This window comes from Stenotrophomonas sp. T8 (assembly GCF_051853085.1).
Classification (GTDB): Bacteria; Pseudomonadota; Gammaproteobacteria; order Xanthomonadales; family Xanthomonadaceae; genus Stenotrophomonas; species Stenotrophomonas sepilia.
The window spans coordinates 1,807,718-2,716,294 of sequence record NZ_CP195329.1; the positions used below are offsets into that span (position 1 = coordinate 1,807,718).

A 908,577-nucleotide genomic window follows, 5' to 3' on the forward strand; every position below is an offset into this window, starting at 1 on the left:
GGCCGTCGAACAGGGTCGTGTTCGGATGGTGGCCGATGGCCACGAAGAAGCCGTGGGCGTCGATGTCGCGGGTGCTGCCGTCCAAGGTGGACTTTACGCGCACGCCAGTCACGCCGGCATCGTTGCCCAGCACTTCCTCCACCTGGTGGTGCCAGACGGTCTCGATCTTGCCTTCGGCCACCTTCCTGAACAGCTTGTCCTGCATGATCTTTTCCGCCTTCAGGGTGTCGCGGCGGTGGACCAGGTAGACCTTGCGGGCGATGTTGGACAGGTACAGCGCCTCTTCCACGGCGGTATTGCCGCCGCCGACCACGACCACGTCCTGGTCGCGGTAGAAGAAGCCGTCACAGGTGGCGCAGGCGGAGACGCCGCGGCCCTTGAAGGTCTCTTCGGTCGGGATGCCCAGGTACTTGGCGGTGGCGCCAGTGGCGATGATCAGCGCGTCGCAGGTGTACTCGTGGCTGTCGCCGATCAGCTTGAACGGGCGCTGCGACAGGTCGGCGGTGTGGATATGGTCGAAGATGACCTCGGTTTCGAAGCGCTCGGCGTGCGCCTGCATGCGCGCCATCAGGTCCGGGCCCATCAGGCCGTGGGCGTCACCCGGCCAGTTGTCCACCTCGGTGGTGGTCATCAGCTGGCCACCCTGCTGCAGGCCGGTGATGACGACCGGCTTCAGGTTGGCACGGGCGGCGTAGACGGCGGCGGTCCAGCCGGCCGGTCCGGAACCGAGGATGACGAGGCGCTGGTGGCGGGAGGGCAGGCTGGTGCTCATGTAAACTCGCGAAAAGGTAGATGGGACAAGGCGCTGGCGATGTTTGCGCAGCATCCAAGGCAGGTCATAGAGTGGCGGCTGGGGCAGGGCGATTCAAGCCGATGAACAGAACGCCGTCATCCAACGGTGGTTCCGGGCCTCGGATTGCCCTGTCGGGCGTCGCATAACTGAAAACTGACGCCGTCTCATTTATTATCAATCACTAACAGCGCATTCCAAAGGTATGGTCTAAGGTGGCGAAGCAGGTCCCCGAACGCTCCAAGTCCGACGACAGCAAGGCGTCACGTCGCACGGCCGCGGCGGCGACGACCGACAATCCACGCCGCCAGCGCCTCTGGCGCGATCTGGGCCTGATCGCCATCGCGCCGGCCCTGCTGTACCTGGCGGCCAGTCTGTTCACCTATTCAGCCACGGATCCGGGCTGGTCGCATACCGGCAGCGTGGTCGCGCCGGTGCACAACCTGGGTGGCCGCGCCGGGGCCTGGATTGCCGACGTGCTGCTGCAGCTGTTCGGCTACATCGCTTTCCTGCTGCCGGTGGTGCTCGGCGCACTGGCGTGGATCGCCATGTTCGGCCTCAAGCGCGAGAGCAAGGGCGAGAACGATCTGGACCCGGCGCTGCGCCTGGTCGGCCTGGTCGGTTTCCTGATCGCCGGCACCGGCTTCCTGCATGTGCGCCTGTTCAGTGGCGATGTCGCCAGTGCCGGCGGCATCCTCGGCAAGCTGGTGGGTAATTCGCTCACGGTGGGCTTCGGCGCGCTGGGGGCGAACCTGTTCGTGCTGGTATTGCTGCTGGCCTCGATCACCCTGGCCACCGGGCTGTCCTGGTTCACGGTGATGGAGAAGATCGGCCGTGGCGTGATGTCGCTGGCGCCGTTGCTGGAACGCAAGAAGGAAGAAGTCACCGAGTGGAAGCAGACCCGGGTGATGCGCGAGGAGCGCCAGGAAGTGCGCAAGGCCGACGCCGAAGTGCGCGCCAAGCGCGAGCCGGTAAAGATCGAACCGCGCCCTGAGCCGGTGATCGAGAAGAGTGATCGTGCCAAGCGCGATACCCAGATTCCGATGTTCCGTGGCGTCAACGGCGATGGTTCCGACCTGCCGCCGCTGGCGCTGCTGGATGATCCCAAGCCGCAGCCGAAGGGCTACGACGAAGAAACGCTGGAAACGCTGTCGCGGCAGATCGAGTTCAAGCTGAAGGACTTCCGCATCGATGCGCAGGTGGTCGGCGCCAACCCTGGCCCGGTCATCACCCGCTTCGAGATCGAGCCGGCACCGGGCATCAAGGTCAGCCAGATCAGTTCGCTGGACAAGGACATCGCGCGCGGCCTGTCGGTGAAGTCGGTGCGCGTGGTCGACGTCATCCCGGGCAAGTCGGTCATCGGCCTGGAAATTCCCAACGTCACCCGCGAGATGATCTTCCTGTCCGAGCTGCTGCGCTCGAAGGAATATGACAAATCGGCCAGCGTGCTGACCCTGGCGCTGGGCAAGGACATCGCCGGCCGCCCGACCGTGGCCGACCTGGCGCGCATGCCGCACCTGCTGGTGGCCGGTACGACCGGTTCGGGCAAGTCGGTGGCGGTCAACGCGATGGTGTTGAGCCTGCTGTTCAAGGCCTCGCCGAAAGACCTGCGGATGCTGATGATCGACCCGAAGATGCTCGAGCTGAGCGTCTACCAGGGCATTCCGCACCTGCTGGCGCCGGTGGTTACCGACATGAAGGAGGCCGCCAACGGCCTGCGCTGGTGCGTGGCCGAGATGGAGCGCCGCTACAAGCTGATGAGCGCGGTGGGTGTGCGCAACCTGGCTGGCTTCAACAAGAAGGTGAAGGAAGCCCAGGACGCCGGCCAGCCGCTGATGGATCCGCTGTTCAAGCCGAACCCGGAGCTGGGCGAGGCGCCGCGTCCGCTGGAAACGCTGCCGTTCATCGTCATCTTCATCGACGAATTCGCCGACATGATGATGATCGTCGGCAAGAAGGTGGAAGAGCTGATCGCGCGCCTGGCACAGAAGGCGCGTGCGGCTGGCATCCACCTGATCCTGGCCACGCAGCGCCCGTCGGTGGATGTGATCACCGGCCTGATCAAGGCCAACATCCCGACCCGCATCGCCTTCCAGGTCAGCTCCAAGATCGACTCGCGCACCATCCTCGACCAGTCCGGCGCGGAGACCCTGCTCGGCCACGGCGACATGCTGTATCTGCCGCCGGGTACTGCGCTGCCCGAGCGCGTGCATGGTGCGTTCGTGTCCGACGACGAAGTGCACCGCGTGGTCGAGCACCTCAAGGCGATGGGCCCGGCCGACTATGTCGACGGCGTGCTGGACGAAGTGCAGACGATGGGCGACGGCGTGGTCGTCGGCGCCACCGGCCTGCCCGAGAACAGCTCCGCTGGCGACGAGTCCGACCCGTTGTATGACGAAGCACTGCGGGTGGTCACCGAGACCCGCCGTGCCTCGATTTCCGGCGTGCAGCGCCGGCTGAAGATCGGCTACAACCGTGCAGCGCGACTGATCGAGGCCATGGAAGCGGCCGGCGTGGTCAGCCCGCCCGAGCACAACGGCGACCGCACGGTGCTGGCACCGCCCCCGCCGAGGTAAGACCCGACGTATCCCCCACGACGTCCAAGGAACCGACGCATGCTTCACCCCGTACCAAGCGCGCTGGCGCTGGCGCTGGCAGCCCTGATGGCTGCCGGCCCGGCACTGGCAGAAACCGCCACCTCCGCGCCCGCCACGGCGCCGCCATCCACCAGCGGCGATACCGAAGCCAGCAATAATTTCAGCATTGTCCGTTACCGCGCCGACTACCAGGTGCGGCCCGATGCGGGCAATGTGCAGACCGAAACCTACGAAGTCCTGCTCAAGACCAAGGCCTCCGTCGAGCAGTTCAGCCAGGTGCGGCTGAGCTACAGCGAGAAGATGGAAACGCTGGAAGTGCTCGGCGCCTACACCATCACTGCCGAAGGCCAGCGCCGCGACGTTCCGGCCGACCGTATCTACACGCAGGAGAGCTACTCCAGCGCTTCGGCGGCGATGTATGCCGACCGCAAGGTGCGGGTGATCGTGTTCCCGAACCTGGCCCCGGGCACGCGCCTGTACTACCAGGTGCGCCGCACCCAGGCCACGCCGTACTTCCCGGGCTATTTCGGCCTGTGGGAGACCTTCAACGTCTTCACCGAGTACGAGGACGCCGAGGTCACCCTGAGTGCGCCGGCCAACCTGCCGATGTTCGTCGACAGCCGCGGCGTGCAGGGCAGTGACCGGCCGACCGTGAAGAATGGCCAGGCGCAATGGCGCTGGCGCTACCAGCGCCGCGAGGCGATGCCGGCGCAGAACTGGTCGGCGGCGGGCTGGGAGTTCGGCCCGAACATCATGGCCAGCACGTATCGTGACTGGTCGCAGATGGGGCGCGCCTACCAGCTCAAGGCGGGCCCGGCGGCCCAGGTGACCCCGGCGCTGCAGGCGCTCGCTGATGAGATCACCGCCGGCATCAGCGACCGCCGCGAACAGGCTGATGCGCTGTATCGCTGGGTCGCGCAGAACATCCGCTATGTGGCGGTGTACCTGGGCAACGGTGGCCTGGAGCCGAACAGCGCGCAGAGCATCCTCGACAATCACTATGGTGACTGCAAGGACCACGTGACGATCCTCGAGGCGCTGCTGGCGGCCAAGGGTATCGCCAGCTCGCCGGTGCTGATCGGTGCGGGGGGCGGCCCGACGCTGCCGAAGATTCCGGTGCTGGGCCGCTTCAACCACGCCATCACCTATATCCCCGAGTTTGATCTTTACCTGGATTCGACCACCGCGTGGGCACGCTTCGGGCAGCTGCCGGAAGGTGACCTGGGTGCGCCGGTGATGCGTACCCGTGACGCCACGCTGGCGCGCACCCCGGCCAACACGCCGGAGCGTAACGCCACCTCGATGGAAGTGCGGTTCACCTTCGACGCCAACGGCAACCTGCGCGGCGAAACGATTCCGAAGCTGGGCGAGAACGCCGAGATCGGCATGCGCGCGCAGTTCTCACAGCTCAACGCGCAGAACCGTGCGCGCGCTGAGGAGCAGATCATGGCCGCCTCAGGGTTCGATGGGCGAGGGCAGCTGCAGATCCAGGGCGTACCGGTCGACCTGACCCGGCCGTTCGGCTACCGCATGGCCTTCCAGGCCGAGGACTACGCCGACTTCAGCGTGGCCGGCGGCATGGCCGTGCCGGATCCGCCGGGCGGCGAGTCGGTACGTGGCTTGTACGCCACCGCCTCGGCGCCGGCCAACGAGACGCCGTTCTACTGCAATGCCAGCCTGCGCGAGGAAACCTATCGCCTGCAGTTCCCGGCCAATGCGCCGATCATCGCCATTCCGGCCAGCCAGCGCTTTACCAATGCCGCTGGCGAATACCGGGTGGACTGGAGCCGCGAGGGCCAGGAGGTGATCGTGCACCACCGCTTGCAGCAGAACGCGGTGCGTGGGCCGGAGGCGCTGTGCCAGCCGCAGGACTACCCCGCGTTCCGCGCGCTGTACCGCGAAGTGCGTCGCGGCTTCCGCGGCCAGGTGCTGTACGGCAAGTTGCCGGCATCTGGCGGCTGAATCGCCGATGGACGTTCAGGGCGGCATAATGTCGCCCTGATCGGCCATTCATCTTTCTCCGGGCACACTGGCAACCACCTTTCCTGGCGCCCGCGCCCACAGGATTTCCGCATGAACTTCCGCTTCCGCCGTTTCCTTGCCACCACCACGCTGGCCGTGGCCTGCGCCGCCGCCGGCAGTGCCTGGGCTGGCGCCCGCGATGACCTGAAGACCTTCACCAGTGGCCTGAAGGGCCTGGACGGACAGTTCAGCCAGCAGGTGTTCGACAGCCGCGGCAAGGTGAAGGAATCGACCAGTGGCCGCGTGGCCCTGTCGGCGCCGCGCCTGTTCCGCTGGGAATACGTGCGCCCGCACGAACAGCTGATCGTGGCCGACGGTAAAAAAGTCTGGATGTACGAGCCGGACCTGGAGCAGGCCACCGTGCGCGAGCAGGGCAAGGAAGAGCAGAACAGCCCGCTGACCGCGCTGATCAACCCGGCGCTGCTGGAACAGCAGTACGACGTCAGTGAAGAGGCTGCGCAGCGTGATGGCCTGCAATGGCTGTCGCTGTCGCCGAAGCGCGAGACCGAAGCCAGCTTCCAGTACGCCGCGCTGGGCTTCAACGCCCAGGGCCTGGCCAAGATGGAAATCACCGATGCGGTTGGCCAGCGCACCGTGATCAGCTTCAGTGGCTGGAAGCGCAATCCAGGCTTTGCTGCCGGCACCTTCAGCTTCACCCCGCCGAAGGGCACGGACGTCATCGGTAATTGATCGGGGATGCCGGGCATGACCCGGCGCTGCCTGCTCCGGTGGGTGTCAACCGGCACCGCCTTGGTGGGTGTCAACCTTGGTTGACGCGCATTTGATCTGCCGGCCAGCGGCCGGCACTACCGGAATCGTCGTCACCCTGGCGCGGTACAATGAGCGGGTGGCAAGACATCGTTCAACTTCCTTCCCCGGCCCCGATCTGCTGAGCGTTGATCGGGAACATCTGCGCCCGCTGGCCGAGCGCATGCGCCCGCGCACCCTCGACGAAATGGTCGGGCAGAAGCGCCTGCTGGCGCCGGACAGCGCATTGCGCCGTGCAGTCGAATCCGGACGTGTGCACTCGATGATCCTGTGGGGGCCACCGGGCTGCGGCAAGACCACGCTGTCACTGCTGCTGGCCGAGTACTCCGATGCCGAGTTCCGTGCCATCTCCGCGGTGCTGTCCGGGCTGCCGGAAGTGCGTCAGGTGCTGGCAGAGGCCGCACAGCGCTTCGCTGAGGGCCGGCGCACCGTGCTGTTCGTGGACGAGGTGCACCGCTTCAACAAGGCGCAGCAGGATGCGTTCCTGCCGCACATCGAACGCGGCACGATCCTGTTCGTCGGTGCCACCACCGAGAATCCGTCGTTCGAGCTGAACTCGGCGCTGCTGTCGCGTTGCCGCGTGCACGTACTGGAAGCGGTATCGCCAACCGATATCGTCGAAGCGCTGGAACGCGCGCTGGGCGACCGCGAACGCGGTCTGGGCGAGGAGGGTGTCGAGGTTGCGCCCGAGCTGCTGCTGGAAATCGCCACCGCTGCCGATGGTGACGTGCGCCGCGCACTGACCCTTCTTGAAATCGCCGCCGAACTGGCGGGTGGGGAGGGGGGTCGCATCACCCCGCAGACCCTGACCCAGGTGCTGGCCGATCGTACCCGCCGCTTCGACAAGGGCGGCGAGCAGTTCTACGACCAGATTTCAGCGCTGCACAAATCCGTGCGCAGCTCCAATCCGGATGCCGCGCTGTACTGGCTGACCCGTATGCTAGATGGCGGTTGCGATCCATCCTACCTGGCACGTCGACTGACCCGCATGGCCATTGAGGACATCGGCCTGGCCGATCCGCGCGCGCAGAGCATGGCGCTGGAAGCCTGGGACATCTACGAGCGGCTCGGTAGCCCGGAAGGCGAGCTCGCGTTCGCCCAGCTGGTGCTGTACCTGGCCAGCACCGCCAAGTCCAACGCGGGCTATGCCGCGTTCAACCAGGCCAAGGCCGACGTGCGTCAGAGCGGTACCGAAGAGGTGCCGTTGCATCTGCGCAATGCGCCGACCAAGCTGATGAAGGAGCTGGGCTACGGCGCCGAATACCAGTACGACCACGATGCCGAGGGGGGCATCGCGCTGGACCAGACCGGTTTCCCGGATGCGATGGGCGAACGGGTGTACTACAACCCGGTGCCGCGTGGCCTGGAGATCAAGCTGAAGGAAAAGCTTGATCGCCTGCGCGCCGAACGTGAGGCGGCGAGGGCCGCGAAGGGCCGTTGAGCTGGCTTATGTAGCATCGAGCGATGCTCGACTCCGCTCTGGACCGACCCAGCAGCACCTGCGGAAGCGACAGCCGAGCATGGCTCGACTTCTACAGGGCGGGAAAACGAAGCCGGCGTTTCGCCGGCTTCCTTCTTACTTGATGCTGCAGTCGCCGAAGGACAGGTAATCCGTTCCCGAGCTGAACTGCAGCGTGCAGCTTGCGGTGAAAGTCGCGCCTTCTTCCAGTGCGCTCAGCTTGGCCGCCTGCTGTTCGTCGTCGCTGGTCAGCCGGGCCAGGACATTGCCCTGGTCGTCGCCGGCCTCGATCAGCGGCTCGCCCGCCAGGTTGCTGGAGACACCCAGGGCCACGGCAGTGAATGTCACCGTCTGGTTGAGTTCGTCCATGCCGAGAGACGAATTGCCGGCCTCTTCAAAGGCCTGGTAGAGCGTTGGCAGGTCCTGTGCGGCATGGGCGGCCAGCGGTGCAATCAGACCGAGGGAAAGGGCGATCAGGGCGGTGCGCTTCAAGGTGTTCTCGCAGTCACGGGATTCATTCCCGTGGATGGTGGTCAGGAGATCCACGCCATGCGTGGATGGGTTTGGCAAAGGACAGGGCGCGGCCGGCGGCTCGATTGCCCATCCATCCGCAGCCCTGCGAGGGAAGGGCGCTCCTGCGCCCCGCTGTCCGGCAAAATAGTGGATCCGGTGTTTCCGGTGCAACCGGGAAAATGAACGCATCGCGCGCGTGATACACAGCGTGACGTTCGATCGATGTGATAATCATTCGCGTTTAAGGTAGACTGCGGTCCCCTATGAACCGGCGGCCATCGGCCGCTCCTGCCGCCGCTGATGAAGCATTTCGTCCCGCCTTTGCGCCGTGGTCCACTGGCCCGCGGCATGGCCGCCCTGATGATGGGGGTCCTGATGGCCGCGCCCTACGCTCATGCGCAGCAGCGCAATCCGCTGCAGAAGATCGGCCACACCGTGCTGGACGAGCCGGCGGCCAGCTATCGCTTTGAACGTTTCGTGGTGGACAGCCCGGACCAGCAGCGCCGTTGGCGGGTGAACCTGGCGATTCCGGCCAAGGCCGGCAAGACCCCGTCCCCGGTGCTGTACGCGCTGGATGGCAATGCCGTGGCCATGGTGCTGGACCAGCCGCTGCTGGCCGAGCTGGCCGCGCGCAAGGCACCGCCGGTACTGGTGCTGATCGGCTACGACAACGACCTGCGCATCGATTCCAAGGCGCGTACCTTCGACTACACCGCGTGGATCGACCGTGCCGACGACGAGAGCGGCACGACCCAGGCAGTCGGCGGCGGCGCTGCGGCTTTCCTGGATGTGATCGAGCGCCGCATCAAGCCGGAAGTCGAGCGACGCGCACGCATCGATACGCAGCAGCAGGCGCTGTGGGGTCATTCGCTGGGCGGGCTATTCGTGCTCAATGCGCTGTACACGCGACCTGCCGCGTTCCAGTCCTATCTGGCAGCCAGTCCGTCGCTGTGGTGGAGCCAGGGCGCGGCGCTGGGTGATCCGGAGCAGCAGTTCGTGCAGAACGTGCACGGCCAGCCGGCAAAGCTCTGGCTGATGCTGGGCGGCGCCGAGCGGGTCGGTGATCGCGGCAAGCGCGATATGAGCAACCCGCGCGTGGTTGCGCACCTGCGCCGGATCAGTGGCGCCACCCCGGATGCGGCGATGCAGTTGTCCGAGCGGCTGGGCAGGGTGCCGGGCCTGAGCGTGCAGTACCGCGAGTTCGATGGCCTCGGCCACGGCCCGATGCTGCCGGCATCGTTCCACGCTGCGCTGCATGAACTGTATGGCGTGTCCGACCGCAGCGCCGGCGACGGCGCGCCCAGTGGCGGGGACAGCGCCGCCGAATGAATGCCTTCGCACGCCATGCCGTGCGACCCCACTACCCAGGCGAGGCTGCCGGCGTGCAGCGGCCCAGGCAACCGATGAATCCCGCGCCACGCGGCGCGGCCTACGTGTGCAAGGAGCCTGCCATGTCGTTCCGTCCGTCTTTCCGCCTTACCTCTCTCGCCGCCGGTCTGCTGCTGGCGGTGACCGCCACCGCCCAGCCGGTGTTCGATCAGCCGGCCAACGCCACCTTCAAGGGTGAGGTCGTCTCGCGCGGTGAGAACGTGGTTCCCGGCAGCACTGCCGACGTAGTTGGTCGTGGCTTCGTGCCGGGCCAGAAGGTCAGCCTGCTGCGTGGCGACAGCGTGCTCAACACGCAGCCGCTGGTGGTCGATGCCGACGGCAACTTCAAGACCCAGCTGAGCATTCCGGCCGATGCGGTGCCGGGCACCCACCCGGTGGTGGTGCGCGCCAGCCAGCCGGCTGCGGCCACGGTGCTGAAGCTGCGCGTGTCGCCGCAACTGCCGCTGTCCGGCCAGGCGCAGTTCGCCACCCAGTCCAACAAGCTGGTGCCGGGGCTGTATCAGTCCGCTTACAGCGCCGCCAGCAATGCGGTGTTCGTGACCTCGGCGGTGGGCCGTCCGCCGGTGACCCAGTCGCAGTTGCTGAAGCTGGACCCGAAGTCGCTGAAGGTGACCAGGGCGATCACCCCGGCGCAGGTGCCGGGCAGCACCAACGGCGCGGTCTATGCGGTCTACGGTGTGGGCGTGGATGACATCAATGGCAATGTCTGGGTGACCAATACCCGCCAGAATTCGATTGCGGTCTATCGCCAGAAGAACCTCTCGCTGGTCCACCAGTTCCCTGTCGACACCGTGCCGCATGCGCGCGACGTGGTGGTCGACGGCACCCATGGCAAGGTGTTCGCTTCGGCCACGGGTGAGGACCACCTGTCGGTGTTCGATGCGAAGACGTTCAAGGAACTGCCGCCGGTGACGCTGGAGTCCGGCGTGGATGATGGCAAGTTCACGCCGATGAGCCTGGTGCTGGACGAGAAGGGCGGCAAGCTGTTCACCGTCAGCATCGGCACGCCGGAGGCGGCGGTGATCGATGTGGCCAGCGGCAAGGTCGACAAGGTCATCGACCTGGGCAATTCGATCAGCGCCTCGGGCGTGGCCTTCGACGCAGCACGCAACCGCCTGTACGTGGCCTCGCAGGGCACCGACAACCTGCTGATCGTCGATGTGGCTTCCGGCAAGGTGCTGCATGACGTGCCGGTCGGCGCTGGCGCGCTGAACGTCGCCTTCGATGATGCCTCCGGCCTGGCCTATGTCAGCAATCGCGGCGCCGGTACGGTCACGGTGGTGAACGGCGACGGCAAGGTGGTGGCCAACCTCGATGGCGGCACCCTTCCGAACCATGTGCGTGCCGACGGCAAGGGCAACGTGTTTGCGGTGAACAAGTCGCGTGGCGCCGAAGATCCGAAGGGTGACCGCATCACCCGCATCACCCCGAAGCAGTAAGTCACAGGGCAGGGCGTCCTGCGCGTCGCCCTACCAGCAAGGAGAACGAGCATGAACATCGCGTCCCGTCTGCGCCTGTGTGCGCTTCCGTTGGCTGTTTCGCTGGCGCTGTCTGCCTGCAGTGGCTCGTCAACGCCGTCTGATGGCCTCAAGGCCGCCGAGCCGCCTGCCGCAACAGCTGCTGCCGAAACCGCGTTGCCGGCAGGCTGGCAGCGCGTGGCCGGTGCCGAGATGCCAGCGGTGCATGAACAGAGGGCCGTGCTGCCGGCCAAAGTGCATTCCGATGACGGTGCTGACATTGAAGTGTCCGACACCAGCCGGATCATTGCCGGTGGTGACGACGTCATCGCGGTGATCGAGGCGCTGGGACTGGGCCAGCAGGTGTACGCGGCACCGACCAACACCACCACGCAGGCCGGCCTGGCCGCGCCGCACCAGTTCCTGTTCAACCGCACCACCGGTGTGGAGGGCGTGCTGAGCCTGCAGGGCTCGCTGTTCCTCGGCAACAGCCTGCGCCGCCACACCGAGCTGGCGAAAAAGCTGCGCGAGGTGGGCGAGCCGGCGGTGGTCATCGATGACCTGCAGCCGGCGCCGGACAAGGTGCGCAAGGTCGCCGCCGCACTAGGGCTGGCCGAAGCGGGGCAAACACTGGCCACGCAGGTGCAGCGTCAGCTCGACGAGGCTGCAGCGATTGGCAAGGGCCTGGGCCATGCGCCACGATTGATCCACGTCTCGGCAACCGGCGCTGGCGGCTCGCCCACTGTTGCAGGTGCCGACAGCGCGTCGGCGCAGTTGATCGCACTGGCCGGCGGCATCAACATCGGTACCGAGGCCGGGGTGAAGAACTACTCGCAGCTGAGCAATGAGGGCGTGGTCGCGGCGGCACCGGAAGTGATCCTGGTGACCGAGCATGACCTGCAGCTGTTCGGCGGTGCCGAAGGCCTGTGGAAGGCGTACCCGACGCTGAAGCAGACCCCGGCTGGGCAGGCCAATCGGGTCTGGGTGATGCCGGATGTGCAGCTGAAGTACACCAGCGTGGGTTCTGGTGCGGGCGCGCTGGCGCTGGCCAAGGCCCTGGCGGCGTTGCCGAAGGCATGAGTCCGGCGGATCGGCGCCGCCGTCGCGGGCGGGCGATGTTGATGGTGGCGTTGCTGGCACTGCTGGGAGCGGTGCTGGCGTCGTTCGCCGTGGGTCCGTTGCGGTTGCCACCGCTGGAGGTGATGCAGGCACTGGCGGTGAAGCTGGGCCTGCTTGACCAACAGGCGGTCAGCAGCCGCGATCTGGCGGTGGTCTGGCAGCTGCGCATACCGCGTGCCCTGTTGGGCGCGATGGTCGGTGCGTCGTTGGCGATGGCCGGTGCCAGCCTGCAGGGCCTGTTCGGCAATCCGTTGGCCGACCCCGGCATCGTCGGTGTCAGCCAGGGTGCTGCGCTGGGTGCAGTGGCTGCCATTGTTCTCGGCGCTGCCGGTGCCGCCGGTTGGCTGGTGCCGGTTGCCGCCTTCGTCGGTGGCGCCCTGGCCATCGGCCTGACCTATGCGCTGGCGCGGCCGGGCAAGGGCAGTGGCAATGCGACGCTGCTGCTGGTCGGTATCGCGATGGCGGCCTTCTGTTCGGCGCTGATCGGTTTTCTCACCTATATCGCAAGCGAAAGCGAGCTGCAGTCGCTGGTGTTCTGGCAGATGGGCTCGCTGGCACGTGCCAACTGGGCCGATGTGGCCGCCGTGGTACCGCTGTTTGCCATCGGTGTGCTGGCGCTGCAACGGTTGGCAACGCCGCTGGACATGCTGGCGCTGGGCGAGCGCCAGGCCCAGCACCTGGGGCTGGATGTGACCCGCACGCGGCGTCGACTGGTGGCGTTCAGCGCGCTGCTGGTGGGGGCGGCGGTGGCGTTTGCGGGCTCGATCAGCTTCGTTGGCCTGGTGGTGCCGCACGTGGCGCGCCTGCTGGTGGGTCCCGGTCATCGCTGGCTGCTGCCGTTGTCCGGCCTGCTGGGTGCACTGCTGATCGTGGTGGCGGATACGGCCGCGCGCACGCTGGATCCGCCCGCGGAGATTCCGCTGGGCCTGTTCTCGGCCGCGCTGGGTGCGCCGTTCTTCCTCTGGCTGGTGCTGCAGCAGCGCCGCAAGGCGGTGCCATGAGTGTGCTGCTGAAGCTGCACGAGGTGGTGGTGCGCCGCCAGCAACGCGAGATCCTGCACGGCATTTCCTTGGCGTTCGAACCAGGTACGGTGACCGCACTGGTGGGCCCGAACGGTGCGGGCAAGTCCACGCTGTTGGCGGTCGCGGCCGGCGACCTGCGCGCCGATGCGGGGGAGGTGAGCCTGTTGGGCATGCCGTTGGCCAGTTACAAGGCGGGGCCGCTGGCGCGCGAGCGCGCGGTGATGCCGCAGGAGCACGGCGTGCGTTTTGCCTTCAGCGTCGAAGAGGTGGTGGCGATGGGGCGATTGCCGCATCCGCCGGACCCGGTCACCGATGACGCCCAGGTGGAAGCTGCGATCGATGCCGCTGAACTGCAGGCGTTGCGCCTGCGCGAGGTGCAGCAGCTGTCCGGTGGTGAGTCCGCCCGGACCACGTTCGCGCGCGTGCTGGCACAGGACACGCCATTGCTGCTGCTGGATGAGCCCACTGCTGCGCTGGATCTGCGCCATCAGGAGCGCACGCTGCGCAGTGTGCGTGCCTGTGCCGAAGCCGGTGCGTGCGTGATCGTGGTCCTGCACGACCTCAATCTGGCCGCAGGCTATGCCGACCGCATCGTGTTGCTGGAACAGGGTAGGGTCGCGGCCGATGGCACGCCGTTGCAGGTGCTGACCGAAGACAACCTGCGGCGCGTCTACCAGCAGGATGTGGTGGTGCTGGAGCATCCGCGGCGCGGGGTTCCGCTGGTGGTGGTGACCTGAGCGAAGGTCCACCCGGTTGCTCCGGGTATCATGGCGGCTTCGTCTTCTTCAATGGACTGACGCCATGTTCCGCACCGTTACCCGCAGCGTGCTGCTTGCCGCGATGATTGCTTCCGTTTGCGCAGCCCATGCAGCGTCGACCTCCCAGGTTTCGCTGACCAACGCGGCCGAGAATGCCTCGCTGATCGAAACCCGGCATTCCAGTGGCGACGGTGCCGCAGTGACGTCGATGAAGACGCAGTACTTTGCCAACGAGGAAATGTCGGTGAGCTGGGACGACCAGCAGGTGCTGGTGCTGTGCAGTGAAGCGGCGTACCTGAAGATTCCTGCCGCCAAGCTCAAGGCCGGAGCGTTGACTACCGAGCAGCGGCAGATGATCGTCTATCAGGCACTGATGTCCGGCCTGGGGGCTGTCGCGGGCGTTGTCGGGCCGGCAGGCGAGGTGGTGACCGTGGCGGATGACGGTAGCGAGACCCGCAGTGTTGGCGAGAACAGCTGGGCATACGGTATCGAGCGCTACGACGTGATCAGTCAGCGGCTGCCGGATGGTGCTCTTCGGGTCCGGACCCGTAAGACGGAAACCGTGAATACCACGCCGCCGGCGGGCCCGGACGACACATTCAGCACCGAGGATGATCAGGCGGCACGCCTGTCCGAGCTGGCGCCGGTGGGGAGCTGGATCGAGGTCGTGATTCATGGTGGCCCACGGCTGCCGCACGTGGACCCGGCGATTTCGTTGAAGGGCTGGATGTCGATGGGGGATGACCAGCCTGCAACAGTGGCCGAGGCGCGCAAGCTGCACGGCTGCAAGTGAGGGCTGCCAGGGGTCAGATCCCTTTGCCCCTGGCAAAGGGATCTGACCCCTATCGTTGTCGGCCTCATCGTTCCATTCATGTGCGCAATATTCACTTGCGCGCCAGATTGGCAGGTCTAGAATGCGCCCCATGAACCGGATGCCGCTCCTGAAGTTTTTCACCCTGACCCGCGCAAGCGCGGAACGGGCGTGTCTGCCTGGAGCTCCACAGGGCCGCTGAAGCGGCTATCGCTGGATCATCCACAGAGCGCCCTTCGGGGCGCTCTTTTCGTTTCTGCAGTTTCATTTCCCTTGACCCGACGTACCGCAAGGAGAACGTGCCATGCACCAGATCGCCGAGACCGAACGCTAGCCGCGCACCCTGTCGCCAACCGGGGTGCGCGGCCCCCGTAGTTGGCTTTGCAGGAACCTATCTCATGAACACCCAAGTCCTTTCCCGCCGTCGCAACCTTGGCATCATTGCCCACATCGACGCCGGCAAGACCACGCTGACCGAACGCCTGCTGTGGAAAAGCGGCGAGATCCATCGCGTCGGCGAAGTGCACGACGGCAATGCGACCACCGACTTCTCGGCGATCGAGCGCGAACGGGGCATCACCATTGGCGCGGCCGCCGTGCAGGCGCAGTGGGCACCGCGTGATCTGCCGCCGCATCGGTTGACCCTGATCGATACCCCCGGCCACATCGATTTCGCCATCGAGGTCGAGCGATCCCTGCGGGTACTCGACGGCGCCGTGGCGGTGTTCTCGGCCGTGGATGGTGTGCAGCCGCAGTCCGAGACGGTGTGGCGCCAGGCGCGTCGCCATCACGTGCCGCTGATCGCTTTCGTCAACAAGATGGACCGCGTAGGTGCTTCGTTTGAGCGCGTGCTGGAGCAGCTGCAGGACAAGCTGCGCGCGCGGCCGTGGGCGCTGGGCGTGCCGTTGGGCAGCGAAAGCGGCTTCAGTGGCTGGGTCGATCTGGTCGATGCGCGCGTGCTGCAGTGGCAGGAGGGCGGCGCAACCACGGTGACCCCGTGGGACGAAGCGGCGCGCGCCCAATGGCAGGCCCAGCGCGATGCGCTGGTCGAAGCTGTGGCCGATCATGACGAAGAACTGGCCGATGCCTGGCTGGAAGGTCGCGTGATTGGTGCCGATATGCTGCGCGCGGCGATCCGGCGGGCGACGCTGGCAGGTGCAGGCGTGCCTGTGCTGGCCGGTGCTGCGTTCAAGGACAAGGGCATCGAGACGCTGCTGGATGCCGTGGTCGATTACCTGCCGTCGCCGCTGGACCGCCCTGCTGTCAGGGCTGAAAGCGATGAGGGCGAGGTGATGCTGCCGCCGGATCCGGACGGTCCACTGGCAGGCCTGCTGTTCAAGATCACCCACCAGCAGCACGGGGCGCTGAGCTTCGTGCGGCTGTACTCGGGCACCTTGAAGGTGGGCGACGCGGTGGCCAGTTCGCAGCATCCGCAGGGGCGGCGTGTCAGTCGCCTGGTGCGGGTGCAGGCCGACCAGACCCATGACATCGAGCAGGCCGTGGCCGGTGACATCGTCGCGGTCCTGGGCTGGAAGGATGCGGTCAGTGGCGAGACGCTGAGCAGCCGTGCGCTGCCGTTGCGCCTGGAGAACATCCAGGCTCAGGCGCCGGTGCTGGCCTGGCGGTTGGAGCCGGCGCGTGCGGCGGACCTGATCCGGATGGCGCAGGGACTGGCCAGCCTGGCCCAGGAAGATCCCTCGTTCCGTGTGGAAACGGACCGGGAAACGGGTGAAACCCTGGTCTGGGGCATGGGTGAGCTGCATCTGGAAGTGATGGTCGAGCGCCTGCGCAGCGAATGGAAGGTCGACGTGGCCGTAGGTGCGCCGCGCGTGGCCTACCAGGAGACGCTGATGCGCCCGATGACCGGTGTCGTCGGGCGGCTGGTCAAGCAGACCGGTGGCCAGGGCCAGTTCGCGCACGTGGTGCTGGATGTGGCGCCGCGCGACGACGACCTTGTCGTGTTCAACGACCGCATCGTCGGTGGCGTGGTGCCGCGCAGCTTCATCGCAGCGGTGGAAAAGGGCGTGCGTGCCGCGCTGTCGGAAGGTCCGCAGGGACATCCGGTGGTCGGCATCGAGGTCAGTCTTGTCGATGGCCAGACCCATGCCAAGGACTCTTCGGAGATGGCGTTCCATCGCGCAGGCGCCGAGGCGATCAAGGCGGCGCTGGCCGAGGGTGGCACGCAGCTGCTGGAGCCGGTGATGGCGGTGACGGTGCATTCGCCGTCGGCGTCGGTAGGTGATGTGGTCGGCGACCTCAACCGGCGCCATGGCCGCATCGCCCGCATCGAGGACCAGGACGGTCGTGCCGAGGTCAGTGGTTTCGCGCCACTGGCGCAGCTGGTGGGGTACACCACCTCGCTGCGTTCGCTCAGCCAGGGGCGGGCCAGCAGTGAGGCGCACCTGCACGGCTATGAGCCAGTACGCGCGGCATGAAGAAGGCAAGGGAGCCCGTTCGCGGGCTCCCATTTTTTTTGTCCGGGTTTCCGTATCCGCGCATGGCGTGGATCCACCGGGTGAACGGGTCGCGAGCTCTGCAGTAGATCCACGCCATGCGTGGATGGATCCGCACCGACACGGCAACATTGGCGCTGCATCGCACCAAATCTGTAGAAAAAGCTGGATTAAAGTGATGCCTCACGATAAATTGCGCACCCCCCGTTGCTCGCCGCCGCCCGCACCCCTCTCATGCGTGATGACAAAGACCCCGGAACCCTGGAGCTGACCCTGCCGCGCAAGCGCGGTCGTCCGCCCAAGTTCGGGTACGCGATGAGCGATGCGCAGCGGGCGGCGCGCTATCGTGCGCGCAGGGCAGGGCAGGCCAACCATGCCGACGTGCGTTCCTGCAGTGACATGGTGCTGCTGGACAAGATCCGTGCGGCGGTCAGTGCCCGCGACACCGAGCTGGCCGGTTTCCTGGTCCACGTACTCTGGCAGCGCTACCCCCTGCAGCTGAAATAGTTCGCCGGTGGGGTGGCCGTTGTCATCGAGCTTGTTGATAATGCGGGATTCAGGTTGTTCCCGCTGGCGTGCCCGGGATGGCAGGCGCGCATGATCGAACGGTTCCCAACATGACCACCACCAGCGACACCACCACCGAAGCGGCGCCGAGCGGCGCCCCCCTGTTCTATACCCGCCCGGTGCCGCTGCAGGCCGATGTGCATGCCGATCTGCGCATCCTGCCGGGCAAGCTCGAGTTCGCCGCCGGCAACAATGCCATTCCGCTGGTGCTGGGCGAGTTCTCGCTGGCCCTGCACCACTTCCCGATCCTGTTTGCCGGCCCGAGCGCGGTTCCGATGGCTGCCGTGGGCGTGTCCGACCAGAACCTGTTCATCAAGGATGGCCTGTGGGAAGACGAGGCCTATATTCCCGCTTACCTGCGCCGCCACCCCTTCATCTTCATCGACACCGGTGCGGAGAATGATTTCCTGCTGGGCATCGACGAAGAGAGCCCACGCGTGGTCAAGGGTGGCGAAGAAGGCCAACCGCTGTTCGTTGATGGCAAGGCCACCGAGATGGTGCAGCAGGCCCTGGAATTCTGCGGCCAGTACACCCGCGAACACGAACAGACCCAGGCCTTCTCCAAGGCCCTGGTCGACAACGGCCTGCTGGTGGAGCGCAACGCCACCGTGCGTATCCCGGATGGCCGGGAGTTCAACCTCAACGGTTTCCTGGTCGTGGACGTCGCGAAGTTCGTCGCGCTGCCGGAAGCAACCGTGGTCGAGTGGCACCGCAGTGGCTGGCTGGCACTGATCCACCAGCACCTGATGTCGCTGGGTCGCTTCAATGACCTGACCCGTCGCCAGGTCGAGCGTCTGGCCGCGTGATCAAGGGGGTGGGCAGGGTTCCCGCGACGCGGGCGCCCTGTCCGGCCTGCAGTACGCCCAGCAGGCGACGTGCGTCGGTCCAGTCCGGCGTGGCGTCCTGCGCCAGATCGACCAGCTCGGCCGCGATGGCGGCGTGCTCGCATTGACCCAGCATCTGTAGCGCGCCCTGCAATCGGTGCGCGTGATGACCGAGCGCCGATGCGTCTGCATGATCGACAATCCGCTCGATCCTGCCGAGTTCATCGCAGATGTCGGCGCTGTAGGCCGCGTCCATTTCAGTCACCTGCTCAAGTGCGTCCACGCTCTCCGGCGCCGGAATGCCCAGCGCAGCGAGCAGTTCGGCGGCGCGCAGCGGCTTGGCCAGCACCGCGTCGAAACCCGAGCGGCGGCAGCGTGCGTGGTGACGTCGCCCGCTGCGGGCAGACAAGGCGATCAGACGGACCGGATGCCCGCTGCGGGCGCGCAGTTCGCGTGCCAATGCGTAGCCATCGATGCCACGCAGCCCAATGTCGATCAGCGCGGCAGGGCGGGGGTGGCGTATCTGTTCGGCCAGCGCGCTGGCCGCGTCTTCCAGGGCACATACCTCGGCGCCCCAGCGCCGCAACTGTTCGGCAATGACGTGGCGATTGAGTGCGTGGTCCTCCACCAGCAGCAGTTGCAGCCCGGCCAGTGGCGTGCCCTCCACGGGCATGTCCCGGACACTCTCGGCAGAGTCAGCAGCGCATACCGGCAGGCGCAGGATGAAGCGGCTGCCGCGACCGAGGACGCTGTGCACGGTCAGATCGCCCCCCATCGCACGTGCCAGCTCGCGTGCAATGGAAAGCCCGAGGCCACTACCGCCACGCTGATGCCCACCGCTGCCTTGATGGAAAGGCTGGAACAGTTCGGCTACCTGTGCGGGCGCGATCCCGATCCCGCTGTCGATCACCTCCAGCAGCAGCTCTTGCGGCCGCGCTACTGGAAGCAGTCGCAGGCGCAGCTCGATGCCGCCGATATCACTGAACTTCACCGCATTGGCCAGCAGATTGCTGGCAATCTGGCGTAGCGCATCAATGTCCACCCGAATGATCGGCGAAGGTTCGGTCGGGGCATCAAGATGCAGTTGCAGGCCTTTCTGTTGCGCCTGAGGCCGAATGGCCTCCAGTGCCTGCCGGCAAAGCCGGGTCGCATCACAGGCTTGTGCATGCGGCCTGAAAGCGCCGCTGGCGAGGCGCGAAAAGTCCAGTGCGCGATTCAACAGGCCGCGCAGGGATTGGCCGGCGCTGCTGGCAGCGGCGAGCAGATCGCGCTCGCCTTTCGGCAGTGTCGATCGTCCAAGCAGCTCGATCGAGGCCAGTACGGCCTGTGCCGAATTGCGCATCTCGTGACTGATCATCCCGATGGCCTGCGCGCTGCGGCGGTCGCCGCGTACCCGCAGGTGACGGGTCATGGGCCACAGCAACAGCGCGACCAGCAGAGGGGGCAGCAGCAGCCAGCCGCGCGGGGGCGAGGCCTGCATCCAGTCCAGTGCGTTTCCCGCCGCCGCTGGCAGGGTCTGGCCTGCCCACAGGTGGAGCAGGCTCGCATGCTCCTCCAGCGTGATCTCCCGCAACGCCTGTCCGATGCGTTCAAGCAGCTGCTGGTCTTCCTGGCGGACGAGCAGGTAGAGGTCGGTGGAGAAGTCGCTGTCGAATGGCTGCAGGCGCAGGCTGCCGTTGAAATGGCGTCGAACCAGCGGGCGCAGCGTGGATTCCAGGCCAATCGCCACGTCGGCCAGGCCGGATTGAACTGCCGTCAATGCTGCGTACCGATCAGGCAGGTGCTGCAGCCGGATCTGAGGATGATGCGCGCGCAGCCAGCCGGCGTAGGGCCCGCCTTCAACGACGGCCACCACCCGGCCGTCGAGCTCGCGTATCTCCCGTGGCAGCCATTCACCGGCGCGCCCTGCCAGCAGGGTGGCGCCACCCCGGAAGCGGCTGGACGCGGCGAGGTCGGGGCAGGGCAGCTTCTGGTGTCTCGCGCCGCCAAACACCATGACCAGGTCGGCCTCGTGATGACATACAGCGAGGATTGATGCGGCGGTCGTCGGATAGGGGTGTTCCAGGAAGCTGAGTTGGGCGTGACGCGCCACCAGGTTGGCGTAGCCATGGGCGAGCGTCGGCGGTGATGACGGATCGGCTATCGCTGCGGGCACGGGGCGTAGGGACGGAGCGGTGGAGACCCGCACGCTGCTGCCCGGTAGCCAGCGTGGTGACCGGATATCTTCCGCCGACGCGGCGGGAAGGAGAAGCAGTACCAGCAACCCCCGGATCAGCAGGCACGGACGCAATGGTGCATGGCGCCTCACGGCGACTCCAACCGTTCACGCAGCGCATAGATCTCCACATCGCTGCGCAAGCCCAGCTTGCGCAGCACCGCGACCTTCTGTGTGCTGACGGTCTTGATGCTGCGGTGCCGGCGCAGCGCGATCTCCGATACGGTCAGGCCTTCCAGCAGCAGCTCCAGTACCTCCCGCTCGTTGCGGCTGAGCTCGCCACGATCGCCGGCCAGCCTGACGTCCGGCGGAATCCGGATCAGGCCCTGGAAGACGCGCACGATGGCGTCGGACAATGCCGCAAGGGGTTCGGCCTTGCTGACGAACCCACCGAGTCCGGCATCGATCAGGCTGTTGAGATTCGTGGTGGGAGAGAGCGTGGCGAAGGCCAGCATTGGTGTGCGCGGGAATTCGCGACAGAGCAGCGTAACCAGCTCGATGCCGCCCAGGTCGCCACGGGCGAGCGTGAGATCGATGATGGCCACATCCACGGGCAAGCGGTGCAGGCTGTCGATCAGCGCACTGCTGCAACCATGGCTGGCGACGATGTCGAACCGGAGATCGCCTGACAGGTGCAGGGCGGTGCCGCGACGGACGACTTCATGGTCGTCCAGGAGCGCCAGTCGAAGCCGGCGCGGTGCAGGAAATCCATTCATGCGCGGGAGGTGGTCAGCGCCCGTGGGCGTGGCCGCCATTCTGGCGCCGCTGTCGCGTCGAACATCGAATTTGTTGCGTTTTTACGACTATTCCTAAAGATCGATGGATGAGCTCCATCGATAAGAGCTGATCCATGGGCTGGACGTATCGTCAGGTTGAGAGCCGTGTGGACGCAGTGTCCTGGTGCGCTCTCGCTGGGTACAGGTAGCCTGGGTTGCAGGGCTGCCGGCACCCTTCGAGGGGGGTATTAATGTGACGCGTCACGCTGAAGTGCCTGGTCACCCGCGAGCCGAGTGGTCGGCGGTTGGCGATCTATCGCACCGACTGAGGTACGCGCCTGAGCCTGCCGGTGTCGTAGCCCATGGCCGCGATGCGCTCCACGGCGTGCTGGTAGTCGCTGTCCGATACGTGCGGGGTACGTGCCATGTACCAGACATAGTCGCGCTTGCTGCGTGCGACGATGGTCTGGCCATAGTCGTCGTCCAGCCAGGCAATCACATACTCGGCCTGGATCGGCCAGATGAACTGCATGCCCCAGATCGCGCCATTGCCGTTCCTCTCGACCCGTCCAACCGGGTGCATGGACTTCTGCGGGGCGTCGAAACTGCCCTTGCGATAGGTGAAGGTCGTCTGGATGCGCCCGTCCGGCCGCAGCGCATAGCTCTCCACCGCGTCGAAGGCCTCGCGCTCCGGCCATGAGGGTATGTGGGCGATCACATACCAGTCGCCCATGAAGCGCGGCACGTCCACCGAGGGCGGGCGGGGCAGGGGACGGGTATCGCTGGAGCTGCAGCCGGAACCGAACAGGCTCAAGGCCAGCAGGGGAAGCAGGGAGCGCATGCGCATGTCACACCTCAACGGGGACGGAACAGATAGTGGGCAACCAGCCACTGCTGGCCATCGTCGTAGCCGAACAGCTCGGCGCAGGCCATCCAGAACATGCGCCAGCGCTGCCACCAGATCTTCGCCGCCGCCTGGCCGTAGGTTGCGACCAGTACCGGCATCACCGCCTCGCGGGCCGCATCCTGGTTGGCCAGCCAATGGTCGGCGGTGCGCTGGTAGTGGGTGCCGTCCAGCAGCCAGCGCTGATCGAGTCGCAGGTCGCGCTGGAAATGCAGCAGCGTGTCAGCGGCCGGCATCAGGCCGCCGGTGAAGAAATGGCGCCCCATCCAGTTGTCGCCGCCCTCGGTCTCGAACGGGTACATCAGCGTGCGATGGGCGAAGATGTGCACGAACAGCGCGCCGTCGGGCTTCAGCCACTGCGCGATGTGCGCCAGCAGTCGCTGGTAGTTGCGCACATGTTCGAACATTTCCACCGAGACACAGCGATCGAAGCGTGCCGTGGGCAGCTCAAGCTGGTTGACGTCGCAGGTCAGCACCTCGACGTTGTGCAGGCCCCTGGCCTGGCACTGCGCCATGATGTGCTGGCGTTGGCTGTGCGAGTTGGACACCGCAGTGATGTTGGCCTGCCGATAGCGTTCGGCCATCCACAGGGTCAGCGAACCCCAGCCACAGCCCAGTTCGAGAATCTGCTGGCCGTCGGCAAGTCCGGCGCGCTGGCCATACAGTTCCAGCATCGCTTCCTCAGCCTGCTCCAGCGTTTCGCGCCCGGTAGGGTAGTAGCAGCTGCTGTACTTCAGCCGCTTGCCCAGGCAGGCCTGGAAGAATGCCGCGGGAACTTCGTAGTGCTGGCGGTTGGCCGCGTCGGTATGCAATGCGAGCGGACTGTCGGTCAGTTCTGCGATGCAACGGCTGAAGCGCGCGGACTGTGCCTCGATACCCCCCGCCGATTCCTCGTGCAGGCGTTGCGCGCACAGGCGCCGGATGCCGGCACGCAGCGCCGCATCGGGAACCAGCCCGCGTTCGGCCCAGGCGATCAGCCCGGTTTCCGCATCTTCAGCCGGATTCAGTGACGGGATCGCGCTCATGCGGAATGCTCCTTGGAAGAACGGGGGAACCAGGGAAAGAACATCGGCGTGCTGCGCTGGTAGGCACGGTAGTCGTCGCCGCGGCTGCGCAACGCCTGCTTCTCGGTGAAGGGGATGCCGCTGAGATAGCGCAGGAACAGATACATCAGCAGCGGCCCGGCCCACGCCAGCCACCACAGGGGGGAACCGACGGCGAGCAGCACATAGGTGAACCAGTGCAGCCACTCGAAGAAGTAGTTGGGGTGGCGTGAATAACGCCAGAGCCCCTCGCGGCAAGTGCGGCCCTTGTTCGCCGGGTCGGCACGGAAACGTGCGAGCTGGCGATCGGCCAGGCTCTCGCCGCCGACGCTCATCAGCCAGGCCAGTGCTGCGGCGACTGTCCACGGTGTCAGGCCGGCATGGGAATTGGCTGCCACCGCAACGAAGGGCAGAGCGAACAGCACGACCAGCAGCGCCTGCGCCATGAAGAAGCCAAAGATCTTGCCCTGGTGGCTCTGCCAGTGTTCGCGCAGATAACGGTAGCGCCCGTCTTCGGGTTCACTACGGACCCGGCGCCACAGGTGCAGCGCCAACCGGCCGCCCCACAGGCCGCCGAGCAGGCCCAACGCAACCCGAGGCCACATCGCGCCATCGCCGAGCAGCGCCAGCAGCAGGGCCGACGCACCCACGCACTTGGCCCAGAGCACGTCGACAACGCCGATGTTCTGGTGGCGGCGCTGCCAGGCCCAGCCCCAGCTCATCACCAGCACGGCATACAGCAGTACCCACAGCAGATTGATCATGACGATGCTCCGGCCAGGGAGGGCGGGGTGGTGCGAGAGCCGCGACGCGCGGTGACGCACAGCAGCGAAAGCGCGATGCTCCAGCCCGCACCCAACACCAGCAGGCCCTGCCACGTGGGTGCGGCGAAACGGACCGCATCGAAACCGCGCGCTGCGGAGAGATAGGCCAGCGGTGCCAACAGCAGGCCGAACAGAGCCGGCAAGGCCGGGTGGCGCAGCAGGAAGCGCATCGAGGTGGTCAGCGTCATCGCGAACGCGGCCCACAGCGCCATGATCCAGGGGGGTGGCACCCAGCCCAGCGGGGCGGCGGCGTAGCGCACGGTGCCGCTGGCGGCGGCGCTGGCATCGACCAGCCATGCGCAGGCCAGTGCCAACACCATCAACCGAAGGTCCAGCCGTGGTTGCGGCGACGTCAGCAGCTGGCTGCCGATGTAGAGAGAGGCTGCCAGCAACGCCGGCCACTGCCAGCCGCGCCCGGCGCCGGCTACGGCGCACAGCCAGACCAGCTGGTTGCCAAGCAGATTGGGCCAGAACCTGCGCATCTCAGCTGCCTTGGCCCGATGAGGCGCCCGGGCGATGCCCCGGGCGCGCCATCAGCAGATGGGAGACCCCGATCGAGCGCTCCAGGAAGCCGCCCTCGCAGTAGGCCAGGTAGAACTCCCACAGGCGGCAGAAGCGCGTATCGAAGCCCTGCGCCTGCACGTCGGGCAACCGGGCGAGGAAGCGCTGGCGCCAGGCGCGCAGGGTCAGCGCGTAGGAGTGACCGAAGTCCTGCTGGGCGATCAGCTGCAGGTCGCTGGACCGCGTTTTGGCGGCCATGATCGCGTTGATCGACGGAATGAAGCTGCCGGGGAACACATAGCGCTTGATGTAGTCTACGCTGCGCCGGGCCTGCTCGTAGCGATGGTCCTCGATGGTGATGGCCTGTAGCAGGGCAACGCCATCAGGCTTGAGCAGGCGCTGCAGCGTGGCCATGTAGGTGTCCAGGTATTCTGCGCCGATGGCTTCGATCATCTCGATCGACACCAGCTTGTCGAACTGGCCCTGCAGGTCGCGGTAGTCCTGCATCAGCAGCGTGACCTGGTCCTGCAGGCCGGCCGCCTGCACGCGCTGGGCAGCCAGCGCGTGCTGCTCGGCGGAGATGGTGGTGGTGGTGACGTGGCAGCCGTAGTGCTGCGCCGCGTGCAGCGCAAAACCACCCCAGCCGGTGCCGATCTCCACCACGCGATCGCCCGGCTTGAGCTGGAGCTGCTGGCAGATGCGGTCCAGCTTGCGCCGGGAGGCGGATTCCAGCGACTCGTCTTCTGTGTCGAACAGGGCTGAGGAATACATCAGGTCCGGCGACAGGAACAGGGCAAAGAAGTCGTTGCCAAGGTCGTAGTGCGCGGCAATGTTGCGGCGGCTGCCTTCACGGCTGTTGCGGCGCAGGCGGTTCCAGCCGCGCAGCAGCCAGCCACCCACGCGGGCCGGGCCGCGCTCCATGCCGTCGAGCAGGTCGCGATTGCGTACCAGCAGCCGGATCAGCGCCACCAGGTCATCGCAGTGCCATTCCCCCTGTATGTAGCTTTCACCTGCGCCCACGCTGCCTTGCGCTGCAACCTTGCGGTAGAACGCCGGGTCATCGATGGTGACGGTCACATGCAGCTCGCCATGGGCATCGCCCAGCCAGACTTCGCCGAGTGCATCACGCACGCACAGGCGGCCGTCGCGCATGGGGGCAAGCTGTTGCAGCAGGCGGCGGCGCAGGAAGGCATCCAAGGCGCCGGGACGTGGCAGGGCGATCAGGGGAGTCGTCGAGTTCATCGCGGTTTCTCGGCAAGGGCAGGGTGGTCATGCACGGGGTTGCGTTTCAGCCACAGCCGCAGCGCGTGCCAGTGGATGGCGGCCATCACCTGCAGGGTCATCAAGGGATAGCAGGCCAGGACCCGGGCCAGCCCGCGGCCGTCCAGGGCGTGTCGCTGCATGGCCTGGGTGGCATCAAACTGGCGAACGCCTTGGCGCCAGACCTGCATGTGCACGCGCAGATCATCATCCGGGCAGTTGAACCGCCAGTCGTAGTGGCAATCCATCGGCATGAACGGCGAGACATGGAAGCGCTTGTCGAACCGCCAGCGCAGCGAGCCGCCTTCGTGGGTGGCCGTGGCGACTGGCAGGACATAGGCGTGCCGTTCCTTCCAGGGCGTATTGGTGATCTCGGCGACGATGCAGTCCAGGGTGCTGCCATCGGACTGGTAGCAGTAGTAGAAGCTGACCGGGTTGAATACGTGCCCGCCGAAGCGAAGGTGGGTGAGCAGGCGTACCGGGCCGGCAGGCCGATAGCCCAGGGTAGCCGCAGCATGATCGCGCACCGCATCGGCCAGCGGTTGTGCGGGATTGCCGAAGTAGTCGCTGCGGCGGAACTCGGCCAGGTTGCGGCGATTGACCGACCACAGCCAGCGCCCGGCGAACACGGTCTCCAGCTCGTCCAGATCGAGCAGCAGCTGCGCGATCGGATAGCGGAACGCGTGGGGCTGCGGATGATGCCGTCGGTGCATCACCTGCCCGAAGTAGAGTGCGCTGGCACTCACGCTGCCACCTCGCCGGGCGCAACGCTGTCAAGGTGCGCGGTGCACTCGCGCATCGCGTCCACCACGCGGCGGGCGCTGCGGATGCCGTCTTCGTGGAAGCCCCAGCCCCAGTATGCGCCGGCGAACCAGGTGTGGCGGCGGCCCTGCAGCTCTGCCCAGCGCTGCTGGGCGCGGATAGCGGCATGATCGTGCACCGGGTGGGCATAGTGCAGCCTGCGCAGCACCTTGGCCGGATCGATCGCCTCGCTGCGGTTGAGGGTCACGACCAGCGGGGTGTCACCGGGCAGGCCCTGCAGGAGGTTCATGCAATAGCTGACCGTACAGGGCGCGCCTGGATCCCTGGGCACGTGTGCATTCCATGCAGCCCATGCTTTGCGGTTGCGCGGCAGCAACGATGCATCGGTATGCAGTACTGCTTCGTTGGGCTGGTAGCGGATGGCGCCGAGTACTTCGCGTTCGACCTGATCGGCGTCATGCAGCAGGGCAAGCGCCTGGTCGCTGTGGCACGCCAGGATGACCTCGTCGAACCCCTCCACGCCGGCCGCGCTGTGCACGCGCGCGCCCCACGGCATGCGTTCGACCGAGTGAACCGGGCATTCCAGCCGCTCACGCACCCGCCAGCGGGCGCGAAGGGCATCGACATAGCGTGCCGAGCCACCGCTGACCACCCGCCAGGGTGCGCGCCCGGTCATCTGCAGCATCTGGTGGTTGGCCATGAACTGGGCCAGGTAGCGGGCCGGGAACTGCATGACCGTGGCGGTCGGTGACGACCATAGTGCCGAAGCCATCGGCAGCAGGTGCTCGTCGATGAAAGCGGTGCCGTAGCGCTGGCCGCGCAGGTACTGGCCTAGTGTCGGGCCTTCGTCTTCCGCCAGCAGCAGCGGCGCATCCCGGTAGAACCGGCGCAGGTCGGCCAGCATTCCCCAGAAACGTGGCGAAACCAGATTGCGACGTTGGCAGAACAGGCCATCCAGCGAAGTGGCGTTGTACTCGACGCCACTTCGCTCGCTGTGCATGGAGAAGCTCATGGTGGTCGGCTGCGAGGCCACACCCAGTTCTTCGAACAGTGCCGTCAGCAGTGGGTAGTGCAGGGGATTGAAGACGATGAAACCCGTATCCACCGCCATGCGCGTGCCGTCCACCTGCACGTCATGGGTGTGGGTATGCCCGCCCAGGTAATCGTTGGCCTCGAACAGCGTCACTTCGTGTTCGCCGTCCAGCCACCAGGCACTGGCCAGGCCTGCAATGCCGGAGCCGATGATCGCGATGCGCATGTCAGTACCTCGCCTTGGCCAGTACCCACTCGGGGATGGGCTTGAGCCCCCTCACCAGGCCCATGGCCGCCATTGCGCGCAGCCCGTACCAGGTCAGGTCGATCTCCCACCAGCGGAACCCTTGGCGGACGGTCCCAGGGAAGAAATGGTGGTTGTTGTGCCAGCCTTCACCGAAGGTAAGCAGAGCCAGCCAGAGGTTGTTGCGGCTGTCGTCACGGGTCTCGAAGCGCCGCCGGCCAAAACGATGGGCCAGCGAGTTGATGGTAACGGTGGCGTGGAACAACACCACGGTGGAAATGAAGAAGCCCCACACCAGCAACTGCGGGCCAGAGGTGTGCAGTCCGGGCGCCCAGCGCTCCAGGCCGGCGCCGAGTGCGTACAGCGCGGCAGCCAGCAATACCGGCACCGCCGTATCAAAGCGGTCCAGCCAGCGCAGTTCCGGGAAGCGCGCCAGGTCAGGCACGCGCGATAGATCCGTGGCGAATGCCTCGCGGGTGAGGAACCAGCCCATGTGGCTGCGCCAGAAGCCGCCTTCGCGCGGCGAGTGCGGGTCCAGCGGTTGGTCGGCATGCCGATGGTGATGGCGATGGTGGGCCGCCCACCACAGCGGCCCACGTTGCACGCTGGACGCGCCGATCACCGCAAACACGAATTGCACCGTTCGCGATGCCTGGAACGTCCGGTGCGAGAAGTAGCGGTGGTAAAAGGCGGTGATCGCAAACATGCGCACTGCGTAGAGGGCTGCGGCGACGATCACTGCCGTCCACGAGATACCTACCCAGATCACCGCGATGCAGGCCAGGTGCATCAACGCGAACGGTACGGCGCGCAGCCAGTCGATGCGTCCGGGCTCGCCAGCGGCGTGGTCTGCAGCGCTGCCGGTGTCGACCCAGCGCTTCAGGGTGCGCAGCAGGCGCCAGCGTCGGCGGGGGAGGGGCGCTACAGAGGCCATGGCGGATCTCGGCGGGTGTCGTGTCTTCCTCTACGCAGCAGTGCGCGCAATGGATGCGGCCGACTGTGGAAAATTCCGGCTTCACTTGGGCATCACGCTGCAGCGTTCGACCAGCGGTTGCGCCCAGGCCTGTTGCCATTCGCTGGCGGGCCGCTCGGCCACCGGCGAGCTGAAGCGCACCGTGACCTGTGGGTAGGTGCCGCGGGTATCGCGCAGGTTGCTGGTTCCGCGGAATTCCAGCAGGCGGCGGTCGGCGCTGGCATAGACCAGCGACAGGCGCGGCGCGATGCCGCCGTACCACGTGTCCAGACTGACCTCGATGGCCTGGGCGTCGATGCCCTGCCAGCGAACAGGGCCGGTACGCCGCACCTGCACCGGGAAGAAGCGCTGCCGCCCCGGCACGAGGAAGGGCAGGCTGATGCGTTCACCTCGCAGCAGCGCTGGCCAATGCTGGCGCACCGCGGCGTCGAAGCCCGTGTCGATCACCGCATCCGGTGCCAGCTCAAGCCGACGCTGACGCAGCTCGCTGGCGGCATCTTCTTTCCAGGCGATCGACACCGACTCGCCACTCGCGTCGACTTCAGCGGTTTGCCCACTACGGCCGTCCTGCAGCGAATAGCCCCGGGCCTGCGGGCGGGCGCTGGCCGGCAGATGCTTGCGGGCGAAGGGGCGGCCATCCGGGCACTGATAGAGCACCCAGCGCTCGGCACCCTCCGATGGGCCGCGCCGCCAGTGCACTTCACGATAGAGCAGATCGCCCTGCGCCGAGGTGGCCACGCCCTCGTTGCGCAGCCAGGGCGCCGCCAGCGCGGCATGGGGCAGGCACAGCAGCAGCCAGGCAGTGCGCATGGTGTTCATCCGGTCGGGAGGCTCAGGTCATACGGCGGGCGCGGCTGCTTGGATGCACAGTGCCTGCTGCATCCAATGGCCGCCCCTGCGCGTAGAGAGGACAGACCTTCACCTGCCCGCCGCTCACGCAGATGTACCCTGACGCTGCCAGCACCCTCCTCAACTTCGATACCGCACGCACCGTGTCCAGTTCCCAGCAGCCCAGCAGCGAGCCGACGAACTGGGCCGATGACATGGACAGTGTGGCGCGGCTGCGCGACCGCGACTGTTTCATGCGGATCTATGACTACTTCATGCCGCGGCTGTGCGTGTATCTGCGTGGCCTGGGGGCACCCGACGCCGTGGCCGAGGAAATGGCGCAGGAGTGCCTGCTGCGCCTGTGGTTGCGGGCGGCCGAGTATGATGCGGCCCAAGGCGCGCTGAGTACCTGGCTGTACCGGATCGCGCGCAACCTGCATATCGACCGCATCCGTCGAGAGCGCAGCTGGATGCAGGTGCAGGCAGCGGTGGAAGACGCCGCGGCGGTGGACATGATCGAGCGCAGCAGCGCCGAGCAGTTCGCCGACCAGGCGCGCCTTCGCCAGCGCATCAACGAGTTGCCCGCCGTGCAGGCGAGGCTGGTGCGGATGTCCTATTTCGAGGCGAAGAGCCACAGCGAGATTGCCCAGGCGCTGGGCATGCCGCTTGGAACGGTAAAGTCACACCTGCGACGTGCGTTCCTGCAACTGCAGGCCAAAGTGGGAGGTGCGCTGTGAATCCGCATCACCACCTGCACGAATCCACGCTGATGAGCTATGCCGCCGGCGCGCTGCCGGCGCCGTTGAGCATCGTGGCCGGTGCCCACCTCGAGCAGTGCCCCCACTGCCGCCAGCGCCTGCGCGATGCCGAGGCGATCGGCTCGGTGCTGCTGGAGCAGACCCAACCGCCCGCGGCCGAGGCGCGTCGCGAGCAGTTGCGCGAGGCCATGCTGATGCAGCTGGCCTCGGACGCGCCGAGCGCCATCGCCGGAGCCAGGCGCCCGGTGCCGAGGGAGCGGCCCGAGGCCGATCCGGACCATCTGCCCGCCTCGTTGCATCCTTACTTCGGCGCTTCGCTCAGTGCCCTGCGCTGGCGCTGGATGGCGCCCGGCGTGCACTGCATCAGGGCTGAGCAGATGCCCTCGCTGATCATGCTGAAGATTGCCCCGGGCAAGTGCCTGCCGATGCACAGCCATGGCCGCAGCGAACTGACCCACATCCTTCGAGGCTCGTACAACGACGCGCTGGGGCTGTTCGCGCCGGGCGACGTGGCGGACCTGGACGAGGAGGTGGAGCATCAACCGGTAACTGCACCCGGTGTTCCCTGCATCTGCGTGTCAGCGCTGGACGCGCCGTTGGTGTTCAGTGGCTGGTTGGCGCGGAAGATCCAGCGTTTCGTGAAACTCTAGCGTGGGTGCGACCATGACCGGGAAAGGTGCGTTGAGGATTCTGTTGACCGGTGCTGCGGGCCTGGTGGGGCAGGGTGTTGCGCTGGCCTGCCAGCGCTCGCCGCAGGTGGCCCACCTGACTGCCCTGGTCCGCAGGCCGGGCAGCCTGAACGGGCCTGGCAGCGAACTGATCGTCCCCGATTTTCTGCATATGCAAGGCCGGCATGAGCAACTGGCCGGCTTCGACGCATGCTTCTACTGTGCCGGTGCGCCACCGGTCGGCACGGCAGAGGCCGAGTACCGACGCGTGACCCTGGACACCACTCTGGCGGTGGCCCTTGCCTGGGCGGCTGCGAATCCCGAAGGGTGCTTTCTGTATGTATCCGGTGCCGGCGCGGACCCTCGGAGCCGGCTGATGCCGTTGAGGATCAAGGGCGAGATCGAAGTCGCATTGCAGAGCCTGCCGGTGCGCACCGTGATGCTGCGCCCGGGCGGTGTCAGGCCGGTCCCGGGCACCGGCACCCGTCATGCCCTGTTGAAGCCCCTTTACTGGGGCGGTGCGCCATTAATGAAACTGGCCGGTGCGGTTGCACCTTCGTTGGTGACGAGCAACCTGGCACTGGGCCAAGCGATGATTGCCTTGGCCGTCAGGGAGCATCCACCGGCGACGGTGGAGTGCGCGGACATCAACCGGATCGCGGCCGGCGGGCGCGATCCGGCGTCCTGACCTCAGTGTGGCGCTGCTTCCAGCGCGGTGCGCACGGCCGTCGCCAGATCACTTCGGGTGAACGGCTTTGGCAGCAGCGCAACGGCCCGGCCCTGGCTGCCCACCTGGTCGTGGTCGCGGGGATAGCCCGACGTGAACAGCACGGCGACCTCCGGCCAGCGTTCACGGACTTCCCGCACCAGCTCCCAGCCCGACATGCCGGGCATCACCACGTCCGAGAACAGCAGGTCCACCCTGGTATCCGGGCGTTCCAGCAGCCGCAGTGCGGAAGGGCCGTCGTGGGCTTCCAATACCCGGTAGCCCAGCAGCCGCAGTGCATCCACCGTGTGGGCGCGGACATCGTCGTTGTCCTCGGTCACCAGGATGGTTTCCTCGCGCGGCGAATAGCCTGCCAGGCCGGTCTGCGGAGTGCGCGCCTCGCTGGGCAACGGCAGCAGTGAACGCGGGAACATCATGGTGATGCTGGTGCCGCCGCCTTCCACCGAATCGATCAGCACGTGGCCGCCTGACTGCTTGACGAACCCGTGCACCATCGACAGGCCCAGGCCGGTGCCACGGCCAACCTGCTTGGTGGTGAAGAAGGGTTCGAAGACCCGGGCGAGCGTCGCCGCATCCATGCCGTGGCCGTTGTCGCGCACCCGCAGCATCACGTACTCGCCCGGCGTTGCATCCGGGAACAGTGCGGCGTAGTCGTGGTCGAGGTGGCTGTTGTCGACCTCGATCACCAGTCGGCCGCCGTGCGGCATCGCATCGCGGGCATTCACCGCCAGGTTCAGTACAGAGGCCTCCAGCTGGCTGACGTCGATCTCGACGCACCAGATGTCCTCGGCGCTGCGGATCTCCAGCTGCACCAGCTCACCCAGCGCACGCTGCAGCATGTCGTGCATGTCCAGCAGGCGCTCGTTGAGGTTGGCGGCCTGGCTGCGCAGCGGCTGGCGGCGGGCAAACGCCAGCAGGCGCTGGGTCAGGCTGGCGGCACGGCCGACACCCTTCAGTGCATTGTCCAGCGCACGGCTCACCATCGCTCCGGGTTCGCCCGCGCGCTCGCTGAGCAGCATGGCGTGCTCGACGTTGCCTGAGATGACCGTCAGGATGTTGTTGAAATCATGTGCGATGCCGCCGGTGAGCTGGCCGACCGCCTCGATTTTCTGCGACTGGCGCAGCGCATGCTCAGCCTGCACGCGCGCGGTGGTTTCCACGGCCTCGGAGACCACAGCGGTGACCACGCCCTCCGTATCGAGTAGTGGACGGAACGAGAAATCAAAGCTGCGCCGCCCGGTCGGTAGTTCCAGTTCCAGCGCATGCAGTGAACTGCGGCCCTGTACCGCTGCGGCCACGGCCCGATCGATCAGCGCTGCGATGCCCTCGGTGGTGCCGAACCAGACCGATTCGGCGAAGCGTTGGCCAACGACGTCCTTCTTGTCTGCCAGCACCGCGGCCAGTGACGCGTCATTGGCATCGACCACGCGTCCAGACAGATCCAGCAGCACCTGGTGCTGGAAACTGGATTCGAAGATCGCCTGCAGGCGCCGCTTGCTGGCGCGCAACTCGGCCGTGCGTGCCTGTACCTGCTGCTCGAGCAGCTGGTTGTCTTCGCGCAGGGCCAGCTCGGCCTGTTTCAGCAGCGACACGTCGCTGCCCAGGCAGATATACCCGGCCACGCTGCCATCGGCGGCATGCTCAGGCACGCAGTCCATCTGCACGAATCGTGATTCGCCGCTGCGATGGATCAGTTCGGCCTGGAAGCGGGTGCGCTCGCCCTGTAGTACCCGTTCCAGGCTGGGCAGGGCGTGCTCGAAGGCGGAAATGCCGCTGACATCCCGAGCCGACCGACCCAGCAGTTCTGCAAGGCTGAATCCATGCCAGTCCAGGAACGCCTTGTTGGCAAACCGGTAGCGATGGTCCTTGTCCAACTGGGCGATCAGCGCCGGGACGGCATCGGTCACCTTCTGCAGCTGGGCCTGGCTTTCGTTCAGCGCGGCCTGCGCATTGGCCAGCTGGATACGCTCCTGCGCCTCCTGGCGGGCGCGGCGGATCGCATCGGGCAAGCGTTGCAGGCGTTGCTTCACCACATAGTCGCGGGCACCGCGCGTGAGGGCCTGTACCGCCAGTTCCTCGGTCAGGGTGCCGGAAACAAAGATGAAAGGCGTCTGCGGCACGCACTCGCGCGCCAGGGCGAGTGCTGCGTCACCATCGAAGCCTGGCAGGACATGATCGGCGAGGATCACGTCGAACGGGCGGTTTTCGATGGCCTCGATGAACGCGTTGCGGGTCCACAGGCGCTCGGCCTCGAAATCGAGGCCGGCACGCTGCAGCTGGGCGCTGATCAGCTCCGCATCAAGCGCGCTGTCCTCCAGCATGAGGATGCGCAGGCGCTCGCTGCGGCGCGATCCATCACGCATTGCGCTGCCCCGAACCGTTGGGCCGATGCGGTGGCGGCTGGTTGGTGATGCCCCAGAACATGCCCAGGCCCTGGATGGCGTCGAAGAATTCCTTGAAGTCGACCGGCTTGACCACGAATGCGTTGACGCCCAGTTCGTAACTGCGCACCAGATCCTGCTCTTCGCGCGAGGAGGTCAGCATCACAACCGGGGTGCTGCTCAGGTACGGGTCGCCACGGACCTGCTCCAGTACCTCCAAGCCATTGACTTTGGGCAGCTTCAGGTCCAGCAGCACGACCACCGGGCCGCCGTGCATGGCACCGGCGAACTTGCCTTCGCAGCGCAGGTAATCCAGCGCTTCGGCGCCGTCGCGTACATGGATGACATCGTTCAACAGCTGGCAGCGCTCAAGCGCGGCCATCGTCAGCTCTGCATCCTTGGGGCTGTCCTCTACCAGGAGGATCGGCCGCAGGTCCCTCATGGGTGTTCTCCTGTGGAGCGGGGTAGGGTGAAGTGAATGGTCGCGCCCTTGCCGGGCTCGCCCTCGGCCCAGGTACGGCCGCCATGGCGGCCGATGATGCGGCGTACGTTGGCCAGGCCGATGCCGGTGCCTTCGAATTCTTCCACATGGTGCAGGCGCTGGAACACACCGAACAGCTTGTCGACGTAACGCATGTCGAAGCCGCAGCCGTTGTCGCGCACGAAGAAGTGATCTTCGTCGTCGCTGCGGTCGTGCCCAATCTCGATCATCGCGTGCTCACGCTCGCGGGTGAACTTGATCGCGTTGGCCAGCAGGTTCTGCCAGACCAGGCGAAGCATCGTCGGGTCGGCTTCCACCTCCGGCAGCGGCGCGAGCGTCCACTGCACGTCGCGGCCCGCGTAATCCAGCGCCAGGCTCCGGCGCACGTCCTCGGCCAGCGCAGCCATGTCCAGCCGCACCCGCCCCAGCGTGGAGCGTCCCATCTGCGAGAAGCTGAGCAGGTCATCCACCAGTGTGCCGGCGGACTTTGCCGAATCGACGATCGTATCCAGGAAGCGGCGCTCGGTCTCGTTGAGGCGGTCGCCCGCCGAGCTGCCAAGCAGCTCCGAATAGCCCACGATGTGGCGGAAGGGGGCGCGCAGGTCGTGGCTGACCGAATAGGAAAAGGCTTCCAGTTCCTTGTTGCTGCGCAGGAGCTGCTCGTTCAGTTCCGCCATCTCCTCGGCCTTGCGCAGCACGATATCGACGATGGCCGTGCGCATCTCGTGTGCCGCATCGCAGTCGGCGTCGGTCCACGGCAGGCTGCGCTGCCGCACGGTCTCTTTCCAGGCGTCGAAGGAGCTCCGCGGGGAGAGTGCGACGCCGGGCGCTGCGGTCTTGCGGGGGTCTCCCCCCCAGCGCACGGTTCGCACCACCTCCGGCCGGAACCACATCAGGTAGCTGTCATGCAGCTGCGAAATGGACACTGCCAGCAGGCCGCTGGCTACATCGGCCAGGTGCGCGGCAGGCGACCAGTCGGCGGCAAGGTGGTCGGTGCAGTAGGTTTCCTGCCCGGCCTGCCGGGTAGCCAGCCAATCGGCCAGGGCCAGCACGTCGCTGGCCGGTGGGCACTCACCCACGCGCATGCAGTCGCCCTTGTGCACGATGGCAGCCCCGGCCGCGCCGGTCAGCGACAGCAGGCTGCCTTCGTCCTGGCGCAGGGCCGCCATGAATTCTTCGTCGCCGGCCATGCGGCCCAGCAGCTTGACCAGTATCGAGCGACGCGCGACGCGTTCTTCAATCGCGAGCGCGCGCTCCTTCAGTGCAATCTGCAGCGACAGGATCTGGCCCATGAACTCGCAGGCGGTACGCACGTGGTAGGGCAGGCGGCGTGGCTGCACGGTATGGCAGGACACCAGGCCCCATAACCGCCCCTCATGTACCAGTGACACCGACATCGACGCCCCGGTCCCCATGTTGCGCATGTACTGAAGATGCACGGGGGACACGCTGCGCAGCACGGCCAGGCTCAGGTCGGTCGGTGGCGCCTCGCGGTGGTCTTCGGCCCGCATCAGCGGGGTAGGGGTATAGTTGTTGTCCGCGATCAGGCGCACCCGGTTCCGGCGGTACAGTTCGCGGGCCTGTGCGGGAATGTCCGACTCGGGAAAGCGCAGGTCCAGGTAGGACGGCAACAGGCCATTGCCATCTTCGGCCACCACCATGCCATTCCAGCCAGCATCGAATTGATAGACCAGGGTGCGGTCAAAGCCGGTGAGCCGCCGCATGTGCGCGGCCGCAAGCCTGCACAGGTCTTCCACCGTCGCTGCCGATTCAATGCCGGTCATCAGCTCGCGGATGGCTGGATACAGTTCTTCCAGCGAGCCGGGCTGGCCGGGAACCGGTGCTTCCAGCTCGACCAGAAGATCCGTGGCGGAGCGGTGCACCAGCAACTGATGGCGGCCTTGCCCATCCAGGTGCACGGCACCGACATGCGCGCTGCTGCCCACCGTCGCCTGTTGCAACACGCCCTGGAACGGTGCCAGCACGCCGCCCAGCACTTCACTGACGTGCTGCATCAACGGTTCGCCGAACTGTTTCAGCAGCCCGGGGTGGCTGATGGCGCGCTCGCGTACCTGCAGGGACTGCGGTTCAACGATCAGAAGCACACCGTAGGGCTGGATCGCGCCAGGGGTGTGGATCGGTTCGCGCGCGCAACGGGACAGGGCAGTGTCGTGCGCGGATTCGGTAGGAGGCGTCAAGGGCGGGACTCATGATTCGTGGATGGCTGGAACGGCCCAGCACTGCATCCGGTGTGCATGAATGGTGAAGCAAAAGCGTGCCGCCGCATACCACCACGTGAATGTGAAGGGGCTTTCATTCAAACCTGAATTCTTCATCTACGCAGCGACGGATGAACTGGAAGGCGTCTGTCGCGCCCCTGCATGCCTGTGCGCGCTCTTGGCCACTTAAAACGAGCGCATCCAGTTCCTCCCGCTCGCGTCTCCAGTACTCAGCCACACCGAGCTCGGAAGGACGCAGGTGGCGCGCCCCGTACCCGGCATGAAGCTGCAACGCAGCGGCCATCTTCAACAGCACGGACGCTCCCAGCGTCGAGCCCTCCGCCACGTAGCGCCAGCCCAGAACGGTCGCTTTCGAGAATGCTTGAGGCTGCGGTTGCCAGGCATGGGGTACCGGCATGGAAGCGCCGAGGTCGCGAAGATCCTCCTCGATCAGCGGCAAGCGGGTCGCGCCCGGATCCTGCATCCGGTACAGCGGCGCAACGGCGCTATGGAAGTGCCATTGCACGCGCAGGAAGCAGAGGTAACGCTGGCGCGACGCGAAGATGTGTTGCTGCAACAGGTGCTGGTCGAGGCGATCGTGGGCCGCTCGGGTGTGCGCTTTCAGGGCGGCGCTGAGGGCAATGGGGTGATCGGGTTGTGCTGGCAATGTGGATGTAGGCATCGGCGCGCACCCTAGCAGATTTCGATGCAGAGACCGGTGCAGGTTTCGCGGCCAGCACATCTGCGCTGCACGCCAGCTAGACAGCGGCTGCCCTACGGTGACTGCAATTCCAACAGATGCCACGCCCGTGAACCTGCAGACCGCACCCGCGCCCCAGTACCGCATGCTCCCTGACAGCTGCCAATTTGAATTGCTGGATGTGGATGCACTGCAGGATCCAGCCAGTGGCCGGCTGCTGCACCTGTACTCGCTGGTAGCGCGTTGCCTTTCCTGCGAGACGATCTTCAAGGCAGAAGAAGGGCAGGGCCTGGTCAGCCATACTGCAGCGCGAGTGGTGCGGTGCCCCACCGGTTGCGGGCAGCAGGCGTTCAAGCCGGCCCTGCTGCGGACCTGGTGCCCACAGGCCGTGGCCCAGGCATGAACGCTGGATCCGCGTGTCACAGCAGCCCTGGATTGGCCCGCCAGACGGCGAAGTTGAGCGCCGAGGCGAACAGGATCCAGGCGAGGTAGGGAAGCAGCAGCACTGCCGCGGCCGGGCGGGTACGCGCAAACGCGACGATCGTCGCGCACACCAACACGATCAATACAAGAATGTCGGCGAAGGCAAGCGCGCCCAGCTTCCAGCCGAAGAACAGCCAGCTCCACAGTGCGTTGACGGCCAGCTGCACCAGATAGAGCAGCAGCGCGGGTCGTGCCCCGCGCCAGCCACGTTCGCGCCAGACCAGCCACGCGGCAACCGCCATCATGGCGTAGAGCAGCGTCCACACCGGACCAAAGACGCTGGCCGGTGGCGCCCATGCCGGAAGCGTGAGGGTAGCGTAGAAGCTTGCCGCGGACGTGGACGCCCATGCCCCCAGCGTGGCCGCGACGAAAGTAATTGCCACCCATCCCAGAAATCCGGAAACCTGTGAACTCCGCTTCATAGCGTGCAGCTCCCTGATGCTTGTGCTGCCTGTCTACGCACAGGGGCAGCGAACGGATGCAGGTTGCTGGCCTTCAATCTGAAGAACCGACGGCACCCGCTCCCTCGCTCGCTGGCAGCAGGGAAGGTCGCTGGTCAAACCACTCCCTTGCTTTCGCCAGGTGCCATTGGCGCTGGTCACCGTCCAGCTCGATGCCCGCACCCAGCAGCCCCCAGCGCAGGTAGAGATCACCGCGCTTGCGCTGGTCGAGCAGATCCAGCCGCGCGCGTACCGAAAGCCGATCGTTCTCGGCCTGCAGTCCATCGATGATCAGATGGCCCGGGCGCCAGCGCAGCGTCGCCCGTGCCTGCACCTGGCCGGAATCCAACAGCGACAGGGTCCAGCGCGGGTAGTCGGTACGCTCTGCGAACAGTGCAAGCAAAGGGCGGGCATCGCTGAGATCCAGATCCGTGGTGGCATCGACCTGGAAGGGCGACTGCGCGTCGATGCGGCCACGCTTGAAGGCCACGCGGCCTTTCCATGGGCTTGTTTGCTCTGTATCCGCCACCTGCACATTGCGCAGCTCGACGGTGGTGCCGGACAGATCGAAATGACGCTGATTGAAGTCACCGCGGCGCAGCGTTGCCTTCACGTCGACGTCGCCGCCCATGTCCAGCCCTGCCACCTTGGCGCTGGCATTGCGCCCCAGCAGCCGGGCAGTGCCGTGGCCGACGCGTCCATCGGTGTCGAGCGTGGCATCGCCGCTCAGGCTGCCGGTGCCACGGAGCAGCCGCACCTGCGGCGAGCCCAGGTAACGGTTGTAGGCGGCCAGGTCGGGAATCGTTGCTTGGCTGAAGCGCAGGTGCGCGCGGACACCCTTGCGCAGCTCCTGCAGGCGACCATCACCGGTCAGGTCCAGGGCCAGATCACGGCCGTCGAACAGGCGCACGTCCTTGGCATCGGTTGGCCGAGCAGTGAATCGTGGCAGCCGGACAGCCAGCTGTGCCTGGCTGGGGCTGCCGGCCTTCAGTTCGCCATGGGCGCTGGCCGTGCCGGCCAGGCGTACGCCGGCGACTTCGGCCACGGCTTCGGCGGCCGGAATGTCCACGGTGCTGCCTTCGATCAGTTCGCCGTTGCGCACGCGCAGGTCCGCCTTCAGCGTGCCGCCGCCGTCCAGCTGCAGCCACGGCTTGCGAACGAACAGGGCAGGGATCCAGTTGAGCGAAGTGAACGTCCATTCGCCGCGCACTGTGCCGGAGCTGCGTTCCAGCAGCTGGGCGGGCTGCTGGAAGGGAACGTTCCGGCCACTGATGTGCAGATCGGCATCCACTTCGCTGCCTGAGCCGGGCTTTGGCGGCAGGCGGGCCTGCAGGCGCAGGTCGTTGGACACATTGAGCTGCAGGGCCAGCACGCCGCGATTGGGGGCGCCGTCACCCAGGTAGAGCGGCACCTGCCAGATTGCGCGGTCCCCGGGCTGCAGCTGGCCGTCAATCAGGTGCAGCGCCAGCTGCAGGCGTCCGGGCACGGGCGCGCTGGAGATCTTCGGCGTTGTGGCATCCGTGTCCATGCGCAGGCCCTGGCTGCGGGCGTCGACCTCGAGCTTGGCATGCAGCAGCTTCAACTTGGCCAGACCGGGCGCCTGGTCCCGATAGTGGCGCGGATAGCTGAAGCGCGCGGTGAGATCCATGTCGCCCAACAGCTGCACGCCGTCAAAACTGGTGTCCGCATCGCTGAACGCCACCTCGGATTCGAAGAGCTCCGACGGCCCGCCGCGCAGCTGCTTGAGGAAGCCCACCGTACCCCGGCCCTTGCCAATGATCAGCAACTTGCCAAAGCGTGCGCTGCGGATGCTGTTGCTGTGGATGGCGTCGAAACGGAGCGTCCAGCCGCGGTCGCTGCGCGGCGGTGGCGGGATGGCTTCTTCGACGCGGCTGATCTCGGCGGAAACCCCCGTCGCCTGCAAGCGCGGAACCCGTACCTCGCGCTGGAACAGGGGCAGTACCGCCAACCGGGCGCTGGCGCGCTCGGCATGCAGCACGTAGACCGTGTGGTTCACGTGGCCGCGCATGTGCACGTTCCAGGCGATGACATGGCCGGGCAGCAGCGTGATGGCCGGGCCGGTGGTCATCACGAACTTGTGCGGCTTGCGGTTGGTGAACTGATCGAACAGCGGGGTATTGAGGAAGATGTTGCCGGCCAGCAGGTACAGCAGGTAGATGCCCAGCAGGACGTAGGCGGGAACGCGCCACCGTCGAAGCCGGTGCGGGATGTGCACGGAAACAGGAGGCATCTACTGCTCTGAGGGCTGAAATTCCCACAACTATTGCGGAGCCGATGGCGGTGGCGCGTGAAGCAGCCATGGGGCAGGGGCTGGATTCTGGTAGTGTCCGGCCTGGTCACCACCACAGATCTGCAGGAGACGCATGGAGATCCGGCCCGCCCGTGCAGGCGATTTCGACGCGATGTGGGGCATGTTCAAGACGGTCATTGCGGCGCAGGATGCGCTGCCCTTTGCCGGCTCTTTTGAAGTCGAAACGTTTCGCGCGCATTGGCTCCTGCCGCAGACACCTTATGTGGCCGTTCTGCAGGGCCGGGTTGTGGGCATGTACAAGATGGGCCCGAATTTCCCTGACCTTGGGGCGCATGTGGCCAGCGCCACGTATGTGGTGGATGCGCCGGCACAAGGGCAAGGTGTGGGCCGGGCCCTGGTGGAACACAGCCTGGAGCGGGCGAGGGCGGAAGGATTCCTGGCCATGCAGTTCAATTACGTGGTCAGTACCAATGCCCCGGCCGTGGCGCTGTACCGGAAGCTGGGGTTCGATGTGGTGGGAACGCTACCGAAGGCGTTCCGGCATGGGACGCTGGGCTTGGTGGATGTCTTTGTGATGCACAGGTTCCTGTGATGCGATGCGTTGGTCGCACGTGGATAGCGTGACGCGTCACGACCAGTGAGTGGCTACGGCTGGGGTGCCAGAACGCGCTCCTGAGGCCTCGGTCGTTGGTGCCGAATCGGCGAAAGCGCTCTTGCCAGGCTGGCGTGCAGCCACGGCAAGATCAGCGGCAAAACTACGCCCGCAAAGCCGTCTTTACCCGCCACTGTCAGATCCGCAAGATCCTTTGCCATTCCTGCAGAGATTGAGGGAAGCCCAAAGTGCGGTTGGCAGTGATCGAATCACTGACAATCAGGCCGGCGCCTGGAGTGGATCAGGGGCGTGACTGGTGAAGCCTGGATCGGGCAATGGCGTAATGAACATAATATACATTATGCGAAATGATGTATCGGGCTACGGCCGCGTTCGTGTCCTCGGCGTGGCAATGGCTGGGCCTCTGGCTCGGCTGATGACGAACCAGGTAAATCTGTTACCAAGCGCCAGGTAAAAGTGTTACGTGTTCGAACACAGCGCCTTTAGAACATGAGCCTTTGCTCATCATCCTACGATCCTATTCCGGCCTGGCATGCCGAGTGCTTCAAGCCAAGATGCAGCCATGCTGCCCGCGCTTGGGCGGGCTCAAGCTAAGGATTCTTTCGAAAGAACTTCAAATGCAGCCATCGCGCCCGCACTTGCACTCCGAAGCGTCAGGTACCATGGCATAGATGCTAAGGCTCAACTTCCGAGACTCCCTCAATGAACGACACTGATCGAGAGATCATGCTGGTTGCCATGGTAATCGTCGGATTTGCGGTCTCATTCGTCTGTTGGGCTGCCTGGCTAGCTCGCAGAACGCGACTTGCGCGGAGTCAGCGAACTGGCCTCCGGCGCAAATGAAGCCGGCCCGTTCTTTCGTGTGCCCTGGAAGGCGGCACAGCGCTATTGTTTTGGGCGTCTGCGAGCCGCAGGCGGACGAACTTCTTTGGATCGCTTGAGCGCCACTTCCAGCTGCGCTGGCAAATTTCGAAGCCCTGAAAGTTGCCCCTCAAGCGCGTCACATTTGCCGCGCAGGATATCGGCAGACTGACTAGCCGTGGCGGCCGCTGATTGGGCGGCCTGGATGTCCTGACGCAGCTGCTTCTCAAGGGCCCTGTGTTGTTCGGATGCCTTGCTTTGCTGCACCTGGAGTTCCTTCACCTCCTGGCGGGCTCGATCCACATCGCTGAGCGCTCGATTCTCGACAGATCTGACGTACTCGGTCCAGTCCTCCCGCTCAGATTTCGCCGTCTCTAGGGCCTCGTGAAGCCGGACGTCGAGTTGCTGTCTCGCTGTCTCGGTTCGGTCGGCTCTTCGACGCTCGAGGTCGCGCTGCTCTGCAAGTTCAGAGATCTGTAGCTGAAGCTGGTCGACCAGGTGCTGTAGCTCTGAAGCTTGGGTCGTTGCAATTCTCTCCCCGGTGATTGCAACGTCACGCTCTGCACGCATTTGCGCCAGCTCTTCAGCCGCAAGTCGGGAACTGACCTCCAGCGCATCACGCTCGGAAGCTAGGGCCCGCTCGGACGATGCAAGCTCTCGACGGGCGGCCTCCTGGGCATGCTTCAGCGCCAACTCCCACCATTGCCCGGCGAGTTCTACCAACACCGCTGGCGCATCTTCCAGGTCCGGACGCGCTGGCTGCAGGCGAGTGCCAAGTCGGTTCCACCATGTTTCCAGCCAGCGGGTCACCGTGTTCGGCGAGCCTGTCCCCAGGTGAGCCCGGATCCGCTCTACGGTTGGGCGTTCGCCCTTGGCGACCAACTCGTCGGCAGCGGTATGGACGTCAGTTTCGGTGATGCCGCGGGCCATGCGAAGTCTCCTGTACTGGCACCCTACTCTGCTGATAACGTACTCGTGATAAGTGATGATTATCGAGGGTATAAGCTCCATTTCGTAGTATACATTACATAGTATGAAAGATATTTGTGCGATCCCGGTTCTTGCTGCGACGGCTGCCAGCCTGGTACTGCCCGAACAGCTTGCGCAACAGGCTTCCGATGCGGTGCGCGAGTTACTGGCCGAAGCTGCGGCTGAGAACACCACCCGCAGCTACACCAGTGCCCTGCGCTACTGGGCCGGTTGGCATGCGGCGCGCTACGGCATCGAACTGGCCTTGCCGGTGCCCGAAGCCACGGTGCTGCAGTTCGTGGTCGACCACGTGCGGCGCCGCTCGACCGAAGGTGACTTGGCCTGGGAACTGCCGCAGGCCATCGACCAGGCCCTGGTGGGCGCGGGTCTCAAGGCCAAGCTCGGCCCGTGGACGTTGGCCACCGTGCGCCATCGCGTTGCCGTACTGTCCACCGCGCACCGGCTCAAGAAAGTCACCAATCCCTGCGAGCAGCCGGCGATCCGCACCGTGCTCAGTCGTGCCGCGCGGGCCGCCGTCAAGCGTGGCGAACGGCCACGTAAGAAGACCGCCATCACCCTGCCCGAACTGGAAGCGTTGCTAGCCACCTGCGACGACAGTCTGGAAGGGATTCGGGACCGCGCCCTGCTCTGCTTCGGGTTTGCCAGCGGCGGCCGCCGGCGCAGCGAGATCGCTGCCGCCAATCTGCGCGACCTGCGCCGGATCGGCGAAGCGGGCTACATCTACCGGCTCGAGCACAGCAAGACCCAGCAGGCTGGCGTTACCGCCACCTCGACCCCGGACAAGCCGGTGCTGGATCGGGCCGCCCTCGCCTTGCAGGATTGGCTAGAAGCGTCCGGGATCACCGAGGGGGCTATTTTCCGGCGGTTGTGGAAACAGCGTGTCGGCCCTGCCCTCTCCCCGGCCGCGGTTGGCGAGATCGTGCAGCGACGGGCGCGCTTGGCGGGGCTGGAGGGGGATTTTGGTGGGCACAGCCTACGGTCGGGGTTCGTGACCGAGGCCAGCCGCCAAGGGGTGTCGCTGCCGGCGATCATGCAGCTGACCGAGCATCGGTCAGTGTCGAGTGTTGTGGGGTATTTCCAAACCGGCAGCGCCGCTACGAACCCCGCCGCTCGTCTTCTCGAAGATTGACTCAATCACGGGCGGAGGATTTCGTATCATTCCGGCAACGAGCGGACCTTCTAACGGTTGGCTAATATCGGTTAATGGCTACCTTCTGTGCTCTCTCCCGACCCGAATCTGAAAGAGCTTGTCCGTTAGATGAGATCAACCATGAGGGATGATTTCAACAAGGCCGTCAAGGAACTGTTGGCGAAGCAGGCCGGCAATCGCTGCGCGCACCCCCATTGCGGGAAGCCGACATCCGGAGCAGACGAGAGTGGTACCGGCGCAATCAATATCGGCGTCGCAGCGCACATCAGTGCCGCGTCTGCCGGCGGCCCCCGTTACGACCCCGCGCTGACCAGTGAACAGCGCAAGGATGCGTCCAACGGGATCTGGCTCTGCCAGGATCACGCGCATGCGGTCGACGCCGATGACAGCGGCTTCAGCGCGGAAATCCTGCGAACCTGGAAACGGCAGGCAGAAGACCGATCCTTCCATGCGCTGATGGCGGGAATGGCCGGTGCCGGCCAGATCCGTGGCTTCGAAATTGATCCCGGCGAGGGCATCGACATCCGGCACCGGTTCAACCTCGCCGTGGACGAGGATCTCGTCGCGCTGAAGGCGTGCTTGGTGGCCGCGGCGCGCGAAGATACCGCCGCTTTTCGCAGGACCCGATACTGGACCGAGCATGCCATCGAGCTGAAGCTGCGCCTGAAGGACGATGCGGACGCGGATTCGTTTCCCGCGCACGATTTGGCCAACACCACCGAAGCCTTCAACGAGATCGTGATCCTGTCGCCGCCGGGCACTGGCAAGACCACCACGTTGCTGCAGCTCGCCGAAGCGATCATAAGTAAGCGCGGCGTGGTCGCCAGCTTTCTCCCGCTGGATGAATGGTCGACCCAGTCCCACTCGCTGCTCGAGAGCATTCTCGAACGCCAGGCGTTCCGTCCTTATCGCCAGGAGCATCTTCGGCTTCTCGCCCATACTGGCGAACTCACCCTCGTACTGGATGGCTGGAATCAGCTCGACGGCGCATCTCGTAGACGAGCACGCAACGAACTCGAGAGTTTGCGTCGCGACTACCCGAAACTGGGCATCGTCATCAGTTCGAGGAACCTGAGCGTTGCCGTCCCCTTCGCCGCCACTGTATTGGTGGTCGAACCGCTCGACCATGCACAACAACGCCAGGTCGCCAGTGAGATGCGCGGCGCCGACGGCGAGGCCCTGTTGGAAGAAGCACGCGCGATCCCGGGACTCAGGGAGCTGGTCTCGGTACCCTTGTTCCTCAACGTGATGCTGCGTCTGTCGCCCGGAAGCCGTTTGCCCACGACGAAGGAAGGCGTGCTTGCTGCATTCGTCGAGCAGCACAACCAGGCCGCCAATCGCAGCGAGGCCTTGCGTGACGCGACGCTCGGCCACGAGCAGGAGATCCTCGCCGACCTTGCCGCCGCGGCCACCCGTACCGCCAACACGTCCCTGCCCGACGGCAACGCCAGGGCCTCGGTGCAGGCCACCCAGCGCCGCCTTGCGGACGAGGGCCAGATCTCCTCGTATTCGGCGCCCCAGCCCATGAGGGTGCTGGACGCACTGATCGACGGACACTTGCTGGTTCGATCCTCGGGCACCCCGGCGGGATACAGTTTCCAGCACCAGCAATTCCAGGAATGGTACGCCTCCTTCGCCGTGGAGCACGCCATGCGAAACATGGCTGAAGGCGACGCCACCGCGGCCGGACAACTCGCCATCGAGTTCCTCGACGTCCGTCCATGGGAGGAATCGATCCTGTTCGCCTGTGAACGCATGGCATTGGGCACCAGCGCCGATTTGGATGCGGTAACCAAGACGATCGTCCGTTGCCTGTCGATCGACCCCATGCTCGCAGCCGAGATCATCTTCCGCGCACCCAAGGCATGGGGCCGGGTCGAGAACGAAGTCACCGAGTTCCTCCGACGCTGGCACCAGCCGAACAAGGTCGATCGCGCCATTGGATTCATCGCCAACAGCGGCCGGCCGGAATTCGCAGAGCTTTTGTGGCCGTTGCTCGCCGATTCCAAGCACAGGCATCATCTGGACATCCTGCGTGCGGGACGCCGATTTCCTCCCTCGCTGTTGCCTGACATGGAGACCCGGCTGGCGACGCTCGAAGAGTCGACCCGCGCCGAAGTGCTCGGCGCGATGGTCAGCCATGGCGGCATGGAGGGTGCGCTGTTTGCGGCATCGGTGGCGCAGACCGATTCAAGCGTGCAGGTAAAGAAGCAAGTCGTGGAATCCCTATACTGGCGCGGGGCGGATCAGCAAGCCGCCCGGGTGCTGCAAGACGCGCCTCTGGAACTGTGGCAGGAGTTGGCCTCAGGACATCCCCTTACAGGGATCCACAACGCTGCAGTGTCCACTCGAATGGCCGCCGAACGTCGAGCCGCGTTCGAACGCATGCAGAATCCGGGGCACAAGCTGCACTTCTTGCTGAATGGCGACGTCGAAGGCATCGACACTCAACAAGCAGTCTTCTCCTTGCTGGCTGATCCTGCGCTGGAGGTGCGTGCGAGTGCTGCGGACCACGCTTTGTATCAGGCGCACGAACGTTATCCGACGGTCGTCGCCTCCGCCTTGGTGCGGAGAATCGAACGGGGTCTCGAGATCCCGTTCCGGGCCCACCTGCTCGTGCAGGAACGGCATATCGTCACCGACGATGACCCGATCTTCAGCATGGTTATCAATACGGCACTGGACGAGAGGATCAGGACCAATGCTGCCAGCATCGCTGGTCCGGTTTCGATCGGTCGATTGATCGACGCACACCTCGAGTTGGATGCGCCGGCTGCAAGCGATCCAGCGGCGAGGAGGCCTATGGCAGAGCAACGGCGCTTCCTGAAAGGTCTTGTCATCACCGCCCCTTACAGCTCCCTGGTTGCCGCGGTGCTGGCGCGGGCCGATACCATCGATCCGCGACGAATCGCCTTGCTCGCCGAACTGCTCGCGTCCCATCGCGGACAGGACTCCGCCAGTCGCCCTCCCGCGATTCTTGAAGAGGGACAGAAGACGCAGCTCGTGGACACGTTGTTGCGCTGGGTTCCGACCATGGTGAATGCGTCCGATTCCACCCGGGCGGAGCTCGCGGAACTCGCCCGCGCCATCGGCACCGTCGGCGCTACTAGGCTGGCCGTGGCACTCGATCGGCTGCTGTCGGAGGAACTTCGGCGCTGGGACCTTTCACGCGCCGCGTTCGTCGCATCCGGATATCGCGACCAGACATCGGACGCCCGGCACTCCTGGACGAACTGGTACCAGCGCGCTTTCATCGCCATTGGCACCGAGCAGGTGAGGAACCTCCTGGTCCAGCGCCTACCCCATCCGCAATTCGGTGCCGAGGCGGCCTCCGCGCTCATGCAGTTGTGGGAGCAGCGGCACCCCGTGGCCACTCCGTCGACCTTTCCGCGAACCTTCTTGCGAGAGATGACCGTGCGGCGTGGGCGGCGGCTCAGTGAGCGCTCGCCTGTGCCGGACGCGCTGGCGATCCTCGATACCGTCACTTCACTGCTTGACGCCGGTAGCGAAAATGAGAAGTTGCATGCGATTCGCTTGGCAGTGGCGGCCTTCCGAATGCCCTGCGGCGACATCAGCGCGCTGGTCCGTCGATTGATCGAGATCCCGGCCCCGCTCAACCTGCAGCGAGACCTGTACGTCGCTCTGGCGCTCTCTGGCGAACGTCTTCAGGCTAACGGGATCCAGTCGTGCATTCGGGCCTTGCTCGCCGAATCCGAAACCAAGCCTTGGGTGCTGGGCGACCACCATAGCGCGTTCTTTGCTTGGGTTGAGTTGCTCGCATTTTCCGAACGCCCGGCCGCGATCCTCGACGAGGTAGCCACCCTGGAGCAGCCGCATTTGAAGCAGTCGTACCAGTTGCGGGGATTGCAGTCGGCGCTGGGCGCCTCCACCAATCCCGATGTCGAGGACGTCCTGCTGCAGTTCGCGGCGCTCGTTCCGGGATTGGCCCAACAGCATGAATGGCTGGCCGCCCTGCGTAGTCGCGGCACCGACTCATCGGGTCGATCCCTCCTCCAATTGCTGCGGGACGGTGCGTTCGACGAACCTGGGCATCTAGATATCGAAGCAGTCGGCACCTACTTGGCAGAGCTTGCGGAAAACCACGTCGAATTCCGCGCCGACATGCTGAGGCTGCTGGAGAATTTGGACAAAGGCATTTTGGCCTCTGCGATCGAGCGCGCCCTGCTCCTGCTGTCCGGTACGGAGAGCATCTTGTCACTCGTCCGCCACTACGCTCGGACAGGGCGATCGGGCGACAACCTATACACTAGCATCAGAAAAATCGCGGTGGGCGAACGGTCTTCCCCGCAGTTCAGTGGCGCCGTTACCCTGTTCCCGGTGCCCGTGGACGATCTGCGATCAAGGCTTTTCTCCTTGGCATTGACCCAGGGCAGCGAAGCAGATGTTGCCAGGCAATGCTTGGGATTAATCGACGACATCCGCGACGACTACGGCTATCCCGAGTCCGAAGCGCGCCATCCTGACATCCGGTCGGGGCGCCCTTGGCCCCTGATCGCTCCGGCTGCATAAGGCCAAGGCAAGGGGGTGGTCTCCACCCAGCCAATGGATCCGATGCGAGTGCATCGGTACCTGGTTGCTCATCCATGCGCCAATCCCGATATTTCTGGTCTATGCGCCAGCTCCGATATGCTGAGCTATCTATTGGACTGCACGAGGAAAATAGCTGCCGCCGGAGTTTCGGTCGGGTTCGCTACATTGGGTGCAGAACTGCCCCGCCTGAGATAAGTCTCCCCAAATTCCCATTGAGCAGCTGATTCAGCAGGCGCTCGACACCAAATTTCCTTCCGTCTCCCGCGCCCTCCCTTCGGCATCAGCAAGGAGGCTGACAAAGCTTTCGTTGAAGTAGCCCCTCATGTAGAGCTGGAACCCTGGCGCCACGGGCGGCGGAAAGGATCTGATGGATTCAATCGTGCTGCTGTAATCATTGCAAGCGGAAAGCGTTCCACGAACGAGGAAGCCAAGCGCCGGCAGCAGGGGGACTAGATCATTCGGCTTCCTCTCTTCTTCTCGCCACAAGTCAATCGATGCGAATGGGTTGAAGGATCGCTGTATATAAAAGCCATCCTCGGTTGCAAAAATCGTCTGAATGGATGATCCATGGTGAATTATTTTATCCCGGAACCGACGCAGGCTAAGAAAAAAATCTGCTGACCTGAAGTAGAAGCTCGCCAGCTCCATGGGGATTGAGAACTTCTCTGAGATTTCCTGTGCTGTCATTGGCTCGTTATTTGACATCACCATTTCTCGGAAGGATCCCCTAAGCTTCTTGATTCTCCAAGAAGGGTTGGCGGGTTGGATGGTCTCCCACGTCTTCGCTACCACTTCTTGAAGAAGGTCAAATATGCTTCTGCACAGAGATAGCAAGTACTCAAGCTCAGTCACCACCATTCGAGTAACGCCCTGACCTATGCCAGCCTGGCAGGACTCGAAGTGCCGAATTTTTGCAATAGATGCTGTGATGTTGAATAGGTCATCGCGTATTCCTGTTACAGCCTTCTGCAGTGGCAAAAAGCAGGAATTCTGAGAAACGAAGTTAAGAAAGTGGAAAGTGAAGTCGCTCTGCAGCTCTGGGGACGTGCCGAAGTAGTAATTTTCGGCCGGCCACATCCTAATTTCCACAAGGTCATCGCCAACCTTGATCCAAGAGCGCCAGTCTGTTCCGTCATGAAACACCAAAGAGCTAATGAACCGCCCCTCTATTCTGGACAAGTCTATAAATGGTATGACTGAGAGATTGGCTTTATTCATGGTGCTTGAATAGATCCTGTGACGGATGCATACAAGAAATAAGCTGTGAGATTTTTTGCGGCTTTGCTTGGCTGTCGAAAAAACATAGCGCTCCCGCCCTTAGCCCCCCCCCTCCAGCCCAGGCGTCTCGGGACGTAAAATCCGGACTCATACTTCTTCAAGCTTCCTTAAGGGCTATGCATGCGCGTCTGCATGTGGATTCTCTTGAGTTAGGTCTACGCCCGCTTACGGCGATGCCCGGACGAGCAGGACAAGACTGGAGACGCCCGCGACTATTGGAAAGACAAATTCAATGAGAGCACGAGCCCAAGAAATTGGCCCTACAACTCGTTCAAGCACTGAGTAACGATCGACGTGGCCAGCGTTACGCCACATGGCTCCAATGCGACGCTCAATCTCAGCCAACTCTTCCCTATCCTCATCTGTAAGCGATCTGCTCTCAAGCATTGACTTGCGAACGTTGTCGTAGCCTTGCGATTCTTCCTCCCAGGATTTTGCTGAGAAAGACATGCGCCAAGCCGCAAAGTCTGCGGCCGCGGTAACCACGAACGATAGTAAAAGAAACGCAACAACCAATCCGATAACCCAGAGCATTGAGCCACGGTCGGCTTGTGAGAACTCTATACCCAATGCAGTAATTTTGGCTGGAATGAGGCCGGTAGTTGAGATGAATATCGCGATAACGCTTGCAATTAACAGCGATTTTCGCACTGAGCGAGTGTGTGGTGAAAGGGGGTCGGAAATTCTTACAATGCTTACTTCGAATGAGCTCACTTACCCTCCTCCAGCAAGAACTGCCAGGCGGCCGGATACTTGGGTGCGGCCACCTGGTTTATAGACAGTCCAACGGATGATGGACGCCCAAAGTACGGCTCGATCTTAAGGTGGCTACTGACGGTGCACAAGCTTACGCGCAAGCTAAAGGGTGGCATGCACTACGTGAATGTCTGACCTAAGTGGATGTTCAAGCAAGCTGCACATCGGTCGTCGGAACGTGTCCACTCCTACCCCCGATAAATCCTCCTAATCCCCTGCCCCGTCGATGTCCCCCTCCCGGCCGGAAGCGGACATCGTCAGGTCACTTGATCGCCCACAAGAGCATTCCCACTCTGGTCGGGTTGTGGCACCTCGATGCTTTCCTGTTGTTGCATCCCACCGCCTTGAAGCTGGAGCGACCGGCTTGTGTGCGATCTAATCGATCGGCCCGACTGCCTCCTGCGTTCGCCATCGCCTCCATTTGCTGGGCTTCAGTTCACTGACGATCACGCCGATCACGATAAGCGCGGCCCAGAGAATGGAGAGACCAGGATGGCGCTCACCGGCGATCCGGCCGATGATCCCACCCCATACCGACTCGCTGGCATAGATTACGGTAGCCCGGGTGGGTGAAACGGTCTTCTGCGCCCAGTTCATGGTGAACTGGATTAACATGCTGGCGGCGCCCAAACTCGCCGCGGCCCCCAGCCACACCCACGAGAAGGCCGGTATCGACTCTCCGGCGAATGGCATGGCGCATAAAGTAAACAGGGCACCTGCTAGAAGTTGAAGTGTCGTGACGCGCCGGGCAGCAACTTTGCCTGCGTAGTGCCCAATGAGAATGATCTCGCCCGCCAATGCGAACGCACTCAGCAATGTCACCCGCTCGTCCCGGCTCATGCTCAGTGCGCCATTGTACGGCGGAACTACTGCGCTTCCGCTGCAGCTTCAGCGGCGGCCTTCTTGAGATTCAACTTTGCCATCCGAGCCCTAACCCCACCTTCGCGATCACCTAACCGCTGAAGAATCTGCCGTTCACTGAGCGTAAAGTGCTTCTTCTTCGTTAGTGCTACGTGCGCCAGCGTCGGATGATCCACAAGCGGCGCCATGTCGCCATCGAGCACGTTCGTATCCAAGAAAACAAACCTCTGCAAAGAGCGCAATCGGCTGACGAACCGCACGTGATCGAGAGGCGAGCATTTCATGTACATCAGGTTGACCATATGTTTGCCCCTCACCAGGTCCGCAAAACCGCGGACGTTCTTGCAGTGCTCGAAACGCAGTTCACGGAGCTCGTTTAGCTCGCAGATTGGGTCGATGCACTCCAGCTTCGGCGCGAAACCGACGAAGAGTTCGCGCAGACCTTGCATTGTTTCGAGCCCCTTCAAGCTCTGCAGCTTATTGAAATAGAGCGAGAGCTTCTCCAGCGCGGGCAGGACGGACAATTCGGTGATGTCACATGATGCTGGACTGAATCCGCCCAGTGCCAAGCCCTTCAAGCGTCCGAGGCTTTCGTCGACGCGAAATTTCCTACTCCATGGTTGGCCTAGTGATTCGAGCTTAGTGAAGGGACTAAGGTCGTCGATGGCATTCGGCCCCGCGTTGGTGAAGAAATGCTTCAGCCACTCGGCATTTCCTCCCAGAACGGACAAATCGACTTTGTCGAAAAGCATCAAGTGAAAATCAGCCACAGGGAAGAACGCCTCAATGAAGTCGATACTCTTGAGGCCAGGATTCTCGTGATCCGAAATGCCGAGTTGCGTGTATTGCCCGGTTCTCCACAGCTCTACGCACTGGGGTACGTGCTCAGCGTCCACGTAGAGCGTGCGGCCTTGCAGTTCGAATTCGAACACTGAGTCAACCACTCGTGTCCGTCCGGGCAGGCTAGCTTGATCGCTTTTCATGGCGACCAGCTTGCCACGACCCAAGACTTGGCGTACAGCGCGGCCAGCCGTTCGCCATTGGGACCGCCCTGGATGATGTACTTCCCACCTCCTCCGCGAATGATGGAGCACTCAGAGGGAGGTGGCGTGAACTGCGCTACCACTCTTGCGCGCGCGAGCCCATGCGCCATTCACGCGTCCTTCACGCGTCTTTTTGGCCCCAAGCAGACCTCTTCCCTAACCTCGATAAACACCCCAATCCCCTACCCAGCCGACGTTAGCCTATGGCCAGGAACGGACATGCTCCACAATGATGGCCGCCTTCAAACCGGGACGATTCAAAATTCTGTCTATGCAAAAATCTGCACACGCGTCGTGCTCAATTTCGGCTCATACCCGTGCTGTCTGCTCGCCAAAGGCCGATCGTCATGCTTCGGTGTCGCCGTGCAGCGCGGCACGCATGCGACCCTAATCCAAAGGGCGTATCACCCCTTCGACATACCATTGCAAATCGTCAGGTCTTGAAACCGTAATGGCCAGATAGCAGCTTTGCCCGGGTGCTACGGCGTAGGATAGTGCATCGTCCGATGCCTGTGTCATCCCGCGCCCCCCCGCTGCTGCATACCATCGAACCGTCCGTGCAGCTGTTTCACAACCCGTACCTGAGTGCCGGTGAAGAAGGCGCCATCGCGCGACGGAAACCGCAGCTACTCGGCCGTTTCCCGGCGGGCAGCCCGCAACCGCTGCGGGCCGGTGAGTTGCGCAGTAGCCGACGCCATCACCGGCACTATTCCCAGCAATATCACCGCTGCGCTCTTCATGACGTCTTGCCCGTAGTTTTACCGAAGCCGTCAATGATAGCGATCCGCCTCAGCAGGACGCTGCGCTACGGCACCGGCAGGAATGCAAAAAAGGTAATGGCATGCGTTCTATTCGCTGCGCAGTAAAAGCAGTGAATACAGTCAATCTCCTATAGCGCAAAGGCGCCATCTGGCCTGCCGCATCAGCCAGCCTGCTGGGCGATATCGGCGTTCTTGATTAAGTCCGGCCGCTGCAGCCGATTGATCACCAGCCGCGGCACGCATCGGCGAATCGCCTCGGTGCTGGTGAAAACCTGTGGGCAGATACCCGCGGCCGGCGCCAGCACGGGGCTTCCCACGGCATACAGGCCACGGCGTAGCCGATGCGGCGAGGCCACCCCGAGCACCGGACGCAACACGCCCGGACGCAGGCTGGTATGGGCCAGCCCCGAGCGAGCCAGCACCTGTTCTGCCTTCCCCTTGACCTGCAGGGGCATCATCCTGCTGCCGGGATCGGCCGCCATGCCGGAGATGAAGGACACATAGCCGGCCTGATTGGCCGCGGCATGGCCCACAATGACCCCTTCCAGGGTCGCCACAGTCGCCTCGAGGTAGACGGCCTCCGACATTCCAAATAGCCGCGGTCCGCCGCAATACAAGCAGGCGTCCAGGCCGCGCAGGTCCAGACCGTCCAGCGCGTCGTTGAGTAATCCGTCAGCTGCAGCGCCTGCACCCGGGGATCGAGGGCGGTGAAGGGGCGCGACACCAGCACGCTCACCGCTTCCACTTGGTCGCACTGCAGCAGCACGCGCACCACGCCTTGGCCGACCAGGCCGGTGGCACCGCCCAACAAAATCCGCTTGCCCACTTTCCGGTTCCTTATCGGTGTTGACGGCAGCGCTGAGAACAGTAGCGCACGCTGTCCCATTCACGCGCCCACTTGCGTCGCCACGTAAATGGCCGCGCGCAACGTGCGCATAGCTTTTGCGGCAGCTCGGCCTTTTTCCGCATCCGCGCCATCAGATCGCCTCCGCATGCGGCCCCGGGCACGCTTTAGGGCCGCAGCCATCCCGCCCGGCCGGCCAAGGCAAGTAGTGGTCCAAGTGATGGAGTGGTCGTGTGATCACGCGATTTCTACGCAGCGGCTCTGCCATTTGATGCATCCAGAGCGATGGCCGCTGCGTAAACACTTACATTCTCCGACCGTGTATGCCTGCCATGCGCCTGTCCTTCCCCTTCGTCCTGCCGCCGCTGGTGGCCGCGCTACTCGGCGGCTGTGCCCAGGCCAAGCACTCCCCTATTACCCCGGTCGAGTCGGTGGACTTTCCCCGTTTCAAGGGGCGTTGGTATGTGAGCGGGATCATCCCCACACGCTTGAAGCGTGGCAGCCACAACCCGGTGGAAACCTATCGTCTGGACAGCAAGGGCCAGATCGGCACCTGGTATCGGTACCCTCCAGACAGCGTCGATGCACCGGTCAAGCTGCTGGCCTCCACCGGCCTGTTGCAGCCGGGCACCGACAATGCCGAGTGGAAAGTATGCTTCTTCGGCCTGTTCAAGACGCAGTACCTGATCGGCTGGCTGGCACCGGACTACAGGGTGGTAATGGTGGTACGCGATGCCCGCGACTACCTCTGGTGCATGGCTCGCACCCCGGTCGTGCCTGCAGCCGACTACCAGGTAATGCTTGATCTCGCCTCGGCGCTGGACTATGACGCCAGCCGGATCGAGCGCGTCCCGCAACGCTGGCAGGAAACCCGCCAGGACAAGGACACGTTCCACGGAGAGTGCCAATGAAATGGCTGGTACTGCTGTTGGCCTTGTTGATGCCGCTGGTGGGCTGGCTCTCCAATACCGGCCTGCCTGGGCCGAGTAGCGGCGAGATACCCGCCCGCTACCCGACCCTGATCGTTATCGCCGGCTGTGCGTTCGCGATCTGGGGGCCAATCTTCCCGCTTGATGGAGGGTTCGCCCTTGGCCAGGCGCTCAAGCTGCGCGGCAACCCGTGGTATGCGCTGGCCGCCGTCCGGGGGCTGCTCGGAATGTATGCCCGGCAGCAGGCCTCGGCACTGGCAGGGGCTGGCGTAGCCGCAGTCATGGCACTGTCACTGGCGGTGCTGGTGGTGTTCATCACGCTGATCATCGGCCTGTCCCACTGGCAGCCCCGACAACTGGAAAGTGAGCCGTGACTTGCCTGCGTTTGGTGCTGGGCGACCAGCTCAATCCCGAGCATCCCTGGTTCGCCAGCGTGCGCCCGGACGTGGTCTACGTGCTGATGGAGATCCGTCAGGAGACCGACTACGTGCTGCACCATGCGCAGAAGATCCTGGCGATCTTCGCGGCGATGCGTCGCTTTGCCGACCAGCTGCGCGCGGCCGGTCACAGGGTCAGCTACCTGGCCATCGATGCGCCGGACAACAGCCAGTCGCTGACCGCCAACCTGGATGCGCTGCTGGCCCGGCACGCGGCCGGCACGCTGGAGTACCAGCCCCCAGACGAGTGGCGGCTGGATCAGCAGTTGTGCCAGTACGCCGCGCAGCAGTCGATACCGGTGCACTGTGTGGACAGTGCGCATTTTCTGACCGAGCGGGATGAGGTGGCGCAGTTTTTCGGCAGCCGCAAACGCTGGACGATGGAGCTGTTCTACCGCCACATGCGCCAGCACCATGGCGTGCTGCTCGAACCGGACGGCCAGCCGCTGGGCGGACGCTGGAACTTCGATGCCGACAACCGCAAGGCTTGGCGTGGCGACCCACCTGAACCGCCGGACCTGCGCCCACGCCACGACCTACGCACGCTGTGGCAGACGATCAGCGCCGCCGGGGTGGCCAGCTTCGGCGAGCCGAGCGAGCAGGCGCTGCGCTGGCCGCTGGACCGCGGCGAGGCGCTGCAGCAGCTGGAAGCCTTCATCAAATACGGCCTGCCGCATTTTGGCGACTACCAGGACGCGATCAGCGCAAAGGCGCCGCGGCTGTTCCACTCGCTTTTGTCCTTTGCGCTGAACGTGAAGATGCTCAGCCCGGCCGAGGTGATCGCGCGGGTCGAGGCCGCCGGCCGCGATGGCCAGGCGCCACTCGCTGCGGTTGAAGGCTTCATCCGCCAGATCCTGGGCTGGCGCGAGTATGTGCGCGGAGTGTACTGGGCGCAGATGCCCGGCTATGCCAACAGTAACGTGCTGGGCCACACCCGACCCTTGCCGGACTGGTTCTGGACCGGCAACGTCCGCATGGCCTGCGTGCGCAGCGCGGTCAAGCTGTCATTGGCCAATGCACATGCCCACCACATCCAGAGGCTGATGGTGATCGGCAACTTCGCCCTGCTTGCCGGGCTCGCCCCGCAGGCCCTGCACCGCTGGTACCTAGGCATCTACATCGACGCCTTTGAGTGGGTGGAGCTGCCCAATACCTTGGGCATGAGCCAGTTCGCCGATGGCGGCCTGCTGGCGACCAAGCCGTATGTCTCCGCCGCAGCCTACCTCCACCGGATGGGCGACCATTGCGGCCAGTGCCCCTACCGCCGCGACCTGCCCACCGGTGCCAAGGCCTGCCCGTTCAATGCGCTGTACTGGGGTTTTCTGGACCGGCATGCAGACACCCTGAGTCGCAACCCGCGCCTGGCTATGCCCTACCGGCAACTGGCACGGATGCCAGCGAGCCGGCGCGAGGCGCTGGCGCAGCGGGCCTGGCAGCTGCTGGCCAACCTGGACGCGCTGTGATTATCAACACGCACCGGCCGGACCCTGCCTGTCCGGCTGCCCCTGCTCCCTCCCCCTCCCGCTCCCCCTTGCTACCGCGAGCCCTGCCATGTCCCAGCCCCTCACTGATTCCACGACGCTGCATCCCCTGCCAGCTTCCGAGCGCGTGCGCGAGCGCCTGCGCAGGGCCGGCCACCGCTTCCATGCCAATGACAACATTGCCGACCACCTGCAAGAGGGCGAGTTGGCCGCGATCGAGCACGAGGTCGCGCTCAAGGCCCAGGAGCTGCTGCGGGCGCTGGTGATCGACGTGGACAACGACCACAACACCCAGGACACCGGCCGCCGTCTGGCCAAGATGTTCGTGCGTGAGCTGTTCGCCGGCCGCTACCAGCCGGCCCCGACAGTGACCGAGTTCCCCAATGCCGAGCACCTGAACGAGCTGATGATCGTCGGCCCGCTGCGCGTGCGCAGTGCGTGCTCGCACCACCTGTGCCCGATTATCGGCCGGGTCTGGATCGGCGTGCTGCCTGATGCCGGCTCCAACCTGATAGGGCTGTCCAAGTACGCCCGTCTGATCGAGTGGATCATGGGCCGGCCGCAGATCCAAGAAGAAGCGGTGAGCCAGATCGCCAACCTGCTTGAGCAGCGGCTCAAGCCCGATGGCCTGGCGGTGGTGATGGAGGCCGATCACTACTGCATGCACTGGCGCGGGGTGAAAGACGACGGCTCGAAGATGACCAACAGCGTGATGCGCGGCAAGTTCCTCAGCGACCCGGCGCTACGTCGCGAGTTCCTGTCACTGCGACACCAGGATTAAGCCACGCCTCAGCGTCGCAAACGCAAATGGCCTGCCGGAATACCCCCAGCGGGCGGTTCTGATCGGTATGTCGGCCCGGCTACAGCCCGAGCATCGACTGCACCTTGCGCGCCAGACAACCGTTGAACTGCGGCGCCCGAAACATGTGCACGCCTGGGGCCGGCTCAGCTACCACCACCCGGTCTATACCCCGCAGTCGGTGGTGGCATAGCAGCAGCGCGGTGGAAGTGGCCAGCGCGCTGGGCGTGGACTGGTCCGCTGGCCCTGCCGGACACCGCGCATGAGCGGCCCGCTGCACAGCGCGGCCAACGAGGGGGGGCGCATCACCACCGCCACCACCCGCGAGTGCATGCCTTCGGCTACAAGATGGCCCAGCTCTACCTGGACCTGGACCTGGACCTGGACGAGCAGGAGCAGGTGTTTCCCGGGCGCTGGCTGTAGTCGGTCGGCCGGCGCAACCTGGCCCGCTCCGAGCGCGCCGACTCCCTGGGTCTGGCCAACCTGCCGCTGACTGAGGCGGTCATTCCGACGGCCAGGAGTGGATGCTCTCGCACGACCTGTTCCAGCGCCGCTGAGTTCCGCGCCTGGATAACGTGGCGGGTATCGGCGTCATCCAGCCACATACCTCGGACACGCCGCGGTGACGCCTCGCGGCGGCCCACAGGATGGACTTCACCAACACCGCCGACTCGGCGAAATACACGGCTTGGACACCGCTGGTGCCACCGTGTTGCTTGCATCGCCCATCGCCGAGAGGGGTTCTAAGGCTATCGCTTGTGTACGCCGCGTCAACGCCAACCCCCAGCTTCTAGTCGATGGATTTTCGGGCTCCGATCGCTCGTTGGCGTGCATCCAAGCGTGTACGTGCTGCGTATTGGAACAAGCATGATCCTGTGCACTTCCCTTTCAGCCTGGAGAGCCCCAATGAAGTCTGCTGCCTTTGTCGTTCTCGCTGCCGGTCTGGCCGCATCCGTTACAGCTCACGCGTCCGGTGTCGAAGCTGGCAAGTGGAGTTTTTCCGCCTTCGGTGGCGTTGACATGCCGACCAGCGGCAACGTGCACAGCGGTGCAATCGCGCCAGTGCCCGACCTCGGACCGCTCAACCCTGCGCTGGCAGGGGTCAGTGCCGAGCTGCGTATCCAGTCGCGCAGCCATGACCGCATCTATGGCCTGGCCGACACCTACGGTCTAGAAATGGGCTATGGACTGAGCGATCGCGCCGAGCTGTTCGGACAGGTGCGTTACAGCCATGCCTCGCCCGGTCGCGTGCAGGTGGGTGGCGCCTACGTGCCGGCGCTGGACACCGAGCTGCCGGTGTACGGCCGTTTCAGCGCCTACAAGAGCTACGGCGCCGAGTTCGGCTACCGCCGTTTCTTCATGCAGCCGGGCGCTGCGCGTCCTTTCCTCGCCGCCCGCATCGGCGCGACGCGCACTGACGCAATCAACGCCTCGTTCGATATTCCGGATGCCGCCATTTCCATTCCCGATGCACGCTTCACCAAGAAGACCTGGTCCGCGTCCGGTGGCCTCGATGTGGGCGTGATCATTCCGGTCGGCGAGACCTTCAGCTTTACTGCGCAGGCCGGCGTTCGCTACGTCGACAAGCTCAGCGGTGATGACGCCGACATCGGTGGGCTCGGCTTGGGCAGCATCAACAACGATGCCAAGCGGATTTCGGTGCCGATGAGCGTCGCCGCCCGCTGGGACTTCTGATTCGGACGCTGCTTCAACAGCCGCACCGTCCACGCTGCCACAATGGTGCCCGGACGGTGCGGTTAAGCGAGCAAATCGTGACCATTCGAGGATCAGTTCACGAAAGGCTAAGTAATGCCTATTGCCTTGATCCGTCACTCGACCACGTATGTAGCAATCCTGCTAGCTGATGGGAGCCTGACATCAGGTAGTCCGAAGCACCACACTTGGCCAACCACGCCGGTAGGAATGGCGTCCAGATCCTAGATATCTCCTCACGCGCGGGCTGTCGGACCGACATTTGCCCGTGGAGGCCAACCCAGGTTTCGGCCAGCAATGATTACGAGCGGAGCAAGCATCCTGCCAGCGCCCGGCCGCTCGACGACCCGCGCCTTCTAGTACGAATGGGTCAGCTTCACCACTATAGCCGGGGCACTCTGAGACTTCGCCGCATGCGCGAAGACCTGGCTGATGCGGGCGCGACGGCCAGCCTGAACCGGATAGCACGCCTGATGGCGGCCGGCAGCCTGCAGGGTTGGCCTCTGCGCAAACGCCGGAGACCAGGTGGGTGACCGATGTCACCGACATCAAGACCCAGAAGGGCAAGCTGTATCTGTACATCGTGCTGGAGCTTTACGAACAGCGGATCGCGGGGTGGTCAGTGCATGATCGGCTGGACCGTCAGATGGTGATTCGAGCGGTGCAGATGGCGGTGCGGCAACGGCACGGAAGTCATGCGGTGATCCTGCATTCGGAGCGCGGCAGCCAGTTCCGCAGCGGTGACTATCAGGGATTCTGGCCGCCAACGGCCTGATCGGCTCAATGAGCGCGGCGGGGCATTACGTTGACAACGCGACCTGCAAAGGCTTTTTTGCCCTGCTCCAGCGTGAGCGTATGGATCGAACGAGCTACCGCACACTGGGTGCGGCACGAGCGGATGTATTTGACTAAATCGAGCGACGCCACAACCCAAGAATGCGGCGAAGGGTCGCCAAGCAGGATCAGAAGATTGCAGCTATTTCTTAAACCGTCCGTGATATCCGGGTAGAACCCAATGCAGTCTCGGTCCAGTCGGCATTCGGTCTGGCATTCCGAACCCAAGCTGCCTCCAGATTGCCAAGCATCGGATCAGCAAGGACGGGACGGAGATGCAGCTCAGGCAGTGGCACTACCTTCTGGTCGGGAAGAAGTCCTGAGCTCCGCGGGTCTTCCGCCACTGGATCCACGCGATCGCGGCGACGAAGAAAACGCTGCAGAGGTAACTACCTTCCGGCCCTTGCGCGCCACCGGTCAGGGCGTCCAAGCCTTGCGGCCGCAGCGCCACCAGCAGCGCCGGCAAGTGTGCATCCATGCCGGTGACGGGCCATTCGAAGCCCGTCGCGAGCAACCCGTTCCACCCCGCGTGCCAGCCCATCACGCCCCAGATATTGCCGGTCCGCAGCGCCCAGGCGCAGGTAAACAGCGAGAACAGGAAGATGCCGAGCGTAACCCGGAGCGGCTGGTGCGGACTAAAATGCAGGAAGCAGAAAACGAGCGACACCAGCAGCACTGCCGCCGCGACATTGGCCTTGCGCGCTACCAACGAGAGCATCCAGCCGCGGAAAATGATTTCCTCCACGCTCGCTTGGAAAATGAAGCTGAACAAAAGCAGACCGATGTTCAGCAGACTGACGGGCGACCGCCAGGCCTGCCCAAAGCCGGCCGCTGTCTCCGTACATGCCGGTGCTGAGCGCGATCAGGCCCACGATCGAGAACAGAAAGGCACCAATGAAGGTGGCCAGCGCACCTTGGGCCCGGGTGTCTTCGATCAGCAGGCGGGCCGCGCGCGGGGTGGCGCTGCTCGACGCGGACCCGTAGGCCGAGACCATAGTGGACAGCGAGAAGGTGGTGACCGTCAGCATCGACGCGGCAAGTATGCCAAGAATGTTACCGACGGAATCGGCGCCGATCCGTGCAGCAAGGCCGGAGGGAATGAGGAACTTGAGGAACGCACCGGCCAACGCCGTGATGATGCCCAAGGCGCCATACAGGGTCGAGCGGAACCACATCCGCTTGGTAACTTTGCTCGCTGCAAGCCTCAATCTGGTGAGCACGGGCTACGTCCTGGGCAGTTCGACCATCAATAGCACGTCGGTCCCCGAGGCCACGTCAACGCACGTTTACGCCCGGCCCAAGGCAGATGCCGCTCCTCCGGGCGGCATCTGTGTACGGATTCTACGAGCGCACCTTGTCCAGGAACTGACGGTGGCGCTCGTACTGATCGAGCACATCGTGGATGAGCTGAACCTTCGTCCACCCCATGACGTCGTAGTCCTGCCCGCCCTCCCGCAGATAGACCTCCGCGCGGTAATGGCGGGTACCCTCGCTGACCGGTCGACGGGGATCCTGCAGGGCGAACGTCGGCGGCTGATAGGGCTGGGGCCGCACGGAGTAGAAGAAGTCCATCTCCTCGCCATGCCCAACCTGCAGCCACGCACGACGATCCTCCCCCTTGGAGACGTGGACCGGCAGATCCTGCTTGCGCAGCTCAGCCGCAACTTCTTCCAATGCAGGAATGACGCGCTGCTCGATGAAGCCGGTCACCTCGATCTTCAACGGGTTGTGCGCCAGAAGGCGCAGGCGCGCCCGCCAATCCTCGCTGGTCCCCGGCAGGATACGTGCATCCCGCAGGATCGAGCGCTTGGTCGCATCCAGATGCATGGCCTTCAGCAGTCCCCAGCACATCAGGATCATGACGATCGTGAATGGCAACGCGCTGGCAATGGTGGCTGCCTGCAACGATTCCAGCCCGCCGGCCACCAACAGGGCAATTGCCAGGCCGCCGACCAGCAGCGCCCAGAAGATCCGCTGCCAGACCGGTGATTCCTCCTCACCCTTCGAGGTAAGCATGTCGATTACCAGGGCACCGGAGTCCGCTGAGGTTACGAAGAACAGCGCAACCAGGATGACCGCCAGCGAAGAGGTCAGCATGGTCAGGGGCAGGTGCTCCAGGAACTCGAAAAGCGCCATCGAGCTGTCGGTTGAGACCGCCTGCACCAACTGCTGGATGCCCTCCGCCCGCACCATGTGCAACGCGGTGTTGCCGTAGATGGTCATCCAGAGGAATGTGAAGCCAAGCGGCACAAGCAACACCCCCACCACGAACTCACGGACAGTGCGTCCACGTGAGATGCGCGCGATGAACATGCCAACGAAGGGCGACCAGGCAATCCACCAGCCCCAGTAGAACAGCGTCCAGCCACCCAGCCAACCCGTGGGTTCGTAGGCATAAAGGTTGAAGGTCATCGAGAAAAGCTGGGAAACGTACATGCCGGTGTTCTGCACCAGTGCCTGCATCAGGTGCACGGTGGGTCCACAGACCAGCACGAAGGCCAGCAACGCTGCCGCCAGGATCATGTTGAGCTCGGACAGCCTGCGTACGCCGCTGTCCAGGCCAGCCACGACCGAGCCGGTCGCCACCAGTGTGATGACGGTGATCAAGCCAACCTGGACGAGCGTACTGACCTCCAGGCCGAACAGGTAGTTCAGGCCGGCGTTGATCTGCATGACGCCCAGCCCCAGCGAGGTGGCCAGGCCGAAGATGGTACCCAGCGCGGCGAACGTGTCTACAGCATGCCCCAACGGGCCGTGGATACGATCGCCGATGAGCGGATACAGTGCGGATCGGACACGCAGCGGGAGATTGTGCCGGTAGGCAAAGTACGCCAGCGACAGCGCTACCACTGCGTAGATCGCCCATGCGTGGATGCCCCAGTGGAAGAAGGTGATGCGCATGGCCTGGCGGGCAGCTGCGGCCGACTCGGGCGAGCCGACCGGCGGCGTGGCGTAGTGCATGATGGGCTCGGCAACGCCGAAGAACATCAGACCGATGCCCATGCCGGCAGCGAACAACATGGCGAACCAGGAGCCGTAGCTGTAGTCCGGCGTACTGTGGTCAGGGCCGAGTTTGATGCGGCCGTAACTGCTGATGGCGACGCCGACGACGAAGACCAGGAAGCCGGCCACCGCAAGGATGGTGAACCAGCCTGCATCATTGGCAGCCCATGACTTGGCCGCGGTGAACCACCGCGTGGCTATATCGGGCGCGATGGCAGCAAGCGCGAGCAGCGCGATGACGATGGCTGCCGTGGGAATGAACACCTGCGGAAGAATCCGCTGGCGAACGGGGGGATGTTGCGGAGCCGTGCTCTGCATGGATACCTCCGTGTTGTTGGGTGAAGAAGCCTCCGGCTTGCGCGAGCCCGATCAGAAGTAGAAGCCGATGTTGAAGTTCAGCCGTGAATGCCAGCGGGAAGGACCTCCCTCGTCGATGCCGATACCATCACCACCGGCAAACCACATGTTGCGGCCAGCGATCCAGTCGACATAGGTGAGCATGATGCCTTTCTGCAGGCTGCAACCGGTCACGTTCTGCCACGAATCACGAAGGCCCGCGCGTTGCCCGACTGGGCGGGTCATGCTGAGGTTGTTATAGCAGGTGATTTCATCCAGCCAGCCCTTCTGGCCGAACGAATAGGCGATGTTGGCGCTTGGCACATCCGCCTGCGCTGCAACCTGGAAGGGGGATTCGAACGCCGACATTGCGATGCGATCTCCGGGCACGTCATACCGGTACCGCGCCCACTGCAACTGCGCGGTCCAACCATCGCGCTGCCACTGTGCGTGGAGGACCGCGCCCTGATGACCGTATTGACGCCGTGTCTGAGTGTTCTGCACCTTGCCAGCAAACGCTGATGCGCCCAGCAACAGTTCGCCGCCGCCCCAGTCGCGCGCGCTCTCCACGCGTGCATGCAGTCGTTGCCGCTCGCGATACGGCAACGCCTCGGTCTGCGCGACATCAAAGGAGTAGCGATCGTAGCGAGCCCCGGACCCGTATTCGTCTCCGGAGAACCAGCCAAGATGCCAAGTTGTGCTGCCGCTGCGGTGAATCACCACAAGGCCCGGATCGTAATCATCCTCGATGCCCAGGTAGTAGCCGGAGCCGAACCAGAAACTCTGCGAAACGGTGGGGAGCAGCCCGAACGGGACTTGCTGGATACCTGCCTTGAGCTGGGTAGCATCGGAGAACTGCCAGCCCGCGTAGGCGTGATGCACGGCGTCGAAGCCATCGTACCAGCGGTATTGGGCAGAGAAGGAAAACGGTCCGGTTCCAGCGTCAAGGTCCGCACGCATCAGTTCAAGCTGAAGGCGGCTGGTCGGCCCGTAGTCGAGCCAGCCGTAATTGAACCTTACCGCACCACCAGGCTTGAAGTAGGAATCGCCGTTCCGACCAGGTTCGGATGCCTCTGTGGGTAAGGAAACGCTGGCGAGCAAGGCAATGGCAATAGAGGAAATTACTCTCACGATCGGGCTATCTGCCTCCGAGTTCCACATGCGAAAGCGCGCCAGTGTAACGTTGCATGTTGTGAAGAACGCGTCGCCCGACGGCCGACGCAGTGCAGTCCCGTGTCATCAGGAGTGGAAAGTGTTCCCAGCGAACGAGGCGATCTTTCCGTCAGATACCGGCAACCATCAAGATGTCAGCGATTGACGTCGACCACGATGCGTAGGGTTTGCTCAGCAATCCGTGCCGCAGCTCGCCGTGTTTTTGCCGTGTCGCTTGGCTTCATACAGTGCCTGGTCCGCTCTTGCGAGCCACTCTTCAGCACTGGTCGTCGTGGGCGCGGCGGCAATGCCGATGCTCACGCTCAGGTCCAGCATTGTGGCATCACTGCCCGTATCAGCGTGGAGCAGGCTCCTGATCTTCTCTGCCAGCAGCATGGCCTCAGCCGGCGTCTGCCCGGCGAGCAGAAGCGCGAACTCATCTCCGCCCAGGCGTCCCGGTGTGTCGCCAGGGCGTGACACGCTGCGCAGGACCGCGGCTATACGACGCAGTGCTTCATCGCCAGTGCGATGGCCCAAGGTATCGTTGATGCGCTTGAAATCATCCACGTCCAGCATCAGCAGGCAATCCCTGCGGCCCAGAGCGCGCCCCGCTTCGATCATCTGCTGAGCGCGGTGCATGAGATAGCCGCGATTGGCCAGTTCCACCAGTGGATCCATTCGGCTGAGTCGCTGCAACTGCCGATTCTGTGACCTGACCCGGCGCGCAAGACGCCAACTCAGTGCACTCAATCCGATCCCGTAGACAAACAGGAACGGAAGGCTGAGCAGGAATGTTCGGGAAGAAGTGGCCGGCTGCCAGGGCGTGCCCATAGCAAGCCATGCAGCAAGGAAACCGAGCAGAAGCGCAGCCGTGGCCTTCAGCGCCAGCCGTGTACCGCCGGCCGCGATCTTGTCTGCCACCAGCAGCGCAGCGAAGAGCGCGCTGGGCACAGCGCTGACAGCCATGAAGGCGATCCATGCCCCGCCCAGCAGCGAGTCGACAACCATGCAACGGAATTGCACGACAGCGGGCCGGGCGGCGTGCCGTGTCAGCAGCTGTGCAATGGCCGGCCAGACCAGCGCATTGACCAGAAGAAACACGCATGCCGACCTGCCCATGCCGCGCTCCAGACCCACCGATGCAATGGGCAGCGCAGCAAGCGAGGCGCCCACGAAGCGCATCCACCCAATCCGGCGGGCAGCCCCCAGGCCCTCAACCGCAACCTCGTCCGAATCAGTGAAGAATGGCATCGCTTCCCTCACCCGTGTCCATGATGTCCCCAGGCGCCCTTTGCTCCTGCGCAGTCTGTCCCTTTGCTGTCAACGGCAGGTCAACGCAGGCGGCGGCTTGTATCGCTCCCGCCCGAGGTGACAGCGCCCGACCTCAGCGACCCCTCAATCTCGCCGGTGCAGTGCGATACGGACAAGCCGCGGCGTTCCTCCAGCCAGGCGGACAGCATGGGCAGCGGCATCGGTGGCGCGAAGAAGTAGCCCTGGAAAGATTCGCAGCCCAGCGAGATCAACAGGTCGCGTTGCTCCGCCGTCTCGACCCCTTCCGCCAGCGCGCTCATGTCCATCACCTGGGAGATCTCAACAATCTTGCCCAGCAGACGTTGAGCACTCTCCTGGGTGGCGACCTCCTGCACGAACTGCCTGTCGATCTTCAGCTTGCGAATAGGCAGGGTCCGCAGTGTGGACAGGGACGAATAGCCCGTGCCGAAATCATCCAGTGCCCAGGTCACGCCCAGTGCCTCAAGATCAAGCATTCGGTCGATCATCTCTGCCGTATCAGTGGATAGTGCGGATTCGGTGAGTTCCAGTTCCAGCAAGGCTGGGTTGATTCCACTTTGATTGACCAGCTTGGCTACCGAGGGGACGAATGCCTCACCCAAGAGTTGAACCGGACTGATGTTCACGGCCACCCGCATGCCACGCGTATGGACGTGCCCGGACCATCCATCGAGCAGTTCGCAGGCCTGTCGAAGTACCTCCAGCCCTATCTCGTTGATCAATGCGCTTTCTTCGGCCAGCGGTATGAACGAGTCTGGCGATAACAGGCCCGCCGACGGATGCCGCCAGCGAACCAGTGCTTCAACGCCGATCACGTCGGCGTCGACATGCACCTGTGGCTGGTAGTGAACCTCTATCTCACCGTTGCGCACTGCGCGTCCGAGCTCACGCTCCAGGCGCAGGCGCTTGCCGATATCCAGTCGGTAGATGCCGAAGATCGCCGCCAGAAGCACCATGGAGATCGCCGTGTTGAAGCGTGCGCCCCAGTGGCGAACCTCTACTGGCGGTGAGATGCCAGGTGCAATTCGATCGAGTGCCCCCAGCGCGAACGCTGCAAACATTGCCAGGCAAAGCAACGGAAAGACCTGGGAGCCATAGCGTTCGCGCGCTTCGAATGTGAAAGCAGCACCTGCGGCCAAGGGCAGAAGGAACAGGTGAACCGAACGTGGCACGCCTGCAATGGGCGCATCAATGGCCGCAATCGCACAGACAGCTGCCAGCACTCCGTGGGCGACGATCAGAATTGATGTGCCGTCACTGCGCTTGCTTCGTAGCAGCGCGAGGATGCCGACGGCTATCAAGCCAACAAACACAACGGATAGTTCGGCCCGACCGAAGTACAGGTAACAGGATGTCCAGGCCAGGCCCAGGCAGATGCAGGAGATTCCTGCGAGGGACAGTATGGCCGACACCTTGTCGCGGCGAGCTGCGCCTTTGAATTTCAGGACCCCAAGCCCAGCGTGTACCGCGCCATCCCTCATCACCGGAGGCTCCTCTGACTGCCCATCCACTAGCCTGAATCCGCCCGTGCTTGGCAATGGCAGCTCAGCCTTTGGAGGGCGTCACGTGCTGGAGCGAGGCGGCATGCCGGAGAATATCAAAGCAACGCAGGACACCCAAACATCGGTTTTCTGGCGCAGGTCGCAGCACGTGTGGTGGTAGTGCAATGCAGCTGAGCGCCCTGCCAGACGCGCTCGCCTGGCACTCAGCTGTCACTCGCGGCTCGATACGCTGATCCTGCTGGCCAGGTCACTTTCACCTCAAGTCCGCCCAGTTTCTGTGAGGTGCCCAGCGTCACGCCCGCGCCGTGGGCATCGGCCACCTCCCTGACAATGGACAGCCCCAACCCGCTGCCCTGCACCCGGCTCCCCAGCGTTCGGTAGAAGCGGTCAAAGACGCGATCGCGCTCTTCCTCGGCGATGCCCGGACCGCTGTCGGCGACGATGAGAAACGCCCTGCCCTCCTCCTGCATCACGTAGACATTCAGGCGACCGCCGACGGGAGTGTAGCGCACGGCGTTCTCCAGCAGGTTGCGAACCAGAGCGCTCAGCGCGGCCTCGTCACCCCTGATCTCCGCGCTGTCCAGCTTCAGTTCGATGTACTGTCGATTTACGGAAAGGATAGGACGCAGCGCATCCACCTCCATGCCGACCAAGCCATCCAGGCTCAGGCGCACCGAAGTCAATCGGGATACGGCTTCTGCGCGGTTGAGTGTGAGCAGCTGCGAAGCAAGGCGCTCCAGCCGCGCCACTGAGTCGCTGACCATCTCCTGTGCGCGAACCCTTCCTGCATCATCCGGCGCCATGCGTGCATTGTCTGCATGCACTTTCAGCGCACTGATCGGTGTGCGCAACTCGTGTGCGGCATCGGCTACAAATCGCCGCTCACGCGCCAGTGCCTCGTTCAATCGCCCAAGCAGACCGTTCACTGCCTGCACCAGTCCTCGCGCCTCGCGCGGCACGTCAGCCGCGTCCAGTGGCGACATGCGCTCGGGATCACGCCTGCCGATCTGGTCCGAGACGCTCTGCAGCGAGCGGGTCACGTAATTGACGCTCCACCAGATCACCAGCGCCATAAGTGGCAGCGCCAGCAACAACGGCAGCAAGGTGCCTCCTGCAATATCTTCGGCCAACTCTTCGCGGATGTCCGACCGCTCGCCAGACTGGAACCATCGGCCCCCACGGGTCTGCAGCGTGAAGGTGCGCCATTGTTCGCCGTCGATCACGGGACTGGCGTACCCGGCCACCAATGAAGCCAGTGGCCGGGTGGGAGCACTATCCGAGCGGAGCAACAGGCGCTGCTTCGCGTCCCACACCTGGAAGGCAAGCTTGCTCTCGTAGGCATGCCCATCGCTGAACGCAAGCGCGTCGCCCACGCCTTCAGCGTGCCCGTGCCAACCATGCAGCACAATGGGGTCGCCCGGAAACGCAGTCAGATCACTTAGCGGCTCATCTACCAGGCCCATCAGTACCCGCGTGGACTGCACCAGCCGGGCATCGAACATTTCCCCCGCTTCCTGTAGGCCGGCGCGATAGCTGAAGAATCCAGCCACGGCCATCAGAACCGCCAAGGTGCTCAGCAGGGTCAGCAGCAGAGTACGTCGCATTGACCTCATGCATCCGCCTCCGGCGACTGCCCCAGCGCATACCCGATGCCTCGCACGGTACGCACGATCGCAGGGTCGACCTTGCGCCACAGCTGATGCACATGAACGTCCACCGCGTTGCTGGCGACGTCCTCATCCCAGCCGTAGAGGTGCTTCTGGATCGTTTCTCGCGCCATTGGCCGCCCGTTCTGCTCCATCAACAATCTCAGCAGCGAGAACTCGCGGCGGGTCAGATCCAGCGTCCGTCCTTTCCATCGCGCCTCCAGCGTCGCCGGATCAAGATGGAGGTCACCGGCGTCCAGCGTGGGATGCGAACGTCCGCTGCTGCGCCTGACGAGCGCGCGGACGCGTGCCAGCAGCTCGGCGGTATCGAAGGGCTTCCCGAGGTAGTCATCTGCTCCAACGTCCAGCCCGAGCGTACGGTCGGCCGGGCGTTCACGGGCACTGAGGACCAGAATCGGCACCGGGTTTGCCGCCGCCCGAAGGCGGCGGATCACTTCGATGCCGTCTACCCGTGGCAGACCCAGATCGAGCACCACCAGATCAAAATCCCCATCCTGCGCAGCCAGGAGTGCGGCCGTACCGTCTTCCACCCAGTCCACGGCGAAGGCGCCCCGTCGAAGTGCGGTCCGGATGCCTTCACCCAGGGAGCGGTCGTCTTCGACGAGGAGGATGCGCATGAAGGCAGTGTCCAGTCGCGGACTTCACTTTGCAAGATGGCCCATCACATCGTGCAGCTTGGCTTCGATCTCATGCCGGCGGCCGGCATCGGCCACATCCCTTCCTGGCCGGGCTGGTGCTGCCAGTGCCTTCTGCAGCGCCGCCTGCGCCGGGCCCCACTCCTTCTGATCGCGCAGGAAATCGCCATAGAAATAGTTGGCATCGATACCATTGGGGTCGATATCCAGCCCCTTCTTCAGCATCTGCCGCGCCTGATCGTCATCCCCGAAGCCCAGCGGCCACCCCGGAACCTGGTAGTAGAGCGCGCCCAGACTGGTATACGCCGCACCATCCAGGGCCCGGGGATCCAGTTTCAGCGCGGCCTCGAAATCGGCGCGGGCCTGCTTGACCAGGCTGAGTGCGCCCATGCCACCTTTTTCGCCCGCAAGGCTGGACAGCACGATGCCCTCCCAGATCAGCGCAGCGGCATCCCTGGGGGCCGCTTGCCGGGCTTGCGCGGCCTGCTTGGACAGGGCCATGAACGCCGCCTCGCGCTGCGGCTTGGGCGTCTGGTAGTTGATCTGGGCCCAGCGGTCACGGATCTGCGCCACCGGCACTGATGGTTCGGCAGCCGCAGCGACCCCGACCAATACGGCGGCGGCAATAAGAATGAGATAGAACATGGTCTTACCCTGCGTGCGCTTCATGGGAGGTGTCCTTGCTGGGAGGGGATGCGGAAGAACTCGCTGCGGTGGTGCCACTGCTGGCGTGGCGCCTGACGATGGGTAACTGTTTGCGGAGGCTACGGTCCACCAGCTCGGGCAGCAGGCCGTTCAACCGAGCGAACAGCCGCTCTGGCCAGCCAATCTGCAAGCGCGGATTGCCAGAGCGCAGGGCCTGCAACAAGGCCGTCGCGACCTTCTCGGCCGAGTCGTGGGAAACGCCCAGTTCAGCGTTCATGGCATCCACGGCGCCGCTGTTGAAATCGGTGCGGGTGGCGCGTGGTGAGAGGTACTGGAACTTGACTGTACTGCCGGCATACTCGCGGCCCAGTCCTTCGACCAGGCCGCGCAATCCGAACTTGCTGGCGCTGTAAGCGGCAAAACCCGGGAAGGCCAGGCTACCGAACGTCGAGCCGAGAACGGCCACGCTGGCGTGCGACTGCCGCTCCAACAAGGGCAACAAGGCGCGGATCAGCAGCATGGAGCCAACCAGGTTGGTCTGCATCAGCTGCTCCAACGCCTGTTCGGTCTGCGCGCCGAACAGTCCGAAGGCGGCGCTTGCATGGCCTACGACCAGCACCGAAGGCGGCCTGGATAGCGCATCGATTTTCGCCAGCAACGTGCCGCGGCCCGCCGCCGTGCCGATATCGGCAACGACCGGTATGACACCCCCTTCCGGCAACGTGTCGGTGAGCGCCTGCAGCCGATCGCGGCCCCGCCCCACCGCCACGACCTGCGCGCCCTCGCCCACCAGGCCGCCGCAGAGCAACCTTCCGATTCCGCCGCTGGCTCCGGTCAGAACGACCGTACGTCCACGCAGGTCCATCAGGCCGCCTCCGCCATACGCGCACCGCCACTGCGCAGGGTGCGGAAGATATCGCCGTACAGCACGTAGAAGCGGCGTGCCGCGTGGACAACGGCCTGCTGGTCGCCGGGATCATCCAGCCTGTCCATCAGCGATTTGAAGAAGCCGACATGCTCGATATCGAGATCGCCATGCGAAAGCAGATAGCTGAAGGCGTTGCGCGGAAGATCCAACGACGTCTGCAGGGTGTTTGCAGCCTGCGTTGCCAGCGCCACACTGGTGCCCTCCAGCACCAGTACCATGCCAAAGAAGCCCACAGGGTTCCCGCGCTGGATGGTGTCGTAGGCGTAGCTGACCATGAGTTCGGCGGCCAGTGCGGGTTCGGATGTTGCAGCAGCGGACCGATCACCACCGGCAGCTGCAATATCGTCCAGTACCCATTCCTGGTGGCCCATCTCTTCTTCGATGTACTCACCGATCGCGGTCCGCAGCCATTCCAGGCGCGCAGGCAGGCGCGAGCCACAGGCCATCAGCAGCGGTACCGTGTGGCGCACGTGGTGGTACGCCTGCTGCAGGAACGCCAAATAGTCGTCGCGGTCGATGCGGCCCGCCAGTGCATCGCCGATGATGGGAATCTCCAGCAGCGACTGGCGCTCGCTGGCGGTCTGGGCAAGAAGGTGATCGTGGAAGCTCATGCAGGGTCTCCGATGGTGCTGAACGCAGGGCGCCGGTAGGCGGCGTCGATCTCTGCCTGGTAGTGGGCGAGGATGGCCTCGCGACGAATGCGACCATTGGCGGTCAACAGGCCGGCGTTCGCACTGAATGGCGCGACGGTCACGTAGCGCGCGATGCGCGCGTAGTCGGGCAGGCCGGCGTTGATGGTGGACAGCGCCGCATCGAGCGCGCCGGAGCCCTGCTGCGCGATGCGCGGAACCAGCAATGCCAGGTTGTCGGCCTGCCCTTCCCCCCAGACCAGGGCCTGCGCGATGGCCGGGTGCGAAAGCAGTTCGCTCTCCACCCATTCGGGCGACACGTTGCGGCCAAATGCAGTGATGAAGACGTTCTTGCGCCGCCCAGTCACATGCACGAAGCCGTCGGCATCGATGTGTCCCAGATCACCGGTGTGGATCGGCCCCTCCGGCAGCGACTCGTCGCCCAGATAACCCAGTGCACGCGCACCGGACACCACGATTTCTCCGTCCACGATCTGCACCCTCACGTGTGGAAGGGGCCGCCCCACCGTGCCATCGCGCTGGGCACCAGGACGATTCAGGCACACCACCGACCCACACTCGGTCAGGCCGTAGCCTTCGAACACCGGCAACCCCAGGTGCCGTGCCCGCGACAGAAGACCGGGAGAAACCCGGCCTCCCCCAACGGCCAGGTATCGCAGTGATGCTGGCAGTTCAGCGCCCTGCTCTGCCGCCATGACCAGGGCCAGAAGCAGTTGGGGCACGAGGATGATGCTCTCGGGGCGGTAACGATTGAGGCAACTCAGCAGCACCGGCATATCCAGCCCTGCTGCGCCGGTGTAACCGATCTCCTGCAGGGACGGCAGCGCGATCTCGGCGCCCGACAACAACGCCGCATACAATCCCGCGACGTTCTCCAGGAGCGTCGACAGCGGCATCACGCACAGATGTCGGCGTGGTGCGATGTCACCTGCGGCACCTGCCAATGACGCGGCGGTGGCCATCAACGTTCCGGCAGAGAGGCATACGCCGCGCGGGCGCCCTGTGCTGCCCGAGGTGTAGGTCACGCAGGCCGTGCCAAGCGGCAGCGTACTGCCAGCAGGAGCGTCCAGGCCTAAGCCGTGCGCACTCAGTGTCGGCAACGCCATTGGTGCGGCCGTGATCCCGCACGGCGGCGGCGCGCCCTCCGCCAGCACCAGCAGCTGGGCACCGCTGGTCTGCAGTGCGTGCTGCACTTGTTCATCCGAGAAGAAGGTGGGCAACGGTACGTGCACCACTTCGGCAATGCGAAGGGCCAGGTCGAGCACCACCCAGTCGGGGCCGTTGTCCAAGCGACTGGCAACGCAGGTGATACCTGTCCGCTGCAGCCACTGTGTCAGTTCCATTACGCGAGACCGCAGCTCGGACGCACTCAGCTTCTCCTGAGCGGTCAGCACTGGCTGGCTATGCTGCTGCAGCAGGCGCAGGACGTGCTGTGCATCAACACTCATCCGGCCACCCCCACGGAACTGGCCGTATCCATTGGGTCTATCGAGCAGGCCTTTCCGCCAAGAAAGGCGATGCCTTCGCGGATATCGCCGCACATCACGCGCGGTTGCGATTCATAGTAGCGGCCCCAGTCGCCCGCGCTGTCGCCCATGCGCTCGGCACGCGCGGGCACAAGTTCGAGCGGTGCCAGATGCAGACGGACGAACGCGTTGCGCAGCTGTTGGGTCGCTACGAACATCACCCAATCCACTTCGGCGGCGCGCAGGACCCAGGCCAGCTGCACGATCAGCTCGCGTGCGATGCCCGCCGTCGACGCGGCAAAGTGGCCCACTTCGGCAATCTGCGCTCGCCGAGGTGCACTGGAAAGGTGCTGCGCCAGCACGGCCTCGACGGGCGCATCCAGATAGTGCTCCACAAACAGCGGGCCACTGTCTGCGTGTCGAAGCCCGACTGCCGCCACTAGTGCCCCCTGCGTATCGCGGTAGGCCAGCAACTGTGGCATGAAGTCACGGACTTCGGCATCGAAGCGCTGACGATAGGTGTCGGCGATGAAGGACTGCACCTGTCCACGTAGCGGATGATCAGGCCCGACGAGGTTGGCTTCCGCGAATCTGCCCGGATGCGGGACCATTGGAATCGGCTGAGGGATCATGTCCATGGGGCACGATCCTGAAGCGCGCCGATTAAGGCGAAATTAGGCCTTTGTTAGCCGATCGTTAGGCATTTGATCGGATTTCGTTCCCAGGCTCGGTTTCAATACAGGTCTCTTGGACTAGAGAACCAAGGCGAGCGTCAGTGCGACGACCAGTGCCAGCGTCAGCAGAAACGAGCCGAGTACGAAGCCAAATGCTTGGAGTGGCCCGGTGCCGTTCAGTGCCACGAAGGTGCGCGTTCGCGCCCACAAATACCATGCAACTGCCAGCGCTCCGATCCCCACACCCAAGCGATGCGCAATCTCTCCACCTGCAGAGCCAGCTGCCTGCGAAACTGCAAGCAGAATCACAAATGGACACGCAATGAACGCCTGTATGGAAAAAGGTTCCCGCAGCGTGTCGCGGTTGATGGGCAGGCGCTGTCGCCACAGCGTGCTTAGCGCCGCCCCCAGGGCGAAGATGCAGAAGGCAGCCGAACGGGTGAGCAGCAGCCCCTGCTCACTCCCAAACAGCAGCTTGCCTACGGGTCCTGATACCGCGAGGGGGGCGGTGCGCGTAGACATTTCCAATGCGTGCGCCAGCACCACCGACAGAATCAACATCAGCACAGGGCTGATGGCATCGGCGAATCGTTGTTCCGGATCTTTGGAGAACTCTCGGCGCGTGTAGTGCGCTACCTCGCCCGGCTGCACCAGCACCCTCCACAGGGTCCGCGGGTAGAACACCAGCCACCCTACGAGTTCATAGAGGAACTCTTCAAGCGATCGCAGCAGTCTGATGAGATCCATAAGAGCCCCGGGTCAAATGGTTGAAGGTGAGCTTACTCTCCCTGCCGCCCGGGGACGAATGGAGTTCAGCTGTCGGCCAAACCATTGCGTTAAGCCTTGCTGAGTCGAGTCCCCGCCAGGACATTCGCACCGGCACCAACGGGTGAAGTCAATTTGAGGATTCTTAACGATTTATGCTGTACGCTGGCCGCACTTGGCTCCTCTTGGGCGCGAATCCTTCGCCTCCGTGTCTAGCCCCTGACCGGCACGACACATGACCTATCCAGCTGCTTTTCGGATCCTGAGGATCCGTCCTTTGCTCCGCCTCAACGGAACGATCGAGCGCGTCGAGACGCTTCAGGCCAAGTGCGGCGCATGTGGGGACGAGTCACGCATGTTTCGGGGATGCGGACTTGCCGATGTAGAAGGTGGCGTCGAACTGACTTGCCCAGCCTGTAAGGTGACAGAGACATTGTCTACCGACAGAGCCTGGAACCTCTGGGGGAAGCAGATGAAAAGAGACAGGATCTTGGCGCTGGCGGGGTTGACGCCCGAAGATCTAGATTTGACCTAGATCCTGAATCACCGCCTGGTTCTCGCGCAGAACAGTCGCCAAAAGTCGGCCGCCCGCCACCTTGCGTCCTACTTGCCCATTGAGCCAGGCCGCTTGAATCTTGCCAGATGCCAGTACATCGGCAGGATCAAAGCTATCCGGTCTGCCAACCAAGGGCTCTCCAGGGGACGCCAATCCGCCGTCAAGTGGCTGGACTATCGCTGGTCGGTCGTTGCTGCTCTTGGCATAAGCGGTGGCCATCATTCGGCTATGTTGGGGCGACCAGCCGCCGACCAAGATCTCAGAGCCAAGCTGGCCGATGGGAAGACCAGCCGCCGCAGCCGCTTCTTCATAGCTGGGCCACAGGCGATCAATCACGGCCCCCATCTCAGCGAAGAGTTGTTCCAGCCTAAAATCCGAGCGGTAACTGGCCTGGAGAGTGAGCTCGAAGACTCGAATGAAGAACTGAGTTGATCCGCGCGTTGCCAGAACCAGGTTGTGCTGAGGGATAAGGAGTGCCTTCGCGCCAGCCGATGTCACGCCAGTTCTGGCGTCTTCGGCCAGGGTGTCCACGGCAACCAGGAGCTGGTCAGAACGCAACAGAACGTTGAGGATGCTCATCAGGCTAGTCCAAAGGTCTTCGCGAAATATGGCTGAAGCCCCGTCCCTTTGTCGATTCCTACTTCGAGAATGATCACCACAATGGAAGATATGCTACAGCGACTCTCAGCCTGCGAGTGCACACTGGAGGCGCATCGCGGCTACCTAAAAGCGTTCGAGTATGGCCTCAGGATCATGATCATCACACACCCTGATCCTGATCAGCTCGGACGCGCATGGGAGAAGCTACTCCCCAGCATCCTCGAAACCCATGCAGATGGGACCAAGCCCATGTTCATGGAGGGCTTTACACAGGCAATAGCACTTCTCACTGAGCAAATCGGAGATCTGTGAGGACCCGGCCAAAGTTCGCAGCCTCGATAACGCACGCTTATCGATGAGACAGACAACAGATGGGTTCAGGGACGCTGACGTCGGGCCATTCAGATTGGACAGTGCGCGACGTCGGCCGAGCATCCGGTGCTGCCGCGGAATGCCGAGCATGCCCTGGCCTGCGACGGAGTTGCCCTGTCCGAGGTTGGTGCTTCTGCCATCCTGATAGCCCTTCTACGCTGTCGTAATGCCGTGTAGAAGCAGCGTCCGTCGAGGTAGCTGTTCATTCTTCGTTTTATGGGTTGCGCGGCGCTTTCAAAGCGGGATGTCAGGGGTAGCGGGACCGCGGCGTCGCCGTCGCTTAGCGAGCCTGGCAATACTCCTACGCCGGTCTTGCCCCATGGCTATGACCAATTCGTGATCTTCCTTTTGAACGAGCCCCTTATCGCAGAGGCCAAGATCTTCCCAGCCGCCCAGACGGAGGTGCGTGGGGCAGCTCCAGGTCGCACCAGGCTGATGCAGTGCCCAGTGCGAGGAGTAACTGAACGGGTCGCACAGCATGGGCTGTCTGTTGGTGCGATCAACCCGCGATTGTATCCGTGCAAGATTTGCCACCCATGCCTCAAAAGAGCTGATGAAACTGGCTGCGGCTGCGTGGAGGTCGGGCAGCCATATAGGAACCTCTGAGCCTGAATGCACCTTCATTACCAATGCTCGGGAGACAACTAAGAGCTCTTCGCGCCGCTGGAGCTGCCATAGTGCGTACGCCTGTCCAGCGCAGCACAAATGCGGTTTAAGCGTAGCGGGAGACCAGGAGTTGAACCGGGCGCGCCCCCCGCCCACGGACCTCATAGCATGAATGCGGCAGCGAGAGTGCCCCTTAAGATAAGTGCGTCTTATCTGACGTGCGACGCATCTGAGCAGGTCTTGGTAGGGCTTGATCGCCGCTCTGCCATCGTCAGACGGAAGTGGTTGCACTAGAGGGGTTGCCTGAAACGACCGGAAGGAGGCCGGCGTCGGTGCCAGCGCGTTCCGCACTATGGAGTTCGGGTATTGAATGAGTGCGTACCAATACGTGCCAGCATGGCTATCAGCTTGATCACCGTCCCAGCATATCTATGTGTGCCCACTGCATGCTCTTTGGTATCTGAGGAGAGATACGTTGGCATCTTTAAGCCATTGATGCAGTTCATCGAGTACGCGAGCGTACGAGACACGCTCGCCAGTCTTCAAGGATCCAGGTATCGGATACTTCAGCAGTGTGTCGCCACAGACATTGCATGCGAATCCATGCACTAGAGATCCTTTTGTGTCCAGCGCCACTGAACAGTTGGGGCAGCCCGTCTGCAACCGCTCTAGATGCAGGATGCAACGCACAAATCTTTTATCCTGTTGGTACTGATAGTGGCGCCCAGACTGAACGCAGACTGGACAGTAACGAAGTTCTTCGTCTGTCAACCATCGGCATCTTTCATTAAGAGCCGACTGAACATCAACGAGCTGCTCCGCCTCATCGACGAACTCATCGTCGTTAGCGTCGCATTCTGCGAGATGTGCTTTTGATCGCGCGAGCGGCACTCGCCAGTCTCGGCGCACTGGCATCCACTTCAGATCAATGCAGTTGAGCCACTCCAATGTTTGGATGATGGTCCACGAGGAACAGTAGGCATCGATCAGGCTTGGGCTCCAAGCGATCATGGCGAGCTCTGTGTGCGACGCCTCCCCATCGCTGTAGCGGCCAGCGCCGCAGGAGTCCTAGACCGGTAGCCGGAATCAAGGATCGCGCGCTCCCAGACCTCCCGCGAAATCGTCATTCCTTCAGTATCACTGCCCTCCCCGTCCTGGCCGACCAACATCAGTGCTTCGGCCACCCACTGCATGCTGATTCCCTCTTGATCAACGGCGCCTGCAGACTGAGACCGAAATGCGTCGTACAGATCCGTGGCGCAATTGGCTAAGCGAAACCCAGTGGCGTGGGCGTTGGGCCACAGGTACTGCGTGTACGACCAGCCCGAACCGCGAGGATACTCGGTCTCGTCATCACACGACTTGAGAACGACGCGCAAGTCGGCCGGATCTTGCAGGCTTCTGAATTCAACCAACTCCGCCATGAACCTGATGGTCAGATCTGGCATTTCGGCCATGAACTGTTGGTGCATCGTGCAAAGCTGGCTTTGTCCGAACAGGACGACCGTGACCTTGACCTCATGCGTGTTTAGCCAGTTGACGATACGCTTCAACCAGCCTAGATCCTTGGCGTGCAAGTTCTGTGCTTCATCAACTACCAAGAAGAGGTGCCTTCCAGCTACTGACAGTGCATAGAGAGCTCGCATCAGTTGGTCACGCTTTCCTGCAAGGGAGCGAAGTACGCGGGGCTCGTAGTCGATCACGGAGAGAAGGTCTTCGATTAATGCGCCTTCCGCCGCCGCGTCCTTTGAAGAGGGCTCATAGATAACGAACGCCGATCCCGGGTACTGGACAGGGGCCAGCTTCTGCAGCGCGTAGATGCACGAAGACTTCCCGCACAACGGATGAGCCCAGAACGCGATTGAGGAGCGAAATCGCTGCGCTCGGTCGAAGACCAGGCGCGCTACTTCTTTGACTGGGGCGGTGGGAAGTACGGCCGACGCCATGAGTAGGGGGTGCCGCTCCCGTAAAGATGGGTAGGTCGCTTGGATGGCAGCGATGCTCTCGTGGGTATCCATTGTTAGTCTCATCATTTTCCAATGACGGAAAAATCAATGCTTCTAGATTTTCGGACACGCGATGCCAGCGTCTGCGTGTCAACAGACTTTGCGGCGGCCCTCAAAGTCATATCCGGTGCGTATCCTTTCCTCCCCTCCTCCGCCAGAACAGTCGCAGCCTTTGTGGCTCGGGGTGCGCTTGCGCACGCATCCAGGGCCTTCTGAGCCAGCACTTGAAGCTCCGAGCCGACGATGTCGGCCAAGGGCTCATCCCGAGCGCTCATGATCTTGGACCTGAGCAATCGCCGCATCTCTAGGGAGTGCGGGTGGCGCCACCGCGAGCTCAGTGGCTCGAGCCTGCCGAGATCCCTGCCATCACTTGTATATGCATGAATGTGGGAGATGTCGTAGGGATCTGCTTGAAGTGTTATCGCTTGTGCGATTAGATCCCAACGTGCAGCCAGGATGGGCGAACCGTACTCTACGCCAGCGTAGGAGATCCGAGGCGGCCTACCCTTCTTCTGAGAGCCCCTAACGATGGCGGAGGACACATCCACTCTGAGCGAAGGTGTCATCTTAGACCTGGGTGGCCCCAATGGCGCCAAGCACCCGGAGCCAGGGGCATAGTATTCGAGCAATTGGTCAGCGGGACTGCTGCCATAGTTGGCCTCCGTAGGCGTCGAGTTCCAACGCGCAACGGCCTTTGCCGTGTCCTTCATCAGCTTCTCAAGGGTCACCTGATTTCTGACGGCCTTACACTCCGGTTGGTTGCGCAGGGTATCCTTGGGGGTATTCCCCGTGGTCGATGGCGACTGATGAAAAACGGCCGATGCCAACCACCCAAACACTCGCTCTACAAGTGCTCGACGCTTGGGCCGCCTAATGGCACCGAAGGAAATGGCGGCGCCAGTCTCTCCCCTAACCCTGTCGCCTACGTTGTCCGACAGGTGCGCGAGTGCGTTGTCGACGAAAAGGCTTCCAAAGCCAAAGCGCAATTCTGAAGGATCGACCTCCTCTGAAAGCGTTCCTGCAAGTGCAATTCGCAGCTGTTCTGAGAGACACTGTCCAGAAGATGCATGATCGATGCACCTGAGGAAGTCGGAGCTAGCAATCGTTCGACGGACTACCACGTCCCAGCCTAGAATGAAGCTCGTGAACCTATCAACGATGACGATGAGCGTCATGCGATGACTGGGAACGTATTTGATTCCCTTTGGAGTGCTCACACCCACTGCAAAGATGATGTCGGCCGTATGCTCATCAGCCTCTACTATCTCAAAAGGGGCCGAGGCTTTAGGAGTATCCGACTGCTCCCATGGCCTCCTTGAACGCTGCCTGCACTCCTCGCCGTACTGCAGGGATGCGACGCGTTCGTGGTTTGCAGTGAAGAATTGCTTCAGGTACGCACAAATGGCTTCCCTGCCGCGCCGGGTGACACAGAACGGCCATTCACTCCTGCGAAGTCCGGCATGACGACAGAGCTCGAGGAAGATCTGATGAGCCTTCTTGGGGGTAACACGCCCTTGCTTAGCTCCCTCTGGGGTGATGCCAGTGGCGAGGTAATTGTCCAGTGCGGACTGCACATCGGGTTGCGAGTCAAACAGCGCTGATAGGGCACCCGTATAGCCACCGAATGACTGGCCTGGCATCGCGTTCACGGGCTTAGAGCGTGTAGGCTTCTGCTTGCGAAATCCCTTAATGAGGCCGACCCACCCCGCAATACGGCCATCATCCATGACAGCGACGCATCGATTCAGGTACCGCAATACCTCAGTACGCTCGATCCCGAGCCGAGAAGCTATCTCGGCAGTTCGGTAGCCACTTAAGTACGCAATCAGTGCCTTCTTTCTTCGCTCAAACAGCGCTAGATCAGCCGGGTCCATCTGACTGGTTTCACAGGCCGGCCACTCGCTATAGTCTGCAAGGTCTGCCGGGAGCGTTCTCCGGTTGAACTTAAGGTTCTGGGCCATGTCCGCACCTGAATAGCCTTGTGTGCACAGACCATGGGTGGGCATCCATGTCCGAGCCTATGGTTCGAGTGCGCAGCGCTAGTACCGTCGCTCCTACCAGCAGCGCAGGATGCTGCTGATTAAGCGTTCGAATGACTTCTCTTAGGGTCGCCTTGCCGCGTCGTCGGACCATCGATTCAACTTCTTTTGCCAGAAAAGTGAGATCCGAACCGCGGCAGCGGTGAAAAGCAGAAATGGCTGCTTGCCAGTTGCGGATCCTCATCTTGGCCTGACCCAGATCACGCGTGCTGAAAATGGTGACTGATTTGCCGAGCTTTGCACTCAGTGCTTCGATATCTCGTCGGGCCCGCTCCGATCCGTCGTCGATCATCCGAGCCTGAATAGAGCCATCCGTTAGTGTAGTCAGCGCATCAAGGCTGATCGGTCCGCTGTCTAGAAGGACCTGTGTCAGCGGCTCACGATACTCTGCGTCACGGACGTTTGGGTCGCCTTCACAGTGGAAGAAGAGCTTCATTCTCAGGTCACCACTAAGCGTCACCGGACACTCAGCTGTCGGAGACTGCAGTGTCCAAAGGTTTGCCGAGTTGCTTGTCCGAGCCTGCCGCACACCTAGACGGCGTTGCCTAGCCTTGGTCGTAACACTCATTCCCGTGCTCCAAATGGACATCCCTGCGAGGGAGGGGCAACGGTCTAGGCATCCACAGGATCTATTCGGGCTTGATCGCTTCGTGGGCGACCTGGGCCTGGGCAGTTGCCGGTTGCGGCGTCAGATGTCGCTGGCGTGCTGCATCACGCTACTCCCGAGCGGCTTGGGGCGCAACCGGTGACCGAACCCTGTCAGACTCCCCGCCGAACTAGTAACAGAAATACCTGTAGTCAATGGATAAGTAACACATATACCTCAAGATGCTCGCCTATTCATTTTTTTGGAGTTGGAGCTTCACCTTTGTAGACTGTTGAAATGCAAAGACTGCGAGGTAACAGGATTAGCTGCTCCATCAGCTGATTGACGGGGAGAAGTTGCCCCACCTACTACGGAAAGTCGCCCCATTTGCTACGAAAAGTCGCCACACATTTGGTGGAACTTCCATCAAGGCGCCCCTAATTCGACGAAACCGCGAAACTGTTGCCCCAGATCTGGCCTAACGGCGGATTGGCGGGCAAATGGATTAGCTGGAGGAGCTCGGGCGATTCGGTTCGCCCTTTGGAGGCCATCGTGTCTGGAGTGGCACGTGCGGCAACTAGGGCCAAATTTGCTTCAAATTCGACCCGAGTTCGTGGCAATGGGGCCGGCCAAATAGCCAGATTTGATCCCTATTCGTGTCACTGGCCGGGATTGCGGCCAGGTGGTCATTGCTTCGGCTGCTTGCGTTTCGGTCTGACATTAGCAGCGACGCGAACTTCTTTGGATCGCTTGAGCGCTACTTCCAGTTGAGCTGGCAAATCTCGAAGCCCTGAAAGTTGCCCCTCGAGCGCATCACATCTGCCGCGCAGGAGATCGGCAGACTGACTGGCCGTGGCGGCCGCTGATTGGGCGGCCTGGATTTCCTGACGCAGCTGCTTCTCAAGTGCCCTGTGCTGTTCGGATGCCTTGCTTAGCTGCGCCTGGAGTTCCTTCGCCTCCTGGCGGGCTCGATCAACATCGCTGAGCGCTCGATTCCCGGGCTGCGGACGTGCCGAGTCGCTGCTGCAGAACTTTGGCGACTTCGCTCAGCCATAGGCTTTCGCCCGCGATGGCGAGGAAGCGCTGGCCGCTGGCAGCTGGGTGGGTCATCGCGCGTAGATGCAGGTCGGCCACGTCACGCACATCCACGAATCCACAATTGATCTTCGGGCATCCTGGCTGTCCTTCCAGCATGTGCTTGATCAACCGGATGGAGTGGGAATAGTCCGCGCCCAGTACCGGCCCCAGGACCGCTGTGGGGTTGACGACCGACAGCTCCAGCCCCTCCCCTTCCCTGCCAATGAAGTCCCATGTGTTCCAGATCTTGTCGCTCTCCGCTGACGTCAGCTTCTGGCCCAGCTTGGCGTCCATCGCCGATTCCGTTGCCGCAGACAACAGCCGATTCCGCACCGATGGTGTTGCCATGGCAGGATCATCCCACGAATCAGCCTGGGCAGCAGGCACGCCCCTGGATGCCCTGCTCGACTGCGGTGCTCGCTGGGGCGCCATCAGATGCGGGGTCGCCGCATCTGATGGAGGACACCGGCGGCTCGCCCTTACCAGCGCACCTGCAGGCTGAGGTTGCCGAACGCGCCTTCCCGGCTGGCACCACTGCTGTTGCCCATCGAGCGCTCGCGCCCACCGGAGATCTGCAGATTGAAGCGCTCATTCAACCGGACGTTGACGCCAGCGCTCAACGAAGCTCGGTTTCCACCCGCCCCCAAGGGAATCTGGTCCTTGCCGGCGTACGTCACTGCCGAGCGCGCATCCGATTCGTGCCACACATCGGCGGCGAGGTACGGCGCCCACTGCACGCCGCCCGCGCTCTGGAACTGCCAACTGCCGTTGATGCCCAATCGCCCGCTCAGCCCCTGCGTGCTTCCAAGCGACACCTGCCCTGCAGCGTCCTGCCCTGCATCGAAACGCACCTTCTGCCAGACCAGCTGAACTTCAGGCTGCAGCGTGAACTGCCCGGTGCCGGCCTGCATGACAAACGGATAGCCGGCCTCGAGCGACGCCAGGTAGCCGTCACCACGGGTGTTGAGGCGAACCGGGCCCGCATTGGCGGAACCGCCGTAGCGGGTCAGCTGGACGACGGCATCAAGATAGCCGCCTCGGCTGCCAACGCCGGTCAGGGTCAAGCCAGCGCTGGTGGCCTGCAGCTCGACGTTGCCGGTCGCCCCACGCACATAGCGGGTCCGCTCATCATTGGTGTAGATGCCGTCGACCTGCACATTGCTGCTTGCGTGCGACAGGTAGCCACCCGCACGCCAGCGGGCTCCTGCCGACGGGGCGGCTTGCCAGAAATCACTTCCGACCTGCAACGCGTCGATCCTGCCCTGGGCTTCCGGCGCAACCATGGATTCGTACCCGTTGTGCAGGTCGCGGGTTGCCATACGCACCCAGGCAGCACGCGGCCTGTCGCCAGCAGCGGCGGCCTGCGCCCGGTCGCGCCGGTTGCCCATCGCCAGTGCACCCAGTTCGCGCGCCAGCGGCTGGACCGAGCCGTACGTCGCCAGCTCGCGACCGAAGATGGGCAGGGCCACCGGAGGCACAGGGTTGGTCGGATTGACCGGGTTGATGGGATCAACCGGATCAGTCGGATCGACCGGGTCAGTCGGATTGACCGGGTCCGTCGGATCAACCGGCGGCTGCACGACAAAGGCGTTGCGCAGGTACCAGTTTTCGGTCGACTTGCCTTCCAGGTCGCCGCGGAAGAGCCCATACCCGAATGCGCCGTTTCGTGCGTAGTCTCCGAGCTTGAATGCATCGGCCGACGTGGTGGCGCCATTGATGGCGGCAACCACCAGGATGCCGTCCCCGACGGTGTGGCCTTCGGTGCCGCTGGTGTTGTGGACGCGCACGGTGGTGTTGCCGCTGGCGCTGCCGCCATCGATCACCAGCTGGCTGCTGGGCGATGCGTCGTCGCCCAGCCAGGTGTTCAGTTCCAACTGCCCCTGCTGGCCCACGTAGTTGCCCTGGATGGTCAGGCGACCGTAGTCATTCCCGCTGCCCGGACGGATCACGCCGGCGTTCACCACGTCACCGTGAATGGCGCCGTTGCCGCTCAGGGTGGCATTGCTGGCCACTTCTGTTGCCGACCGGATGCTGCCATCGACTTGAAGTGCACCGGCGAGCACGCGGGTGGCACCGGTGTAGGCCTGGTCATCGGCGATGCGCAAGGTACCCGTGCCCATCTGCACCAGGCCGCCCGTTCCGCTCACCGCATTGTCCAGCAGCACGTCGTCGCTGCGGTTGAATTCCAGCCAGCCCTGGTTGTCGATTGCACCGGTCACGCTGCCGCTGGTGCCACCGTTGCCCATGCGCAACGCACCGGCCGCGATGAGCGTTCCGCCGGCGTAGCTGTGGTCAGCGTTCAGCACGGTGGTGCCCGATCCGATCTGGCGCAGCGCGCCATCCCCGGCGACACGTGCCGAGAGCAGGAACGTATCGTTGCGGTCCACGTCCAGGTACGTGCCACCGGCCAGGCTGACATCGCCGCCCAGCGTGCCGCGCGAGCCGCCATCACCGATCTGCAGGGTGCCGGCCGCCACCCGGGTGCCGCCGCTGTGCGCGACGTTGCCGGACAGCACGACGGTGCCGCCACCTGCCTGCAGCAGCTCGCCGCTGCCTGCGATGTTGGCGGACAGGGACATGCGATCACCGCGATTGAGGGTCAGCCGCGCGTTGTTGACGATGTCGCCCGCCACATTGCCGGCTGCGCCGCCGTCGCCAAGCACCAGTTCACCCTGTTCGATGCGGGTCACGCCGGTGTGGGTGTTGTCTGCGGTCAGGGTGAGCGCGCCGTCGCCGCGCTTGATCAGCTGGCCGCCTTCGCCGCGCAGGGCCGTGGCCAGGGTGACAGCATTGCCGTTGGTGTCCAGCGCCGCGCCTGCAGCCCCCAGCGCCTCCAGTCGCGCGGAGATGTCTTCATCGCTGCCTGCAGCCCACTGCAGGCCGCCGCCATCCAGAACAATGCTGCCGGTGCCCAGGTTGCTGCCGGACTGGAATCGGATCAGGCCTTGATCGACGCGCGTCGAGCCGCCGTAGGTGTTAGCGCCGGTCAGGGCCAGCACGCCCTCGCCTGTCTTGGTCAGGGTGCCTGCATTGCCGCTGACCCGACCACTGACGGTCATCACGGCATCCTCGCCATCGACGCGGAACGCGTGCTCGCCGATTGCGGCCAGCACCACCGGAACGTCAACCCGCATGTCCTGGCCTGCGGCACGGTTGCCCAGCACGCCATCGTTGAAGGTGATCACACGCGTGCCGGGACCGGCGCCCGCCAGGATGCTGCCAGCACGCAGCGCACCCCCATCGAGGGTGATGTTCGACGACACTGTCCCTGTCGTACCGGTGCGGTTGCCCAAGGTGATGGTATTGGCAAGCACGGTGCCGCCTTGGCCAATGTTGAGACGCCCGTTCGAGCCACCGGTGCCTGAGGTGCTGCTCCGCTCGCCGAGCATGATGGTGTTGGCCTCGAGCACGCCCCGGCCCAGGCTGAGTGTGCCAGTTGCGGTGGCATCACCATAGGTCGCGCCGGCGATGTTCAGGGCGTCCACCTTTGCGTCAAGCACACCTCGGCGCAGGTCGACATTGCCAGTGGTGCCGCTGTAATTGCTGCTGTTTCCCGTGCCAATGTTCCAGGTGCCCACGGCGCTTTCCCCGTCCGACCCACGCAGGATAAGAGTCCCGTCCGTGACTGAGTCCTGGAAAACCAGGGTGCCGGTGCTCTGGTTGCCGCCGAGCGTGATGCTGTCGGCATTGATCGTATTGTTCTGGCCCAGACGCACGGTACCTTGATTGGTGGCCGCTGCGCTGATGCTACGGCCAACATCGCCTATGCCAATATGCGATGCGCGGATGAGGTTGGTATCCGAAGCCAAAACAACCGTACCGGTGGTAGCCCCGGTCTGATCCCGTGTGCCGCCTATGACGCGGCCACCGACGCTGAAGTTGAGGCTGGCATTGTCGTAGACGTAGTGAGACAGCCCGCTGAGGTCCAGATTCTGGGTGGCGCGGTTCGCTGTGCCGCCGATGCGGAAGGAATTTCCCTGCTGGATCAGCGTGCCGCCGTTGCCAACGACGACGCCCGTCGCGCCATTGGCTACAATGATGTCCTCGACGACTCGCGTGCCATCGGCAACGTCAACCGGGGCGCCGGGGAACTGCAGCGTCTCTGCACCAGCGGCACCGCCCCACGCCAGGGCGACAGCGATAGCCAGCTGCAGCGGGCGGAGCACGGTACGGCTGGCCGCGTGGGCGCGACGGCGACGGGTGGCGATTTCGGAGGCGACGACCCATCGACCGGTGGCCGCATTCCAGACGATTGAATGAATCTTGTTCATGAGGCTCTCCTCGAAGTGAGATGATGGCTGGAGGGCTTCCCGGCGCGTTCGAAGGAACGGAAGGGAAACACTCAGCGGACACTTGCGAGGTTAGTGAGGGCCACCCGGGAGTCGAATCGGACTCGTCCCAAAAGTGGGGGGCGGGGGCGCGGCGTTGCTGGCCTCCCCGAAGCACTGCGGGCATGCGCCGCCCGCCCCGGCAGATGCCCTCTGGGTGCGTTGCAGCGGTCATGCGTGCTCGCGGACGTCAAGAATCGTGTTGAGAAGCGTTCTGCTTTGTAGTGCCCCGTGCCGGGCTCGCTTCTTGGCCCGCTTCCCCGTCACTGCATCGGTCCTTCCATTGGCGGCGCAGCGCCCGGCGCAACTGCGGCGAGGCAAACAGATACTGATTGAGGCCGTCCAGGAAGCTCGCCTGCGAGCTGGCCGAAAGCTCGCTGAATCGAAGCAGCAGCAGCGTTACCAGAAAATTGGGGTCAGGCACGTGGTCACCGGTTACAGGGTTGCGCCCCGCCGAGAATACGAACGCTGCACCGCAAGACCATCGGACAATGCCTGAATCAGTCCGATTCTCCACCGGCGCCTGCACGGGCGCTCTGTGATGCCTGGACCAGCCCATGCGCCAGCGCGTACTCGAACACGTCCGCGTCGCGCTTCAGCCCAAGCTTGCGCATGGCCGCCATTTTCTGCGTGCTGACGGTCTTGCTGCTCCGCCCTACCCGCTCGGCGATTTCCCGGATGGTCAGTCCTTCGGCGAACATGCGCAGCACTTCTGTTTCCCGCTTTGACAGTGCAGACGCACCACTGGCAGGTGCTTCGGCCACGCCCGCGAGCAATCGCTCAATGGCCGGAGAGACGAACGGCAGGCCGGACCACGCCGCATGCACCGCAGGAACCACGTGCTCCAGCGAATCGCTCTTGCTCACGATGCACGTCACCCCGGCGGCCTGGATGGAGCGCAGGACCAGCGGACTCTCCATGCCGGTGAGCACCACCAGCTTCAGGTTGGGAAACCGCCGCTGGAGGAATCTGAGCAGGGTCACTCCGTCGCCGTAGCGTCCGTTCGGCATCGAAAAGTCACAGACGGCCACGTCCACCGATGCGGCGCTCAGCAGCGCAACCAGTCCGGTCGAGTCGCTGGCCAGGCCAGCGACCGCGATGCCGGGTTCGGAGCGCAGCAGCATTTCCATGCCGGCCAGCATCACGGGATGGTCGTCGGCAACGACCAGGTTCAAGGCCATACAGTCATCCTCTTGGTTGCAGGTATCGCCAGGCATGCCAACACGCGGTCGCCTGGCCTATAGTTGCGGCGGCGGGTCGCCGGTGTGGCGGGCCAACTTCAGCGCGGGGCTGTTGCATGTCTCATCCGATCATTCGTGTAGCCATTGCAGACGACCACCCGGTCATCCGCATGGGAATCGAGGCCGCAATCGATGCGGTTCCCACGCTGCAGTGCATTGGAACGGCGTCCGACTCCTCGGAGCTGGTGGCGCTGCTGGACAGTACCGCATGTGATGTCGTGGTGACCGACTACGCCATGCCGGGCGGCACGCACGGCGACGGCCTCGCCCTGCTGGATACACTCCGCGAACGCTACCCCGACCTGCGTGTGATCGTGATGACGGGCATGGACCAGCCGGTGGTCATCCAGTCACTTTATCAGCGCGGCATCACCCATATCCTCAGCAAGGCCGATGACACCAGCCATGTTCCGGCGGCCATCGCTGCGGCGTGGGCCAACCGGCGCTACCTCTCGCCGTCGGTCGCGCAGATCTTGCCACACCATGCCGCAGCGTCAAGGAAGATAGCGCTCTCGCCACGGGAACGTGAAGTGCTGACGCTGTTCGTGTCGGGGCTTGGCATCAACGAAATTGCCGAGCGCCTGGACAGGCGCAAGCAGACCATCAGCACGCAAAAGCGGATCGGGATGGCCAAGCTGGGCATCGACAAGGAAGCCGATCTCTTCAAGTTCGCGACGGAACTCGGCCTGCGTTCAAACGGCCCCGATCCGGACTGATCGGCGTTCGCTCACGAGCCGTCCGGCAGGCCCTCCCGATAGCTGTCGATGAGCGCGGACAGGGACGCGAGAAGCGCCTGCAGCTCGGCTTCATCCACCGTGTCGTGCTCGCGCAGGCGGTGCTCCACAGCACCAAAGCGCTCACCTAGCGGACGCTCCCCCATCATCAACAGCACGCCCTTCAGGGAATGGACCTTGTCCAGCAGCGCGGCCTGCTGCCCTTCCCGCAGCGCGGCGGCAAGGACGTCAAGATCACGCGCGCCGCTTTCCACGAACAGGGCCCGAAGTTTCAGCGGCAGCCCCTCCCCCGCGGCCGACGGGGACGCCCTGCGGTTGCTGGGGGGAACATAGCGGGACAACGCCGCCGACAGCCGTTCCAGATCCAGGGGCTTGAGCAGCAGCCCATCGATGCCCGCCTGCCGGCAGCGCTCCCGCTCGCTGGCCAGTGCGGTTGCGGTGATCGCCAGGATCGGCACCTTATCCCCGCGTGCACGCAGCGCCTGGGCCAGCTCGTAGCCGTCCATCACCGGCATGTTGATGTCGGTCAGCACGACGTCCCAGCTGGCTGACGGCCACAGGCTCAGCGCGGCCTGGCCATCCTCGGCGGTGCCCACATGCCAGCCGAGCTCCTCCAGCTGCTGCTGGATCAGCTCGCGGTTCACCGGATTGTCCTCCACCAGCAGCACCCTTCCCCGTCCCGCCGGCGGCCGTGCCTGCGCGGCGACCGGCGATGGCGCTTCCGCTCCCATCGCATCCTGCAGCAACGCGCGCAGCAGCGCCCGGCTGGAATAGCTGGTGACGTGCACGCCATCAGGACGGCGTTCGGGGGCCAGGGGGCCGCTCGGGTACGCGCGCACCAACCGGGCGTGGAGGCTGCACAGCGCCTGCTCATCCTCCTCCGGCCATGCGCGGCGCTCGCCGAAAATCAACAGCGTTGTCGTTGCGGCATCGGTGGGCAGCGCGGCCGGACGATCAAGGACGGTCAACCCCGCGCCCCAGCGCTGCAGGACCTGCCCGATTTCCTGCCGCCACTCCGGCGCTGCGGAAAGCAGCGTCACGGTGGTGCCCGACAGCGGCTGGTCACCGCCATGCGGCGCATCGACAGGGTGAACCGGCACCTCCAGGGTGAACACGGTGCCGACACCCAGCGTACTTTCGGCCTGGATGCTGCCGCCCAGCAGATGCGCAAGTTGCCTGCACAGCGCCAACCCCAGCCCGCTGCCACCGTAACGCCGGGACACGCTGGCATCGCCCTGCTCGAAGGGACGGAACAGATGCGCAAGCTGCTCGTCGGACATGCCAATGCCGGAGTCCACGACCCGCAGCCGCAGCACGCTCTGGTTCGGCTGCAGGCAGTTCCCGAGCCCGGCGTGCAGCGTGATGCGTCCGGACTCGGTGAACTTCACCGCGTTGCTCAGCAGGTTGTTGATGATCTGCCGGATGCGATGCGCATCTGCCTGGTAGGCATCCTCAAGCTCGCCATCGATCATATAGAACAGCTTCACGCCCTTCTTGTGCGCCTCGGGCGCATACAGCAGCGTGGCCTGCTCGATCAGTTCACGAACGTTGAAGTGAGCCGGGTCGATATCCAACTGCCCGGCCTCGATCTTCGAGAAATCGAGCACATCACTGATGATCGCCATCAGTGAGTCCGCCGACAGCCGGATGCGCTGCACGCGCTCCTGCTGCGCAGGCTGCAACGGTGAGCGTGCCAGTAGTTCCAGATGGCCGAGGATGCCGTTGAGCGGTGTGCGGATTTCGTGACTCATGGTGGCGACGAAGGCGCTCTTCGCCCGGTTGGCCGCCTCCGCAGCGGCGCGGGCATCCTCGGAATCGCGACTGGCGCGCTCCAGGGTCTGCTGCAGTTCCATCTGCGCCGTGACATCACGCAGCGCGCAGACCCACACGGTCTGGTCGCGATAGCGTGCGATGGCCAACGCCACCTGAAGCTGGATCGGCGCTGCACCCGCGTCGTGCAGCGTCCAGTTGAACTCCTTGCGCGCACCGGGCAAGGCATGCGCCTGCTCTACCAGCGCGGCATAGAGCGCCGGGGTCGTCGAATAGCCCGCCGGCTGCGTCGCCAGTTCGCGTGCGACTTGGTTCTGCAGAAGGGGAGCACCATCATCGCAGCTGAGCAGTGCCAAGCCCACCGGCGCCGTGCCGATGATGGTCTGGCTGAGCGCTTCGCTTTCGTAGACGCGCGATGCCTCGGCCAGGGCCGGCGCCATGACCTTGCGCTCCACCCGCCAGAGCAGCAGCCAGAGCGCTGCGATGATCGACAGTGCCGTCAGCAGCCGCGCAACGATGGCCATCCCCTGGTCGCGCCACAGCGCGCTCCAGTCGTAAAGACGCGTGAAGCGCCAGTCCGTCCCTGACAGCCCCCCGCTTACCGCAAACAGATGCTGGAAGGACAGCCGTGTCACGTTGCGTGTGTCCTGCTGCGCCAGCAGCGGGCCGAGCGCATTGGCCTCCCGGCTGAGGGGGCCCTTTGCCAGCACCACTTCACCGGTGGGCCCGGTCAGCAGATAGCTGCCGGCGGCGGTCGCCTCCAGGCGCGAGCCGATGCTGCTGATCGGCTCGAAGGTGACCCGCCGGAAATAGGGCGTGGTGCCCTCGGCCAGGGTGAGAATGCCCACCAGCGAGGGCCGGCCATCCAGCGGGTTGCGGCCGAACAGCGAGGCCAGGCGATGGCCCCTAGCGGCGCTTTCCATCGGACCGGGGTCTGGAGATTGCAGCGGTGCTTGGCGCTCGATGCCCTTCAACAGTGCGAACGCCTGTGCCCGCGAATCTGCGCGCAGCCCCCGCAGCAGCTGCGCCTCGTCAACCACGCCGGGCAGTGCCATCAGCCGCGCCTGCGGGTCATAGCCATACACCATGGCCGGGCTGCTCCCCTGCATCGAACTGATCGCCGCAGTCGTGTACAGCGAGTACTGATAGATCATGCCCAGATAGGCTTCCAGCTCAGGCTGTGGCATCGGCCGCTCGGGATCGCCCAGCACCAGCCACGGCACCGATGCCTGACCTTCTGCCCGGACCACCGTTCGCATGTCCTGCGACAGGTAGTTGGCCACCATCGGCCGACCCAGGCGCCGCAGTTCTTCCCGCTGCCCGCTCCACATCACGTCGTTGGCGTTCACGCTTCCTGCATAGGCACGGTCACGTTGCACCAGGAAGTAATCGATCGCGCCGCGGGCCTCGAAGAACTTCTGGCGCTCGCGGTCATGGAATTCGCCCACGCCGGCAAAAATGCTCACCGCTGTGGTCAACAGCACCAGCAACGTGATCAGCCCCCCTCCCCCTAACAGCAGCCGGCGCTGTGAACGGTGGAGTGCCTGCAACGGGGCGGAAGGCAAGTCAGGCGAGGCCGGAGGCATGGCATTCCCGCGCACGGGCAAGGGGGTGGCCATGAATCTAGTGCATGCCCCTTTCCACCGCCAGTGTCGGCACGCCCCGCTGCGAGGAAACCAGCAGGGCCTGCAGCAGGCCATCACTGGAATAGCAGGACACGCGCCACGCATTTCCCCGCACCTGCGGCTTCAGCGGACCGTCGGCAGATACCAGGATCACCCGCCGCCGTCCCGCCCGCGACGCCACTTCCGTCCGCGCGGGACTTCTCTCGAATGCAACGAGCGGAACGTGCGCCTCCCAGTGTTCGGCGGGCCAGGCGTCGGCCTCGCTCACGATGATCACGGTGGCGCCCCAGCGTTCAAGCCGGCGCCGCAGCTCGTCCCGCCACCCGCTGGCCGAGGAACTCAGGAGCACCGAGCGGTCAGCCAAGGGCAGCGTCCCGGCAGCCGGAACCGCCTGGACCGGTATGCAGAAGGTGAAGACACTGCCGACGCCGGGCGTGCTGCTGGCATGGATGGTGCCCCCCATGCAGCTGCTCAGTTCACGGCACAGTGAAAGCCCCAGCCCAGACCCGCCAAAACGGGTGATGATGCTGGCGTCCGCCTGCACATAGGGCTGGAAGAGCCTTGCCATCTGCGTCTCCGTCATGCCGATGCCGGAGTCGATGACCTGCAGCTGCAGCTGGGAACCGTCCGTATCGGGCACCCAGTCAGCCCTCAGTTCGACACGACCGGACGGGGTGAACTTCACTGCATTGCTGACCAGGTTGCGCAGGACCTGCTCGACGCGTGCCTGCGGCCCGACCAGCCTGGCCGGCACTGCATCATCGACCATGACGTCCAATACCAGGCCCTTTGCTTCGGCCAGTGGCGAGAACAGCAGCGCGACCCGCTCCAGCAGCGTCACCGGTTCGAAGGTCTCCGCAACCAGGTCCAGGTGCCCGGATTCCGCGCGGGAGAAATCCAGCACGTCGTTGATGATCTGCAGCAGCGAGTCCGCAGCCTGGGTAATCCGCCGAAGCCGTGCCTGCTGGTTGTCGTCCAGCGCAGAGCGGCCGAGCAACTCCAGGTGACCCAGGATGCCATGCAACGGCGTGCGGATCTCGTGGCTCATGGCCGCCAGGAAGCGGCTCTTTGCGCGGCTGGCGGCCTCCGCCGACTCGCGCGCCTGCTTCTGCTGCTGCTCCAGTTCGATTCGCGCACTCAAGTCGCGCACGGCGCACAGCAGTACCATGCGCCCTTGATAGCTGGCACTGGTCGCCCCCACCAGCAGCACGACAGGCGCCTGGCCCTGGGGATCCGGCACCGACACCTCGAACTCGGCGATGGTGGTATCAGGCAGCAGCAGGATCGCCGAGGCCTGGTCGACCATGCGGGCATAGAGCATGGCGCCGCGTCGCTCGGCGGCGGCGGCGAGCTGACGCATCATGTCGTTCTGCACCACCGGGTCACCGCTGTGGCGATCGAGCAGGCACAGTCCCACCGGTGACAGCTGGATCAACGCGCGGCTGAGCTGTTCGCCCTGGTAAACGCGCGCGGCGCGTGCCAGCGCGGGCCCGAAGGCGCGCCAATGCAGCCAGGCCAGCAGCGTCCAAAGACCCAGCAACAGGCCGAACGCCAACGACGCGGCGGCGATGTACAGGCGTTGCCCATCGGCAATGACATCGGCGATGCAGTACGTGCTGACCAGTGCCCAGTCAGCCTCCTCGATACGGACCACCTGGAAGAAGCGCAGCCCTTGGCGGAAGGTGGCCAGCGTGCGCCCCTTCTGCTCCGCGTCCAGAAGATGCCGGGTCACCTCGCCCAGATCCAGCGCTTTGGGGCTGCCGGTGCCCGCCACCACGCGGCCGTCGCCAGTCAGCACGAACGACACGCCACCGTCGGCGATGCGCATTGCCCGGGACAGCGGTGCCGTTGATTCCAGCGTGACGAACGTACCGATCACCGTGGCACTGTCACGCGCCACCAGGGCACTGGCGATCGCCGGAGCCCCCGACACCGGATGGCGCACCAGTTCCATCCGGGTGGCGTGCGTGCCATACGCCTCCGCGTCGTCGACGCCGGTGCGGGACAGCGCCGCGAGCCGACCGATGAGCTGCGCACGGTCCTTTTCTCCCGTGGCCGACAGAAGATGCTGTTCGCTCATGCCCTCGCCCAGTACCAGCAGCTGGCCGCGCGGATCAAGAAAGAAGCTCGACTCCGATTCGCTGGACCGGCCGCCGGCGCCGCCCAGCCGGCGGATGATCGACAGCGAGTGCGCCAGCATGAGATAGCGATCCAGACGGTCAACGGGCCAGGCATCGGTGCCGGCACCCAGCACCGTCTGCGGCACGCTCTCGGTGCCAGCGGTCATGACGGCCCGCTGTCCGGCACGCAGATAGTTGGCACGGTCCACTTCCAGCGTCCGCGCATCATTGTCCGGGCGATGCCGCCAGGCGTACTCGGCCATGCTCAACAGCCGAAGGTGGGCCGCATCCGACGCCGCCAAGTGGGCCTCGACGATGGCACGGCTGCGCTGCAGCGCTTCCGACCGCCGCGCCGCAAAGCCATCTGCGTGGAACAGCGCCAGCGCGATCAGCCCGGCCACGATAGCGATGCTGAGCAGGCAGCCGCCGCCCAGCAGCACGCCGCGCTGGTACTTGCGGAGCGCAGCGAGGTCGCAATCGTCGGTAGCATCAGGCGAGGCGTCCTGGCGCAGGTGTGCGGAGCGGAAGAAACGGAACATTGTTGCTGTGGATGCGCCCGCCAAGGAACATGCGGGCCATACCGGAGAAAGTGAAAGGGAGCGGCCACCCTATCGGCCCCTGGCAGACAGCCACATAGGACGCGGCTGACTTTCTGCCGCGCTGTGGCGCAACGCGGCCGCACGGCTGGCGTGGGTGCGTGGACGTCCGTGTCACGCTTCGGATCCCCCGCGGAATGGGCGTCGTCCGATGGGCTACCGCACCACGCTGGCTGACGATACGCGTTCGACCCTCTTTGTTTCCCAGGCATCTCCATGGCAGATCTTTCCCGACACACCCTCATCTACACCGAGTACGGCCACTGGAATGTCATGCGCGGCCGTCAGCTGCTTGGCGGCCGTACCTGCCTCGCAGAGGCGCTGGCCCTCCTGGACTACTTCCACCGGCTGCAACGGGCCGAAGCGCTGCATTCACCCGCGCAGCCGGGAGCGGATCGATGAGTGCCGTGCCAACGCTGCTGGTGAGTGTCCTGGCATCCGCCCACCATGGCTGGAGCCGGTGGCGCAACCGCATGCTTGCCGCCGTCGACCACGATGCCGTCATCGCCAACGTGAGTGACGGTGGCGGGCTCAGCCCGCGCTTCACGTTCATGGCAGTGATGTCCTGCGGTATCGCGATCCTGGGGCTGCTTCAGTCCTCCGGGGCCGTCGTGATCGGTGCGATGCTGATCTCGCCGCTGATGGGCCCCATCGTGCAGCTGGGTTTTTCGCTGTGCGTGGTCGATTTCCGGATGATGGGCCGTGCACTGCTTGCGCTGCTTGTGGGCATGGCGCTGGCGCTGCTGACCGCCATGTGCATCGTATGGCTGTCGCCGCTACGCGAGGCGACCAGTGAGATCCTTGCACGCACGCAACCCACCCTGTTCGACCTGCTGGTGGCGCTGCTGTCAGGGCTGGCCGGCGGCTACGCAGTGATTACCCGGAAGGGAGAGGCCATTGTGGGCGTTGCAATTGCGACCGCCCTGATGCCGCCGTTGGCAGTGGTCGCGTTTGGGCTGGCGACGGGCGACATGCGCGTGGCTGGGGGCGCGATGTTCCTTTTCATGACCAACCTGCTGGCGATTGCCCTGAGCGTGACACTGATTGCCAAGTGGTACGGGTTCGGGATGGAGAACTCACCTCGCCACACCGCCTGGCAAGCGGGGGTGATCGCCACCACGTTCATTCTGCTGGCGCTGCCGCTGGGACTGGCCCTGCGCGAGATCGGGCAGCAGACCTGGGCCGCAAACCAGGCCCGCGCCGTGGTTACCCGGTACCTGGGCGATCGCCGTGCGTCGATTGAACACATGTCCGTGGTGCGTGCCGAGCATCGCTATGTCATCGACGTGGTGGCGCTGGTCCCGGCCTATATCAACAATGCCCAGGGCAATCTGGCAGGTCGGCTGTCCGCGCGGCTGGCGGCCCCGGTATCCCTGCGCGTCAGGCAGACCCTGGAGGCCAACGAGGACGGACTGCGCAACCGGGCCGATATCGATGGCCTGCGGCTCAACGTTGCCAGCCTGTCCGCCGAGACCCGGGCGCTGCGTGTCGAGATGGATGAGATCGTGGCGGAACGCTCACGCGTGCTGCGTGAGGAAAGCGCTGCACAGGAGCAGGGCGATGGATCGCACAGCGCGGACAGCCTCCGCTAGCGAGGCGCCGCTGCGCGCAGCAGCCCTGTCCTGCGCCTGAAACGCGAGGGGACGGCCCCGGGTGCCGTCCCCCACCCGCGTGATCAGTTGTACGTCATGGTTACCGTGATCGGTCGGCTGACCGTACCGGCCGATACCGTTGCGCGGCTCTGCACGAAGCGTGCGCGGAATGCGTGCGTCGCCGCAGCCGTGGCCATCTGGGCCGTTCCGCCAGGGGCGACGCGGGCCCCGCTGCTGGTGTACTGCAGCTCGACGCCGATGCCAGGCACACCCTGGAACAGCTGGGCATTGCTGGTGTCGGCAGTGCCATCGAAACGCAGGGCAACCCGGGTCACCAGCGGGTCACACTGGCTGACCACAACATTCACCGGCTGGAACGGCGAGGTATACGCGCCGGTGAACAGTGTTGCCTGATAGCTGCCCAGATTGACGTCGGCCACGGCGATGCGGCAGACGCCCGGCAGAATGGTGCCGGTGACGTTGAACGTGGTGGTCGTCTGCGCGGCCGCATGGCCCGCAGCGAACAGCGGGGCCAGCGTTAGCAGAATGGGAGGCAGGCGGAGGGCGACAGTGCACATCGGCTGCAGCCTCAGTTGTAGGTGAGCGAAACGGTGATGGGACGCGTCACGCGGCCCGCGCCCACCGTTGCAGCGGACTGCCGGAAGCGCGCACGGTATGGATACACGCCGGCGGCGGTGGTGTACTGGGTACGGCCACCTGGTGCAATCGGCACGTTGACGGCACCGACCATGCGCACCAGTTCGATGCCCACGCCGGGAACCCCCTGGAACAGCGACGCGTTGCTGCTGTCGGCCGCACCGGTGAAGGTCATGGCGACCCGCAGCACCTGCGCGTCGCAGTCGCTGACGGTGCCACTGAAGTCCACATAGGCCGTGGCATAGCTGCCGGTGAACAAGGACGCCTGATGGGACCCCAGATCCACATCGGGGAACGCGACCTTGCAGACGCCTGGCAGGATTTCACCGGACATCGTGAAAACCTGGCTGTCCTGCGCGTGCACTGTGGCAGCGCAAAGCAACAAGCTCAGGGAGAGAAGCGGACGGGACATGGGAGACCTCAGTTGTAGGTGACCTGGACAGTGATGGGGGTACGGACCGCGCCTGCAGTGACATTGCCGGTGCGGACCAGTAGCGCGCCGAGTGCGCGCTGGCCTGCGGCATCGCCGCCGGTGGGCCAGTCAAACGCGGGCTGGTTGGGTGCGTAGAGCGTGCCGGTGGCACTCTGCAGGCGGATGGCCAGCCCCTGCACGCCGCCCGTCGGCGGAATGGCGAAATAGCTGGCGTTGCTGCTGTCGGCGGCGCCGACGAAGCGGACGTGCAGGGTTCGCAGGTCATCGGTGCAGTTCTTGCGCTCCAGCACGAAGGCAACGGCAGGTGACTGCGTGCTGGTGGTGAAGTACGTTGCCTGGAACGTGCCCAGATCGACGTCCTGCACGCTCAGCTGGCAGGTCCCGGCCAGGAACCTGCCGGTGAAGCGGACGGTGAGGTCCGCCGCCGCCACCGGCAGGGCGGCCCCGCACAGCAGCGCCAGCAGCAGCCATCGTGCGTGCATGTCAGTAGTACTCCAGGGTAATGGTGGCGGCACCGTTCGCCTGTCCCGATGACGCGGCAGCGGCGTAGCGGGTATAGCGCGCACGCAGCATCAGCGTGTAGGAAGCGTTGTCGGTCTCGCTTAGCGCCAGTCCGGAATCACGCATGCTGCCAAAGCCCACCGACTCGTCGGCCGCGGTCCCTATCTGGATGCCGATGCCGGTCGCCGTGGTGTTCACGCCGTCGTTCTGCAGCATCATCACCGAGCGCGCGCTATCCGCCACGGCCGTGACCGGATCCACGCGGAAGCGGAGGGTGTTGTCGACGCGCCCATTGGCCGTCTGTACCGTTCCCGTGGTGAGGTTGCCGCGGTAGCGGCCGTAGAACGCCGGGCAATTGCTCAGCGTTACCGGTACGTTGACCCATTGTGTCCCGCTGCCAACGGCGGGAATCTCCGTCACGCGGTGATCGCCAAGATTCACCGAAATGTCTGCAGCGGTGCAGGTGCGTGCAACGATGGACAGCGAGCCTTGCACCCGCCCGTTCCAGAGCTGGAGCGCGCTGTTGGCGCCGGTCATGCGGTATTCGAAGCGCGGCAGGTTCGCGCCAGTGACCGTGCCGGCCGTTATCGGTCCGGTCTTGATCAGGCTGACACCGAAGGTCTGCAGTGGATACAGGAGCCAGATGGTATTTGGATCCGGAACGACCTGTTGCGTGGTGGTGATTGGAAAGCCTTGGCTCGCATTCCAGACCGCGACCCCAACCCCAGGGACATTGGTGTTGTAGACCGTGCCGTACTGAGGATGCACATAGCCGGAGGGTCCATAGGGCATGGATGTGAGCTGACGCACGCGATCAGCAGGGCCGGCAGTGCAGGTGACCTCGTTTGCAGGACCGGGTTGATAGCTGGCTCGGTACAACTCCGCACCGACAGGCACATCCGGGCCAACCGTTATGCTGCCCGACAGATTGGCAACGTTGGCGAGTGTGCCGGTCCCATTATGGAATCTGCAGTTCTGCGCAAGCGCAGGCGCTGCGGCCATCAACAGGACAAGCGCGATCAATCGCGCGACCAGAGGCATGCGAATCACGGTGCGTTCTCCTGGAAGGTGGTGGTGGTAACCCGGCGCGCGGGCGGCGCGTCACCGTTGGCATGGACGACGGGGGATCGGCATTGCGCGCTGAGCACGGCGTACTGGCCGCTGACAGGGCCGTCGGGAATCTGCACGTCCACCACGCACTGGTGGTCGGCGCCCTCGCCCCATTGCACCTGCACCGGCCCGGACGACTGAAGGCCACTGAGCAGCAGGCGGCTGCCCTGCCCCACCACGCCGACCGTGGCGCCGCTGGCATCGGTGGCCTCCGCGCCGAACGGCAACGGGCGGCCGTCTTCGGTCTGCGTGTCGACCATCAGCCCACGGCTGGCGCGCGTACTGAAATCGAGCTTCACCAGGGCGCCGGCACGCGGCGCCACCGCGCGTGCGGTTTCCTGCAGCTCCACGCTGTAGCCGGCCCCCTTGGGGTCGAGCGAAATCGTGTTCAGCTGGTACGGCGTCAGGTACGGCACCACCGCAAACCCACGCCTGTCCACGCGGGATCCGCCACTGTTCTCCACCCGCATTCCCGCCGCGCCGGGCGCGTGCACCAGCGCGACCGTGTCGCCCAGCGGCGGCGACAGGGTCAGCCCACCCGCGTGGAGCACCAGCCCGCCCGACGCGCCAAGGCCCATCTGGGTATAGCCGGGCCCCCGGCTGAGATTGGCCGCCACCTGGCCGCGGCCGCCGCGATAGCCGCCGTTGACGTCCAGGGCGTTGCCACCGCCGATACGCGCCAGTGACACGCCGTAATTGACTCGGTCGTCGCGGGCCCACAGTCCGCTGGCCGACAGCTGCGTGGAGGGATCGGCATTGTCGCTGCGGGTCTGGGTGGCATTGAGCTGTGGCGCACGGGGCGTGCGCCCCAGGGGCACCGACAGCATCAGCATCAGGCGATTGTCAGCCCGCGCCAACTGTGGACGCGGCGCGGCATCCGCGCCGGGAATGCGATCCTGCAGGAAGCCCGGCATGAAATCGATCGAATCGCGCGTGCGCTGGAAGTTCAGGCTGTAGCTCAGCGACTTCCACTGGTTGCTGTAGCCCACGCTCAGGTCAAGCTGGCGGCCTGCCGTGTTCCAGAAGTCGCGCCGCGTCCCGATGACGAACAACTGGCCACCGCGCTCCCCCAGGCGCTGGTTGACGCTCAGGTCCATGCGGTTGCGCTGGCGCGCCACCGCATCGATGCCAAGATCACGTGCCTGTGCGTCACGCAGGCTGGCCCAGTCGCGCACGCTCACGTAGCCACCCGTTGCATAGCGGTAGGCCGCGATGGCAAACGAGGTGCCGGTGCTGGCGATGCTTCGATTGTAGGCCACGCGGAAGCTGCTGCCGGACAGCTCAGGCAGGCCGCGTACACGGGCCTGTGACAACGACGCATCCATTGCCAGCGCGCCGAATCGTGTATTGACCGCACTACCGGCCAGCACCGAGTGGTAGTTGTCGCCCACCACGGCGCCGCCGTAGGCACTGACCACATTGGACAGGCCGCGCTGGTACTGCAGCTGCAGGACGTCCGGCGCATCGAGCAGCGAGGCCTCGGCAACACGACCGGCCGCTACCGACCACCGTGACTGGCCCGGACGCAGCAGTTGCGGCACCGCCGAGTACGGTAGCGTGAACCGCCGTGAGCGGCCGTCGGCTTCGACGACTTCCACGTCGAGATCGCCGGCATACCCGGTCGGGAACAGGTCGTTGATCTCGAACGGTCCAGGTGCAACGCTGGTTTCCAGCAGGACGTTGCCACGCTGGCGCACGATCACCCGGGCGTTGGTCTCGGCGATGCCACGCACTACCGGTGCGAAACCGCGCTGTGACTGCGGCAGCATGCGGTCGTCGCTGCCCAGGCGGGCGCCACGCAGGCGCACGCTCTCGAACAGGTCGCCCGCAGTGGACGTGTCGCCGACCATCAGCTGCGCCTTCCACGGCACGATGTCGTGCGTCAGGTAGGCGGCCGCTGACCGGTAGCGCTGCGACTGGCTGCCACCGCGCGTCATCGCGCCCTGGTGCACCAGCTGCCAGCCCGCCACGCGGCCCGAGGCGTTCAGGCCAAGGAACCCGGAGTAGGTCGGGGCAGCGCCATTGCTGTAGCGATAGACGTTGGCGTTGTAGCCCAGCGACAGCGCCGCCACGCCGGCATCCCACTCGCTGGGGTCGACATGGCCGCGCGCCTCGCTGCGCAGGTACAGCTGCGGCACCTGCAGATCCAGGGTCTGGCTGCCTGCATCGAAGGACGCCGTGGCACCGGGCACGCGCTCGCCCAGGTCACCACAGAAGGGTTCGTCCGGCCAGGCCAGGGCCGGCTGCCGGGCCTGGTCGGCGTGCAGGCGCTCCGGCGCAATGCCGTAGCGCTTCAGCGCGGCCGGGTCCAGGCACAGCCGCGAGACGCCGTCCACGTCGCGGTAGACAACGTCCGCACGCGCTTGCCACTGGCCGTTCAGACGCACGTCCCCCCGGTAGGTACCGGGCGCAACGTAGTCTTCCTGCGAGAACCGCTGCAGGTCCAGGCGCGAGGACGCCCCCACCGGCAGGAACGCGGCGTCGAACTCGACATCGTCCGGGCTTTCGTTGCCGGCGCTCGCGACGGCCGGGGCAAACAGGATGGCGGCCACCACACCCGGCAGGCGGGCGCGCTGGAACCGGCGGGCGCCGGCGGCCGGCGCCCGGGAACGGGCGTTCATGATGGATTCTCCGGCGGTGCGGTGCGGTGCGCGGCTCAGGGCTGCAATACGGCCTCGGTGGGAACCAGCGCGCCGAAGTCATTGATGACCGTAACGGCAGCCTTCAGCTGGCCCGACGGGCGCGCGCGTAGATCCTTCAGCGGGAACTCGGCCTGTGAGAACGGCGCGACCATGCCGCCGCCCTGCCCGCCCTGTTCCTGGCCGCCGACATTGAGGCTGACGTTGGCAAAGTTGACGTGGAACGGGGTCGGATTGTCGGCACGCAGAACCAGGCCGTCCTTACCGGCGTGCAGGGTCCAGCGCAGCTTCTGGTAAGCCAGCACCGGCTCCCCTGCCAGGTTCGACGGCCGGTAGAACACCTTGATGCGGGTGCGGAAGGCGAACTGCAGGATGTTGGCGCTGGCAGTGCCATTCTTCGGGGGGATTTCCAGCATGTTCAGCCAGTACAGCGTTTCCCGGTCGGCCGGCAGGCCCGCGCCGGTGAACATGATGCGGGTGGTCTGCTGCTTCTTCGGGTCCAGGCGGAACACCGGTGGCGCGACCACGAAGGGGGCTTTGGCGGTATCCGGCGTGGACTGGTCATCGCCATCATCCAGCCAGACCTGGACCAGCGTCGCGCGCTCGCCTTCATTGATGAACTTGAGCGTGACTTCCTTGTCCTGCGCGGGATAGACCACGCGGGTACCGCCGATCACGACCGACGCATGGGCCGCCGGCGAAGCCAGCGCGACGAGCGACAGCAATGCAGCAGCGATGATGCGATGGAGGGCGTTCATGGGTCACCTCGGAACGGGGAAGGAAGGAGGCCGCCAGCGCCTGCCGGCGACCTCCCGCGATCAGTTGTAGACAACCTTGTAGTTGACGTACGACTGCACGAAGCCCGGGGCCGCAGCGCCACCGTTGGCGACGTACTGGCTGGCCATGTCGATCGTGGCGGTGTTGTTGGTGATGGTCACCGGATCGGTCTTGAACGACGGATCGCGCAGGTCGACCACGGCATTCTTGTACTTCACCTGGATCTGGGTGTTGGCTGCCGGCGCGTTGGCTTCCTGGTTGCGCAGGTTGCCGTTGCTGGCGTCGACCTGGCCGGCAGCCGGGTCGAAGTACAGCTCGGCGACCTTGCCGTCCAGGCACGTGCCCTGGCCGGGGCCACCGATGATCAGCTGGAACGGGTGTTCACCGGCAACGTCGCCGGCTGCTGCCAGCTGGTTGGCCTGCACCGCGCTCATCGGAACGGTGACGTTGGTGGTGCCGATGGCGCCGGCGCCACCGGAAATGGTGCAGGTCAGGTCGGTGACTTCGCCGGTGAACTCGATGGTGCCCGAGCCATAGGACTGGGCGCTGGCGGCCGAAGCGGCCAGCAGCAGGCTTGCAGCGGAAGCGATCGGAATGAGCTTCATGATGGTGGTGTTCTTCTTCACAGATGTGATCCGCACGCGGGCGGCAAGAAACCACCGCCGCCGAAGCGGCGGTGGCCGGGGACGGATCGGACACTTGGGGAGAAGGTCCTGTCCGGCCAGCCGGTGCACGGCTGGCGGAGAGAATCCTAGGTAAGGCCCCCGGAGCGCTCTATCGGACTGCGCCTAGATTTGCCGCGCATGATTGTTAAGGGCCAACCACGAAACACGTGGACTGGCTCCCGTACGGCACAGGTCCACGACAGGGGTACGGTTGTAGCCGTGATAACGAGCCCTTATCGCGACTGAACTGGTTTGGCAGGCAGAACGGATTTTTGCGCAATCTCCAGCCTACTCACGTCGTCCACTGGCATAAGAACTGCAGCTTTCTGTACCGGGTCCCAAAGTACATAGCTATCACCCAAACGCCCCACTAGGCCCAGGCCGCCTTGCACCTTCTCATCAATAGTCACATTGACCGTGTACTTGCTGGCGCCAGAAGTGATCGCCTTGGCGCGCTCGAAGCCAAGCCAGTTTGACGAGATCGGGACATAGACAATCATCACGAGCGCATAGACCAGCCACGGCGAGTCCTTCACGGCGGCCGGCAACACTGGGGACAGGCGTACTGCCATTGCACATATGCCCGTCAGCGCCACACCTATCAAAACGGGCCAGGCATTGGTCCACCAAAGCAAGGCACCCATTCCAACAAGACAAAGAGCCAGGGTCAGCCACATCAGCAGATTGGCTTGGGACGGCGTCGCTGTCACCTTCCCCTCAACCCACCCTCCAAACAGCAGCGCAATCAGAATAAGGAACAACACCATGCCGATCCCCGCAAGCCCTGCCAGTGCAAGCTCACTCACCGCAACAAACTGAAAAGGATCCAGGCCGAAGTGACCCCAGTAAGCCTTCAGATAGAAAGCCCCTTGCACCAAGCCAAACGTAACCAGCGCCGAACCCCACCCCGCAACATCGGCCATGGTTAGCGTCTTCTGCGTACGTTCCATGTATCCCCTTCCGTCAATGCAGCCCCGCCACATAGTGGCATGCAGCGCTCGACCCTGCAGAACTCATCCTATTAACGTGACGCGTCACGCTCGATCGCTGCCACTCCATTGGCGCCCTACCCCTCCCCGACTATAGTTCCACCCCTCACAAGGACGAGGCGGCACACATGCCCTATATCGGAATCGGACTCCACGTACTGGCGGCCATCTACTTCGCGGTGCACGCCATCCGCTCGGGCCAGAACCTCTACTGGCTCATCCTGCTCTTCTCGTTCCCACTGCTCGGCAGCGTCGTCTACTTCCTGGCGATCTACTTCCCGGAAGTCCGCCACTCGCGGGGCGCCCGACAGGTCGTCCGTTCCGCCAAGCAGCTCATGGACCCGGGCCAGGACCTTCGCAACGCCCGTGCCGAACTGGCGCGCACGCCCACCGTGCAGAACCGGGTTCGGCTGGGCATGACGCTGCTGGATGCCGGCCAGGCCGAGGAAGCCAGAACCCTGCTTGAGCAGGCAGCCAGCTCGCCGCTGGGCGACGACCCCTACATCCTGACCGGCCTTGCCCGTGCCCGCCTCGAATCCGGGCACGCTGCGCTTGCGGTGGAGACGCTGGACGGCCTGTTCGCCCGCCACCCGGATGTGCGCCGCAAGCCGGAACAGACCCTGCTGTACGCGCAGGCACTGGCAGCTACCCAGGCGCCCGGCACTCGCGCCGCGTTCGAGCGCGCCGTGGAATGCGGGAACGACGCGGCCGCCCGCTGCCTCTACGCCGAATGGCTGATGGCGCAGCCGCAACCCGACGATCGCGAGCAAGCCCGCAGCCTGTTCGCCAGCATCATCGACGATGCCCAGCACTGGTCGCGCCACGCGCGCAGCCACAATGCCGCATGGCTGGAGCGAACCAAGGCGGCGTTGAAGGGCCACTGACGACCCGGCAGCAGGTGGCGGGCTCGAACACCTGCACTTCCAGGGAACTATCGCAGCGGGCCTAGCGCGAGCCCGGCCTGGGGAAGAGCAGCTTGGGGGTTCCGATAAACAGCAGCCATGCCCCCAGGGCCGCTGCGTAGGCGAGCACCGTTCCCACAAGGAATGTGCCGAATAGGCTGCCGGTGAACACCTGATACAGCCCTTTGCCGCGACCTGCAGCGCTGCCTCCAACAGTCAGCACGATGACCGGCAGCATTATCATTCCGCTGCAGAGGATCAGGGAGAACGCGCCCAGCAACCAGCGCTTGAGTGGCGGGTTCCATGGCATGGGATAGCCTGCGAGCAGTCGCCTCATCCAAAGAAACAGTACTGGAAAGGCGATCAAGTACATCAATGCCACATACAACCAGGTTCGAGAATCAGCGCTGCCCGCCTCGAAGATGGCTCGCGGGTATACCCCTGTGCGATAGAGCGTTTCTGCGCTTGCCGCCAGCGCCGCGCTAATGATCATCGCAGGCTTGAACAGGCGCGACACCTTGCCCCATTGCGCGTTGCGTAGTTGCTGCCCGTCAGTCATGCCAGACATGAAAACCTTTTTGGGCGGATGCGTCCATGAGGTACCAAGGGGCATTGTGCAGATGATTCGCCACATGGTGACATGCAGCGCCTTATTTCGCGGATTTCACGTATTAACGTGACGCGTCACACGCAATCGGAAGCGCATTGCTGGACAGGCATGTCGCATCTGCCTTGCTCAGAGCCCCACCGGGCGGATGCCGACAGCGCGCAGAGCTGCACCACCGACATGGCCGATAGCGTTGCAGCGCAAGGCTCCAGCTTGGTTTCGTCGTATGCAACGATTCTGAAAATGTTGAAAGTAGTGACGTCATCAGCCCTACTGCATTGGCATCGCGCACAACCGGGCGTATTCCTTGCCGTGCCACCTTGAACAGGTGGCCGGGATTCGAAACCCCGGTTCTACGCTGAAGTAAACGCTTGCCAGCCGGCATCACCCATCAGGTGGTGCCGGCTGGCAATCCGTCGGCCTGCTATGGCGGGCGGTGCGTGGAGGCCTTGCGCCTGCCGGTTTAGCGTAGACCGGGTTTCGAACCTCGCATCGTCCGCCACCTTTATCGGTGGCGGCTTCTGCATGCACGCAAGGAGCCCCACCATGACCCAGCCCCACTCCCCTGCCCCGCACCCGATCCACGACGCGCCTGCGAGTGGCCCTGCGCTGGACCCGAACACCCTCATCGCCCTGCTGCACAGCATCGGCTCCGGCGCCGCCTCCGATGGTCAGCCCTGGCCGGAGCGCCACCAGATGCCGGGCCGGCGCATTGCCTTGGCGGATACCGATTGCTCGCTGGCCGGGCTTCGCGTGGTGTTGGAGATCCTGCTGGCCGCGCAGCGTGCCCGCGAGAACGGCGAGCTGGAGCAGTACGTTGGCCCGCGCGTGATGGAGGGGCTGATCATGGCCGGTATCGGCCTTACCGCACACGCCAGTACCCGACTGCATCCGGAGGGCTGAGTGGCCTGGTGGCGCTGGGCGGCCACCGCGCTCTGTCTTGTGGTGGTGGTTGCGGCACAGGCGCTGTGGCCGGCGCCGCCGGTGCCCTCGCCTGTCGCGTTCCAAAGCATCAACGAAGATCGATTCTCACAACTGCGCCGCCAAGCCGTGCAGTTCGTGGAGGCTCGGCTACGACAAGGCTTCCAGTTCGTCGAGCGGCATCGAGATGCCGAGTTCCAGGTTCATTGCCGAGGCATACCCGTGCTGTGGCTGGAGAGGCGCCCGCAACATCTGCTGTTGCAGGTCTCACTGGATGCGAAGCAGCGGGCGCCTGCCGTTGTGCGGTTGCGGGCGCTCCTCCAATGGCAGTTGGAGCCGTTGGATTACCTGGAGCAGGTCCTGGCTGGCGTGCCGGAACCAGTTCTGTTGGATCGGGTGCTGCAGATTCTTGCTGGTGATGTGCCTGATGGGGCGCGATGTGGCGTGCCGTAGTCGAGCATGGCTCGACTCTACAGGGCTGCGGGCAGCGAGGGTTCGAGCTCCGGCCCTGCCGCTAGTCACCTGCGCGACAGGCATTGGCCCAGTGATCATGCGGGTCACCTCCCGGCATCGATCCAGCCCGCATCGCGCGCACGTGCAAGATCTTCTGGCGTATCGATATCCAGGCCCAGTGCCGGTGCCTTTAGGACATGCACCGTATCGGCAGGAAGTTGCCGCAGGCGCGCTCCGAAGCCGCGGTCACCGCTTGCACCCACTTGATTGAACCATGCGTGCGGCACTACTGCAGGAATGCCAAGCGCGCCTCCATGACGGGTGCCAGCGCACCCTGACGCCGAGGCGCGGGCACCCGAAAGCAGCGCCTGCAGATGGGAGCGCTCGATTGCGGGCTGGTCGCATGCCACGACCATCACCGCAGTCACCGTGGGCAGCAGGTGTGCGCTGGCAACCTGCAGGCTGCTCGCCAGGCCGCGTTCCCAGTGCTGGTTGGTTACCGGGGTGGCATCCAGGCCGGCAATGCTGGATGTCACGGCCTGTGCGTTCGCGCCCACCACGACCAGGACCTGCGCTGGCGCGAGCTCGCGCGCCAACCGCACCACGCGATGTACCAGGGTCTCGCCCTGCCGGGTCAGAAGCTGCTTGGGCTGGCCAAGTCGGGTGCTCCCGCCGGCAGCCAGCACGACGACCGCATGCGCGTCAGTCACCTGCCGTGCGCGCTTCGCCATTGCTGCAGCTGCGCGGCGATGCTGAGCGAAATTGCCTCGGGCCCTCGGCCGCCGATGTTCAGGCCGACCGGTGACCGAAGTCTCGGGGAAAGGCAGTGGCGCTGATCCGGTGTCAGCAGCTTGAACAGGTCCTCGCGCCTTCGCCGCGGACCCAGCAGTCCAATGAACATAACTTTGGTATCAGCCAGGGCCACCAGCGCCTCCCGGTCCAGTTCGAAATCGTGATGCATCACCAGTACCGCGTCGCACGGGTCGCCATGAAGGGCCTCGGCCGGGCTGGTCTGAAGATGCGCGTCTGCGCACTGCCCGGCTGAGGCCCAGCGCGCTCGCCGTTCGGCCACGCTGACCCGCCACCCCAAGCCCCGCAGCAACGGAACCAGGAGGGGCGTTTCCGGACCGCCCCCCAACACCAGGGCCCGCGGAAGCCGGGGCAACGGCAAACGCCACGCACCCTCGCCAAAGGACTGCGTACCGTCCATCGGGTGCAGCTGCCACGTCCGCTCGCGACAGCCCGCGCGGAAAACGATCTGCCCCGATGCGCGCAGCTCGCGCTGTAGTGGCACGCCCTCGCGCAGCCATGCCTCGATGACGTCGTCGATGCCGGCCATGGCACGCAAGGGCAGGAGCGCAATCCGCAGCCGGCCGCGGCACCCGAGCGCGGACCCACTCAACAGATCGTCGTCACTGCGGGTGTCGATCTCGATCCAGTCGACCCGGCCTGCAGCGCTCACCTGCTCCGCGCGTCGCGCGAGCTCGGGCTCCAGGCATCCGCCGCTCAGCCAGCCGACCTGGCTGCCGTTGCAGAACAGCACCATGTCGCCGGCACCGGCGTAGGTGGAGCCATCGGTTTCCAGCACCAGCGCGAGCACGGCGTACTCCCCCGCGCGCACGCGCGTCAATGCCGTCTCGAGTACGCCGCGCGGGCTGCCTTCGGCGAGGAAGCCCGGCGCTGCCGACAGGTCCTCGGCAAGATCGCCGGGCTCCCCTCCGCCTGCGGCGGAGACCTCCAGAGTGGTCGAGGCTGCGGGTCGGTCCATGCGCACCGTCAGCCTACGTCGGGCAAGCCGGGCAGCAGCTTGTCCAGGGTAATGGGATAGTTGCGCACGCGCACGCCGGTTGCGTTGTAGACCGCATTGGCGATCGCGGCGCCGACCCCGCAGATGCCCAGTTCACCCACACCCTTGGCCTTCATCGGCGAGATCACCGGATCCAGCGTGTCGAGGAAGACCACCTCCTGGTACGGGATGTCGGCGTGCACGGGAACCTCGTAGCCGGCCAGGTCGTGGTTGATGAACAAGCCAAGCCGTTTGTCGACCACCAGCTCCTCCATCAGGGTCGCGCCCGCACCCATCACCATCCCCCCGATGACCTGGCTGCGTGCAGACAGCGGATTGAGGATCCGGCCGCCATCGCATACGGCAAGCATGCGACGAATGCGCGTCTCTCCCGTGTAGGCATGCACGGCGACCTCGCAGAAATGCCCTGCATAGGTGCCGACGTCGTAGCCTTGCTTGAAGTCGCCGAAGGCAATGCCGTCCTCCGCCGACAGTGTCCCCGCCTCTGCCAGCTTGATCGTCCGCCCACCCGCCTGGATGCGGCCATTGGCGAAGTCTGCGGTGTCGCCGTCGAAGCCCAGTTTCTCGCCCACCTTGCGGCGCAGGCTGACGCACGCCGCGTACACGCCTGCGGTGGAGCTTGCCGCGCCCCACTGGCCGCCGGAACCGGCGGAGGCGGGATGACGGGAGTCGCCGAGGGTCACCTGGACCCGCTCCAGCGGCACGCCCATGGTTTCGGCTGCCGTCTGCGCGATGATTGTGTAGGAGCCGGTGCCGATGTCGGTCATGTCGGTCTCGACAATCACTCCGCCCTGGCCGTCAAGCCTGACCCGCGCCGCCGACTTCATCGTCGGTGCACCGCGATAGCCCGCAGATACGCCCATGCCGATCAGCCAGTCCCCTTCCCTGACCTGCGCCGGCCTGGGGTTGCGCTTGTTCCAGTTGAAGCGCTCCGCGCCTTCGCGCAGGCAGCGCACCAGGTTGCGGTCGGAGAACTTCTTGGACGGATCGCCGGGCACGACCTCGGGCTCGTTGAGGATGCGGAACGCGATCGGGTCGAGACCCAGCTTCTCGGCCATTTCGTCCATCGCCACTTCCAGCGCCATGTGGCCCGGTGCTTCGCCCGGTGCGCGCATCGCATTGCCTTCGGGCATGTCGAGCGTGGCGATGTAGTTGGCCACCAGACGGTTGGCGCCTGCATAGAGCTTGGGCGTCTGCAGGGTGCCGTTTTCGCCGTCCTCGCCGTTGATGTTGCCCGACCAGTTCTCGTGGGCGATGGCGGAGATCCGGCCATCCTTTCCGCAGCCGATCCGCACGCGCTGGAGGGTGGCGTGCCGGTGCGTGGTGTTGTTGGGCATCAACGGGCGTTGCAGCGCGATCTTCACCGGCCGCCCGACCTGCTTGGCCGCCAGCGCGGCCAGTACCGCGTCGGCACGGATGAACAGCTTGCCGCCGAAGCCGCCGCCGATATAGGGCGAGTCCACGCGCACCTTGGCAGGATCGATGCCGAGGATCGCCGCCATGCCCTGCCTGGCCCAGTCGATCATCTGGTTCGCCGTCCACAGCGTGAGCGTGTCACCCTTCCAGGCGGCGATGGTGGCGTGCGGCTCCATCATCGAATGACTTTCGTCGGAGGTGTGGTAAGTCTCGTCGAGCTTGACCGCGGCGCTCGCGTAGGCAGTGTCGAAATCGCCCAGCGCCTGCCGGTCGGGCTTTCCGTCACGCCCCTTTGCCAGCGGCGCGGACGGTGCCAGGGCCGGGAAATCGAAGCGGCCCTTGCTGCGCTCGTAGCGGGTGCGGATCAGCGCCGCGGCGGCGCGGGCCTGCTCGAAGGTCTCTGCCACCACGCAGGCGATGGCCTGGTGGTAGTGGGCCACCTCGGCTCCGCCGAACAACGGTGCATTGTTCCAGTTCGATGTGCCGACCGGCTTGGTTTCCGGTGCGGTGATGACCGCCAGTACGCCGGGCGCGGCACGTGCGCGGGAGGCATCCATCGAAATGATGCGCCCCTTGCCGATGCCCGCACCGACGATGTAGCCGTAGGCCTGGTTCGGCGCCACGTCATGGCGCTCGTAGGCATAGGGGGCGGTACCGGTGGTCTTGCGTGGGCCGTCGATGCGCGGCGTCGACTTGCCGACCACCTTGGCCTTGTCAAACAGGTTGTCGCCGGCGGGGGCGTTGAATTCAAGGGGCATCAGCGCTCTCCTTCCACCAGCACCGCTGCGAGGGTGCGCTCGGCGAGCGCGATCTTGAACGCGTTCTCTGACGTCGGACGGGCACCGGCGAACACCTGCCGGGTCGCGGCCTTTACGCCATTGCGCAGCAGCGGTTCGGCTGCCTCGACGCGCCACGGTTTCGGCGCGACCCCACCGAAGGCGAACCGCGCCGAGCCGTCACGCTGCACGACCGCGGCGACCGACACCAGCGCGAACGCATAGGACGCGCGGTCACGTACCTTGTGGTACACGTGCCGACCGCCCAGGGGTTGTGGCAGCGTGACGTGGGTGATCAGCTCACCGCGCTGCAGCACGTTGTCCTGCTGCGGCCTGTCGCCGGGGGAACGATGGAAATCGGCAATCGGGATGCTGCGCGTACTGCCGTCACCCCTGACGGTCTGGATCGAGGCGTCCAGCACCCGCAGGGCCACCGCCATGTCGCCCGGATAGGTCGCGATGCAGCTGTCCGAGGTGCCGATCACGCCCATCTGCCGGGAGAACCCCTCGAGTGCGCCGCAGCCGGATCCGGGCAGGCGCTTGTTGCAAGGCAGATTGGGGTCGTAGAAGTATGGGCAGCGCGTGCGCTGCAGCAGGTTGCCGCCGGTGGTGGCTTTGTTGCGCAGCTGCCCGGAGGCGCCTGCCACGATCGCGCGGGTCAGCACCGCGTAGTCGCGGCGCACGCGCTCATGCGAGGCCAGTGCGGTATTGGTGACCAGCGTGCCGATGCGCAGGCCGCCCTCGTCGGTGGGTTCAATCCTGTCCAGGCCGATGTCCTGCACATCGACCAGATGCGCTGGCGTCTCGACCTCCAGCTTCATCAGGTCGAGCAGGTTGGTCCCTCCGGCCAGGAACTTCGCGCCCTCGGTGCCGGCGACGGCCCTGGCGGCCTCGGCCGGGGATTTGGCGCGTTCGTAACTGAAGGCCCTCATGAGCGCCTCCCTGCAGAGGTCACGCCAGCGACCTCTGCCATCGCCTCGGCAATATTGGAATAGGCGCCGCAGCGGCAGAGGTTGCCGCTCATGCGTTCGCGCATTTCCATGTTGGTGGCGCGGGGACGTGCGCTGACGTCCGCCTGTACATGGCTGGGGACACCCCGCTTGATCTCGTCCAGTACCGCCACCGCCGAACAGATCTGCCCCGGCGTGCAATACCCGCACTGGTAGCCATCATGCTTGATGAAGGCGGCCTGCATCGGATGCAGGTCATCGGGAGTTCCGAGGCCTTCGATGGTGGTGATGGCATAGCCCTGGTGCTGTACCGCCAGGCTGAGGCAGGCATTGATGCGCTCACCATTGACCAGCACGGTACAGGCACCGCATTGACCGTGGTCGCAGCCCTTTTTCGTTCCAGTCAGCTTCAGATGTTCGCGCAGGGCATCGAGCAGCGTGGTCCGGGTGTCGAGCTCAAGCTCCCGCCGCTCGCCGTTGACGGTCAAGGCAACCGTGCTGATGACCGGCGGCCTGGGCGGCGGGGGCGCCGCCAGTTCGGCGGCGAGCGATGATGCCCCCGGTGCGGCGGACATCGCCACGGTCGTGACGCCGCCAGCGATCACCTGGCGACGCGTCAACTTCATTCCTTCATCACAACTTGGCACAGTGACCTCCTGGCGTTCGGGGAAACCCCGTGGCTGGATGGACGCGCTCACACTACCGAAGGGCCACTATGCCCATCTGCGGGGTACAGATCTGTGAAGTCGGCGAAATGTACGAACCCGCCAAGGCAGTCAGCCTGAGTGCCCAGAAGAACATGTTGTAGCAAGTCCGAAGAAATCGACTGCATCCAGCCCTTTCATGGACACCCGGACTCATTCCCAGCCTGCAGGCCAACTACGGCGGGCTTGACTGAGTTGCCACGCTCGCTTCTCTCGTAGGTAGATGGCTTCTCTCTTCCTCTCGCTTACTGGCACATCGCAGAGACGCCATGCGTGCCGCCTGCTCAAGTTCGGAATGCGCGGCCTTCACTCCCTTCAGCGCGGCACTCTTGAGCCATGCGTATGCCTCACTGGATGACTCACAGTCCTGTTTGTCCCTCAATATGAAGAACACGTTGTACTGTGCAATCGGGTGTCCCAGCGCTGCGGCATAGGCAAGCCACATATGGGAGTTGCCGGCCACGCCTTTGCCCTCAAAGTGGCGCGAAAGTCGAAACGCCGCCTCGGCGTCGCCTGCATCTGCGCGCCCGACCAGCGTGCGTAGCTGCTTGTCATCAAGCTCCGCGCCATCATCCGTTGCGATCGACCCGTCAAGCTCAACTTTCGGCCTGTCCGGTTGAGGCGGCACCTGCGCATTAACCGACCCTGCGCCCGCCAGGCACAAGAGAAGACCGGCTCTCTTAAATAGGATCATCAATCCCAGTTCCTGAGAATCGGTCTTCGCTGGCGGTTCGAATCCGCCCCCGGCCTGCATGTCCATTGCGCCCCCTGCCCCGCCGGCGCGGATGCCGGCCGCCCCATCGTACCTGAGCGTGCTTCGGATGGCGCCTCAGCGGGAATCACATACCCAGCTCCGACAACCCCGGGTGATCATCCGGGCGACGCCCCAGCGGCCAATGGAACTTGCGGTCGCTCTCCTTGATCGGCATGTCGTTGATACAGGAGAAGCGGCGCTGCATCAGGCCATCCTCTCCGAATTCCCAGTTTTCGTTGCCATAGGAACGGAACCAGTTGCCGGAGTCGTCGTGCCATTCGTACGCGTAGCGGACCGCAATGCGGTTTTCGGTAAAGGCCCAGAGCTCCTTGATCAGGCGGTACTCGAGCTCCTTGTTCCATTTGCGTGCCAGGAACTGCCGGGCTTCCTCCCGACCGTTGGTGAATTCGGCACGGTTACGCCACTGGGTGTCGAGCGAATAGGCAAGCGAGACCTTGTCGGCATCGCGGGAGTTCCAGCCATCCTCGGCAAGACGCACTTTCTGCGTGGCCGATTCAAGGGTGAACGGAGGAAGCGGCGGACGGGGTTGTTCAGCGGACACGGGGAAACCTCCAATCGAAATGGATATACGGGTTGCTTCAAGGGATCTGGGGTACCCAGGCGCTAACGCTTGGCCTGTTCCAATAACAGCTTCGCGACATCCTTCGCGGTGTCTGCGGCGTCGAAATCACCCATCACGCGCGACAGGGTGATGGCGCCTTCCATCAGGATCAGCAGCTGACGGGCCAGATCCGCCGGCTGCTCCACATCCAGTTGTTCGGTAAGTTCCAGCGTGTAATCGAGCAGCTTCTGCTTGTGATTCCGCGCGATTTCCCGGATCGGATCGGCCGGGTCGCCGACCTCCCCGGCGGTATTGATGAACGCACACCCGCGATAGCCCTCGGACTGGAACCAGTTCTTGAGCACGGTGAACAAGCCGAGGATGCGTGCTTCCGGGGTGTCCGCTTTATCGCACTCCTGCCGGAACCAGGCCAGCCATCGCACATCGCGCGCCTTCAATGCGGCGGCGGCCACGTCGTCCTTGTTCTCGAAGTGGCGGTAGATGCTCTTTCGCGCCACGCCCGAGGTCTTCACCAGCAGGTCCATGCCGGTGGCGTGGATCCCGTTCTGGTAGATCAGCGCCTCGGCCGTGGCCAGGATCTTCTGTTGGGTGTCGGTGCTGCCCTTGCTCATGGCTGCAAGGTAGAATGAGCGTTCTCCCTTGTCAACAGGCGATCGCGAGCGATTCGCGTGCGCACATCCGTGCAAGACGATCTATCAAGAAATCAGGACAGTTCATCACCCGGACGCCTGGTTGCAGGCGCAAAGTACGTCTCACCACCCACCCATGAGAGTTCCCGCATGAACACCTTCGCCCGTACCCTGGCCGTTGCCGCCCTCGCCCTCTCGGTCCAGGCCAGCCTGTCCGCGCAGGCCGCCGAACCGGCCACGCCGGCGGCAGTCACCAGCATCGCGCGCACCGCCACCTACATCACCACCGCCGATGGCGTGCAGCTGTACTACAAGGACTGGGGCCCGAAGAACGGCCCGGTCGTGACCTTCAGCCACGGCTGGCCGTTGAACTCGGACAGCTGGGAGTCGCAGATGATCTTCCTGGCCAACCACGGCTACCGCGTCATTGCCCATGACCGTCGCGGCCACGGCCGCTCCAGCCAGCCGTGGGACGGCAACGATATGGATCATTACGCCGATGACCTGGCCACGGTGATCAATACGCTGGACCTGCACGATGTGACCCTGGTGGGCTTCTCCACCGGTGGCGGCGAAGTGGCGCGCTACGTCGGCCGGCATGGCACCGGGCGGGTGAAGAAGGCCGTGCTGATCAGCTCGGTGCCGCCGTTCATGCTGAAGACCGCCGACAACCCGAACGGCCTGCCGATCGAAGTGTTCGATGGCATCCGCAAGGCACAGATGGATAACCGCGCGCAGCTGTACCGGGACATTCCGTCGGGCCCGTTCTACGGCTTCAACCGCCCGGGCGCGAAGGTGTCGCAGGGGTTGATCGATGCGTGGTGGGCACAGGGCATGCAGGGCGGCCACAAGAATACTTACGACTCGATCGCTGCGTTCTCGGCCACCGATTTCCGCGCCGACCTGAAGAAGTTCGATGTTCCTACCCTGGTCATCCACGGTGACGACGACCAGATCGTGCCGATCGATATCTCGGGCCGCCAGTCGGCAAAGCTGATCAAGGGCGCAAAGCTGATTGTCTACCCGGGTGCGCCGCACGGCCTGACCGACACCCACAAGGACAAGGTCAGCCAGGATCTGCTGGCGTTCCTGCAGGAAAAGTGAGTGTACGGGGCTCCGTCGTGATGGCGGAGCCCTTCCTGCCCAGAGGCAGGGCCGGCACCGGACGAGCGCCGGCTGCCACGTCAGTGCACGATTGCGGCCGTGGGATTTCAGGCCAATCATGGCGCGCGGTGTGCACCTTGATGAAGGGTTAACCTCCAACAAAGCACACTGCGCTCTCACGGCTCTTCTCCGGCGCAGAATCCTTTGCTCCCGTGTCCAGCCCCAGACGACACGGCCATGCATCCTCCCAATGCCTTCCGGATCCACGCGATCCAGCCCCTTCTTGCGCGCAATGGGGCCATCGTTCGCCTCGATCAATTGCGATCCACCTGCAAGAGCTGCGGCTTGCGCTCATCAATGACTCAGGACGAGGGCATCAAGACGAGTCCATTGGGCACGACGCTCACGTGCCCCGCGTGCGGTGCCACGGGGCTGATGGACGAGGTGGAGATATGGCACCACTGGCTCGAACAGTGCCGGCGGGAACGGATGCTGGCGCTCTTCGATCCCGCACCTGACGAACCTCTGGAGCCTGATGGCCCCGAATGAGAGCGACACATGGACTGTCCGGCCGGCGCCTCAGCGCCGCGCCTCAACCGTAGCCGGGGTGACGCCCTGCCAGGCTACCCATCGTGAAGGCGTAGCCCGCCTCCTCCAGCAGCGCTCTCATGCGCAGCTCCACACGCCGGGGGGAAAGCAGGCTGTTGGGCGCGTACAGGGCATAGACGTAGCCTGCGCCGTCGATGATCTCGCGGCGCACGGCGCACTCATTGGATTCGGCAGCCTCGGACCAGACGGACATCAACCTGGCGGGACTGATGGATTGGCCGTTGCGAAGACGGAAGAACAGCCAGCGCACTCCCAGGGAACGCACCGGATTCAACCTAGCCACTGCGAACCCCCGATGCGCCGGAAGAGGTCCCTCAGGACCTCTGGATCCAAGCGTGGATGCTCGTCTTTCGAAGAGCGCGGAAGGTCGATACGTGCGGCGCCGTTCACCAGCGCGGGCAGATCGGACTGAAGGTCGATCCACCACCCCGTGGGCAGCCGGAGCCCCGTGCCCGTTCTATCGTAGATGCAGATCGGAAAAGTCATCGCGTTGCTCCTGGATGACCCGAGCATACGCCTGCGCGATGTCAGGTCTGGATGCGACGCCTAGGAAGATGCCGCATCGGCGCGCTTTGCGCATTCGAATACGTGTGCTTCGTCCTGCTGGACCCTGCGGAACGACTCCAGCCAGCCGAACGCTGCGCCACGACTGTGAATCGTTTCGCCAAGCCTTCCGGTCAGGCACCGTGCGCACTCCATCCCGCCAGGACTGGGCGCATCGCACCAACGGCATTGCGCCATCGTCGTCGTTCTCTCCGGGCGGCACTGGTACATGATCTTGGTCATCAGGCTGATCGCCTGGCTTTGCGAGGACATGCGCGCTCCCTGTCTGCTGCGCTGAAGCAGCCGCGCGGCGCGCGGCTCCTCCTGTTATTCAGCGGCGCGTATCACCGCCGGGACCGCCTTTCTTTTCGTCCGTTGGATTCGAATCGCTACGATCCTTCTTGTCCTGCTGCTGTTGTTCGCCTTGCCGGCCAGGCTCCTCCGCGCCGGGCTCGCCCCCCTCGACCTGCCCCTGCTGCACGGGCTGTTCTGCTTCAGCGGAAGCGTTGGAGCGGTCAATCCTGTTCTGTTCGGGGACGCTGTTCATTTCGATTCTCCGTCGCAGCAAGTGTGCTGCCGATTGACTGTGGGCCTGTTGCCGTTACGGGAACGTGCCGGCAAGCGCGTTGTATGAACGGTTGTGATGAACAGGCTCCCGGCAGCAAGCGTGTACAGTGAGGTTTCGAACAGGGGTAGGCGCCGTGAGCCGCGGAAGAAGCAAGCACGTTGTCGATGTGGAGCGCGAGCTGGCCCACTGGGAAACCGCGTTCAACCTGGGCGCGTTGCCCGCGGTGAGTTTCCGGCACGAAGTGGCGCCGGTCATCCGGCTTGCCTGCGACATCTATGTGAGAGATCCGCACGGTACCCGGTCAGCCTGGATGGACGATCTGCAGTGCCGCCTTGCGAAACGATCAAGCCTGCGCGGCCACCCTGGCGCGGCGGAGATTGCCGATCGTTGCTGGACGCTGCTGTCCTGCGGCTAGGCGCCTCCTGCCGGATGATTCCGCTCGCGCACACCCTGCCCCAGCTCGGATGCCAGGAACGGTGCCGTCCTGCTGCCCTTGGCGCGGGCCACCTGATGCGGTGGCCCCGCCGCCACGATGGTGCCGCCCGCGCTGCCTGCGCCCGGGCCGACGTCGATCACCCAGTCGGCCTGTGCGACGGAACGCATGTCGTGCTCGATCATCACCACCGTGTTGCCTGCGTCCACCAGCCGCTGAAGCTGCACCAGCAGCCTGTCCGCGTCTGATGCATGCAGGCCGGTGGTGGGTTCGTCCAGCACGTACAGCGTGCGCCCGCGCTGGCTGCGCTGCAGCTCTGTGGCCAGCTTGATGCGTTGCGCCTCACCCCCTGAAAGCTCCGTGGCCGGCTGGCCCAGCCGCAGGTAGCCCAGGCCGATCTCCTGCAGCAACTGCAGCGGGCGGGCGATGGCCTCTTCTTCGGCGAAGAACGCATGGGCCTGGTCCACCGTCATCTGCAGGACCTCGGCAATGTTGCGGCCGTTCCACTGCACCTTCAGCGTGGCCTCGTTGTAGCGGGCGCCGTGACAGGTGGGGCACGGCGCATAGACGCTGGGCATGAACAGCAGTTCGACGCTGACGAAACCCTCGCCTTCGCAGGTCTCGCATCGCCCCTTGGCTACGTTGAACGAAAAGCGGCCCGCATCGAATCGGCGACGGCGCGCGTCGGGTGTCGCGGCGAACAGCTTGCGCACGTGGTCGAACAGGCCCGTGTAGGTAGCCAGGTTGGAGCGTGGCGTGCGGCCGATGGGCTTCTGGTCCACCTGCACCACGCGCTGGATGGCGTCCACGTCGCCGGCCAGCTGGCCCCTCGTTGCTTCGATTACGGTGGGTCCTTCGGCAGGTGCGCTGTCGGCGCCGTCGTCTGCCGTCTCATGCCCGAGGTGCAGCAGCATCAGCTCGGGCAGCGCCTGCGCCATCAGGCTGGATTTGCCCGATCCGGAAATGCCGGTCACTGCAGTCAGCAACCCCAGCGGCACCTGCGCATCCACACCGTGCAGGTTGTGGCGGTGGATGCCTTTCAGCGCCAGCCAGCTGTTGGCACTGCGCTGCCGGCTGGCCGGCGCGGGCACCCGGTCGAACAGGTACTGCGCCGTGCGCGAATCCTGAACGTTGCGCAGGCCGTCGGGCTCGCCACTGTAGAGAACGCGTCCGCCATGTTCCCCTGCCTGCGGGCCCACATCCACCAGCCACTGCGCGCGGCGCATCAGCTCCAGATCGTGTTCAACAACGAACACCGAGTTACCGCCGTCGCGCAGCCGTTCCAGCGCGTCGTACAGCGCCTGGCTGTCGGCCGGATGCAGGCCGGCCGACGGTTCGTCGAGCACGTACAGCACGCCGAACAGCAGCGAGCTGAGCTGCGTGGCCAGGCGCAGGCGCTGCAGTTCGCCGGCCGACAGCGTGGGCGTGGCGCGATCCAGCGAGAGATAGCCCAGGCCGAGCTCGCGAAGTTGTCGTACCCGCGCCATGACCCCACCCGCGAGCCGTTGCGCCGCCAGGCGCTTTTCCTCAGACAAGGCTGAGGTCAGGCGCACGTCGGGGGCGCCTTCGTGGGTCGCGCGGCCACTTGCTGCCCGCTTGGCGCGATCGCTGGGCGTTGCACGCCTGCTGGTACGCGCGCCGTGGCTGTGTGCACTGAAATCGCCCTGCGCGATGGGCTCGAGCAAGGCCGCCAGCTGGTCCAGCGGCAGCCGCATGAACTCGCCGATGTCCACGCCGGCGAAGGTGACCGAAAGCGCTTCCGGCTTCAGGCGCTTTCCCTGGCAGGCGGGGCACAGGCGGCCTTCCATGTAGCGGGAAACACGCTTGCGCATCAGCGCGCTCTGGGTGTTGGCAAAGGTGTGCAGCACGTAGCGGCGTGCGCCGGTGTACGTGCCCATGTAGCTGGGCTCCAGCTTGCGCTTGAGCGCGGCGCGGGTCTCGGCCGGCGTGAAGCCGGCATAGACCGGCACCGTGGGCGTTTCCTCGGTGAACAGGATCCAGTCGCGGTCCTTCTTCGGCAGTTTCTTCCACGGCACATCGATGTCGTAGCCCAGCGTGACCAGAATGTCGCGCAGGTTCTGGCCATGCCATGCCGGTGGCCAGGAGGCGATGGCGCGCTCGCGGATGCTCAGCGACGGGTCCGGCACCATCAGTGCTTCAGTCACTTCGTAGACATGCCCCAGGCCATGGCAGGTGCTGCAGGCGCCCTGTGGGGTGTTGGGCGAGAAGTCTTCGGCGTACAGCATGGGCTGGTGGGCCGGGTAGGCCCCCGCCCGCGAGTACATCATGCGCACCAGGCTGGACAGCGTGGTCACGCTGCCCACCGACGAGCGCGCATTGCTCGCGCCGCGCTGCTGCTGCAAGGCCACCGCCGGCGGCAGGCCGTCGATGGCATCCACGTCGGGCACGCCGGCCTGGTCGATCAGGCGACGCGCGTACGGCGCGACGGATTCGAAGTAGCGCCGCTGCGCCTCGGCGAAGACCGTGCCGAAGGCCAACGAGGACTTGCCTGACCCCGACACGCCGGAGAACACCACCAGTGCATTGCGTGGAATGGAGACATCGACATTCTTCAGGTTGTGCTCGCGCGCACCGCGGACCTCGATGCAGCCGCTGGCTGCGGCAGCACATGACGATTCGCCAAAGGGGGTGTTGGACATCTCAGCATTCCTGCATTCGGTGGGCGGATCGCGCATGGTGCGCCCGAGGGGCCATTGTCGCCGCTGCGGAGTGAATGGCGTGAGGGCGCCGGAAGCGGGATGTTGTCTTCACCTCCCGTTCGTACGGCCTTGCCCAGCCAAGGGCTAGCGTTGGGTGCCCACACACCGGAGGCCGTCATGCACCCCGACGTACTTGGCTGGCCGCCACGGCGGTACTGATGGCAACCTTGATCCGGCAGATGGTGAAGCAGTGGCAGTCGTCCAACCCGGAAGCCGTGTCCAGGTGGCTGTTCGCAGGCCAGATGACCGCATCTGCGCTGTTCACGGTGTACAGCGCGATGCTGGGCAGCGTGGTCTTCGTGGTGACCAATGCGATGCTGCTGTTGACGGCGGTGGTGGGCCAGGTGATGGCGTGGCGCCGCCGCGGCCGACGCCGGGCTCCCCCGCCCTGCTGATTGTTAATGCGCGTTGCCTGAAGGTTTGACATCACGTTGCCCCGCCCTTGATGGGGGCGCCCACAACGCATTCCTATGCTGGGCCCACCACCTGCGAGGTGGTGATCAACCTGGAGATGCACCATGCAACGCGACCAGAAAGACCTTCCCCATCCGGACACGGAGGCGCAGCGCCCCGATCCTGTCAGTCCGCTGCAGGCAAAGCTGCACAACCACCGCAATCATGACGAAGCGCTGCAGGAAACCTTCCCCGCCAGCGACCCGATCTCTCCCTTCGTCGCTGCACCCACGCCGGACGAGCAGGCCAAGCGCCTTGGGGAGCGGGTCAGGCTGCCAGACCGTCGCACGGATGAGGAGGCCGCGGGAGGTGACGAGTGATCCGGCGCGGTTTCGCCCGTGTCGCGGCCGCGACGGCGCGATTGTCCGGCAGCCTGGGGGCATTCGTCGCAGCGCTGGGGGTGATCATCACCTGGGCTGCCAGCGGGCCGGCCTTCCACTTCAATGACACCTGGCAGCTGGTGGTGAATACGGGAACGACCATCGTGACCTTCCTGATGGTGTTCCTGATCCAGCATACGCAGAACGCCGACACCGCAGCGCTGCACATCAAACTGGATGAACTGATCCGTGTCAGCAAGGACGCCAACCAGGAGCTGTTGAACCTGGAGTCGATGGAGCCGGCCCACCTTGAAGAGATACGCCAGCGCTACGAGGCACTGGCGAAGACCGCTGCAGACATCAAGTCCAAGAAGGAGCGCTGCATGCCCTGCCATGCGGACGCGGCCGCCGAAGCCTGAGGTCGCTGCTCCGGCGGCTACCTGCACCTATCACTGTTCTGGTGTGAGGCCCTGCCTGGCAGGGCCTTCCAGCAGCGCTCCGGTGGCGGAAAAGCGGCTGCCGTGGCAAGGGCAATCCCATGTGCGCTCATGACCATTCCATTGAACAACGCACTTCAGGTGCGGGCAGAGCGCCGACATCGTGTGCAGGCGCCCGCCCTCGTCGCGGTAGACCGCAGTGCGCTTTCCATCCACGTCCAGCAGTGCGCCGCAACCACGGGCCAGCTCACTGGGCGAGTGCGACGGCACAGCAGCAAGGCGATCTCCCACCATGTGCCGCGCAACGGTGCCATTGGTGCGGGCCCAGCCGGCCGCCGAGCGCACCGGTGTGAAGCGCATGGGGCTGAGCAGCTGCTCGATCTCGCTGGTCGTGCCGAGGATTCCCTCGGTGATCGCACGCGCGGCCACGCCCGCCCAGGTCAAGCCGTCCGGCCCATAGCCGGTAGCCAGCCACACATTGTCGTGCGCGCTGCTGCCGATGTAGGGCAGCTGGTCGGCTGCGCGGAACTGCTGCGCGGACCAGCACAGCGGCTCTCCCTGCACGGTGAAATTGCGATGCGCGTCGGCGACCAGATGCTCGGCTGGATCCATCGGCGGCGTTTCGCCGGTTCGGTGGGTCTCGCCGACCAGCACCAACCAGTCACGGCCATCAGTACCGCGCACCCCGCGCAGCGATCGGTGCCGATCGGCAATCCAATGAATGCCTGCCGCGGGCGGCGTGGCAACCGGTACCGCCACGCCGTATTCGCGGTAGACCTCCATCTCGGCCTGCACCAGGTTGAAACCTGCTGGCGAATGGGTGGCCAGCACGAAGTGCCTGGCGTGGATGCGGGCGCCGTCGGCCGTCGCAACGCCGGCGGATGCCTCGATGCTGTTGATCCGGGTCCAGTCGTGGATGCGCACCCGGCCCGCCAGATGTCGCGCCAGCTCAATGCAGAACGCCGCCGGATCCAATTGCGCCTGATCTGCAACGCGGAAGGCGTGGCCCAAGGTGAACGGCAGCCCGGACTGGTGGTGTTCGCATTGCAGGCCGACGCGCTGATAGGCCTGCAGCTCACGCTCGAATCGCGCAGTGACCTCGCGGGTGCGCTCCTGCATGCCGTACTGCATGGCCACGCGTTCGAAGCCACAGCGCAGATCGTAGCGGTGAACCAGTGTTTCGATGGACCGCAGCGCCTGCTGCCGCCACTGCACGATACGACTGGCCGTGTCACCGCCCCAACGCGCGATCAGGTCTGCCAGCCGGGAAACGGGCGCGTAAAGATTGCCCGTGGACATCACCGTATTGCGCCCGCCGATGGGCCCCGCATCGACCACCAGCACATCCAGGCCGCTATCGGCCAGGCGGGCCGCTGTCAGCAGGCCAGTCATGCCAGCACCAACCACCAGCACGTCCGCCTGCGTGGTTCCGGCAAGTCGGCGGAAGCTGTTCGATTCGGCATCACGGGACCAGAGGCTGGCGCGCGGTAACGGGTCGGCCATGAATACACCCTTGCAGAGTCAGCTGGAAGCCTTCCCTGATACGCCGCTGCGGGTGAAACAGCAGTGGTGCGGCCGTGCAGGAAATGCTCACACGCGTGGCAGCAGCGATGCCGATCAAGGACGGGTGAACATCGCGTGGGCGACACGCCTGCGCCCGCTGTGCGGGCGACGACGCCCCCCTTGCAGTGCGGTCGCTAGCGTGCCTGGAAGGAGGAACCCGCTGTGAGCACGCACCTGGAGATCGACCTGATGATCGCGCAGTTGGAGGAAATGCTGCCGGAATGGGCGGCGTTCTACCCCGAGCCACAGTTCATCCGAATGCTCGCCGAGGCGCTGGACTTCATTGCTGCCAGTGCCGACTCCGATGCCCGGATGTATTGCGTGATGCGCACCGGGCACCTCAACGTGTGCAGCGGAGAGATCCCGTGGGCAGCGCGCTATGGAGGTCGTTGAGCCATCACGTCAGGCCGCGATGGCATAGGGTTCGACCAACCTGGCCAGGACGTCCATCGCCGTCTCAGCCTCGGCCTGGCCGTCGCTGTGCTGCACAAACCCCAGCCAGTCTGCGCGGGCCAGGCGTCTCAACGCCGCCGGCTGCGTCGGGATCCAGCGCATCGGCCAGAACGGGAGACGCCGGTTGCCTACCCTGCCGCGCTGCAATTCGATCAGTCCCGTGTGGCTGGTAGCACCGAGCACCCGTGAGTACGCCACGCTCAAGCCGTCCTCGGGCCCCTCCATGTACTGCAGGAATCGGGCTCCATCGAACAGCAGCACCCCGGTGACGCCCGCATTTCGGTTGAAGCGGGCGGCATCATCCACCAGATCATCCAGCTTCACGCTGCCCAGACCCAGCGGGTCACCCGCAACGGCTGGGGCCGCTTCACTCACGTATGCGACTGCCCTGATCGGCATTGGCTGCTCCTGTAGCGAATCCCCCCAGATTCCGTGTCGAAAGCATAGGCCAACCGCGCCGCCGGTATGTTCCGACGCTGTGTATTTTGTGGATCAGTTGGGTTCAGACAGACAGACGGTACGCAGAGTGCGCCTGGGCTACCCGTCTGCCTGCGCCCATCGCGCAAGATTCTGTTTCACTTTGTCGATGCCGGCCCACGGGTCCCTGCGGCGCCGTTTGAGCTTTGCTGGCACGTCCCTGATCGTGAACGCGTCGGCGCGCTTGAGTTTGGACAGATCCCCCCATGCAATCGGCAGCGCCACCGGTGCCCCCGGCCTGGCCCGCAACGAGTACGACGCGACCGCCGTTGCTCCGCGCCCGTTTCGCAGATAGTCAACGAAGATCCGCTTGTTGCGCAGGCTTTTGGTGGCTGTTGCCAGGAACCGCTGCGGCTCGGACTGCGCCAGTGCTTCGGCGAAACCCTTCGCAAAGCGCTTGGTCAGGTCCCAATCGCATCCCGGGTTGAGCGGCACGACCACGTGCAGGCCCTTGCCGCCGGATACACGCAGGAACGACTCCAGCTCCAGCTGCGCCAGCAGTTTGCGGATGTCGGTGGCCGCTTTCTTGACCTCGGCAAAGGGCACGTCCGGTCCTGGATCCAGATCGAACACCACCCGGTCGGCCTGCTCGGGCGCTTCGGCGTGGCTGCCCCACGGATGGAATTCCAATGCGTTGAACTGCACCAGTTCGAGCAGGCTGGCCGGGTCGCGCACGACCAGGTAATGGGCATTGATGCCGCTTTCTTCCTTCAGCCTTGCCGCGTCGACCAATTCCAGTCCGGCCGTATGGTGTTTCTGGAAGAAGCAGGGTTTTGCGGTGCCACCGGGGCATCGGATGATCGACAACGGGCGATCAATCACCTCGGGCAGGAGATGATCCATCACTGCCGTGTAGTAATCCCACACGTCCTGCTTGGTGTAACCGTCGCCGGGAAACAGGATCTTGCCCGGAGACGACAGCGACGGCGGCACGCGATCCGCCACCGGTGCCTTCCTGGTCTTGCGCGCAGGTCCCGAGGCTGCCGGTGTGCGCGCCGCCGCCGGGGACGTTCCAGCGCGATCGGAATCGGCAAGGTCGGCGGTATCCTTGTCGGCCCGCACCGCCTTCAGCGACGCCTGGCGCAACAGCTTCTGCCCGCCGATCCCGCGGTAGAAGACCTCGACCACGAAACGTGGCTCGAACCAGGTCGCAGCGCGCAGGTCGGTGTCCTGCGTGGGCACGTAGGCGGTCGGCTTGCGGCCGCCACCGCCCTTGATGCGCTTGCTGATGTCACCGATCAGTTCGTCCGAGAACCCGGACCCGACGCGGCCGGCGTAGAGCCAGCCATGCTTCGCATCCGGCCGGGCCAGCAGCAGTGAGCCGAAGCCGGTGCGGCTGCCTTTGGGCGCGGTATATCCGACCACCGCGAATTCGTCGCTGGCCAGTTGCTTGGTCTTGCGCCAATCCTCGCTGCGGCCGCTGTGGTAGCTGCGGTCGGCGCGCTTGGAGATGATGCCTTCGAAATGCTGCTCGCCGGCCACGCGATAGGCTTCATCGCCATCACCTTGCACATGCGAACTGAACGCCAACGGGCGGCCCTGTCCTTCCAGCACGGACTGCAACAAGGCCTTGCGCTCCAGCAAGGGCGCATCAGCGACATCCACACCATCGAGGTGCAGCAGATCGAACAGTGCATACGTCAGCACGCCTTGGCGCTCGCCGGAGAGCGTGGCCTGCAGCAGGTTGAAGTCCTCCTTGGTGCCAGCGCCGGCGATCAGCTCGCCGTCCAGTGCGGCTGAAGTGAGGCCCAGCGCCGCCACAGCGTCACGTATCTCGGGGATCTTGCCGGTCCACTCCAGTGCATTCCGGGACCAAAGCTGCACATTGCCCTCGGCGACCGTGGCAAGGATGCGGTACCCGTCCCATTTGATCTCATGGACCCACTGCCCGCCCTGGGGCGGCGCGTCTCCCAGCTTGGCCAACTGCGGTTCGAATGGACCGGACGGCGCTGCGGCCTTTCTTGCCCTGCTGAGCGCCAGGGCCTTCTTCGCCCAGTTCTTTGGCCGGGTGCGCCTGGCGGGTACTGTGGCGAGCCTTTTCTTTGCAGCCTTGCCGGCACCCGACCGCTTCAGATCCTCTGCAGGGGGTTCAGCGACATCGGCCAGCAGATCGTCCGCCTCGATATCGCCGGCAAATTCGTCGTCGTCCTTGAACAGCAGCCACTGCGGCTGGCGCGCCGGCTTCCCGGAGCGGACCAGATGCCACCCGCCCTTCAGTTTGGCACCGAACAGCTCGAAGCGCAGATGACCCTTGGCAAGCTGGGCTTCCGGGTCGCCCTGCGTGGCCCATACACCGTGGTCGAACTGGGCGACATGGCCACCGCCGTACTGGCCCTTGGGGATCTCGCCTTCGAAGCTCGCGTAGTCGACAGGATGATCCTCCACCTCCACCGCCATGCGCTTGACCTTCGGGTCGTAACTGGGTCCTTTGGGCACGGCCCAGCTCTTCAGCGCGTCGCCGACCTGCAGGCGGAAGTCGTAGTGCCTGCGGCTGGCATGGTGCAACTGCACCACGAAGATGGCGCGTTGGCCTTTCGGTAGCGCCTTGCCCGGCTCGGGCTCCTGGGTCTGGTCAAAACGACGCTTGCGGCGGTACTCGACCAGGGACATGGGCAACTCCGCGCTATTTTCCCAGATGCTTGCGGACCGCAACGGCGGTGGGGCCGACCGCCGCGACAGCGGCACGAAGTTCTGCGGCGGACACACCCAGCGTCGCGGTCCAGTACTGCAGCTCGTAATCTTCGTTGACGTTGATACGATCCCGGTCCGGGCTGCCGGTGTTCTTCTTGTCATCGCTCATGGGGGGTCTCCACGCGTGATCGGGCGTGAAGTGACCGTACCGGCCGGTGCATGGGCACGAAGCGATGCCATTGTGAAGCCATGGCGAAGGCTGGATGCATCGGCGGCAACAGACGCCGACAGATCCTGCATCGTGAAGACAGCGCGCAGAGTTCGCGTGGACGTTCCCATGCCGCCTTCACTTGGCCCCTGCCCGATCGCAACCGGTCAGGACCTACGCTGGGCACTCCACTCACTGCGGAGCCCAGTATGGCTATCAAGACGGCGGAAGACCTGTTCATCCACGAACTCTCGGATATCTACAGTGCCGAGAAGCAGCTGACCAAGGCCCTCCCGCGCCTGGCCCGTGCGGCCGAGAACCCGGACCTGGCGGCAGCGTTCGAAACGCACCTGGAAGAAACGCAGGGCCAGATCGAACGCATCGATCAGGTGGTGGAGGTGCTTGGCATTCGCCTGAAGCGCATCAAGTGTGCGGCGATGGAGGGCCTGGTGGAGGAAGGCAAGGAAGTGATCGACAGCATCGACAAGGGGCCGGTGCGGGATGCGGCCCTGATCGGCGGCGCGCAGAAGATCGAGCATTACGAGATTGCGTCCTACGGCACCATCGCCGCGCTGGCCAAGCAGCTGGGCTACAAGGATGCCCTTCCGCTGCTGCTGGAGACGCTGGAGGAAGAGAAGGCCACCGACGAAAAGCTGACCCTGCTGGCCAAGGGCGGCGGCAACGCCAAGGCCGCGCAGGCCGCCTGACCGGCGCACGCCGGAACCCGGCGGCCACGGATGGCCGCCTCAGGGCCCGTACAGCACCTGATCATTCGGGCAGAAGAACGTGCGTCGCCGCGTCGTCCCCAGATAGAGCTTGCTGATCGGGCCACCACAGGGGGCAGACCTTTTTCGTGTGCACCTGCCAATGCTTCTTCAGCTCGAAGCGGCGCTTCCACTCCAGGAAATCGAAGCTGTAGGCGCGAGCCTGCTCGATCAAGGCGGTAAGCCTTCGTGGCGGCAGGTCGCCCAGCCGGGAGGCGGGATGCACGCCGATCCGGAACAGCACCTCGTTCTTGATGATGTTGCCCACGCCGGCGAAGACGGTCTGGTCCAGGAGCGCATCACAGACCATGACGTCCGGCAGGGCCTTCAGCTTGCGCCGGGCCAGCTTCGGATCCCAGGCGTCGTTCATCACGTCCGCGCGCCAATCGTAGACATCGTCCAACGGCTCATCGATCAGCCGCACGGAACACGCATAGAAGTTCAGCTCGCCATTGTCGAACATCAGGGATACACGCGGCGGGGTTGGCTTCCTTTCATCGATGCGCCAGCTGCCGAACATCATCAGATGGATGCGCAGCGTGTGGCGGCTGAACTCCAGCAGTAAGTGCTTGCCCCAACTGCGGACCGCCTTGACCAGGCGGCCCTGCAGCGGTGACAGGTCGATGCGGCTGTTACCGGACACGGTGCGGACCACGTGCCCCTTGAAATGGCTCGCCGCTTCCCGCAACAGCACGATGGAAGGACCTTCAGGCATGGGCGTTCTCCTGCAGCAGCGCCTGCAGGCCCAGGGCGTTGCGGGTGGCGTGGCCGAGTGCGGTATTGTCCAGTACGCACCAGGCGGGTCGTTGCGCATCGGCTTCGCGCTGCAGCCGTTGCGCCAGCTTCGCCAGGGTCTGCTCGCTGTACGCACTGCGATAGATCTGCGGTTGGCCGTGCCAGCGCCAGTAGCTCCACGTGCGGTCACCGCCGGGGATCGCTGCCGCCGGCACACGTGCCGGATCCGCGGCGACCCGTGCAACGCCATGCGCGCTCAACAGCGCATCGACCTCCGGCGTGAACCAACTCGGGTGGCGCGGCTCGCACGCCAGGTCGGCTTGCGTGCGTGCGCGCAGGCCCCGCAGGAAGGTTTCGGTCGTGATCGTGTCGTACACCAGGCTGGGCGGCAACTGCAGCAGCAACGGACCGAGCTTTCCGCCCAGCGCCAGCACGCCTTCAAGGAACTGTTCGAGCGGTTGCATTGCATCGCGCAGCCGACGCTCATGGCTGATCTCGCGCGGGAGCTTCACCGCGAACCGAAAGCCCTCCGGAACGCTCGCGGCCCATCGCGCGTAAGTCCTGGGCTGGTGCGGTCGATAGAAGGACGAGTTGATCTCTACCATCGACAGGCGTGTGGCGTAGCGCTGCAGCAGGCTGTCGCCCGCGCCGAACGCTTCCTGATCCGCCCGCGGCAGCGACCAACCCGCACAACCGACGCGTGGTGGGGCGGGCGCAACCGGGGCCGCTGTGGCCTTCATCGTGCCAGCTGCCCGTCCGGTTCGGTGATGCCGCCCGCACCTGCCTCCGTGTGCGACTGCGAAACCGACAGCAGACGATCCAGTGCACTGGTGCCCGACTGCAGCGCCGACGCGCTGCGCACGAAGCCTGTCCAGTCGGAGATGGCGATCTTTCCGAGCGCCAGCTCGTCCACCCGCACGCTGCGCATCCGCCAGTGCGGAAACTGTCGACGCCCCACCCTGCCCCGGTTCAGTTCGACGATCCCACTGTGGCTGCTGGCGGCCAGAACACGCGTGTAAGCGGCCTTGATTCCTGCCTCCGGGCCTTCCAGGTACTGCAGGAAGCGCGAGCCATCGAACAGCAGTGTGCCGGTGACATCGACGGATTCGTTGAACTGCACCGCCTCCGCCACAAGCTGCTGCAGCCGTTGTTCCGTCAGGTTGCGGGAGGCTTCACTTACGTAGGCAATTGCTCGAAAAGGCATGGCACCACCGGTTGTTGCAGACCGCTCTACCTTAGCCACGCGGATCGTACGCGCGGTGAGATCGGTGTGGAGGCTGCGTCGAACTTTGGCGTGGCCCTTCCGCATCGCGTTGACGCGCGGTTGGGTTGCGGAAGAAGTGTCTGCCTGTGCGCACACGCGTGCACCATGGTTCGTGGAGGCAGGATGAGGAATCGCAGGCTTCCGGATGACGCCACGTTGGCAGCCATGCCACCGCCGTCTAGCGTCGGATCTGGAAGATGGTCGCTGCCGCCAATCGGGCGGCTGAACCCAAGGAGACTTTCCATGGCCAACCAGAACCAGAACCAGGGCAACAGCAACCGCGGTTTCGCTTCGATGGACGAGGACAAGCAGCGCGAGATCGCCGCCAAGGGTGGACGTGCCGCGCACGAGTCAGGCAACGCCCATGAATTCAGCTCGGAAGAAGCACGCGAAGCCGGCCGCAAGGGCGGCGAAGCAGTGAGCCAGGACCGCCAGCACATGGCTGACATCGGCCGCGAAGGCGGCCAGAACAGTCGCGGTGGTGGCAACCAGGGCGGCGGGCAGCAACAGCAGGAACGTGGCGGCGGCAACAACCGCGGTGGCCAGCAGCGCTGATCGGCATTGAAACCCGATGTACCCCTTCGTGGGCGGACGTGATGTCCGCCCACTTTCGTGCGCCCTCGCGTCACTCACGGGCGTTTCAACTGGGGCGCCGCAGGCGGGCGCCCCAGGTTTTTCATGGCTCGCGTGGCGGCAGATCCAGTGCGCCCGCGCCCGGGCCGGCCCCCAGCTCGGCCCCGGTGGTCGGCCGCGCTTCCGGGTCGGAGAGCGTGCGCAGGGTCATGGCCTGCACCGCGGCCTGTTCGCGTGGATCGAGCTCCACCGTGCCGCTGCCGTCGCCACCGTCCACCGCAGCCTGTGCCTCGCGGTCGCTGACCCGCTCCCAGAGCTCGCCGCTGTTCCAGCTGCCCTGCAGGTCGTCGGCGCCGTCGCCCTGCGACATGTCCATGTACAGATCGGTGAACGCAGGATCCCCCGGCAGCTTGCCCGGTGGGAAGTTGGGCTGGATGCTGTGCAGCGCCTTCTCGAACGACTTCATGTGGGCGATCTCGCGGGTCATCAGGAAGCGCAGCGCATCCTTGATGCCCGAGTCGTCGGTGACGTTGATCAGGCGCTCATACACCAGCTTGGCGCGGGCTTCGGCCGCAATGTTCGAGCGCAGGTCTGCGCTGGGGTCACCGATCGAGTCGATGTAGGCGGCTGTCCACGGCACCCCACTGGAATTGACCAGCGCCGGGCCGCCGCCGTAGAGGATCTGTTCGGTGTGGCTGGTGCTGTTCTGCCCCAGCAGCCGCATGTCCTCGGCCTCGGCAAGGCCTTCGGACTGGATCGCCTTGGGCCCGCGGTTGAGCATGGCGATGATGGTGCCGATGATCTCCAGATGGCTGATCTCTTCGGTGGCGATGTCCATCAGCAGGTCCTTGCGCCCGGGATCGCATTCGCCAAGTCCCTGGGTGAAGTAGCGCATCGCGGCGGCCAACTCGCCCTGCGGGCCGCCGAACTGCTCAAGCATAAGGCTGGCGAGCTGCGGATTGGATTCGCGGACGCGCACGGTATACATCAGTTTCTTGTGATGAAAGAACATGAGGATTTCTCCAGTGGCTGGCGTGGGCTGGCTTTGCGGTCAACGCTTGGCCTGGGCGCCAGGCGTTTCGTCACGGTTGAGGAACGCACCGACCAGGCCGTCCTGGTGGTCCTCCAGCCAGCGCGCCATGGCAACCTCTTCCTGCAGGATCTGGCCACACACCGCCGCAATGTCGGGCGCGCCGGCGCGCTCGGCAGCGATCACCAGCGCCCGGTACGTGGCGATCTCGGTGTTCTCGAAGCCGAACGAAAGGCCCACGCTCTTGACCACCTCGTCTTCCATCAGCGTGTTGCCAGCGGCGTGGATGGCGGCGGTCATGCTGGCGAACAATCCCTTTGCGGTGGGCACGCTTCCTCCCAGCGCCTCGATGCACTCCCGCAGGGAAGCGGCCTGCCCCTGTGTCTCCTGGACGTGCTGGCCGATCCGGGCAGCAAGCTGGGGGTAGTTCTCGATCCGCGAAGCCATGGCCTTCATCATGGTCTCCGCTTCCTGTTCCATGGCGTAGGCATCCTGCAGCCATTTCAGCAGGCGTTCGCGTCGGGTGTCGTTGTGGTCTGCCATCTCGATCTCCGGTCTGGGGCGACATGCCTCCGGAGAACATGGTGGAGCGCTGGCAATCACCGCCTTGTCGGGCGGCGTGAACCGCTGGAGGTGGCCGCTGCACGCGGCCCTGATGCGGCGATAACATGCAGGGACTGCGGGTTGGCCCCGCTCCGCGGTCAGGGCATCGGGCTGGACAGTGCCGCGCCGCCGGCTCGACCATGCAGGCTGCCACCCGACGCGCGCGGAGCGTCCGTCGCCACCAGTGCCTGTACCACACGGTGTTGCATACGATGAGCACCGCCCTCCACGCCCACGACATACACGAAGCGCCCATCGAACTTGGCGTGCGCGCCCTCCAGGAGATCGTCGGCCTGCAGGGCTCGCTTGAGCGACTTCATCCACGTGCGTTCAGGCATGCGGTCCAGTTCCACTACGATGGCAGTGCCACCGCAGTCCAGCGGCATGCACTCGACACGCAGCACGCGTGGAGAAGCAGAATCGGTTCCGGATAGCGGCATGAGAGAAGCTCCAATGCGGGGGACGGCGGCAGTATCCATGCCACGTGCCAAGGCGCCGTCAACGAGCTCCATCCCGCCCTGCACGCTGCCTCGACGGTGCTGGAGGCGCGCTTCACGGGCTTCGCGCCGGGCTGACAAGCCGCACGCGTCGTATTGATGCTGCACAGCACAGACTGGCACTCCCGAAGCAATACAGGCTGTACACATGCAATCCGGAATGAGCCAGCGCAGATGCAACCTGCTGCTGGTGGAAGACCAGCTCGACCTGGCAGCACTGATGGAACATGCACTTGAGGACGCAGGCGACCAGGTGACGCACGCCTACAGCGTGTTCGACGCGCTGGGACTGCTGGACACCCAGCGATTCGACGGCGCCGTGCTGGATGTCGAGCTTCGTGACGGCGTGGTGTTTCCAGTCGCTGATCGCCTGGCCGAACTTGGCATCCCCTTTCTGTTCGTCTCTGCGGTCTATGACCAGCTGGTGCCGCAGCGCCACCGCCGCGCCGCCTTCGTGGCCAAGCCGTTCCACGTCGACCAGCTGCAGGAGACTGTGCGGCGCGTGGTGGGCGACGCCTGCGCACCCTCTTCGGCACGCTGACCCCGACTGCAGCGGTCAACCCAGGTGCGGGGCCACCACCAGGCTCAGCTGGCGCAGCGCACCACCACGGGAGAGCCCGTCCCAGTTGCCACGCGCCACGCTGCGGATCTCGGAGGCCTCAACCCACAGCAGCCGCATCGACCAATCAGGAAAGAAACGGCCTGAAACCCTGCCACGGCCCAGTTCGATCAGCTCGCGATGGCTGCGGGCACTGAGAATGCGGCTGTACACCACGTTGATGCTGTCTTCCGGTCCCTCGATGTACTGGAGGAAGCGGAGCCCATCGTAAAGAAGCACACCGGTAACGCAGGCTTCGAAGTTGAAGCCGGCGGCGGCCCTGGCGAGGTCGTCCACATGGTCCATGGAAAGCCCCGGTATCGCCTCACTTGCGTAGGCGATCGCGCGGAGGGGCACATTCGTTCCTTCTGGCGCAGGAGGTTTCCTGCGCGGCAATGATCGCTGCCCCGTTGTAGGCGGCGATGAGGGCCTTCAGGCGCTGAGGCACCGCCGCCTCTCCTCGGCTGCACACTACGCTAACACCCGTCCCGGACTTCAAGCGGCGTTCGCGTAGGGCTCAACGATTGCAAGCAGCTTCTGCATCGCTTCGTCTTCGTCCTGGCTGGTTACCGCCCGCTGGATGAAACGGCTCCAGTCCGCAAGGGCGATCATCTGCAGCTCGCCCGCGCTGACCGACAGGCAGCGCATTGGCCAGAACGGCAACCGCCGCTGCCCGACACGGCCACGCCCGAGTTCGGTCAGTTGGGTGTGGCTGCGGGCGCCGCTTACGCGGGAGAAGGCAACATCCAGCCCGTCGGCCAGGCCTTCCATGTATTGCAGGAAGCGCTGCCCGTCAAACAACAGGACCCCGGTCACGCCCGCTGATCGATTGAAGCGGGCCGCATCTTCCATCAGTGCAGCCAGGCGTTCCGGCGTGAACCCTGGGGCAGCCTGGCTGGCGTAGACAATCGCGCTGTTCGGCATCGACCGCTCCTGCTCTCCCAGCCGATCAATGTAAGGTAGGCAGCGTTCACGCGCCGTAAACGCGTACAGGGCACGCGTCACACATCGGCCGATGTGCCCGGGTTTCATGGGATTCGGCCTGGATCGGAGACGCCTGACGGCGCGACCGCATGCTGCGGTGCGGCGAAATGGCCGGTGTTTACACAATGACCGGCCCGGTCAGCACGGCAGGGGCACCCGCCGCCCCAATCTCCGCCAGATAGGCTGAAAATCCCCCTGCGGCGCGCCCTTCCAGACGCGCACTGGTGAAGACGACGGGAGCACCGGCCCAGCGTACATCCGCGCCGCAGGCCTGCAGCGCACTCACCATCTGAACGTCTTCCCCGCAGCGCAACGCAGGAAAACCGCCGACCGCACGATAGAAATGGGCAGAGACACCCAGGTTGGCACCATGGATGCGCCCGTGACCTTCCCCCCACTGCTGCCGCCCCTGGAATACCCTGCGCAGGCGATGTTCGGACGGGCAGCGCGCCGCAATGTCCACCAGTCCGCAGAAGGCGTCACACGGCTGCTCCAGTTGTCCAACCAACCAATCGCCAGGGACCGAGCTATCAGCGTCGGTGCTGGCCAGCCACCTGGCGCCGCGACCCAACAGCTCGACGGCGGCCGCTGCGCGGGCAATCCCCACGCAGCGTGCATCCAGCCGCACAATGCCGACGCGCTGTTGGTGGCAGATGGACGCCGTCGCATCCGAGCAAGCGTCCAGTGCAACCACCACTTCGACCGCTTCGCCGCCCAGGCCCGGGTGCAGGGCCGCCCTTCGGATCGATTGCAGGCAGCGCGCCATGCTGGCTGCCTCGTTGTGCGCGGGGACCAGAACGCCTATCACCGCAGGCCCTCGTTGCGGGCCAGTGACAGCGTGCCGCGCGTCCAGCCCTGCAGCACAAAGTCCGCATCGCGATAGTGGAAGGCTTCGTGCAGGCCGTGGCCCAGGCACCGATGCACGACTTCGGTCCGGCTCACCCGCCCGGGGAACGAGGGCAACCAATGGCACGCGACCAGCAATCCGTCGTCACGAAGTGCTTGATCGATTCCGGCACGCAGCTCGCGAAGGGCGCTCGTCCCCAGGTAGTAGCCCATCTCACCGCAGACGATCAGGTCGAAGCGCCCCGGCGGCCATTGCTCGGGGTGGCTGGCGCAGTGGACCTGCACGTGCGGCAGGTGGGCCAGGTTGCGGCGGGCCCGGAACGCTGCGCGCGGGCTGATGTCGGTGGCCAGCAGGCGCTCACAGCGGGCCGCCAGGGCCTCGGTCAGCACGCCGTTGGAGCATCCCAGCTCCCAGCCACGATTGAACTGGCGCTGGCTCAGGCTGGCCAGCAGCAACGCACGCTTGCGTTCTTCATACCACCGGCTGCGGTAGCCAAAAGGGTCTTCCTGCTCATGCAGTTCATCGAAGTACGGTTGCGCGCTCATGCCAGAAATACCTCGTAATCGCGGAAAAATCGGGCCAGTACATGGGAAGGCAGCACCGGCGGGCTGTTCAGGCCCGGCACGTTGCCCGTCTGCGTCCGGAACCGGGCGATCGCACTTCGTTTCACCGACGCCACTGCGGAAATGTCGACAAGCTGCGGGAACTCCCACGCCATATGCGCGCAGGCCGGATCCAGCCAGTGCCAGCCCCATACCGGGTACTCCAGGCGACGGCAACCCACTGCGCGCGCGGCGCGGCAGGCTGCACGCCCTGCCGCTTCGTGATCGGGATGCCCATCGAAGCGCCAGGGCGCCAGCACCAGATCGCCCGGCTGCAGGTGCTGCTGCAGCCAGTCCTGCAAGCCCTGTTCGTGCTTGCTGACCGCGCCATCGCCGATGCCGAGATGAAACGTCGCGTCGGCCGCAATCCCAAGTTCCGCCAGCGCCGCTGCAAGCTCTGCCCGACGCGCCGACCGCAGGCGGTCCGGTGTCCACCACGGCTCACCCGGATAACACGCTTCACCATCGGTCACGGCAATGACGCCAATCTCCATGCCCTGTGCCGCAGCTTGATGGAGCAGCCCTCCACAGCCAAGGATCTCGTCGTCGGGATGCGGCGCAACGACCACAAGGCGGTGATGGTCGGCGCACAGCGAGCGGGCGGGCGTGGACGGTTGCTGCCAGAGCCAATCGCAGCGCAGCCAGGCCTGTTCCAGAGTTCCCTGTCCTTGCAGGGGTGTGCTGGCTACAGCGCCCATGCGGTCTCCTCGGCTGCCCGCTGCTCACCCAGCCACTGCCAATCGCGATCGGCATGGCACTGCCTGAGGAACACCGTCAGGTCCGCCCAGCGGCGGGCGTGCCCGTCTTCCAGGCACATCGGCGCCGGACCGAGCGCCCGGCCTGCAAGGTCCAGGACGCGCGTCGCCGCCCGCTCGACCACGCAGCGCAGCCGCACTACGTCTTCCCGATGTGCCGATTGGGGCGCGTCGTCGATGCGCGAGGCCACTTCGCGAAGCAGCGCCGCAGCCGGCCCCAGGGCAAGATCCGCTGCACCCAGCAGCCGTGCGCGGTTGCCGTCGCTGCAGGCCGGCCGCATGCGTTCAGCCAGTGCCACCGCTGCGCCAAACCAGACCGCCGCGATACCGGCTCCGCCATGCCAGAAGCCCGGCCGTTGCAGGTAGGCGTCGCGCGGTCCCAGAATCGTCATCGGTGCGCCGTCGAAGCGCACCGTCGTGGACGGAATGCCGGCCATGCCAGCCGCCGGCCAGGGCTCACCCGAAAGCGTGCACCAATGCTCCGCCGCCACATGGCACAGCCACACGCCGTGTGTGTTCCGCACGGTTACCAGTGCCGCATCCACCCACGCGCTGCCTGAACACCAGGGCTTGTCACCATACAGTCCACCGCCGGCGTCGATGCGCAGGGTGTTGGCTGGGCCTTCTGCGGCCCACACCGCCAGCAGCTGCCCCTCAGCAACCATAGGCGCGTTCAGCTCGGCAATGATCGCCAGGGCGTCGTAATGCGCTTCCAGCACCTTGGCCAGGCAGAGGTCCTCTGCCCCCCACGCCGCCAGCGCCCGCCAACGCTGCAGCGTGTGGCCACTTCCGGGCAAAGGCAGTGCGGGCTGCTGGGCGAGAACCTGGCGAGCGCGGTTGAACAGCGAAGAAGGCAACGTCACATCCTGCATGGCCGATCTGCAATGAAGATAGGTCATGAACGTAGGCGCCCTGCGGTCACATCACTGTCTTGGCGGTGTGGCGGCCACATGAATACCCGGCGCAGTGTTCCTCACGCGCTCACCGCTGGCGCTGTTCGCTGGCACGCACGCACTGGCGCAGCTCCCACAGCCAGGGCAACACCACCAGGCCAAGCGCCGGCAGCAGTACGAACCCCCACAGCGCCGGTGCTGCCGGTGCCACATTGACTGCCCATCGAGGTTCGGCCTGCCACGCCACCCCGCCCAGCAGCACCCAAGGAGCGGCGTCGAGCACACTGTGCACGTGCTGCTCGGCCGGGCTGATGCGTCGCCGCCCGTCCGCGCTGACAGTGTCGAGGTAGCCGGCGATTGCGTGCGCGATGACCAGGACTGCCAGCAGCGTGACGAGCAACCACGTGCTTTCCAGCACGAGCCACGCCAGCACGCCGCTGCCGATGAGCAGCAGCTGCAGCCCATGCAGCAGGCTCTCGCGCATCGCGGACGTGTGCGGCAGGTCGGTACGCCGGTGAAAGTGGAAGTCCAGCGCACCGGCGGCCAGCCAGACTGCGTAGACACATGCCATGACAATCCAACTCATGACGGCCTGCTCAGGGAGTCAATACGATCTTGCGGCAGTCGTCGTCCTTGGCATCGAACATCGCATAACCTTGCGCCGCGTCGGCCAGGCGCATCCGGTGCGAGATGATGTCCCCCGGATCCAGCTTTCCTTCCAGGATTGCGTCCAGCAGCTCCGGCATCAGTCCCTGCACGTGAGTCTGCCCCATCTTGAATGTCAGGCCCTTGTCGAACGCATCGCCCAGCAGGAACCCGTGGATGAAACCGGCATAGACACCGGGAATGCTGACCACGCCGCCGCGGCGGGCGGCTGCGATGCACTGACGGATGGCCACGCCGCTGCTGCCTTCCAGTTTCACGGCGGTCAGCGCTGACTCCAGGGCACTGCCCTCGGCCTCGAAACCGACGGCCTCGATGCAGGCATCCACGCCGCGTCCACTGGTCTGGGTAAGGATGTAGTCGGCCGGGTCCTCGATCTCCTTGAAGTCGATCGGCGTCACACCATATGCACGGCGCGCGTAGTCCAGGCGGTAGCGAAGATGGTCGACCATGAAGATGGTCTCCGCTCCCAGCAGCCGGCAGCAGGCCGCGCTCATCAGCCCAACCGGACCGGCACCGAAGATCGCCACTGTCGAGCCCGGCTTGACCCCTGCGTTCAGCGCGGCCTGATAGCCGGTGGGCAGAATGTCCGACAGGAACAGAACCTGTTCGTCGGCCACGCCTTCCGGGATGCGCAGTGGGCCCACATTCGCCTTGGGCACGCGCACGAATTCGGCCTGTCCGCCTGCCACGCCGCCATACAGATGGCTGTATCCGAACAACGCCGCCGGGGGCAGAAGGCCCTTCTGGTTCAGCGCAGCGCCCTTGCCCGGGTTGGTGGTCTCGCAGGCGGCATACTCGGCCAGCCGGCAGTGGAAGCACTCGCCACAAGCGATCACGAAAGGGATCACCACGCGATCGCCCGGCCTCACCTGGGTTACGCCGCTGCCGACCTCTTCCACCACGCCCATGAATTCGTGCCCCAGCACATCGCCGTCGTGCAGATCGGGAATCTTGCCCCTGTACAGGTGCAGGTCCGAGCCACAGATGGCGGTGGCGGTAACCCTCAGGATCAGGTCGTCCTCAGCTGCCAGCACCGGGTCCGGCACGGTCTCGACGCGCACATCCTTGCGGCCGTGATAGGTCAATGCCTGCATCGTGCTTCTCCAGAAGATCGGAACGACAGCATTGCAGGGACGCCCTCCTGCCCCGGTGACATCCAGGTGTGCGCAGCGTTCATTCCGCGGCGTCGTGGTGTTAACCCGGCCCGGGGCACGCTGCGAACACCCGCCACAGGAGCTCACCATGAACGACAAGCTGCCTTTCAATCCAACAACAGACGTGGACGATCAATCGAAAGCACACACGCCGGACAAGCGGCGCAATGGTCGAGCGAAGTGGAAGGAGCACGACATGCCGGACGACGGCGATGGCCCCAAGGCCGTACCCGAGGACTACGAGCGTCCCGATCCCGATCCGACGGGCAAGCGTTGAGGCCGCCTCACATCCTGGATGCGCCGGGTTCACGCGTCATGGTGCGCTGCCGGCGCAAGCTGCATGCACGGTTTCTGGTCAGGCTGAAAGAGGTGTTGCATGTGGAAACGCAACGGTCTCTCGCTGGTACTGCTCGCACTCACTGTCGTCTTCATTGTCGGGCAGGCAGTTGCGGGACATCACGTGCACAATCAGGAGTTGACGCAGCACGGGCGCGCGGCGATCGACCTCTGGCACTACCTGGCGACCGGGCATTTCGTGAGCGCTACATTCGAGAACTGGGAGAGCGAGTTCCTGCAGATGGGAATGTACGTTCTTCTGACCGTCACCCTGCGCCAGCGTGGCTCGGCCGAATCCCGGCCCCTGGACCCGGCGCAGGAGCAGAACCGCGTCGAGCCGGGCCCTGCGCCGTGGCCGGTTCGTCGCGGCGGCGCATGGAAGGTGCTTTACGGTCACTCGCTTGCGATTGCCTTCGGGCTGTTGTTCCTGCTCAGTTTTGCATTGCATGCATTGGGTAGCTGGCGCGCCGAGCAGGTCGAGCAGCAGCTGCAGGGGTTGCCGGTGCCGGGTTTCCTGGAGCATCTGGGCAGCAGCACGTTCTGGTTCGAATCGATGCAGAACTGGCAGAGTGAGTTTCTTGCGGTGCTGTCCCTGGTTGTACTTACGATCTTCCTGCGGCAGAAGGACTCACCGCAATCCAAGCCGGTCGAAGCTCCGCACGCGCAGACAGGGGATTGAACCATGGGAAATGCTCCGTCAACCGCCTTGCTGATCATCGATATGTTCAGTCGCTTCGACTTCCCAGGCGCGCAGGCGCTGGCGCCGGCAGCGGAGCGGGCGGCCGCACAGATCCGACGCTTGAGAGACCACTTTGATGGCCACGGATGGCCGGTCATCTACGCCAATGACAATTTCTCGGACTGGAAGCGTGACTTCCGCCAACAGGTAGCACAGTGCCAGCGGGATGGAGGACCGGCCGGGCGGATTGCCGACCTCCTCTCTCCCCTGCCCGGTCACTACTTCGTGCTCAAGCCCAAGCATTCGGCGTTCCTGGCCAGCCCGTTGCCGATTCTGCTGGCCAAGCTTGGCGTGCGCAGCCTTTGGCTCAGCGGGATGACGGCCGATTCATGTGTCCTGGCTACCGCGCTGGACGCCAACGCCAGGGAATTCGACGTAGTGGTGGCACGGGAGGCCGTGGCGGGGACGCCCGCCCGGAAACAGCGTGCGATGGCGCTGCTCGCCGATTCGGGTGCAGCCCGGGTCGCACGGCTCGCCTCGCTGGTCCCGGCATGACCGGCCGGAGCGGGCTCAGGCCCGGTCTGCGATTCCCTTTACACCGGCGTGACCGGCGCAATGTGCGCAGCAGAAGATCTGACCGTTTCCTTCAACGCCATGCCCGATGATCGCGCAGTCGCAATGTGCGCAGCGCGGTGCGAACGCATGGATGGCGCACTCGAACGAATCGAAGGTGCCGCTGCGTCCACCCTGCTGGAGGGTGAAGCTCTTGTCGTAGTCATTGCCGCAGACATCACAGGTAGCCATGGGGCACCTCATGCGGAGAAAGGAGCATGCAGTGTCGCGGGCGCGGGTGTCGGCGGTCGTTAATGCATCGTGTCGCCAGCGTGCAGAACACCGATGTGTTCATTACGCAGGCTGCAGCCCGCGTTGCCAACGCCCAGCCCACGCGTCTCAGCGTGCCTTGCCGGGCTCGGCACTGCCACCAGGCGATGTGCCGCGACCACAGGGAAACGCCGCGCGCAGCCCTTCGACAACCAGGGGAGACGCATCCTGTTGCAATCGCTCGCGGGGCAGCTGCCGGAGCTGGGAAGACACCTGATCGACCAGTTCATGCGGAAGGATCCGGCCCTGCCCACACCACTGACCGCGGCTGGCATCGGCGACACCCAGGATATAGCTGCTGGCCCGGGCGCTGGACAGCCCCCGGCAGTGTTCGCCATCGCAGAACCCGTCAGCGCCTTTGCCCTGCAGCAGCGTGATGAGCTCCGCACCACTGACAAGCCAGGTGCGTTCCGGTTGCGTTGTGCCTGCCACGGCGGGTCCCACGAGGGCGCCGAGGCACAGTGTCAGGAGCCAACGCATGCGGCGGTGCGCGCGGCGGGCTTGATGTCCTTTCATATCGGGGTCCTGGCTGTCGTTTTTCTGGATTCCACGCGGTGCCGGTCAGAGTTGATCAAGCTGGTTGCGTGGTTGAAACGCCGGGTCGTCCTCAGCTTCCAGCATGGCGTCCACCAAGGCGTCGAAGGGCGCGGCAGCGGTATCCAGGTCCGTGGAAGAAAGGAATCCGGATTCCCCCTGGCCGGCCAGGGCAATCGCGGCAACGGTCTCGCGCTCACCTTCCTCTGCCCAGAGATAGTCGCGGACCAGTGCCACCCCGTGGTCGCCCGCCTTCAGGAAATCGGCCGCGCCCCGTGCCACAGCCAGAAACGCGATGAGATCGTAGAGGCTTTCCGAATACGTCAGCGATCCCGCAACAAAGTGCGTACCAGTGCGGTCATAGGCGGCAACCTGGATATTCTCGGCCTGCGCGGATGCAAGGAAGGCCTTCAATGCGGCGCGATTGTCGGGGTAGCGGGCCAGCAGGGCCTGGCAGTCTATGAGCAGTTCATCCAACGCCTCGTCGCTTGAAGACGCCAGGCATTCACCGTTGCCCAAGCGCCACGGCCCGGCGATGCATCGCCAGTCGGACCATCGGGATGGCGAAGGCAGGGGCGCCGCCAGCCATCTGGAGAGATCTTCGTGGCGCAACTGCAGGCGCAACAGCGCTGAATAAGGCTCTGACAAGGCGATGACCCATCCGGTCTGCGTGTCCAGATGGCTTTTAGCAGACAACGCGCGACCCGCCAACACCCCAGTGCCAGCCTCATGGACTGCGACTGCCGCAGGCGCGGCGCCGGACTATCGCGCAGCCGTTGACCCTCTCACCACGCACCTTCCCGTCATCACCAGTCTGCGTACCGGCAGCTCCGGCATGCGCAAGCGCTCCAGCAGCAGCGACATCGCGGCCCGCCCCATCTCTTCAACCGGCTGCTCGACCACGGTAACCCCGGGTTCGACCAGTTCGGTCCATCGCTCGTTGTCGAACCCTGCCAGCGCCAGCTCTCCTGGAATCGCAAGCCCAGCGCTGCGGGCCGCTTTCAATGCGCCCATGAGCAGCAGGCTGTTGCTGGCGACCAGCGCATCGGGACGCGAAGGACTGGTCAACCACTGCTCGACCGTTGCGATGGCGGCCTCGGCCGTGGGCTCTACCTCGCGGTAGTCCGGTTCCAGCCCGTGCCTGCGCATTGCAGCGATATAGCCGTCGCGGCGTTCGGCCGCCGTGGTACTGGTGCTGCCGAACAGGCCACCGATGCGGCAATAGCCGCGCTCGGCCAGGTGTTCGACCAGGCCCGCCATCGCCGCTGCGTTGTCGAGGACCACGCTGTCGATCGAGCCACCGGGTGCGGCACGATCGACCAGGACCGTAGGGTAATCCAGCGTGAGCCGGTCCAGCCGCCCCACCGTGGTCCGGGTGGGCGCAAAAATCAGCCCACTGATGCGTTCCTCGTGCATCAACTGCAGATACAGCGCCTCGCGCTCGGGGTCCTCATCGGTGTTGCAGAGGGTGACTCGAAGGCCTTCCCGGTACGCGACTTCCTCCACGGCGCGGATCAGCGCGGTAAAGAACGGGTTGCGGATATCGGCCACGATCAGGCCGATGATGCCGGTATGCCGGGCGCGCAGGCGTCTTGCCTGCAGGTTGGGGTGATATCCGGTCTGGCGGATCGCCGCCTCCACCCGGCCGCGCACGGCCTCGCTGACCGGGCCGCCGCCGAGCACCCGCGACACCGTGGACTTGGATACCCCCGCCACGCGTGCGACGTCATTGATGCTGATGCTCACTGGTAACGTTCCCGGAATCGAGCGCTTTTCTGGGCCGGACGGCCCTCCAGCACCATGTTAACGCCAAAGGACTATTGGATTTTTGTGCACTGCACATTGAAATGGCGAGTGGGAACGTTCCCAATACGTCCCAGCCACCCCCTCCGCGGAGCCCCCTTTGTCGCCCCAGACCTCCCCTTCCCCGGCCAGCCGGGAACTGATCCGCCTGGACGCGCGGGCGCAGGACAAAACCGATGCCATTGCCCAGGTCGCGCAGATGCTGGTCGCGGCCGGCTGCGTGGCGCCGGGGTACGAAGCCAGCATGGGGCGGCGCGAAACGCTGGCGAACACCTTCCTTGGACACGGCGTAGCAATCCCGCACGGGCTTGGCGAGGACCGCCATCTGGTGCACCGCGATGGCATCGCCGTGCTGCAGTTGCCGCAAGGCGTGGAATGGAACCCGGGACAGGTCACCCGTCTGGTGGTCGGCATCGCTGCCCAGTCGGATACCCACATCACGGTGCTGCGCCGCTTGACCCGGCTGATCCAGGACGAGTCCACGCTGCAGCGGCTGTTCACCACCACCGAGGCGGGCGAGATCGTGAACGCGCTGGCCGGCGATGTTGCGATTGCCGCCACCCACGCGCCAGCGGTGGATCTGGCCGAGCGCTTCGAATGGACCATCGCCTACCCCAACGGACTGCACGCCCGTCCTGCCACGCGCTGGGCCGAGACGGCGCGCGGCTTCGCGGCCCGCGCGCAGGTCCGCGCAGGCGATCAGGCGGCCGATGCCAAGAGTCTGGTAGCGCTGCTTCAGCTCGGGCTGCGTGAGGGCGATGCCGTGCGTGTTTCTGCCGAGGGCGCCGATGCCCCCGCGCTGCTGGCTGCGCTGCGCAAGGTCATGGATGGATTGGTCGCACAGGAAAGGGCTGATGCCGAGCGTGCAGCCCAGCGCAAGGCAGCAGCCCCTGTCGCCGGGTGGAAACCACCCGAAGCGCAGGCGACGATCATTGGCATCGGCGCCAGCCCCGGATTGGCGATCGGCCCGGTGCATGTGCTGGCCAGCACGCAGGCGGAAGTCACCGACCGTCCTGCCCCGCTTGGCGAGGGCGGCGCACGCCTGCAGGATGCACTCGGCCGCACCCGCCAGCAGCTGGCCGCCCTGCAGGACGACACACAGCGCCGCCTTGGCGCTTCGGATGCGGCGATCTTCAAGGCGCAGGCCGCGCTGCTCGACGACACCGACCTGATCACCCGCACCTGCCAGCTGATGGTCGAAGGCCATGGTGTGGCGTGGTCATGGCACCAGGCCATCGAGCAGATCGCCTCCGGGCTGGCGGCGCTGGGCAATCCGGTGCTGGCCGGGCGCGCGGCGGACCTGCGTGATGTCGGCCGGCGCGTGCTGGCGCAGCTTGACCCTTCTGCTGAAGGTGGTGGCCTGGCGGATCTGCCGTCGCAACCGTGCATCCTGATCGCCACAGATCTGTCGCCTTCGGATACCGCCAATCTCGACACCGGTCGCGTGCTCGGCCTGGCCACCGCGCAGGGCGGGCCGACCTCGCACACCGCCATCCTCTCGCGCACGCTGGGCCTGCCGGCGCTGGTGGCCGGCGGCGCCGGGCTGTTGGCGATCCAGCCAGGCCGCGAAGCGATCCTGGACGGCAGCAGCGGACGGCTCTACCTGTCCCCCTCCGAAGCCGATCTCGCCTCGGCACGCGAATGGATCGCCGAACAGCAGCAGATCCGCGAGCGCGAAGCCGCGCAACGCGCGCAACCCGCCCAGACCCCCGACGGCCACCGTATCGACATCGGCGCCAACGTCAACCTGCCCGACCAGGTGCCACTGGCACTGGAACAGGGTGCGGAAGGCGTCGGCCTGATGCGCACCGAGTTCCTGTTCCTCGAACGTGGCAGTACGCCCAGCGAGGAGGAGCAGTACACCACCTATCTGGCGATGGCCAAGGCACTCGACGGCCGCCCGCTGATCGTGCGCGCGCTCGACATCGGCGGCGACAAGCAGGTGGCGCACCTGGAACTGCCGCGCGAGGAGAACCCGTTCCTCGGCGTGCGCGGCGCGCGCCTGCTGCTGCGCCGCCCTGACCTGCTGGAGCCGCAACTGCGTGCGCTGTATCGCGCCGCCAAGGACGGTGCACGCCTGTCCATCATGTTCCCGATGATCACGTCGGTGACCGAGCTGGTCGCACTGCGCGCCATCTGTGAGCGCCTGCGTGCCGAGCTGGAGGCGCCGGTGGTGCCGATCGGCATCATGATCGAAGTGCCGGCTGCCGCCGCTCAGAGCGACGTACTGGCGCGCCATGCCGACTTCTTCTCGATCGGCACCAATGATCTGACCCAGTACGTGCTGGCGATCGACCGCCAGAACCCGGAACTCGCCGCCGAGGCCGACAGCCTGCATCCGGCGGTGCTGCGCGCGGTCCGCGCCACGGTTGAAGGCGCACGGCTGCATGGGCGCTGGGTCGGCGTCTGTGGCGGCCTGGCCGGCGACCCCTTCGGCGCCATGTTGCTGGCTGGCCTGGGTGTGGACGAACTGTCGATGACTCCGAACGACATCCCGGCGGTGAAGGCGCGCCTGCGTGGCACCGCGATGACCGAACTGCAAGCGCTGGCCAGCACCGCACTGGGGTGCGAAACCGCCGAGCAGGTGCGCGGCCTCGATGGAGCGCGCGCATGACTGCCCGCGCCGTCACCGTGACCCTGAACCCGGCCATCGACCAGACCGTGCGCCTGGCCCGCCTGCAGCCAGGCCGCGTGCATCGGGCCGGCAGCTCCCGCGACGACGCAGGCGGCAAGGGCATCAACGTGGCGGCCTGCCTGGCCGACTGGGGCGTGCCGATCACCGCGCTGGGTGTGCTGGGCGACGGCAACGACGGCGTGTTCCGCACGCTGTTCCGCGAGCGGGGCATCATTGACGGCTGCCTGCGCGTTCCGGGCCATACCCGCACCAACATCAAGCTGGTCGAAGAGGCCAACGGCGAAACGACGGACATCAACCTGCCGGGCCTGGCCGTGGACGCTGCCGGCCTGAACGCGGTGTCGCGCCAGCTCGGCGCCCTGCTCGCGCCCGGCCTGCCGGTCGTGCTGTCCGGCAGCCTGCCGCACGGACTGCCGGCCGATGCATGGGCGCGGTTGCAGGCGCAGGCCGGAACGGCCGGTGCGCGCGTGCTGCTGGACACCAGCGGCGATGCGCTTGCAGCTGCGCTGGACGGCGCGCGGGGCGCGCTGCCCTACGCCATCAAGCCCAACCGCCACGAACTGGAGGCCTGGACCGGCACGTCGCTGCCGGATCGCAGCGCACTGCGCGCTGCAGGCCAGGCCTTGGTCGAACGCGGTGTCGCACTCGTTGCCATCTCCATGGGGACCGACGGCGCGCTGTTCATTGATCGCGCCGGCGCCCTGGTCGCGCGACCGCCGCGTCTGGCCCAGGGCAGCACGGTGGGCGCCGGTGATGCCATGGTCGCCGGCATCGCCGCCGCGCTGTTGGAGCGCTCCCTCGACCTCGCCGCCTGTGCACGACTGGCCACGGCGTTCTCGATGAGCCGGCTGGATAGCGGAGACGCGCGGCGGCTCGATCCGGCGCAGGTGCGCGCCGGGGCCGGCGATGTACTGATCGAGCGGTTGGATTGAAACACCTGCCGGAGGAGCAGCGGTTGGCTTCGGGCCACCCGCGATGCCTCCGGCAAGGACGAACCCGAAGCATTCCAGGAGTTCCCATGCACGCTTCCACCGTAGTCATCGCCGCTGGCGAACGCAGCATCGAGGCGGTACTTGCCGCCGAGGCTCTGCGTCGCGCGGCCCGCCAGCGCGGGCTTGAGCTGATGATCGAAATCCGCAGCGACCAGGGCGTGACCGGCGCGCTGCCCGCCTCGGACGCCGCCTCCCCGACCCAGCTGCTGCTGGTGGGCGATGGCGAGGCAGACATCGCACGCTTCGGCAATGCCCGGATCGTGCATGCCAGCCTGGGCGAGGTATTGGACGATCCGGTCGCCGCGCTTGCACCGCTCGCAGCTGCGCCGGCCAGTGCCCCCGCCACCGGGGCTGGCAAGCGCATCGTTGCCGTCACCTCCTGCCCCACCGGCATCGCTCACACCTTCATGGCAGCAGAAGGCCTGCAACAGGCTGCCAAAGCGCTGGGCCATGCGATCCGGGTTGAAACACAGGGCTCGGTCGGCGCGCAGGATGCGTTGAGCGATGCGGAAATCGCCGCTGCCGATGTGGTGCTGATCGCCGCCGACCGCGAAGTCGATCTTTCGCGTTTCGCAGGCAAGCGCCTGTTCAAGAGTGGTACCAAGCCGGCGATCAATGACGGCCAGAACCTGATCCGCAAGGCGCTGGCCGAGGCCGGCGTGCACGCGGGGACAGCGGCTTCGGGCCGTACCGCAGAAAGGAACAAGAGCACCGGTCCTTACAAGCACCTGATGACCGGCGTGTCGTTCATGCTGCCGTTCGTGACAGCCGGCGGCCTGTTGATCGCCCTGGCGTTCGCACTCGGCGGCATCTATGCCTTCGACGACGCACACAAGGGGACGCTGGCCTGGTCGCTGTTCCAGATCGGCGCCAAGTCCGGTTTCATGCTGATGGTGCCGGCGCTGGCCGGCTACATCGCCTACTCCATCGCCGACCGCCCCGGCATCGCGCCCGGCATGATCGGCGGGCTGGTTGCGGTCAACATGGACGCAGGCTTCATCGGCGGCATCCTGGCGGGCTTCATCGCCGGCTATGGCGTGCACTGGATCAACCGTGCGCTGCGCCTGCCGCGCAGCCTGGAAGGCCTCAAGCCGGTGCTGATCCTGCCGGTACTGGGCACGCTGCTGGTCGGCCTGCTGATGATGTACGTGATCGGCACGCCGGTGGCCGCACTGCTGGCCTGGCTGACCGACTGGCTGCGCGGCATGGAGGGTAGCAGCGCGATCCTGCTCGGTTTGCTGCTGGGCGGCATGATGGCCGTTGACATGGGTGGACCGGTCAACAAGGCGTCCTACGCCTTCTCCACCGCCCTGATTTCCAGCCAGGTCTACACGCCGATGGCGGCGACCATGATCGGCGGCATGACGCCACCGCTGGGCATCGCGCTGGCGACGTGGTTGTTCAGCAACCGCTTCACTGCCGAGGAGCGCGGCACCGCCGGTGCCGCCGGCGTGCTCGGCCTGAGCTTCGTGACCGAGGGGGCTATTCCCTACGCTGCACGCGATCCGCTGCGCACCATTCCTGCGTTGATCCTCGGCTCGGCCGTGGCCGGTGCGATCTCGATGGCCGCAGGCGTCGAGTTGAAGGTGCCGCACGGCGGTGTGTTCGTGCTGCCGATCCCGAACGCGGTCACCCATCTTGGTGTCTACCTGCTGGCGCTGTTGGCCGGCGTGGCGGTCACCGCGATTGCACTGCGCATCCTCAAGAAGCCGGTCACAGCCCCCACCCTGTAAAAGGAACCCCGCCCATGACCTGCCCTTCCTGCCGCCTGGTGCCGGTAGCGATCCTGCTGACCCTGCCCTCACTGGCCGTAGCTGCCAACGCGAGTGATGTCTTCACTCCCAAACTGGCTTACACCGGCGAGGCGGCCGCCACGCTCGATGGTGGCAAGCGCAGCGGCACCGCCTACGCCGGCCAGCTGATGTTCGGCGCCGATGTTGACCTCGACGCTGCGTTCGGCTGGCGGGGGGCCACGATCAAGGCCTATGGCATCAATCGCCACGGCACCAACCTCGCCAACAGCAGCACCGGCAACAGCACCTCGGTGCAGGAAATCTACGGCGGCCAGGGGACCCGCCTGGCCAACCTGACCCTGGAACAGAAGCTGTTCAACGACCGGCTGGTGCTGGAGGCCGGTCGCAGCGTCGCCAACATCCACCACCTCGGGTCGGAGCTGTGCCAGTACTTCCAGGGCAACTCGGCGTGCGGCAACCCGACCTACGTTTTCCGCACCAGCAACTTCACCTGGTGGCCCGTATCAAGCTGGATGGCCGACGCCACGGCCTGGGTGACGCCCGATGTCTATGTCCGCATCGGTGCCTACCAGGTCGATCCCAGCCAGGCCGAGGATGGCCAGCATGGCCTGAAGTGGAATACGAACCAGGCCACCGGCTGGATCGTGCCCTACACGATCGGCTGGCGCAGCCCGGCTTCGGCACGACTGAAAGCCCGCTACGAACTCGGTGGCTGGCAGGACAACTCGACCTATCGCGATCCGCTGCGCGATGCCAACGGCATTCCCGCGCTGCTCAGTGGCCAGGAGTACGCGGCACGCCACGGTCGCTCCGGTGCGTTCGCGCGCTTCGAGCAGCAGCTTACCGGCGATGGCAATGGCCGCGGCCTGACCCTTTTCGGCGCCGCGCTCAAGGGTACCTCCGGGCAGCTGATCGAGGATCACTTCCTGCAGGCCGGGCTTGTGCAGAAGGGCGCGTTCGCCCGCCGGCCGCAGGACAGCATCGGCTTCGTCGTCACCCGGCAGAAGTACAGCGGCATCGCGCTGGAGAACCTCCGCCTGGCCCGCGCTGCCGCCGGCGGCAGCGGCACCCCGCACGGAAGCCAGGTGATGATGGAGCTGAGCTATGGCATCCAGCTCACTCCGCAGCTCAGGATTGCACCGAACCTGCACTACATCGTGCATCCGGACCCGTTCAACGAACCTGCGCGGCAGCGGGACCTGCCGAATGCACTGATCGCGGGCATGCGGGTTGACTGGAACCTGTAGCAGATGGCACGTGTCGGTCAGGCGCGGCCCGTGTCAGGCACCAGGGTCCACAACCGGTCCAGGCGGCGTACCGATACTCCGGAACCAGGGCGATTGCGGGCCCTGGCCGGGCTTCAGCTGCTGTCCGCCACCCACGCCAGTTCGAACGTCAACGCGAGGCGCTGGCCAGGCTCCAGCCGGTGCGGTGCCAGCGTGAAGCCGTCCGGCGGGCCACTCTGCGGTTCGACACAGGTGGCGTGCGGCGCAGCGTCGTAGACCACCCAGTGGTCGTGGTCCGACCTCAGCCGCAGGCGTTGGCCTTCGCGTACCAGCGTGATGTCACCGTCGGCAACGAAGCAGTCATCCCAGGGGCCGGTGGTGGGCTCCACGTGGGGCAGCGTGGCAATACCTTCCCTGTCCCGCGGATACATCGCGCGAGGATTGAACAGCAACCGGTCCGGCTTCCTGAACCAGGGGTGCCAGCCCAGCACCGCCGGCATCGCCTGCTCGCCGGCCTGGACCGAAAGGCGCAGCTGCAGGGTGTGCCCCTGCAACCGCAGTTCCAGCATGGCAATGCCACCGAAGGGCCAGTAGCTGTCGCGCGGCAGCTGCAGCGACACCTCGGCTGCGGCCGCATCCAGCCGGTCGATCTGCCAGGGTCGCGAGAAGCCGACCCCATGGATGGCATGCCCGTCGAAGTTGAGCGGCAGCCGATGCGGCATGCCGTCAAAACGGAACTGTCCACGGCGGATGCGCCCGGCCCACGGCACCATCGGGTAGCAGCCCCAGGCGATCGCCGCCGCCCCGGTCTCCTGCGCGTCCACCAGCCATTCCACGCCCCGGTAACGTAGGTGCGCGATGCGCCCGCCCGCCGCTGCGGCGAGCGCAACCTCCAGTTCGCCGCATCTCAGCCAGTGCAGCTGACCGGCCGGCAGCGGGGCCAGCGCATCATCCCTCGGCAACATGTGCTCAGGCCTCATAGGGATTGATCGTGCGGATGCTTCCGTCCGGCTCCATGTGCAGCGGCGTGCACTTGGCTGAGCGCAGGTGGGTAATGCCGCCGGACATCAGCGCATCGTGATAGAACAGGTACCACTGGCCCTGGAACTGGCAGATGGAGTGGTGGGTGGTCCAACCGACCACGGGGGTGAGGATCACGCCAGCATAGGTGAACGGCCCGTACGGGCTGTCACCCACGGCGTAGCACAGCTGGTGGGTGTTGCCAGTGGAGTACGACAGGTAGTAGCGACCCTGGTACCTGTGCAGCCACGGGCCTTCGAAGAAACGGCGCGCATGGTCGTCCGCACGCAGCGGCTGGCCATGCTCATCCAGGATCTGCACTTCGCGGGTGGGTTCGGCCAGCTCGGTCATTCCAGCATCCAGGCGGCCCACGCGCGGCCCCAGGGCCGGCGCGCCGCCCTCGGGTTCCTCGTGCGCTTCGCTGTACTGGTTGTCACGATACTTCTGCAGCTGCCCGCCCCAGATGCCACCGAAGTACAGGTAGTGGCTGCCATCGTCGTCTTCGAACACGGCCGGGTCGATCGAGTACGCGCCCTTGATCGGCTCCGGCTGGGGTACGAACGGGCCCTCCGGTCGCGCACCGATTGCCACGCCGATGCGGAACCGGCCCTCGGCGTCCTTGGCCGGGAAGTACAGGTAGTAGCGGCCATCGCGACAGGCGGCATCGGGAGCCCACATCTGTTTCCGCGCCCACGGCACGTCGCGCACGTGCAACGCCATGCCGCAATCCACGGCCGCGCTATCGGGCGTATCCATCTTCAGCACATGGTAATCCTGCATGCCGAAGTGGCCGCCTTCATCGTCGAATGGCTGGCCACCGTCGATGTCGTGCGACGGATAGATGTACAGGCGCCCCTCGAATACGTGCGCCGAAGGGTCGGCGGTGTAGATGTGGGTCACCAGCGGTTGCGAAATGGCGTGTGCGCTGAGCTGCGCGAGACGGGCTTCGCTGGCCTGGCCGTCTTCACCGGCAGAGAGGTCGATCATGGTTGTCATCTTGGCGTTACGCGGAGGCGTCGGCGGAACGGCGACGCAGGTGGAGATCCTGCTCGATGCGGGTTTCCGCGCGCTTGTCGATCCGGTAGAAGAACAGCAGCGCCACGGCGAGCAGGAACGGAAGGGAGCAATAGACGCTTACGGTCAGGCGGATGCCCTGCACCACGGCCTCAGGCTGCTGCACCAGGCCTGCCTGGTAGCCGTAGTGGGCAAGGATCGCGGCGACCAGCGCGCCGCCGACACTGAGGCCGATCTTCAGGCCGCACAGCATCGCCGAGAAGATGATCGCAGTGGCCCGGCGATGGTTCTTCCACTCGGAGTAGTCCGCAACGTCCGCGATCATCGCCCACAGCAGCGGGATGGTGATGCCATAGCAGAAGCCATGCAGCATGAAGGCAGCGAAGGCCACCGCCACGCCCGTGGGTGGAAACAGGTAGAAGGCAAGCAGGAACAGGGTCGAGACAAACAGGGCGCCACCGAAGACATCGCGCTTGCCGAAGCGATCCGCCAGCCGCCGTGATGCACCAATACCCAGGATCATGCAGAGGATGCCGCACGCGTTGAACAGGCTGAACGCCGAGGTGGCCGCGTCCTTCGGCCAGGTGAACGCCGCGAAGCCGGCGCTGGCCAAGGCGCCATTCAATGCAGGGATCAGGCCGTTGAAGCCTGAGTTCTCCAGGAAACCGGCCAGCGCCGCTTCGCTCATGTAGTACTGGAAGTAATAGATGTAGGTGCCGCCTTTCAACGCCAGGTTGATGAACACCAGCACGGTCAGGGCCAGCATCACCTGCCACGGGCGGTTGTGCAGCAGGTCGGACAGGTCCTGCACAATGCCGCCGGTCTGCTCGCGCGTCGGCACGATGCGCTCGCGGGTGGTGGCGAAGGTGATCAGGAAGAACACTGTTCCGATCAGTGCGAAGGCGGTCATGACCTGTTCGAAGCCGCGCACCCGGTCGCCGTCACCCAGAATCAGCACCAGCGGCATCAGCAGCACCTGGATGATGAACTGCGCGATCATCACGGCCACGAAGCGGTACGCCGAAAGGCTGTTGCGCTGGGCCATGCTGCCGGTCAGCACGCCGCTCAGCGCCGAGTACGGCAGGTTGTTCGCGGCGTAAACGCAGACCAGCAGCGCGTAGGTGCCCAGTGCATAGATCACCTTTCCGCGCTCGCCCAGGTCCGGGGTGCTGAACGCCAGCAGGGACAGTACGCCAAAGGGGATGGCCGTCCACAGGATCCACGGGCGGAAGCGGCCCCAACGGGTGGACGTTCGGTCAGCCGCAATGCCGATCAACGGCGTGAACACGAACGCTCCCAGCAGGCCCACCACAAAGATGATCGTGGCCGCGGTCGCCGCTGGCAGGCGGTAGACGTCGGTGTAGAAGAATGCCAGGTAGGTGATCAGGGTCTGGAAGATCAGGTTGGCAGCGAGATCGCCCAGGCTGTAGCCGAGCTTCTCGCGTACCGATAGCGCGTGTTCAGTGCTTGCCATGCAGCGGACGTCCTGGAAAAGGAATCTGGTCGAAGGGGAACCGATGCCAACGAGGGCGATCAGTCATGCGCGGGCACCACGCTGAACCTGCCCTGCGCACGTATATCGGCACTGGACGCCCCTACCCTGACCTCGTAGGCACCGGGCTGCACCGCGTACGCCGCACGCGCTTGGTCATAGTGGCGCAGGGCCTGCGCCGCCTGCAGGGTGAACGTCACCGTGCGGCGTTCGCCCGGGGCCAGCTGGACGCGCTGGAAGCCACGCAGTTCCTGCACGGCATCGCCGCTGCCGGCGTGTTCGCGCCGCACGTACAGCTGTACCACTTCATCACCGCTGCGTGTGCCCGCATTGGTCACATCCACCGTCACGCCCAGGCGGCCATCGGCGCCGATGGTGTCCGCATCGAGGCGGAGCGCTCCATAATCGAAGCGCGTGTACGAGAGTCCGTGACCGAACGGATACAGCGGCGTGCCGCGGAAGTAGCGGTAGGTGCGGCCCTCCATGGCGTAGTCGTCGAATGCCGGCATCACTTCGCCGGCCTTGTAGAACGTGACCGGCAAGCGACCCGCCGGATTGACGTCGCCGAACAGCGCCTGGCCGACGGCGGTGCCGCCGCGCTGCCCGGGGTACCAGCTCATCAGGATCGCCGGCAGATGCGCCTGCGCCCAGTCCACGGCGATGGCTGAGCCGCCGGTGAGTACCATCACCACCGGCTTGCCGGTGGCGTGCAGGGCCTCCAGCAGGGTGCGCTGCGGCGCGGGCAAGCGCAGGTCGGTACGGTCGCCACCGGCAAAACCCGGATAGTTGACGGTCATCTCCTCGCCTTCGACATCGCCGGTGAGTCCACCAACGAACACCACCACATCGGCCTCGCGTGCGGCATCGAGCGCTTCATCGAACGGCGCCTTGGCACCGGGCATGCGCCACCCCAGGCGCACGCCGGCATCGCGCTGGTCGTCGTAGTACTCCAGCTTCAGGTCATAGGCACGCCCCGCCTGCAGGTCGAGTTCGACACCCTCGGCATGCAGGCGATCCGTGTTCACCCAGTGATCGATCACACGCTTGCCGTCCAGGTACAGACGGTAGCCATCATCGCCGGCCACCTCCAGCCGGTAACGACCGGACACGGGGGGCAGCAGCTGGCCACTCCAGCGGATGCTGAAGCGGTCGTCGGGAATCCCCTGCCCCGGTGCCGCTTCGCCGCGTGCCAGCAGGTTGTCGGTCGGCGAGCCGCGGTCCCAGCGGAAGCCGATCTGCGCGTCGGTACGTACCAGGGCCGGAGTGCCAGACAGGTCGGGCGTGCGGAAGTACTCGCCGCGCAGGCCGCGCTCGGGCGAGTCCGCTGAGGGCCGCAGGAAGGTCGGCTCGATCAACGGCGTGGCACCGGGGTCATCGCGCCCTTCCACCAGGTCCACGCCACGCGCATACCGCACCTCAGCGCCCTTGGTCGCCTCGCGTATGCCCTGCAGGATCGTGACCGGCGCGGCCGGTGTGCCGAAGTAGTTGCCGAGCAGCGCCATGGTGTCGTCGGCGGTGGGTCCAACCACGGCAATGCGCCTGGTGTCGCGCGACAGCGGCAGGATGCCATCGTTCTTCAGCAGCACCAGCGATGCCTGCGCGGCCTTCAGGGCAAGCGCATCATGGGCCGGCGCCTGGTTCACCGAGGCCGGAATGCGCGCCCAGCGCACCCGCTCCGGCGGATCGAACATGCCCAGGCGCATCCGTGCGGTGAACAGGCGGGTCACCGCATCGTCGATCTCCGCTTCGCTGATCAGTCCCTGGCGCACTGCCGCAGGCAGCGTTGCGTACTCCTGGCCGCATTCCAGCTCGGTGCCGTTCCTGACCGCCAGCGCCGCGGCGGCTTCGCGCGTGGCAACGATATGGTGGTGCTTCCAGATGTCGACGATGGCCCAGCAGTCCGAGACCACGTAGCCCTTGAAGCCCCAGTCGCGTCGCAGCACATCACGCAGCAGGAAACGGCTGGCGCTGGCGGACTCGCCGTACACGCGGTTGTAGGCGCCCATGACCGCATCCACTTCGCCTTCCTTCACCAGCGCTTCGAACGCCGGCAGGTAGGTGTCATACAGGTCGCGCCGGCTCGGGCGTGCATCGAAGTGATGGCGGTCGGCCTCCGGGCCGCTGTGCACGGCCAGATGCTTGGCGGTGGCGTCCAGCTTGCGGTAGACGGGGTCGTCGCCCTGCAGGCCGCGTACGAAGGCCACGCCCATGCGCGCGGTGAGGTACGGATCCTCGCCATAGGTCTCCTGTCCGCGCCCCCAGCGCGGGTCGCGGAAGATGTTGACGTTCGGCGACCAGAAGGTCAGGCCCTGGTAACGGCCATGCGCGCCTTCTCGGAGGAACTGGTGGTGCTTCGCGCGGGCCTCGTCGCTGATGGTCGTGGCCACCTGCCCCATCAACGGTACATCGAAGGTCGCGGCCAGGCCGATTGCCTGCGGAAACACCGTGGCCTGCCCCGCCCGTGCGACGCCATGCAACCCCTCATTCCACCAGTCGTAGGCGGGCACTCCCAGCCGTTCGATTGCCGGTGCAGCATTCTGCATCTGCGCGGCCTTCTCTTCCAGGGTCATCTGCGCGACGAGTGCGGCGGCCCGTTGCTCGAAGCTTGCCGAGGCATCCAGCCAGGGCCGTGGCGCGGCCGCGGCCGCGGACGCCGCGGCCGCCACGCAGGTGAGGACGAACAGGGTAGCCCGGCCACGCCACGTGCGGCGGCGGGTCCTGGACGAAATCGACAGTCTCATTTGCTTCTCCCGGTGCGCTCGTCGCGCGCGAAGGGACCCAGCAGTGCGCCCACGAAGCCGCCTGCCCGGTCCGTACTCAGAACGGTGCCGTCCACGTCGCCCGCGAGCAGTTGCCAGCCCTGCCCGTCGCCGGTGTCGAACGAGAACGCGTAGTCGCCCTCGTTGCCGGCAATCTTCAGGCGCAGTGCTGCAGACGCCGGCACTTCATGGCTGGCCAGCGTCCGCGTGCTGCCCCCCCCGTCACGCGCTTCGAGAAAGAGCGAGAGGCGCCCCCCGCCAAGGTCACGAACGCCGAGGAAGTACCAGTACGCCTCGCTCTGGAACGCCGCCAGACCGGCGGCGACACCGGGGGCTGGCGGGGTCATCGCGGTGCTCGCCTCGAAGCGCAGATGCTGCTGGCGCCGGCCGAGAAATGCCGGATTGCGCAACGTGTCCAGATCCTCGGCAAGCGGGTGCACGGCCAGCATCCCGGGGCGCTTGTGCAGGTCAGCCCAGGCATGCCTGGGCACGCGCACGCGCAGCCACTGGCGATCGAGCGCTGGGCCATCAAAATTGTCGCGCGCCACGAAATTGCCGGTCGACGGGGCCTGCGATGCCTCGCCCTGCATCCATGACGGCGCCTTGGCCACGTAGGGAATGGCCTGGTCGGTCGGCAGGATCTGCGGCCAGCCATCCTGCCATCGCACCGGCAACAGGTAGGTCTCGCGCCCGGTGTTGTAGTGGCGCTTCTGATAGTTGCGGCTGGCCAGGAACACCGCCCACCACGAGCCATCCGGGCCTTCGACCAGGTCGGCGTGGCCGGCATTGGTGATCGGCAGCGGACGGTCGTCCGGCAGCTCGCGCTGGGTCAGGATCGGATTGCCCGCATAGGGAACGTAGGGTCCCCACACCGCGCGGCTGCGCAGCACCACCTGCGAATGCTGCGGCCCGGTACCCCCTTCAGCGTCGGACAGGTAATACCAGCCCTCCCGCTTGTAGATATGCGGTCCCTCGATCCAGATCGGATTCTTCGCCGGCTCCACGCCTCCATCAACCAGCACCCGGCGTGGCCCAACCGGCGTGAACGCCGGCAGATCGATCTGCTGCATCCAGATGGCGCGGTGCCCGTCGTAGCGCGGCGGACCGGGCGGTGCATCGTTGTTGATCAGGTAGACCTTGCCGTCGTCGTCGAAAAACAGTGATGGATCGATGCCATCGATGCCGGGCAGCCAGTGCGGATCGGACCACGGCCCGGCCGGGTCGCGCGCCGTGGCAATGAAGTTGCCACCGCTGTCGGTGGCGGTGGTCACCACGTAGAAGACCCCGTCGTGGTACTCGATGGTGGGGGCAAAGATGCCGCGCGACACGCTCAGCCCGTCGAAATCCAGCTGCGTGGGGCGGTCAATCACGTTGCCGATCTGCTTCCAGTGCACCAGGTCAGCACTCTCGAACACCGGAATGCCGGGGAAGTAGGTGAAGCTGGAATTGACCAGATAGAACCGGCCGTTCGCGCGCACGATGCTGGGATCGGCATGGAAGCCGGCCAGTACCGGATTGCGGTAGTGCCCGGCCGGCAGCGGCACTTCAAACGCCTGGTCATTGCCGCGGTACTCGAACCAGTCGAAGTACACCGGCGGAGCGTCCGGCGGCGCGCTGGCCCGGGCGGCTGCGGCCGACAGCAGGAACACTGCCGCCAGCAGCCGGCGCGCCATGGATCTCAGGCCAGCCCTGTCGCGGGCCACAGGGGACTTCGTGGACAACGTCATCATCGTCGGGCCTCGGCTTCGGCAATGGGAAGTTCGAACGGGCCGGCCGGCGCCCCGCTGCGATCGCGCAGCGTGCACACCGGGCCATCGGCCCAGCAGTAGCGGACATGCGTTGCGCGCGTCGACAGAGGGCCTCGCAGCAGGATCCGGCGCGCATCCAGTTCGGCTTCGGCGTACTCGCAGTGGTGCGCATGGCCCCTGGCCTCGCACAGTTCAAAGCCGATCGGACGCAGTGCGCCGGTCGCGGTGAGCGCGCCTTCGACATCCTCGAACGCAATGGCGACGGCCGTGGGCGTCCGCACGGCGGTAACCGCCCGCGGACCTGACGGTGCCAGATCCTGCTCGCCGTACACCACCTGGCGGGCTACGCGCGCCAGGCGGCGCCCGAGCTCCTGCTTGTTCGGTGGGTGGATGTCGTAGGCATCGCCGATGTCGATGGCGATGGCGAGCCCGCTCTGCGCATCCTCGGCGGCGACGCGCCGCTGCGACTCGCGCACCTGCGCCCAACCGCTGTCGGCGGGCGCAACCGGCGGCTGGCCATAGCTGGCCAGCTGCGCGAACAGCAGTGGCGTGCGCTCACCGAACTGACGCCGCCAATCGTCGCGCAGCGCACGCAACCGCGCCGCGTACGCCGCGCCATCACCGGTGTTCGATTCACCCTGGTACCACAGCATGCCGCGCAGCCCGAAAGCGCCGAGCGGTGCGATCATTCCGTTGTACAGCGTCGACAGCCCGGTGGCGGCCTGCCAGGGGGCAAATGGCGGCGCCTGTTGGCCCGGCGCGACCCGGTACTTCCACGGACCCTGCAGTGCCACCCGCTCACCGTTGTCGAACTGCAGGCCGTATGCCGTGGCGGGGCCGGCCAGGCCGCCTTCGCCGTAGGTGTCCAGCACGTTGACCGCAATGCTGTTGGATCCTGCCTTCAGCAGGCCACGTGGCAACGGGTAGCGCCTCTTGCCGGCGCCGTACTGGCTGCCGACGGCGACCCCGTTCACCCAGGTCACGTCCACCTCGTCGGCCGATGCCAGCTCCAGGGTCGCGCCGCGTGCAGCCTGTTCAGCGCTCAGCATCACCTGCGTGCGATACCAGACCATGCCGTTGTAGTCGGCAAGCGCGGGCTCGTTCCAACGCTCCCATGCGCCCAGTGTGGCCGGTGCGCGCGGCCATCCTCGGTCATCGGCATCCGCGCGCCATGGGGCGTCGCCGGGCGGCGTGCCCTCGCGTGTGGCCCACCAGTGCTGCCAGTAGCGGCCCCAGGCTGCGCGTGCCTCCAGCGGATTACGCGCAGACCGCGCGAGAATATCGAGTGCCTCGTCCAGGCTATCCTGCCCTCGCAGTGCACCCACGCTGGTCCAGGCCTCGATCCGCGAGCCCCCCCACGCCGCCTCGATCAGCCCCATCGGCACGTCGACGGTGCGCTGCAGTTCGCGCGCGAAGTAGAAGCAGGTGGCGGAGAAATCGCGCACCGTATCAGGCGTTGCCGATGTCCAGGCAGTGCTGCCGTTGAAGCTCTCCTGTGCCTGCACGGCGGCGTGCTGCGGCACGGTGAACAGCCGGATCCGTGGCATCGTGGCTGCGGCGATCTCGCTGGCTGCGTTGAGCGAGCGCCACACCGGCAGCTCCATGTTCGACTGGCCCGAGCACAGCCACACGTCGCCGACCAGCACGTCGCGCGCCATCTCCCGACGCGTCCCGGCGTTTACCTCCAGCGTGTACGGACCGCCCGCGGCCACCGGGGGCAGCATCGCCTGCCAGCGGCCTGCGGCGTCCGCCCGGCTGCTCACCGCCTGCCCGGCAAACGTCACGGAAACCGGCTGCCCGGGGCCTGCGTGCCCCCAGACCACAATGGGCCGGTCACGCTGCAGGACGGCGTGATCGCTGAACTGCGGATGCAGCAATCCCGCTACTTCCCGCGCCGCGGCCGGCATCGCCACCACTACCGCAGCCATCATCAACAGCGCGCACCCGACCGCTCCGAACCTGCTCATCGGCCATCCCCCGGTGCGAACGGAAACTGCAACGCCTGGTAGTACGACAACGGATGCGGCGGCGGCCGCTCGCCGGCGGGCAGCGGCCGGCCACTGAGCGACTGGAAGTACGCCACGCTGGCGTCACGCCACCATTGCGCTTCGTCGTGCTGGATCTGCAGGAACGCCGCGACGTGCCGATGCCGCTGCGGATCGATCCGGTCGCGCAGGCCGGCCCAGGTCGCCTGCATCGACTGCACCTGGCGCACGCCGCGCGAATAGCGCCCGACCAGTTCCTCCCAGAGCGTCCTGCCCGAGCGCATGCGGCGGTCCCACGGCACATGATGGAACCACAGCAGCAGCGACTCGGGCACCCGCTCGGGGTCGCCATAGACCTCGGCGACCTGCGGGGCGTACTGGCCCACGGCGTTGCTTCCGCCGGCGCTGCGGTCAAAACCGATGCCCTTGCTATCTGCGCGGTGGTAGTAGACCGACGTCCAGTCCGCACGCGGGCCGCCGTCCACCCAGGGGCCGGGGCCGTAGTGATGGCCGCGTGCCATGAGGTGATGCAGGCCCAGCGGCGTCATGTAATCCACTGCCGCCTCGCGCGAGTCCATCATCATCCGCACGATCGGGCCGGTCACCTGCGGGTCGGGCGAGAAGGTCAGCGCTGCCCAATCTTCGGCAATCGCGCGCGCGGATTGCTGCGGGTTCCATGCCAGTCGGCCGAAGGCGTACCAGTTGGCCTGGTCGAAGTGCGAGCCACTCCAGGTACGGTCCATGCCGATGTTGGCGACGCCGGCGATACCGGTCAGTGCGTGGCCCTCCAGCGAACCATCGACCACGCGGGCAACGGTGGAGCCTTCGCCGCGGGCATGCGTGTCGGCCTGCAGCACTTCCTCGTAGAGCGTTCCCAGGTAGACCAAGTGCGTCGCAAAACCCAGATATTCCTTGGTGATCTGCAGTTCCATCATCAGCGGCGTGCGTGGCATCGCGCCGAACAGCGGATGGAACGGCTCGCGCGGCTGGAAGTCGATGGGGCCGTTCTTCACCTGCACGATCACGTTGGGCCGGAAGGCGCCGTCCAGCCCGACAAACTCGCTGTACGCCTGCTTGGCGCGATCTTCGGGGACCTCGTGCGAATACACGAAGGCCCGCCACATCACCACGCCGTTGTAGGGCGCCAGCGCGTCGGCCAGCAGGTTGGCGCCGTCGGCATGGGAACGACCGTAATCCTGCGGGCCGGGTTGCCCCTCCGAGTTCGCCTTGACCAGGAAGCCGCCGAAATCCGGAATGTGCGCATGGATCTCATCGACCTTGTCGCGCCACCAGCGCCGCACGCCGGGATCCAACGGGTCAGCCGTCGCCAGGCCGCCGAGCTCGATGGGCGCACTGAAGCGTGCGCTCAGGTAGACCCGGATGCCATAGGGGCGGAACAGATCGGCCAGCGTGGCGGCCTTGGCCAGATAGGCCGGCGACAGGCTCAGCGCATTGGCGTTGACGTTGTTGAGGACGGTGCCGTTGATGCCGAGCGAAGCGTTGGCACGGGCGTAGTCGGTGTAGCGCGGGTCACGCCATTGCGGCAACGTCTGCCAGTCCCACAGCGAGCTGCCCGCATAGCCACGCTCGACGTAGCGGTCCAGGTTGTCCCAATGGTCGAGCACACGCAGTGTGACCCGCGGCGACTCCCGAACGTCCAGCCCCTGCAGCGGCATGCCACGCTGCAACAGGCGCAGCAGGTGGAACGTGCCATACAGCACGCCGACATCCCGGCGTGCCGCCACCAACAGCACATCGCGCCCCCCGGTCCGGACCTGCCGGATCAGGAAGCCCTCGTCGCCCAGCGTGACAACCTCGTTGCCGATCGCGGCGACCAGCGCCGAGGACTGCGGCGTACCCAGCACCAGGGCATGGCCAGTACTGATTGCCGTTCGCATTGGCGGCGCCGCTCCGAGCAATCCAGAAAGGCTCCGCGCAAGCTCGTCGCGGGTGGCGCGCTGCATTGGCGTGCGATCCGGGGCCACCACTTCGGCCAGTTGCCGCCGGTAATCGGCAGCAACCGTTGCGGCAACCGGCTGGTAGCGCATCCACAGCCCGTAGCCATCCTCCGCCCGTCCCCCGCCAGCACAGGCCAGCAGTGCGAGCACGGCGCACAGGCGCGTGCCGACAGTACGCAACAACGGCGTTAACATGCGCTTTTGTAGACTACGTCCGGGCCCGGGGCGGCGCATCATCGTCCTTCGCACCCGCGCGGCAGCGCCACCAAGAACAAAGGGATCGTGCATTGGACAAGCCGAAGAAATCGGTTCGCCGCAGAACCGCAGGCGTGACGATCGACGAGGTTGCGGCCCTTGCCGGCGTTTCGCCGATGACCGTGTCGCGGGTGATCAACCAGGGCAAGGTGCGCGACGTCACCCGCGAGCGCGTGCTGCGCGCCGTGCGCGAGCTGGGCTATACGCCCAATCTTGCCGCCAGTTCGCTGGCCGCCGCACAGCACACGCGCATTGCGCTGATCTACACCAACCCCAGCGGCGCCTACCTGCGCGAACTGCTGGTGGGCCTGCTGCGCGTCGCCTCCAGTTCCGCCATCCAGCTGGTCATCGACTACTGGGACAACCTGGATGCCGAATCCGAACGCAGGGCGGCGCGCGCGCTCGCCGGACGCGTCGACGGGGTGATCCTGCCGCCGCCCCTGTGCGAATCGCAGGCCGCCGTAAGCGAACTGGTCAAGGCTGGCATTCCGGTGGTGGCCATCGCATCGGGGCGCCTGAGCGAGGCCCTGTCCTGCGTCCGCATCGACGATTTCAGTGCGGGCAGGGAAATGACCGATCACCTGCTCCGGCAGGGACACACCCGCATCGGTTTCATCCGTGGGCGCGATGACCTGAGCGCAAGTGCGCTCCGCTACGACGGCTTCGTCACCGCCCTGCGCGAGGCCGGGCTGGCGGTGGAGCCTGGCCTGGTCCAACACGGTGACTACACCTACCGGTCCGGCCTCGCTGCCGCCGAAAAGCTGTTGTCCCAACGCCGCCCACCGACCGCAATTTTCGCCAGCAACGACGACATGGGTGCCGCGGCCATCTCCGTCGCGCATCGGCGCGGGCTGGAAGTGCCGCGCGACCTGTCGGTCGTGGGATTCGATGACACCTCGGCCGCCACCACCGTGTGGCCGGAACTGACCACGATCCACCAGCCCATCGCCTCGATGGCCAACGCGGCCGTCGACATCCTGCTGCGCACCATCCGCCGACCGGCGGGGGACGCAACGGTGCTGCGCGATCATGTGATGCCGCATCGGCTGATCGCACGCGGTTCGGTCGCCGCGCCGCCCCGTGCGCGGTAGCGCAGGCCTCATGCTCCGCATCCGAGGGTGACCTCGGCTTCGTTCAGTGCGCCCAGCGCGACGCGTGACACGGAAATCGTCATCGCATCGCCCGTCGCCACCGACCACGGTCTGTCGATCGCGTCCAGCTTGGCGCCCGCCTTGGCCAGGCACTTCAGCGGCACGCCGACACGCTTCCACTGGCCCTGTGGAAGCGCCGCCAGCGCCGGCCCGATGGCGATGCGCGCCGAGCAGCCCACGCCGCAACCGACCGACAGCCACGCCTCACCCTTCGGGGCTGCGTCCACCCGCAGCGTGGTCAGCAGCATCAGGTCGCCGTTGGATTCACGCCGCAGGTCCAGCGTCGTGTGCGACTGCAGTGCCGCGACGGCTTCGCCATTGCCCGACCAGGCCAGGCGTCGTCCATCCTCCTGCGCCAGATGATCCACGCCAGTGATCTTCAGCCGATCATCGGGCAATGCGTCCGGCACGCGGGTCACGGTCAGGCCCTGGCCAGCAGCATCCTCGAGCCGCAGCGCCATGCCAGGGCCTGCGTCGCCGCGCGCAAAGAACACGCCGGTCGCGCCCTCGTTGCCGGTCACGCCCGATGCCTCCGGCAGCGCGGCCAGGTCGCCGTTATCGGCGTAGGTCAGGCCGTAGCCGAACGCAAACAACGGATCGTAGTCCTTCTGGCCGACGTTGTTGGCGTACTGGGTGGCAGTGCGCGGCCAGCTGAAACTGAGCTTGCCCTTGAAATCGTGCTGCACGCGTCCATCGCTTCCGCGCAGCAGCACATCGGCAATCCCGGCGCCTTCCGAACCCGGCAGCCACGCAGCTACGAAGGCATCGGCGGCATTGATTTCCCGGTTCACCCAGAGCGGCCGCCCGCTCAGGAAGACCGCGACAACCGGTATGCCATCGGCCTTGAGTCGCTTGAGCAGCGCCAGGTCCGTTTCGTTGCCGGGCTTGTAGGCCAGCGTCGGCCGGTCTCCCTGGAACTCGGCATAGGGGTCCTCGCCAAACACCACCACCGCCACGTCGGGCTTCACTGCATAGCGACCATCGGCGGCAAGCACGGCTTCACCCCCTGCCGCCCTGGCCTGGCGCGCGATGCCCTCGTAGACCGTGTCCGCATTGGGGAAGTCCTTGCGGGTGGTGCCGGTGCCCTGCCAGTTGAGCGTCCAGCCGCCGGCCTGCTTGCCGACATCGTCGGCACCGTCGCCGGCCACGAGGATCCGCTGCTTCGGCGACAGCGGCAGGAGGCCGTTCTGGTTCTTCAGCAGGACCAGCGATTCGCGCACGGCCTGCCGGGCAACCGCGCGATGTGCCGGCGCGCCGATCAGTGCGAACTGCCCGCCGACGGCCCGCGTGGATGGCCTGCCGGCCTCGAACAGCCCAAGGCGGAACTTGACCCGCAGGATCCGGCGCACCGCATCGTCCAGGCGTTGCGGCGTGATCCGCCCATCCTTCACCGCAGCCAGCGTCGTCTCGTAGAAACCCTTCCAGCTGTCCGAGGCCATCGCCATGTCCAGGCCCGCGTTGATCGTGGCCGGGCAGTCTGTAGTGGTGCAACCCTTGACCTGTCCATGACCATTCCAGTCACCCACCACGAAGCCACCGAAGTTCATGCGGCCCTTGAGTACATCGGTAAGGTAGTGCCGGTGCCCATGCATCTTTTCACCGTTGACGCTGTTGAACGACGCCATCGCGGTCTGCGCGCCGGCGGCGATTGCCGGCGGATATCCGGCGGCGTGGATGCGCACCAGATCTGACTCGCTGATGCGGGTGTCGCCCTGGTCCTTGCCGTCAGTGGTGCCACCGTCGCCGAGGAAATGCTTCACCGAGGCGATCACATGGCGGCCATCGAGGAACTCCGGGGTTCCCACCCTGCCCTGCAGCCCCTCCACCATGGCGGCGGCATAGCTGGCCACCACGTCCGGCGATTCGGAGTAGCCTTCGTAGGTGCGTCCCCAGCGATCATCCTGGGGTACGGCAACGGTCGGCGCGAACGTCCACTCCATGCCGGTAACGCGGGTCTCCAGCGCGGTGATGCCACCGATCTGCCGCAGCAGCTCCGGATTGCGCGTGGCGCCCAGCCCGATGTTGTGCGGGAACAACGTGGCGCCAATGATGTTGCTCTGCCCGTGCACGGCATCGATGCCGAACAGCAGCGGAATGGGCTTGCCGCCTTTCGACGTGTCCATCGAGGCGTCGTAGAAGGCGTCGGCCAGCGCCAGCCATTCGGCCGGCGAGGCGTCATAGCGGCCACCGGGATCGGAGTTGCCACCGGCCAGGATCGAGCCAAGCCGGTAGCGGCGCACATCATCTGGGGTGACGCTGGCGATGTCACCCTGCACCAGCTGGCCGACCTTTTCCTCCACCGTCATTCCGGCCATCAGGTCGGTGATGCGCTTCTCCAGCGCCGGGTCCGCAGCCAGGGGCCAGATGACCTCCGGCCAGGGATCCTTGTCGGTGGCTGCGGCGGCGGCAGCCCGGTCCTGGCCGCGGCAGCCGAGCAATCCCAGCATCAGTGCGGCGACCAGCACGCCGCTGCGGATGACGAAGGCCTGCGATGTCATGGTGCTCATCCTTCCATCTGCTCCAGTTCCTTGCCCTTGGTCTCGTGCACATGCCGGACGACGAAGATCACCGAGATCACGGCAGCCACCAGGTAGATGCCGTAGGTGGCCGCCAGCCCTGCCGCGGCCAGCAGCATCGGGAACGTCACCGTGACCACGAAGTTGGAGGTCCACTGCGCCGCGCCGGCGACCGCCAGTGCCGAACCGCGGATCTGGTTCGGGAACATCTCGCCCAGCATCACCCACATCACCGGTCCCCAGGACAGATTGAAGAACACGACATAGGCATTGGCCGCCACCAGTGCCAGCGTGCCCATGCGGCCGGGCAGCTGCAGATGCCCGTCAGCCAGCGAACCGCTGGCAAACGCCACCACCACCAGTGCAAGCGACAGCGACATCCCGGCCGAGCCGAACCACAGCAAGGGCTTGCGGCCGATCCGGTCGATCAGCAGCACGGTGACCACGCAGGCACCGATGCTCAGTGCGCCGGACAGCACGTTGATCAGCAGCGCGTCGTTCTCGGAAAAGCCGACTGCCTGCCACAGCACCGCGCCGTAATAGAACACCACGTTGATGCCGACCAGCTGCTGGAAGCAGGCCAGCCCGATGCCGACCCACACGATCGGGCGGATCCGCCCGGTCGCCCGGCTCTTCAGATCGGACAGGCGCGGGCGATGATGGTCGTTGGACAGCGAGGCATCGATCTCCTCGAGCGTGGCCCTGGCCTTGTCGCTGCCCAGCAGCCGGGTCAGCACCCGCAGGGCGTCGTCCTTGCGCCGTTTCACCACCAGGTAGCGCGGGCTCTCCGGAATGGTCAGCAACAGCAGCAGGAACACCAGTGATGGCGCGGCCTGCATCCAGAACATCCAGCGCCAGGCGGCCTGCCCGCCCCATAGCGGTTCGGTCGACGCGCCCGCTGCGGCCGCCAGCAGATAGTTGGACAGGAAGGCGGCAGTGAGGCCGGTGATGATCGCGATCTGCTGCACCGTTGCCAGGCGACCGCGGTAACGGGCCGGAGCGACCTCGGCAATGTAGGCCGGCGAGATCACGCTGGCTGCGCCGACCGCGAATCCACCCACCACCCGCGCCGCAATGAACCAACCCGAGGAGACCGCCGCCCCGGCACCGAGTGCCGACAGCAGGAACATCACTGCCGACAGGATCAACACGTTGCGACGGCCCAGGCGGTCGGCCAGCCGGCCAGCACTGAACGCGCCCACCGCACAGCCCAGCAGCATCGACGCGATCTCGAAGCCCTGCATCCACTCGCCGGACCGGAACGCCCGGTGCAGGCCATCCTGGGTGCCATTGATCACGCCGCTGTCGAAGCCGAACAGAAAACCGCCAATCGTCGCCACCACGCTGATCAGTACGATCAGTCGCGTGTTCTCACCGCTGCCTGCTGCCTGGTTCATCCCCATCCCCTTGAGTGCACCGTTGCCGCGCTCAGCGCAGCAGATACTGGTTGAGCAGGTTTTCGTAACGCTCCTGCTTGCCGCTGGCCTGGTGCGGTTCGCCGAGGCGGGCGGCCAGTGCCGCCAGGTCCGGCAGGCTGAGCGTGCCACGCTCGAAATCCTGGCCGGCGCCGGAATCGAAGCTGGCGTAGCGCTGCGCACGCCATTGCTCCCACGGCGACTCGGTCAGCAGTGCATGGGCAACCTCCAGCCCGCGTGCGAACGCATCCATGCCGCCGATATGGGCAATGAACAGATCCTCCAGGTCGGTCGACTCACGGCGCACCTTCGCATCGAAGTTCAACCCGCCCTCCAGCCCGCCCTGACGCAGCACGACCAGCATTGCGCCCACGGTGTCGTACAGATCGCTGGGGAACTGGTCGGTGTCCCAACCGTTCTGTGCGTTGCCGCGGTTGGCATCGATGCTGCCGAGCAGGCCATGATCGGACGCGACCTGCAGGTCGTGCTCGAAGGTATGGCCCGACAACGTGGCGTGGTTGGCCTCGATGTTGAGCTTGAAGTCCTTGTCCAGCCCGTGTTCCTTCAGGAAGCCCACCACCGTGGCACTGTCGAAGTCGTACTGGTGCTTCATCGGCTCCATCGGCTTGGGCTCGATCAGGAAGTTGCCCTTCAGCCCGATGCTGCGGCCATAGTCGCGTGCCATGGTCAGGAAGCGCGCGAAATGCTCGATCTCCCGCTTCATCTGGGTATTGGCCAGCGACGCATAGCCTTCGCGCCCGCCCCAGAACACATAGTGCTCGCCACCGAGTTCGACCGTGGCCTCCAGGGCGGCCTTGACCTGCACGGCTGCACGCGCGACCACCGCGAAGTCGGGATTGGTCGATGCGCCGTTCATGTAGCGCGGGTGCGAGAACAGGTTGGCCGTGCCCCACAGCAGCTTGACGCCAGTGGCCTCCTGGCGTGCCTTGGCCAGGCCCACCATATGCGAGAGGTTCTTCTGGTACTGGCCGATGTCGTCGGCATCCGGCGCCAGGTCGATATCGTGGAAGCACCAGTACGGCACGCCCAGCTTGGTGAAGAACTCGAACGCCGCGTCCACCTTGGCTTCTGCCGTGGCCAGTGGCGAGGCGGCCTCCCACGGGAACTGCCGGGTGCCCGGGCCGAACGGATCGTGCCCGGCATTGCAGAAGGTGTGCCAGTAGCACACGGCGAAGCGCAGATGCTCCTGCATGGTCTTGCCACCGATGACCCGGCTGGCATCGTAGACCTTGAAGGCAAGCGGATTGTCCGAGCCCTTGCCCTCGAACGGAATGCGGCCGACGCCGGGGAAGTACTCCTTGGCGCCGATGAAGGGCTGCGTGCTCATGGTGCGTGCTCCTGTCGTTGTACGGGGTGTCGTGGAGGAGCCATCAACCGCGCTGCAGCGGCGTGATGGCATCGAGATGACTGAGGAAGCGTGCGTAGGCCCGTGCATAGGCATCGCTGCGATCCGGATCCGGTCGTGCGGACAGCGCGGGATCGACGGTGACGTGCCGTGCGGTGATGTCGCTGATCGAAGTGGCGTTGCCCTGCGATCGGGCGAGCGCCCACAGCGCCTGCAGCGCCGCTCCAAACGCCGCACCCTCGGCCTGCACCGGGACCTCCACCGGCAGGCCGAATACATCGGCCACCAGCTGACGCCAGGCAGCGCTGTTGCTGCCGCCGCCGGTGAGCACGATGCGATCGAACTGCATGCCCGCGCGGACGAAGGCGTCGTAGCCGTACTTCAGGCTGTAGGTCGCGCCCTCCATGGCGGCGCGGTACACATGCGCCGGGGTGAAATTGGCAATGTCCAGGCCAGCCAGCACCCCCTTGCCGAGCGGCAGGTCAGGGGTACGTTCGCCATTGAGGAACGGCAGCATCACCAGGCCCCCTGCCCCCGGCGGCGTTGCGCGAAGATGCGCGTCGCCGTCGCGGCTGCTGAAACCGAAGGCGCTGGCCACGCGTTCAGTGGCCACGGTGCAGTTCATGGTGCAGATCAGCGGCAGCCAGCCCCCCGTGGACGAGCAGAACGCCGCCCACGCGCCATCCGGATCGATCACCGGCGAGGCGGAATACGCAAACAGCGTTCCGGAGGTTCCCAGGCTCATCGCCAGCCGCCCTTCCGTGACGCAGCCGGTGCCGATCGCCGCCATCATGTTGTCGCCGCCACCAACGGCCACCTTCACCGCCGCTGCAAGCCCGAGCGCGGCCGCGGCCTCCGGCGCGATATCGAACAGGGCATCGGGCGCAGCGATCGGCGGCAGGCAGGCAGCAAGATCACGATCAGGATCGGTGGCGCGCAGCAGTTCCTGCGACCAGGTGCGCGTGCGCACGTCCAGCCAGCCGGTGCCGGACGCATCGCCAAGCTCGCAGAACCGCTGCCCGGTCAACACGAAATTCAGGTAGTCGTGTGGCAGCAGGATGGTCGCCAGCCGCGCATAGGCGTCGGCACGGTGGGTGCGGGTCCAGGGCAGCTTGGACGCTGTGTAGCCGGCCAGGATCGGGTTGCCCGCCAGCGTTATGGTTCGTTGGAACCCGCCCACGGCGTCCATGATCTGGATGCATTCGGCCGAGGTGCTGGTGTCGCACCACAGCTTGGCCGGTGCCAGCACCTCGCCAGCATCGTCAACTGGCACGAATCCATGCTGCTGGCCCGATACCGCCAGCGCAACGATGCGTGCGCGCAGCGAGGGATCGATCCGGGCAAAGCAGTCGCGCAGGGCCGACACCCAGTCGGCCGGCGCCTGTTCACGGCTGCCATCGGCACCGCTGTCCAGCGCGAGCGGCGCGCTGGCCGAGGCCACCACCGCCTGCTTCCGCGGGTCATAGACCAGCACCTTCAGGCTCTGCGTCCCTGCATCGATCCCTGCAACCAGACCCATCGAAACCGCCTCCGATCAAAAAAGGTAGCGCTAACATTCCGTGGACTCAAAAAGGGGGCGTGGTGTCCGGCCCCCTCGTTGCCACCGCGCGCGTCATCGCCCGCGGTGTTGCCGCACTGTAACCAGCCGCAGCGGAAAAAGCGTGCTGCAACGCAAAACCCTGCTACGCGCTTGCTGCCGTCGAACGCCACACGTCCACGCCGGACCTGCAGTACTGCGCGATGAAATCCGCCTGCGCCGGCATCTGCGCGGCGGCCTGCTGCACAGGCCGTTGGATGCCCTTCAACAAGGTGCGCAGATCGACATCACTCACGGCCCGCGCCAGCGGGTGCGCAGGACCGGGCGCGATGCCCTGCCCGAGCAGCACGCTGGTCCAGGATTCGACGCGGAACAGCTCGCCGGGGTCCTGCCACGCATGCGCACGCTCGCGCCACGCCTGCAGCCGATGCTGCAGCGACTCGGGCACGCGCATCTCGCGACAGGCCTTCCACATCGGTTCGCTGCGCTGCGTGGCGTGGTAGTGCAGGATGATGAAGTCGCGCACGTGCTCCATTTCCTGGCGGCTGACATCGTTGTACAGCTGCACCAGCGATGCACTGATGCCGTCGAACGGGAACAGCTGGATCAGCCGCACCACTGCGCTGATCGTCAGATGGATGCTGGTCGACTCCAGCGGTTCGATGAAGCCGCTGGCCAGCCCGAGCGACACCACGTTCCTGTTCCAGGCCTTCAGCCGGCGTCCACTGCGGAACGGCACCTTCCATGGATCGCGCAAGGGTGGAGCCCCGGCATCGCGCAGCAGTTTCGCGGCGGCCTCGTCATCGGACAGATGGCGGCTGTCATACACCAGCCCGCAGCCAACGCGGTGCTGCAGCGCGATGTGCCAGCGCCACCCCGCCTCGTGGGCGATCGCCCGGGTATAGGGCGCCGGCGGCGCCACCGCTTCGGTCTGCACCGCCACGGCCCGGTCGCACGGCAGCCATTCGTGCCAGTCCTCGTAGCCGGTGCACAGTGCCTGCTCGATCAGCAGGCCGCGGAAGCCGGTGCAGTCGATGAACAGATCGCCCTCGATCACCTGGCCGTCGTCCAGCACCAGCGCCTGCACCGAACCGTCGTGCGCGTGCTGCCTGACCTGGGCGATCCGGCCTTCGATCCGGCGCAGGCCGTGGGCCTCGGCCCTGCCGCGCAGGAACCTCGCATACAGACCGGCATCGAAGTGATACGCATAGCTGGCCTGCGGCTGGGTGTGCAGCGAAAAGCGGTCGCCACGCGAGGCGATGCTCTCCAGGCAGAAGTCGCCCAGGTCCGAGGGCATACCGCGGCGCAGGCTGTCCAGCCAGAAGTGATGGAAGGGGGCCGCCCAGGTGCCATGGCCGATGGTGCCGAACGGATGGAAGAAGCGATCGCCCGGCAGGCGCCAGTTCTCGAACGAGATCGACAGCTTGAAGGTGCCGGCCACCGCGCGCAGGAACTCCTGCTCGTCGATCTGCAGGAAGCGGTGGAAGGTGCGGATCGGCGGCACAGTGGACTCACCGACACCGACCGTGCCGATCTGCTCGGACTCGACCAGCGTGATCTGCAGCTGGTCACGGAACTGGTGCGCAAGCGCGCAGCCGGCCAGCCAACCCGCCGTACCGCCACCGGCAATGACCACCTTGCGGATGCGCCCTGAAGGCGTGCTCTGGGTATCCAAAACGACGCCCTCTCTCAACGGTTGAGCCTGCCCAGCAGCATCGCGCGCATGCGGCGGGCGCGCTGCTCGTCGAACGGTGCCAGATCCCCGCGCGCGGCGTCAGGCAGGTGCTGCCCCGCGCGCTCGCCAGGGCCGAATGCGTAGTAGCGGAAGAGCCCTTCCCAGGCCTGCTTTTCGCGCGCCGGCAGATCACGCACGGCCCACATCGCGTGGTGCAGCGCCGCCAGCGCGGATCCCAGCCAGGCCGGCGAGCTTCGCCACCAGTAGTTCACCAGCACGTTGAACGGTTCCAGGCTGCGTACATGGTGCCACCACATGCTGGGGATGAAGATCGCATCGCCGGGCCCAAGCACCGCGCGGCGCGCGTGCGCCAGCGCCTCGCGGAAACGTGGATGCCGATCGAAGTCGGGCTGTTCGAAGTCCACCACGCTGACCACCTGTCCCCCCGGCGTGGGATCGAGCGGGCCCGGATACAGATTGTCGATCTGGTCGGGCGGGAACAGGGTGAACTCGCGCTGCCCCACCGCGCAGCAGGCGAGGTTGTCGGGTGTGTCGAAATGGCACGAGGCCGTCACCCGGTTGCCGATCCAGATGCTGGCGGTGGCGTCGATGCCCTGCTTGGCCAGACCGGCGTCGTTGGCCTGCGCGAATGCCGGTAGCAGTGCCCGCGCGATCGGCAGCGAGGCCACGTAGTAGGTTGGCGGTTGCGGTGCATGCAGCGTCATGGCGATCTCTTCCAGCACCTGGGCCAGCCCACCGCGCCGTACTTCGAAGTTCAACCGGGTGAAGTCCGCGCTGTAGAACGGGCGCCCCCCGATCTCGGCGCCGCCGAACGAGTACTGGATGGGCGCACCCGCATCGACGCTGCACAGGTACGCCATTGCGTCCTGCACCCCGCCCAGCCCGGCCTGGACCAGTGGCCAATCGGTGGCGATGCCGCGCAGTACGACCGGGTCACCGGCCTCCACCAGGGCCGCCAGTGGCAAGGCGGCAGGATCGATGCCTTCCAGGATCCGCATCGGCAGGCTGGCGTGCACCGGTCAGTTCCTGGCCGCCTGCGCGGTGCCGTGCTGGACGCGGAGACGGCGCTGCTTCTCGGCGATCAGGCGGCGCATGTTATGCAGAGAGGCAAGCATCAGGTATGCACCTTCCAGGTAACCGGCGCGGTTCAACGCAGCCAGGCGCGAACTGTCCAGCGCCGCCAGGCGCTCGCGGTCGATGCCGTGCAATCCGCTCACGCTCACCCGGTGGTGCGCCGCGATCTGCACGTCGAGCGTGACCGGCTGGATGAGGCCACAGTCGTCGAGCATCGTGAACATCCCGGCCGCGAAGGCACTGCCCTCGTGGATGCCGCGCAGCACGCTGGCGATGTGGTCCAGGTAAGGGGTGTTGCCGCCCTGCGGCAGGAACACCGGCTCGCCGCCCCCGTCGGTGACGCGCGGATGGTCCAGGTCCACGTGCATCACCGCATCCTGGGTGAGCAGGCCATCCACGTAGTGCTCCTGGAAGCCGATCAGGAACGGCCCTTTGGCCGCCGCGCCAGGCAGGTAGGAAGCATTCCAGCGCCCGTCCTGCAGGAACAGGTTCTCGTGTTGCTCGAAACCCAGCAGGGCCACGGACTGCCACGCTTCCGTCCCGGTTTCCCTGCGCAGGAAGATCGGATACTCACGCTGCAGTTCTGCGAACTCGCTGGGATAGGCCGGCACCATGCCCACGGCATCGCCGAACTGCGGCCCGAATCCGGTGGCGACCTTCAGGTCCCGATGCGCGATGTTGTTGAGCATTTCGTAGCGGGCCATCAGGGTATCCAGTGCGGGGTGGCTGGCCGGCAGCGTAGCGCAGGCGCGACAGCTGCGGCGACACCGTCCCGGCACGGCACCGCTGGCGGGCAGCGGTGCCGTGCCGGACGCATCGGCAGCCAGGCTCAGAACTTGTAGCGGACGCCCAGCATGTAGCGCGGGCTCTGGTCAGCCAGCTTGACGATCATCTGCGACGTGCGCGAGCGCCACCGCACATCCTCGCCGGTCAGGTTGATCGCCTCCAGGCTGAAGGACCAGTGGTCATCCAGCGCGTAGTTGACGCTGAGATCCCACTGCTCGTACGGCTCCACATAGTACGGATTGCGGCTGGAGCCCTGGTTGGCCAGGATCAGGTACTGGTCGCGCCAGTTCCATGCCAGGCGCACCGACCACCCGTACTTCTCGTACATCAGCATGGCGTTGGCGGTGTCGCTCAGGCCGGTGAGCGAGAACTGGTCGATGCCCGGATCGCCGCCATTGTTGTAGCCGACATCACCTTTGACCACGGTGTAGTTGGCCAGCACGCCGAAGCCGGTGTCACCGAAGAAGTACTGGCCGCCCAGCTCCCAGCCATGCAGCTTGGATTTGTTCTGGTTGATCGGGCGATTGACGTTGAACTGGTACAGCGGATCGTTGGGCTGCCCATACAGATCGTAGGCCGCTTCGGTGGCCAGCACCTGCGCATCAGTGCCGTTGTAGGCGCCGAGGCCGGCAGGATTGTTTCGCAGCAATGCCAGCGCGGTGAACAGCGAGGTGTCGTTGGCCGAGCAGGCAGCGGCATTGGCCGGCCCGACCTGGGCGACGCAGGCGCCGCTGGTCAGGAAGTCCAACGCCGCCCGCGCATCCGGCCCGGAGGTCGGGTCGGTGAGGCCGTAGAGGCTTTCCTGGACGACGGTGTTGCCGATGAAGTTGCTGACCGACTTGTTCCAGTAGGTCAATGACACATAGCTGGCATCGGCGAAGTACCACTCCAGCCCCAGGTCGAGGTTGTCCGATTCCAGCGGCTTCAGGCTCGGGTTCTGCGAGTTGCCGCTGGCGCGCGACGAGGGGTCGATCAGCACCGAGCCGAACGGCTGCTGGGCCCCGGGTCCTGCATAGAGATTGCCGTACGGCGCGCGGGCGATGCTCTTGCCGAACGAAACGCGGCCCTTCAGTTCCTCGGTGAGGTCGATGCTGAAATCAAGGTTGGGCAGGATGTAGCTGTAGCGCGCCTTCTCTGTGAAGGGCTGCTGCTCATCGGACAGCACGATGCGGAAATCGTTGTTGGCCTGCCACTCGATGGACTCGGGGACGGCAATGACCGAGGTCGACACCACGTCAGTGGTTTCATAGCGCACGCCCAGGCGGGTGTTGGTGCGCATGCCACCCAGCTCCCCGTCCAGCTCCACCTGGAAGTACGCCGCCTTGGTCTTTTCTTCGACGAAGTTGTCGGCCGCGCGTTGCGGGTTCACACCCAGGCCGACGCCGTACTCGCGCGATGCCCATTGCGCGAGCTGCCCGGCATTGCCGCGCCAGGCGGGCCAGCTGTTGGCACTGTAGTCGTCGAACAGGCCGACGATGCTGACCGGCTGCAGCAGGTCCATCAGGCCTGCGGCGGTATCCCGGTCCACGTTGGCCACGCCCCAGTCGCCCAGGGTCGAGTAGGCCTCGGCGGCCTGGATGCGGTGGGTGGTGGACTTGTTGGTGTCCACGCCGAACTGGAAGCGCCCGTGGTCGAAGTTCCATTCGCCATCGACGCGCGCCTGCTTGATCTCGCTGATCTGGGTCTGCGCGTTGACGCGCAGCACCTGCGTGCCAACCTCGCCTTCCTGGAAGCCCGGATTGACCACGCCATTGGTCCCGGCGAGCGCATCGGCGGTGCTGGGATACCAGACCTGGGTGCCAACCGGCAGGCCATTGTTGAAGTTCAGCTCCTGCACCCAGGAGCCACCGCAATGCGGGCCACGGGTACAGTTGTTGGTGCCGGCGATGCTCATGAAGATCGAACCACCGCCGGTGAGCGGATCATTCGGGCGGCTCTCGTTCTTCGAGTTGTGCGCATCGAAGCTGAGCTTGAAGCGGTCGCTGACATTCCAGACGGCGTTGAAGCCCAGCGAACCCAGCTTGTACTCCTGCATGCTGCGCTGCTGCTCCAGGCCGAAATCCTTGGTGCCGGCGATTTCACGGATGTAGACCGGCGTCGCGACGGCGCCACTGGTGTCGAACTCGACGTTGGTGTAGTTACTGTTCTGCAACCACATGCCCTGCTCGCCACGATTCTCGGTGATCTCGTTGGTCGAGTACGTGTAATCCACGGTCAGAGTCAGGCTGTCCGTCGGTGCGAACTGCAGCACGGCCTGGCCGTTGACGCGTTCGCGCTCGAATTCGGAGAACGCGTAGCGCAGGTCGTTGGGCCGCGCGTAAAGCTGGCCGACGGCCGGAGCATTGACCACGGTCGGGTTGCCCGGCATCGACCCTGTCCACGGCTGCACGTTCCAGTAGTTCTCCGTGGCCTGCACCGAGCCACCCTTGCGCTTCTGCTGGCTCGCGCTGAGGCTGACGCCAAAGGTCTTTTCCGGATTGCTGTAACTGAAGATGCCCGACAGCTCCGGTGTCAGGTCATTGTCAAACGGCTGGCTCTGGTCGGACACCAGCTTCGCCCCGGCGCTGGCCACGATGCCGGCGTGATCGAGCGGACGCGAGGTCAGGATGTTGATCGTCGCACCGATGCCACCGCTGGGCACCTGCGCCTGGCTGGTCTTGTAGACCTCGATACCATTGATGGCCTCGGCGGCCAGCTGCGCGAAATTGAAGGCGCGGGTGCCGCCGTCGACACCGCCGATGGCGACCTGTCCAGAGGCACCGAATGCATCGGCACCCGGCATCTGCCGACCGTTGAGCGTGACCATGTTGAACTGGGGGCCGAAGCCACGCGCGGTCACCTGCGCACCCTCGCCGTCACGGCGCTCGATGGAGATGCCGGTGATGCGCTGCAACGACTCGGCAAGATTGGTATCGGGGAACTTGCCGATGTCCTCGGCACTGATCGCGTCGACCACGCCCGCCGAGTCGCGCTTGATGTCCATGGCCTGGCTCAGGCTGTTGCGTATGCCCGTGACCTGCACTGCATCAAGCTGGGTGGGTTGCGACTGGCTCTGCGGCTGCGGCCCGGTCGCCGGTGCGGCGTCCTGCGCAAAGGCGGGATTGATGACCAGGGCACCACCCACGAAGGTGAACATGGCCCGGGACCGGAACTTCGCCAACGCGCGGCTCATGAACCGGACCTCGGGCCCGGGGTGCCACGGAAACTGCAGGTGCTCATGAAAGTCCCCTCTGACATACGATCGAATGGATGTACCGCCCCCTCCCAGGGGCACGCACGGGCGTGGCCCGCATTCCAAACCGAACAGCACGGGTGCTCGGGCACGCCGCGACTTACACTTGCTTTTCAAGCCTGCCAGGACAAACACGCGGCAAAGAAGGCAGCCTCCCGGACCCTGGATCCCCGTCCGACTGGTAGCGCTACCATCGCGTTGCAGCGGAGAGTAATCACCGAGGTTCGCCGTTGTCACCATGCAGCGCAGCAAAACCGCCTGCGCGCCAAACAGCTGATGACTCGGCCGTTGCTGCATCCGGTCACGCTCACCCGACGTAGGAAAGATGCCCGCACTTGCGGGTCATCCAGAAAGGAACGCACCGTGAACGCTCTTCAGCGCATCGCCGCCGCAGTCGGCTTCGCCGTACTCGTTTCGTCCGGCTCCTCGGTTTTCGCCGCCAACACCGTCATCGTGGGCGGGGCAGAAATGTACCCCACCAGGACCATCGTCGAGAACGCCGTCAATTCCAAGGATCACACCACGCTGGTTGCAGCGGTCAAAGCAGCCGGCCTGGTCGACACCCTCAACGGCGCCGGGCCCTTCACTGTTTTCGCGCCCACCAATGCGGCCTTCGACAAGCTGCCTGCAGGCACTGTCGATACACTGGTGAAGCCTGAAAACAAGGCACAGCTGACCCGGATCCTGACCTACCACGTCGTCCCGGGCAGCTACAGTTCCGCCCAGCTTCTGGCCGATGCCCGCAAGCACGGCGGCAAGGCCACCCTGAAGACCGTGCAGGGTGAGCCTCTCACCGTGGCGCTCCACGATGGCAAGCTCTGGGTCATCGACGCAAAGGGTGGAAAGGCAGGCATCAGCATTGCAGATGTCGGCCAGTCCAACGGCGTCATCCACGTGGTCGACACCGTGCTGATGCCCAGGTAAGCGGCCTCACGCAACGGGCATCCGGCGCGATGCCCGTTGCCCGGGCCCGGTCATCCCGACGTCACCATGCGGATCCCTGCCCGGCATGGCGTAGTAGCTACCACTCCGGCCCGAGCAGCTTGGTCACTTCGGCCTCCAGTTTCTGCGCGGCCTCGTCCTGGGAGGCGACCTTGATGCACAGCCCCGACTGCGCCGGCCCCGGCACCAGCTGGTAGCGGTTGATGGTGCCGCCACCGTCGCCGTCCAGCGCTACCCGCGCCACTACCGTTCGGCCATTGGCGTGGAAGGTCCAGTCCTGATAATCAAACATGCCTAAGTTGCTGTGCGGCCAAGATGTCATCCCACTTTAGGCGGCACGCCAGTGAAGAACGCTCCAGGAAGATGTTCAGCGCGCGTGGACATGATGGCGACAGGGCCTATCGCAGTGTCCGCGCCAACTGCAGGACATCGGCGAAGAAGGAGGGATAGTCGTCCTGTGGAGCGCTGTGGGTCTCGCGCCGGTGGACCAGACGCACGGCGACCACCCGCTGTTCCGGGACGATCATCAGGTATTGGCCCAGGTAGCCGTTGGCGGCAAAGCCGACGACCGGCCCCCGTGTGATGTCGTAGAGATCGGCGCGCTTCAGTCCGCGCGCGGAGATCTGGCTCCGGCGGCGGGCTTCAACTCAAGCAGCGTCTCCCGGTCGTGCATCACCAGGACCGCGTCGGAATGCGCGCCACGCGCGTTGCGCTCGATCGCGGCGAGGGCTTCGGCACGCGTCGCCGCTTGGCTGGGCCCGGCGATGCCGAACACCAGGGCCAGGGCGCAGGACAACCAGCAGGATCCTGGCATCGCAATCTCGTCCAATGAGTGTGCGTGCAGTGTGACTACATGCGTAGTCACACTGCAGTGGCTGAAGTGATGGCGCGCTTGCGTGCTGAACGTGGGCTGGGCGCCACCCCCGGCCCACCTGCAACGCGGTCGACCGCAGCGGTCGCCATGCAGCGCCGCACGGTATGATGCGGCGACCCGGAACCTGCGATGATTGCAGCGGCCGCCCATCCGCTGATCGCGCGCCAGGCCCCCCCTGCGCCGGGGTCGGTGCAGGTGCCGCTGAAGCCCCACTCCATGCTTGCCTCCCAAGCCCCCCTCCTGATCTGGGCAGCGGTCGCCGTTGCCACCCTCGGCCTGCTGTTCCGTCCTTTCCGCATCCCCGAATATGTGTGGGCGCTGGGCGCTGCCGCCGTGTTGCCGCTGCTGGGCGCCGTGTCGCTGCACACCGCATGGGGCGCAGTGGCCGAAGGCCGCGACGTCTACCTGTTCCTGGTCGGCATGATGGTGCTGGCCGAACTGGCGCGGCGCGAAGGCCTGTTCGATTGGCTGGCGTTGTACGCGGTGCGGCATGCGGGCGGATCCGGGCGACGCCTGTTCGACCTGGTGTTCCTGGTCGGCACGCTGGTGACCGTGTTCCTGTCCAACGATGCAACGGCCGTAGTGCTGACGCCGGCGGTCTACGCCGCCTGCAAGGCGGCGCGCGCCAACCCCCTGCCCTACCTGTTTGTCTGTGCCTTCATCGCCAATGCGGCCAGCTTCGTGCTGCCCATTTCCAATCCGGCCAACCTGGTGGTGTACGGCCAGCACCTGCCGCCGCTGCTGCAGTGGCTGGCGCAGTTCGCGCTGCCGTCGGCGGCGGCGATCGGTGCCACCTATCTGGTCCTGCGCTGGGTGCACCGGCGCGAGATCGCCCAGCCGCTGGTGGCCGCGCCGGCGCATCGCCCGTTGACCGACGGCGGCCGGCTGAGCGCACTGGGCGTGCTGTTCACCGGCACCGTGTTGCTGGTCACGTCCGCCTTGAACGGGCCATTGGGCCTGACCACGTTCTGTGCGGGCACGCTGAGTGTGGCCGTGGTGGCGATCCGCCAGAGGCGCAGCCCGCTGCCACTGCTGCGACACGTGTCCTGGGGCGTGCTGCCGCTGGTGGCGGGACTGTTCGTGCTGGTGGAAGCGGTGGCGCAGACCGGTGTCATCCAGAGCGCGGCCAGCGCGCTGCAGGCTCTGGCGCAGGCATCTCCCCGCCAGGCCAGCTGGCTGGCCGGTGGCGCGGCTGCGCTGCTGAGCAACGTGGCCAACAATCTGCCGGTCGGCCTGGCCGCCGGTTCGCTGGGGCAGATGGCCGACCTGCCGGCGCAGACCCGTGCCGCATTGCTGGTCGGCGTGGATCTGGGGCCCAACCTGTCGGTCACCGGTTCGCTGGCGACAATGCTGTGGCTGGTGGCGCTGCGCCGCGAGGGCGAGCATGTCAGCGCGCTCGACTTCCTGCGCGTCGGCGCGCTGGTGATGCCGCCGGCGTTGATCGGAGCACTACTGCTGCTCTGATCGGCGCGCAAGCGGCATGCGCTGCTAGAAGGCCACCTGCAGGCGGGTGTTGAAGGTGGTGCCTTCATCCCTGCCCTGGCCGGTGCCGCTGCGGTTGCGGGTCTGCCAACGGATCGCCTCGAACATCACGCGGCTGAAGTCGTTGAGATACCAGTTCGCACCCAGCGTCCACGCGTGGCCGGTACCGCCACTGGGCAGCTCGGCATAGTCCACGTCTTCGTAGCGCCCTTTCAGTTCCCATGCCCCGGCGCCGCCGCGGGTGACAGGATCGGCCACTTTCACCCGGCCCCAGGTGCCGGCCTTGCCCGAATAGGCCGGCCTTGCACCGGCCAGGAACCAGCCCGCCGAGATCGCCCAGGCCTGGTGGTCCAGATCGTAGCGCCCGCTGGCGCCGGCCCCGCGCAGGTTGCGCGTACCCCATTCGCCGGTCGCCCAGGCCGGCCCGAAGAAGCCTGCCAGTTCCGCGCCATAGGACGTGCTGCGCTCGGCGCCCAGCAGTGTGCCCGGCGCAATCTTGACCAGGTCGTTGAAGTGCCCGGCGATGGCCGAACTGCGGACGACGCCGCTGGCGCTTGCGGCAATCTCCTCGTGGAAGGCCCAGGCCCCCAGGTGCACCGTGACTGCGTCGTTGGCCACCGGGTTCCAATGCACGCGCGTGGCCCAGGTCTGGCTGTCGTTGTCGGTGCCGGCGTTGTTGAGATCGTTGCCGGCCACCGACAGGCTGGCATGCCAGTTCTTGCCGTACACGCGCTCGGTCAGGCCGACACCGAACAGGCCGCGCTGCGGCATCATCAGCGTGCCGACCACGTTGCGGTCCTGGAACGGCGTGTTGGAGGTGCTGCTGGAGCCGTCGATACCCCGGTCGTTGAGGCGGTTGCCTACGGTCAGGTCGGCCGGCAGCCCGAACAGGCGGTGGTCAACGGTGGCGTAGACCGACTTCCACGCCACCGCGTTGTCGGCGAAGTCACCTTCCACCGCCCAGCCGAGGATGCCGTAGCGGCCTTCGGCGCCCAGCCGCACCGAGCGGATCTCGGTACCGGAGATGTTGCGGTCACTCACTGACGATCCATCGGTGCTGGATGCGTCGACGAACAGGCGTCCGCGCGGACGGAACACCACGCTGCCATCGGCACTGCTGAACTCCGGTGCGCCCTTGGACCAGGTGACCTTGGGCGCCTTGGCCTGGCTGGATTCCAGTGCGGCGACGCGGGTGTCCAGCGCGGGGGCCTGCGTTGCGGCCGCCGCACCGGCGGTGCTGTGCCCGCCCTCCACGGCGCGGAGGCGTGCTTCCAGTTGCTGGATCTGCAGTGCCTGCTGCTGCACCAGGCGTGACAGCTCAGCCTGGCTCAGCGGCGCGGGCAGCGAAGACGTGGACTGGGCGCCGGCATGGCCACTGGCCAACAGCAGGCCGAGCGCGACCGACAGCGCTGCCAGCGGCAGCACGGTGGAATGGTTCATGGACTCTCTCTCCGGCCAGCCGGCCCCCTGGCCCGGCGCTGGCCTGTTGCGGTGGTGCGGGGGAAGATCGGGGGAGGAAGCGCGCGCCGCCGGATCGGCCCGGCGGCGCGGCAGGCGGGCTCAGCCCGGCCCGGTCAGCTGGTGGCCTGGGCCTGGGCGTTGGGACGCCAGGTGATCAGCTTGTTCTCGACCACGTCCAGCAGCGCGTCGATGACCAGCACGAAGGCGGCAAGGATGATGATGCCGGCAAACACACCGACGGCGTTGAAGTTGCCTTCTGCCTGCGCAATCAGGTAACCCAGGCCCGCCGAGGCGCCGAGGTACTCACCGATGATCGCGCCGACCACGGCGAAGCCCACCGAGGTGCGCAGCGAGGACAGGATCCAGCTGGCTGCTGCCGGGAAGTAGACATGGCGTAGCAGGTCGCTGCGGCTTGCGCCCAGGATGCGGGCATTGGCCAGTACCACCGGATTCACCTCGCGTACGCCCTGCATGGCATTGAAGAACGTGGTGAAGAACACCAGGGTGACCGCCAGCGCCACCTTCGACCACAGGCCCAGCCCCAGCCACAACACGAAAATCGGGGCCAGCACCACGCGCGGAATTGCGTTGAAGCCTTTGATGAAGGGATCGAGGATGCGCGCCGAGCGGCGGCTCAGGCCCAACCAGACACCGCCGGCCACGCCGAGGCCGGTGCCGATGATGTAGCCCAGCGCGGTTTCGGTCAGGGTGATGTAGACGTGCTGGTAGAACGACGTATCGGACAGCCAGGTCCAGGCCTGCTGCACGATCGCCGTTGGCGAGGGGAAGAAGAACGGATCGATCACGCCCAGCGCGATGCCGCCCTCCCAGCCGCCGAACACGGCCACAACCAGGGCCAGTTGGATGAACTTGTCAGTCTTGGCGTGCATAGCTCTTCTCCACTTCGCCGCGCAGGCAGGCCCAGATGTCGCGGTACAGGTCGGTGAAACGGTCATCCAGCTTGATCTCGGCCACGTTGCGCGGGCGTTCCAGATCCACGTCGAAGCTGCGCACCACGCGGCTGGCCGGACCGGATGACAGCACCACCACGCGGTCGCCCAGGGCGATCGCTTCTTCCAGATCGTGGGTGATCAGGATCACCGAGCGCCGGTCCTCCTGCCACAGGCGCAGCAGTTCGTTCTGCATCAGGTGCCGGGTGTGGATGTCCAGCGCCGAGAAAGGTTCGTCCATCAGGATCACCTTCGGCTCGACGATCAGCGCCTGCGCCATCTGCACGCGCTTGCGCTGGCCACCGGACAACTGGTGCGGATAGCGGTGCTCGAAACCGGCCAGGCCGACCTTGGCCAGCCACGCGTTGGCCTTGGCCTTGCGTTCGGCTTCGGGCACACCACGGAAGCGCAGGCCGAGCTCAACGTTCTGGTAAGCCGTCTTCCACGGCAGCAGCGCGTCCTGCTGGAACAGGTAGCCGACCGACTCCTGGACGCCGCTGACCGCACGGCCATCGATGCTGACCTGCCCGGACGACGGCTTCAGCAGGCCCGCCACGGAATTGAGGATGGTGCTCTTGCCGCAGCCGGTCGGCCCGACGATGGCAAGGAACTCGCCGTCCCCCACCTGGATGTCGACATCACGGACGGCGGTGAATTCGCCGAAGGACATGGTCACCTTGTTGATGGCGACCATGGTCTGTGCAGGCTCCAGCTGCGGTGCGCCATTGAGCTGGCGCACGGTGGCATTGAGGGCCATGGGGTTACCTCCGCTTACGGTTGGGCAGCCGGCGCCGCGGCGTTGGCACGCTCGACGAAGGCATTGGTGTAGGTGCGGGACAGATCGATGTTGGCCTTGGCCACATCCGTATTGAACTCGCGCAGCACCTTCAACGGCGTTTCCAGATCAGCCGGCGTGAAATGACCGTCGCGGGTGAAGATCGCGCGGGCGTTCTCCACCGCGCGCGCATAGGTGGCGCGGTCGCCGGAGACGTAGCTGTCCGGCAGCGCCGCAACGATGTCTTCAGCACTGTTGTCGGCGATGAACTTCAACGCCATCTGCTCGGCGCGGGCGATCTTCTCGGCCGCTTCGGGGCGCTTGTCCAGGAAGCTCTGGTTGGCGTACATCACCGAGGTCGGGTACAGGCCGCCATAGACCTGGCGGGCGCCGTCATCGCTGCGCGCGTCGAGGAGGATCTTCCCGACCTTGCGCTCGGTGATCAGGGTGGCGGCCGGGTCGTAGTTGACCAGCAGGTCGATCTTGCCCTGCTCCAGCGCGGCCACCGCAGCCGCGCCCGAGCCGACGCCGATCAGCGAGACACTGTCGACGGGGATATCGTGCTGAGCGAGGAAGTGACGGACGAAGAAGTCCGACGATGAGCCCGGCGCGGTGATCCCGACCTTCTGGCCCTTGATGGTTTCCGGGCGTGCCGGATCGAAGCTGGCATCCTCGCGGCCGGCCATCACCAGGCCGGAGTTGCGCGAGAGCAGCACGAAGGCCACCACGTCCTTGCCCTTGGCCTGCATCTGGATGGTGTGGTCGTAGAAGCCGACGGCCACGTCGGTGGAATTGGCCACCAGCGCCTGCAATACCTTGGAGCCGCCCTGGGCGAAGTTCTCGGTCTTCACCTGCAGGCCGACGTCCTTGAAGTACCCCTTGGCGTCGGCGATGAAGAACGGCAGGTTGTTGAGGTTGTAGGAGCCGACGCTGATGCGTACCGGTGCATTGTCATCACCGCCGGCGGATGCGCCTTCGGTGCGCCCGCTGTTGCTGCATCCGGCCGCGGCCAGACCAGCCGCGCACAGCGCGGCCATCAAGAACTGCTTGTACATCATCCCTCCCAGGAGTGAAGCATCTACGTTGTAATGGCGGGCATGCGCACCTGCGCCGGCCCGTCCGGGTTCAGATCATGCCGCTGACGTCCATTGGCGGGCTTGGGTGGAACCGGCCACGGCAAGTGCTGGCGTGGTGGCAAACACGCGTCCTTCGAACAGCCGGCGTGCGGTGCGCACGACGCTGGCAACGACCGGCGCGTCCTGCGAGCTGCGACTGAGGCCCACCTCCAGGGCCCCGCTCGGATGTTCGAGGGTAATGCTGCCGGGAACGGACAGGCATCCGACCAAAGTGTGGGCCAGCGTGCCCGGCGTAACGGCGGCGGTGGCCAGGCCGACCGCGCCGGTAATGGCCAGCGCGGTGTGGCATTGATGCGGCATGAAATAGCGCACCTGCAGATCGCCCCCATGTTGCGGCGCCGACAGCAGCACCGGCTTCGGAATGACCTTGTTGCCGGCGTCGGCGATGCCCATGCGGGCGCCCGCCTCGATGCGCAGCGCTTCCAGCCGGCGCATGAATACCGCGTCCGCGTTCAGTTCGGCGGGCGGGGTATCGCCGCGCACGCCCAGATCTTCTGCGCGCACCAGCATCATCGGCATCGCGCAGTCCACCAGGCTGACCGGCACGCCATCGATGGTTTCCTGCGCGTGGCCGCTGGGCAGCAGCTTGCCGGTGCGGGCGCCTGCCGCATCAAGGAAAGCGAGCCTGACCGGCGAGGCCGAGCCCGGCGCGCCGGCAATGCGCGTGTCACCGCGGTACACCACGTTGCCGCCGGGCGTTTCCACCGTGGCGATGATCAGCTTGCCGGTGTTGACGTTGTGGATGCGCACCTCGGTCTGCGGATCCTGCGCCTGCACCAGCCCACGCTCGATGGCATACGGGCCTACGGCCGCCAGCATGTTGCCGCAGTTCGGCGAGGTATCCACCACCTGCTGCTCTACCCGCACCTGGGCGAACAGGTAGTCGACATCGGCGTCCGGACGGCTGGAGCGGTCGATGATCGCCACCTTGCTGGTCAGCGCGTTGCCACCGCCGATGCCGTCGATCTGCAACGGATGGCCCGAGCCCATCACTTCCAGCAGCAGGCGATCGCGTTCAGCGATGTCCATCGGAAGGTCGCTGGCCAGGAAGAACGGGCCTTTGGAGGTGCCGCCGCGCATGAGTACGCAGGGAATGCTGAGCAGATCGTTGGACATACGTGTGCTAGATTGATGCGTATAGGGGATGAATGACCCCTCTGTGATTCGATACTGGCATGACCCCAATTGATCTGTGAATTGCTGATTTTTGGATGATTGATACCCCATGAGCATCAATTGCGAAATCCTGGATCTACGCGCCTTCCTGCTGGTCTCGGAGACCCGCAGCTTCCACCGCGCCGCAGAAATCCTGCACGTCTCCCAGCCAGCACTCAGCCGCCGCATCCAGAAACTGGAGCAGGCGGTGGGGTCGCCGCTGCTGGAGCGCACCACGCGCAGCGTCAGCACTACCGCCGTCGGCGAGAACCTGCTGCCGCTGGTGCGCCGCATGCTGGAGGAGTTCGATGGCTCGCTGTTCTCACTGCGTGGCCGCGAAGACACCCGCGGCGCTACCGTGACCATCGCGTGCCTGCCGACGGCGGCGTTCTACTTCCTGCCCAGCGTGATGGCGCGTTTCCACGAAGCGCACCCGAACGTGCGCTTCCGCATCCTGGATATCCCGGCGACGGAGGGTCTGCAGGCAGTGGAACGTGGTGAAGTCGAGTTCGGCATCAACTTCATGGGCGCCAACGATCCGAATCTCGATTTCGACGTGCTCGCTGAAGATCCATTCGTGCTGGCATGCCGCCGCGATCATCCTCTGGCACGCAAGCGCAAGGTGGAATGGGCCGACCTGGCCGAGCACCAGCTGATCACCGTGCATCGCACCAGCGGTAACCGCACGCTGCTGGATGGTGCGCTGGCGCGCGAGAACCTCAAGTTGAGCTGGCACTATGAAGTGACGCACCTGTCGACGTCACTGGGCATGGTCGAGGCCGGTATCGGCGTGTCGGTGCTACCGAAGATGGCCACGCCGGACGGGGATCACCCCACCCTGGTGACACGCGCGATCGGCAACCCGGTGGTGTCACGCACGATCGGCATCGTCCGCCGCCGCGGCGCCCTGCTCTCGCCCACGGCGGAGCGATTCCTGCAGATGCTGATGAGCCAGTGGCGCGGGGAGGCGTGAGCAACTGCGCGGTTCACGCGCCTATGCGTTCCGGCGCGCCAGACGCTGGCAGGGCCGCCCTTCATAACGAAGCCGCGAAGATCGACGCAATACCTGCAAGCGATCCCACGGCCACCCACGAGAGCGTGGCGAATGCAACCAGCAACACCTTCCGGTGCACGACCTGCGCTTCGTTCCGGGGCTCCGGCCGCCGCGCATAGGGCCTGGAGAAACCCAGGAGTTCGCCGGTGACTGTCAGCGCCCCCATGAAGATCAGTGCGGTCACGCAGAAACCAAAAATGGAACCAATGAGGGCCACATGCTGGGCATCGCCAATAGCCGGCTGAGTGCCGGCCAAACCCTCTACAAGCTGGCCCGTCCACCGTGCGGGCAGCCAGGCCAGGGCTGCGACAATACCGAAGTGACTGGCCACGTTGATCCAGAACCAGGATGTGGTCTTCATGACGTCAGCGTTTCCGGTGTTGGCCAGTGGTGGGCATCGTGACGCCTGCGTCAGCCCCGCACAACCCTGCATGGGGAAGCCGGCCAGCGGCCGGCACTACCCGGGCGATCAGCCTGCGGTTTCCAGCCCCTTGCCTGCCGCATCCATCCGCAGCGAGGCCAGGTATCGGCCGTACTTGCCAACGAAGATGCCGGTGAATCCGCCTGCCAGCAGCAGGTAGGCGGCATTGAAGCCAGCATTGGCGGACAGCGACGGCGACACCGCAAATGCGACTTCGAACCCGTACTTCACCAGGAAAGTGATCAACAGCAGTGGCAGCAGGCTGAAATCCGCGTTGCGCCAGAGCTTGCCGGTACTGCGGTCCAGCGTCAGCTTCAACCGATTCAGCAGCAGCCAGGCAAGCGCGGCGCCCGTGGCGATGCCGGCCAGCCATTCGCTCCAGGCGCTCAGCGACGCGCCGAAGCGATGACTGACCGACCAGGCACCCCAGACGGCGAACAAGGCGGGTACGATCGCCAGCTTCTGCAGCGAGGTCTCGGCCGGCTTCATGGCGGCGATCCCACGGGTGACCAGGAAGGCCAGCAGCAGCCAGACCCAGATCGGCGTCTGCGAGGCGAGATGCTGGAGCATGTTCATGAGCGGTCCCCTTGGTGAGTGGTGGCGAGGTGCGCTCGCCTTGGCGCTCACTATTCGCTTCCGCCCGGGTTGCAGCCAGTGACAGCTGTCAGCCTTCGGGGATTACGCTGCGGGCACTGGAAATGCGCCGCCGGTACCGCGCCATCCACTCCAGCGACGGCGCAACACCGCCGAACGGGAAGAAATGCGGGCTGACCGGGCCATGGGCACTGGTCAACCCCTTCACCAGGCGGTCGACGAACGCTTCCGGCCCCGCCGTGCCGAGCAGCCGGCCGATCGAGATGCCATACCGGGCCAACATCGATGCACTGGCGCCCACGCCGCACATTGCGGCATAGCGCAGCAGCCGGGGGATGCTGGCTGGGCCCGGCACACCGACCAGCACCGGAACCGTGATGCCACGCGCGCGCAGTGCATCCAGCCAGGCCAGCACGGTATCGGCATCGAAGGCGAACTGGGTGACGACCAAGGGGGCCATGCCACGTGCTTCGATGGCCTGGCATTTTCCCTCCAGCGCCTGCCAGCGTTCGTCACTGCTCATTACAGGATGCCCTTCCGGGTGCCCGCCGATAGCAACGACCTTGATGCCGCACCGTTCCAGAAGTCCGGCCTCGATGATCGAAATGCTGTCTGCAAACGGTCCAGCAGGCGTGGCGAGGTCACCGGCGATCACCAGGCACTGCTCGACACCAGCCTCGCTGGCCGCGCGCTCAAGGAACCGCCCGAGTACCGCGCGCGAGCCGATACGGCGCGCAGACAGATGCGGCATCGGCTCGAAGCCGAGCGCGCGCACCGTGCGTGCGGCGGCCAGGCGTGCGTCGTCATCCTCGCTGGCCAGCCAGGGAATGGAGATGATCGTGCCGCGCGGTATGCGGTCAGCCTCGGCGCGCAGCGCGGGCATGGCCTTCGCGCTGACCTCCAATGAAAAGGTGTTGATGAAGGCTTCCGCCCGCAGTGATCCAGGTACGGGCATCAACGGGCTCCGTCTGCGTTGCCGGCAAGCGGCGAGCTGTTGCGGGCCAGCTCGATGAAGGCCTGCAGGTAATCGATGCTGGTATCGGCCTCGCGCGCACCCAGATAGATCTGCTTGGGGATGCCCTTGGCACCCAGGCGTACGGGCACCACGTCCATGCGCGCGGCGTACTCCTCCACCAGCCAGCGCGGCATGGCGGCCACGCCGCGGCCGCTGGCCACCATCTGCATCATGATGTCGGTGGTTTCAATGGCCTTGTGGCGCCGCGGGGTGATGCCGGCCGGCAGCAGGAACTGGTTGTAGATGTCCAGGCGCTCGAACGGCACCGGGTAGCTGATCAGCACTTCCTGGCTGAGCTGGCGCGGCTTTACGTGGTCCACCTTGGCCAGGGCGTGGTTGCTGGCCACCACCAGCACCTGCTCGTAGTCGAACACCGGGATGAACTTCAGGCCTGGCTTCAGCAGCGGGTCGGGGGTGACCAGCAGGTCGATCTCGTAGCCGAACAAGGCGCCGATACCGCCGAACTGGAATTTCTGCTTGACGTCCACATCCACATCCGGCCACGCGGCCAGATACGGCGAGACGATCTTCAGCAGCCACTGGTAGCAGGGGTGGCATTCCATGCCGATGCGCAGCGCGCCGCGCTCGCCCTGGGCAAACTGGCGCAGGCGCTCCTCGGCCAGGTCCAGCTGCGGCAGCACCCGGTTGGCGACTGCCAGCAGATATTGCCCGGCCTGGGTCAGCCGCAGGCTGCGGCCTTCGCGCAGCCAGACATCGGTACCCAGCTGCTGCTCCAGCTTCTTCATGCTGTGGCTGAGCGCCGACTGGGTCAGGTTGAGCACGCCGGCCGCTGCGGTGAGCGAGCCCTGCTGCTCGACCTGCTGCACGATGCTGAGGTGGATCCGCTCCAACATAAAGATGAATCTCACTCATGGATAGGTGAAGTAATACCATTTTACGTCATGGAAAGGCATGGCTAGGATCGGGTCATGCCTTCATCCCAACGCCCCCTCCGAATCGTCGCCGTCTCCGGTGGACTGCAGCGCCCCTCCCGGGCCGCCACCCTCGCCGAGCACCTGCTGGGCCTGATCGGCGACAACATGCGCAGCGAACAACAGCTGATCGAACTCGGCGAACTGGCGCCGCAGCTGGCCGGTGCGCTGTGGCGTTCGCAGCTCCCGGAGGTTGTCGAGCGCCAGCTGGTGGCCGTCGAACGGGCCGATGTGCTCGTGGTGAGCACGCCGGTCTATCGAGGCTCCTACACAGGGCTGTTCAAGCACTTCTTCGACTTCATCGACCAGGACGCGCTGGTCGATACCCCCATCCTGCTGGCCGCGACCGGCGGCAGTGACCGCCATGCACTGGTGATCGATCACCAGCTGCGGCCGCTCTTCAGCTTCTTCCAGGCGCGCACCCTGCCACTGGGTATCTACGCCACCGATCGCGATTTCGCCGACGGCCGCGTGCACAGCGACGCCCTGATCGAGCGGGCGCGACTGGCGGTACGGCGGGCCATGCCGCTGCTGGCGCTGCCCCGCCATCGTGCCACCGCCCTTGAGACCGCCGCAGCTCTTTGAATGCCGGATGCCCTCGCCCGCATCCGGATGCCACCCCGCAACACGGAACGCCGCCCATGACGACCGACGCCTTCACCTTCAGAATCACGCGCATCCCCTTCAACGAGGACTACCAGCCGGCCGAAGGCACGCGCATCACCACCAACTTCGCCAACCTGGCGCGCGGCGCGTCCCGGCAGGAAAACCTGCGCAACACCATCCGCATGATCAACAACCGCTTCAATGATCTGGCGCATTGGGACAACCCAAGCGCCGATCGCTACGCGGTCGAGCTGGACATCATCTCGGTGGAGATGCACATCGATGGCAACGCGGGCAGCGACCCCTTTCCCTTGATAGAAGTGCTGCGCCCGACCATCGTCGACACGCACACCGGCGCACGCACCGAAGGCATCGTCGGCAACAACTTCTCGTCCTATGTCCGTGACTACGACTTCAGCGTGGTTCTTCCGGCCAGCAACGAAGGCAAGGACACCTTCGGCCTTCCGGAGGGCTTTGGCGACCTGCATGGCAAGCTGTTCCAGCACTTCCTGCGCTCGGACGCCTACCGCGCCAACTTCAGCAAGGGGCCGGTGATCTGCATCAGTGTTTCCAGCAGCAGGACCTACCACCGCACCGAGAACCACCATCCGATCCTGGGCGTGGAATACCGCCAGGGCGAGTCCTCCCCCACTGACCAGTATTTCGACAAGATGGGCCTGCAGGTGCGCTACTTCATGCCACCGGGCAGCGTGGCGCCGCTTGCCTTCTACTTCCAGGGCGACCTGCTGGGAGACTACTCGAACCTGGAACTGATCGGCACCATCAGCACGATGGAAGCTTTCCAGAAGATCTACCGCCCGGAGATCTACAACGCCAACTCCGTGGCCGGCAAGGTCTACCAGCCCAGCCTGAAGCACCAGGATTACTCCTCCACCCGCATCGTCTACGACCGCGAAGAGCGCAGCCAGCTGGCCGTCAAGCAGGGCCGGTTCACCGAAGAACACTTCATCAAGCCGTACCGCGCCGTGCTTGAGCAGTGGGCCGCCCGCTGATCCATCGATTTCCCATTCGCCCCCAGGACACACCACACGATGCCGACGAAGACGCTGCTCCCCACCTCCACCGCAGGCAGCCTGCCCAAACCCTCCTGGCTGGCCGAGCCCGAGAAGCTCTGGTCACCCTGGAAGCTGCAGGACGAAAGCCTGATCGAGGGCATGCAGGACGCCCTGCGCCTGTCCCTGCAGGAACAGCAGCATGCCGGCATTGATATCGTCAGTGACGGCGAGCAGACCCGCCAGCACTTCGTCACTACCTTCATCGAGCATCTCAGCGGCGTCGACTTCGAGAAGCGCGAAACCGTGCGCATCCGCAACCGCTACGATGCCAGCGTGCCGACCGTGGTCGGCGCAGTGAGCCGTCCGAAGCCGGTGTTCGTGGAGGATGCGAAGTTCCTGCGCCGGCAGACCACGCAGCCGATCAAGTGGGCGCTGCCCGGCCCGATGACGATGATCGACACGCTGTACGACGCGCACTACAAGAGCCGCGAAAAGCTGGCCTGGGAGTTCGCGAAGATCCTCAACGAGGAAGCGAAGGAGCTGGAGGCCGCCGGCGTTGACATCATCCAGTTCGATGAGCCGGCCTTCAATGTGTTCTTCGACGAAGTGAACGATTGGGGCGTGGCCGCGCTGGAGCGTGCGATCGAAGGGCTGAAGTGCGAGACCGCCGTGCACATCTGCTACGGCTACGGCATCAAGGCCAACACCGACTGGAAGCAGACGCTGGGATCGGAATGGCGACAGTATGAAGAGTCGTTCCCCAAGCTGCAGACCTCCAACCTCGACATCATCTCGCTGGAATGCCACAACTCGCACGTACCGATCGACCTGATCGAGCTGGTGCGTGGCAAGAAAGTGATGGTGGGCGCCATCGACGTGGCCTCCAACACGGTGGAATCGGCGGAGGATGTGGCCAACACGCTGCGCAGGGCGCTGCAGTTCGTGGACGCCGACAAGCTCTACCCGAGCACCAACTGTGGCATGGCGCCGTTGGCGCGCGACGTGGCCAGGGGCAAGCTGCGCGCACTCAGCGCGGGGGCGAGGATCGTACGTGAGGAGCTTTCGGCGTAGCCCTGGCTGGGGATGTGTTCCCGTTTCGGCGCGGGGAGGATGGAACCTGGCCTGGTACAGACCAGGCTCCACCTCGCCCCTGCACCTCGGGCCTGGCGGCCGTCATGCGCGGCCGTGGCGCCAGCGCTTCCTTGATCCGCCCCATCTCCCCTGCCCCGGCTTCGGCCAGGCGCCGGGCCTGCTGCCGCTGTTCCCGCGTGAGCGCCGGAGGCGGTGGAGTACCGGCATCCACCAATCGCGCCACCGCATCGCGCAGAGGCAACTGCGGGCAGAGCCGTGCAGCACACCAGCGCTCGGCGTAGCGCTTGGCCTGACGGGTGCTGGTGGCGGACACGACCTTGACCTGTGACATCTTGCGTGCGTCCAGGTACAGACGGAACCCGAGCGCGGCATGCGGCACGATACTGGCCACCGAACGGCCGTTCCACCACAGATCCCAGCGCTCGCCGCTCTGCACCCAGCCCGAGGGCCGGCGGGCTATCATGAAATCGGGAGCGCTGGAGGGCGAATGCATGGCCGTAAGAATACGGTCGGCCGTCGCATGGACTGAGATTGCGGAGTGGCGCTGGCAACCTCACAACGCTTCTGCCGCAGTGAAGCCCTCTTTACCACTCCCCTCTTTACCACTCTGGGCCGAGCAGTTTCTCCACCTCGGTTTCGAGCCTCTTGGCGGCTTCCTCCTGCGAGGCCACCTTGATGCACAGCCCGGACTGGGCGGGCCCGAGGGTCAACCGGTAACGGTTGATGGTGCCGTCGCCGTCGCCATCCAGTTCCACCCGGGCCACCCGGGTTCGGCCATTGGCGTTGAAGGTCCAGCCCTGGTAGTCGAACATCGTTGAGTCCACCGCAACGCCCTGAATGGCTCCCACCTTATGCGGGGAGGTGCGACACCCCGCCCGATGCTCGCTTCCTGTTCCTCTTTCCTCATCTGGGCGGCCGTGACCGTGGCGACCCTCGGCCTGCTGTTCCGGCCATTCCGCATTCCGGAGTACGTGTGGGCACTGGGGGCTGCTCTTCTGCTTCCACTGCTGGGAACGGTGCCGTTCGGCACGACCTTGCACGCGGTGGCCGAGGGCCGCGATGTCTATCTGTTCCTGATCGGCATGATGATGCTGGCCGGGCTGGCCCGGCTGGCCCGGCGCGAAGGCCTGTTCGACCCGGCACAATCATTCCCTGGCACGCAAGCGCAAGGTGGAATGGGCGGATCTGGCCAAGCGCCAGTTGATCACCGTGCACCGCACAAGCGGCAACCGCACGCTGCTGAATGGTGCGTTGGCGCGTGAGAGCCTCAAGCTCAGCTGGCACTACGAAGTGGCCCACCTATCGACTCATTGGGCATGGTCGAGGCCGGCATCGGCGTGTCAGCGCTGCCGAAGATGGCCACGCCGGACGGGGATCACCCCACCCTGGTGACACGCGCGATCGGCAACCCGGTAGTGTCGCGCACGATCGGCATAGTCCGCCGCCGTGGTGCCCTGCTCTCGCCCACGGCAGAGCGCGCCACCTCTCCTGTCCGCAGCAATTCCCTGCGGCGCCTACTGAAGGCTTCCTCGGTCCCGGTGCCTCATACCGGGTCGAGATTCAGATCGGCAACCTTGCCGAAAGGCATGACGGTCAACGCCTTGCAGCTTCCCTTCTCGATTGAATCACTGGGATTCTCAGCGGATTTTACGATCCCGTAGCCTGAGCCGCTCTTGTTGAAGACGGCGGCGCCGCTGTCACCGGACGCGCATGCAAGTTCGGAGCCTTCCACTCTTCCCCAAGTGGGTGCACAGACTGCAGCGCCACATACGCCCAACGGGGCGTGCTGCACCGATGTGACGGTTCCGCAACTGAAGCCGGTGCGAGCCCCTCGGAAGCAAAGGAGGCCATGCAGTGGAAGGTCCGCATGGATCAGTATCAATGCCTTCGTCTGGTACTCACCCTTCAATTCTGCGAACACTTCCTGGAGCGGTGTATTTCCAGCAGGAAGCGAGTGCCATTGAACATCGTGACTACCGTCGAAGAGCGCGTCCTGGAATGTCAGTGGCATCATGACCTGCGGGCCACCAACCTCATGACCGTAATTGCTGTAAAGCAACTGATCATCGCAGTGCGCTGCCGTAAGGAGCCCTTTTACCTTGGTCAGCTTGTGCCGAACCGCAAGGCCGCTTGTGCACATCCTGCCATTGGCAGTCAGGATCGCCCCACCGGCGGTGTACGCCGAATTGCGGAAGGGATCCCTCCCAAGGATGATGTTGACCTTCAGCTTCGCAGCCTCTTCAATCTTGCGCTTGGCCGCTTCATACGATTTTGCATCGGCTCCACGAACCGAAACGTCAATCATGCCCAGCTCGGGGCGGCCGTCCACACTCACTGCATCAGGTATGAGTTCGACCACAAGTGGAACGACTCTATGCATGGTTTCGGAGAACTCCTTCTCCGTGTACGGATACCCCTCCTCGAACTCGACCCTGATGGATGAGTCGCTCACTCTGAAGTGCCGGACCGCCTCCATCATGTTTCCCTTCAGTCCAACAACGAGGTGTTGATCGGGCATGTTTTCGATCGAAACAAATGCGAGCCGATCACTGTATCGCCGTTTCAGTTCGGCGATGACCGAAGGTAGCTCGGATTCAACTTCCAGCCTGCGCTTGGCGGTGTCGAGTGACACGCCGTTCGCACTCATGTAGGCCTTGGCAGCGATATCCGATTCCTTCTCCGAAAATGCCTGGCCTGCCGGCATGACCGCGAGACTCTGAGCTGACGCGAGAACAAGCAGAACTGATGCTAGCGACATCTAGGTTTCCTCCATGGAATGAGTTCAGGAGCCAGTGCCGGCTCCACGGCCGAAGGTAGCAGGAAACCTCTTTGCGCTCGGCGGGGCAGGAGGGCCATTCACCGTTTCGTGATGCATTGCGCGCTTCAACGCAGGTGTGCGTCGCGCCAGATCAAGCTTAGCGCTGGTAGTTCTTCAGAAACAGCCAAGTAATCAGCGCCGACCATCACGTGCTCGGTGCGCTGCTGCTGGGACGCGATGGAACCCGCGCGCAGGCTCCTCCGAGGCCGCTGCCCGGCATCGTTGATCGCATCGGCGGTGGCGATGCCTTTGCCGCCGGCATCGTGCACGGATTGCTGTCCGGGCTGGACGCAGAAAGCACCGTGCGCTTCGGACTGGCTGCGGGCGCGTTGAAGCACGCCATTCCCGGCGACTTCAGCCCTGCCCGCGAAGCTGAAGTCCGGGCGCTGATGGAGAGCGACCAGTTCGACGTTCGTCGCTGATCTCCCCCAGGATAATCCCGCTAGAATCCAACGGGCGCTGGAATCGCGCAGGGATCGCCCATGGATTACACCGGATACACGCGCAAATTTCCCAACAACCGCCCGCTGAATGCGTTTGATCGTGAGCACCGCCTGCTGCGGAAGAAGCGACTGGATGTCGCGCCGCTGGCGCAGCTGTGCGTGGTGAAGATGAATTCGAACTGCCTGGTTTCGGTGGATCGCTGGTTCGCCGCACGTGGCTTTGCAGCCCTGCTGGGCGCGATCGGCATTGCCTTCGGGCTGGGCGGCATGCTGATGCTGCTCTGGTTGCTGGTCGTGAACAGGCTACCGAACCAAAACGGCCTGTGGGAGGCGATATTCATAGGCATGGCGATGCTGGCCGTCTTCACTGCAGCGAGCATATGGGTAGCTTGCCTCGAGCTGTTCCGTTGGACCTACTATCCGATCGCGCTTGATCGCAAGCATCGGCAGATACACGTGTTCCGGCTGGATGGCACCACCCTCAGCGCGCCCTGGGACCGAGTGTATTTCACGCTTGGCCGCGGAACCGGAACCTTCGGATGGTACAACTGGGATGTCCGCGGACTGATCCTAGACGCGGATGGCGTGACAGTACGGGAGACGTTCGCGTTCTGCATCGCGACCTCCCGCATCGAGAACGCGCATGCCCACTGGGAGTTCCTGCGGCGCTACATGGAAGAAGGACCGGCAGCCGTCGTGGACGCGGTGCACTACTGCATGCCGCTGGACGGCAAGCGCGAGAGCTTCGCGTCCGGCAAGGAGCGCATCTTCGCCGAAGACGCGCAGCTCCCGGGTTTCATGTGGCTCACGATGCTGCCACTCAACTACCTGCACACGATCATGCGCTGGGTGGTGATGCAGACCAGCAGGATTCCGCGGTTTCCACCGGACATCGAGGCGTGCCTGACACCGGACGCCGGTGATCCCTGTGTCCGCGACGCTTCGATGAATCCACCGGACCTGCGCTGACCCATCAATGCAAAGGCACCTTCAGCACCGAAGGCGCGTTGGCTGGCGAGCTGAAGGTCACCGCACCGCCCAGCTGGCTGATGCCCGCATAGCGCAGGTCCACGGTATCGACCACCAGGGTCAGCCGGCTGCCGGTCGGGAGGTTCCAGCTGCTGGCTTCCAGGCGAAGATCGATGGTTCTCGGCTGGCCGGGCGTGGCACCGCGCAGGGTGTACGGCTTGTGGCTGATCAGCTGGCCGTTGCCCAGCATATCCTCGGCATACAGGTAGGCATACAGCGTGGTGTCGGCGCGCGTGGGCGTCACCGTCAACCGCACTTCCGGTGCGCCATCCAGGCGGCGTGCACTCCAGTAGATCGGGCCTTGCCAGACGCCTGCGGCGTTGCGGCCAACGAACGGCACATAGGCGCCGGGCGGCAGGTTGAACATCTGCAGCGCGCCGGACGCCATCACCACGCCGGAGTTGGCGGCGGTCAGCAGGCCGCTGCCGATCCGGTAGTTCCAACCGGTGCCGCCACCGCTCTCGGCCAGCCCTCCGGTGGGCAGCAGCAGCCCGGTCGGCGCGGTCAGCCCGTAGCTTACGGCGCCGGTAGAGGTGGCCTGCCAGTCCGGATAACGGCTCCAGCTGCCCTTCTGCGACTTCAACTGCACCGCCGGCTGGCGGTCGATGCCATTGGCCACGCCCTTGAGGTAGTGGTCGAACCAGTCGCCCACCGCGGCATAGACTTCATTGGGAATGCCGAGCGCACCGAAGGCTTCGTTGAGGGCGTGGTCGCCATGGCGCAGCTGCAACTGCTTGGGTCCCTTCAGGCGGGTAAAGAAGTCGACCAGCTGGCCCGGCGGGAACAGGCTGTCGTTGAAGGCGTTGGCGAGGAATACCGCGGGTTGGTTGGCATTGATCTCATCAAGGCTGCTGGCCGGGCTGCGCTGTGCCGCTACCGGCAGCAGCGAGTCCACCGCCCCCTGGTAGTTGCCGACCAGCACATTGCCGTTGATGGTGGCCAGCTCCGCCCCGGGGCGGCCAGTGGCCAGGCCGGCTGCCACCAGCAGGGCGATGCCCTGTGCGCTGGGCGTGTCATGGCTGTAGAGCGACGCCTGCAGGTCGGCCCAGCCGCTCAGCGCGGCAACGGCCTTGATGCGCGGATCGCGTGCCGCCGCCAGCAGGCTGGTGCCGGCCCCGTAGGAGATGCCAGAGACACCAATGCTGGCCGGATCGGCCCGGGTGTTGGCCAGCGCCCAGTCGATCAGGGCACTGACATCTTCGACCGTGGCGGGCCCGGCGATGTCGATGCTGCCGCCGGACTCCCAGAAGCCGCGCGAGCTGTAGCTGATGACCACATAGCCGCGCTGCGCCAGCGACTGTGCCGCGCCCACGTACTCCACGCTGGGCACTGCCCAGCTGCTGGGCATCACCAGCAGCGGATAGCGGCCACTGCCGGCATCCTGGGGTTCGATGACGAAGGCCCCGAGGGGCGTGCCATCCCAGCTGGGGATGGTGCGATGGGTGGTCTTGACCGTGGCCGCCAGGGCCGTGGGCGCCAGCCCGGTCAGCAGGATCAACAGCAGCAGAACCTTGCGCATCGTTGTCTCTCCCCGTCGGTGGTGGTGCAACGGATCGGACCGTACCAGTGCGAATGGTGGCTGGCACCTTGCGACGCAACATGCCGCAAAGCGCGCCTTGCTATGCTTCAAGGCACTGCGGGCCCTCCGCAGTCTCCCATCAAAGCAAGGACGCCCCCGATGCACAGGATGCTCGTCGCAGGCACGCTCTCCAGCGTCGCCTGTCTGTTCGCCCCTTCAGTGTTGGCGGAAGATGCCCCCGAACCGGCCAACGACTGCGCGGAGATTGCGCGGCTGATGGCCAACGACGACTTTGCGGCACTTGATGCGATGGCCGCACGTTTCCGCAAGGGCGAGCTCAACGCCGCCGGCCAATCCCGGCTCGGCCGTTTCTACATCTGCATGTCGCGTGCAATCGGCACGTCGCGGCAGGAGGTTCAAGCCTGGAACGACTGGTCTGCATGGGCGGCGCGCTGGGTTCAGCACGCGCCGAAGTCTGCGGCGGCCCACCTGATCTCCGCACGGATTCCACTCAACCTGGCCTGGAGCTACCGCGGCAACGGTTACGCCAACACCGTCAACGCCGACGACTGGGCACAGTTCCATGAGTACAACGCGGTTTCGCGGGCCTACCTGCAATCGCATGAGGATGTTGCCGGCGGCGACCCGTTCTGGCACGAGATGAACGTGCTGATCGCGCTGCGCGAAAGCGCGGATGACGACGAAATGCTGGCGCTCGTTGATCGCGCAGCGAAGGCCTTCCCCGACTACGAACCACTGCACCTCATTGCCATGGAGTACTTCACGCCGGCCTGGGGTGGCAGCGCGCAGAAGATGGAAGCCTTCGCGCGGCACTCGATGGCCAGTGCACCGAAGAAGAAGCGGGCCATGCGCTACGCACGGCTGTACTGGTCGGCCACCGAATATTCGCCCGATCACTTCCGCGCAGCGAAGCCCGATTGGCCGCTGATGCGCCAGGGGCTGGACGAAATCGCCCAGCAGTACCCGACCATCGACAACCTGGAATCGATCGTCCGCTATGCCTGCCTGGCACGCGACGGCGACGCACTGGTCCGCTGGAATCGTTTGTGGTTGAGCCGCGCCGGTTTCGACGAGGCGGCCATTGCGCACTCGACCGAGCAAAGCAAGGCCGCATGCCTGGCGCCGGACGAAGAACAGGAAACATTCCTGTAGCGCCCGCCGCCGCAGGCCCAGGGGCGCAGCTGGCAGGCCTGCCGGGCGCCTAGCACGCGCGCGTGTCATCCACGCGCCGCGTGATCTGACATATCACCAGTGCTTGCGCATGATCACAGCTTCGCCCTTTCGTCATTGACCACAAGACGCCAGCTTGTGACGCTTATGACACCGCAGGGCTGATGGCCCAACAACGCGGCCAGGCTCCACCGCAATCCGCAGCATCCGTCTCCGCAGCATCTCCGCATGACCTCGCCCCGGCCAGGTCGTGACGGGCGGCTGCGCCCTGAATCTTCTGCTGGAGAATCGAAATGCGCCTTGCAAGCTTTGTCTTTGCTTTCGTACTCAGTGCTTTTGCCGGTGCTGCACAGGCCCAGGTGGTCACCCTCAACAAGGGCGGCTTCGTGCTGACCTACGACTGCAGCATCCACAGCGCCACCCGCTACGAGTACACGCTTACTGCCGATACCGGTTCGGCCGCACGGCCGTCCAGCTTCTACAAGGACCCGGACCTGCCGGCCGGTTGCCTGGGCCAGACCAGCACCGCGTCCTACGCCAGCATCAGATCCGGCTACGACCGTGGCCACCTGGTCACGTCCAACCACATGGACTACGACGCGACCTACATCCGCCGCGCCAACTACATGACCAACATCGTGCCGCAGGTGTCCAGCTTCAACCAGGGCATCTGGGTGAAGGCCGAAAACGTGGCCGAGTGCTACCGCGACATCGCACCGGTGGACGTCTACGGTGGTGTGGTCTACGGCGACGCCGCCAACGATTACTTCCTGGCCAGCCATGGCATCCCGACCCCGGAGTTCTTCTGGAAGACGATCATCACCCGTGACCCGAACACCGGAACCGCCAAGGCGATCAGCTGGATCATTCCCAACGAGGCCAACCTGGGCAGCCTGGACAACTATCTGGTGACGATTGCCGATCTGGAGGAGCTGCTGGGCGCCAGCTATGTGGCGATCAACGCACCGACCTCGCTGAAGAACATGCTGCCGGCCAGCACCTGGCCACAGCCTGCAGGGTGTGACCTGGGCTGATCGGCAGGCAGAGGAATCACGATGCCTGCACGCGCAGCCATCGTGACGCCAGCACTCTGGCAACCAGGAACTGCACTGCGGCGCCTGCGACGGTGGCAACGACAAGCAGGACGGGGAGCAGGCAGCTGCCGGCCAGCGTCACCGCGCCGGCGATGCCGGCACTGATGAGGCGATGGTGCCGGGCCCGGGATCGCACTCGGTTCAAGGGGTATTCCCGTGCAAGCGCTGGGTGGGGTGGCCCGGCAGTCTAGCGTTCCTGTGGCCAGCGTGCCCTGCCCGTCCCGCTATGGGAAAATGGCGGGCGCCTCGCCCCTTTGGCTGTTCCCGGAGTAGTTGATGTCCCGTTTCCCCTTCGATGCCGTGCTGTTCGACTGCGACGGCGTACTGGTCGATTCCGAGCCGCTGGTGGCCCGCGTGCTCTCGGAAATGCTGACCGCACGCGGCTGGCCGCTGACCCCGGCGCAGGCCGGCGAGGTCTTCCTGGGCCAATCCGTGGCCCATCTGGCCGGGCTGATCGCAGAGCGCACCGGCAAGCCGTTCACCGAGGAATGGCTGGAGGAGTTCCGCCAGCAGCGCAACCGGGCGCTGGAACGGGATCTGGAGCCGATCCGGGGGGCGCCCGAGGCCGTGCGTGCGATCGCCGCAGCGACCGGTGGCCGCATTGCCTGCGCGTCCGGTGCCGACCTGATCAAGGTGAAACTGCAGCTGGGCAAGGTCGGCATCCTCGATGCATTCGGCGACCACGTCTACAGCGGCCAGGACATGCCGAACACCAAGCCGCACCCGGACGTCTACCTGGCGGCCGCTGCCGCGCTGGGTGTGGATCCGAAGCGCTGCGCGGTCATTGAAGACACCGTGACCGGCGCGACCGCCGGCGTCGCGGCGGGTGCCACCGTGTTTGGCTTCAGCGAGGGCGGCCCGCACCACAGCACGCCGGAGGCCCTGCGCGCTGCGGGTGCGAAGGTGATCTTCCAGCGCATGGACCAGCTGCCGGCATTGCTGGCGGCCTACGCCGCCGACGCTGCCGCCTGAGGCGGCCTCAGCCTGCAGCGCCCAGCGTGGCGCTGCGGCGTTTCCCGGTGTAATGGAGCACGAACAGGTACAGGCCAGTGAACAGCTGCAGGAACAATGGCGGCAGCGGCGAATAGGTGATCCACGCTGCCGGCTCGCCCTGCCCCAGCCCGCGAGCGGCGAAATTGGCGATCACCGCCAGGGTGAAGACGATCGAGGTCCAGCGATGCACGGGCCGCGCCCAGCCACCCCGGCTCATTGACGGCGCCTCGCTTCGGATCGGGCTTCGATCATCTTCCAGCCATTGCCGGACGGGTCACGGAATCCGGCATCGATGGCGCCATAGCGTTCGACCGGCTCCTGGGTGAACTCGACGCCCCGTGCCAGCCATTGCGTATAGCGTGCCCGGCAGTCATCGACGGCCAGCACCAGCGGAGGCATTGCGCCTTTCGCCACCAGCTGCTGCAGTGCCTGCGCGGTGGCCGCGTCGTGTGTGGGCGGGCCCGGAACGAACAGCCCCAGCTGGAATCCGTCCTGGCCGGGGCTGCGTACCGTCAGCCAACGGTAGCTGCCATTGCGCACATCGGTGTGCACTTCGAAACCGAGCATGCCGACGTAGAACGCGAGCGCTTCATCCTGGTCGCGCACATAGAGGCCGACCGTGTTCACAGTGTTTGTCATGGGACCTCCCTCACGTGGGATCCACGTTAGCAACCGCCGCGCGCCGGCGCTTCTCCAAAACTGCCATGTTCAGGTCCGGTCGCTGCGCGGCACGTGCGTGGCACTCCGGCACGCAGGCCGGCGTCGCCTGGCCGGCCCGCTCACGCTCGCGCACGTTGCCCGGGCTGTCGCCGATGATGTCACGGAAGATGCGGCCGAAGGTGCCCAGGCTGCTCCAGCCGGTCTGCGCGGCGATCTCGGTGACCGGCAGATCGGTGTCACGCAACATCGCCACGGCCCGTTCGATGCGGCGGCTCAGCAGGTAGCGGTGCGGCGGCAGCCCGAAGGCCTGCTTGAACGAACGCGCGAAATGCGCCGCGGATACGGCACTCACTTCGGCCAGGCGGGCCACCGGCCAGTCCTCGTGGCTGGCATGGTCCATCCGGTCCTTGGCACGCAGCAGGCGTCGCAGCAGTTCAGGGCTCTGGTTCATGCCGCCACCGTGCTCGCCAGATGATGTCGCGCCGCATGCCTGGCCTGCGCGGCCTGCTCGCCCAGCCAGTCACCGAATGCAATGACCTTGGCGCTCCGGCTGCGCGCCGTCGGTGCCACGAACCAGAAACCACGCCCGTCGCTGGCCACACCGGGATGTGCCTGCACCAGGCGCCCGCTGTCCAGTTCGGCCTGGAACAGGATTGGCGAAGCAATGGCGATGCCCTGCCCGGCAATGGCCGCGCCGACGTCCAGATGCTCTACCGCAAAGGGGCTGACCAGGCTCTCCTCGGCCGGCGGCGGAACCGCGCCATGTGCGGAAAACCACAGTGCCCACCAGTCGGGCCTGCCGAGCAGCGGAACCTCCAAGGCCCGGCGCCCGAGCCCGTCTGCCGCCGGCAGCAGCGCTGGCGCGCACAACGGGGTGAAAATGCTGGGGAACAGGGGCGTGGCCTGCAGCCCGGGCCACTCGCCATGCCCATTGCGGATGGCAGCATCAAAATGCCCGGCGGCCAGGTCCTGCGGCTCTGCCGACAGGTCCAGTTCCAGCACGATGCTCCGATGGCGGCCGCGGAAACTGCCCAGCCGCGGTGTCAACCAGCTCGTGCCCAGCGTGGGTAGCACGGACAGGCGCAGTCGCGCCGCATCCATGTCTGCGGCGCGCATGAAACTGGCACGAAGCGCGTCGAAGGCCCGGGTGGCCTCCTGCGCGACGCTGGCACCCGCTGCCGTCAGTTCCACATGCTGTGCGTGGCGCAGGAACAGGCAGGTGCCGGTCTGGGCCTCCAGCCGGCGCACGTGGTAACTCACCGATGCCGCGCTGGTGTCGAGCTCCTCGGCGGCACGGGCAAAACTGCCCAGCCGCGCCGCCGCTTCGAAGGCGCGGATGGCGGCAAGCGATGGAAGCTGGCGTTGGCTCACCATAAGTGTGGCTTAGCCTGAGCCCGGATATCTGCGTGGTCAATCCCCCTCGCACCCGCAACGATGGAGGCACTTCCGGCAAGGGGTCACGCACATGGATCGACGGCAGTTCCTGGCCACCTTGGCCGCAGTGGCAGCCTCAAGCGCCCTACCCTCGGGGCGGCCCCTGTCCAGCCACAGCGAAGACTGGAAATGGTTGCAGGGCAACTGGCAGGTCCGGCACCAACGCCTGAAGGAGCGCCTGGTGGGCGACACCCGCTGGGAAGCCTTCACCGGCGCCAGCGCGGTCTGGCTCACCCTGGGCGGACTCGGCACCATCGATGACAACGTCATGGCGCTGCCTTCGGGCCCGTACAGAGGCCTGGGCGTGCGTGCTTTTGATCCAGTGTCTTCCACGTGGTCGATCTGGTGGATCGATGGGCGCAACCCTGCCCATATCGAACCGCCCGTGCGCGGCGTCTTCGAAGGCGATGGCGGCAGCTTCCGTGGTCGTGATCACTTCAGGGGACGCCCCATCGACGTCTGGTTCCGCTGGCATGACATCCATGGCGAGGAGCCATGGTGGGAGCAGGCGTTCTCCGACGATGCCGGCGCGCACTGGGAAGTGAACTGGCGCAACTGGTTCCGCCGCACTGCGGCGGTCCCCTCACCGCTTCCGAAGCTGCCGGATGCACCGCGCGATTTCGATTTCCTGGTGGGCCATTGGAACGTGCGCCATCGTCGCCTGCGTGCTCGGCTGGCAGGCAGTGATGCGTGGGACGCGTTCAACGGCACCCTGCACAACTGGCCGGTACTGGGAGGATTCGGCAACGTGGGCGACAACCTGATGGACGTGCCGGGAGCACCGCTGCGCGGCATGGGTATCCGCGCCTGGAACGCCGCTGAGCGGCATTGGCTGAGCTGGTGGCTGGATGGCCGGGAGCCGACCCGGATCGGCGCGCCGCTGCGCGGTGGTTTCGAGGCCGGCGTCGGCCGCTTCTTCGGCGAAGACCAGCACGACGGTCGATCAATCCAGACGCGGGTGATCTGGTCACGCATTACCCCGCGCTCGGCGCGCTGGGAACAGGCGGCATCGACCGATGGCGGGCGCAGCTGGGAAACCAACTGGGTCAGCGACTTCGAGCGGCAGGCATGAAAGCGCGGCTGGCCGTGATGCTGCTGGTTGCTGCGTCGCCCCCCGCGACTCCCTCAAGCGTGCTGCAGATCGTCGGCTCCGCTGAACGCTTTGCGCCGGGCGTTGCATCCACGCAGTACGACGAGATTCGACTGACCCTGAGCCCGGACGGAAACACCGCGCTGTGGTTCAGCCGCAACCGTCCCGGCGGTCCGGGCGGGTATGACATCTGGGTCTCCCGCCACGATGGGCAGCGCTGGCGGCCGGCGACGCCGGTCTCGTTCAACACGCCGGGACGAGACTTCGATCCCGCCTTTTCTGCCGATGGCCGCACGGTGCATTTCTGTTCGGATCGAGCAGGCGGCCAGGGCGGCGACGATCTGTACCGGGTCAGCATTGGACGTGACGGTCGATTCGGCGAACCGGAGAATCTGGGCCCCGCGGTGAACAGCGCGGCCGACGAGTTCGCGCCGATGCTCTCGCCGGACGGTCGTACGCTGTTGTTCTCCAGCGATCGCGCGGGCGGTGCCGGCGGCCATGACCTCTACAGCGCCACGATGATCGGCGGCGTGGCGCAGCTGGCGCGGCCGCTGGCGGGTGGCATCAATACCGCCGCACAGGAGTTCGATGCCACGTTCCTCGGCAACGGCCAAACGGTGGTGTTTGCCCGCGCCCTGGACTTCGCCACTGCACCGGTCCGCCAGTTCATTGCCTACGAGCGTGGAGGCCGTTATGACGCGGGCCATGCATTGCCCTCCCCGGTGAACGAAGCCTCCGGCGACAGCTACGGTGCGATGCTGGATGGCTCGCAACCTGACACTTTGACCTATTCGGCGCGGCGCGCAGACGGTGCGGGGTTGGACCTGTACCGCATCCGCTACCGTTCGGGCGAACCATGATCCGCACTCAACGCTGCGCCGGCAGTTCCAGACGATGCTTGCGGCACAGCCGGTACACGGTCACCCGCGAGATCTGCATCTGCCGTGCGCACTCGGAGACGTTGTAGCCGGTCTGGCGAAGGGTCTGCAGCAGCACATCGCGCTCGGCCTGGCCGCGGGCATCCTGCAGCATCGCGCCCGGCGGCGCATGCTCGGCCCCACCCAGTTCAAGGTCACGCTCGCTGATCAGCTCGCCTTCGGCCATGATCGCCGCCCGCTGCACCCGGTTGAGCAGTTCACGCACGTTGCCGGGCCAACCGAAGCGCCGCATCGCCTGCAGCGCAGCGGGCGCAAAGCCACGTGCACGCACGCTGTGGCGCAGGCGGAAGCAGCGCAGGAAGTGCTCGGCCAGCAGCTGCACATCGGCGCCACGCTCGCGCAAGGGCGGCATCAGCAGGCGCAGCACATTGAGCCGATAGTAAAGATCGCTGCGGAACCGCCCCTGCGCCACCGCGTGCTCCAGTTCGACGTGGGTGGCGGCGAGTACACGCACGTCGGCCCGCAGCGGCTGGCTGCTGCCGACGCGCTCGAAGGTGCCTTCCTGCAGCACGCGCAGCAGGCTGGTCTGCGCCTCCGCCGGCAGGTCGCCCACCTCGTCGAGGAACACGGTGCCGCCGTGGGCGGCTTCGAATACGCCGATCTGGCGCTTGTCGGCGCCGGTGAACGAGCCGCGCTCGTGGCCGAACAGCTCCGACTGCACCAGGCTGGCCGGAATGGCACCGCAGTTGACCGCGATGAACGGCTTGCCCGCACGGCCGGACAACGCATGCAGCGCGTGAGCCGCCAGCTCCTTGCCAGTGCCGGTTTCGCCGGTGACCAGCACCGGCAGTTCGACCGGCGCGAACTTGTGCAGCACGCTGCGCACCGCATGCAACGCAGGACTCTCGCCGATCAGTGTGCGCGGCCCCTGGCCGGCGCATACCTCGCTGGCAGAAGGATCATCCGCGTCGAACTGCTGGCGCATCGCAGCCACCAGGTCCTGCAGGCCGAAAGGCAGCGTGAACCGCGAGATGCAACGCTGCAGCAAGGGCAGCCACGCTGCAGGCGTGGGCCCCGCGCCGGGTGGCAGCACCGCAATCCAGGGCAGATGCACGTGCTGTTCGATCCATGGCGCCAGCAACTGCAGCGCGGGCGTATCCAGATGGCGAAGATCCAGCACAGCGACCAGCCGATCACGCCCGCGCAGCCCGATCGCCATCGCCGGGTCGGGATGGATGCAGCGCACGTACCAGCCTGCGGCCGCCAGCGCGCTGCGCTCGTTCGCCAGCGGCTCGCCGAACCAGAGCACGCAACGTGATGTAGAAGCCTCCGGGACCGCCGCCATGCTTCCCCCAGCATCCGGACACCGTCGGCGGACTGTCAGGCAATCGCCGGCGTGCCGCCCTCCGCCGGGACCCTCTACGGCCACCGCAGCGGCCTTTGATGGGCGGATCCTAGCGCTGCGCTAAACGGCGGCGCAATGAGCGCCACGTCAAGAGACCACCGGCTGAAGCGGCATCGTTACAGTCCGCGACGGCACCTGTAACGCCGGTGTGACAGTCGGGCGCCCGCCTTGCCCTGCGGCGCGTGGTACAGCGCGATCCCAACATTTTTCCGACGCCGCTGTAACGGCGCGGCAGCAGCCCCCTGCGCCTGCCAGCGCCTGACGCCAAGGCAGCCAAGCCTTGCAGGGTTGGCACGGTTGATGCGTGCTTCCGCCGCACCCACCACGGGAGATCGGCATGGACGGCATCACCCCCATTCGCGGCCTGCTGGCAACGCTGGCTGTGGCCCTGCTGTCGGTTGGCGCGAGCGCCTCTGCCTCCGGTGCGCGCCAGGGTGTGAAGGCTCAACCGGGCGAAATCGTCCTGTTGCGTGATGTGTCCGCACGCCCGGCCTATCGCATGGCGCCGCCCGGCATGGCGCTGATCGCCGACCCGAAACCCCAGCGCGAGATCGCGGCGGCCCTCGGTGCGGGTGCCCCGGCAAACGGGATGGACGAGCTGAGCGATGAGGACTACGCAGGCATGGGGGCAGGTCACGCCGCCACAGCCACCGCACCCGCAGGCACCACGGTCGAACGTGTGACGCAGCAGGCATTGGGCGGTACGCTCGGCCGCAACGGTGACGGCATGGTCGGCAGCAGTCTCGGTGGTGCCATGAGCGGGCCGCTCGGCGCGGTCGGCAACAATACCCGCGGCATCAGCGAGACCGTGCGCGGCGCGCTCGGCCAGTTCCCGCTGCAGGGCATGGCCCCGGCAGGTGGCAAGTGAGGCGGGCGCACTGGCTGCTGCTGATCCTGCCTGCCACGCCGTTGATCGCGCAGGCCGATGACTACAGCGGCATGCTCGCCTACCTCGACGTTGCCCGCATCGACGGCCATGCACTGGCCGGCGCGAACGGCGCCATCGCGGTCAACCAGGCGGCCGGCGACCTCAATCTGCAGGCCAACCTGCGCGGCATCGCCACGGGCGAACATGCCGACGTCTCGATCGGCAACCGACAACTGCGCGGTGGCAACCGCGTGCTGGGTGCGCCGATGCACGCCACTGCCGTCATCGATGGCAAGGCGCTGGCCAGTGCCAGCGGCATCGCATCCATCAACCAGGCCAGCGGCATCGCCAACACGACGCTCAACGTCGTCAGCGCGACGCTGGCCCGACAGGGCATACGCGAAACCGACGATACGGCCTTGGCCGCCGAGGGTTCCGCGTTGGCAGGGGGGCGGGACGACGCCGGTCGCGGCGTCGCGACGGGCACCCGCAGCGCCGGTGTCACCAGCACCGCGCTGCGGGGATTCGACGGGGTCCTGCAACTCAATCAGATCGCGGGCAGCGGCAATGACACGGCCAATGTGCTGGGCCTGGTCGTGCAGGACCGCCCGTGACAACCACCCAACCGATGCACCACCTGATGAGAGAAAGAGGGCACCATGAAAGCGACCGTCAAACGGACCATGCTCGCCATGGCGATTGCCACTGCCTCGACCGCCGCTGCGGCCAATGGCTGGGACAACCAGAACGCCAACGCGAACATCAACCACACCCACACCGTCAGCGAAACCCGCAACGAGACGCACAACCACACCGACAACGACGTGAGCAACCGCACCGTCAACGTCAATGTGCAGAAGCACAGCACCATCCAGGCCGACGAACGCAAGGAAAAGAACAACCACGGCGTCGACGTGAACCTGGAGAAGGACCTGCGACTGAGCACCGACATCAATTTCTCCGGCGACCCGAACATCACCGGCGACATCGACCTCGACTCGGCGGCCATCGCCGTGATCGACAACCGCCAGTCGATCAGCAACAACGCCACCAGCAACAGCCTGGTCACCAACAGTGCCTCCATCGGTGACAGCGTGGGCGCAGGTGCCTCCGGCAACCTCGGCTTCAACGTGGTATCGGGCGACAACAACGCCCAGGACAATGCCGCGTCATTGTCCGCCGCCGACGCGTCCTTCAGCTTCGGCATGGCCGACGCCGAGGTGTTCGTCAACCAGGCCGGCTTCGGCAACGCGACCATGAACTCCGGCGTCACCAATGCCGCAGGTCTCGGTGGCAATGCCTTCGGCGGTGCGTCAGGCAACATCGGCGTCAACATTGCTTCGGGCAACAACAACGAGCAGAAGAACGCGCTGGCGGCGTCGGTCGCGACCACCGCGGTGGCGCAGTCGAGCATCAGCTCCAACCAGGTCTCCACCGGCAACACGGTCAGCAACGCCGGCTTCGTACAGTCCTACACCGATACCGTGCAGGTCGGCATGCGTGGCGGCGTCAGCGGCCTGACCCTGGCCTATGGCGCGGGCACCTACCGCGGCACCGGCAACGCCTACCAGATGGCCAACTACTACCTGGATACCTGGAGTGGCGAGCTGCCGCACCCGGGTGGCAGCAGCACCGGCCATATCGATCTGGACGACGAAATCCAGAACGCCACGATGAACCCCAACCGGCCGGGGGTGGGTGGCCTGGGCTTCGATACGCGTGAGAGTGGCACCAGCCAGTTCGTCGAACTGGGCGTGGCCGACCTGTATGCCAGCCTCAGCGGCACGGTCAGCACCACGCGCTGGGTGAACGTCAACGCGACCAACACCTCGGCCTTGTCGGGCAGCGCCTTCTCCGGCGCCTCGGGCAACATCGGCGTGAACGTGGCCGCGGGCACCGGCAACCTGCAGGCCAACAGCCTGGCCCTGGCAGTCGCCCAGCCCAGCACCGGCGGCGGTGGTGGCAGCGGCGAGTAAGCGCAACACCCCGGCCGTCCGCCAATGGCCGGGTTCCCCGGGAGCTCCTGTTCCTCCTCCCCCTTGGGACAGGAGCTCCCCCTTGCTGCCGGAGAATGCGATGTTCGGCCACCGTCTCTCGATACGCCTGCTGGCCTGCCTGCTGTTGCTGGGCGGCGCGTCCGCGCGGGCGGGCGACGTCGGCTTCGCCGGCGTACTGCCCAATGGCGCACTGCTGCAGCAGAAGGTGGAGAGCATGCAGGAACGGCGCTACCGCAACGTGGTACGCCAGCACACCGATTACAGCTGCGGAGCGGCCGCACTGGCGACCGTCCTGCGCCATGCCTACCACCTGGACACCGACGAGGCGACGGTCATCGAAGGGATGATGGGGGTGTCCGACCCGGCGCTGGTGGCCGAGCGTGGCTTCTCGCTGCTCGACATCAAGCGCTACGTGGAGTCGCTGGGCATGCGCGGGCGCGGCTATCGCATCGATGAGGCCCGCCTGCGCACGCTTCGGGTTCCGGGTCTTGTGCTGATGGACGTGCGCGGCTTCCGCCACTTCGTGGTGCTCAAGCAGGTGCGCGGCGGTGTGGTCGAGGTGGCTGATCCCATCCTTGGCAACCGCAGCCTGGCGCTGCCTGAATTCCTCGCTGCGTGGCCATCGCGTGCCGTATTCGTGGTGATCGGGAGTGATTTCGATCGCAACACAGTCCTGCTGCAACCCAGCGAACGGCCCAGTGCCCGCGCGCTCTACGCGCGACAGGGGCCGATCACCGATGCCGAACTGGTCGATTTCGGCTTCAACCACGCCGACCTGTTCTGAAGGAGGTTCCGCCATGTTCCGCCACCGTCTGTTGATGCTCCTGCTGCTGGCGAGCCCCGCCCTGCCCCTGCAGGCGGCGGATGCTGCGCCGGGACGCGGCCTGAAGGAAATTCCGGATCCCGAACTGAACCTGATGCGCGGCCGCTACACCGTGGGCGGCAGTACCGTCGCGTGGTTCGGGGTGACGATGGTCTCGCAGTGGCAGGCCGGCAACGGAAACGTATTGCAGGGTGCGTTGACTCTGGGCATGGACTTCCGCGGCGGCGGCAGCCCGAAACTGAGCTTCCAGCCCAGCGTGCACGTGACTGCCGCAGATGCGCCGCTGCCGGACACGCAGGGCCGCCATATCGACAGCACCGGCCTGGCCAACGCCAATGGCCTGGTGCAGAGCGTGCAGGTGGCCGGCGATGGCAACGTTGCCCGCAATTCGACCACGCTGGTGGTGCGCAACGGCACGGTGCCGGGCCTTTCGGATGACGGTGCGCATTCGCTCAGTGCGCAGGGTGCAGGCGCGTCGGCCTCCGCAGTGCTGGACGGCAACCAGGCACGCCTGCAGCTGCAGGTGGAGGGCCAGGGCATGGTCCAGCAATGGATACGCAACGGCAGCGTCGGCCAGGGCATCGCCCTGGCCGGTGACGGCCAGATCGCCAGCAACCAGCTGCGGCTGGAACTGGTGCGGGATACCGCGGGCGGCAACCTGCCGTTGAGCCAGAACGTGGCCCAGGCGATTGCGATGAACCGCGGCATGGGGCCGGGCCGATAGCACCACGGCACGGCGTTGGGGGAGGCGTTCCACAACGCAGGACACGAACATGCACACCTTGATGAGGATCACCCCGTTGGCGCTGGCGGCGCTGGCGGGCACCGCCTTTGCCGCACCGCCAGCGGCGGACGATGGCGGCGACGTGCAGGCACTTGCCAACCAGCTGGAGCAGCTCAAATCCAACTATGCACAGGAAGTGCGGCGGCTGCGCGAACTGGACATGCAGGTGCAGGCCATGCAGGCGCGATTGAGTGGACGCACGGGGCCCACCGGGCCGGCAACGGCGGCGGCAACGGGCGCAGCAGTCGAGCATGGCTCGACGCTACAGACGTCGCAGGGTAGCGAGAGCTACGCCAGTACGGCGGCCGAGGCACAGCAGGCGAAGCAGGAATCGCGGCGCAGCGTGGATGATGTGAAACAACAGCAGTCGGCCCTGTTCTCGCGCCGCTTCACCGTCGAGAACAGCCTCACCTACGCCCGCTACGACCGCAAGCAGCTCACCCTCAATGGTTTCCTGGCGCTGGACGCGATCTTCCTCGGCAACATCGCCATCGAGAACGTTGAATCCGATTCGCTCACCTACAACCTGGCCGCACGTTGGGGTGTCAGCCCGAACCTGACGCTCAACCTGGACGTGCCTTACCTGGCGCGGCGCACCGTCTACCAGAAGGGCGGCGCCGGCGGCGCGGCGGCCGCGATCGCGCAGGAAGAAACCAATGGCAACGGGCTGGGCGATATCGGTTTGAGTGCGAACTACCGCTTGTTCGGCGAACGCGGCTGGCGCCCGGAAACGGTGCTCACCGCCGGAGTCACCGCCCCTACCGGGCGCGCACCCTACGGTCTGGACTGGAAGGTGATCGAGCGCGACGACGATGACTACATCCGCTTCGCAGTACCCAGGGAACAGCCCACCGGCAATGGCGTGTGGCAGGCCAATGTGGGCCTGTCGATGGTCAAGACCGCCGATCCGGCAATCCTGTTCGCCAACGTCGGCTATGTGCATTCGTTCCCGCGTGGTTTCAGTGATATCGACAGCAACCCCGACACGGTCAACCCGGGTGACGTGAAGCTCGGCGGCGCGGTCTACTTCGGCGCTGGCGTGGCCTTTGCGTTCAACGAGCGCACCAGCCTCAGCCTGTCCTTCAGCGACCGCATCAGCGCCCGCGCTTCCACCCGTTTCCAAGGCGGGAAGTGGATGAAAGTGATCGGCAGCGACGCCAACGCGGCATCACTGAATCTGGGCGTGACCTACGCGCTCAACCAGCACACCACACTGGTGACCCTGCTCGGCATCGGGCTGACCCCGGATGCACCGGACTTCACGCTCGCCTTCAAGATCCCGTACATGTTGTAGAGACAGCGCCAGGCACGGTCCTGCGCCCCGGCAGGGCCTGGATTCATCTTCCGGCACCACAGCGGTCCCTGCCCGCTGCTATATTCAGCCCAGCTCGGCAGGCATGGTGCCTGCCCTCGAATCACAGGGAGTTGGACATGGGTCTGGTACAGGCGGTGAAGGGTGCGGTCGGTGGTGTGCTGGCCGACCAGTGGAAGGACTTCTACACCGTGCCCACGGGCCTGCCCTCGACGGCGGCCCTGTTCGCGGCGGTGCCGCGCGGCACCAACGCCGGCCGCGGCTCCAACACCAGCGGCTCGTCCAACATCATCAGCAACGGCTCGAAGATCATCGTGCCGGAGGGCTACGGCCTGCTGCTGTTCCAGGACGGCGCGATCACCGCGTTCGTCGCCGAACCGGGCGGCTACGAGTGGCGTTCGGACGACCTGAACTCGCAATCGATCTTCGCCGGCGACGGTCTGGTCAGCACCTTCATCAAGCAGAGCTGGGAACGCTTCAAGTTCGGCGGCCAGCCCGGTTCGCAGCAGGCGGCTTATTTCGTCTCGCTGAAGGAGCTGCCGGACAACCGCTTCGGGACCCAGTCGGAAATCTACTGGGACGACGGCTTCCTCAATACCCAGGTGGGCGCGGTCACGCGCGGCTCGTACACGCTGAAGATCGTCGACCCGATCCTGTTCGTGAAGAACTTCGTGCCGGCCAGCTACCTGCAGCCGGGCCAGGTGTTCGACTTCACCGACCTGGACAACGCCGCCGCCAGCCAGCTGTTCAATGAAGTGGTCGGTTCGCTGGCGCCGGCCTTCAGCCTGTACACGAACGATCCGGGCAAGGGCAACCGCATCACCAGGCTGCAGCAGGACTCGCTGGGCTTTGCACAGAGCCTGTCGGCCGCCGTCGAGCAGGGCTACCAGTGGAAGTCGGATCGCGGCCTGGCCATCGTCAAGACCGCCATTGTCTCGATCGAGTACGACGCCAACACCCGCGAACTGCTGAAGACCGTCCAGCGCGCCGATGCGCTGTCCGGCTCGCGCGGCAATTCCAACCTGCAGGCGAGCGTCGCCCAGGGCATCCAGTCGGCCGGCGAGAACGGCGGTGCGGCCGGCCTGGTCGGTGTCGGCATGGCCTCGGGCATGTTCGGTGTCGGCGGCATGCAGCAGCCGGTCACGCCGGCTGCCGACGATCCGGTGGCCAAGCTGAAGAAGGCCAAGGAAATGCTGGACCTGGGCCTGATCACCCAGGGCGACTATGACGCCCTGAAAGCCAAGGCGCTGGGCCTGTAACAGCAGGACGCACAACCCACATGTCCGATCCCAGAAACGGCCCACCGCCGCTGCCCGGATCCACGCCCGCGACGCCGCCGCTCTTGCCGGCGGCGTCGTTGGATGGGCCCGGTTCGCCGCAGGACGTCCCTCCCCTGCCGGGCAGCTTCCCGCTGGACACCTCGAAACTGCCACAGGCCATCCGCGATGAAGTGGAAGCGCCCGATCCTGTGGCCATTGATACCTCGGCCAGCGAGCTGGAGGACGGCCTCAACCGCTGCCCGAAGTGCGGCGCCACCGACATCCGGCCCAAGGCCGGCACCGATATCCTCATCTGCCTGTACTGCCGTCACGAATGGCATGGCGCGCGGGTCGAGGAGGAATTCGGGCTGGGCGAGGCCATCGACCAGCTGCGTGGCACGGTCATCGCCTCCGGCGCGCGTGACATCGACGCCGACACCTCGGCGTTGATGACGTTCAAGTGCACGGGCTGCGGCGCTGAAGTCACGGTCAATACCGAAAGCACGATGACGGCGCGCTGCCACTGGTGCCGCCATGTATTCGGCGTCAACGAACAGATCAGCAATGGTGCGGTGCCCGACGCGGTGCTGCCCTTCCACATCAAGAAGGACGATGCGGTCGCGCGCATCCGCCAGTTCGTCGACAAGCGCCGCATGTTCGCGCTGAAGGCGTTCAAGGAGCAGTTCACCCCGGAAAACGTGGTGGGTGTATTCCTGCCCTACATGATCGTGGACAGCAACGTCAGCGCGGCCGTGGCCGGCAAGGGCGAGATCCAGACCCGGCAATACACGGTCGGCACCGAGAAGAACAAGCGCACCCTGTACGACGCCGATGTCTACCAGGTCGAACGCCAGGTGGATTTCACGGTTGATGACCTGCCCCTGGAATCCTCGGCCGAGCGCGGCAATCTGGATACCCGCGCCAACACCAACAACATCATCAACACCATCCTGCCGTTCGACACCAAGAACGCGGTGAAATGGAACGCCTCATACCTGGCTGGCTTCACCTCTGAGAAGCGCAACCTGGATGTGGAAAAGCTGCGGCCGCGGCTGGAAGACCAGCTGCTGTCGATCGCCCGCGCGCAGGTGGAAGGGTCGGTGAGGCGCTACAACCGTGGCGTGCGTTGGGAACATGAACAGCTGGAGGTGCATGGAACGCGCTGGGTGTCGATGTACCTGCCGGTGTGGTTGTACTCGTATCACCAGCCCGGAAAGAACGGCGGCATGTTGCACTACATCGCAGTGAACGGCCGTACCGGCGAAACCATGGGCAGTGTGCCCGTGCAGCAATGGAAGATGCTGCTGGCGGCCCTGGCCACCGGCACCGTCATTGAAGCCCTCGCAATTGCCTTCCTGGTGGCATCGACATGAGCGACGACAGTGGCCTCTGGCTGTTGGCGGCAGGTCCGGCCGGCGCAACCGCGCTGTACTGGGCGCTGTACCGCTATTACCGCAACACCGACAAATCGCACTCCTTCGAACACGAGACCGAGATCGAGGCCAAACCGGTCACCGGCTCGGACCAGCAGGTCGGCCGGATCACCGGCACCGAGGACAAGCGTATCCGCGGTGACAACGTGTATGAGTACCGGAAACGGGTGGCAAGGGTGAAGCCGGATCAGTAGCGCCAGGCCATGCCTGGCTGCGGGTCATGCCGGCCGCGGGCCGGCATTCCTTCGGTCTCTGGGCGTCAAAGGGGAGCCGGCCAGCGGCCGGCACGACCCTTCAGCGGACAGCACCTGTTCTTGGCTGGCTTGCCTCAGGGCGCGCCCTCACACCGCCTCCCGCCCTACCGGTTCGATACTCGCGCGATCCAACCTGCCGAGGATGCTGCAATGGCCGCCGTGCTCCCCCGTACCTGCCTGCTCGCGCTGTGCTGCCTGGCGCTGCCCGCCCTCGCCCAGGAGGCCTCGTTCGGCTTCGGCCAGCAGACCGCCCGCACCGACCAGACCACCCATTCGAGCAGTACCGAGATCCAGAACAGTGGCTCGATGACCATGCAGACCACCAGCAGTGGCAGCTCGCAATCCGAATCGCGCAGCGAAAGCAAAGGCATCGACGTGGACTTCGGCGTCCATGACAACAACGACGACTGGCGCGATGACCGCGATACACGCGACAGCGACCTGGTCGGCAACTGGACACTGGGCCAGGAGAACGGCAGCACCTGCACCATCGAGCTGAAGAACATCGAGTGGTTCGGCGGCTACAGTGCCTATGTGCCTGCCAGCTGCCCGGATGGCTTCTTCTCGGCCAACCGCTGGGTGCTGTCGGGCAACCAGCTGCTGCTGACTGACACCAGCAACACCGTATTCGGGCGCTTCCGCGCGTCGGGCGGCGGACGCTGGACGGGGTACCGTGAATCGGATGGTGCGCGCTTGTATCTCAATCCCAAGGGGCGCTGATCGCACCGTGCACGCAGTGGGCACGCGCTGATCGGGAAGATCAGGCATCCGCCCCACCCCGCCACCGAAATGTCCGCTCCCACTGGCTCCCGTCTCGTCATCTATGCGGCCCTTGCAGGCAATCTGGCCATTGCCGTGGCCAAGTTCATCGCAGCCGGCATCTCCGGCAGCTCGGCCATGCTCAGCGAAGGCGTGCATTCGCTGGTCGACACATTGAATGAACTTCTGCTGCTGTACGGGCTGCGCCGTGCCAGCAAGGCGCCGGATTCCCTGCATCCGTTCGGCTATGGCCGCGAACTGTACTTCTGGAGCTTCATCGTCGCCCTGCTGGTGTTCGCTGCCGGCGCCGGCGTTTCGGCCTACGAAGGTATCCAGCACATCCGCCAGCCGGAGCCGGCCACCAACCACGCGTTGAGCTACAGCGTGCTGGGCATCTCCATCCTGTTCGAGGGGGCTTCCTGGTGGGTGGCGCTGCGTGAGTTCCGGCGCACCAAGGGCAGACTTGGCTACTTCGAAGCGTTCCGCCGCAGCAAGGATCCTTCCACCTTTACCGTGCTGCTGGAGGATAGCGCGGCCCTGCTGGGCCTGGGCTTCGCACTGATCGGCCTGGTGGCCGCGCAGGTGCTGGACATGCCGGTGCTTGATGGCGTTGCGTCGCTGTGCATCGCTGGCGTGCTGGCCGCCACCGCCTTCCTCCTGGCCCGTGAGACCAAGGGCCTGCTGGTCGGAGAGCCTGCCCATCCCGCAGTGGCCGAGCGGATCATGGCGGTGGCCGAAACCGATCCGGATCTGCGCCGCGCCAACGGGGTGACCACCATGCAGATGGGCCCGGAACAGGTGGTGGCCATGCTCAGCGCCGAGTTCGAGGATGACCGGCGGACCCCGCAGATCGAAGCCTGCATCACCCGCATCGAAACGGCGGTGAAGCGCGAGTATCCGGAGCTGGTGGCACTGTTCATCAAGCCGCAGACGCCGGAGGTGTATGCCGCCCGGCGCGCTGCATTGGCCGCACCGCCTGCGCCGGAATGACGCGGCGTCTGCGCCCGTTTCACCTGATCGATGCCACAGTGCCACGGTCTTTCTCCCGAGCCTGCCACCACCGTGCCGGATTGGTTGCCCGCCTCCCTGCAGATCCTGCCGCGCCGCTTCTACCGGCGTCCATCGACCGACGTTGCGCCGGAGCTGCTCAACAAGCTGCTGGTGCGCGACGATGGTCGCGCTGGCCGCATCGTCGAGGTTGAAGCCTATGCCGGCAGCGACGACCCCGCCGCGCACTCCTATCGCGGGCCAACGCCGCGCACGGCCAGCATGTTCGGTGAGGCCGGCCACCTCTATGTCTACTTCACGTACGGCATGCACTGGGGCAGCAACGTGGTCTGCGGAGAGGTCGGTGAAGGCGTGGCGGTGCTGCTGCGGGCCGTCGAGCCGCTGGCGGGCCTGGAGCGCATGCACGAGCTGCGTTCCGCCGCGCGCCGCGACCACGATCTGGCCAGTGGCCCCGGCAAGCTCTCGCAGGCCTTCGGGTTGGACCGCAGCTTCGACGGCGCCGATCTGGTGACCGGCAGCCATGGCATCGTGATCGCCAGCGATGGCACCCCGCCTCCGTCCGACCCGGAAGTTGGTCCTCGCATCGGCATCACCCGAGCCGTGGATTTCCCGTGGCGATGGCACGTCCGTGACCACCGTCACGTATCGGTGCGGCGACGCCGCATCTCCGCCCCCGCAAGGAAACGTTGATGACACCTCTCGACAAGCCGTTGCGACGCGAACTGGAGATCGATGGCCAGCCCTACACCCTGACTGTGGACCCTGAAGGCCTGAAGCTGGCGGAGAAGGGGCGACGCAAGGGCATTGCGTTGCGCTGGCAGGATCTGGTGTCCGGGGACGCGGCGCTGGCAACCGCATTGCAGGCGTCGCTGCGCGAGCACTGAACCGGCGCACCCAGCTCACGTCGGCATCACCCCGTCACAGCGATACATAACACTGTACCGACTACCGTAGTCCCAGACAGCCGCCGCAAGCGCCCTCGCCACCCTGCCCTGAAAAGCACCATGGACGAAGCCGAACGACTGCTTGAGATCGAACGACTGCACCTGTTGGATACGCCCCCGGAGCCGGTGTTCGATGCCATCGTCGCCGCCGCCCGCGCCGCAACCGGCATGACCATGGGCCTGATCAGCGTGGTGGCCGAAGACCGCCAGTGGTTCAAGGCCAACATCGGCCTTGAAAGCGTCAGCGAAACGGCCCGCGAAATTTCCTTCTGCACCCATGCCATACGCCAGGACGAGCTGTTCGAGATACCCGATGCGCGTCAGGACCCACGTTTCTCCACCAACCCCCTGGTGACGGGTGGGCCGCGTATCCGCCACTACGCTGGCATCCCCCTGGGCTCGGCGCACGGCGCGCGTATCGGAACACTGTGCCTGCTCGATCCGATGCCCGGCGTGCTGTCTCCGTCCCAGCGCGAGCTGATGGTGCACCTTGCCCGGGTCACCACCCAGGTGCTGGAGCAGCGCAGCACGCTGATGGCGCAGGTGGGCCAGGCCAAGGCGCTGCATCGTGAGCTCAAACGCAGTGAGGACTTCCTGGAGCGCACCAACCGCGCCGCCCGGGTGGGCGGCTGGGAGATGGACCTGGTCACCAACGAAGTGCGCTGGACCCGCGAGACCAAGCAGTTGCACGGCGTGCGCAGCAACTTTGAACCGACGCTCGACACCGCGCTGTCGTTCTATCGCGAAGACAGCCGCAACATCATCCGGGCAGCAGTGCAGCGTTGCATCGACGAAGGCACGTCCTGGGAGGTGCAGCTGCCAATGACCACCGCCGACGGGCGCGCGATCTGGACCCGGGTGGTCGGCAGCCGGCAACAGGTCGACGGCCATCCGCGCCTGGTCGGGGCGATCCAGGACATCACGGACGAACGAGCCGCGCTGGACGCGCTGGAAGCGAGCGAAACCCGCTACCGGCGACTGTTCCACTACAGCCTGGGCCTGATCTGCACCCACACGCTGGACGGCACATTGACCTCGGTGAATCCCGCGGCGGTGCAGTCGCTGGGCTTCGAGGAAAGCCAGATGATCGGGCGCAGCCTGTGTGACCTGATGCCGCCGGAAAAACGCGAGGGCTTCAAGGCCTACCTCGCTCGGATCCAGGCAAACCACACCGACGCTGGCGTGATCGAGCTGATTGCCGCCGACGGTACGCGCCACTACTGGGCGTACCACAACGTGCTCGACAGCGAGGCCAGCCCGCCCTACGTGCTGGGACATGCACAGGACGTCACCGCGCTGCGGATGCAGGAGCAGCAGCTGCGCGAAATGTCCTTCAAGGATCCGCTCACCCAGTGCTACAACCGGCGCTACCTGCACCGGCTGGATGAACTGATTGACGAGCGCTGGGCCTGCGTGATGTTCGACCTGGACCACTTCAAGCACATCAACGACACCCAAGGCCACCGGCGTGGCGACGCCGTGCTGGTCGAGTTCGCCACCTTCCTGCGCTCGCCGCTGGGCAAGGAGGAGACGGTGGTGCGTCTGGGCGGCGACGAATTCATGGTGGTACTGGTCGCGCCTGCGGACGGCCGGTTGAGCGAACTGGAGCATTGGTACCAGGACCACGCCGCGCTCTCGCCCAGCGCGTTCTCGATGGGTGCGGCCATCAACACGCCCGGCGAGCCGGTGGCCGACACCATCCAGAAAGCGGACAGCCGCCTGTATCGCACCCGCGCACGGGTACGCCGCGAGCGACGCGAGGACCCAGCCGCGCGTTGATCACGCGCTTACCGTCACCCACGCCGGCGCGTGGTCGCTGGCCTTTTCCTGTAGGCGTACCCAGCGGTCGACGCCAGCGCCCTTCAGTCGCGACGCCAGTACGGGGTTCAACAGCAGATGATCGATGCGCAACCCACGGTCGCGCTCGGCATGCTGGCGGAAATAATCCCAGAAGGTATAGATCGTGGCGTCGCCGTGCACCTTCCGCACCGCATCGGTCCAGCCCTGCGCCAGCAGTCGTTCGAAGGCCTCGCGCACCTCCGGCTGGAACAGCGCATCGCGGCGCCAGGCCTTGGGGTCGTAGACGTCGGCTTCGGTGGGAATCACGTTGAAATCACCCAGCAGCAGCGCCGGATGCGGCAGCTCGACCAGGCTGCGCGCATGCCGGATCAGGCGCGCCATCCAGCGCAGCTTGTAGTCGAACCTGGGACCGGGCTGCGGGTTGCCGTTGGGCAGGTAGAGGGCACCCACGATGACCCCGTGCGCCGCCGCCTCCAGGTAGCGGCTCTGGGTGTCCTTGGGCTCGCCCGGCAATCGGCGGCGGCTCTCGACCGGCGTGGTCCCTCGTGCCAGCAGCGCCACGCCGTTCCACCGCGCCTCGCCCTGCCAGAGCGCGCCGTAGCCCGCCTCTTCCAATGCCGCAGCCGGAAACGCGGCGTCGGTCGCCTTCAGTTCCTGCAGGGCAACCACATCCGGCGATTCCCTGTGCAGCCAGTCCAACAGCTGCGGCAAGCGTGTGCCGATGCCGTTGACGTTGAACGTGGCAATGCGAAGCGTCTTGCGTCGGGCCATGCAGGAAGTCTCCTCGGCGCCGGGAATGAGCGTTCACTGTGCGCGCCCGCGCATGCAGAATCCGTGGATGCCATGTCACGACAGGGTGCCATCCGTTTCACCAACCGCTGCCACGGGCGACAGCAGGCTGGTCACCCGTGGCCAGTGACGGAGAAGCCCCATGGCGGTGCGCCCGCTGCGCGCGATCTACCAGGTCGACCCCTACCTGTTCCGCGACAGCAATGGGCGCGGCTGGGGCACCCTAGATGGCATCACCGAAAAGCTGGACTACCTGCAGTGGCTCGGCATCAGCCATGTGTGGCTGCTGCCGTTCTACTGCAATGCCGGCCGTGACGGTGGCTACGATGTCACCGATCACTACCGCATCGATCCACGCCTGGGCGACCAGACCGCGTTCCAGCGCCTGGTCGATGCTGCCGACGCACGCGGTATGGGCATCATCGTCGAGCTGGTGATGCAGCACACTGCCAGCGCCCACCCATGGTTCGTCGCCGCGCAGCGCGGCGACCCGGCCTGGCGCCGCTGGTACCTGTGGAGCGACCACGTGCCCGACGACGGCCTGCAGCCGATGTTCCCGCCGATCGAGGCGTCTGCCTGGACATGGGACGCCGAGGCCGGCGCGTTCAACCGGCACATGTTCTACCGGCACGAGCCAGACCTGGAGCTGGCCCATGCGCCAGTACGCGACGAACTGCTGCGGGTGATGACGTTCTGGATGCAGCGCGGCGTGGCCGGCTTCCGCGTGGATGCGGTCCCGTACATGGTCGAGCGCGCCCGCCACGCGGACCCGCGCGACGACGGGCTGTGGCTGCTGGAGGAAATGCGCGCCACGGCAGACGCACAGCAGCCAGGGCTGCCGTTGATCGGCGAAGCGGATGTCCCCGCGTCCCGCTACGGTGACTTCCTGTGCCAGGGGCGGCGGCTTTCGCACCTGCTCGACTTCCATCTGAACAATCATTTCTTCCTGGCCCTGGCGCGCGGCGACGCCAGTGAAGTGGCCCGGGTCATGGCCGAATACGGACCGCAGGCGCCGCCGCACACGCGCATCGCCTGGCTGCGCAACAATGATGAGCTTGACCTGGAGCAGCTGCGGCCCGACGAACGCGAAGCGGTGATGGAGCGCTTCGCGCCCGAACTTGGCATGCGCATCTATGGCCGCGGCATCCGCCGCCGGCTGGCGCCCATGCTGGACGGCGACACCGCGTGGCAGGCCATGGCCTGGGCCGCACTGCTGTCGCTGGGTCAGGTGCCGGTGATCCGGTATGGCGAGGAAATCGGCCTCGGCGACTGCCTGGAACTGCCCGAGCGCAACGCCGTGCGGATGCCGATGCACTGGCACGACCGCCCAGGGGCGGGCTTTACCGATCAGCCACGGCATGCGTGGCGCGCGCCTCCGGCAGACGGCGCTTACGGTTACCGGACAGTGAATGTCGAGGCGCAACGCGCGACGCCCGGCTCGCTGCTGCGGCGTGTGCGCGAGCTGCTGCAGCAACGCAATGCCCATCCCGTGCTGCAGCAGGGGCCACACACGCTCGACCCACCTTCACCTGCGCTGCTGATGCTCCGCTACGGCGAGCCCCCCCACCAGGCGCTTGCACTGATCAACTTCGGCGACAACCCGGTTGAGGTAGAGGTGCCACTGCACGGCCCGCTGCGTATGCTGGTGGGCCACGGCACCACCATGCAGGATAACCGCTGCATCCTGCAGGGCCACGGCTACGCGTGGCTGGCCGCCGAGGGTGCCTGAGTGCGCAGCGCGGGCAGCACGTGTTCGGCGAAATCATCGATGAAGCGGTCCTGCTCGCGGTTCACGTTGTGCAGGTAGATGCGATCGAAGCCCAGTGACTGCAGTTCCTGCAGCCAGGCCCGGTGCTGGCCAAGATCCGCCGAGACATGCACGTGCTGGCGCAGCTCCTCGGCACTGACCGACCGGGCCTGTGCCTCGAACTGCTCGGGCTGGTCCAGGCCTTCGGCCAGTTCCGGTGGCAGCACATTGGCGCTCCACTGCTCCATCGCGCCTTCCAGTGCCGCCTGTTCGGCACGCGCGTAGGAGAGCTTGGCCTGCAGGTACATCGGCTTGCCCCTGCCACCGCCCTGTTCGAACGCCGCCACCACACGCCGCAACTGCGCCAGTGGCTGGCTGATGGTGATCAGGCCATCGGCCCAGCCCCCCATCCAGCGTGCGGTTTCCTCGGTGACGGCTGCACCCAGCAGCGGCAGGGGAAGGGCCGGTCGGCTGTACAGTCGCGCCTGGCGCACCTGGAAGCCACCGCTGTGGTCGACCCGCTCGCCTCCCCACAGCCGCCGCATCACCTCGGCCGCAGCGCGCAGTGCCTTCTGCCGCTCGCGCTTGGCTGGCCACGGCTGGCCGGTGATGCGCTCGTTCAGGGCCTCGCCGGTACCCAGCGCCAGCCAGATCCGGCCCGGCGCCAGCTGCTCCAGCGTCGCCGCTGCCTGTGCCACCAAGGCCGGGTGCTGGCGCAGCATCGGGCAGGTCACCATGCCCAGGGTCAACGCGCTCTGCACCGCCAGCGCGCCGGCCCACACCCAGCTGTGGCCCGACTGCCCTTGTGCGGTCGTCCACGGGTGGAAATGGTCCGAGCACATCAGGGCCTCGAATCCCGCCTGTTCGGCGCGCAGCGCCAGGCCCAGCAAGGTGGCGGGCGGGAACTGCTCATGCGATGCGTGGTAGCCGATGGTCATCACGGATTCCGTGCGGGGACTGGACACGATGGCAACACCCCTCCAGCTAAAACGGCGTCATGGAAACGAACACTCCCTGCATCGGGCATCGACGCTGGGCTATCGCCGAGGGCTACATTCCGGCCTGGAGCAACGGCCCGTCACCGGAGATGCAGAGTCACGAAACCTGCTGTGTCCTCAATGCCGGCAGCGAGGACGCGCATGTCACGCTGACCCTCTACTTCGAGGACCGCGATCCGGTGGGTCCCTACCGGATTACAGTGCCGGCGCGGCGCACCTGCCATCTGCGCTTCAACGACCTGCAGGATCCGGCACCTGTGCCGCTCGGTACGGGCTTCGCCACCCTCGTCGAATCCGACCAGCCGATCATCGTGCAGCACACGCGGCTGGATTCACGGCAACCGGCCAACAGCATCATGACCACCATCGCGCATCCAGTGTGAAGCCGCGCGCGCAGGCGTCCACGCTGCAACGACACCGCGCCGTCCAGCCGTTTACCCGCTTGGAGGGAGACTGGCGCCGGTTTCCTTTCGGAGAGTGACGATGGCCCTGCCCGACTACCCACGCCCGCCGTTCCCGGCCCAGCAGCAATCCTTCCCCGGCAAGACTGCGCAGATGCAGCCCCGGCCGGACCACGGCGAGGACAGTTATCGCGGGCATGGCCTGCTGCAGGGCAAGAAGGCATTGATCACCGGCGGTGACAGCGGTATCGGCGCGGCGGTGGCGATCGCTTTCGCGCGCGAAGGCGCCGACGTTGCCATCGCATTCCTCGATGGCGAGCAGGACGACGCCCGCCATGTGCAGCAGCAGATCGAACAGGCCGGGCGCAAAGCCGTGCTGGTACCCTGCGACATCAGTGACCCGGCACAGGCGCGATCGCTCGTAGACCGCGTGGCCAGCGAACTGGACGGTCTCGATATCCTGGTCAACAACGCGGCCTACCAGCGCTACTACGAGCACTTCGACGACATCACCCTGGATGACTGGAAGCGGACGTTCGATACCAACGTGCATGCCGTGTTCAATCTGACCCGACTGTGCGTCCCGCACCTGCGCGGTGGCGGTGCGATCATCAACACCGCATCGGTCAACTCCAAGCGGCCGACGCCGAACATCCTTCCCTATTCTGCAACCAAAGGTGCCGTCGCCAACCTGACGCTGGGGCTGGCCGGCCTGCTGGCCGAGCATCAGATCCGCGTCAATGCCGTGCTGCCCGGCCCGATCTGGACGCCGTTCATTCCCGCAGGCATGGCCGCCGAAGAGGTCGAACAGTTCGGCGCGCAGACGCCATTCGGCCGCCCCGGACAGCCGGCCGAGCTGGCCTCGGCCTATGTGATGCTGGCTTCGGACAGCGCCAGCTACACCTCCGGTGCGCTGCTGACCATCTCCGGCGGCGCGGCAACACTGTGACCCCTCATGGCCGGATTGCCCGCCTGGATTGAGGACTGGCTGACCGTAGTTGTGCCGGTGGCCGAGGTGCTCGCCATCCTCGGCGTCGCATGGGTGATGGTGCGTGTCCTCGCGTGGCTGCTGGTGCAGGCGCGGCAGCGCGGCAGGCTGGCACCAGAGCTTCATGTGGGCCTGCGCCGCGGCGGTGCCCTGCTGCTGTATCTGGCGGCTGCGCTGCTGATACTGGAGCGACTGGGCGTGTCGCGCTCGGTGCTGTGGACCGCGCTGACCGGGTTCATGGCGGTCGGTGCGGTGGCGTTCTTTGCTGCATGGAGCGTGTTGTCCAACCTGTTCTGTTCGTTCCTGATCGTCGCCACGCGCCCGTTCCGCATCAATGACACCATCGAGGTGCTGGAAAGCGTGGACAAGCCGGGCTTGTGCGGTCAGGTGGTGGACATCAACCTGATCTACACCACGCTGAGTGATCGTGGCGAAGGCGCGCGCGGTTGCCTGCTGCGCGTGCCCAACTCCTTGTTCTTCCAGCGCATCACCCGCCACTGGGGTGACAGCGGCTATTCCCAGCTGCCGGGAAGCGTGCCAATCAAAGGCAAGGTGCGCTGAGTAGCTGTAGAGTCGAGCCCATGCTCGGCTTGCTGCGCGCAGCGCTCGGTGCAGCGCGACCTGAACGGAGAGCAGCCGAGCATGGGCTCGGCTCTACGGGTGCCACAGCGGGTGCAACCCTACTCCGCCGCCAATGCCTGGATCGGGTCCAGCTGCGCGGCGCTGCGCGCCGGAAAGTAGCCAAAGCCCAGCCCGATCACAGACGAACACACCAACGCGGCCAGCACCAGATAGGTACCCATGCGCCGCTTGGCGCTACAGGAACTCCGCCATGCGCTGCAGCTCGTCGTCCAATGCGCTGCGAAATGCCTTGTCGCGGGCCAGCGACTTTCCGGCATAACCCACGTTCGGCACCAACTCACCGCCGCACACGCTCAGGTTGGCCCAGCCCACCACCTGGTCATGCCACAGCACCGGCAGTGCGTAGTACCCATACTGGCGCTTTGGCGCAGGTGTGTAGGCCTCGAACTTATAGACCCAATCCCACAGCAACTCGAAACGGCGGCGGTCCCACACCACCGGGTCGAACGGCGCCAGCAGGCGCACCTGATCGTCTGGCGCGTGCCTGCGCGAGCGTGGATTCTCGTCTGCCGGCCAGTACCAGGTGGTGCCCTCCAGCGAGCAGCTGGCCAGCTGCTGCTTGGCCAGCGCCAATGCCTTGCGGGTCTGCTCGGCCAGATGCGGTGCACCATAGCCCAGCAGGCGCACCAGGTAGGTCAGGCTGGCCGATGGCAGCGGCGCGTACTTGCGCACCACCAGATCAATCAGGGCGGCCGCGCGTTCGACCTGCGACTGCTCGCTGGCATCCGCCTCGGCATGCTCGGCCACGGCGTAGATACGGGTGCCGTTGTCACGCCGCGCCACGCGCAGCATTCCGCGGTAGTGCATGCCATCGAGCAGGTGGGTGCTGGCATTGCTGGTGCCGCCCCAGTAGTTGGTCACCCGCCCATGCGCAAACGCCTGGTCGACCTCGCGGGGGTGCACGCTGCCGCGCTCGCGCACGAACGCCAGCACGTCGGCCGCGCGGCGATGGGTCTCGGCGTCCCACTCGCGCTTGGACACGCGCGGGTGCATCAGCGCCAGATGCTCGCGCGGCAGGAAGCCGTAGTTCACCAGGCAGTCCTCTTCCACCGGCAAGCGCGCATAACGACGTTCAAGATCACCCGCGCGGTAGTCCTTCACCCGGTGCCGCAGGGTCAGATCCTGCGCGCGTGCCGGTGCCCGGATCGGGTCGGCCTGCACGAAGCCCAGCCGCCGGATCGCGGTCAACAGCGTGGTCGGCTTGAACAGGGTGCGCGCCACCGCGTAGCGGCGCAGATCTTCAAGGGTAGGCGTGGCAGGCATGGCTGCATTGTAGATCCACGCCATGCGTGGATGGGATCACGGCAATTCCCCCGAGGGCTAGCGCTCATCGCACCCGGACCCTTCACCGGATCCAACTACAGGCGCTGCCAGACCACGCCCTCACCCCGGCGGTAGTACACCGCCATCGCGCGGCCATAAATCCGGTCCGCATCGACCCATCCGAAGAAGCGGCCGTCCAGGCTGTTGCCACGGTGATCACCCAGCACCAGTACCTTGCCGGAGGGTACCTGCACATCGGCAATGTCCGGGCCTCCGCCATGCGTCAGGTCGAGCCAGGCGTGCCGCTTGCCAAACCGTTCCACGCCGCTCGCATAGGTCATCTGGAGGGGGCGTCCATTGACGCTCAGGCGCCCATCCTGCAGACGCACGCGGTCGCCGGCCACGGCCACCACGCGCTTGATCATGCGCACGCCATCGGCCGGCGAAGCGAACACCACCACCTCGCCGCGTTGCGGCACGGTGGCGCCCATCAGCTTCAGCCCGCTGAAAGGCAGGCGCAGGCCGTACGCGCGCATATCGACAACGACGCGGTCACCCGGCTGCAAGGCGGGCTGCATTGAACCACTCGGCACGACGTAATGGTTGGCCAGGGTGTCGCGTGCAACGAAGAACAGGCCCAGCAGCATCAGCAGCGGCGCGGCCTCCTTCTTCAGCCACGCCAGCATTCGCTGGGACCACGACGCGCGGAGGGTGGCATCCATAAGGGCTCCGGAAGGTGATGGAAGGACTCGGAGCCCTAGGCTAGACCGGGCACACCTGGCCACACATAGGACAGGTCCCAGATGTGCCCGCCCGTAGGGCCCACAGGCACGACCAACGCTACAGATCGCCGTCCGCATCCAACAACTGCAACGACCCGATCACGAGCGCCTGCATGCCCTGCTTGAACTCGGTGATCACCTGGCCCTCTTCGTCATCCGCAATCGCGTAGATGGTGTCGGCGCCGGCGATGCAGTAGAACGCGATCGTGGCCAGCAGCCAGCGCGCCTTGTCCATCGGCAGGCCGAACACTTCGGCCACGTGCGCCTGGTGCGAGGCAATCTTTTCCAGCATCGGCGCGGTCGCCACCGTGCGCCGCAGCAGGTATGGCGGCAACCCGGGATGCGCCTTCACTACCTCGCACAACGATTCCACGAACACCATCAGGTAGCCCTGCAGGCCACCCGCCGCATCGGCCGAGGCGCGCGGAATCTGCCAGCGCTGGAACACGGCTTCGGCCACCAGCCGCTTCAACGCCTCCAGGTTCGCAACGCGCTTGTACAGCGCCGCTTGGGTGACCGCGAGCTCGGCGGCCACATTGGCCATGGTCAGGTTGGGCAGACCCAGGCGGATGCCGATGTCGGCCAGGCGCTCGGGGGTGATGGTCGGTGGACGGCCGCGAGACGGCACCGTGGTTTCGCGTTGCATGTTCATACCCTGCCGAGGGTGCCAGCAAAGGGACCCTCTTGTCCGCTTTGGTCTCTTTAGTTTAATTTACTCAACTAATTCGGAATGCGTCTGGTTCGCAATCATGGCGCCGTCCGGATCGAGCCCGTGGCTCACTTCCCGCCAGGTCCCCACCCAGCCGACAACCCCGCGCTGCGCCCTCCCCCGTGCTTGCCGATGGCCGCGCGCCAGGCGCGCTCGCCCTCGCGATTCACAGGACCCTGGTATGACCGTATCCCCCTTCTCCTCTTCACAGAACCAAGCTGCCGCCGTGTCCTGCAGCCAGCCACTTCCACACGGCCTGGCCCGGCGCTACCGCGCATCGGCGCTCGCGCTTGGCCTGATGGCATCGTGTGCCGCGCTGGCCGAAACCGCGCCGTCCACCCTGCCCTCGGTGCAGGTACAGGAACAGCGCCGCGTGACCGGCGACTATGCCGGCGGCCAGGTGGCCGCCGGCGGCCGTATCGGCCTGCTCGGCGACAAGGACTTCATGGATACGCCGTTCAGTACGGTCAGCTACACCGAGTCCTTCATCCGCGACCGCCAGGCCAAGGACCTGACCGACGTCATCGCCGCCACCGACCCCACGGTGTTCAGCAACGGCGTCACCGGTTCCTGGAGCGAGAACTACGCAATCCGCGGCTTCGCCTCCAGCACCAGCGACACCACCTTCGACGGGCTGAGTGGCATGGCGCCCTACTACCGCACCTCGCCGGAAATGTTCGAACGCATCGAGGTACTGAAGGGCCCCTCCGCGCTGCTCAATGGCATGCCGCCGGGTGGTTCGGTCGGTGGCAGCGTCAACCTCGTGCCCAAGCGCGCCGGCCAGCAGCCGCTGTTGCGGGTCAGCGCCAACTTCGCCTCCGACGCGCAGTTCGGCACCCATGTGGACATAGGCCGTCGGCTCGGCGCGGACAAGCAGTTCGGCATCCGCTTCAACGGCGCGTACCGTGATGGCGATGGCGCCGTGGGCAAGCAGCGCAAGAAGGTCCAGCTCGGTTCGCTGGCACTGGACTGGCGCGGCGAACGTGCGCGGCTGTCGGCCGATCTGTACAGCGCCGATGACCGTGTTGACGGCCCCGCACGTGGCGTCGGCCTGGCACCCGGCGTCGCCATTCCGCGGCCGCCGCGTGGCGATACGCTGATCAACCCGGACTGGGCCTACGTGGACAGCCAGGACAAGGGCGCGATGCTGCGCGGCGAACTGGACATCAACGATACCCTGATGGCCTACCTGGCCTACGGCACCAGCAGGACCGACTACCGCTACAACGGTTCGATCAGCGCGCAGATCCTCAACCCGGCCGGCGACTTCACCACGGTGATCGGCCAGCTCGCCTTCGATATCAGGAAGCAGTCCGGCGATGCCGGCCTGCGCGGTTCGTTCCGGACCGGCAGGGTCGGCCACCAGTGGGCTGCCAACGTGACCCACTACCAGCACACCCAGAACGACTACGGCCGCCGCAGCGTGCCGGGCTGGGACTGGACCACCAACCTCTACAACCCGGTGTGGGGCCCGGCCGCGCCGTTCGTAGCGCCGCACATCTCGCATACCGAACTGCGGCTGGACAGCCTCGGCTTCGCTGATACCCTGTCCTTCGCCGATGAACGCGTGCAGTTGACCCTGGGCGTGCGCCGCCAGCAGGTGGTCAGTGAGACCTTCAACGTGGCCACGGGTGTACGCACCTCGCGCTACGACGAGAGCGCCACCACCCCGGCAGCGGCGCTGCTGGTGAAGGCCACCGACACGATCTCCCTCTACACCAACTACATCGAAGGCCTCAGCCAGGGCGCCACCGCGCCGATGACCGCCGCCAATGCCGGCGATGTGTTCGCGCCGTTCCGCACCAGGCAGAAGGAGCTGGGCCTGAAGCTGGACCTGGGCCGCTTCGCGCACACCTTCAGCGTGTACGAGATCAAGCGGCCCAGCAGCTACACCGACCCGGTCACGAATATCTTCTCGTTCGGCGGCGAACAGCGGAACCGCGGCGTGGAATGGGGCTTCTTCGGTGCGCCACTGGACGGCGTGCGCCTGCTGGGCGGCGTGGCCTACGTGCAGCCGAAGCTGACCCGCACGGCGGGCGGCGTGAATGAAGGACGCATGGCCACAGCAATTGCGCAGCGGCAGGCCAAGCTGGGCGTGGAGTGGGATGTGCCCGCGCTGGAAGGCCTGACCCTGACCGGCAATGCCACGGCCATGTCCAAGCAGTACATCAGCGCCGACAACCGCCTGTCGGTGCCGGGGCGGACGTTGTTCGACGTGGGCGCGCGCTACAGCACCACCGTGGCGGGTCGACCGCTTGCGCTGAGAGCCAGTGTGAACAACGTGACCAACAAGGCGTATTGGGGCATGCCGTTGTTGTCGAGCCTGGCGTTGGGTGCACCTAGGACGGTGCTGGTGTCGGCGACGATGGACTTCTGAGCATACGTGGAATCCCTGTAGAGCCGAGCCATGCTCGGCTCCGTTCGCCCGCTGAGCCGAGCATAGGCTCGGCGCTACAGAACGCGGGGCCATCCGCCAACGGCATCCAGGCAGGATGCGAATATTCTGTAGAGCCGAGCCCACGCTCGGCTCCACGCCAACAGCATCCACGCATGGCGTGGCTCTACTCGGATGCAGGCGGAAGATGGCGTGATTGGTCAGCGCCAGCGCGGCCAGCTTCAGACCTTCCATCACGCGATCGCCCACGTACTGTTCCGGGCCGCCATTCTGGCGGGCGCGTTCGGCCGCCAGCAGGATCTCCTGCACGATACGCAGCCCGGCCAGTGCACCGTCGGCGTCGGCCAACGCCAGGCACCGGCCCGGCAGCTGATGGCGCTCGGGCCAGGGCTGGCCGTCGGCAGCCGCGCCCAACCCGATGCGATGCAGCAGGGCCGTCAGGTTGTTGGGATCGGGCGGGATGTCGTGCCCCTCATCGGCATTGGCCGGGGCGCGCTGATGGGGAAACTCCGATGCGTTCATGGCAGGTCTCCGTGCAAGGCATGCGGGACCACCGCCCTTAACAAAGGCGGCGGACGGTACGTGTGTGGAAACCGGTAGCTAAGCGTCATTACCCGGTGGGTTCGCTTGCGCGCACCCCACGTACCGCCCGCCATGGAACGCGAACGGAATGCCAGCCGGCGCCGCGCAAGGCGACGCCGGCTGGCAAGCGTAAACAACGCATAGCTAAACGGGTTTCCACACCCGGCCACCCTTTTCCGGCGGCAATCCATCATGTGCACGGCGGGGTGGCAGGCGCCAACAACCCACGTGCAAAGACAGCAACGTTCACGCAGTGGCAGCATTGTCGCATATCGACAATCGAGCCGAAGATTCAACAACTTGCACCATGCCGATGGCGGCATGCTTCACCCGCATCGGCACCGCGCATTCCTTGACCGCATCCGGCATTCAAGACAGGCGACGCGCCAGTTCCGACATTACGCAAGCAGATGTGCAATCAACGCCAGCACCGCCAGATGTCCCACGTAGTACCCGTAGAACACCCACCGCCAGCGCGGCAGTGGCCATGTCACCCGCGCGGCCAGCAGCACCACCGGTACGGCCAGCAATGCCCAGCCGTTGTGGTTGGCCCAGCACACCGCTGCGAGCCCGACCAGCAACAGCCACCACGCGCGATGCCGGAACGCGATCCATCCCAGCAGCACGCATCCGACACCCGCCCACTGGTAATCCACGAACATCGGCAGCACGCCGGCAGCCAGCAACAGCAGAACGGGCCGATGGTTCGCCAGCGCATGAACGGCCACGGCCGCCAGAGTGAAAGTAAGCAGGATGTTGAGCGGCAGCCAGGAACCAAACGCGAATGCGTGCACTGGCTGGGCGATCAACCCCCAAAGCACGAGCCGGCGTATCGATTTGCGCAGGTCGGCCCCGGGCTGGGCCAGGTTGCAGGCCATCACCAGCGCGAACAGCGGGAAGGCAATACGCCCCAGTTCGCTGACCACCGGCACGTAGCCGCCGAAGGCCACCTTGGCCACGTGATCACCGGTCATGGCCAGCAGTGCGATCCACTTCAGCAGCTCGCGCGCGCCGCTGCCAAGGGTGAAGTTGAAGGTTGACGTCCCGGTCGTGGTCGCTTGCATCGCGGAAGCTTATGCGCATCGGCCAGCCCATTTCCAGCGCCGCGCAGGAGCCCGTCGCTGCAGCCCGCAGGTGGCGGCGCTATGCTGGCCGCCCCTGCTTGTGAGACACCCGCCATGCGCACCCTGTACCCCGCCATCGAACCCTACCGCGAGTTCCCGCTGAAGGTGAGCGATCTGCACACGCTGCATGTCGAAGAGTGCGGCACACCGGACGGCACTCCGGTGGTGTACCTGCACGGCGGCCCAGGCGCGGGCATTTCACCCACCCATCGCCGCTTCTTCGATCCGGCACGCTACCGCATCGTGTTGATCGACCAGCGTGGCAGCGGCCGCTCCACACCGTTCGGCGAGCTGCGCGACAACACTACGCAGGACCTGGTGGCCGACATCGAGAAAGTGCGTGAGTACCTGGGCATCGAGCGTTGGCTGGTCTATGGCGGCTCCTGGGGGTCGACCCTGTCACTGGCCTACGCACAAGCGCATCCCGAACGCGCCACCGGCCTGATCGTGCGCGGCGTGTTCCTCGGCCGCGAAATGGAGAATCGCTGGTTCGCCGAGGCCGATGGCGGTGCGCGCTGGATCTTTCCGGAGCGCTGGGACCGTTATGAGGCTTACATTCCGGAGGCTGAGCGTGGCGACATGATTGCGGCCTATTGGACCCGCATGGATGGCCCGGATGAGGCGACCCGCATCGAAGCCGCGCAGGCCTGGCTCGGCTGGGAAGACAACGCGGCAACCCTCCAGCACGACGTCGACGCCCAATCCACTGATGATCCGCTGGATACCTTGGCCAAGGCCCGCATCGAGGCGCACTACTTCCGCAACGGCATCTTCCTGGAACCCGACCAGCTGCTGCGCAACATCGATCGCATCCGCCATCTGCCCTGCGTGATCGTGCAGGGCCGCTACGACATCATCTGCCCACCGCGCAGCGCGTGGGACCTGGCCAAGGCCTGGCCGGAGGCGCGGCTGGAAATGGTGACCTCCGGCCACAGCGCCAACGAGCCGGCCACGGTGGATGCGCTGGTGCGGGCGACGGATGCCTTTGCCGACCGGTTCTGAAGCAGACGGTAGTGCCGGCCGCTGGCCGGCTTCCTGCCGTTCGAGGGTAGAGTGGACTGTTAGTCGACTGCTCTTGGCAGGAAGCTGAAGGCCCCGCGCTGCACTAGCAGTTAACTCTACCGAGGCGTCTCCGTCGAGCCACCGCCCCCAAGGCCTCCGCGCGCAATCGCCTCTGCGCGGCCCGGTGAATGGCGGCCCACCGGCAATGGTCGACGGGCCCCATTCTTCGCAGCCCGCTTACAGCCTCCCGCAGAAGATCCGGCCGTGACCACCGCACCGGTCGTCCGCCTTTTCTTCAGGAGCACGCCATGATCGCTTGTCGCTACCTTCCGATTGTACTCTCGCTTTCTGCGGCCTTGCTGCTGGGCGCCTGTTCCAGGACCCAGGAGGCGAGCAGGGCCACCGCCGACGAGGACGTCACCGAAGTGAAGCTGATACCGCCGTATGAATCGTTGGACAAGGACAAGGACGGCATCGTCACCCTGGCGGAAGTCGATGCGGTGGCACCGGACTGGGCCGAGCGCCTGCATGCCTGCGATACCGACCGCAACAAGACGCTGAGCCGCGGCGAGTACGACGTGTGCAAGCAGACCAGCGCTTCGCATTGATCCATCACCGAACCCCCGATTGGCGCTGTGCATGCCCGGCTATACCAAGGTATAGCCGGGCTAACCCACGGACCTCTAGGACTGTCCCGTTCAGGCGCGGACAATAGCACCACTGGGCAGGGCAACCCTGGCCGGCCCCCTCCCCTCATGGAGACGCAGATGGACCCCGACCCTTCCGGGCGCACCGCGACCCGTATGCCTGATTGCTGCCTGTTCCTGGCGCCTGGCCGCCGGTCCCTGCCTGCCTGAGTGACGGGGGACCGCCAGGCGCCGCCTGCCTGGAGATCGCCCCCATGTCCTACAAGATCCTGTACATCACCCTGCGTCGCCTGATCGGCGAGCGCGATGTTGCCGCCCTGCGCAGCCAGCTGCTGCAGTACGGCCCGATCATGTTTGCCCGTTCGCTGTCGCTCGGTTCGCCACGCGTTGTGGCCGACGCGCTGTCGCTGCTCCCGATCAGCGAGCGCATCAATGTGCTGCGCCACCTGCCCTATCCCCTGCGCGACGCGATGAAGCCACTGTGCATCGGTGGCAGCCAGCGCCTGCGCATGCAGCCGTGGTCGCCGGCGGTGCTGGCGATGCGCCACGCCTGACCTGTTCCAACCGTTCCGTTCGTGTTCCGGCCGCGGCCGGCTCTGACATTCGAGGAGAGTCCCATGAGCCTGCTCAACGCCTGGTTCAATGCCTTCCTGCGCAGCCGTCGCGCAGGCAACCTGTTCCGCCGCCGTGCGATGCCCGAAGCCGGCTTCGGCCCTGGCAGCGCCGAGGCCGCGCCGTTCGCGCTCACCACCGGCCTGGTCACCCTCGCCCAGCAGGACGAAGCCGAGCTGCTGACCACGCTGGAATCACATGCCGATGGCCTCAGCCCGCATGAGGCCGAGGAGCGACTGGCCACGCTCGGCCCCAACGAGGTGGATCACGAGAAGCCGCTGCCGTGGTGCCGCCACCTGTGGCAGTGCTACCGCAATCCGTTCAACCTGCTGCTGACCGTGCTGGCGGCGGTATCCTGGCTGACCGAGGACATCAAGGCGACGATCGTCATCGGTGCGATGGTGCTGCTGTCCACGCTGATCCGCTTCGTGCAGGAGGGTCGTTCGAACCGAGCGGCCGAGCGGCTGAAGGCACTGGTCGGCAACACTGCGCGCGTGCTGCGCCGCAATCCCGGCACCGAGGCTGCGGATGTGGCAGACCAGTACTTCGGCGCGCGCCTGCAAAGCCGTCGCCCTGCACGCCTGCTGGACCTGCCGATCCGTGAACTGGTGCCCGGCGACCACATCGTGCTGTCGGCAGGCGACATGATTCCGGCCGATTGCCGCGTGCTGAATGCCAAGGACCTGTTCGTGGCGCAGGCGGCGATGACCGGCGAGTCGCTGCCGGTGGAGAAATTCGCGCACCCGGGCGATGGCCTGGCCGGCCTGCTGGAACAGCACAACCTGCTGTTCATGGGTACCAACGTGGTGTCCGGTACGGCCACCGCCATCGTGCTGGCCACCGGTAACCGCACCTACTTCGGCACGCTGGCCCAGCGCAGCACCGCCACCGACCGTGCGCCCACCGCATTCCAGGCCGGCGTCAACAGTGTCAGCTGGCTGCTGATCCGCTTCGCGCTGGTGATGGTGCCGTTCGTGCTGCTGATCAACGGCTGGACCAAGGGCGACTGGACCGAGGCGTTCCTGTTCGCGCTGTCGGTGGCGGTGGGCCTGACGCCAGAAATGCTGCCGATGATCGTCACTTCCACCCTGGCCAAGGGCGCGGTGCTGCTGTCGCGGCGCAAGGTGATCGTCAAGCGCCTGGACGCCATCCAGAACTTCGGCGCGATGGAGGTGCTGTGCACCGACAAGACCGGCACGCTCACCCAGGACAGGATCGCGCTGGAGCGCCACACCGATGTGTTCGGCCACGATTCGGAAGACGTGCTGAAGTTCGCTTACCTCAACAGTCACTTCCAGACCGGCCTGATCAACCTGCTGGACCGCGCGGTGCTGGAGCACGTGGAGCTGCAGAGTTCGTTGCGGCTGTCGCAGGACTACCACAAGGTGGATGAGATCCCGTTCGACTTCGAGCGCCGCCGCATGTCGGTGGTGGTCTCCGAGCGCGAGGATCACCACGAGCTGATCTGCAAGGGGGCGGTAGAAGAGATGCTGGCGGTGTGCAGCACCGTGCGCGAGAACGGCCAGGACATGCCACTGGACGAGCGCCGCCTGGCGCGGGTGCGGCAGACCACCGAGGAACTGAACGAACAGGGCCTGCGCGTGGTGGCGGTGGCGATGAAGGAGACCGCAGCCAGCCAGACCACCTACTCGCAGGCGGACGAGTGCGGGTTGACCCTGGTCGGCTACGTGGCGTTCCTGGACCCGCCGAAGGAATCGGCCGCGCAGGCGCTGCAGGCGCTGGCCGCACACGGCGTCGAGGTCAAGGTCTTCACTGGCGACAACGAACTGGTGACCGCGCGTGTGTGCGCACAGGTGGGACTGGATGCCGACACCATCCTGACCGGGCCGCAGATCGAGCGCATGGATGACGGCGCGTTGTCGCGGGCGCTGCACCACCATCGCGTGTTCGCCCGGCTGACGCCGCTGCACAAGGAGCGCCTGGTGCGCGAGCTGCGTGCACAGGGCAAGGTGGTCGGCTTCCTCGGCGACGGCATCAACGATGCACCGGCGCTGCGCGCGGCCGATATCGGCATCAGCGTGGACAGTGCGGTGGACATCGCCAAGGAGGCCGCCGACATCATCCTGCTGGAAAAGAATCTGATGGTGCTGGAGGAAGGCGTCATCCAGGGTCGGCGCACGTTCAACAACATGCTGAAGTACATCCGCATGACCGCCAGCTCCAACTTCGGCAATGTGTTCTCGGTGCTGGTGGCCTCGGCCTTCCTGCCGTTCCTGCCGATGCTGCCGCTGCAGCTGCTGGTGCAGAACCTGCTGTACGACATCTCGCAGATCGCCATCCCGTTCGACAACGTGGACGAAGAGCTGGTGCGCAGGCCGCTGAAGTGGAACCCGGCAGACATCGGCCGCTTCATGGTGTTCTTCGGGCCGATCAGCTCGATCTTCGACCTGAGCTGCTTCGCGCTGATGTGGTACGTGTTCGATGCACGCACGCCGGCCGACCAGGGCCTGTTCCAGTCCGGCTGGTTCGTGGTCGGCCTGCTGACCCAGACCCTGATCGTGCACATGATCCGCACGCCGAAGCTGCCGTTCCTGCAGAGCATCGCCGCGCCGCCACTGCTGCTGATGACCGGCCTGGTCATGGCCATTGGCGTGGCCCTGCCGATGAGCCCGCTGGCCGGCTACTTCAAGCTGCAGGCCCTGCCGGCCGGCTACTGGCCGTTCCTGGTGGCGATCCTGTTCGGCTATGCGGTGCTGACCACCGCGCTGAAGCGCTTCTACATCCGTCGCTACGGCTGGCAGTAAGCGCCCGCCGCCTTGTCCAGGGAGAATCACAATGGACATCAATCCGAACCTGCCGGCGTTCAACGCCGGCGCAACCCTGAGTTCGCTGATCAGCCTGTCGGTGGCGTTCGTGCTTGGCACGGCCATCGGCCTGGAACGGCAGCTGCGCCAACGCACCGCGGGCCTGCGCACCAACACCCTGGTGGCGGTGGGAGCGGCGGTGTTCGTCGATCTGGCGGTGCGCTTCCATGACCTGTACGGCGGCCCGCCGTCGCCGCTGCATGTGGTGGCCTATGTGATCTCCGGCGTCGGCTTCCTGGGCGCCGGCGCGATCATGAAGGATGGTGCGCAGGTGTCCGGCCTGAACACCGCCGCCACCCTGTGGGGCTCGGCGGCGGTGGGTGCATGCGCGGGTATCAAGCTGCTGCCGGAAGCGGTGCTGGCGGCGGTGTTCGTGCTGGCCGCCAACACCCTGCTGCGGCCGGTGGTGAACCGCATCCAGCGGCAGCCGCTGCCGGAAGCGTTCAGCGAAGCGACCTATGCGATCAACGTGGTCTGCCAGCGCGAGCAACAGGCCGAGGTGCTGGACCAGCTGTTGCTGCTGCTTGAACAGGCACAGTACCCGGTGCGCGCAGTCGACCAGCGCCCGTTTGGCGAGCGCGACGTGGAGATCGAAGCGGTGCTGTATGCCACCACCGTCGATGCGGGCGAACTCGATGCGGTATTGGCCACGCTGGCGACCACGCCCGGCGTCCTGCAGGGGTTCTGGAACGCCAGCCTGGAGGAGTAGTGCCGGCCGCTGGCCGGCAACCTGATGATCTCCGGAAGCACCCTGCAGATGCCGGCCAGCGGCCGGCACTACCAGGCATCGTTCTGGCTTGTGCCGGCCTACGGTCGGCACCCACCCAACACGAGCACGCCGACCCATGATCCGCGGACGCCCCATGCATCGCCTCGGCATGCCCACCGCTGGGGGTAGTGCCGGCCGCTGGCCGGCAACCCCGTGATCTCCGGAAGCACCGTGCAGATGCCGGCCAGCGGCCGGCACTACCAGGCATCGCTTTGACCGGTGCCGACCAAGGCCGGCATCCACCGATGGCGGCTTTGCTATCCTTTCACCCCACGCCAGGGAGCCGTCCCGATGCCATCGCTGTCGCCCCGCCGCCCACTGGTGCTGCTGGCCCTGTTCGTCGTGATGGCGGCGATCTTCCTGATCGACACCGTCACCGATTACGCGGTTGCCGCCGCCTGCTTCTACGCGGCGGTCATCCTGGCCGCATCGCGCGTGCTGGGCGCACGCGGGTTGATCACGCTTGCCCTGGCCTGCATCGCGCTGACCGGGCTGAGCTTCTTCCTGACCCGCTTCGGCACCTACCGCATCGGCCTGGTCAATTCGGTCATTGGCATGCTGGTGATCGGTATCACCACCTACCTTGCCCTGAACATGGAAGCGGCCAAGGCCGCCGTGCAGGAAGCACAGGGCCGCCTGCTGCGGGTAGCGCGCGCCTCCACCGTGGGCGAGCTGACCACCTCCATCGCGCATGAAGTAAACCAGCCGCTGGCGGCCATCGCCAGCAGCGCCGAAGCCTGCCAGCGTTGGCTCGCGCAGGATCCACCCAACGTGGACAAGGCGCGGCAGACCGTGGCCCGCATCCTGGCCGATGCACATCGTGCCGGTGACGTGATCGCCCGCATCCGCGGCCTGACCCAGGGCGCGGCACCGCAGCGACGCGCCTTCGATCTGAACGAAGCGGTGGAGGAAATGCTGGCGCTGTCGCGCAGCGAGCTGGACCGGCATGGCGTGGCCGTGGCACTGCTGCTGGACACCGAGCTGCCACCGGTGCAGGCCGATCGCGTGCAGGTGCAGCAGGTGATCGGCAACCTGATCCTCAATGCGGTGGACGCGATGGAGACCGTGCCCACCGCCGACCGACGCTTGTCCCTGCTGACCCGGCGCAACGGCCAGCGGATCAGCCTCAGTGTGCGTGACCGCGGCGTCGGCCTGCCCGCCGACCATCCCGAACGCGTCTTCGATGCCTTCTGGACCACCAAGTCGCACGGTCTGGGGCTGGGTCTCAGCCTGAGCCGCTCGATGATCGAAGCCAACGACGGCCAGATCCGTGCCGAACGACCGGCAGGCGGCGGTGCCTGCTTTGTGTTCGACCTGCCCATTGCCACGGACGCCCACCATGCGTAAGCCGACTGCCGCCAATCCCGATCCGGCACCCATCGTCTATGTGGTCGACGACGATCCGTCGGTGCGCGCGGCACTGGAAGACCTGCTGGCCTCGATGGGCCTGCAGGTGCGGGCCTTCGCCTCCACCCAGGCCTTCCTCGAACACGCGCTGGAAGACGCACCGGCATGTCTCGTGCTGGACGTGCGAATGCCCGGCCAGAGCGGTCTTGAATTCCATCGCACGATGGGCAACCACGGCCTGCAGCTTCCGGTGGTATTCATCACCGGCCACGGCGACATCGCGATGGGCGTCAACGCGATCAAGGGTGGCGCCATCGAATTCCTGACCAAGCCTTTCCGTGACCAGGAGCTGCTCGATGCCATCCACAAGGGCATCGAGATCGACCGCCAGCGCCGGCGCGAGGGCGAGGCACTCGGCGCGCTGCGGCTGCGCTGGAGTTCATTGAACGCCGGCGAGCGCGAGGTGGTCGATGGCGTGGTACGCGGCCGCCTCAACAAGCAGATCGCCGGCGACCTGGGCGTCAGCGAGATCACGGTGAAGGTGCGCCGTGCGCAGGTGATGCGCAAGATGGGCGCACGCACCCTGGTCGACCTGGTACGCATGTACGACCGCCTGCAGGCGCGTGCGCCATGAACGTCCACGTCGCCTTGCTGCGCGCGGTCAATGTCGGCGGCACCGGCAAGCTGCCGATGCGCGAACTGGTGGCAATGTGCGAGGACGCAGGCTTCGCCGATGTCCGCACGTACATCGCCAGCGGCAACGTGGTGTTGCGCAGCTCGCTCGACGAAACAGGCGTGCGCCAGGCCCTCGGCCAGCGGCTCCAGGCCTATGCCGGCAAGCCGGTGGGCGTGCTGGTGCGCACGGCCGACGAGATTGCCGGTGTGGTGGCACGCAACCCGTTTGCGCAGGCGGCCGGCAACCGTGTGGTCGCCCTGTTCCTCGACGGCAGCCTGCCTGCCGATCCGCTGGACGGCGTGACCGGCCGGCGCGACGAACAGCTTGCACTCGGCACGCGCGAGATCTTCATCCACTACGGTGCCGGCATGGCCGACTCGCGCTTGCGGGTGCCCTATGCCCAGCACGGCACCGCCCGCAATATGAACACAATCGGCAAGCTTGCAGTGATGGCCGCAGCGCTTACCTGGCCTGCCAGCAATCCGCGTGCTGGCCGGAGGCGGTAGCGTCGACCCTCAGGCACTGCGCTGCGCTCGCGCTCCGTGAAGGCTGAAGCAGTGGGCGGACCCAACGGGTCACGCCCGCTGCAAGCGGCGCTTCAATCGCGTATCCAGCAGCCCCACGCCCAGCAGCACCAGGCTGGTCAGCCATCCGGCGGCCAGCAGGTGCACGTGCGGTAGCATCAGCCCCAGCACCAGCAGCGCCACCGCGCCCAGCAGATGCGAGCGCGGCGCGTGCCCATAGACCACGCGTTTGTACAGGGCACTGCCCAGCAGATAGATCAGCGGGCCTGCCACCATCACGCTGGCGTAAACCGTGGTGACGGCCACCCCCGGATGGTCCATGACCAGATCATTGCCCACCGCCGTGGCGATGATGCCGGCGATCAGCAATGCATGCACGTAGTGGAAGTTGGCGCCCATCCGTCCGGGGTCTTCGGCGTGGGTGATGGCCTCTGTGGCATCGCGGCTGGAGATGCCGAAGTACAGCCACCACATGGCAATCGTGCCGGCGAAGGTGGCCAACACCGCTGAAACCACTTCCAGGCTCCAATGCTCGACGTCGCTGAGCACGCCACCGGTGGCCAGCAACGTCTCGCCCAGTGCGACGATGACGAACAACTGGCAGCGTTCGGCCAGGTGCCCCCCCTCGATAGTCCAGTCGCGGTTGTGCGAACGACCCATGCCCGGGAACGCGAAGCCGAACATCGGCGAGATGTATTCGCAGGCCACCGCCACCGCCCACAATGCCAGGCGGAGGTTGCCCTCGGCCGCCGCGCCGGCCAGCCAGAAGCAGGCCGACACGCTGACCCAGGCCAGCATGCGGCGGAAGTTCGGTGCCAACGGATGGCTCCGGCCGACCTCCAGCAGCACGAACGCGGTGCGTCCGACCTGCATCGTGGCGTACGCCCCGGCGAAGATCCACGCACGATCGGCAAACGCCTCGGGAATGGACGAGGACATCAACAACGCCAGCAGCATGGTGGCGAACAGCAGGCCGCGGATGCGCGGCGCCTCCGGGTCGAACCAGTTGCTGACCCAGCACGCGTACTGCCAGCCGAGCCAGACCGCGAACCACAGCACCAGCGTCTGCAGTACACCGGCCAGGTCCAGGTGGTGCAGCAGATGGTGGCTGAGCTGGGTGACCGCGAATACGTAGACCAGATCGAAGAACAGTTCTTCGTAGGTCACGCGGGCATGGTGGCCGTCGCGGTGGCGAAGCGCGGGCAAGCGCAGTCGGGTACGCATGGAACTCCTTCAGCGCGCCAAGCGCCAGTACAGGAAACCGGCCAGCAACGCCGGCGCGGCAAACACCAGCAACAGGATCGGCAACTCCTCGCGTACGGCGTAACCGGCCTTGCTGACCCCCACCCACATGTTGGCCATGGCCACCAGCAGCCAGGTAGCGATGAAGGCGATCAGCGCCGTGGGCAGCTGCGAGGTGCCCACGCTCCAGAGACGGCCAAACAGCAGGAACACGCCCAGCAGGAGCACGCCGCCGAGCATCACCATGAGCACATGCATGGTCCACCTCCTTGAGCCTGGGAACAGGCTAGCCCCGGCCGATTGTGCGCAACAGCCCGTGGAGATGGATTCACAGTCCAGAGCAAGCGAACAATCCCGGCATCGGCTGCGGCGAACCTTATGGCAGCCATGAGTTATTCGCGAAACGGGCCGTCCAGGGTACGTGCTAGCTTCATCCGACCCTATCCAGACCCCTCTCCGCCATGCGCCGTTGCCTGACGACCCTTGCCCTGACTGCCACACTTGCCTTTGATGTCACTGCCGCCGACACACCGCTGCCACAGCTGCAGGCCTACACCGTAGACCCATCCTGGCTGCAGCCGATGGCGCCGCTGCAGATCGCCGACCATACCTGGCAGATCGGCACTGAGGACCTGACCGCGCTACTGGTGCAGACCGCCGACGGCGCGGTGCTGCTCGACGGCGGCATGCCGCAGATGGCCAGCCACCTCATCAGCAATATGAAGGTGCGCGACGTGGCGCCGCAGGACCTGCGCTTGATCCTGCTCAGCCATGCGCATGCCGACCATGCGGGCCCGGTGGCAGAACTGAAGCGCCGTACCGGTGCGATGGTGGTAGCCAACGCCGAATCAGCGGTGCTGCTGGCGCGCGGCGGCAGCAACGACCTGCACTTTGGCGACAGCATCACCTTTCCGCCGGCCAGCACCGACCGCATCATCATGGATGGCGAAGTGGTCACGGTGGGTGGCATCGAGTTCACCGCCCACTTCATGCCCGGGCACACCCCGGGCAGCACCGCCTGGACCTGGACCGATACGCGCGATGGCAAGCCGGTGCGCATCGCCTATGCCGACAGCCTGAGCGCGCCGGGCTACCAGCTGCAGGGCAATGTCCGCTATCCCCGCCTGGTCGAGGACTACCGACGCAGCTTCGCTACGGTGCGCGGCCTGCCCTGCGACCTGTTGCTGACCCCGCATCCGGGCGCCAGCAACTGGAACTATGCTGCTGGCAGCAACGCCAGCGAGAAGGTACTGAGCTGCAAAGCCTACGCGGATGCGGCAGAGAAGAAGTTCGACGCGCAGCTGGCCAAGGAAACGGCCACGGCACGCTGATCCTGTAGAGCCGAGCCCATGCTCGGCTTGCCGGCCGACAACAGCCGAGCGTAGGCTCGGCTATCCACAGGACGCGTCGAAGAGTGCCGGTCAGGACAACCGGCACCCGCCGTCCATCAGCCACCCTGCCCGTGCTGGGCAAACGGCTCGGTGCTGCCGTCGTTGCGCACCAGCTCGACGGTGTACGGCTGCACGTAGCCATCCGGCATTTCCATGCCCGGCGAACCGGCCGGCATGCCGGGCAGTACCAGCCCGCGCGCGGCCGGGCGTTCGGCCAGCAGGCGCTTGATGTCCTCGGCCGGGATGTGGCCCTCGACCACATACCCGCCGATCTCGGCGGTATGGCAGGAGGCCTTGCCGACCGGCACGCCCAGGCGAACCTTGATCGGATTCATGTCATCGGTGTCGCGCACCTCGACCTGGAAGCCGGCGGCCTTCAGGTGGTCGACCCAGATGCCACAGCAGCTACAGCTGGCGGTCTTGTGCACGATGGCCACCGGCAAGACCGGATCGACCTTGGCCGGGCCGGCCTGGATCGGTGCCACCGGTGCTGCGCTGGCGATCGGTGCGGCGGCGGATTCTTCGGCGGCACGTGCACAGGCAGTCGTGGTCAGCACGGTGCCCAGCAGCAGGCCGAGGGAGAGAGTACGGTTCATTGAGTAATTCCTTTGCAGAGGCGGACAACGCGGCCCGCCGCCCGCGCATCGAAGGCGCAGGCAGAGGCGAGAAAAAGTCGAACAGGCATGGCAGGCGCTTGAGCGCCTGCAGGACATCACACGATGGGGGGACGCAACGGGTCCGGCATCGGCGGCGATGCGCGTTGCTGGGAGCGCGCGGCTACAGGTGCCTCGCGCCACGGCGAGGCGGGCGTTCCGCTCAACGTGGCCAGCATGCCAAGGCAGGCCGGCGGGCATTCGCACTCACCGCTCTGGCAGGCCGCCCGGGCCGCATCATCGCAGCAGCCGGCTGCCGCCAGCGCAGCCGCGTGCGGTGCAGCGCAGTGATCCTGGTTGCCCGACCCGCCGTACGAAGACGAGGCAAGCGCCAGCGCCGGTGCATTCAGCACCAGGGTAACGAGCAGCATCCATCGCAGCAGCAGGTCAGGCAGGTTCACCCGCCGATGATAGCCGATGCGCGTCACGCAATCGCCGCCGCCATCGCCCGCATCCGCACCGGGATCGACTTCGCTGCGGGTGTGCCGCTGATCCGGTCGTAGTAGTCCAGCGGCAGCAACGGATTCAGTTCCGGGTAGTAACCGGCCAGCGCGCCGCGCGGCATCGGGTAGTCCATCACCGTCAGGCCCTCGATGCGGCGCTGCACGCCATCGCCGCTGATCGTCTCCAGGCTGACCAGCGCCTCCTTCTCCAGCCCGCGCGCCAGCCGGTCCTCGATGTTCATGAACAGCACCATGCGATCGTTGTACACGCCGCGATAGCGATCGTTGTAGCTGTAGATGGTGGTGTTGTACTGATCATGCGAGCGCACGGTGGCCAACCGCAACATGTCCGGATCGTGCACCGGATCGTCCACGTCCAGGCCGGGCATCACCAGGATGTTGGCCTTGCCGTTGGGCGTGGGCCACACCCGGCGGCGCGGCGGAATGTCCAGGTGGAAGCCATGCGTCTGCTGGATGCGCTCGTTGAAGCCGGCGTAGATCTCCGGGTACACGGCAGCGATCAGCGCGCGGATGGAGGCATAGTCGTGCATGCAGCGCATCCAGTCGACCTTGCTGTGCGGCAGTGTGGCCATCGCCATGCGGCAGACGATCTCGACCTCGGGCAACACATCGGCACTGACCGGCTCGAGCACGCCGCGTGAGGCGGTCACGTTCGACATCGCGTCTTCGATGGTGACGAACTGCTCGCCGGCCGGCGTGACGATGCGCTCCGAGCGCGCCACTACCGGCAGGATCAGCGCATCGCGGCCATGAACCAGATGACCTCGATTGAGCTTGGTGGCGATGCCCACGGTCAGGTCCAGCCCACGCATCGCCTCGTACGCACGCGGCGTATCGGGCACCGCACGAATGAAGTTGCCCCCCAGGCCGATGAAAACCCTGGCGCTGCCCGCCAGCATCGCCTCGATCGACTCGACCACGTGGTGACCATGCTCACGCGGCGGATCGAAGCCGAACACCTGCTGCACGCGGTCCAGGTAGGCCGGCTTGGGCTTCTCGTCGATGCCGACGGTGCGGTCGCCCTGCACATTGGAATGTCCGCGGATCGGACCGATGCCGGCACCGGGCTTGCCGAAGTTGCCGCGCAACATCAGCAGGTTGGCCACCTGCTGCAGCAGGCGCGAGCCATACTGGTGCTGGGTCAGCCCCATGCCGTAGCAGATCACGGTGGCGTTGGAGCGGATGTAGATCTCTGCGCATCGGCGGATCTGCGCCTCCGAGATGCCGGACACCTGCACGATCTGGTCCCAGTCCTGCGCCATCACGTCTTCGCGCAGCGCCTCCAGGCCCACCGTGTGTTCCGACAGGAAATCATGGTCGAGCACGCGCTCGCCCTGTGCCTCACGCTCGAACATCACCTTCATCATGCCCTTGATCAGGGCCAGGTCGCCGCCGATGCGGATGTGCACGAACTCGCTGGTGATCGCGGTCGAGCCGAACGTGGCCATCTGCACCACGTCCTGCGGCTCGGCAAAGCGGATCAGCGCGCGCTCGGGCATGGGATTGACCGCCACGATCGGGATGCCGCGTTTGCGTGCTTCGACCAGGTTGCTCATCATCCGCGGCGAATTGGTGCCGGTGTTCTGGCCAATCACGAAGATGGCCTCGGCGTGCTCGAAATCCTGCAGCACGATTGTGCCCTTGCCCACCCCGATGGCCGGCGGCAGCCCGCGGCTGGTCGGCTCGTGGCACATGTTCGAGCAGTCCGGGAAATTATTGGTGCCGAACTCGCGCACGAAGATCGAATACAGGAACGCCGCTTCGTTGGGCGTGCGCCCGGAGGTGTAGAACTCGGCCTGGTGAGGACTGTCCAGCGCCTGCAGGTGGCGACCGATCAGTGCGAAGGCATCTTCCCAGCTGCACGGCACATAGTGGTCGGTGGCTGCGTCGTAGCGCATCGGCTCGGTCAGCCGGCCCTGCATCTCCAGCCAGTAGTCGGTCTGCGCCATCAGTTCGGTCACGGTATGCCGGGCGAACAACTCGCGGCCGGACCGGAACTCCGTAGCTTCCCAGGCCAGTGCCTTCGCGCCGTTCTCGCAGAACTCCAGCTTCCTGCGTTCGTCGGCATCGGGGAACGCACAGCTGGGGCACTTGAAGCCACCGGGCTGGTTCATCGCCAGCAATGCCTTCGACCCCTTGCCGATCACACTCTGCTGCAGCAGCACCTTGGCCGTGGCGCCGGCGGCACCCCAGCCTCCGGCGGGCTGGTTGTAGGGCTTGTAACGCGGCGGTTTCTGCTCGGACATGTTCGGGAACCTGGCGGAAGGAACGCAGCAACGAACGGCACAACGCGGTCCGGCGGTGCATTCAGTGGCACGGCCAGCCGCACAGTCAAGCACGGCCCACGGCGCTTCGCCAGAGGGCACAGGCTGATTTCAGCACAACCTGCCATGGCAACGGTTACAGCCGCGTCTGCGCGCGACCACTGCGCTATCCTCGAAACCGCAGGCGGTGGCCCGCCCGCGTTTCTCCCTTGTCCGGACGCGCTGCATGCCTGATTCGATCCCGCCGCACACCCCGCCTGCCGGCACCGCCCAACGCCCGTTGCAGCGCTGGCGCGGCGGCACGCAACAGCAGCGGGTCGACGTGGTGGCCGAGGAAGTGCCGGTGGCGCTGCGCTACAACGATGCCGCCTTTGCCGTGATGATGGCCACACCCTGTGATCTGGAGGACTTCGCACTCGGATTTTCGCTCAGCGAAGGCCTGATCAGCGCGCCCTCGCAGCTGCTGTCGATCGATATCCACCCACAGCTGGAAGGCATCGAGCTGCAGATGACCGTGGACGAGGCTGCGCCCGGCGCAAACCTCGACCCCGACAAGGGGCGCCTGCTGCCCGGCCGTGGTGGCTGTGGCCTGTGCGGCACGCGCCAGCTGGAAGAAGTGCTGCGCCCACTGCCGCAGATCCGCGAGCGCCGCAGCTATTCCGCCACCGCCCTGCAGCGGGCGTTGGCCACCTTGGCGCAGCACCAGCCGATGAATGCGGCAAGCGGCTCGATCCACGCCGCGGCCTGGGCCGACGCCAGTGGGCGCATCGGCTGGGTACGCGAGGACGTCGGCCGCCACAATGCACTGGACAAGCTGATCGGTGCGCTGCACCACAACGAACACGCCATCGAAGGCGGCCTGCTGGTGATTTCGAGCCGGGCCAGCTACGAAATGGTCAGCAAGGCGGTGCGCGCCGGCGCCAGCGTGCTGGCGGCAGTGTCGGCGCCGACCGCGCTGGCGATCGACCTGGCCCGCAGTGCCGGCCTGTGCCTGGTCGGGTTCGCGCGGGAGAGCGGGTTCAATGTGTATACCCATCCGGACCGGTTGCAGGCGGACGACCGGTAATCTCCGCTGCGTAGGGTCGACTATCACTCGTGGCGCGAGGTTTCCGGGCACCTGAAGGACGAGCAGTCGATTAACTGTCGCCTCTACCGCAACGGCTTCCGGGCCCCTCGCCCAGCCAAGGCGAAATCGTCGTAGTCCGATAGCCGACAATCGGCGCGCCACGCACCATCGAGGACACTCATCATGGTCCTTTCTGGAGTTCCCCATGTCGGCTGCCCGGCAACCACGTTCACTGCTGTCGGTTTCCCTTGATGTTTCCGTGCACCGTACGTTGGCAGGTGCGCCGGCTTCCGGAAGCCGCGGAACCAAGGTAACGGATGCCCTGCCTCCCCCCACGATCCGTGCAGAAGGTCCGGCGCTCTGGCAGGCAAGGCGTGAAGAGGCCCACCTGTGGATCCTGCCCGTCCCCACCGCGCTACCCGGATCGATGCGATGCGTGACGGGCGAAGCAGGACGCATTGCCGCGGTTGCGCACACCATTCTGGGCCGGCCGAAGGTGGACATCACCGGCAGATGGGAGGGCTCGGGACTGAGCGCGTTGTTCACACTGGCCCGCGCGGTGTCTGAAGCCGAAACCATCCACCACAATCCCGACAACCTGACCCTGAAGGATGTTCTGCCGGCGGACGTCCATGCAGAATGGCAAGCGGCACTGAATGAGTGCGGAATCGATCCAATCGAGCTGGAACGCCTGCGTCCCCACTTCGCGGCCAGAGCGCTGCGCAAGGCCGTCATGGCCAGGCATCGGCTGGAGTCGCCGAAGGCATTCTGCAAGGAGCTGCGCAGGATAGGACGCGCGGGTGGAGCGCGCTACTTCGTGCCGCGCACTGAACTGGCTATCGACATCGCGGCAGCTGACGACTGCGGTAAACCGCATCCTGCACTGGATGACACGACACGGTTTGCGGTGCAGGTCGAACGACTCCGTCGCCTTCACGATACCGCCCGTGTTCAGTCCAAGGCCTGGGCGCAGGGCAATGCCCTTGGCATGTGTGGGCATGACGTGCCTATGGATATGCACGTGACAGCGACTGGCAGCAACGAGCTGGACACGCTTCGACGCGAGGCCTGGCTCAGCGCAGTGGAAACCGTAACTGCGGGAAGATCAACCACGCTTGCGATGCTCGATATTGCAGATGCGTTCGACGGGAATGGCTACATCAGAGCGCTGCGCGAACGCGGTTTCAGCTTCCAGCCGGCGTAGCCACTGAGCTGCGGGCCTGAGTCCGGGCAGCACTCTGCTGCCCGGAGCAATTGCACTCAGCGCAGCGCGACCTTCGGGAAGTCCACCGGCACGTCGAACGCCACGTTGACGTAGTTGGTGAACAGGTTGAGCGCCACATGCGCGAGGATCTCCACGATCTGCTCATCATCGAAGCCAGCCGCGCGCAGCGCCTGCACGTCGCCGTCGGCGATCTGCGCACGCTGCTCGACCACCTTCAACGCGAAGTCGAGCGCCGCCGCAGTGGCCGGGTCGCTGGACTGGCCGATCTGCGCGGCCGCCATCTGCTCGCTGCTGGCACCAGCCTTGCGGCCCAGCGCGGTGTGCGCGGCCAGGCAGTACTCGCAGGCGTTGCGGTTGGCGATGGCCACGGCGATCTGCTCGCCCAGCAGCGGCGACAGGCGACCGCCGCCCAGCGCGCCGAACGAACCCCACATGCTCTGCAGGGCGGCCGGCGAGTTGGCCACGGCGCGGAACATGGCCGGGGTGGCGCCGAAAGCGGCGTGGACCTGGCCCAGCAGGGCCTGGCGGTCGGCGGTGGTGTTGGCGGCATCGATCAGGGGGACACGGGACATGGTGGATCTCCTTGGGAAAGCGCCCGGGATTGGACGACCCGCTCATCCTAGGTAGACTCGCCGGACGCATCAGTCGTAATTCGCCATACATGTTGTCCATACGTCCATGAGCATGCCCGCCGCCGCCCCTGCGCCAGATCGACTCTCCTGCCTGCTGGAACGCTTCCGGGTGCAGGCGGCGCTGTTCTACAGTGGCCCGCTGTGCGGGCGGCATGTCTTCGAGCCGCAGCCCGGTCGTGCGTTCCTGCACATCCTGCGCCAGGGTGAAATGGAAGTTCGCCATCCCGACGGCGATATCGCGCTGCCCCGGCTGAAGATCGACACACCCAGCCTGCTGCTGTACCCGCAGCCGCTGCACCATGTGTTCTTCAACGCGCCGCTGGATGGCCCGGATTTCACCTGCGCCACGCTGGATTTCGATGGCGGTGCGCGCAATCCGATCGTGCAGTCGCTGCCACCGGTGATGGTAGTACCGCTGGCGGCCATCGGCGAACTGGATGACACCCTGCAGCTGCTGTTTGCCGAGGCCGATCGCCAGCGCTGCGGTTCACGGCTGCTGACCAATCGCCTGTTCGAGGTGGCGCTGATCCAGATCCTGCGCTGGGTGGTCGACCACCCGGGTGCAGCGGGCGTCAGTCACGGACTGATGCGCGGGCTGTCCGACGCGAGGCTGGCACGCACGCTGGTGGCGATGCACCAGGCACCGCAGGACGAATGGACGCTGCCCCGGATGGCCGCGACCGCCGGCATGTCGCGCAGCGCATTCGCGGCAGTGTTCAAGGAGGTGATGCAGGCGACGCCGGCCGCTTATCTGCTGGACTGGCGGCTGAGCCTGGCCTGCGCGCAGCTGCGGGCCGGCGTGGCGGTCAAGCAGGTAGCGGTCGAGGTGGGGTTTGCCGATACCGCGTCGTTGTCGAAGGCGTTCCGCAAGCGGCTGGGGGCATCGCCCAGGGCGTGGCTGGCCGCGAGCGCCACGCAGGCTCGGTAAATGGGTGAGGGGTGGAGTCGGCCGCTGGTCGACTATCGCGCGACGCGCGGGATTTTCGTTGTCTGACCGAAGGGCAGCCGACCAGCGGTCGGCTCTACCACGGGCGATCGAAGCGGCATTTCCGTGGCCTGACCGAAGGGCTGCCGACCCGCGGTCGGCTCTACCACGGGCGATGTCGGCGCGCCGGCTGGCCGCTCAACTGGACGTGCCGTCAGACTTTGCCAGCAGCCCGGCGATGCGCTCGGCCACCTGGGCACGTACGCCTTCATCCAGCTGCCCTTCGTACATCGCCTCGTAGATCCACAGGCCGTCGGCCGCCAGGCGCGCCACGAAATTGTCGAGCGTCGTCGGATCCACATTCCCGGCCTCCGGCGCGGACGGTGCCCAGCGCTGAACCGCCGGGCCCCACGGACGCTCACCCGCCTCCGGGTCGGCCGATTCGAGCATGAACATCAGTTCGGCACGGGTGGCGCTCTGGGCCGACACGCGCACGAAGGTCTGGTAACGCTCCAGCGCCGAGGCTTCGTCCGCACGCTTGCCCAGCAGCGTTTCCATGGACGCCTCCCAGGCCTGCGCCAGGTACTCGTCGATCCCGCGCAGCAGCGCCTCGCGCGAGGGAAAGTGGTACAGCAGGCCGCCGCGGGTCAGCCTGGCCTCGGCCGCCACCGACTCGAAGGTCACCGCACGCACGCCGTCACGATTGATCACGTTGACGGCGGCGTCGAGGATGCGGTCGCGCTTGCTGGTTCTCATGGCGTCATTTTACGCGATCGGCCGCGCCCTCACGGCTGCCGGCCCGGCCACGCAGCAGGTGCGCCAGGATCGTCGCGCCCAGCGCCAGTACCGCCGTGATCACCAGCAGCACGCTCTGGTAGCCACGGTCATATGCCGCCGCAGCCAGTGCGAACCAATCACCCTGCCCGCTCTCGCGCGCGGCATGCAGCGCCTGGGTGAAACCCTCGCGGGCAAGCGCGGGCATATCGGCCGAGACCGGCAGGAACACGCTGTACATCGCCGCGCTCAGGCTGCCCAGCATCGCCACCGCCAGCAGGCCACCTAACTCGTAGGACACTTCTTCCACGGAAGACGCCATGCCCGCGCGGTGCGTCGGCACGTTGTTGAGGATGGCCGTGGACGCCACCGAGATGGCCGAACCCATGCCGAAGCCGGTGATCGCCATGCCGGCGATCACCCAACCGAGGCCGTGCGGGAAGCCGAACGCCACCAGGCCGACGCCCAGCGCGCCCGTAGCCAGGCCACCGCAGATCAATGGGCGCAGGCCCACCCGGTGCAGGATGCTGCCGCCCAGCAGCGCACTGGGCAGGCTGCCCAGCGCCGCCACCGACACCAGCAGGCCCGCCTGCAGCGGCGTGAAACCTGCCACCAGCTGGAAGCGCTGCGTGGTGACCAGCTGCAGGCCGGCCATCGCGAACAGGGTGAACACCGCCGAAAGCGTGCCGGCCAGGAACGCCGGATTACGGAAGATAGCGAAGTCCAGCAGCGGGTACGGCAGCTGCTGCTGGCGGCGTGCGAACGCTGCGCCGCTGGTGACAGCCAACAGCAGCGCGCCCGCGCCCAGCGCATACGACGGCGGCGTAGCGATCAGCGACTTGATCGCCAGCACCAGGCCGGACAGTGCCGTCAATGCCAGCAGCGACGAAACCAGATCCCACGGCCGCGAGGTGTCGCGCTGTCCTTCCGGCGCCAGCAGCAGCGTGGCCACGAAGGCGACCACCGCCACCGGCACGTTGATCAGGAACACCGAGCCCCACCAGAAATGCTGCAGCAGCCAGCCGCCAATGATCGGGCCGAGCGCCGCACCGACGATGGCCACCGAACCCCAAATGGCGATGGCGATGTTGCGTTCGCGCTCTTCGTGGAAGCTCAGGCCGATCAGCGCCAGCGTGGCCGGCATCATCGCGGCCGCGCCGACCGCCAGCAACGCACGTGCGGCAATCAGCTGTGCTGCGGAGTCGGCGAACGCCGCTGCCAGCGAGGCGACGCCGAACACCACCAGGCCGATCAGGAACATGCGGCGGTGGCCGATGCGGTCGCCCAGCGTGCCCGCCCCCAGCAGCAGGCCGGCCATTACCAGTGGATAGGCATTGATGATCCACAGCGCCTGGCCGGCGCTGGCCGAGAGTTCCCCAGTCAGTGTGGGCAGTGCGGTGTAGAGCACCGAGTTATCCAGCGTGACCAGCAGCAGGCCGGCGGCGACGGTGAACAACAGTGCCCACCGACGGGCACGCGACAGGGCCGGAGCGCCGGCCAAGGGCTGGGACAGAGCCATGGGAGAACCTGATGGGATGAAGTACCACCGTAACTATACAGGATGTCCGGTATAGTTACGGAAACTGTACCACCGGTTCAGATTGGGGTCCGGCCAATGTTCATGTTGCCGCGCCGCGCCTGCCGAGTGTGGCCGGTGTCAGGGATCATCACCGGCAGTGTTCCGGCAGCGCGGCGATGGCTGATACCACGGCCGCCTGCATGCCCTGCCCTACGGCCATGTCCAGCTCCCCACCTGTATTCCCATGCTGGCGCCGCAGTTCGTCCTCGCACAGCCCGCGCACCCGCGCCCGGGCATTGGCGCGCAGGCTGCTGCACCGCCAATCGGTGCCACCCAGCGGCAACACCGAATACACCACGCTGTTGCAGGCATTGCCGGCCCGCTGCTGCAACGACACCCCACCAAAATCCCGTGGTTCGCTGCTGCGCTGCGGGTCGAAATAGCTGTCCGGGAACGTGCGCGCGTACTGCTCGATGTCCACCGCCAGGCTGCGCCCACCGGCCAGCGGCATCTGCAGCGGCTGGCCGCACGGCGTCGCATCAGCGCGATGCTGGATGTACTGGTAGATCGGCCGGTCCAGCGTTGGATCCTGCTGGGTCACCGCACTGACCGCCGCCAGCACCGGCAACGACGCACGATTGGCCATGCGCGCCAGCAGCCCGGCCTGCGTCGGCTGGCAGCGGTCGCGCACTGTTGCCGCGAGCAGGAACAGCACGTCATTGCGAAACGCGTGGTCATCGCCCAAGCGCTGTTCGATGCGCTGGCGGGCATCGGACGCCGGTGCCGGGAACGCGACTTCCGGCGGCGCAGCGGGTGCAGCCCGCCGCTGCCACCACACCAGCAGCACAACTGCGCCCAGTAGCACCCCGGCAGCCAGGACCCAGCGCCGCCGCATCAGTTGTGGATCGCCGTCAGCGTGGCCGCGGCGGCATCGTAGGACGCGCTGGCAATGTCCGCATCGAAGCGCTTCACCCGCAGGCGGCCGGCCAACCGGTACGGATCCCACAGATCGCCCAGCGCGATCGGCGTCGCCAGGGTCACGTGGATGATCTGGTTCGGCGGCGGTGGCGGCACGTGGATGCAGGCCCCGTAGAACGGCACGAACAGCAGTTCATCCACCAGACCGGCATCGTTGGTGCCGAGCGGTACCACGTAGCCATCCAGGTCCACCGCGCGGCCATCGGCAGCATCGACCACGCGCGAGGAGCCGAACTGCTTGGCGCGATCGGGGCTGGAATGGTCGATCTCCTGCCCCGGCGGCGTGCCCGAGCCGGTGTCGTCGATCAGCCCGCCCACGCCGTCCATCCCATTGCGTGACAGGCCGATCTGCGGGGGCGGGCGCTGATAGGTGACTTCGTCGGGCCGCAACGCGTCCCAACGGTCGATCGGGGCTTCGGCCGTGGCGGAGGGCGCCGGCTTGTCCTGCGGCACGACCGCCACGGCATCGCCGCCCGGCGACGTACAGCCCGCCAGCCACAGGCATCCCAGCATGAGCAAAAGGGGGCTACGGTTCATACGGCCTCAGCTCCGCATCGCGCATGGTGTACGCCGAGCCGGCCAGATCGTCATCCAGCCGTTCGGCACGCAGGGTGCCGGCCAGGAAGAACGGCGAGTACATGTCCGGCATCTCGATCGGGCGCGGCAGCACCACGTGCACGATCTGGTTCGGCGGCGGCGGCGGCACGTGGATGCAGGCGCCGTAGTACGGCACGAACAGGAATTCGGTCAGCCGCCCGTCCTGCGCATTGGCCAGCGGTACCACGTAGCCTGGCAGGCGCACCGGTCGCTGCAGGACCGTGTCCACCGTGCGGAAGGTGCCGAACTGCGGCATGCGCCGGTTGCCGTTGTGCTCGACCTCCGGGCCCTCGCCCCGCTCCAGCGCGGCCAGCTCATCCTTCGGCATCATCTGCAACCAGTCCAGCTCCTGCTCCGCAGCGCCTGCAGGGTCCTCGCGGTCGACCACCGGCGCGGGTGGCAAGGCCTGTAAGCCCGTATCCACCGGCCGCTCGCAGGCTGCCAGCGCCAGCACCATCGGCAATGACAGCATCCAGCGCATGCTCAGCCTCCCGGTGAAAGGCCATCGGCCAAGGTGCGCCGGTAGGCCAGCAATGCCGGCACCAGCCCAGCCACCGCACTGATCGCCAGCACCCCCGCCACCCACGCCAGCTCGCGGCCATCCGGCCAGACATGGGTGATCGACAGGCCGAAGGTGGCCAGTACCCAGCCGCGCCCGGCAATGCTGGCGACCACCAGCAGCGACAGGGCCAGCACGCACGCCACCGCACTGGTCGCCACCGCTTCCACCACCAGCAGGCCGGCGATGTAACCCGGCCGTGCCCCGGTGGCACGCAGGATGGCCATCTCACGCCGCCGCTCCTGCAGGGTCGAGACCAGCAGCGCCACCAGCGAAACCATGCCCAGCAGCACCACCATCGCACTGATCAGCTGCAACGCCCGCTCGGCGGTACCCAGCGACTGCCATAGCTGCTGCAGCGTCACGCCGGGCAGGATCGCCAGCATCGCCTCGTCCGGGTACTCGTTGATCCTGCGCTGCACCGAGAACGTCGCGATGCGCGAGTTCAGGCCGAGCATGAAGGCGGTGATGCTGGTCGGGGTCAGGTCCAGATGACGCGCCTGCTCGGCGCTGACGCTCTGGCTGCGCAGCTGCACGCCCGAGCGCCAGTCGACATGGATCGCCTCGATGGCCGCCAGCGAGACCAGCAGCGACGAGTCGACCTGCGTGCCGGTGCGCTGCAGGATGCCGGTGACACGGAATGGCTTGTCGGCGTGCCTGGCCAGGGTGACTGCGCCGGTGCCGTGCGCCAGCACGATCTCATCACCGAGGACGACCTTCTGTGCCTGTGCCACCTCGGCACCGATCACCACGTCATACAGGTCATCGAACGGCCGTCCGCTCGCAAATGCAAGCACGTGCCCGGCGCCGTAGCGGTAGTGCTCGAAATAGGCATCGCTGGTACCGACCACGCGGTAGCCGCGCCAGGAATCGCCCAGCGAAAGCGGCACCGCCCACTTCACCTGCGGCATTGCGGACAGCGCCTGGTAGGACTGCCAGGACACGTTGTTGGTCGGGTCGCCGATATGGAACACCGAGTACAGCAGCAGGTTCACCGGCCCCGAACGCGCACCGACGATCAGGTCGGTACCGGACACGGTGCTGGCGAAGCCTTCGTGTGCTTGCGTGCGCACGCGCTCGACGCCCAGCAACAGCACCACGCTGAGGGTGATGACCAGCACGGTCAGGCCCACGCTCACGGCACGGCTGCGCAGGCTGGCCCAGGCAAGCTCAAGCATGGCCGGCACCTGCCTGGTTGATCTGAGACAGGGCAATCGTGCGGTCGAACAACCGCTCCAGGCTGTCGTCATGGCTGACCACCAGCACCGTGGTGCCGGCCGCCTGGCACTGCGCAGACATCAGCTGCAGGAACGCGGTGGCCGCGTCGCGATCGAGCGCCGAGGTTGGCTCATCTGCCAGCAGCAACGCCGGGCGGCCGATCAGGGCGCGTGCCGCCGCCACGCGCTGCTGCTGGCCAACGCTGAGTGTGCCTGCGCGCCGCTGCATCAGCGCCGGGTCCAGCTGCAGGGCCTGCAGCAGGCGGGTGATCTCGGCATCCACCGGGCCGCTGATGCGCGCGCTGCGCACGCGCGAGAAGCGCAGGCCCAGTGCGATGTTGTCGCGCACGCTCAGAAACGGCAGCAGGTTGAACTGCTGGAAGATCACGCCCAGGTGGTCGGCACGGAAGCGGTCGCGTGCGGCGCCACGCATCGCCTGCAGTGCGTGGCCGGCGACCTCCACGCTGCCCTTGCCGGGCAGCAACACGCCCGCCAGCAGGCCCAGCAGCGTGCTCTTCCCGCCACCGCTGATCCCGCGCAGCAGCACGCTGCTGCCCTGCTCGATCCACAGCCGCGGCACATCCAGCACCAGGCGCCGGCCATAGCCGAACTGCACGCCATCCAACGCGATCACCGGTCGCAGGCTCACGGTGCCAGCACCACGCGCAGGTTGTCCGCAGTCAACACGCTGCGGTTCTGGCCGCGAGCCGTGGCGCTGTTGACGATCACTTCGTGCAGGCCCGGGAACAGTACGGGCAGGCGCACGACCATGGCCCGCAGCTCGGCCGGCCTGGCGCAGTGGTACTGCAGCGTTGCGCTGAACCCCGCGTGCCGGTGCTGGCCTGGCGGCGGCGCGGCAGCCGACGCATCGAAGCCCTCGGCCTTGGCATCGTTGCCGGAAAGGCGGCAGCCCGCCGCGGTAGGCAGGGTGACCCAGCTGCCCCCCTTCAACAGCGCAGTCGCTCGCGCCAGCGCGGCCTGCTCTACCGCATTGGCCGGCGGCCGCTCGAAATCAAGGATGCCGATGCCGGGGGCCTGCAGGGCGAACTCCAGTGTCTGCTGGTCAAGCGCAACATCGACGGTGGCCTGGCCGTGCACATGCGCACCCAACTGGCGGACGTCATGGGCCTGCGCGGTGCTGGCCGTCAGCAGCAGGAAAAGAGCAGCAGAACGCTTCATGGGGATCCCCCGGTTGTTACTATGTAACATTATGGACCACACCCCCACGACGCCCGCAAGGGCCCTGGCCCAGCCGCCACGTTCGGCACGCTGGCACCCCCGCTTCGATCTTGCCGGTGCCTGGCTGTCCCTGGCCTGCGCCGCCCATTGCATCGCCCTCCCCTTACTGCTGGCCTTCGTGCCGGCAGCGATGATGGCGCTGCGCTCGTTCCAGCATCCCGGCCATGGCGCCATGACATGGCTGCTGATGATGTCGCGCTGGGAGTGGCTGTTCGCGCTGCTGGCCTCCTCGCTGGCCTTGGCGAGTACCTTGGCCGGGGTGTATCGGCATCGGTACTGGTGCCCCCTGCGGTTGGCGTGCGTCGGCGCCATCCTGCTGTTGTCGGCCTCGCTGTACCTGCCGTTGAAGGAATCGCTGCTCTGGCACGGCGTGGCGACAGCCAGCGGTGGCGTGCTGCTGGCATGCGCGCATATCGGAAACCGGCGCGCGCTGCACAACCGCCGGTAGTGCCGGCCGCTGGCCGGCAGCGGCGGTGATCCAGCAGATGGGGAAGCCGGCCAGCGGCCGGCTCTACCGATCTTTATTCATCGAACGGACGCTGCCCCAGCGTCTGCTCCCCATGGTCGACGAAACAGGGCGTGCCGTTGCGCGCCCGGTAGTGCCGGCCGCTGGCCGGCAGCGGCGGGGATCCAGCAGATGGGGAAGCCGGCCAGCGACCGGCTCTACCGATCTCTATTTTTCGAACGGTCGCTGGCCGAGCGTCTGTGTGACATGGTCGACGAAACAGGTGATGCGCGCCGTTGCGCACCCGGTAGTGCCGGCCGCTGGCCGGCAGCGGCGGTGATCCAGCAGATGGGGAAGCCGGCCAGCGGCCGGCTCTACCGATCTTTATTCATCGAACGGGCGCTGGCCGAGCGTCTGTGTGACATGGTCGACGAAGCAGGTGATGCGCGCGGCCAGCGCGGTGTTGCGGTAGTACACCGCGTTGATCGGCTGCCGCACCTCCTGCGTCTGCCTGGCCAACAGCTGCACCAGTCGGCCCTCGCGCCGGTCCTGGCCGGTCAGGAAGTCGGACAGGCAGGCGATGCCCAGCCCGGCCACCGCCATCTGCCGCAGTGTCTCGCCACTGGATGAAGCGATGGCCGGCGCGATCACGAAAGGCCCGCCATCGGCATCCTGCAGCGGCCATTCGTTCAAGGAGCTGGGCTGGGTGAAACCCAGCAGGTCGTGCTCGCGCAGTTGCTCCGCGCGCGTAGGCGTGCCGTGCCGTCGCAGGTACTCGGGGCTGGCCAGCACGCGGATGCGACTGTGGCCGATCGGCCGCGCATGCAGGGTCGAATCGCGCAAGACGCCGATGCGGAACGCCACATCGGTGCGCTTTTCGATCAGGTCGGTGATGCCCTCGTTGGAATTCAACTCCAGCTCCACCTGCGGGTAGCGCTCGCGGAAGCCCTCCAGCAGCGGCACGATCACGTGCAGCATGAACGGCGTGGCCGCGTCCACGCGCAGGCGCCCGACCGGCTGCAGCCGCCGCGCCGCCATCTGTTCCTCGGCCTCGTCAACCGTGGCCAGGATCGTGCGCGCGTACTCCAGGAACGCCGCGCCTTCCTCGGTCAATTCCAGCCGGCGCGTGGTCCGCCGCAGCAGCGTGGTCTGCAGCTTGTCCTCCAACCGCGCCAGGGTGCGGCTGGTGGCCGAGATGGTCAGCTCCAGCGCCTCGGCCGCCGCCGTGATCGAGCCACCATCGACCACCGCCACGAAGGCCTTCAGCTCATCCAGGGTGGTTTTCATTATTTACCTCGCTGCAAAAGCATTTCCCGTATACACGGCTTAATCAACAAATGTAAAGCGCCCACACTTCGCCCTGTCCCGAGCCCGCCGGCTCTCAACGAAGTCCCTGGAGTCCATCATGAGCGTTCCTTCCTTTGGCGTCGGCACCTTCCGCCTGACCGGCCAGACCGTCATCAACTCGGTGCGCAACGCCCTCGACGTCGGCTACCGTGCGGTCGACACGGCGCAGATCTACGGCAACGAAGCCGAGGTCGGCCAGGCCATCGCCGAATCCGGCGTCCGGCGCGACCAGCTGTTCCTGACCACCAAGATCTGGGTGGACAACTACGCCGTCGACAAGCTGATCCCGAGCCTGCGCGACAGCCTGGCCAAGTTGCGCACCGACTACGTCGACCTGCTGCTGATCCACTGGCCGGCGCCGGGCAATGGCGTTGAACTGCGCGAGTACATGACCGCGCTGGCCAAAGCCAAGACGCTGGGCCTGACCCGCCAGATCGGTGTGTCCAACTTCAACATCGAACTGACCCGGCAGGCCATCGCGGTGGTCGGCGCCGGCGAGATCGCCACCAACCAGATCGAACTGAGCCCCTACCTGCAGAACCCGGCACTGACTGCTTTCCTGCAGGATCAGGGCATCACCGTGACCTCCTACATGACCCTGGCCTACGGCAAGGTGCTGAAGGACCCGGTGCTGGCCGCCATCGCCGACAAGCACCAGGCCACCGTAGCCCAGGTCGCGCTGGCGTGGGCGCTGCAACGGGGCTACGCGGTCATCCCGTCCTCGACCAAGCGCGAGAACCTGGCCAGCAACCTGCTCGCCCAGGACCTGCGCCTGGATGCCGACGACATGGCCGCGATCGCCGCGCTTGACCGCAACGGCCGCGAAGTCGATCCGCCGGGCCTGGCCCCGGCCTGGGACTGAGGAGCCTGGCCATGGGCAGTGCGTTGGCGCGGCTGCAGGCCGGGGGTTTCAGCATCGGCATCGAAGCACCGCTGGACAATGACTGGACGCCGCTGGGCGAACAGGCGCGACGCGCCGCGCGACGCCTGCCCGGCCAACCGGACCTGCAGCGCCATGCGGAGCTGGCACGGCTGGCCGACCGCCTCGGCTTCCGTGCGCTGTGGGTACGCGACGTGCCGGTGTACGACCCGGCCTTCGGCGATGCGGCGCAGGTGTTCGAGGTGTTCAGTTACCTCGGCTACCTGGCCGGCATCACCGAGCAGATCCTGCTGGGCACCGGTGCGGTGGTGCTGCCGATCCGCGAGCCATTGCTGACCCTGAAGTCGGCGCGCAGCGTGCAGCGGCTCAGCGGCGACCGCCTGCTGCTGGGCGTGGCCAGTGGCGACCGCCCGGTGGAGTACCCGCTGTTCGGCCGCGACTTCGACAGCCGTGGCAGCCGCTTCCGCGAGCAGATCGCACTGTTGCGCGAAGGCGCCGCCGCGCACCTGCCGCAGGGCTTGGACGTGCTGCCCGCGGATGGCCCGGCCCTGCCGCTGTTCGTGGCCGGCCTGGCCCAGCAGCAACCGGCGTGGATCGGCCAGCACATGGACGGCTGCCTGGCCTACCCGGGCACGCCACAGGACCATGCGCAACGCGTGGCGGCCTGGCGCGCCGTGGCCGGCAACAAACCGTATGCCAGCTTCATCCATCTGGACCTGGTGCCCGATGCCGATGCCCCTCTGCAGCGCTGGCGCTTCGGCCTGCGCGGCGGCCGCAACGCCCTGCTGGCCGAGCTGCATGCCATGCAGGCCGCCGGTGTCGACCACATCGGCCTGCAGTTCCGCCGCAATGAACGGCCGTTGGCCGAAACCTTCCACGAAATCGCCGAGTACGTGCTGCCGCGCTTCCCGGCCCATGCCGGCGCCGCCGCGACGGCCTGACAGTTACCGGAGCTTTGCCATGAAGATGAAGACCCTGGCCGCCCTTGCGCTGGCCACCCTGCCGCTGTCCTTCCAGGCTAGTGCCGAGGACTGGTATCCCTCTGCCTACGGTGCCAATGACGAGATCGGCGCGGCCAACCTGCTGACCGCGGACGTGGTCAAACACGCTGTCTCGCTGGTCAGGACCGGCAAGACCTATCCGCTGGCGGTGCCGGTGGACAAGAACCTGCCCGCGTTCCGCCACCGCAGCTTCCGCCTGTACAACGTGCAGGTCGGCCAGCAGGCCGGCACGTCGCTGGGCCCCAACAGGTTCACCTTCAACGATGAACTGGTGAACGCCTGGACCGGCGTTGGCACCCAGCTCAACGGCATCGGCCATATCGGCATCGACAACGTCTACTACAACGGCAACAGGGCTGCCGACTTCGTCACCGTGGACGGTGTGCGCAAGCTCGGCGTCGAGAAGGTACCGCCAATGGTCACCCGCGGCGTGGTGCTGGACATGACCGCGTACTACGGCAAGGCGATCGTGCCCGGCGGCACCGTGTTCACCGTCGCCGACATCCAGGCCGTGCTGAAGAAGCAGGGCCTGAGCCTGCGCAAGGGCGACGTGGTGCTGTTCAACACCGGCTGGCTGGAACTGATCGGCAAGGACAACACGCAATTCCTGGCAGTGGAACCGGGTATCGGCATGGAGGCCGCGAAGTGGCTGGCCGACCAGGGCATCGTCGCCTTCGGTGGCGACACCTGGGCCTCGGAGGTCTACCCGAACCCGGACGGTGCCGAGGAATTTCCGGTCAACCAGTACATGCTGGCCAAGCGCGGCATCTACAACCTGGAGCTGATCGACAGCCGTGCCCTGGTGCGCGACAAGGCCTGGGAATTCCTGTTCGTACTCGGCCAGCCGCTGTACGTCGGCTCGACCCAGGTCAACATCAACCCGGTGGCGATTCGATGAGCGCTGCCACCGACCTGCCCGTGTTCGCTGGCCGCCGTTTCCGCGTCTGCTATGACGGCCTGGCGGCCGACAATGCCTACAGCGCCGATGGTCGCCACGTGCAGTACGTCATCGTCTCCGGCGCCTATGCCGGCGCACGTGGCGAAGCCGCCTGCGAGTGGCAACAGATCAGCGACGGGATCTATGCCATTTCGTGGCAGGAAGCCGACGGCGCCACGGTGGTGCATGTCGACGACTTCGTGGGTGGGCGTTCGCTGGCCTGGTTCACCGCCCCCGATGGGAGTTTCCATCGCATGCAGGGGCCGCTGCACGCGCTGTGATGCCGGCCAGCGGCCGGCACTACCCAAGCAATACCCCACTCTGTTTGACCGGGCCCGGTATTGCCGGCCGCTGGCCGGCACCCTCGAACGAGTCGAACACCCCAGTCACCCAGTCGATGAACACCCGCAACCGCGGCGACGGCGTGCGGTTGCGCGGGTAGACCAGGCTCAAAGGGCTTGGCGTCGGCGGCGCCTCAGGCAACAGCTCGACCAGCTGCCCGCGCGCGATATACGGGTCCATCCGGTAGCGCGGTGCCTGGATGATGCCCAGGCCTGCGAGCGCAGCACCAAGGAAGGCGTCCGCACCGGACACACGCACCCGCGCCGGCAGCGGCAGGTAGCGCACCTGCCCGCCCTGCTGGAACTCCAGCGGAATCAGCTGGCCGCTGGCGCTGGAGCGGTAGCCGACCATCTCGTGGCCGTCCCGCAGGGCATCGATGCTGCCCGGCGCGCCCCTGGCCTGCACATAGCTTGGCGAGGCCACCGTCACCTCGCGCAGCATCGTCAACCGGCGCGCCGCCAGATCGCTGTCGGCCAGCGTCCCCACCCGCAACGCCGCATCCACGCCTTCGCGCAACAGGTCGACATAACGGTCGCCTTCACTGACGTCCAGCTCGATCTCCGGGTAGCGCCGCAGGAATTCCGGCAGGTGCGGAAACAGCAGGTGCCGGCCCAGCGTGCCATGCACTTCAATGCGCAACGGGCCGCGTGGCGGCGCGTCACGGAACGCGGCCTCCGCATCATCCATGTCGGCGATCAGGCGCAGGCAACGGCCATAGAAGGCCTCGCCTTCGAGCGTTGGCACCACCCGCCGCGTGGTCCGGTGCAGCAGGCGCACGCCCAGCCGCTGTTCCAGTGCCTTGATCGCGTCGGTCACCGTGGCCCGTGGCAGGCCCAAGTCCTCGGAAGCCCGGGTGAAGCTGCGGCGCTCGACGATACGGACGAAGGCGCGCATGGCCGTGAAGCGATCCATTGTTCGGTGATCCGGATGATGTTGGCGGATTATGCAGGATTATCCGAACGGGCAATGGCGCGAAGATGGCCCTGCGCCACTCCGGCGTGCCCACTGGAAACCACCATGACCCCCTCCCCCGTCCGCTCTGTCGCCCTGGTTACCGGCGGCTCCCGTGGCATCGGCGCCGCCATCTCCCGCCGGCTCGCCGCCGACGGCCACGCGGTCGCGATCAACTATGCGGGCCGCCGCGACGACGCCGAAGCCTTGGCGGCCGAACTCAGCGCAGCCGGCGCGCAGGCCATCGCATTGCAGGCCGATGTCGCCGATCCGCAGGCCATGCGTCAGCTGTTCGATGCCATCGAAGCCCGTTTCGGCGGTATCGACGTGGTGGTCAACAGCGCCGGTGTGCTGCAGCTGGCGCCGCTGGCCGACACCGACGACGCATTGTTCGAGCGGGTCATCGGCATCAACCTCAAGGGCGCCTTCAATGTGCTGCGCGAAAGCGCGCGCCGGGTGCGCGACAGTGGCCGCATCATCACCCTGTCCACCAGCGTGGTCGGCACCCGGCTGGAGAACTACAGCGCGTACGCCGCCAGCAAGGCGGCAGTGGAAACCATGAGCGCGATCCTCAGCAAGGAGCTGCGCGGGCGCAACATCACCGTGAATGCGGTGGCGCCCGGCCCGACCGCCACCGACTTGTTCCTGGACGGCAAGCCGCCCGAGCTGATCGAGCGGCTGGCGAAGATGAACCCGCTGGAGCGGCTGGGCACGCCGGAAGACATCGCCCGTGCAGTGGCCTTCCTGGTGGGTGTCGATGGCGGCTGGATCAACGGCCAGGTGCTGCGCGCCAACGGCGGAATGGTGTAGATCGCACAGATGGCATCCACGCATGGCGCGACGCCCTTGTAGAGCCGAGCCCATGCTCGGCTGCTCTTCGCGCAAAGGCCAGAAGCAGCCGAGCGTGGGCTCGGCGCTACAGGCAGGTCAGGCGCCATGGGCCTCGCGACGCCCGTGCACCCAGTAGTACAGCGTAGGCAGCACCAGCAGGGTCAGCAGCATCGCCGACAGCAGGCCACCGATCACCACCACCGCCAGCGGCTTCTGCGTCTCGGCACCAATCGCATGCGAAGTGGCCATCGGCAGCAGGCCGAACATCGCCAGCAGCGCGGTCATCAGCACCGTGCGCAGGCGCTGCAGCGAACCTTGCACCACCGCCTGCAGCAGGTCCATGCCCTGCTCGCGCAGCTGGGCGAAGCGACTGAGCATCACCACGCCGTTCAGCACTGCTTGCCCGAACAACGCGATGAAACCGATCGCCGCCGACACTGACAGCGGGATGCCAGTGAGCCACAGGGCGAGGATGCCGCCGATCATCGCCAGTGGCACGTTGGCCAGGATCAGCGCAGCGCTGCTGATGTCCTTGAAGGCATCGAACAGCAGCACGAAGATGATCAGCACCGACAGCGGAATCACCCAGCCCAGCCGCTTCATCGCACGCTGCTGGTTCTCGAACTCGCCGGACCACTCCAGCCGGTAGCCTTCCGGCAGCTGCACGCTGGCGTCCACGCGCTTGCGCATGTCAGCCACCACGCTGCCCATGTCGCGGCCGGCGATGAAGATGCTCACCGCCTTCACCCGCTGTGCGTTCTCGCGCGAGATGTTGATCGCGCCGCTGGCCATGCGGAACTCGGCCACGTCGGACAGCGTCACCGTGTGGCCATCGCCGATGCCAACCGGCACCGTACGCAGCCGCTGCAGCTCACGATCGGCATCGTCCAGGCGCAGGGTGATCGGGAACCTGCGGTCACCTTCCCACAGTTCACCGACCTGGCGTCCGCCCAGTGCGGTCTCGATCACCTCGTCGATGTCGCGCACGTTCAGGCCGTAGCGCGCGGCGCGGTCGCGGTCGATGTCGATCTGCAGCTGCGGCAGCGAACCGTCGCGATCGATGAACGCGCTTTCCACGCCGTCCACCGCACGTACCTGGACCAGGATCGCCTGCGCGTGCTGGTTCAGTACATCCAGGTCCGAGCCGCTGACCTTGATCACCACCTGGCCCTTGATCTGCGAGATGCTCTCCAGGATGTTGTCGCGCACCGGCTGCGAGATCGAGAACTCCGGTCCCGGAATGCGCTGCTCCAGCGTGCGCTGCAGATCGCTCACCAGCTGGCGCTTGTCCACGCCCTTCGGCCATTCCTTCTCAGGCTTCAACGCCACCAGCGCCTCGATCTGGTTGGCGCCCTTGGCATCGGAGCCGTCTTCTGGCCGCCCCAGCTTGGCCACCACCGTCGACACCTGCGGGAAAGTGCCGACCAGCTCACGGATGCGCCGCGACTGCTGCTGCGCTTCGCCCAGGCTGGTGCTCGGGTCGAGCGTGGCCGTCAGCCAGATCGATCCTTCGTCCAGCTCGGGCAGGAACTCCGATCCCAGCCGCGTGCCCAGTGCCAGCGTACCGACCAGCAGCACAACCGCAGTCAGCACCACCGCGCGCGGACGGGCAAGTGCGCGTTCCAGGATCGGCTTGTACCAGCCGGTCAGGCGGTCCATCAGCGGATTGCCATCGCGCATGCGGTCGCGGCGCAGCCACCAGTAGCAGAACAGTGGCACCACGGTCAGTGCGAGGATCAACGCACCGATCAACGCCGAGGTCACCGAGTACGCCATCGGCGCGAACATTCGGCCCTCCTGGCGCTGCAGGGTGAAGATCGGGATGTGTGCGGCGATGATGATCAGCATCGAGAAGAACGTCGGCCGCCCCACTTCGGAGGCTGCCGAGAGGACGGTCGAGAAGCGCGTTTTCCTGTCAGCGTTCGGCGGCAGCTTCGACAGCCGCGAAACGATGTGCTCGGTCACGATCACCGCGCCATCGATGATGATGCCGAAGTCCATCGCTCCCAGCGAAAGCAGGTTGGCCGGTACGCCCCACAGGTGCAGGCCGAGGAAGGTCGACAGCAGTGCCAGCGGCATCATCGCCGCCACGATCAGCGCCGCGCGGGCGTTGTACAGGAACAGCCACAGCACCAGGAACACCAGCACGGCGCCTTCCAGCAGGTTGCGGAAGACGGTTTTCAGCGTGGTCGAGACCAGCCATGAGCGGTCGTAGAACGGCTCGATGCTGACGCCGGCCGGCAGCTGGTTGGCCTCGATCTCGGCGATGCGCGCATGCAGGGCGTCGAGTACGTCGGACGGGTTCTCGCCCTTGCGCATCAGCACCATGCCGAACACCGCATCGTCATTGTCGTCGTGGCCGACCAGGCCCTGCCGGGGAAGGCCGGTATCGGCGATACCGGCAAGGTCGCGCACCAGGATTGGCGTGCCACCGCGCTGCGCCACCACCACGTTGCCAATGTCGGCCGGCGAACGCATCAGGCCCACACCACGGATCAGGAACTGCTGCTGGCCGCGTTCCACATAGCCGCCGCCCGCGTTCGAACTCCCCTTCTCCAGCGCCTCGGCGAACTCACCGAGGCTGATGCCGCGGTCACGCAGCTTGTCCAGGTCCGGCTTGACCTGGAAGGTGCGCGCAAAGCCACCGAAGCTGATCACATCGGCCACTCCAGGAACGGTGCGCAGGCTACGCTCCATCGTCCATTCCTGCACGGTGCGCAGCTGGGTCGGGGTCAGGTGCGGGCCTTTCAGCACATAGCGGTAGATCTCGCCCACCGCCGAGCTCATCGCCTCCAGCTCCGGGGTCACCCCTTCCGGCAGCTCCACGCCCTGCAGGCGCTCCAGCACCTGCTGGCGTGCGAAGTAGTCATCGGCCTTGTCGTCGAAGGTCAGGATGATCATCGACAGGCCGAACTGCGTATGCGAGAACACCCGCACCGAATGCGGAATGCCGGACAGCGCCACTTCCAGCGGCATCGTCACCTCACGCTCCACCTCTTCGGCGGCACGGCCCGGGTGCAGCGACACCACCGTCACCTGGGTGTCGGACACATCCGGGAAGGCTTCCACCGGCAGCACGCGGAACGCGGCGATGCCAGCGCCGATGAACAGCAGCAACGCCAGCATCACCATCAGCGGCTGGCGCAGGCAATAGGCAATCAGGCGATCGATCATGGGGCGGCGCGCCCCGTGCCGGTGCTGACGGCTGCCGGCGCGCTGTCCACCAGCTGTTGCAGCAGAAGGCCACCCTCGACGACCACTCTGCTGCCCCGCGCCAGGCCTTCACGCACCCACAGGCGGCCGTCACCCAGCTCCTCGACGTGCACCGCGTGGCGCACGAAGCGGCCCTTGCCTTCCTCCACGAACACCACCTGCTTTCCGTCGATCAGCAACACCGCGGCGTCGGGCAGCGAGACACCGCCCTCGGACGGCAACGCCACCTGGGCGCGTACGTACTGCCCGGCCTTGAAGCCACGTGCGCGGTTGTCCAGCTCGGCACGCGCCTGCACCACGCGGCGCTCACTGTCGACGAAGTCATCCACGTGCTGCAGGGTCGCCTGCAGCGGCTGGCCATCGGCGCCGGGCACGCTCACCTGCATGCCGGCCTTCAACCGCCCTGCCAGGCTTTCAGGAACATCCAGCAGCAGCCACAGGCGGTCCGGATCGCCGATCACTGCCAATGGCTGCTCGCTGTCGGGACTGACCGACATGCCCGGGTTCATCCGCCGCTCCACCAGCACGCCATCGATGGGGGCGCGCAGCGGCAGGCGCTGGTCCACGCGCTGGCCATTGCCATAGGCCCGGGCGAATGCATTCGCGCGCGCATGATCGGCCTGGCTGCCCGCGAAGTTGGCCTCGGCCTCGTCCAGTTCACGGCCCGACGCCACACCCGCGGCATGCAGCTCGCGGGTACGGTCCAGTTCCCGGCGGGCCCGCTGCAGCTCGGCGCGGCCACGCACGCTGTGGGCCTGGGCCTGGCCGAACTCGGGCGAGGTGATCCAGGCAATCACCTGGCCGGCCTTCACTTTCTGCCCCGGCTGCGCCTCGATGCGCGCCACCTGACCCGGCAACGGCGTGCGCAGTGCACTGGAGCGTGTCTCGTCCCAGACCACCCGGCCCGGCAGCTGCAGGCTGGCGCTTGCGCCGGCGGTCACCGCCTCGCTGCGCAGCACGTCCAGCTGGCGGCTGCCGGCTGGAAACTGGACCTGGCCGGCACTGACCTGCGGCGCGTCCTCGGTATACGACGCCGGCTCGCGGCCGCAGCCGCCCAGCAGGGCCAGCGCCAGCAAGGCCGGCAGCACGGCATGTCGCGCCTGCGGGCGACAAACGACGATGAACTTCATCGAGACTCTCCTTCAGCAACGGATGTGGCCGCTTCCCAGAGCGCCAGGGCAATGGCATGGTTGACGCGTGCTTCGATCAGTGCGCCCTCGAAGTCGCGCCAGCTACGGCGCGCATCCAGCAGGTCGGTCAGGCTGGCGGCGCCGCGCCGGTAGGCCAGTTCGATGCCCTGCACCGCCTTGCGCGCGGCGTCGGACTGCAGTCCTTCGTAGTCGCTGCGGCGCTGCGCGGCGGACTGCACGCTGGCCTGCAGCAGGTCAAGTTCGGCGCGCGCTTCGCGCTGCAGCACCTGCAGTTCCAGCGCGGCACTATCACGGTCGGCCTCGGCACGCTGCATCGTGCCGCGTGCACGTGACGGGCCGCCGAGCGGGATGGTCAACGACACGCCCCAGGTCACACCGCTGATGTCGGTCGGCTCGCGTTCGGCTTCCACGCCCAACTGGATGTCGCGATAGCGCTCGCTGCGCGCCAGTGCCACACCGGCATCCGCCGCGGCCAGGCGCGAACGCGCTGCGCGCAGATCGGCACGCTGCTGCGGATCGAACGCGCGCGTTGCGGCAACGCCTGCGAGGTCCGGCCAGGGATCATCGGCGCTGAGGTCACCGCTGTCGTCACGCCCGAGCAGAAGGCCCAGCGCGTGCCGCGCATCGCGCAGATCCAGGGCCGCCTCGCGCGCCGCGTCGGCCACCGCCAGGTCGTCCACCGCCAGCCGCGCGCGGTCGACCGGCGCCATCGCCCCGGTGGCAACCTGCTTGTCGGCTGCCGCCATCTGTTCGGCCGAACTCTGGCGGTTGGCCTCGGCAATCTGCACCCGCTCCTGCGCGCGCTTCAGGCCGAAGTAGGCCTCATGCAGCGCCACCTGCTGGCGACGCCGCGCATCGAGCATCTCCAGCCCGGCCACCTCCAGCAGCGCATCGGCCTGGCGGATACGCAACGCGCGCTTGCCACCGCGTTCCCAGGTCCAGCCCAGGCCCACGGTGCTGTCCATCCGCTTGTCCTGCCAGCGGCCCGGGCCGACGCCGTGCCTGGGGCTGAGCTTGCTGGTGCCGATCGACAGCTCGGTCGCTGGACGCAGCGCCGCCGTCTGCGCGTCGCCCTGCACGCCACGCAGCGCCAGTGCCGCCGCGCGCAGGTCCGGGTTGTGTGCTTCCATTGCGCGCTGCGCTTCCTGCAGGGACAGCGCCGAAGCCGCAGGCGCGCACAGAAGCGTGGCCAGCACGGCCGCAAGACGAGAGGAGAAATTCATGCACGTCACGGTAAGGTGATGCACTTGCGCCAAACTTGCCCCAACCTTGCACGAAGCTTGCAATGCGAATCCTGCTGATCGAAGACGACGCCGCTCTGGCCGATGGACTGATCCGCGCCCTGCAGGGTGCCGGTCATCTGTGCGACCACCTCTCGCGTGGACTGCACGCGCCGGCGGCACTGGCCGGCGCACCGTATGACGTGATGGTGCTGGACCTTTCATTGCCCGACGTCGATGGCCTGGACCTGCTCTCGCGCCTGCGCAACGACGGTGCCACCCTGCCGGTGCTGATCCTGACCGCACGCGATGGTGTGGAGGACCGCATCCTCGGCCTCGACCGGGGTGGCGACGATTACCTGGCCAAGCCGTTCGCACTCGGTGAGCTGGAAGCCCGCCTGCGTGCACTGTCGCGCCGCCGCAGCGATGCACCGGCTCAGAAGCGATTGGGCCGGTTGTGCTTCGACAGCATCCGCAATGAAGTGCAGGTTGAAGGCCAGCGCATCGAGTTGACCGCGCGCGAGCTGTCGCTGGTCGAGGCACTGATGCAGCATCCTGGCCGCACCGTCACCAAGCAGCGCCTGTTCGATGCGCTGTACAGCTGGGACCACGAAGCCAACCTGTCGGTGATCGAGGTGCATGTCAGCCGCCTGCGCCGCAAGTTGGAACAGGCGCGTGCCGGCGTCGGCATCCGCATGCTGCGTGGCCTGGGTTATCGCTTGGAGGCCGTGGGTGACTGAGCGCGTGCACAGCCTGCGTGGCCTGCTGCTGCGCCGCCTGTGGCTGCCACTGCTGGTGCTGCTGCTGTGCAGCGCGGTAGGTTCCTTCGCGCTGGCCCGTTTCTACGCCGGCCAGGTCTACGACCGCTGGCTTCTGGACTCGGCGATGTCGCTGTCCGAGCTGGTGACGGTGCAGGACGGTCATACCTTGATCGAGATCACGCCCGCGGTGTCACGTATGTTCAGCTGGGACACCGCCGATGAAGTGCATGGCGAAGTGGTCGACGCTGCGGGTGCACGCTTGTATGGCGACCTGGCCGAAGCGCTGCCCCGCCCGGCCACCGCCGCTTCAAGCGACGACGCGGTTTATTACGATGCGCGCCTACGCGGGCAGCCGGTGCGCATGGTCGAAGTCGTGGTCAGCGCCGGGCCCGGCCACGATATCCGGCTGCGCGTGGCCGAGACGCTGCGCAAGCGCCACCGGCTGGAGCGCAAGCTGCTGCTGACCAGCATTCCGTTCCAGGCCGCGATCCTCGCCCTCGCGGCCTGGCTGGCCTGGTCCGGGACCGGCGCTGCCGCACGCCATGCGAACCAGGTGGCGCGGCGGTTGGCCAGCCCACGCCCCGACCCGCTGGCGCCACTGGAGCCGGCGCAGGAGGCGCCGCGCGAACTGTGGCCGGCGGTGGAGGCCTACAACGCCCTGCTGCAGCGACTGGACGCCATGCAAGCCGCGCAACGGCGCTTCGTCAGCAACGCCGCGCACCAGCTGCGCACGCCGCTGGCGGCGATGCAGGTGGAGCTGGAGAGTTCATTGCGGCAACAGGATCCGCAGACCCAGCACCTCGCGCTGTCCGGCACGCTGGCTGGGTTGGCGCGGCTGCAGCACCTGGTCAACCAACTGCTGATGCTCAGCCGTTCGGAAGATCCCCATGGCAGCGTACTGCCGCTGCAGCCGCTGGACCTGGCCGCGCTGGCGCGGGGCGTGGTCGAGCGCTACGCAGACCGTGCGTTGGCGGTCGACGTGGACCTGGGTTACGACGGACCCGACGACGGTGTGCAGGTGCAAGGTGATCCGCAGCTGCTGCGCGAGGCGCTGGGCAACCTGCTGGACAACGCGCTGCGCTATGGCGCCGCGCCCGGTGTGATCACCCTGGGCGTTCGGCAGGAAACCGACGGCGTGCAGGTCTGGGTGGACGATGACGGCGCCGGCATCGCCGAAGCCGAACGCGCGCGCGTCACAGAACGCTTCTACCGGGCCAGCAGCGAGGGGGACGGCTGCGGGCTGGGGCTGGCGATCGTGGCCGAGATCGCGCAACGGCATGGTGCGATGTTGAAGATCGAAACGGCGCCGCTCGGTGGCGCGCGCGTGGGGCTGCGGTTCCGCTGAGCGTTGTTGAATTGCCCTTGTAGAGCCGAGCCCATGCTCGGCTGCTCCTGGCACGATGCCTGAGCCGAGCGTGGGCTCGGCTCTACAGGTTCCTGGTCACCCGTGAAGCGTGCCAACCAAGGTCGGCACCTACCAATCGTCACTGGCTCATCGAATACGGCGCCTGCGCGCCCTGCCCCGGCCAGTCCTTGTTCGGCTCGGCCTGCATGCTGAAGCGCAGTTCGCCGCCGGCCAGGATCTCGTCGTGGCGCAGGAAGGTACGCTGCAGCGGCTTGCCGTTCAACGTCACGCTGCCCACGTACGTGTGCGCGTCATCCAGCCCCTCGGCCACGATGGTGAACGTCTTGCCGTTGGGCAGGCGCATCGCGGTCTTCGGCAGGAACGGACGGCCAAGGATGTACTCGCCCGAGCCCGGGGCCACGGGATAGAAGCCCAGGGCGGTGAACACGTACCACGCCGACATCTGGCCGACATCATCGTTGCCGGCCAGGCCATCCGGGCGGTCGGCGTACTGGGTATCCATGATCTGCTTCAGGCGCGCCTGCGTGCGCCACGGCTGGCCGGCATACGAATACAGGTAGGCCACGTGGTGGCTGGGCTCATTGCCGTGGGCATACCAGCCGATCAGGCCGGTGATGTCTTCCATGTGCTCGAAGATCGACGGATCCACCTTGGCGTTGAACACCTCGTCCAGGAGCGCGAGCAGCTTGTCGCTGCCACCGTGCGCGGCCGCCAACCCGGCGACGTCCTGCGGCACGTACCACGAATACTGCCAGGCATTGCCTTCGGTGTAGTCGGTGCCGTAGCCGCTGGCGCTGGGGTCGAAGGGCGTGCGGAAACTGCCATCGCGCTTGCGTGCGCGCATGAAGCCGGTGTCCTTGTCGAAGGCATTGCGCCAGTTGCCTGCGCGCTTGTCGAAGGTCGCCGCGATATCGGCCTTGCCCATGGCCTGCGCCATGCGTGCGATGGTCCAGTCGTCGAAGGCGTATTCCAGCGTCTTGCTGGCTGCTTCGCCCTCCTCGTCGATCGGCACGTAGCCCAGCTCGCGGTACTGCGCGATGCCGTCATAGGGACCGTAATTGGCGGTCTCGACCATTGCCTTCAGCGCCTTGTCGGCGTCGAAGCCACGAATGCCCTTCACGTAGACATCGGCGATCACCGGCACGGCGTGGTAGCCGATCATGCACCAGTCTTCCAGGCCATGGAACGACCATACCGGCAGCATGCCGTACGGGCTGTGCTCATGGTGGGCAAGCATGGAATTGACGAAGTCGCTGTTGCGCTTCTCCGGCTGCACCAGCGTCAGCAACGGGTGCAGCGCACGGTAGGTGTCCCACAGCGAGAACGTGGAATAGTTCGTGTAGCCCTCGGCCTTGTGCACGGCATTGTCCGGCCCGCGGTACTGGCCATCGGCATCCATGAACAGCGTCGGCCCCAGCAGGGTGTGGTACAGCGCGGTATAGGCACTGCGCCGCGCATGCTCGGGGGCGTCGATATCGAGTACCGACAGCGCCTGCGTCCACTCCTGCTTTGCCTGCGCACGCACGCGGTCGAAATCGAAGTCGGCCACTTCGGCGTCGAGGTTGGCGATGGCGCCGGCTTCACTGACCGGCGAGATCGCCACCTTCACCACCAGCGGTGCATCCAGCTTGCCGAATGCGAACGTGCCGACCAGCTGTCGGCCCTCGATCTGGGCGCGCTGCGCGGGATCCTTCTCACCCGGCGGCGGGAAGCCCTTGTAGACGATGTCCTGCTCGGTGTTGTGCAGCTCGTGCCCGGCCAGCGGGCGCGAGAAACGCATCGCGAAATACAGCTGGCGGCCCGGCGCCCAGCCGCGGGTTTCGCGGAAGCCCGTGACCGTGCCGTCGGCGCGCACCCGTACCCGCGACCACAGCACCTTGCCCGGGTAGTCGTACATGCTGGTACGCATGTCCAGCAGCACCTTGGCGTCGGTACCCTTGGGGAAGGCATAGCGATGCACGCCCACGCGGGTACTGGTGGTCAGCTCGGCACGCACCCTGTAGTCGTCCAGGGTGACCGCGTAGTAGCCCGGCTCGGCCTTCTCGTCAGCGTGGCGGAACCGCGAGGCATAGCCGCTGCCCGGCTTCTCCGGATCGCCACGCTCCAGGCCGGGAGTGCCGGTGAACGGCATCAGCAGGATGTCGCCCAGGTCCGAATGACCGGTGCCGGAAAAATGCGTATGCGAGAAACCGACGATGCTGCTGTCGTCGTAACGGTAGCCCGCCGCCCAGCCATAGGCCTTCTCGCGCGGCTGGATGCGCGTGTCCGGGCTGAGCTGGACCATGCCGAACGGCACCGTGGCGCCGGGATAGGTGTGGCCCTCGCCACCGGTTCCGATGAAGGGATCGACGGCGGCGTAGGCGCGTTCGGCGGCGGATTTCGACGGGACCGCCAGCGCCGCCCCGGAGGCAAGCACGGCGGTCGCGGCGAAAGCGATCAGGAGACGACGGTCCAGCGTGGGCATCGGAGTTTGGATCGATTCAAGATGTTGACCGGATGCTAGCACCGGGCTTCAGGTGCCGCATGTTGCGGCGCAACTGAATGGATCTAAAGGCGACAAAAGCTGTCCGATTTCCTATGCAACTAATTGCATGGTTCGATGCCGTGGCGCTCACCACACTGTCGCCAAAGCCGAAAAGCGGGGCGAAAAAGGTGCCCTGCGGCATTCCCGGTCGCAATGCGACCGCTATTGCACTTTGCACCAGCCGGGCCGGAAAGTGCGCCGGAATCACTTCATCCTCACGCCATCACAGCGTTTCATTCACGCCAACGAAGTGATGCGGCCCGTTTCCCGAAGTTTGATACCCCGTAGGAGTACCGCCATGAAGATCGCAGTTCGTCGTTCCCTTGCCATGGCCATAGCCACCGGCATCACCCTCGCATCCACCGCCCAGGCCGGAACTCTGGGCCCTGGCCAGTCGGCCACAGTGAATGCTGGGGATGCCCCGGAGTCCTGGTCACTCGACGGCGCACAGCTGACAGGCAATCCAGGAGCACGCCTCCTGGACATCGATGCCCGAGGGACATCCAGCGTCACGGCGAACAGCGTGTCCATTGATGGGCGGATCAATCTGAACAACAGCTCACTCTCGTTGAGCGACAGCACCGTCCGGAACACCGCCGGCCGTGCCCTGAGTCTGATTACCTCCGGTGGCACTTCCGGCAGCTCCGTCGCAGTCGTCGAACGCACCACACTGGTAGGTGCCGGCATCGGTGGTAGTGCTACGCAGGGTGCCGATCTGACGCTGGACGCAAGCCGACTCGAAGGCGTGTTCAACTCCAACGGCGCTTTTGACCGCGGTATTGGATTCCTGTTGGCCGACCCGGCCCACCTGCTTGCCCGGAATGGAAGCACCATCATTGGTGATGATTCGGGCATCAATGCGAACTTTCAAATGGCCGCACCAGGTGATAGAGCCAATGTTGAGATAGACGCTTCGCGTGTTGAAGGCCGCAGCGGCGCAGGCATTCATGTTGTGCGCTTTGGTAGCAGGCCTTCTGTCCTGGCGACGTTCAATTTCCGCAACGGCAGCCAGCTGGTCGGTGGCAGCGGCACCGCGCTTCTGGTCGAGGATGCAGGCGCAGAGATCGACCTGAACCTCGATGCCTCGAGCGCGACCGGTGGCATCGTTAACGCTGCCGGGGGCACTGTGAACGTCGCACTCTCGAACGGCGCCAGCATCACCGGCGCGATGACCGACGTCACTCGCGTGTCACTGGACTCTGCCACCTGGAACATGACCGGAAACTCCACGGTCGGTGCGCTAAGCCTCGGCAACGGCACCGTGTCCCTCGGCGACGGCTCCGCCTTCCACACCCTGAACGTAGCCGGCAACTTCAGCGGCGCCGATGGCACGATCATCTTCAACACCGTATTGGCCGGCGACAACGCCGCCACCGACAAGCTGATCATTGGCGGTGACACCAGCGGCACTGCCAATGTGCGCGTCAACAACGTCGGCGGTGCCGGTGCTCAGACGGACAAGGGCATCGAACTGATCCAAGTGGGCGGCACCTCCAACGGCCAGTTCAACCTCTCCGGCCGCGCAGTGGGCGGTCAGTACGAGTACTTCCTGCACAAGGGTACCGGCGCTGATGGCAACTGGTACCTGCGTTCCCAGCTGCCGACGGTTCCTGACCCCTGCGAGGCCAACCCCGGCTTGCCGCAATGCCCGCCGGTCGACCCTGTGGATCCCGTGGATCCCGTGGATCCCGTGGATCCGGTCGATCCGGAACCGGTGCTGCGCCCCGAACCCGGCGCCTACCTGGCCAACCTGCAGGCCGCGCAGACGATGTTCCGCCTGGGCTACCACGACCGCAACGCCGGCCAGAACTCCGGCCGCGCCTGGGCCCGCGTGGATGGCTCGCGTAACGGCTTCGATGCCGTCAGCCGCCAGCTCGACATCCGTGGCAACAGCCAGGCACTGACCGTCGGTGCTGATCTGTGGCGTCACGATTCGGGCAGCAGCGTGGGCGTGATGCTGTCCACCGGCAACGCCACCAGCACCTCCACCAACGCGCTGACCGGCTACTACGCCCGCGGCAAGGTGAAGGGCGAAGCGCTGGGCATCTACGGCACCTGGCGCGGCGGCAACGGTGCCGACCCGTATGCAGGCTTCTATGTGGACGGCTCGGTGCAGCGCGCGCAGTTCCGCAATCGCGTGGAAGGCATCGGCCTGGACGCGGAACGCTACGACAGCCGTGCCTGGCAGGGTGCGGTGGAAACCGGCTACGCGTTCCGTGTAGGCGGTGCCAGCAACGGCGGCATCTACCTGGAGCCGCAGCTGCAGGTGGGCTACAGCCGCTGGGACAGCAACCGCCACACCGAGGCCAACGGCACGGTGGTGAGCACCGAGAATGCCAATGGCCTGTTCGGCCGCGCGGGCCTGCGCCTGTCCGGCGTGACCCGCTGGGGCAACGGGACCGCCGAGGTGCAGCCGTACCTGACCGCCAACTGGCTGCACACCCGCGCCGAATCGCAGATCCGCATGGATGACGAGATCGCCGATGCACGCGTGCCGCGCAGCCGTGGCGAGTTCAGCGGCGGCGCATCGGTGAAGTTTGCCAACGGCGTCGGTGCCTGGGGCGGCCTGTCGCTGCAGCGGGCCAGCGGCTATCACCAGACCAGTGCGCAGGTGGGTGTCAGTTACAGCTGGTAAGCCTTGCGCATGAGAGGCAGCCAGGCTGGCGCCTCCCAGCCAATCCACATGAACTTTCGTAGGCCGCTGGGACGGAGGGTCGAAGGAGACTTTCCATGAAGATCGCTGTTCGCCGTTTCCTCGCACTGGCTGTGACCAGCTATCTTGCCATGGCAGCTCCGCTGCATGCCGGATCGCTGAACCCTGGGCAGTCCGCAACCGTGCAACCGGGAGACTTGCCAGAGGCGTGGTTACTCATCAATGCCCGGCTGATCGTCAATCCCGGCGGAAAGACACTCGGCATCGACGCACATGCCCAGTCCACGGCGACGCTTTCAGGTGCCGAGGTGTCTGCATCAGCAGTAAACTCCACCGCAATCCGCGTCGCAAACAGCGTACTCACGCTCACCCAGTCGACGGTAAACAACACGGGTGGACGCGGCGTGGAGCTTACCTACGCCAGCTCGCAGGGACGTCCAAACCCCGTAGCCAACATCAGCAACAGCCAGATCACCGGCCAAGGGGCCGGCATCAGCGTGATAGGCGAAACATTCAGGCGGCGCGCTGTGCTGAATCTGGACCGTACGCAAGTCATCGGCCAGCTGGTCAGCACTGCAGATCCGGCACTGGCCGGCAACGGCATCGTCGCTTTGGAGGGCTCAGACATTCACGTGGGCAACGGAAGCGTGGTAACTGGCGCACAGAACGGCATCTACGCCGTAGGAAGTTCCACCAGCCCCATCGCCTCCACGGTGGTCATCGACGCTTCCAGGGTGGAAGGCAACGCAGGTGCCGCACTGATTGTCCCCGCACCCACATTGGCGCGCATCCCAGACTCCGACGTCCGCTTCACCGTCCGCAACGGCGCGCAGCTGATCGGCAGCAACGGCAACCTGCTGGAAGTCACTGCGGCCGCTGCCACCGTTGGCTTCACCGTCGACGACTCCAACCTCTCCGGCAACATCATCAACACCGCTGGCAGCATCGTCGATGTCGGCCTGACCAATAACGCCTCGCTGCGTGGTGCCACCGAGAACATCACGTCGATGGCGGTGGACAATGCCCGTTGGCAGCTGACCGGCAGCAGCAGCACCGGCTCGGTGTCGCTGGGCAGCGGCGGCGAGATCGCGCTCGGCGACGGCTCCGCCTTCCACAGCCTCAACGTGGCCGGCAACTTCAGCGGCGCCGGTGGCACGATCATCTTCAACACCGTGTTGGCCGGCGACAGTGCCGCCACCGACAAGCTGATCATCGGCGGTGACACCAGCGGCACTGCCAACGTGCGCGTCAACAATGTCGGCGGCGCCGGTGCTCAGACCGACACGGGCATCGAACTGATCCAGATCGGTGGCGCATCCAACGGCCGGTTCAACCTCTCCGGCCGCGCGGTGGGCGGTCAGTACGAGTACTTCCTGCACAAGGGCACCGGCACCGATGGCAACTGGTACCTGCGTTCGCAGCTGGCGACCGTGCCTGACCCGTGCGTGGCGAACCCCGACTTGCCGGAATGCCGGCCAGTCGATCCGGTCGATCCAGTAGATCCCGTGGATCCCGTGGATCCCGTCGATCCCGTCGATCCCGTCGATCCCGTGGGTCCGGTCGATCCGGAACCGGTGCTGCGCCCCGAGCCAGGCGCCTACCTGGCCAACCTGCAGGCGGCGCAGAGCATGTTCCGCGTCGGCTACCACGATCGCCACGCCGGCCAGAATGCCGGCCGCGTCTGGGCACGCATGGACGGCTCGCGTAACGGCTTCGATGCCGTCAGCCGCCAGCTCGACATCCGTGGCAACAGCCAGGCACTGACCGTCGGTGCTGATCTGTGGCGTCACGATTCGGGCAGCAGCGTGGGCGTGATGCTGTCCAGCGGCAACGCCAGCAGCACCTCGACAAATGAACTGACCGGCTACTACGCCCGCGGCAAGGTGAAGGGCGAGGCGCTGCGCCTCTACGGCACCTGGCGTGGCGGCAACGGTGTCGACCCGTATGCAGGCTTCTACGTGGATGGCTCGGTGCAGCGTGCGCAGTTCCGCAATCGCGTGGAAGGCATCGGCCTGGACGCGGAACGCTACGACAGCCGTGCCTGGCAGGGTGCGGTGGAAACCGGCTACGCGTTCCGTGTGGGCGGTGCCAGCAACGGTGGCATCTACCTGGAGCCACAGCTGCAGGTCGGCTACAGCTGCTGGGACAGCAACCGCCACACCGAGGCCAACGGCACGGTGGTGAGCACCGAGAATGCCAATGGCCTGTTCGGCCGCGCGGGCCTGCGCCTGTCCGGCGTAACCCGCCCGGGCAACGGCGCGGCGGAAGTGCAGCCGTACCTGACCGCCAACTGGCTGCACACCCGCGCCGAATCGCAGATCCGCATGGATGACGAGATCGCCGATGCACGCGTGCCGCGCAGTCGTGGCGAGTTCAGCGGCGGCGCATCGGTGAAGTTTGCCAACGGCGTCGGTGCCTGGGGCGGCCTGTCGCTGCAGCGGGCCAGCGGCTATCACCAGACCAGTGCGCAGGTGGGTGTCAGTTACAGCTGGTAATCGGTCGCCTTCGGCCCGTGGTCGATTCGATTGCGGGTTTGTCTCAAGGCGGGAGGTGTGGCTGCCGGACTGGGGTTCGCGGCCACGGCGTGAAGGGCGCGACAGGGATTGTCGCGTCCGCCACTTGTTTGCCGGGATCTACAACGGTGAGTGATGTGACCTTTCGATTCTGCCCGTTCGGCAGACACCATCAATGAGCGTTCCACGTCGTGATGCGTACAGGATGGCGCCGCAGCGGACATGCCGCTGCCGGGATTGGAACCCCCGAAAGGAAGGACAGAGATAGCCCGTCGCAACTACGGCGGGCGATGCGTGTGGCCGTCAGGCCCTCCGGTTTTCTCTGTTCCTTCCGGGAGTTCCAAGCACGCATCGCCCGCCACCCTTGCGGTGGCCCTCGCACCCAAGGAGTTTCCGCATGAAACACCCACGCCCGCTCAGCCCGGCCATGGAGTCGCTGTTCCAGCGCATCGAACACGCACTCAACAGCGCCGAAGGCATGGCCATCCTCATCGGCGAGCAATACGGCCCCGAGCCGAAACCTCCCGCGCCGATGGGCTACGACGCCAAGCAGATCGCCAATGCGATGGTCATGCTGAGCCAGCATGGGCGTTGCCTGCTGCAGAAGTTGCGCGCGGAAGCGGAAAAGGTGACCTATCACTAGACCGCGATGCAGCCAAGCCTGCTCGTCGCCGTGCGGGCCGCAGGCAGCGACTGCTGCCCTCAACCCGGCAACGCGCTCCGCAACGTGGCGAGGTCGGCGCTGTCGACCGGCCTCACCACCCGCGCCACTTCCTGGCCGTCATGCAGCAGCACCACTGTGGGCCACAGTTTTACCTTGAAAGCACGCCCCAGTGGCTTTCCCTTGCCATCTTCGATCTTCCAATGCACCAGATCATGGGCGTCCACAAACGCCTGGAGTGTGGGCTGCGCGCCCTGGCAATGGCCACACCAGGGTGCACCGAACTCGAGCAGCAGCCAGCCCGCCTGAGCTTCCACGTCCGCGCCGGCGGGCTCCGCCGCCGGGTAGTCACGCATGAACGGCATGGTCGTTACCCCGCCAAGGCCTTCTGGATGTCCTCCACCGGTGAATTGGTCAGATCCTTGGCAATATCGCCCAGCAGGCGCGCCTGGACCTCCTTGTGCAGCAGCGGGCGGATACGGCCCAGCGTGGTCGGGTCTGCCACCAGTACCAGGTGTGCATAGCGATTATTCAAGGCATCTTCGTTGAGCTGCTCAGCCACCTGCTTGGCGAACGTCGCTTCGTTGAGCTGCGAAATGGACATGTCCTTCGGCACCGCACCGGCCGGCCCCTGACCTGAGATACCCTGCTCGCTGATGTCCTGCAGGCGCAGTTCGCCTTCCTGCTTCAACGTCAGCTGATGTTCGTCGCCAACGTTGGTGAACACGCGGGCCGAACCACCATCGGCGACGATGATCAGCGTGCCTTCGGGAATGCGACGGGTCATGCGATGCTCCTTCTCGATTGCGTTCGGCACTACCGTAGACAGCACTGCGTGAGCGCTGCGGCCAGGGTTCGTTCAACGCGTGTCATCGCATGCGTTGCGGATGAACAGGCGCCATGGAACACAGCGTGCAGATCAGCCCGCTTCTCCGCATGCTCACGCCGATGCCGTTATCATGAACCGATGATCGACACGACCCACTACGTGACGGGCGCACCTGTTACGTGGGAAGCACTGCCGACCGGCGCTTCGCTTGCCACGATGGCTCCCGCCCTGCCCTTCCATCGCCTCGCGCTGGATCCCGGCGGATGACGCCCGCAGGCGCTCTGCCTGCATTCCCACGCTGACGTGACCGCTGGCCGCTGATTGCGCGGCTGCAGCGGTCTGTTTCCGCATGTCCACCGTTACGGCGGTACGTTGACGTGCGCGTGGCGTCGTGCCTGCGCACATTCTCCCTGCCCCCGATGCCCCTGCGCCACCTGCGTCTGCATCGCCGTTTCCGTTTCTCGGGAGACATCACACCGTCTATCCCGCACTGTATTTACCAAACAAGGAGTCCCCATGCAGGACACCCCCGATGCACACGCCCACTTCGGCTGGTTCAAACGCCGCCGCCACCTGAAGGTCGATGAGATCACCGTCGTCGACAAGCCCATGCTCAAGCGCGCCGTCGGCGCGGCCGCACTCGGCAATGCCATGGAGTGGTTCGACTTCGGTGTCTACGGCTATCTGGCGGTCACCATCGGCCAGGTGTTCTTCCCCTCCAGCAATCCCACCGCGCAGGTGATCGCCGCGTTCGCTACCTTCACCGTGGCGTTCCTGGTGCGCCCCTTGGGCGGCCTGGTGTTCGGGCCGCTGGGTGATCGCTACGGCCGCCAGAAAGTGCTGGCGTTCACCATGATCCTGATGGCGCTGGGCACCTTTTCGATCGGCCTGATTCCCGCCTACGAGCGCATCGGCATCTGGGCGCCGGTGCTGTTGCTGCTGGCGCGCGTGGTGCAGGGCTTCTCCACCGGTGGCGAGTACGGCGGCGCGGCCACCTTCATCGCCGAGTATTCCACCGACCGCAACCGCGGCCTGATGGGCAGCTGGCTGGAGTTAGGCACGCTGGGCGGCTACATCGCCGGCGCAGGTACTGTCACCGCGCTGCACATGCTGCTGAGCAGCGAGCAGATGCTGGACTGGGGCTGGCGCATTCCGTTCCTGGTAGCCGGTCCGCTGGGCCTGCTCGGCCTGTACATGCGCATGAAACTGGAGGAAACCCCGGCTTTCCGCGCCTTCGCCGAGGAAGCCGAGAAGCGCGAGCACGATCGTCCCGGGCTGGGCGCGCTGTTCCAGGTGCACGGTCGCCAGCTGCTGGTATGTATGGGCCTGGTGCTGGTGTTCAACGTGACCGACTACATGCTGCTGACCTACATGCCCAGCTACCTCAGCGTCACCATGGGCTATGCCGAGAGCAAGGGCCTGCTGCTGATCATCATCGTGATGCTGGTGATGATGCCGCTGAACATCGTCGGTGGCGTGTTCAGTGACCGGCTGGGCCGCCGGCCGATGATCATCGGCGCGTGTATCGCGCTGCTGGTGCTGGCCATTCCGTGCCTGCTGCTGGTCGGCAGCGGCAACGACGGGCTGATCTTCCTCGGCCTGATGCTGCTGGGGCTGGCGCTGGTGTGCTTCACCAGCTCGATGCCGTCCACGCTGCCGGCACTGTTCTACACCCCGGTGCGCTACAGCGCGCTGTCGATCGCCTTCAATGTGTCGGTGTCGCTGTTCGGTGGCACCACGCCGCTGGTGACCGCGTGGCTGGTGGAGCGTACCGGCGACCCGCTGGTGCCGGCCTATTACCTGATGGGCGCGGCAGTGATCGGCCTGGTGACCATGCTGTTCGTGAAGGAGACCGCCGGCCTGCCGCTGCGCGGTTCACCGCCGGCCGTCGGCTGCAGGAAGGAAGCCGCTGCGCTGTTGATGAGCGATGCACCGGTGACGGTGGACCCGGACCTGCCACCGCTGCCGGACGTTGCGGACCCCGAGCAGGAGAAGCCTGCGTTGTAGAGCAGAGCACGCGCTCGGCTGCCCTTCGGGGAATCAGCCGAGCATGGGCTCGGCTCTACAACGCACGCGCCCTCAATCGCGCGGACTGTTCAATTCCATCGCGCGCATCACGATGGGCTTGGCCCAGCCGGGCGTGTGCAGCAGGTCGGCTACCGCAATGGGGTACTGCAGTTCGCCTGCAGCCATGGCCAGTACCGGCAGCGGCACCACGCAGCCCTGCGCGTCGGCCGGTGCGCTGTTGTCGTAGACATGCAGCTCGGCCAGGTGTGGCAGCAGCTCCAGCAGGTTCGCGCGCGCGGAATCGAAACGCGCGCGGATCTTCTCCACCGGAATATCGTGGCCGCCAGCGGCCACCCGCGCCGCAACACGGGCGATATGCAGCTCGACATCGGCCAGGCCGCAGAACCAGATCGCCACGTGATGCCGTTCGCAGGCCTCACGCAGCAGGCGCGGAATGGTGTTGCCGCCGAGCGTCGTCTCGAAGGCGAAGTCGGTGCCATCGGCCATGGCCTGGCGCAGGCGGCGGGTGCCTTCCTGCCATGCCTCGGCGTTGGCCTCCGGCAGCGGCCAGCCGGCGTCGACCAGGCGACGGGTGAACGAGTCCGGATTGAACCAGCTCAGTCCTTCGGCGTCCAGCCAGGTGCCCAGCAGCGAACTCTTGCCGGCGCCATTGACGCCGGCCAGCGCCAGGATGCGTCCCATCGATCAGAGCGGACGGCCGAGGGTGACTTTGCGGCCGCGCCGGATCGGCTGGCCCAGTACCTTGCCCAGCCCTTCTCCGCGCTGCAGCCCGGCCAGGGTCTGGTCGAACTCGCTGCGCAGGCGCAGCAGTTCCTCGCTGCGCTCATCGGCATCGCCGCCGGCAGCCTTGGCCAGCAGCTCCTGGTAGGTGCGGATATCCACGATCACCGCTTCGGGGTGATTGTGGTTGGTGATGACCAGCGCCTGCTTTTCGCGCACGGTGCGCATCAGGCTCGGCCAGCCCCGGGTCTTCACCGACGAGGCGGGGGCCTTCTCGAGGCCAGGCAGATCCAGCGGCAGGGTCATCACACGGCTCCAGGCGGGGTGGATAAGCGACACTATACCCAATTTGGCCAAATTGGAGATAAATACCCTTTTACCCAGGCAGCCCGGAGTCCGGGGCGTCGGTCTGCAGCAGGCTGTCGCGCTCGCGCAGCGGGAAGCGGATCCAGGCATCCAGGCCTTGCGGGGCAAAGCGCAGCTCGCCGCTGCCGGCCAGTTCATAGGGCACCCGTTGCTCGATCAGGAACCGGCCCAAGCCACGCTGGCGTGGCATCTCCCACCCCGCCACCTCGGCATGGCGCTCGCACCAGTGCAGGCCCAGCCACGGCTGCCCATCCTGCACCTGCAGGTGCCAGCAGACATCGATCCGGCCGTCCTCGTGGGCCAGCGCGCCATACCGCAACGCATTGGTGGTCAGCTCATGGATGGCCAGCGACAGTACTTCGGCCGCCTTCGGTGGCAACAGCACATCCTCACCCTGCAGGTGATAGGCGGCGGCGGCCGGCGTCTGCGCCGCGATCTCCTCCTCGAGCATGCCGCGCAGGCAGACCCCTACATTGGCGCCACGGGTCAACAGGCTCTGCGTGCGCGCCAGTGACATCAGCCGCGCGCACAGGCGCTCGGCATACTCGTCCACGCTGCCGACCGATGCGCGGGTCCGCCAGGCAAGGGCATGGATGGTCGACATGATGTTGCGCACGCGATGCTGCAGTTCGGCCAGCAGCACCGATTGGCGCTCGGTGGCACGCTTGAGGTCGTCGATGTCCACAGCGATCGCGAACACGCCACTCACCCCGCCATCGGCATCACGCAGCGGTGCGGCGGCGACACGCGTCCAGCGCGCGCGCCCATCGTCATGGATGAACTGGAACTCCAGGCCTGGGACCATCGTCTCCCCCCGCAGGGCGCGGGCGATGGCGAAATCGTGGGGTTCGATGCGCGAGCCATCGGGATGCGTACCCTGCCACCGGTAGTGGTTGGGGCGATCCGTGGAGGGCACCTTGCCGGTGGGAAGATAGGTCCGCATCTGGTCGTTGGACAGTTGCAGGTTGCCGTCGGCATCGACAATGCAGACACCCACCGGCAGCACCTTGAAGGCCAGCGCCAACCGGCGGTCGCTCTCACGGCGCTTCTGTTCCTCGCGTTCGCGGGCCGCCTGCGCAACGTGCGCGGCCGTCGTTTCGAACATGGTCACCAGCACGCCGTTGATGCACCCGTCCTCTCCGCTTATGGGGCTGTAGGTGATGGTGAACCAGACATCCTCCAAGCGCCCCCGCCGCGCCAGCGGATAGAGCTTGTCCTCATAGGTGATGGTCTCGCCCTGCCACACACGCTGGTAGATCGGGCCGTTGATGTGCCAGACCTCGGGCCAGCACTCGCGCGTCGGCTGGCCCAGTCCGCCAGGATGCTTGTCAGCCAGGATCTCGGCATAGCCATCGTTGTAGAGCTGCACCAGCTGCTCGCCCCACAGCACGATCATCGGAAAGCCGTGCGCAAGCATCAGGTCGACGGTGGCGCGCAGGTGCGGCGGCCATTGCTCGATCGCACCCAGTGGCGTGCCTGACCAGTCGTGCCGGGCAATACGGGCGGCCATGCCGTCATGGCGCGCATGCGCCTGCAGCGACGGCGGCATGCCCGCCGGGCGCTCAACGGCCCGGAGGCCTTCGGTGTGGCGCGACATGCCGCGCAATCAGGCGATGCCCGCAGGGGCCTGCGGCGTCGCCACCAGTCCCGCCAGCTGCTGGACCAGGGCCTCGATGTGATAGGGCTTGGTGCAGCGTGGCGCATCCGCGAAGCGGCTGGGCAGGTTGTCATCGTAGCCAGAGGTCAGCATGAACGGCGTACCCGCTTCGGCCAACCGGTCGGCCAGCGGGTACACCTGTTCACCGCCCAGGTTGATGTCCAGCAGGGCCACATCGATGGGGTTGTCATCCAGCAGCCGGCCGAGTGCCTGCAGGTCCCCGGCCGGCCCCACCACCTGCGCGCCCTTCAACTCCAGGTAGTCCACCAGGAACATCGCGATGGCGAATTCATCTTCCGCCACCAGTACTCTCAACCCTTTCAGGCCTTCTGGTTTGTTGCCCGCTTCCAGCACGACCGGCGCTCCTCGATACACGCGGCCCACCTCCGCCGCAACGGTCGTAGGATGCGCGAACCGGGCTACAAGGGCGCGTGATGATCGATGAAGATCGCAGCCGCGGCGCATTCACTCCGGCCTTGCAGCGGTGCGTTCAGAACGCACGCTCCCATTTCAGGCTGAGCAGACTGCGGTCATGGCTGTACAGCCAACCGACGTTGCTGTCGATGCGGGCGTAGCGCAGGCCCAGGCTGGGCACCAGCCCGCCCACCGCCAGCCGCTCGCTGCGCACGATGGCGATCAGGTTCTGTTCGTCGTCCTGCCTGCGCGCCTCCAGCAACGGACTCCAGGCATCATAGTCACGGCGACGCAACGACACGAACACCGTGGCCGTGGTGCCACTCCACTGGCGCGCCGCGCCCAGCCGCAGTCCGCGCTGGCGGTAGCCGTTGGCCGGGTCGGCTGCGCTGCTGTCGGTCAGGTCCATGCCCGCGAACAGGGTCCAGCGCGGATTGAGCGCGCGGAACCAAATGGCATACAGCGCTGCCAGATCGCCATCGTAGTTGTCAGCCAGGCCCGGCTCCCGGTAGCGCTGGCGCTTCCAGTCGGCCTCCAGCTTGAGCAGGCTGCGCCCGTCCAGGGCGTACTGCCACTCGCCGTGCACGCCGCTGCCGCCCTGCAGGGCGTGGTTGCCCAGCGCCTGGAAGTCATAGCTCGGCGCCAGCTGCAGGGTGTGCCGTGCACTGCGCCAGCTGTAACCGGCCTGCACGCTGGCGTTGAGCTCGTTGTATGCACTGTACCCGCGCCATGCCTGACCGAAAGCGAGACCGCGCACGTAAAGTCCATGATGGCCGGCCCACGCCCAGCGCCGTTCCAGGTTGGCGTCGTAGTCCAGGCCGGTGGCGCGCTGCGCTTCGGGTAGCGTGCGTTCGATCAGGCAGGTGTCGCCGACGACGAACAGGCAGGTGCGGCTGGCCGAACTGCGGTTGATGTTGTCGCTCCATGCAGGCCCGGCGGCGACCGCCGCCTTCCAGCGCCTGCGTGCCTGCAACGCGTCCAGATAGCTGTCCACGCGAGCGCGGACACCCGTAGTGGCCGGATCGTTGCTGTCGATACCGGCCTTGATTGCACCGAACAATGCCACCGCCTCGCGGTCGCGCTGGTCTTCGGCATAGACGCGTGCCAGTTCAAGGCGGGCGGGCAGGAAGTCCGGCTGCGGTGCCAGCAGCGCTTCGTACTCCCGTGCAGCGCGCGGATGGTCACCGGCCACGCGGGCCAACGCACCCTGCGCGTAGTGGCGCAGCAGCGGATCGTGCCCCGGAAGCTCGATGTATTCGGCCAGGAACGCCGCAGCGGCCGGCCACTGCTGGTGCTGCAATGACAGGTAGAGGGCCTGGCCGAGATCATCGACGGTGCGCTCAACCCGCACGGTCTGGCCGTCGATGGTGAGCGTCGGCCGTTGCGATTCGGCCTGCTGCAGGCGCTGCTGGTCCTGCTGCTGGTGGCGCAGTTCGCTGCCCTGTTCGAGCACGCGGCGCAGATCGTCCTGCTGGGCGCGCACGTCGGCGGCAACCAGCAGCAGGAACACAAGGAAAATGGGGTGGCGCATGGTCGATCCGTGGCGGTGCATGCAGCGGGCCGAAGCAGGGACTGGCGGATCGCGGCTTGTCCCTGCCCTGCCCCGTCAGGGGCGTGGCTATCAGTTCTTGCTGCCGCCGAAGGCGGTGTCGTACTGGCTGTTGCCGGCGAACGTAGCGATACCGGCCAGGGTGGCGGCGTTGGCGCCGAAGAACTGGCCCTGGCTGTTGCCGGTGACCGAACCGTTGGCCACAGCGGTGCCGGCGAAGGACGCATCGGCGCTGTTGATGTTGGCGTTGATCGCCAGGGTCTGGCCACCACCGGTCAGGCCGCCGGTCAGCTTGCCGGTACCGAAGTTCGCGGCGAAGGTGCCGCTGAGCAGGTTGCTGCCGTTGAACTTGTTCAGGCCGGCCACCGCGTACGTGGCGGTGCCGCTGGGCAACGTGGTGCCCGCGCGGTCGCCAGCGAAGTACACCTGGCGGTTGTTGAAGCCACCCGCGGCGCCATCCTTGGACCATTCACCGAACCACACATCGCCACTGCCCACCTTGACGAAGTTGAAGTGGCCCATGCCGGCATGGTTGCCGGGGGTACCGGTGATCGGCATGGCCAGCGTACGTACGGTCACGTTGCCCACGGTGGTGGGGGCCGAGTATGCGGCCAGGCCCTGGAAATCGACCGGCTTGGCGTTGGAGACGGTGCCGACACCGATGCCGGCCTTGCCGGCACTGTGCGGGCCGCCGTTGACTTCGGAAGCACCGACCTTGACGTACAGCTGCGAATCGGTGGCCGCGCTGGCCGCACCGACGATGTCGGCAGCCTGGGCAGCACCGGCCAGGGCAAAGGTGGCGGCCACGGCCAGTACGGAACGGGAGATCATCTTCATGGAACTACTCCTTGGGTTGAGGGAACTACGGGTACAACAACGGAACAGGTCATCAGAAGCGCGCGGTGACACCGAGCTTCAGCGTGCGCCCTGGCGCCGGCAGCGTGGAGCGCGTGGCCGGGTCGACGTAGTAGCGGTTGCCGAGATTGGTGCCGACCAGCTCGATGCTGGCATGGTCGTTGATGCGCCAGCGCGCGTAGGCATCGACGGTGGTGATGTTTCCCCAGGTGAACGGCACGTTCTGCCAGATCAGGCCACCACTGCCGGCGTACAGGCGGTCACGGTAGGCCTGCAGGTCCGGGTTCTGGTGGCGCTGGTAATGCACGATGCGGCTGCCCAGCTCCAGGCGCTCATCGAACAGCCGGGTGCCCAGCGACGCGTTCACCGACAAGCGGGGAATGGCCTGGGTCAGCAGGTAGCCACTGACGAAGCCGTCCTGCACGCAGTTGGGCACCTTGCCGGCGAGTGCATCGAGCTGCACCGCCATGCTTTCGTCACAGACCTTGTTTTCCAGCGTGCGGGTGATGCCCAGGTCGGTGAAGAAGCGACGGTTGTCGAACCGCGCCTGCAGCTCCACGCCGCGGATGCGCTGCTTGTCCAGGTTGTCGAACAGGAAATTGCCGTCGCGCTCGATGACGTTGCGGGTCTTGTGCACGTAGTAGGCCAGCTTCACGTCGGCATCCGCGGTGTTGCCGAACAGCGCCGACAGGTTGTGCACGTAGCCCACTTCGTAGTTGTAGGCGTGCTCGGGCTTGAGCGGGTACAGCGGGTTCAGGCTGCTGGAGAACGCGATGGTGCTCTCGAACATGCTGGGGAAACGCACCGCCTCGCTGTAGCGGACGTAGGCGCGCGCATTGGGCGAGAAATGCGCGGTGGCCGAGAAGGTCGGCAGCCAGGCATGGTCGCGCCTGCGCTCATTGCGCCCGGACACCGTCTGCGGCCGCCCGCTCTGGATGCTGCACAGGATCTGCGCACCCTGCACCGGCAACCGCCCGGGAATGGTCGCCACTTGGCCATTCAGGCAGGGGTTGCTGGCACGGCTGTAGTTGCCGTCCGCATCCGGCAGCCACGGAATGGTGTGGTCCACCGCAACCGGCGTCTCATACCTGCTCAGCAGGCCCTTCAGCAGATCATCAACGATGAAGCCCATGCCGATGCTGTCCCAGAACGCGCGCTGCGACTCGATGGCGTCGATCTCGCCCTGCAGGCTGGCCGGGCGTTCGGGCAGTTCGTTGACGCGGTAGCGGGCCTCCTTGGGGAACACCGAGGTGGTCATCAGCTCCGGGTGGTCCTGCAGGAAATCATCAAAGGCCCAATAGCGCGCGTAGCGCACGCCAGCACTCAGGGAGAGGAAATCCACCGGCAGCCAGTCCAGCACCAGGTAGCCCTCACCTTCCTGGCGGCGTCCTGCGCGCGGGTACATGCGCCAGCCATCGCTGACGCCGAAGTACGGGTCCGCCGAGCGCAGTTTCTCGAACTGCCAGTTGCCGCCCACGGTCAGGTCCAGGGTGGAATGCAACGCGAAGCGGTTGCTCAGGGTCAGGCCGGTGCGGTCGTTGCGGGCATTGGCCAGCGCGGTATTGCGCAGGATCGGGCTGCTGCCGGGGTTCCAGTCGGGGTTGCTGGCAAAATTGGGGAAGCCGCCAGCGGTGTACGTATCGCTGGTGGTTTCGGTGCGCCACAGGTTGGCACGCAGGTCCAGCCAGCGGCTTCCGGCGGGCTGCCAGTGGTATTCCAGGTTCCAGGCATCGGCATCGACGCGGCTGAGCGGCCACTGGATGCGACCGTAGTCGGGCGCGGACAGGATGCGCGAGGGCATGATCTCGCCGTAGTGCGAGAGCGTGCGCCGCCAGGTCGCGCGCAGCTGCTGGTCGTCGTTGATCTGCCAGGTCGCCTTCAGCAGCCACGATTCCTGCTCGCTGGAGGTATTGGGCACCTCGTCGCCGGGCTTGAAGTAGCGCGCCAGCGTGGTGATGTAGTCCAGGCCCTTGTACTCGAACTGCTCGCGCGGATCCTGGTCGTAGTACGCCGCGCCCCGGGTGCCGGAAAAGTAGTTGCCGCGCTTGCGCCAGGCATAGGCCGCCATCAGGTCCACGTGTTCGCCACGCAGGCCCAGCGCCAGCCGCCAGGCCTGGTCTTCCCCGGCGAACACATTGGTTTCAGAACCGCGCGACTTCACCGGCACCAGCAGCGTGCTGTCGGCATACGGTGCCGAGGGCGAGCCCTGCGGGAACCCGGGCACCGTGCGGTAATCCTCGCCGGTATGCAGCCGCGGCAGGCGTGGCGCCACCGCATTGCTGCTGCCTTCGATCTTCAGCTCCCCGCCGAAGCGCTCGCCGGCAGCAACAATGTCGTCAACGTCGATGGTCTTGATCACCAGCGCGCCACCGATCCCGCTGTGCACATCGCGCACCAGCCCTGGCCCCTTGATGACCTGGATGCCACCGATCAGGTTGGGATCGATGTAGTTGCGGTTGCTGACGCCGTTGTAGCCGCGCCAGACCGTGAGCGCCTGCTCGCCACCGTCGATGCTGACCGGCACCCGCCCCGGCCCCTCGATGCCGCGGATGTTGATGTCCAGCGCGCCGCTGTTGCGCGCATCACCGCTGAACACACCGACCAGATCCTTGACCACGTCGGCCGGGTTGGAGCCGCGATAGCGCTCCACACGGTCGCGCCCCGAGTACGCCGTGGTCAGATCCAGCGCGAACACATCATCGTAGCCGCGCCGATCGCGGGCCTCGCCCCCTTCCGACTGCAGGCGACCGGCCACGTCCAGTGTTTCGGTCACCCGCACCCCTTCCCCTTCCCCTTCCCCCGCCTCCGCTGCGGCGCGCAGGCTCCAGGTGCCATTCATGCCGCGCTGGGCACGCACACCACTGCCGCGCAGCAGCTGCTGCAGGGCCTGCATCTGGCTGTACTCGCCGCTCACCGCGCTGGATCGACGGCCCTCCACCAGGTCACTGCGGAACACCACCTGCACATCGGCCTGGCGGCCAAAGCTGCGCACGGCATCGGCCAACGGTTGTTCCGGAATGGCGTAAGTGCGCAGCGGTGCGGCCACTGTGGCTTGCGCCTGCACCACCGGCACCCAGGCCAGCGGCAGCAATGCGGTGGAGATGGCCAGGGCTAGGACGGTAGCGCGACGATGACAGGCGGATGCCGTGGACGGCATGGACAGGAACTCCTCAAGCGGGGCGGGACCACGGGCACGTCCGGTGCCCGGTGGTGTGTCTGGCTTGAGAAGAAACGCGGTTTCGCTCTGGCTATACCTCTATAGACAGCGGGGTACGACGACTGCCCACGGTTTTTTCATGTTTTTTCATGCAGCCGGTTCATGCGTGCTCCGCGGGCGCTTCACCACACCAGCAACGCACCACCGGGCAAGCGCTGCACCCGCAGTCCCGCCTGCGCGGCCACGGCGTCGATGGCCGTGTCCGGCTGCTGCAGATGGAACAGGCCACTGACCCGCACGCGTGTGCCCTGCCCGGCCACCACCCAGACCGGGGCACGCCGGTAGCGGCCGAGATCGGCGATGGCCTGCGCGGCAGGCAGACCGTCGATCACCACCTCACCACGGCGCCACGGCGCCATCGCCTCCGGCGCGGCCTGCCGAAGCGGCTGCAACCAGCGCCCGTCACGGAACGCGCGCACCTGCCCGGCGCGCAGGCGCTGCACGCTGCCATCGCCCGGGCGCACATCGACCACGCCCTCGCTGACGTCGGTGGTGATGGTGGCGCCCTGCATCGACACGCTGAACGCCGTACCGATATCGCGGATCTGGCCACCGCCGGCCTCGACCTGGAACGGTCGCTGCTCATGCGCCACCTGGAACCAGGCCTGCCCGCGCAGCAGCTGCACGCGCCGCTGCTGGCCATCGAACGTGAATGCCAGTGCGGTGCCGGCATCGAGTACCGCCGTGCTGCCGTCGTCCAGCCGCACCACGCGCGGCGCATCGCTGCTGCGCACATCGCTGCGCGCCAGCAGCAACGCGTGCGGAGTGGCCGCGACCATCAGCACTGCGGCCGCAACACTGGCGAGCAGCCAGCGCAGACGGCGGCGCGGTGCGATCGGGCGCAGCCCCTGCCGATCTGCGGTCAGCTCGGGCAGCGCGGCCAGCACCTCGGGCCCGGCAGCGTCCAACCGCTGCCAGAAGGCCTGCTGCTGGCGCCAGGCCCGCGCGTGGCGGGGATCGGCCTGCAGCCAGCGCTGCAGGGCTCGTTGCTGGCGTTCCGGCAGCGGGCCTGCACTGCGCAGTATCACCCAGCGCAACGCCTGCCTGGCCTGACGCGGCGAGGGTTCGGAGGTGGTCATGATTGTGGCCTGCCGCACCACGAACGGGTGCGCTTTCCTGTTGTGACAACGGCGGGCGCGATCTGCCCACGGTAATCGCCACTCATCGACGCATTCCCTGCTGCTGTTGTTGGATCAGCAGCGCTGCGCGCAGCACATGCTTGCCGACCAGGCTCTTGGAGATTCCCAGGCGCGCGGCGATTTCGCGCTCGCTCAGGCCCAGGTAGCGGTTGAGCACGAAGCACTCGCGCACCTGGGCCGGCAGGGCGAGGATGGTCTGGGTGATCTCGCGCAGCTGCGCCTGGTCCAGCGCCTGCGCCTCGCCATCATGCCCTGCATCGCCCATGTCGACGGCGTACTCGGCCATCGCTCGCCGCTCGCGCGCGTCGGCCTGGCTGCGGTTGAGCGCGTGATGGTAGGCCATCCGGTACAGATAACCGCGCGGCTCCAGGATGGGCGGATCGCCGGGCACGCTGCTGGCCTTCAGGTACAGGTTCTGCAGGGTGTCCTCGGTACTGGCCGGGTCGAGATAGCGTGCGATGAAGCGGGACAACGCGCGGCGCTCGCGGATCAGCAGCTCGACCAGCGCCAGGGCATTGGGAGACATAGGTGCCAAGGCCGGACCGGGGAATGATGGGCGTGATGGCGACGGTCCGGACGTGGATTGTGGGCTGCGCGGCCGTGGGCGGCAAGCCGCGGGCTCGTTCATCCACGCATGGCAGGTGCTCTGCGAACTGCAGCGCGACTGGGCCCGCTCGGCAACGGTCCCGGATTTCATGAACCTCTTCATCGCAACCGGTGGTACCGCGGGCATCCAGTTCTCGTACGATCGTACCGAGTGATGGGGTGGCGGCCCCGGTCCTGGCTGGGGCCGCCCTTTTTGGCGCAGTCGAGCGTGGCTCGACGCCACAGACAGATGGAGAACGTGATGGCCTACGCACGCATTGTTTCGACCGCCGACAACTATCTGCACCACATCAGCAACGGCAGCTTTGATGTGGATGCGGACGAGCCTGCCTCGCTGGGTGGCCAGGGCAAGGGCTTTGCGCCGTTCGACCTGTACCTGGCCTCGCTGGCGGCGTGTACCGCCATCACCCTGCGCATGTATGCGCAGCGCAAGGGCTGGGATCTGGGCGAGTTCCATGCCGAGCTGCGCTCGGAACGTGACGAGGATGGACGTTTCCACGTGCACCGCGTGCTGCATGCCAGCGCCGAGCTGAGTGATGCGCAGTGGCAGCGGTTGCTGGAGGTGGTGGAGAAGACCCCGGTGACCCTGGTGATGCGCGAAGGTGCACGCATCACCAGTGAGCGCGGGGGTGCTGCGTAACCCCATCCACGCATGGCGTGGATCTACTGTAGAGCCAAGCCCATGCCCGGCTCTGCAAAAGGCTCAGCGCCGTGAATGCAGTACGGTGCGCTGGCGCATCGCGTTGAATTCCTGCTCTACCTGCTGGATATCCTCGGCCTGGAACCCGGCCGCGTCCAGCAGCTGGTCGGCGGCGGCGGCCGCCAGCGGATCATCGTCACGCTGGCGCCAGCAGCGCGCTGGCAGGAAGTAACCCACTTCGCTGCGCCCGCGCATGATCACCACCGGCCGGCCCGCATACAGCAGGAACTCCGCCAGGTGCTGGCGCAGCCCCTCCACCGAGACATAGGCCGGGCCGACGCCCAGCGATCGGCTGGACGGTTCGGAACTTTCGAACAGCTTGCGACGGCTCATCCACTCCTCCTTATGTGCAGCGCGTGGTCTCCTTTCCCTAGACGGGCGCATCGCTGCACCCCCGCCACGCACTACGTGATCCACATCACGCCGTCACTCAGAACCCGGTATTGAACTCCAGCTGGAACACGTCGATCGACAGTGGAGCACCGGACACTTCCTTGGCCGCCATCCACTTGCCGCTGATCCAGCTGCGCGCGTCCAGCGCGTAGGCGCCGCCCACGTAGTAGCCGCGGGCATTGGTGCCTCCGAGGTGGAAGTTCGGGTCGTTGTAGGCGTCCGGCAGCGCATCGGCCTCGATGCGCTTGTAGCCCAGCAGCGCCTGCCACTGGCCCTTCTCCTTCAGGTCGGTGGCACCGAAGGTGGCCTGCACCATCCAGGCGGTGTCGCCGCTGCGGAAGGTGTCGATGCTGGCGGTACCACCGGCGCCGTAGTTGTTGACGATGCCGTTGTTGGCGCGGCTGAACATCGCCTGCTTGTCGTAGGCCAGGTTGCGGATGTAGTCGCCGTCCAGGCGCAGGCCGATGCCCTGGGCCAGCTGCGTATCCCAGCGCAGGTTCAGCGTGGCCAGGCGGAATGCCGAGGCCAGGCCGACGTACTGCGGGGTGGGCGTGTTGGCTGGATCCAGCGGGTTGCGTGCGATGTCGCGGATCAGCATCAGGGTGTTGCCCTTCTGCATGAAGGCCGGGCGCGACCAGTCGGTGTCGCAGCCGACCGCGCCTGCGTACAGCGCGCACGGCGAGGACAGGCGGCCGCTGATGTTCTTGAAGTCGTAGTAACCCAGCGCCGCGCGCAGCGCGTTGTCATCGTTGAAACGCCAGTTCACGCCGACCTGCGCACCGGACAGCCACTTGTTCTCGTTCGGAGTCTTGACCCGGCTCTGGCTCGGCGAGCTGTCGGAGGTGTACTCCAGCGGCACCACCGCGAGGTTGCCGAACAGATCGAGGTCGCCGTCATCGAAGTCATACTTCAGGTTCGCAGCCAGGCCATCGAAGTTGATGTCGTTGGAGAACAGCGTGTCGCTGGTCCAGAACGGATTGCCGAAGCGGCCACCGCGCACCGTCACCCAGTCCGCCGGGCTGTAGGCCAGCCAAGCCTGGTCCAGCCACACGTCCTTCTTGCTCAGGCCGCCACCCAGCTGCTCGGTGGTCGACACCGGGCCATTGCTGCTGCCGCTGGCCAGGCGCACGCCGGCCGTGGTGTGCTGGCCGATGGTTGCCTCGATGCCCAGGCGCGCACGGATGCGCCACAGGTTACGGCGGTCCTGGCGGGTGTTCAGCAGCGGCGGCAGCTGCAGGTTGGTGTTGGTGTTGGTGTCGAAGCCGTTGCCGGAATTGATCGACGACCAGTTGCTGACGATGTCGCTGTTGCGTTCGGAGAAGAAGCGCGACTCGCTGCGCACGCGCATGTCACCGGTGACCTTGATGCGCTTGGTCCACTCAGCCACTTCGTTCGGCGCCGCCCAGCCCTCGGACCTGGCCTGCGTCATCACCTCCTGGCGCACCTCGTCACGAATGCCGTCGCGCACGCTCTGCGGTACGTAAGGCACGCGCACGTCACCGGGCTCCAGGGCCACGCCACCACTGGCGGCCGGTGTCCCGGCGGCCGCGGTGTGCTGCAACGCCGCTGCTTCGGCCTGCGCCTGCACCAGCAATGCCTGGCCGTCTTCGGGCTTCAGCGCACCACTGGCGATCAAGCCCTTGATCAGCTTGACCATGGTGGTTTCGGCGGCCATCGCACCGGCCGGGGCGGCCAGGCTGAGCAGCACGGCGCAGCACAGCAGCGCCCGTCGGGCCGGCCGCGGGCGGCGGGAATCGGTTCGTGCGCGGACGTGGTCGTTCATCACGGTTCTCATCGAATGAAGGGAAATCACGGAGTTCGAGGAATCAGGCCCCGGGCCGGCGGCCCTGGATCAGGACGCGGGCGGGGAAATCAAGCGACGGCGGCGGTGCCTGGTCGACCTTGCCGATGCGACGCAGTGCATCGAGCACGGCCGCGTCGGCCTCCTCGTTGCCACTGCCACGCACCAGCTCGACCTTTTCCAGGCGACCATCGCTGGCCAGCCACACATTCACCTGCAACTGGAACGCCAGGCGCTTGACCTTGTCGTCGCGCGAGATCGCCTGCTGCATCAGGTAGCCGAGGTAGCGCCCATAGGTGGCATTGCCGGCACCGCCACGACCGACACCGGACGAACCGCCACCACTACCGGACTGGATGCCGAAGTTGTCGCCACCGGCCTGCGCGTCGGCATTCATCGTCACCGGATCGCTGTTGTCCGGGGTCGGCGTCGGCTCTTCGGCCGGCGTCGGCTGATCCAGCGGCTCCGGTTCGGGCATCGCCTCTTCCGGCGGCGTTTCCGGTTCCGGCGGTTTCTCCGGCGGCGGCGGGGGTGGCGGAGGCGGTGGCGGCAACGCCAGCATCGGCGGCTGCACCACCGGCCGGCGGGTGCTTGCGGTGTCCTTGAACAACAGCCACCACAGCGCGACGCCAAGCACCAGCAACGCGGCCAGCACCAGCGCGACGGTCACCAGCAACGGGCGGCCACGCATGCCGGGCTCCTGCCGAGGGGGTTGATGGGCGGTCATGCCTCAGCCCTGCGCCTTGCCGGTGACCAGGCCGACCTGGGCCAGCTCCAGGCGCCGCAGCAGGTCCAGCACCTCGACCACGCGGGCATACTGCACCTGTGCGTCGCCGCGCACGATCACCGGGAAATCCGGCGTGGTCGCGCGTTCGGTACGCAGGCGATCTTCCAGCTCGGCCATCGTCACCGGGTAGGCATCCAGGAACACCTGGCCGCTGGGGTCGATGGTGATCGCCTTGGTCTTCGGCTTCTCCAGCGCGACGCTGTTGCTCGCCTTCGGCAGGTTGACCTCGATGCCGGGGATGGAGGCGTTGCTGGTCAGGATGAAGATCACCAGCACCACCAGCAGCACGTCGACGAAGGGCGTCACGTTGATGCCCTTCTCGCGCTTCTTGATGCCGAACTTCGCCTTCTGGCCCATGGCGCGCCCCTCAGCCCTGCACCGCGGCCGGGCCGCGCCCGTCCTGCTCTTCGGCCAGGCGTGCGGCGAACTCGTCGATGAACACTGCCATGTCCGCACCGATCGCTTCGGCACGCGCGCCCAGGTAGTTGTAGCCGAACAGTGCCGGGATCGCGACGCCAAGGCCGGCCGCCGTACACAGCAACGCTGCGGCCATGCCGGGTGCCACAGAGTTGATGTCGACCGCGCCGGCCATCGCCGCCACCACGAACACCAGCATGATGCCGATCACGGTGCCGAACAGGCCCACATACGGGGCTCCCTCGATGGTGGTCGACAACCAGTTCATGCGTCGTGCCATTGCCTCCTGCTCACGCACCATCACCGCATCCATCGACGCGCGGATCGCCGCGATGGTGGCGCCACTGAGGTAGCCACTGTTGCCGTCGCGCTGATGGCGCTGCTGCATTTCGTCGATGGCCACCTGGTAGATGCGCCACAGCGAACCGTCGTGCATCGCGGTGGGTGCCTTGCCCTGGCGGTCCATGTCGGACAGGGTGCGCAGCGGTACGCCGGACAGCTTGCCGAAGCTCTCGGTGAACACCGCATTGGCCTTGCTGGTACGGCCGAAGTGGCGGCTCTTGGCGATCATGATCGCCCACGACAGCAGCATCATCAGGCCGAGGATCGCGACCACCACCCAGGCGTCGAACGGCATCGCCTTGAGGATGAAGGCGAAGTGGCTCTGGCCGGCGGACTGCTCGTCGGCGCCGTAGCTGATCAGCCGCGAATCGGCACCCTGTGCGGTGGCATCGGCCAGCAGCAGCGCGGCCGGCCGTGCCACGCGCGAGATGCGCAGTTCATCCAGCGCACCTTCGAAGTTGGCCAGTGGCTGCACCGCGCCCGGCGCATCGGCACCCACCACCGGAGCCGTGCCCAGCGCCGGCAGCGCACCGCTCAGCTGGGCAACGACGCGCCCGTTGAGGTACAGCTGCAACGCGCCCTTCTCTGCCGTCAGTGCAACGTGTGCCCACTGTCCTTCCGGAACCGGCTGCGCGGGCGTGCTGCGCTGGCCATTGAGCTGCACGAACGGCACGCGGTTCTCGATGCCCAGCACCAGTTCGGACGCGCCATCTCGGCGGGCGTAGATGGCCTGCGCAGCGGTGTTGCTGCCGGGCTTGATCCAGGCCGAGACGGTCAGCGGTGCACCCGCTTCCTGTGCCAGCGAGGCGCTGGCCGGCAGCGGCAGCGGCGCGGTGCCCAGCTGAACGCCGCGACCGATCACCGAGCCTTCCGCCGGCGGTGCCACGGCACCGGCGTTGTTGCCGTAGGCGGTGGTATCACGCGCCGGGGCGTTGGCCTCGGCAAAGTGGTAGACCAGCGTATAGTCCGGATCGAACACCTGCTGGCCGTTGCCGCTGGCCGGGGCCTTTTCATTGCCGTAGTACATCCAGATCGTCTGCGGCGCGGCGGCACTGAACGCAGGCACGTCCACCCAGACCAGGGCCAGGCCCATCTTGGGATCGAACTGTTCGATCTGGTGGGCCAGCACGGTACGGCCATCACCCGAGACGAAGCGCAGGTCGTTGCCCGCATCCTGGGTGCCGTCGAAGCCGAAGTTGCCGGTATGCAGGCGCAGCAGCAGCGGCGTGCGGCCCGGGTCACCGGCCAGGCCCGCGCCCTGCGGTCCGGCGTCGATGGTGATCGGCTTGCGGTACTTCCATTCGGCCTGCCACCAATTGGCATCGGCCGCAGCCGTCGGCAGCGCAATCAGCGCGGCCAGCAGCAACAACACTCGGGAAAGCAAACGGTCCATGCGAAGGGTCTCCGGAGAACGCATGTTCAAGGGAAGGGTCAGTAACTGGTGCTGATGTTGAAATGCAGGCGCGGATCGTCCTTGCGCGTGACCGGGCCATCGGCATACGGCCAGGCGTAGTCCAGGCGCAGTTGCAGGTGTTCACCCAGGCGCAGCTGCGCGCCCAGGCCGACCGAGGCCAGGTTGTACTTGTCGCGCTGTTCGGGCAGCGGCTGGCGCAGGCGCAGGTAGGCTGCGTCGGCAAAGCTGTAGACACGCAGGTCGGCGCCGCGCCACAGTGACCACGCAGGCGTGCGCCATTCAAGGCTGGCCAGGCCGCCGTAGTCGCCGATCGCCTCGGCCGACAGGTAGCCGCGCACGGTGTACATGCCACCTGCGGCGAACTGCTCGGCCGACACCAGTGGCGCATCGGTTACCTGCAGCGAGCCGCGCGCATACCATTGCCAGTCGCTGCCGAAGGTATGCGTGTTGTCCACGTCGGCCTTGAACGCCACGAAACTCGGGTCGGCCCAGTAGCGCTTCTGCCCGAACGCCGTGGCGTCGCTGCCGTAACCGAACAGGCGGCGGGTACCGGCCACCAGCTGGGTGTTGATGCTCAGCTGATCGTGCTCGCCCTGGCGCACGCCGACGAAGGCCAGGGTGATCGGCGCGTACTTCAGCGGCGTCTTCAGGCTGTCCTTGCCCATCTGCGTGTCCTCCTCGGTGTCCTTGAAATCCACGCCGAGGCTGAGCTGGCGCCACCACTGGCTGCTGCCCGGCAGGCGGTAGTTGAGCTTGAGGCCGATCGAATGGCCGTTGCCGATCACATTGGTGCCGGTGCCGGTGCCGACCTGCCCACCTGCATCCAACACGCGGCTGTCGGATCTGTAGCCGGAGGCTTCCAGGCTCCACGGCGTGCCTTCGAACGGCATTGTGTACGAGGCCGAGAACACCTTGGCCTGCTTCGTATCTTCCGGCGCCAGATACACGCCAAGGTTGGCGCTGTGCCCACGCTTCCACAGGTTGTCGTAGGCCAGCGATGCACTCAGGCGCAGCTTCTCGGTGTCGGCGCTATGGTCGTTGTTGAGTGACGCACTGGCACGCCACGGCGACTTCTCCTCGACCTGAAGGTACACATCCATCGTGCCCGGCACCTGGCCTTCGCGCACCAGCGGCATCACCTGGCGACGCCCGCCTTCGTTCAGTGCAGCCAGTTCCTTCTGGGCCTGGTCGAAGTCGGGAACCTTGCCTTCCGCCAATGCCGGCACGCGTTCACGAATGCGTTCGGGCGATTCGTGGCGGGTACCGACCACGCGCAGCTGGCCGATCGGCGTCTGCTGCACCTTCAGCAGCACCACGCCACCGCTGACCTGCTGCTCGGGCAACTCGACGTAGACCGACTGGTAGCCGGCCTGCTGGTAGAGCGCGTGGACCGCATCGCGCGCCCTCTCCACATCGGCCAGGGTCTTGCCTGGGCCGAGGAACGGTTCCACCGCACGTTCAATCTCCCGCGGATCGAGCACTGTGTTGCCGCGCACGATGTATTCGTTGATGTTCACGCTGGGCGCGGGTGCTGCCTCCTGCGCGAGCAGCGGCAGCGGCAGCGCTGCCAGCGCCAGCATCAACGGATGCAGGCGCAGCGGAAGGCGAACGGCTCGGCACGGAACAGGATTCATCGAAGGCATCGCGTCGTATCGAAGGGAGGGGCCAGGGAGCGGCGCGTGGATCTACCAACAGGACGTGTACATCGCGTCAAAGCCGCCAACAGTTTTGTGACAGCGCCGTCATCTTTTGACAGCGCCGCAACGCACGCAGGCGGGCCCTGCCTTGGCCACCCGTCTTCATTGCAGAACATCGATTGCTGCGGGAGATTCGAGATGCGTGAATCGTTGATGCCGGGCCTGCGCGCTGCGCTCGCCCTCGCCCTGCTGCTGGCGCTGCCATCGGGTCGCGCCGACGAGGCGAAGAAGCAGGAAGGAGCTGCGCCCTGCATCGAAGTGCAGGTCAACGGCGAGCGGATTCCGGCCTGGGACTGCCTGCAACGCAAGCTGGCGCCTGCGACAAGGCCGGCGAAGTCGCCAGCGCTCCCCGAAGCCGAACGCCTGATGCGGCGGCCCGGCAACCAGCTGATGCAGTACAACCTGGAAGGCACGCGGCAGCGCATGGGCGATGCGTTCGGTCGCTCGGTGGTGCCGCAGCGACCTGCGCGCTGAGCCTGCGCCTCTGTAGCGCCGAGCCCATGCTCGGCTGTCTTTGTATCCGTCGGCGAGGCCAAGCTGAAACAGCCGAGCGCAGGCTCGGCTCTACAGGGCAGCCGGCACGATGCCATCGCTCGGCACCGGTGGCAGCGTGGGCACCGCCAGGCTGCGCGACTGCCCTGCCTGGTTCAGCTCCACCGTAGTGGCACTGATGCTGGCCAGCACCGTGCAGGGTCCGAGCCGTTGGCCGGGCGCATACGCTTCCGCCGGGCGTCCATCCACCGAGAGCAGGGCCAATGGCGCATGGTCACCGGCCATCACGCCCAGCACCACCACCTCGGTCTGCACTGCGCCGGGGGACAACAGGCGCACCAGCGGCAGGCTTGCCACTGCATCGAACATCGGCCGCACCGCCGCCTCGGTCTTCGCCTCGCTGGCCACAGCCGCCGGCGCTACCGCAGACAGAGTGACGCCCCAGTAGGCCACCACGGCCAGCAGCAACGTTGCCGCCAGCAGGGTCAGTATGCGATTGCGATCCCAGCGCCTGCCATCCATGTTCCGCACCATCGCCACGTTCGTCCCTGCCCACGCTAGCAGCTGCGGCTGACGCTTTTGTTTCATCATGCGGGCCTATGCTGGGAGGCATCGGCCAGCACAGGAGGCAACGTCGATGCAGCGCATGCCGCGTGGTTTCACCCTGCTGGAACTGATGGTGGTGCTGGTGACCATCGGTATCTGCACCGCGGGCATCGGGCTGGGCCTGGGCAGCCTGCTCGACCCGGGCCGGCAGCTGCGACAGGAGGCCGAACGGTTGGCACAGCGCCTGCAGGTGGCGCGCGATGAGGCGCGCATCGATGGCCGTCCGTGGCGCTGGCAGGCCGACGCCGCCGGCTACCGCTTCAGCCGCCGCGAAGGCACCCGTTGGGTGGATGTGCAGCGCGACGACCAGCTGCGACCACAGCCATGGCAGCCGGCGGGCATCGCGGTGCAGCCGAGCACGCCGATTGAACTGAGCCCCGAATGGATTGGCGTGGCGTGGGAGGTGACGCTGTCGTTGCAGGGCCGCCAGCTGCGTCTTCGTGATGATGGCAGCGGACAGTTGCAGGTCGTGCAGTGAAGCGGAACAGGCACGGGTTCACCCTGATCGAAGTGCTGATCGCATTGGCGATCGTTTCAATCGCACTGGCGGCGGTGATGCGTTCGGTGGCGGTGGCCACCGACGATCAGTCGCGCCTGCGCGATCGTCGGCTGGCACTGATGTGCGCGCAGGACCGCTGGCAGGAGCTGCGCCTGGCCGCGCAGCCGCCCAAGGATGCACGGCAGCGCTGCGTGCAGGGGCGCAGCACGTTTCTGGTGCTGCAACATGTCGGCACGGGGAGTGACGGACAGCCGCAACTGGAACTCAGCGTGGTGGCCGAAGATGCACCGCGGCAGTCGCTGGCGCGGGTGCAGCTACCGTGGACGGCAGCGCCATGAGGCACGCCGCACGTGGCTTCACTCTGATCGAAGTGATGATCGCGATCACCATCATGGGTGTGCTGGCGCTGATCTGCTGGCGTGCGCTGGACAGCGTGGCCAGCAGCGACCAGCGCCTGCGCCGGGCCGATGCCGAAACCACAACGGCGTTGCGCATCCTGCAGCAGTTCCAGCGCGATATCGAAATGCGCGCGGACGACGCGCTGATGAATGGTGCCGTGCGTCCGGCCGATCAACCGCAGCGGCTGCTGCCTCCGTCCCTGGTAAGCGAACGGCACCCGGACGGCAGCTTTGCGCTGGAGATCACCCGCAGTGTCGGCAGTGATGGACTACGCTGGCAGCGGGTGCGCTGGTGGCGGCAGGGCACTACGCTGTGGCGGGCCAGTGGCGCGGCGACGGATCGATACCCCCTGCCCGCGCCTGAGCCGTCGAAAGCCATTGCGGTGGCCAGGGATGTGCAGCGGTTCGAGGTACGCGCCTGGCAGCCGGGCGCGGGGTGGGCGCTGTTGCCGAGCGAAGGCGTAGTGCTGCCGGCCACCGGGCTGGAACTGCGGTTGGGCCTGCGCGATGGGCGTGGGCCGTTGAGCTACCGGCGCGTGCTGGAGCTTTAGGATTCCTCCCAGGCAAAGCATCCACGCATCGCGTGGATCTACTGCCGAGCGGCTTCTGCTGCCCGGCCTGCCCTGGTGGGTGCCGACCGTTGGTCGGCACTGATGCTGGCCCAGCCGTCCACGCATGGCGTGGATCTACTGCCGAGCTGCTTCTACTGCCCGGCCTGCCCTGGTGGGTGCCGACCGTTGGTCGGCACTGATGCTGGCCCAACCATACACGCATGGCGTGGATCTACTGCCGAGTGGCTTCTACTGCCCGGCCTGCTTTGGTGGGTGCCGACCTTGGTCGGCACTGATGCTGGCCCAGCCATCCACGCATGGCGTGGATCTACTGCCGAGCGGCTTCTACTGCCCGGCCTGCCCTGGTGGGTGCCCACCGTTGGTCGGCACTGATGCTGGCCCAGCCATCCACGCATGGCGTGGATCTACTGCCGAGCGGCTTCTACTGCCCGGCCTGCCCTGGTGGGTGCCGACCGTTGGTCGGCACTGATGCTGGCCCAGCCGTCCACGCATGGCGTGGATCCACTGCCGAGCGGCTTCTACTGCCCGGCCTGCCCTGGTGGGTGCCGACCGTTGGTCGGCACTGATGCTGGCCCAGCCATCCACGCATGGCGTGGACCTACTGCCGAGCCTGCCGCCGGGTGCTTTCCTGCGCCCGGCGGCGCCGTGTCGGTGGTCCTCACCGCTGAAGGCCGCTCCCTGCCCTCCGTGCCGTCCTGGCTGGGGCCGCCACCGTTCCCTGGCGGCTGGCCCGATGCTATCCGTTCTTCCTGGTCAGTCCCATCCACGCATGGCGTGGATCTACTGCCGGCCGCGATCGTGCCGACCAGGGTCGGCACCTAGCGGCGCTGCGTGCCGTCGTCGCGGCTGGCCTGCGGGAACTGGAATGCGCTGTCGGCGTCGTAGCCGCTGTTGGCGGTAGTGCCACGCGCCGGCGGCGCTACGCTGCTGGTGCCGCTGCCGAAGCCCAGGATCTGCACGCTGATCACCGACGGCTGGTTGCGCCGTGCGTCGTCCTGGCTCTTGCGCATCACGTCCTGTGCCGCCTGGCTGGCGCTGTTGGCTGCCGCACTGGCCGCGGCCAGCGCATTGACGTTGACCGATGCCAGCACCGGCAGGCCCTTGCTCTCGCCCTGTACCTGGATGTTGGCCGCGTTGAGCACCTGCAGCGCGGCCAGGTGGATGTTGCCGGAGACGCGGATACCGGCCTCGCCCGCATCGATGGTGCCCAGCGGTGCGATCAGGTCGACGTCGCCCGGCGGCACTTCGGCGATGGGGTTCAAGGTCGCGATGCCAGCACCGCTGGCCGGGGCCTGCGGCGACAGGATCACATTGCCCCACCCGTCATAGACGCGGCGCGGTGGCGTGTACAGCAACGTCGTGCGCGAACCACGACCAGCATTGATGTCACCCTGCTCCGACCACGCCAGGATGTCGCCGCCGAACGTGGTCATCACCCGCGACAGGCCCAGCAGCACGCTGTCCTGGCTGAACAGCCGGATATCGCCCTGCCCTTGGGTCACCAGTCCGGCACTGGCCGGGGGCACCACGCCCTGCACACCAATCACGATCTGCCCACCCGGCGCCATCAGCTCGATGTTGCCACCCGCTTCGGTGCGCACGCCGGAGCCACCGTACATCACGATATCGCCGGTACGGTCGATCGTCGCGCCGGTCGCAGGCTTGTCTGGCATCAGCGTGGCGATGGCCTCGCGCCCACGCAGGTAGGAGCCGAAGCGGGGCCCTTCTGCATCGGTATATTCCCGTCCACCTTCGCGCAGCTCGGCGTAATAGACCTGGCGCAGGAAGATGTGCTGCTGTTCCTGCGGCAGCGCATCGAAGGCAGCCAGCGCCCCGTCGCCGTCGGCGGCCACGCCGAAGCGCTGCTGCAGCCACTGCTTCAGTTCCTGGTCGTAGACCTTGACTGCCTTGCCCGGCTGCGACGCAAGCGATTGCGCGGGATCGGCAAGGTTGACGGGGTCCAGATAGCGGGCACGCAGGGCCGCGTAATCGATCTGCTGGTTGCCGGCCGTCAGCGCGATGCTGGCGCCGGGACGGGTGTCGCCCTGCACGATGCCACCGAGGCTGACGATGCTGCCCGCATCCTCCTGGCGCAGCTGGCGGCCGGCACTGATCTCGGTGTTGCCGGGGCCGGCGATGGTCGCGTTCAGATGCACGATGTCGCGGCCCGCCGCCGCCACCGTGATGTCGGTGGGCGCGGTGTTCAACGCGGTCATCGACACCCCGAGGATGTCCCGGCCTGCCCGCAGTTGCACGGCACCGGCGGCCTCGAACCAGTTCAGCTGCGTGCGCTGCCCCACGTTGGGATTCAGCGTGCGCCGGGCGCCGGTGGCCAGACCGATGATGTCGCCCTGCATCGCGTAGAAGCGGCTCGGCGCCAGGGCCGCAGACACGGTGGACAGCGGAGTATTCGGACCGAACGCAAACAGCGGAAGCGACGCGTCCGGCGATGCAATGTTGCCGTCGACCGACAGGTTGTGCCGCGAGCGGGTCACATTGCCGCCGGAATCCCCCTGCTGGGCCAGGAACGCGGGGTCGAAGGGTCCCGGCAGGCGCGCATCCGCGCCCGAGCGCGCGATCTGGGTCGCGCCACGCTGGGCGAAGATGCTGCCACCGGCCAGGACGTCCAGCCGTCCTGTTGCCGAGGGTGCCAGCAGGATCACATCCTGCGTCCCCGGCGTGGCGCTGATCCGGTCCAGCTTGATGTCGCCCTGCGCAGCAATGGCGCTGAAGCGCGAAGGATAGAGCCAGTAATTCAGCAGATCATCACTGCCACGCACAACAAGCTGGACCTGCTCGCGCCACAGATTGCTACCGGTCACGTTATCCGGCCCGGCGAGGCCTGGCGCGAGGTCACCACCGGCACTGAACAGATCCACGGCCGTGCTGGCGGTCCACAGGGAGAACCACGTGCTGCCTGCAGCGCGCGCGCCATCATCCTGCAGCACCGCGCTGTAGTTGGCCAGCGGCACCCGGCCTGCATCGGCGACCCCGCCGAGCACCACATCGCCCCGTGCCTGCAGCTGCGCGACCGCATCGCCCAGCACCAGCACCGGTCCGCCCATCGCGCGGGCGGCGTCGGGCGCAAACAGGTCTGCGGCGCGCTGCTGACGCAGCGTCGCGTAGTTTTCCAGGGTGACGCCCATTGCACCGATGCGCCCGGCATCGAGCTGCAGGCTGCCACGCAGATTGCTGAAGGTACCGTTGAGGTCGAGATTCTGTCCCGCCCTGGAGGGATTGAGGCTGGAGATCGTCGCCTGCAGATTCGGATTCAGTGCGCCACCGATGCGCAACCGCAGGTCGCCGCCACCGGTCAGGTGCAGCTGGCCATTGCTGACGCGGCCGGTCGATCCCACCGCCGCGATGATCGCGCCCGAGCGCGGTGCGCTCAGCGAGCCCAGCGCGTCGCCCATCGGATCGCGGACGCCGGCATTGCGCCCGGCCTCAAGCGTCAGGTCGCCGCCACCCAAGGTGCCGAAGCCGGTGAAGCCGACCATCCGCGGAGAGGCGCCAGCGGCAGCGGACACGTTGGTGTAGGTGCCAAAGTTCACCCACCAGCTGGTCGGCACCGGCTCCACGCCGCTGGTGCTGCCGGTTCCCTGCCGCCACAGCCAATTGCCGACCGCGGCACTGGAGTACAGCGCCCAGTCGCGCTCGCTGGTGCCCGACTCCGCGCGCGCGGTCCAGGCGTCGCCGACGATATCGCGCCCGGCTTCGACCCGCAGGTTGCCACCATGATCGGGATACCAGGCCTGGTAGCCTGCGATCGCTGCGTCATAGCTGCCCGGCACCAGGTTCGGCCCCAGCAGTGCGGTGTTCCAGGGAGCCGCTGCGCGGGGAGAATTGAAGGCAGCGTCGCGGCCCCCACCCAGCGCGGTGGGAGTGCCTGCAGTGTAGACACCGAAGCCTGACTTCATCACGACGTCACCGGCAGCGAGCAGTTCCATGTCACCCTTGCCGGTGCGCAGTACGCTCCACGCCGGCGTGCCCGCGCGCTTGCCGTAGGTAGTCACTTCGGTCTGCGTGCCGCCGCCGGCGCAGTAGGTGGGCGCGGTACTGCAGAACTCGTCTTCGGTCATGCCGAACATCGCGGCGAAGTCCTTCGCAGGGGTGCCCACGTAGGACTCGTCGCCCCAGTAATCCAGCGAGCCCTGCGCGGCCACCTGGCGGGGTGCCGGGCCGCAGTAGTCGGCCGACATCGCGCAGAACTCATCTTCGGTGAAGCCGAACATGTCGGCCAGCTCCGCGATCGGACGGCCCGCATAGGACGTGTCGCCGATCCAGTCCAGCGATGCCCGCTCGGTCAACGCACGATCACCCACCCAGATGATCTCGGTCTTGACCGTGCCGATCGAGCCCTGGTGGGTATCGGCCAGCACCACGCTGCCTTCGCTGCCCCAGCGCCGGCTGCGTGGATCGGCCGCCCCGGCATCGGCACCGGCAACCGCGGTCAGGTCCCAGGAGCTGGTGCCCTCGGCCAGCATCGGCGCCAGCGCCCAGTTGCGCCCCTGGTTGCCGTTGGCATCGGCCGGCCGCAGATTCACCGGCCCGTCGCCGGGCAGCTCCACCTTGGTCAACGAGGGAATGTACGCGCCCACCTTGAGCGCGACTTCCCGTGCCAGGCGCAGCGCAACCGGCAGCACCGCGCCGGCGGGCCACTCCTGTGCCGCCACCTGTACCGCACTGCGCAGGCGGAAGCCGGCTCCCAGCCGCGCACCTGCCGCCAGCACCAGCGGCTCCTGCAGCACGGTGCCCGCCGCCAGCGTCTGCCCGGAGTCGGTGGTCACCGCCGCACCCAGTACGGTGCCCGCTGGCAGGCGCAGGGTCTGCGAGATCACCATCGGCGCGGGCAGCACGGTACCAACCGGAAGCGTTACCGATTCGACCGGCACGTCGTAGTTCAGGCGGGTGCCGGCCTGGAACTCGGTGCCGGGCTGCAGCTTCACTCCGTCCACCGGCACCACCAGGCCGCTGCCGAAGGGGGTGTGCCCGGCGCTGCCATTGCGACCCTCATACAGCTGCCAGCCCCCCTCATCCGGCGTGGACGGCGGCGATGCGAAGCCATCGTTGATGCTGCCGTAGACGTTGATGTTGCCTTCGGCCCGCAGCACCAGCGAGGCCGATTCGCCGAAGCCACGCCGCGATGGATCGGCGCGGTTGGCTTCGGGCCCGTAGCGGTAACCGGACAGATCGATGTCGCCGGCAATGGTCAGGTCGCCGTCCGGGTTGGCTTCGCTGCGCCGCGCCACCACCTGCACGCCGGGACGAAGGCGGACGTCACCCAGCGCGTGCGTGCGCTGCTGCAGGTCCGGGTTGCCCAGCGCACCATCGATCCACGCCACGCTGTGCGGATCGACCACCTGGTCCAGCCACTGCTGGGTCACCAGCTGCGCGCGGTTGCCGCGCACATCAGCGGTGCTGGCCAGGGGCGCATCGTCGTAACGGCGGACACCATTGAGCTGGATGTCAGCCGCGCCATCGATGCGCAGGCCATTGGCCGCGGCAATCGCCGCGTCGTTGCTGCCCACCCGCGGCACATCGATCTTCAGCGAGCCCCGCGCCATGCCGTCGTTCTGTCCAGGGCCGTCGCCGACGGCAACGTCGCTGCCGGCACGCAGGTCCAGGTGCGCCGCGCTGCCCAGACCCACGGCGCCTTCGGCGCTGCCCAGGGCGATCGTGGCCCGGTTCGGACTGTCGATGATCTTGCCATGGCTGTCCACGCGCAGGCTGGTACCGTGCGCGTCCAGCGTGCCATCCACCTGCAGCTGGTCGCGGGCGTACAGGCGGATGCTGCCGACCTGCTCGCCGCTGGCATCGATGCGGCCGGCCACGGTCAGGCTGCCCGCGTCGACACTGATGTCGACCCGGCGCGCCTTCACTTCGTCGCCGATCCGCAGATCGCCTTCACCAATCTGGAAGCTGCGGCCGCCGACGACACCGCCGGCGGTCAATCGCTGGTTGAGGCCGGTGAAGTCCTGCAGCTGGCGTGCCCGCACCACAAGTTCACCACCGTCGTAGGGCACCAGCGTGCCGCCGGCATCGTAGCGGCCACTGGCGGCACCCTGCAGAACACCGGCCAGATCGGCTTGGCCGGCCATTGCGGTGACCGTCATGCGCCCGGCGCGGTTGTTGCGGGCAGAAACATCGATGCGGGAGGCCGCATCGGCGCGGATGTCACCCGTGTCGGTGGACAGCACGACATCGCCGCCCCAGCTGAACTTGTCCACGTCGTACAGCGGGACCTTGCGCCCGGCCAGATCCAGCGCCGCCCGGCTACCAAGCGCGATGCCCTCACGCGCGTTCGCAGACAGCCGTCCTGACGCCAGCGCGATCGTGCTGTCCAGCGCGATCCGGTTGGCGTCGATGCTCAGCTCACTGCCCAGTGCATCGCCACCCGCCTTGCCGGTACCCCCGTGCAGGCGGAACTCGCCGCCGGAGCGCACGCGCAGCTGCGCGGCGGGATCGGCGGTCAACAGCGGTGTATCGATACCCAGGCTGCCTCCGCTGTACTGCCAGCCCTTGTCGGCCAGATAGTCGCCGCGCTGCTGGAACACGTCCAGCGTGCCCTGCGCGGAGAACGACAGCTGCTCCGAAGCCCTCAGGTTCAGCGCACTGAATCCGAGCACCTGCCGGTTCGCAGGTACTTCAGAGCTGGGACGGCTGAATGGCGCCCGCCCGAGCTGCAGCTGGCGGGTGACGATGTCCAGCTGCCCGGCGCCGAGCCGGTCCACCATCGGATCGGCCGGCGGCACCGACGCGTCGCTGCCCGCCGCCTGGCTCGCCGCCAATGCGCCGTCCCAGACCAGCGTGTCCACCAGGATGCGCGCACGGTCGGTCGCCGCGCCGTAGCCGCGGATGGCCTGCGCACCCAGCACAAGCGTCTGCAGGCCACTGCGGCCGGTGGCACTGTCGCGCGCGTCCAGGTCGACGCTGCCGAACACGTTGACAGACTCCCGCGCGACCAGGCTCAGCGTGTCCAGCGCCGGCGCGCCGGTGGCGCCATCGCCGCGCAGCAGTTGCTGCAGCACGGACTGGTTCATGGTCATGCCACTGGGCAGCGCCCCTGCCGCTGCGGCCTGTGCGATCGCTTCGGCACTGCCGAGGTTCAGCGCCGCCATGCTCAGGCCGAGCTGACGGGTGCCATAGCTGACCGAGTCGCGCATCTGCAGCGTGCCATCGGTCGCTACCGCGATGCTGCCATCGGAAACCAGCCGGGCCTGGCCGTCGCACGCCGCCTGGCACCCCCCGATGTCGATCGCCACCGGACCGGCCTCCACGCCCGTGGTGCCGGTGATCAGGTTCAGGCGCTGGTTGGACACTGCAAGCAGACCGCCGGAGACCTGGTAAGGCAGCGTCGCGCTGGCACCCGCGTTGGCGGTCGCGAACGGCAGTGAATCGAGGGTCGCACCGGCCTCGACCAGTACGCCGCTGCCACCGGAGGCCGCTGCCACCAGCACTTCCGGTGCGTTCAAGGTGACGCCGGAACGGATCGCCACACTGCGCGCCTGGCCGGTCACCGCCACCTGCGAGGCCTCCTGGCTGAACTGCCCGCCGATGATCATCCGCGCCGGCAGGAAGGCATTGAGCGCGTCGTCGCTGAAGGTGGCACCGCGATCACGCGCCTGCGATTGCGCGCTACCGTCAACGATCTCCAGTGAACCGACCGCCGGGCTCGCCAACGTGGCTGCCAGCGTGCCGCCGCGCCCCTTGTCGGTGGCGGCGCCGAACCGCGCGGTGCCGGCGAAGCGGATGGCAGGCGTGTCTGCACGACCTGCACCTTCGCCCAGCGCAAGGGTCAACCCGAGCGCATCGATGGTCTGCCAGCCACGCGACTCGCCGCGGCGGTCGGCCACCGACTGCGCGAAGCTGTTGTAGGAGGTTTCGTTGTAGCCCGAGTGCCGGCGTACCACTGCGGCGGGCGTCAGCAGGATGTCGGTGAGCAACGGCGAGAATGCCGCGCCCAGCGCCGTGCGCTGCTGCCCGGACACACGCCAGGTGCCGGTGCCGGTCGCAATCGGTTGCACGATGCCGGAGGTGCCGGTAGCGCCCAGCTCCACCCGGAATGCACCGGGCTGCAGCGCATAGCTTGCCGGCATCAGCGTGTAGGTGCCGGCCGCCAGGCCGGGCACGCCAGCCGGCACGGTGATCTGCTGGCCCACCGCCGGAGCTGAGAATCCTTCTTCGCCGCTGGGGGCGAACGCCTCGGCGCGTCCCGGTACGATCGCGTACACCGGGTTGCCCGACGCACTGAACGCGTAGCGCGGATTGGCGTCGGCCAACGCCGTGCGCAGCACGTCGACGGAGCCGCCGCGCCCGGACACGAAGGCGGCACCGGTCAACTCACCACTGCCGGACATGTCCAGCAGTGCCCCCGGCGCCACCTCGATCGCGTTGGCCTTCAGGGTCACCCCCATCGAGGAGATGCCGGCCGGCGTCAGCGAGCTCAGGCTGCGCGTGCCTACCCGCCAGTCGACACCGTCGACGGTGCCACCATAGGGCAGCGACAGGCCGGCACCGCTGGTGGAGGTAACGCTGCCTGGCAGCAGTTCCACCCGGCTGCCGATGGTTCCGTTCTGGATCAGGCCGCCCAGCTGCAGCGTGCCCATCGGCGCCTGCACGTTGCCGCCCTGCTGCACCGTGGCAGCCACCAGGCGAAGCGTGCCCAGCGCCGATTCCGGCGCCGGCTGCGTGGCCGCACCTGTGCCGTGGATTCGCAGAACGGCAGCTGGATCGGCCCAGTAATCAGCGGTCTGCACGGTCTGCGCCGAAGCGCCGGCCACCAGCGTGCCGACCGCGCCTGCGGTGGGGTACAGGCGGGCGGCGGTCACGTCCATCGAACCGGCCGTCATCAACGCGCTGGTGTTGCCAGTGCTGGCAATGCCGTTGGTCAGGCGCACGTCACTGCGGCTTTCCAGCGCCACGTGGTCGAACCCGGGCAGCCAGGTGACGTCGCGGATGTCGATCAGCGCGGCCTGCACCGCCAGCGCGTGATCGTCCGGCCCGGCCGAAGCGACCGCCACGGTACCCTGCAGGTTCTCGCCCGCCAGCTGGCCCCAGCGCGCCTGCGCCAGGCGGACGTAGGGCGCACTCAGCCGCAACGCCGACGACGGCCCGGCATCCACGGCCATGCCCAGGCTCGAAGTGCCCTGGCCATGGATGCGCAGGCTCTGGGCCAGGCGCAGGTCGACATCGCCGACGGCGCGGATGTCACCGAACACGGACAGGTTGTCGAAGCCGCCCGCCTGCAGCTGCTCGACCGACAACGCGGCGTGGCCGTACTCCAATGCGTCCGGCAGTGGCTGCATCGGTGCGCTGTGCTGGCTGAGGGTGATCGCACGTGCCCGCAGTACCTCCTCGCTGGCGCCACGCGCATGGATGCTGCCGCCGAAGGCCAGCCCAAGCGTGCCGCCGCGTGCGCCGGCACCACCGGCGGCCGCGTCCATCCCGCCCTCCAGATACAGCGCATTGGCCGAGCGCAGCACGATCTGCCCGCCGTCGCTGTCCACGCGTACACGGCCCTGACCGTCGATATCCAGCTCGGCCGACGTACCCCGTGCCTGCAGGCGCGCACCGCGTTCGACCACCACGAAGGCTTCCGGTGGTCGGTTGTCGACGAATGCTGTGGTTTCCCAGTCCAGCGCCCCGCCGATCTCGATGCGTCCACCCGCGGGCACCTGCCCGCGCAGGCGGCCGCTGGGATCGGGCAGCGAGATCGCGTCTGCATCGGCATCCAGCAGCGCGCCTTCGGCGAAACGCCAGGTGCGTTCGGTGCGCTGCCCCGCGTACAGCGCATTCTGCGGACGCACATCGTCGATCACGATGCGGCCGCCCTTCGCACGCAGTGTGCCTTCAACATCGATGTTGCCTGCACCCAGCAGCGAGATCGTCTGCCCTGGATCGACCGCCACCAGTGCATCCTTGCCGACCCGCAGGTCACCGCCCACGCTGTTGCGGTCCGAACGCAGGCTGATGCTCGCACCGGCGCGCTGGCTGACGCGCCCGTTCGACGGATCGGCGCTGTACAGCGGCGCATCCCATGCCGCCAGTGCGGACGCCCGATCGGTTGCCGTCTGCGCGTCCTGGGTCATGCGCAGGCCTGGCAGGGCAGCGACCAGCCGCGCGCCGTCGGCCACCTCCACGCCTTGGTGGCCGTTGATGTCGTACTGTGCGAAGCCACTGCCGAACAGGCCGGGGTCCAGTCGCAGCGACGCGCCCGCCAGGTCCGCATCGCCCACTCGAACGTGGCCACCGGTTCCCAGCGAGAAGGCACCACTGCCCTGTCCTCGGCCACTGAACCGGCTACCCTCGCCCAGTTGCACCCGGCCACTGCCGTCGGTCGTAACCGTGCTGCTGTTGGCCTGCAGGCTGACGCTGCCCCCTTTTCCGATGCGGCCCTTGCCGCGCAGGTCCAGCGCGGCGCCGCCCTCGACGTCCACCGTTGCCTCGGCGCCCACGACCACGTCATGACTGTTGCTCAGGCTCAGGCGGCCGCCATCCGTCCAGGCACCGCTGGCGTCGAGCGGCATCGCCAGTGATGCGTTGCTCCATTCACCGGAGAGATCGATCCGCGTGCCGTCGGCAATGGCGGTGCGGGCGCGGCCATCGTGCAGCAGCGCCGTCGGCCGGCCCTGGACATCCAGCAGGTTGCCCGCCGACAGCTGGCCGCCGGCAATGCCGATGTCGCCTGCCAGTTCCACCTCGCTGCCGGTCAGGTTGAGCTGTCCGCCTGCCTGAAGCCGAAGGCTGCCATCGACGCGGATGCGATCGGCGGTCGCCAGGTCGATCCGTCCCCACTGCTGGGCACTCGCCGCTGCGATATCCAGCCACACGGTGTCACGCCGGTCCTCGTCGACCGGAGCCAGCAGCGACCACGCCGCCTTCGCCGGAGCCTTGTCATCAAGGCGCACATCCGAGCCGAACACACCGCTGCGGCCCTGGCCGTCGTAGCGCCCCAGGTACAGCTGCGCATTGCGCGCCACCGCCGTCTGCGCCTGCGCATAGCCATCCAGTGCGGCCTCCGGCCTGCGGTTCTGCTGCGCGCCCTGGAAGGTGGCCGTCTCAACCTTCCCATCCAGCACCGCGGTCGGTGCGGAGACGATCAGCCGTCCTGCATCGCGGCCGACCGTGTACCCGTTGTCGACACGCTGCGCCGCGAATACGATCGGATCACGGAAGGTCTGGGTGATGCCCCAGCGTTCCTGCTTCACTTCATGGCCGCTGTACAGGCCATCGAACAGCATCTCCGCCGGCGCCTCATCAAGGCGGTAGACCTGGCCGTCGACGCCGCGCACCCAGCTCTGCCGGACCACGCCGCTCTGCACATCCAGGCTGCCGCCGGCAAGGTTGATGCGTGAGCCACCGTTCGTGATCACTTCCCTGCCGCCCAGCAGGACGGTGCCTCCTTGCGCGGCCCATTCGCCGATCGAGTGCCCCTGGTTGTCGAGGTAGCCCCCCACTTCCAGCAGGCCGCCAGCAGCGTACCAGCGCTCCCCCTCGTAGCCCCCGGTTCCGGCCGGAACGTGGACCAGCCTGCGGCGGTCGACCCAGACTTCACTGCTGGTCAGCTTTCCGCTGTCGCGGTTGTCCAGGGCGTCGCGCAGTTCGTTGCCCTGCACCTTGACCTGGACATTGTTGCTCTCCATTGACACCTGCACGCCCACTGCGCCGGACACGTCCACGCGCGCGGCGTCGTCCACGTAGCTGCGGGCCGCCGCATCGGCGATGATCTGGCCGCCCGTGGCGACCGTCAGCGAATCCCTGCTGAAATGGATGTTGCCACCCGAGACGATCTCCACCCGCGACTGGTCCCGGCGATCATTGTGCTGGGACAGATTGTCGAAGGTGGCCGAGCGCGCGCCAGCGCGGACCGCGTCCTGCTCTGCCGACTCCTTGATGAGGCTGTCGCGCTGCGTATCCAGCGCCGTGGCCTTGCCGTCGTCCTCGATCAGCACCGCCGTGGTGGCTCCATCGGCGAGCGTGACGCTGCTGCCGGCATCGCTGGCCGAGGCCAGAAGATGCACGGTGCCGCGCTGTGCGAGCGTGGTGCTGGCCACGGCCACACCGGCCTGCTCGACGCTGCGCCCGGCGAGGGTCACGTCACCCTCGAGCGCGCGCAGCAGGCCGGTGTTGCGCACGCCGCCAGCCGTGCTGCCAGCGATGAAGCGCGGCGCGATCTCATTGCCCCGGGTGGTGGAGCTGGTGTTGGTGGCCGTACCCACGCCACGCCGGATCACGAAACTGTCACCCGCAGCGAGCTGCACCTGGCCCTTGCGCGCCTCGATATGGCCAGCATTCTCCACGCTGTGCCCGGCCAGCAGTACGTAGCCACCGCCGCGCGTCGCACTGGTCGGCTCATGGGTCGCGATGCGGGCGCCCTGCTCCACCGTCACCTTGCCGAATGCATCGCTGAGCGCGCTGCTGCTGGCGTCGGGGCTGTACAGGCCATTGTCGCGGAACTGCGCATCGCTGATCCGTGCTGCAGCCGCCAGCAGATTGCGTACATTGACCTGGCTGTTGTTGCCGAACACCACGCCGTTGCGGTTGGCCACGAACACCGTGCCATTGGCCTTCAGCTGGCCCAGGATCTGGCTGGGCCGCGCCTGCGGATCGTTGACGCGGTTCAGTACTGCCCAGTCAGGGCTCTGCAGGAAGTTCAGCGTCGTGTTGCCGCCGATGTTGAAGGTCTCCCAGTTCAGGATCGCCTTGTCCGCGGTCTGCTCGACCGTGACCTGCACCCGCCCGTCGCTGCCCTGCGACTGGATCGCCTCGCGCGCATTGAGCCAGCCGCGGGTCAGCGGGTTCTGGTCGACGCTCAGGCCGTCCTTGCCGAGGCCATCGGCAACAATGAAGCCAGCCTCGCGGCGCGCCTGCCGCGCCTGTTCCTGCAGGCGCTGTTGCAGGGCGATCGCCTGCGCCGCCGTGCCAAGATTGTCGATCGACTGCTGCAGCTTCTGCCGTGCTGCATCCTGCTGCTGGGCCGGCAACTGGAACTGGATCGGCACGCCGTTGGGCATGCGGCCACTCTGTGCCGCGCTGCCCTGGGCCGCGCCCCGTTCGGCGAACCAGCCCGGACTGAACGCCTGCTGCGCCTGGCTGGCCGGGGCCACCATGCTCCCCAGTGCGACTGCGATGGCCCACGCCATCGGATGATTGCGGCGCATCGACGCGGCCGGACGAACAACGGACGGGAGCGGGTGCGACATCGGAACCTCATCAACCTGGTGGGCCGCGGCTGCGGCGACGATCGGGGAGGCACGCGCAACGCATGCCCTGCCACTGATAGACGGTTCACGTGACACGAAGCCGACAGCGAAACACTGCGGCGGCGGCACCATCACGGAAATGGCGACGCCGGCCCAGAGGCCGGCGTCGCGTCAAGCAGGATTCAACCGGTACTGCGGATTACAGCGGACGACCGATGCCGGCACAGGTGCTGGGGTTGTTCAGGCCGGCCGTGCTGCTGGCCAGCACGAAGCGGTTGCGGATCGCATCGCGCCACGCCTTGGTCAGCGGGATGAAGCCGTGGTCGGTGATCGACTTCTCATACGCAACGGTGTAGGTCGCCGGATAGTGGCGGGCCAGGAAGCCGCGCAGGCTGGTTGCGACGCTCGAATCCTTGTAGCACTGGCCGATCACCAGGTTGGTGTAGCCGGCGATCGGATAGCCAGCCGACGGGTTGCCGAACACCGGCACCCAGTTGGCGGGGTTCTCAGCATCGGTGCCGGTCGGCGGAGCAACGGTGTCCAGGGTGGCCTGCACGCTCACCTGGTCCGGCGAGAAACCCTTGACCTTGGCGACCCTGGTCGCATCGGTCAGGCTCGGGATCACGTCCGGGCCGACGTAGCCGATACGGCCTTCAGCTGCGTAGACCGTGTTGTACAGCGAGGTGCCACCGGTGGCCGGGGCGGCCACCAGGAACGCCGGCAGGTTGCCGTTGGCATCGCGCTTGTACAGGTCGGCGAAGGTCGACTTGATGGCGAACTTGCCGCCCATCAGCTTCGAGGTTTCAGCGTTCTCGGCGGCACAGGCCGCGGTCAGGAAGCGGCTGAACATTTCGCTGGTACCGCTGCTTTCCGGACGGTACACCACCTGGATCGGGCCACTGCGGTTGGCATCGATGGTCGACCAGTCGCTGATCGCGCCCGAGAACACGCCGCAGATCTGCGCCACGCTCAGGTCCACCGCCGAACCGGCCTTGTTGAACGGAATGGTGACCGAGGTGGCCACGGACGGCACCTGGATCAGCGCGCCGTAGCGGTTGGCGTTGGTCGCCTGGTTGAAGTTGGTGGTGTAGTTGCTCAGCTCAGTGCTGCTCAGCACCGAATCGCTGCCGGCGAAATGCACGGTGCCGGTGGTCGAGAACAGCGCCGAGTTGTTTTCCAGGAAGGCCTTCTTGCCGGTGCCCGAACCGGTCACGGCGTAGGTGAAGTTCGCCGGCAGGATGCTGTCGGCCGAACCCTTGTAGAGGTCGGCCGGCAGCGAGGCACCGCCGCCGGTAACGGTCTGCGCCGAGGCGGCGCCCACGGTAGCGAGCAGCGCGGTGGCAACCAGCGCGGCCAGGGTCTTGTACTTGGTCATGATCTTCTCCTGAAGGGTTTACTGCGAAGGGAAACGCCAAGGGAGGAACGGTCACTACACGCCTGCTGCCGCCGAGGGCCTCCCAGCCCACTCTGCGGCGACGGGTCCATGCTGGTCCGCGCCGATGACAGGCCGCTTAAGAAACCTGTGGAAGATCGGAAAAAGGTGTGGAGGATTGTGTGGAGAAATCCAGGCACCCGTAGATCCACGCTGTGCGTGGATGGATCGAGCGACGCGCGACCTGTCCGGTGCATCCACGCATGGCGTGGATCTACTGCACCAGCTGGTTCATTTCCATGATCGGCATCAGCACCGCCAGCACGATGGTCAGCACCACGCCGCCCATCACCAGGATCATGGTCGGCTCCAGCAACGCAGTCAGCGCCATCGCGCGACGCTCGATCTCGCGCGAGATGGTCTGTGCGGCGCGGTCCAGCAGTGGCGCCAGCGAACCGGTCTTCTCGCCGCTGGCCACCAGGTGCACCAGGATTGGCGGATACACCTTCTGCACCTTCAGCGCAGAACCAAGCGCGGCACCTTCGCGCACACGCGCGGACACGTCACCGGCACAGCGCGCCAGCAACGCATTGCCCAGGGTCTGCCGGGCAGCTTCAAGCGCACGCAGCAGCGGCACACCCGCATCCAGCAGGATCGCCAGTGTCGAGGCGAAGCGCGCGCTGTTCACACCCAGCACGAAACGCCCGACCATCGGCACCCGCAGCAGCATCGCGTCCCAGCGCAGGCGCAACCCGGCCTTGCGCAGGGCCAACCGCCAGGCCACCACCAGCGCAGCGATGCCGAGCCCCACCCACATGCCCCAGCTGCGCACGAACGCGCTGGCGGCCAGCATCACCTGGGTCAGCATCGGCAGCGTCTGCCGCGCCTGCACGAACGCGGTCACCACCTGCGGCACCACGTAGCTGAGCAGGAAGATCACGATCGCCACCGATACCAGGCTGATCGCCGCCGGGTAGATGAAGGCGGTCAGTACCTTGGCCTGCAGCGCATTGCGTTCCTCGATGTAGTCGGCCAGGCGCTCCATCACCCGCGCCAGATCGCCGGAATCCTCACCTGCACCCACCAGCGCTCGATAGATCGGCGGGAAATCGCGCGGCCGCGCGGCCAGCGCCACGGTCAGGCGCTGGCCGGCGCGCACGTCGGCGCGCACAGCGGTGAGTGCCTGGGCCACGTGCGGGCGCTCGGCCTGCTCGATCACCGCACTCAAGGCGCCTTCCAACGGCAGGCTGGCCGCCAGCAGGCTGGCCAGCTGGCGGGTGGCCCAGGCCAACTCGCTGGCCGACAGGCGGCGAGCGCCCCAGCCACTGCCGACACTGCGCGCCGCGCTCACCTGCACGGGTGTCAGCCCGCGCCCACGCAGCAGCTGGCGCGCACCGCGCGGGCTGTCGGCATCCAGTTGACCCTTCTCGATGCGGCCCTGCGCATTGGCAGCCTGGTAATCGAACAGCGCCATGCAAGCCTCAGTCGTCGCCAGCAACGCGCAGGATCTCTTCCAGCGTGGTCACCCCGCTGTCGACCCAGCGCTGGCCGTCCTGTCGAAGGGTCCGCATGCCGGCCCGCCGTGCCGCCTCGCGTAGCGCAGGCTCACCCTGCCCTTCATGGATCAGTGCACTTACCCGGTCGTCCACCACGAACAGTTCATGGATGCCGGTGCGTCCCCGATAGCCACTGTTGGCACAGGCCGTGCAGCCCACTGCGCGCCATACGGTCCGGCCTTCGCCGTCCACCTCGGCACGCCGGCACTGCGTACACAATCGCCGCACCAGCCGCTGCGCCAGCACACCACGCAACGACGAGGCCAGCAGGAACGGTTCCACGCCCATGTCGGCCAGGCGGGTCACCGCCGAGATCGCATCGTTGGTGTGCAGCGAAGCCAGCACACCGTGCCCGGTCAGCGACGACTGCACCGCGATCTGTGCGGTCTCCAGGTCACGTATCTCGCCGATCATGATGGTGTCCGGGTCCTGGCGCAGGATCGCGCGCAGCGCGGTGCCGAAGCTCATGCCGATGCGCGCGTTGACCTGGATCTGGCCAATGCCGGCAAAGTCGTACTCCACCGGATCTTCCACGGTGAGGATATTGCTGGTGCTGCTGTCGAGCTGGCCCAGCGCGGCGTACAGCGACGTGGTCTTGCCGCTGCCGGTCGGCCCGGTCACCAGCACGATCCCGTGCGGCTGCCGGATCAATCCGGTGAACGTGGCCAGGGTGTCATCGGCCATGCCCAGGCGCTGCAGCTGCAGGCGGCCGGCATCCTTTTCGAGCAATCGCAGCACGGCGCGCTCGCCATGCCCGGTCGGTACCGTGGAAACACGGATGTCCAGCGGCCGCCCGCCCACGCGGATCGCGATGCGCCCATCCTGTGGCAGGCGCTTCTCGGCAATGTCCAGATGGGCCATGATCTTGATGCGCGACACCAGCGCTGCGTGCAGTGCGCGCCGAGGCTGCACCATGTCGCGCAGCGTGCCGTCCACCCGGTAGCGCACCACCGAATGGGTCTCGAACGGCTCGATATGCAGATCGCTGGCACCGTCGCGTGCAGCCTGTGCCAGCAGCGCGTTGATCATGCGGATCACCGGCGCATCATCCTGCGCATCCAGCAGGTCGGTGACCTCCGGCATGTCCTGCATCAGCCGGTCCAGATCGACTTCACTTTCGGCGGCACCGACCACGGCCGCGGCATCACCGCCGTCACGGTACTGCTCACCCAACCGCTGCTGCCAGGTCGCCGCATCCAGGGCATGGAAAGGCAGCGGGCCATGCCGGCGGCGCAGCTCGGCCACGGCCCACGCCGCCGTGTCGGCCGTGCCGAGCAGCACCGGCTCGCCACCGGCTTCGGACAGCATCACGCCGTGGCTGCGCACCCACGCGTATGGCAGCGGCACAACGGCGCTCACGGCCCGATCACCAGTTCCGGCGTGTAGCCCAGCCCGCGCAGCTGCTGCAATGCCGGATCCAACTTCGCCGGATCACGCGGCAACCGCACGCGCAGGCGTTGCCCACCCTCGCCCGGCGTCGCCTCCGCGTAGGCCTGCAGGCCCAGCGCCCGCACCTGCGCCACGCCCTGGCTGGCACGGCTCGGCTCCAGCCCCTGTGCGAACTGCACCAGCTGCGCATCGCCGTCACCGGCCGGATACAACGCTGCCAGGCTGGTGTTCTGCAACGGCTGGCCGTGGCCATCGCGCGCATTGCCCTGGCCGAGTACCGACAGGTCCTGCGGTGGCAGCTGCGGCGCCGACAGCGCGGGCAAGGCCCAGCTCTGTACGGGCTGCGCGCCAGCCTGCGCATTGCGCATGTAGTCGTAGCGGTCGCGGGTCAGGCGCAGTCCGGCGGCCGGGTCGCGTACCACGTGCGGGCGCAGGAACACCATCAGGTTGGTCTTGGCGCGCTTGCGCGTGTCGCTGCGGAACAAGGCGCCCAGCACCGGGATCTTCCCCAGCCCCGGCACCGCATCACGGCCATGGCTGACGCTGTCTTCCAGCAGGCCACCGAGCACCATGATCTGGCCATCGTCCAGCAGCACGCTGGTATCGAGTGCGCGCTTGTTGGTGATGATGCCGGCCGTGCTGTTCGCGCTCTGCGCGTCGATGCTGCTGACTTCCTGGTAGATGTCCAGCTTCACCGTACCGCCCTCGGAAATCTGTGGGCGCACCCGCAGCTTCAGGCCCACGTCTTCGCGCACGATGGTCTGGAAGGGGTTGTTGCTGCCGCCGCCACCGTCGGTCACGTAGCGGCCACTGACGAACGGCACGGTCTGGCCGACCATGATGCTGGCTGCCTCGTTGTCCAGCGTCATCAGGTTCGGCGTCGACAGGATGTTGGCGCCGCCCTTGCTCTGCAGCGCAGTGGCCAGCGCCTTCATGTTGAGGATCTGGCCGACACCGGGCAGGTTGATGGTGCCGTCGATCACGCCGATCTTCAGGCCATCCTTGGGCAGCACGTCCAGCGTGGTACGCGCACCGGTATTGAGCCCGCTACCGCCGGTAGCGCCCCCGAAATGGGTGCCGCCAAACGTACGGCCATTGCCCAGCATCCACTGCACGCCCAGCTCGGCCGCGTCGGTCTGGTTGACCTCCACGATCAGGCTTTCCACCAGCACCTGCGCACGGCGCTGGTCGAGCTGGTCGATCACCCGCCGAAGGTTGCGGTACACCGGCTCCGGCGCCGAAATCAGCAGGGTGTTGGTGGCCACGTCCGCCTGTACCGAAATGCCGTTATGGCTGAAGCCGGTGCTTCCTGCATCGATCGGGTCGCGCCGGCTCGGGTCCAGCCGCTGCGATTCCAGCGCATTGCCTCCGGGCTTGGCCTGCTGCGGCTGCGACGGCTGGATGGGCGTGGAACGGTTGGCGTCACCCGGCAGTGGGGTGATGCCTTCGTTGCTGCCCATGGCCGGTGCATCGCTCTGTCCGGCCACCACGCCACGCAGCACACCGGCCAGCTGGTTGGCCTGGGCGTTGCGCAGGTAGACCACATGCAGGTTGCCGGACTCGTCCTGGGCACGGTCCAACTTCTCCACCAGCTGCCGCGCCAGGCGGGTGCGGCCTGGGCTGCTGGAACGCAGCAGCACGCTGTTGCTGCGCGGGTCGGCCATCACCACCACCTTCTGGCCCGGCTCGGCGCCCTGCGCATCCAGCAGCGGCGCAACCATGGCCGCCACGTCCACCGCAATGCCCTGCTGCAGCTTCACCACATCGGTGTCCATGCCGGCGGGCGTGTCGACGCTGGCGATCACCCGCGCGATGCGCTCCAGGTTGTCGGCGTAGTCGGTGATCACCAGGGTGTTGTTGCCTGGATTGGCGGTGATCGGGTTGTCCGGGCTGATCATCGGCCGCAGCACAGCCACCAGCGCCGCCGCACTCTCATAGCGCAGCGCAAACGTACGCGTGGCGATCTCGCCCCCTGCACCACCGCTGCCCACCCGGCCACCGAGCAGCTTGGCATCGGCCTGCGGCACCACCCGGCTGACGCCGCCGTTCTCGACCACGGCGAAGCCTCTCATGCGCAGTGCGCCCAGCAGCAGCTGGTAGGCCTGGGTACGGCTGACCGGGCCATCGGAAACCACCGTCATCTTGCCGGTCACGCGTGGGTCGACCAGGAACTGGCGCCCGGTGAAGCGCGCCGCCATGCGCAGCACGCCACCGATATCGGTATCCACCAGGTTCAGCTGCACCGGCTCATCGCCTGTGTCCTGCGCCGCCACCGGCGCCGGCACGTGGGCCATGCCCACGATCAGTGCCAATGCCGCACTGCAGGCAAGGCTGCGCATCGCCCTCATGGATGGGCACCCGCAGGAGCCACCATCACGATGTTTCCGGAAATCCTTGCCGCCGGCATGTTCGCATCCCCTGTGCGTGTCAATTGCAACTGCTGCAACTCGATGGCCGGGTCGGCCAGCAGCGGCAGCAGCCAGTTCCATAGCGCATCGGCGGGTACGGCCCGTACCTGCAGGTGCCAGCACCCGTCGCGCGCTTCGATATGCAGGCCGCCAGCCAGACCGGCGGACTTGATCTGGTCACGCAGCCCGGCCAGGGTCGGATGCTGGCCCTGCGCCAGCTGCTGGCGCTCACGGGCGCGCAGCAGCGGTGCCAGTGCGCGATGCTGCGCCTGCAGCCGTGGCAGTTCGGCCTGCCAGTGCGTGCGCTGCTTCAGCAGGGGCTCCAGCCAGGACGACCACAGGCCCGCCACCAGCAGCGCCACCCCCATCACCCGCAGCATCAGCCGGTCGCGCGGTGGCAGGCGTTGCCAGCGCTGCTGCAGGCCCGCCAGCCCCTCGCCCAGCCGCAGGGTTCGGGTCGTCACTGTCCCGCTCCGCTCACCCGCAGGCGTCCACCGGCGTCGCGCGCCAGCTGCAGCCCCTGCGCCTGCATCGCTTGCTGCCAGTGCTCAAGCCGCTGTGGATCGTCAGCCAATGCCTGGGCATCGGCGTCCAGCTCCAGGTACACCTGCCCGGGTTGGTAGTGCAGGCTGTGCACCTGCCCCGCCAGCTCCGGAACCGCATGCAGCGTGCTGGCGACCTGGCGCTGCAGCGCCGGCAACGGCGGCGCTGGCGGCGGAACCGCCAGCGCTCGCCTTGCCTGCAACACCGGGTCCACCACGTCGGTGATCTCCGGAAAGCGTGCGCTGAACTGCCGTGCCATGTCCTGCTGCAGCGCCTCACCCTCGACCCGCCAACGCGAGACCTGCCACTGCAGGCCAAGTGCAGCCAGCAGCACCGCCGCCAGTGCCAGGCCGATCGCCAGTCGCGGCGCTTGACGGCCTGCGCCGGGCAGCGGCAATGACCACCCCGGCAAAGGGCCACAGGCCTGCCGTTCATGCGTGACGGCGGTGCCCGGCAGGCTGTCCGGCCACGCCGGCGGTACGCTGCCGATCCATTGCACGGCCCGCACGCCGGCCTGTTGCAGGCGGGTGGCCAACGCCTGCATCACCGCAGACGCGTCACGTCCGCCATACCATTGGACAAGTCCCCGATCGCGCCCGCTGCGCACCAGCAGATGCTCGCCGCTGACCTGCAGCGTGGCGTGGCCGTCCTGCCAAGGCAGCAGCAGTGGCGTCGGATACAACGCCTGCAGCTGCAGCGCACACGAGGCCAGCAGCTGCTGCGCCTGCGCGATGGCCTGCTGGCCGAGCCAGGCCACCGGAACCGTACCGTCTGCCGCCTGCGCACCGTGGGCCAGCGCCACCTCCTGCAGGTCATCCAGCAGCATGGCCTCCACCTCGCCCTGCAACGCCGCCTGCAGGCGGCGCCCGGACAGCGGCGGCAGCTGCAGTTCCAGCAGGATCAGGTCGTTCGGGTCAAGGCAGGCATGCACCGCAGCCCGCGGATGCCGCAGGCCCAGCGCGGCCAGCGTGTCGCGGCCGTGTGCCACTACCTCGTCCTTGTGAAGCCGCGCCCAGTCCACCGCGCTGTCGGCGCGCAGCTGCGCCAACGGCGGCAGGCGCACCCGAAGCTGCACCGTCATGCGCCGATCCTCGTCCACACCCGTTGTACACGTACCCCGTCGTCGCGGTACTCGCGCCAGAGCAGCGCGCGAAAATCAACCGCGCTGCCGTCAGCCTGCACCCGGCCCACGGCCAGGAACCACTCGCTATGGATACCCAGTGGAAGCACGGCCATCTGTTCGTTGCTCAGTTGGAGTCGGTTGGCGATGTCACCGCGGTTGAGCAGCCAGTGGCCGGCGTCGCGCTCAGCGAGCAGCGCCTGCAGCCGTGCGGGCTCGACCGCAGGCGTCACCGCCTGCAGAACGCTCAGGTCGCTGGTATTGGCGTTGACCAGGGTCTGCGCCGGCAGCACCACGGTGCGTCGCGCCAGCGCCTGCAATGCCACCGGATCGGCACCGGCCAGTGCCTGCGCGATCAGTGATTCGCGCGGCAGTGGGGCCTGTGCCTGGATGTCACCGTCGCGCAGGCGCGCCTGGATGTGGTCCGCCGCGGATGCGCAGGCACCCTGGCCAAGCCCCTGTGCAGCACACAACGCGATGAACGCGCGCCGCGCCTCGGGGTCCGGCCTGCCCTGTGCCAGCAGGTTGCGCAGGTTGAACATCGACTGCGCATCGACCAGTTGCAGCTGCACCGGCAACGGCGCCTGCAGTTGCAACGGGCGCGCCCAGCGCCCGCTGCGCACCGTGGTCAGCTGTTCCTTTACATCCTCACGCAGCTGCTGCGCCGCACGCTCCAGCGTGGCGTCCACCGCCATGCGCACCTGCGCGCGCAACTGGTCGCCGCGCAGCGCGCGCAGCTGCGCCGACTGCCGGGTCAGCAGCGCGGTGGCAATCACGGCCACCAACGCCACCACCAGCAGGGCGACGATCACCGCCATGCCACGCTGGCGGGTGCACGAGACCGAACGCGTCGGGGCTGCCATCAGCACGCCTCACAGCTGCCAGGAGCCGATGTCTGCGTTCCCGGCGTCGCCACCGGGCTTGCTGTCCGCACCCAGCGAGAACACATCAATGTCGCCATGAGTGCCTGGAACCTGGTACTGGTACGGATGGCCCCACGGGTCATTCGGCAGGCGATCCAGGTACGGCGTCACCGGCAACGCACCACTGCCCTGCGGCGGCTTCACCAGCGCCTGCAGGCCCTGTTCGGCACTGGGATAGCGCCCATTGTCCAGCTTGAACAACTTCAGCGCCTGCATCAGCGCCGCGATGTCCTGGCGCGCCGCCACCACGCGTGCCTGGTCCGGACGGTCCATCAACCGCGGCACGATCAGCGCGGCAAGGATGCCGATGATCACCACCACCACCATGATCTCGATCAGGCTGAAGCCCTGCTGCCGAGCCCTGCGACCACCTGCCTGCCTTGCCATTGTTCCGCCCTCGTCATCCTGGAAGAGACCGCTGCACCATGGTCAGCGGTGCATGTGTCAGTACGATAAACATCCGCCTGCGATTCGCTGCGCGGTTGCCTGTGCGGGCGCACGTGCAGCCGGCACGCGTGCCGCCTCGAGCAGGTGCGGCGGCACGCTGGCCAGTGTTTGGTCGATGCACTCGCGCAGCAACGGATGCACGCACGCCTGCAGCAGGCGCACGCACTGTGTCGGCGACCACGCGGTGCCGTGGTCGAGGCCGATGAACATGCGGTAGGCCTGGTGGTAGCGCAGGTCGTCGTACACACGCTGCGCACTGTTGAGGTCACGCACGTTCACCAGCAGGGCCGCACGTTGCAGCAGTCGCGCATCGGCTGCGCCAAGCGGCAGCGCGCTCATGGCCGCGTCGGGCCAGGGCCACATCCGCAGGTCGAGTGCCTTTCGAAGTGCCGCCAGTGGATGCGCACTGCTGTCCAGTGCCGCCCAGCGCGCCGCGTCCGCCCAGGCGTCACTGGACAGCACCCAGACCCACGAGCGCCCGTAACGCTGCACGTTCAGGGGCGTGTGCCGTGCCTGCTCCAGTGACTGGCTCAGGTGGCGATCCAGCTCCAGCATGCTGATCCTGCGACTGTCTTCCATCTGCGCCGCCCGTGCTCCGCGACGCGTGGTGCGTCGTACTCTGGAGAAGACGTCAGCAAGGCAGGTGAAGCGACACCGCGAATGCAACTCTGTGCACGGGATGGCGCTTCATCGGCAACGTCATCGCAGCGTCATCCGCCTGCAGGCTTCGCGCTGCAGCCGCGGTGCGTCACCCCCACAACGGCGGGCCAGTACCGCCACGTCGCTGCGGGCAGCGAATGCGACCAGTGCATCGGTCATGTCCACGTCATCGCACCATGACGCCAGCGCGACGCGCAGCGCGGGCAGCTGCCACCCGTCCATCACCCCATGGGCGCCCGCCACGAACCAGTGCCAGAGCCGATGATGCAGCACCTGCTCATGCAGCTGCGTGAGATCGTCGATGCCATGCATGTCCGCCAACAGCAGTGCGCGTGCGAGCGCCGCAGGCGGCAGCGCCCCGGATTCGACCAAGGGCATCTCCTGCTGCTGCAACCGCAGCAGCATCGCCAAGGGGTGTGACTGCGGATTGAAGTCCAGCAGCACCGCCTGCTGCTGCCACTGCGCGTCAGACACCACGCACACCCAGGGCGAACCATAACGATGCACCATCAGGGGCCTTCGCTGGGTGGTTTCCAGCAATGCAGACAGATTGCGACGCAGATCGAGCACACCGATGGTTTCGTTGCGCATCCTTGGCTTCTCCTCGCTTGCAACAGCCCTGCGCGGCGCGCACGGCCAGCGCCTTCATCTATCCAAGGACGGCGATGCCACCCGGAAAGCGACGCAGATCCAGCGACATCGTCAGTCGCAGCTGCTCCAGCGCCGCATCCGGATCATCGATGCGGAAGCGGCCACTGACCGGCGCGCGCGCCAATGCCGATTCACCCAGCAGTACCTTGCCCCGCCGGTAACGGTTGATCTCGTCCACCACCTCGCCCAGCGGTGCGCGGCGGAACACAAGCATGCCTTCGGTCCAGGCACTCACTTCCGAAGCTACGGCCTCGGCCACGACGCCACTGAGGCGCTCGTCGAACCGGGTCTGCTGGCCGGCCTGCAGCTGCAGGCGGCCCTGCGGGTGCTCGATACGGGCGCTACCCTGCAGGCAGGTCACCCGTACCAGCCCGTGGGTGTTGCGCACGTCCAGGCGCACCGCACCTTCATCGGCAATCACGCAACCCGGGCCCGCGAACAGTGCCAGGCGCAGGCCAGCACCGGTTTCGATCGCGGCCTGGCCCTGCACCAGCTCGAAGCCTTCGCCCTGCGCGTGCGCGCGGCGGCGCAGGCTGCTCTGCGTATCCAGTTCGATCTTGAGCTGCGGCGAGGGCGCGATCTGTAGTCGTTCACCGGTGCCGGTGTGGAAATCGGCCGCCATCGCCGTCACCGACGGCCACAATCCCAGCGGCGGGCGGAGCGCCGCCACCACCACCAGACTGGCCGGCGCCGCCACCGCAGCGCCCAGGAAGGCGCGCCGGCTCCAGCGCTGCGCCGGCGTCGGCGCGACCGGTTGGCGCGCGGCGGCGGGCAGTCGCTCGCCGGCCAGCTGCACCTGCTCCCACTGCCGGCGCGCACGGCCAAACGCTTCACGATGACGCGGGTCGGACTCGCACCATGCACGGAACCGGCGCCCATCGGCAGCGGTCGCCTCGCCCGAGGTCAGCCGCACCACCCACGCGTGGGCCTGACGCTCAACGGCATCCAGCGGGCGTTGCGGGCGGTCGTCAGGATCCATGGGAGCTCATGCCGGACCCGCACGCTGCGGGGTTCTGCTCGGCGTCAAAGTGTAGACGGATGCCGTCGCTCAGAACCGCACCTGGCGCCCCTGCCCACTGCGTTCGGCCAGGTAGTCCTGGGCTGCCTTCAGCTCCCGCTGCACCAACCGCAGCGACACACCGAGGTGGTCGGCCACGTCGCGCTGCTGCAGGCCATCGACGCGGATCGCCAGCAGGATGCGACGACGGCGCTCGGGCATGCGCTGCAGCAGGCCGACCATGTCTTCCAGCGCGAAGTCGAGCTCGGCCGCCTGTGCCGGCCCCGGCCCCGGGTCGGCCATGTCCATCAGCGTATCCACCTCCTCCAGGCTCAGCAGGCGGTGGTCTGCCCGTTGGCGGTCGATCACGGTGTTCATCGCCATCCGCAGCAGGTAGGCCGCAGGGTTCTGCACCGCGTCCAGGCGGTCACGTCGCGCACTCAGGCGCATCCACGTGTCCTGCAGCGCGTCGCCGGCCAACTCTTCCGATCCGAGCTTGCGCACCAACCGGCGTTTCAGCTCGTCGTAGGCACCCAGAAGGTGGTCCATCAGATCAACCGCCCCAGCCGTACCGTTGTTCATGTCCGAATCCTTGAAGTCATGGAAGGGGCGCGCGCCGGCCACAGTCGTGGTCGGTGCCGGAAGGACGGATCTGCAGCGTCACCGGCTGTGGCAGCGCGGCGGCGTCGGCCGCCAGCACCAGGCCGTGCAGCGCCTGCAGCAGGCGTGCGTCGCGGCGATCACTGCCACTGCCGGACAGCAGCTCGGGCTCGCTCACCTGGCCCGCGCCGTCGATGCGGAAGCGCAGCGTTGCGGCATAGCGGCCGGGCGCAATCTCCGGGTCGTCACAGAACGCCGCACGCAGCCGCTGCTGCAACCCGCCGTAGCGACCCCGGCGTTCGGCCTCGGGCAGCCCCGCGCCAACATCGGGTTCCGCGGCCGAGGGCTTGCCCCGGCGCAGCACCACACGCTGCTCGCCGATCACCTCGGCCTCGATCCCGGTGTCCTGCAGCAGCGACTCCAGCGCCACAAGCGGCGCCAGGCTCCCGCGCAGCGCATGGCTGCTGCGGCCCGAAGCAAGGTCGCCGGGGTACATCACCGACCACCCACTGATGACACTGAAGCGCTCGACCGCCTGTTCCAGCGGCTGCGCAGGGATGTCGTAGGCATGAACCGCGTCCTGTGCGGCAGCGGCAAAGGACAGCAGCAGCCATGCGGCGATGGCCACCTTCCAAGTTCTGACCGCATGGTGTCCATTCAGCCCCCTGACGTAGAACACATGACCCTCGGCAGCGACAGCAGCTGCAACGGTCGCGCACTACAACCGGAACCCCGGCCCACGCGCGACCCGCAAGCGGGCTCAAACCGTACCGGGGGCACATGTCATTGCGATGACCGCCGCCACGGCTGACGCCGGGTCAGGCCCTGCGAAGCCAGTCACGCGTCAGGAATCAATGAATCGAACAGGCATGATCATCTGCCCCAGGGGTCAAAACCCGTTGCGCAACAACGGGATCCGACCCCGACGGATCGCGGGGAACTGTCAGGCGGCGGGGCGGTGTGGCCAGGCAGGACCGTTGGCGCCATGGATGGCGCCATCGAGCCCCCAAGGAAGGGTTTACGGCGTGTCCTGCCTGGCCACACCGCCCCGCCGCCCCACGGAGCATCGCTGTTGCTGTTGTTGCTCCTGAGGTTGCCGGCCAGCAGCCGGCACTACCCGCGGGTGCCGGGTGCAACCCGGCCGTAAACCCCATCCCTCAAAGCGGCAGCTGGGTCGTCTGCTTGATCCGCTGCATCGGAATCTCGGTCTTGGTGTTCTGCACGCCGGCGATCCGGTTCAGGTGCTGCATCTGGAACTGCCGGTAGGCATCAAGGTCGGCCACCGCCACCCGCAGCAGGAAATCGCAGTCACCGGCCATCAGATGGCATTCCAGCACTTCCGGGAAAGACTTGATGCTGTTGATGAAGTGGTTGGTGGTGTCCTCGTCCTGCCCGCGCAGCCACACCCGCACGAACACGGTGAAGCCGCGGCCCACCTTGGCCTCGTTCAACAGCGCCACGTAGCGGTCGATGTAACCGCCCTCCTCCAGCAGCCGCACCCGGCGCAGGCAGGCCGACGGCGACAGCCCGACCAGACGGGCCAGCTCCAGGTTCTGCAGGCGGCCGTCGCGCTGCAGGGCGTCGAGGATGCGGCGATCAAGGTTGTCGAGCTGGTACTGCATGCAATTTCGTCCTGGTCGACTCTGGCCGCATGGAATATCAATCATCCAGAATCCAGTGGCATCAACGCAACCCGATTTCGTGATCGGACCGCTAGCATGGGCCACCCCCACCTCGTCGTGCCGTTCCATGGACGCCCGTACCACCCTCCCCCTGCCAGACACCTGCGATACCGCGCCGCGTGCCGAATTCCTGCGCGGCCTGCGCGCCGCCGTACCGGTGATGATCGGCTTCATTCCGTTCGCCCTGGTGCTCGGCGCGCAGGCGGCCCAGAAGGGCCTGAGCGCACTGGAAGTACCGCTGATGACCGGCCTCAACTTCGCTGGCGGTTCGGAGTTCGCCGCCGTCGAACTGTGGACCTCGCCACCGCACATCGCACTGATCGTGGCGATCACCGCGCTGGTCAACAGCCGCCACCTGCTGATGGGCGCCAGCCTGGCCCCGCTGCTGCAACACCTGCCGCGCCGCCGGGTGCTGCCGGCGCTGTTCTTCATGTGCGACGAAAGCTGGGCAATGGGCGTGGCCGATGCGCGTCGACGCGCGCTGGGCTTCAGCCTGGCCTACTACCTGGGCGTGTCGGCCGGCCTGTACACGGTCTGGGTGGCCTGCACCGCACTGGGCGCGATCGTCGGCCCGATGCTGGGCGACATCCACGCCTACGGCTTCGACATGGCCTTCCCCGCCGTGTTCCTGGTGCTGCTGCGCGGCATGTGGCAGGGCATGAAGGCTGCACGGCCGTGGCTGGTCAGCCTGGTCGTCGCCGCCGCTACCTACCTGCTGGCGCCAGGTGCGTGGTACGTGGCGAGCGGCGCACTGGCCGGCCTGGCCGCAGCCTGGCTGCTGGCGGAGGACGCAGCATGACCTTCAATGGCTTGATCCACTGGACTTCAGTACTGACCATCGTGCTGATGGCCGCCGCCACCTACCTGACCCGCATCGCCGGCTTCCTCGCGCTGCGCAACCGCACGCTGAGCAAACGCGCAGTGACGGTGATGGAAGCCGCGCCGGGCTGCGTGCTGATCTCGGTGATCGCCCCGGACTTCGTCGCTGACAAGCCGGCCGACCTGGCTGCACTGGCGATCACCCTGCTGGCCGCCACGCGGCTGTCGATGCTGCCGACGGTGCTGATCGGCGTGGTCTCGGCGGGTGTGTTGCGTTATCTGATGGGGTAGCTACCGGTACGCCGGGCAACGCCCGGCGGACCGTAGTGGCGCCGCGATGCAATCAAGCGCTGCTGCTTGCCGCCAGCAGGCACAGGCTGCGCGGCGGCAGCGTCCAGGCGCCTTCCTCATCCGGCTCCAACGGCGTTTCGTCGGTCTGCAGGAGTACGCGCCGGAACGACAGGGCGTCGTCTGACACACAGAACCGCTGCGGCTGCTCCCCGGCGTTCAACAAAAGGGCCAGGCTGACATGCCGCCCGGGCTCGCGCAGGCCACTGTCCGGACTGCGGCCGTCCAAGATGATCAGCAGCGCACGCAGCCCTGCGTCATGCCAGTCCGCTTCCTCCATGCCGCGACCATCGGGATGCCGCCAGTCGATATCGCGCAGGCCCAGCGCCTCATCGTATTCGCCGCGCAGGAACCGGTTCCTGCGCAGCAGGCCATAGCGTCGGCGCAGCGACAGCGCCCGGCGTACGAACGCCACCTGCGCCTGGGCTGCCGGCTGCGCAGCACGCTCCCAGTCGATCCAGCTCAGCGGGTTGTCCTGGCAGTAGGCGTTGTTGTTGCCCTGCTGCGAATGGCCGAACTCATCGCCGGCCAGCAGCATGGGGGTGCCCTGCGCCAACAGCAGCGTGGCCAGCAGGTTGCGCATCTGCCGCGCACGTACGGAGAGGATCGCCGGATCATCGGTCTCACCCTCCACGCCATGGTTGCTGGAAAGGTTGTGCGAATGGCCATCACGGTTGTCTTCGCCGTTGGCTTCGTTGTGGCGGTCGTTGTAGCTCACCAGATCATGCAGCGTGAACCCATCGTGTGCCGTTACCAGATTGATGCTGGCCGACGGCCGCCGGCCGTGGTGCTCGAACAGGTCGGCCGAGCCGGTGAAGCGCGTGGCGAACTCCGCCAGCTGGCCGCCATCGCCGCGCCACAGCGCGCGCGCCGTATCTCGGAAACGGTCATTCCATTCGGCCCAGCCCGGCGGGAACTGGCCCAGCTGGTAGCCGCCCGGGCCGATGTCCCAGGGCTCGGCGATCAGCTTCACCTGGCTCAGGATCGGGTCCTGGCGCACGGCATCAAGGAAGCTGCCCGAAGCGTCGAACCCATGCCGTTCACGGCCGAGTATGGTCGCCAGGTCGAAGCGGAAGCCGTCCACCCGCATCTCGGTCACCCAGTAGCGCAGCGAGTCCATCACCATGCGCAGTGCACCGGCATTGGTCAGGTCGAACGTGTTTCCGGTGCCGGTATCGTTGATGTAGTAGCGGCGATCATCGGCCAGGCGGTAGTAGCTGGCGTTGTCGATGCCCTTGAAGGACAGCGTAGGGCCCAGCTCATTGCCTTCGGCGGTGTGGTTGTAGACCACATCCAGGATCACTTCGATGCCAGCATTGTGCAGCCGCGCGACCATCTGCTTGAACTCGGCCACGGTGCCCAGCGACAGGTAACGCGGCTGCGGCGCGAAGAAGCCGATGGTGTTGTACCCCCAGTAGTTGCGCAGCCCGCGCTCGAGCAGCTGCTGGTCATCGACGTAGGCGTGCACCGGCAGCAGTTCGATGGCGGTCACGCCCAGATGGCTGAGGTGGTCGACCACTGCGTCATGGCGCAGGGCAGACAAGGTGCCACGCTCGGCCTGCGGAACATCGGGGTGTTGCATGGTCAGCCCGCGCACGTGCGCTTCGTAGATCACGGTCCGGTCCCAGGGCGTGGCAGGTGCCCGCTCGGCACCCCAGCTGAAGGCCGGATCGATCACGGCACAGCGCGGCATGTAGCTGGCGCTGTCGCGGCGGTCGAAGCTCAGGTCGCCATCGCGGTGGCCCAAGGTGTAGCCGAACAGGTGGGGGGCCCACTTCAGTTCGCCCACAATCTGCTTGGCGTAGGGGTCCAGCAGCAGCTTGTTGGGATTGAAGCGATGGCCTTCCTCCGGCGCATAGGGGCCATGCACCCGGTAGCCATAGCGCTGGCCGGGCCTCACGTCCGGCAGGTAGCCATGCCAGATCTCGTTGGTGTACTCGGGCAGCGCGATGCGTTCCACTTCGCGGTTGCGTGCATCGAACAGACAGAGCTCCACCCGGGTGGCATGCCGCGAGTACAGCGCGAAGTTCACGCCCAACCCGTCCCAGGTCGCCCCCAGCGGGAAGGGCCGGCCTTCGCGCACGCGCGAGGTCTGCGTCCACTTACGGCTCGCCATCGGTGCCCTCCTCCTCGCGCGCGGCGGCGATCTCGGCCTCCACCAGCCGCTCGGCCATGTGCCAGTGCCGTTGCTGCTGATCATCCGGGCGCCCTTCTGCCTCCCAGATCTGGTGGGCCAGTGCCTCAATCCGCTGCCGTCGTTCCCTGCTGTCCATCCCTACCTGCCTCCTCGTTGATCCATATCGCCAACGGGCTGCCAGCCAGAAGCCTGGCCACGTCCGTGGTTGCGTTGAAATGTTCGATGCGCCCGTCAAGGACGTTGCGCATGGGGCCTGTCGGCACCCCACGCAGCGTCACATCGCTGCCGACGTCGCGCGGCGCATGCAGGCTTGGGCCAGGCACGGCGGTGGGCGAACCACGCCGCACGACCACCAGCAGCATCTGCGCCTGATGCCTGCGCGTGAACGCCAGCCACGGTGAGCGCACCGGCGCCGACAGCGGCTGCAGCGCGCCGTGCAGGAACAGCTGCGGGTGCCTGCGGCGGCAATCCAGTAATCGCCGGAGTAGAAATGCCTTGATCCCACCGTCCCGCCAGTCCTCCAGTAGCGCGGGCCACGCGCGCGCATCACGCAGCCACGCCTGCCGCGCTGGATAATCCACGGCGCGCCGGTTGTCCGGGTCCACCAGGCTCAGGTCCCAGCCTTCACCGCCTTGGTAAAGATCGGGCACGCCGGGAAGGCAGTGCTGCAGGCACAGCTGTGCCAAGCCGTTGCAGGCGCCCGCCGGCGCGATGAGCGCCACGAAGGTCGCCAGCGCCTCCCGCACCGGCTGCAACGGCGCTCCATCCAGCAGCGCGTGCAGCCACTGCGCGGCGCCCTCCTCCACGGCCACGTTGGGATCGGACCAGCTGCTGACCCGCTTGCCCTCGCGCAACGCCTTGGTCAGCCATTGCCCCATCCTCGATGCGAAGCCTGCGCCGGGGGTACCGTGCATCGGCCACGCGGCCACGAGCGCCTGCCATAGCGCATAGGCCTCGGCACTCGGCAATGGCATTGGCGCGCCGGCGCGGGTCGCCATCCGGCCCCAGCGCCGCACCGCGTCCCGCCACTCGACCGTGCAGGTACTGAGAACCGCCAGCCGTGCCCGGCTGTCGGCCCCGCGCTTGTGATCGTGGGTCGCCAGCGCAAGCAGCGCCCTGGGATGGCGCCGCAGGCGCCCGGCTGCATGTTCCAGCAGCTCGCGCCCTTCCATGCCCAGCCGCTGCGGATCACTGCCGACTTCGTTGCGCGACAGCAGCCTGAAATAGCGATAGAACCCGGTATCTTCCACCGACTTGGCATTCAACGGCGCGGCCAGCTGCCCGAACCGTACGCGCAGCTCGGTTTCAGCCGGCGCCTGGCCGGGAAGTGCCTGCAGCAGCAGATCCAGCGCGGCGCATGCCGCACCGTCCAGCGCCTCGCGCGCAGCAGCTGCAGCGTCCACCAGCGCCTTTCGTTCACCCGCCCCCTGCAGCGAATAGGGCCGGTAGGTGCGGTAATGCCGCAGCAATGAAGCCAATGCGCGTGCCAGCGCAGCCACTCCGATATCGGCCTCGGCCAGCCGGGGCTGCAGGACCTGCTGCGCACTGCGCAGCAGCCGCTGGAAGTCTGCGTGAAGGCCCTGGCGCAACATCATGCCGCGAGCGTCCTGCTGGATCCGGTCGAAGCTGCGCGGATCACCGCCCAGCGCCTGCCACGTGCGCGAGAGCGCGGGTGCAGCCGCCGGATCGTGCAACCAGGCACCGGTCTGGTCCATGAAGTCATAGCCGGTGGTGCCGTCGCAGGCCCAGCTGTCGGGCAGCTGCTCGCCCTCGGCCAGTATCTTCTCCACATGCAGGCTCACCGCCTGCGGATCACGGCCGCCGGCCGCACAGGCTGCGTCGAGCGATTCACGAAGGCGCCGCAGGTAGGCGCCCGGGGAAGACAGGCCATCCACATGATCGATACGCAGGCCGTCCACCCATCCCTCGCGTACCAACCGCAGCGGCAGCGCATGCACCGCCTCGAACACGTCATCGCGCTCCACCCGCAGCGCGGCCAGTTCATTGATATCGAAAAAGCGCCGGTAGTTCACCTGATCGCCCGCCGTGCGCCACCAAGCCAGCCGGTAGTGCTGCCGCTGCAGCAGCGTATGCAGCCGTTCAACGCTGCGGTTGCAGCGCTCGGCCCACGCCGGCCACTGCGCGGAGTCCAGTGGATGGCTGCGCGGCGACAAGGGCAACGCCAGACCATGGTGGCGCAGCACGGGACGCGCGTTGTCCACCACCACGCGCACTACGCCATCGCGCACCGCGTCGTGCAACGGCCGGTCCAGTGCAGGCAGCCAGAGCCGGCCCTCGCAGCCCGGCGCCTCCCAGTCGATGTCAAACCATGCTGCGTGCGGGCTTCGACGCCCGTGCATCAGCACATCGTTCCACCAATGGCTGTGCGGGGACGCCGCCAGATGGTTGGGTACGATGTCGAGGATCAGGCCCATGCCGTGCGCGCGCGTCGCTGTGGCCAGTTGCCGGAAGGCTTCTTCGCCGCCCAGTTCCGGATTGATGCAGGCCGGGTCGATGCCATCGTAGCCATGCGTAGACCCATGCAGCGCAGCGGCGATCGGCGACAGGTAAAGGTGGCTGACGCCCAGCGCGGCGTAGTACGGCAGCTGCATCGCGGCGGCCTCGAGGTCGAAGCCTGCATGCAATTGCAGGCGTACGGTGGCACGCAATGGAGTCATCGCCGCTCCCTCCGCCGCGTTGCGCTGAACCGGGCAATACGCGCGTCAACCGCGTCCTGTTCCCATGCCAGCGGTAGCCGCCGGCGCCAGTTCGGATGGCCGTTGACGGTGCCCGGCAGGTTCACCTGCGCGCGGCTCCCCAGCGCATCTTCCAGCGGGAGCAGCGCCAACCGCGAAGGCGCGTGCGCGACCAGCGACAGCGCACGCGCTTCCAGCGTCGCGCCCTCGCCTCGGGCAACGGCGGACAGTCCCTGCACCTCACTGGCGCGCGCGTGCAACGCCGCTGCAAGCCCGGTCAGCTCACCCAGGCGGGCACGCCAGCGCAGGTCGCGCCCGTGCAGCCAGCCGGACAGCGGTGGCAGATCATGGGTGGAGGGCATGGCCACCGCATCGCGGCGCCACCGTGGCGCAGGCAGGAAGTGTTCACCCTTGCGGGCGAACGGCAGCACCTCGATGCCCAGGATGCCGCGGGCTGCCAGCCGCTGGCGAATGCCCGGCGGCACCACGCCCAGGTCTTCACCGATCAGCACGCAGCGATGCCGCCACGATTCCAGAACCAGCAGGTTGATCAGATCATCGAACGGATAGCGCAGGTACACGCCCTGTCCGGCGGCTGAGCCACAGGGAAGCACCCACAGCCGCTGCAGGCCGAGGATATGGTCGATGCGCAGCCCCCCACGGCCGGCCATCACGGCGCGCAGCACGCGAATGAACGGCTCAAAGCCCTCGCGCTGCAGCGCGGAGGGTGACCAGCTGGTGATACCCCAGGCCTGGCCCAGCGGATTGAACGCATCCGGCGGCGCGCCCAGCTCAAGGCCCTGCAGCAGACGGTCGCCACCGGTCCGGGCCTCGACGCCCTGCGGCGCGCAACCCACCGCCAGATCTGCGATCAGTCCGATCGACGCGCCGTCGTCGCGCAAGCCCGCCTGCACCTGCGCCCAGCCCTGCCGCGCCAACCACTGCGCAAACGCATGGTCGTCGGCGCTTCCAGTGAACCGGTCGGCGGCGTGCTGGCAATAGCGCAGCAGGGATTCGCCCTGCGCATCGCACCACGTCTGCATCTGTTCGTACTGAGCCGGCGCCTGCTGCCGCAGCCACTGGCGCACCTGGCGCAGCCAGCGCCACTTCAACGCCGCCGAGTGCGGCCAGTCGATGCGGCGCGCGGCAGTGGCTGCTGCAACGGCCGTCGCCAGTGCTTCGTCTTCAGCCAGCACGGCGTCGGCTGCTTCCGGCAGTACCTGCGGCAGGGAGGTCTGCAGCGGATCGAGCCAGCGCCGGTCGCTGGGCGAATAGGGGCTGTAACCGGGCCCTGGTGGCAAGCCGGCATGCAGCGGGCTCAACGCCACTGCATCGCCGCCGTGACGGTGCAGCAGTTCGCTCCATCGCGCACAGCCGGCGCTGTCACCGATGCCGGCGTCGTCGCGAGCGCGCAGGCTGTAGACCTGCGCCGACAGGCCCCAGCCGCGCAGCAAGCCCAGCGGCCACCAGGCACGCTGTGGCGCCACCGCAATCGCCTGTTGCCGTCCGCCCTGGCGCCACTGCCAGTAGCCGGGCTGGTCCGGCACGCGCCAGCGCCCTTGCGCATCGGGGTGTGCCGGCAGCACTGCGCCCTGCTCATCCACCCAGCACGCTGCGCCTGCCGCCTGGGGCATCGCCAGCAGCTGTCCACAGCAAGCCGTGCGCAGGCCACCGTGCTCGGGCGCTGCATCGCCCTGCAGCGCCTCCAGCACCGCGCGCAGCACGTCCGGTGCGACCTCGCGCGCGGCACCGGCCACGTCGGTCCAGCGGACCAGCAGGCCCGCACGGCCGGCCGCTTCCCGCACCGCTGCATCCGTGCTCATGCGGCGATCCAGCAGGCCAGCACGCCGCCGCCGGCTGGCAGCATCCCGGCCGCGTCCGGCCCCACGACGCAGTCGCCGGCCGGCACCGCATGCGCCACCGGCACAGGGCCCACGTTGATCGCGATCCACCATTGGCCCGAGGGCAACTGCCAGCCCGCCTGCACCGCGCCTTGGCCCAGCACGCGCGCACCCAGCGACCGCGCCTGCAGCAGGCCCGGCTGCAGATAGCGCCTGCGCAGGCCGAGGAACTCGCCCGTGCAGCGCAGCCAGTGCTGCGACCAGGGATCATCGCCGGGCGGCGGCGTGTACGACGCCTGCAGGGTCGCCGCATCGTTCGGGTCCGGAATACGCGCGCGCGAGGCGGCGTCGGCAAAGGCGCTGAAACCAGCGAACTCGCGGCGACGCCCTTCGCGCACCGCCTCGTCCAGCGGCGGCGCGTAGTCGGTGAAGAACAGGAACGGCGATTGCGCCTGCCACGGTTCGCCCATGAACAGCAGCGGGATCATCGGCGTCAGCACGGTCAACGCCAGCGCCGCACGCAGCCGCGCCGGATCCACCAGCATCGACAAGCGCTCGCCGAAAGCACGGTTGCCTACCTGGTCGTGGTTCTGCGCGAATGCCACAAAACGCGCGGGAGACAGGTCAGCGCTGGGTTCGCCGCGGGGATCGCCGCGCAGGTCCGGTTCACCCTGCCAGGCGAATCCTTCGGCCAGGCAGCGCGCCAGCAGTGCTTCGGCGCGACCGGCATAGGCCGCGTAATAGCCCTCCTGCTCGCCGGTCAGCATCACGTGCAGCGCATTGTGGAAGTCGTCATTCCATTGCCCCTGGTAGGCGCCGCGCAACCATCGCGCCTGGTTGCGTTCGTTCTCCAGCACCAGGTGCGCGTGCGGCACCACCGCGTGTACCTCCTCGGCCAGCTGCTGCAGGAAGCGCTCATCATCGATGGCATGCACCGCATCCAGGCGCAGCCCATCGAAGCCGTAGTCGCGCAACCACATCAGCGCGTTGTCGATGAAGAAGCGCCGCACCCAGGGCTGGCGGAAGTCGATGGCCTCGCCCCAGGGAGTACTGCGGTCATCACGGAAGAACCCCCGCGCGTACTGGCGCAGATGGTTACCCTGCGGTCCGAAGTGGTTGTAGACCACGTCCAGCAACACGGAAAGCCCAGCGGCATGTGCCGCCTCGACGAAGGCATTCAGCTCTGCCGGCCCACCGTAAGCATGGGCCGGCGCATACGGGAACACGCCGTCGTAGCCCCAGTTGCGCTGGCCGGGAAACTGCGCGACCGGCATCAGCTCAATGGCGGTGATGCCAATCGCGGCCAGCATCGGCAGCTGCGCGGTCAGCGCCGCGAAGCCGCCGCCGGCCTCGATGTGTACTTCATAGATCACCAGGTCCTGCCAGGCATGCCCGCGCCACGTGGGTTGCACCATGTCCTTGTCCAGCACCACCGCGCTGTCGCCGTCGATGCCGTCCGGCTGCCAGCGCGAGGCCGGGTCGGGCACGTCCAGGCCGGAAGGAAGGCGAAAACAGTAGCGGTCGCCATGCGATGCCGGTGTTCGCAGCCAGTGGCAGCCGTCCGGGTCGCGTTGCATCGGCCGCTGCGTGCCGTGCAGGCTCAGCGCCATCGTCCTTGCGTCCGGTGCCCACACGCGGAACTCCACCCCGTCACCGGCCACAGGCCATGCGCCCAGGCGCGGCGTCACTGCCGTCATGCATCAACCTGCAGGTACAGCGTGGACAGCGGCGGCAGCGTCAGCCGCAGCGACTGGGCGTGCCCATGCATCGGCCCGGGCTCGGTAAGCGCCGCTCCGAGGTTGCCGCTATTGCCGCCACCGTAGTACACGCTGTCGGTGTTGAGTCGTTCGGTCCAACGCCCCGGGTGCGGCACGCCGACCCGGTACGCCTCGCGCCGCACCGGGGTGAAGTTGCTCACCACCAGCAGGGTGCGGCCGCTGCCGGCAGGATCCCGGCGGATGAACGCGTAAACGCTGTTGCGGTTGTCATCGGCCACGCTCCAGTCGAAACCGCGTTCGTCGCGCTCGTCGCGATGCAACGCGGGTTCGGCGCGGAGCACGCCGTTGAGGTCTCGCACCAGGCGCGACAGGCCCTGGCCCTCACTGCTGGCCGCCTGTGCCCAGTCCAGTGCCGCATCGTGCGACCACTCGTGGCCCTGGCCGAACTCGCCGCCCATGAACAGCAGTTTGTTGCCCGGGTGCGCCCACATGAAGCCGTAGTACGCGCGCAGCTGGGCCAGCCGCTGCGCCGGCTCGCCGGCCATCTTGGCCAGCAGCGCCCCCTTGCCGTGCACCACCTCGTCATGCGAAAGCGGCAGCACGAACCGTTCGGAAAAGGCGTAGACCAGGCCGAAGCTGATCTCGCTGTGGTGATGCGGGCGATGGATCGGGTCGCGCCCCATATACTGCAGGGTGTCGTGCATCCAGCCCATGTTCCATTTATGGGTGAAGCCAAGCCCGCCCGCTTCCACCGGCGCGGTCACGCCCGGCCACGCGGTGGATTCCTCGGCGATCACCAGCACGTCCGGAAAGCGCTCGCGCAGCGTCTGGTTCATCCGCCGCAGGAACGCGACCGCCTGCAGGTTCTCGCGCCCGCCCTGCTCGTTGGGTATCCACTCCCCCTCGGCCCGGCTGTAATCCCGGTACAGCATCGACGCCACGGCATCCACGCGCAGACCGTCGATGTGGAACCGCTCCACCCACTCCAAGGCACTGCCGATCAGGTAGGCGGCCACCTCATTGCGGCCATAGTTGTAGATCAGCGTGTCCCAGTCGGCGTGCACCCCTTCGCGCGGATCCGCATGCTCGTACAGCGCAGTGCCATCGAACCCGGCCAGGCCATGCGCATCGTTCGGGAAGTGCGCGCTCACCCAGTCCAAGATCACCCCCACGCCGGCCTGGTGGCAGCGGTCCACGAAGCGCGCGAAGGCCTGCGGCGTGCCATGGCGCGCCGTCGGCGCGTAGATGCCCAGCGGCTGATAGCCCCAGGAACCGCCAAAGGGATGCTCGCTGACCGGCAGCAGCTCGATGTGAGTAAAGCCCAGCCCGGCCACGTACGGAATCAACCGGTCGGCCAGGGCATCCCAGTCCAGCGGCGCACCCTCGTCGCTGCGCTGCCAGGAGCCCGCATGCACTTCGTAGATCGACAGCGGTGCGCAGGTTCCGGCCTGGCGTCGGGCCGCCAACCATGCGTCATCGTGCCACTGCGTCGGCGCCGCCGAAGGCACCCGCGAAGCGGTGGCCGGTGGCAGCTCGGCCCAGCGCGCCATCGGATCGAACTTGTCGGGCATCACCCGGCCGTCGGCGCCGACGATGCGGAATTTGTAGCGGGCACCGGCCTGCACGCCCGGCAGGAACAGTTCCCACACGCCGGCGGTGTGACGCAGCCGCATCGGATGGCGTCGGCCATCCCATCCATTGAAATCGCCAACCACCGCGACCCGCTGGGCATTGGGTGCCCACACCGCGAAGCGCACGCCCGCGATGCCCTGCACCTGCATCGGCACCGCCCCCAGCTGCCGCGCCGCATCGGCATCACCGGCATGGAACCGCTGCAGCAGGGCTTCGTCCAACAGTGGACCGAACGCATAGGCATCGTGCACCTGCTCCACGCCCTGTTCGAAATGCAGGGCAAGCAGCGGTATCGCCGCGTCGCCGGCCGCGCCCTCGAACAGGCCGGGCAACGGGCCGGGGGACAGGTCCCAGCGCCGCCCGTCGTCTGCGATCACCTCGACGCGCTGCGCGTGCGGCACCAGCACGCGCAGCTGGCGTCCGCCTTCTGGCTGGCGGTGCGGGCCCAGCCAGGCGAATGCGTCGGCCGGGCGTGCATGGACGAGGTCCTCCAGCGCCGGCGCGATGCGCTGATCCAATCCCATCTCCGCGATGGTTTCATCCTCCAGGGCGGCCAGATGCAGGCTGTCGTGGCTCATGCGGCCACCTGGCAGGTCTGCTGGTACAACGCCAGGTAGGCGCGCCCCGCCGCATCCCAGCCACCTGGCCGCAGCATGGCCGCGCGGCGCATGGCCTGCAGCAGCCCCGGCAGGCGGAAGGTGCGCATCGCCCGTTCCACGCAGCGGCGCAGGCCATCGGCATTGGCGCCATGGAACAGAAAACCGGTCACGCCGTCCTCCACGGTATCCACCAGTCCGCCGGTCGCGTGTGCGATGGGCAGGCAGCCGAAACGCTGCGCGTACATCTGGCTCAGCCCGCAGGGTTCGAAGCGCGAAGGCATCAGCAGGAAATCGGCGCCGGCAAACATCTGGCGGGCCAGCGCTTCTTCGAACCCGATGAAGGCGCCCACCCGCCCCGGGTAGCGGCGGGCCAGCGCCTGCACCTGGGCTTCCACCTGCGGCTCGCCACCGCCGATGATGACCAGCTGGCCGCCGGCCGCCACGATCTGGGGCGCCACGTCGCAGGTGATGTCCAGGCCCTTCTGGTGCACCAGCCGCGACACCACCGCAAACAGCGGGCCGGTCGACGGTGCCAGGCCGAACGCCTTGCGCACCGCATGGGCGTTGGTGGCGCGCCCGGTCCACTCACCAATGCCGAAGTGGGCCTTGAGATGGATATCGCGGCGCGGGTCCCAGCTGGCGTCGATGCCGTTGACGATGCCACTCAGGTGCCCGCCGGCTGCGCGACGCGCCAACAGGTCATGCAGCCCGCAGCCTTCATCCGGGGCGGTGATCTGCTGAGCGTAGCGAAGGCTGACCGTGTTCAGCCGCGTGGCGTTGGTGATGCCGCCCTGCAGGAACGACATCTGCCCGTGGAAGTGCAGTTCATCCAGGTGTTCGGCCGGCACGCCCAGTACCGGCGCAAGCGCGTAGGGGAACAGCCCCTGGTAAGCCAGGTTGTGGATGGTCAGCAGGGTCGGCACGGCCGTCCGGTCCCAACGCACGTAGGCGGCCGCCATGGCCACCGGCCAGTCATTCAGGTGCAGCAGCTGTGGCGACCAGTACAGCCCGGCACGCCCGGCCGCAATCTCCGCCGCCGCATGCGAAAGCGTCGCGAAGCGAACCGCGTTGTCCTTCCACTCCTGCCCCTGCCCGTCCACGTAGGGCGAGCCCTCACGCTCGTACAGCTCCGGCGACAGCAGCACGTAGATCGGAAGGCCGTCGGCCTGCACCGCCATGCCGATCGTGCACGCCGGCAAGCCGGCCCGCGCGCTGACCTGCCCCACCCGCTGCAGCTGTGGCAGGCGCTGCAGTACCTCCGGGTAGCCGGGCAGCAGCACGCGCGAATCACACGCACCGCGCACCGCACGCGGCAGGGCCGCAGCGACGTCGCCCAGGCCACCGGCCTTGACGAAGTCCGCCATCTCGGTGGCAACGAACAACACGCGCTGCACCAGTTCCGGCAGATCCAACGGTTGCGAATGGCCGCGGCGCGTGCCGATCGGCACGGGCGTGACGGGAGAGATCGCAACGGGTGAAGCGGACTGGGCGGCGCGGGCCATGGGGATGATCTCGGATGCTTCAGGCAGACAGACGCCAGCGGCGCCCGGACAGGCGCTGATGCTGGGAAGGAAGTCGACGCAGGACGTGGGGGACGCCAGCGAGAGGCTCAGGACGACAATAGCCCTGCATGCGATCAATCAACCGTGAAGCCATGGCGATTTCTTTGTGACAACACGTCATGAGCTCAGTACACATGACATGCGCCCGCCTCCTGCCCGTGTCTCCTGCGATGGGGCCGAGCCCACGCCCGGCTGCTGGCAATCCCGCGTGCCGCCTGAGCCGGGCTGGGTTGATCTCTAAAGAGACTCACCCTGCGACACCCGGTCGCAGGCCTTCGCGCTACGCGCTTGACCAATGTCAAACCGCCCGCTGCCACGCGGGCGTATTCCTATGCAGAACCCGAACACGCCGGCGCAGCCGGCCTCTACAAGGACCCTGCGATGAGCTACTCCCCCGACAACGCCCAGCTCGTGAATGCGCTGCAGAACGTCATGGTGATCTCCACCACCGACCTGCAGGGCAACATCACCTACGCCAATGACCTGTTCTGCACGCTCACCGGCTTCGCCCGCGAGGAACTGATCGGCCAGCCGCACAGCATCGTGCGCCACCCGGACGTGCCCAAGGCGGTCTACAAGGACATGTGGGACACCATCAAGGCCGGCAAGACCTGGACCGGCATCGTGCCCAACCTCGGCAAGGGCGGCGTGCTCTACGTGGTCGACACCACCGTGCAACCGCTGTTCGACGGCGACGGCAACATCACCTCCTACATCAGCATCCGCCGCGTGGTGAACGACCTGATGCAGAACTACGACCTGGTCGAGTTCAGCAAGGAAAAGTTCGACGACTTCTACGAGGCCGCGTGAACGCCCTCCCGACCAGTACGCCCTTCAGCCGCCTGCTCGTGGGATTCGCGTCCGAGTCGGGCAATGCCCGCGCCCTGGCCCAGCGCTTGGGCGCGGACCTGCAGCCGCACGCGCCGCAGGTGCTCCCGTTCAACGACATCGACGTGGCCAGTCTCGGCCACGGCGATGTGCTGCTGGCGATTTCCAGCTCGTTCGGCGATGGCGAACCGCCAGCCAACGGCGAACAGTTCTTCGAAACACTGCGCCAGACCCCGACGCTGGCTGGCCTGCGCTATGCGGTGTTCGGCCTTGGTGACACCGGCTACCCCAACTTCTGTGGCTTCACCAAGGCGCTGGATGCTGCGCTGAGCGAGCGCCAGGCGCAGCCGCTGCTGCACCGCGTGGACGCCGACCTGGGTTACGAGCAGTTCTTCCAGCAATGGCGGCCGGTGCTGGGCCAGGTGCTGGAGGGCGACCTCAACGCTGGCCACGACCTGCACCTGCAGGTCACCGCCTATGGCGAAGACAATGCCTTTGCCGCCCGCATTCTCGAACGTCGCCGCTTGAACAGCAGCGACCCCGCTGCCTGGCACCTGCAGCTGGACATCGCCGGCAGTGGCATGGCCTACCGCGCGGGTGACACCCTGCACGTGGTGCCGGAGAACGATCCTGCCCTGCTGCGGGCATTGGCCACCTGGTACGGCGACAGCACCGCCGTGGCCGCCCTGCACGACCGCGAGCTGCGCCTGCTGAGCAAGGGCGTGCTGCGCGAACTGGCCAGGCTCAGCGGCAGCGAGGGATTGAAGCGCCTGTTGAAGGTCAACCAGAAGCGCGAGCTCGACGCCTACCTGCATGGCCTGGACCTGCTGGACGTGCTGCAGGACCACGCCACGCCGGACGGCGTGCCGCTGGCCCGGCTGCGCGAGCTGCTGTCACCGCGGCTGCCGCGCGCCTATTCCATCGCCTCGCATCCGTGCCACGACCAGCTGAGCCTGTGCGTGCGCGAAGTGCGCTACACCCTGCGCGGCCGCGAGCGCTTCGGCACTGCCACCGGCAGCCTGCTGCATGGCGGCGACCACGCCCGGGTGTACTGCCGTTCCAACCCTGGCTTCCACCTGCCCGATACCGGCCAGGCACCGCTGCTGCTGGTCGGCACCGGCACCGGCATCGCACCGTTGATGGGCCTGATGCAGGAACTGCAGGCCAATGCCTGCGAACGCGAAGTGCACTTGGTGTTCGGCGAGAAGCACCGCCAGCACGACTATCTGTACCGCGACCAGCTGCAGGACTGGCACACGCGTGGCGTTCTGGCTGGCCTGCATACCGCGTTCTCGCGCGATGGCGTCGAAAAGGTCTATGTGCAGCATGTGCTGCAGCAGCGTGCCGCCGAAGTGCGCGACGTGTTGGCCCGGGGCGGGCATCTGTACCTGTGCGGCAACAAGCGCCACCTGGAAGGCGCGGTGCGCGAGGCCATCGATGCCATCGGTGGCGAAGGGCGCTGGGACGCGCTGCGCAATGAAGGCCGCACGCACTGTGAACTGTATTGATCCGTAGATCCTGTAGAGCCGAGCCCACGCTCGGCTGCTTTTCGCAACACCGCCAACAGCAGCCGAGCATGGGCTCGGCTCTACAGATGCAGGTCAATCGCCGACGATACGCCCGTCCACCATGCGCGCCACCTGCTGGCCGAACATGGCCACGTCCTGCGGATCGTGGCTGATCAACAACAACGGGATGCCGGTCTTGTCCAGCACCGCCTCCAACTCCTGGCGCAGGTGCTGGCGAAGGTCATGATCCAGCGCGGAGAACGGCTCATCCAACAGCAACGCCTGCGGTTGCGTCACCAGCGCCCGCGCCAGTGCGCTGCGCTGGCGCTGCCCGCCGGAAATCTGCGAGGGCAGCAGATCAGCCACGGTGTCGATGCGGAATGCCTGCAACCACTGCTCCACCGCATCGAAGCGCTGGCCCACGCGCGGATTCAACCACCCCTTCTCCAGCCCGAACGCCACGTTCTGGCGCACGCTCAGGTGCGGGAACAACGCGTAATCCTGGAACACATAGCCCAGCCGGCGGCGCTGCGGCGGCAGATCCACGCCGGTGGCCGCATCGAACAGGGTCTGCCCCTGCACGCGCACATGACCCTGGCCCGGCCGCAGCAGCCCGGCCACCGCCTTCAAGGTCAGGCTCTTGCCCGCGCCCGAAGGCCCGAACAACACCACCTGCCGCTGCGTGCACTGCAGCGATACGTCCAACACGAACTCCTGGCCGGCCGCCTGCAGGCGACGCTGCACCTGCAGGTCAAGCCACATCGCGCAGCTCCCGGCGACGCCCGCCCACCAGCCGCGCGGCCAGCAACAGGATCACGATGCAGACCACCGAGGTGAGAATCACCAGCGCATTGGCCTTGCCGTCCTGGCCGGCCTGTACCGCCTCGTAGATGGCGATCGACAACGTCTGCGTCCGGCCCGGAATGCTGCCGGCCACCATCAGCGTCGCGCCGAACTCGCCCATTGCGCGCGCAAACGCCAGCAGCAGGCCGGCGAGGATGCCGCGCCACGCCAGTGGCAGCGTGATGCGGAAAAACACCGCCACTTCGGACACACCCAGCGTGCGTGCGGCCTGCTCCAGCTGCCCGTCCACTTCCTCGAACGCCGCGCGTGCCGGCTTGAACACCAGCGGCAGCGAGGCCACCGCCGCAGCAATCACGGCCGCCTGCCAGGTGAACACCAGGTTGATGCCGAACCACGACTGCAGCCACGCACCGATCGGACCATTGCGACCGATCAACACCAGCAGGTAGTACCCCAGCACCGTCGGTGGCAGCACCATCGGCAGGGTCAGCAGCGCATCCAGCAGCTCGCGCCCGGGGAAGCGACGGCGGGCCAGCAACGCGCCCAGCGCCACGCCCAGCACCAGATTGATCGCGGTGGCCCAGCCGGCCACCTTCAGCGACAACCCCAGCGCGGTCCAGTCCAGATCCATGCCTCAGGGCTTGCCGAACCCGTGCTTGGCCAGAATCGCCTGGCCCTGCGGCGAACGCACGAAGGCAGCGAAGCGCCGTGCCTCTGCCGGCTGCGTACTGGCCCTGGTCACCGCCAGCGGATACGCAATGCGCCCGGACACCGGCACCGCGAACGCACGGCGCACCCGTTCGGGCATCGCCTGCGCGTCGGTGGCATAGACGAAGCCGGCATCCACTTCACCGCGCGCCACGTAATCCAGCGACTGACGCACGTTCTGCGTCGTGATGATCCTGCCCTGTACCAACGGCCACAGCCCGGCCGCTTCCAGCGCGCCCTTGGCGTAGCGGCCGACCGGCACGCTGTCCGGGTTGCCCAGTGCGATGCGCTGCACACCGGCACCGGCCAGGTCCTTCAGGGTACGCGGCGCCGCCTTGGCCTGCGGCGGCACCACCACCCACAGCGCGTTCACCGCGAACACCTCACGAGTGCCGGGCGCGAGCAGGGCCCGCTGCTGGGCCTGGTCCATGGTGGTTTCGTCGGCCGAGGCGAACACATCCACCGGCGCGCCACGGCCGATCTGCTGCAGCAGCACGCCGGACGCGGCGAAGTTGAAATCGACCTTGGTTCCCTGATGCGCCATTTCGTAGGCCGCGCCCAGTTCACGGAAGCTCTCGGTCAGGCTCGATGCCGCCGAAACGGTCAGCGTGGCCGCCCAGGCCGGCACCGTGGCCAGCAGTCCCAGCAACAACAGCCCCGCTCGCATCATGGGTCGGCCCCTCGCTTGCCTGATCAGTCCAGTCCGGATTCCCGGGCCACGGCCAACGCCGCCAGCCGTTCGGGTTGCAGCAACAGCATCTCACGTTGGTTCACCGCAATCACACCCTCGTCGCTCAGCCGGCGCAGCACCCGGCTCACCGTCTCCGGCGCCATCCGCAGGTAGTTGGCGATCTCGGTACGGGCCATGCTCAGGTTGAAACGGGTGGCAGAGAAACCGCGCCGGGCATAGCGCTCGGAAAGATCCAGCAGGAACGCTGCCATGCGCTCCTCGGTGCGATGGTTGGCCGCCAGCGTGGCGACCTTGCCGATCTCGGCGCTGAGCAGGCTGAACAGCCGCGCCTGCAACCCCGGCATGCGCGTGGCCAGCAGGCTCAATCGCGGAAACGAGATCCGGCACAGGTAGACCGTATCCAGTGCCACCGCATTGCAGGGGAAGCGCGCGCCATGGATGGCGTTGAGCCCGATCACCTCGCCGGGCAGGCTGAACCCCAGTACCTGCTCGTTGCCCTGGCTGTCATCGACGAAGGTCTTGACCATGCCGGCGCGGACCGCTGCGATCGAGTCGAACGGATCGCCTGCACGGAAGAGATAGTCGCCAGCCTGGAACGGACCGACGTGGTCGACCAGCACATGCAACTCGCCCAGCGCAGCCTTGTCGTAGCCCTGCGACATGCAGGCGTCGGAGAACGCACAGGTACTGCAGAAGTGCAGCGCGTCGCCGTCATCGGCCGCTGCCGGATTGGGCGTGGCCGGTCGGGACGCAGAGGGTGCGGAGGGGTTCAGGGGCATTGCAGCAACGCAGGAACGAAGGCGCCCATCATACGACAGCGTGCCAGCCGGCCCTGCGCATCATGCGCCTACTCCGGCGCAGGTTCAGCGCGTCGCTGCGGGCCACGCTGCCGCATGCTGTCGCGCACGTCCACATCGAACTGCAGCTGCAACATGCTGTCGTCATCCAGGGCGATACCGAAGCCCAGCCCATCCCGGCAGGGCAGCCTGCCCGCCAGCGACTCAACGGCTTGGCGAGGCAGTACCAACCGGCAGAATGTCCCGCCATCGAGCAGCACTGCCTGATCGCCGGCATGCAGCGACAGCGCTACGCCCCAGCCGCCGCTGCCGCCGAAGCGGGTCAGGTTCTCGAGTGACTCGCCGGCCAGCAAGCGTGCCAGCTCTTCCTCATCCACGCGCAGGCGCATCGATTGCTGTTGCAGCTGGACCTTCATGCTGTGATGGACTCCCACTCTGATGGCGTATTGCAGTTGAGCAGCAACGCCTGATCCTCGGGTGCCAATGGCAATCGGGTCACGCCCAGGCGTTCCTGCAGGGCGCGCAGTGAACGTCGCGCCATCGGATCATCAATCAAGTCCCGCAGCACGCGGCGGCAATGATCATCGATCTGCAACCGCATCGGCAACGGTTCATCGTCGAACACCGTGCAGGCACGCGCTTGATCGGCCTGCAGCCGTTGCAACAGCGCGGGTGTCACCCGCGGCGTATCCACCGGCACCACCCAGACCGGCCCGTCAGGCATCTGCAACGCCACGCTGTAGAGGCCGCCCAGCGGGCCGCAGCGTGCGACCTGGTCCGGGATTCCGCCAAACGCCGGGTAGTTGCCGCTGACCCATACCTCGCGCGCGCCCGCCTGCTTCAACAGGCCGCGCATGTGTTCCAGCAATGTGCGGCCCTGCCAGGGCAGCAGTGCCTTGTCGCGGCCCATGCGGGCGGACAGGCCACCGGCCAGCACGATGCCGTTGATCCTCATCGCAGTAGAGCCACGCCATGCGTGGCTGCGTCGGCCGGATTCATCGGGAGAGCCTCATCCACGCACGGCGTGGATCTACTGGACCCGACGCTCCCCGAAGGGCGCGGTCAATGCCCGTGGTCATGTGTGTGGTCATCGGCATGTGCGGATGAGCTGTCCGCATGGCACAGGCTGCAACCTTCGCTCCACTGGCTGTCGCCGTCCTCGTAATGCTCCTGCTTCCAGATCGGGCACTGGTGCTTCACCACCTCGATCAACTGCCGGCAGGCGCGGAACGCCTCGTCACGGTGCGGGCTGCCGACGGCCACCACCACCGCCACATCGCCGATGCCGAGCCGGCCCTTGGCATGGGCCACATACAGCTTCAGCTTCGGCCCGAACGTCGCTTCGACCTCGGCGGCCAGGCGCTTGAACTCGTTCAGCACCAGCGGTTCGAACAGATCGTAGGTGATCCCGGTCACCCGCCGGCCCACATTGACGTCGCGCACCTTGCCGATGAACACATCGATGCCGCCGAAGCCCGGATCGGAGACCGCGGCGATGCCCTCGGCCGGATCGATCGCCGCCTGCGCGCGGTCCACGACCTTGGCGATGATCTTCTCGCTCATCGGTCAGCCTCCACTTACCGGTGGCAGGATCGCCACCCGGCCATCGTCCGGCAGCGCGTCGTGGTCGCGCAGCACCTGTTGCTGGTCGGCGAATGCCGAATAATCCAGCAGGCCGGCACGGAATCCCGGCCAACGCACCGGCAGCAGCTCGCGCAGCGCCTGGCGCAGATCGGCCACGGTGCTGCCAGCCACCTCCACCGCGATCTCGCGGCTGGCATCCAGATCGGAAAACGCACCGAACAACTGCAGATTCACCTGTTTCATCACGGCTCCTGGCTCGCCAGCTGCACCGGGTCCTGATGACCCCAGCCCTGCACACGCACCGGCGTGCCGGCAGGGGCCAGACCGCCCTCGCCTTCCAGCACCACCCAGGCGTTGGCCTGCAGCATGGACATCAAACGGAACGACTCCTGCCCGGCCAGCACGCGCGCACTCAGGCGACCCTGCGCGTCCACTTCCACCCGCGCCCGCGCGTGGAAGCGCAGGCCCGGCGGCGTGCGCACGTCGGCCTGCAGCGGCAGCGTCAGCACCGGCTCCGGTGACAGCCCCAGCAGGCGGCGCAGCACCGGCTCGACGAAGAAGCGCTGGCCCACGGCAGCGGAGACCGGGTTGCCCGGCAGGCCGAAATACAGCACGCCATTGGGCAGCACCGCAAACAGCAACGGCTTGCCGGGGCGGATCGCTACCTTGTGGAACACGATGCGCGCACCCCGTCCACGCAGCGCGTCGGGAACGAAATCGTACCGGCCGGCCGACACCGCGCCGGTGCTGATCAACAGCTGCGCACCCGCATCCAGCGCTGCATCCAGCACCGCATTGAACGCGGCCACGTCGTCGCCCACCGTGCCCTGCCAGACCACCTCGGCACCGGCGGCCTGCAGGCGGCCAACCAGGTACGGCCGGTTGCTGTCACGAATCTGCCCGGACGCCAGCGTCTGCGCCGCCTCGGTCACCAGCTCCTTGCCGGTGGCGATCACTGCGGCCCTTGGCCTTGCCACCACCGCCACCTCGCCCACGCCGATCGCATGCAGCAGGGTGCGCGCGTTGATATCCAGCACCTGCCCGGCCTGCAGCACGCGCTCGCCGTCGCTTACATCCTCGCCACGCAGGCGCACGTTCTGGCCCGGCTTCACCAATGCCTTCAGGGCAATGCGGGTCGGGCGGCCGTCCTCGCTGGCGAGGATCTCCACATTCTCGACCGGCACCACCGTGTCCAGCCCGACCGGCATGCGCGCGCCGGTCATGATTTCCCAGGCACCCTCGCCGCCTTCGGCACCGGCATCGCCGGCCGCCTGCCAGCCCTGCACCCCGAATTCGGTACCAGCTTCGAATGCCACGCCGTTGGCGCGCAGCGCGAAGCCGTCCATTGCCGAATTGTCGAACGGCGGCAACGACTGCCCGCTGTGGATGTCACCGGCCAGAGTGCGGCCGCCGGCCTCATTCAGCGGCAGATGTTCGGCCGGCAGCGGCATGGCCGCGTCCAGCAGGTGCTGCAAGGCTTCGCTATAGGCAATCATCAGTGGCCACCACCCTCGACCATTGCCAGTGCGTGGCCCAGTACCGGCGCCAGGATGTCCAGGCACTGCGCCGCCGCCTTCGGGCTGCCCGGCAATGCAAACACCAGCATGTTGCCCAGCTGCACCACCTCGGCGCGGCTCAGCCAGGCCATCGGCGTGTGCTGTGCGCTGAGTGCCCGCACCATCTGCGCCAGGCCATGCACCGGCCGCGCATTCAACGAACGCAGCGCCTCCGGGGTCAGGTCACGCGGGCCCAGCCCGGTACCACCGGTACACAGGCACAGGCGCACGCCCTCGGCGGCCAAGGCCTGCAGGCGGCCCGCCAACGGCTCGATGCCATCGGGCAGTACCTCGGCGGCTACCACCTCGCCCCCCAGCTTCTTCAGCCCGGTCACCAGGGTCGGGCCAGAGATATCCTCATAGGTGCCTTCGCTGGCGCGATCGCTCAGCGTGATCACCGCGCAGGCCGCGCCCTGCAGCCCCTTCGGCGCACGCGGCTTGAACCGCTCGCGCTCGGCCTCGTCCATGCCGTCCGGGTGCAGCCAGACACCGCGCTTGCCGCCTTCCTTGAACAGCAGGCGGATACCTTCGATGCGCAGCGCCGGTTCCACCGGCTTGCTCAGGTCGTACAGGGTCAGCAGCGCCGCGTTGACGCCGGCCAGTGCCTCCATCTCGACGCCGGTGCGCGCCTCGCTGGCGCACTCGCACCACACGCGGATCGCCTGCCTTTCCGGCACCGGTGCGCAGAACACCTGCACCAGTTCCAGCGGCAGCGGGTGGCACAGCGGCATCAGCATCGAGGCCATCTTGGCGCCCTGCAGGCCGGCAATCTCGGCCATCACCAGCGCATCGCCTTTGGGCAGGCGGCGCTCGACGATCAGCGGATAGGCCACTGGACCGGCATGCAACTCGCCCACCGCCACCGCACGGCGGCGGGTGATGCGCTTGTCACGGACATCGGCCATATGGAAGGCCGCATTCAATTCCCCACTCATCGTGTTGCTCATCCTCCGATGGAGGCCAGGTGCGGGGTCAGCCCGGTCTGGCCCTGGTGCAGTCCATGCCCGGCCGCTTTCAGGCCAAGCTGGGTGGTGATGCGTGCCAGCAGCGCGTCTTGGTCCTCGTCGCGCTGCAGCAACGGGCGCAGCGGTACGCCGAACTCGCCGAACAGGCACAGCCGCAGGTCGCCCTTGGCGGTCACCCGCAGGCGGTTGCAGCCCTTGCAGAAGTCACGCGAATACGGCGCGATGATGCCGATGCTGCCGCGATGGTCGGGGTGGCCGAACTCGCGCGCCGGGCCGGCATCGGCCGCGCGCGGGCGCTCGTGCCAGCCAGCGGCCAGCAGCTGCTCGATCACCCGATCGGCGCGCAGATGGTGGCGCTGGAAATAGGCTTCGTTGTCGCCGGTGCGCATCAGTTCGATGAAGCGCACGCTGAAGGGGCGGTTGCGCAGGTACTCCATCCACTGCGGCAGCTCGTCGTCGTTCAGGCCGCGCAGCAGCACCGCGTTGAGCTTGATGGACGGCAGGCCCAGCGCCTGCGCCAGCGCCAGGCCCTGCTGGATCTCCGGCAGGCGGTCGTGCCCGGTGATGGTGTGGAAACGCTCGCGTTGCAGGCTGTCCATGCTCACGTTCAGCGCGGTCAGGCCGGCCCGGTGCCAGCCCGGCAGGCGCCGCGGCAGCAGCGTGCCATTGGTGGTGATGGCCACCTTGCGGATTCCCGGCACCGCCGCCACGGTGGCGATGATCTCGTCCAGATCCCTGCGCAGGCTGGGCTCGCCGCCGGTCAGGCGGATCTTGCTCATGCCCAGCGCCGCAAAGGCCCGCACTAGGCGGCCGATCTCCTCCACCTGCAGGAAACGCGGGCGGCCGTCGGCCTGGTACCCGTCGGGCAGGCAGTAGCTGCACCGGAAGTTGCAGGCTTCGGTGAGCGACAAGCGCAGGTACGGAAAGCTGCGTCCGAAGCTGTCGGTGAGTTGGCTCATGGCTGTTCCGCCTCCTGGTACCACCCTGCAGCCCTGCCCCTGAACGGGTTGTCGACCCCAGCCCGCAGAGTGCGCTGGGGCGTTGAAAGCGTCAACCCGTGAGCCACGCAGCCTGAATTGGCACCGCCTGTCGTGATAGGCCCTCCTCGCCCGTCCCGTTCGCCGTGACAACCTCGACACCTGTCGCAGATTGCACGTTGCAGGCGGATCACTACGCCAGCCAGCACCGGCGGGGCTTAACAGCGTAGGACAATGTCAAAAGCGTCTCCAATCGAGTGATGTTTACAACTCTTCTGATTGGCATTGCACAGCGCCAAGGGCTCAGATGGCGTGCCACCGGAAATAGGTGGCCGGGCTTCGAACACCCGAGTTGATGTTGATGTATGCGCTTGCCAGCCGGCGCCACCTTAGCGTGGCGCCGGCTGGCAATCCGTCTGCCGGCTATGGCGGGCGGTGCGTGGGGGCCTTCGGGCCCGCCGGACTGACATCAACCCGGTGTTCGAACCACGTACCGCCCGCCACTTTTATGGGTGGCGGCTACCGATTGCCCTGCACGGAGCCTTGCCATGAACGAATCGGACTTCCCGCATCTGCACGCCTACCGCAACACCGCCGGCGACGACGGTGCGCCACAGGCTGCGCCAACAGTGGACAGGAACACCTTCATTGCCAACCTCCACCGCATCGGCTCCGGTGCTGCGGCCGACGGGCAACCCTGGCCGGAGCGTCACCAGCTGCCCGGGCGCTGCCTGGCCCTGGCCGACGCCGATTGCGCGTTGAGCGGGTTGCGGGTGGTGCTGGAAATGCTGCTGGCGGCCGAACGCACCCGTCAGAACGGCGAACCCGGGCAGTACGTGGGCGACCGGGTGATGGAGGGGTTGGTCATGGCCTGCCAGTCGTTGTGCGCCCACGCGGTGGGGCGGTTACAGCCCGAAGGGTGAATGTCATGTGCAACGGACTTCAACGAGAACCGCCTTCCACCCGACATGCCAGCGGCGTAGCGCCCTTCGCCGAGGGAATCGCGAGTGCATTCCAGCGCTCGGCCAAGGTGCGTTCGACGCGGACAGAAAATGACCGTGCCTCGGCGGGCATCTTCCCTTCAGAGAAGCCGATAGCTATCTCGAAGCGATCCAATCCGAGGTTCCCCGCCTCCAGTCCCGAGCCATCTTCCCGCTTCACTCCGACGTAGACGACAGGGCGCTTCACGTCCACCTTTGCCCTGGCAAGCTGGCGATCCAATTCAGCGCTGCCATCGAAGTACTGCATTCCTTCGTCCTTGGCGATAGAGCTGAGGGTCTGCTTGAACCGATTCACGCCCTCTTGGTCATGCACGCAGAACTGGATCATCTTGAAGGGCCGCTTTCCTACAGCCCATGCGCCGCCAGAGAATCCAAGTCCGACTCCAATCAGAAGTAGTGCTGTCAGGATCCTCACCATCATCAAGGCCCCAGTTTGCAGAGTGTGGCGGACAACGTCGCCGCAGGGCCAAAAATCATGACCCCAAACACATCTCCGCTCGGTCTTCTCAGGCCGCTTCCCTTGGATGAGGGAGACCTTGTCGGGGGTGAGGAATCTTGGCACGGAATGTCCTTCAGGGCACTGCACCCGCCATCGGCAGATGCTCGATCCGCCATGTCCTGGCGTAGATGAGAATGACGCTTCCGGTCGAGGTGGTCTCGATACGGAAACACTTCAGGCCGGACAACGGATAGCCGACCGCCTTCCAACGAAGATGAGCAAGCCCCGGCTCGTCGTCCTCGACCCTGGCGAACTCTATTCCCTCCTCCCCCAGTACGCCGAAGTTCATGAGCGCCGAGCACCCGTAGGCTTCCGAGAAGCAGACGCTTGCCTGCCGGCCGTCCGGCCAGCGCACGTGGACCCTTACCTCGTCGCATACGCCAGGTTTGCTCCTATCAATGTTGATGGCCAGCATCGTGGCGTCACACCATTCGAGCAAGTTGAAATCTTCATTCATCCACTGGAATCCGTCAGATGCATACCACGGAGGTGCGACCCCGGTCGCCCCTTCCTCTCTCTCACCGCTCCTGAAGCTCCCCAAGATTGAGATCCCGGGCCTAGGACCGCCGACTACTGAGCTGCACCGGCTTGGATGCGAACCTCCGGCCATCCCTGCATTCAACGGCGAATTGGTAGCTCTGGGGTTCCGGCCCTGCAACGACCATCATGGGGACCGAGAATGTGCTTCCAACCGGTTTCGACGAAACTACACCTTCGCCCTCCCCGAGCATGCTCAGCTCACAATCGAGAGCGCGAACGTCACCCTGACCTGGCGGCACGCTTCCCGAGACGCGCACGATCATATCGCCACCCAATGTTGCACAGCCGGCCAGAACCAGACCGGCAACGACAGCTGCGGCACACCTCACCTTTGGCATCCCCGAATCCTCAGTACGCACTGCGACGTCTCACGCCGATAGCCATTCAGGGACGCATCAATCTCATCAATAGATACCCGCCATGATACGAATATAGTCGTCGAGCGAATCCACCCGCCGATCGACTGCAATACCACGTTCTTTTGCGAGCGATTGAAGCTCGAATATCAACACCCCATACCCCGAGTCCCAACCATGAGCTTCACCAGGCGACAGTTCCTTCGAAAATCGATCTCCAGGACGGAGCTTCCCGGAGGGCAAACGAAGCTCGTCTGCAACATGCTCCAGCAGCTCCACTACGGTTTCCTGTTCCAGGCCACTCTCCGCATAGTATCGGTCATAGAAGCCAGTTGGCGACAGCGCCTCTCTTTCTCTCAGGCTTTCCTTCATTTCCATTCGCCTCTATCCACCGCCTGCGCTGCAGCCACAATAGAGCATGGAGCCGATATCCCATAGGTCCTCCCGCACAGTCGTCACCGCGGCCCAGCAATCTTCCTGCCGAACGCCAGGGTGCTTAAAGCTTGCCGGACCATCCGATCTTCTTACACGGCCCTCCCATTCGTGAACACGGACCAGTGGCAAGGTCGATTTGGCACATACCCGAACCCACACGACGCTCGGCCGGAAAGTGCCGAATCAGGCACCGGGAAAGGAGACCGCCACGTGCCACTCACGCATCTCGCTTACTGGGTGAGACCGCCCAGCCAACTATAATTTTATTCCGCTGTAAACAAGGCCCAGCTCTTCATCGCGCATGACCCAGCGGCCAACATTTCCCTCCGGACACAGATAGAACTTGCCGCCATAGCTTGACGCTCGCGACCACGCGTTGCGGGCAAACTGAGGAAATCTCCGCATGACTCGCGCGTCGGACATCTCCGGCCTGCTCACCAGCCTACATTCTTCGGGCAAAGCAAGAGCCCCGCTGGTCAGGCGGAAAACCAGCCACGACTCATTTGTGTCCATGTCGTGCGACTCGCGTATGTTGACTGCGTCCTCAGGCAACCATGAAGGCAACCATTTCGATTCACCGATTGCTTGCCTTGAGACGGCTTGATTGCGGTCTGCATACTCTGTGCTGGCAACTTCCATGCAACCACAAAGTGCGATTGACAGCGTCACGATTGGGAGCAGCTTGGGAGCGTACATCTGAGGCATCCGAGTCATCAGCAAGGGAAGTTTCCACCGGGGTCGATAGCTCCCGCACATCTGCGAGCAACTCCCCGTACGGCTCATTTGCCCAGATGATCGTCCGAGGCGGATTGCCAGCTGATCCGCAGCGGAGTCAGCGGTGGAGTCGCCCTTGGTGTTTTGATCGAACCACTATAGTTGTAAAACAACCCGCTCGCATCCGTGGCTGCTGGCCCGGGAAGCGCAACGCCAGTTCGAACGCCACACCATCGCCATCCGGATCGGCACTCGGAATCTGGCTGCCGAACACCTCGCTCTTGTTGCTCCACTCCCAGATCGCGACATCACGCGCTGGATCGATCACCACGCGCGGCGTGCCCAGATGATCCGGCACGCCGGTAGCCGGCACATTGATCAGCGCCACCGGGTAGTTGTCCAGCCAGATGGCCTGCTGCTCCGCCTGGCCGGTGCCCGAGTAGTTGCCCAGCCACTGCCCTGCTTCGTCGTACAGGGTGATCTGCGCTACGCCACAACCCGAGGTAGGCAGCACGCGCACGCCGCGATGGTTGTAACCGTAGCCCTCAACTGTGGCGTCACCCAACTTCACCGAGCTCATGCGGTTGGCATCGTTGCAGGTGAAAGAGAAGCCCCGCGTGAGCGGGGCTTCGGATATGCAGCTCACTTAAATTCCTCCTGCACCAAGAAACAGGAGCATCAGCAGAATAAATAATTGCAGCGCCGCAACGATGATGGCTAACCATTTCGGAATCCTGCTCGCGAACAAAAACATGATCACGTTAAGCCCTACAAACATAGCCGGTATTGCAACGTAAAATTTCGCGCCTCCAAGATACGGATATGGGAAGCCTCTCACAGCACCCGGGTAGCCAGGAGCATCTCGTCCTGCGACAGCAATGAATCCCAAAATAGATTTTACGAACCATACGAGCAGAAACAGAGCGAACACCAATCGGCGCCTTGAGCCCTTCTTTAGCACATTATTCATGGCCCCAAAGACCTCGCAGCGCGGGAACCGAGATACTCAAAAATCATCGACCCCATAAGCTGATTCATGATCGGATTCGGCCCGATAACAGCTCCAACGATATGCGCACCCACCACACCGCTCCTCTGTTGAATTGAAATAGTGACCGATCCGCCAAATTGGTGACCTGGCAAAGCCACATTCTTGATGGTTCTCCCGCAAGGATCAACGGTCTGATTGATCGGATTTCCTTTTATCAGACCTGGCAGCACAAGGTAGCGGCTTCCGTCTTGCTGGCCCGGGAAGCGCAACGCCAGTTCGAACGCCACACCATCACCATCCGGATCGGCACTCGGAATCTGGTTGCCGAATACCTCGCTCTTGTTGCTCCACTCCCAGATCGCGACATTCCGCATCGGGTCAATCACCACGCGCGGCGTGCCCAGATGATCCGGCTGCACGTAGGTCAGTTCGGGCACACCGGTGCCCGGCACATTGATCAACGCCACTAGGTAGTTGTCTAGCCAGATGGCCTGCTGCTCCGCCAGGCCGGTGGCCGAGTAGCTGCCCAGCCACCGCCCTGCTTCGTCATACAGGGTGATCTGCGCTACGCCACCGGCCCGGGTACGCAGCACGCGCTCGCCGCGATGGTTGTAACCGTAGCTTTCCAGCACGGCATCACCCTGCCTCACCGCGTTCATGCGGTTCGCATCGTTGTAGATGAACGTCTTGCTACCGAAGCTGGAGTGTTGCCCGCTGCGTCATGGCTGCTACCTCGCCATCCACCGCAGCCAGGCGATGGCTGGTTGGGGGATAGGTGTAGCTGGCGGTGCCTGCCGAAGTGGTCAGCGGGGTGCGATTACCGGTGGAGTCATAATTCTCAAGCCCCCTCTTCGAAGAGGGGGTTGAAAAGGCACGCTACTCTTGTGATCCACCATCCAGATGCTGCTTCCTCCTCAAGGCAACGAGATAGAAGGCTGTCGCAGCCAGGAACGCGCCACACACATCCCAGATTCGGTCAAAACCACAGCATCAAAGCCGAAAGTGCGAGCCAAATCACAGAGAATGTAAGAAGCCACCTGCGTGTCAGTTTCATAGGGCTCACTGCAGAGCTTGAATTCCAGCCATAGCGCAGACGATAGCAGCTCCAACCTAATAGCTCGCCAGCGCTCCTCCCCCCACTGTTGCAACACCGGCAACAAAGGGCACTTCAACAAACAACGTCAGAACGGACGCACCAGACACCGGCAAAGTCAACCATGTCGGAGGTTGGACGTAGGACATGCATGACTTGAAGTACTTGCCACAGGTCTTTTTATGAATGGGCGCATCAGAATCATTATCGTCTTCGCACAATCTCAGAGAGACGGACTGTGAAATCGGATCCCCACCAACGTGCGCAAAGCTTGAAATCGAATGAGCGCAACTTCGCCCTAGCTGACCTATTGCGCAGGCGCGCTGGCCCATGCGTGAGCATCAGGGGCAACGCCGACATCAAGGGCTGTCCATACTGACGGAAACAGAGCCGTTTTCGCTAAGCCAGACGTTCACGTAGGTATCTGGGGGAGGTATCCGATTGATCGACGCCCCTGCAGGAAGGATCTCCCAGCTGGTGATCGAGCCGCAAACTGTTTTATGGATCAACCTGCGACTGTCCAACCCCCGTCTGGCCAGTTCGGTAACAACCGCTTCGGGAGGCTGGCGATCAAAGCCTTTGAAGGCAGTGCAAGTCTTTCCAGTCTGACCCATGGGGTACGTTGAACTCTCAGCATCATCCCGGCACCCCAGCTGGCCCAGAACGAGCGAGAAGATGGCCAGTATCCGAATGCATCGCATTGCCTGTTGCTCCTTCCTTTACTGCCCTGCTGTAGGCCTTGTCTACTGCGGCGCCTCCGAGTCCTCCATCGCGCAGCCGAGTTGCGCAGATCATCCACTCTTGATATGCGCGACACTCAAGCTCATTAGCCAGCTGCCGATGCTCGATCCCGCCATACCCAGTCCTATGGGAATGCGCTTGCACCTTTAGGCCTACCCACGCAGGCATTAGGAACCCTCTTTTCCAATAACGCCTTATGGTTTTGCTTCGGCGTCCTTTTTCAAACACCGCAGATCAAACGCTCTCATGCTATGCCACGGACCTTCCTGGAGGGCTGAGGAGCTCCATGTTTCATGTTTCATGTCTCACACATTAAGAATCCGGCGGATCACCGGAGAGTCGATCAGCAGGTTCTCGCTGAGCGCTCTCGCAAGATCCTGCAATCGAACAGATAACCATTCACACCTGACACCGGATCAAGACGAATTCCAGCTAGCTGTAAATCGTGAAAGTGATACCCATACAATCTGCCGCAACCATACGTCGCGCGTGAGCCTCCAGGCGGAGCTTACCGATTGGCTTTCACTCCTTTAATAATAATTGCCATAAACATGCCGCAGATCAGGAGCGCCCCCAGCGCCATTGGCAACATTACAAAATAATCGCCCCTCTCAAGGTGGCCAATCGCATACGCCTTCAATACAAGATAGGACGAGGACCTCAAGAAGATTAGTGCAAAGAACAACAAACCAAGCCAATTAAATATTTTCTTGCGCATATGCATATCATCTCCATTATTTGCAATTGCACCCGGACCCACCCGAAACATCCTTCACCGCCTTCATGGCATCCAGTGCATCCTTGTCAGTGGCTACGCGTTGCAACAGTTTCCGTGTGGCCTTAAGGTGACCGCTGAACGTCAAGCCAAACGACAACAGCTCTCCCGTCTTCGCGCCAACTGGCCCCAGCAACTCCCCGCCCACCTCGGTGTAGATGGATTCTCTTTCCTTTCCATCTTGAGCGGTTTGTATCGCTGACACTCCATCGTACGCCGTTGCTCCACCATTCACCATTACCAGGAATCCGGGGATTGCAACTTCGGGCTGCAGAGACAAAACACCGGCAATGGTGGCTCCTGCGCCATTCACAGCTTCCAAGCCTCCAAAGGTGACGTCTGCCACACCGAACGTCATGCCTAAGTAGTCGACGCACTCGCAGGGACACAAACCAAGTGGATCTATCAAAGACGACGGGACGCCACCTGCGTATCCGTATGTGCTGATCCCGCCCCTGAGTCCAATGCGATCACTCTGCGAATACCGCCCCACTGCAGGGTCGTATTCCCGCTGGTAGTTGTAGAACAGCCCACTCGCATCCGTCGCCTGCTGGCCCGGGAAGCGCAGCGCCAGTTCGAACGCCACACCATCGCCATCTGGATCGGCACTTGGGATCTGGTTGCCGAACACCTCGCTCTTGTTGCTCCACTCCCAGATCGCCACATCACGCACCGGATCGATCACCACGCGCGGCGTGCCCAGATGATCCGGCTGCACGTAGGCAAGTTCCGGCACGCCGGCGCTCGGCACGCTGATCAACGCCACCGGGTAGTTGTCCAGCCAGATGGCCTGCTGCTGCGCCTGGCCCGTGGCCGAGTAGTTGCCCAGCCATTGCCCCGTCTCGTCATACAGGGTGATCTGAGCAGCGCCACCAGCCGGAGTACGCAGCACGCGCTCGCCACGATGGTTGTACGCGTAGCTCTCCAGTGTGGCGTTACCCTGCTTCACCGCGTTCATGCGGTTGGCATCGTTGTAGGTGAAGGTCTTGCTGCCGATTCGGGTGGTGTTGCCCACAGCGTCATGGTTGCGCGCTTCGCCATCCACTGCGGTCAGCCGGTGGCTGGTTGCGGGATAGGTGTAGCTGGCGGTGCCTGCCGAGGTGGTCAGCGCGGTGCGATTGCCGGTGGCGTCATAGGCATAGGTTTCGATCGGGGTGCCGGTCGTGCCGTCCTGGGTCTGGGTCAGGCGACCCAGCGCGTCATAGGCATACTTGGCCAGCACCGTTGAGCCTGTGCCGTTCTTCAGCTCGGTGATCGAACCGACGGGATCGTAGCCATAGCCCAGCGACAGGCCGCCCGCGGCCGGGTCATGCACCGCCTGCGGGCGGTAATCCAGATCCAGCGGACGCTGCAGCTGGCGGCCGTTGCCGTAGGTCCAGCCGGTCGCCGGGCCGAAGGCCGCATAGGTCACGTTGTTCACCACGATCTGGCGCGCCTGGCCGGGGCGGGTCAGACCGATCTGGCTGATGCGCCCTTGGGTATCGCGCACGTAGTCGGCCACGCTTCCGTCGGGGTAGGTCAACGCGGTCAGGCGGCCCGACTTGCTATAGGCGTAGCGCAGCGTGCTGGCAACGCCGTTGACGGTCTGTACCTTGCGGGTGACCTGGCCGAAACGGTCATAGCAGTACTGGGTACTGCCATTGGCGTGCAGCACCTGCCCCAGGCGCCCCTTGGCGAAGCGCTCGTCGGCGGCACAGGCGGCCGGCGCCACGTCATAGCTGTAGCCCACGTCGAGATTGGGGTCCGGATAGGCGATGCCGATCAGGCGGTTGAGTGCGTCGTACTGATAGGTGGCGGTGACGCCACGCGCATCGGTAGCCGTCTTGCGATTGCCGGCCGCGTCCACGGTGAAGCTGCTGGCGCCACTGTCCGGGCTGACTTGCCCGGTCAGATCACCGAAACCGTTATAGGCATAAGTGGTGTGCAGGCCTTTCGGGTCGGTGACCTGGGTGACCTGGTCCAGCGCGTTGTACTGGCTGCGGATCTCCGCCGCGACGCCGCCCACATCCTGCAGGGTCTGCGCCAGGCGGTTCAACGGGTCGTACTGCTGGCTGGTCACGCGCTGCAGAGCGTCGGTCACGGTCTGCCGGTTACCGTTGGCATCGTAGGCAAAGCCGGTGGCGTGATTGCCTGCGTCCTTCAGTGCGGTCAGCTGGCCGAGTGTGTTGAACGTCCGCGCCAGGGTACGGCGCAGGGTACCGCCTGCATCGAGCGTGTCTTCCTTGAGGCGATTGCCGGCATTGTCCAGCGTGTAGTGAATCGTGTTGCCCGCGTTGTCCTCGATATCGGTCAAGCGCAGCGCCGCATCGTAGACATAGGAAACGCTGCTGCCGTCGGGCTCGGTGATCTGTTGCACCTGGCCGGTCGGCCAGTAGCTGATCTGGGTGACCCGATTCTCGGCAGTGGTCGCGCCACGCGCGGTGACCGAGGTTGGCCAACCGCGAGCATGGTAGGTGTAGTCGGTGACCACGCCGTTGGCATCCTTGACCGACAACGGCCGCCCGAACGCGTCGTAGGCCAGAGTCTCGACCGTCTGGCCCAGCGCATTGGTCACGCTGCGCAGGTCGCCCTTGCGATAGGTGCAGGCACCTCCGATCGCGCACCCTGCATCATCCGCCGAGTAATAGGCATAGGTAACGACATCGGCCACATCCGTGCGCGGGCCATCCACACTCTTCAGCAGCCCCTCCACCGGGCAGCTGCCTGCCGCTGCCACATCAGCGGCTTCGCAGTACGTGTAGCTGGTGATGCGCGTCTGACCGGAAGCGGTGTCGGTCACCGTGTTGGCCGTCGGCTGGCGTCGGGAATTGAAGGCCGTGCGGGTTTCGCGGCTACCGATCCGGGTGGTCAGTACCGCATTGGTTTCGACCTCGCGCGCGGTGGTCACAACACGCTGCTCGGGCAAGCCGACCGCTTCGGTCACGGTATGGATGCTGACGGCACGACCGCTTACCGGATCGGTGCCCTGCGCATAGGTGTGCTTGGTCTGGATGCCGCGGCGATCGGTGTAGGTATCCAGGCGCCGGCGGAAGTCGACACTCTGGTCGTAGTAGGTTCGGCTGACGGTTCCCTGCGAATCCGTCAGGCCGGTCACCTTGCGCGACGGCGCGGTGTCGCCGCCGGGTGTCAGGGTGTAGTCGGTCTGCCGCCCCAGCGCGTCGGTCACCACCGCACCGCCATTGGGGCTGTAGGCCAGTGTCACGCCATCGGCACCGCCGGCATGCTGACTGGAGATCACACGACCGATGGAATCGTAGGTAAAGGTGCTGTAGCGGCGACCGTCCTCGGCGGTGATGCCGGTCAGGTGCTGGGGGAAGTCCTGGTTCTCGTAGTGATACGTCCGCACACCACCACCCGCATAGGTCACCGTGGCGACCTGGTTCTGCGGCGTGTAGGTATAGGTGGCGAGCGCAATGCCTTCGACCAGCACCGAACTGATCAGCGCCTCATAGTCGTTGGACTGGTAAACGAACTCCAGTGTGCGGCCACTGCTGTGCGTGACCGCCGCAAGGCGGTCGCTGTCGTCGTAGATATAGGTCAGCGACGTGCCATCCGCGAAGCGCTTGGCGGCCAGACGCCCGTCCGCGCCGAAGGTCGAGATGGAATCCGCCGAGTACAGTGTCCAGTTGCCGTTCTGGACCAGACGGTCACCACTGTCGTCGTCCGCCTCATAGGCTTGGCCGATCTTCTTGAATGCACGCTGGAAACCGGTGCTTTCAATGATGCCCACGCTGTCAACGCCGTCCAGTGCCAGGTGGGCGCCCAGCGAATGGGTCCAGCCATAGCCGAAGCCACCGGATGAGGTGGAGATGCCGGAGTGATAGAAGCGCGTCAGCGCGATCCAGCCCAGATCGAAGTCCGGCGCGATCTCGTACTTCTCGCCCGTTTTGACATCACATGGGTTGCCGACATTGCCGTCGCAGGTACCGCCGTTGGAGGCCGGGTCCTTGTCGGGAATCGGACTCATGTTCGCCGCTGTATCGTTGCGGGACATGGGGCAGCTACCGTTGCCGCCGTCCTTGTCGCACTTCTGCGACTTCGAGGTGATGGTTGCAACGAATTCTTCGCTGACGCAGGCGTTGTGTGTGTTGGACCACTGCGTGAAGGGGATCGGGCAGTTCAAGCGTCGCATGCGAGCAAGCCCTGTCGTTCCTGCGTCGAAGGGCACGCACGGAGACTCCGCCGAATTGCTGCCCAGCATGCCGGTGACCCGGTACTCCCTGACCTCCGAAATTCCGTCCATCCCTGGAGCAGTTGGGCCCCATTCTCCTTCCGGCACAGCAGTTTCCCCAGGACACTGGGGATTGATGTCCTGCAAGTCTGCAATGAGCGCTTCCAGCACTTCCTCTTCGGACAGGAAGCCACCATCACCCGCGCCGTAGTAAGTCCAGTCAGGATCGGAGGGCTGAGTCTTTCCCATCCAGTAGGTAATCGCCGTGTTTCCGTTCAAGTCCACGACTTTCGACTTGATCTTGTCGACGTACTGCCAGCCGAACTGGAACTCCGGCGGGAAGGGGCTGGGCGCCGGCAGATTCTTGATGCCGGCCACCGCCGCCTGCTGGGTCTTGTACTGGGTCGCATCGCCACCGGGCTGCGAAATACGCCAGGTGATCTTGCTTTCCTGCGCCTGTACAACAGCCGGCGCAATGCAGCCAGCGGCAACAATCGCCAGCGCGGCACGCGAGAGGGTCTTCAGTCGTTCCAACATCCCTGTTCTCCTTCCTGGACGAACACAGCGCCGGCGGGAACGAGAACGCGGAGCTGAGCCCACGCGTCGTGCATCGGATCGTCCCTGGTCCGGAATGCGGCAGTGCCACATGCCGCCTTTATCGGCGAGGACGCTTGCACATTCAAGTGTGGAGTCGCGTAACCGGTCACAGATTCAAGCATCCGTGGCCATTCAGCGGCCTACGCCGGGCTCCCATGACTTCCTCTACAGGGAGTCCGTGTTCATAGCTCACAAAACTACCAGCACAATCTCCCACACACGCCCTGCTCTTCCCGGGCTTCACACGCGGCTCGCACCGCTACCTGGCAACCGGCCTCACCCTCCAGCGCGAGGAACCCGCTGCGGTGGTGGCCGCGATTCAATCGGTCTCCGACACCTCGAAGTAGCAGTTCCAGGCAACGGCTTCGCCCGTTGTTCCCCGCTACCGCCCACGCAAGCGCACCGCGAAGTACCGCGCCGGGGAAAGGCCAAGCGCCTTCTTGAACATCGTGATGAAGGCCGTCACCGACTCATAGCCCAGCGTCTCGGAAACGCGTTGTACCGGTGCGCCCGTGGCAAGTTCCCGAATGGCGATGAGCAGGTGCAGCTGCTGCCGCCAGCGCCCGAAGGACAAGCCCGTTTCCCGTTCGATGAGCCGGGTCAATGTGCGCTCGCCCAGGGCCAGGCGCACCGCCCACTGGCTGATGGTGCTGCGATCTGCCGGATCCGCCGACAGCGCCGCCGCCAGCGCACGCACCTTCGGGTGATGGCTGACCGGCAACGACAGATGCTCGGCCGGCATCTGTACCAGCTCGTCCAGCAACACCCGCGCCAACCGGTCGGTGTGGCTGCCATGCGGGTAGTCCAGCGGCGCGTCGGCCAGGTGCAGGATCATCTCGCGCAGCATCGGCGAGATCGCCAGCGTCACGCACTGCGCCGGCAGGTCGACGACGCCGGGCTCGACGAACAGGTAGCACAGGCGCGCGTTGGCGGTGGCGCGATTGCTGTGCGGCATGCCGCCCGGGATCCAGACGCCACACTGGGGCGGCACGATCCACAACGCATTGGCCACTTCGCAGGTCACCGCGCCATGCAGCGCAAGAATGAGCTGGCCCTTGCGGTGTTCATGCACGGGAATCTCTGCGTCGTGCTCGGCCACCTGCAGGCGGCTGGCAACCGCCGGGCGGTCGGTCTTGTCCGGGTCCAGGTCAAAGCCGGGGAGCGAAATGCGAGCCATTCTCACATTGACCGGTTTTAGCGATTGATTGTCATTGTAGCGAAATTAGTCGTTGCGGCCGATCACTAGCATGAGCCGCATGCACCTCCCCACACCTTTCCTTCCCCACCTGCTCCAGGCATTCGCCCGATTGAAAAGCCCTGCCCTCCGGACCGACCAGGAGGCGGTGCTGTTCTCGCTCAAATGCCTGCTCGCCGCGTCGCTGGGGCTGTATGTCTCCCTGCGGATCGGCCTGAATCGCCCGTTCTGGGTGATCGGCACGGTCTATCTGGTGTCGCAGCCCCTTTCCGGGGCGACACTCAGCCGCGGCCTGTTCCGCCTGCTCGGTACCGTGGGCGGGGCCGTCGCCACCGTCGCGCTGGTGCCACGTTTCGCCAATGCCCCCCTGATGCTGAGCGCCGCACTCGCCACGTGGATGGCGCTGTGCCTGTACCTGGCGATGCTCGACCGCACGCCGCGTGCCTATGCGTTCCTGCTGGCCGGCTATACCACCAGCCTGATCGGGTTTCCGGCGGTGATGGTGCCGGCAGACGTGTTCACCATTGCCATCACACGGGTGCAGGAAATCGCCATCGGCATCCTGGCGGCTACGCTGGTACATGGGCTGGTGCTGCCGCGCCGGGTTTCGTCGCGCGTGCACGCACGGGTTGCTGCCGTGCTGGATGATGCGGAACGATGGACACGGGACATGCGCGCCGGTGCATCGGACACGGTGCTGGTGACGGACCGCTCGAAAGTGGCAGCCGACCTGCTTGATCTGCACGTGTTGTCGATCCACCTGCCCTTCGACAGCGCCCACGGCGTGGCCCAGGTGCAGATCCTGCGCGCCCTGCATGACCGGATGCTGGACGTCCTGATGCTGTCCAGCGCGGTGGAAGATTCCATCGCTCGGCTGCGTTCACCGCAGGCCGGCACAATGGATGCAAGCGGCTGGCGCGATCTGCTGCAGGCCAGCCTCGCCACGCAACAGGCCGAGCTCGACCTGGCCCACGCCGACTGCCGCGTGCTGCAGGCGCAACTGCACACTGCCCGGCCCGACTGGCGCCTGCATGTACCTGCTCGCCTTGCCCGACATGCGCGTGGTGCGGCGCTTCACCGGGATCATCAGCTTGCCCTGCGCAGCGCGCTGGGCGCGTTCGTCGGCATCCTGCTGAGCTGCGTTCTGTGGATCGTCACCGGCTGGTCGGAGGGCGCCACGGCGGTGTCCATCATCGGCACGGCGTGCGTGCTGTTCGGCACGATCGAAGCGCCTGCGCCGCATGTCATGCGCTATCTGGTGGGGTCATTGATCGGCGTTGCCGTCGGCCTGCTCTACGGTCTGCTGATCTTCCCCGCGTTGTCCGATTTCGTCGGCCTGATTGCCGCGCTGGCGCCTGCGCTGCTGCTGTGCGGATCGTTCCTGGCCCGGCCTCCCTTCATCATGGCTGCGCTGGGCGTGGTGCTGACGTTTCCGCTCATCGCGGGACTGGGGGCGACCAATACGGTCAACATCGTCGGCGCACTCAACAACAGCGTTGCATTGTTCATCGGTACGACGGTGGCACTGTGCAGCATGCAGCTGTTCCAGACCGCCGATGCGGGCCGCAACCGCGCTCGGCTGGAGCGTTCGATCCGCCGGGACATCGCACGACACGCCGCCGGACAAGGTGATTTGACCCGGGCCTGGCTCAGCCGCATGCTGGATCGAATCGGGCTGCTCGCTCCCAGGCTGCAGGGCCGTTCCAGCGCGGCACACGACCTGCGGGCATTGTTTGCGGAGGTTCGTGCGGCACGTGCATCCAGCCAACTCCGCGCACTGGGCAGGCGCCTGGTCGATCCGCGCACGCAGTCGCTTCACGCCGCGCTGGTCGAGCGCATCGCCGCACATTTCAGGATGCGCACACGCGCGCCAAGCAGTGGCGACATCCATCTTCTGAAACTGCTGGACCGCATGCGCGAGGCTGCCGCGGCCAGCAGCGGGGCTGATCGGGAGCAGCTGTCGCACCTGCTCTGCGGGTTGCGCCGCGACCTTCTCGTATCTCCGCTCACTCATCGGCGCTGAGCTCATGCTTCCTGATCTTTCGATTGACGGCGTGCTGATTCCCGGCCTGCTTGCGGTGGCCGTCGCCGCGCTGGCGGTGTCGGTACTGACCTCACGTTTCCTCGCCAGCCTCGGTCTGTACCGGTTGTTCGCCGCGTGGCCACTGGTGGGCCTGTCCCTGTTCGTGATCCTGGCGGAGCTGATGATCCGGCTCGCGCCCCTGTTCGAGAAATGAGATGAAACACACGCTTGCTGTCATCGGGCGCTGGAGCGCAACCCTGGTGGTGTTCGCAATTGCCGTCGTCGCTGCACTGGCCATCTGGCATCGCTACGAAACACGCCCGTGGACGCGCGATGGGCGGGTGCGCGCCGACGTGGTGCGCGTTGCGTCGGACATGGGGGGATTGGTCACCCAGGTGCTGGTGCACGACAACCAGCGGGTGAGCGCCGGACAGCTGCTGCTGGTGCTGGACCAGCCGCGCTTCGCTGCCGCACTTGAGAAGGCCGACGCAGCGGCCAGCAGCGCACGCGCCACGCTGGCACTGGCCCGCCGCGAATCGACGCGGGACGACGCACTGGGCAACCTGGTCGCTTCGGAAACCCGCGAACGCAATGCCGCCAAGGTCGATACCGAGCTGGCCGCCCTGGCGCAGGCGCGGGCCGAACAGCGCGTTGCCCGGCTCAATGTGCAACGCACCGAGGTGCGTGCGACCACCGATGGCATCGTCACCAACCTGGACCTGCACGCGGGCGACTACCTGCAGCCGGGGGCACAGGCGCTGGCGCTGATCGACACCCGCAGCCTGCGCATCGAGGGCTATTTCGAGGAAACCAAGCTGGCCTGCATCACCGAGGGCGATGCCGCCGTGGCCCGGCTGATGGGCGACGACCACGACGTGCGCGGGCACGTGGATACCATCGCCGCCGGCATTGCCGACGATCAGCGCTCAAGCACCCACAACCTGCTGCCGGCGGTGGCGCCGACCTACACCTGGGTGAGGCTGGCACAGCGGATCCCGGTACGCATCCGCATTGATGATGCGCGGCCGGATACCCGCCTGATCGTCGGTCGCACTGCGAGTGTGACCATCACGCCCTCGGCACAGGGAGCCTGCAAGTGAGCTTGCGAACACTATGCGGTGGGCTGCTTGCCCTGCTGCTGCCGATGACGGCCTGCGTCTCCGGCCCCGACTATCACCTGCCTGCGAATGCCGTCGCAGCTTCACAACGGGCTGCGCGGGCGTTCGTCTCAGGCCAGGACGCACCGTTCAGCCACGACGCGCCACCGGATCGATGGTGGCAACTGTATGGCGACCCTCAGCTTGACGCCTACGTACGCGAGGCACTGGCGGCCAATACCGACCTGCGCGCCGCCGATGCCAACCTTCGGCGCGCCACCGCGACCGTGCTGGAGTACCGCGCGCGCGGTGCCGTGCAAGGGGACGTGGATGCATCCGGCACGCTCGTCCATGCCGGTGGCTACACCCAGGCGTCGGCCGCGCCGCAGTCGTACGCGCTGGGCCTCCACCTCTCCTATCCACTGGATCTTGCAGGTGGCATCCGCCGCGGCATCGAAGCCGCCAACGCGGACGCGGAGGCCATCGCTGCGGCACGGGACCAGGTCCGCGTGGTCGTCGCTGCAGCTGTCACCCGTGCCTATCTCCAGATCTGCACAAGCAATCACACGCTCGCTGCGACCCGGCATGTGCTGGCGATACAGCGCGCCACGCTGGAGGCAACCCGTCGCCTGGCTGCAGGCGGGCGTGGAACGGACTTCGATGTCAGCCGTGCCGGAGCCGCGGTCAACCGCAGCGCGGCGGCGGTACCGCACCTGCTGGCAGAACGCCAGGCCGCACTGTTCGAACTGGCCGCACTGATGGGCAGGGTCCCGGCAGACTATCCCAGGGAGGCCGAAGCCTGCCCCCAGCCCCCTGAGCTGCAGCAGGCGCTGCCGGTCGGTGAGGGCTGGCAGCTGCTCCAGCGGCGCCCCGACATACGTGCCGCCGAGCGGAGCCTTGCCGCGGCCACGGCCATGATCGGCGTAGAGACCGCGGAACTCTATCCGCAGGTCACCCTGGGCGCGTCCCTGGGCACGGCGGGCATGCGAGGGCAGCTGCTTTCCGCCAACGGTTTCGGGGCGAGCGTCGGGCCGCTGCTGTCATGGCACTGGCCCAACCGCCGCGTGGCCAAGGCCCGCATCGCAGCGGCCGGTGCCAATGCAGATACCGCTCTTGCTTCCTTTGACGGCGCGGTGCTGCAGGCACTGCGCCAGACCGAGACTGCGCTTTCTGCCTGCACGCAGGAGCTCGAACGCGAGCGCAGCCTGGCACAGGCGCGTGGGGACGCAGCGCGGGCCGCGGGGCAGGCGCAGCAGCTCTACCGTTTCGGCAGGATCGATTTTCTCGATGTGCTTTCGGCCCAGGCCGCACTGGCAGATGCGGAGTCCGCGTTGGCCGCATCGCGCGCGGACCGGGTCGATCGCCAGATGGATCTGTTCCTGTCACTGGGCGGTGGTTGGGGCGCAACGGATCCGGCCCGGGACGGGACCCGGTGATCCGTTCCGGGGCGGCGACTGCACGTCACGCCGTGTGTTCAGGAAAGTGCCGCGCACACCCGTATTCATTCACGCTGCCTGCCCTATATTCCCGCCACAGCGCCGCATGCCGCGGCCATGACGGAGGCATCTCCATGAAGACCACACGTTTGCTTGCCATCGCCTTGACCACCGCCACCGCGTTGGCTGCGGCCCCCGCCTTCGCCGATCCGCCGCACCACGCCCGCGGCAACGGCCCGCCGCCGCATGCAGGCGGCCCGCACAACCGCGATGCGCCGCCGCCGGGCTGGCAGAAGAAGGCCTGGCGTCGTGGCGACCGCCTGCCCTGGGCCGAAGTGGACCGCCGCTACTGGGTAGACGACTACGCGCGCTACGACCTGCGCAATCCGGGTCGCGGCCAGCGCTGGGTGCGCCAGTCCGACACCGAGTATCTGTTGGTGGAGATCGCGACCGGCTTGATCATCGACGCGCTGCATCGCTGAGACCTCCTGCGGTGTCCCTCCGCGCGGCAGCACGCCACGTGGAGGGATACTCACGACCGGGGCTGTGACGGTCGGCGGCGCTTGCGCCCCCGACGCTGCACCTGCCTCCGCGGCCGCCCGGCATGCATGCCCTCCCGCAGTGCGATATACGCGCACATCAGCGCTGTGGCAAACAGTCCCATCGCCACCAGTATTTCGAATCCCCGATCACCGAAGAGCAGGCGAATGGAGACCTCCAGTGAGCACAGCCTGCCACAGCGCAGGCCCTGCTCGTTGAAGCCATGGATGAGCACCAGTACGCCCATCAGTCCGCACAACGCCATCAGGGCCAGGCTTGCGATGAAGACGAAAGGTCGATGGATGCGCATGCGTTCGTCGCGGTCTTCTAGGGTGACGTCAAGCGCGACGTTGCGAGCACGCGATCGGAAGCATCCAATTCCACCGACCAGGCTTCGGTATCCAGGCCCAACCGGTTCTCATACCACCATCGCTGCGCACAGAGACCACTGCATTCACGGCTGGCATAGCGGGTAAAGGGAACACCGGCATGCTCCACCACGTCAAGTTGCCCCATTGACAGATCCCCTCCTGCGCCGCGCGCCCGCGCATCATCCGCGCAGACCTTCCTCAACGTCAAACCGGCCTGTTGCGGCGCCCGTCATCCGTGCTGGCGTGCGCCGACCGATGATTCAGGATGAACACAGGGACGCCCGTCGATGGCAGGCAAGAGCCGGAAGGACAGGATCGCGCAGGAGATCGGCCTGTTCATGCAGCAGTACGCGCGCAAGGCGCAGCGCCATGCAGAACCCTGCGACCGGCCGTACGACCGGGGCTGGAAGCGCGGCTCAAGCGCTTGCCGCCCTAAGAAGTGGGTAGGCTGCTTTCCGCAGAGCATGACGAGGATGACCAGCCCCGTTGCATGGGCCAGGCGCGCCATTGTCGTGACGTTCTGTATCGCGCTATGCGCCTGCGGTATGGTGATGGACAGTTCGTTCGACACCCTGCAGGAGGCGCTTGACTCCGACAGGGTGAACAAGGGGTGGATTCCCGGCTGGGTGCCGCAAGCGGCGACCGATCTGCGGGAGGTACATGACCTCGACTCGAACACCAGCGCGCTGGCCTTCACCAAACCCCCTGCGGTATCACTGCAGCTGCCGGCGGATTGCCAGGCAACGACATTCAGTAGCAGCGATCCTGTTGCGTTCGATCGATACTGGTGGCCGGGCGACGGGACGCTCAAGTCGTCGTACCGCGTCTTTCGCTGCGCGCCCGAATCCCGAAAATCCGTCTTCGTCGCCGTCAACACGGCCGAAGACCACGTGCTTTTCTGGCGAACCTACGCGCGCTGATGCGCGAGCGGCACCCCAGGACTTCTCGGTGATCTATTCGATCCGCGATTCACGCAGCCCGGCCGATTGAGCGATCTGTCAGACTGGCGCACACCTTTCGTCCATGCCCGCCAGACCCGATGACCCGCATTGCCGACCTCAGCGCCGACCAGCTCGCGCACCATGCCCTCAACATCTTCATCGCCCAGGGCCGTCACGTCGAAGGTGCGCGGGTGATCTACCGGGCGCTGCAGCTGGACCCGCATCATCCCGGTGCCCTGCGCTGCCTGAGCGATTTCCTGGCCCACGAGGGCACCGAGCCCTTCGCGGCGGCCACGCTGGAGCACGCCCTGTCCGGCGCCGTTCCACTGAATGACGATGCGCGCCGGATGCTGGATGACCTGCGTTTCCTCGACATCTGGTCCTGGGGATTCTCGCGGCACGTCTCTGGCGAAGCCAACCTCAACGGTGATGCCTTCCAGCGGCGCGAGGACTTCGTCTTCGATGGGCCGGCCTATGCGGCCTTCCTCAACACGGTCACCGAGCCGGCCGGTTCATTGCAGGGCGCCTTCCAGGCCGCAGTCCGCATCTGCGGGCTGATGTCCGGCCTGCTGCGCCATGCGGAGAAGGACAATCCGGCGTTAGATGACGTGCTGCGATCCTCCGCCTTCGTCGAGACCGAGGCGTACCCGGCATGGTTGGCCTCGCCGACGGATGAGCTGGACGCCCTCGACCAGGCCATCCAGGCGCAGCGCCAAGGCGGCTGAAGGAAAATCCAACGGGCGTCCGACGCCTTCCCGACGCCTGCCTGCACATCCTGTCGTGAGGTCAACTCATGGCAGGACCGGCATGCAGCCACTTCACCCCAGGGACAGCGGCAAGTACCCGCACGGCAAGACCGGGCTTCGCCGTATCTTCCATACGCTGATCCATTCGCGCGATGGCTTCATTGCCACCTTCCGTGGCGAAGCAGCCTTCCGGCAGCTGTTGCTGCTGCATGCACTGCTGATCGCCACCGCGTTCCTGCTGGACATCAGCAGGGTCGAACGCGCCGTGGTGCTGGCGGCCTGCTTCATCAGCCTGCTGGTGGAACTGCTCAACTCGGCCATCGAAGCGGTGGTCGACCGCATCTCGCTTGACCACCACCCACTATCCGAGAACGCCAAGGACATGGGCAGCGCCGCACAGACCACCGCGCTGCTGATGGTCGGTACGGTGTGGGGCGTGATCCTGCTGGGCTAGCGCACGCCCGACCCGCCGGGCAGGGCCCGGCGCTACCTCGTGTTGATGCGCTACTGCGCCGCCAGGGCGAAATCCAGGCCGGCGCACACCGCCGCCACCTGGGCGTCGTTGCATTCCTGCGGGTTGGTGCGCGGGCTGTCCGGGTAGACCTCGGTGGTGGTGGCAAAGCGTGCGTCGGTGAAGCCGGCGCAGGCGCCGATCGAACGCGACTCGCCCCAGACCACGCCCGGCGACTGCAGCGGCAGGCCGACCAGGTTGCCGTCGGCATCGGCCGGAGCGATGTGGGTGATGGGCGCCACTGCGGCGATCAGGGCCTTCTGGAACTCGGCCTGCGGGTCTTCGCTGTTGCCGATCACATAGAAGCCATCGGGAATCGTGTCGCGCTCGAACGGCTTGCCGTCGCGGGCGCAACGCGCCGGATCGAACTCGTGCAGGTCGCTGTCGGTGGTTTCGTGCAGGTCCAGGTGCACCAGCAGGTTCGGCTTGCGCTCGGCCACCCAGCGCATCAGGGCGGCCGCTTCCTCGATCTGGCCACCGTCACGGAAGCTGCGGTTCGGATCGATCGCATCCGGGTTCCAGCGCTGGATGCGCTCGTAGCCCCACGGGCTGACGCACGGCGCCACGATCAGGTTCAGCCGACCCAGGTAACGCTCGGCCTGCTGTTCCAGGAACTGCAGGGCGCCGTGCACGCCGCTGGTCTCGTAGCCATGTACGCCGCCGGTGATCAGCGCGGTCGGCAGCGCCGGGTTCCAGTCGTGGTTGACCACCGCGAACAGCGGATAATGGTCCGGCGCATAGTCCAGCTGGCCGTACTGGATCACGTCGAAAACGCTGTCGTCCAGGCGTTCGAGGGCGGCCACCACGTCATCGTGGTAGCTGCGCTGGCGCTGCTGGCGGGCCCGCCACTGTGCGCGTTCCACGTTGCCCCAGGGCTGTCCGGGGGTGCCGATCGGGTAGAACTGCGCAACAGTCATGGGGGTACTCCAGGGGTCGAACGGGTGGATGCAGCCGGACATTCTAAGCCTTGTCGCGCCTGCGGGTACCGCCACCCAAGCCCCGCCTTCATCCAGCCGGGGTCATCTGGCTGTAAAATCAGCGGTTTTTGGCCCCTCACCCCTTGATGGCGAACGCAGCGCAGCCGGTCCTGGGTGGACCGGAGTTCCTCCGCCTGCTCGCCCGTCTCAGCGACGGCGCGATGCCGGCCAGCAGTCCCGCTCTGACCGATCGCCTCGGCCAGTGGGTGGACTGGAGCCGTGCCGTGGCCCTGTCCGGCGCGTTGGGCGGACGCCTGCCCGAGCCCGGCGAAGCTGCCGAGGGGGCCGAGGATGTACTGGCCGACTGCGCCCAGGCCTATGCCAGCCTGCTGGCCTCGATCCGCGAGGACGCCGAGGCCGAGCGCCTGCTGGACCTGGCCGAGGCCGCTGCCGCACCCAACTTCGCTTCGCTGCGCCAGCGCTACCGGGTGCTGCAGCAGGCCATCCAGACCGCCACCGGGCGCCTGCGCGGCCGCCTGCGCGACCAGCTGGTACAGGTCTCGCCGGAGCTGGCGCGACTGGCCGAGGTTGATGCGGTGATGGAACAGACCCTCACCCCGCGCGAGCACAGCCTGCTGGCCACCGCGCCGGCGGTGCTCGGCGCCCGTTTTGAACGCGTGCATGGCCAGCCCGGCTGGCGCGCGGCCTTCCGCCATGACATGCGCACGCTGCTGCTCGCCGAGCTGCAGCTGCGCTTCCACCCGATCGAAGGGCTGCAAGACGCCCTGCGCTCCCACTGACCGGAACACCATGTCCAGAACTGCTCTCCATGTCGTTGTTTTCCTTGTCGGCCTGCTGGCCGTGTGCTGGATCGGCATTGGCTACGTTTCGGTGCATCCGCTGGGTGCAGCGGTGGCGGCAATCATCGCGGCCTGCTACATCGCCGGCGGCGTGGAGCTGTACCGCTACCGCCAGGCCAGCAACGGCCTGCGCGCCGCACTGAATGACCTGTCCAGCGCGAAAGAAAGCCTCGCCCCCTGGCTGGAGCGCGTGCCGGTGGGCCTGCGCAACGCCGTGCGCCTGCGCGTGGAAGGCGAGCGCACTGCCCTGCCCGCGCCGGTGCTGACCCCGTACCTGGTCGGCCTGCTGGTGCTGCTCGGCATGCTCGGCACCCTGCTGGGCATGATGGATACCCTGCGCGGCACTGGCCTGGCCCTGCAGAGCGCCACCGACATGGCCGCGATCCGCGGCTCGCTGGCCTCGCCGGTGCAGGGCCTGGCGGTGGCCTTCGGTACCTCGATCGCGGGCGTGGCCAGCTCGGCCATGCTCGGCCTGTTGGCCGCGCTGCTGCGCCGCGACCGCCTGCAGGCCGTGCAGCAGCTGGACCGCGCCATTGCCGGCGACCTGCACCCGTATTCGCAGGCCTGGCAGCGCGCCGAATCGCTGCGCCTGCTGCAGGCACAGTCCGCCGCGCTGCCGGCGCTGGTCGACCGCCTGCAGGCGATGACCAGCACCTTTGAACAGCACAGTGCGGCCGCCAATGAGCGCCTGCTGGCAGGCCAGGCCGAGTTCCTGACGCAGAGCCAGGCGCTGCAGGAACGCCTGGCCCTGTCGCTGCAGCAGTCGCTGCGCGAAGGTGCCGAAGCCAGTGCCGCGGCCATCGGTGGCGCGCTGCAGCCGATGGCCGAGACCACCCTGGCCGGTCTGGCTCACCATGGCGAAGCGTTGCATGCCCGTGTCGAGCGGGCCGTGCAACAGCAGCTGGCGGGCCTGAGCGACGGTTTCGAACGCAGCCGGGTCGCCACCGAAGCCAGCTGGGCCAAGGTGGTGAGTGAACAGTCCCAGGCGCAGCAGGCGCTGGTGAGTGATCTGCGCCAGCACCTGCAGGCCTTCAGCGATGGCCAGGGCACGCATGCCGAAGCGTTGATCGCGCGCATCGGCGAGCGCCTGCAGGCCGATGCCAACGGCAACGCCGAGGCCTGGCGCGCCGCCATCGAGCAGCAGCAGGCACTGAACAGCGCGCTGATCGAGCGCCAGCAGCAGGCGCTGCTGGCGGCCGGCCAGCAGCTGGACGAGCACGCGCAGGCACTGCTGCAGGCACTGGAACAGCGCCACAGCGCCAGCCAGTCGCTGCTGCAGGACCACGAACAGCAGCGCTCGCAACAGTGGCAAGCCGCCCAGGCCGCCGCCGCGACTGCGCATGCCCAACTGCAGGCCAGCCTGGACAGCCGCGAGCAGCAGCGCCAGGCACGCTGGGACGCGGTCAGCGCCGAGTTGCAGCAGGCCCACGCCGCCCTGCAGGCGCAACTGCAGGCCGGTGACGAACAGCGCCTGCAGCGCTGGAGCGATGCCCTGCAGCACGTTTCCACCGAGCTGGCCGAGCGCCTGCAGGCCAATGGCGAACGCCTGGCTGCACAGCAGCAACGGGTCTGCGACGCGCTGGCGGCCACCGCACAGCAGATCGGCGAGAACGGTCGCGCGCAGGCCAGTGCCACGCTGGCCGAAGTGTCCACCCTGCTGCAGACCGCCGCGGCCGCGCCGAAGGCTGCCGCCGATGTCATCAACGAGCTGCGCAGCACGCTGTCCGAGAGCCTGGTACGCGACAACGCAATGCTGGAAGAGCGCGGCCGCCTGCTGGCCACCGTGCAGACCCTGCTCGATGCGATCAACCACGCATCGCACGAACAGCGCACCGCGGTGGACGCACTGGTTGGCGGTTCGGCCGAGCTGCTGGAGCGTGTCGGCAACCGCTTTACCGATCATATCGCCGCCGAGACCGGCAAGCTGGATGGCATTGCGGCAGCACTTACCGGCAGCGCGGGTGACGTCGGCCAGCTGGCCGGCGCCTTCGGTGAAGCGGTCGCGCAGTTCGGCAGTGCCGCCACCGAGCTTTCCGGCCGCCTGGAACAGATCGGTGGTGCACTGGATGCCTCGCTGGCCCGAAGCGATGAGCAACTGGCTTACTACGTAGCGCAGGCGCGCGAGGTGGTCGACCTCAGCCTGCTGTCGCAGAAGCAGGTGATGGAAGAACTGCAGCAGCTGGCCACACGCCGCGGCAAGGCCGGCAGCGCATGAGCGACGAGCTGGAGGTCGATGGCGGCTCGCACGCGCCGATCTGGGCCGCCTTCGGCGACCTGATGTCGGTGCTGCTGGGTGCGTTCGTGCTGATCCTGGTGGGTGTGGTCGCGGTGCAGCTGGAGCTGTCGCAGCGGCTGGAGCAGGAAGTGAAGCAGCGCCAGGCCGAGGCCAAGCGCCTGCAGACGCTGGAGCAAGCGTTGGCCGGACCGCTGGCGGCCGGCCGCGTGACGCTGGTGAATGGCCGCATCGGCATCAGCGGCAGCGTGCTGTTCGCGCTCAACTCCGACCAGCTGCAGCCGGAAGGCCAGGAGCTGCTGCGCAGCCTGGCCGCACCGCTGGCCGCCTATCTGGGCAGCCGCGAAGAGATCCTGATGGTCAGCGGCTTCACCGACGATGCGCCCGTGCGCGAAGGCAACCGCCGCTTTGCTGACAACTGGGAGCTGTCCGCGCAGCGCTCGCTGACCGTGACCCGCACCCTGATCGCCGATGGCGTACCGGCCGACGCCGTGTTCGCCGCCGCGTTCGGCAGCGAGCAGCCGGTCAGTTCCAACGCCAATGAGGAAGGCCGCGCGCGCAATCGCCGCGTGGAAATCGCGCCGATTCCCAAGCCCAAGGCGGCGGATGGCAAGTAAACCGCCCGCCCTGGAAGGCCTGCGCGCATTGGTGCGTGACCTCGATGCGGGGTCGCGCTCGCTGCCGCATTACCCGCAGGTGCCGATGCTGCAACAGGTGCAGCGCGAATGGTCGGAGCTGCGCAGCGAACTGCAGGTGCGCCGCTCGCTACGCGCCGAGGCCCCGGCCGATGGCGGCCCGCTGAACTCGGCGGTACTGGTGCAACGCATGCTCGACATGATGCAGGCCGCCAGCCCCGGCTACCTTCGCCACTTCATCGACTATGTGGACACCTTGTCCTGGCTGCAGGCGCTGCAGGACAGCGCCGCCAGCGGCGGTGATACCACAAAGCCAAAGCGTACGCGCAAGCCGCGCTGAACACTGAATGGTAGTGCCGGTCGCCGGCCGGCAGCTACGCATCTCTGCGCAGGTCATGTGGTTGCCGGCCAGCGGCCGGCACTACCATCGAGGGTGCTCTGTGCGCCGGAACGCGATCTGCGCTGCGCGTCGGCTCTGCTGTGGTAGTGCCGGCCGCTGGCCGGCATCACATCCAGGCCGACCACGGCCGAAGCGCGCGCAGGCGGCGCTGAACAGCGAATGGTCGCGCTGAACATTGAATGATGGTGCCGGCCGCTGGCCGGCAGCTACGCATCTCTGCGCGGGTCATGTGGTTGCCGGCCAGCGGCCGGCACTACCACCGAGGGTGCTCTGTGCGCCGGAACGCGATCTACGCTGCGCGTCGGTTCTGCTGTGGTAGTGCCGGCCGCTGACCGGCATCACATCCAGGCCGACCACGCATAGGGATACTCGCCAATCTGTCCAGCGAGACCGGCGCGTACCGGATTCCCCAGGATGTACAACGCCTGCCGCGCCAGCGACTCTTCGGTCCTCACTGCATGATCGAAGTACCCGGGCTGCCACAGCGTGCTTCGACGGCCCGCCAGGCGATTCAGGGCAAGCGCGCTCGACGATTTCATCCGGCGCGCGATGTCGGGAAGGTCAGCTGCACGCAGCTCGAACATCCAGTGGACGTGATCCGGCATGACAACCCATGCGTGTGACCGTACGAGCCCGCGCTGTTCGATGTAATCGAACTGATCGATTACACATGCTGCCGAAGCGTCGCTTTCAAAGAGCCTGCGGCGCTGATGCGTGGTGGTGGTCAGAATATAGGCCTGGCCAATGATCGAGCGACGGCCCAGGCGGAGGCGATGGCTGCTCATGCGCCATGGTGGGTCGATCATTGGGCGCTGGCTGTCGGGCCAAGCCTCGATGGGGGCTGGGAGATGTCTGAAGCTGAATGAGGTTGCCGGCCAGCGGCCGGCACTACCGGGAGCTATGGATTACCGGCCAGCGGCCGGCACTACCGGGGGCTATGGACTACCGGCCAGCGGCCGGCACTACCGTTGCCGGGCAGCGGCGGTCGGGGCTCAGGCGCGCAGGGTGGCGCCGCCGTCGACGTACAGGTCGCTCATGGCCACATGCCCGGCCTGTTCGGAGAGCAGGAACATCGCCGCGTGCGCGATGTCCTCGGGGGTGGCCAGCTTGCGCAGCGGAATGCCAGCCTTGTAGGTCTCCAGGTTGCCGGCGATCACCCGTTCGGCGCCGTGCTCGTCCTGCCACATGCCGGTCTGCATCGGGGTCAGCGTCGAGCCCGGGGCGACGATGTTGCAGCGGATGCCCAACGGCGCCAGCTCCAGCCCGAGGCAGCGGGTGAACATCGTGGCGGCGGCCTTGGATGCCGCATAGGCGGACATGCCATGCCTCGGCACACCGGCCGCATTCGAGCTGACGGTAACCATCGCGCCCTGCCCGCGCGGCGACATCACCCGCGCCAGGGCACGCCCGACATGGAACACCCCGTCGGTGTTCACCGCGAACACCCGGCGCCAGTCGTCATCGCCGGTCTCGGTCACGCCGCCCACATGCAGCACACCGGCCACGCTGGCGCCCAGCATGATCGGCCCGATGCTGGACTCGACCTGATCCACCAAGCCGTCCACGGCGGCACTGTCGGTCACGTCGAGTGCGAAGGTATGCACACGCACATCTGCCGTAACAGGCGCCTCGCGATCGGTCGCCACCACGGTGCAACCGGCCTCGGCCAGTAACCGTACCAGTGCCTCGCCGATGCCGCCGGCAGCGCCGGTGACCAGCGCCACGCGGCCTTCAAAGCCGGTCAACTGCATGTTGCGATCTCCTGTTGCTCGTCCCATTGGCGCAACCGCGCCGACAACCACGGCGCCAGCTGCGCCACCGCATCGCGGCCGGTCAGTTCTGCATGCAGGAACGGCAGTTCCAACGACTGCACCCTACGCGCGTGTGCCCGCCACAACGCCGACTGCAACTGTGGCCGCGCCTGGTGATCCCGGCCCGCACGCACATGCACCAGCGTGCCATCGAACGACCGGTGGATATGCTCACGGATCAGTCGATTGGTGCCGGTCACGGCGCGCACCACGCCATCCAGCACGACATCCGGCAGGCTACCCAGCGCACTGCCACCACGACGCAGGAACGCGAGAATGCGCTCCCGGCTGTCCAGGTCCGGATGCGCATCCGGGTCATGCCCGGCAATCGCCAGCAGTGCCCGCAATGCGGCGATGGCATCGGGTTCCGGCTCGGCCCGCCAGCACTCGCTGGGATAGGCGTCCAGCAGTACCAGTTCGCCGACCTCGCGCCCGATCTCATGCAGTCGCACCGCCATTGCCTGCGCGAGGATGCCACCCACCGACCAGCCCAGCAGGTGTACCGGCCCCTTTGGCTGCAATGCAACTACGCGCTGTACGTAGTCGCTGGCCATCGCCTCGATGCTGCTCGGCAGCGGCTGCCGCGCGTCCAGTGCCGGCGACTGCAGGCCATATACCGGGCGTGCCGGCTGCAGTGCCCGGGCCAGGGTGCGGTAGTTCCAGGCGATGCCGCCGGCCGGGTGCAGCACGAACAGCGGCGTAGGCCCGGCAGCGTCGGTCGCGGCCAGCGCGATCACCGGCCCCAGTGCGTGATCGGCCAGCGCGGGTGGCTCGGCAATGCGAACCGCCAGCGCGGCCACGGTGGGCTGGGCAAACAACGCCCCCAGACCGAGATCGCAGCGCCAGCGCTGTTCGATCGCCAGCAGCAGGTGCACCGCCGACAGCGAGTCACCGCCGAGACTGAAGAAATCCGCATCCACCGCCACCGGCGCTTCTCGCCCGAGTGCCTGGGCAAACAGCGACGCCAGCTCCTGTTCCAACGGCGTGCGCGGCGCCAATCCGGCGACCTCATGTTGTGATGGTTTCGGCAACGCGTTGCGGTCGAGCTTGCCGTTGGCGGTCACCGGCCAGTGGTCCACGCCGACAAACGCCGAGGGCACCATGTAGTCCGGCACACGCGTGGCCAAATGGCTGCGCAGCATCACGGCATCGGCAAGCGCAGTCGGCACATACGCCACCAGACGCGCGTCGCCGGGCGCATCCTGGCGCAGCAGCACTTCCACCCGCTCCATGCCCGGCAGTTCGCGCAAAGCCGCCTCGATCTCGCCCAACTCGATGCGCAGGCCGCGCAGTTTCACCTGATGGTCGCTGCGGCCCAGGTACTCCACCGCGCCATCGCTGCGCCAGCGCGCTATGTCGCCGGTGCGGTAGATGCGCTCGCCCGCCAGGAAAGGATCGGCAAGGAAGCGTTCGGCAGTCAGGTCCTCGCGACCGAGATAGCCGCGCGCCAGCTGCACACCGCCCAGATAAAGGTCACCGGCCACACCGACCGGCACCGGCTGCATCCGCGCGTCCAGCACGTAAAGTCGGGTATTCCAGACCGGGAAGCCGATCGGCACCGGCCGCGATCGATCCTGCGCCGACGCCGGCCAGTAGCTGACGTCCACCGCGGCTTCGGTCGGGCCATACAGGTTGTGCAGCTCGGCGTGCATGCACGCGTGGAAGCGGTCGCGCAACGCGGCGTCCAGCGCCTCGCCACTGGTGAATACCCGTCGCAGCTGCAGGCCTTCGGAGGCCGGTGCAGCGAGGAAGGCATCGAGCATCGACGGCACGAAATGCGCCGTGGTGATGCCATGGCCACGGATCAAGCGGGCCAGTTCAGTGGGGTCGCGATGCGCATCGGGCCCGGCAATCACCAGCGTTGCCCCGCACAGCAACGGCAGGAAGAACTCCCAGACCGACACATCGAAGGTGGCCGGGGTCTTCTGCAGCACGCGGTCATCGGCGCGGATGCCGTAGTGCTCGCGCATCCACAGCAGGCGGTTGACGATGGCGCGGTGTTCGATGACCACGCCCTTCGGCTCGCCGGTCGAACCGGAGGTGTAGATCACATAGGCCGCATCGCTGGGCGCCGGATCGGCCCAGGGCGCAGCGAAGCTCAGCGCGGCCCACTGCTCCGGCGCGAGCACCGGTACGCCGGCCGTGCGCGCCGAAATCTCCGCCGCAGCCAGAACGCACACCGGCTGCGCCGAGGCGAAGATGCGCGCCAGCCGCTCGTCGGGATGGGCAAGGTCCAACGGAAGATAGGCCGCGCCTGCGCGCAGCACCGCGACCAGCGCGATCACCAGCTCCAGCGAGCGCGGCAATGCCACCGCCACCACGCTGCCCGGGCCGACATCCATTGCCCGCAGCTGTGCCGCCAGCGCGAAGCTGCGCGCTTCCAGCGTCGCGTAATCCAGCGTCGCATCGCCGAACACCAGCGCAGGCGTGTGCGGGTCCCGATCCATGCCCTGCTGCAGCAATTCAACCAAGGTGGTCTCAGGAAGCGCGTGCGCGGTGGCGTTGAAACCCTGCAGCACCTGTTGCGCCTCCATGGGCGTCGCCAAGGGTACGGTTTCGATATCGTCAGCCTGCAGCGCCGCCGACACGAAATGCAGCAGCCTCACCGCGTGCGCCTCGACATCCTCGCGACTGTACAGCACGGGATTGGCCTCGATCTCCAGATCCAGCAGGTGCTGGCCATCGCCACGGAAACCCAGCGCCAGGTCATCCACCGGCCCGGTGCACAGCACCTCCAGCGTCGCCTGCACGTCGGTCAGCGCCAGCGGCCTGTAGAACGGCTGCACGTTCACCAATGGACCATGCAGGCGCTGCTGCGTGCCGACCAGGCCCAGGTCCCGGCGCAGCTGCTCGCCCCGGTAGCGGCCGTGCCTGCGGCCTTGACTTAGCTGGCGACCCAGGCCCCGGGCAAAGGCCTCGACGCTGCCCTCGCCGGCCGCCACGCGCAGCGGCAACACATTCATCACCATCGCCGGCACCCGCGCCGACGCGTTGCCCAACCGCCCCATGTAGGGCACGCCCAGCACCACTTCATCGGCGCCACTCATCCGCCGCAGGTACTCGGCCGCCAGCGCGACCAGCACATCCGGCCAGGGCTGCAGCCAACGCACCGAAGCCTGCAGCAACAGCTCACGGAATGCCGCATCGAGCGGCTGCACCCAGCGCAGCGCGTCGTCACTGGCCGCGAGCGTGCCGGCCAGGCCTGCACCTGCCGGTGCGCCCTGCATGTGCTCGCGCCACCACTGCCCGGCCTGCACGCGGCGCGGATCGGCACGAAACGCGGCATCATCGGCCAGCACGCCCGCCAGCCCCGGCAGTGACTCACCGGTACGACCGGCATACAACGCGCACACCCGATCAGTGAACAGCGCCATGCCGTAGCCATCGGCCGCCAGATGATGCACGCGCAGGTACCAGACCCAGCGCAGGCCACCCAGATCGAACAGTACCTGCTGGCTGATCCGGTCGCGGGCGGGATCGACCGGGCTCAGCCGGTCGGCGTGCATCAGGTTGCGTGCCGCAGCGGCGGGATCCGCCTCGGTAGAAACATCGCGCACCGAAAGCAACGGCACGTGTGCCGGGTCATGCCACTGTAGTGGCTGGCCATCGGCACCTTCGGCAAAGCGCAATGCGAAAGCCTCGGCCTCGCGCGCAGCCTGGTCTGCGGCTGCGACGAACGCGGCCACGTCCAGCGGGCCGTCGATCCATACCGCGTGCGCGGTATTGAATGACGGATTGTCCGGTGCCAGCCGCTGTGCGAACCACAGCCCCGCCTGGGCCTCGGTCAACGCCACCGGCGTGGCCAGCGCTGCGGCGTTCATGCGTTCTGCGCGGCCTGCAGTTGCTGCACCACACCCCACCACCGGCGCAGCGTGGTGTGCTCGGCCAACTGCGAGAACTCCAGCGGCAGGCCAGTGTTGCCCCACGCCAGGACCAGGCCGAGCATGCGCATTGAATCCAGATCCAGGTCGATCAGGTTGTCGTCGTCCCCGATCTCGGCCGGCGTGCACTCCAGCACGCGCGCCACGTCGGCGCGCATCCGCTCCAGATCCAGCGCCTCACCCATGGCAGCCATCACAGCACCTCCAGCAGCTGATCGGTGGTCATCGGCACACCACAGGTGCGCGCGATCCAGTGCAGCGCCTGATCGTGATCGGCACGCGAGAAGTCCGCCACCGCATCGGCGGCGATGAAGGCCTCGATGTCACGCTGGAAGGCCTCGACGACGGTCGCGGTACAGCCGATATGGGCGTACACGCCGGTCACCAGCAGCTGATCACGCCCACGTACCCGCATCAGCGTCTCCAGGTTGCTGCGCTGGAAGGCGCTATAGCGATGCTTGACCAGCACATGCTCGCCCGGCTGCGGCGCCAGCGCCTCGATGATCGGCTCATGATCGGCGCTGCGACGCATGCCCGGTCCCCACAGGTCGGCCTGAAGGCCGCGGTCGCGACGGTCCTGGTCACCGTGCTGGGCGGTGTAGAACACCGGAATGCCCTGCGCGCGGCAGTGCGCCAGCAGGCGCACGATGTTGTCCACCGCCGGCCGCAAGGGCGTGCTGCCGGCGTCGAATGCCGCCAGGAAGTAGCGTTGCATGTCGTGCACCAGCAAAGCCACACGATCGCGCTGCGGGCGCCACGGGCCACGCGCCTGCGGTAGTTCGGCGGCGGTCGGCAAGGGATAGTCGGTGATACGGGGCAGCGCCATCAGCGCGTTCCTCCTGTCTGTTGCAGATGACGCGCACGCAGCTGCGCGCGCAATTCGCGGCGGCTGATCTTGCCGACCGCCGTGGTATTGAAACTGTCGACGAACACGATCTGGTCGGGCACCTTGAACGCCGCCAGGCCGCGCCCGCGCATCCAGGCCTTCAGTGCCGGCGCCTTGAACGGTTCGCCCTGCGGGATCACAAAGGCGCAGCTGCGCTCGCCCAGGTACTCGTCGGGAATCGAGACCACGGCCGCATCGAACACGCCCGGATGTGCCAGCAGGTGGTCCTCTATCTCTTCAGCAGAGATTTTCTCGCCCGCCCGGTTGATGTGGTCACCCGCACGCCCCTGTACCACCAGGTAGCCCCCGGGCAGCTGCTGCACGCGGTCACCGGTACGGTAGAAGCCGTCATCGGTGAACGAGCGCGCATTGGCCACCGCATCGTTGTGGTAGCCACGGATGGTGTACGGGCCACGGGTGAGCAGATGCCCCACCTCGCCTTCGGCCACCGGCTGGTCATGGTCATCGACCACGCGCACTTCGTCGTCCGGACTGATCGGCCGACCCTGGCAAGCCACGATCAGGTCCTCCGGATCATCCAGCCGCGTGTAGTTGACCAGGCCTTCGGCCATGCCAAACACCTGCTGCAGCGTGCAGCCAAGGCCGTCGATCACTCGCCGTGCGGCTTCCGGCACCAGTTTGGCACCGCCCACCTGCAGCACCTGCAGGCTCGACAGGTCATACTTGCTGGTGGCGGCGGCCTGCGCCCACAGCAGCGCCAGCGGCGGCACCAGGCCGCAGCAGGTCACCCGCTCCCGTGCGATCAGCGGGAATGCGGCGTCCGGCCCGGGGCCGGGGCTGAGCACCACGCGGGCACCGGCATACAACGCGCCGAAGAAGCCGGGCGAGCTCATCGGGAAATTGTGCGCGGCCGGCAGCGCGACCAGGTAGACGCTGTCGCGGTCGATGCCGCAGATTTCATTGCTGGCACGGAACGAATAGATGTAGTCGTCATGCGTGCGTGGAATCAGCTTGGACAGCCCGGTGCTCCCACCGGAAATCTGCAGGAACGCCACCGACTGCGGGTCCGGATCGGGCGGCAGCTGGCTGCGGTCACCCTGCAGCGCCTCCAGCGCGATGAACTCCGCCGCATCGCCGTCGATCACCACATGGCGCACTGCCGGGGCCTCGGCCTGTAGTGCCCGCGCCAGCCCGCGATGATCGAAGCCATCGTGCAGTGCCGTGGTGATGTAGGCACTGGCTTCGGCCTTGTTGGCGAAGTGCGCCAGCTCGGTGATGCGGTGCGCCGGCAGCGCGTACACCGGCACCAGGCCGGCCCGGAACAGGCCGCAGACCGTGGTGATGAAGCCTGCGGTGTTGCCCAGCTGCACCAGCACCCGTTCGCCAGGCTGCAGGCCCAGCGCCAGCAGGCCTGCACCGATCCGCCCGGCCACGTGCCACAGCTGCGCATAGCTCAGGCGCACGTCGCCGGCGACCACCGCGATGTCATCGGCATAGCGTTCTGCACGTTCGCGCAGGAACGCCGGAAAGGTCTCGCCACGCCAATGACCGGCCTCGCGATAGCGCGCGATCAGGTCATCCGGCCACACCTGCTGCAGTGCCAGGCGGGAAGCGTCAGTGGAGGTAGTCATGCGGCAGGCTCGATCGCAGGCGCGGATTCATGGACACCCAACGCATTCAGCAGGGCAGCGAACTTCGCAGCGGTCTCGGCCACCTCGGCCTCGGGCTGCGAGTCGGCAACGATGCCGGCGCCGGCGAACAGGCGCAGCTGCATTCCCTGCAGGCGTGCGCAGCGGATTGCCACATACCAGTCGCCGTCACCCTGCGCGTCCAACCAGCCCACGGCGCCGGCATAGAAGCCGCGCGGTACCGGTTCCAGTTCGCGTATGCGCTGCAGCGCCGCCAACCGCGGCGTACCGCAGACGGCCGGCGTGGGATGCAGCTGCGCCAGCAGCTCGGCCGCCGATGTCTGCGGATCCTTCAGGGTGGCATGGATGCGGGTACCCAGATGCCACATGCTGGCGGTGGCATGCAGCGCCGGCCGCGGCTGTGCATCGATGTGGCTGCAGTACGGCGCCAGGCCGTCGACGATGGCCTCGACCACATGGCGGTGCTCGTCGTGGTCCTTGGTCGAGGCCAGCAGCGCCTGCGCGGCCTGCTCGTCCTCGGCAGCATTGGTGCTGCGCCGCGCGGAGCCCGCCAGCGGGTGCGACAACAGCTCGGCGCCGCGCTTGCGCAGCAGCAATTCCGGGGTTGCCCCCACCAGCCAGGCTGGCGCCTGACCCGGCGCCACCGGTAACGGCACCGCGTAGGTCGCCACCGAAGGATCCGCGCCCAGGCGGGCCAGCAGAACCTCCGGGGAAAGTGACTGCCGCGTGCGTGCCAGCAGGCTGCGCGCCAGCACCACCTTCTGGAGGTCCAGTTCGGGCGCGCGCAATGCCTGCACCGCCGCAGCCACCGACGCCGCGTACGCCTGCGCCGAAGGCTCGGCCTGCAGGGCACCCTCCAGCGCTGGCGCGGCCTGTGGCTGCAACGGCAGGGCCGGCAGCAGGCGCTCGGGCTGGTACAACGCGTCGTCCGCACGGGGTTCGAAAGGGACTGCGCCGACCAGCAGGCCCGGCCCACCGCGCTGCTGCTCGAAGAAGGACGCAACGCGCTCTGCCAACGTCGCCAGCGCACCGGCCGGCAGCGTGGCGCGGCAACCGCGTGCGTGCACGTGCTGGCCAGCGTGCCGCAGGAGGAACAGCGACGCGTCGTCGCTGCTCTCCTGCGGCGCGGGCGCGGCCTCCGGCCACGCGCCCTGCATCAGGGAATCGTTCATGGGGTCTCCTTCATCCGATGCGCTGCAGCCAGCGCGCACAGCAACAGCAGCAACGCGCCGACCAGGAGGTATGGCAGGCTGGGCCCGCCGCGATACACCAGCGTGCCGAGCATCGGCCCGGCCACCATGCCCAGTCCCTGCGCGGCAGCGACAGTACCGGCGGCGGCGCCCTGCTCGTGCGCCTCCACCGCGTCGGCGGCCAACGCCTGGAACGAAGGGAATACGAAGCCCATGCCGAATGCAGCCAGTGCGTAGGCCGCAGGCAGTTGCCAGGCCTGCTGCACGCCCGCCACCGAAGCAAAGCCGATGCCTGAGATCACGGCGCCGAGGACGATCCAGCGCCGCGGATGAACCTCCAGCTTCATCACCAGCGCCTGCGCCAGGATCAGGCCAACGCCGACCGCCGTCAGCGCGATGCCGGCCATGCGCGCACCGGCCGCCGCATCCAGTCCCAGCCGATCAATCGCGAAAAAGCCCACCGTCACCTGCGCGATGGTCACCGAGACCATGGCGGTGAACGCCGCCAGCTGCGGCAGGCGCAGGCGCGGGTCGAGGCACCTCATCGGCGCGCGGCGCTGGGCGGAAACGCCCATCACAGGCGGTGTGGCCGGCAGTCGCCAGGCCAGCAGCGCCAACGCCAGCAGTGGCAACAGTGCGGCTACATACAGCGCCAGCGACAGGTTCGTATAGGCCAGCCAACCCGCGGCAGCCGGGCCCAGCACCATGCCCAGTGCGTTGGCGCTGCCCAGGCGGGCGAGGAACTTCGCACGTTGCCCAGTCGGCGCCTTGTCGGCGATCAGCGCAGCTGCGGTAGGAGGCACCGCTGCGTAGAAAAGGCCGATCAGGCCGCGCGCAGCAACCAGCACCAGCACTGACACCAGCACCGGCGGCACTGCCTGCAGGGCCACGTCGATGAACACCGCCAGCGCGATGTAGACCACGGTGTAGGCACTCATCGCCAGCATCAGCACACGCTTGCGGCCGATGCGGTCGCTGAGCTTGCCCCAGGGGCGCGCGGCCAGCATCCACAACACGCCTGCGGCGGTGACTGACAGCCCGGCATGCCACTCGGACAAACCGAGCATGCGGACCACCGGGCCGATCACGGCGACGAAGGACATCATCGCCATGGTGCCGATCAGGGCAGCCAACACCAGCGCCGGCAAGCCGGGAACGACGGGACGTGCGTGCATGAAACACCAGCCGTAACAGGGAAGGATTGGCCGGACGCGCCTGCGCGCCCCACCCGGCACCGACCCTGCTAAGGGCCAGATGCCACCCTTAAATGATAACGGCTCGTATTTGCATTTGATACCCATTCTCTTGAATGGGCCCGCAACAGTGGGTTCAGCGCATTGCACGCAAGCCGAGCAGGCCACGGCGCTTGAACCACCACTCCAACGGCAGCGTCACCAGCGGCGGGATCGCTGCCAGCAGGGCCAGGGCACTGGCCCACCACGGCCAGCGCAGGCGCACCGCCGCAAACAGCGTCACCGCCACATAGACCAGGAAGGCCACGCCGTGCAGCGGCCCGAACAGCTTCACCAGCGCCACGTTGGCCATCGGGCCGTATTTCATCCACATGCCGATGAGCAGGCCGGCCCAGGTCACGGCCTCGATGAAGGCGACCGCGGCGAACAGGCGTCCGGTCGGGTGCATGGGGGAACGTTGGGTCACACGGGGCTCCGGCAGCGGGGTATCAAATGCGAATGATACGCAGATGCCTGCTGCATGTAGAGTCGAGCAGTGCTCGACTGCTTCTGCCTCGGCCACTGAAGGAAACACTCAGCAGTTCAGCGGGCGCAGCGGTGAGAGCGTGTCCACCAAGGTGTACACCTACCCGAGCATATGCGGCAGAACCTGCTCCCCGATCTCACGCAGCACCGCGTCCATCGGCCGCCCGTTGTCGACCAGATTGAACATCACGTGCGCCACGCCCTGCCCATGCACGCGCAGCAGATAGTCACGCAGGCCATCGCGGCCGACCTTCAGGCCCAGCGGCAGCGAATCGGCTGGCGCCTGCGGATCGGCCTGCAGGTCCAGCAGCATCGACTGCACGAATGGCTTGCCTGGTCCGCCGCGCTGCGCCAGCGCCTGCTGCCACAGGCCGATGCGCCCCTCCTGCGCGGCCTCCTCACGATGATAGGTGACCCAGCCTTCGGCCTCGCGCGCGATCCACTGCAGGCTCTGCCGTGCGGTACCCACCACCAGCATCGGAACGCGGGTTGCCGGCGCCGGAAGTACGTCGAAGCCACCGGTCGCCTGCAGTACGGCGGTCCGCTCATCGGTCTCCGGTGACAGCGCCGCGCGCAGCAACGTCCAGCGCTCACGGAAGGTCGCCGCCCTGCCCTCCAGATCCTCGCCGAACGCAGCGAATTCTTCCGGGCGATCACCCGAACCCAGCCCCAGCACGAACCGCCCGCCGCTGATCCGGTCCAGGCTCAACGCCGACTTCGCCACCTGCAGCGGCTGCCGCAATGGCAGCACGATGGCCGCGCTGCCGACCACGATGCGCTCGGTCGCAGCGGCCAGCATGCCCAGCCACAGGAACGGATCGTCCAGCGCACTTGCTGTCGCGTCCGGCCCCTGCGGCACCATCAGCGGCACATCGCGCGCCCACAACGCGGCAAAGCCGAGATCGTCGGCCAACCGCGCGATGCGCCGCGCCTCATGCGGATCGGCCAGTCCCTGCGACGCCACCGGCGTCATCAGGCCCAGGCTCAAGCCCTGCCCTGGAAACAACGCAGCGTACGCGGGATTGAAATCACTCATGCCTGCAGCTTAGCGTGCAGGCACGGGGCAGCGATGACGCGCAGCCCGCCACGGGAAGAACACTGCATGCCGACGATCCGCCCTGCCCGCGTCGATGACCTGCCCGCGATCAGCGCGGTGTGCCTGGCCGCGTTCACTGCGGCGGTGGCGCCCTCGCTCAGCGCAGCCGGCATCGCCACGTTCGGCAATGTCGCCGCCGCCGATGCGTTCGGTGAACGCCTGGACGGCGACAACCATCTCCTGGTGGCCGAGCAGGACGGCCGTATCGTCGGCGTGGTCGAGTTGAAGGAAGGCCGCCACCTGGCGATGCTGTTCGTCGATCCCGCCTGCCAGGGACAGGGCATCGGCCATGCACTGTTCGAGGCGGTGCTGCCGCAGGTACGCGAGCCGGTCCTGACCGTACGCGCATCGCTCAATGCTGTGCCCACCTATCTGCGCTATGGCTTCGTGGTTGACGGTGAGGCCGGCGAGTTCAACGGACTGGTCTACCAGCAGATGGTGCGGGCGGCCGCCTGAAGGCACGGCCCCCGGCAATGCCCGGGGGGCGTCATGCCTCGCCGCATGCCCGTCATAAGCAAACTGAATCAGCGGGTTCCCTGCGCGTTCCTACAATGCCCTGTCACCTTGCCCTTCGAGATGCTGCCGATGCGCGTCGCGCTTTCCATGTTGCTGCTGGCTTCGGCGCTGAGCGCCTGCACCCCGGCCCCGGTTTCCACCGCCAACTCCGCCGAGGCACCTGCGCCGGCCAAGGGAATCGCGTGGCGCCAGGGTGACGTCGATGATGCCTTCGCCGAAGCCGCCGACAGCGGCAAGCCGGTGCTGCTGTACTGGGGCGCGGTCTGGTGCCCGCCGTGCAACCAGCTCAAGGCCGGCCTGTTCAAGGACCCGGCCTTCATCGCCTTGACCGGCAAGTTCGTGCCGGTCTACCTGGATGGCGACGAGGAAGGTGCGCAGGCCTGGGGCGAACGCTTCGGGGTGCGCGGCTACCCGACCCTGATCGTGCTGGACCCACAGCGCAATGAACTTACCCGCGTGGCCGGTGGCAACGACGCCGCCGAACTGACCCGGGCATTGACCGTCGCGGCCGGGCGCCGCAGCGCCATCGCCGCCACCCTGGCGACGGCACTGGCCACGCCGGAAAAATTGGCCGCCGAAGACTGGCAGGTACTGGGCGACTACGGCTGGGAAGTCGACGCCAACCGTCTGGCTGGCGGGCGCAGGGGCCAGGATGTACTGCGCCAGCTGTCCAAGGCCGCACCCGACGCGGCGCTGCAACGCCGCTTCGCCCTGCTGGCCCTGGCCACCGCCGACACGCCCGCCAGCTCGCCTACCGAAGTACGCGAGCTGCTGCAGGCCGTGCTGGCGCAGCCGGCCGAAGTCCGCCGCAACCGTGAGTTGCTGGGCTATGCAGGCGCACAGTTGGTCCAGCAGGCCAGCGCCGGCCCAGCCACCCGCAACACGCTGGGGCAGCAGCTGCTGGTCGCGCTGGAGCGCGCAGATGCCGAGCGCGGCGACCGCGCCGACGACGCATTGTCGCGCGCACTGACGGAAGTATCGCTGGCCCGCCAGCAGCAGCCGAAGGGCGCACTGCCCGCGCCGCTGGTTGATCGGGTCAAGCAGCGCGTGGCCGCGGCCGACGCCACCGCCACTGATGCGCATGCACGCCAGGCCACGATCAGCAGCGCGGTCTACGCACTGCGCCAGGTCGGTGACGACGCCGGTGCCGAGGCGTTGTTGCTGGCGGAGCTGAAGCGCAGCGAGCAGCCCTACTACTACATGCCCGAGCTGGCCGAACTGGCCGAGCAGCGCGGCGACACTGCCGGTGCGCTGGAGTGGTTGAAGCGTGCCTACGACGGTGCGCAGGGCCCGGCCACCCGCGTGCAATGGGGCGTGCTGTACGTGGAAGGGTTGCTGAAGCTGGCGCCGAACGACGCGCCGCGCATCGAGCAGGCCACCGCCTCGCTGATCGCCGAACTGGAGGCGCAGCCGTCGGGCTACCACCAGCGCACCCGCCAGCGCTTCGAACGCCTGGCCGGGCGGTTGAAGACGTGGAGCGGGAAGCACCAGGGTGCCGAGACACTGGCGCGGCTGCAGCAGCGGATGCAGCAGGCGTGCGGGGATCAGGTGGATGGCGCGTGCAAGGATTGGTTGAGTTGAGGTAGTGAAAGGTAGTGCCGGCCGCTGGCCGGCAATCAGGGCGGGTCGGGTTGCCGGCCAGCGGCCGGCACTACCATGCCTCGATGTCCATCGCTTCTTCCCTTGACCTCAACCAATGTTGAGGTGCGATAACGATCTCCCCACGGCCAGCCCCTCTGGCCTTCCCCACGGAGATTGCTTCGATGTCGTACTCGCTTCCCCCGCTCCCCTACGCCTACGACGCCCTCGAGCCGCACTTCGATGCGCGCACGATGGAGATCCACCACAGCAAGCACCACCAGACCTACGTCAACAACCTCAATGCCGCCATCGAGCAGGCCGGCATCGCCGAGCAACCGGTCGAGGCGCTGATCGCCAACCTCGATGCCGTGCCCGAGGCGCAGCGTGGCGCGGTGCGCAACAACGGCGGTGGCCACGCCAACCACAGCCTGTTCTGGACCGTGCTCAGCCCCAGCGGTGGTGCACCCGATGATGAACTGGCCGCCGCCATCGACCGTGACCTTGGCGGCTTCGATGCGTTCAAGGATGCCTTCAGCAAGGCCGCGCAGACCCGCTTCGGCAGTGGCTGGGCCTGGCTGACCAGCGATCGCGATGGCCGCCTGCAGGTGGAAAGCAGCGCCAACCAGGACAGCCCGCTGATGGGTGCAGCCGTCGGCCTGTCCGGCAACACCCCGATCCTGGCACTGGATGTCTGGGAACACGCCTACTACCTGCACTACCAGAACCGTCGCCCGGACTACATTGGCGCGTTCTTCAACATCATCAACTGGGCCGAGGTCGGCCGGCGCTCCCGCCAGGCCCGGGCCTCATGAGCGGCGAGACACTGCCCTACGCCGGGCCGTGGGCGGGGGTGTTCCCCGCCCCGGCCCCGGTGCCATCGGTCGAGATGCCGCCGCGTGCCCTGCGGCGGCTGCTCGGCCATTTCCCGACCGGCGTGGTCATCGTCTGCGCGCGCGATGCACAGGGCAAGCCGGTCGGCCTGACCATCAACTCGTTCGTACCGGTCTCACTGCAGCCCCCTTTGGTGCTGTGGAACCTGGCGTTGCACGCTCAGAGCCTGTCCACCTTCCAGCGTGCCACACGCTTTGCGCTCAGCGTGCTGGCGGCCGACCAGGAAGCACTGGCCCGGCGCTTCGCCGATCCGCAGGTCCGCAACCGCTTCGACGGCCTGGCATTGCTGGATGACGACGAGGACGCCCCACCCCGCATCACCGGTGCGGTCGCCCATCTCACCTGTACCCGCCACGCGCAGTGGCCGGTAGGCGATCACCTGCTGCTGGCCGGCCGCATCATCGAAGTGCAGGAGAATGGCGGCGCGCCGCTGCTGTTCCATCGCGGCCGCTTCCAGCCCGGCCCGGCCGAACTGCTGGTGGAGGTGCGCGGATGAACATCGAAGCTCTGGAATGCATGCTTGCCGCAGGCAAGGACGGCGCGCTGCTGCGCTTCGGCCTGGGCAAGGGCTGGCTGGATGCCGGCAACCCGGTACGCGCGGCAACCCACCTGGGCCGCTGCGTGGTGCTTGATCCGCATTACTCGGCAGCCTGGAAGCTGCTGGGCAAAGCCTGGCTGGCCAGTGGCCAGCCACAGGCGGCCCGTGAGGCATGGCAGCGCGGCTTGAGCGTGGCCGGCAGCAAGGGCGACCAGCAGGCGCGCAAGGAAATGCAGGTGTTCCTGCGACGCCTGGACCGCGAGCAGGCCGCCCTGGCGAAGGCGGGCTGAGTCGATCAGCCCGCGTTGGCCGATGCCGGTGCGGACATGATGTCCGGCATCGGCAGGCGGCGCGGCTTGCTCGGGAATGCGTGGCGCAGGATGCGCCAGACCACCTGGCCGAACTGGCGCGGCAGCGAGCCGTTGTTGTAGTGCTGGCCGTAGCGGCGGCAGATGTCCTTCACTTCCTTGGCGATGGCCGCATAGCGGTTGGCCGGCAGATCCGGGTAGAAATGGTGCTCGATCTGGTGGCTGAGGTTGCCCGACAGCACGTTGATCAGGAAGCCGCCGCTGATGTTGGACGAACCGCGCAGCTGGCGCAGGTACCAGTGGCCGCGCGACTCATTGCGCAGGCACTCCTTGGGGAAGGTTTCCGATTCGGCGGTGAAGTGCCCGCAGAAGATGATCACGTAGGTCCAGATGTTGCGCAGGCCGTTGGCAACCAGGTTGCCCAGCATCACGGTGAGGAAGAACGGACCCGCCAGCAGCGGGAAGAACACGTAGTCCTTCAGCACCTGGCGGGCCATTTTCCGCGCCACCGGGCGGGTCTGCATCCACATCGCACGGCCGCTGATGCGGCCCTTCAGCCAGCGGCCAAGGCGCAGGTCCTGCGCAGCCACGCCCCACTGGAACAGCAGTGCGAAGATCGGCGCGATGATCGGCTGCAGCAGGTAGAACGGCTTCCAGCGCTGTTCCGGGAAGATCCGCAGCAGGCCATAGCCGATGTCATCGTCCATGCCTCGCACGTTGGTGTAGGTGTGGTGGCGGAAATTGTGGGTCTTGCGCCAGTTGTCGGCGGTGGCAACGATGTCCCACTCGTAGGTGTTGCCATTGAGCTTGGGATCACCGGTCCAGTCGAACTGGCCGTGCATCACGTTGTGGCCCAGCTCCATGTTCTCCAGGATCTTCGACAGCGCCAGCAGCAGCGTGCCGGTGATCGCGGCCGGCCACAGCAGCGGCATCCAGAACAGCGGCGAAAATGCCGCCAGGAACAGCAGGCCACGGCCACCCACGCCGAACCAGCGCACGGCGGCGGCCACGCGGCGGATGTAGCGGGTATCGGAGGCGCCGAGGCTGCCGATCACACGGTCGCGGATCGCGTCGAGTTCCTCACCGAAGGCATGCATCTCGGCAGTACTCAGGGCACGGTCGGTGGCGCGGGTCATGGCAGGCGTCCTCAGAGATCCAGGGTCAGGTCGGTGGTCGGTGCGCTCACGCAGATCCGTACCGGCTGTGCCGATTCGGACTGCAGGTCGCCGGTGCGCAGGTGGCGGGTGGCGCCACTGACGCGGTCACAGCTGCAGGTGTTGCAGATGCCCATGCGGCAGCCATGCTTGGGCTTGATGCCATGGGCTTCGAGGCTTTCCAGCAACGAGCGGCCGCGCGGCACGCTCAGCTGGCGGCCACTGCGGGCAAGGGTCAGCGACACTTCGCCTTTGCTGCTGGCGTCACGCAACGGCGCCGGCGGAGTGAATGCTTCCGCCTGGAAACCCGCAACCTGGTGCGCCAGGCGTTCGCGCGCAGCGGCAACGAATCCATCCGGGCCACAGGCCAGTACGTGGCGCTGCGCCAACGGGGTGTCATCGCCGGCCACCTGCAGATCGTGGGTATCGATGCGTGCGGCAGGCACATCACCTTCGCGGGTGGTCAGCAGGTGCACACGCAGGTTCGGCTGGCGCGCGGCCAGTGCCTGCAGCTCATCGCGGAACTGCAGCTGGGCGGCACTGCGCTCCCAGTAGAACAGGTCCACCGGCGCGGCCAGCGGGCGCTGGCAGGCTTCGCGCAGCAGGCTGCGCATCGGCGTGATGCCACTACCGGCCGCCAGCAGCAATACCGGAGCCGCGGCCGGCAGCTGGAATTCTCCGAACGCAGCCTCCAGGCGGAACAGCTCGCCCGGCTGCGCATGGTTGACCAGATGCTGGCTGACCCGGCCGCCCTCGACCGCCTTGACGGTGATCGCCAGTTCGCGCGGTCCCAGCGCAGTGGGGCTGTAGCTGCGCTGCCACAGGCGTCCTTCAATCTCCACGCCCAGGGTGACGTGCTGGCCCGCGCGCATGCCGGCCCAGTGCCGGTTGGTGCGCAGGACCAGGGTCGCCGCGCCCTCGCCGGCCGGCTCGCGCCGGACCAGGCGGGCCACCGGCTCACGCAGGGTCCACAGGGGATTGAGCTGGCCCGCCCAGAAATCGAACAGCGACGGCGAGACCCAGCGGTACGGAGAGAACAGGGATGGACGGACGACAGCGCTCATACGCGCACTATACGGGCGCACATACATCTGTGTATACATGTGTATATTGAACCGGATTGGGTATGATTCAGCCTCGCCCCACCGGAACCGCCATGGCCGCCGCCACCGTCTTGTCGACGCCTGAAGATGCCAACAGCCCGGCCCGCCGTACGGTGAGCCGCGAGGATCTGCTGGCCGCCGCCCTGAAACTGATCGGGCCGCACCGCAGCCTGTCCACGCTCAGCCTGCGCGAAGTGGCACGTGAGGCCGGCATCGCGCCGAACAGCTTCTACCGGCAGTTCCGCGACATGGACGAACTGGCCGTAGCGCTGATCGACGCGGCCGGCCGCTCGCTGCGCACCATCATCGGCGAGGCGCGCCAGCGTGCCACCTCCACCGCCACCAGCGTGGTGCGGGTCTCGGTGGAGACCTTCATGGAACAGCTGCGCGCCGACGACAAGCTGCTGCACGTGCTGTTGCGCGAAGGCGCGGTCGGCTCGGACGACTTCAAGCACGCAGTCGAACGCGAGCTGCATTATTTCGAGGAAGAGCTGCAGCACGACCTGGTGCGCCTGGCCGCACTGGATGGCGCCGTACTGCATGCCCCCGAACTGGTGGCCAAGGCCATCACCCGGCTGGTGTTCGCGATGGGTGCCACCGCCATGGACCTGCCTCCGGAGAAGGATCCGGAGCTGGTCGAACAGATCTCCACGATGATCCGCATGATCATCGTCGGCGCCCGCACGCCCGCCGCATTCCGCCGCGGCTGACGATCCGCTCCCGGGGCAGATCCCTTTCCAAAGGAAAGGGCTCTGACCCCGTCCCCACTGCCCCCACGACTATTCCATCCTCCGCCTATGACCAGCGGCAGGGTGGTCGCTGTCAGTTGTAATGTTATAACACCTTCATGATCTGACTCGACCGGCGCTCCACCCGAAATTGCTGCGGCTTCGTTATATAGCACTTGCTATATTCATAAGTCATTGCTTTCATATGCGTCAGCCAGGTCGCCCTCGCCGCCTTTCTTCCCACAAGGACGACGCCCTCATGCGCTCTATCCCCCACCGCTTCCGACGGTTGCCGCTGGCCGCCGCCATTGCACTGACCCTGCCGCTGCCTGCACTGGCCGACACTCCGAAACCGACCGAACTGGACCGTGTGCAGGTCAAGGTCAGCACCGCCACGCGCAGCGAACGCCTGTTGTCGGACGTGCCGATCCGCACCGAAGTGCTGCGCAAGGAAGACATTGCGCTGCGCGCGGCCACCGACTTCTCGCGCGCCGCCGAGTTGATCAACGGCCTGCGCGTGGAGAGCAACTGCCAGAACTGCAACACCAGCGAAGTACAGCTGCTGGGCCTGCCCGGCGCCTACAACCAGCTCCTGTTCGATGGCATTCCGCTGCTGTCCACGCTGGGCAGCGTGTACGGTCTGGAGCAGATCCCGGCCGGGTTCGTCGACCGCATCGAAGTGGTCAAGGGCGGCGGCTCGGCGCTGTACGGACCGGGCGCAGTTGCCGGTGTGATCAACCTGATTCCGCCGCTGCCGGCGCGCAGCGGTGGCCACGTGCAGGCCGGCGTGGATGTGCTGAAGGGTACGCCGCAGAAGAACGCCGACGTTCGACTGGACCTGGTCGCCAAGGACGCAGACGCCGGCCTGTCGGTGATTGCCCAGCGCAACTGGAACAGCGGCATCGACTACAACGGTGACGGCTACACCGAGATCACCCGCAAGAACCTCAAGGTCGGCGGGCTGCAGGCCTGGTACGCGCCCACGCCGGGCACGCGGCTGCGCCTGGACCTGCAGGTGACCGATGAAACCCGCCGCGGCGGCAACCGCCTGGACCAGCCAGAGTACCTGGCCAACATCGCCGAATCGCTGGATACGAAATACCGCCGCGGCAGCGTGTCGTGGGACCAGGAGATCACTGCCGACGTCGATTTCCGCCTGGCCTATGCCTTCGCCGACATCGACCGCGACAGCTTTTATGGTGGCCTGGGCGACGTGGTCACCGATCCCTCGGCGCCCGGCTATGACCCGTTGCAGCTGGACCGCAACGTGGCCGGCAGCGCGGCCTCGCGTTCGTGGCGCCAGTACGGCCGCACCCACAACCCGCTGCACTACATCGACAGCCAGTTGAACTGGCGCCGCGGCGCGCATGCGCTGGCCTTCGGTGTGCAGTACAAGCACGAGGCGCTGCGCGACGACAACCGCACCGGTGACGGGCAGCGTCTCGCGGTGCTGGAGGATGCGACCTTCCACAACCTGGGCGCCTTCATCCAGGACGAGTGGAGCCTGCGCGACAACGTCGACCTGGTACTGGGCGCACGCGTGGACAAGAGCTCGGAGCTGGACAGCGCGGTGTTCTCGCCGCGCATCGCGCTGGCCTGGCAGGCCACTCCGAACCTGAAATGGCGGGCGGGCGTCGCCACCGGTTTCCGTGCACCGGAGATTTTCGTCGAGGACGTACATGTCGATACCCTCGGTGGCGAGCAGGTGCGCGTGCGCAACACCGATGGCCTGAAAGAGGAACGCGCGTTGACCACCCTGTTCGGCTTCGACTGGCGTTCGGACCCGGCCAATCCGGTGTGGAGCTGGGATGCCACCGCCTCCCATGCACGCATCCGCGACACCTTCGCGCTGGGCGAGATCCAGCGCGGCGATGACGGCCAGCTGAGCCAGCTGCGCTACAACGCCTCCGGCTCGAACGTGCTGGGTGCGGAAACCAACCTCGGCTGGCAGCCGTCGCCGCAATGGCGCCTGACCGCCGGTGCCTCGTGGTACCGCTCGCGCTTCCGCGAACCGCAGCGCATCTTCGACGACACTGGCGACGGTGGCGATACCATCATCGAAAGCCGCGACTACCTGAAGACACCACGCTGGACCGGCCTGGCGCAGCTCAGCTGGATGCCTGCCGAACCGTGGGAAACCTTCGTCGCGCTGCGCCATACCGGGCCGATGTCGGTGCTGAACAACCGGCTGGGCGAGCTGCACCGCACGCGGTCATTCCTGGTCACCGACCTCGGAGCGCGCTGGCACCGCCATCTGGGCACGCAGGCGCAGCAGGAAGTGTCGGTGGCCGCGGGCGTCAAGAACGTGTTCGATCAGCGCCAGAAAGATCTGGAAGTGGGCGCGCTGCGTGACAGCGACTATGTCTACGGGCCGCGCTTTGCACGTTCGTGGTACGTCAACCTGCGCTATGCGTTCTGAAGCTCTGCGAGCGTTGGTGCTGGCCTGTGCCGTGCTGCTGGCCGCACCGGCGATGGCTGCGGACCTGCACGCGCAGGTTTCGGCCTCGCTGATGCGGCCGGAGCAGCGATCGCTACGGCCGATGCAGTGGTCGTCGCCGCCGAAACTGGTGGCGCTGTACTTCGGCGCCGACTGGTGTGCACCGTGCCATGCCTTCGTACCCACGCTGCGCAGCGTGCGTGATGCCCTGCGCCAAGCCGGCGCCGATACCGAAGTGGTGTACGTCAGCCAGGATGAGAGCGAGAGCGCGCTTCGCCGCTACATGCACGCGCAGGACATGCCGTGGCCGGTGCTGGACCCGCGCCGCGCCGCGCGCATGCCGGCACTGCAGGCATTGGCCGGATTGGCACCACCGAACCTGGTGCTGATCGATGCGGATGGGAAGGTGCTGGCCAACGGATGGCAGGGCCGGCGCTATGAAGGCCTGCAGCCGGTGTTGAAGGAATGGACGAGACTCGCGTGCGCGCAGCAGCAGGCGCGCTGCCCGCCTGGATTGTAGATCCACGCCATGCGTGGATGCTCCCTGTCATCGCGCGAACAGCAGCCGAGCATGGCTCGGCTCTACAGGAAACGTGGCTCAGCCGCCCTCGGCCCTGCGCACGAATGCCTCGAACAGAGCCAGTGTCTGTTCGCTGACATGGTGCTCGATGCCCTCCGCATCGCGCCGCGCGGTATCTGCGTCCACCCCCAGCGCCAGCAGGAAACGCTCCACGGTCTGGTGGCGTTGGCGGCTGGCATGGGCCAGCGCCTCACCTTCCGGGGTCAGGAACACGCCACGGTACGGCCGCTGCACCACCCAACCATCACGGGCCAGGCGCCGCAGCATCTTCGCCACCGTAGGCTGGGCCACGCCCAGACGCGTCGCGATGTCGACCTGGCGGGCCTCGCCGCCGTCGGCCAGCAGGTCCGAGATCAGCTCGACATAGTCCTCCACCAGCTCCATCCGGTGCGCCTCGCGCACTTGCCGGAAGCTCTCGACCTGGCGCTCGGCCTCGATCAAGGGGGTGCTCTTCAGCGATGTCGAATCGTCGGTCTTGCCCACGCCTGCGCCTGTCCTTCCGGGGTGATCCGGTGTTGAACCTGAATTCTGGACCAGTAAAGCGATAAAGACGATTGTTTCACATTGCTAATGACTATAGCAGGAGCTATATTCGGGCCATGAACACCCTGGCGCCCCGCGACCCTTCGGCCTCCACTCCGGCCAGCCTGGGCGCGCTCAACGCCTCGGTGGCGGTACCCGACAAGGGTCACTGGTGGTTCCGCCTGCTGGCCTTCCTCGGCCCGGGCTACATGATCTCGGTCGGCTACATGGACCCGGGCAACTGGGCCACCGACCTCGCCGGTGGTTCGCGCTTCGGCTACCTGCTGCTGTCGGTCATCCTCATTTCCAACCTGATGGCGGTGATCCTGCAGGCGCTGTCGGCACGGCTCGGCATCGCCACCGGCATGGACCTCGCGCAGGCCTGCCGCGCCCGCTACCCGAAGCCGGTGAACCTGGCACTTTGGGCGCTGTGCGAGGCGGCGATCATCGCCTGCGACCTGGCCGAGGTGATCGGCACCGCGATCGCACTGAAACTGCTGTTCGACCTGCCACTGCTCTGGGGTGCGGTGATCACTGCGCTGGATACGCTGCTGGTTCTGCTGCTGATGAACCGCGGCTTCCGTGCGCTCGAAGCCTTCGTGATCGCGCTGCTGATGGTGATCTTCGCCTGCTTCGTGGTGCAGATCGCGATGGCTGCCCCGCCAGTGATGGCGGTGCTGGGCGGATTCATTCCGCGCGCACAGGTAGTGACCGATCCGAACGCGCTGTACATTGCGATCGGCATCATCGGTGCCACGGTGATGCCGCATAACCTGTACCTGCATTCGTCCATCGTGCAGACCCGCGCCTACCCGCGCACGGATGAAGGCCGCCGCAGCGCGCTGCGCTGGGCGGTCACCGACAGCACCCTCGCGTTGACACTCGCATTGTTCATCAACGCCAGCATCCTGATCCTGGCGGCGGCGGTGTTCCATGCCAATGGCCGATTCGACGTGGAAGACATCGAGCAGGCCCACCAGCTGCTGGCGCCGATGCTGGGCGTGGGTGCGGCGGCGACCTTGTTCGCGGTGGCGCTGCTGGCGTCAGGCCTGAATTCGACAGTCACCGCGACGCTGGCCGGCCAGATCGTGATGGAAGGCTTCCTGCACCTGCGAATGCCGCCATGGCTGCGACGGCTGATCACACGTGCGCTGGCGATCATTCCGGTGGTGGTGGTGATCCTGCTGTTCGGCGATCAGGGCGCGGTGAAGCTGCTGGTGCTGAGCCAGGTGGTGCTGTCGATGCAGCTGCCGTTCGCGATCATTCCGCTGGTGCGGATCGTGACCGACAAGGTGACGATGGGCGCGCTGGTGGCCCCGCGCTGGCTGGGCGCGATCGCCTGGGTGATCGCGCTGGTGATTGTGGTGCTGAATGTGAAGCTGCTGGTGGATACCTTCAGCGGAGCCTGACGCCAAACCACGGACCCTGCCCCGGTAGATCCACGCCATGCGTGGATACCTTGTAGAGTCGAGCCATGCTCGACTCATCGCTCACCGCGCGAACGGCAGCCGAGCATGGGCTCGGCTCTACAAATGCAACGCGATCGCGGCTTCGATCTGCTGCGGCGACTGGAACCCGGCCAGGCGCGTGCGTTCGTCGCCGTCACGGAACAGGGACAGCGTCGGCGTCTGCCGCAGCCCCAGCTCCCTGAAGAACGCCTCACCCAGCACCTCCAGCTGCACGCGCAGCAACGTGGTGCCCTGCCCCGCGACGCTGTTGGCCACCCGGTGCAGCGACATCTCCAGCATCCGGCATCCCGGGCATTGGTCCTTGTGGAAATCCACCAGCACCCGCGGGTGCTCGGCCAGCAGCTGCTGGAACTGCTCAGGCGTGGTGGCGTCGATGATCTGCATCGTGGTTGCTCCAGTAGTGGGCCAGGATCGCATCGGTCCAGGCGTCGATGGCTGCGGCGTGACGCTCGCCATGCGGCATCTGCTCGATCTCGAGCGGCGGATAGTCGCTGCGGAAATAGCGGATCAGCCGGTGCACGGCGCCGCAGTAGTACGCCTGCCCCCACTGCGTTTCGCCGGTACCGAACACCGCCAGCTGGCGTGGCTGCTGACCGCGCTCGGCAATGCCGGCCACCCACGCCTTCATCTCCGCTGGCGTGCGCCCGGCGTTATCGGTCCAGCAGCCCAGCAGCACCAGGTCGGCCTCATCGGCCGCCAGCGGCGGTGCCTGGCGCAGGTCGTCGGCCTCCTGCCAGTGCACCGCATGACCGGCAACGCGGCAGCGCTCGGCAATCTGCCGGCCGAGTTCGCGGGTGTTGCCGCTCAAGGAGGCGACCACCATCAGGATGCTCAGCGCGGCGCCGGGCTCAGAGATCGTCGAAGCCGTTGTCGACGTTGGTCTTCTTGTAACTTGCATTGCGCATCTCGAAGAAGTCGGTCTTGGTCTCGGTGAAGTTGTCGGCGTAGGCCTTGATCCACGGCATCACGTTGTCGGTGGTGTCGCTGTACAGGCGCTCGATCCCGAGCATGCCGGCCATCTTGTTGGCGCGGTACTTCACGTAGCGCACCATCTCGTCCACGTCGATGCCATCGATGCCATCCAGCACCTCCGACGACCACTGCGTCTCAAGCTCGATGGCATGTTCGAATGACTGGTGCACATAGGCGGTCAACTCATTGGTCTGCAGCTCGGGGTTTTCACCGATGATGGCGCGGATCAGCTCGCTGATGAACTTGGTATGGGCCAGCTCGTCGCGATTGATGAAGCTGATGATCTTGCCGGTGCCGTTCATGCGGTTCTGCCGCACCATGTTGTAGAAGTACGCAAACCCAGAATAGAAGTTGATGCCCTCCAGGATCGAGGACTGGATCAACGACTTGAGCAGGGTCTCGGCGGTCTTCTCGCGCATGAAATCGTCATACGCGCCCATGATCGGGGCATTGCGCTTGATGATGGTCGGGTGGGTGCGGGCGATCTCGAAGATCCGGTTCTGGTTCGGCAGGTCGGTGATCGAGGCCAGCACGTAGCTGTAGCTCTCGTTGTGGATCACTTCCTGCTGGCCGATGATCGCCGCGTTGGCGTGCGCGGCCGGATCGGTGATGTACTCGGCCACGTTGTAGATGAAGCGCGTCTGCGGCGAATCGAGCGTGGCCAGCAGGCCGATGATCGAGTCGTAGGCGTTCTTTTCGCGCCCTGACAGCTCTCCGTACTGGCGCGCATCCAGCTTCATGTCCACTTCGTCGGGAATCCAGAAGTTGGTCGACAGCTCCTTGTAGGCCCGATAGAACGACGGGTACGGGATATCGTTCCAGTTGAGGATGCCGCTGGTCTGGCCGTTGATGATGCCGGTGCTGCGGTTGGGATGGCGTGGTTCGAGTATCTTGATGCGATCGAGGGGGGTTGCCATGGTTTATGCCTTCGTTCTCTTTCCTTCGTGTTGCCGGCCAGCGGCCGGCACTACCGTGGGCCGCCGGTGGTCAGCTTGAACACCACTCGCATTCGCTGATGTCGATGTCGTTGGAGCGCACGTAGTAGGTGGTCTTCAGGCCTTCGCGCCAGGCGCTCAGGTGCAACTCCAGCAGCGTGCTGGCGCGGATGGTGCTGGGCACGTACAGGTTGAAGCTGATCGACTGGTCGACATGGCGCTGGCGGCGCGCGTTCTGGCGCACGCTGGCGAACTGGTCGACCTTGTAGGCACCCTTCTCGTAGTACGGCCAGGTCTCCAGCGACAGACCCGGCGCCGCCACCGGCCGCCGGAAGTCCTTCTTTTCCTCGTAATAGAACGCGCTGTAGATCGGGTCGATGGAGGCCGTGGAGCCTGCAATCTGCGCGGTGCTCATGTTCGGCGCAACTGCAAGCAGCCAACCGTTGCGCAGGCCATGCCTGGCGACTTCGCGGGCCAGGCTGTCCCAGGCCGCGCCGCTGTAGCCGCGGTCACGGAAGTAGCGTCCGTTGTGCCAATCGCTGCCGGCGAACATGGGGTAGCTGCCCTTCTCCCGCGCCAGTTGCGCGCTGGCCTGGATGGTCAGGAAGTTGATGCGTTCGTAGAGACGGTCGGCCAATGCTTCGGCATCCGGAGATTCCCACTGGATCGCCTGCTGCGCCAGCAGGTGGTGCCAACCGAACGTGCCCAGGCCGATGGCACGGTACTTGTGGTTGGTGATCGTGGCCTGCGGCACCGGCAACGCGTTGAGGTCGATCACGTTGTCGAGCATGCGCACCTGGATCGGGATCAGGCGCTCCAGCACATCGGTGGCCAGCAGGTCATCAGGTGCACTGATCGCCCGGCCGAGGTTGATCGAGGACAGGTTGCAGACCACGAAGTCACCGGCACGGCGCGTGGTGACGATCTGGTCGCCGCTGACGATCTCCTGGATCATCCGCGTCGGGCTCATGTTCTGCAGGATCTCGGTGCACAGGTTGCTGGAATAGATCATGCCCGCGTGCTTGTTCGGGTTCCTGCGATTGACCTCGTCGCGGTAGAACAGGAACGGGTTGCCGGTTTCCAGCTGGCTGAGCATGATCCGCTTGAACAGATCGATGGCCTTCACCGTGCGGCGGCTGATGCGCTCATCGGCCACCAGCTCGGCATAGCGGTCGCGGAAGCTGCCCGAACCGCGCTTCTCATCGTAGAAGTCCTGCAGGTACCAGCCCTTGGCCTGCTTCACCTCGTGCGGGTCGAACAGGTACCAGTCGGCGCGGCGTTCGACCGCTTCCATGAACAGGTCGGGCACGCACACCGAGGTGAACACATCGTGCGCGCGCAGGCGCTGGTCACCGTTGTTGAGGCGCAGGTCCATGAAGGCTTCGATGTCGCGGTGCCAGATGTCCAGGTACACCGCCACCGCGCCCTTGCGCTGGCCAAGCTGATCAACCGACACCGCCGTGTTGTTGAGCTGCTTGATCCACGGCACCACGCCGCCGGAGGAATTGGCCACGCCGCGGATCGGCGCGCCGCTGCTGCGCACGTAGCCCAGGTAGGCGCCAACACCGCCGCCGTGCTTGGACACGCGCGCGATATCGGTGTTGGAGTCATAGATGCCCTGCAGGCTGTCGTCCACCGTGTCGATGAAGCAGCTGGACAGCTGGCCGCCCACCTTGCCGGCGTTGGCCAGGGTCGGCGTAGCCACCGTCATGTACAGGTTGGACAGCGCCCAGTACGCCTCGCCGACCAGCTGCATGCGGCGTTCGCGCGGCTTTTCCTCCTGCATCAGGTACAGCGCAATGGTCAGCCAGCGCTCCTGCGGCAGCTCATAGACCTCGCGGCTGCGGTCGCTGGCCAGATAGCGCGTGGCCAGCAGGTACAGGCCGTTGTAGGCGAACAGGCGGTCGCGTTCCGGATCGATCATCTCACCGGCCTGCTGCAGCTCTTCCTTGGAATAGCAGCGCAGGATGTCGTTGCTGTAGATGCCACGATCGGCGAGGCTTTCCTGCAGGCCCACGTAGGAGCCGTACTTCAGGCTGACATCGTAGAAGCGGTTGCGGCTGGCACGCTTGTACAGGCGACGCAGGTAGATGCGCGCGGCGAACTGTTCCCACTCGGGCGCGACCAGGTCCACCCGCGATTCCGCCTCGCGGATCAGCAGATCGACCAGGTCATCGGCGCTGATGCTGGGCTTGCGCTCGACCATTGCCTGCACCACGCGGCGGTAGTCGCTCACATCCAGCTGCGGGAACTCGGCATGCACGGCATCGATGCTGCGCTGCAGCCGCTCAGCGTCGAACGGCAGGCGGCGGTTGCCGGCCTCCTTGGTGATCCAGGTCGGCACGCGCTCGCCACCAGCGCGCAAAGCGTCGGCGGCGCCGGCCAGATCGGCCGCGCGGAAGGTACTGTCGGTCATGGTGGTGAAACTCCAGGCTCGCACGCGCTTTGGCGGTCGATGCCATGGCGGCCCTGGACGCGATACCGGCGCACGGGGCAAACGGGTGGATTGCCAGGGTGCGGGAACGGAGGTCGTCGGCATCTGCCTGCGCCTGCGGCCGGTATCCGGGCCGTGGGGGCGACCTGCGTCCGCACGGTGGCGGCCGCGTCGACACGGCAAGCCTTCAGGGGCGGGCCGTGGGACGTTTGCTGCATGTCCGGCGGCGGCGGCTGACCGGGAGTGACGGCCACAACATAGTGGGGATGACTCGAACCGTCAACACAAGATGCGGTAATCACGACATGCCGCGACGATCAGTCGCAGGATGCCGTGTTGCAGCAGCGACGCCTTGTCGACATGCCCTGCGTCCCCAGTTCGGTACAACATCCACTTTCCCCGGAACACCGTCCATGCGCGCTGCCCAGTACTCCTCCTTCGGCAACCCGGCCGACGTCCTCGCCATTGCCGATGCCGCCCTGCCCGAGCCCGGTCCCGGCGAGGTGCGCATCCGCACCGTGCTGGCCTCGATCCACAACCACGACCTGCTGACCGTGCGTGGCCTCTACGGGTACAAGCCGACACTGCCTGCGATCGGTGGCAGTGAAGCACTGGGCGTGGTCGATGCACTCGGCGATGGCGTGGACGGCCTGCAGATCGGCCAGCGGGTTGCCGCCGCCTCGGTGCACGGTACCTGGGCCGAAGCGTTCATTGCACCGGCACGCATGGTGATTCCGATGCCGGAGGCGATCCCGGACGAGATGGCCGCACAGCTGATCGCCATGCCGCTGAGCGCGCTGATGCTGCTGGAGTTCCTGCACGTCGAAGCAGGCCAGTGGATCGTGCAGAACACCGCCAACGGCGCGGTCGGCAAGTCGCTGGCGATGCTGGCAAAGGCGCGTGGCGTGCATGTGGCCAACCTGGTGCGCAACGCCGCTGCCGTGGCGCAGTTGCAGGCGCTGGGCATCGATCATGTGTTCGACACCTCGTTGGACGGGTGGAAGGATCGCGTTCGTGAAGCGACCGGCGAAGCACAGGCGGCGGCCGCCGTGGATTCCATCGGCGGCGACGCCAGCGGTGACCTGGTCGACCTGCTCGGCCACAACGGCACGCTGGTGTCGTTCGGCGTGATGAGCGGCGAACCGATGCGCATCCCGGCCGGCGGCCTGATCTACAAGGAAGCGACGGTGAAGGGCTTCTGGGGCAGCAAGGTCAGCCAGGCGATGGCGGTGGAGGACAAGCGCCGGCTGGTGGGCGAACTGCTGAAGCGTGCTGCTGGCGGCGAGCTGACGCTGCCGGTGGAGCAGATCTTCGCGCTGGACGACATCGCCCAGGCAGCGAAGGTCGCAGGAGGCTCGGGCCGCAACGGCAAGGTGCTGCTGCGGCCGTGATGGGCTGGCATTGCCTTCTGTAGAGCCGAGCCATGCTCGGCTGCTTTCCGGTCAGTGTGCGCAGCCGAACGTAGGCTCGGCTCTACAGGAGCGTGCGGACCAAATGCTCCGCACTCCTCGCTCCGTTCATTAAGAACCTGTGCTGTATAACTGAATGCGCTTTCGTCATTGGAAGGCGCATGTACCTGCGTGCGGTACTGACGGCTCCTCCCCCGTTTGGCGTTGTCGCTTCCATGTACCGCACCACCCTGAACCTGCTAGCCGGCGCCATTGCGCTGAGCCTCACCGCCGGCGCTGCCGGCGCCGCTGAATCGGCCGATACCGGCAAGGACAGCACCACTCTCGGCACCGTGCTGGTGACCGGCTCCAACATCAAGCGCAGTGATACCGCCGGGCCGAACCCGGTGCAGATCGTCAGCCGCGAACAGATCGAGCAGACCGGCCGCTCCACCCTTACCGACGTGCTGCGCAACCTGTCGGCCAATACCGGCAACAGTTTCGATGAGCAGTACACCGGCAGCTTCGCCGCCGGCTCTGCATCGATCGGCCTGCGTGGCCTGTCGCCGAAGAACACGCTGGTGCTGGTCAACGGCTACCGCGTGTCCAACTTCGGCTTCGCGCTCAATACCCAGGACACGTTCGTCGACCTCAACGCGTTGCCGATCAGCGCCGTCGAGCGCATCGAAGTCCTCAAGGATGGTGCTTCGGCGGTGTATGGCTCCGATGCCATCGCAGGTGTCATCAACATCATCCTGCGCAAGAACTTCCAGGGCGTGGAGGTGGGTGGCGGCTTCGGTACCGCCACCCAGGGTGGCCTGAACGAACGCAAGGCCAACCTGCTGGCCGGCTTCGGCGACCTGGAGCAGCAGGGCTGGAACGTGCTGTTCGGCTTGGACCTGCTCAAGCGTGATCGCCTCGACGCCGACCAGCGCGCCTATACCCGCAGCGGCGATTTCCGCGACAAGCCCGGCGGACGCCTGGCCGGCTGGTCCACCGCCGGTGGCAACTGGCTGTCCAACCCACGCGCACCTCAGCCGTTCGCCAACTGCCCCGACGGCAGCCAGCTGCGCCCGTACAGCGACTTCGGCAGTACCCTGCCCGGCCAGGCCTGCGCCTTCAATGCGCAGCCGTTCAAGACCCTGCAGCCCGGCGCCGAGCGCCTGCAGGCCTCGCTGAGCGCGACTTACCGCTTCAATGACAGCGTCGAGGCCTTCGCCGATGTGCTGTACAGCCACAACAAGGCCGACCAGATCTTCAGCGCGCCGCTGACCGTTGGCCCCGGCCTGCGCGCGTACAACCCGGCCACCGGCACGCTGATCGACGTGCCGGCGGTGCTGCCGGTCGGCCACCCGAACAATCCGGGCAGCACGCCGCTGCCGTTCGAGTACACCTTCTTCGACCTCGGCCCGCGCCTGAAGGACAACACCCAGGTGTTCTACCGTGCACTGGCCGGCGTGCGCGGCAGCGGTGAACGCTGGGACTGGGAAGTCTCGGCGCTGACCTCGCAGAGTGCGCAGCGCGAGTACGTCGACAATTTCGTCAACCGCTACGCGTTCGAACAGATCCTACGCGATGGCAGCTACAACTTCCTCAACCCGTCCAGCACGCCGGGGGCACTGGATGCACTGCGCCTGCAGACCAAGCGTCCGGGCTGGTACAAGCTGCATTCGTTGAACCTGAAGGCCTCGACCTCGCTGTGGGAGCTGCCGGCCGGTGCGATCAGCTTCGCCTGGGGTGCAGAGTTCCGCAAGGAATCACTGGACGCGCGCACCAGTGCACAGGTGCTGTCGGGCACCGAACTGCGCCCGGCCATCAACGTGGTGAACGGCGAGCGCCAGGTCAGCGCCGCCTACGCCGAACTGAGCGTGCCGCTGCATCGCACGCTGGAACTGCAGGTTGCGGGCCGCGGCGACCACTACGACGACTTCGGCAAGGCGTTCTCACCGAAGGTGGCGCTGCGCTGGCAACCGCTGGACAGCCTGCTGCTGCGCGGCTCGTTCTCCCGCGGCTTCCGTGCACCGTCGCTGCCGGAAATCGCACCCGGCCAGACCGTCAGCTATGGTTCGGTGATCGATCCGCTGGATCCGCTGCAGCCCGGCGGCAGCCGTGGCATCACCAACATCCGCACCGGCAACCCGGACCTGAAGGCCGAACGTTCGCGCAACTTCAACCTGGGTGCGGTGTGGTCGCCGGATGGCGATACCAGCATCGGCCTGGACTGGTACCGCATCGAGCAGGACAACCTGGTCAAGCCGGACAGCGCGCAGTTCATCGTCGACAACCCGACCCTGTTCCCGGGCCGCGTGCAACGTGATGCGCAGGGACGCATCCAGTTCATCACCAACCAGTACGCCAACCAGGGCGAGTTGACCACCTCGGGGCTGGACCTGGACGCCAGCCGTACCTTCCGTACCGACGGCTGGGGCACCTTCACCGTGGCCGGCAGCTGGACCCACCTGCTCAGCTTCAAGCAACCGCTGGTGGCCGGCCAAGCACCGTATGACGGCGCCGGCAACAACCGCCACGGCGCGCTGCCTCGCACCCGCGGCACCACCTCATTGAACTGGGCGGTGGGCGACTGGAGCAGCACGCTGAGCCTGCAGTACGTGAGCGGTTACGACCAGCGCGTGGCGACGGCGACCAGCAACCCGGGGCTGCGTGACCGCGTCAAGCCCTATCACCAGCTGGACCTGTATGTGGCCTACGAAGGGATTCCCAACACCACGCTGTCGCTGTCGGCGCTGAACCTGACCGACAAGGACCCGCCGTTCGACCCGGCTGGCGGTTCCAACGGTTTCGACATCAGCCAGTACAACCTGCGCGGGCAGTTCGTCTCGCTGGGCGCGCGCTACCGGTTCTGATTGCCACTGTAGAGCCGAGCCATGCTCGGCTGCTCTTCGGCACCACGCAGCCGAGCATGGCTCGGCTCTACAGGTCGGTGCGGTCCCGCGGTCCGCACCCACCGCATCAACGGCTCAGGTGCAGGAACTGCAGGTGCCGTTCGTACTGGCTGATGATGTCGTTGATGATCTGCTTGCGGCTGTAGCCCACCAGGTCGTAATCCTGGCTGCCTTCGAACAGATGTACCTCAGCGCGGTAGTAGCGCTGATTGCGCAGCTGCTGGGCGGCGAACGACGGGGTCAGGTAGCCGCTGAGGATCACCCGGTACAGGAAGTCCTGCTGCTCGCCGTGGTTCACCGTCAGCTCCATGTCGCCGGCCTCGAAGCGGGTGGATACATCCCAACCCTGCCCGCGCAGCTGCTCGGCCACCGCCTCCATCGCCGGCTTCACCGTGTCATCCATGAAGCGGTAGACCTGGTCGCGTACCGGGAAGTGCATGGCCTGGCTCAGGCGCTGGCGCCAGCCCTGATGATGGCGATCGTCTCCGATCAAGGGCGATGGCCGGTATTGCAGCGCGCGCTTGCGGTGCGACTCGTCACTGAACGCGCGGGTCAGGCCCCACATCATCAGCAACAGGATCGCCGAGAACGGCAGCGATGCCAGCACCACCGCCGATTTCAATGCATCGATGCTGCCGGCCAGCAACAACCCGGCGGTCAGCACCGCGATCACCGTGCCCCAGAACACGCGCAGCCAGCGCGGACCATCGTCTTCGGGTGATCCACCATGCGACGACAGCGTGGACAACACCACCGCCCCTGAATCAGCGGAGGTCACGAAGAAGATGAAGCTCACCAGCACCGTCACCGCGATCACCGTGCGGCTCCACGGGTAGCCGTCCAGCAGCGCGTACAGCACCGTCGGTGGATCATCCACCGCCAGCTGCGCCAGTTGCTGCTGGCCGTGGTGGAGCACCTGGTCCAGCGCGCTGTTGCCGAAGATCGACAGCCAGGCCAGGGTGAAGCCGAGCGGGATCAGCAGCACCCCGAATACGAATTCGCGGATGGTGCGGCCGCGTGAGATGCGCGCGATGAACAGGCCGACGAACGGTGCCCAGCCGATCCACCAGGCCCAGTAGAACACCGTCCAGCCGCCCAGCCATTCCGGTCGGCCGCCATAGGCGTACACATCGAAACTCTTGCCGACCACGCTGCCCAGGTAGTCGCCCAGGTTCTGCATCAGCGTGCTGAACAGGTACTGCGTCGGCCCGGCGAACAGCATGAACAGCACCAGCGCGATCGCCAGCAGCATGTTGATGTTGGCCATCCAGCGCACGCCCTTCTCGACGCCGGACACGGCCACGGCCACCGCCGCGCCCATCATGCTGACCACCAGGATGATCTGCACCAGGTTGGAGTGCGGAATGTCGAACAGATGCGACAGACCGGCATTGAGGTGCAGCACGCCGAAGCCCATGTCGGCACCGATGCCGAATACGGTGGCGACGATGCCCAGCGCGTCCACGGTGTATCCGATCGGGCCGTTGATGCGCTTGCCGATCAGCGGGTACAGCGCCGAGCGCAGGGCCAGTGGCAGGTTGTGGCGATAGGCGAAGTAGGCCATCGCCATCGCCGCCAGCGCGAACACGCCCCAGCCGTGCAGGCCCCAGTGCAGGAACAGCAGCTGCATGGCCTGGCGCGCGCCAGCCTCGCCTGCGGCCGGATCGCCCTGCGGCGGCTGCAGGTAGTGGGTCAGCGGTTCGGACACGCAGAAGAAGAACAGGGTGATGCTGATGCCGGCGGCGAACAGCATGCCGGCCCACGAGAGGTAACTGAACTCCGGCTCGTCATGGTCGGCACCCAGCTTGATGCCACCGTACTTGGACAGCGCCACGCCCACCACGAACACCAGGTACAGGGTCATGGCCAGCAGGTAGTACCAGCCGACGTTGAGGGCGGCCCAATCCTGTGCCTTGAGCAGAAGGCGGCCCGCGCCGAGCGGGAACAGGCTGACGAACAGCGCGAACGCCACGACAATGATCGCCGCGAAGGCGAACACAGGCCGAAGGGTGCGCACCGGGGATTGTTGCGGCTCCAGTACTTCCATGGGGCGGCGTTCTCCGGTAGATCAAAGGGTTAGCCGACCGATTCTGGCTGAACCGCAGTGGACAGAGCATGAAGTTGCGGCCTGCGGTCGCAGGCCCGTCCGCTCATTCCGTGGTATCACGCGCGCGCCGGAGTGCCACCTTGCCCACGCGGGCTGCGGCGCGGCCACGCACATCCTGTCCGATCACGACATTACGTGCACCGCACACAGCTTGTTGCCATCCGGGTCACGCAGATAGGCCAGGAACACCTGGCGACCGGACATGTTGCGGACGCCGGGCGGATCTTCGATGGCGGTGCCACCGTGAGCCACTCCAGCCTCCTGCCAGGCACGCACGGCCTCTGCACTGCCCAGACTGAAACCGATGGTGCCACCGTTGGCATGGCACGCTGGCTGCCCATCGATCGGCGCGGTTACACCGAACATCCGCCCATCCTTGAAGTACAGCAGCCGTCCCTTCTCGTCGAATACGCCCGCCCGCGCGTCCATCGCGGCGAACAGGGCGTCGTAGAAGCGACGTGCGGCATTCATGTCGTTCGTTCCTACGGTGATGTGGCTGAACATGCGGGCACTCCATGTGGAAAACCGCAGTGTCGATGAGCATGGGCGACTTCGCAAATCGCTGCATCATCGCCGCCCCGCTCGCGACCGGACGTGCTGCTACTTGGCGGTGCTGAGCAGCAGTACCGCCGCCGTGACCAGGGCGATGCCAATCCAGCCGATCGGCCGCAGGCGGTTACCGAACAACAGGCGGCCGCAGCTGGCGGTGCCGATCACGCCGATCGCCCCCCACATCGCATAGGCCGTGGCCAGATCCATGTAGCGTACGGCCTGGCCCAGCAGGGCGAAGGCAATCCAGACCAGGACGATCGCACCGACGCCCCAGCGCCAACGACGGAAACCTTCCGACTTGGCCACCATCATGTTGGCGGCGACGTCGATCAACGCCGAGCAGATCACGAAAAACAGGGCCAGGGTATTCATCAGTGCGCCTCCCCGAGGGTGACGCAGACGATGCCGGCCACGGCCAGCATCAGGCCGGCCAGCTGCTGCAGCGACAGGCTCTCGCCGAACACGGTGAGGCCGACCACGGTCAGCAGGGTCAGGCCGAGGCCTTCCCACACCGCGTAGGCCACGCCCACGGCGATGCGGCGCACCGACTGCGCCAGGAAGAAGTAGGACAGCGCCAGCGCGCCGGCCATGATCAGGTAGCCGGTCCAGCCGCCATCGCGGGCGGCATGGGCCATGAACGAGGTGCCGACCACTTCGGCGACGATCGCCACGGTCAGGCAGGCCCAGGCGGCGAGCGCGCCACGGGCGGCAACAGTACGGGACATGTGAAGCTCCTTGCAGGGCGGGGACCGCGCCGCCTCTTCAATGGGTCCACGGCATGCGTGGACGGTCCGGAACGCCCCGCAGACAAGGGCGACGGCGGCCAGTATCATCGCCTTTTACGGTGGTATCAAAATGGATTCCATCGACAGGAGCGATGGTTCAATGCCCTATTCCCCCGAATCCCTGCAGGCCTTCGTGGAAGCCGCCGCGCTGGGCTCGTTCTCGGCGGCGGCGCGCCGCCTGCGCAAGACGCAGTCAACGGTCAGTACCGCCATTGCCCATCTGGAGGCCGACCTCGGGGTGAGCCTGTTCGACCGCAGCGGGCGCTACCCCCGGTTGACCGAGGCCGGGCGCCAGGTGCTTGGCCATGCCCATGAAATCCTCGCCGCCGATGCCCGCCTGCAGCAGTTGAGTGTGCGCCTGGCCGCGCCGGTCGAAGCGCGGCTGACCGTGGTGTTTTCCGACGTGTACCAGCTCGATCCGGAGCAGCGCGTGCTGCAGCGCTTTGCCGAAGCATTCCCGGAGATCGAACTGGAATGGCTGGATGCCGAAGGCGATGACGTGCTGGAGCTGGTCGGCAGCGGCCGCGCCGCGCTGGGCCTGCTGCCGCGCCAGGAAAGCTATCCGGATGGTCTGGTGGCACGCCCATTGGCCCATCACAGCGAGCTGTCGGTGTATGTGGCGCGCGACCATGCGCTGGCCGACGCCGGCCGTCGCGCAGCTTCCCAGCTGGCACGGTACCGGCAGGTGCGATTGAGCGCGGAGGTCGACCATGCGCGGGCGGTTACCGGGCTGGCGTGGACCGCCACCGACTACCTGATGGTGATGGAGATGGCCGAGGACGGCATCGGCTGGGCCGAGCTGCCACGCGCGCTGGTACAGCGCTACGACCGCGGGCAGCTGGTGGAACTGACGCTGCCCGGCTGGCCACGACGCATCCACAGCGACCTGCTGTGGCGCCGCGACGCGCCGCCGGGACCGGCCGCACTGTGGTGGGCCGACGCGTTGGGATGACACAAAAAAGGGGACGGAGGGGATCAAGTCGTTTGTGCCACAAACGACTTGATCCCCTCCGTCCCCTTTTTCAGTTGCCGGCCAGCGGCCGGCACTACCGGTCAACGATGGGCGAGCGCGTAATCCAGCGCCGCGCACACCGCGGCCACCTGCGCGTCGTTGCACTGCTGCGGGGTCGCCCGGGGGCTGTCCGGGTAGACCTCGGTGGTGGTAGTGAACTTCGCACCGGTGATGCCCGCGCACAGTCCGAGCTTCACCAGCGGATACTCGATCACGCCGTGGGCCACCACCGGCGAGCCGATGATCTCGCCCTTGTCGTCGGCCGGGGCGATGTGGGTCACCTTTTCCACCGCAGCGATCACCGCCTGCTGGAAGGCCGGCTGCGGGTTCTCGCTGTCATCCACCAGGTAGAAGCCATCGGGGATCAGGCCCGGCTCGAACGGCTTGCCGTCACGTGCCGCCAGCGCTGGGCGGAACTCGCTCTCGTCGCTGTCGGTGGTCTCGTGCAGGTCGATGTGCAGCACGAACTGGCCCTTGTACGGCGCGATCAGATCGATCACCGCCGTTGATTCACGCGCCGGGCCATCGGCGCGGAAGTTGCGGTTCGGGTCGATCGCATCGAAGTTCCAGCGGTTGATGCGCTCGAAACCCCACGGGTTCACGCACGGCGCGACCAGCAGGTTGGCCTTGGCGGCATAGTTGGCGGCGTGCTTCTCGAGGAATTCCAGCGCGCCCATCACGCCGCTGGTCTCGTAGCCGTGCACGCCACCGGTGACCAGTGCGGCCGGCAGCGCCGGGTTCCAGTCGCGGCTGCGCAGGGCAAACAGGGTATAGCTCTCGCCGGCGTAGTCGAGCTGACCATAGGCCACCTTGTCGAAGCGCGATGCGAGCGACTCGATGCGCGGCAGCACCTCCTTGTCATACCGACGCAGGCGCTGCTGGCGGCCACGCCACAGCTCCCGTTGCGCCGCTCCCCACGGTTGGCCAGGGGTTCCGACGGGGTAGAAGGCGGCTTGGGACATGGCGGATCTCAGCGAGTCAGGAAACAATCGCCCACTCTATCACCGGGGCACGGGCATGAACCGGGGGCGCATTCCAATAGCGAATGGAATCAGCAATAATTCTCATTTGCGACCTTCCACAACCTCTACCGATGGCCATCCACGCCCTGCAACCGGCCCGCCTGCCCCTGGCCGCCGCCCTCGCCCTGTGCCTGCTTCCGGCCACCCGCGCCTTTGCCCAGGACCGCGCCACTACGCTGGACAGCATCCAGGTCTCGGGCAGCTGGCTCGGCACCGGCCTGCATGACAGCGTCAAGCGCTTTGCCGGCGCACGCACGGTGGTCGACCGCCAGCGCATCGAGGCCAGCGGCGCGGCCAGCATCGGCGATGCCATGCGCCGCATCCCCGGCGTGCAGGTCACCGAAAACTCCGGCACCGCCGGCAGTTCCGTGTCGCTGAACATCGGCGTTCGTGGCCTGACCGGGCGCTACTCGCCGCGTTCGACGGTACTGCTGGACGGCGTGCCGCTGGCGGTAGCGCCGTATGGGCAGCCGCAGCTGTCGTTCGCGCCGACCAGCCTGTCGAACATCGAATCGATCGACGTGGTGCGTGGTGGCGGCGCGGTACGCTACGGCCCGCAGAACGTGGGCGGCATCATCAACTTCAGTACCCGTGCCATTCCCACCGGCACCGGCCTGCATGGCGAAGCCGGTGTGCGCTACACCGCCTACGACCACGGCGGCGGCGACAGCACCCAGTACAACGCCTTCCTCGGCGGCACCGGCGACAATGGCCTGGGCGCGGCCCTGCTGTACTCCGGCCAGGACGGCCGCGGCTGGCGCCAGGGCAGCGATGACCGCTTCAACGACCTGGCGCTGAAGTTCGCCTATGCCATCGACGAACAACAGGAACTGCGCGCCAAGCTGTCCTACTACGATGTGCGCTCGCTGACCCCGGGCGGCCTGACTCGCGCCCAGTACGAGGCCGACCCGTTCCAGAACACCCGCCCCACCGATTTCTGGAAGGGCCATCGCACCGGCATCGACCTGGGCTACACCAACACGCTGTCGGCCAACAGCGAGTTCGAGGTGCTGGCTTATTACAACGAGAGTACCCGTGCCAGCTCGCTGATCAACGCCGCCAACACCCAGTTGACCGTGCAGCCGCGCGACTACCGCGTGCTCGGCATCGAGCCGCGCTACACCCAGCGCCTGCATTGGGGTGCAAGCGTTCACGACATCACCGCCGGCTACCGTTTCCTGCGCGAACGTGGCAACGACCGCAGCTACACCGTCACCCGCCGCACCGGCGTGGCCGGCGCCACCAACCGCTTCGACAACGCCACAGACGCCCACGCGTTCTACATCGACGACCGCATCGCGATCGGCCAGTGGCGGATCACCCCGGGCGTGCGCATGGAGTGGATCGACATGGACCGCCGCCAGGCCGGTGGCGCGGCGACCTTCAGCAGCCGCAACGACAAGGCTCTGCCCTCGCTCAACATCGCTTATCTGCTGACTCCGCAGCTGACCGTGTTCGGCAACTACACCACCTCGTTCGGGCCGGTGCAGAACATCCAGCTCAATTCGCAGACGGCCAGCAACCCGCTGAACCCGGAAATCGCCAGGACCACCGAGCTGGGCGCGCGCTGGCAGGACGGCGCCCTGCGCGCGGAAGTGACCGTGTTCAAGATGCGCTTCGACAACCAGATCCTGCAGGTGCCGGGCATCACCCCGCCGACCTTCCAGAACATCGGCGCCACCGACCACAAGGGCGTGGAGAGCGCGGTGGAGTACCACTTCGCCGAGGACAGTGCGCTGGCCGGGTTGGAGCTGTACGCCAACTACACCTGGACCAAGGCGGTCCAGCAGTCCGGTGACAACCGTGGCCTGGACGTGCCGTTCTACTCGCGCGACACCGACAGCGTCGGCGCCCGCTACGCGCTGGCCGGCTGGACCTTCAATGTCTCCAGCACCCACCAGAGCGGCCAGTTCTCCGATGCCGCCAACACCTGGGAAGAAACCGCCGATGCGCGCGTGGGCCGCGTGCCGGGCGTGCGCCTGTGGAATGCGCAGGTGGCCTGGCAGGTGCCGGGCCTGGGTGACAGCGAGATCGCGCTGGGCGTGAACAACCTGGCCGACACGCGCTGGTACACCCGCAACGTCGATGGCAACGCCGGCCGCATGGTGGCCGCACCGCGCACCTTCTACGTGCAGGGTCGCTACCGCTTCTGAAGCGGTAGCCGCCCGATGCAGTGACGGTGGCGATCACGGTGGCGGCGTATCATGCCGCCACCATGTCACTGCCTGTTTCGCCATCGCGCCTGCATTCGGCCTTCCAGGGCCTGCGCCTGCGGCTGCGCGGCAGCGACCTGTGGTTCATCGCACTTGCCCTGCTGGTCGGCCTGCTTGCCGGCTACCTGACCCTGCTGCAGTCCGGCATCGCACGCTGGCTGCAGGGCACGCTGTACGGGCTGGATGAAGGGATGCGCCTGAGCTCCCTGCCCTCGATGACCTGGACCGCGCTGCTGGTGCTGCCGCTGGGTGGCCTGCTGGTGGGCCTGGTCAGTTTGGCGGCAACGCGACTCAAGCGGCCCCTGCTCGATGCGGTGGAAGCCAATGCCCTGCACGGCGGCCGCATGTCGATGCGCGACAACCTGATCGTGCTGACCCAGACCCTGCTGTCCAATGGTTGCGGCGCCTCGGTCGGGCTGGAAGCTTCGTATACGCAGATGGGGGCCGGCACTGGCTCGCAGCTGGGCCGGGTGATGCGCCTGCGCCGCAACGACGTGCGCATCCTGGTCGGCGCCGGTGCCGCCGGTGCCATTGCCGCCGCCTTCGGTGCGCCGCTGGCCGGTGCGTTCTATGCCTTCGAGATCGTCATCGGCGCCTACACGCCGGCCGCACTGGCCCCGGTGGCGGTCGCCGCGCTGGCCGGCGCGTTTGTGGCCGACCAGGCCGGCATCGAGGCCTACCTGCTGCCCGCCGCCTCGACCATCGACGTGCGCGCCGCCGACTACGCCATCTACGGCCTGCTCGGCTGCTGCTGCGCGATGGTCGGCATTGTCATCATGCGGCTCATCGCCTCGATCGAGGGCACGGTCAAGCGCAGCCCGCTGCCTGCCTGGGGTCGGCCGGTGGTGGGCGGCCTGCTGCTGATCCCGCTGGCCATGGCAAGCCCACAGGTGCTGTCGTCAGGCCACGGCGCGCTGCATCTTGACCTGACCACGCATCTGCCGCTGATCTGGATCGGCGGCCTGCTGACCCTGAAATGCCTGGCCTCGGGCATCTCGCTGGGCTTCGGCTTCCGCGGCGGCCTGTTCTTTGCCTCGCTGTTCATGGGCACCCTGGTCGGCGCGCTGTTCGCGGGCCTGCTCGGCATGGCCACTGGCGTGCCCGTGGTCGACGCCACCTCTGCGGCGCTGGCCGGCATGGCCGCATTGGCCGCTGCCGTGGTCGGTGCGCCAATGACCATGGCCATGCTGGTGCTGGAGGGCACCCACGATTTCCTGCTGACCAGCGTGGTGATGAGTGCAGTGCTGGTGTCCAGCACGCTGGTGCGGCAGTGGTTCGGCTATTCGTTCTCGACCTGGCGCATGCACCTGCGTGGCGAAACCATCAGGAGCGCGCGCGACGTCGGCTGGGTGCACAACCTCAATGCCGGCCGGATGATGCGCAAAGGGGTTTCCACGGCTCCCGCTGACCTCGACGCCGCCGCCTTCCGCCAGCGCTTCCCGTTGGGCTCGGGCAGCCGCGTGATCCTGATCGACAGCGAAGGCCACTACGCGGGCATCGTGCAGATCCCACGCGTGTACGGCGATGGCGTGAAGCCGGAGACCGCGATCGGTGAGCTTGCCGAGAACCGTGACATCTCGCTGTCGCCGTCCGCGGACGTGGTCAGCGTGATGCAGCGCTTCGACCAGACCCAGGCCGATGAACTGGCCGTGGTCGGCGCCGACGGCCAGGTGCTGGGCGTGGTGTCCGAAGCCTTCGTACGCAAGCGCTATGCCGAGGAACTGGACAAGCGCCAGCGCGAACTGATGGGCGAGCGCGTCGACGACACCGACTGACCCCGAAAAAGGGGACGGAGGGGATTAAGTCGTTTCTGGCACTTCCGGGTATCCACGCATGGCGTGGATCTACTGTCACTTCGACCGGGTAGACTCCGGCCATGCGCTTCATTGAGACCTTCCAGGCCGGTCCTTTCGCCGACACCGTGGTCAGCCTGCTGGCCGCCTTCGTGCTGGGTACGTTGATCGGTGCCGAGCGCCAGTACCGGCAACGCACCGCCGGCCTGCGCACCAACGTGCTGGTGGCAGTCGGTGCCGCCGCCTTCGTCGACCTCGGCATGCGCATCGCCGGCAGTGCCGAGGCGGTGCGGGTGATCTCCTACGTGGTCTCCGGTGTCGGCTTCCTCGGCGCCGGCGTGATCATGAAGGAAGGCATGAACGTGCGTGGCCTGAACACCGCCGCCACCCTGTGGTGCTCTGCAGCGGTCGGCAGCTGCACCGGCGCGGACATGCTGGCCGAGGGCGTGCTGCTGACCGTGCTGATCATCGCCGGCAACACCCTGCTGCGGCCGTTGGTGAATGCCATCAACCGCATTCCGATCAACGAGGCAGCGACCGAAGCCACCTACGAGGTGCGCCTGAGCGTGGATGCCGACGCCGTGCCGCGGGTGCGCGAGCGCCTGGTCGATGCGCTGGAAGCGGCGCAGTATCCGGTGGGCGATGTGCAGGTGGTCGAGCATGCCGACGCGCCTACCGATGTGATCGCAGTGCTGGTCAGTACGGCCGTGAGTGCCGATGAACTGGACGTGGTGCTGGCACGGATGGAGCAGGTGCCGGGCGTGCTGCATGCCACCTGGGAAGTCAGCACCCGCGATTGATGATCCACGCGGGGCGTGGAGGCTCTTCTCTCATCCCCTCGTCCGCTGCTGCGCGCGCAACAGTTTCCGGAACGAACTGCACGACCGGGCATCCTCCGCCAGCGGGCATGCCGCCGCGCGTTGCAGCTGACGGCGCACCCGCTGCAACCGGGTGATCTGCCGCTGCAGCACGTCGGCCTGCGCCAGCAGTGCCTCGCGGTCCAGTGAGATGCGTCCATGCTGCGACGGCAGTGATGCACCAATCTGCTGCAGCGAAAGGCCGGCCGCCTGGCCAAGGCCGATCAAGGCCAGCCGTTCCAGCACCCGCTTGTCGTACTGCCGGCGCAGGCCGAGGCGCCCCAGCGCATGCAACAACCCCAGCTGTTCGTAGTAGCGCAAGGTCGAGGCCGGCACGCCACTGCGCTTGACCACCTCGCCGATATCCAGTTCACGCACGGGCTTGACCTCAAGTGACCTTCAAGCACCAAGCTATGGGCAACTACCCGTCGAGGCAAGGCCATGGCCAGCACATCTCCCATTGATCAGTACGCCCTGTGGAACGGCCCTGGCGGCCAGGCGTGGGTTGCGCAGCAGGCCGTTCTTGACGGCCTGTTCCAGCCGATGGCCGACCTGCTGGTCACCGAACTTCCTGAGACCGTTACCGAACTGCTCGACATCGGCTGCGGCACCGGCGCCAGCCTGCTGGCCGCGGCCGCAGCGCGCCCCGGGGCACATTGCACCGGCCTGGACATCTCCGCGCCGATGCTGGCGCTGGCCCGCCAGCGCGCCGAGGCTGCGGGACTGGACGCGGACTTGATCGTGGCAGACGCGCAGCGCCATCCGCTGCCGCCCGCGCACTTCGACTGGATCCAGTCGCGGCTGGGCGTCATGTTCTTCGAGGACAGCCAGGCCGCGTTCGCCAACCTGCATCGTGCCACGACACCCGGCGCTGGGCTGCGCTTCATCGCCTGGCGCAGTGCCGACGAAAATCCATTCATGACCACTGCCGAGCGCGCGATCGGCGATGTACTGGATCTCCCGCCCCGCGTACCCGGCGCACCGGGACAGTTCGCTTTTGCCGATGGCGAGCGCGTGCAGCGCCTGTTGCAGGCCGCCGGCTGGAATGACGTGGAAGTGGTTGCGGTGGACCTGCCCTGTTCGCTCGCCCGCGAAGACCTGCCGACCTATGTCGGCCACCTGGGACCGTTGGGACTGGCCCTGCGATCGATGCCGGAAGCCCGCGCCACAATGCTTCGCGGAAAAGCATTGGCCGCATTCGCGCCGTTCATCGAAGGTGACCGCGTTCGTGTGGATGCCGCCTGTTGGTTGATCCGCGCCCGCGCTTGAAAAAAGGGGACGGAGGGGATTAAGTCGCATATGCCCCGGCTGTGCCGGAAACGACTTAATCCCCTCCGTCCCCTTTTTTTGCTAGAGGGCCTCGCCGGCGTCGGCCAGGCGCGATTCGATCAGGGCGTACCACTGCTGCAGCACGTCGATCAGCATGTCCAGCTCGGCGTCGGCGCGCTGTGCGCGACCGCTGCGCAGGCAGGCCTGGGCTTCCTGCAACTGGGCCAGGAATCCGGCCACGGTGTCGGCCTGCAGGATCAGGCCCGGCAGGCGCCGCCCGGGGATGCGCACCACGGCATGATTGCCGAGCTGGCCGTACACGCTGAGCGTAGCTTCCGTCTTCATGGAGAGTGGCAGGAATTGGGCATTCATCGCGTGCACCGTTTGAAAACCTGAGCCGCAGGCAGGCGTGGACGACGGGGGAGACGTTGCCACGCCTGCCGGCGGTCAGGGGGGACTCGGAATGCCGGGGCACCGCCCCGGCGCAGGAAAGTCAATGTGGCTGTGCCATCCCGGCGATCTGCACGCGCCGGTTCGGTGCCAGGCAGGCAATCAGCTCGCGCCGGTTGCGCTGCTCGCACTGCACGATCGGCTCGGCCGCGCCGCGTCCTTCGGCACTGATGCTGGCTGCAGGCACGCCCCCCTGCACCAGCGCGTTGCGCACGGCATCGGCGCGGCGCTGCGACAGTGCCTGGTTGTAGCTGGCGCTGCCGATGCGGTCGGTGTAGCCGGTTACCCTGATCGACTGCACCTGCGCGGCCTCGCGTACCTGCGCCAGGATGCCCTGCACCGCCTGCTGGCCTTCGGCGCTGAGCACCGCGCTGTCGAAGCCGAACAGCGCGTCGGCCGACAGCCGCAGCGGCTGTTCCGGCAGCGGTGCCGGTGCCAGCGGCGCCGGTGGCCGCGGTGGTTCGAGCACGGCCGCGCACGACTCCGGCTTCCAATACCCGCCCTGCGCGATGCCCTTGCTGTCGAAGCGCACCTGGAACTGGCAGGTGAAGTACTCCGCGCCCTGCGCGGTGCGGAAGTTGAACAGGTAGTTCCACTCGCGCACGCCCCACATGCCTTCATTGAAGTGCGGCGTGCCCAGCAGCGTGTACAGCTGCCGCTTGCTCATGCCCGGCGCGAAGCGGCGCAGGTCGGCGACGTCGGGATAGATGCCTTCCTTCAGCGAGGCCTTGGAGGCCTCCGGGAAGTGCACGGCGGTGGCGTCGGCAGGACCGTCGGCGGCCGGCGCATGGCTGCGGCAGGCGGCCAGCAGGCCCATCCCCAGGATCAGGCCCAGCGTGGCGGCACATTGGCCGGCGCGGGCGATGCGATGCTGTTTCATGTCGTTCCCCCTGTAGACGTTTCCGCGATGCCGGGCCGCGGGTGCGGCCCGGCGGCGGGGATTACCACTGGATGCCGGCACCGACGGCCACACCGGCCTCGCCACGGCTGTTGGTCGAACCGCTGAACTTGTAGATCCAGCGGCCGCCTTCGGAGACACCGGAGATACCGACCGCCACGCCCGATTCGCCGTTGTAGCTGCCAGCCGCGATCGAGGCCATGCTGCGGCCCGCCTCGCTCGGCTGCGGCAGCGCTGCGGTGGCCATCGCCGACGCGATACCGGCCGAAGCACGATTGTCAGTCTTGCGCAGGTCGCGCTCGAAGCCGCCCATGCGCTCGTCGGTGTAGGCCTTGGACCAGTCCAGGGTCTGCGCCATGCCCGACTTCAGCTGGTCGACGTTGACGGCATCGGTGCCAGCAGTACCGGCGGCGACGTTGCGCACCGTGGTCGGGCCGCTGCTGGTGCTGCCCAGGGTGACACTGTTGTAGTTGGTCGCGCCGTTCACCGTGGTGTCGTAGCGGATCGTGCCCTGCTGCGAAGCCTGCAGCTGGCGCACGTTGACCGCATCGGTGGCCTGCGAGCCGTCTGCCACGTTGACCACCTGGCGTTCGGCACCGGCGGCACCGACAGAGACCGTGTTGGCCCGGTTCGCCACCGAACCCGCACCCAGCGCCACCGAGTTGTCGGCCTGCGCCTGCGAACCATTGCCCAGCGCGGTCGAGTTGGCACCGGCGGCAGTGGAGCCTGCACCACCGGCGGCCGAGTTGGCGCCGCTGGCGGACGGATCGGCCAGGTTGTTGGTGTTGTTGGCGCGGAAGCTGCCCGCCACGTTGGTGATGTTCTGGATCTTCTGGTCGGTGTACTTCTTCGACTCGTCGATGGCGTAGTTCACGCCGTTCTTGAGTTGGCCGACATTGGTCGCGTCGTAGGTGTCCGAGCCGTCGGCAACATGGGTGATCTTGCGTTCGCTGCCGGTGCTGCCGACCGAGACCTCACCGGCCGAGTTGCTGGCACCGGTCTGCCCGTAGGCGCCGGTGTAGCCGCTCTGTGCACCGACGCTGGCGACCGAACCGGCGCCCAGCGCCACGCTGTTACCGGCACTGCTGCTGGCACCGTTGCCGACCGCCACGCTGTTGGCACCGGCGGCACTGGCCTGCGGACCGACCGCCACGGCTTCCGCACCGGCTGCAGTGGCTGCGGCCGCCGTTGAGTTGACCGCCAGGTACGCACTGCCACCACCGCCATTGGTGATGCGCTGGTTGAGGACCTTCAGCGAGCCGTCGACAGCGGTGAAGGCGGCGGTGACGTTGTTGTAATCGCCGCTGGTGAAGGTGCCATCGGTGGCGATGCTGGAGATGCTGAACGTCGGCGCGGTCCACACGTTGGTGGTGCCGTTGTAGGCGGTGGTGCCACCGAAGTAGGTGGCGATGGTGCTGTTCGTGCTGAACAGCTGGTCGCCGGTGATGGCATCACTGCTGCCGGCCAGGATGCTGCCGGCGGCGACGTTGGTGATCTTCACCGCGCCGGTGCCGGTACCCGTCAGCGTCACGCTGTTGAGCACGTTGCCACTGCCATCGACGTCGTACTTCACGGCCAGCTTGTCGATCTCGCCGGTCTGGTCCGCGACGTTGGCCAGCGAGTTGCTGACGGCATCGAAGGCGGTACCGACGTCGTTGTAGTTGCCCTTGGTGATCGTGCCGTTGGCGGCGACGTTGTTGATCGAGTAGGTCGGTGCGGTCAGTACGCCGTTGGCATCGACCGCGGCACCACCGCCCAGATGGGTGGCCACCGCCTGGTTGGCGGCAAACAGCTGGGCACCATTGATGGCCTCACTGCTGGTGGCACTGACCTGGCCCGGGCCAAGGTTGCGCAGCGTGGTTGCCGTGCCGGTCTGGCCCAACGTGGCGCTGGCGTAGTTGACGCTGCCGTCGCCGTTGAGGTCATAGCGCAGGGCGCCCTGCTCCGAGGCCTGCAGCTGGCCCACGTTGACCGCATCGGTCGCCGCCGTGCCGGCGGCCATGTTGGTGACCTGGCGCTCGGCACCGGCCGCACCGATGGAGACACTGTTGGCACGGTCGGCCAGGCTGCCGGCGCCGACCGCGATGCTGTTGGCGGCAGTGGCGCGGGCATTGGTACCCACCGCGATCGAGTCGGCGCCGCTGGCCACCGCCTCAGTGCCGGTCGAGTTCACCCGCAGGTACTTGGTGCCACCGTTGCGGATGTCGGTGATCTGCGTGTTGAGGTTGACCAGCGAGCCATCGACCGCGGCGAAGGCATCGGTGGCATTCTCATACAGGCCCTTGGCGATGGCACCGCCAGTGGAGATCGTGCTGATCTCGAACAACGGTGCAGTAAAGATGCCGCTGGCCGGATCGAAAGCCGCACGACCACCGAAGAAGCTGGCGATGGCACTGTTGGTCGCCGCCAGCTGGCCACCGTTGACCGCCTCCAGGCTGCCGGCGGTGACCGCGCCAGCGGCAAGATTGCCGATGGTGGTGGTGCCGGTGCCTGCGCCGAGCGTGACCCGGCGATAGTTCGGGTTGCCCGAGCCGTCCAGGTCATAGGTGACCGCTGCGGAGGCCACATCGTCGATCAGACTGATGGCGCCCTTCAGCTGGGCCACGTTGACAGCATCGGTATTGGCGCTGCCCGCGGCAAGGTTGGTGATCTGGCGCTCGCCACCACCGGCCGTGCCCACCGACACTTCGCCGGCCGAGACCTGGGGTGCGGTGAGGCCGTAGGCGCTGTAGCTGGCCTGCGCGCCGCGCAGTGCAGCGGAGCGGTAACCCAGCGCGACCGAGTTGGCCTGGTTTGAAGTGGCTTCGGCACCCAGCAGGGTCTGTCCGTTGGCGGTGCCCACGGCACTGTCACCGACGACGACCGAGTGGCCCATGCGGGCGGCATAGTCGGCCGTCGGCACGCCGGTCGGATTGCTGGGATCGTTCACGCCATCGCCGGGGAAGGCGACATTGGCATCGACCTTCGGCAGTTCATGGCGTGCGTTGGCACCGATCACCACTTCCTTGGACCCGTTGGCGAAGGCGCCATCGCCCATCAACACCTGGTAGTCCTGTGCCGCGTTGACCGCCCAGCAGGAAATATCGGCCAGCGCGATGTCCAGGCACTTGGCCGCCCACGCCGGCGAGTCGGTTGGCAGAAGGAGGCCCAGCAGGCCACCGGGATTGCCGTTGTTGATGTTGTAGATGTAACTGTCGGAGGTCACGCCACCGATCAGGGTCAGGTGCGAGCTGCCGCCCGTGGCTGCGCCGCCCAGGCCGTTGAGCGTGCTGCCGACCGGCGACAGGTTGACCACCGGCAGGCCCAGCACATTGACCGTCGAATAGGTCTGCATGACGTTGGCGTTGCTGAGCTTGAGATTGCCGTTGCTCAGGTAGCCATTGCCGCCGAACAGGCTGGTGGTGGTCGGCCCGATCAGCTGGCCGACATTGCCGACCAGGCCACCGGTGCCGATGATCAGACCAGCATTCGGGTCGGCCGGCGCGGGCGCCTTCGGACTGGTTGGCGGAATCGCCGAGGGTTGGGTCAGGCCGAGGCTGCCCAGCGTGCCTCCCACCAGGCCCCCCACGGCGCTGCCCAGGTTGCCGACGGTGCCATTGAGATTGCCGTTGAGCAGGTTGCCCACCGCGCTTCCGACACTGCCCAGCGTGCTGCCCAGCACACCGCCCAGGTCGCCGGCGGTGCTGCCGGTGGTGCCGTTGAGAATGCCGCCCACGGCGCCGCCGACCGTGCCGACCGTGTTGGTGAGCGTGCCGCCCACTGCGCTGCCGACCTGGCCGACGGTGCCGTTCAGTGCGCCGCCCACTGCACTTCCAACGGTACCGACAGTGCCGTTCAGAGCACCGCCAACTGCGCCACCGACTGCGCCCACCGTGTTGTTGAGCGTGCCACCCACTGCGCTGCCGACCTGGCCGACAGTGCCGTTCAGAGCACCACCCACCGCACTGCCGACAGTACCGACAGTACCGTTCAGCGCGCCACCGACTGCACCGACGGTGTTGTTGAGCGTGCCGCCCACTGCGCTGCCGACCTGGCCGACGGTGCCGTTCAGTGCGCCGCCAACTGCGCCACCGACCGCGCCTACCGTATTGTTGAGCGTGCCGCCAAGTGCGCCGCCGACCTGGCCGACGGTGCCGTTCAGTGCGCCGCCAACGGTACCGACAGTACCGTTCAGCGCGCCACCCACCGCGCTACCAACTGCGCCCGCGGCACCGTGAAGCGTCCCGCCGACAGCACCCACCGCACCACCGACCAGGTTGCCGACGCCCAGCGCGCTGTGCTGTGCGGCCACCGTCGCCTGTCCGGCCAGCTTCAGATTGCGATCGGCCACTACCTCCTGGCCGTCTGGCGCCTGCACGCGCACCTTGCCGGCGACGCCGGCATCGAACGCGGCACTGATGGCACGATCATGGGTTTCACCCGGCAGTTCTTCCTTGGCCGGCAGCGTGACTGCCGCCGTCGCCCGGGCCTGGCCATGCCCCTCGATGTGATGGCCAGCGACCGCCAGATGCGTGTCGGCCTTGCCGTCGACGGTGGCTTTCAGCCCAGGCAGTGATCCGGCGGCTGCACCGCTGAGGCCGGCGGCCGCCTGGGCACCCGTATCGATCGCAGCGACCTGGCGGCCAGCGATGCCGACCTTGGCCCTGGCGCGCGCATTGGCAGCAACGCCCAGCGGCGCCTGCGCGCCGGGCGCAACGTGCGCAGCCAGCGATGCATCCACCTGTGCCGCCCTGGCCGCAGCGTTGCCCACGCCAACATTGGCGCGGACATCAGCCGCCAGTGCCGGCACGGCCACCTGTTTCGGCACGGTGTTCGCTGCCAGCTTCACCTGCACGGTGGCCGGCAACACGTCACGTACCACCGGCAGCGACGTGGTGTTCAACTGCAGGCCCAGACGAGCATCCGCGCTGAGTGCGGGGCTGTTCTGCGCCTGTCGCGCGGCGGCAGCCAGGGCCACTTCCGCGTCAACCTTGACCGGCATCGGCTGCGCATACTTTGCCGCGAGTGCTTGCAGGTCACGCAGCGATTGATTGGTTTCCGAGGCCCCTGCATGGCCGCTGGCCAGCGCACACAGCAGTGCCAGGGCCAGGGCCGTGGGCATCAGCAGGAAGGCGCGCGGATCGCGTGCGGCGCTGCCGCCGCTGTCGCCGGTGGCCAGTTCCGAGGCCACAACCAGAGCATTGAGCTGGCGGTTCCATACACGCCGGTAGATGCGGTTCATGAGCATTTCCCCCGTAGGCGAACAACTGGAATGTCAGTGGACTTGCCGCTAGGCAGGTGACTGACATTCCAGCGGTTGCAACGAGGGCGGTGCACTTCAATCCGGCACGGCAATCGCGCATTCCGGCAAATCCACGGCCGGAATCGGCAGCCGGCTATGCATAAGCGGCAACACGATCGGCAAGCGGATACGCAATTCCGGCATAAACTCCGCAAAAACCCTTGCCGGGCCTGGATCAGGCCGGTTGGCCGATCTGCGCGGGTGCGCGCATCAGGGTGTCGCGCGGCAGTTCGCCGAATACCTTGCGGTAATTGTCGGCGAAGCGCGACAGGTCCCACAGCACGCAGCTCAGGGCGATCGCCTTCACCGAGCGACGGCTGGAGTCCGCCATCGACAGGCTGCGGCAGGCCGCGCACAGGCGCAGCATGGAGAGGTAGCGGTTCGGCGAGGTTCCAAACAGGTCCTCGAACGCATAGCGCAGGCCGCGCTCGCTGACGCCGGCGGCATCGCAGATCTCGTTCATGTAGATATTGCGACGCAGGTTGAGCCGCATGAAGTTCTCTGCACGCTGCGCGATCAGATAATGCGTGCGCCGCGCACGGGTGCAGCCCGGGCGATCCGCCGCACCGGCGCCCAGCAGGGCCTGCACATGCTCATGCAGCAGGTTCTCGGTCTCATCCGGCTGCAGGCCTGCACCCTGCCCCAGCTGCAGGTGCAGCTGCTGGTAATGGCGTGCCAGCGGCGTGGCATCGCTGGCCAGGTTGAACAGCGAAAGTGCCTGGCCAGCAGGTGGCGTGCTGCGCAGGCTCAGTTCGGTCAGCTTGCGCTGGACGCGGGCCACCGGCACCAGCATCAGGGTCATGTGCGTGCCCGGGCTCAGGGTGAACTCACTGATGCCCTCCGGCATGATCGTCAGCGCCATGCCCGGCGAGAGCGGCACGCCGTGGCACCAGCTCATCGTTTCATCGGTGGCGTGCAGGTACCCCAGCATCGCCCAGTCCGGCGGCAGCATGAAACGGCCACGGCAATGGAAGCCGCAGCTGATGCTGCAGAACAGGGCTTCCTCGTGCACGCGCGAAGCGAACGCCGCCCGTGGCCCGTTGCCATCCAGCAGCAGCAGTTCGACATCGCAGACGCGAAGCACGCCGCTCAGCGTGGCCAGGTCTATCGACCGAAGGCCGCTGTCGTCGCTGTCCTCTACCCCACCATCGACCATGACAGTGTTGTCCCCCCGTTGATCCGCCATCCGCTGCGGCCCCCACTGCCTGACAGGGCGCGCAACGATCCAGAATCCATTTCCGTTGCCACGCCGACAGCGCCGGCGTCGATGCGATCGTACAAATCAATGCAAGAGCTTGAATACGAGTATGCCCAATAATCGGCAAAGGTAAACCCGCGGCGCTGAATGATGAAACGGGATACACAAGTGAAGAAAATGTCTGAGCAGGTGGCACGGTTTTCGCATGGAACCACAAGGCGAATCACATTATCTGCACGACAATGAATCGTTTTGCCTGCGAACGGATTTTCGTCACAAAAACCATCTGAAATTTTCAGGCTTCCGGGGTTTCTGCCGAATTTGCATATAGGTTCCGGTTGCAGCCAACCGCCATTCAGGCAAAGTCGACATTACGGTGATCGAGCCATCTGATCTGGCCGCACCCAGGGGGACAGCATGACCACGCACGCATCATTGGATGCCTCGACCACCGGCCCCGGGCCGTCCGGTCGCGACCGTGCGGCCGATGTCCCGCCTGGAAACGATCACCCTGCTTGAGCACAGCGGGCCTATCCCGCCGTGCCTCCTCCGCCAGGACGCGCGGAGGCCCACGGACGATCCCGGCGGAGCCGGGCCACCGCCCAACGCAGGTGTACTGCATCCGCAGACAGGTAGAGGGAGACATTGGTCATGAACGCATCGATCCGCAAATTCCTGAAGGAAGAAGACGGCGTCACCGCGCTCGAGTACGGGCTGCTGGCTGCCGTGATAGCTGGCGTCCTGATTGCGGTCGGCAACGACCAGATCAAGGGGTTCTTCGAAACGCTGTTCAAGAACCTCTCCGCACTGGCCACCAAGGCTTCGGGCTCGACGACCTGAGCGGCGACCGCGCGCGGCCGGCAGAGCCGCGACGGCGGGGCGCATGGAACCAGGCGAAGACCGTCCAGTGACGGACGATGGAGTGTGCGATGACAGTGCTGGGGTTGTTGGCCATCGGCGTGTGCCTGCGGATCGCGATCAGTGATCTGTATGCCCGTCGAGTGCCCAACAACTGGCTGGTCGCCGCATGCGTGATCGCCACTGCGGTGATCGTGGTCGGCCAGTTCAGTGCGCCGCGCCAGCCGTGGCTGCCCCACCTTGCCGGCGCGGCGATCGGCCTGTTGGCGCTGCTGCCGTTCCATGCCCTGCGCTTGATGGGCGCCGGGGACGTGAAGTTCTTTGCCGTGCTGGGCCTGATGCTGGGCTGGCAGGCGCTGCTGCCGGTCTGGCTGGTGGCAAGCCTCGCGGCTGGGTTGCATGCCGTACTGGTGCTGGCCGGTCGCCGCCTGGGCGTGCTGCTGCCCGGTCACCTGCAGATGCAGGTCAATCGCACCAGCACGCAGTGGCAAGCGCATCCGGTGCTGCGTGACATGCAGGCCGCCCGCCAGGGACGACGTGGCATTCCCTATGCAGCCTACCTGGCACTGGCCGCCATCGGCTGGGTGCTGGCCAGCATCTACGGAGGTGCACCATGAACATCCGCAGCCCACGCCTGCAACGCGGTGTCGCCAGCATCGAGTTCGCCCTGATGCTGATGCTCGGCCTGTTGCCGCTGCTGCTGTTCACCTTCTCCGGGGTGATGATCATGGCGGCGCAACAGACCCTGGCCACCGCATCGGCCGAAGGCGCGCGTGCCTCGCTGCGCTACGGCACCGCCAGCGAACGACGCACCGCCGCCTGCGTCGCCGCACGCACCTCGATGCAATGGTTGCTGCAGTTTTCCAGGCAGAACGTGGACTGCAGCGCGGGGGGCAGCAACGCCATCGTGGTGTCGGCACAGGCACCCTGCGCCGGTCTGGCCACGGCCCAGTGCATGACCGTGACGGTCAGCTACGACTACGCCAGCCATCCCTTCCTGCCCGGCACCGCCACGCTCTACAAGTGGGTGATGCAGGCCCCCATCCGCAGCGTCGCGGTCGCGCAGCTCGATCTCGGCAGCGGCAATTGATGATCGGTACTTTGGAGATGGTTCCATGCTCAAGTTGACCCGCATCGCTGCCGTCGCCCTGATCGGCCTGGCCGTGCTGCTGGCGCTGATCGCCTTCATGATCGGGCGCAAACCCGCCGCACCTGCAACGGTCGCGCCGGTCGCTCACAACGAGACCCAGGCGATCACCGTGGTCGAAGCCGTGGCACGCCTGCCTGCGGGCGAGCCGATCAGCGCCAACGGCCTGCGCCTGGCCCAGCGCACCGCACCCGTCCCCGGCGCCGCTACCAGCATTGCCGCCGTGACCGGCAAGGTGCCGGTGCAGGACATTGCCGAAGGCAGTGTGATCAACGGCAGCGCATTGGCTCAGGGCTTCTCGCTGCAGCTGCGGCCGGGCGAGCGTGCCCTGGCCGTGCCCGTGGACGAACTGGTCGGTGCCGGCAACCGCATCCTTCCCGGTGATTTCGTCGACGTCTTCCTCAACCTGCGCAACGCCCAGCCCAGCATCAACAGCCCTGGCGAAGCGGCGCAGACGCGCCTGCTGCTGTCGCGCCTGCGCGTCCTGAGCTACGGCCAGCAGGACATCGTGCCGCTGGCCACAGAGACTATTTCCGACAGCGAGGCCGACACCCGCAACGACCCGCGCGCTGCCGACATCACCGGAAGTGGCAGCACGCACAGCAGCAGCAATGAAGCGCCGCAACCCGCACGCAGCGCGGTGCTTGCGGTACCGGTGGCCGACGCCAACCGGCTGCTGCTGGGTGCGCAGCAAGGCAAACTTTTCCTGGCCCTGCGCAATCCCGCCGATACTGGCCTGCCCGACCTGGCGTTGTTCCCGCAATCGCGCGGAGTGATCGACCCGCTGCGTGGGCTCGACGCCGAACAGCAGCTCGCCCTGCAGCGGCCGGAGAACCACGCCTTTGCCGGTATCGACAGCGACGCGCTGGCCGGACGTGGCAGTGCACCGCCACGCAGCACCCCGGATGCACCGGCGCGCGCGCCGGCGTCACGTCGCAGTGCACCGCGCGCGTCGGGGATCGAGATCATCCGCGGCGACAGTTCCGCATCCCGTGCCTCCCTTTGACCTGCATCGAGTGCATCCATGACCGAACGTCGCCGCCGTCCACGCCTCTCCCTCCGCCAGCGCTGGCTGGCCCTGCTGCTGGTGCTGCTGGCGCCGGCAACGAGCGTGGCCGCCGATGACCTGGTGCTGCAGGCGCGCGAGCAGCGTCCCTGGAACCTGCCGGCCGACCTGGAGCGGGTGGCCATTGCCGACCCGGGTGTGGCCGACATCGTGATGCTGCGCGGGCAGCGCCAGGCGCTGCTGGTCGGCAAGACGCCTGGCACCACCACCCTGCTGCTGTGGCACCGCAGACAGGCCGAGCCACAGCGGTTGACGGTACGGGTGCAGAGCGCCGTACAGGGCGCTGCCAGCACCGGCGGTACCGGGCTGGTGTTCACCCAGCAGGACCAGCAGGGCCTCCTGCAGGGAAGCACCGACAGCATGCTCACGCACATGCAGGAACAGCGCACTGCGGCGATGGCGCTGGGCAAGGACGGCATGCTTGCCGATGCGTCCACCATCAACAGTGGGGGCGTGGTCCAGGTCGAGGTCAAGGTGGTCGAGTTCAACAAGACCGCGATGAAGCAGATCGGCATCAACTTCCAGAACCGCAACGGCGGCTTCGCCTATGGCTTCGCGCGGCCCGGCACTGGCCTGCCCGGCAATACCGGCCTGCTGCCCGGCATGAAGGAAGGCAACAGCAGCAACGAGGCCGTGTCGCCGATTTCCTCGGCGTTCCGGCTGGTGTTCGGCTCGACCAAGGGACGGTGGAACGCCGATGTCGAACTGCTGCAGAGCAATGGCATGGCGCGCGTGCTGGCCGAGCCGACGCTGGTGGCACTGTCCGGCCAGAGCGCCAGCTTCCTGGCCGGTGGCGAGCTGCCGATCCTGGAGCCGCAGGGGCTTGGCACCACCACCATCACCTACAAGCCCTTCGGCATCGGCTTGACCGTGACCCCAACGGTACTGGCGCCGAACCGGATCGCGCTGAAGGTCGCGCCGGAGGCGAGCGACCTGGACTACAGCAACGCGATCGTGCTCAACAACGTGCAGATTCCCTCGATCACCACTCGTCGCGCCGATACCACGGTCGAGCTGGGTGATGGCGAGAGCTTCGTCATCGGTGGCCTGGTCAGCTCCAACATCGTCTCCAACGTCAACAAGATTCCACTGTTGGGCGACCTGCCGATCATTGGTTCGTTCTTCCGCAACTTCGACTACAAGCGCCAGGACAAGGAGCTGGTGATCATCGTCACCCCGCGTCTGGTGCAGCCGCTGGCACGCAACACCGAACTGCCGCTGCCTGGCGAGCGCGAAGCCAAGCCGCATCTTCCCGAATGGGGGTCGTGGTTGCTGGGGCCGGTCAGCCAGGACCCGGTGCCCGGCTTCTCGCGCTGACTTCCATGACGCCTGCGGAACCACGCCCATGCCCTACGCCACCGCCCAGCCGCTGCATCCGCAAGGACCGCCGATGAACCTGGTCCTGTACGGCATCGACCGCGAACTGCTGCCCCGGCTGGCCGCCAAGCTGCCGCCGACCACCACCCTGCACTGGCAGGACAGCAGTGCGCCGACGTCTGCGCAGGACCTGCAACGCGGGCCGCAGAGCCTGGTGCTGCTTGACTTCCGGCCCGAGCACGCGGCTGCCTCGAGCGTGCTGGCACAGCAGCTGCAGCAGACCCAACCGGACCTGGCGCTGGTCGCGGTCGGCGCCACCAGCGCCGGCCAGGTCGAAGGCGTGGTGATCGCGCTGCGCGCCGGCCTGCGCGATGTGCTGGACCTGGACAGTGACAACGCCGGCATCGAGGCGGCCCTGCGGCGTGCGCTGTCACCGCGCCCGGCCGCGGTGGCGCAGCACGCGCACAAGGCGCGCCTGATCGTGCTGCTGGGCGTGCGCGCAGGCGTCGGCACCAGTACCCTGGCCGCACATCTTTCGGTGCTGGCGCAACAGACGCGGGCCCTCGCCCAGGGCGATGCAGTGCAGCAGGACGGCCTGCTGATGGAACTGGCGCAGCCCGCCGGTGACCTTGCGCTGTACCTCAATCTCGACAGCCGCTTCCACTACGAGGATGCGCTGCGCAACGCCAGCCGCATCGACGCCACCCTTGCACGCACCGCGATGGCGCGCCATGACTCCGGGCTGGTGCTGCTGGACCGTGCCGGCGGCAGTGATGCCGTGCCCCCGTCCGACCCTGGCGCGCTGCTGCAGCGCCTGCGCGGGGTGTTCGCCAGCGTGCTGTGTGATGCCGGCGGCTGCCCGCTGCGGCAGCTGCCGCCGCTGTTGCTGGACCAGGCAGACGAGATCTGGCTGGTCACCGATGCGTCGATCGCCACGCTGGTCTCGCTGGACCAGGCACTGAAGCATCTTGCAGGCCAGCGCGAGCGCGAGAAACGCCTGCAACTGGTGATCAACCGCCACGACGACAGCAGCGGCATGAGCCCGGAACAGATCGCACGCCGCTTCGAACTGCCGTTGCTGGCGACATTGCCTGAACGACCGCGTGTGCGCCTTGCCGCCAGCCAGGGCCGCCTGCTGCTGCAGGATGCGCCGCGCGATCCCTACCTGCGTGCCCTCGCCCCGCTTGTGTCACGGCTGGACCCGGCTGCCTGCCCGGTCCAGCCGCATGGCCTGCGGGAAAGACTCTCCCTTGCCCTGGGTGGATCGCAATGGAAGACAAGGTAACCCCGTTCCCGCATGCCGTTGCCCGCCCGCTGCTGCACGAAAGCCCGGGCCACCTGCCGTTCGCACAGACCGAGCAGTACCAGAAGGTGCTGTCGGCCGCGCATGAGCACCTGCTCAACAGCATCGAGGACGAGCGCATCGACATCGATTCCTGGGCCCCGGATACCATCGCCCGCTGGGTGCAGGTACAGACCGTGGGCTTCATCCAGGAATGGCGCATCCCGATCAACGAAGAAGAGATGCAGGTGGTTGCCGAGGGCCTGGTCAAGGAGCTGACCGGTTTCGGCCCGCTGGACGACCTGCTCCACGACCCCTCCATCGAAGACATCCTGATCAACGGTTTCAAGGACGTGCACGTTTCGCAGGGTGGCCAGCTCCGGCGTGCCACCCAGCGCTTCACCGATGACACCCACCTGCTGCGCATCCTGCGCCGCATCCTCGCGCCGCTTGGCCGCCGGCTGGATGATTCCAATCCGATGGTCGATGCGCGCCTGCCCAACGGCGGCCGCCTCAACGCGATCATCTCGCCACTGGCGGTGGACGGGCCGATGGTGTCCATCCGCAAATTCCGCAAGGACCCGTTCACCCCCGACGAACTGCTCGCCAAGGGCACCTTCGACGCACCGATGCAGGCCCTGCTGAAGGCAATGGTGCTGGGCCGATGCAACATCCTGGTCTCCGGCGGCACCAGCTCCGGCAAGACCTCGCTGCTGAACGCACTGGCCAGCTACGTGCCACCCAGCGAGCGCGTCATCACCGTGGAGGACACCGCCGAGCTTTCGCTGAACCATCCGCACGTGGTGCGCCTGGAAAGCCGCATCGGTGGCGCCGAGGGCCAGGGCGCGGTCAGCATCCGCGACCTGGTGCGCAACAGTCTGCGCATGCGCCCGGACCGCATCGTGGTCGGCGAAGTGCGTGGCGCGGAAGTGCTGGAAATGCTGCAGGCGATGAACACCGGCCATGACGGATCGATGGCCACCATCCACGCCAACACGCCGCGCGACTGCCTGTACCGCATCGAGATGCTGGCCGGCTTTGCCGGCTTCCAGGGCAGCGAGGACAGCCTGCGCCGGCAGATTGCCAGCGCCATCGACTTCATCGTGCAGATCTCGCGGCTGGGCAGCGGGCGCCGGGTGCTGGTCTCGATCACCGAGATCACCGGGGTCAGTGACAACCTGATCACCACCCAGGAAATGTTCCGCCACGAGGTGCAGATCGACGCCGCCGGCCGCGAGACCGACCGCTGGATCGGCCTGGGCTTCCATCCGCACTCGCACAAGCTGGAGCCGTTCCGCCAGCAACTGCGTGAATCGCTCTACGGGGACTTCTGAGCATGGGCACCGGCCTGCTGCTGGGCGTGTTGAGCATCATCTCGGTGCTGCTGGCGCTGGCCGTCTGGCTATGGGGCACCGCCGCCAGCCGTGAGCAGCGCCAGGCCTCGCTGCAGCATGCCGAGCAACAGCTGGCGCGCGGCAGCGCGGCCGGCGCGGTACCGGCCGGGCCTGCCGTTGCGGCGGCCAACGATTCGACCCGCCCGGCCAGCGCCGGAACCCGTGTACTGCCGTGGGACGGTGTCCTGCAGCGCGCCGGCCTTCAGCCGGGCTGGAAGCTGCCACTGATGCTGCTGGTGCCGGGACTGGTGCTTGCGGTCGTGGCGGCGATGCGGCTGGGCACGGCCTGGATGTTTCCGCTGACCCTGCTGCTGTACCTGCTGGGCTGCTGGCTGTGGGTGATGCGCCGGATCACGAAGCTGCGCGCGCAGCTGCTGCACCAGATGCCGGACTTTCTCGACAACCTGGTCCGCCTCACCGCGCTGGGCAACAGCCTGCAGGCCGCGTTCCAGGTGTCTTCGATGCAGACCAGCGCGCCACTGCGCGGCCTGCTCGACACCACGGTGCGCTATGCGCGCAGCGGCATGGACCTGGATCGTGCATTGAGCCTGGCCGCGCAGCCGTACCGGATGGACGTACTGAAGGTGCTGGCAGTGGTGATCGGCGTGAGCGTGCGCATCGGTGGCCGCGCCGACCAGATCCTGCAACGCATGGGCGATTTCATGCGCGACCTGGAACAGGCCCAGCAGGAACTGGCGGCCACCACCTCGGAAACACGGATGTCGGCCTGGGTGCTGGGGCTGCTGCCACCCGCCAGTGCGGTGCTGATGGCGATCTCCAGCCCGGCGTTCTTCCAGCCGGTGCTGCACGACCCGCTCGGTCACAGGATCCTGCTGATCGCACTGGGCCTGGAACTGCTCGGGGCGTTCCTGCTGTACCGCCTGGCCAAATCGCTATGACCGCCCGCAGCCGCCCCGGAGGTGCCCGATGAGCGCCAGCGCCTGGTTCGCCCTTTCGCTGCTGGTGCTGGCAGCCGGCGTCGCCCTGCTCGGTATCGCCGGCTGGGTGCGCAGCCATCGCGAGCACCGCACCTCAGCCACACTGAAAACCGCCCTTCAGCCGCGTGAAGAAGGCCGCGACACCGAGGCCACGCGCCGCGACTCACTGGGCTGGATCGAGCGCTTCGGGCGCTCGCTCAGTGGCGGCCGCCTGGAGGCCGCACTGCTTGCCAACGAAGACAAGCTGCTGTTGGACCTGGCTGGCTGGAACACGCGCCGCGGCACCGCGATCTATCTCGGCCTGCGCCTGCTGCTTGCCCTGTTGGTGCTGGCGCTGGCGCTGGCGTTCAGCAGCGCGCACGGGCTTGCCAAGGTGATGGTGGTGATCGGTGCGCTGGCGGCCGGGCTGCTGCTGCCGAAGTTCGTGCTGTCGTCGTGGGTCAAGCGCCGCCGCCGTGCGGTCGAGAACGAGCTGCCCCTGCTGATCGACCTGCTGCGCCTGCTGCAGGGCGTGGGCTTCAGCATGGACCAGAGCCTGCAGACGCTGGGCGACAAGCTGCGCGATGCATTGCCGGTACTCGGCGGCGAACTGCAGGAAGCCAATGTGGCCTATACCCATGGCCGCACGCGCGCGCAGTCATTGCGGCGGCTGAGCGAGGTCTACGCCGATGATGACCTGGCCAGCCTGATGCAGTTGATCCTGCAGGTGCATGCGCACGGCGGCGCAGTGCAGGAGCCGTTGCGCCAGTTCAGCCTCCGCCTGCGCGAACAGCGCCGCAACGCGTTGAAGGAAAAGGTCGGCAAGCTCTCGGTGAAGATGACCGTGGTGATGATGCTGACCCTGTTGCCGGCACTGATGCTGGTGCTTGCCGGCCCGGCGCTGGTCGCGCTGGCCACCACCCTGTCCAAGATGGGATCCCCCTGATGCCTCCCCTGCACACCTCCTGCCTGCTGCTTGCCGTCACCCTCGCCGCCCTGGCCAGTGGCTGCGCCTCGACCACGCCGAAGTATGTGCGGGCGCCCAGCCTTGCGCCGCCGGAACCCGATCCGCAGGACAGCCGCAACGCCTATCTGGAGCTGATCGAACGCATGCAGCAGCAGGGCGCCTGGTATGCCTCGCTGGCCCATGTGGAGGCCTTCCGCCAGCGCTATGGTGATCGTCCTGCCCTGCGCCTGCTGCAGGCCGACGCACTGCGTGAGACCGGCCAGACCGACGCGGCGGTCGCGCTGTATCGCGAGCTGTCCAGCGGGCCGCAGGCCGCCGCTGCGGCACATGGCCTGGGCCTGATCGCCGCACGTCGCGACGACGATGCCGGCAGCGAACAGGCCCTGGCGCGCGCTACGCAGCTGCAGCCCTTGAACACCGACTACCTTGGCGACCTGGGCTATGCACGGCTGCGTGCCGGCCGGTTCGATCAGGCCCGCGAGCCGCTGGCCAAGGCCCTGGAGCTTTCACCGGGCAACGCCAAGGCAACGGCCAACCTTGCACTCTGGGCGGTACTGCGCGGCGACCAGGCCACGGCGGAGCGGCTATCGGCACAGGCCAGCCTCAACGAGGAAACGCGCCGAAGCATCCAGCAGCAGGCCCAGCAGATCCGGACGCGCCTGCAGCAACGACAGGCCGCTGCTGCCGCCAACGCAGCCACACCTGCACATACGGCCAGCGTCGAGAGTGGCGCTCGTGCATCGGGCGGCGCACGGCTGGCGGGCGAACCCCACCGCGACCCGCGCGACCAACGCGATCCGCAGCGCCTGCCACCCTCGATGCTGGAACGCTTCAGCGCCACCGACCACCCGACCGGAAGCACACCATGACCACGATGCGCCAGATCCGACGCCTGTTGCCCGTGCTGTGCTGCCTGCTTGTTGCCGGTGCCGTGCAGGCGCAGCAACAGCCATTGACCGGACAGATGCTCGGTGGCCCCTCGCCGTCGCCAGCGGCCACGGTGCCCATGCAGGCCGAACCGCTCCCCACCGTGGAGTTGGCCGCACCCGCCGCATCCGCCGAGGTGACTGGCGCGCAACCGGCAACCGTCGCAAACGACGTCGCACCAGCATCGCCCGCAGCACCGCGCGCGCGCCTGCCCAGCGGCGAGGCGACCCGCAATCTGTTCCGCCTGCAGGCCTCCGGGCAGCAGGCCGGCCAGCGGCTGCCGATCCTGGGTGACCAGGCCACGCTGAGCTATGCGCGTTACCTGAAGAGCTTTGAACACGAGATCCCGGACTTCTTTGAGACCGATGTCTCCCGGTCCAAGGACGCCTCCTCCTCCGGACGCTGAGGTCGGCCATGAAACGCCCACGCCAGTTCAGTTTCAGCCGCGCACGCGGCGGCATGTCGGTCACGATGATGCTGGTCATGCTGGCGCTGTTGGCCATGCTGGGCCTGATCGAGATCGGCTATCTGTTCTGGGCCAAGCGTGATGCGCAGAAGGTGGCCGACCTTGCCGCTCTGGCCGGCGCACAGCGACTGGAGCTGTGCAGCCCGGACAACAGCGACAACAGCGCTGCCCGGCAGAATGCGGTGGCCCAGAACGGGTTCGCAGGCACCCTGCAGATCCGCTGCGGCAACTGGAGCGCCAGCCGTGGCACCGGCACCCGCTTCGTCACCAGCGTCGATGCCAGCAATCCCCGCAATGCCGTTCAGGTGATCGCCGAGCGCAGCGTGCTGCCCTTCTTCGGGCAGACTTCCGGCCTGCCCACCGTGAGCGTGCAGGCCGTGGCGCGCCGTGCCGAACCCACCGCGGTGTTTGCGGTCGGCTCGCAGCTGCTACGGACCAATGGCGATTCAGTGCTGCTGTCCACCCTGCGCCTGGTTGGCCTGGACGTCACCAATGCCACGGTGCTGTCCTATGACGGCCTGGCGCAGGCCAACGTGACTCCGTCCGGCCTGCTGAAAGCGCTCAACATACCGGTAAGCGCCAACCTCAGCGTGGCCGATTTCAACCGCCTGCTGTCGGTCAACAAGATTTCGCTGGCACAGCTGGTCGATGCCACCGCCACCGTGGTCGGCCGTGACTCCGCAGTGGGGGTGCAGCTGCGCGCCCTGTCCGATCTGGTTGCCACCCAGCTGGACATCAACAAGCTCAACATCGTGCTTGGCAGCCAGTCCGGCGGCGGTGGCCTGTTTGCCGAAGTTGTCTCGCCCGACGGCACAGTCGGCAGCGCACTGGAGTCACAGATCAACGTGCTCAACCTGATCAGCACCGCGATCTCCATCGCCAACGATGGCAACGGCGTGGCGGTCAAGGGACTGGACCTGCTGGGCATCAGCATCCAGGCAGGCGTGGTCGAGCCGCCATCGATCGCCATCGGCGGTGTCGGCAGCCGTGCCTACAACGCGCAGGTGCGGCTGATGGCGGACGTGGACAGCAACAACCTGTTCGCCCTGGGGCCGCTGCTGAACCTGCTTGGCACGCGCCTGCACCTGCCGCTGCACGTCGACGTGGCCAACGGCATGGGCACACTGACCGGCATCCAGTGCGGCGGCAATCCACCCAAGGCCACGATCCAGGTGGACTCGTCGGTGCTGCGCGCCTGCGTCGGCAATGTCGACCCTGCACAGCGCTTCTCCAAGGCCAATGTCTGCGACGCCACGCTGCAGGACGAACAGCTGCTGAAGCTGCTGGGCCAACCATTGATCAACGACAGGATTACCCTGCCTGCCCTGACCAGCACGCAGACCCTGACCCTGGCCGCCGGTGAGACCGGCTCGACCCGGTTCAACCCGCTCGCGATCGGTGACGCAGTGTCGAGCCTGGTGAACGAACTGCTACGGGTGCTGTCGGGCATGCTCAATTCGCCCAAGCAGGGCATGAACGCCAACGACACCGCCAAGGCGCTGGCCGATCGCTACCTGCAGGCGGCCTTTCCCACTGGCGGACGCTACAACGTCGACCAGGTCATCCCGCTGCTGCGCGATGGCGATCCGGCACGCAATCTCGCCCCGCTGGGCAACTGGACGGTGAAGCATGGCGTCCCCAAGCCCTGCCTGCTGGGCCTGACCACCTGCTGGGAAGACGGTTCGGTGTGGACCGGTTACAGGACGACCGTCACCGGCCAGGGCCTGGGCCTGCTCGATGGCCTGCTTGGCTCGCTGGTCGGCGGCCTGCTGATCAACCGCTGCGACAGCCTGCTCGGCAACCTGATCGATTACAACGGCTGCGTGCGCAACAATCTGGCGTCGTACATCCAGACCGCACCTGTCGGCTTTCTCGATGGTGCGGGGGGAACGGGTGTCACCAACCCCGATGGCAGCGTCAGCTGCAGCGGCCTGCTGTGCACCGTGCTGAAGCCGATCCTGGCCGCACTGCGGCCGGTGCTCAACAGTGTCGGCACCCTGCTGACCAACCTGCTGGCCAGCGTGCTGGGCCTTGAACTGGGCCGGACCGACGTCAACGTGCAGTCGATCCAGTGCAGCGCCGCACAGCTGGTCTACTGACCCGTGACGGGCGCCCTTGGCGGCGCCCACACCCATGCTAGACTCCCGGCGGGGAACCACCTTCATATCAACCCACACTCATCCGTGGATGGTCTAGACATGCGAGAAACTTCAGGGGGCGCGGTCTTTGCCCGGCACGCGCGCAGCGCGGCAGTGCTGGCCGTGGTCATGATGCTGGTGGCACCGGCAGCGATGGCTGCACGTGGCGACCGTGAGGCGGCAGCCGAACCGGCGCGCAGCGCGCCGGTGGTGCGCAATACCGTGGACGAACTCAAGCAGTTGATGGACTCGCGCCAGCTGACCGAGCTGCGCACCACCTACAACGGCAACTACGGCGCCAGCCTGCTGTTCAATGCCAACACCCTGACCTACTACGTCGCCCTGTTCCAGGAGAAGAACTTCTGGCGGGTGATCAAGACCGATGCGGTGGACAACGCCGAGCGCGTCTACCGCACCTTCGCGCAGCAGTCCGAACAGCTGGCCCAGGTCTACATCGACACCACCCGCCTTGAAGCCGGCAAGCGCTACACCGAGCGCCTGGTGGCCTACAACGAGGAACGCCTGCGTACCCTGCAGCAGGAAATGGAACAGCAGCAGGCGCAGTCGGCCCAGGTCAGCGCCGCCCTGCAGCAGGCCCAGCAGCAGGCCGTGAGCCTCAGCACCGACGTGCAGAGCACCAACAGCCAGCTGGACGCCCTGCAGCGCCGCATCCAGATCCTGCAGGCCGAACAGGGCAACCCGGAGTTCAGCCTGCCCAAGCCGGACAGCGTGCCCGCACCGGCGGCCGCCAGCAACGGTCGCTGAGAGCTGCACTCACGGTACTCCACGCGACGGCGCCCTATGGCGCCGTTGTCGTTTTCGGCACTTCAGCGTCCCCGCGTCACTGGCAGGCGCCGTAGACCGCGTCATCCAGCTGCCGGCGCTGCACGAAATCCAGGCGCCGACGCTTGAGCAACGCCTGCTCGCGATGACGCCGGGCACGCTCGCAGGCCGCCGCATCCGTGCTGATCGTGATCAGCGCACCGTGCGCCCGCGCCGCACGCCGTGGCCGGGGCGATGGCTTCGGTGTCGAGGCCGCTGGCGCCACAGCGCCGCGGGACAATGACTGCTCCGCGGGCACGTCCCAGCGCCATGCGGCGCGCCCCTGGCAGGGTGTCTGCTGGTAGACCGGGTGCGGTCCATCCACGCACTTGTAGACATGGGTCTGTGCCGGCGCTGCCATGGGCAGCAGCAGGCACAGCATCAGCGACCATCGCATGGCGGGCATCCGTGCGTTCCTGTGGCGGGCTGCGCTCATCCTCGGCACACGGCTCCCGTCCTGCCAGAGCGATACGCGTCACATCCGATGCAATCCAGCACAGCCGTGCAAGTCGGTCGCCTGCGCCTGCGCTGTACTGCCGAAGGCACCGGCATCCTGCCGAAGCCTTCCCTCCCTTCCGCCAAGGAACCTGCAATGAGCAACTTCGTCACCGTCGCCGATGGCGCCCGCATCTTCTACAAGGATTGGGGCACCGGCCAGCCGATCGTGTTCGCCCACGGTTGGCCGCTGACTTCCGATGCCTGGGATCCGCAGATGCTGTTCATGGGCCAGAACGGCTTTCGCGTGGTCGCCCACGATCGCCGCAGCCACGGACGCTCCAGCCAGACCTGGGATGGCAACAACATGGACACCTATGCCGATGACCTGGCCGCGGTGATCGAAGCGCTGGACCTGAAGGACGCGATCCTGGTCGGCCATTCCACCGGCGGCGGTGAAGTGGCCCATTACATCGGCCGCCACGGCAGCGCGCGCGTGGCCAAGGTGGTGCTGGTCGGCGCCGTGCCGCCGCTGATGCTGAAGACCGCTGGCAACCCCGCCGGCACCCCGCTGGAGGTCTTCGACGGTATCCGCAAGGGTACCGGCGGCGACCGTTCGCAGTTCTTCAAGGACCTGACCACCCCGTTCTTCGGCGCCAACCGGGATGGCAACAACGTCACCCAGGGCATGCGCGATGCGTTCTGGCTGCAGGGCATGCTCGGTGGCGTCAAGGGCCAGTACGACTGCGTGCACGAATTCTCGGAAGTGGACTACACCGAGGACCTGAAGAAGATCGACGTGCCGGCGCTGGTCGTGCACGGCGATGACGACCAGATCGTGCCGTTCGATGCCTCGGCCAAGCTGTCCTCGCAGATCATCAAGGATGCCGAACTGAAGGTGTACGCCGGTGCGCCGCATGGCCTGACCATCACCCACGCCGACCAGTTCAACGCCGACCTGCTGGCATTCGCACGCAAGTGAGGTATCGCGGCGGCGCCGCAACGGTGCCGCCGCCACTTCGGTAGTGCCGGCCACTGGCCGGCAACCCGATCAACCCGTCGCGATCCTGCACAGCCGGCCAGCGACCGGCTCTACCACCGGCAGGTCAACCGCCTCCGCTTCGGTAGTGCCGGCCGCTGGCCGGCACCCCGATCAATCCTTCGCGATCCTGCACAGCCGGCCAGCGGCCGGTTCTACCACTGGCAGGTCAACCGCCGCCCCTTCGGTAGTGCCGGCCACTGGCCGGCACCCCGATCAATCCATCGCGATCCTGCGCAGCCGGCGAGCGGCCGGCTCTAGCCGCGACGGCTCAGATGTCGGCATGGTGATGTGGCACGGAGGCGGGCAGCGGATCATGGCCACCCACGAAGTGGCGCACCACCGGCGCGCGCTCTCCCCGATGCAATCCGCGTAGTTCTTCCTGGATCGCCTTGTCGTCGGCGGTGATGCGCTCGTGCTGGCGAAGGTGCTCCAGCCATGACGGGGTCACGAAATACTCCAGGTGGATTCCCGGTGTTGCCACGTCTTCGACTACGCCCCAGACCACCGCACCGTCGCGACGACGGATGGATCCCATCGCGCGCATCTGCGCCTGGAACGCGGCACGATCAGCATCATCGATGCGATACTCGATGGTGACCAGCACCGGACCTCGATCGTTCGACACCGGCACCGACAGCTCGGGTGCCGGCCAGTGCCCGGCCGGGCGCAGGTTCAGGTCCTCGGTGCCGGCGATGCGCACGCGCCACACCAGCAATCCGCCGATCACCGCACCGGCCGCTGCCACCAGCAACGCCAGTTCGGGCGAGGTGCGCTGAGCGAGCGCGCCCCAGCTCAGGCCGCCGGCGGCCATGCCGGCAGAGAACACCATGATGTACAGCGCCAGCGCACGCGCACGTACCCATGCCGGAACCGCAGTCTGCGCAGCGATCTGCAGCGACGACAGCACGGTGATCCACGCAAAACCATTGACCAGCATCACCGCCGGAAGCACGTACCAGCTGCGGGTCAGCGCCAGCCCGACCAGGCTCAGGGCCAGCGACAACGTCGCCAGCAGTACCAGCAGGTCGCGATCCAGCTGTGCGCGCAGCTTCGGCAGCAGCAACGCACCGCCCACTGCACCGATGCCGATGCAGCCCAGCAGCATGCCGTACTGCCCCGCCCCACCCTGCATCTGCCCACGCACCACCACCGGCAACAGCGCGTTCATTGCCGCGGCGAAGAAGAAGAAGCCGACCGACTTGATCAGCACCGCCTGCAGCCGTCCGGCACGGCTGGCGTAGCGCAGGCCCGCTTTCAATCCGGCACCGAAGCCTTCCGGCGGCAAGCTCGACTGCTTTGGGTCGCGCTTCCAGCCCCACACCACGAACAGCATTGCGGCGAAGGTGATGGCATTGAAGCCGAACGCCCAGACCGCACCCAGCTGGGCGACGATCACGCCGCCGATGGCCGGGCCGATCGAACGGGCGATATTGATGCCGATCGAGTTCAGCGCCACCGCCGAGGCCAGCATCGGCTGCGGCACCAGTTCGGAGACGATGGCGGCCTGCGCGGGCATTGCCATCGCCGCACCGCAGCCCATGCAGAAGGTCAGCAGCACCAGCAACTGCGGGGTCAGCAGGTCCATCGCGGTCAACGCAGCCATCGCTGCGGCCACCAGCAGCATCCAGCCCTGGGTCGCCAACAGGTACTTCCGACGATCGACAATGTCGGCCAGGGTGCCGGCAGCGAGCGCCAGCAGCACGATCGGCACTGTGGTGGCCGACTGCACCAGGGCCACCATCAACGGCGAACCGGTGCGCTCGGCCATCACCCAGGCGGCGGCCACATCATTGACCCAGGTGCCGATGTTGCTGGCCAGGATCGCCAGCCAGATCGAACGGAACATCTGGATCTTCAGCGGGGACCAGGCCCCTGCGGCCTGTACGGGGGGTTGCGACGAGGTTGCGTTCACCATTGCCATGCTCCAACGATCGAGGCGAACAGCGTGTCCTGGCCTCCAGCCTGCTTCAGTGCAGGACCGGCGTCGACCCAGGCCAGCTGCAGCTGCCATTGCCAGTGTTCGCTGGCCTGCCAGCGGGTTTCGGATTTGTACTGGGTGCCGATGCGGCGCGCGCCACCGGCGCTGCCCGGCAACGCCACCAGCGGCGCCGGCGTGGTGTAGACCGCATCGGCACGACGATGCTTCCAGGCCATCTGTACGCCCAGTTCCGTCGTCACCGCATCGTGCAGGCGCAGGGCCAGGGTCGGCTGCAGGTCCAGCAGATTGGCCGGGGCCAGCAGGCTGGCCTCGCTGAAGTAGGCCGATTTCGGGAACAGTGCATTGAAGGTGCCCAATCGCCGGTCGTGCAGGTTGCCATCGCCACTGGCGACGTCGGCCTTCAGGCCCACGCGCGGTTGCAGCGGCACATCCCTCCAGCGCCAGCCGGTGTCGGTCGCCAGCGTCCATGCACGGATGTCGAGGGTGCCGGTGGCGGCACGCAGCTCACCGCCCTGCGCCACCAGCTCGCTGTTCCAGTCCAGTGCACCAGCCTGGCCGAACCAGCGTGCACCGAGGGTCTGCCGGCGCTCGGTTCCGGAGCCCGCCGCAAAGCGCGCACCGTCGCGGCGGTAGTCCAGCAGGTACAGATCCCACTGTCCCACGCCCTGCCCGCGTGCCGCGGTGGCATAGGCACCCCACAGGTGCGCACCGTGTTCGCTGCGATCATCAAAGGCACCCGGCCGGTTCTCGACCGGCCGCAGGGCCATCAAGTCAAGCGTGCCGAGCCGCCCCTTCCAGCCCAGGCGCGCACCGTCGAAGGCCAGGCGGATGTTCGGCCCATCGCGCACCGACAACAGCCGCGAGCTGCCATAGCCGGCTTCCTGCCGGCCGAGCTGCACATGGAAGCCACCGCGCTGCCAGCGCCAGTACGCCTGCTGCACGTCCAAGGCACCACGGTCGGTGCGGCCCGGGCCGCCTGCCTTGCCATTCTCGGCATGCACGCCCAGCTGCAGTTTTGCCTGCCAGGTGTCCTCCACATAGGTGGCCGAAGCCAGTGCACGCAGCAGGCCATAGCCATCTTCGCCGCCGCCGATACCGAACCGGGTCGGGTCGTAGTACAGGCCACGCAGGCGCAGCGATGCGTCCAGCTGCAGCTCGCCGTTGCCCGCGTCGCTGCAGCGGCCGCCTTCGCAGGCCAGCGCCAGCGAGGGCACGGACAGCAGCGCCAGGCTCAGAACGCGAAGCACGAGCATCCCATCGCGCCCCAGAAGGCGGTCAGGTCATCGGTGGGCGCCGCATGCTGCGCGGCATGCCCGTGAGCACCATGCGTACTGCAGGCCACACCGTGATGGTGGCGATGGGCAGCTGCCAACCCGGTGGCAGCACCGCCGACATGGTAACCACCGAACCGGTTGACCGGCGACCAGTCCGGCATCGCCGGCGGCAGCTGCGGCGCCAGCCCAGCATAATCGCCGTCGGCGTGCACGATGCGCCCGCCGACCACGGTCAGCATGCTGGTGATGTCGGCGATCTGCGCGTCGTCGACGCGGAAGAAATCGGCCGAGAGCAGGATGAAGTCGGCCAGCTGACCAACCTTCAATGTCCCCTTCACTGCTTCGTCGCCGGAGAACCAGGCGCTGCCCTGGGTCCACAGGCGCAGCGCCTGCTCGCGTTCGAGCAGGTTTTCCTCGCCATACAGGGCCAACCCGCCCACGGTGCGCCCGGTCACCAGCCAGGACAACGCCACCCACGGGTTGTAGCTGGCCACGCGGGTGGCGTCGGTGCCTGCGCCCACCGGCACGCCCTCGGCCAACATGCGCCTGACCGGCGGCGTGTGCTGTGCCGCCTGCACACCGTAGCGCTCGACGAAGGCTTCGCCCTGGTAAGCCATGCGGTGCTGCACGGCGATACCCCCACCCAGCGCGCGGATGCGCTCGATATTGCGCGGAGTGATGGTCTCGGCGTGGTCGATGAACCAGTGCAGGCCATCGAACGGCACCTCCCGGTTGACCTGTTCGTATACATCCAGGATGCGGGTGATGCTCTCGTCGTAGGTGGCGTGGATGCGGAACGGCCAGCGCTTCTCGACCAGCAGCTTCACCACGTCGTGCAGTTCGGGCTCCAGCTCCGGCGGCAGTTCCGGGCGCGGCTCGTTGAACAGTTCGAAGTCGGCGGCAGAGAACACCAGCATCTCGCCCGCGCCGTTGTGGCGCAGAAGGTCATCGCCCTGGCGCGGCTGCAGGATCTCGCTCCAGCCACGGAAGTCATCCACTTCCCTGCCCTTGTTCTGGGTGAACAGGTTGTAGGCGATGCGCACCGTCAGCTGATCATCGCGATGCAGCTGCTCGATGACCTGGTAGTCCTCGGGGTAGTTCTGGAAGCCACCGCCGGCGTCGATCACCGAAGTGATGCCAAGCCGGTTCAGTTCGCGCATGAAATGGCGCGTCGAGTTGGCCTGGTATTCGATCGGCAGGCGCGGGCCCTTGGCCAGCGTGGCGTACAGGATCAGCGCATTGGGCTTGGCCAGCAGCAGCCCGGTCGGGTTGCCCAGCGAATCGCGCACGATCTGGCCACCCGGCGGATCCGGTGTGTCCTTGCTGTAGCCGCAGGCGCGCAGCGCGGCGCGGTTGAGCAGTGCGCGGTCATACAGGTGCAGCAGGAACACCGGCGTATCCGGTGCGATGTCGTTGAGCTCCTGCAGCGTCGGCAGGCGCTTCTCGTTGAACTGCGCGGCGGTGAAGCCACCGACCACGCGGACCCACTGCGGCGCGGGAGTACGGTCTACCTGGGCCTTCAGCATGTCCAGGGCGTCGCCCAGCGAACGCAGGCCGTCCCAGCGCAGCTCCAGGTTGTAGTTCAGGCCACCACGGATCAGGTGAGTGTGGCTGTCGTTGAGGCCGGGCAGCAGGCGCCGGCCCTGGGCGTCGATCAAGGTCGCTTCATTGCCCCAGCCGCGCATGATCTCCTCGTCGCTGCCGACGGCCACGATGCGGCCTTCCTGTACAGCCAGCGCCTGCGCATGCGGCTGCTGCGGGTCGAGGGTGGTAATGCGGGCATTGCGGATGACCAGCGTGCTCATGCGACGCTCCTTGGAAGTGGAATCGAGTGCGGCACCGGCGCGACCTGCCAGGCCGAGCGCAACAGCGGCGCCGCTGGCCAGCACCACGTTGCGGCGGCCATGATCGAGGGGATCGTGACTCATGCGAATTCTCCCGGAAAGCGTTGGCCGTCCAGCGCCCAGGCGCCGGGGCCGGCCAGCGCGAGGGCCAGCAGCACCGTGGTCCACATCAACGGGTACTCACTGCCGCCGCGCATCCAGAACCAGCCCTTGGGCAGGGCCAACAGCACGGTGAAGCCGATGAAGGCAGCCGCTGCAAGCGCAGCGATGCGGGTCTGCCACCCCAGCAGCACGGCCAGCCCGGACAACACCTGCAGCAAGGCCAACAGCAATGGCAACGGTGCCACTGCCGGCAGCCCGAAACCGCGCAGCTCGGTGGCGAAGCCGGAAAGCCCCGGCCCCCCGAACCAGCCGAACAGCTTGCCCAGCGCGTGCGGCAGCAGGAAGCCTCCTGCCGCCACGCGCAGCATCAGCAGGGCCAGGTCGAGGCCATGGCCGGCAACCATGCTCAGTGCCCGCCTTCCTGCGCACCGAACATCCGCTTGGCGTACTGGATGCCGATGCCGTAGCCGCCGGCGTGGTCGCGCGCAATGCCGGTGGTCAGGTCGTAGGTTTCACCCCGTGCCCAGTCGCGCTGCAGTTCGAGCAGGTACTGCACGCTGGTCATCGGCACCGCGCCGGCCTGCACCATGCGGGTAATCGCACGCTCGTGCGCTTCCTCGCTGACATCGCCACAGGCATCGGTGATCACATACACCTCAAAGCCCTGCGCCAGCGCCGACAGTGCCGGGCCGACGATGCAGACGCTGGTCCACAGGCCGGCGATGACCAGACGGCGCTTGCCGATGCGGTTGATCTCATCGATCACAGGCTGGTCTTCCCAGGTGTTCATCGAGGTGCGATCGAACACCGTCTGGCCCGGAAAGATCTGCGGCAGTTCCGGGAACATCGGCCCGGAGAACGATGCTTCGGCGACTGTGGTCAGCACGACCGGTACATTGAAGCCCTTGGCGCCCTTGCCGATCAGCGACACGTTGTTGCGCAGCGCGGAGATGTCGATGGTGTGGGTGGCGAACGCCATCTGCGACTGGAAGTCGATCAGCACCAGGGCGTGGTCGGTCGGCGACAGCAGCGCCGGGGCGGGAGTGGCGGTGGCAAGGCTCATGGGTGGACTCCGTTGGAAACACGATCAAGGGGATGCAACAGGGCGGCATCGCCGGCAACGTACTGGCCGGGGCTGCAGCCGGTCTCCGCGCGGAAGCTGCGGACGAAATGGCTCTGGTCGAAGAAGCCCAGCTGCTGGGCCAGGCAGGCCATCGGCAGCTGCGCGCCCGGCAGCAGCTCGCGCGCGCGCTCGATGCGACGGCGGCGGACATAGCGCAGCGGGCTGGCGCCGGTACCGGCGCGGAACAGGCGTACCAGATGGAAGCGGCTGACGCAGGCGGCCGCCGCCAGCTCGGTCACCCGCAGCGGCTGCGACAGATGCTCATCGACATAGCGCAGGGCGCGCTGCAACGCGGCGGCCTGTTGCGGTGCCAGTGAAGCGGCGGGCGGATCAGGCGGGAAGAGGGTGGCCATGCGGGACGCCGCGAAGGGGTGCCCCATGGTGCGTGACCCCTGCGTGATGCCCTACCCCCGTCGGTCGAGGCCAGCACCTACCCGAATGGGGGAGGCCGACGGCCGAGCAGGCGGCGCCCGAACAACCGCGCATCCAATGAATAGGCGCCAGGGCCCAGCATCAACAGCGCCAATGGCAGCACCGCCTGCGGCCACGGCGCCTGCTGCGCGAACATGCCCACGGCCGCCATCAGCGCCGCCAGCGGCGTCAACGCACCCAGCACGAGCATCAGCACTGCCAGCAGGCACAACGCCGACCACCCGCCCGCCTGCATGCCGGGCGTCAACAGCGCAGCGGACAGGCACAACCGCAACCACAGCAGGCCGATGCCCGGACCGCGGTCGGGGAACATCACGAACAGGCGCTGCATGGCGGGGCTCCGGAGGGCATGCCGGCGTGATAGCCGACGCCGGCGCACGCCGCCTACCCCGTTCGGGTCACCCCGGACTGCCCCACACCTGCCAGAATGCGCGCCATGCGTGGCCGCCCCTTCCCGTCCGTGCGTCGCTTGCCGACGCTGCTGACGTGCCTGCTGCTGTTGACCTCCCTGCCCGCCTTTGCCGTGCAGCGCCCGCCGGTGAGCGGCGGGCTGCCCGATTACGAACACACCGCCTGGCGTGTCGGCCAGGGCGCGCCGGGCGATATCTGGGACATTGCCCAGGACCGTGAGGGCCTGTTGTGGCTGGCTACCGGCTCGGGCCTGTACCGCTTCGATGGCCGTCGCTTCGAACGGCAGGCAGCGCCCGCCGGCAGCCAGTTCCCATCCACCAACATGGTCACGCTGGCGCATGCCGCCGGCGGTGCGCTGTGGATCGGCTACTTCCAGGCCGGCATCAGCCAGTTCACGCATGGGCAGCTGCGCAGCTACGGCCGCGAGCAGGGGGTGCCGGTCGGCGTGGTCCCACGCTTCAGCCAGGATCGCCAGGGCCAGCTCTGGGAGGCGATCAATGGCGGGCTGCGCCGCTTTGACGGACATCGCTGGCAGCCACTGCCGGCCGCTGCCGGCCTGCCAGAGCGCCGTGCGCAGTGGGTGCTGCACGACAGCCGGGGCAGGTTCTGGGTGCTGGCCGACCTGAAGATCTGGATGCGTGCGGCGGGCCAGACCGCGTTCGAGGACACCGGCATCGCGGTCTCGCAGATGGCGACGCTGGCCGAAAGCCCGCAGGGTGAAGTATGGCTGGCCGACCGGGTGCGCGGCACCTCGCCGCTGGCCAACGCGCAGGGTCTGCTGGCGGCCGGCGAACGTGAGGCGCGGCGGTTGCCGGAACTGGTTGCTGCGCGCCTGCAGTTCACTGCCGATGGCGCGCTGTGGGCCACGATGAGCCCGCACGGCGGCGTCGCCCGCATCACCTTCGACGGCACCCGGGCCGTGCGCATGGAACGCTTCGATACGCCGCAAGGACTGACCGCCACATCGGCAGTGCCGATCATCGTCGATCGCGAAGGCAATCTCTGGGTCGGCACCAATCTCGGCCTCAACCGCTTCCGCGCACGCAGCGTGCACGCCCTGGTGGTCGGCCCGAGCGATCCCTACCGCTCGCTGGTACGGGCCAGCGATGGGCGCGTGTATGGCTATGGCGAAGACCTCAAGCCCTACGACCTGCGGCGCCCCCTGCTGGATGGCAGCGCCACGCAGCTGCAGGCCGCCGCGCGCCAGGCACCCACGCCGATCTGGCAGTTCGACTGGGTCAACCTCGCGCGCACGGTCGCCGGCCACACCACACTGATCCCGCTGCCGGCGCCGTTCACCGGGCAGCCGCTGCATGCCCTGTTGTTCCCCGATGACGGACAGGCCTGGGTCTGCGCCGGAGAACGCGGGGTGCTGCACTACCAGCATGACCAGTGGCAACGTGAAATCCGCCTGCCCGAGCAGGCCTGCTCATCGCTGGCGCTGGATGCCGATGGCCAGCTGCTGCTCGGCTATGCCGATGGCCGCCTGCGCCGCCTGGGTGCAAATGGCACCGAGAGCTTCGGCGCCGGGGACGGCCTGTCGGTAGGGCCGATCACCGCGATGCTGCACCACCGGGACCTTCTGCTGGTCGCCGGCGAAGCGGGGCTGGCGGCACGGCTGGGCAACGGCCGGTTCGTCCCGGTGCGCACCGACATGGCCGGTGTCCTGGAGGGCATCACCGGCATGGTCGCCGATGCCAATGGACACCTGTGGCTCAACGGCAGCCGTGGCCTGGTACGGATGGAAAGCGGGTTGCTGCGCCGTGCCCTGCGCTCCGGCCTGCCAGTGACGCCACGCCTGTTCGATGCCATCGACGGCATGCCCGGCATCGCCCTGCAGAGCGGACCGATCGCTACCGCCGCCCTGGCCGACGACGGCCTGCTGTGGCTGGCCACCAACCAGGGCCTGGCCTGGCTGGACACCACCCGCTCGCACGTCAATACGATGGCTCCCAGCGTGCGTATCGGCGAGGTGCTGTATGGCAGCGAGCACGCGCCGCTACGCGATGGCCTGCGCCTCCCGGCAGGCACCAGCCAGCTGCAAATCGATTACGTGGCGCTGTCGTTGGCACGTCCGGAGCGCAACCGATACCGCTACCGCCTGTCGGGCGTGGATGATGGTTGGCAGGACGCGGGCAGCAGCACACGTGCGTATTACACCAACCTCGCGCCCGGCGGCTACCGGTTCGAGGTGGAAGCCGCCAACGAGGACGGCATCTGGAGCACCGCACCGGCCAGCCGCAGCTTCCGCATCGCTCCCACCTTCGTGCAGACCGTGTGGTTCAAGCTGCTGTGCACCGCCGCCGTGCTTGCACTGCTGGTGCTGGCGGTGCGCATCCGCAGCGGGCAGCTGGCCGCACTGTTCCGCGCGCGCCTGCAGGAACGCAATGGCGAGCGCGAACGCATCGCGCGCGACCTGCACGACACCCTGCTGCAGGGTAGCCAGGGCCTGATCCTGCGCCTGCACGCGATCAGCCAGTCAGCGCAGACACCAGAGCCGGTGCGCAGCCAGCTTGAGTCAGCGATGCAGCTGGCCGAGCGCAACCTGGCCGAGGGTCGCGAGCGGGTCAATGCGCTGCGCGAGGGGCCGTTCGCGGGCCGCGACCTCGCTTCGGCACTGGCCGACGTGCACGCCGAATACGCCGGGCATGGCATCAATCCCCTGCGCCTGACCGTGGAAGGCGCGACGCCACCGCTGCAGGCCGACGCGGCCGAAGAGGTGTTCCTGATCGGGCGCGAGGCCATCCGCAATGCGTTGCGCCATGCCAATGCCAGTGCCATTGAAGTGGAACTGTCCTATGGCACGCGTTGTTTTCTGCTGCACGTGCGCGACGACGGTGCCGGCATTGCCGACGAGAACGCCGGCCATGGCCATTGGGGCCTGCAGGGCATGCGTGAGCGCGCCCAGCGCCTCGGCGCGGAACTGCAGCTGTGGACCCGCCCCGGGCTGGGTACCGAAGTCGCGCTGGCAGTCCCGGCCCGGCGGCTGTATCACCGCCGCCGATCGCGTTGGCATTGGCCCTGGAGTAGAGAAAACCATGACTGAGTCCCCTGCCCCGATCGGCGTGCTGGTGGTCGACGACCACCCGCTGCTGCGTGATGGACTGGCGGCACTGCTGGGCGCTCATGCCGACCTGCGCCTGCTCGGCGAGGCCGCCGATGGCGAGGAAGCCATCGCACGCTACCAGCAGCTGCAGCCCGACGTCGTGCTGATGGACCTGCAGATGCCCCGCCTGGATGGTGTGGAAGCCATCGTGCGGATCCGCGCGCTGGACCCACGCGCGCGCATCATCGTGCTGACCACTTACCGCGGTGACGTACGTGCGGTGCGGGCGCTGCAGGCCGGCGCCAGCGCGTACCTGCTGAAGGACATGCTGCGCCATGAACTGGTCGACACCATCCGCATGGTCGCCGGCGGCCGGCGCGCACCGATTCCCCCGGCGGTGGCAGCCAGCATCGCCGCGCACGTGGTGGAAGATCGCTTGTCGCGGCGCGAGACCGAGGTACTGCGGCACGTGGCCGGAGGGCTGTCGAACAAGCGCATCGGCGAGCGCATGCAGATTTCCGAGCAGACGGTGAAGGCGCACATGAAAAGCCTGATGGACAAGCTCGGCGTGGGTGATCGCACGCATGCGGTAACCCAGGCACTGCGGCGCGGCATCATCAGCCTGGACGACAGCGGTCACGATTAGGGGGGGGGGGTTCGGCAGGGCTTGCAGCCCTGCACCTGCTGGCCGGCAACTTCAACAGCAAAATCAAAAGCGCGCTCTCCGTGGAATGGCGCGGCGGTGTCGGAGTACGGGGACGCTGCAAGTACGTCCCTGTAAGCTTGGCAGCCGCATCCATGCGGCTGACACCCCGCACTCCGACACCGCCCCACCTCTGACAGATTCCGATGGCGGTTGGTAGGTGTCGACCTTGGTCGACACTTCTGTCAGATATCGAAATCAATCAGGGGTCAGATCCGTTTTCCTCCGGAAAACGGATCTGACCCCAAGAGCCATTCCAACAGAAGGCGGGGTGGGTCCGGTTGCGGGGGCGTGAGCGCCATGGATGGCGCGACCGAGCCCCCATGGGTGAGGGCGCTTCGCTTGCGAAGCATTGCTTCGCAAGCGCCCGAACGCCCAGCCGCCAGCGGCTGGGCCGGACTGGGGATTCACGGCGTCCCCCGCAACCGGACCCACCCCGCCTCCCTACAGGAACCCCGCTGTTGCTGTTGCTGTTGCCTCCAGCAGGTGCAGGGCTGCAAGACCTGCCGAACAACCCCCTACTTCAAACGCAGTGCCAGGCTGCCGCCCGCACACACCACCGCCAGCCAGGCCACGCCGTGCCACCCCCACTGCGCCAGCGCCAGGCTGCCCAGCGCACCGCCGGCGGCCATGCCGATGAACATGCCGGTGAACAACAGCGCATTGAGCCGGCTGCGTGCCGGCGGCACCAGGCCGTAGACCAGGGTCTGGTGCGCCACCAGCGCCGACTGGAAGCCGAAGTCGAACAGCAGCGCACTCACCACCAGCAACGGCAGCAGCGCGGCGGCCGGCAACCAGCCTTCGGCCAGCAGCAGGCCGAAGCCCAGCAGCGCCACCGCAATCGCCAGCCGTGCCACCGCATGGCACCCCAGTCGATCAGCGAAACGGCCGGCAAACGGCGCGGCCAATGCACCGGCCGCACCCGCAATACCAAACGCACCCGCCGCCGCACTGCCCAGCCCCAGGCGGGCATGCAGCATCAGCGCCAGGGTCGACCAGAACGCACTGAAGCCGGCCGCCAGCAGCGACTGGCTGGCCACTGCACGTCGCAGCTGCGGCTGCTCACGCCACAACGCCAGCAATGAGCCCAGCAACGCCGGATAGCGCAGCGTGCTGGTCGGCGCGAAACGCGGCAGTGCACGCGCCATCACCGCGCCCATCGCCGCCACCGATACCGCCGCCAGCACGAACTGCGTGCGCCAACCCCACGCTTCAGCCACCACACCACTGACCACCCGCGACAACAGGATGCCGAGCAGCAGGCCGGTCATCACCCGGCCGACGATCTGGCCGCGCTGCGCATCCGGTGCCAGCACCGCAGCGGCGGGAACGATGTCCTGCGCCAGCGTTGCCATCAGCCCGACCAGCAGGCTGGCCATCAACAGGCCCGGCAGGTGCCCGGCCATCGCGGCGGCGCCCAGTGCCAGCGCCAGCAGCGCGGACTTCAACAGGATCAGATGGCGGCGGTCGAAGCGATCGCCCAGCGGTGCCAGCAGCAGGATGCCCAGTGCGTAGCCGAGCTGGGTCAGGGTTGGCACCAGGCCGGCGGCGCGCTCACCGGCGCCAAGGTCCTGCGCGATCAGGCCCAGCATGGGCTGGCTGTAATACAGCGACGCGACCGAGAAGCCGGCACCGGCCGCCATTGCCAGCACCAATGGGGCGGAAGGCACGGTCGCCGGTGCGGCCGCAACAGACAGCGAGGGGGTAGACATGGGGGAGCCCCGTAGAGGAAGTGGGCGTATCCTGCCTGTATTCGCCAAACGTCTGTAGTAGGCTCTGGCACATATACTTCATACGCCACACGCATGAATGACCTCGCCACCGGCGCTGATCGCCTGGATCTGCTGCGCACCTTCCTGCGCATCGTCGATGCCGGCAGCCTGTCTGCTGCGGCCCTGCAGCTGGGCACCACCCAGCCGACGGTCAGCCGACGCCTGCAGGCACTGGAGCGGCAGCTCGGCCTGCGCCTGCTGCAGCGCTCCACCCATGGCCTGCAACTGACCGAGGACGGCCTGCGCTGCCAGCGTCATGCGCAGCGCGTGGTCGACGAATGGGAGTCGCTGCAGGCCGAACTGAACGGCGAACCGGAAACGCTGCGCGGACGCCTGCGGGTGATGGTGCCGCACGCCTTTGGCCAGGCGCAGCTGCTGCCGACCATGCTCGCATTCCTCGCCCAGCACCCGCAGCTGAGCCTGGAGTGGATCCTGGAAGATCGGCGCCCGGATTTCATCGCCGAAGGTATCGACTGCGCGGTCCGGGTGGGCCCAGTCGACGAACCGCGCATGGTTGCACTGCCGCTCGCGGAAGTGCCGCGCATCGTCGTGGCAGCGCCCTCGCTGGTGGACGCCACGGCGGTCAGCACGCCGGAACAGGCACAGTCACTGCCGTGGATCTCGCTGGTCACCTACTACCGCGAACGCCTGCTGCTGCATGACGCGCAGGGACGCGCGCATACCCTTTCGATCAGCCCGCGCCTGCTCAGCGACAACCTGTTCGTGGTACAGCAGGCTGCACGCGCCGGGCTGGGCGCAGCGGTGGTCTCGGCCTGGCTGGTGGCCGACGACCTCGCACAAGGACGGCTGGTGCAGCTGCTGCCGGACTGGCAGGCGCCGGCACTGCCGGTCCACGTCGTGTTTCCTGCCGCGCGCCAGCAGCCGCCACGGCTGCGCGCCTTCATCGATGCGATGAAGGCCGCGTTGCCGCAGCTGCACGGAATGCGGCCGGCACCGCGCTAGGTCACCGGCCGCATCATCCACGCATGGCGTGGATCTACTGAGGGTACGGTAGATCCACGCCATGCGTGGATTCCGTCCAACCCCGCAATCAGTCAGCTTTCGCCGCCTCTGCATTCCACGCCGCGACCTTGGCCTTGGTGTCGGCCAGCATCTTGTCCAGCGCGGCGCGGTCATACACGTTGCCGCGCAGGATCACGCTGTCGATCTTCTCGGTGGCGGCGATGTCCTGCAGCGGGTTGGCGGTCAGCAGCACCAGGTCGGCGGCCTTGCCCTGCGCGACACCACCGTAGCGGTCCATCTGGCCGAACCAGGCCGGGCCGGAACGGGTTGCGGCCGACAGCGCCTGCGGCGCGCTCAGACCCTCCTTCACGAACAGCTGCAGTTCCTGGTGCAGGGCGATGCCCGGGAAGTTGAACGAGTTGAGGAAGCCCGCATCGGTGCCGGCAATGATCGTCACGCCCGCCTCCTGCAGCAACGGCAGCACGGCCGCCACCTGGTGGTACTGCGCGTGGCGCGCCTCGATCTGTGCCGGCGTCGCCTTCGCGGCTCGGTCCACGCGCCACTGGTAGGTCGCGCGCAGGCCCGGGCCGATGTAGGCCAGGTACGGATCGTTGGCGTGGTCATCCTGGTCCAGGAAATCGAGGATACGGCCACCGTTGAGGGTCGGGGTCACGAATACGCCGCGCTTGGCGAAATCACGGTAGGCGTGCATCGCGGTGTCACGGTCGAAGCTGGCGTCGAGGCGGCGATTGGCTTCCGCGCGGTCGATGCGGCCGGCGCCGAAGTCGGCGGCGATCTTCGCTTCGTCCTTGCTGCCGGCCTTGAATGCGTAGTCCAGGTGCTCGATCGAGGCCAGGCCGGCATCGACCGCCTGCTCCACCGTCAGCGCCATCGGAATGTGGCCCGAGGCCTTGAAGCCGGCCTTGCGCGCGGCGCTGGCCGAATACAGGAACAGATCCGGCTTCAGCGTGCTGTCGGTGATCTTCACGAAATCGACCTTATCGTGCTGCAGTCGGGTGATCGCCTTGTCGACGTCGGCCTCGCTACCCACTTCGATCGTGCCCTTCCAGACCGGCTTGATGCCTTCGATCTTCGCGCCCGAGCTGAGCAGGCGCGGGCCGAACAGCGTGCCCCTGGCGATCTCACCACGCCACTGCAGCACCTGCTCGGGCAGATCGCCGGAACAGTCACGCACGGTGGTGATGCCGTGCGCGATGTACAGCGGCAGCAGCGCCTTGTTCTCTTCGATCAGCGCCGGGCCGCCACCGAAGTGCACATGCATGTCCCACAGGCCCGGGATCAGGTATTTGCCCTTGGCATCGATCTGGCGGGCCGCGCTCCACTGGCCGCGCAGCTGCGCGTCCGGGCCCACCGCGACGATGTCCTCGCCGCGGATCACCACGCTCTGCCCGGCCCGCGCGCTGGCGTGCTCGACGTCGACCACGATGGCATTGCGGATCAGCAGGTCGGCGCGCTCGGCAGCAGATGCCGACAGCGGCGCCACCGCAAGAAGGATGGCAAGGGACAACGGGCGGGAACGGAACATGATGGACAGCATCCTGGTAGGCACGGCCAGCGTGCGGGTGGAAGGAGTAGCGGTTCAGCGCGCCGCGCCGTGCTGGCGCAGCAGGGTTTCAATGCCGGCATAGCCACGCTGGCGCGCGTGCGCCAGTGGCGTTACGCCATCGCCGTCGGCCAGCTCCGGGTCGGCACCGGCCTCCAGCAACAGCTGCACGATCTGCACATGGCGTTCACCACCGTCGCCAAGCAGGATCGCTTCCAGCAGCGCGGTCCAGTGCAGGCGGTTGACGTGGTCCACCGCCACACCTGCACGCAGCAGCATGCGCACGGTGGTGACGTGGCCGCGCTCGGCGGCCGGAATCAACGCAGTGCCCCCATAGCGGTTGGTGCTGCGCAGATCGGCGCCGTGCGCCAGGGTCATCGCCAGGATCTCATCCAGGCCGCGCGCGCCGGCATACAGGTAGGCACTGTCCTGCAGCGCATCCTTGGCATTGACGTCCGCCCCGGCCTCGATCAGTTCGCGCGCGGCATCCACGTTGTTGCCCTGCGTGGCCAGCAGCAGCGCCGTGCGGCCCTGGCCATCGCGCGCCTCAAGATCAGCACCATCGGCCAGTGCGCCGCGCACCGCCTCGGCATCGCCGCGGCTGGCGGCATCACGCAGGCGCGCGTCTGCGTCAGCTCTGGAGCTGGCAGTGCAGGCAGGGGTGACCATGGCCAGCAGACACAACAACAGCACGCGCGTGAACGGTGCAGGCCAGCCAGCAGGGCAATGGAAGCGCATCACGGTGTCTCCTTTTCTCCATCGCCGCAGGGCGATGGTCGCAGGGGCCGCGCATTGCCGGCCCCTGCCCCGCATGGTAGAAGTCGGCCTGGGTATCCAGAAGTGAAATGTTCAAATGCAAGACAGTGCCAAATCGAATAGAACCCTGTTCGAACTGGACCTGCTGCGGGCGCTGGTGATGGTGGCCGACTGCGGCAGCTTCACCACGGCGGCCACGCGCCTGCATTCGACGCAGTCCACGGTCAGCCAGAAGGTACGGCGGCTGGAGGAACTGGCCGGGCATCGCCTGCTCGAGCGCGGCCACCGCGATGTACACCCCACCGACGCCGGCCACACCCTGCTCGGCTATGCGCGGCGCATGCTCGACCTGAACGAGGAAATGGCACAGGCGCTGGCCGGCGCGACGGTGGAAACCGCGGTCCGCATCGGCGTACCCGAAGACTTCGTCAACCCGCAGACCACTCGCATGCTGGCCGCCTTCAGCCGCCGCCACCCGCAGGTGAAGCTGGAGATCAGCAGCGGCCTGAGCCGCGCCCTGGCACAGGGTTTCGACCACGGCGAGCTGGACCTGGTGCTGGTCAAGCAGCGCCGCAACAGCCGCCAGGCGGTGCACTGCCGCCGCGAGCCGATGCACTGGATCGACAGCCTGCGCAGCAGCTGCCTGCAGCAGGACCCGCTGCCGCTGGTCACCTTCCCGCCGCGAGGGCTGTACCGCGACGAGATGATCCACGCCGTGGAAGCGCTGGGCCTGCGCTGGCGCATTGCCTTCACCAGTTCGTCGCTGAGTGGCATCCAGGGCGCGGTGGCTGATGGCATCGGCATCAGCCTGCTGCCGCGCCGCGCGGTCACGCGCGAGCACCGCATCATCGATGGCGAGCGCGGGCTGCCGGTGATCGACAACTACGAAATCGGCCTGCTGCATCGTGCCGATGCCGATGATGCGGTGCGGGCACTGGCCAGCGAGCTGTGGCGGCAGGTACAGCGCGAACCGGATTGACCACGGTAGGTCCACGCCACGCGTGGATGCCTTACGCGCATTGATCATCGATATCTGATCAATCTTGCCGCACGGCAGGCATCATGGCCTCGTACAGTGCCCCTTGATTCCGTGCTCCACGGCGCCTCGCCATGTCCGACGAAACCCCGACCCGCTTCGATCCCCTGCCTGCGGCGCTGCAGACGCACCTGCAGCACCAGCGTGCACTGATCGCCGCGCGCGTGGCCGCCAGCTTCCCGACGTTGCCGGTGCAATGGCCGCTGGCCGCCAGCACATTGCAGCGCGTGGTCGATGCCGAACTGATCGATCGTGACGACTGCGGCGGCTGGGAAGCCCTGGGCGTGGCGTTCGGTGACACTCTGGCGCAACGCGTGCCGGGCCTGGCCTGGATGCAGGTCACCGATGCCTGGGGCATCGACGCGGTGCTGCGCCATGCCGACAGCAACTTGCAGATCGGCGCCGGCACCCTGCTGCTCAAGCGCGTGGAGCAGGGCGAGGTCATCGACATCGCCCATCTGCTGGCGTGGCTGGAAGAGTTCGTCGCCACCCGCGCAGACGATTACGCCTGAAAGCCGCCGGGCATGGCTCGGCACTACACGGAGCTGGCGCGGCGTGGTCTACAGCCAACGGCCATCCACCACTACCCGGCGCTGCACCGGCACCCCGGCCACGGCAGCCGGGCCATGATCGGCCCGCACGGCCACGAAAGTGGCCGGATGCCCTTCCACGAGACCGTATTGCGGCAGCCCGATCTCCTGCGCCGCATGGGTCGTGACCATGTCCAGCGCCAGCATCAGGTCGGCATCGGTGTAGAAGCCCGAGCGGTAGCCCAGCAGCATCGCCCGCTGCAGCAGATCGCCGTTGCCGTAAGGCCACCAGCAGTCGCGGATGTTGTCGTTGCCGGCGAACACGCGCACGCCCGCATCATGCAGTGCGCGCAAAGGCGGAAATGGATGATCACCCGGCGCGTTGCTCATGATCGCCACACCCGCCGTGGCCAGCGCCTCGCCCACCTGCAACGCGCGCGCCAGCGGCACGTCGCCCAGCGAGTAGGCATGACTGACCGCCACCCGCCCCTGCAGGCCAGCGGCCCGGGTCCGCGCGGCAATGCGCAGCAACTGGGCCAGTCCGGTTTCGCCGGGCTCATGCAGGTGGATGTCCAGGCGCACGCCATAGCGCTCGGCCAGGCCGAACAGCAGTGCCAGCTGGCCCTCAGCATCGCCATCCAGCGTGGTCGGGTCGATGCCTCCCAGCACCTCCACGCCCGCTGCAAGGGCCTGCTCAAGCACGGCGGCGGTACCCGGACAGGACATCACCCCGGCCTGCGGGAACGCCACCAGCTGGATCCGCATGATGTCGGCGCAGCGCAGCGCCGCCTCGCGCACCGCTTCGAGATGACGCAGGCCCGTGCTGCCGTCGATGTCGACGTGGCAGCGCATGGCCACCGTGCCGAAGCGGCTGCACTGGCGGATCAATGCCTCGGCACGGTCCACCATCGGCGCGGCACTCGCTACCGCGGCCTTCTCTACCGCCAACCGCTCACGCAGGCTGTTCACCGGTTGATGCGGGTGCCAGCGGTCGCCGACAAAACTCTTGTCCAGATGGATGTGGCCGTCGACCAGCCCGGGCAGGACCGCGAAGCCCTGCAGGTCGACGCATTCCGCCCCGTCGGCCGGCGAGGCCTCGCCATTGAGGCCACTGATGCGGCCGTCACGGATATGGAAATGCAGTGGCGCGCCGTAGCGGTCTACACCGCCATGGACGAACTGAAGCGTCATCGGAAACTCCGGGAAAGCCAAGCCATGGCGCCATCCTGAGCGCCGGCGCTGCCATCGGCCAACGAAATATCTGGATGGCACGCATTCACCAGAACGATGATTACCCTGCGACAACCGGTCGCAGCCACGCCGTGCACACGCCTGAACGGGTAACATGGGCGCCTGTTTCCGCTGTGATGCCGCATGGGCCCGTCCGACCGCCACGATCGCCTCCGCCGCTGGCAGGCCGCGTCCCTGCTCGCTGCTGCCCCGATGGCCAGCCTGTCCGCCGCCGATACGGCCGCCACCGCGCCGCTGCAGGCGCCGCCGGGCCAACAGCGCATCGCATCGGCTGCCCTCGTCGAGCGGTTGCACCAGCGTGTGCTGTCCGGGCAGAGCGCCACCGCCACCCTGGAACACTGGTGCGCCGAACACGGCCTGGCCGAACAGGCGCGGGTGCGCGCGGTGCGTGTGCATGGCCAGGACAAGCCTGCCCCTGCCGATGTGCTGCAGGCGCTGGGTGCGACGCAGCCTGGCACCGCGCTGCGCTACCGCCGGGTACAGCTGGTCTGTGGCAGCCGCGTGCTGTCCGAGGCCGACAACTGGTACCTGCCGGACCATCTCAGCCCGGCCATGAACCAGGTGCTGGACAGCACCGACGAACCCTTTGGCCGCGTGGTCGGCCCGCTCGGTTTCCAGCGCCAGACCCTGGCTGACCAGACGTTCTGGCCACCGCGTGGCGAAGGCGACGACGGCGTGGTCCTGGAAGTGCGCGCGCTGCTACGCGATCGCCAGCAGCAGCCCTTCAGCTACGTCATCGAGTCGTACCTGCAACAGGCCCTGCCCTAGCCGACCGGCGCGCGCCATCACCGCGGTGTCTAGACAGCAGAAGGCCCGGCATTGCCGGGCCTTCTGTCTGCCCGCCCGATCAGCGGAACCGGTAGTCCAGCCGCAGCCAGTACTGGCGGCCATACGGGTCGTAGTTGCCGACCGGGTAGAACGGCCAGCCGCCCCCGTTCCTGTCCGCCGGCGGGCGGCTGTCACGCAGGTTGTTGACGATCACGCCCACCGACAGGTTCTCGCCGAACTGGCGGAACACGCTGGCGTTGTAGGTCATGTACGGCGCGATGCGGCCACTGCCATCGGTCTTCGGCAGTGAACCGAAACGATTGCCGTACAGCGTGGTGGTCCAGTCGCCCTGGTTCCAGGTGATGCTGCCATTGGCCTTGCTGCGCCACTGGTAGTCATCCAGTGAATTGCGGATGTCACGCTCCGGATCATCGGAGAACTGCCGGTATTTATGCTCCAGCACCACGGTATAGGCCAGGCGCGTGGTGAAGCGGCCGTAGCGGCCGGCGTCGAAGCGCCAGTTGCCTTTCAGGTCCAGGCCGCGCACCGACTCGGAGGCCGCGTTGATCGGATTGATCAGCACGCGGGTTACCTGGTCCGGCTGCACCGTGGCATTGGACGGGTTGCGGATCACCCGCGACAGCGCGTCCTGGCACAGCGGTGAACCGATATCGCGCGCTTCGCCACCCAACGTGCGTCCCAGGCGGCAATCGGCTTCATCACGAAGAATACGGCTGGTGTCGAGGCTGGTGACCTCATTGTCGATGCGGATGTCGTAGTAGTCAGCACTGAAGTCCAGCCCGGACAGCGGCGACCAGACCACGCCGAACCCATAGGATTTGGCGGTTTCCGGCTGCAGCTGTGCGTTGGCACGGTTGCTGTAGTCGATCGACAGGCCGTTGTAGTCGCAGTTGTCGTACGACTGGCCTGCAGTACGGCAGCGCCAGTAATCGGTCATGCCCGGGTTGTAGCCGCGGGTCTCGGTGGCAAACACGTAGTTCATGTCCGGCGCACGGAAGCTGGTCGCAGCAGAGCCGCGGATCAACAGGCTCTCGATCGGGCGGAACTCGACGCCGAAGCTCCAGGTCGCCTTGCCGATGTGCTCGCCGCCTGCGCGGTACTGGTCGTAGCGGCCGGCCAGCGTGGTGGTCAGCGATTGCAGCAACGGCAACTGCAGTTCAACGCCGGCCGCATAGCGATCACGATCACCGCCGGCACCGATACCGGCGCTGGTGTTCCAGAACTCGCCGGTGCCCAGGCGCGGGTCCGGGCGGTTGCGGTAGCCCTGGCTGCCGGCCTCGACCACCGCCGCCAGCGCAGCATCGCCGCCCGGCAGTGCGAACAGGCGGCCATTGATGCTGGCGCTGAAGGTCTGCAGCCACGCCGCGTTGCGACTTTCCTGATAGTCGGACAGGCCCTCGTACTCGTTCGGAGTCAAAGGCTTGAACAGGCGCACCGGGTCCGGCGCATAGACCTCCACGCCATTGCGCACGCCCAGCTTCGGGCCCAGCAGGTACTCGTTGATGCCGGCCAGCAGCACCGGGCGACGGGTGCGGTTCTCGTAGCGCGAACGGCTGTAGACCGCCTCGTAGTCCCAGCCGCTGTCGCCGATCTGGCCGCGCGCGCCCAGGTTGAACGACCACGAGTTCTCCAGGAACCGATTGGCATTGCGCGGCAGGCCACCGATTTCCTCCGGCGCGAAGCGGCGGTACCAGCTCTCCAGGTTCCCGCTGTTCTGGTTGTAGAAGTAGTTGCGTGACGACGTCCAGGTCGGCGCACGCGTGTTGTTGTAGATGCGCGCGCTGCCCACGGCGACATCGGCGAACAGGTCGGTGGTGTCGTTGACGTGGAAGGTCAACAGGCCATAGCCATTGAGGTTGCGCTTCTGGGTCTGCACGGTCCAGTAGCTGGCGGCGGCCTCGTTGCTGCCGCAGTACCAGCCCTGGCGCGGGTTGTTGGCACGGAACACGCTGCCGCCATAAATGCCCGACGCTGCGTCGCAGCCGCTCACGCCCGGATCGATGTTGCGGCCGGTGGCAGCATTGCGGCGATAGGCGATCGCGGTCGCCTGCGGCGCCTTGCCGGCCGGATCATCGTCCAGTGAATCCATGAAGTCGCGTTGGCGCGCGTGGATCGCCTTGCGCACGTCGAACTCGAAGCCGAACAGCGCATCCCAACGCTCGCCGGAACTGCCACCGACCACCTGCGCCCGCTGGTTGTCACCCCCGCCCTGCTGGGTGCCGCCGGCGCGCACGTTCACGTCCACGCCTTCAAAGCGGTCCTTGAGGATGATGTTGACCACGCCGGCGATGGCATCGGAGCCATACACCGCCGACGCACCCGCGGCGAGCACCTCGATGCGCTCGATCAGGGCGCTGGGAATGTTGGCGAGGTTGACCACGTTCACCGAGCCCTCGTAGGCCAGCGGGTAGTCGGCCTGGCGGCGGCCGTTGACCAGCACCAGCGTGCGGTTCGGACCCAGTCCACGCAGGTTGATGGTGTTGGCGGCCGGCGTGAACGTATTGCCGAAGTCCTCGCCCTGCACGTTGCCGGTGTTCTCGGTCAGCGCGCTCAGCGCGTCGAAGGCATTGCGGTAGCCCTGCGCATCGATCTGCTCGCGGCTGATCACCGTCACCGGCGAGGGCCCCTCGACACTGGCACGGGGAATGCGCGAGCCGGTGACCTTCACTTCCTGCAATGTGGTGGGTGCGCTTTCCTGCGCGAAGGCCGGCAGCGAGACCAGCATCAGGGACGACAGCGCGAGCACCAGCGGACGCGGGCGCAACGCCTTGTGGGAGGCGGACATGGGCTTCCTGGGGGAGTGGGCGGGTGGTACGGGGGAGCCGTGGCCTGTGCGGCACATAACGATCCCGTAACGAAAGTGTCCTGAATGGGTGGTTTCAACGGAAATGACCAGCCCTGATGGGCTTATGCCTGAACCGAATCAGACCCCCGGCTCCGCTCACCGCATTTTTTGCAATGTTTTGAATGGTGCAGGGAGGCGGGCACGGCCATCGTGCCGGGGATGATGATCCCGTATCCCACCTCGCTTCTCCCCCCGTTGCGACCGGTGCTGCGCCGTCACCTGCTGCAGCTGCAGGCCGCACCGGTCACCCTGCGCCCGTTCCAGCGTACCGACCTGCCGCGCTGGCGCCTGTTCGATGATCGCCGCCGGCGCGGCCGACGCCATCCGGCGGGTATCGACGAGGAAGCCCGCTTCCTGGCCCACATGCACCGCTCGCGGCTGGAGCAGGACAACGATCAGCTGATGCTGGGGGTATTCGATGACGAGCACGGCACCGTGCTGGACCAGTTGCATGTCCGCCTGCAGTGCTTGCATACGCGCTGCGCCGAGCTGCTGTCGCTGCAGCATTGGCACCCGCACGCGGATGCAGCGCTGCGGGCGCTGTGCCCGTTCCTTTTCGAGGATGTGGGCGTGCACCGCCTGTTCGTGATGCTGCCACCGGACTGCAGCAGCCCGTTCGCCACTGCACTGCACGCCTTCGGCTTCGAACAGGAAGGGCTGCTGCGCGACCACCACCTGGATCTGGACGGTTGGCAGGATCGCCAGCTGCTGGCACTGACCGCGCCGGTCTGGCGCAGCCGCCAGCACCCCGAGAGTTAGCGGACCCGCTCCAGCGATGCACCTGCGCCGGTCAGCACTGCGCAGGCGTGGTCCTGCAGCTCTTCAGCGCTGGCCTCGTTGCCGGTGCCGGGGTCCACACGGGTGGCCAGCAGGATGAAACCCGGGCCACCCTGCACCGGATCCCGTCCCGCCACCACCAGGCTCCACTGGCCCACGTCGTCCACGCCGGCGAGGTCATAGGCCAGCAGATTGAGCGGATTGGCGGTCAGTTCCGCGCCCGGCAACAGGCGGGCCTGGTACTGATGACCGCGCAGCGGCACCGGCAACGGTGACCACTGGCTGCCCAGGGCAGCGGCATGCACGTCCAACGCCTGCAACACGTCGCCACGCAGGCAATCCACGTGGATATGCAGCTGGTGCTGCGAACGGCCGTGCGGCGAGTTCAATGCCAGGCTCGCGACGTTGCGCGGCAGCGGTTGCCGCAAGGCTTGTTCGGTGTGGCTGCGCGCCTGCCAGGCCGCAGCGAAGTAGTTCGGCGCCCCACGCTGGTAAAGACCGCGGTTCTCGATGCCACTTACCTTGTCCAGCGGCATCAGCAGGAACTGGTAGTCACCGTGTGCATCCTTGACCAGCACGTCACGGCGGCCGGTTGCCGTCTCTACCCGCAGGCAGCTGCCGCGCGGGCCGTCAGCTGCCTGGCAGTCACGCTCGATCAGGCGCTACAGCGCATCGGAATGGGCGGGCGGCGGAGGCGGCGCGCTCGCACAGGCGGACAACAGCAGCAGGGGCGACAGCAGCAACGGGCGCAGGGACACGGCGGCGACTCACGGAACAGGCACGGCAGGCGGTGCCGCGCTGCATTCTAGCCAGTGCGGTGCTGCAATCAGTAGGTGCCGAACGGCACTTCAACCACGATCGGAGCCACGCCCTCGCCCGCCTGCAGGGTGTAGCGGTCCAGTGCGCCATCATCTTCGGCGTGCGGCTGGCGCTGGAAATGCAGGGGATAACGGTCATCACCCAGGCGCACGGCGCTGCCATCGGCCTCCAGCGCGGCACCTTCGGGAATCAGCAGTCCACCCAGGTCGCTATAGGCCCCCGGCACATCGGTGAAACCATAGTCAGCCAGCTCATCCACGCGCTGCATCGCATAGACGTGCGGCAGGTAGGGGCGTGCCGGGCTGCGGCCATTGCTGAGGTCGGTCACCCAGGCCTGTGGCAGGTGGTATTGCTCGCGCAGTGCGGCCACGCCCAGCGACGGGCTGGCCACCTGCAGGCAGCACACCGCGCGCTTGCCCTCACGATCGACAATGGCGAATCGATCGCCACGAGTGGCGGCCTGCGGCAGCATCGCGAACGCCAGGTTGCGCTGAGCGGGTGCGTAGCCTGCCTCGGTCTGCAGGTTGCGCCAGGCACCGAACACCGGCGCTTCCGCAGCGGCGTCCGGCGCCGGTTCGATGGCAGAGGCGGCAAACGCCACGCCCAGCACCGACACCGCCAGTACCCTTCTCGCCCTGCGCTTGTCGCGCAAACTGCCTGCCGTCATAGCGTATCCAACACCTGCACCGGAATGGCCCGGCCTGCCCGCTGGCGTGCTGCCAGCCATCCCTGCCACTATGCAATGACCACGCTGTGCCGGCAATGACCGGAGTGCTGACGCCTTTCGCGCGACGGGTGCTATCGTTCCGCCCATCTTCCCTGCGCAGGAGCGCTCGCATGTCCGCCTTCCGTCTGTCCCTGCTACTGCCTGCGTCGGCCCTGCTGCTGTCGGCCTGCGTCAGCACCCCTGGCCCGCAGGTCAAGGGTACCGGCCACTGCGATGCCAGCCAGCTGGGCTGGGCAATCGGCCAGCCGGCCAACGAACCCAACATCCGCCGCTTGTCCAGCGAGAGCGGCGCCGGCCTGGTCAACCCGATCGGCCCCAGCACCATCACCACCAAGGACATCCGCCAGGATCGCCTGCGCGTGTACGTGGACAAGGACAACATCATCACCGCCACCCGCTGCGAGTAGGCGCTGTAGAGCCGAGCCCACGCTCGGCTGCGCTTCCGTGACAGCCGAGGGCAGGCTCGGCTCTACAGAAAACCCCAGTCGAGCATGGCTCGACGCTACATGTCAGGGTTCGGTATACCCCGCGCAGTCCGGCAGAGCCTGGTCGGGGTTGAACACCCCATCACTGAAGCGGAACAGCCGCGTGTAGCTGCACGCCGGGTCCTGCTCGGTGCGCAGGTCCTTCTTCTTCAGCGGGCCCTTGGCCAGCGAATCCTCGAAGCGCGAAACACCCGCCGGGAACCGGGTCGCCACGGTCTGGTAGCGCAGCACCGGCATGCCCTCGGCCACCGGATCCAGCCCGAGCTTGGCCGAGAACCCGTATTCGTCGTGGCAGGCGCCTGCGCGCTGCTTCATGTCCTGCTCGCTGAAACAGGCGCGGATCATCGCATTGCCCAGCCATGGCACGGTCAGCACGTCGTCGTCCACCTGGATGTCGTCCTGCAGGTGGCGCACGCGTGCCAACTGCAGCGTGGACGCGTCCGCACTTCCACCGGAGTACATGGTGCTGAACTTGACGATGCCGCCTACCAGCACATTCTGGCGGGCGCGCTGCTGCGGGTCGGTCACTGTTTCGTCGCTGCCCACGCCCGGCGCCAGGCGCACGATCCACGGCCACAGTGACAGGTCGGCTTCCTGCGGCACGTCGATGCTGACGTGGTAGGTGTGTGGCTTGCCCTGGCCCTGCACCTTCTCAAGCACTTCCAGCACGCTCGGCCGGTCACCCTCCTCGGCGACCGGCTGCACGCGCACGCACCAGTTGCCGTCCCGCGTGCAGTCATAAAGCCCCGACGGTCCAGTCTCACTCGCGATCAGCACCTGCCCCAGCGGTTCCATCACGTTGCCGGCGGCATCGCGCTGCTGCGGCAGGATAGAAGACTGTGCCAGCACCAGCAGCGGGGTCGCCAGCAATGCAGCGCACAGGGCGGCGCGGACGGGAATGGAAGGCATGTGCGGCTCCTGTGGCTGGGATTCCGATGGTAACCGCTACCCGGACGGCGTCGGGCCTGCCCGGCATCGCCCTTGTAGCGTCGAGCCATGCTCGACTGCCCTTTCCGTCCTCAATGCCCACTGCAATCGCAGCTGCCCCACCCCTTCGCCTTCGAGGTCTGGCCGATGCCCGGGTTGAACGTATTGCTCGGGTCCAGCTGCTTGTAGAACCCGGCCAGCGCCGGCTTGGCCGGGTACAGGTGGCCGACGTTGTGCTCGGCCGGATACTCGGCGCCACGCTGGTCCAGCAGCGCCCACATCGCATGCTCGATCGCCATCGGGTCTTCGCCCTTGCGCGCGATGTAGTCCTGATGGAACACGTGGCACAGGAAGTGCCCGTAATACAGCTTGTGCAGCAGACGGCCGTCGATATCAGGTGGTAGCTGCTCGAACCAGTCGGCGTCGTCACGTCGCAGCGCGATGTCCAGCGCAACGATGTCCTGCACCTGCTCACGATGCACTTCGCGGTAGCGCACCGCGGCACCGGCTACGGCGAAACGATGCAGGAACGCCTTGCGCCCCTCCTCGGCCGTGCAGTGGAAATAGCCGCCTTCGTGACCAGCGAAGAAATCGCGCAGCCAGGCTTCGGTTTGCGCTGCGTCCTGCGCGGACACCTTCAGCAGCAGGTGATGCTCATAGCGCTGGCGGAACTCACCCATGCGCTTGGGCAGGTGCGAGGGCAGCAGGCCGGTCAGCACCTGCATCACCCGGTCGGTCACCCCGCGCAGGCCCAGCCGTTCGAACCAGCCATCGATGCGGCTCTTCAATGCGAACGCCGCGGGCACACGAGAGGTACCGAGGCGATCAATCAGCAGGAAGCTGTCCTTGCCGTAGCGCTCGCCGATGTCATAGGCATCGCGGTGAATGTACTCGCCCGCGATCGGCAGGCGCTCGAAGCCGGTCAGCAGCTGGCGGCGGATCGCGGTGAGGCTGTCGGTGCGGTTGCTGCCGATGTAGAAGACTTCGGCGGCCTCCTTTTCGAAGGTGTCCAGGCGCACCGCGAACACCGCCAGCTTGCCCGCGGACCCGGCCGCCTCGAAGTGGCGGCTGGGATCGGCGTTGAAACGTGCGGGGGTATCGGCATCGACCTTGCGTACTTCCTCGGCATAGCGTGGATCGGAAGCCGCACGGCCGTCGCCATCGCCCACGTCGGCGGCCGTGTAGTCACCGGCCTGCAGGCGCTGCAGGATCTGCTCGGGCGTGTCACCCAGCGCGATGCCCAGATGGTTGACCAGCTGCAACTGGCCCTGCGCATCGACCTGCGCATACAGCGCCAGCTCGGTGTAGGCCGGGCCACGTCGCACCAGCGCGCCACCGGAGTTGTTGCAGATGCCGCCCAGCACCGAGGCGCCGATGCAGGACGAGCCGATCACCGAATGCGGTTCGCGACCCAGCGGGGCCAGCGTCTGCTCCAGGCGGTCCAGCGTCGCGCCAGGCAGGCACAGCACCTGCCGGCCTTCGTTCAACAACTGGATGCCGGTCAGGCGCAGCGTGCTGACCAGCACGATCGGCCGGCCATAGTCATCGCCATCCGGGGTCGAGCCGCCGGTCAGCCCGGTGTTGGCCGCCTGCAGGATGATCGCGGCGCCGCCCTGCACCGCTGCCTGCAGCACGCGCCACAGTTCCAGCAGCGTCCCCGGGCGCACCACCGCCAGCACTGGGCCATCGCCGAAGCGGTAGCCGCGACGGAAGCGCCGCGTGGCCTTGTCGCCGGTCAGTACATGGCGATTGCCGACCGCATCGCGCAACTGTGCCAGCACGGCGTCGTGGCCGCTCATGGCAGGCTGACCAGCGAATCGCGGCCGATGTCGGCGATGCGGCGCGCACCGGTCAGGGTCATCGCCACGCGCATTTCCTTGGCGATCAGGTCCAGCAGGTTGGCCACGCCGGCCTCGCCCTGCGCGGCCAGCGCATAGATGAAGGCGCGTCCCAGCAGCACGGTATCGGCCCCAAGCGCCAGCATGCGCACCACGTCCAGGCCAGTGCGGATGCCGGAATCGGCGAGGATCTTCAGGTCGCCCTGCACCGCATCGGCGATGGCCGGCAACGCACGCGCGGTGGACAGCACGCCGTCCAGCTGGCGGCCACCGTGATTGGAGACCACGATGCCATCGGCACCGAACTTCACCGCATCACGTGCGTCATCCGGGTCGAGGATGCCCTTGATCACCATCGGGCCCTTCCAGAATTCGCGGATCCACTCCAGGTCCTTCCACGAAATGGAGGGATCGAAGTTGCTGCCCAGCCAACCGATGTAATCCTCCAGCCCGGTAGGGTTGCCGCGGTAGGTGGAGATGTTGCCCAGGTCATGCGGGCGGCCGAACAGGCCCACGTCCCACGCCCAGTGCGGATGGGTGATGGCCTGGCCGATGCGGCGCAGCGAGGCATTCGGGCCGCTCATGCCCGAGTGTGCATCGCGGTAGCGCGCGCCCGGCACCGGCATGTCCACGGTGAATACCAGCGTGGTCACGCCGGCAGCCTGTGCACGCTCCAGCGCATTGCGCATGAAGCCACGGTCGCGCAGCACGTACAGCTGGAACCACATCGGCCGCTGGATGGCCGGTACCACTTCCTCGATCGGGCACACCGACACCGTGGAGAGGGTGAACGGGATGCCGCGGCTGTCGGCCGCGCGCGCCGCCTGTACCTCGCCGCGCCGCGCATACATGCCGGTCAGGCCGACCGGCGCCAGCGCCACCGGCATCGCCAGTTTTTCGCCGAACAGCTCGGTTTCCAGGCTCAGGTCGGACATGTTGCGCAGGATGCGCTGGCGCAGCGCGATGTCGGACAGGTCGGAAACGTTGCGCTTCAGCGTGTGCTCGGCATACGCGCCGCCATCGATGTAGTGGAACAGGAACGGCGGCAGCCGGCGTTCGGCAGCAGCACGGTAATCGGTGGAGGCGGAGATGATCATGGGGTCAACCGTGGGGGGAAGGCAGGCGCGAGGCCCGCGCACGCCGGGCTTCGTTGTCATCGAGGGTGCGCAGTGTGGTGTGCACGAACTCGAGGTGGGCATGCGCGGCGGCGCGCGCGCGTTCGGGGTCGCCGGCCAGCACCGCATCCATCATCTCGCGGTGCTGGTCGGACAGCGGCGAGAAGGTCCTCGCCGAGGTGTAGAGCTTTTCGCGGCTCTGCGAGATGTTGGTCTGCAGCAGTTCGAACAGCCCGCGCATCACCTGCAGCAGCACCAGATTGTGCGAGGCCTCGGCGATGGACAGGTGGAAGGCCGCGTCGGCCTCGGCTTCGCCGGTGGGGTCGTCCTTGCCGTGCGCGTCCATCATGGTCTGGAAGGCTTGTGCGATGCGCGCGCGGTCCTCGTCGGTGGCACGCAGCGCCGCATGCCAGGCGGTGGCACCTTCCAGCGCGTGGCGGATCTCCAGCACGTCGAAGCGGTATTCCGGGTCGCCCTGGAACAGCGGCAGGTACGGCGCCAGCGGTTCATCCAGCGCCTGCCGCGCGCGTGCCGCAGGCTCGGCCACGTAGGTGCCGCCACCGACCCGTGCGGTCAACAGACCCTGGCTGGCCAGCTGCGCGATGGCCTCGCGCAAGGCCGTGCGCGAGACCCCCAGCTGCACCGCCAGGGTGCGCTCGGCCGGCAGCCGGTCACCCGGCTGCAGCCGTTGTTCCTGCACCAGGCCGCGCAGCTGCGCGGCCACCTTGTCCGAAATACGTTGCGTGCTCATGGCGCCATTGTGGCCCGAAGCGCGCAGCGGGTGGTCGGCCAGCCGCGCATGGCTCAGGGAATCATCCAGGTCAGCCAGTAAGCCTGGGCCAGGGTGATCAGGCCGACCATCGTGGTGAAGATCAGGCTGTGCTTGACCGTGAAGCGGAACAGATCCGACTCCTTGCCGGCCAGGCCGACCGCCGCGCAGGCAATGGCGATCGACTGCGGCGAGATCATCTTGCCGGTGACACCGCCGGTGGTGTTGGCCGCTACCAGCAGCACGTCGGACACGCCGATCTGCTGTGCGGTGGTGGCCTGCAGTGCCGAGAACAAGGCATTGGACGAGGTGTCCGAACCGGTCAGGAACACGCCCAGCCAGCCCAGGAACGGTGAGAAGAACGGGAACGCGTCGCCGGTATGCGCCAGCGCCAGGGCCAACGTGGCAGACAGTCCCGAGTAGTTGGCGATGAAGGCGAACGCCAGCACCATGCCAATCGAGTAGATCGGCATGCGCAGCTCACGCACGGTCTCGCCGAAGGTCTGCAGCGCCGAACGGACCGGCATGCGCAGCGCGATGATGGCGATCAACGCGGCCAGGATGATCGAGGTACCGGTGGCCGAGAACCAGTCGAACTTGTAGATGGCTTCATAGCTCAGCGGCGCAGCCACGATCGGTGGCATCTTCTGCACCAGCTGGTCCAGGCCTGGCACCGGGATCTTCAGCACCCAGCCTTCCAGCGGGCCGCCCGCCGCGAACAGCGACTTGAACGGCTTGATGCTCCACAGCGTGACCATCGCGGTGAGGATCAGGAACGGCGACCATGCCCTGGCGATCTGGCCGACGCTGTGGAGCGGTGCCTCCAGCGCCTGTGCGGCCGCCTCGGCGCTGGTTTCGGTGTCGAAACGGAAGATCCGTACCGGCTTCCAGCGGCGCAGGAACAGGGTCAGGCACACCAGCGACGCCAGCGAGGCGGTGATGTCCGGCAGCTCCGGGCCGATGAAGTTGGAGGTCAGGTACTGCGCGATGGCGAACGAGCCACCGGCCACCAGCACCGCCGGCCAGGTTTCCTTGATGCCGCGCCAGCCATCCATGATCGCCATGATCCAGAACAGCACGATGATGGTCAGGAACGGCAGCTGGCGACCGGCCATCTGGCCGATCTCGAATGCATCCAGGCCGGTGACCTGCCCGGCCACGATGATCGGAATGCCCATCGCGCCGAACGCTACCGGCGCGGTGTTGACGATCAGGCACAGGCCGGCGGCATACAGCGGCTTGAAGCCCAGCCCGACCAGCAGCGCCGCGGTTATCGCCACTGGCGCACCGAAACCGGCCGCACCTTCCAGGAAGGCGCCAAAGGCGAAGCCGACCATCAGCATCTGCAGGCGCTGGTCTTCAGTCACGGACAGGATCGAGGCGCGGATGATGTCGAATTGCCCGGTCTTGACCGAAACTTTGTAGAGGAACACCGCACCGATGATGATCCACGCGATGGGCCACAGGCCGTAGACGAAACCGAAGCCGGCCGCGCCCAGCGCCTGGGGCAACGGCATGCGGTAGAACAACAGGGCCACGCCGAGTGCGATGGCCACGGTGATCGTGCCGGCCAGCCAGCCCTTCATGCGCAGCACGGCCAAGGCAACGAAGAAGAACGCGATCGGCAGCAGCGCGATCAGGCTCGACAACCACAGGTTGCCGGCGGGGTCGTACAGGTGTTGCCAGGGCTGCATGAAGACTCTCGACTGGAAACGGAAGGAGCCCACCGCAGGCGGTGGGTCGCCGTGGCCGTCGATCATTGGTATTACCATTAATGATTGCGATCAGACCACGTGCAGCGGATTTAACCGCTACTCCGACGAAGAGCCTATTAGACCATAGGGCTAGCCCTTTATTGGTCTGACCATTTGAGCCTTCATGGTGGTGCCGGCCGCTGGCCGGCAACTCGACCTTCCCTACGAGATCCGTTTCTCCAACCGCCGCATCACCGCCAGCACCAGCACGCACAGCACGCTGACCCCGATCGCGATCACGTACTTGCTGATCCCCACCGCAATCCCGATCGCCGCCGCCATGATCAGCGAACTGGCCGTGGTCAAGCCGCTGACCTGGTCCTCGCGTGAGCCGCGCAGAATGGTGCCAGCGGCCACGAAGCCGACGCAGGCCACCACCGCTTCGATCAGGCGCACCGGATCAACCTGCAGCAGGTCGCGGTAACGCTCCTGCTGGAAATGCTCGGCCACCGAGTCGCCGAGACCGACGATCAATGCCGCCGCTCCGGCAATGAGCATGTGCGTACGCAGGCCGGCGGCGTGCTTGCCCATTTCCCGCTCGACACCGAGCACACCGCCGAACAGCATCGCTGCGGCTACGCGCAGCAGGATCGAGACATCCTGGGTGAGTTCCATGGGCAGGCTCCGGAATTTTCCTGAGCGTCGCGTGGCATGCGTGGCACAGAGGTGAAGGCCCACCCCACAGTGCGTTCACCCGGTAGCGCCGGGCGATGCCCGGCGACGCCGCAACCCGCGTTCAGCGCATCACTGCGCGAGGTAGCCACCATCGATGGCGTAGTACGTGCCGGTCGCGAACGAGGCATCGTCGCTGGCCAGCCAGGCTACCAATGCGGCCACTTCCTCCGGCGTACCCAGCCGCTTCAACGCGTGCCGCCCTTCCAGCGTGGCGCGCACCTTCGGGTCCATCTTCTCCAGCAGTGGCGTGCTGATGAAGCCCGGACCCACCGCGTTGACACGGATGCCGTCAGCCGCATGTTCCCACGCTGCGGTCTGGGTCAGCCCGACCACGCCGTGCTTGGCCGCCACGTACGCAGTGGAACCGGCATAGCCCACCTGGCCCAGGATCGAGGCCATGTTGATGATGCTGCCGCCCGTGCCGGCCGCGCGCATGGCCTGGATCTGCGCACGCTGGCACAGGAACACGCTGGTGAGGTTGACATCGATCACGCGCTGCCAGCCATCGATAGGATAGTCACCGCTGGCGGCGGCCGGCCCGCTGATGCCGGCGTTGTTGACCGCCACGTGCAGGCCGTCGAGTTCCTTGATCGTGCGCTGCACCGCTGCCTCCACCGCCGCGTCGTCGGTGACGTCCAGCGCGATGCCGATGGCCTGTGTGCCGGTGCTGCGCAACTGCGCCACGGTGGCATCCACTGCATCCTGCTTGAGGTCCCAGACCGAGATACGGGCACCGGATGCGGCCAGCGTCTGGGCCACGGCCAGGCCGATGCCCGACACGCCTCCGGTCACGATCGCGGTCTTGCCGGTGAGCTGGTAGTCAATCATCTGCGTTCTCCAAATGCGGGGGTATCGAAGTGGCCTGCAACAGCCAACCTACCTACCTTACGCGCGCGCCCGTGATGGCCGGGCTGACATCGCATCTCCAGATCGTTCCAGCCATGAAACCTCAACTGCAGTTTATGTATGGAATTGCGTACGGATATGCGTGCAAAACCCCGGCGTATGTTCTTCTGCTTTTTCACTTTGGCCGTAATCGCAAATCGTTTTGACCTTATCGAAGTCAAAAGCGCGCGAATCGCGGCGACAATGGGAAACGCTTCCAGTTTCTTCGACACATTCAATTCAACCTGTGTTTGCGCAGAGCGATGTCCCGATATTTCACTTTTGCTGATTACCGCCAGTTCGGCGAACGCCATGGCTACGACTACCGGATCGAAGGGAGTGAACTGCGCGACGACCAATGGGCAGGGCGTGGCGACGTCCACGAACAGTCACTGCGCGGTGGCCTGGGCCTGATCGCCTCGGACGTGCACAACCGGTTCACCTACACGGCCACCGCTGTGCACGGTGCCGGCCTGACCATCCGCCTGATGCTTCAGGGCGAAGTGGATGTCCAGTTTCCTCGTCGCAAGGGGTTCACCCTGCGCGCCGGCACAGGCATGACCACCAGCCACCATGAACCTGTGTCGATGGCCGGGCTGCATCCCGGTGGCAGCCACCTGCGCGGGGTCAGCTTGAGCGTACCGGCCGATCTGGACGTGGACATGCTGCGCCTGCCGGCACTGCAACGGGTCCTTCATTCCCCTCTGCAGTGCCGCCACTGGGCCATTCCGCATGCCTTGCTGCCGACGCTCGCCCAATTGTTCGACAGCCCCTGGCAGGACGACATCGATGCGCTGTGGCGCGAAGGCGTGGCCCTGCAGGTGTTGGCCGTCGGCCTGCAGGCCGAGGATATGCAGACCGAGCATGTACGCACGCTGCGCGCCGGCCAGCGCGAGCGGCTGGAGCGAGTGCGCAGCTACCTGCATGACGACCCCAGCCATGCCCACAGCCTGATCGAACTGGCCCAGCTGGCCTGCATGAGCCCCAGCTCCTTGCGCCGCCATTTTGCCCAGCAATATGGAAGCTCGGTGTTCGACTACCTGCATGAGCAGCGCATGCGCCATGCCGAACAGGGCCTGCGCGAAAACGGATGGACCGTCGAGCAGGCTGCCGCCGCCAGCGGCTACCGCCACCCCAGCAACTTCGCCGCCGCGTTCCGCAAGCGCTTCGGCCTGGTCCCCAGCCGCTGGCGTACGGGCCCCTCGAAGGTGGGCTGAAGGCCCGGGCCCTGGCAGGTGTCGACCTTGGTCGACACGCTCCTGCGCCATTGCGGGTGCCGGCCAGCGGCCGGCACTACCACGTGCTACCAGGCACGGCCCGGCGTCACCCTGCGGGCCTCAATACACCGGCAGATCGATGTAGCTGGCCTGCGCCGCGCTATGCCAGACCCGCTGCGTGGCCTTCTGGTAATCGCCCGGCTTGGCCAGGTAGATGTTCGGCACGTAGGTCTGCGGATTGCGGTCGTACAGCGGGAACAGGCTGGACTGCACCTGCACCATCACCCGGTGGCCCTTCTGGAACGTATGGTTGGCGTTGGGCAGATCGAAGCGATACGGCAGCACCTGGTTGGCGGCCAGCGGCTTCGGATCGCTGAAGCTCTCGCGGTAGCGGCCACGGAAGATCGCCAGCGACACCGGCAACTCATAGCCCCCCATTTCCGGCGTCGACGCTTCCTGGTCCGGATACACGTCGATCAGCTTCACCACCCAGTCACTGTCGGTGCCACTGGTCGAGGCCTGCAGATGCACCACCGGCGCGCCGCCGATGCGCAGCGGCGCGGTCAGCGGTTCGGTGATGAAGGTCAGCACGTCCGGGCGACCATCGACAAAGCGCTGGTCCTTGACCAGCCAGGTGGTCCACATGTCGCGGTCGCCGAAGCGCACCGGGCGCGGCACGAACGGCACCGGCTTGGCCGGGTCGGACACGTATTCCTCGAAATCACCCTCGCCCGCCGCCGGTGCCTGGAACGCCAGCTTGCCCCCGGCGCGCAGGTACAGCGGCTTGCTGCTGGCGGCACACCCCTTGTCGCAGCTGCGCGGCCAGCCCTTCAAGCGGTCCCAGTGGTTTTCGCCGGTGTTGTAGATCAGCACCGGTGGCGTATCGGCCTTCGGCGCGCCATCCACCAGGTACTGGTCAAAGAAGGGCTTGAGCACGTCGCGGCGGAACTGCAGCGCGGTATCGCCGTCGAACTTCAGCGCACCCAGTTCGCTGCCGCTGTAGTTCACCTGGCTGTGTCGCCACGGCCCCATCACCAGGTAATTGCGGTTGTTGCCGCTATCGCGTCCTTCCATCGCCTGATAGGCGTGGTTGGCACCCCACATGTCCTCCTGGTCCCACAGGCCCTGCAGCCACATGGTCGGCACCTTCAGCGGTGTCTTTGCCATCACCGCGTCCAGCGCCTGGCCCTGCCAGAAGCCGTCATAGGCCGGATGCTCGACCAGCTTCTTCCACCAGGTCAACTGGTCCACGCCGGTGAAACGCGCGTAGTCGCCTGCCGAGCCGATGCGCAGGAAGGTGCTGTAGTCGTCGTAGCCGAGGCTGGGCAGCGGCGTACCCTTGCCGCGCTTCTCGGTCTGCATGGCGAAGTAGTTGAAGTTGACCTGGCGGAACGCACCGTAGTTGAGCCAGTCGTCACCCATCCAGCCATCGACCATCGGGCTCTGTGGTGCGGCCACCTTCAACGCCGGATGCGGGTCGGTCAACGCCATCACCACGGTGAAGCCCTCGTACGACGAGCCGAGCATGCCGACCTTGCCATTGCTCTCCGGTACGTTCTTCACCAGCCAGTCGATGGTGTCCCAGGCATCGGTGGAATGGTCGACTTTGGTGTTGTTCAACGGCCCGCGCAGCGGCCGGGTCATCACGTAATCGCCCTCGGAACCATACTTGCCGCGGATATCCTGGAACACGCGGATGTAGCCGCCGTCGACAAACACCTCGTCACCCTGCGGCAACAGGTCGCGCATGCGCGGCGAATCACTGCGGCTGGCGCGACCGGCAGCATCATAGGGGGTCCGGGTCAGCAGAATCGGCGCATTGTGGGCGCCCTTGGGCACCACGATCACCGTGTACAGCTTGGTGCCATCACGCATCGGCACCATCACCACGCGCTTGTCGTAGTCGCGACCGACATCCGGGGCAACGAACGGCTTGCCGCTGATATCCGGGGTCATCGGCGGGGTATCGGCGGCCAGCACGGTGCTGGACAGGCAAAGGGCAATGGCTACAGCGACGGCACGCACACGCATGGACAACCCCTCCCGGCAGGAAAGCCTCAAGCCTACTCCTGCCTGGCGCCGTGAAGTGTGCGCAGGCTTTGCATTCTTCGGTGGATGCGGGCAGGACTGATGGCACATGTGCCTGCGGTGCCGCTGCGCTCGTCGGCGAAAGGTAGTGCCGGCCGCTGGCCGGCAACCGCGTAACGCGCCCAGGATCATGAAGTTGCCGGCCAGCGGCCGGCACTACCCGATCAGGCTGCCGTTACTTCATGCAACGCCAGCCAACGCCAACGGCCGTCTTCCTGCCGCAGCACGGCCAGTGCTTCACGCCAGGCCATCCCACCTTCAGCAACGCCCTGCCCTTCACGGTAGCGCAGCATTGCCAACGGTGCCGGCACCGCAATGAACTGCAGGGCATCGACTTCGATACGCAGGCCCGGGCGGGCACCGTGGCCGCCAGCGAACATGCCGGCCAGTGCTTCGCGGTCCAGGCGCTGCCCAGCAATACCGACCATGCTGAAGTCGGTGCAGAAATGATCCATCAGCGCATCCAGCGTACTGGCGGCTGCTTCCGCACGAAACCAGGCCTGCAGCTTGGCGATCAGATCATGGAACTCGTTCTCTGCGGTCATCATCATTGCATTGTCTCGGGTTGGGAAAGAGAGATCGATTGCGGACGGCGCAGCAGCGTCATCGGCAGCAGCGTCATTGCAGCGGCCAAACCCAGCGCCACGCTGGTGGCGCGTTCCGGCAGCCATTGCATGGCCAATGCCAGCAGCAGTGCGATGGCGGCGGTGCCGAGGCAGAAGCTGAGCTGGCGGTTGAGGTTCCAGAGTGCACTGGCATCGCCCAACGCCTCACCTTCCACGCCATGGAAGGCCAGCGTCTGCGCGGTGCTGCTGCACAGGCTGCCGCCGGCGCCCATCAACGCGAACAACAATCCGGCCAGCACGAAGGCCGGCTGCGGCAGCAGCGCCATCAACAACAGGCCGCTGGCCTGCAGGAGCATGCCGGCGCGCAGTACCGCGGCCGGACCGAAGCGAGCCAGCAGGCGCTTGCTGGCCATGATCGCGATGGCCGCAGCCAGCGCCCAGGGCAGCATCAGCGCGCCGATGCGTGCCGCGCTGTAACCGGCGTGGTGCAATTGCAGGGTACTGACCAGTTGGCTGCCGATGAACACACCGGGTACGGCGAGATACACCAGCATCGCCAGCCGCAGCCCGCGATGGGACAGCAGCGACCAGCGCAGCAGTGGCTGCGCCTGCCGACGTGCATGTCGCAGGTGCGTCGCCGCCAGCAACAGCGCGGCCAGCAGCAACACGGCACCTGCACCGCGATGTCCCGATTCGCCCAGCCAGGTCAGCGCCAGCAGCAGCGCACCCAGCGCCAGCATCGCGGTGGACAAGGCATAGGCCTGCAGGCGCGGCGCACTGCGCGCGCCATCGGCCGGCATCCAGGCCAGCACCAGACCGATGACCGCTACCGCCAACGGCAGGCTGGCCCAGAGCACACCGCGCCAGGACAGCCACTGCACCAGCAGCCCGCCCAGCGCCGGCGCCAGTGCTGGCACCAGCAGCGCCACCAGCAGGATGCGGCGGGTCAGCGCGCCACGTTGGTCGGGCGTGCATTGCCGGTACGCTGCGGCTTGCGCCACGGGAATCAGCAGGCCACCGGCCAGGCCCTGCAGCAGGCGCCAGCCGAGCAGCCAGCCGATTCCTGGCGCTGCGCCAGCCAGCACAGCGGCGACCGCGAACAACAGCAACGCCGCCAGCAGCAAGCGACGCTCGCCACAGCGTGCGGCCAGCCACGGCGCCAGCGGAATCACCATGCTCAGGCCCAGCATGTACGCCGTGCCGACCCAGGCCAGGGTGCTCACGTCGGCGTGCAGCTCCGCTGCCAATGCCGGATAGGCCACCGTGGCGATGAACATATTGACCAGATCCAGGGCGAATACCAGCAGGAAGATCGCCTCATGGCGCAGGCGGGGGGACGGCATCGGCGGCGCTCCAGCGAGGAAGCAGCCAGCATGCCGCCCGGACCCCATTGGAAAAACACGACGGCAGCTGCAACACTGTCAAATCTGTTTTGACAATGAATCGCCATGGTCAGCCTCGATCGCTTCGATATCTTCCGTGCCGTGGTCGAAGCCGGCAGCCTGACCGCTGCGGCCGATCGGCTCGGCCTCAGCCGCGCGGTGGTCAGCTTCAACCTGAAGCGGCTGGAGCAGGAGCTGGGCGTGACCCTGCTGTTGCGCAGTACCCGCCACCTGTCCCTGACCGAGGCCGGCGAGCAGTTCCTGCAACATTGCGTGCAGGCACTGGATGCTGCGCAGGCGGCGATCGATGCCGCGCGCCGCGACCAGCACCAGCTGCAGGGCGTGCTGCGCCTGACCACCACACCGGAGTACGCCCAGCTACGCCTGATTCCCGCGTTGGAGGCGTTCCGCGCGCAGCACCCGGCCCTGCAGCTGCACCTTTCAACTTCTCCAGCGCCAGCGGACCTCATTCCCGAACGCTTCGACCTGGCGATTCGCCTCGGCCGCCTGCCGGACTCGGGCCTGCACGCCAATGAACTGGAGCGCCACCCGCTGTACGCGGTGGCGGCGCCGTCACTGCTGGCGCGCCTGCCCTCTGCCGAGGCTGCCGATGATCCAGTACTGCTGGGCACCCTGCCCCGCCTGGGCTATCCGCGCCTGGCCGATGTGCCGGTGGTTGCACCTGACGGCAGCGATGCCTTGTTTGCCACCAACCCGGGCAACGCCGTGGTACGCGTGGATGGTGCCAGCAGCCTGCGCGCGTTCGCCTTGGCCGGCGCCGGGGTCACCGTGCTGCCACGCTGGCTGATCGAGGACGACCTGGCCCAGGACCGGCTGCGCCCGGTGCTGCGCCAGCACCGCTTCCCGCAGCAGAGTGTCTACGCGGTCTATCCGCACAGTTCGCAGCCTTCACCGAAGGTGCGGCAGCTGATCGATTTCCTGCGCAGGTGGTTCGGCACCGCACCTTTGTAGAGCCGAGTCCATGCTCGGCTGCCCGTCGGTTCGATTGACCGTTCTTCAGCCGAGCGTGGGCTCGGCTCTACAGGAACACCACGAACGGACACGGCCCTGTGCGGGCCGTGTCGTCAGGCATCAGCGCAGCACCTGCTCCACCAGCTGCACATCTACCGTCTGCAGCGGCTCGGCGGCATTGCGCGACAGCTGCACCTGGTAGGTGCCACCGTCGATCTTCCACTGCCGCGCCTGTGCATCGTAGTGGGCCAGGGTCTTCGGCTCGGCTTCGATGCGGATGCGGCGCTGTTCGCCCGGCTGCAGGTTCACCTTGTCGTAGCCGATCAGGCGGATCGGCGTGGTGCTGCCGGCCGGCAGCTTCAGGTACAGCTGGGCCACGTCGGCGCCGGCGCGCTTGCCGGTATTGCGGATATCGACGCTGGCGACCAGGCGCGAGCCTTCCACGCTCACCTTCAGGTTGTCATAGGCGAACGAGGTGTAGGACAGGCCATGGCCAAAGGCGAAGGTCGGGGTCAGGCCCTTGACCGCCATCCACTTGTAGCCGACGTTGGCGCCTTCGATATCGAAATCGAACACATCACCGAACGGCTTGGCCGGCTTGAAGCCGAGGCCATCGATATGCGGGCGCGGCAGCTGCGATTCGTCCGTCACCCAGGTCACCGGCAGGCGGCCGGACGGATTGACCTGGCCGGTCAGCAGCGCGGCGATGCCTTCGCCGCCGCGGATGCCCGGGTACCAGGCCTGCAGCATCGCTGGCACCTGCGCCAGCCACGGTGTGCGCACCGGGCCGTTGGTTTCCAGCACCAGCACGGTCTTCGGGTTTGCCGCGGCCACCGCCGAGATCAGTGCGTCCTGGTTGTCCGGCAGCTGCATGTCCGGCAGGTCCACAGATTCGGCGGCCCATTGCGTGGCAAACACAATGGCCACATCGGCCTGCGCGGCGGCCCTGGCCGCAGCGGCGGCATTGGTGCCGTCCACATATTCGATGGTTGCGTCAGGGCGCGCCGCACGCAGCGATTCCAGCGGCGAGGACGGGTGGAAGATCACCGGGCCCGGCCAGGTGGTCGGCAGCACGCCCGGCACCGCATTGGTGCCCTTGGCGGTGACGCCCACCATCGACGAACCACCGCCGCCGATCACGCCCTTGTCGGCATGGCCGCCGATGATGACGATGCGCTTCACGCTGTCGGCCAGCGGCAGCAGGTTGCCCTCATTGCGCAGCAGCACGCTGCCTTCTTCCACCGTACGCTGGGCGACGGCGAAGCCGGCCTCGGCATCCACCTTCTGGTGCTGCGGCGGGTTGTCGAAGTTGCCGTGCAGGAACATCGTGCGCAGGATGCGCGTGACCATGTCATTCAAGCGCGCCTGCGGCACCACGCCGCCATGCACGGCCAGACGCAGCGGTTCGTCGAAGAACACCGCCGCGTCGAACACTTCACCGGCCGACTGCTGGTCCAGGCCGGCCAGCGCCGCCTTCGAACCGCTGTGCACGCCGCCCCAGTCAGACATCACGAAACCGGGGAACTTCCATTCCTGCTTCAGCACCTGGTTCATCAGGTAGCCGTTCTCGCAGCCGTAGGTGCCGTTGATCTTGTTGTACGAGCACATCGCCACGCCCGGGCGGCCAGCCTCCAGCGCGATCTCGAAGGCCAGCAGGTCCGACTCGTGCATGGCCTGTTCGCCGATGCGCACGTCGTGGAAGTTGCGCCGGGTCTCCATGTCGTTCAGCGCGAAGTGCTTCATCGAGGAGATCACGTGCTGGCTCTGCACGCCCTGGATCAGCGCGCCGACCATCGAACCGGCCAGCAGCGGGTCCTCACCGGCATATTCGAAGTTGCGGCCGTTGCGTGGATCGCGCTGCAGGTTGACGCTGCCCGACAGCAGGATGTTGAAGCGCTGCTGCCACGCCTCGCGGCCCATGGTCGCGCCACCTGCGAAGGCGACTTCGCGGTTCCAGCTGGACGCGGTGGATGGGCCTGAGGGCATTGCCGTGGCGAAATCGCCCGGACGGATGCCGCCCGGATTGGTCACGCCGACGCCGGCATCGGCCGACTGCTGCGACGGAATGCCCAGCCGCGCCACGCCCGGCACGAAACCGGCCGAACCGACCGCGCCTTCCGGCAGTGGGCCACCATCCTTGCCCAGCCCGAAGTAGCTGTGCAGCATCTGGAACTTCTCATCCTCGGTCATCGCCTTCAGCAGCAGCGCAGCGCGCGCATCGGCGTTGAGGGCGGTGTCCATCCATGGCTTTTCGCCGTGCTTGTCGGCGGCATAGGCCAGTGTCAGCAGGGTGGCGCGCAAGGCGCTGCCTTCCACCTTGAACGGCGCGCTGCTGGCGGCCTGGAAACCGTCGCTGAAATAGCTGGCATCCGCTTCCAGCGCCACACGCGCCGGATCGAAGCCGGCGGCCTTGGCCGATTCACCGGCCACTGCGCCGAGCAGCACCGCCGGTGCACCCAGCCGCGAACGGGTGACCAGCGCTGGCAGCTGCGCGGCACCTGCACCGGCATCGGTATAGACCGCCACGGTGTGGCGGCCATCGTCCAGGCGCAGGTAGTTCAGGCCCGGCTGGTCCGGGCCGGATTCAGCGGCGATCGGCAGCCGGGTCAGTACGGCCTGGCCGCGCTGGGTCTGGCCATCGTCCTTGCCCGCAGCAATGAAGCGGTATTCGTAACCCAGTCCGTCGGCCAGCACCTGCAGCGGATCGACCTGGCCGATGCCGCGCTGCACCTGGCGCACGCTCACTGCGTCCACCTGCAGGGTCTTCAGCTGGGCGGCCAGGGCCGGCATCGCCTCGGCGGTCGGGGCCTGTTCCAGGGTCAGCACGGTGAACGCGGCAGGGTCGGCCCAGGCCGGAGCGGCCAGTGCAGCGGACAGGGCCAGGGACAGTGCAAGCGGCTTTGTAAACGTTTTCATCGACAGGCGTAATTCCGTTGCCAAGGCAATCGGTCCAGGGAAAGTGCCGCCGAAGGGTGCAGCGTTCATGCCGCGCAGGGGTTGCCAGGCAACCTCCCGCAGGCCGAAGGACGGGCCGGTCTGCGCGCGGGACCCTCCTCCCGGCGTGACAACCTGCCTGCCCGGGCCGCGCAGGGCGACCCAATCCTGTGAAGATTGTGCGAGGGCGTTCACACCTGTCAACAGGACCTAAGTCACAGGGGCGATCCCAGCCTGCAGTTATCAGGCCATCACCGGCGGTCATCAGCGCGCCGTGCGAGGCTGCCGATAATGAAGGTCCCTGGCCACGAACCGAGCCCATGAACGTACATCGCGACTTCGACCATCTCTGGCGCGACCGCTGCGATACCTCCAGCCAGCGCGCACCGCGCGTGCTGATCCGTGTGTTCGTGGCCCCCGGTGAGCTGGAACGCAGCGTGGCGTTCTACGAGCAGTTGCAGGGCGTGGTGGCCGATGCGGGCTTTCCGTTTCCGGAGGCCGGGCTGCGCCTGGCCATGGTCGGTGCGTTCCTGTTGATCGAGGGCAGCGAGGCGGCGCTGGCGCCGTTCACCTCGACCACGGGGACACTGCTGGTCGATGACGTTCGGCCTTATCACGACAAACTGGTCGCCGCCGGCGCCGAGATCATCTTCCCGTTGCAGGTGGTCCCGACCGGGGCGGCGTTCAATGCGGTGCATCCCGATGGCACGGTGGTCGAGTACGTGCATCACCGGCCGGATCCGCACGGGCGGTGAGGGACGCACGGCCGGGCTGCGCCCGGCACCCGCAGAGGCGACATCAACGTCAAAAACCAGAGCAACAGCAAAAGCTGGGTTCCTGCAGGTAGGCGGGGTGGGTCCGGCTGCGGGGGGCGCTGCAAGTACGTCCATGTAAGCTCGGTCGCGCCATCCATGGCGCTCACGCCCCGCAACCGGACCCACCCCGCCTTCGACAGTCTCTCGCGACCTGCAGTAGATCCACGCCATGCGTGGATGCTCTTCGTTTCATTGTCGAATTACTCGATTTCGATGGAGATTCATCCACGCATGGCGTGGATCTACAATCCCGTCATGTCTTCCCCCGCCCTGCCCTGGAACGGCACGTTGCTGCTGGATGCGCACGCCGCCGTGCTGCACGGCCATGCCGGTGACAGCGCTTTGCATGCGCACTACGCCCATCAATTGCTGCTGAGCGACGGTACGCCCTGGCACGTCGAGATCGATGGCGTACAGCAGCAGGGCCAGCGGCTATGGCTGCCTTCGTTCCAGCCGCACGCGATCCTGTCGGCACCGGAAGCAGGCTGCACGGTGTTCCTTGAGCCGGCCCACGCCGATCCCACCCAGATCCAGCAGCATCTGCACGCGCTGCCGGGCAACGCGCTGGAGCTGCGCGATTGGTTGCCACGGCTGAGCCGCCCGCAACCGCTGGACCGCCGCGTGCAGGCGGCGTTGGCCCGTATCGCCCAGTACCTGCCCGGCCCGGTGCCGGCTGCCGACATCGCCGAAGCCGCGCACCTGTCAACCAGCCAGCTGCACCGGCGTTTCCAGTCCGACCTGGCGGTGACCCTGCGCGGCTGGGTGCTGTGGCAGCGCTTGCGTACCGCGCTCGCGCACCACCTGCAGGGGCACAGCCTGACCGCCAGCGCGCATGCCGCCGGCTTCGCCGACCTGGCCCATCTCTCGCGCAGCCTGCGCCGCATGTTCGGCATCGGTGCCGCACAGCTGCAGGGCCTGCAGTTGCACGCGACCTGACACGGCCGATCACCCACGCCTGCGCAGGCCTTCGGGCAGCTCCGGCACCTCGCCATGCGGCAGTTCACGAAACGGCGCCAGCAGCTGCCCCGCGTAATCGCGCGGATAGTCCGGTTGGCTGCCGATGCCGAGATCACATTGCTGCAGCCGATAACCGGGCGCATCGAAGGCGGTCCCCAGCAGATGATCCCATGCGGTCAGGAACAGGCCGAAGTTGACGTCACCGGCGGTGCCGTAACGCATGTGATGGAAGCGATGCAGCGGTGCCCACGCCATCACCCGGCCCAGCACACCCGGGCGCATGTCCACGTTGGAGTGCTGCAGCAGCAGCTGGATGGCGATGGCAAACGCCAGCACCGCCGCCACCGGCATCGGTAGGCCCAGCAGCAACAATGGCAGCACACCTCCCACCGCTTCGGCCGCCTGGTGCAGTGGGTGTTTCATCAGCCCGTTGAATCCGTACATGCGGGTCACGCTGTGATGCACCGCATGCAGGCGCCACAACCAGCCGATGCGATGGCTTGCGTAGTGCACCAGGGTGATGCCGAGATCGGCAGCGATGATCGCCACCAGTACCTGCAGCGCGAACGGCCACTGCAGCGGCCAGACCTGCCACGGAATGATCGCCGCCAGCAGCGGCACCGTGGCGATCGACAGCAGGTTCAGGCTCTCGTTGACCAGCGCGTGCAGGGCATCACGCACACGGTCGCCCTGGTCATGGTTGAACGCAGGGTCATACGGCCAGGCGCGCTCAGCGACGAACGAGACCGCAATGGCGATCGCCAGCAGGGCCAGCAGCCACAACGGATCGCCATGGCAGTGGCCGACCCAGACGACGGCAGTGGCAACGAACCCCAGCAGGAACAACGGGGCATACAGGCGCAGGATCCAGTGCTTCATGGGCAACCCGGGAAATGAGGGGCCTGCATGCTGGCGCCACGTGCGGGTTGCCGGCTTGAACAAACGGCGCAACCCTGCCGCACCGCGTTTCCCACATCCACGCATGGCGTGGATCTACAATGGCGCCCTCATCGCGCCCGGGACCGGCATGGATTCCTTCAACCTGATGCGTGCCTTCCGCCGCATCGTCGAACGCGGCGGGCTCGCTCGTGCCGCCGAAGACCTGGGCATGTCGCCCGCCGGGCTCAGCAAACAGCTGCGCACGCTGGAAGCGCATCTGGGCGTGGTACTGCTGCAGCGGACCACGCGGCGCATGAGCCTGACCGAAACCGGCCACGCCTATTACCGCGAATGCTGCCGCCTGCTCGACGAGCTGGAAGCGCTGGAACGTGGCATCGCCGAGCAGCGTGGCGAGGTGACCGGGCGCCTGCGCGTCAATGTGCCGCAGTCGTTCGCGCTGAGCACGCTGTCGCCGCTACTGCCCCGCTTCCTGCAGCAGCATCCGCAGCTGTCGCTGGACCTGGTGATGGAAGACCGCCTGCTCGATGCGGTCGGCGAGGGTTTCGATGTGTCGCTACGATTGCGCGCTGAGCTTGATGACTCACGACTGGTGGCACGCCGGCTGGCCTCGCTGCAGCAGGTGCTGTGCGCGGCGCCGTCCTACCTGCAGCAGCATCCGGCACCCCAGGCAGTAGGCGATCTGCAGGCGCATAGCGTGCTGGCCTACAGCCTGTCCGACTCGCCCGGCAGTTGGCCGCTGCTCGGCCCGGATGGGCAGGTGACGATCACCCTGCCGGCACGCGTGACCGTCAACAACAGCCTGCTATTGCGTGACCTGCTGGTGGCCGGCATGGGCATCGGCGCCCTGCCCTCGTTCCTGGCGGCACCAGCGCTGGCCCGTGGCGAACTGCAGCAGGTGCTGCCCGACCATCGCTATCCGCCGCGCTTCGTGCATGCGGTCTACCCCACCTCGCGCCATCTGCAGCCCAAGGTGCGTGCCTTCATCGACTTCCTGCACGCCGAGCTGCCCGGCTGCGCCGGTCTGGATTCGTAACCGCCAGCGAAAACTGAGCTGCCCGCAGCGTGCTGTTTCGGCCACGCCGCGCTGCCTACTCTGCCGCCTCCCCTCTCACCGATGGCAGGCAGATGTCTTCCGTTCCTTCCCCCGCCACCGCAGCGCCGGTGGTCGATTTCTTCCACGACGTGGTCTGCGGCTGGTGCTTCGTGCTGGCCCCGCGCCTGCAGCAGGTATCGGCCGAACTCGGCATCCAGGTGCGCCACCGCAGCTTCGTGCTGCAGGATTCGCGCGCGCAGATGGTCGAGGTGTTCGGCTCGATGGCGCGCGCCAAGGCGATCATCCTGCGCCACTGGACCGACTGCGCCGCGCATGAAGACACCGCGCGCATCGATATCGAAGGCATGCGCGCACAGGACTTCGAGTATCCCTCCGGCTGGCTCGGCGCACTGGCCTGCCAGGCCGCAGGACTGATCGGTGGCAATGATGCCCATGGCGCGATGTTCGACGCGGTGCAATGGGCACACCTGCACCAGCACCGCAACATCGGCGATGCCGAAGTGCTGCTGGATATTGCCGAATCGCTGGGCCATCCACGTGGCGCCTTCGCTGACCACATGCGCAGCGACGCGGTGCGCCAGCGCGTGCAGGCCGATCGCGCCGAAGCTGCCGCGCTCGGCATCCGCTCCATCCCCACCGTGATCGGCGGCAACGGCCTGCGCCTGCAGACCCTGCCGCTCCCACACCTGCGCCAGGCCCTGGCGCCCCTGGTCGCGGCCTGAGCCGCCCCCTCCCCCACCCTGCAAGGAGACTCCCCATGACCCCACGTACCCTGTCCACCGCGCTGGCCCTGCTGCTGGCCGCCACCGCCGCGTCCACCACCGTGTCCGCGCACGAACGCGTTCCCTCCGGCCAGCAGGTCGGCACCAGCCCGTGGGGGCCGAAGGACGAGATCGGCCGCCTCAACCTGATCACCGAAGCCTCGCGTGCGGCGATCCTGTCGCGGGTCAGCGGCGGCAAGGCCTATGACCTGGCCACCGAATACTACGTCGGCATGCCCAGCTGGCAGGATGCCGGCGACCCGCACTACCAGTTCTGGATGACCCACACCCCGCGCGGCACAGTGATGGACGATCCGATGGGCGTGGGCGAGGCCATGAACCTCACCCGCAGCTACACCGGCACCGCGTTCTCGATGTACAGCCACACCGGCACCCACATCGATGCGCTGAACCACTTCGGCATCCACGGGAAGATCTGGAACGGCTTCGAGGCCGACAAGCACCTCGGCGACCGCGGCTGGAATGTCACCGGCATCGAGAAATTCCCGCCGCTGATCGCGCGTGGCGTGCTGATCGACGTGGCCGGCGCCAAGGGCGTGGACATGCTGCCGGACAGCTACCGCGTCACTCGCCAGGACCTGAAGGATGCGCTGGCACGCCAGAAGGTGAAACTGCAGCAGGGTGACGTGGTGCTGATCCGCACCGGCCGCATGCGCCTGTTCGAGCAGCCCAGGGCCTACATGGCCAACCCGCCGGGCATGGGCCTGGACGCGGCACGCTTCCTGGTCGAGGACGGCGGCGCGATGATCGTCGGTGCCGACAACCTCAGCTTCGAGACCTTCCCCTCGGAGGTGTCCGACGATTACGTACCGCTGCACACCTACCTGCTGGCTCAGCAGGGTGCGCCGATCATCGAGCTGGTGGCGCTGGACGAACTGGCCCGCGACAAGGTCTACGAATTCGCCTTCATCGGCGGCCCGCTGAAGATCCGCGGTGGCGATGCCGCGCCGCTGCGCCCGGTGGCGCTGCCGGTGCGCCCGTAACCAGGGGCATCCCCGGGTAGCGCCGGGCCATGCCGGGTGGGTGCCGACCTTGGTCGGCACCGCGCTTTACCGCTATCCACGCATGGCGTGGATCTACCAGGCTGCGGCATGGATTTGCCGGGGCTCTCTCCAGTAGATCCACGCCATGCGTGGATGCTTTCCCCCTTCAGCAACCTGAAACCGGACCCTCCGATTTCATTAGTAATTCTACTTACAACGCGAGTAGCATGTCTGGTCTCAGCCCCTGATACCGGCCCGTCGATACTCGCGCCATGCCCGCCGTTTCCGCCCGTTCCTGCCGTTTCCAGCCCGCCCGGCGCCTCCCCTGGAGGGCTGACTGATGGGTGCCGTCGTCGCCCTCGACCGGCTGCTGGACGGGCGCCAGCTGTGGCGTGGCCCGGCCCGCCAGGGCCCCGCCAGCGACCATCTGGCCAGCGGCCATCCGGCACTGGATGCACGCCTGCCCGGCGGCGGCTGGCCGGCCAGCGGGCTGTGCGAGGTACTGCAGGCGGCGCCCGGCGTTGGCGAACTGGCGCTGGTCTGGCCGGCACTGGCCAGGCTGAGCCAGCGCGACCGCCCGATCGTGCTGGTCGCTCCGCCCTATCGCCCGCACGCTCCGGCCTGGGCTGCGGCCGGGCTGGAACTGGCCCAGCTGCAGGTCATCCAGGCCACGCCGAAGCAGGCACTGTGGGCCGCCGAACAGTGCCTGCGCTCTGCGGCCTGCGCGGCGGTACTGTGCTGGCCGCATCAAGCCGACGACCGCGCCCTGCGCCGCCTGCAGGTGGCCGCCGACAGCGGCCAGTGCCTGGGCTTCGTGTTCCGCGAGGCGCAGGCCGCGCGCAATCCTTCCCCGGCCAGCCTGCGCCTGCAGCTCGACCACGGCCAGGTGCGGGTGCTGAAGTGCCGTGGCGGCCTGCCGCCGGCACAACCGTTGCCGCTGGCCATCGCCCACTGAGGACGCGCCATGCACTGGGCCTGCCTGTTGTTGCCGCAGTTGGCGCTGGACAGCGTGCTGCGCCTGCAGCCCGACCCACAGCGGCCATTGGTACTGCTGCAGGGGCCTGCGCAGCGTCGCGTGCTGCGCGCGGTCAGCCCGTCGGCACGTGCAGCAGGGCTGCGCCCGGGCATGCTGCTGTCGGCTGCACAGGTACTGGTGCAGGACATGCACCTGCACGACTACGACCCCAATGCCGAACAGCACACCCGGCAGCTGCTGGCCAGCTGGGCCTATGCCTACAGCTCGCAGGTCAGCCTCGATTTTCCGCATGCGCTGGTGCTGGAAATCGGTGCCAGCCGCGCCCTGTTCGGTGACTGGCTGACGATCCAGCAGCGCCTGCGCAACGAACTGCACGAACTCGGCTTCCGCCATCGCCTGGTGGCCGCGCCTACCCCACATGCCGCGCGCGTGCTGGCCAACGTCCACGATGGCCTCGGCCTTGATGCGCAGCAGCTGCCGGCGGCGCTGGCGCAGCTGCCCCTGGCGCGCTGCGGCCTGCCCAGCGAGGCGGTGACGGTGCTTGGCCGTTCCGGCCTGCGCACGTTGGGCGCGGTGCTCAAGCTGCCGCGCGACAGCCTGGCCCGGCGCTTCGCCCCCGAGGTCCTGCAGCAGCTGGATGCATTGCGCGGGCTGCCCACCGCGCCATTGCGCTACTACCAGCCACCGGACCGTTTCGATGCGCGCATCGAATTCGAATACGAGATCGAATCCAGCCAGGCCCTGCTGTTCCCGCTGCGCCGCCTGCTGCTCGACCTGGCCGCGTTCCTGTGTTCGCGCGATGGCGGCGTGCAGCGCTTCGACCTGCATTTCGAGCATGACCTGTTGCCGGCCAGCGTGCTGACCATCGGCCTGTTGGCGCCCGAACGCGATCCCGCGTTGCTGTTCGAGATCGCGCGCAACCGCATGGAAGCGTTCGCCCTGCCGGCCGGCAGCCGCGCACTGCGCCTGCAGGCCGAACAGCTGCCGCCGTTCGTGCCCGCCGCGCGTGACCTGTTCGATACCCGTCCGGCGCAGGCGATGCCGTGGAACCAGCTGCGTGAGCGCCTGCGCGCGCGGCTCGGCGATGACGCCGTGCAGCCGCTGGCAGTGCAGGCCGACCATCGCCCCGAACGCGCCAGCGGCACCCAGCCAGCAGCCAGGCCACCGGCATACTGGCCACTGCGCCCCGGTTGGCTGCTGGACGCTCCACAGCCGCTGCGTGACCCGCGCCTGCGCATCATCGCCGGGCCGGAGCGGATCGAATCGGGCTGGTGGGACCAGGCTGACGCGCGCCGCGACTACTACGTGGTGGAAACCGCGCATGGCCAGCGCGGCTGGGCCTTCCGCGCGCGCAACGATCCGCATGCGCCGTGGATGCTGCACGGCTGGTTCGGCTGAGCCGCCATGCACAGCGAACTGCCCGGCTACGCCGAACTGCACTGCCTGTCGGCCTTCAGTTTCCAGCGCGGTGCTTCGATCGCCGAAGAGTTGTTCGCGCGCGCCGCTGGCCAGGGCTACCGCGCGTTGGCGATCACCGACGAATGCTCGCTGGCCGGCATCGTGCGCGCCTGGCAGGCAGCGAAGACACATGGCGTGGCGCTGATCGTCGGCGCCGAATTCCAGGTCGAGGACGGGCCGAAGCTGGCCCTGCTGTGCACCGACCAGGCCGCCTATGCCGGGCTGTGCCAGTTGATCACGACCTGTCGGCGGCGGGCTGCCAAGGGCGAATACCGCTGCCTGCGCGACGATCTGCTCGGCCTGCCCGACGGTTTGTTGTGCCTGTGGCTGGACCGGCAGCCATCCGCCACCGATCTTGAATTGCTACGCACCGGCTTCGATGATCGGCTGTGGCTGGCTGTGGAACTGCACCGCGAACACGATGATGCACGCCGCCTGCAGCAGCTGCAGGCCTTCGGCGAACGCCACCGCCTGCCCCTGGTCGCCAGTGGCGATGTGCACATGCACGTGCGCCGTCGCCGTGCCCTGCAGGACACACTGACCGCGATCCGCCACCGCTGCAGCGTGGCCGAGGCCGGCTGGCGCCTGTTTCCCAATGGCGAGCGCCACCTGCGCCCGCGTACCGCGCTGGCCCAGCTGTATCCGCCCGAACTGCTGGCTGAAACCCTGCGCATCGCCGATCGCTGCCACTTCACCCTGGAACAGCTGCAGTACACCTATCCGCGCGAGCTGGTGCCCGAAGGACACGATCCGGACAGCTGGCTGCGCGTGCTGGTCGAGCGCGGCATCCGGTGGCGCTGGAAAGGCGGCATCGAAGCGAAGCAACGCACGCAGATCGAGCACGAACTGGCGCTGATCAAGCAGAAGAACTACGCCTCGTATTTCCTCACCGTGCAGGACATCGTGCGCTTTGCGCGCAGCCAGGACATCCTCTGCCAGGGCCGTGGCTCAGCGGCCAACTCGGCGGTGTGCTTCGTGCTGGGCGTGACCGAGATCGACCCGGCACGCAGCAACCTGCTGTTCGAGCGCTTCATCTCCGCCGAGCGCGACGAACCACCGGATATCGACATCGACTTCGAGCACGAGCGTCGCGAGGAGGTGCTGCAGTACGTGTTCAAGCGCTACGGCCGCGAGCGCGCCGCACTGACCGCGGTGGCGATCAGCTACCGTGGCCGCAGCGCGATCCGCGACGTGGCCCGCGCACTGGGCCTGCCGATGGACCAGGTCAACGAACTGGGCGCGGCGATGGACCACTGGGGCGGCAACATCCCGCTGCCGGAAACCCTGCGCGAGCGTGGCTTCGATCCGGACACGCCGTTGATGCGGCGCCTGCTGGCACTCACCGCAGAGCTGATCGATTTTCCGCGCCACCTGTCGCAGCACCCGGGCGGTTTCGTCATCTCCGAGCATCCACTGTCGACCCTGGTACCGGTGGAGAACGCGGCGATGGCCGACCGCACCGTCATCCAGTGGGACAAGGATGACCTGGATGCCACCGGCCTGATGAAGGTCGACTGCCTGGCATTGGGCATGCTCACGGCCATCCGCAAGTGCCTGGCGATGCTGAAACAGCATGGCCTGCACGAAGGGCGCATGGATGCCATCCCGCCCAAGGATGCGAAAACCTTCGACATGATCTGCGCCGCCGATACCATCGGCGTGTTCCAGATCGAATCGCGCGCACAGATGGCGATGCTGCCGCGCATGCAGCCGCGCACGTTCTATGACCTGGTGATCGAAGTGGCGATCGTGCGCCCCGGGCCGATCCAGGGCGACATGGTGCATCCCTACCTGGAGCGGCGGCGGATCCTGCGCGAACAGGGCCCGGAGGCACTGAACGATCCGGACAATCCGCTCTACCCACCGCAGCTGGAACGCGTGTTCGCGCGTACGCTGGGCGTGCCATTGTTCCAGGAACAGGTGATGCAGCTGGCGGTCGAAGCAGCTGGCTACACGCCTGGCCAGGCCGATGCCCTGCGCCGTTCGATGGCCGCCTGGAAACGTCGTGGCGGGCTGGAACCGCATCGCGAGAAGCTGTTGGCCGGCATGCTGGAGAACGGCTTCAGTCGCGAATACGGCGAGCACCTGTTCGAGCAGATCAAGGGCTTCGGCGATTACGGCTTCCCGGAAAGCCACGCCGCCAGCTTCGCCCTGCTGACCTATAACAGCTGCTGGCTGAAATGCCACCACCCGGCCGCATTCACTGCCAGCCTGATCAACAGCCAGCCGCTGGGTTTCTACAGCCCCGACCAGCTGCTGCAGGACGCACGGCGGCATGGCATTACCGTTCTTCCCGTGGACGTACGCCACAGCGACTGGGACTGCACGCTGGACTTCAGCAGGGGGCCGGCGGCGATCCGTCTGGGCCTGCGCCTGATCGACGGCTGCAACGAAGATGCCGTGCAGGCCATCATGCGCGAGCGCGCGCGGCGCCCGTTCGACGACGTCGGCGACCTGTGCCAGCGCACCGCGCTGGACCGCCGCCAGCAGGGCCTGCTGGCCGATGCCGGGGCACTGCGCGGGCTCAGCGGCCATCGCCATCGTGCACGCTGGGATATCTCGGGCGTAGAGAACCGGCTGCCGCTGTTCGACCAGGCCCGTGCCACTGCCGAAGCACGCGTGCCCCTGCCACTGCCCAGCGCCTGGGAGGACATGCAGGCCGACTACCGCAGCACGGGCACCACCCTCGGCCGCCACCCGATCTCGTTCCTGCGCGCGCAGCTGCGCAGTCGTGGCTGCCTGGATGCCGCACAGCTGGCCGGGCACGGCCACGGCCGCCGTGTGCGCATCGCCGGACTGGTGCGCATGCGCCAGCGGCCACAGACCGCCAGTGGCGTTACCTTCCTCACCCTTGAAGACGAGACCGGCATGGTCAACGCCGTGGTCTGGCGCCACCTGGCCGACCGCCAGCACCGGGTGCTGGTCGACACCCAGCTGATGCAGATCGATGGCCGCCTGGAGCGCGTTGATGGCGTGCAGCATGTCATCGTGCAGCGCATGCACTGCCTGGATGAGCTGCTGCAGGGACTGCGCAGCCACAGCCGCGATTTCCACTGACGATACAGATCGTCACACAACGAACTGGCCTTTGCCCGCCGGCATCCGCTATCGTCGGCCTATCCAAGGAAGGACGACCCGATGCCCCGTGTGCTGCTGCTGACCACCCTGGTGGTCTCGACCCTTGCCCTGCTCGTTTCCGGCTGGACCGCCTGGAGCCTGCATCGCAGCCAATCGCCTGAGCGGATCATCGAAGCGCGCGGCCTGGTCATCCACGATGGCACTGGCCAACCACGGCTGATCCTCGGTGCGCCGGTGCCGGACCCCCTCAGCAGGGGCCGCACCCAAGGACCGCGTGCAACCGCGCTGTCCGGCCTGATTCTGCTTGGCCCCGACGGTTCCGAGCGCGGCGGTTATGGCACCAGCGACCGCGGGGGCGAAGCCCTGCTCACTCTGGACGATGCCACCGGCACCACCGAAGTCTTCAAGGTCGTCGCCAACCCGGACCGTGGCGCCAGCCTGATGGTCAAGCACCAGAACAATACCGGCGCCATGCTCACCTCCTGGCAGGGCAAGCCGGAGCTGATGTTCGTCGATGACAGTGGCCAGTCCTACTACGTGCGCCCCGGCGCCAACGCCGCGCCCTGATCTGCTTCTGTAGCGCCGAGCCATGCTCGGCTGCTTCTACCAACAGCAGCCGAGCATGGCTCCGCGCTACAAAGGCGAAACAACGTCGAGCATGGCTCGACGCTACAGACCACACACCGCCGCCAGGTCATCGGCAAGCTGCCGCAGCTGCGCCGCCCCCAGCGCCGCGCAGGTGATGCGCAGGCCATGCCCTGGTGCAGCCACCGCAAACACTTCGCCAGCACGCACATGCCATCCGCGCGCAGCCAGCGCCAGTACCTGTGGATGGCTGTCGGCCGGCAACGGCAGCCACAGGTTCAATCCCTCCATCGGCAACGGCGTCGGCACACCACGCGCGCGCAGCAGTTCCTGTAGCGACTGCAGGCGCTGCTGGTACCGCTCGCCTGCCGAGACGATCTTCGCCCGCTGCGGCGCCGAGGCCAGCACCGAAGTGGCGGCATCCTGCAGCAGATGACTGACCCAGCCGATGCCGGACGCCAACCGCAACCGCAACCGCATCGCGGTCTCGTCATCACAGGCCAGCCAGGCCAGGCGCAGGTCGGGGCCGAGCGGCTTGGACAGCGAACGCAGCAGCGCCCAGCGCCGGCCATCCAGCGGCAGTACCGAGTGGTAGGCCTGCTGCGAGAGCAGTGCGTAGTGGTCATCGATCAGCACCGCCACCTGCGGGTAGGCCGCCAGCAGCTGGCGCAACGCCCGTGCCCGCTTCGCATCCAGGCTGGCCCCGGTCGGGTTGTGCGCACGCGGGGTCAGCAGCACCGCGCGTGCCCCGGCCTCCAGCGCCTGTCGCAGCGATTCAACCTGCATGCCATGCGCATCCACCGTCACCGGCAACGGCACATGGCCCACGGCATTGAGCACATTGAGGCTGCCGAGGAAGCATGGATCCTCCACCGCGATGCGATCCCCCGGCAGCAGCCATGCCGCCAACAGGCGCTCGATGCCATCGACCGCGCCATGGGTCAGCTCCAGCGCGTACCCCTCGGGGCAATCCGCATCCAGCGAGGCGCGTGCCAACGCCTGCAACCTCGGGTCGACCGTGCCCACGCCATACAGCCGTGGCGCCGCCGGGGCCAGGCGCAGGCTGGGCAGCAGGCGAGGATCCGGGTTGCCACCGGCCAGGTCCTGCAGCGCCAACCCCGGCGTACTGCCCTCGCGCGCCAGCGTCGGCGGCAGGCCACGCACCACCGTGCCGCGTCGGCCCGCGGTACTGGCCAGGCCGGCCGCATCCAGTCGCTTGTAGGCAGCAGCCACGGTGTTGCGATTGACCCCCAGCTGATCGGCCAGTTCGCGCACCGGCGGCAGCACGCTGCCCGCCGGCAGGCGGCCCTTGCCGATGCCATCACGGATGCTGTCGAAGATCGACTCGGCGCTATGCCCGGTGATTTTCATTTTGTCCTATGCCAAAATAATTCTTGTCCTGTGCCAGTGTATCCCACCCTGGCCATCCTGCATTGGAGGTGCCCGCATGCCCCTTGCCGCCGCCGACTGGCCCATCGCCCAGTCCGTTGAACAGATCGCCGCCAACCTGGTCACGGTGCGCCAACGCATCGCCGCTGCCTGCGCCCGCGTCGGCCGGGACCCGGCCAGCGTGCGCCTGCTGCCGGTCAGCAAGACCGTCGATGACGCCCGCATCCGCATGGCGGTGGCCGCCGGTTGCCGCGAGCTGGGCGAGAACAAGGTGCAGGAGGCGCAGCGCAAGGCCGAGACGATGGCCGATCTGGACGTGCACTGGTCGGTGATCGGGCATCTGCAGACCAACAAGGCGCGCTACGTGGCGCGCTTCGCCAGCGAGTTCCAGGCGCTTGACAGCCTGCGCGTGGCCGAAGCGCTGCAGCAGCGCCTGCAGCTGGAAGACCGCACGCTCGATGTGTTCGTACAGGTCAACACCTCCGCCGAACCCAGCAAGTACGGTCTGGAACCCGCTGCCGTCGAGGCCTTTGTGCAGCAGCTTCCAGCGTTCGACCGCCTGCACGTACGCGGCCTGATGACGCTGGCCATCTTCACCCCCGAGGTCGAGCGCGTGCGTGCCTGCTTCGTGCGCCTGAGCGAACTGCGCGACCAGCTGCAGCGCACTGCACCTCCCGGCATCGACCTGTCGCAGCTGTCGATGGGCATGTCCGGTGACTTCGAAGTGGCCATCGAGGAAGGTGCCACCGTGGTCCGCGTCGGGCAGGCCATCTTCGGCGCACGCGCCACCCCGGACAGTTTCTACTGGCCCAGCAATGGAGCCCTGGCATGAAGCACGCGGTCGTCCTGCAACACGTCGCCTTTGAAGACCTCGGCACCCTGCAGCCTCTGCTGATGGCACAGGGCTGGCAGCTGCAGGTGCTGCAAGCCGGTGTCGACGCCCTCGATCCGGCCGAAGCCGCCGACCTGCTGGTGGTGCTGGGCGGTCCGGTCAGCGTCAACGACGTTGATCTCTATCCCTTCCTCAATGACAGCATCGCGCTGCTGCAATGTCGGCTGCAGCAGCAGCGGCCCACGCTGGGCATCTGCCTGGGCGCGCAGCTGATGGCGCGTGCACTCGGTGCCGACGTCGCCGCCAGTGGCGGCAAGGAGATCGGCTTTTCGCCGCTGCTGCTCACCGATGACGGCCAGCGCTCGCCACTGCAGGCCCTGCAGGGCATTCCGGTACTGCATTGGCATGGCGAGGCGTTCGAACTCCCGGCGGGTGCACGCCGCCTGGCCAGTACGCCGGCCTGCCGCCATCAGGCCTTTGCCATCGGTAACCATGCGTTGGCACTGCAATGCCATCCGGAGCTGGACGCGCGCCAGTTCGAGCGCTGGCTGATCGGTCACACCCTGGAACTGGCGCAGGCCGGCATCGATCCGAACGACCTGCGCACGCAGGCGCGTCGCTATGGCGCGCCACTGGCCGCGGCCGCCACCGCGATGTTCGACCATTGGCTGCAGGACCTGCCGGAGCTACCGCGATGAACTACCGATTGCAGATCCACCGCGATGGCGCCTACTGGGGCCACTTCGACTGCAGCGGGCCTGATGCCCTGCAGCGCATGGACAGCATCGCCGCGCAGCTGCCTGCAGCCCAGGGCTTCCAGCTGAAACGGCAGAAAGGCATCAGCGAAGAGCGCATCCTGTCCAGCAATGCCGATGGCCTGCGCGTACTGGCTTCGCAGACCCAGTACCGCGACCTCTGACGATCGTCACGGTAGTGCCGGCCGCTGGCCGGCACCCGACGGGGAACAGATTTGCCGGCCAGCGGCCGGCACTACCCCGGCTGTTCGCCCGCATGCGAGGCTTGACCCATGCTGACCCTGCAACGCGGCCGCCACCACGCACTGCTCATCGCACCGCGCTGGCCCTCCACCCGCATCCAGCTGGAAGAAGAGGCACTGCAACGCCTGCTCGACGCGCAGGCATTGCTGCCCGCCGGGCTGGGCCTGCTCGTCACGCGCGGCTTCGAACCCAGCCACAGCTGGCTCGGCAGCTTCCGTCGTGGCGTGCGTTGGCTCGGCATCGCAGTGTTCCGCGCCTGCTATCCGCAGCGCCATGATGAAGTCGATGCCATCTTCGGCGCCAACGGCCACGACATCGATGGCCGTCATATCGATGTCTCAGTGGTGTTGCACGGCAAGCGGCTGCGGCTGCTGCCACTGGACGTGTTCACCCCGCCGCGCTGGCAACATCGTCGCACCGCCCGCCATGCCGAAGCGATCGCCCGGGTGAAGCGCAGCCTCCAGCACTGCGGTTTCGAGCTGCATCACAACCCCACCGAAGCCCTGCAGATCCACTGCGACTTTCGTCCGCGCTGACCTCGCAGTCGGCCACGCATGCCGCGCCTCGCGTCCATGGATGCAAATGATTCTCTTTTGCTGTAAGGTGTAGCCGCTGCCCTTGCCGCCGCAGGCTGTTCCCTTTCCCAGTTGTCGCCCGCCCCGTGTCCACGCCTGTCAAACCGACGGATGTCGCGCAACTGTGCGCGGCCCACTACCGGCCGCTGCACGCCCATGTCCGCCGTAAACTCCCGCAACGCAGCGACGCCGATGATGTCGTCCAGGAGACCTGGCTGCGCGTCGTCAGAATCGCCGCCAGTGGCCTGCTGAGCAATGGCCGCGCCTACCTGTACCGCGTCGCCCACAACCTGAGCCGCGGCACCCACGCTGCTGTTGGCCGGTCGCTGGCATGTACTGCGCGGTACTGGCATGCCGGGCTACCTGCCAGCGGGCACACCAGCGCTGGTGATCGCGCTCGCTTCAGTCGGTGCATCCGTCGATGCGACCGACGCCGACCTGCTATGGGTGCTGGACGATGAGTGAGCGCGGCCAACACTGGCAGGCGATCGCCATCAGCATCGGGCTTCACCTGTTGCCCCTGCTGCTGTTGGTGCACTGGGTGGCCGCGCCGCCATTGCCGACGCCGCCGGAGAAGGACGTGCGCATCAGCCTGCGCCTGCTGGCACCGGCAACGCCGCCTCAGCCACTGGAAGAACGCCAAGCCGACACCCCCAGCCAGGCGCAGCAGGCCCGCGCATCCCGACCCACGAAGTCGCCCCCTCCACCGAAACCCACCGCCGCACGCGAGGGCGAGGTAGCCGCCAGCGAACGCGGCGGCGCTGGCCGGCAAGCCCTGCCGGTCGCCCCGCCTGCGGCCGCGACCGATGCAAGTCCCGCACCGGCATCGGTCACGGCCGCGCCGCCCGCTCCCGACGCCCCACCGGCGGACTTCCAGGCCGGCGCCGCCAGCGACCAGTGGGAAGCCCGCCTGATGGCGCGGCTGGAGCGCTATCGCTACTACCCTGCTGCGGCCCGCGCACGGCGCCAGCAGGGCACTGCCTGGGTCAGGGCCAGCATCAATCGCGAGGGACGCCTGCTGGCCCTGCGGTTGGAGCAGTCCAGTGGCCAACCGATGCTTGACGGCGCCGCACTGCAGACCTTCCGCCGCGCGCAGCCACTACCGCCCATTCCCGATGAACTGAAGGCACCACAGGAACTGGTGGTGCCGGTGGAGTACTACCTGCGCTAGGCGTTGTGGAACTGTGCTGCAGTCTGCAACCTCAACCCAGGTTCAGGTCAAACACATCCGGCGCAACAGAGCAGTCCGCCGTGTGCAACGATCGCGAGGCCGGGCCGGCTCGGCCGCTCCACGCGAACGACAGCCGAGCATGGGCTCGGCTCTACAGGGGAACAGAACCTGGCCGGACGAGGCCCCGGCGCGAAAGAGGCAGGGCTACGTCCACGCCGGATCCGCAGTGAAATCGATGGTCAACCAGAACGTGCTGCCCCGCGCATCCAGCCGCACGGCGATCTCATCGCGCATCGCATCAACCTCGCCCACCGAGCCCAATGGCGTGCCGGGGTCTGCCAGCACATGGATCTCGATGAAGCGCATCCGCCCCATCTTCGCCACGTGGCTGGTGAAACCGGCATAGCCACGCTCGGACACGAACGCCTGCATCACCTGCTGCACGCGCCGGTCCAGGTCATCCGGCGCCACCTGCAGCACTTCGCGCATGGCCTTCCATGCACTGCGCGCCGGCACTGGCAGTACCGCCAGGCTGATCAACGCCAGCACGATCGAATCCAAGTACGGGACCCAGTGGTGCCACTTGCCGCCATGCAGGGCCAGGGCCAGCACGAAGGCCAGCACCACCGCCAGGCTCATCAACCCACCCAGCAACCAGCCTCTTACATCCAGCCACAACAGCGCCGAGCGCAGGTGCCGCGCACGCTGCGCGACGAACGTCGCCATTGCCAGGTTGCTGGCACTCAGCAGCGCCGCCCACCACAGCGCGGGCCCGAATTTCACCTCATGCCCGCCCGTGGTCAAGCCAATGACCGCGTTGGCCAGCGCATACACGCAGGCCAGCGACAGGATCACGCCGCCGAGTGCCTCGACCATCGGCTCCAGGTGCCAATAGCCGTACTGGAAGCGCGGGCTCTGCTCCCGCGCCACCAGCCGCAGTACCGACAACGACACCAGGGTCAAGGCAACGTCGACCAGGCTGTACACGCCGTCGAACAGGATCGCCTGCGATCCCACCAGCAGGCCACCGATGAAGCCGACCGCGCTCACCGCGATGGTCACCCCGATGGAGAACTTCAGGATGCGTTGCTCGCGCGCGGTATCCATCGCTCGCCGAAGGGCCGACCGTCGCCGGTCAGGCCTTCAGCACCTCCACCTTGTACGAGGTCACATCGCCATCGTGCTCGATGATGAGCCCGTGCACATCCGACTCGAAGCCCGGGAAGCGCGCATTCTGTTCACGGGCAATACGCAGAGACTGGATGATCGGTTCGTCGCTGTCGCCGAATCGCTCGCCCGGCATGATGGTCGGAATGCCCGGCGGATACGGCACCAGCATGGTCGCCGCGACGCGACCACTGAGCTGCTCGATGTCGACCCGCTCGATCTCGCCCTTCACCAGGTGGTTGTAGGCATCGGCCGGGGTCATCACCGGCGTCGGCAGATCCACGTACATCTCGCGCATCACCTGGGCGACCTCGAATTCCTGGTTGAACGCGTGCAATGCATCGCACAGGTCACGCAGTCCCCAGCCAGCGTAGGCAATCGGATAGTCCGCCGCCAGCGTCGGCAATGCCTGGCTCAGCGGCGCGTTGCAGTCGTACAGCTCCTTGAAGGCCATCAGCTCGGTGACCAGCGTGCTCCACTTGCCCTTGGTGATGCCCATCGAGAACAGGAACAGTACCGAATACAGGTTGGTCTTCTCCACAGTGATGCCGCGGCCCCACAGGAACTTGCTCAGCACCGCCGCCGGAATGCCCAGCGTGCCCATGCTGCCGTCCATCGTCAGGCCTGGGGTCAGCAGGGTCACTTTGATCGGGTCGATCAGCACGTAGTCATCGACCAGATTCTCGAAGCCGTGCCAGTGCGCGTCCGGCTGCAGGTACCACTCCTCGCGCTTGGCCACCAGCGGCGCCGGCGTATCGCCCTTGTCCAGGCTGCGCTCGACCTTGGTCGGCTGCCACACACTGAACCACCAGTCGTCGCGCCCGAGGTCGTCACGCACGTGCAGCATCGCGCGGCGGAAGGCGATCGCCTCGTCATGCATTTCCTGCACCAGCGAACGGCCGGCCTCGCCCTCCATCATCTTCGAGGCCACGTCACAGGCCGCGATCACCCCATAATGCGGGCTGGTCGAGGTGTGCATCATGAACGACTCGTTGAAGCGCTCGGCATCCAGGTCGCGCTGCGCCGAGTTGCGTACGTGGATCATCGACGCCTGCGAGAACGCGGCCAGCAGCTTGTGGGTGGAGTGCGTGGTGAAGATGATCGCATCCTGCTCGCGCGGCTTGTCCTTGGCCATGCCGTAGTGGTTCTCATAGAACGGATGGAACGCGGCGTAGGCGTACCAGGCTTCGTCGAAGTGCAGGAAGTCGACCGCGCTGCCGATTTCGTCGGCGATCTTCTCGGCGTTGTAGCACAGGCCGTCGTAGGTCGAGTTGGTGACCACCGCAATGCGCGGCTTGGAACCGGCCTTGTAGGCCTGGCTGGCCAGCGGGTTGGCAGCAATGCGCTGCTGCAGCGACTCCGGCGTGAACTGATCCAGGCTGATCGGGCCGATGATGCCGTGTGCGTTGCGGCTTGGGGTGAAGTACACCGGCACCGCGCCGGTCATGATCAGCGCGTGCAGCAGCGACTTGTGGCAGTTGCGGTCGACGAACACCACGTCGCCGCGGGCCACCGTGCCATGCCAGACGATCTTGTTGGCGGTGGAGGTGCCATTGGTGACGAAGAAGGTATGGTCGGCACCGAAGTTGCGCGCCGCCTCTTCCTCGGCATCCTTGATCGGGCCGGTGTGATCCAGCAGTGAGCCCAGTTCCGGCACCGAGATCGACAGATCGCTGCGCAGGGTGTTCTCTCCGTAGAACTGGTGGAACGCACGGCCGACCGGCGACTTGGTGAATGCCACGCCGCCTGCATGGCCCGGCGTATGCCAGGAGTAGTTCGACTCTGCCGCATGATGGATCAGCGCCTTGAAGAACGGCGGCAAGAGATTCTTCATGTAGTCTTCGGCCGCGCGCATCACCTGCCGCGAGATGAAGCTCTTGGTGTCTTCAAACAGGAAGATGAAGCCGTGGATGTACTTGAGCAGCTTGCTCGGCACCTTTTCGATGGTGCGGCGCTCGCCGTACAGGAACACCGGCAGGTTGGCGCGGCGCGCACTCTGCTCGCGCAGGAAGGCGGTGAGGCGTTGGAACTCGCCATCCACCTCTTCGCTGCCATCGATCGAGATCAGCACCGCCGAGGCCGCCACGTAGGTACGGGCTCCGGCACGCGCATCATCCAGGTTCAGCCCGCACAGCACCCGCTGGTCGTTGCTGCGCAGCTCTTCCACCAGGGCGCGGATCAGGATGCCGCCGATGCGCGGCGACTCGTAGTCGTTGTCGATGACAATGACCGGGTAGTCCAGGGACTTGAAGTACACGTTGATTCTCCTTGTCGAACTCAGGAACGCTGGGCGCCGGCGCTGATGGCCGATGCCTCGCGGGCGCGCTGCCGCTGCTGACGGCGCTCCTCGCTGAAGAAGGGATAGAACACGGTGATGAACAGCACGAACAGGAAGGCGTACTGCACGATGGTTCCCGACGAGCCGTAGATCGCCCACAGGCAGTACACGACGGTCAGGCTGGTGAGGGTCCAGAACGCACCGGTATGGACCAGGGTGTGCGAACGCTCGACCACGAAGTAGCAGGCCACGCACGAGTAGATGTAGGGCAGCAGGGTCAGCACCACGGCCGCCGACGTGATCACGTCGAACTGGGCCGACGCGGTTTCCGAGGTGGACGTCACCAGCACCGCCAGGGTCATCAGCACCGCCACGATCAGCACGCCCTTGACCGGCACGTCGTCCTTGTTGGTCTTGCTGAAGATGCTCGGGAACAGGCCATCATCCGAGGCCGCCTTGGCACTCTGCGCGGTCAGCAGGATCCAGCCACCCAGCGAACCGGCGGCGCCGATGAAGGCGCACAGGCTGACCAGCGCGCCGCCCCAGCCGCCGACCGCCTTGGCCGCCGCCAGCGCGAACGGTGCGTCGGACACCTGTAGTTCCGAGTTCGGCACCATGCCCATGATCACAGAGGAGCTGGCGATGTAGGCGATGGCCGCCAGGAACACGCCGGCCAGGGTGGCGCGGGCCACGTTCTTCTCCGGGTTCTCGACCACGCCAGCCGTGACCGAAGCCGATTCGACACCGATGAAGGCCCACAGGGTCAGTGCCGCGGCACTGGAGATCGCGCCGAAGTTGGACTCACCGGACACGTTGTAGGCGCCCTTGAAGATGTCGGCATCGAAGAAGAACCAGCCGAAGATGGCGATGCCCAGGATCGGCACCAGCGCGAAACTGGTGGTGACCGTCTGCACACGGCTGACGAAGGCCGGGCCGATCACGTTGGCAAAGCTCAGCGCCCACACCAGGATCAGCACCGCGATGCAGCGCACCAGCGGCTCGGACAGGATCGGGAAGAAGTAGCTGAAGTAGCCCACCGCGGCGATCGGGATGGCAACGTTGCCGATCCAGTTGGCGAACCAGTAGATGGTATTGGTCTGGAAGCCCATGTAGGGCCCGAACCAGTCACGCGCATACGCGTACGGGCCGCCCGCCTTCGGCGCCAGCTTGCCCAGCTTGGCGAATACGAAGGCCAGCAACAGCGCACCGGCCGTGGTGATCAGCCAGCCCCAGATCGATGCGGTACCGATCTTGGCCAGGCTGGACGGCAACAGGAACACGCCTGAGCCCATCATGTTGCCGGCGACGAGGAAGGTGGCTCCGACCACCCCGATTTTCTTTGCTTCTGCCATGACAATCTCCGGTACTGGCATGAGCCCGGTGCGGCCGGGCGTGGGGACGGTTGCGCTGGCGTAACGCCGCTGGCGCTTACTTGATGAAGTTGTATTGCAGGCTGCCCTGCACCCGGACCGTGTCGCCGCGCGCGCCGCCCTGCTGTTCCAGGCGGCCGTACAGCAGCTCCATGCCCATCGTCCACGACGGCGCCGGGCTCCAGATCAGGTTGAACACGCCGTATCGGCTCTGCCGGAAGGCGTCGGCAGCGAGTGCCGCGTTCCGCTCCAGGGTCAGCTGGCCGAAGATCAGGTTCGAACGCCACAGCCCGGACCAGTAATGCGTGTAGCCGACGAAGCCGCCGTGCAGGTCCAGCGCGTCAAGACGGCCATCGGCACCGACCACCGCGTCCAGCCCGGAGCCGGTCAGGTCCGCGGTGTAGCGGCTGAGGCCGCGCCCGCCGAGCGCGCCGAACAGCAACAGATCGCGCTCGCCTACCGATGCCGAGCCACTGAACTGCAGGCCGCCGGCCATGCGCCGGTCACGCTCGCCGTCACCGTCATAGGCCAGGCTGCGCGCCACCGCGCCCAGCTGGAGATGGCCCCAGTCGCGCTCCATGCGTGCGGTCACGGTCACATCTGGCAGCCGGTTCACTGCGGCCCGTTCATCACTGGCACCGGCCAGTTCGGTCCTGGGGTCTTCGGCCGCCAGCGTCAGGGTGTTGCCCTTGCCCATCGCGAAGCTGTGGTGGATGCCGGCCACCAGCAGATAGCCGGCGCCGCCGGGACCGGCGAAGTCGAGCGTGTCGGGCAGGCTGTCCGGGTCCATGAAACTGGAGTAACCGTAGCCGGCATAGGTATTGCCAAGCTGGCCATACGCGTGGCGCAGACGGAACGCGTAGCCATCGCTGCTGCCGAAGAAATCATTCTCCAGGTAGAAGCGCAGGTTGCCGTGCGTGGTCGGGCGCCGCGCCTCGAAGCTGAAGCGGGTCTGTTTGGCGTGGATGTTGAAATTGGAGACATCGCGATGGCTGCCGCCCACCGGCATCGATGAGGGGATGAACTGATCCTCGTCACCGGCCGCACGCGAATCGGCAATCGCATCGAGCTTGGCATAGCCGCCAATGCGGATCACCGTGTCAGTGCCTGGAATGGCAAAGAAGCCCTTCAGATCCGGGTCGGTCGGCCCAGCAGCGCTGTCGGGACGCGAGGCCGCTGTTGAGGGATCGGCCACCGATTCGCGCTGCGGCAGCACCGGTTGCGCCACACCCGGCACCTGGGTGGGATGCAGCAGGTTGGCACTGCTGCCAGGTGGTGTCACCGGCGCCGCTACCTGCGCAGCGGCCGCGACAGCGCCCTCGCGTTGTTCGAGCCGTTCCAGGCGCTTCTGCATGCCCTCCAGTGCCTGTCGCATGGCAGCGATTTCCTGGCGCAATGCGTGCGCATCCTCCTGGCCATTCTGCCGCGCATAGGCTGGCGTGACCGCCAGCGCGGTCAGGCAGGCCAGACTCAGTACCGCAAAGCGCATTGCATCCTCCCTGGACGAACATTCGCAGCGCACTGACGGCGCGCGCACAGGCGCAGCTCCGACATTGCGTTGCCATTGCTGGAAATGCGGGTACTGCGTCGACGACACCGGCCAGCCTGCACGTGGCAGGCAACAGGACGATGACACTGCCCCGCCCGTACCGATATCGACGCCATCAGGGCCGCACTGCCGGAGAGGTGGCGACCGCAGCGGTCTGGGTAACAACCAGGGAGTGAGAACGTCGTGAATGGCTGTGCCGACTGCCCCGGTTCAGGGCGTGTCAGGCGCGGCATCCCTGGCGCGTTGACGCTGTATTCCATGCGTCACAGGCTAATCCGCCTGTCGTTTTTGGCCTTGATTGGAATCAAGGCGCGATGCTTGATGTCAGTCACGATTCAGACGTGACGACGAACAGGAGGTGCGCAGCCTGCATCACCCGCACAGGTGACGAAAAGCAACAGGCCCGCATGCTGCCATGTGGGCCTGTGATGTCGCATCACGGCGTGGGTGCCGGTCAGCGCGGGCCCAGCACCGTCTGCAGGTCAGCGCCCTGTGGCAGGCCGGCGCGACGCTGCACCTGGCCCTGTGCATCCTGGAACAGGATGCCCGGCGTGCCCTGGAAGCCCATTTCAATCATCAGCACCTGGTTGGCATCGAGCTTGCCGGCGATCTCGCGGCTGATGCTCGGCAGGGCCTTGATTCCACCACGGTCGAACTGGTGTTCGTTTTCCAGCAAGGCCGCACTCGGGTCACGCGCAGACAGGATGGCCGCAGCCTTGGCCGGGCTGTCCTCACGAATCACGCCGACCATGATGTGGCGCAACTGCACCTTGCCGGCGTCGACCCACGGACGCGCTGCTTCCCAGAACTTGTGGCAGTACGGGCAGTTGGCATCACTGAAGGTATAGACCACGCGCGGCGCATCAGCCTTGCCGTCACGCACCCAGGCACTGGCCTCCAGCTTGGTCCACATCCTGGCCGACATCGGTGCTGAAACCAGCTTCTCCACCGCCTCGGCGGCCACGTCGTTGCCCTCGGCATCGAACAGGCTGCCTACCAGCACATGCTTGCCGTCGGCGGTGACATAGGCTGCGGCCGGTTGCTGCCCACCCACCACGCCAGCGAATCCACGCAGGCCACCCGGTGCATCGAACTCGGCAACGACTTCAAAACCGTGCTTCTCGATGCCTTTCAGCACTGCGGGGCGCTCGCCCTTGGCCGCTGGGGCCTGAGCGCTCGCTGCCGGCGCTGCCGTTGCCTTGCCTGGTGGGGTCTGGGCCTGACTGCAGGCGGCCAATGCCAGCATGACCGGCAGCAACAGCACCGCCGAAGCGATGCGCAGGGAAGTCGACAACATGGGAACTCCGTAGTGAGATGCCCGCGCAGGCTACCGCAGCCGGCGCAGTTTGTGTTCAAGACCCGCCGCCGTCAGTTCGCCAAGGTGCAGTTCACGCAGGCGGCCTTCGGCGTCGAAGAACAGCGTCGATGGATAGGCCTGTACACCCAGCACGGTTGACGCCGAGGCGGTATCGTCCAGCAATACATTGCCCAGCCGGAGCTGTTCGGATGCGATGAAACCCTTCACTTCGTCCAGGGTTTCTCCCTGGTTGAGGAACACGAACTGCACGTCAGTGTGGGTCTGCTGTGCGGATGCCAGTACCGGCATCTCGCGACGGCAGGGACCACACCAGCTGGCCCAGAGATTCAGCACCACCGGTTTGCCACGGAATTGCTGCAGGTCGATCCTGCGCCCCTGCAGATCGGCCACCTGGACCGCCGGCAGCGGCATTCGCCGCTCCTGCCATGCTGCGAGCAGGTGGCTGCCCGCCGCCCACAGCACCACACCCACCAGGGCTCCCGCCAGCACCGGCGCACGCAACGCGCGCCACAGCCGCAGCCGCCAGGTGCCCCACGCCAGGCCCGCAACCAGCACGACGGCAAGGTGATACCCACCGTCGGCGATCTGCAGGATGCTCCAGGGGGCCTCACGGTAGAGCGCGAAGTTCAAGGCCACGAAGCTGATGCGTCCACACAGCAGGCCGATCAGCAACATGTCCAGGACCAGGCTGGCCGCGGAAGGCACTGCCATCCCGTCCTTCGGCCGCGGCCACAGGTGGGCCACCGCCATGGCCATAAGCACGCACATCAGGATCAGCACCACCGGCATCGGCACCGGTCCAACACTCGACATCAACCCACCTGTCACATCATCTCGTTGCCTGCATGGTCAAAGCGTCGCGCCCAGGTTGCAAGTGCGACGCCCACCGCAGGCTTCAGGCCGCGCTGCGCGGCATCTGCATGCCAGGCGCCGGTTGCAGCCCGCGCAGGCTGCCCGCCACCGACGACAACAGCGGTCGTTCGCGCCGATTGTTGTTGACCTGCCGGCGATAGTTGGCCGGCGTCATTCCGACAATGCGCAGGAACAGGCGGCGGAATGCGCTCTGGTCTGCATAGCCCACGCCCCAGGCCACTTCATCGATACCCGCCCCCTGCTGCAGCAATGTCTGCGCCTTGGCGATACGCAACCGCTGGCAATACTCGATCGGACGCAGGCCGGTGGCCTTCAGGAAGCGCCGCTGCAGAGTCCGCGGTTCCAGTCCGGAAACCTCGCAGATCGCTCCGAGCGTGGCCCCACGCGCAGCGGTGGTATGCAGCCAGCGTTGCGCCTTCAGTACGTCGCGATCGCCGTGGGCGAAGTTGGCACTGAAACGCTCCAGATCCTGCTGGATCGCCGCTGGCACCGTGATCCCCAGCTGCTGCGCCACGGAGCTCGCCACGCCCTGACCGTGCAGCCGGTACAGCAGGCGCAGGGCGAGGAAGCGCCAGGCCTGGGAACCGGCCACCGTCAGCAGGTCACCGTCGTCGACCAGCGCACGCTCACTGGGCACCCAGCTGGCCGACGGTCCCTGCAGGCCCGGATGACGCCCGAGGTCCGGCCCACTGACGGTGCGGCCGGCAAGCAGACCCGCGCGTGCCAGCATGCTGACACCATCGCTGGCAGCTGCCAGCAGACTGCCGCCATCGTAATGCGCGCGCAGCCAATCCAGCAGGACCTCATCGGCGCGCAGGCAGACGCCTTGACTGATCTGGCCAGGCACGGCGATCACGGCGGGAATGTCCGCCTCGAGCATCTCCGCGCCGGCAACGCGATGCACGCCGGTCTGGCTGGCTGGCACGACCCAGCGGGTCACCAGGACACGCTTGAACGGGCGACGCTGCTGCTGGGCAAGCCGGTTGGCGACGTGTGCCATTTCGGTCAGCACCGAGGCCGCCGACGGGTCCCCTCCCGGGTACTCGACCACCGCGACCTCTACGAATCCCTCGTTCCTGAATCCTTCCACAGAGCATCTCCTCGGTTCGTTGCAGGCCATCCAGCGGCCGGTTCAGGCGCAGGGTAGGAACTGCCACGACGGCGGGGCTATGAAGAAAGTTGCAAAGTGCGCTGAATGCGCCGTCAGCGACGGGAGCTTGACCCTGGACCTGACTCCAGGCTTCAGAATGACCGGCAGCATCCGCAGGAATCCGCCATGAACATTGGTCAACTGGCGCGCCAGGCCGGCGTACCGATCGATACCGTGCGCTACTACGAGCGCCAGCAGTTGCTGCCCACCGCGGCACGCTCGGCCGGGGGCTATCGCATCTTCGGTGAGCAGGACCTGCGCCGGCTGCGCTTCATCCGCCGCGCCAAGACGCTGGGCTTCAGCCTGGAACAAATCGCCGAACTGCTGGCACTCAGTGATGGCCATCCGCAGGACATGGGCAGCGTGCGCGACGCGGCGCAAGCCCGACTGCAGGACATCGCGCAGCGCATGGCTGAACTGCAACGCATGCACAGCGCGCTCTCGCAGCTGGTCGACGCCTGCCCCGGCCACGGCACCCTGGATCAGTGCCCGATCCTGGCGGCGCTGACCGACGGCGCCGACTGAGTACGTGTGATCGTCGTTCCCTTCGCAACGCGCGTGAAGAAAAGTGCAACAAATGCTTGCCAACCCTCTGGGGCAAGGCTATTATTTCGCTCCTCAGCGACGTGGGGCCATAGCTCAGCTGGGAGAGCGCCTGCATGGCATGCAGGAGGTCAGCGGTTCGATCCCGCTTGGCTCCACCAATCTTTCGGCATTAGGCCGTCGAAAGGTCGCTAAAGAACATTGATGAGAATTGCGTCCCCATCGTCTAGAGGCCTAGGACATCACCCTTTCACGGTGGCGACCGGGGTTCGAATCCCCGTGGGGACGCCACTCATCACGAACAACGAGGACCCGGCCGATAACCGGGTCTTTTTGTTCACCGCCTACCGGCATTCAGGTTGTGGCGTTGCGGTTCCCCTGCCCTTGGTGGCAACGGTTGAACCGGGACGAAAAAGTTCAAAAAAAACTTCCACAAACGTGAACACGCAGGTATGATAGGCGGCTCGGTAACACGGGGCCATAGCTCAGCTGGGAGAGCGCCTGCATGGCATGCAGGAGGTCAGCGGTTCGATCCCGCTTGGCTCCACCACTTTCGACATTAGGCCGTCGAAAGTTCTACAACTTGAAGTTTTTCGTGCGTCCCCATCGTCTAGAGGCCTAGGACATCACCCTTTCACGGTGGCGACCGGGGTTCGAATCCCCGTGGGGACGCCAGTTTCAAAACGGACTCTGCTCCCGGCAGATATCCGGAGTTTCATGGGGCCATAGCTCAGCTGGGAGAGCGCCTGCATGGCATGCAGGAGGTCAGCGGTTCGATCCCGCTTGGCTCCACCACCTCGACATTAGGCCGTCGAAGGATCTACAACTTGAAGTTTTCGTGCGTCCCCATCGTCTAGAGGCCTAGGACATCACCCTTTCACGGTGGCGACCGGGGTTCGAATCCCCGTGGGGACGCCAATTCTTGAAGACCCCGACTCCGGTCGGGGTTTTTCTTTGCCTGTGATTCCTGGGAAGGCCCTATCCACGCATGGCGTGGATCTACTGCAGGGCCCGGGTAGATCCACGCCATGCGTGGATGGCTTCATCCCGCCCACGGCTCAGAACCGCCGATACATCCCGATCGATGCCGGGGCAGTCGGTGCGAAACCAAACTGCGCGTACAACCGATGCGCCTCGCCATCGGCCAGCAGGCTGACATACGCCGACGGCGGCAGGTTGGCCCGCATCCAGCCGTCCAGGCGCCGCATCACCTCCTTGCCCAGACCCTGCCCCTGCAACCGCGGCAGCACCGCGATGTCGCAGACCTGCAGGTGGCAGCCGCCATCGCCGACGATACGCCCCATCGCCACAAGTTCTGCACCCTGGTAGGCACACACGCCGAACAACGTATTGGGCAGCGCGCGCGCAGCTGCTTCCCGGGTCTTGGCGCTGAGGCCTGCGAGCACACGCAACTGGCAATAGTCCTCGACCGTGGGCACGGCTTCGCGGAACTGGCAGGTGATGGAATCATTCATGCGACATCTCCGGATGGGTCGGGCTATCCTGCCGCATCCACGTCGCAGCCGCTGCGACCCAGGCCCCCAGAGTCCCATGTGCTATTCCGCCTTGATCCGCGCTGACTACGCCAAGCTGGTACGCGAGTTCGGCGCCATCCTGTCACTGGAGGAGTTCGCCGAACTGTACGCACACGATCCGGGCAAGAAACGGCCGAAGACCCCGAAGGCGATGGATGACGGATTCGCCGGTGCGCGTACCGAACAGGGCCGGGACATCGTGGCGAAGATCCAGCAATGGCATGCGCAGGAGCAACAGGCCCTGGAGGCCGAACTGGCCCGGCAACGCGAACGACGCGATATTGCCCATGCCACGCTGGCCACCCGGCCCACGCAGAAGGCGCGCAACGACCTGCGCGTGGCCGGCAACCGCATCGAGCGCGCACAGGCCCGGCTGGAAGACCTGCATCGGGTGCAGCTGCTGCCGCGTGACAACCGCATTTTCCCCGGCACCTACGCACCGGTGATGGTCAGCGAGAACGGCCAGCGCGTGATCAAGCCGATGCGCTACCAGTGCCGGCTGCCGGACAAGCCGGCGCGCAACGACGTGCTTTACCCCGGCACCTACAATGCGCGGCGCGACAGCCTGGAAGGTTACTGGCGGGGTGCGTTCGGACTGCGCCACGGCGTGGTGGTGGTACAGGCGTTCTACGAGCACGTGCCCCGCCACGCCATCGCCGGCCGCACCCTCGGTGCCGACGAAAAGGAACAGGACGTGGTGCTCGAATTCCGTCCCGATCCGCCCCGCGACCTGCTGCTGGCCTGCCTCTGGGCAGAATGGGAAGGACCGGAAGGCCGCCTGCTGTCGTTTGCCACGATCACCGACGCACCGCCCAGCGACGTCGCCGCTGCCGGGCATGACCGCGGGGTAGTGCCGATCCGCAAGGAACACCTCGACGCCTGGCTCAACCCCGAACCGGATGACCTGGCGCGCCAGTACCGCATCCTCGATGACCGCGAGGAGATCCGTTACGTGTACGAGGAAGCGGGCTGAGCGCCGGACGCAATTGAAAAACCCCGCCTGGACGGGGTTCCTGGATCAGGGGTTGCCGCCGAACTTCGCAGACGCGAGCATTCAGCCGTCGGCAGTATCCCCCTGCCGGTCCGTGACGGACGGCTCAGGCCTTGACGCTGGAGCGACCCACCGCTCGCGCCAGCGCGCGTGACAGATCAGCCGACAGGTACGGCTTGACCAGCAGCAGGCCGGCCAACATCGGCGCCGGCAGCTGCTCGGCCAGCATCCCGGTGGCCAGCACGAACGGAATGCCACGCGCTGAAAGCGCTGCAGCCACCGGCTCACTGGTCTCGTTGCGGGCCAGGCGGTAATCCAGCAGGGCCACGTCAGGAGTGCTCTGCTCCAGCAGCCGCAGGGCCTCGGACACACTCGCTGCGAGGCCAACCACGACCGCACCGGCATGCACCAGCTGCATCTGCAGCAGGGCCGCACTCATTTCGTCGTTCTCGACCACCAGCACCCTCAGGTCCTGCAACACTGTCATCGGCTACCGCTCCTGGAGGCAATTGCACGCTGGGAGTATAGCTATCAAGGGGCCAATGCCGACAGGAACCGCCCTCATAGGCCCTCCTACTATGCATCGCCTGCCGACCTCGGTTACACTCGTACGCTGCCTGCCGGTGTGGCGGAATGGTATACGCAGCTGACTCAAAATCAGCCGGGGGTGACCCCATGAAGGTTCGAGTCCTTTCACCGGCACCACAGCATCAAAGGCCAGGTCCGTGATCTGGCCTTTTGCTTTTCCCGGGCCAGAGCGCCGACACTGGCGAAGATGCCCCAGCATGCCCTGCCCGCGCGATTGCCCCTCCTGCGGGCGTCCGACGCCGTCGCCTCGTCCCACTACCTCTCGCTGCCGGGCGTGATCGAGCACACCAGCTGGGGCCACGTTTCCGAACGGGCGATGGCGCTGCAGATCGCCCGCCATCTGCCTGACGCATCCGATCAGCGTTGGCGCTGGGGACGCCAACAACCTGCAGGCGGTCGCCGCGATCCTCGACGGCTGCCCGCAACGCAGTGATGACCTGCTGGCCCGCGACGGCGGCGAGGAATTCATCGCCACCCTGCGAGCGCCTGCGCGCCGCCGTGGAAACCGCCGCCCTGCCCGCCGCTGAGGCCCATGTGACCATCAGCATCGGCGTAGCCTGGCAGGCCGCGCATGAGCAGGCCGAGCCACGAGGCCGGGGAACAGCACTCCGACCGCCGGGCCTAGACCGCACGCAGCACCGCCGCGCCGTGCAGGTGCCCCGCGCCACCCTGCACGCGGAAGCTGGCCACGGTCTGCAGAAGCTGCGCTGACTGCTCCTCCATGCTGCGCGCCGCGGCCGAGGCTTCCTCGACCAGCGCAGCGTTCTGCTGGGTGCCCTGGTCGATCAGATCGACAGCGTGGTTCATCTGCTGGATGTCGTCGCTCTGCTGCTGTGCGGCCGTGCTGATCTCGGACATCAGGTCACTGACCCGGCGCACGTTGAGCACGATCTCGTCCATGGTGCGGCCGGCGCTCTCAACCTGCGCGGTGCCGGCGCCGACATTGGCCACCGACGCATCGATCAGCTGCTTGATCTCCTTGGCGGCACTGGCCGAGCGCTGCGACAGTTCGCGGATCTCGGTGGCGACCACGGCGAAGCCACGCCCGTGTTCGCCCGCACGCGCGGCTTCCACCGCGGCGTTCAAGGCAAGGATGTTGGTCTGGAAAGCGATGCCGTCGATCACGCCGATGATGTCGACGATGCGCCGCGAGGATGCGTTGATCACCGCCATGGTCTCGACCACTTCGTGCACCACGTTGCCGCCACGCGCAGCGACATCGGCAGCCCCACCGGCCAGCTGACTGGCCTGCCGTGCGTTGCTCGCGGTGCGCTGCACGGTCTCGGCCAGGCCCTTCATCGACATGGCGGTCTCCTCCAGCGACGCTGCCTGCTGCTCGGTGCGCTGCGACAGATCGCTGTTGCCCTGCGCGATCTCGGTGGCACCGACGGCGATGGTGTCGGCGGCAAACTTGATCTGGCCGATGATCGCAGCCATCGCCTCGACCAGCGAATTCACGCCTTCGCACAGCTCGGCGATCGGCCCGTGCTTGTCGGCGGTGGCCACGCGCCGGGTCAGGTCGCCCTCCTTGGCGGCCGCCACCACTTCACGGGTCTGCGCCACGGCGCGCTGCATGGCCTGGTTCTCATGCACCTGCGCGGTGATGTCGGTGGCGTACTTGACGACCTTGAACGGCTTTCCATTGAGATCCAGGATCGGGTTGTAGGACGCCTGGATCCAGACCTCGCGCCCGCCCTTGCCGAGGCGCCGGTACTGGCCGGCATCGTATTCGCCACGGCCCAGCTTCTCCCAGAACTGCCGATACTCGGCACTGCCACGATACTCGGGCTCGACGAACAGCGAGTGGTGCTGGCCACGCACGTCGTCCAGGCTGTAGCCGGTGGCTGCCAGGAAGTTCTCGTTGGCCGAAAGGATGCGGCCGTCCATGCCGAACTCGATCACCGCCTGCGACTTGTCGATCGCCGCCAGCTGCCCGGCCGAGTCGGCCGCCTGCAGCTTCTGCGCGGTGATGTCGGTGGCGAACTTGACCACCTTGTAAGGCCGCCCCTGCCGGTCCAGCACCGGGTTGTACGAGGCCTGGATCCAGATCTCGCGCTGGCCCTTGCCGAAGCGCCGGTACTGGCCAGCGTCATATTCGCCACGCCCCAGCCGCGCCCAGAAGTCGCGGTACTCGGCGCTGCGCGCCTGCTCGGGATCGACGAACAGGGAATGATGCTTTCCCTGGATCTCCTCCAGCCGGTAGCCCATCGCCTGCAGGAAGTTGTCATTGGCCTGCAGGATGGTGCCATCGAGGGCGAACTCGATGACCGCCTGGACCCGGTGCAGCGCCGCGACCTGGGCTTCCAGCTCGGCACGGCCGTCGGACACGGCCTCGGCGCCGGTGCGGTGCTGGGGTGCCAGCGCGTCCAGCAGGGCACGCCACGGCGACCAACGGGTATGCAGCTCAGCCGGCGCCTGTGCGCCCGCCGTGAAGCCTGGAATGAGCATTGTCTGATCCTCGGTGTCCGGTAAGCGGTTGCGACCCGACGGGCGGGATGCCCGGCGGCAACTTCAGGTGCCAGGGACTACAGGTGCCAACCGGCACCTCTCGAGCGACTGCCACGAACGTCTGCTGCGGGTGCGATCGGCATCTGGGAGCGGCGGAACACACAGCGCGGGCCGCCCATCGGGGACGGCCTGGGGTCCTGCGGCGGGTGACTGGAGCGGGATCCAGAGGGAATATCGGCGAGGCGATCGGTGGCTTTAGCCGGATTACGCGACGTCCGTCGCAACTTCAGATGCAGCTGCAGGGACGCGGTAGACAATCGCGATGTACTTCACATTCTGCTCACGCTCGGTGGGGACACCGGGTGTCATCACGGAACATGTCGCGCGTTGCCGTCGTCACTGGGCAGAGCCTTGCCGGGCACGATGCAGTTCAGGCCCAAAAGGTTTGCATGACCAACGGGCGATTCCGTGGCAGGTGAAAACGGCCAGCATGCAGCGAACTGCAGGACGCGCACTGACACGGAGATCGCATGTTCCCACGCTTGGCCAGCCTCCTGATCCTGGGCCTGTGCAGTACCGGCGCCCTCGCTGCCGATGCCACCTATCGGCCCGCCTTCCATCCGGACCAGCTGAAGGGGCCGCCTGTCGGGCGACCGAACGAGGTGCTGGTACTGGGCACCGCCCACCTGTCCGGCCTGCCCAAGTCGTTCCAGCCCGCCTTGCTTGAACCGTTGCTGCAGCGACTGGTCGCCTGGAAGCCCGAACTGATCGCCACCGAAGACCTGTCCGGCCTCCAGTGCGATTCCATGCGTCGCTACCCGGAACGCTATGCGCAGAGCGTGGCCACCTACTGCTTCGACACCACCGCTGCGCAGGCTGCCACGGGCCTGGACGTGCCCGCAGCGAACGCCCAGGCCGAGCGCCTGCTTGCGACCTGGCCGGACGAGCCGACGCCCACCCAGCGTCGTCGGCTCGCAGCATTGTTCCTGGCAGCGGGCGAACGCGGCTCGGCGCAGGTGCAGTGGCTGCGCCTGCCTGCGTCCGAGCGCAAAGCCGGCGATGGGCTGACGCCGGCCCTGGTCGAGATCCTCGGCAAAGGCCTGGTCCGCCGCAATGAAACCAGCCTGATCGCCGCCGTCGTTGCTGCCCGCCTCGGGCATGAACGGCTGTGGGCCGTGGACGACCACACGGCCGATTCTCCCACACCGGCCGAGGATGAAGCGGCGGCCAGTGCAGCCATCACCGGTGCCTGGAACAATACACACTTGCGGGCGCGACGGGAGGCCGATGAACGCCTCGTGGCCAATCTGGACAAGCCCGGCGGCGTCATGGCGCTGTATCGGGATTACAACAGCCCCGCGGCAGCGATGGCAGCGTACCAGAGCGACTTCGGCGCGACGCTCGTCGAGCCGTCCTCCAAGGCGTTCGGCCGGATGTATGTCGGTTACTGGGAAACCCGCAACCTGCGCATGGTCGCCAACGTCCGCGACGTGCTGGGCCTGCACCCTGGCAGCCGAATGCTGGCCATCGTCGGTGCCTCGCACAAGGGCTACTACGAGGCCTACCTCAATCAGATGCACGACGTGCAGCTGGTCAGTACGGACACGGTATTGCGTTGACCAGGATAGGTGCACGCGATGCGCTGGCACTATCCTGCAAGGCCCGTCTGCAGGTGCCGACATGCTGAAAGTGATCGCCGAGGATTTCATCCATCCCGATGCGGTGGACACCGTGCTTCCCCTGTACCGCGAGCTGGTCGCATGCACGCGGCGAGAGCCGCTCTGCCTCGGCTATGAACTGTTCGTCGACCAGAAGGACCCCGGGCATTTCGTCTTCATCGAGCAATGGCCGGACCGCGACGCTCTGGATATCCATTGCGCCAGCGAGCACTTCCAGCGTCTGGTGCCTCAGATCAACGCGTTCCAGCGCGCACCGTGCCGGGTCCTGCTGATGGACGCGGCACGGGTGTAGTGCCGGAAGCGAGACGCCCGCCGTCGCCGCGGCCATGCCGCCACAGCAACACGCAGGCCGCAACCGTGCAGGCCAGGCTCAGGACCAGCAGCGCGACCGCGCCTTGCTGCAATACGGGCAACAACGCCTGCGCGTACGGGTCGCCGCGCAGCTGTTCGGCGCGCAGGCAGGTGGCCAGCGCCAGGCACCAGCCGACCAGCGCCGGGATGAACATGCGTACCGCAACCGGGTTCCAGGCATTCATGGGTTCACCTGCTTCAGGGGAGATGCGCGCAGTATTCGCGCGTGCCCTCTCACAGGCTGAGATCAGTCCTGGGCGGCATCGGCATCGTCGCCTGGAAGCTCCGACAGCTCGCCCTGCACCTGCACGTTGTTGCGCCCCAGCGCCTTGGCCCGGTAGCACTGTGCATCGGCAGCGGCCACTGCCTGGTCCACGCTCATGCCCCCCGCCAGGGGCGCGATGCCGATGCTGGCACCGACCCGCAGCCGATGCTGATCCCACGGGATGGACAGCGCTGACAGGGTCTGCAGGAGTTCACCGCCGATCCGTGCGGCACGACGCGGCGTACACCCGGACAGGATCACCGCGAACTCGTCGCCGCCCAGCCGCGCCACCACGTCCGAATCACGCACACCATGTCGCAGCACACTGGCCACCGCCCACAGCACGGCATCGCCGGCCAGGTGGCCCCAGGTGTCGTTGACCGGCTTGAAGCGGTCCAGATCGATGTACATCAGCGAGGCGGCCTGCCCGGTGCGCTCGACGCGGGTGATCGCCTGCTGCAGGTGCACCTCGAAACCGCGGCGGTTGCTCAGTTCGGTGAGTGGATCGATCTCGGCCAGGTGGCGGGCTTCGCGCTGCCGCGCCCGCTGCTGGGTGTCGTCGCGCAGCACCCACACCGCGCCGCGCACATGGCCTTCGTCATCGCGCAGCCAGGCCCGCGTCAGGTCCACCGGCACCGTTGCCGTGCCCAGGCGCAGCAGCAGGTCGGCGTGCAGGTCCACCGCGTTGCTCTCCGGGTCCAGCAGTACCGACACATCCAGTACCGAGCCGGGCGCGTACTCGGTGGTCAGCGCCAGCACGTCCTGCACCTTGTGCCCGGCCAGCGACAGCGCGCCATCACCGGCCAGGGTGCGTACCGCGGCCGCGTTGGCATAGTCGATGCGGCCGTCAAGGTTGACGCTGAGCACCAGGTCGGCCACCGCATCCAGGGTGATGCGGCTGCGCTGTTCGCTCTCGAACAGGCGTTGCTCACTGCTGCGCTGGGCGGTGATGTCCTGGATCTGCGACACGAAGTGCAGCGGCTGGCCATGCTCGCTGCGCACCAGCGACACCGACAGCCGCGCCCAGATGATGCGGCCGTCGCGGTCGAGATAGCGCTTTTCAAGGTGGTAATGGCTGCGCCGTCCGGCCAGCAGGTCCTGCACCAGGGCCAGGTCGGTCTGCAGGTCATCGGGATGGGTCAGGCGCTGGAAGTCGACCTGCAGCAGCTCTTCGCGCGGGTAACCCAGGATCCGGCACAGCGCATCATTGACGTCCAGCCAACGCCCCTCCAGCGACACCAGCGCCATGCCCAACGCCGCCGACGTGAATGCACCGGCGAACTTCTCCGCCGACAGCCGCGCCTCGGCCCGTGCCTGCAGAATTTCGGTGATGTCGATGGCCATGCCGACGTAGCCGATGCGTGCGCCATCGGCACCTTCCATGCGGCTGATCGACAGGCGCACCTGGCGTGGCAGGCCCTCCTTGCGCAGCAACGTCCACTGCCGCGAGTAGGTCTGCCCGTCAGCGCGGGCACTGAGCGCTTCGAACACGTCGGGAAGGTTGCCCTCGGCATCGGCCAGCGGCTCCAGCCAGGCATTCAGTTCCTCCGGATCGTGGAACGCATCGAGCCGGCGCTGGCCGACCACCTCCGCTGCGCTGTAGCCCAGCAGGCGCTCCGCACCCGTGTTGAACAGGGTGATGGTGCCATCGGTATCGGTGGCGATCACCGCTACCTCATCGGACGCATCGACCACGGCCTGCAGGCGTTGGCGGGTTTCGGCCGCGTCCTGTCTCGCCTGCTGCAGCTCGGTGACGTCGGCATGGGCACCGGCCATCCACAGCGGCTTGCCCTGCCCGTCCCATTCAAAGACGCGGCCACGGTCCTGGATCCAGATCCACTGGCCGTTCCTGTGGCGCATGCGCAGCAGGCAGGCGTAGTTGTCGCTGCGCCCTTGGAAATGGTCGTCCAGCGCAGCATCGGACAACGCAATGTCATCGGGATGGACCAGCCTCAGGAACGTCTTCTGGCAGATGGGTTCCAGCTCTTCCAGGCGGTAACCGACGATCTCGGCCCAGCGCGCATTGACCCGCATCTCGCCGGTCTGCACGTTCCATTCCCAGGTTCCCGCGGCGGTACCGTCGATGATCATCGCCAGGCGGCGACGCTCTTCCGCTAGCTCCTGCAGGCGGCGCTCCAGCAGTCCATTGCCGTGGATGCCCTGGCCCGGCATCAATCCGGTCTCCTGCCGGCACGGGCAGGCGCCGAACGCAGCGCAGCGCTGCGACCGCCGGTACGAGCAACGGGTGGTGCTGGCGTCATGGCCCTCCCCAGCAACAGCGGGGTGGCCGGACGCCTCCCCTCAAGCGCAAGTGTGCGCAATCACGGGGAAAATCGACAAGTCCCCCGCCATGAATCAAGTGTGACGGGGAACGCGGTCCTCAACTGCGCTTGGCGCGCGCGAAGGCCTCGGCCAGGGCGTTGTTGGCCGGGGGCGCGGACGCGGCGGGACGGCCACCATTGCCTTGACCCCGGTTCAGCCCGCGGTTCTGGCCGCCTGCATCGCGGCGCGGACCCTGCCCATGACCGCGCTCATCACGCTGTCCCGGGCGGCTGGTGGCTTGCCCGGGGGTATCGTCCAGGCGCCGGGTCAGGGCGATGCGCTTGCGCGCCACGTCCACCTCCAGCACCTTCACCTTGACGATATCGCCGGCCTTGACCACGTCGCGCGGGTCCTTCACGAACGTATCGGAAAGTGCCGATATGTGGATCAGGCCATCCTGGTGCACACCGATATCGACGAAGGCACCGAAGGCCGCCACGTTGCTGACCACACCCTCGAGCACCATGCCCTCGCGCAGGTCCTTGATGTCCTCGACGCCCTCGGCGAATCGTGCCGCCTTGAACTCGGGGCGTGGGTCTCGGCCCGGCTTCTCCAGTTCCTTGAGGATGTCACGCACGGTCGGCACGCCGAAGGTGGCATCGGTGAACTGCTCGGCCTTCAGGCCGCGCAGGAAGCTGCCATCACCGATCAGCGCCTTGATCGGGCGCGCGGTGCTGGCAACGATGCGCTCGACCACCGGGTAGGCTTCCGGGTGTACCGCCGAAGCATCCAGCGGTTCATCACCGTCGGCAATGCGCAGGAAGCCCGCGCACTGTTCAAAGGTCTTCTCGCCCAGGCGCGCGACCTTCAGCAGGTCCTTGCGGCGCTTGAACGGGCCGTTCGCATCACGGTGGCGCACGATGTTCTCGGCCACCGTGGCCGACAGGCCGGACACCCGCGACAACAGTGCAGCCGAAGCGGTGTTCACGTACACGCCCACCGCGTTCACGCAGTCCTCCACGCGGGCATCCAGCGCGCGCGCCAGGCGGTACTGATCCACATCGTGCTGGTACTGGCCGACACCGATCGCCTTGGGTTCGATCTTCACCAGTTCGGCCAGCGGGTCCTGCAGGCGGCGGGCGATCGACACCGCCCCACGTAGCGACACGTCCAGCTCCGGGAACTCCCTGGCCGCGAACTCGGACGCCGAGTACACCGACGCCCCGGCCTCGCTGACCACTACCTTCTGCAGCTTCGGGTTGGCAGCGGCCTTGATCGCTTCACCGGCCAGCTTGTCGGTTTCGCGGCTGGCAGTGCCGTTGCCGATCGCGATCAGTTCCACGTTGTGCTTGGCGCACAGCTGCTTGATCGTCTGCAGCGACTGCTCCCACTGGCGACGCGGCTCGTGCGGGTAGATGGTGTCGGTGGCGACCAGCTTGCCGGTGGCATCGACCACGGCGATCTTGCAGCCGGTGCGGATGCCCGGGTCCAGTCCGAGCACGGTCTTCGGGCCGGCGGGTGCCGCCAGCAACAGGTCCTTCAGGTTGTCGCCGAACACCGCGATGGCTTCGGCTTCGGCCTTTTCGCGGGCTTGGTTGAACAGGTCCAGCAGCAGATGGGTGTGCAGCTTGGCACGCCAGGTCAGCCGGCACGCATCCAGCAGCCAGCGGTCGGCGGCACGGCCCTGGTCGGCGATGCCGGCCTTGCGCGCCACGCGTCCTTCGGCGTACTGATGGCCAGCCTCGGCATCGCTGCCCGGGTCCAGTTCCAGGAACAGGATCTCCTCGCGGCGCGCACGGAACAGTGCCAGCAAGCGATGCGACGGAATCTTCGCCAGCGCCTCGGCATGCTCGAAGTAGTCGCGGTACTTGGCGCCCTCGGTTTCCTTGCCCTCGGCGACGCGGGCACGGATCACGCCGGTCTCGCCCAGCCAGGTGCGCAGTTCACCGACCAGCGCGGCGTCTTCGCCCCAGCGCTCCATCAGGATCGCGCGCGCGCCTTCCAACGCGGACTTGGCGTCGGCCACGCCCTTGTCGGCGTCGACGAAGGTGGCCGCGAACGTCTGCGGGTCCTGCGCCGGGTCGGCCAGCAGGCCATCGGCCAACGGCTCCAGGCCGGCCTCGCGGGCGATCTGCGCACGGGTGCGGCGCTTGGGCTTGTACGGCAGGTACAGGTCTTCCAGCCGGCTCTTGGTATCGGCGGCCAGGATGTCATTGCGCAGCTCGTCACTGAGCTTGCCCTGCTCGCCGATGCTGGCCAGCACCGCCGCGCGACGGTCCTCCAGCTCGCGCAGGTAGGTCAGCCGGGTTTCCAGGTTGCGCAGCTGGGTGTCGTCCAGGCCACCGGTCACTTCCTTGCGGTAGCGCGCGATGAACGGAACGCTGGCGCCTTCGTCGAGCAGGCCGACGGCGGCGCGTACCTGGGCGGACTGGGCACCGATTTCGTCGGCGATGGTCTGGGCGATCTGCTGGGCGAGCGCGCTCTGGGCGTTCTTGGCGTCGTGCATTGCTTCAGGTCTGTGCCGCGTTTCGGGAAGCCCCCATTCTGGCAATCCGCGACGGAGCCGGACAAGGCATTGACAGGGGGCGAGGTTCAGCGGCGAAGCCGGATTGGACGCCGGCATCCTGGCAAAGAGCGGGCTCGGACTGGCCCGGGGCTGGGATGCCGGCGCGGGCGCGCGATGGTGGGCGCGCCCTGCCGCGTGTTGCGACGGTCAGCGGTAGTGGCGGGCGGCGCGCTGCATGACGATGTCGTCACGCATGCCTTCCAGGGCCATCAGGCGGACCTTGCCGACACCCTGCAGTTCCATGAACCGCTCCGTGTAGAACTCCGGCCCCAGCGCGGTGTCGGCGCGGGATTTGCTGAAGCCGTAGGGCACCACGCCCTTCTCGCCATCCTTGCTACCACCGACATAAAGAACGATTGCCATGTGATGTCTTCCTCCAAATTGCTACTGCGTACTGCGCTCGATGAGCGATGCTGCGAGCTCATCGAGGGAGAGCTTACCGCGTCGAACCTGACTGGAACGTCACGAAGGCTAATGACGATCGGTTGCATGCAGATGACTGCGGGATCGCAGCAGAATGCTTACGGATCTTTAACTTCCGGCTAACGAATCGCGGGGATTCCCGCCAACGGCGCAGCCCCTCGTGGGTGGTTTGGTTGGTCGCGGAAAGCCGGTTTCCTGTGGGCTGGCCGGGAGGGTGGGTAGGCCGGGGACGCCGTGAACCCAACCCGACCGACCAGCGCGAGGGTTTTGCATTTGACAACCAGGCATCACTACCCACGAGGGGCCGCGCCGTTGGCTGGAAACTACGGCCACCAACCACGCCCGAACCGGGCGAAATGATCGGCCGCGCGTTCGAACGGATTGCGTGCACTCACCCCACCACACAGCAGGTACACCGGCAGGTACAACGGCCCCAGCACCATGTACTGGTAAACGTGCGCGCGCTCGTGGTCGTCCAGCCGGATCAGCGGCTCCACGCCCCACCCCGCCTGATGCGCATAGGTCCGGCAACAGATGCCGAGGTCATGGCCGGTATGCAGGATCACGTTGCCCAGGGTGATCGCACCGCCCGGCCCCCACGGCCAGTGATCGAACACCACGGCGCAGTCCCGCCCGCTCCATCGCAGCGTCGCGCCGCCAAGCATGCCGGCCAGGCCGCCGATCAGGCCGATCAGTGTGTTGGGCAGCGTCCATGCGGCGCCCAGCATCTGCAGCGCGCGCAGCCAGAGCGGCCAGGATCGAGCGGCGGTGTTCAATCCGCCTCGTTCGGAATCAGCAGCCACAGGATCAGGTAGATCAGAATGCCGGGGAAGGCGGCCGAGCCGATCGATACCAGCACGAACACGATCCGCACCAGGGTGGGGTTCCAGCCGAAGCGATGGGCAATGCCGCCCATCACGCCGGCAATCATGCGGTCGTTCAATGAACGCGACAGCGTCTTGGGCGTGGTGTTCACGGCGGTGTCTCCTCGGCTTGCGGGCAGAATCAGTCGAGCACGCCGCGACTCTACACCGCCTCCGTGTCTACGGCGTGCGGAGACGCAGCGCCTGCAGGCGCGCACCGAACCAGGCGGCCGCGGTCTGTTCAGGCTGCCCCGGGCACTGGATGCGGTAAGGCTTCCCGCTCATGCTGCTCTGGCTGGCGGCGCGCTCGATGAACTGCTCGGCGCTGTCCACCATGTCCTTCTTCAGCAGGTAGTCGTACTTGCGCTGCAGATGAGCGCGCGCATCGCCGCCGTCGTACCAGCTGCCATTGCGCTGGAAACGGCACTGCGAGCCGTCCAGGCTGGAAATCAGCTGGGCGATCTCCCGGCGTGCATCGGCACTGGGTGCGGCGTGGGCAAATTGTGCTGCCAGCAGTGCCGCAAGAATCAACGAAATCCGGTACGTCATCATCCCCCCAGGTCAATCGAGCATGGCTCGACTCTACAGGTCACGCGCCTTCAACCAGCCATCGATCGTGGCCGGCACTTCGCGCTGGGCGCGGCCGGACACATAGATACCAATGTGGCCACCGCGGAAACTGGACTCTGTGTAGTCGTCCGTGCCCAGGCGCCCACGCATCGCGCGCGAGGCGTCCGGCGGTACCAGATGGTCCTGCTCGGCATAGATGTTCAGCACCGGCAAGGTCACCTGCGACAGATCCACGGCTTCCTCGCCGATCCGCACCGTACCGTTCACCAGGCCGTTGCCCTGGTAGAACTGCTTGATGAAGTCACGGAACGCCTCGCCCGCCAGGTCCGGCGAATCGAAGATCCATTTTTCCATGCGCAGGAAATCCTCCAGCGCCGCCTTGTCGTCGAGGATATCGAGCAGACCGACGTACTTCTGCACGTTCAGGCGGAATGGCTTGAGCATCAGGTAGCTGGCATTCATCAGGTCAGCCGGTATGTTGCCCAGCGTATCCACCAGCAGATCCACGTCCACCTGCCGCGCCCAGTGCGAGAGCATGTTGTCGGCCGTCTGGAAATCGACCGGGGTGACCATGGTGATCAGCTTGCCCAGCTTCTCCCGGCGCAGCGCGGCATAGCACAGCGCGAACACACCGCCCTGGCAGATGCCGAGCAGGTCGATCGGGCCGCCACTGCGCACGCGCAGTGCATCCACCGCACCATCGATATAGCGCAGCAGATAGTCCTCCAGCGTCTGGAAGCGCTCCGAGCGATCCGGGTAGCCCCAGTCCAGCACGTACACATCCTGCCCAAGCGCCAACAACTTCTGCACCAGCGAGCGGTCGGCCTGCAGGTCGACCATGTACGGCCGGTTGACCAGCGCGTAGACGATCAGCAGCGGCGTGCGCCGGGTCGGCGCCTGTTCGCCGACGAAGCGGTAGAGCACCACCTTGCCGTCGCGCCACACTTCCTCGCGGGCGGTCACGCCATAGTCAACGTCTTCCACCTGCGGCAGCAGCTTCAGCCCCTCCATCAGCTTGCGCTGCATGGCCAGGGTCTCCTGCATCAGGTCATCGGCGTTGAAGCCCAGCGGTCCCTTCATCGGTCACGTGCCCGTGAGGTGGTGCGAGATTCGGACTTTTTGGCAGCCGCCTTCTTTGCCGGCGCGGCCCTCTTCGCGGCCTTGCGGGCGGCTGGCTTCACCTTCGCCGGCGTCGGCTGCGCCACCGGATCGACCGCAGCGGTTCCAGCCAGCACCGCCACTTGTGCCTGCAGCCGGCGCAGGCTGCGCTCCAGCTCGGCGATGCGGCGGTGTGCGGCATCCATCTCGCTGCGGGTCGGCAGGCCGATACGTTCACTCATCTGTTCCACCTCGCGCTGCAGGCCGGCGCGCAGACGCATCTGCGCGTTGCCCAGCGAGGCGTACACCTGCTGGAACGGTTCGGACATGGCGACCTTGGCGTAGGCCTCCTCGGCCACTTCGATCCACAGGTCGAACATCGCGCGGGCGCTGGTCAGCTGGCTGCCCGGCTGTTCGTGCTCGGCCAGGCGCTGCTCGAACAGCGCAAATGCCTCGTCCAATGCCCGCTTGATCTGGTCGACATAGGCGCGCGAATGCTGCTGGTATTCTTCCTGCGCACGCAGCAGGGCCTGCCAGCGCGCCTGGTGCTCGCGGCCGGGGCCGAATGCCGGGCTCTGCAGCCACGGGCCCGCCTGCAACTGGAACTGCTGCAGCCATGCGGCGAATTCAGGTACTGCGGCACCGGCGTGGGTGCTGCCGCGGGCACCCTGCAGCATCCATTGCAGCATGCCGTCGCCCTGCCCCTGCACCGCCTCACGCCAGGCCTGGGCCACGTCGGCACTGCTGGCGTCGCGGCCGGCAAACCGAGCGGCGACCTCCTGCATGGTGCCGTACCAGCTGCCCGCCTGTTCGCGGAACCGGCGCATGGCATCTTCCGGCGCGCCGGGCGCCTGTTCGGGCAGCAATTGGCCCCACCAGTCAAACAACCGTTGCCAGCTGCCGGGGTCGTCACCGGCAGGTGCAGCGGGCGCGCCCGCATGGCGCAGAGCATCACCCCAGGCGCCGAAGTACTGCCGGGCCAGCGTCTCGAAATCGCTGCTGCCGGCATCGTGGGCCGAGCTGGTCATCGCAGGCCTCCGCAGGGCTGGCTCATGGCTTGGGGATACGCAGGGTCTTGCTGATCATCAGCGACCCGGACAGGGCGAACAACAGCACCATCGGGTGCAGCTGCCACGGTCCGATCTGCCACTGGCCGAACCAGATGTTCTGGCCGATGGCATCGGTGCCGGCGGCGATCGCCAGTACGATCACCAGCACCAGGCTGGTCGGGATCGGGGTGCCCTCGAAATACGTGACCTTGCCCTCATCGCCGGTCATTGCCTCGGCAGTGACGTTGTAGCGTGCCAGGCGGCTGACGCCGCAGCAGACGAAGTAGCTCAGCACCAGCCAGTCCCAGCCACCCTGCATGCCGCAGGCATAGGCCAGCGCCGCTGGGGCCACCCCGAAGGAGATCACGTCGGACAGCGAGTCCAGCTCGCGGCCGAGGGTGGAGCTGGACTTGCGCCAGCGCGCGATGCGCCCATCAAGGGCGTCGAAGATGAAGGCCAACGGGATCAGCGCCATGCCGAACAGCAGGTAGCCACGCTCGCCGTCCTGCAGGAAGCGCATGGCGGCAAATACCGCACCGGTGCCGCAGAAAGCATTGGCCAGGGTGAACCAGTCGGCCAGCTGGAATTCGCGCAGCATCGAGAAGTGACGTTTCATGGGGACTCACGGAGCATCAAGGCCCACAGGTTACCGCGAGCGCCGTCGCTGGTGACAGCGCTGGCGGGGCCCACCCTTCACCGCCCCCTCACCCGCCCTCACCGGCGGTGAATTTTTCGCCACCCATCTTGACAGCCTAGGGGGGTGGCGCCTGTCGCGGCTTATCCACAAAGTTGCCCACGCGTAATCCACACCCCCTGTGGACAACCAGATCTCACCGACTGCGCCGGTGGACATTTCCTCATCACCCTGACGCGGGGTTTCCCTACTTCCCAAGCCGCGAGGTCGGCGCTATGGTCACCGGCGGGCCCGCCGCCGCCACGTCCGATTCCTGGTGACGGACGATGATGATGCCGGATGCTTCCACCTGCTGCTGGCGCAGCGGCGCTGAAGTGGTAGAGCCGGCCGCTGGCCGGCTGCACCTGCCATTCCGGGGTGCCGGACGGCGGCCGGCACTACCCAGCCTGCACCCGCCGCCACCGCGCGAAACACATCACCTGCATCACCAGCATGGCCAGCAACCCCAGCGGCCACGCCCACCACACGCCGGCCAGCCCGTGCTGCGCCTGCATCCACATCGCCAGCGGCAGTTCCAACAGCAGCACCGCTGCCATACCCAGCAACGCTGGCAACCATACCGTGCCGCTGCCGCGCATCACCCCGACAAGCACCGCGCTGATTCCCATCGCCAGCACGCCCCACACCACAGTGCGCAGCTGCAACGCAGCCAGCTCGCGCACGTCGGCTGCCGCCAGGATCAGCCCGGTCAGCCCGGGCGCCAGCGCCACAACCAGCACCACCACCACGCTCAGCGTCGCCAACCCCAGCAGCACGCCAGTCCGGGCGATGGCCGGCAGCCGTGCTGTACGCCCGGCGCCCATCGCATGCGCCGCGAGGATGGTGGCGGTGATCCCCAACGACATTGCCGGCAACTGCACCCAGTTCATCAGCTGGTTGACCGCACCGTAGGCGGCCGTAGCGGTGTAGCCGTAACGGTTGATCCAGCCCAGCAACACGATTTCGGCGACGGCCAGGCTGAGCATCTGCAGCGAGGAGGGTATGCCGATGCGGAGCATCGATCGGATGATCGCGCCATCGAAACGAATGGCATGCAACAACTCAGGGCCCGGTGCCAGGGGATGTCCTGCCCGATGCCAACGCAACAACAGCCAGCCCAGGGCCAACAGCGAGGCAAACGCCGCCGACACCGCCGCACTGGCCGCTCCCAGCCGCGGCAGGCCGGCCCAGCCCAGAATCAGCAGCGGCGTGCACAGCAGGCCCACCGCCGTGGCCAGCAGCAGCGCATGCAGCGGCGTCTTCGCATCGCCTACTGCGCGGCTCACGGCCGTGGCCAGCCACAGGAGGAAGAACGCCGGCGCCGCCAGCAGCAGCACGCGCGCGTAGACGATGGACTCACCGAGGATCGGTGCCGGTGTACCCAGTGACATCAGAAGCTGTGGTGCGAAACCGCTCCCCAGAGCCATCACCAGCACCGACAGCACAAGGATCAGCGCCACCGCACTGCCAGCCACCGCGCGCACCTGCTGCGGCCGACCCGCGCCCCAGGCGTGCCCGATCAGCACCATCGCGCCGGTCGCCAGGCCCATCACCAGGGCCAGCAGCAGGAAGAAGACCGGGAAGAACGCAGCGGCCACGGCCACCGCCTGGGTACCGAGCAGATGGCCGAGGTAGATGTTGTCCAGCGTGCCTGCGGCCAGTTGCAGCGCATTGGTCAGCAGCATCGGCAGCAGCAGGGCCAGGTAGGTGCGCCACAGAGGCGGCGCGACCAGGGGCGTGGGATGTACAGGGGAGTTCATGGGGTTCTCTGGGCAAGGCGCTGCCCTGCCCGGCGTTTCCACCAGCAAAGCAAGCACAGGGGACCGGGCCGTGGCCCGCGATCAGGTGGCGCCGCCGCTCAACGACGGCGCGATGGTTCAGCCGTCAGCGCTGTCGAACGCCAGACGCAGGGCGTGGTCGCGCACATCCCTGGGCCAGGAATGCAGCACCGCTTCCAGGCCCGCACGGTCGTGCGCGAACAGCACGCGGATGGCCTCCTCGAAGCCCGGCAGGTCACCGGCGATGGTCTGCAGGAAGAGATAGGCGCGCTCGGCATCGCGACGCCGGCGGTCCTTGTCCGCACCGGCGCGGCTGGCCGCCTCCACCAGTTTTCGCAATGCCACCGAGGCGCCGCCCGGCTGCTCGGCCAGCCAGGCCCAATGACGCGGCAGCAAGGTCACTTCACGGGCGACCACGCCCAGCTTGGGGCGGCCACGGCCACGCGGGGTCGCAGCGTCTTCGGCAGTGATTTCGGCATCCGCCTCGTCAGAGGGGGGAAACGCTTCGGTTACCCGCGCCAGCAGTTCCTCATCACTGCCGCGCGTATCGAAATCGCGGGTGCGACCGGTGGCGTTGTCGAACACCAGCAATGGTCCGGCAGCGTTGTCGGCGCGCAGCCGCTTGAGCGCCAGTGCCGCCACTTCCGGGCTGCCGCAGGCAACGAGGCGATGGCCGTCGAAACAACTGAAGGGAGGGAGTCGGGACGCAGGCATGGCAATGGCATCAGAGGTGATGTGCGAATATTGCCCGGGCAATTTATGACCGTCAATATTGCCCGGGTATTAATCAACCAAAAGAGCGTGCCAACCCAGATTGGCACTCCCCGGAATGGTTGGCACCTCCCCGATTCACCGGGTCACAGCCGGCTGTAGGACCAACTGACCATGCGCCCGTCCTTGTACGGCATCACGCCGTGGAACGGGCGCGGGTCGGCGTCGAACACCAGCGGCAGGAAGTTGCGGTCGCCTTCCCACATCGGCAGCGTGTCCAGCTTGTCCAGATCCACCCACTCCAGCGTGCCTTCGTGATTGCCGCCGTGCGGGGTGCCTTCGAAGCTGTCGATGACGAACACGAAGCCCAGCCAGTCTTCGCCGTGCCTGCCGAAACCGGGCCAGCTGAGAGTGCCGCGCAGGCGCATGCCGGTGCAGTCGATGCCGGCTTCCTCGGCAATCTCGCGGCGCATGCTGGCCGCCACGTCCTCGTCCGCTTCGATCTTGCCACCCAGGCCGTTGTACTTGCCGAGGTGATGGTCACCGGGGCGCGTATTGCGATGGATCATCAGCACCTGGCGACGATCGGGCGACAGTACATAGCCCAGGGTGGCGACGATCGGGGTGTACGGCATGGGGCGGCATCCAGCGGCAGGTCAGCCCTGGATTATGGCCGATCAGCGCACAAGCGACAGGCGGCGCTCGGCAGGCGCACCGGTGCCATCGGGGTCACGGCGCAGCGTTGCGACGCCGTGGCCGCGCTCGGCCAGGTATTCCAGCCACTTGCCGAGGAAGGTGTTCATCCGCATGCGATGACTGATCAACTCCGCCGGCGGCGGGTACAGGCCCATGGTGTCCTGCCAGCGGCGGCCGACGTAGCAATGGGTGGTCTCGGCCTGGCGCGCGTCACGGTACAGACGAACATAGGCCGACGGATCCGGCTCGCCAGTGACCGGGTCGGCCAGGTCGTAGGTCAGCCGCAGTTCCACCGTGTAGCGGTGGCACTCGATCACGTCCAGGCGGACATCCAGGCCGTCGCCGATCGAGGAAATGTAGCTGCCCGCCGCCAGTCCCGCCGGTTCGAACAGGCGCACCAGATGGCGGTAGTTCTCCGCGTACAGGCCCATCAGCCAGCTCAGCCGGCTCAGGCGGGGAATGCGTTCGGTACGGGGCAAGGCTCGGGCCATGGGTCGATCCTACACGTTGGTGCTTCAACGTGGGGGCGCCTCAAGCCACAGCCAACCCGACGACGACGATCCCCCTGCAGGGCCGAGACCACGCTCGGCTGCGCTTCGGCCAGAACCCGCTGGCCCAGCCGAGCGTGGGCTCGGCTCTACGGGCACAGCCAGGCGCGCCGGAAAGGATCAATACAGCTCGCGCTGCAGCCCCAATGTGGCCAGCACCTTGCTGGAAATCTCCTCGATCGAGGTGTGGGTGGTGCTCAGGGTCGGGATCCGCTCCATGCGGAACATGGTCTCGGCCGCGGCCACCTCGCGCTTGCAGGTGTCCAGGTTGGCGTAGCGCGAGTTCGGACGGCGCTCCTGGCGGATCTGCTGCAGGCGGTCCGGATCGATGGTCAACCCGAACAGCTTGCGCCGGTAGTTGCGCAGGCGCGGCGGCAGGCGGTCGCTTTCCAGGTCTTCGTCGGTCAGCGGGTAGTTGGCCGCGCGCACTCCGTAATGCAGAGCCAGGTAGATGCAGGTGGGCGTCTTGCCGGCGCGCGACACCGCCACCAGGATCACGTCGGCATCGTCATAGTTCACCGCGATGCCGTCGTCATGGGTCAGGGCGAAGTTCATCGCGTTGATGCGGCGGTGGTACGTGTCGAAATCGACCATGCCGTGGGCCTGGCCGACCCGGGCCAGACGCGGGCTGGCCAGTTCACGCTCCAGCGGCTCGATGAACGGCGCGAACACATCCAGCATCAGCGCCCCGCTGTCGGCCAGGATCAGGCTCAGGCTCTGGTCCACGCAGGAGTTCACCACGATCGGCCGGACCTGGTACCGCTCCCCCGCCGCCTGGATCCGGGCGCAGGCTTCACGCGCTTTTTCAGGGTCGTCGACAAACGACATCCGATCGGTAATGAAGCTGAACCCGGAGAACTGGGTCAGCAGGCTATGCCCAATGGTTTCAGCGGTGATACCGGTTCCATCGGAAACGTAGAACACCGGACGGATGGTCGACATGCGCGCTTTTACCCCCTACAAAGCTTAAAAAGGCCGCCAGCACAAGCTTGTGCCGACGGTGCTCTGCCCGGCATCATATCGGCTTCTTCCTACGGACGCGGCCACTCAGCCCGCCTCGGGCGATGGCCAAACGGAGCATCGCGCTTGAACGAGAACATCCTGTGGTTGCACGAACTGCGTCTGGCCGATCTGGCCCGCGTAGGCGGCAAGAATTCGTCCCTGGGCGAGATGATCGGCAACCTGGCCGGTCTGGGCGTTTCGGTGCCGGGCGGTTATGCCACCACCGCTGAAGCCTTCAAGGACTTCATCGCGCACAACGACCTGTCCAAGCGCATCTTCGACAGGCTGGCCACGCTGGACGTCGAGGACGTCAATGCGCTGACCGCCGCCGGCAAGGAAATCCGCGGCTGGGTAATCGACGCCCCGCTGCAGCCGCAGCTGGACCAAGACATCCGCACCGCCTACGCCAAGCTGAGCGCCGAGAATGGCGGCGGCGACGTTGCCGTGGCCGTGCGTTCGTCTGCCACCGCCGAGGATCTGCCGGATGCGTCCTTCGCCGGCCAGCAGGAAACCTTCCTCAACGTGACCGGTGCCGACGACGTCGTGCACAAGGTCAAGGAAGTGTTCGCCTCGCTGTACAACGACCGCGCCATCGCCTACCGCGTGCACCACGGTTTCAAGCATGAGGACGTGTTCCTGTCCGCCGGCGTGCAGCTGATGGTGCGTTCGGGCGTCGGCTCCTCCGGCGTGCTGTTCACCCTGGACACCGAGTCCGGCTTCCGCGACGTGGTGTTCGTCACCTCCTCGTTCGGCCTGGGCGAGATGGTCGTGCAGGGCGCGGTCAATCCGGACGAATACTACGTCTACAAGCCCACCCTGCAGGCCGGCAAGCCGGCGATCCTGCGCCGCTCGCTCGGCAGCAAGGCGATCCGCATGGTGTATTCGGATGTCCCCGGTGAGCGCGTCCGTATTGAAGACACCCCGGCCGAACTGCGCGCCACCTTCTCGATCAGCGACGAGGACGTGCAGGAACTGGCCAAGCAGGCGCTGGTCATCGAAAAGCACTACGGCCGCCCGATGGACATCGAGTGGGCCAAGGACGGTGTCAGCGGCAAGCTGTTCATCGTGCAGGCGCGCCCGGAAACGGTGAAGTCACGCAGCCACGCCACCCAGATCGAGCGCTTCGCGCTGACCGAGAAGGGCGGCAAGGTGCTGGCCGAGGGCCGTGCCGTCGGCGCCAAGATCGGTTCGGGCGTGGCCCGCGTGGTGAAGACGCTGGACGACATGAACCGCGTGCAGCCGGGCGACGTGCTGATCGCCGACATGACCGATCCCGATTGGGAACCGGTGATGAAGCGCGCCTCGGCCATCGTCACCAACCGCGGTGGCCGCACCTGCCACGCCGCGATCATCGCGCGCGAGCTGGGCGTGCCAGCCGTGGTCGGTTCGGGCAACGCCACCCAGGTCATCGAGGATGGCCAGCTGGTCACCGTCAGCTGCGCTGAAGGCGATACCGGCTTCATCTACGAAGGCAAGCTCGGCTTCGAACGCACCACGACCGATCTGGGCAACATGCCGCCGGCGCCGCTGAAGATCATGATGAACGTGGCCAACCCGGAACGTGCCTTCGACTTCGGCCAGCTGCCGAACGCCGGCATCGGCCTGGCCCGCCTGGAAATGATCATCGCCAGCCACATCGGCATCCACCCGAACGCGCTGCTGGAATACGACCGCCAGGACGCCGCGACCAGGAAGAAGATCGACGAGAAGATCGCCGGCTATGGTGACCCGGTCAGCTTCTACGTGGACCGCCTGGCCGAAGGCATCGCCACCCTCACCGCCTCGGTTGCACCGAACCCGGTGATCGTGCGCCTGTCGGACTTCAAGTCCAACGAGTACGCCAACCTGATCGGCGGCAGCAACTACGAGCCGCACGAAGAGAACCCGATGATCGGCTTCCGCGGCGCCAGCCGTTACGTCGACCCGAGCTTCTCGGCCGCCTTCGCGCTGGAGTGCAAGGCCGTGCTGCGCGTGCGCAACGAAATGGGCCTGGACAACCTGTGGGTCATGATTCCGTTCGTGCGCACCCTGGAAGAAGGCCGCAAGGTCATCGAGGTGCTGGAACAGAACGGCCTGAAGCAGGGCGAGAACGGCCTGAAGATCATCATGATGTGCGAAGTGCCGTCCAACGCACTGCTCGCCGATGAGTTCCTGGAGATCTTCGACGGCTTCTCGATCGGCTCCAACGACCTGACCCAGCTGAGCCTGGGCCTGGACCGCGACTCGTCGATCGTCGCGCACCTGTTCGACGAGCGGAATCCGGCAGTGAAGAAGCTGCTGTCGATGGCGATCAAGGCAGCACGTGCCAAGGGCAAGTACGTCGGCATCTGCGGCCAGGGCCCGTCCGATCACCCGGATCTGGCCGAATGGCTGATGCAGGAAGGCATCGAGTCGGTGTCGCTGAACCCGGACACCGTGGTGGATACCTGGCTGCGCCTGGCCAAGCTGAAGGCCAACGGCTGATGCCGTGATGGGCTGACGTCGCTTTCATCGACGTCCGCCCATACTGCTGCTGCACGCAAGCCCCGCCTCTGCGGGGCTTGCTGTTTCTGGCGTCCACGCACGCCCGGCCCCACGCAGACATCGCTACGCAGCAAAGGACTTCCGCATGATCGCCGCCGCACCTCCCGCCCCCGCCCCCGCCGCAACGCCCTGGTTCCACTCGCTCAACTGGGAGCGCCTGCTGGAAACCTACGGTGTGCCGTTACTGGCCGCCATCGTGGTGCTGCTGGTGGGCCTGTGGGTGGCGCGTCGCCTGTCCAACGCGATGCCGCGCGCCACAGCGCGCATGGGCGTGGACCCGATGCTGGGCAGCTTCCTGCGCAACGTGGTGTACGCCGCATCGCTGGTGATCGTGGTGGTGCTGGCCATCGGCACGCTGGGCGTGCAGATCACGCCGCTGCTGGCCGTGCTCGGCACCGCCGGCCTGGCCGTTGGCCTTGCCCTGAAGGATTCGCTGTCCAACATCGCCTCGGGCGTGATGCTGGTGACACTGCGGCCGTTCCGCGTCGGCGACGTAGTCACCGTTGCCGGACAGACCGGCACGGTGCGCGAAGTGCGCATTTTCCAGACCGTCATCACCGGTGCCGACAACCAGCACACCACCATTCCGAACACGCTGATCACCGCCGCACCGATCATCAACCTGACCGCCGAGCCGACCCGCCGCGTCGAACTGGTGATCGGCATCGGCTACGAGGACAACATCCAGCTGGCACGCGACACCGCGCTGGCGCTGATGAAGGCGGACCCGCGCGTGCTGCAGACGCCGGCACCGGACGTCGTGGTGTACGAGTTGGGGGCGCACGCGATCAACCTCGGCATCCGCTGCTACGTGAAGTCGGCCGACTGGTTCGGCACCAAGGTCACGCTGCTGGAGCAGCTCAAGCTGGGCTTTGACAGGGCCGGCATCAACATCCCGTACCCGCAGCAGGACATGCACCTGTACCTGCATGGAAAGGATGGCGGTGTGGTCGAGGCGGACGCGCTGGTGCGCGACAAGCCCTGATCCCAAACAGAAATGCCGGCCAGCGGCCGGCACCCACCCATCGGCGATACGACATTGAAATGCCGGCCCGCGGCCGGCGCTACCCCCTCGCCCACTGGTAGTGCCGGCCGCTGGCCGGCAGCGCCCAGCATCAGGCCGCGACGCGCTCTTCCAGCGTCGGGTAATCGGTAAAACCGGCCGCGCCGCCACCGAAGAACGTGGCGCGATCCGGCGGGGCCAGCTCCACCCCGAGGCGCAACCGCTCCGGCAGATCCGGGTTGGCGATGAACGGGCGACCGAAGCCGATCAGGTCGGCCCAGCCTTCAGCCAGTGCCTGCTCGGCACGTTCGGCGGTGTACTTGCCGGCGTAGATCAGCGTACCCGGGTAGACCATGCGCAGCGCCTGCTTGAACGCCGCCGGCATCAGCGGTGCATCGTCCCAGTCGGCTTCGGCAATGTGCAGGTAACCCACGCCCAGATCACCCAGCAGATGCGCGGCCGCCAGATAGGTCGCCTGCGGCGTATCGTCCACCGCGCCCTGCAACGTGGTCAGTGGCGCCAGGCGCACGCCGACGCGATCACCACCGACCACCGCAACCACCGCCTGCACCACCTCGCGCAGGAACCGCAGGCGGTTCTGCAACGCGCCGCCATAGCCGTCGGTGCGCTGGTTGGCCTGCGAGTCGATGAACTGGTTGATCAGGTAGCCATTGGCACCGTGCAACTCCACGCCATCGAAGCCTGCGTCCAGCGCGTTGCGTGCCGCCTCGGCGTAGTCGGCGACGATGCCCGGAATCTCGTCTTCGCGCAGCGCGCGCGGCATCGAATGCTGGATCATTTCGCCCACCCCGGCTTCGGGACCTGCCCCGGTCGGGTCGACGAACACCTTCACGCCTTCCGCCAACAACGCCGACGACGACACCGGCGCGGCGCCGCCCGGCTGCAGCGCCACGTGCGAGACCCGGCCGACATGCCACAGCTGGGCGTAGATGCGACCGCCGGCAGCGTGCACGGCATCGGTCACCCGGCGCCAGCCCTTCACCTGGTCCGGGCTATGGATGCCCGGGGTCCAGGCATAGCCCTGGCCTTGAGGGCTGATCTGAGTGCCTTCGCTGACGATCAGGCCGGCGCTGGCGCGCTGCGCGTAATACGTGGCCATTTCGGCAGTGGGCACGTTGCCGGCCGACGAGCGCGAGCGGGTCATCGGCGGCATCACGATGCGGTTGGGCAGCGTCAGTGCGCCCAGATGATGAGGAGTGAACAACATGGCGGCGATCTCTTGCGGGAGGAGTGCCACCAAGAATGGGGATGGCGCCCGCCAGGCAACAGGCACGCACTGGCAAAACAGTTGTTCCCCCACGGCAAGGATCACCCTGTACGAGGGCTCATCCACGCACAGCGTGTATCTACTCCACCCTTGGCTCGATCTTTACCGCACCGTGTGCCACGCGGTCATAGCAGGCGCGCACCACATCTTCCCCATACTTCAACTCCAGCCGGCGCACGATGAAGTGACCACGCGCCATGTCCTGGTAGTAATCGGTGAACATGGTATTCAGTGTTGCACCCGCGGCCGCACCAACGATCGGCACCGCCTGCGCAGCGAATTTCTCGGTAACAACCACGCCGAAGCGCGCCGCCACCTTCTCCACCATCTTCGCCAGCAGCTTGCCGGCTTCCTTCGGCGCCACGCCCAGCGTCAGGTCGCGGCCGGTCACCACCCGCCCGGCCAGCTCGGCCGACAGGTGGCGCATCACATCGGTGGTGAAGCCGCGGGCCAGGTAATAGCCCGTCTCGCTGGCGTCATCACGCGGCGAGTTGCCGCCCAGCGCGAACACTTCCAGGCACGCCTGGCGGGTGCTGAACTCGGACAGGTCAAACCCCTCGCTGCGGGCGACGTCGGCCACCGCACGCATCATGATCGTGGTCGACACCGGCAGCTCGATGAGCAGGGCGGCAAAGCCGAAGGCACCGCCGACCGCACCGGAGGTGGCTGCCGCCAATTTGTGCCAGCGGGTCGACGCTCCCTTGCCGGGCGAGTTGTCCATGCTCCACAGGGCTGCCTGCGCCGACTTGGACAGTGCCGCCTGCACCGCACCGTGGATGCGGTTGGAGACCGAACTGGGCAGCGCCTTCACCGCGAACTCCAGCGGCGTACCGACCAGGTTCGCCATGCGCGCGGTCAGGGTCGGCGCTTCCAGCAGCGCCACCGCGCGCTGCAGGTCGGACCAGTCGCGGGCGTCATGGGCGATGTCGCGGGGAAGCAGGATGGGCTCGTTCATGGCGCCGATCTTAGCGCCCGGAAGTTGAACGGTTCGTCGCGGGGTACGACAGAGGGGTCAGAGCCCTTTCCGCAGCAAAGGGATCCGACCCCGGCGCCTTGCCGGCCAGCGGCCGGCACTACCCGTTGGTGTGTCACCCGGTAGCGCCGGGCCATGCCCGACGGCGCCGTTCAGGCAGCCGGCAGGCCCGACAGCGCGCCCATGAACTGGCGGTAGTGGCGCAGCTCGGCGATTGAATCGTGTACATCGCTCAGCGCGGTATGGTTGCTGTTCTTGCCGACGCCGGCGGCCACGCTCGGCGCCCAGCGCTTGGCCAGTTCCTTCACCGTGGACACGTCCAGGTTGCGGTAGTGGAAGTACTTCTCCAGCCTCGGCATCTGGCGATGCAGGAAGCGGCGATCCTGGCAGATCGAGTTGCCGCACATCGGCGAAAGACCGGCCGGAATCCACTGCGCCAGGAAGTTCACCGTCTGCGCTTCGGCCTGGCCCAGGGTGGTGGTGCTGTCCACCACGCGCTGCCACAGGCCGGAACGACGGTGCTGGTTGCGGTTCCACTCATCCATCGCTTCCAGCGTTTCCAGCGGATGGTGGATGGCGAATTCCGGCCCTTCGGCCAGCACGTTGAGCTGGGCATCGGTGACCACGGTGGCGATCTCGATGATCGAATCGTTGTCGGTATCCAACCCGGTCATCTCCAGGTCGATCCAGATCAGTCGCTCGTTGGCCGCGCCGGTGTCCGCCATTGTGTCGCCTCGTTGCTGGGCAGGCGCGCGGCCTACCGGTGAAGGAAAGAGGCGCCCATCATACCCGTTCGCCCCTCAGCCCTCGCCCGCATGGTCTTCCAGCAGCAACGGCGGCTTGCCGCGCTTGGCGCGGAAATAATTGGTCAGGCGCATGCTGGCCTCCTTGGCCAGCACCCCACCGTGGATTTCCACCCGGTGATTGTGCCGGGCATCACCCAGCAGGTCGAACACGCTGCCGCAGGCGCCGGTCTTGGGGTCGCTGGCGCCGTAGACCAAGCGGGCGACGCGTGCATGCACGATGGCCATCGCGCACATCGCGCAGGGTTCGAGGGTCACGTACAGGGTGCTGCCGAGCAGCCGATGATTGGCCAGCCGCGTGCCGCCGGCGCGCATGGCCACGATCTCGGCATGCGCACTGGGGTCGTGCGAGGCGATGTTGAGGTTCCAGCCCTCGCCCAGCAGCTGGCCATCGGCGCCCACCAGTACCGCACCGACCGGAATCTCGTCGAACTCGCGCTGCGCACGCTCGGCCAGCGCCAGCGCATGGCGCATCCAGTGTTCATCGGCGTCGTGCACCGGTACACCCAGGGCATCGGTCATGGCGGTTCTCGCATGTCTGCAGGGCCAGGATGGCCGCCGGGGCCGCATTGTACGCCCGCGGCCGTGCAGGCGGCGCGGGTATAGGCGGTGCCATTGCGCGCGACAGGCGGTCCAAGCAGCGAGCGCGCTGAAGCCAGGCTGCAGGCCTCATACTGAGCCCTTCCGCAAGCACCTTGGTGAACCCATGACCACCCTCCGTCCCTCGCGCGCCGATGACGGCGCCGCCCTCGTCGACCTCTGGCGCCGTGCCGTCGACGCCACCCACGACTTCCTCAGCGCCGAAGACCGGCAGGCCATCGATGCCGAAGTCGCCAGCTTCCTGCCGCAGGCGCCGATGACCGTTGCGGTCGATGCGCAGGATCGGCCACTGGGCTTCATGCTGATCGACGGCACGCACATGGAAGCGCTGTTCATCGATCCGGACGTGCGCGGCACTGGTATCGGCCGGCAACTGCTGCAGCACGCGCTGGCCCGGCATCCGCAGCTGAGTACCGACGTCAATGAGCAGAACGCACAGGCCGTTGGCTTCTACCTGCGCATGGGCTTCGTCGAAACCGGACGTTCACCGCTGGATTCGCAGGGCCGTCCGTATCCTCTGATCCATCTCCGGCACGACGGCTGACATTGGACGGATATTCGAGGCCCGCCCCCGATCATCAGGCCGTGGCTTCGAATGCCGGTGAGTACTGCACCTCTCCCTGCGCCATCGACGGCCTCAGGTGCAGCGCCTGGAAGTACTCTGGCGGAACACCCGGCAGCACCAGGCCCGGCTCGGCGCGGAATCCGAATCGACCGTAGTACGCGGGTTCTCCCAGCAATACGCAGCCCTGCGCCCCCTGCTCACGCAGTGCATCAAGCGCCGCATGCATCAGCGCCGCGCCGACACCCTGCCCCTGCCATCCGGGCAGCACCGAGATTGGTCCCAGGCCAAACCAGCCCGTACTGCCATCGCTGATCGTCACCGGCGACAAGGCAACATGCCCGACGACCTGCCCGTCCTTCTCGGCGACCAGCGAGAGACTCAGCTCTCCACGCGAACGCAGTGCATCCACAATGAACTGCTCGGTGTGGCTGCTGTGTGGGGCTTCGCGGAAGGCTGCCTCGGTGAGTGCGTGGATGACAGCGCGGTCTTCGCGGATTTCAGGGCGGATCGTGCAGTTCAAGGAGAGCGCCTTCAATGAAGTGATGGATATGTGAATGATTGATTTCAGTCACGGATTCAGCCGCAGACCTGCCTCCGGCAGCAATGCCAACGTGATGATCGCGAGCCTTGTGCGGCAAGCGATCCGCCCGGGCAATGCCTCGCCGGGGCGTCAAAAATCCGTCTCCAAGGGTGGCACAGCGCTCCCGGCACGTTCCATAATCGAGAAACCTGCCACCCAGGAAGGATAGATGGACATGGACGCACGATGCAGGCTCGCGCCATGCGTGTAGCTCGCCCCGAACCCAGGGGGCGGCCGCTGCTGGCATTGCTCGCCCTCGTCCCGCTGGCGGCATGTTCGCCCTACGCCGATGCCGAGCGCGACGTCGCCGCGGGTGGACGCGGCCTGGCCAAACTCAACCCGGCGCCGAAGCAGGCCTACGAATTGGTGCTGACACTGAAGGACGCGCCGGGCCCGTTCGCGATCGTGGAGGGCGTGGCCCAGTATGACGTCAGCAACTACGAAGACTGCGGGCGGATACTGCCTGCAACAGGCACTGCGGGCCGCATCACCAGCCAAGAGCCCGTCACCCTGCACAAGGTCAGCGAGAACGAGTACCGCGGTACGTTCTACCTGGACCGCATGCTGGATGAGGACTACTACGGGCGCGGCGCCTGCGTTTGGACGTTGACGGGCGTCGGTGCGATGTTGCGCGCCACGACCAGCAAGGCGGATACGCGATTCCTGACGTTCGTCGACAAGAAGCGCATGGAGAACGACTCGCCTCTGACGCTTTATTACCCGAACCTTGTCTATCCGCGCGCCGACACTGTCGCCAATTTTGGTGCCAGTGGCGAGGAAGCTCCGTCGGGGTACAGCGAAGATCTGCGCGACGCGCTGTTCTCAACTACCACCACTGTGCAGAAGCTCACGCCATGAGCTGCCAGTGCCTCATTCACCCCTATCCCCAAGGAGGCCGACATTGCGCCACAAGATGATTCCGTGCCTTGCTCTGCTTCTGTTGACCGCCTGCCATCCGGAGACCGCCATGAACCAGGAACGTGCCGCTGCTGAAGCCGATGTCGCCCAGGGTGGGCGCGGCCTCGCCAAGCTCAACCCCAGCCCGCGCAAGGCCTATGAACTGGTGCTGCGCCTGAAGGACGCCCCGGGTGATTTCGCTGTGGTTGAAGGCGTGGCCCAGTACGACGTCACCAACGAAGACCAGTGTGGCTATATCGAGCCGGCCACCGGCACGGCTGCACGGATTACCAGCCAGGAACCGGTGGAACTGCGCAAGGTCAGCGATGGTGAGTACCGGGGCACGCTGTATGTGGACCGCATGCTGGATGAAGACTACTACGGTCGTGGCGTGTGCCACTGGGAGTTCACTGGTGCTGGGGCAATGCTGAAGGCAACGGGTGCTGAAGAAGAGACCCGCTTCCTGACTTTCGTCAAGGCCGAACCGCTGACTGAAGGCAAGACCCACACGCTTTATTATCCGGACGCAGCCTATCCGCGGGCACCACTTGCTGCCAACTACCCGGCCACCGGCAAGGCTGACCCGGCTGACTACGTTGCTGAACTTCAGGGCAAGTTGTTCACGATGAGTCTCAGCGCCAGCGAGGTCACCCCATGACCATCAGCACGCAGGATTATGCGGCGCTTTCCGACGATGCCTACAAGGATCGCGCTGTCGGCCGGAGGCGTCCGGGGGAAGAAGAGCTCGTCACGATCAACGGGCATGAATACAAGATTCTCGATCACGTCAATAATCGGCTCAATGGTTACCAAGGCACGGTTTATCAGCGAGCCGACACCAACGAGATCGTTGTGGCTCATCGCGGCACCGAGCAGATAGCTCGTGATGCCATCCTGACCGACGGCGGCATGGTCGTCGCCCGCACCAACGTGCAGGCCCCCGATGCCATCGCTTTGACCAAGAGTGCACTGGATTACGCGAAGCAGGACGCCGCCTTCGGAGGCCGTGCTCCTGAGGTCACCGTCACCGGCCACTCCCTCGGCGGCGCTCTGGCCCAGATCACCTCGCACCATTTCAACGTCAAGGGCGAAACCTTCAACGCCTATGGCGCGGTCAGCCTCAGCTACCGCATCCCGGAAGGCGGCAACACCATGATCAACCATGTCATGGCCTCCGATCCGGTCAGCGCGGCGTCGCCGCACTTCGGCCAGGTGCGCATCTACGCCAGGCCGAATGAAATCAGCACGCTCGCCGCGAACGGTTTCAGCAATCACTCGTTGCGCGCCCTTATCCCCGACCGGCCGATCATCGCCGCAGGCAGCTCGTTCGGCGCGCACAAGCTGGGCAACTTCCTCGGTGACGGCTCGGTGCTGCAGCACCCGGAAACGCAGAAGCTGGCAAAAGACAACGCCAGGATGATCGAGGAATACCGCGACGACGTTGAATCACTGCGCCGTGGTGTCACCCGCGCGGCGCGGGGCATTCCGGGCGGCGCCGTCGACCTGTACGACCACATCCGCGGCCCGCTGCAGCCCGGTGAGCCGGCTCGCCGCGAAGCGGAGAAGAACGGCCATCACACCAGCATGCTGCGAATGGACGATGCCAACCATGTGGGCAACCCACTGTTCAACGACGCGATCCGTGGCGTGCACGCGCAGGATGTCCGCGTCGGCCGGGTACCAGACGTGATGAGCACGCAATTGGCAGGCAGCCTGGCCGCCGAAATGCACGCAGCAGGCGGCAAGCGCATCGACGAAGTGGTCATGAATGCCGATGCCTCGCGCAGCTTCGCCGTGCAGGGCCAGGGCGGCGACCCGGCCCACCTTCGCGTATCGGTAGATACGGCAGTGGCGATGAACACCCCGCTGGAACAGAGCAGCCAGCGCATCGACCAGCAGGCCGCCGACCAGCGCGTTGCGCTGGAGCGCGACCAGCAGCTGGAACAGCAGCGGAACCAGACCCGCAGCCTGCAGGCCTGATGCAGCGCGGGAGCCGGTCAGCCCGGCTCCCGCATCACTTCGAAACTCAGGCTCAGGGGCTGGACGCTGCCATTGGCACGGATGCTCCGGCCGTCACGAACAGATCGGGCCCGGAATCCGGGAATCCGCCACAGGCGCGATCGCCGGGTGCCACCGGGTCACAGGGCCACTGCGCGCGCGCGACCTTCTCGCGCAGCTCGAAGCGATCACCGGTCCAGACCACGAACGCGATGTGCTCACGGTTCCAGTCGCTGTAGGCGCGCGGACCGCCCTTCTGCACTGTCTCCGGGTACTGCACGAACCAGCGCATTGCCGGGCCATACTGCAGTTTGCTGTAGTCCAGGCTGATCCGTCCCTCACGCGACAGCTGGCGCGCACGATCGGCCTCCGTGACCGGGGGCATCGTCGGCATGGCATCGGCGGTCACATCCCGCGGCGCCGCATCCCCGCGGACCTGGTACACACGCTGGGCCACATAAGCCTCGCGGCAATCACCTGCGGGTACGCGGACCGGCTCCGCGCCGTACTCATCCCGGTTGGCAACCTGGTCGCTGCAGGTGAACGGCGCCGACACCAGGTAGAACGTGCTGTCGGCGTCGCGCCCTTCCAGCGAACGCACCCAGATGTCGCCCATCCGCACGATGAAGTCCGGGCGCTGGCCGTAGCCCGGCACCGCCTTGAACCAGGCCTTCTGCCGCACCTCACGCTCGCGCCAGCTGCGCGGCAGGTGGATGTCCTGCACGGGCAGCGCGACCAGCAACGCGGCCAGATGCGCCGGCATGGTGCCCTGGCAGGCGCCAATCAGCAGGTCGCCCTGGGTCGCCAGCCGCCCGGCCAGATCCACCGGGCAGCGGGCACCGAGCGCCCGCTCGGTCGCCTGCTCGGGCGGCAACGGCACGATGGCCAATGCGGGCGGTGAGGGTGCTACCGCGGGAACGGTTGGCTCGACGGCGGCAGGCGGTGCCGTCCCTGCAGGCGCATCAGCGATCGCCTGTGCCGTGGCGTGCGTTTCCGCGACGGGCGGCGCTGCCTCCTGAGCCTGTGCCGAGGCTGCGGCAAGTCCAAGTGACAGCAGCCAGAGCGGCGGCAGGCGGCGCGCGGATGCATTGCAGCGGGCAGCGGCTTGCAGGGCATTCAAGGGAACGATTCGCATGTGGTGTCCTTACGGGTTAGTTTCCATGTCGGCGCCACAGGGCGCCACGCGTCGTACGTAAAGCGCCAGCGGGCACCCTGCCCGCCGGCATCGGCGTTACAGGGATCGAGAACGCTGCTCCTGCTCGCGGGCGAGCGCGGCCGTCGGATCCTGCTGCGCAACACTAGCCGCCAACTGCTGGCTGCTCTGCGCCAGAGGCTGCTGGGAGGCCTGCTCCCGGTCAACGGACGCACGCAGCATGGCCGGATCACCCAGCGCACCCTGCACTGCAAACAGCGTACGGCCGTCGCTACCCGCCAGCAGATGATCGATACGCGACAGGCCGGCCTTCTGCGCCCCCAGCGCCAATGCGCCAGCGGTATTGTCGAGCTCCTGTGCACTGCGCAGTCCACTTTGTGGCCCCATCTGCTGCAGGTGCCGGCGCGCATCCTCGAACAATGCGTTGCCGGGCTCACCGGCATGCGACATGTCGCGTGCAATGGTCTGCGCCGGCGCACCGACTTCGCCGCGATCCAGTCGCGCCATCACGTCCGGCGTCAACTTCTGCTGCCAGACCTCAAATCTTTGCCGGCGCGCCTCGATGCCATTGAGCGCGCCGTTGAGCGCATAAGTTGCTTCTCGCACATCATGGCGCGCCCCCTCCGGCACCCGTGTCTGCCACTGCCATACGGCAATACGGCCTGCGTGCTCGGGCTGCGCTGCCAGCTCCGGGTGATTCACCAGGTCCAGATCCAGCGCCTTGCCGGCACGCTCGTAATTCTCCTTGCCGACCAATGGCAGATAGCCGCGGCCGTGGTACTTCAGAGCGTCACCAGGCGCGTCGTTGCCCATGCGCCCGCCGTACATCAGCTCAGCCAGGTTTTCCGGGCGACCACGCAGCGCTTCCTGGCGGGCGCTCTCCAACGCGGCGTTGCCATTGCGCCATGCAGCCTCCACCGGGATCTGCGAGATTCCCCGGGTGAAGTTGAAGCTCTCGTTGAGCCGGCTCAAGCCGCGCGACTCGTGCCCTGCCTGGGCCATGAAATTGGCCAGTTCAAGCGGGGAGTCGATGCCGGCTTTGGTCGCCTGTCGCAACAGCTGCGACTCTCTATCGGTCGACACAGTGCAACTCCTGAATCTTCATCAGCGCGGATTCCCTTCCGCCGGTTGGAGCTTGGCTCATGGAAGCGACACCTCGGCAACACTGGATGGGTCGAAGTCCTCGAACCTCACCCTGCCCAGCTCCGCCGCCGAGTAATCCCGGATGTTGGTCGCTTCGGTCTCGATATCCACGACCTTGCGTCTCACCCCGTCAACCCAGCAGGCCTCGTCCGCGGGCGCATAGCGGAACCGGTAGGTGCTGCTCCAGCGCTCGCGGCTACCGCCGTTGGTGATCACGCTGAAGGTGCCCTTCTCGACCATTGCATACGCAAAAGGGTCGCCGGCCAGGCCACCTCGGGTGGAACACGGCACCAGCTTGTCGTTGCGCGCGGCCAGCTGCCAGCGCCCGCGCCCATCACCGCGCAGCAACAGCAGCACCCGGTTTGGCCCGTGCTGGCCGGGCACCAGCCCTTCCGGCGTCGGCTGGTCGATGACCAGCAGCTGATACTCGATGCCATCGCCGTTGAGTTCGCCCCTGACGGCTTCCAGCAGGTTCGCACCGGACGGAACAAATGCCAGGGCATCGTCCATGTGTGCGCCAACCCTGTCTTCCATCCCCTCCCACTCCTTCAATGTGGTCATGCCGATACCCGCCTCCCTGCCCAGCCGGAATGCGGTACTCCGGCTTATCCGCGATCGCGCGGACAGGGATCATAGCCTTGCGTACGGCAAGACCGCGATGATGGCGAGCGTTACCCGATGCAGGGGCTGACAGAGTCCTCATTGGACGGAAGAACTCCTGCATTCGGCGGCACTGGCGCGTCATTTTCATGACGCGCGAGGAGCTTACCGCGAGGCGTTCTGCCGCGTCGAAGTCCGAGGAAATCGAAAAGCGGAATTGATCACAGAAAACGAGGCTTAGCGTGAATGGCGCCTTACCTGATCAACAGATCTGCCGTGCAGGCCGTTCTGGCGATCCCGCATTGCCCCTGCGGCAGCTGCCTCCATGCCGCCTTCGCGTTGCATTGCTGCATAGCGACAATGACCGCTCCCTGTTCGGACATGGCGGTGGCAACGCTGGTGGTTTCAGTGCCCAGGCCCGCGTGGGCGACCGCCACGCATTGCGCCTGGAACAGGGTCGCCAATGTGCATTCGCCCTTCCCGAACTCCTTGCACTCCTTCATGGATGCGCGCTTGGCCTTGCTCCGCGAACGCATCGAGTTGCTGATGAAGGTATCGCCGCGGGCATCCATTGCCACGCCGCGCACGGTCTGCGCCCAGCTGGGGCGATTGTTGTACGGAGAGCCCGAGCTGTTCACCGGAATGGGTGCACAGCCCTGTACACCCTGGCCAACGATGGGATACATGCCCTGCGGGCAGTTGCCTTCGGCAAGCGCGTTGAATGGCAACATGCCTGCAATCAGCAGGCACGGGAGGAAAGCGAGGTGGATTCGTTTCATGGGGAGACTCATCCCTTTGCTGCCCATTGTGAAAGGTGGGACGGCCTGAGCAGACGATCGTTGCCCAAACTTGCCTCCCGGATTGGGAGGGCTCCGCAGAGCAAACAAGGCCCAGGCTGGCCGGGTACCAGATCATTGGAGAACTCGGCGATTCCAACCGGAGTGCTCTGCAAGCCCCATGGTCGCGCAGCCACGCTGAACGCTCAAGGTCAATCGCGTCAGACTGTGCATCAACGCAGGCTAGACTGAAGTAAATCACCCAGTTGAAATAGAGCCGGGGCACAGCAAGTTACTGGCGATCACATAGACGCCGTCGCACCAATATCGCCTTCACGTCGGCATGTCGAAGCTTGCCCTAGCCGTTGCCCTGAGCAATCAACACGCTCCAGATACTGGCTGTCAGGATCCTTTAGCTAGAACGCCTCATAGACCGGCTCAGAACACGCTGAGTAGGCGACTTTGCATTGCGTTCCAGCCGGATCCACGCAGATCTTTTGTGCCTGCGCAATGGCTTCCTTCAAGTCTTGACCGCTCGCAACGCCACCACGCGCCCCATTGCCTTGGCTCTGAGGAACGACCCAAGCGGCGCACTGGTTTCGGTACGCGATGAGTATTCGGCAGTCGCGAGCAGCGCGCATGCCGCATCCCTCGAGAGCGACACGCTCCGCATCCTCTTTCGTCGCCCTCCCTGTCGCCACGCCTGCTTCGTTCGTACTGGGCGAGGAAGCAATGGCACCCCACGTCTTATGCCACTGGCCAGCGGGTTCCGCCCCACGGGCGCTCCCCCCCGCTCCAGGGATGGGGGCACACCCCCCCACCCCTTGATCGCCGATGGGGTACTGGCCGGCCGGGCATCGGCCCTCCGCATTGGCGTTATTGGCAACGAGGAGTGCAGCAAACAGCAGCGTCAGAGTCACGAACGCCGGATTACCGCGTAAAGGTTTGAAATCGGCCATTGTCTTGAATCTCTGAAAATTCACGGCGCCTCAGTCTCACAACTCATTGAGCTGTTGCATTTCCTCGCATACCTGGGCTTTGAGTCGGAGCAATCGCGTTATTGACAACAGGGGAGGTTGCTGCGACAGGCGCCCCCACCGAACCACGATCTCCCGACGGCGCCGGCGGCGGAGCCGACATGCCCGGCGGACGACCGTCGGCACTCGGCGAGGCACTTGCGCCACCGCCTATCTGCGAATATGCCATGAAGGTACCCAGGGTGCCCTGGAAGAACATCGCTGCCATTGGGGGTGTAGTCAGGATCAACGCGGTGAGGATCAGGCCCATGCCTCCCTGCTGCATCGCCTGGCTGGTCATGCCGTCGGACATGCTTTCCTTGAGGATGAACTCCTGCACCAGCGCTGTGGTCCAGAAAGTGGCCGCTACACGTACCACCATGTCCAGTGCAATGGAGACCATCGCTGCAAGTACGGCCATGGAGAACATCGTGCCGATGCCGTAGAACAGCCAACGTTGGAACAACTGCTTGGTCTGGTCGAACAACAGGCAGAGGATGAACAGGGGGCCAAAGCCGATGAACAGCGCCATGGCGATTTCATACAGCATCAGCATCGCACCAGCGGTGATGGCTGGACCTGCGGTGCCCATGCCGATGAAGAACAGTGCCCGCTTCTTGTCCTCCAGCAGCTCCCCGTCATTCATGATCTGGATGGCGTCGATACTGGAAAGCGCCACCTGCATCCATGCCAGGCTCTTGTCGATCTGAGCTTCGGGTGACTCGTTCGAGCCCGTCACAACCTTCGTGATTTCTGCCTTGACGTCGTGGGTGAGGAAGCTCTGCAGGTTGGTGCCGAACGCGCCCATCGTGGTGGCCGCGCTGACGATCAACGCCGCACGCGCCATATTTGTCACCAATACCATCATTGAGTCCCGGCTGCGGCCGGTCACGATGCGGAAGCCCTGCACCAGCACCCACAGGGTCATGAGCGTGAGGGCGATGCCGCCGACCCACTGCATCATTTCCCCCATCATGTCGATGCCGAACTTGTTTATCTTTCTTCGCAGGAAGTCGAAGATGAACTTGAAGAACACGAAATCCCCGATCGACTGGACACGCGCAACGTGCCCCATCAAATCCTGGAATCCGCCATTGAAGTCAAAATTGGCAATCGACCTGATCATTTCCGCAATCCCTTGATGTATCCCTACCGGACAACCTCATGGAGCGGGTGCCTATGCACCTGCCCCAAGCGGCGTCAGTCGACGTGCAAAGCGCGTTCCAATGCAGCCGTCTTGACCAGCTGCGAGATGACGCCCGGCTTGCCCTTCAATGCCACGCGCGCCAGCACGCGCTGATTGGCCATCATTGACTCCTGATAGGCGTCGTAGGACCGCATGCGCGCCTCCCACTCCTGCTGCAGCTTGGAAATATCGTTTGCCGTACGCAGGGAGTCACTGTTCACGGCCGAAAGAGTTCCCGCAAGATTGCCATCGGCGCCGCCTCGCCAGCCCATGATCTCAGACAACGACGCGTTGATACTGGGAATGGTCTTCTCGATGAAATCCACCGTCTCGTTGCGCTTCCGGTTTTCCATCATCTGGATGTTGACGCACAGCTGCTGCTGCTGCGCGTAGAGATCACCGGAGGTATCCAGCACAAACTTCTTCAGCAGGCTGCCAGCGCTGAAGCCCGCAGATGTACGGCAGAGGTCGGCGACCATATAGTCGTCTGGAACCCGCTCCAATGTGGCGCCTGGCGGCAAGCCGAAGTTGTTGATCATGCCCTGGATCTGGACAAGCGCGTTCTGATATTCCTGGAACGTCCTTCTCCAGCGATCAACCTGAGCCGCATACTCCAGCCCATCAGCCTTGAGCTGTGCTTTTCCTTGGGCAACATCCTTCAGCGCCTGCGCGAGATTACTGAAGTCGATAACAGGGTAGCCACCGGCCGAAACCGACGTGGCGGAGAACATGACCATGCTCCCCAGCAGGATGGCTGCCAGGCGCTTCTGACGCAGACCGCGGTGGCGCTTGTGAATTCGGGATGTCATGCTCATGTTCTTCTCCAGGGGAATGGATTTCATTCGGCGCTGTCTGATCCAGGGCTTTCAAGCCGCATCGGTTTCGGCAGAGGCCTTGGCTCTACCAGAGCCCTTTCGGTTCTTGTAGAAGTCCTCCAGCCACTGCTCCGGCGTCAGCTCATCCACGGTGATCCGATTGCGGACTGCAGCCGTCTGCAGCACCCGATGCATGATGTCGATGTTGTCGGTCGAGGCCGAGATCACCGACAGGATGTCGTCCATGCCACGCAGGTTGAGCTGGCAGACACTGGAGGCATGGCCCTGCTTGACCAGGAAGCAGCGCGAGCGCTCGTCCAGGGCGGTAACCACCCTGAACTCGGCCTCGGTCAGCTTCAGGCCGTCCATGTAATCGCTCTTGCTGGCATTCGGGTTCGGCAGCAGGATCAGCGTGGCGGTCTGTTCGATCAGCGCGGCGGAGATATCGCTCTTCAGCGCGTCCTCCGGGCTCTGCGTCGCGAAGATGCCCAGACCGTTCTGCTTACGGATGGTCTTCTGCTTGTTCTTCGCGAATTCCTTCAGGCCACCCTCGCCGTCCAGGATCTTCCAGAATTCGTCCATCACGTAGATCAGCGGACGACCATCGATCAGCGACTCCAGGCGGTGCAGCAGGTAATTGATGACCGGCACGCGCACTTCGGGATTGTCGATGATGTCGGTGTAGTCGAAGCCGATGATATTGGCCTTGCTCAGGTCGACGGTATCCACCGGATTGTCGAACACCCAACCCAGCGAATTGCCCGAGGTCCAGCGGCGCATGCGCGCGTAGAGCCCATCGTCGCCCATGTTGGGCAGGCTCTTCTGGAAGTTGGTCATGCTGCGCAGGTGCATCGGCGTATCGAGCATGCTTTCCACTGCGCGGTAGATGTCCTCTTCCTCACGAGCACTGTACTCACGCTTGCCGGCCAGCACCTTGATCAGGTCGGCCAGGAACTGCACGTTGGCTTCGTTGTTCTCGCACTGGAACGGGTTGAAGCCGGTCGGCGCGCCGTTCTCCAGGGCCAGATAGTTACCACCGCAGGCACGGACGAAGATCTCCGCACCACGGTCCTTGTCGAAGAAGAAGATGGTCGGCGACGGCTCGTACTTCTGCACCTGGCTGAGCAGGAAGTTGATCAGCGCGGTCTTACCGGTACCGGACTTGCCGATCACCATGGTGTTGGCGATCGCCTTCTCCCCCAGCGAGTTTTCCGACGGATGGGTCGCGTGGAAATTGAAGTAGTACGGCTGGCCGTTGGTGGTCTGCAGCGTGGTGACGCAGTCGCCCCATGGGTTGTTGTGCTGCTTGCCAGTGGCGAAGTTGTGCAGCGGCGACAGGCCCAGGAAGTTCAGCGAGCTGACATTGGCCAGGCGGGTGCGATAGCGCCAGTTGCCCGGCAGCTGCGAATAGAAGGACGAGGTGACTCCCTGATCAGCGCCGACAGCACGGGGACCGGCTCAGTGACGCGATTGATCAAGTAGTGGATCAGGTCTTCGTGCTGAACATGGCCGCCTACAGCCTGGTCTCGATGCGCACCTTCGGACAGATGTGCGTGCAGAACGGAGAACCGACATGGAAACGACCGAAATAGCACCCAATCTGACCGCGTGAATCATCGGGTGTTTTCCGGCAGCCTGCTAGCCCAGGCGAATCGCAACGCGGGGCTGTTCTTGGGTTTGCTCCTGGGCGTGGTCTTGCTGGGCGACCTGCTGTGCCTGCGAAACCTGTTCGGCCTTGGCGAGCGACTGCTCTACCGGCGTATTGATTGCCTCGCTGATTGGAACCGACGCGCGCAGGTGTGCCGGATTGTCGAGTGCTCCCTGCACAACGAACATGCGAGGGGCTGAGCCATCGCTGGGTGGATTGCCCAAGACCACATGATCGACGCGTTCCATGCCGCTGCTCTTGGCTGTTACTAGCAGGCTGGCGGTTATCCGCTCGCTGGTTTCATCGAAGCTGCGCCCGTGCCTGGCATCCACGGCGGATACGCCGTCGCGAATCTGCCGGTAGAGCGCATGGTCGGGGTGGCCTTCCTTCCTGGGATCCAGGCCTGCCTTGTCCAAGGTTGATTCGATGCTTTCCTGCAAAGGGTTCCTGGGAGAGAAAGCGGGATTGCTGAGAGAGGGCGAGCCATTGTCGGTTGCATCCTGGATCAGTTGCTCGCCAGGCCTGAGCGCATTCCGGGCCCGCTGCTCGGCTTCAGCTGCGCGACGGGCGTATGCCCCGGCTTCCTCAACATCGCGCAGGTAATTGATACCGTCGCGCAGCAGACCGGGGCCGCCGCCGACAAGCACGGTCGCTCCCGCACGCAGTTGATGAACATCACTGCGATAGTCGGCAATCCGGCGCAGGTCCTCAGGATCCGTAACCCGGGCCTGTGGGTTGTCCAGTACAGACAGCGCCGGCCCCTTGTCGGTCATGCGGTCAAGGAAATGAACCATGCGATGGGAGTCACCCAGCTGGACCGCCACGGCGGCGGACATGACATGGCCGCTTCTCATCGCAAGCGATCCGAGCGCGGCGATGCGCTGGCCCTGCTCGGCATGGCGAAGAACCTCCAGTTCCTTGGGCAGCGCATACATCTCGACCTTGCCGTAATGAGGGCCGGCCGCACTGACCAGGTCGCCTGCCATCACATGGTTGGTGAAGGGTGCCGCGTTGGATGGCTGGCCTTCAGGAAGGCGATATGCCAGCCCGGCAGCACCGTAAGGATTGAAGGCGTCGCCGGGGAGGTTGTAGCGGTGGGCAGTGATCTGCGCGAGTGCGCCGCCGAGGGAGTGGCCGGTGACGTACACGGGTCCAATCCCCTTTTCATCGGCCAGCTTGATGGCCTGCCTGGTCAGGGCGAGGGCGTCGCCGAGTTGCGCGTTGACTCTGGCGGTGACCATCGCAGCGTCAATGCTGCCATCTAGAAGGAGCTGGCGATCAAACTCGGTGCCGCGATGGGCAATGATGACTTCGTCGGTTTCAACTTTGCGATAGACAGTGCCTTGGTAACCAGTGCTGGAATCCCGTCTAGCTAAGATCTCGTACTCGATTCCTGCAATGGTGACGGACGCGGCATCCGGAGATAACCCATTGTAGACATGATCCGAGAGTGTAGCGCTGGTAATAGGGTTCATGGGGCATCTCCTTGAACTCGTGAGGAGATCTCTATGGGGAAGTACTTTGGGCGATCTGCGAGTGGGCGCTTGTCAAACATCGTCTTGGACAGCGTCCAGGCCCGTTCAGGTGTCTGCCCTGGGATGAGAGGTTCTAGTTCCTTCTCTACGTAAGTCGTAGAGCCTCCCGTGTCTTCAATTTTCTGGAAAGAGGCGCCGACTGTTGCGTAGATTGTGCGTCCATCAATGATCATCGGGAACGAAGCCTGCACAGTATTCGGCATCCAGTTGCATGGGCCGCGCCCGTAATAGTCAACGACCGCCATCCCGTCTTTGAACACGGTGGTGGTGAACTCAGTGTCGCTTATTCGCCGCGCTTTGAACTCAACTGAATGCCATTTAGGTTCGTAATGCACGCCCTCGTAGTTGTTGATCGGAGGGAGGCAAAGCGAGTCGATCTCGTACAAGACGGTGATCGTGGGGGTTGGGACATCCACGGGTGCATCGTGGACCCGAATCACAATCGGCAGCGCATCCTTGGGCGTAGGATTTTCGCGGTAGACTGGATATGAGCGTTCCTTGTTGCAGCCTGGAATGGCCAATGTGACCAATGCGATCAACGCAACATGAGCAAGGCTGGGGATGGATTTCAGCATGAGCGGTCCATGTCGCTGGTGGAGGTACCACGCGGGCGCGTCGGTACAGCGCTATTACGGAGCATGGTTCTCCACGCGTGAAACTGCCGACGGGGTTGCCTTGCTCGGTGAACAGCGGAATAGCGGATTACGCCGCAGACGACGGTGCCATGAAGAGCATCTCGGGGCAAATGCGACAGATTGCGCATTTCATGCTGGCTGCATCCCGATGCTCCTTCCTTGCGATCAGGTGGCACGAGGCTTTGCGGCGTATCGTTCATCGGCGTTCCACTGCTCAGCGACATCTGACTATACGACCCGCTACACCTGTGCTCCAAGTCCTCAGTACTACGGGCAGGCGCCAGTCCCCGGCATCGGGCGCATCACTGTGTCGTTGGATAATCCCCAAGATCAAGACTGACATAGTCGAACTGAGAGAAAAATGCGACAGCTGGACTGGCAAGCTTCTGCAGCATTGGTACGCGCTGAGCGCCCCATCGATGGAAGAGGCGCTGTATGACACGGCGGTGATGCGCCGATTTGCCGGCATCAAAACCTGGAGCGCATTCCAGACGAGACCACGATTCTCAATTTCCGCCGGCTGCTGGAGACCCATGGGCGGGGCGCGCAGATGTTCGAGAGCGCCTTCGCTTCCCTTGCTCGCCGAAGGCTTATCCGGCGTGTGGTAGCTACCCGGCGGCTGCCCACTCGGGCCCGGCGCCTGCGCAGCCGGGCCGCCACCTATCTGCGAATATGCCATGAAGCTACCCAGGGTGCCCTGGAAGAACATCGCCGCCATTGGGGGAGCGATCAGGATCAGGGTCGTGAGGATGATGAACAGCGCCGGCACGACCTCCTAGAGCAGCAACATCAAATCCCAGAAGGCCACAAGGCAACGAACTGAGGTGAATATGTGTCAGTGCCAAACCAGTATCACAGAGGCAAACCCGGCACTTCACCAGCGAACAGAGCAATACCAAGTGCGGCCTGCACCATTCCGATCTTGGCGGGGGGCTCGTCATCGCAAAAATAGACGCGCTCAGAAAGTGGAATGCAGCCTGGCCGAAGACCTACTCGTCTCAGAAGAACTGCCCTCATTTGGATTGCAGCCATGACCAAGGCATCATAAAAACACTTCCGGCATTCCAAATGCCTGAGCACCTTGCCGCGCCATCGCCGCGCCCCATCGCTTAGAAGCTACCTAGCCACAACACTCAAGCCGAATGTTTCAAGGTCAAGTCAACCTTCATAGTAAGTCTGTCAATACCGTACAACACCAATCAGCGTGAGACATGCAGGCGCGCACTTGCCCGACCCTAACGATCAGAAGGCCTTGAACTCCGACATGCTGCAGCCCGAATACACCACACTGCAAAGCTGTCCCGCACCGTAGGCTTGGCACTGGGTGATTGCCATATCCTTGGCCTTACTTTCAGTCTCGGCCGTCACCGCCATTGACTGACCGGATGAGCGAGCGAGCGACTCTGCTGATGGATCCGCAATCGCCACACATTGATTGTGATAGGCGAGCCTGAGCTTGCACTGCTTCCCCCCCAAGCGATTACATTCAGCCATTGCGGCACTAACCGCCCGACGTTTCGACTTCATTGAGAACGCCGCGCCGGTAGTAAGCGTGCTCGAATCCTCTGCGATGGCTCCCCACCTTGTCTCCCACTTCCCCGTTGCAACCGGCCCCTGCTGTCCATCAGAAGCACCGCCGCCAGGAATCGGAGCACATCCTGGTGCACGGCTGTCGCCTATTGGGTACTGGCCAGGAGGGCACCTACCCTCGGCAAACGCAACGAAGGGCAAAGCAAACAACAGAAGCACAGCAACAAGCATTTTCACAGCACCCTCCGTTCAACCTAAGTAAGCACTAGACATAGGGAAGAGCCCCCATGCAATCTACCTCAATCTGCATTTCCTAACTTTCGACCGTTAGAGTTCGAAACTCCAGCTTCAGACACTGCCCCAACAGTTCTTGTCATGTTCTGCTGGACAGTATCCACTTGCGATCCGCTCGACGTTGAATGGCTATTTACCGTCTGCGCCGGCGTATACGAACCCGGCGGCTGGCCCTGCGGACCCGGCTGGCCAGCAGCAGAGCCACCGATCTGGGAGTATGGCGCGAAACCACCCAAGGTCCCCTGGAAGAACATGGCCGCCATTGGGGGCGCAGTCAGAATCAAGGTCGTCAGGATCAATCCCATGCCGCCCTGCTGCATCGCCTGGCTGGTCATGCCGTCGCTGGAGGCGCCTTCGAGCAGGAACTTGTTGACCAGGGCGGTGGACCAGAACGCGGTCGAGACACGGATCACCATGTCCAGCGCGATCGATACCATCGCTGCCAGTACCGCCATCGAGAACATCGTGCCGATGCCGTAGAACAGCCATCGTTGGAACAGCTGCTTGGTCTGGTCGAACAGCAGACACAGAATGAACAAAGGACCCAGGCCGATGAACAGCGCCAGCGCGACCTCGTAGAGCAGCAACATCGCACCAGCGGTGACGGCCGGACCGCCCGTGCCCAGGCCGATGAACCACAGCGCCCGGGTCTTGTCCGCCTGCAACCCTGGATCATTCAGGATCTTGATGCCATCAATGCTCGACAGCGCCACCTGCATCCACGCCAGGCTCTTGTCGATCTGGTCTTCCGGCTGCTGGTCCTTGCCGGTCACCACGTGGGTGATCAGGCCTTTGACGTCCTCGTTGAGGAATTTCTGCAGGTTGCTGCCGAACATCGCCATGCTGGACATCGCTATGCTGGTGGCAACGGTGACGATCAACGCAGCACCGCACACATCGCGGCATCAGCATCCATCAAGAGTGAGGCTACGGAAGGATCAGTACGCCTTGAAATACGGCTCCGTGCAACCGCTGTAAACAACCTTGCACGCCGCCCCCCCCGTAACTTGACAGTCCTTGAGAGCGCGGGCCTGAGCCACGCCCACATCAGCACCAGTATGGATCTTCGTACCACGCCCCCCACCAGCGGTAGCCGCAGCTACACACGTGTTCTTGAATGCTAGATCGATCCGACAATCACTAGCCCCCCATTGGGCGCACTGTGCGAGAGCATCCTTCTGAGCATCAGACTTGCTGAATTTTCCCATCGAAACTCCCGCATCACCTGACGCGGAGCTGGAGAGCGCGCCCCAAGTTTTGATCCAGCGACCAGTTGGCCTGGGGCCAGATTCCGCCCCCCCCCCTCCCGCTGGAATTGGCGCACAGCCAGGCGCTCTGTCATCTCCGATTGGGTACTGACCGGGCGGGCACCTACCCTCTGCCAGCACTGGTCCGGCAACAACCGATAGAGCAGCCATAGTACAAACGACTATCACGGCGCGGAAAATCGGGGCGATCGATTGAATACCTGATCTGTAGCCGTTTCTCATCTTGAATCCTTTGCCGTGACTGCGACACCTCGCTGCCCAGTATCTTGACTTACACCTGAGGCCCCACTGTTCACGCCCCCCATTCGACTGTAGTCAGCGCCGGAACTACCGCTACCACCATGATCATTCGATTTGGGAGCCGGCGGCGTATACGAACCCGGCGGCTGGCCCTGCGGACCCGGCTGGCCAGCAGTAGAGCCACCGATCTGGGAGTATGGCGCGAAACCACCCAAGGTCCCCTGGAAGAACATGGCCGCCATTGGGGGCGCAGTCAGAATCAAGGTCGTCAGGATCAATCCCATGCCGCCCTGCTGCATCGCCTGGCTGGTCATGCCGTCGCTGGAGGCGCCTTCGAGCAGGAACTTGTTGACCAGGGCGGTGGACCAGAACGCGGTCGAGACACGGATCACCATGTCCAGCGCGATCGATACCATCGCTGCCAGTACCGCCATCGAGAACATCGTGCCGATGCCGTAGAACAGCCATCGTTGGAACAGCTGCTTGGTCTGGTCGAACAGCAGACACAGAATGAACAAGGGACCCAGGCCGATGAACAGCGCCAGCGCGACCTCGTAGAGCAGCAACATCGCACCAGCGGTGACGGCCGGACCGCCCGTGCCCAGGCCGATGAACCACAGCGCCCGGGTCTTGTCCGCCTGCAACCCTGGATCATTCAGGATCTTGATGCCATCAATGCTCGACAGCGCCACCTGCATCCAGGCCAAGCTCTTGTCGATCTGGTCTTCCGGCTGCTGGTCCTTGCCGGTCACCACGTGGGTGATCAGGCCTTTGACGTCCTCGTTGAGGAATTTCTGCAGGTTGCTGCCGAACATCGCCATGCTGGTGGCAACGCTCACAATCAACGCCGCGCGCGCCATATTGGTCACCAGCACCATCATGGAGTCGCGACTGCGGCCGGTGACGATCCGGAAGCCCTGGATCAGTACCCACAGCGTCATCAGCACCAGGGCAATACCACCGACCCAGGACATCATGCGCCCCATCAGGTCGATGCCGTAGTCACTGATCCTGTCGCGCAGGTAATCCATGATCAGCTTGAAGAAGACGAAATCGCCGATCGACTGGACACGCACAGCGTAGCCCAGCAGATCCTGCAATCCGCCTGAGAAATCAAAGTTGGCCAGCCACCTGATCGTCATTTCCACAATCCCTTGGTAATTCCGTTACTGCATGAAATGCCGCATTGCTTTGCAGCGCATGTCTACGTATTAGCGGCCTGCAATCACTTGACGCTGAGCGCGGCCTTCAGTGCGGTGGTCTTGACCATGTCGCTGATCAGCTGCTTGGTCGGGTCCCCCTTCAATGCGGCCTGCGCCACCACCTTCTGGTTGGACTCCATGACCTCGATATAGGCATCATAGGATTTCATCCGCGCTTCCCAGCTCTGGGCAAGTGCGGCAATGTCATTGGCGGTGCGGAGCGATTCGCTGTCGGCACCCTGCACGGTGCCCTGATCGTTGTTGGTCAGGCGGATCTTGAGGATGCGGGTCAAGGAGTTGTTGATGCGCGGAACGGTCTGGGTCAGGAAATCGATCGCGTCGTTGTACTTGCGGTTCTGCATCATCCGGATGTTGACGCAGATCTGCATCTGCTGCTCCTTCACATCCGCCTGCGGATTGAACACGAACACCTTGAAGGCGGACTCCAGGCTGAAGTCCAGCGCCTTGCCGCAGGTTTCGGCAACCAGATAGTTCGGTGCCACCGGCACCAGCGGCGCGCTGTCGGGCATACCGAAGCTGTTCACCGCCGCCTGCACCTGGATCAGCGCCTGGCGATACTGCTCCAGCGTGCGGATCCAGCGGGTGTTCTGCTCGACGTACTCGGCCGCGTCCTGCGCTTTGGCCGCGTAGACGGTCGCCTCGGTCTTGTAGGTGTTGATCTGATTGAGCAGGTGCTGGATGAGGCTGGTACCGGTCTCCTGCACGGGAATCCAGGCGCTGACATTGCCGGTGCCGAGCGCCATCATGGCTGCCACGGTCATCGCTGCAAGACGGGGCGCGCGGCGGCGGGGCGAGGAAGCTTGCTTGGTATTGTTCATATCAGTCTCCATTGATCGGAACTCGTAGTCTTCGGGCAGGCCGTCTCGCGGATCAGGTAACAGTGTCGCGCGCTGCGACAGCCGCCTTGCCCGAGCCCTTTCGATTCTTGTAGAAATCTTCAAGCCACTGTTCCGGCGTCAGCTCATCCACCGTCACCCGTGCGCGTACCGCAGCTGTCTGCAATACCCGATGCATGATGTCGATGTTGTCAGTGGACGCCGAGATCACTGACAGGATGTCGTCCATGCCACGCAGGTTGAGCTGGCACACGCTGGAGGCATGACCCTGCTTGACCAGGAAGCAGCGCGAGCGCTCGTCCAGGGCGGTAACCACCCTGAACTCGGCCTCGGTCAGTTTCAGGCCATCCATGTAATCGCTCTTGCTGGCATTCGGGTTCGGCAGCAGGATCAGCGTGGCGGTCTGTTCGATCAGGGCGGCGGAGATATCACTCTTCAGTGCATCTTCCGGGCTCTGCGTTGCGAAGATGCCGAGACCATTCTGCTTACGGATGGTCTTCTGCTTGTTCTTCGCGAATTCCTTCAGGCCACCCTCGCCGTCCAGGATCTTCCAGAACTCGTCCATCACGTAGATCAGCGGACGACCATCGATCAGTGACTCCAGGCGGTGCAGCAGGTAATTGATGACCGGCACGCGCACTTCGGGATTGTCGATGATGTCGGTGTAGTCGAACCCGATGATATTGGCCTTGCTCAGGTCGACGGTATCCACCGGATTGTCGAACACCCAGCCCAGCGAATTGCCCGAGGTCCAGCGGCGCATGCGCGCGTAGAGCCCATCGTCACCCATGTTGGGCAGGCTCTTCTGGAAGTTGGTCATGCTGCGCAGGTGCATCGGCGTATCGAGCATGCTCTCTACAGCGCGATAGATATCCTCTTCCTCGCGGGCGCTGTACTCACGCTTGCCGGCCAGCACCTTGATCAGGTCGGCCAGGAACTGCACGTTGGCTTCGTTGTTCTCGCACTGGAACGGGTTGAAGCCGGTCGGCGCGCCGTTCTCCAGGGCCAGGTAGTTGCCTCCGCAGGCCCGCACGAAGATTTCCGCACCACGGTCCTTGTCGAAGAAGAAGATGGTCGGCGACGGCTCATACTTCTGCACCTGGCTGAGCAGGAAGTTGATCAGCGCGGTCTTACCGGTACCGGACTTGCCGATCACCATGGTGTTGGCGATCGCCTTCTCCCCCAGCGAGTTTTCCGACGGATGGGTCGCGTGGAAATTGAAGTAGTACGGCTGGCCGTTGGTGGTCTGCAGCGTGGTGACGCAGTCGCCCCACGGGTTGTTGTGCTGCTTGCCAGTGGCGAAGTTGTGCAGCGGCGACAGGCCCAGGAAGTTCAGCGAGCTGACATTGGCCAAGCGTGTGCGATAGCGCCAGTTGCCCGGCAGCTGCGAATAGAAGGACGAGGTAACCGCCAGGTCTTCCTTGGTCGACACGAAGCCGGCGTTGGATAGCTCGGCGCGGGTCGAAGCGACGTTCTGCGACAGCTTGGCCTGGGTGTCGCCGTAGACCGCCATGATGAAGTGGTATTCACCCAGCACGAAGTTGCCCGACGACAGCTGATCCATCGCCTGGTCCAGCTCGACGATCTGGCTCACCGCCTTGTCGCCGGAGGAGATCATCATGCCCTTGGTGCGGTCGAGCACCTTGAGCGCGTCCTGACGCCCCATCGGGCTGAACGAATGGGTGATGACGTACTCGTAGTCCAGGTACTTCAGGCCGTTGAGGATGCCCGGGTAAGTTCCCTCGGCATACTCCTTGATGTTCAGGATGGCGCCGAAGTGGTTGGCACCATTGGGGGTATTGATGACGAAGTCACCGGTCTTGGACGAGAACATGTGCCGGCTGACCGGCAGGTAGTCCTTGATTGGTGCCGACAGCACCGGGACCGGCTCGTCAATGCGATTGATCAGGTAGCCGAACAGCTCCAGCGTTTCCGAGAACACCACGCCATTCTTGGCCTCATACATGCCCAGGCGATACGGCGCGTAGTCGCGGATCACGGCCTCGACGTTGCCGGCCAGTTCCATCAGCTTTTCGACTGCCTGCTCCTGCTCCGCGCGCAGCTTGTCCACGTTCGCCGACTTCTCGACGAAGCGCTTACCCGCCACCACGGGGCGATAGATCATGGTCAGGTACAGTTCGTTCTGCATGATGCGCTGCGAGGACAGCATGCCCATGTACTGGTCGGACACGTCCTGGTTGAAGCGCTGCTTGTAGTTGCTCTTGCCCTTCAGCGTGCGGCGACGACGGATGTCATGCACCCAGAACGCCACGTTCACGAAGTCGGGAGCACGCAGCGTCTGCAGCAGGCGGTTGAACGTGTTGTGGCGATGCTCCAGCTCCCACTCCTCACGGCCGACGAACGGCAGCCCTTCCAGATGCCAGGTCAGCAGGTAGTCGCCGCCCGTGGTCTTGACCACGTTCGGGGCGACGTGCGACGACAATGGAATGAACTCGCTGATGGAGGTGTCTGGGCTGAACATACGACTGCTTCCAAAGAGGTACTGCCAAGAAGTTTCAACAGACCCGACGGGCGCTTGCGCCCGCCGGGCCGGATCCGGACCTCAATCCATTCGGGCCGGCTTGTCGCGGTAATGGTTGGGGTTGAACACCCACATGCCATCGTGTTCCTGCACGTTGCGGACTTTCAGCTTGAACATCAGGCGCAGGCCCAACAGGCGGAAGATCATTTCGTCACGCTTGGCCATCTGCCGCATGATGAAGACCGCCACCGGGATGGTGAGCAGGAACCAGAAGTTCGTGTACATGCTGAGCAGCAGCAACCCACCTGCCACCATGAAGAATGGCAGGTAGGGCACGCCCAGGAACATGGCCGGGCGCGTGCAGCCGCGGAACACGACGTTCTTATGCACTGTAGTACTGGATCGCGTTGTTGATCAGGTAGTAGGTGGTGCCGGTGCCGCCGCCGCACTTGCCATCACTGCCTTCGCCCAGCAGCATGCGCGCGATCTGGCCGGCGGCACCGATCAGCACGCCACCGATCAGGATCGGCGCGACGTCAGCGATGCGCTTGTGTGCGAAGGCGATCTGGTAGCCGGCGAAGATCACCGCGATGGTCACCACGGCGATCGAAGCCATGTTCAGCAGGCCGTTGATGTTGGAGAAGAAGCCGCAGACCTTCTTGTCGGTACCGCCGAAGTCGGGACTGGTGGCGAACACCTGCGGGGCGAACAGTGCGCCAACGAAGATCGTGGCCATCAGCAGGGTCTTCAGCGTGCGCTGGGCCTGGACGAGGTCGAGATTGGATCGCTTCATGGATTGATTTCCTTGTTGATGGACTAACACAACTGAATCGGCCAGCCGGGGGACTGGCCGCACCACGACTTCGTCAGAACACGAAGGCCGCATCCCCTGCGGGAATCTGTTGCACCGGTGCGGCCTGCACCGGCGCGTTGTACGAATTGTCGGTACCGGCCACAGGCTGGTTACGCTCGCTCCAGGGGCGCAACATCACCGGCCCTTCGTTGCCGGCGCCAGCCGCGCCCGGCAACTGCTGCGGCATGGCCATCGCCTGTGCGGGGCCTTGCTGTGGCAGCTGCTGCGGCATGCCGCCGGCCTGCTGCTGCGGATAGGCGCCCGCCTGGGCCGGCTGCGCCTGCGGCTGCATCATCCGATCCACCGAACCCAGCACCACCTTGGACAGCGCCTGGTCAGCGATGTTCAGCAGGCTGCCCCGCGCCATCGCACCGGTGGAGGGATACACGACATACGCGCGTGCCGGATCTTCCGACGGCACGTACACCGGGCCATTGGATTGAGCAACGATGCGCGCCTGCGCCGGAGAGGCCAGCTGCGGATGATGCTCGACCTTCACGCTGCGGCGTTCACCGCGGCTCACCACGTCGATCGGCGCAACACCATTGCTGGCAACCTGCTGGCCGCGGCGGATCGAGTCGTAGATCTTCTGCACGTAGCCATGACGGAAGCCGGTCTCGAAGTTGCCCGAGTAGTAACAGCTGAACGACTTGCCCCAGTCACCGCCGGAACGCTTGTAGCATTCAGCAAGGATGCGCGAACCGGCCTGCAGGTTCGGGCACTGCTGGAAGGCCTTCTCGTAGGAATCCAGCCCGTATTTGCCCAGGTTGTAGCGATTGACCTGGGCCAGCCCGATCGAGAAGTTGTAGCCCTTCTCTTCCAGCATGCGCACCGTCGCCAGCGCTTCATCCAACGCCTTGGGCTGGCGCACCAGTGCACCGCCGACCACGCCGATGGCGTAGGGATTGCGCGACGATTCGACGTTGATGACGTGCTGCATCACATCCATCGACACGGCCATCTCCGGGCACGCCATCATTTCCAGTCCTGGCAGCATCCCTCAGCCCTCCTGCCCCTGGGCACGCCCAGGATTGAAGTCGATGCCGGTGATGTAGCGCGAGCCGGCATGCGCCTTGATATGCACAACGATGTCGATGGTCATCATCAACAGCCGCTTGATCACGTTGAACTCCAGGCCCGAACCTTCGGCTGAAGCCTTCACCATAAGCGCCAGCTGGTCCCAGGTCTGCTCCGGGCTGCCGGCATGACAGCTGGTGATCGAGCCCGGGTGGCCGGACGCGCAGTTGCGGATGAAGTAGAACGCCTCGTCACCGCGCAGCTCGGCCAGGATGATGCGTTCGGGCTTCATGCGCAGGCAGGCTTCCATGCAGCTCTTGGCCGTGACATTGCTGGTGCTCTGCCCGCCCTTGGAATACAACAGGTGCACGACGTTGGGCTGGGTCAGGAACAGCTCGCGTGCGTCCTCGATGGTGACCAGGCGCTCGTTGTCCGGGATATGGTTGACCAGCGCCTTCATGAAGGTGGTCTTGCCGCTGCCGGTCGCGCCGGATACCACGATGTTCTTGCGGTACATCACCGCACGCCGGAAGAATTCGGCGTATTCGCGCGAATGGCGCAGCTCCAGCAGCTCGCGATCCTGCTCGCTGATGCTGCCATCACTCTCCAGGATCTGGTTGAAGAAGCCATCTTCGTGATACTGGCTGAGCGACTTGGTGTGCTTGGACGGCAGACGGATGGTGATCGACACCTTGCCTGCATCACATGCCGGCGGAATCACGAACTGCGCACGCTGGCCGGTGGGGAACGTGAGCGACACGACCGGATCGGCATCGGTGATGCGCTGGCCGGTGTTGCTCTCGTTCACCACCGCCGTGCAGAACTGCCGGGCCCGCTCGAAGGTCAGGCTCGGCACGTCCACCCGCTGCCACCCCGCCCGGGTTTCCAGGTACAGCTCACCGGGACGGTTGATGCAGATTTCCGTCACTTCCGGGGATGTCATGTACTCGGCGATGCCCAGCACTTCGTACTGATAGCGCAGGAAATCGCTGGAGACGAGGGCGAGGGGTGACACTTCGGCGTCCATGATCGTTCGTTGGGTTACCGGCGGGGGTGCAGCACGTTGGTGAAGTCGACGTCCTTGGCAACGTAGACGTTCACGATCGTGCCCTGGTTGATGGTGACGGTCGGCGGACGACGGTTGCTGCTGAGTGCCTCATTGGCCAGGCGCTCCATCGTGCGTGCGGTCGCACTCTCATAAGGCGACTGCACCGTCATGCCGTTGTTGGCGATGGTGGTCGTCTCCGGACCGTGTTCGGCGGCCGCGTACTTGAAGGCGTCGGAAATCAGGCTGATCATCAGCGCCGATGCGATACGGCTACCCCAGTGCGCGCTGTACTGGCCCGGATGACCGGCGCCACCCAGCTGATCCACGCCCGGGCTGGACATCGCAACGTCGATGCCATTTGGTGTGGTGATGCGATCCCAGATCACTTCCACGCGCTTGCCCATCGGACCGCCGCCGTAGGCGCCATAGATCTTGGAGCCCTTCGGCAGCAGCAGGTTGCGACCGTTGATCGAGTACACCGGCTCGGTCAGCAGGCACGAGGTATAGCCGGCGAGATCGGTGATGATGCGGGTTTCCAGCACGCAACGCAGGTAGGTGCCACGCACCAGCAGCGCGTCGGGGCTCTGGATGTAGGTGGCGCTGGAGACATCCTCGACGTCCGGGCCGCGACGGACCTTTGCCGGCGCCGCCTGATTGTTGGGCAGCTGCGCCAGCATGGTACGGGTGTACTCATCCATGCCGCGGCCGCCATTGCCCCCGTTGCCATCCTGTCCATCACCACCACCCACCCCGCTCCCGGAGCCGATGCGGCGGTCCAGCAAAGTCGGGCCACGGTCCATCTCGCGGGCCGAATCGGACTGGGGAACGAACAGCGGGGTGGAATCCAGCGGCGGCGGCGGTAGCGGCGGCGTCATCGGAATCGGATCAACCGGTTGCATGGCCTGGGAGGGCACCGGACTCGTCTGCACGGCGTCCGGCAGCGTCGGCGTAGACACGCGCGCAACGTCCGGCACCTTCTGCACGGCATTCTTGTCATCCTGCCCCTTGCGGAACAGCAGGAAACCCATGGCCACCAGCAGCACCACGATACCGCCCAGGAACAGCAGCGCCTTGCGGTTCAACCGCTGCTCTTCGGCCGAGCGCAGCTGCGGCGCGGCCGCATCCAGATCCGGCGCGGGCTCGGCCTGGGTCGTGCCGAAGTAGGGATTCGACGGCGCGTCCGCGGCACCCTGTGCGCCGTACGGGCTCTGGCTCTCGTCGCGTCCGTTGTTCGGGTCGTTTCCGGGAGTGTTCTGCTGGCTCATTTCTTCACGTTCCTTCGCAGGCCGACGACGAAGTCGCCGTGGCGGATGACCAGGTACGGGTGCGTCCCGTGCACGATCAGCGTATTGCCTTCAACCGTGGTGTTGACCACGAAGTCTTCACCGTATTCCGTTTCACGACCGAACACCGCCGGGAAGATGCCGGTCTTGTACTCCGGCGAATTCGGCAGTTTCAGGTAGGTGAAACGACCATCGTCGTAGGCGTTGACCGGGATCAGCCACCCCATCTTCTTCGCCTTGCTGGTCGAATAGGAGTAGTTGAAGTTGTACTGCCGGTCCTTGGCCAGTTCCGAGCTCAACAACGGCTTGGCCTCTTCTTCGACCGCTTCCTGGGCGACGCCGAACACCGTGTCATTGGGATAGACGAAGGCGATCTTGTACTGCACGCCCGCGCGGCGGGCCTGCTCCAGCTGGCGCCAGTCGGTGGCCACCACCTTCAGCTCGAAGATGTAGGAATGGGTCTCGGTGCGCACCATCATGTTGGTGTCGACGTCGACGTTCTTCGGCTTGAGGTAGAACACGTTCTCGCGGCGGGTCAGTTCCCAGCCGCTGCTGAAGCCGGTGCTGTAGTCGAGGATCTTCTCGTTAGGGCTCAACTCGATCTGGGTGGTCAGGCCCAGGCCGGTGCGAACCGGATAGATGCGGTCCTTCTCGTACTCGTAGTGGTCAACCGCCTGCGCCATCGCCGCTGCTGAGAACAGCAACGACAACATCGACAGCAGCGCCAGCGCGCTTCCCCTGATATTTCGACTACTCATCGGTTGCTTGCTCCATCAGCAGTTCCGGTGGAATTGTTCTGCGGCGGCCTCATGGCCGGCTGTCCGGGCATGGCCTGCCCCGGCATTGCTTGCCCCTGCACCGGCTGACCCGGGAGGGGTTGACCCTGTACGGGCTGTCCCGGCATTGCCTGGCCCGGTACCTGGCCGTTGGCTGGCACCGCGACCGGCTGGCCGGTGGCCGGGTCGATCATGGTGGCCGCGGCCGGATTGTTGGGATCGTAGACACCCTGCGCCTGCTGCGCGGCCTGCGCGGCCTGCTGCGCCTGTGCCTGCATGGCGCCGTCATCCGGCACCGGCACGCCACGCGAGTAGTCGTTGTCGACGCGGTACTCGGTGACCTGGAACGCCAGCGGATTGAGGATGCGATCCTGTTCGGACAGCGCCAGGTTCTGGTTGTACTCGAAGCGCATCGTCACCAGCTGGTTGTCCAGGTAGGTAGAGACGCCGGTGCGCTTGTCCAGCAGGCTGCGCTGGATGCGCACCGAAGCGCCGCGGAAGCTGCCGTTCGGTTCTGCGCCCAGCGGCGTGATGCTGAGGATCTTGACCCGGATCGCGCGTTCGCGGCCATACATCACGAACGGGTTCTGCGGATTGTTGCCGGCATAGCGGACACGCATGGACTGCGCCACCGGATCGGTAGACATCACGAACACCAGTTCCCAGTCACGCAGCCCCATCACCGCCGAGTCGTACGATTCGCGCGCGAGCACGTACTGGGCGACGTTACTGCGATTGATCGCTTCGTTGGTGGTGATCGTCTCGCCCTGGAACGTGCCACTCAGGCGCGCGACGGTCGCGGTACCCGTGTAGGCATCGGCCATCACCAGGAACGGCACCTTCTCCTTCAGCGGCAGCATGTAGTAGTAGCCCCCCGCCAGCGCGAGCGACATCAGCAACGAGCCCGTGGCGACCCACCACGCGCGCCGCTCGCTGCGGCGCGCCATGTCGGCCACGGTGATCTCGTAGCTGACCGCCTTGGCGACCGACTGCTCGACCTTGGGACTATTGCCGGGATCCTTCTTGCGGAACATGGATTCTTCCGTACTGCTGAAACATCAATGGGCGTGGCACCCCTGCGACAGGCGCGGGGAGCGGCACGTTCGATGATTTCGAGGTGGACTCAGGTGCCGCTGTTGGAATCAGCGCCCTGCGCCGACGCGGTCGGCGTCGAGCCAGCGCTCTGCACAACGATCTGGTTGCCAACGATGGAGACGGAGATGCCCTGCGCTGCATAGGCTGCGGTCAGATCGATCACGGCCTGCTGTGCGTTGGTGGTGTCGATGTTCGAGACCGCGCCATACAGGGTGAAATCCGAGCTGAGGCGGTAGTCCAGCGTGCGCCCGGAATCCTTGGCCCAACGCTCGAGCATGGCTTTGAGCGTGCCATCCATCGGCGAGGCCTGGTAGACGTAGCTGGAGTACAGCGGAATTTCGGTCGTCGTCGCAGCAAAGCGGTTGACCGGCTTCCAGCGGCCTCCGAAATCCGGAGCGGACTTGGTGGCGCAACCGGCCACCATCAGCGCCGCCACTGCGGCGATGGACATTTTCGCGATAAACGCCTGATTCATACGGGCTTCACTTTGACGTACGAAAAAGCAGTCCCGAGCATTGGTCCCCTGGTCGTCCGGCGCTGCATCGCGCACGCCGGAATCGGAGGGACACGCTGTGTGCAGCGCACCCACTCCGGCTCCCCTGCAGCCCAAAGGCTGCCAACCAGGTCGCGGGGCCATCGGCGCAGCCGACAACACATCCGCATACCTCACCAACGTCGAAACCATCCTTGTTTCCATGGCACAAACTCCTGGCCACCCTGCTGCTACATCTTTGACATCCAGCACACACTTCTGGACGACAGACACAGGGTCGCACAACCACGCGTCAATTCCATGTCAGGCAAGTCTGAAAATCCATGAACAAATGCCAAATTCTTGACCGAAATCACGAATTCACATTCTTAACTTCGAATCAAATTCACAAATTAAGCGTCGTGAATTAGACGTTCAGCATCGGAACATCCACCTTCGGCAGCAGCCTCGAGGTGAAGTAGCGGTCCTTGTAGTAGCGGATCTTGTCGCACTTCACCGGATGCGGTATGCCCTCATACAGGAACACCTCCATGTCCGGCCCCATCGCCTTCAGCTCCTGCGGCAGCATCAGCGCGCGCCGTTCCTCGGTGAAGTTGTGGGTCTTCTCGCGGGCATGGGTGACGTTCTTCTTGCGCACCGTGGTGTAGCCCAGCATGTCCGAATAGTCATTGGCATCCTGCTGCTCACGCGGCGCGTACAGGATCTGCAGGGCATGGTTGGTGATGATGGTGCGTGACACTTCCCGGCCGTAGGTGGCGTCGAGCTGGGACATGCTCTGGATGATCGGCAGCAGGCGGATGTTGTAGCCAGCCATGTAGGACACCGCCGAGGCGATGATCTCCACTTTGCCGATCGAGGTGAATTCGTCCATCAGCAGCAGGCACTGGTACTTCAGGTCCGGGTTGGACTTGGGCAGTTCCTTGGTGTTGAGGTTGATCAGCTGGCTGAAGAACAGGTTGATGATCAGCCGGCTCTCGGCCAGCTTGTTCGGCTGGATGCCGATATAGATGGTCATCTTCTTCTTGCGGACATCAGTCAGCAGGAAGTCGTTGCAGCTGGTGGCCTTGTCCAGCACCGGATTGATCCAGGGATTGAGCGGTTCCTTGAAGGTGCCCAGGATCGAGGCGAAAGTCTCGTCAGCCTGGGACAGCATGTTGGCGAATGCCGAACGTGCGTTGGCGCTGAGGAACGGCCGCTCCGACAGGGTCTTGAGGTACTTCTTCAGGTCGGTGCCGTCGCCGGAGGACAGACGGTACACCGCACCGAGCGTGGGCGTGCCGGCGCCGCCCGGGAAACCGCTGCTGCGCTCGTCGTCCCAGTTCTCGAACAGATACAGGGTGAAGGCCATGAACGCGTTGCGCGCCTGGCTGACCCAGAATTTCTGGTCCTCGGCCCCGTCCGGATACAGCATCGCGGCGATGCTCATCAGGTCCGACACCCGGAAGGCCGGATCATCGGAGACGTAGCTGAGCGGGTTCCAGCGGTGCGTGCGCCGGTCCTCGGCGAAGGGATTGAACAGATAGATTTCCTGGCCCTGGCTGGCGCGCCAGCCACTGGTCAGGTCGAAGTTCTCCTGCTTGATGTCCAGCACGACCAGTGATTCGCCGTACTCCAGCAGGTTCGGGATGACCACGCCCACGCCCTTGCCCGAGCGGGTCGGCGCGGCCAGGATCACGAACTGCTGGCCATCCAGGCGCACCAGCTTGCCGCCATGGCTGCCGACCACGATGCTCTGGCCGGTCTTCTTGAACATGCCGTGCTTGGCCAGGTCGGAGCCGGTGGCAAAGCGCGCATCGCCGTGCAGCGAGCGCTTGTCCTTCTTCAGCAGCAGCACCAGGCCGGCCACCAGCAGCACCAGCAAGGGCAGGCCGAAGCCCACGTAGCCCGCCCATTTGATCTTGCCCACGAAGGGCGCGACCTGCGGTTGGCCGATGGCGTGGACGTACTGGTAGTAGGTGTTCCAGGTGAACAGCTGGGTGTCCAGCCCTAGGAACAGCAGGGTCAGATAGCCGGAAAACACGAAACCGAGCAGCAGGGTCGCCAGCGTGATGATGGCGATGAGCAGATACTTCTTACTGGGCAACACCCGAATCCTCCATGATGCGCACGCGGCGCGACGGCCTAGCGGTGGCGCCAGCGCGACGCCTTCTTCCGCAGGTGGTTCTCGTTTTCCAGCCCGGGCTCCTCGCCCTCTTCACGCACCAGTTGCAGCAAGCGTTGGCGCGCTTCGGCCAGTGATATCAGGTCGGTCAGACGATCCCCATCGTCGGCGACGACCGCATGGCCGACCACATCGCCGGGAGCGTACACCGGCTCGTAGGACACCGCTACCAGCTGATAGCGCCCACGGGTTTCCAGCACATGCCTGAATTCCTGCATCTCACTCCTCCTTGTCGGGGCAACACTGCGTCCCCTGCCTCGCCATCATGCCCGTGGCAGCGTCATGGGCGCATCCACAACCGCTGCGGCGTTTGCGCGAAACTGTGCGCGGATATCCAAGGAGACTGCAATGGACTGGGTAGCACTTGCCCGCACGCTGGCCACCGAGGCCCACGCGGGGCAGATCGACAAGGCCGGCCAGCCTTACATCGGCCATGTGGCGCGGGTGGCGGCTGCGGTGCGCGGCGACGATGACGCCGAAGTGGTGGCCTGGCTGCATGACGTGGCCGAGGACTGCCCGGCGTTTGCCGCACGGATCGAGGTATTTCCTGCGCCGCTGCGCGAGGCGGTGCAACTGCTCAACCGCGATGCAGCACCCGACGCGGACAGCTACTACGCGCGCGTTGCCGCCCACCCGCTGGCACTCAAAGTGAAGCGCGCCGATCTGGATGACAACGCCGATCCACAGCGGCTGGCGATGCTGGACGGAACCACGGCAGGGCGCCTTCGCGACAAATACGCTCATGCCCGGGCGGCGCTGGGCATCTGAGCCGGCCGCGAGGTGGCGCGGAGGGCCGGCGTGTCACCGATCAAACGCTGATTTACCCTGAGTGCTGCTGCTCCTGTTGCAGTGCAGCAGTACAATGGACGGCTCCCCCGCCCCATCGCGCCCCCGCATGAGCCCCAACTCTTCCCTGGCTGCGCGGCTGACGCCCCGTCAGCGCACCCTGATCATCCTCGCTCTGTCACTGGGTGGCTTCGCCATCGGCACCAGCGAATTCGCCAGCATGGGCCTGATGCTGGAGATCAGCCGCGGCCTGTCGATTTCCGAAACCCAGGTCGGGCACCTGATCAGCGCCTACGCCATCGGCGTGGTGGTCGGCGCCCCGATCCTCGCCTTCGTGGGTGCCAGCTTCCCGCGCCGCAAGCTGCTGCTGGCGCTGATGGGCTTCTACGCGATCGGCAACCTGGCCAGCGCGCTGGCACCGAATTACGGCACGATGCTGGTGGCACGCTTCGTCGCCGGCCTGCCGCATGGCGCCTACTTCGGCGTTGCGATGCTGGTGGCGGCTGCGATCAGTCCTGCCGGCCAGCGCGGCCAGGCGATGTCGCGGGTGCTGCTGGGCCTGTCGATCGCGATCCTGGTCGGCAATCCGTTGACCACCTGGCTGGGCCAGCAGTTGAGCTGGCGCACCGCCTTTGCCCTGGTCAGCGTGCTGGCCATTGCCACGGTGGCGATGATCGCGCGCTTCCTGCTGCCGGACCCGGACGAAGTGCGTACCTCGCCGATGCGCGAACTGCGCGCCTTCAACACTCCCCAGGTGTGGCTGGCGCTGGCGATCGGTGCGGTCGGCTTCGCCGGCATGTTCTGCGTGTTCACCTACCTCGCACCCACCCTGGTGCAGGTCACCGGCGTGGCCGAATCGTGGATGCCGCTGGCAGTGGGCGTGTTCGGCATCGGCGCGATCATCGGCAACATCGCCGGTGGTTGGCTGGTGGACAGGTTCCATTTCAAGGCCGCCGCCGTGGTGCTGCTGTGGTCGATCATGATGCTGCTGCTGTATCCGCTGGCCGCACAGTCGGTCTGGACCATCGGCCCGATGATCATCACGGTCGGCACCATGGGTGCGCTGGCGGCGGTGCTGCAGACGCGACTGATGGATGTGGCCGGCGAAGCGCAGACGCTGGCGGCCGCCTCCAATCACGCCGCCTTCAATACCGCCAACGCACTCGGCCCGTGGCTGGGCGGCATGGCGATCAGCGCCGGCTTCAGCCCGGCCAGCACCGGCTATGTCGGTGCAGCCACCGCGATCGGCGGCCTGCTGCTGTGGTGCGTGGCGGTGATGCTGGACAGGAAGCGCAAGACCGTCGCCGCCGGCAACCACTGAAGAACGGACGACCGCATCCACAGGTCGACCGGTCGACTGCGCGGTCTTTGTCGCGCTCCTGACGCGCGATGAACACATTTCGTGGATGTGCATTTGGGCACAGTGCAGCCGACGCCGTTTTCTCGGCCTGCACCGGACCCGCAATGCACCACCCTCGCGCCCCTGCCCGCCACGATGCCATCGCCTTGCAGGCCGGCATGCTGGGCAGCGTGCTGGGGGTGGCGTTGTCCAAGGCCATTGCCTTGTCCGCGTTGGCAGCCGGTTCGATGATGGGGATCGGGCTGTGGGTGGTGGCCTGTGCACTGCTGGCTGCGTGGGCGCTCGCAGCCTATCTGGCCTGCCTGGCGCTGAGCCGTCGTGTGTTCGTGCTGATGGTGGCGCTGTGCATGGTGCTGATGATCTGCATCGCCTGACCCAGCAAGGGCCGGACTATCGCGTATTTGTTACAGAATAACAAGTGCAACGGGTCCGATTGTGCATGCCCGGCGTCACGGATTTGAATTCCATGGCCATCCTGGCATTACCCGAGGCCATCCCATGAACCTGCAGTCTTCATTCCGCGCCACCCTCACTGCCATCGCTCTGGCGTCGCTCAGCGCCTGCGCCACCTACGACGACAGTGCCATGCATCCGGCCTGCCAGGAGTCACCCCATCTGAAGGATCTGCCACGCGAGGTCGCTGCCCGCGAGAGCCGTTGCAACAAGGGTGTGGAAGTGTGGTCGAGCGAGCGCGGCGGCAGTGACAAGCCGCTGGACCTGAGCGGAAAGAAAAAGGATCTCTGAAATGGAGCGCTGCCGGTTGCCGCGGCTGTCTTGATCATGTCCATGCACCTGGCTGACTGACCCATCACAACCGGCGCGCGACGATGGGGTCTCCCCACCCTGTCGAGATTCAGATGCCGGACACTGCCCACCCTGTCATTCGCGCGTTCGAGGCCGTGTTCGATCTGTCAGGGGGCGTGCAGCGCATCACCGCGCTCACGGTCACCTGCCGGCATTGCACATCGACCAGTTCGGCCAGTGAGGACAATCTGGTGCACTTGCCAGGTGGAGCATTGTTCCGCTGCGACGGGTGCGGCTGCCATCAACCGGTCAGCCATGCCCGGCTGTCGGACTGGCAACCGGCGTCGTTGCTGGGTATCTGAGGACCGCAACGTGGCAATGACTGTGGAACAGCGGAAAATACTCCAGGCCATCGCCGCTGCAGAACCGGTGCGCGGTGATGCCGCAACGTGGGCGGTGACCGCCGGATGGGCTGTACAGGCAGAGGACGGGGATATCGATCTCACCGAGGCTGGCCGGGATGCGCTCACCGCGCAGGCAGGTCGTGAGGGCTAGACCCGCCGCTCAGGCCAGCGTCGCCTCCCTTCGCGCTGCGTCGCGATAGCGGCAACCTGCGGAACAAAGGGTACATCGCTGCCACGTCGGCGGCGAAGTGGCGAGGTCTTTCATGTCGGCGGTGTGCAGAGCGTCATGACATGCGCTGGGCTATGCTGCGCCACCTTCCTGCGCCAATGGCGGCCATGCATCCTTTTCCCCTGCCAGTCTCTGCACCTGATCAGCTCGCTTACCGACTGCTGCAGGACAGTGACTGGGCCCGCTCGGCCACTGCCGCAAGCGCACCCGCCGAACTTCGCACGTTGCTGGCGATGATCCTGGATTCGCCAGAACCCCTGTGGCTTGCCTGGGGCAAGGAAGACAAGGCGTTCTTCTTCAATGATGCGTACCTGCCCATGCTGGGGGAAAAACTGCACGGCGCGATGGGCAATCGCCTGGAGGATGTCTGGGAGGACGTATGGCCGGACGTGGTGCAGGCCGTCAACGATGCCTTCGCCGGCACCAGCCGCAGCTTCAAGAACCTCCCGTTGATGATGGATCGCGACGGCACGCTGCGTGAAACATTCTGGACGTTCTCCTATTCGCCGCTGCGCGTCGGCTGCGGCAGCGTGGCCGGCATCCTGTGCGTGGTCAGCGAACAGACCGAACGGGTGATCGAGCGCGACCTGCACAGCCGCCAGGTCGCGGCGATCACCGAGCAGGCGCGGGAGGCCCATCTGGAACTGGTGCGCGCCCGCGAGCAGCTGCGCCAGTCGCAGAAGCTGGAGGCGATCGGCCAGCTCACCGGCGGGGTGGCCCACGACTTCAACAACCTGCTGCAGGTCATCACCGGTTCGGTAGACATGCTCCTGCACACGTGGCCGGCAGACGACACCCGGCGCCGCTACATCCAGGCCATTGCAACAGCGTCGGACCGCGCCACCAAGCTGACCGCGCAACTGCTTGCATTCTCGCGTCGCCAGAGCCTGTCGCCGGAGGTCTTCGACCTCTGCGAAAGCGTGCACGCGCTCTCGGATATCATCACCACGGTACTTGGCGCGCGCATCCAGGTGTCGTTGACATTGCCCGATACACCGATGCCGGTACTGCTGGACCGGACCCAGCTGGACACTGCATTGATCAACATCGCGGTCAATGCCCGCGATGCGATCGAGGGACACGGCAGGGTGACCATCCAGGTGGAGCAGGTAACCGCCGTGCCTTCGGTGCGCTTCGCCGCGCCGATGAAGGGCGACTTTGCCGCAATCAGTGTGACCGACACCGGAGCGGGCATCGACCCTGCGGTGGTTGACCGCATTTTCGAGCCCTTCTTCACCACCAAGAGCGTGGGCGCTGGGACCGGACTCGGTCTCAGCCAGGTATTCGGCTTCGTCAAGCAGTCAGAAGGCGAGGTGGACGTGCAGAGCCAGGCCGGCGCCGGCACCCGCTTTACGCTGTACCTGCCGCTGGCGCAGGCAGGAGAAACGACGGAACGGCCGGCGGCGCAATCGGGGCTGCAGCATGGGCATGGCGTCTGCGTGCTGGTGGTGGAAGACAACGTCGACGTGGCCGAATTTGCGGTGGGCGCCCTGCGCGAACTCGACTACAGCGTGGTCCTTGCACGCAATGCGGACGAGGCCCTGGCCGAGCTGGAACGGGATGCCTCGCGCTTCCATGTGGTGTTCAGCGACGTGGTAATGCCGGGCATGAACGGCCTGGATCTGGCCCGTGCCATCCGCGCCCGCTTCCCGGAGCTTCCGGTGATCCTCACCAGCGGCTACAGCGAATTGCTGGCGCGGGATCCTGGCCATGGCTTCACCCTGCTGCGCAAGCCGTACTCATTGAAGCAGCTGGCCTCGGTGATGACCGAGACCGCGCGCCGCGCGCTGGCTGTGGTGGCATCGCCCTAGCCGGTCGCTCCCCGCGGCGGACCGAACCAGCGTTCCAGCGAGGGCGCCAGCCCCGACGCATCGCCGCCGGCATCGCAGGCCCAGGCCACGATACCGTCAGGGCGGACCAGCAACGCACCCAGTCCCATCGCATCGCGCGCCGTGGATATCACGCAGGTAACCGAGCGTTGCCAGCGCGCAAAGATCGGGCCGAGTGAAACGCCGGTATCGAGCCCCAGCAGCACGCCCTTCCCTGCGCGCAGCAGCTCCCCCATGCGATCGCCATTGGCCAGCTGGACGTCAGGCACGCTTTGGCCAACCCACGGATGCTCGCCGTTGAACACCGCTGGTTGTGCCACGCCCCACAGCCGCTCAGCGAGATAGGTGGCACCGTCGCGGGTCGCGGCCAGGTCGGCGAAGACCGCCGCCAGCGCGCGCTGCCCTGGGCCTGGTCGCATCAACGCCACCTGCGCACGCGACCAGTCGAGCACCCGGGCGCCGATCGGATGACGCTCAGCCTGATAGCTGTCCAGCAGCGTCTCGGCGGCGTCGCCTCGCGCCACGGCGGCCAGCTTCCACCCCAGGTTCATCGCATCGCCGATGCCGAGATTCAGGCCCTGACCTCCCAGCGGCGAATGCATGTGCGCCGCATCACCAGCCAACAGCACGCGGCCGCTGCGATAGGCCGTGGCCTGGCGCGCGGCATCGGTCCATGTGGTGGCCAGATGCAACGCGGTGATCGTTGCCTGGCGCCCGGACACCCGCCGCAGCAACGCCTGGGATGCGTGCAGGTCCAGTGGCCCGCGGTGGCCTGCGCCACCGTCGAAATCGGCCAGCGCCAGCACGCCCGGCGGGTTGAAATTGCACATGCCGTATTCGGTGAACTGACGCCCCGGGGTGAGCACCGACGGATCGGCCAGTTCAACCTGCAGCGTGTACCCGGTGAACTCGGGCGCCGTCCCTGCGAACTCGAAGCCGGAGTGCTTGCGTACCGTGCTGCGGGCGCCGTCGCAACCGACCAGCCATCGCCCCCGCATCAGCCCGCGAGCGGTCTGCACCTCCATCTGTGACTGGTGTGCGTGCACTGCCTGCACCGTACAGCCCCGCTCGATCTGCACACCCAGTGACACTGCGCGCTCGGCCAGCACCGCCTCCAGCGACTGCAGCTCCACCGCCATCTGGGTGGGTACCGGGGTCGGCAGGCGATCACGCCAGCGCCCGCCGTCCACGTCATCCAGGGCGAAAGGAATGCCGGCGAAGTGGCCTCCCAGCGGCCGCGGTTGCGCCAGCCAATGGGCGGTGCCGGGCGGCGGTGCGCCCTTGTCCGGCTTCAGCACCTGGCGGGCCGCGACCGCGTCCAGCAGGCCGCGCCGATCCAGCGCTTCCAGCGTGGGCGCGTTCAAGCCGCGCAGGCCAAAGGGCAGGCGCTTCAGGGCTGAATCGGGCGACTCAGCCTGCTCCAGCAGCAGGACCGAACAGCCGGCCTGGGCCAGCTCGCAGGACAGGAACAGGCCGACCGGGCCGGCCCCGGCAATGACAACGTCGTACAGCATCAGGATCCCCGCTCTGCGCCGGCCCGGCGCTCTCGTGCGCACAATGTTACACTCGGTGTACGTTTACACAAGCCAACCGCCATGACCCCGCCCCAAGGCCGTCGCGAGCAACGCAAGGCACAGACGCGACAGGCAATTTCCGATGTCGCCACCGCGCTGATCATCCAGCGTGGCTTCGAGGCGGTGTCGATGTCCGAGATCGCCGAGGCCGCCGGAGTCTCGCGCAAGACGGTCTTCAACTATTTCGCCAGCAAGGAGGACCTGGTATTCGACCGCGACGAGGAGGCGCGGGCGTTGCTGCGCGAGGGCATGGCGGCGCGCCGCGGCATGACGCCGCTGGCCGCCTTCCAGTCTCTGGTGAGGGAGCTGCTCGACAGCGGCCATCCCCTGTTGCGGATCAATGCCGGTGCAGCGGCCTTCTGGGCCACCGTGGCCGACAGTCCGGTGCTGGTGGCGCACGCGCGACGGCTGCAGGCACTGCTGGCCGACGACCTCACGCTGTTGATGGCAAGCGCGGTCGGGCGGCCAGCGGATGATGCCGAGGCACGCCTGGGTGCGGCGATGCTGCTGGCGTCGATGGTGGCGGCCTATCAGGGAGGACTGGCCAGCCAGCAGGAGGGTGAGGATCCGCGCCAGGCGATGCTGCAGCTGATCGTGCGCGGCGGGACCGGCGTGCTGGTGGCCCTGGCCGGCACTCCGTATACCGACCCGGGCCCGCGTCCATAGTGCATCCGGGGGATAGGCCTCGAAGTACTGCAAATGCTAATCTTTCTCATTTGCAGCCCGGCCTCGTCCCTCATGCCCCTTCCAACCCCGCTCAAGCACGCCCTCTGCCTGGCGCTGCCCCTCTCTCTGGCTGCACCTGCACTGGCTTCCGAGACCTCCACTGACGCCCCGAAGGACCTGGACAAAGTGGAAGTCCGCGGCCGCGCGCAGACCCTGTATCGCGCCAACGATGCAGCCGTCGGCACCCGCACCGATACTCCGCTGGAGCGGGTACCGCAGTCGATCCAGGTCGTGCCACGCGAGCTGATCGACGACCAGGCGGCGCGCCAGGTCACCGATCTGTACCGCAGCATCAGCGGCATCAGCTTCTTCAGCTATGCCGGCGTCACGCTGCGCGGTTTCCGCCAGGAGAACGTGCTCTACGACGGTCTGCGCGGCGATCCGTATGCAGGCTTCTCGGTGCCGCAGCTGTTCAACATCGAACGCGTGGAAGTGCTGAAGGGCCCGGCCGGTGCGCTGTACGGCGGTGGTGATGCGGGCGGCATCATCAACTACGTGACGCGCAAGCCCAAGGCGCGCGCCGAACGCCGCATCGAGCTGCAGGCAGGCGACAAGGACTTCCGCGCCGGATCGATCGAAGGCACCGGCCCGCTGAATGCCAGCGGCAGCATCCGCTATCGCGCCGGCCTGTATGCCGACAGCGAGCAGGGGGTGCGCTGGAACGCCGACAGCGAAAGCGTGATCGGCGATGCATCGCTGGCCTTCGACGTTGGCCAGACCGGCGAACTGGTGCTGCAGTTCACCGACATCACCCAGAACCTGGGCGGCAACCGGCTGCGCGGTGTGCCGGTGAACGATGCCGGCAGCTTCCTGACCGACCGGCGATGGAACCACAACGAGGCCAGTGATTTCCTCGACATGCGCGCCAGGGTTGCACTGGCGCAGTACCGCTTCGCACCGCTCGATACCCTGGACGTGGACATTGCTGCACGCTGGTTCAGCAACAACGAGCACCAGATGTACCACGAACCGATGGGCTTGATCGATCGTGACCGCGATGGCGTAGCCGAATGGATGACGCGCCAGCTGCGCAACCAGATCCGCGACAACGAGGCCTTCACCGCCAGCGGCAATGCCGTCTGGCGGATCAACACCGGCCGTATCGAACACAAGGTGCTGTTCGGCGCCGACGTGTATCAGCTCGACGCCGACTTCACGGCGCAGACCGCCAACAGTGCCGACCTGGCACGCGGCGCCGGCCCGGTGCGCGGCATCGACCTGTTCAACCCGGTCTATGGCGCGAGCACCTGGCATGACTACAACCTGGCCGCCCTGCCCTGGCGCAGCACCGCAACCCGCAGCAAGCGCTACGGCGGCTATCTGCAGGATGAGCTGGCGCTGGGCACGCGCTGGCACGTGCTGGCCGGACTGCGCTGGGATGGCTTCAAGGATGAGGACCGCATGGGTGGCGGCAGCGTGGATGGCAACGATCTCAGCTGGCGCCTGGGCAGTACCTTTACCGTCCGGGACGGCGTGAACCTGTATGCCAACATCGCCAGCGGCTTCGTGCCGCAGAGTGCCACCAACCAGAACCCGGCGGCCGGCGGACCGTTCGACGCGGAGCGCAGCAGGCAATGGGAAGTCGGCCTGAAGTCCCTGCTGGCCGACCGTGTGACCCTGAACATGGCGGCCTACCGCATCGACCGCAGCAACATCGTGCAGGCCACCGGTGAAGTACGGGACGGCGTGAACCAGCTGGCCGCGCTGGGCCTGGTATGCAGTACGGGCATGGAACTGGACCTGCTGGCCGACGTGACCGAGCGCTGGGTGGTGAACCTGACCTACGCCTACAACGACGCACGGGTGAAGGACGCCGGACCGAACGGCATCACCAATGCCTCCGGCGACCGCTTCGCGAATGCGCCACGCAACAAGCTCGGCCTGTGGACGCGCTACGACCTGCCTTCGATCAACTCGGCAATCGGCTTCGGCGCCGACCATGTGGGCGAGCGTGTCAGCCTGGATGGGCAGACGGTCAAGGCATACACGGTATTCGACATGAGCTGGAAGACCACGTGGAAGCAGTGGCAGTTCCAGGCCAACGTCAAGAACCTGTTCGACAAGGTGTACGCGGCCAGCGGCTTCATCGAGCGCAACGGGCATTTCCCGGGCGAGCCGCGGCGGGTGTATGTGCAGGCGGCTTACAGCTTCTGACGAGCCGCTCCTGTGGCGCCGTGCCCACGCCCGGCTCGGCGCTCGCCTGGTCACCCCATGCGTATCGCGTGACTTTCGCGCGCCTGCACATCGATATCCTGCTGGCGCTGCATGGCCGCCTGCTGGCGCTCAAGGCTGGCAGCTTCGATCTGCTGCAGTGATTGTTCAACCGGCATCTGCACCGCAACATCGGTAGGCATGACGGCTCGCAGATGCGCGGGATCGCTCATCTCGCCCTGCACCACGAACACGTTGCGGCCGGCCGGATGCTCGGCGGTCTGCGCGCTCAGCAGGACATGGTCCGCCCGTTCAAGCTGGTTGCGACGGGCCAATGCCATCACGCTCGCCACCAAGCGCTCGCTGTTCTCATCGTGGGTACGTCCCGCGCTGGCATCGATCGCGGCCACGCCTTCGCGCACCTGCTGCATCAGTGCGTAGTCGCGGTGGCCCGGACCAATGTCGGCCAGGCGGGTCGGTGCCTGCGAGGGATCCGGCACGTCGTCCACGGCTGCGGTCAGCGGGCTGCGGGTGATGGTCCGGTACGGGTCGTCCGGGTGGAACTGGGTGCGTTTTTCCTGGCGCTCCAGACGGACCTCGCGCGTGTCGTTGAGTTCGGCGATGCGCGCGGGGTCGGTGATCTCCCGCATCGAGATGTGGCCGCCGCCCGCGCTGACACTGGCCCACTTCCTGTCCGCTTCGAAGTACATCGCGTAGTAGCTGTTGCCACCGATGACGTTCGGATCGACTGCTGAGCGGCCCTCCAGCGCCTGGGTGGCTTCCAGCACGCTCAACCGGGTGAGGTACTGGCCGCCCTTCACCCATCCCATCTGGCTGACGGCATCGACACTGGTGTTGCCTACGCGCGGGCCTCCGGCGTAGTCATTGTTGAGCATGTTGGTCCAGATCTGTTCCAGCTTCTCGGGGCCGCTCTTCTGCTCAGCCGCTTGCAGCAACACGCGCGGCGTCCAGCAGTTAGGATCAAGTTCATGCCGTTCAAATGCCCGGTCGTGAGCCAGCATTACATCCTTGCCGGGGAGATTCAGTGCCAGGTCTGGACGGCGCTCGTTCATCCACTGCTGCCGCAACTCAAGATCTCTTTCGAGCAGGGTCTGCCCAAAGGACTCCCATTGCCGCTCCGTCAACTGTGCATTTGAAAACCGGGATCCCTCGTCCTGCTGGGTCTTTGCGTAGCTTTGTGCATACGCGTTCGCGACGCGTCCCGGCAGGCTGTCATTGCGTACAACACCCAGTGCCAGTGTCCCGTATCCATCGGCTCCCGGCAGTTGCGACAGGTAGTTCCAGTAAAGCTCGCGGTTGCCGTCTCTGGCATAGCTGCCAAGGACGCTCAGATCGCGTTCTGTCAATCCACTCATACCCTGCCCCTTCTCTTCCTTGAATCACCGATCACTTGGACCGGGTGCGCGCGATGACGTCCCTGACGGCCTCTTCCATGCGCTTCCAGTCTTTCAGAAACGCTCTCTTGTAGTCCAGGCTGACGGACAGCTTGTTGTCCATGTCCACGAAGTAATGAACGCAGCCCGCGGCCACTTCCCCTGGCTCACTGATCACCTCGCGCCCCTCCAGCCGCACGCCGTCGCCTCGGAATTCCTCGCCGTCACATTTGATGAATGAGCTGATCCGGCCGTCGCTCTGACGTGCGATGTACCAGTCTCTTTCGTAGGCGGGATTGCGCACAGGCGGCTTCCCGTACCGCGCCTCATACTTCTTCGCGTACACCACCATCTTCGCTTCATCGATTGCATGGGGCGTCAGGCCCAAGGTTTCCGGCTGCGCAACGCGTTGATCGAGACGGTCCCTGGGATCCTCCCTTTCCACAGAGCCCTCCTCCGTGATGGCTTCATTTGACGACAGCCTTGAAAGCAGTGTTTCAACGGGAACGCGATCAACATAGTTGATCCGGATGGGAATCTCCTTCCGGAAATCATTCGTACGCGGATTGGCCCGCGCACCCGGCGCCGTCGGCTTCATGTCCGGCCACTCGATGACCAGCGTCACGCCCTCGCCTGGCCATGGTGCGATCTGGCTGTCCAGGTAGTTGGCCGGAATGCGGAAGGTATTCGGCCCGAGCTTCACGTCCACGGGCGCATCGGTATAGGTGTGGCCGTTGATCGTGCGGCCGGTCTGCGTTGCGCCGGACATGGCGGGATTCCTTTCGTGTTCGGTGGACGGTGACCGTGCACATGCGCTGGCGCTCACCGCGACGGCAAGTGCAAGCGTCAGGCAACGGCCGGGGGACATCACGTGCATGGGCATTCCATTGCGGGGTTCCAGCGCCACTATAGGGAACCGGGCGTCAACGGAACAGGAACCGCGTCGCAGCCCTTCACGGCACCAGGCAGCGTTCCACCTGCAGCGACAACGCCTGGCAGGCGTTGAACAGACCTTCGACCACGGCTGCGGAGGGGCAGCAGGCGGGATCGTCGCTCTCCCGCGCCACATGCGCGGCGTGCAGCACCGCAGTCAAAGCCGTGATGCCCGAAACGCTGCGGGTGGCCAGGGCCATGTCGAAGGCGCGGCCGGGGCTCAGGCACATTTCACTCCAGGCCTCGCCATCGGCGCGCAGGTTCCTGCCGTGGCCTTTCAGGTGTGCAAAGAATGCCGATGGGGTGACGAACTCGGCGGATTCGCGGAGCGCGTCCTCCAGCGTTTCGGCCAAGGCAGCGGGAAGATCAAGTACAGCGGCACCCAGCAGCGCGTGCAGGCGGGGATGGTCGGGAAGACGTTCGGGCATGACGGCAACCTCACGTTGTGGCCACCTGCAGATGCAAGGTGGCGGACGGTGCGGGTTGGCGTGCCGGATACGTAGTACGAAAGCCGACGGGCCCTAAGACCCCCACGCACCATCCGCCATGAACTGACAGAAGCTGCATTGTCGTGATCGCAACATACGTTGCAACTACGACGCCTTGTACTACGTAAGTTCGGGACGCCAATCCCGGCCACGGCGAATGCCTTGGCGCGGACATGGTTACCGCCCTGAACCGGCGGTGGAAAGCAGGGAAATCCTGATCGATCACGTCGCTACGTTGGTTGCGTCAGTGGATGTCGAGTTGTCCATTGACTGGCGTTCTTCGCCAGCAGGCGACTACCATCGACGCGTACTTTCCGGACGCCCTATCCAGCCGTATACGACATGCGCGGTCGCGGTGCCAAAGACCCGCCGATGGCTGTAGGCATTCGCGAAACCCACATGCGGCAGGCGCAACGCCCCTCAGCCTTCAGCTATCGCCTTGGGTGCTCTGATAGCCGCGGTAGGTCTCGCCCCACTCGCGCATGGCCAGCAGCACCGGCACCAGCGTGCGACCGAACTCGGACAGCTCGTATTCCACCTTTGGCGGCACTTCCGGATACACGTGGCGGATCACCACGCCATCGGCTTCCAGTTCACGGAGCTGGCTGGTGAGCATGGACTGGGTGGCGTTGGGCACCCGCCGGGTCAATTCCATGAAACGTCGCTTGCGGGTCATCAGGTGAAACAGAATGATCGGCTTCCACACGCCACCAATCACGGACAGCGTGACTTCCACCGCACACCCGCTCTTGCCATCCCAACGCCTGCTACGCATGCATACTCCGGAAAACCATAGTACCTACGGAAAATCATCGTTCTTGTTGCAATAGTGGCACGAGCCTAGCATGGCCCCATTCCATGAATGTGAGGCCATCCATGACGTTCAAAGCCCTGCTGACACGCAAGACGAACAACCAGCTCTCGACCGAGTTGGTCGATTTCGATGAGGCGAATCTGATGGACGGCGACGTCCTGGTGCAGGTCGAGTACTCCACGCTCAACTACAAGGATGCGCTTGCGCTCACCGGCAAGAGTCCGATCATCCGGACATTCCCGCTCATTCCCGGCATCGATCTGGCAGGCGTGGTACTGGAATCCAGCAGGACCGACTTCAAGCCAGGCGACCGCGTCGTACTCAATGGCTGGGACCTGAGCATGGGCCACCACGGCGGCCTGGCCCAGCGCGCCCGCGTACGCGGTGAATGGCTCAACCGGATTCCCGGCAACCTGAGCACCCGCGATGCCATGGCCATCGGCACCGCTGGCTATACCGCGATGCTGTGCGTGCTCGCCCTGGAACATGCCGGCGTGACGCCCGACAAGGGCGATGTGCTGGTAACCGGCGCCAACGGTGGCGTCGGCTCGATCGCGGTGGCAATCCTCTCGAAGCTGGGTTACCGCGTGGTAGCCGCCACCGGACGTCCGGAGCATGCTGAGTATCTGCACAACCTGGGTGCGGCCGAGATCATCGATCGTGCGCAGCTTTCGGAGCCGCGCGAGCGGCCGGTGAGTGCCGAGCGCTGGGCAGGCGTGGTCGATGTGGCCGGCGGCCCCACCCTTGTCAACGCCATCGCCGAGACCAAGTACCGCGGCGCCGTGGCCGCGTGCGGCCTGGCCCAGAGCGACGCTCTGCACGGCTCGGTATTGCCCTTCATCCTGCGCAACGTGACCCTGGCCGGCGTGGATTCGGTGAATGCCCCACAAGAGGTTCGCCAGCGCGCCTGGGATCGGCTTGCAACTGACCTGGACCCGCAGAAGCTGGAAAGTACCGTGCAGCAGATCGGCCTCGCCGAGGTGCTGGATGTCTATGAGCAGATCATCCCCGGCAAGGTGCGCGGCCGCATCGTCGTGGATGTGAACGCCTGACGCCTGTCGCGCCGGCGAGGGTGCAATGCCATCGCTGGCTCACGCGCGCGACTGACCGGAAAAACGCAACGTGCCACGCCAAGCCGCCTTATCATGTGGCGGCAAGGTCGCTTTACGCCCGGTCACGTACGCAAGGCAGTATCTGGATGTCTATGGAATGGCGCCCCTCGGGCTGGGGCCAGCGTGTGACCCGCTCGCCGGACTGGCAGTTGCGGCTGGATGGCGAACAGGTCGCGCTTTTGATCGACGGCAGGCAGTACCGCCAGCATGTAGCGAACGAACACAGCGTGCGGGTCGTTCGCGGCGTACTCTGGTCCAGGGTCGAACTGACGACCGAGCGCGGCGAAGCACTGTCTGTGGATGGGCTGCCGAACAGCCAGGGCTCCCGGCTTGCCGCTGCCGTGCAGCACATGCTTTTCGCGCGCTCCAGGCGGGGGCGCAAGGCACAGTTTGAGCACGTTCTGGCGCAGATCCAGGCGTGGCTGGCCGAGGCAGATGCGCTTACCGACCGAGGCACCACCGGCCGCCGCTGGATCACGTACGAACAGCAGCAGGCGTTGCTGGCCGACCGCCCGTCCCTGCCCCTGCCGCCCGCCGAGCTGGAGCAGCTGTTCCTCGACGAGGAGGTGCATGACGACCTGCACTCGGACCGCCACCGCATGGCACTGGACGCACTGCATGACTGGCAGCTGGATTGGCCCGCCCTGTGGGCGGACGCCAATGAGGCAATGGCGACCCGCGAACTGGGTCTGGCCAAGCCCTTCCTGGACCGGGTCGAGAGCAGGCCGCTGACCGAGGAGCAGGCCCGCGCCGTCATCTGCTTCGACAACCGCGTGCAGGTCGTGGCCGCGGCCGGCTCTGGCAAGACCTCCACGATGGTTGCCAAGGCCGCCTATGCCATCGATCGCGGCTTCATGGAGCCCGAACGGATCGTGATGCTCGCCTTCAACAAGGACGCCGCCAAGGAGCTGGAAGAGCGCGCGCAGCGATGCTTCGACCGGCTCGGCATGGGCGACACCGTGGTGGAGGCGCGGACCTTCCACGCCCTGGGCCTGTCCATCATCGCCAAAGCCACAGGGCGCAAGCCGGATATCCCGGAATGGGCGGTCGACGCGACGCTGGGCTTCAACAAGCTGGCCGAACTGGTGGACGACCTGAAGGACCGCTCGACCCACTTCCGCACCCAGTGGGACATGTTCCGCCTGGTGTTCGGGCGCGATCTTCCGCCGTTCGGCGCCGACATGATGGCCGATGGTTACGACCGCGATGGCACGCCCTACATGCGTACCCTGCAGGGTGAGCGGGTGAAGAGCCTGGAAGAGTGCGTCATCGCCGACTGGCTGTTCTACAACGGCGTGGCGTACGACTACGAGCGGCGCTACGAATTCGATACCGCGACGGACACCCATCGCCAGTATCGCCCGGACTTCTACTACCCGGACGCCCGGCTGTATCACGAGCACTTTGCGCTGGATGCCGATGGCCAGTCGCCGAAGCACTTTGCCAACTACAGCGAAGGGATGCACTGGAAGCGCCAGCAGCATGTGGCGCGCGGCACCGCCCTGGTCGAGACGACGTCGTTTGGCCTGCGCAGCGGACAGGCCCTGCAGCATCTTGCCGGGCGGCTGGGTGCGTCTGGTGTCGAACTCGACCCGAACCCGGACCGCGAGCTGCCCGACCAGGGCGCCAAGCCGATGCCGGACGCAGACCTGATCGGCCTGATGCGCACCTTCATTGCGCATGCCAAGAGCAACTGCCTGACGCTGGATGACATGGCGGCACGCCTGCGGCAGATGCCTGAGGATCAGTTCAAGGAACGCTACCGGCGCTTCCTGGAGATCGCCGGGCCGGTTTTCCAGGCCTGGGACAACGCACTGGCTGACGAGCGCAGCATCGACTTCGAAGACATGCTCAACATGGCCGCCGGGCTGCTGGAACAGGGCCACTATGAGTCGCCCTACGAACTGGTGATGGCCGACGAATTCCAGGACGCGTCGCGCGCCCGTGCGCGCCTCTGCCGTGCCCTGGTCAGCCAACCGGGCCGCCATCTGTTTGCGGTGGGCGATGACTGGCAATCGATCAATCGCTTCGCTGGCGCCGACGTTTCGGTGATGACCGGATTCCGCGAATGGATGGGGCATGGCCAGGTGCTGAAACTGGAGCAGACGTTCCGCTGCCCGCAGGCGCTGTGTGATGTTTCCAGCCGCTTCATCAGCCGCAACCCCGCGCAGATCGCCAAGAAGGTCCGCTCTGCTGCGCCGGCAATGGGTCCGGTGCTGCAGGCGTTCCAGATGAACCGGCGTGAAGAGGTACAGGATGGTGTTCGCCAATACCTTGCGACGCTGCACCAGCAACTGCTGTCAGGTGCAGTGCCGCAGGGCCGCAACGGGCGCGTGACTGTATTCATTCTGGGGCGGTATCGCGCGGACCGCAGCGCGATGCCTTTGGATTGGAAGACGGCCTTTGGCAGCACGATGGAGGTCGAGTTCCTGACCGCCCATCGATCGAAGGGGCGCGAGGCGGACTACGTGATCCTGCCGGGCGTGATCAACCGCAGCTTCCCGAGCCTGCGCGCGGATGACCCGGTGCTTTCGCTGGCAATGCCGGACGGCGATACCTATCCGCTGAGCGAAGAACGGCGCCTGTTCTATGTCGCGCTGACGCGGGCGCGAAGATCGGTTGCGATGTTCACCCTGCAGGGCAGGCACTCGCCGTTCCTGGATGAGCTGGTGAAGGAAGGCGCAGTGGAAGTGACCGCGATTTCAGGCGCGGCCATCCACGAAGAGCGCTGCCCGGTGTGCAAGGTGGGCGTGTTCGTGGACCGCAATGGGCCGCACGGGGCGTTCCGGTCGTGCTCGAGTTACCCGTTGTGCCATAACAAGCCGAAGGGTGGGCGTCGGGGATGAACACGTGACCTCACCAGCGAGCCAGCAGTTCAAGTATCCAGGGGTCGTAGTCTGTCAGAAACACAAATGCCTCTCCCTGGGCATTCGCGCATGGCGATGAGAGTGACCGCACCCAGCCGGCTGTCTCCCAGTATCACCATGAAACTAGGGCCAAGAATATAGGCACGACCCAGCGAAGATTACGATCAGCGCGGGAAAGTTAAAATGCCAACCAATTTCACAAAATGCGAGCAACCTCGCACAAGCGAGCCCTGCATCGGTGTAGGCAGTGTCTCCAAGTCTCTCGGCATTTGAGTCCAGGAGGTCACTGGCCAGCTGCGAAAACAGCTCGACTGATGCGCCAAATCGAACAAGGGAAAAGTATGGACACTGTAAAGAAATCATCGAAGCCGATTGGAAAGGCCTTGATCGCCCTCGCCATTCTCGTTGCGGTCGCGCCAGGACTAGCGGCCGCCAATCCGATTGCCAGTGAAAGCTCGGCGATTCATGAACGCCAGCTTGAATCTTCCGATGGAAAGAAGTGGATCGTTCGAACCATCCCGACGTCCGATTTCCAAGGCGGTACGGTGATGGTTGAGCAACGTCTGTTCAGAGATGGAAAGGGCGGGCTTGTCTATCGGTTTGACGACCAAAGTCAAGCAACCAAGATCTATCACCAGGCCCTGTGTGAAGCAAAAGACTCTGTCCCCTCAAGAGGGGCAACCACAATCTCCGGAGAGGCAGTGTGGAGTTGGTCCTGCACAAACAGCAAAGCTGATGTCCCCTCTTCGAGCAATGCTCCAATCTCCGCCAGGAGCTCGGACTATCTGTACGCTGTCGCCCCCGAAGGGTACTATCCTGTAGCAAAAATTTTACATCCACTGGCGCTGTTGCTTTTAAGAGTGTAGTCGCGGGAGACATGAAGGCAACGCTCTCCATCGATGATGGAAGATGTACAACGTCGGTGACCGAGCCATATAGCTCACCATTCGAAGGCACACACACAGCGCAAGTGGCGTGTCTGATAAGTGATGCCCGAACTGTGAACACGTCGATGGAAGGATGCATACCGCAGCGGTGTGCTACTGGTAGAGGTTCCCTCAGCGCTGTGCAGTCTCCCTGAATCCACATTCAGATCAGTATTCGTTGGTACGTACAGGCGCAGCAGCTGAGCAACCCAACGCAGAGTAGACACTTGCTGTTCCCCATTACCGTAGACCCTGACGACAATCCCGACGCTCTGGCGAGGGGCGACGGCCATGTCAGGTGCTGAGATCACCTGTTTTGGGGCACTGCCCGGATGCTTGCCGACGCCCGGGCGGTGCCCTGTTTCGTCAGACGGTCAATTCGTAGAGCAGAAGGTTCGGCGCAGCCTCCGTCGCTGCAGGGAGAAGATTGCGCTGCGCCTGTTGTTGGCCGAGGCGACAACTTCCTCTGGATAGAATCCGGGGTGCAAGGCTGGGTTCGGCAGCAGATCGCGCAGAATCGACCTTTGCAGGTGGAAGGGTAAGCGGGCGGGCAGCTAAGGCTGTAGAAGCGAAAAAGCCCCTATTTCCAGGAGCTTTTTGCAAAGACTGGCGGAGAGAGTGGGATTCGAACCCACGGAAGGTTTAACCCTTCGCCGGTTTTCAAGACCGGTGCCTTAAACCGCTCGGCCATCTCTCCAATCGGGTCCCGGTCGCCCGGGCAGCGACGTATTCTCGCACGTGAAGGGCATTTGCCCAAGTCCACCTTGCCCCTGCCCTTTGCATCCGGCACGGTGGGAGCCTTCACCGCACTCGGAGCCGCCATGGCGCATCTCGATCTGGCCAACCTGCGCACCTGCCTGCTGGACGATACACAGCTGGCCGCTGTGGCCCTGCACCGCACCTTCGCCGGCCATCTGCCGGTCAGCAGCGGGGAGCTGGTGGTCTGCGATCCACTGGTGCAAGCGGAGGCGCCAGCGCTGGCCGACTACACCGCCCCGCTGGGGCGGCATCCGGTCGAGATCATCGTGCACAGCGGCCGCCCGGCGTTGGCCGTGGTCTGGTTCAAGCCACGCGAAGCTCTCACCGCGACCGCCCTGCACTGGCAGATGGCGCGCTGGACCACGCAGGACCTGACCGGCCTGGATGAGGACAGCTTCATCGGCTATCCGGTCGACGCTGGCATCGGTTGTTTCATGGACACCGACACCCAGCAGGCGCTGCTGGCCCTGATCGAACAGGCCGATGGCGAGGAAGAGAGTGAATGGTCGGATGCACTGATCGACCACGATGGCCTGGACGAAGGCGTCGAATACCGCCCCTGGGGGGGAGAACTCGCCGCACGGCCTGGTGGTCTTCACCAGCGGCTGGGGCGACGGTGTCTATCCCAGCTACTGGGGGCTGGATACGTCCGGCATTCCGGTCGCCCTGGTCACCGATTTCCTGTGCATCCAGGGCGGCGATGGGCGCGACGAGCGCGAGATTGCCGACCAGGCCTATCGCGACAACCTGCCCCCTGCGGAAGCCGAGGCGCTGGCGCGGCTGGTGGCTGCGGTAGAAGGAGACGACGCGGAGGCATTGCAGGACCTGCTGAAGGATGCGCCGCAGCGCGCCAACCAGATCGAACCGGGCTGCGGCGGCACCGCCCTGTACGAGGCGATCCGCCTGGACCGCCCGCAGGCATTGCGGGTGTTGTTGCAGGGCGGCGCATTGCCGGCAATGCCCGAACGCCTTCACATGAGCAAGGTGACCGGCTATCTGGACTATGCGCGCTTCCTGAAGAAGCCGCGCAGCGCGGAACTGATGGCGGTGCTGGAAGCGCCCGTCGTTGCGGCCGAACCGCCACCGGCCGCAGCGCGACGCCGCAGCTTCTGGGACCGGCTGTTCGGCCGGAACTGATCGTCGGAAAACAGCAACGCCGGGCATGGCCCGGCGCTACCGTTCAGCGCTCTCAGCCGGCATCCACCGCCAGCGCCCCCAGTGCACTGGCCTTGATTCGCTCCTTGGCCTTCTCACAGGCGCCACCGCAATCCAGGCGCGAGGCCTCCAGCTGCGGCGGCAGATGTTCGGCCAGGAAGTCAATGAACACGCGCACCGCCGGCAACAGCCCGCGGCGCGAGGCGAACACGGCGTGGCACACGCCCTGCGGCAACGACCAGTCCGGCAGCACTACTTCCAGCTCGCCATTGCGCACGGCATCGGCGCACACGGTCTCCGGCAGCATGGTGATGCCGAAACCGTCCTTCACCATGCTCTGCAGCAACGGGAAGTCGAAACCAGCCACGCGCGGCTGCAGGTCGACCCGGCGCACTTCGCCTTCCGGGCCATGCAGTTCCCAGCGCTGGCGTGCTTCGTCTTCGCTGATGCTGAGGGTGACGTGCTGGGTGAGCTCTTCCGGGTCCTTGGGGCGTCCGGCGCGGTCCAGGTATTTGGGGCTGGCCACCAGCAGTTCCTGCACCTGGCCGAAGCTGCGCATCACCAGGCTGCCGTCGTCGTCCAGGCGCGAACGCACGCGCAGGGCAACGTCGTAGCCTTCATTGATGATATCCACGCGGCGGTTGCTGATGTTCAGCTGCAGCCGCACCTTCGGGTACTGCTCAAGGAACTTGGGCAGCAGCTTGGGAAGCTGCATCTGCGCCAGTGACACCGGCACGCTGGCGCGCACCACGCCGCGCGGCTCCGCGCTGAGGCGGTCCACCACTTCGCGGGCGGCCTGGGCCTCGGCCAGCATCGTCTGCGCATGGCGATGCACGCTGGTGCCGACATCGGTGACCGCGAAACGGCGCGTGGAGCGCTGCAGCAGGCGTACGCCCAGGTCGGTTTCCAGCTGGCTGATGCGGCGGCTCAGGCGCGACTTGGGAATACCCAGTGCGCGCTCGGCGGCGGCGAATCCGCCGTGGTCGACCACCATCGCGAAGTAGTACAGGTCATTCAGGTCATGCATACCCGAGTTCCATATCTAGAACAATACGTGGCATTCAATCACCTTTATTCCGCCTTTGCAACAACCTATCGTTCTCTCCGTCGGCGGGGCCACCCCGCCCCTTCCTCCCAGAACACAGGTGACTGCCATGAAGCTTCTGCATCTCGACGCCAGCGTGCTTGGCGACAACTCCGTCTCGCGCCAGCTGTCGGCCGCCGTGGTCGCCCGCTTCGCCAGCCAGATCGATGACCTGCAGGTCGATTATCGCGATCTTGACGCCAATCCGGTACCGCATCTGCGCAGCAGCTCGCTGGCCAGGACCGACGCGGCCGAGGCGACCGATGCTGAACAGGTGATGCAGCAGTTCCTGGACGCCGACATCGTGGTGATCGGCGCGCCGATGTACAACTTCAGCATTCCGTCCACGCTGAAGGCCTGGATCGACCGCGTGGCCGTGGCCGGCCGCACCTTCAAGTACACCGAGAACGGCCCGGTGGGCCTGGCCGGTGGCAAGCGGGTGATCATCGCCAGCAGCCGTGGCGGCATCTACACCGACTCGCCGGCCGACTTCCAGGAGCCGTTCCTGCGCCAGGTGTTCGCCTTCATGGGCATCAACGAGGTCGAATTCGTGCGCGCCGAGGGCATCGCCTATTCGCCGCAGCACCGTGAAGACGCCATTGCCGGTGCACTGGCGGCACTGCCGTCGCACGAAGCGGCCGAAGCCGTCGCTGCGTAACGCGTTCCAACGTTCGGCGCTCCTCTCTCCTCGTCTGGGCGCTGAACGCGGGCCGGGATCCCCTCCCCCATCCCGGCCCACCCTGGCGGCCCCGCTATGCGGGGCCGTTTTCTTTTGCGACGCGCTAGGCTGGGGCCATGAACTACATCGTGACGGCTGCGCACCGCAGCGAATTTCCGCACCCGATCACCCTGCGCCGTGGCCAGGCGCTGGTGGTGGGCGAACGTTATGAAGGCCCGGAGGGCTGGGAAGACTGGTTCCTGTGCCAAGCCGAAGGGCAGCAGCCCGGTTTCGTGCCGGCGCCGGTGATCGGTCGCGATGCGCAGGATGACGCCTATGCCACGGAGGATTACTGCGCGCGGGAGCTGGATGTGGATCCCGGGCAGATCTTGCGCGGGCTGCGCATCCTCAATGGCTGGGCGTGGTGCGTGCCGGAGAACGGCGAACCGGGATGGGTGCCGCTGGAGAAGCTGCGGGTCATAAAGGAGAGCCGAGCATAGGCTCGGCTCTACATGGATCTGTAGCGCCCGAGCCTACGCTCGGGCGGCGGCGCAAAGCGCCGGCTGTCAGGCGATGGTTTCCAGGCCGCCCATGTACGGGCGCAGGGCCTCTGGCACGGTGATGCTGCCGTCGGCGTTCTGGTAGTTCTCCATCACCGCGATCATCGCACGGCCAACCGCCACGCCCGAGCCGTTCAGGGTATGCACCAGCTCCGGCTTGCCGGTGGCCGGGTTGCGCCAGCGCGCCTGCATGCGGCGGGCCTGGAAATCACCACAGTTCGAGCACGAGGAGATCTCGCGGTAGGTCTCCTGCGACGGCAGCCAGACTTCCAGATCGTAGGTCTTCACCGCCGAGAAGCCCATGTCGCCGGTGCACAGCAGCACCTTGCGATACGGCAGGCCCAGTTTCTCCAGCACCACTTCGGCGCAGCGGGTCATGCGCTGGTGCTCGGCGTCGCTGTCTTCCGGGCGGCTGATCGAGACCAGCTCGACCTTCTCGAACTGGTGCTGGCGGATCATGCCGCGCACGTCGCGGCCGCCGCTGCCGGCTTCGGCACGGAAGCACATCGAGTGAGCGGTCATGCGCAGCGGCAGACGCTCGGCGTCGACGATCTCGTCGCGCACGATGTTGGTCAGCGGCACTTCCGAGGTCGGGATCAGATAACGCGTGGAGTCGCCCACGGCGGTCTTGAACAGGTCGTCCTCGAACTTCGGCAGCTGGCTGGTGCCGCGCAGCGAGTCAGCATTGACCAGCAGCGGTACGTTGGTTTCCTCGTAACCGTGCTCGCCGGTGTGCAGGTCGACCATGAACTGGGCCAGGGCGCGGTGCAGGCGCGCGATCGGGCCGCGCAGGACGGTGAAGCGCGAACCGGACAGTTTGGCCGCGGTCTCGCCGTCCAGCCAGCCATTGCGGGCGCCCAGTTCGACGTGGTCAAGCACCTTGAAGTCGAACTGGCGCGGAGTACCCCAGCGCGCCTGCTCGACGTTGTCGTTCTCGTCAGCACCGGCTGGCACGTCATCGGCCGGCAGGTTCGGGATCCCCATCGAGATCGCTTCGATCTTCTCGCGCAGCTCGTCCAGCGCCACTTCCGAGGCCTTCAGCTCGTCGGCGAAGGCGGCAACTTCAGCCATGATGGCCGACACGTCCTCGCCCTTGGCCTTGGCCTGGCCGATGGCCTTGGAACGGCTGTTGCGCAGGCTCTGCAGCTCCTGGGTCCGCACCTGGATGCGCTTGCGATCAGCCTCCAGGGACTCCAAGGCAGACACGTCGAGCTCGAAGCCGCGGCTGGCGCGCAGGCGTTCGGCGAGGTCGGCGGGCTGGTGGCGGAGCAGGGCTGGATCAAGCATGGCAGGTGTCGTGGTGGGTATCAGGGATGGGATTATCGCTTGTTATACGGATTTCTGCCGCCCGGTTCATTCCCGCCGTGGCAGAATCGGGGCATTCCGTACTGGTCCGGTCCATGTCTGCACCCCGCTCGTCGTCCGCCAAGTCGTTTACCGTGCATATCCCGCGCAACGCCCTGAAGATCGCGGGCATCGCCTTCGGCGTGGGCGTGCTGCTGTTCGTGCTGGTCTGGTTCACCGGTCGCGACAAGGAATTCTTCCGCGCCGACCCGGCCGCACAGACCCCGCAGGAGACGGCGCAGGTGGAACCGCTGCCCGAACCGCTGGCGGCGGCCGCCGGTTCCAGCGACATGCCCGATGCCAAGCCGGCCCCGGTCGAAGAGGAAGCCCCGAAGCTGGTCGAAACCCCGCCGCCACCGCCGGCGCCCGTCGCCGAAGCGGCCCCGGCCGCACCGGCTCCCGCGCCGGCTGCCACGGGCAACAGCCAGCCGATGCCGATTGCCGGCCAGTCGCCACCGCCGTCCTATCCCGCCGCCGCCCTGCGCGCCGGTGAAACCGGTACGGTGGTCGTACGCGTGGACGTGGATGCCACCGGCTATCCGAACAATGCCACGGTGATCCAGCGCAGCGGCTCACGCGAGCTCGACCGTGCCGCGACCGATGCGGTGCGCCGCTGGCGCTTCACCCCGGCACAGAGTAACGGCCAGGCCGTACCGGGCAGCATTGAAGTGCCGTTCGACTTCAAGACCCAGTAACTGAACGTTTCCCGGCAGGCAAACTGAACCCTGCCGGTTGCGTTGACGCAACGCTGACACTTTACGCCACTGGCCCGCGCAACACTCTCCCCGTCGTCCATTGACGGAAGGAGTTTGCGATGACCGCCACCACCCACGAAGACCTTCATTCGCCGCAGCAACAGCAGGACGCCAGCGAACAGCACAAGCCCACGTCGCCCTGGATGTGGATCGCGCTGATCGTGGCGATGTTTGCCGCCGCACTGCTCTGGCTGCGTCACTCGAACCAGGAAGACGTGGCGCCGGCACCGGTCGGCGAGCGCATGCTGCCCGCGCCCGAGCAGGCGCCGGTCGCCGACGTACAGCAGCCTGCGGCACGCCAGGCCGCAGCGGCCGGCAACCAGCGCAAGGCGACCCCTGCCGTACGCAATCGCGAGGCGCGCCCGCTGGCGGGCAACAGCAAGCCGACCTACCCCGCTGCCGCGCTGCGCAATGGCGTGCAGGGCAGCGTGATCGCCAGCCTGAATGTCGATGCCCGCGGCCAAGTGACCAATGCTGCGATTGTTTCGCGCAGCGGCGAGCGCAGCCGTGACCTGGATCGTGCGGTGCTGAGCACCGTGCAGAACTGGAAGTTCCAGCCGGCGATGCATGAAGGCCGTGCAGTGGCCAGTGTGGTGCGGGTCCCGGTGGATTTCCGTACCGGACAGCGTTGATCGCGGACGAGGGGTTCGTGATGTTTAGACGGAGGCTTCGGCCTCCGTCCTTTTATGCGGAGAAGCGTGCCGACCAAGGAAGGTCGGCACCTACCGGGCGATGTGAGCGTGCCGACCGAGGTTGGCACCTACCGGACAGGGGGCGCGTGCCAACCATGGTTGGCACCTACCGGAAAACCTGATCCGCCGGTCAGGCCAGGTTGAAGCCGGCGCTGCGCGCCAGGCCGTCGAAGTCCGGGAAGGACGTGGCGACATTGGCGATGTCGTTGATGCGCACTTCGCCGTTACTGATCTGGCCGGCAATGGCGAACGCCATAGCGATGCGGTGGTCGCCGTGGCTTTCGATGGTGCCGCTGCCCAGGCGCACGCCCCCGTGCAGGGTGGCACCGTCTTCAGTTTCGTCCACCTGCATGCCCAGCGCGCGCAGGCCGGTGGCCATCGCTGCGAGACGATCGGATTCCTTCACCCGCAGCTCGGCGGCGCCGGTCACCACGGTCTGGCCTTCTGCAGCAGCTGCCGCCACGAACAGCGCCGGGAACTCGTCGATCATGTCCGGCACCAGTTCTTCCGGAATGCGTGCGCCCTTCAGCGGGGCGTAGCGCACCACCAGGTCGGCCACCGGTTCACCGCCCTGTTCTGCCGGGTTCTCTTCGGTGATGTCCGCACCCATCAGGCGCAGCGCATGCAACAGGCCGGTGCGGCGCGGATTCAGGCCGACCTGCTTCAGGCGCAGCTCGGAACCGGGAATGATGCTGGCGGCGACCAGGTAGAACGCGGCCGAAGAGAAATCGGCGGGCACCACGATATCCGTGGCGCGCAGGCGCTGGCCACCGCGCAGGCGGGCCTTGCCCGGCGAAAACGCGATGTCCACGCCGAACGCGGACAACATGCGCTCGGTGTAGTCGCGGGTCGGGTGCGGTTCGGTCACGCAGGTTTCGCCCTGCGCATACAGCCCGGCCAGCAGCACCGCCGACTTGACCTGCGCACTGGCCACCGGCGAGGCGAAATCGATGCCGTGCAGCGCTTGGCCACCATGCACGTGCAGCGGCGGTGTGCCGTCGTCCTGGGTGTCGATCCTTGCGCCCATCTGCGACAGCGGGCCAGTGACGCGGCGCATCGGGCGGCCGGACAGCGATTCATCGCCGATCAGCGTGCAGTCGAACGACTGGCCCGCCAACAGGCCGGCCAGCAGGCGCATGCCGGTACCGGCATTGCCGCAATCCAGCGGTGCATCCGGCGCCTTCAGGCCATCGATGCCGACACCGTGCACGACGCGCTGCGACGGGCTGGGCGTTTCGATGCGCACCCCCAGCTGGCTGAAGATGCGCGCGGTCGCGCGGGTGTCCTCGCCTTCCAGGAAGCCTTCGATGTGCGAGGTGCCATCGGCCAGCGCGGCAAACATCACCGAGCGGTGCGAGACCGACTTGTCGCCGGGAATGGTCAGGCTGCCCTGCAGCGGCTGGCCCTTGCGGGCTATCCAGTGTTGCGCGTTGCTCATCGTTCGATCATTCCGTAAACACCGGCAGCGCCGGCGATGCATCAGGGAGCGGCGGCTGTTGCCGCCGCAGCAGCACTCAGGGCACGGCCACCGGATAGGAGCCCAGCACCTTGATCTGCGCCGAGTGCGCTTCCAGTTCGGCCAGCGCGGCCTGCATCGGCGCGTCGTCGATGTGGCCGGCCAGGTCGATGAAGAAACCGTACTCCCACTTGCCGTGGTGTGACGGCCGCGACTCGATGCGGTTCATGCTGATGCCATGGCGGGCGAACGGGCTGAGCACGTCGAACAGCGCACCGGGCTTGTCATGGATGAACACCAGCACCGAGGTGCGGTCGTGGCCGGAGGTCGGGAAAATGTTGCGGCCCACCACCAGGAAGCGGGTGGTGTTGTCGGCATCGTTCTGGATCGGCTTGGTGACCACCTTCTTCAGGCCGTATACGTGGCCGGCACTCTCGCCGCCGATGGCCGCCGCGTCGTCGGCGTTGCGCGCACGGCGCGCGCCTTCGGCGTTGCTCGACACCGGAATCTTCTCGGCCTTCGGCAGATTGGCGCGCAGCCACGCCGAGGTCTGCATGAACGACTGCGGGTGCGCGTAGATGCGCTCGATGTCCTCGATGCGGCCGCTGCGCGACATCAGGTACTGCTGCACGCGCAGTTCCACTTCGCCGCAGATCTTCAGGTTGGAGGTCAGGAACATGTCCAGGGTGATCTGGATGGTGCCCTGCCCCGAATTCTCCACCGGCACCACGCCGAAATCGGCGTTGCCCGCTTCCACTTCCTGGAACACCTCTTCGATGCTGGCCATCGGCAGGCCCAGCGCGGAGCGGCCGAAGTGCTTGAGCACGGCCTGCTGGCTGAAAGTACCTTCCGGGCCGAGGTAGCCGATCTTCAGCGGCTCCTGCTGGGCCAGGCAGGCCGACATGATCTCGCGGTAGACGTGCACCAGCAGTTCATCGCTGAGCGGGCCTTCGTTGCGGTCCACCACCATGCGCAGCACCTGCGCTTCGCGCTCGGGGCGGTAGTAGTCGACGGCGGCGGCGAGCTTGCCCTTGGCCTTGCCGACCTGGTGGGCGAAGCGCGCGCGCTCGGCGATCAGGCTCTGGATGTCGCGGTCGATCTGGTCGATCTTCGAGCGCACATCGGCCAGCGCCAGCGGCGCCAGGGTGGGTGCCGGGTTCGAGGTGGCCTTGGCCTTGCCCTTCGCCTTGGTGGGCACGCTGTCCTTGGCCGGTTCGGCCTTCTTCGGCGCCTTCTTGCTGGATTTGCTGCTTGCCATCGGAATTCCTTGTTGCGGGGAACGCACCCGACGGTGCGCGCCGTTCATTGCTCAGCCGTGACGCTGCTGGAAATCGGCCATGAAGGCGACCAGCGCCTCGGCCCCGGCCAGCGGCATGGCGTTGTACAGCGAGGCACGGATGCCACCGACGACCTTGTGCCCCTTCAGCGCCAGCAGGCCAGCGGCCTTGGCCTCGGCCACGAAGCGGGCATCGAGATCGGCATCGGGCAGGAAGAACGGGATGTTCATCCGCGAACGGGCCGCGTGTGCAACCTCATTGCGGTAGAAGCCGCCGGAACCGTCGATGGCGCCGTACACCAGCGCGGCCTTGGCGGCATTGCGCCTGGCGAACTCGGCCACGCCGCCCTCGGCCAGCATCCACTTGAACACCAGGCCGGCCAAGTACCAGTTCCAGGTTGGCGGGGTATTGAGCATCGAATCGCGGGCGACATGCGAGCGGTAATCGAAGATGTCCGCGCGCGGCTGGCCACTGCGCTCGAGCAGGTCGCGGCGGATGATCATCACCGCGATGCCGACCGGGCCCAGGTTCTTCTGCGCGCCGGCATAGATCACGCCGTAGCGGCGCACGTCCAGCGGCTCGCTGGCGATGGACGAGCTGAAGTCGGCGATCAGCGGAACGTTGCCGGTGTCGGGCACATCACGGAACTCGACGCCGTGGATGGTCTCGTTGGCGGTGATGTGCACGTAGGCGGCATCGGGTGACAGCTGCCAGTCGGCGCGCGGCGGCAGCGTGCGATAGCCATCGGCCTCGCTGCTGGCGGCGATGTTGACGTCCACGTAGACACCGGCCTGCCTGACCGCGGTCTTGCCCCAGTGGCCACTGACCACGTAGTCGGCACGCTGGCCGGGGGCGGCGAAGTTCAGCGGGATCAACGCCTGCTGGGTGGTGGCACCACCGGACAGGAACAGCACCGCGTAGTCTTCGGGGATATCGAGCAGGCGACGCAGGTCGGCCTCGGCCTCGGCGGCCACGGACATGAATTCCGCGCCGCGATGGCTCATTTCCACGATCGAAGCGCCGGACCCGTGCCAGTCCAGCATTTCCGCCTGCGCCTGGCGCAGGACCGATTCCGGCAAGGTCGCAGGGCCGGCACTGAAGTTGAACGCGCGCGTCATGTCACACCTGTGGGGCAAGACCCCTAGTATGCCGCAGTGCACCAGCCTTGCGGCCTTGTGCGGCAAGGGAAATTTGGTTTCATTGGAATCCATCGGCAACGCGACCGGGTAGTGCCGGCCGCTGGCCGGCAACCTAACGGATTCGGGGCGGCGGTTGCCGGCCAGCGGCCGGCACCATCGTCAGCGCGCGCCGAACCAGAGCAGCAGGCTGAGCAGCGCGGCCAGCAGCAGCGCACTGACCAGCAGCCATGGCCAGCGCCGCACCCTGCGCGGCGCGGCCGGCAGCACCGGCGCCTGTTCCACGTCCTCGCCCGACTCGTCCTCGACCGGCAACGACCGTCGGCGCGGATCATGCGGCACTTCCAGCACGAAACGGTGCTGGCCATCGAACACCACCTGGTCGCCGGCCTGCAGCCAGCAATGGCGCACGGCCACGCCATTGACGCGGGTGCCGTCGGCACTGCCGAGATCGCGCAGCAGCACGCGTTCGCCGTGCACTTCCACGCGGGCATGCTGCTCGGCAAAAGCCGGGTCATCGATGGCGATGTCGGCCTCGTTGCCACGCCCGATCAGGCGGGCCCGCGACAGGGTGAAGCTGCGGCCATGATGGAGACCGCCGACACCGCGCAGCAGCCGCTGCTGCTCGTCGCTGCCATCTTCGGCTTTCGGCGCAGGCGCCTGCAGCAGGCTTTCGACCTCGCCCTGCAGGACCATCTCCACGCCATCCACATACACCGCATCGCCTGCACGCAGCAGGGCCATCCGGCGTACCGGGCGACCGTTGACGTGGACGCCGCGGATGCCGTTGCCGACCTGCAGCCAGAGGCCGCGATCATCCATGCAGAACTGGGCCAGCAGCAGTGCGCCGTGGCCAGGATCTCCGAGCCGCACGCTGCCGTTGGCCTGGCGCACGATGCGCTGCACCCCGGGCCGCAAGGGCTGGTCGGGCTGTTGTTGTTGACTGAAGTGAACAAGCAGGTTCTGCACGCGGCGCAGCCTAGCAGGTTGGTCGCCAACGAAGAAGAACCCACGATGAGTGCTTGGCGCGGCGGCCCTTGATGCGCACAATGCTTGCCCTCTTCGACCATCCCCACCCTGCGCCAGGAGCCTGCATGTCCACCATCGATGTCCGCCACGCCCACGCCCTGCCCGATGCACAGGCGCGCGCCGCGATCGAACAGGTCGCTGCCAAGCTGTCCGAGCGCTTTGGCCTGAAGTCGTCCTGGACCGCCGACGTACTGAACTTCTCCGGCAGCGGCGTGGACGGTGCGATCGAACTGCAGCCGGGTGCCGTGCGCGTAACCGCCAAGCTGGGCTTCCTGCTGTCGGCGATGAAGGGCATGGTCGAAGGCGAGATCCAGCGTGTGCTGAAGGAAAAGCTGGGCTGAACCCCGGCGGCGGCCGTCACGGCCGTGCAACGCCGGTGCGCGCTACTCTCGGGGTCAGGCCCAACTCCCACGGGAAGTGCGATGAACCACTACGAGAACGACGACCGCCGCAACGACGATGCCTCTTTCAGTGACCAGGCCGAGCGCTTCTCGCGCAAGCTGAGCGATTCGGCCCAGCAGGTCTGGCTGGCCGGGTTGGGTGCGCTGGGTCGCGCCCAGGCCGAGGGCAGCCGCTTCTTCGATGGCCTGGTGAAGGAAGGCGAAGCCTGGGAAGCCCGCCGCCGTGAACGTAACGGCGACCAGGGCCCGGGCTGGCGTGACAATGTCGAGACCTCGCTGGACGAGGCCCGCGAGAAGGCCTCCGGCACCTGGAACAAGGTGGAGAAGGCCTTCGATGACCAGGTGCAGGGCGTACTCAAGCGCCTCCATGTACCCACCGCCGACGAAGTGACCGCACTGGAGGCCCGCATTGATGCCCTGCACGCGCGCCTGGCCAAGCTGGAAAACCGCGCCGCGTCCGGCACCGACGCCCCTGCTCCGGGCAGCCATCAGTCGCCGGACAGCGTGCCCTGAGCGCAATTGTTGCAACGCAATAAAAATTGATTGACAATCGCGAGCAACCCGCCAATCGCTTCGGCTGCCGTTTGTTCCCTCCCCTCACGGCTTCAGGATTGGCGGGTTTTTCGTGCCCGCTGTACGCCGATCTGCGCGCTCCATCACGCTTTCTGTCAGGAACATCCTGACCCGGCCAGGCACCGCGACCTTTACACTGTCGTTCTCCGCTTTCGCCCCTTCCGCCCTACTCCTGCATGCTCCCCTGGATCCTGGCCCTGCTGTCGGCCCTGCTTAGCTGTTCCCTGGCCGTTGTCTATCTGTGGTGGGTCAAGCGGCGGCAGAAGGAGATGCAACTCGGCCTGCAGGCCCTGGCGGGCATGCATTGGCGCGAATTCTCGGTTCTGGTCAAGCGCATGCTGCGCGAACAGCGCGGCCTGCGTGAGCTGATCGATCCGGCGGAAGAAGCCCGCGAGCCAAGCAGCGATTTCATGCTCAGCGATGGCCCCAACCACTGGCTGGTGTCGTGCAAGCATGGCCTGGCCTACCGCATCGGCACCGCCGCAGTAAACGAGCTGGGTGCGGCCGCGCGCCTGGCCGGCGCCAAGGGCGGCGTGCTGCTGACCGAAGGCCGCATCGAGCGCGGCGGCCGCAGCGCCGCCGAGAAGCAGGCGGTTGAAGTGCTGGACGGCCCGCGCCTGTGGCCATTGCTGCAGCCTTACCTGCCCGGCGACATCGAAGCACGCGTGCGCGCCAGCGCCCGGCACGAAGCGCTGCGCCGCATCGCCATCGCCGCACTGGGTTCGGCAACGCTGGGGCTGCTGGTTGGCCTGGGCCTGCAGGGCCTGCGTGTGGAAGAGGCCGCGCCGGTTGCTGCGGCACCGGTGGTGGCGACGCCTTCAACCGCGCCTGCGGCGGAACCTGCTGGCACCGCGGCAGTGCTCCCGGCCGCCCCTTCACCCGCGGCTGCCGTCGCCCCGGCGGCCGACGCGCGCAGCAATCCCAATCCGGATGCGGCCACGCTGGAGCGCTTCCAGGCCGATCTGGCCCGCGCCCTGGCCGGCAAGCCCGGCATCGCCAGCGGTGTCTGGCTGACCCGGCAGACGCTGGCGATCAACCGCACCGGTGAACTGGAAAAGGTCTGGCCGCAGGTCTGTGAGGAAGTGCTGCACTACCCTGCCCTGCGCAACGTGCGCATCCAGCTCAACGCCCGCCCCGGCGTGGATGAACCCGTACGCTGGCGGCAGTGCGCTACGTATTGATGGGGCAACATCCACGCATGGCGTGGATCTACTGAATCCCGCGCCATGCGTGGATGCCTTTGCAGAGTCGAGCCACGCTCGACTCATCGCGCAACGCGCGAACAGCAGCCGACCATGGGCTGGGCTCTACAAGGCGCCCGCTCAGCCCAATGCTGCGAGATGGGCGATGTAACTGGAGCGGGATTCGCCGGCCGCCCTGGCCTGCGCATCCAGCCTGGCCAGGATGCGACGCGGCAGGCTGATGTTGACCCGCTCGATGGTGTCGTCCAGCAGAGATGGATCAATGCAGATGTAGGCAAGAATCCAGGCCGTACCACTGGGAGCCTCGGCGACGATCTTCTGTGGCGCAGAAGGACTGGGAATCGAGCGCCCCTCATCCAGGGCCGCATCGATCCAGGCAAGCGCAGACTCCTCGGCCGCGCTGAGTGCATCGTCAAGCGTGTCGGCTGCCGAGAAGCACCCCGGCAGATCGGGAACGATGACCCCCCACGCGGTGCGTTCATCGCCGGCCTCAATCAAGACTGGATAGCGCATGGGACCTCCTACGTCAATCCTGCGAGCTTCCGCAACGCCTGAACCAGCCCCTTGCCCAGATCCTTTCTGGGGTGAGGCACGGTGATGATGTGAGGCCACTGCGGGTGCACGAATACATGATGGGATCCGCGAATCCTGCAACAGGTCCAACCTGCCGCCTCCAGATCCCGGATGAGGTCCCTGCTCTTCATGCAGGGACGATACACATCGTACACACGCACCAACAGAGTTCAAGACGACAGCCGTACCGGACCAGTAGATCCACGCCATGCGTGGATGGAATCCCTAGCGAGCGCCCGGCGCGAAGCGCGCAACCAGGTCCCAGGCATCCCCCAGGAACACCTGCCGCACGCGGGTGATCGGCTGTTCACCGCGCCAGGTCAGGCGCTCGATCACCAGGCATGCGGTGCCCGGCTTCACCTCCAGCAGCCTGGCGCTAGCGGTATCCGCACCCCAGGCACTGATGCGATGCTGCGCGCGCGTCCAGGACACGTTCTGCAGCAGCCAGCTGCCCGGCGCGGTGGTACTGAAATCGACTTCCAGTACCTCGGGCACGCCCACCGGACTGATCAGGCGATGCTCCAGCGCCAGCGGACGGCCATCGGCCAGGTGCAGGCAGCGCATCGCCAGCAGCTTCTCGCTGCCGGCCAGCTCCACTTCACCGGCATTGCCGGTGTCGGCCAGGCGCAGCTCGCGCTGCAGCAGGCGGTACGCGTACTGATGGCCGCGCGAACCGACCTCCATCGCGATATCGGGAATCTCCAGCGCCACCTGTTCCAGGTGCGGCGGCTGACGCGCCACGAATGAACCGGCGCGACGGCGGCGCTCGATCATGCCGCTCTCGGCCAGTGCGGTCAGCACCTTGTTCACCGTCATCCGCGAGCAGCCGTATTGCTCCATCAGCTCGTGCTCGTACGGAATACGGAAGCCCGGCGCCCACTCTCCGCTGAGGATGCGGCTTTCCAGATCGCTGCGGATACGCTGGTTGAGCGTGGCGGACTTGCTTGCCTTCACGTAATGAGGTCCCGGTGGCGGAGGCGATCAGCCCAGCACGCCGCGCAGGGCGGCGGCGAAGGCGGTGGTGATCGCCTCGCGCTGCAGGTGGCGGCCCTCGGCCACGCACTGGCGGCCATGGCGCCAGACCGATCGCAGCGCGCCATTACGTGCGGCGAACACCCAGCTGTCAAGCCATGCGTCATCCTGTCGCGCCTGCAGCGCCGGGTGCGCGGCGTCCAGTTCGACCAGGTCGGCACTGGCACCGACCTGCAGGCCAGCGGCCACGCCCAGCGCCTGCGCTCCACCGCGCAGTGCGCCTTCGAACAGGAAACGACCGGTGCTGCGGCTGGCATCCGGCGCCAGTACATTGCGCCCGCGCAAGGTCAGCCGCTGGCCGTATTCGAGCAGGCGCAGTTCTTCGGCGGCATCGATCAGCACATTGGAATCGGAGCCGACACCGAAGCGACCGCCCTCGCGGGCGAACGCCTGCATCGGGAACAGGCCGTCGCCCAGATTGGCTTCGGTGATCGGGCACAGGCCGGCCACAGCCTGGCTGGCGACGATGGCCGCGCGCTCGTCATCGGTGATGTGGGTGGCATGCACCAGGCACCAGCGCGCATCCACCGGCGCGTGGTTGTACAGCCACTGCACCGGGCGCTGGCCGCTCCAGGCCAGGCAGGCCTCGACTTCACGCACCTGCTCGGCGATATGGATGTGCACCGGGCCGTCGGTCAACGGCAGCAACGCGCCCAGTTCCTCGCCGGTGACCGCACGCAGGCTGTGCGGTGCAATGCCGAGCACCGCATCGGGCAGCGCGGCCAACGCCGGCTTGGCGGCGTCCAGCAGCTGCGCGAAACCGTCCACGTCGTGGATCAGGCGGCGCTGCGCCGGATTCGGCGGCGCGCCACCGAAATCGGCATGCGCGTAGAACACCGGCAGCAGGGTCAGGCCGATGCCGGTCTGATCGGCCGCAGCGGCAATCCGCGCGCTCATCTCGGCGCGGTTGGCATAGGCATGGCCCTCGGCGTCGTGGTGCAGGTAATGGAATTCGCCGACGCGGGTGAAGCCGCTTTCCAGCATTTCCATGTAGGCCTGGGCGGCGATGGCCTGCACCGCATCCGGGCGCAGATGGGCCAGGAAGCGGTACATCAGCTCGCGCCAGCTCCAGAAGCTGTCGCCGTCACCGCCGCCGATCTCGGTCAGGCCGGCCATGCCGCGCTGGAAGGCGTGGCTGTGCAGGTTGGGCAGGCCCGGCACCAGGATGCCGACGCGGGTGTCACCGCCCTGCGCGGCCTGCCCCTTGCTGATTGCCGTGATGCGGCCGTCCCGCACCTGCAGGCGGACATCGCGGGCCCAGCCCTCGGCCAGCAGGGCGTGGGTAGCATGGAAACTGAGCAGGGAACGCGAATCGGACATGGCTGGACAACCCGAAATGGACACCTATATTGTATAGACATATAAGCACAGCCGCGTTGTGGATGCCATGCACGCCGATACCCTCTGGTCCAACGTCCACCTGATCACCCTCGATGGCGAGGGCCTGGGTGTCATCCGCGATGGCGTACTGGCCTGCGCCGAGGGCCGCATCGTCCACGTCGGCGCTGCCGGCAGCGATGCGCACCTGCAGCCGACCACCCGCATCGACGGTGAAGGCCGCTGGATCTCGCCGGGCCTGATCGACTGCCACACCCACCTGGTCTACGCCGGCAACCGCGCCAACGAATTCGAGCAGCGCCTGCAGGGCGTCAGCTATGCCGAGATCGCCCGTGCCGGCGGCGGCATCGTCTCCACCGTGCGCGCCACCCGCGCTGCCACCCCGGAACAGCTGGCCGCCGAAAGCCGGCCGCGCCTGCTGGCGATGCGCGCCGAAGGCGTGACCACGATCGAAATCAAGTCCGGCTACGGCCTCACCCTGCCCGACGAGCGCAAGCAGCTGCAGGTGGCGAGTGCACTGGGCGAGGAATGCCGGGTCAACGTGGTGACCACCTTCCTCGGCGCACACGCGACTCCGCCGGGCCGCGAGGCACAGGAATACGTCGACGAGGTGTGCGAGGTAATGATTCCGGCCATTGCTGCCGAAGGCCTGGCCGAAGCGGTGGACGTGTTCTGCGAGAACATCGCGTTCTCGCCCGCGCAGGCGCGGCAGGTGTTCGAGGCCGCCCGCGCGAACGGGCTGGCGGTGAAGATCCACGCCGAGCAGCTGAGCAACCAGCACGGTGCCGAACTGGCGGCCAGCTTCGGTGCACTGTCGGCCGACCATATCGAACATCTGGACGATGCCGGCATCGCCGCGATGGCCGCCGCCGGTACCGTCGCCGTGCTGCTGCCTGGTGCTTTCTATTTCACCCGCGATACCACCCTGCCGCCGATCGCCGCGCTGCGTGCGGCCGGCGTGCCACTGGCGCTGGCCACCGACAGCAACCCGGGCACCTCGCCGCTGACCAGCCCACTGCTGGCGATGAACATGGGCGCCACCCTGTTCCGCCTGACCGTGGATGAGTGCATCGCCGGCTTCACCCGTGAAGCGGCGCGCGCACTGGGCCACGGCGAGCGCATCGGTCGCCTGGCCGCGGGCATGGACTGCGACCTGGCGATCTGGGACATCGATGCGCCCGCTGACCTGGTCTATCGCATTGGATTCAACCCGCTGCACGCGCGCGTGGTGCGCGGGCAGCCCGACCTGCCTGCCTCCTGGAGCAACACATGAGCAACACCCTGGTTCTTCGCCCCGGCCATGTCACTCTCGCCCAGTGGCGGCAGGTCTATCGCGGTGCGCCGCTCGCACTGGACCCGGCCGCCCTGCCGGTGGTACGCGCCAGCGCTGCGGCGGTGGCCGCCATCGTCGCCAAGGGCGCACCGGTGTATGGCATCAACACCGGCTTCGGCAAGCTGGCCAGCGTGCGCATCGAGCGCGAAGACCTGGCCACCCTGCAGCGGAACATCGTGCTCTCGCATGCCGCCGGCGTGGGCGAGCCGATGCCGGCCAGCGTGGTGCGGTTGATGATGGCGCTGAAGCTGGTCAGCCTGGCGCAGGGTGCATCGGGCATCCGCGAGGAAACCCTGCTGCTGCTCGAAGGGATGCTGGTCAAGGGCGTATTGCCCGTGGTGCCGGCACAAGGCTCGGTGGGTGCCTCGGGTGACCTGGCGCCGCTCTCGCACCTGGCCAGCGTGATGCTGGGCGTCGGTGAAGCCTTCATCGGTGACGAGCGCCTGCCGGCGGTCGATGCACTGGCACGTGCCGGCCTGCAGCCGATCGAACTGGGAGCGAAGGAAGGCCTGGCGCTGCTCAATGGCACCCAGTTCTCCACCGCCTACGCGCTGGCCGGCCTGTTCGAGATCGAGACCGTGTTCCAGGCGGCACTGGTCGCCGGCGCGCTGTCGGTGGAAGCGGCCAAGGGCTCGGACACGCCGTTCGACCCGCGCATCCACGCCATCCGCGGCCAGCGCGGACAGATCGCCACCGCCGCGACGCTGCGCGCGCTGATGCACGGCTCGGAGATCCGCGAATCGCACCGTGACAACGACGTGCGCGTGCAGGACCCGTACTGCCTGCGCTGCCAGCCGCAGGTGATGGGCGCGGCGCTGGACATCCTGCGCCAGGCTGCGACCACGCTGGAAATCGAAGCCAATGGGGTGTCCGACAATCCGCTGGTGTTCACGGATACCGGCGAAGCGTTGTCCGGTGGCAACTTCCACGCCGAGCCGGTGGCCTTCGCGGCCGACATGCTGGCGATGGCGGTGTGCGAGATCGGCTCGATCAGCGAGCGCCGCCTGGCGATGCTGGTCGACCCTGCGCTGTCCGGCCTGCCTGCATTCCTGACCCCGCGCCCCGGCCTGAATTCCGGCTTCATGATTCCGCAGGTGACCGCCGCCGCGCTGGTCTCGGAGAACAAGCAGCGCGCCTACCCCGCCAGCGTTGATTCGATCCCGACCTCGGCCAACCAGGAAGACCATGTGTCGATGGCCGCGCATGGCGCGCGCCGGCTGATGCAGATGGCCGAGAACGCCGCCAACGTGATCGGCATCGAGCTGCTGGCCGCTGCGCAGGGCTGCGACTTCCACGCCCCGCTGCGCTCCAGCGCCGCGCTGGAAACCGTGCGCGCCACCCTGCGTGCGCAGGTGCCGACGCTGGAAGAAGACCGCTACTTCCATCCGGACATGGTGACCGCCACGAATCTGGTGCGCAGTGGCGCGCTGGCGCAGGGCCTGACCGACCTGCTGCCAACCGTGGAGCCGCAGGCATGAATACCCATCCCGAATGGCTGACCGTGCACGAGGGCGACGCCCCCCTCATCGTCAGCTTCCCGCATACCGGCAGCGAGCTGCCGCACGACCTGATCGGCGACTACCACTCGCCGTGGCTGGCCCGTCGCGATGCCGACTGGTGGGTGCACGAGCTGTACGACTTTGTGCGTGGCATGGGCGCGACCACGGTGCGCTCGGCGATCTCGCGCTCGGTGATCGACCTCAACCGAGACCCCAGCGGGGTCTCGCTGTACCCGGGCCAGAACACCACCGGCCTGTGCCCGCTGACCACCTTCGACAACCAGCCGCTGTACCACGCCGGACGCGAACCGGATGATGCAGAAATCGCCCGTCGCCGCGACACCTATTTCCTGCCTTACCACGATGCGCTGGCTGCGCAGATCACTCGCCTGCGCGCGAAGTTCGGCACGGTGGTGGTGTACGACGCACATTCGATCCGCTCACATATTCCGCACCTGTTCGACGGCGAACTGCCGCAGTTCAACCTGGGTACCGCTGGCCCGTCCGGCGCGCCGGACACGTCCTGCGACAACGCGTTGAGCGACGTGGTGGAGAACCTGCTGAAGATCAGTGGCATGAGCCAGGTGCGCAACGGCCGCTTCAAAGGTGGCTGGATCACCCGCCACTACAGCAACATCGCCGGCGGTGTGCACAGCCTGCAGATGGAGCTGGCCTGCCGCGGCTACATGCACGAACCCCTGCCAGATCAGGTGGACGAGCACAGCTGGCCCACCCCGCTCGACCCCGACCACGCCGCACCGCTGCGCCACACCCTGGCGCAGGTGCTCAACGCCTGCCTCGAATTCGCTACGAACCGGAGCGCCGCATGACCCGCAACGACCCGTCCCGCACCCTCGCCGCGCCGACCGGCACCACGCTGAACGCCAAGAGCTGGCTGACCGAAGCGCCGCTGCGCATGCTGATGAACAACCTGCACCCCGATGTGGCCGAGCGCCCGCAGGAACTGGTGGTGTACGGCGGCATCGGCCGCGCCGCACGCGACTGGGAGAGCTTCGATGCCATCGTCGAAACGCTCAAGCGCCTGGACGATGACCAGACCCTGCTGGTGCAGTCGGGCAAGCCGGTGGGCGTGTTCCGCACCCACGCTGATGCGCCGCGCGTGCTGATCGCCAATTCCAACCTGGTACCGCGCTGGGCCAACTGGGACCACTTCAACGAGCTGGATAGGAAGGGCCTGGCCATGTACGGCCAGATGACCGCAGGCAGCTGGATCTACATCGGCGCGCAGGGCATCGTGCAGGGCACCTACGAAACCTTCGTGGAAATGGGCCGCCAGCATTTCGGTGGTGACCTGACCGGCAAGTGGCTGTTCACCGGTGGCCTCGGCGGCATGGGCGGCGCACAGCCGCTGGCCGCGGTGATGGCGGGCGCCTCCTGCCTGGCCGTGGAGTGCCGCAAGAGCAGCATCGACATGCGCCTGCGCACCGGCTACTTGGACACCTGGACCGACAATCTGGATGAAGCGCTGCGCCTGATCGACGAATCGTGCAAGGCCGGTACGCCGAAGTCCGTGGGCCTGCTCGGCAACGTCGCCAACGTGCTGGCCGAACTGCTCAAGCGCGGCGTGAAGCCGGACCTGCTGACCGACCAGACCTCCGCGCACGACCCGGTAAACGGCTACTTGCCGCAGGGCTGGACCGTCGAGCAGTGGGACGAAAAGCGTGTTTCCGCCCCCAAGGAAGTGGAAAAGGCTGCGCGCGCGTCGATGGCCAACCATATTCGCGCCATGCTCGGCTTCCACGCACTTGGCGTACCGACCGTGGACTACGGCAACAACCTGCGGCAGATGGCGCTGGAAGAAGGCGTGGAGAACGCGTTCGACTTCCCCGGGTTCGTGCCGGCCTACATCCGCCCGCTGTTCTGCCGCGGCATCGGCCCGTTCCGTTGGGCCGCACTAAGCGGCGATCCGGAAGACATCGCCAAGACCGATGCCAAGGTGAAGGAACTGATTCCGGACAACCCGCACCTGCACCGCTGGCTGGACATGGCTGCCGAGAAGATCAAGTTCCAGGGCCTGCCGGCGCGCATCTGCTGGGTCGGCCTGGGTGATCGCGATCGACTCGGACTGGCGTTCAACGAGATGGTCGCCAACGGCGAACTGAAGGCGCCGGTGGTGATCGGACGTGACCACCTGGACAGCGGCAGCGTGGCCTCGCCAAACCGCGAAACCGAAGCGATGGCCGATGGCTCCGACGCGGTGTCCGACTGGCCGCTGCTGAACGCCCTGCTCAACACCGCCAGCGGCGCGACCTGGGTCTCGCTGCACCATGGCGGCGGCGTGGGCATGGGCTTCTCCCAGCATGCCGGCATGGTGATCGTCTGCGACGGTACCGAGGCAGCGGCGAAGCGGATTGGCCGCGTGCTGTGGAACGACCCGGCCACCGGCGTGATGCGCCACGCCGATGCGGGGTATGACATCGCGATCGACTGTGCGAAGGAAAAGGGACTGGATCTGCCTGCGATCCTGGGCTGATCGCAGGGGTGCCGGCCCGCGGCCGGCTCTCCCTGATGCGGGAATCGGTGCCCTTGACCCGCTCTTCCGTCGTGACCACCATGCGCCATCACCGCTGATGGATCACCGCGATGTACCGCACCTTTGCTGCTGCATTGCTCTGCGTCCTGTTCGCTGCTCCGCCCGCATCAGCGAATGATCTCTCCGCCGGCCTCTCTACCCAGCTCGACGCCCAACTGCAGGTCAACCGCGAGCGCTACGGCATTGCCGGCCAGGCGGTACTGGTCGCCCACAACGGCCAGGTGCTGTACCAGGGCGCCAGCGGCGAATGTGATCGCGCTACGCACACACCTGCCACCGTCGATTCCATCTTCGCCGCACAGTCGATGGCCAAGCTGCTGACCAGCACACTGGTGATGCAACTGGTCGATCAGAGCAAGGTGGATCTGGATACACCGGCCAGCCGCTATGTGCCGGACCTGCCTGCAGCATGGCAGGCAATCCACGTGCGTGATTTCCTCAACCACAGCTCCGGCATCGGCGAGTACTACGACCGGGTGGATAACCGCTGGGTGAGCACGGGCTACCCCGGTGTAGCGCCTGACCTTGGCACTGCGCTGAAGGTGGCCGGCGCTGCACCGATGCAGTTCGCCACCGGCAGCCGCGTGCAGTACACCCAGGCCAACTACCTGGTGCTGACGGCGTTGCTGGAAGCGCACTACCGCAAGCCCTACCCGGCCATCGCGCGCGAACGCATCCTGCAGCCATTGAAGATGGCCAGCACCTCGTGGGGCGTTGCCAGCGTGCCGGCCCGGCGCGCGGCGGTGCCGTACATCGGCAAGGATGGCCAACTGCAGCCTGCCAATGAAGATCCCTGGCCGGACTACGGCTGGGGCCATGCCGATCTGCAGACCACCGTGGGCGACATGAACCGCTTCCTGCAGGCGCTGGCGACCGGCACGCTGGTGCGCACGGCGACCCTGGAAAAGTTCTGGCAGCCGCAGAAACTGAGCGGTGGCGGCAGCAATTTCTTCTCCACTGGCTGGGACACCACCCGTAGCGACGGCTATACCCAGGTCGGCCATGATGGCGGCACCCGTGTACGTGCGCGGCTGGCCTACAAGGGCACGCTGGCCGACGGCTACTGGGTGTTCGTGTACCTGACCAGCGGCAGCGCCCGCAATGTCTGGTCCAGTACCTTGGTGGAGAGCACGATGGCGATGGCCGCGCCGCAGGAGTTTCCGCACGCGGTGCTGTCCGAGCGGCTGGTTGCGTATGCGCTGGATGATGATGCAGGCGCCGCCCAGGCGATACGCAGCTGGTTGCGCGATAACAACCGGGTGACGGGCAGCGAGCTGGAACGTGCGATCAACGCCAGCGGCTATGCCATCCGCCAGAGCCTGGGTGCACGCAGGGCGTTGAAGGTATTCGCCCTCAACACCGAGCTGTATCCGGATTCGGCCAATGTGTGGGACAGCCTGGCCGAGTGTCATGCGGCATTGGGCGAGAAGGAAGCAGCTGATCAGCTCTACGCAAAGTTGAAGACGCTGGCGAAACCCTCGCCATAAACCCTGCTGTAGAGCCGAGCCCATGCTCGGCTGCTCTTCGTCGCGATGGCAGACAACCCGCGCTGCACGCGATTAGCCGAGCGCGGGCTCGGCTCTACAGGAACACGGCGGGCGGCCATACGCCGCCGGTGGGTGACGTGTCGCCGCCGACCTGTTAACCTGCGCGCCACCTTGGTGGTTTACAGCATTTCCGCATGTCGCTCTCGTCGTACCACCCCACCCCCTCGCTGCTGTTCCTGGCCGTTTCCCTTGGCCTCGCCTCCACCGCCGCTGCAGCCCCGCAGGCCACCACGCTGGATGCGGTGCAGGTCACCGCTGCTGGCGATGCCAGCGCGCAGGCGCGCGAGGCGCTGAAGCGCGTACCCGGCGCCAGCAACGTCATCGACGTGGCCAAGGCCGACAGCCGACTGTCCACCAGTGCGGATGTGCTGGCCTATCAGCCGGGCATCAGCGCGCAATCGCCGGGCAACGAGGGCACCAGGATCTCGATCCGTGGCTCGGGCATCAACCGCGGGCCGGGCGCGCATGCCTCAGGCATTGCGGTATCGATCGACGGCCTGCCACTGACCGGCCCGGGTGGCACGCCTTACGAACTGCTGGAACCCCTGTGGCTGTCGCGCGTGGAAGTCCTGCGCGGCGCCAACGGCTTCGAGCGCGGCGCGCTCGCGCTGGGCGGTGCCATCGACTACGTCAGCCGCAGCGGCCGTGATTCGGCGGGCGTGCAGCTGCACTACGAAGCCGGCAGCCGTGGCTACCAGAAGCGCGGCCTCAGCTGGGGCGGCGTCAACGGCGATGTTGACTACTTCCTGGCCTACACCGATACCGAGTTCGACGGTTACCAGCGCCATGCGCACGGCGACGGCAAGGGCGCGATGGCCAACATCGGCTGGCAGATCACGCCCGATCTGCAGACGCGCTTCTTCGTGCGCTACCGCGAAACCAATCACGAAACACCCGGTCGCTTGACCCGCGACCAGATCCGCAACGATCCACATGCCGCGAATGCGGCCAACCTGGCCATCGATGCGCGCCGCCCGCAGCCGGGCAGCACCTGGGTGGGCAATGTCACCACGCTGCAGATCGATGAGGACTCGTCGCTGCAGGCCGGGCTGGTCTACCACACCTACCCGATGGACTTGAACGAGAGCCTGTATCGCCAGCAGCTGGACTACGCCAACCTCAACGCCACACTGGACTACCGCCGCCGCCACCGGCTGTTCGGCCTGGACAGCGAGACCACGGTCGGCCTGCGCGTCACCCATGACCTGGACGCCGATGTGCGCGAGTCGCTGCGCTTTGCCAGCAACGGCTATGCCGCCGGCACGCGCACGCGTGACTTCCGCCACCACGGCACCGACAGCACGCTGCACGTCAGCAACACCCTCGCCTTCAATGACCGCCTGCGCATGCAGGCTGGGCTGGCACTGATCAACACCCGTCGCGATGTGCAGGTGACCTGGCCGAGCAGCGGCGGCCGCCTGCGCGAGCACGACTGGGACTACGCACCGCGACTGGGCTTTACCTGGCAGCACAGCGCGCAGACCCAGTGGTTCGGCAACCTCAGCCGTTCGGTGGAGGCACCGCACCCATGGTCGATGATCTGGGGCTCGAACCAGTACTTCGGGCCGGGCAATGGCCCATCCACTGGCCGCCAGCGCGCGCCGGTGCCGATGCAGAACCAGACCGCCACCACGCTGGAACTGGGCGCGCGCGGTGACGCGGCGCTGGGTCGCTGGGAACTGACCGGCTACTACGCCCACGTGAACCACGAACTGCTGAGCGTCGAACTGCAACCGCTGCCGAACCTGTTCATCGCCGAGAACAATGCCAGCCCCACCGTGCACCGCGGTATCGAAGCCGGATTGGACAGCACGCTGTGGCAGGCTGCACCGGGCCGCCTGTCGCTGCGCCAGGCGTATACCTTCAGCGATTTCCGCTACCGCCACGATGCACGTTTCGGCAGCAACCGCCTGCCCGGCCTGCCGCGCCACGCCTACCAGGCCGAGCTGCGTTTCGATCATGCATCCGGCCTGTACGCGGCGCTCAATACCGAATACGCCTCGCGCATCGCCGTGGACTACGCCAACAGCTACTGGGCCGACAGCCATGTGATCTTCGGCAGCCGCATCGGCTACGACGCACCCGGTGGCCGCTGGCAGGCCTGGGCGGAGATGCGCAACCTAGGCAATCGCCGCTACGCCGCCACCGTCACGCCGGGCTATGACGACGCCGGCAAGGATGTCGCGCGTTCGACGCCGGGCGAAGGCCGCGGCGTCTACGCGGGCGTGCGCTGGCGCTTTGAGTGATTGCTGCAGGCGGCGCCGGGTGTGATCCGGCGCCGTCGTTCCAGGGTCAGCCGATACGCCAGGGCGGCAGGCGCTCGCTGCGCTTCCAGATGGAAGGCGCGAAGCCGACCAGCACCAGTGCCGCCAGCCACTTCGGCGACGTACTCAGCAGCGTCGAACCGAGCGAGCCGCCGCCGGGTGCGAGCGGCTCCTGCCACGGGTTGTAGCCCAGGTAGACGACGCTGCCAGCCCACCACAACAACGCCAGGCCGATGCCCACCAACAGCAGGGCCAGGGTGCGGCAGGTCCAGCGCTGCGAGGTGGTTCCCCACTCGCGGGACACCGCTACCAGCAGACCCACCACCAACAGCGACACCAGTGCCACCAGGCCGATATCGACCTTCGGTCCAATGCGCTCATAGGCGCAGGCACGGCATTGCGTCTCTTCCGCGGCAGTGGCGGCTTCAGCGCCATCGCCCTGCCCGGCTGCCGGCTGCGCCAGTGCTGCAAACGGCAACAACACCGCCAGCAGCGTCACCATGATCCAACGAAACAACGTCCTGTTCCTGCGTGCAGCGACATCCATGCGCTCTTCCTCGTCAGTGGTTGTGTGTCTCAGTGGGCGTTCGGCCATCCAGCGCCCCGGTTCCCGAAGCAGTATGACAAGCTCCCGATAGGTGAAACCGCCAGGACACGAATCCTCGGCGACCGCGATCATAGCCCACTGTTCATTGCGGCTGAAAACCGGTCGGGACCGGGCCATATGAAGGGAGCAACCGCATTACAGCCCCTGGATGACCTGCAGCAGATGGCTTGCACCTGGCACGAGTTCCTGAGCAAGCCAGCCCAGCACCGCGAAGAACAGCAACAGGCCGATCAGCGGCCAGACCGTGTGCGACACGCATACCCGCCACCATCCCTGCTCGTGCATGCCCTGCATGCGTCGGTACAGGCCGCCGGCGATGGCCGCGTCCACCAGCAGTTCGGCCATCAGCACCGGCGCCGACCACACCACCCATACGCTGGCCAGCAGGACGGTCGCCACCAGCGCGACGATGCCGAGGATGGCCAGCAGCGGCAGGCCCGCTTCGTCTTCAGCCAGCCCGGTCAACGGCAGCTCTCCGGCATCGCCACTGCTCACCGATGCCGGCCCGTTCCACGAGGCCGACGCACCGCCACCGCCGGAACGGCCGCCGGCGCCGCTCCACGGTGATTCCACGGCACTGCCGCGAGGGGATGGGCAGCCACCGCCCACATCCGGCGACAGGCCATCCAGCACGTTGTCCCAACGCCAGCGGATCCAGATCCACATCAGCAGCAGGAACACGCCGTAGGCCAGCACTACGGCCATCGGGTAGCGAAACCACATCGCGTCGATACCGGCCAGGCGCAGCAGGTGCGAGGCAAGAAAACCTGCAGCGCCGGTCAGGGCGACGATCAGCGCCATCTGCAGGCGTGGCCAACCGCGCTGCTGCAAGTGCCTGCGCGCACGCACGACTTCGCTGCCGCGGTTCATCGGCAATGTCAGTGGGCTGCGTGAAGAGTGGCGCGAGCGCTTCATGCCGCCGCCAGGGGGCTGGAGGCATCGCGGCCAGGGACCTCGGGAACCTGATGCTGCATGCGGACATCCTTGCCGGGCACGCGTAGGCGGTGTTGGGCGGATTCTACCGCGGGCAGCTCCGCTGTCCAGACGGCGGTTCCAAGCGGCCGATCCTCAGCTGCGATCAATGATCCGTTCGATGCGGCCACCCGCGAACACGAACTCGCTCTGGCCCTGCAGTTCCAGCTCAGTGCCCGCACGCGGTCCATCGGGAACATCCTGCGCGAACACGCCGCGCCAGCCAATCGTCGCCGTCGCCCGATCACCATCGAACACCAGCGCCAGCAAGCGCTGTTCGCGCTCCCGGAACAGGCGCGCAGACTGGCGTGCCAGCTCGCCAAAGGCATCGACGCCTTCGGTGACCATCGTCAGCTGGCCGCCACTGTGATTCTCAAAGCGTACGTTGTGCGCCAGCACGGCCAGCATGGCGTCGATATCGAAGCGGTTGTAGGCCTGCAGGTAGTGCTCGATCAACTGACGATGGTGCAATTCGTCCATGGCGGCACCAGTCGTGGGCTGCTGGCGAGTCTGGCCTGCCCGCACCGGCCGATCAAGGCCGCGTGGCCGCCTTCAGCAACTGCGCGGCCACCCGGTCGAACGGGGCAATGTCCTGCAGCGCGCGGCACATCGCCACCGCACCTTCCACGCTGGCGATCACCAGGCTGGCCAGTTCACCCGCCGCTGCCGGGGCATGCCCTTCAGCGACGAACGCCGAGGCGAGATGGCCGTGCCAGCGCGCGAACACCTCGGCCGCCGCCGCGCGGGGTTGGCTGGGCGTCGCCTCCACCGGCTCCTCCACGGCAGCGGCCAGCACCGGGCAGCCGGCGCGGAAATCGGAGCGCAGCAGACGCTCGCGCCACATCGCCAGGAACTGCTGCAGGCCCTGCACCGCCCCATCCTTCAGCAGCTCCATCAGCAGCACCTCCACCTTGTCGCCGGCCATGTGGGTAGCGCGCGCCAGCAGCTCCTGCTTGCCGCCGGGAAAGTGATGGTAGGTGGAACCCAACGGCGCCTCGGCCAGCTTGGTCACTTCGCGGATGCTGGTGGCATTGAGGCCTACCCGCGCCAGCATCTGCGCCGCGGCATCGATCACGCGCTGTGGGGCATCGGACGGTCGCGGGCTCACGGCGGTCTCCTTGCTAAGACAATCGTCATAGATTAGCGTACCGGCGATTCTATAACAGTCGTCATAGCCATGAATCTCTGGTTCCGTCTGCTCCACCTGCTGCTGTGCAGCCTGTTCCGGCCGAAGCTGGAGGCCCCGTTCGGCGTCTCGCGGCTGCAGTTCCGGGTGCTGCCCAACGACCTGGACAGCAACCTGCACATGACCAACGGCCGCTACTGGAACATCTTCGACCTGGGCCGGCTGGACCTGATCCTGCGCATGGGCCTGGGCCAGGTGGCGCTGCGCGAGAAATGGGCGCCGATCGTCGGCGCCGGCACCATCCAGTTCCGCCGCGAATTGAAGCCGTTCCAGCGCTTCACCCTGGAAACACGACTGGTGGGCTGGGTCGGCTCGCGCGGCATCATGGAGCAGCGCGTGCTGATCGGTGCCGAGCAGAAGATCGCCACGCGCGCGCTGCTGGTCACCGGCATCTACGACCGTCGCGCGCGCAAGTTCCTGGGCATGCCGAAGATGATGGAAGCGATCGGCGTGGTCGCCCCGCCCTCGCCGCCGCTCAGTGCGGCCGCCGAAGCGCTGCTGGCCGCCGACGCAGCGTTGAAGCAGGACGACGCCTGAGCCTCAGGGAGCCGCCACCGGCATCATGTGCTGTCCGCGCGATACGACCTGGGTACGCCCTCCCACGTGCAGCACGTACTCGAAGGACTGCCGCATGCGGCTGTACGCGCCGCCCTCCGGCACGCCGTAGTTGGCACCCACGCTGAGGGTATGCCGGCCCGGCGGCAACGGCTTGAGCATCACCCAGTAGCCGTCGGCGGCGGCCAGCCGTGAGTCTGCGTCATCGGCATCCATGCGGAAGCAGCCTTCACTGCGCACCCGATGCATGCGCATGTCGCCCAGGGGTTGCCCATCCAGCAGCACCACTGCACTGATCAGATAATCGTTGTTGACCGCCGCCCCCGCCTGCAGCTCCTTGCAGGACACAGACTCATCCACCTGGTAGTGCGCCATGTTGATGATCGGCAGCAACAGGTACTTGCCCGCCGGCACCACGCATTCGCGATGTGGCCGGAAACGGCCATTGGTGCCGGCCAGGTTCCAGACCGGGCCTTCCTGGCCCACATCGCATACACGGCCATCCGGGTCGAGATAGGGCGCGCCGCCCTGGGCGTCGGCCCAGCGCCACCAGCGGGCGGTCCATTCGGCCAGTGAAACTCCGGCCACCGGCTCACGCGTCAGCGGCGAAGGCGCCGCCGTGTCTGCACTGAACGCCGGTACGGCCGCCAGCAGCAGTGCCATCGTTGCGCCGCTGCGGCGCAGCCATCCCTGGATTCCCTTCCGCATCACCCACCCCATCGTCCCTGGCGGCCACGCTGCGTGGCCAGCTCCAGGGCCATTTTACCTCGACGGGCTGGACGCTGTGCATTGCGGGTGCTGTGCCTAGTCCGGCGCCATTGCGCGCCTGATTGCAGCCTCCGCCAGCGGCGCCATCACCGCATAGCCCTTCGCCGTGGGATGCACGCCATCCTCGGCCAGCTGCGGATCCAGCCCTCCGGCGGCATTGGTCATCGGCGTGTAGTAGTCCAGATAGACCAGCTGCTTCGCATCGGCATAGCGCTTCAATGCCGCGTTCAATGCGCGCACCTTGGGCGCAGGTGCCGTGCCCGGCAACCACGGGTAATCGCTGACCGGCAGCACCGATGCCAGTACCACGGCGATGCCATGTGCGCGTGCCAGGTCCACCATCGCGTGCAGGTTGTCTTCAATCATCGCCTGCGTGGTCGGGCCGGTGTTGCCGGCGATGTCGTTGGTGCCGGCCAGGATCACCACCACTTGCGGCTTCAGTGCCAGCACGTCCTGCGGGAACCGCACCAGCATCTGCGCCGTGGTCTGGCCACTGATGCCGCGGTTGAGCCAGCCCTTGCCGGGAAAGAACGATGCGCTGCCTTCCCTGCCCCAGCCTTCGGTGATGGAATCACCGAAGAACACCACGCGCGGCTGGCTTGGTACCGTCGCAGGCAGCCGCGCGTTGGCTTCACGATAGTGCTGCAGCTGCGGCCAATCGGCCAAGCGCTGCTGCATGAAACGCACTTCGTCCGCGCGCAGGCTTTCGACAGGCTCCAGCAGTAACGGGTTGATTGCGGGCATCTCGGCCGCCCCCCCGTGGGCGCTCAGCGCGATACCGAGGGCAACTGCGGCCAGGCCGCCGGACAAGGAACGCATGGGGTCTCTCCCTTGAATGTCCGGGCCAGTCTAGCGCGCGGCCTCGCGCTTACCGCGCCGCAGACCGCGCGGCCACGCCGGTCACCTTGGCCGGCATCCACATGCCGGGCGTCCAGCCGCTGGCGGCCAGGATCGCCTTCGGGTTGTCCTGCTGGATCAGCGCGCGCACCGCGTCACGCTTGTCCTTGGCCTGCAGGTAGTAGGCCTTGGCGATGCGGTAGCCCACCCAGTACCCGAGGTCATAGGGCTCCTGCGAACCGGGCTTGTAGTTGTACAGCCACGGCGACAGATCGGTACTGTCCACATCCAGCGCAAAGGCGCTTTCAATGTGGACCTCGCGGCCGCGCGTCCACGCCGCATGGCGACTGTTGCCGACGTTGCCGGAAATCAATTCGGCGATGAATTCGGCGATACCTTCGCCCAGCGAAACACGCAGCACCGTCGCATGCGGGTCGCCGGGCTCGAAATCGTTCAGGCCGGTCTGCTGGATGTGCACGTACTCGTGCGCGATCACGTGCACGAAGCGGTCCTGCACGTTGGGATTCATGAAATCGGCTGCACACAGCGCTTCCAGGCCGATGATCACCCCACTCTTCGAGGTCAACCCGACCGGCCGACCACGGCCGACCGCGAGGGTCACCGGAGGAAACGCGGCCTGCGGATAGATCGCCTGCAGCTTGCCGAACACCTGCACCAGGCGCTGCTTCACCGCCGGCAGCTCCGCCAGGCAGCTGCGGCCCTGCGCATACACCCCGGGCTGGCTGGCAATGGCTTCGGCCATGCGTTCGGGCGTGACCCGGCGCGCCTTCGCCAGTTCACCCAGGCCCGTACTGCCTTCGGCCAGGTAACCGGCCAGCTGGGCGACGCTGGGCTTCCCGCCGGTGCTGTCGTAGAGCGCGTAGAAGCGGCTGGCATCGGTGGTGAGGATCTGCGGCCCCGGCGGGGTACCCGCCTGTGCCACGCCGACCGCCCCGGCACAGGCAAGGGCAAGCAGGCAACGCAGGAAACTGGACATCGCTCCGTCCTTGGTGGAGTGCATGCGAAGCGCGCAATCTATCACTCCGCCCCGGCCACCGCAGCGGGCACATGCAGGCCCTTCGGGGCTGTGCCAGACTCACTCAGGCACCTGCCATGGATGATGGAGCACCGCACGATGATGATCGTTCCCGCGTACTGGGCCGAAGCCCGCCTGCAGGCCCGTTTCCGTGGCCGGCCGGTGGTCGTGCGCCGCTTCGGCTGGTCCGATGAGGGACCTGCCGAGGCCCAGGCCCACGCCGACCGCCGCGCCAACGAAGCCCTCAATGCCATCCTCGCCGGGCAGGTGCTGCCGCGTCGCGAAGTGCGCAGCAACTATGGCGTGGAGGGTGTGCCAATCCGCGAGCAGATCGTGCAGCGCGACGGCGATGTCATCATCACCCGCAACAGCTATGGCGCATTGTGTCTCAACAGCCCCGACGTGCTGTTTGCCGACATCGATCATGCGCAGCCACCGGCCGGATGCGTGATACCGGCCATCGTCGCTGCGATCGTGCTGCTTGCCGGCGCCATCATCGGCACCCTGCTCTGGCACTGGCTGGTGGGCCTGGTACTGGGCGTGGCGGCAGTGCTGCTGGTCAACGCGGCACTGCTGATGCGGCGGAAGCAGCGCCTGGCCGCCGCCGGCGGTGCTGAAGGGCTTGCGCTGAAACGCGTGGACGCCTTCAGCGAACAGCATCCCGATTGGCACCTGCGTGCCTACCGCACACCCGCCGGGCTGCGCGTGCTGGCGATGCATGCCACGTTCTCACCGGAGGACGAGCAGCTCCAGGCATTCTTCAAGGCACTGGGCACCGACACCCTGTACGCGCGCATGTGCCGGCTGCAGCATTGTTTCCGTGCGCGACTGACACCGAAGCCATGGCGCGTCGGCCTGAAGTACCGCATCCGGCCGCCTGTGGCCGCGTGGTCAGCCGAACAGGCCAACAATCCGGATCGACTGGCCTGGATTGCCGAGTACGAAAAGAAGAGTGCCGGCTTTGCCGCGTGCACCTACCTGCGCAGCTTCGGCGACACCTCCCGGGTGCATGCCAAGGCCGAGCATGTGCGCGAGCTGCACGATCGGCTGTCGCACGCTCAGGACCGGTTACCGCTGGCCTGAACGCAGTGAGCGCTCAGTCCACGCCCTGCACGAACGGCTGCCCTGCCAGGGTAACGCCCAGCCGCACCGCGATCTGCTGACCTTCCTTTTCGAAGGTCGTGGCGCATTGCTTGGCGCCCTTCTGGCATCCAACTTCCGGAAAGCCCTCGAGTGACTCAGGCGCGCGCTGGACCGGACTCGCCTGCCACCCTGCCGCATCCATGAGGCGCTTGGCCTTGGCATAAGGCATGCCGGCGACAATGCCCAGCTGCGCCAGTTCGGAGGGGAGTGATTGGCCATGCAGGCTCGGCGTCATCACCAGCGCCAACACTGCGACAACACGTTTGGACTTCATAGGTGAAACCCGTGGCAGACAGCAACAGGCCTGCAGCGTATCGCAGCGTCCGCACGCCATGGCACCCGCATCACATATGGTTACGCAATCGCAACGGCCAATGACACGAGGTCACCCTCCGGATCCATCCGGTACTGTTGAGAACCGCCACGGGCGCCTCGCGCGCCGCCCGCCGCGCCGGTACCCAGGCAGCCAGCTGCCCCAGGGTGAACACCAGCCCGACGCCCAGCACCAGGTACCCGGGATCGATGCGAGGTACCTCGTAGTAGCGCGAAACCCAGACATTCAACGCCAATGCCAGCACACTGCCAGCGAGCGCGCCGACGAAGGTCAGCATCAGATGGCTTCACTGACCTCGTAGAGACCGGCGTAATCCTGCAGCGCCTGCATGTCCGCCTTCACCGCAGCTGCGGCGTTGGCAGCTGCGCTGCTGACAAACTCGGTTTCGATGATGCCGAGCCCCTGCTCCTGCAGTCCGGTGTCGTAGGCGAGTGTTCCAATTGCTGCGCAAGCAGGAAGGTATATCAGTGATGCAGGCGGTCGCGGTGAGCACCTGCAGCAACAGGATGCCGGCCACCAGCCGGTTCTTGTTCATCGCAGGGGCAAAACGCAGACGCATCGCCGCCTGCGAGGCCTGCGTTCCCCGTTGCCTGTTCAGCGACTGCGCTGGCGCTCGATTTCCGCGTGCAGTCCCTGCAGCTGCGCCAGGTACTGCTGGAAAACGTCCAGATCCTCCTCGACCAGGCGTGACCAGTCGGGCTTCACATTCAGCAACTGCTCGACCTGCCGCTGCGGCGGGCGATCAAACCCCTCGCCCAGGACGGCCAGGTAGCGCTCCCTGAATCCCTCCGGATCCTGCCGGTCCTGTGCGAAGAGCTGCACCGCAATCAGTCCTGCATACAGGTAATTGGCCAGGTAAAGCGGATCCTCATACATCAGCCGCTTGGATACCCAGGTGCTGCGCAGCTCGGGATACTGCTCCGATGCGCCCCCATACCTGCCCAGTACCTTCATCGTCAGCGTATCAAGCGCGTCTGCGTTGCCAACCTCATCGGCGGCCACCTCCTGATAGATGGACTGCTCCAGATCGGCCTCTTCAGACGATACGAACAGCTGCAGGATGATGTCATCGAGCAACGACTTCAGGTAATACGCCTTGGCACGTGGATCACTGGCCTGCCGGTAGAGCTGATCGCGGAACTTCAGTTCGTTGTAGATGGCGAAGGCCTCGGTCAACCACTTGTTGCCGTTGCGCTGGAATGATGATGCGCCGCCGCGCTGCATCCACTGGCCATGCATGGCATGGCCGGCTTCGTGAGCGATCTGGACATCCCCCTCCAGATCGCCCTGGCGATGGCCAACGAACAGCAACGAAGGCACACCGGGGGCGCTGATCGAAAACGCATCCATCGCGCGCCGCCCTGCCGATCCGCCCAGATCCATGCGTCCGCCCGCAGGATCGAGCAGCCCGCGCAGCCCTGTCACGTAATCCGGCCCCAGCACCTGCATTGATGCCGCCGCCGCATCACGCAACTGCGCCAGGTCAAGCGGCGGAGGAATATAGCCCGCATCAGGCAGGTCCATGTCCCAGATCTGTGGAGACGCCTGGCCCATGCGCTCAAGATGGGTCAACTGCATCTGCTGGTAGTTCCGCCGCAGCAGCGCGTGGCGCGCTACCGCCGCCAGTGTCGCGGCGACGGCGGCCTGATCCAGGCCCATGTGCCGGTAGCTGCGGTCAGGCGCAGTTCCATCGCCCTGCAGTTCCGACGCATGCTCGTTGAGGCGGACCAGGCCCAGCAGCACCGTTGCCATTTCGCTGCGCCGCGACGCCATTCCCTGCCAGTAGGCACGCCATGCCGCTTCGCGTAGTGAACGGTCCGGCAGGCGGGAAAGGGCTCGCGCGTCGGTGCGGCTGTCGAGTGTGCGGCCTTCATGTTCGAAACGCGCAAAGGGGGCCGACTGCAGCAGCTGCCGGTGCAGGCGCCCGAAGCTATCCAGCGCCGGGTCAGCCAACGTGTCGACCGCATCCACCAGCGCTGCATTGGCCGGCTGCACATCCTCCCGCAACGCCCGTTCACGCAGGTCGGCATGCGGCCCGATCCAGGCAGCGTGCGCGGGCGCATCACGCAATGCCTGCTTGGCAATCGCCGCGATGCGTCCACATGTGCTGGCGACTTCGCCCTGGGTGTTGGCCAGCCGGGCATCGTCGGCATTGCGCGCTGCCTGAAGATGCAGGTAGCCATGGTGCCGGAGGCACTCGCCATACAGCTGTTCGGCCCGCTGGAACCTCACGTCTGGCGGCGCATGAAGTGCCTTGAGGGCATGGGTCCTCCGCTCGAGGTTCTGCCACGCCTCACGTTCCTGGGAGGCGCTGCCAAAGTAGCTGCGGTCATCTGCCCGCAAAGCCTGCGCTTTCACTCCGTGTGTCATCCCGGCCAACAGCGTCGCGATGACAAAAGTGATGGCGCGCATCCCATTGCGATGCATCGCTGTCTCCTGGTTTGTTTCCACTCCCAGCTTAGCAGCCCGGGTGGACCCGGATGCCGCATGGCAGGTGGCTTCCCGATTCCCGATTGCGCATCCGGATCCAGGCCGTCTACCCACTCACATCCCGATACAGCAAGGCCGCCCTGGGGCGGCCTTCCCGTCTCATTACTTGGCGTTCTTCACGTAGGTGTCGAACCGGCTCAGCATTTCCGCTACCAGCTGCTCGTTCGATTCCAGCGCGGTGTACCAGTGCGGTTCGTTCGGCAGCATCACCAGCCGCGTGATGCCGCCGTTGCCTCGGATCGCCTGGTAGAGCTTGCGCGACTGGAACGGCTCAGTGCCCGGGTTGGCGTCGTCCTCGCCGTGGACCAGCAGCAGCGGCAGCTTGATCTTGTCGGCATAGAAGAACGGAGAGGCCTTCAGGTACACGTCCTGCGCCTGCCACACCGAGCGACGCTCGTTCTGGAAGCCGAACGGGGTAAAGGTCTTGTTATACGAACCGCTGGTCGCCACGCCAGCCTTGAACAGGTTGGTATGGGCGATCAGGTTGGCGGTCATCAGGCCGCCATGGCTGTGGCCGGTCACGCCGATGCGGTTGCGATCGACCACGCCCATGTCCACCGCCTTGTCCACCGCCGCCCTGGCGTCAGCTTCCAGCTGCTCCAGGTAGGTGTCGTAGGCGTTCTTCGGGTCACCCACGATCGGGAACGAGGCGTTGTCGATGATCGCGTAGCCGGCCAGCAGCATCAGGCGGTACGGCTGCAGGCGGGTGAAGGTCTGCTGCGAACCGGACACCTGCCCCGCCTGCGCGGCGTTGGCGAAGTCGGCCGGGTAGGCGTACAGGATCGCCGGCACGCGCTGGCCTTCCTTGTAGCCCGGCGGCGTGTACAGGGTGAACGACAGGTCCACGCCATCGGCACGCTTGTAGGTCACCAGCTGCTTCTTGATCTGGCGCACTTCCGGAGTCGGGTCGACCAGCTTGGTCAGCGCGGTCGCGGTGGACGCGAACTGCGCCTCGCCGGTCTTCGCATCGGCCACCGCCTCACCCTGCTGACGGATGAAGGCGTTCGGCGGATCGATCACCGACTGGTGCCAGGTCAGGTAGCGCCCAGGCGTATTGCTGAAACCAAGGAACTGCTCGTAGGCATCGGCGCTGCTGCGGAACAGGCGCTCGCTCTTCAGCGTGCGCAGGTCGAGGCGATCGAGGAACGGACGGTCGCCCTGCGGCGAGGCACCACGGCCGCTGAGGAAAACATGGTTGCCCTCACGGCGCACGACCTGCGCACCATTCGGCAGGCGGGTGAAGACCAGGTTGCCGGGGTTGCCGTACAGCTCATCGCTGGACATGTCCCACAGCAGGCGGCCTTCCTTCTTCGGCTGATCCACATCGACGATGCGGGTCTGCATCCAGTGGCGGTTCTCGTCGTTCTCGTACTGGAACGCCACGGCCGGATCGGCAGTCCACGCGAAGCCTTCGAAGCGCTGTGCGGTGCGGGCGATCTCGACCGGCTTGCCGTTGAACGGCGCCTTCAGCATCAGCACCCGGTCGCGATGCGGCACGTTGACCTTCCAGTCGCCCTTGTCCAGCGCTTCGGCATAGACCAGGGTGGCCGGATCGGTGGCACGCCAGTCGAAACCACGCGGGCCTTCCGGTACGCCGTGCACCGGCACGCGGTCGGCCAGCGGCAGGCTGGCGATCGGCGTGGACTTGCCGCTGGCGATATCCAGCACGGCCACGTCGTTGGCGAAGCGCTGGTAGGTCACCGCATGCGAGTACGGCGCCTTGATCGATTCGGTCAGCACGTGCACGCCATCGGGCGCGGCGCTGACTTCGTTGAACAGCGCCGGCTGCCCGACCGGACGCACGCTGTTGGCGGCAGTATCGACCACGGCCAGCTGCGAGGCGCCGTAATAAGCGAACAGCTTCTCGTCATGCACGCTGGTCAGCGTATCGCGGGCTTCGTAGGTGCTGCTCTCGCCACTGCTGCCCAGCGACTCCTGTGCATCCGGGCCGGTCGGTACGCCACCGTTGGACGGTGCTGGGCCCTGGTTGGCCGGCACCAGCTTCACCAGCAGGTTCTGGCTGCCGCCCAGCCACTGCACGGTGTAGCCGAAAATCGGGTTCAGCTGAACGTTCGGCACCTGCTTCACCTGGCCGGTAGCGGCATCGCCCACCCACAGCTGCACGCTGGTATCGACCGCGTTCTGGAACGCAAAGTGGCTGCCATCGGCCGACCACAGCGCGCCGGTGGCACAGCCCTGCGGCAGGTTGACCTTGGTCTGCTGGCCACTGCCGATGTCGACCAGGGTGAAGTCGGCCACGCAGGCCGGGATGCCATAGCCACCGGGGGTGTCATGGCGGCTGCGGTTCTTCGGTTCCAGGCGCACGCCAGCCAGCTTCAGGTACGGCTGGGCGACACGGCTGATCGACGGGTAGGTCTGCGCAGTGGTCAGCAGCAGGCGCTGGCCACCCGGGGCCACGTTCGGCGCCGGCGGCGGCGGTGCCTTCAACACCTTGAGCAGGTGCTCCGGCGGCTTCGCGTAGTCTGCAAGCGCCGGGCCAGCGGCCAGCAGGCCGAGGGTGGCAACGGCAACGGCCGCCGCCAGAGAGGTTCGACGGATGAGCATCCTTATCCCCTGGGTGTGAATGGGTACCCGGAATCGGGCAAGGTCCCGAATCTAGCACCGCAGGGGTTGTCGTGAATGGGCCGGAAGGGCTAGTGGCCGGATGGGGCAAAGTGGGACACGCCCGGAGAGGCCGGCAATGGACCGGCATCTGCCAGGTGTGGTCTGTCGTCACTGCTGGGCGTGCAGGTCCCAGGCAGTCAGGTAATCGGGGTCGACCACGATCATGCCACTGTTCCGCATGCGGTACTCGCCGGGCTCGGCGGGCAGGTACTGGTCGAGCATCGGCGGCAGATAGCGCTCGTGGCCATCATTCTCGTCGGCCAGCACCACGCCCTCGTCGGCGCTGATGCGCAACACCGTGCCGGCGTACTGCTCCAGCCCCTTCACCTGGCCGTCGCCGCCATAGCGGGTCACACCTACCAGTACGACCTTGCCGATCATTTCTTCCGCCTTGGCATCGTCCAAGGGCGGCAGCATGGGAGTGAATTCATCGCTCATCGGTGCACCTCCGTAGCCTGCTGGACATCGTGGATGAGGTTTCCGCTTCGCAGTGCGCGTCGCTGGCAGCCGAGCAGGTGCCCAGCCCGAAGCCTCGGCATCGAGAGTGCCAGTGCGCCCATGAACCCAAGGGTTCCTGGAGCACGATGCTGCCATCGCAGGCGGAAGGGACAGGTGAAGGCCGAAATCGGTCCTCGCCGATCAGAGGGTTGTACCTGCACCCACGCTAGAATGCGCCCATGCGCACCGTACATGCCCTCCGCTACATCACCCCGTTACGGGAAGGCGGCTCCCTGCCGGCCGTGGTCGAGACCGACGACGACGGCATGGCCGTGCTGAAGTTCCGCGGCGCCGGCCAAGGCCCGAAGGCGTTGATCGCCGAGCTGATTGCCGGTGAGATGGCACGCACGCTGGGCCTGCCGATTCCGGAAATCCTGTTCGTCGAGCTGGATCGCGAGTTCGCCCGAACCGAGCCCGACCCGGAGATCCAGGAGCTGATCCGCGCCAGCGAGGGCCTGAACCTGGGCCTGGACTACCTGCCGGGTGCGATCAATTACGATCCGGCGGCGATGCCGGTGGACGCCGACCTGGCCTCGCGCATCGTCTGGTTCGATGCGTTCACCAGCAATGTCGATCGCACCACCCGCAACCCCAACCTGATGGTGTGGCACCGCAAGCTGTACCTGATCGACCACGGCGCGGCGATGTACTTCCACCACGACTGGGCCAATGCCGGCGATGCCTGTGAAAAGCCGTTCGTGCTGATCCGCGACCATGTGCTGCTGTCGTTCGCCAGCCGCATCGCCGAGCTGGATACCGAACTGGCCGCGCGCCTGAGCGATGCCGAGATCGAGCGCATCGTCGGCCTGGTGCCGGACAGCTGGCTGGTCAACGAGCCGGCATTCGACAGTCCGCAGGCCTATCGCCAAGGCTACATCGACTATCTCAAGCACCGCCTGAAAGTGCGTGCGGTGTTCGTGCAGGAGGCCGTCCGTGCCCACGCTGCACACGTATGACTATGCGGTCATCCGCGTGGTACCGCGGGTGGAACGCGAGGAGTTCATCAACGTCGGAGTGATCGTCTCCTGCCCCGGCGCGCGCCATCTGGAAGCGGCCATCGAGATCGATCCGGCACGCCTGCACGCGTTCGCTCCAGCGCTTGATCAGGATGCGTTGCAACCGTGGTTGGATGCGATCGTGGCCATCTGCCGTGGCGACGCCAGCGCCGGACCGATCGCACAGCTGCCCGCGCGCGCCCGCTTTCATTTCCTCACCGCCAAGCGCAGCTCGGTTGTGCAGATGTCGAGCACGCATGTCGGCCGCACTGCGGACCCGGCGGGTGTGGTGGAACACTTGATGACGAAGATGGTGCGGGTACCGGCACCAACCGAGCAACATTGATTGGGTAGAGTCGACCGCTGGTCGACTGCCGTTCGCGGGAAGCAGGCGCACCGTCTTCGTGGCCGTACCGGTGCTCCCTACCCTCGCCCTGCACCACGAAACCAAGCCATACCAGCCCTTGTGGTTCTGCGCCGTGGTGGCCCGCTGCAGCAATGCAGGTGAGACCAGCGCTCCGCTTTGCAGGCCTGGGCGAGCTTCATCTTGTCCGGCGTTTCAGCGCCCACGATCTGGAACCGCTTCACCTGCCGCAGATTGGCCAGGTCCATGACGGTCGTCCCCCCAGCTGCATCCACGCTAGGGACGCTGCCGCAACACCTCGACCGTGACGGCGAACGCCTCGATGCGATGCCATTCGCTCCGCTCCTGCGGCAGCGATTCCACGCCCATGCCGATCTGGTACCGCACCGCTTCCTCGGGCGCGGAGAAATCACGCGATTCGTGCTGCGCTGTGGCCAGCACATAGGCAATCTGCCGATGGACGGTAATGCCGTTGTCGATGCAGGTACGCACGATCATCTCGACCGACTGGTCCCGGGTCAGGCCGAAGCCCACCCCACCTTTTCCATAGCCTTCGCTCATCCTTCAGCTCTCCAGTTCCGGAACGCATCCGTTCGTCGGGGAAAGACCTACTTCAGCAGGTCCGATTCGGTAGGGGCCTCGCCCCTGCAGGTGTCATAGCGGCGCTGCAGCAGCGTGCGCGGCCCGGTTCCGCGCAGCTGGATGACCTTGTCCTCGTGCGCGCACGGGCTGACCTTCGCGCGCAGCACGAACCGCCCATTGTCGATACGGTCGATGTCGCGCCCGCCGATGGCCGCTTCCAATGCCTTGGCACGCACATAGCGGTTGACCTTGGCGTCGAACAGGTAGAACGCATGCACCGGAACGTTGTAGACACCGTTGTTGTCCTGCCACACCTGCAGGTCCGGCACGCCATCGCCATTGAAATCCGAAACGGTCAGCAGCACGGCCACCGCACCCTGGGCATCGGCGCCAGCGCGGGTCAGGCGCGGCTGCACGTCCGTGACCGCCACGTTGCGCCCGCCACGGGTCACGCCCATGCTCCTCACCCGGCAGGTCGTCACGTTGTCGGCGCCGCCGCAGTCGGCCACCTGGAAGACCACCTGCAATGCAGGCGTGATCCTGCCCTCGCCGGGCCGCAGGACGATCCTGCCCTGTTTGTCAGGCGCGGCACATGTGCGTGCGGCACTGCTGTGAATCCAGCTGGGCAACGGCCGTGCCGCCTTCCGGGCAACGACTGTCGCGCTGGCGCAGCCATTGCCGCTGCAGATCGCGCAGCACCTGCTGATCACTGACGGTCAGCGTGGAGCGCGCCGCACTGTAGGCGGCGTTGAGCGCATCGTCGCGCACCTTGAATTCAGCGTCGACACAACGACGACGGGCCTCCAGTGCGGTGCCCGCGGCCCCCATGCAGGGCGCATACGCAGGGCTCAGAAAGCGTGCATCGCCGGCAATCAGTTCGGCACCACTGGGCAGCGAGATCGGTCACGGCCCCCGTCGCCCATGTTCAGGCCGGCAACCGCTATTTCGGCAGCGCAAACGCCATCACGTAATCGCCGTTCGGGGTTTCCATGAAATGATGGCCGCCGGCCATGATCACCACGAACTGGCGTCCGTCCTGTTCATACACCATCGGCGTAGCCTGCCCGCCCGCGGGCAGCTTGGCATGCCAAAGCTCCTTGCCGGTCTTCAGGTCGATGGCGCGCAGCAGGTCATCGGTGGCGGCCGCGATGAAGATCAGCCCGCTGGCGGTCACCACCGAACCGCCGTTGTTCGGCGTGCCGATCTCGATCGGCAGGCCGGAACGGATGCCGAACGGCCCATTGCCGCGCGCACTGCCAAACGGACGATCCCACAACAGCTTGCCGGTGCGCAGGTCGATGGCGCGGATGCCGCCGTAGGGAGGCTGCTTGCACAGCAGACCCGTGAACGGCAGCCGCCAGCCAGCGTTGACCTGGATGCCATACGGCGTTCCCACCTGCGGATCGCCGGCGCCCTCGCCACCGCCCCTGTCGGCACGGATCTTTTCGCGCGGCAGCCAGCCCAGGCGGTCGGCTTCGGCACGTGGCACCAGCCGGTTGTAGTTGGGCATGTCGTTGTAGTTGGCCACGATCACGCCGCGGCGCGTGTCGATGGACACACTGCCCCAATCCGAACCGCCGTTGTAGCCGGGGTATTCGATGGAATGGCGATCACTGCTCGGCGGCGTGTAGAAGCCTTCGTAATAGGCCTTGCGGAACTGGATGCGGCAGATCAGCTGGTCGATCGGGGTGATGCCCCACATGTCGCGCTCGGTCAGATCATGCTCGCGGCGCAGCGTGTGGTACAGCGAGAACAGCTGGGTGGGTGAACGCTGTTCCGGTTCGACACCGCCGACCGGCACCTTGCGCTCTTCGGCAGCGGTCAGCAGCTGGCCGTTGCGGCGGTCGAGAATGTAGATGTCACCCTGCTTGGTCGGCAGCAGGATCGCCGGCACCTTGCCTGCCGCCGTCGGGTAGTCGATCAGGCTGGCCTGCGAACCGAGGTCGTAGTCCCACACATCCTTGCGCACGGCCTGGAAATGCCAGGCCGGCTTGCCAGTGGCCACATCGATCGCCACCAGCGACGTCGCATAGCGGTTCTGGTTTTCCGTACGCGAGCCACTCCAGTAGTCGCCCGCAGAATTGCCCAGCGGCAGATAGACCAGCCCCAGCGCCTCATCACCGGTCGCGGTGGTCCACATGTTCGGCGTGCCGCGCGTGTAGGTCTGCCCATGCGGCGGCAGGCCGCTGCGCTCGGGCTGGTCCATGTCCCACGCCCAGCGCAGCTTGCCGGTGATCGCGTCGTACGCCTGGATCACGCCCGATGGCGCGTCGCGGCGCTGACCATCCAGCACCTGGTGGCCGGTGACGATCACGCCGCGCACGATGGCCGGGGGCGAGGTGATCGACACGTAGCCGGGTGGCACCTCACCCATCCCGAGGGTGATGTCGACCTGGCCGTTGTTGCCGAAATTCGCGCAGGGACGGCCGCTATCTGCATCCACTGCAATGATGCGCCCGTCCAGCGTGCCTTCGATGATGCGCGCCCAGCACGCCGGACGACTGCCCGGTGCAGCGCTGCGGCTCACGCTGGGCGGCGGTTCGGGCAACGCCAGATCGGCCGCGGCATCGGCCAGGGTGGCATCGGCCAGGATCGGCGTTGCCGGTTGCTCGTAGTAGCTCACACCACGGCAGGCGGCGGTGTACGGGATCGAGGCGTCCTTCACCTTCGGATCGAAGCGCCACACTTCCTTGCCACTGGCGGCGTCGAGCGCGATCAGGCGGTTACGGGCAGTGCACAGGTACAGGCGGTCGCCGATCTTCAGCGGCGTGGTTTCCGCACCCCAGCGCTTCTTCGGCATATCGCCGGTGCGGAACTGCCAGGCGGGCTGCAGCGTGGCCACGTTGGCCGGGGTGATCTGCTGCAGTGGCGAATAGCGGGTGCCTGCATTGCTGCGCCCCCACGCCGGCCAGTCTCCCTCGGCAGGCTGGTCGGCCGGTTGCAGGCCGGTGGTATCCCGCGTGGGTTCCAGTCCGGCGCTGGCCGCGCCTTCCGGGAACGGCTGGTGCCCGTCCACTTCACCATGCGGTGCGAACGCCAACCCGAAGGCAGCGACGAACACCAGCATCAGGACGCCCGCCACGCTGCGCGACAGGCGCTTTGAAACCGGTTCGCGAAGGGTCGGCGCGAGCAGCGCCAGCACGATGCCGAGCGCGGTCACCAGGCCCAGCCGCGGCACCCAGCGCCAGTAGTCGTTGCCCGACTCCCACCAGGTCCACAGCAGCGTGCCGACGAACACCAGCGCGTACAGCAGCGCGCCGCTGCGGCGATTGCCGAACAACAACAGGCCACTGGCCAGAAGGCCGGCCCCGGCGATGGCGTAGTACGCCGACCCGCCCAGGCTGAGCAGCCACGCGCCGAGCCCGCCGATGACCAGGCCGAGTACGACCAGCAGTAGCGACAGCACGGTAACGAGAGGGTGCCGTGAGGCGCGGACGGGAGCAGGAACGGACTGCGGCGTGGCGGACATCGTCGATCTCCGGGGGCAGCATGCGCCGTTATCCCACCGCCTGTGTGAAGCGCGCGCGTATGCGTGGCATCCGGATACGACGACGCCGGCACAGGGCCGGCGTCGTCGGGTACCCAGGCTCGCGGCAGGATCACTCCTGCGCGGCGTCCTCGCTGCTGGCAGCAGCCGGTGCGCCGTCGGTCGTGGCCGGGGCGGCGACTGCCACCTCGTCCTCGTCCTCGTCGATCGAGGCATCCATGCGCTCCACCGCCTGCAGCTTCTCGTCCTTGGACAGGCGGATCAGGGTCACGCCCTGGGTGTTGCGGCCGACGCGGCTGATTTCCGAGCCACGCGTACGCACCAGCGTACCGCCGTCGGAGATCAGCAGGACTTCGTCGCGGGAGCCCATCAGCACTGCGGCGACCAGCTTGCCGTTGCGCTCGGTGGTCTGGATGCCGATCACGCCCTGCGTGCCACGGCCCTTGCGCGGGTAGTCCGGCAGCGGGGTGCGCTTGCCGTAGCCGTTCTCAGTGGCGGTGAGGATGTACTGCACGCTGGCATCGTCGGCACTATCGATCACCGCATCGCCATTGGCGGTGGCTTCCTCGACACCGTTGTCGTCCTCGTTCTCGTCCTCGATGCCACCGGCACTTTCGGCCACGATCAGGCTGACCACCTCCTCGCCGGCCGGCATCCTGATGCCACGCACGCCGGTGGCGGTACGGCCCATCGAGCGGACTTTGTCCTCGCCGAAGCGCACGGTCTTGCCGTTGGAGGCGAACAGCAGGATGTCGCGCTGGCCATCGGTCAGGCCGACGCCGACCAGGGCATCGCCCTCATCGAGGTTGATCGCGATCTTGCCGCGGGCCAGGCGGAAGGCGAACTCGCCCAGGGGGGTCTTCTTGACCGTACCGTTCTTCGTGGCGAAGAACACGAACTGGCCATCGGCGTACTCGCGCACCGGCAGCACGGCCTGCACGCGTTCGCCGGGTTCCAGCGGAATCCAGTTGATGATCGGACGGCCGCGGGCGTTGGAGCCCGCTTCCGGCAGCTGGTAGACCGGCAACCAGAACACCTTGCCCGAACTGGTGAACGTCAGCAGCGTATCGTGCGTGTTGACCAGCCACAGCTGTTCGATGAAATCCTCTTCCTTGGTCGCCGCCGCACTGCGACCACGGCCGCCGCGGCGCTGCGCGCGGTACACGCTGACCGGCTGGCGCTTCACGTAGCCGGCATGCGACACGGTGACCACCACGTCTTCCGGTGCGATCAGGTCCAGGATGTCCAGGTCTTCTTCGCTGTGGCGGATTTCGGTGCGACGTTCGTCGCCGAACTCGGCCTTGACGTTGACCAGCTCCTCGCGGATCACCTGCAGCAGGCGGTCGGGATCTTCCAGGATGTGGATCAGCCCGGCGATCACTTCCAGCAGCTGCTTGTACTCGTCGGTCAGGCGGTCCTGCTCCAGCCCGGTCAGGCGGTGCAGGCGCATTTCCAGGATCTGGGTGGCCTGGATCTCGGTCAGCTGGTAGCCGCCCTCGATCAGGCCCACGCCCTTGGGCAGGTCTTCCGGGCGCGAGGCTTCGGCACCGGCGGCACCCAGCATCGCACCGACCAGGCCCGGCTCCCACACGCGCGCCAGCATGCGCTCGCGTGCTTCGTTCGGGTTCGGCGAGGTCTTGATCAGTTCGATCATCTCGTCGATGTTGGCCAGCGCGACGGTCAGGCCTTCCAGCACGTGGGCACGGGCGCGCGCCTTGCGCAGCTCGAACACGGTGCGGCGGGTGACCACTTCGCGACGGTGGCGGACGAACGCCTCCAGCATCTGCTTCAGATTCATCAACTGCGGGCGGCCGTCGACCAGCGCCACCATGTTGATGCCGAACACCGATTCCATCTGCGTCTGCTGGTACAGGTTGTTCAGCACAACCTCGGCAGATTCGCCGCGCTTGATCTCGATGTAGATGCGCATGCCGTCCTTGTCGGACTCATCGCGCAGCTCGCTGATGCCTTCGATCTTCTTTTCCTTGACCAGCTCGGCGATCTTCTCGATCAGACGCGCCTTGTTCACCTGGTAAGGAATTTCAGTGACGATGATCGACTCGCGGCCGTTATCGGCCACTTCGATGTCGGCCTTGGCACGGATACGCACGCGGCCACGGCCGGTGCGGTAGCCGGCGACGATGCCGGCGGTGCCGTTGATGATGCCGGCAGTCGGGAAATCCGGGCCCGGGATGTACTCCATCAGGCCGTCGACGTCGATCTCCGGGTTGTCGATCAGCGCAATGCAGGCGTTGATCGATTCGCTCAGGTTGTGCGGCGGGATGTTGGTCGCCATGCCCACCGCGATACCGGCCGAGCCGTTGACCAGCAGGTTCGGGAACCGGGTCGGCATGACCGTCGGCTCCAGTTCCTTTTCGTCGTAGTTGGGCTGGAAATCGACGGTTTCCTTGTCGATATCGGCCATCAGCTCATGCGCCAGGCGCGACATGCGCGCCTCGGTGTATCGCATCGCCGCGGCGGAGTCGCCGTCGATCGAACCAAAGTTACCCTGGCCGTCGACCAGCATGTAGCGCAGCGAAAACGGCTGTGCCAGGCGCACCAGCGTGTCGTACACCGACTGATCGCCATGCGGGTGGTACTTACCGATGACGTCACCGACGATACGCGCCGACTTGAAGTAGGGCTTGTTGCTGTGCGCGTTGAGTTCATTCATCGCGTACAGCACGCGACGATGCACCGGCTTGAGGCCGTCGCGCGCATCCGGCAGCGCGCGGCCCACGATCACGCTCATGGCGTAATCGAGGTAGCTCTTGCGCATCTCGTCTTCCAGGTTGACCTGGATGATTTCCTTGGCGGTTTCTGCCATTCGGGTTCCGTTGTCTGGTAGCGGTCCAGTCCGGCGCAGCCCTCTGCGGGAGGGGGTCGCGCCGGAACCTCGATTCAACCTGTGGATACTACCACAACGGGCTGGTTTCCGCCTGCCTTTACGGGGATTTTACCGGCACAAATCAGGAACTTAGGGTTGCCGGCCAGCGGCCGGCACTACCGGGGGCGGCGGTCGCGCCGCCCCTCCCCTGCGCCTCAGCCGCCGAAGGCGGCGCGCATGTTCTCGGCGGTCGGGTTCAGGATCACCCCGCGCTCGGTCACGATGGCGTCGATCAGCTCGCCCGGGGTGACGTCGAACACCGGGTTCCAGGCGGCAATGCCTTCGGCCACGGTGCGGGTGCCGCCCACGCCATACAGCTCACCCGGGTCGCGCTGCTCGATCTCGATCTGGCTGCCGTCCACGGTCTCCATGTCCACGGTCGAGGACGGCGCCACCACCATGAACTTCACGCCATGGTGGCGCGCGGCAATGGCCAGTTGGTAGGTGCCGATCTTGTTGGCGGTATCACCATTGGCGCAGATGCGGTCTGCGCCCACGATCACCCACTGCACGGCACCGGTCTTCATCAGGTGCGAGGCCGCCGAGTCGGCGATCAGGGTGGCATCGATACCGTCCTGCTGCAGCTCCCACACCGTCAGGCGTGCGCCCTGCAGCCACGGCCGGGTCTCGCCGGCGAACACGCGCGCGATGCGGTGCTGGGCCATGCCGGCGCGAATGACGCCCAGCGCGGTACCGAAGCCGGCGGTGGCCAGCGAGCCGGTATTGCAGTGGGTCAGCACACCGCTGCCGGCCTCGATCAAGCCAGCGCCCAGCGCGCCCATGTGGCGGTTGGCGGCCAGGTCTTCCTCGGCGATGGCCTGCGCTTCGGCCTCCACCAGTGCCTTCCAGTCGGCGCCGGCGGCGTGCAGGCAACGGCGCATGCGTGCCAGCGCCCAGGCCAGATTGACCGCAGTGGGGCGCGATGCGTTCAGGCGCTGCAGTGCCGGTTCCAGCTGCTGCAGCGCGTGCGCACCGTCTGCGGCCTGCACCTCGCGCGCGGCCAGCACCACGCCCCAGGCGGCGGCAATGCCGATCGCCGGCGCGCCACGCACGGTCAACGCATGGATGGCGCTGGCAACCTCGTCGCTGTCGTGGCAGACCACATGCTCGACCACGAACGGCAGCTTGCGCTGGTCCAGCAGTTGCAGGGCATCGCCGGTCCACAGGATCGGGCGGATGTGGTCATAACGGGCGTAGTCGATGTCGGAGGCAGTGTTCATGGGCCCATTGTAGGGCCACGCCCGGCAGCGTTGGAGCCCGCCCGGGCTCAATTCACCGAGAATTCGGCGCGGCAGCCGCCGTCCACCCAGATGCCGTTGCGGCTCCAGCCCCAGGTACTGCCTTCCTCGCAGGGCGTGCTCGACAGCTGCTCGGAAACGACCGCGCCAACGGAGATGCTGGCGCCGCAGAAACGCCGCTTCTTCGACTTCGATTCGCAGGTCAGGCGACGCGGCACATCGACGAAGCGGCCATCCTCGTCGGCCACCTCGAAATCGCCCTGGCAACCACGGCTGGTCCAGATCTCATTGCGCTTGTAGCCCCAGCCCTGCCCCTCGCGGCATGGCAGCACCGACAGTTGGCGCAGCAGGCGCACGGGGGCGCCATCCAGGCGCACCGGGCAGCTCTGCGGACGGCCATTGGATTCGCAGCGCACCACGCGGCGCACCAGGCGCTTGCCTTCCGTTGCCGCAGGTGCCGCACCCTGCGCACGGCGCGCACGGAACTCGGCGCGGCAGCCAAGGGTGACCCACACGCCGCTGCGGTCGGTGCCCCACTCGCTACCGCGGATGCAGCTGTTGCTCGACAGCTGGCGCACCAGATCGACGCCGTTGGCCACATCGATGTCGCAGTGCACCCAGCCCATGTCGCGGGACTCGCAGGTCACCACTTCATCGTCGTAGCCCACCTGCTGGGCCGACGCCGGCGACGGCAGCCAGGCACCCCAGAGCGCGATGGAGTACACCGGTGCAGCGACAACCGCAAACCACTTGACCAAAGCCTTCCCCAGCAGGAATGGATGAACTGCATGCCAGTGTCCGGCATTGGCCGTGATAAAAGCATCATCCCGCTTGCCGACGCAAGCGCGCAGAACCCGCGTTTCGTTCAGCCTGGGATGTTCAGCAACGCGTGATGGTCACGCGTGGGCGAAGTCGTAGGCCAACACATCTGCAATGCGGGGTGTGCGGTTCATCGCCATCAGCAGGCGGTCGATCCCCAGCGCAACGCCGGCACAGGCCGGCAACGCTGGCAACGCCGCCAGCAGCGCCTCATCCAGTGGCGGCTGCACCTGCCCACGTTCGTGGCGGCGCTGCTGGTCGCGCTGGAAGCGGGCGCGCTGCTCGTCGGCGTCGTTCAGTTCGTGATAGCCGTTGGCCAGCTCCACTGCACCCAGGTACAGCTCGAAACGCTCGGCCAGCGGCGGCGTGCCGGCGCGGATGCGTGCCAGCGCGGCCTGGCTGGCTGGCCAGTCATGCACCACGGTCATGACCGCGTCATCGAAATGCGGCTGGATACGATGGGTCATCAACAGGTCGAGCCAGTCATCACGGGTCAATCCGACCGGGTCAATGTGCACCTCGCCCAACGCGGCACGCAGCGTGGACTCATCCGCCTCGAACGGATCCACGCCAAGGTGCTGCTGGAACAGCTCGCGGTAACTCAGCACCCGCAGGGTCGCACGGCGTCCAACCAGGGCCAGCGCCTGGCCGATCAGCTCGGCGGTCTCCTGTACCAGCCGATGGTGGTCCCAGCCGACCCGATACCATTCCAGCATGGTGAATTCCGGGTTGTGGCGACCACCGGCCTCGCCATTGCGGAACACCCGGCCCAGTTCGTAACAGTCGCCCACGCCGGCAGCGAGCAGGCGCTTGAGCGGATACTCCGGCGAGGTGCGCAGCCAGCGGCGGCGTCCGCCGGCATCGACATGGCCGGTGAAATCGGTATGGAAGCTGTCGATGTTCGGCTCGGTGTTGCCTGCCACCGACAGGATCGGCGTTTCCACCTCCAGCACATCGCGTTCTGCAAAGAAGCGGCGCACCAGCGCGTTGAGCACGGCGCGCTGCTGCAGCGCGCGCAGCAGGGCCTCGCTCACAGGATGCCCTCCGAGCGCGGATGGTCGAGCGGCAGGGTCAGCAGATCGCGCGTATCGTCGATGTAGCCGCTGGCCAGGTACAGGCGTCGGGCCAGTTCGTTGTGGTGGTTCACTTCCAGGCGAAGGCGGCTGACGCCACGAGCACGAGCGCGCTGTTCGCAGATGGCCAGCGCCTGCTTGCCGCGGCCACGACCGCGCGCGCGATGGCTCAGGTACAGTTCGTCCAGCAGCATGAAGTGGCCGCCCTGCTCCAGGCTGAAGCCCATCGCGATCACCGCGTAGCCGACCACCTCGCCCGCCTCGTCCATCCACAACAGCACTTCGCCATTGCGCGGATCGGCCAGCAGCGCGTCCACGCCGCGACGCACGCGCGCGTCATCGAAGTCGATCCTGTCTTCGGCGTAGAACTCGCGCATCAGCGCGATCAACAGCTCCTCGTCGGCACGGGTGGCCAGGCGGAAATCCAGCGGGGCGGTCTGCATCGGTGTTCCTTTGTGTTTCATGCCGGGCGCCATGCACCCGGCGGGGTCATCATTCGTGTTCGGCCAGATAAGCCAGCAGGCGGTCTTCGTCCCATACCGGCACGCCCAGCGATTGCGCCTTATCCAACTTGGAGCCGGCCTCGGTACCGGCGACCACGAAGCTGGTCTTCTTCGAGACGCTGCCGGAGACCTTTGCACCGAGGGCTTCCAGGCGCTCCTTGGCGGCATCGCGGGTGAGCTGGGCCAGGGTGCCGGTCAGCACCACGGTCTGCCCATCCAGCGGGCCGGCCACGATCTCGGCCAACGCCGGTGCCTTGGCCAGGATCTGCTGCATCGCCTTCTCGGCTGCCAGCAGCATCGCGCCATGGCCCTCGCTGTCCAGCCACTGGGCCAGGCCACGCGCGGTGTCGTCGGGCAACCCGGCGTTGACGAACTGCCCATGCTCGGCGTCGAGCACCGCCTGGGCACCGGGCAACACGGCCACCAGTTTTTCCGCGCGCAGGCGGGTGATGCCGGGAATCTCTGATTCGACCAACAGCTGCGCCAGGTCCAGCCCCTCGCGCAGCCTCGCGCTGGGCGCGTGCACATCGCTGATGCGGACCTGGCCGACCTGCAGCAGGTCATCGATGGCCTGCTGGTTGCCCTGCTGTTCGAAGAAGTGGCCGAGCGAGCGCGCCACTTCGCCACCAATGTCCGGCACGCGCTTGAACAATGGCCACGGCAGGTGGCGGATCAGTTCCAGGTCACCGAACCACTGCGCCAGCGCCTTGGCCGTGCTCTCGCCCACGTGCTCGATGCCCAGCGCGAACAGCAGCCGTTCCAGCGTGGCGGCACGACTGGCGTCGATGGCCGCGATCAGGTTGTCGGCCCACTTGGTCGCGATCTTCTTCGTGTTCCATTCGAAGCGGGCCGGCTGCGCCAGCGCCTGCGCGCGCCAGCCCGGATCGTTGCCGTCCAGCCTGAGCACCGCATTGAGCACCGCGCCACTGCCTTCGGCCGGCAGGTGCAGCTTCAGTGCGGCGGCCAGCGCCGAGGGATCTTCAGCGTCCAGCACCAGCTTCAGGTGCAGCAGCTGGTCACGACTGAGCCGGTACAGGTCGGCCACGCTCTTGACGATGCCAGCGTCGACCAGGGTTTCAATGTATTTGTCGCCCAGGCCGTCGATGTCCATCGCGCGGCGAGAGGCGAAATGGGCGATGGCTTCCTTGCGCTGCGCCGGGCAGGACAGCTCGCCCGAGCAGCGCCATGCGGCCGCCCCTTCCTCGCGCACGATCTCCGAGCCGCACACCGGGCAGCGCGTCGGCATCTGCCAGGGCGTGGTGCCCTGCGGGCGGCGATCGAGGATGACGCTGACCACTTCCGGGATCACGTCGCCGGCGCGGCGCACGATCACGCTGTCGCCGACGCGCACGTCGAGGCGTGCGATCTGGTCGGCGTTGTGCAGGGTGGCGTTGGACACGATCACGCCGGCCACGGCCACCGGCGCCAGGCGCGCGACCGGCGTGGCCGCACCGGTACGGCCGATCTGGATCTCGATCGCCTCCACGGTAGTGCTCTGTTCCTGCGCCGGGAACTTGTGCGCGATGGCCCAGCGTGGCGCGCGCGAGACGAAGCCCATCGCCTGCTGGCCGGCACGGTCATCGAGCTTGTAGACCACGCCATCGATATCGAACGGCAGGCTGTCGCGGCGCTCGCCGATATCGCGGTAGTAGCCGAGCAGGCCGTCGGTGCCTTCCACCACCTTGCACAGCGCGCTGACCGGGAAACCCCAGGCGCCGAGCTGCGCCAGCGTGCCCGAATGGGTATCGGGCAGCTCGCCGCCCTGCACTTCACCGGTACCGTAGGCGAAGAAGCTCAACCTGCGCTGCGCACTGATCTTCGGGTCGAGCTGGCGCAGCGATCCAGCCGCCGCATTGCGTGGGTTGGCCAGCACCTTGCCGCCGTGCAGGCGCGCACGTTCGTTGTAGGCCTCGAAATCGGCACGCGCCATGTAGACCTCGCCGCGCACCTCGAGCACGTCCGGCCAGTCCTTGCCGTGCAGCCGCTTGGGAACATCGCCGATCTCGCGCAGGTTGGCGGTCACGTCCTCGCCGGTGCTGCCATCGCCGCGGGTCGCGCCGAGCACGAAATGACCATCCTCGTAGCGCAGGCTGATCGCCAGGCCGTCCATCTTCGGCTCGGCCGAGAACTGCAGGCTGCGGCGGCCCAGGCGTTCGTCAATGCGGCGCACGAAATCCGCCACTTCCTCATCGCTGAAGGCGTTGGACAGCGACAACATCGGCACCGCATGGCGGACTTCGGGGAAACGGCCGGAGGGACGCGCGCCGACCTGCTGGGTCGGGCTGTCGGCCCGGGCCAGTTCCGGATGTTCGCGCTCCAGTGCTTCCAGCTCGCGCACCATCCGGTCGTAGTCGATGTCGGGGATCTCCGGGGCGTCCAGCTCATGGTAGGCGCGGTTGGCCTGGGCGATCTGCCGGCGGAGATCTTCGGCGCGTTCGGCGGGGCTGGAGCTCATCGGAATCCGGTGGTTCTGGGATGGCCGGGGATTCTACCGCGCCCGGCCGTCAGGCCCTGTAATGCCCCCCTTCGCAGCGCCGAGCCATGCTCGACGGGCGCTCCCCTGCCCTGGTGGATGCCGACCTTCTCCCCACCCCGGCAGGTGCCAACCTTGGTTGGCACACCTGCAGCCGAGCATGGCTCGGTACTACAAAAAGCGGGCTTGCCGCCCACCGCAACCAGCGCTAGCGTGCGACGGTCTGCCCTTCGGAATCGTGCCCGTGACCCTGCCTGCTTCCCGTCGACGCTTCCTGCAACTGGCCGGTGCCGGCCTCGCCGTCGCTGGCAGCGGGCTGCCGCAGCTTGGCCATACCCAACCCGCGACGGCCGCCGCTCCTGCCCCCACCGAAGGCGTGGTACTGCTGAACTTCAACGAGTGCCCCTACGGCCCCTCGCCGGCGGCCCAGCAGGCCGCGCGCGACAGTATCGCCAGCTGCGGCCGCTACCGCTTCGCCCTGGCTGCACAGGTGCGCGATGCCTTCATCAAGCAGGCACGCATTCCGGCCGACCACGTGCGCCTCTATCCCGGCTCAAGCGAGCCGTTGAACCGCGCCGCCATGGTGTGGACCGGCCCGCAGGCAGGACTGGTAGTCGCCGATCCGACCTTCGAGACGCTGGGCGAGGTCGCCGCCGCACACGGTGCGCACGTGCAGAAAGTGCCGCTGCGCGACGACGGCGCGCATGACCTGCGTGCAATGGTCGCCGCCGCGCACGCACGCCCGACCGGGCTGCTGTACGTGTGCAATCCGAACAACCCGACCGGTTCGATCAGCCCACCGGATGAGCTCGCCTGGCTGCTGGCCCACAAGCCCGCATCGACCCGCGTGCTGGTCGACGAGGCCTACCTGCAGTACAGCGAGCAGCCGAGCCTGATCACCCGGGTGACGCAGCGCGATGACCTGATCGTGCTGCGCACGTTCTCCAAGCTGTACGGCATGGCCGGCCTGCGCCTGGGCGTGGCGGCCGCAAACCCCGACCGCCTGCGCGAACTGGCCAGCCTGGGCGACAACCCGCTGCCCGTGCCAGCACTGGCCGCGGCACTGGCCAGCCTGCAGGATCCCCAGTTGATCGCGCAGCGGCGCCTGCAGAATGCCCAGGTGCGGCAGGCCACCATCACGTGGCTGGGCAAGCGTGGTTTCAGCTGCGTGCCGTCGGAAGCGAACTGCTTCGTGGTGGATGTGCAGCGCGACGGTGCCGCCTTTGCCAAGGCGATGGCAGACAACGGCGTGATCATTGGCCGCAGCTGGCCGATCTGGCCACAGCGCGTGCGCGTGACCGTCGGCACCGAAGACGAGATGGCCGCATTCCGCCGTGCGTTCGCCAAGGTGGCCGGCGTACCGGCCTGACCCTGTTGGCGGGGGCGAACCTTGGTTCGCTCCATCCACGCATGGCGTGGATCTACCGGCGTGGGTGCCGACCGTTGGCCGGCACAACAGGCTTTACCAGCGCGGGGTCTTGGTCAGCGGCGGTGCCTGGTGCTGGCGGTCGTAGGCACGCAGCTCGTCGCGAATGTGCGCGATGCGCTGGCGGCCCAAGGCATTGCGGCTGTCATCCAGCACCACGCCATCGAGCAGCTCGGCCATGCGCTGCACGGTCGGCAGCATCTTCTCCCAGGCATCAAGCGCGGTCAGCGGCGCCGGCAGGGTCAGGAAGAAGGCGATGGCCGGGGTTTCCATGGCACGGATGTTGGCCATGTCGAAGCTGCCCGGCTTCATGATGCTGGCCATCGAGAAGATCGGGCCGCGCTCGGGGTGGCCTTCCACCAGGCGGTGGAACACGTTCATGTGGCCGAATACCAGGCCGGTCTTCTCGGCCGCCACCACGATGTCTTCGCCGCGCAGCTGCTCGCCGGCACGGGCGGCCACGAACAGCGAGACGATCTTGTCGAAATCCTGGGTAGTGCGCTTGCCGAGGTCGTTGGCCGCGCCCGGGTCAGTGTCGGCCAGGCCAAGTTCGGCCTGCTCGCCTTCCCCGCGCATGCCCGGTTCGACGCGGCCCTCAGCCACCACGACGCCGTCCTCGCCCAGGACCGGTTCGCGGCGCTCGCCACTGGCCGGTTCCGTGTTCTCCACGCGACGGCCCTGGGGCTTTTTCTTCGGACGGCCAAACAGGAAGATCGCGGCGATCAACAGCAGGCCGGCGGCCAGGATGCCGATGCGCAACAGTGCCGTGTCGGACATTCGATAGGTTCTCCGGCTAATTCATTCAGGTAACTAGGATGGCACGTCAGGCCGCGCCCGCCAATCGCGCCGCTTCTTCCAGGTCCACGCTGACCAGGCGGCTGACGCCCGGCTCACGCATGGTCACGCCCGACAGCTGGTGCGCGGCCTCCATCGTCGCCTTGTTATGGCTGACGAACAGGAACTGCACCTTCTCGCTCATTTCCTTGACCATGTTGGCCAGGCGGCCGACGTTGGCTTCGTCCAGCGGCGCGTCCACCTCGTCCAGCAGGCAGAACGGGGCGGGATTCAACTGGAAGATGGCGAACACCAGCGCCACTGCGGTCATCGCCTTCTCGCCGCCGGACAGCAGCGAGATGCTGGACACGCGCTTGCCCGGCGGGCGCGCCATGATGGTCACACCCGTGTCGAGCAGGTCTTCTCCGGTCAGTTCCAGGTAGGCGTGGCCACCACCGAACAGGCGCGGATACAGCGCCTGGACGCCGGCATTGACGCGGTCGAAGGTGTCCTTGAAGCGCCCGCGGGTCTCGCGATCAATCTTGCGGATGGCATCCTCAAGTGTTTCCAGCGCCGTGGTCAGGTCGGCGTGCTGCGAATCCAGGTAGTCCGAACGCTGCGAAGCCTCGCCGTACTCGTGGATGGCGGCCAGGTTGACCGGCTCCAGCCGGCGCATGCGTGCGTCGATCTGGTGCACGGCCTGCTCCCAGTCGCCCAGGCGGGCGTCCTCGGGTAGTGCATTGAGCACGTCCTGCAGCACGAAGCCGGCCTTTTCCACCGCCGCCTGCAGGGTGTCGGCGCTGAGCACCAAGGCCTGCTGGTCGAGCTTGCGCTGCGAAATGCGCTCGCGCTGGGCCAACGCCTGTTCGTCGCGCTGGTGGCGGGTCTGCTCGTAGTTGCGCAGCTCGGCGTCGATGCCGTCCAGCAGTGTCCGCGCCTCGGTCAGCACGCGGTCGGCGCGCACGCGCTCTTCCAGCGCGTTCTGGTGTTCGGCCTGCAGCGCTTCGACCGGCGAATCACCTTCGTCCAGCTGCGAGTGCAGCTCGCCCAGTCGCGCATCCAGCTGCCCACGCTGGGTGCCCATGCGCTCCAGCGCCTGGCTCAACGAGGCCAGCTGCGCGCGCTGCGATTCCAGGGTCAGGGCCAGCGAATGCGCGCGCTCGCGCACCGCACGGGCGGCATCGCGGGCCAGGTCGCGGGCCTCGGTCAGCTGGCGGCGCTCGCCCTCCAGCCGCTGCCGGGTCGACTCCAGGTCACCCATGCTGCTGACCGCGTTCTCCAACCGCGAGCGCGCTTCGCGCGCCTGCTCGTTGTTGGCTTCAATCGTTTCCTGCAGCTGCTTCAGCTCGCCTTCGATGCGGTCGATGCGCGTGCGTGCAGCCTCCACCTTGCCCTGCTGGCCCTGCAACTGGCCGGCCAGTTCGGACACCGCGCGATGGGCCTGGTACAGCGCGCGCTGCGCGTCCTCGCGCTGCTGTTCGGCCGCCTGCAGCTGCTCGCGGAAACCGGCCAGCTGGTCTTCCAGTTCGGCCTCGCGGTCCTGCAGCTGTTCGATCTGCTCGCGCAGTTCCTGGATCTCACGTTCGCGCAGCAGCGCGCCCTGCTCGGCGGCACCGGAGCGCGACACGCGCAGCCAGCCCCGGCCCAGGCGCTCGCCGCTCTGGGTGATGATCGAATCGCCTTCGGGCAGGCTGGCCTGCAGCGCCTTGGCTTCGGCCAGATCCCTGGCACCGTGCAGGTGCGCCAGCAGGCGCCGGATCGCTGCCGGGCCACGCACGCGTGCAGCCAGCGAGGTCGGCGCGACCTTCAGGTCCGCGCCATCGTTGGCGACCAGTGCAATGTGGCCCTCGCCCAGTTCGCCCAGCGCGTCGACCAGGCTGGCCGGGTCATCGACCAGCACGCCTTCGATCAACTGGCCAAGCGCGCTTTCCACCGCGTTTTCCCAACCGGCATCGACATCCAGGCGTTCGCCGACACGCGCCGCCGAATCCAGCCCGCGCGCCTTCAGCCAGGCGACTGCCGCGCCCTGCTCCTGGCCCAGCGCGGCCTGCTGCAGGGTTTCCAGCGAGGCCAGGCGACCGCGCAGGCCGTTGGCCTGCTTGCGCAGTTCGGCCAGTTCGTTCTGGCCATTGCGCTGCTGTTCCTGCACCGCCGCCACGCCCTGCTTGCGCAGCTCGACGTCTTCGCTCAGTTCATCCAGCGCGGCCTTCTGCGTGTCGTGCTGCAGGTGCAGCTGCTCGAAGGCTTCTTCCAGCGCGTCCACGTCCAGCCCGGCACGCTCGGCGGCCAGGGCTTCACGACGCCGGTCGGCATCGAGGATCTGCTTGTCCAGGTAGTCCACGCGCGTGCGCTCGACATCGCCGGCGCGCGAGGCCTCCGAACTCTGCGAGGTGTGCTGTTCCCAGCGCTGCTGCCAGCTGGCCAGCCGTTCTTCAGCCTCGCGCAGGCTTTCCTGCTTGATCTCGTTCTCTTCCTGCAGTGCTTCCAGCTGCGGGGCGGCGGCCTCCACCGCCTCGCGCAGCACGCTCAGCCTGGCCTCGTCGCCGCTGATGTGCTGGCCCAGTTCGGCCAGCGCCTGCTGCGTTTCATCGCGCGCCTTGTGCAGGCGCTGCGACAGCTCGCGCTGGTGCTGGATCTGCTGCTCCAGGCGCGCCAGCGTACTGCCGACCTGGTAGACCGCCGCCTGCGCGGTGTTGAGCGCGTCGGCAGCCTCTTCGCGCCGCGCACGCGAGGTTTCGATGCGGGCTTCGGCATCACGCTGGTCGGCAATCAGCTGCTGCAGCTTTGTCTCTTCCTGCGACAGGCCTTCGCGCAGCTTCGACAGGCGCCCGTCGAGGCCGCGGAATTCCAGCGCCTTCCACTCGGCGTCCTTGACCCGGCGCTCTTCCTGCAGGGCCTGGTACTGCTCGGCCTGCTTGGCCTGGCGCTTGAGGTGCTCCAGCTGCTTGCTGATCTCGTCGCGCAGGTCGCCCAGCCGGTCCAGGTTCTCGCGGGTGTGGCGGATGCGGGTCTCGGTCTCCTTGCGGCGCTCCTTGTACTTGGAGATGCCGGCCGCCTCTTCCAGGTACACGCGCAGGTCTTCCGGGCGCGCCTCGATGATCTGGCTGATCATGCCCTGCTCGATGATCGAGTAGCTGCGCGGGCCCAGGCCGGTGCCGAGGAACAGGTCGGTGATGTCGCGGCGGCGGCACTTGGTGCCGTTGAGGTAGTAGTTGCTGGTACCGTCGCGGCTGACCGTGCGCTTGACCGAGATTTCGTTGAACGCGGCGTACTCGCCGGAGATCGTGTGGTCGGAGTTGTCGAAGATCAGCTCGACCGTGGCCTGCGACACCGGCTTGCGGGCGTTGGAACCGGAGAAGATCACGTCGGTCAGCGAGTCGCCGCGCAGGCGGCTGGCCGAGCTCTCGCCCATGACCCAGCGCACGGCGTCGATGATGTTCGACTTGCCGCAGCCATTGGGGCCCACCACGCCGGTCATGTTGGTCGGCAGGTGCAGGGTGGTCGGATCGACGAACGACTTGAAGCCGGACAGCTTGATCGTGGAAAGACGCATAGGGGTTCCGGACTGGGGCCGGCAAGCGGCCTGCGTTTACCCTCCAAGTCATTGATCCTGTTGGGATCGATGCCCGTGGAACGGGTGTGACGCCCTGAGTATACCGATGTGGCCGTGTTCTACGAATGGGCGTGGAACATTGCCCGGCCCTGCCCCGCCGGCCGCACGTGGCCCGAGCTGGCGAAACGGAACCATAAAACAAAACGGGCACCCTTGCGGGCGCCCGTTCTGCGGTGATGCCAGGCCTTGCGGCGTGGGATCAGGCTTCGGCGACGACGACGACCTTGACGGTGGTCTCGACGTCGGCGTGCAGGTGGATCAGCACGTCGTATTCGCCGATGTTGCGGAAGGCGCCTTCACCCAGGATGACTTCGCTCTTCTCCAGCGGCAGGCCGGCGGCAGTGAAGGCTTCGGCGATGTCGCGCGGGCCGACCGAGCCGTACAGCTTGCCCTCGGTCGAAGCGTTGGCGGCGATGGTCACGCTCGCGCCTTCCAGCTTGGCCTTGCGGCCTTCAGCTTCTGCGTGGATGGCCTGGGCCTTGGCTTCGTACTCGGCGCGCTTGGCTTCGAACTCGGCCTTGTTGCTCTCGGTGGCCGGCACGGCCTTGCCCTGCGGCACGAGGAAGTTACGGCCGTAGCCCGGCTTCACGTCGACCAGGTCGCCCAGGTTGCCGAGGTTGGTGACTTTCTGCAGGAGGATCAGCTGCATGGTATTGCTCCAGATGAGTTATTCGTTAGCGAGGCGATGCCCCGCAACAAAGGCTGTCCGAATAGCTGGCACAGCGAGGGCGGCACCGGGCCGCCCCGCCGGCATCAGACGTCGTGGTTGTCGGTGTACGGGATCAGGGCCAGGAAGCGAGCGCGCTTGACGGCGGTCGCCAGCTGGCGCTGGTACTTCGACTTGGTACCGGTCACGCGGCTCGGCACGATCTTGCCGTTCTCGGTCAGGTACTGGCGCAGGGTGTTGAGATCCTTGTAGTCGATCTCCTTCACACCTTCAGCAGTGAACTTGCAGAACTTGCGGCGACGGAAGAACTTGGACATGGGAAGGCTCCTTAGGCGGCGGAAGCGGCGTCGTCGCCGGCTTCGTTGTCAGCGGTGTTGTTGGACTCGCCTTCTTCGTCGTCACGACGACGGCGCTCACCGCGCTCCGGCTTGTCACCCTTCTCGTCCTTGCTCTTCATGATCAGCGACTGCTCGGTGTCAGCCTCGTCACGCTTGATGACCAGGTTGCGCAGCACGGCGTCGTTGAAGCGGAAGCTCTCGGTCAGTTCGTTCAGAACGGCCTGGTCGGCTTCGATGTTCATCAGCACGTAGTGGGCCTTCACCAGGTTCTGGATCGGGTACGCCAGCTGGCGGCGGCCCCAGTCTTCCAGACGGTGGATGGTGCCGTTGCCGTTCTCGACCAGCGACTTGTAGCGCTCGATCATGGCCGGGACCTGCTCGCTCTGGTCCGGGTGGACCATGAACACGATTTCGTAATGACGACTCATGTTTTTCTACCTTTCGGATGTGGCCTCGCGGCCGGACAGCCCCCCGCCGTTGAGACCGCGGTGGGGCAAGGATTCCCGCCAGGAAGGCAGGAAGCCGCGCATTATGGCGCAGATGAGGGTGCCGGGCAACCGGCCCGCGGCGGCTGAACCTGCCCCCAGCGCCCGGCCATGCCCGGCGGGCGCCAGAACCGGCCTCAGGCCTTGTCGGCGTCGGTGGTGAAGCTCTCGCCGCAGCCACACTCGGCGGTGGCGTTCGGGTTGCTGAACGTGAACGTCTCGCTCAGGCCTTGCTTGCCAAAGTCGATCACGGTGCCGTCCACCAGCGCCAGGCTCTTGGCGTCGACGTAGATCTTCACGCCGTCCTGCTCGAACACGGTATCGCCCTCGCGCTCGTCGCGGGCCAGGTCGGTCACGTGGCCCCAACCGGAGCAGCCGGTCCTGGTCACGCCGAAACGCAGGCCCAGCGCGCCGGGGGTCTGGGCGACAAAGCGCTGCACGCGCTCGAAGGCAATGGGGGTCAGGCTGACGGCCATGGGGCTACTCCAGAGGTACGGGAACATTATAAGGAGCCGTTGCCGCGAAAAATGCCTCGCAAGCAGAACGCTGCAACCGGTAAACTCCCGTGTTCACAGATCGAGTCGATCAGCAGAGGATTCAAGTCATGACGGTGGTCAGCGTTGAACATGCGCTTGCCGGGAAGATCCCGGAAGGCGGCGAAGTCACGGTACGCGGATGGGTGCGCACGGTGCGCGGTTCAGCGAATCTGGCCTTCGTGAATGTGAGCGACGGCTCCTGCTTCGCCCCGATCCAGGTCGTGGCCAACGACACCCTGGCCAACTTCGACGAGATCAAGCGCCTGACCAGCGGCTGCTCGGTCATCGGCACCGGCACCCTGGTGAAGTCGCAGGGCAAGGGCCAGTCGTTCGAGATCCAGGCCAGCGCCCTGGAAGTGGTCGGCTGGGTCGAAGATCCGCTCACCTACCCGATCCAGCCCAAGCCGATGTCGCCGGAGTTCCTGCGCGAAGTGGCGCACCTGCGCCCACGCACCAACCTGTTCGGCGCAGTCACCCGCATCCGCAACTGCCTGGCCCAGGCCGTGCACCGCTTCTTCCACGAGAACGGCTTCAACTGGATCAGCACCCCGATCATCACCACCTCCGACGCCGAAGGCGCCGGCCAGATGTTCCGCGTGTCCACCCTGGACATGGTGAACCTGCCGCGTGACGAGAAGGGCGCGATCGACTTCAGCCGCGACTTCTTCGGCAAGGAAACGTTCCTGACCGTGTCCGGCCAGCTGAACGTCGAGGCCTACTGCCTGGCGCTGAGCAAGGTCTACACCTTCGGCCCGACCTTCCGCGCCGAGAACAGCCACACCACCCGCCATCTGGCGGAGTTCTGGATGATCGAGCCGGAAATCGCCTTCGCCGACCTGGCCGAAGACGCACGCCTGGCCGAAGAGTTCCTGAAGTACCTGTTCCGCGCCGTGCTGAACGAGCGCAGCGACGACCTGGCCTTCATCGCCGAGCGCGTGGACAAGAACGCGATCACCAAGCTGGAAGATTTCATCAACGCACCGTTCGAGCGCATCGACTACACCGATGCGGTCAGCCTGCTGCAGAAGTCCGGCAGGAAGTTCGACTTCCCGGTGGAATGGGGCCTGGACCTGCAGACCGAGCACGAGCGCTGGCTGACCGAGGAGCATGTCGGCCGTCCGGTGGTGGTGACCAACTATCCGGAGCACATCAAGGCCTTCTACATGCGCCTGAACGACGACGGCAAGACCGTTGCCGCGATGGACGTGCTGGCCCCAGGCATCGGTGAGATCATCGGTGGCAGCCAGCGTGAGGAGCGCCTGGACGTGCTGGACGCGCGCATGGCCCAGTTCGGCCTGGATCGCGAGCACTACAGCTGGTACCGCGACTTCCGCCGCTATGGCTCGGTGCCGCACGCCGGCTTCGGCCTGGGCTTCGAACGCCTGGTGGTGTACGTCTGCGGGCTGTCCAACATCCGCGACGCGATCCCCTACCCGCGCGCCCCGGGCAGCGCGGACTTCTAAGCCCCACACGACCACGGAGGTACGGCTCCCATGACCCTGTTCTTCGCCCTGTGTTTCGTCGGCGTTGCAGTGGCCGGGTTCAGTGCCTTCGTGATCTTCTGGCCGCTGACCCTGGTGCACGTGCGCGACCGCCATCCGGCGCTCGCCGAGCGCTTCGGCAGCGGCGCCTTCCTCAAGCCCGATGCCCTGGCCTGGCTGCTGCGCCGCGACTATCGCCAGCAGCCGGACCGCTCGCTGTCCGGGCTGGCGACGCCGGCCTGGGTATCGCTGCTGACCCTGCTGGCCGGACTGGGCATGGCCGCCCTGCTCTGGCTGGCCTCGCTCTGGTAACCCCCATGAATGACATTTCTGCCTCGCGCGACAGCTGGTGGCTGGCCAGCCTCGGCAACACCCTGATCTGGGCGCGCCTGCGCGTTCGCCCGGCCGGCACCGCCGAAGTGCTCGACAGCGATGGCAACACGCTGAGCTACGACAGCGAAGACACCGCCCGTTCGCAGTTGTTCGACGCCGAATTCGTCGAGTATGACGGCCTGGACGAGGAAGACGCGCTGGTGCGCGGCTTCAGCCTGCACGAAGTGCAGCCGCCGCAGGCCGACAACGACGAGGGCCTGCGCGGCCGCATGATCCAGTCGCTGGGCGCGCGCGCCTGATCCAGGCATGTTCACTCCACGCGCCTTCGCCGAGACCGACCTGCTCTGGCTGGACCGCCTGCTGGCGCGCGATCCGTTCGTCACCGTGCTCACCCCCGGCAGCGATGGCCTGCCGGAGCTGACCCGGATGCCGGTACTGTACCGGCGCGAGGGCGAGCGCATCGAGCTGCGCGGGCACTGGGCCCGCGCCAACCCGCAGTCACGCCACGGCGGTGCGGCCAAGGTGCTGGTCGACGGACCACACGGCTACCTCTCGGCCAGCTGGTATCCGGACAAGGAGCCTGCCGCACGGGTGCCAACCTGGAACTACGCCGCCGCCGAGCTGCGTGGCCAGTTGCACACCTTCGACGACACCGATGCGCTGGCCGAACTGGTCGGCGCGATCAGCGATCACTTCGAAGCCAGTGTCGGCCAGGCCTGGCAGTTCGATGCCACGCGCGCCGAACATGGCCCGGAACTGCGTGCCATCGTCGGCTTCCGTTTCCAGGTCGAACACGTGCAGCTGAAGCTGAAGCTGAGCCAGAACCATCCCGACGCCAACCAGCGCGCCGTGATCGCCGAACTGGAACAGCTGGGCACCCCTTCCTCCACCGAGTTGGCGCAGTGGATGCGCTGGCACCGCGAACAGGCCGCCCGCAGCGGCTGAACACCCCAGATTCCCGCGACGTCGCAGCCGGATGGCTGCGATGCGCCCCCACCCGACGCCAGGGACCGAACATGAAAGACATCCACAAGCTGCTGCAGAACAACCGCGACTGGGCCGACCGCATCGAGAAGGAGGACCCCGACTTCTTCCACCAGCTGGCCAAGCAGCAGCACCCGGAGTACCTGTGGATCGGCTGCTCCGACTCGCGGGTGCCGGCCAACCAGATCATCGGCATGGCGCCGGGCGAAGTGTTCGTGCATCGCAACGTCGCCAACGTGGTCGCCCACACCGACCTCAACTGCCTGAGCGTGGTGCAGTACGCGGTGGACCAGCTGAAGGTCAAGCACATCCTGATCGTCGGCCACTACGGCTGCGGCGGCGTGCATGCCTGCCTGCACAACACCCGCGTCGGCCTGGCCGACAACTGGCTGCGCCATGTCGGTGACGTGGTGCAGAAGCACCAGGGCATCCTCGACGCCATCGAAGACGACGAACTCAAGCACGCCCGGCTGTGCGAGCTGAACGTGATCGAGCAGGTCGCCAACCTCTGCCGCTCAACCATCGTGCTGGATGCCTGGGCCCGCGGCCAGAAGCTGATGGTGCACGGCTGGGTCTACAGCCTGAAGGACGGCCGCGTGCGTGAAATGGGCATCGACGTCGGTTCGCTGGAGGAGCTGCAGCCGGCGTATGAAAAAGCGCTGTCCTTCGTGCCGCGCAAGGGCCGTCGCGACTGATCCCCACACGGATGACCACCATGCTCGCTCCGCCGATCAACCTGCACGCCTGGATCGAAGAGAACCGCCACCTGCTGAAGCCGCCGGTGGGCAACAAGATGATCGACAACGGCGATTTCATCGTGATGGTGGTCGGCGGGCCGAACTCGCGTACCGACTACCACTACGACGAAGGCCCCGAGTGGTTCTACCAGCTCGAAGGGGAGATGGTGCTGAAGGTGCAGGAGGACGGCGCGGTACGCGACATTCCGATCCGCGCCGGCGAGATCTTCCTGTTGCCGGCGAAGGTGCCGCACTCGCCGCGCCGCCCGCCCGGGGGCATCGGCCTGGTGGTCGAGCGCAAGCGGCTGCCGCATGAGACGGACGGCGTGATCTGGCACTGCGAGCGCTGCAACCACAAGCTGCACGAAGAGTATTTCCCGCTGCAGAACATCGAGACCGACCTGCCCAAGGTGTTTGCGCGCTACCACGCCAGCCTGGAACTGCGTACCTGCAGCCAGTGCGGGCACGTGGATCCGCTGCCGGTGCCGGCGGCGGGCTGAGCACCTGCCCCTGTAGAGCCGAGCCCATGCTCGGCTTCGTGGCCCGGCAGCCGAGCATGGGCTCGACTCTACAGGTTCGGCGGCAGGCACGCCGCCAGGCGCTACACTGGCGGTCCCGTTGCAGCCTGTTGCCCGACCATGTCCGACCTGCTCAGCCGCACCCACGCCATCGCCCTGGACGCCGCCGATCCGCTGCGCCCGCTGCGTGGCGAATTCCTGATTCCGCGCCATGGTGGCGGCGAGCAGACCTACTTCGTCGGCAACTCGCTGGGCCTGCAGCCGCGCGGTGCGCAGGCAGCGGTGCAGGAAGTGATGAAACAATGGGGCGAACTGGCGGTGGAAGGCCACTTCACCGGCCCGACGCAGTGGCTGTCCTACCACCGCCTGGTGAGCGCGCAGCTGGCCCGAGTGGTCGGCGCACTGCCCAGCGAGGTGGTAGCGATGAACACGCTGAGCGTGAACCTGCACCTGATGATGGTCAGCTTCTACCGGCCGACCACGCAGCGCCCGGTGATCCTGATGGAAGCCGGCGCATTCCCGACCGACCGCCACGCGGTGGAAGCTCAGATCCGCTTCCATGGTTTCGACCCGGCCGAGTGCCTGGTGGAAGTGCAGCCGGACGAAGCCAACGGCACGATTTCGCTGACCGCGATCGAACGCGCCATCGCCGAGCACGGCCCGCGCCTGGCGCTGGTGCTGTGGCCCGGCGTGCAGTACCGCACCGGCCAGGCCTTCGACCTCGATGCGATCACCCGCGCCGCACGCCTGCAGGGCGCACGCATCGGCTTCGATCTGGCGCACTCGGTTGGCAACCTGCCGCTGCGCCTGCATGACGTGGCGCCCGATTTCGCCGTGTGGTGCCACTACAAATACCTCAACAGCGGCCCCGGCGCGGTGGCTGGCGCGTTCGTGCACGAGCGCCACCACCGCGACACCACCCTGCCGCGCTTTGCCGGCTGGTGGGGCCATGAGGAATCGACCCGCTTCCAGATGGCGCCCCAGTTCACCCCCGCCATCGGTGCCGAAGGCTGGCAGCTCAGCAATCCACCGATCCTTGGCCTGGCACCACTGCGTGCCTCGCTGGACCTGTTCGAGCGTGCCGGCATGGAGGCGCTGCGCAGCAAATCGCTGGCGCTGACCGGCCTGCTCGAAGCACTGGTCCGCGCACGCCTGCCGCAGGTGCTGGACATCATTACCCCGGCCGATCCGCAGCGCCGCGGCTGCCAGTTGTCGCTGCGCGTGATCGGTGGCCGCGAGCGTGGCCGTGCACTGTTCGAGCACCTGCGCGGCATCGGCGTGCTCGGCGACTGGCGCGAGCCTGACGTGATCCGCATCTCGCCCACCCCGCTCTACAACCGCTACCTGGACGTGCACCATTTCGTCGAGGAAGTGGAAGCCTGGGCCGGCCTGTAAGCCGGCCCCTCCCCCTGCTGCTGGACAGTTCGTTGATCGCACACGCCTCCCGCTCGTTGAGCATTATCGGTGCCGGCCTTGCCGGGTCCCTGCTGGCCATCCTGCTGTCACGGCAAGGCTGGCGCATCACCCTGTACGAACGCCGTGGCGATCCCCGCATTGCCGACTACGAGAGCGGTCGTTCGATCAACCTGGCGTTGGCCGAGCGCGGGCGCAATGCACTGCGCCAGGCCGGTGTGGAAGACGAGGTGATGGCGCGCGCGGTGATGATGCGCGGGCGCATGGTGCATCCACGCGACGGCGAACCGCAGCTGCAGCGCTATGGCCGCGACGACAGCGAGGTGATCTGGTCGATCCATCGCAGCGATCTGAACACCACGCTGCTGGAACTGGCCGAACAGGCCGGTGCCACCGTGCATTTCCATCGTCGCCTGCATACCGTGGATTTCGATGCGGGCTACGCGCGTTTCATCGATGACCGTGACGACAGCCCGCACGACATCCGCTTTGACACCCTGATCGGCGCCGACGGCGCGGGCTCGGCACTGCGCGCGGCGATGAACCGTCGTGCGCCGCTGGGCGAGGACATCGCCTTCCTTGACCATTCGTACAAGGAACTGGAGATCCCGCCGGCTGCCGATGGCGGCTTCCGCATCGAGCGCAATGCGCTGCACATCTGGCCGCGCGGCCACTACATGTGCATCGCGTTGCCCAATCACGAAGGCACTTTCACGGTCACCCTGTTCCTGCCCAACCAGGGCGATCCCAGCTTCGCCACGGTCAATACCGGTGCGCAGGCCGAGGCCCTGTTTGCACGCGAGTTCGCCGACGCGCTGCCGTTGATCCCGAACCTGCGCGTGGACTGGGAACAGCACCCGCCGGGCCTGCTCGGCACGCTCACCCTCGACCGCTGGCATCAGCAGGGCCGCGCCGTGCTGATCGGTGACGCTGCGCATGCGATGGTGCCGTTCCACGGCCAGGGCATGAACTGCGCGTTCGAGGATTGCGTGGCTCTGGCCCGCCATCTGATGGAAGCGGATGATCTGGAAGGTGCGTTCGCCGCGTTCGAGGCCGAGCGCAAACCGAATGCACGTGCCATCCAGCAGATGGCGCTTGAGAACTACCTGGAGATGCGCGACCGCGTGGCCGACCCTGCATTCCTGCTGCAACGCGAGCTGGAGCAGGAACTGCAGCGGCGCTGGCCGACCCGCTTCGTGCCGCATTACACGATGGTCACCTTCCTGCACACGCCCTACGCCGAGGCGCTGCGCCGCACCGAACTGCAGCGCGACCTGCTGGCTGCAGCCACCGCCGGTCACGATTCACTGGACAACATCGACTGGGCCGCACTGGAAGCGCAGGTCCACGCGCAGTTGCCGGTCCTGGAGGGCGCGCACTGATGGCCGACAGCTTCCTGTTCTACGACCTGGAAACCTTCGGCCAGGACCCGCGGCGCACGCGCATCTCGCAGTTCGCCGCGGTCCGCACCGATGCCGACCTCAACGAGATCGACACGCCGGTCAGCTTCTTCGTGCGCCCGGCCGATGACCTGCTGCCCTCGCCGATGGCCACCCTGGTCACCGGCATCACCCCGCAGCAGGCCCTGGCCGAGGGCATCAGCGAGGCAGAAGCCTTCGACCGCATCAACGAACTGATGTCGCGATCCGGCACCTGCGCACTGGGCTACAACACGCTGCGCTTCGACGATGAGTTCGTCCGCTACGGGTTGTTCCGCAACTTCCACGATCCCTACGAACGCGAGTGGCGCAACGGCAATTCGCGCTGGGACCTGCTGGACATGCTGCGGCTGATGCGCGCGATGCGCCCGGACGGCATCCGGTGGCCGCTGCGCGAGGACGGCGCCACCTCGTTCAAGCTCGAGCACCTGGCCGAGGCCAACAACGTGCGCGAAGGCGATGCGCACGAAGCGCTGTCAGACGTGCGCGCCACCATCGGCATGGCACGGCTGTTCAAGCAGTCGCAGCCGCGGCTGTGGGAGTACGCGCTGAAGCTGCGCGACAAGCGCTTCGTCGGCGGCTTGCTGGACGTGGCGGCGATGAAGCCGGTTCTGCACATTTCCATGCGCTACCCTGCCAGCCGCCTGTGCGCCGCACCGGTTCTGCCCTTGGCCGTGCACCCGACCATCAACAACCGGGTGATCGTGTTCGACCTGGAGGGCGAGATCGACGACCTGCTCGACCTGCCGGCCGAGGTGATCGCACAGCGCCTGTACATGCGGGCCAGCGAGCTGCCCGAAGGCGTGGCACGCGTGCCGCTGAAGGAAGTGCACCTGAACAAGGTGCCGGCACTGATCGCATGGAACCACCTGCGCGCCGATGACCATGCGCGCCTCGGCCTGGACGTGGCCGCGATCGAAGCCAAGGTGGAACGGCTGCGCGCGTTCGCTCCACAGCTGGCCGAGAAGGCACGCCAGGCCTACAACCAGCCCCGCGTCGCGACCGTGGCCGATGTCGATGCCTCGCTGTATGACGGCTTCCTCGGCAATGGCGACAAGCCGCTGCTGGCGCTGGCACGCACCACCGCGCCGGAGCAGCTGGCCGCGCTGGAAGGCCGCTTCCGCGACCCGCGCCTGCCGGAGCTGCTGTTCCGCTACCGTGCGCGCAATCATCCCGACAGCCTCGCGCCGGCTGAACGCCAGCGCTGGCAGGATTACCGGCGCCAGCGCCTGCTCGGCGACGGCGGCCTGGGCGAACTCAACCTGCCCCAGTACCAGCAACAGCTCGATGCGCTGGCCGCCGAGTCGCCCGCCGACGCGCGGCGCCAGGCCCTGCTGCAATCGCTGCGCGACTGGGGCCAGCACCTGCAGGAGACCTTGTGAGTACCTATTTCTCGGACGCCAGCTTCAAGTTCCTGCGCAGCCTGGCGCGGCACAATGACAAGACCTGGTTCAACGACCACCGCCAGCAGTATGAAGACCACGTTCGGCAGCCGTTCCTGCGCCTGCTGGGCGACCTGCAGCCGGCATTGGCCGAGGTCAGCGAGCACTTCCGCGCCGATACCCGCGGCGTCGGCGGCTCCCTGTTCCGCATCCACCGTGACGCGCGCTTTTCCAACGACAAGTCACCGTACAAGACCTGGCAGGGTGCGCGCCTGTTCCACGAGCGGCGCCGCGAGGTGGCCGCGCCGTCCTTCTATGTGCACCTGCAACCCGGCGAGAGCTTCGTCGGCGCCGGCCTGTGGCATCCAGAACCGGAAACCCAGCGCCGCGTGCGCCACTTCATCCTCGACAACCCGGGCAGCTGGAAGGCCGCCGCGCACGCGCCGGCCCTGCGCAAGCGCTTCGATTTCGAGGAGAGCGAGAAGCTGGTGCGGCCCCCGCGTGGCTTCCCGGCCGACTTCGAGTTCATCGACGACCTCAAGCACCGCAACTGGGTGATGTGGCGCTCGCTGGACGACGCCACCATGACCGGCCCACGCCTGCTGTCCACGCTGGGCAAGGACCTGGCCGCGCTCGGCCCGTTCGTCGACTACCTGTGCGCTGCGCTGGACCTGGAATTCTGATGTCGCAGAATCTTCCGCTGGCCCGCCAGCGGCGCGTGCTCGGCCGCACCGGCCTGGCCGTTTCACCGATCGGATTGGGCTGTTCCGGCTTCTGGGGTCATCGCCGCTTCCCCGAGCATGAGGCAGCTGCCGTGGTCGAGCATGTGCTTGCCCACGGGGTGAACCTGCTCGATACCGGTCACAACTATTCCGGCTTCCATGCCGAGCCGCGCCTGGGCCGCATCCTGCGCCCGTTGCTGAAGCAGTACCCGCGCGATTCACTGGTGATCTCAAGCAAGGGCGGCACGCTGACCGGCCAGGCCGGCATCAGCGGCGCCGAGCAACGCAATTTCTCGCCCGCGGCCATCACCGCCAGCTGCGAGGCGTCGCTGCGCAACCTCGGCCTGGGCCATCTTGATGTCTACCAGCTGCATGACGCCAGCGAACACGACATCAGTGACGACCTGCTGGCGGCACTGCAGCGCCTGCGCGAACGTGGGTTGATCCGATTCACCGGCATCAACACCCACTCGGCCTCGACCCTGCGCTGGATGATCGCCCATCCAGATGCCTTCGATGTGGTGCTGCTGGACTACAACGCCCTACAGCAGGACCGCGAACCGCTTATCGATCAGCTGCAGGCAGTGGGCATCGGCGTGCTGGCCGGCACCGTGCTGGCGCAGGGCCATCTGCTGCCCGCACGCCCGCGCCTGCCACGGCTGGCCGATGGCTGGTACCTGGCGCGCGCCTGGCTGAAACCCAGCAGCCGCCATCTGATGCGCAGTGCCCGCCAGATGCGGCGCGCGGTGGCCACGATCCACAGCCAGCGTCCGGCCCAGACCGCCTTCGCCTACGCATTGGGGCATCCCGGTGTGGCCAGCGGCATCCTCGGCACCACCCGCATCCGCAGCCTGGACGAGGTCTTGGCAACGCGCGTGGAGGCGCTGAGCCCGGCGGAACGGCAACAGCTGGTCGATGCCTTCGGTGATGGCCGTGGTTCGCCCAGTCAGTGAGTCTTCACCCGGCACTGCCGCCGTTGCGGCAGTCTGTCCGGCATGAGGAAGCTCACCGCACTGCTTGTGCTGCTGGTCCTGGCCTTGGCGGCCTGGTGGTTCGGCGGCCCGTACCTGACTGTCAATGGCTTGTCCAAGGCCATCGAACAGCGCGACACCGCGCGCCTGGAGCGTTACGTCGATTTCCCGCGCGTGCGCAGCAGCCTGCGTGCGCAGCTCAATGATTACCTGGTGCGCCAGGCGGGCCCGGACGTGGCGGCCAGCCCGTTCGGAGCCCTGCTCTACGGCCTGGGCGACCAGCTCGGGGGGGCCGCGGTGGAAACCATGGTGACCCCGATCGGGATCGGCGCGATGCTGCAGGGCCACGTGCTGTGGAAGCGTGGCCGCAATGAACTGCAGGGTGGCGACGCCTTCGGCGCGACCGAACCTGCGCGGCCGTTGAAACACGCCGAGCACCATTTCGAGGCGTTCGATCGCTTCGTGATCAATGTGGATCGCGGCCCCGGCCAGCCACCGACGAAGGTGGTGCTGGAGCCGCAGGGCCTGCGCTGGAAAGTGGTGGACCTGCAGTTGGGGATGTCGGGCAGCCCTTGATCGGACCCGTGGCCTGACGGCAGCGCCAACCAAGGTTGGCACCTGCCGGGCGAATCCGCCCTATCCCTCGTTGGCGACGCCGTGCGGTACGTGGCCGGCAGCCACATGCTCGCGGGCGCTGTCGATGTTGTGCTGCGAATCATCGAAGAAGATGTCGGCACCGAAGGCCTGCAGGAACGGCCCCTTGTGCCGGCCGCCGAGGAACAGCGCTTCGTCCAGGCGCACGCCCCACTCCCGCAGGGTGCGGATCACCCGCTCGTGCGCCGGGGCCGACCGCGCGGTCACCAGTGCGGTACGGATCGGCGCGCTGTCGCCAGCCGGGAACACTTCCTGCAGCGTGTGCAGGGCCGACAGGAAGCCGCGGAAGGGGCCGCCACTGAGTGGCTCGCGGGCGCGTTCGCGTTCGTGGCGGCCAAAGGCTTCCACACCCTGCTCGCGCGAAATGCGCTCACTCTCGTCACCGAAGATCACTGCGTCACCGTCGAAGGCAATGCGCAGCTGGCCGGCCGGGCGACCGGTATCGATCTGGTCGGCCGCTGCCGCAGCGGTCTCACCGGGTGGCTTGGGCAGGATGGTCGCCGCCGCGATGCCATGGCGCAGCGCACTGCGCACCGATTCCGGGTTGGCCGACAGGAACAGGTCGGTGCCGAACGGCTTCACGTACGGCCAGGTCGGCTCGCCAGCGGTGAACGTCGCACGGATGATGCCCAGGCCGTAATGCTGGATCGAGTTGAAGATGCGCAGGCCGGTATCGGCCGAGTTGCGCGACAGCAGGATCACCTCGACCCGCGGGTTCTCCGGGCTGGCACCCTGGTTCAGTGCCAGCAGCTTGCGCACCACGGGAAAGGCCACGCCGGGGCCGAGGATGTCGTCCTCATGCTGGCGCTGGAACTCGGCATAGGCCGCCACGCCATCGCTCTCGAACAGCGCATGGCTTTCCTCGAGGTCGAACAGCGCGCGCGAGGTGACCGCGACGGTCAGCAAACGGGGGGAGTTGTCGCCCATCGGTGGGGGTCCTTCAAGCGGTCGGCGGGGCCGGCCGCCCATTGTCCTCAAAAAACGAACTGTTCGCTCAGGATCCGGTCTTCCAGGTTGTGCTCCGGGTCGAACAGCAGGGTCACACGACGGTCCCTCGACTCACGGATGGTCACCTCGACCACATCGCGGGTCTCGTGCGAATCAGCGGTGACGCTGACCGGACGCTTGTAGGGATCGAGCACGCGGAAGCGCACTTCGGTGTCGGCCTTGAGGATCGCCCCGCGCCAGCGTCGCGGCCGATACGGAGCCAGCGGCGTCAGCGCGATGGTATGCGACCCCAGCGGCAACACCGGGCCGTGCGCGGAATAATTGTAGGCGGTACTGCCGGCCGGGGTGGCCACCAGCACGCCGTCACCGATCAGCTCGGCCACCCGCTCCTGGCCGTTGAGGTCGATGCCGATATGGGCCGCCTGCCGGGTCTGCCGAAGCAGCGAGACATCGTTGTAGGCCAGCGACCCGGTGCTGGTGCCGGACTCGGTCAGCGCCACCATTTCCAGCGGGCGCAGGTTGGCCGGCTCGGCACGCGCAATGCGGGCCTGCACGTCATCGTCACCGCGGTACTGGTTCATCAGGAAGCCAACGGTGCCCAGCTTCATGCCGAACACCGGCTTGCCCAGGTGCCCGTGCCGGTGCAGGGTCTGCAGCATGAAACCGTCGCCACCCAGCGGGCACAGCACGTCGGCCTGCTCGGGCGCGTGATCGCCATAACGCGAGATCATCGCCGCGCGGGCCATCTGTGCAGGTTCGGTGCTGCTGGCCAGGAAAGCGATGCGGGGGGTGTCGCTCATCGGTGGATCCGGGTGGGTGTGCCAGCAAGAGCATACCCGGTCGTGCCGGCCGCTGGCCGGCTGCTGCACCCGGTTGCGATTCATGAGGTTGCCGGCCAGCGGCCGGCACTACCAGACAATGCAGAACGGCCCCGCTTTCGCGGGGCCGTTCCTCCAACTGCTGCAGATCAGGAGCCCCCCTGAGTCAGGGGGGGCGCGCCAACGGCGCGGGGGTCTGGGAGCATGGTTGGCATGGGGCCCACGGTTTGCAGAGCAATCCGTGGGGCGTCAGCGCGAATGCGCTTACGCACCATGCGCGGCCAGCTGGCCCAGGCGCTGCACCGCGACCGAGACGGTCGGGTAGTCCAGGGTCTTCTGCTCGGCCAGTTCGGCCAGCATCGCCAGGGTGAAGCGCAGGCTGTTGTCGTCGCGGCCCATCCAGGCAGCGACCTTGGCCTCGGCACTGCTGCCCTTGGTGCCCAGCACCTGCCCGGCCAGGTTGCGGTGGTTGGCTGCAAGCTCATCACGCAGCACGCCACGCGCCACCGCGTGCCAACGACCGTTGACTTCCAGCGCGTCGACCTGCTCGAACAGCCACGGCAGCTGCAGGGCATCGCCCAGGCGGAAGTGGACCTTGGACACGTCCACCGGCTTCAGCTTGCGGGTGCGGGCCAGTTCGATGATGTCGAACGCCGGTTCCAGGAAGTGCAGTTCGGCCAGCTGTTGTGCCAGTGCAGACGGCAGGCCCTTTTCCTTCCACTCGGCCACCAGGGCTTCGTAGGTCGGACGCTGCGAATCCGGCAGCACGCCCGAAGCGACGCGGATGTCGTTGAACGGTCCCTGGTAGCGGTTGACCGCTTCGGTGATGCCCGGCATCGCGCCCGGGCGCGACAGCAGCCAACGCACGAACGAGCGCTGCAGCTTCCAGATCACTTCCAGGGCGTCGATCTGCACCGACTCCGGCACCTTGCCGTCGAGGGCATCGATCTGTGCCCACAACGCGCGCGCATCCAGCGTTTCGCGACTGATGGTGTAGGCCTTGGCGACCTCGGCGATGGAACGGCCGGTGTCTTCCTGCATGCGCATCAGGAAGGTGGCGCCCATGCGGTTGATGGTCTGGTTGGTCACGGCCGTGGCGATGATTTCGCGCTTCAGGCGGTGACGCTCCATCGCGTCGGCGTACTTCTTCTGCAGCGGGGTCGGGAAGTAGCGCTGCAGTTCCTTGGACAGGTACGGATCTTCCGGGATGTCCGAATCCAGAAGCTGGTTGAACGCCACCAGCTTGGAATAGGACAGCAGCACCGACAGCTCCGGACGGGTCAGGCCCTGGCCGCGTGCCTTGCGCTGCGAGAGCTCGGCATCGGACGGCAGGAACTCGATCTGGCGGTCGAGCAGGCCCTGCTGTTCCAGGGTGCGGATGAAGTGCTGCTTGGACCCCAGGCGCTTGACTGCCATCCGCTCCATCAGGCTCAGTGCCTGGTTCTGGCGATAGTTGTCGTTGAGCACCAGCTCGGCGACTTCATCGGTCATCGAGGCCAGCAGCTTGTTGCGCTGCTCGACGGTCAGCTTCTTGGCCCGCACCACATCGTTGAGCAGGATCTTGATGTTGACTTCATGGTCGGAGGTGTCGACACCGGCCGAGTTGTCGATGAAGTCGGTGTTGAGCAGCACGCCGGCCTGGGCAGCTTCGATGCGGCCCAGCTGGGTCATGCCCAGGTTGCCGCCCTCGCCCACCACCTTGCAGCGCAGCTCGCCACCGTTCACGCGCAGTGCGTTGTTGGCGCGGTCGCCGACATCACTGTGCTGCTCGCTGGCAGCCTTGACGTAGGTACCGATGCCGCCGTTCCACAGCAGGTCGACCGGTGCCTTCAGGATCGCGCTCATCAGATCGTTCGGCGACAGCGCCTTGACGTTCTCGTCCAGACCCAGCGCCTCACGCACCTGCGGGGTGATCTCGATCGACTTCAGGCTGCGCGGATACACGCCGCCGCCCTTGCTGATCAGCTTGGTGTCGTAGTCCGCCCAGCTCGAACGCGGCAGGGTGAACAGGCGCTCACGCTCGATGAACGACGTGGCCGCATCCGGATTCGGGTCCAGGAAGATGTGGCGGTGGTCGAACGCAGCGACCAGGCGGATATGGCGCGACAGCAGCATGCCATTGCCGAACACGTCGCCGGACATGTCGCCGACGCCGACCGCAGTGAAGTCCTGGCTCTGGCTGTCACGCCCCAGCGCACGGAAGTGGCGCTTGACCGACTCCCACGCACCGCGCGCGGTGATGCCCATGCCCTTGTGGTCGTAGCCGACCGAACCACCGGAGGCGAACGCATCGCCCATCCAGAAGCCGTGCGCGATGGCCAGGCCGTTGGCGATGTCGGAGAAGGTCGCGGTGCCCTTGTCGGCGGCCACCACCAGGTACGGATCGTCCATGTCGTGGCGCACGACATCCACCGGCGGCACGATCTTGTTGTTGACGATGTTGTCGGTGATGTCCAGCAGGCCCTGGATGAACAGCTTGTAGCAGGCCACGCCATTGGCGAAGATCGCGTCGCGATCGCCGTTCACCGGCGGGGTCTTGGCGAAGAAGCCACCCTTCGCGCCGACCGGCACGATGACGGTGTTCTTGACCATCTGTGCCTTGACCAGGCCCAGCACTTCGGTACGGAAGTCTTCGCGACGGTCCGACCAGCGCAGGCCGCCACGCGCAACCGCGCCGAAGCGCAGGTGGGTACCTTCCACGCGCGGGCCGTACACGAAGATCTCGCGGTACGGGCGCGGCTTCGGCAGGTCCGGCACCAGCGCCGAATCGAACTTGAAGCTGATGACATGGCCGTGCTGGCCGTTGGCATCGGTCTGGTAGTAGCTGGTACGCAGGGTCGCGTCGATCACGCCCATGAACGAGCGCAGGATGCGGTCCTCGTCCAGGCTGGACACGCGATCCATCAGCTTCAGCAGCGCATCGCGCGCGGCCTGCATCTGCGCGTCGCGGTCACCCTTGCGGGCATCGACCACGCTCTTGAGCACCTTCAGGGTGGCGTCGTCGCCAGCGGCCAGCACATCGAAGTGGGCCTTCAGCTGGGCCTGGCCGGCCGAGATGTCGTCCTTGCTCTCATGGCCGGTGGCCGGATCGAAGCGGGCCTCGAACAGTTCGACCAGCAGGCGGGCCAGCAGCGGGTAACGCGCGAAGGTGCCTTCCACGTAGGCCTGCGAGAACGGCACGCCGGTCTGCAGCAGGTACTTGCAGTAGCCACGCAGCATGGCGACCTGGCGCCAGTGCAGGCCAGCTGCCAGCACCAGGCGGTTGAAGCCGTCGTTCTCGGCGTCGCCGTGCCAGACGCGGGCGAAGGTCTCGCCGAAGGCTTCATCGACACTGGCGGCATCGATCGCGCCAGCGGTCGACTCGACCTCGAAGTCCTGCACGTACACCGGCGCGTTGTCGACCGACAGGCGGTACGGACGTTCGGCGATCACGCGCAGGCCCATGTTTTCCATCATCGGCAGCGCGTCCGACAGCGGGATGTCATCCAGCTGGCGATACAGCTTCAGGCGCAGGCCATCGCCGCTTTCGCGCGGCACGGCCTGCAGGCTCAGGCGCAGGTCGTCCGGGCCGGTCAGCGCGTCGAGCTGGCTGACATCGTTGGCGGCAACGGCGGTGCTGTTGTCTTCGATGTAGCCGGCCGGCAGCGCCTTGCCGATGCGGGCGGCGATGCGCAGGCCTTCGGTCTCGCCGTGGCGGCTCACCAGCGCTTCGCGCAGGTCGTCCTGCCAGTTACGCAGCACCTGGGCCAGCTTCTGCTCCAGTTCGGCGGTATCAACGTCGAGCATTTCACCCGGCTTCGGGCGCACGATCAGGTGCACCTGCGCCAGCGGCGATTCGCCCAGCACCACCGAGCTGTCGACGAACTCGCCGTGCAGCGCGTCCTTGAGCATTGCTTCGATGCGCAGGCGCACGTCGGTGTTGAAGCGCTCGCGCGGCAGGTAGACCAGCGCGGAGATGAAACGGCTGTACTTGTCGCGGCGCAGGAACAGGCGGCTGCGCACGCGTTCCTGCAGGCCCAGCACGCCCATCGCGGTGCGGAACAGTTCGTCCTCGCTGGACTGGAACAGTTCTTCGCGCGGCAGGGTTTCCAGGATATGGCGCAGGGCCTTGCCACTGTGGCTGGCGGGGGCCAGCCCGGACTGCTTCATCACGTGCTCGTGGCGCTGGCGCACCAGCGGGATTTCCCACGGGCGACGGTTGTAGGCGCTGGAGGTGAACAGCCCGAGGAAACGCTGCTCGCCGATGATCTTGCCCTTGGCGTCGAACTCCAGCACGCCGATGTAGTCCATGTAGCCGGCGCGGTGCACGCGCGAACGGGCATTGGTCTTGGTCAGGATCAGCGCATCCTTCAAACCGGACGTGGTGTTCAGGCCCTGCGCGGCCAGCGTCTTGACCGGACGGGCGGCGGACTTGTCCTTGCCACGCATCAGGCCCAGGCCGGTGTCGTTCAGCGGCGCCAGCACCTCTTCCTTGCCCTGCTTCTCGACGCGGTACTCGCGGTAGCCGAAGAAGGTGAAGTGGTTGTCAGCGGCCCAGCGCAGGAACTCCTGTGCTTCCTTGCGCGACGCGTCGTCGACCGGCAGCTGGCGGCTGCCCAGGTCGTCGGCCAGCGCCAGCGCCTTGTCCTTCATCGGCTGCCAGTCGCGCACGATCGCACGCACTTCATCCAGCGCCTTGTTGATGGCCTGCTCGATGGCAGCCATCGCATCGGCCGGCTGGCGGTCGATTTCCAGCAGCATCACCGACTCGGCATCACCTTCGCCGACCTTGACCAGCTTGCCGGCCTTGTCGCGGGTGAAACGCAGTACCGGGTGGCCCAGCACGTGGACGCCCACGCCCTGCTCGGCCAGCGACATGGTGACGGTATCGACCAGGAACGGCATGTCGTCGTTGACGATCTGCAGCACGGTATGCGGCGATTCCCAACCGTTGGCCTTCGCGGTCGGATTGAACACGCGGACGTTGGCCTTGCCAGCCTTGCGGGCCCGGGCGAATTCCAGCGTCTCAGCCGCGAGAGCGGCCCACTCTTCAGCGCTGTGGTGCGGGAACTCGTCCGACTCCATGCGCTTGTAGAAGTCAGTGGCGAAGGCCACTGCTTCGGCCTGTGCGGCCGCGGGGTAGCGCTTGCGCAAGGCCGTGTACACCGGCTCCAGGGAGAAACCAGCGGTCACTGCGACCTCCGACTCTGCTGGTTTCGTCTTGTTTTTCACGGTCTTGGCTGCGGTTTTTTGCGGTTTCATGGCAGAGCGATGCGCTTGCTCAGTTGGGAAAATGAAATTGTAGCCCTACCGCACGAAAAGGCCTTGCTGCAGGACGGAATAAGCAGATCCGGGTTTGCTGCGGTTTAGACGCCTATTCAGTTCGCTCCGGTATGGAGCGGGCGCCTGCTTGAGCACTGCCGACAGGATCGGCAAAGCGTGTTACCGGAAGACACACGCGGCGACACCGATTCGATTCCACAATCCTGAACTGGACGGTATAGTCCACCGCGTGAACCCGGCCTACCTTCCCGTTGCCCTCGACGCACGCGATGAGCGCGTGTTCGATGCCGTGCGCGAACTGCTGGCCCAGCAGGGCATGCAGATGAGCATGGACGCGGTGGCCCAGCATGCCGGCTGTTCCAAGCAGACCCTCTACTCGCGCTACGGCAGCAAGCAGCAACTGCTGCGCCGGGTAATGCAGCGCCACGTCGGCCACGCTACCGGCGCCATGGTTCGTGCACTCCGTACTGACGACCTGCGTGCCAGCCTGCTCCAGTTCGCCACCGACTTCCTGGAGCACTTCAACCAACCGCACGTGGGCCAGGCCTGCCGGCTGATCGCCGCCGACGCGGCCCAGTTTCCCGAAGAGGCGCGTACCCTGTACCGGCATGGCGCCGGCGCACTGGCGCTTCATCTTGCTGAATGGATTGAAACCGTTTGCATGCAGGGCCAGCTCCGGCATGACGACCCGCACTTCATGGCCGAACTGCTGCTGAGCATGATCGCCGGTCAGGATTTCGACAAACAGCGCTTCCATACCCCCCACCGTGATGACGCGCTCTTGCGTCGGCGCTGGGCAGAGTTCTCCGTCGACAGCTTCCTGCGCGCCTTCGCGCCTCAGCCGTCGCCGGCCCCGTCTACAAACCAACCCCGGAGTTCCTCCTGATGACCGCCCCACTCCGCACCCTTGCCTTGACGTGCGCCGTTGCTGTCGCGCTGGCTGCCTGCAAGAAGCCGGAACAGCAGACGCCCCCGCCGCCGGAGGTGGGCGTGATCGACGCCAAGCCGCAGACCCTGCCGCTGCAGCGCGAGCTGGTCGGCCGCCTGTCGCCGTTCCGCAGCGCCGACGTCCGCGCACGCGTGCCCGGCGTGCTGCTCAAGCGGGTCTACCAGGAAGGCTCGCAGGTCAAGCAGGGCCAGACCCTGTTCCTGATCGACCCGGCGCCGCTGCGTGCCTCGCTCAACGCCTCCGAGGCCCAGCTGGCCTCGGCCCGCGCGACCTACGCCAACGCCAAGGTCGCCGCCGATCGCGCACGCTCGCTGGCCCCGCAGCAGTTCGTCTCCAAGTCCGACCTGGACAACGCCGAATCGGCCGAGCGCACCGCGCTGGCCGCGGTCAAGCAGGCCGAAGCGGCAGTGACCTCCTCGCGGATCAACCTGGGCTATGCCGAAGTGACCGCGCCGATCAGTGGCGTGGCCAACAAGCAGCAGGTCACCGAGGGTGCGCTGGTGGGCCAGGGCGATGTGACCCTGCTGACCACCGTCGACCAGCTCGACCCGCTGTACGTCAACTTCTCGTTGAGCGTGGACGAGCTGACCCAGCTGCGCGCGCAGCAGGCCAAGGGTGCGCTGGCGCTGTCCGGCGACGGCAAGGCCACGGTCAACGTCAAGCTGGCCGACGGCACCACCTATGGTGAGCCGGGCACGCTGGACTTCTCCTCGACCACGGTCGACCCGGCCACCGGCGCCGTGTCGTTGCGCGCGCTGCTGCCGAACCCGCAGCAGATCCTGCTGCCGGGCGCGTTCGTCAGCTTCCAGGCCAACCTGGGCGAGCGCAACAACGCCTTCCTGGTGCCGCAGCAGGCCCTGCTGCGCGATACCACCGGCGGCTACGTGATGGTGGTCGGCGCCGACGGCAAGGTCGTGCGCAAGAACGTGAAGACCGATGGCGCGCAGGGCGGCAACTGGCTGGTCAGCGACGGCCTGGCCGCCGGTGACAAGGTGATCGTGGCCGGCGTGCAGAAGGTCAAGGAAGGTGCACCGGCGGTGGCCAAGCCGTGGACCCCGGGCCAGGACGCCAACGGCAAGCCGGCCGCAGGCGGCGCCGCGGCGGCGGGCGCTGCACCGGCTGCAGGCAAGGCACCGGCCGACGCGGCCAAGCCCGAGCAGGCCGATGCGGCCAAGCCGGCCGCCACCGATTCGAACAAGCAGTAACGGGAACCTTCCGTCATGCCTAAATTTTTCATCGAACATCCAGTCTTCGCCTGGGTGGTTGCGATCCTGATCTCGCTCAGCGGCGTGATCGCGATCCTCAACCTGGGCGTGGAGTCCTATCCCAACATCGCCCCGCCGCAGGTCACCGTCTCGGCGACCTACCCGGGCGCCAGCGCCGATACCACGGAAAAGTCCGTCACCCAGGTGATCGAGCAGCAGCTGACCGGCATCGATCACCTGCTGTACTTCAGCTCCTCGTCCGCCTCCAACGGCCGTGCGCAGATCACCCTGACCTTCGAGACCGGTACCGATCCGGACATCGCCCAGGTGCAGGTGCAGAACAAGGTCTCGCTGGCCACGCCACGCCTGCCTTCGGAAGTGACCCAGCAGGGCGTGGTGGTGGCCAAGGCCAACGCCGGCTTCCTGATGGTGGTGGCGCTGCAGTCCGATACCCCGACCATCAACCGTGACGCCCTGAACGACATCGTCGGCTCGCGCGTGCTCGACCAGGTCTCGCGCATCCCCGGCGTCGGCAGCACCCAGCAGTTCGGTTCCGAGTACGCCATGAACATCTGGCTGAACCCGGAGAAGATGCAGGGCTATGGCCTGTCGGCCAGCCAGGTACTGGCCGCGGTACGTGCGCAGAACGTGCAGTTCGCCGCCGGCGCGCTGGGCTCGGACCCGTCGCCGGAAGGCCAGCACTTCACCGCCACGGTCTCGGCCGAAGGCCGCTTCAGCTCGCCGCAGGAATTCGAGAACATCATCCTGCGCGCCAACGCTGATGGCTCGCGCGTGCTATTGAAGGACATCGCCCGCGTCGCCTTCGGTGCCAACAACTACGGTTTCGACACCCAGTACAACGGCAAGCCGACCGGTGCCTTCGCCATCCAGCTGCTGCCGGGCGCCAACGCCCTGAACGTGGCCGAAGCGGTGCGCGCCAAGATGGACGAGCTGCAGCCCAGCTTCCCGGCCGGGGTCACCTGGTTCTCGCCGTACGACAGCACCACCTTCGTCAAGATCTCGATCCAGGAAGTGGTCAAGACCCTGTTTGAAGCGGTCTTGCTGGTGTTCCTGGTGATGCTGATCTTCCTGCAGAACTTCCGTGCCACCCTGATCCCGACCCTGGTGATCCCGGTCGCCCTGCTCGGTACCTTCCTGGGCATGTGGATGATCGGCTTCACGATCAACCAGCTGACGCTGTTCGCGATGGTGCTGGCGATCGGCATCGTGGTCGACGACGCGATCGTGGTGATCGAGAACGTCGAACGCATCATGACCGAGGAGGGCCTGGCGCCGAAGCCGGCCACGCAGAAGGCGATGACCCAGATCACCGGTGCGGTGGTGGCGATCACCGTCGTGCTGGCCGCGGTGTTCATCCCCTCCGCCCTGCAGGGCGGTGCCGCCGGTGAGATCTACAAGCAGTTCGCGCTGACCATCGCCATCTCGATGGCATTCTCGGCGTTCCTGGCCCTGGGCTTCACCCCGGCGCTGTGCGCGACGTTCCTCAAGCCGACGCACAACGACAACCCGAACATCGTCTACCGCACCTTCAACAAGTACTACGACAAGATCAGCCACACCTACGTGGGGCACATCACCTCGGCGGTGCGCCATGCGCCGCGCTGGATGATCCTGTTCGTGGTGCTGACCGCGCTGTGCGGCTTCCTGTTCACCCGCATGCCGGGCAGCTTCCTGCCGGAAGAAGACCAGGGCTATGCGCTGGCGATCGTGCAGCTGCCGCCGGGCTCGACCAAGGGCCAGACCAACGAAGTGTTCGCGCAGATGCGTGGCATCCTGGAAAAGCAGGATGGCTATGAAGGCATGCTGCAGGTGGCCGGCTTCAGCTTCGTCGGTTCCGGCGAGAACGTGGGCATGGGCTTCATCCGCCTGAAGCCGTGGGAGGAACGCAAGTTCACCGCGCCCGAGTTCATCCAGAACATGAACGGCGCGTTCTACGGCATCAAGGAAGCGCAGATCTTCGTGGTCAACCTGCCCACCGTGCAGGGCCTCGGCCAGTTCGGTGGCTTTGACATGTGGCTGCAGGACCGTAGCGGTGCCGGCTACGAACAGTTGACCCAGGCCCGCAACATCCTGCTCGGCCAGGCCGCGCAGAAGCCGGACCACCTGGTCGGCGTGCGCCCCAACGGCCTGGAAAACGCGCCGCAGCTGCAGCTGCACGTGGACCGCGTGCAGGCGCAGTCGATGGGCATGTCGGTGTCGGACGTGTACAGCACCATCCAGCTGATGCTGGCCCCGGTGTACGTCAACGACTTCTTCTACGAAGGCCGCATCAAGCGCGTGACCATGCAGGCCGATGGTCCGTACCGCACTGGCCAGGAATCGCTGAAGAGCTTCTACAGCCCGTCCAGCCTGACCCAGAACGCCGATGGCACCAACGCGATGATCCCGTTGAACACGGTGGTCAAGTCCGAATGGGTGTCGGCGCCGCCGTCGCTGAGCCGCTACAACGGCTACTCGGCGATCAACATCGTCGGTTCGCAGGCACCGGGCACCAGCTCGGGTGAGGCGATGCAGACCATGGAAGGCATCGTCAACGACGACCTGCCGGCCGGCTTCGGCTACGACTGGTCGGGCATGTCCTACCAGGAAATCCTGGCCGGCAACGCTGCGACCCTGCTGCTGGTGCTGTCCATCGTGGTGGTGTTCCTGTGCCTTGCCGCGCTGTATGAAAGCTGGTCGATCCCGGTGGCGGTGCTGCTGGTGGTGCCGCTGGGCGTGCTGGGTGCCCTCGGCCTGTCGATGCTGCGCGGCCTGCCCAACGATCTGTTCTTCAAGATCGGCCTGATCACCGTGATCGGCCTGGCGGCGAAGAACGCGATCCTGATCGTGGAGTTCGCGGTGGAGCAGCGCGCAGCAGGCAAGAACCTGCGTGATGCCACCATCGAAGCGGCGCGCCTGCGGTTCCGCCCGATCCTGATGACGTCGTTCGCGTTCATCATGGGCGTGATCCCGATGGCGATCTCCACCGGTGCCGGCGCCAACTCCCGCCACGCCATCGGTACCGGCGTGATCGGCGGCATGCTGTTCGCCACCCTGCTCGGCCTGCTGATGATCCCGGTGTTCTTCGTGGTCGTGCGCCGCATGCTGGGCGACAAGCTGGACGAACCGTCCAAGGAGTTCATGGAACGCCAGCGCGATGCGGATGCCGCACATCGTCCGGATCGTTGATCCGGTGCTGCGCTGAAAACGAAAAGGCCCCGGAGCGATCCGGGGCCTTTTTATTGCCACAATTGAATTCATGCCAATCCAGGTTGGCATCTACCGGAACAACGGCATTGCCGGTAGCCGCCAACCTGGGTTGGCGCTGTTCGGGCAACGCCTCAGCGCAGCAGCGCAACCACCGCGCACACCGCCACCAGAATCAGCGAGGCCCACTGCATGGGTACGAAGAAGAAATGGTGGGGCGCGGCCTCCCCCTTCTGCCGCGGCGCACGGTTGAGCCACAGGCCCAGCACCACGTTCACCGCCGCGCCGAGGCCTGCGCCCAACAGAACCTGTGACAGCGGGATACTGCCCCTGGGGCCGTCATGCGGAAAGAAGTACGCCAGCAGCAGGATCGCTGCAATCGGCGTCACCAGCGTCATGATTCCCCAACCGCGATAGATCACGTCGTCATCCTCGAAGAAACGGACTGCATTAGAGCAGCATGCATCTCCGCAGGCCAACGGCAAAGACGTCATCTGGATGACCATCATCCACGCGTGGCGTGGGCCTACCGCCGCGCCGCCATTGCGGCGGCGCGGCCATGCGACTCAGCGCAGCCCGGTTTCGTTGCGGGCGATCACCAGGCGCTGGATCTCCGAAGTACCTTCGTAGATCTCGGTGATCTTGGCATCACGGAAGTAGCGCTCCAGCGGCATTTCCTTGGAATACCCCATGCCGCCGTGGATCTGCACGGCCTGGTGGGTAATCCACATCGCCGCCTCAGAGGCGGTCAGCTTGGCAATGGCAGCCTCATTGCTGAAGCGCTTGCCTTGGCCCTTCACCCACGCCGCGCGCAGGGTCAGCAGCAGCGCTGCGTCCAGCTTGCACTTCATGTCGGCAATCTTGGCCTGGGTCATCTGGAAGGTACCGATGGCCGCGCCGAATGCCTTGCGCTCCTTGACGTATTGAATCGTCGCTTCATAGGCGGCTCGGGCGATGCCGACGGCCTGCGAAGCGATGCCGATGCGACCGGCATCGAGCACGCTCATGGCGATCTTGAAGCCCTCACCTTCCTGGCCCAGCACGTCTTCGGCCTGCGCCACGTAATCGTTGAACTCGATCTCGCAGGTGGCCGAGGCGCGGATGCCCAGCTTGGGCTCGGTCTTGCCACGACCGAAACCGGCCTTGTCGGTATCGATGATGAAGGCGGTGATGCCGCGCGCGCCCTTGTCCGGCTCGCTCATCGCGAACAGCACGATGTACTTGGCCACCGGACCGGAGGTGATCCAGCTCTTCTTGCCATTGATGACGAAGGTGCCGTCGGCCTGCTTCACCGCGCGGCAGCGCATGGCGGTGGCATCGGAACCGGACTGCGGCTCGGTCAGCGCGAACGCGCCGATGGCCGTGCCTTCGGCGATGGCACGTACGTAGGTCTGCTTCTGCTGCTCGGTACCGTGGGTCAGGATGCCGTTGCAGAACAGCGAATTGTTGACCGACATGATGGTCGAATGGGCTGCGTCGGCGGCGGCGACCTCCACCATCGCCAGCACGTACGCAACCGGGTCCATGCCCGCACCGCCGTATTCGGTCGGCACTTCAATGCCCATCAGGCCGTTCTCGCCCAGCAGGCGGATGTTGTCCAGCGGGAACTCGCCGGTGCGGTCATGGTGCTCCGCACTGGGGGCGATCTTTTCCTGCGCGATGCGCCGCGCAACGTCCTGCAGCATCAACTGCTCTTCGGTAAAGCTGAAATCCACAACACCCTCCCGGGTACATGAAGTTATGGGCCGCATACGGCGCGCCCAGGTGCTGCGATTGTACCGGGGCCCGGCAGTTTCCGTACGCTGGCGACTTGACCGCGCCAGGCCCCTTCAGCGAATATATCTCTATATCGCGATAGGTAGATGTTTATGGATCTGGAAGACTGGTCGACCCGCCTGAAGGTGTTCGCCGATGCCACTCGCGTGCGCCTGCTGGCGCTGCTGGAGCAGGAGGAACTGACCGTGGCCGAACTGTCGGCGATCACCCGGCTGGCGCAGCCGCGCGTGTCCACCCACCTGGCACGCCTGAAGGAAGCCGGGCTGGTCCGCGACCGCCGTGCCGGCGTGTCGGCCTATTACCGCTTCGACGAGGCCCAGCTGGACCCGGCGCAGCGTGCATTGTGGCATGCCTTGAGCAACGGAAGCGATGATCCGCTGCTGCGCCAGGACGCTGAACGCGTGGCCGCCGTGCTGGCCCACCGCGCCGCCGACCAGAACTGGGCCGACAGCGTGGCCGGCGACATGGAACGCCACTACTCGCCGGGCCGTACCTGGGAGGCGCTGGCACGCACCGCGCTGCCGCTGCTTGAGACCGGCGACGTGCTGGATATCGCCTCTGGTGATGGCGTGCTGGCCGAACTGGTTGCCCCGCATTCCAAGCGCTACATCTGCATCGATACCAGCGCGCGCGTGGTCGCCGCCGCCAGCGAGCGCCTGCGGCGGCTGCCCAATGTGGAAGTGCGCGAGGGCGACATGCATGCCCTGCCGTTCGAGGATGCCAGCTTCGACCTGGTCGTGCTGATGCATGCGCTCACCTACGCCAGCAAACCGGCGCAGGCGGTGACCGAAGCTGCACGCGTACTGCGCCCGGGCGGCCGCCTGCTGCTGTGCAGCCTGGCCCGCCACGAGCACAAGGCAGCGGTGGAGGCCTATGGCCACGTCAACCTCGGCTTCAGCGACAAGGAGCTGCGCAGGTTCGTCGACAAGGCCGGCCTGCAGGTGTCCAGCCTGGAGACGGTCACCCGCGAGAAACGGCCGCCGCACTTCGAAGTGATTTCGCTGATCGCCAACAAGCCCTGAGCCCGAGACCGCCATGCCCGCCCTGCCCTGGTTGCATCCTGATCGTGCCAACGCCCTGCTCGACGCCCTGCGCGAGCGGATCCTGATCATCGATGGTGCGATGGGCACGATGATCCAGCGCCACGGCTTGCAGGAAGACGATTACCGTGGCGAACGCTTCGCCGGTGGCTATGACCATCTGCATGGCTCCGGCTGCGATCACGCCACACCGGAAGGCCATGACCTGAAGGGCAACAACGATCTGCTGCTGCTGACCCGGCCGCAGATCGTCGCCGACATCCACACCGCCTACCTCGAGGCCGGTGCGGACCTGATCGAAACCAACACCTTCAATGCAACCTCGGTCAGCCAGGCCGACTACCACCTCGAGCACCTGGTGTACGAGTTGAACAAGGCCGGCGCTGCGGTCGCGCGCACGTGCTGTGATGCAGTGGCCGCAACCACACCGGGCAAGCCGCGCTTCGTGATCGGGGTGATCGGCCCGACCAGCCGCACCGCGTCGATCAGCCCCGACGTCAACGATCCCGGCTTCCGCAATACCAGCTTCGACGAGCTGCGCGACACCTACCGCGAAGCCATCGAGGGCCTGATCGACGGCGGCGCCGATACCCTGATGGTCGAGACCATCTTCGACACGCTCAACGCCAAGGCCGCGCTGTATGCGCTGGAGGAAGCGTTCGATGCGCGCGGCGCGCGGCTGCCGGTGATGATCTCCGGCACCATCACCGACGCTTCCGGTCGCACCCTGTCCGGGCAGACCGCCGAGGCCTTCCACGCATCGCTCGCCCACGCCCGTCCGTTGTCGATCGGCTTGAACTGCGCGCTGGGTGCCGATGCGATGCGCCCGCATGTGGAAACCCTCTCGCAGGTCGCCGACTGCTATGTCAGCGCCCACCCCAACGCCGGCCTGCCCAACGCGTTCGGCGACTACGACGAAACTCCTGAAGAGATGGCCACCACGCTGCGCGGCTTCGCCGAGGATGGCCTGTTGAACCTGGTCGGCGGCTGCTGTGGCTCCACCCCCGAGCATATTCGTGCGATTGCCAATGCCGTAGCCGGACTGCCGCCGCGCGCACTGCCCGGCACCCGGGAGCAGGCCGCATGAACGTTGCCGCCACCGTCCCGCACTTCCCGCCCTACTGCTGTTGAGCCGACGCCTGCCATGACGCCTGTCCGCCCTACCCGCCTGTCCGGCCTGGAACCTCTGGTCATCACCCCGGACCTGCTGTTCATCAATGTCGGCGAACGCACCAACGTCACCGGCAGCGCGCAGTTCCGCAAGCTGATCAAGGAAGGCCGCTACGAGGAGGCGGTGGACGTGGCCCGCCAGCAGGTGGCCAGCGGCGCCCAGATCCTCGACGTCAACATGGACGAGGGCCTGATCGATTCGGAAGCGGCGATGACGCGCTACCTCAACCTGATCATGTCCGAGCCGGACATCGCGCGCATCCCGGTGATGGTCGACTCCTCCAAGTGGAGCGTGATCGAGGCCGGCCTGAAATGCCTGCAGGGCAAGAGCGTGGTCAACTCGATCTCGCTGAAGGAGGGCGAAGCGCTGTTCCGCGAGCACGCGCGCAAGGTGCTGCGCTATGGCGCCGCGGCAGTGGTGATGGCGTTCGACGAGGCCGGGCAGGCAGACACCTGTGCGCGCAAGGTCGAGATCTGCACACGCGCCTACCGCATCCTGGTCGACGAGATCGGCTTCCCGCCGCAGGACATCATCTTCGACCCGAACATCTTCGCCGTCGCTACGGGCATCGAAGAGCACGACAACTACGCGGTGGACTTCATCGAAGCCACCCGCATCATCAAGCAGACCCTGCCGCACTGCCATGTCTCCGGCGGCGTCTCCAACGTCTCGTTTTCGTTCCGCGGCAACGAAACCGTGCGCCAGGCCATCCATTCGGTGTTCCTGTACCACGCGATCGCCGCCGGCATGGACATGGGCATCGTCAACGCCGGCGCGATGCCGATCTACGACGAACTGGAGCCGGACCTGCGCGAGCGTGTCGAGGACGTGATCCTCAACCGCCGAAGCGATGCCACCGAGCGCCTGCTGGAGATCGCCGAGCGCTACAAGGGCAGGAAGGGCGCGGCGAAGACCGAAGACCTGGCCTGGCGCGAAAAGCCGGTGGCACAGCGATTGGCGCATGCCCTGGTACACGGCCTGGATGCCTTCGTCGAGGAAGACACCGAACTGGCCCGGCAGGCCTCCAGCCGCCCGCTGGACGTGATCGAAGGACCGCTTATGGACGGCATGAACATCGTCGGCGACCTGTTCGGCGCCGGCAAGATGTTCCTGCCACAGGTGGTGAAATCCGCGCGCGTGATGAAGAAGGCCGTGGCCTACCTGCTGCCTTACATCGAAGCGGAAAAAGCGCGCAGCGGTGACACCGCCAAGAGCAACGGCAAGATCATCATGGCCACGGTGAAGGGCGATGTGCATGACATCGGCAAGAACATCGTCGGCGTCGTACTGGCCTGCAACAACTTCGACGTGGTCGACCTCGGCGTGATGGTGCCGGCGCAGATGATCCTCGATGCCGCCCGCGAGCACAACGCCGACCTGATCGGCCTGTCCGGGCTGATCACCCCGTCCCTGGAGGAGATGAGCCACGTCGCCCGCGAGATGGAGCGCCAGGGCTTCGACCTGCCGCTGCTGATCGGGGGCGCGACCACTTCGCGTGCGCATACCGCGCTGAAGATCGACCCGCACTACAAGGCGCCGACGGTGTGGGTGAAGGATGCATCGCGCGCAGTTGGCGTGGCGCAGTCGCTGATCTCGCGTGATCTGCGCGAGGCCTTCGTTGCCGCCAACGAAGCCGACTATGCCGAAATCCGCGCGCGCCACCGCAACCGGGGCGACGCCAAGCGCCTGGTCACACTGGAACATGCGCGCGCGCAGAAATTCCAGGGCGGCTGGGACAGTTACACGCCACCGGCACCGAATCAGCCCGGCCTGCACGTGTTCGACGACTATCCGCTGGCCGAACTGGTCGACTACATCGATTGGACGCCGTTCTTCCAGGCCTGGGAGCTGGCCGGCAAGTTCCCGGCGATCCTCACCGATGAGATCGTCGGTACCCAGGCCAGCGAGCTGTACAAGGATGCCCGTGCGATGCTCGAGCGCATCGTCGGCGAGAAGTGGCTGACGGCCAAGGCCGTGTTCGGCCTGTGGCCGGCCAACAGCATCGGCGACGATGTCCGCGTGCAGCACGCACAGGGCGAAACTACCCTGCACTTCCTGCGCCAGCAGGTGGACAAGCCAGCCGAACGTCCGGATTTCTGCCTGGCTGATTTCATTGCCCCGGCCGACAGCGGAAAGCAGGACTGGATCGGCGCGTTCGCGGTCACCGCCGGCATCGGCATCGACGCCCACGTCGCGCGCTTCGAGGCCGAGCACGACGATTACAACGCGATCCTGCTGAAAGCACTGGCCGACCGCTTCGCCGAGGCGCTGGCCGAGCGCCTGCACCAGCGCGTGCGTACCGAATTCTGGGGCTACGACCGCGCCGAGACGCTGGACAACGAGGCCCTGATCGACGAGCAGTACCGCGGCATCCGTCCGGCCCCGGGCTACCCGGCCTGCCCCGAGCACAGCGAGAAGCGCCGCCTGTTCGACCTGCTGCAGGCTGAGAAGAACGCGGGCATGGAATTGACCGAGAGCTTCGCGATGCTGCCCACGGCCGCTGTCTCGGGCTACTACTTCAGCCATCCGCAGAGCCAGTACTTCGTGGTCGGGCGGCTCAGCCGCGAACAGGTCACCGACTATGCCCGGCGCAAGGGCGTGGACCGCGCCCAGGCCGAACGCTGGCTGGCCTCCAACCTCGACTACGACCCCGAATGACACAAAAAGGGGACGAAGGGGATTAAGTCGTTTGTGCATTAGCGACTTGATCCCCTCCGTCCCCTTTTTTTGCTTCATCATTCGGCGATGACCGTTCCCGTTGCCCGCCTCTCAAGTTTCTACCTGTTCTACTACGCGGCGCTCGGCGCGTTCACGCCGTACTGGAGCCTGTTCCTGACCGCGCGCGGGATGAGCGTGACCGCGATCAGCGTGATGATGGGCCTGTGGTACGCCACCCGCGTGATCGCACCCAGTACCTGGACCTCGCTGGCGGCCGCATCACCGCGACCGATCCGCCTGCTGCGCGTCGGCTGCGTGCTGACCCTGCTCAGCTTCGCTGCCTTTCTGCTGCCACTGCCGCAGCCGTGGATGTACCCGGCGATGATCGTGTTCTGCTTCTTCTACAACGCGGTGATGCCGCAGTTCGAGTCGATCACCCTCACCCACCTGGGCAACGACAGCCATCGCTACGGGTTGATCCGGGTCTGGGGCTCGCTCGGTTTCATCGCCGTGGTCACCCTGTTCGGCTGGCTGATCGAGGGCGATGGCGCCGGCAACCACGCCGGATTGTTGCCGTGGATGATGCTGCCCCTGTTCGTGCTGCTGGTTGCCTCGGCCTTCAGCAATCACTACGCGCGCGACATCGGCAGGACGGCGGGTGACACCAGCGGCTTCTGGCAGATCGTGCGCCGACCGCCAGTGCTGGCGTTCTTCCTGGCCGCCTTCATGGAACAGCTGTCGTTCGGCCCGTACTACACGTTCTTTTCGGTCTACATGGACCACCACGGTTACCGCACCACCACCCTCGGCCTGCTGTGGACCATCGGCGTGGTCTTCGAAGTGGGCGTGTTCTTCACCATCGGCCGCTTCTTCCGCCGCTACGACGCCAGCTGGATGCTGCTGATCGCGCTGGTCAGTTCCTGCCTGCGCTGGGCCGTGACCGCACTGTTCCCGGAGAACCTGCCGGTGATGCTGCTGGCGCAGACCGCGCACGCGCTGGGCTTTGCCGCGTTCTTCGCTGCAGCGATGCAGATGCTGGCGACCTACTTCCCCGGTCGTCTAAACGGCCACGGCCAAGGACTGCTGTACGGCTTTTCGTCCGGTGTCGGCGGTGTGCTGGGCGCGCTCATTGCCGGCCAACTGTGGAAGATCGACGACGGCCGCACCGCGTTCCTGGCCGGCAGCGGCTTCGCCCTGATTGGCGCCCTGCTCTGCTTTTTCGCGCTGAGCCTGCCGCTGATGCGCGCGCGCCGGACCCACGGCGCACACTGACAACGCTCCGATTCAGCGCTGCAGCAACACCTGCTGCAGCGATGGCAGCAGCACGCGGTTGCCATGCGCGCTGAGATGATCGCCATCGAAGAACAGCGGGCGGCCATCGCGCTGCGCGGGACATAGCGCGTCGTCACACAGCGCCGGCATCGGGTCCCACAGCACGCCACCCGGCAATCCATCAACCACCTGCCGCAGGCTGCCCAGCATCGGCGCACGCAGCGCTTCCATCGCCTCGCGCGTGCTGTCCAAGCCATTGCGGCAGACCTCGTTGCGCGCATTGAAGCGGTCCGAGCAGCGATAGGGCGGCGCCGGCAGCACCGGCTTGGGCGCCTCCAGCACGATGCGCACACCGCGCTCGGCCAGTGGCTTCCACTGCTTGATCGCCTCGGCTGCTTCGGCCTCACGCCCTGCCGCGGCCACCGCTGTCAGTTCGCCCGCCAGCTGCGCCCGCGCATCGAACAGCACGAATTGATCGGACAGGCGCGGCATCCGCAGCGACACCAGCACCACGGCATCGCCCGGCTGCGCACGCCGCGCGATATCGGCGAACACCGCGGCATCGAAATCAGCGCAACCGGCACCCGCGCCACGCCACTTCTGCAGGCTCACTTGCGGGCATCCGCCGCGGCCATAGAGGGAGACCTCCGAGCCGGTTTCCAGCGCCAGCCGCTGCAGCAGCTCGATGTAAGCCATCGCATGCGAATCACCGGCAACAAACACCCGCTTCGGCGCGCCTGCCGGCGTCGGGCGGTCGCAGTTTTCACGGGCAAAGGTCCGCGCACTGCCGCCTTCGAAACGATGCTTGGCAGCCAGCAGAGCGCAATCGGGATAATCGCCAGCCACGCTCTCGCCATTGGGGTACCAATCGGCCGGATGCCGGCTGACAGTGCTCAGTGACAGTCGTGGCGCCTGCTGATAGAGCAGTGCCTGGATACCGGCGGCGCACAGCAGTACGACCGCGCCGGCCAGCACCCAACGCCCGGGACGCAGGCGCTGTGCCAACGTGCCGCGGAACGGCTGTTCCACCCAGCGCCACGATGCCCATGACAGCACCAGTACCAGCACCATCGCAGCGGTCATCTGCAAGGGTGTCTGTAGGCCCACGGTCCAGCGCATCAGCACGAACACCGGCCAGTGCCACAGATACAGCGAGTACGAAAGCAGGCCGATGCGGCGCATCGGAGCGCTGGCCAACACACGCGCCACCCACGCCTGCGGATGGTGATGCAGCGCCCAAAGCAGGCCCGCAGTGGCGAAGGCCGGCAGCAGGCCGTCAGGCCATGGCGAGCGCCCGGCACGCGAGCACCATAGCGCCCACCCCAGCAGGGCCAGCGCCATCATGGCCAGCAGGGAAAACACCGGCGCAGCGCGCTTCAGTGCCTGACTGGTTGCCGGGTCCAGCGATTGCCGCACGTGCAGCAACTGGAACAGCAGCACGCCCACCCCCAGTTGCCAGAGACGGGTGCTGGTGGCGTAGAACGCCCACGATGGCGGCGCCTCGCGCAGACCCAGCACCGCAGCGTGCAGCAGCGATGCCATGCTGACCAGTGCGAACAGGCCCAGGCTGATCCAACGCCCGCGCGCGCCACGTGCCCAGGCCAGGGACAGCAACGGGAACAGCAGGTAGAACTGCTCTTCCACACCCAGCGACCAGGTATGAGTGTAGGGATTGAATTCGGCCTTGGGCGCGAAGTAATCGTTGCCGATCGCCGCCAGCACCCAGTTGCTGAAGCCGAACAACGCCATCAGCCCCGTCTTGTCGCTGGCTTCGCTGAGCCACGACTCGGGAATGAACAGCACGCTCGCCACAGCGGTCAGCAACACGCACGCCAGCAGCGCTGGTGCGATGCGACGGATGCGACGCGCATAGAAGCGCAGCATCGACTGCCCCAGCGACAGCGGCGGCAGCCGGTGTACTGATGCGCTGACCACGAAACCGGAGATGACGAAGAACACATCCACGCCGGTGAACCCGCCTGGCAACCAGGCCGGGTCCAGGTGGAACACGATGACGGCCAGCACCGCGATCGCGCGCAGGCCGTCAATGTGCGGCACGTAGCCGCGGCTTGGATCAGCGGTCATCCCTTCCCCCACGGCCGCGACGGCAGCGCGCTCGCGGCGGTCGCGCGCTTACCAGACCAGGTCGTCCGGCACCTGGTACTGCGGATCCGCGTACGGATCTTCCTCGGCCGGCGCATTCGGATCGACCTTCAGCGCCACCGACGGGGCGAACACCGCCTCGGACTGTGACAGCACTTCAGCGGTCACCAGCAGGTAGCGCCCGTTGAGCTGGACCACTCCAAGCTCGCCGGCATTGAGCGCGGTCAGCTGTTCGGCGGTCACATAGATGCGCTTGATCTTGCCGCCATACGGGAAGTGGCGGGCGATGTCGGCCGCTTCCGAGTTCAGGCTCTTGTCCTTCAGCAGTTCTTCCAGCTTGGCCTTGGCCTCGCGGCGTACGCGCGCCTCTTCCTGTTTCAGACGCTCGGCCTCGATGCGCTCTTCCTTTTCCTTCTGCGCGCGGATGGCATAGGCCTTGGCCAGATCCATCTCTTCGGCGCTGCGCGGCGTGCGCGGGCCCTGCTGGCCCGGGCGACCGTGGCCATGCCCACGACGCTCGCCGGGCTTGTGCTCGCCCTTGCCAGCGCCCTGCGGCTTTCCATTGCCGTTGCCAGCCTTGCCCTGCGGGCGACCGTCACGGCGGGGGCCATCATTCTTGCGCTCGGGCTTGGGCGCGGGCTTGAAGCCCAGGCCCATCAGCTGGTCGCGGAGGGTATCGCTCATAGGATTCGGATCAGTAGTGCGGCGGCGGCGGTTCGCTCGCCGGATCGGAAGAATTCAGCGCGTTGCGGACCTTGCCCAGGTCTTCCAGCAGCACGCGCAGCACGTCGGCGTTGCGCATGCCCTGCATGCGGGCATCGGCCAGCGCATCGCTCAGTTCGGCCAGCGCCTGTTCCTGGAAGGACACGCGCATTTCCAGTTCGACCAGGCGCGCTTCCAGCGCCTGCTCGCGTTCGGTTGGCAGCAGATCAGACATGCAGCGAGCGCCCCCGGCCAATGCCGTAGTACGCCAGGCCCGCCGCTTCCACATCCGCCGGCTCGTACAGGTTGCGGCCGTCGAACACCACCGCGTCCTTCAACTGCTCGCGCAGCGTCTGGAAATCAGGGCTGCGGAACTGCTTCCACTCGGTCACCACGACCAGTGCATCGGCCCCCTGCAGCGCCTCGTCGGCACTGCTGCAGAACACCAGATCATCGCGCTCGCCGAAGATGCGCTGCGACTCGTGCATCGCTTCCGGATCGTAGGCACGCACCGTCGCGCCGCCTTCCCACAGCTGCGCCAGCAGGCGACGGCTGGAAGCTTCGCGCATGTCATCGGTGTTCGGCTTGAACGCCAGGCCCCACACGGCAAAGGTCTTGCCACGCACACCTTCGTCTTCACCCTTGTCGTAATGACGCTGGATGAGGGCGAACAGATGGCCCTTCTGCGCATCGTTGACCGCTTCCACGGCGTTCAGCAGCTTCGGCTCCAGGCCGGCCTGCTGCGCGGTGCGGGCCAGCGCCTGCACATCCTTGGGGAAGCACGAGCCGCCGTAACCGGCGCCCGGGTAGATGAAATGCCAGCCGATGCGCGGATCCGAGCCGATGCCCTGGCGGACCTGCTCGACATCGGCGCCGACACGTTCGGCGATGTTGGCGATTTCGTTCATGAACGAGATCTTGGTCGCCAGCATCGCGTTGGCGGCGTACTTGGTCAGCTCCGCCGAACGTACGTCCATTTCCACCACGCGGTCGTGGTTGCGGTTGAACGGCGCGTACAGGCGCCGCATTACCGCCACCGACTCGGCGCTGGTCGCGCCGATGATGATGCGATCCGGGCGCATGCAGTCGGCGACAGCGTCGCCTTCCTTCAGGAATTCCGGGTTGGACACCACATCGAAGGCGATGTCCGCGCCACGTGCCGCCAACTCTGCGGCAATGGCGGCACGCACCTTGTCGGCGGTGCCCACCGGCACAGTCGACTTGTTGACCACCACGGTCGGCACGCTCATGTGCCGGCCGATGGTGCGGGCCACAGCCAGCACGTACTGCAGATCGGCACTGCCATCCTCGTCCGGCGGCGTGCCAACGGCGATGAACACGACCTGGCCGTGGCCGATCGCGGCCGCGGCATCGGTGGTGAACGCCAGCCGCGACGCGGCGTGGTTGGCCTTCACCATCGGCTCCAGGCCCGGCTCATAGATCGGGATGATGCCCTGGTTGAGGCCATCGACCTTGGCCTGGTCGATATCGACGCAGACCACCTGGTGGCCGACGTCGGCCAGGCAGGTACCGGTCACCAGCCCTACATAACCGGTACCGAAAATCGCAACGCGCATGTCCGTGCAGGCTCCGTGGTCGCTTACGGCAGGACGCCCAGCAGCTCGACGTCGAAGGTCAGAGTCGCATTCGGGCCGATCGGGCCACCCGGGGTGCCGTTCTCACCGTAAGCCAGCTCACCCGGGATCCAGAAGCGGTACTTCGACCCGACCGGCATCAGCGCGACGCCTTCGGTCCAGCCCTTGATCACCTGGTCCAGGCCGAACTCGGCCGGCTGGCGACCATAGGAGCTGTCAAACACGGTGCCGTTGAGCAGCTTGCCTTCGTAGTTCACGCGCACCTTGCTGCTCGGCAGCGGGCGCTCGCCGCTACCCGGGCGGATGATCTGGTACTGCAGGCCCGACGGGGTGGTGACGACGCCCGGCTGGGTCTTGTTCTTGGCCAGGAACGCGTTGCCTTCCTCGCGGTTGGTCTGTGCGGCTGCGGCGGCCTTGGCCTGCATCTCGGCCTGCTTGCTGCCCATGAAGGCCTGGATGGTGGCGGTCGCGTCAGCTTCCGTCATCTTCGGCTGGCCCTTGCTCAGGCCTGTGCTGATCGCGTCAAACAGCGAGGCGACATCAATGTCGTCCTTCAGCTGTGCCAGCGACGGGCCGACCGAGTACGAACCGATCATCTGCGACACTTTGACGCGATCGACCTTCGGCGGCTGCGAACCCGGCGCCATGCCCGGCACCTGCTGGCCACTGCGGGCCATCACCACCTGGCGCAACGCGGCATCGGTGGCCTTGGCCTGTTCCTGGGTGATCTGCGGCTGCAGGCCTTCGAACGAACGCTCCACGGCAGTGCGCAGCGCGGCCACATCGATCTCATCGGCGATCGGGGTGAACGACTTGGCGACATCAAGGCCGATGGCGTAGCCGAGCTTCTGCTTGGGGGAATTCAAGGTTGCGGTCTCCTTGGCGGCTGCGGGGGCAGCCGGTTGTTGCGACAGAGCGACACCCGAAGTGCCCATCGCCAGAATCAGAACCGACGCCGCGGCGCCGCGCATTCCCATCTTCATTCGCTGCATTCCTGGAAGTGTCTGGGCGCCGACGTCGGCGCGAAAAGAAACATTGTCGCACGCATGCCGTCGATGTCGAGGCATCCGTGCCGGATATCAATGCGTGGCGGCTGCGGCCAGCGCCTTGTCGATGGCGGCGGTCAGCTGCGGATCGTCCGGCGTTACCTTGCTGGCGAACTGGGCAATGACCTTGCCATCGCGGCCGACCAGGTACTTGTGGAAGTTCCAGCCCGGCGCCACGCCGGTGGCCGCGGTCAGCCTCTGGTACAGCGGCGTCGCCTGTGCACCGACGACATGCACCTTCTCGAACATCGGGAACCTGACGCCATAGGTGAGCGTGCAGAAATCCTGGATCTGCTTTTCGTCACCGGGCTCCTGGCCCTTGAAATCGTTGGACGGGAAACCGAGCACGGCAAAGCCGCGGCCGGCATATCGCTTCTGCAGCGCCTCCAGGCCTTCGTACTGAGGGGTATAGCCGCACTTGCTTGCGGTATTGACCACCAGCAGTACCTGCCCGTGGTAGCGCTGCTGCAGGTTGACCTGCTGCTTGCTCGCGAGTGGGCGGTACTCCAGGTCCAGCAGATCGGCCGCCAGCACATGGGCGGAACCGGCCAGGCCGGCCACCAGCAGGGTCAGCAGGGACAGGCCGCGCAGGCGGCGCGGGATAACGGTCGGCAGGTGCATCGAGAGCGGTCCGCGGTAGCCATTCACAGGGCCGGCCGGTAGCGGCCGGGAATCGGCCGAACTATAGCACCGCCCCGCCCCCCCCCCCTTGTTGCGGCAAGCGCCTGCGGCTTTGCGCAGCGTGGCGTCTTTCCGCTGGCCTTACCAGCGACGGCGCAGTGATGACATAGCATGGACAACACTGAATGGAAGGCGGAACTGGATCAGCCCCTACATCAAATTTATTTCCCTTTCCAATCAAATGGATAAGTGAATATTTCAGCAATTTGACCACCCCTGCCATCAGTTGGGGACGGCAGGGGCTTGCACCCAGGCGTGCCGGTGTTATAGTTGCATACAACACCAGTCACCTGAGACAGGGGGAAGCCATGAACGCCCGCATCCGTCGCAACCTCACCGCCCCCGCGGCCGCTGCTGTTTCGACCCTGATCGTGCTGGCCTGGCTGGCCACGCCCACCACCCCCGCCTCTCCCGACAGTGCGCAGGATGCAAACGCTGCACCGGCCGGGAACGCCGCTTCCTCCCCCTCTCCCCCGCGTCGGCTGCACAGCTCCCTGTCCATGCCGTATTTCTCGTTCGCCCAGCCGCTGACCCCACGGAGCTGAATATGAGCGACATCCAGTGGAGCGACGGCGCTCCCATCTACCGTCAATTGAAGGAGCGCGTGATCGCCATGATGCTCGACGGAATCCTGAAGCCGGGCGATGCCCTGCCTTCGGTGCGCCAGGTGGCCGCCGACTATCAACTCAACCCCATCACCGTTTCGCGCGCCTACCAGGAACTGGCCGATGAAGGCCTGGTCGAGAAGCGCCGCGGCCTGGGCATGTTCATGACCGAGCAGGCGGCCACGCAGCTGCGCAGCAGCGAGCGCGAGCGCTTCCTCAACGAAGAATGGCCCGCGGTGCTGGAGCGCATCCAGCGCCTGGGCCTGAGCCTCGACGAATTGCTGCCCCAGGGGAACGTCTGATGAACAGCACTGCAAGCGAACCCGTCATCACCGCGCGAGGCCTGCGCAAGGCCTACAGGACCACGGTAGCCCTCGACAACGCCAGCTTCAGCATTCCGAGCGGGCGCATCGTCGGCCTGATCGGTCCCAACGGCGCCGGCAAGACCACCGCACTGAAGGCCATCCTCGGCCTCACCTCGGTGGAAGGCGACCTGAGCGTGCTCGGCCGCGATCCGCGACTGCATCGCGACGAGCTGATGAATGACATCTGCTTCATCGCCGACGTCGCCGTGCTGCCGCGCTGGCTGAAGGTGCGCGAGGCGATCGACTTCGTCGCCGGCGTCCACCCGCGCTTCGACCGCGCCCGCTGCGAGCGCTTCCTGGCCAATACCAAGCTGCAACCAAAGCAGCGCGTGCGCGAACTGTCCAAGGGCATGATCGTGCAGCTGCACCTGGCGCTGGTGATGGCCATCGACGCCCGCATCCTGGTCCTGGACGAGCCCACTCTCGGCCTGGACATCCTCTATCGCAAGGAGTTCTACCAGCGCCTGCTGGAGGACTATTTCGACGAACAGAAGACCATCATCGTCACCACCCATCAGGTGGAAGAGATCGAGCACATCCTCAGCGACGTCATGTTCATCCGTGATGGCCGCATCGTGCTCGACGCGGACATGGACGATGTCGGCCAGCGCTACACCGAGCTGCTGGTCAACGCCGACCAGCTGGAGACCGCGCGTGCGCTGAAGCCGATCGACGAGCGCAGCCTGGCGTTCGGCAAGACCGTGATGCTGTTCGATGGCGTGCCGCGCACCCAGCTCTCCACCCTTGGCGAGACCCGCAGCCCGGGCCTGGCCGATCTGTTCGTCGCCATCATGAAGGGGACCTACGCATGAATGCCGTCAACCACCCCGTCAGCCCGATGGGCACCCTGCGCTGGCTGCTCAAGCGCGAGTACTGGGAGAACCGTGGCGGTTTCCTGTATGCACCGCTGATCGCCGGCCTGATCTCGCTGGTGATGAGCACCATCGGCATCGCCTTCGGCCTGTTCGCCCTGCACCGGGCCGCACGTGATGGTGGCCTGCACATCGACGGCGAAGACGTGAACATCAACGGCCTGGACCTGGCCCTGCTGACCCGCGACATCAGTGCCAAGGACCTGGCTGACCTTGGCAACGGCCTCGACCTGACCCTGGTGCTCAGCTCGGCCTGGCCGTTCCTGGTACTGGCCTTCGTGGTGTTTTTCTACTGCCTGGGTGCCCTGTACGACGACCGCCGCGACCGCAGCATCCTGTTCTGGAAGTCACTGCCGCTGTCGGATACCCAGACCGTGTTGTCCAAGGTGATCAGCGCACTGATCGTGGCCCCACTGATCGCGGTGATCGCCGGCATCATCACCATGTTCGGCTTCATGCTGGTGATCAGCATCGTCGCGCTGATGCACGGCGGCAGCCCGATGACCCTGATCTGGGGCCCGGCCAGCCCGCTGACCCTGGCCGCCGGCCACCTGGCCTGGATCCCGGTCTACGCCCTGTGGGCCCTGCCCACCGCCGGCTGGTTGCTGCTGTGCTCGGCCTGGGCCCGCAGCAAGCCGTTCCTGTGGGCGGTGATGCTGCCGCTGTTCGCCGGCGTCATCGTCAGCACCACCAAGGTGATGCCGCTGATCGGCCTGACCACGGGCTGGTTCTGGCAGAACATCGTTGGCCGGCTGCTGCTGGGCGGCGTACCGGGCACGGACCTGGTGTATCGCCTCAGCGCCGAGGAAGGCACGCGCCGCGACCTCGAATCGGTGGTCAGCCTGATGTCGCCGGCCTCGCAGCTGAAATCACTGGCGATGCCGGAACTGTGGATCGGTGCTGCCGTCGGCGCCGTGTTCATTGTCCTTGCCATCCGTCTGCGCAAGCGCGCCGGCGAGATCTGATTCCATCCACCCGGAGGCACCACCCATGCGTTCCCTGCTCGCCTGTTCTGCATTGTTGCTGTTGCCGCTGTCGGCGCTGGCCGCCGATGCTCCGAACTGCAAGTTCACCGCTGCCCGCGCGCTGAAGCTGGACGTGGCCGGTGCCAAAGCGGTGGTGTTCGAGGTCAACCAGCATGACCTGAAGGTGGTCGCCAGCCCCGGCGGTGGCCAGTTGGATGGCCGTGCCTGTGCGTCCAGCCAGGAATGGCTGGAGCAGCTGGTACTGGACCAGCGCAAGGTGGGCGACAAGCTGGTGGTGAGTCTGCGCCGCGAGGGCCGTGACAGCGGCATCAGCTTGGGCAGCAGTTATGCCTGGCTGGACATCCGTGGCAGCGTGCCGGACAACCTTCCGCTGCAGTTCAAGGTCGGCTCCGGCGATGCCAGCGTGGACAACGCGCAGTCGCTGAGCGTGGATGTCGGCTCCGGTGATGCCATCGTGCGTGGCACCCGCGGCAGCATCCATGCAGCGGTGGGTTCGGGCGACCTGGACATTGACGGCGGCAGTTCGCTGAACCTGCTCTCGCTGGGTTCCGGCGACGTCAAGGTGCGCAACATCGGTGGCGATGCGGTCACCGGCACTGTCGGTTCGGGTGACCTGAAGATCAGCGATGTCCGCGGCAACGCACGACTGGACACGGTCGGTTCCGGCGACATCGGGTTCAAGCGCGTGCAAGGCAACGTCGAGGTCGGTGTGGTCGGCTCGGGCGATGTTGATCTGTCCGACATCGGCGGCAATGTGCATGTGCGCAGTCACGGCTCGGGGGACATCCAGGTCGATGGCGTGCGCGGCAGCCTGACCGTCGACCACAGCGGCAGCGGCGATGTCGGCCACCGCAACGTCAGCGGCACCGTCACCCTGCCCCGTAAAAAGTAACCGCTACGGACCGATCGAGGAAACTGCCATGAATCTGCTGCGCGTGCTGCCTGCCACCCTGCTGTGCCTGCCGCTGATCGCCTGCGGCGGCACGTCCTCCACGCCTGATACCACCGTCGGCAAAAGCGTGGCCGACGCGACCAGCGGGGTCGGCCAGACTGTCAAGGAGGCCATGGACGATGCCCGCAAGGACATCACTCAGGGCAACATCAAGATCTCGGCCGACAAGCAGCCGCGTGCCGAGATCACCCCGGATGGCCACCTGCTGATCGACGGCAAGGACGTGCCGGCCAACGAAACCCAGCGCCAACGGCTGCTGGAATATCGCGGCCACGTCGTCGCCATTGCAATGGACGGCATGGATGTCGGCCTGGCTGGCGCCAAGCTCGGTGCCAGCGCTGCCGGCGAAGCGCTGAAGGGCATTTTCAGCGGCGACAGCGAAGGCATCGAGAAGCGGATCAACGCCGAGGCCGAGAAGATCGAGGCCCAGGCCAAGCGCATCTGCAACCGCATGCCGGCGATGCTGGCCAGCCAGCAGGCACTGGCGCGCGAGCTGCCGGCGTTCAAGCCCTACGCAACGATGGACCAGAGTGACGTCGACGACTGCGGCAAGGACACCGTGGTCCGGCGCTAGGCCTGTGACAGATCAGCGCACCCGGCCGGCAGCGGCGCCCCGCTGCCGGCCGTAGCGTGCCGACCGGCTTACAATGGCGGCCCCGGACGCCCCCGAACCGAATGCCATGAAGAAGTTGTTCCTGCTGCTGGCCGCCCTGCTCTGCCTGGGCCTGGTCGGCTGTGACAAGGATTACCGCAACCACCGCGCCGAGCGCGGCAAGCCCAAGATTTCCGTCAGCGAAGGCATGGTGACCGTGCGTCGCCCGCCGGCACCGAACATCATCATCCTCGGCGATGGCACGATGAAGGTGGACGAGATCCAGATCCCGCTGGACCAAGGGCAGAAGCAGATGCTGCAGACGATGTTCGGCAGGCTGCAGGTGCTGCGCCAGAACACCCTGGTCGCCGCCCCGGCCGATCCCAACATGCAACCGGTGAAGATCCAGCCGCCGGAGAGCATGGAAGTGATTCCGGCGGACCTGATCCAGCGCATCCCCGAGTTCAAGGATTACACCGACACGTTCGGCAACATCGTCGCCGACCGTCGCTGAAGCAGAAACGCCGCCCCAGGGCGGCGTTCCTGCGTGTGGTGGGTGCGGACCTTGGTCCGCACGCCGTTCGATCAACCGCCCCCGCCACCGCCCCCCGCCTGGATGCCACCGGCAGTCAGCGCGACCGGGTCCAGCAGGCGGCGCAGCTCGGCTTCGTCCAGGCCGCTGTCCTCCAGCGCGACGTCCAACACCGGGCGCTGTTCCTTGTAGGCACGCTTGGCAATGGCCGCGGCCTTCTCGTAGCCGATGATCGGGTTCAGTGCAGTAACCAGGATCGGATTGCGCGCCAGCGCTTCGGCCACGCGGTCCTCGCGCACCTTCAGCCCGGCGATCGCGCTGTCGGCCAGCAGCCGCGACACATTCGCGAGCAGGCCGATGCCATCGAGCAGGTTCACCGCGATCAGTGGCAGGGTGACGTTGAGCTGGAAGTTGCCGGTCTGTCCGGCCACGGTGATTGCCGTGTGGTGGCCGATCACCTGCGCGCAGGCCATCACGGTCGCTTCCGGAATCACCGGGTTGACCTTGCCCGGCATGATCGAGCTGCCCGGCTGCAGTGCCGGCAGTTCGATCTCGCCCAGCCCGGCCAGCGGACCGGCATTCATCCAGCGAAGATCATTGGCGATCTTGATCAACGCCACCGCCAGTGCATTGAGCTGGCCGGACAACTCCACTGCATCGTCCTGCGCGGCCAGGCCTTCGAACTTGTTCTCGGCGCTGTCGAACTTGAAACCGGTCTGTTGCTTCAGTGCCTTGGCTACCTGCGCGCCAAAACGCGGGTCGGCGTTGATGCCGGTGCCGATGGCGGTGCCACCCAGCGGCAGGCGGCGCACGCGCTTGAGGCTGTCTTCGATGCGCTCCTGCGCCGAGGCCAGCTGCGCCGACCATGCGCCGAACTCCTGCTCGAAGGTCAGTGGCATCGCGTCCATCAGGTGGGTACGGCCGGTCTTGACCACCTTGCGCAGGCTGCGGCCCTTCTTGTCGAGGGTCTTGCGCAGGTGCACCAGCGCCGGCAGCAGCTGTTCGTGCGTCGCCAGCACCGCCGACACGCGCAGCGCGGTCGGGATCACGTCGTTGGAGCTCTGCCCCTGGTTGACGTGGTCATTGGGATGCACGGTGGTCTTGCCCGCCTTGCCGGCACGGTTGGCCAAGGTGGCGATGACCTCATTGGCATTCATGTTCGACGACGTGCCCGAACCGGTCTGGTAGACGTCGATCGGGAAGTGCGCGTCCCAGTTGCCGGCGGCCACTTCGGCAGCAGCGGTCTGGATGGCCTTGGCCACGTTCTTCGGCAGGTGGCCCAGCTCGGCGTTGACGCCGGCGGCAGCGCCCTTGACCAGGCCCAGGGCACGGATGAAACCGCGCGGCATGCGCTGGCCCGACACCGGGAAATTCTGCACGGCACGCTGGGTCTGGGCGCCCCACAGGGCGTCGGCAGGCACCTGCAGCTCGCCCATGCTGTCGTGTTCGATTCTGAAACCCTTGCTTGCAGCTTTGCTCATTGCTTCAACTCCGCACTACTTCAGTTGGGGAAAGGGAAGCGGCGGCTGGCAGGGTGTCGCTTCCCGGGCTGGCGGCTGCGCCAACGATACTCCCTTGCCCGCAGCGTGGGATGATGAGGACGGGCCAGAACGTTCCGTCCGCAGGGCCGTGTTGTAGAGCCGAGCCCATGCTCGGCTTCCCGCAGGGCGCCGGATTCTCCGAAGCAGCCGAGCGTGGGCTCGGCTCTACAGGGCACGCCCCGCCGGCACGTCGTAGAATATCGGCCCCGCCGCTCGTCCCAGCCCTGCCGACATGTCCGATTCCGCCCTGCTCGCCCTGTCCCCGCTCGATGGCCGCTATGCCGGCAAGGTCGACGCGCTGCGCCCGATCTTCTCCGAATACGGCCTGATCAAGGCCCGCATCACGGTCGAGGTGGAATGGCTGCTGGCGCTGGCCGCCGAACCGGGCATCGTCGAACTGGCGCCGTTCTCCGACGCCGCCGTCGCCCGCCTGCGCGACCTGGCCGCCCGCTTCAGCCCGGCCCAGGCCGCGCGCGTGAAGGAGATCGAGCGCACCACCAACCATGACGTCAAGGCGGTGGAGTACTTCATCAAGGAACAGCTGAAGTACGACGCCGAGCTGGCTCCGGCGCTGGAATTCGTGCATTTCGCCTGCACCAGCGAAGACATCAACAACCTCAGCTACGGACTGATGCTGGAACAGGCCCGCCGCGAGGTGCTGCTGCCGACCCTGGACGGCATCGCCAGCACCCTGCGCACCCTGGCCCACGCCCAGGCCGGCCAGCCGATGCTGTCGCGCACCCACGGCCAGACCGCCTCGCCGACCACGCTGGGCAAGGAGCTGGCCAACGTGGTCGCACGCCTGGAGCGCCAGCGCCGGCAGATCGCCGCGGTCGAACTGACCGGCAAGATCAACGGTGCGGTCGGCAACTACAACGCCCACATCGCCAGCTACCCGGACGTGGACTGGCCGGCCTTCGCCGAGCGCTTCGTGACCGGCCTGGGCCTGGTATTCAACCCGTACACCACGCAGATCGAGCCGCACGACAACATCGCCGAGATCGGCGATGCGGCGCGTCGCGCCAATATCATCCTGATCGACCTGGCCCGCGACATCTGGGGCTACATCTCGCTGGGCTACTTCAAGCAGCGCCTGAAGGAAGGCGAGGTCGGCTCGTCGACGATGCCGCACAAGGTCAATCCGATCGATTTCGAGAACGCGGAAGGCAACTTCGGTATCGCCAACGCGCTGTTCGAGCACTTCAGCGCGAAGCTGCCGATCAGCCGCTGGCAGCGTGACCTGACCGATTCCACCGTGCTGCGCGCACTGGGCACCGCGTTCGGCCACAGCCAGGTGGCGCTGGATTCGCTGGCCAAGGGCCTGGGCAAGCTGGAAGTGAACCCGCAGCGCCTGGATGCCGATCTGGACGCGGCCTGGGAAGTGCTGGCCGAGGCCGTGCAGACGGTGATGCGCCGCCACGGCCTGCCGAACCCGTATGAGCAGCTGAAGGCGCTGACCCGCGGCCAGGGCATCACGGCCGAGTCGATGCGTGCGTTCGTGCAGGGGCTGGAGCTGCCGGCGGATGCGAAGCAGCGTCTGCTGGACATGACCCCCGGCAGCTACACCGGTCTGGCCGAGGCGCTGGCGAAGAAGATCTAAGGGGTTTGCTTGCGGCGGCGGCCGCGTGCGCTGCCTGCGGCAGGCAACATCAACGTCAAGAGCGGCTCTGGATTGCTGCTAGCTGGGCGGGGCAGGTTGGGTTCGCGGGGGACGCCGTGAATCCGTCCGTGGAGGCTTAGCCGCGCCATCCATGGCGCGGATACCCCCGCGAACCCAACCCGCCCCACCTCTGACAGTTGTCCGGTGACGGATCGAAGAGCGTTGGGTTGTCGGGACGGAATTTGAGAGAGGGACGCGGCTTCGCCGCGTCCCTCCTTGTTTGTGGGGGTTTTGTAGAGCCGAGCCCATGCTCGGCTGATTTTCGCGTGGGCAAAAGCAAGCCGAGCGTGGGCTCGGCTCTACAAGGGCATGAGCAAGCGCAGCGCGCGACCCGCTCTTGCCTTTGATTTTCTTCTTCCATTCCGTGGCGGGCCCCGCAGGAAACTGTCAGGGGCCGGGCGGGTGGACCGTGCAGGGGCGTTGGCGCCATGGATGGCGCCATCGAGCTTACAGGGACGTACTTGCAGCGTCCCCTGCATGGCCCACCCGCCCGGCCAAGCCCATGAAGCCGGTCGACTAACAGTCGACCCTACCAAGATGTCGCCACGAGGGGCTCCGCCGTTGGCCGGACACCCCGCGACAAACCACCGCACGTGCGCAATCCCCACGAACGTCGGACAATGCAACCCATGGCGGCCCGCCACGCCGCCCCTCCCGCTTTCCGCTGCAAGGATTCCCCCATGGCCGCCCGCAAGTCCTCCGCCCCCCTCATCGAAGTCACCGCCCGCCCCGGCCAGCCGCTGGGCATGGCGCCGGCCACCTTCCTGCGCGACTTCTGGCAGAAACGCCCGCTGCTGATCCGCAACGCCTTCCCCAACTTCCAGACCCCGGTGCAGCCGGAAGACCTGGCCGGGCTGGCCTGCGAGGAAGGCGTGCTCGCGCGCCTGATCGAGCACGACAAGACCCGGGACGGCTGGCGCGTGCGCACCGGCCCGTTCCAGGAAGACGTGTTCCCCGCCCTGCCCGACCACGACTGGACCCTGCTTGTGCAGGACGTGGACAAGTGGGATCCGGACGTGCGCGCCCTGATCGAGCACTTCAGCTTCCTGCCGCGTTGGCGCATGGATGACGTGATGATCAGCTTCGCCGCCACCGGCGGCTCGGTCGGCGCCCATGTCGACCAGTACGACGTGTTCCTGCTGCAGGCCCACGGCCACCGCCGCTGGCAGATCGACGCCAGCGAATCGATCAAGGGCAAGCAGCCACCGCTGGGCTTCCGCCCGGACGTGGAACTGAAGCTGCTGAAGGTATTCAAGCCGACCCACGACTGGGTGCTGGCGCCGGGCGACATGCTGTACCTGCCGCCGAACGTGCCGCACCACGGCGTCGCCGAGGATCCCTGCCTGACGTTCTCCTTCGGCATGCGCGCGCCGTCCTCGGCCGAACTGATCAGCGACTACCTCGACACCCTGATCGCCGATGCCGACGAGAACATCCGTTACCAGGATGCCGACCTCAAGGTGCCAGCCGACCCGAACGAAATCGACACGGTGGCGATGGCGCGGGTGATCACCGCGCTCAACGCCATCCGCATGAACGACCCGGACAAGCTGGGTGACTGGTTCGGTCGCTTCATCACCACCTACCGCGCCGCCGGCGAAGTGATGGCCCACCAGGCCGCGCCGGCTCCGGAGGAAGTGGTCCAGGCACTGGCCTCCGGCCTGCTGCTGCAGCGCCACCCGTGGGCACGCCTGGCCTGGCGCCGGGCCAAGCGCGGCGCCAGCCTGTACGTCAGCGGCCAGGACTTCGCGCTGCCGGTGAAGGACGCCCAGCGCCTGGCCGGCGCCGAGCAGCTCGACGCCGCCGCCTATCGCGGCCTGTCCGACAAGGGCCGGGCCGTGCTCCAGCAGCTGCTGGTCGGCGGCGTGTTCCAGCTGATCGATCCCAGCGAAATGTATGACGCTGAAGACGAGGACGACGGCGAAGACGCCGTGGTCCTCGGCGAAGTGGTCGAAGGCCGTGACCGCGTCGATGCGATCGACGCCGACGCGGTGTCCGACGATGTCCACTCCGTGACCGTGCACGACGACGGTATCGAGGTCATCGTCAACTTCGAGGACGACGACGAAGACGACAGCACGGGCCGGGCCTGAGCCCTCACCATGGTCCGGGTCCAGCAGGTCAGCCACGCCGACGCCCACGTTGCCATCCACGACGTGCGCCAACGCGTGTTCGTGCAGGAACAGGGCATCGCCGCGGAACTGGAACGCGATGCGCTGGACCCGGTCAGCGTCCATGTGCTGGCACTGGACAGTGACAACCAGCCGGTCGGCACCGGCCGGCTGGCCCCGGACGGCCGCATCGGCCGTATGGCCGTGCTGGCCAGCCATCGCAGCCACGGGGTCGGTGAGGCCCTGCTGGAGGCACTGGTCGAGGCCGGGCGCAGGCTCGGCCTGGCCGAGCTGCACCTGCACGCCCAACTGCCCGCCCGCGAATTCTATGCCCGCCAGGGCTTCCTGCCTGAAGGCGAGGTGTTCGAGGAGGCCGGCATCGGCCACCAGCAGATGCGCCGCCGGCTGGGCGCGACCAGCGCGATCGTCCGCCGCGCCGAGGCGGTGGCCATCACCACGGCCATCGTCCACCGCGCCCGCCGCCAGCTGTGGCTGCACAGCCGCCAGCTGGACCCGGGACTGCTCGACGCGGCGCCGGTGCAGGCCGCCCTGCGCCGCTTCGTCACCGCCCGCCACGACAAGCAGCTGCGGGTGATCGTGCACGATGCCGCTGCGATCGCCTCTGCCGGGGCACCGCTGCTGGCGCTGGCCCAGCGTCTGCCAAGCGTGATCCAGTTCCGCGAGGTCAGCGATCCGGTCGACCGCGCGCTGGTCTCGGCCTGCCTGCTCAACGATGCGGGCGACTTCTACTTTCGTCTGATCGGCCATCGCCTCGACGGCGAGGCCGGCGTCGCGCTGCCGGCACGTTCGCAGCCGTTCGGGCAGCAATTGCAGCGGGTCTGGGACCGTTCGCGCGATTGCAGCGAACTGCGCGCGCTCGGCATCTGAGCCGGCACCGCTGACCCAACCTGTCTGGAACCGGCACCAGCGGACGCGGGATACCTGTGGTGGTGCCCCTTCGTGTCCCGTTGGGGGTACAATTTGGCTGTTTGAACGCGCCCGCGCAGGGCTATTCATCTTCCTGCCGGGTCCTTCTGAAGCCATACCCCACAAAGCGAATCAACACCCTCCATCGTGGACAATCAACTGAAGCAGTTTGCGCAATCTTCGCAACTCGCCGGCGGCAACGCCTCCTATGTCGAGGACCTGTACGAGCAGTACCTGGTCTCCCCGGATAGTGTCGATCCCAAATGGAAAACCTACTTCGACGGCTTCAAGGGCCGGGAAGCAGGTGACATTCCGCACTCGGCCGTCATCTCCCACATCGCGGACGCGGCCAAGGATGCGCTGAAAGCTGGCACCGGCACCGGTGCGGGCGACGAGCGCGAGCGCAATGTCGGTCGTCTGATCACCGCCTACCGCTCGCGCGGCCACCTGGACGCCCGCCTCGATCCGCTGGGCCTGGCCGCGCCGGTCAACACCCCGGACCTGGGCCTGCCGTTCCACAGCCTGTCCGATGCCGATCTCAACAGTGAGTTCAGCACCGGCGGCGTCGGCGGCCAGCCGCGCATGAAGCTGCGCGACCTGCTCGCACGCCTGAAGGCGACCTACACCGGCTCGATCGGCGCGGAGTTCATGCACATCTCCGAGGTCGAGCAGCGCCAGTGGATCTACAAGAAGCTGGAAGCGGCCGGTGGCAACTACCAGCTGGACGCTGACACCCAGCGCCGCACCCTGGAGCGCCTGACCGCGGCCGAAGGCCTGGAGCGCTACCTGCACACCAAGTACGTCGGCCAGAAGCGCTTCTCGCTGGAAGGCGGCGACTCGCTGATCCCGATGATGGACACCATCATCCGCAGCGCCGGCAAGGATGGCGTCAAGGACGTGGTGATCGGCATGGCCCACCGCGGCCGCCTGAACGTGCTGGTCAACACCCTGGGCAAGAACCCCCGCAAGCTGTTCGACGAATTCGAAGGCAAGTTCGAACACGACGAGCACGCTTCGGCCGGCGACGTGAAGTACCACATGGGCTTCTCCGCCGACGTGGCCACCGACGGTGGCCCGGTGCACCTGGCACTGGCGTTCAACCCGTCGCACCTGGAAATCGCCGACCCGGTCGTGGCCGGTTCCGTGCGTTCGCGCCAGGAGCGCCGCAAGGACACCGCACGCAAGCAGGTCATGCCGATCCTGATCCACGGCGACGCGGCCTTCTCCGGCCAGGGCGTGGTCATGGAGCTGTTCCAGATGTCGCAGGCCCGCGGCTTCGCCGTCGGCGGCACCGTGCACATCGTGGTCAACAACCAGGTCGGCTTCACCACTTCCAACCCGCTGGATACGCGCTCCACGCGCTATGCCACCGACGTGGCGAAGATGATCGCCGCCCCGGTGCTGCACGTGAACGGCGATGATCCGGAAGCCGTCGTGTTCGCCGCGCAGCTGGCCTTCGAGTTCCGCCAGAAGTTCGCCAAGGACGTGGTCATCGACCTGATGTGCTACCGCCGTTGGGGCCACAACGAGGCCGACGAGCCGGCGATCACCCAGCCGCTGATGTACCAGGTGATCCGCAAGCACCCGACCACTCGCGAGATGTATGCCGAGCAGCTGGAAAAGGCGGGCGTGATCGCCGCCGGTGCCGGCAAGGCCATGGTCGATGCCTACCGCGAGAAGCTGGACGCGGGTGAAGTGACCACCGAGCTGGCCAAGGTCGAGAAGACCCCGCCGAGCAGCCCGCTGTTCGTCGATTGGCCGAAGCTGCTGGAAGGCAAGCTGTCCGATCCGGTCTCGACCAAGGTCGAGAAGAACAAGCTGGTCGAGCTGGCCAAGCTGATCAACACCATCCCGGACGAAGTGCAGCTGCACTCGCGCGTGGCCAAGGTCTACGACGACCGCCGCAAGATGGCCGCCGGCGAGATTCCGGGCGACTGGGGCTTTGCCGAGAACCTGGCCTACGCCACCCTGCTCGACGAAGGCCACGCACTGCGCCTGGTCGGCCAGGACGTCGGCCGCGGTACGTTCACGCACCGCCACGCGATCCTGCACGACCAGAAGACCGACAACTACTACATGCCGCTGCGGCAGCTGGTGGATTCGCCGGAGAAGGCCACCGTCATCGACTCGCTGCTGAGCGAAGAAGCGGTGATGGCCTACGAGTACGGTTTCTCCACCACCGATCCGAACACGCTGTGCATCTGGGAAGGCCAGTTCGGCGACTTCGCCAACGGTGCCCAGGTGGTGATCGACCAGTTCATCGCCGCCGGTGAAGCCAAGTGGGGCCGCATTTCCGGCCTGACCCTGCTGCTGCCGCATGGCTATGAAGGACAAGGCCCGGAACACAGCTCGGCGCGCCTGGAGCGCTTCCTGCAGCTGTGCGCCCTGGAGAACATGCTGGTTGTCGTGCCGTCGACCCCGGCGCAGGCCTTCCACATGCTGCGTCGCCAGCTGCACATGACCACCCGCAAGCCGCTGGTGGTGATGTCGCCGAAGTCGCTGCTGCGCCACAAGCTGGCCGTGTCGACCCTGGACGAACTGGCCAATGGCGAGTTCCAGCACCTGATCGGCGACGCCAATGCCGATGCCAAGAAGGTCAAGCGCGTGGTGCTGTGCTCGGGCAAGGTCTACTACGACCTGCTGGAAGACCAGACCAAGCGTGGCCAGGACGACGTGGCGATCATCCGCGTGGAGCAGCTGTATCCGTTCCCGCGTGCGCTGCTGGCTGCCGAGCTGAAGAAGTACGGCAAGGCCACCGACGTGGTGTGGACGCAGGAAGAACCGCAGAACCAGGGCGCGTGGTACCAGATCCGCCACCACCTGCAGTTCTGCCTGGCCGATGGCCAGAACCTGCACTACGCCGGTCGCGCACGTTCGGCGTCGCCGGCTGCCGGTCACATGGCTGACCACGTCCGCGAGCAGCAGCAGCTGATTGCCGACGCACTGGTCAACCCGTTCAACGACACGTTCGCTGAATAATCCTCCCCCTATTTAGAAGACAAACCAGGAAGCTCCCGCAATGGCCACCGAAGTCAAAGCCCCGGTACTGCCCGAATCCGTCGCCGACGGCACCATCGCCACCTGGCACAAGAAGGTGGGCGACGCCGTCAAGCGCGACGAAAACCTGCTTGACCTGGAGACCGACAAGGTCGTGCTGGAAGTGCCGTCGCCGGTTGACGGCGTGCTGAAGGAAATCAAGTTCAAGGAAGGCGATACCGTGACCTCCAGCCAGGTCGTGGCGATCATCGAAGAAGGCGCCGTGGCTGCGGCTCCGGCCCCGGCCGCTGAAGAGAAGAAGGCTGAAGCCGCACCGGCCGCCGCTGCTCCGGCCGCTGCCGCCGCTCCGGCTCCGGCTGCCAAGTCGGCCGCCGACACCCTGCCGCCGGGCGCCCGCTTCACCGCCATCACCGAAGGCGTGAACCCGGCCGACGTCGACGGCACCGGCCGTCGTGGTGCAGTGACCAAGGAAGACATCGTCAACTTCGCCCGCAACGGCGGCGCCGGCAAGGCCGGTGGTGCACGTCCGGAAGAGCGCGTGCCGATGACCCGCATCCGCAAGCGCATCGCCGAGCGCCTGATGGAGTCGAAGAACTCCACCGCCATGCTGACCACCTTCAACGAAGTCGACCTGTCCAAGGTGTCGGCGGCGCGCAAGGAGCTGCAGGACGAGTTCGTCAAGGCCCACGGCATCAAGCTGGGCTTCATGAGCTTCTTCGTGAAGGCCGCTGCCAACGCGCTGCAGCGCTTCCCGCTGGTCAACGCCTCGATCGACGGCGACGACATCATCTACCACGGCTACTCGGACATCTCGATCGCCGTGTCGACCGAGAAGGGCCTGGTCACGCCGGTCCTGCGCAACGTCGAGCGCATGTCGTTCGCCGACATCGAGAAGACCATCGCCGACTACGCCAAGAAGGCACGTGACGGCAAGCTGGGCCTGGAAGAACTGCAGGGCGGCACCTTCACCGTGACCAACGGCGGCACCTTCGGTTCGCTGCTGTCGACCCCGATCATCAACCCGCCGCAGAGCGCCATCCTGGGCATGCACGCCATCAAGGAGCGTCCGATCGCCCAGAACGGCCAGGTCGTGATCGCGCCGATGATGTACCTGGCGCTGTCCTACGACCACCGCATCATCGACGGCAAGGACTCGGTGCAGTTCCTGGTGGACATCAAGAACCAGCTGGAAAACCCGGGCCGCATGCTGTTCGGCCTGTAAGAAACCTCCCGCCCCTCCGCGCCTGCGCGGAGGGGTTCTGGTAATGCATCAAGGAATAATTCAATGGCTGAACAATTCGACGTCGTCGTCATCGGTGCCGGCCCGGCCGGTTACCACGCTGCCATCCGCGCGGCCCAGCTGGGCCTGAAGACCGCCTGCATCGACGCAGCCCTGGGCAAGGACGGCAAGCCGGCCCTCGGCGGCACCTGCCTGCGCGTGGGCTGCATCCCGTCCAAGGCGCTGCTGGATTCCTCGCGCCAGTTCTGGAACATGGGCCACATCTTTGGCGACCACGGCATCAGCTTCAAGGATGCCAAGATCGACGTCGAGGCGATGATTGGCCGCAAGGACAAGATCGTCAAGCAGTTCACCGGCGGCATCGGCATGCTGTTCAAGGCCAACAAGGTCGCCGCCTACTACGGCTTCGGCCAGCTGCAGCCGGGCAACGTGGTCAAGGTGAAGCAGCACGACGGTTCGGAAGTCGAGCTGAAGGGCACCAACGTCATCATCGCGGCCGGTTCGGATTCGATCGAACTGCCGTTCGCCAAGTTCGACGGCGAGACCATCGTCGACAACGTCGGCGGCCTGGACTTCACCGAAGTGCCGAACCGCCTGGCGGTGATCGGTGCCGGCGTGATCGGCCTGGAACTGGGCAGCGTGTGGAAGCGCCTGGGCGCTGAAGTCACCATCCTTGAGGCCATGCCGGAGTTCCTGGCGGCTGCCGACGCCGAAGTGGCCAAGGCCGCTGCCAAGGAATTCAAGAAGCAGGGCCTGGACATCAAGCTCAATGCCAAGGTTTCCAAGACCGAGATCACCGGCAAGGGCAAGAAGAAGGAAGTCATCGTCACCTACACCGACGCGGAAGGCGAAAAGACCCTGACCGTGGACAAGCTGCTGGTGGCCGTCGGCCGTCGCGCCGCCACCAAGGGCCTGCTGGCCGAAGGCACCGGCGTCAAGGTCAACGAGCGCGGCCAGATCGAAGTCGACGCGCACTGCCACACCGGCGTCAACGGCGTGTGGGCGGTCGGCGACTGCGTGCGCGGCCCGATGCTGGCGCACAAGGGCTTCGAGGAAGGCATCGCGGTGGCTGAGCTGATCGCCGGCCTGCCGGGCCACGTCAACTTCGACACCATCCCGTGGGTCATCTACACCGAGCCGGAACTGGCGTGGGTCGGCAAGACCGAAGCCCAGCTGAAGGCCGAAGGCATTCCGTACAAGGCCGGCAGCTTCCCGTTCGCCGCCAACGGCCGTGCCGTGGCGATGATCGAGCCGGCCGGCTTCGTGAAGATCCTGGCCCATGCCGAAACCGATCGCATCCTCGGCATGCACCTGGTTGGCGCCAACGTCTCCGAACTGGTGCACGAAGGCGTGCTGACCATGGAGTTCAGCGGCTCGGCCGATGACCTGGCCCGCATCTGCCACGCCCACCCGTCGCTGTCGGAAGTGATCCACGACGCCGCGATGGCGGTCAGCAAGCGCGCCATCCACAAAGCGAACTGATCGTCCGGTAGTGCCGGCCGCTGGCCAGCATCACCCGGATATGAAAAACCCCGCCTCGGCGGGGTTTTTTGTTGCCCGTTTCCCTGTAGCGCCGAGCCCACGCTCGGCTGCCCTGCAGAGGCCGCCGAGCATTGGGTTCAGCGTTACACCTTTCCAGCCGGCTTCTTCGGTGGATCCTCACAGACCCGATGCTGCACCACCGTCTCGCCGACCTTCCATTCCTTGGTGACCCGGCAGCGCTCCCTGGCCTCGGGCCTCGTCGAAGCCTTCGCCCCCGCAGCATTCGCTTCGTCGGCACCGGCTGCCTGCTGGCGCTCCAGCCACGCCGAAGGCGGTGCTGGAGGAGCGGCCAGTACCGGGCCGGCCGCCAGGGCCAGACCGACCAGCGCCACTGCCCTCATGCGGGCACCGCCCGGCCACCGAGCATGCGCGCCGGCAGCATGAACAGCGCGCGCAGGAAGGCGAACAGCGCCGAGAAGGTGATGCCGACCAGTCGGAACGGCAGGCTCAGCAGCCACACGAACGGCCAGGCGATCAGGGCGAGGATCGCCAGCGGCCAGCACAGTACGAACAGCAGGCACCACACACCGAGCGCGAACAGGGTCTTCATCACGGTCTCCTTGGGGCGGCACCCTGCCGCCTGCGGACACCTTGGCGCCCTGCCCTGGCGCCGGCAAACGGTTTGCGACGAAACCGGGCTGGCGGCGATGAAACCGATCCAGCGCAGTGCAACGCCACGCCCACGCCCACGCCCACGCCCGGCTGCGCTTCGTGGCGACCGCATGGAACCCGCGCTGACAGCGGCTCCTGCCGGTGCCTTGGCTCTCAGCGCCCGGTGGTGGTTGCCGGCCAGCGGCCGGCATGACCGTTACTCGAACGAACCGACCGAATCGTGGGCCAGGTTGTCGAAGCGGGTGTACTCACCGAAGAACTTCAGCTTGCACGAGCCAGTCGGGCCACCACGGTGCTTGCCGATGATGATTTCGGCCAGGCCCTTGTCCGGCGAGTTTTCCTTGTTGTAGTAGTCGTCGCGGTAGATGAACACGATCATGTCCGCGTCCTGCTCGATTGCGCCCGATTCACGAAGGTCGGCCATCACCGGGCGCTTGTCGGTACGCGTTTCCAGCGAGCGGTTGAGCTGCGACAGCGCGATCACCGGCACGTTCAGTTCCTTGGCCAGTCCCTTCAGCGAACGCGAGATTTCCGAGATTTCGGTCGCGCGGTTCTCGCTGTTGCCCGGCACGCTCATCAGCTGCAGGTAGTCGATCACCACCAGGCCCAGGTCATGCTCGCGCTTGAGGCGGCGGCACTTGGAACGCAGCACTTCAGGCGACACGCCCGGCGTGTCGTCGATGAAGATCTTGGTCTCCTTCAGCATCTTGATCGCGCTGGTGACGCGGCTCCAGTCCTCGTCTTCCAGCTGGCCGGTACGCAGGCGCTGCGCGTTGATGCGTCCATTGGAGGAAATCAGGCGCATCGCCAGCTGCGATGCCGACATTTCCATCGAGAACACCGCCACGCCCTTCTTCGACTTGATCGCCGCGTACTCAGCGATGTTCAGCGCGAAGGTGGTCTTGCCCATTGCCGGGCGCGCCGCGAGGATGATCAGGTCGGTCGGCTGCAGGCCGGCGGTCATCGCATCGAACTCGTTGTAACCGGTCGGCAGGCCGGTGATGTTGCCGCCGTTCTCGAAGCGGTTGCGCAGCTCCTCGAAGGCATCCTTCAGTGCACCGGGCATGGCCACGAAATCGGTACGGCCACGCGCACCCTGTTCGGCGATTGCAAACACGCTCTTTTCCGCCGAGGCCAGCAGCTCGCTGCTGTCACGCCCCTCCGGCTGGAAACCGTCGTTGACGATGTCGGTGCCGACCTGGATCAGCTGCCGCAGCACTGCCTTGTCGCGCACGATCTCGGCGTAGGCCACGATGTTGGCAGCTGACGGCGTGGTACTGGCCAGTTCGATCAGGTAGGCGCCGTCCCCCACCAGTTCCATCTTGCCCTGCGATTCAAACCACTCGCCCAGCGTTACCGCATCAAACGGCCGTTCGCGCTCGGACAGCTCGCGGATCGCACGATAGATCATCTGGTGATCGCGACGATAGAAGTCGCTTTCGGTCAGCTGGTCGTTGACACGGTCATACGCCTCGGGCGCCAGCATCAGGCCACCCAGCACCGCCTGCTCGGCTTCCACCGAATGGGGCGGTACCCGCAACTGGTCGATGCGCGACTCGTCGCGATCGCGATCGAAGCCATCACCGCGCTCTCTGCGGTTGGAACGGAAGCCGGGACGAGCGGACATGCTGCGGTGTTTCCTGCAAAAGTGGGCCAGACGAGTGTAGGCATGTGCCGACCCCGGCAGCCATGGACAAACCTGTGGATAAGCCGTGGGAAAACGGGGGATATCCGCCGGTACCTGGCCAGACTGGCGTGAGAGCGTCGCACTGCCTGCGACGGACGCCGTTGCGGCGCCCGAGTGGGACATTATCGCAGATCAACGCCCCGGGGTCGGATCCCCTTCGACGCAGGGGACTCTGACCCCGCAGGCGTCAATCGCCCTTGACGTGCACTGCGATCAACGCCAGGAACCGGTCCACGTAGCCCTGCAGGAACTTCTGCGTGCCTTCGTTGTGGATCGTGCCGTCGGCATCGATCAGGCCGTCCTTGAAGTGGATGAATGCCTCGGGCTGGCCCAGCACATGCATGTCCAGGAAGGCCAGGCTGTTGCGCAGGTGCTGCTGGGCCACGGCGGTACCGATCTGGCCGATGGAGGCGCCGATCACCGCCGCCGGCTTGCCGGCAAACGCACTGTCACCGTACGGGCGCGATCCGATATCGATGGCGTTCTTGAGCACGCCAGGCACCGACCGGTTGTACTCGGGTGTCACGAACAGCACCGCGTCGGCGGCGCGCACCTGGTCCTTCAGCCGGGTGCCCTGCGGCGGATAATCGGCGTCGAAATCCTGGTCGTACAACGGCAGATCGCCGATCTGCACGTACTGGAAGCGCGCGCGATCACCGGCGAGCTTCTCCAGCGCATGGGCCAGCTTGCGGTTGCAGGAATCCTTGCGCAGGCTGCCAACGAACACGGCGATGGTGGGGACGGACATCGGGACATACTCCTCACGGTGCGGGAGGCCCAGCCTAGTCGCCAGGCCCGTGCCATCCAGTGAAGATCAGCCGCCGGTCACGCCGGTCCGCGCCTGCCGCCAATGCGCCTGCCAAGCCTGGAACATCAGCACGTTCCACAGGTGGGTATGCCACTTGCGCTGCCCCCCCAGGAACTGCTGCCACAGCGGCTGCACCGCCGCCGCCGACAGCACGCCCTCACGCTCCAGCCGCGCCGGCTGCAGCAGGTCCTCGGCCCAGGGCCGCAGGTCGCCCTTCAACCAGTCACCGACCGGTGCGCCAAAACCGCGCTTGGGACGGTGCACCATTGAATGCGGCACGTAACGGCCCAGCACGCGCTTGAGCAGCACCTTGCTGGTCGTCTCACTGCGCTTGAAGCCCAGCGGCAGCGACCAGGCGAACTCGGCCACGCGCCAGTCCAGCAATGGCGCGCGTGCCTCCAGGCTGACCGCCATCGAGGTCCGGTCGACCTTGCATAACAGGTCGTCCGGCAGGTAGGTCACGAAATCGGCCAGCATCATCGCGTCGGCCGATGTGCCCGCGCCATGCAGCGGATCGGCCAGGTCGTAGAAGCTGCCGGCGGCCTGCGCGCCGGGCACCGCCGCGGCCGGGTCGCGCCAGCGCGAGATGCGGTTGCGGTAGACGTCGCCGATGCCACGTGCGCCGGTCTCGGCCAGCAGCGCGGCCAGGCCACCGGTCCGCGAGGCCTCGCCCTGCTGCTGCGAGCGTGCGCCCATCCAGCGCCGCAGCGGCCCCGGCACGCGTCCGAGCATCTGCCAGTTGCGCAGCGCGCGTACATACCGGGTGTAGCCGAAGAACAGCTCGTCGCCACCGTCGCCGGACAGCGCGACGGTCACGCCCTGCCGCGCCAGCCGTGCGACCAGCGCGGTCGGCACCTGCGACGCATCGGCAAAAGGTTCATCGAACATCGCCGGCAACTGCGGCACCACCGCCAGCGCGTCGGCGCCACTGACGTACAACTCGGTGTGATCACAGCCGAGGTGAGCCGCCAGCTCCCTGGCCAGCGGTGCTTCGTCATGTCCCGAGTCGGTGAAGCCGATACTGAAACTATGCACCGGCTGTCCGCTCTGCGCCTGCATCAGCGCTGCCACCAGCGATGAGTCCGTGCCGCCGGACAGGAACACGCCGACCGGCACGTCGGCCACCATGCGCAGCGCCACCGCATCGCGCAGCAGCGTATCCAGCTGTTCCTCGGCCTCCTCGATGCGGCCCTGGAACGGGGCGGCCAACGCCGCCTGCATGCGTGCGCGCGCATCCCAGTACGGGCGCTGCGCCTGCTCCGGGCGGTGTGCCGCGGCGCCTGCGGCCACAGCCGCTGCATCCAGCCGCAGCACCCGGCCCGGCATCAGCTTGTAGCAGCGCTGGTGGATGCTGTGCGGCGCCGGGATGTAATCCAGCCGCAGCAGCAAGGTGAGCGCATCGCGGTCGATGTCGTTGTCGAACGCCGGGTGTTGCCAGAGCGCCTTCAGTTCCGAACCGAACACCAGCGTGTCGCCGGCCCAGCCGTAGTACAGCGGCTTCTTGCCGACGCGGTCGCGGGCCAGCCACAGGCAACGATCCTGGCGGTCCCACAGCGCGATGGCGAACATACCGTTGCAGCGCTGCAGGGTATCTTCCACGCCCCACTGCAGGATCGCCGCCAGCAGTACTTCGGTGTCGGAATGGCCGCGGAAGGTGTGCCCCAGCGGCTCCAGCTGTTCACGCAGGGCCGCGAAATTGTAGACCTCGCCGTTGTAGGCCATCACGTAGCGGCCGTCCGCCGAGGCCATCGGCTGGTGGCCCAGCGGGGACAGGTCAAGGATGCTCAGGCGCCGATGCGCCAGCGCGATGCCCGCCTCGGCATCGACCCAGCTGCCGCCATCATCCGGCCCGCGATGGTGCAGCGCCTGGCCCATGGCCAGCGCCTGCGCCTGCAGCGCCTCGGCCGACGCCAGCGGCGCCGGCAACAACATTCCCGCCAATCCACACATGCATCAGGGTTCCTGCGCCAGGTCGAGGGCGGCGCCAATCACCGCATTGTCGCTTGGAAGCCCGAACATTGCTGCCCCTGCCAGTGGCGTGTAGGTGTCGGCGCCACAGACGCGGCGCAGCGGCAGGTGACCAAAGCCGGCCTCGACCAGCGCCGTGACCACGCCCTCACCCACTCCGCCGCTGTGGCGGCCTTCGTCCAGCACCAGCACCCGCCGCGCGCTCGCGGCCTGGGCCGCGATGAAGCCGGCGTCCAACGGTACCAGCCAGCGCAGGTCGACCACGCGCACCTGCCAGCCCAGCTGCTGCTCGATCGCCCGCGCCGCGCGCAACGCCATCGGCACGCCATTGCCATAGGTGTAGATCACCAGGTCTCCGGCCTCCGGTGCATAGACCCGGCCCTCGCCCGGCACCAGCGCCCGGCCCTGTGCCGGGTAGTCGAACAGCCACTGGCCATCCCCCGCTTCGTGCAGGTCCTTGCTCATGTACAGCGCGATCGGCTCCAGGAACACCGCCACGCGCCCATCCACCCGCGCCAATGCGGCCAGCGTGCGCAGCATCATCACCGCATCGTCGCCGCGCGAGGGGCAGCCGACCACCAGCCCGGGGATGTCGCGCAACGCGGTGATCGAGTTGTCGTTGTGGAAGTGCCCGCCGAAACCCTTCTGATAGCCCAGCCCGGCCACCCGCACCAGCATCGGGTTGCGGTACTGGTCGTTGGAGAAGAACTGCAGCGAACAGGCTTCACCACGCAGCTGGTCGATGGCGTTGTGCAGGTAGGCCAGGTACTGGATCTCCGGAATCGGCAGCATGCCCAGGTTGGCCAGGCCCTGCGCCATGCCCAGGATCATGGTTTCATCCAGCAGCGTGTTGAACACCCGGCGTGGACCGAAGCGGCGCAGCAGATCCTTGGTGACGGTGTAGACACCGCCCTTCTGAGCCACGTCCTCGCCGAACAGCAGGCTCTGCGGATACTTCGCAAGCAGTTCCAGCAGGCCGTGGTTGATCTGGATCGCAAGATGCCGTGGCGCCTGTCGTTCCGGCAAGGCCTCGGTACCGCCATAGAGTGCCTCGCGCGCTTCGTCGGCGACCTCGCGCCGGGCTTCGGCCTGCACCGCCGCGGGCGTATAGGGTGCCAATGGCGCCATGACCTCCTGCAGCGACTGCAGCTTCGCACGGCCTTCGGCATCGGCAGCGGCGGCCATGCAGCGCGCGCGCATCGTCTCGTAGGCCACTTCGATGGCGGCTGCATCCATCCAGCCCGATTCCAGCGCGATCTGCGCCGAGCGCAACAGCGGATCCTGCGCCTCGGCCGCGCACAATTCCGGCAATGCACGCCATTCCACCTCGAAGTCGGTGCCGGCGTGGCCCATCAGGCGCGTGGTGTGCAGATGCAGGAAGGTCGGTCGCCGCGTCCGCCGGCAGTGGTCCGCTGCGGCCTGCACCTGGGCGTGCCCGGTGGCCAGGTCGAGGCCATCGGCAAAGAAGTAGTCCAGCCCTGGCTGGTGGCTGAAGCGCTCGGCAATCCAGCCGTCCGGCGTCTTCACCGAGATGCCCAGCCCGTTGTCCTCGCAGACGAACAGGATTGGCGCCGGCAGTTTCTGGTAGGCCGCCCACATCGCGGTGTTGAATGCGGTCTGCGCAGTGGCATGGTTGGCCGAGGCGTCGCCGAACGAGCACAGCACGATGCTGTCGGCCGGAATGGGAAGCGCATGGCCCAGCCGCTTGCCACTCTCGATGGCCAGCGCGGTGCCCAGCGCTTTCGGCAGGTGCGAAGCGATCGTCGAGGTCTGCGGCAATACCCACAATGGCTTGCTGCCCCACACCTTGTGCCGGCCGCCACTGGCCGGGTCATCGGCGCTGGCCGCGAATGAAAGCGCCGCATCGCGCAACGGGTCGATGCCCGGCACCTGGCGCGAGCGCTCGACCATGAAGGCGCCGGAGCGATAGTGCAGGAATGCGGGGTCGGTATGTCGGCAGGCCCGCGCCAGCAGCGCGTTGCCTTCATGGCCGGACGACCCGATGGTATAGAAGACCTTGTTCTGCACGCGCAATACGCGCGCCATCAGGTCCAGCTGGCGGCTGGCCAGCTGGGAATCGAACAGCTCACCGAAGGCCGCAGCGCTGAGCGTGCTGCCCGGCAGGATCGGCGCGTCCGGCGCAGGACGTGCGCGCGGTGCGCCTCGCCAGCCACGCACCGCGTCGAGGAAATTGGCGTCGCACACTTCGGCGCGGTTGAGCACGCGCATGCGCGCAGGAATCGGATCTGGAACCACAGCAAACATCGAACACCCTCCGTGTCGTTGTTGCATTCCACCCGGCAACGCCGGGCGCTACCCTGTGGGATCAGGCAGCCTCGAAGCGCGCGCGCACCTCGGCGGTCACCGCTGGCATCGCCACGAAGCGCGGCTGCGCGCGCACGCGCTGCAGCCAGGCGCGCACTTCCGGGAAGGGCGCCAGGCTGATGCCGCCCTCGCCTGCCACGTCGGTATAGGCGAACAGCGCAATGTCGGCGATACCGTATGCGCTGCCGGTGAACCACTGCGCTTCGCGCAGGTGCTGCTCCATCACTGCCAGCGCGGTGGCGGCACGCTCGTGCAGGCGTGGCAGTTCAGCACGGCGCGGTGAATCGGGCGGTGTCCAGCCGCGGATGAAGCGCGCTACCGCCACGCATGGCTCGTGCGTGTACTGCTCGAAGAACATCCAGCTCAATGCCTGCGCGCGTTCCCAACCGTCGGTAGGCAGGTAGGGCGTCCCTTCGGCCAACCAGAACAGGATCGCATTGGATTCAGTCAACACGCGGCCATCGTCGCGGACGATCAACGGCACCTTGGCGTTGGGATTGAGCGCGAGGAACTCGGCGGTGTGGGTCTGGCCATGGGCACTGTCCACTTCCACCCAGCGGTAGCGGCTGCCGAGCTGCTCCAGCAGCAGGCGGACCTTGTGGCAATTGCCGGACACCGACATGCCATGCACCGTCAACGGGACGCGCTCTTCCACCATTGCCTGATTCCTCGGATCCGGCCGGCGGCCAGCTGCACGCAGTCTGGCAAGCCCGCCGGTGAATGCCAAGCGCGGATGCAGCATGCGGACAATCTGTAGCCGAGCCCATGCTCGGCTGCTGTGCGCCAAATGCAGCCGAGCATGGGCTCGGCTCTACAACGGCGAACGGCGCTGGCGCCATTGTTCGCGCGACTGGCCCCAGATCTGCATCGGCTTGTCGTTGTACGGCGGTGGCAATTCACCCATGCGCAGCAGCGTGCTGCCGAGCTTGCGCGCGACCGCCCTCGAGTTGTCGTTGTTCTCGGCGATGGTGTGGATCACCTCGTCCCAGCCCAGCGTGTCGAATGCCCAGTCGATGGCAGCAACCGCCGCTTCCGGTGCATAGCCCCGGCCCCAGCTGGCATGCCGAATACCCCAACCGACCTCGGTTCCAGGCCAGTCCTGCGGCTGCCACGGTCCCATCCGGCCGATCCAGTCACCGCTGGATTTCTCGATCACACTGAACATCGAGAAGCCGAACAGCTGCCAGGCGCCGGCCAGGCTGCAGAAGCCGCGCCATGCCACCGAGGGCGGTTGAACACCCCCCAGAGTGCGCATCGTTTCCTCGTCGGCACAGAATGCCAGGTACGGTTCGTAGTCCTCGCGCAGCAGCGGGCGCAGGATCAGCCGGTCGGTTTCCAGGCGCAGGTCGAAGATGCTCATGCCGACTCCTTGTCGAAGGGGGGCATCCATCATGGTCGATTCCCTTTCCCCACGGATGAATGCCCGTGCGCACAACGAAGCGGGCCGGCATGAGCCGGCCCGTCGGGTGCAGCAGGGTGTTCTGGATTACTGGCGCGTGGCCGCAGTGGCGCCGGCAGCAGCGGTCTGCGTGACCAGCTGGCCATCGACCACCGGCAGGCGATCGCTGGCCGGCTTGTTGTCCATGCGCACGGTCTTCTCGGCGCCATCATAGCGATAGGTCACGTTGTAGCCCTTCACCACATCATTGGTACCCATGGCGATGCGGCTGCCCGGCTTGCTGGCCATGCGCATGGTGCCGGTGGTGCCGTCTTCGTTGCGATAGGTCACGTTGTAACCGGTGACGCGGCTCGACTCGGACGTTGCGGTTTCGGTGTGGCACTGGCGCTCGGTACGATTGACCACGCGGCCGCCCACATGGCGCTTGTCGATCTGGTTGCCGATGAAGCCACCGGCCACCGCACCGGCTGCGGTCGCGGCCTTCTTGCCGTTGCCGCCACCGACCTGGTTGCCGAGCAGGCCACCCACCACCGCGCCGACCACGGTACCGCCGACGTTGCCATCACGCTCCGGCAGGCGCTCCTGCACCGTCACGTCCTGGCAGACCTCGTGCGGGGTCTGGGTCGTGGAGGTCTCGCGCACCGGATCGGTGCCGATCACGGTGGCATAGGCCTTCTGCTTCTCGGTGATCGGGTCGACCTTCAGCACATCGGCATATTCCAGCCCGCGCGGCGCCGACGGGTCGAGCTTGTCACCACGTACGCCATCGTCGGTGGCGTTGCCATCGACCAGGCGCGACTCGCCATTGGGGGTTGCGGCGCTGATGGAGTCGGGCGATTTGTCGCCACTCTTCATGAAGGCGGCGGTGGCGATGCCACCAACCAGCAGCGCGCCCGCTGCGACCAGGACAGTTGTAGTTGTGCTTTTCATGACCTGCTCCTTGCGGACCATCCGCAACGTTCTCGGGACAGATTGCAGCATGCGCTGCCTGAACGGAATCTCCACATTTCCTGCTCATTCCTGTAACCCATTCAGCATCGGGAAATGCAGGGCCCGTGGTAGCGTTTGCATATTCCCCACGAGGATCCCCGCCATGGCCAACCCGATGCTGCTGCCAGTACTGCAGTGGGCGCGCCGGCTGCGCTACCCCACCCTGTTCAAGCTCACCGCCGGTCTGTTCGTGCTGACGCTGTTCTTCCCGGACCCGATCCCGTTCATCGATGAGCTGGTGCTGGGCTTCGGCACGCTGCTGCTGGCCAACTGGAAGAGCCGCAATGCCACCACGCCACCGCCGCTGGAACAGCGTTGAGCGTGCTGATCGACAGCCACTGTCATCTCGACGCGAGCGCGTTCGACCCTGACCGTGCCGCGGTGATCGAGCGGGCGCAGGCCGTGGGTGTACGCCAACAGGTGGTGCCAGCGGTCACCGCTGCCAGCTGGCCGAAACTGCGCGAGGTCTGCCAGCAGGCGCCCGGGCTGTACCCGGCCTTCGGCCTGCACCCGATGTTCCTGGCCGATCACCAGCCTGGGCACCTGCCACTGCTGCGCCAGTGGATCGAGCGCGAACGCCCTTGCGCGATCGGCGAATGCGGGCTGGACTTCTTCGTCGAAGGACTGGATGCCGAGGCTCAACAGGCATATTTCATCGGCCAATTGGAACTGGCCCGTGAGTTCGAGCTGCCGGTGATCGTGCACGCGCGACGCGCGGTGGATGCGGTGATCGCCGCGATCCGCCGCATCGGCGGCCTGCGCGGCGTGGTGCACAGTTTTTCCGGCAGCCCCCAACAGGCCGCGCAACTGCACAGGCACGGCTTCCTGCTGGGTCTTGGCGGTCCGCTGACCTACGAGCGGGCGCAGCGCCTGCAACGGCTGGTACGCGGGATGCCGCTGGAGCAGCTGCTGCTGGAAACCGACGCGCCCGACCAGCCCGACGCAGGGGTCCGCGGCCAGCGCAACGAACCGGCACGGTTGGCAACCATTGCCAGGCACGTGGCCGCGCTGCGCGGAATGGAGCTGGAGGCCCTGGCACAGGCCACGACAGAGAATGCGCGGCGGCTGTTCGCGCTGCCGGCAACGTAAAGGCGGGGGCCAACCTTGGCCGGCACGCTGTAACGACCGCGACGAACCCGATGCCGGCCAGCGGCCTGCACTACCGTCACGCGTCGGCGTAGGCCTCTGTCACCTCGGTTTTCGCCTTCTTCGGCTCCAGCAGCATCTCCAGCGCCTTGCCCACCGCCGCAAAGGCGAACGCGCCGGTGATGTGGGTCGCCGCGCCCAGACCGGCGCCGCAGTCCAGCTTCAACGCCGCATCGGCACCCAGGTTCGGACGAATGCCGCAGACGCTGCCATCGGCCTGCGGGTACTTCACATTCTCCAACGAATACACCGCCGGCACGCCGAAATAGCGCTTGGCGTTCTTCGGGAAGTTGAACTCGCTGCGCAGCTTCTTGCGGATCAGCGCCAGCATGGCGTCGTGCTCGGTGCGCGAGACATCGCGGATACGTACCAGGGTCGGGTCGGTGCGGCCACCGGCAGCGCCGACGGTCAGCAGCGGCAGCTTGCGGCGACGACACCAGGCGATCGTCTCGACCTTGACCCGGAAGCTGTCGCAGGCGTCGATCACCAGATCGAACCCGCGGTCCAGCAGCTGAGCCATGTTGGACATCGTCAGGAATGCCTGCACGGCGTCGACGTCGATCCCCGGGTTGATCGCACGGCAGCGCTCGGCCATCGCCTCGGCCTTGTTGCGCCCGTAATTGCCTTCCATCGCCGGCAGCTGCCGGTTGGTGTTGGACACGCAGATGTCGTCGGCATCGATCAGGGTCAGATGACCGACCGCCGAACGGGCCAGCGCCTCCACCACCCACGAGCCGACGCCGCCCATGCCGACCACCGCCACGCGACTGCCCTGCAGGCGCTCGAGCGCACCCACGCCATACAGCCGTTCGATGCCGGCGAAGCGTTGTTTGACCTGTTCGTTCATCGGGCCATTTTAACGTGCAGCTGCCAGCGCCCAAAGCACGCCGGCGTTGAACCCACCGTTGCACGCCCGGAGAGGCCGCATGAACGCCAGCCCGCCCCGCCGCCTGTCCCCTGCCCATCGCTACCTGTTCGTACTGTGCCTGGGCCTGCTGATCGGCCTGGTCGCCACGGTAATGGTGGGCCGCGCCCTGCAGGCGCGTCGCGACCCGTTCCCGGACAGCCTGATGCAGGTGATGCAGCGGCAGTCGCAGCTGCTGCAGCAGGCTCAGCAGCAGAACCGCTGCAGCCTGGCCGACAGCGTGCCGCGGCTGCAGGCACTACGCCTGTTGTCCAATGACCTGGACCTGGCGTTCCCCGGGCTGAAGGACAGCACGCAGTTCCAGCAGCACGCCAGCCGACTTCGCGGCAACCTCAACACTGCGCTGGCTGCACCGCCAGGCGACTGCAGGGCCTTGGCCCAGCTCGTGGAAACGCTGCAGGCCGATTGCCGGGCCTGCCACCAGGATTTCCGCTGAGGCGCGTTCATCCTGCAGCCGGGCATCAGGTGCGTGGTTGGCGCGTTGTTCACGTTCAAAGGGAGAGGATTCGTCCACCCTGCTGCATGACGCAGTACCACCCAACATACCCGCCTTCACGGCCAGGAGACGCCCCATGAAGATCCAGCTCATCGCCGCCAGCGCCATCGCTACCCTCGCGCTGGCCGGTTGTGCCACCTCGCCCGGTTACAGTGGCGGTGGTTACAACAACGGCTACAACAACGGCGGCTACGGCAACAACGGCGGCTACAACCAGGGCCGCTGCGCGGACTGTGGCATCGTCACCCGCATCAACACCGTGCCCTCGGGCCGCACCGCGCCCAGCGCGACCGGCGCGATCCTCGGCGGCATCGTTGGCGCCGTGGCCGGCCATGAAATCTCCGACCACACCGGTGGCAGCCGTGGCAACAAGAACATTGCCGCCGCTGCAGGCGCAGTCGGTGGCGCCCTGGCCGGCAACCAGATCCAGAAGAATGTGACCAGCGATACCTACGACATCAGCGTGCGCATGGATGATGGTCGCACCATCGTGGTCAACCAGCGTGACCTGGGTGGCATCCGTGAGAACACCTATGTGCGCGTGGTCAACGGCAAGGTCATCCTGCGCTGACCTGCAGCGGGCCAAAGGCAAAGAAAAAGGCCCGCTTGCGCGGGCCTTTTTTCATGCCGACGGACGGCAGGTGTTACATCGGCTGGACCTTGTCGGCCTGCAGGCCCTTCTGGCCCTGCACGACTTCAAAGCTCACACTCTGGCCTTCCTTGAGGCTCTTGAAGCCCTGGGTCTCGATGGCGCGGAAGTGCACGAACACGTCCTCGCCATTCTGCCGGCTGATGAAGCCGAAGCCCTTCGCATCATTGAACCACTTTACGGTACCGGTCTCGCGATCAGCCATCTCACTAACTCCCTTTGACTCTCTCTTGTTGTTGGAAACGCCTGGTGGGCGGCTGACAAGCAAGGGGGAAGCGAGGTGCATCGATGCAGCGGATCGGGAAGATCTTGCTTCATCAGGCCACGATCCACGGTGACCTTGCCAAGCTCAGCGACTGCAACTTAACCCGGCCAAAACGAAAAAGCAACTGGCAAAATCTTTCACTGTCAACCCCAAAACGGACTCCATACGGGACAGCATGGGACTCTCATTCATCTTGTATCTGCTAGCGGTCATTTTTGTCCTGATAGGCATCGCCGGCATCATCCTGCCGGCCCTCCCGGGCATCCCGCTGGTGTTCATCGGACTGCTGCTGGCCGCCTGGGCCGACGGCTTCGCCCACGTCGGCTGGCCCACCCTGGTCGCGCTCGGGGTACTGACCCTGCTTTCGCTGCTGGTGGACGTGCTGGCCACGGTTGTCGGCGCGCAGCGTGTCGGCGCCAGCCGCAAGGCGCTGTGGGGAACCTTCGTCGGCAGCATCGTCGGCCTGTTCTTCATGCCCATCGGCCTGTTCGCGGGACCGCTGGTCGGTGCCCTGCTCGGCGAGTACTGGCACACCCGCGAACTCGGCCGCTCAACCAAGGTCGGCCTGGCCACCTGGCTCGGCATCCTGCTTGGCCTGGCACTGAAACTGGCGGTTGTGATCGCGATGCTGGGCCTGTTCGCGTTCGCCTGGTTCTTCTGAGCCACCTGGCCTTCACGCCACGCGCACGCTGTGACCGTGCATAAACCGTGGGGCTGGCCGCGATCCGGCACAGCCGCCACACTGTGTGATTCCCGAATTCATCGAAGGGCCTGCTGCAATGACCCTCCCCACGCTGTTTCCCCGTCTGGCGCCGCTGGCGCTTGCCCTGGCCAGTGCACCGCTGGCTGCGCAGGAGTTCGCGCCTACCGCCGATGCCTCACCGGCCGCCTGCGCGGCAATTACCACCGACGCGGCCCGGCTGGCCTGCTATGACCGCCTGTTCGGGCATACCCCGGAGGCTACCGCCGCCGCTGATGCTGCCGCCGAAGCGGCTGCGCAGGCCCGCCGCGAAGAACGGCAGACCGCGCGCGTGAGCCAGGGCGAGGAAAAGCTGCGCGAGCGGGTGAGCGACCTGTTCCGCCCGGCGACGCCGGACAGCGCGCTGGCCAACGCCGGCCGCGGTTCGCTGCTGGACAGCCGCTGGGAACTGGCCGAGGACTCCAAGCTGGGGCCGTTCCAACTGCGCGCCTACAAGCCGGTGTACCTGCTGCCCGCCTTCTGGACCAGCGATCGCAACACCATGCCGCACTCGCCGAACCCGGCCAACAGCGTGACCACTCCGCAGGTACTCGACAGTGCCGAGCTGAAGTTCCAGATCAGCTTCAAGACCAAGATCGTCGAGAACCTGTTCGGCGACAACGGCGACATCTGGGCCGGCTACACCCAGAGTTCGCGCTGGCAGGCTTACAACGGCGAGGATTCGCGCCCGTTCCGCGAAACCAATTACGAGCCGGAAGTGATGATGGTGTTCCGCAACGGCTACTCGATCGGTGGCTGGCGCGGGCGCATGACCGGCATCGCGCTGAACCACCAGTCCAATGGCCGCGCCGACCCGCTGTCACGCAGCTGGAACCGGGTCATGCTCAACATCGGCCTGGACCGCGAGAACTGGGCGCTGGTGCTGCGTCCCTGGTACCGCATTCCCGAAAGCCGCAGCGAAGACAACAATCCGGACATCGAGGATTACATGGGTCGCGGCGACGCCACCCTGACCTGGAACCGCAATGGGCATGAGGTCTCGCTGATGGCGCGCCATTCACTGCGCACCGGAAGCCGTTCGCACGGTGCGCTGCAGCTGGACTACGGCTTCCCGATCAGCAACCTGCTGCGTGGCCATGTGCAGGTCTTCGACGGCTACGGCGAAAGCCTGATCGACTACAACCACAAGGCCACCTACGTGGGTGTGGGCGTGTCTCTGCTGGAGTGGTTCTGATGGACGTGACGATCTGGCACAACCCGGCCTGCAGCAACTCGCGCGGCGCACTGAAGCTGATCCGCGATGCGGGCTTCGAGCCGGTGGTGATCGACTACCTGGGCAACCCGCCGGACGCAGCCACGCTGCGCCAGGTACTGGCCGAATCCCGGCTGCACGCACAGGAACTGGTACGCAGCAAGGAGGCGCTGTTCGCCGAACTGGGCCTGGACGGCGCCGACGACGCCACGCTGCTGGCGGCGATGAGCGAACACCCCCGTTTGATCAATCGCCCCGTGGTGCGCACGGCCAAGGGCACGCGGCTGTGCCGCCCACCGGAAACAGTGCTGGAGATCCTGTAACCCGAAAAAGGGGACGGAGGGAATTAAGTCGTTTGTGCACAAACGACTTAATTCCCTCCGTCCCCTTTTTTGGTTACCGCCAGTCGGTGATGCCTTCGCGGCGGTAGACCTCGGCGAACGCCGGGCGCGCCTTCATCGAGGTGGCATGCGCCTTGAGCACCGGCCAGGTGTCACTGGGCCTGGGCATGTTGCGCGACCAGCGCATCAGCATCACCAGCATGTAGTCGACCACGCAGGGCGTGGCGCCCAGCAGGTACGGGCCGTGCGCCTGCAGGTGAGCGGCAACGTGCTGCCAGGCCGCTTCGAGCCGCTGACGCGCCCTCTCGCGGCTGGCCTCGACGTTCGCCTGGCCGGCCATTTCATGCGGATAGAACCAGGCCCGATAGGCCGGCTGCAGCGTATTGGCACACCAGAACATCCAGCGGTAGGCATCGCCACGCTGCGGCGTGCCCGGCACCGGGAGCAGGCCGGCCTCCGGGTGGCGATCGGCCAGGTACAGGGCGATGGCCGCCGCTTCGGTCAGTACCAGGCCATCGATCAACAGTGTCGGCACCACACCGGCCGGATTGAGCGCCAGGTACTGCGCCGACTTGTGCTCGCGCGCGTCGAAATCCAGCAGCACCAGTTCATGCTCGATGCCGAGCTCGATCAGCAGCCAGTGCACGACCAGCGCGGCGGTACTGGTCGAACCATACAGCGTGGTGCTCATGCGGAAGATCCTGTGCGGGTGGATCAGCCGATTATGCGCCCACGCGCGCGATCATTGCTCAGCCGCAGCTGCTCATGCAGGAATCCCGGCGCTCGCCACAGGACATCATCGGCGCGCGCATCGCGCAGTCGTGCGTCTTCAGTTCGCAGGCACGGCGCAGGTCCGGATTGTCCACGTCCTTGCAGCGCTTGTCCGGCGCCGGCACCACCTGCTGCTCGCAGTTGCTCTGGCGGCTGCCGAGGGAGTCATTCTGCGCCATGCAGCTGCGATAGCCGGCCTGGCACTGCACGCGGCATTGCGCCGATGCGGGGAAATCCGCGCCTTCGTACGACGCCGGGGTGCTGCAACCGGCCAGGGCCAGCAGCACGCCTACCACGATGAACCGATGCAGGGCCATGGACACGTCCTGTGCGAGGGTGTTCCGACCGTAGCAGAACAACCGCTACCGGAACATCAATATTTTTGCCCACACAACAACGGCGCCACAGGGGCGCCGTTGTCTGGTCCGGGATGGAGGGCTTACTCCACAACCACCGGAATCTTGCCGATGCGGGCCTGCCATTCGCGCGGGCCGGTCTTGTGCACCGATTCGCCGGTGGAATCCACCGCCACGGTCACGGGCATGTCCTGCACGGTGAACTCGTAGATCGCTTCCATGCCCAGGTCGGCGAAACCAACGACCTTGGCCGCCTTGATCGCCTTGGACACCAGGTAGGCCGAACCACCAACGGCCATCAGGTAGGCCGACTTGTGCTTCCTGATCGCCTCGATGGCGGCCGGGCCGCGCTCGGCCTTGCCGACCATGCCCAGCAGGCCGGTCTGCGCCAGCACCTGCTCGGTGAACTTGTCCATGCGGGTCGCCGTGGTCGGGCCGGCCGGGCCCACCACTTCGTCGCGCACCGGATCGACCGGGCCGACGTAATAGATGAAGCGGCCCTTCAGGTCGACCGGCAGTTCCTCGCCCTTGTTGAGCATGTCGACCATGCGCTTGTGCGCGGCATCGCGGCCGGTCAGCAGCTTGCCGTTGAGCAGCAGGGTCTGGCCCGGCTTCCAGCTGGCCACGTCTTCCGGGGTGATCGTGTCCAGGTCCACCCGGGTGCCCTTGGACGCGTCATAGGTCAGCTTCGGCCAGTCTTCCAGCGACGGCGGGTCCAGCATCACCGGGCCACTGCCATCCAGGGTGAAGTGCGCATGGCGGGTTGCGGCGCAGTTCGGGATCATCGCCACCGGCAGGTTGGCCGCATGGGTCGGATAGTCGTTGATCTTGATGTCCAGCACAGTGGTCAGGCCGCCCAGGCCCTGCGCGCCGATGCCCAGCGCATTGACCTTCTCATACAACTCCAGGCGCAGCTCCTCGATGCGGTTGGAGGCACCACGGGCCTGCAGCTCGGTGATGTCGATCGGTTCCATCAGCGCCTCCTTGGCCAGCAGCATCGCCTTCTCGGCGGTGCCACCGATGCCGATGCCGAGCATGCCCGGCGGGCACCAGCCGGCGCCCATGGTCGGCACGGTCTTCAGCACCCAGTCGACGATGGAGTCGGACGGGTTGAGCATGGCGAACTTGGTCTTCGCTTCCGAACCACCGCCCTTGGCGGCAACGATGACGTCGACCTTGTTGCCCGGCACCACCTTGACGTTGACCACGCCCGGGGTGTTGTCCTTGGTATTGATCCGCTTGCCGGCCGGATCAGCCAGCACCGAGGCGCGCAGCTTGTTGTCCGGATGCATGTAGGCGCGGCGAACGCCCTCATTGGCCATGTCTTCCACGCCCATGGTGGCGTCATCCCAACGCACGTCCATGCCGATTTCCAGGAACACGGTGACGATGCCGGTGTCCTGGCAGATCGGGCGGTGGCCTTCGGCGCACATCCGCGAATTGATCAGGATCTGGGCCATCGCTTCCTTCGCGGCCGGCGACTCCTCGCGCTCGTACGCGGCGGCGAGGTTCTTGATGTAGTCGACCGGGTGGTAGTACGAGATGTACTGCAGCGCGTCGGCGATGGACTGGATGAGGTCTTCCTGCTTGATCGATGTCACGGCTTGCTCGCTTGCTCGAGGCTGGCGGGGGTAATCCGCCCATTTTACCCCCTCCCCCGGCCCCGGGGTGGTCGTGCTGGCCGCTGGCCGGCAAGATTCCCCCGACGCTCTGTCACGCCACGCGCCACTGCGGCGTCCTTGCCCACATGAACGCCGAAACCGTTTTCCAGACCCACCGCCCGCGCCTGATGGCGCTGGCCTATCGCCTGCTCGGCAGCCGCGCCGACGCCGAAGACGTGGTCCAGGACGCCTGGCTGCGCTGGTCCGGCGCCGATCCTGCCGGCGTCCGCGATGCAGAGGCCTGGCTGGTCACCACCACCACCCGGCTCGGCCTGGACCGGCTGCGAGCGGCCAGGCGCGAACGTGTCCACTATGTCGGCCCATGGCTGGCCGAACCGCTGGCGGTCACCCTGGAGCCGGACCCGGCGCCCGGTCCGGCCCAGCTGCATGCGCTGGCCAACGACGTCTCAGTCGCCTTCCTGACCCTGCTCGAACAGCTCGGCCCCGAGGAACGCGCCGCGTTCCTGCTGAAGGAGGCCTTTGACCACGACTACCGCGAAATCGCCGACCTGATCGGGCACAGCGAAGCCAACTGCCGGCAACTGGTGCATCGCGCCCGGCAGCGGTTGCAGGCCGGGCGGCCGCGCTTCAACGCCGACGCCAGCCAGCACCGGCAGCTGCTGGCGCGCTTCATGGATGCCTCGCAGCGCGGCGACAGCGAGGCGATCCAGGCCCTGCTGCACGCCAACGCGCAACTGGTCTCCGACGGTGGCGGCGTGGTTACCGCCGCGATCCGCCCGCTGCTGGGCGCCGAGCGCATCGGTCGCCTGTTCTGGGCCATCGCCCGCCGCGGCGCGGTGCATCCGGCGCAGCTGGGCTACGTCAACGGCGAACCGGCGATCCTGCGCTTCCAGGGCGACCGCCTGCACTCGGTCACCACCATCGAAGTGGTCGATGGCCGCATCGCCAACGTGTACAGCGTGTTGAATCCAGAAAAATTGCCGAAGGTTGTCACGCGCCGCAACGCTGCGGCGTCCTTGTGATGAAGGCGGCCATCGTGGCCGCCGTGGAGCCCACGATGTCCGATCACACCTCCCCCCGCGTCCCCTACACCCGCCTGGCCGCCGAGGCCTTCAAGGGCCTGCTGGCCACCAGCCAGGCGGTGCATGACAGCTCGATTGATCCGACCCTGATGGAACTGGTGTTCCTGCGCGTGTCGCAGCTCAACGGCTGCGGCTACTGCATGGACATGCACGGCACGGCGCTGCGCAAGGGCGGCATCGAGCCGCGCAAGCTGGACACCCTGCCCGCCTGGCACGAAAGCCGCTTCTTCGATGCGCGCGAACGTGCGGCGCTGGGCTGGGCCGAGGCGCTGACCCGGCTGACCGACGGTGCGCCGTCGCAGGCGACGTTCGATGCATTGGCGCCGCACTTCGATGAGAAGGGCATCAGTGACCTGAGCATGGGCATTGCGGTGATCAATGCCTGGAACCGGCTGGGTGCGGGGCTGCTGCCGCCGCTGCCGTAACGGGGGGCTGGCCGGGCTGCCGCCCGGCACCCGCAGAGGCAACAACCAGAGCAATATCAAAAGCCGGCGCTACTGTGGGTTGGCGGGGTGGATCAGGTCGCAGGGGACGCTGCAAGTACGTCCATGTAAGCTCGGTCGCCGCATCCATGCGGCTCACGCCCCTGCGACCTGACCCACCCCGCCTTCGATAGTCCACTGGAGCTGCTGGTAGGTGTCGACCGTGGTCGACACGGTCGATCCACGCCGTGCATGGATACGGGAGGGTCAGATCCCTTTGTGTGGCAAAGGGATCTGCCCCCGGTGCCGGCCACACGGCTGCACTGACCCCATCTGCACGTATCAGGCGCGCACAATACGCGCATGCCTGCTTCCCCCACCGCTGGCGCTGCCGCCGCGAAGAAACCCAGCCTGCGCCAGCGCTTCAGGGCGATGCGCAATCTGCCCCCTTTCCTGCGCATGGTCTGGAAGACCAGTCCGGCGCTGACCCTGGCCAGCCTGGGGCTGCGCCTGATCCGTGCCCTGCTGCCGGTGGCGATGCTGTACGTCGGCAAGTTGATCATCGACAGCGCCCTGCACCTGAGCCAGCACGATGCCGGCTACCCGCCGCTGGGCGAGGCGCTGTCCAGCGGCCTGCTCAATCCACTGCTGGGCCTGCTGGCACTGGAATTCGGCCTGGCCATCGCCTCGGACCTGCTCGGCCGGCTGGTCAGCTACGCCGACGCTCTGCTTTCCGAACTGTTCGCCAACGCCACCAGCATCCGCCTGATGGAACACGCCGCGACGCTGGACCTGGAGGATTTCGAAGACCCGGACCTGCAGGACAAGCTGGACCGTGCGCGGCGCCAGACCATGGGCCGGATGAACCTGATGAGCCAGCTGTTCGGCCAGGTGCAGGACGCGATCACCGTGGCCAGCCTCGCCGTCGGCCTGCTGGTCTACGCGCCGTGGCTGATCCTGCTGCTGGCGCTGGCACTGGTGCCGGCCTTCATCGGCGAATCGCACTTCAACGCGGCCGGCTACAGCCTCAACTTCCAGTGGACGCCCGAGCGCCGCCAGCTCGACTACCTGCGCCAGCTGGGCGCCAGCGTGGAAACGGCCAAGGAAGTGAAGATCTACAACCTGCACCGCTTCCTGGTGGAGCGCTACCGGCGCCTGTCGGTGGCATTGTTCCAGGCCAACCGCGCCCTGGCACGGCGCCGCGCGTTCTGGGGCACGCTGCTGGCTGCGCTGGGCACGCTGGGGTATTACACCGCCTACGCCTACATCGCATGGCGCACGGTGCGCGGGGACTTCTCGATCGGCGACCTGACCTTCCTCGCCGGCAGCTTCCTGCGCCTGCGCCAGCTGCTGGAAGGCCTGCTGATCGGCTTCTCGCAGGTGGCCAGCCAGGCGCTGTACCTGGATGACCTGTTCTCGTTCTTCCAGATCCAGCCGGAAATCCACTCGCGCGATGGGGCCGTGCGCGTGCCGCAACCGATCCGCCAGGGCTTCGTATTCGAGAACGTCGGCTTCCGCTACCCCGATGCCGAACAGTGGGCGGTGCGCCATCTGGATTTCCAGCTGCACGCCGGCGAAGTGCTGGCCCTGGTCGGCGAGAACGGCGCCGGCAAGACCACCCTGGTGAAGCTGCTGGCGCGGCTGTACGAACCGGACGAAGGCCGCATCCTGCTCGACGGCCGCGACCTGCGCGATTACGACCTGGATGACCTGCGCGCCAACCTCGGGGTGATCTTCCAGGACTTCGTGCGCTACAACCTCAGCGCCGGCGAGAACATCGGCGTCGGCCAGGTCGAGGCGATGGACGACCAGGCACGCATCGCTGACGCGGCGCGACGCGGCATGGCCGAGGAAGTCATCGACGACCTGCCCGGCGGCTACGACCAGCAGATCGGCCGCCGCTTCAAGCAGGGCGTGGACCTGTCCGGTGGCCAATGGCAGAAGATCGCCATTGCCCGCGCATGGATGCGCAATGCGCAGGTGATGATCCTGGATGAGCCAACGGCAGCGCTGGATGCCCGCAGTGAGTTCGAGGTGTTCCAGCGGTTCAGGGAACTGGCGGATAATCGCACCGCAGTACTGATTTCCCACCGTTTTTCCTCGGTACGCATGGCCGACCGCATCCTGGTGCTGGCCGATGGCCGGATCGAGGCCAGCGGCACCCATGCGCAGCTGATGGCGCAGGGCGGCCGCTATGCCGAGCTGTTCGAGCTGCAGGCGGCGGGTTACCGCTGAGAACGCCTCTCGTTCCGCCCAATGAGAACTTGTCTCATTTGAGATAGAATCACCCCCGACGACTTTCGATAGATACGCCCATGTCCTCCGCTTTCGGCGCCGAAACGGTGCTTGAGGTCCGTCACTGGACCGATGCCTACTTCAGCTTCACCACCACCCGCGACAGCGGTTTCCGCTTCGAGAACGGCCAGTTCGTGATGATCGGCCTGGAAACCGAGGCGCGACCGCTGCTGCGCGCCTATTCCATTGCCAGTGCCAACTGGGAAGAACAACTGGAGTTCTTCAGCATCAAGGTGCAGGACGGCCCGCTGACCTCGCGCCTGCAGCACATCAAGCCGGGCGACAAGGTACTGGTCGGCAAGAAGCCCACCGGCACCCTGCTGATCAGCGACCTGCATCCCGGCAGGAACCTGTACCTGCTGGGCACCGGCACCGGCCTGGCGCCGTGGCTGTCGGTCATCAAGGACCCGGAAACCTACGAGCGCTTCGAGAAGGTGATCCTCTGCCACGGCGTGCGCTACGAGAAGGACCTGGCCTATCGCGATTACTTCGAGAAGGAACTGCGTGAGCACGAGTTCCTCGGCGAAATGATCGGCGACAAGCTGCTGTACTACCCGGCCGTCACCCGCGAGCCGTTCGCCAACCAGGGCCGCCTGACCCAGCTGATGGAGAGCGGCGAGATGCAGCGCACCCTCGGCCTGCCGGAACTGAGCCCGGAAAACGACCGCGCGATGATCTGCGGCAGCCCGCAGATGCTGGCCGACCTTCGCACCGTGCTCGATGCCCGGGGTTTCCAGGTTTCGCCGCGCATCGGCCAACCGGGCCACTACGTGTTCGAACGCGCGTTCGTCGAGAAATAACCCATCGCATCTGTAGAGCCGAGCCCGCGCTCGGCTTGCGCGCGGCGCGCGCTCTCGGAGTCAGCCGGAAAAGCAGCCGAGCGTGGGCTTGGCTCTACAGCAGCGCTTCGATCGCGCTGCGCAACTGCTCCGGCCGGGTGGTGGGCGCATGCCGCGACACCACCTGCCCCTGGCGATCGACCAGGAACTTGCTGAAATTCCACTTGATGCGGGCACTGCCGAGCAGGCCACGCTTTTCGTGCGTCATCCAGGCCCACAACGGATCAGCGCCCTCGCCGTTGACCTCGATCTTCTCCGACAGCGGAAAGCTGACCGGATAGTCCAGCGAACAGAACTGCCGGATCTGCGCCGCGTCCCCCGGCTCCTGCGCACCGAACTGGTTGCACGGGAAGCCGATCACCACCAGGCCGCGTTCGCGGTAGTCCTGCCACAGCTGTTCCAGCCCGGTGTACTGCGGGGTGAACCCACAGCGGCTGGCAACGTTCACCAGCAGCAACGGGTGGCCCTGATAACGGGCCAGCGCCTGCGGCTGGCCGTCGAGGTCACGGAAGCTGAAATCGTAGGCGCTGGTCATGAGGGCGGGCCGTGGGCGGTGAATGCATGGTACCCGCGCCCGGAGCCGGCAACATGCCTTTTGACACAAGTGCGGGCGCCGCCGGCCGGGTTACCCTCGGGCCCTTGTTTGCCTTACCGGAGTTCCTGCCTTGACCACCCGCCTTGCCCTTGCCGTGGCCATGTCCCTCGGCCTTGCCCTGCCCGCCTTCTCGGCCGGCGCCGTCACCCCGGCTGCCAGCACCCATGCCCAGCAGGCCAATCCGTTCTTTGCCGAAAGCCCGCTGCCCCTGCATTATCCGCAGTTCGACAGGATCAAGGACAGCGACTTCGCCCCGGCCTTCGACGCCGGCATGGCGCAGCAGCTGAAGGAAGTGGAGGCCATCGCCAACAACAAGGCCAAGCCGACCTTCGACAACACCATCATCGCCCTGGAAAAGAGCGGTGACATCCTCGACCGTGCGACCACCGTGTTCTTCAGCCTGGTCGGTGCCGATACCAATGACACCCGCAAGAAGCTGCAGGCCGACTACTCGGCGAAGTTCGCCGCGCACAGCGATGCGATCGCGCTGAACGGCAAGCTGTTCGCCCGCATCCAGGCGCTGTACGACACCCGCGGCCAGCTGGGCCTGGACGCCGAAGGCGTACGCCTGGTCGAGAAGTACTACGACAACTACGTGCGCGCCGGTGCCAAGCTGTCCGAAGCCGACAAGGCCAAGCTGAAGGAGATGAACGCCGAGCTGGCCAACCTGGGTACCAAGTTCAGCCAGAACGTGCAGTCGGAAGTGAACGCTTCGGCGATCACCGTCGACGACGTCAAGGAGCTGGACGGCCTGTCCAAGGAGCAGATCGCCGCCGCCGCCGAAGCTGCCAAGGCCCGCGGCCAGGACGGCAAGTACGTGATCACCCTGCTCAACACCACCGGCCAGCCGCCGCTGACCAACCTGGCCAACCGCGCCCTGCGCCAGAAGATCTACGAAGCGTCGGTCAGCCGTGGCAGCCGTGGCGGTGAGTTCGACAACACCGCGCTGGTCTCGCGCATCATGCAGCTGCGTGCCGACAAGGCCAAGCTGATGGGCTTCCCGAACTTCGCGGCCTACAACCTGACCAACCAGACCGCGAAGACCCCCGAAGCGGTCAACGCGATGCTGGGCAAGCTGGCTCCGGCCGCCGTGGCCAACGCCAAGCGCGAAGCTGCCGACCTGCAGGCGATGATCGACCAGGAACAGAAGGCGGCCGGCAAGCCGAGGTTCAAGCTGGAACCGTGGGACTGGGCCTTCTACAGCGAGAAGGTGCGCCAGGCCAAGTACAACTTCGACGAGTCGCAGCTGAAGCCGTACTTCGAAATGAAGAACGTGCTGGAGAACGGCGTGTTCCATGCCGCCAACCTGGAATTCGGCCTGACCTTCAAGCAGCGCACCGACCTGCCGGTCTATCACGAAGACGTCACCGTCTACGACGTGTTCGATGCCGACGGCAGCCAGCTGGCGATCTTCATCTTCGACCCGTATGCACGCGCCTCCAAGCGCGGTGGTGCGTGGATGAACTCCTACGTCTCGCAGTCCAAGCTGACCGGCTTCAAGCCGGTGGTCGCCAACCACCTGAACATCCCGAAGCCGCCGGCCGGCCAGCCGACCCTGCTGACCTGGGATGAGGTGAACACCACCTTCCACGAGTTCGGCCACGCCCTGCACGGCATGTTCTCCAACGTGAAGTACCCGTACTTCTCGGGCACCTCGGTGCCGCGTGACTTCGTCGAGTTCCCCTCTCAGGTCAACGAGATGTGGGCTGACAACCCGGTCATCCTGAAGAACTACGCCAAGCACTACCAGAACGGTTCGGCGATGCCGCAGGCGCTGCTGGACAAGGTGCTGGCGGCGGCCAAGTTCAATCAGGGCTTCGCCACCACCGAGTACCTGGGTGCGGCCATGCTGGATCAGCGCTGGCACCAGATCGGCCCGGACCAGGTGCCGGCGGCCAAGGACGTAATGGCCTTCGAGCGCGCCGCACTGGAGAAGGACGGCATCTACTACGCTCCGGTTCCGCCGCGTTACAGGACCCCGTACTTCAGTCACATCATGGGCGGCTATTCGGCCGGCTACTACGCCTACATCTGGTCTGAAGTGCTTGATGCCAACACCCAGAAGTGGTTCAAGGACAATGGCGGCCTGAGCCGCAAGAACGGCGACCACTTCCGTGCCACCCTGCTGTCCAAGGGCGGCAGCGTCGACGCGATGCAGCTGTTCCGCGATTTCGCCGGCCACGAGCCGCAGATCGAACCGCTGCTGGAAAAGCGTGGCCTGACCGGCGCCGGCAACTGATCGCCTGCGCGCTAGCGTGAAACGAAAACCGCCCGGGAGACCGGGCGGTTTTTTTGTTGTGGTTGGGGTCAGAGCCCTTTTCTGTGAAAAGGGATCTGACCCCGGGGTCTCCGACCCCGCGCTGGCTTCATCGCGGCGCCACGTACCCGCCCGGCACGCCTTCCGGCGACAGCACCAGCTGCCACAGCTGCGCATGCCGGCAGCGGAAGGTGGCCATCGACCCGGCCAGGTAGAAGCGCCACATTCGCCGGAAGTGCTCGTCGTAGTGCGCATCCAGCCGCGGCCACGCTGCTTCCACGTTGCGCCGCCATGCCTGCAGGGTCAGGTCGTAGTCGGTGCCGAAGTTGTGCCAGTCTTCCAGCACGAAACGGCCTTCGAACGCCCGGGTGATCTGCGCCGCCGACGGCAGCATTGAGTTGGGAAAGATGTAGCGCGCGATCCACGGATCGGTGCGATGCCGGGAGATGTTGGTGCCGATGGTGTGCAACAGCAGCAGGCCGCGCGGCGACAGGCAACGCTTGGCCACCTCGAAAAAGCCCGCGTAGTTCTTGTCACCGACGTGCTCGAACATGCCGATCGAGAAAATCGCATCGAACGGTTCGTCCAGCTCGCGGTAGTCCTGCAATCGGATCTCGATCGGCAGGCCCGCGCACAGGTTCCGCGCGAACTCGGCCTGCTCCTGCGAAATCGTCACGCCGACGCCACTCACACCGTAGCGCTCAGCGGCGAACTTCAGCGCTTCGCCCCAACCGCAGCCAATGTCCAGCACGCGCTGGCCCGGGCGCAGGCCCAGCTTTCGGCAGACCAGGTCGAGCTTGGCTTCCTGTGCGGCGTCGAGATCATCGGCGTTGCGCCAATAGCCGCAGCTGTAGACCAGGCGCTGGCCGAGCATGGCCTGGTAGAGATCGTTGCCCAGGTCGTAATGACGGCGCCCGACCTCGTAGCTGCCCTGCCCCGCCTGCAGGTTGAACAGGCGCGCCTTCAGCGCATCGGCCACTTCGCGCCAGCCGTGCACCCGTTCATCCAGGTGCGCCTGCATCAGGTGGGCGAGGAATTCATCCAGGACGTTCGCATCCCACCACCCTTCCATGTAGCTCTCGCCCAGGCCGAGCGAGCCTTGGCCCATGACCCGCGCGAAGAAGCGCGGGTCATGCACCTGGATGTCCTGAGGCTGGGTACCGCCGATGCGGACCCCGGCTTCGTGGAGCAGGCCGGCGACCCGCTCCTGCAACCCTGTATCCACGTCACCTCCTCGACTGCGGTCAACCGCGTGCGAACAGCTCCACGTAGTCCTTGGCCACGTGCGGCAACAGCACCGCCGCCGGTACATCGGCGGTCTGGGTGCCGTCCGAGTATGGACCCACCTGGTACGGAGGGAAAACAAAGCGCAGCGCGGTGATCTGCCCCTTGTCGTCGGTCAGTGGCTGGAACTGGCTGAAATTGTCGGCCTGCGGGCCAGTACCGTCGGCGATCATGCGCGATGCGTTGCGCAGCGATTCCTGCAGTTGGGCCGGGTCCATGTCCTCGCCGCTGAGCCGCGTGGCCACGCGTTCGCGCAGCTGGTCGGCGACGAACTCACTGATCACTTTCCAGCCCTTGGCATCGGCCACCAGCTTGTCGGCGCTGAGCATCTGCTGCTGCTGCGGCAGCCACACGAAGCGCGCCACCAGCGGTTCGCCATGGGCGCCACCGGTATAGCGGCTGCCATCAGCACTGACCACCACCAGCTGCGGCGTTTCCAGCAGCTTCTCGAAGCTCAGCGACAGCTCGTAGGGCATGGTCGGCTTGTCGTTGCCCAGCCCGTCCAGCGCCTGCTGCAGGTCGCTGCGTGCGCTGGTGGCATAGCTCTGCAGCGCGCGCGCCAGGCCGGGGTAGCGGTCGATACCCGCCGGGTAGCTGATGCCCACCACCTCACGCTCGTTGTTTTCGATCACGTCGCGCAGGTCCAGCGGCGCTTCCGTGGCTGGCGTCTCGCCGGCGGCGGTGGCTTCGGCGGCGGGCGCCGCGTCGGTCACCGGCGTCGGCTCGCTTTCACGCTGGCAACCGGCCAGCAACAGCACGCCCACCACGCCGGCCAGCACGCTGACGTGCAGTGGCCGGTTGTTTCCAATCTTCATCGGGATCCCCTGTTCATGTTTGTACATCATCGCCTGCCATGGCTGAAGCGTGGCCCGCTGGCACTCAGCCAACGAGCAGGTCGTGGTACTCCTCGTGCCGCTGCAGGAAAGCCTCGGCGTAGGAACATGCCGGCACCACCTTGTACTTCTGCTCGCGGGCGAAACGCAGTGCCACGCGGGTCAGCTCACCGGCGATGCCACGGCCGGCGATCGGCTCGGGCACCTCGGTGTGGGTGATCACCATGCGCTTGCGCTTGATCTGGTAGTCCAGCACCGCCAGCTGTCCTCGCACACGGGCGGTGAAGCGGTGGTTGGCCAGGTCGTGTTCGACCTCGTAGGCCAGACCGGGGGGCGTGACCGAAGCCATGGAACTGTCTCCTGCGGCGACTGCGTGGATGGTGCGCAGCCGGGCGCCATGATCGCGTGAAGCCTGAACAGGGGCAAGTCCAGTCCATTCACGTCAGTTTTCGCCCTCAAGCTGGAGGGTCGCCGGCCGCTATCGCCTATGGCGGGGTACGGCCAGGCTGGCACGACCCTTGCGACCGTTGATCATGCGCACCACCGTGGAGGCTCCCATGCACGCCAGCGATTCCCATTCCGATACCGACCGCGCCCTGCTGGAGGGCCTGCTGCAACTGGCGGTGGAAGGGCAGACCGAGGATCAGGATTTCCAGCGCATCGGCGAGGAAGTATTCGCCCGCCTGCTGGATACCTACGGCCACACGACCCAGGCCTGAAACCGGATACGCCGGGGCCGGATCCACAGGATCCGACCCCGGCACGCTTCAGCCGCCCAGGCGGAAGGTCGGGTTGGAGAGTTCGCGCAGGAAGTGGTTGAAGATGCTCGGCTGCATGGCCAGCATGAAGATCACGCCGAACGCCGCACCTGCCAGGTGCGCGCTGTGGTTGATGCGGTCGCCGCCGCGCTTGTCCATCCAGATGCTGTAGCCGACGTAGAACGCGGCATAGATGATCGCCGGTGCCGGGATGAAGAACACCAGGATGATCGACCACGGCTTGATCAGGATGAAGGCGAACAGCACCGCCGACACCGCACCGGATGCCCCGAGGCTGAGGTAGTTCGGGTTCTTCTGGTTCTTCAGGTAGCTGGGCAGGATCGAGACCAGCAGCGCGCCGATGTAGAACGCCGGGTAGGTCAGGTAGCTGCCGGTCAGCTGCACCATCACGCTCTCGATGAATCCCCCGAAGAAGAACAGGGTGATCATGTTGAAGATCAGGTGCGACCAGTCGGCGTGGATGAAGCCATAGGTCACCAGCCGGTCGTACTGGCGATGGCGGTCGACGGCCGGCGGCCACAGGATCAGGCGATCGGCCAGCTTGCGGTTGTTGAACGCCATCCACGACAGGATGGCGGTGATGGCGATCAACAGCAGATTGACGGGGGTCATGTCAGGCTCAGGCGCTACGGTAGTTGTCGACCATACGATAGCGTTTCGCGTACCAACCGAAGGCCAACGCCGCGACGAAGGCGAAACCGGCGAAGAAGAACATCAGGAACGCCGCTTCGCTCAGGCCCGTACTGGCAATCCTGTGGGTCACGGCATCGTTGCGCACGGCAGCGTTCGACAGCAGCACCCACAGGTTGCCGATGGTGGTGGTCAGGTTCCAGAAGCTCATCACCACACCCTTCATCGCCTGTGGCGCCTGGCTGTAGGCGAACTCCAGGCCGGTGGCCGAGACCAGCACCTCACCGAAGGTCAGCAGCGCATACGGCAGCATCTGCCAGAAGATCGACATGGCGTTGCCGCCGTCCATCACCACCTGGATGCCGCCGACCACGATCCAGGCCAGGCCGCTGAAGGCGATGCCGGCGGTCATGCGGCGCAGCGCGGTCGGCTCAAAGCCGAAGCGGCGCAGGGCCGGGTACAGCACCAGGTTGTTGAACGGAATCAGGATCATCACCAGCAGCGGGTTCAGCGCCTGCATCTGCGAGGCGGTGAACCAGCTCGGCATCTGCATCTGCTGGCCCTGCAGGACCCAGGTCGAGGCCTTCTGGTCGAACAGCGAGAAGAAAGGCGTGGTCAGCGCGAAGATCACCAGCACGCGCAGCACCGAGCGCACGCCTTCCACGGCTTCGGCCGGATGCTGGCCACGGGCGCGGTCCAGCTGCAACCAGGTACCGCCACCGATGCCGGCGAGGATGGCCACCAGCGCCAGGCACAGGCAGATCACGATGCCCAGCGAGCCGACCAGGCCGAACGAGGCCGCCGCCAGCGCCAGGCCGAGCACGGCGATCACCAGGCCCGGACGGCCCTGGCCGGCCACGCGCGTGGTCAGCGCGGTACGCACCACGTTGGCGAACGAATGCGGATCCTTCGGCGGCAGCGGCACCAGCACGTAGCGCTTGCGGCCCAGCCAGAACACGAAGGTAGCAATGAACATCAGGATGCCCGGGATACCGAACGCCCACTGCGGCCCCCAGTTCTTCAGTGCCAGCGGGATCAGCAGCGAGGCGAACAGCGAGCCGAAGTTGATGATCCAGTAGAAGGCGTCGAAGACGATCTTGGCCAGGTGCTTGTTGCTCTGGTCGAACTGGTCGCCCATGAACGAGGCCACCAGCGGCTTGATGCCACCGGCACCCAGCGCGATCAGGCCCAGGCCGAGGAAGAAGCCCTCGCGGCTGTTCTCGAACAGCGCCAGGCACAGGTGGCCGGCGCAGTAGACCAGGCTGAACCAGAGGATCGTCTGGTACTTGCCGAAGAACCTGTCGGCCAGCCAGCCACCGAGCAGCGGGAAGAAATACACGCCGATCATGAAGCTGTGCATGATGTCCTTGGCTTCACCGGCACGGCCTTCCGCAGTGATTTCCTGCAGCAGCAGCGAGGTGATCAGGAACTGCACCAGGATGTTGCGCATCCCGTAGAAACTGAACCGTTCGCAGGCCTCATTGCCGATGATGTACGGAATCTGGCGCGGCATCTTTCCTTGGCCGGCGATGGGGGCGACTGCGTCGTGGCTCATCCTGTAAGGCATTCCTGCAAAGCGAAAGGCGCAAGGTTACCGGAACCGGGGCTTGCGAAGCACGCTGCAGGGCTGCATGACAACGGTGCCAATCCGTGGCAGGCAGTGCAGGCCCTGCCGGAAGTCACGGCACCTGCACGGCAAAAGCGTAAACTTATCGTTATGCGCCCCCTCGCCCCCGCCCGCCTCCTGCTCAGCTGCCTTGCGCTGTTGCTGGCATTGCAGGCGCAGGCACGACCACAGGCGCCGGCCGCCGTTGCCAGTGAGAGCGAACCTCGGCAGCTGACGGTAGCCGCGCTGGAGCTGCCCAGCCGCGATGACGCGCAATGGAAGCAGCGCCGCGAGCAGGTCGCACAACTGCTGACCGACCTGCAGCCGGACGTGATCTCGGTGCAGCAGGTGCTGCAGCAGCAAGGCCGCAACCCGGCCTGCTGGCTGGCCAGCCGGCTGCGCTACAGCTGCGACTTCGTCACCGCCGACCCACCCAGCCAGCCACTGCGCCATGGCAACGCCATGCTGACCCGGCTGCCGGTGAGCGAGGACGGCGTGACCCTGCTGCATCCTCCCGGCACCTTCAGTGCGGCCGGCATGATGCGGCTGAAGCTGGGCGAGGCGCTGGTCAACATCTATGTGGCGCGGCTGCGCCCGGACCCGGACGAGGCCACTGCCCGCCAACACCAGACCAGCGACCTGATGACCTGGATCGGCGCCACCGCCGAAGGCATGCCGAGCCTGATCGCGGGCGACTTTTCGGCCAGCACGGTGGAGCTGGTGCGGAGCACGCCCGGCTTCCAGCCGGCACGGCGCAATCCCGGCGGCCGCCCCGAGCCGCCTGCGGCCAGTGGCGGCGGCGCCAGTGGCCACGGCTTGGACGTGCTGTTCCAGGTCAAGCACTTCGGCGGCATCCGCCAGCAGCCGATCCTGCTGCCCGCCGACGGCGACCTGCCCGGACTGCGCCTGGGCGTGTTGGCAACCCTGCGCCTGCAGGACGCTACGGCCACGGCGGAATAGGTCGTGCCGGGATCCTGCAACAGAAAAGGCCGGGGTCTCCCCCGGCCTTTCCACTCATCCCGTCGCCGCGATCAGGCGATCGCTTCCTGGTAACGGCGCTCGACTTCATTCCAGTCGATGACGTTGAAGAACGCGCCGATGTATTCCGGGCGGCGGTTCTGGTACTTCAGGTAGTACGCGTGTTCCCACACGTCCAGGCCGAGGATGGGAGTGTTGCCTTCCATCAGCGGGCTGTCCTGGTTGCCGGTGCTCTCGACCACCACCTTCTTGTCCGGGGTCACGCTCAGCCACGCCCAGCCGCTGCCGAAACGGGTCAGCGCCGCCTTGGTGAAGGCGTCCTTGAACTTGTCGAAACCGCCCAGGTCCTTGTCGATGGCCTTGGCCACGTCACCCACCGGGTTGCCACCTGCGTTCGGGGCCATCACGGTCCAGAACAGCGAGTGGTTGGCATGGCCACCACCGTTGTTGCGCACCGGACCCTGCAGGTTCTCCGGCAACGACTTGAGCTTCTTCACCAGCTCTTCGACCGGCAGGTCAGCGTATTCGGTGCCTTCCAGCGCCGCGTTGACGTTGTTGATGTAGGTCTGGTGATGCTTGGTGTGATGGATTTCCATCGTCGCCGCATCGATATGCGGCTCCAGCGCGTCGTAGGCGTAGGACAGCTTGGGCAGGGTGTAGGCCATGATGAATCTCCTGATTGCGAGGGCACCCGACGATGTCGGGCGGTGCGCCGTGAATGATGGGGACAGACCCGCAGATTACCAAGGGGGATGTAAAGGAAATTGCGTCCTGCCAGTGAGCACGACGGCAATTGTTACGCAGCAGTGACGCGGCACCCTCCTCATGCGCCATGCAGCGCGCAGGCGCTACAGTGCGTGCACCACCCTCGCCCGCCCCTGCCCATGCGCAACCCCCGGCTGCTGATCACCGCCATCGCCCTGCTGCTGCTCGGCCTGGTCGCCAACCATTTCCTGCAGCGGCCGCCGGCGCCACAGTTCGCACCGGACCTGCAGGGAACACCGACCGCACGGGCCCCTGCCACGGCAACGCCCGGACGGGACAACGGCCTGCCCGCGTTCCTGCCCACCGAAGCACGCCAGACCATTGCCCTGATCCAGCGAGGCGGTCCATTCCCGCACCGCCAGGACGGCACTACCTTCGGCAACCGCGAGCAGCAGCTGCCACAACGTCCGCGTGGCTACTACCGCGAGTACACCGTCGACACTCCCGGTGCACGCACGCGTGGCACGCGCCGCATCGTCACCGGCGGCGATCCGCCGGAGGCGTGGTACTACACCGACGACCACTACGAATCGTTCCGCAGCTTCACCGTACCGGCCCAGGGAGCGCAGTGATGAGCCACGATGATTTCGGCCTCGGCCTGCATGACATCAACAATGCCGGCGTCTATGCCATCGACAGCGATGACATCGGCGCACTGGCCGCAGCAATGCGCGATGCCAGCCTCAAGGTGATCCGCATCGATCTGGAAGGCGTGACGGACAAGCGCACCCTGCTCGCCCGGCTCGCCGCGCAACTGGATTTCCCGGCCGGTTTCGGCGGCAACTGGGATGCACTGTCGGACAACCTGCGTGATCTGCAATGGCTGCCGGCCAACGGCTACGCGCTGTTCCTGTGCGATGTGGACGCGCTGCGCGCCGCCGCACAGAAGGACTTCGACACCCTGCTGGACGTGATGGATGAAGCCAGCCGCGATTGGGTCGGTCGCGATGTGCCGTTCTGGGTGTTCCTGTCGCAGAGCGCGTAAGGGCAACGCCCTGATAGAGGCTGACCTTGGTCGGCATGGGCGTGCCCCCCATGGATCATCCACGCATGGCGTGGATCTACCCGGCGCAGCTGGATGCACAGTAGATCCACGCCATGCGTGGATGCGCCGTCCTAGCGGCTCCCGTTGTCTTCCTGCAGTTCCTTCTTGAACGGGATGTCCGGCGGCGGCCGTGCCACGGCCGGCTGGTCCTGCATGTTGGGGTTGGTCAGGCCACAGCCACCGCCGGCCTGCAGGATCGAAATGACGCAGGAAATCCTCGTGTTGGTGCCCGGCAGCGGAATCTCCATCGCCTTGACGCCCTTGCGCACCCATTCGGCCAGCAGCGATTCCTGCGGCACCCAGTACTTGTCGAACGAGGTCGGCGTGTAGTCGTAGGGCGGGCGCTTCAGCCAGGTGCCCGATTGCGCGATGCGCTCCTTGCTCCAGCCGTCGTTGGCGCCACCGGGCGCACCGCGCTCGGCGTGGCCATCGCCGTCCTGGCCCGGCACGCGCACGCTGCCATCGGCATTGAACAGGCCATTGCCCTTGCCGGCAGTGCTGGCCTGGCGGGCGCCACTGCTGGCACCGTTACGGTTACGGCTGGATGAACCCCAGTCGTCGCCCTTGGCAGGCGTGGCCCAGTTGCCTGGATTGGGCGCCGGGCGCGCTCCGGCGTTTGCCGTGCTGCTGGAGGCCGACGGACGCGTGCTGCTGCTCGTCTGCGCCGCGCTGCCTTGCGCCGCAGCCGCAGGCGTCACGGAGGCACTGCCACTGGAGGATGCCGGTGCCGCCGCCGGTGCCGGGGCCACTTCACGCTCCCGCACCTGTACATCATGGCCGGTGGGCGCGCGTACGGCGGGCTCACGCCCGGCCACCGCCGCCATCCGCACCTGCGGATCGGCCACGGCCTGCACTTCACGTTCACGCACCTGCACGTCCTGCTGTGGCACGCGCACCTGCATTTCAGGGCTGCGCAGCGGTTTGGGTGCGACGGGCGCTTCGACGATGCTGACTTCGCGTTCGCGCACCTGGATGTCACGCACCTGCGGCGTGCGCACGGCCAGTTCCGGGCTGCGCATCTGGCTTGGCGTCGGCGGCGCCTGCACCGGCTGCACGCTGCGCTCGCGCACAACGGGCGTGCTGTCACGCGGTACGACGCTGACTTCGGTTCGAGGCACGCTGACCGGCGGCACCACGAAATCCGTGCTGGCCTGCGCCACCTCGGTGGCCTGGACCGGTGAAGGCGGCGGCGCGGCAACCGGCGCCGGCTCGGCTTCGGCAGGCGGCGGAGGAACACTGGCGGTCGGCGCGGATGCAGGGGAAGATGCGGCGGCTTCGGCAGCCGCCGGGTGCGGGGCAGGAGCTGTGGCGGCACCCGTCTGCTGCCCCGTCGCAACCCGACCTGCCGCAGCGGCCGCAGCGACTTCGGCGCTTGGCTGATCGCCCCCGCCTTCCTGGGTCGCGCGGCCGACGAACTCCACCTGCACGCGCTCACCCTCGGCACCCTCTTCGTCTGGCGCAGTGGTGCGGATCACCGCCACCCACAGCAGCAGCATGAAGAACAGCAGGTGCAGCAACGCGCTGATCAGTGCCGAGGTCCAGCGCATCCAGCGCTGGTCGCGCGGCGCAGCGTCCCAGTCCTGCCAGAACAGACGGCGCAACGCTTGCCACAGCGACAGCTGCGGCGATTGGCCTGGCCGGCCGGGCAGCGGACGCGGCAGCAACACCGCAATTACTTCGCCGGCATGCAACGGCCGCGGCAGCGGCCCCAGCGAGCGCAGCCACAACGCCCAGCCATAAGGCAGGCGCGTGGTCTTCTCAAGGACGGCGCGGGGCTGCTGGCGGGCCAGCAGCAGATCGATGAGTTGCTCGGCCCGGGTCAGAGGCACGCGTCAGCGATCAGGCGACGTTGTCGCGCGGGATGTACGGCGCGTGGCCGCTGTCGTGGTCGGTCGCGTCGCGCACGGCGGTCACGCCCGGCACGCGGCCCATCAGGGTCTTTTCGATGCCCTGCTTGAGCGTCACGTCGGCCATGCCGCAGCCCTGGCAGCCACCACCGAAGCGCAGCAGCACCACGCCGTCGGCCGAGACTTCCTGCACGGCCACCTTGCCGCCATGCGAGGCCAGCTGCGGATTGACTTCGTTCTCCACCACCCAGTGCACGCGCTCGACCAGCGAGGCCGCATCACCGGGCGCTTCACCCTTGATGCGCGGCGCCTTGATGGTCAACTGCTGGGCACCGGCGGTGCCGGCGACGATGTCGATCTCTGCGCCGTCGAGCCAGCCAACGCTGCCGGCATCGACATAGAGGGTGAAGCCATCGCAGTCCACCGCCCACTCGTCGCCCAGCAGGTCGGTGGGTTCGGCGAATTCCAGCCGGGCGTCGGCGCGCGGGGTACCGGGGTCGACCGCGCTCAGGCGCACGCCCATGCCAGGCACGCCCTCGCGTTCGATCAGCTTGCGGAAATGGGTCTGGGCAGTGTCGGAGATCTGGATCATCAGGCTATTCTAGCCAAGTAAGCGTCAGCCGCTCATTCGGTTTATACACCGTCCGGCGCATTGTTCAGTCAACACGAGGTGGAGATTCCCATGGCCGACCTGATTCCACTGGCCCAGGCCCGTTGCGTGCCACGCAAAGGCAGCGACCACAAGCTCGGCGAAGCCCGCCTGGCCGAACTGCTGCCGCAGGTTCCCGGCTGGGAGCTGAGCGAGGGCGGGCAGGCCCTGACGCGCACTTTCCGCTTCAAGGATTACTACGCCACCATGGCCTTCGTGAACGCGCTGGCCTGGATTGCCCATCGCGAGGACCACCACCCGGACCTGGGCGTGCACTACGACCGCGCGGTCGTGCGCTTTTCCACCCATGACGTGGGCGGTCTGAGCGAGAACGACTTCATCTGCGCGGCAAAGACTTCGGCCCTGACGGAGCAACTGCCATGAACGTACGCTTGCTGAACCTGTCCCTGATCGCTGCGACCGGCCTGGCCGGCTGCGGCTCGTCCGAACCGCCGGCACCACCGCCGCCACCGCCGACCGAAGTCGCAGCAGTGAAGACGCCGCCGCCGCAGTACCCGCTTGAACTGGCCTGCATGGGCGTGGGCGGCACCAGTACGTTCAAGGTGACCATCGGCACCGACGGCAAGCCGAGCGAGGTCGCCCTGCTGACTGGCGCGGGCAACCCGCAGCTGGACGAACTGGCCAAAACCGCCGTGCAGGGCTGGCAGTTCAAGGCCGCGACACGCAATGGCCAGCCGGTGCCGGCCACCATCCAGGTGCCGGTCAGCTTCAACCCGCCGCAGCCGAAGCCGGACCAGTGCTTCGCCATTGAAGAGCGCCTGCGCCGCGGCGGCTGATCGCACGCAACCCGACGAGGCCAGCCGGCGCCCGCCTCGCCCTCGCCGCCCCGGTCCTGTCCGGGGCGGTTGTCTGTTGACCAGGACTGCGTCGGTAGATGCTGCAGATTCCCCCCGAAAACATCTGGATTGCGCTGGCGGTCACCCTCGCGGCCGGCCTCGCCACTGCGATCGGCAGCCTGCTGGTGCTGTTCTCGCGCCGCCCCAACCCGCGCCTGCTGGCCTTCGGCCTGGCCTTCGCCGGCGGCGCGATGGTCTATGTGTCGCTGTCGGAAATCCTCAACAAGTCCATTGCTTCGTTCGCACTGGCCCATGGCGAGCGCACCGGTTTCACCTACGGCACCCTCGCGTTCCTGCTGGGCGTGATCGTGATCGTGATGATCGACCACTTCATTCCCAACCCGCATGACAGCCTGGACAAGCAGGATCCCGCGTTCCGCGAGAACAGCCGCGAGTACCTGAAGCGGGTGGCGCTGCTGACTTCCGTCGCGATCACCGCGCACAATTTCCCGGAAGGGCTGGCGACCTTCTTCGCCACGCTGGAAAGCCCGTCGGTGGGCATGCCACTGGCCTTTGCGATTGCCATCCACAACATCCCCGAGGGCATCGCGATCGCGGTGCCGGTGTACTTCGCCACCCAGAACAAGGCCTATGCATTCAGCGCCAGCCTGCTGTCGGGCCTGGCCGAGCCGGTGGGCGCGGCGCTCGGCTACTGGTTGCTGTCCGGGTCGCTGTCGCACGCCACCTTCGGCTGGGTGTTCGGGCTGATTGCCGGCGTGATGGTGTTCCTGGCACTGGACGAGCTGCTGCCGGCCGCCAAGCGCTATGCGAAGGGCCACGAGACCGTTTATGGGCTGGTGGCCGGCATGGGCACGCTGGCGATCAGCCTGGTGCTGTTCAAATGGTGAGGGGTTTGCGGCCGACGGGCTGAGCCCCTTCGCGGCTGGTACGTCCCACAGTATCGAGAGGTCACGGGCGGGTATGGGCCTACGCTGCGGATGTCCGGGTCCGCCTTGTAGCGAGCCGAGCACCGCAGGTCCGGCGAGGGCGAAGAGGCGCGGGTGTCTGAGCGCAGCGAGTTCCGCGCCGTCCCTCGGCGGACCGAGGAGCGCAGGGCACCGGCGCGCGGCGCCGGCTCGCGGATGGCGGCGTGTTTCTTTGGTTACTTTCTTTGCACGAGCAAAGAAAGTGACAAGCCCACTCTCCGCAGGGAAGCGACGGCGCCGACCGAGCACCCGGCGCCGCCGAACCGCCGTCAGCGCAGACGGTCCAGCGCCTCGACCAGCTCATCCGCCAGCGGCGCGTTCAGCACATACGGGCTCTTGCCGTCGTCCAGTGCAAACTCCAGCGAGGCCGCGTGCAGGAACAGGCGCTTCAGCCCGATCTGCTCACGAAGCCGCTTGTTGACCGCAGGATCGCCGTATTTGTCGTCACCGGCCACCGGATGGCCCAGATGCTGGGCATGCACGCGGATCTGATGGGTGCGGCCGGTTTCGATGCGCACCTCGCAGTACGACTGGCCGCCGCGGCGCTCCAGCACCCGGAAGTGACTGATCGATTCCTTGCCGATCGCATTGACCTGTACATGGCGCTCGCCACCCTGGCGCAGGCCCACGTGCAGCGGCGCGTCGACGGTCATCACGCCGTCCGGCATGCGGCCGGCCAGCAGGGTCAGGTAGCGCTTGCGGATGCCGGCGCCGTGGTCTTCACGCAACAGCGCCTGCAGTTCGCTCAGCGCCGAACGCTTCTTGGCCACGATCAGCAGGCCCGAGGTGTCGCGATCCAGCCGATGGACCAGCTCCAGTGTCTGTCCCGGGCGCAACGCGCGCAGAGTCTCGATGGCACCGAAGCTGATGCCGCTGCCGCCATGGCTGGCCACGCCGGAGGGCTTGTTCAGGGCCAGCAGCCGGGCGTCCTCGAAGACGATGGCCTGCTCCAGGCGCCGCATGAACGCCTCTGGCGGGCCGGCCTTGTCTCCTTCCTCACTGAGACGGACCGGCGGCACACGCACCTCATCGCCCGCCTCCAGCTTGCGCTCGGCCTTGGCGCGGCCGCCGTTCACCCGAACCTGCCCGCTGCGCACCAGCTTGTACACCAGGCTGCGCGGGGCTCCCTTCAGCTGGCCGAGCAGGAAGTTGTCCAGACGCTGGCCGGCGCGGTCGGCGGGAACGGTGATCATGCGCACGGAAGGCTTGTCGCCAGCGGGTTTGGTCGGGTCTTGGGCGGTCATCAGGCTGTTTATTCTGTTACACTCGGGGGGCGAGATAAGGGATTGATTTCGTTGGAAGTTACTCAGGGCCAGAAGCCCAGCTTCCGACGAATCCGGCACAGTGCGCGACCACCGCCCGCGGGGCGGCCATGTTAGCGGCTCACCGGCCTTCCCGGCCATCGCCGGATGCCTGACACGCAACCGTGCTGAACATGTCCCGCGTGGCGCTCCAGCCTGGCTGACAGCTGCCTGCGGCCCTGCAACACCCAAAACCCATAAGAGTGAAGCGCTCCCGCGGCCTGCCGTGGTGTCGTAGCGCTGGAAACCCAAGCCGCCCTCCCCGCGCTTGCGCGAATGGGCGGCGAGCCGTGTCCAGAGGCGAAACCCCATGGCGTTCCGCGCGGTAGCCGCTTGCGAGGAACGCAACAATGAAGCGAATGCTGATCAACGCCACGCAGGCTGAAGAGCTGCGTGTTGCCATCGTGGATGGCCAGTCGTTGTATGACATCGACATCGAACAGCCGTCGAAGGAACAGAAGAAGTCCAACATCTACAAGGGCCGGATCTTCCGCATCGAGCCCTCGCTGGAAGCCGCCTTCGTCGAGTACGGCGGTGGCCGCCATGGCTTCCTGCCGCTGAAGGAAATCTCCCGTGACTACTTCCAGGCCGGTGTCGACCACAACAAGGCCGGCATCCGCGAGCTGCTGAAGGAAGGTCAGGAGATCGTTGTCCAGGTCGACAAGGAAGAGCGTGGCAACAAGGGCGCCGCCCTGACCACGTTCATCTCGCTGGCCGGCCGCTACATGGTGCTGATGCCGAACTCGCCCAGCGCCGGCGGCGTGTCCCGCCGCATCGAGGGCGAAGACCGTGCCGCGCTGAAGGAGGCCCTGGACAAGCTGAACATTCCCGACGACATGGGAGTGATCATCCGTACCGCCGGCGTCGGTCGCGATGCGGAAGAGCTGCAGTGGGACCTGGACTACCTGCTCAACGTCTGGCGCGCCATCGCCGAAGCCGCACTGAGCAAGCCGGCCCCGTTCCTGATCTACCAGGAATCGCGCCTGATCGTGCGCGCCCTGCGTGACTACCTGCGCGCCGACATCGGCGAGATCCTGGTGGACACCGAGGAGATGTACGAGCACGCCCGCGAGTTCATGCAGCAGGTGATGCCGCAGACCCTGCGCAAGCTCAAGCACTACAAGGACGACATCCCGCTGTTCAACCGCTTCCAGATCGAGTCGCAGATCGAAGGTGCCTACGAGCGCAACGTGCGCCTGCCGTCGGGTGGCTCGATCGTGGTCGACCAGACCGAAGCACTGACCGCAGTCGACGTGAACTCCTCGCGCGCCACCAAGGGCAGCGACATCGAGGACACCGCGTTCCAGACCAACCTGGAAGCGGCCGAGGAAGTGGCCCGCCAGCTGCGCCTGCGCGACCTGGGCGGCCTGGTGGTGATCGACTTCATCGACATGGCCTCCAACAAGCACCAGCGCGAGGTCGAGAATCGCCTGGCCAACGCGCTGAAGTACGACCGTGCCCGCGTGCAGGTCGGCCGCATCTCGCGCTTCGGCCTGCTGGAAATGAGCCGCCAGCGCCTGCGCCCGAGCCTGGGCGAATCCAGCCAGATCGTCTGCCCGCGTTGCGACGGCCACGGCCGCATGCGCAGCGTCGAGTCCCTGTCGCTGTCAATCATCCGCGTCGCCGAAGAGCACGCGATGAAGGAGAACACCGGGCAGGTGCTGGTCCAGGCGCCAGTGGAGATCGCCAACTACCTGTTGAACGAGAAGCGCAGCGCCCTGCGCGAGATCGAGCAGCGCCACGAAGCGCCGATCGTGATCGTCGCCGACGAGCAGCTGCACACCCCGCACTATGCGGTCACCCGCCTGCGTGAGAACGAGCTCGGTGAAGAGAGCAGCAAGCCCAGCTACCAGCGCGGCACCCCGCGCAAGCTGCCGGTGCACGCCCTGACCAAGGGCCAGCTGAACATCCCGCCGCCGGCGGTGACCCAGGTCAAGCACACCTCTCCCGCCCCGGTGCGCGAGGAAGCGGCTCCGGCTGCAGCCGCTCCGGCTCCGGTCGTGGCAGCGCCCGTGGCGCCGGCTTCGAGCGGCGGCGTGATCGGTTGGCTCAAGCGCGTGTTCGGTGGCGAGCCGGCGCCGGCGCCGGCTCCGGCCGCCCCGGCTCCGCGCCAGCAGCAGGACGGTGGTCGCAAGGACCGCAACAAGGATCGCAACAAGGATCGCAAGGACCGTCGCGACGAAAACCGTGGCAACGGTGGCAACGGCAACGCGCAGCAGCAGAAGGATGGCGGCAACCGCAAGGACCGTGGTGAGCAGCGCAACAAGGACGGCCGCAACGGCAACAACGGCAATGCCCAGCAGCAGCCACAGCAGGGCAGGCAGAAAGAACCGCAGCAGAAGGATGGCCAGCAGCAGCAGCAGCCGCAGCAGCAGCACAAGCCGCGCAACGAGCAGCAGGGCCAGAACCAGAATCAGCCGAAGCTGAAGCAGCCCAAGCAGCCGCGCCAGCAGCAGGACGGTGACAAGCCGGCCGAGAAGCCGCAGCGCAGCGTCGCCGAAGCCCCGGTTGAAGGTGTGACCGCGGCAGCAGCTGTGGCCGCCAACGCCGTCGCCGCCAACGTGGTGACCGCGCAGGAAGCCACTACACCGGTCGCCCCGGTTGCCCCGGTGGCCGCCGCTCCGGTGGACGCAGTGCCGGTCGAGACCGCTGCCGGCGAGGCCGAAGTGGTTGCGGTTGCCGGTGAAGAGACTGCAGCCGACGCCCATGGCGAGCAGGCTGGCGAAGGTGCAACCCGCCGCCGTCGCGGCCGTCGTGGCGGCCGTCGTCGTCGTCGCGGTGGCGCCGAGAACGCTGCCGGTGGTGACGGCCTGGGCGATGACCAGGACGAGGGTGACGAGGGTGATGACGCCGAGGGCGTCGAGCCGAACGTCGACAGTGCCGCCCCGGCCACTCCGGTCGCCGCCGCACAGCCGACCCGTGCGCAGCCGGAATTCGATTTCGATGACGAAGCCGAACCGGTTGCTGTCGAAGCCGAGAAGCCGGTCCGTACTGCCGCCGCTGCTGTCGCCGCACCGGTGGCGGTGGTGAGCAGCGCCGTGGTCGAGACTGCCGCACCGATCACCGCCGAAGTGCCGGCGGCGGTTGAAGCCGCGGCCAAGGCAGAGCCGGTGTCCTCGCCGGTGCAGACCAGCATGCTCGATGCCATCGACGCAGCAACCCCGGCGCAACCGGTGGCTGTTGCCGCACCGGCGGTCGAAGCAAAGCCGGTCGCGGTGGAAGCAGCCCCGGTGGCTGAAGTCACTCAGGCGATCGAAGCGAAGCCGGCGGCAGTCGAGGCTGCACCGGTGGCTGAAGCCAAGCCGGCCGCTACCGAAGCCGCTCCGGTGGCAGAAGCCAAGCCGGAGATCGTTGAGGCTGCTCCGGTGGTTGAAGCCAAGCCGGTCGTCGAGACCGCGCCGGTGGCCGAACAGCCGGTCGCTCCGGTGGCAGTTGAAGCTGCACCGGTGGAAGCTGCGGCCCCGGTCGCCGATGCAGTGGTGACACCGTCGATCGATCCGGTCGCCGATGGCCACGCCGATGCGGCAGCCCAGGCGGCCGAAGCCAAGGCCGACGAAGAAGACGAAGAAGGCGCCAAGCGCACGCCGCCGGCGAACTGATCGCGCTTTGATCGCGTGAAAGAACGGCGGGGATCGATGATCCCCGCCGTTTCTGTTTGTGCGCCGGGCGCGTGCAGCGCTCTGGTAGAGGCCAACCCTGGTCGGCGCCGTTGTTGGAGCGAACGCGGACACGTCCGTGCCAACCAAAGGTGGCACCTACCAGGACATCAGTGCGCCGGAGCGAATTGCAGGCGGGTCCACACGCCATAATGGTCCGAGGCCCAGCGACCGCTGTCATCGGGCTGGTCGAACAGGAGCTTGGCCTCACGTGCGACCATCGCGTCCTGCTGGAAGAAGATGTGGTCGATCCGCGAGGCCACCGGGTAGTAGTGCCTGTTCAGCGTACTGACCCCGGCCAGGTCGGTGTTGACGTGCACGCTGCCGTAGCTGTCACCGTAATGGCTGCGCAGCTCGCTCAGGTCACTGGCATCGACCAGCGCGTTGAAGTCGCCCGCGATCACCACCGGTGCGCCGGCTGAGGTGCTGGCGATGAAGCGCAGCAGGTCCTCGACCTGGGTGCGACGGATGCGCTGGCCATTTTCGTCGCTGCGCTCGTTGAAGTGGGTGGCATAGACGTTGACCGCCTTGCCGTCCACATTGATGCGCAGATGGGCGACCGTCCGGTAGTCGTCCAGCGGCTGTAGCAGGTGCTCACCCTGGGCGAGGATCGGCCGCCGGGTCAGCAGCGCATTGCCGTAACGTTTCGGCGCACCCACCGGATCGGTGGACACGAACACGTACTTGTAGCCGAGTTGGCTGGCCAGCCACTGCGCCTGGTTGCGCACGTTGCGGCGCTGGATCACCTCCTGCAGGGCAACCGCATCCGGCTGCAGGCGCTTGAGCTCGGCCAGGATGGTGCGGCGGCGGCTCGGCCAGTCCTCGCGGTCGTGATGCAGGTTGAAGGTCACCATGCTCATGCCTGGTGCGCTGGCGATGTCAGCCGCTGTCGCGGCGGTTGGCACGGCTGCCATCACGGCACCCGGCAATGCCAATGCAATGGCCAGTCCCAGGGCACGCACGGCCGTGCGCACCCTTCCCCCCTGCTGCTTCATCGTTACTGCCCCTTGCGCTCGGCGCGGCGCACCGCGCCCGGTACATCGATCTCGACCCGCGCCGGCAGCTGGTGCACGTGTAATTCCCTGTCGGTCCATTCGGCCGCTTCGCCGTTGATGGTCGCCTCGCCCGGATCACCGGCGTACGGCCACGGCAAGACCACGCCACCGACCGGTGGCACCAGGCCCGGCTGCACCTCCAGCACCAGCTGCTTGTCGCTGCGCTGCAGGCGGTAGTTGAGCTGGCCCTGCGGCGTGCGCAGGCCCTGCACAGCGATGCCGTCGCCCTGCAGCCAGGCGGTCGGAATGCCGGCGGCCAACACCAGCGCATCGTCCATGTCACGGCTGTAGGCGAACATGTCCAGGGCCGAGCGCACGAAGTCCGAGGCGACCCAGGCATGCGGCAGGTCACCGACGAAGAACGGCTTGCGCGGCGTGCGCGAGACGACTTCGGCCCACTGGTTCCAGGCCTGCGGCGCACGGTCCTTGAAGAAGAACTCAGTCGCCTGCCAGGCGCGATCGCGCCAGCCAAGGCGGACGAAGGCGGCCACGTTGCGCCACTCGTAGGGCGTGTAGTCCTTCCACTCGCGCTTGCCGTCCCGACGGGCCACGAATTCCTTCCAGTAGCGCTCGAAAGTGGCATCGAGCGCCTGCTGCGGAAGGCGCCCCTGTTCACCGCCCGGAGCCAGCGCGATGGTGGTCGAGGTCGCATCGAAATCGCCCAGCTCGGCCGAGCCCGGCAGGTAATCGATGTTGTGCTGCTGCATCGCCGACAGCAGCGAGGCCTGCAGGTCATCACGGAACTGGTCACGCGATTCGGCAATCTGCATGGCTTCGACCTTGCCCAGCTGGGCCGCCAGCGATGCCGCATCCTTGTAGCCGCGCAAGGCCCAGAAATTGTCCCAGTACGAATGCATCGGCTTGGCCGAATAGCCTTCGTGGCTGATCGAGGCCGGCATCATCCCGTAGAACGCCGGATTGCGCGCCCGATTCTCGTCCGTGCGCTCGCTGGCGCGAAGCTGCTCCATGTAGTTGTAGGCGCCCTGCACATGCGGCCACATCAGTTCGGCGAAGGTGCTGTCACCGGTATAGCGCCCATACTCGGCAATGCTGTAGATCAGCTCGCCATGGCTGTCGTTCTCGGGCACCGGATCGCTGCCACGTGCATCGACACAGCACGGCACCTTGCCATTCTCGAACTGATAAGGCGCATACCAGTTGATGTAATCACGCACCGCATCACTGCGCCCCATGCGCAGAAGGCCCTCTGAAATCATCGCGCCATCGCGGATCCAGCTGCGCGCGTACGAGCGCGTGCCCGGCTGCAGGCGCGGGCCGACCCGCGAGATCAGCATGTGCGCCACGGCGGTGCGCAGGGTATCGACCAGTGCCTGGCCCGCAGCCGGTACCTGCAACGAGACCACCCCCAGCTTCTGCCGCCACTGCTCTGCGACCTGTGCCTGCGCCTTGGCCACATCCAGCGCCTGCGGCGCCCAGCCTCCGGTCTGTGGCAACACCACCGCCACTTCTCGGCTCTGGCCAGGCTCCAGCTTGATCGTATACAGCAGCGCACCGGACGCCATGCCGGTGCTGTCCTTCACCGCCGTGCTGGCCGGGTATTTCCCGGAGGCCAGATGCATCGCGTCGAGCTTGCCATCGAACGTGCTGGCAAAGCGCGCATCCGGCACCTGCAACGGATAGATGCGCGGCTCACCGTTGATGCGCACCAGCTGTTCGCCCACATCCAGCGCATCGATGCGACTGAAGCCGCCGACGGTATTGAGGAACTGGGTCGGCGGGTTCACCTGCCACGGCCGGATCGCCAGCGCCAGGGTGTACTCGTGCGCCACCTTGTCCGGATTGCTCAACCGGTAGCGGCCGATCAGCTGCGCGCGCTCCGGCGTGCCCTGCACGAAGCTGGTTACCGCCAGGCCGGCCTTCTCATGCACCCAGTCGACATTGGCGATGGGCAGGTAGCGATCCTGCAGCGACTGGGTGATGGCCACCGTCGACCAGTCCAGCAACTTGCCGTCCACGCGGATGAACGGCTCGATGCTGAAACTGCCCTTGGCCGGTTCCAGCGCACCGTCCTCGCTGATCAGTGCCTGCTCCTGGCCGCCATCGAGGCCGAGCAGGGTCCAGTACGGCTGTTCGCCCACATATGCACGCGGCAGCGAGCCGCGCGGCAGGTCGGCCGCCACCGAGGACAGGAATGCGTTCGGCGTGGCCGCGAACGCCAGCGGCTTGAGCGTGATGTCACGGATGCCATAGCGCCAGTTCGGGCCATCGTGCAGATCGAAGCGCACGTAGCGCGCGTCGGTATCCGGCAGCGCCAGCCAGTCGCGGCCGCCCGCACCGCCGGTCACCTCGCGCACGGTGCGCCAGTCCCGGCCATCCTCGGACGTCCGCACGGTGTAGCGATTGGCTTCCAGGTTCGGCAGCCAGTCAATCACCGCGCCGCCGATCTCGCGGCTCTTGTGCAGGTCCAGGCTGATGGTCTGCTGCTTGACCCCGCCACTGATCCAGAACGTATCGCTCTTTCCGTCGATCATCCGGTCCTGCAGCGCGGTGGCGGTGTCGGCGATCACCGATGGCACCAGCGCCGAATCATCCTGCGGCGGCAGGCCCTGCAGGGTCAGCTTGTCGAAGCACACCGTGCCGCGGCCGCCGACCTTGCTGTAGATCGTGAACTCGACCGCAGCGCTGCGCGCCATCTCCTTATCCGGCGATGGCCCCCATGCCTTGTCGATCTGGCGACGGCGGTATTCGACCGGCGTCCACGCCTTGGGGAAGCTGTAGCCCGGACGGTTGACCCACCAGACATTATCGCCGCTGGCATCGATCAGCTTGAACTGCAGGTCGTTGCCCGGCGAATCTCCCCGCAGCTGGAAGCCGAAGCGGTAGTTGGCCGGGTACTCGATACCCAGCGCGCGGCGGATGCCGACGTAGCCCGACACCTTGTGGAAATCGTAGTCCAGGCACAGCGCGCGGCCGCCACCGGCACCGCTCACCGGACGCAGCGAACCGCTGACCTGGTCGGACAGCACCAGCTTCCAGGCGCCGATGTCGTCGAAATCGTCCAGTACCTTCGGCGCCGGCAGTGCCGGTGGTGCGGCGATCGCCAGGGAAGTCCACAACAGGCCCAGTCCAACGGCGATCGCTCGCTTCATCCCTTGACGCTCCCCAGCAACAGACCTTGGATGTAGTACCGCTGCAGCACCAGGAACAGTGCCAGCACCGGAACCACGGTGACCACCGCGCCAGCCATCATCATTTCCACGTCCATGATGTGCTCGCGCGAGAGGGTGGCCAGCGCCACCGGCAAAGTGTAGTGCTCCTGGTCGGTCAACACGATCAGCGGCCACATGAAATCGTTCCATGCCCCCATGAAGGTGAAGATCGCCAGGGTCACCAGTACCGGCTTGAGCATCGGCAGCACGATCTGGAAGAAGATGCGCAGCTCCCCCGCGCCATCGATGCGGGCCGCTTCAAGCAGCTCGTCCGGGATCGAACGCGCGTACTGGCGCACCAGGAAGATGCCGAACACGCTGGCCAGCGCTGGCACTATCACCCCGCCAAAGCTGTTGACCAGGCCCAGCTGCTTCATCAGCAGGAACAGCGGCAGCATCGCCACCTGCGCCGGGATCACCAGCGCTGCCATCAGCACCTGGAACAGGCGTTCGCGGCCAACGAAGTTGAGCTTGGCGAAGGCGTAGCCAGCCATGGTGTTGAGCAGCAGCGAACCCAGCGTGATAGCCAGCGACACCAGCAGGCTGTTGGCGAAGTTGCCCCCCATGCCGGTGCGCGCGAACAGCTCGTGGTAGTTGCGCGTGGTGATGCTCGAAGGCAGCAGTGGCGGCGGGAAATGACTGGCCTCGCCCTGCGGCATGAACGAGACCGAGAGCATCCACAGCAGCGGTGCAAGGCTGACCAGGGCCAGCACCAGCAACGCACCATTGATCATCCACGGATACCAGCGCGACTGGCCGATTTCACGACTCATACCAACTGCCTCTTGCGGCCGAAACGCAGCATCACGGTGGTCACCGCCAGGATGATCAGGAACAGCAGGAACGCCACCGCGGAGGCGCGCCCCAGGTTCCACCACTTGAAGCCTTCCTCGAACATGAAATACAGCACGCTGACGGTGCTCTGCAGCGGATCGCCGCGGGTCATGACATACGGCTCGGCGAACAGCTGGAAGTAGCCGGACACGGTGATCACCCCGACCACCAGCAGTACCGGGCCGAGCATCGGCAGGGTAATGTGCAGGAACTGCTTCCAGCGCGAAGCGCCGTCGATGCGCGCGGCTTCGTACAGGTCATGCGGGATCGCCTGCAGGCCGGCGAGGAAGATCACCATGTTGTAGCCGAAGTTCTTCCACACCGCGAACAGCATGATGGTCGGCATCGCCCAGTTGGGATCACCCAGCCAGTCGATCGGACTGATGCCCAGATGGCCCAGCCCGTAGTTCACCAGGCCATAGCTGGTATGGAACAGGTAGCGCCAGATCACCGCCACCGCCACCAGCGTGGTCACCACCGGCGCGAACAGTGCCGTACGGAACAGGGCCTTGAAGCGTGCGGCCGGTGCGTTGAGCAGCATGGCCGCGCCCAGCGACACACCAATCGACAACGGTACGCCGATCAGCACGAAGTAGGTGGTATTCCACAGCGACTTCCAGAACATCGGCGTCTGCAGCAGGTCGATGTAGTTGCCCAGGCCGACGAAGCGCAGGTTGCTGCTGTCGGCCAGTGCATAGAGGTCGAAGTCGGTCACGCTCAGTGCCAGCGCCGAGGCGACCGGCAGGCCGAAGAACACGCCCAGCACGATCAGCGAGGGGCCGGCGAAGATCCAGCCGGCCAGCGAAGTACGTTTCATTGCGCGCTCCCGGCGGCCACTGCGCTGCTCGATTGCGGCGACGGCGCGCGCTCCTGCAGGCGTTGTTGTTCATGCATCCAGCGGCGCTTGGCCAGCACCTTGTCCACGCGCTGGTCCAGTTCGGCCACGGCCTTGTCCTGCGGCAGGCCACCGCGCACCACCTTCTCGGTGACAATGCGCATTTCCTGCACGATGCGCTCCCATTCGAGCACCTTCGGCGTCGGCTTGACCCGCTCCAGCTGATCGCGGAACGCGGCGGCCAGCGGATCGTTGGCCAGCGACGGCGCGTTCCAGGCGCTGCGGCGCGGCGGCAGGTCGCCGATGATCGAATGGAAGCGCGCCTGGATCTGCGGGCGCGACAGGAATTCGATCAGCTTCCAGGACGCCTGCTTCTGCTGCGACTTGCGGAAGATCACCAGGCTGGTGCCGCCGGCGATGCCCGCGCCCGGACCGTCGGGCCCCGGCAGCGCAGCGGTGCCCCACTGTCCTTCCAGTTCCTTCGGCTGCAGTTTCTTGAACTCGCGGATGTTCCAGGGGCCGGAGATGTAGAACACGTTGAAGCCGCGGAAGAATTCATCCCAGACGTTGGAGATCTGCGTCTCGGACATCTTCGGCGCCCAGCCCTGCTCGAACATGTTGGCGTAGAAGGACAGCGTGCGGCGGAACCCCGGGCTGGCGAAATTGCCGCGGGTATCGTCGTCGCGCAGCAGCGGGTCGGGCTGCTGCAGGGCCAGCGACAGCTGCTGCTCGAACTCGTTGATCGGCATCAGCACTGCGTAGCGGTTCGGGCCCTGCATGCGCTTGATCGCCGCCATCTGCTCGTCCCACTCGGCCCAGGTACGCGGCGGGTGGTCGTAGCCGGCCTTGGCCAGCAGGTCCTTGCGATAGTAGATCAGGCGCGTATCGACGTACCACGGCACGCCGACCAGCTCACCGTGGATCACGTTGGTATCCCAGATGCCCTGGAAGTAATCTTTCGGATCGACCACAGCGGAGCGCTGCACGAACGGCTGCAGCGGGGTCAATGCATCGAGTTCGGCGAACTCCGGCACCCAGGTGTTGCCGAGCTGGCACACGTCCGGCAGGCCATCGGCGGCGAACGCGGTCAGCAGCTTTTCGTGCGCGGCGGTCCACGGGATGTTCTGCACATCCACCTTGATGCCGGGATTCTCGGCCTCGAACTCGTGGATCAGCTCGCTGACCACCTCGGCTTCGCGGCCCATCGCCCAGAAGCGCACGGTGGTGGTGCCCGGTTCGGTGCGGGCGCAGCCGGCCACGGCCAGGGCGGCCAGGGCAGGCAGCGCCCAGCGGCGCAGGCGGTCGATCCAGTTCGGCATCGGGTTACTTGCCCTGGCCTGTGGTGCGGTTGGCATTGTTCTTCTGTTCCTGCGCGGCAGCCGCGCGTGATTCGGCGATACCCACCGCGCGTGCTGCCGCGGCCTTTTCGTCCTTCTGCAGTTCCAGCGGCTGGAACGACCCTTCCGGCGCCAGCCAGCCGCCGCTGAATCCGGCCCGCTCCAGGCCCTTGCGGATGTACGGATTCTTCTTCATCACTTCCCAGACGAAGTCGTTGCGGTAGTTGGCGATCATGGTCAGGATCGGCCCCTGGTCGATGGCGATGTAGTCGCTGGCGACCCAGCCGCGATCCGGCACCAGGCGACCGGTCTTGATCGGGATGTCGTAGTTGAAGCTGGGATTGAACGAATCCAGGAAGCCGTAGCTGGAATAGATGTAGTCGCCGTAACGCTTGTGCATTTCCAGCGTCGCCGGGATCACCTGCTCGGGCGCGAACACCACCGAGGCGATCGCCGCAGTCGGGGCAATGGTGCCGTCATCGAAGTTCTCGCGCAGGCCGGCGCCGCGCGAGGAGTAGTGGCGGAACTGGCGCTGTTCGCCGCGGTACTCCTGCGTGGTGTTCTGCGGGCCATCGCTGGCGGTCAGGCCCCACACGTTCTCGCCATAGTCCTTCCACTGCATCGGGTTGGCGATGGCGTACTCGCGCTGGGCCAGCGCGGCCGAGCGGCTGTTGAGGAAATAGGTGCTGCCGCGCTCGCGCATGTACGCGTCCTGGATATCGCGGAAATCGATCCAGACGTGGCTGTACTGGTGGCCGAACAGCGGGCCGAAGGACAGGTATTCCTGGCCCTGGTAGACACCCCAGTCGTTGTCATAGGTGCGCGTCCACACTGTCCACGCGTCCGGGCTGACCGGGTGCGTGGGCGAGCCCAGGGCGAGGATGTAGACCATCATCGCCTCGTTGTAGCCCATCCAGTCGTGGTCGATGAAGCCGCTCTCCGGGAACCAGCCCATCGAGATCAGCGGTGCACGCTGCTGCAGCCACGGCCAGTCGACCTTCTTGTACAAGGTATCGGCAATCTGGCGGATTTCCTTCTCGCGCGGATCGTCACCGTCGTAGTACGACTGCGCGAACAGCACGCCCATCATCAGCAGTGCGGTATCCACGGAGGAAAGTTCGACCCAGCTGTCGTAGCGACGGCCTTCCTGCATGTCCAGGAAGTGGTAGTAGAAGCCCTTGTAGCCGGCCTTGCCGGTGCGCTGTGGGCCCATCGGCACGTCGCGGAAGAACTTCAGCGTGGTCAGGGTCCGGTCGATCGCCTGGTTGCGGCTGACCCAGCCGTTCTCGATACCGATGGGATAGGCGGTCAGCGCGAAACCCACCGACGCGATGCTGGCGAACGGCCGCGATGGATAGCGGTCCGGGGTCAGGCCATTGATCTCGTTGGTGGTGTCCCAGAAGAACTGGAAGGTGCGGCGCTCGATGTCATCGAACAGCGGCGGCAACTCCGGCTTCATCGGCCGCGGCGGTGCATCGGCCTCGATCAGGATCACCGGCGGGCGCGGCTTGGCAGGTTCCTGCTGGGCCGGCTGGCAGGCGGCCACCGCCAAGCACAGCATTGCGGCGGACAACAGATGGCGTGCCTGCATGGCGCGGTTCCTCCGGTGGTCTGATCGATGGGAAAGCATACCGTCCAATGATCTGAAATCGTTTACAAGATGCGCTCTTAAAAAACCACGAAAAACGTGGTTTGACACCGCGATCATTGCCCACGCCGCTGCCCCCTGCCCGGCAGCGGCGTGGGCAATGGACCGGCACGGGGCCGGCCATTGCCGTTCTCACACAATCGATGCCGCCGGCGGACCGGCGGCATCGGATACAGCAGCAGGCGGCGCCGCTTAGAAGCGGAAGCCCACCTCGGCCTTCACCTGGCGCGGAGTGCCGATGATGTCGCCGGTCTCGTTGTAGCTGGCCTGCAGCTTGCCGTTGGTCTTGACGTAGTTGTAGGTGGAGAAGTTGTCGAAGTTGAACACGTTGATGATGTCCAGACGGGCGTACAGCTCGGTGTTGCCCGCCAGCTTGAACGTCTTCGTCGCCTGCAGGTCAACCGAACGGTAGCCGAAGATCTTGCCACCCACCAGGAACTTGCCGGTTGCGTTGGGCACGGCCGCCTGCGGGGTCGGCAGGGTGTAGCCGCTGGCCTGCATCACCGGGTACCAGTCGTTGACGGCGGTCGGGGTGGCCAGGGTGATCTTGCCGCCGAAGGTGATGCCCCAGAAGCCCGCGTACGAACCGGTCACCACCAGGCGGTGGCGCGGTGCGCCGTTGGAGCGGATGGTCGGGTAGTCACCGATCAGGCCGCGGTCAAAGGCGTACTTCTCGTTGATGTCGCGGTTATGGCGCGCGGTGGTCCAGGTGTAGGCGATCGAGGTGCCCCAGCCGCTTTCCTTGGTGAACGGCTTCTGTGCCGACAACAGGACCTGGGTGGCACGGGTCTTGATGCCCTGCTGGCCGATGATCAGGCTGCCGAAGCCCGGCACGTTGCAGCTCCAGGCCTGGCTCAGGCCCGGGGAGGTGCCACCACACAGGCGCGGATCATCGAAGAACTGGCCGGTCGGGTAGCGGTTGCCCAGGGTGAAGGCGAAGCCGTCGTAACTCAGGGTACGGGCAATGGTGGCGTCGGTCAGCCAGTCGCCGATCTGGTTGCTCATGCCCAGGCTGAACTGATCCGAGTACGGCGCCTTCAGCTTGTTGTTCAGCAGGTCCACTTCCAGGCCGGCATTGCTGGTCGCGCCGACCAGGGCCTGCAGGTTGCCGATCCCGTTGAGCAGGTTCGGGTTCCAGTCATAGCAGGCGGCCTGGCCGTTGATGCAGGCGCCGGTAGCCGGGTTGCGGAAGTAGATGGTCGGCTGCGGCAGGGCCAGCTTGGTGGTTTCCAGCTGCAGGTTGTCGAACAGGTCACGGTCGTAGGAACGGCCGGCACCACCGTGGATCACGTGCTGCTCGTCGGCGTTGATGTCATACGAGAAGCCCAGGCGCGGCTGCCAGGCGTCCTTGAACGCCTTGCGGTTGTGGCCGTTGCTGATGTAGTCGCTGATGTCCAGGCCGCCCAGTGCCAGCGAATCGGCATAGGTCTGGCCAGCTGGGGCGCGCGGATCCTGCGAATAGATGGCGTCGACCACCTGCTGCGGGGTCACGAAGTCCAGGTAGGACGGGGTCTTTTCGTAGTCCCAGCGCAGGCCGATGTTCAGCTGCAGGTGATCGTTGACCTGCCAGTCGTCCTGGATGAACACGCCGTACTGCTTGGACTTCGAACGCACTTCGCCGGACACGCCGGTCACGCCGGTCACCGGCTTGACGAACTGCGCCTTGTACGGAATGGAATCGGGGAAGTCCGGATCGCCCAGCGAGTACGTGAAGGTCGGATTGATCTGCGCCGCATCGGATGCGTACAGATCGATCGCCTTGTACTTCACGCCCATCTTGATGGTGTGGTCACCGGCCCACTGGATGCCATCCAGGGTCAGGTTGTCTTCGATCGACCAGCCCTTCTGGCCCTTCACCTGCGAATCCAGTGCCGAGGCGCCACCGATCTTCACGATGGTGCGGTCTTCGGGGCCGTCCGGTGCGGTGTAGGTGATGCCGTTGGCCAGCGTCAGCGGGGTCGGGTTGTTGAACGAGTCTTCGTGGGTGACCATCAACTCGTTGTAGTAGCGCTCACCACTGTGGTTCCAGCGCAGGGCATAACGACGGTCGGTGTTGACCACTTCACGGCCGGCTTCCGGCGAGGTCTGGCCACTGAACTGCGACTGGGTTTCGTCGCGGTCCTGGAAGGTCAGCTCGATGCGGTCGTTGTCGGTCGGCTCGAAGTCGATCTTGCCGAAGATCAGATCCTGCTGGAACGGCTGGCTGGCCGGGCCGAGGCCGGCGGCACCGGCGGGCGGCAGCAGGCCGGCAGCGCCGGTGACCGCGCCATCCGGCGCGATGGTGACCGGCAGGTCGAAGCGCTTGGCTTCGTAGGTCACGAAGAAGTGCGCCTTGTCCTGGATGATCGGGCCGCCCAGGGCGAAGCCGTATTCCTTCTCGGCCGAGACCATCTTCTCCTTGCCGCCCTGCCGCTCGGCCGGGGTCTTGGCTCGCATGTCTTCATCGGTGTAGCGGTAGAACGCCTCACCCTTGAACTCATTGGTACCGGACTTGGTCGCAGCCGTCACTGCGGCGCTCGACACCTGGCCATACTCGGCCTTGTAGTTGCCGCTGATGACCTTGTATTCGCCGATGGCCAGCTGCGGGAACGGGTTACCGGCGCTGCCGGACTGGCCGGCCACGCCGCCGCCCTTGACGTAGCTCTTCTGGCCGACGCCGTCGATGTAGACGTTGGTGCCATCTGCATTGGTGGCGCCGCCGCGCAGCGAGGTGTTGCCCTTGGCATCGCGGGTGAAGATCAGGCCCGGCACCGCGTCGGCGAACTCCAGGAAGTTGCGCGACACCTGCGGGGTGGTCTGGATCTGCTGCAGGCTGACGGTCTTGCCAACTTCGGAGGTGCGCACTTCCTGCAGCAGGGTCGGCGCAACAACGTTGACGGTGTCCAGGTTGGTGGCCGCGGTCGAGCCCGGGGTGCTGCTGGCTGCGCCAGCGAAGTTCAGCGTCGCGGTCGAAGCCACGGTGACGGTGACCTTCTGGGTCTGGCCGTTGGCGACCACGTTGTACGTGCCCGGATCCAGGCCCATCAGCGAGTAGCTGCCGTCGGCGCGGATGGTGCCACGGCGGACGGTACCGGTGGCCACGTTGGTGGCGGTCACTTCGGTGCCGGCCTGGGCACCGGCAACCTGGCCGCGCAGGCTGGCGTTGGCCGACTGCGCCATGACGTTCGGGGCGGCAGCCAGCATCAGGCAGCTGACCAGAGCGGTGCTCAGCAGCCGGCGCGCCGGCATGCGGAAGGTGGTATGCATCATCAACTCAATCTCCGGGTGGCGGTAACCGCTTGCGCGGTCCCTGCGATCAGTCAAAAAAAAGAAGAAACGCCTCTGGCTTCAACGGCCGGATGGCGGAGTGGTGGAATCGCGAACAATCAAGCGGGGAACCAGGGTCTGCTTGTCCCCTGCCCCATCCGTGGAGGTGCCGTCCATCAACTGCATCAGACGCGTCATGGCCCGGTCGCCGAGCTCGGCGATGCTGACCTGCATGGTGGTCAGCGACGGGTGGACGAAACGCGCCAGTGGAATGTCATCGAAACCCGCCAGGGCCACATCGGCCGGCACACGGACCCCTGCCTGCGTGAACGCATACAGGCAGCCCAGGGCCATCATGTCGTTGGCGGCGAATACGGCATCGGGCAGCGCTCCGGCTGCCAGCAACTCCTGACCGGCACGATGGCCGGAAGCTTCGTCGAAATCACCGGGCAACTCGATGCCTTCGGCGCCACCGCCAGAAGCCGCCAGCGCGTCACGGAAGCCGCGCAGGCGCTCGCGCGCGTCGAAGTTGAGGTCCGGACCAGAAATGAAGGCAATGCGGCGGTGGCCGGCATCCAGCAGGTGGCGGGTCATCGCCATTGCGCCGGCGTGGTCGTCGATGCTCAGCACCGGGTGGTCCTGGCCGGGCAGATAGGTGTTGATCAACACCGTCGGCAACGACTGCGGCAGGTTGTCGGTCAGGAAGCCCGGGCTCTCGGCATAGGGCGAAAGCACCAGCAGGCCGTCGACGCGGCCGCGCATGGCACGCAGGGCGGCGCCCTGCTGTTCCTGGTCACCGTGGTAGCTGGACACCAGCAGGTGCTGGCGGCGGTTGCGGGCCACGCCGTCAATGCCGCGCATCAGCTCGGAGAAGAATTCGCCGTACAGGTCAGGCAGCACCACGCCCACCGTATTGGTGCGGCGGCTGCTCAGGCTGCGGGCGGCGGCGTGCGGGGTGTAACGCAGCCGTGCGGCCACCTCCAGCACAAGCTGGCGGACCGGTTCGGCGACATTTTCATGCCCGTTGAGCGCGCGGGAAACCGTGGCCACGGAGACCCGGGCTTCGCGTGCGACGTCTTTGATTGTGATAGCTGCCTTGTTCACGAAGCCGCCCTCCACGGCTTGGACCTACCAGCATTGGCGCGGAATGTAAGCGTTTCCATCCAGGCTTGTAAACAGTCCGTTAGGCGAATGTCCCGAAATGGACATGAAAACCTGTCCGTAGCGAGGCCATGAAGGACCCGCCAGGACAGCGTGGGACAAGGGCTCAGCCCTGTTCTGACGGGGTCTGCGCGCGGATGGACAACGCGTGGATATCGGTCTCCATCATCGACCCCAGCGCGGCATAGACCGCGCGGTGCCGGGCAAGCGGCCCCAGCCCGGCGAAGCGCTCACTGACCACATGCACGTTGAAATGGCCGCGCCCGTCGCGCGCACCGGCATGGCCGGCGTGACGATGGCTGTCGTCCTCGATCTCCAGCACGCTCGGCGCCAGCGCCTGCTGCAGCGCATCACGGATCCGCTCGATCCGTTCCGCGTTCACGGCAGCACCTTGCGGAACGGGCGGACCTGCACGCGGGTGTAGACGCCTGCAGCCACGTACGGGTCGGCATCGGCCCAGGCCTGGGCCTGCGGCAGCGACTCGAACTGCGCGATCACCACCGAACCGCTGAAACCGGCCGGGCCCGGGTCTTCACTGTCCACCGCCGGGCACGGCCCGGCCAGCAGCAGGCGTCCCGCGTCGCGCAGCGCATGCAGCCGCGCCAGATGCTCCGACCGCGCCTGCAGCCGCTGCGCCAGCACATCCTGGCCGTCATACCCTTCGATCACATACCACACCGGCATTTCCTCGCTCGCGTTGTCGGGTCCGCCGATTCTAGCCAATGCAGCCCCTGCCCCGGTCCGGCTGGACACTGGCGCAGCAAAGGCTTACCCTAGACTCCATTGCACGTGGCTGGATGCAGCAGCCCGTCGGATTCTGCGGCCACGCAGCCCCCGACGACAGATCCGCTGCTTCAAACCGGACCACCTGGCCGGGCCACGTAGACGACCTCCCCGTAGTTCTGTCGCTGCCGTTTACTGCGGCGCGTCCTGCTGTTTGATATGTGTGGAATCGCGCCGATCCCGGCGTGTCTGGTGCCCTGGGGCTCCGTGGCGTTGGCCCGGCGAACCCGGTGCCGCGACTGGTCCGTTGCAATCCTGATGTCCATTAGATGACTTCCGAACTCGCGCTCGACGCGAACCCGCCAACCCGGCCGCCCGCCCCCCAGCAGCAGGAAATGCCGCTGGCCGTGGTGCATGGGCAACCGGTCCTGCAGATCCCGCAGGACCTGTACATCCCGCCGGACGCGCTGGAAGTCATCCTGGACGCCTTCGAAGGCCCGCTGGACCTGCTGCTGTACCTGATCCGCCGCCAGAACCTGGATGTGCTGGACATTCCCGTGGCCGAAATCACCCGGCAGTACGTGGAATACATCACCGTGATGCGCGAGCTGCGCTTCGAGCTGGCGGCCGAGTACCTGGTGATGGCCGCGATCCTGGCCGAGGTGAAGTCGCGGATGCTGCTGCCGCGCCCGGTCAGCGAGGAAGGCGATGAGGCCGACCCGCGCGCCGAGCTGGTGCGCCGGCTGCAGGAGTACGAACGTTTCAAGCAGGCCGCCGAGGACATCGACGCCCTGCCCCGCCAGGACCGCGACACCACGGTGGCGCATGCCTTCATGCCCGAGCGCGCCACGGTGAAGCTGCCGCCGCCGGTGGACCTGAAGGAAATGCTGCTGGCCCTGCACGACGTGCTCAAGCGCGCCGAGCTGTTCAGCGGCCACGCCATCAAGCGCGAAGCACTGAGCGTGCGGCAACGCATGGGCGAAGTACTGGGACGCCTGGAAGACGGCAAGTTCTATCGTTTTGAAGGGCTGTTCACCGCCGAAGAAGGCAAGCTGGGCGTGCTGGTCACGTTCCTGGCGGTGCTGGAACTGGCCAAGGAACAGTTGCTGGACATCGTCCAGGAAGAACCGCTGGCGCCGATCTACGTGAAGTCGCTGGCCGCTGGAAACACCAACGCGCCGCTGCAGTTCAGCAGCGAGTTCGACGACAACGACGCCGCCAATGCCAACGAGTGAGCGCTGACTGCCGATGGATCAATCGCTGATCGACCGCATTGTCGAGGGTGCCCTGCTGGCCTCCAGCCAGCCACTCACCCTGGCCCAGCTGAAGGACCTGTTTCCGGAAGAGGAACCGGCACCGCCGGGCAGCATCGAACGTGCGCTGGAGCGCCTGCGCGAGGCCTGCGAAGGTCGTGGCGTGGAACTGGTCGAGGTCGCCTCCGGCTTCCGCTACCAGGTCACCGGCGAAGTACATGGCTGGATCAGCCGGCTGTGGACCGAACGCAAGACCCGCTACACCCGCGCCACCCTGGAAACCCTGGCGCTGATCGCCTACCGGCAGCCGATCACCCGCGGCGAGATCGAGCAGGTGCGCGGCGTGGCGGTCAGCAGCAACATCATCCAGGCGCTGGAAGAACGCGAATGGATCCGCGTGGTCGGCCACCGCGACGTGCCCGGCAAGCCGGCGCTGTTCGGCACCACCAAGGGCTTCCTGGACTACTTCGGGCTGAAGCGGCTGGACGAACTGCCGCCGCTGTCGGAACTGAAGGACCTGGGTGAGCTGGAACCGCAGCTGGCCCTGGACCGTGATGCACCGGCCGTGGCCGGTGCCGAGGGTCCGGACATCTCGGCCGGCGCCGATGGCGTTGCCGCGAACGATGACGCCGGCCTGGCCGGCAGTGACACCCCCGATTCCGCCAATGCAGCCCCTGCATCGGCCTCCGATGAGCAAGCACCTTCGCCCCTCGATGATGGGCACCCCGATTCCGCGCCGGGCGAGCGCGCGGTGCCAGTGAACGAACGCGAAGACAACGCCGTCGCGATGACGACCGTGGCTGTTGACCAAGCCGATTCCGAACCAGAGGCCGACCTCGAAACCGTCGGCCGGAGCAAAACTGATGAGTGACACCCCCCGTAACAAGCTCTCGCTGAAGCGCGAAGCCACCTCCGAACAGTTCAAGCTGGAAGAGCGCCTGCACAAGGTGCTGGCCCAGGCCGGCCTCGGCTCGCGCCGCGCGCTGGAACAGCGCATCGCCGAAGGCCTGGTCAAGGTCAACGGTGAAGTCGCGCAGACCGGCATGTCGGTCAAGAGCGGCGACAGGATCGAACTGGATGGCCGTGGCTTCGTCGCCACTGCCCTGGCCGAGCCGTCGCGCGTGCTGGTCTACAACAAGCCGGAAGGCCAGGTGACCACCCGCGAAGATCCCGAAGGCCGCCCGACCGTGTTCGAGTCGCTGCCGCCGCTGAAGGGCGCGCGCTGGATCGCCATCGGCCGCCTGGACATCAACACCACCGGCCTGCTGCTGGCCACCACCGACGGTGAGCTGGCCAACGCCATGATGCACCCGTCGTTCGAGGTCGAGCGCGAGTACGTGGTGCGCGTGCGTGCACCGGAAGGCGAGGAAAAGGTCTCCGACGCCATCGTCGACCGCCTCAGCCGTGGCGTCGCACTGGAAGACGGTCCGGCCAAGTTTGATGAGATCGAACGCATCGGCGGCACCGATTCTCACGACTGGTTCCGCGTCGTGGTGAAGGAAGGCCGCAACCGCGAAGTGCGCCGCCTGTGGGAATCGCAGGGCTGCCAGGTCAGCCGCCTGAAGCGCACCCGCTATGGCAAGGTGAGCCTGCCGCGCGAACTGGCCCGTGGCCATTCGGTGGAACTGGGCACCGCTCAGGTGGAAGCGCTGCGTGCGCAGCTGAAGCTGGAAGAAGGCGCTCCGTCGGCATTGACGCTGCAGCCGGTGATCGGCCAGCGCCGCGCCGCAAAGACCACCGTGCGCGTGCGCGAAGGTGGCCGCGGCAATGCCTACGTCAATGGCCACAACACCGCTGACGAAGGTCGCGAGCTGCGCCGTTTCGACAACGTCCGCGAAGACCGCGGCCGTGGTCGCGGCGGCAAGGGTGGCGGCTTCAAGGGCGGCCTGACGGTCAGCGGTGAAGCAGCAGCCAAGCAGTCGCAGAAGCCGTTCAAGCAGCGCGCGCCGAAGAATGACCGTTCGCTGCCGGAAGGCAATCCGGCCGCGTTCCGCACCTGGTACGTGCCCGATGGCGTGAGCACTGGCCCGAGCGGGCACCGCAATGCCGGCCCGGGCGCACGTGGCCCGGGTGCCCGTGGACCGGGCGCGGGCGGCCAGGGCCGTCCGTACGGCAAGCCGAAGGGCCCGGGTGCCGCCGGCGGCCAGGGCCGTGGCGGTTTCGGTGGTGAAGGCCGTGGCGGCGCAGGCGGCCAGGGTCGTCCGGCCGGTGCCGGCAACCGCTCGCAGGGCCAGGGCAACAAGCACCCGTACGGTCATCCGGGCAACGCTCCGAGCTTCCCGTCCGACCATGCAACCCCGGGTTTCAACCCGTATGGCAGCCCGAAGCCGGCACACGGCGCCCGTCCGGGCGGTCGCGGCCCGGGCGGTGGCAACCGTGGCCCCGGAGGTAACCGCGGCCCCGGCGGTCCGGGTGGCAACCGTGGTCCCGGCGGCAACCGCGGCCCGGGCGGCCCGCGCCGTAGCGGCCCACGCGGCGGCTGATCGGCAGCCACGTTGAAATGAAAAACCCCGGCGCAGGCCGGGGTTTTTCTTTGTCTGGTGGGTCGATCCGTTGGCAGATCCACGCCATGCGCGGATGAAAAGCGTGAGCTAGGAATTCTTTGAAAACGTGCAATTAGTGCCATAGGTCGACGCGAGCAACGCGATGAACGCCTATCGTGAACCCTCACCCGCAACATGAGGCATTGACGATGGCGTGGTACACCGAAGCAGCGCACCTGCAGGCAGAGAAGGTCACACAGGTATGGACTGACACGCATGGCCCGGCCGAGAAGGTCCAGGCGTCAGGCATCTATCGGTGCAAGGGCTGCAAGCGTGAAGTGACGTGCAACAAGAACGATCCATTCCCGCCCCAATCCCATCACCAGCACGCGCCCCACGAGGGCGACATCCGCTGGAAGCTGATCGTGCGCACCAACACCGACGGCATCTGATACAAAAAGGGGACGGAGGGGATTAAGTCGTTTTTGCCTCAAAGGGGCGAAAGCGACTTAATCCCGTCCGTCCCCTTTTTTTGGGATCAGCGCCGGCTGATGGTGAAGGCGGCGCCGTCCACGCCCAGGTCCCAGCCCTTGCCGGTACCGGACAGGGCCAGCGAGATGTCACCCTTGGTCATCACCTGCGCGTTGCTGGACTTCACCGCACCCGCATGCGCACCCACCGAGGCGTAGGTACCCAGCAGTTCGTTGACGCTGACCGCACCGGTGAAGCTGCCACGCCCATTGGTGATCTTCGACTTGCCCACGGTCAGGCCGCCGCCCTTCACTTCGATACGTACCGGCATGCTGGCGCCATTGCTGCAGGTGACGGTGCCGTTGCCGGAGGCGGTCTTGTAGATCAGCGACCAGCCGGACAGGTTGTAGCGCAGCTGGCAATCGAGATTGCCGGCAGCGTGCGCAGCCGGGGCCAGCGTTGCAGCAGACAGGGCCAGCAGCACGGCGAAAGGCTTGTTCATGGCAGGACTTCCAGTTCGGTCGGACTGACGGCGAATCTAGCAGTGCGCGCGTGCACGTTGGATGCAGGCGCGCGCGCTGGTGCGGCGGTGTTCAGGCCGTGGCTCAGGCCTGTTCATCCAGGTGGAAGGCATCGGCATCGAGCATCGCCGGGAAGCGCGCGCGATGCGCGGCCAAGGCATCGGCCGAGATGGTGGTGGTCACCACCTGTTCGCGTTCGCGGATCTCCACCTGCGGCTGGCCGAGGAAGTCGATCACCGCGCTGTCGCCGGCGTAGTGCAGCTGGTTGCCGTCCACGCCGACGCGGTTTACCGCCGCCACGAAGCACAGGTTCTCGATCGCGCGCGCGCGCAGCAGGGTCTTCCACGCATAGGCGCGCGCCGACGGCCAGTTGGCCACGAAGATCTGCAGATCGAAGTCCAGCTGCTGCGGACGCTCGACGTTGTAGCGGTTGCGGCAGAACACCGGGAAGCGCAGGTCGTAGCAGACCTGCGGATTGATCCGCCAGCCCTTCCATTCCACGCTCAGGCGCTCGCGGCCGGCGGCATAACGCTCGTGCTCGCCGCCGTAACGGAACAGGTGGCGCTTGTCGTAGTACTCCAGCGTGCCATCGGGCGTGGCGAACAGCAGGCGGTTGTAGACGCCTTCGCCATCACGCAGCTGCACGCTGCCGATCACCGCCGCGTTCAAGGCCCTGGCCTGCTCGCGCACCCAGGCCACGGTCGGGCCGTCCATGCCTTCGGCCTGGGCAATGGCCTCGTTGGAGAAACCACTGGTGAAGGTCTCCGGCAGGATCACCAGGTCGGTGGTGCCGGCCAGCGGTGCCAGCAGCGCGCCGTAGTAGGCGCGGTTGCCGGCCGGGTCGTGCCAGCGGGTGTCGCCCTGGACGAGGGAAATACGCAGATCCTGCATGTCCACGCCTCCGCTCACAGCAGGCGCAGGCGTTCGATCGCCGCGTCCATGGTCGCTTCGTTCTTGGCGAAGCACAGGCGCACCAGGCGCTGGCCGGCCGGAGGAGTCTCGTAGAACGGCGACAGCGGGATGGCGGTCACGCCCTTCTCGATGGTCAGCCACTTCACGAACTCATGGTCCGGCAGGTCGCTGATGGCCGAGTAGTCGACCAGCTGGAAGTAGCCGCCCGGCACCGGCAGCGCCTTCAGGCGGGTGCTGGCCAGCTGCTCGCGGAAACGGTCGCGCTTGGTCTGGTAGAACGCGCCCAGTTCCAGGTGGTGTTCCGGCTCATCGCGGATCATCGCGGCGAAACCGTACTGCGCCGGGCCGAAGCTGGTGAAGGTGTTGTACTGGTGCACCTTGCGGAACTCGGCGGTCAGCGCCGGCGGGGCGATCGCATAGCCGATCTTCCAGCCGGTGCAGTGGTAGGTCTTGCCGAAGCTGGAGATCACGAACGCGCGCTCGCGCAGTTCCGGGTAGCGCAGCGCCGATTCATGGCGGCGGCCGTCATAGATGATGTGCTCATACACCTCATCGGAGATCAGGTAGATCTGCGTGCCGCGCAGCAGCTCGGCCAGCGCCTGCATGTCCTGCGCCGACAGCATCGCGCCGGACGGGTTGTGCGGGGTGTTGACGATCAGCATGCGTGTGCGCGGGGTGATCGCCGCACGCACGCGGTCCCAGTCGACGGCGAAGGTCTGCGGATCCAGCGACACATGCACGGCCTTGGCACCGGCCAGATCGATCGCCGGTTCATAGCAGTCATAGGCCGGGTCGAGCACGATCACTTCTTCGCCGGCACGCACCACGGCGTGGATGGCGTTGAAGATGGCCTCGGTACCGCCACTGGTGACGGTGATCTCGCTGTCCGCATCCACCTGCGCGCCGTAGCAGTCCAGCGCCTTCTGGGCGATGGCCTGGCGCAGCGGGGCTACGCCGGTCATCGGCGGGTACTGGTTGAGCCCGGCGGCCATCGCCTTGGCCGTCTCATCGATCAGGCGCTGCGGCGCGGAAAAGTCCGGGAAACCCTGGCCCAGGTTGACCGCGCCGTGTTCGGCGGCGAGCTGGGACATCACGGTGAAGATCGTGGTACCGACCTTGGGCAGCTTGGTGGTGGGTTGCATCGGCCTGGACTGTGGGGAACAAGGCCTCCGAGTTTACGCAATCCGCGCGTCGGTAGTGCCGGCCGCTGGCCGGCAACCTCGGCTGGCAGATGGCGAAATTGCCGGCCAGCGGCCGGCACTACCCTGTGAATTCACCGCTACAATTGCCACCGCACTCCGGCATGAAGATCCCTGCCCCTTGGACACCCCTGCATTGCTGGCCGCCAGCGGCCTGAGCTTCTCCCGCAATGACGAGCCGGTGTTCGGCCCGCTGGACTTCCATGTGGACGCCGGCGAAGCCCTGCTGGTGCAGGGTGGCAATGGCGCCGGCAAGACCACCCTGCTGCGCGTGCTGGCCGGCCTGGCCCGGCCCGGGGCCGGCCAGGTGCGGATCGACGGCAAGCCGGCCAGCAACGCCGAGCGTGCGCGCTATGTCGCCTATCTCAGCCACCTGCCGGCGCTGAAGCCGGACCTCGACACGCTGGAGAACCTGCACTTCCTGTGCGGCCTGCACGGCCGCCGTGCGCGGCAGATGCCCGGCAACGCGCTGGCCATCGTCGGCCTGGCCGGTTACGAGGACACTCTGGTACGCCACCTGTCGGCCGGGCAGAAGCGGCGGCTGGCACTGGCGCGCATCTGGCTGTCGCCGGCGCCACTGTGGCTGCTCGACGAACCCTACGCCAACCTCGACCTGGAGGGCATCACTCTGGTCAACCGGATGATTTCGGCGCACCTGCGCGCCGGTGGCGCTGCGCTGGTCACCACCCACGGCGCCTATGCCGCACCGCCGGTGCGCACCCGCCAGCTCGACCTCGGCGGTGCGGCATGATCGCGCCGGGCACCGAACCGGGCCTGTGGCAGACCGCGGGCGCCCTGCTCAAGCGCGACCTGCGCCTGCTCTGGCGCCGCCGCGGCGACGCGCTGCAACCGCTGCTGTTCGCGGTGCTGGTAGTGGTGCTGTTCGCGCTGGCCCAGGGTCGTGAGCCACAACTGCTGGCCGCCACCGCCGGCGCGGTGCTGTGGCTGGCCGTGCTGCTGGCGGGACAGCTGTCGCTGGATTCGCTGTTCCGTTCCGACGCCGAAGATGGCTCGCTGGAACAGTGGCTGCTGGCGCCGGTGCCGCTGGCCTGGCTGGTACTGGTGCGCGTGCTGCTGCACTGGGCCACCACGGCACTGCCGCTGATCGTGGTCAGCCCGCTGCTGGCCGAAATGCTGCATCTGCCGCATGACCAGCTGCCGATGTTGCTGGCATCGTTGCTGCTGGGAACGCCGTTGCTGAGCCTGATCGGTGGCGTGGTCGCTGCACTGACCGTTGGCATCCGGCGCTCTGGTATTCTCGTGGCGTTGCTGTCGTTGCCGCTGTACGTGCCGGTGCTGGTGTTCGGCGCAGGCAGCCTGGCGGCAGCCGGGCGCGGGCAGGATCCGGTCGGTGCGCTGCTGATGCTGGGCGCCGGCCTGCTGGTCGCGCTGGTGCTGGCGCCGCTGGCCACCGCCGCTGCAATACGTATTTCTCTGAGTTGACCGAGCTGAGAGCCAATCCACCCCTGCTGGATAGCCGCCACGCATGAATCCGATTGTCCGCTGGTTCCACCAACTCGGTTCGCCTCCCACGTTCGACCGTTTCGCTGCCCGCTGGTCGCGGGTGTTCTACCTCGCCGCAGTGCCGGTGCTGCTGGTCGGCATGTGGCAGGCGCTGCTGGTGGTGCCGCCGGAAGCCAAGCAGCTGGACAGCTTCCGCATCCTCTACATCCACGTCCCCAGTGCCTGGATGAGCCTGTTCGTGTTCGCGCTGATGGCGCTGTATGCCGCGATCGCGCTGATCTGGCGGATCAAGGTCTGCGAGATCCTGGCCATGGCCTGCGCGCCGATGGGCGCCGGCTTCACCCTCATCACCCTGCTGACCGGCAGCATCTGGGGCAAGGGCACCTGGGGCACCTGGTGGGACTGGGACCCGCGCATGACCAGCGAACTGGTACTGCTGTTCCTGTACCTGGGCGTGATCGGCCTGTACCACGCCATCGAAGACCGCCGCAGCGCCGCGCGCGCCGCTGGCCTGCTGGCCATTGTAGGTGTCAGCCTGCTGCCGGTGATCCGCTATTCGGTGGACTGGTGGGGCGGCCTGCACCAGCGCCAGTCGATCAACGTGTTCGGTGAATCGGCGATCAGCAGCGCGATGATCGCGCCGCTGTGGTGGATGGTGATCGGCACCAAGTTCTGGTTCGCCGGTTCGGTGCTGGCCAAGGCCCGCGCCGACAATCTCGACCGCGAGGCCGGCAAGGCCTGGGTCGGCGGCCGTGTCGATGCCGCGCGCGCCACCCGGGAGGCCCAGCCATGACACACCTGCCCTATGTGATCGGCGCCTACGCCGTATTCGTGCTGGTGCTCAGCGCCGATGCCCTCGGTTCGTGGCTGCGCCTGCGCGTGGCGCGCCGGCTGGCACTGGCCCGCCAGCAGCGGCAGCAGACCCGCGCTGGCAGGCAGGACGCGGCGACGCCGCTGTCGACGGAGCTGGAACGATGACCCCGGTGCAGCGTCGCCGCCTGGTGTGGGTGCTGCTGGCCCTGCTCGCCTCCGGCCTGGCCACCGCGCTGGTGGCGATGGCGCTGGAACGCAACATCGCCTACCTGTACACCCCTTCGGAAGTGCTGCGCGGCGATGTCGATGCACAGTCGCGTTTCCGCTTGGGCGGCATGGTGGTGAAGGGCTCCTTCAACCGCCCGGTCGGCTCGCTGGAGGCGCGCTTCGACGTGACCGACGGCGATGCACAGCTGGCGGTGACCACCTCGCGGATCCTGCCGGACATGTTCGCCGAAGGCACCGCGGTGGTCGCCAGTGGCCGCCTGAAGGACGGCGTCTTCGTCGCCGACGAAGTGCTGGCCAAGCACGATGAGAAGTACGTGCCGAAGGAAGTGGCCGACAAGATGGGCGATGCCCATCGCAAGCACGACGTGCCGGTGACAGCCCCCGAGGTGCGCTGAGTGCTGCCCGAACTGGGTCAGATCCTGCTGTTGTGTGCGTTGCTGGCCTCGCTGCTGCAGGCCGGCCTGCCGCTGGCCGGTGCGCATCGCAACAACGCGGCATGGATGGCAGTGGCGCGGCCTGCCGCCTTCGCGCAGTTGCTGCTGTTGGCCGGCGCCTTCGCGGTGCTGACCACCGCGTTCGTGCAGCAGGATTTCTCGGTGCGCTATGTGGCCGAGAACTCCAATTCGCTGCTGCCGCTGATCTACCGCTATTCGGCGGTGTGGGGCGCGCACGAGGGCTCGCTGCTGATGTGGGCGCTGGTGCTGGCATTGTGGACCGGCGCGGTGGCGCTGTTCTCGCGGCACCTGCCGGCACCGGTGCAGGCCCGCGTGCTGGCAGTGATGGGCGTGGTCAGCGTCGGCTTTCTCGCCTTCCTGATCTTCACCTCCAATCCGTTCCTGCGCCTGAACCCGGCGCCGCTGGAAGGCCGCGACCTCAATCCGCTGCTGCAGGATCCGGGGCTGATCATCCATCCACCGATGCTGTACCTGGGCTACGTAGGCTTCGCGGTGCCCTTCGCATTCGCAGTGGCCGCGCTGCTGGAAGGTCGCGTGGATGCGCGCTGGCTGCGCTGGACGCGGCCGTGGACCAACGTCGCCTGGGGCTTTTTGACCCTGGGCATCGCATTGGGCAGCTGGTGGGCCTACTACGAGCTGGGTTGGGGCGGCTGGTGGTTCTGGGACCCGGTGGAAAATGCCAGCTTCATGCCGTGGCTGGTCGGTGCGGCACTGATCCATTCACAGGCCGTCACCGAAAAGCGCGGCACCTTCGGCAGCTGGACCCTGCTGCTGGCGATCGCCGCCTTCGCGCTGTCGCTGCTGGGCACCTTCCTGGTGCGCTCGGGCGTGCTGACCAGCGTGCATTCATTCGCTGCCGATCCTTCGCGCGGCCTGTTCATCCTGGTGTTCCTGTCAGTGCTGATCGGTGGCAGCCTGCTGCTGTACGCGCTGCGCGCCAGCCAGCTGAGCGTGGATGCCGATGATCCGCGCCGTGGCTTCACCGCCACCTCGCGCGAGACCCTGCTGCTGGCCAACAACCTGCTGCTGGCCACCGCCTGCGCGATGGTGCTGCTCGGCACGCTGTACCCGCTGCTGGCCGATGCGCTGTCGCTGGGCAAGATCTCGGTCGGTCCGCCCTACTTCGGCAGCCTGTTCCTGCTGCTGATGGCACCGATGATCCTGTTGCTGCCGTTCGGCCCGCTGGTGAAATGGCAGCGTGACCAGCCCTCGCGCGCCTTCGCGCTGCTGGCACCCTGGCTGGGCCTGGCGGTATTACTGGGCGCGCTGGCCTGGTGGCAGGCACCGCAGAATGGCTGGAAGGCCGGCATCGGCGTCGCCGCTGCGGCCTGGGTCGCACTCGGCACCGCGCGCTTCGTCTGGCAGCGCCTGCGCGGCAATGGCCGCTTCACCGCCGAGATGCTCGGCATGATCGTCGCCCACGCCGGCATCGCGGTGTTCCTGGCCGGCGCCCTGCTGGTCGAAGCGCTGAACGTGCAGCGCGAAGTGGCGCTGGCGCCGGGGCAGCAGCTGGTGGTCGGTCGCTACGAAGTCCGCTTCGAAGGCGTGGACCATCGCGAAGGGCCGAATTTCATCGCTGATCGGGGCCACCTGCGGGTGTTCCGCAACGGCCGCGAGCAGGCCCTGCTGCATCCCGAGAAGCGCCAGTACGCCAGTGGCGGCCAGGTGATGACCGAGGCCGGCATCGATGCACGCTTCGACGGCGATGTCTACGTGGCATTGGGCGAGCCGCTGGGCAACAATGCATGGGCGGTCCGGGTGCACATCAAGCCGTTCGTGCGCTGGATCTGGCTCGGCGCGCTGCTGATGGCCCTGGGCGGATTCATCACCGCCGCCGACCGCCGTTTCCGTCGTCCGTAGGAGTTCCCATGTCCGAGTCCCCCGCCCCGCGCCCCTCCCGCCCGCTGCCGCCGGTAGCCATCGTGATCGGCGTGCTGTTCTTCTTCGGCCTGCTCGGGCTGATGATCTACGGGGTGATGAAATCGGGCGACCCGCAGCGCGACGTGCTGCCGTCGGCGCTGATCGACAAGCCGGCGCCGGCGTTCGCGCTGCCGGTGCTGCATGACCCGGAAATGATCGTACACAGCGACGAGCTGCGCGGCGCGCCCTATCTGCTGAACGTCTGGGGCAGCTGGTGCGCGGCCTGCCGCGAAGAACACCCGGTACTGACCCGCTTTGCCGAGAGCAAGCGCGTGCGCGTGATCGGCTACAACTGGAAGGATGATCCGACCGACGCGCTGCACTGGCTGGAGCAGCTGGGCAACCCGTTCATGGTGGTGCTCAGCGACGTCGAGGGCCGCACCGCGATCGACTGGGGCGTGACCGCTGCGCCAGAAACCTTCCTGGTTGATGGCAGCGGCATCGTGCGCTGGAAGTACAGTGGCGCGATGACCCAGCGCGTGATCGATGAGAAGCTGATCCCGGCACTGGAGAAGATCGAGAAGGCCCAGGGCAGTGCCGGCAACACCCTGCATACGGCGCCCTGAGCCGATGCGCTGGCTGCTGGCGCTGCTGCTCCTGATGCTGCCGCTGGCCGTGCTGGCCCAGCAGCCGCTGCACGATCCACAGCCGCTGCAGTTCCGCGACGATGCCGAGGAGCGCCGCTTCCATGACCTGGCCGCACAACTGCGCTGCGTGCAGTGCCAGAACCAGTCGCTGGCCGATTCGAACGCACAGATCGCGCAGGACCTGCGCCGCGAGGTGCTGCAGCTGATGCAGCAGGGCCACGACGACGCACAGATCAAGCAGTTCCTGGTCGCCCGCTACGGTGAGTTCGTGCTCTATCAACCACCGTTGCAGCCGGGCACCTGGCTGCTGTGGGGTGGCCCCCTGCTGGTGCTCGGCGCCGGTGCACTGGTGGTGCTGGGCATCGTCCGCCGACGTGGACGCACCGTCGGCGCGGCGCCGGCCGGCAAGGCCGATGAAGGAGACGAATGGTGAACCATTGGCTGCCGGTGCTGGCCGGCCTGGTTGCAGCGCTGATGGCAGCACTGGTGCTGTGGCCGCTGCGCCACCACGGTCGTCGCGGTTTCGTGGTCGGCGTGTTCGCACTGGGCGTGGCCGGTGCCTGCCTGTACCTGCTGGTCGGTGATCCGCGTGCAGCACAGGTACAGCCGACGCCGTCGGTGGCCACCCTGCGCGATGGCGTGCAGGCCCTGCAGGATGCACTGAAGCGCGACCCTCAGCGTGCCGATGGCTGGGCATTGCTCGGGCGTTCGCAGGCCGAACTGGGCAATGCCTCAGCTGCGGCAGACGCCTTCGCGAAGGCCGCCGAATTGGCACCGGATGATCCGGGCGTGCTGGTGGAAGCCGCGCAGGCGCGCGCGCAGGCTGATGCCGGCAAGCAGTTCGATGACACCGCGATGACCTGGTTGCAGCAGGCACGTACACAGGCCCCCGACGCCGAGCGCGCCAGCTGGCTGCTGGGCATCGCCCTGCGCCAACGCGGAAGGAATGCCGAGGCTGCGGACGTGTGGAGCGGCCTGCTGCCGCGACTGGAACCGGCTGCCGCGCAGGCGCTGCAGGCGCAGATCGCGATTGCCCGCGAGGCCGCCGGCCATGCGCCCGATGCTGGCGTTGCGGCGCCACCGGCGCAGCTGCAGGTGCGCGTGCAGCTGCCGGCACTGAACAACGCCGAGTGGCCCGCCAGCACCCAGGTGTTCGTGCTGGCCCGTGCCGTCGGCGGCCCGCCGATGCCGGTGGCCGCTCGCAAGCTGCCGCTGAGCGGATTCCCGGACACGGTCGGGCTGGGCGACGGTGACAGTCCGATGCCAACCGCACCGCTGTCGGCCCATCGCGAAGTGGAAGTGCTGGCACGCATCTCGCGTACTGGTAGCGCCAATCGCAGCGAGGGCGACCTGCAGAGCGTTCCAGTGAAGGTAAGCCTGCCGCATGAAGGCGTGGTGGAACTGCGGTTTCCATAACGCGCCGCCCGGTAGTGCCGGCCGCTGGCCGGCAACCACGCAGGCGCATCAGGATTCATGAGGTTGCCGGCCAGCGGCCGGCACTACCTGCATCGCCGATGGAATCCAGCGTGTCGCCAGCTCCACATGCCGCCCCGCTAGAATGCGTGCATGACCGAATTCATCCCGCCCGGCACCCGCTTCCACGCCCTGCCTTCGCCGTTCCCGTTCAAGCGCGGTGGCGCCCTGCACGGCGCGCGCGTGGCCTACGAGACCTGGGGAACGCTGGCGGCCGATGCCAGCAATGCGATCCTGATCGTGACCGGCCTGTCCCCAGACGCGCATGCAGCGGCCAACGAGGCCAACCCGGCACCGGGCTGGTGGGAAGCGATGGTTGGCCCCGGCAAGCCGATCGATACCAACCGCTGGTTCGTGGTATGCGTGAATTCGCTGGGCAGCTGCAAGGGCTCGACCGGCCCCGCTTCGCTCAACCCGGCCAACGGTGAGCCCTACCGCCTGGACTTCCCCGAGCTGTCGATCGAAGACGGTGCCCGCGCCGCCGTCGACGTCGTGCGTGCACTCGGTATCGAGCGGCTGGCCTGCGTGGTCGGCAACTCGATGGGCGGCATGACGGCCCTTGCCATCCTGATGCTGCATCCGGGCATCGCGCGCAGCCACGTCAACATTTCCGGCAGCGCGCAGGCACTGCCGTTCTCGATCGCGATCCGCTCGCTGCAGCGCGAGGCAATCCGCCTTGACCCGCGCTGGAATGGCGGCCACTACGACGATGCCGAGTACCCCGAGTCCGGCATGCGCATGGCGCGCAAGCTGGGCGTGATCACCTACCGCTCGGCGCTGGAGTGGGATGGCCGCTTCGGCCGCGTGCGGCTGGATTCGGACCAGACCGACGACGATCCGTTCGGCCTGGAATTCCAGGTGGAAAGCTATCTGGAAGGCCACGCACGGCGCTTCGTGCGTTTCTTCGATCCCAACTGCTACCTGTACCTGAGCCGCTCGATGGACTGGTTCGACCTGGCCGAGTATGCCGACGGCAACGTGCTGGCCGGGCTTGCGAAGATCCGTGTGGAGAAGGCGCTGGCGATCGGCGCCAACACCGACATCCTGTTCCCCGTGCAGCAGCAGCAACAGATTGCCGATGGCCTGCGCGCCGGCGGTGCCGATGCGCACTTCATCGGCCTGGAATCGCCGCAGGGCCACGACGCCTTCCTCGTCGATTTCGAGCGTTTCGGCCCGGCCGTGCGCGGCTTCCTCGACGCGCTGTAAGTGGCGTGGCGGCGTAATCTCGCGCTGGCTGCCTTCGGCGCGTTGATCGCGCTGATGATCAGCGGCGTGCTGCCGCTGTGGCTGGGCGGCTGGTGCGTGCTGGCCAGCGCGGTGTCGTTCGGGCTCTATGGCCATGACAAGCGCGCGGCGCAGCGAAAGCAGTGGCGGATTCCCGAGCGCACCCTGCAGCTGCTGGCCTTTGCCGGTGGTTGGCCCGGCGCGCTGCTGGGCCAGGCGATGTTCCGCCACAAGCACCGCAAGGCCGCGTTCCAATGGGTGTTCTGGCTGTGCGTGCTGGCCAACGTGGCCTCGATCGCGGTACTGCTGCGCGAATTTTCGCGATAACCCTCGCCATCGGTAGTGCCGGCCGCTGGCCGGCAACCTCAGACGCTTCAATTGCCGGCCAGCGGCCGGCACTACCGGACCATCGTCACGATTCGCGGATCAACACCCCATCACGCAACCGGTACTGCGCATCGACCACGCCTTCGGGCAGGTCGTCGTGGGTGATCATCAACAGGCTGCGCCCGTCCAGCAACCCGGAGAGATCGTGCAGCAGCGCACGTGCGGTATCCACGTCCAACCCTTCGGTTGGTTCGTCCAGCAGCAGGATCGGCGCGTTGCGCAGCAGCGCCCGCGCCAGCGCCAGCCGTCGCGCCTGGCCGGCCGACATCGTCGCGCCGTTCTCGCCCACCCAGGCCTGCAGGCCACCGTTGCGCTCGGCCCAGTCGCCCAGGCGCACGCGACGGAGGACCGCCCACAAGGCGGCGTCGCTGGCATCGGGATCGCCCAGCCGCAGGTTTTCTGCCACGCTGCCGGCAAACACCGGTGCGTTCTGTGGCAGCCACGCCAGTTGCTGGTGCCACTCAGCCTGGGCGACGTCGCGCAGATCGCGGCCACCATAGGTGATTCGCCCCTGCTGCGGATCCCACAGCCGCAGCAGCAGGCTGGACAGCGTGGTCTTGCCACTGCCGCTGTCGCCGCGGATGGCGATGCGTTCGCCTGGCGCCAGGGTCAGCTGGAGGCCGGACAGCACCGGCCGCGCCGCGCCCGGCCACTGGAAATGCACATCGTCCCAATGCACGCGCGCGGCTTGCGGCACCGGCTGTGGCACTTGCGGATCGTCCACCGTCGGCGGTTGCTCGACGATCGCCTGCAGGCGATCTGCGGCAATGCGCCCGGACTGCAGCGACTGCCAGGCCAGGCCCATGCCGGCCCACAGTTCGATCAACGCCACGGTCAGGAACACGAGGCCCGCCGCCATCTCCGGCGCGATGCGCTGCTGTTCGGCGGCGTGCAGGGCCAACGCCAGCATCGCCACCAGGCCCAGCCCGGCCACCAGGCCGTGCAGGGTCGAGGCCGCGATCAGGCGCCAGCGACGGCGGCGGTCACGCGAGGCCAACTGCTTGGCTGCCACGCGCACCTTCAGCTGCCACGCGGCATCGGCATGCAGCGCGGCCAGATCTCCCGCCCCCTCCAACCCCTCAAAGGCCGCGGTGCGCAATGCGGCGCGATGTGCGGCGCGGTCGGCTTCTTCATCATCGTGGCCACGCACGCCCAGCCACGGCACACCGAAGGCGATCAGCAGCGCCAGCACCGCCAGCAGGACTGCCGCCGACGGCAGGATCAGCGCCGCCGATGCAACCGCCACCACCGACAGCGCACCCAGCGCCACCAGCGGCCCGATCGCACGTACCAGCAGGCCATCAACTTCGCCGATGTCGCCCAGCAGTCGCGCCAGCAACTCGCCGGTACGCGTAGCCCCCAGCCGTGCCGGCGCCAGTGGCAGCGCGCGGCGGAAGAACCAGACGCGCAGATCGCGGGCGATGCGCAGGGTGGCATCGTGGCCCACCAGCTTTTCGAAGTAGCGCGACACGATGCGCGCCATGGTCAAGCCACGGATACCCGCAGACGGCGAGAAGAAATTGAATCCCTGCCCCAGGCCTGCGGCACCGGCCAGCGCGGCCGCGGTGAGGAAACCACCGGACAGGCCCAGCAATGCAGTGCCGGCCAGCATCGTGGTCCACAACAACAGGATCGTCAGCAACAGGCGTGGACGATGACGCAGGAACACCGCGCGCAGCGAATCAGGTGAACGGCTCATGCGCGCACCGCCTGTGCCGGTTCTACCAGGCGGCCTTCCGGCAGCAGCAGGCAACGATCGGCCCAGGCGATCACCGCCGGGCTGTGGGTGGCGACCACCACGCTGCGGCCACGTGCATATGCGGCCAGGCTGCGCAGCAATGCCGCTTCGGTATCGGCATCCAGGAACGCGGTGGGTTCGTCCAGCAGCAGCACCTGCGGATCACGCAGCAGAAGGCGGGCCAGGCCGATGCGACGCGCCTCACCACCGGACAGGCCGAAGCCACGTTCGCCGATCACCGTATCCAGCCCCTGCGGCAGGCGCTGCGCAAACTGCAGTACCTGCGAAGCCTCGGCCACCGCGCGCAGGCGCGCATCGCTGGCGCCGGGATCGGCCAGGCGCAGGTTGTCGGCGATGCTGCCGTGGAACAGGTACGGACGCTGGCTGGCATAGGCCACCTGCACGCCGGGACGCACCTGCAGCTTGCCGGCACGCGGCGGCAGCCAACCGGCCAGCGCCTCCAGCAACGTACTCTTGCCGGACCCGCTGGGACCGACCAGGGCCAGGCGCTGGCCCGGTTCCAGCAGCACGTCCAGATCCTGCAGCACATCGTGCGGCGCGCCCAGCGGACGCAGCACCAGACCCTGTGCCCGCAGCGGCGGCAGCGCGGCCTCGGCCGGCTCCACCGCCAGCGGCGCAGCTTCGTTCTCGATCAGGCCCTGCTCATCGGGCAGCGACTGCAGCAGGCGCTCCACCTCGGCAGCGGCAGCCAGCGCATTGGCACGGTCGTGGTAGTGGGCGGCCAGCCGTCGCAGCGGCGCATAGAATTCCGGCGCCAGCAGCAGGCAGAACAGGCCCGCCCCCAGCGTCGGTACCGTTGCATGCAGCGACATCATGCCCAGATAGCTCAGCCCGAGGTACAGGGCGACCATCGCCACGCTGACCGAGGCGAAGAACTCCAGCACCGTGGACGACAGGAAAGCGATGCGCAGAACCTTCAGGGTGCGCACGCGCACGCCTTCGGCAGCCGCCTCGATCCCCTCCAGCTCAGCCTCGCCGCGGCCATACAGGCGCAGCAGGCCCAGGCCCTTGATGCGGTCGGCGAAATGGCCGCTCATCCGCGCCAGCTCACCCAGCTGCGCGCGGCCGGCCGCTTCGGCCCCCCAGCCCACCAGCATCATGAAGAACGGTACCAACGGTGCAGTGAACAGCAGGATCAGCGCCACCACCCAGTCGACCCAGGCTACGGCGGCCAGGATCAGCAGCGGCACCACCACTACTTCGGTGCGTACCGGCAGGAAACCGCTGTAATAGCTCTCGATCGCATCAGCGTGATGCAGCATCAGTTCGCCCAGTTCGCCGGTGCGGCGCTGGCGCAGCCACAGCGGCCCATGGCCGAGCAGGCGTCCGAACACGCGTTCACGCAGGGCCAACCGCGCGGCATCGGCCACATCACCGGCGGCGGCCTGGGTGGCGCTGCCCAGCAGTGTGCGCGCCACCAGGATCGCCGCCAGACCGCCCAGCACCGGCAACCCCGAGGCCAGCGGCGCACGCTCCACCAGCACCTGCTGCACCAGCCAGGCGATGGCGGCCGCCTGGCCGATCAACAGGGCACCGGACAGGCTGATGCACAGTGCCGCCAGCCGCTGGCGGCCTCGGGCAGGCCGCGCCAGATCGGCCAGCCACGCGCTGCGGGCGCGCCGCTGGCGGGTCGTCTCGGCGTCCTGGGACAGGGCGTCGGGGGTTGTTTCGGCAGCGCTCAAGGGTCTTCACGGGCGACGGGGGAGAAACGGCATTGTAGGCGCAGGCAATGGCCGGCCTCTGCGGCCAGCGGTCGCAGTCTTCATCGGGTTGGCATACGATCAACCGGGGCACCTGTTCATACATTGATCTGGATCAAGGCTGTTTGAAGTAGTCGGTCACATCATTCACGTCGTAGACCACCCTTCCCGCCACCTGCAACGGCACTATCCCACGAGGTAGCCAGGCCATGATTGATCAGACAGTCGTAGAACTGTCGCGGCTGCAATTCGCGCTGACCGCGATGTACCACTTCCTATTCGTACCGCTCACCCTCGGCCTGTCCTTCATGGTGGCCATCATGGAGAGCGTGTACGTGATGACCGGCAAGGAGATCTGGCGCAGGATGACCCTGTTCTGGGGCGTCCTGTTCGGCATCAACTTCGCCATGGGCGTCGCCACCGGCATCGTCATGGAATTCCAGTTCGGCATGAACTGGTCCTACTACAGCCACTACGTCGGTGACATCTTCGGTGCGCCGCTGGCGATCGAAGGCCTGATGGCGTTCTTCCTGGAAGCCACCTTCGTCGGCCTGTTCTTCTTCGGCTGGAATCGCCTGACCAAGGTCAAGCACCTGATGGTGACCTGGCTGATGGCGTTGGGCACCAACCTGTCGGCGATCTGGATCCTGGTGGCCAATGGCTGGATGCAGAACCCGACCGGTGCGGTGTTCAACCCGGAAACCATGCGCATGGAAGTGGTCGACTTCATGGCGGTGGTGTTCAACCCGGTGGCGCAGGCCAAGTTCGTGCACACCGTCAGCGCCGGCTACGTGACCGGTGCGGTGTTCGTGATGGCGATCAGTGCCCTGTTCCTGCTGCGCAACAAGCACAAGGACCTGGCCCGTCGTTCGTTCGCGGTGGCCGCAGCGTTCGGCCTGCTGTCATCGCTGTCGGTGGTGGTGCTGGGTGACGAGAGCGGTTACGCCGCCAGTGAACACCAGAAGATGAAGCTGGCCGCGATCGAAGCGATGTGGGAGACCGAGCGTGCGCCGGCCGACTTCACCGCCTTCGGCATCCCGAACCAGGACACCCACCAGAACGACTATGCGGTGAAGATCCCCTACCTGATGGGCCTGATCGCCACCCGTTCGTTGAACCAGCCGATTCCAGGCATCCTGGAACTGGTCGAGCGCGCCGAACACCGCGTGCGCGGCGGCCAGCTCGCCTACGGCGCGCTGGAACGCCTGCGTGCGAACAAGAACGACGTGGAAGCACGCGAGATGTTCGACCGCCACTGGCAGGACCTGGGCCACGGCCTGCTGCTCAAGCGCTACCGCGATGACATCCTCAACGCCACCCCGCAGGAGATCTCGCAGGCGGCGATGGATACCGTGCCGCGCGTGATGCCGCTGTTCTGGACCTTCCGCGTGATGGCCGGCCTGGGCTTCTACCTGATCGCCTTCTTCGCGCTGGCCTTCTACTACTCGTGCCGCAACAACTTCCAGGACAAGCGCTGGTTCCTCAAGCTGGCCCTGTGGACGCTGCCGGCACCGTGGATCGCGATCGAGTGCGGCTGGTTCGTGGCCGAGTATGGTCGCCAGCCGTGGGCGGTCGATGGCGTGCTGCCGACCTTCTATGCGGCATCGGGCCTGGCCCTGCATGAAATCGTGCTGACCCTGGCCGGCTTCACCGCGATCTACACCGCGCTGATCGTGGTCGAGATCAAGCTGATGCTCAAGGCGATCCGCAAGGGTCCGGACGAGTTGCTGCCTTCGCTGCAGTCGCCCCAGCCGCATGCTTCCCACAATGCCTCGGCGCCCGCCGCCGGCCAGGCCTGAGGCAGGAGAACCAAGATGGACTTCATTCTTCTGGACTACACCACGCTGCGCGTGATCTGGTGGCTGCTGCTCGGCATCCTGCTGATCGGTTTCGCCGTGATGGATGGTTTCGACCTGGGCGTGGGCACCCTGCTGCCCTTCGTCGCCCGCACTGATGCCGAACGCCGCCGGGTGATCAACACCATCGGCCCGGTCTGGGAAGGCAACCAGGTGTGGCTGATCCTGGGCGGTGGCGCGATCTTCGCCGCTTGGCCGCCGCTGTATGCGGTCAGCTTCTCTGGCTTCTACCTGGCGATGTTCGTGATCCTGTTCGCCCTGATCCTGCGTCCGGTCGGCTTCAAGTTCCGCAGCAAGATGCCCAGCGAACGCTGGCGCAACACCTGGGACTGGGCGCTGTTCATCGGTGGCTTCATTCCCGCACTGATCATGGGCGTAGCCGTGGGCAACGTGTTGTTGGGCGTTCCGTTCCATTTCGATGACAGCATGCGCATCTTCTACACCGGCTCGTTCTTCGGCCTGCTGATGCCCTTCGCGCTGCTGGCCGGCCTGCTCAGCGTGTCGATGCTGGTCGCCCACGGTGCGGCCATGCTGGTGATCAAGACCGACGGCCCGGTGGCCGATCGTGCGGCCCGCTTCGGCAGCATCGCGGCAATCATCGCCTTCGTGCTGTTCGCAGTGGGTGGCGCCTGGGTGGCCTTCGGCCTGCCGGGTTACCAGATCACCTCGCAGGTGGTTACCGATGGCGCCACCAATCCGCTTCTGAAGACCGCCGAACTCGGCGCCGCCGGTGGCTGGATGCGCAACTACAGCGCGATGCCGGCCACGATCCTGGCCCCGCTGCTCGGCCTGGCGGGCCTGCTGGCCAGTGCGGTGCTGCTGCGTGCCCGTCGTGGTGGCCTGGCCTTCATCGCCTCCGGTGCGGCCATCGCCGGCATCATCCTGACCGTCGGCTTCGCCATCTTCCCGTTCCTGCTGCCGTCCTCGAGCCAGCCCACCTCCAGCCTGACCGTGTGGGATGCCTCGTCCAGCCACCTGACCCTGTGGATCATGCTGCTGGCCACGGCGGTGTTCCTGCCGATCATCCTCGCCTACACCACCTGGGTGTACCGCGTGCTGAAGGGCAAGACCACCACCGAAGAGATGGGCAACAACCCGAACGCCTACTGATTGCCGGTGTGCCGGCCGACGGTCGGCACACCCTTGAACAAAGGAGATTGACCATGTGGTATTTCGCCTGGATTCTCGGTGCCGGCCTCGCCTCGACGGTGGCCATCCTCAACGGCATGTGGTTCGAAGCCCGCGAGCAGAACCGCATCGAGAACGAAAATCGTCGCTGAGCTGTAAAAAAACCTTGCCGCCCTGGCCTTCACACGGTATCTTAGGCGGCTCCTTCGGGGTGTAGCTCAGTCTGGTAGAGCGCTACGTTCGGGACGTAGAGGTCGCAGGTTCGAATCCTGTCTCCCCGACCACTCACGTGGTCGCATTGAAGCCTGGTGAAGTCATCCAGGCTTTTTTGTTCCCTGAGGTGGCACTGCTTCGGCGGTGTGAAGAAAACAGCATTCACCCCTTGCCGCCATCGGGGTGAATCGCTAGAATAGGCGGCTCCCTTCGGGGTGTAGCTCAGTCTGGTAGAGCGCTACGTTCGGGACGTAGAGGTCGCAGGTTCGAATCCTGTCTCCCCGACCACTTCGGTGGTCACCAAGAAGCCTGGAAGACATCACTGTCCTCCGGGTTTTTTTGTACCCCGCGCCAGGCCGCCCGCATGACGGGACCTTGCCGGAGCGCACACGTACAATGGCCGCGCTGCCGGCCCACCTGCTGCCCCCACCCCCACCTGCCGCTTCGGCGTAGACCGATGCCGGCGCTGCATGCCGTTGCTGCGGCGTGCGACACCTGCAAGGACCATCGATGAGTTCCTCCACTTCCGATTCGCCGTCGCTGCTGCACGGTCGCGTCCTCGCGTTTGCCGCGATCCTGCTGGCAGCAGTCAACCTGCGCACTGCGGTCACCTCGATCACCCCGCTGCTGGACGTGCTCGGCCAGCAGTTCGGCTTCGGCACCACCATGACCGGCGTGCTGGGCATGCTGCCGACCGCCTCGTTCGCGCTGTTCGGCGTGGCCACGCCGGCACTGGCGCGGCGCCTGGGCCTGGAACGCACCACACTGCTGGCGATGGCGATGGCGATGGCAGGCCTGCTGCTGCGCTCCAGCGCCGGCAACGTCGGCACGCTGCTGCTGGGCTCGGTAATCGCGCTGGCCGGCATGGGCATCGGCAACGTGGTGGTGCCGCCGCTGGTGAAGCGTTACTTCGCCAACAAGGTCGGCACCATGAGCACGCTCTACATCAGCGTGCTGCAGCTGGGCACGATGCTGCCGGCGCTACTGGCAGTACCGATGGCCAACGCTGCAGGCTGGCGCGTGTCGCTGGGCATGTGGGCGCTGCTTGCACTGGCCGCCGCGCTGCCGTGGCTGCTGCTGGCCAGGCGCGCACCGAAGCCGCTGGCCGACGCCGCCGATCCCACCGCGCAGCCGCACGGAAAGGTCTGGCGCACGTCGCTGGGCTGGAGCATGACGCTGATGTTCGGCATGACCTCGCTGATGACCTATTCGATGTTCACCTGGCTGCCGCGCATCGTGGTCGAGGCCGGTGGCACGCCCGCGTTCGGCGGCGTGATGGTGGCCGTGTTCTCGGCACTGGGCCTGCTGCCGTCACTGGTCATTCCGTCGATGGCGGTACGCATGCAGAACCCGTTCCCGCTGGTGCTGATCGGCTTCTTCTCGTTCGTGATCGCCTTCACCGGGCTGCTGCTGGCGCCGATGAAGGCGCCCCTGCTGTGGGCCTGCCTGCTCGGCGTCGGCCCGTCCACCTTCCCGCTGGCGCTGACCCTGATCAACCTGCGCACCCGCACCCCGGCCGGCTCGGCCGCGCTGTCGGGCTTCATGCAGGGCGTGGGCTACAGCTTCAGCTGCCTGGGCCCGTTCCTGGTCGGCTGGCTGCATACCGTCAGCAATGGCTGGACGCTCCCGTTCAGCTTCCTGTTCGGCTGCGCCACCCTGATGCTGTGCGCTTCGTGGGTCGCCTGCAAGCCCCGCAAGCTGGAAGATCTCTGGTAGCCCGGCCGGGGCCGCCAGACGGCCCCGCCTACCGCTCGTCAGACACCGGGCAATCTTGACGCCGGACTGACAATTGCGGGCGGATAGTGCCCACGAATGCCCTTCCTTGCCGCGTGCCGGCATCGGGCATGGGGGCGGCGGCGCCGCCCAGGCCACCACTCGGTGTGCGGGGGACTCTCGTTTCAGACAAGACATTGCAGGTCGCTGTCCGGGTTGTATCCGTCTTCAATGGGCGGGAATGCACGAAGGGAGTGACGCAGGCCACGGCCACGCCAAATACTGGCATGTGATTTGCGTCACATTTTCACAGGTTGTCTGGTTCGGAAGCCAAGGGGGTCCCCAATGGTCGTCCACCGCCGGCTGGCGCTCTGCGTCGGCCTCGCATGCACCGCTCTGGCCTGGGCCAGCGGCGCGGCTCCGACCGACCGCGACGCGGCCCTGGCCGAGATCGGCCGCTACCGCGACCAGGCCCGTTGGCTGGATGCGCTCGGCGCAATCGAGCGCGCCAGCCAGCAGCAGCCCAACGACGATCTGCTGTTCAAGCTGCGCGTGCTGACCCTGGGCGACATCGGCAATGCCTGGCGCGCCTGGGAGCTGTACCAGCAGCGGCCGCAGCTGTTCGACGACGCCCAGAAGCAGCGCCTGGAAGGCGACTACCTGGCCAAACTCGTGGTCTGGAGCCTGGCCTACAGCAGCAGCGAGGACAGCCGCCTGGAAGAAGCCGAGTCGACCCTGGCGCGCATGCAGCGCTACGTTGGCGGCGAAGGCACCCCACCCTCGCAGGCGCCACTGCGCATCCGCATGGACCGGCTGATCCTGCTCAACCGGCTGGGCCGCCATGTACAGGTGCGTGCGGAAGCACGAGCCCTGCAGGCCGAAGGCCACACCCTGCCCGACTACGTGCTGCCTGCCGTGGGCGATTCGTTGATGGGCACCCTGCACCCGGAAGAAGCCATTCCGGTACTGCAGGCGGCCGTCGCTGGCGATCCGGCGCGCGACGCCTCGCATTCGGAACTGGCCTACGCCTACCTGGAAAGCGAGCAGCAGGAAAAGGCGATCGACCTGCTGCAGGCATGGCGCGACAAGGAGCCGGCGTGGCGCTGGAGCAATGGCAAATCACCGTACGCGAACTGGTCACGCTACGAGGCCGATCTCAACCTGGCAATGGTGCGCGCTTACAGCGGCGACCTGGTCACTGCGCAGCACGATCTGGAGTCGATGGTGGACATCGCAGCCGGCAACGGAGGCCTGCAGAGTGCGCTGGGCAGCGTCTACATGATGCGCGGCTGGCCACGCAGGGCACTGCAGCGACAGCAGATGGCACACGCGCTGGACCCGCGTGACATCGAACCGCGGCTGGGCATGGAAGAGGCCTACGTCGCCCTGCAGCGCGACGACCTGGCGCGACCGCTGCACGATGACCTGGTCGCACGCTATCCCACCCAACCGGCCGTCGAACGCATGGACCAGGCCTGGCGTGCGCATCGCGGCTGGCAGCTGAAGGCATGGACCGACATCGGCCGCAGCTCCGGTGGCGGTGGCACCTCGCCACTGGGCAACAACGATCGCCACTACGGTGTGGAAGTGGAGACACCGATCCTTGATGACCGCTGGCGGTTGTTCGCCCTGGCCGACCGGCGCTCGACCGATTTCCAGGACCAGCGCATCGATCCCCTGTGGCTGGGTGCGGGCGTGCGCTACCGCTTCGGGCAGCTGGATGCGGAAGCGGCCGTCCTGCGCGCCAACGACCACATCGGCGATACCGGCCTGCGGGCCGGCGTCGGCTGGCAGTTCAACGATTACTGGCACGCCGGCCTGGTGGCCGCGCGCAATGATCCAGAAGCCTCGATGCAGGCGCGCGCGGCCGGCATCACCGCCGACAGCATGAGCGCACAGGTGGACTACCGGCGCAGCGAGCTCACCCACTGGACGTTCGGCGCCAGCCGCTTCCGCTATGACGATGGCAACCACCGCGAACTGTTCAGCACCCGCCTTGAACAGCGCCTGCTGACCCGCCCGCGCTGGCTGATCGATGGCCTCGCCAGTGCCTACACCAGTCGTGGCAGCCGCGACGATGCGCCCTACTTCAACCCGAAGCGCGACCGCATGGTCGAGATCGGGCTGCGCATCGACCAGCAGCTGTGGCGGCACTACGAACGCCACTTCCGCCACCGGCTGACGGTCTCGCTGGGCGACTACTGGCAGGACGGCTTCGGCAGTGCGCTGGTGCCGTCGGTGTCGTACATGCACGAATGGCAGCTGGGCCCGGGCCGCGTGTTCGAGTACGGCGTGCGCTGGTCGCGGCCGGTCTACGACGGCCACCGCGAGCGTCATATCGGCTTCGAAGCCGCACTGCGCTGGGGAGACTGACATGGCCTGCTTCCTGCGACTGATCGTGCTCCTGCTGCTGGCCATCACGCCACCGGCCTTGGCGCAGCAGGCCGCGCATCTCGATGCGATCGACAATGGCCTGCTGATCCTCAGCTACCACGACATCCGCGACCAGGTCGCGGCCAAGGGCGATGCCGATACCTATGCGGTGAGCACGCAGAACTTTGCCGCACACCTGGACTGGCTGGGCGCGCATGGCTATCACCCGGTCTCGCTGTCGCAGGTGATCGATGCCTCGCAGGGGCGGGCCACGCTGCCGCCCAAGCCTGTGCTGCTGACCTTCGATGACGGCCTGCGCAGCGTCTACGACAAGGCCTTCCCATTGCTGCAGGCCTACCGCTACCCGGCGCTGGTGGCGGTGATCACCGACTACGTGGACATGGCTCCGGGCCGCACCATCGACTACGGCTACCGGCCGTTCGGCCGCGATGACTTCGTCACCTGGGCGCAGCTGAAGCAGATGCACGACAGCGGCCTGATCGAAGTGGCCAGCCACACCGACGACCTGCACCACGGCGTGCTCGCCAATCCACAGGGCAATTCAACGCCCGCCGTGGTCACCCGCATCTACAGCCCGGCCACGCACAGGTACGAGACTGAAACGCAGTATGAGCAGCGCCTGCGCGCCGATCTCTCGCGCAGCGTGCAGCGCATCAAGCAGCACCTGGGCGTGCGCCCGCGCGCCATCGTCTGGCCATACGCCGCCTACAACCAGTTGAGCAACGACATCGCCGAACAGCTGGGCATGCCGGTGTCCTTCGATCTGGAGGGCCGCAGCACGCCGGTGGCCAGCGACCTGCATGGTCTGGCGCGCTTCCTGGTCAGCGACAACCCGACCGTGGAAGGGCTGGCCTACGAGCTGCGCCGCGATGTCGCGCTCGATGGCATCCGTGCCCTGCAGATCGACCTGGATGATGTCTACGACGCAGACCCGACGCAGCAGGCACGCAACCTCGATGCGCTGGTCGAACGGGTCAAGCGCATCGCGCCGACGCACGTCTACCTGCAGGCATTCGCCGATCCGGACGGCAACAACACTGCCGATGCGCTGTACTTCCCCAACCGTCACATGCCGATGCGGGCGGACCTGTTCAGCCGCGTCGCCTGGCAACTGAAATCCCGCGCCGGCGTGAAGGTCTACGCATGGCTGCCGGTGCTTGGCTTCGAGCTGCCCGACCTGGCGCAGCGCAAGGCGCTGGCGATCCGCAACGGCGATCCCGATGGCATGTACCGGTTGGACTTCACCAACCCGAAGGCCCGCCAGATCATGCTCGACATCTACGAGGACCTGGCGGTCAATTCCTACTTTGAAGGCCTGCTGTTCCATGACGACGGCTACCTGCGCGACACCGAGCTGCCGACACTGGCAGCCGGGGGCGATGGCAGCGCGCGCACGCAGGCGCTGATCAGCTTCACCCTGGCGCTGCGCGACAGCGCGCAACGCTGGCGCCCGAAACTGGCCACCGTGCGCAACCTGTACGCTGAGCCGGTGCTCCGCCCGCAGAGCGAGGCCTGGTTCGCGCAGCGCCTGGACCTGTTCAACAAGGCCTATGACCAGACCGCGCTGATGGCGATGCCGTGGATGGAAGGCAGCCAGCACCCCGAGCGCTGGCTGGACCAGCTGCTGGCCGCAGTACGCGCACATGACCCGCAGCTGCAGCACACCCTGTTCGAGCTGCAGACCGTCGATTGGCGCAACGGGCAACCGATTCCCGCCGAGCGCCTGCGCGCACAGATCCGCCAGTTGCAGGCGCAGGGCGTGCACCACTTCGCCTGGTACCCGGACGATTTCATCGCCGACCAGCCCTCCACCCGCGATGCCCGCGCGGCGATGTCCGCCGGCACCTTCCCGTACCCGGAGAAGTGACATGGACATGCATCCGCTGCTGCAGGTCCTGTTCCAGTTCGCCTTCTACTACCCGATGGTGATGGCGTTCTTCTGGATGTCCGGCGGCCTCTACTACTACTACCGGCGCGAACGCCACTCGCGGCCGCGCAACGACCCTCCATTGATGGTCGATCCGCCCTTCGCGAGCCTGCTGGTGCCCTGCCACAACGAGGCAGAGAACCTGGATGACACACTCACTGCGGCGCTGGCCCAGCGTTACCCCGCCGACTACGAAGTGATCGCCATCGATGATGGCAGCAGCGATGACACCGGCGCGCGGCTGGATGTGCTGGCGGCAAGGCACCCGCGGCTGCGCGTATTGCACCTGGACCGTAACCTGGGCAAGGCCAATGCGCTGCGCATGGGCGCACTGGCCGCTCGCTCGGAGTACCTGGTGTGCATCGACGGCGATGCAATGCTGGAGGAACATGCGCTGCACTGGATGGTCTGGCACCTGGTCAGCGGCAACCGGGTCGGTGCGGTCACCGGCAACCCGCGCATCCGCAACCGCTCCACCCTGCTCGGGCGCCTGCAGGTGGCCGAGTTTTCCTCGATCATCGGCATGATCAAGCGCGCGCAGCGCGTATACGGGCGCATCTTCACCATCTCCGGGGTGATCGCCGGCTTCCGCCGTACCGCCCTGCACCAGGTGGGCTGGTGGTCGGATGACATGGTGACCGAGGACATCGACATCAGCTGGCGCCTGCAGCGCGCGCACTGGGACATCCGCTACGAACCCAATGCGCTGTGCTTCATCCTGATGCCGGAGACCCTCAAGGGCCTGTGGCGGCAGCGCCTGCGCTGGGCCCAGGGCGGCGTGGAGGTGATGCTGCGTCACGCGCGCTCGCTGCTGCACTGGAAAGAGCGACGCATGTGGGGCGTGCTGCTGGAATACGTGCTGAGCGTGATCTGGGCCTACACCATGTTGTTCATCGTGCTGCTGTGGGCACTGGGCAAGTTCATCGAGCTGCCGCCGCAGCTGCATATCGCCAGCCTGCTGCCGCAGTGGCATGGCGTGATCCTGGCGCTGGTCTGCCTGCTGCAGTTCGCCAGCAGCCTGATCATCGACCGGCGTTACGAAACACAGATTGGACGCAACTATTTCTGGGTCATCTGGTACCCGATGGCGTACTGGCTGATCAGCCTTTCCACCACCCTGGTGGCGCTGCCGAAGACACTGCTGCGCCGTCGCAGCAAGCGCGCCACCTGGACCAGCCCTGACCGGGGGATCCGATGAACGCGCAACGCCCCTCCAACCGCTTCGACTCACGGATGATCCGCAAGCCACACCGCCAGCCGCGCTTCCAGCGCACCGCCTGGGGATTCGTCACCCTGGCGTTCTGGGGCTTCTACTTCTACCTGTGGGCGCCCCTGGTGACACTGTTCTCGTGGTTGGTTGGCGGCCAGCTGGCCTGGCAGCAGTTGTACGAACGGCAAAGCCAGTTCGATCCCTACGTGCTGGTGGCATTGCCGCTGATGCTGTTGTGCGCCAGCGTGCTGCTGATCGGTTGGGCCGAGTACAACCGTGCCCGCTTCCGTGGCCGCGAGCGCCGCCTGCCGCGGCCACTGGCCAGCCTCAACGAAGTAGCCGCCGATCTGGGTGCCAGCACCGGCCTGGCCGAACGCCTGATGAGCTGCAAGGCCGCCACGCTGCACATGGATGATCACGCACGCCCGGTCGGCATCCGCCGCGAGGTGGTGTAGCCCGACAGCCCGGTGGATGCCGGCCTTGGTCGGCACCGGGGTCTGCCGCGAAGAACATCCACGCATGGCGTGGATCCACTTATGTGCGCGTCTGCCCTTCGCCACGCACCACGAAACGTTCGACAGTGAGCGCTTCCAGACCCATCGGGCCATAGGCATGCAGGCGCGTGGTGGAAATGCCGATTTCGCTGCCCAGGCCCAGCTGGCCACCATCGGAGAAGCGCGATGAGGCATTGACCATCACCACCGCCGAGCGCAGCGCAGTAACGAAACGCTCGGCATGGCCGGCGTCTGCGGTCGCGATCACTTCGGTGTGATCGGAGGTATAGCGGCGGATGTGCGCGATGGCCGCATCGAGGTCGTCCACCACGCGCACGGCCAGCACAAGGTCGAGGAACTCGGCGGCGTAGTCCTCCTCGGTCGCCGCCGTGCTGCCCGGCAGCAGCGGCTGCGACTGCGCATCGGCGCGCAGCTGCACGCCACGCTGGCCGAGCGCCTGCGCCACGCGCGGCAGGAAGGAATCGGCTACGTCACGGTGTACCAGCAGTGTCTCCAGCGAATTGCAGGCGGCTGGCCGGCTGCACTTGCCATCCACCAGCAGGTCGATGGCCTTGCCCAGGTCGGCGCTGGCATCCACGAACAGATGACAGACACCCTTATAGTGCTTGATCACCGGCACCCGCGCATGCTCGGCAACGAAACGGATCAGGCCTTCGCCACCGCGCGGAATCGCCAGGTCGATCAGCTCATGCAGCTGCAGCAGTTCCAGCATCGCCTCGCGGCGCAGGTCAGTCAGCACGGTCACGGCGGCCGGCGGTACCCCGTTGGCCTTCAACGCACCGGCGAGTGCCTGCGCGATCGCGGTGTTGGAGTGAATTGCCTCGGAACCACCGCGCAGGATCACGCCGTTACCCGCCTTCAGGCACAGCGCCGCGGCTTCGGCGGTCACGTTCGGGCGCGCCTCGTAGATCATCGCGATCACGCCCAGCGGCACGCGCACCTTCTGCACGCGGATGCCGTTCGGGCGCACGTCATCGCGGGTGACCTCGCCGACAGGATCTGGCAATCCAGCCACTTCGCGCACGGCTTCGGCCATCGCGAACAGGCGCGGCGGGTCCAGTGCCAGACGATCGAGCATGGCGCTGCCCACGCCCTTCTCGCGCGCGGCGGCGAGGTCACGTGCATTGCCGGCCAGGATCAACCCTGCATTCACTTCCAGCGCCTGCGCCATCGCCAGCAGCAGCGTGCGTCGTGCCGCACTGTCCAGGCCGGCAACGATCTGCGCCGCATCACGGCAGGCACGCGCCTGCGCTTCGATCTCGCTCATCGGTGTGTCCTTCAATCCGGTCATGGCAGCACCAGGTCGTCGCGATGGACGACGCTGCCGCCGTAGTTGTAGCCGAGCACGGCCTGGATGTCGCGCGAATGGTGGCCGGCAATCCGGCGTACGTCGTCGGCAGCATACTGGCTGACGCCACGGGCCACGCAGACACGGCCCTGCGGCGCGTTCCAGCACACCTGTACCATATCGCCGCGGCGGAACACGCCCTCTGCACCGGTGATGCCACCGGGCAGCAGCGAGGCGCCCTTCTCGCGCATCGCCTGTGCCGCACCGGCATCGATGACGATCACGCCCTCGGCCAGCGGTGCATGCCGCAGCCAGTGCTTGCGGGCGGCCTCGCGGCTGCGTGCGGCATGGATGCGGGTGCCGAACAGGCGATCCTGCGCCAGCGCGCGCACCACGTCACCGCTGCGGCCATTGAACAGATAGGTTTCGATGCCCAGGCGCCCGGCCTTCGCCGCCGCCTCCAGCTTGGTCCTCATGCCGCCGGTACCGGCGCGCGAGCCGGCGCCGCCCGCCATCGCCAGCACCTCGTGACCCAGCTCCGGCACGTCGTGCAACGGCCGCGCATCGGCCACGGTGCGCGGGTCGGCGCTGTACAGGCCATCGATGTCGGTGGCGATGAACAGCGCATCGGCGTCGACCAGCGCCGCCACGGTGGCAGCCAGGTTGTCGTTGTCGCCGAGCTTGAGCTCATCCACCGACACGGTGTCGTTCTCGTTGACCACCGGCAATGCGCCCAGGCGCAACAGTTCACTCAACGTGGCGCGTGCATTGAGGTAGCGGCGGCGGTTGCGCAGGTCGTCGTGGGTCAGCAGCACCTGCGCCACCGGGCGCTCGAAGAAGCGCTGCCAGAGCCCGATCAGCTGTGCCTGGCCGAGCGCGGCCAGGGCCTGCCTCGCCGCCATCGCCGCGCCAGGCTCATCGGCCCGAGGCAGGATTGCGCGCCCGGCAGCGACCGCGCCGGAAGACACGATCACCACCTCGCGCCCGGCCAGGACATTGGCTGAGACGAACTGCGCCAGGCCCAGCGCGTGGCGTGGCGACAGGCCGCCGCCATCGGCTGCCAGCAGACTGCTGCCAACCTTGAGTACCGCACGCCGCCACGGCGGCAGCGCTTGTTCGGGGAACGGCGAGGCGACATGGGCAGCGTGCTGGATCATCGGTCAGGCTCTCAGCGGGTGTTCCATTCGTGCACGGTCAGGTCGGAGGCCTGCATCGTCACCAGCGGATCGGTGGCGACGATGGCCTGCGCCTGCGCCAGGCTGTCCACGTTGCACAGCACGTAGGCGCCACCGCTGCCATCGGCGAAGCCACCGGTCAGCTGCAGCTTGCCCTGCGCCTGCAACGCATCGAGGAAATCGCGATGCGGCTGCACCGCTGCATCGTTGAAGTCCGACCGGCGCATGGCCAACACCAGGTAGACCGTGCCCGCCATCAGGACAGCGCCTGCCAGCGCGCGCGCAGTTCGTCCAGGCGCAGGTCAGCGGCCGAGCCCGGCGATACACGCGCAGCCAGGCTGCCTTCCGGCGTGCGTCCCTGCCCTGCGCTGTCGGCACCGGCCGCAGCCGCCTTGTAGGCCTCGCGGAACGGCACACCGGCCACGGCCGCTTCCACCGCCACGTCGGTGGCATACATGCCCGAATCGATCGCCGCACGCAGCCTGTCGTCGCGCCATTCCAGGTTGGCCAGCAGCGCCGGCAGCAGCTCCAGCGCGGCCAGGCCACGGCCGAAGCCGTGGAAGATGGCACCCTTGGACGACTGCAGGTCGCGATGGTAGCCGGACGGCAGCGACAGCAGCTGCTCGATCTCGGTGCGCGCAGCGGCGACGCTGGCGTGGGTGGCGCGCATCAGCTCGATCACATCCGGATTGCGCTTGTTGGGCATGATCGAACTGCCGGTGGTGTACTGCGCCGGCAGCGCGACGAAGCCGAACTCGGCGCTGGTGAACAGCGACAGGTCCCACGCAATGCGGCGCAGGTCCAGCGTGGCGCCACCGAGCGCTTCCAGCGCGGCCAGCTCGAACTTGCCGCGCGACAGCTGCGCGTAGATCGGCGAGACCTGCATGCGCGCGAAGCCCAGCGCGGCGGTGGTGTGCTCGCGGTCCAGCGGCAGGTTCACGCCGTAGCCGGCGGCGGTGCCGAGCGGATTGGCATCGACCAGTGCATGGGTGTCACGGGCGCGGATGGCGTTGTCGATGAAGGCCTCGGCCCAGCCCGCCCACCACATGCCGGCCGAGGACACCACGGCACGCTGGATGTGGGTATAACCGGGAATCGGCAGGTCCTTCTCGGCCTGCGCGCGGTCCAGCGCGACCTTTGCCACTTCGGTGCTGAGCTGGGCAACGCGCTGCAGCTTCTCCTTCAGCCACAGGCGCGTGGCGACCAGGATCTGGTCGTTGCGGCTGCGGCCGGTGTGGATCTTGCGACCCGCATCACCAAGGCGTTCGGTCAGGCGCGCTTCGATCGCCGAGTGGCCATCCTCGTACTGCGTATCCAGCACGAAGCGGCCTTCGCGGAAGTCCTGCGCCAGGATCTCCAGTTCGCGCAGAAGTCCGGCAAGCTCATCGGCACTGAGGATGCCGATGTGCTGCAGGCCCTGCGCATGCGCGGCGCTGGCAGCGATGTCATGCAGGAAGAACTCGCGGTCGAGGATCACGTCGTCGCCGGCGAGGAAGGACTGGATCCGGGCGTCGACAGCGACGCCGGGCTTCTGCCAAAGAAGGTCTGCCATGGGGGCTCCGGAAGGCGTGTTCAGTGCGGGATCGACGTCAGTTCGTCGATGCCCAGCGCGAGGTTGAGGTTCTGCATGGCCTGGGTGGCCGCGCCCTTCAGCAGGTTGTCCAGCGTCGCCACCACCACCACGCGCTTGCCGCCCGGCGCGAGCGTGAAGCCACCGACCTGGGCACCGTGGCGGCCGGCGATGCGGCTGACCCACGGCGCTTCGTCCACCACCTCGATCAAGGGTTCAACGGCATAGGCCTGCTGGAAGCGCTCGACGATCTGCTCGCGGGTCTGTACGCGGTTCAGCCACAGGTTGGCGGTCAGCGTGATGCCCCGGAAGTGCGGCGCGACGTGCGGCATGAACTCGACCGCCACGCCCAGCTGTACGGACACCTCGCGCTCGTGCACGTGGTTGGTCAGCGCGTAGGGCATCAGGTTGTCGGCCAGCAGTTCGACGTTGTTCTTGTCCGACGGCGTAGTACCGGCACCGGAGTAGCCGGAGACACCGAAGCACTGCGGCGGACCCGCCAGCAGGTCCAGCAGCGGATGCACCGCCAGCTGCATCGCGGTGGCATAGCAGCCCGGGTTGCTGATGTGCTTCTGGCCGTTGTACCGGCCGCGGGTCAGCTCCGGCAGGCCGTAGTACCAGCTGTTGTCGAAACGGTAGTCGGCCGAGAGGTCGACGATGACGGTGTCCGGCTTCGCGGTTTCAAGCGCGGCCACGAACGGCGCGGCCAGGCCGTTGGGCAGGGCCAGGATCACCGCGTCCACGCCCTTGGCCGCCACCGCATCGGCGTCCAGGTTTTCGTACTGCAGCTCGCCCTGGAATTCCGGGTGGTGGTCGGACAGGCGCTGCCCGGCGCGCTCGCGCGAAGAGACGAAGGCCAGTTTCAGGCGCGGATGCGCGGCCACCAGCTTGATCAGCTCGGCGCCGGTATGGCCGCGGGCACCGACGATGCCCAGGGTAAAAGTCGAATCGTTCATGCGTGACTGTCCAGGCGGTACTGCAGGTGGCGCTTCACGCCCTGCCATTCCGCATCGATGATGGAGAAGATGACGGTGTCGCGCGGCGTGCCGTCGGCGTGCCGCTTGTGGTTGCGCAGCACGCCATCCTGCTTGGCGCCGAGGCGGGCGATGGCGGTGCGCGAGGTGACGTTGAACCAGCTGGTTTCCAGCACCACGCTGATGCAGCCCATGGACTCGAAGGCGTGCTGCAGCAGCAACAGCTTGGCCTCGGTGTTGGCGCCGGTGCGCTGCACGCGCGGCGTGTACCAGGTGTAGCCGAGGCTGAGCTTGGGCACGCTGGCATCCATGTCGTAGAAGCGCGTGCTGCCGATGATGTCACCGGCGGCGTCGCGGATCACGAACGGCAGCACCTTGCCTTCGGCGTGCGCCTGCAGCGCGGCCTGCACATAGTGCTCGACCTGCTGCGGTGACGGCACCTGGGTGTACCAGAGCTGGTCCAGGCCGCTGCCTTCGAGGGCAGCGCGCAGGCCGGGGACATGCTCAAGCTGCAGCGGCTGCAGCGCCACGTGCTGGCCGCGCAGGGTAGGCACCGTGTTCCACACGTCAGGAGGACTCATCGCTCACCCCAGCAGGCTCGGCGCGCGCTGGGCGCAGTGGTCGACATAGGTCTTGATGCGGTCGATGCCATCGGCACCGAACCAGAACACTTTCCAATGGTCCTGCTTGTAGCAGCCATCGGACTCGGCGTAGTAGAAGTGGTTGATCGGGTTGCCGTGGCGCGAGCGCCAGAACAGCTGCGGGGTCTCCTCCAGCATCACGTTCCAGACCGCGCGGCCCAGGCCTTCGCCCTGCGCATCGTCGAGCACGGCGAACTTGTCCAGGTACACGCCTTCGGCCTCGTCGGTGAGGATCACCGCGGTGCGGTAGTTCTCGCTGACATAGGCACGCAGCAGCCTGGTCTTTTCGAAGTAGTCCGGCACCAGGGTGCGGCCGAAGCTGGATTCGATCAGGCCCTTCAGCCGTGGCAGGTCGAGCTCGCTCCAGGCGGTGGCGCGCAGCACTTTCTCACCCTTGCGCACCAGCGTGCCCGAGCCCTTGTGGGTGAACAGTTCCTTGGCCAGGTCGGCCGGGCGAGTGATCGACACCGACGACTCCAGCGGCAGGCGGTCGAGCAGGTCCTTGATCTGTTCGATCTTCACCTTCATGCCGCCGTGGATCCACGGCTGCGCGATGAGGTGGTCGTACTCGGTGGACAGGTTGATCGAATCGATCACGTTGCCCGCCTCGTCCAGCAGGCCACCGGTGCCGGTCAGGAAGATGATCTTGTACGGCTGCAGCTCCTGCACCAGCTCGTTGGCGGCGAAGTCGGCGTTGACGTTGAGGATCTGGCCACCGGCAGTTTCACCCAGGCTGGTGATGACCGGGATCGAACCGGCACGCAGGCTGGCCTCGATCGGTGCCAGGTTGACCTTCTTCACCTCGCCGACGAGGCCGTAGGTGTCCACGTCCAGGTACTCGGCCTCGAACACGCCACCGGTAATCGAGGTGGCACGTGCGCCGTTCTGCTGCAGCGCCTCGACCAGGCGCAGGTTGGACTGCTGGAACACCCGGCGCACGATCGCCAGTGCTTCCGGCGAAGTCACGCGCAGGCCGTTCACGGTCTGCTTCTCGATGCCGGCCGCCGACAGCTCGGCATCCAGCTGCGGGCCGGCGCCGTGCAGCACGATCGGGGTCAGCCCGACTTCCTGCAGGAACGACAGCGAAGAGGTCAGCGCGTCGAGATCGTCGCGCAGCACCGCGCCGCCGACCTTGACCACGGCGAAGCGCTTGGCGTCCAGCTGCGAGAAACGCTTGAGGTACTGGCTGATCTCCTTCGCGCTGGCCATGCTGGAAAGCAGGCGCACGATGGTCTGGCGGGTCTGGCGGTGGGGCTGGAGGGCAGGAGACATTTCGGTTTCGTCACAGGCGGCGGTCGCCGCGTTGCAGTTCCGCCATGCCCGGGGCATGGCGGCGTTGTAGGGTCGATCAGGCGCCGGCGGCGATGATCCGGTGCACGGCGTGGGTATAGCGCTGCAATTGGTCCAGCGTCACGAACTCATCGGCGGTGTGTGCCTGGGCGATGTCACCCGGGCCGAATACCAGTGTGGTGTAGCCAGCGGCCGAGAACAGCGACGCCTCGGTCCAGAAATCCACGGCATTGCCGATCGGCAGCTCCAGCGCATCGGCCACGTCGCGCGCCAGCAGGCGGCGGTTCTCGGCCTCGGCGATGTCACCGGCGGGCAGGCTGGGACCACGGAACGTCTCGGTGAACACGGCGGCTTCCGGCTCGGCGAAACCGGCGAAGGTCGCCAGCAGGCCATCGATGTCCATCGACGGCAGCGGGCGGAACCCGAAGCGCACCTCAGCAGCCGGTGCGATCATGTTGGCCTTGATACCGCCTTCGACGCGACCGATGTTGAAGCGCAGGCCGGTCAGTCCACCGAAGCGCGCCGAGGCCAGCGATTCCACATGATCCAGCGCGCGATTGCCCCAGCGCATGGCCTGGTGCAATGCGCTGGCAGCCGCATCCTGCTTGCCCGACGCATGGCCGGCACGGCCGGCGAACTGCATCAGCACCGAGCTGATGCCACGATGCGCCAGCACCGCTTCGCTCATGGTCGGTTCGGCCACGAGTACGGCTTCATACGGCAGGCCACGGGCCAGGAACGCGGCGATGCAGCGCGGGTCGTTGGCTTCCTCGTCGCTGGAGAACAGGAAGGCGGCATCGCCATCGCTGGCATTGGCCGCCGCCACCAGCGCAGCGGCGGCGCCCTTGATGTCACACACGCCCAGGCCGACCACACGGTCGTCCAGGCGGCGCATCACATGCGGATCGGCACTCCAGTGCGGCGAGTCCGGTACGGTATCCAGATGCACGTTGAACAGGTACTTCGGCGTCCCACGCACGGCGTACAGGCTGACCGCACCCGCGCCATGGTCGATCACCTCGACGTTGAAGCCGGGCAGGTTCGCGCGCAGGTAATCGAAGATGCCACCGGTGGTGATCGCACGCGGCGGGTTGCGGGTGTCGAAGGACACCAGGGCCTGCAGGTGATCGAGCGTCTGTTCAAGCATGTGTCTGAATATCCGTAGGGTTCGAAATCGGTAGTGCCGGCCGCTGGCCGGCTCCGCAATGATCCAGCCGTGCCACGAGCCGGCCAGCGGCCGGCACTACCTTCCATTGACGCTGCGAGGCGCCGGCCAGCGGCCGGCGCCCCCGTCACAGGTCAACCGCGATTGACCTGCGCATAGACAGTCGAACTCATGCCGAACAGCTTGATGAAGCCTTCAGCCTCTTCCACGCCCCAGTCGGCCGACTGTGCGTAGGTGGCGCCCTTGGTGTTGAGCAGGTGCGGCGACTTCACCGCCACCGCGTCGACGCGGCCACCGCGGGTTTCCAGCACCACTTCGCCGTTGACCTTGGCCTGCGAGGACTTCAGGAACGCTTCGATGTCGGTCTTCAGCGGGTCGTGGTAGAAGCCTTCGTACACCAGCTCCACCCACTTGCGTGCCACGTCCGGCTTGAAGCGGTTCTGCTGCTTGGTCAGTACGGCATCTTCCAGCGCGCGGTGCGCGGCCAGCAGCGAGACCAGGCCCGGGGCCTCGAACACGATGCGACCCTTCAGGCCGATCACGGTGTCGCCGGTGTAGACGCCGCGGCCAACACCGTACGGGGCAAACAGCTTGTTGAGCTGGGCCAGGATCTGGTCGCCCGGCAGCGCCTTGCCGTTCAGTTCAACCGCTTCGCCTTCGACGAACTTCAGGGTGACGGTCAGCGCTTGTTCCGGCCACTCGCTGCGCGGCGAGCACCAGCCACGCGCACCTTCGCCCGGGGCTTCCCAACGGTCGATCTCGCCGCCGGACATGGTCACGCCCAGCAGGTTCTCGTTGATGGTGTAGGCCTGCTGCTTGGCGCGCACGCCGAAGCCGCGCTCTTCCAGGTACTTCTGCTCGTAGGCGCGGGTCTGGGTGTGTTCCTTCTGGATCTCGCGGATCGGCGCGATGATCTGGTAGTCACCCAGCGCCTTCACGGCCAGGTCGAAGCGGACCTGGTCATTGCCCATGCCGGTGCAGCCGTGGGCGATGATGTGGGTACCCAGCTCGGCAGCACGCTTCAGCGCGGCATCGACGATCAGGTAGCGGTCCGAGACCAGCAGCGGGTACTGGCCCTGGTAGCCTTCGCCGGCCCACACGAACGGCTTGACGAAGCCTTCCCAGATGGCCGGGCCACCATTGACGGTGACATGGCTGGTCACGCCCAGCTCGGCGGCACGCTTCTCGATGAAATCGCGCTCTTCATCATCCACGCCGCCGGTGTCGGCGAACACGGTGTGCACGTTGTAGCCACGCTCCTGCAGGTAGGGCACGCAGAAGCTGGTATCCAGGCCGCCGGAGAAGGCGAGAACGACGTCTTTGTTGCTCATGGGGATCAGGTCCACTTGGGGGATGGGAATTCGGTAGAGCCGACCGCTGGTCGGCTGAAGTGTTGGATCAGCGCCCGGCAACGGCGGCCATGATCGCCTTCTGCACGTGCAGGCGGTTCTCGGCTTCGTTGATGGCGATGCACTGCGGCGAATCCATCACCGCATCGGTGGCTTTCACGTTGCGGCGCAGCGGCAGGCAGTGGCTGAACACCCCGTTGTTGGTCAGCGCCATCTTCCGCTCGTCCACGATGAAGTGCTTGAACTGGTCGCGGATCGGCTTTTCCGGTTCCCAGTTGCCGAAGAACGGCAGCGCACCCCAGCTCTTGGCGTAGACCACGTCGGCGCCGGCGTAGGCGCTGTCGATGTCATGGCTGATCTTCAGCGAACCACCGCTCTCGGCCACGTTCTGCGCGGCCCAGCCCATGTAGCGCTCGTCGAGGATGTAGTCGGCGGTCGGGCACAGCAGGGTCACGTCCATGCCCATGCGGGTGGCGATGGTCAGCGCCGAGTTGGCCACGGCGGTGTTCAGCGGCTTGGGGTGGTAGGTCCAGGTCAACACGTACTTCTTGCCGCGCAGGTCCTGGGTACCGAAGTGCTCCTGCAGCGCCATGATGTGGGCCAGCTCCTGGCACGGATGGGTGATGGTCTCCATGTTGATGACCGGCACCGGCGAGTACTTGGCGAAGCTGTTGAGGACGATGTCCTGGCGGTCGTAGGCCCAGTCGACGAACTTGGGGAACGCACGCACCGCGATGATGTCGCAGTAACGGCCCAGCACCTTGGCCACTTCAGCGATGTGCTCTTCGGTATTGCCGTCCATCACCGTGCCGAGGTTGAACTCGATCGGCCACGCATCCTTGCCCGGCTGCAGCACCACCGCGTGGGCACCGAGCTGGAATGCGCCCAGTTCGAAGCTGGTGCGGGTACGCATGGAAGGGTTGAAGAACACCAGCGCGATCGACTTGCCCTTGAGCTGGTCGCCGAGCTTGTTGCGCTTGAACAGCGCGGCCTGGGTCAGCAGCGCGTCGAGATCGCTGCGGCTCCAGTCCTGGGTGTTCAGGAAGTGCTTGGGGGACATCATCTTTCCTTGCGTGGCGGCGCCGGGTTCGACGCGGTGGAAGGGAAAACAGGAAGCAAAGGTGAAACGAAAAGGTTGCAGTTGCAGCTTTCAGAACGCGGAAACGAAAAAACCCAGCCGGCGGGCTGGGTTTTTTTCGGACGAACAGCAAAAAGCTCCGGTTACCCAGCGAGAATGTGGGGTTCCGGTCGACGCGCACGCGAGGTCATGCCAGACGCCTGTCGGGCTGCGCTGCTGTCGTGCTGGAAGTCGGTGAGCTTCATGGCCGAATATCTTTGCATGCGGCCGTGACCGGCGCAAGGGGCCGGGGTCGCAGAATCAGGGATTGCCGGCGGCGCCCTGCTCCGGACCGACCCAGGGGGTGATCGACACCCGGATCTTGAGCCGGTTGCCCGGGTCTTCCGGCAGCCGCGACCGATACTTGGTGCCCTTGTAGACGTAGTCCACGTCGTAGGCGATGGGCCGGCGGAATTCACGCCCCACCGGCACGATGCGGCAGTCGCGGGTCAGCATCGGGCCATTGTTGGCAGGCGCTGGGGCCGGCGTTTCGGGGCCGGCCTCTTCGGAGGGCTCCTCGTCGCTGCGCTTGAACATCGAGCGCACCGAATCCCAGAAGCGGCTGATCCGGCCCTTGTCCTCGACCGGCTCCTCGCCGGTCACGTTCACCGGGGCCAGGGTCCGTGTCGACACCGGCTCGCAGTGCTCCTCGGTGCGGGTCGCGCGCAGGGTCTGGAACACCGGCTCGACGTTCAGCACCTGGGCGTAGTCGAACTTCACGTTCTCCACGATCACCACCCGGTTGCGGGGCTCGGCCTCCTGGGCCAGCACCACGGCGGGCAGCGCCGACAGGCAGGCCAGGGTCAGCAACGCGGTGGATTTCATTGGCGACGGGAGCAAGGACACGGCAATAGTGTAGGCAGTGGCGAGCGCAAGGGGCTGAACATTACCCGTCCACGCTGCTCCTGCCCACCCCACCCAGGATGGACCCGGCGTCCACCGGTGGCAGCCAGTGCCCCAAAGGGGGCCGACACGTTCTAAAATCACAGGCTTGTCCCCCAGCCACAGCCCCATGACCCTGCGCCTGCACAACAACCTGACTCGCCAGCTCGAACCGTTCACTCCGCTCGACCCGGCCTGTCCGACCCTGTATGTGTGCGGCCCCACGGTCTACAACTACGTGCACATCGGCAACGCCCGTGGCCCAGTGGTGTTCGGGGTGCTGGCCGATCTGCTGCGGCGCCGTTTCGGCGCGCTGCGCTACGCCCGCAACATCACCGACGTGGACGACAAGATCAACGCCGCTGCGCGCGAGCAGGGCGTGCCGATCAGCACCATCACCGGCAAGTTCGCCGCCGCCTACCGTGAAGACATGGCCGCGCTGGGCGTGGTGCCGCCGGACATCGAGCCGGAGGTGACCGCGCACATGCCGCAGATCATCACCATGATCGAGCAGCTGATCGCCAATGGTCATGCCTACGCCGCCGAGGGTCACGTACTGTTCGCGGTCGCCAGCTTCAACGGCTACGGCAAGCTCTCGCGCCGTGACCCGGAAGAAATGCTGGCCGGTGCCCGTGTCGACGTGGCCCCGTACAAGCGCGACCCGGGTGATTTCGTGCTGTGGAAGCCGTCCAGCGACGACCTGCCCGGCTGGGAATCGCCGTGGGGCCGGGGTCGTCCGGGCTGGCATATCGAATGCTCGGCGATGGCCGCAGCCCACCTGGGCGAGACCATCGACATCCACGCCGGCGGCGTCGACCTGCAGTTCCCGCACCACGAGAACGAGATCGCGCAGAGCGAATGCGCCCACGGAGGTAGGATCTTCGCCCGTTTCTGGCTGCACAACGGCATGCTCAACTTCGGCGGCGCCAAGATGAGCAAGTCGCTGGGCAACATCGAGCGCGTACACGACCTGGTCCGCCAGCATCCGCCGGAGGCGCTGCGCCTGGCCCTGCTGTCGGCCCACTACCGGCAGCCGCTGGACTGGTCTGATGCGCTGATCGAACAATCGGTGCGCACCCTGGACCGCCTGTACGGCACCCTGCGCGAACTGGCGTCGATCGAGGCCACGGCAGTGATCCCCGCCAGCGTCGAAGCGACCCTGGACGACGATCTCAACACACCCCAGGCGCTGGCCGAAGTGGCCCGCATCGCCGCCGACGCGCGTCGTGCCACCGACCCGGCCGAACAGGCACGCCTGAAGGGCGAGCTGCTCGGTGCGGGCCTGGTGCTGGGCCTGCTGCAGGCCGACCCGGCGCAGTGGTTCGGCACCGCAGCGGGCGACGAGGACGACGATGCCCGCGTCCAGGGCCTGATCGACGAGCGCGCCGCGGCCAAGAAGGCACGCGATTTCGCCCGTGCCGACGCCATCCGCGACCAGCTGGCCGCCGAAGGCATCGTGCTGGATGACACCCCGCAGGGCGTTCGCTGGTCGCGCAAGCGCAGCTGACCTGCCCTGCCCCGTGGCCGGTCCGCCGGCCACGCCCCCACCGTAGAGACTGTTGTGACCGACTCCCCGTTCCCGCTTGAACCCACCGCCGCCGAGGCCCAGGCCGCCATCGCCGAGGAATTCGGCTTCTTCGGCGACTGGTCCGAGCGCTACCAGTACCTGATCGACCTCGGCCGCAAGCTGCCGCCCTTCCCGGAAGAATGGAAGACCGAAGAGCATCGCCTGCTCGGCTGCCAGTCGATGGTCTGGATCGTGCCCGATGGCAACGCGCAGTCGCTGCGCTTCCATGCCATCAGCGATTCGGCGATTGTCTCCGGCCTGATCTTCCTGGCGCTGCGCGTGTACTCCGGGCGCTCGGCGCAGGAGATCCTGGACACCGAGCCGAGCTACATCCAGGACATCGGCCTGGCCCGCCACCTCTCGCCCACCCGCAGCAATGGTGTGGCGGCGATGCTGGCCTTCATCCGCGAGACGGCGCAGGCGCAGCTGCAGCGCGACCCGTCGTGAGCGAACCCGCCACAGCCGAAGACAGTGCACTGGGCCTGCTGTCCCGCCCCGGTTTCGCCAGGCTGCTGGCCTACCGCATCTTCGCGATGCTGTCCTACCAGGTGGTCGCGGTCACTGTCGGCTGGCACATCTACGAAGTCACCCGCAATCCGTTCTCGCTGGGCCTGATCGGCCTGGCCGAGGTCGTGCCGTTCTTCTGCGTGGCTCCGTTCGCCGGTTACCTGGTGGATCACCTGCCGCGCCGTCGGCTGGGCATGGTCGCCTGTTGCGGGCTGATCGCCACTGCACTGGTATTGACCAGCGTAGCCATGGGCTGGCTGCCGATTGACGGCGTGTGGCCGATCTATGCGGCCATCGCGCTGACCGGCATGGTCCGCGCCTTCCTGTCGCCGATCTACAACGCCTTGTTCGCCCGCGTGCTGGCCCGTGACCAGTTCGCCCGTGGCGCCGGCCTGGGCGCGGTGGTGTTCCAGGCCGGCATGATCGCCGGCCCGGCATTGGGCGGCGTGCTGGTCGGCTTCGGTGGCAAGGGCCTGTCCTACGCGGTGGCTACGGCCTTTGCGCTGGTGGCGATGGCCTGCCTGGCCACGCTGAAGGTGGAAGAACCGGTGCATACCGGTCCGGCCGCACCGATCTTCAAGAGCATCGCCGAAGGCGCGCGCTTCGTGGTCGGCAACCGGATCATGGTCGGCGCGATGGCGCTGGACATGTTCTCGGTGCTGCTGGGCGGCGTGGTAGCGATGCTGCCGGCGTTCCTGCACGAGATCCTGCACCACGGCCCGGAAGGCCTGGGCATCCTGCGCGCGATGCCGGCGCTGGGCTCGGTGTGCGTGGGCCTGTGGCTGGCGCGCCACCCGCTGCAGCGCAATGCCGGCCGCGTCCTGCTGTTCGCGGTGGCCGGCTTCGGCCTGTGCGTGATCAGCTTCGGGTTGTCGCAGCATTTCTGGCTGTCGGCGCTGATCCTGCTGTTCTACGGCGCGTTCGATGGCGTCTCGGTGGTGATCCGCTCGACCATCCTGCAGTTGGCTACGCCGGAAGAGATGCGCGGTCGCGTATCGTCGATCAACGGCATCTTCATCAGTTCGTCCAACGAGCTGGGCGCGTTCTATGCCGGCACGATGGCGAAGCTGCTCGGCCTGGTGCCGGCGGTGGTGCTGGGCGGATTCGCGGTGCTGAGCGTGGCCGGGATCACCGCGTGGAAGAACCCAACGCTGCGGAAACTGAATCTTCGCGACCTGCAGTGAACCTGTAGAGCCGAGCCCATGCTCGGCTGCGCATTTCCGTGCGCCCACGCAGCGGTTGCGCCGGGCCGCGCCCGGCGGGCTTCTTCCGCGACCGCGGCGGGGTGTAACCTTCTTTGCTCGTGCAAAGAAAGTCACCAAAGAAACACGCCGCCATCCGCGAGCCGGCGCTGCGCGCCGGTGCCCCTGCGCTCCTCGGCGAATCAGGGGACGGCGCGGAGAGCCAGCCGACTAGCAGTCGGCTCTACAGGATCGAGCGGCCTCTTCGCCCCTGATTCCCCTGCGGTGCTCGGCTCGCTACAAGGCGGACTCAACAGCCGCGAGCACGCATGACCGCTCCTGTCGGCCTGAGCAGAGCGTGGGCTCGGCTCTACATCGGCCGCGCACGCAGGAAACCGTCGAGACCCTGCGGGAGGGTCCGGGCAGGACCGTCCGCGGCATGGATGCCGCGGCCGAGCTTACAGGGATGTACTTGCAGCGTGTCCTGCCCGGACCCACCCGCAGGCTCACGCCGATACCCGCAAGGCGCCGCTCTACGCAGCCAACACGAACCCAACAAAAAACCCGGCCGAAGCCGGGTTTTTCGCATGACCAGACAACGAACTGGAATCAGTCGCCCTGCTGCTTCTGCAGGTGCTCCCAACGCTCCTGGGCGTCGATGGTGCGCTCTGCGGTGAGGCGCGCTTCCAGGCGCTCCAGGCCGATTTCTTCGCCGGTGTCGACGCAGTAGCCGTAGTCGCCTGCTTCCAGGCGCTTCAGGGTGCTGTCGATCTTGCCGATCAGCTTGCGGTAGCGGTCGCGGGTACGCAGTTCCAGCGAGTTCTCGGTCTCGCGGGTCGCACGCTCGGCTTCGTCGCCGATGTCACGCACTTCCTCGCGCAGGTTCTCGATGGTCTGCTTGGACTCTTCCACCAGGTCCGCGCGCCAGTTCTGCAGGCGCTGGCGGAAATACTCCTGCTGCAGCGGGCTCATGTATTCCTCTTCCGAGGACGGCTTGTAGCCAGCCGGCAGGATCGGGCGGCCAGTGGCCTCGTCGGTCTTGTACTCGACCACCTTGTACTTGCTGCGCGGGGCCGGTGCTGCCGAGCGGGCGGCGACGGCCACGGCAACCTTGCCGACAGGGCGCGACACGGTCTTCGGGGCGGAATCGGATTTCACGGCGGTTTTGGCAGGCGATTTCGAAACGGGCACGGGATTCTTGGATTGCGGGGCCTTCGAAGCGACAGGAGCGGCGGCCGGGGCCGGCGTTGAGGCCGGCTGGGCTGCCGCCACTGCCACGGTCTTGGCCGGGACAGGCTTGGCCGGAGCCGGCTTGGCAGCAGGCTTCGGTGCGGACTTCACTACTGGGGCCGGGGTCGGCTTTGCGGCCGGCGCGGCAACGTTCTTGGCAACCTTCTTTACAGCGGCGGGCGTGGCGGCCGGTTTAGCCGCAGCGACCTTCTTTGCTACGGGCTTGGCGACCGGCTTGGCTGCAGCCTTCTTCACCACCGCCTTCGGCGCCGGCTTGGCGGCGGCCTTCTTGACCACCGGCTTGGCGGCGGCCTTCTTCACCGGCGCGGCCTTGCTGACGGTCTTCTTCACCGGCGCCTTCTTGCTGGCGGCGGCTGGCTTGGCCTTGGCGGGCGCAGCGGCCTTCTTCGCCACCGGCTTGGTTGCCTTGACCGGCGTTTTCTTTGCGGTGGCCTTCCTGGCCGCCGGTTGCGAGGACGCTGCCTTGGTCGCCGGCTTGCTGGCCGGCTTCTTGGCAACGGGCTTTGCCGCCAACTTCTTCACAACAGGCTTGGCGGTTTTCTTGGCGGCCGTTGCGGCCTTCTTTGCAGTTTTTTTAGCAGCCACGAAACGCTCTTCCTTGGATTTCCCGGGGCCCGGGAAAGCGGGCCTTTATAGCCTACCCGACCCGCAGCAGCAACCTCGGCACCCTGCTCCATTCAGTCCTGGAGCCAAGGCGCCCTGGAGGGCAGTCCGACGAACACGGACCGCCTTGCGCGGTACGGAACCTGGCCAGCACCCGACGGTGCTGGTACCGGTCGCAGGCCATCGGCGACATGCGACCAACGCCCCATCCTGCACAAATGCGTCCTTCATGCCAACTGGCATAAGATGACTGGGTGATCTCGCGCCTGCTCATTGCCCTGCTGCGCTTCTACAAGCGCTTCATCAGCCCCCTGCTGGGGCCGCGCTGCCGTTTCGTGCCGAGCTGTTCTGAATACGCGATGGACGCCATCTCGCGGCACGGCCCGCTGCGCGGCAGCTGGTTGGCTGCGCGCCGGCTGGGCCGCTGCCATCCGTTCCATCCCGGCGGCTTCGATCCCGTGCCCGAGTCCCCCAACGCCCCCTCTTGCCGTTGCACAGGAAAACACTGACATGTCCTCCACCCTCATCACCAACGCCCGCATGGTCAACGAAGGCCGCACCTTCGATGGTGACCTGCGCATCGAGAACGGCCGCATCGCGCAGATCGGCAGCGGGCTCGCGCCGCGCGACGGCGAGCAGGTGGTGGACGCGGCCGGGCGCTGGCTGCTGCCCGGCATGATCGATGACCAGGTGCACTTCCGCGAACCGGGCCTGACCCACAAGGGCGACATCGCCAGCGAATCGGCGGCCGCCGTGGCCGGTGGCCTGACCAGCTTCATGGACATGCCCAACACCAACCCGCCGACGCTGGATTCAACCATCCTGGAAGCCAAGTACGAGCTCGCGCGCGGCCGCGCCTGGGCCAACTACGGTTTCTACCACGGTGCCAGCAATGACAACCTGGACGCGATCCGTGCCCTGGACCCGAAGAAGGCCCCGGGCGTGAAGGTGTTCATGGGTGCTTCGACCGGCAACATGCTGGTCGACAACCCGGAAACGCTGGACGCGATCTTCCGCGAATGCCCGACCCCGATCATCACGCACTGCGAAGACACGCCGATGATCGATGCCAACCTCAAGGCCTTCCAGGAAAAGTACGGCGATGCGCTGACCCCGGACATGCACCCGGACATCCGTTCGCGCGAAGCCTGCATCAAGTCGACCCGCCTGGCAATGTCGCTGGCACGCAAGCACGGCACCCGCCTGCACGTACTGCACATCTCCACCGCCGATGAGCTGGCGCTGTTCGAGAAGGGCCCGCTGATCCGCGCCGATGGCAGCCGCAAGCAGATCACCGCCGAAACCTGCGTGCACTTCCTGCACTTCGCGCGCCCGGACTACGCGACCAAGGGCAACCTGATCAAATGCAACCCGGCGATCAAGGAAGTGTCCGACCGCGAGGCAATCACCGCTGCCTTGGCCGATGACGTGCTGGACGTGCTGGCCACCGACCACGCGCCACATACCTGGGAAGAGAAGCAGAAGCCCTACGCGCAGGCGCCGTCGGGCCTGCCGCTGGTGCAGTACGCGCTGGTGGCCGCGCTGGAGCGGGTGCACGAAGGCAAGCTGACCCGCGAGCAGGTGGTGCAGAAATTCGCACATGCGCCGGCGCAGCTGTTCGACGTGGAAGAACGCGGCTTCCTGCGCGAAGGCTACTTTGCCGACCTGGTGCTGGTGGAGGACGTGCCGTTCACCGTCAAGCGCGAGGACGTGCTGTCCAAGTGCGGCTGGTCGCCGTTCGAAGGCACCACTTTCCGCTCGCGCATCGCCTCCACCTGGGTCAACGGCCAGCTGGTGTGGGACGGCAGCAAGCTGGTGGGTGAGCCCGCCGGCCAGCGCATGACCTACGACCGCTGATGCGTTCGGCACTGATGATCGGGGCGCTGCTGCTGGCCGCGCCCCTGCTCTGCACATCTTCGGCCAACGCGCAGGATGGCATTGGCAGCCTGATCGACAGCCGCGTGGTGTTCCCGGCCAGTGCCTCGCAGGGCGCGCTGGTGATCGGCAAGGTGCCCGCAGGCAGTCGCGTGCAGTACGCCGGCCGCCAGCTGCGGGTGAGCGGCTACGGCAGCGTGGTGTTCGGCATCGGCCGCGACGAGAAGGGTCCGCTGCGCGTACAGGTGCAACGCCCCGATGGTGGCAGCGAGACCGCGACCATTGCGGTGACGCCGCGCGACTGGCCCACCGAGCGGGTCAACGGGGTGCCACCGAAGACGGTCAATCCGCCGGCGGCGATCGCCGAGCGGATCAAGCGCGAACAGGCGCAGGTGACCGCCGCACGTGCCCGCGATGACGACCGCACCGACTTCACCCAGACCTTCATCTGGCCGGTACAGGGCCGCATCAGCGGCCGCTTCGGCAATGCACGCGTCTACAACGGGCAGCCGGGGGCCGGTCACTCCGGCATGGACATCGCGGTGCCGACCGGCACCCCGGTGAAGGCGCCGGCGGCCGGCATCGTGACCTTCGCCGGTCCGGACCTGTACCTGACCGGTGGCACGCTGCTGCTCGACCACGGCTTCGGGGTCAGCTCCAATTTCCTGCACCTTTCGCGCATCGACGTCAAAGTTGGCGACCGTGTGGAGCAGGGCCAGGTGATCGCTGCCGTCGGCGCCACCGGCCGTGCCACCGGCCCGCACCTGCACTGGGGCATGAACTGGTTCGACACCCGCATCGACCCGTTGCTGGTGCTGGAACGCAAATAACGGTAGTGCCGGCCGCTGGCCGGCAACCGCATGAATTCTGCAGTGCCCGAGCTGCCGGCCAGCGGCCGGCACTACTAGACAGTTGGATCAACCGCGGGCAGCCCACCACACGCGCAGCAACGTGCGCACCGGGGTGGCTTCGATTGGCTTGCCTGCGGCCTGCGCGGCAACGCGGGCGCGCGCCAGGCTCGACCACACGCGCCGCGGGCGCGGGCCCGGCACGCGGCTGCCCCATCCTTTCAACAGGTACTGGGCCCAGCGCTGCGCGGCCGTGCTGGAATCCTCATCCAACAGGCTGCGCGGCACACCGGCCACGCCGGCGTCCTGCAGGCGCTGGGCCAGGGTCTGCAGCTGCACCGCACGACCGGCGCCGGTGCGCGGCTTGTCGGCAAACAAGGCCGCTTCCACTGCGGCCACGGCGTCGGCGTAATTGGCCAGCGCACGCTCGGCACCGGCTGCATCCAGCGCAACGGTACGCGCTTCAACGAGGTCCGGCAGTGCTTCGGCCAGTTGCACCCACGGCGCACGCACCGGCTCCAGCAGACGGCCCAGCGGATGGCGCGAACGATGCCCTGCCCAGCTGCGCAGCTCCTCGCCCCACCACGCCAGCTTGGCATCGGCGGGCAGCGGATCGCCGCTGGTGTTGAGCATGTCGTCGAACTCCTGCAGCAGCGCAAACCACGCCACTGCGAGCTCGCGTTGCGGTTCGGCCACGAACGGGGCGGCCACCGACCATTCCGGCCAACGGCTGCGCCACTTGTCGAGGAAACTGTCCAGCGCGGTACTGCTCACTACGGGATTCCTTACGGCTGGGCCGGGGCTGCCGGCCGGGTCGGCCAGAGACTGGCCAGTTGCAGAAGTTCAGCGTTCTCGACCAGCACGTCGGCCTGCCAGGCCAGCGGATCGTCGCTTTGCAGGCGGTAGCCCCACAGCGCCGCCACCGACGGCATCGCGGCAGCACGTGCAGCGATGATGTCGCGCTCGTCATCACCCACGTACACGCAGTCTTCGGCGGCCATGCCAATGGCCTGCGCAGCGTGCAGCAGTGGAAGCGGGTGCGGCTTGCGCTCGGCCAGGCTGTCACCGCCGACCAGCACCGCGCAGCGCTGCTGCCAACCCTGCTGCGGCAGGATCAGGCGCGCCAGGTACTCCGGCTTGTTGGTGACGATGCCCCATACCGTACCGGCCTCATCCAGCGCGGCGAGCATGCCGGCCACGCCGTCGAACAGCACCGCGTGCTGGCCGATCAGCGCTTCGTAGCGCTGCAGGAATTCCGGGATCAATGCATCGCGCGCAGCGGCATCCAGGTCCGGGAAAGCGGCCCCGACCATCGCGCGCGAGCCCTTGGAGACCACCGGCCGCAGCTGCGCCGGATCGATCGCTGCCCGGCCCCGCTCGGCCAGCATCGCATTGCAGGTGGCGACGAAGTCCGGCGCGCTGTCCAGCAACGTGCCATCCAGGTCGAACAGCACCGCACGCGGGAAGCGGGCGGAGGTCATGCCGGCTTGACCGCGTAGGCCAGGTAGTTGATGTCGGTGCGGCTGCTCAGGCGGGCATGGTTGCGCCACGGCTCGTAGGCCATGCCGCTGACATCCACCAGCTGCAGGTCGGCCTCGCGCAGCCAGCGCGCCAGCTCGGCCGGCTTGATGAATTCCTGGTAGTGGTGGGTGCCCCTGGGCAGCAGCCGCGCCACGTACTCGGCGCCGACAATCGCCACCGCGAAGGCGGCCGCGGTGCGGTTGATGGTCGACAGGAACAGGTGGCCGCCCGGCTTCAGCAGGCGCTTGCAGGCGTCGATGATCGCGCCCGGGTCTGGCACGTGCTCCAGCATTTCCATGCAGGTGACCACGTCGAAACTTCCCGGCTGCTCGGCGGCCAGATCCTCGGCGGCCTGCACGCGGTAGTCGACCTTGGCGCCGCTTTCCAGCGCATGCAGGCGCGCGACCTTCACCAGTTCCGGGGCCAGGTCGATGGCGGTGACGTCGGCGCCGGCCTGCGCCAGCGCTTCGCTCAGCAGCCCGCCACCGCAGCCGATGTCGAGCACGCGCGCGCCACGCAACGGTACGCGGTCGGCCACGTACTTCAGGCGCACCGGGTTCAGCGCATGCAGCGGCTTCTGCGGGCCGTCAGCGTCCCACCAGCGGTTGGCCAGCGCGGCGAACTTGTCCAGCTCGGCCTGATCGAAATTGGAGGAAGCGTGGGGGGCAGTCATGAGGGGTCCTTGCGGCGCCAGGGATCAGGCGCGGATATGACGGATGCGCTCGCGCCACTGGCGCGCGTTGGCGATGATGCCCGGCAGGTCCATGCCGACCAGCTCGCGCTGCACCAGCTTCGGCTTGCCGGCGATCCAGACGTCGCTGACCTGCTGGCGGCCGGTGGCATACACCAGCTGCGACAGCACGTTGTGCAGCGGCTGGGTTTCCAGCGCCGACAGGTCGACACAGACCAGGTCGGCCTGCTTGCCGACTTCGATCGAACCGATGCGGTCAGCAAAGCCCAGCGCACGGGCGCCGCCCAGCGTCGCTGCGCGCAGCGTGGTGGCCGCGTCCAGCGCGGTGGCATCATCGGCCACGGCCTTGGCCAGGATCGCTGCGGTACGGTTCTCGCTGAACATGTCCAGGTCGTTGTTGCTGGCGCAGCCATCGGTGCCGATCGCCAGGTTCACGCCGGCGCGCTGCAGGGCGCAGGCCGGGCAGAAACCGGAGGCCAGCTTCAGGTTCGATTCCGGGCAATGCACCACGCTGACGCCGCGTTCGGCGCACAGGTGGATTTCCGCATCGGTCAGCTGGGTCATGTGCACCGCGATCAGGCGGTCGTTGACCAGGCCGAGCCGATCCAGCCGCGCCAGCGGGCGCTGGCCGTGCAGCTTGATCGAATCGTTGATCTCCTGCGCGGTCTCGTGGGTATGCAGGTGCACCTGCATGTCGAGCTGGTCGGACAGCATCCGCACCCGCTCGAAGTTGGCATCGTTGACCGTGTACGGCGCATGCGGCGCGAACGCGGTGCCGATCAGCGGATCGGTGCGCCACTGATCATGCAGTTCACCGGCCTTGGCGAAGTATTCGTCGTCGGTCCTGGCCCAGGCGGTGGGGAAATCGATGATGACCGCGCCAACCAGTGCGCGGAAACCGTGCTTCTTGTAGACCGCAGCCTGCACGTCGCCGAAGAAGTAGTTCTCGTTGGCACAGGTGGTGCCGCCGCGCAGCATCTCGGCGATGGCCAGGGTGGTGCCGTCGGCGACGAACTCGGGGCCGATCACCGCCGCTTCCACCGGCCAGATGTGCTGCTGCAGCCAGGTCATCAGCGGCAGGTCGTCGGCGACGCCGCGCAGCAGGGTCATCGGGTTGTGCGTGTGCGCGTTGACCAGGCCCGGCATCAGCGCCGACTCGGGGCGGCTGACCACCTGTGCGGCACGGAAGCGTGCGCGCGCCTCGGCACGCGGCAGGATGGCCACGATCTCGCTGCCACGCACGGCAACGGCATGGTCTTCCAGCACCACCGCATGCGGCTCGATCGGAACGACATGACCGGCTTCGATGAGCAGGTCGCAGGCTTCGGGGAGGTGCGGGCTATCGCTCATGCGGGCTCACTGGCTGGGGGCGGCGAGATACTTCTGGGGAACACGCCCCTGAGTCAGGGGCTGCCGCGAAGCGGCGGGGTCTGGAGACCCGTGAAGCGCGGCCCATGATCTGCCGAAGCAGATCATGGGAGCGCCAGCGCGAATGCACTGGCGCGTATCCGAGCATGGCTCGGCTCTACAGCAAGGTCGGCCTGCGGCCGGAACCTTATTTGACGCGTGCGGAGTATTCGCCCGAACGCGTGTCGACACGGATCACTTCGTCCTGGTTGACGAACAGCGGCACGCGCACCACGGCACCGGTTTCCAGGGTGGCCGGCTTGCCGCCGCCGCCCGAGGTGTCGCCACGGACGCCCGGATCGGTTTCGGTGATCTTCAGTTCGACGAAGTTCGGCGGCTGAACGAAGATCGGCTCGCCATTCCACAGGGTGACCACGCAGGACTCTTCGCCCTTCAGCCACTTCTCGGCGCCGCCCATGCCAGCCTTGGTGGCCTGGACCTGCTCGAAGGACTCCGGATCCATGAAGTGCCAGTATTCGCCGTCGCTGTACATGAAGTTCATGTCGGTATCGACGACGTCGGCTGCATCCAGCGAGTCGGTCGACTTCATGGTCACTTCCTGGGTACGGCCGTCCTTGATCAGGCGGTACTTCACGCGGGTGAAGGCCTGGCCCTTGCCCGGCTTGACGTATTCGGTGTCGATGATGACGGCCGGTTGGTTGTTGACCAGGATCTTCATCCCGTTCTTGACGTCGTTCATGCCGTAGCTGGCCATGCGTAAACTCCTGAGTGGCAGAAACGCCGCGGGTGCGGCGAGCCGTTAGAATGGAAAGCCCACCGGATGCCGGTGGGCGACTGTTTTTCTGCCCCCATGATAACCGCAGGCCCCCTCTCCATGCAGCTTTCCGCCTTCCCCCGGCCCCAGTCGCCAGGCGCGCCCGTGCGCTGGCAGCAGCTCTGGCGCCAGGCGCTGCGCGACCCCCACGCCCTGCTGGCCCGGCTGCAGCTGGACCCGGCGGCGCTGGGTGTCTCGGAGGCGGCCATGAACCAGTTCGCACTGCGCGTGCCCGAGGGCTTCGTGGCCCGCATGCGCGTGGGCGATGCGGCCGACCCGCTGCTGCGCCAGGTGCTGCCGATCGACGAGGAAATGCGCCCGGCGCCCGGGTTCAGCTTCGATGCGGTGGGTGATGGTGCCGCCAGGAAGGCCACCGGCGTCATCCAGAAGTACCGTGGCCGCGCCCTGCTGGTCGCCACGGGCAGCTGCGCGATCAACTGCCGCTACTGCTTCCGCCGCCACTTCGACTATGCCGCGGAGAACGCCGCCAAGGGTGGCTGGCAGGAGGCCGTAGCCGCCATCGCGGCCGACCCGGACATCGATGAGGTGATCCTGTCCGGCGGTGACCCGTTGTCACTGGCCACGCACAAGCTGGTCGAGCTGACCGACGCCCTGCGCGCGATTCCGCATATCCGCCGCCTGCGCATCCATACCCGGCTGCCGATCGTGCTGCCGGAACGCGTGGACGATGAACTGGTGTGCTGGCTGGGCAGCCTGCCATGGCCGCTGGCGATCGTGGTCCACGCCAATCACGCCAATGAATTCGACGCCAGCGTGGACGCGGCGATGGCCCGCCTGCGCGGCGTCGGCGCCCAGCTGCTGAACCAGGCGGTACTGCTGCGCGGGGTCAACGACAGCGTGCAGGCCCTGCAGGACCTGAGCGAGCGCAGCTTCGCCGCGGGCGTGCTGCCCTACTACCTGCACCAACTGGACCGGGTCGAAGGCGTGGCCCACTTCGAAGTGGATGATGCCCAGGCCAAGGCACTGATTGCCGGCCTGACCGCACGCCTGTCCGGTTATCTGATCCCGAAACTGGTGCGCGAACTGCCCGGCGACCCGAGCAAGCGCCCGCTGTAAAAAAAGGGACGGAGGGGATTAAGTCGCAAATGCATAAGCGACTTAATCCCCTCCGTCCCCTTTTGTGTCGGTCAGAGGCCCGACTCGATCATCCGCACCACTTCGGTGGCGGTCACCGGGTGGCTCAGCCAGTAGCCCTGGCCGAGATCGCAGCCGCGCTGCACCAGCAGTTCGAACTGCGCCTGCTGCTCGATGCCCTCGGCCACCACGGTGATGCCCAGTGCGTGGGCCATGGCGATGATCGCCGTGGTCAGCGCCAGATCGTCGGGATCGCGCTGCATGTCGGCCACGAAGCTCTTGTCGATCTTCACGCCGTCCACCGGCACCTGGCGAAGATGGCTGAGACCGGAGAAGCCGGTACCGAAATCGTCCAGCCAGACCTTCACGCCGGTGCGGTGCAGCTTGTCCAGCAGCTGCGCGGCAACCATTTCGTCGCCGATCACCGCAGTTTCGGTCAGTTCCAGGTGCAGGCGCGACGCCGGCAGCCCCGACTCGTGCAGGCACTGCGCGACCAATGCCGGCAGTTCACCGCCGCGCAGCTGCCGCGGCGACACATTCACCGACACGAACAGATCATCGCCGCCCGCCCCGCGTGGCCACTGCGAGGCTTCCATGCAGGCCGCACGCAGCACCTTCGGGCCGATGAGCTCGATCAACCCGCTCTGCTCGGCCACTTCGATGAACACCGACGGCGGAATCGTTCCCAGGGTCGGATGCTGCCAGCGCAGCAGCACTTCCACGCCGACCATGCGCCGGTCGCGCATGCGGAAGATGGGCTGGTAGGCCAGGCGCAGCTCGCCGCGCTCCCAGGCCCCGCGCAGCTCCTGCTCCATGTGCACGCGGCGCTCGACCGCGTGGTCCATCGCACGGCTGTAATAGCGGTAGCAGTTCTTGCCGGCCATCTTGGCCTGGTACATGGCGATGTCGCCGTTCTTCAGCAGCGTGGTCGCATCAGCGGCATCGTCCGGGAACAGGGTCACGCCGATCGAAGTGCCTAGGAACAGTTCCCGGCCCTGCACCACCAGCGGCTTGCCCAGCTCGCGCACCAGCACTTCGGCCAGCAGCCGTGCGTTGGCCGCCACGTCGCCATCACCGACCAGGATCACAAACTCGTCGCCGCCAAAGCGGGCCAGCAGCGCTTCATCGCCACCGGCTTCGGTAACCGCACTGCCGATGCGCTGCGCGAACTGCAACAGCGCTTCGTCACCGGCCTCATGGCCCAGGGTGTCGTTGACGCGCTTGAAGTCGTCGATATCGGCAAACAGCAGGCCCAGCCGATGATTGGATGCGCGCGCGGCCATCAGGCGATGGTCCAGCGCTTCCCGGAATGCCAGCCGGTTGGTCAGCCCGGTCAGCGCATCGGTATAGGCCATGCGCCGCACCTCGCGGTCATGGCGGGCGATGGCATCGCGCATGCGGGCGAAGCCGCGCACCAGCTCGCCGACTTCGTCGTCGCGGGTGTTCTCGGCCAGCGGCGCCTGGTAGTCGCCAGCCTCGATGCGGCGCGCCGCAGCGGCCAGGTCCCGGATCGGCGCCACCAGGGTGCGCTGCACGTACAGGATCACCACCACGCCGATCACCACCAGCAGGCCCAGCATCAGCAGCAGCCAGCCCAGGTGGCGGCTGCCGACCTGCTGCAGGCGCTCGCCGAGCGTGGCATTGGCGGCCTGTTCGCGCTGCTGCACCTCGTCCAGCGCCATGCCGACGCGGACGCCGCCGATGCGCTGGTTGCCGACCATGATCGGCATGGTGTTGTCGAGCACCTTGGGCGATTCCTGCACCACCAGCGCCTGCGCCACCGCGGCCTTGGGGGCCAGCGGGTCGGTCATCGGCTGGCCGAAGCCGGACACCTCTATCGAGCCGTCATGCACCAGCCGGCCGCGTTCGTCGAACACCAGCACATAGCGCACGACCGGTTGCCGTGCGGTGCTGCGCACAAGCGCACCGACCTGGTCCAGGTCGCGGTAGTACAACGGGTTGGCCAGCGCGTCGGACAGCTCGCGCGCCATTGCTTCGCCGCGGCTGCGCACGCTGCGGTCGAACAGTTCATGGATGACGCCACCACTGAGGTTGCGCACCTCGCCCTGCATCGCCGCCTGCCGCCCCAGCAACACCGCCAGGATCGCCACCACCACGACCATCGCCCCGCCCATCGCCAGCAGGAACCGGGCCTGCATTCCCGAGCCGAGCCACTTCATTCCACTTCCATCCGCACGCGCGTCAATCCTTGTTTCAATTCATCCAGCCGCTGCTGCGCATGCGCATCGACGCGGTGGAAACCGGAAGTGCCGAAAAACCGATGCAGCGCCCCCTGTGCCTGCGGGTCGCTGGCCGCCTGCAGCAGGACGTCCTGCAGCCGGTCACGCACCCGCGGGTCAAGGTCGGCGCGAACCATTTCCACCGCCCGTGGGTAGGGTTCGGTGCGCAGCAGTTCGCGGAAGTCGCGCCGGAATGCTGCAGGCATCCGTCGCTCGTCATTCCAGTCCACGCTGCTCACCGCCCCCACTTCGACCATGCCCTTGTGCACGAACGTGGCGATGTTCAACTCGCTACGTGCGAACACGTACCCCACGCTGTCCCGGCCCGGCACGTCCCACACACCGGCCAGGATCTGCGGCGCCAGCCCCTCCTGCAGCAGCGTCATCACCGGCACCAGGTAGGCACTGGTGGACGCCGTGTTCTGCAGCGCCAGGCGATGCCCGCGCAGGTCCTGGATCCGCTGGATCGGACTGTCGCGACGCACGAAGAACACGGTCTGGTACTCACGCACGCCATTGCGCTCGGTCAGCAGCAGCGGCCGCGCGCCACTGCGCTGGCCCAGTGCCACCGCCGTACCCGACGTTTCCGTGACCCAGTCGACCCGCCCCCGCCGCAGATAGCTGGCCATCTGCTGCGGGTCGCGTGCCATCAGGATCCGCCCTTCCTTGATGCCGACGTCGTGCATGCGTGCCACTACATAGTCCAGCAACGGTTGCAGCTGCTCGTAATGGGCCTTGGGATCATCGCTGATCCGGCCCAGCACCAGCACCCGGTCCGGTGCTGCATGCACCGTCCCGGCCAGCAGGATCATGACCAGGCTCAGCAGTCCCCTCTGCACTGCCCTTCGCAGACCCGACACAGGCTTCATCCCCCCTGGGTATCCGGACAGACTACCCGAAAAAATGAGAACGTCGTCAGCTGTCCTTGTTGCCCGCCTGCGCCAGCCGCGCCATCCGCTGGGTGTCGGCAAGGATGCCGCGCAACAGGCGCACTTCCTGCTCGCTCGGCTCGCTGCGCAGGAACAGCCGGCGCAGCTTGCGCATCGCCGATTCCGGCGCGCGGCCCTTGTGGAAATCGATCTCGTCCAGGGTGTCGCCAAGCTGGGCGAAGAAACTCTCCATCTGTTCATGGCTTGCTGCCTGTTCGCGGAAACCGGGCTCGGCGTCCGCGGCCGGCTGCGCGCCCAGCAGCTGCATGCGTGTCTCATAGGCCAGCACCTGCACGGCGGCAGCCAGGTTGAGCGAGCTGAACGCCGGATCGGACGGGATGTGCACCGCCGCGTGGCACAGCTGCAGTTCTTCGTTGGTCAGGCCAGTGCGCTCACGGCCGAACACCAGCGCCACCTCGGCGCCCTCGCCCGCCTTGGCCACCGCACGAGCGGCGGCATCGGCCGGCAGGTACTCCTCCAGCTGCACGCGGCGGGCACGCGCGGTGCAGCCCAGCACCAGGCGGCAATCGGCCACGGCCTCGGCCAGGGTGGCGACCACCGGGGCGTCCCCCAGCACATCTTCGGCACCGGCAGAGCGGCGGAAGGCCTCCTCGTCCAGCGGTTTCTCGGGGGCGACCAGCACCAGGCGGGCCAGGCCCATGGTCTTCAGGGCACGGGCGGCGGCCCCCATGTTGCCGGGGTGCTGGGTACCGACCAGGACGAATCGGAGGCGGGTGGTGGCAGGAAACTGGGACATGAACAGGGAAAAGGTCGAGCTGGACGATGACCAATGGTAAACTGTGCGACCGGCCACTGCGCCGGACCCGCTCTTTTCCCCCGCCAGTCCATCTCTTCTGCCTTTCCGGGAGCCCACGCCATGCAGAAACCCGCCGTCACCGTCATGGTCAAGGCCGCCCGCCTCGCCGGCAACGTCCTGTTGCGCAACATCAACAAGCTCGAGGCACTGAACGTGGTGCAGAAGGGCCGGATGGACTACGCCAGCGAAGTGGATGCGGACGCGGAAAAGGTCATCGTCAAGGAACTCAAGCGCGCTTACCCGGACTACGGCATCTTCGGCGAAGAAGGTGGCGTGCAGGGCGAGCGCCGCCAGATGTGGGTCATCGACCCGCTGGACGGCACCAGCAACTACCTGCGTGGCGTGCCGCACTACTGCGTGTCGATCGCGCTGGTAGAGAACGGCGAGCCGACCGACGCGGTCATCTTCGACCCGCTGCGCAATGAGCTGTTCACCGCCAGCCGGGGTGCCGGCGCCGTGCTGAACGACCGCCGCATCCGCGTGGCCGAGCGCAAGGATCTGGAAGGCACGATGATCCACACCGGTTTCGCCCCGCGCGAGCGCAGCCGCGCCAGCGCCCAGCTGAAGGCGGTCGACGCCCTGCTGGTGCACGGTGAGGACATCCGCCGCACCGGTTCGGCGGCACTGGACCTGGCCTACGTGGCCTGCGGCCGTGCCGACGCCTACTTCGAGGCCGGTGTGAAGGCGTGGGACATCGCCGCCGGCCTGCTGCTGGTCCGCGAGGCGGGCGGCAAGGTCTGTGACTTCAAGGGCGCGACCCTGGGCCGCATGGACAACCGTGGCCCGGAGACCCACCAGATCGTGGCCGGCAACCTGAAGGTGGCCGAGTCGCTGCAGAAGGTGCTGGTGAACACCGGCTACGCCGCCGAGTTCGACGCGAAGTTCTGAGGTTTTGCGTAAAGCGGTTCATGGAGACGGCGCCTGCGAGGGTGCCGTTTTCGTTTGTGCGCACGGAGATTCGTTTCCGCGACCGCGGGGGGTGTCACTTTCTTTGCGCGCAAAGAAAGTAACCAAAGAAACGCTCCGCCAGGGCGCGAGCCGACGTGCTGCGCACGCCGGTGCCCTGCGCTCCTCGGCCCGCCGAGGGACGGTGCGGGAACTCGCTGCGCTCAGACACCCGCACCTCTTCGCCCTCGCCGGACCTGCGGTGCTCGGCTCGCTCAAGGCGGACCCAAGGTCAAATGCCACAGCTGCACCCAGTACATCTTCGCGACGGGGGATGCTGTTGTTCTTGATCTTGATCTTGACCTTTCAGTCCGCCTTGAGCGAGCAGAGCATCGCAGGGGAATCAGGGGCGAAGAGGCGCCGATGTCTGAGCGCAGCGAGTTCGGCGCCGTCCCCTGATTCGCCGAGAAGCGCAGGGTACCGGCGCGTAGCGACGGCTCGCGCCCCGGCGGCGTGTTTCTTTGGTTACTTTCTTTGCACGAGCAAAGAAAGTGACACCCCTCCGCGGTCGCGGAAATGACTCTCGCCGGGTCGTACCCGGCGCCACAGATGCGTCGGCGCGCCAACAAAAACGCCCGGCGCGCGGCCAGGCGTTCCTGCACTACCTTGAAAGCAGAAGCTTACGCCACCGTCGACGCCCGCAGCGCGGCGATGCGCTCTTCCAGCGGCGGGTGGCTCATGAACAGCTTCTTGGCCGTCGAACCGGAAATGCCGAAGGCGGCAATCTGGGTCGGCAGCGTGCTCTGGCCATGGTTGAGCTGCAGGCGCTCCAGCGCGGCGATCATCTTCTGGCGACCGGCCAGCGAGGCACCGCCGGCATCGGCGCGGAACTCGCGGTGGCGCGAGAACCACATCGAGATCATCGTGGCGAACAGGCCGAACACCATCTCCAGCACGAACACGATGATGTAGTAGGCGAACCCACGGCCGCCGCCTTCGCGGTTGCCCGACAGCGCGCTGTCGATGATGCCGCCGACCACGCGGGCCAGCACGATCACGAAGGTGTTCAGCACACCCTGCAGCAGCGCCATGGTAATCATGTCACCGTTGGCGACGTGGGCGATCTCGTGGCCCAGCACCGCTTCGGCCTCGTCCTCGCTCATGTTGTGCAGCAGGCCGGTGGACACCGCCACCAGCGCGTTGTTGCGGTTGGCACCGGTGGCGAAGGCATTGATCTCCGGGCCGTCATAGACCGCCACTTCCGGCATGCCGATGCCGGCGGCCTTGGCCTGGCGCTCGACCGTGGCCAGCAGCCAGCGCTCGGTCTGGTTGCGCGGCTCGGTGATCACCACCGCACCGGTGGAGCGCTTGGCCATCCACTTGGACAGCAGCAGCGAGATGAAGGAGCCACCGAAACCGAAGATGCCGGCCATCACCAGCAGGCCGCTCATCGAACGCGCGTCCACGCCCAGGATCGACATGACGATGCCGGCCAGGATCAGGACCGCGAGGTTGGTCGCCAGGAACAGGGCAATACGGGTGAACATGGGAAAATCCGGCTCGGAAGGGGTCGATATCCGTCAATTTGCGGTGCGCTCAGCTTGAATTCAAGCGCCAACCTGACCGACGATTCAGCCTGCATGACCGCCATTGTTCCCTGCGGCCGCTTCGCGCCCTCGCCGACCGGCCTGCTCCACCCCGGATCCCTGCTTGCCGCCTTCGGCAGCTGGCTGCTGGCCCGCCACCACGGCGGCCTGTGGCGGCTGCGCATCGAAGACGTTGACCCGCCGCGTACCGTGCCCGGCGCCGCGCAATCACAGCTGCAGGCACTGGCTGCGTTCGGCCTGGTCCACGACGGCCCGGTCCTGTGGCAGAGCGCTCGAGGCGAGGCCTACCAGGCCGCGCTGGACGTGCTGCTGGCCAGCGACCAGGCCTTCATCTGCCACTGCAGCCGCAGCGAACTGGCTGCCAGCGGCGGCATCCACCACCTCTGCGTTGCGCGGCAACCGCGACCGGACCCCGCCGTCCGCTTCCGCGTGCCACCGGGCAGCGTCGTGCACTTCGACGATGGCCTGCGTGGCCCGCAGCAGCAGGACGTGCATGCCGAAGTCGGCGACTTCGTGCTGCGCCGTGCCGACGGCTGCTGGGCCTACCAGCTGGCGGTGGTGGTCGATGACGCCGCGCAGGGGGTGACCGAAGTGGTGCGCGGCGCCGATCTGCTCGATTCCACCGCGCGGCAGATCCTGCTGCAGCAGGCGCTGGGCCTGGCGGTGCCGCGCTACTGGCACCTGCCGCTGCTGCTCGACGCCCCCGGCCACAAACTGTCCAAGTCGCTGGCGTCGCTGCCGGTGGACAGTACACGGCCGGTACCGGTACTGCGCGCGCTCTGGCAGCTGCTGGGCCAGGCCCCTGCCGCACTGGACGGCGCCGATGACCGGGATGCGCTGCTGCACACTGCGCAACGGGCATTCGACCCGGTTCGACTGCCGCGGACCGACATCCTGTTGCCGGCCGGCGCACTTTCCGCGCCGATGTTGCAGAATCCCCCTTCCCCCACCTGATTCCCGGACAGCATTCCATGACATCTCGCGTCGCACTGGTCACCGGCGGAACCGGCGGCATCGGTACCGCCATCTGCCAACGCCTGGCCGACCAGGGCCACCGGGTCGCCACCAACTACCGCGACGAGGGCAAGGCCCGCGCATGGCAGCAGGCGATGACCGAGCGCGGCTACAACGTGTCGATCTTCCCGGGCGATGTCTCCGATCCAGGCAGCGCCGAGGCGCTGGTGCGTGCGGTCGAGGCCGAGCTGGGCCCGGTCGAGATCCTGGTCAACAATGCCGGCATCACCCGCGACACGACGTTCCACCGCATGCGCGCGGACCAGTGGCACGATGTGATCAACACCAACCTCAATTCGGTGTTCAACGTCACCCGTCCGGTGATCGAAGGCATGCGGCGCCGCTGCTGGGGCCGGGTCATCCAGATCAGCTCGATCAACGGCCTGAAGGGCCAGTACGGCCAGGCCAACTACGCCGCGGCCAAGGCCGGCATGCACGGCTTCACCATTTCGCTGGCCCGCGAGAACGCCGGCTTCGGCATCACCGTGAACACCATTTCGCCCGGCTACGTCGCCACCGACATGGTGATGGCGGTTCCGGAGGACGTACGCGCCAAGATCATCGCCGACATCCCCACCGGGCGCCTCGGCAGGCCGGAGGAAATCGCCTATGGCGTGTCCTTCCTGGTGGCCGAGGAAGCCTCATGGATCACCGGCAGCAACCTGGACATCAACGGCGGCCACCACATGGGCTGGTAAGCCGCGCAGGGGCCGTTGCGGCATGCGCTGACGGCCCCTGCCGATGGTCATGCTGCGCAGCACGCAAACCCTTGCTGCGCAACATGATCGCTGCTGAAAGCCAAGCCTGGCGGGGGCTGGGGCGGTTGCAACCGCTGCTGCACTGCGCCATGCTGCGCGTCTACTGTGACGAGTACCGCTTCATGGCTGCGACCCGCATCATCAAGAAGTATCCGAACCGCCGTCTCTACGACACCGAGATCTCCAGCTACATCACCATCGAGGACGTGCGCCAGCTGATCCTGGACGGTGAAGACTTCGAGGTCCGCGACGCCAAGAGCGGCGACGACCTCACCCGTTCGGTCCTGCTGCAGATCATCGCCGACCAGGAACAGGACGGCGAACCGATGCTGTCGACCCAGCTGCTGAGCCAGCTGATCCGCTTCTACGGCGATTCCCTGCAGGGCTTCATGGGCAACTACCTGGAGCGCAGCATGCAGGTCTTCCTCGACCAGCAGCAGCAGTTCCGCCAGCAGATGGGCAACCTGCTGGGCCAGACCCCGTGGGCGATGATGAACCAGCTGACCGAGCGGAACCTGGAGCTGTGGCAGGAATTCCAGCGCAGCATGGGCAGCGGCTTCGGTGGCCCGCGCCCGGGCGGCACCGGAACGGGAACCGGCAACAAGCCCGGCGAACCCGGCACCGGTACCGGCACCGGCGGCAAGACCCGCCGCTGAGCTGCAGCAACGGCTGATACGAAAACGGCGCGCCCCTGGCGCGCCGTCTTGTTTGGCATCGCGCCAACCGTGCGTCAGCGTTTGGCCTTGCACCCCGTGCACACGCGCTCGACCTTGTAGCCCTTCGCCCTCAGCTTCTCGACCACGCCATCACTGCCCAGCAGGTGCAGCGTGCCGACCACCACCAGCGTACCGCCCTGCCCGGCCTGCAGGTACGGCTGCAGCTTCGGCACCCAGGCATCGTTGCGACCGGTGTTGATGCGCTGGTACAGCTGCGGATACTGCTGGCGCATCTCTGCCGCCATCTTGGTCCACAGCAGGCGCTCGTCGCCGCGACGCCATGCATCATGCAGCAGCCGCGCCTGCTCATCGGCCTTGCCGGCCTGGTCCAGTGCTTCGGCCAGCATCTGCCGCTGTTCCTGCACCGTCATCCCGTCCAGCATGCCGATCTGGGTATCGATATCTTCCAGTCCCGCGGTCTTGCGGCCGGTCTTCTGCGCGCGTTCCATGAAGTGGCGGTCCAGGCCCAGCGCCGGGTCCAGGCCCAGCTTCTGCATCTGCCCGATCGAAATGCTCAGACCGACGAACCACGGCTTCATGCCCTGCATCTGCGCCAGCGGCAACTGGTTCTGGGCAGCAAAGGCCTGCAGCTTCTGCCAGGTGGCCGCATCCAGATCACGCTTCAGCTCGCTGCCATCGGTGCGGGTCGCAGCCTGCACCATGCGGCTGGCCAGCTGGGGCGATTGCATGTCTTCCGGCGACAGTTCGAACACCACCCGCTGCGAGGCTTCGAACGCCTGCTCGACATCGGGCGACAGCGGGTAGTCCTGTGGCTTCAGCAGATGGAACGATCCCAGCAGGTACACGCGTGCATCGCCCGGGCCGGTGACTTTCCACAACAGGGGTACCGGCGGCTTGGCCGCCGTTGCTGCCGCGGCCGCGGCAGGGCTGGCCTGGCCATCGCGGGCCGTGGCCAGTGGCGCCACTGCGCAGGCCGCCAGCAACAGCGCGGTACGGAACAGGTGTTTTATCGGCATGGTCAGCCTTCTCCTTCAGGCAGGTGGTAGGCCTTCTCGCCCGCTTCCACGCGCAGGTCCAACCGGTTTTCCGGCGGCGCCAGCGGGCAGGTCGCGTAGGCGGTGAACGCGCACGGTGGGTTGTAGGCATGGTTGAAATCGATGCGCACCGTGCCGTCTGCAGCGGGGGCATCGGTATCCAGATAGCGCCCGGCCGGATAGCTGCCGCGGCCGCTGGTGCGGTCGGCGAAGATCAGGAACAGTGGCTGCCCGGGCGCACCGATGGCCTCCAGGCGCCAGCTGCGGCCATCACGTTCGAACTCCACCGCACCGGCATTGGGCATCTCGGTGGTCAAGCCAGTGATGTCTACGATCGGCAAGGTCTTCCCCGGCGGATGCGCGATGAAACGCGCCTGCACCTGCCAGTCCGCGCCGCCCGGCCAGTACTGCAGGCCGGCGAAATCACGCCGCGCAGGTGCCTCGGCATGCTTGACCCGCAGCGCGTCCCGTGGCCCCCGGCGGATGATGCTGAGCTGGCCCTTGCCGCCATCGAAGGCCAGCAGCGTCGGCTGCGCGTCCTTGTCGGTGTCGACGCGGATGCGGCCACGCACCGGCTGGCCGTCGTGGCTGACATCGACACCGGCTTCAGGCGTGAACCACCACTGCGTCCCGTCGCGGCGCAGCAGGCCCAGCCTGTCCGGGCCGACCGACAGGCGGATGCCGTTGGTGGCGCCGCTGCCAACGAAATGGGATTTGTTCTGCAGCCAGTGCAGGCCGACCAGGGCCGTCCAGCCATCGGGCCGGGTCAGGTCCTGGTAGCGCGCTACACGCCATTGCTGCTGCGCGGCCGCGTAGGCCGGATCTTCAGCGACCGTCGGCGCCGGCGGAGTTGCCGGGCTGCAGGCGGCCAACACCACGGCGGCCAGCAGGCCCGCCACTCCCCGATAACGCATCGATGCTCCCCTCAACGTCCGCGCAGGAACCAGCGGTCGATCTCCGCCAGCGAAAAACGGGCCCAGGTCGGTCGGCCGTGGTTGCACTGGCCGGACCGTTCGGTGATTTCCATGTCGCGCAGCAGCGCGTTCATTTCCGGCACGGTCAGGCGCCGGTTGGCACGCACCGCGCCATGGCAGGCCATGGTCGACAGCAGCTCGTCGCGTGCACTGGCCACGCGGCGGCTCTGGCCGTGCTCGCGCAGGTCGGTCAGCACGTCGCGCAGCAGTCCTTCCGGTTCGGCATGCGCCAGCAGTGCCGGAATGCTGCGCACGTGCAGCGACCCGGGGCCGGCCCGGGTCACCTCGAAGCCGAGCGCCGCCAGTGTGTCGGCTTCGCTTTCGGCGGTGTCGGCCTCGCGCTCGCCCACCGCCAGCGTGATCGGCACCAGCAACGGCTGCGACTGCAGGCCGATGCCATCGTGCGCATTCTTCAGGCGCTCGTAGCCGATGCGTTCGTGGGCCGCATGCATGTCGACCACGATCAGGCCTTCAGCGTTCTCGGCCAGGATGTAGATGCCATGCAGCTGCGCGATCGCGTAGCCCAGCGGCGGTACACCCGCGTCGGCACTGGTTACCGGCAACCCGTTCTCGCTCGGCATCGGCGGCAACGCCGCTGCGCGTTCGGCACCGGCCGGCGTGGCATACAGCGCGGCGTAGGCGGCCGGTGCATCGGCCACCTGCAGGCCCAGCGGCTGCTGCGGACGCCAGCCTGAAAATCCGCCACCACCACCTCCCGAGCCGGGCGCAGCCCCACGCACCAGCCCGAACCCCGACGCGCCGGCGCTCGATGCCGTCGGGACGGCGGCGGCGTCCGCCGGATGTGCGGGGCCGGCACCGATCTCCTGCGCCGACATGCCGGCACGGGTATCGGCCAGCGCATCCTTCAACGTGCGATAGACGAAATCGTGGACCAGCCGCGAATCGCGGAAGCGCACCTCGTGCTTGGCCGGATGCACGTTGACGTCGACACGGGTCGGATCCAGTTCGAGGAACAGCACATAGGCCGGCTGGCGGCCGTGATACAGCACGTCGCCGTAGGCCATCTTCACTGCGTGGGCGACGCTGCGGTCACGCACTGAGCGACCGTTGACGTACAGGTACTGCTGGTCGGCGCTCGCGCGCGAATAATGCGGCTGCGCAATCCAGCCATGCAGGCGCAGGCCGGCGCCGCTGTGGTCCACGCGCACGGCCTGGTTGGCGAAATCCTCGCCCAGCGTTTCGGCAAGGCGTGCATCGGAATACAGATCGCCTGGCTTGTAGCGCCGCGAGGCCTTGCCGTTGTGCGACACGCGCAGCTCGACATCCGGCCGTGCCAGCGCCAGCGAACGCAGCCACTCTTCGATATGGCCCAGTTCGGTACGCTCGGCGCGCAGGAACTTGCGCCGCGCCGGCACGTTGTAGAACAACTCACGCACTTCCACCGTGGTGCCCGGCGCATGCGCGCGCGGGGTCACCTCGCCGATCTTGCCGCCTTCGATCTGCAGTGCCGAACCGTGCTCGTCGTGCGCGCGCCGCGAGCACAGGGTGAAGCGGCTGACCGATGCGATCGACGGCAGCGCTTCTCCCCGGAAACCGAGCGTGGCCACCGATTCGAGATCGTCAAGATCGGCGATCTTGCTGGTGGCATGGCGCGACACTGCCAGTGGCAACTGCTCGGGCGCGATGCCACTGCCGTTGTCGCGGATGCGGATCAGGCGCACGCCGCCCTCTTCAAGATCGATATCAACGCGGCTGGCGCCGGCGTCGATCGCGTTCTCGACCAGTTCCTTGACCACCGACGCGGGTCGTTCGACCACTTCGCCGGCGGCGATCTGGTTGATCAGGATCTCCGGCAACGGCCGGATCGGGCGCGGATGGGTAGCAGACGTCATGCGGGGATGATAACGGAGCGGCCAAGGGTAGAGTCGAGCCATGCTCGACTGACGGGCTACCCGCAAGGCCCAGTCGAGCGCGGCTCGACTCTGCAGAAAGCAGAAACCCGCCTTCGGCGGGTTATTTGCTGCCGCCGGCCATGGTGGCTGCGGCGTCGATCTCGGCCTGCGCGCGGGCGGCATACAACGTGCCCGGCGGCGGTTGGCGGCTGAAGAAGGTGTGCACACCATCCAGCACAGCGCCAGCGACCTTGCGCTGGTAAGCCGGGTCCGTCAGGCGGCGCTCTTCATCCGGATTGGAAATGAACGCCGTTTCCACCAGCATCGCTGGCATGTCCGACGTGCGCAGCACCGCGAAGTTGGCGCGCTCGATGTTCGGCTTGTGGTTGTTGCCGATCCGCTTCAGGCCGCCCAGCACGTGGCCGGCGGCGTCTTCGGACGCCTTCATGTAGCCGCTCTGCGCCAGGTCCAACAGCACATTGGCAAGCGTGCCCTCGGTCTGCTGCAGGCGAACGCCACCGACCAGATCGGCCGCGTTTTCCTTGTCTGCCAGCCAGCGGGCGCGCTGCGAAGAGGCACCCTTGGTCGACAGCACGTACACCGACGAACCCGTGGCCGAACGGTTCTCGGCCGCGTCGGCATGGATCGAAATGAAGATGTCCGCCTTGTTCGCACGCGCCTTCTGCGCACGCATCGGCAGCGGGATGAACACGTCGCTGTCGCGCGTCAGGTAGGCCTTCAGGCCCGGCGTGGCGTTGACCTGGCGGGCCAGCTCACGCGCCACGGCCAGGGTGACATCCTTCTCGCGCTTGCCGGTCGGGCCGATCGCACCCGGGTCCTGGCCACCATGACCAGGATCGATCGCCACCACAAGATGGCGCATGCCGGGCTGCATGCGGATGCGCGATGCATCGCTGGGCATGGCCGGACGCGGCGGCTCGGCCGGCGTCGGCGCCGGTGTAGGGGCCGTTGCCGGCGGCGTGGTCACCACCGCAGCAGTGCGCTGGCCGGCGAGGATTGCAGCCGGCGAGGATGAGGGCGTGCTGCTGGCCGCGACGCCTGCCGCAGCAACCTGGGCCGGCGCGCTGGTCGGTGCGGGGGTCGGCGTGGCGGGTGCGGCGGCGCTGGCGCTGGCCTGCTGCTGCACCTGTGCGGTCAGCAGGGCGGTGGCCCGCGCAGCATCGGTGCGTGACTGCGCGTTCTCGGCCGGCGTGGGCGCGACTGAGCCCCCCGCAGCGGCCGCCTGCGGCTGCACCGCCGGTGGCGTCGCCGGGCGGCTGGTTGTGGCCACGGCAGGGCCATCACCCGGCCATTCGATCACCAGCTTGGATTCATTGCCCTCGCGCTGCATCTGCGGGCGGAACGGCGCCACCGATTCGGCAAGGTCGAACACGACACGGAAAGTGCCCGGGACCGGCTGTCCGGTACGCACCGCCGTGACCACGCCCTGCGCGGCCGGCATCTTCAGGTTGCGTACGGCGCTGGAGTCGGGGAAATCGACCACCAGGCGGTTCGGGCCGGCCAGCGACAGGGTCTTGTAGCCGCCACTGCCGACCAGTGAGATCTCGGCACGGGTGCCGGTCGCGCCGGTGTTCAGCAGCACCTGGCGGACTTCACCCGCCCACGCACTGACGCTCGCCAGACCCAGTCCGACGGCGGCACAGATGGCGATGAGACGGTTCCCCGGGCGCATGGCTCAGGATTCAATCACCGCGCTGAACGGAATGCAACACCTTTTTCCTTAATAATCCGTAACCTGCCGATCTTTGTTCTCGTCAGCCGACAGAAATGGCCTGCAAGTCGCCCCCTTGGGGCAGCCGTTTCAGCCATTCATGTCCAACGTCGCTGGCTCCGGTGAGACGGACACGGCGCCCCTGTCCTTCGATCTCCAGCGCTACCACCAGATCGGTCGGCGGCAGCGCGCCGGCGCCCCGTTCCGGCCATTCCACCAGCCACAGCACCGCGCTGCCCTCGTCCAGGCCTAGGAAATCCAGCTCACCGGCCTGGCCGATGCGATACAGGTCCAGGTGCCACGCCTCACCGCCACTGGCCAGCGGATAGCGCTCGACCAGGGTGTAGGTGGGACTGCGGATCGCGCCCTGCACGCCCAGCGCCCGCAGCAGCGCGCGGGCCGTGGTGGACTTGCCGGCGCCCAGGTCGCCGCGCAGTTCGATCAGCGCCTGCGGCGGCCGGGTGGTCGCCAGCCACTGCCCGAGCAGTTCGGTGGCGTCGCTGTCGGCAAGGAAGAAATCGGTCATGGGAAGCGTTCCGGGTTGGCCAGTCGCCGCAACGGCGCCAGCAGATCAGTAGGAAGCAGGCCGCGTGCGCCGTCAGCGGCAGCCGCGTCGCCGGCCAGCGCATGCAGCAACGCGCCCGCCGCGCCCGCATCGAAGGCGGACAGGCCCTGCGCGCGCAGGCCGGCGATGATGCCGGTGAGCAGGTCGCCCATGCCCCCCACGGCCATGCCGGGATTGCCGGCGGCGATCAACCGGGGCGTTTGCCCGGGCGCCGCCACGATGCTGCCGGCGCCCTTCAACACCACCACCGCGTGGAAACGCTCGGCGAGCGTCTGCGCACAGGCGTAGCGATCGGCCTGGATGTCGCTGGTGCTGCAGCCGAGCAGGCGTGCGGCCTCGCCCGGGTGCGGTGTGAGGACGGCGCCAGGCAAGGCACGCGGATCCTGCGCCAGCAGGTTCAGCGCGTCGGCATCGACCACCAGTGGTCTGGCGCTGGCCAGCACCCGCGCAAACAGCGCGCGTGCCCATTCGTCCTGGCCCAGACCGGGCCCGATCGCCACCACCTCCGCCCTGTCAAGCAAGGCCGGCAGCGCTTCGCCGTCTTCCAACGCGTGGGTCATCGCCTCGGGCAGCCGAGCCAGCAGTGGACCGACGTGGTCGAGGCGGGTGCCCAGGCTCAACAGCCCCGCCCCTGCGCGCAAGGCGGCCTCGGCTGCCATGGCGATGGCACCGCCGCTGCCGTGGTTGCCGCCGACGCACAGCACGTGGCCGGATTCACCCTTGTGGGTATTTGCGCGGCGCGGCGGCAACAGGGCCGGCAACCGTGCCTGCGTCCAGTACTCCACGGCAGGCGACACGCTTTGCCATGCGGCCGCGGGCAACTGCAGGGGTGCCAGGGCCTTGTGCCCGCAATGATCCAGCGCGTCGCCGGTGTACAGCCCGCGATGGGCCACGATGAACTGCAGGGTCAGCGCAGCGCGTACTGCCGCGCCGGGTACCGCACCGCGGTCGGCATCGACGCCACTGGGCACATCCAAGGCCAGCACAGGTGCCGCCTGCGCATTGATCGCAACGATCAGCGCCTGCGCCGCGCCCTCCGGCGCGCGATCGAAACCCAGCCCGAACAGGGCATCGACCCAGAGGTCGGCCTCGGGCAGCGCGCCGTCGAACTCGGTGATGGCGCCGCCGTCGGACCTGAACTCCGATGTTGCACGCTGCGCCAGCGCGGTCGATGGCGCCCGGCCCGGCAGGGCGATCACCCTCACCTCGCGCCCGGCCTGCAACGCGTGGCGAGCCAGCACGAGGCCGTCGCCGCCATTGTTGCCCGCACCGACCACCACGCCGATGCGCTGCGCCTGCGGCCAATGCTGCAGCAGGCACTGCCAGGCGGCCTGGCCGGCCTGCGCCATCAGTCCCCAGCCAGCATCCCCCGCCAGGGTGGACGCCTGGGCATCCAGCGCACACGCGGCAGCGGAATCGAACAGATCGGCGAGGTTGGCCATGCAGGGATTTTATACTGGTGCGCATGTCCCTCGCCCCCTCCCCCGTCGATCCAGCCCAGGCCGTGCAGCGCATCCGCGAACTGGCCCGCGCGCATGGCTTCCAGCGCTGCGGCATCGCCGGTATCGAGCTCGGCGAGGACGAGGCGCACCTGGCCGACTGGCTGGGCCAGGGCCTGTACGGCACGATGGACTGGATGGCGCGCCACGGCACCCTGCGCGCACGACCGGCCGAGCTGTTGCCCGGCACTGTGCGCGTGATCTCGGTGGGCATGGACTACAGCCACAAGGATGACACCGAAGCGTGGGCGACGCTGGCCGACCCGGGCCGCGCCTACGTGGCGCGCTATGCGCTGGGCCGCGACTACCACAAGCTGATGCGCAACCGCCTGCAGAAGTTGGCCACGCAGATCAACGACGAAGTCGCACCACTGGGCTACCGCGTGTTCGTCGATTCCGCCCCCGTCCTGGAGCGCGCACTGGCCCGCAACGCCGGGCTCGGCTGGATCGGCAAGCACACCTGCCTGATCGACCGCCATGGCGGTTCCTGGTTCTTCATCGGCGAGATCTATATCGACATCCCGCTGCCGATCGATACGCCGGCCACGGCGCACTGCGGCACCTGCACGCGCTGCATCGATGTCTGCCCGACCCAGGCCATCACCGGCCCGCAGCGGCTGGACGCGCGGCGCTGCATCTCCTACCTGACCATCGAACACGACGGCGCCATTCCCGAACAGATGCGCCCGCTGATCGGCAACCGCATCTATGGCTGCGACGACTGCCAGCTGGTCTGCCCCTGGAACAAGTTCGCCAAGCGCACCGACGAAGCCGATTTCCGCGCGCGCAACAACCTCGATACCGCGCGCCTGGACCAGCTGTTCGCCTGGGACGAAGCCGAGTTCCTGCGCCGCACCGAAGGCAGCCCGATCAGGCGCAGCGGCCATGAGCGCTGGCTACGCAACATCGCCGTGGCGCTGGGCAATGCGCCGTCCTCGGCCGAAGCGCTGGCTGCGCTGCAGACCCGCATCGACGATCCCTCACCGCTGGTGCGTGAACACGTGCAGTGGGCACTGGGCCAGCACACGGCGCGCTGACGTGCGATCCTGAGCCCCCGTTCCGCCCGCAGCACGCCGTTTCCATGCAGCCACGCAACAACGACATCCTCACCCCCAGCCAGCTCAACACCCTGGCCCGCGACCTGCTGGAAGGCAGCTTCCCGGCGATCTGGGTCGAGGCCGAACTGGGCAGCGTGGCGCGTCCTGCCTCCGGACACCTCTACTTCAACCTGAAGGACGCGCGCGCGCAGCTGCGTGCGGCGATGTTCCGGATGAAGGCGCAGTACCTGAAGTTCGTGCCGCGCGAAGGCATGCGCGTGCTGGTGCGCGGCAAGGTGACCCTGTACGACGCCCGTGGCGAGTACCAGATGGTGCTGGACCACATGGAGGAAGCCGGCGAAGGCGCGCTGCGCCGCGCCTTCGAGGAGCTGAAGGCACGGCTGGAGGCCGAGGGCCTGTTCGACCCGGCACGCAAGCGGCCGCTGCCGGCGCACGTGCAGCGCCTGGCCGTGATCACCTCGCCCACCGGCGCCGCCGTGCGCGACGTGCTGAGCGTGCTCGGCCGGCGCTTCCCGCTGCTGGAAGTGGACCTGCTGCCGACCCTGGTACAGGGCAGCAGTGCCGCCGCGCAGATCACCCGGCTGCTGCAGGCCGCCGATGCCAGTGGCCGCTACGACGTGATCCTGCTGACCCGCGGTGGTGGTTCGCTGGAAGACCTGTGGGCCTTCAACGATGAAACACTGGCCCGTGCGATCGCCGCCAGCCGCACGCCGGTGGTCTCGGCGGTGGGCCACGAAACCGACTTCAGCCTGAGCGACTTCGCCGCCGACCTGCGTGCACCAACGCCCTCGGTGGCGGCCGAGCTGCTGGTACCCGACCAGCGCGAACTGGCCCTGCGCCTGCGCCGCACGGCCGCCCGCATGGTGCAGCTGCAACGGCATGCGATGCAGCAGGCGATGCAGCGCGCCGACCGCGCCCTGTTGCGCCTGAACGCCCAGAGCCCGCAGGCACGACTGGATCTGCTGCGTCGACGCCAGCTCGATCTGGGCCGGCGCCTGCATGCCGCGTTCAACCAGCAGCAGGAGCGCCGTGCCGCGCGCCTGCGTCACGCGTCTGCGGTACTGCGTGGGCATCATCCGCAGCGCCAGCTGGACGCGATGCAGCGTCGCCTGACCGCCCTGCGTGGGCGGCCGCAGGCAGCGATGCAGCGTCTGCTGGAGCGCGATGCACTGCGACTGCGCGGACTGGCGCGTTCACTTGAAGCAGTCAGCCCGCTGGCGACCGTGGCGCGTGGCTACAGCATCCTGACCCGCAGCGACGATGGTGCGCTGGTGCGGCGCATCGACCAGGTGCAACCTGGTGACGCCCTGCAGGCCCGCGTCGGCGACGGCGTGATCGACGTGCAGGTCAAGTAGAGGGTTGTTCGGCAGGGCTGCGCCCTGCACCCACAGAGGCTTCAAGCAACGGCCGAAGCAACAGCGAAAGCTGGCATTCCGCGGGTTGGCGGGGCGGTGCCAGAGTGCGGGGACGCCGTAAACCCGTCCATGAAGTGACCCCCGAGACTTGGACGGTGGGGTCAGGCGGCTGCTTGGGCCTGTTCCCGGTACTTTACCGGGCTTAGCCCCTTCAATTTCAATCTGATTCGCTCTTGGTTGTAGTACTTGATGTACTCCACCAGCCCGGCCTCCAGGCTTTCGATGCTGTCAAAGCTGTTCAGGTAGAAGAACTCCGACTTCAGCGTCCCGAAGAAGCTTTCCATTGCCGCATTGTCCAAGCAGTTGCCACGTCGGGACATGCTTTGCTTCAACGAGTGCTTTTCCAGCATGTGCCGGTAGTTCTCATGCTGGTACTGCCAGCCCTGGTCGGAGTGGATCATTGGCCGCTCATCCGGCGAAAGCTTCTTGATGGCCTCCTCCAGCATCTGACCTACCAGATCGAACACAGGCTGGCGCTTGATCTGATAAGCCACGATTTCACCGTTGTAGAGGTCCATGATCGGCGACAGGTACAGCTTCATGCCTTGCACCTTGAACTCGGTGACGTCAGTCACCCACTTCTGGTTGGGCCGCTCGGCATGGAACTGGCGATTGAGGTCATTGCCAACCACAACATTGGCGGCCCCTTTGAAGGACCGGTAGCGCTTCACGCGTACCCGTGATTTCAGGCCCATCTCCCCCATCAGGCGCTGTACCCGCTTGTGATTGGACCGATGGCCCTGATTGGCCAGTTCCAGCGTCACCGTGCGATACCCATAGCGCCCTTGGCTTTGATCGTAGATTGCCCGGATGCGCTCGCACAGGGCTGCCTCATCCTGATCCGGATGGGCCAGGACATGGTTCTGGTAATAGAACGTACTGCGTGACAGCTCTGCCGCTTCGAGCAGAAGCGACAGCGTATGAACCTGCCTCAATCCTTGGATGGCTTGCGCTTTGCGTCCTGCGCCGCCTGCTCTTCCCGGATCAAGGCATCGAGTTTTTTTAGGTAGTCGGTCTCCGCACGCAGATAGGCAACTTCCTTGAGCAGCTCATCGCGGCTCATTTCCTCAGGTGGCTTGGACGAACGGGTCTTTTTCATCGGCTTTCGGGGCGGCGGCGGAGGTGGTGCCAGCGCTTGGGCACCGCCTTGAGCATACAGGCGACGCCACCGACCCACCGCGCCGGCATCGCCAATTTGAAAGTAAGTGGTGGCCTCCCGCCCGGACATGCCGTCCTGGCCCATCTTCTTCAGGACAGCCAGCTTGAATGCGAGGTCATAGGACTGGGCCTGGCGGCGAAACCCGCGCCAACCATGCAGCCGATAGGTCGCCACCCAGCGCCTGACCGTGGAGAACTCCAGGCCGTAGCGACGAGCAACGGCTTTGACCGATGTGGAGGTCTTGCAGGCCTCTTTGGCGACCTGCAGTTTGAAACGCGCGTCGTATCTGTTCATGTATCCCTCGGGGTTGGATCTGATGTCCAACTCCCGGGGGTCACTTCACCATGGGGGCTTGGCAGCCGCATCCATGCGGCTGACACCCCGCACTCCGACACCGCCCCACCTCTGACAGTTTTCCGCGATGGGGTAGATCCACGCCATGCGTGGATGAATCTCCATCGAAATCGAATACATCGAATCGAGATCGACAAGCATCCACGCATGGCGTGGATCTACCGTGTCGACCAAGGTCGACACCTACCAACAGCAGCAGAAATCTGTCGAAGGCGGGGTGGGTCCGGTTGCGGGGGCGTGAGCCGCATGGATGCGGCGACCGAGCTTACATGGACGTACTTGCAGCGGCCCCCGCAACCGGACCCACCCCGCCATCCCACGGAATGCACGCTGTTGCTGTTGCCGTTGAGGTTGCCGGCCAGCGGCCGGCACTACCGCAGGTGCAGGGCGCAGCCCTGACGAACAACCCCCTACTTTGCCTGCTCGCAGAACTTCTGCCGGTACTCGAGCGCCTTCGGCATCAGTGCCTGCAGGTTCTGGATGCGGGTGCCCGGATTCGGGTGGGTGGAAGCGAACTCCGGCGGCGCCTGGCCGCCACTGGCCTGGCCCATGCGCTGCCACAGCGGCACCGCCTCGCGGGGATCGAAGCACGCCGCCGCGGCCAGCATCAGCCCCACTTCATCGGCCTGCGTCTCGTGGCTGCGCGCATAGGGCAGCAGATAGCCGTAGCCCATCGCCGACATCATCATCTGTTGCTGCTGCGCATCCATGCCGCTGGCGGCACCGGCCATCTGCCCGATCTGGGTCAGCTTCTGCTGCGCCATCCGCTGCGCACCATGGCGCAGCAGCGCGTGGGCGATCTCATGGCCCATCACCACCGCCATCGCATCACGCGTACGCGCCACCGGCACCAGGCCGGTGTAGACCGCCATCTTGCCGCCCGGCAGGCAGAACGCATTGGCCTGCCCGGACGGGATCACATTCACTTCCCACTGGAAATCCCGCGCGAAATGCGCCGGCTGCACGCCGTGCTCCTGTGCCAGCGCGGTCTCCACCACATCCACCTTGGCGATCAGGCGCTGCGCGATGTCGCGCACATCGCGCGCGATCGGCGCATTCGGATCCATCGGCCGTTCCTGCGCGAGGATCTGCTGGTAGGCCTGCAGACCGAGCGCGGTCTCCTGGCGCGCATCCAGGCTGCTGTCGATCATCACCTTCTCGCCGGTGTAGGGATCGACGGTGCGATTGGAGAACCAGTAGAACACCGCATAGCCCGCCGCCAGCAGCAGCACCCACCAGCGGATGTTGCCGAACAGGCCGCGTCGCTGCGGGCCTTGGGGCGAGCGGGAAAAGGGATCGTTGCGCATCGGTGGTCTTCCAGCAGACCCCGCCGGCTGGCGGGCACGGCGCAATCTTAGTGCGCGGACGCCAGCAGCGGGTGAAGCCCGATGCCGCTCAGATGCCGCGCACCAGACGGAAGCCGATGCGCGCATTGGTGGTGTCCGAATCCTGCGATTGCCGCCAGGCCGCACGAGTCTGCTCGGGCGCATTGGCCCAATTGCCGCCCCGGATCACCCGTGACCGGCAGCCCGGGTTGAACCAGGCGACACCGTCGGACGGCGCACGCCGGTAGCTGGCGTGCCAGCAGTCGGCCACCCATTCGCTCAGATTCCCGGCCATGTCGTGCAGGCCGAAAGCATTGGCCTGGAAACTGGCCACCGGCGCCGGTCCCCACCAGCCATCGCCATAGCCGATGAAAGCGTTGTGCCAGTGCCGACCCGAAGGCGAGACGTCCTTGCTGCCGGTGAAGTTGCCGCTGCCCGGCGGCGGCGTACCGGCGTCTCCCCAGGGGTAGCGGCCACTGTTCCCGGCGCGCAGCGCATATTCGAATTCGGCCTCGCTCGGCAGCCGGTAGCTGCGTCCGGTCTGCTCGGACAGCCATGCCGCGTAGTTCTCGGCATCCCGCACGCTGACATGCATCACCGGCGAGTTGCCCAGTGCGCGCGCGCCATCGTAATCCGAACGCCAGTCGACGCCGCTGCGGCGGATGAAATTGCCGCTGCGCTCGTCATAGACCACCGAGTGGCCGCGCCGGGTCGCACGTGGTCGTGCATTGGTCGACCTCACATAGCGCTCGAAATCGCCGACGGTAACCTCGGTGATCGCCATCGCGAAGCCGCGGTCAAAGCGAACGTAATGGGAGGGGCGCTCGGCGTCGGTGGAACCGGGCTCGGCATCACCCGCGCCCATCTGGAAGCCGCCATGCGGCACCACCACCATCTGCGGACCGCGCCCACCATCACGCATCGCGTCGCTGAACACCTGGCCCGGGCGGAAGCTGCCGTAATGGGTGGCCAGATCGATGCGTTCGCGCAGCTGGGCCACCACCGCATCCCCCGGCAAGGCGATGCGCAGGGCCTCGGCCAGCTTTTCGCGCGCCGGCTTCAGCCCCTGCGGCGTCGCCAGCTCGCGCAGGCCCTCATCACGCAGCTGCAGCAGCGCGGCGGCGCGGATCTGCTCGATGCGCTCAAAGGCATCGGCAATGGTCGGTGACGAGTCACGGACCTTGCTGGCTTCGGCCAGCCAGGTGCCCGCACTGGCAAAGTCGCGTACGCGCGCGGCGTCCTCGGCCCGGCGGATCAGGCCACTTTCGGCCGCCGCCAGGCCCTGCCGCGCCCGGCTGTTGTGTTCGTCCAGAGCCAGCGCTTCACGGAAGTTGCCGATCGCACCGTCACCGTCCTCACCGATCCGCCCCGACCGCAGGTCTTCCTCGCCAGCACGGTTATAGGCCACCACGCGCTGGGCGAGCTCCACCCGGCCCTGCAGCGCGCGCACCTTCTCATCCTTCGGCGCCAGGGTCAGCAGCACCAGCGCCTGGCGACTCGCCTCGGCCAGCGCCTCGCGCTGCCGCAGTGGCCGAACCAGCAGGGCATCGGCCTGCTGCTGCAGGCGCTGGCGAGCACGCTGCAGGCCGCTGCGGGCCAGGCGGTCATCCGGGTCTCCCTCCTGTACCGCCAGCCACAGCGGAACCGCCGCGTCGGCGTCCTCGTACAGGTGCCCTTCGCTGAACGCCTTTTCGGCTGCGCGACGCAGCTGGGCGACGCTGCGGCCCTGCCGGTCGACGCGTGGCGGTGTCCACCGCTGCACGTCCTCGGTGGCATCCTCACCGGCAATGGTGACGCTGCCCTGCCCGGTCCCCGGTGTCGGCTCCGCCAGTGAACCTTCCTGCGGCCGCGCGTCTTCGCCGGCAGCCGGCCCCGGCTCCGGTGTCGCCGAGGGCGACGGTGTGCAACCGGCCAGGGCCACGGCCAGAGCGGTGCACAGCACGGACGACAGCGGAAAACGCAAGCAGGATCTCCTACGGCACGGACGCGGACCGACGTTAGGCTATTCTCCCCTGCCTGAGCAAACCCGAGTAGTAGGCCCTGACCCGTGGCAACCTGGATCACCACCCCCGCCGAGCTGGATGCGTACTTCCAGCAGCGTCCGGCCCGCATCGGCCTGGACACCGAATTCATCCGTGAACGCACGTTCTGGCCGCAGTTGGCTCTGGTGCAGATGGCGGTCGGGCAGGACATCCTGCTGATCGATCCGCTGATTCCCGGCATGACCGAGGCACTGGCGCCCTGGCTGGCCGATGAATCGATCACCAAGGTGATGCACAGCGCCAGCGAAGACCTGGTTGCCTTCAAGTGGACCTGCGGCGTGTTGCCGCGACCGCTGTTCGACACACAGATCGGCGCCTCGCTGGCCGGCATTGGTGGCGGCATGGGCTACCAGAAGCTGGTCGCGGAAATCACCGGCGTGGCGCTGGCCAAGGGCGAAACGCGCTCGGACTGGATGCGCCGTCCGCTCTCGGAGTCGCAACTGCAATACGCCGCCGACGACGTCGAGCATCTGTTCGCGCTGCATGACGCGATTGATGCCAAGCTGCAGGCGCTGGGCCGCCAGCAGTGGCTGCACGACGACGGCGAGCGCCTGCTGGCCAGCGTCGCCAATGACGAGGACCGCTGGCCGCATCTGGCGATGCGCTCAGCGCAGTTTCTCGATGCTCCCGCGCAGCGCCGCCTGCTGCGCCTGCTGCGCTGGCGTGATGTGCAGGCACGCAGCAGCGACCGGCCGCGCAGCTGGATCCTGGACAACGAACTGGCCGCCACGCTGGCACGCACGCCACCGGCCGATGCCGCCGCACTGGCCACGCTGTTTGAACAGTTCCCGAAGGCACCGCGCAAGCTCGCCGGCGCGGTGTGGCAGGCGCTGGACACGCCGCTGGCCGATGAGGCCGAGGCACCGCTGGCATTGCCCGCCAACGACACCAACAAGCAGGCACTGAAGAGGCTGCAGGACGCCGTTGCCGAGCGCAGCCGCGAGCTGGGCCTGCCGGATGGCGTGCTGGCCTCGCGCAAGCATCTGGAAAGCTACCTGGAGCGCCGCCAATGGCCGGCCGCACTGGCCGGCTGGCGCCAGCAGGAGCTGGAGTCGCGGCTGCAGGCGTTGCTGCCGGCACGTTGAAGCGCCGAGCACGGCGCCGGATTGCGGTCCGGCTACCGTGGAAGGCCATGAAAAAGGGCGACCCGGATCACCGGGCCGCCCTTTGCATTCCAGCAGTGCGATGGCGGGAAGTCCAGCCACCGTGGCAACGCCTTACCAGTTCATGTTCAGCGAGACACCGACGGTGCGCGGTTCGTTGTAGACCGCAGCCATGTAGTTCTCGATCACACCCTTGAGGTTCTTCTCGTTGGTGATGTTGCGCGCGAACAGCGCCACTTCGTAGGCACCGTAGTTGCCCGAGTAGCCGATCTTCAGGCCGCCTTCGAAATCACCCTTGGAGTTGAACTCCTTGCTGTCGTACAGCACGAAGCTGGTGTAGCCCTGCTTGTTCCAGTCGGTGGAGACGAACATGGTGCCCGCGTCGCTGACCGGGAAGTCGTAACGGGCGGCCAGGTTGACGTTGTACTTCGGCGCGTTCGGCAGCGGGTTGCCGTCGATCTGCGCGAAGGTGTTGGCACCGACCTTGATGGTCGGGTCATTCACCGTGCACACCACCTGGCCGTTGAGGCCGCAGACCTGCGCGTAGACGCGCTTGTCCCTGATCTCGCTGTGCAGCAGGCTCAGGCCGGCGCTCAGGGTCAGGTTCGGGATCGGGCGCAGCTCCATGTCCGCTTCGAAACCATAGGCCTTGGCCTTGTCGGCGTTGAACAGCACGCCGTTGCCGTCCGAATCGTTGCCGTTGAGCTGGATGTCGTTGACGGTGTAGGTGAACGCGGTGGCGTTCAAGCGCAGGCGGTTGTCCCACAGGCTGCTCTTCACGCCTGCTTCCCAGGACAGGATGGTCTCGGAATCGGCGGTGGTGAAGTCGGCATTGAACACGGCCGAGCGGCCCTGGATGGTCGGGCCGCGGAAGCCGCGGGCGACCTTGGCATAGACGCTCACGTCCGGCGTGATCTGATACATCGCGCTCAGATCCCAGCTCGGAGTGGTGTCGGACATCTTGACGTCGGTGCGGCCCTTGTAGGTGACCACGCCAGCGGCAGTGTCAGCCGTCTTCAGCAGGCGGGTGTGCTTCTCGTCCCGGGTCTGGCGCAGGCCGGCCGTGACGGTGAACTTGTCGGTGAAGGCATAGCTCAGCTGGCCGAAACCGGCCCACGAGGTGTTCTTGTTGCGCAGGCGCACCCAGTTGTTCGGGTTGCGGGCCGCGCCCTGCAGGAACCAGGCGCGCTGGTAGAAGTCGGTGGTGTCGCTGCCGTTGAAGTAGAAGGCACCGGCCTGCCACTGCAGCGCGCTGTCGTCATGGCTGGCCAGGCGGAATTCCTGGGTCCACTGGTCCAGGTCACGGATGCGGCCCATCGACTGGCCGTAGCCGTTCGGTACGCCGTTCACCGGGAAGTTCACCGCAGCGCCGCCGTCGGTGTCGCCCCGGCTGTAACCGGAGGTGGTCTCGTAGGCGGTGATCGAGGTGAAGTCGATCGCGCCGAAGTCGTAGCGCGCCTTCACCGAGCCGCCGTAGGTCTTGTAGGCCTGCGGGTTGTTGTCGGCTTCGTCGTAGGCGACCTGGTCGCGCGGCACGTCGGTCTTGTTCGAGCCCTTGGTCAGCGCACCGCGCAGGAACAGGGTCGAGGTGCCTTCGTAGTCACGGGCGTGGGCCGAGGCCAGGATCGAGAACTGGTCGCTCGGGGTCAGCAGCAGCTGCGCGCGTACGTTGCGGTCATCGAAGCCGCCCATCGCGTTCTTCTTCGGGCTGACCGTGCCGTCGGCACTCGGGCCCTTGTAGGTGTTGTCGACGTAGTCATCGCGGTGCTGGTACAGCGCCGACACGCGGAACGAAGCGATGTCGTTGATCGGGCCGCCGAAGCCGCCGTCGATCGACACGCTGTTGTAGGTCGCGTAGCTGGCGTTGACCCGACCGGTGTAGTCCTGGGTCGGCTTCAGGGTGTCGAACTTGACGATGCCGGCGGTGGTGTTGCGGCCGAACAGCGAGCCCTGCGGGCCGCGCAGCACTTCCACCTGGTCCACGTCATAGACCGGGTTGGACTTCAGCACCACGTGCTCCAGCACCACATCGTCCTGGATGATCGACACCGGCTGCGAGGCACCCAGATAGAAGTCGATATTGCCCAGGCCACGGATATAGAAGCGCGGGAAGATGCGGCCGGTGGTGGTTTCCGCATACAGGCTCGGCACGCGGCCGGACAGTGCCAGCAGGGTGTCGTCGCCGCCGGCGGTGAAGTCGCGCATGCGCTCGCCCTGCACCACCCCCACCGAAACCGGCACTTCCTGCAGGTTCTGCTCACGGTGTTCGGCGGTCACGGTGATCGTGTCCAGGCCGGTCGGGGTCGGCGCGCTGTCCTGCGCGGCGGCACCGAAGCTGCCGACGAGGGCCAGGCCGGCACAGGCCAGGGCCAGCGGATGGCGGCGGAAGGAAACGAAGGAAGACGACAGACCCGACAGGCGGCGGGAATCGGAATGGGAGGGCATGGAATGCTCTGAGGAGGCGTCCGTGCGGCCTGCGCGAGCCGGGCGGCAAAAAGGGGGGAAACTGCGCAAGCGGCCATTATCCCCCAAATTGTTACGATTTCGTTGCGCGGCACCCGAACCCGGCGAAACAAGCGGTTTCGGCACAGTCCGCCGGCACCACCTTGGGGTCAGCTCCGTTCTCCCAAGGAAAACGGATCTGATCCCGAAGCTCCTGGCAGCCGGGTCAGCGCGACATCGACCCTCGCAAGTCGCCCGCGTGCGCGCTGCGAAACCAACTCTCGCCTTTACTTCTACGGCGCCGCGGCTTCGCGCTACGGCGTCGCGGCTTCGCGGAACGACTGCTCATTGCTGCCGCCCCCGGCATTGCCTTGCGCAACGCCTGGTCTCTGTCGAATTCGCCCTGCTGCAGCAGGCCCTGGCCTGAAACGGTCCGGGACGGCGGTGGATCCCGTCCCCGCCCCGTCCCGGCCGGGCGCTTGGCAAGCGCGGCGGGCGGCGCTACACTGAAAGCCTGCCGTGGGGCCATAGCTCAGCTGGGAGAGCGCGTCGTTCGCAATGACGAGGTCAGGAGTTCGATCCTCCTTGGCTCCACCACTCTTCAGAAGGACCCGCAGATCGCCATGATCTGCGGGTTTTTTCTTTTCAGCGCCTCCGGCTCAGGCCGGCTCCTGGTCACCATCCTTGCGTTGCGGGCCGCGCGAGTGCGCATCGCGCACCTGTTGATCGCGCTGCCCCGGCCGCTGCTTGGCCACATCGTCCTGCTTCCTGTCCTGGCGGCTTTCCTGGATACCCTGCTTCGGGTCCTGATCCCTGCTTTGCTCGTTCATCGAAAACTCCCTCGCCGGCAGCAGGCCAACGTTGCCACCACGCTAGAGGTTGCCGGGTGAGCCGCGGGTCAGTCCCATGCCAACATCGTGTGCAGGAAGCGGCTTGCCGCCAGCGCCCCACGCGGCCAGAATCCGGGGCACCACGCTCACCTGTGTTCCATGCCCTCCCCTGCCCAGCACGCAGCTCACGCGTTGCCGATGCTCCTCAATGCGACCGACGGCAGGATCCAGCTCGGCAACCTGCCCGCATTGATCGGCCCCACCCTGTCACTGGACGAAGCGCGCGTCGCCTTTGCCCCTCTGGTGCGAGGGGAGCGCGATGTCGGCACCGGCTATCACTGGCTCAGCCTGCACCGGCTCAGCCTGGGCGGTGCGCCCGCTGGCATCAGCCTGGGCTTCCACGGGCAACGGCTCGACATGGTGGCAATGAGCGTCGATCTGCCCGGTGCAACACTGGAAGACGGCTGGCCGACCCAGGCCGCGATCGATGCCGAAGTCGCTTTCATGCGGCGCACCTTGGCCACGGCACTGGGGCGCAAACTGGCAGGCGGCCACGCCCGCTTCAGCTGGGGCGAGGCCTGGGCCCGGTTCGACCCGAAGGGATTCATGGCCAGCAGCGGCATCCGCTACTCGCCTCGCGCGTGACGGCGCTCAGGTTCGGGTGATCGACACGCCGCCTTCAACGCGCATTGCGGTACCGGTAACGAAGCTGCTTTCATCGCTGGCCAGGAACAACGCCGCATTGGCGATCTCTTCCGGCTCGGCCATGCGCTTGAGTGCATGCAGCGAGCGCACGAAGTCGCGGGCATCGCCGGTCGGTGCGGCCTGCCGGCCCATTTCGGTATCGGTGCCACCGGGCAACAGCACGTTGCTGCGCACGCCGCGCGCGCCGTATTCGGCGGCAATCACCTGGCTCAGGCCTATCAAGCCGGCCTTGCTCGACGCATAGGCCGCCATGCCCGGGAAGCCGACGGTGTGGCCGACGAAGGTGCCGACAAACACCAGCGAGCCACCGCCGCGTGCCAGCAACGCCGGCAACTGGGCGCGTGCGGCGTGGAAGGCGGCATCGAGATTGGTGGCCATCACCTCGCGCCACGCATCCACCGGGAACTCTGCTGCCGGTGCACCGGGGCCGAGCATGCCGGCATTGTTGAGCGCGATGTCCAACCCACCGAATGACTGCTGGGCCAGTTCCACCAGCGCCGGTGCCGTGGCCGGATCAGCCACGTCCGCGGCATGCACCACCACCTCGCCACCGGCGGCGCGGATCTGCTCGGCCAGCACCAGCAGCGGCTGTGGGCGTCGTGCATTGAGCACCAGCTTTGCCCCTTCGGCAGCAAAGCGCAGCGCGCTGGCGCGGCCGATGCCAGCACTGGCACCGGTGATGAGGGCGATCTTGTTGTTCAGGCGCATGAGGGTGGTACCGGTTGTGGAGTGGCCACCACGATGCCGCGCCTCTCGCCTGCCGACACTCCGTTTCCGGGCCTCCCGACCCGGTGCAGGAAACGGAGTTTCCGTAGAACCGGCACGTGCCAGAATCCATCCATGGAAAGCGCCGCCACCACCGCTCCCGATGCCCGTGTCGAACGGGTCTGCCGCCATCTGCAGGCCAGCCTCGACGAGCCCTCGCTGCAGGCGTTGGCCGCCATCGCTGGCTGCAGCCCGACCCGGCTGCATCGCCTGTTCAAGCAGGCCACCGGGTTGACCCCGAAGCAGTACGCTGCAGCGCTGCGCGCCGATCGCCTGCGCAGCGAACTTCAGCAGAAGGAACGCATCACCGACGCCTTCCACGATGCCGGCTTCGGCTCCAGCGGACGCTTCTACGAGAACGCGCCGAAGCTGCTGGGCATGACGCCGAAGCAATGGCGTGCCGGTGGTCGCGGCGAAGTCATCCACTTCGCGCTTGCCGAAAGTTCGTTGGGCAGCGTGCTGGTGGCCAGCAGTGCCACCGGCGTCGTCGCGATCCTGCTCGGCGACGATCCGGAAGCGCTGCTGCAGTCACTGCAGCAGCGCTTCCGCCAGGCCGAACTGGTCGGGGCCGACAGCGGCTATGAGCAACTGGTGGCACAGGTGGTGGGCCTGGTCGAGGATCCCTCGCGAGGCGCCACGCTGCCGCTGGACATCCGCGGCACGGCTTTCCAGCAACGTGTATGGCAGGCGCTGCAGCAGATTCCGCGTGGACAGACGGCCTCATATGCCGAAATCGCCGCGCGTATCGGCGCGCCGCGATCGAGCCGCGCGGTGGCGCGCGCCTGCGCAAGCAATCCGCTGGCCGTGGCCGTGCCCTGCCACCGGGTGGTGCGCCGCGACGGCGACCTGTCCGGCTATGCCTGGGGCGTGGCACGCAAGCGCGAACTGCTGCGCCGGGAAAAGGTCGCCAACGGCTGACGCGACCCGCAAGCCGCCGACCTTGTCCGGCACCGGCCAAGCCCTCAGTCCAGCTTCACCACCAACTTGCCGAAGTTGTGCCCCAGCAGCAGCCCGAAGAACGCCTCCGGTGCATTTTCCAGCCCTTCCACTACTTCCTCGCGGTACTGGATGCGGCCCTCACGCAGCCACTGCGCCATCTCGCGCTCGAAGTCCGGCCACAGGTGCTTGAAGTCGTGCACGATGAAACCGCGCACGGTCAGGCGCTGGCGCAGGATCTGGCTGAACAGCGCCGGCAGGCGGTCCGGGCCAGGCTGCGCGACACCACGATTGTTGTAGGTGGCGATGGTGCCGCACACCGGAATGCGGGCGAAGTCGTTGAGCAACGGCAGCACCGCGTCCAGTACATGGCCCCCGACGTTCTCGAAGTACACGTCGATACCCGCAGGTACCGCCGCGCGCAGCTGCTCGGCAAAATCAGCCGCGCGATGATCCAGCGCCACGTCCACGCCCAGCGTTCGCAGATAGGCACGCTTGGCCTCGCCACCGGCGATGGCCACTACGCGCGCGCCCTGCAGCTTGGCCAACTGCGCCACGGTCGCGCCGACCGGCCCCGTTGCGGCGGCCACCACCAGCGTCTCTCCCGGCTGCAGGCGGGCGATTTCATGAAGGCTGGAATAGGCGGTGAAGCCCGGCATGCCATGCACCCCCAGCGCCGTACTCAACGGCAGCCCGGCCAGGTCCAGGCGGCGGCCCAGCGCCTTGGCCGGCAGCACGGCGTGGGTCTGCCACCCGCCCGGCGCCAGCACCCGTTCGCCCACTGCGACCCCCTCAGCCCTGGATTGCACCACCTCGGCCACGGTCTGGCCTTCCATCACAGCCCCCACTGCCACCGGCGCGGCATACGACGGTCCCTCATCCATGCGTCCACGCATGTACGGGTCCAGTGAGAGATAGCGATTGCGCAGCAGCACCTCGCCGTCGCCCAAGGGCGGCAGTGCGGCCTGCTCCAGGCGGAAATTGGCTGCGGCGGGCGCCCCCTGCGGACGCGACGCCAGCACGATGCGGGTGGTGGTCGATGAGTCGGACATGACGACGGTCTCTGCTGTTGCCAGCATCAGGAAAGGAACGCCGACACTACGCCGCAGCGTTCCCCCATGGCGGTCACGAAAACAGCGTTCCATGTCCGGTATCGGTGCCGTCCACGCGCAGGCCGCGCCACGCCGCGTTTGTCGATCACCGTGGCCCGCTGAATTCCGCCGCACGCGATGATCACCGCGCCGCCGCGCCCGGTTGAATCGGCATCCAGCGCGCCCCCTCTCGGCGACGGCGGATCAAGTACTTGCGCCTGCGCAGACGGCAATGTGAAGGTTTTTTGCCAAAATGCTTGCCGTAGGCGGCTGACCTCCGTAATATGCGCGTCCTTGGCAGCGACCTCGCTGCAATGAACTACGTGGCCGAGTAGCTCAGTTGGTAGAGCAGGGGATTGAAAATCCCCGTGTCGGCGGTTCGATTCCGTCCTCGGCCACCACGTTCGACAGCCTGCAGAAATGCAGGTCTTTTTTCGGGAATCGCAGTTGATCGTGATTGCCACACAGTTTGGCCGAGTAGCTCAGTTGGTAGAGCAGGGGATTGAAAATCCCCGTGTCGGCGGTTCGATTCCGTCTTCGGCCACCATCTTTCGAGACCTGCAGAGATGCAGGTCTTTTTTTGTCCGTGCTTCGCGCACTGCACGAGTGGCGGATGCGGCGCCTGCGCACACGCCCGGTTGACGAAACATTTACACCGGCATGCGCGGCGGCACCTACGCTCCAGACTCCTGCCTGGAGCCTGACGATGCCTCTGCGCCCCGCCCTGTTCGCCTGCCTGCTGCTGGCCGCTTTCCCGGTGATCGCCACTGAACCTGTGCGCGCGGTCGAGCGCCTGGACATCGATCGCTACGCCGGCCAGTGGCACGAGATTGCGCATCTTCCGGTCTCGTTCCAGAAGCAGTGCGTGGGCGAGATCACCGCCAACTACGGACTGCGCAGCGATGGCCGCATCAGTGTCACCAACGCCTGCCGCAACGGCGACGGTGAGCGCGTGGTCGCCGAAGGCGTGGCTCGCGCGGTGGCCGGCCATCCCGGCCAGTTGCAGGTGCGCTTCGCGCCGGACTGGCTGAGCTGGGTCCCGCTGGTCTGGGCCGACTACTGGGTGCTGGCGCTGGATCCGGACTATCAGTGGGCGCTGGTCGGTGAACCGGACCGGAAGTACCTGTGGATCCTCTCGCGCCTGCCGGAAATGGATCGCGCACGCTTCGAAGCGCTGAAAGAAAAAGCCGAGGCCATGGGCTACGACCTGCGCCCGCTGCGCCTGATGGCCCCGCTTCGCGATACGCCCGCCGATTGAACCGCGTCGCAACCGCGGCGCCGCGCACGCCCGGCCACCATCTTCACGCGCTACCCTCTGCGACGGGTCGCCACAGGCGATCCAAACGACCATACGCCGTAGTATGCTTATTCAAACGCACCCCTCCAGAGGACTTGCGCCCATGCTCCACCGTTTCCGTATCGCCTTGATTGTCCTGTGCACCCTCGCCCTTGTTGCCTGCAACAACGGCATCGTCAAGCGTGTTTCGGAACCGGCGGCCAGCCTGCAGCAGCTGACCGTGCGTGCCGACGGCAACTGGACCGTGGCCCTGCGCCTGCAGAACTTCAGCTCGATGCCGATGACCTTCGATGACGTCTCGCTGGCGCTGACCGTCGGCGACAACGAAGCCGGCACCCTGCAGGCCAAGCCCGGCATCTCCATCGGCGGCACCTCCGCCGACGTCATCAATGTCGACCTCGTGCCCAGCTCGGCCGCGCGCCTGGTGGTGGCCGATGCGCTGGCCAGCAACCGCACCCTGGCCTATGGCCTGAAGGGAACGGTGGCGGCCACGCCGCAGGAAAAGAAGCAGCGCAGCTTCGACATCAGCAGCCGCAGCACCCTCAACCAGGCCCCCGGCCTGCCCGGCGTGCTGCGCTGAACCCGCCTTTCGTGGCGGCGCCCGGCGCCGCTCTCCCCTGCCCTGATCAAATCGAGACGTACCGATGAGCAGCTACACCGCCCCGCTTTCCGACCTCCGTTTCGCCCTGCACGACGTGCTCAAGGTCGAACCCCTGTTCGCCCGCCTGGGCTTCACCGACGCCACCGCCGACGTGGTCGATGCCGTGCTGGAGGAAGCCGGCCGCTTCAGCGCCACCGTGCTGGCCCCGCTCAACAGCGTCGGCGACGAGATCGGCTGCGTGCTCGACCAGGCCACCGGTGAAGTGACCACCCCGCCCGGCTTCAAGCAGGCCTACGACCAGTTCGTCGATGGCGGCTGGACCGGCCTGACCGCCTCGCCGGAGCTGGGCGGCCAGGGCCTGCCGCACACCCTGGGCGTGCCGCTGAACGAAATGATCAACGCCGCCAACCTGGCGTGGGGCAACTTCCCGCTGCTCTCGCACGGCGCGATCGAAGCATTGAAGCAGCACGGCGAGGCCTGGCAGCACGAGGCTTTCCTCAAGCCGCTGATCGAGGGCCGCTGGACCGGCACGATGTGCCTGACCGAACCGCACTGCGGTACCGACCTCGGCCTGCTCAAGACCAAGGCCGAGCCGAACGCCGATGGGAGCTATTCGATCACCGGCACCAAGATCTTCATCACCGCCGGCGAGCATGACCTGACCGGGAACATCGTGCACCTGGTGCTGGCCAAGCTGCCCGACGCTCCCCCGGGTGCCAAGGGCATCTCGCTGTTCGTCACCCCGAAGTTCAAGGTCGACCGCGACGGCAACGTCGGCGAGCGCAACGCACTGCGCTGCGGCTCGATCGAGCACAAGATGGGCATCAAGGGGTCGGTCACCTGCGTGATGAACTTCGATGGCGCGCAGGGCTACCTGGTCGGCCAGCCGCACAAGGGCCTGCAGGCGATGTTCACCATGATGAACACCGCGCGCCTGGGGGTCGGCCTGCAGGGCATCGGCCTGTCCGAGCGCGCCTACCAGAACGCGCTGAAGTACAGCCGTGAGCGCCTGCAGTCGCGCGCCCTGAGTGGTGCAAGGTTCCCTGACAAGCCGGCCGACCCGATCCTGGTCCACCCGGATGTGCGTCGCATGCTGCTGACGGTGAAGTCGCTGGTCGAAGGCAGCCGCCTGCTGGCGCTGCACGCCGCAACCCTGATCGACGTCGCCCACCATGCCGAAGATGCGGCCGAGCGCGAGCGCGCCGACACCCTGGTGAGCTTCCTGACCCCGATCTCCAAGGCCTGCCAGACCGAATGGGGCATCGAGAACACCTACAACGCCCTGCAGTGCTTCGGCGGCCACGGCTACATCCGCGAACACGGCATGGAACAGCTGGCCCGCGATGCCCGAATCACCACGCTGTATGAAGGCACCACCGGCATCCAGGCGCTGGACCTGATCGGCCGCAAGACCGCGTCCAGCCAGGGCGCCGGCCTGAAGCTGATGCTGGCCGAGATCGAAGCCTTCGCCAAGGAACACGAGGGCAACGAAGCGCTGGCCGAGTTCATTGGCCCGCTGCGCGCCAAGGCCGCCGAATGGGGCAAGCTGACGATGGATGTGCTCCAGCGCGCGGCCGGCAATCCGGACGAACTGGGCGCGGCCAGCTACGACTACCTGTTCTATTCGGGTTACGTGGTGCTGGCCTACTGGTGGGCCCGCAGCGTGGCCGCCGCCGATGCCAGCGCGCACGGCGCCGCCTTCGCCCAAGGCAAGCGCGAGACCGCGCGGTTCTACTTCGCCCGCGTGCTGCCGCGCACCCTCAGCCACGCCGCCGCGATCCAGTCCGGCGCCGCCCCGCTGATGGCGATGGACGACGAGCGATTCGGCGTCTGAGCCGGGCTGCCGCCCGGCACCCGCGGTAGTGCCGGCCGCTGGCCGGCAACCGCAACAGCAACAGCTGCATCCCGGTGGATGGCGGGGCGGTGTGGCCTGGCAGGACACGCCGTAAACCCATCCATGGGGGCTCGATGGCGCCATCCATGGCGCCAACGGTCCTGCCACCCCACACCGCCCCGCCTCTGACAGTTCCCCGCGAACTGCCGTAGATCCACGCCACGCGTGGATGAGAACCACCGGAATCCATCTGGAGAAAAGCCCCCCTTTGTTAAGGAGGGCGCACCGACAGGTGCGGGGAATAGGAGGAATGCGCGGACCTGAATGTTGACGATTTGTGTATCGCCTGTCGGCGATACACAAATCGTCAACATTCAGGTATAAGCTGTTCTCCCGATGGAGACAGACACTACACGCTTGGGTCTGATCGAAGCCGGAGCTCCGTTTTCTGCTCCGGGCGCCGAAGCATCGCCCAACGCCACGACGCTGCATCGCCCCGGTTCGGTCCGGCTGCTCTCGCTTGATGCCCACGGACGCGTACTGGACTGGATCACCTGGCAGGATGCGGCCTGCCTCTACGCCCGCGAGGCAGTGGCCTGGACGCTTGGCGATCCCTGCCTGCACATCCACGGTGGCACCAACCGCTTCAGCGGCCTGCAGAGCGGCATGGACCTGCACCCGATCATCGCTGCCCGCGGCCACGCCCGCTCCCGCGCGATCGACCCGACGCCGAACCTGACCAACCAGGCCCTGTTCGCCCGCGACGCCCATCTGTGCATGTACTGCGGCCAGCAGTTCACCCGCCCGACGCTCACCCGCGACCATGTCATGCCGCTGTCCAAAGGTGGCCTGGACTGCTGGGAAAACGTGGTCACCGCGTGCTTCCACTGCAATTCGCGCAAGAGCGACCGCACCCCGCAGCAGGCCGGCATGCCCCTGCTGGCAGTGCCCTACCGGCCCAGCTGGATCGAGCACCTGATCCTGTCCAACCGCAACATCCTGGCCGACCAGATGGCCTTCCTGAAGGCGCAGTTGCCCAAGCGCTCGAAACTCAGCACCTGAACGCCCGAACATGCAACCCTCACCGTCCTGTCACGGACGGCGGCGTTTGCTTGCCCCACCCCCGTTTGAGGGCGAAAATGGGCGTTCAGAAAAAGTGCGAACATGATGATCGACTCTGCCCGCTATCCCCGCCTCGCGCGCATCCAGACACCGGATGACCTGCGCACGTTCGACGAATCCGAATTGAGGGCGGTTGCCGACGAACTGCGCGCCTACCTCATCGAATCGGTGGGCAAGAGCGGAGGCCACTTCGCCGCCGGCCTGGGCGTGATCGAACTGACCGTGGCCCTGCACTACCTGTACCAGACCCCGGTCGATCAACTGGTCTGGGACGTCGGTCACCAGACGTACCCGCACAAGATCCTGACCGGCCGCCGCGACGAGATCCATACCGTCAAGCAGAAGGACGGTGTCGCGCCGTTCCCGAAGCGCGAGGAAAGCGAGTACGACACCTTCGGCGTCGGCCACTCTTCCACCTCGATCTCGGCCGCGCTCGGCATGGCCATCGCCCGCCAGTCCGAAGGCGACGACCGCAAGGTCGTGGCAGTGATCGGTGACGGCGCGATGACTGCCGGCATGGCGTTCGAGGCGCTGATGCACGCTGGTGGCATGGAGCCGGAGCCGAACCTGCTGGTGATCCTCAACGACAACAACATGTCGATCTCCGAGGCAGTGGGCGGCCTGACCAAGATGCTGGGCCGAGCGACCGGCAGCCGTACGCTCAACGCGCTGCGCGAAGGTGGCAAGAAGATCCTCGGTGACAAGAAGAACAACCCGGCGCGTTTCGTGAAGCGCTGGGAAGAACACTGGAAGGGCATGTTCGTGCCCTCCACGATGTTCGAGGAAATGGGCTTCCACTACACCGGCCCGATCGACGGCCACGACATGCCGGCGCTGTTGTCCACCCTGAAGACGCTGCGCGCCTCCAAGGGCCCGAAGCTGCTGCATGTGATGACCACCAAGGGCAAGGGCTACGAGCCGGCAGAAGGCGATCAGATCGGTTACCACGCCGTGGGCCCGTTCGATCCGGACAAGGGCCTGGTGGCCAAGGCCGGGGCCAAGAAGCCGACCTATACCGATGTATTCAGTGACTGGCTGTGCGATGCCGCCGCCGCCGAGCCGCGCCTCTACGGCATCACTCCGGCCATGCGCGAAGGCTCTGGCCTGGTGCGCTTCAGCAAGGAGTACCCGCAGCGCTATTTCGACGTGGCGATCGCCGAGCAGCACGCGGTCACCCTCGCCGCCGGCATGGCCACTCAGGGGGGCAAGCCGGTGGTGGCGATCTACTCCACCTTCCTGCAGCGTGCGTACGACCAGCTGGTGCACGACGTGGCGATCCAGGATCTGGACGTGCTGTTTGCGATCGACCGCGCTGGCGTGGTCGGTCCGGACGGCGCGACCCACGCCGGCAACCTCGACCTCAGCTTCCTGCGCTGCGTGCCGAACATGGTGGTGATGGCACCCTCCAATGAAGCCGAGTGCCGGCAGATGCTCAGCACCGGCCTGCAGCACCCAGGTCCGGCTGCCGTGCGCTACCCGCGCGGTACGGGTACCGGCGTTGCGGCCGGCACCGACCTGTCGACCCTGCCGATCGGCAAGGGCGAGCTGCGTCTGCAGGGCAACCGCATCGCCCTGCTTGCCTTCGGCAGCACCGTGCCCGCCGCCGAGCAGGTCGGCCGCGAACTGGGCCTGAGCGTGGTCAACATGCGCTTCATCAAGCCACTGGATCGCGAGCTGGTGCTGGCCATGGCCGCCCAGCACGAGGGCCTGGTCACGATCGAAGACAACGTCGTGGCCGGTGGTGCCGGTTCCGGTGTCGGTGAGCTGCTCAATGCCGAAGGCGTGCTGCGTCCGATCCTGCACCTGGGCCTGCCCGACAGCTACCAACACCACGCCAGCCGCGAGGACCTGCTGGCCGAAGCCGGTATCGATGCGGCCGGCATCCGCGCCGCCGTGCTCAAGCGTTGGCCACAGCTGGCCGCAGGCAACCCGCCGCTGAGTGCCGCGGGCTGAGGCCGATCAGGAATCCACGCATCACGGGAAGGTGCAGCCGAAGGCTCGCACCTTCCACGGTGGAAGCAGGTGGTTCCACGCCATGCGTGGATGGCCGAACCCCGCAGGCCTGCCCCAGCAGGCGCCCCACGCTCAACCGTAACTGACCGCTTCCACGAACGCCCCGCTGGCCTCCACGCGCACGGCGGCGCGCTGCCCGGTGTCGACGAAGTGCAGGCGGGCCAGGGTCTCGGCAAAGTCATAGGCTCGTGCGCCATCACGGAACTCGATCGGCTCCGGCCTATCCGGGTGCAGCACGCGCCACTGGCGCTGTTCGCATTGCAGGCGGATCAACATGCAGCTCACTCCTTGAGGCAGCGTATCGACGGCGGCGCGATGCTGATGCCGGCTACGGCAATCGACATCACCGGGTATCAGGGCACGCAGGGCGCCCTGATCACAGACGATACGTCGTTCAAAATGTGAGCTGTATCAGATTATTCTGATTTTCACGGGTTGAACCCGTAAAGCTCAGTTCACCTGGAACTGCGCCCTGCAGCCATCGCTCACCCAGATGCCGCGGCGATCCCAGCCCCAGCTCTGGCCTTCGATGCAGGCACTGCGCGAGTCCTGGCGGATCAGGCGCACGCCCCGGCGGATGCGGGCATCGCAGTACTCCTGCCGGTGGCCATTGGAATGGCAGGTGACCACATCGCCACCACCCCATCCATTGCCGTTGCCCCAGCCGCCGCCATTGCCGCCCCAGCCGCCGCCGCGGCGGTATTCACCAACGAATTCGGCACGGCACCCCTGTGTGACCCAGACGCCGTTGCGCGACTGGCCCCAGGTCTCACCTTCCACACAGGGCGAACCGGACAATTGGCGGATCAACCGCGCGCGGCCATCCAGGCGGCACTCATTGCTGCGGTTCTTGACCGACTCGCAGCGCACGATGCCACTGCCATCGCGGCCGCCATAGCGGTCGTCGTCGTAGCCGTAGCCATAGCTCTGCGCCTGGGCGCCGCCGGCGGCCGCCAGCATCGGCAACAGGGTGCAGGCCAGGGTGCGCCAGGTGAGTGCCTTGCCCATCGAGATCTCCAGATGAATACGATGGCGCAAGCATCCGGGATTCACGGCCCGGCGCACAGAGGGAGCGGCGATGGCAGTTGTTCCCCCATTCAAACAACTCAACCGTGGCTGACTGCACCAAGGGGGCTGGCGTCACTCTCCAACGTAAAGCGCGTCTACCGTGTTGCCAAGCGCCTCGACCCGCACCGTGCTGCGCTGGCCGGTGCGGCGGTGATGCTCCAGGGCCAGCGCGGCGGCGGCATCAAAGGCGTCGGCGCCCCGCGCGTAACCCGTGGTGTCGCTCAGCTGCGGATGCAGTACGGACCAGCGCTGGGCATTGCATTGGACGGTGATGACCATCGGGAGTCTCCTGCGGATGAAAGGGTGCAGTGGCAGGCAGTTGGCCGCTTGCCGTTACACCATCAGGCTAGCGACCGCCTCCGGGATGGCCTATCAGATTTGTACGAAAATGCCGCGCCCTCGCATCGGATCTCGGCTTTCCTCACATCCCTGAGTCCGTTTAGCCCGTTCATTCCGTGATCCTTGTCACGGAGTCAGGCTGGCTTCACACTACCGTCATCAACAGGGGCCCCTTCCACATGCGCACCTTCCTCCCGCACCAGCGTTCGACGTTGCTGAAGTTCTATTTCGTGGCCTGCTATCTGATCCTGATCGAAGAGTTGATCCGCGCCGCCGTGCATTGAGCGCTTGCTGACGGGCTATTTGCGACAGAAAATGTCGCTTTACGCACGGAGCTCGCGCATGAAGGTGCTTCTTCTGATTCCAGCGCTGCTGGTTCTGGCCGCATGCGCGAGCCCGGGCAATGCACCCCGGCGTGCCGACGGCAAGCCTTCGACCACCACGCCGAGGGTAGGCGGCGATCGTGACGCGCACGGCTGTATCGGCTCTGCCGGCTATCAGTGGTGCGAACACAGCCAGCGCTGCGAGCGCCCCTGGGAACTGGCGCAGGCGCAGGGCCTGGCCAACACGGCCGAGGCCATCGACGCGTACTGCGCCAAGCCCGCCAGCCCGGCGCGCAAGTGAGCACGCCCTGCCATGGCTGAGCTGACTCCCCTGCCCGATCTCGTCCGTGGCCGGTATCGCCACTTCAAGGGCGGCGAATACGAGGTGATCGATATCGTCCGCAGCAGCGAGACGTTGGAACCGATGGTGCTTTATCGCGCACTCTATGGCGAAGGCGGCCTGTGGGTACGCCCCTACCCGATGTTCATCGAGCAGGTTCCGGGCGAACACGGCCCGCAGGCGCGCTTCGCTCGCATCGACGATTGATCCGGTGCGACCCGCAGTGACCCGGAGCCCGCGATGAACCCTTATATCTACCTGGCCGCCGCCATCGTGCTGGAAGTGATCGCCACGTCACTGCTGAAAGCCTCGGACGGCATGAGCCGGCTGTGGCCGACAGTGGGCGCGCTGGTTGGCTATGGGCTGTGCTTCTACCTGCTGTCGGTCACCATGAAGTCGGTGCCGACCGGCATCGCCTATGCAATCTGGTCCGGCGTCGGCATCGTGCTGATCTCGCTGATCGGCCTGGTGGTGTTCAAGCAGCGGCTGGATGCACCGGCATTGATCGGGATCGGCCTGATCTGCGCCGGCGTACTGGTGATCAATCTGTTCTCGCGCAGCAGCGCGCACTGAAGACGCTGCTGCGCGACTGGCGCTAGCTGACCTTCTTCGCCACGCTCATGCCGATCAGGAACAGGACCACGGCGATGATGATGCCTGCCCAGAACAGGAACTTGGCGATGCCCACGGCGGCGCCAGCGATGCCGCCGAAGCCCAGCACGCCCGCGATGATGCCGATGACGGCGAAGATGATGGCCCACTTGATCATGTCAGTCCTTTCCCTGCAGGGAACGCAAACGGTGCGATCAGGCTAGGCCGCCACCGATGCGGCGCTCGTGAACGGGCCGCGTGTGCGGCGTGAATCAACGCGGCCGGAAGCGCAACAACGCCACTGCGAAAGCCAGGAACACGCTTCCCACCAGCCGCTCGAACCAGCGCCGTGCGAATGGCTTTGCAAGCCAACGGCGCAGGCCGTGGCCACCGGCTGCGTACATCGCGTACCAGAACAGTTCGCAGGCCGCGAAGGTCGCGACCAGCACGCTGTACTGCACGGCCTGGCTGCGCGACGGGTCGACGAACTGCGGCAGGAACGCTGCGGCGAACAGCAATAGTTTGGGATTGCTCAGGCCGACCCACAGGCCGCCGCGGAACACCGCGCCTGCGCCATGTACCGGCGCCAGTGTGACCTCTGCAGCATCAACCACCGCGGGTGCGGGCCGGCAACTGTCACGCCAGGCCTTGATGCCGAGCCAGGCCAGGTAGGCCACACCGAGATAGCGCAGCACCTCGAACAGCATCGGCGAGGAATGCAGCAGCGCACTCAGGCCCGCTGCGGAAGCCGCCAGCACCAGCAGCATCGCCAGCAGGCAGCCGGCCATGGCCGGCACACTGCCACGGAACCCCAGCCCGACGCTGCGGCCAAGGATGTGCAGCATGTTGGGCCCGGGCGTCCCGCACAGCACGAAGACCGTGGCCAGGAACCACCACCAGGTATGCAGGGCCATATCAGGCGTCCACTTCAGAACATCCAACCAGCATAGAGTGCGCCGGCCTGGCGCGGCACACACAGTGCAGCATGGATGCGGTGGTTACAGAGGCAGACTCAGGCCGCGAGCGCGTCGCGCCGTACCAGTACCTGGTCGATCAGGCCCCATTCGCATGCCTGCTCGGCACTCATGAACCGATCGCGGTCCAGGGTCTGTTCGACCTCCTCGAAACTGCGTCCGCAATGCCGCGCATACAGCTGGGTGATGCGCTGCTTGGTGCGCTGCATCTCCTCGGCGTGGATGAAGATGTCCGAAGCCTGGCCCTGCACCCCGCCCAGCGGCTGGTGCACATGCAGGCTGGCATTGGCCAGCGCCGCGCGGTGACCCGGCTCGCCGGCCATCAGCAGGAACGAACCCATCGACCGCGCGGTGCCCATGCACAGCGTATGCACCGGGGCCGAGATGTATTGCATCGTGTCGTACATCGCCAAGCCGCTGGAGATCACCCCGCCCGGCGAGTTGATGTACAGATGGATCGGCTTCTCCGGATTTTCAGATTCAAGGAACAGCAGTTGCGCGCAGACCAGCGCCGATACGGTGTCATCGACTTCGCCGTTGAGAAAGATGATGCGCTCGCGCAGGAGCCGCGAGTAGATGTCATAGGAGCGCTCACCGCGCTCGCTGCGTTCCACCACCATCGGTACCAGCTGCATTCTGTCCCGCATGTGCCTGCTCCCTGTAGCGTTCGATCCAGGCGCCGGCTCACGCCGCGCGCATCACCGTGCGATGGTCATCGTTGGACGCCGGCGGTATCAGCGCGCGCCGGTCGGTGAGCCGGTGCACGATGGTCAGCACCGTTCCCCCATCCTCATCACCGCGCAGCCGGAAACACACCAGGCTGTGCAGATGTGGGGGCTGTGCATCGCGCAAGCGGAATCCCAGCTCCCGCCCCTCCTCGCACAGGCAGGGCTGTGGATCGGCAAGATCGGCGGCAGGCAACCAGCGCTCACGCAGTGCCGGATCGAACAGTGCGCGCCAGACCCGTTCCGGTGGCACAGGCAACCGCTGCTCCATCACCAGCGCGGGAGCCGCTTCCTCCAGAACATCGTCCATCAGTCCATCTCCTCCAGCAGGTTCTGCAGTGCGGACATCCGCGCCGGCCAGTAGGCCCGGTACCGCTGCAGCCAGCGACCGATGTGGGCCAGCCCGCGCGGATCGACTTCATAGTGGACGAAACGTCCCTGACGCTGCTCACGCACCAGCCCTGCATCGCGCAGCACTGCCAGGTGCTGGGACATCGCAGACTGGCTGATCGCAATGCCCTCACGTAGCGCGCTGGCATGTTGCCCGCCATCGGCCAGCTTTTCGAAGATATGGCGGCGGGTGGGGTCGGCCAGCGCCTTGAACAGGGCGTTCTCGATCATGGCCTATACATTAGCGATTACTAATGTGTCGTGCAAGTCCCGCATCGGTTGTGCTGCAATGACGGCTCCCTGGCATGGAGCTGAGCATGAAGAACCCTTGGCCTGATCGGCGGCATGAGCTGGGAAAGCTCCGCGCAGTACTACCGTCTCATCAACGAGGCGGTGCGGAACCGCCTCGGTGGCGCCCATTCGGCGCAACTGCTGCTGTGGTCGGTGGATTTCGCCGGCATCAAGCAGTTGCAGCACGACGGTCGGTGGGATGTGCTGGGCAACCACATGCTCGATGCTGCACGGCGACTGCAGGCCGGTGGCGCCGAGCTGCTGGTGATCTGCACCAACACCATGCACACGCTGGCCGACCGGATCGAAGCCGAGTGCCGGTTGCCCCTGCTGCATATCGCCGACCCGACCGCCACGGCGATCCTGCAGGCCGGCATCCGCAAGGTGGGACTGCTCGGCACCGCCTTCACCATGGAGCAGGCGTTCTACCGCGACCGGCTGCAGGACCGCTTCGGGCTGCAGGTACTGGTTCCGGAGGCTGATGATCGCCGCTGCGTGCACGACATCATCTACCAGGAGCTGATCGCCGGCGTGGTCAGCGAGCACTCGCGGCAGGTGTACGCCGGCGTGATCGCGCGGCTGGTCGCGCGCGGCGCCGAAGCGATCATCCTCGGCTGTACCGAGATCATGCTGCTGGTGCGCCCCGAAGACAGTGCGGTGCCGTTGTTCGACACCACCACCCTGCACGCGCTTGCGGCGGTGGACGCGGCGCTGGCCTGACCGCGCGCAGCGTCAGCCTTCGCCTTGGACTTCCAGTGCGGTGATCAGCCAGTCGACCACGGCCTGCGAATCACACAGGAAGAAGATGGCATCGCCCGAACGCGCCTCGGTCAGCAGCCGATAGACGGTAATCGCCACCGCCGACTGGTTGGCGATGAACACCTCCGGGCTGCGCGGCCCTTCGCTGTGGCCGGCCACGGCGTGCAACGCCTTGCGCGCAGCCACGGTGGCGGGCGGGTCTGCGCTGCGGGTCAGTTCCGGCCCGCGCAGGCCCCACGCAATGAACACATGCTTGCCCTTGAACGTGGTGTCCAGGACACGCAGCTGCCCGGCCTCTGCGCCAGCCGAGCGATGAATGACGGTACTGCTGATCAACGCAACCCCCTGTGGTCGTCGTGGTCCGCGCATCCTCCTCCGCAAGCCGGCTGCACGCCAGTGACGGCAGCCACAGGCTGCGCCGGCATGCGTGGGGGACATGTAAGAAGGTGTAAGCCGATGCGATCGGATGTGCCGCGATGATAAGGGATGTAAGGCCCTGCATGGGCCGGTGCGCACTACTAAATCCCCACTGAGCCAGCGCCGGAACGATCCGTTCCGACGGCCTCGGGCTGGTCCATTCTTGCGGCCCATTCCCTCTGCCTAGGCTCTCCATGACCCATCGCCTGTTGCTGCCGATTGCCACCTCCGCCCTGGCCCTGTTGCTGGGGGCCACCACGGTGGCCGCCCAGGACTACGTCAGCGATCACGTTCCGCCGCTGCGTTGCGAGTCGCAGTTCAACAAGACCCAGCAGTGCCCGATCGAAGGCCGCATGCGCATGGCCAGGCAGCTGTCGGTCACCCGCTGCGTCGAGGACCAGAACTGGGGCCAGAGCCGCCGCATGCTCTGGGTCACCGAAGGCTGCCGCGCTGAGTTCGTGGCCGACGAACAGGGACGCGGCCGCTGGCCGGGGCGCGGCCGGGACCGTGACCGGGATGACGACGGCGAGCGCCTGGTCTGCGAGTCCTACGAACAGAAGGACAAGGAATGCCGCATCCGGGTGCGCCATGGAGTGCGCTTGGTCAAGCAGAAGTCGGTGACGCCGTGCGTCGAGGACCGCAACTGGGGCTGGGACCGCCGCGGGGTGTGGGTCAGCGACGGCTGCCGTGCCGAGTTCCGCGTGTATTGACTGCCGACCACACGCTGGCTGTGGCGGATACGCAGACACGGCCGACGTGATCGATGGACCGGGCGCATCCAGCCCAGGAGCCTTCGATGACGCCACCCGATCCTTCCTCGACGATGCTGCATATCCGCGAGGCGATGCTCGCCTCGGGTTCTCACCGGCAGCGACATCGTGCAGGGTTTGGACGAAGGCGATCCGGAGCTGATCTACCGCTTTGCCGACAGTTGATCGAGGTACACGGCCACCTTGGCGGCCAGCAGGTCCATCAACGCCGGATCCATGCAGCGATAGTCGTCGGGGATGTCCAGGCAGTGCACGCGCTTGTGTTCCAGCAGGCGCGCGTACGCGGCCTGCAGGCGATGCTGGTGCTTGGCCTCCATCACGAAGATGACATCGGCCCAGCGGATATCCGCCGGGCCGATGGGGCGTCGTGCGTGCGGGCTGGTGCCGGCCGACAGCGCGTTGAAGCCGGGCCGCCGTCGCCACATGGCTTCGGCGGTCGGGCTCCGCAGCTGGTTGCGGCTGCAGACGAACAGCAGGTTGATCATTCCTGTTCCTGCAGTTGGCGGGCGCTGAGGACCGGATAGGTGAAACCCAGCTGGCGTGCACGCGCGAGCTTGGCATCCCGCGTATACAGCAGCTTCCAGTTCTTCTCGGGCTTGTAGCGGTAGGCCGTCGTGGCGCGGTCGCCACCACGGTTGCGGGCTTGGCTGCGACGCCAGGCACGGTTTCTTGCAGATTCCATGATGTGTTCTCGTGAGTACCGGGTTCAGCAGCCGCGGTAGTACGAGTGGCGCGCAGCATACACCGCACGCACAAAAAAGCCCACGCATCGCTGCGCGGGCTTCCTGATTCATCACAGTGGTCGGGACGGCCGGATTCGAACCGACGACCCTCTGCCCCCCAGGCAGATGCGCTACCAGGCTGCGCTACGCCCCGACTGATGCTGCGATGTGCCCGCCAGTGCGGCGGGCCGTGAAGTATAGCGGATTACGATGGAAATGGGATCAGCGGCGCAGCAACTGCAGCACTTCTTCCAGTTCCATGCGCACCTGCTTGATGATCTGGTTGCTCAGCGCCGATTCCTCGCGGGCATCGGGACCCTCCAGGCGCAGGCGTGCACCGCCGATGGTGTAGCCCTGTTCGTACAGCAGGCTGCGGATCTGCCGCACCATCAGCACGTCATGGCGCTGGTAGTAGCGGCGGTTGCCTCGGCGCTTGGCCGGCTCAAGGCTGGGAAACTCGGTTTCCCAGTAGCGCAGGACGTGCGGCTTGACGTCGCACAGCTCGCTGACTTCACCGATGGTGAAGTAGCGCTTGGCCGGAATCGGCGGTAGTTCGCGATTACTGCCCGGATCCAGCATAAGCTTCCACCCTCTCCTTGAGCTTCTGGCCCGGACGGAAGGTAACCACCGTACGGGCGGAAATCGGAATTTCCTCGCCGGTCTTGGGGTTGCGACCCGGGCGCTGGTTCTTGCGCCGCAGATCGAAATTACCGAAACCCGACAGCTTCACCTGACGTCCCTGTTCCAATGCTTCACGCAGCACATCGAAAAACGCGTCGACGAATTCCTTGGCTTCCCGCTTGTTCAGACCGACTTCGTCGAACAGCTTTTCCGCCATCTCCGCCTTGGTCAATGCCATTGCCTGCTACCCCCGAGTGCTGCCCGCTCAGCCGCGGATCCGGGCGTGGTGTTCACGCTCGATGGCAGCGACCGCCTCGGCCACCACCGCATCCACGTCGCGGTCCGTCAGAGTGCGCGACTTGTCCTGCAAAATCAAGCCCATAGCGAGACTCTTGAACCCCGGCTCGACGCCCTGGCCAACATAGCGGTCGAACAGGTTCAGGTCGCGCAGCAGCGGGCCGGCGGCCTGGCGGACGGTCGCGGCCAGATCGGCCCAGGCCACCTGTTCAGGCACCAGGAACGCCAGGTCGCGACGCACCGCCGGGAAGCGCGACAGCTCGCCGGCACGGGGCAGGCGACGGGCGGTCAGCGGTTCCAGATCCAGCTCGAAGGCGTAGACATCGGCCTCGATATCCATCGCCTTGGCCAGGCGCGGGTGGATCTGGCCGATCCAGCCGATCGCCACGCCATCGCGGAACACCTCGGCCGACCGCGCCGGGTGGCCGTAGGCACGGGACGACGGGCGGAACTCCAGTACCGCACCACTGGCAGCCGCCAGCGATTCCAGGTCGCCCTTCAGGTCATGGAAATCAACCTTGCGGGTCGGCAGGCCCCACTGCACCGCCTGCGCCTCACCGCAGACAGCTGCCGCCACGCGCGGCGTTTCCAGCGGTGCCAGTTGGCCATCTCCGGCCTGCTGGGCGAACACGCGGCCGAGCTCGAACAGGCGCACGCGGCCGAGCTGGCGGGCGGCGTTGCGGCCCAGCGTGGCGACCAGGCCCGGCAGCAGCGACGGGCGCATCACCGCCAGTTCGGCCGACAGCGGGTTGGCCAGCGGCACCAGGCCGTCGCGCAGCTGCCACTGGGCCAGCAGGGCATCGTCGACGAAGGCGAAATTGACGGTTTCCTGCAGGTCGCGGGCGATCAGCTGGCGACGCACGCTCAGCGCGTCCAGCTGGGTCTCGCTCGGCATCGCCACGCGCGAGGCACCGCCCGGCAGCGTGGTCGGGATCTGCTCGTAACCGTGGATGCGGGCCAGCTCTTCGATCAGGTCTTCTTCAATGGCGATGTCGAAGCGGCGGCTCGGCGCGGCGACCTGCCAGCCCTCGGCCGTGGCAGCCACGTCCATGCCCAGCGCGCGCAGGATGCGCTCGACTTCCGCATCGTCGATGGTGATGCCGAGCACGCGGGTGATGCGGGCGCGGCGCAGTACGATCGTCGCCGGCTGCGGCAGGTCATCGGCGCGCACGGCCTCGGTGACCGGCGCCGGGGTACCGCCGGCCAGGTCCAGCACCAGGCGGGTGGCGTATTCGATGGCGGTGCGCGGCAGTGCCGGATCGACGCCGCGCTCGAAGCGGTGGCCGGCATCGGTGTGCAGGCCCAGCTTGCGGCCACGGCCCATGATCGCAGCCGGCGCGAAGTGCGCGGCTTCCAGGAACACGGCAGTCGTCGCGTCGGTGACGCGGGTGTCGAAGCCGCCCATCAGGCCGGCAAGGCCGATCGCACGATCGGCGTCGGTGACCACCAGGAAGCTCTCGTCCAGCGCGGCATCGCGGCCGTCCAGCAGCTTCAGCGTCTCGCCCGCGCGCGAACGGCGCACGGCAATGCTGCCCTGCAGGGTGCCGAGGTCGTAGGCATGCATCGGCTGGCCCAGCTCCAGCATCACGTACTGGGTGATGTCGACCAGCAGCGAGACCGGACGCACGCCACTGCGGCGCAGGCGCTCGGCCATCCACAACGGGGTTTTGGCGGCGGCGTTGACGCCTTCGATGACGCGGCCCAGGTAACGCGGCGCTTCGGCGCCAGCGTCGAGCTGGATGCTCAGCTCACGGCTGCCGACCGCCGGAATGGCATCGGCGGCGAAGTCCAGCACTTCGCTGCGGGTGGCGGCGGCGACGTCGTAGGCGATGCCGCGCAGGCTGAAGCAGTCGGCGCGGTTTGGGGTCAGCTTGATCTCGATACTGGCGTCCGGCAGGCCCAGGTACTCGATCAGGGCCTGGCCGACCGGTGCGTCATCGGGCAGCTCCAGCAGGCCGGAGGCATCGTTGTCCAGGCCCAGCTCCTTGGCCGAGCACAGCATGCCGTTGGACTCCACGCCGCGCAGCTTGGCCGGCTTGATCTTCAGCTCGCCGATCTGCGCACCCACCATGGCCAGCGGCGCGACCAGGCCCGGGCGCGCGTTCGGTGCGCCGCAGACGATCTGCAGCAGTTCGCCCTGCCCGGCGTCGACCTTGCACACCTGCAGGCGATCAGCTTCGGGATGGCGCACGGCCTCGACGATGCGCGCCACGACCACGTGATCGAGGCCTTCGCCCAGCGCGGTCACGTCTTCCACTTCCAGGCCGATGGCGGTCAGCACTGCACTCAGTTCATCGCGCGAGGCGCCGGTCGGGACATGGCTGCGCAGCCAGTTTTCGGAGAATTTCATGGTGTCACCCTGGTGGGCCCGGCGCATGCGCCTGGGCCTGCAAATTTAGGAGCAGCCGAGCATGGCTCGGCTCTACGTGGCTGCGGCTTACGCGAACTGTTTCAGGAATCGCACGTCGTTCTCGAAGAACGCGCGCAGATCGTTGACGCCGTAACGAAGCATCGCGAAACGCTCCACGCCCATGCCGAACGCGAAGCCGGTGTAACGCTCCGGATCGATGCCGACGTTGCGCAGCACGTTCGGATGGACCATGCCGCAGCCCAGCACTTCCAGCCAGCGGGTGCTGCCGTCGGGCTGCTGCCAGGCGATGTCCACTTCCGCACCCGGCTCCACGAACGGGAAGTAGCTGGGGCGGAAACGCATCTCGAAATCGCGCTCGAAGAACGCGCGCACGAACTCGGCCAGCGTGCCCTTCAGGTCGGCGAAGGTCGAATGCTCGTCGACCAGCAGACCTTCCATCTGGTGGAACATCGGCGAGTGGGTCTGGTCGCTGTCGCTGCGGTACACCTTGCCGGCGGCGATCATGCGCAGTGGCGGCGCGTGGTCGCCCATGTAGCGCACCTGCACGCCGGAGGTGTGCGTGCGCAGCAGGCGGCCGTCGCCGAAGTAGAAGGTGTCGTGCATGGCGCGCGCCGGATGGTGCGGCGGGAAGTTCAGCGCCTCGAAATTGTGCCAGTCGTCCTCGATCTCCGGCCCTTCCGACAGCTCGTAGCCCAGCCGGCCGAAGATGCCGGTGATGCGCTCCAGGGTGCGGGTGATCGGGTGCAGGCCGGCACGCTCGCAGTTGCGGCCCGGCAGGGTGATGTCGATGGCTTCGGCGGCCAGGCGCGCATCCAGCGCCGCGTCTTCCAGCAGCGCCTTGCGCTCGCCCAGCGCGCGGGTCAGCGCGTCGCGGGCCTGGTTGATCGCTTCACCAGCGGCCTTGCGCTCGTCCGCCGGCAGGGCGCCGAGCTGCTTGAGCTGCGAGGTGATGCTCCCACTCTTGCCAAGCAGGGCAACGCGCAGCTGTTCCAGCACGTCGGGACTCTGTGCGGCGGCCACATCGGCCAGCGCCTGGGTGGTGAGGGATTGGATGTCGCTCATGGGGGGCCGGAACTCCAGTCGATCTGCCATCGCGATGCGCGAAGGGCCGACCCCTGTCGCCACCGCCGTCCCCGCGCTGCCGCCATGGCCTCGCCGGAACCCAAAAAAGAATGGGGAAGGACTTGCGCCCTTCCCCATGCATTGCCTTGACCTGACACCGTTCCGAGTGAACGGTTACGGCATCGGGAAGGACTTATGCCGCCAGCGCGCCCTTGGCCTTTTCGGCCAGCGCAGCAAAACCGGCTGCGTCGTGCACGGCGATGTCAGCCAGGACCTTGCGATCCAGGGTGATGCCGGCCTTCAGCAGGCCGTTCATGAAGCGGCTGTAGCTCAGGCCGTTGATGCGGGCAGCCGCGTTGATGCGGGTGATCCACAGCGAACGGAAGTTGCGCTTCTTCTGCTTACGGCCGATGTAGGCGTACTGCTGTGCCTTGATGACCGCCTGCTTGGCGACGCGGAAGACCTTGCGACGGGCGTTGTAATAGCCCTTGGCGAGATCCAGAATCTTCTTGTGGCGGCGACGCGCCTGTACGCCACGCTTAACTCGTGCCATTTTTCAGTTCCTCAGAGGTAAGGGAGCATGCGGTCCAGACGGCCTGCGTCTTCTGCACGGACATGGCCCGTCTGACGCAGATTACGCTTACGCTTGGTCGCTTTCTTCGTGAGGATGTGGCTACGGTTGGCGTGGCCGCACTTGTACTTGCCCGAGGCGGTCTTGCGGAAACGCTTGGCCGCTGCCCGGTTGGTCTTGATCTTGGGCATTGCAATGTCCTTGATGGGATATGACCCTGGTTTCTGACTGATCTGGCGGCGGCCTGGGCCGCTCTTTCCGTCCTGCCATGATCGGCGTACGACCCGTCCTGGGTGGGTCGAGCCGGGCATGATACAGGCAAAACCGCCCTGCCACCAGCCCCTGCAACCCTTTCGCCGGCACTTCACCGGCCTCCTGCAAAAGCAAAGGGACGCCAGCGGCGCCCCTTTACTCTGAACCATTCAGCCAGGCGCCCCGCAAGGCGGCCCGTCATGCCTCAGGTCTTCTTCTTCGGCGCGATCATCATGACCATCTGACGCCCTTCCAGGCGCGGACGGGATTCGATGACGATGTCCTCGCCCAGATCGGCCTCGATCCGGTTGGCCATTTCACGTCCCAGTTCCTGGTGGCTCATTTCACGGCCACGGAAGCGGATGTTGACCTTGATCTTGTCGCCTTCTTCAAGGAACCCGCGCATCTTGCGCAGCTTGATCTGGTAGTCGCCCTCGTCCGTGACCGGACGGAACTTCACTTCCTTGATCTCGACCTGCTTGGTCTTCTTCTTGGCCTCGCTGGCCTTCTTCTGCGCTTCGAACTTGAACTTGCCGAAGTCCATGATCTTGCAGACCGGCGGATCGGCCTGCGGCTGGATCTCGACCAGGTCCAGGCCTTCATCTTCGGCCATGGACAGCGCTTCGTCGCGCGACAACACGCCGATCATTTCTCCGTCACTGCCGATCACGCGGACGCGCGGCACACGGATTTCCTGATTCTTGCGGTTCTGTTTGTTGTCAGGGGTGCTGATATTACGTTCTCCCAAGGGTATCGAACCGGTCCGGGTGCCTGTGCGCCCGGACCGGACCTTTGCTTACGCGCCCTCGGCGTGGAGCCGCTCGATGAAGGCCTGCAGGCTCATGCTGCCCAGGTCTTCGCCAGAACGCGTACGCACCGCCACAGCCCCATTCTCCTTCTCGCGGTCACCGATGACCAGCAGGTAGGGCACGCGCTGCAACGTATGCTCGCGGATTTTATAGCCGATCTTCTCGTTACGCAAATCCGAGCTGACGCGGAAGCCTTGCTCCGCAAGGGTTTTGGTCACGCCCGAGACGTAGTCGGCCTGGGCGTCGGTGATGTTGGCCACCACCACCTGGGTCGGCGCCAGCCAGGCCGGGAACTGGCCAGCATGGTGCTCGATCAGGATGCCCAGGAAGCGCTCCATCGAGCCGACGATGGCGCGATGCAGCATGACCGGGTGCTTCTTCTGGCTGTTCTCGTCCACGTACTCGGCGCCGAGGCGACCCGGCATCATGAAGTCGACCTGCATGGTGCCCAGCTGCCAGGTACGGCCGATCGCGTCCTTCAGGTGGTACTCGATCTTCGGGCCGTAGAAGGCACCCTCGCCCGGCAGCTCCTGCCATTCCACACCACAGGCGGTCAGTGCCGAGCGCAGCGCGCCTTCGGCCTTGTCCCAGGTGGCGTCGTCACCCAGGCGCGATTCCGGACGCAGCGCGATCTTGATCTGGATCTCGTCGAAGCCGAAGTGCCGGTAAACCGCCAGCGCCTGCTGGTGGAAGGCCGTCACTTCCGACTCGATCTGGTTTTCCGTGCAGAACACGTGGCCGTCGTCCTGGGTGAAGCCACGCACGCGCAGGATGCCGTGCAGCGCGCCGGACGGCTCGTTGCGGTGGCAGGAACCGAACTCACCGTAGCGGATCGGCAGGTCGCGGTAGCTGTGCAGGCCCTGGTTGAACACCTGGATGTGGCCCGGGCAGTTCATCGGCTTGACCGCGTACGTGCGCTTCTCCGATTCGGTGAAGAACATGTTGTCCTGGTAGTTGTCCCAGTGGCCGGACTTCTTCCACAGGCTCACGTCCAGGATCTGCGGGCAGCGCACTTCGCCGTAGCCGCTGCTGCGGTAGACCTTGCGCATGTACTGCTCGACCACCTGCCACAGTGCCCAGCCCTTCGGGTGCCAGAACACCAGGCCCGGGGCTTCTTCCTGCAGGTGGAACAGGTCCTGCTGCTTGCCGATGCGGCGGTGGTCGCGCATCTCGGCTTCCTCGATGCGCTTGATGTACGCCTCCAGCTGCTTCTTGTCGGCCCAGGCGGTGCCGTAGATGCGCTGCAGCTGCTCGTTCTGCGCGTCGCCGCGCCAGTAGGCGCCGGAGATGCGGGTCAGCTTGAAGGCCTTCAGGAAGCGCGTGTTCGGCACGTGCGGGCCGCGGCACATGTCCACGTACTCCTGATGGTAGTACATGCCCATCGCCTGGATGTCGTCGGACATGTCTTCGATCAGACGCAGCTTGTAGTCCTCGCCACGGGCCTTGAAGATCTCGATCACCTCGGCGCGTGGCGTCATCTTCTTGATGACGTCGTAGTCCTGGGCGATCAGTTCACCCATGCGCTTCTCGATCGCGGCCATGTCGTCCGGCGTGAACGGGCGCTCGGAATAGATGTCGTAGTAGAAGCCCTCGGCGATCACCGGGCCGATCACCATCTTCACGTCCGGGTACAGCTGCTTGACGGCGTGGCCGACCAGGTGGGCGCAGGAGTGGCGGATGATCTCCACGCCCTCCTCGTCCTTGGCGGTGATGATGCGCAGGCTGGCATCGTGGTCGATGACGTCGCTGGCATCGACCAGCACGCCATCGACGGAACCGGCGATGGTGGCCTTGGCCAGGCCGGCACCGATCGACTGGGCGACGTCCATGACGCTGACGGGATTTTCGAACTCGCGGCGGCTGCCGTCGGGAAGGGTAATGTTGATCATCGCATTGGCTTCGTGCGGGGCCCGCGGGGCGGGCTGGAAAGCGTTCCCGGGCCGCGGCCCGGGCAATAAAAAAGCGCCGCGAGGGCGCCTGGAACACAGGGCCTTCGGGGGCAGGTCAACAGTGGGCGGTGGTAGTGCTCATGTCGCACGCTCGGCCGGCGCTGGGCGCGGGCCACCTTGTTCCAGTCAGGAGTCTGCGACGATCTTAAACCAGCGCACCGGAAAGCCCAAGGGCTGCCGTACGGTCCGCTGAATGGCCGGCGCTGGCGGCGTGAAAACGCAATGATTACCATGTCCGCGCAGCCCGCCCCGTGCCAGCCTGCCCGCTTCCCCCAGGACCTCGTGATGCGCCACCCGCTCCGACCGGCTCCCGCCGGCCCCGCCCGTGCCCCGCGTTCGCCGGCCCACTGCCGCGGCGCCCGCCCGCAATGATCACCGTCGGCCTTTCCACCCTGGGCTTCTGCAGCCTGGGCATGCTGGCAGCGATGTTTTCGGCACTGGCCTTCTATGCCGCCTCGCCGCACTGCCGTTGGCCGCGCCTGCGCCGCGCCGGTCGCCTCGGCCGCCAGATCGGCCTGGTCGCCGCGGCTGCCGCATTGTGGCTGTGGATGGCCGAACTCGGTTTCGCTGCCGGTCTGGTGGCGATGCTGTGCACCTGGATGCTCGCCGCGATGCTGCTGCCGGCGCTGGCCGCCTGGCATCGCCCGGGCACGGAGTCGCCGTGATGTGGTCGCGCGCCATCGCCGGCATCATCGCTGGCTTCCTGCTTGCGGCCGCCGCGACCGGCCTGCTGGCCTGGCTGCCGCCCGGCCCTTGGCAGCGCGCACTGGTGCCGACCCTGATCGCCTTCATCCCGTTATGGATGCTGGCCGCCCTGTGGGCGTTCAGCTTCCGCAGCGCACTGCGCGCCTGGCTGGTTCTGGGTGGCAGCGCCGCGGCCGGCTTCGCCGTGCTCGGGCTGCTGCGCCTGGCCGGCGCGGTGCAATGAGAGCTCCCCCATGAAGTTCAGTTCGCAGACGCTGCGCACATTCACCACCCTGCACACCTGGGTCGGCCTGGTCGCCGGCTTCGGCCTTTTCGTGGCCTTCTATGCGGGTGCGCTGACCCTGTTCCATCACGACTTGCCGCTGTGGCAGACCCCGGGCGCAGCCACCGCCTTGCCGGCGGGCCTGGACGATGCGCAGTACCTGCTGGAAGACGTACTGGCGACACACCCGGAGGCCCGCCGCCACGTTGGCATGACCTTCCCCGGCACCGAACACCCGCAGCCCCTGGCGTACTGGCAGGCCGATGACGGCAGCTGGCGCTACGCCTGGCCGGGCCAGATCGCCGGCAGCCCCTCGCCGCCGCAGACCGGACTGGCAGAACTGGTCAACGAACTGCACTACAGCCTCGGCCTGCCGGTGGCCGGCATCTATGTGATGGGCATCGTCAGCCTGCTGTATGGCATGGCGCTGCTGAGCGGCCTGGTGATCCACCTGCCGAGGCTGTTCGGCGACCTGTTCGCGCTGCGCCCGGGCCGCAACCTGAAGCAGCTGTGGCAGGACGCGCACAACGTGATCGGCGTGCTCAGCCTGCCTTTCCACCTGATGTTCGCAGTCACGGGCGCCCTGCTGTGCCTGGTGTTCGTGCAGATGGCCCTGCTCAATCCGCTGATCTACGACGGCAAGGCGCTGCAAGCGGTACCGACCGCGATGGACACTGCGCCGGTGCGCGATGCCAGCGGGATTCCGGCGCCACCGGGCAGCCTGCGCGTGCTGCATGCGCGCGCACTTGAAGTGGCCCGCGCGCAGGGCGTGGCCAACTTTGAACCGGCCTACCTGAAGCTGGCCAATGGCGGCGATGCCAACGCCACGATCGAGATCACCGGCGAGGCCAGTGGCACCCTCGGCCCGCTTGGTGCCGTGGCATTGGACGTCGCCACCGGCAACCTGCTCGCGTCGCAGCTGCCGGGCCAGCGCGACGCCAACCACGCCACGCTCAGCGCCGCCTACGCGCTGCACTTCGGTGAGTTCGGCAACGGCGTGGTGATCTGGCTGTACTTCCTGCTCGGCCTCGGCGGTGCGTTCCTGTTCTACTCCGGCAACCTGCTGTGGATCGAGTCGCGGCGCAAGCGTCGCCAGCCGCAACAGCCACGTGCCGGTGTGAACATGGCGCGGGCCACGGTCGGCGTGTGCATCGGCCTGTGCGTGGCGATCTCGATCGCGTTCGTCACCGCACTGGTGCTGGAGCGGCTGGCACCGTCGGCGGTCGACCACGGCATCCGCTGGGCCTGCTTCGGCAGCTGGGCAGCCTGTGCGCTGTGGGCTGCACTGCGCCGTCCCGCGCAGGCCGCGCGCGAACTGCTGTGGGCCGCAGCGATCAGCACTGCACTGGTGCCGGTCCTGCACGGTGCACTCAATGGTGACTGGCTGTGGCGCGCCGCCGGGCGTGGCCAGTGGCCGCTGTTCTGGATCGATGCCATCGCGCTGGCCATGGCCTTCGGCTTCGCCCGCCTGGCCGTCGCCAGCCAGCGCCGCGCCCGCAACGGCGATCCGAACAGCGTCTGGGCGAACTGAAGCGTCGCCGGGCATGAGCCCGGCGCCAGCACGCGACTCAATCGCCGATGCGCGCCTTCTGCCACGGGCCGAGCATGGCGTTGAGCAGGCTGGCCTGCTCGTCGTCGCCGGTCAGCTCCCACATGAACACCCCGGCCAGGCCCTGCTCGCGGGCGAACTGCGCACGCAGCCCGATCGAGCGCGGGTCTTCATAGCTGATGAAGACCTTCTGTTCGGCGTTGTACAGCCACGGGCTCTGCGCCTGCGGCTGCCAGTGCCTGGTCCAGCCCGGCTGGTCGAGATAGCGCGCCTTGATCACCCGCCAGTCGCCGGCGTCGGCCGGTGTGCTGTAAGGCTGATACAGGCCATCCGGTGCATCGCCGGTGACCTTGAAGCCGCGCCCGTAGAACGGCACGCCCAGCACCAGCTTGTCGGCCGGTACACCGTGCTCGCGGTAGTACTGCACCGCGCCGGCCACGTTGTTCCAGCGGCGCAGCTCCGGCGCCAGCGGATCGGCCGGCACTTCATGCAAGGGCGCATTGAAGGTCGACACCGACGAGAAGCCGGTGCCCATGTCGTAGCTCATCAGGTTGATGAAATCGAACACCCTGGCCAGCGCCGGCAGGTCGTAGCTCGCCGCCGGATCATAGGGGCCATCGGTCTGCAGGCGACCGGCGGCCAACGCGGCGGTCAGCAGCATCGGCTGGCCAACCTTGCGACCGCGCGCATCGAGTGCCTGGCGGAAGGCCTGCGCAAGCCGGGTCAGGTTGGCGCGATCCTGCGGGCGGTGTGCCAGCTCCTCCGGCCCGCCACTGACCGGGAATTCCCAGTCGATGTCCACACCATCGAAGCTGCCTGCATGGCGCTCGAAGAACAGCGCCATGCATGAGTCGACCAGGCGCTTGCGGCTGGTTTCGGTCAGTGCCGCATCGGAGAAGCCGCCCGCGCCCCAGCCGCCAATGGAGATCAGCGTGCGCAGGTGCGGGTGCGCCTTCTTGAGTTCGGCCAGTGCGGCGAAATTCTTCGGCGCTTCCGCACCGACCGTGCAGCGGCCGTCCTCGATGGTGGAGAACGCGTAGAACAGGTGGGTCAGGCGCTCGGCCGGAATGCTCGACACCGGATAGCGCTCGGCCGATCCACCAGGGTAATAGGCGCCGAAGATCGGCTGCTGTGCGGGCGCTGCGTGCGCGGCAATGGGCAAGGCACCGGCAATCAGCACGGCAAGGACGGCCACGGTCTGGCGGAACATGGGATCTCCCGGTTCAAAGGCGCCGCCACGTTAGCAAACCGATAGGGCTGCGGTACGGATGTCGCGGCATGTCGTCCCATGGACAGGCGCGATCCGTGCAACGGTGACAGAACGATGGCTGCGTGGCGGCGATCATGCACTGCAGCAGGACATGCAGCGACCTGGATGAGCGTCTCTTCACAACATCGAGGCAAAGAAAAAGCGGGCCGAAGCCCGCTTTCTCATTTGCGAAAGCGTGAGGACCAACGGTCCTCACCCACCGCACGAGCAGCAGTACCGATTATTCGGCGCTGGCGCCTTCGCCTTCTTCGACGGCCTTCATCGACAGGCGGATACGGCCCTGCTTGTCGACTTCCAGCACCTTGACCTTGACCACATCGCCTTCCTTCAGCTTGTCGCCGACCTTCTCGACGCGCTCGCTGGAGATCTGCGACACGTGGACCAGGCCGTCCTTGCCCGGCAGGATGGTGACGAACGCACCGAAGTCCATGATCTTGGCGACCTTGCCTTCGTAGATGCGGCCCGGCTCGACGTCCGAGGTGATCTGCTCGATGCGGGCCTTGGCAGCCTGGGCAGCGATGGCGTTGACCGACGCGATGACGATGGTGCCGTCGTCCTGGATGTCGATCTGGGTGCCGGTTTCCTTGGTGATGGCCTGGATGGTCGAGCCACCCTTGCCGATCACTTCGCGGATCTTGTCCGGGTGGATCTTGATGGTCAGCAGGCGCGGCGCGTAGTCCGACAGCTCCTCACGCGGAGCGGTCAGGCCGTGGGCCATTTCACCCAGGATGTGCAGACGGCCAGCCTTGGCCTGCTGCAGGGCCTGCTTCATGATCTCTTCGGTGATGCCTTCGATCTTGATGTCCATCTGCAGGGCGGAGATGCCCTCAGCGGTACCGGCCACCTTGAAGTCCATGTCGCCCAGGTGATCTTCGTCACCCAGGATGTCGGACAGGACCACGAAACGGTCGCCTTCCTTGACCAGGCCCATGGCAATACCGGCCACCGGTGCCTTCACCGGCACGCCGGCGTCCATCAGGGCCAGCGACGAGCCGCAGACCGACGCCATCGACGAAGAACCGTTCGACTCGGTGATTTCCGAGACGACGCGGATGGTGTACGGGAAGGCTTCCAGCGACGGCATGACAGCCAGCACGCCGCGCTTGGCCAGACGACCGTGGCCGATTTCGCGGCGCTTCGGGCCCATCATGCGGCCGCACTCACCCACCGAGAACGGAGGGAAGTTGTAGTGGAACAGGAAGTTTTCCTTGTACTCACCGGCAACGGCGTCGATGACCTGGCCGTCACGGGCGGTGCCCAGCGTGATGGTCACGATGGCCTGGGTTTCGCCACGGGTGAACAGCGAGGAACCGTGGGTACGCGGCAGCACGCCGGTCTTCACGGTGATCGGGCGGACGGTGTCCAGCGCACGGCCGTCGATGCGGACCTTGGTGTCCAGCACCGAGTCACGCATGGTGCGGTATTCCAGTTCGCCGAATTCCTTCGACAGCTCGGCCGGGTTCCAGCCTTCGGCGGCCACGCGGCCCGCCAGGGCTTCGAACACGTCCTTCTTGATCGCCGAGATGGCGTCACGGCGCTGCAGCTTGTCGCGCACCTGGAAGGCTTCGCCCAGGCGCGGGCCGATGGCTTCCTTCAGCGCGGAGATCAGCGCGTCGTTCTTGGCCGGGGCTTCCCAGGTCGACGGCTTGGTGCCAGCTTCGACGGTCAGCTCGTTGATCGCGTTGATGACCTTCTGCATTTCGCGGTGACCGAAGGTCACGGCGCCCAGCATCACTTCTTCGGACAGCAGCGCGGCTTCGGATTCGACCATCAGCACGGCGTTGGAGGTACCGGCGACAACCAGTTCCAGCTGCGAGTCAGCCAGTTCGCTGACGGTCGGGTTCAGGATGTACTCGCCGTTCTTGTAGCCGACCTTGGCAGCGCCGATCGGGCCCATGAACGGGGTGCCGGCCAGGGCCAGCGCAGCCGAGGCGCCGATCAGGGCCGGGATGTCGCCGTCCACGTCCGGGTTCAGCGACATGACCGTGGCGATGATCTGCACTTCGTTCTTGTAGTCTTCCGGGAACAGCGGACGGATCGGACGGTCGATCAGACGCGAGATCAGCGTTTCCTTCTCGGTTGCACGGCCTTCACGCTTGAAGAAACCACCCGGGATGCGGCCGCCGGCGTAGAACTTTTCCTGATAATCGACGGTCAGCGGGAAGAAGTCCTGGCCTTCGCGCGCGCTCTTGGCGGCGACGGCGGTGACCAGCAGTACGGTGTCGTCCATCTTGACGATGACCGCGCCGCTGGCCTGGCGGGCGACTTCGCCGGTCTCAAGCGTGACGGTGTGCTTGCCGTACTGGAAGGTTTTGGTGATTTTTGCCACGGAGGGTGTCCTTGGGGATGCTGTCTGCGAATTTGGACCGTCGGCGACCCTTGCCGCCAGCGGGTGGCCGGATCGTTCCGGCCTGAATCGGGGATTGCGGTGCTACAAAACAAAACCGCGGCGCATCGCTGCGCCGCGGGGGATTCGTTGCTTAGCGACGCAGGCCAAGCTTTTCGATCAGGGCCTTGTAACGCTCGACGTCCTTCTTCTTCAGGTAGTCGAGCAGGCTGCGACGGCGGTTGACCATCTGCAGCAGGCCGCGGCGGCTGTGGTGATCCTTCTTGTGGGTCTTGAAGTGGCCGGTCAGCAGTTCGATGCGGGCGGTCAGCAGGGCAACCTGGACTTCCGGGGAGCCGGTGTCAGCGGCGCTGCGCTTGTTGTCTTCAATGACCTTCTGGGTGTCGATCGACATTTCTTTTTTCTCTGTGATGCGTGGCCGGCAGGAACGCGCTTCGCGCACCGCCAGGCTCGCCGTGGACTACGAGGATGAAACCTGCGCGAGGCAGGTTGCCGGAAAACGGCCGCGAAATTGTAACGGCCAGGGGCTTCCGGGACAAGGACCGGGGCTGAACCACCCTGCCCCGGTCAGAGGTTGAAACGGCGCTGCGGGGCCAGCAGGCCACTGTCGTCGACCTGGCCCAGGCCTTGGACAGCATCGTCCGGACCGAACACGGCCACCAGGCCATGCGGCCAGGACATGTCACGCTGGCGCTGGCCGACGCAGAAACGGTGAGCCTGGGCGGCGTCGAGGTCGACCCGCGGATACTCGGCCAGGCCGGCCGCCAACGGCAGCAGCAGCGCGTCCATGCCCGCCTCGTCGCCGGCCTCGGCCATCACCCGCAGCTGGTCCAGGGTGACCATCACCGGTTCACGGAACGGCTCGACCCACAGCCGGCGCAGCGCACTGATATGGGCGCCGCAGCCCAGGCGTTCGCCGAGGTCGCGTGCCAGGCTGCGGATGTAGGTGCCGGAGCCACAGGTCACGCGCAGCCGCAGCCGTTCCGGCTGCTGCTCGAGTACCTCGATGGCGTGCACCTGGACCTCGCGCTCCGGGGCCTCGATGGCCTCGCCGCGGCGGGCCTTCACATACAACGGTTCACCGCCCTGCTTCAGCGCCGAATAGATCGGAGCCCGCTGGCGGATGTTCCCCGTCAGTGGCGCCAGCGCAGCCTGCAGGGCCTCGGCGCTGATCGCCGGCACCGGGCGCTGCAGCAGTACCTGGCCCTCGGCATCATCGGTGTCCGTGGTCTGGCCGAGCACGATCTCGGCATCGTACGCCTTGGCCGAACCCAGCAGCAGGCCGGCGATCTTGGTTGCCTCGCCGAAGCATAGCGGCAGCAGGCCGGTGGCCAACGGGTCGAGGCTGCCGGTGTGGCCGCCCTTCTGGGCACGGAACAGGCGGCGCGCCACCTGCAGGGCGGCGTTGGAGCTCATGCCGGTCGACTTGTCGAGCAGCAGGATGCCATCCAGGCGGCGGAACTGAATTCGGGTCATGACAGGATGTTGTAGAGCCGAGCCATGCTCGGCTGCAGCGGCGCGGCCCGCACAGGCATCGCGTTGCCGGAATGGAAAGACGCCGGGCATGGGCCCGGCGCTAGCTTATTCTTCGTCGCTCTCGCGACGCTTCTCCGCGGCCAGCGTATCGGGCAGGTCGCGCAGGATGTTGTCGATGTGCTCACCACGGTCGACCGAATCGTCGTAGTGGAAATGCAGCTCCGGCACGTGGCGCAGCTTCATCGCACGGGCCAGGTCCATGCGCAGGCGGTAGCCCAGCTCCTTCAGGCCGGCCACGGCTTCAGCCGAGCGTTCCGGCATCAGCGCGGTGACGAACACCTTGGCATGGGCCATGTCGCGGGTGATTTCCACGTCGGACACGCTCACCGAGGGCAACCCGTGCTCGCGCACGGCGTTGTGCACCAGGGTGCCGAGCTCACGGCGCAGCTGGGCGGAGACACGGTCGGTTCGATGGAAAGTCTTGGGCACGAGGAGCTCTTGGTTCAGTTGTCGCCCGACCAACGGTCGGGCACTACCTTTGATTCGATTGTCGCCCGACCAACGGCCGGGCGCTACAGGTACATGGTAGGGCCCGACCGTTGGTCGGGCCACCTTGCAGCATTACAGGGTGCGCGGCACTTCGATACGCTCGAAGCACTCGATCTGGTCGCCTGGCTTGACGTCGTTGTAGGCCTTCACCGCGATACCGCATTCGGTACCGTTGCGGACTTCCTCGACGTTCTCCTTGAAGCGACGCAGCGATTCCAGCTCGCCCTCGAAGATCACCACGCTGTCGCGCAGCACGCGGATCGGCTTGTTGCGCTTGACCACGCCCTCGATGACCATCGAGCCGGCAACGGCGCCCAGCTTGGAGCTGCGGAAGACGTCGCGGACCTCGGCGATACCGATGATCTCTTCGCGGATCTCCACGCCCAGCAGACCGGATGCCACCTGCTTCACCTGATCGATCACGTCATAGATGATCGAGAAGTAACGCAGGTCGACGCCGTTGGATTCGATGATGCGACGGGCCGAAGCATCCGCACGCACGTTGAAGCCGATGACGGTGGCCTTCGAAGCAGCCGCCGAGTTGGCGTCCGATTCGGTGATGCCGCCGACGCCGGAGTGGATCACGTTGATGCGGATGTCTTCGTTGGACAGCGCGACCAGTGCCTGGCTCAGGGCCTGCACCGAACCCTGCACGTCGGCCTTGATGACCAGGTTGAGGACCTGCTGGCCCTCGCCCTTGCCCAGGGTCGCCATGATGTCTTCCATGCGGCTGCCAGCGGTGGCGACCAGGCGCGACTCACGACGCTTGGTCTCACGCTGCTGCGCAACATCCTTGGCCAGGCGCTCGTCCTCGACCACCACGAAGTCGTCTCCGGCTTCCGGCACACCGGACAGGCCCAGGACCTGCACCGGGATCGACGGGCCGGCGAACTCCGGCTGCTTGCCGGTTTCGTCGAACAGCGCACGCACGCGGCCGTACTGGATACCGCACACCAGGTAGTCGCCCTTCTTCAGGCGGCCCTGCTGCACCAGCACCGTAGCGACCGGGCCGCGGCCCTTGTCCAGCGACGATTCGATCACCACGCCCGAGGCGCGGCCTTCGTCGACGGCCTTCAGTTCCAGCAGTTCGGCCTGCACCGACACCGCGTCCAGCAGGTCGTCGATGCCCAGGCCGGTCTTGGCCGAGATCTCCACCATCTGGATGTCACCACCGAACTCTTCGGCCACGACCTGCTCGGAGAGCAGCTCGTTCTTGACCCGCATCGGATCGGCACCGGACTTGTCGATCTTGTTGATCGCCACGATCAGCGGCACACCCGCCGAACGGGCGTGCTGGATCGCTTCCTTGGTCTGCGGCATGACGCCGTCGTCGGCAGCAACCACCAGCACCACGATGTCGGTCAGCTTGGCACCGCGGGCACGCATCGAGGTGAACGCGGCGTGGCCCGGGGTATCCAGGAAGCTGATGACGCCCTTGGGCGTCTCGACGTGGTAGGCGCCGATATGCTGGGTGATGCCGCCGGCTTCGCCGTGGGCAACCTTGGTGCGGCGGATGTAGTCCAGCAGCGAAGTCTTGCCGTGGTCGACGTGACCCATGATGGTGACCACCGGCGGGCGCTGCACGGCTTCGCCCTGGTTTTCACCGGTCGAAGCAAGCAGCGCGTCTTCGGCATCGTTGTCGTTGGCACGGATCGCCTTGTGGCCGAGTTCTTCGGTCACCAGCGCAGCGGTGTCGTGGTCGATGGACTGGGTGATGGTCGCCATCACGCCCATCTTGAACAGCGCCTTCACCACCTCGCCGCCCTTCAGCGCGAGCTTCTGCGCCAGGTCGGCCACGGTGATGGTCTCGCCGATCGCGACTTCACGCACGACCGGGGCGGTCGGGCGTTCGAACGCGTGCGGGCCGGCATTGTTGCCACCACGCGACATGTCGCGACGGCCACCGGACTGGTTGCGGCCACCCGGACGTCCACGCGAATTGCTGTTGTTGCTGTTGCCGCGACGCGCACGATCGGCGGCCGACAGGTGCATCTGGCCGGCGAAGCGGTCGCCCGGGCCACGCTCGTTGCGCGGCGCGCTGCGGTTGTTGCGCTCGTCGTTGCGCGGCGGCGGCGGCGGAGCACCACGCGGCGCAGCCGGGGCGGCGGCCGGGGCGCGCGGCGGGCGCGGCGCGGTTTCGTCGATCGGAGCACGCTTGGGCTTGCTGGCGGCCAGTGCCTCGGCCGCCTTGGCCGCAGCCGCAGCTTCCTCGGCAGCCTTCTTCTCGGCTTCGGCGCGTTCCTTGGCGGCGGCCTCTTCCTCACGGGCACGGACGATGGCCTCGTCGCGCAGACGATCCTTCTCGGCCAGGGCCTGCTGTTCGGCGAGGTTGCGCGCACGCGACTCTTCCAGCTTGCGCAGGATGTCGGCGCGCTCTTCGTCCGGCGTCATGGCGCGAGCACCATCCTTGACGTAGGTACGCTTCTGGCGCACCTCGACATTCACGGTCGTCTTGCTGCGACCGGAATTGACCGTCACTTCCTGCTGCTTCCGGCGGTTGAGCGTGATCTTCTTCGCAGACTGATCGGTCTCTTCCGGGGCCTGCTCGGGCTTGCCGTGCGAACGACGAAGGAAGCCCAGGAGCTTTACCTTCTCGGAGCTGGTCACGACCTGGTCGGGACCGCTGAACTTCATGCCGGCACCGGCCAGCTGTTCCAGCAGTTTTTCGACCGGCGTGTTGACCAGTTCGGCAAGCTTGCGGATGGTGGTTTGCTGCGACATTCGGATCCTATGATCTTGTGGGCGCCCCCCCGCATCTGGAGGTGGCGCGGATTCTACGCCCTGAGCGGCTCAGGGCCCTGTTCATTGCCGGCTCATTCGCCGCGTTCCAGTCGGGCGATCTCCTCGGCACGGGCGGCCAGGATCAGCGCAGCGGCGCGCGCCTGATCCAGTCCTTCGATGCCGAAGTCCATGACCTCGTCGGCGGCCAGGTCGGACAGGTCCTCGCTGGTACGCACGCCGTGGCCGGCCAGCGCATATGCGGTGGCTTCGTCCATGCCCTTCAGGGACAGCAGGTCCTGCGCCGGCTGGCCGTCTTCAAGGCCTTCCTCGACTGCCAGGGCCTCATTGAGCAGCGCATCGCGGGCACGAGCGCGCAGCTCTTCGACGATGTCCTCGTCGAAACCTTCCACGGCCAGCAGTTCGCCGACCGGGACATATGCGATTTCCTCGACGGTGCCGAAGCCTTCGCTGACCAGGATGCCGGCGATTTCCTCGTCCACTTCCAGCTTGTCCATGAACAGCTGGCGGGCGGCAGCCTGCTCGGCCTCCGATTTGGCAGTGACCTGGTCCTGGGTCATCACGTTGAGCTGCCAGCCGGTCAGGCGGCTGGCCAGGCGCACGTTCTGGCCGCCCTTGCCGATCGCCTGGGCCAGGCGGTCTTCGGCAACGGCCAGGTCCATCGAGTGCTTGTCCTCATCGACGATGATCGACTGCACTTCGGCCGGCGCCATCGCGTTGATGACGAAGTTGGCCGGGTTGTCGTTCCACAGCACGATGTCCACGCGCTCGCCATTGAGCTCGTTGGACACGGCCTGCACGCGCGAACCGCGCATGCCGATGCAGGCACCGATCGGATCGGTGCGCTGGTCGTGGGCCAGCACGGCGATCTTGGCGCGGTCGCCCGGATCGCGGGCGCAGGCCTTGATTTCGACCAGGCCCTGGCCGACTTCCGGCACTTCCAGCTTGAACAGCTCGATCATGAACTCCGGCGCGGCGCGGCTGATGAACAGCTGCGGGCCACGCGGCTCCGAGCGCACTTCGGCCAGGTAGCCGCGCACGCGGTCGCCGGCACGCAGCACGTCGCGCGGAATGCCCTTGTCCTTCGGAATGAAGCCTTCGGCATTGCCACCGAGGTCGACGTAGATGTTGCCGCGCTCGGCGCGCTTGACCACACCGGTGATCAGCTCACCCACGCGATCCTTCCATGCATCCACGACCTGCTGGCGCTCGGCTTCGCGCACGCGCTGGACGATGACCTGCTTGGCGGCCTGGGCAGCGATGCGGCCGAAGTCCGGGTTCTCGATCTGCTCTTCGATGTAGTCGCCGACCTCGACGCCTTCGGCCTCGTCGACGGCGTCCATCAGGCGGATCTGGCGATCCGGGGATTCCATGACCACGTCATCAGCCACCACTTCCCAGCGGCGGAAGGTTTCGTAGCTGCCATCCTTGTGGTCGATGACCACGCGGGTCAGCACTTCCTCCTCGGGATAGCGCTTCTTCGCTGCCGAGGCCAGGGCGGCCTCGATGGCATCGAAGATCACTTCACGCGGCACGCCCTTCTCGTTGGCGACTGCGTCGACTACCAGCAACAGTTCCTTGCTCATTGGCTCACTCCGCGCGCGGCTTCTTTGCCGCCGGCTCGTTGGAAGAAGAATTCGTGTTCGGCTTCGGACGCTTCGGTGCCGGACCGGTCGGCTTGCTCGGGGCCAGCCCCAGCGCCACCCAGTCGGGCATGATCCGTGCCTTGTCGATGTTGTCGGCCGACACGACCACTTCAGCCTTGTCGACGATGAAGGTGATGGTGCCCGCGGCCTCGTCGATCGCTTCGATGCGGCCCTGCAGGCGACGACGGTTGTCCTGCGGCAGCTTCAGCGTCACCTTGGCCGATTCACCCTGGTGGCGGCCGAACTGCTCCAGGTTGAACAGCGGGCGGTCCACGCCCGGCGAGGACACTTCCAGCGTGTAATTGCCGCTGATCGGGTCTTCGACGTCCAGCTGCGCCGAGACTTCGCGGCTGACCCGCTCGCAGTCGTCGACATTGATGATGCGCTCGGGCTGTTCAGCCAGCGGCACGTCGATGTAAAGGCGCAGGGTCGCACCGCCGGGGGCCGGCAGATACTCAACGCCCAGCAGCTCCAGGCCCAGCGACACAACGGTCGGGGCGAGCAGATTCGCGATGTCGGTTGCCTTGTCGCTCACAGCCTGCCTTGATCTCTATGGTTGGGTGTCGGCCTTGGCCGGCGTGGAAACATGACGCCCCGGAAACGACAAAGGGCCCGTTGGGCCCCTTTTCCGGAAAGACTCCGGTGACTGGATTCCGGTTGCAACCTGCATTGCCTGCCGGTCGCGGCCCTCCTTCCGGGTCCGGACTCCCGCTGGGAGGCCGCCTTCAGGGGTACTGCTAGGCCGCTGATGATAGCGGCTGCACCGCGCTGGTGCAAGGTGCGGGGCCGGGTCAGATCCCTTTTCCATACCGGAAGTCGAGCATGGCTCGACTCTGCAAGAACGGAACCCGCCTAAAGAAAAACGCCCTCGAAGCGGGACTTCGAAGGCGATCTCCTTACTTGGTAGCGGGGGCAGGATTTGAACCTGCGACCTTCGGGTTATGAGCCCGACGAGCTGCCAGACTGCTCCACCCCGCATCAGAAGCGGAATTATGAGCGATGGCTCCAAAAACTGCAAGCTTTCCCTCATTCATCAAATCGGTTGGCGCCGATCCGAAGTTGGTAGCGGGGGCAGGATTTGAACCTGCGACCTTCGGGTTATGAGCCCGACGAGCTGCCAGACTGCTCCACCCCGCACCGGAAGTGCTTGAACTGCTGCCCTGCTCTTTCGAGGAGGGCTACCGCAACGATGTTCTGGCTGAACCGCTGCAGTGACAACTCAGGCTGCGCATATTACACGAATCGCGCAGCTTTGTGTCAACTTTTATGCAAGATGCGCAAATGCCTGCTGGCACCAGACCATGATCGGGTTCCAGGCCAGGCCCAGGGCCAGCAGCGCCAGGGCATTGACGCCCAGCACCACACCCAGCACGCGGTCGTTGTTGCGCGGCATGGCCTCGCCCACCGGCTCATCGAAGTACATGACCTTGATGACGCGCAGGTAGTAGAAGCAGCCGACCACGGCGCACAGCACGCCCAGGATGGCCAGCCACAGCAGGCCGCCGTTGACGGCCGCGCCCAGCACCGCCAGCTTGGTCCAGAAGCCCAGGAACGGCGGGATGCCGGCCAGCGACGCCATGATGCACAGCACCAGGCCTGCCATCCACGGGTTGCGGGCATTGAGGCCCTTGAAGTCCTCGATGTTCTCGGCTTCAAAGCCGGCACGCGACAGCGCGATGATCGCGCCGAAGGCGGCGGTCGACATGATGGCGTAGGCCAGTGCGTAGAACAGCGCAGCGGCATAGCCCTGTGCGCCACCACCGGCGATGCCCATCAGCAGGAAGCCGATGTGCGAAACGGTGGAGAACGCCAGCATGCGCTTGAGATTGCTCTGCGCGATGGCCATCAGGTTGCCGATGACCAACGAGACTGCGGCCAGGCCGGCGATCAGCAGCTGCAGTTCCGTCGACAGCGGGCCCACGCCCATTTCCAGCAGGCGGTAGGCCATGCCGAAGGCGGCCAGCTTCGGCGCCGAGCTGATGAACAGCGCGATCGGTGCCGGGGCACCCTGGTACACGTCCGGCAGCCACATGTGGAACGGTGCCGCACCCAGCTTGAAGGCGACGCCGGCGATCATGAACACCGCACCGGTGATCAGCAGCACGCGCTCTTCCGAGTGCGGGATGGCGTCACGGATGACGTCCAGGTGCAGGCTGCCGGTAGCACCGTAGATCAGCGACATGCCGTACAGCAGCAGGCCAGAGGCCAGCGAGCCGAGCACGATGTACTTCATCGCCGCTTCCGAGGCCAGGCCGTTTTCGCGGTTGCTGGCGACCAGGGCGTAGGAGCACAGCGCCAGCAGTTCCAGGCCCAGGTAGACCATCAGCAGGCTGCCGGCCGACACCAGGATCATCATGCCGGCGGTGCCGAACAGGATCAGCACCGGGATCTCGCCCTGGAACAGGTTGCGGTCACGCAGATAACGCCAGCCATAGACCAGGGTCAGGCCGCTGAGCAGCACGATCCCGGTCTTCATCACGTCCGCGGCGGTATCGCGCACGAACATGCCATGGAAGACCTCGCCCTGCCCGCCCACGCCGGTGGCCAGCATGAACAGCACCACGGCCAGCGCAGCGAGCGAGAACAGGTGGGTGACGATCTTGTTCCGGTTGCTGACGAACAGGTCGAGGATCATCAGGGCGAAGGCGCTGCCGATCAGCACCAGCTCGGGAGCGAGCGGTGGCAGGTCAGCGGCGGTCAATGGCAGCAGCGGCGAGGTGGTCATCATCAAATCCTGGAATTACAGCAGCTTGCTGGATGCGATCTGCATCGCCAGCTTCGCGATCGAGGGCTCCATCAGGTCGGTCAGCGGCTTGGGATAGATGCCCAGGGCCAGCACGCCGATGGCGAACACGCCCAGCACCAGCCATTCGCGGCCGTTGATGTCCTTCAGTTCGGCAACATGGCTGTTGGCCACTTCACCGAAGAAGATGCGCTTGTACAGCCACAGGGTGTAGGCGGCGCCGATGATCAGGGTGGTGGCCGCGCCCAGCGCGATCCACGGATTACGCTGGAAGGCCGAGAGGATGACCATGAACTCGCCGACGAAACCGCTGGTACCGGGCAGGCCCGCGTTGGCCATGAAGAACAGCATGGCGAAGGTGGCGAACCACGGCATCACGTTGACCACGCCGCCGTAATCGGCGATGCGGCGGCTGTGCATGCGGTCGTACAGCACGCCGACGCAGGAGAACATCGCGCCGGACACGAAGCCGTGCGAGATCATCTGCACCATGGCGCCCTGCAGGCCCAGGCGGGCGGCATCGGCGTTGCCGGCTTCACGCACCAGCCACAGGGCAATAAAGGTGCCCAGGGTGACGAAGCCCATGTGCGCGATCGACGAATAGGCGATCAGCTTCTTCATGTCGTCCTGCACCAGGGCGACCAGGCCAACGTAGATCACCGCGATCAACGACAGCCCGATCACCAGCCAGGCCCATTCCTGCGAAGCGTCCGGGACGATCGGCAGGTTGAAGCGCAGGAAGCCATAGCCACCGATCTTCAGGGCGATGGCGGCCAGGATCACCGAACCGGCGGTCGGCGCTTCCACGTGGGCGTCCGGCAGCCAGGTATGGACCGGGAACATCGGCACCTTGACCGCGAAGGCGATCAGGAACGCGAAGAAGATCCAGGTCTGTTCCTTGGCCGACAGCGGCAGTGCATACAGGTCGGCCAGCTGGAAGCTGCCGCCCTTCATGTACAGGTAGATCAACGCCACCAGCATCAGCACCGAGCCGAGGAAGGTGTACAGGAAGAACTTCAGCGCAGCGTAGATGCGGCGCGGGCCGCCCCAGACACCGATGATCAGGAACATCGGGATCAGCATCGCCTCGAAGAACACGTAGAACAGCATCGCGTCCGTCGCCGCGAAGATACCGACCGTGACGCCTTCCAGGATCAGGAAGGCCGCCACGTACTGGTTCACGCGCTTGTCGATGGCGCTCCAGGCGCCGATCAGGGCAAGCACGCTGACCAGGGTAGTCAGCAGGATCAGCGCCACGGCAATGCCGTCCACGCCCAGGTTGTAGCCGATCTTGTACGCCGGGATCCACGCATGGGTCTCGACGAACTGCAGACCGTCGATGCCCGCGTTGTAGCCGCTCAGCAGCGAGAGGCTCGCCACGAAAGTCAGCACCGCTACGCCCAGCGACGCCCAGCGGGCGGTCTGCGCATCACGGATCGCGAGGATCAGGGCGCCACCGATGATCGGCAGCCAGATGAGGACACTGAGTAGAGGCCAGTTCGACACGTCTTCTTATTCCGTACAGGTCATCAACGCAGGTAATGCATCAGCACGCCCAGCAGGGCAATCAGGCCGATGATCATCGCGAAGGCGTAGTGATAGAGGAAACCGGATTGGGCACGACGCAGCACGCCGGCTGCGACATCCACAACACGTGCCGAGAGATTGACCACGCCGTCGACGATGTTGCTGTCGATCCAGCGCGAGACCTTGCCCAGCTTGACGCTGCCACCGGCAAAGCCATCGATCCACAGCTTGTCGAAGCCGTACTTGTTTTCCAGCACCGACACCAGCGGAGCGAAGGCCTTGCGCGCCTTGCCCGACAGGTCCGGCTTCCACAGGTAGAACAGTACGGCCAGCAGGAAGCCCGCGACGGTCAGCATGAACGCCGGAGCCATCATGCCGTGCAGCGCGAAGGCGATCGGGCCGTGGAACTCCTCACCCAGGAAGCCGATGGTGTTCTTGGCCGGATCGTAGAAGTCGACGATGCCGGTGAAGAACGTATGCGCCTGGCCCTTGATGGCATCGTGGGCATGGTGGCCGGCCCAGTCGGTGCCGTACAGCATCGGACCGATGCTGAAGAAACCGATGGCGATCGACGGGATGGCCAGCAGGATCAGCGGCAGGGTCACCACCCACGGGGTTTCGTGCGGCTCATGCGGACCACCGTGGCCATGGCCGTGGTCATCGTGATGCGCATCGCCGTGGTGGGCGTCGGCGGCGTGGTGATCGTCATGGCCGTGACCATGATCGTCATGATGCACGTCGCGGAAACGCTCCTTGCCGTGGAAGGTCAGGAACAGCAGGCGGAAGCTGTAGAAGCTGGTGACGATCACGCCACCCAGCACTGCCCAGTAGCCGTAGGTGGCCACCCAGTTGTTGGACAGGTGCGCGTGCAGCTCGGCGGCCTCGATGATGGTGTCCTTCGAGTAGAAGCCGGAGAAGAACGGCGTACCCACCAGTGCCAGCGTACCGATCCACATGGTGATGAAGGTGATCGGCATGTACTTGCGCAGGCCACCCATCTTGCGCATGTCCTGCTCGTGGTGCATGGCAATGATGACCGAGCCGGCACCCAGGAACAGCAGCGCCTTGAAGAAGGCGTGGGTCATCAGGTGGAACACGGCTGCCGAGTAGGCCGACACGCCCAGTGCAACCGTCATGTAGCCCAGCTGCGACAGCGTGGAGTACGCGACGACGCGCTTGATGTCGTTCTGCACGATGCCGATCAGGCCAGTGAAGAAGGCGGTGGTGGCACCGATGAACAGCACGAAATTCAGCGCGGTCTGCGACAGCTCGAACAGCGGCGACATGCGGGTGACCATGAAGATGCCGGCGGTCACCATCGTCGCGGCGTGGATCAGTGCCGAGATCGGGGTCGGGCCTTCCATCGAGTCGGGCAGCCACACGTGCAGCGGGACCTGGGCCGACTTGCCCATGGCACCGATGAACAGGCAGATACAGATGACGGTGGCGATCGACCAGATCACCGGCTCGTTCAGCAGCTGCATGCCCAGGAGGGTGCCGTCCCAGATCTGCAGCTGGGCGCGCGGGTCGGCCAGCATGCCGGCCTGCGAGAACACCTGCGAGTAGTCCAGGGTGCCGAACACCCACAGCACGCCGGCGATGCCGAGCAGGAAGCCGAAGTCACCGACGCGGTTGACCAGGAACGCCTTCATGTTGGCGAAGATCGCGGTCGGGCGCTTGAACCAGAAGCCGATCAGCAGGTACGACACCAGGCCCACCGCTTCCCAGCCAAAGAACAGCTGCAGGAAGTTGTTGCTCATCACCAGGGTGAGCATCGAGAACGTGAACAGCGAGATGTAGCTGAAGAACCGCTGGTAGCCCGGATCGTCCTGCATGTAGCCGATCGTGTAGATGTGGACCAGCAGCGACACGAAGGTCACCACCACCATCATCATCGCGGTCAGCTTGTCGACCATGAAGCCGACGTGGGCCGAGTACTGGCCGACTTCGAAGAACGTGTAGATGTTCTGGTTGAACGGCTGCGCGCCGCCCCACATCAACTGGTAGAACGTGTACATCGACAGGCCGCAGGCCACCGCGACGCCGAGGATGGTGATGGTCTGCGCGCCGAAGCGCTTGACCTGGCGACCGAACAGGCCGGCGATGATGCTGCCGAACAGCGGTGCGAGCACCACTGCGATCAACAGACTCTTGGAGAGAGTGATTTCCATCTGTGGATCAGCCCTTCAACGAATCGACTTCGCCGACATTGATCGTGCGGCGGGTACGGAACAGGGTCACCAGGATCGCCAGGCCGATGGCGGCTTCCGCGGCGGCGACGGTCAGGATGAAGAACACGAACAGCTGGCCGGACGGATCGCCCAGCTGGCGCGAGAAGCCGACGAAGTTGATGTTCACCGACAGCAGCATCAGTTCGATCGACATCAGCAGGACGATGACGTTCTTCCGGTTGAGGAAGATGCCGGCCAGGCTGATGGCGAACAGCACCGCGCCAAGCGCAAGGATGTGGCCAAGGGTAATCACGGCTGGGTCTCCTCGCCGGTGGCCGGCTTGCTGTTGCTGTGCACGACCGGTGCTTCGGCACCCATCTTGACCATGCGCAGGCGCTGGCCGGCCTTGACCATGGTCTGCTCGCCCGGGTTCTGGCTCTTGACGCCGGTACGGCGGCGCAGGGTCAACATCACGGCGGCAACCACGGCCACGGTCAGGATGACGGCGGCGAACTCGAACGGCAGCAGGTACTCGGTGAACAGCGTGCGTGCCAGCCAGGTGATGTTGGAACTGTCGGCGGCGACCGCAGCGGCGTTGTCGGCCGGGAACGGCGTGACCGAGCGTGCCTTGACGCCGATCAGGATCAGCATCTGCGCCAGCATCGCCACCGCCACAATGAGGCCGACCGGCAGGTAGCGCACCCAGCCCTCACGCAGCTTGGTGGGGTCGATGTCCAGCATCATCACCACGAACAGGAACAGCACCATCACCGCGCCAACGTAGACCAGCACCAGCGCCACGCCGAGGAACTCGGCGCCCACCAGCAGCCACACGCAGGCAATGGAGAAGAAGGTCAGCACCAGGCAGAGCACGGCGTGAACCGGGTTGCGCACGCTGATCACCGCACCGGCCGAAACCGTTGCCGCGATGGCGAACACCCAGAAAGCGATATTTACCCAATCCATCTCTCGACCTCAGCGGTAAGCGGCATCGGCGGCACGACGCTCGGCGATCTCGGACTCGAGACGGTCGCCAAGGGCCAGCAGCTGCGGCTTGGTAACGATGTTTTCCCCACGGTTCTCGAAGTGGTACTCGAGGATGTGGGTTTCGACGATCGAGTCCACCGGGCAGCTTTCTTCGCAGAAGCCGCAGAAGATGCACTTGAACAGGTCGATGTCGTAGCGGGTGGTGCGGCGGGTGCCGTCCTCGCGCTTGGCCGAGTCGATGGTGATGGCCAGCGCCGGGCACACCGCTTCACACAGCTTGCAGGCAATGCAGCGCTCTTCGCCGTTGGGATAACGGCGCAGGGCGTGCAGGCCACGGAAGCGCGGCGACTGCGGGAACTTCTCCATCGGGTACATCATCGTGTACTTCGGCTTGAAGCTGTACTTCAGCGTCAGCCAGAGGCCGGCCAGCAGTTCGAGCAGCAGCAGGCTCTTGAAGTAATGGGTAATCCTGTTCATCACTTAGACGCCCTTTTGAATCACGCCGAAGAACACCATGACGGCGGTAACCGCGATCCACAGAATGGCCAGCGGGATGAAGACCTTCCAGCCCAGGCGCATGATCTGGTCATAGCGGAAGCGCGGGAAGCTGGCACGGAACCAGATGTAGGCACTGGCGAAGAAGAACACCTTGACGAACAACCACGGTGCACCGCCCTTCCAGATCCAGTCGACCAGCGGCGAGACATTGCCGAAATCGACCCAGCCCTGGACCGGGCTCAGCCAGCCGCCGAGGAAGAAGATCGAGATCAGGAAGCTGATCAGGATCATGTTCGCGTATTCGGCCAGGAAGAACAGGGCGAAGGCGCCGCCGGAGTACTCGACCATGTGGCCGGCAACGATTTCCGACTCGCCTTCCACCACGTCGAACGGCGCGCGGTTGGTTTCAGCCACGCCCGACACCCAGTAGATGACGAACAGCGGGAACAGCGGCAGCAGGAACCAGTCGAAGAAACCGGAGCTGCCGGCCTGCGCAGCGACGATGTTGCTCAGGTTCAGGCTGCCGGCGGCGATCATCACACCGACCAGGGCGAAGCCCATGGCGATTTCGTAGCTGATCATCTGCGCCGAGGCGCGCATGGCACCCAGGAACGCGTACTTCGAGTTCGATGCCCAACCGGCCAGGATGATGCCGTAGATGCCCAGCGAGGTCATCGCCAGCAGGTACAGCAGGCCGGCGTTGGCATTGGACAGCACGATCTGCGAATCGAAGGGCACCACCGACCAGGCCGCGAAGGCCGGGGCCAGGGTGATCAGCGGGGCCAGCAGATAGATCGCCTTGTTGGCGCTGCTCGGCTGGACCACTTCCTTGAACAGCAGCTTGAAGACGTCGGCGAAGGCCTGGAAGATGCCCATGCCCACGTACATCGGGCCGTGGCGGACGTGCATCCAGCCGATCAGCTTGCGTTCCCAGACCACGTAGAAGGCCACCGAGATGATCACCGGCACGGCGATCACCAGGATCTTCAGGATGATCCAGATCAGCGCGCCGATGTCACCGAGGCCCAGCAGCCACTGGTGCAGCGGGTCGACCGCGTTCAACAGCAATTCGTTCATGCAGCCACCACCGATACGCGAGCGGCACCCAGCGGCGCGGTCGCGCCGTGGCCCGATTCAATCCAGACCGAACCCGCAGCGACGCGGGCGTCGACCACCACCGGCAGGGTGGCCTTGCCGGCGTCGGTGCCGACCTTGGCCATCTGCCCTTCCTGCAGCTGCAGGCGAGCGGCATCTTCTGCGTTCAGCACGATGCGCGGGGCGTTGTTGAGCGGATGCGACTGCAGTGCCGGCGCGCGACGGACCACCGCATCGGTGCGGTAGATCGCGGCGGTCGAAGCCACTTCCAGGCCTTCACCGGCAACTGCCGGCTGCGCCGAAGCAGCGACGGTGACCGACACCGGGGCCAGGCTGGCACGCAGGCCGGCCAGGTCGGTGAAGTCGAAACCGGCCAGGGCCATGTCGCCGCCCAGTGCGCGCAGCACGCGCCAGCCTTCGCGGGCCTCGCCCGGCAGCTTGCCGCCGGCACGGGCCGACTGCTCGCGACCATCGAGGTTGGTCAGGGTGGCATCGATTTCCGGCAGCGCACCGATCGGCAGGATCACGTCGGCAACGTCGCGGGTCGAGGCGCAGGCAAACTGGCTGAAGGCCACCACCTGGGCACCGGCCAGCGCCTTGCGGGCGGCCGGGGCGTCGGCGAAGTCCAGGCCCGGCTCAAGGCCGTACACCACGTAGGCCTGGCGCGGCTGCGCCAGCATCGCGGCGACGTCCTTGCCAGCCGGCAGCACGCCGGCGCGGGTCAGGCCAACGGCGTTGGCGCCCTGCGGGATGCGGCACAGCTTGGCACCGGTAGCGGCAGCGAAGTCACGCGCGGCAGCGCGGATCGCGGCAGCCTGCGGGTGGTTCTCGGCGATGCCACCAACGATCAGCACGGTGTTGTTGCCGCCCTGCACTGCCGAACGCAGCTCGGCGTTGGCCAGCGCGTCGACGAACTTCGACGGGGCAACGATCTGCTTGCCGGCGACACTGAAGGCGAAGTCGAAGTCCACCGGATTGACGACGTGGATCTTCGCGCCCTTGATGGTCTGCGCCTTGCGCAGGCGAGCGTGCAGCAGCGGCAGTTCGTGGCGGATGTTGCTGCCCAGGACCACGATGCGGTCGGCGCCCTCGATCTCGGCCAGCGGCAGGCCGAACACTTCGGCGGTTGCGGCGTCGGAGAAATCGCGGTTGTTGATGCGGTGGTCGATGTTGCCCGAGCCCAGGCCCTTTGCCAGGCGGGCCAGCAGTGCGCCTTCCTCGTTCGAGGTCGACGGGTGCACCAGCAAGCCCAGGTTGTCGCCCTGGTTGGCCTTGAGGATTTCGGCGGCCGCGGCCAGGCCTTCGGCCCAGCTCACTTCCCTCCACTCGCCGTTGACCTTGCGCAGCGGCTTGACCGCACGGTCTTCGCTGTACAGGCCCTGGTGCGAGTAGCGGTCACGGTCGGACAGCCAGCACTCGTTCACGGCTTCGTTGTCGCGCGGCACGGTGCGCAGCACTTCGCCGCGACGCACGTGCAGGAACAGGTTCGAACCCATCGCGTCGTGATAGCCCAGCGACTCGCGCGCGGTCAGTTCCCACGGGCGGGCGCGGAACTGGAACACCTTGTTGGTCAGCGCGCCGACCGGGCAGACGTCGACGACGTTGCCGGACAGCTCGGTGGTCAGCGGCTTGCCGTCGAAGGTACCGATCTGCAGGTTCTCACCGCGGTACATGCCACCCAGTTCGTAGGTACCGGCAACGTCGGCGGTGAAGCGGACGCAGCGGGTGCACTGGATGCAGCGGGTCATCTCGGTGGCAACCAGCGGACCCATGTCCTCGTCAGGCACCACGCGCTTGCGCTCGTTGAAGCGGCTGACCGAACGGCCATAGCCCAGCGACACGTCCTGCAGCTCGCACTCGCCGCCCTGATCACAGATCGGGCAGTCCAGCGGGTGGTTGATGAGCAGGAACTCCATCACCGAGCGCTGGAACTTCAGCGCCTTTTCGCTGCGGGTGGCGACCTTCATGCCGTCCATCACCGGGGTGGCACAGGCCGGCGCCGGCTTCGGCGACTTCTCCACGTCCACCAGGCACATGCGGCAGTTGGCGGCGATCGGCAGCTTCTCGTGATAGCAGAAGCGCGGAATCGGAATGCCGGCCTTGTCGGCCGCCTGGATGATCATCGAGCCCTTGGGCACGACCAGCGACTTGCCATCGATCTCGATGGTGACGTGATCGGGTGGGACGCTCGGATTTACGGGTTGCGCGCTCATGCAGCGGCTGCCTCCACCTTCTTGCCGTCAACCATCGAATGACCGTTGACGATGTAGTACTCGAACTCGTCCCAGAACTGGCGCAGGAAGCCCTGGATGGGCCATGCAGCCGCTTCGCCGAACGCACAGATGGTGTGGCCTTCGATCTGCCCGGCCACTGCCTTCAGCTGGTGCAGGTCTTCCATCGTGGCCTTGCCGGCGACGATGCGCTCCAGCACGCGGTGCATCCAGCCGGTGCCTTCACGGCACGGGGTGCACTGGCCGCAGGATTCCTTGTGGAAGAACTGGCTGATGCGGCAGGCGAACTTGACGCAGCAGACGCTGTCGTCGAGCACGACGATCGCACCCGAGCCCAGGCCGGAGCCCAGCGCACGGATGGTGTCGTAGTCCATCGGCAGGCCCTTCAGCTCGGCCGCGGTCAGCACCGGCATCGACACGCCGCCCGGGATCGCGCCCTTGAGCTTGCGGCCCGGACGCAGGCCACCGGCCATTTCCAGCAGGTCGTCGAAGGTGGTGCCCAGCGGCACTTCGAAGTTGCCGCCGTTCTGCACGCAGCCGGACACCGAGAAGCACTTCGGGCCACCGTTGGCGGTCAGGCTCAGGCCCTTGAACCACTCCGGGCCGTTGCGGATGATCGCCGGCACCGAACCGTAGGTTTCGGTGTTGTTGATCGTCGACGGCTTGCCGTACAGGCCGAAGTTGGCCGGGAACGGCGGCTTGTAGCGCGGCTGGCCCTTCTTGCCTTCCAGCGATTCCATCAGCGCGGTTTCTTCGCCGCAGATGTACGCGCCGGCGCCCAGCGCGCCGTAGATGTCGATGTCCACGCCGCTGCCGAGGATGTTCTTGCCCAGCCAGCCGTTCGCATAGGCGTCGGCCAGGGCCTGCTCGAAGTGCTCGAACGGCTCGTGGTGGAATTCACCGCGCAGGTAGTTGTAGCCCACGGTCGAACCGGTGGCGTAGCAGGCGATCGCCATGCCTTCCACGACCGAATGCGGGTTGTAGCGCAGGATGTCGCGATCCTTGCAGGTGCCCGGCTCGGATTCGTCCGAGTTGCAGAGGATGTACTTCTGCATGTTGCCCTTGGGCATGAACGACCACTTCAGGCCGGTCGGGAAGCCGGCGCCACCGCGGCCGCGCAGGCCCGAGGCCTTGACCATCTCGATGACCTGCTCCGGCGGGATCTTCTCTTCGAGGATCTTGCGCAGGGCAGCGTAGCCACCGGTCTTCAGGTAGCTTTCGTACGACCACGGGGTGTCGTAATGCAGGGTGGTATAGACCACCTGGTGCGGCAGCGGCGCGGGGCCGACCGGACCCTTGGATTCGTGGTGATGTGCCATGCCCTTACTCCAGCCCGTCCAGCAGCTCGTCGACCTTTTCCAGGGTCAGACGCTCATGGTAGTGACCGTTGATGACCATCATCGGCGCGCCACCGCAGCCGGCCAGGCACTCTTCCTCGCGCTTGAGGTAGACGCGGCCGTCAGGGGTCGATTCACCGTGCTTGATGCCCAGCTTCTTCTCGCAATGGCGCACGATGTCCTCGGCGCCATTGAGCCAGCAGCTGATGTTGGTGCAGATGGCCACGTTGTTGCGGCCCACCTTCTCGGTCTCGAACATCGAGTAGAAGCTGGCGACCTCGTAGGCCCACACCGGTGGCAGGTCCAGGTACTTGGCCACGCCGGCGATCAGTTCGTCGGTCAGCCAGCCCTGGTTCTGCTCCTGGGCCGCATGCAGGCCCTGCAGCACGGCAGAGCGCTTGCGGTCCGGCGGGAACTTGGACAGCCAGTGATCGATGTGAGCGCGGGTCTTGTCGCTCAGCACCACCATCGGGTCGACGTCGCGCGCCGCCTCGAAATTACCTGTCGCCTTCATCGGCCGACCTCAGCGAAATGCATAACGTGAAATTCCAGAAACTGCGGCGCCGGCTTGCGCCGGCTGCCTGCAGCGGGCGTTGGCGTGGCGGACGGCATTACCGGTCAACCTCGCCGAACACCAGGTCGTAGGTGCCGATCATCGCCACCACGTCAGCCAGCATGTGGCCGCGCACGACCGAATCGATCGAGGACAGGTGGGCGAAGCCCGGCGCACGCAGGTGCACGCGGAACGGCTTGTTGGCGCCATCGGAGACCAGGTAGCAGCCGAATTCGCCCTTCGGGGCTTCCACCGCCGAGTAGGTCTCGCCGGCCGGCACGCAGTAGCCTTCGCTGAACAGCTTGAAGTGGTGGATCAGCGCTTCCATGTCGTCCTTCATGTCCTCGCGCCTGGGCGGAGCGACCTTGAAGTTCTTCACCATCACCGGGCCCGGGTTGGCCTTCAGCCACGCCACGCACTGCTTGATGATGCGGTTGGATTCGCGCATTTCGGCAACGCGGACCAGATAGCGGTCGTAGCAGTCGCCTTCCTTGCCCAGCGGGATGTCGAAATCGACGGCATCGTACTTGGCGTACGGACGCTTCTTGCGCAGGTCCCAGGCAATGCCCGAACCGCGCAGCATCACGCCGGTCATGCCCCACTGGTGGGCCAGTTCGGGAGTGACCACGCCGATGCCGACGGTACGCTGCTTCCAGATGCGGTTGTCGGTCAGCAGGGTTTCGTATTCGTCGATGCGCTTGGGGAACTCGACGGTGAAGTTCTCCAGGAAGTCCAGCAGCGAACCCTCGCGCGAAGCATTGAGCTGCTTCAGCGCCTTGCCCTTGTGCCAGCGCGATTCCTTGTACTTCGGCATGTGGTCCGGCAGGTCGCGGTAGACACCGCCCGGACGGTAGTACGCCGCGTGCATGCGCGCGCCGGAAACCGCTTCGTAGCAGTCCATCAGCTCTTCGCGTTCGCGGAAGGCGTACAGCATCACCGCCATCGCGCCCAGGTCGAGCGCGTTGGAGCCCAGCCACATCAGGTGGTTGAGGATGCGGGTGATTTCATCGTACATGGTGCGGATGTACTGGGCACGCTCCGGCGCCTCGATGCCCATCAGGGTCTCGATCGCGCGTACGTAGGCGTGCTCGTTGCACATCATCGACACGTAGTCCAGTCGATCCATGTAGCCGATCGACTGGTTGAACGGCTTGGACTCGGCCAGCTTTTCGGTACCACGGTGCAGCAGACCCACGTGCGGGTCGGCGCGCATGATGGTTTCACCGTCCATTTCCAGGATCAGGCGCAGCACACCGTGAGCGGCCGGATGCTGCGGGCCGAAGTTCATGGTGTAGTTGCGGATTTCCTGCCGGCTCTCGGCGGCGTTGCTGGCGAATGCTTCGCCGGCCTGGTGTACGTGGCTCACTTCACTGCCTCCTGCGCGCGCTCACCTTCTGCGGTCTGCAGACGGGCGTCGTCGCGGATCACGCGCGGCACGCCGACACGCGGCTCCACCGAGGTGACCGGTTCGTAGATCACGCGCTTCTTCTCTTCGTCGTAGCGGACTTCGACATTGCCGATCAGCGGGAAGTCCTTGCGGAACGGATGGCCGACGAAACCGTAGTCGGTCAGGATCCGGCGCAGGTCCGGGTGGCCTTCGAAGATCACGCCGTACAGGTCGAACGCCTCGCGCTCGAACCAGTTCAGGCCCGGCCAGATACTGGTCAGCGAGGACACCACCGGCAGCGCTTCGTCAGGAGCGAAGCAGCGCAGGTGCATCATCAGGTTGTGCTGGTAGGAACGCAGCTGCGCGACCACGGCGAAGCGCTGGGTCGGCATGTGCTGCGGGCGGGCACCGTCGGCACCGTTTTCCTCGGTGGGGAACTCGCCCCACGCGAAGCGGCCCTGGGCCTTGCCTTCGACGCCTCGGCTGAAGCCCTGCGAGGACACATCGGCGGTGTCCCATTCGTCGGAGCCATAACCGAGGTAGTCGACGCCGCACAGATCCACGGCCTGCTCGAAACCAAACTCGTCACGCAGCGCCAGGGCGGTGGCGTGCCACTCGGCGGCAGGCACTTCCAGCGTCACTTCGCCGCGGGGTTCGACCACGATGACCTTCGCACCAGCGAAACGTGCGGAGAGTCGGTCGATGAAGGATGCTTGCTCTGCCATGGGGGCTTGGCGCGCTCTAGTCAGGTGAAGGGGTCAGCGGGCGATGGTCTGTGTACGCCAGATCTTCTTCTGCAGCTGCAGGATCCCGTACACCAGCGCCTCGGCGGTCGGCGGGCAGCCCGGGACGTAGACGTCCACCGGCACCACGCGATCACAGCCGCGCACCACAGAATAGGAGTAGTGGTAGTAGCCGCCACCGTTGGCGCAGCTACCCATCGAGATGACCCACTTCGGGTCCGGCATCTGGTCGTAGACCTTGCGCAGCGCCGGGGCCATCTTGTTGACCAGGGTACCGGCCACGATCATCACGTCGGACTGACGCGGCGACGGGCGGAACACCACGCCGTAGCGATCCAGGTCCAGGCGCGCGGCGCCGGCGTGCATCATCTCGACGGCGCAGCAGGCCAGGCCGAAGGTCATCGGCCACATCGAGCCGGTGCGCGCCCAGTTCAGCAGTGCGTCGACGCTGGTGGTGACGAAGCCCTTTTCCAGCAGCGGGTTGTCGCCTTCCGGCCGCAGGATGTCATCAACCCGGCCTTCCGGCGACGGATTGTTCATGAGGCCATCGAGAGTCTGAATCACTCCCATTCCAGCGCTCCCTTCTTCCAGACGTAAATGAAACCGAGGAACAGCATGCCGACGAACAGGCCCATGGTGACCAGCGAACGGGCGCCCAGTTCCATGAAGACCTGGGTCCACGGCACGATGAAGATGATTTCCAGGTCGAAGACGATGAACTGGATCGCGATCAGGTAGTAGCGCACGTCGAACTTCATGCGCGCGTCTTCGAAGGCTTCGAAGCCGCACTCATACGGCGACAGCTTTTCCAGATCGGGGCGGCGGGGACCGAGGAATCGACCAACCAGCATCAGCGTAACGCCGATACCGGTGGCAACGATCAGAAACAGCAGAGACGGCAAATATTCGGCCAGCACAGCGATTCTCTCTTGCCTCTGCCGCTGCGCCTGCAGGCGCTTTGGCATGGGGGAGTGGACGGGAACCTGCCTGGCGCCTTGCGCGCCAGACGAACCCGCTTTACTTACAAATGGTGCCCAAGAGGGGACTCGAACCCCTACGACTTGCGTCGCTACCACCTCAAGGTAGTGCGTCTACCAATTCCGCCACCTGGGCAAACGATCACATCAGACTATCTTTCCGATGCGCCGCGTATTGTAACCGGCTTCAGTCTTTCTGGGAGCCTTCCGAAGGCTTTTCTTCACCAGAAACCGAAGATTCCGCCTGAGCCGGCACATTGGCGGCCGGAACCGGGGCTGCCGGGACCGCATCGGCCTTCGGGACGGCCGGCAGCTCGCCCGCCGGCGCCGCCGGAGCGGTCGCTGCCGGGGCGGACATCAGACCCAGATCCTGGTCGGCCGCCGGACGGGTGCCGTGACCGGCATACCAGGCCATGAAGAGGCTGATGCCAAAGAACACGACAGCCAGCCACTTGGTCGACTTGGACAGGAAGTTCGAGGCGCCACGCGCACCGAACACCGTGCCCGAGGCACCGGCACCAAAGCCCGAACCTGCCGCCGCACCCGAGCCACGCTGCATCAGGATCAGCGCGATCATGGCCACAGCGACCAGCACGTAGACGACATTGAGGATCAACATCAGCATTGGAAACCGCCCTCGGACAATACTTCTAGGATTAGTTCGCGGCCGCCGCCCGTGCGATGGCCAGGAAGTCCGCGGCCACCAGGGAGGCGCCGCCGACCAGCCCACCATCGACATCCGGCTGCGCGAACAGTTCCCCGGCATTGTCGGGCTTCACGCTACCGCCGTAAACAATGGGCAGTGAATCGGCGATTCTAGCATCGATACGCGCGACTTCGCCACGGATGAACGCGTGCACCTGCTGCGCCTGCTCCTTGCTGGCGGTACGGCCGGTGCCGATGGCCCAGACCGGCTCGTAGGCGACCACGGCGCTGGCGAAACCGGCCGCACCGGCCAGTTCCAGTACCGGCGCCAGCTGGCTGGCGATGACCGTTTCGGTCTGCCCGGCCTCCCGCTGTTCCAGGGTCTCGCCCACGCACAGCACCGGGACCAGGCCAGCATGCTGGGCGGCGGCGAACTTGCGCGCGACCAGCTCGCTGCTTTCATGGTGGTACTGGCGGCGTTCGGAGTGGCCGACCAGGCCATAGCGGGCCCCGACCTCGACCAGCATGGCTGCGCAGACCTCGCCGGTGTAGGCGCCCTTCTCGTTGCTGCTGACGTCCTGTGCACCAAAGGCCAGGCCGGTCGCGCCGAAGTCCTCGACCAGCTCGCCCAGGTACGGCAGCGGCGGCAGGATCACCACGTCCACGCCC

Annotated in this window: 822 protein-coding genes, 17 tRNA genes and 18 pseudogenes (2 of these 857 only partly in view); 348 read left to right on the forward strand and 509 right to left on the reverse strand. The window is 66.4% G+C overall.

Annotation, left to right across the window (positions count from 1 at the left end):
* Positions 1 to 772 carry the 5' portion of a thioredoxin-disulfide reductase gene (gene trxB / locus ACSDHM_RS08530; RefSeq protein ID WP_005416486.1) on the reverse strand. 200 nt of this gene lie to the left of the window's left edge, so 772 of the gene's 972 nt are visible here — the first part of the coding sequence; it begins with the start codon at positions 770 to 772; its stop codon lies beyond the left edge, outside the window.
* A 233-nt stretch (positions 773 to 1,005) separates the two neighbouring features.
* Here trxB and ACSDHM_RS08535 point away from each other — a divergent pair, with 233 nt between their 5' ends.
* The 4 genes from ACSDHM_RS08535 to ACSDHM_RS08550 all read left to right on the forward strand — a co-directional run bounded on the left by ACSDHM_RS08535 (position 1,006) and on the right by ACSDHM_RS08550 (position 7,618).
* Positions 1,006 to 3,366 carry a DNA translocase FtsK gene (locus ACSDHM_RS08535; RefSeq protein ID WP_072166984.1) on the forward strand — a complete coding sequence of 787 codons (2,361 nt, stop codon included), beginning with the start codon at positions 1,006 to 1,008 and terminating at the stop codon, positions 3,364 to 3,366.
* 39 nt (positions 3,367 to 3,405) lie between these two features.
* Positions 3,406 to 5,349 carry a DUF3857 domain-containing protein gene (locus tag ACSDHM_RS08540; RefSeq protein WP_353080005.1) on the forward strand — a complete coding sequence of 648 codons (1,944 nt, stop codon included), beginning with the start codon at positions 3,406 to 3,408 and terminating at the stop codon, positions 5,347 to 5,349.
* A gap of 111 nt (positions 5,350 to 5,460) precedes the next feature.
* A complete protein-coding gene (gene lolA, locus ACSDHM_RS08545) occupies positions 5,461 to 6,099 on the forward strand; it encodes an outer membrane lipoprotein chaperone LolA (RefSeq protein WP_005413289.1) in 639 nt (212 codons plus the stop codon).
* Between the two features lie 241 nt (positions 6,100 to 6,340).
* A complete protein-coding gene (locus ACSDHM_RS08550; protein ID WP_353080004.1) occupies positions 6,341 to 7,618 on the forward strand; it encodes a replication-associated recombination protein A in 1,278 nt (425 codons plus the stop codon).
* Between the two features lie 135 nt (positions 7,619 to 7,753).
* On the opposite strand, the gene ACSDHM_RS08555 is transcribed toward ACSDHM_RS08550, so the two are convergent.
* On the reverse strand, positions 7,754 to 8,128 hold the full coding sequence (locus tag ACSDHM_RS08555; protein WP_188241053.1) for a hypothetical protein: 375 nt from the start codon (positions 8,126 to 8,128) through the stop codon (positions 7,754 to 7,756).
* A 321-nt stretch (positions 8,129 to 8,449) separates the two neighbouring features.
* On the opposite strand from ACSDHM_RS08555, the gene ACSDHM_RS08560 reads away from it, so the two are divergent.
* The 9 genes from ACSDHM_RS08560 (at position 8,450) to ACSDHM_RS08600 (ending at position 18,531) form a co-directional block, all read left to right on the forward strand.
* Positions 8,450 to 9,478 carry an alpha/beta hydrolase gene (locus ACSDHM_RS08560; RefSeq protein WP_227836678.1) on the forward strand — a complete coding sequence of 343 codons (1,029 nt, stop codon included), beginning with the start codon at positions 8,450 to 8,452 and terminating at the stop codon, positions 9,476 to 9,478.
* 122 nt (positions 9,479 to 9,600) lie between these two features.
* Positions 9,601 to 10,977 (forward strand): YncE family protein, encoded by a 1,377-nt coding sequence (locus tag ACSDHM_RS08565; RefSeq protein ID WP_353080003.1) that lies wholly within the window; start codon positions 9,601 to 9,603, stop codon positions 10,975 to 10,977.
* Positions 10,978 to 11,028: 51 nt separating this feature from the next.
* Entirely contained in the window at positions 11,029 to 12,075 is a 1,047-nt protein-coding gene (locus ACSDHM_RS08570) for a heme/hemin ABC transporter substrate-binding protein (protein ID WP_439426859.1), read from the forward strand.
* On the forward strand, positions 12,072 to 13,115 hold the full coding sequence (locus ACSDHM_RS08575) for a FecCD family ABC transporter permease (RefSeq protein WP_188241049.1): 1,044 nt from the start codon (positions 12,072 to 12,074) through the stop codon (positions 13,113 to 13,115). Before ACSDHM_RS08570 ends, ACSDHM_RS08575 begins: the two co-directional genes overlap by 4 nt.
* A complete protein-coding gene (locus ACSDHM_RS08580; protein WP_151354639.1) occupies positions 13,112 to 13,873 on the forward strand; it encodes a heme ABC transporter ATP-binding protein in 762 nt (253 codons plus the stop codon). The genes ACSDHM_RS08575 and ACSDHM_RS08580 overlap by 4 nt, the downstream gene beginning before the upstream one ends.
* Positions 13,874 to 13,937: 64 nt before the next feature.
* A complete protein-coding gene (locus ACSDHM_RS08585) occupies positions 13,938 to 14,687 on the forward strand; it encodes a hypothetical protein (protein WP_111178202.1) in 750 nt (249 codons plus the stop codon).
* A gap of 416 nt (positions 14,688 to 15,103) precedes the next feature.
* Positions 15,104 to 17,140: an elongation factor G gene (gene fusA, locus ACSDHM_RS08590; RefSeq protein ID WP_188241048.1), complete on the forward strand. Its 2,037-nt coding sequence runs from the start codon at positions 15,104 to 15,106 to the stop codon at positions 17,138 to 17,140.
* 252 nt (positions 17,141 to 17,392) lie between these two features.
* The gene (locus tag ACSDHM_RS08595; RefSeq protein WP_005409616.1) at positions 17,393 to 17,665 is read left to right on the forward strand and encodes a hypothetical protein; all 273 of its coding nucleotides are present in this window, start codon (positions 17,393 to 17,395) and stop codon (positions 17,663 to 17,665) included.
* Positions 17,666 to 17,775: 110 nt separating this feature from the next.
* Positions 17,776 to 18,531: a SapC family protein gene (locus ACSDHM_RS08600; protein WP_151354955.1), complete on the forward strand. Its 756-nt coding sequence runs from the start codon at positions 17,776 to 17,778 to the stop codon at positions 18,529 to 18,531.
* On the opposite strand, the gene ACSDHM_RS08605 is transcribed toward ACSDHM_RS08600, so the two are convergent.
* The 11 genes from ACSDHM_RS08605 to ACSDHM_RS08655 form a co-directional block, all read right to left on the reverse strand.
* Positions 18,488 to 20,857 (reverse strand): ATP-binding protein, encoded by a 2,370-nt coding sequence (locus tag ACSDHM_RS08605; RefSeq protein ID WP_227836684.1) that lies wholly within the window; start codon positions 20,855 to 20,857, stop codon positions 18,488 to 18,490. The genes ACSDHM_RS08600 and ACSDHM_RS08605 overlap by 44 nt on opposite strands.
* Positions 20,854 to 21,480 carry a response regulator transcription factor gene (locus ACSDHM_RS08610; protein WP_072166996.1) on the reverse strand — a complete coding sequence of 209 codons (627 nt, stop codon included), beginning with the start codon at positions 21,478 to 21,480 and terminating at the stop codon, positions 20,854 to 20,856. Before ACSDHM_RS08610 ends, ACSDHM_RS08605 begins: the two co-directional genes overlap by 4 nt.
* A 313-nt stretch (positions 21,481 to 21,793) precedes the next feature.
* Positions 21,794 to 22,327 (reverse strand): lipocalin family protein, encoded by a 534-nt coding sequence (locus ACSDHM_RS08615; protein WP_088497492.1) that lies wholly within the window; start codon positions 22,325 to 22,327, stop codon positions 21,794 to 21,796.
* A gap of 8 nt (positions 22,328 to 22,335) precedes the next feature.
* The gene (locus ACSDHM_RS08620) at positions 22,336 to 23,409 is read right to left on the reverse strand and encodes an SAM-dependent methyltransferase (protein ID WP_088497491.1); all 1,074 of its coding nucleotides are present in this window, start codon (positions 23,407 to 23,409) and stop codon (positions 22,336 to 22,338) included.
* Positions 23,406 to 24,191 carry a DUF1295 domain-containing protein gene (locus ACSDHM_RS08625; protein ID WP_439426860.1) on the reverse strand — a complete coding sequence of 262 codons (786 nt, stop codon included), beginning with the start codon at positions 24,189 to 24,191 and terminating at the stop codon, positions 23,406 to 23,408. The genes ACSDHM_RS08620 and ACSDHM_RS08625 overlap by 4 nt, the downstream gene beginning before the upstream one ends.
* Positions 24,188 to 24,733, reverse strand: a complete 546-nt coding sequence (locus tag ACSDHM_RS08630; RefSeq protein ID WP_088497489.1) for a DUF2878 domain-containing protein — start codon at positions 24,731 to 24,733, stop codon at positions 24,188 to 24,190. Before ACSDHM_RS08630 ends, ACSDHM_RS08625 begins: the two co-directional genes overlap by 4 nt.
* Position 24,734: 1 nt before the next feature.
* The gene (locus tag ACSDHM_RS08635) at positions 24,735 to 25,994 is read right to left on the reverse strand and encodes an SAM-dependent methyltransferase (protein ID WP_072167001.1); all 1,260 of its coding nucleotides are present in this window, start codon (positions 25,992 to 25,994) and stop codon (positions 24,735 to 24,737) included.
* The gene (locus ACSDHM_RS08640) at positions 25,991 to 26,758 is read right to left on the reverse strand and encodes a DUF1365 domain-containing protein (protein WP_439426861.1); all 768 of its coding nucleotides are present in this window, start codon (positions 26,756 to 26,758) and stop codon (positions 25,991 to 25,993) included. The genes ACSDHM_RS08635 and ACSDHM_RS08640 overlap by 4 nt, the downstream gene beginning before the upstream one ends.
* Positions 26,755 to 28,032, reverse strand: coding sequence for an NAD(P)/FAD-dependent oxidoreductase (locus tag ACSDHM_RS08645; protein WP_072167003.1), 1,278 nt, complete (start codon positions 28,030 to 28,032; stop codon positions 26,755 to 26,757). Before ACSDHM_RS08645 ends, ACSDHM_RS08640 begins: the two co-directional genes overlap by 4 nt.
* A gap of 1 nt (position 28,033) precedes the next feature.
* Positions 28,034 to 28,984, reverse strand: a complete 951-nt coding sequence (locus ACSDHM_RS08650) for an acyl-CoA desaturase (protein WP_065178583.1) — start codon at positions 28,982 to 28,984, stop codon at positions 28,034 to 28,036.
* An 81-nt stretch (positions 28,985 to 29,065) separates the two neighbouring features.
* The gene (locus ACSDHM_RS08655) at positions 29,066 to 29,833 is read right to left on the reverse strand and encodes a hypothetical protein (RefSeq protein ID WP_227836686.1); all 768 of its coding nucleotides are present in this window, start codon (positions 29,831 to 29,833) and stop codon (positions 29,066 to 29,068) included.
* A gap of 131 nt (positions 29,834 to 29,964) precedes the next feature.
* Between ACSDHM_RS08655 and ACSDHM_RS08660 the strand changes: the two genes are divergently transcribed.
* The 3 genes from ACSDHM_RS08660 to ACSDHM_RS08670 are packed head-to-tail and all read left to right on the forward strand — an operon-like array spanning position 29,965 to position 31,965.
* Positions 29,965 to 30,588 (forward strand): sigma-70 family RNA polymerase sigma factor, encoded by a 624-nt coding sequence (locus tag ACSDHM_RS08660; RefSeq protein WP_049414756.1) that lies wholly within the window; start codon positions 29,965 to 29,967, stop codon positions 30,586 to 30,588.
* A complete protein-coding gene (locus tag ACSDHM_RS08665; protein ID WP_088497486.1) occupies positions 30,585 to 31,259 on the forward strand; it encodes a ChrR family anti-sigma-E factor in 675 nt (224 codons plus the stop codon). The genes ACSDHM_RS08660 and ACSDHM_RS08665 overlap by 4 nt, the downstream gene beginning before the upstream one ends.
* Positions 31,260 to 31,272: 13 nt before the next feature.
* Positions 31,273 to 31,965 (forward strand): oxidoreductase, encoded by a 693-nt coding sequence (locus tag ACSDHM_RS08670; protein ID WP_353080117.1) that lies wholly within the window; start codon positions 31,273 to 31,275, stop codon positions 31,963 to 31,965.
* Between the two features lie 2 nt (positions 31,966 to 31,967).
* Here ACSDHM_RS08670 and ACSDHM_RS08675 read toward each other — a convergent pair whose 3' ends face one another.
* The 4 genes from ACSDHM_RS08675 to ACSDHM_RS08690 all read right to left on the reverse strand — a co-directional run bounded on the left by ACSDHM_RS08675 (position 31,968) and on the right by ACSDHM_RS08690 (position 37,767).
* Positions 31,968 to 34,367, reverse strand: a complete 2,400-nt coding sequence (locus ACSDHM_RS08675; RefSeq protein ID WP_088497485.1) for a hybrid sensor histidine kinase/response regulator — start codon at positions 34,365 to 34,367, stop codon at positions 31,968 to 31,970.
* Positions 34,360 to 34,827 (reverse strand): response regulator, encoded by a 468-nt coding sequence (locus ACSDHM_RS08680; protein WP_005416517.1) that lies wholly within the window; start codon positions 34,825 to 34,827, stop codon positions 34,360 to 34,362. Before ACSDHM_RS08680 ends, ACSDHM_RS08675 begins: the two co-directional genes overlap by 8 nt.
* A complete protein-coding gene (locus ACSDHM_RS08685; RefSeq protein WP_439426862.1) occupies positions 34,824 to 37,064 on the reverse strand; it encodes an ATP-binding protein in 2,241 nt (746 codons plus the stop codon). Before ACSDHM_RS08685 ends, ACSDHM_RS08680 begins: the two co-directional genes overlap by 4 nt.
* Before the next feature lie 115 nt (positions 37,065 to 37,179).
* Positions 37,180 to 37,767, reverse strand: coding sequence for a biliverdin-producing heme oxygenase (locus tag ACSDHM_RS08690; RefSeq protein WP_172412153.1), 588 nt, complete (start codon positions 37,765 to 37,767; stop codon positions 37,180 to 37,182).
* Between the two features lie 127 nt (positions 37,768 to 37,894).
* On the opposite strand from ACSDHM_RS08690, the gene ACSDHM_RS08695 reads away from it, so the two are divergent.
* Positions 37,895 to 38,188 (forward strand): hypothetical protein, encoded by a 294-nt coding sequence (locus tag ACSDHM_RS08695; RefSeq protein WP_088497482.1) that lies wholly within the window; start codon positions 37,895 to 37,897, stop codon positions 38,186 to 38,188.
* A gap of 16 nt (positions 38,189 to 38,204) precedes the next feature.
* Here the strand turns inward: ACSDHM_RS08695 and ACSDHM_RS08700 are convergent, their stop codons facing one another.
* Both ACSDHM_RS08700 and ACSDHM_RS08705 read right to left on the reverse strand, forming a co-directional pair.
* Positions 38,205 to 38,690 carry a TspO/MBR family protein gene (locus ACSDHM_RS08700; protein WP_072167008.1) on the reverse strand — a complete coding sequence of 162 codons (486 nt, stop codon included), beginning with the start codon at positions 38,688 to 38,690 and terminating at the stop codon, positions 38,205 to 38,207.
* A 73-nt stretch (positions 38,691 to 38,763) separates the two neighbouring features.
* Positions 38,764 to 40,959 carry a hypothetical protein gene (locus ACSDHM_RS08705; protein WP_188241042.1) on the reverse strand — a complete coding sequence of 732 codons (2,196 nt, stop codon included), beginning with the start codon at positions 40,957 to 40,959 and terminating at the stop codon, positions 38,764 to 38,766.
* A gap of 133 nt (positions 40,960 to 41,092) precedes the next feature.
* Between ACSDHM_RS08705 and ACSDHM_RS08710 the strand changes: the two genes are divergently transcribed.
* Entirely contained in the window at positions 41,093 to 41,572 is a 480-nt protein-coding gene (locus ACSDHM_RS08710) for a GNAT family N-acetyltransferase (protein WP_188241041.1), read from the forward strand.
* A 906-nt stretch (positions 41,573 to 42,478) separates the two neighbouring features.
* On the opposite strand, the gene ACSDHM_RS08715 is transcribed toward ACSDHM_RS08710, so the two are convergent.
* Complete coding sequence (locus tag ACSDHM_RS08715; protein WP_069138563.1) at positions 42,479 to 43,384, reverse strand: DNA-binding protein; 906 nt, start codon at positions 43,382 to 43,384, stop codon at positions 42,479 to 42,481.
* A gap of 103 nt (positions 43,385 to 43,487) precedes the next feature.
* Between ACSDHM_RS08715 and ACSDHM_RS08720 the strand changes: the two genes are divergently transcribed.
* Together ACSDHM_RS08720 and ACSDHM_RS08725 are read left to right on the forward strand one after the other, a co-directional pair.
* Complete coding sequence (locus ACSDHM_RS08720; protein WP_439426863.1) at positions 43,488 to 44,573, forward strand: site-specific integrase; 1,086 nt, start codon at positions 43,488 to 43,490, stop codon at positions 44,571 to 44,573.
* A gap of 141 nt (positions 44,574 to 44,714) precedes the next feature.
* Complete coding sequence (locus ACSDHM_RS08725; RefSeq protein ID WP_439426864.1) at positions 44,715 to 49,124, forward strand: hypothetical protein; 4,410 nt, start codon at positions 44,715 to 44,717, stop codon at positions 49,122 to 49,124.
* A gap of 246 nt (positions 49,125 to 49,370) precedes the next feature.
* Here ACSDHM_RS08725 and ACSDHM_RS08730 read toward each other — a convergent pair whose 3' ends face one another.
* From ACSDHM_RS08730 to ACSDHM_RS08755, 6 genes are all read right to left on the reverse strand, one after another.
* Positions 49,371 to 50,363, reverse strand: coding sequence for a hypothetical protein (locus tag ACSDHM_RS08730; protein ID WP_439426865.1), 993 nt, complete (start codon positions 50,361 to 50,363; stop codon positions 49,371 to 49,373).
* A gap of 225 nt (positions 50,364 to 50,588) precedes the next feature.
* Positions 50,589 to 51,137 carry a hypothetical protein gene (locus ACSDHM_RS08735; RefSeq protein ID WP_439426866.1) on the reverse strand — a complete coding sequence of 183 codons (549 nt, stop codon included), beginning with the start codon at positions 51,135 to 51,137 and terminating at the stop codon, positions 50,589 to 50,591.
* 417 nt (positions 51,138 to 51,554) lie between these two features.
* Entirely contained in the window at positions 51,555 to 52,019 is a 465-nt protein-coding gene (locus ACSDHM_RS08740) for an EamA family transporter (protein WP_439426867.1), read from the reverse strand.
* 26 nt (positions 52,020 to 52,045) lie between these two features.
* Entirely contained in the window at positions 52,046 to 52,972 is a 927-nt protein-coding gene (locus ACSDHM_RS08745) for a leucine-rich repeat domain-containing protein (RefSeq protein ID WP_184013679.1), read from the reverse strand.
* A 1,033-nt stretch (positions 52,973 to 54,005) separates the two neighbouring features.
* The gene (locus tag ACSDHM_RS08750) at positions 54,006 to 54,431 is read right to left on the reverse strand and encodes a hypothetical protein (protein ID WP_439426868.1); all 426 of its coding nucleotides are present in this window, start codon (positions 54,429 to 54,431) and stop codon (positions 54,006 to 54,008) included.
* A gap of 250 nt (positions 54,432 to 54,681) precedes the next feature.
* Positions 54,682 to 54,822, reverse strand: a complete 141-nt coding sequence (locus ACSDHM_RS08755; RefSeq protein ID WP_111188304.1) for a DUF2256 domain-containing protein — start codon at positions 54,820 to 54,822, stop codon at positions 54,682 to 54,684.
* A 198-nt stretch (positions 54,823 to 55,020) separates the two neighbouring features.
* Between ACSDHM_RS08755 and ACSDHM_RS08760 the strand changes: the two genes are divergently transcribed.
* The 6 genes and pseudogenes from ACSDHM_RS08760 to ACSDHM_RS08785 form a co-directional block, all read left to right on the forward strand.
* Positions 55,021 to 55,599 carry a lipocalin family protein gene (locus ACSDHM_RS08760; RefSeq protein WP_353949939.1) on the forward strand — a complete coding sequence of 193 codons (579 nt, stop codon included), beginning with the start codon at positions 55,021 to 55,023 and terminating at the stop codon, positions 55,597 to 55,599.
* The gene (locus ACSDHM_RS08765) at positions 55,596 to 55,991 is read left to right on the forward strand and encodes a hypothetical protein (RefSeq protein ID WP_111188306.1); all 396 of its coding nucleotides are present in this window, start codon (positions 55,596 to 55,598) and stop codon (positions 55,989 to 55,991) included. The genes ACSDHM_RS08760 and ACSDHM_RS08765 overlap by 4 nt, the downstream gene beginning before the upstream one ends.
* The gene (locus ACSDHM_RS08770; RefSeq protein WP_111188307.1) at positions 55,988 to 57,517 is read left to right on the forward strand and encodes a cryptochrome/photolyase family protein; all 1,530 of its coding nucleotides are present in this window, start codon (positions 55,988 to 55,990) and stop codon (positions 57,515 to 57,517) included. Before ACSDHM_RS08765 ends, ACSDHM_RS08770 begins: the two co-directional genes overlap by 4 nt.
* Before the next feature lie 88 nt (positions 57,518 to 57,605).
* On the forward strand, positions 57,606 to 58,316 hold the full coding sequence (gene folE / locus ACSDHM_RS08775; protein WP_111188308.1) for a GTP cyclohydrolase I: 711 nt from the start codon (positions 57,606 to 57,608) through the stop codon (positions 58,314 to 58,316).
* 924 nt (positions 58,317 to 59,240) lie between these two features.
* A complete protein-coding gene (locus ACSDHM_RS08780; RefSeq protein WP_146257121.1) occupies positions 59,241 to 60,029 on the forward strand; it encodes a hypothetical protein in 789 nt (262 codons plus the stop codon).
* 290 nt (positions 60,030 to 60,319) lie between these two features.
* A pseudogene (locus tag ACSDHM_RS08785) lies at positions 60,320 to 61,056 on the forward strand (IS3 family transposase); the annotation flags it as partial.
* Between the two features lie 120 nt (positions 61,057 to 61,176).
* Here ACSDHM_RS08785 and ACSDHM_RS08790 read toward each other — a convergent pair.
* The 15 genes from ACSDHM_RS08790 to ACSDHM_RS08860 all read right to left on the reverse strand — a co-directional run bounded on the left by ACSDHM_RS08790 (position 61,177) and on the right by ACSDHM_RS08860 (position 76,729).
* Positions 61,177 to 61,626, reverse strand: coding sequence for a CPBP family intramembrane glutamic endopeptidase (locus ACSDHM_RS08790; protein WP_439426869.1), 450 nt, complete (start codon positions 61,624 to 61,626; stop codon positions 61,177 to 61,179).
* Entirely contained in the window at positions 61,517 to 62,101 is a 585-nt protein-coding gene (locus tag ACSDHM_RS08795; RefSeq protein WP_439426870.1) for a DUF2254 family protein, read from the reverse strand. The genes ACSDHM_RS08790 and ACSDHM_RS08795 overlap by 110 nt, the downstream gene beginning before the upstream one ends.
* 121 nt (positions 62,102 to 62,222) lie before the next feature.
* Positions 62,223 to 64,202, reverse strand: a complete 1,980-nt coding sequence (locus ACSDHM_RS08800) for a BCCT family transporter (protein ID WP_439426871.1) — start codon at positions 64,200 to 64,202, stop codon at positions 62,223 to 62,225.
* 51 nt (positions 64,203 to 64,253) lie between these two features.
* The gene (locus ACSDHM_RS08805; protein WP_439426872.1) at positions 64,254 to 65,381 is read right to left on the reverse strand and encodes a hypothetical protein; all 1,128 of its coding nucleotides are present in this window, start codon (positions 65,379 to 65,381) and stop codon (positions 64,254 to 64,256) included.
* Positions 65,382 to 65,564: 183 nt separating this feature from the next.
* Complete coding sequence (locus ACSDHM_RS08810) at positions 65,565 to 66,554, reverse strand: GGDEF domain-containing protein (RefSeq protein WP_239507146.1); 990 nt, start codon at positions 66,552 to 66,554, stop codon at positions 65,565 to 65,567.
* A 149-nt stretch (positions 66,555 to 66,703) separates the two neighbouring features.
* Complete coding sequence (locus ACSDHM_RS08815; RefSeq protein ID WP_439426873.1) at positions 66,704 to 68,143, reverse strand: putative bifunctional diguanylate cyclase/phosphodiesterase; 1,440 nt, start codon at positions 68,141 to 68,143, stop codon at positions 66,704 to 66,706.
* Between the two features lie 224 nt (positions 68,144 to 68,367).
* Positions 68,368 to 69,756 (reverse strand): ATP-binding protein, encoded by a 1,389-nt coding sequence (locus ACSDHM_RS08820; protein WP_184013707.1) that lies wholly within the window; start codon positions 69,754 to 69,756, stop codon positions 68,368 to 68,370.
* 17 nt (positions 69,757 to 69,773) lie between these two features.
* Positions 69,774 to 70,448 carry a response regulator transcription factor gene (locus ACSDHM_RS08825; RefSeq protein ID WP_439426874.1) on the reverse strand — a complete coding sequence of 225 codons (675 nt, stop codon included), beginning with the start codon at positions 70,446 to 70,448 and terminating at the stop codon, positions 69,774 to 69,776.
* Positions 70,449 to 70,472: 24 nt separating this feature from the next.
* Entirely contained in the window at positions 70,473 to 71,135 is a 663-nt protein-coding gene (locus tag ACSDHM_RS08830; protein WP_311638570.1) for a tetratricopeptide repeat protein, read from the reverse strand.
* Positions 71,116 to 71,976 carry an SDR family oxidoreductase gene (locus ACSDHM_RS08835; protein ID WP_133050544.1) on the reverse strand — a complete coding sequence of 287 codons (861 nt, stop codon included), beginning with the start codon at positions 71,974 to 71,976 and terminating at the stop codon, positions 71,116 to 71,118. Before ACSDHM_RS08835 ends, ACSDHM_RS08830 begins: the two co-directional genes overlap by 20 nt.
* Positions 71,976 to 72,650, reverse strand: a complete 675-nt coding sequence (locus tag ACSDHM_RS08840) for a TenA family transcriptional regulator (protein ID WP_288415807.1) — start codon at positions 72,648 to 72,650, stop codon at positions 71,976 to 71,978. Before ACSDHM_RS08840 ends, ACSDHM_RS08835 begins: the two co-directional genes overlap by 1 nt.
* Positions 72,647 to 74,137: an AMP-binding protein gene (locus ACSDHM_RS08845; RefSeq protein ID WP_439426875.1), complete on the reverse strand. Its 1,491-nt coding sequence runs from the start codon at positions 74,135 to 74,137 to the stop codon at positions 72,647 to 72,649. Before ACSDHM_RS08845 ends, ACSDHM_RS08840 begins: the two co-directional genes overlap by 4 nt.
* Positions 74,134 to 74,793 (reverse strand): thermostable hemolysin, encoded by a 660-nt coding sequence (locus tag ACSDHM_RS08850; protein ID WP_288415804.1) that lies wholly within the window; start codon positions 74,791 to 74,793, stop codon positions 74,134 to 74,136. Before ACSDHM_RS08850 ends, ACSDHM_RS08845 begins: the two co-directional genes overlap by 4 nt.
* A gap of 114 nt (positions 74,794 to 74,907) precedes the next feature.
* Positions 74,908 to 75,576 (reverse strand): hypothetical protein, encoded by a 669-nt coding sequence (locus tag ACSDHM_RS08855; protein ID WP_133050540.1) that lies wholly within the window; start codon positions 75,574 to 75,576, stop codon positions 74,908 to 74,910.
* Positions 75,577 to 76,114: 538 nt separating this feature from the next.
* Positions 76,115 to 76,729, reverse strand: coding sequence for a hypothetical protein (locus tag ACSDHM_RS08860; protein WP_049455259.1), 615 nt, complete (start codon positions 76,727 to 76,729; stop codon positions 76,115 to 76,117).
* A gap of 81 nt (positions 76,730 to 76,810) precedes the next feature.
* Between ACSDHM_RS08860 and ACSDHM_RS08865 the strand changes: the two genes are divergently transcribed.
* Complete coding sequence (locus ACSDHM_RS08865; protein ID WP_372486402.1) at positions 76,811 to 77,062, forward strand: hypothetical protein; 252 nt, start codon at positions 76,811 to 76,813, stop codon at positions 77,060 to 77,062.
* Positions 77,063 to 78,735: 1,673 nt separating this feature from the next.
* Here ACSDHM_RS08865 and ACSDHM_RS08870 read toward each other — a convergent pair.
* The 7 genes from ACSDHM_RS08870 to ACSDHM_RS08900 all read right to left on the reverse strand — a co-directional run bounded on the left by ACSDHM_RS08870 (position 78,736) and on the right by ACSDHM_RS08900 (position 88,945).
* Positions 78,736 to 79,746 (reverse strand): ATP-binding protein, encoded by a 1,011-nt coding sequence (locus tag ACSDHM_RS08870; protein WP_439426876.1) that lies wholly within the window; start codon positions 79,744 to 79,746, stop codon positions 78,736 to 78,738.
* A gap of 11 nt (positions 79,747 to 79,757) precedes the next feature.
* Positions 79,758 to 81,695, reverse strand: a complete 1,938-nt coding sequence (locus ACSDHM_RS08875; protein WP_439426877.1) for a hypothetical protein — start codon at positions 81,693 to 81,695, stop codon at positions 79,758 to 79,760.
* The gene (locus ACSDHM_RS08880; protein WP_439426878.1) at positions 81,679 to 82,209 is read right to left on the reverse strand and encodes a hypothetical protein; all 531 of its coding nucleotides are present in this window, start codon (positions 82,207 to 82,209) and stop codon (positions 81,679 to 81,681) included. Before ACSDHM_RS08880 ends, ACSDHM_RS08875 begins: the two co-directional genes overlap by 17 nt.
* 1,122 nt (positions 82,210 to 83,331) lie before the next feature.
* Complete coding sequence (locus ACSDHM_RS08885; protein WP_252744717.1) at positions 83,332 to 83,730, reverse strand: hypothetical protein; 399 nt, start codon at positions 83,728 to 83,730, stop codon at positions 83,332 to 83,334.
* Positions 83,731 to 83,915: 185 nt separating this feature from the next.
* Positions 83,916 to 87,707, reverse strand: coding sequence for an autotransporter outer membrane beta-barrel domain-containing protein (locus tag ACSDHM_RS08890; protein ID WP_353079996.1), 3,792 nt, complete (start codon positions 87,705 to 87,707; stop codon positions 83,916 to 83,918).
* A gap of 247 nt (positions 87,708 to 87,954) precedes the next feature.
* Entirely contained in the window at positions 87,955 to 88,188 is a 234-nt protein-coding gene (locus tag ACSDHM_RS08895) for a hypothetical protein (RefSeq protein ID WP_252744715.1), read from the reverse strand.
* Positions 88,189 to 88,264: 76 nt separating this feature from the next.
* Positions 88,265 to 88,945 (reverse strand): response regulator transcription factor, encoded by a 681-nt coding sequence (locus ACSDHM_RS08900; protein ID WP_262090587.1) that lies wholly within the window; start codon positions 88,943 to 88,945, stop codon positions 88,265 to 88,267.
* 116 nt (positions 88,946 to 89,061) lie between these two features.
* Here ACSDHM_RS08900 and ACSDHM_RS08905 point away from each other — a divergent pair, with 116 nt between their 5' ends.
* The gene (locus tag ACSDHM_RS08905; RefSeq protein WP_252744713.1) at positions 89,062 to 89,721 is read left to right on the forward strand and encodes a response regulator transcription factor; all 660 of its coding nucleotides are present in this window, start codon (positions 89,062 to 89,064) and stop codon (positions 89,719 to 89,721) included.
* 11 nt (positions 89,722 to 89,732) lie between these two features.
* Here ACSDHM_RS08905 and ACSDHM_RS08910 read toward each other — a convergent pair whose 3' ends face one another.
* Entirely contained in the window at positions 89,733 to 93,128 is a 3,396-nt protein-coding gene (locus tag ACSDHM_RS08910) for a response regulator (protein WP_439426879.1), read from the reverse strand.
* Positions 93,129 to 93,132: 4 nt separating this feature from the next.
* The gene (locus ACSDHM_RS08915; RefSeq protein WP_262090591.1) at positions 93,133 to 95,793 is read right to left on the reverse strand and encodes an ATP-binding protein; all 2,661 of its coding nucleotides are present in this window, start codon (positions 95,791 to 95,793) and stop codon (positions 93,133 to 93,135) included.
* Between the two features lie 273 nt (positions 95,794 to 96,066).
* On the opposite strand from ACSDHM_RS08915, the gene ACSDHM_RS08920 reads away from it, so the two are divergent.
* Complete coding sequence (locus tag ACSDHM_RS08920; RefSeq protein ID WP_172412152.1) at positions 96,067 to 96,252, forward strand: hypothetical protein; 186 nt, start codon at positions 96,067 to 96,069, stop codon at positions 96,250 to 96,252.
* A gap of 5 nt (positions 96,253 to 96,257) precedes the next feature.
* On the forward strand, positions 96,258 to 97,442 hold the full coding sequence (locus ACSDHM_RS08925; protein ID WP_439426880.1) for a DUF389 domain-containing protein: 1,185 nt from the start codon (positions 96,258 to 96,260) through the stop codon (positions 97,440 to 97,442).
* Positions 97,443 to 97,525: 83 nt separating this feature from the next.
* Here the strand turns inward: ACSDHM_RS08925 and ACSDHM_RS08930 are convergent, their stop codons facing one another.
* From ACSDHM_RS08930 to ACSDHM_RS08965, 8 genes are all read right to left on the reverse strand, one after another.
* Positions 97,526 to 98,020, reverse strand: a complete 495-nt coding sequence (locus tag ACSDHM_RS08930) for a fimbrial protein (protein WP_353079993.1) — start codon at positions 98,018 to 98,020, stop codon at positions 97,526 to 97,528.
* An 11-nt stretch (positions 98,021 to 98,031) separates the two neighbouring features.
* Positions 98,032 to 98,433 (reverse strand): fimbrial protein, encoded by a 402-nt coding sequence (locus tag ACSDHM_RS08935; protein ID WP_146260231.1) that lies wholly within the window; start codon positions 98,431 to 98,433, stop codon positions 98,032 to 98,034.
* Positions 98,434 to 98,519: 86 nt separating this feature from the next.
* A complete protein-coding gene (locus tag ACSDHM_RS08940; protein ID WP_088497465.1) occupies positions 98,520 to 99,014 on the reverse strand; it encodes a fimbrial protein in 495 nt (164 codons plus the stop codon).
* Position 99,015: 1 nt separating this feature from the next.
* Positions 99,016 to 100,074, reverse strand: a complete 1,059-nt coding sequence (locus tag ACSDHM_RS08945; RefSeq protein ID WP_252744718.1) for a fimbrial protein — start codon at positions 100,072 to 100,074, stop codon at positions 99,016 to 99,018.
* Between the two features lie 5 nt (positions 100,075 to 100,079).
* On the reverse strand, positions 100,080 to 102,764 hold the full coding sequence (locus ACSDHM_RS08950; protein WP_439426881.1) for a fimbria/pilus outer membrane usher protein: 2,685 nt from the start codon (positions 102,762 to 102,764) through the stop codon (positions 100,080 to 100,082).
* 35 nt (positions 102,765 to 102,799) lie between these two features.
* Entirely contained in the window at positions 102,800 to 103,540 is a 741-nt protein-coding gene (locus ACSDHM_RS08955) for a fimbrial biogenesis chaperone (RefSeq protein WP_197638671.1), read from the reverse strand.
* Between the two features lie 60 nt (positions 103,541 to 103,600).
* The gene (locus tag ACSDHM_RS08960; protein WP_088476134.1) at positions 103,601 to 104,185 is read right to left on the reverse strand and encodes a fimbrial protein; all 585 of its coding nucleotides are present in this window, start codon (positions 104,183 to 104,185) and stop codon (positions 103,601 to 103,603) included.
* 272 nt (positions 104,186 to 104,457) lie between these two features.
* On the reverse strand, positions 104,458 to 105,174 hold the full coding sequence (locus ACSDHM_RS08965; protein ID WP_252744706.1) for a hypothetical protein: 717 nt from the start codon (positions 105,172 to 105,174) through the stop codon (positions 104,458 to 104,460).
* A 167-nt stretch (positions 105,175 to 105,341) separates the two neighbouring features.
* On the opposite strand from ACSDHM_RS08965, the gene ACSDHM_RS08970 reads away from it, so the two are divergent.
* Entirely contained in the window at positions 105,342 to 106,097 is a 756-nt protein-coding gene (locus tag ACSDHM_RS08970) for a tetratricopeptide repeat protein (RefSeq protein WP_439426882.1), read from the forward strand.
* Positions 106,098 to 106,158: 61 nt separating this feature from the next.
* Here ACSDHM_RS08970 and ACSDHM_RS08975 read toward each other — a convergent pair whose 3' ends face one another.
* Complete coding sequence (locus ACSDHM_RS08975; RefSeq protein WP_072167033.1) at positions 106,159 to 106,683, reverse strand: transporter; 525 nt, start codon at positions 106,681 to 106,683, stop codon at positions 106,159 to 106,161.
* A 585-nt stretch (positions 106,684 to 107,268) separates the two neighbouring features.
* On the opposite strand from ACSDHM_RS08975, the gene ACSDHM_RS08980 reads away from it, so the two are divergent.
* Positions 107,269 to 107,625, forward strand: a complete 357-nt coding sequence (locus ACSDHM_RS08980; RefSeq protein ID WP_188241035.1) for a hypothetical protein — start codon at positions 107,269 to 107,271, stop codon at positions 107,623 to 107,625.
* On the forward strand, positions 107,626 to 108,096 hold the full coding sequence (locus ACSDHM_RS08985) for a hypothetical protein (protein ID WP_438914600.1): 471 nt from the start codon (positions 107,626 to 107,628) through the stop codon (positions 108,094 to 108,096). It abuts the gene before it with no gap.
* A gap of 104 nt (positions 108,097 to 108,200) precedes the next feature.
* On the opposite strand, the gene ACSDHM_RS08990 is transcribed toward ACSDHM_RS08985, so the two are convergent.
* From ACSDHM_RS08990 to ACSDHM_RS09025, 8 genes are all read right to left on the reverse strand, one after another.
* On the reverse strand, positions 108,201 to 108,827 hold the full coding sequence (locus tag ACSDHM_RS08990; RefSeq protein WP_072167036.1) for a nucleotidyltransferase family protein: 627 nt from the start codon (positions 108,825 to 108,827) through the stop codon (positions 108,201 to 108,203).
* Complete coding sequence (locus tag ACSDHM_RS08995) at positions 108,803 to 109,864, reverse strand: XdhC family protein (protein WP_439426883.1); 1,062 nt, start codon at positions 109,862 to 109,864, stop codon at positions 108,803 to 108,805. Before ACSDHM_RS08995 ends, ACSDHM_RS08990 begins: the two co-directional genes overlap by 25 nt.
* A gap of 8 nt (positions 109,865 to 109,872) precedes the next feature.
* Complete coding sequence (gene paoC / locus ACSDHM_RS09000) at positions 109,873 to 112,077, reverse strand: aldehyde oxidoreductase molybdenum-binding subunit PaoC (RefSeq protein WP_088497454.1); 2,205 nt, start codon at positions 112,075 to 112,077, stop codon at positions 109,873 to 109,875.
* Positions 112,077 to 113,027, reverse strand: a complete 951-nt coding sequence (locus ACSDHM_RS09005) for an FAD binding domain-containing protein (protein WP_439426884.1) — start codon at positions 113,025 to 113,027, stop codon at positions 112,077 to 112,079. The genes paoC and ACSDHM_RS09005 overlap by 1 nt, the downstream gene beginning before the upstream one ends.
* Positions 113,024 to 113,671 (reverse strand): aldehyde dehydrogenase iron-sulfur subunit PaoA, encoded by a 648-nt coding sequence (paoA, locus tag ACSDHM_RS09010; protein ID WP_439426971.1) that lies wholly within the window; start codon positions 113,669 to 113,671, stop codon positions 113,024 to 113,026. Before paoA ends, ACSDHM_RS09005 begins: the two co-directional genes overlap by 4 nt.
* A gap of 253 nt (positions 113,672 to 113,924) precedes the next feature.
* Entirely contained in the window at positions 113,925 to 114,509 is a 585-nt protein-coding gene (locus ACSDHM_RS09015; protein ID WP_095377603.1) for a sel1 repeat family protein, read from the reverse strand.
* A gap of 79 nt (positions 114,510 to 114,588) precedes the next feature.
* Positions 114,589 to 115,065: a nuclear transport factor 2 family protein gene (locus ACSDHM_RS09020; protein ID WP_021202431.1), complete on the reverse strand. Its 477-nt coding sequence runs from the start codon at positions 115,063 to 115,065 to the stop codon at positions 114,589 to 114,591.
* Positions 115,066 to 115,127: 62 nt separating this feature from the next.
* A complete protein-coding gene (locus ACSDHM_RS09025) occupies positions 115,128 to 115,697 on the reverse strand; it encodes a TetR/AcrR family transcriptional regulator (protein WP_072167042.1) in 570 nt (189 codons plus the stop codon).
* A gap of 168 nt (positions 115,698 to 115,865) precedes the next feature.
* Between ACSDHM_RS09025 and ACSDHM_RS09030 the strand changes: the two genes are divergently transcribed.
* Positions 115,866 to 116,819: an alpha/beta fold hydrolase gene (locus ACSDHM_RS09030; RefSeq protein WP_439426885.1), complete on the forward strand. Its 954-nt coding sequence runs from the start codon at positions 115,866 to 115,868 to the stop codon at positions 116,817 to 116,819.
* A 237-nt stretch (positions 116,820 to 117,056) separates the two neighbouring features.
* A complete protein-coding gene (locus tag ACSDHM_RS09035) occupies positions 117,057 to 117,368 on the forward strand; it encodes a hypothetical protein (RefSeq protein WP_026346984.1) in 312 nt (103 codons plus the stop codon).
* A 43-nt stretch (positions 117,369 to 117,411) separates the two neighbouring features.
* Here ACSDHM_RS09035 and ACSDHM_RS09040 read toward each other — a convergent pair whose 3' ends face one another.
* The 3 genes from ACSDHM_RS09040 to ACSDHM_RS09050 form a co-directional block, all read right to left on the reverse strand.
* Entirely contained in the window at positions 117,412 to 117,693 is a 282-nt protein-coding gene (locus ACSDHM_RS09040; RefSeq protein ID WP_439426886.1) for a hypothetical protein, read from the reverse strand.
* A gap of 281 nt (positions 117,694 to 117,974) precedes the next feature.
* Positions 117,975 to 118,244, reverse strand: coding sequence for a hypothetical protein (locus tag ACSDHM_RS09045; protein WP_439426887.1), 270 nt, complete (start codon positions 118,242 to 118,244; stop codon positions 117,975 to 117,977).
* A 58-nt stretch (positions 118,245 to 118,302) separates the two neighbouring features.
* Positions 118,303 to 118,518, reverse strand: coding sequence for a hypothetical protein (locus tag ACSDHM_RS09050; protein WP_088497449.1), 216 nt, complete (start codon positions 118,516 to 118,518; stop codon positions 118,303 to 118,305).
* Between the two features lie 187 nt (positions 118,519 to 118,705).
* Between ACSDHM_RS09050 and ACSDHM_RS09055 the strand changes: the two genes are divergently transcribed.
* Positions 118,706 to 118,954 carry a hypothetical protein gene (locus ACSDHM_RS09055; RefSeq protein WP_227836711.1) on the forward strand — a complete coding sequence of 83 codons (249 nt, stop codon included), beginning with the start codon at positions 118,706 to 118,708 and terminating at the stop codon, positions 118,952 to 118,954.
* Here the strand turns inward: ACSDHM_RS09055 and ACSDHM_RS09060 are convergent.
* Complete coding sequence (locus ACSDHM_RS09060) at positions 118,951 to 121,632, reverse strand: excinuclease ABC subunit UvrA (protein WP_088497511.1); 2,682 nt, start codon at positions 121,630 to 121,632, stop codon at positions 118,951 to 118,953. The two genes, ACSDHM_RS09055 and ACSDHM_RS09060, sit on opposite strands and share 4 nt — an antisense overlap.
* Positions 121,633 to 121,850: 218 nt before the next feature.
* Here ACSDHM_RS09060 and ACSDHM_RS09065 point away from each other — a divergent pair, with 218 nt between their 5' ends.
* The 3 genes from ACSDHM_RS09065 to ACSDHM_RS09075 all read left to right on the forward strand — a co-directional run bounded on the left by ACSDHM_RS09065 (position 121,851) and on the right by ACSDHM_RS09075 (position 122,884).
* Positions 121,851 to 122,087 carry a hypothetical protein gene (locus tag ACSDHM_RS09065; RefSeq protein WP_439426888.1) on the forward strand — a complete coding sequence of 79 codons (237 nt, stop codon included), beginning with the start codon at positions 121,851 to 121,853 and terminating at the stop codon, positions 122,085 to 122,087.
* Positions 122,088 to 122,210: 123 nt separating this feature from the next.
* Positions 122,211 to 122,465 (forward strand): hypothetical protein, encoded by a 255-nt coding sequence (locus ACSDHM_RS09070; protein WP_069138523.1) that lies wholly within the window; start codon positions 122,211 to 122,213, stop codon positions 122,463 to 122,465.
* Positions 122,462 to 122,884, forward strand: coding sequence for a low affinity iron permease family protein (locus ACSDHM_RS09075; RefSeq protein WP_072167049.1), 423 nt, complete (start codon positions 122,462 to 122,464; stop codon positions 122,882 to 122,884). The genes ACSDHM_RS09070 and ACSDHM_RS09075 overlap by 4 nt, the downstream gene beginning before the upstream one ends.
* Before the next feature lie 30 nt (positions 122,885 to 122,914).
* On the opposite strand, the gene ACSDHM_RS09080 is transcribed toward ACSDHM_RS09075, so the two are convergent.
* The gene (locus ACSDHM_RS09080; protein ID WP_439426889.1) at positions 122,915 to 124,405 is read right to left on the reverse strand and encodes an FAD-dependent oxidoreductase; all 1,491 of its coding nucleotides are present in this window, start codon (positions 124,403 to 124,405) and stop codon (positions 122,915 to 122,917) included.
* Positions 124,406 to 124,627: 222 nt separating this feature from the next.
* Here ACSDHM_RS09080 and ACSDHM_RS09085 point away from each other — a divergent pair, with 222 nt between their 5' ends.
* The gene (locus ACSDHM_RS09085; protein ID WP_138951212.1) at positions 124,628 to 124,858 is read left to right on the forward strand and encodes a hypothetical protein; all 231 of its coding nucleotides are present in this window, start codon (positions 124,628 to 124,630) and stop codon (positions 124,856 to 124,858) included.
* Positions 124,859 to 124,867: 9 nt separating this feature from the next.
* Here ACSDHM_RS09085 and ACSDHM_RS09090 read toward each other — a convergent pair whose 3' ends face one another.
* From ACSDHM_RS09090 to ACSDHM_RS09100, 3 genes are all read right to left on the reverse strand, one after another.
* Positions 124,868 to 125,317 carry a BLUF domain-containing protein gene (locus tag ACSDHM_RS09090; RefSeq protein WP_439426890.1) on the reverse strand — a complete coding sequence of 150 codons (450 nt, stop codon included), beginning with the start codon at positions 125,315 to 125,317 and terminating at the stop codon, positions 124,868 to 124,870.
* A gap of 138 nt (positions 125,318 to 125,455) precedes the next feature.
* Positions 125,456 to 128,005 (reverse strand): DNA ligase D, encoded by a 2,550-nt coding sequence (ligD, locus tag ACSDHM_RS09095; RefSeq protein ID WP_188241016.1) that lies wholly within the window; start codon positions 128,003 to 128,005, stop codon positions 125,456 to 125,458.
* 13 nt (positions 128,006 to 128,018) lie between these two features.
* On the reverse strand, positions 128,019 to 128,195 hold the full coding sequence (locus ACSDHM_RS09100) for a DUF3606 domain-containing protein (RefSeq protein ID WP_065426543.1): 177 nt from the start codon (positions 128,193 to 128,195) through the stop codon (positions 128,019 to 128,021).
* Positions 128,196 to 128,443: 248 nt separating this feature from the next.
* On the opposite strand from ACSDHM_RS09100, the gene ACSDHM_RS09105 reads away from it, so the two are divergent.
* The gene (locus ACSDHM_RS09105) at positions 128,444 to 128,941 is read left to right on the forward strand and encodes a YciE/YciF ferroxidase family protein (RefSeq protein WP_439426891.1); all 498 of its coding nucleotides are present in this window, start codon (positions 128,444 to 128,446) and stop codon (positions 128,939 to 128,941) included.
* Between the two features lie 39 nt (positions 128,942 to 128,980).
* Here ACSDHM_RS09105 and ACSDHM_RS09110 read toward each other — a convergent pair.
* From ACSDHM_RS09110 to ACSDHM_RS09120, 3 genes and pseudogenes are all read right to left on the reverse strand, one after another.
* Positions 128,981 to 129,713: pseudogene (locus ACSDHM_RS09110) on the reverse strand (DNA-formamidopyrimidine glycosylase family protein).
* On the reverse strand, positions 129,706 to 130,473 hold the full coding sequence (locus ACSDHM_RS09115; protein WP_088497444.1) for a DUF72 domain-containing protein: 768 nt from the start codon (positions 130,471 to 130,473) through the stop codon (positions 129,706 to 129,708). The pseudogene ACSDHM_RS09110 and the gene ACSDHM_RS09115 overlap by 8 nt, the downstream one beginning before the upstream one ends.
* Positions 130,470 to 130,937, reverse strand: coding sequence for a BLUF domain-containing protein (locus ACSDHM_RS09120; protein ID WP_439426972.1), 468 nt, complete (start codon positions 130,935 to 130,937; stop codon positions 130,470 to 130,472). Before ACSDHM_RS09120 ends, ACSDHM_RS09115 begins: the two co-directional genes overlap by 4 nt.
* A 303-nt stretch (positions 130,938 to 131,240) precedes the next feature.
* Between ACSDHM_RS09120 and ACSDHM_RS09125 the strand changes: the two genes are divergently transcribed.
* On the forward strand, positions 131,241 to 131,552 hold the full coding sequence (locus ACSDHM_RS09125) for a KGG domain-containing protein (RefSeq protein ID WP_261728472.1): 312 nt from the start codon (positions 131,241 to 131,243) through the stop codon (positions 131,550 to 131,552).
* 121 nt (positions 131,553 to 131,673) lie between these two features.
* On the opposite strand, the gene ACSDHM_RS09130 is transcribed toward ACSDHM_RS09125, so the two are convergent.
* The 3 genes from ACSDHM_RS09130 to ACSDHM_RS09140 form a co-directional block, all read right to left on the reverse strand.
* Positions 131,674 to 132,582 (reverse strand): manganese catalase family protein, encoded by a 909-nt coding sequence (locus tag ACSDHM_RS09130; RefSeq protein WP_439426892.1) that lies wholly within the window; start codon positions 132,580 to 132,582, stop codon positions 131,674 to 131,676.
* Positions 132,583 to 132,621: 39 nt separating this feature from the next.
* Positions 132,622 to 133,143 carry a ferritin-like domain-containing protein gene (locus ACSDHM_RS09135; protein WP_069138513.1) on the reverse strand — a complete coding sequence of 174 codons (522 nt, stop codon included), beginning with the start codon at positions 133,141 to 133,143 and terminating at the stop codon, positions 132,622 to 132,624.
* A 158-nt stretch (positions 133,144 to 133,301) separates the two neighbouring features.
* Positions 133,302 to 133,541 (reverse strand): hypothetical protein, encoded by a 240-nt coding sequence (locus tag ACSDHM_RS09140; RefSeq protein WP_439426893.1) that lies wholly within the window; start codon positions 133,539 to 133,541, stop codon positions 133,302 to 133,304.
* A 307-nt stretch (positions 133,542 to 133,848) separates the two neighbouring features.
* Between ACSDHM_RS09140 and ACSDHM_RS09145 the strand changes: the two genes are divergently transcribed.
* Positions 133,849 to 134,241, forward strand: a complete 393-nt coding sequence (locus ACSDHM_RS09145; protein ID WP_072167057.1) for a response regulator — start codon at positions 133,849 to 133,851, stop codon at positions 134,239 to 134,241.
* Between the two features lie 15 nt (positions 134,242 to 134,256).
* Here the strand turns inward: ACSDHM_RS09145 and ACSDHM_RS09150 are convergent, their stop codons facing one another.
* From ACSDHM_RS09150 to ACSDHM_RS09185, 8 genes are all read right to left on the reverse strand, one after another.
* Positions 134,257 to 134,655 (reverse strand): BLUF domain-containing protein, encoded by a 399-nt coding sequence (locus tag ACSDHM_RS09150; protein ID WP_072167058.1) that lies wholly within the window; start codon positions 134,653 to 134,655, stop codon positions 134,257 to 134,259.
* Between the two features lie 138 nt (positions 134,656 to 134,793).
* Positions 134,794 to 135,330, reverse strand: coding sequence for a BLUF domain-containing protein (locus ACSDHM_RS09155; RefSeq protein ID WP_439426894.1), 537 nt, complete (start codon positions 135,328 to 135,330; stop codon positions 134,794 to 134,796).
* 70 nt (positions 135,331 to 135,400) lie between these two features.
* Complete coding sequence (locus tag ACSDHM_RS09160; RefSeq protein ID WP_439426895.1) at positions 135,401 to 136,090, reverse strand: glycosyltransferase; 690 nt, start codon at positions 136,088 to 136,090, stop codon at positions 135,401 to 135,403.
* Positions 136,087 to 136,674, reverse strand: coding sequence for a class I SAM-dependent DNA methyltransferase (locus ACSDHM_RS09165; RefSeq protein WP_065196295.1), 588 nt, complete (start codon positions 136,672 to 136,674; stop codon positions 136,087 to 136,089). The genes ACSDHM_RS09160 and ACSDHM_RS09165 overlap by 4 nt, the downstream gene beginning before the upstream one ends.
* Entirely contained in the window at positions 136,671 to 137,429 is a 759-nt protein-coding gene (locus ACSDHM_RS09170) for a PIG-L deacetylase family protein (RefSeq protein ID WP_072167062.1), read from the reverse strand. Before ACSDHM_RS09170 ends, ACSDHM_RS09165 begins: the two co-directional genes overlap by 4 nt.
* Positions 137,417 to 138,358, reverse strand: a complete 942-nt coding sequence (locus tag ACSDHM_RS09175; protein ID WP_439426896.1) for an acyl-CoA dehydrogenase — start codon at positions 138,356 to 138,358, stop codon at positions 137,417 to 137,419. Before ACSDHM_RS09175 ends, ACSDHM_RS09170 begins: the two co-directional genes overlap by 13 nt.
* 109 nt (positions 138,359 to 138,467) lie before the next feature.
* Positions 138,468 to 138,965: a hypothetical protein gene (locus tag ACSDHM_RS09180; RefSeq protein ID WP_072167064.1), complete on the reverse strand. Its 498-nt coding sequence runs from the start codon at positions 138,963 to 138,965 to the stop codon at positions 138,468 to 138,470.
* A 10-nt stretch (positions 138,966 to 138,975) separates the two neighbouring features.
* Positions 138,976 to 140,139 (reverse strand): zinc-dependent alcohol dehydrogenase, encoded by a 1,164-nt coding sequence (locus tag ACSDHM_RS09185; RefSeq protein WP_088497169.1) that lies wholly within the window; start codon positions 140,137 to 140,139, stop codon positions 138,976 to 138,978.
* Between the two features lie 148 nt (positions 140,140 to 140,287).
* On the opposite strand from ACSDHM_RS09185, the gene ACSDHM_RS09190 reads away from it, so the two are divergent.
* From ACSDHM_RS09190 to ACSDHM_RS09200, 3 genes are all read left to right on the forward strand, one after another.
* Positions 140,288 to 140,476 carry a hypothetical protein gene (locus ACSDHM_RS09190; RefSeq protein ID WP_088497168.1) on the forward strand — a complete coding sequence of 63 codons (189 nt, stop codon included), beginning with the start codon at positions 140,288 to 140,290 and terminating at the stop codon, positions 140,474 to 140,476.
* A gap of 99 nt (positions 140,477 to 140,575) precedes the next feature.
* Positions 140,576 to 141,214, forward strand: coding sequence for a DUF6766 family protein (locus ACSDHM_RS09195; RefSeq protein ID WP_088497167.1), 639 nt, complete (start codon positions 140,576 to 140,578; stop codon positions 141,212 to 141,214).
* A 3-nt stretch (positions 141,215 to 141,217) separates the two neighbouring features.
* Complete coding sequence (locus ACSDHM_RS09200; protein ID WP_005416582.1) at positions 141,218 to 141,769, forward strand: cysteine hydrolase family protein; 552 nt, start codon at positions 141,218 to 141,220, stop codon at positions 141,767 to 141,769.
* A gap of 15 nt (positions 141,770 to 141,784) precedes the next feature.
* Here ACSDHM_RS09200 and ACSDHM_RS09205 read toward each other — a convergent pair whose 3' ends face one another.
* From ACSDHM_RS09205 to ACSDHM_RS09220, 4 genes are all read right to left on the reverse strand, one after another.
* The gene (locus tag ACSDHM_RS09205; protein WP_111007731.1) at positions 141,785 to 142,018 is read right to left on the reverse strand and encodes a hypothetical protein; all 234 of its coding nucleotides are present in this window, start codon (positions 142,016 to 142,018) and stop codon (positions 141,785 to 141,787) included.
* Between the two features lie 147 nt (positions 142,019 to 142,165).
* Positions 142,166 to 142,612 (reverse strand): Rap1a/Tai family immunity protein, encoded by a 447-nt coding sequence (locus ACSDHM_RS09210; protein WP_252745455.1) that lies wholly within the window; start codon positions 142,610 to 142,612, stop codon positions 142,166 to 142,168.
* 45 nt (positions 142,613 to 142,657) lie between these two features.
* Positions 142,658 to 143,344, reverse strand: coding sequence for a hypothetical protein (locus ACSDHM_RS09215; protein ID WP_439426897.1), 687 nt, complete (start codon positions 143,342 to 143,344; stop codon positions 142,658 to 142,660).
* A 48-nt stretch (positions 143,345 to 143,392) separates the two neighbouring features.
* The gene (locus tag ACSDHM_RS09220) at positions 143,393 to 144,376 is read right to left on the reverse strand and encodes a LacI family DNA-binding transcriptional regulator (protein ID WP_088497165.1); all 984 of its coding nucleotides are present in this window, start codon (positions 144,374 to 144,376) and stop codon (positions 143,393 to 143,395) included.
* A gap of 157 nt (positions 144,377 to 144,533) precedes the next feature.
* Here ACSDHM_RS09220 and ptsP point away from each other — a divergent pair, with 157 nt between their 5' ends.
* The 4 genes from ptsP (at position 144,534) to ACSDHM_RS09240 (ending at position 151,061) form a co-directional block, all read left to right on the forward strand.
* On the forward strand, positions 144,534 to 147,047 hold the full coding sequence (ptsP, locus tag ACSDHM_RS09225; RefSeq protein WP_439426898.1) for a phosphoenolpyruvate--protein phosphotransferase: 2,514 nt from the start codon (positions 144,534 to 144,536) through the stop codon (positions 147,045 to 147,047).
* Complete coding sequence (locus ACSDHM_RS09230) at positions 147,044 to 148,000, forward strand: 1-phosphofructokinase family hexose kinase (RefSeq protein WP_438914590.1); 957 nt, start codon at positions 147,044 to 147,046, stop codon at positions 147,998 to 148,000. Before ptsP ends, ACSDHM_RS09230 begins: the two co-directional genes overlap by 4 nt.
* An 86-nt stretch (positions 148,001 to 148,086) precedes the next feature.
* Entirely contained in the window at positions 148,087 to 149,793 is a 1,707-nt protein-coding gene (locus ACSDHM_RS09235) for a PTS fructose transporter subunit IIC (RefSeq protein ID WP_111007733.1), read from the forward strand.
* Between the two features lie 14 nt (positions 149,794 to 149,807).
* On the forward strand, positions 149,808 to 151,061 hold the full coding sequence (locus ACSDHM_RS09240) for a carbohydrate porin (RefSeq protein ID WP_439426899.1): 1,254 nt from the start codon (positions 149,808 to 149,810) through the stop codon (positions 151,059 to 151,061).
* 113 nt (positions 151,062 to 151,174) lie between these two features.
* Here the strand turns inward: ACSDHM_RS09240 and ACSDHM_RS09245 are convergent, their stop codons facing one another.
* From ACSDHM_RS09245 to ACSDHM_RS09275, 7 genes are read right to left on the reverse strand one after another with little or no spacing between them, the layout of a single operon-like run.
* Positions 151,175 to 152,020: an aldose epimerase gene (locus ACSDHM_RS09245; protein WP_439426900.1), complete on the reverse strand. Its 846-nt coding sequence runs from the start codon at positions 152,018 to 152,020 to the stop codon at positions 151,175 to 151,177.
* Positions 152,010 to 153,047 carry a glycoside hydrolase family 43 protein gene (locus ACSDHM_RS09250; RefSeq protein WP_439426901.1) on the reverse strand — a complete coding sequence of 346 codons (1,038 nt, stop codon included), beginning with the start codon at positions 153,045 to 153,047 and terminating at the stop codon, positions 152,010 to 152,012. The genes ACSDHM_RS09245 and ACSDHM_RS09250 overlap by 11 nt, the downstream gene beginning before the upstream one ends.
* A gap of 16 nt (positions 153,048 to 153,063) precedes the next feature.
* Entirely contained in the window at positions 153,064 to 154,548 is a 1,485-nt protein-coding gene (locus ACSDHM_RS09255; protein ID WP_439426902.1) for an MFS transporter, read from the reverse strand.
* A gap of 59 nt (positions 154,549 to 154,607) precedes the next feature.
* Entirely contained in the window at positions 154,608 to 157,307 is a 2,700-nt protein-coding gene (locus ACSDHM_RS09260) for a glycoside hydrolase family 3 C-terminal domain-containing protein (protein ID WP_439426903.1), read from the reverse strand.
* Positions 157,304 to 158,998 carry a glycoside hydrolase family 43 protein gene (locus ACSDHM_RS09265; RefSeq protein ID WP_439426904.1) on the reverse strand — a complete coding sequence of 565 codons (1,695 nt, stop codon included), beginning with the start codon at positions 158,996 to 158,998 and terminating at the stop codon, positions 157,304 to 157,306. The genes ACSDHM_RS09260 and ACSDHM_RS09265 overlap by 4 nt, the downstream gene beginning before the upstream one ends.
* Before the next feature lie 53 nt (positions 158,999 to 159,051).
* On the reverse strand, positions 159,052 to 161,040 hold the full coding sequence (locus ACSDHM_RS09270) for a sialate O-acetylesterase (protein WP_439426905.1): 1,989 nt from the start codon (positions 161,038 to 161,040) through the stop codon (positions 159,052 to 159,054).
* Complete coding sequence (locus ACSDHM_RS09275; protein WP_439426906.1) at positions 161,037 to 163,211, reverse strand: alpha-glucuronidase family glycosyl hydrolase; 2,175 nt, start codon at positions 163,209 to 163,211, stop codon at positions 161,037 to 161,039. The genes ACSDHM_RS09270 and ACSDHM_RS09275 overlap by 4 nt, the downstream gene beginning before the upstream one ends.
* Before the next feature lie 92 nt (positions 163,212 to 163,303).
* Between ACSDHM_RS09275 and ACSDHM_RS09280 the strand changes: the two genes are divergently transcribed.
* Positions 163,304 to 164,362, forward strand: a complete 1,059-nt coding sequence (locus tag ACSDHM_RS09280) for a LacI family DNA-binding transcriptional regulator (protein ID WP_353762575.1) — start codon at positions 163,304 to 163,306, stop codon at positions 164,360 to 164,362.
* A gap of 8 nt (positions 164,363 to 164,370) precedes the next feature.
* On the opposite strand, the gene ACSDHM_RS09285 is transcribed toward ACSDHM_RS09280, so the two are convergent.
* The 8 genes from ACSDHM_RS09285 to ACSDHM_RS09320 form a co-directional block, all read right to left on the reverse strand.
* A complete protein-coding gene (locus ACSDHM_RS09285; protein WP_439426907.1) occupies positions 164,371 to 166,929 on the reverse strand; it encodes a glycoside hydrolase family 3 protein in 2,559 nt (852 codons plus the stop codon).
* On the reverse strand, positions 166,926 to 168,335 hold the full coding sequence (locus tag ACSDHM_RS09290) for a sugar porter family MFS transporter (RefSeq protein WP_439426908.1): 1,410 nt from the start codon (positions 168,333 to 168,335) through the stop codon (positions 166,926 to 166,928). Before ACSDHM_RS09290 ends, ACSDHM_RS09285 begins: the two co-directional genes overlap by 4 nt.
* 31 nt (positions 168,336 to 168,366) lie before the next feature.
* Positions 168,367 to 169,701 (reverse strand): xylose isomerase, encoded by a 1,335-nt coding sequence (gene xylA / locus ACSDHM_RS09295; RefSeq protein ID WP_111007738.1) that lies wholly within the window; start codon positions 169,699 to 169,701, stop codon positions 168,367 to 168,369.
* A 43-nt stretch (positions 169,702 to 169,744) separates the two neighbouring features.
* Positions 169,745 to 171,238 carry a xylulokinase gene (gene xylB, locus ACSDHM_RS09300; protein WP_439426909.1) on the reverse strand — a complete coding sequence of 498 codons (1,494 nt, stop codon included), beginning with the start codon at positions 171,236 to 171,238 and terminating at the stop codon, positions 169,745 to 169,747.
* Between the two features lie 163 nt (positions 171,239 to 171,401).
* Complete coding sequence (locus tag ACSDHM_RS09305; protein ID WP_439426910.1) at positions 171,402 to 172,931, reverse strand: tryptophan halogenase family protein; 1,530 nt, start codon at positions 172,929 to 172,931, stop codon at positions 171,402 to 171,404.
* 14 nt (positions 172,932 to 172,945) lie between these two features.
* Entirely contained in the window at positions 172,946 to 173,968 is a 1,023-nt protein-coding gene (locus ACSDHM_RS09310; RefSeq protein ID WP_134971000.1) for a cupin-like domain-containing protein, read from the reverse strand.
* Positions 173,969 to 173,971: 3 nt separating this feature from the next.
* Entirely contained in the window at positions 173,972 to 174,730 is a 759-nt protein-coding gene (locus ACSDHM_RS09315; protein ID WP_095377571.1) for a SapC family protein, read from the reverse strand.
* A gap of 125 nt (positions 174,731 to 174,855) precedes the next feature.
* Positions 174,856 to 177,984: a TonB-dependent receptor gene (locus tag ACSDHM_RS09320; RefSeq protein WP_312249936.1), complete on the reverse strand. Its 3,129-nt coding sequence runs from the start codon at positions 177,982 to 177,984 to the stop codon at positions 174,856 to 174,858.
* Between the two features lie 423 nt (positions 177,985 to 178,407).
* Between ACSDHM_RS09320 and ACSDHM_RS09325 the strand changes: the two genes are divergently transcribed.
* On the forward strand, positions 178,408 to 178,968 hold the full coding sequence (locus ACSDHM_RS09325) for a fasciclin domain-containing protein (protein ID WP_227836728.1): 561 nt from the start codon (positions 178,408 to 178,410) through the stop codon (positions 178,966 to 178,968).
* 97 nt (positions 178,969 to 179,065) lie between these two features.
* Here the strand turns inward: ACSDHM_RS09325 and ACSDHM_RS09330 are convergent, their stop codons facing one another.
* The 3 genes and pseudogenes from ACSDHM_RS09330 to ACSDHM_RS09340 form a co-directional block, all read right to left on the reverse strand.
* Positions 179,066 to 179,278 (reverse strand): hypothetical protein, encoded by a 213-nt coding sequence (locus ACSDHM_RS09330; RefSeq protein WP_049411161.1) that lies wholly within the window; start codon positions 179,276 to 179,278, stop codon positions 179,066 to 179,068.
* 106 nt (positions 179,279 to 179,384) lie between these two features.
* Positions 179,385 to 179,624 (reverse strand): annotated as a pseudogene (locus ACSDHM_RS09335) (penicillin-binding protein); the annotation flags it as partial.
* Complete coding sequence (locus ACSDHM_RS09340; protein WP_072167087.1) at positions 179,591 to 179,782, reverse strand: hypothetical protein; 192 nt, start codon at positions 179,780 to 179,782, stop codon at positions 179,591 to 179,593. The pseudogene ACSDHM_RS09335 and the gene ACSDHM_RS09340, both read right to left, overlap by 34 nt.
* Positions 179,783 to 180,076: 294 nt before the next feature.
* Between ACSDHM_RS09340 and ACSDHM_RS09345 the strand changes: the two genes are divergently transcribed.
* Positions 180,077 to 181,324, forward strand: coding sequence for an arsenic transporter (locus ACSDHM_RS09345; RefSeq protein ID WP_072167088.1), 1,248 nt, complete (start codon positions 180,077 to 180,079; stop codon positions 181,322 to 181,324).
* Between the two features lie 24 nt (positions 181,325 to 181,348).
* Here ACSDHM_RS09345 and ACSDHM_RS09350 read toward each other — a convergent pair whose 3' ends face one another.
* The 5 genes from ACSDHM_RS09350 to ACSDHM_RS09370 all read right to left on the reverse strand — a co-directional run bounded on the left by ACSDHM_RS09350 (position 181,349) and on the right by ACSDHM_RS09370 (position 186,780).
* Positions 181,349 to 182,782, reverse strand: a complete 1,434-nt coding sequence (locus ACSDHM_RS09350) for an OprO/OprP family phosphate-selective porin (protein ID WP_252744996.1) — start codon at positions 182,780 to 182,782, stop codon at positions 181,349 to 181,351.
* Between the two features lie 134 nt (positions 182,783 to 182,916).
* On the reverse strand, positions 182,917 to 183,693 hold the full coding sequence (locus ACSDHM_RS09355) for an ABC transporter permease (protein WP_005409726.1): 777 nt from the start codon (positions 183,691 to 183,693) through the stop codon (positions 182,917 to 182,919).
* A complete protein-coding gene (locus tag ACSDHM_RS09360) occupies positions 183,677 to 184,510 on the reverse strand; it encodes an ABC transporter ATP-binding protein (RefSeq protein WP_049467258.1) in 834 nt (277 codons plus the stop codon). Before ACSDHM_RS09360 ends, ACSDHM_RS09355 begins: the two co-directional genes overlap by 17 nt.
* A 14-nt stretch (positions 184,511 to 184,524) precedes the next feature.
* A complete protein-coding gene (locus tag ACSDHM_RS09365; RefSeq protein WP_439426911.1) occupies positions 184,525 to 185,583 on the reverse strand; it encodes an ABC transporter substrate-binding protein in 1,059 nt (352 codons plus the stop codon).
* Between the two features lie 75 nt (positions 185,584 to 185,658).
* Complete coding sequence (locus tag ACSDHM_RS09370; RefSeq protein WP_151354690.1) at positions 185,659 to 186,780, reverse strand: 4-oxalomesaconate tautomerase; 1,122 nt, start codon at positions 186,778 to 186,780, stop codon at positions 185,659 to 185,661.
* A gap of 109 nt (positions 186,781 to 186,889) precedes the next feature.
* On the opposite strand from ACSDHM_RS09370, the gene ACSDHM_RS09375 reads away from it, so the two are divergent.
* On the forward strand, positions 186,890 to 187,792 hold the full coding sequence (locus ACSDHM_RS09375; protein WP_010485668.1) for a LysR family transcriptional regulator: 903 nt from the start codon (positions 186,890 to 186,892) through the stop codon (positions 187,790 to 187,792).
* Between the two features lie 61 nt (positions 187,793 to 187,853).
* On the opposite strand, the gene ACSDHM_RS09380 is transcribed toward ACSDHM_RS09375, so the two are convergent.
* The 4 genes from ACSDHM_RS09380 to ACSDHM_RS09395 form a co-directional block, all read right to left on the reverse strand.
* The gene (locus tag ACSDHM_RS09380; protein WP_439426912.1) at positions 187,854 to 188,234 is read right to left on the reverse strand and encodes a hypothetical protein; all 381 of its coding nucleotides are present in this window, start codon (positions 188,232 to 188,234) and stop codon (positions 187,854 to 187,856) included.
* Positions 188,235 to 188,342: 108 nt separating this feature from the next.
* The gene (locus ACSDHM_RS09385; RefSeq protein WP_111007747.1) at positions 188,343 to 188,870 is read right to left on the reverse strand and encodes a DUF6622 family protein; all 528 of its coding nucleotides are present in this window, start codon (positions 188,868 to 188,870) and stop codon (positions 188,343 to 188,345) included.
* 88 nt (positions 188,871 to 188,958) lie between these two features.
* Entirely contained in the window at positions 188,959 to 189,843 is an 885-nt protein-coding gene (locus tag ACSDHM_RS09390; protein WP_111007748.1) for a methylenetetrahydrofolate reductase, read from the reverse strand.
* A complete protein-coding gene (locus tag ACSDHM_RS09395) occupies positions 189,843 to 190,757 on the reverse strand; it encodes a LysR family transcriptional regulator (RefSeq protein ID WP_072167094.1) in 915 nt (304 codons plus the stop codon). The genes ACSDHM_RS09390 and ACSDHM_RS09395 overlap by 1 nt, the downstream gene beginning before the upstream one ends.
* A gap of 75 nt (positions 190,758 to 190,832) precedes the next feature.
* Between ACSDHM_RS09395 and msuE the strand changes: the two genes are divergently transcribed.
* Genes msuE through ACSDHM_RS09410 form a run of 3 tightly spaced genes read left to right on the forward strand, consistent with a single transcriptional unit; the run spans position 190,833 to position 193,528 of the window.
* Entirely contained in the window at positions 190,833 to 191,420 is a 588-nt protein-coding gene (gene msuE / locus ACSDHM_RS09400; protein ID WP_088497592.1) for an FMN reductase, read from the forward strand.
* Between the two features lie 56 nt (positions 191,421 to 191,476).
* Positions 191,477 to 192,454, forward strand: a complete 978-nt coding sequence (locus tag ACSDHM_RS09405) for a DUF1852 domain-containing protein (RefSeq protein WP_353079970.1) — start codon at positions 191,477 to 191,479, stop codon at positions 192,452 to 192,454.
* Positions 192,455 to 192,493: 39 nt separating this feature from the next.
* A complete protein-coding gene (locus tag ACSDHM_RS09410; protein ID WP_151354685.1) occupies positions 192,494 to 193,528 on the forward strand; it encodes a methionine synthase in 1,035 nt (344 codons plus the stop codon).
* Here the strand turns inward: ACSDHM_RS09410 and ACSDHM_RS09415 are convergent.
* On the reverse strand, positions 193,485 to 194,042 hold the full coding sequence (locus ACSDHM_RS09415; protein WP_227836732.1) for a hypothetical protein: 558 nt from the start codon (positions 194,040 to 194,042) through the stop codon (positions 193,485 to 193,487). The genes ACSDHM_RS09410 and ACSDHM_RS09415 overlap by 44 nt on opposite strands.
* Before the next feature lie 106 nt (positions 194,043 to 194,148).
* Positions 194,149 to 194,361 (reverse strand): hypothetical protein, encoded by a 213-nt coding sequence (locus tag ACSDHM_RS09420; protein ID WP_088497589.1) that lies wholly within the window; start codon positions 194,359 to 194,361, stop codon positions 194,149 to 194,151.
* Positions 194,362 to 194,427: 66 nt separating this feature from the next.
* Here ACSDHM_RS09420 and ACSDHM_RS09425 point away from each other — a divergent pair.
* A pseudogene (locus ACSDHM_RS09425) lies at positions 194,428 to 194,754 on the forward strand (arsenic transporter); the annotation flags it as partial.
* A pseudogene (locus ACSDHM_RS09430) lies at positions 194,693 to 195,027 on the forward strand (LysR substrate-binding domain-containing protein); the annotation flags it as partial. The pseudogenes ACSDHM_RS09425 and ACSDHM_RS09430, both read left to right, overlap by 62 nt.
* Before the next feature lie 65 nt (positions 195,028 to 195,092).
* On the opposite strand, the gene ACSDHM_RS09435 reads toward ACSDHM_RS09430, so the two are convergent.
* Positions 195,093 to 196,307, reverse strand: coding sequence for a hypothetical protein (locus ACSDHM_RS09435; RefSeq protein WP_070489134.1), 1,215 nt, complete (start codon positions 196,305 to 196,307; stop codon positions 195,093 to 195,095).
* A 185-nt stretch (positions 196,308 to 196,492) separates the two neighbouring features.
* Between ACSDHM_RS09435 and ACSDHM_RS09440 the strand changes: the two are divergent.
* Positions 196,493 to 196,789: pseudogene (locus tag ACSDHM_RS09440) on the forward strand (PfkB family carbohydrate kinase); the annotation flags it as partial.
* A 60-nt stretch (positions 196,790 to 196,849) separates the two neighbouring features.
* Positions 196,850 to 197,779, forward strand: a complete 930-nt coding sequence (locus tag ACSDHM_RS09445; protein ID WP_070489131.1) for a DUF6708 domain-containing protein — start codon at positions 196,850 to 196,852, stop codon at positions 197,777 to 197,779.
* A gap of 4 nt (positions 197,780 to 197,783) precedes the next feature.
* Here the strand turns inward: ACSDHM_RS09445 and ACSDHM_RS09450 are convergent, their stop codons facing one another.
* Positions 197,784 to 199,358 (reverse strand): S15 peptidase family protein, encoded by a 1,575-nt coding sequence (locus ACSDHM_RS09450; RefSeq protein ID WP_088497586.1) that lies wholly within the window; start codon positions 199,356 to 199,358, stop codon positions 197,784 to 197,786.
* A gap of 159 nt (positions 199,359 to 199,517) precedes the next feature.
* Between ACSDHM_RS09450 and ACSDHM_RS09455 the strand changes: the two genes are divergently transcribed.
* The 3 genes from ACSDHM_RS09455 to ACSDHM_RS09465 all read left to right on the forward strand — a co-directional run bounded on the left by ACSDHM_RS09455 (position 199,518) and on the right by ACSDHM_RS09465 (position 202,615).
* Positions 199,518 to 200,531: a hypothetical protein gene (locus tag ACSDHM_RS09455; protein ID WP_227836735.1), complete on the forward strand. Its 1,014-nt coding sequence runs from the start codon at positions 199,518 to 199,520 to the stop codon at positions 200,529 to 200,531.
* 311 nt (positions 200,532 to 200,842) lie between these two features.
* Positions 200,843 to 201,583: a DNA/RNA non-specific endonuclease gene (locus ACSDHM_RS09460; protein WP_072167103.1), complete on the forward strand. Its 741-nt coding sequence runs from the start codon at positions 200,843 to 200,845 to the stop codon at positions 201,581 to 201,583.
* Between the two features lie 336 nt (positions 201,584 to 201,919).
* Entirely contained in the window at positions 201,920 to 202,615 is a 696-nt protein-coding gene (locus ACSDHM_RS09465; RefSeq protein WP_005416634.1) for an HAD family hydrolase, read from the forward strand.
* 7 nt (positions 202,616 to 202,622) lie between these two features.
* On the opposite strand, the gene ACSDHM_RS09470 is transcribed toward ACSDHM_RS09465, so the two are convergent.
* From ACSDHM_RS09470 to ACSDHM_RS09485, 4 genes are read right to left on the reverse strand one after another with little or no spacing between them, the layout of a single operon-like run.
* Positions 202,623 to 202,853: a hypothetical protein gene (locus tag ACSDHM_RS09470; protein WP_061478310.1), complete on the reverse strand. Its 231-nt coding sequence runs from the start codon at positions 202,851 to 202,853 to the stop codon at positions 202,623 to 202,625.
* Positions 202,850 to 203,275 carry a VOC family protein gene (locus tag ACSDHM_RS09475; protein WP_005416636.1) on the reverse strand — a complete coding sequence of 142 codons (426 nt, stop codon included), beginning with the start codon at positions 203,273 to 203,275 and terminating at the stop codon, positions 202,850 to 202,852. The genes ACSDHM_RS09470 and ACSDHM_RS09475 overlap by 4 nt, the downstream gene beginning before the upstream one ends.
* 10 nt (positions 203,276 to 203,285) lie before the next feature.
* Positions 203,286 to 203,747, reverse strand: a complete 462-nt coding sequence (locus tag ACSDHM_RS09480; protein WP_353079968.1) for an AraC family transcriptional regulator — start codon at positions 203,745 to 203,747, stop codon at positions 203,286 to 203,288.
* Positions 203,744 to 204,670: a LysR substrate-binding domain-containing protein gene (locus ACSDHM_RS09485; RefSeq protein WP_188240986.1), complete on the reverse strand. Its 927-nt coding sequence runs from the start codon at positions 204,668 to 204,670 to the stop codon at positions 203,744 to 203,746. Before ACSDHM_RS09485 ends, ACSDHM_RS09480 begins: the two co-directional genes overlap by 4 nt.
* A gap of 91 nt (positions 204,671 to 204,761) precedes the next feature.
* On the opposite strand from ACSDHM_RS09485, the gene ACSDHM_RS09490 reads away from it, so the two are divergent.
* Both ACSDHM_RS09490 and ACSDHM_RS09495 read left to right on the forward strand, forming a co-directional pair.
* A complete protein-coding gene (locus ACSDHM_RS09490) occupies positions 204,762 to 205,802 on the forward strand; it encodes a hypothetical protein (RefSeq protein ID WP_439426913.1) in 1,041 nt (346 codons plus the stop codon).
* Positions 205,799 to 206,680: a TolB family protein gene (locus ACSDHM_RS09495; RefSeq protein ID WP_088497579.1), complete on the forward strand. Its 882-nt coding sequence runs from the start codon at positions 205,799 to 205,801 to the stop codon at positions 206,678 to 206,680. Before ACSDHM_RS09490 ends, ACSDHM_RS09495 begins: the two co-directional genes overlap by 4 nt.
* A gap of 7 nt (positions 206,681 to 206,687) precedes the next feature.
* On the opposite strand, the gene ACSDHM_RS09500 is transcribed toward ACSDHM_RS09495, so the two are convergent.
* Positions 206,688 to 208,043 carry a sigma-54 interaction domain-containing protein gene (locus ACSDHM_RS09500; RefSeq protein ID WP_227836737.1) on the reverse strand — a complete coding sequence of 452 codons (1,356 nt, stop codon included), beginning with the start codon at positions 208,041 to 208,043 and terminating at the stop codon, positions 206,688 to 206,690.
* Positions 208,044 to 208,440: 397 nt separating this feature from the next.
* Between ACSDHM_RS09500 and ACSDHM_RS09505 the strand changes: the two genes are divergently transcribed.
* The 14 genes from ACSDHM_RS09505 (at position 208,441) to ACSDHM_RS09570 (ending at position 221,323) form a co-directional block, all read left to right on the forward strand.
* Positions 208,441 to 208,971, forward strand: a complete 531-nt coding sequence (locus ACSDHM_RS09505; protein WP_227836738.1) for a hypothetical protein — start codon at positions 208,441 to 208,443, stop codon at positions 208,969 to 208,971.
* Entirely contained in the window at positions 208,968 to 209,585 is a 618-nt protein-coding gene (locus ACSDHM_RS09510; RefSeq protein ID WP_334271180.1) for a hypothetical protein, read from the forward strand. Before ACSDHM_RS09505 ends, ACSDHM_RS09510 begins: the two co-directional genes overlap by 4 nt.
* 45 nt (positions 209,586 to 209,630) lie before the next feature.
* Positions 209,631 to 210,947: an adhesin gene (locus ACSDHM_RS09515; RefSeq protein WP_227836740.1), complete on the forward strand. Its 1,317-nt coding sequence runs from the start codon at positions 209,631 to 209,633 to the stop codon at positions 210,945 to 210,947.
* A 100-nt stretch (positions 210,948 to 211,047) separates the two neighbouring features.
* Positions 211,048 to 211,752, forward strand: a complete 705-nt coding sequence (locus tag ACSDHM_RS09520) for a C39 family peptidase (protein WP_439426973.1) — start codon at positions 211,048 to 211,050, stop codon at positions 211,750 to 211,752.
* Positions 211,753 to 211,765: 13 nt separating this feature from the next.
* A complete protein-coding gene (locus ACSDHM_RS09525; RefSeq protein ID WP_088497574.1) occupies positions 211,766 to 212,515 on the forward strand; it encodes a hypothetical protein in 750 nt (249 codons plus the stop codon).
* Between the two features lie 49 nt (positions 212,516 to 212,564).
* On the forward strand, positions 212,565 to 213,869 hold the full coding sequence (locus tag ACSDHM_RS09530) for a transporter (protein WP_088497573.1): 1,305 nt from the start codon (positions 212,565 to 212,567) through the stop codon (positions 213,867 to 213,869).
* A 137-nt stretch (positions 213,870 to 214,006) separates the two neighbouring features.
* Positions 214,007 to 215,146, forward strand: a complete 1,140-nt coding sequence (locus ACSDHM_RS09535) for an SPFH domain-containing protein (RefSeq protein WP_061478323.1) — start codon at positions 214,007 to 214,009, stop codon at positions 215,144 to 215,146.
* Positions 215,147 to 215,166: 20 nt separating this feature from the next.
* A complete protein-coding gene (locus tag ACSDHM_RS09540; protein ID WP_072167116.1) occupies positions 215,167 to 216,519 on the forward strand; it encodes a hypothetical protein in 1,353 nt (450 codons plus the stop codon).
* Complete coding sequence (locus tag ACSDHM_RS09545; protein WP_005416661.1) at positions 216,516 to 216,773, forward strand: hypothetical protein; 258 nt, start codon at positions 216,516 to 216,518, stop codon at positions 216,771 to 216,773. The genes ACSDHM_RS09540 and ACSDHM_RS09545 overlap by 4 nt, the downstream gene beginning before the upstream one ends.
* A 210-nt stretch (positions 216,774 to 216,983) precedes the next feature.
* Positions 216,984 to 217,553, forward strand: coding sequence for an AprI/Inh family metalloprotease inhibitor (locus ACSDHM_RS09550; protein ID WP_072167117.1), 570 nt, complete (start codon positions 216,984 to 216,986; stop codon positions 217,551 to 217,553).
* A gap of 69 nt (positions 217,554 to 217,622) precedes the next feature.
* The gene (locus ACSDHM_RS09555) at positions 217,623 to 218,582 is read left to right on the forward strand and encodes a cation diffusion facilitator family transporter (protein WP_072167118.1); all 960 of its coding nucleotides are present in this window, start codon (positions 217,623 to 217,625) and stop codon (positions 218,580 to 218,582) included.
* Between the two features lie 72 nt (positions 218,583 to 218,654).
* Positions 218,655 to 219,290 (forward strand): DNA-3-methyladenine glycosylase, encoded by a 636-nt coding sequence (locus ACSDHM_RS09560; protein WP_111007801.1) that lies wholly within the window; start codon positions 218,655 to 218,657, stop codon positions 219,288 to 219,290.
* Positions 219,290 to 219,484 carry a hypothetical protein gene (locus ACSDHM_RS09565; protein ID WP_061480303.1) on the forward strand — a complete coding sequence of 65 codons (195 nt, stop codon included), beginning with the start codon at positions 219,290 to 219,292 and terminating at the stop codon, positions 219,482 to 219,484. Before ACSDHM_RS09560 ends, ACSDHM_RS09565 begins: the two co-directional genes overlap by 1 nt.
* Positions 219,485 to 219,604: 120 nt before the next feature.
* Positions 219,605 to 221,323: a sensor domain-containing diguanylate cyclase gene (locus ACSDHM_RS09570; RefSeq protein ID WP_227836746.1), complete on the forward strand. Its 1,719-nt coding sequence runs from the start codon at positions 219,605 to 219,607 to the stop codon at positions 221,321 to 221,323.
* On the opposite strand, the gene ACSDHM_RS09575 is transcribed toward ACSDHM_RS09570, so the two are convergent.
* Positions 221,324 to 222,115, reverse strand: coding sequence for an exodeoxyribonuclease III (locus ACSDHM_RS09575; RefSeq protein ID WP_188240979.1), 792 nt, complete (start codon positions 222,113 to 222,115; stop codon positions 221,324 to 221,326). It lies immediately after the preceding gene.
* 160 nt (positions 222,116 to 222,275) lie between these two features.
* Here ACSDHM_RS09575 and ACSDHM_RS09580 point away from each other — a divergent pair, with 160 nt between their 5' ends.
* On the forward strand, positions 222,276 to 223,862 hold the full coding sequence (locus ACSDHM_RS09580) for an alpha-amylase family glycosyl hydrolase (RefSeq protein ID WP_151354750.1): 1,587 nt from the start codon (positions 222,276 to 222,278) through the stop codon (positions 223,860 to 223,862).
* Here ACSDHM_RS09580 and ACSDHM_RS09585 read toward each other — a convergent pair.
* Positions 223,832 to 224,818 (reverse strand): TIGR03885 family FMN-dependent LLM class oxidoreductase, encoded by a 987-nt coding sequence (locus tag ACSDHM_RS09585; RefSeq protein WP_188240978.1) that lies wholly within the window; start codon positions 224,816 to 224,818, stop codon positions 223,832 to 223,834. The genes ACSDHM_RS09580 and ACSDHM_RS09585 overlap by 31 nt on opposite strands.
* A gap of 59 nt (positions 224,819 to 224,877) precedes the next feature.
* On the opposite strand from ACSDHM_RS09585, the gene ACSDHM_RS09590 reads away from it, so the two are divergent.
* The 3 genes from ACSDHM_RS09590 to ACSDHM_RS09600 all read left to right on the forward strand — a co-directional run bounded on the left by ACSDHM_RS09590 (position 224,878) and on the right by ACSDHM_RS09600 (position 226,828).
* A complete protein-coding gene (locus ACSDHM_RS09590) occupies positions 224,878 to 225,261 on the forward strand; it encodes a sensory rhodopsin transducer (RefSeq protein ID WP_072167125.1) in 384 nt (127 codons plus the stop codon).
* Between the two features lie 100 nt (positions 225,262 to 225,361).
* A complete protein-coding gene (locus ACSDHM_RS09595; protein WP_019659796.1) occupies positions 225,362 to 226,228 on the forward strand; it encodes a glucose 1-dehydrogenase in 867 nt (288 codons plus the stop codon).
* Positions 226,229 to 226,234: 6 nt separating this feature from the next.
* The gene (locus tag ACSDHM_RS09600; protein WP_334271175.1) at positions 226,235 to 226,828 is read left to right on the forward strand and encodes a mechanosensitive ion channel domain-containing protein; all 594 of its coding nucleotides are present in this window, start codon (positions 226,235 to 226,237) and stop codon (positions 226,826 to 226,828) included.
* Positions 226,829 to 226,947: 119 nt separating this feature from the next.
* On the opposite strand, the gene ACSDHM_RS09605 is transcribed toward ACSDHM_RS09600, so the two are convergent.
* From ACSDHM_RS09605 to ACSDHM_RS09620, 4 genes are all read right to left on the reverse strand, one after another.
* Positions 226,948 to 227,070, reverse strand: coding sequence for a hypothetical protein (locus tag ACSDHM_RS09605; protein WP_260808591.1), 123 nt, complete (start codon positions 227,068 to 227,070; stop codon positions 226,948 to 226,950).
* 13 nt (positions 227,071 to 227,083) lie between these two features.
* Positions 227,084 to 228,172, reverse strand: coding sequence for a DNA glycosylase AlkZ-like family protein (locus ACSDHM_RS09610; RefSeq protein ID WP_072167150.1), 1,089 nt, complete (start codon positions 228,170 to 228,172; stop codon positions 227,084 to 227,086).
* A gap of 95 nt (positions 228,173 to 228,267) precedes the next feature.
* Positions 228,268 to 228,894, reverse strand: coding sequence for a signal peptidase I (lepB, locus tag ACSDHM_RS09615; RefSeq protein ID WP_088497564.1), 627 nt, complete (start codon positions 228,892 to 228,894; stop codon positions 228,268 to 228,270).
* Between the two features lie 118 nt (positions 228,895 to 229,012).
* Positions 229,013 to 229,600: a TetR/AcrR family transcriptional regulator gene (locus ACSDHM_RS09620; protein ID WP_334271174.1), complete on the reverse strand. Its 588-nt coding sequence runs from the start codon at positions 229,598 to 229,600 to the stop codon at positions 229,013 to 229,015.
* Positions 229,601 to 229,844: 244 nt separating this feature from the next.
* On the opposite strand from ACSDHM_RS09620, the gene ACSDHM_RS09625 reads away from it, so the two are divergent.
* Complete coding sequence (locus ACSDHM_RS09625; RefSeq protein WP_439426914.1) at positions 229,845 to 232,040, forward strand: TonB-dependent receptor; 2,196 nt, start codon at positions 229,845 to 229,847, stop codon at positions 232,038 to 232,040.
* A gap of 189 nt (positions 232,041 to 232,229) precedes the next feature.
* Here the strand turns inward: ACSDHM_RS09625 and ACSDHM_RS09630 are convergent.
* Positions 232,230 to 232,580 (reverse strand): annotated as a pseudogene (locus ACSDHM_RS09630) (hypothetical protein); the annotation flags it as partial.
* Between the two features lie 458 nt (positions 232,581 to 233,038).
* The gene (locus ACSDHM_RS09635) at positions 233,039 to 233,704 is read right to left on the reverse strand and encodes a TraX family protein (protein WP_088497561.1); all 666 of its coding nucleotides are present in this window, start codon (positions 233,702 to 233,704) and stop codon (positions 233,039 to 233,041) included.
* Between the two features lie 114 nt (positions 233,705 to 233,818).
* Between ACSDHM_RS09635 and pip the strand changes: the two genes are divergently transcribed.
* The 8 genes from pip to ACSDHM_RS09675 all read left to right on the forward strand — a co-directional run bounded on the left by pip (position 233,819) and on the right by ACSDHM_RS09675 (position 242,148).
* On the forward strand, positions 233,819 to 234,766 hold the full coding sequence (pip, locus tag ACSDHM_RS09640) for a prolyl aminopeptidase (protein ID WP_439426915.1): 948 nt from the start codon (positions 233,819 to 233,821) through the stop codon (positions 234,764 to 234,766).
* A 308-nt stretch (positions 234,767 to 235,074) separates the two neighbouring features.
* On the forward strand, positions 235,075 to 235,374 hold the full coding sequence (locus ACSDHM_RS09645) for a hypothetical protein (RefSeq protein WP_111007768.1): 300 nt from the start codon (positions 235,075 to 235,077) through the stop codon (positions 235,372 to 235,374).
* Positions 235,375 to 235,667: 293 nt separating this feature from the next.
* Positions 235,668 to 235,967: a hypothetical protein gene (locus ACSDHM_RS09650; protein WP_072167132.1), complete on the forward strand. Its 300-nt coding sequence runs from the start codon at positions 235,668 to 235,670 to the stop codon at positions 235,965 to 235,967.
* Positions 235,968 to 236,030: 63 nt separating this feature from the next.
* Complete coding sequence (gene mgtA / locus ACSDHM_RS09655) at positions 236,031 to 238,790, forward strand: magnesium-translocating P-type ATPase (RefSeq protein WP_439426916.1); 2,760 nt, start codon at positions 236,031 to 236,033, stop codon at positions 238,788 to 238,790.
* Between the two features lie 31 nt (positions 238,791 to 238,821).
* Positions 238,822 to 239,559, forward strand: a complete 738-nt coding sequence (locus ACSDHM_RS09660) for an MgtC/SapB family protein (protein WP_049448085.1) — start codon at positions 238,822 to 238,824, stop codon at positions 239,557 to 239,559.
* A 351-nt stretch (positions 239,560 to 239,910) separates the two neighbouring features.
* The gene (locus ACSDHM_RS09665) at positions 239,911 to 240,966 is read left to right on the forward strand and encodes a sensor histidine kinase (protein ID WP_072168788.1); all 1,056 of its coding nucleotides are present in this window, start codon (positions 239,911 to 239,913) and stop codon (positions 240,964 to 240,966) included.
* Positions 240,959 to 241,600: a response regulator transcription factor gene (locus ACSDHM_RS09670; protein ID WP_439426917.1), complete on the forward strand. Its 642-nt coding sequence runs from the start codon at positions 240,959 to 240,961 to the stop codon at positions 241,598 to 241,600. The genes ACSDHM_RS09665 and ACSDHM_RS09670 overlap by 8 nt, the downstream gene beginning before the upstream one ends.
* Entirely contained in the window at positions 241,597 to 242,148 is a 552-nt protein-coding gene (locus ACSDHM_RS09675; RefSeq protein ID WP_353079956.1) for a DUF1697 domain-containing protein, read from the forward strand. Before ACSDHM_RS09670 ends, ACSDHM_RS09675 begins: the two co-directional genes overlap by 4 nt.
* Positions 242,149 to 242,217: 69 nt before the next feature.
* Here the strand turns inward: ACSDHM_RS09675 and ACSDHM_RS09680 are convergent, their stop codons facing one another.
* Together ACSDHM_RS09680 and ACSDHM_RS09685 are read right to left on the reverse strand one after the other, a co-directional pair.
* Positions 242,218 to 243,390, reverse strand: a complete 1,173-nt coding sequence (locus tag ACSDHM_RS09680; protein WP_439426918.1) for a low temperature requirement protein A — start codon at positions 243,388 to 243,390, stop codon at positions 242,218 to 242,220.
* A 9-nt stretch (positions 243,391 to 243,399) separates the two neighbouring features.
* Entirely contained in the window at positions 243,400 to 243,666 is a 267-nt protein-coding gene (locus ACSDHM_RS09685) for a hypothetical protein (protein ID WP_439426919.1), read from the reverse strand.
* 203 nt (positions 243,667 to 243,869) lie between these two features.
* On the opposite strand from ACSDHM_RS09685, the gene blaL1 reads away from it, so the two are divergent.
* The gene (blaL1, locus tag ACSDHM_RS09690; protein ID WP_088497549.1) at positions 243,870 to 244,739 is read left to right on the forward strand and encodes a L1 family subclass B3 metallo-beta-lactamase; all 870 of its coding nucleotides are present in this window, start codon (positions 243,870 to 243,872) and stop codon (positions 244,737 to 244,739) included.
* A gap of 116 nt (positions 244,740 to 244,855) precedes the next feature.
* Here blaL1 and ACSDHM_RS09695 read toward each other — a convergent pair whose 3' ends face one another.
* From ACSDHM_RS09695 to ACSDHM_RS09705, 3 genes are all read right to left on the reverse strand, one after another.
* Positions 244,856 to 245,395, reverse strand: coding sequence for a DUF411 domain-containing protein (locus ACSDHM_RS09695; RefSeq protein ID WP_080376956.1), 540 nt, complete (start codon positions 245,393 to 245,395; stop codon positions 244,856 to 244,858).
* A gap of 116 nt (positions 245,396 to 245,511) precedes the next feature.
* Positions 245,512 to 245,853 (reverse strand): hypothetical protein, encoded by a 342-nt coding sequence (locus ACSDHM_RS09700; protein ID WP_439426974.1) that lies wholly within the window; start codon positions 245,851 to 245,853, stop codon positions 245,512 to 245,514.
* Positions 245,854 to 245,876: 23 nt separating this feature from the next.
* The gene (locus tag ACSDHM_RS09705) at positions 245,877 to 248,162 is read right to left on the reverse strand and encodes an FdhF/YdeP family oxidoreductase (RefSeq protein ID WP_439426920.1); all 2,286 of its coding nucleotides are present in this window, start codon (positions 248,160 to 248,162) and stop codon (positions 245,877 to 245,879) included.
* A 244-nt stretch (positions 248,163 to 248,406) separates the two neighbouring features.
* Between ACSDHM_RS09705 and fdhD the strand changes: the two genes are divergently transcribed.
* Together fdhD and ACSDHM_RS09715 are read left to right on the forward strand one after the other, a co-directional pair.
* Positions 248,407 to 249,246 carry a formate dehydrogenase accessory sulfurtransferase FdhD gene (gene fdhD, locus ACSDHM_RS09710; RefSeq protein ID WP_072168795.1) on the forward strand — a complete coding sequence of 280 codons (840 nt, stop codon included), beginning with the start codon at positions 248,407 to 248,409 and terminating at the stop codon, positions 249,244 to 249,246.
* Between the two features lie 205 nt (positions 249,247 to 249,451).
* Positions 249,452 to 250,450 carry a TraB/GumN family protein gene (locus ACSDHM_RS09715; RefSeq protein ID WP_111007771.1) on the forward strand — a complete coding sequence of 333 codons (999 nt, stop codon included), beginning with the start codon at positions 249,452 to 249,454 and terminating at the stop codon, positions 250,448 to 250,450.
* A 56-nt stretch (positions 250,451 to 250,506) separates the two neighbouring features.
* Here ACSDHM_RS09715 and ACSDHM_RS09720 read toward each other — a convergent pair whose 3' ends face one another.
* A complete protein-coding gene (locus ACSDHM_RS09720) occupies positions 250,507 to 251,043 on the reverse strand; it encodes a carboxymuconolactone decarboxylase family protein (RefSeq protein WP_072168797.1) in 537 nt (178 codons plus the stop codon).
* A 106-nt stretch (positions 251,044 to 251,149) separates the two neighbouring features.
* On the opposite strand from ACSDHM_RS09720, the gene ACSDHM_RS09725 reads away from it, so the two are divergent.
* Positions 251,150 to 252,031 (forward strand): AraC family transcriptional regulator, encoded by an 882-nt coding sequence (locus ACSDHM_RS09725; protein WP_439426921.1) that lies wholly within the window; start codon positions 251,150 to 251,152, stop codon positions 252,029 to 252,031.
* Positions 252,032 to 252,226: 195 nt separating this feature from the next.
* On the opposite strand, the gene ACSDHM_RS09730 is transcribed toward ACSDHM_RS09725, so the two are convergent.
* From ACSDHM_RS09730 to ACSDHM_RS09765, 8 genes are all read right to left on the reverse strand, one after another.
* Positions 252,227 to 252,784 (reverse strand): TetR/AcrR family transcriptional regulator, encoded by a 558-nt coding sequence (locus ACSDHM_RS09730; protein WP_072168799.1) that lies wholly within the window; start codon positions 252,782 to 252,784, stop codon positions 252,227 to 252,229.
* Between the two features lie 4 nt (positions 252,785 to 252,788).
* Positions 252,789 to 254,321 carry an MFS transporter gene (locus ACSDHM_RS09735; protein WP_088497545.1) on the reverse strand — a complete coding sequence of 511 codons (1,533 nt, stop codon included), beginning with the start codon at positions 254,319 to 254,321 and terminating at the stop codon, positions 252,789 to 252,791.
* Between the two features lie 148 nt (positions 254,322 to 254,469).
* Positions 254,470 to 255,216 (reverse strand): hypothetical protein, encoded by a 747-nt coding sequence (locus tag ACSDHM_RS09740; RefSeq protein WP_072168800.1) that lies wholly within the window; start codon positions 255,214 to 255,216, stop codon positions 254,470 to 254,472.
* Positions 255,216 to 255,836, reverse strand: a complete 621-nt coding sequence (locus tag ACSDHM_RS09745) for a DUF3299 domain-containing protein (protein WP_072168801.1) — start codon at positions 255,834 to 255,836, stop codon at positions 255,216 to 255,218. Before ACSDHM_RS09745 ends, ACSDHM_RS09740 begins: the two co-directional genes overlap by 1 nt.
* Positions 255,826 to 256,377 carry a DUF3299 domain-containing protein gene (locus ACSDHM_RS09750; protein ID WP_072168802.1) on the reverse strand — a complete coding sequence of 184 codons (552 nt, stop codon included), beginning with the start codon at positions 256,375 to 256,377 and terminating at the stop codon, positions 255,826 to 255,828. Before ACSDHM_RS09750 ends, ACSDHM_RS09745 begins: the two co-directional genes overlap by 11 nt.
* 2 nt (positions 256,378 to 256,379) lie before the next feature.
* Positions 256,380 to 257,633: an ABC transporter permease gene (locus ACSDHM_RS09755; protein ID WP_072168803.1), complete on the reverse strand. Its 1,254-nt coding sequence runs from the start codon at positions 257,631 to 257,633 to the stop codon at positions 256,380 to 256,382.
* Positions 257,626 to 258,321, reverse strand: a complete 696-nt coding sequence (locus tag ACSDHM_RS09760) for an ATP-binding cassette domain-containing protein (RefSeq protein WP_061479410.1) — start codon at positions 258,319 to 258,321, stop codon at positions 257,626 to 257,628. The genes ACSDHM_RS09755 and ACSDHM_RS09760 overlap by 8 nt, the downstream gene beginning before the upstream one ends.
* Positions 258,318 to 258,851, reverse strand: coding sequence for a ZrgA family zinc uptake protein (locus ACSDHM_RS09765; RefSeq protein ID WP_072168804.1), 534 nt, complete (start codon positions 258,849 to 258,851; stop codon positions 258,318 to 258,320). The genes ACSDHM_RS09760 and ACSDHM_RS09765 overlap by 4 nt, the downstream gene beginning before the upstream one ends.
* A gap of 31 nt (positions 258,852 to 258,882) precedes the next feature.
* On the opposite strand from ACSDHM_RS09765, the gene ACSDHM_RS09770 reads away from it, so the two are divergent.
* Positions 258,883 to 259,359, forward strand: a complete 477-nt coding sequence (locus ACSDHM_RS09770; RefSeq protein WP_151355310.1) for a MerC domain-containing protein — start codon at positions 258,883 to 258,885, stop codon at positions 259,357 to 259,359.
* Positions 259,360 to 259,740: 381 nt separating this feature from the next.
* Here ACSDHM_RS09770 and ACSDHM_RS09775 read toward each other — a convergent pair whose 3' ends face one another.
* Positions 259,741 to 260,643: a LysR family transcriptional regulator gene (locus tag ACSDHM_RS09775; RefSeq protein ID WP_111007773.1), complete on the reverse strand. Its 903-nt coding sequence runs from the start codon at positions 260,641 to 260,643 to the stop codon at positions 259,741 to 259,743.
* A gap of 118 nt (positions 260,644 to 260,761) precedes the next feature.
* Here ACSDHM_RS09775 and dkgB point away from each other — a divergent pair, with 118 nt between their 5' ends.
* From dkgB to ACSDHM_RS09795, 4 genes are read left to right on the forward strand one after another with little or no spacing between them, the layout of a single operon-like run.
* A complete protein-coding gene (gene dkgB / locus ACSDHM_RS09780) occupies positions 260,762 to 261,565 on the forward strand; it encodes a 2,5-didehydrogluconate reductase DkgB (RefSeq protein ID WP_439426922.1) in 804 nt (267 codons plus the stop codon).
* A gap of 11 nt (positions 261,566 to 261,576) precedes the next feature.
* The gene (locus ACSDHM_RS09785) at positions 261,577 to 262,524 is read left to right on the forward strand and encodes a TIGR03571 family LLM class oxidoreductase (protein WP_334271165.1); all 948 of its coding nucleotides are present in this window, start codon (positions 261,577 to 261,579) and stop codon (positions 262,522 to 262,524) included.
* 19 nt (positions 262,525 to 262,543) lie between these two features.
* Positions 262,544 to 263,482, forward strand: coding sequence for a cyclase family protein (locus tag ACSDHM_RS09790; protein WP_198422623.1), 939 nt, complete (start codon positions 262,544 to 262,546; stop codon positions 263,480 to 263,482).
* The gene (locus tag ACSDHM_RS09795) at positions 263,479 to 263,802 is read left to right on the forward strand and encodes a MoaF-related domain-containing protein (RefSeq protein ID WP_111007777.1); all 324 of its coding nucleotides are present in this window, start codon (positions 263,479 to 263,481) and stop codon (positions 263,800 to 263,802) included. Before ACSDHM_RS09790 ends, ACSDHM_RS09795 begins: the two co-directional genes overlap by 4 nt.
* A 19-nt stretch (positions 263,803 to 263,821) precedes the next feature.
* Here ACSDHM_RS09795 and ACSDHM_RS09800 read toward each other — a convergent pair whose 3' ends face one another.
* Positions 263,822 to 264,775, reverse strand: a complete 954-nt coding sequence (locus ACSDHM_RS09800) for a LysR family transcriptional regulator (protein WP_334271164.1) — start codon at positions 264,773 to 264,775, stop codon at positions 263,822 to 263,824.
* 105 nt (positions 264,776 to 264,880) lie between these two features.
* Between ACSDHM_RS09800 and ACSDHM_RS09805 the strand changes: the two genes are divergently transcribed.
* Positions 264,881 to 265,624, forward strand: coding sequence for an SDR family oxidoreductase (locus ACSDHM_RS09805; RefSeq protein ID WP_439426923.1), 744 nt, complete (start codon positions 264,881 to 264,883; stop codon positions 265,622 to 265,624).
* 117 nt (positions 265,625 to 265,741) lie between these two features.
* Here the strand turns inward: ACSDHM_RS09805 and ACSDHM_RS09810 are convergent, their stop codons facing one another.
* The 3 genes from ACSDHM_RS09810 to ACSDHM_RS09820 are packed head-to-tail and all read right to left on the reverse strand — an operon-like array spanning position 265,742 to position 271,232.
* The gene (locus ACSDHM_RS09810) at positions 265,742 to 268,819 is read right to left on the reverse strand and encodes an efflux RND transporter permease subunit (RefSeq protein ID WP_439426924.1); all 3,078 of its coding nucleotides are present in this window, start codon (positions 268,817 to 268,819) and stop codon (positions 265,742 to 265,744) included.
* Positions 268,816 to 269,988, reverse strand: coding sequence for an efflux RND transporter periplasmic adaptor subunit (locus tag ACSDHM_RS09815; RefSeq protein WP_439426925.1), 1,173 nt, complete (start codon positions 269,986 to 269,988; stop codon positions 268,816 to 268,818). The genes ACSDHM_RS09810 and ACSDHM_RS09815 overlap by 4 nt, the downstream gene beginning before the upstream one ends.
* Entirely contained in the window at positions 269,985 to 271,232 is a 1,248-nt protein-coding gene (locus ACSDHM_RS09820; RefSeq protein ID WP_439426926.1) for a TolC family protein, read from the reverse strand. The genes ACSDHM_RS09815 and ACSDHM_RS09820 overlap by 4 nt, the downstream gene beginning before the upstream one ends.
* A 62-nt stretch (positions 271,233 to 271,294) precedes the next feature.
* Here ACSDHM_RS09820 and ACSDHM_RS09825 point away from each other — a divergent pair, with 62 nt between their 5' ends.
* Complete coding sequence (locus tag ACSDHM_RS09825) at positions 271,295 to 271,969, forward strand: response regulator (protein WP_072168815.1); 675 nt, start codon at positions 271,295 to 271,297, stop codon at positions 271,967 to 271,969.
* Positions 271,962 to 273,335: a sensor histidine kinase gene (locus ACSDHM_RS09830; protein ID WP_439426927.1), complete on the forward strand. Its 1,374-nt coding sequence runs from the start codon at positions 271,962 to 271,964 to the stop codon at positions 273,333 to 273,335. Before ACSDHM_RS09825 ends, ACSDHM_RS09830 begins: the two co-directional genes overlap by 8 nt.
* A gap of 139 nt (positions 273,336 to 273,474) precedes the next feature.
* On the opposite strand, the gene ACSDHM_RS09835 is transcribed toward ACSDHM_RS09830, so the two are convergent.
* Positions 273,475 to 275,820 (reverse strand): GH92 family glycosyl hydrolase, encoded by a 2,346-nt coding sequence (locus ACSDHM_RS09835; RefSeq protein WP_188240941.1) that lies wholly within the window; start codon positions 275,818 to 275,820, stop codon positions 273,475 to 273,477.
* 619 nt (positions 275,821 to 276,439) lie between these two features.
* Positions 276,440 to 276,829 (reverse strand): hypothetical protein, encoded by a 390-nt coding sequence (locus ACSDHM_RS09840; protein WP_146260233.1) that lies wholly within the window; start codon positions 276,827 to 276,829, stop codon positions 276,440 to 276,442.
* 3 nt (positions 276,830 to 276,832) lie between these two features.
* Between ACSDHM_RS09840 and ACSDHM_RS09845 the strand changes: the two genes are divergently transcribed.
* The 3 genes from ACSDHM_RS09845 (at position 276,833) to ACSDHM_RS09855 (ending at position 281,689) form a co-directional block, all read left to right on the forward strand.
* On the forward strand, positions 276,833 to 278,515 hold the full coding sequence (locus ACSDHM_RS09845; RefSeq protein ID WP_353079947.1) for an autotransporter family protein: 1,683 nt from the start codon (positions 276,833 to 276,835) through the stop codon (positions 278,513 to 278,515).
* A 545-nt stretch (positions 278,516 to 279,060) separates the two neighbouring features.
* The gene (locus tag ACSDHM_RS09850; protein WP_439426928.1) at positions 279,061 to 281,028 is read left to right on the forward strand and encodes an autotransporter family protein; all 1,968 of its coding nucleotides are present in this window, start codon (positions 279,061 to 279,063) and stop codon (positions 281,026 to 281,028) included.
* A gap of 415 nt (positions 281,029 to 281,443) precedes the next feature.
* Positions 281,444 to 281,689: a hypothetical protein gene (locus ACSDHM_RS09855; RefSeq protein WP_088496249.1), complete on the forward strand. Its 246-nt coding sequence runs from the start codon at positions 281,444 to 281,446 to the stop codon at positions 281,687 to 281,689.
* Between the two features lie 59 nt (positions 281,690 to 281,748).
* Here the strand turns inward: ACSDHM_RS09855 and ACSDHM_RS09860 are convergent, their stop codons facing one another.
* Both ACSDHM_RS09860 and ACSDHM_RS09865 read right to left on the reverse strand, forming a co-directional pair.
* Entirely contained in the window at positions 281,749 to 282,072 is a 324-nt protein-coding gene (locus tag ACSDHM_RS09860) for a thioredoxin family protein (RefSeq protein ID WP_072168822.1), read from the reverse strand.
* 5 nt (positions 282,073 to 282,077) lie between these two features.
* On the reverse strand, positions 282,078 to 282,494 hold the full coding sequence (locus ACSDHM_RS09865) for a host attachment family protein (RefSeq protein ID WP_072168823.1): 417 nt from the start codon (positions 282,492 to 282,494) through the stop codon (positions 282,078 to 282,080).
* Between the two features lie 558 nt (positions 282,495 to 283,052).
* Between ACSDHM_RS09865 and proP the strand changes: the two genes are divergently transcribed.
* Positions 283,053 to 284,543 (forward strand): glycine betaine/L-proline transporter ProP, encoded by a 1,491-nt coding sequence (proP, locus tag ACSDHM_RS09870; RefSeq protein ID WP_439426929.1) that lies wholly within the window; start codon positions 283,053 to 283,055, stop codon positions 284,541 to 284,543.
* 72 nt (positions 284,544 to 284,615) lie between these two features.
* Here proP and ACSDHM_RS09875 read toward each other — a convergent pair whose 3' ends face one another.
* The 9 genes from ACSDHM_RS09875 to ACSDHM_RS09915 form a co-directional block, all read right to left on the reverse strand.
* Positions 284,616 to 285,245 (reverse strand): AAA family ATPase, encoded by a 630-nt coding sequence (locus ACSDHM_RS09875; RefSeq protein ID WP_088496247.1) that lies wholly within the window; start codon positions 285,243 to 285,245, stop codon positions 284,616 to 284,618.
* A 3-nt stretch (positions 285,246 to 285,248) separates the two neighbouring features.
* Entirely contained in the window at positions 285,249 to 285,590 is a 342-nt protein-coding gene (locus tag ACSDHM_RS09880; protein WP_057496078.1) for a type II toxin-antitoxin system prevent-host-death family antitoxin, read from the reverse strand.
* Between the two features lie 70 nt (positions 285,591 to 285,660).
* The gene (locus ACSDHM_RS09885) at positions 285,661 to 287,247 is read right to left on the reverse strand and encodes a sensor histidine kinase (protein ID WP_439426930.1); all 1,587 of its coding nucleotides are present in this window, start codon (positions 287,245 to 287,247) and stop codon (positions 285,661 to 285,663) included.
* Positions 287,248 to 287,256: 9 nt separating this feature from the next.
* Positions 287,257 to 287,661, reverse strand: a complete 405-nt coding sequence (locus ACSDHM_RS09890; protein WP_005416747.1) for a response regulator — start codon at positions 287,659 to 287,661, stop codon at positions 287,257 to 287,259.
* A gap of 136 nt (positions 287,662 to 287,797) precedes the next feature.
* Positions 287,798 to 289,252 carry a surface lipoprotein assembly modifier gene (locus ACSDHM_RS09895; RefSeq protein ID WP_439426931.1) on the reverse strand — a complete coding sequence of 485 codons (1,455 nt, stop codon included), beginning with the start codon at positions 289,250 to 289,252 and terminating at the stop codon, positions 287,798 to 287,800.
* A gap of 90 nt (positions 289,253 to 289,342) precedes the next feature.
* Positions 289,343 to 290,107 (reverse strand): Slam-dependent surface lipoprotein, encoded by a 765-nt coding sequence (locus tag ACSDHM_RS09900; RefSeq protein ID WP_151355110.1) that lies wholly within the window; start codon positions 290,105 to 290,107, stop codon positions 289,343 to 289,345.
* 52 nt (positions 290,108 to 290,159) lie between these two features.
* Entirely contained in the window at positions 290,160 to 293,282 is a 3,123-nt protein-coding gene (locus ACSDHM_RS09905) for a TonB-dependent receptor domain-containing protein (protein WP_439426932.1), read from the reverse strand.
* 182 nt (positions 293,283 to 293,464) lie between these two features.
* On the reverse strand, positions 293,465 to 294,421 hold the full coding sequence (locus tag ACSDHM_RS09910; RefSeq protein WP_439426933.1) for a FecR family protein: 957 nt from the start codon (positions 294,419 to 294,421) through the stop codon (positions 293,465 to 293,467).
* Positions 294,422 to 294,503: 82 nt separating this feature from the next.
* Complete coding sequence (locus ACSDHM_RS09915; protein ID WP_065177682.1) at positions 294,504 to 295,007, reverse strand: RNA polymerase sigma factor; 504 nt, start codon at positions 295,005 to 295,007, stop codon at positions 294,504 to 294,506.
* 321 nt (positions 295,008 to 295,328) lie between these two features.
* Between ACSDHM_RS09915 and ACSDHM_RS09920 the strand changes: the two genes are divergently transcribed.
* Positions 295,329 to 295,727 (forward strand): OsmC family protein, encoded by a 399-nt coding sequence (locus ACSDHM_RS09920; RefSeq protein WP_005416759.1) that lies wholly within the window; start codon positions 295,329 to 295,331, stop codon positions 295,725 to 295,727.
* A 63-nt stretch (positions 295,728 to 295,790) separates the two neighbouring features.
* Here the strand turns inward: ACSDHM_RS09920 and ACSDHM_RS09925 are convergent, their stop codons facing one another.
* From ACSDHM_RS09925 to ACSDHM_RS09950, 6 genes are all read right to left on the reverse strand, one after another.
* The gene (locus ACSDHM_RS09925) at positions 295,791 to 296,120 is read right to left on the reverse strand and encodes a hypothetical protein (RefSeq protein WP_088496241.1); all 330 of its coding nucleotides are present in this window, start codon (positions 296,118 to 296,120) and stop codon (positions 295,791 to 295,793) included.
* Positions 296,121 to 296,217: 97 nt separating this feature from the next.
* A complete protein-coding gene (locus ACSDHM_RS09930; RefSeq protein ID WP_072168828.1) occupies positions 296,218 to 297,963 on the reverse strand; it encodes a putative porin in 1,746 nt (581 codons plus the stop codon).
* Between the two features lie 43 nt (positions 297,964 to 298,006).
* A complete protein-coding gene (locus ACSDHM_RS09935) occupies positions 298,007 to 298,672 on the reverse strand; it encodes a cell envelope integrity protein TolA (protein ID WP_088496240.1) in 666 nt (221 codons plus the stop codon).
* Between the two features lie 39 nt (positions 298,673 to 298,711).
* Positions 298,712 to 299,125 (reverse strand): ExbD/TolR family protein, encoded by a 414-nt coding sequence (locus ACSDHM_RS09940; protein WP_005409874.1) that lies wholly within the window; start codon positions 299,123 to 299,125, stop codon positions 298,712 to 298,714.
* Positions 299,126 to 299,135: 10 nt separating this feature from the next.
* Entirely contained in the window at positions 299,136 to 300,920 is a 1,785-nt protein-coding gene (locus ACSDHM_RS09945) for a DUF2341 domain-containing protein (protein WP_072168830.1), read from the reverse strand.
* Between the two features lie 38 nt (positions 300,921 to 300,958).
* Entirely contained in the window at positions 300,959 to 302,575 is a 1,617-nt protein-coding gene (locus ACSDHM_RS09950) for a ShlB/FhaC/HecB family hemolysin secretion/activation protein (RefSeq protein WP_439426934.1), read from the reverse strand.
* A 201-nt stretch (positions 302,576 to 302,776) separates the two neighbouring features.
* Between ACSDHM_RS09950 and ACSDHM_RS09955 the strand changes: the two genes are divergently transcribed.
* Positions 302,777 to 303,112 carry a hypothetical protein gene (locus ACSDHM_RS09955; RefSeq protein WP_439426935.1) on the forward strand — a complete coding sequence of 112 codons (336 nt, stop codon included), beginning with the start codon at positions 302,777 to 302,779 and terminating at the stop codon, positions 303,110 to 303,112.
* A gap of 90 nt (positions 303,113 to 303,202) precedes the next feature.
* On the opposite strand, the gene ACSDHM_RS09960 is transcribed toward ACSDHM_RS09955, so the two are convergent.
* Positions 303,203 to 303,664, reverse strand: a complete 462-nt coding sequence (locus ACSDHM_RS09960; protein ID WP_172412099.1) for a general secretion pathway protein — start codon at positions 303,662 to 303,664, stop codon at positions 303,203 to 303,205.
* Positions 303,665 to 303,767: 103 nt separating this feature from the next.
* On the opposite strand from ACSDHM_RS09960, the gene gspH reads away from it, so the two are divergent.
* Genes gspH through ACSDHM_RS09975 form a run of 3 tightly spaced genes read left to right on the forward strand, consistent with a single transcriptional unit; the run spans position 303,768 to position 305,184 of the window.
* Positions 303,768 to 304,214, forward strand: coding sequence for a type II secretion system minor pseudopilin GspH (gspH, locus tag ACSDHM_RS09965; RefSeq protein ID WP_088496237.1), 447 nt, complete (start codon positions 303,768 to 303,770; stop codon positions 304,212 to 304,214).
* Entirely contained in the window at positions 304,211 to 304,573 is a 363-nt protein-coding gene (gene gspI / locus ACSDHM_RS09970; RefSeq protein WP_072168834.1) for a type II secretion system minor pseudopilin GspI, read from the forward strand. Before gspH ends, gspI begins: the two co-directional genes overlap by 4 nt.
* A complete protein-coding gene (locus ACSDHM_RS09975; protein ID WP_439426936.1) occupies positions 304,570 to 305,184 on the forward strand; it encodes a prepilin-type N-terminal cleavage/methylation domain-containing protein in 615 nt (204 codons plus the stop codon). The genes gspI and ACSDHM_RS09975 overlap by 4 nt, the downstream gene beginning before the upstream one ends.
* An 839-nt stretch (positions 305,185 to 306,023) precedes the next feature.
* Here ACSDHM_RS09975 and ACSDHM_RS09980 read toward each other — a convergent pair.
* From ACSDHM_RS09980 to ACSDHM_RS10050, 15 genes are all read right to left on the reverse strand, one after another.
* Positions 306,024 to 318,407: a filamentous haemagglutinin family protein gene (locus ACSDHM_RS09980; RefSeq protein ID WP_439426937.1), complete on the reverse strand. Its 12,384-nt coding sequence runs from the start codon at positions 318,405 to 318,407 to the stop codon at positions 306,024 to 306,026.
* Between the two features lie 199 nt (positions 318,408 to 318,606).
* On the reverse strand, positions 318,607 to 319,782 hold the full coding sequence (locus tag ACSDHM_RS09985) for a substrate-binding domain-containing protein (RefSeq protein WP_151355208.1): 1,176 nt from the start codon (positions 319,780 to 319,782) through the stop codon (positions 318,607 to 318,609).
* Positions 319,783 to 320,053: 271 nt separating this feature from the next.
* Complete coding sequence (gene gspF / locus ACSDHM_RS09990; protein WP_088496234.1) at positions 320,054 to 321,253, reverse strand: type II secretion system inner membrane protein GspF; 1,200 nt, start codon at positions 321,251 to 321,253, stop codon at positions 320,054 to 320,056.
* A 7-nt stretch (positions 321,254 to 321,260) separates the two neighbouring features.
* Positions 321,261 to 322,694, reverse strand: a complete 1,434-nt coding sequence (gene gspE, locus ACSDHM_RS09995; RefSeq protein WP_439426938.1) for a type II secretion system ATPase GspE — start codon at positions 322,692 to 322,694, stop codon at positions 321,261 to 321,263.
* Positions 322,691 to 325,072, reverse strand: a complete 2,382-nt coding sequence (gene gspD, locus ACSDHM_RS10000; protein ID WP_188240924.1) for a type II secretion system secretin GspD — start codon at positions 325,070 to 325,072, stop codon at positions 322,691 to 322,693. The genes gspE and gspD overlap by 4 nt, the downstream gene beginning before the upstream one ends.
* The gene (gspM, locus tag ACSDHM_RS10005; protein WP_439426939.1) at positions 325,069 to 325,596 is read right to left on the reverse strand and encodes a type II secretion system protein GspM; all 528 of its coding nucleotides are present in this window, start codon (positions 325,594 to 325,596) and stop codon (positions 325,069 to 325,071) included. The genes gspD and gspM overlap by 4 nt, the downstream gene beginning before the upstream one ends.
* Positions 325,593 to 326,756 (reverse strand): type II secretion system protein GspL, encoded by a 1,164-nt coding sequence (gene gspL, locus ACSDHM_RS10010; RefSeq protein WP_439426940.1) that lies wholly within the window; start codon positions 326,754 to 326,756, stop codon positions 325,593 to 325,595. The genes gspM and gspL overlap by 4 nt, the downstream gene beginning before the upstream one ends.
* Positions 326,753 to 327,658: a type II secretion system minor pseudopilin GspK gene (gspK, locus tag ACSDHM_RS10015; protein WP_111008419.1), complete on the reverse strand. Its 906-nt coding sequence runs from the start codon at positions 327,656 to 327,658 to the stop codon at positions 326,753 to 326,755. Before gspK ends, gspL begins: the two co-directional genes overlap by 4 nt.
* Positions 327,659 to 327,667: 9 nt before the next feature.
* A complete protein-coding gene (gspG, locus tag ACSDHM_RS10020) occupies positions 327,668 to 328,105 on the reverse strand; it encodes a type II secretion system major pseudopilin GspG (RefSeq protein ID WP_005416799.1) in 438 nt (145 codons plus the stop codon).
* 57 nt (positions 328,106 to 328,162) lie between these two features.
* Positions 328,163 to 328,744 carry a hypothetical protein gene (locus ACSDHM_RS10025; protein ID WP_111200561.1) on the reverse strand — a complete coding sequence of 194 codons (582 nt, stop codon included), beginning with the start codon at positions 328,742 to 328,744 and terminating at the stop codon, positions 328,163 to 328,165.
* A gap of 120 nt (positions 328,745 to 328,864) precedes the next feature.
* On the reverse strand, positions 328,865 to 329,416 hold the full coding sequence (locus ACSDHM_RS10030; protein ID WP_072168844.1) for a hypothetical protein: 552 nt from the start codon (positions 329,414 to 329,416) through the stop codon (positions 328,865 to 328,867).
* Between the two features lie 58 nt (positions 329,417 to 329,474).
* Complete coding sequence (locus tag ACSDHM_RS10035) at positions 329,475 to 330,455, reverse strand: FecR family protein (RefSeq protein WP_111008418.1); 981 nt, start codon at positions 330,453 to 330,455, stop codon at positions 329,475 to 329,477.
* Positions 330,456 to 330,524: 69 nt separating this feature from the next.
* Entirely contained in the window at positions 330,525 to 331,055 is a 531-nt protein-coding gene (locus ACSDHM_RS10040) for an RNA polymerase sigma factor (protein WP_061479455.1), read from the reverse strand.
* A gap of 16 nt (positions 331,056 to 331,071) precedes the next feature.
* Positions 331,072 to 331,752 (reverse strand): TonB-dependent receptor, encoded by a 681-nt coding sequence (locus ACSDHM_RS10045; RefSeq protein WP_188240920.1) that lies wholly within the window; start codon positions 331,750 to 331,752, stop codon positions 331,072 to 331,074.
* Between the two features lie 478 nt (positions 331,753 to 332,230).
* The gene (locus ACSDHM_RS10050; RefSeq protein ID WP_005413654.1) at positions 332,231 to 332,695 is read right to left on the reverse strand and encodes an Lrp/AsnC family transcriptional regulator; all 465 of its coding nucleotides are present in this window, start codon (positions 332,693 to 332,695) and stop codon (positions 332,231 to 332,233) included.
* A gap of 127 nt (positions 332,696 to 332,822) precedes the next feature.
* Between ACSDHM_RS10050 and ACSDHM_RS10055 the strand changes: the two genes are divergently transcribed.
* Positions 332,823 to 333,554, forward strand: coding sequence for an AzlC family ABC transporter permease (locus ACSDHM_RS10055; protein WP_088496062.1), 732 nt, complete (start codon positions 332,823 to 332,825; stop codon positions 333,552 to 333,554).
* Positions 333,551 to 333,865 carry an AzlD family protein gene (locus tag ACSDHM_RS10060; protein ID WP_088496063.1) on the forward strand — a complete coding sequence of 105 codons (315 nt, stop codon included), beginning with the start codon at positions 333,551 to 333,553 and terminating at the stop codon, positions 333,863 to 333,865. Before ACSDHM_RS10055 ends, ACSDHM_RS10060 begins: the two co-directional genes overlap by 4 nt.
* 52 nt (positions 333,866 to 333,917) lie before the next feature.
* Here the strand turns inward: ACSDHM_RS10060 and glgX are convergent, their stop codons facing one another.
* From glgX to glgA, 7 genes are read right to left on the reverse strand one after another with little or no spacing between them, the layout of a single operon-like run.
* The gene (gene glgX / locus ACSDHM_RS10065) at positions 333,918 to 336,038 is read right to left on the reverse strand and encodes a glycogen debranching protein GlgX (RefSeq protein WP_111008050.1); all 2,121 of its coding nucleotides are present in this window, start codon (positions 336,036 to 336,038) and stop codon (positions 333,918 to 333,920) included.
* The gene (locus tag ACSDHM_RS10070) at positions 336,025 to 336,195 is read right to left on the reverse strand and encodes a DUF2934 domain-containing protein (protein ID WP_072167575.1); all 171 of its coding nucleotides are present in this window, start codon (positions 336,193 to 336,195) and stop codon (positions 336,025 to 336,027) included. Before ACSDHM_RS10070 ends, glgX begins: the two co-directional genes overlap by 14 nt.
* Entirely contained in the window at positions 336,164 to 338,737 is a 2,574-nt protein-coding gene (gene treY, locus ACSDHM_RS10075; protein ID WP_439426941.1) for a malto-oligosyltrehalose synthase, read from the reverse strand. The genes ACSDHM_RS10070 and treY overlap by 32 nt, the downstream gene beginning before the upstream one ends.
* Positions 338,734 to 340,578: a 4-alpha-glucanotransferase gene (locus ACSDHM_RS10080; protein ID WP_088496065.1), complete on the reverse strand. Its 1,845-nt coding sequence runs from the start codon at positions 340,576 to 340,578 to the stop codon at positions 338,734 to 338,736. Before ACSDHM_RS10080 ends, treY begins: the two co-directional genes overlap by 4 nt.
* The gene (treZ, locus tag ACSDHM_RS10085; RefSeq protein ID WP_072167572.1) at positions 340,575 to 342,293 is read right to left on the reverse strand and encodes a malto-oligosyltrehalose trehalohydrolase; all 1,719 of its coding nucleotides are present in this window, start codon (positions 342,291 to 342,293) and stop codon (positions 340,575 to 340,577) included. Before treZ ends, ACSDHM_RS10080 begins: the two co-directional genes overlap by 4 nt.
* On the reverse strand, positions 342,290 to 344,524 hold the full coding sequence (locus ACSDHM_RS10090) for a 1,4-alpha-glucan branching enzyme (protein ID WP_439426942.1): 2,235 nt from the start codon (positions 344,522 to 344,524) through the stop codon (positions 342,290 to 342,292). Before ACSDHM_RS10090 ends, treZ begins: the two co-directional genes overlap by 4 nt.
* Positions 344,521 to 346,047 carry a glycogen synthase GlgA gene (gene glgA, locus ACSDHM_RS10095; protein WP_111008045.1) on the reverse strand — a complete coding sequence of 509 codons (1,527 nt, stop codon included), beginning with the start codon at positions 346,045 to 346,047 and terminating at the stop codon, positions 344,521 to 344,523. The genes ACSDHM_RS10090 and glgA overlap by 4 nt, the downstream gene beginning before the upstream one ends.
* 441 nt (positions 346,048 to 346,488) lie before the next feature.
* On the opposite strand from glgA, the gene ACSDHM_RS10100 reads away from it, so the two are divergent.
* Together ACSDHM_RS10100 and ACSDHM_RS10105 are read left to right on the forward strand one after the other, a co-directional pair.
* On the forward strand, positions 346,489 to 346,917 hold the full coding sequence (locus tag ACSDHM_RS10100; RefSeq protein WP_069138376.1) for a PAS domain-containing protein: 429 nt from the start codon (positions 346,489 to 346,491) through the stop codon (positions 346,915 to 346,917).
* The gene (locus tag ACSDHM_RS10105) at positions 346,914 to 348,443 is read left to right on the forward strand and encodes a diflavin oxidoreductase (protein ID WP_072167568.1); all 1,530 of its coding nucleotides are present in this window, start codon (positions 346,914 to 346,916) and stop codon (positions 348,441 to 348,443) included. The genes ACSDHM_RS10100 and ACSDHM_RS10105 overlap by 4 nt, the downstream gene beginning before the upstream one ends.
* A gap of 93 nt (positions 348,444 to 348,536) precedes the next feature.
* On the opposite strand, the gene ACSDHM_RS10110 is transcribed toward ACSDHM_RS10105, so the two are convergent.
* From ACSDHM_RS10110 to moaA, 11 genes are all read right to left on the reverse strand, one after another.
* The gene (locus ACSDHM_RS10110) at positions 348,537 to 349,205 is read right to left on the reverse strand and encodes a sulfate/molybdate ABC transporter ATP-binding protein (RefSeq protein WP_227837670.1); all 669 of its coding nucleotides are present in this window, start codon (positions 349,203 to 349,205) and stop codon (positions 348,537 to 348,539) included.
* Entirely contained in the window at positions 349,195 to 349,878 is a 684-nt protein-coding gene (gene modB, locus ACSDHM_RS10115; RefSeq protein ID WP_439426943.1) for a molybdate ABC transporter permease subunit, read from the reverse strand. The genes ACSDHM_RS10110 and modB overlap by 11 nt, the downstream gene beginning before the upstream one ends.
* Positions 349,879 to 349,881: 3 nt before the next feature.
* Positions 349,882 to 350,625, reverse strand: coding sequence for a molybdate ABC transporter substrate-binding protein (gene modA, locus ACSDHM_RS10120; RefSeq protein ID WP_334271369.1), 744 nt, complete (start codon positions 350,623 to 350,625; stop codon positions 349,882 to 349,884).
* 23 nt (positions 350,626 to 350,648) lie between these two features.
* Positions 350,649 to 351,425 (reverse strand): helix-turn-helix domain-containing protein, encoded by a 777-nt coding sequence (locus ACSDHM_RS10125; RefSeq protein WP_065196412.1) that lies wholly within the window; start codon positions 351,423 to 351,425, stop codon positions 350,649 to 350,651.
* A 68-nt stretch (positions 351,426 to 351,493) separates the two neighbouring features.
* Complete coding sequence (locus ACSDHM_RS10130; RefSeq protein ID WP_111008040.1) at positions 351,494 to 351,859, reverse strand: hypothetical protein; 366 nt, start codon at positions 351,857 to 351,859, stop codon at positions 351,494 to 351,496.
* Complete coding sequence (gene mobA, locus ACSDHM_RS10135; protein ID WP_438914542.1) at positions 351,856 to 352,398, reverse strand: molybdenum cofactor guanylyltransferase; 543 nt, start codon at positions 352,396 to 352,398, stop codon at positions 351,856 to 351,858. The genes ACSDHM_RS10130 and mobA overlap by 4 nt, the downstream gene beginning before the upstream one ends.
* A 107-nt stretch (positions 352,399 to 352,505) precedes the next feature.
* Positions 352,506 to 353,006 (reverse strand): molybdenum cofactor biosynthesis protein MoaE, encoded by a 501-nt coding sequence (locus ACSDHM_RS10140; RefSeq protein ID WP_111008038.1) that lies wholly within the window; start codon positions 353,004 to 353,006, stop codon positions 352,506 to 352,508.
* 3 nt (positions 353,007 to 353,009) lie between these two features.
* Positions 353,010 to 353,270 (reverse strand): MoaD/ThiS family protein, encoded by a 261-nt coding sequence (locus ACSDHM_RS10145; RefSeq protein ID WP_111008037.1) that lies wholly within the window; start codon positions 353,268 to 353,270, stop codon positions 353,010 to 353,012.
* Complete coding sequence (locus tag ACSDHM_RS10150) at positions 353,270 to 354,523, reverse strand: molybdopterin molybdotransferase MoeA (RefSeq protein WP_438914541.1); 1,254 nt, start codon at positions 354,521 to 354,523, stop codon at positions 353,270 to 353,272. The genes ACSDHM_RS10145 and ACSDHM_RS10150 overlap by 1 nt, the downstream gene beginning before the upstream one ends.
* Positions 354,523 to 355,518 (reverse strand): bifunctional molybdenum cofactor biosynthesis protein MoaC/MoaB, encoded by a 996-nt coding sequence (gene moaCB / locus ACSDHM_RS10155; RefSeq protein WP_065177645.1) that lies wholly within the window; start codon positions 355,516 to 355,518, stop codon positions 354,523 to 354,525. Before moaCB ends, ACSDHM_RS10150 begins: the two co-directional genes overlap by 1 nt.
* Before the next feature lie 8 nt (positions 355,519 to 355,526).
* A complete protein-coding gene (gene moaA, locus ACSDHM_RS10160; protein WP_439426944.1) occupies positions 355,527 to 356,507 on the reverse strand; it encodes a GTP 3',8-cyclase MoaA in 981 nt (326 codons plus the stop codon).
* Positions 356,508 to 357,073: 566 nt separating this feature from the next.
* On the opposite strand from moaA, the gene ACSDHM_RS10165 reads away from it, so the two are divergent.
* Complete coding sequence (locus tag ACSDHM_RS10165) at positions 357,074 to 357,448, forward strand: hypothetical protein (RefSeq protein ID WP_072167559.1); 375 nt, start codon at positions 357,074 to 357,076, stop codon at positions 357,446 to 357,448.
* Positions 357,449 to 357,467: 19 nt separating this feature from the next.
* Here the strand turns inward: ACSDHM_RS10165 and ACSDHM_RS10170 are convergent, their stop codons facing one another.
* The 9 genes and pseudogenes from ACSDHM_RS10170 to ACSDHM_RS10210 form a co-directional block, all read right to left on the reverse strand.
* Positions 357,468 to 357,947 carry a hypothetical protein gene (locus tag ACSDHM_RS10170; protein WP_227837675.1) on the reverse strand — a complete coding sequence of 160 codons (480 nt, stop codon included), beginning with the start codon at positions 357,945 to 357,947 and terminating at the stop codon, positions 357,468 to 357,470.
* A 151-nt stretch (positions 357,948 to 358,098) separates the two neighbouring features.
* Positions 358,099 to 358,482, reverse strand: coding sequence for a hypothetical protein (locus tag ACSDHM_RS10175; protein ID WP_439426945.1), 384 nt, complete (start codon positions 358,480 to 358,482; stop codon positions 358,099 to 358,101).
* Positions 358,483 to 358,969: 487 nt separating this feature from the next.
* Complete coding sequence (locus tag ACSDHM_RS10180; RefSeq protein WP_111008031.1) at positions 358,970 to 359,299, reverse strand: hypothetical protein; 330 nt, start codon at positions 359,297 to 359,299, stop codon at positions 358,970 to 358,972.
* Positions 359,300 to 359,611: 312 nt separating this feature from the next.
* On the reverse strand, positions 359,612 to 360,052 hold the full coding sequence (locus ACSDHM_RS10185; RefSeq protein ID WP_439426946.1) for a hypothetical protein: 441 nt from the start codon (positions 360,050 to 360,052) through the stop codon (positions 359,612 to 359,614).
* A 176-nt stretch (positions 360,053 to 360,228) separates the two neighbouring features.
* A pseudogene (locus ACSDHM_RS10190) lies at positions 360,229 to 360,677 on the reverse strand (RHS repeat-associated core domain-containing protein); the annotation flags it as partial.
* Positions 360,678 to 360,716: 39 nt separating this feature from the next.
* Positions 360,717 to 361,001 carry a hypothetical protein gene (locus tag ACSDHM_RS10195; protein ID WP_439426947.1) on the reverse strand — a complete coding sequence of 95 codons (285 nt, stop codon included), beginning with the start codon at positions 360,999 to 361,001 and terminating at the stop codon, positions 360,717 to 360,719.
* Between the two features lie 308 nt (positions 361,002 to 361,309).
* Positions 361,310 to 361,895 (reverse strand): annotated as a pseudogene (locus ACSDHM_RS10200) (RHS repeat-associated core domain-containing protein); the annotation flags it as partial.
* 1,508 nt (positions 361,896 to 363,403) lie between these two features.
* Positions 363,404 to 363,619, reverse strand: a complete 216-nt coding sequence (locus ACSDHM_RS10205; protein ID WP_326421582.1) for a hypothetical protein — start codon at positions 363,617 to 363,619, stop codon at positions 363,404 to 363,406.
* A gap of 10 nt (positions 363,620 to 363,629) precedes the next feature.
* Complete coding sequence (locus ACSDHM_RS10210) at positions 363,630 to 368,378, reverse strand: RHS repeat-associated core domain-containing protein (protein ID WP_439426975.1); 4,749 nt, start codon at positions 368,376 to 368,378, stop codon at positions 363,630 to 363,632.
* A 278-nt stretch (positions 368,379 to 368,656) separates the two neighbouring features.
* On the opposite strand from ACSDHM_RS10210, the pseudogene ACSDHM_RS10215 reads away from it, so the two are divergent.
* A pseudogene (locus tag ACSDHM_RS10215) lies at positions 368,657 to 368,785 on the forward strand (alpha/beta fold hydrolase); the annotation flags it as partial.
* A gap of 35 nt (positions 368,786 to 368,820) precedes the next feature.
* On the opposite strand, the gene ACSDHM_RS10220 reads toward ACSDHM_RS10215, so the two are convergent.
* Positions 368,821 to 369,615, reverse strand: coding sequence for an AraC family transcriptional regulator (locus ACSDHM_RS10220; RefSeq protein WP_439426948.1), 795 nt, complete (start codon positions 369,613 to 369,615; stop codon positions 368,821 to 368,823).
* A gap of 166 nt (positions 369,616 to 369,781) precedes the next feature.
* Between ACSDHM_RS10220 and ACSDHM_RS10225 the strand changes: the two genes are divergently transcribed.
* The 5 genes from ACSDHM_RS10225 to ACSDHM_RS10245 all read left to right on the forward strand — a co-directional run bounded on the left by ACSDHM_RS10225 (position 369,782) and on the right by ACSDHM_RS10245 (position 374,671).
* The gene (locus tag ACSDHM_RS10225; RefSeq protein WP_439426976.1) at positions 369,782 to 371,656 is read left to right on the forward strand and encodes an FUSC family protein; all 1,875 of its coding nucleotides are present in this window, start codon (positions 369,782 to 369,784) and stop codon (positions 371,654 to 371,656) included.
* A 4-nt stretch (positions 371,657 to 371,660) separates the two neighbouring features.
* Positions 371,661 to 371,870 carry a DUF1656 domain-containing protein gene (locus tag ACSDHM_RS10230; protein WP_072167550.1) on the forward strand — a complete coding sequence of 70 codons (210 nt, stop codon included), beginning with the start codon at positions 371,661 to 371,663 and terminating at the stop codon, positions 371,868 to 371,870.
* A gap of 1 nt (position 371,871) precedes the next feature.
* Positions 371,872 to 372,756, forward strand: a complete 885-nt coding sequence (locus ACSDHM_RS10235; protein ID WP_334271361.1) for an efflux RND transporter periplasmic adaptor subunit — start codon at positions 371,872 to 371,874, stop codon at positions 372,754 to 372,756.
* A complete protein-coding gene (locus tag ACSDHM_RS10240) occupies positions 372,753 to 374,189 on the forward strand; it encodes an efflux transporter outer membrane subunit (RefSeq protein WP_439426949.1) in 1,437 nt (478 codons plus the stop codon). Before ACSDHM_RS10235 ends, ACSDHM_RS10240 begins: the two co-directional genes overlap by 4 nt.
* A 134-nt stretch (positions 374,190 to 374,323) precedes the next feature.
* Complete coding sequence (locus ACSDHM_RS10245; protein ID WP_021204235.1) at positions 374,324 to 374,671, forward strand: RcnB family protein; 348 nt, start codon at positions 374,324 to 374,326, stop codon at positions 374,669 to 374,671.
* A gap of 50 nt (positions 374,672 to 374,721) precedes the next feature.
* On the opposite strand, the gene ACSDHM_RS10250 is transcribed toward ACSDHM_RS10245, so the two are convergent.
* Complete coding sequence (locus ACSDHM_RS10250) at positions 374,722 to 375,039, reverse strand: hypothetical protein (protein WP_439426950.1); 318 nt, start codon at positions 375,037 to 375,039, stop codon at positions 374,722 to 374,724.
* Positions 375,040 to 375,387: 348 nt separating this feature from the next.
* Here ACSDHM_RS10250 and ACSDHM_RS10255 point away from each other — a divergent pair, with 348 nt between their 5' ends.
* From ACSDHM_RS10255 to ACSDHM_RS10265, 3 genes are all read left to right on the forward strand, one after another.
* Positions 375,388 to 376,020: a hypothetical protein gene (locus ACSDHM_RS10255; protein WP_439426951.1), complete on the forward strand. Its 633-nt coding sequence runs from the start codon at positions 375,388 to 375,390 to the stop codon at positions 376,018 to 376,020.
* A 119-nt stretch (positions 376,021 to 376,139) separates the two neighbouring features.
* Positions 376,140 to 376,766 (forward strand): hypothetical protein, encoded by a 627-nt coding sequence (locus ACSDHM_RS10260; protein WP_439426952.1) that lies wholly within the window; start codon positions 376,140 to 376,142, stop codon positions 376,764 to 376,766.
* Positions 376,767 to 376,848: 82 nt separating this feature from the next.
* The gene (locus ACSDHM_RS10265) at positions 376,849 to 377,241 is read left to right on the forward strand and encodes a diacylglycerol kinase (RefSeq protein ID WP_439426953.1); all 393 of its coding nucleotides are present in this window, start codon (positions 376,849 to 376,851) and stop codon (positions 377,239 to 377,241) included.
* A 50-nt stretch (positions 377,242 to 377,291) separates the two neighbouring features.
* Here the strand turns inward: ACSDHM_RS10265 and ACSDHM_RS10270 are convergent, their stop codons facing one another.
* Positions 377,292 to 378,215: a M14 family metallopeptidase gene (locus tag ACSDHM_RS10270; protein WP_439426954.1), complete on the reverse strand. Its 924-nt coding sequence runs from the start codon at positions 378,213 to 378,215 to the stop codon at positions 377,292 to 377,294.
* 146 nt (positions 378,216 to 378,361) lie between these two features.
* Between ACSDHM_RS10270 and ACSDHM_RS10275 the strand changes: the two genes are divergently transcribed.
* Genes ACSDHM_RS10275 through ACSDHM_RS10290 form a run of 4 tightly spaced genes read left to right on the forward strand, consistent with a single transcriptional unit; the run spans position 378,362 to position 382,283 of the window.
* A complete protein-coding gene (locus tag ACSDHM_RS10275; RefSeq protein ID WP_438914533.1) occupies positions 378,362 to 379,015 on the forward strand; it encodes a DUF3348 family protein in 654 nt (217 codons plus the stop codon).
* 10 nt (positions 379,016 to 379,025) lie between these two features.
* Positions 379,026 to 381,290 carry a DUF802 domain-containing protein gene (locus tag ACSDHM_RS10280; RefSeq protein ID WP_088496083.1) on the forward strand — a complete coding sequence of 755 codons (2,265 nt, stop codon included), beginning with the start codon at positions 379,026 to 379,028 and terminating at the stop codon, positions 381,288 to 381,290.
* Positions 381,287 to 381,925, forward strand: a complete 639-nt coding sequence (locus tag ACSDHM_RS10285) for an OmpA family protein (protein ID WP_072167539.1) — start codon at positions 381,287 to 381,289, stop codon at positions 381,923 to 381,925. Before ACSDHM_RS10280 ends, ACSDHM_RS10285 begins: the two co-directional genes overlap by 4 nt.
* Positions 381,915 to 382,283: a DUF2894 domain-containing protein gene (locus ACSDHM_RS10290; protein ID WP_088496084.1), complete on the forward strand. Its 369-nt coding sequence runs from the start codon at positions 381,915 to 381,917 to the stop codon at positions 382,281 to 382,283. Before ACSDHM_RS10285 ends, ACSDHM_RS10290 begins: the two co-directional genes overlap by 11 nt.
* 398 nt (positions 382,284 to 382,681) lie before the next feature.
* On the opposite strand, the gene ACSDHM_RS10295 is transcribed toward ACSDHM_RS10290, so the two are convergent.
* The 10 genes from ACSDHM_RS10295 to ACSDHM_RS10340 all read right to left on the reverse strand — a co-directional run bounded on the left by ACSDHM_RS10295 (position 382,682) and on the right by ACSDHM_RS10340 (position 394,475).
* Entirely contained in the window at positions 382,682 to 383,128 is a 447-nt protein-coding gene (locus ACSDHM_RS10295; protein WP_439426955.1) for an REP-associated tyrosine transposase, read from the reverse strand.
* Between the two features lie 207 nt (positions 383,129 to 383,335).
* Positions 383,336 to 384,094, reverse strand: a complete 759-nt coding sequence (locus tag ACSDHM_RS10300) for a 2,3-dihydro-2,3-dihydroxybenzoate dehydrogenase (RefSeq protein ID WP_439426956.1) — start codon at positions 384,092 to 384,094, stop codon at positions 383,336 to 383,338.
* The gene (locus ACSDHM_RS10305) at positions 384,085 to 387,975 is read right to left on the reverse strand and encodes an enterobactin synthase subunit F (protein ID WP_439426957.1); all 3,891 of its coding nucleotides are present in this window, start codon (positions 387,973 to 387,975) and stop codon (positions 384,085 to 384,087) included. Before ACSDHM_RS10305 ends, ACSDHM_RS10300 begins: the two co-directional genes overlap by 10 nt.
* The gene (locus ACSDHM_RS10310; RefSeq protein ID WP_072167534.1) at positions 387,972 to 388,229 is read right to left on the reverse strand and encodes a phosphopantetheine-binding protein; all 258 of its coding nucleotides are present in this window, start codon (positions 388,227 to 388,229) and stop codon (positions 387,972 to 387,974) included. Before ACSDHM_RS10310 ends, ACSDHM_RS10305 begins: the two co-directional genes overlap by 4 nt.
* On the reverse strand, positions 388,229 to 388,861 hold the full coding sequence (locus tag ACSDHM_RS10315) for an isochorismatase family protein (protein WP_049465418.1): 633 nt from the start codon (positions 388,859 to 388,861) through the stop codon (positions 388,229 to 388,231). Before ACSDHM_RS10315 ends, ACSDHM_RS10310 begins: the two co-directional genes overlap by 1 nt.
* Positions 388,861 to 390,513, reverse strand: a complete 1,653-nt coding sequence (locus tag ACSDHM_RS10320) for a (2,3-dihydroxybenzoyl)adenylate synthase (RefSeq protein ID WP_439426958.1) — start codon at positions 390,511 to 390,513, stop codon at positions 388,861 to 388,863. The genes ACSDHM_RS10315 and ACSDHM_RS10320 overlap by 1 nt, the downstream gene beginning before the upstream one ends.
* Positions 390,510 to 391,703 (reverse strand): isochorismate synthase, encoded by a 1,194-nt coding sequence (locus tag ACSDHM_RS10325; protein ID WP_072167532.1) that lies wholly within the window; start codon positions 391,701 to 391,703, stop codon positions 390,510 to 390,512. Before ACSDHM_RS10325 ends, ACSDHM_RS10320 begins: the two co-directional genes overlap by 4 nt.
* Positions 391,700 to 392,896: an MFS transporter gene (locus ACSDHM_RS10330; RefSeq protein WP_072167531.1), complete on the reverse strand. Its 1,197-nt coding sequence runs from the start codon at positions 392,894 to 392,896 to the stop codon at positions 391,700 to 391,702. The genes ACSDHM_RS10325 and ACSDHM_RS10330 overlap by 4 nt, the downstream gene beginning before the upstream one ends.
* A 154-nt stretch (positions 392,897 to 393,050) precedes the next feature.
* The gene (locus ACSDHM_RS10335) at positions 393,051 to 393,362 is read right to left on the reverse strand and encodes a DUF3817 domain-containing protein (RefSeq protein ID WP_032129991.1); all 312 of its coding nucleotides are present in this window, start codon (positions 393,360 to 393,362) and stop codon (positions 393,051 to 393,053) included.
* A gap of 177 nt (positions 393,363 to 393,539) precedes the next feature.
* Positions 393,540 to 394,475 carry a TIGR03571 family LLM class oxidoreductase gene (locus tag ACSDHM_RS10340; protein ID WP_439426959.1) on the reverse strand — a complete coding sequence of 312 codons (936 nt, stop codon included), beginning with the start codon at positions 394,473 to 394,475 and terminating at the stop codon, positions 393,540 to 393,542.
* Positions 394,476 to 394,541: 66 nt separating this feature from the next.
* Between ACSDHM_RS10340 and ACSDHM_RS10345 the strand changes: the two genes are divergently transcribed.
* The 5 genes from ACSDHM_RS10345 to ACSDHM_RS10365 all read left to right on the forward strand — a co-directional run bounded on the left by ACSDHM_RS10345 (position 394,542) and on the right by ACSDHM_RS10365 (position 398,351).
* Positions 394,542 to 394,991 carry a GNAT family N-acetyltransferase gene (locus ACSDHM_RS10345; protein ID WP_188240903.1) on the forward strand — a complete coding sequence of 150 codons (450 nt, stop codon included), beginning with the start codon at positions 394,542 to 394,544 and terminating at the stop codon, positions 394,989 to 394,991.
* Between the two features lie 120 nt (positions 394,992 to 395,111).
* On the forward strand, positions 395,112 to 396,632 hold the full coding sequence (locus tag ACSDHM_RS10350; RefSeq protein ID WP_188241089.1) for a thioredoxin family protein: 1,521 nt from the start codon (positions 395,112 to 395,114) through the stop codon (positions 396,630 to 396,632).
* 182 nt (positions 396,633 to 396,814) lie between these two features.
* Positions 396,815 to 397,444 carry a superoxide dismutase gene (locus tag ACSDHM_RS10355; protein WP_439426960.1) on the forward strand — a complete coding sequence of 210 codons (630 nt, stop codon included), beginning with the start codon at positions 396,815 to 396,817 and terminating at the stop codon, positions 397,442 to 397,444.
* Positions 397,441 to 398,019, forward strand: a complete 579-nt coding sequence (locus ACSDHM_RS10360; RefSeq protein WP_439426961.1) for a flavin reductase family protein — start codon at positions 397,441 to 397,443, stop codon at positions 398,017 to 398,019. Before ACSDHM_RS10355 ends, ACSDHM_RS10360 begins: the two co-directional genes overlap by 4 nt.
* Positions 398,016 to 398,351: a tetratricopeptide repeat protein gene (locus tag ACSDHM_RS10365; protein WP_072167526.1), complete on the forward strand. Its 336-nt coding sequence runs from the start codon at positions 398,016 to 398,018 to the stop codon at positions 398,349 to 398,351. The genes ACSDHM_RS10360 and ACSDHM_RS10365 overlap by 4 nt, the downstream gene beginning before the upstream one ends.
* Positions 398,352 to 398,356: 5 nt before the next feature.
* Here the strand turns inward: ACSDHM_RS10365 and ACSDHM_RS10370 are convergent, their stop codons facing one another.
* The gene (locus tag ACSDHM_RS10370) at positions 398,357 to 399,505 is read right to left on the reverse strand and encodes a fatty acid desaturase family protein (RefSeq protein ID WP_072167525.1); all 1,149 of its coding nucleotides are present in this window, start codon (positions 399,503 to 399,505) and stop codon (positions 398,357 to 398,359) included.
* Between the two features lie 11 nt (positions 399,506 to 399,516).
* Positions 399,517 to 400,587, reverse strand: a complete 1,071-nt coding sequence (locus ACSDHM_RS10375; protein ID WP_439426962.1) for a ferredoxin reductase — start codon at positions 400,585 to 400,587, stop codon at positions 399,517 to 399,519.
* 92 nt (positions 400,588 to 400,679) lie between these two features.
* Here ACSDHM_RS10375 and fabR point away from each other — a divergent pair, with 92 nt between their 5' ends.
* The 3 genes from fabR (at position 400,680) to ACSDHM_RS10390 (ending at position 404,311) form a co-directional block, all read left to right on the forward strand.
* Positions 400,680 to 401,336, forward strand: coding sequence for an HTH-type transcriptional repressor FabR (gene fabR / locus ACSDHM_RS10380; protein WP_005416927.1), 657 nt, complete (start codon positions 400,680 to 400,682; stop codon positions 401,334 to 401,336).
* Positions 401,337 to 401,613: 277 nt separating this feature from the next.
* Entirely contained in the window at positions 401,614 to 403,773 is a 2,160-nt protein-coding gene (locus tag ACSDHM_RS10385; RefSeq protein ID WP_072167523.1) for a TonB-dependent receptor plug domain-containing protein, read from the forward strand.
* Positions 403,763 to 404,311, forward strand: a complete 549-nt coding sequence (locus ACSDHM_RS10390) for a thioredoxin-like domain-containing protein (protein ID WP_151355061.1) — start codon at positions 403,763 to 403,765, stop codon at positions 404,309 to 404,311. The genes ACSDHM_RS10385 and ACSDHM_RS10390 overlap by 11 nt, the downstream gene beginning before the upstream one ends.
* Before the next feature lie 78 nt (positions 404,312 to 404,389).
* On the opposite strand, the gene mntR is transcribed toward ACSDHM_RS10390, so the two are convergent.
* A complete protein-coding gene (gene mntR / locus ACSDHM_RS10395) occupies positions 404,390 to 404,854 on the reverse strand; it encodes a manganese-binding transcriptional regulator MntR (RefSeq protein ID WP_005416934.1) in 465 nt (154 codons plus the stop codon).
* A 116-nt stretch (positions 404,855 to 404,970) separates the two neighbouring features.
* Here mntR and ACSDHM_RS10400 point away from each other — a divergent pair, with 116 nt between their 5' ends.
* A complete protein-coding gene (locus ACSDHM_RS10400) occupies positions 404,971 to 406,302 on the forward strand; it encodes an Nramp family divalent metal transporter (protein WP_061479854.1) in 1,332 nt (443 codons plus the stop codon).
* 117 nt (positions 406,303 to 406,419) lie between these two features.
* Here ACSDHM_RS10400 and ACSDHM_RS10405 read toward each other — a convergent pair whose 3' ends face one another.
* The 4 genes from ACSDHM_RS10405 to ACSDHM_RS10420 form a co-directional block, all read right to left on the reverse strand.
* Complete coding sequence (locus ACSDHM_RS10405; protein ID WP_005409967.1) at positions 406,420 to 406,746, reverse strand: thioredoxin family protein; 327 nt, start codon at positions 406,744 to 406,746, stop codon at positions 406,420 to 406,422.
* Positions 406,718 to 407,185, reverse strand: coding sequence for a flavodoxin (locus ACSDHM_RS10410; RefSeq protein ID WP_088496849.1), 468 nt, complete (start codon positions 407,183 to 407,185; stop codon positions 406,718 to 406,720). Before ACSDHM_RS10410 ends, ACSDHM_RS10405 begins: the two co-directional genes overlap by 29 nt.
* 25 nt (positions 407,186 to 407,210) lie before the next feature.
* Positions 407,211 to 408,251, reverse strand: coding sequence for a ribonucleotide-diphosphate reductase subunit beta (locus tag ACSDHM_RS10415; RefSeq protein ID WP_061479853.1), 1,041 nt, complete (start codon positions 408,249 to 408,251; stop codon positions 407,211 to 407,213).
* Positions 408,252 to 408,321: 70 nt separating this feature from the next.
* On the reverse strand, positions 408,322 to 410,685 hold the full coding sequence (locus ACSDHM_RS10420; protein ID WP_088496851.1) for a ribonucleoside-diphosphate reductase subunit alpha: 2,364 nt from the start codon (positions 410,683 to 410,685) through the stop codon (positions 408,322 to 408,324).
* Between the two features lie 431 nt (positions 410,686 to 411,116).
* On the opposite strand from ACSDHM_RS10420, the gene ACSDHM_RS10425 reads away from it, so the two are divergent.
* Positions 411,117 to 412,094: a zinc-binding dehydrogenase gene (locus ACSDHM_RS10425; protein ID WP_111200606.1), complete on the forward strand. Its 978-nt coding sequence runs from the start codon at positions 411,117 to 411,119 to the stop codon at positions 412,092 to 412,094.
* A 233-nt stretch (positions 412,095 to 412,327) separates the two neighbouring features.
* The gene (locus ACSDHM_RS10430) at positions 412,328 to 414,955 is read left to right on the forward strand and encodes a TonB-dependent receptor (protein ID WP_439426251.1); all 2,628 of its coding nucleotides are present in this window, start codon (positions 412,328 to 412,330) and stop codon (positions 414,953 to 414,955) included.
* Positions 414,956 to 415,061: 106 nt separating this feature from the next.
* Here the strand turns inward: ACSDHM_RS10430 and betT are convergent, their stop codons facing one another.
* The 4 genes from betT to ACSDHM_RS10450 all read right to left on the reverse strand — a co-directional run bounded on the left by betT (position 415,062) and on the right by ACSDHM_RS10450 (position 418,378).
* Positions 415,062 to 417,041: a choline BCCT transporter BetT gene (gene betT, locus ACSDHM_RS10435; RefSeq protein ID WP_072167517.1), complete on the reverse strand. Its 1,980-nt coding sequence runs from the start codon at positions 417,039 to 417,041 to the stop codon at positions 415,062 to 415,064.
* A 183-nt stretch (positions 417,042 to 417,224) separates the two neighbouring features.
* Positions 417,225 to 417,605, reverse strand: coding sequence for a VOC family protein (locus tag ACSDHM_RS10440; protein ID WP_088497871.1), 381 nt, complete (start codon positions 417,603 to 417,605; stop codon positions 417,225 to 417,227).
* Positions 417,606 to 417,701: 96 nt separating this feature from the next.
* A complete protein-coding gene (locus ACSDHM_RS10445) occupies positions 417,702 to 418,025 on the reverse strand; it encodes a DMT family transporter (RefSeq protein WP_072167515.1) in 324 nt (107 codons plus the stop codon).
* Positions 418,025 to 418,378 (reverse strand): SMR family transporter, encoded by a 354-nt coding sequence (locus tag ACSDHM_RS10450; RefSeq protein ID WP_088497872.1) that lies wholly within the window; start codon positions 418,376 to 418,378, stop codon positions 418,025 to 418,027. The genes ACSDHM_RS10445 and ACSDHM_RS10450 overlap by 1 nt, the downstream gene beginning before the upstream one ends.
* Before the next feature lie 160 nt (positions 418,379 to 418,538).
* On the opposite strand from ACSDHM_RS10450, the gene ACSDHM_RS10455 reads away from it, so the two are divergent.
* Positions 418,539 to 419,390, forward strand: coding sequence for a LysR family transcriptional regulator (locus ACSDHM_RS10455; protein ID WP_111200625.1), 852 nt, complete (start codon positions 418,539 to 418,541; stop codon positions 419,388 to 419,390).
* A gap of 101 nt (positions 419,391 to 419,491) precedes the next feature.
* Here the strand turns inward: ACSDHM_RS10455 and ACSDHM_RS10460 are convergent, their stop codons facing one another.
* Complete coding sequence (locus tag ACSDHM_RS10460) at positions 419,492 to 420,412, reverse strand: M14 family metallopeptidase (protein WP_072167512.1); 921 nt, start codon at positions 420,410 to 420,412, stop codon at positions 419,492 to 419,494.
* 131 nt (positions 420,413 to 420,543) lie between these two features.
* On the opposite strand from ACSDHM_RS10460, the gene ACSDHM_RS10465 reads away from it, so the two are divergent.
* The 3 genes from ACSDHM_RS10465 to ACSDHM_RS10475 all read left to right on the forward strand — a co-directional run bounded on the left by ACSDHM_RS10465 (position 420,544) and on the right by ACSDHM_RS10475 (position 425,278).
* Entirely contained in the window at positions 420,544 to 422,625 is a 2,082-nt protein-coding gene (locus ACSDHM_RS10465; protein WP_439426252.1) for a TonB-dependent receptor family protein, read from the forward strand.
* Between the two features lie 62 nt (positions 422,626 to 422,687).
* Complete coding sequence (locus ACSDHM_RS10470) at positions 422,688 to 424,460, forward strand: chloride channel protein (protein WP_194433856.1); 1,773 nt, start codon at positions 422,688 to 422,690, stop codon at positions 424,458 to 424,460.
* A gap of 101 nt (positions 424,461 to 424,561) precedes the next feature.
* The gene (locus tag ACSDHM_RS10475) at positions 424,562 to 425,278 is read left to right on the forward strand and encodes an MgtC/SapB family protein (protein ID WP_005416969.1); all 717 of its coding nucleotides are present in this window, start codon (positions 424,562 to 424,564) and stop codon (positions 425,276 to 425,278) included.
* Between the two features lie 30 nt (positions 425,279 to 425,308).
* Here the strand turns inward: ACSDHM_RS10475 and ACSDHM_RS10480 are convergent, their stop codons facing one another.
* The gene (locus tag ACSDHM_RS10480) at positions 425,309 to 425,713 is read right to left on the reverse strand and encodes a MerR family transcriptional regulator (RefSeq protein WP_353761334.1); all 405 of its coding nucleotides are present in this window, start codon (positions 425,711 to 425,713) and stop codon (positions 425,309 to 425,311) included.
* A gap of 63 nt (positions 425,714 to 425,776) precedes the next feature.
* On the opposite strand from ACSDHM_RS10480, the gene ACSDHM_RS10485 reads away from it, so the two are divergent.
* Positions 425,777 to 426,604 carry a class I SAM-dependent methyltransferase gene (locus ACSDHM_RS10485; protein ID WP_439426253.1) on the forward strand — a complete coding sequence of 276 codons (828 nt, stop codon included), beginning with the start codon at positions 425,777 to 425,779 and terminating at the stop codon, positions 426,602 to 426,604.
* A gap of 81 nt (positions 426,605 to 426,685) precedes the next feature.
* On the opposite strand, the gene ACSDHM_RS10490 is transcribed toward ACSDHM_RS10485, so the two are convergent.
* The 4 genes from ACSDHM_RS10490 to ACSDHM_RS10505 all read right to left on the reverse strand — a co-directional run bounded on the left by ACSDHM_RS10490 (position 426,686) and on the right by ACSDHM_RS10505 (position 434,389).
* Entirely contained in the window at positions 426,686 to 426,949 is a 264-nt protein-coding gene (locus tag ACSDHM_RS10490; RefSeq protein WP_231352155.1) for a DUF6959 family protein, read from the reverse strand.
* 148 nt (positions 426,950 to 427,097) lie between these two features.
* Positions 427,098 to 427,934: an OmpA family protein gene (locus ACSDHM_RS10495; RefSeq protein ID WP_111200613.1), complete on the reverse strand. Its 837-nt coding sequence runs from the start codon at positions 427,932 to 427,934 to the stop codon at positions 427,098 to 427,100.
* A 61-nt stretch (positions 427,935 to 427,995) separates the two neighbouring features.
* Positions 427,996 to 433,173 (reverse strand): YadA-like family protein, encoded by a 5,178-nt coding sequence (locus ACSDHM_RS10500; RefSeq protein WP_439426254.1) that lies wholly within the window; start codon positions 433,171 to 433,173, stop codon positions 427,996 to 427,998.
* Positions 433,174 to 433,408: 235 nt separating this feature from the next.
* Positions 433,409 to 434,389, reverse strand: a complete 981-nt coding sequence (locus ACSDHM_RS10505; RefSeq protein WP_439426255.1) for a helix-turn-helix domain-containing protein — start codon at positions 434,387 to 434,389, stop codon at positions 433,409 to 433,411.
* A gap of 693 nt (positions 434,390 to 435,082) precedes the next feature.
* Here ACSDHM_RS10505 and ACSDHM_RS10510 point away from each other — a divergent pair.
* The 13 genes from ACSDHM_RS10510 to ACSDHM_RS10570 all read left to right on the forward strand — a co-directional run bounded on the left by ACSDHM_RS10510 (position 435,083) and on the right by ACSDHM_RS10570 (position 447,675).
* A complete protein-coding gene (locus ACSDHM_RS10510; RefSeq protein ID WP_005416979.1) occupies positions 435,083 to 435,271 on the forward strand; it encodes a Flp family type IVb pilin in 189 nt (62 codons plus the stop codon).
* A gap of 89 nt (positions 435,272 to 435,360) precedes the next feature.
* Entirely contained in the window at positions 435,361 to 435,906 is a 546-nt protein-coding gene (locus tag ACSDHM_RS10515; RefSeq protein WP_072167503.1) for an A24 family peptidase, read from the forward strand.
* Positions 435,903 to 436,379: a TadE/TadG family type IV pilus assembly protein gene (locus ACSDHM_RS10520; protein ID WP_072167502.1), complete on the forward strand. Its 477-nt coding sequence runs from the start codon at positions 435,903 to 435,905 to the stop codon at positions 436,377 to 436,379. The genes ACSDHM_RS10515 and ACSDHM_RS10520 overlap by 4 nt, the downstream gene beginning before the upstream one ends.
* A 25-nt stretch (positions 436,380 to 436,404) precedes the next feature.
* The gene (cpaB, locus tag ACSDHM_RS10525) at positions 436,405 to 437,442 is read left to right on the forward strand and encodes a Flp pilus assembly protein CpaB (RefSeq protein WP_072167501.1); all 1,038 of its coding nucleotides are present in this window, start codon (positions 436,405 to 436,407) and stop codon (positions 437,440 to 437,442) included.
* A gap of 18 nt (positions 437,443 to 437,460) precedes the next feature.
* The gene (locus ACSDHM_RS10530) at positions 437,461 to 438,819 is read left to right on the forward strand and encodes a type II and III secretion system protein family protein (protein WP_188240894.1); all 1,359 of its coding nucleotides are present in this window, start codon (positions 437,461 to 437,463) and stop codon (positions 438,817 to 438,819) included.
* 28 nt (positions 438,820 to 438,847) lie between these two features.
* Positions 438,848 to 440,104 carry an AAA family ATPase gene (locus tag ACSDHM_RS10535; RefSeq protein ID WP_005416986.1) on the forward strand — a complete coding sequence of 419 codons (1,257 nt, stop codon included), beginning with the start codon at positions 438,848 to 438,850 and terminating at the stop codon, positions 440,102 to 440,104.
* Positions 440,089 to 441,435, forward strand: coding sequence for a CpaF family protein (locus ACSDHM_RS10540; RefSeq protein WP_061479830.1), 1,347 nt, complete (start codon positions 440,089 to 440,091; stop codon positions 441,433 to 441,435). Before ACSDHM_RS10535 ends, ACSDHM_RS10540 begins: the two co-directional genes overlap by 16 nt.
* Before the next feature lie 2 nt (positions 441,436 to 441,437).
* Positions 441,438 to 442,394, forward strand: coding sequence for a type II secretion system F family protein (locus ACSDHM_RS10545; RefSeq protein WP_088497882.1), 957 nt, complete (start codon positions 441,438 to 441,440; stop codon positions 442,392 to 442,394).
* 28 nt (positions 442,395 to 442,422) lie between these two features.
* Positions 442,423 to 443,358, forward strand: coding sequence for a type II secretion system F family protein (locus ACSDHM_RS10550; RefSeq protein WP_069138312.1), 936 nt, complete (start codon positions 442,423 to 442,425; stop codon positions 443,356 to 443,358).
* Positions 443,358 to 444,248, forward strand: a complete 891-nt coding sequence (locus ACSDHM_RS10555; protein WP_072167498.1) for a Flp pilus assembly protein TadD — start codon at positions 443,358 to 443,360, stop codon at positions 444,246 to 444,248. The genes ACSDHM_RS10550 and ACSDHM_RS10555 overlap by 1 nt, the downstream gene beginning before the upstream one ends.
* Positions 444,245 to 444,712 carry a DUF3613 domain-containing protein gene (locus ACSDHM_RS10560; protein WP_072167497.1) on the forward strand — a complete coding sequence of 156 codons (468 nt, stop codon included), beginning with the start codon at positions 444,245 to 444,247 and terminating at the stop codon, positions 444,710 to 444,712. Before ACSDHM_RS10555 ends, ACSDHM_RS10560 begins: the two co-directional genes overlap by 4 nt.
* A gap of 8 nt (positions 444,713 to 444,720) precedes the next feature.
* Positions 444,721 to 446,871 carry a TadG family pilus assembly protein gene (locus tag ACSDHM_RS10565; protein ID WP_439426256.1) on the forward strand — a complete coding sequence of 717 codons (2,151 nt, stop codon included), beginning with the start codon at positions 444,721 to 444,723 and terminating at the stop codon, positions 446,869 to 446,871.
* Between the two features lie 99 nt (positions 446,872 to 446,970).
* Entirely contained in the window at positions 446,971 to 447,675 is a 705-nt protein-coding gene (locus ACSDHM_RS10570) for a DUF2968 domain-containing protein (protein ID WP_439426257.1), read from the forward strand.
* 76 nt (positions 447,676 to 447,751) lie between these two features.
* On the opposite strand, the gene ACSDHM_RS10575 is transcribed toward ACSDHM_RS10570, so the two are convergent.
* Positions 447,752 to 448,138, reverse strand: coding sequence for a hypothetical protein (locus tag ACSDHM_RS10575; protein WP_088497886.1), 387 nt, complete (start codon positions 448,136 to 448,138; stop codon positions 447,752 to 447,754).
* Positions 448,139 to 448,324: 186 nt separating this feature from the next.
* Here ACSDHM_RS10575 and ACSDHM_RS10580 point away from each other — a divergent pair, with 186 nt between their 5' ends.
* Positions 448,325 to 449,149: an alpha/beta fold hydrolase gene (locus tag ACSDHM_RS10580; protein ID WP_353080437.1), complete on the forward strand. Its 825-nt coding sequence runs from the start codon at positions 448,325 to 448,327 to the stop codon at positions 449,147 to 449,149.
* 328 nt (positions 449,150 to 449,477) lie between these two features.
* Here ACSDHM_RS10580 and ACSDHM_RS10585 read toward each other — a convergent pair whose 3' ends face one another.
* From ACSDHM_RS10585 to ACSDHM_RS10615, 7 genes are all read right to left on the reverse strand, one after another.
* Positions 449,478 to 451,124 carry an MFS transporter gene (locus tag ACSDHM_RS10585; protein ID WP_353080436.1) on the reverse strand — a complete coding sequence of 549 codons (1,647 nt, stop codon included), beginning with the start codon at positions 451,122 to 451,124 and terminating at the stop codon, positions 449,478 to 449,480.
* The gene (locus ACSDHM_RS10590; RefSeq protein ID WP_353762639.1) at positions 451,118 to 452,401 is read right to left on the reverse strand and encodes an alginate export family protein; all 1,284 of its coding nucleotides are present in this window, start codon (positions 452,399 to 452,401) and stop codon (positions 451,118 to 451,120) included. The genes ACSDHM_RS10585 and ACSDHM_RS10590 overlap by 7 nt, the downstream gene beginning before the upstream one ends.
* Positions 452,380 to 454,227, reverse strand: a complete 1,848-nt coding sequence (locus ACSDHM_RS10595) for an amidohydrolase (protein ID WP_439426977.1) — start codon at positions 454,225 to 454,227, stop codon at positions 452,380 to 452,382. Before ACSDHM_RS10595 ends, ACSDHM_RS10590 begins: the two co-directional genes overlap by 22 nt.
* Before the next feature lie 119 nt (positions 454,228 to 454,346).
* On the reverse strand, positions 454,347 to 454,772 hold the full coding sequence (locus ACSDHM_RS10600) for a DoxX family protein (RefSeq protein ID WP_005417004.1): 426 nt from the start codon (positions 454,770 to 454,772) through the stop codon (positions 454,347 to 454,349).
* 2 nt (positions 454,773 to 454,774) lie between these two features.
* Positions 454,775 to 455,431, reverse strand: coding sequence for a hydrolase (locus ACSDHM_RS10605; protein ID WP_005417006.1), 657 nt, complete (start codon positions 455,429 to 455,431; stop codon positions 454,775 to 454,777).
* Entirely contained in the window at positions 455,428 to 455,871 is a 444-nt protein-coding gene (locus ACSDHM_RS10610) for a helix-turn-helix transcriptional regulator (protein WP_072167487.1), read from the reverse strand. Before ACSDHM_RS10610 ends, ACSDHM_RS10605 begins: the two co-directional genes overlap by 4 nt.
* A gap of 50 nt (positions 455,872 to 455,921) precedes the next feature.
* The gene (locus tag ACSDHM_RS10615; protein ID WP_439426258.1) at positions 455,922 to 456,254 is read right to left on the reverse strand and encodes a hypothetical protein; all 333 of its coding nucleotides are present in this window, start codon (positions 456,252 to 456,254) and stop codon (positions 455,922 to 455,924) included.
* A gap of 96 nt (positions 456,255 to 456,350) precedes the next feature.
* Between ACSDHM_RS10615 and ACSDHM_RS10620 the strand changes: the two genes are divergently transcribed.
* Positions 456,351 to 459,380 (forward strand): sensor histidine kinase, encoded by a 3,030-nt coding sequence (locus ACSDHM_RS10620; protein WP_439426259.1) that lies wholly within the window; start codon positions 456,351 to 456,353, stop codon positions 459,378 to 459,380.
* Positions 459,373 to 460,026, forward strand: coding sequence for a response regulator (locus ACSDHM_RS10625; protein ID WP_227838203.1), 654 nt, complete (start codon positions 459,373 to 459,375; stop codon positions 460,024 to 460,026). The genes ACSDHM_RS10620 and ACSDHM_RS10625 overlap by 8 nt, the downstream gene beginning before the upstream one ends.
* 575 nt (positions 460,027 to 460,601) lie before the next feature.
* Here the strand turns inward: ACSDHM_RS10625 and ACSDHM_RS10630 are convergent.
* Positions 460,602 to 461,795, reverse strand: coding sequence for an MFS transporter (locus ACSDHM_RS10630; RefSeq protein ID WP_439426260.1), 1,194 nt, complete (start codon positions 461,793 to 461,795; stop codon positions 460,602 to 460,604).
* 93 nt (positions 461,796 to 461,888) lie between these two features.
* Between ACSDHM_RS10630 and ACSDHM_RS10635 the strand changes: the two genes are divergently transcribed.
* Positions 461,889 to 462,818: a LysR family transcriptional regulator gene (locus ACSDHM_RS10635; RefSeq protein WP_005417015.1), complete on the forward strand. Its 930-nt coding sequence runs from the start codon at positions 461,889 to 461,891 to the stop codon at positions 462,816 to 462,818.
* A gap of 88 nt (positions 462,819 to 462,906) precedes the next feature.
* On the opposite strand, the gene ACSDHM_RS10640 is transcribed toward ACSDHM_RS10635, so the two are convergent.
* Together ACSDHM_RS10640 and ACSDHM_RS10645 are read right to left on the reverse strand one after the other, a co-directional pair.
* Positions 462,907 to 464,364, reverse strand: a complete 1,458-nt coding sequence (locus ACSDHM_RS10640) for an amidohydrolase family protein (RefSeq protein ID WP_072167483.1) — start codon at positions 464,362 to 464,364, stop codon at positions 462,907 to 462,909.
* Positions 464,365 to 464,418: 54 nt separating this feature from the next.
* The gene (locus ACSDHM_RS10645; protein ID WP_088497337.1) at positions 464,419 to 465,120 is read right to left on the reverse strand and encodes an ankyrin repeat domain-containing protein; all 702 of its coding nucleotides are present in this window, start codon (positions 465,118 to 465,120) and stop codon (positions 464,419 to 464,421) included.
* Positions 465,121 to 465,235: 115 nt separating this feature from the next.
* Between ACSDHM_RS10645 and ACSDHM_RS10650 the strand changes: the two genes are divergently transcribed.
* Together ACSDHM_RS10650 and ACSDHM_RS10655 are read left to right on the forward strand one after the other, a co-directional pair.
* Positions 465,236 to 466,117 (forward strand): LysR substrate-binding domain-containing protein, encoded by an 882-nt coding sequence (locus tag ACSDHM_RS10650; RefSeq protein WP_072167481.1) that lies wholly within the window; start codon positions 465,236 to 465,238, stop codon positions 466,115 to 466,117.
* A gap of 131 nt (positions 466,118 to 466,248) precedes the next feature.
* A complete protein-coding gene (locus tag ACSDHM_RS10655; RefSeq protein WP_088497338.1) occupies positions 466,249 to 466,686 on the forward strand; it encodes a DUF3806 domain-containing protein in 438 nt (145 codons plus the stop codon).
* Positions 466,687 to 466,734: 48 nt separating this feature from the next.
* On the opposite strand, the gene ACSDHM_RS10660 is transcribed toward ACSDHM_RS10655, so the two are convergent.
* Positions 466,735 to 467,895 carry an amidohydrolase family protein gene (locus ACSDHM_RS10660; protein WP_439426261.1) on the reverse strand — a complete coding sequence of 387 codons (1,161 nt, stop codon included), beginning with the start codon at positions 467,893 to 467,895 and terminating at the stop codon, positions 466,735 to 466,737.
* Positions 467,896 to 468,078: 183 nt separating this feature from the next.
* On the opposite strand from ACSDHM_RS10660, the gene ACSDHM_RS10665 reads away from it, so the two are divergent.
* A complete protein-coding gene (locus ACSDHM_RS10665; RefSeq protein WP_072167478.1) occupies positions 468,079 to 468,723 on the forward strand; it encodes a hypothetical protein in 645 nt (214 codons plus the stop codon).
* Between the two features lie 79 nt (positions 468,724 to 468,802).
* Here the strand turns inward: ACSDHM_RS10665 and ACSDHM_RS10670 are convergent, their stop codons facing one another.
* On the reverse strand, positions 468,803 to 471,529 hold the full coding sequence (locus ACSDHM_RS10670) for a TonB-dependent receptor plug domain-containing protein (RefSeq protein ID WP_439426262.1): 2,727 nt from the start codon (positions 471,527 to 471,529) through the stop codon (positions 468,803 to 468,805).
* A gap of 219 nt (positions 471,530 to 471,748) precedes the next feature.
* Between ACSDHM_RS10670 and ACSDHM_RS10675 the strand changes: the two genes are divergently transcribed.
* A complete protein-coding gene (locus ACSDHM_RS10675) occupies positions 471,749 to 472,348 on the forward strand; it encodes a GNAT family N-acetyltransferase (RefSeq protein WP_072167476.1) in 600 nt (199 codons plus the stop codon).
* Here ACSDHM_RS10675 and ACSDHM_RS10680 read toward each other — a convergent pair.
* Positions 472,345 to 473,124: pseudogene (locus ACSDHM_RS10680) on the reverse strand (CDP-diacylglycerol diphosphatase). The gene ACSDHM_RS10675 and the pseudogene ACSDHM_RS10680 sit on opposite strands and share 4 nt — an antisense overlap.
* A 68-nt stretch (positions 473,125 to 473,192) precedes the next feature.
* A complete protein-coding gene (locus ACSDHM_RS10685; RefSeq protein WP_134971855.1) occupies positions 473,193 to 473,852 on the reverse strand; it encodes a decarboxylase in 660 nt (219 codons plus the stop codon).
* A gap of 170 nt (positions 473,853 to 474,022) precedes the next feature.
* Between ACSDHM_RS10685 and ACSDHM_RS10690 the strand changes: the two genes are divergently transcribed.
* Positions 474,023 to 474,319, forward strand: coding sequence for a hypothetical protein (locus ACSDHM_RS10690; RefSeq protein ID WP_005417035.1), 297 nt, complete (start codon positions 474,023 to 474,025; stop codon positions 474,317 to 474,319).
* A gap of 102 nt (positions 474,320 to 474,421) precedes the next feature.
* Here the strand turns inward: ACSDHM_RS10690 and ACSDHM_RS10695 are convergent, their stop codons facing one another.
* The 7 genes from ACSDHM_RS10695 to ACSDHM_RS10725 all read right to left on the reverse strand — a co-directional run bounded on the left by ACSDHM_RS10695 (position 474,422) and on the right by ACSDHM_RS10725 (position 482,303).
* Complete coding sequence (locus tag ACSDHM_RS10695) at positions 474,422 to 475,306, reverse strand: hypothetical protein (protein ID WP_188240881.1); 885 nt, start codon at positions 475,304 to 475,306, stop codon at positions 474,422 to 474,424.
* Between the two features lie 110 nt (positions 475,307 to 475,416).
* Positions 475,417 to 477,123: a D-lactate dehydrogenase gene (gene dld, locus ACSDHM_RS10700; protein WP_088497345.1), complete on the reverse strand. Its 1,707-nt coding sequence runs from the start codon at positions 477,121 to 477,123 to the stop codon at positions 475,417 to 475,419.
* Positions 477,120 to 478,259 carry an FMN-dependent L-lactate dehydrogenase LldD gene (gene lldD, locus ACSDHM_RS10705; protein WP_088497346.1) on the reverse strand — a complete coding sequence of 380 codons (1,140 nt, stop codon included), beginning with the start codon at positions 478,257 to 478,259 and terminating at the stop codon, positions 477,120 to 477,122. The genes dld and lldD overlap by 4 nt, the downstream gene beginning before the upstream one ends.
* Before the next feature lie 4 nt (positions 478,260 to 478,263).
* Positions 478,264 to 479,028: a transcriptional regulator LldR gene (gene lldR, locus ACSDHM_RS10710; protein WP_012511377.1), complete on the reverse strand. Its 765-nt coding sequence runs from the start codon at positions 479,026 to 479,028 to the stop codon at positions 478,264 to 478,266.
* 53 nt (positions 479,029 to 479,081) lie between these two features.
* Positions 479,082 to 480,740: an L-lactate permease gene (gene lldP, locus ACSDHM_RS10715; protein ID WP_227837776.1), complete on the reverse strand. Its 1,659-nt coding sequence runs from the start codon at positions 480,738 to 480,740 to the stop codon at positions 479,082 to 479,084.
* Positions 480,741 to 480,962: 222 nt separating this feature from the next.
* Entirely contained in the window at positions 480,963 to 481,415 is a 453-nt protein-coding gene (locus ACSDHM_RS10720; protein WP_005413774.1) for an MgtC/SapB family protein, read from the reverse strand.
* Positions 481,416 to 481,544: 129 nt separating this feature from the next.
* Positions 481,545 to 482,303, reverse strand: coding sequence for an SDR family NAD(P)-dependent oxidoreductase (locus ACSDHM_RS10725; RefSeq protein WP_072167469.1), 759 nt, complete (start codon positions 482,301 to 482,303; stop codon positions 481,545 to 481,547).
* Between the two features lie 320 nt (positions 482,304 to 482,623).
* On the opposite strand from ACSDHM_RS10725, the gene ACSDHM_RS10730 reads away from it, so the two are divergent.
* Positions 482,624 to 483,577 (forward strand): helix-turn-helix transcriptional regulator, encoded by a 954-nt coding sequence (locus tag ACSDHM_RS10730; RefSeq protein ID WP_072167468.1) that lies wholly within the window; start codon positions 482,624 to 482,626, stop codon positions 483,575 to 483,577.
* A gap of 120 nt (positions 483,578 to 483,697) precedes the next feature.
* On the opposite strand, the gene ACSDHM_RS10735 is transcribed toward ACSDHM_RS10730, so the two are convergent.
* The 3 genes from ACSDHM_RS10735 to ACSDHM_RS10745 all read right to left on the reverse strand — a co-directional run bounded on the left by ACSDHM_RS10735 (position 483,698) and on the right by ACSDHM_RS10745 (position 487,574).
* The gene (locus tag ACSDHM_RS10735; protein ID WP_088496135.1) at positions 483,698 to 485,608 is read right to left on the reverse strand and encodes a CocE/NonD family hydrolase; all 1,911 of its coding nucleotides are present in this window, start codon (positions 485,606 to 485,608) and stop codon (positions 483,698 to 483,700) included.
* A gap of 221 nt (positions 485,609 to 485,829) precedes the next feature.
* Positions 485,830 to 486,216, reverse strand: coding sequence for a DUF4440 domain-containing protein (locus ACSDHM_RS10740; RefSeq protein WP_088496136.1), 387 nt, complete (start codon positions 486,214 to 486,216; stop codon positions 485,830 to 485,832).
* On the reverse strand, positions 486,213 to 487,574 hold the full coding sequence (locus ACSDHM_RS10745) for an MFS transporter (protein WP_072167465.1): 1,362 nt from the start codon (positions 487,572 to 487,574) through the stop codon (positions 486,213 to 486,215). Before ACSDHM_RS10745 ends, ACSDHM_RS10740 begins: the two co-directional genes overlap by 4 nt.
* A 105-nt stretch (positions 487,575 to 487,679) precedes the next feature.
* Between ACSDHM_RS10745 and ACSDHM_RS10750 the strand changes: the two genes are divergently transcribed.
* The gene (locus ACSDHM_RS10750; protein ID WP_088496137.1) at positions 487,680 to 488,585 is read left to right on the forward strand and encodes a LysR family transcriptional regulator; all 906 of its coding nucleotides are present in this window, start codon (positions 487,680 to 487,682) and stop codon (positions 488,583 to 488,585) included.
* Positions 488,586 to 488,705: 120 nt separating this feature from the next.
* Here ACSDHM_RS10750 and ACSDHM_RS10755 read toward each other — a convergent pair whose 3' ends face one another.
* A complete protein-coding gene (locus ACSDHM_RS10755) occupies positions 488,706 to 491,501 on the reverse strand; it encodes a beta-glucosidase family protein (RefSeq protein ID WP_227837768.1) in 2,796 nt (931 codons plus the stop codon).
* A gap of 338 nt (positions 491,502 to 491,839) precedes the next feature.
* On the opposite strand from ACSDHM_RS10755, the gene ACSDHM_RS10760 reads away from it, so the two are divergent.
* Entirely contained in the window at positions 491,840 to 492,274 is a 435-nt protein-coding gene (locus tag ACSDHM_RS10760) for a VOC family protein (RefSeq protein ID WP_227837766.1), read from the forward strand.
* Between the two features lie 291 nt (positions 492,275 to 492,565).
* Positions 492,566 to 493,270: an AraC family transcriptional regulator gene (locus ACSDHM_RS10765; protein ID WP_072167461.1), complete on the forward strand. Its 705-nt coding sequence runs from the start codon at positions 492,566 to 492,568 to the stop codon at positions 493,268 to 493,270.
* A 9-nt stretch (positions 493,271 to 493,279) separates the two neighbouring features.
* Here ACSDHM_RS10765 and ACSDHM_RS10770 read toward each other — a convergent pair whose 3' ends face one another.
* Positions 493,280 to 494,170: a sterol desaturase family protein gene (locus tag ACSDHM_RS10770; RefSeq protein ID WP_088497897.1), complete on the reverse strand. Its 891-nt coding sequence runs from the start codon at positions 494,168 to 494,170 to the stop codon at positions 493,280 to 493,282.
* Between the two features lie 103 nt (positions 494,171 to 494,273).
* Here ACSDHM_RS10770 and ACSDHM_RS10775 point away from each other — a divergent pair, with 103 nt between their 5' ends.
* From ACSDHM_RS10775 to ACSDHM_RS10805, 7 genes are all read left to right on the forward strand, one after another.
* A complete protein-coding gene (locus ACSDHM_RS10775) occupies positions 494,274 to 495,224 on the forward strand; it encodes a LysR family transcriptional regulator (RefSeq protein WP_172412164.1) in 951 nt (316 codons plus the stop codon).
* A 92-nt stretch (positions 495,225 to 495,316) separates the two neighbouring features.
* Positions 495,317 to 495,967 (forward strand): DsbA family oxidoreductase, encoded by a 651-nt coding sequence (locus tag ACSDHM_RS10780; RefSeq protein WP_180869587.1) that lies wholly within the window; start codon positions 495,317 to 495,319, stop codon positions 495,965 to 495,967.
* Positions 495,968 to 496,002: 35 nt separating this feature from the next.
* Positions 496,003 to 497,010, forward strand: coding sequence for a cyclase family protein (locus tag ACSDHM_RS10785; protein WP_188247615.1), 1,008 nt, complete (start codon positions 496,003 to 496,005; stop codon positions 497,008 to 497,010).
* A gap of 340 nt (positions 497,011 to 497,350) precedes the next feature.
* Complete coding sequence (gene imuA / locus ACSDHM_RS10790; RefSeq protein WP_053499642.1) at positions 497,351 to 497,965, forward strand: translesion DNA synthesis-associated protein ImuA; 615 nt, start codon at positions 497,351 to 497,353, stop codon at positions 497,963 to 497,965.
* Between the two features lie 9 nt (positions 497,966 to 497,974).
* Complete coding sequence (locus ACSDHM_RS10795; RefSeq protein ID WP_065178507.1) at positions 497,975 to 499,384, forward strand: Y-family DNA polymerase; 1,410 nt, start codon at positions 497,975 to 497,977, stop codon at positions 499,382 to 499,384.
* Positions 499,385 to 499,390: 6 nt separating this feature from the next.
* Positions 499,391 to 502,501, forward strand: a complete 3,111-nt coding sequence (locus ACSDHM_RS10800; RefSeq protein WP_072167457.1) for an error-prone DNA polymerase — start codon at positions 499,391 to 499,393, stop codon at positions 502,499 to 502,501.
* An 81-nt stretch (positions 502,502 to 502,582) separates the two neighbouring features.
* Positions 502,583 to 503,089, forward strand: coding sequence for a hypothetical protein (locus ACSDHM_RS10805; RefSeq protein WP_069138254.1), 507 nt, complete (start codon positions 502,583 to 502,585; stop codon positions 503,087 to 503,089).
* A 102-nt stretch (positions 503,090 to 503,191) separates the two neighbouring features.
* Here ACSDHM_RS10805 and ptsJ read toward each other — a convergent pair whose 3' ends face one another.
* Positions 503,192 to 504,478 carry a transcriptional regulator PtsJ gene (gene ptsJ, locus ACSDHM_RS10810; RefSeq protein WP_334271341.1) on the reverse strand — a complete coding sequence of 429 codons (1,287 nt, stop codon included), beginning with the start codon at positions 504,476 to 504,478 and terminating at the stop codon, positions 503,192 to 503,194.
* Between the two features lie 76 nt (positions 504,479 to 504,554).
* Here ptsJ and ACSDHM_RS10815 point away from each other — a divergent pair, with 76 nt between their 5' ends.
* From ACSDHM_RS10815 to ACSDHM_RS10845, 7 genes and pseudogenes are all read left to right on the forward strand, one after another.
* Complete coding sequence (locus ACSDHM_RS10815; protein ID WP_111201497.1) at positions 504,555 to 505,328, forward strand: YggS family pyridoxal phosphate-dependent enzyme; 774 nt, start codon at positions 504,555 to 504,557, stop codon at positions 505,326 to 505,328.
* Complete coding sequence (locus ACSDHM_RS10820; RefSeq protein WP_072167454.1) at positions 505,325 to 506,026, forward strand: glutamine amidotransferase; 702 nt, start codon at positions 505,325 to 505,327, stop codon at positions 506,024 to 506,026. The genes ACSDHM_RS10815 and ACSDHM_RS10820 overlap by 4 nt, the downstream gene beginning before the upstream one ends.
* Positions 506,023 to 506,247 carry a hypothetical protein gene (locus tag ACSDHM_RS10825; RefSeq protein ID WP_088497903.1) on the forward strand — a complete coding sequence of 75 codons (225 nt, stop codon included), beginning with the start codon at positions 506,023 to 506,025 and terminating at the stop codon, positions 506,245 to 506,247. The genes ACSDHM_RS10820 and ACSDHM_RS10825 overlap by 4 nt, the downstream gene beginning before the upstream one ends.
* A 108-nt stretch (positions 506,248 to 506,355) precedes the next feature.
* The gene (locus ACSDHM_RS10830; RefSeq protein ID WP_111007676.1) at positions 506,356 to 506,862 is read left to right on the forward strand and encodes a hypothetical protein; all 507 of its coding nucleotides are present in this window, start codon (positions 506,356 to 506,358) and stop codon (positions 506,860 to 506,862) included.
* 125 nt (positions 506,863 to 506,987) lie between these two features.
* Positions 506,988 to 507,194 (forward strand): annotated as a pseudogene (locus ACSDHM_RS10835) (RNA polymerase sigma factor); the annotation flags it as partial.
* A 1-nt stretch (position 507,195) separates the two neighbouring features.
* Positions 507,196 to 507,366, forward strand: a pseudogene (locus ACSDHM_RS10840) (ChaN family lipoprotein); the annotation flags it as partial.
* Entirely contained in the window at positions 507,359 to 508,072 is a 714-nt protein-coding gene (locus tag ACSDHM_RS10845) for an energy transducer TonB family protein (protein ID WP_072167451.1), read from the forward strand. The pseudogene ACSDHM_RS10840 and the gene ACSDHM_RS10845, both read left to right, overlap by 8 nt.
* A gap of 204 nt (positions 508,073 to 508,276) precedes the next feature.
* On the opposite strand, the gene ACSDHM_RS10850 is transcribed toward ACSDHM_RS10845, so the two are convergent.
* The 7 genes from ACSDHM_RS10850 to ACSDHM_RS10880 form a co-directional block, all read right to left on the reverse strand.
* On the reverse strand, positions 508,277 to 509,179 hold the full coding sequence (locus ACSDHM_RS10850) for a cation diffusion facilitator family transporter (RefSeq protein ID WP_072167450.1): 903 nt from the start codon (positions 509,177 to 509,179) through the stop codon (positions 508,277 to 508,279).
* A gap of 28 nt (positions 509,180 to 509,207) precedes the next feature.
* Complete coding sequence (locus ACSDHM_RS10855) at positions 509,208 to 511,496, reverse strand: Orn/Lys/Arg decarboxylase N-terminal domain-containing protein (RefSeq protein WP_439426263.1); 2,289 nt, start codon at positions 511,494 to 511,496, stop codon at positions 509,208 to 509,210.
* A 20-nt stretch (positions 511,497 to 511,516) separates the two neighbouring features.
* Complete coding sequence (gene adiC / locus ACSDHM_RS10860; protein ID WP_049415369.1) at positions 511,517 to 512,869, reverse strand: arginine/agmatine antiporter; 1,353 nt, start codon at positions 512,867 to 512,869, stop codon at positions 511,517 to 511,519.
* Positions 512,870 to 512,945: 76 nt separating this feature from the next.
* Positions 512,946 to 514,376 carry a DcaP family trimeric outer membrane transporter gene (locus ACSDHM_RS10865; protein ID WP_188240870.1) on the reverse strand — a complete coding sequence of 477 codons (1,431 nt, stop codon included), beginning with the start codon at positions 514,374 to 514,376 and terminating at the stop codon, positions 512,946 to 512,948.
* A gap of 514 nt (positions 514,377 to 514,890) precedes the next feature.
* Positions 514,891 to 515,733 carry a thiol:disulfide interchange protein DsbG gene (dsbG, locus tag ACSDHM_RS10870; RefSeq protein WP_088496182.1) on the reverse strand — a complete coding sequence of 281 codons (843 nt, stop codon included), beginning with the start codon at positions 515,731 to 515,733 and terminating at the stop codon, positions 514,891 to 514,893.
* Between the two features lie 30 nt (positions 515,734 to 515,763).
* Positions 515,764 to 516,567 carry a TlpA disulfide reductase family protein gene (locus ACSDHM_RS10875; protein WP_111201503.1) on the reverse strand — a complete coding sequence of 268 codons (804 nt, stop codon included), beginning with the start codon at positions 516,565 to 516,567 and terminating at the stop codon, positions 515,764 to 515,766.
* A gap of 82 nt (positions 516,568 to 516,649) precedes the next feature.
* Complete coding sequence (locus tag ACSDHM_RS10880; RefSeq protein ID WP_227837751.1) at positions 516,650 to 517,717, reverse strand: GlxA family transcriptional regulator; 1,068 nt, start codon at positions 517,715 to 517,717, stop codon at positions 516,650 to 516,652.
* A 186-nt stretch (positions 517,718 to 517,903) separates the two neighbouring features.
* On the opposite strand from ACSDHM_RS10880, the gene ACSDHM_RS10885 reads away from it, so the two are divergent.
* The 7 genes from ACSDHM_RS10885 (at position 517,904) to ACSDHM_RS10915 (ending at position 519,238) form a co-directional block, all read left to right on the forward strand.
* Positions 517,904 to 518,302, forward strand: a complete 399-nt coding sequence (locus tag ACSDHM_RS10885) for a heavy metal-responsive transcriptional regulator (RefSeq protein WP_005417119.1) — start codon at positions 517,904 to 517,906, stop codon at positions 518,300 to 518,302.
* A 103-nt stretch (positions 518,303 to 518,405) separates the two neighbouring features.
* A tRNA-Ala gene (locus tag ACSDHM_RS10890) sits at positions 518,406 to 518,481 on the forward strand.
* A 54-nt stretch (positions 518,482 to 518,535) separates the two neighbouring features.
* A tRNA-Glu gene (locus ACSDHM_RS10895) sits at positions 518,536 to 518,611 on the forward strand.
* Between the two features lie 183 nt (positions 518,612 to 518,794).
* Positions 518,795 to 518,870, forward strand: a tRNA-Ala gene (locus ACSDHM_RS10900).
* A 49-nt stretch (positions 518,871 to 518,919) separates the two neighbouring features.
* Positions 518,920 to 518,995: transfer RNA gene (locus ACSDHM_RS10905), tRNA-Glu, on the forward strand.
* Between the two features lie 44 nt (positions 518,996 to 519,039).
* Positions 519,040 to 519,115, forward strand: a tRNA-Ala gene (locus ACSDHM_RS10910).
* Positions 519,116 to 519,162: 47 nt separating this feature from the next.
* Positions 519,163 to 519,238: transfer RNA gene (locus ACSDHM_RS10915), tRNA-Glu, on the forward strand.
* A gap of 140 nt (positions 519,239 to 519,378) precedes the next feature.
* On the opposite strand, the gene ACSDHM_RS10920 is transcribed toward ACSDHM_RS10915, so the two are convergent.
* On the reverse strand, positions 519,379 to 519,795 hold the full coding sequence (locus tag ACSDHM_RS10920; protein ID WP_353080314.1) for a GNAT family N-acetyltransferase: 417 nt from the start codon (positions 519,793 to 519,795) through the stop codon (positions 519,379 to 519,381).
* Positions 519,796 to 519,871: 76 nt separating this feature from the next.
* Between ACSDHM_RS10920 and ACSDHM_RS10925 the strand changes: the two genes are divergently transcribed.
* Complete coding sequence (locus ACSDHM_RS10925) at positions 519,872 to 520,828, forward strand: SOS response-associated peptidase family protein (RefSeq protein WP_353080313.1); 957 nt, start codon at positions 519,872 to 519,874, stop codon at positions 520,826 to 520,828.
* Between the two features lie 124 nt (positions 520,829 to 520,952).
* Here the strand turns inward: ACSDHM_RS10925 and ACSDHM_RS10930 are convergent, their stop codons facing one another.
* Positions 520,953 to 521,333, reverse strand: a complete 381-nt coding sequence (locus ACSDHM_RS10930; RefSeq protein ID WP_061479069.1) for a response regulator — start codon at positions 521,331 to 521,333, stop codon at positions 520,953 to 520,955.
* A 132-nt stretch (positions 521,334 to 521,465) separates the two neighbouring features.
* Between ACSDHM_RS10930 and ACSDHM_RS10935 the strand changes: the two genes are divergently transcribed.
* Both ACSDHM_RS10935 and ACSDHM_RS10940 read left to right on the forward strand, forming a co-directional pair.
* Positions 521,466 to 521,551 (forward strand) — tRNA-Leu (locus ACSDHM_RS10935).
* A gap of 269 nt (positions 521,552 to 521,820) precedes the next feature.
* Positions 521,821 to 522,028, forward strand: a pseudogene (locus tag ACSDHM_RS10940) (GGDEF domain-containing protein); the annotation flags it as partial.
* 27 nt (positions 522,029 to 522,055) lie between these two features.
* On the opposite strand, the gene ACSDHM_RS10945 reads toward ACSDHM_RS10940, so the two are convergent.
* Positions 522,056 to 523,882: a methyl-accepting chemotaxis protein gene (locus ACSDHM_RS10945; protein ID WP_188240866.1), complete on the reverse strand. Its 1,827-nt coding sequence runs from the start codon at positions 523,880 to 523,882 to the stop codon at positions 522,056 to 522,058.
* A gap of 530 nt (positions 523,883 to 524,412) precedes the next feature.
* On the opposite strand from ACSDHM_RS10945, the gene ACSDHM_RS10950 reads away from it, so the two are divergent.
* Entirely contained in the window at positions 524,413 to 525,501 is a 1,089-nt protein-coding gene (locus ACSDHM_RS10950; protein WP_252744508.1) for a DUF5694 domain-containing protein, read from the forward strand.
* Positions 525,502 to 525,562: 61 nt separating this feature from the next.
* Positions 525,563 to 525,853 (forward strand): putative quinol monooxygenase, encoded by a 291-nt coding sequence (locus ACSDHM_RS10955; RefSeq protein ID WP_061479066.1) that lies wholly within the window; start codon positions 525,563 to 525,565, stop codon positions 525,851 to 525,853.
* Here ACSDHM_RS10955 and ACSDHM_RS10960 read toward each other — a convergent pair.
* From ACSDHM_RS10960 to ppsR, 15 genes are all read right to left on the reverse strand, one after another.
* Positions 525,795 to 526,097, reverse strand: coding sequence for a hypothetical protein (locus tag ACSDHM_RS10960; RefSeq protein ID WP_072167439.1), 303 nt, complete (start codon positions 526,095 to 526,097; stop codon positions 525,795 to 525,797). The genes ACSDHM_RS10955 and ACSDHM_RS10960 overlap by 59 nt on opposite strands.
* A 62-nt stretch (positions 526,098 to 526,159) precedes the next feature.
* Positions 526,160 to 528,349, reverse strand: a complete 2,190-nt coding sequence (locus ACSDHM_RS10965) for a PAS domain-containing protein (protein WP_072167438.1) — start codon at positions 528,347 to 528,349, stop codon at positions 526,160 to 526,162.
* 208 nt (positions 528,350 to 528,557) lie between these two features.
* Entirely contained in the window at positions 528,558 to 530,945 is a 2,388-nt protein-coding gene (locus ACSDHM_RS10970; protein ID WP_438914507.1) for a Tex family protein, read from the reverse strand.
* A gap of 207 nt (positions 530,946 to 531,152) precedes the next feature.
* Positions 531,153 to 531,368: a hypothetical protein gene (locus tag ACSDHM_RS10975; RefSeq protein ID WP_005417149.1), complete on the reverse strand. Its 216-nt coding sequence runs from the start codon at positions 531,366 to 531,368 to the stop codon at positions 531,153 to 531,155.
* Between the two features lie 383 nt (positions 531,369 to 531,751).
* Complete coding sequence (locus tag ACSDHM_RS10980) at positions 531,752 to 532,156, reverse strand: hypothetical protein (RefSeq protein WP_088123871.1); 405 nt, start codon at positions 532,154 to 532,156, stop codon at positions 531,752 to 531,754.
* 44 nt (positions 532,157 to 532,200) lie between these two features.
* Complete coding sequence (locus ACSDHM_RS10985; RefSeq protein WP_194430536.1) at positions 532,201 to 532,359, reverse strand: PspC domain-containing protein; 159 nt, start codon at positions 532,357 to 532,359, stop codon at positions 532,201 to 532,203.
* 112 nt (positions 532,360 to 532,471) lie between these two features.
* On the reverse strand, positions 532,472 to 532,840 hold the full coding sequence (locus ACSDHM_RS10990) for a YfeK family protein (protein WP_032954276.1): 369 nt from the start codon (positions 532,838 to 532,840) through the stop codon (positions 532,472 to 532,474).
* A gap of 33 nt (positions 532,841 to 532,873) precedes the next feature.
* A complete protein-coding gene (gene phaC / locus ACSDHM_RS10995) occupies positions 532,874 to 533,941 on the reverse strand; it encodes a class III poly(R)-hydroxyalkanoic acid synthase subunit PhaC (RefSeq protein ID WP_005417157.1) in 1,068 nt (355 codons plus the stop codon).
* Positions 533,938 to 534,987 carry a class III poly(R)-hydroxyalkanoic acid synthase subunit PhaE gene (gene phaE, locus ACSDHM_RS11000; protein WP_072168076.1) on the reverse strand — a complete coding sequence of 350 codons (1,050 nt, stop codon included), beginning with the start codon at positions 534,985 to 534,987 and terminating at the stop codon, positions 533,938 to 533,940. Before phaE ends, phaC begins: the two co-directional genes overlap by 4 nt.
* A 22-nt stretch (positions 534,988 to 535,009) precedes the next feature.
* Complete coding sequence (locus tag ACSDHM_RS11005) at positions 535,010 to 535,624, reverse strand: CDP-alcohol phosphatidyltransferase family protein (protein ID WP_019660264.1); 615 nt, start codon at positions 535,622 to 535,624, stop codon at positions 535,010 to 535,012.
* A 455-nt stretch (positions 535,625 to 536,079) separates the two neighbouring features.
* Positions 536,080 to 537,441: an MATE family efflux transporter gene (locus ACSDHM_RS11010; protein WP_439426264.1), complete on the reverse strand. Its 1,362-nt coding sequence runs from the start codon at positions 537,439 to 537,441 to the stop codon at positions 536,080 to 536,082.
* 117 nt (positions 537,442 to 537,558) lie between these two features.
* Positions 537,559 to 538,173, reverse strand: coding sequence for a DUF2239 family protein (locus ACSDHM_RS11015; protein ID WP_138951821.1), 615 nt, complete (start codon positions 538,171 to 538,173; stop codon positions 537,559 to 537,561).
* Positions 538,174 to 538,316: 143 nt separating this feature from the next.
* Positions 538,317 to 538,805 carry an NUDIX hydrolase gene (locus tag ACSDHM_RS11020; RefSeq protein WP_088496173.1) on the reverse strand — a complete coding sequence of 163 codons (489 nt, stop codon included), beginning with the start codon at positions 538,803 to 538,805 and terminating at the stop codon, positions 538,317 to 538,319.
* A 42-nt stretch (positions 538,806 to 538,847) separates the two neighbouring features.
* Positions 538,848 to 539,357, reverse strand: coding sequence for a DUF1249 domain-containing protein (locus tag ACSDHM_RS11025; protein ID WP_334272184.1), 510 nt, complete (start codon positions 539,355 to 539,357; stop codon positions 538,848 to 538,850).
* Positions 539,358 to 539,534: 177 nt separating this feature from the next.
* Entirely contained in the window at positions 539,535 to 540,356 is an 822-nt protein-coding gene (gene ppsR / locus ACSDHM_RS11030) for a posphoenolpyruvate synthetase regulatory kinase/phosphorylase PpsR (RefSeq protein WP_005417170.1), read from the reverse strand.
* A 144-nt stretch (positions 540,357 to 540,500) separates the two neighbouring features.
* Between ppsR and ppsA the strand changes: the two genes are divergently transcribed.
* Complete coding sequence (ppsA, locus tag ACSDHM_RS11035) at positions 540,501 to 542,879, forward strand: phosphoenolpyruvate synthase (protein ID WP_188240859.1); 2,379 nt, start codon at positions 540,501 to 540,503, stop codon at positions 542,877 to 542,879.
* A 145-nt stretch (positions 542,880 to 543,024) separates the two neighbouring features.
* Positions 543,025 to 543,924: a mechanosensitive ion channel family protein gene (locus ACSDHM_RS11040; protein WP_188240858.1), complete on the forward strand. Its 900-nt coding sequence runs from the start codon at positions 543,025 to 543,027 to the stop codon at positions 543,922 to 543,924.
* 130 nt (positions 543,925 to 544,054) lie between these two features.
* Here ACSDHM_RS11040 and ACSDHM_RS11045 read toward each other — a convergent pair whose 3' ends face one another.
* The 4 genes from ACSDHM_RS11045 to tadA form a co-directional block, all read right to left on the reverse strand.
* Positions 544,055 to 545,170: an alkene reductase gene (locus tag ACSDHM_RS11045; RefSeq protein ID WP_088497927.1), complete on the reverse strand. Its 1,116-nt coding sequence runs from the start codon at positions 545,168 to 545,170 to the stop codon at positions 544,055 to 544,057.
* Between the two features lie 139 nt (positions 545,171 to 545,309).
* Positions 545,310 to 546,185: an EcsC family protein gene (locus ACSDHM_RS11050; RefSeq protein WP_049415102.1), complete on the reverse strand. Its 876-nt coding sequence runs from the start codon at positions 546,183 to 546,185 to the stop codon at positions 545,310 to 545,312.
* 170 nt (positions 546,186 to 546,355) lie between these two features.
* Positions 546,356 to 546,928 (reverse strand): oligoribonuclease, encoded by a 573-nt coding sequence (gene orn, locus ACSDHM_RS11055; protein WP_053499815.1) that lies wholly within the window; start codon positions 546,926 to 546,928, stop codon positions 546,356 to 546,358.
* 75 nt (positions 546,929 to 547,003) lie between these two features.
* Positions 547,004 to 547,528, reverse strand: a complete 525-nt coding sequence (gene tadA, locus ACSDHM_RS11060) for a tRNA adenosine(34) deaminase TadA (RefSeq protein ID WP_005417177.1) — start codon at positions 547,526 to 547,528, stop codon at positions 547,004 to 547,006.
* A 184-nt stretch (positions 547,529 to 547,712) separates the two neighbouring features.
* Here tadA and ACSDHM_RS11065 point away from each other — a divergent pair, with 184 nt between their 5' ends.
* Complete coding sequence (locus tag ACSDHM_RS11065) at positions 547,713 to 548,150, forward strand: acetyltransferase (protein WP_065186149.1); 438 nt, start codon at positions 547,713 to 547,715, stop codon at positions 548,148 to 548,150.
* Positions 548,151 to 548,184: 34 nt separating this feature from the next.
* Here the strand turns inward: ACSDHM_RS11065 and ACSDHM_RS11070 are convergent, their stop codons facing one another.
* Entirely contained in the window at positions 548,185 to 548,691 is a 507-nt protein-coding gene (locus ACSDHM_RS11070) for a GNAT family N-acetyltransferase (RefSeq protein WP_005417179.1), read from the reverse strand.
* Positions 548,692 to 548,725: 34 nt separating this feature from the next.
* Between ACSDHM_RS11070 and ACSDHM_RS11075 the strand changes: the two genes are divergently transcribed.
* Genes ACSDHM_RS11075 through ACSDHM_RS11090 form a run of 4 tightly spaced genes read left to right on the forward strand, consistent with a single transcriptional unit; the run spans position 548,726 to position 551,628 of the window.
* Entirely contained in the window at positions 548,726 to 548,920 is a 195-nt protein-coding gene (locus ACSDHM_RS11075; RefSeq protein WP_134955477.1) for a hypothetical protein, read from the forward strand.
* Positions 548,921 to 548,937: 17 nt separating this feature from the next.
* Complete coding sequence (locus ACSDHM_RS11080; protein WP_262221670.1) at positions 548,938 to 549,609, forward strand: hypothetical protein; 672 nt, start codon at positions 548,938 to 548,940, stop codon at positions 549,607 to 549,609.
* 43 nt (positions 549,610 to 549,652) lie between these two features.
* On the forward strand, positions 549,653 to 550,306 hold the full coding sequence (locus ACSDHM_RS11085) for a hypothetical protein (protein WP_227837009.1): 654 nt from the start codon (positions 549,653 to 549,655) through the stop codon (positions 550,304 to 550,306).
* Positions 550,303 to 551,628, forward strand: a complete 1,326-nt coding sequence (locus ACSDHM_RS11090) for an XVIPCD domain-containing protein (protein WP_072168084.1) — start codon at positions 550,303 to 550,305, stop codon at positions 551,626 to 551,628. Before ACSDHM_RS11085 ends, ACSDHM_RS11090 begins: the two co-directional genes overlap by 4 nt.
* A 52-nt stretch (positions 551,629 to 551,680) precedes the next feature.
* Here the strand turns inward: ACSDHM_RS11090 and ACSDHM_RS11095 are convergent, their stop codons facing one another.
* From ACSDHM_RS11095 to ACSDHM_RS11140, 10 genes and pseudogenes are all read right to left on the reverse strand, one after another.
* Complete coding sequence (locus ACSDHM_RS11095) at positions 551,681 to 552,781, reverse strand: hypothetical protein (RefSeq protein WP_439426265.1); 1,101 nt, start codon at positions 552,779 to 552,781, stop codon at positions 551,681 to 551,683.
* Between the two features lie 96 nt (positions 552,782 to 552,877).
* Positions 552,878 to 553,882: an XVIPCD domain-containing protein gene (locus tag ACSDHM_RS11100; RefSeq protein ID WP_151354628.1), complete on the reverse strand. Its 1,005-nt coding sequence runs from the start codon at positions 553,880 to 553,882 to the stop codon at positions 552,878 to 552,880.
* A gap of 57 nt (positions 553,883 to 553,939) precedes the next feature.
* Positions 553,940 to 554,476: a hypothetical protein gene (locus tag ACSDHM_RS11105; RefSeq protein WP_088497922.1), complete on the reverse strand. Its 537-nt coding sequence runs from the start codon at positions 554,474 to 554,476 to the stop codon at positions 553,940 to 553,942.
* Positions 554,477 to 554,796: 320 nt separating this feature from the next.
* Positions 554,797 to 555,321 (reverse strand): DUF4189 domain-containing protein, encoded by a 525-nt coding sequence (locus tag ACSDHM_RS11110; RefSeq protein WP_439426266.1) that lies wholly within the window; start codon positions 555,319 to 555,321, stop codon positions 554,797 to 554,799.
* Positions 555,322 to 555,734: 413 nt separating this feature from the next.
* The gene (locus ACSDHM_RS11115; protein WP_088497921.1) at positions 555,735 to 556,277 is read right to left on the reverse strand and encodes a DUF4189 domain-containing protein; all 543 of its coding nucleotides are present in this window, start codon (positions 556,275 to 556,277) and stop codon (positions 555,735 to 555,737) included.
* 43 nt (positions 556,278 to 556,320) lie between these two features.
* Positions 556,321 to 557,460 carry a type IV secretion system protein gene (locus tag ACSDHM_RS11120; protein ID WP_242015799.1) on the reverse strand — a complete coding sequence of 380 codons (1,140 nt, stop codon included), beginning with the start codon at positions 557,458 to 557,460 and terminating at the stop codon, positions 556,321 to 556,323.
* A 74-nt stretch (positions 557,461 to 557,534) separates the two neighbouring features.
* Positions 557,535 to 558,335 (reverse strand): hypothetical protein, encoded by an 801-nt coding sequence (locus tag ACSDHM_RS11125; RefSeq protein ID WP_188240852.1) that lies wholly within the window; start codon positions 558,333 to 558,335, stop codon positions 557,535 to 557,537.
* A gap of 51 nt (positions 558,336 to 558,386) precedes the next feature.
* Positions 558,387 to 559,760: pseudogene (locus ACSDHM_RS11130) on the reverse strand (VirB4 family type IV secretion/conjugal transfer ATPase); the annotation flags it as partial.
* 213 nt (positions 559,761 to 559,973) lie between these two features.
* Entirely contained in the window at positions 559,974 to 561,458 is a 1,485-nt protein-coding gene (locus ACSDHM_RS11135; RefSeq protein ID WP_439426267.1) for an XVIPCD domain-containing protein, read from the reverse strand.
* On the reverse strand, positions 561,455 to 562,093 hold the full coding sequence (locus ACSDHM_RS11140) for a hypothetical protein (protein WP_439426268.1): 639 nt from the start codon (positions 562,091 to 562,093) through the stop codon (positions 561,455 to 561,457). Before ACSDHM_RS11140 ends, ACSDHM_RS11135 begins: the two co-directional genes overlap by 4 nt.
* Before the next feature lie 443 nt (positions 562,094 to 562,536).
* On the opposite strand from ACSDHM_RS11140, the pseudogene ACSDHM_RS11145 reads away from it, so the two are divergent.
* A pseudogene (locus tag ACSDHM_RS11145) lies at positions 562,537 to 562,688 on the forward strand (transposase); the annotation flags it as partial.
* Between the two features lie 27 nt (positions 562,689 to 562,715).
* Here ACSDHM_RS11145 and ACSDHM_RS11150 read toward each other — a convergent pair.
* From ACSDHM_RS11150 to ACSDHM_RS11230, 17 genes and pseudogenes are all read right to left on the reverse strand, one after another.
* A pseudogene (locus ACSDHM_RS11150) lies at positions 562,716 to 562,907 on the reverse strand (type IV secretion system protein); the annotation flags it as partial.
* A 488-nt stretch (positions 562,908 to 563,395) separates the two neighbouring features.
* Entirely contained in the window at positions 563,396 to 563,914 is a 519-nt protein-coding gene (locus ACSDHM_RS11155) for a DUF4189 domain-containing protein (RefSeq protein WP_439426978.1), read from the reverse strand.
* Positions 563,915 to 563,982: 68 nt separating this feature from the next.
* Entirely contained in the window at positions 563,983 to 564,873 is an 891-nt protein-coding gene (locus ACSDHM_RS11160) for a type IV secretion system protein (RefSeq protein ID WP_439426269.1), read from the reverse strand.
* A 42-nt stretch (positions 564,874 to 564,915) separates the two neighbouring features.
* Positions 564,916 to 565,467, reverse strand: coding sequence for a DUF4189 domain-containing protein (locus ACSDHM_RS11165; RefSeq protein ID WP_439426270.1), 552 nt, complete (start codon positions 565,465 to 565,467; stop codon positions 564,916 to 564,918).
* Positions 565,464 to 566,627: a type IV secretion system protein gene (locus ACSDHM_RS11170; RefSeq protein WP_439426271.1), complete on the reverse strand. Its 1,164-nt coding sequence runs from the start codon at positions 566,625 to 566,627 to the stop codon at positions 565,464 to 565,466. Before ACSDHM_RS11170 ends, ACSDHM_RS11165 begins: the two co-directional genes overlap by 4 nt.
* An 83-nt stretch (positions 566,628 to 566,710) precedes the next feature.
* Entirely contained in the window at positions 566,711 to 567,526 is an 816-nt protein-coding gene (locus ACSDHM_RS11175) for a hypothetical protein (protein ID WP_439426272.1), read from the reverse strand.
* 52 nt (positions 567,527 to 567,578) lie between these two features.
* Positions 567,579 to 570,026, reverse strand: a complete 2,448-nt coding sequence (locus ACSDHM_RS11180) for a VirB4 family type IV secretion/conjugal transfer ATPase (RefSeq protein WP_439426273.1) — start codon at positions 570,024 to 570,026, stop codon at positions 567,579 to 567,581.
* Positions 570,027 to 570,107: 81 nt separating this feature from the next.
* Positions 570,108 to 570,416, reverse strand: a complete 309-nt coding sequence (locus tag ACSDHM_RS11185) for a type IV secretion system protein VirB3 (RefSeq protein WP_019660289.1) — start codon at positions 570,414 to 570,416, stop codon at positions 570,108 to 570,110.
* A complete protein-coding gene (locus ACSDHM_RS11190) occupies positions 570,409 to 570,819 on the reverse strand; it encodes a TrbC/VirB2 family protein (RefSeq protein WP_069139858.1) in 411 nt (136 codons plus the stop codon). Before ACSDHM_RS11190 ends, ACSDHM_RS11185 begins: the two co-directional genes overlap by 8 nt.
* Before the next feature lie 73 nt (positions 570,820 to 570,892).
* Entirely contained in the window at positions 570,893 to 571,876 is a 984-nt protein-coding gene (locus ACSDHM_RS11195) for a lytic transglycosylase domain-containing protein (protein WP_005417231.1), read from the reverse strand.
* Positions 571,877 to 571,879: 3 nt separating this feature from the next.
* A complete protein-coding gene (virB11, locus tag ACSDHM_RS11200; RefSeq protein WP_049415061.1) occupies positions 571,880 to 572,923 on the reverse strand; it encodes a P-type DNA transfer ATPase VirB11 in 1,044 nt (347 codons plus the stop codon).
* 14 nt (positions 572,924 to 572,937) lie between these two features.
* Positions 572,938 to 574,209 (reverse strand): TrbI/VirB10 family protein, encoded by a 1,272-nt coding sequence (locus ACSDHM_RS11205; protein ID WP_069139857.1) that lies wholly within the window; start codon positions 574,207 to 574,209, stop codon positions 572,938 to 572,940.
* Positions 574,206 to 574,985: a TrbG/VirB9 family P-type conjugative transfer protein gene (locus ACSDHM_RS11210; protein ID WP_014037652.1), complete on the reverse strand. Its 780-nt coding sequence runs from the start codon at positions 574,983 to 574,985 to the stop codon at positions 574,206 to 574,208. The genes ACSDHM_RS11205 and ACSDHM_RS11210 overlap by 4 nt, the downstream gene beginning before the upstream one ends.
* Positions 574,982 to 576,037 (reverse strand): VirB8/TrbF family protein, encoded by a 1,056-nt coding sequence (locus ACSDHM_RS11215; protein WP_439426274.1) that lies wholly within the window; start codon positions 576,035 to 576,037, stop codon positions 574,982 to 574,984. Before ACSDHM_RS11215 ends, ACSDHM_RS11210 begins: the two co-directional genes overlap by 4 nt.
* Positions 576,038 to 576,126: 89 nt before the next feature.
* Positions 576,127 to 576,573 carry a hypothetical protein gene (locus tag ACSDHM_RS11220; RefSeq protein ID WP_032954281.1) on the reverse strand — a complete coding sequence of 149 codons (447 nt, stop codon included), beginning with the start codon at positions 576,571 to 576,573 and terminating at the stop codon, positions 576,127 to 576,129.
* A 424-nt stretch (positions 576,574 to 576,997) separates the two neighbouring features.
* On the reverse strand, positions 576,998 to 578,677 hold the full coding sequence (locus tag ACSDHM_RS11225; RefSeq protein WP_227837006.1) for a type IV secretory system conjugative DNA transfer family protein: 1,680 nt from the start codon (positions 578,675 to 578,677) through the stop codon (positions 576,998 to 577,000).
* Between the two features lie 35 nt (positions 578,678 to 578,712).
* Positions 578,713 to 578,970, reverse strand: a complete 258-nt coding sequence (locus tag ACSDHM_RS11230; RefSeq protein WP_005417248.1) for a hypothetical protein — start codon at positions 578,968 to 578,970, stop codon at positions 578,713 to 578,715.
* 130 nt (positions 578,971 to 579,100) lie between these two features.
* Here ACSDHM_RS11230 and ACSDHM_RS11235 point away from each other — a divergent pair, with 130 nt between their 5' ends.
* From ACSDHM_RS11235 to ACSDHM_RS11260, 6 genes are all read left to right on the forward strand, one after another.
* The gene (locus ACSDHM_RS11235; RefSeq protein WP_188240847.1) at positions 579,101 to 579,520 is read left to right on the forward strand and encodes a phosphohydrolase; all 420 of its coding nucleotides are present in this window, start codon (positions 579,101 to 579,103) and stop codon (positions 579,518 to 579,520) included.
* A 127-nt stretch (positions 579,521 to 579,647) separates the two neighbouring features.
* Positions 579,648 to 580,859 carry an MFS transporter gene (locus ACSDHM_RS11240; protein ID WP_227837005.1) on the forward strand — a complete coding sequence of 404 codons (1,212 nt, stop codon included), beginning with the start codon at positions 579,648 to 579,650 and terminating at the stop codon, positions 580,857 to 580,859.
* 143 nt (positions 580,860 to 581,002) lie between these two features.
* The gene (locus ACSDHM_RS11245) at positions 581,003 to 581,272 is read left to right on the forward strand and encodes a hypothetical protein (RefSeq protein WP_072168098.1); all 270 of its coding nucleotides are present in this window, start codon (positions 581,003 to 581,005) and stop codon (positions 581,270 to 581,272) included.
* 124 nt (positions 581,273 to 581,396) lie between these two features.
* Positions 581,397 to 581,642 (forward strand): hypothetical protein, encoded by a 246-nt coding sequence (locus ACSDHM_RS11250; RefSeq protein WP_134970672.1) that lies wholly within the window; start codon positions 581,397 to 581,399, stop codon positions 581,640 to 581,642.
* A gap of 113 nt (positions 581,643 to 581,755) precedes the next feature.
* The gene (locus ACSDHM_RS11255) at positions 581,756 to 582,004 is read left to right on the forward strand and encodes a hypothetical protein (RefSeq protein ID WP_005417258.1); all 249 of its coding nucleotides are present in this window, start codon (positions 581,756 to 581,758) and stop codon (positions 582,002 to 582,004) included.
* 378 nt (positions 582,005 to 582,382) lie between these two features.
* A complete protein-coding gene (locus ACSDHM_RS11260) occupies positions 582,383 to 584,086 on the forward strand; it encodes a hybrid sensor histidine kinase/response regulator (protein WP_072168178.1) in 1,704 nt (567 codons plus the stop codon).
* Here the strand turns inward: ACSDHM_RS11260 and ACSDHM_RS11265 are convergent.
* Positions 584,083 to 585,618, reverse strand: coding sequence for an FAD-dependent monooxygenase (locus tag ACSDHM_RS11265; protein WP_439426275.1), 1,536 nt, complete (start codon positions 585,616 to 585,618; stop codon positions 584,083 to 584,085). The genes ACSDHM_RS11260 and ACSDHM_RS11265 overlap by 4 nt on opposite strands.
* A gap of 81 nt (positions 585,619 to 585,699) precedes the next feature.
* Between ACSDHM_RS11265 and ACSDHM_RS11270 the strand changes: the two genes are divergently transcribed.
* Both ACSDHM_RS11270 and ACSDHM_RS11275 read left to right on the forward strand, forming a co-directional pair.
* On the forward strand, positions 585,700 to 586,344 hold the full coding sequence (locus tag ACSDHM_RS11270; protein WP_188240845.1) for a TetR/AcrR family transcriptional regulator: 645 nt from the start codon (positions 585,700 to 585,702) through the stop codon (positions 586,342 to 586,344).
* Between the two features lie 72 nt (positions 586,345 to 586,416).
* Complete coding sequence (locus tag ACSDHM_RS11275) at positions 586,417 to 588,558, forward strand: TonB-dependent siderophore receptor (RefSeq protein WP_353080307.1); 2,142 nt, start codon at positions 586,417 to 586,419, stop codon at positions 588,556 to 588,558.
* A gap of 50 nt (positions 588,559 to 588,608) precedes the next feature.
* On the opposite strand, the gene ACSDHM_RS11280 is transcribed toward ACSDHM_RS11275, so the two are convergent.
* From ACSDHM_RS11280 to ACSDHM_RS11295, 4 genes are all read right to left on the reverse strand, one after another.
* Positions 588,609 to 589,931: a Smlt3024 family type IV secretion system effector gene (locus ACSDHM_RS11280; RefSeq protein WP_088497910.1), complete on the reverse strand. Its 1,323-nt coding sequence runs from the start codon at positions 589,929 to 589,931 to the stop codon at positions 588,609 to 588,611.
* A 31-nt stretch (positions 589,932 to 589,962) separates the two neighbouring features.
* Complete coding sequence (locus tag ACSDHM_RS11285) at positions 589,963 to 590,826, reverse strand: Smlt3025 familytype IV secretion system inhibitor (protein ID WP_439426276.1); 864 nt, start codon at positions 590,824 to 590,826, stop codon at positions 589,963 to 589,965.
* A 76-nt stretch (positions 590,827 to 590,902) separates the two neighbouring features.
* Positions 590,903 to 591,310 (reverse strand): hypothetical protein, encoded by a 408-nt coding sequence (locus ACSDHM_RS11290; RefSeq protein WP_072168104.1) that lies wholly within the window; start codon positions 591,308 to 591,310, stop codon positions 590,903 to 590,905.
* 487 nt (positions 591,311 to 591,797) lie between these two features.
* Complete coding sequence (locus ACSDHM_RS11295; RefSeq protein WP_072168105.1) at positions 591,798 to 592,145, reverse strand: winged helix-turn-helix transcriptional regulator; 348 nt, start codon at positions 592,143 to 592,145, stop codon at positions 591,798 to 591,800.
* Between the two features lie 101 nt (positions 592,146 to 592,246).
* Between ACSDHM_RS11295 and acuI the strand changes: the two genes are divergently transcribed.
* The 3 genes from acuI (at position 592,247) to ACSDHM_RS11310 (ending at position 597,029) form a co-directional block, all read left to right on the forward strand.
* Positions 592,247 to 593,236 (forward strand): acrylyl-CoA reductase (NADPH), encoded by a 990-nt coding sequence (gene acuI / locus ACSDHM_RS11300; protein ID WP_439426277.1) that lies wholly within the window; start codon positions 592,247 to 592,249, stop codon positions 593,234 to 593,236.
* A gap of 152 nt (positions 593,237 to 593,388) precedes the next feature.
* Positions 593,389 to 596,142 (forward strand): UvrD-helicase domain-containing protein, encoded by a 2,754-nt coding sequence (locus ACSDHM_RS11305; protein WP_439426278.1) that lies wholly within the window; start codon positions 593,389 to 593,391, stop codon positions 596,140 to 596,142.
* A gap of 335 nt (positions 596,143 to 596,477) precedes the next feature.
* A complete protein-coding gene (locus tag ACSDHM_RS11310) occupies positions 596,478 to 597,029 on the forward strand; it encodes a hypothetical protein (protein ID WP_143592557.1) in 552 nt (183 codons plus the stop codon).
* Between the two features lie 667 nt (positions 597,030 to 597,696).
* Here the strand turns inward: ACSDHM_RS11310 and ACSDHM_RS11315 are convergent.
* Positions 597,697 to 597,786: transfer RNA gene (locus ACSDHM_RS11315), tRNA-Ser, on the reverse strand.
* A gap of 124 nt (positions 597,787 to 597,910) precedes the next feature.
* Here ACSDHM_RS11315 and ACSDHM_RS11320 point away from each other — a divergent pair.
* Both ACSDHM_RS11320 and ACSDHM_RS11325 read left to right on the forward strand, forming a co-directional pair.
* Positions 597,911 to 598,312 (forward strand): annotated as a pseudogene (locus ACSDHM_RS11320) (DUF4241 domain-containing protein); the annotation flags it as partial.
* A gap of 124 nt (positions 598,313 to 598,436) precedes the next feature.
* Positions 598,437 to 598,985 carry a DUF4241 domain-containing protein gene (locus ACSDHM_RS11325; protein ID WP_353762223.1) on the forward strand — a complete coding sequence of 183 codons (549 nt, stop codon included), beginning with the start codon at positions 598,437 to 598,439 and terminating at the stop codon, positions 598,983 to 598,985.
* 52 nt (positions 598,986 to 599,037) lie between these two features.
* On the opposite strand, the gene ACSDHM_RS11330 is transcribed toward ACSDHM_RS11325, so the two are convergent.
* Entirely contained in the window at positions 599,038 to 600,030 is a 993-nt protein-coding gene (locus ACSDHM_RS11330; protein WP_005410175.1) for a LysR family transcriptional regulator, read from the reverse strand.
* Between the two features lie 127 nt (positions 600,031 to 600,157).
* Between ACSDHM_RS11330 and ACSDHM_RS11335 the strand changes: the two genes are divergently transcribed.
* Positions 600,158 to 600,745 (forward strand): FMN-dependent NADH-azoreductase, encoded by a 588-nt coding sequence (locus tag ACSDHM_RS11335; protein ID WP_072168109.1) that lies wholly within the window; start codon positions 600,158 to 600,160, stop codon positions 600,743 to 600,745.
* Positions 600,746 to 600,882: 137 nt separating this feature from the next.
* Positions 600,883 to 601,245, forward strand: coding sequence for a ligand-binding protein SH3 (locus ACSDHM_RS11340; protein ID WP_151354721.1), 363 nt, complete (start codon positions 600,883 to 600,885; stop codon positions 601,243 to 601,245).
* Between the two features lie 66 nt (positions 601,246 to 601,311).
* On the opposite strand, the gene serS is transcribed toward ACSDHM_RS11340, so the two are convergent.
* Positions 601,312 to 602,592, reverse strand: a complete 1,281-nt coding sequence (gene serS / locus ACSDHM_RS11345; RefSeq protein WP_088497905.1) for a serine--tRNA ligase — start codon at positions 602,590 to 602,592, stop codon at positions 601,312 to 601,314.
* Between the two features lie 113 nt (positions 602,593 to 602,705).
* On the opposite strand from serS, the gene ACSDHM_RS11350 reads away from it, so the two are divergent.
* Positions 602,706 to 603,344, forward strand: a complete 639-nt coding sequence (locus ACSDHM_RS11350) for an energy transducer TonB (protein ID WP_072168113.1) — start codon at positions 602,706 to 602,708, stop codon at positions 603,342 to 603,344.
* A 119-nt stretch (positions 603,345 to 603,463) separates the two neighbouring features.
* Positions 603,464 to 604,036, forward strand: a complete 573-nt coding sequence (locus ACSDHM_RS11355) for an energy transducer TonB (RefSeq protein ID WP_188240841.1) — start codon at positions 603,464 to 603,466, stop codon at positions 604,034 to 604,036.
* 190 nt (positions 604,037 to 604,226) lie between these two features.
* Here the strand turns inward: ACSDHM_RS11355 and aroA are convergent, their stop codons facing one another.
* From aroA to ACSDHM_RS11375, 4 genes are all read right to left on the reverse strand, one after another.
* Positions 604,227 to 605,534 carry a 3-phosphoshikimate 1-carboxyvinyltransferase gene (gene aroA / locus ACSDHM_RS11360; protein ID WP_072168115.1) on the reverse strand — a complete coding sequence of 436 codons (1,308 nt, stop codon included), beginning with the start codon at positions 605,532 to 605,534 and terminating at the stop codon, positions 604,227 to 604,229.
* A gap of 76 nt (positions 605,535 to 605,610) precedes the next feature.
* Positions 605,611 to 606,810, reverse strand: a complete 1,200-nt coding sequence (gene pheA, locus ACSDHM_RS11365; protein ID WP_005417297.1) for a prephenate dehydratase — start codon at positions 606,808 to 606,810, stop codon at positions 605,611 to 605,613.
* A 51-nt stretch (positions 606,811 to 606,861) separates the two neighbouring features.
* A complete protein-coding gene (serC, locus tag ACSDHM_RS11370; RefSeq protein WP_005417298.1) occupies positions 606,862 to 607,947 on the reverse strand; it encodes a 3-phosphoserine/phosphohydroxythreonine transaminase in 1,086 nt (361 codons plus the stop codon).
* A 180-nt stretch (positions 607,948 to 608,127) separates the two neighbouring features.
* A complete protein-coding gene (locus ACSDHM_RS11375; protein ID WP_032954286.1) occupies positions 608,128 to 608,934 on the reverse strand; it encodes an FHA domain-containing protein in 807 nt (268 codons plus the stop codon).
* 125 nt (positions 608,935 to 609,059) lie between these two features.
* Between ACSDHM_RS11375 and ACSDHM_RS11380 the strand changes: the two genes are divergently transcribed.
* From ACSDHM_RS11380 to ACSDHM_RS11390, 3 genes are all read left to right on the forward strand, one after another.
* Positions 609,060 to 609,335 (forward strand): polyhydroxyalkanoic acid system family protein, encoded by a 276-nt coding sequence (locus ACSDHM_RS11380; RefSeq protein ID WP_005417302.1) that lies wholly within the window; start codon positions 609,060 to 609,062, stop codon positions 609,333 to 609,335.
* Between the two features lie 81 nt (positions 609,336 to 609,416).
* Positions 609,417 to 609,908, forward strand: a complete 492-nt coding sequence (locus ACSDHM_RS11385; protein ID WP_005417304.1) for a phasin family protein — start codon at positions 609,417 to 609,419, stop codon at positions 609,906 to 609,908.
* 236 nt (positions 609,909 to 610,144) lie between these two features.
* Positions 610,145 to 611,149 carry a restriction endonuclease gene (locus ACSDHM_RS11390; protein ID WP_180883917.1) on the forward strand — a complete coding sequence of 335 codons (1,005 nt, stop codon included), beginning with the start codon at positions 610,145 to 610,147 and terminating at the stop codon, positions 611,147 to 611,149.
* Between the two features lie 141 nt (positions 611,150 to 611,290).
* Here the strand turns inward: ACSDHM_RS11390 and ACSDHM_RS11395 are convergent, their stop codons facing one another.
* The 4 genes from ACSDHM_RS11395 to ACSDHM_RS11410 form a co-directional block, all read right to left on the reverse strand.
* A complete protein-coding gene (locus ACSDHM_RS11395) occupies positions 611,291 to 611,683 on the reverse strand; it encodes a type II toxin-antitoxin system HicB family antitoxin (RefSeq protein ID WP_005417308.1) in 393 nt (130 codons plus the stop codon).
* 8 nt (positions 611,684 to 611,691) lie between these two features.
* The gene (locus ACSDHM_RS11400) at positions 611,692 to 611,874 is read right to left on the reverse strand and encodes a type II toxin-antitoxin system HicA family toxin (protein ID WP_072168179.1); all 183 of its coding nucleotides are present in this window, start codon (positions 611,872 to 611,874) and stop codon (positions 611,692 to 611,694) included.
* 94 nt (positions 611,875 to 611,968) lie between these two features.
* Positions 611,969 to 612,697 (reverse strand): histidine utilization repressor, encoded by a 729-nt coding sequence (gene hutC, locus ACSDHM_RS11405; protein ID WP_188240840.1) that lies wholly within the window; start codon positions 612,695 to 612,697, stop codon positions 611,969 to 611,971.
* A 27-nt stretch (positions 612,698 to 612,724) separates the two neighbouring features.
* On the reverse strand, positions 612,725 to 614,095 hold the full coding sequence (locus tag ACSDHM_RS11410; RefSeq protein WP_438914490.1) for a formimidoylglutamate deiminase: 1,371 nt from the start codon (positions 614,093 to 614,095) through the stop codon (positions 612,725 to 612,727).
* A gap of 67 nt (positions 614,096 to 614,162) precedes the next feature.
* Between ACSDHM_RS11410 and hutI the strand changes: the two genes are divergently transcribed.
* The 6 genes from hutI (at position 614,163) to ACSDHM_RS11440 (ending at position 623,292) form a co-directional block, all read left to right on the forward strand.
* The gene (gene hutI, locus ACSDHM_RS11415) at positions 614,163 to 615,386 is read left to right on the forward strand and encodes an imidazolonepropionase (protein ID WP_439426279.1); all 1,224 of its coding nucleotides are present in this window, start codon (positions 614,163 to 614,165) and stop codon (positions 615,384 to 615,386) included.
* Positions 615,383 to 616,924, forward strand: coding sequence for a histidine ammonia-lyase (hutH, locus tag ACSDHM_RS11420; RefSeq protein ID WP_072168121.1), 1,542 nt, complete (start codon positions 615,383 to 615,385; stop codon positions 616,922 to 616,924). The genes hutI and hutH overlap by 4 nt, the downstream gene beginning before the upstream one ends.
* Entirely contained in the window at positions 616,921 to 617,775 is an 855-nt protein-coding gene (gene hutG, locus ACSDHM_RS11425) for an N-formylglutamate deformylase (RefSeq protein WP_072168122.1), read from the forward strand. The genes hutH and hutG overlap by 4 nt, the downstream gene beginning before the upstream one ends.
* Entirely contained in the window at positions 617,772 to 619,439 is a 1,668-nt protein-coding gene (gene hutU / locus ACSDHM_RS11430; RefSeq protein ID WP_439426280.1) for a urocanate hydratase, read from the forward strand. The genes hutG and hutU overlap by 4 nt, the downstream gene beginning before the upstream one ends.
* 110 nt (positions 619,440 to 619,549) lie before the next feature.
* A complete protein-coding gene (locus ACSDHM_RS11435) occupies positions 619,550 to 620,986 on the forward strand; it encodes a serine hydrolase domain-containing protein (RefSeq protein WP_072168124.1) in 1,437 nt (478 codons plus the stop codon).
* 194 nt (positions 620,987 to 621,180) lie between these two features.
* Positions 621,181 to 623,292: a TonB-dependent receptor family protein gene (locus tag ACSDHM_RS11440; RefSeq protein WP_439426281.1), complete on the forward strand. Its 2,112-nt coding sequence runs from the start codon at positions 621,181 to 621,183 to the stop codon at positions 623,290 to 623,292.
* Between the two features lie 46 nt (positions 623,293 to 623,338).
* On the opposite strand, the gene ACSDHM_RS11445 is transcribed toward ACSDHM_RS11440, so the two are convergent.
* From ACSDHM_RS11445 to ACSDHM_RS11460, 4 genes are all read right to left on the reverse strand, one after another.
* Positions 623,339 to 623,857, reverse strand: coding sequence for a hypothetical protein (locus ACSDHM_RS11445; RefSeq protein WP_053497341.1), 519 nt, complete (start codon positions 623,855 to 623,857; stop codon positions 623,339 to 623,341).
* 195 nt (positions 623,858 to 624,052) lie between these two features.
* A complete protein-coding gene (locus tag ACSDHM_RS11450) occupies positions 624,053 to 624,832 on the reverse strand; it encodes a hypothetical protein (RefSeq protein WP_353762244.1) in 780 nt (259 codons plus the stop codon).
* Positions 624,833 to 624,985: 153 nt separating this feature from the next.
* Positions 624,986 to 625,369, reverse strand: a complete 384-nt coding sequence (locus ACSDHM_RS11455; protein ID WP_134970697.1) for a nuclear transport factor 2 family protein — start codon at positions 625,367 to 625,369, stop codon at positions 624,986 to 624,988.
* Between the two features lie 52 nt (positions 625,370 to 625,421).
* The gene (locus ACSDHM_RS11460) at positions 625,422 to 625,997 is read right to left on the reverse strand and encodes a TetR/AcrR family transcriptional regulator (protein ID WP_439426282.1); all 576 of its coding nucleotides are present in this window, start codon (positions 625,995 to 625,997) and stop codon (positions 625,422 to 625,424) included.
* Positions 625,998 to 626,066: 69 nt separating this feature from the next.
* Here ACSDHM_RS11460 and ACSDHM_RS11465 point away from each other — a divergent pair, with 69 nt between their 5' ends.
* Positions 626,067 to 626,612 carry a thioesterase family protein gene (locus ACSDHM_RS11465; RefSeq protein WP_088497069.1) on the forward strand — a complete coding sequence of 182 codons (546 nt, stop codon included), beginning with the start codon at positions 626,067 to 626,069 and terminating at the stop codon, positions 626,610 to 626,612.
* Positions 626,613 to 626,615: 3 nt separating this feature from the next.
* On the opposite strand, the gene ACSDHM_RS11470 is transcribed toward ACSDHM_RS11465, so the two are convergent.
* The 3 genes from ACSDHM_RS11470 to ACSDHM_RS11480 all read right to left on the reverse strand — a co-directional run bounded on the left by ACSDHM_RS11470 (position 626,616) and on the right by ACSDHM_RS11480 (position 629,232).
* Complete coding sequence (locus ACSDHM_RS11470) at positions 626,616 to 627,338, reverse strand: hypothetical protein (RefSeq protein WP_245885050.1); 723 nt, start codon at positions 627,336 to 627,338, stop codon at positions 626,616 to 626,618.
* 96 nt (positions 627,339 to 627,434) lie between these two features.
* Complete coding sequence (locus tag ACSDHM_RS11475) at positions 627,435 to 628,217, reverse strand: SGNH/GDSL hydrolase family protein (RefSeq protein WP_088497067.1); 783 nt, start codon at positions 628,215 to 628,217, stop codon at positions 627,435 to 627,437.
* Between the two features lie 49 nt (positions 628,218 to 628,266).
* Complete coding sequence (locus ACSDHM_RS11480) at positions 628,267 to 629,232, reverse strand: DUF2268 domain-containing putative Zn-dependent protease (RefSeq protein ID WP_439426283.1); 966 nt, start codon at positions 629,230 to 629,232, stop codon at positions 628,267 to 628,269.
* A gap of 138 nt (positions 629,233 to 629,370) precedes the next feature.
* Here ACSDHM_RS11480 and ACSDHM_RS11485 point away from each other — a divergent pair, with 138 nt between their 5' ends.
* Positions 629,371 to 630,354: a hypothetical protein gene (locus tag ACSDHM_RS11485; protein WP_088497076.1), complete on the forward strand. Its 984-nt coding sequence runs from the start codon at positions 629,371 to 629,373 to the stop codon at positions 630,352 to 630,354.
* 13 nt (positions 630,355 to 630,367) lie between these two features.
* Here ACSDHM_RS11485 and ACSDHM_RS11490 read toward each other — a convergent pair whose 3' ends face one another.
* The 5 genes from ACSDHM_RS11490 to ACSDHM_RS11510 form a co-directional block, all read right to left on the reverse strand.
* The gene (locus tag ACSDHM_RS11490; RefSeq protein WP_072168131.1) at positions 630,368 to 630,688 is read right to left on the reverse strand and encodes a hypothetical protein; all 321 of its coding nucleotides are present in this window, start codon (positions 630,686 to 630,688) and stop codon (positions 630,368 to 630,370) included.
* A gap of 70 nt (positions 630,689 to 630,758) precedes the next feature.
* On the reverse strand, positions 630,759 to 631,025 hold the full coding sequence (locus ACSDHM_RS11495) for an ABC transporter permease (protein ID WP_188240829.1): 267 nt from the start codon (positions 631,023 to 631,025) through the stop codon (positions 630,759 to 630,761).
* A gap of 317 nt (positions 631,026 to 631,342) precedes the next feature.
* A complete protein-coding gene (locus ACSDHM_RS11500; RefSeq protein ID WP_439426979.1) occupies positions 631,343 to 633,175 on the reverse strand; it encodes a M3 family metallopeptidase in 1,833 nt (610 codons plus the stop codon).
* A gap of 165 nt (positions 633,176 to 633,340) precedes the next feature.
* Entirely contained in the window at positions 633,341 to 635,803 is a 2,463-nt protein-coding gene (locus ACSDHM_RS11505) for a S9 family peptidase (protein ID WP_439426284.1), read from the reverse strand.
* A 168-nt stretch (positions 635,804 to 635,971) separates the two neighbouring features.
* Complete coding sequence (locus ACSDHM_RS11510) at positions 635,972 to 636,301, reverse strand: hypothetical protein (protein ID WP_088497063.1); 330 nt, start codon at positions 636,299 to 636,301, stop codon at positions 635,972 to 635,974.
* Positions 636,302 to 636,540: 239 nt separating this feature from the next.
* On the opposite strand from ACSDHM_RS11510, the gene ACSDHM_RS11515 reads away from it, so the two are divergent.
* A complete protein-coding gene (locus ACSDHM_RS11515) occupies positions 636,541 to 637,317 on the forward strand; it encodes a HipA family kinase (protein WP_111127379.1) in 777 nt (258 codons plus the stop codon).
* The gene (locus ACSDHM_RS11520; protein ID WP_061480045.1) at positions 637,295 to 637,702 is read left to right on the forward strand and encodes a DUF3037 domain-containing protein; all 408 of its coding nucleotides are present in this window, start codon (positions 637,295 to 637,297) and stop codon (positions 637,700 to 637,702) included. Before ACSDHM_RS11515 ends, ACSDHM_RS11520 begins: the two co-directional genes overlap by 23 nt.
* A gap of 294 nt (positions 637,703 to 637,996) precedes the next feature.
* Here the strand turns inward: ACSDHM_RS11520 and ACSDHM_RS11525 are convergent, their stop codons facing one another.
* From ACSDHM_RS11525 to ligA, 10 genes are all read right to left on the reverse strand, one after another.
* Entirely contained in the window at positions 637,997 to 638,281 is a 285-nt protein-coding gene (locus ACSDHM_RS11525) for a hypothetical protein (RefSeq protein ID WP_072168137.1), read from the reverse strand.
* A 47-nt stretch (positions 638,282 to 638,328) separates the two neighbouring features.
* On the reverse strand, positions 638,329 to 638,823 hold the full coding sequence (locus ACSDHM_RS11530) for an XAC2610-related protein (protein WP_409349625.1): 495 nt from the start codon (positions 638,821 to 638,823) through the stop codon (positions 638,329 to 638,331).
* A gap of 58 nt (positions 638,824 to 638,881) precedes the next feature.
* Complete coding sequence (locus ACSDHM_RS11535; RefSeq protein WP_439426285.1) at positions 638,882 to 639,130, reverse strand: lysozyme inhibitor LprI family protein; 249 nt, start codon at positions 639,128 to 639,130, stop codon at positions 638,882 to 638,884.
* A 112-nt stretch (positions 639,131 to 639,242) separates the two neighbouring features.
* The gene (locus ACSDHM_RS11540) at positions 639,243 to 641,771 is read right to left on the reverse strand and encodes a membrane-bound PQQ-dependent dehydrogenase, glucose/quinate/shikimate family (RefSeq protein WP_088497060.1); all 2,529 of its coding nucleotides are present in this window, start codon (positions 641,769 to 641,771) and stop codon (positions 639,243 to 639,245) included.
* 130 nt (positions 641,772 to 641,901) lie between these two features.
* The gene (gene gyrA / locus ACSDHM_RS11545) at positions 641,902 to 644,616 is read right to left on the reverse strand and encodes a DNA gyrase subunit A (protein WP_088497059.1); all 2,715 of its coding nucleotides are present in this window, start codon (positions 644,614 to 644,616) and stop codon (positions 641,902 to 641,904) included.
* A gap of 215 nt (positions 644,617 to 644,831) precedes the next feature.
* On the reverse strand, positions 644,832 to 645,896 hold the full coding sequence (gene mtnA, locus ACSDHM_RS11550; RefSeq protein WP_088497058.1) for an S-methyl-5-thioribose-1-phosphate isomerase: 1,065 nt from the start codon (positions 645,894 to 645,896) through the stop codon (positions 644,832 to 644,834).
* Positions 645,897 to 645,943: 47 nt separating this feature from the next.
* Positions 645,944 to 646,672 (reverse strand): DUF3011 domain-containing protein, encoded by a 729-nt coding sequence (locus ACSDHM_RS11555; RefSeq protein ID WP_227836983.1) that lies wholly within the window; start codon positions 646,670 to 646,672, stop codon positions 645,944 to 645,946.
* Between the two features lie 138 nt (positions 646,673 to 646,810).
* Complete coding sequence (gene epmA, locus ACSDHM_RS11560) at positions 646,811 to 647,767, reverse strand: EF-P lysine aminoacylase EpmA (protein ID WP_353080293.1); 957 nt, start codon at positions 647,765 to 647,767, stop codon at positions 646,811 to 646,813.
* Complete coding sequence (locus ACSDHM_RS11565) at positions 647,764 to 648,249, reverse strand: GNAT family N-acetyltransferase (protein WP_353080292.1); 486 nt, start codon at positions 648,247 to 648,249, stop codon at positions 647,764 to 647,766. The genes epmA and ACSDHM_RS11565 overlap by 4 nt, the downstream gene beginning before the upstream one ends.
* Positions 648,250 to 648,298: 49 nt before the next feature.
* Entirely contained in the window at positions 648,299 to 650,770 is a 2,472-nt protein-coding gene (gene ligA, locus ACSDHM_RS11570; protein ID WP_404830524.1) for an NAD-dependent DNA ligase LigA, read from the reverse strand.
* Positions 650,771 to 651,026: 256 nt separating this feature from the next.
* Between ligA and ACSDHM_RS11575 the strand changes: the two genes are divergently transcribed.
* Positions 651,027 to 652,151, forward strand: a complete 1,125-nt coding sequence (locus ACSDHM_RS11575) for a pyridoxal phosphate-dependent aminotransferase (protein ID WP_072168146.1) — start codon at positions 651,027 to 651,029, stop codon at positions 652,149 to 652,151.
* 93 nt (positions 652,152 to 652,244) lie between these two features.
* Here ACSDHM_RS11575 and zipA read toward each other — a convergent pair whose 3' ends face one another.
* From zipA to ACSDHM_RS11605, 6 genes are all read right to left on the reverse strand, one after another.
* On the reverse strand, positions 652,245 to 652,985 hold the full coding sequence (gene zipA / locus ACSDHM_RS11580; RefSeq protein ID WP_061480035.1) for a cell division protein ZipA: 741 nt from the start codon (positions 652,983 to 652,985) through the stop codon (positions 652,245 to 652,247).
* Between the two features lie 46 nt (positions 652,986 to 653,031).
* Complete coding sequence (smc, locus tag ACSDHM_RS11585; RefSeq protein ID WP_353080290.1) at positions 653,032 to 656,535, reverse strand: chromosome segregation protein SMC; 3,504 nt, start codon at positions 656,533 to 656,535, stop codon at positions 653,032 to 653,034.
* A 259-nt stretch (positions 656,536 to 656,794) separates the two neighbouring features.
* The gene (gene rplI / locus ACSDHM_RS11590; RefSeq protein WP_065178618.1) at positions 656,795 to 657,244 is read right to left on the reverse strand and encodes a 50S ribosomal protein L9; all 450 of its coding nucleotides are present in this window, start codon (positions 657,242 to 657,244) and stop codon (positions 656,795 to 656,797) included.
* Positions 657,245 to 657,348: 104 nt separating this feature from the next.
* The gene (gene rpsR, locus ACSDHM_RS11595) at positions 657,349 to 657,579 is read right to left on the reverse strand and encodes a 30S ribosomal protein S18 (RefSeq protein ID WP_002804494.1); all 231 of its coding nucleotides are present in this window, start codon (positions 657,577 to 657,579) and stop codon (positions 657,349 to 657,351) included.
* Positions 657,580 to 657,590: 11 nt separating this feature from the next.
* Positions 657,591 to 658,028, reverse strand: a complete 438-nt coding sequence (rpsF, locus tag ACSDHM_RS11600) for a 30S ribosomal protein S6 (protein ID WP_005410228.1) — start codon at positions 658,026 to 658,028, stop codon at positions 657,591 to 657,593.
* A 194-nt stretch (positions 658,029 to 658,222) separates the two neighbouring features.
* Positions 658,223 to 658,561: a HesB/IscA family protein gene (locus tag ACSDHM_RS11605; RefSeq protein WP_072168148.1), complete on the reverse strand. Its 339-nt coding sequence runs from the start codon at positions 658,559 to 658,561 to the stop codon at positions 658,223 to 658,225.
* A gap of 128 nt (positions 658,562 to 658,689) precedes the next feature.
* Here ACSDHM_RS11605 and asnS point away from each other — a divergent pair, with 128 nt between their 5' ends.
* The 12 genes from asnS to ACSDHM_RS11665 all read left to right on the forward strand — a co-directional run bounded on the left by asnS (position 658,690) and on the right by ACSDHM_RS11665 (position 669,177).
* Positions 658,690 to 660,084: an asparagine--tRNA ligase gene (asnS, locus tag ACSDHM_RS11610; protein WP_049415614.1), complete on the forward strand. Its 1,395-nt coding sequence runs from the start codon at positions 658,690 to 658,692 to the stop codon at positions 660,082 to 660,084.
* 30 nt (positions 660,085 to 660,114) lie between these two features.
* Positions 660,115 to 660,414, forward strand: a complete 300-nt coding sequence (locus tag ACSDHM_RS11615) for a hypothetical protein (RefSeq protein WP_005417403.1) — start codon at positions 660,115 to 660,117, stop codon at positions 660,412 to 660,414.
* Positions 660,415 to 660,419: 5 nt separating this feature from the next.
* Positions 660,420 to 660,734, forward strand: a complete 315-nt coding sequence (locus tag ACSDHM_RS11620; protein ID WP_005417404.1) for a hypothetical protein — start codon at positions 660,420 to 660,422, stop codon at positions 660,732 to 660,734.
* 7 nt (positions 660,735 to 660,741) lie between these two features.
* Positions 660,742 to 661,380, forward strand: a complete 639-nt coding sequence (locus tag ACSDHM_RS11625) for an FMN-binding negative transcriptional regulator (protein WP_088497052.1) — start codon at positions 660,742 to 660,744, stop codon at positions 661,378 to 661,380.
* A gap of 71 nt (positions 661,381 to 661,451) precedes the next feature.
* On the forward strand, positions 661,452 to 662,114 hold the full coding sequence (can, locus tag ACSDHM_RS11630; RefSeq protein ID WP_005417406.1) for a carbonate dehydratase: 663 nt from the start codon (positions 661,452 to 661,454) through the stop codon (positions 662,112 to 662,114).
* Positions 662,115 to 662,134: 20 nt separating this feature from the next.
* Positions 662,135 to 662,656: a 3-hydroxyanthranilate 3,4-dioxygenase gene (locus ACSDHM_RS11635; protein ID WP_151355025.1), complete on the forward strand. Its 522-nt coding sequence runs from the start codon at positions 662,135 to 662,137 to the stop codon at positions 662,654 to 662,656.
* Between the two features lie 138 nt (positions 662,657 to 662,794).
* Positions 662,795 to 664,069, forward strand: coding sequence for a kynureninase (kynU, locus tag ACSDHM_RS11640; RefSeq protein ID WP_088497051.1), 1,275 nt, complete (start codon positions 662,795 to 662,797; stop codon positions 664,067 to 664,069).
* Between the two features lie 32 nt (positions 664,070 to 664,101).
* On the forward strand, positions 664,102 to 665,469 hold the full coding sequence (locus ACSDHM_RS11645) for an FAD-dependent oxidoreductase (protein ID WP_072168152.1): 1,368 nt from the start codon (positions 664,102 to 664,104) through the stop codon (positions 665,467 to 665,469).
* Complete coding sequence (gene sbcB, locus ACSDHM_RS11650; RefSeq protein ID WP_439426286.1) at positions 665,469 to 666,908, forward strand: exodeoxyribonuclease I; 1,440 nt, start codon at positions 665,469 to 665,471, stop codon at positions 666,906 to 666,908. Before ACSDHM_RS11645 ends, sbcB begins: the two co-directional genes overlap by 1 nt.
* On the forward strand, positions 666,905 to 667,591 hold the full coding sequence (locus tag ACSDHM_RS11655) for a DUF2461 domain-containing protein (RefSeq protein ID WP_053500718.1): 687 nt from the start codon (positions 666,905 to 666,907) through the stop codon (positions 667,589 to 667,591). The genes sbcB and ACSDHM_RS11655 overlap by 4 nt, the downstream gene beginning before the upstream one ends.
* Positions 667,591 to 668,583 carry an aldo/keto reductase gene (locus ACSDHM_RS11660; protein WP_334271414.1) on the forward strand — a complete coding sequence of 331 codons (993 nt, stop codon included), beginning with the start codon at positions 667,591 to 667,593 and terminating at the stop codon, positions 668,581 to 668,583. Before ACSDHM_RS11655 ends, ACSDHM_RS11660 begins: the two co-directional genes overlap by 1 nt.
* Positions 668,584 to 668,625: 42 nt before the next feature.
* Entirely contained in the window at positions 668,626 to 669,177 is a 552-nt protein-coding gene (locus ACSDHM_RS11665) for a DUF2939 domain-containing protein (protein WP_439426287.1), read from the forward strand.
* A 60-nt stretch (positions 669,178 to 669,237) separates the two neighbouring features.
* On the opposite strand, the gene ACSDHM_RS11670 is transcribed toward ACSDHM_RS11665, so the two are convergent.
* The 3 genes from ACSDHM_RS11670 to ACSDHM_RS11680 all read right to left on the reverse strand — a co-directional run bounded on the left by ACSDHM_RS11670 (position 669,238) and on the right by ACSDHM_RS11680 (position 676,262).
* A complete protein-coding gene (locus ACSDHM_RS11670; protein ID WP_005417414.1) occupies positions 669,238 to 670,182 on the reverse strand; it encodes a 5'-nucleotidase in 945 nt (314 codons plus the stop codon).
* 47 nt (positions 670,183 to 670,229) lie between these two features.
* Positions 670,230 to 671,003 (reverse strand): NAD kinase, encoded by a 774-nt coding sequence (locus ACSDHM_RS11675; protein WP_069139728.1) that lies wholly within the window; start codon positions 671,001 to 671,003, stop codon positions 670,230 to 670,232.
* A 282-nt stretch (positions 671,004 to 671,285) separates the two neighbouring features.
* A complete protein-coding gene (locus ACSDHM_RS11680) occupies positions 671,286 to 676,262 on the reverse strand; it encodes an NAD-glutamate dehydrogenase (RefSeq protein WP_088496855.1) in 4,977 nt (1,658 codons plus the stop codon).
* 250 nt (positions 676,263 to 676,512) lie between these two features.
* On the opposite strand from ACSDHM_RS11680, the gene ACSDHM_RS11685 reads away from it, so the two are divergent.
* From ACSDHM_RS11685 to ACSDHM_RS11695, 3 genes are read left to right on the forward strand one after another with little or no spacing between them, the layout of a single operon-like run.
* Positions 676,513 to 677,169: a TetR/AcrR family transcriptional regulator gene (locus ACSDHM_RS11685; RefSeq protein WP_072168157.1), complete on the forward strand. Its 657-nt coding sequence runs from the start codon at positions 676,513 to 676,515 to the stop codon at positions 677,167 to 677,169.
* Positions 677,169 to 678,437: an efflux RND transporter periplasmic adaptor subunit gene (locus ACSDHM_RS11690; protein ID WP_072168158.1), complete on the forward strand. Its 1,269-nt coding sequence runs from the start codon at positions 677,169 to 677,171 to the stop codon at positions 678,435 to 678,437. Before ACSDHM_RS11685 ends, ACSDHM_RS11690 begins: the two co-directional genes overlap by 1 nt.
* A gap of 15 nt (positions 678,438 to 678,452) precedes the next feature.
* Positions 678,453 to 681,626 (forward strand): multidrug efflux RND transporter permease subunit, encoded by a 3,174-nt coding sequence (locus ACSDHM_RS11695; RefSeq protein ID WP_005417430.1) that lies wholly within the window; start codon positions 678,453 to 678,455, stop codon positions 681,624 to 681,626.
* Positions 681,627 to 681,778: 152 nt separating this feature from the next.
* On the opposite strand, the gene ACSDHM_RS11700 is transcribed toward ACSDHM_RS11695, so the two are convergent.
* Positions 681,779 to 682,042: a hypothetical protein gene (locus ACSDHM_RS11700; protein WP_072168159.1), complete on the reverse strand. Its 264-nt coding sequence runs from the start codon at positions 682,040 to 682,042 to the stop codon at positions 681,779 to 681,781.
* Positions 682,043 to 682,210: 168 nt separating this feature from the next.
* Positions 682,211 to 683,359 carry an acyl-CoA dehydrogenase family protein gene (locus ACSDHM_RS11705; RefSeq protein WP_227836974.1) on the reverse strand — a complete coding sequence of 383 codons (1,149 nt, stop codon included), beginning with the start codon at positions 683,357 to 683,359 and terminating at the stop codon, positions 682,211 to 682,213.
* 153 nt (positions 683,360 to 683,512) lie between these two features.
* Here ACSDHM_RS11705 and ACSDHM_RS11710 point away from each other — a divergent pair, with 153 nt between their 5' ends.
* The 4 genes from ACSDHM_RS11710 to ACSDHM_RS11725 all read left to right on the forward strand — a co-directional run bounded on the left by ACSDHM_RS11710 (position 683,513) and on the right by ACSDHM_RS11725 (position 689,561).
* Positions 683,513 to 684,442 carry an ArsR/SmtB family transcription factor gene (locus ACSDHM_RS11710; RefSeq protein ID WP_072168161.1) on the forward strand — a complete coding sequence of 310 codons (930 nt, stop codon included), beginning with the start codon at positions 683,513 to 683,515 and terminating at the stop codon, positions 684,440 to 684,442.
* A gap of 13 nt (positions 684,443 to 684,455) precedes the next feature.
* Positions 684,456 to 685,547 (forward strand): homocysteine S-methyltransferase family protein, encoded by a 1,092-nt coding sequence (locus tag ACSDHM_RS11715; protein ID WP_072168162.1) that lies wholly within the window; start codon positions 684,456 to 684,458, stop codon positions 685,545 to 685,547.
* Between the two features lie 57 nt (positions 685,548 to 685,604).
* Positions 685,605 to 688,289 (forward strand): methionine synthase, encoded by a 2,685-nt coding sequence (gene metH / locus ACSDHM_RS11720; RefSeq protein ID WP_088496859.1) that lies wholly within the window; start codon positions 685,605 to 685,607, stop codon positions 688,287 to 688,289.
* Positions 688,290 to 688,376: 87 nt separating this feature from the next.
* Positions 688,377 to 689,561: an MFS transporter gene (locus ACSDHM_RS11725; RefSeq protein ID WP_072168164.1), complete on the forward strand. Its 1,185-nt coding sequence runs from the start codon at positions 688,377 to 688,379 to the stop codon at positions 689,559 to 689,561.
* A 12-nt stretch (positions 689,562 to 689,573) separates the two neighbouring features.
* Here ACSDHM_RS11725 and ACSDHM_RS11730 read toward each other — a convergent pair whose 3' ends face one another.
* The 6 genes from ACSDHM_RS11730 to ACSDHM_RS11755 form a co-directional block, all read right to left on the reverse strand.
* On the reverse strand, positions 689,574 to 691,646 hold the full coding sequence (locus ACSDHM_RS11730) for an acyltransferase family protein (RefSeq protein WP_439426288.1): 2,073 nt from the start codon (positions 691,644 to 691,646) through the stop codon (positions 689,574 to 689,576).
* Between the two features lie 48 nt (positions 691,647 to 691,694).
* Positions 691,695 to 692,348: a DUF2058 domain-containing protein gene (locus ACSDHM_RS11735; RefSeq protein WP_439426289.1), complete on the reverse strand. Its 654-nt coding sequence runs from the start codon at positions 692,346 to 692,348 to the stop codon at positions 691,695 to 691,697.
* 10 nt (positions 692,349 to 692,358) lie between these two features.
* Complete coding sequence (locus tag ACSDHM_RS11740; protein WP_005410256.1) at positions 692,359 to 692,601, reverse strand: SlyX family protein; 243 nt, start codon at positions 692,599 to 692,601, stop codon at positions 692,359 to 692,361.
* Entirely contained in the window at positions 692,594 to 693,943 is a 1,350-nt protein-coding gene (locus ACSDHM_RS11745; protein WP_180883886.1) for a UDP-glucose dehydrogenase family protein, read from the reverse strand. The genes ACSDHM_RS11740 and ACSDHM_RS11745 overlap by 8 nt, the downstream gene beginning before the upstream one ends.
* A 23-nt stretch (positions 693,944 to 693,966) precedes the next feature.
* Positions 693,967 to 694,944, reverse strand: coding sequence for an FKBP-type peptidyl-prolyl cis-trans isomerase N-terminal domain-containing protein (locus ACSDHM_RS11750; RefSeq protein ID WP_014037761.1), 978 nt, complete (start codon positions 694,942 to 694,944; stop codon positions 693,967 to 693,969).
* Between the two features lie 96 nt (positions 694,945 to 695,040).
* Entirely contained in the window at positions 695,041 to 695,628 is a 588-nt protein-coding gene (locus tag ACSDHM_RS11755) for a glutathione peroxidase (RefSeq protein WP_072168168.1), read from the reverse strand.
* A 368-nt stretch (positions 695,629 to 695,996) separates the two neighbouring features.
* On the opposite strand from ACSDHM_RS11755, the gene ACSDHM_RS11760 reads away from it, so the two are divergent.
* The 7 genes from ACSDHM_RS11760 to ACSDHM_RS11790 all read left to right on the forward strand — a co-directional run bounded on the left by ACSDHM_RS11760 (position 695,997) and on the right by ACSDHM_RS11790 (position 700,574).
* Positions 695,997 to 696,233, forward strand: a complete 237-nt coding sequence (locus ACSDHM_RS11760; RefSeq protein ID WP_072168169.1) for a hypothetical protein — start codon at positions 695,997 to 695,999, stop codon at positions 696,231 to 696,233.
* Between the two features lie 2 nt (positions 696,234 to 696,235).
* Positions 696,236 to 696,595, forward strand: coding sequence for a GntR family transcriptional regulator (locus ACSDHM_RS11765; RefSeq protein ID WP_005417481.1), 360 nt, complete (start codon positions 696,236 to 696,238; stop codon positions 696,593 to 696,595).
* Entirely contained in the window at positions 696,595 to 697,470 is an 876-nt protein-coding gene (locus ACSDHM_RS11770) for an ABC transporter ATP-binding protein (protein WP_005417484.1), read from the forward strand. The genes ACSDHM_RS11765 and ACSDHM_RS11770 overlap by 1 nt, the downstream gene beginning before the upstream one ends.
* On the forward strand, positions 697,467 to 698,495 hold the full coding sequence (locus ACSDHM_RS11775; RefSeq protein WP_065178601.1) for an ABC-2 transporter permease: 1,029 nt from the start codon (positions 697,467 to 697,469) through the stop codon (positions 698,493 to 698,495). The genes ACSDHM_RS11770 and ACSDHM_RS11775 overlap by 4 nt, the downstream gene beginning before the upstream one ends.
* 25 nt (positions 698,496 to 698,520) lie before the next feature.
* Positions 698,521 to 699,408 carry a DUF4097 family beta strand repeat-containing protein gene (locus ACSDHM_RS11780; protein ID WP_072168170.1) on the forward strand — a complete coding sequence of 296 codons (888 nt, stop codon included), beginning with the start codon at positions 698,521 to 698,523 and terminating at the stop codon, positions 699,406 to 699,408.
* A 28-nt stretch (positions 699,409 to 699,436) separates the two neighbouring features.
* A complete protein-coding gene (locus ACSDHM_RS11785; RefSeq protein WP_072168171.1) occupies positions 699,437 to 700,042 on the forward strand; it encodes a hypothetical protein in 606 nt (201 codons plus the stop codon).
* Between the two features lie 106 nt (positions 700,043 to 700,148).
* Positions 700,149 to 700,574, forward strand: coding sequence for a hypothetical protein (locus ACSDHM_RS11790; RefSeq protein ID WP_072168172.1), 426 nt, complete (start codon positions 700,149 to 700,151; stop codon positions 700,572 to 700,574).
* A gap of 71 nt (positions 700,575 to 700,645) precedes the next feature.
* On the opposite strand, the gene ACSDHM_RS11795 is transcribed toward ACSDHM_RS11790, so the two are convergent.
* Positions 700,646 to 702,073 (reverse strand): class II fumarate hydratase, encoded by a 1,428-nt coding sequence (locus tag ACSDHM_RS11795; RefSeq protein ID WP_072168173.1) that lies wholly within the window; start codon positions 702,071 to 702,073, stop codon positions 700,646 to 700,648.
* 292 nt (positions 702,074 to 702,365) lie between these two features.
* Here ACSDHM_RS11795 and purB point away from each other — a divergent pair, with 292 nt between their 5' ends.
* The 6 genes from purB (at position 702,366) to lpdA (ending at position 712,550) form a co-directional block, all read left to right on the forward strand.
* Positions 702,366 to 703,733 carry an adenylosuccinate lyase gene (gene purB / locus ACSDHM_RS11800; protein ID WP_439426290.1) on the forward strand — a complete coding sequence of 456 codons (1,368 nt, stop codon included), beginning with the start codon at positions 702,366 to 702,368 and terminating at the stop codon, positions 703,731 to 703,733.
* Positions 703,734 to 704,473: 740 nt separating this feature from the next.
* The gene (locus tag ACSDHM_RS11805; protein WP_072168348.1) at positions 704,474 to 705,886 is read left to right on the forward strand and encodes a ribosomal protein uL16 3-hydroxylase; all 1,413 of its coding nucleotides are present in this window, start codon (positions 704,474 to 704,476) and stop codon (positions 705,884 to 705,886) included.
* Between the two features lie 9 nt (positions 705,887 to 705,895).
* Positions 705,896 to 706,792 (forward strand): GNAT family N-acetyltransferase, encoded by an 897-nt coding sequence (locus ACSDHM_RS11810; RefSeq protein ID WP_439426291.1) that lies wholly within the window; start codon positions 705,896 to 705,898, stop codon positions 706,790 to 706,792.
* Positions 706,793 to 706,978: 186 nt separating this feature from the next.
* Entirely contained in the window at positions 706,979 to 709,810 is a 2,832-nt protein-coding gene (locus ACSDHM_RS11815) for a 2-oxoglutarate dehydrogenase E1 component (RefSeq protein WP_005417518.1), read from the forward strand.
* 40 nt (positions 709,811 to 709,850) lie between these two features.
* Positions 709,851 to 711,050, forward strand: coding sequence for a dihydrolipoyllysine-residue succinyltransferase (gene sucB / locus ACSDHM_RS11820; RefSeq protein WP_053499860.1), 1,200 nt, complete (start codon positions 709,851 to 709,853; stop codon positions 711,048 to 711,050).
* Between the two features lie 63 nt (positions 711,051 to 711,113).
* On the forward strand, positions 711,114 to 712,550 hold the full coding sequence (gene lpdA / locus ACSDHM_RS11825; RefSeq protein ID WP_005417523.1) for a dihydrolipoyl dehydrogenase: 1,437 nt from the start codon (positions 711,114 to 711,116) through the stop codon (positions 712,548 to 712,550).
* 143 nt (positions 712,551 to 712,693) lie between these two features.
* Here lpdA and ACSDHM_RS11830 read toward each other — a convergent pair whose 3' ends face one another.
* From ACSDHM_RS11830 to ACSDHM_RS11870, 9 genes are all read right to left on the reverse strand, one after another.
* A complete protein-coding gene (locus tag ACSDHM_RS11830) occupies positions 712,694 to 712,951 on the reverse strand; it encodes a hypothetical protein (RefSeq protein ID WP_072168350.1) in 258 nt (85 codons plus the stop codon).
* Entirely contained in the window at positions 712,948 to 713,160 is a 213-nt protein-coding gene (locus ACSDHM_RS11835) for a hypothetical protein (RefSeq protein ID WP_005417525.1), read from the reverse strand. Before ACSDHM_RS11835 ends, ACSDHM_RS11830 begins: the two co-directional genes overlap by 4 nt.
* A gap of 258 nt (positions 713,161 to 713,418) precedes the next feature.
* Positions 713,419 to 714,849 (reverse strand): replicative DNA helicase, encoded by a 1,431-nt coding sequence (locus ACSDHM_RS11840; protein ID WP_049410515.1) that lies wholly within the window; start codon positions 714,847 to 714,849, stop codon positions 713,419 to 713,421.
* A 247-nt stretch (positions 714,850 to 715,096) separates the two neighbouring features.
* The gene (locus ACSDHM_RS11845; RefSeq protein ID WP_049410520.1) at positions 715,097 to 715,657 is read right to left on the reverse strand and encodes an NADPH-dependent FMN reductase; all 561 of its coding nucleotides are present in this window, start codon (positions 715,655 to 715,657) and stop codon (positions 715,097 to 715,099) included.
* 66 nt (positions 715,658 to 715,723) lie between these two features.
* Complete coding sequence (asnB, locus tag ACSDHM_RS11850) at positions 715,724 to 717,667, reverse strand: asparagine synthase (glutamine-hydrolyzing) (RefSeq protein ID WP_439426292.1); 1,944 nt, start codon at positions 717,665 to 717,667, stop codon at positions 715,724 to 715,726.
* A 3-nt stretch (positions 717,668 to 717,670) separates the two neighbouring features.
* Positions 717,671 to 719,950, reverse strand: a complete 2,280-nt coding sequence (locus tag ACSDHM_RS11855) for a transketolase C-terminal domain-containing protein (protein ID WP_088496684.1) — start codon at positions 719,948 to 719,950, stop codon at positions 717,671 to 717,673.
* A 61-nt stretch (positions 719,951 to 720,011) separates the two neighbouring features.
* The gene (locus ACSDHM_RS11860) at positions 720,012 to 720,668 is read right to left on the reverse strand and encodes a glutathione S-transferase family protein (RefSeq protein ID WP_032954328.1); all 657 of its coding nucleotides are present in this window, start codon (positions 720,666 to 720,668) and stop codon (positions 720,012 to 720,014) included.
* 153 nt (positions 720,669 to 720,821) lie between these two features.
* Positions 720,822 to 721,370 carry a GNAT family N-acetyltransferase gene (locus tag ACSDHM_RS11865; protein WP_439426293.1) on the reverse strand — a complete coding sequence of 183 codons (549 nt, stop codon included), beginning with the start codon at positions 721,368 to 721,370 and terminating at the stop codon, positions 720,822 to 720,824.
* A 126-nt stretch (positions 721,371 to 721,496) separates the two neighbouring features.
* On the reverse strand, positions 721,497 to 722,339 hold the full coding sequence (locus tag ACSDHM_RS11870; RefSeq protein ID WP_061478099.1) for a glycine zipper 2TM domain-containing protein: 843 nt from the start codon (positions 722,337 to 722,339) through the stop codon (positions 721,497 to 721,499).
* 163 nt (positions 722,340 to 722,502) lie between these two features.
* On the opposite strand from ACSDHM_RS11870, the gene ACSDHM_RS11875 reads away from it, so the two are divergent.
* Positions 722,503 to 722,718, forward strand: coding sequence for a DUF6116 family protein (locus ACSDHM_RS11875; RefSeq protein ID WP_439426294.1), 216 nt, complete (start codon positions 722,503 to 722,505; stop codon positions 722,716 to 722,718).
* Positions 722,715 to 723,488: a TatD family hydrolase gene (locus ACSDHM_RS11880; protein ID WP_072168353.1), complete on the forward strand. Its 774-nt coding sequence runs from the start codon at positions 722,715 to 722,717 to the stop codon at positions 723,486 to 723,488. Before ACSDHM_RS11875 ends, ACSDHM_RS11880 begins: the two co-directional genes overlap by 4 nt.
* 76 nt (positions 723,489 to 723,564) lie before the next feature.
* Here the strand turns inward: ACSDHM_RS11880 and ACSDHM_RS11885 are convergent, their stop codons facing one another.
* Positions 723,565 to 724,392, reverse strand: a complete 828-nt coding sequence (locus tag ACSDHM_RS11885; protein ID WP_088496682.1) for a tRNA threonylcarbamoyladenosine dehydratase — start codon at positions 724,390 to 724,392, stop codon at positions 723,565 to 723,567.
* Positions 724,393 to 724,471: 79 nt separating this feature from the next.
* Between ACSDHM_RS11885 and ACSDHM_RS11890 the strand changes: the two genes are divergently transcribed.
* Together ACSDHM_RS11890 and ACSDHM_RS11895 are read left to right on the forward strand one after the other, a co-directional pair.
* Entirely contained in the window at positions 724,472 to 724,906 is a 435-nt protein-coding gene (locus ACSDHM_RS11890; protein WP_061477985.1) for a cytochrome c, read from the forward strand.
* A gap of 136 nt (positions 724,907 to 725,042) precedes the next feature.
* The gene (locus ACSDHM_RS11895; RefSeq protein ID WP_005417545.1) at positions 725,043 to 725,537 is read left to right on the forward strand and encodes a glycine zipper 2TM domain-containing protein; all 495 of its coding nucleotides are present in this window, start codon (positions 725,043 to 725,045) and stop codon (positions 725,535 to 725,537) included.
* Positions 725,538 to 725,610: 73 nt separating this feature from the next.
* Here ACSDHM_RS11895 and ACSDHM_RS11900 read toward each other — a convergent pair whose 3' ends face one another.
* A complete protein-coding gene (locus tag ACSDHM_RS11900; RefSeq protein WP_005417546.1) occupies positions 725,611 to 725,820 on the reverse strand; it encodes a cold-shock protein in 210 nt (69 codons plus the stop codon).
* Positions 725,821 to 726,055: 235 nt separating this feature from the next.
* Here ACSDHM_RS11900 and ACSDHM_RS11905 point away from each other — a divergent pair, with 235 nt between their 5' ends.
* The 3 genes from ACSDHM_RS11905 to arsC all read left to right on the forward strand — a co-directional run bounded on the left by ACSDHM_RS11905 (position 726,056) and on the right by arsC (position 728,155).
* On the forward strand, positions 726,056 to 726,541 hold the full coding sequence (locus ACSDHM_RS11905; protein ID WP_032958895.1) for a DUF456 domain-containing protein: 486 nt from the start codon (positions 726,056 to 726,058) through the stop codon (positions 726,539 to 726,541).
* A gap of 118 nt (positions 726,542 to 726,659) precedes the next feature.
* The gene (locus tag ACSDHM_RS11910; protein WP_088496680.1) at positions 726,660 to 727,814 is read left to right on the forward strand and encodes a phospholipase A; all 1,155 of its coding nucleotides are present in this window, start codon (positions 726,660 to 726,662) and stop codon (positions 727,812 to 727,814) included.
* Positions 727,814 to 728,155 (forward strand): arsenate reductase (glutaredoxin), encoded by a 342-nt coding sequence (arsC, locus tag ACSDHM_RS11915; protein WP_061477988.1) that lies wholly within the window; start codon positions 727,814 to 727,816, stop codon positions 728,153 to 728,155. Before ACSDHM_RS11910 ends, arsC begins: the two co-directional genes overlap by 1 nt.
* A 73-nt stretch (positions 728,156 to 728,228) precedes the next feature.
* Here the strand turns inward: arsC and ACSDHM_RS11920 are convergent, their stop codons facing one another.
* The 3 genes from ACSDHM_RS11920 to ACSDHM_RS11930 all read right to left on the reverse strand — a co-directional run bounded on the left by ACSDHM_RS11920 (position 728,229) and on the right by ACSDHM_RS11930 (position 730,901).
* Positions 728,229 to 728,864, reverse strand: coding sequence for a glutathione S-transferase family protein (locus tag ACSDHM_RS11920; protein WP_005417555.1), 636 nt, complete (start codon positions 728,862 to 728,864; stop codon positions 728,229 to 728,231).
* 58 nt (positions 728,865 to 728,922) lie between these two features.
* On the reverse strand, positions 728,923 to 729,261 hold the full coding sequence (locus tag ACSDHM_RS11925; protein ID WP_005417563.1) for a hypothetical protein: 339 nt from the start codon (positions 729,259 to 729,261) through the stop codon (positions 728,923 to 728,925).
* Positions 729,262 to 729,383: 122 nt separating this feature from the next.
* Positions 729,384 to 730,901 carry a fumarate hydratase gene (locus ACSDHM_RS11930; RefSeq protein ID WP_005417564.1) on the reverse strand — a complete coding sequence of 506 codons (1,518 nt, stop codon included), beginning with the start codon at positions 730,899 to 730,901 and terminating at the stop codon, positions 729,384 to 729,386.
* A 146-nt stretch (positions 730,902 to 731,047) separates the two neighbouring features.
* Here ACSDHM_RS11930 and ACSDHM_RS11935 point away from each other — a divergent pair, with 146 nt between their 5' ends.
* From ACSDHM_RS11935 to ACSDHM_RS11950, 4 genes are all read left to right on the forward strand, one after another.
* Positions 731,048 to 731,944: an RNA polymerase sigma-70 factor gene (locus tag ACSDHM_RS11935; RefSeq protein WP_072168356.1), complete on the forward strand. Its 897-nt coding sequence runs from the start codon at positions 731,048 to 731,050 to the stop codon at positions 731,942 to 731,944.
* A gap of 35 nt (positions 731,945 to 731,979) precedes the next feature.
* Complete coding sequence (locus ACSDHM_RS11940) at positions 731,980 to 732,429, forward strand: carboxymuconolactone decarboxylase family protein (RefSeq protein WP_151355321.1); 450 nt, start codon at positions 731,980 to 731,982, stop codon at positions 732,427 to 732,429.
* Positions 732,430 to 732,789: 360 nt separating this feature from the next.
* Positions 732,790 to 734,661, forward strand: a complete 1,872-nt coding sequence (locus ACSDHM_RS11945; protein WP_151355322.1) for an ABC transporter ATP-binding protein — start codon at positions 732,790 to 732,792, stop codon at positions 734,659 to 734,661.
* An 80-nt stretch (positions 734,662 to 734,741) separates the two neighbouring features.
* Entirely contained in the window at positions 734,742 to 735,521 is a 780-nt protein-coding gene (locus tag ACSDHM_RS11950) for a ferredoxin--NADP reductase (RefSeq protein WP_049439380.1), read from the forward strand.
* Positions 735,522 to 735,615: 94 nt separating this feature from the next.
* Here the strand turns inward: ACSDHM_RS11950 and ACSDHM_RS11955 are convergent, their stop codons facing one another.
* Positions 735,616 to 736,095 (reverse strand): glutathione peroxidase, encoded by a 480-nt coding sequence (locus tag ACSDHM_RS11955; protein ID WP_053497833.1) that lies wholly within the window; start codon positions 736,093 to 736,095, stop codon positions 735,616 to 735,618.
* 130 nt (positions 736,096 to 736,225) lie between these two features.
* On the opposite strand from ACSDHM_RS11955, the gene ACSDHM_RS11960 reads away from it, so the two are divergent.
* Entirely contained in the window at positions 736,226 to 738,394 is a 2,169-nt protein-coding gene (locus tag ACSDHM_RS11960; RefSeq protein ID WP_188240813.1) for a M3 family metallopeptidase, read from the forward strand.
* A gap of 127 nt (positions 738,395 to 738,521) precedes the next feature.
* On the opposite strand, the gene cfa is transcribed toward ACSDHM_RS11960, so the two are convergent.
* Genes cfa through ACSDHM_RS11975 form a run of 3 tightly spaced genes read right to left on the reverse strand, consistent with a single transcriptional unit; the run spans position 738,522 to position 740,878 of the window.
* Entirely contained in the window at positions 738,522 to 739,637 is a 1,116-nt protein-coding gene (cfa, locus tag ACSDHM_RS11965) for a cyclopropane fatty acyl phospholipid synthase (RefSeq protein WP_072168359.1), read from the reverse strand.
* A 19-nt stretch (positions 739,638 to 739,656) separates the two neighbouring features.
* Positions 739,657 to 740,538 (reverse strand): DUF3298 and DUF4163 domain-containing protein, encoded by an 882-nt coding sequence (locus ACSDHM_RS11970; protein ID WP_088496687.1) that lies wholly within the window; start codon positions 740,536 to 740,538, stop codon positions 739,657 to 739,659.
* A 37-nt stretch (positions 740,539 to 740,575) separates the two neighbouring features.
* Positions 740,576 to 740,878 carry a GNAT family N-acetyltransferase gene (locus ACSDHM_RS11975; protein WP_005417588.1) on the reverse strand — a complete coding sequence of 101 codons (303 nt, stop codon included), beginning with the start codon at positions 740,876 to 740,878 and terminating at the stop codon, positions 740,576 to 740,578.
* 208 nt (positions 740,879 to 741,086) lie between these two features.
* Here ACSDHM_RS11975 and ACSDHM_RS11980 point away from each other — a divergent pair, with 208 nt between their 5' ends.
* Positions 741,087 to 741,248: a hypothetical protein gene (locus ACSDHM_RS11980; protein ID WP_162911592.1), complete on the forward strand. Its 162-nt coding sequence runs from the start codon at positions 741,087 to 741,089 to the stop codon at positions 741,246 to 741,248.
* A 48-nt stretch (positions 741,249 to 741,296) separates the two neighbouring features.
* Here ACSDHM_RS11980 and ACSDHM_RS11985 read toward each other — a convergent pair whose 3' ends face one another.
* Both ACSDHM_RS11985 and ACSDHM_RS11990 read right to left on the reverse strand, forming a co-directional pair.
* Complete coding sequence (locus ACSDHM_RS11985; protein ID WP_005417591.1) at positions 741,297 to 741,920, reverse strand: rhomboid family intramembrane serine protease; 624 nt, start codon at positions 741,918 to 741,920, stop codon at positions 741,297 to 741,299.
* A gap of 7 nt (positions 741,921 to 741,927) precedes the next feature.
* Positions 741,928 to 743,493, reverse strand: coding sequence for a POT-type proton-dependent oligopeptide transporter (locus ACSDHM_RS11990; protein WP_439426295.1), 1,566 nt, complete (start codon positions 743,491 to 743,493; stop codon positions 741,928 to 741,930).
* Between the two features lie 162 nt (positions 743,494 to 743,655).
* Here ACSDHM_RS11990 and ACSDHM_RS11995 point away from each other — a divergent pair, with 162 nt between their 5' ends.
* Positions 743,656 to 744,504 (forward strand): endonuclease/exonuclease/phosphatase family protein, encoded by an 849-nt coding sequence (locus tag ACSDHM_RS11995; protein ID WP_072168362.1) that lies wholly within the window; start codon positions 743,656 to 743,658, stop codon positions 744,502 to 744,504.
* A gap of 71 nt (positions 744,505 to 744,575) precedes the next feature.
* Here the strand turns inward: ACSDHM_RS11995 and ACSDHM_RS12000 are convergent, their stop codons facing one another.
* Positions 744,576 to 745,187: a superoxide dismutase gene (locus ACSDHM_RS12000; RefSeq protein WP_005410310.1), complete on the reverse strand. Its 612-nt coding sequence runs from the start codon at positions 745,185 to 745,187 to the stop codon at positions 744,576 to 744,578.
* A 219-nt stretch (positions 745,188 to 745,406) separates the two neighbouring features.
* Between ACSDHM_RS12000 and ACSDHM_RS12005 the strand changes: the two genes are divergently transcribed.
* Together ACSDHM_RS12005 and ACSDHM_RS12010 are read left to right on the forward strand one after the other, a co-directional pair.
* On the forward strand, positions 745,407 to 745,859 hold the full coding sequence (locus tag ACSDHM_RS12005; protein ID WP_061478000.1) for a ribonuclease domain-containing protein: 453 nt from the start codon (positions 745,407 to 745,409) through the stop codon (positions 745,857 to 745,859).
* The gene (locus ACSDHM_RS12010; RefSeq protein WP_072168363.1) at positions 745,859 to 746,272 is read left to right on the forward strand and encodes a barstar family protein; all 414 of its coding nucleotides are present in this window, start codon (positions 745,859 to 745,861) and stop codon (positions 746,270 to 746,272) included. Before ACSDHM_RS12005 ends, ACSDHM_RS12010 begins: the two co-directional genes overlap by 1 nt.
* 131 nt (positions 746,273 to 746,403) lie before the next feature.
* On the opposite strand, the gene ACSDHM_RS12015 is transcribed toward ACSDHM_RS12010, so the two are convergent.
* Both ACSDHM_RS12015 and ACSDHM_RS12020 read right to left on the reverse strand, forming a co-directional pair.
* Positions 746,404 to 748,161: a hypothetical protein gene (locus ACSDHM_RS12015; RefSeq protein WP_439426296.1), complete on the reverse strand. Its 1,758-nt coding sequence runs from the start codon at positions 748,159 to 748,161 to the stop codon at positions 746,404 to 746,406.
* A gap of 10 nt (positions 748,162 to 748,171) precedes the next feature.
* Positions 748,172 to 748,771: an NfuA family Fe-S biogenesis protein gene (locus tag ACSDHM_RS12020; protein WP_049417239.1), complete on the reverse strand. Its 600-nt coding sequence runs from the start codon at positions 748,769 to 748,771 to the stop codon at positions 748,172 to 748,174.
* Between the two features lie 90 nt (positions 748,772 to 748,861).
* On the opposite strand from ACSDHM_RS12020, the gene ACSDHM_RS12025 reads away from it, so the two are divergent.
* The 3 genes from ACSDHM_RS12025 (at position 748,862) to zupT (ending at position 750,533) form a co-directional block, all read left to right on the forward strand.
* Positions 748,862 to 749,212 carry a 4a-hydroxytetrahydrobiopterin dehydratase gene (locus tag ACSDHM_RS12025; RefSeq protein WP_021203009.1) on the forward strand — a complete coding sequence of 117 codons (351 nt, stop codon included), beginning with the start codon at positions 748,862 to 748,864 and terminating at the stop codon, positions 749,210 to 749,212.
* Positions 749,209 to 749,625, forward strand: coding sequence for an energy transducer TonB (locus ACSDHM_RS12030; protein ID WP_111200747.1), 417 nt, complete (start codon positions 749,209 to 749,211; stop codon positions 749,623 to 749,625). The genes ACSDHM_RS12025 and ACSDHM_RS12030 overlap by 4 nt, the downstream gene beginning before the upstream one ends.
* A 98-nt stretch (positions 749,626 to 749,723) precedes the next feature.
* Positions 749,724 to 750,533 carry a zinc transporter ZupT gene (gene zupT, locus ACSDHM_RS12035; protein ID WP_072168365.1) on the forward strand — a complete coding sequence of 270 codons (810 nt, stop codon included), beginning with the start codon at positions 749,724 to 749,726 and terminating at the stop codon, positions 750,531 to 750,533.
* 347 nt (positions 750,534 to 750,880) lie between these two features.
* Here the strand turns inward: zupT and ACSDHM_RS12040 are convergent, their stop codons facing one another.
* Entirely contained in the window at positions 750,881 to 751,855 is a 975-nt protein-coding gene (locus ACSDHM_RS12040; protein WP_049397926.1) for an RluA family pseudouridine synthase, read from the reverse strand.
* 407 nt (positions 751,856 to 752,262) lie between these two features.
* On the opposite strand from ACSDHM_RS12040, the gene rne reads away from it, so the two are divergent.
* Positions 752,263 to 755,511 carry a ribonuclease E gene (gene rne, locus ACSDHM_RS12045; RefSeq protein ID WP_439426297.1) on the forward strand — a complete coding sequence of 1,083 codons (3,249 nt, stop codon included), beginning with the start codon at positions 752,263 to 752,265 and terminating at the stop codon, positions 755,509 to 755,511.
* A gap of 167 nt (positions 755,512 to 755,678) precedes the next feature.
* On the opposite strand, the gene ACSDHM_RS12050 is transcribed toward rne, so the two are convergent.
* From ACSDHM_RS12050 to ACSDHM_RS12095, 10 genes are all read right to left on the reverse strand, one after another.
* Positions 755,679 to 756,563, reverse strand: coding sequence for an endonuclease/exonuclease/phosphatase family protein (locus ACSDHM_RS12050; protein WP_032954315.1), 885 nt, complete (start codon positions 756,561 to 756,563; stop codon positions 755,679 to 755,681).
* A 2-nt stretch (positions 756,564 to 756,565) separates the two neighbouring features.
* Positions 756,566 to 759,733: a discoidin domain-containing protein gene (locus ACSDHM_RS12055; protein WP_423172943.1), complete on the reverse strand. Its 3,168-nt coding sequence runs from the start codon at positions 759,731 to 759,733 to the stop codon at positions 756,566 to 756,568.
* Positions 759,730 to 760,566 (reverse strand): carbohydrate ABC transporter permease, encoded by an 837-nt coding sequence (locus ACSDHM_RS12060; protein ID WP_439426298.1) that lies wholly within the window; start codon positions 760,564 to 760,566, stop codon positions 759,730 to 759,732. Before ACSDHM_RS12060 ends, ACSDHM_RS12055 begins: the two co-directional genes overlap by 4 nt.
* Positions 760,563 to 761,444, reverse strand: a complete 882-nt coding sequence (locus ACSDHM_RS12065) for a carbohydrate ABC transporter permease (protein WP_005410323.1) — start codon at positions 761,442 to 761,444, stop codon at positions 760,563 to 760,565. Before ACSDHM_RS12065 ends, ACSDHM_RS12060 begins: the two co-directional genes overlap by 4 nt.
* Complete coding sequence (locus ACSDHM_RS12070; protein ID WP_439426299.1) at positions 761,441 to 762,781, reverse strand: sugar ABC transporter substrate-binding protein; 1,341 nt, start codon at positions 762,779 to 762,781, stop codon at positions 761,441 to 761,443. The genes ACSDHM_RS12065 and ACSDHM_RS12070 overlap by 4 nt, the downstream gene beginning before the upstream one ends.
* A 4-nt stretch (positions 762,782 to 762,785) precedes the next feature.
* Positions 762,786 to 764,390 (reverse strand): glucoamylase family protein, encoded by a 1,605-nt coding sequence (locus ACSDHM_RS12075; protein ID WP_061478010.1) that lies wholly within the window; start codon positions 764,388 to 764,390, stop codon positions 762,786 to 762,788.
* A gap of 249 nt (positions 764,391 to 764,639) precedes the next feature.
* The gene (locus ACSDHM_RS12080; protein ID WP_061478011.1) at positions 764,640 to 767,696 is read right to left on the reverse strand and encodes a TonB-dependent receptor; all 3,057 of its coding nucleotides are present in this window, start codon (positions 767,694 to 767,696) and stop codon (positions 764,640 to 764,642) included.
* Between the two features lie 78 nt (positions 767,697 to 767,774).
* Positions 767,775 to 768,812: a LacI family DNA-binding transcriptional regulator gene (locus ACSDHM_RS12085; protein WP_005417630.1), complete on the reverse strand. Its 1,038-nt coding sequence runs from the start codon at positions 768,810 to 768,812 to the stop codon at positions 767,775 to 767,777.
* Between the two features lie 148 nt (positions 768,813 to 768,960).
* Positions 768,961 to 769,236, reverse strand: coding sequence for a BolA family protein (locus tag ACSDHM_RS12090; RefSeq protein ID WP_005417632.1), 276 nt, complete (start codon positions 769,234 to 769,236; stop codon positions 768,961 to 768,963).
* On the reverse strand, positions 769,233 to 769,532 hold the full coding sequence (locus ACSDHM_RS12095; RefSeq protein ID WP_188241082.1) for a YciI family protein: 300 nt from the start codon (positions 769,530 to 769,532) through the stop codon (positions 769,233 to 769,235). The genes ACSDHM_RS12090 and ACSDHM_RS12095 overlap by 4 nt, the downstream gene beginning before the upstream one ends.
* Positions 769,533 to 769,906: 374 nt before the next feature.
* Between ACSDHM_RS12095 and ACSDHM_RS12100 the strand changes: the two genes are divergently transcribed.
* The 4 genes from ACSDHM_RS12100 to ACSDHM_RS12115 all read left to right on the forward strand — a co-directional run bounded on the left by ACSDHM_RS12100 (position 769,907) and on the right by ACSDHM_RS12115 (position 773,765).
* A complete protein-coding gene (locus ACSDHM_RS12100; protein ID WP_005417635.1) occupies positions 769,907 to 770,812 on the forward strand; it encodes a segregation and condensation protein A in 906 nt (301 codons plus the stop codon).
* A gap of 13 nt (positions 770,813 to 770,825) precedes the next feature.
* Positions 770,826 to 771,701, forward strand: coding sequence for an SMC-Scp complex subunit ScpB (gene scpB, locus ACSDHM_RS12105; protein ID WP_072168371.1), 876 nt, complete (start codon positions 770,826 to 770,828; stop codon positions 771,699 to 771,701).
* Positions 771,694 to 773,313, forward strand: a complete 1,620-nt coding sequence (locus ACSDHM_RS12110; RefSeq protein WP_072168372.1) for a pseudouridine synthase — start codon at positions 771,694 to 771,696, stop codon at positions 773,311 to 773,313. The genes scpB and ACSDHM_RS12110 overlap by 8 nt, the downstream gene beginning before the upstream one ends.
* A gap of 209 nt (positions 773,314 to 773,522) precedes the next feature.
* Positions 773,523 to 773,765, forward strand: a complete 243-nt coding sequence (locus tag ACSDHM_RS12115; protein ID WP_005417638.1) for a hypothetical protein — start codon at positions 773,523 to 773,525, stop codon at positions 773,763 to 773,765.
* Positions 773,766 to 773,851: 86 nt separating this feature from the next.
* Here the strand turns inward: ACSDHM_RS12115 and ACSDHM_RS12120 are convergent, their stop codons facing one another.
* The 3 genes from ACSDHM_RS12120 to ACSDHM_RS12130 all read right to left on the reverse strand — a co-directional run bounded on the left by ACSDHM_RS12120 (position 773,852) and on the right by ACSDHM_RS12130 (position 776,359).
* Positions 773,852 to 774,286 carry a hypothetical protein gene (locus ACSDHM_RS12120; protein ID WP_061478014.1) on the reverse strand — a complete coding sequence of 145 codons (435 nt, stop codon included), beginning with the start codon at positions 774,284 to 774,286 and terminating at the stop codon, positions 773,852 to 773,854.
* 103 nt (positions 774,287 to 774,389) lie between these two features.
* Positions 774,390 to 775,196, reverse strand: a complete 807-nt coding sequence (locus tag ACSDHM_RS12125) for an amidohydrolase (protein WP_061478015.1) — start codon at positions 775,194 to 775,196, stop codon at positions 774,390 to 774,392.
* 14 nt (positions 775,197 to 775,210) lie between these two features.
* A complete protein-coding gene (locus ACSDHM_RS12130; protein ID WP_252744465.1) occupies positions 775,211 to 776,359 on the reverse strand; it encodes a pyridoxal phosphate-dependent aminotransferase in 1,149 nt (382 codons plus the stop codon).
* A gap of 178 nt (positions 776,360 to 776,537) precedes the next feature.
* Between ACSDHM_RS12130 and ccmA the strand changes: the two genes are divergently transcribed.
* From ccmA to ACSDHM_RS12185, 11 genes are all read left to right on the forward strand, one after another.
* Positions 776,538 to 777,167, forward strand: a complete 630-nt coding sequence (gene ccmA, locus ACSDHM_RS12135; RefSeq protein ID WP_252744466.1) for a heme ABC exporter ATP-binding protein CcmA — start codon at positions 776,538 to 776,540, stop codon at positions 777,165 to 777,167.
* On the forward strand, positions 777,164 to 777,859 hold the full coding sequence (gene ccmB, locus ACSDHM_RS12140) for a heme exporter protein CcmB (RefSeq protein ID WP_006456616.1): 696 nt from the start codon (positions 777,164 to 777,166) through the stop codon (positions 777,857 to 777,859). The genes ccmA and ccmB overlap by 4 nt, the downstream gene beginning before the upstream one ends.
* Before the next feature lie 43 nt (positions 777,860 to 777,902).
* The gene (gene ccmC / locus ACSDHM_RS12145) at positions 777,903 to 778,673 is read left to right on the forward strand and encodes a heme ABC transporter permease CcmC (RefSeq protein ID WP_061478017.1); all 771 of its coding nucleotides are present in this window, start codon (positions 777,903 to 777,905) and stop codon (positions 778,671 to 778,673) included.
* A complete protein-coding gene (locus tag ACSDHM_RS12150; protein ID WP_061478018.1) occupies positions 778,670 to 778,858 on the forward strand; it encodes a heme exporter protein CcmD in 189 nt (62 codons plus the stop codon). The genes ccmC and ACSDHM_RS12150 overlap by 4 nt, the downstream gene beginning before the upstream one ends.
* Entirely contained in the window at positions 778,855 to 779,316 is a 462-nt protein-coding gene (gene ccmE / locus ACSDHM_RS12155; RefSeq protein WP_088496664.1) for a cytochrome c maturation protein CcmE, read from the forward strand. Before ACSDHM_RS12150 ends, ccmE begins: the two co-directional genes overlap by 4 nt.
* Positions 779,317 to 781,236 (forward strand): heme lyase CcmF/NrfE family subunit, encoded by a 1,920-nt coding sequence (locus ACSDHM_RS12160; protein WP_439426300.1) that lies wholly within the window; start codon positions 779,317 to 779,319, stop codon positions 781,234 to 781,236. It begins immediately after the preceding gene.
* An 8-nt stretch (positions 781,237 to 781,244) separates the two neighbouring features.
* Positions 781,245 to 781,862 carry a DsbE family thiol:disulfide interchange protein gene (locus ACSDHM_RS12165; protein ID WP_072168378.1) on the forward strand — a complete coding sequence of 206 codons (618 nt, stop codon included), beginning with the start codon at positions 781,245 to 781,247 and terminating at the stop codon, positions 781,860 to 781,862.
* Between the two features lie 4 nt (positions 781,863 to 781,866).
* Positions 781,867 to 782,316, forward strand: a complete 450-nt coding sequence (locus tag ACSDHM_RS12170) for a cytochrome c-type biogenesis protein (RefSeq protein ID WP_072168379.1) — start codon at positions 781,867 to 781,869, stop codon at positions 782,314 to 782,316.
* On the forward strand, positions 782,310 to 783,299 hold the full coding sequence (locus tag ACSDHM_RS12175; protein WP_439426301.1) for a tetratricopeptide repeat protein: 990 nt from the start codon (positions 782,310 to 782,312) through the stop codon (positions 783,297 to 783,299). The genes ACSDHM_RS12170 and ACSDHM_RS12175 overlap by 7 nt, the downstream gene beginning before the upstream one ends.
* 150 nt (positions 783,300 to 783,449) lie before the next feature.
* Positions 783,450 to 784,562, forward strand: coding sequence for a homoserine O-acetyltransferase MetX (metX, locus tag ACSDHM_RS12180; RefSeq protein ID WP_072168381.1), 1,113 nt, complete (start codon positions 783,450 to 783,452; stop codon positions 784,560 to 784,562).
* Positions 784,563 to 784,907, forward strand: coding sequence for a DUF1294 domain-containing protein (locus tag ACSDHM_RS12185; protein WP_061478025.1), 345 nt, complete (start codon positions 784,563 to 784,565; stop codon positions 784,905 to 784,907).
* A gap of 85 nt (positions 784,908 to 784,992) precedes the next feature.
* Here ACSDHM_RS12185 and cydC read toward each other — a convergent pair whose 3' ends face one another.
* Both cydC and cydD read right to left on the reverse strand, forming a co-directional pair.
* Positions 784,993 to 786,666: a thiol reductant ABC exporter subunit CydC gene (gene cydC, locus ACSDHM_RS12190; protein ID WP_334271383.1), complete on the reverse strand. Its 1,674-nt coding sequence runs from the start codon at positions 786,664 to 786,666 to the stop codon at positions 784,993 to 784,995.
* Positions 786,663 to 788,408: a thiol reductant ABC exporter subunit CydD gene (gene cydD / locus ACSDHM_RS12195; protein WP_353080615.1), complete on the reverse strand. Its 1,746-nt coding sequence runs from the start codon at positions 788,406 to 788,408 to the stop codon at positions 786,663 to 786,665. Before cydD ends, cydC begins: the two co-directional genes overlap by 4 nt.
* 227 nt (positions 788,409 to 788,635) lie before the next feature.
* Here cydD and ACSDHM_RS12200 point away from each other — a divergent pair, with 227 nt between their 5' ends.
* The 10 genes from ACSDHM_RS12200 (at position 788,636) to pgaD (ending at position 799,322) form a co-directional block, all read left to right on the forward strand.
* The gene (locus tag ACSDHM_RS12200; RefSeq protein WP_053501033.1) at positions 788,636 to 790,225 is read left to right on the forward strand and encodes a cytochrome ubiquinol oxidase subunit I; all 1,590 of its coding nucleotides are present in this window, start codon (positions 788,636 to 788,638) and stop codon (positions 790,223 to 790,225) included.
* Positions 790,226 to 790,240: 15 nt separating this feature from the next.
* Complete coding sequence (cydB, locus tag ACSDHM_RS12205) at positions 790,241 to 791,392, forward strand: cytochrome d ubiquinol oxidase subunit II (RefSeq protein WP_069139781.1); 1,152 nt, start codon at positions 790,241 to 790,243, stop codon at positions 791,390 to 791,392.
* A gap of 53 nt (positions 791,393 to 791,445) precedes the next feature.
* Positions 791,446 to 791,562, forward strand: coding sequence for a cytochrome bd-I oxidase subunit CydX (gene cydX, locus ACSDHM_RS12210; RefSeq protein ID WP_021204639.1), 117 nt, complete (start codon positions 791,446 to 791,448; stop codon positions 791,560 to 791,562).
* 55 nt (positions 791,563 to 791,617) lie between these two features.
* Positions 791,618 to 791,694, forward strand: a tRNA-Pro gene (locus ACSDHM_RS12215).
* A 140-nt stretch (positions 791,695 to 791,834) separates the two neighbouring features.
* Positions 791,835 to 791,911 (forward strand) — tRNA-Pro (locus tag ACSDHM_RS12220).
* Between the two features lie 222 nt (positions 791,912 to 792,133).
* Positions 792,134 to 793,339 carry a CynX/NimT family MFS transporter gene (locus ACSDHM_RS12225; protein WP_072168385.1) on the forward strand — a complete coding sequence of 402 codons (1,206 nt, stop codon included), beginning with the start codon at positions 792,134 to 792,136 and terminating at the stop codon, positions 793,337 to 793,339.
* 342 nt (positions 793,340 to 793,681) lie between these two features.
* Complete coding sequence (gene pgaA, locus ACSDHM_RS12230; RefSeq protein ID WP_353762322.1) at positions 793,682 to 795,709, forward strand: poly-beta-1,6 N-acetyl-D-glucosamine export porin PgaA; 2,028 nt, start codon at positions 793,682 to 793,684, stop codon at positions 795,707 to 795,709.
* A 1-nt stretch (position 795,710) separates the two neighbouring features.
* Positions 795,711 to 797,597 (forward strand): poly-beta-1,6-N-acetyl-D-glucosamine N-deacetylase PgaB, encoded by a 1,887-nt coding sequence (gene pgaB / locus ACSDHM_RS12235; RefSeq protein ID WP_072168387.1) that lies wholly within the window; start codon positions 795,711 to 795,713, stop codon positions 797,595 to 797,597.
* A gap of 1 nt (position 797,598) precedes the next feature.
* Positions 797,599 to 798,855, forward strand: a complete 1,257-nt coding sequence (gene pgaC / locus ACSDHM_RS12240) for a poly-beta-1,6-N-acetyl-D-glucosamine synthase (protein ID WP_061478032.1) — start codon at positions 797,599 to 797,601, stop codon at positions 798,853 to 798,855.
* Positions 798,852 to 799,322, forward strand: a complete 471-nt coding sequence (pgaD, locus tag ACSDHM_RS12245) for a poly-beta-1,6-N-acetyl-D-glucosamine biosynthesis protein PgaD (RefSeq protein ID WP_072168388.1) — start codon at positions 798,852 to 798,854, stop codon at positions 799,320 to 799,322. Before pgaC ends, pgaD begins: the two co-directional genes overlap by 4 nt.
* 79 nt (positions 799,323 to 799,401) lie before the next feature.
* Here pgaD and ACSDHM_RS12250 read toward each other — a convergent pair whose 3' ends face one another.
* From ACSDHM_RS12250 to ACSDHM_RS12300, 11 genes are all read right to left on the reverse strand, one after another.
* Positions 799,402 to 800,673: a glutamate-5-semialdehyde dehydrogenase gene (locus ACSDHM_RS12250; protein ID WP_072168389.1), complete on the reverse strand. Its 1,272-nt coding sequence runs from the start codon at positions 800,671 to 800,673 to the stop codon at positions 799,402 to 799,404.
* Complete coding sequence (gene proB, locus ACSDHM_RS12255) at positions 800,670 to 801,827, reverse strand: glutamate 5-kinase (protein ID WP_072168390.1); 1,158 nt, start codon at positions 801,825 to 801,827, stop codon at positions 800,670 to 800,672. The genes ACSDHM_RS12250 and proB overlap by 4 nt, the downstream gene beginning before the upstream one ends.
* Positions 801,828 to 801,838: 11 nt before the next feature.
* On the reverse strand, positions 801,839 to 802,102 hold the full coding sequence (locus ACSDHM_RS12260) for a YciI family protein (protein WP_072168391.1): 264 nt from the start codon (positions 802,100 to 802,102) through the stop codon (positions 801,839 to 801,841).
* Positions 802,102 to 803,397: an argininosuccinate lyase gene (gene argH / locus ACSDHM_RS12265; protein ID WP_439426302.1), complete on the reverse strand. Its 1,296-nt coding sequence runs from the start codon at positions 803,395 to 803,397 to the stop codon at positions 802,102 to 802,104. Before argH ends, ACSDHM_RS12260 begins: the two co-directional genes overlap by 1 nt.
* Positions 803,398 to 803,417: 20 nt before the next feature.
* Complete coding sequence (argC, locus tag ACSDHM_RS12270) at positions 803,418 to 804,371, reverse strand: N-acetyl-gamma-glutamyl-phosphate reductase (RefSeq protein WP_072168393.1); 954 nt, start codon at positions 804,369 to 804,371, stop codon at positions 803,418 to 803,420.
* Positions 804,368 to 804,970: a GNAT family N-acetyltransferase gene (locus ACSDHM_RS12275; RefSeq protein ID WP_012480827.1), complete on the reverse strand. Its 603-nt coding sequence runs from the start codon at positions 804,968 to 804,970 to the stop codon at positions 804,368 to 804,370. Before ACSDHM_RS12275 ends, argC begins: the two co-directional genes overlap by 4 nt.
* Positions 804,971 to 804,973: 3 nt before the next feature.
* Positions 804,974 to 806,302, reverse strand: coding sequence for an acetylglutamate kinase (locus tag ACSDHM_RS12280; RefSeq protein WP_061478039.1), 1,329 nt, complete (start codon positions 806,300 to 806,302; stop codon positions 804,974 to 804,976).
* A gap of 76 nt (positions 806,303 to 806,378) precedes the next feature.
* Positions 806,379 to 807,467: an acetylornithine deacetylase gene (locus tag ACSDHM_RS12285; RefSeq protein WP_049412643.1), complete on the reverse strand. Its 1,089-nt coding sequence runs from the start codon at positions 807,465 to 807,467 to the stop codon at positions 806,379 to 806,381.
* 152 nt (positions 807,468 to 807,619) lie between these two features.
* Complete coding sequence (locus ACSDHM_RS12290) at positions 807,620 to 808,816, reverse strand: argininosuccinate synthase (RefSeq protein WP_072168394.1); 1,197 nt, start codon at positions 808,814 to 808,816, stop codon at positions 807,620 to 807,622.
* A gap of 67 nt (positions 808,817 to 808,883) precedes the next feature.
* Entirely contained in the window at positions 808,884 to 809,894 is a 1,011-nt protein-coding gene (locus tag ACSDHM_RS12295; RefSeq protein ID WP_439426303.1) for an N-acetylornithine carbamoyltransferase, read from the reverse strand.
* A gap of 318 nt (positions 809,895 to 810,212) precedes the next feature.
* Positions 810,213 to 810,776, reverse strand: coding sequence for a hypothetical protein (locus ACSDHM_RS12300; protein ID WP_111176208.1), 564 nt, complete (start codon positions 810,774 to 810,776; stop codon positions 810,213 to 810,215).
* Positions 810,777 to 810,963: 187 nt separating this feature from the next.
* Here ACSDHM_RS12300 and cysS point away from each other — a divergent pair, with 187 nt between their 5' ends.
* From cysS to ACSDHM_RS12315, 3 genes are read left to right on the forward strand one after another with little or no spacing between them, the layout of a single operon-like run.
* Positions 810,964 to 812,340: a cysteine--tRNA ligase gene (gene cysS, locus ACSDHM_RS12305; RefSeq protein ID WP_072168397.1), complete on the forward strand. Its 1,377-nt coding sequence runs from the start codon at positions 810,964 to 810,966 to the stop codon at positions 812,338 to 812,340.
* 54 nt (positions 812,341 to 812,394) lie between these two features.
* Positions 812,395 to 812,847: a SufE family protein gene (locus ACSDHM_RS12310; RefSeq protein ID WP_095378134.1), complete on the forward strand. Its 453-nt coding sequence runs from the start codon at positions 812,395 to 812,397 to the stop codon at positions 812,845 to 812,847.
* Entirely contained in the window at positions 812,844 to 814,091 is a 1,248-nt protein-coding gene (locus tag ACSDHM_RS12315) for an MFS transporter (RefSeq protein ID WP_072168398.1), read from the forward strand. The genes ACSDHM_RS12310 and ACSDHM_RS12315 overlap by 4 nt, the downstream gene beginning before the upstream one ends.
* Before the next feature lie 606 nt (positions 814,092 to 814,697).
* Here the strand turns inward: ACSDHM_RS12315 and dksA are convergent.
* Positions 814,698 to 815,924: an RNA polymerase-binding protein DksA gene (dksA, locus tag ACSDHM_RS12320; RefSeq protein WP_072168399.1), complete on the reverse strand. Its 1,227-nt coding sequence runs from the start codon at positions 815,922 to 815,924 to the stop codon at positions 814,698 to 814,700.
* Between the two features lie 272 nt (positions 815,925 to 816,196).
* Here dksA and yidD point away from each other — a divergent pair, with 272 nt between their 5' ends.
* Genes yidD through ACSDHM_RS12335 form a run of 3 tightly spaced genes read left to right on the forward strand, consistent with a single transcriptional unit; the run spans position 816,197 to position 818,647 of the window.
* The gene (yidD, locus tag ACSDHM_RS12325) at positions 816,197 to 816,451 is read left to right on the forward strand and encodes a membrane protein insertion efficiency factor YidD (RefSeq protein ID WP_014037867.1); all 255 of its coding nucleotides are present in this window, start codon (positions 816,197 to 816,199) and stop codon (positions 816,449 to 816,451) included.
* Position 816,452: 1 nt separating this feature from the next.
* Positions 816,453 to 817,799, forward strand: coding sequence for a dihydroorotase (locus ACSDHM_RS12330; protein WP_061478048.1), 1,347 nt, complete (start codon positions 816,453 to 816,455; stop codon positions 817,797 to 817,799).
* On the forward strand, positions 817,799 to 818,647 hold the full coding sequence (locus tag ACSDHM_RS12335; protein ID WP_072168400.1) for a M23 family metallopeptidase: 849 nt from the start codon (positions 817,799 to 817,801) through the stop codon (positions 818,645 to 818,647). The genes ACSDHM_RS12330 and ACSDHM_RS12335 overlap by 1 nt, the downstream gene beginning before the upstream one ends.
* Before the next feature lie 87 nt (positions 818,648 to 818,734).
* On the opposite strand, the gene ACSDHM_RS12340 is transcribed toward ACSDHM_RS12335, so the two are convergent.
* From ACSDHM_RS12340 to efp, 5 genes are all read right to left on the reverse strand, one after another.
* Complete coding sequence (locus ACSDHM_RS12340; RefSeq protein ID WP_065196619.1) at positions 818,735 to 819,439, reverse strand: squalene/phytoene synthase family protein; 705 nt, start codon at positions 819,437 to 819,439, stop codon at positions 818,735 to 818,737.
* An 11-nt stretch (positions 819,440 to 819,450) separates the two neighbouring features.
* Positions 819,451 to 820,146, reverse strand: a complete 696-nt coding sequence (locus ACSDHM_RS12345; protein ID WP_088497645.1) for a phosphoglycolate phosphatase — start codon at positions 820,144 to 820,146, stop codon at positions 819,451 to 819,453.
* The gene (gene ubiG / locus ACSDHM_RS12350) at positions 820,143 to 820,859 is read right to left on the reverse strand and encodes a bifunctional 2-polyprenyl-6-hydroxyphenol methylase/3-demethylubiquinol 3-O-methyltransferase UbiG (RefSeq protein ID WP_049412667.1); all 717 of its coding nucleotides are present in this window, start codon (positions 820,857 to 820,859) and stop codon (positions 820,143 to 820,145) included. The genes ACSDHM_RS12345 and ubiG overlap by 4 nt, the downstream gene beginning before the upstream one ends.
* 24 nt (positions 820,860 to 820,883) lie before the next feature.
* Positions 820,884 to 822,227 carry a TRZ/ATZ family hydrolase gene (locus tag ACSDHM_RS12355; RefSeq protein ID WP_053500540.1) on the reverse strand — a complete coding sequence of 448 codons (1,344 nt, stop codon included), beginning with the start codon at positions 822,225 to 822,227 and terminating at the stop codon, positions 820,884 to 820,886.
* A gap of 205 nt (positions 822,228 to 822,432) precedes the next feature.
* Complete coding sequence (gene efp / locus ACSDHM_RS12360) at positions 822,433 to 822,999, reverse strand: elongation factor P (RefSeq protein WP_005410381.1); 567 nt, start codon at positions 822,997 to 822,999, stop codon at positions 822,433 to 822,435.
* A gap of 96 nt (positions 823,000 to 823,095) precedes the next feature.
* Here efp and epmB point away from each other — a divergent pair, with 96 nt between their 5' ends.
* Positions 823,096 to 824,136, forward strand: coding sequence for an EF-P beta-lysylation protein EpmB (epmB, locus tag ACSDHM_RS12365; protein ID WP_111007931.1), 1,041 nt, complete (start codon positions 823,096 to 823,098; stop codon positions 824,134 to 824,136).
* A gap of 71 nt (positions 824,137 to 824,207) precedes the next feature.
* On the opposite strand, the gene ACSDHM_RS12370 is transcribed toward epmB, so the two are convergent.
* From ACSDHM_RS12370 to ACSDHM_RS12380, 3 genes are all read right to left on the reverse strand, one after another.
* Positions 824,208 to 826,334, reverse strand: a complete 2,127-nt coding sequence (locus tag ACSDHM_RS12370; protein WP_005417742.1) for a putative bifunctional diguanylate cyclase/phosphodiesterase — start codon at positions 826,332 to 826,334, stop codon at positions 824,208 to 824,210.
* On the reverse strand, positions 826,331 to 827,206 hold the full coding sequence (locus ACSDHM_RS12375) for a phosphate/phosphite/phosphonate ABC transporter substrate-binding protein (protein WP_227836954.1): 876 nt from the start codon (positions 827,204 to 827,206) through the stop codon (positions 826,331 to 826,333). The genes ACSDHM_RS12370 and ACSDHM_RS12375 overlap by 4 nt, the downstream gene beginning before the upstream one ends.
* A gap of 103 nt (positions 827,207 to 827,309) precedes the next feature.
* Entirely contained in the window at positions 827,310 to 828,080 is a 771-nt protein-coding gene (locus tag ACSDHM_RS12380) for an RNA methyltransferase (protein ID WP_072168405.1), read from the reverse strand.
* A gap of 120 nt (positions 828,081 to 828,200) precedes the next feature.
* Here ACSDHM_RS12380 and ACSDHM_RS12385 point away from each other — a divergent pair, with 120 nt between their 5' ends.
* Positions 828,201 to 829,028 carry an inositol monophosphatase family protein gene (locus ACSDHM_RS12385; RefSeq protein WP_049468091.1) on the forward strand — a complete coding sequence of 276 codons (828 nt, stop codon included), beginning with the start codon at positions 828,201 to 828,203 and terminating at the stop codon, positions 829,026 to 829,028.
* A gap of 677 nt (positions 829,029 to 829,705) precedes the next feature.
* Here ACSDHM_RS12385 and htpX read toward each other — a convergent pair.
* On the reverse strand, positions 829,706 to 830,572 hold the full coding sequence (gene htpX / locus ACSDHM_RS12390; protein WP_049415827.1) for a protease HtpX: 867 nt from the start codon (positions 830,570 to 830,572) through the stop codon (positions 829,706 to 829,708).
* 93 nt (positions 830,573 to 830,665) lie between these two features.
* On the opposite strand from htpX, the gene gluQRS reads away from it, so the two are divergent.
* From gluQRS to phaR, 3 genes are all read left to right on the forward strand, one after another.
* Positions 830,666 to 831,586: a tRNA glutamyl-Q(34) synthetase GluQRS gene (gene gluQRS / locus ACSDHM_RS12395; RefSeq protein ID WP_439426304.1), complete on the forward strand. Its 921-nt coding sequence runs from the start codon at positions 830,666 to 830,668 to the stop codon at positions 831,584 to 831,586.
* A 17-nt stretch (positions 831,587 to 831,603) separates the two neighbouring features.
* The gene (gene phbB, locus ACSDHM_RS12400) at positions 831,604 to 832,344 is read left to right on the forward strand and encodes an acetoacetyl-CoA reductase (protein ID WP_072168407.1); all 741 of its coding nucleotides are present in this window, start codon (positions 831,604 to 831,606) and stop codon (positions 832,342 to 832,344) included.
* 182 nt (positions 832,345 to 832,526) lie between these two features.
* Complete coding sequence (gene phaR / locus ACSDHM_RS12405; RefSeq protein ID WP_005417756.1) at positions 832,527 to 833,060, forward strand: polyhydroxyalkanoate synthesis repressor PhaR; 534 nt, start codon at positions 832,527 to 832,529, stop codon at positions 833,058 to 833,060.
* A gap of 74 nt (positions 833,061 to 833,134) precedes the next feature.
* On the opposite strand, the gene ACSDHM_RS12410 is transcribed toward phaR, so the two are convergent.
* The 6 genes from ACSDHM_RS12410 to ACSDHM_RS12435 form a co-directional block, all read right to left on the reverse strand.
* Positions 833,135 to 834,097 carry a TraB/GumN family protein gene (locus tag ACSDHM_RS12410; protein ID WP_005417757.1) on the reverse strand — a complete coding sequence of 321 codons (963 nt, stop codon included), beginning with the start codon at positions 834,095 to 834,097 and terminating at the stop codon, positions 833,135 to 833,137.
* Between the two features lie 2 nt (positions 834,098 to 834,099).
* On the reverse strand, positions 834,100 to 835,029 hold the full coding sequence (locus tag ACSDHM_RS12415; protein WP_188240787.1) for a DUF1684 domain-containing protein: 930 nt from the start codon (positions 835,027 to 835,029) through the stop codon (positions 834,100 to 834,102).
* An 11-nt stretch (positions 835,030 to 835,040) separates the two neighbouring features.
* Positions 835,041 to 836,942 carry a DNA mismatch repair endonuclease MutL gene (mutL, locus tag ACSDHM_RS12420; RefSeq protein WP_061478061.1) on the reverse strand — a complete coding sequence of 634 codons (1,902 nt, stop codon included), beginning with the start codon at positions 836,940 to 836,942 and terminating at the stop codon, positions 835,041 to 835,043.
* A gap of 121 nt (positions 836,943 to 837,063) precedes the next feature.
* Positions 837,064 to 838,635, reverse strand: a complete 1,572-nt coding sequence (locus tag ACSDHM_RS12425) for an N-acetylmuramoyl-L-alanine amidase (protein WP_061478062.1) — start codon at positions 838,633 to 838,635, stop codon at positions 837,064 to 837,066.
* Between the two features lie 82 nt (positions 838,636 to 838,717).
* Positions 838,718 to 839,200 (reverse strand): tRNA (adenosine(37)-N6)-threonylcarbamoyltransferase complex ATPase subunit type 1 TsaE, encoded by a 483-nt coding sequence (gene tsaE, locus ACSDHM_RS12430; protein WP_439426305.1) that lies wholly within the window; start codon positions 839,198 to 839,200, stop codon positions 838,718 to 838,720.
* The gene (locus ACSDHM_RS12435) at positions 839,197 to 840,681 is read right to left on the reverse strand and encodes an NAD(P)H-hydrate dehydratase (protein ID WP_439426306.1); all 1,485 of its coding nucleotides are present in this window, start codon (positions 840,679 to 840,681) and stop codon (positions 839,197 to 839,199) included. Before ACSDHM_RS12435 ends, tsaE begins: the two co-directional genes overlap by 4 nt.
* A 23-nt stretch (positions 840,682 to 840,704) precedes the next feature.
* Here ACSDHM_RS12435 and queG point away from each other — a divergent pair, with 23 nt between their 5' ends.
* Both queG and xseA read left to right on the forward strand, forming a co-directional pair.
* Entirely contained in the window at positions 840,705 to 841,775 is a 1,071-nt protein-coding gene (gene queG, locus ACSDHM_RS12440) for a tRNA epoxyqueuosine(34) reductase QueG (RefSeq protein WP_061478065.1), read from the forward strand.
* A 44-nt stretch (positions 841,776 to 841,819) separates the two neighbouring features.
* Complete coding sequence (xseA, locus tag ACSDHM_RS12445) at positions 841,820 to 843,151, forward strand: exodeoxyribonuclease VII large subunit (protein ID WP_111007930.1); 1,332 nt, start codon at positions 841,820 to 841,822, stop codon at positions 843,149 to 843,151.
* Between the two features lie 161 nt (positions 843,152 to 843,312).
* Here xseA and ACSDHM_RS12450 read toward each other — a convergent pair.
* From ACSDHM_RS12450 to ACSDHM_RS12460, 3 genes are all read right to left on the reverse strand, one after another.
* Positions 843,313 to 844,664, reverse strand: a protein-coding gene (locus tag ACSDHM_RS12450) for an IS3 family transposase (protein WP_439426307.1) whose coding sequence is annotated in 2 segments (ribosomal slippage) — positions 843,313 to 844,217 and positions 844,217 to 844,664 — 1,353 coding nt in all. Because the reading frame shifts where the segments join, the coding sequence is not laid out codon by codon here.
* 470 nt (positions 844,665 to 845,134) lie between these two features.
* On the reverse strand, positions 845,135 to 846,031 hold the full coding sequence (locus ACSDHM_RS12455; protein WP_134955915.1) for a M48 family metallopeptidase: 897 nt from the start codon (positions 846,029 to 846,031) through the stop codon (positions 845,135 to 845,137).
* An 88-nt stretch (positions 846,032 to 846,119) separates the two neighbouring features.
* Positions 846,120 to 848,012, reverse strand: a complete 1,893-nt coding sequence (locus ACSDHM_RS12460; protein WP_439426308.1) for a formylglycine-generating enzyme family protein — start codon at positions 848,010 to 848,012, stop codon at positions 846,120 to 846,122.
* Between the two features lie 84 nt (positions 848,013 to 848,096).
* On the opposite strand from ACSDHM_RS12460, the gene rnd reads away from it, so the two are divergent.
* On the forward strand, positions 848,097 to 849,176 hold the full coding sequence (rnd, locus tag ACSDHM_RS12465; protein ID WP_019660532.1) for a ribonuclease D: 1,080 nt from the start codon (positions 848,097 to 848,099) through the stop codon (positions 849,174 to 849,176).
* Between the two features lie 132 nt (positions 849,177 to 849,308).
* Here the strand turns inward: rnd and ACSDHM_RS12470 are convergent, their stop codons facing one another.
* Complete coding sequence (locus tag ACSDHM_RS12470; RefSeq protein ID WP_088496275.1) at positions 849,309 to 851,639, reverse strand: TonB-dependent receptor; 2,331 nt, start codon at positions 851,637 to 851,639, stop codon at positions 849,309 to 849,311.
* Positions 851,640 to 852,157: 518 nt separating this feature from the next.
* Between ACSDHM_RS12470 and ACSDHM_RS12475 the strand changes: the two genes are divergently transcribed.
* Positions 852,158 to 852,233, forward strand: a tRNA-Ala gene (locus ACSDHM_RS12475).
* Between the two features lie 62 nt (positions 852,234 to 852,295).
* On the opposite strand, the gene ACSDHM_RS12480 is transcribed toward ACSDHM_RS12475, so the two are convergent.
* Positions 852,296 to 852,466 (reverse strand): hypothetical protein, encoded by a 171-nt coding sequence (locus ACSDHM_RS12480; protein WP_162838143.1) that lies wholly within the window; start codon positions 852,464 to 852,466, stop codon positions 852,296 to 852,298.
* Between the two features lie 159 nt (positions 852,467 to 852,625).
* Between ACSDHM_RS12480 and ACSDHM_RS12485 the strand changes: the two genes are divergently transcribed.
* Positions 852,626 to 853,111, forward strand: coding sequence for a hypothetical protein (locus ACSDHM_RS12485; RefSeq protein ID WP_439426309.1), 486 nt, complete (start codon positions 852,626 to 852,628; stop codon positions 853,109 to 853,111).
* A gap of 6 nt (positions 853,112 to 853,117) precedes the next feature.
* On the opposite strand, the gene ACSDHM_RS12490 is transcribed toward ACSDHM_RS12485, so the two are convergent.
* The gene (locus tag ACSDHM_RS12490; RefSeq protein WP_072169139.1) at positions 853,118 to 853,879 is read right to left on the reverse strand and encodes an SDR family oxidoreductase; all 762 of its coding nucleotides are present in this window, start codon (positions 853,877 to 853,879) and stop codon (positions 853,118 to 853,120) included.
* A gap of 132 nt (positions 853,880 to 854,011) precedes the next feature.
* Between ACSDHM_RS12490 and ACSDHM_RS12495 the strand changes: the two genes are divergently transcribed.
* Positions 854,012 to 854,854: a methylated-DNA--[protein]-cysteine S-methyltransferase gene (locus tag ACSDHM_RS12495; protein ID WP_235647108.1), complete on the forward strand. Its 843-nt coding sequence runs from the start codon at positions 854,012 to 854,014 to the stop codon at positions 854,852 to 854,854.
* A gap of 44 nt (positions 854,855 to 854,898) precedes the next feature.
* Here the strand turns inward: ACSDHM_RS12495 and ACSDHM_RS12500 are convergent, their stop codons facing one another.
* On the reverse strand, positions 854,899 to 855,924 hold the full coding sequence (locus ACSDHM_RS12500; RefSeq protein ID WP_227836949.1) for an NADP-dependent oxidoreductase: 1,026 nt from the start codon (positions 855,922 to 855,924) through the stop codon (positions 854,899 to 854,901).
* A gap of 364 nt (positions 855,925 to 856,288) precedes the next feature.
* Between ACSDHM_RS12500 and ACSDHM_RS12505 the strand changes: the two genes are divergently transcribed.
* The 7 genes from ACSDHM_RS12505 (at position 856,289) to dxs (ending at position 862,770) form a co-directional block, all read left to right on the forward strand.
* Positions 856,289 to 856,364: transfer RNA gene (locus ACSDHM_RS12505), tRNA-Phe, on the forward strand.
* Between the two features lie 70 nt (positions 856,365 to 856,434).
* A tRNA-Phe gene (locus tag ACSDHM_RS12510) sits at positions 856,435 to 856,510 on the forward strand.
* Positions 856,511 to 856,669: 159 nt separating this feature from the next.
* Positions 856,670 to 857,221, forward strand: coding sequence for a lipocalin family protein (locus ACSDHM_RS12515; RefSeq protein ID WP_005417806.1), 552 nt, complete (start codon positions 856,670 to 856,672; stop codon positions 857,219 to 857,221).
* 142 nt (positions 857,222 to 857,363) lie between these two features.
* Entirely contained in the window at positions 857,364 to 857,840 is a 477-nt protein-coding gene (locus tag ACSDHM_RS12520) for an LEA type 2 family protein (RefSeq protein ID WP_072169136.1), read from the forward strand.
* Between the two features lie 64 nt (positions 857,841 to 857,904).
* Positions 857,905 to 859,695 (forward strand): acyl-CoA dehydrogenase C-terminal domain-containing protein, encoded by a 1,791-nt coding sequence (locus ACSDHM_RS12525; protein WP_061478075.1) that lies wholly within the window; start codon positions 857,905 to 857,907, stop codon positions 859,693 to 859,695.
* A 396-nt stretch (positions 859,696 to 860,091) separates the two neighbouring features.
* A complete protein-coding gene (locus tag ACSDHM_RS12530; RefSeq protein WP_032954353.1) occupies positions 860,092 to 860,757 on the forward strand; it encodes an HNH endonuclease in 666 nt (221 codons plus the stop codon).
* A gap of 105 nt (positions 860,758 to 860,862) precedes the next feature.
* Complete coding sequence (dxs, locus tag ACSDHM_RS12535; RefSeq protein ID WP_111200650.1) at positions 860,863 to 862,770, forward strand: 1-deoxy-D-xylulose-5-phosphate synthase; 1,908 nt, start codon at positions 860,863 to 860,865, stop codon at positions 862,768 to 862,770.
* Positions 862,771 to 862,902: 132 nt separating this feature from the next.
* Here the strand turns inward: dxs and ACSDHM_RS12540 are convergent, their stop codons facing one another.
* The 3 genes from ACSDHM_RS12540 to ACSDHM_RS12550 form a co-directional block, all read right to left on the reverse strand.
* Complete coding sequence (locus tag ACSDHM_RS12540) at positions 862,903 to 863,106, reverse strand: hypothetical protein (protein WP_005417823.1); 204 nt, start codon at positions 863,104 to 863,106, stop codon at positions 862,903 to 862,905.
* A 174-nt stretch (positions 863,107 to 863,280) separates the two neighbouring features.
* Positions 863,281 to 863,838 carry a DUF3011 domain-containing protein gene (locus ACSDHM_RS12545; RefSeq protein ID WP_005417825.1) on the reverse strand — a complete coding sequence of 186 codons (558 nt, stop codon included), beginning with the start codon at positions 863,836 to 863,838 and terminating at the stop codon, positions 863,281 to 863,283.
* Between the two features lie 132 nt (positions 863,839 to 863,970).
* Positions 863,971 to 864,177 (reverse strand): hypothetical protein, encoded by a 207-nt coding sequence (locus ACSDHM_RS12550; RefSeq protein WP_072169134.1) that lies wholly within the window; start codon positions 864,175 to 864,177, stop codon positions 863,971 to 863,973.
* A 402-nt stretch (positions 864,178 to 864,579) separates the two neighbouring features.
* On the opposite strand from ACSDHM_RS12550, the gene ACSDHM_RS12555 reads away from it, so the two are divergent.
* From ACSDHM_RS12555 to ACSDHM_RS12565, 3 genes are read left to right on the forward strand one after another with little or no spacing between them, the layout of a single operon-like run.
* On the forward strand, positions 864,580 to 864,861 hold the full coding sequence (locus tag ACSDHM_RS12555; protein ID WP_088496164.1) for a hypothetical protein: 282 nt from the start codon (positions 864,580 to 864,582) through the stop codon (positions 864,859 to 864,861).
* Positions 864,862 to 864,873: 12 nt separating this feature from the next.
* Positions 864,874 to 865,107, forward strand: a complete 234-nt coding sequence (locus ACSDHM_RS12560; protein WP_072169132.1) for a DUF1653 domain-containing protein — start codon at positions 864,874 to 864,876, stop codon at positions 865,105 to 865,107.
* 33 nt (positions 865,108 to 865,140) lie between these two features.
* Complete coding sequence (locus ACSDHM_RS12565; protein ID WP_053499229.1) at positions 865,141 to 865,473, forward strand: SMR family transporter; 333 nt, start codon at positions 865,141 to 865,143, stop codon at positions 865,471 to 865,473.
* 22 nt (positions 865,474 to 865,495) lie between these two features.
* Here the strand turns inward: ACSDHM_RS12565 and ACSDHM_RS12570 are convergent, their stop codons facing one another.
* The 5 genes from ACSDHM_RS12570 to ACSDHM_RS12590 all read right to left on the reverse strand — a co-directional run bounded on the left by ACSDHM_RS12570 (position 865,496) and on the right by ACSDHM_RS12590 (position 867,811).
* Positions 865,496 to 865,669, reverse strand: a complete 174-nt coding sequence (locus tag ACSDHM_RS12570; RefSeq protein WP_088496161.1) for a DUF1328 domain-containing protein — start codon at positions 865,667 to 865,669, stop codon at positions 865,496 to 865,498.
* Between the two features lie 94 nt (positions 865,670 to 865,763).
* Positions 865,764 to 866,405 (reverse strand): LysE family translocator, encoded by a 642-nt coding sequence (locus tag ACSDHM_RS12575; RefSeq protein WP_188240784.1) that lies wholly within the window; start codon positions 866,403 to 866,405, stop codon positions 865,764 to 865,766.
* A gap of 98 nt (positions 866,406 to 866,503) precedes the next feature.
* Complete coding sequence (locus ACSDHM_RS12580) at positions 866,504 to 867,112, reverse strand: ATP-dependent Clp protease proteolytic subunit (RefSeq protein WP_005417839.1); 609 nt, start codon at positions 867,110 to 867,112, stop codon at positions 866,504 to 866,506.
* Positions 867,113 to 867,149: 37 nt separating this feature from the next.
* Positions 867,150 to 867,500, reverse strand: coding sequence for a polyketide cyclase (locus ACSDHM_RS12585; RefSeq protein ID WP_072169129.1), 351 nt, complete (start codon positions 867,498 to 867,500; stop codon positions 867,150 to 867,152).
* Complete coding sequence (locus ACSDHM_RS12590; RefSeq protein WP_072169128.1) at positions 867,500 to 867,811, reverse strand: ArsR/SmtB family transcription factor; 312 nt, start codon at positions 867,809 to 867,811, stop codon at positions 867,500 to 867,502. Before ACSDHM_RS12590 ends, ACSDHM_RS12585 begins: the two co-directional genes overlap by 1 nt.
* Before the next feature lie 102 nt (positions 867,812 to 867,913).
* Here ACSDHM_RS12590 and ACSDHM_RS12595 point away from each other — a divergent pair, with 102 nt between their 5' ends.
* A complete protein-coding gene (locus ACSDHM_RS12595; protein WP_439426980.1) occupies positions 867,914 to 868,591 on the forward strand; it encodes an aspartate/glutamate racemase family protein in 678 nt (225 codons plus the stop codon).
* Positions 868,592 to 868,603: 12 nt separating this feature from the next.
* Here ACSDHM_RS12595 and ACSDHM_RS12600 read toward each other — a convergent pair whose 3' ends face one another.
* Positions 868,604 to 868,999: a hypothetical protein gene (locus ACSDHM_RS12600; protein ID WP_111200638.1), complete on the reverse strand. Its 396-nt coding sequence runs from the start codon at positions 868,997 to 868,999 to the stop codon at positions 868,604 to 868,606.
* Between the two features lie 242 nt (positions 869,000 to 869,241).
* On the opposite strand from ACSDHM_RS12600, the gene ACSDHM_RS12605 reads away from it, so the two are divergent.
* The gene (locus tag ACSDHM_RS12605; protein WP_343648288.1) at positions 869,242 to 869,757 is read left to right on the forward strand and encodes a DUF3011 domain-containing protein; all 516 of its coding nucleotides are present in this window, start codon (positions 869,242 to 869,244) and stop codon (positions 869,755 to 869,757) included.
* Positions 869,758 to 869,960: 203 nt separating this feature from the next.
* Here the strand turns inward: ACSDHM_RS12605 and ACSDHM_RS12610 are convergent, their stop codons facing one another.
* From ACSDHM_RS12610 to thrS, 11 genes are all read right to left on the reverse strand, one after another.
* Positions 869,961 to 870,302 carry a low molecular weight protein tyrosine phosphatase family protein gene (locus tag ACSDHM_RS12610; RefSeq protein ID WP_088496158.1) on the reverse strand — a complete coding sequence of 114 codons (342 nt, stop codon included), beginning with the start codon at positions 870,300 to 870,302 and terminating at the stop codon, positions 869,961 to 869,963.
* Positions 870,299 to 870,499: a hypothetical protein gene (locus ACSDHM_RS12615; RefSeq protein WP_088496157.1), complete on the reverse strand. Its 201-nt coding sequence runs from the start codon at positions 870,497 to 870,499 to the stop codon at positions 870,299 to 870,301. Before ACSDHM_RS12615 ends, ACSDHM_RS12610 begins: the two co-directional genes overlap by 4 nt.
* 117 nt (positions 870,500 to 870,616) lie before the next feature.
* Positions 870,617 to 870,693: transfer RNA gene (locus tag ACSDHM_RS12620), tRNA-Pro, on the reverse strand.
* A 68-nt stretch (positions 870,694 to 870,761) separates the two neighbouring features.
* Positions 870,762 to 871,118, reverse strand: a complete 357-nt coding sequence (locus ACSDHM_RS12625) for a MerR family transcriptional regulator (protein WP_053518690.1) — start codon at positions 871,116 to 871,118, stop codon at positions 870,762 to 870,764.
* Positions 871,099 to 871,398 carry an integration host factor subunit alpha gene (locus ACSDHM_RS12630; RefSeq protein WP_005410432.1) on the reverse strand — a complete coding sequence of 100 codons (300 nt, stop codon included), beginning with the start codon at positions 871,396 to 871,398 and terminating at the stop codon, positions 871,099 to 871,101. Before ACSDHM_RS12630 ends, ACSDHM_RS12625 begins: the two co-directional genes overlap by 20 nt.
* 27 nt (positions 871,399 to 871,425) lie before the next feature.
* On the reverse strand, positions 871,426 to 873,807 hold the full coding sequence (gene pheT, locus ACSDHM_RS12635) for a phenylalanine--tRNA ligase subunit beta (protein ID WP_353762328.1): 2,382 nt from the start codon (positions 873,805 to 873,807) through the stop codon (positions 871,426 to 871,428).
* 87 nt (positions 873,808 to 873,894) lie between these two features.
* Positions 873,895 to 874,890, reverse strand: a complete 996-nt coding sequence (locus ACSDHM_RS12640) for a phenylalanine--tRNA ligase subunit alpha (protein ID WP_439426310.1) — start codon at positions 874,888 to 874,890, stop codon at positions 873,895 to 873,897.
* Positions 874,891 to 875,083: 193 nt separating this feature from the next.
* A complete protein-coding gene (rplT, locus tag ACSDHM_RS12645; RefSeq protein ID WP_005410435.1) occupies positions 875,084 to 875,443 on the reverse strand; it encodes a 50S ribosomal protein L20 in 360 nt (119 codons plus the stop codon).
* Positions 875,444 to 875,454: 11 nt separating this feature from the next.
* Positions 875,455 to 875,652, reverse strand: coding sequence for a 50S ribosomal protein L35 (gene rpmI / locus ACSDHM_RS12650; RefSeq protein WP_005410436.1), 198 nt, complete (start codon positions 875,650 to 875,652; stop codon positions 875,455 to 875,457).
* A 266-nt stretch (positions 875,653 to 875,918) separates the two neighbouring features.
* Positions 875,919 to 876,461 (reverse strand): translation initiation factor IF-3, encoded by a 543-nt coding sequence (gene infC / locus ACSDHM_RS12655; RefSeq protein WP_080104334.1) that lies wholly within the window; start codon positions 876,459 to 876,461, stop codon positions 875,919 to 875,921.
* Positions 876,462 to 876,509: 48 nt separating this feature from the next.
* Positions 876,510 to 878,411, reverse strand: a complete 1,902-nt coding sequence (gene thrS / locus ACSDHM_RS12660) for a threonine--tRNA ligase (RefSeq protein ID WP_072169123.1) — start codon at positions 878,409 to 878,411, stop codon at positions 876,510 to 876,512.
* 428 nt (positions 878,412 to 878,839) lie between these two features.
* On the opposite strand from thrS, the gene ACSDHM_RS12665 reads away from it, so the two are divergent.
* From ACSDHM_RS12665 to ACSDHM_RS12675, 3 genes are read left to right on the forward strand one after another with little or no spacing between them, the layout of a single operon-like run.
* Positions 878,840 to 879,136 carry a hypothetical protein gene (locus tag ACSDHM_RS12665; protein ID WP_005410439.1) on the forward strand — a complete coding sequence of 99 codons (297 nt, stop codon included), beginning with the start codon at positions 878,840 to 878,842 and terminating at the stop codon, positions 879,134 to 879,136.
* Positions 879,136 to 879,399, forward strand: a complete 264-nt coding sequence (locus ACSDHM_RS12670; RefSeq protein ID WP_061478092.1) for a hypothetical protein — start codon at positions 879,136 to 879,138, stop codon at positions 879,397 to 879,399. Before ACSDHM_RS12665 ends, ACSDHM_RS12670 begins: the two co-directional genes overlap by 1 nt.
* Before the next feature lie 10 nt (positions 879,400 to 879,409).
* Positions 879,410 to 880,969 carry a PepSY-associated TM helix domain-containing protein gene (locus ACSDHM_RS12675; RefSeq protein ID WP_423173094.1) on the forward strand — a complete coding sequence of 520 codons (1,560 nt, stop codon included), beginning with the start codon at positions 879,410 to 879,412 and terminating at the stop codon, positions 880,967 to 880,969.
* Positions 880,970 to 881,006: 37 nt separating this feature from the next.
* On the opposite strand, the gene ACSDHM_RS12680 is transcribed toward ACSDHM_RS12675, so the two are convergent.
* The 27 genes from ACSDHM_RS12680 to tpiA all read right to left on the reverse strand — a co-directional run.
* Positions 881,007 to 882,197, reverse strand: coding sequence for a glycoside hydrolase family 18 protein (locus ACSDHM_RS12680; protein ID WP_188240779.1), 1,191 nt, complete (start codon positions 882,195 to 882,197; stop codon positions 881,007 to 881,009).
* Positions 882,198 to 882,477: 280 nt separating this feature from the next.
* Complete coding sequence (pnp, locus tag ACSDHM_RS12685; protein WP_005417884.1) at positions 882,478 to 884,586, reverse strand: polyribonucleotide nucleotidyltransferase; 2,109 nt, start codon at positions 884,584 to 884,586, stop codon at positions 882,478 to 882,480.
* 151 nt (positions 884,587 to 884,737) lie between these two features.
* The gene (gene rpsO, locus ACSDHM_RS12690; protein ID WP_005417886.1) at positions 884,738 to 884,998 is read right to left on the reverse strand and encodes a 30S ribosomal protein S15; all 261 of its coding nucleotides are present in this window, start codon (positions 884,996 to 884,998) and stop codon (positions 884,738 to 884,740) included.
* 173 nt (positions 884,999 to 885,171) lie between these two features.
* Entirely contained in the window at positions 885,172 to 886,080 is a 909-nt protein-coding gene (truB, locus tag ACSDHM_RS12695) for a tRNA pseudouridine(55) synthase TruB (RefSeq protein ID WP_072169119.1), read from the reverse strand.
* 105 nt (positions 886,081 to 886,185) lie between these two features.
* Positions 886,186 to 886,569 carry a 30S ribosome-binding factor RbfA gene (rbfA, locus tag ACSDHM_RS12700; protein ID WP_005410447.1) on the reverse strand — a complete coding sequence of 128 codons (384 nt, stop codon included), beginning with the start codon at positions 886,567 to 886,569 and terminating at the stop codon, positions 886,186 to 886,188.
* Positions 886,570 to 886,701: 132 nt separating this feature from the next.
* Positions 886,702 to 889,350 carry a translation initiation factor IF-2 gene (gene infB, locus ACSDHM_RS12705; RefSeq protein WP_053499259.1) on the reverse strand — a complete coding sequence of 883 codons (2,649 nt, stop codon included), beginning with the start codon at positions 889,348 to 889,350 and terminating at the stop codon, positions 886,702 to 886,704.
* Positions 889,351 to 889,442: 92 nt separating this feature from the next.
* Positions 889,443 to 890,954, reverse strand: coding sequence for a transcription termination factor NusA (gene nusA, locus ACSDHM_RS12710; RefSeq protein ID WP_005417911.1), 1,512 nt, complete (start codon positions 890,952 to 890,954; stop codon positions 889,443 to 889,445).
* Between the two features lie 4 nt (positions 890,955 to 890,958).
* A complete protein-coding gene (gene rimP, locus ACSDHM_RS12715) occupies positions 890,959 to 891,549 on the reverse strand; it encodes a ribosome maturation factor RimP (RefSeq protein ID WP_005417913.1) in 591 nt (196 codons plus the stop codon).
* A 366-nt stretch (positions 891,550 to 891,915) separates the two neighbouring features.
* Positions 891,916 to 891,992 (reverse strand) — tRNA-Met (locus ACSDHM_RS12720).
* Between the two features lie 82 nt (positions 891,993 to 892,074).
* Positions 892,075 to 892,151: transfer RNA gene (locus ACSDHM_RS12725), tRNA-Met, on the reverse strand.
* A 127-nt stretch (positions 892,152 to 892,278) separates the two neighbouring features.
* Positions 892,279 to 893,739, reverse strand: a complete 1,461-nt coding sequence (nuoN, locus tag ACSDHM_RS12730) for an NADH-quinone oxidoreductase subunit NuoN (protein WP_049415243.1) — start codon at positions 893,737 to 893,739, stop codon at positions 892,279 to 892,281.
* A 15-nt stretch (positions 893,740 to 893,754) separates the two neighbouring features.
* Complete coding sequence (locus tag ACSDHM_RS12735; protein ID WP_072168485.1) at positions 893,755 to 895,263, reverse strand: NADH-quinone oxidoreductase subunit M; 1,509 nt, start codon at positions 895,261 to 895,263, stop codon at positions 893,755 to 893,757.
* A 23-nt stretch (positions 895,264 to 895,286) separates the two neighbouring features.
* Positions 895,287 to 897,455 (reverse strand): NADH-quinone oxidoreductase subunit L, encoded by a 2,169-nt coding sequence (nuoL, locus tag ACSDHM_RS12740; protein WP_439426311.1) that lies wholly within the window; start codon positions 897,453 to 897,455, stop codon positions 895,287 to 895,289.
* A 7-nt stretch (positions 897,456 to 897,462) separates the two neighbouring features.
* On the reverse strand, positions 897,463 to 897,768 hold the full coding sequence (gene nuoK, locus ACSDHM_RS12745) for an NADH-quinone oxidoreductase subunit NuoK (RefSeq protein WP_005417921.1): 306 nt from the start codon (positions 897,766 to 897,768) through the stop codon (positions 897,463 to 897,465).
* Positions 897,765 to 898,421, reverse strand: coding sequence for an NADH-quinone oxidoreductase subunit J (locus tag ACSDHM_RS12750; protein ID WP_005417923.1), 657 nt, complete (start codon positions 898,419 to 898,421; stop codon positions 897,765 to 897,767). The genes nuoK and ACSDHM_RS12750 overlap by 4 nt, the downstream gene beginning before the upstream one ends.
* A 9-nt stretch (positions 898,422 to 898,430) precedes the next feature.
* Positions 898,431 to 898,919 (reverse strand): NADH-quinone oxidoreductase subunit NuoI, encoded by a 489-nt coding sequence (gene nuoI, locus ACSDHM_RS12755; protein WP_005417924.1) that lies wholly within the window; start codon positions 898,917 to 898,919, stop codon positions 898,431 to 898,433.
* A gap of 3 nt (positions 898,920 to 898,922) precedes the next feature.
* Positions 898,923 to 900,017, reverse strand: coding sequence for an NADH-quinone oxidoreductase subunit NuoH (nuoH, locus tag ACSDHM_RS12760; RefSeq protein WP_072168488.1), 1,095 nt, complete (start codon positions 900,015 to 900,017; stop codon positions 898,923 to 898,925).
* Positions 900,014 to 902,248 carry an NADH-quinone oxidoreductase subunit NuoG gene (nuoG, locus tag ACSDHM_RS12765; protein WP_439426312.1) on the reverse strand — a complete coding sequence of 745 codons (2,235 nt, stop codon included), beginning with the start codon at positions 902,246 to 902,248 and terminating at the stop codon, positions 900,014 to 900,016. Before nuoG ends, nuoH begins: the two co-directional genes overlap by 4 nt.
* A complete protein-coding gene (gene nuoF / locus ACSDHM_RS12770; RefSeq protein WP_005417934.1) occupies positions 902,245 to 903,585 on the reverse strand; it encodes an NADH-quinone oxidoreductase subunit NuoF in 1,341 nt (446 codons plus the stop codon). The genes nuoG and nuoF overlap by 4 nt, the downstream gene beginning before the upstream one ends.
* Before the next feature lie 4 nt (positions 903,586 to 903,589).
* The gene (gene nuoE / locus ACSDHM_RS12775; protein WP_005410460.1) at positions 903,590 to 904,117 is read right to left on the reverse strand and encodes an NADH-quinone oxidoreductase subunit NuoE; all 528 of its coding nucleotides are present in this window, start codon (positions 904,115 to 904,117) and stop codon (positions 903,590 to 903,592) included.
* A 97-nt stretch (positions 904,118 to 904,214) separates the two neighbouring features.
* Positions 904,215 to 905,522 carry an NADH-quinone oxidoreductase subunit D gene (locus ACSDHM_RS12780; RefSeq protein ID WP_005417935.1) on the reverse strand — a complete coding sequence of 436 codons (1,308 nt, stop codon included), beginning with the start codon at positions 905,520 to 905,522 and terminating at the stop codon, positions 904,215 to 904,217.
* On the reverse strand, positions 905,519 to 906,268 hold the full coding sequence (locus tag ACSDHM_RS12785; RefSeq protein ID WP_010486428.1) for an NADH-quinone oxidoreductase subunit C: 750 nt from the start codon (positions 906,266 to 906,268) through the stop codon (positions 905,519 to 905,521). The genes ACSDHM_RS12780 and ACSDHM_RS12785 overlap by 4 nt, the downstream gene beginning before the upstream one ends.
* Positions 906,269 to 906,301: 33 nt before the next feature.
* A complete protein-coding gene (locus tag ACSDHM_RS12790) occupies positions 906,302 to 906,856 on the reverse strand; it encodes a NuoB/complex I 20 kDa subunit family protein (protein WP_005417936.1) in 555 nt (184 codons plus the stop codon).
* Positions 906,847 to 907,203, reverse strand: coding sequence for an NADH-quinone oxidoreductase subunit A (locus tag ACSDHM_RS12795; RefSeq protein ID WP_005417937.1), 357 nt, complete (start codon positions 907,201 to 907,203; stop codon positions 906,847 to 906,849). Before ACSDHM_RS12795 ends, ACSDHM_RS12790 begins: the two co-directional genes overlap by 10 nt.
* A gap of 111 nt (positions 907,204 to 907,314) precedes the next feature.
* A tRNA-Leu gene (locus tag ACSDHM_RS12800) sits at positions 907,315 to 907,399 on the reverse strand.
* A gap of 51 nt (positions 907,400 to 907,450) precedes the next feature.
* Positions 907,451 to 907,888 (reverse strand): preprotein translocase subunit SecG, encoded by a 438-nt coding sequence (secG, locus tag ACSDHM_RS12805; protein ID WP_049415231.1) that lies wholly within the window; start codon positions 907,886 to 907,888, stop codon positions 907,451 to 907,453.
* A 31-nt stretch (positions 907,889 to 907,919) separates the two neighbouring features.
* Positions 907,920 to 908,577, reverse strand: partial view of a triose-phosphate isomerase gene (gene tpiA, locus ACSDHM_RS12810; protein ID WP_072168490.1) — the 3' portion only. The gene runs 98 nt beyond the window's last position; the window shows 658 of its 756 coding nt (coding positions 99-756); its start codon lies off the right edge, out of view; its stop codon occupies positions 907,920 to 907,922.

Coding starts and splice junctions, on each gene's coding strand:
- ACSDHM_RS08540 (WP_353080005.1), top strand. CDS start 3,406: ATGCTTCACCCCGTACCAAGCGCGCTGGCGCTGGCGCTGGCAGCCCTG.
- lolA (WP_005413289.1), top strand. CDS start 5,461: ATGAACTTCCGCTTCCGCCGTTTCCTTGCCACCACCACGCTGGCCGTG.
- ACSDHM_RS08550 (WP_353080004.1), top strand. CDS start 6,341: ATGCGCCCGCGCACCCTCGACGAAATGGTCGGGCAGAAGCGCCTGCTG.
- ACSDHM_RS08560 (WP_227836678.1), top strand. CDS start 8,450: ATGAAGCATTTCGTCCCGCCTTTGCGCCGTGGTCCACTGGCCCGCGGC.
- ACSDHM_RS08565 (WP_353080003.1), top strand. CDS start 9,601: ATGTCGTTCCGTCCGTCTTTCCGCCTTACCTCTCTCGCCGCCGGTCTG.
- ACSDHM_RS08570 (WP_439426859.1), top strand. CDS start 11,029: ATGAACATCGCGTCCCGTCTGCGCCTGTGTGCGCTTCCGTTGGCTGTT.
- ACSDHM_RS08575 (WP_188241049.1), top strand. CDS start 12,072: ATGAGTCCGGCGGATCGGCGCCGCCGTCGCGGGCGGGCGATGTTGATG.
- ACSDHM_RS08580 (WP_151354639.1), top strand. CDS start 13,112: ATGAGTGTGCTGCTGAAGCTGCACGAGGTGGTGGTGCGCCGCCAGCAA.
- ACSDHM_RS08585 (WP_111178202.1), top strand. CDS start 13,938: ATGTTCCGCACCGTTACCCGCAGCGTGCTGCTTGCCGCGATGATTGCT.
- fusA (WP_188241048.1), top strand. CDS start 15,104: ATGAACACCCAAGTCCTTTCCCGCCGTCGCAACCTTGGCATCATTGCC.
- ACSDHM_RS08595 (WP_005409616.1), top strand. CDS start 17,393: ATGCGTGATGACAAAGACCCCGGAACCCTGGAGCTGACCCTGCCGCGC.
- ACSDHM_RS08600 (WP_151354955.1), top strand. CDS start 17,776: ATGACCACCACCAGCGACACCACCACCGAAGCGGCGCCGAGCGGCGCC.
- ACSDHM_RS08610 (WP_072166996.1), bottom strand. CDS start 21,480: ATGAATGGATTTCCTGCACCGCGCCGGCTTCGACTGGCGCTCCTGGAC.
- ACSDHM_RS08615 (WP_088497492.1), bottom strand. CDS start 22,327: ATGCGCATGCGCTCCCTGCTTCCCCTGCTGGCCTTGAGCCTGTTCGGT.
- ACSDHM_RS08620 (WP_088497491.1), bottom strand. CDS start 23,409: ATGAGCGCGATCCCGTCACTGAATCCGGCTGAAGATGCGGAAACCGGG.
- ACSDHM_RS08625 (WP_439426860.1), bottom strand. CDS start 24,191: ATGATCAATCTGCTGTGGGTACTGCTGTATGCCGTGCTGGTGATGAGC.
- ACSDHM_RS08630 (WP_088497489.1), bottom strand. CDS start 24,733: ATGCGCAGGTTCTGGCCCAATCTGCTTGGCAACCAGCTGGTCTGGCTG.
- ACSDHM_RS08635 (WP_072167001.1), bottom strand. CDS start 25,994: ATGAACTCGACGACTCCCCTGATCGCCCTGCCACGTCCCGGCGCCTTG.
- ACSDHM_RS08645 (WP_072167003.1), bottom strand. CDS start 28,032: ATGCGCATCGCGATCATCGGCTCCGGCATTGCAGGCCTGGCCAGTGCC.
- ACSDHM_RS08650 (WP_065178583.1), bottom strand. CDS start 28,984: ATGGCCTCTGTAGCGCCCCTCCCCCGCCGACGCTGGCGCCTGCTGCGC.
- ACSDHM_RS08655 (WP_227836686.1), bottom strand. CDS start 29,833: ATGCGCACTGCCTGGCTGCTGCTGTGCCTGCCCCATGCCGCGCTGGCG.
- ACSDHM_RS08660 (WP_049414756.1), top strand. CDS start 29,965: ATGTACCCTGACGCTGCCAGCACCCTCCTCAACTTCGATACCGCACGC.
- ACSDHM_RS08670 (WP_353080117.1), top strand. CDS start 31,273: ATGACCGGGAAAGGTGCGTTGAGGATTCTGTTGACCGGTGCTGCGGGC.
- ACSDHM_RS08675 (WP_088497485.1), bottom strand. CDS start 34,367: ATGCGTGATGGATCGCGCCGCAGCGAGCGCCTGCGCATCCTCATGCTG.
- ACSDHM_RS08680 (WP_005416517.1), bottom strand. CDS start 34,827: ATGAGGGACCTGCGGCCGATCCTCCTGGTAGAGGACAGCCCCAAGGAT.
- ACSDHM_RS08690 (WP_172412153.1), bottom strand. CDS start 37,767: ATGCCTACATCCACATTGCCAGCACAACCCGATCACCCCATTGCCCTC.
- ACSDHM_RS08700 (WP_072167008.1), bottom strand. CDS start 38,690: ATGAAGCGGAGTTCACAGGTTTCCGGATTTCTGGGATGGGTGGCAATT.
- ACSDHM_RS08705 (WP_188241042.1), bottom strand. CDS start 40,959: ATGCCTCCTGTTTCCGTGCACATCCCGCACCGGCTTCGACGGTGGCGC.
- ACSDHM_RS08710 (WP_188241041.1), top strand. CDS start 41,093: ATGGAGATCCGGCCCGCCCGTGCAGGCGATTTCGACGCGATGTGGGGC.
- ACSDHM_RS08715 (WP_069138563.1), bottom strand. CDS start 43,384: ATGGCCCGCGGCATCACCGAAACTGACGTCCATACCGCTGCCGACGAG.
- ACSDHM_RS08720 (WP_439426863.1), top strand. CDS start 43,488: ATGAAAGATATTTGTGCGATCCCGGTTCTTGCTGCGACGGCTGCCAGC.
- ACSDHM_RS08725 (WP_439426864.1), top strand. CDS start 44,715: ATGAGGGATGATTTCAACAAGGCCGTCAAGGAACTGTTGGCGAAGCAG.
- ACSDHM_RS08730 (WP_439426865.1), bottom strand. CDS start 50,363: ATGAATAAAGCCAATCTCTCAGTCATACCATTTATAGACTTGTCCAGA.
- ACSDHM_RS08740 (WP_439426867.1), bottom strand. CDS start 52,019: ATGAGCCGGGACGAGCGGGTGACATTGCTGAGTGCGTTCGCATTGGCG.
- ACSDHM_RS08750 (WP_439426868.1), bottom strand. CDS start 54,431: ATGTCGGAGGCCGTCTACCTCGAGGCGACTGTGGCGACCCTGGAAGGG.
- ACSDHM_RS08755 (WP_111188304.1), bottom strand. CDS start 54,822: ATGGCGCGGATGCGGAAAAAGGCCGAGCTGCCGCAAAAGCTATGCGCA.
- ACSDHM_RS08760 (WP_353949939.1), top strand. CDS start 55,021: ATGCGCCTGTCCTTCCCCTTCGTCCTGCCGCCGCTGGTGGCCGCGCTA.
- ACSDHM_RS08765 (WP_111188306.1), top strand. CDS start 55,596: ATGAAATGGCTGGTACTGCTGTTGGCCTTGTTGATGCCGCTGGTGGGC.
- folE (WP_111188308.1), top strand. CDS start 57,606: ATGTCCCAGCCCCTCACTGATTCCACGACGCTGCATCCCCTGCCAGCT.
- ACSDHM_RS08780 (WP_146257121.1), top strand. CDS start 59,241: ATGAAGTCTGCTGCCTTTGTCGTTCTCGCTGCCGGTCTGGCCGCATCC.
- ACSDHM_RS08800 (WP_439426871.1), bottom strand. CDS start 64,202: ATGCAGAGCACGGCTCCGCAACATCCCCCCGTTCGCCAGCGGATTCTT.
- ACSDHM_RS08805 (WP_439426872.1), bottom strand. CDS start 65,381: ATGTGGAACTCGGAGGCAGATAGCCCGATCGTGAGAGTAATTTCCTCT.
- ACSDHM_RS08810 (WP_239507146.1), bottom strand. CDS start 66,554: ATGCGCTTCGTGGGCGCCTCGCTTGCTGCGCTGCCCATTGCATCGGTG.
- ACSDHM_RS08815 (WP_439426873.1), bottom strand. CDS start 68,143: ATGAGGGATGGCGCGGTACACGCTGGGCTTGGGGTCCTGAAATTCAAA.
- ACSDHM_RS08825 (WP_439426874.1), bottom strand. CDS start 70,448: ATGCGCATCCTCCTCGTCGAAGACGACCGCTCCCTGGGTGAAGGCATC.
- ACSDHM_RS08830 (WP_311638570.1), bottom strand. CDS start 71,135: ATGAAGCGCACGCAGGGTAAGACCATGTTCTATCTCATTCTTATTGCC.
- ACSDHM_RS08835 (WP_133050544.1), bottom strand. CDS start 71,976: ATGGACCTGCGTGGACGTACGGTCGTTCTGACCGGAGCCAGCGGCGGA.
- ACSDHM_RS08840 (WP_288415807.1), bottom strand. CDS start 72,650: ATGAGCTTCCACGATCACCTTCTTGCCCAGACCGCCAGCGAGCGCCAG.
- ACSDHM_RS08845 (WP_439426875.1), bottom strand. CDS start 74,137: ATGAGTGTTGATGCACAGCACGTCCTGCGCCTGCTGCAGCAGCATAGC.
- ACSDHM_RS08850 (WP_288415804.1), bottom strand. CDS start 74,793: ATGGACATGATCCCTCAGCCGATTCCAATGGTCCCGCATCCGGGCAGA.
- ACSDHM_RS08855 (WP_133050540.1), bottom strand. CDS start 75,576: ATGGATCTCATCAGACTGCTGCGATCGCTTGAAGAGTTCCTCTATGAA.
- ACSDHM_RS08860 (WP_049455259.1), bottom strand. CDS start 76,729: ATGAGCATCCTCAACGTTCTGTTGCGTTCTGACCAGCTCCTGGTTGCC.
- ACSDHM_RS08865 (WP_372486402.1), top strand. CDS start 76,811: ATGGAAGATATGCTACAGCGACTCTCAGCCTGCGAGTGCACACTGGAG.
- ACSDHM_RS08870 (WP_439426876.1), bottom strand. CDS start 79,746: ATGGATACCCACGAGAGCATCGCTGCCATCCAAGCGACCTACCCATCT.
- ACSDHM_RS08875 (WP_439426877.1), bottom strand. CDS start 81,695: ATGGCCCAGAACCTTAAGTTCAACCGGAGAACGCTCCCGGCAGACCTT.
- ACSDHM_RS08880 (WP_439426878.1), bottom strand. CDS start 82,209: ATGAAGCTCTTCTTCCACTGTGAAGGCGACCCAAACGTCCGTGACGCA.
- ACSDHM_RS08885 (WP_252744717.1), bottom strand. CDS start 83,730: ATGGACGCCAAGCTGGGCCAGAAGCTGACGTCAGCGGAGAGCGACAAG.
- ACSDHM_RS08890 (WP_353079996.1), bottom strand. CDS start 87,707: ATGAACAAGATTCATTCAATCGTCTGGAATGCGGCCACCGGTCGATGG.
- ACSDHM_RS08900 (WP_262090587.1), bottom strand. CDS start 88,945: ATGGCCTTGAACCTGGTCGTTGCCGACGACCATCCCGTGATGCTGGCC.
- ACSDHM_RS08905 (WP_252744713.1), top strand. CDS start 89,062: ATGTCTCATCCGATCATTCGTGTAGCCATTGCAGACGACCACCCGGTC.
- ACSDHM_RS08910 (WP_439426879.1), bottom strand. CDS start 93,128: ATGGCCACCCCCTTGCCCGTGCGCGGGAATGCCATGCCTCCGGCCTCG.
- ACSDHM_RS08915 (WP_262090591.1), bottom strand. CDS start 95,793: ATGTTCCGTTTCTTCCGCTCCGCACACCTGCGCCAGGACGCCTCGCCT.
- ACSDHM_RS08920 (WP_172412152.1), top strand. CDS start 96,067: ATGGCAGATCTTTCCCGACACACCCTCATCTACACCGAGTACGGCCAC.
- ACSDHM_RS08930 (WP_353079993.1), bottom strand. CDS start 98,020: ATGTGCACTGTCGCCCTCCGCCTGCCTCCCATTCTGCTAACGCTGGCC.
- ACSDHM_RS08935 (WP_146260231.1), bottom strand. CDS start 98,433: ATGTCCGGTGAAATCCTGCCAGGCGTCTGCAAGGTCGCGTTCCCCGAT.
- ACSDHM_RS08940 (WP_088497465.1), bottom strand. CDS start 99,014: ATGCACGCACGATGGCTGCTGCTGGCGCTGCTGTGCGGGGCCGCCCTG.
- ACSDHM_RS08945 (WP_252744718.1), bottom strand. CDS start 100,074: ATGCCTCTGGTCGCGCGATTGATCGCGCTTGTCCTGTTGATGGCCGCA.
- ACSDHM_RS08950 (WP_439426881.1), bottom strand. CDS start 102,764: ATGAACGCCCGTTCCCGGGCGCCGGCCGCCGGCGCCCGCCGGTTCCAG.
- ACSDHM_RS08955 (WP_197638671.1), bottom strand. CDS start 103,540: ATGAACGCCCTCCATCGCATCATCGCTGCTGCATTGCTGTCGCTCGTC.
- ACSDHM_RS08965 (WP_252744706.1), bottom strand. CDS start 105,174: ATGGAACGTACGCAGAAGACGCTAACCATGGCCGATGTTGCGGGGTGG.
- ACSDHM_RS08970 (WP_439426882.1), top strand. CDS start 105,342: ATGCCCTATATCGGAATCGGACTCCACGTACTGGCGGCCATCTACTTC.
- ACSDHM_RS08975 (WP_072167033.1), bottom strand. CDS start 106,683: ATGTCTGGCATGACTGACGGGCAGCAACTACGCAACGCGCAATGGGGC.
- ACSDHM_RS08980 (WP_188241035.1), top strand. CDS start 107,269: ATGACCCAGCCCCACTCCCCTGCCCCGCACCCGATCCACGACGCGCCT.
- ACSDHM_RS08990 (WP_072167036.1), bottom strand. CDS start 108,827: ATGGCGAAGCGCGCACGGCAGGTGACTGACGCGCATGCGGTCGTCGTG.
- ACSDHM_RS08995 (WP_439426883.1), bottom strand. CDS start 109,864: ATGGACCGACCCGCAGCCTCGACCACTCTGGAGGTCTCCGCCGCAGGC.
- paoC (WP_088497454.1), bottom strand. CDS start 112,077: ATGCCCCTTGAATTCAACGCCCCCGCCGGCGACAACCTGTTTGACAAG.
- ACSDHM_RS09005 (WP_439426884.1), bottom strand. CDS start 113,027: ATGAGGGCCTTCAGTTACGAACGCGCCAAATCCCCGGCCGAGGCCGCC.
- paoA (WP_439426971.1), bottom strand. CDS start 113,671: ATGAAGTTGACGCGTCGCCAGGTGATCGCTGGCGGCGTCACGACCGTG.
- ACSDHM_RS09015 (WP_095377603.1), bottom strand. CDS start 114,509: ATGGACATGCAGGCCGGGGGCGGATTCGAACCGCCAGCGAAGACCGAT.
- ACSDHM_RS09025 (WP_072167042.1), bottom strand. CDS start 115,697: ATGAGCAAGGGCAGCACCGACACCCAACAGAAGATCCTGGCCACGGCC.
- ACSDHM_RS09030 (WP_439426885.1), top strand. CDS start 115,866: ATGAACACCTTCGCCCGTACCCTGGCCGTTGCCGCCCTCGCCCTCTCG.
- ACSDHM_RS09035 (WP_026346984.1), top strand. CDS start 117,057: ATGCATCCTCCCAATGCCTTCCGGATCCACGCGATCCAGCCCCTTCTT.
- ACSDHM_RS09045 (WP_439426887.1), bottom strand. CDS start 118,244: ATGTCCTCGCAAAGCCAGGCGATCAGCCTGATGACCAAGATCATGTAC.
- ACSDHM_RS09050 (WP_088497449.1), bottom strand. CDS start 118,518: ATGAACAGCGTCCCCGAACAGAACAGGATTGACCGCTCCAACGCTTCC.
- ACSDHM_RS09060 (WP_088497511.1), bottom strand. CDS start 121,632: ATGTCCAACACCCCCTTTGGCGAATCGTCATGTGCTGCCGCAGCCAGC.
- ACSDHM_RS09065 (WP_439426888.1), top strand. CDS start 121,851: ATGGCAACCTTGATCCGGCAGATGGTGAAGCAGTGGCAGTCGTCCAAC.
- ACSDHM_RS09070 (WP_069138523.1), top strand. CDS start 122,211: ATGCAACGCGACCAGAAAGACCTTCCCCATCCGGACACGGAGGCGCAG.
- ACSDHM_RS09080 (WP_439426889.1), bottom strand. CDS start 124,405: ATGGCCGACCCGTTACCGCGCGCCAGCCTCTGGTCCCGTGATGCCGAA.
- ACSDHM_RS09090 (WP_439426890.1), bottom strand. CDS start 125,317: ATGCCGATCAGGGCAGTCGCATACGTGAGTGAAGCGGCCCCAGCCGTT.
- ligD (WP_188241016.1), bottom strand. CDS start 128,005: ATGTCCCTGGTCGAGTACCGCCGCAAGCGTCGTTTTGACCAGACCCAG.
- ACSDHM_RS09100 (WP_065426543.1), bottom strand. CDS start 128,195: ATGAGCGATGACAAGAAGAACACCGGCAGCCCGGACCGGGATCGTATC.
- ACSDHM_RS09105 (WP_439426891.1), top strand. CDS start 128,444: ATGGCTATCAAGACGGCGGAAGACCTGTTCATCCACGAACTCTCGGAT.
- ACSDHM_RS09115 (WP_088497444.1), bottom strand. CDS start 130,473: ATGAAGGCCACAGCGGCCCCGGTTGCGCCCGCCCCACCACGCGTCGGT.
- ACSDHM_RS09120 (WP_439426972.1), bottom strand. CDS start 130,937: ATGCCTTTTCGAGCAATTGCCTACGTAAGTGAAGCCTCCCGCAACCTG.
- ACSDHM_RS09125 (WP_261728472.1), top strand. CDS start 131,241: ATGGCCAACCAGAACCAGAACCAGGGCAACAGCAACCGCGGTTTCGCT.
- ACSDHM_RS09130 (WP_439426892.1), bottom strand. CDS start 132,582: ATGTTCTTTCATCACAAGAAACTGATGTATACCGTGCGCGTCCGCGAA.
- ACSDHM_RS09135 (WP_069138513.1), bottom strand. CDS start 133,143: ATGGCAGACCACAACGACACCCGACGCGAACGCCTGCTGAAATGGCTG.
- ACSDHM_RS09140 (WP_439426893.1), bottom strand. CDS start 133,541: ATGCCTGAACGCACGTGGATGAAGTCGCTCAAGCGAGCCCTGCAGGCC.
- ACSDHM_RS09145 (WP_072167057.1), top strand. CDS start 133,849: ATGCAATCCGGAATGAGCCAGCGCAGATGCAACCTGCTGCTGGTGGAA.
- ACSDHM_RS09155 (WP_439426894.1), bottom strand. CDS start 135,330: ATGAAACCCGGGCACATCGGCCGATGTGTGACGCGTGCCCTGTACGCG.
- ACSDHM_RS09165 (WP_065196295.1), bottom strand. CDS start 136,674: ATGAGCGCGCAACCGTACTTCGATGAACTGCATGAGCAGGAAGACCCT.
- ACSDHM_RS09170 (WP_072167062.1), bottom strand. CDS start 137,429: ATGGGCGCTGTAGCCAGCACACCCCTGCAAGGACAGGGAACTCTGGAA.
- ACSDHM_RS09175 (WP_439426896.1), bottom strand. CDS start 138,358: ATGCAGGATGTGACGTTGCCTTCTTCGCTGTTCAACCGCGCTCGCCAG.
- ACSDHM_RS09180 (WP_072167064.1), bottom strand. CDS start 138,965: ATGAGTTGGATTGTCATGGCATGTGTCTACGCAGTCTGGCTGGCCGCC.
- ACSDHM_RS09185 (WP_088497169.1), bottom strand. CDS start 140,139: ATGCAGGCATTGACCTATCACGGCCGCAAGGATGTGCGCGTCGAGACC.
- ACSDHM_RS09190 (WP_088497168.1), top strand. CDS start 140,288: ATGAACGACAAGCTGCCTTTCAATCCAACAACAGACGTGGACGATCAA.
- ACSDHM_RS09195 (WP_088497167.1), top strand. CDS start 140,576: ATGTGGAAACGCAACGGTCTCTCGCTGGTACTGCTCGCACTCACTGTC.
- ACSDHM_RS09200 (WP_005416582.1), top strand. CDS start 141,218: ATGGGAAATGCTCCGTCAACCGCCTTGCTGATCATCGATATGTTCAGT.
- ACSDHM_RS09205 (WP_111007731.1), bottom strand. CDS start 142,018: ATGGCTACCTGTGATGTCTGCGGCAATGACTACGACAAGAGCTTCACC.
- ACSDHM_RS09210 (WP_252745455.1), bottom strand. CDS start 142,612: ATGAAAGGACATCAAGCCCGCCGCGCGCACCGCCGCATGCGTTGGCTC.
- ACSDHM_RS09230 (WP_438914590.1), top strand. CDS start 147,044: ATGACTGCCCGCGCCGTCACCGTGACCCTGAACCCGGCCATCGACCAG.
- ACSDHM_RS09235 (WP_111007733.1), top strand. CDS start 148,087: ATGCACGCTTCCACCGTAGTCATCGCCGCTGGCGAACGCAGCATCGAG.
- ACSDHM_RS09240 (WP_439426899.1), top strand. CDS start 149,808: ATGACCTGCCCTTCCTGCCGCCTGGTGCCGGTAGCGATCCTGCTGACC.
- ACSDHM_RS09245 (WP_439426900.1), bottom strand. CDS start 152,020: ATGAGGCCTGAGCACATGTTGCCGAGGGATGATGCGCTGGCCCCGCTG.
- ACSDHM_RS09250 (WP_439426901.1), bottom strand. CDS start 153,047: ATGATCGACCTCTCTGCCGGTGAAGACGGCCAGGCCAGCGAAGCCCGT.
- ACSDHM_RS09255 (WP_439426902.1), bottom strand. CDS start 154,548: ATGGCAAGCACTGAACACGCGCTATCGGTACGCGAGAAGCTCGGCTAC.
- ACSDHM_RS09260 (WP_439426903.1), bottom strand. CDS start 157,307: ATGAGACTGTCGATTTCGTCCAGGACCCGCCGCCGCACGTGGCGTGGC.
- ACSDHM_RS09265 (WP_439426904.1), bottom strand. CDS start 158,998: ATGGCGCGCCGGCTGCTGGCGGCAGTGTTCCTGCTGTCGGCCGCAGCC.
- ACSDHM_RS09270 (WP_439426905.1), bottom strand. CDS start 161,040: ATGAGCAGGTTCGGAGCGGTCGGGTGCGCGCTGTTGATGATGGCTGCG.
- ACSDHM_RS09275 (WP_439426906.1), bottom strand. CDS start 163,211: ATGTTAACGCCGTTGTTGCGTACTGTCGGCACGCGCCTGTGCGCCGTG.
- ACSDHM_RS09285 (WP_439426907.1), bottom strand. CDS start 166,929: ATGAGCACCATGACATCGCAGGCCTTCGTCATCCGCAGCGGCGTGCTG.
- ACSDHM_RS09290 (WP_439426908.1), bottom strand. CDS start 168,335: ATGAACCAGGCAGCAGGCAGCGGTGAGAACACGCGACTGATCGTACTG.
- xylA (WP_111007738.1), bottom strand. CDS start 169,701: ATGAGCACGCAGCCCTTCATCGGCGCCAAGGAGTACTTCCCCGGCGTC.
- xylB (WP_439426909.1), bottom strand. CDS start 171,238: ATGGGTCTGGTTGCAGGGATCGATGCAGGGACGCAGAGCCTGAAGGTG.
- ACSDHM_RS09315 (WP_095377571.1), bottom strand. CDS start 174,730: ATGGCCCGCTACGAAATGCTCAACAACATCGCGCATCGGGACCTGAAG.
- ACSDHM_RS09320 (WP_312249936.1), bottom strand. CDS start 177,984: ATGAGCCGCGCGTTGGCGAAGTTCCGGTCCCGGGCCATGTTCACCTTC.
- ACSDHM_RS09330 (WP_049411161.1), bottom strand. CDS start 179,278: ATGTTTGATTATCAGGACTGGACCTTCCACGCCAATGGCCGAACGGTA.
- ACSDHM_RS09345 (WP_072167088.1), top strand. CDS start 180,077: ATGCTTGCCTCCCAAGCCCCCCTCCTGATCTGGGCAGCGGTCGCCGTT.
- ACSDHM_RS09350 (WP_252744996.1), bottom strand. CDS start 182,782: ATGAACCATTCCACCGTGCTGCCGCTGGCAGCGCTGTCGGTCGCGCTC.
- ACSDHM_RS09355 (WP_005409726.1), bottom strand. CDS start 183,693: ATGCACGCCAAGACTGACAAGTTCATCCAACTGGCCCTGGTTGTGGCC.
- ACSDHM_RS09360 (WP_049467258.1), bottom strand. CDS start 184,510: ATGGCCCTCAATGCCACCGTGCGCCAGCTCAATGGCGCACCGCAGCTG.
- ACSDHM_RS09365 (WP_439426911.1), bottom strand. CDS start 185,583: ATGTACAAGCAGTTCTTGATGGCCGCGCTGTGCGCGGCTGGTCTGGCC.
- ACSDHM_RS09370 (WP_151354690.1), bottom strand. CDS start 186,780: ATGTCCAACGATCTGCTCAGCATTCCCTGCGTACTCATGCGCGGCGGC.
- ACSDHM_RS09375 (WP_010485668.1), top strand. CDS start 186,890: ATGAGCATCAATTGCGAAATCCTGGATCTACGCGCCTTCCTGCTGGTC.
- ACSDHM_RS09380 (WP_439426912.1), bottom strand. CDS start 188,234: ATGAAGACCACATCCTGGTTCTGGATCAACGTGGCCAGTCACTTCGGT.
- ACSDHM_RS09385 (WP_111007747.1), bottom strand. CDS start 188,870: ATGAACATGCTCCAGCATCTCGCCTCGCAGACGCCGATCTGGGTCTGG.
- ACSDHM_RS09390 (WP_111007748.1), bottom strand. CDS start 189,843: ATGCCCGTACCTGGATCACTGCGGGCGGAAGCCTTCATCAACACCTTT.
- ACSDHM_RS09395 (WP_072167094.1), bottom strand. CDS start 190,757: ATGTTGGAGCGGATCCACCTCAGCATCGTGCAGCAGGTCGAGCAGCAG.
- msuE (WP_088497592.1), top strand. CDS start 190,833: ATGCCTTCATCCCAACGCCCCCTCCGAATCGTCGCCGTCTCCGGTGGA.
- ACSDHM_RS09405 (WP_353079970.1), top strand. CDS start 191,477: ATGACGACCGACGCCTTCACCTTCAGAATCACGCGCATCCCCTTCAAC.
- ACSDHM_RS09410 (WP_151354685.1), top strand. CDS start 192,494: ATGCCGACGAAGACGCTGCTCCCCACCTCCACCGCAGGCAGCCTGCCC.
- ACSDHM_RS09415 (WP_227836732.1), bottom strand. CDS start 194,042: ATGCATTCGCCCTCCAGCGCTCCCGATTTCATGATAGCCCGCCGGCCC.
- ACSDHM_RS09420 (WP_088497589.1), bottom strand. CDS start 194,361: ATGTTCGACTACCAGGGCTGGACCTTCAACGCCAATGGCCGAACCCGG.
- ACSDHM_RS09435 (WP_070489134.1), bottom strand. CDS start 196,307: ATGTCGCTAGCATCAGTTCTGCTTGTTCTCGCGTCAGCTCAGAGTCTC.
- ACSDHM_RS09445 (WP_070489131.1), top strand. CDS start 196,850: ATGGATTACACCGGATACACGCGCAAATTTCCCAACAACCGCCCGCTG.
- ACSDHM_RS09450 (WP_088497586.1), bottom strand. CDS start 199,358: ATGCGCAAGGTTCTGCTGCTGTTGATCCTGCTGACCGGGCTGGCGCCC.
- ACSDHM_RS09455 (WP_227836735.1), top strand. CDS start 199,518: ATGCACAGGATGCTCGTCGCAGGCACGCTCTCCAGCGTCGCCTGTCTG.
- ACSDHM_RS09460 (WP_072167103.1), top strand. CDS start 200,843: ATGCGCCTTGCAAGCTTTGTCTTTGCTTTCGTACTCAGTGCTTTTGCC.
- ACSDHM_RS09465 (WP_005416634.1), top strand. CDS start 201,920: ATGTCCCGTTTCCCCTTCGATGCCGTGCTGTTCGACTGCGACGGCGTA.
- ACSDHM_RS09470 (WP_061478310.1), bottom strand. CDS start 202,853: ATGAGCCGGGGTGGCTGGGCGCGGCCCGTGCATCGCTGGACCTCGATC.
- ACSDHM_RS09475 (WP_005416636.1), bottom strand. CDS start 203,275: ATGACAAACACTGTGAACACGGTCGGCCTCTATGTGCGCGACCAGGAT.
- ACSDHM_RS09480 (WP_353079968.1), bottom strand. CDS start 203,747: ATGAACCAGAGCCCTGAACTGCTGCGACGCCTGCTGCGTGCCAAGGAC.
- ACSDHM_RS09485 (WP_188240986.1), bottom strand. CDS start 204,670: ATGGTGAGCCAACGCCAGCTTCCATCGCTTGCCGCCATCCGCGCCTTC.
- ACSDHM_RS09490 (WP_439426913.1), top strand. CDS start 204,762: ATGGATCGACGGCAGTTCCTGGCCACCTTGGCCGCAGTGGCAGCCTCA.
- ACSDHM_RS09495 (WP_088497579.1), top strand. CDS start 205,799: ATGAAAGCGCGGCTGGCCGTGATGCTGCTGGTTGCTGCGTCGCCCCCC.
- ACSDHM_RS09500 (WP_227836737.1), bottom strand. CDS start 208,043: ATGGCGGCGGTCCCGGAGGCTTCTACATCACGTTGCGTGCTCTGGTTC.
- ACSDHM_RS09505 (WP_227836738.1), top strand. CDS start 208,441: ATGGACGGCATCACCCCCATTCGCGGCCTGCTGGCAACGCTGGCTGTG.
- ACSDHM_RS09515 (WP_227836740.1), top strand. CDS start 209,631: ATGAAAGCGACCGTCAAACGGACCATGCTCGCCATGGCGATTGCCACT.
- ACSDHM_RS09520 (WP_439426973.1), top strand. CDS start 211,048: ATGTTCGGCCACCGTCTCTCGATACGCCTGCTGGCCTGCCTGCTGTTG.
- ACSDHM_RS09525 (WP_088497574.1), top strand. CDS start 211,766: ATGTTCCGCCACCGTCTGTTGATGCTCCTGCTGCTGGCGAGCCCCGCC.
- ACSDHM_RS09530 (WP_088497573.1), top strand. CDS start 212,565: ATGCACACCTTGATGAGGATCACCCCGTTGGCGCTGGCGGCGCTGGCG.
- ACSDHM_RS09535 (WP_061478323.1), top strand. CDS start 214,007: ATGGGTCTGGTACAGGCGGTGAAGGGTGCGGTCGGTGGTGTGCTGGCC.
- ACSDHM_RS09540 (WP_072167116.1), top strand. CDS start 215,167: ATGTCCGATCCCAGAAACGGCCCACCGCCGCTGCCCGGATCCACGCCC.
- ACSDHM_RS09545 (WP_005416661.1), top strand. CDS start 216,516: ATGAGCGACGACAGTGGCCTCTGGCTGTTGGCGGCAGGTCCGGCCGGC.
- ACSDHM_RS09550 (WP_072167117.1), top strand. CDS start 216,984: ATGGCCGCCGTGCTCCCCCGTACCTGCCTGCTCGCGCTGTGCTGCCTG.
- ACSDHM_RS09555 (WP_072167118.1), top strand. CDS start 217,623: ATGTCCGCTCCCACTGGCTCCCGTCTCGTCATCTATGCGGCCCTTGCA.
- ACSDHM_RS09565 (WP_061480303.1), top strand. CDS start 219,290: ATGACACCTCTCGACAAGCCGTTGCGACGCGAACTGGAGATCGATGGC.
- ACSDHM_RS09570 (WP_227836746.1), top strand. CDS start 219,605: ATGGACGAAGCCGAACGACTGCTTGAGATCGAACGACTGCACCTGTTG.
- ACSDHM_RS09575 (WP_188240979.1), bottom strand. CDS start 222,115: ATGGCCCGACGCAAGACGCTTCGCATTGCCACGTTCAACGTCAACGGC.
- ACSDHM_RS09580 (WP_151354750.1), top strand. CDS start 222,276: ATGGCGGTGCGCCCGCTGCGCGCGATCTACCAGGTCGACCCCTACCTG.
- ACSDHM_RS09585 (WP_188240978.1), bottom strand. CDS start 224,818: ATGACCATCGGCTACCACGCATCGCATGAGCAGTTCCCGCCCGCCACC.
- ACSDHM_RS09590 (WP_072167125.1), top strand. CDS start 224,878: ATGGAAACGAACACTCCCTGCATCGGGCATCGACGCTGGGCTATCGCC.
- ACSDHM_RS09595 (WP_019659796.1), top strand. CDS start 225,362: ATGGCCCTGCCCGACTACCCACGCCCGCCGTTCCCGGCCCAGCAGCAA.
- ACSDHM_RS09600 (WP_334271175.1), top strand. CDS start 226,235: ATGGCCGGATTGCCCGCCTGGATTGAGGACTGGCTGACCGTAGTTGTG.
- ACSDHM_RS09605 (WP_260808591.1), bottom strand. CDS start 227,070: ATGGGTACCTATCTGGTGCTGGCCGCGTTGGTGTGTTCGTCTGTGATC.
- ACSDHM_RS09610 (WP_072167150.1), bottom strand. CDS start 228,172: ATGCCTGCCACGCCTACCCTTGAAGATCTGCGCCGCTACGCGGTGGCG.
- lepB (WP_088497564.1), bottom strand. CDS start 228,894: ATGGATGCCACCCTCCGCGCGTCGTGGTCCCAGCGAATGCTGGCGTGG.
- ACSDHM_RS09620 (WP_334271174.1), bottom strand. CDS start 229,600: ATGCAACGCGAAACCACGGTGCCGTCTCGCGGCCGTCCACCGACCATC.
- ACSDHM_RS09625 (WP_439426914.1), top strand. CDS start 229,845: ATGACCGTATCCCCCTTCTCCTCTTCACAGAACCAAGCTGCCGCCGTG.
- ACSDHM_RS09635 (WP_088497561.1), bottom strand. CDS start 233,704: ATGCAAGCGACCACGACCGGGACGTCAACCTTCAACTTCACCCTTGGC.
- pip (WP_439426915.1), top strand. CDS start 233,819: ATGCGCACCCTGTACCCCGCCATCGAACCCTACCGCGAGTTCCCGCTG.
- ACSDHM_RS09645 (WP_111007768.1), top strand. CDS start 235,075: ATGATCGCTTGTCGCTACCTTCCGATTGTACTCTCGCTTTCTGCGGCC.
- ACSDHM_RS09650 (WP_072167132.1), top strand. CDS start 235,668: ATGTCCTACAAGATCCTGTACATCACCCTGCGTCGCCTGATCGGCGAG.
- mgtA (WP_439426916.1), top strand. CDS start 236,031: ATGAGCCTGCTCAACGCCTGGTTCAATGCCTTCCTGCGCAGCCGTCGC.
- ACSDHM_RS09660 (WP_049448085.1), top strand. CDS start 238,822: ATGGACATCAATCCGAACCTGCCGGCGTTCAACGCCGGCGCAACCCTG.
- ACSDHM_RS09665 (WP_072168788.1), top strand. CDS start 239,911: ATGCCATCGCTGTCGCCCCGCCGCCCACTGGTGCTGCTGGCCCTGTTC.
- ACSDHM_RS09670 (WP_439426917.1), top strand. CDS start 240,959: ATGCGTAAGCCGACTGCCGCCAATCCCGATCCGGCACCCATCGTCTAT.
- ACSDHM_RS09675 (WP_353079956.1), top strand. CDS start 241,597: ATGAACGTCCACGTCGCCTTGCTGCGCGCGGTCAATGTCGGCGGCACC.
- ACSDHM_RS09680 (WP_439426918.1), bottom strand. CDS start 243,390: ATGCGTACCCGACTGCGCTTGCCCGCGCTTCGCCACCGCGACGGCCAC.
- ACSDHM_RS09685 (WP_439426919.1), bottom strand. CDS start 243,666: ATGCATGTGCTCATGGTGATGCTCGGCGGCGTGCTCCTGCTGGGCGTG.
- blaL1 (WP_088497549.1), top strand. CDS start 243,870: ATGCGCCGTTGCCTGACGACCCTTGCCCTGACTGCCACACTTGCCTTT.
- ACSDHM_RS09695 (WP_080376956.1), bottom strand. CDS start 245,395: ATGAACCGTACTCTCTCCCTCGGCCTGCTGCTGGGCACCGTGCTGACC.
- ACSDHM_RS09705 (WP_439426920.1), bottom strand. CDS start 248,162: ATGTCCGAGCAGAAACCGCCGCGTTACAAGCCCTACAACCAGCCCGCC.
- fdhD (WP_072168795.1), top strand. CDS start 248,407: ATGCCTGATTCGATCCCGCCGCACACCCCGCCTGCCGGCACCGCCCAA.
- ACSDHM_RS09715 (WP_111007771.1), top strand. CDS start 249,452: ATGTCGGCTGCCCGGCAACCACGTTCACTGCTGTCGGTTTCCCTTGAT.
- ACSDHM_RS09720 (WP_072168797.1), bottom strand. CDS start 251,043: ATGTCCCGTGTCCCCCTGATCGATGCCGCCAACACCACCGCCGACCGC.
- ACSDHM_RS09725 (WP_439426921.1), top strand. CDS start 251,150: ATGAGCATGCCCGCCGCCGCCCCTGCGCCAGATCGACTCTCCTGCCTG.
- ACSDHM_RS09730 (WP_072168799.1), bottom strand. CDS start 252,784: ATGAGAACCAGCAAGCGCGACCGCATCCTCGACGCCGCCGTCAACGTG.
- ACSDHM_RS09735 (WP_088497545.1), bottom strand. CDS start 254,321: ATGGCTCTGTCCCAGCCCTTGGCCGGCGCTCCGGCCCTGTCGCGTGCC.
- ACSDHM_RS09740 (WP_072168800.1), bottom strand. CDS start 255,216: ATGCGGCGGCGCTGGGTCCTGGCTGCCGGGGTGCTACTGGGCGCAGTT.
- ACSDHM_RS09745 (WP_072168801.1), bottom strand. CDS start 255,836: ATGAACCGTAGCCCCCTTTTGCTCATGCTGGGATGCCTGTGGCTGGCG.
- ACSDHM_RS09750 (WP_072168802.1), bottom strand. CDS start 256,377: ATGCGCTGGATGCTGTCATTGCCGATGGTGCTGGCGCTGGCAGCCTGC.
- ACSDHM_RS09755 (WP_072168803.1), bottom strand. CDS start 257,633: ATGCTTGAGCTTGCCTGGGCCAGCCTGCGCAGCCGTGCCGTGAGCGTG.
- ACSDHM_RS09765 (WP_072168804.1), bottom strand. CDS start 258,851: ATGAAGCGTTCTGCTGCTCTTTTCCTGCTGCTGACGGCCAGCACCGCG.
- ACSDHM_RS09770 (WP_151355310.1), top strand. CDS start 258,883: ATGGACCACACCCCCACGACGCCCGCAAGGGCCCTGGCCCAGCCGCCA.
- ACSDHM_RS09775 (WP_111007773.1), bottom strand. CDS start 260,643: ATGAAAACCACCCTGGATGAGCTGAAGGCCTTCGTGGCGGTGGTCGAT.
- dkgB (WP_439426922.1), top strand. CDS start 260,762: ATGAGCGTTCCTTCCTTTGGCGTCGGCACCTTCCGCCTGACCGGCCAG.
- ACSDHM_RS09785 (WP_334271165.1), top strand. CDS start 261,577: ATGGGCAGTGCGTTGGCGCGGCTGCAGGCCGGGGGTTTCAGCATCGGC.
- ACSDHM_RS09790 (WP_198422623.1), top strand. CDS start 262,544: ATGAAGATGAAGACCCTGGCCGCCCTTGCGCTGGCCACCCTGCCGCTG.
- ACSDHM_RS09795 (WP_111007777.1), top strand. CDS start 263,479: ATGAGCGCTGCCACCGACCTGCCCGTGTTCGCTGGCCGCCGTTTCCGC.
- ACSDHM_RS09800 (WP_334271164.1), bottom strand. CDS start 264,775: ATGGATCGCTTCACGGCCATGCGCGCCTTCGTCCGTATCGTCGAGCGC.
- ACSDHM_RS09805 (WP_439426923.1), top strand. CDS start 264,881: ATGACCCCCTCCCCCGTCCGCTCTGTCGCCCTGGTTACCGGCGGCTCC.
- ACSDHM_RS09810 (WP_439426924.1), bottom strand. CDS start 268,819: ATGATCGATCGCCTGATTGCCTATTGCCTGCGCCAGCCGCTGATGGTG.
- ACSDHM_RS09815 (WP_439426925.1), bottom strand. CDS start 269,988: ATGAAGTTCATCGTCGTTTGTCGCCCGCAGGCGCGACATGCCGTGCTG.
- ACSDHM_RS09820 (WP_439426926.1), bottom strand. CDS start 271,232: ATGAATTTCTCCTCTCGTCTTGCGGCCGTGCTGGCCACGCTTCTGTGC.
- ACSDHM_RS09825 (WP_072168815.1), top strand. CDS start 271,295: ATGCGAATCCTGCTGATCGAAGACGACGCCGCTCTGGCCGATGGACTG.
- ACSDHM_RS09835 (WP_188240941.1), bottom strand. CDS start 275,820: ATGCCCACGCTGGACCGTCGTCTCCTGATCGCTTTCGCCGCGACCGCC.
- ACSDHM_RS09840 (WP_146260233.1), bottom strand. CDS start 276,829: ATGAATGCCTGCGCCGCTGCGGCCTTCAACACGCGAAGCGTCTATCTC.
- ACSDHM_RS09855 (WP_088496249.1), top strand. CDS start 281,444: ATGAAACACCCACGCCCGCTCAGCCCGGCCATGGAGTCGCTGTTCCAG.
- ACSDHM_RS09860 (WP_072168822.1), bottom strand. CDS start 282,072: ATGCCGTTCATGCGTGACTACCCGGCGGCGGAGCCCGCCGGCGCGGAC.
- ACSDHM_RS09865 (WP_072168823.1), bottom strand. CDS start 282,494: ATGACCCGTCGCATTCCCGAAGGCACGCTGATCATCGTCGCCGATGGT.
- proP (WP_439426929.1), top strand. CDS start 283,053: ATGCAGGACACCCCCGATGCACACGCCCACTTCGGCTGGTTCAAACGC.
- ACSDHM_RS09875 (WP_088496247.1), bottom strand. CDS start 285,245: ATGGGACGCATCCTGGCGCTGGCCGGCGTCAATGGCGCCGGCAAGAGT.
- ACSDHM_RS09880 (WP_057496078.1), bottom strand. CDS start 285,590: ATGACCCTGCCGCTGGATCTGCCTGGCCTCGAGAAGGCCCCCGCCTCG.
- ACSDHM_RS09885 (WP_439426930.1), bottom strand. CDS start 287,247: ATGTCGCGCCACACCGAAGGCCTCCGGGCCGTTGAGCGCCCGGCGGGC.
- ACSDHM_RS09895 (WP_439426931.1), bottom strand. CDS start 289,252: ATGCGCCACCCCATTTTCCTTGTGTTCCTGCTGCTGGTTGCCGCCGAC.
- ACSDHM_RS09900 (WP_151355110.1), bottom strand. CDS start 290,107: ATGAAGATGATCTCCCGTTCCGTACTGGCCGTGGCCGCCACCTTTGCC.
- ACSDHM_RS09905 (WP_439426932.1), bottom strand. CDS start 293,282: ATGCCGTCCACGGCATCCGCCTGTCATCGTCGCGCTACCGTCCTAGCC.
- ACSDHM_RS09910 (WP_439426933.1), bottom strand. CDS start 294,421: ATGACCACCTCCGAACCCTCGCCGCGTCAGGCCAGGCAGGCGTTGCGC.
- ACSDHM_RS09915 (WP_065177682.1), bottom strand. CDS start 295,007: ATGTCTCCCAATGCCCTGGCGCTGGTCGAGCTGCTGATCCGCGAGCGC.
- ACSDHM_RS09920 (WP_005416759.1), top strand. CDS start 295,329: ATGGCCTACGCACGCATTGTTTCGACCGCCGACAACTATCTGCACCAC.
- ACSDHM_RS09925 (WP_088496241.1), bottom strand. CDS start 296,120: ATGAGCCGTCGCAAGCTGTTCGAAAGTTCCGAACCGTCCAGCCGATCG.
- ACSDHM_RS09930 (WP_072168828.1), bottom strand. CDS start 297,963: ATGAACGACCACGTCCGCGCACGAACCGATTCCCGCCGCCCGCGGCCG.
- ACSDHM_RS09935 (WP_088496240.1), bottom strand. CDS start 298,672: ATGCGTGGCCGCCCGTTGCTGGTGACCGTCGCGCTGGTGCTGGCCGCG.
- ACSDHM_RS09940 (WP_005409874.1), bottom strand. CDS start 299,125: ATGGGCCAGAAGGCGAAGTTCGGCATCAAGAAGCGCGAGAAGGGCATC.
- ACSDHM_RS09945 (WP_072168830.1), bottom strand. CDS start 300,920: ATGGACCGTTTGCTTTCCCGAGTGTTGTTGCTGCTGGCCGCGCTGATT.
- ACSDHM_RS09950 (WP_439426934.1), bottom strand. CDS start 302,575: ATGAATCCTGTTCCGTGCCGAGCCGTTCGCCTTCCGCTGCGCCTGCAT.
- ACSDHM_RS09955 (WP_439426935.1), top strand. CDS start 302,777: ATGCGTGAATCGTTGATGCCGGGCCTGCGCGCTGCGCTCGCCCTCGCC.
- ACSDHM_RS09960 (WP_172412099.1), bottom strand. CDS start 303,664: ATGGTGCGGAACATGGATGGCAGGCGCTGGGATCGCAATCGCATACTG.
- gspH (WP_088496237.1), top strand. CDS start 303,768: ATGCAGCGCATGCCGCGTGGTTTCACCCTGCTGGAACTGATGGTGGTG.
- ACSDHM_RS09975 (WP_439426936.1), top strand. CDS start 304,570: ATGAGGCACGCCGCACGTGGCTTCACTCTGATCGAAGTGATGATCGCG.
- ACSDHM_RS09980 (WP_439426937.1), bottom strand. CDS start 318,407: ATGTCGCACCCGCTCCCGTCCGTTGTTCGTCCGGCCGCGTCGATGCGC.
- ACSDHM_RS09985 (WP_151355208.1), bottom strand. CDS start 319,782: ATGACCAAGTACAAGACCCTGGCCGCGCTGGTTGCCACCGCGCTGCTC.
- gspF (WP_088496234.1), bottom strand. CDS start 321,253: ATGGCGCTGTTCGATTACCAGGCTGCCAATGCGCAGGGCCGCATCGAG.
- gspD (WP_188240924.1), bottom strand. CDS start 325,072: ATGAGGGCGATGCGCAGCCTTGCCTGCAGTGCGGCATTGGCACTGATC.
- gspL (WP_439426940.1), bottom strand. CDS start 326,756: ATGACGGTGCAGCTTCGGGTGCGCCTGCCGCCGTTGGCGCAGCTGCGC.
- gspK (WP_111008419.1), bottom strand. CDS start 327,658: ATGGCAGCCCCGACGCGTTCGGTCTCGTGCACCCGCCAGCGTGGCATG.
- gspG (WP_005416799.1), bottom strand. CDS start 328,105: ATGGCAAGGCAGGCAGGTGGTCGCAGGGCTCGGCAGCAGGGCTTCAGC.
- ACSDHM_RS10025 (WP_111200561.1), bottom strand. CDS start 328,744: ATGGAAGACAGTCGCAGGATCAGCATGCTGGAGCTGGATCGCCACCTG.
- ACSDHM_RS10030 (WP_072168844.1), bottom strand. CDS start 329,416: ATGCGCAACGAAACCATCGGTGTGCTCGATCTGCGTCGCAATCTGTCT.
- ACSDHM_RS10035 (WP_111008418.1), bottom strand. CDS start 330,455: ATGGATCCTGACGACCGCCCGCAACGCCCGCTGGATGCCGTTGAGCGT.
- ACSDHM_RS10040 (WP_061479455.1), bottom strand. CDS start 331,055: ATGAACAACGGTACGGCTGGGGCGGTTGATCTGATGGACCACCTTCTG.
- ACSDHM_RS10050 (WP_005413654.1), bottom strand. CDS start 332,695: ATGCAGTACCAGCTCGACAACCTTGATCGCCGCATCCTCGACGCCCTG.
- ACSDHM_RS10055 (WP_088496062.1), top strand. CDS start 332,823: ATGGACGCCCGTACCACCCTCCCCCTGCCAGACACCTGCGATACCGCG.
- ACSDHM_RS10060 (WP_088496063.1), top strand. CDS start 333,551: ATGACCTTCAATGGCTTGATCCACTGGACTTCAGTACTGACCATCGTG.
- glgX (WP_111008050.1), bottom strand. CDS start 336,038: ATGGCGAGCCGTAAGTGGACGCAGACCTCGCGCGTGCGCGAAGGCCGG.
- ACSDHM_RS10070 (WP_072167575.1), bottom strand. CDS start 336,195: ATGGACAGCAGGGAACGACGGCAGCGGATTGAGGCACTGGCCCACCAG.
- treY (WP_439426941.1), bottom strand. CDS start 338,737: ATGACTCCATTGCGTGCCACCGTACGCCTGCAATTGCATGCAGGCTTC.
- ACSDHM_RS10080 (WP_088496065.1), bottom strand. CDS start 340,578: ATGAGCACGGATGCAGCGGTGCGGGAAGCGGCCGGCCGTGCGGGCCTG.
- treZ (WP_072167572.1), bottom strand. CDS start 342,293: ATGACGGCAGTGACGCCGCGCCTGGGCGCATGGCCTGTGGCCGGTGAC.
- ACSDHM_RS10090 (WP_439426942.1), bottom strand. CDS start 344,524: ATGAGCCACGACAGCCTGCATCTGGCCGCCCTGGAGGATGAAACCATC.
- glgA (WP_111008045.1), bottom strand. CDS start 346,047: ATGGCCCGCGCCGCCCAGTCCGCTTCACCCGTTGCGATCTCTCCCGTC.
- ACSDHM_RS10100 (WP_069138376.1), top strand. CDS start 346,489: ATGAGCTACTCCCCCGACAACGCCCAGCTCGTGAATGCGCTGCAGAAC.
- ACSDHM_RS10110 (WP_227837670.1), bottom strand. CDS start 349,205: ATGTGGCTTGACCTGCAGGTGCAGCGTCGCCTGCAGGCGGCCGGCCAG.
- modB (WP_439426943.1), bottom strand. CDS start 349,878: ATGGATCTGGACTGGACCGCGCTGGGGTTGTCGCTGAAGGTGGCCGGC.
- modA (WP_334271369.1), bottom strand. CDS start 350,625: ATGATGCGAGCGGGGCTGTTGTTGCTGGGACTGCTGGCCACGGTGCCG.
- ACSDHM_RS10125 (WP_065196412.1), bottom strand. CDS start 351,425: ATGCCCCTGAACCCCTCCGCACCCTCTGCGTCCCGACCGGCCACGCCC.
- ACSDHM_RS10130 (WP_111008040.1), bottom strand. CDS start 351,859: ATGAAGGTCCAGCTGCAACAGCAATCGATGCGCCTGCGCGTGGATGAG.
- mobA (WP_438914542.1), bottom strand. CDS start 352,398: ATGAGGATCAACGGCATCGTGCTGGCCGGTGGCCTGTCCGCCCGCATG.
- ACSDHM_RS10140 (WP_111008038.1), bottom strand. CDS start 353,006: ATGAGCGAGAAGATCATCGCCAAGGTCGTGGACCGCGCGCAGGCGGCG.
- ACSDHM_RS10145 (WP_111008037.1), bottom strand. CDS start 353,270: ATGAAACAGGTGAATCTGCAGTTGTTCGGTGCGTTTTCCGATCTGGAT.
- ACSDHM_RS10150 (WP_438914541.1), bottom strand. CDS start 354,523: ATGATTGCCTATAGCGAAGCCTTGCAGCACCTGCTGGACGCGGCCATG.
- moaCB (WP_065177645.1), bottom strand. CDS start 355,518: ATGAGTGGGGAATTGAATGCGGCCTTCCATATGGCCGATGTCCGTGAC.
- moaA (WP_439426944.1), bottom strand. CDS start 356,507: ATGAGCCAACTCACCGACAGCTTCGGACGCAGCTTTCCGTACCTGCGC.
- ACSDHM_RS10165 (WP_072167559.1), top strand. CDS start 357,074: ATGAACGAATCGGACTTCCCGCATCTGCACGCCTACCGCAACACCGCC.
- ACSDHM_RS10170 (WP_227837675.1), bottom strand. CDS start 357,947: ATGATGGTGAGGATCCTGACAGCACTACTTCTGATTGGAGTCGGACTT.
- ACSDHM_RS10175 (WP_439426945.1), bottom strand. CDS start 358,482: ATGAATGAAGATTTCAACTTGCTCGAATGGTGTGACGCCACGATGCTG.
- ACSDHM_RS10180 (WP_111008031.1), bottom strand. CDS start 359,299: ATGGAAATGAAGGAAAGCCTGAGAGAAAGAGAGGCGCTGTCGCCAACT.
- ACSDHM_RS10185 (WP_439426946.1), bottom strand. CDS start 360,052: ATGTACGCTCCCAAGCTGCTCCCAATCGTGACGCTGTCAATCGCACTT.
- ACSDHM_RS10205 (WP_326421582.1), bottom strand. CDS start 363,619: ATGCATATGCGCAAGAAAATATTTAATTGGCTTGGTTTGTTGTTCTTT.
- ACSDHM_RS10210 (WP_439426975.1), bottom strand. CDS start 368,378: ATGTTGGAACGACTGAAGACCCTCTCGCGTGCCGCGCTGGCGATTGTT.
- ACSDHM_RS10220 (WP_439426948.1), bottom strand. CDS start 369,615: ATGGCTCGCATTTCGCTCCCCGGCTTTGACCTGGACCCGGACAAGACC.
- ACSDHM_RS10230 (WP_072167550.1), top strand. CDS start 371,661: ATGCTTCCTGATCTTTCGATTGACGGCGTGCTGATTCCCGGCCTGCTT.
- ACSDHM_RS10235 (WP_334271361.1), top strand. CDS start 371,872: ATGAAACACACGCTTGCTGTCATCGGGCGCTGGAGCGCAACCCTGGTG.
- ACSDHM_RS10245 (WP_021204235.1), top strand. CDS start 374,324: ATGAAGACCACACGTTTGCTTGCCATCGCCTTGACCACCGCCACCGCG.
- ACSDHM_RS10250 (WP_439426950.1), bottom strand. CDS start 375,039: ATGCGCATCCATCGACCTTTCGTCTTCATCGCAAGCCTGGCCCTGATG.
- ACSDHM_RS10255 (WP_439426951.1), top strand. CDS start 375,388: ATGGCAGGCAAGAGCCGGAAGGACAGGATCGCGCAGGAGATCGGCCTG.
- ACSDHM_RS10260 (WP_439426952.1), top strand. CDS start 376,140: ATGACCCGCATTGCCGACCTCAGCGCCGACCAGCTCGCGCACCATGCC.
- ACSDHM_RS10265 (WP_439426953.1), top strand. CDS start 376,849: ATGCAGCCACTTCACCCCAGGGACAGCGGCAAGTACCCGCACGGCAAG.
- ACSDHM_RS10270 (WP_439426954.1), bottom strand. CDS start 378,215: ATGACTGTTGCGCAGTTCTACCCGATCGGCACCCCCGGACAGCCCTGG.
- ACSDHM_RS10275 (WP_438914533.1), top strand. CDS start 378,362: ATGGCGAACGCAGCGCAGCCGGTCCTGGGTGGACCGGAGTTCCTCCGC.
- ACSDHM_RS10280 (WP_088496083.1), top strand. CDS start 379,026: ATGTCCAGAACTGCTCTCCATGTCGTTGTTTTCCTTGTCGGCCTGCTG.
- ACSDHM_RS10285 (WP_072167539.1), top strand. CDS start 381,287: ATGAGCGACGAGCTGGAGGTCGATGGCGGCTCGCACGCGCCGATCTGG.
- ACSDHM_RS10290 (WP_088496084.1), top strand. CDS start 381,915: ATGGCAAGTAAACCGCCCGCCCTGGAAGGCCTGCGCGCATTGGTGCGT.
- ACSDHM_RS10295 (WP_439426955.1), bottom strand. CDS start 383,128: ATGAGCAGCCATCGCCTCCGCCTGGGCCGTCGCTCGATCATTGGCCAG.
- ACSDHM_RS10300 (WP_439426956.1), bottom strand. CDS start 384,094: ATGCAGTTGACCGGCTTTGAAGGCCGCGTGGCGCTGGTCACCGGCGCT.
- ACSDHM_RS10305 (WP_439426957.1), bottom strand. CDS start 387,975: ATGAACGCCGCAGCGCTGGCCACGCCGGTGGCGTTGACCGAGGCCCAG.
- ACSDHM_RS10310 (WP_072167534.1), bottom strand. CDS start 388,229: ATGGCTGCCATGGGTGAGGCGCTGGATCTGGAGCGGATGCGCGCCGAC.
- ACSDHM_RS10315 (WP_049465418.1), bottom strand. CDS start 388,861: ATGGCGCTGCCCCGTATCACCGACTATCCCTTGCCGACCGCCGCCGAA.
- ACSDHM_RS10320 (WP_439426958.1), bottom strand. CDS start 390,513: ATGACTACCTCCACTGACGCTTCCCGCCTGGCACTGCAGCAGGTGTGG.
- ACSDHM_RS10325 (WP_072167532.1), bottom strand. CDS start 391,703: ATGAACGATTCCCTGATGCAGGGCGCGTGGCCGGAGGCCGCGCCCGCG.
- ACSDHM_RS10330 (WP_072167531.1), bottom strand. CDS start 392,896: ATGCACGCACGTCCCGTCGTTCCCGGCTTGCCGGCGCTGGTGTTGGCT.
- ACSDHM_RS10335 (WP_032129991.1), bottom strand. CDS start 393,362: ATGCACCCGACCGGACGCCTGTTCGCCGCGGTCGCCTTCATCGAGGCC.
- ACSDHM_RS10340 (WP_439426959.1), bottom strand. CDS start 394,475: ATGAGTGATTTCAATCCCGCGTACGCTGCGTTGTTTCCAGGGCAGGGC.
- ACSDHM_RS10345 (WP_188240903.1), top strand. CDS start 394,542: ATGCCGACGATCCGCCCTGCCCGCGTCGATGACCTGCCCGCGATCAGC.
- ACSDHM_RS10350 (WP_188241089.1), top strand. CDS start 395,112: ATGCTGCCGATGCGCGTCGCGCTTTCCATGTTGCTGCTGGCTTCGGCG.
- ACSDHM_RS10355 (WP_439426960.1), top strand. CDS start 396,815: ATGTCGTACTCGCTTCCCCCGCTCCCCTACGCCTACGACGCCCTCGAG.
- ACSDHM_RS10360 (WP_439426961.1), top strand. CDS start 397,441: ATGAGCGGCGAGACACTGCCCTACGCCGGGCCGTGGGCGGGGGTGTTC.
- ACSDHM_RS10365 (WP_072167526.1), top strand. CDS start 398,016: ATGAACATCGAAGCTCTGGAATGCATGCTTGCCGCAGGCAAGGACGGC.
- ACSDHM_RS10370 (WP_072167525.1), bottom strand. CDS start 399,505: ATGACCCGCGCCACCGACCGTGCCCTGAGTACTGCCGAGATGCATGCC.
- ACSDHM_RS10375 (WP_439426962.1), bottom strand. CDS start 400,587: ATGAGCGCTGTCGTCCGTCCATCCCTGTTCTCTCCGTACCGCTGGGTC.
- fabR (WP_005416927.1), top strand. CDS start 400,680: ATGGCCGCCGCCACCGTCTTGTCGACGCCTGAAGATGCCAACAGCCCG.
- ACSDHM_RS10385 (WP_072167523.1), top strand. CDS start 401,614: ATGCGCTCTATCCCCCACCGCTTCCGACGGTTGCCGCTGGCCGCCGCC.
- ACSDHM_RS10390 (WP_151355061.1), top strand. CDS start 403,763: ATGCGTTCTGAAGCTCTGCGAGCGTTGGTGCTGGCCTGTGCCGTGCTG.
- ACSDHM_RS10400 (WP_061479854.1), top strand. CDS start 404,971: ATGAACACCCTGGCGCCCCGCGACCCTTCGGCCTCCACTCCGGCCAGC.
- ACSDHM_RS10405 (WP_005409967.1), bottom strand. CDS start 406,746: ATGCAGATCATCGACGCCACCACGCCTGAGCAGTTCCAGCAGCTGCTG.
- ACSDHM_RS10410 (WP_088496849.1), bottom strand. CDS start 407,185: ATGGTGGTCGCCTCCTTGAGCGGCAACACCCGCGAACTCGGCCGGCAG.
- ACSDHM_RS10415 (WP_061479853.1), bottom strand. CDS start 408,251: ATGGCAACCCCCCTCGATCGCATCAAGATACTCGAACCACGCCATCCC.
- ACSDHM_RS10420 (WP_088496851.1), bottom strand. CDS start 410,685: ATGACCGACAGTACCTTCCGCGCGGCCGATCTGGCCGGCGCCGCCGAC.
- ACSDHM_RS10425 (WP_111200606.1), top strand. CDS start 411,117: ATGCGCGCTGCCCAGTACTCCTCCTTCGGCAACCCGGCCGACGTCCTC.
- ACSDHM_RS10430 (WP_439426251.1), top strand. CDS start 412,328: ATGTACCGCACCACCCTGAACCTGCTAGCCGGCGCCATTGCGCTGAGC.
- betT (WP_072167517.1), bottom strand. CDS start 417,041: ATGGAAGTACTGGAGCCGCAACAATCCCCGGTGCGCACCCTTCGGCCT.
- ACSDHM_RS10440 (WP_088497871.1), bottom strand. CDS start 417,605: ATGTTCAGCCACATCACCGTAGGAACGAACGACATGAATGCCGCACGT.
- ACSDHM_RS10445 (WP_072167515.1), bottom strand. CDS start 418,025: ATGAATACCCTGGCCCTGTTTTTCGTGATCTGCTCGGCGTTGATCGAC.
- ACSDHM_RS10450 (WP_088497872.1), bottom strand. CDS start 418,378: ATGTCCCGTACTGTTGCCGCCCGTGGCGCGCTCGCCGCCTGGGCCTGC.
- ACSDHM_RS10455 (WP_111200625.1), top strand. CDS start 418,539: ATGCCCTATTCCCCCGAATCCCTGCAGGCCTTCGTGGAAGCCGCCGCG.
- ACSDHM_RS10460 (WP_072167512.1), bottom strand. CDS start 420,412: ATGTCCCAAGCCGCCTTCTACCCCGTCGGAACCCCTGGCCAACCGTGG.
- ACSDHM_RS10465 (WP_439426252.1), top strand. CDS start 420,544: ATGGCCATCCACGCCCTGCAACCGGCCCGCCTGCCCCTGGCCGCCGCC.
- ACSDHM_RS10470 (WP_194433856.1), top strand. CDS start 422,688: ATGTCACTGCCTGTTTCGCCATCGCGCCTGCATTCGGCCTTCCAGGGC.
- ACSDHM_RS10475 (WP_005416969.1), top strand. CDS start 424,562: ATGCGCTTCATTGAGACCTTCCAGGCCGGTCCTTTCGCCGACACCGTG.
- ACSDHM_RS10485 (WP_439426253.1), top strand. CDS start 425,777: ATGGCCAGCACATCTCCCATTGATCAGTACGCCCTGTGGAACGGCCCT.
- ACSDHM_RS10490 (WP_231352155.1), bottom strand. CDS start 426,949: ATGAAGACGGAAGCTACGCTCAGCGTGTACGGCCAGCTCGGCAATCAT.
- ACSDHM_RS10495 (WP_111200613.1), bottom strand. CDS start 427,934: ATGAAACAGCATCGCATCGCCCGCGCCGGCCAATGTGCCGCCACGCTG.
- ACSDHM_RS10500 (WP_439426254.1), bottom strand. CDS start 433,173: ATGAACCGCATCTACCGGCGTGTATGGAACCGCCAGCTCAATGCTCTG.
- ACSDHM_RS10505 (WP_439426255.1), bottom strand. CDS start 434,389: ATGGTCGATGGTGGGGTAGAGGACAGCGACGACAGCGGCCTTCGGTCG.
- ACSDHM_RS10510 (WP_005416979.1), top strand. CDS start 435,083: ATGAACGCATCGATCCGCAAATTCCTGAAGGAAGAAGACGGCGTCACC.
- ACSDHM_RS10515 (WP_072167503.1), top strand. CDS start 435,361: ATGACAGTGCTGGGGTTGTTGGCCATCGGCGTGTGCCTGCGGATCGCG.
- ACSDHM_RS10520 (WP_072167502.1), top strand. CDS start 435,903: ATGAACATCCGCAGCCCACGCCTGCAACGCGGTGTCGCCAGCATCGAG.
- cpaB (WP_072167501.1), top strand. CDS start 436,405: ATGCTCAAGTTGACCCGCATCGCTGCCGTCGCCCTGATCGGCCTGGCC.
- ACSDHM_RS10530 (WP_188240894.1), top strand. CDS start 437,461: ATGACCGAACGTCGCCGCCGTCCACGCCTCTCCCTCCGCCAGCGCTGG.
- ACSDHM_RS10535 (WP_005416986.1), top strand. CDS start 438,848: ATGCCCTACGCCACCGCCCAGCCGCTGCATCCGCAAGGACCGCCGATG.
- ACSDHM_RS10540 (WP_061479830.1), top strand. CDS start 440,089: ATGGAAGACAAGGTAACCCCGTTCCCGCATGCCGTTGCCCGCCCGCTG.
- ACSDHM_RS10545 (WP_088497882.1), top strand. CDS start 441,438: ATGGGCACCGGCCTGCTGCTGGGCGTGTTGAGCATCATCTCGGTGCTG.
- ACSDHM_RS10550 (WP_069138312.1), top strand. CDS start 442,423: ATGAGCGCCAGCGCCTGGTTCGCCCTTTCGCTGCTGGTGCTGGCAGCC.
- ACSDHM_RS10555 (WP_072167498.1), top strand. CDS start 443,358: ATGCCTCCCCTGCACACCTCCTGCCTGCTGCTTGCCGTCACCCTCGCC.
- ACSDHM_RS10560 (WP_072167497.1), top strand. CDS start 444,245: ATGACCACGATGCGCCAGATCCGACGCCTGTTGCCCGTGCTGTGCTGC.
- ACSDHM_RS10565 (WP_439426256.1), top strand. CDS start 444,721: ATGAAACGCCCACGCCAGTTCAGTTTCAGCCGCGCACGCGGCGGCATG.
- ACSDHM_RS10570 (WP_439426257.1), top strand. CDS start 446,971: ATGCGAGAAACTTCAGGGGGCGCGGTCTTTGCCCGGCACGCGCGCAGC.
- ACSDHM_RS10575 (WP_088497886.1), bottom strand. CDS start 448,138: ATGCCCGCCATGCGATGGTCGCTGATGCTGTGCCTGCTGCTGCCCATG.
- ACSDHM_RS10580 (WP_353080437.1), top strand. CDS start 448,325: ATGAGCAACTTCGTCACCGTCGCCGATGGCGCCCGCATCTTCTACAAG.
- ACSDHM_RS10585 (WP_353080436.1), bottom strand. CDS start 451,124: ATGGTGAACGCAACCTCGTCGCAACCCCCCGTACAGGCCGCAGGGGCC.
- ACSDHM_RS10590 (WP_353762639.1), bottom strand. CDS start 452,401: ATGCTCGTGCTTCGCGTTCTGAGCCTGGCGCTGCTGTCCGTGCCCTCG.
- ACSDHM_RS10595 (WP_439426977.1), bottom strand. CDS start 454,227: ATGAGCACGCTGGTCATCCGCAATGCCCGCATTACCACCCTCGACCCG.
- ACSDHM_RS10600 (WP_005417004.1), bottom strand. CDS start 454,772: ATGGTTGCCGGCCATGGCCTCGACCTGGCCCTGCTGATGCTGCGCGTG.
- ACSDHM_RS10605 (WP_005417006.1), bottom strand. CDS start 455,431: ATGAGCCTTGCCACCGCCACTCCCGCCCCGGCGCTGCTGTCGCCGACC.
- ACSDHM_RS10610 (WP_072167487.1), bottom strand. CDS start 455,871: ATGGGGCACCCCTTCGCGGCGTCCCGCATGGCCACCCTCTTCCCGCCT.
- ACSDHM_RS10615 (WP_439426258.1), bottom strand. CDS start 456,254: ATGCAGCGCCTGTTCGTGATGTTCCCCGACCGCGGTCCGGGCATCGGC.
- ACSDHM_RS10620 (WP_439426259.1), top strand. CDS start 456,351: ATGCGCGCCATGCGTGGCCGCCCCTTCCCGTCCGTGCGTCGCTTGCCG.
- ACSDHM_RS10625 (WP_227838203.1), top strand. CDS start 459,373: ATGACTGAGTCCCCTGCCCCGATCGGCGTGCTGGTGGTCGACGACCAC.
- ACSDHM_RS10630 (WP_439426260.1), bottom strand. CDS start 461,795: ATGTCTACCCCCTCGCTGTCTGTTGCGGCCGCACCGGCGACCGTGCCT.
- ACSDHM_RS10635 (WP_005417015.1), top strand. CDS start 461,889: ATGAATGACCTCGCCACCGGCGCTGATCGCCTGGATCTGCTGCGCACC.
- ACSDHM_RS10640 (WP_072167483.1), bottom strand. CDS start 464,364: ATGTTCCGTTCCCGCCCGTTGTCCCTTGCCATCCTTCTTGCGGTGGCG.
- ACSDHM_RS10645 (WP_088497337.1), bottom strand. CDS start 465,120: ATGCGCTTCCATTGCCCTGCTGGCTGGCCTGCACCGTTCACGCGCGTG.
- ACSDHM_RS10650 (WP_072167481.1), top strand. CDS start 465,236: ATGCAAGACAGTGCCAAATCGAATAGAACCCTGTTCGAACTGGACCTG.
- ACSDHM_RS10655 (WP_088497338.1), top strand. CDS start 466,249: ATGTCCGACGAAACCCCGACCCGCTTCGATCCCCTGCCTGCGGCGCTG.
- ACSDHM_RS10660 (WP_439426261.1), bottom strand. CDS start 467,895: ATGACGCTTCAGTTCGTCCATGGCGGTGTAGACCGCTACGGCGCGCCA.
- ACSDHM_RS10665 (WP_072167478.1), top strand. CDS start 468,079: ATGGGCCCGTCCGACCGCCACGATCGCCTCCGCCGCTGGCAGGCCGCG.
- ACSDHM_RS10670 (WP_439426262.1), bottom strand. CDS start 471,529: ATGTCCGCCTCCCACAAGGCGTTGCGCCCGCGTCCGCTGGTGCTCGCG.
- ACSDHM_RS10675 (WP_072167476.1), top strand. CDS start 471,749: ATGATGATCCCGTATCCCACCTCGCTTCTCCCCCCGTTGCGACCGGTG.
- ACSDHM_RS10685 (WP_134971855.1), bottom strand. CDS start 473,852: ATGACGGCAGGCAGTTTGCGCGACAAGCGCAGGGCGAGAAGGGTACTG.
- ACSDHM_RS10690 (WP_005417035.1), top strand. CDS start 474,023: ATGTCCGCCTTCCGTCTGTCCCTGCTACTGCCTGCGTCGGCCCTGCTG.
- ACSDHM_RS10695 (WP_188240881.1), bottom strand. CDS start 475,306: ATGCCTTCCATTCCCGTCCGCGCCGCCCTGTGCGCTGCATTGCTGGCG.
- dld (WP_088497345.1), bottom strand. CDS start 477,123: ATGAGCGGCCACGACGCCGTGCTGGCACAGTTGCGCGATGCGGTCGGC.
- lldD (WP_088497346.1), bottom strand. CDS start 478,259: ATGATCATCTCCGCCTCCACCGATTACCGTGCTGCTGCCGAACGCCGG.
- lldR (WP_012511377.1), bottom strand. CDS start 479,028: ATGAGCACGCAACGTATTTCGGACAAGGTGGCCGCGCAGCTGCGCGGC.
- lldP (WP_227837776.1), bottom strand. CDS start 480,740: ATGCAGCCCTGGCAACACCTGTACGACCCCGCCGGCAACCTGTGGTTG.
- ACSDHM_RS10720 (WP_005413774.1), bottom strand. CDS start 481,415: ATGGAACTCACCCAGGATGTCTCGATCCTGCTGCGCGTAGCCGCAGCG.
- ACSDHM_RS10725 (WP_072167469.1), bottom strand. CDS start 482,303: ATGATTGACTACCAGCTCACCGGCAAGACCGCGATCGTGACCGGAGGC.
- ACSDHM_RS10730 (WP_072167468.1), top strand. CDS start 482,624: ATGTCCCGATATTTCACTTTTGCTGATTACCGCCAGTTCGGCGAACGC.
- ACSDHM_RS10735 (WP_088496135.1), bottom strand. CDS start 485,608: ATGCGTGTGCGTGCCGTCGCTGTAGCCATTGCCCTTTGCCTGTCCAGC.
- ACSDHM_RS10740 (WP_088496136.1), bottom strand. CDS start 486,216: ATGATGATGACCGCAGAGAACGAGTTCCATGATCTGATCGCCAAGCTG.
- ACSDHM_RS10745 (WP_072167465.1), bottom strand. CDS start 487,574: ATGCCGTCCCCCCGCCTGCGCCATGAGGCGATCTTCCTGCTGGTATTC.
- ACSDHM_RS10750 (WP_088496137.1), top strand. CDS start 487,680: ATGGTCAGCCTCGATCGCTTCGATATCTTCCGTGCCGTGGTCGAAGCC.
- ACSDHM_RS10755 (WP_227837768.1), bottom strand. CDS start 491,501: ATGAAAACGTTTACAAAGCCGCTTGCACTGTCCCTGGCCCTGTCCGCT.
- ACSDHM_RS10760 (WP_227837766.1), top strand. CDS start 491,840: ATGAACGTACATCGCGACTTCGACCATCTCTGGCGCGACCGCTGCGAT.
- ACSDHM_RS10765 (WP_072167461.1), top strand. CDS start 492,566: ATGGCGTGGATCTACAATCCCGTCATGTCTTCCCCCGCCCTGCCCTGG.
- ACSDHM_RS10770 (WP_088497897.1), bottom strand. CDS start 494,170: ATGAAGCACTGGATCCTGCGCCTGTATGCCCCGTTGTTCCTGCTGGGG.
- ACSDHM_RS10775 (WP_172412164.1), top strand. CDS start 494,274: ATGGCGTGGATCTACAATGGCGCCCTCATCGCGCCCGGGACCGGCATG.
- ACSDHM_RS10780 (WP_180869587.1), top strand. CDS start 495,317: ATGTCTTCCGTTCCTTCCCCCGCCACCGCAGCGCCGGTGGTCGATTTC.
- ACSDHM_RS10785 (WP_188247615.1), top strand. CDS start 496,003: ATGACCCCACGTACCCTGTCCACCGCGCTGGCCCTGCTGCTGGCCGCC.
- imuA (WP_053499642.1), top strand. CDS start 497,351: ATGGGTGCCGTCGTCGCCCTCGACCGGCTGCTGGACGGGCGCCAGCTG.
- ACSDHM_RS10795 (WP_065178507.1), top strand. CDS start 497,975: ATGCACTGGGCCTGCCTGTTGTTGCCGCAGTTGGCGCTGGACAGCGTG.
- ACSDHM_RS10800 (WP_072167457.1), top strand. CDS start 499,391: ATGCACAGCGAACTGCCCGGCTACGCCGAACTGCACTGCCTGTCGGCC.
- ACSDHM_RS10805 (WP_069138254.1), top strand. CDS start 502,583: ATGCCCCGTGTGCTGCTGCTGACCACCCTGGTGGTCTCGACCCTTGCC.
- ptsJ (WP_334271341.1), bottom strand. CDS start 504,478: ATGAAAATCACCGGGCATAGCGCCGAGTCGATCTTCGACAGCATCCGT.
- ACSDHM_RS10815 (WP_111201497.1), top strand. CDS start 504,555: ATGCCCCTTGCCGCCGCCGACTGGCCCATCGCCCAGTCCGTTGAACAG.
- ACSDHM_RS10820 (WP_072167454.1), top strand. CDS start 505,325: ATGAAGCACGCGGTCGTCCTGCAACACGTCGCCTTTGAAGACCTCGGC.
- ACSDHM_RS10825 (WP_088497903.1), top strand. CDS start 506,023: ATGAACTACCGATTGCAGATCCACCGCGATGGCGCCTACTGGGGCCAC.
- ACSDHM_RS10830 (WP_111007676.1), top strand. CDS start 506,356: ATGCTGACCCTGCAACGCGGCCGCCACCACGCACTGCTCATCGCACCG.
- ACSDHM_RS10845 (WP_072167451.1), top strand. CDS start 507,359: ATGAGTGAGCGCGGCCAACACTGGCAGGCGATCGCCATCAGCATCGGG.
- ACSDHM_RS10850 (WP_072167450.1), bottom strand. CDS start 509,179: ATGGATACCGCGCGCGAGCAACGCATCCTGAAGTTCTCCATCGGGGTG.
- adiC (WP_049415369.1), bottom strand. CDS start 512,869: ATGGCAGAAGCAAAGAAAATCGGGGTGGTCGGAGCCACCTTCCTCGTC.
- ACSDHM_RS10865 (WP_188240870.1), bottom strand. CDS start 514,376: ATGCGCTTTGCGGTACTGAGTCTGGCCTGCCTGACCGCGCTGGCGGTC.
- dsbG (WP_088496182.1), bottom strand. CDS start 515,733: ATGTTGTCGACTTCCCTGCGCATCGCTTCGGCGGTGCTGTTGCTGCCG.
- ACSDHM_RS10875 (WP_111201503.1), bottom strand. CDS start 516,567: ATGTCGAGTGTTGGACCGGTGCCGATGCCGGTGGTGCTGATCCTGATG.
- ACSDHM_RS10885 (WP_005417119.1), top strand. CDS start 517,904: ATGAACATTGGTCAACTGGCGCGCCAGGCCGGCGTACCGATCGATACC.
- ACSDHM_RS10920 (WP_353080314.1), bottom strand. CDS start 519,795: ATGAATGATTCCATCACCTGCCAGTTCCGCGAAGCCGTGCCCACGGTC.
- ACSDHM_RS10925 (WP_353080313.1), top strand. CDS start 519,872: ATGTGCTATTCCGCCTTGATCCGCGCTGACTACGCCAAGCTGGTACGC.
- ACSDHM_RS10930 (WP_061479069.1), bottom strand. CDS start 521,333: ATGACAGTGTTGCAGGACCTGAGGGTGCTGGTGGTCGAGAACGACGAA.
- ACSDHM_RS10945 (WP_188240866.1), bottom strand. CDS start 523,882: ATGCTCATTCCAGGCTTCACGGCGGGCGCACAGGCGCCGGCTGAGCTG.
- ACSDHM_RS10950 (WP_252744508.1), top strand. CDS start 524,413: ATGTTCCCACGCTTGGCCAGCCTCCTGATCCTGGGCCTGTGCAGTACC.
- ACSDHM_RS10955 (WP_061479066.1), top strand. CDS start 525,563: ATGCTGAAAGTGATCGCCGAGGATTTCATCCATCCCGATGCGGTGGAC.
- ACSDHM_RS10960 (WP_072167439.1), bottom strand. CDS start 526,097: ATGAATGCCTGGAACCCGGTTGCGGTACGCATGTTCATCCCGGCGCTG.
- ACSDHM_RS10965 (WP_072167438.1), bottom strand. CDS start 528,349: ATGCCGGGCCAGGGCATCCACGGCAATGGACTGCTGGAGCGCCGCCTG.
- ACSDHM_RS10970 (WP_438914507.1), bottom strand. CDS start 530,945: ATGCACGACGCCAAGAACGCCCAGAGCGCGCTCGCCCAGCAGATCGCC.
- ACSDHM_RS10975 (WP_005417149.1), bottom strand. CDS start 531,368: ATGGCAATCGTTCTTTATGTCGGTGGTAGCAAGGATGGCGAGAAGGGC.
- ACSDHM_RS10980 (WP_088123871.1), bottom strand. CDS start 532,156: ATGCTGGGCGCCGCATGGACGCTGCCCAACACACTGATCGGCCTGATC.
- ACSDHM_RS10985 (WP_194430536.1), bottom strand. CDS start 532,359: ATGATTGCCGGCGTGATGGGCGGCATTGCCCATCGCTTCGGCTGGAAC.
- ACSDHM_RS10990 (WP_032954276.1), bottom strand. CDS start 532,840: ATGACGTACCGGATTTCGTTGATTCTTGCGGCACTGCTGGCAGCACAA.
- phaC (WP_005417157.1), bottom strand. CDS start 533,941: ATGAAGGGACCGCTGGGCTTCAACGCCGATGACCTGATGCAGGAGACC.
- phaE (WP_072168076.1), bottom strand. CDS start 534,987: ATGACCAGCTCGGCCCACGATGCCGGCAGCAGCGATTTCGAGACGCTG.
- ACSDHM_RS11005 (WP_019660264.1), bottom strand. CDS start 535,624: ATGAAACGTCACTTCTCGATGCTGCGCGAATTCCAGCTGGCCGACTGG.
- ACSDHM_RS11010 (WP_439426264.1), bottom strand. CDS start 537,441: ATGAACTCCCCTGTACATCCCACGCCCCTGGTCGCGCCGCCTCTGTGG.
- ACSDHM_RS11015 (WP_138951821.1), bottom strand. CDS start 538,173: ATGCCTGCGTCCCGACTCCCTCCCTTCAGTTGTTTCGACGGCCATCGC.
- ACSDHM_RS11020 (WP_088496173.1), bottom strand. CDS start 538,805: ATGCCGTACACCCCGATCGTCGCCACCCTGGGCTATGTACTGTCGCCC.
- ACSDHM_RS11025 (WP_334272184.1), bottom strand. CDS start 539,357: ATGGCCCGAGCCTTGCCCCGTACCGAACGCATTCCCCGCCTGAGCCGG.
- ppsR (WP_005417170.1), bottom strand. CDS start 540,356: ATGTCGACCATCCGTCCGGTGTTCTACGTTTCCGATGGAACCGGTATC.
- ACSDHM_RS11040 (WP_188240858.1), top strand. CDS start 543,025: ATGATCGCCGCCGCACCTCCCGCCCCCGCCCCCGCCGCAACGCCCTGG.
- ACSDHM_RS11045 (WP_088497927.1), bottom strand. CDS start 545,170: ATGTTGTTCACTCCTCATCATCTGGGCGCACTGACGCTGCCCAACCGC.
- ACSDHM_RS11050 (WP_049415102.1), bottom strand. CDS start 546,185: ATGAACGAGCCCATCCTGCTTCCCCGCGACATCGCCCATGACGCCCGC.
- orn (WP_053499815.1), bottom strand. CDS start 546,928: ATGGCGGACACCGGCGCGGCCAACGAGCGACTGATCTGGATCGACCTG.
- tadA (WP_005417177.1), bottom strand. CDS start 547,528: ATGACCGATGCCCTGGGTGTACCGGTGCACGACGCCGATGAACACTGG.
- ACSDHM_RS11065 (WP_065186149.1), top strand. CDS start 547,713: ATGACCACCCTCCGTCCCTCGCGCGCCGATGACGGCGCCGCCCTCGTC.
- ACSDHM_RS11075 (WP_134955477.1), top strand. CDS start 548,726: ATGATTGATTTCAGTCACGGATTCAGCCGCAGACCTGCCTCCGGCAGC.
- ACSDHM_RS11080 (WP_262221670.1), top strand. CDS start 548,938: ATGCAGGCTCGCGCCATGCGTGTAGCTCGCCCCGAACCCAGGGGGCGG.
- ACSDHM_RS11090 (WP_072168084.1), top strand. CDS start 550,303: ATGACCATCAGCACGCAGGATTATGCGGCGCTTTCCGACGATGCCTAC.
- ACSDHM_RS11095 (WP_439426265.1), bottom strand. CDS start 552,781: ATGCGAATCGTTCCCTTGAATGCCCTGCAAGCCGCTGCCCGCTGCAAT.
- ACSDHM_RS11105 (WP_088497922.1), bottom strand. CDS start 554,476: ATGGAAGACAGGGTTGGCGCACACATGGACGATGCCCTGGCATTTGTT.
- ACSDHM_RS11110 (WP_439426266.1), bottom strand. CDS start 555,321: ATGAAACGAATCCACCTCGCTTTCCTCCCGTGCCTGCTGATTGCAGGC.
- ACSDHM_RS11115 (WP_088497921.1), bottom strand. CDS start 556,277: ATGGCCGATTTCAAACCTTTACGCGGTAATCCGGCGTTCGTGACTCTG.
- ACSDHM_RS11120 (WP_242015799.1), bottom strand. CDS start 557,460: ATGATCAGGTCGATTGCCAATTTTGACTTCAATGGCGGATTCCAGGAT.
- ACSDHM_RS11125 (WP_188240852.1), bottom strand. CDS start 558,335: ATGAGCATGACATCCCGAATTCACAAGCGCCACCGCGGTCTGCGTCAG.
- ACSDHM_RS11135 (WP_439426267.1), bottom strand. CDS start 561,458: ATGAACCCTATTACCAGCGCTACACTCTCGGATCATGTCTACAATGGG.
- ACSDHM_RS11140 (WP_439426268.1), bottom strand. CDS start 562,093: ATGCTGAAATCCATCCCCAGCCTTGCTCATGTTGCGTTGATCGCATTG.
- ACSDHM_RS11155 (WP_439426978.1), bottom strand. CDS start 563,914: ATGCTTGTTGCTGTGCTTCTGTTGTTTGCTTTGCCCTTCGTTGCGTTT.
- ACSDHM_RS11165 (WP_439426270.1), bottom strand. CDS start 565,467: ATGAGAAACGGCTACAGATCAGGTATTCAATCGATCGCCCCGATTTTC.
- ACSDHM_RS11170 (WP_439426271.1), bottom strand. CDS start 566,627: ATGACGATCAGGTGGCTGGCCAACTTTGATTTCTCAGGCGGATTGCAG.
- ACSDHM_RS11175 (WP_439426272.1), bottom strand. CDS start 567,526: ATGAACAATACCAAGCAAGCTTCCTCGCCCCGCCGCCGCGCGCCCCGT.
- ACSDHM_RS11180 (WP_439426273.1), bottom strand. CDS start 570,026: ATGTTCAGCCCAGACACCTCCATCAGCGAGTTCATTCCATTGTCGTCG.
- ACSDHM_RS11190 (WP_069139858.1), bottom strand. CDS start 570,819: ATGAAGCGATCCAATCTCGACCTCGTCCAGGCCCAGCGCACGCTGAAG.
- ACSDHM_RS11195 (WP_005417231.1), bottom strand. CDS start 571,876: ATGCTGCCAGGACTGGAAATGATGGCGTGCCCGGAGATGGCCGTGTCG.
- virB11 (WP_049415061.1), bottom strand. CDS start 572,923: ATGGACGCCGAAGTGTCACCCCTCGCCCTCGTCTCCAGCGATTTCCTG.
- ACSDHM_RS11205 (WP_069139857.1), bottom strand. CDS start 574,209: ATGAGCCAGCAGAACACTCCCGGAAACGACCCGAACAACGGACGCGAC.
- ACSDHM_RS11210 (WP_014037652.1), bottom strand. CDS start 574,985: ATGAGTAGTCGAAATATCAGGGGAAGCGCGCTGGCGCTGCTGTCGATG.
- ACSDHM_RS11215 (WP_439426274.1), bottom strand. CDS start 576,037: ATGTTCCGCAAGAAGGATCCCGGCAATAGTCCCAAGGTCGAGCAGTCG.
- ACSDHM_RS11220 (WP_032954281.1), bottom strand. CDS start 576,573: ATGAATCAGGCGTTTATCGCGAAAATGTCCATCGCCGCAGTGGCGGCG.
- ACSDHM_RS11230 (WP_005417248.1), bottom strand. CDS start 578,970: ATGCAGGAATTCAGGCATGTGCTGGAAACCCGTGGGCGCTATCAGCTG.
- ACSDHM_RS11235 (WP_188240847.1), top strand. CDS start 579,101: ATGGACTGGGTAGCACTTGCCCGCACGCTGGCCACCGAGGCCCACGCG.
- ACSDHM_RS11240 (WP_227837005.1), top strand. CDS start 579,648: ATGAGCCCCAACTCTTCCCTGGCTGCGCGGCTGACGCCCCGTCAGCGC.
- ACSDHM_RS11245 (WP_072168098.1), top strand. CDS start 581,003: ATGCACCACCCTCGCGCCCCTGCCCGCCACGATGCCATCGCCTTGCAG.
- ACSDHM_RS11250 (WP_134970672.1), top strand. CDS start 581,397: ATGAACCTGCAGTCTTCATTCCGCGCCACCCTCACTGCCATCGCTCTG.
- ACSDHM_RS11255 (WP_005417258.1), top strand. CDS start 581,756: ATGCCGGACACTGCCCACCCTGTCATTCGCGCGTTCGAGGCCGTGTTC.
- ACSDHM_RS11260 (WP_072168178.1), top strand. CDS start 582,383: ATGCATCCTTTTCCCCTGCCAGTCTCTGCACCTGATCAGCTCGCTTAC.
- ACSDHM_RS11265 (WP_439426275.1), bottom strand. CDS start 585,618: ATGCTGTACGACGTTGTCATTGCCGGGGCCGGCCCGGTCGGCCTGTTC.
- ACSDHM_RS11270 (WP_188240845.1), top strand. CDS start 585,700: ATGACCCCGCCCCAAGGCCGTCGCGAGCAACGCAAGGCACAGACGCGA.
- ACSDHM_RS11275 (WP_353080307.1), top strand. CDS start 586,417: ATGCCCCTTCCAACCCCGCTCAAGCACGCCCTCTGCCTGGCGCTGCCC.
- ACSDHM_RS11280 (WP_088497910.1), bottom strand. CDS start 589,931: ATGAGTGGATTGACAGAACGCGATCTGAGCGTCCTTGGCAGCTATGCC.
- ACSDHM_RS11285 (WP_439426276.1), bottom strand. CDS start 590,826: ATGCACGTGATGTCCCCCGGCCGTTGCCTGACGCTTGCACTTGCCGTC.
- ACSDHM_RS11290 (WP_072168104.1), bottom strand. CDS start 591,310: ATGCCCGAACGTCTTCCCGACCATCCCCGCCTGCACGCGCTGCTGGGT.
- ACSDHM_RS11295 (WP_072168105.1), bottom strand. CDS start 592,145: ATGCGTAGCAGGCGTTGGGATGGCAAGAGCGGGTGTGCGGTGGAAGTC.
- acuI (WP_439426277.1), top strand. CDS start 592,247: ATGACGTTCAAAGCCCTGCTGACACGCAAGACGAACAACCAGCTCTCG.
- ACSDHM_RS11305 (WP_439426278.1), top strand. CDS start 593,389: ATGGAATGGCGCCCCTCGGGCTGGGGCCAGCGTGTGACCCGCTCGCCG.
- ACSDHM_RS11310 (WP_143592557.1), top strand. CDS start 596,478: ATGCGCCAAATCGAACAAGGGAAAAGTATGGACACTGTAAAGAAATCA.
- ACSDHM_RS11330 (WP_005410175.1), bottom strand. CDS start 600,030: ATGCATGACCTGAATGACCTGTACTACTTCGCGATGGTGGTCGACCAC.
- ACSDHM_RS11335 (WP_072168109.1), top strand. CDS start 600,158: ATGAAGCTTCTGCATCTCGACGCCAGCGTGCTTGGCGACAACTCCGTC.
- ACSDHM_RS11340 (WP_151354721.1), top strand. CDS start 600,883: ATGAACTACATCGTGACGGCTGCGCACCGCAGCGAATTTCCGCACCCG.
- serS (WP_088497905.1), bottom strand. CDS start 602,592: ATGCTTGATCCAGCCCTGCTCCGCCACCAGCCCGCCGACCTCGCCGAA.
- ACSDHM_RS11350 (WP_072168113.1), top strand. CDS start 602,706: ATGTCTGCACCCCGCTCGTCGTCCGCCAAGTCGTTTACCGTGCATATC.
- ACSDHM_RS11355 (WP_188240841.1), top strand. CDS start 603,464: ATGACCGCCACCACCCACGAAGACCTTCATTCGCCGCAGCAACAGCAG.
- aroA (WP_072168115.1), bottom strand. CDS start 605,534: ATGAGCAACGCGCAACACTGGATAGCCCGCAAGGGCCAGCCGCTGCAG.
- pheA (WP_005417297.1), bottom strand. CDS start 606,810: ATGGCAAGCAGCAAATCCAGCAAGAAGGCGCCGAAGAAGGCCGAACCG.
- serC (WP_005417298.1), bottom strand. CDS start 607,947: ATGACGCGCGCGTTCAACTTCAGTGCCGGCCCTGCGACCTTGCCGGAA.
- ACSDHM_RS11380 (WP_005417302.1), top strand. CDS start 609,060: ATGTCCACCATCGATGTCCGCCACGCCCACGCCCTGCCCGATGCACAG.
- ACSDHM_RS11385 (WP_005417304.1), top strand. CDS start 609,417: ATGAACCACTACGAGAACGACGACCGCCGCAACGACGATGCCTCTTTC.
- ACSDHM_RS11390 (WP_180883917.1), top strand. CDS start 610,145: ATGCTCCCCTGGATCCTGGCCCTGCTGTCGGCCCTGCTTAGCTGTTCC.
- ACSDHM_RS11395 (WP_005417308.1), bottom strand. CDS start 611,683: ATGCGCTATCCAGTCTTGATTGAGGCCGGCGATGAACGCACCGCGTGG.
- ACSDHM_RS11400 (WP_072168179.1), bottom strand. CDS start 611,874: ATGAAGAGCAGGGACCTCATCCGGGATCTGGAGGCGGCAGGTTGGACC.
- ACSDHM_RS11410 (WP_438914490.1), bottom strand. CDS start 614,095: ATGTCCGATTCGCGTTCCCTGCTCAGTTTCCATGCTACCCACGCCCTG.
- hutI (WP_439426279.1), top strand. CDS start 614,163: ATGCACGCCGATACCCTCTGGTCCAACGTCCACCTGATCACCCTCGAT.
- hutH (WP_072168121.1), top strand. CDS start 615,383: ATGAGCAACACCCTGGTTCTTCGCCCCGGCCATGTCACTCTCGCCCAG.
- hutG (WP_072168122.1), top strand. CDS start 616,921: ATGAATACCCATCCCGAATGGCTGACCGTGCACGAGGGCGACGCCCCC.
- hutU (WP_439426280.1), top strand. CDS start 617,772: ATGACCCGCAACGACCCGTCCCGCACCCTCGCCGCGCCGACCGGCACC.
- ACSDHM_RS11435 (WP_072168124.1), top strand. CDS start 619,550: ATGTACCGCACCTTTGCTGCTGCATTGCTCTGCGTCCTGTTCGCTGCT.
- ACSDHM_RS11440 (WP_439426281.1), top strand. CDS start 621,181: ATGTCGCTCTCGTCGTACCACCCCACCCCCTCGCTGCTGTTCCTGGCC.
- ACSDHM_RS11445 (WP_053497341.1), bottom strand. CDS start 623,857: ATGGATGTCGCTGCACGCAGGAACAGGACGTTGTTTCGTTGGATCATG.
- ACSDHM_RS11450 (WP_353762244.1), bottom strand. CDS start 624,832: ATGAAGCGCTCGCGCCACTCTTCACGCAGCCCACTGACATTGCCGATG.
- ACSDHM_RS11455 (WP_134970697.1), bottom strand. CDS start 625,369: ATGGACGAATTGCACCATCGTCAGTTGATCGAGCACTACCTGCAGGCC.
- ACSDHM_RS11465 (WP_088497069.1), top strand. CDS start 626,067: ATGAATCTCTGGTTCCGTCTGCTCCACCTGCTGCTGTGCAGCCTGTTC.
- ACSDHM_RS11470 (WP_245885050.1), bottom strand. CDS start 627,338: ATGCGGAAGGGAATCCAGGGATGGCTGCGCCGCAGCGGCGCAACGATG.
- ACSDHM_RS11475 (WP_088497067.1), bottom strand. CDS start 628,217: ATGCGTTCCTTGTCCGGCGGCCTGGCCGCAGTTGCCCTCGGTATCGCG.
- ACSDHM_RS11480 (WP_439426283.1), bottom strand. CDS start 629,232: ATGTCCAGTTTCCTGCGTTGCCTGCTTGCCCTTGCCTGTGCCGGGGCG.
- ACSDHM_RS11485 (WP_088497076.1), top strand. CDS start 629,371: ATGATGATCGTTCCCGCGTACTGGGCCGAAGCCCGCCTGCAGGCCCGT.
- ACSDHM_RS11490 (WP_072168131.1), bottom strand. CDS start 630,688: ATGAAGTCCAAACGTGTTGTCGCAGTGTTGGCGCTGGTGATGACGCCG.
- ACSDHM_RS11495 (WP_188240829.1), bottom strand. CDS start 631,025: ATGCTGACCTTCGTCGGCGCGCTCGCTGGCAGTGTGCTGGCATTGGCG.
- ACSDHM_RS11500 (WP_439426979.1), bottom strand. CDS start 633,175: ATGCATCGCAATGGGATGCGCGCCATCACTTTTGTCATCGCGACGCTG.
- ACSDHM_RS11505 (WP_439426284.1), bottom strand. CDS start 635,803: ATGCTCATCCGTCGAACCTCTCTGGCGGCGGCCGTTGCCGTTGCCACC.
- ACSDHM_RS11510 (WP_088497063.1), bottom strand. CDS start 636,301: ATGAGCGATGAATTCACTCCCATGCTGCCGCCCTTGGACGATGCCAAG.
- ACSDHM_RS11515 (WP_111127379.1), top strand. CDS start 636,541: ATGCGCACCGTACATGCCCTCCGCTACATCACCCCGTTACGGGAAGGC.
- ACSDHM_RS11525 (WP_072168137.1), bottom strand. CDS start 638,281: ATGAGCGAAGGCTATGGAAAAGGTGGGGTGGGCTTCGGCCTGACCCGG.
- ACSDHM_RS11535 (WP_439426285.1), bottom strand. CDS start 639,130: ATGGGGGCCGCGGGCACCGCACTGGAGGCCCGTCGTCGTTGTGTCGAC.
- ACSDHM_RS11540 (WP_088497060.1), bottom strand. CDS start 641,771: ATGTCCGCCACGCCGCAGTCCGTTCCTGCTCCCGTCCGCGCCTCACGG.
- gyrA (WP_088497059.1), bottom strand. CDS start 644,616: ATGGCAGAAACCGCCAAGGAAATCATCCAGGTCAACCTGGAAGACGAG.
- mtnA (WP_088497058.1), bottom strand. CDS start 645,896: ATGAACACTGCCTCCGACATCGACTACGCCCGTTATGACCACATCCGC.
- ACSDHM_RS11565 (WP_353080292.1), bottom strand. CDS start 648,249: ATGCAGACCGCCCCGCTGGATTTCCGCCTGGCCACCCGTGCCGACGAG.
- zipA (WP_061480035.1), bottom strand. CDS start 652,985: ATGTCCGACACGGCACTGTTGCGCATCGGCATCCTGGCCGCCGGCCTG.
- smc (WP_353080290.1), bottom strand. CDS start 656,535: ATGCGTCTTTCCACGATCAAGCTGTCCGGCTTCAAGTCGTTCGTCGAT.
- rplI (WP_065178618.1), bottom strand. CDS start 657,244: ATGCAGCTGATCCTCCTGCAGAAAGTCACCAACCTCGGCAACCTGGGC.
- rpsR (WP_002804494.1), bottom strand. CDS start 657,579: ATGTCCAAGTTCTTCCGTCGCCGCAAGTTCTGCAAGTTCACTGCTGAA.
- rpsF (WP_005410228.1), bottom strand. CDS start 658,028: ATGAGTCGTCATTACGAAATCGTGTTCATGGTCCACCCGGACCAGAGC.
- ACSDHM_RS11605 (WP_072168148.1), bottom strand. CDS start 658,561: ATGGCCGTCAGCCTGACCCCCATTGCCTTCGAGCGCGTGCAGCGCTTT.
- asnS (WP_049415614.1), top strand. CDS start 658,690: ATGACGGTGGTCAGCGTTGAACATGCGCTTGCCGGGAAGATCCCGGAA.
- ACSDHM_RS11615 (WP_005417403.1), top strand. CDS start 660,115: ATGACCCTGTTCTTCGCCCTGTGTTTCGTCGGCGTTGCAGTGGCCGGG.
- ACSDHM_RS11620 (WP_005417404.1), top strand. CDS start 660,420: ATGAATGACATTTCTGCCTCGCGCGACAGCTGGTGGCTGGCCAGCCTC.
- ACSDHM_RS11625 (WP_088497052.1), top strand. CDS start 660,742: ATGTTCACTCCACGCGCCTTCGCCGAGACCGACCTGCTCTGGCTGGAC.
- can (WP_005417406.1), top strand. CDS start 661,452: ATGAAAGACATCCACAAGCTGCTGCAGAACAACCGCGACTGGGCCGAC.
- ACSDHM_RS11635 (WP_151355025.1), top strand. CDS start 662,135: ATGCTCGCTCCGCCGATCAACCTGCACGCCTGGATCGAAGAGAACCGC.
- kynU (WP_088497051.1), top strand. CDS start 662,795: ATGTCCGACCTGCTCAGCCGCACCCACGCCATCGCCCTGGACGCCGCC.
- sbcB (WP_439426286.1), top strand. CDS start 665,469: ATGGCCGACAGCTTCCTGTTCTACGACCTGGAAACCTTCGGCCAGGAC.
- ACSDHM_RS11660 (WP_334271414.1), top strand. CDS start 667,591: ATGTCGCAGAATCTTCCGCTGGCCCGCCAGCGGCGCGTGCTCGGCCGC.
- ACSDHM_RS11665 (WP_439426287.1), top strand. CDS start 668,626: ATGAGGAAGCTCACCGCACTGCTTGTGCTGCTGGTCCTGGCCTTGGCG.
- ACSDHM_RS11670 (WP_005417414.1), bottom strand. CDS start 670,182: ATGGGCGACAACTCCCCCCGTTTGCTGACCGTCGCGGTCACCTCGCGC.
- ACSDHM_RS11675 (WP_069139728.1), bottom strand. CDS start 671,003: ATGAGCGACACCCCCCGCATCGCTTTCCTGGCCAGCAGCACCGAACCT.
- ACSDHM_RS11680 (WP_088496855.1), bottom strand. CDS start 676,262: ATGAAACCGCAAAAAACCGCAGCCAAGACCGTGAAAAACAAGACGAAA.
- ACSDHM_RS11690 (WP_072168158.1), top strand. CDS start 677,169: ATGACCGCCCCACTCCGCACCCTTGCCTTGACGTGCGCCGTTGCTGTC.
- ACSDHM_RS11695 (WP_005417430.1), top strand. CDS start 678,453: ATGCCTAAATTTTTCATCGAACATCCAGTCTTCGCCTGGGTGGTTGCG.
- ACSDHM_RS11700 (WP_072168159.1), bottom strand. CDS start 682,042: ATGACGCTGGTGACGCCGATTGCAGCGATCCTGCTGCTGGCGTACTTC.
- ACSDHM_RS11710 (WP_072168161.1), top strand. CDS start 683,513: ATGGATCTGGAAGACTGGTCGACCCGCCTGAAGGTGTTCGCCGATGCC.
- ACSDHM_RS11715 (WP_072168162.1), top strand. CDS start 684,456: ATGCCCGCCCTGCCCTGGTTGCATCCTGATCGTGCCAACGCCCTGCTC.
- metH (WP_088496859.1), top strand. CDS start 685,605: ATGACGCCTGTCCGCCCTACCCGCCTGTCCGGCCTGGAACCTCTGGTC.
- ACSDHM_RS11725 (WP_072168164.1), top strand. CDS start 688,377: ATGACCGTTCCCGTTGCCCGCCTCTCAAGTTTCTACCTGTTCTACTAC.
- ACSDHM_RS11730 (WP_439426288.1), bottom strand. CDS start 691,646: ATGACCGCTGATCCAAGCCGCGGCTACGTGCCGCACATTGACGGCCTG.
- ACSDHM_RS11735 (WP_439426289.1), bottom strand. CDS start 692,348: ATGAGCGATACCCTCCGCGACCAGCTGATGGGCCTGGGCTTCAAGCCC.
- ACSDHM_RS11740 (WP_005410256.1), bottom strand. CDS start 692,601: ATGTCTGATCTGCTGCCAACCGAACGCGAGCAGGCGCTGGAAGCGCGC.
- ACSDHM_RS11745 (WP_180883886.1), bottom strand. CDS start 693,943: ATGCGCGTTGCGATTTTCGGTACCGGTTATGTAGGGCTGGTGACCGGT.
- ACSDHM_RS11750 (WP_014037761.1), bottom strand. CDS start 694,944: ATGAAGATGGGAATGCGCGGCGCCGCGGCGTCGGTTCTGATTCTGGCG.
- ACSDHM_RS11755 (WP_072168168.1), bottom strand. CDS start 695,628: ATGCACCTGCCGACCGTTATCCCGCGCCGCCTGCGCGGCCTGTCCCTG.
- ACSDHM_RS11760 (WP_072168169.1), top strand. CDS start 695,997: ATGAACGCCCGCATCCGTCGCAACCTCACCGCCCCCGCGGCCGCTGCT.
- ACSDHM_RS11765 (WP_005417481.1), top strand. CDS start 696,236: ATGAGCGACATCCAGTGGAGCGACGGCGCTCCCATCTACCGTCAATTG.
- ACSDHM_RS11770 (WP_005417484.1), top strand. CDS start 696,595: ATGAACAGCACTGCAAGCGAACCCGTCATCACCGCGCGAGGCCTGCGC.
- ACSDHM_RS11775 (WP_065178601.1), top strand. CDS start 697,467: ATGAATGCCGTCAACCACCCCGTCAGCCCGATGGGCACCCTGCGCTGG.
- ACSDHM_RS11780 (WP_072168170.1), top strand. CDS start 698,521: ATGCGTTCCCTGCTCGCCTGTTCTGCATTGTTGCTGTTGCCGCTGTCG.
- ACSDHM_RS11785 (WP_072168171.1), top strand. CDS start 699,437: ATGAATCTGCTGCGCGTGCTGCCTGCCACCCTGCTGTGCCTGCCGCTG.
- ACSDHM_RS11790 (WP_072168172.1), top strand. CDS start 700,149: ATGAAGAAGTTGTTCCTGCTGCTGGCCGCCCTGCTCTGCCTGGGCCTG.
- ACSDHM_RS11795 (WP_072168173.1), bottom strand. CDS start 702,073: ATGAGCAAAGCTGCAAGCAAGGGTTTCAGAATCGAACACGACAGCATG.
- purB (WP_439426290.1), top strand. CDS start 702,366: ATGTCCGATTCCGCCCTGCTCGCCCTGTCCCCGCTCGATGGCCGCTAT.
- ACSDHM_RS11805 (WP_072168348.1), top strand. CDS start 704,474: ATGGCCGCCCGCAAGTCCTCCGCCCCCCTCATCGAAGTCACCGCCCGC.
- ACSDHM_RS11810 (WP_439426291.1), top strand. CDS start 705,896: ATGGTCCGGGTCCAGCAGGTCAGCCACGCCGACGCCCACGTTGCCATC.
- sucB (WP_053499860.1), top strand. CDS start 709,851: ATGGCCACCGAAGTCAAAGCCCCGGTACTGCCCGAATCCGTCGCCGAC.
- lpdA (WP_005417523.1), top strand. CDS start 711,114: ATGGCTGAACAATTCGACGTCGTCGTCATCGGTGCCGGCCCGGCCGGT.
- ACSDHM_RS11830 (WP_072168350.1), bottom strand. CDS start 712,951: ATGAGGGCAGTGGCGCTGGTCGGTCTGGCCCTGGCGGCCGGCCCGGTA.
- ACSDHM_RS11835 (WP_005417525.1), bottom strand. CDS start 713,160: ATGAAGACCCTGTTCGCGCTCGGTGTGTGGTGCCTGCTGTTCGTACTG.
- ACSDHM_RS11840 (WP_049410515.1), bottom strand. CDS start 714,849: ATGTCCGCTCGTCCCGGCTTCCGTTCCAACCGCAGAGAGCGCGGTGAT.
- ACSDHM_RS11845 (WP_049410520.1), bottom strand. CDS start 715,657: ATGTCCGTCCCCACCATCGCCGTGTTCGTTGGCAGCCTGCGCAAGGAT.
- asnB (WP_439426292.1), bottom strand. CDS start 717,667: ATGTGTGGATTGGCGGGAATGTTGTTGCCGGCGCCGCTGGCGTCGGCC.
- ACSDHM_RS11855 (WP_088496684.1), bottom strand. CDS start 719,950: ATGTTTGCTGTGGTTCCAGATCCGATTCCTGCGCGCATGCGCGTGCTC.
- ACSDHM_RS11860 (WP_032954328.1), bottom strand. CDS start 720,668: ATGGTGGAAGAGCGCGTCCCGTTGACGGTGCATGGCATGTCGGTGTCC.
- ACSDHM_RS11865 (WP_439426293.1), bottom strand. CDS start 721,370: ATGAGCATCTTCGACCTGCGCCTGGAAACCGACCGGCTGATCCTGCGC.
- ACSDHM_RS11870 (WP_061478099.1), bottom strand. CDS start 722,339: ATGAAAAGCACAACTACAACTGTCCTGGTCGCAGCGGGCGCGCTGCTG.
- ACSDHM_RS11875 (WP_439426294.1), top strand. CDS start 722,503: ATGGCCAACCCGATGCTGCTGCCAGTACTGCAGTGGGCGCGCCGGCTG.
- ACSDHM_RS11885 (WP_088496682.1), bottom strand. CDS start 724,392: ATGAACGAACAGGTCAAACAACGCTTCGCCGGCATCGAACGGCTGTAT.
- ACSDHM_RS11890 (WP_061477985.1), top strand. CDS start 724,472: ATGAACGCCAGCCCGCCCCGCCGCCTGTCCCCTGCCCATCGCTACCTG.
- ACSDHM_RS11895 (WP_005417545.1), top strand. CDS start 725,043: ATGAAGATCCAGCTCATCGCCGCCAGCGCCATCGCTACCCTCGCGCTG.
- ACSDHM_RS11900 (WP_005417546.1), bottom strand. CDS start 725,820: ATGGCTGATCGCGAGACCGGTACCGTAAAGTGGTTCAATGATGCGAAG.
- ACSDHM_RS11905 (WP_032958895.1), top strand. CDS start 726,056: ATGGGACTCTCATTCATCTTGTATCTGCTAGCGGTCATTTTTGTCCTG.
- ACSDHM_RS11910 (WP_088496680.1), top strand. CDS start 726,660: ATGACCCTCCCCACGCTGTTTCCCCGTCTGGCGCCGCTGGCGCTTGCC.
- arsC (WP_061477988.1), top strand. CDS start 727,814: ATGGACGTGACGATCTGGCACAACCCGGCCTGCAGCAACTCGCGCGGC.
- ACSDHM_RS11920 (WP_005417555.1), bottom strand. CDS start 728,864: ATGAGCACCACGCTGTATGGTTCGACCAGTACCGCCGCGCTGGTCGTG.
- ACSDHM_RS11925 (WP_005417563.1), bottom strand. CDS start 729,261: ATGGCCCTGCATCGGTTCATCGTGGTAGGCGTGCTGCTGGCCCTGGCC.
- ACSDHM_RS11935 (WP_072168356.1), top strand. CDS start 731,048: ATGAACGCCGAAACCGTTTTCCAGACCCACCGCCCGCGCCTGATGGCG.
- ACSDHM_RS11940 (WP_151355321.1), top strand. CDS start 731,980: ATGTCCGATCACACCTCCCCCCGCGTCCCCTACACCCGCCTGGCCGCC.
- ACSDHM_RS11945 (WP_151355322.1), top strand. CDS start 732,790: ATGCCTGCTTCCCCCACCGCTGGCGCTGCCGCCGCGAAGAAACCCAGC.
- ACSDHM_RS11950 (WP_049439380.1), top strand. CDS start 734,742: ATGTCCTCCGCTTTCGGCGCCGAAACGGTGCTTGAGGTCCGTCACTGG.
- ACSDHM_RS11955 (WP_053497833.1), bottom strand. CDS start 736,095: ATGACCAGCGCCTACGATTTCAGCTTCCGTGACCTCGACGGCCAGCCG.
- ACSDHM_RS11970 (WP_088496687.1), bottom strand. CDS start 740,538: ATGTACAAACATGAACAGGGGATCCCGATGAAGATTGGAAACAACCGG.
- ACSDHM_RS11975 (WP_005417588.1), bottom strand. CDS start 740,878: ATGGCTTCGGTCACGCCCCCCGGTCTGGCCTACGAGGTCGAACACGAC.
- ACSDHM_RS11980 (WP_162911592.1), top strand. CDS start 741,087: ATGCACGCCAGCGATTCCCATTCCGATACCGACCGCGCCCTGCTGGAG.
- ACSDHM_RS11985 (WP_005417591.1), bottom strand. CDS start 741,920: ATGACCCCCGTCAATCTGCTGTTGATCGCCATCACCGCCATCCTGTCG.
- ACSDHM_RS11990 (WP_439426295.1), bottom strand. CDS start 743,493: ATGAGCCACGACGCAGTCGCCCCCATCGCCGGCCAAGGAAAGATGCCG.
- ACSDHM_RS11995 (WP_072168362.1), top strand. CDS start 743,656: ATGCGCCCCCTCGCCCCCGCCCGCCTCCTGCTCAGCTGCCTTGCGCTG.
- ACSDHM_RS12000 (WP_005410310.1), bottom strand. CDS start 745,187: ATGGCCTACACCCTGCCCAAGCTGTCCTACGCCTACGACGCGCTGGAG.
- ACSDHM_RS12005 (WP_061478000.1), top strand. CDS start 745,407: ATGCGCAACCCCCGGCTGCTGATCACCGCCATCGCCCTGCTGCTGCTC.
- ACSDHM_RS12010 (WP_072168363.1), top strand. CDS start 745,859: ATGAGCCACGATGATTTCGGCCTCGGCCTGCATGACATCAACAATGCC.
- ACSDHM_RS12020 (WP_049417239.1), bottom strand. CDS start 748,771: ATGATCCAGATCTCCGACACTGCCCAGACCCATTTCCGCAAGCTGATC.
- ACSDHM_RS12025 (WP_021203009.1), top strand. CDS start 748,862: ATGGCCGACCTGATTCCACTGGCCCAGGCCCGTTGCGTGCCACGCAAA.
- ACSDHM_RS12030 (WP_111200747.1), top strand. CDS start 749,209: ATGAACGTACGCTTGCTGAACCTGTCCCTGATCGCTGCGACCGGCCTG.
- zupT (WP_072168365.1), top strand. CDS start 749,724: ATGCTGCAGATTCCCCCCGAAAACATCTGGATTGCGCTGGCGGTCACC.
- ACSDHM_RS12040 (WP_049397926.1), bottom strand. CDS start 751,855: ATGACCGCCCAAGACCCGACCAAACCCGCTGGCGACAAGCCTTCCGTG.
- rne (WP_439426297.1), top strand. CDS start 752,263: ATGAAGCGAATGCTGATCAACGCCACGCAGGCTGAAGAGCTGCGTGTT.
- ACSDHM_RS12050 (WP_032954315.1), bottom strand. CDS start 756,563: ATGAAGCAGCAGGGGGGAAGGGTGCGCACGGCCGTGCGTGCCCTGGGA.
- ACSDHM_RS12055 (WP_423172943.1), bottom strand. CDS start 759,733: ATGAAGCGAGCGATCGCCGTTGGACTGGGCCTGTTGTGGACTTCCCTG.
- ACSDHM_RS12060 (WP_439426298.1), bottom strand. CDS start 760,566: ATGAGTCGTGAAATCGGCCAGTCGCGCTGGTATCCGTGGATGATCAAT.
- ACSDHM_RS12065 (WP_005410323.1), bottom strand. CDS start 761,444: ATGAAACGTACTTCGCTGGCCGGCTGGATCTTCGCCGGCCCCTCGCTG.
- ACSDHM_RS12070 (WP_439426299.1), bottom strand. CDS start 762,781: ATGCCGAACTGGATCGACCGCCTGCGCCGCTGGGCGCTGCCTGCCCTG.
- ACSDHM_RS12075 (WP_061478010.1), bottom strand. CDS start 764,390: ATGCAGGCACGCCATCTGTTGTCCGCCGCAATGCTGTGCTTGGCGGTG.
- ACSDHM_RS12080 (WP_061478011.1), bottom strand. CDS start 767,696: ATGATGCATACCACCTTCCGCATGCCGGCGCGCCGGCTGCTGAGCACC.
- ACSDHM_RS12100 (WP_005417635.1), top strand. CDS start 769,907: ATGACTTCCGAACTCGCGCTCGACGCGAACCCGCCAACCCGGCCGCCC.
- scpB (WP_072168371.1), top strand. CDS start 770,826: ATGGATCAATCGCTGATCGACCGCATTGTCGAGGGTGCCCTGCTGGCC.
- ACSDHM_RS12110 (WP_072168372.1), top strand. CDS start 771,694: ATGAGTGACACCCCCCGTAACAAGCTCTCGCTGAAGCGCGAAGCCACC.
- ACSDHM_RS12115 (WP_005417638.1), top strand. CDS start 773,523: ATGGCGTGGTACACCGAAGCAGCGCACCTGCAGGCAGAGAAGGTCACA.
- ACSDHM_RS12120 (WP_061478014.1), bottom strand. CDS start 774,286: ATGAACAAGCCTTTCGCCGTGCTGCTGGCCCTGTCTGCTGCAACGCTG.
- ACSDHM_RS12125 (WP_061478015.1), bottom strand. CDS start 775,196: ATGCAGGATCTGCGTATTTCCCTCGTCCAGGGCGACACCCGCTGGCAC.
- ACSDHM_RS12130 (WP_252744465.1), bottom strand. CDS start 776,359: ATGCAACCCACCACCAAGCTGCCCAAGGTCGGTACCACGATCTTCACC.
- ccmB (WP_006456616.1), top strand. CDS start 777,164: ATGATCGCGCCGGGCACCGAACCGGGCCTGTGGCAGACCGCGGGCGCC.
- ccmC (WP_061478017.1), top strand. CDS start 777,903: ATGAATCCGATTGTCCGCTGGTTCCACCAACTCGGTTCGCCTCCCACG.
- ACSDHM_RS12150 (WP_061478018.1), top strand. CDS start 778,670: ATGACACACCTGCCCTATGTGATCGGCGCCTACGCCGTATTCGTGCTG.
- ccmE (WP_088496664.1), top strand. CDS start 778,855: ATGACCCCGGTGCAGCGTCGCCGCCTGGTGTGGGTGCTGCTGGCCCTG.
- ACSDHM_RS12165 (WP_072168378.1), top strand. CDS start 781,245: ATGTCCGAGTCCCCCGCCCCGCGCCCCTCCCGCCCGCTGCCGCCGGTA.
- ACSDHM_RS12170 (WP_072168379.1), top strand. CDS start 781,867: ATGCGCTGGCTGCTGGCGCTGCTGCTCCTGATGCTGCCGCTGGCCGTG.
- ACSDHM_RS12175 (WP_439426301.1), top strand. CDS start 782,310: ATGGTGAACCATTGGCTGCCGGTGCTGGCCGGCCTGGTTGCAGCGCTG.
- metX (WP_072168381.1), top strand. CDS start 783,450: ATGACCGAATTCATCCCGCCCGGCACCCGCTTCCACGCCCTGCCTTCG.
- cydC (WP_334271383.1), bottom strand. CDS start 786,666: ATGAGCCGTTCACCTGATTCGCTGCGCGCGGTGTTCCTGCGTCATCGT.
- ACSDHM_RS12200 (WP_053501033.1), top strand. CDS start 788,636: ATGATTGATCAGACAGTCGTAGAACTGTCGCGGCTGCAATTCGCGCTG.
- cydB (WP_069139781.1), top strand. CDS start 790,241: ATGGACTTCATTCTTCTGGACTACACCACGCTGCGCGTGATCTGGTGG.
- cydX (WP_021204639.1), top strand. CDS start 791,446: ATGTGGTATTTCGCCTGGATTCTCGGTGCCGGCCTCGCCTCGACGGTG.
- ACSDHM_RS12225 (WP_072168385.1), top strand. CDS start 792,134: ATGAGTTCCTCCACTTCCGATTCGCCGTCGCTGCTGCACGGTCGCGTC.
- pgaA (WP_353762322.1), top strand. CDS start 793,682: ATGGTCGTCCACCGCCGGCTGGCGCTCTGCGTCGGCCTCGCATGCACC.
- pgaB (WP_072168387.1), top strand. CDS start 795,711: ATGGCCTGCTTCCTGCGACTGATCGTGCTCCTGCTGCTGGCCATCACG.
- pgaC (WP_061478032.1), top strand. CDS start 797,599: ATGGACATGCATCCGCTGCTGCAGGTCCTGTTCCAGTTCGCCTTCTAC.
- pgaD (WP_072168388.1), top strand. CDS start 798,852: ATGAACGCGCAACGCCCCTCCAACCGCTTCGACTCACGGATGATCCGC.
- ACSDHM_RS12250 (WP_072168389.1), bottom strand. CDS start 800,673: ATGACCGGATTGAAGGACACACCGATGAGCGAGATCGAAGCGCAGGCG.
- proB (WP_072168390.1), bottom strand. CDS start 801,827: ATGATCCAGCACGCTGCCCATGTCGCCTCGCCGTTCCCCGAACAAGCG.
- ACSDHM_RS12260 (WP_072168391.1), bottom strand. CDS start 802,102: ATGGCGGGCACGGTCTACCTGGTGTTGGCCATGCGCCGGTCGGACTTC.
- argH (WP_439426302.1), bottom strand. CDS start 803,397: ATGGCAGACCTTCTTTGGCAGAAGCCCGGCGTCGCTGTCGACGCCCGG.
- argC (WP_072168393.1), bottom strand. CDS start 804,371: ATGAACGATTCGACTTTTACCCTGGGCATCGTCGGTGCCCGCGGCCAT.
- ACSDHM_RS12275 (WP_012480827.1), bottom strand. CDS start 804,970: ATGAGTCCTCCTGACGTGTGGAACACGGTGCCTACCCTGCGCGGCCAG.
- ACSDHM_RS12280 (WP_061478039.1), bottom strand. CDS start 806,302: ATGTCTCCTGCCCTCCAGCCCCACCGCCAGACCCGCCAGACCATCGTG.
- ACSDHM_RS12285 (WP_049412643.1), bottom strand. CDS start 807,467: ATGCTTGAACAGACGCTCGATCACCTGCAGGCCCTGGTGTCCTTCGAC.
- ACSDHM_RS12290 (WP_072168394.1), bottom strand. CDS start 808,816: ATGAGCAACAAAGACGTCGTTCTCGCCTTCTCCGGCGGCCTGGATACC.
- ACSDHM_RS12295 (WP_439426303.1), bottom strand. CDS start 809,894: ATGTCCCCCAAGCACTTCCTGAACACCCAGGACTGGAGCCGCAGCGAT.
- ACSDHM_RS12300 (WP_111176208.1), bottom strand. CDS start 810,776: ATGAAATCCACCGCGTTGCTGACCCTGGCCTGCCTGTCGGCGCTGCCC.
- cysS (WP_072168397.1), top strand. CDS start 810,964: ATGACCCTGCGCCTGCACAACAACCTGACTCGCCAGCTCGAACCGTTC.
- ACSDHM_RS12330 (WP_061478048.1), top strand. CDS start 816,453: ATGTCCTCCACCCTCATCACCAACGCCCGCATGGTCAACGAAGGCCGC.
- ACSDHM_RS12335 (WP_072168400.1), top strand. CDS start 817,799: ATGCGTTCGGCACTGATGATCGGGGCGCTGCTGCTGGCCGCGCCCCTG.
- ACSDHM_RS12345 (WP_088497645.1), bottom strand. CDS start 820,146: ATGACCTCCGCCCGCTTCCCGCGTGCGGTGCTGTTCGACCTGGATGGC.
- ubiG (WP_049412667.1), bottom strand. CDS start 820,859: ATGACTGCCCCCCACGCTTCCTCCAATTTCGATCAGGCCGAGCTGGAC.
- ACSDHM_RS12355 (WP_053500540.1), bottom strand. CDS start 822,227: ATGAGCGATAGCCCGCACCTCCCCGAAGCCTGCGACCTGCTCATCGAA.
- efp (WP_005410381.1), bottom strand. CDS start 822,999: ATGGCCAGCTACGGCATGAACGACGTCAAGAACGGGATGAAGATCCTG.
- epmB (WP_111007931.1), top strand. CDS start 823,096: ATGATAACCGCAGGCCCCCTCTCCATGCAGCTTTCCGCCTTCCCCCGG.
- ACSDHM_RS12370 (WP_005417742.1), bottom strand. CDS start 826,334: ATGAAGTGGCTCGGCTCGGGAATGCAGGCCCGGTTCCTGCTGGCGATG.
- ACSDHM_RS12375 (WP_227836954.1), bottom strand. CDS start 827,206: ATGATCCTGCTGGCCGGGACGGTGCATGCAGCACCGGACCGGGTGCTG.
- ACSDHM_RS12380 (WP_072168405.1), bottom strand. CDS start 828,080: ATGTCCCAGTTTCCTGCCACCACCCGCCTCCGATTCGTCCTGGTCGGT.
- ACSDHM_RS12385 (WP_049468091.1), top strand. CDS start 828,201: ATGCAGAAACCCGCCGTCACCGTCATGGTCAAGGCCGCCCGCCTCGCC.
- htpX (WP_049415827.1), bottom strand. CDS start 830,572: ATGTTCACCCGTATTGCCCTGTTCCTGGCGACCAACCTCGCGGTCCTG.
- gluQRS (WP_439426304.1), top strand. CDS start 830,666: ATGACCGCCATTGTTCCCTGCGGCCGCTTCGCGCCCTCGCCGACCGGC.
- phbB (WP_072168407.1), top strand. CDS start 831,604: ATGACATCTCGCGTCGCACTGGTCACCGGCGGAACCGGCGGCATCGGT.
- phaR (WP_005417756.1), top strand. CDS start 832,527: ATGGCTGCGACCCGCATCATCAAGAAGTATCCGAACCGCCGTCTCTAC.
- ACSDHM_RS12410 (WP_005417757.1), bottom strand. CDS start 834,097: ATGCCGATAAAACACCTGTTCCGTACCGCGCTGTTGCTGGCGGCCTGC.
- ACSDHM_RS12415 (WP_188240787.1), bottom strand. CDS start 835,029: ATGCGTTATCGGGGAGTGGCGGGCCTGCTGGCCGCCGTGGTGTTGGCC.
- mutL (WP_061478061.1), bottom strand. CDS start 836,942: ATGACGTCTGCTACCCATCCGCGCCCGATCCGGCCGTTGCCGGAGATC.
- ACSDHM_RS12425 (WP_061478062.1), bottom strand. CDS start 838,635: ATGCGCCCGGGGAACCGTCTCATCGCCATCTGTGCCGCCGTCGGACTG.
- tsaE (WP_439426305.1), bottom strand. CDS start 839,200: ATGACCGATTTCTTCCTTGCCGACAGCGACGCCACCGAACTGCTCGGG.
- ACSDHM_RS12435 (WP_439426306.1), bottom strand. CDS start 840,681: ATGGCCAACCTCGCCGATCTGTTCGATTCCGCTGCCGCGTGTGCGCTG.
- queG (WP_061478065.1), top strand. CDS start 840,705: ATGTCCCTCGCCCCCTCCCCCGTCGATCCAGCCCAGGCCGTGCAGCGC.
- xseA (WP_111007930.1), top strand. CDS start 841,820: ATGCAGCCACGCAACAACGACATCCTCACCCCCAGCCAGCTCAACACC.
- ACSDHM_RS12455 (WP_134955915.1), bottom strand. CDS start 846,031: ATGCGCAACGATCCCTTTTCCCGCTCGCCCCAAGGCCCGCAGCGACGC.
- ACSDHM_RS12470 (WP_088496275.1), bottom strand. CDS start 851,639: ATGCCCTCCCATTCCGATTCCCGCCGCCTGTCGGGTCTGTCGTCTTCC.
- ACSDHM_RS12480 (WP_162838143.1), bottom strand. CDS start 852,466: ATGAACGAGCAAAGCAGGGATCAGGACCCGAAGCAGGGTATCCAGGAA.
- ACSDHM_RS12485 (WP_439426309.1), top strand. CDS start 852,626: ATGCCCTCCCCTGCCCAGCACGCAGCTCACGCGTTGCCGATGCTCCTC.
- ACSDHM_RS12490 (WP_072169139.1), bottom strand. CDS start 853,879: ATGCGCCTGAACAACAAGATCGCCCTCATCACCGGTGCCAGTGCTGGC.
- ACSDHM_RS12495 (WP_235647108.1), top strand. CDS start 854,012: ATGGAAAGCGCCGCCACCACCGCTCCCGATGCCCGTGTCGAACGGGTC.
- ACSDHM_RS12500 (WP_227836949.1), bottom strand. CDS start 855,924: ATGTCCGACTCATCGACCACCACCCGCATCGTGCTGGCGTCGCGTCCG.
- ACSDHM_RS12515 (WP_005417806.1), top strand. CDS start 856,670: ATGCCTCTGCGCCCCGCCCTGTTCGCCTGCCTGCTGCTGGCCGCTTTC.
- ACSDHM_RS12520 (WP_072169136.1), top strand. CDS start 857,364: ATGCTCCACCGTTTCCGTATCGCCTTGATTGTCCTGTGCACCCTCGCC.
- ACSDHM_RS12525 (WP_061478075.1), top strand. CDS start 857,905: ATGAGCAGCTACACCGCCCCGCTTTCCGACCTCCGTTTCGCCCTGCAC.
- ACSDHM_RS12530 (WP_032954353.1), top strand. CDS start 860,092: ATGGAGACAGACACTACACGCTTGGGTCTGATCGAAGCCGGAGCTCCG.
- dxs (WP_111200650.1), top strand. CDS start 860,863: ATGATCGACTCTGCCCGCTATCCCCGCCTCGCGCGCATCCAGACACCG.
- ACSDHM_RS12540 (WP_005417823.1), bottom strand. CDS start 863,106: ATGTTGATCCGCCTGCAATGCGAACAGCGCCAGTGGCGCGTGCTGCAC.
- ACSDHM_RS12545 (WP_005417825.1), bottom strand. CDS start 863,838: ATGGGCAAGGCACTCACCTGGCGCACCCTGGCCTGCACCCTGTTGCCG.
- ACSDHM_RS12550 (WP_072169134.1), bottom strand. CDS start 864,177: ATGGTCATCACCGTCCAATGCAATGCCCAGCGCTGGTCCGTACTGCAT.
- ACSDHM_RS12555 (WP_088496164.1), top strand. CDS start 864,580: ATGAAGGTGCTTCTTCTGATTCCAGCGCTGCTGGTTCTGGCCGCATGC.
- ACSDHM_RS12560 (WP_072169132.1), top strand. CDS start 864,874: ATGGCTGAGCTGACTCCCCTGCCCGATCTCGTCCGTGGCCGGTATCGC.
- ACSDHM_RS12565 (WP_053499229.1), top strand. CDS start 865,141: ATGAACCCTTATATCTACCTGGCCGCCGCCATCGTGCTGGAAGTGATC.
- ACSDHM_RS12570 (WP_088496161.1), bottom strand. CDS start 865,669: ATGATCAAGTGGGCCATCATCTTCGCCGTCATCGGCATCATCGCGGGC.
- ACSDHM_RS12575 (WP_188240784.1), bottom strand. CDS start 866,405: ATGGCCCTGCATACCTGGTGGTGGTTCCTGGCCACGGTCTTCGTGCTG.
- ACSDHM_RS12580 (WP_005417839.1), bottom strand. CDS start 867,112: ATGCGGGACAGAATGCAGCTGGTACCGATGGTGGTGGAACGCAGCGAG.
- ACSDHM_RS12585 (WP_072169129.1), bottom strand. CDS start 867,500: ATGGACGATGTTCTGGAGGAAGCGGCTCCCGCGCTGGTGATGGAGCAG.
- ACSDHM_RS12590 (WP_072169128.1), bottom strand. CDS start 867,811: ATGATCGAGAACGCCCTGTTCAAGGCGCTGGCCGACCCCACCCGCCGC.
- ACSDHM_RS12600 (WP_111200638.1), bottom strand. CDS start 868,999: ATGCGCGGACCACGACGACCACAGGGGGTTGCGTTGATCAGCAGTACC.
- ACSDHM_RS12605 (WP_343648288.1), top strand. CDS start 869,242: ATGACCCATCGCCTGTTGCTGCCGATTGCCACCTCCGCCCTGGCCCTG.
- ACSDHM_RS12610 (WP_088496158.1), bottom strand. CDS start 870,302: ATGATCAACCTGCTGTTCGTCTGCAGCCGCAACCAGCTGCGGAGCCCG.
- ACSDHM_RS12615 (WP_088496157.1), bottom strand. CDS start 870,499: ATGGAATCTGCAAGAAACCGTGCCTGGCGTCGCAGCCAAGCCCGCAAC.
- ACSDHM_RS12625 (WP_053518690.1), bottom strand. CDS start 871,118: ATGCTGGATCCGGGCAGTAATCGCGAACTACCGCCGATTCCGGCCAAG.
- ACSDHM_RS12630 (WP_005410432.1), bottom strand. CDS start 871,398: ATGGCATTGACCAAGGCGGAGATGGCGGAAAAGCTGTTCGACGAAGTC.
- pheT (WP_353762328.1), bottom strand. CDS start 873,807: ATGAAATTCTCCGAAAACTGGCTGCGCAGCCATGTCCCGACCGGCGCC.
- ACSDHM_RS12640 (WP_439426310.1), bottom strand. CDS start 874,890: ATGAGCGACATCCAATCCCTCACCACCCAGGCGCTGGCCGATGTGGCC.
- rplT (WP_005410435.1), bottom strand. CDS start 875,443: ATGGCACGAGTTAAGCGTGGCGTACAGGCGCGTCGCCGCCACAAGAAG.
- rpmI (WP_005410436.1), bottom strand. CDS start 875,652: ATGCCCAAGATCAAGACCAACCGGGCAGCGGCCAAGCGTTTCCGCAAG.
- thrS (WP_072169123.1), bottom strand. CDS start 878,411: ATGATCAACATTACCCTTCCCGACGGCAGCCGCCGCGAGTTCGAAAAT.
- ACSDHM_RS12665 (WP_005410439.1), top strand. CDS start 878,840: ATGATCACCGTCGGCCTTTCCACCCTGGGCTTCTGCAGCCTGGGCATG.
- ACSDHM_RS12670 (WP_061478092.1), top strand. CDS start 879,136: ATGTGGTCGCGCGCCATCGCCGGCATCATCGCTGGCTTCCTGCTTGCG.
- ACSDHM_RS12675 (WP_423173094.1), top strand. CDS start 879,410: ATGAAGTTCAGTTCGCAGACGCTGCGCACATTCACCACCCTGCACACC.
- ACSDHM_RS12680 (WP_188240779.1), bottom strand. CDS start 882,197: ATGTTCCGCCAGACCGTGGCCGTCCTTGCCGTGCTGATTGCCGGTGCC.
- rpsO (WP_005417886.1), bottom strand. CDS start 884,998: ATGTCGATCGACACCCAGAAGGTCATTGAAGACAACAAGCGCAGCGCC.
- truB (WP_072169119.1), bottom strand. CDS start 886,080: ATGACCCGAATTCAGTTCCGCCGCCTGGATGGCATCCTGCTGCTCGAC.
- infB (WP_053499259.1), bottom strand. CDS start 889,350: ATGTCGCAGCAAACCACCATCCGCAAGCTTGCCGAACTGGTCAACACG.
- nusA (WP_005417911.1), bottom strand. CDS start 890,954: ATGAGCAAGGAACTGTTGCTGGTAGTCGACGCAGTCGCCAACGAGAAG.
- nuoN (WP_049415243.1), bottom strand. CDS start 893,739: ATGACCACCTCGCCGCTGCTGCCATTGACCGCCGCTGACCTGCCACCG.
- nuoL (WP_439426311.1), bottom strand. CDS start 897,455: ATGGAAATCACTCTCTCCAAGAGTCTGTTGATCGCAGTGGTGCTCGCA.
- ACSDHM_RS12750 (WP_005417923.1), bottom strand. CDS start 898,421: ATGGATTGGGTAAATATCGCTTTCTGGGTGTTCGCCATCGCGGCAACG.
- nuoI (WP_005417924.1), bottom strand. CDS start 898,919: ATGAACAGGATTACCCATTACTTCAAGAGCCTGCTGCTGCTCGAACTG.
- nuoH (WP_072168488.1), bottom strand. CDS start 900,017: ATGAACGAATTGCTGTTGAACGCGGTCGACCCGCTGCACCAGTGGCTG.
- nuoG (WP_439426312.1), bottom strand. CDS start 902,248: ATGAGCGCGCAACCCGTAAATCCGAGCGTCCCACCCGATCACGTCACC.
- nuoF (WP_005417934.1), bottom strand. CDS start 903,585: ATGGCACATCACCACGAATCCAAGGGTCCGGTCGGCCCCGCGCCGCTG.
- nuoE (WP_005410460.1), bottom strand. CDS start 904,117: ATGAAGGCGACAGGTAATTTCGAGGCGGCGCGCGACGTCGACCCGATG.
- ACSDHM_RS12785 (WP_010486428.1), bottom strand. CDS start 906,268: ATGGCAGAGCAAGCATCCTTCATCGACCGACTCTCCGCACGTTTCGCT.
- ACSDHM_RS12790 (WP_005417936.1), bottom strand. CDS start 906,856: ATGGGAGTGATTCAGACTCTCGATGGCCTCATGAACAATCCGTCGCCG.
- secG (WP_049415231.1), bottom strand. CDS start 907,888: ATGCTGATGTTGATCCTCAATGTCGTCTACGTGCTGGTCGCTGTGGCC.